Origin of the sequence: Aeromonas sp. 61P, from assembly GCF_051919545.1 — a bacterium.
Lineage (GTDB): Bacteria > Pseudomonadota > Gammaproteobacteria > Enterobacterales > Aeromonadaceae > Aeromonas > Aeromonas veronii.
In genome coordinates this window covers 3,385,292-4,308,037 of record NZ_JBQBEL010000001.1, presented here as the reverse complement: position 1 = coordinate 4,308,037, position 922,746 = coordinate 3,385,292, and the positions used below count along the sequence as shown (strand labels likewise).

Annotated in this window: 741 protein-coding genes, 15 tRNA genes, 1 other RNA gene, 49 pseudogenes and 2 riboswitches (1 of these 808 running past the window's edge); of the genes and pseudogenes, 413 read left to right on the top strand and 393 right to left on the bottom strand. The window is 57.6% G+C overall.

All coding sequences use genetic code 11. The features are described 5' to 3' along the window. Window positions 1–231 carry the 3' end of an NAD-dependent malic enzyme gene (locus tag ACTG2O_RS19980; protein ID WP_005338379.1) on the top strand. Its footprint begins 1,464 nt before the window's first position, so only the last 231 of its 1,695 coding nucleotides appear in the window; the start codon falls outside the window, past its left edge; the stop codon is at window positions 229–231. Window positions 232–316: 85 nt separating this feature from the next. Here ACTG2O_RS19980 and ACTG2O_RS19975 read toward each other — a convergent pair whose 3' ends face one another. The 4 genes from ACTG2O_RS19975 to ACTG2O_RS19960 all read right to left on the bottom strand — a co-directional run bounded on the left by ACTG2O_RS19975 (window position 317) and on the right by ACTG2O_RS19960 (window position 4,817). Then, window positions 317–1,354, bottom strand: coding sequence for an OmpA family protein (locus tag ACTG2O_RS19975; RefSeq protein ID WP_123173541.1), 1,038 nt, complete (start codon window positions 1,352–1,354; stop codon window positions 317–319). Window positions 1,355–1,586: 232 nt separating this feature from the next. After that, entirely contained in the window at window positions 1,587–2,585 is a 999-nt protein-coding gene (ompA, locus tag ACTG2O_RS19970; RefSeq protein ID WP_127008130.1) for a porin OmpA, read from the bottom strand. 307 nt (window positions 2,586–2,892) lie between these two features. Then, window positions 2,893–3,912, bottom strand: a complete 1,020-nt coding sequence (gene ompA, locus ACTG2O_RS19965) for a porin OmpA (protein ID WP_139405972.1) — start codon at window positions 3,910–3,912, stop codon at window positions 2,893–2,895. A 308-nt stretch (window positions 3,913–4,220) separates the two neighbouring features. Beyond that, window positions 4,221–4,817: a hypothetical protein gene (locus ACTG2O_RS19960; protein WP_439976534.1), complete on the bottom strand. Its 597-nt coding sequence runs from the start codon at window positions 4,815–4,817 to the stop codon at window positions 4,221–4,223. 258 nt (window positions 4,818–5,075) lie between these two features. Between ACTG2O_RS19960 and ACTG2O_RS19955 the strand changes: the two genes are divergently transcribed. Beyond that, complete coding sequence (locus tag ACTG2O_RS19955; RefSeq protein ID WP_005338367.1) at window positions 5,076–5,342, top strand: helix-turn-helix domain-containing protein; 267 nt, start codon at window positions 5,076–5,078, stop codon at window positions 5,340–5,342. A 199-nt stretch (window positions 5,343–5,541) separates the two neighbouring features. After that, window positions 5,542–6,882, top strand: a complete 1,341-nt coding sequence (locus tag ACTG2O_RS19950) for an APC family permease (RefSeq protein WP_005338365.1) — start codon at window positions 5,542–5,544, stop codon at window positions 6,880–6,882. A gap of 71 nt (window positions 6,883–6,953) precedes the next feature. Here ACTG2O_RS19950 and ACTG2O_RS19945 read toward each other — a convergent pair whose 3' ends face one another. Together ACTG2O_RS19945 and ACTG2O_RS19940 are read right to left on the bottom strand one after the other, a co-directional pair. Next, entirely contained in the window at window positions 6,954–7,829 is an 876-nt protein-coding gene (locus ACTG2O_RS19945; RefSeq protein ID WP_005338362.1) for a patatin-like phospholipase family protein, read from the bottom strand. Between the two features lie 46 nt (window positions 7,830–7,875). Continuing rightward, a complete protein-coding gene (locus ACTG2O_RS19940; protein WP_439976533.1) occupies window positions 7,876–9,414 on the bottom strand; it encodes a sensor domain-containing diguanylate cyclase in 1,539 nt (512 codons plus the stop codon). 197 nt (window positions 9,415–9,611) lie between these two features. On the opposite strand from ACTG2O_RS19940, the gene ACTG2O_RS19935 reads away from it, so the two are divergent. The 3 genes from ACTG2O_RS19935 to ACTG2O_RS19925 all read left to right on the top strand — a co-directional run bounded on the left by ACTG2O_RS19935 (window position 9,612) and on the right by ACTG2O_RS19925 (window position 16,402). Further along, complete coding sequence (locus ACTG2O_RS19935; RefSeq protein ID WP_323874747.1) at window positions 9,612–10,661, top strand: efflux RND transporter periplasmic adaptor subunit; 1,050 nt, start codon at window positions 9,612–9,614, stop codon at window positions 10,659–10,661. Beyond that, window positions 10,661–13,777 (top strand): efflux RND transporter permease subunit, encoded by a 3,117-nt coding sequence (locus ACTG2O_RS19930; RefSeq protein ID WP_100654259.1) that lies wholly within the window; start codon window positions 10,661–10,663, stop codon window positions 13,775–13,777. The genes ACTG2O_RS19935 and ACTG2O_RS19930 overlap by 1 nt, the downstream gene beginning before the upstream one ends. A 198-nt stretch (window positions 13,778–13,975) precedes the next feature. Then, window positions 13,976–16,402 (top strand): YgiQ family radical SAM protein, encoded by a 2,427-nt coding sequence (locus ACTG2O_RS19925; protein ID WP_439976532.1) that lies wholly within the window; start codon window positions 13,976–13,978, stop codon window positions 16,400–16,402. Window positions 16,403–16,748: 346 nt separating this feature from the next. Here ACTG2O_RS19925 and ACTG2O_RS19920 read toward each other — a convergent pair whose 3' ends face one another. Further along, entirely contained in the window at window positions 16,749–17,141 is a 393-nt protein-coding gene (locus ACTG2O_RS19920; RefSeq protein WP_439976531.1) for a hypothetical protein, read from the bottom strand. After that, window positions 17,131–17,715 carry an ADP-ribosyltransferase gene (locus ACTG2O_RS19915; RefSeq protein WP_019446864.1) on the bottom strand — a complete coding sequence of 195 codons (585 nt, stop codon included), beginning with the start codon at window positions 17,713–17,715 and terminating at the stop codon, window positions 17,131–17,133. Before ACTG2O_RS19915 ends, ACTG2O_RS19920 begins: the two co-directional genes overlap by 11 nt. Window positions 17,716–18,853: 1,138 nt before the next feature. Here ACTG2O_RS19915 and ACTG2O_RS19910 point away from each other — a divergent pair. After that, on the top strand, window positions 18,854–20,035 hold the full coding sequence (locus ACTG2O_RS19910; RefSeq protein WP_439976530.1) for a M28 family metallopeptidase: 1,182 nt from the start codon (window positions 18,854–18,856) through the stop codon (window positions 20,033–20,035). A 177-nt stretch (window positions 20,036–20,212) separates the two neighbouring features. Here ACTG2O_RS19910 and ACTG2O_RS19905 read toward each other — a convergent pair whose 3' ends face one another. Next, a complete protein-coding gene (locus tag ACTG2O_RS19905) occupies window positions 20,213–20,821 on the bottom strand; it encodes a short chain dehydrogenase (RefSeq protein WP_005347588.1) in 609 nt (202 codons plus the stop codon). Window positions 20,822–20,926: 105 nt separating this feature from the next. Between ACTG2O_RS19905 and ACTG2O_RS19900 the strand changes: the two genes are divergently transcribed. Together ACTG2O_RS19900 and ACTG2O_RS19895 are read left to right on the top strand one after the other, a co-directional pair. Continuing rightward, window positions 20,927–21,808 carry a LysR family transcriptional regulator gene (locus ACTG2O_RS19900; protein WP_019446867.1) on the top strand — a complete coding sequence of 294 codons (882 nt, stop codon included), beginning with the start codon at window positions 20,927–20,929 and terminating at the stop codon, window positions 21,806–21,808. 128 nt (window positions 21,809–21,936) lie between these two features. Further along, a complete protein-coding gene (locus tag ACTG2O_RS19895) occupies window positions 21,937–22,851 on the top strand; it encodes a Gfo/Idh/MocA family protein (RefSeq protein WP_019446868.1) in 915 nt (304 codons plus the stop codon). 113 nt (window positions 22,852–22,964) lie between these two features. Here the strand turns inward: ACTG2O_RS19895 and ACTG2O_RS19890 are convergent, their stop codons facing one another. The 3 genes and pseudogenes from ACTG2O_RS19890 to ACTG2O_RS19880 form a co-directional block, all read right to left on the bottom strand. Further along, window positions 22,965–23,315: a TusE/DsrC/DsvC family sulfur relay protein gene (locus ACTG2O_RS19890; RefSeq protein WP_019446869.1), complete on the bottom strand. Its 351-nt coding sequence runs from the start codon at window positions 23,313–23,315 to the stop codon at window positions 22,965–22,967. 24 nt (window positions 23,316–23,339) lie between these two features. Then, window positions 23,340–25,501, bottom strand: a pseudogene (yccS, locus tag ACTG2O_RS19885) (YccS family putative transporter). 249 nt (window positions 25,502–25,750) lie between these two features. Next, window positions 25,751–26,407, bottom strand: coding sequence for a Bax inhibitor-1/YccA family protein (locus ACTG2O_RS19880; protein WP_005338308.1), 657 nt, complete (start codon window positions 26,405–26,407; stop codon window positions 25,751–25,753). A gap of 208 nt (window positions 26,408–26,615) precedes the next feature. Between ACTG2O_RS19880 and ACTG2O_RS19875 the strand changes: the two genes are divergently transcribed. Beyond that, window positions 26,616–26,703 (top strand) — tRNA-Ser (locus ACTG2O_RS19875). Between the two features lie 138 nt (window positions 26,704–26,841). Here the strand turns inward: ACTG2O_RS19875 and exeN are convergent. The 18 genes and pseudogenes from exeN to ACTG2O_RS19785 all read right to left on the bottom strand — a co-directional run bounded on the left by exeN (window position 26,842) and on the right by ACTG2O_RS19785 (window position 45,778). Beyond that, window positions 26,842–27,609: a GspN family type II secretion system protein ExeN gene (gene exeN, locus ACTG2O_RS19870; protein ID WP_019446872.1), complete on the bottom strand. Its 768-nt coding sequence runs from the start codon at window positions 27,607–27,609 to the stop codon at window positions 26,842–26,844. Further along, on the bottom strand, window positions 27,606–28,097 hold the full coding sequence (gene exeM / locus ACTG2O_RS19865; RefSeq protein WP_103251302.1) for a GspM family type II secretion system protein ExeM: 492 nt from the start codon (window positions 28,095–28,097) through the stop codon (window positions 27,606–27,608). Before exeM ends, exeN begins: the two co-directional genes overlap by 4 nt. Next, window positions 28,094–29,278: a GspL family type II secretion system protein ExeL gene (gene exeL / locus ACTG2O_RS19860; protein WP_439976529.1), complete on the bottom strand. Its 1,185-nt coding sequence runs from the start codon at window positions 29,276–29,278 to the stop codon at window positions 28,094–28,096. The genes exeM and exeL overlap by 4 nt, the downstream gene beginning before the upstream one ends. A gap of 122 nt (window positions 29,279–29,400) precedes the next feature. Beyond that, a complete protein-coding gene (gene exeK, locus ACTG2O_RS19855) occupies window positions 29,401–30,402 on the bottom strand; it encodes a GspK family T2SS minor pseudopilin variant ExeK (RefSeq protein ID WP_439976528.1) in 1,002 nt (333 codons plus the stop codon). 112 nt (window positions 30,403–30,514) lie between these two features. Continuing rightward, window positions 30,515–31,162, bottom strand: a pseudogene (gene gspJ, locus ACTG2O_RS19850) (type II secretion system minor pseudopilin GspJ); the annotation flags it as partial. After that, window positions 31,159–31,518 carry a GspI family T2SS minor pseudopilin variant ExeI gene (exeI, locus tag ACTG2O_RS19845; protein ID WP_005338301.1) on the bottom strand — a complete coding sequence of 120 codons (360 nt, stop codon included), beginning with the start codon at window positions 31,516–31,518 and terminating at the stop codon, window positions 31,159–31,161. The pseudogene gspJ and the gene exeI, both read right to left, overlap by 4 nt. Beyond that, window positions 31,515–32,087, bottom strand: a complete 573-nt coding sequence (gene exeH / locus ACTG2O_RS19840) for a GspH family T2SS minor pseudopilin variant ExeH (RefSeq protein WP_005350046.1) — start codon at window positions 32,085–32,087, stop codon at window positions 31,515–31,517. The genes exeI and exeH overlap by 4 nt, the downstream gene beginning before the upstream one ends. 38 nt (window positions 32,088–32,125) lie before the next feature. Next, on the bottom strand, window positions 32,126–32,557 hold the full coding sequence (gene exeG / locus ACTG2O_RS19835) for a GspG family T2SS major pseudopilin variant ExeG (protein WP_005338297.1): 432 nt from the start codon (window positions 32,555–32,557) through the stop codon (window positions 32,126–32,128). Between the two features lie 97 nt (window positions 32,558–32,654). Beyond that, window positions 32,655–33,877 (bottom strand): annotated as a pseudogene (exeF, locus tag ACTG2O_RS19830) (GspF family T2SS innner membrane protein variant ExeF). A 1-nt stretch (window position 33,878) separates the two neighbouring features. Beyond that, window positions 33,879–35,384 carry a GspE family T2SS ATPase variant ExeE gene (exeE, locus tag ACTG2O_RS19825; protein WP_005338295.1) on the bottom strand — a complete coding sequence of 502 codons (1,506 nt, stop codon included), beginning with the start codon at window positions 35,382–35,384 and terminating at the stop codon, window positions 33,879–33,881. Further along, window positions 35,384–37,423: a GspD family T2SS secretin variant ExeD gene (gene exeD, locus ACTG2O_RS19820; protein WP_005359020.1), complete on the bottom strand. Its 2,040-nt coding sequence runs from the start codon at window positions 37,421–37,423 to the stop codon at window positions 35,384–35,386. The genes exeE and exeD overlap by 1 nt, the downstream gene beginning before the upstream one ends. Before the next feature lie 21 nt (window positions 37,424–37,444). After that, window positions 37,445–38,278 carry a GspC family type II secretion system variant ExeC gene (gene exeC, locus ACTG2O_RS19815; protein ID WP_100647307.1) on the bottom strand — a complete coding sequence of 278 codons (834 nt, stop codon included), beginning with the start codon at window positions 38,276–38,278 and terminating at the stop codon, window positions 37,445–37,447. A 228-nt stretch (window positions 38,279–38,506) separates the two neighbouring features. Beyond that, window positions 38,507–39,202 carry a GspB family T2SS assembly factor variant ExeB gene (gene exeB / locus ACTG2O_RS19810; RefSeq protein WP_252657084.1) on the bottom strand — a complete coding sequence of 232 codons (696 nt, stop codon included), beginning with the start codon at window positions 39,200–39,202 and terminating at the stop codon, window positions 38,507–38,509. Beyond that, a complete protein-coding gene (locus ACTG2O_RS19805) occupies window positions 39,202–40,770 on the bottom strand; it encodes an ExeA family protein (RefSeq protein ID WP_439976527.1) in 1,569 nt (522 codons plus the stop codon). Before ACTG2O_RS19805 ends, exeB begins: the two co-directional genes overlap by 1 nt. A 327-nt stretch (window positions 40,771–41,097) precedes the next feature. Next, window positions 41,098–42,543 carry an HD domain-containing phosphohydrolase gene (locus ACTG2O_RS19800; protein WP_439976526.1) on the bottom strand — a complete coding sequence of 482 codons (1,446 nt, stop codon included), beginning with the start codon at window positions 42,541–42,543 and terminating at the stop codon, window positions 41,098–41,100. A gap of 49 nt (window positions 42,544–42,592) precedes the next feature. Beyond that, window positions 42,593–43,714: a beta-ketoacyl-ACP synthase III gene (locus ACTG2O_RS19795; protein ID WP_439976525.1), complete on the bottom strand. Its 1,122-nt coding sequence runs from the start codon at window positions 43,712–43,714 to the stop codon at window positions 42,593–42,595. A 54-nt stretch (window positions 43,715–43,768) separates the two neighbouring features. Beyond that, complete coding sequence (locus ACTG2O_RS19790) at window positions 43,769–44,932, bottom strand: vWA domain-containing protein (RefSeq protein WP_439976524.1); 1,164 nt, start codon at window positions 44,930–44,932, stop codon at window positions 43,769–43,771. 3 nt (window positions 44,933–44,935) lie between these two features. Continuing rightward, entirely contained in the window at window positions 44,936–45,778 is an 843-nt protein-coding gene (locus ACTG2O_RS19785; RefSeq protein WP_005359032.1) for an AAA family ATPase, read from the bottom strand. A 159-nt stretch (window positions 45,779–45,937) separates the two neighbouring features. Here ACTG2O_RS19785 and cysK point away from each other — a divergent pair, with 159 nt between their 5' ends. The 4 genes from cysK to crr all read left to right on the top strand — a co-directional run bounded on the left by cysK (window position 45,938) and on the right by crr (window position 49,930). Then, window positions 45,938–46,906: a cysteine synthase A gene (gene cysK, locus ACTG2O_RS19780; RefSeq protein ID WP_005338267.1), complete on the top strand. Its 969-nt coding sequence runs from the start codon at window positions 45,938–45,940 to the stop codon at window positions 46,904–46,906. Between the two features lie 440 nt (window positions 46,907–47,346). Beyond that, a complete protein-coding gene (locus ACTG2O_RS19775; protein WP_005338266.1) occupies window positions 47,347–47,604 on the top strand; it encodes an HPr family phosphocarrier protein in 258 nt (85 codons plus the stop codon). A gap of 46 nt (window positions 47,605–47,650) precedes the next feature. Beyond that, complete coding sequence (gene ptsI / locus ACTG2O_RS19770) at window positions 47,651–49,378, top strand: phosphoenolpyruvate-protein phosphotransferase PtsI (RefSeq protein ID WP_019446785.1); 1,728 nt, start codon at window positions 47,651–47,653, stop codon at window positions 49,376–49,378. Window positions 49,379–49,420: 42 nt separating this feature from the next. Further along, window positions 49,421–49,930: a PTS glucose transporter subunit IIA gene (gene crr, locus ACTG2O_RS19765; protein ID WP_005338264.1), complete on the top strand. Its 510-nt coding sequence runs from the start codon at window positions 49,421–49,423 to the stop codon at window positions 49,928–49,930. Between the two features lie 98 nt (window positions 49,931–50,028). On the opposite strand, the gene ACTG2O_RS19760 is transcribed toward crr, so the two are convergent. From ACTG2O_RS19760 to pykF, 5 genes are all read right to left on the bottom strand, one after another. Beyond that, window positions 50,029–50,961 carry a GGDEF domain-containing protein gene (locus ACTG2O_RS19760; RefSeq protein WP_439976523.1) on the bottom strand — a complete coding sequence of 311 codons (933 nt, stop codon included), beginning with the start codon at window positions 50,959–50,961 and terminating at the stop codon, window positions 50,029–50,031. A gap of 339 nt (window positions 50,962–51,300) precedes the next feature. Beyond that, window positions 51,301–53,331 (bottom strand): M13 family metallopeptidase, encoded by a 2,031-nt coding sequence (locus ACTG2O_RS19755; RefSeq protein WP_439976522.1) that lies wholly within the window; start codon window positions 53,329–53,331, stop codon window positions 51,301–51,303. 54 nt (window positions 53,332–53,385) lie between these two features. After that, on the bottom strand, window positions 53,386–53,790 hold the full coding sequence (locus ACTG2O_RS19750) for a hypothetical protein (RefSeq protein ID WP_106842474.1): 405 nt from the start codon (window positions 53,788–53,790) through the stop codon (window positions 53,386–53,388). A gap of 407 nt (window positions 53,791–54,197) precedes the next feature. Beyond that, entirely contained in the window at window positions 54,198–57,527 is a 3,330-nt protein-coding gene (gene mscK / locus ACTG2O_RS19745) for a mechanosensitive channel MscK (protein ID WP_005359039.1), read from the bottom strand. A gap of 150 nt (window positions 57,528–57,677) precedes the next feature. Then, window positions 57,678–59,090 carry a pyruvate kinase PykF gene (pykF, locus tag ACTG2O_RS19740; protein WP_031227651.1) on the bottom strand — a complete coding sequence of 471 codons (1,413 nt, stop codon included), beginning with the start codon at window positions 59,088–59,090 and terminating at the stop codon, window positions 57,678–57,680. 308 nt (window positions 59,091–59,398) lie between these two features. Here pykF and ACTG2O_RS19735 point away from each other — a divergent pair, with 308 nt between their 5' ends. Both ACTG2O_RS19735 and ACTG2O_RS19730 read left to right on the top strand, forming a co-directional pair. Beyond that, a complete protein-coding gene (locus ACTG2O_RS19735; protein ID WP_439976521.1) occupies window positions 59,399–59,635 on the top strand; it encodes a hypothetical protein in 237 nt (78 codons plus the stop codon). 173 nt (window positions 59,636–59,808) lie between these two features. After that, window positions 59,809–60,573 (top strand): DODA-type extradiol aromatic ring-opening family dioxygenase, encoded by a 765-nt coding sequence (locus ACTG2O_RS19730; RefSeq protein ID WP_213389910.1) that lies wholly within the window; start codon window positions 59,809–59,811, stop codon window positions 60,571–60,573. Window positions 60,574–60,666: 93 nt separating this feature from the next. Here ACTG2O_RS19730 and ACTG2O_RS19725 read toward each other — a convergent pair whose 3' ends face one another. The 3 genes from ACTG2O_RS19725 to ACTG2O_RS19715 form a co-directional block, all read right to left on the bottom strand. Then, window positions 60,667–64,419 carry an AAA family ATPase gene (locus ACTG2O_RS19725; RefSeq protein ID WP_439976520.1) on the bottom strand — a complete coding sequence of 1,251 codons (3,753 nt, stop codon included), beginning with the start codon at window positions 64,417–64,419 and terminating at the stop codon, window positions 60,667–60,669. Then, on the bottom strand, window positions 64,416–65,642 hold the full coding sequence (locus tag ACTG2O_RS19720; RefSeq protein ID WP_236320312.1) for an exonuclease SbcCD subunit D C-terminal domain-containing protein: 1,227 nt from the start codon (window positions 65,640–65,642) through the stop codon (window positions 64,416–64,418). Before ACTG2O_RS19720 ends, ACTG2O_RS19725 begins: the two co-directional genes overlap by 4 nt. A 103-nt stretch (window positions 65,643–65,745) precedes the next feature. Next, window positions 65,746–66,174 (bottom strand): GNAT family N-acetyltransferase, encoded by a 429-nt coding sequence (locus ACTG2O_RS19715; RefSeq protein WP_005338252.1) that lies wholly within the window; start codon window positions 66,172–66,174, stop codon window positions 65,746–65,748. A gap of 177 nt (window positions 66,175–66,351) precedes the next feature. Here ACTG2O_RS19715 and rdgC point away from each other — a divergent pair, with 177 nt between their 5' ends. Both rdgC and ggt read left to right on the top strand, forming a co-directional pair. Further along, window positions 66,352–67,263: a recombination-associated protein RdgC gene (gene rdgC, locus ACTG2O_RS19710; RefSeq protein WP_005347467.1), complete on the top strand. Its 912-nt coding sequence runs from the start codon at window positions 66,352–66,354 to the stop codon at window positions 67,261–67,263. A 177-nt stretch (window positions 67,264–67,440) separates the two neighbouring features. Beyond that, entirely contained in the window at window positions 67,441–69,222 is a 1,782-nt protein-coding gene (gene ggt / locus ACTG2O_RS19705) for a gamma-glutamyltransferase (RefSeq protein ID WP_439976519.1), read from the top strand. A gap of 64 nt (window positions 69,223–69,286) precedes the next feature. On the opposite strand, the gene ACTG2O_RS19700 is transcribed toward ggt, so the two are convergent. The 7 genes from ACTG2O_RS19700 to ACTG2O_RS19670 form a co-directional block, all read right to left on the bottom strand. Further along, complete coding sequence (locus tag ACTG2O_RS19700) at window positions 69,287–69,757, bottom strand: FKBP-type peptidyl-prolyl cis-trans isomerase (protein ID WP_005347462.1); 471 nt, start codon at window positions 69,755–69,757, stop codon at window positions 69,287–69,289. A gap of 174 nt (window positions 69,758–69,931) precedes the next feature. Next, on the bottom strand, window positions 69,932–71,080 hold the full coding sequence (locus tag ACTG2O_RS19695; protein ID WP_160880690.1) for a Na/Pi cotransporter family protein: 1,149 nt from the start codon (window positions 71,078–71,080) through the stop codon (window positions 69,932–69,934). A gap of 307 nt (window positions 71,081–71,387) precedes the next feature. Next, on the bottom strand, window positions 71,388–72,734 hold the full coding sequence (locus ACTG2O_RS19690; RefSeq protein ID WP_058057766.1) for an APC family permease: 1,347 nt from the start codon (window positions 72,732–72,734) through the stop codon (window positions 71,388–71,390). Then, a complete protein-coding gene (locus ACTG2O_RS19685; protein ID WP_005338239.1) occupies window positions 72,734–72,874 on the bottom strand; it encodes a hypothetical protein in 141 nt (46 codons plus the stop codon). The genes ACTG2O_RS19690 and ACTG2O_RS19685 overlap by 1 nt, the downstream gene beginning before the upstream one ends. A gap of 663 nt (window positions 72,875–73,537) precedes the next feature. Beyond that, a complete protein-coding gene (locus tag ACTG2O_RS19680; RefSeq protein WP_005359067.1) occupies window positions 73,538–74,887 on the bottom strand; it encodes an APC family permease in 1,350 nt (449 codons plus the stop codon). A 366-nt stretch (window positions 74,888–75,253) separates the two neighbouring features. After that, window positions 75,254–76,543 carry a 4-aminobutyrate--2-oxoglutarate transaminase gene (gene gabT, locus ACTG2O_RS19675; protein ID WP_439976518.1) on the bottom strand — a complete coding sequence of 430 codons (1,290 nt, stop codon included), beginning with the start codon at window positions 76,541–76,543 and terminating at the stop codon, window positions 75,254–75,256. A gap of 124 nt (window positions 76,544–76,667) precedes the next feature. Then, the gene (locus tag ACTG2O_RS19670) at window positions 76,668–78,131 is read right to left on the bottom strand and encodes an NAD-dependent succinate-semialdehyde dehydrogenase (protein ID WP_439976517.1); all 1,464 of its coding nucleotides are present in this window, start codon (window positions 78,129–78,131) and stop codon (window positions 76,668–76,670) included. A gap of 413 nt (window positions 78,132–78,544) precedes the next feature. Between ACTG2O_RS19670 and puuR the strand changes: the two genes are divergently transcribed. Together puuR and ACTG2O_RS19660 are read left to right on the top strand one after the other, a co-directional pair. Further along, on the top strand, window positions 78,545–79,147 hold the full coding sequence (gene puuR / locus ACTG2O_RS19665; RefSeq protein WP_439976516.1) for an HTH-type transcriptional regulator PuuR: 603 nt from the start codon (window positions 78,545–78,547) through the stop codon (window positions 79,145–79,147). A 45-nt stretch (window positions 79,148–79,192) separates the two neighbouring features. Beyond that, complete coding sequence (locus ACTG2O_RS19660) at window positions 79,193–80,470, top strand: NAD(P)/FAD-dependent oxidoreductase (protein WP_139441714.1); 1,278 nt, start codon at window positions 79,193–79,195, stop codon at window positions 80,468–80,470. A gap of 127 nt (window positions 80,471–80,597) precedes the next feature. Here ACTG2O_RS19660 and ACTG2O_RS19655 read toward each other — a convergent pair whose 3' ends face one another. From ACTG2O_RS19655 to ACTG2O_RS19635, 5 genes and pseudogenes are all read right to left on the bottom strand, one after another. Next, window positions 80,598–80,846: a DUF3297 family protein gene (locus ACTG2O_RS19655; RefSeq protein ID WP_005338226.1), complete on the bottom strand. Its 249-nt coding sequence runs from the start codon at window positions 80,844–80,846 to the stop codon at window positions 80,598–80,600. A gap of 112 nt (window positions 80,847–80,958) precedes the next feature. Further along, entirely contained in the window at window positions 80,959–81,387 is a 429-nt protein-coding gene (locus tag ACTG2O_RS19650) for an N-acetyltransferase (RefSeq protein WP_439976515.1), read from the bottom strand. A gap of 85 nt (window positions 81,388–81,472) precedes the next feature. Next, window positions 81,473–81,952 (bottom strand): TIGR00645 family protein, encoded by a 480-nt coding sequence (locus tag ACTG2O_RS19645; RefSeq protein ID WP_230848197.1) that lies wholly within the window; start codon window positions 81,950–81,952, stop codon window positions 81,473–81,475. A gap of 192 nt (window positions 81,953–82,144) precedes the next feature. Continuing rightward, a pseudogene (locus tag ACTG2O_RS19640) lies at window positions 82,145–83,532 on the bottom strand (ATP-binding protein). Continuing rightward, window positions 83,532–84,206 (bottom strand): response regulator transcription factor, encoded by a 675-nt coding sequence (locus tag ACTG2O_RS19635; RefSeq protein ID WP_040066247.1) that lies wholly within the window; start codon window positions 84,204–84,206, stop codon window positions 83,532–83,534. The pseudogene ACTG2O_RS19640 and the gene ACTG2O_RS19635 overlap by 1 nt, the downstream one beginning before the upstream one ends. Before the next feature lie 199 nt (window positions 84,207–84,405). Between ACTG2O_RS19635 and ACTG2O_RS19630 the strand changes: the two are divergent. Beyond that, a pseudogene (locus ACTG2O_RS19630) lies at window positions 84,406–85,085 on the top strand (bactofilin family protein). Between the two features lie 76 nt (window positions 85,086–85,161). Here the strand turns inward: ACTG2O_RS19630 and ACTG2O_RS19625 are convergent. Further along, on the bottom strand, window positions 85,162–85,710 hold the full coding sequence (locus ACTG2O_RS19625) for a cytochrome b (protein WP_005350133.1): 549 nt from the start codon (window positions 85,708–85,710) through the stop codon (window positions 85,162–85,164). Window positions 85,711–85,998: 288 nt separating this feature from the next. Beyond that, window positions 85,999–86,703, bottom strand: coding sequence for a tRNA (N6-threonylcarbamoyladenosine(37)-N6)-methyltransferase TrmO (tsaA, locus tag ACTG2O_RS19620; RefSeq protein WP_019445624.1), 705 nt, complete (start codon window positions 86,701–86,703; stop codon window positions 85,999–86,001). Window positions 86,704–86,916: 213 nt separating this feature from the next. Here tsaA and ACTG2O_RS19615 point away from each other — a divergent pair, with 213 nt between their 5' ends. Beyond that, entirely contained in the window at window positions 86,917–87,915 is a 999-nt protein-coding gene (locus tag ACTG2O_RS19615) for an NAD-dependent epimerase/dehydratase family protein (RefSeq protein WP_201991691.1), read from the top strand. Between the two features lie 158 nt (window positions 87,916–88,073). Here ACTG2O_RS19615 and ACTG2O_RS19610 read toward each other — a convergent pair whose 3' ends face one another. The 4 genes from ACTG2O_RS19610 to cydD all read right to left on the bottom strand — a co-directional run bounded on the left by ACTG2O_RS19610 (window position 88,074) and on the right by cydD (window position 92,508). Beyond that, entirely contained in the window at window positions 88,074–88,460 is a 387-nt protein-coding gene (locus ACTG2O_RS19610) for a DUF488 domain-containing protein (RefSeq protein WP_439976514.1), read from the bottom strand. Window positions 88,461–88,469: 9 nt separating this feature from the next. Next, window positions 88,470–88,841 (bottom strand): Rcs stress response system protein RcsF, encoded by a 372-nt coding sequence (gene rcsF, locus ACTG2O_RS19605; protein WP_439976513.1) that lies wholly within the window; start codon window positions 88,839–88,841, stop codon window positions 88,470–88,472. A gap of 174 nt (window positions 88,842–89,015) precedes the next feature. Next, window positions 89,016–90,746, bottom strand: a complete 1,731-nt coding sequence (gene cydC / locus ACTG2O_RS19600; RefSeq protein WP_439976512.1) for a heme ABC transporter ATP-binding protein/permease CydC — start codon at window positions 90,744–90,746, stop codon at window positions 89,016–89,018. Then, window positions 90,739–92,508, bottom strand: a complete 1,770-nt coding sequence (cydD, locus tag ACTG2O_RS19595; RefSeq protein ID WP_439976511.1) for a heme ABC transporter permease/ATP-binding protein CydD — start codon at window positions 92,506–92,508, stop codon at window positions 90,739–90,741. The genes cydC and cydD overlap by 8 nt, the downstream gene beginning before the upstream one ends. A 201-nt stretch (window positions 92,509–92,709) precedes the next feature. On the opposite strand from cydD, the gene ACTG2O_RS19590 reads away from it, so the two are divergent. From ACTG2O_RS19590 to ACTG2O_RS19580, 3 genes are all read left to right on the top strand, one after another. Continuing rightward, window positions 92,710–92,783: transfer RNA gene (locus ACTG2O_RS19590), tRNA-Gly, on the top strand. A gap of 13 nt (window positions 92,784–92,796) precedes the next feature. After that, window positions 92,797–92,871, top strand: a tRNA-Gly gene (locus ACTG2O_RS19585). A 102-nt stretch (window positions 92,872–92,973) separates the two neighbouring features. Beyond that, a protein-coding gene (locus tag ACTG2O_RS19580; protein WP_439975195.1) for an IS3 family transposase occupies window positions 92,974–94,193 on the top strand; the annotation gives its coding sequence in 2 pieces (ribosomal slippage) (window positions 92,974–93,322 and window positions 93,322–94,193; 1,221 coding nt in all). Between the two features lie 165 nt (window positions 94,194–94,358). Here the strand turns inward: ACTG2O_RS19580 and arcA are convergent. Beyond that, the gene (arcA, locus tag ACTG2O_RS19575) at window positions 94,359–95,078 is read right to left on the bottom strand and encodes a two-component system response regulator ArcA (RefSeq protein ID WP_005338193.1); all 720 of its coding nucleotides are present in this window, start codon (window positions 95,076–95,078) and stop codon (window positions 94,359–94,361) included. Window positions 95,079–95,474: 396 nt separating this feature from the next. On the opposite strand from arcA, the gene ACTG2O_RS19570 reads away from it, so the two are divergent. Next, window positions 95,475–95,882, top strand: coding sequence for a DUF3293 domain-containing protein (locus ACTG2O_RS19570; RefSeq protein WP_019445629.1), 408 nt, complete (start codon window positions 95,475–95,477; stop codon window positions 95,880–95,882). A 42-nt stretch (window positions 95,883–95,924) separates the two neighbouring features. Continuing rightward, on the top strand, window positions 95,925–96,404 hold the full coding sequence (locus tag ACTG2O_RS19565; RefSeq protein WP_019445630.1) for a putative 4-hydroxy-4-methyl-2-oxoglutarate aldolase: 480 nt from the start codon (window positions 95,925–95,927) through the stop codon (window positions 96,402–96,404). A gap of 1 nt (window position 96,405) precedes the next feature. Here ACTG2O_RS19565 and ACTG2O_RS19560 read toward each other — a convergent pair whose 3' ends face one another. After that, complete coding sequence (locus ACTG2O_RS19560) at window positions 96,406–96,885, bottom strand: hypothetical protein (protein WP_005350173.1); 480 nt, start codon at window positions 96,883–96,885, stop codon at window positions 96,406–96,408. A gap of 157 nt (window positions 96,886–97,042) precedes the next feature. Here ACTG2O_RS19560 and ACTG2O_RS19555 point away from each other — a divergent pair, with 157 nt between their 5' ends. From ACTG2O_RS19555 to ACTG2O_RS19525, 7 genes are all read left to right on the top strand, one after another. Next, entirely contained in the window at window positions 97,043–97,441 is a 399-nt protein-coding gene (locus ACTG2O_RS19555) for an META domain-containing protein (protein ID WP_019445631.1), read from the top strand. Window positions 97,442–97,680: 239 nt separating this feature from the next. Beyond that, a complete protein-coding gene (locus tag ACTG2O_RS19550) occupies window positions 97,681–98,049 on the top strand; it encodes an ArsR/SmtB family transcription factor (RefSeq protein ID WP_005338181.1) in 369 nt (122 codons plus the stop codon). Between the two features lie 4 nt (window positions 98,050–98,053). Beyond that, window positions 98,054–98,422, top strand: coding sequence for an arsenite efflux transporter metallochaperone ArsD (gene arsD, locus ACTG2O_RS19545; RefSeq protein ID WP_005347398.1), 369 nt, complete (start codon window positions 98,054–98,056; stop codon window positions 98,420–98,422). A gap of 27 nt (window positions 98,423–98,449) precedes the next feature. After that, window positions 98,450–100,213 carry an arsenical pump-driving ATPase gene (arsA, locus tag ACTG2O_RS19540; RefSeq protein ID WP_019445632.1) on the top strand — a complete coding sequence of 588 codons (1,764 nt, stop codon included), beginning with the start codon at window positions 98,450–98,452 and terminating at the stop codon, window positions 100,211–100,213. Between the two features lie 109 nt (window positions 100,214–100,322). Beyond that, on the top strand, window positions 100,323–101,387 hold the full coding sequence (arsB, locus tag ACTG2O_RS19535; protein ID WP_071911987.1) for an ACR3 family arsenite efflux transporter: 1,065 nt from the start codon (window positions 100,323–100,325) through the stop codon (window positions 101,385–101,387). Between the two features lie 75 nt (window positions 101,388–101,462). Beyond that, a complete protein-coding gene (gene arsC, locus ACTG2O_RS19530) occupies window positions 101,463–101,888 on the top strand; it encodes a glutaredoxin-dependent arsenate reductase (protein WP_439976510.1) in 426 nt (141 codons plus the stop codon). Window positions 101,889–102,246: 358 nt separating this feature from the next. Then, entirely contained in the window at window positions 102,247–103,455 is a 1,209-nt protein-coding gene (locus tag ACTG2O_RS19525) for a NupC/NupG family nucleoside CNT transporter (protein WP_110302751.1), read from the top strand. 78 nt (window positions 103,456–103,533) lie between these two features. On the opposite strand, the gene ACTG2O_RS19520 is transcribed toward ACTG2O_RS19525, so the two are convergent. Next, window positions 103,534–105,633: a hypothetical protein gene (locus tag ACTG2O_RS19520; protein ID WP_058057745.1), complete on the bottom strand. Its 2,100-nt coding sequence runs from the start codon at window positions 105,631–105,633 to the stop codon at window positions 103,534–103,536. 443 nt (window positions 105,634–106,076) lie between these two features. Here ACTG2O_RS19520 and ACTG2O_RS19515 point away from each other — a divergent pair, with 443 nt between their 5' ends. Further along, window positions 106,077–106,226, top strand: coding sequence for a hypothetical protein (locus ACTG2O_RS19515; RefSeq protein WP_005338159.1), 150 nt, complete (start codon window positions 106,077–106,079; stop codon window positions 106,224–106,226). 182 nt (window positions 106,227–106,408) lie between these two features. On the opposite strand, the gene ACTG2O_RS19510 is transcribed toward ACTG2O_RS19515, so the two are convergent. Continuing rightward, a complete protein-coding gene (locus ACTG2O_RS19510) occupies window positions 106,409–107,185 on the bottom strand; it encodes a BPL-N domain-containing protein (RefSeq protein WP_439976509.1) in 777 nt (258 codons plus the stop codon). Window positions 107,186–107,401: 216 nt separating this feature from the next. Here ACTG2O_RS19510 and ACTG2O_RS19505 point away from each other — a divergent pair, with 216 nt between their 5' ends. Continuing rightward, window positions 107,402–107,959, top strand: coding sequence for a metal-dependent hydrolase (locus tag ACTG2O_RS19505; RefSeq protein ID WP_019445637.1), 558 nt, complete (start codon window positions 107,402–107,404; stop codon window positions 107,957–107,959). Here ACTG2O_RS19505 and ACTG2O_RS19500 read toward each other — a convergent pair. The 3 genes from ACTG2O_RS19500 to ACTG2O_RS19490 form a co-directional block, all read right to left on the bottom strand. Beyond that, entirely contained in the window at window positions 107,916–108,665 is a 750-nt protein-coding gene (locus ACTG2O_RS19500) for a hypothetical protein (RefSeq protein WP_156808785.1), read from the bottom strand. The genes ACTG2O_RS19505 and ACTG2O_RS19500 overlap by 44 nt on opposite strands. Window positions 108,666–108,692: 27 nt before the next feature. Beyond that, a complete protein-coding gene (locus ACTG2O_RS19495) occupies window positions 108,693–109,043 on the bottom strand; it encodes a lysozyme inhibitor LprI family protein (RefSeq protein ID WP_192811947.1) in 351 nt (116 codons plus the stop codon). Between the two features lie 222 nt (window positions 109,044–109,265). Continuing rightward, window positions 109,266–109,955: a hypothetical protein gene (locus ACTG2O_RS19490; RefSeq protein WP_019445641.1), complete on the bottom strand. Its 690-nt coding sequence runs from the start codon at window positions 109,953–109,955 to the stop codon at window positions 109,266–109,268. 130 nt (window positions 109,956–110,085) lie between these two features. On the opposite strand from ACTG2O_RS19490, the pseudogene ACTG2O_RS19485 reads away from it, so the two are divergent. Continuing rightward, window positions 110,086–110,340, top strand: a pseudogene (locus ACTG2O_RS19485) (metal-dependent hydrolase); the annotation flags it as partial. Window positions 110,341–110,516: 176 nt separating this feature from the next. Here the strand turns inward: ACTG2O_RS19485 and ACTG2O_RS19480 are convergent. The 9 genes and pseudogenes from ACTG2O_RS19480 to ACTG2O_RS19440 form a co-directional block, all read right to left on the bottom strand. Next, window positions 110,517–111,239 carry a hypothetical protein gene (locus ACTG2O_RS19480; protein ID WP_439976508.1) on the bottom strand — a complete coding sequence of 241 codons (723 nt, stop codon included), beginning with the start codon at window positions 111,237–111,239 and terminating at the stop codon, window positions 110,517–110,519. 140 nt (window positions 111,240–111,379) lie between these two features. Then, window positions 111,380–112,195 (bottom strand): HipA family kinase, encoded by an 816-nt coding sequence (locus ACTG2O_RS19475; RefSeq protein ID WP_019445643.1) that lies wholly within the window; start codon window positions 112,193–112,195, stop codon window positions 111,380–111,382. A 214-nt stretch (window positions 112,196–112,409) separates the two neighbouring features. Then, entirely contained in the window at window positions 112,410–112,790 is a 381-nt protein-coding gene (locus ACTG2O_RS19470) for a hypothetical protein (protein WP_439976507.1), read from the bottom strand. 677 nt (window positions 112,791–113,467) lie between these two features. After that, window positions 113,468–114,274: a tryptophan synthase subunit alpha gene (trpA, locus tag ACTG2O_RS19465; protein WP_439976506.1), complete on the bottom strand. Its 807-nt coding sequence runs from the start codon at window positions 114,272–114,274 to the stop codon at window positions 113,468–113,470. Continuing rightward, a pseudogene (gene trpB / locus ACTG2O_RS19460) lies at window positions 114,271–115,478 on the bottom strand (tryptophan synthase subunit beta). The gene trpA and the pseudogene trpB overlap by 4 nt, the downstream one beginning before the upstream one ends. Before the next feature lie 76 nt (window positions 115,479–115,554). Then, a complete protein-coding gene (trpCF, locus tag ACTG2O_RS19455) occupies window positions 115,555–117,063 on the bottom strand; it encodes a bifunctional indole-3-glycerol-phosphate synthase TrpC/phosphoribosylanthranilate isomerase TrpF (RefSeq protein WP_439976505.1) in 1,509 nt (502 codons plus the stop codon). Continuing rightward, a complete protein-coding gene (trpD, locus tag ACTG2O_RS19450) occupies window positions 117,063–118,076 on the bottom strand; it encodes an anthranilate phosphoribosyltransferase (RefSeq protein ID WP_439976504.1) in 1,014 nt (337 codons plus the stop codon). The genes trpCF and trpD overlap by 1 nt, the downstream gene beginning before the upstream one ends. Before the next feature lie 10 nt (window positions 118,077–118,086). Further along, window positions 118,087–118,704: an aminodeoxychorismate/anthranilate synthase component II gene (locus tag ACTG2O_RS19445; protein ID WP_013723977.1), complete on the bottom strand. Its 618-nt coding sequence runs from the start codon at window positions 118,702–118,704 to the stop codon at window positions 118,087–118,089. Further along, window positions 118,701–120,332, bottom strand: coding sequence for an anthranilate synthase component 1 (locus tag ACTG2O_RS19440; protein ID WP_439976503.1), 1,632 nt, complete (start codon window positions 120,330–120,332; stop codon window positions 118,701–118,703). Before ACTG2O_RS19440 ends, ACTG2O_RS19445 begins: the two co-directional genes overlap by 4 nt. Window positions 120,333–120,768: 436 nt before the next feature. Between ACTG2O_RS19440 and rnm the strand changes: the two genes are divergently transcribed. From rnm to ACTG2O_RS19395, 9 genes are all read left to right on the top strand, one after another. Then, complete coding sequence (gene rnm / locus ACTG2O_RS19435) at window positions 120,769–121,650, top strand: RNase RNM (RefSeq protein ID WP_139406105.1); 882 nt, start codon at window positions 120,769–120,771, stop codon at window positions 121,648–121,650. Between the two features lie 226 nt (window positions 121,651–121,876). Beyond that, on the top strand, window positions 121,877–122,497 hold the full coding sequence (locus ACTG2O_RS19430) for an L-threonylcarbamoyladenylate synthase (protein ID WP_005338129.1): 621 nt from the start codon (window positions 121,877–121,879) through the stop codon (window positions 122,495–122,497). Further along, the gene (locus tag ACTG2O_RS19425; protein ID WP_019445651.1) at window positions 122,490–123,359 is read left to right on the top strand and encodes a segregation and condensation protein A; all 870 of its coding nucleotides are present in this window, start codon (window positions 122,490–122,492) and stop codon (window positions 123,357–123,359) included. Before ACTG2O_RS19430 ends, ACTG2O_RS19425 begins: the two co-directional genes overlap by 8 nt. Then, entirely contained in the window at window positions 123,343–123,915 is a 573-nt protein-coding gene (scpB, locus tag ACTG2O_RS19420; protein WP_019445652.1) for an SMC-Scp complex subunit ScpB, read from the top strand. The genes ACTG2O_RS19425 and scpB overlap by 17 nt, the downstream gene beginning before the upstream one ends. Before the next feature lie 134 nt (window positions 123,916–124,049). Next, complete coding sequence (gene rluB, locus ACTG2O_RS19415) at window positions 124,050–124,973, top strand: 23S rRNA pseudouridine(2605) synthase RluB (RefSeq protein WP_439976502.1); 924 nt, start codon at window positions 124,050–124,052, stop codon at window positions 124,971–124,973. Window positions 124,974–125,569: 596 nt separating this feature from the next. Further along, the gene (locus ACTG2O_RS19410; protein ID WP_192811948.1) at window positions 125,570–127,009 is read left to right on the top strand and encodes a ShlB/FhaC/HecB family hemolysin secretion/activation protein; all 1,440 of its coding nucleotides are present in this window, start codon (window positions 125,570–125,572) and stop codon (window positions 127,007–127,009) included. A gap of 88 nt (window positions 127,010–127,097) precedes the next feature. Next, window positions 127,098–138,494: a two-partner secretion domain-containing protein gene (locus ACTG2O_RS19405; protein ID WP_439976501.1), complete on the top strand. Its 11,397-nt coding sequence runs from the start codon at window positions 127,098–127,100 to the stop codon at window positions 138,492–138,494. After that, on the top strand, window positions 138,491–138,718 hold the full coding sequence (locus ACTG2O_RS19400; protein WP_041201855.1) for a hypothetical protein: 228 nt from the start codon (window positions 138,491–138,493) through the stop codon (window positions 138,716–138,718). The genes ACTG2O_RS19405 and ACTG2O_RS19400 overlap by 4 nt, the downstream gene beginning before the upstream one ends. A gap of 153 nt (window positions 138,719–138,871) precedes the next feature. Continuing rightward, the gene (locus ACTG2O_RS19395) at window positions 138,872–139,597 is read left to right on the top strand and encodes a transposase (RefSeq protein WP_439976500.1); all 726 of its coding nucleotides are present in this window, start codon (window positions 138,872–138,874) and stop codon (window positions 139,595–139,597) included. A 126-nt stretch (window positions 139,598–139,723) separates the two neighbouring features. Here the strand turns inward: ACTG2O_RS19395 and ACTG2O_RS19390 are convergent, their stop codons facing one another. Continuing rightward, complete coding sequence (locus tag ACTG2O_RS19390) at window positions 139,724–139,960, bottom strand: hypothetical protein (RefSeq protein ID WP_192811949.1); 237 nt, start codon at window positions 139,958–139,960, stop codon at window positions 139,724–139,726. A gap of 76 nt (window positions 139,961–140,036) precedes the next feature. Between ACTG2O_RS19390 and ACTG2O_RS19385 the strand changes: the two are divergent. Continuing rightward, window positions 140,037–140,513, top strand: a pseudogene (locus ACTG2O_RS19385) (23S rRNA pseudouridine(2605) synthase RluB); the annotation flags it as partial. 155 nt (window positions 140,514–140,668) lie between these two features. Here the strand turns inward: ACTG2O_RS19385 and ACTG2O_RS19380 are convergent. Then, window positions 140,669–141,397: a transporter substrate-binding domain-containing protein gene (locus ACTG2O_RS19380; protein WP_019445656.1), complete on the bottom strand. Its 729-nt coding sequence runs from the start codon at window positions 141,395–141,397 to the stop codon at window positions 140,669–140,671. A 190-nt stretch (window positions 141,398–141,587) separates the two neighbouring features. Between ACTG2O_RS19380 and tesB the strand changes: the two genes are divergently transcribed. Then, window positions 141,588–142,454 carry an acyl-CoA thioesterase II gene (gene tesB, locus ACTG2O_RS19375; protein ID WP_019445657.1) on the top strand — a complete coding sequence of 289 codons (867 nt, stop codon included), beginning with the start codon at window positions 141,588–141,590 and terminating at the stop codon, window positions 142,452–142,454. Window positions 142,455–142,533: 79 nt separating this feature from the next. Here the strand turns inward: tesB and aceK are convergent, their stop codons facing one another. After that, window positions 142,534–144,261: a bifunctional isocitrate dehydrogenase kinase/phosphatase gene (aceK, locus tag ACTG2O_RS19370; RefSeq protein WP_101531469.1), complete on the bottom strand. Its 1,728-nt coding sequence runs from the start codon at window positions 144,259–144,261 to the stop codon at window positions 142,534–142,536. A 206-nt stretch (window positions 144,262–144,467) separates the two neighbouring features. Between aceK and ACTG2O_RS19365 the strand changes: the two genes are divergently transcribed. The 4 genes from ACTG2O_RS19365 to thrC all read left to right on the top strand — a co-directional run bounded on the left by ACTG2O_RS19365 (window position 144,468) and on the right by thrC (window position 150,172). Beyond that, complete coding sequence (locus tag ACTG2O_RS19365; RefSeq protein ID WP_439976499.1) at window positions 144,468–145,160, top strand: tRNA/rRNA methyltransferase; 693 nt, start codon at window positions 144,468–144,470, stop codon at window positions 145,158–145,160. A gap of 250 nt (window positions 145,161–145,410) precedes the next feature. Further along, window positions 145,411–147,903 carry a bifunctional aspartate kinase/homoserine dehydrogenase I gene (thrA, locus tag ACTG2O_RS19360; protein WP_439976498.1) on the top strand — a complete coding sequence of 831 codons (2,493 nt, stop codon included), beginning with the start codon at window positions 145,411–145,413 and terminating at the stop codon, window positions 147,901–147,903. Between the two features lie 2 nt (window positions 147,904–147,905). Then, window positions 147,906–148,901 carry a homoserine kinase gene (gene thrB, locus ACTG2O_RS19355; protein ID WP_439976497.1) on the top strand — a complete coding sequence of 332 codons (996 nt, stop codon included), beginning with the start codon at window positions 147,906–147,908 and terminating at the stop codon, window positions 148,899–148,901. Then, the gene (gene thrC / locus ACTG2O_RS19350; RefSeq protein WP_439976496.1) at window positions 148,898–150,172 is read left to right on the top strand and encodes a threonine synthase; all 1,275 of its coding nucleotides are present in this window, start codon (window positions 148,898–148,900) and stop codon (window positions 150,170–150,172) included. Before thrB ends, thrC begins: the two co-directional genes overlap by 4 nt. Before the next feature lie 301 nt (window positions 150,173–150,473). Here thrC and ACTG2O_RS19345 read toward each other — a convergent pair whose 3' ends face one another. After that, a complete protein-coding gene (locus ACTG2O_RS19345; protein ID WP_439976495.1) occupies window positions 150,474–150,845 on the bottom strand; it encodes a hypothetical protein in 372 nt (123 codons plus the stop codon). Continuing rightward, window positions 150,842–151,513, bottom strand: coding sequence for a hypothetical protein (locus ACTG2O_RS19340; protein ID WP_439976494.1), 672 nt, complete (start codon window positions 151,511–151,513; stop codon window positions 150,842–150,844). Before ACTG2O_RS19340 ends, ACTG2O_RS19345 begins: the two co-directional genes overlap by 4 nt. 837 nt (window positions 151,514–152,350) lie before the next feature. Between ACTG2O_RS19340 and ACTG2O_RS19335 the strand changes: the two genes are divergently transcribed. Together ACTG2O_RS19335 and ACTG2O_RS19330 are read left to right on the top strand one after the other, a co-directional pair. Continuing rightward, complete coding sequence (locus ACTG2O_RS19335; protein ID WP_216955065.1) at window positions 152,351–152,728, top strand: hypothetical protein; 378 nt, start codon at window positions 152,351–152,353, stop codon at window positions 152,726–152,728. A gap of 224 nt (window positions 152,729–152,952) precedes the next feature. Then, window positions 152,953–153,534: a DUF1349 domain-containing protein gene (locus ACTG2O_RS19330; RefSeq protein WP_323913938.1), complete on the top strand. Its 582-nt coding sequence runs from the start codon at window positions 152,953–152,955 to the stop codon at window positions 153,532–153,534. 80 nt (window positions 153,535–153,614) lie between these two features. Here ACTG2O_RS19330 and rimO read toward each other — a convergent pair whose 3' ends face one another. Further along, a complete protein-coding gene (gene rimO, locus ACTG2O_RS19325; protein ID WP_323913939.1) occupies window positions 153,615–155,042 on the bottom strand; it encodes a 30S ribosomal protein S12 methylthiotransferase RimO in 1,428 nt (475 codons plus the stop codon). Window positions 155,043–156,483: 1,441 nt separating this feature from the next. Here rimO and ACTG2O_RS19320 point away from each other — a divergent pair. Beyond that, window positions 156,484–157,212 (top strand): recombinase family protein, encoded by a 729-nt coding sequence (locus ACTG2O_RS19320; protein WP_439976493.1) that lies wholly within the window; start codon window positions 156,484–156,486, stop codon window positions 157,210–157,212. Next, window positions 157,172–158,305 (top strand): zinc ribbon domain-containing protein, encoded by a 1,134-nt coding sequence (locus tag ACTG2O_RS19315; protein WP_439976492.1) that lies wholly within the window; start codon window positions 157,172–157,174, stop codon window positions 158,303–158,305. Before ACTG2O_RS19320 ends, ACTG2O_RS19315 begins: the two co-directional genes overlap by 41 nt. A 614-nt stretch (window positions 158,306–158,919) precedes the next feature. On the opposite strand, the gene ACTG2O_RS19310 is transcribed toward ACTG2O_RS19315, so the two are convergent. Genes ACTG2O_RS19310 through ACTG2O_RS19295 form a run of 4 tightly spaced genes read right to left on the bottom strand, consistent with a single transcriptional unit; the run spans window position 158,920 to window position 163,493 of the window. Beyond that, on the bottom strand, window positions 158,920–159,399 hold the full coding sequence (locus ACTG2O_RS19310; RefSeq protein ID WP_162517109.1) for a Mov34/MPN/PAD-1 family protein: 480 nt from the start codon (window positions 159,397–159,399) through the stop codon (window positions 158,920–158,922). Beyond that, complete coding sequence (locus ACTG2O_RS19305) at window positions 159,386–161,107, bottom strand: ThiF family adenylyltransferase (RefSeq protein ID WP_164537386.1); 1,722 nt, start codon at window positions 161,105–161,107, stop codon at window positions 159,386–159,388. Before ACTG2O_RS19305 ends, ACTG2O_RS19310 begins: the two co-directional genes overlap by 14 nt. Window positions 161,108–161,109: 2 nt before the next feature. Beyond that, a complete protein-coding gene (locus ACTG2O_RS19300) occupies window positions 161,110–162,408 on the bottom strand; it encodes a CBASS cGAMP synthase (RefSeq protein ID WP_042024857.1) in 1,299 nt (432 codons plus the stop codon). Then, window positions 162,405–163,493 (bottom strand): CBASS cGAMP-activated phospholipase, encoded by a 1,089-nt coding sequence (locus ACTG2O_RS19295; RefSeq protein ID WP_042024858.1) that lies wholly within the window; start codon window positions 163,491–163,493, stop codon window positions 162,405–162,407. Before ACTG2O_RS19295 ends, ACTG2O_RS19300 begins: the two co-directional genes overlap by 4 nt. Before the next feature lie 445 nt (window positions 163,494–163,938). Here ACTG2O_RS19295 and ACTG2O_RS19290 point away from each other — a divergent pair. Beyond that, window positions 163,939–164,172 (top strand): annotated as a pseudogene (locus ACTG2O_RS19290) (DUF4172 domain-containing protein); the annotation flags it as partial. A gap of 66 nt (window positions 164,173–164,238) precedes the next feature. Then, complete coding sequence (locus ACTG2O_RS19285) at window positions 164,239–165,066, top strand: Fic family protein (protein WP_224212420.1); 828 nt, start codon at window positions 164,239–164,241, stop codon at window positions 165,064–165,066. 397 nt (window positions 165,067–165,463) lie between these two features. Here ACTG2O_RS19285 and ACTG2O_RS19280 read toward each other — a convergent pair whose 3' ends face one another. Both ACTG2O_RS19280 and ACTG2O_RS19275 read right to left on the bottom strand, forming a co-directional pair. Beyond that, complete coding sequence (locus tag ACTG2O_RS19280; RefSeq protein WP_042024860.1) at window positions 165,464–165,871, bottom strand: H-NS family histone-like protein; 408 nt, start codon at window positions 165,869–165,871, stop codon at window positions 165,464–165,466. A 595-nt stretch (window positions 165,872–166,466) separates the two neighbouring features. Beyond that, window positions 166,467–166,658 carry a hypothetical protein gene (locus ACTG2O_RS19275; RefSeq protein WP_042083548.1) on the bottom strand — a complete coding sequence of 64 codons (192 nt, stop codon included), beginning with the start codon at window positions 166,656–166,658 and terminating at the stop codon, window positions 166,467–166,469. Between the two features lie 108 nt (window positions 166,659–166,766). Here ACTG2O_RS19275 and ACTG2O_RS19270 point away from each other — a divergent pair, with 108 nt between their 5' ends. The 4 genes and pseudogenes from ACTG2O_RS19270 (at window position 166,767) to ACTG2O_RS19255 (ending at window position 171,640) form a co-directional block, all read left to right on the top strand. After that, a complete protein-coding gene (locus tag ACTG2O_RS19270) occupies window positions 166,767–167,222 on the top strand; it encodes an antitoxin Xre/MbcA/ParS toxin-binding domain-containing protein (RefSeq protein WP_308218861.1) in 456 nt (151 codons plus the stop codon). A gap of 714 nt (window positions 167,223–167,936) precedes the next feature. Then, a pseudogene (locus ACTG2O_RS19265) lies at window positions 167,937–169,121 on the top strand (SulP family inorganic anion transporter); the annotation flags it as partial. A gap of 283 nt (window positions 169,122–169,404) precedes the next feature. After that, window positions 169,405–170,676: a substrate-binding periplasmic protein gene (locus tag ACTG2O_RS19260; RefSeq protein ID WP_080768677.1), complete on the top strand. Its 1,272-nt coding sequence runs from the start codon at window positions 169,405–169,407 to the stop codon at window positions 170,674–170,676. 301 nt (window positions 170,677–170,977) lie between these two features. Then, on the top strand, window positions 170,978–171,640 hold the full coding sequence (locus ACTG2O_RS19255) for a response regulator (protein ID WP_080768678.1): 663 nt from the start codon (window positions 170,978–170,980) through the stop codon (window positions 171,638–171,640). 115 nt (window positions 171,641–171,755) lie between these two features. On the opposite strand, the gene ACTG2O_RS19250 is transcribed toward ACTG2O_RS19255, so the two are convergent. The 5 genes and pseudogenes from ACTG2O_RS19250 to ACTG2O_RS19230 form a co-directional block, all read right to left on the bottom strand. Further along, a complete protein-coding gene (locus tag ACTG2O_RS19250) occupies window positions 171,756–172,715 on the bottom strand; it encodes a sensor domain-containing diguanylate cyclase (RefSeq protein WP_080768679.1) in 960 nt (319 codons plus the stop codon). Window positions 172,716–172,959: 244 nt separating this feature from the next. Further along, window positions 172,960–174,465: a histidine-type phosphatase gene (locus ACTG2O_RS19245; protein WP_042083550.1), complete on the bottom strand. Its 1,506-nt coding sequence runs from the start codon at window positions 174,463–174,465 to the stop codon at window positions 172,960–172,962. A 287-nt stretch (window positions 174,466–174,752) separates the two neighbouring features. Continuing rightward, complete coding sequence (locus ACTG2O_RS19240) at window positions 174,753–176,630, bottom strand: methyl-accepting chemotaxis protein (RefSeq protein ID WP_042083552.1); 1,878 nt, start codon at window positions 176,628–176,630, stop codon at window positions 174,753–174,755. Between the two features lie 404 nt (window positions 176,631–177,034). Further along, window positions 177,035–178,000, bottom strand: a pseudogene (locus ACTG2O_RS19235) (IS5 family transposase). Between the two features lie 382 nt (window positions 178,001–178,382). Beyond that, window positions 178,383–179,258 carry a LysR family transcriptional regulator gene (locus ACTG2O_RS19230; RefSeq protein WP_439976491.1) on the bottom strand — a complete coding sequence of 292 codons (876 nt, stop codon included), beginning with the start codon at window positions 179,256–179,258 and terminating at the stop codon, window positions 178,383–178,385. A gap of 138 nt (window positions 179,259–179,396) precedes the next feature. Between ACTG2O_RS19230 and ACTG2O_RS19225 the strand changes: the two genes are divergently transcribed. Together ACTG2O_RS19225 and ACTG2O_RS19220 are read left to right on the top strand one after the other, a co-directional pair. Beyond that, window positions 179,397–180,419 (top strand): YeiH family putative sulfate export transporter, encoded by a 1,023-nt coding sequence (locus ACTG2O_RS19225; protein WP_042084606.1) that lies wholly within the window; start codon window positions 179,397–179,399, stop codon window positions 180,417–180,419. A gap of 308 nt (window positions 180,420–180,727) precedes the next feature. Continuing rightward, window positions 180,728–181,171, top strand: coding sequence for a CopD family protein (locus ACTG2O_RS19220; RefSeq protein ID WP_042084603.1), 444 nt, complete (start codon window positions 180,728–180,730; stop codon window positions 181,169–181,171). A 152-nt stretch (window positions 181,172–181,323) separates the two neighbouring features. Here the strand turns inward: ACTG2O_RS19220 and ACTG2O_RS19215 are convergent, their stop codons facing one another. After that, entirely contained in the window at window positions 181,324–181,995 is a 672-nt protein-coding gene (locus ACTG2O_RS19215; RefSeq protein ID WP_439976490.1) for a response regulator, read from the bottom strand. Window positions 181,996–182,068: 73 nt separating this feature from the next. Continuing rightward, a complete protein-coding gene (norR, locus tag ACTG2O_RS19210) occupies window positions 182,069–183,595 on the bottom strand; it encodes a nitric oxide reductase transcriptional regulator NorR (protein ID WP_082037433.1) in 1,527 nt (508 codons plus the stop codon). Between the two features lie 170 nt (window positions 183,596–183,765). Here norR and norV point away from each other — a divergent pair, with 170 nt between their 5' ends. The 4 genes from norV to ACTG2O_RS19190 all read left to right on the top strand — a co-directional run bounded on the left by norV (window position 183,766) and on the right by ACTG2O_RS19190 (window position 188,143). Then, window positions 183,766–185,247 (top strand): anaerobic nitric oxide reductase flavorubredoxin, encoded by a 1,482-nt coding sequence (norV, locus tag ACTG2O_RS19205; protein ID WP_017408675.1) that lies wholly within the window; start codon window positions 183,766–183,768, stop codon window positions 185,245–185,247. Then, window positions 185,244–186,413, top strand: a complete 1,170-nt coding sequence (gene norW, locus ACTG2O_RS19200) for an NADH:flavorubredoxin reductase NorW (protein WP_042024864.1) — start codon at window positions 185,244–185,246, stop codon at window positions 186,411–186,413. Before norV ends, norW begins: the two co-directional genes overlap by 4 nt. A 62-nt stretch (window positions 186,414–186,475) precedes the next feature. Continuing rightward, on the top strand, window positions 186,476–186,817 hold the full coding sequence (locus ACTG2O_RS19195; RefSeq protein ID WP_017408673.1) for a DUF1971 domain-containing protein: 342 nt from the start codon (window positions 186,476–186,478) through the stop codon (window positions 186,815–186,817). A gap of 108 nt (window positions 186,818–186,925) precedes the next feature. After that, on the top strand, window positions 186,926–188,143 hold the full coding sequence (locus ACTG2O_RS19190; protein ID WP_139411149.1) for a 4Fe-4S binding protein: 1,218 nt from the start codon (window positions 186,926–186,928) through the stop codon (window positions 188,141–188,143). 78 nt (window positions 188,144–188,221) lie between these two features. Here ACTG2O_RS19190 and narL read toward each other — a convergent pair whose 3' ends face one another. Both narL and ACTG2O_RS19180 read right to left on the bottom strand, forming a co-directional pair. Continuing rightward, window positions 188,222–188,899, bottom strand: a complete 678-nt coding sequence (gene narL, locus ACTG2O_RS19185; protein WP_017408671.1) for a two-component system response regulator NarL — start codon at window positions 188,897–188,899, stop codon at window positions 188,222–188,224. Between the two features lie 9 nt (window positions 188,900–188,908). Next, a complete protein-coding gene (locus ACTG2O_RS19180; RefSeq protein ID WP_159143394.1) occupies window positions 188,909–190,531 on the bottom strand; it encodes a histidine kinase in 1,623 nt (540 codons plus the stop codon). A gap of 447 nt (window positions 190,532–190,978) precedes the next feature. Here ACTG2O_RS19180 and ACTG2O_RS19175 point away from each other — a divergent pair, with 447 nt between their 5' ends. The 7 genes from ACTG2O_RS19175 (at window position 190,979) to ACTG2O_RS19145 (ending at window position 199,618) form a co-directional block, all read left to right on the top strand. After that, window positions 190,979–192,394 carry a NarK family nitrate/nitrite MFS transporter gene (locus ACTG2O_RS19175; RefSeq protein ID WP_042024865.1) on the top strand — a complete coding sequence of 472 codons (1,416 nt, stop codon included), beginning with the start codon at window positions 190,979–190,981 and terminating at the stop codon, window positions 192,392–192,394. A 38-nt stretch (window positions 192,395–192,432) separates the two neighbouring features. Further along, entirely contained in the window at window positions 192,433–196,197 is a 3,765-nt protein-coding gene (locus ACTG2O_RS19170) for a nitrate reductase subunit alpha (protein WP_042024866.1), read from the top strand. Between the two features lie 2 nt (window positions 196,198–196,199). Next, complete coding sequence (locus tag ACTG2O_RS19165; RefSeq protein WP_439976489.1) at window positions 196,200–196,760, top strand: hypothetical protein; 561 nt, start codon at window positions 196,200–196,202, stop codon at window positions 196,758–196,760. Continuing rightward, window positions 196,757–197,737 (top strand): nitrate reductase subunit beta, encoded by a 981-nt coding sequence (narH, locus tag ACTG2O_RS19160; protein WP_439976488.1) that lies wholly within the window; start codon window positions 196,757–196,759, stop codon window positions 197,735–197,737. The genes ACTG2O_RS19165 and narH overlap by 4 nt, the downstream gene beginning before the upstream one ends. Continuing rightward, on the top strand, window positions 197,734–198,441 hold the full coding sequence (narJ, locus tag ACTG2O_RS19155) for a nitrate reductase molybdenum cofactor assembly chaperone (protein WP_042024867.1): 708 nt from the start codon (window positions 197,734–197,736) through the stop codon (window positions 198,439–198,441). The genes narH and narJ overlap by 4 nt, the downstream gene beginning before the upstream one ends. Beyond that, window positions 198,438–199,115, top strand: coding sequence for a respiratory nitrate reductase subunit gamma (gene narI / locus ACTG2O_RS19150; protein ID WP_042084594.1), 678 nt, complete (start codon window positions 198,438–198,440; stop codon window positions 199,113–199,115). Before narJ ends, narI begins: the two co-directional genes overlap by 4 nt. Before the next feature lie 86 nt (window positions 199,116–199,201). After that, window positions 199,202–199,618, top strand: a complete 417-nt coding sequence (locus tag ACTG2O_RS19145; RefSeq protein WP_155395964.1) for a hypothetical protein — start codon at window positions 199,202–199,204, stop codon at window positions 199,616–199,618. 102 nt (window positions 199,619–199,720) lie between these two features. Here the strand turns inward: ACTG2O_RS19145 and ACTG2O_RS19140 are convergent, their stop codons facing one another. Continuing rightward, a complete protein-coding gene (locus tag ACTG2O_RS19140; protein ID WP_439976487.1) occupies window positions 199,721–200,098 on the bottom strand; it encodes a MarR family winged helix-turn-helix transcriptional regulator in 378 nt (125 codons plus the stop codon). 102 nt (window positions 200,099–200,200) lie between these two features. Between ACTG2O_RS19140 and ACTG2O_RS19135 the strand changes: the two genes are divergently transcribed. The 3 genes from ACTG2O_RS19135 (at window position 200,201) to ACTG2O_RS19125 (ending at window position 202,335) form a co-directional block, all read left to right on the top strand. Then, window positions 200,201–200,782 (top strand): flavin reductase family protein, encoded by a 582-nt coding sequence (locus ACTG2O_RS19135; RefSeq protein ID WP_159143395.1) that lies wholly within the window; start codon window positions 200,201–200,203, stop codon window positions 200,780–200,782. Between the two features lie 63 nt (window positions 200,783–200,845). Further along, window positions 200,846–201,208, top strand: a complete 363-nt coding sequence (locus ACTG2O_RS19130) for a putative zinc-binding protein (protein WP_080768709.1) — start codon at window positions 200,846–200,848, stop codon at window positions 201,206–201,208. 170 nt (window positions 201,209–201,378) lie between these two features. Beyond that, window positions 201,379–202,335: a GGDEF domain-containing protein gene (locus ACTG2O_RS19125; protein WP_042024868.1), complete on the top strand. Its 957-nt coding sequence runs from the start codon at window positions 201,379–201,381 to the stop codon at window positions 202,333–202,335. A 44-nt stretch (window positions 202,336–202,379) separates the two neighbouring features. On the opposite strand, the gene ACTG2O_RS19120 is transcribed toward ACTG2O_RS19125, so the two are convergent. The 6 genes from ACTG2O_RS19120 to ACTG2O_RS19095 all read right to left on the bottom strand — a co-directional run bounded on the left by ACTG2O_RS19120 (window position 202,380) and on the right by ACTG2O_RS19095 (window position 210,689). Beyond that, window positions 202,380–204,404 carry a putative bifunctional diguanylate cyclase/phosphodiesterase gene (locus ACTG2O_RS19120; protein ID WP_439976486.1) on the bottom strand — a complete coding sequence of 675 codons (2,025 nt, stop codon included), beginning with the start codon at window positions 204,402–204,404 and terminating at the stop codon, window positions 202,380–202,382. 127 nt (window positions 204,405–204,531) lie between these two features. After that, window positions 204,532–204,777: a hypothetical protein gene (locus tag ACTG2O_RS19115; protein ID WP_052447230.1), complete on the bottom strand. Its 246-nt coding sequence runs from the start codon at window positions 204,775–204,777 to the stop codon at window positions 204,532–204,534. Window positions 204,778–204,780: 3 nt separating this feature from the next. Further along, on the bottom strand, window positions 204,781–204,990 hold the full coding sequence (locus ACTG2O_RS19110; RefSeq protein WP_042024869.1) for a YgaP family membrane protein: 210 nt from the start codon (window positions 204,988–204,990) through the stop codon (window positions 204,781–204,783). Window positions 204,991–205,270: 280 nt separating this feature from the next. Further along, on the bottom strand, window positions 205,271–206,596 hold the full coding sequence (locus ACTG2O_RS19105) for a hypothetical protein (protein ID WP_052449226.1): 1,326 nt from the start codon (window positions 206,594–206,596) through the stop codon (window positions 205,271–205,273). Window positions 206,597–206,964: 368 nt separating this feature from the next. Next, complete coding sequence (locus tag ACTG2O_RS19100; RefSeq protein ID WP_042024870.1) at window positions 206,965–209,157, bottom strand: hypothetical protein; 2,193 nt, start codon at window positions 209,155–209,157, stop codon at window positions 206,965–206,967. Window positions 209,158–210,461: 1,304 nt separating this feature from the next. Then, on the bottom strand, window positions 210,462–210,689 hold the full coding sequence (locus ACTG2O_RS19095) for a helix-turn-helix domain-containing protein (protein WP_080768707.1): 228 nt from the start codon (window positions 210,687–210,689) through the stop codon (window positions 210,462–210,464). Between the two features lie 110 nt (window positions 210,690–210,799). Here ACTG2O_RS19095 and ACTG2O_RS19090 point away from each other — a divergent pair, with 110 nt between their 5' ends. Both ACTG2O_RS19090 and ACTG2O_RS19085 read left to right on the top strand, forming a co-directional pair. After that, on the top strand, window positions 210,800–211,039 hold the full coding sequence (locus ACTG2O_RS19090) for a hypothetical protein (RefSeq protein WP_042024897.1): 240 nt from the start codon (window positions 210,800–210,802) through the stop codon (window positions 211,037–211,039). 810 nt (window positions 211,040–211,849) lie between these two features. Further along, the gene (locus ACTG2O_RS19085) at window positions 211,850–212,974 is read left to right on the top strand and encodes an HD-GYP domain-containing protein (RefSeq protein ID WP_439976485.1); all 1,125 of its coding nucleotides are present in this window, start codon (window positions 211,850–211,852) and stop codon (window positions 212,972–212,974) included. A 165-nt stretch (window positions 212,975–213,139) separates the two neighbouring features. Here the strand turns inward: ACTG2O_RS19085 and ACTG2O_RS19080 are convergent, their stop codons facing one another. The 6 genes from ACTG2O_RS19080 to ACTG2O_RS19055 form a co-directional block, all read right to left on the bottom strand. Further along, entirely contained in the window at window positions 213,140–213,325 is a 186-nt protein-coding gene (locus ACTG2O_RS19080) for a hypothetical protein (protein WP_005350263.1), read from the bottom strand. Between the two features lie 42 nt (window positions 213,326–213,367). After that, window positions 213,368–213,940: a NifB/NifX family molybdenum-iron cluster-binding protein gene (locus tag ACTG2O_RS19075; RefSeq protein WP_439976484.1), complete on the bottom strand. Its 573-nt coding sequence runs from the start codon at window positions 213,938–213,940 to the stop codon at window positions 213,368–213,370. Then, window positions 213,937–214,251: a DUF134 domain-containing protein gene (locus ACTG2O_RS19070; protein ID WP_058053087.1), complete on the bottom strand. Its 315-nt coding sequence runs from the start codon at window positions 214,249–214,251 to the stop codon at window positions 213,937–213,939. The genes ACTG2O_RS19075 and ACTG2O_RS19070 overlap by 4 nt, the downstream gene beginning before the upstream one ends. A 234-nt stretch (window positions 214,252–214,485) precedes the next feature. Continuing rightward, window positions 214,486–215,676 (bottom strand): dicarboxylate/amino acid:cation symporter, encoded by a 1,191-nt coding sequence (locus ACTG2O_RS19065; RefSeq protein WP_439976483.1) that lies wholly within the window; start codon window positions 215,674–215,676, stop codon window positions 214,486–214,488. 192 nt (window positions 215,677–215,868) lie between these two features. Continuing rightward, window positions 215,869–216,348, bottom strand: a complete 480-nt coding sequence (locus ACTG2O_RS19060) for a hypothetical protein (RefSeq protein WP_019445670.1) — start codon at window positions 216,346–216,348, stop codon at window positions 215,869–215,871. Between the two features lie 177 nt (window positions 216,349–216,525). Then, window positions 216,526–217,164 (bottom strand): TetR family transcriptional regulator, encoded by a 639-nt coding sequence (locus tag ACTG2O_RS19055; RefSeq protein WP_005359187.1) that lies wholly within the window; start codon window positions 217,162–217,164, stop codon window positions 216,526–216,528. Between the two features lie 140 nt (window positions 217,165–217,304). Here ACTG2O_RS19055 and ACTG2O_RS19050 point away from each other — a divergent pair, with 140 nt between their 5' ends. The 24 genes and pseudogenes from ACTG2O_RS19050 (at window position 217,305) to ACTG2O_RS18935 (ending at window position 248,406) form a co-directional block, all read left to right on the top strand. Beyond that, complete coding sequence (locus ACTG2O_RS19050) at window positions 217,305–218,498, top strand: efflux RND transporter periplasmic adaptor subunit (protein WP_019445671.1); 1,194 nt, start codon at window positions 217,305–217,307, stop codon at window positions 218,496–218,498. Window positions 218,499–218,515: 17 nt separating this feature from the next. Further along, the gene (locus ACTG2O_RS19045; RefSeq protein ID WP_058059856.1) at window positions 218,516–221,665 is read left to right on the top strand and encodes an efflux RND transporter permease subunit; all 3,150 of its coding nucleotides are present in this window, start codon (window positions 218,516–218,518) and stop codon (window positions 221,663–221,665) included. Window positions 221,666–222,442: 777 nt separating this feature from the next. Then, the gene (locus ACTG2O_RS19040) at window positions 222,443–223,477 is read left to right on the top strand and encodes a Gfo/Idh/MocA family protein (protein ID WP_019445303.1); all 1,035 of its coding nucleotides are present in this window, start codon (window positions 222,443–222,445) and stop codon (window positions 223,475–223,477) included. Between the two features lie 15 nt (window positions 223,478–223,492). Next, complete coding sequence (gene tviB / locus ACTG2O_RS19035) at window positions 223,493–224,767, top strand: Vi polysaccharide biosynthesis UDP-N-acetylglucosamine C-6 dehydrogenase TviB (protein ID WP_019445302.1); 1,275 nt, start codon at window positions 223,493–223,495, stop codon at window positions 224,765–224,767. Between the two features lie 91 nt (window positions 224,768–224,858). Next, window positions 224,859–225,434, top strand: a complete 576-nt coding sequence (locus ACTG2O_RS19030; protein ID WP_019445301.1) for an acyltransferase — start codon at window positions 224,859–224,861, stop codon at window positions 225,432–225,434. 25 nt (window positions 225,435–225,459) lie between these two features. Next, window positions 225,460–226,538 (top strand): annotated as a pseudogene (locus ACTG2O_RS19025) (DegT/DnrJ/EryC1/StrS family aminotransferase). A gap of 102 nt (window positions 226,539–226,640) precedes the next feature. Then, window positions 226,641–227,720 carry a glycosyltransferase gene (locus tag ACTG2O_RS19020; RefSeq protein ID WP_026034927.1) on the top strand — a complete coding sequence of 360 codons (1,080 nt, stop codon included), beginning with the start codon at window positions 226,641–226,643 and terminating at the stop codon, window positions 227,718–227,720. After that, window positions 227,710–229,125, top strand: coding sequence for a lipopolysaccharide biosynthesis protein (locus tag ACTG2O_RS19015; protein ID WP_083851937.1), 1,416 nt, complete (start codon window positions 227,710–227,712; stop codon window positions 229,123–229,125). Before ACTG2O_RS19020 ends, ACTG2O_RS19015 begins: the two co-directional genes overlap by 11 nt. 123 nt (window positions 229,126–229,248) lie before the next feature. Continuing rightward, the gene (locus ACTG2O_RS19010; protein ID WP_075115692.1) at window positions 229,249–230,682 is read left to right on the top strand and encodes an O-antigen polymerase; all 1,434 of its coding nucleotides are present in this window, start codon (window positions 229,249–229,251) and stop codon (window positions 230,680–230,682) included. Between the two features lie 6 nt (window positions 230,683–230,688). Next, window positions 230,689–231,831, top strand: coding sequence for a glycosyltransferase (locus tag ACTG2O_RS19005; protein WP_075115693.1), 1,143 nt, complete (start codon window positions 230,689–230,691; stop codon window positions 231,829–231,831). Between the two features lie 33 nt (window positions 231,832–231,864). Then, entirely contained in the window at window positions 231,865–233,688 is a 1,824-nt protein-coding gene (locus ACTG2O_RS19000; RefSeq protein WP_026034926.1) for a glucosamine 6-phosphate synthetase, read from the top strand. A gap of 13 nt (window positions 233,689–233,701) precedes the next feature. Continuing rightward, the gene (locus ACTG2O_RS18995) at window positions 233,702–234,919 is read left to right on the top strand and encodes a glycosyltransferase family 4 protein (protein ID WP_075115694.1); all 1,218 of its coding nucleotides are present in this window, start codon (window positions 233,702–233,704) and stop codon (window positions 234,917–234,919) included. Window positions 234,920–234,955: 36 nt separating this feature from the next. Further along, entirely contained in the window at window positions 234,956–235,567 is a 612-nt protein-coding gene (locus tag ACTG2O_RS18990; RefSeq protein WP_019445296.1) for a sugar transferase, read from the top strand. Continuing rightward, entirely contained in the window at window positions 235,560–236,204 is a 645-nt protein-coding gene (locus ACTG2O_RS18985; protein ID WP_058057706.1) for an acetyltransferase, read from the top strand. The genes ACTG2O_RS18990 and ACTG2O_RS18985 overlap by 8 nt, the downstream gene beginning before the upstream one ends. Before the next feature lie 5 nt (window positions 236,205–236,209). Beyond that, window positions 236,210–237,385 carry a DegT/DnrJ/EryC1/StrS family aminotransferase gene (locus ACTG2O_RS18980; protein ID WP_019445294.1) on the top strand — a complete coding sequence of 392 codons (1,176 nt, stop codon included), beginning with the start codon at window positions 236,210–236,212 and terminating at the stop codon, window positions 237,383–237,385. 61 nt (window positions 237,386–237,446) lie between these two features. Further along, window positions 237,447–239,408, top strand: a complete 1,962-nt coding sequence (locus ACTG2O_RS18975) for a polysaccharide biosynthesis protein (RefSeq protein ID WP_439976482.1) — start codon at window positions 237,447–237,449, stop codon at window positions 239,406–239,408. A 199-nt stretch (window positions 239,409–239,607) separates the two neighbouring features. Beyond that, window positions 239,608–240,696 carry a dTDP-glucose 4,6-dehydratase gene (rfbB, locus tag ACTG2O_RS18970; RefSeq protein ID WP_019445292.1) on the top strand — a complete coding sequence of 363 codons (1,089 nt, stop codon included), beginning with the start codon at window positions 239,608–239,610 and terminating at the stop codon, window positions 240,694–240,696. Beyond that, entirely contained in the window at window positions 240,696–241,583 is an 888-nt protein-coding gene (gene rfbD / locus ACTG2O_RS18965; RefSeq protein ID WP_058057705.1) for a dTDP-4-dehydrorhamnose reductase, read from the top strand. Before rfbB ends, rfbD begins: the two co-directional genes overlap by 1 nt. 114 nt (window positions 241,584–241,697) lie before the next feature. Continuing rightward, window positions 241,698–242,585 carry a glucose-1-phosphate thymidylyltransferase RfbA gene (gene rfbA, locus ACTG2O_RS18960; RefSeq protein ID WP_019445290.1) on the top strand — a complete coding sequence of 296 codons (888 nt, stop codon included), beginning with the start codon at window positions 241,698–241,700 and terminating at the stop codon, window positions 242,583–242,585. 83 nt (window positions 242,586–242,668) lie between these two features. Continuing rightward, window positions 242,669–243,219 (top strand): annotated as a pseudogene (gene rfbC / locus ACTG2O_RS18955) (dTDP-4-dehydrorhamnose 3,5-epimerase). Window positions 243,220–243,289: 70 nt separating this feature from the next. Continuing rightward, window positions 243,290–244,348, top strand: a complete 1,059-nt coding sequence (locus tag ACTG2O_RS18950) for an LPS O-antigen chain length determinant protein WzzB (protein ID WP_019445288.1) — start codon at window positions 243,290–243,292, stop codon at window positions 244,346–244,348. Window positions 244,349–244,440: 92 nt separating this feature from the next. After that, window positions 244,441–245,605: pseudogene (locus ACTG2O_RS18945) on the top strand (IS3 family transposase). Window positions 245,606–245,656: 51 nt separating this feature from the next. Further along, window positions 245,657–247,387, top strand: a complete 1,731-nt coding sequence (locus tag ACTG2O_RS18940) for a PglL family O-oligosaccharyltransferase (protein ID WP_156808843.1) — start codon at window positions 245,657–245,659, stop codon at window positions 247,385–247,387. Window positions 247,388–247,995: 608 nt separating this feature from the next. Continuing rightward, the gene (locus ACTG2O_RS18935) at window positions 247,996–248,406 is read left to right on the top strand and encodes an H-NS family histone-like protein (RefSeq protein WP_005344269.1); all 411 of its coding nucleotides are present in this window, start codon (window positions 247,996–247,998) and stop codon (window positions 248,404–248,406) included. A 537-nt stretch (window positions 248,407–248,943) separates the two neighbouring features. Here the strand turns inward: ACTG2O_RS18935 and ACTG2O_RS18930 are convergent. The 6 genes from ACTG2O_RS18930 to nadK all read right to left on the bottom strand — a co-directional run bounded on the left by ACTG2O_RS18930 (window position 248,944) and on the right by nadK (window position 257,679). Next, window positions 248,944–250,308 carry an efflux transporter outer membrane subunit gene (locus tag ACTG2O_RS18930; RefSeq protein WP_439976481.1) on the bottom strand — a complete coding sequence of 455 codons (1,365 nt, stop codon included), beginning with the start codon at window positions 250,306–250,308 and terminating at the stop codon, window positions 248,944–248,946. A 2-nt stretch (window positions 250,309–250,310) separates the two neighbouring features. Continuing rightward, window positions 250,311–252,284, bottom strand: a complete 1,974-nt coding sequence (locus ACTG2O_RS18925) for a MacB family efflux pump subunit (protein ID WP_439976480.1) — start codon at window positions 252,282–252,284, stop codon at window positions 250,311–250,313. Continuing rightward, window positions 252,281–253,444 carry a macrolide transporter subunit MacA gene (gene macA, locus ACTG2O_RS18920; RefSeq protein ID WP_058057366.1) on the bottom strand — a complete coding sequence of 388 codons (1,164 nt, stop codon included), beginning with the start codon at window positions 253,442–253,444 and terminating at the stop codon, window positions 252,281–252,283. Before macA ends, ACTG2O_RS18925 begins: the two co-directional genes overlap by 4 nt. A gap of 250 nt (window positions 253,445–253,694) precedes the next feature. Further along, window positions 253,695–254,585 carry a manganese-dependent inorganic pyrophosphatase gene (locus ACTG2O_RS18915; protein ID WP_040065992.1) on the bottom strand — a complete coding sequence of 297 codons (891 nt, stop codon included), beginning with the start codon at window positions 254,583–254,585 and terminating at the stop codon, window positions 253,695–253,697. Between the two features lie 293 nt (window positions 254,586–254,878). Continuing rightward, window positions 254,879–256,543, bottom strand: a complete 1,665-nt coding sequence (gene recN / locus ACTG2O_RS18910; protein WP_439976479.1) for a DNA repair protein RecN — start codon at window positions 256,541–256,543, stop codon at window positions 254,879–254,881. 251 nt (window positions 256,544–256,794) lie between these two features. Continuing rightward, window positions 256,795–257,679 carry an NAD(+) kinase gene (nadK, locus tag ACTG2O_RS18905; RefSeq protein WP_005338038.1) on the bottom strand — a complete coding sequence of 295 codons (885 nt, stop codon included), beginning with the start codon at window positions 257,677–257,679 and terminating at the stop codon, window positions 256,795–256,797. A gap of 291 nt (window positions 257,680–257,970) precedes the next feature. Between nadK and grpE the strand changes: the two genes are divergently transcribed. The 8 genes and pseudogenes from grpE to ACTG2O_RS18865 all read left to right on the top strand — a co-directional run bounded on the left by grpE (window position 257,971) and on the right by ACTG2O_RS18865 (window position 268,768). Beyond that, a complete protein-coding gene (grpE, locus tag ACTG2O_RS18900; RefSeq protein WP_005338036.1) occupies window positions 257,971–258,546 on the top strand; it encodes a nucleotide exchange factor GrpE in 576 nt (191 codons plus the stop codon). Between the two features lie 298 nt (window positions 258,547–258,844). Next, on the top strand, window positions 258,845–260,773 hold the full coding sequence (gene dnaK, locus ACTG2O_RS18895) for a molecular chaperone DnaK (protein WP_042053028.1): 1,929 nt from the start codon (window positions 258,845–258,847) through the stop codon (window positions 260,771–260,773). Window positions 260,774–260,874: 101 nt separating this feature from the next. Continuing rightward, window positions 260,875–262,026 (top strand): molecular chaperone DnaJ, encoded by a 1,152-nt coding sequence (dnaJ, locus tag ACTG2O_RS18890; RefSeq protein ID WP_439976478.1) that lies wholly within the window; start codon window positions 260,875–260,877, stop codon window positions 262,024–262,026. Between the two features lie 264 nt (window positions 262,027–262,290). Continuing rightward, window positions 262,291–263,796 carry a carbohydrate porin gene (locus ACTG2O_RS18885; protein ID WP_439976477.1) on the top strand — a complete coding sequence of 502 codons (1,506 nt, stop codon included), beginning with the start codon at window positions 262,291–262,293 and terminating at the stop codon, window positions 263,794–263,796. Window positions 263,797–263,911: 115 nt separating this feature from the next. Continuing rightward, window positions 263,912–264,868, top strand: a complete 957-nt coding sequence (locus ACTG2O_RS18880; protein ID WP_439976677.1) for an aminoimidazole riboside kinase — start codon at window positions 263,912–263,914, stop codon at window positions 264,866–264,868. 83 nt (window positions 264,869–264,951) lie between these two features. Then, on the top strand, window positions 264,952–266,316 hold the full coding sequence (locus ACTG2O_RS18875) for a sucrose-specific PTS transporter subunit IIBC (protein WP_043818633.1): 1,365 nt from the start codon (window positions 264,952–264,954) through the stop codon (window positions 266,314–266,316). Beyond that, a pseudogene (locus ACTG2O_RS18870) lies at window positions 266,316–267,730 on the top strand (glycoside hydrolase family 32 protein). The gene ACTG2O_RS18875 and the pseudogene ACTG2O_RS18870 overlap by 1 nt, the downstream one beginning before the upstream one ends. 27 nt (window positions 267,731–267,757) lie before the next feature. Next, window positions 267,758–268,768, top strand: coding sequence for a substrate-binding domain-containing protein (locus ACTG2O_RS18865; RefSeq protein ID WP_439976476.1), 1,011 nt, complete (start codon window positions 267,758–267,760; stop codon window positions 268,766–268,768). 90 nt (window positions 268,769–268,858) lie between these two features. On the opposite strand, the gene ACTG2O_RS18860 is transcribed toward ACTG2O_RS18865, so the two are convergent. From ACTG2O_RS18860 to ACTG2O_RS18845, 4 genes are all read right to left on the bottom strand, one after another. Continuing rightward, window positions 268,859–269,587, bottom strand: a complete 729-nt coding sequence (locus ACTG2O_RS18860; RefSeq protein ID WP_064336900.1) for an MgtC/SapB family protein — start codon at window positions 269,585–269,587, stop codon at window positions 268,859–268,861. A 217-nt stretch (window positions 269,588–269,804) separates the two neighbouring features. Further along, window positions 269,805–270,209, bottom strand: a complete 405-nt coding sequence (locus ACTG2O_RS18855; RefSeq protein ID WP_005359258.1) for a hypothetical protein — start codon at window positions 270,207–270,209, stop codon at window positions 269,805–269,807. 381 nt (window positions 270,210–270,590) lie between these two features. Next, window positions 270,591–271,862 carry an NAD(P)/FAD-dependent oxidoreductase gene (locus tag ACTG2O_RS18850; protein ID WP_439976475.1) on the bottom strand — a complete coding sequence of 424 codons (1,272 nt, stop codon included), beginning with the start codon at window positions 271,860–271,862 and terminating at the stop codon, window positions 270,591–270,593. A gap of 54 nt (window positions 271,863–271,916) precedes the next feature. After that, on the bottom strand, window positions 271,917–272,102 hold the full coding sequence (locus ACTG2O_RS18845) for a YgaP family membrane protein (protein WP_236284586.1): 186 nt from the start codon (window positions 272,100–272,102) through the stop codon (window positions 271,917–271,919). A gap of 88 nt (window positions 272,103–272,190) precedes the next feature. On the opposite strand from ACTG2O_RS18845, the gene ACTG2O_RS18840 reads away from it, so the two are divergent. From ACTG2O_RS18840 to ACTG2O_RS18800, 9 genes and pseudogenes are all read left to right on the top strand, one after another. Continuing rightward, the gene (locus ACTG2O_RS18840) at window positions 272,191–272,505 is read left to right on the top strand and encodes an ArsR/SmtB family transcription factor (RefSeq protein WP_005338008.1); all 315 of its coding nucleotides are present in this window, start codon (window positions 272,191–272,193) and stop codon (window positions 272,503–272,505) included. Next, window positions 272,505–272,918 carry a YeeE/YedE family protein gene (locus ACTG2O_RS18835; RefSeq protein ID WP_058055969.1) on the top strand — a complete coding sequence of 138 codons (414 nt, stop codon included), beginning with the start codon at window positions 272,505–272,507 and terminating at the stop codon, window positions 272,916–272,918. The genes ACTG2O_RS18840 and ACTG2O_RS18835 overlap by 1 nt, the downstream gene beginning before the upstream one ends. 13 nt (window positions 272,919–272,931) lie before the next feature. Then, window positions 272,932–273,402, top strand: coding sequence for a YeeE/YedE family protein (locus ACTG2O_RS18830; RefSeq protein WP_058055970.1), 471 nt, complete (start codon window positions 272,932–272,934; stop codon window positions 273,400–273,402). A 41-nt stretch (window positions 273,403–273,443) separates the two neighbouring features. After that, on the top strand, window positions 273,444–274,484 hold the full coding sequence (locus ACTG2O_RS18825; RefSeq protein WP_439976676.1) for an efflux RND transporter periplasmic adaptor subunit: 1,041 nt from the start codon (window positions 273,444–273,446) through the stop codon (window positions 274,482–274,484). Further along, a pseudogene (locus ACTG2O_RS18820) lies at window positions 274,477–277,651 on the top strand (efflux RND transporter permease subunit). The gene ACTG2O_RS18825 and the pseudogene ACTG2O_RS18820 overlap by 8 nt, the downstream one beginning before the upstream one ends. A 27-nt stretch (window positions 277,652–277,678) precedes the next feature. Then, the gene (locus ACTG2O_RS18815) at window positions 277,679–278,818 is read left to right on the top strand and encodes an efflux RND transporter periplasmic adaptor subunit (protein ID WP_439976474.1); all 1,140 of its coding nucleotides are present in this window, start codon (window positions 277,679–277,681) and stop codon (window positions 278,816–278,818) included. After that, window positions 278,811–279,500: an ABC transporter ATP-binding protein gene (locus ACTG2O_RS18810; protein ID WP_439976473.1), complete on the top strand. Its 690-nt coding sequence runs from the start codon at window positions 278,811–278,813 to the stop codon at window positions 279,498–279,500. The genes ACTG2O_RS18815 and ACTG2O_RS18810 overlap by 8 nt, the downstream gene beginning before the upstream one ends. Beyond that, window positions 279,501–280,715, top strand: a complete 1,215-nt coding sequence (locus tag ACTG2O_RS18805; RefSeq protein ID WP_236284591.1) for an ABC transporter permease — start codon at window positions 279,501–279,503, stop codon at window positions 280,713–280,715. Then, window positions 280,715–281,914, top strand: a complete 1,200-nt coding sequence (locus ACTG2O_RS18800) for an ABC transporter permease (protein WP_236284592.1) — start codon at window positions 280,715–280,717, stop codon at window positions 281,912–281,914. The genes ACTG2O_RS18805 and ACTG2O_RS18800 overlap by 1 nt, the downstream gene beginning before the upstream one ends. Window positions 281,915–281,965: 51 nt before the next feature. Here ACTG2O_RS18800 and ACTG2O_RS18795 read toward each other — a convergent pair whose 3' ends face one another. Beyond that, window positions 281,966–284,428: a diguanylate cyclase domain-containing protein gene (locus ACTG2O_RS18795; RefSeq protein WP_439976472.1), complete on the bottom strand. Its 2,463-nt coding sequence runs from the start codon at window positions 284,426–284,428 to the stop codon at window positions 281,966–281,968. A gap of 431 nt (window positions 284,429–284,859) precedes the next feature. Between ACTG2O_RS18795 and ACTG2O_RS18790 the strand changes: the two genes are divergently transcribed. Together ACTG2O_RS18790 and ACTG2O_RS18785 are read left to right on the top strand one after the other, a co-directional pair. After that, on the top strand, window positions 284,860–285,876 hold the full coding sequence (locus ACTG2O_RS18790; protein ID WP_439976471.1) for a lipoate--protein ligase A: 1,017 nt from the start codon (window positions 284,860–284,862) through the stop codon (window positions 285,874–285,876). Between the two features lie 223 nt (window positions 285,877–286,099). Further along, the gene (locus tag ACTG2O_RS18785) at window positions 286,100–287,794 is read left to right on the top strand and encodes a pyridoxal phosphate-dependent decarboxylase family protein (RefSeq protein ID WP_439976470.1); all 1,695 of its coding nucleotides are present in this window, start codon (window positions 286,100–286,102) and stop codon (window positions 287,792–287,794) included. Window positions 287,795–287,940: 146 nt separating this feature from the next. Here the strand turns inward: ACTG2O_RS18785 and ACTG2O_RS18780 are convergent, their stop codons facing one another. From ACTG2O_RS18780 to yiaY, 3 genes are all read right to left on the bottom strand, one after another. Further along, window positions 287,941–288,570, bottom strand: coding sequence for an NAD(P)H-binding protein (locus tag ACTG2O_RS18780; protein WP_139429013.1), 630 nt, complete (start codon window positions 288,568–288,570; stop codon window positions 287,941–287,943). Between the two features lie 171 nt (window positions 288,571–288,741). Next, window positions 288,742–289,080 carry an outer membrane protein assembly factor BamE gene (gene bamE, locus ACTG2O_RS18775; protein WP_005337980.1) on the bottom strand — a complete coding sequence of 113 codons (339 nt, stop codon included), beginning with the start codon at window positions 289,078–289,080 and terminating at the stop codon, window positions 288,742–288,744. Window positions 289,081–289,216: 136 nt separating this feature from the next. Continuing rightward, window positions 289,217–290,368 carry an L-threonine dehydrogenase gene (gene yiaY / locus ACTG2O_RS18770; protein ID WP_005359322.1) on the bottom strand — a complete coding sequence of 384 codons (1,152 nt, stop codon included), beginning with the start codon at window positions 290,366–290,368 and terminating at the stop codon, window positions 289,217–289,219. 382 nt (window positions 290,369–290,750) lie between these two features. Between yiaY and udp the strand changes: the two genes are divergently transcribed. Next, window positions 290,751–291,506 (top strand): uridine phosphorylase, encoded by a 756-nt coding sequence (udp, locus tag ACTG2O_RS18765; protein ID WP_005337975.1) that lies wholly within the window; start codon window positions 290,751–290,753, stop codon window positions 291,504–291,506. A gap of 154 nt (window positions 291,507–291,660) precedes the next feature. On the opposite strand, the gene ACTG2O_RS18760 is transcribed toward udp, so the two are convergent. Beyond that, the gene (locus tag ACTG2O_RS18760; RefSeq protein WP_439976675.1) at window positions 291,661–292,356 is read right to left on the bottom strand and encodes an RluA family pseudouridine synthase; all 696 of its coding nucleotides are present in this window, start codon (window positions 292,354–292,356) and stop codon (window positions 291,661–291,663) included. Between the two features lie 255 nt (window positions 292,357–292,611). Between ACTG2O_RS18760 and rihA the strand changes: the two genes are divergently transcribed. Together rihA and ACTG2O_RS18750 are read left to right on the top strand one after the other, a co-directional pair. Next, the gene (rihA, locus tag ACTG2O_RS18755; RefSeq protein ID WP_236284595.1) at window positions 292,612–293,547 is read left to right on the top strand and encodes a pyrimidine-specific ribonucleoside hydrolase RihA; all 936 of its coding nucleotides are present in this window, start codon (window positions 292,612–292,614) and stop codon (window positions 293,545–293,547) included. Between the two features lie 33 nt (window positions 293,548–293,580). After that, on the top strand, window positions 293,581–294,048 hold the full coding sequence (locus tag ACTG2O_RS18750) for a hypothetical protein (RefSeq protein ID WP_005337958.1): 468 nt from the start codon (window positions 293,581–293,583) through the stop codon (window positions 294,046–294,048). A 101-nt stretch (window positions 294,049–294,149) separates the two neighbouring features. Here ACTG2O_RS18750 and ACTG2O_RS18745 read toward each other — a convergent pair whose 3' ends face one another. The 3 genes from ACTG2O_RS18745 to ACTG2O_RS18735 all read right to left on the bottom strand — a co-directional run bounded on the left by ACTG2O_RS18745 (window position 294,150) and on the right by ACTG2O_RS18735 (window position 296,771). Beyond that, on the bottom strand, window positions 294,150–294,446 hold the full coding sequence (locus ACTG2O_RS18745; RefSeq protein ID WP_005337957.1) for a winged helix-turn-helix domain-containing protein: 297 nt from the start codon (window positions 294,444–294,446) through the stop codon (window positions 294,150–294,152). Next, window positions 294,443–294,973 carry a DUF1523 family protein gene (locus ACTG2O_RS18740; RefSeq protein WP_005350438.1) on the bottom strand — a complete coding sequence of 177 codons (531 nt, stop codon included), beginning with the start codon at window positions 294,971–294,973 and terminating at the stop codon, window positions 294,443–294,445. Before ACTG2O_RS18740 ends, ACTG2O_RS18745 begins: the two co-directional genes overlap by 4 nt. A 175-nt stretch (window positions 294,974–295,148) precedes the next feature. Beyond that, window positions 295,149–296,771 carry a methyl-accepting chemotaxis protein gene (locus ACTG2O_RS18735; RefSeq protein WP_181222146.1) on the bottom strand — a complete coding sequence of 541 codons (1,623 nt, stop codon included), beginning with the start codon at window positions 296,769–296,771 and terminating at the stop codon, window positions 295,149–295,151. A gap of 232 nt (window positions 296,772–297,003) precedes the next feature. On the opposite strand from ACTG2O_RS18735, the gene ACTG2O_RS18730 reads away from it, so the two are divergent. After that, window positions 297,004–297,636, top strand: coding sequence for a LysE family translocator (locus tag ACTG2O_RS18730; RefSeq protein WP_005344345.1), 633 nt, complete (start codon window positions 297,004–297,006; stop codon window positions 297,634–297,636). A 73-nt stretch (window positions 297,637–297,709) separates the two neighbouring features. Here the strand turns inward: ACTG2O_RS18730 and ACTG2O_RS18725 are convergent, their stop codons facing one another. The 8 genes from ACTG2O_RS18725 to ACTG2O_RS18690 form a co-directional block, all read right to left on the bottom strand. Then, a complete protein-coding gene (locus ACTG2O_RS18725) occupies window positions 297,710–298,918 on the bottom strand; it encodes a cation:proton antiporter (protein ID WP_118854047.1) in 1,209 nt (402 codons plus the stop codon). Window positions 298,919–298,949: 31 nt separating this feature from the next. Then, the gene (locus tag ACTG2O_RS18720; protein ID WP_439976469.1) at window positions 298,950–300,053 is read right to left on the bottom strand and encodes a beta-N-acetylglucosaminidase domain-containing protein; all 1,104 of its coding nucleotides are present in this window, start codon (window positions 300,051–300,053) and stop codon (window positions 298,950–298,952) included. A 43-nt stretch (window positions 300,054–300,096) separates the two neighbouring features. Beyond that, window positions 300,097–301,824, bottom strand: coding sequence for a potassium/proton antiporter (locus ACTG2O_RS18715; RefSeq protein WP_043818568.1), 1,728 nt, complete (start codon window positions 301,822–301,824; stop codon window positions 300,097–300,099). Between the two features lie 279 nt (window positions 301,825–302,103). Further along, complete coding sequence (locus tag ACTG2O_RS18710) at window positions 302,104–302,250, bottom strand: hypothetical protein (RefSeq protein ID WP_005337933.1); 147 nt, start codon at window positions 302,248–302,250, stop codon at window positions 302,104–302,106. After that, a complete protein-coding gene (locus ACTG2O_RS18705) occupies window positions 302,247–302,936 on the bottom strand; it encodes a M15 family metallopeptidase (RefSeq protein ID WP_058058024.1) in 690 nt (229 codons plus the stop codon). Before ACTG2O_RS18705 ends, ACTG2O_RS18710 begins: the two co-directional genes overlap by 4 nt. Then, complete coding sequence (gene dapE / locus ACTG2O_RS18700; protein WP_439976468.1) at window positions 302,933–304,060, bottom strand: succinyl-diaminopimelate desuccinylase; 1,128 nt, start codon at window positions 304,058–304,060, stop codon at window positions 302,933–302,935. The genes ACTG2O_RS18705 and dapE overlap by 4 nt, the downstream gene beginning before the upstream one ends. A gap of 19 nt (window positions 304,061–304,079) precedes the next feature. Further along, complete coding sequence (locus ACTG2O_RS18695; RefSeq protein ID WP_439976467.1) at window positions 304,080–304,430, bottom strand: ArsC family reductase; 351 nt, start codon at window positions 304,428–304,430, stop codon at window positions 304,080–304,082. Between the two features lie 317 nt (window positions 304,431–304,747). Next, a complete protein-coding gene (locus tag ACTG2O_RS18690) occupies window positions 304,748–305,062 on the bottom strand; it encodes a hypothetical protein (RefSeq protein WP_005337929.1) in 315 nt (104 codons plus the stop codon). Window positions 305,063–305,347: 285 nt separating this feature from the next. Here ACTG2O_RS18690 and dcuC point away from each other — a divergent pair, with 285 nt between their 5' ends. Next, window positions 305,348–306,724 (top strand): C4-dicarboxylate transporter DcuC, encoded by a 1,377-nt coding sequence (gene dcuC / locus ACTG2O_RS18685; protein ID WP_005350454.1) that lies wholly within the window; start codon window positions 305,348–305,350, stop codon window positions 306,722–306,724. A gap of 134 nt (window positions 306,725–306,858) precedes the next feature. Then, window positions 306,859–307,998 carry a M20 family metallopeptidase gene (locus tag ACTG2O_RS18680; protein WP_439976466.1) on the top strand — a complete coding sequence of 380 codons (1,140 nt, stop codon included), beginning with the start codon at window positions 306,859–306,861 and terminating at the stop codon, window positions 307,996–307,998. Window positions 307,999–308,135: 137 nt separating this feature from the next. Here the strand turns inward: ACTG2O_RS18680 and ACTG2O_RS18675 are convergent, their stop codons facing one another. The 4 genes from ACTG2O_RS18675 to asnS all read right to left on the bottom strand — a co-directional run bounded on the left by ACTG2O_RS18675 (window position 308,136) and on the right by asnS (window position 312,952). Next, window positions 308,136–308,792 (bottom strand): hypothetical protein, encoded by a 657-nt coding sequence (locus ACTG2O_RS18675; protein ID WP_439976465.1) that lies wholly within the window; start codon window positions 308,790–308,792, stop codon window positions 308,136–308,138. Between the two features lie 173 nt (window positions 308,793–308,965). Further along, a complete protein-coding gene (locus ACTG2O_RS18670) occupies window positions 308,966–310,309 on the bottom strand; it encodes an anaerobic C4-dicarboxylate transporter (protein ID WP_005337916.1) in 1,344 nt (447 codons plus the stop codon). A gap of 361 nt (window positions 310,310–310,670) precedes the next feature. Beyond that, on the bottom strand, window positions 310,671–311,441 hold the full coding sequence (locus tag ACTG2O_RS18665; RefSeq protein WP_439976464.1) for a substrate-binding periplasmic protein: 771 nt from the start codon (window positions 311,439–311,441) through the stop codon (window positions 310,671–310,673). Between the two features lie 110 nt (window positions 311,442–311,551). Next, complete coding sequence (asnS, locus tag ACTG2O_RS18660; protein WP_127008278.1) at window positions 311,552–312,952, bottom strand: asparagine--tRNA ligase; 1,401 nt, start codon at window positions 312,950–312,952, stop codon at window positions 311,552–311,554. Between the two features lie 200 nt (window positions 312,953–313,152). On the opposite strand from asnS, the gene ACTG2O_RS18655 reads away from it, so the two are divergent. Then, the gene (locus tag ACTG2O_RS18655) at window positions 313,153–313,497 is read left to right on the top strand and encodes a hypothetical protein (RefSeq protein ID WP_005359354.1); all 345 of its coding nucleotides are present in this window, start codon (window positions 313,153–313,155) and stop codon (window positions 313,495–313,497) included. Between the two features lie 9 nt (window positions 313,498–313,506). Here ACTG2O_RS18655 and ACTG2O_RS18650 read toward each other — a convergent pair. Further along, window positions 313,507–314,317: pseudogene (locus ACTG2O_RS18650) on the bottom strand (HAMP domain-containing protein). 176 nt (window positions 314,318–314,493) lie between these two features. Beyond that, window positions 314,494–315,768, bottom strand: coding sequence for an adenosylmethionine--8-amino-7-oxononanoate transaminase (gene bioA / locus ACTG2O_RS18645; protein ID WP_439976463.1), 1,275 nt, complete (start codon window positions 315,766–315,768; stop codon window positions 314,494–314,496). 193 nt (window positions 315,769–315,961) lie between these two features. Here bioA and bioB point away from each other — a divergent pair, with 193 nt between their 5' ends. The 5 genes from bioB to htpX all read left to right on the top strand — a co-directional run bounded on the left by bioB (window position 315,962) and on the right by htpX (window position 320,774). Continuing rightward, window positions 315,962–317,050 (top strand): biotin synthase BioB, encoded by a 1,089-nt coding sequence (bioB, locus tag ACTG2O_RS18640; RefSeq protein ID WP_124929797.1) that lies wholly within the window; start codon window positions 315,962–315,964, stop codon window positions 317,048–317,050. Continuing rightward, window positions 317,047–318,243 carry an 8-amino-7-oxononanoate synthase gene (gene bioF / locus ACTG2O_RS18635; RefSeq protein ID WP_439976462.1) on the top strand — a complete coding sequence of 399 codons (1,197 nt, stop codon included), beginning with the start codon at window positions 317,047–317,049 and terminating at the stop codon, window positions 318,241–318,243. The genes bioB and bioF overlap by 4 nt, the downstream gene beginning before the upstream one ends. Then, window positions 318,236–319,051 carry a malonyl-ACP O-methyltransferase BioC gene (bioC, locus tag ACTG2O_RS18630; protein ID WP_439976461.1) on the top strand — a complete coding sequence of 272 codons (816 nt, stop codon included), beginning with the start codon at window positions 318,236–318,238 and terminating at the stop codon, window positions 319,049–319,051. The genes bioF and bioC overlap by 8 nt, the downstream gene beginning before the upstream one ends. 59 nt (window positions 319,052–319,110) lie before the next feature. Next, entirely contained in the window at window positions 319,111–319,788 is a 678-nt protein-coding gene (gene bioD / locus ACTG2O_RS18625; RefSeq protein WP_439976460.1) for a dethiobiotin synthase, read from the top strand. A gap of 113 nt (window positions 319,789–319,901) precedes the next feature. After that, the gene (gene htpX / locus ACTG2O_RS18620; RefSeq protein WP_005337890.1) at window positions 319,902–320,774 is read left to right on the top strand and encodes a protease HtpX; all 873 of its coding nucleotides are present in this window, start codon (window positions 319,902–319,904) and stop codon (window positions 320,772–320,774) included. 76 nt (window positions 320,775–320,850) lie between these two features. On the opposite strand, the gene ACTG2O_RS18615 is transcribed toward htpX, so the two are convergent. Continuing rightward, window positions 320,851–322,563 carry a methyl-accepting chemotaxis protein gene (locus ACTG2O_RS18615; RefSeq protein WP_429089148.1) on the bottom strand — a complete coding sequence of 571 codons (1,713 nt, stop codon included), beginning with the start codon at window positions 322,561–322,563 and terminating at the stop codon, window positions 320,851–320,853. Window positions 322,564–322,785: 222 nt separating this feature from the next. After that, a complete protein-coding gene (locus ACTG2O_RS18610; RefSeq protein ID WP_429218739.1) occupies window positions 322,786–324,636 on the bottom strand; it encodes an MOSC N-terminal beta barrel domain-containing protein in 1,851 nt (616 codons plus the stop codon). Window positions 324,637–324,713: 77 nt separating this feature from the next. On the opposite strand from ACTG2O_RS18610, the gene ACTG2O_RS18605 reads away from it, so the two are divergent. The 6 genes from ACTG2O_RS18605 (at window position 324,714) to yciA (ending at window position 333,616) form a co-directional block, all read left to right on the top strand. After that, complete coding sequence (locus ACTG2O_RS18605) at window positions 324,714–325,466, top strand: substrate-binding periplasmic protein (RefSeq protein WP_075115481.1); 753 nt, start codon at window positions 324,714–324,716, stop codon at window positions 325,464–325,466. Between the two features lie 176 nt (window positions 325,467–325,642). Continuing rightward, the gene (locus ACTG2O_RS18600; protein WP_439976459.1) at window positions 325,643–327,289 is read left to right on the top strand and encodes an NAD(P)-binding protein; all 1,647 of its coding nucleotides are present in this window, start codon (window positions 325,643–325,645) and stop codon (window positions 327,287–327,289) included. Beyond that, window positions 327,286–330,861, top strand: coding sequence for a pyruvate:ferredoxin (flavodoxin) oxidoreductase (nifJ, locus tag ACTG2O_RS18595; RefSeq protein WP_439976458.1), 3,576 nt, complete (start codon window positions 327,286–327,288; stop codon window positions 330,859–330,861). The genes ACTG2O_RS18600 and nifJ overlap by 4 nt, the downstream gene beginning before the upstream one ends. 405 nt (window positions 330,862–331,266) lie before the next feature. Continuing rightward, window positions 331,267–332,148 carry a hypothetical protein gene (locus ACTG2O_RS18590; RefSeq protein ID WP_439976457.1) on the top strand — a complete coding sequence of 294 codons (882 nt, stop codon included), beginning with the start codon at window positions 331,267–331,269 and terminating at the stop codon, window positions 332,146–332,148. Window positions 332,149–332,303: 155 nt separating this feature from the next. Continuing rightward, complete coding sequence (locus ACTG2O_RS18585) at window positions 332,304–333,152, top strand: NAD-dependent epimerase/dehydratase family protein (protein WP_439976456.1); 849 nt, start codon at window positions 332,304–332,306, stop codon at window positions 333,150–333,152. Between the two features lie 59 nt (window positions 333,153–333,211). Continuing rightward, window positions 333,212–333,616 carry an acyl-CoA thioester hydrolase YciA gene (yciA, locus tag ACTG2O_RS18580; protein ID WP_005337875.1) on the top strand — a complete coding sequence of 135 codons (405 nt, stop codon included), beginning with the start codon at window positions 333,212–333,214 and terminating at the stop codon, window positions 333,614–333,616. Here yciA and ACTG2O_RS18575 read toward each other — a convergent pair whose 3' ends face one another. After that, a complete protein-coding gene (locus ACTG2O_RS18575) occupies window positions 333,617–333,841 on the bottom strand; it encodes a hypothetical protein (protein WP_005337874.1) in 225 nt (74 codons plus the stop codon). 107 nt (window positions 333,842–333,948) lie between these two features. On the opposite strand from ACTG2O_RS18575, the gene ACTG2O_RS18570 reads away from it, so the two are divergent. After that, a complete protein-coding gene (locus tag ACTG2O_RS18570) occupies window positions 333,949–334,794 on the top strand; it encodes an endonuclease/exonuclease/phosphatase family protein (protein WP_005350508.1) in 846 nt (281 codons plus the stop codon). Window positions 334,795–334,899: 105 nt separating this feature from the next. On the opposite strand, the gene ACTG2O_RS18565 is transcribed toward ACTG2O_RS18570, so the two are convergent. The 9 genes from ACTG2O_RS18565 to ACTG2O_RS18525 form a co-directional block, all read right to left on the bottom strand. Next, window positions 334,900–335,196: a GrxA family glutaredoxin gene (locus tag ACTG2O_RS18565; protein ID WP_223849348.1), complete on the bottom strand. Its 297-nt coding sequence runs from the start codon at window positions 335,194–335,196 to the stop codon at window positions 334,900–334,902. Window positions 335,197–335,290: 94 nt separating this feature from the next. Continuing rightward, complete coding sequence (gene dacB, locus ACTG2O_RS18560; protein ID WP_005350510.1) at window positions 335,291–336,730, bottom strand: D-alanyl-D-alanine carboxypeptidase/D-alanyl-D-alanine endopeptidase; 1,440 nt, start codon at window positions 336,728–336,730, stop codon at window positions 335,291–335,293. A 113-nt stretch (window positions 336,731–336,843) separates the two neighbouring features. After that, window positions 336,844–338,604 carry a DEAD/DEAH box helicase gene (locus ACTG2O_RS18555; RefSeq protein ID WP_026034941.1) on the bottom strand — a complete coding sequence of 587 codons (1,761 nt, stop codon included), beginning with the start codon at window positions 338,602–338,604 and terminating at the stop codon, window positions 336,844–336,846. A 104-nt stretch (window positions 338,605–338,708) separates the two neighbouring features. Then, on the bottom strand, window positions 338,709–339,746 hold the full coding sequence (locus tag ACTG2O_RS18550; RefSeq protein ID WP_019445440.1) for an HlyD family secretion protein: 1,038 nt from the start codon (window positions 339,744–339,746) through the stop codon (window positions 338,709–338,711). Window positions 339,747–339,749: 3 nt separating this feature from the next. Further along, a complete protein-coding gene (locus tag ACTG2O_RS18545; protein ID WP_005344404.1) occupies window positions 339,750–340,088 on the bottom strand; it encodes a DUF3302 domain-containing protein in 339 nt (112 codons plus the stop codon). 209 nt (window positions 340,089–340,297) lie between these two features. Further along, window positions 340,298–341,719: a carbon starvation CstA family protein gene (locus ACTG2O_RS18540; RefSeq protein WP_019445441.1), complete on the bottom strand. Its 1,422-nt coding sequence runs from the start codon at window positions 341,717–341,719 to the stop codon at window positions 340,298–340,300. A gap of 140 nt (window positions 341,720–341,859) precedes the next feature. Beyond that, the gene (gene btsR / locus ACTG2O_RS18535; RefSeq protein ID WP_439976455.1) at window positions 341,860–342,564 is read right to left on the bottom strand and encodes a two-component system response regulator BtsR; all 705 of its coding nucleotides are present in this window, start codon (window positions 342,562–342,564) and stop codon (window positions 341,860–341,862) included. Continuing rightward, the gene (locus ACTG2O_RS18530) at window positions 342,561–344,231 is read right to left on the bottom strand and encodes a sensor histidine kinase (protein ID WP_019445443.1); all 1,671 of its coding nucleotides are present in this window, start codon (window positions 344,229–344,231) and stop codon (window positions 342,561–342,563) included. The genes btsR and ACTG2O_RS18530 overlap by 4 nt, the downstream gene beginning before the upstream one ends. Before the next feature lie 353 nt (window positions 344,232–344,584). Next, entirely contained in the window at window positions 344,585–345,820 is a 1,236-nt protein-coding gene (locus ACTG2O_RS18525; RefSeq protein WP_058058044.1) for an HD-GYP domain-containing protein, read from the bottom strand. Window positions 345,821–346,050: 230 nt separating this feature from the next. Between ACTG2O_RS18525 and ACTG2O_RS18520 the strand changes: the two genes are divergently transcribed. Then, window positions 346,051–347,667 carry a phosphoethanolamine transferase gene (locus tag ACTG2O_RS18520; protein WP_236284619.1) on the top strand — a complete coding sequence of 539 codons (1,617 nt, stop codon included), beginning with the start codon at window positions 346,051–346,053 and terminating at the stop codon, window positions 347,665–347,667. Between the two features lie 71 nt (window positions 347,668–347,738). Here the strand turns inward: ACTG2O_RS18520 and nagC are convergent, their stop codons facing one another. Genes nagC through nagB form a run of 3 tightly spaced genes read right to left on the bottom strand, consistent with a single transcriptional unit; the run spans window position 347,739 to window position 350,913 of the window. Beyond that, window positions 347,739–348,953: a DNA-binding transcriptional regulator NagC gene (gene nagC / locus ACTG2O_RS18515; RefSeq protein WP_120415258.1), complete on the bottom strand. Its 1,215-nt coding sequence runs from the start codon at window positions 348,951–348,953 to the stop codon at window positions 347,739–347,741. A 4-nt stretch (window positions 348,954–348,957) separates the two neighbouring features. Then, the gene (nagA, locus tag ACTG2O_RS18510) at window positions 348,958–350,103 is read right to left on the bottom strand and encodes an N-acetylglucosamine-6-phosphate deacetylase (protein ID WP_127006834.1); all 1,146 of its coding nucleotides are present in this window, start codon (window positions 350,101–350,103) and stop codon (window positions 348,958–348,960) included. A gap of 9 nt (window positions 350,104–350,112) precedes the next feature. After that, complete coding sequence (gene nagB, locus ACTG2O_RS18505; protein WP_005334308.1) at window positions 350,113–350,913, bottom strand: glucosamine-6-phosphate deaminase; 801 nt, start codon at window positions 350,911–350,913, stop codon at window positions 350,113–350,115. Window positions 350,914–351,186: 273 nt separating this feature from the next. On the opposite strand from nagB, the gene nagE reads away from it, so the two are divergent. The 3 genes from nagE (at window position 351,187) to glnS (ending at window position 357,467) form a co-directional block, all read left to right on the top strand. Then, window positions 351,187–352,665: an N-acetylglucosamine-specific PTS transporter subunit IIBC gene (gene nagE / locus ACTG2O_RS18500; RefSeq protein WP_088869457.1), complete on the top strand. Its 1,479-nt coding sequence runs from the start codon at window positions 351,187–351,189 to the stop codon at window positions 352,663–352,665. Between the two features lie 121 nt (window positions 352,666–352,786). Further along, complete coding sequence (locus ACTG2O_RS18495) at window positions 352,787–355,450, top strand: beta-N-acetylhexosaminidase (RefSeq protein WP_005334304.1); 2,664 nt, start codon at window positions 352,787–352,789, stop codon at window positions 355,448–355,450. A gap of 355 nt (window positions 355,451–355,805) precedes the next feature. Further along, on the top strand, window positions 355,806–357,467 hold the full coding sequence (gene glnS, locus ACTG2O_RS18490; RefSeq protein WP_439976454.1) for a glutamine--tRNA ligase: 1,662 nt from the start codon (window positions 355,806–355,808) through the stop codon (window positions 357,465–357,467). Window positions 357,468–357,583: 116 nt separating this feature from the next. Here the strand turns inward: glnS and fur are convergent, their stop codons facing one another. Next, complete coding sequence (fur, locus tag ACTG2O_RS18485; RefSeq protein WP_005334301.1) at window positions 357,584–358,012, bottom strand: ferric iron uptake transcriptional regulator; 429 nt, start codon at window positions 358,010–358,012, stop codon at window positions 357,584–357,586. Window positions 358,013–358,253: 241 nt separating this feature from the next. On the opposite strand from fur, the gene ACTG2O_RS18480 reads away from it, so the two are divergent. After that, entirely contained in the window at window positions 358,254–358,727 is a 474-nt protein-coding gene (locus ACTG2O_RS18480; RefSeq protein ID WP_005334300.1) for a DUF4442 domain-containing protein, read from the top strand. 91 nt (window positions 358,728–358,818) lie between these two features. On the opposite strand, the gene fldA is transcribed toward ACTG2O_RS18480, so the two are convergent. From fldA to ACTG2O_RS18460, 4 genes are read right to left on the bottom strand one after another with little or no spacing between them, the layout of a single operon-like run. Continuing rightward, a complete protein-coding gene (gene fldA, locus ACTG2O_RS18475; protein WP_005334298.1) occupies window positions 358,819–359,343 on the bottom strand; it encodes a flavodoxin FldA in 525 nt (174 codons plus the stop codon). Window positions 359,344–359,382: 39 nt separating this feature from the next. Beyond that, a complete protein-coding gene (ybfE, locus tag ACTG2O_RS18470) occupies window positions 359,383–359,679 on the bottom strand; it encodes a LexA regulated protein (protein ID WP_005334297.1) in 297 nt (98 codons plus the stop codon). 20 nt (window positions 359,680–359,699) lie between these two features. Then, the gene (locus ACTG2O_RS18465) at window positions 359,700–359,921 is read right to left on the bottom strand and encodes a DUF2788 domain-containing protein (RefSeq protein ID WP_005334296.1); all 222 of its coding nucleotides are present in this window, start codon (window positions 359,919–359,921) and stop codon (window positions 359,700–359,702) included. 55 nt (window positions 359,922–359,976) lie between these two features. Next, a complete protein-coding gene (locus ACTG2O_RS18460; RefSeq protein WP_439976674.1) occupies window positions 359,977–360,741 on the bottom strand; it encodes an alpha/beta fold hydrolase in 765 nt (254 codons plus the stop codon). 292 nt (window positions 360,742–361,033) lie between these two features. On the opposite strand from ACTG2O_RS18460, the gene seqA reads away from it, so the two are divergent. Both seqA and pgm read left to right on the top strand, forming a co-directional pair. Next, window positions 361,034–361,543 carry a replication initiation negative regulator SeqA gene (gene seqA / locus ACTG2O_RS18455; protein WP_439976453.1) on the top strand — a complete coding sequence of 170 codons (510 nt, stop codon included), beginning with the start codon at window positions 361,034–361,036 and terminating at the stop codon, window positions 361,541–361,543. Between the two features lie 58 nt (window positions 361,544–361,601). After that, window positions 361,602–363,251 carry a phosphoglucomutase (alpha-D-glucose-1,6-bisphosphate-dependent) gene (gene pgm, locus ACTG2O_RS18450; RefSeq protein ID WP_216954158.1) on the top strand — a complete coding sequence of 550 codons (1,650 nt, stop codon included), beginning with the start codon at window positions 361,602–361,604 and terminating at the stop codon, window positions 363,249–363,251. A 102-nt stretch (window positions 363,252–363,353) separates the two neighbouring features. Here pgm and mltB read toward each other — a convergent pair whose 3' ends face one another. The 10 genes from mltB to ACTG2O_RS18400 all read right to left on the bottom strand — a co-directional run bounded on the left by mltB (window position 363,354) and on the right by ACTG2O_RS18400 (window position 373,224). Then, window positions 363,354–364,436: a lytic murein transglycosylase B gene (mltB, locus tag ACTG2O_RS18445; protein WP_439976452.1), complete on the bottom strand. Its 1,083-nt coding sequence runs from the start codon at window positions 364,434–364,436 to the stop codon at window positions 363,354–363,356. Between the two features lie 132 nt (window positions 364,437–364,568). After that, window positions 364,569–365,183, bottom strand: a complete 615-nt coding sequence (locus ACTG2O_RS18440) for a CDP-alcohol phosphatidyltransferase family protein (protein ID WP_219263576.1) — start codon at window positions 365,181–365,183, stop codon at window positions 364,569–364,571. Between the two features lie 16 nt (window positions 365,184–365,199). After that, on the bottom strand, window positions 365,200–365,850 hold the full coding sequence (locus ACTG2O_RS18435; protein WP_439976451.1) for an ATP-binding cassette domain-containing protein: 651 nt from the start codon (window positions 365,848–365,850) through the stop codon (window positions 365,200–365,202). Window positions 365,851–365,873: 23 nt separating this feature from the next. Next, on the bottom strand, window positions 365,874–367,508 hold the full coding sequence (locus tag ACTG2O_RS18430; RefSeq protein WP_439976450.1) for an ABC transporter permease: 1,635 nt from the start codon (window positions 367,506–367,508) through the stop codon (window positions 365,874–365,876). A 77-nt stretch (window positions 367,509–367,585) separates the two neighbouring features. Beyond that, window positions 367,586–368,806, bottom strand: a complete 1,221-nt coding sequence (locus ACTG2O_RS18425) for an ABC transporter substrate-binding protein (RefSeq protein WP_439976449.1) — start codon at window positions 368,804–368,806, stop codon at window positions 367,586–367,588. Window positions 368,807–368,823: 17 nt separating this feature from the next. Further along, complete coding sequence (locus ACTG2O_RS18420) at window positions 368,824–370,977, bottom strand: FAD-dependent oxidoreductase (RefSeq protein ID WP_439976448.1); 2,154 nt, start codon at window positions 370,975–370,977, stop codon at window positions 368,824–368,826. Further along, window positions 370,977–371,558, bottom strand: coding sequence for a carboxymuconolactone decarboxylase family protein (locus tag ACTG2O_RS18415; protein WP_439976447.1), 582 nt, complete (start codon window positions 371,556–371,558; stop codon window positions 370,977–370,979). Before ACTG2O_RS18415 ends, ACTG2O_RS18420 begins: the two co-directional genes overlap by 1 nt. Before the next feature lie 25 nt (window positions 371,559–371,583). Further along, window positions 371,584–372,258 (bottom strand): DUF1499 domain-containing protein, encoded by a 675-nt coding sequence (locus tag ACTG2O_RS18410; RefSeq protein ID WP_439976446.1) that lies wholly within the window; start codon window positions 372,256–372,258, stop codon window positions 371,584–371,586. Between the two features lie 179 nt (window positions 372,259–372,437). Continuing rightward, window positions 372,438–372,716, bottom strand: a complete 279-nt coding sequence (locus ACTG2O_RS18405; protein WP_005359450.1) for a peptidylprolyl isomerase — start codon at window positions 372,714–372,716, stop codon at window positions 372,438–372,440. A 133-nt stretch (window positions 372,717–372,849) separates the two neighbouring features. Then, on the bottom strand, window positions 372,850–373,224 hold the full coding sequence (locus ACTG2O_RS18400; RefSeq protein WP_213389145.1) for a hypothetical protein: 375 nt from the start codon (window positions 373,222–373,224) through the stop codon (window positions 372,850–372,852). Window positions 373,225–373,738: 514 nt separating this feature from the next. On the opposite strand from ACTG2O_RS18400, the gene tamA reads away from it, so the two are divergent. Both tamA and tamB read left to right on the top strand, forming a co-directional pair. Beyond that, complete coding sequence (gene tamA / locus ACTG2O_RS18395) at window positions 373,739–375,514, top strand: autotransporter assembly complex protein TamA (protein WP_005334265.1); 1,776 nt, start codon at window positions 373,739–373,741, stop codon at window positions 375,512–375,514. Window positions 375,515–375,673: 159 nt separating this feature from the next. Continuing rightward, window positions 375,674–379,375 (top strand): autotransporter assembly complex protein TamB, encoded by a 3,702-nt coding sequence (gene tamB / locus ACTG2O_RS18390; RefSeq protein WP_439976445.1) that lies wholly within the window; start codon window positions 375,674–375,676, stop codon window positions 379,373–379,375. 177 nt (window positions 379,376–379,552) lie between these two features. Here the strand turns inward: tamB and ACTG2O_RS18385 are convergent. Next, a tRNA-Tyr gene (locus ACTG2O_RS18385) sits at window positions 379,553–379,637 on the bottom strand. A gap of 34 nt (window positions 379,638–379,671) precedes the next feature. Then, window positions 379,672–379,756: transfer RNA gene (locus tag ACTG2O_RS18380), tRNA-Tyr, on the bottom strand. A gap of 124 nt (window positions 379,757–379,880) precedes the next feature. Here ACTG2O_RS18380 and ACTG2O_RS18375 point away from each other — a divergent pair. Continuing rightward, a complete protein-coding gene (locus ACTG2O_RS18375) occupies window positions 379,881–380,390 on the top strand; it encodes a VC2046/SO_2500 family protein (protein ID WP_043823472.1) in 510 nt (169 codons plus the stop codon). Between the two features lie 110 nt (window positions 380,391–380,500). Here the strand turns inward: ACTG2O_RS18375 and hpf are convergent, their stop codons facing one another. Continuing rightward, entirely contained in the window at window positions 380,501–380,839 is a 339-nt protein-coding gene (gene hpf, locus ACTG2O_RS18370) for a ribosome hibernation-promoting factor, HPF/YfiA family (RefSeq protein WP_005334257.1), read from the bottom strand. Window positions 380,840–381,207: 368 nt separating this feature from the next. Between hpf and ACTG2O_RS18365 the strand changes: the two are divergent. The 3 genes and pseudogenes from ACTG2O_RS18365 to ACTG2O_RS18355 all read left to right on the top strand — a co-directional run bounded on the left by ACTG2O_RS18365 (window position 381,208) and on the right by ACTG2O_RS18355 (window position 386,889). Continuing rightward, window positions 381,208–383,714: pseudogene (locus ACTG2O_RS18365) on the top strand (putative bifunctional diguanylate cyclase/phosphodiesterase). 99 nt (window positions 383,715–383,813) lie between these two features. Further along, a pseudogene (locus ACTG2O_RS18360) lies at window positions 383,814–385,714 on the top strand (transglycosylase SLT domain-containing protein). A 176-nt stretch (window positions 385,715–385,890) separates the two neighbouring features. Next, window positions 385,891–386,889: a LacI family DNA-binding transcriptional regulator gene (locus tag ACTG2O_RS18355; RefSeq protein ID WP_439976444.1), complete on the top strand. Its 999-nt coding sequence runs from the start codon at window positions 385,891–385,893 to the stop codon at window positions 386,887–386,889. Between the two features lie 77 nt (window positions 386,890–386,966). Here the strand turns inward: ACTG2O_RS18355 and ACTG2O_RS18350 are convergent, their stop codons facing one another. Both ACTG2O_RS18350 and ACTG2O_RS18345 read right to left on the bottom strand, forming a co-directional pair. Beyond that, complete coding sequence (locus ACTG2O_RS18350) at window positions 386,967–388,031, bottom strand: 3-deoxy-7-phosphoheptulonate synthase (RefSeq protein WP_439976443.1); 1,065 nt, start codon at window positions 388,029–388,031, stop codon at window positions 386,967–386,969. A gap of 118 nt (window positions 388,032–388,149) precedes the next feature. Further along, entirely contained in the window at window positions 388,150–390,102 is a 1,953-nt protein-coding gene (locus ACTG2O_RS18345; RefSeq protein ID WP_439976442.1) for a TonB-dependent receptor domain-containing protein, read from the bottom strand. A gap of 265 nt (window positions 390,103–390,367) precedes the next feature. Between ACTG2O_RS18345 and ACTG2O_RS18340 the strand changes: the two genes are divergently transcribed. The 11 genes and pseudogenes from ACTG2O_RS18340 (at window position 390,368) to ACTG2O_RS18290 (ending at window position 404,086) form a co-directional block, all read left to right on the top strand. Further along, on the top strand, window positions 390,368–391,516 hold the full coding sequence (locus ACTG2O_RS18340) for an isochorismate synthase (RefSeq protein WP_439976441.1): 1,149 nt from the start codon (window positions 390,368–390,370) through the stop codon (window positions 391,514–391,516). Continuing rightward, window positions 391,513–393,165: a (2,3-dihydroxybenzoyl)adenylate synthase gene (locus tag ACTG2O_RS18335; RefSeq protein WP_439976440.1), complete on the top strand. Its 1,653-nt coding sequence runs from the start codon at window positions 391,513–391,515 to the stop codon at window positions 393,163–393,165. Before ACTG2O_RS18340 ends, ACTG2O_RS18335 begins: the two co-directional genes overlap by 4 nt. After that, window positions 393,162–394,094 (top strand): isochorismatase family protein, encoded by a 933-nt coding sequence (locus ACTG2O_RS18330; protein WP_439976439.1) that lies wholly within the window; start codon window positions 393,162–393,164, stop codon window positions 394,092–394,094. Before ACTG2O_RS18335 ends, ACTG2O_RS18330 begins: the two co-directional genes overlap by 4 nt. Beyond that, a complete protein-coding gene (gene dhbA, locus ACTG2O_RS18325) occupies window positions 394,091–394,858 on the top strand; it encodes a 2,3-dihydro-2,3-dihydroxybenzoate dehydrogenase (RefSeq protein ID WP_408841056.1) in 768 nt (255 codons plus the stop codon). Before ACTG2O_RS18330 ends, dhbA begins: the two co-directional genes overlap by 4 nt. 125 nt (window positions 394,859–394,983) lie before the next feature. Next, window positions 394,984–398,973: an amino acid adenylation domain-containing protein gene (locus ACTG2O_RS18320; protein WP_439976438.1), complete on the top strand. Its 3,990-nt coding sequence runs from the start codon at window positions 394,984–394,986 to the stop codon at window positions 398,971–398,973. After that, window positions 398,970–399,839, top strand: a complete 870-nt coding sequence (locus ACTG2O_RS18315; protein ID WP_439976437.1) for a hypothetical protein — start codon at window positions 398,970–398,972, stop codon at window positions 399,837–399,839. Before ACTG2O_RS18320 ends, ACTG2O_RS18315 begins: the two co-directional genes overlap by 4 nt. 269 nt (window positions 399,840–400,108) lie before the next feature. Beyond that, window positions 400,109–401,197: a pyruvate dehydrogenase (acetyl-transferring) E1 component subunit alpha gene (gene pdhA, locus ACTG2O_RS18310; RefSeq protein ID WP_021231078.1), complete on the top strand. Its 1,089-nt coding sequence runs from the start codon at window positions 400,109–400,111 to the stop codon at window positions 401,195–401,197. Further along, window positions 401,190–402,176: an alpha-ketoacid dehydrogenase subunit beta gene (locus ACTG2O_RS18305; RefSeq protein ID WP_041209833.1), complete on the top strand. Its 987-nt coding sequence runs from the start codon at window positions 401,190–401,192 to the stop codon at window positions 402,174–402,176. Before pdhA ends, ACTG2O_RS18305 begins: the two co-directional genes overlap by 8 nt. Further along, window positions 402,173–403,272 (top strand): annotated as a pseudogene (locus ACTG2O_RS18300) (dihydrolipoamide acetyltransferase family protein). The gene ACTG2O_RS18305 and the pseudogene ACTG2O_RS18300 overlap by 4 nt, the downstream one beginning before the upstream one ends. Window positions 403,273–403,480: 208 nt before the next feature. After that, a complete protein-coding gene (locus tag ACTG2O_RS18295; protein WP_005302803.1) occupies window positions 403,481–403,690 on the top strand; it encodes a cold-shock protein in 210 nt (69 codons plus the stop codon). Window positions 403,691–403,780: 90 nt separating this feature from the next. Further along, complete coding sequence (locus ACTG2O_RS18290; RefSeq protein WP_439976436.1) at window positions 403,781–404,086, top strand: hypothetical protein; 306 nt, start codon at window positions 403,781–403,783, stop codon at window positions 404,084–404,086. Here ACTG2O_RS18290 and ACTG2O_RS18285 read toward each other — a convergent pair. Beyond that, entirely contained in the window at window positions 404,073–404,321 is a 249-nt protein-coding gene (locus ACTG2O_RS18285; protein WP_439976435.1) for a TIGR02647 family protein, read from the bottom strand. The two genes, ACTG2O_RS18290 and ACTG2O_RS18285, sit on opposite strands and share 14 nt — an antisense overlap. 245 nt (window positions 404,322–404,566) lie before the next feature. Between ACTG2O_RS18285 and ACTG2O_RS18280 the strand changes: the two genes are divergently transcribed. Both ACTG2O_RS18280 and ACTG2O_RS18275 read left to right on the top strand, forming a co-directional pair. Beyond that, entirely contained in the window at window positions 404,567–405,115 is a 549-nt protein-coding gene (locus tag ACTG2O_RS18280) for a hypothetical protein (protein ID WP_108540237.1), read from the top strand. A 159-nt stretch (window positions 405,116–405,274) separates the two neighbouring features. Then, a complete protein-coding gene (locus ACTG2O_RS18275) occupies window positions 405,275–405,667 on the top strand; it encodes a DUF2750 domain-containing protein (RefSeq protein WP_005334204.1) in 393 nt (130 codons plus the stop codon). A gap of 94 nt (window positions 405,668–405,761) precedes the next feature. Here the strand turns inward: ACTG2O_RS18275 and ACTG2O_RS18270 are convergent, their stop codons facing one another. The 4 genes from ACTG2O_RS18270 to ACTG2O_RS18255 all read right to left on the bottom strand — a co-directional run bounded on the left by ACTG2O_RS18270 (window position 405,762) and on the right by ACTG2O_RS18255 (window position 411,914). Then, complete coding sequence (locus tag ACTG2O_RS18270; protein WP_245147833.1) at window positions 405,762–407,612, bottom strand: extracellular solute-binding protein; 1,851 nt, start codon at window positions 407,610–407,612, stop codon at window positions 405,762–405,764. Window positions 407,613–407,739: 127 nt separating this feature from the next. Continuing rightward, a complete protein-coding gene (locus tag ACTG2O_RS18265) occupies window positions 407,740–408,486 on the bottom strand; it encodes a DeoR/GlpR family DNA-binding transcription regulator (RefSeq protein WP_005350628.1) in 747 nt (248 codons plus the stop codon). 94 nt (window positions 408,487–408,580) lie between these two features. Further along, the gene (locus ACTG2O_RS18260; protein WP_439976434.1) at window positions 408,581–411,013 is read right to left on the bottom strand and encodes a formate C-acetyltransferase/glycerol dehydratase family glycyl radical enzyme; all 2,433 of its coding nucleotides are present in this window, start codon (window positions 411,011–411,013) and stop codon (window positions 408,581–408,583) included. 4 nt (window positions 411,014–411,017) lie between these two features. Continuing rightward, window positions 411,018–411,914 (bottom strand): glycyl-radical enzyme activating protein, encoded by an 897-nt coding sequence (locus ACTG2O_RS18255; protein ID WP_245147835.1) that lies wholly within the window; start codon window positions 411,912–411,914, stop codon window positions 411,018–411,020. A 128-nt stretch (window positions 411,915–412,042) separates the two neighbouring features. Here ACTG2O_RS18255 and fsa point away from each other — a divergent pair, with 128 nt between their 5' ends. Both fsa and ACTG2O_RS18245 read left to right on the top strand, forming a co-directional pair. Then, on the top strand, window positions 412,043–412,696 hold the full coding sequence (fsa, locus tag ACTG2O_RS18250; protein ID WP_005334193.1) for a fructose-6-phosphate aldolase: 654 nt from the start codon (window positions 412,043–412,045) through the stop codon (window positions 412,694–412,696). A 132-nt stretch (window positions 412,697–412,828) separates the two neighbouring features. Next, a complete protein-coding gene (locus ACTG2O_RS18245) occupies window positions 412,829–413,008 on the top strand; it encodes a hypothetical protein (RefSeq protein ID WP_047437627.1) in 180 nt (59 codons plus the stop codon). A gap of 18 nt (window positions 413,009–413,026) precedes the next feature. On the opposite strand, the gene ACTG2O_RS18240 is transcribed toward ACTG2O_RS18245, so the two are convergent. Beyond that, entirely contained in the window at window positions 413,027–414,226 is a 1,200-nt protein-coding gene (locus tag ACTG2O_RS18240) for an HD-GYP domain-containing protein (RefSeq protein ID WP_005350638.1), read from the bottom strand. 168 nt (window positions 414,227–414,394) lie between these two features. Between ACTG2O_RS18240 and rsuA the strand changes: the two genes are divergently transcribed. Next, the gene (gene rsuA / locus ACTG2O_RS18235; protein ID WP_439976433.1) at window positions 414,395–415,087 is read left to right on the top strand and encodes a 16S rRNA pseudouridine(516) synthase RsuA; all 693 of its coding nucleotides are present in this window, start codon (window positions 414,395–414,397) and stop codon (window positions 415,085–415,087) included. A gap of 19 nt (window positions 415,088–415,106) precedes the next feature. On the opposite strand, the gene ACTG2O_RS18230 is transcribed toward rsuA, so the two are convergent. Further along, window positions 415,107–416,006, bottom strand: coding sequence for a DMT family transporter (locus ACTG2O_RS18230; RefSeq protein ID WP_439976432.1), 900 nt, complete (start codon window positions 416,004–416,006; stop codon window positions 415,107–415,109). A 156-nt stretch (window positions 416,007–416,162) separates the two neighbouring features. On the opposite strand from ACTG2O_RS18230, the gene ACTG2O_RS18225 reads away from it, so the two are divergent. Then, entirely contained in the window at window positions 416,163–417,800 is a 1,638-nt protein-coding gene (locus ACTG2O_RS18225) for a peptide ABC transporter substrate-binding protein (protein WP_439976431.1), read from the top strand. A 10-nt stretch (window positions 417,801–417,810) separates the two neighbouring features. After that, complete coding sequence (gene yfcE / locus ACTG2O_RS18220) at window positions 417,811–418,353, top strand: phosphodiesterase (RefSeq protein WP_429093362.1); 543 nt, start codon at window positions 417,811–417,813, stop codon at window positions 418,351–418,353. Between the two features lie 36 nt (window positions 418,354–418,389). On the opposite strand, the gene ACTG2O_RS18215 is transcribed toward yfcE, so the two are convergent. From ACTG2O_RS18215 to flgA, 3 genes are all read right to left on the bottom strand, one after another. Beyond that, complete coding sequence (locus tag ACTG2O_RS18215) at window positions 418,390–418,806, bottom strand: flagella synthesis protein FlgN (protein WP_040066163.1); 417 nt, start codon at window positions 418,804–418,806, stop codon at window positions 418,390–418,392. After that, complete coding sequence (gene flgM / locus ACTG2O_RS18210) at window positions 418,803–419,123, bottom strand: flagellar biosynthesis anti-sigma factor FlgM (RefSeq protein WP_005334177.1); 321 nt, start codon at window positions 419,121–419,123, stop codon at window positions 418,803–418,805. Before flgM ends, ACTG2O_RS18215 begins: the two co-directional genes overlap by 4 nt. 91 nt (window positions 419,124–419,214) lie before the next feature. Then, a complete protein-coding gene (gene flgA / locus ACTG2O_RS18205; RefSeq protein WP_439976430.1) occupies window positions 419,215–419,898 on the bottom strand; it encodes a flagellar basal body P-ring formation chaperone FlgA in 684 nt (227 codons plus the stop codon). 144 nt (window positions 419,899–420,042) lie between these two features. On the opposite strand from flgA, the gene ACTG2O_RS18200 reads away from it, so the two are divergent. The 14 genes and pseudogenes from ACTG2O_RS18200 to mgtE all read left to right on the top strand — a co-directional run bounded on the left by ACTG2O_RS18200 (window position 420,043) and on the right by mgtE (window position 434,683). After that, the gene (locus ACTG2O_RS18200) at window positions 420,043–420,954 is read left to right on the top strand and encodes a chemotaxis protein CheV (RefSeq protein ID WP_005334174.1); all 912 of its coding nucleotides are present in this window, start codon (window positions 420,043–420,045) and stop codon (window positions 420,952–420,954) included. 17 nt (window positions 420,955–420,971) lie between these two features. Then, entirely contained in the window at window positions 420,972–421,796 is an 825-nt protein-coding gene (locus ACTG2O_RS18195; protein WP_005350656.1) for a CheR family methyltransferase, read from the top strand. Between the two features lie 295 nt (window positions 421,797–422,091). After that, a complete protein-coding gene (gene flgB / locus ACTG2O_RS18190) occupies window positions 422,092–422,490 on the top strand; it encodes a flagellar basal body rod protein FlgB (protein WP_019446132.1) in 399 nt (132 codons plus the stop codon). Then, window positions 422,490–422,909 carry a flagellar basal body rod protein FlgC gene (gene flgC, locus ACTG2O_RS18185; RefSeq protein WP_005350658.1) on the top strand — a complete coding sequence of 140 codons (420 nt, stop codon included), beginning with the start codon at window positions 422,490–422,492 and terminating at the stop codon, window positions 422,907–422,909. The genes flgB and flgC overlap by 1 nt, the downstream gene beginning before the upstream one ends. A gap of 15 nt (window positions 422,910–422,924) precedes the next feature. Continuing rightward, a complete protein-coding gene (locus ACTG2O_RS18180) occupies window positions 422,925–423,665 on the top strand; it encodes a flagellar hook assembly protein FlgD (RefSeq protein WP_019446133.1) in 741 nt (246 codons plus the stop codon). A gap of 10 nt (window positions 423,666–423,675) precedes the next feature. Continuing rightward, window positions 423,676–425,043, top strand: coding sequence for a flagellar hook protein FlgE (gene flgE, locus ACTG2O_RS18175; protein ID WP_019446134.1), 1,368 nt, complete (start codon window positions 423,676–423,678; stop codon window positions 425,041–425,043). A 144-nt stretch (window positions 425,044–425,187) separates the two neighbouring features. Beyond that, a pseudogene (gene flgF / locus ACTG2O_RS18170) lies at window positions 425,188–425,933 on the top strand (flagellar basal-body rod protein FlgF). A gap of 14 nt (window positions 425,934–425,947) precedes the next feature. Further along, entirely contained in the window at window positions 425,948–426,736 is a 789-nt protein-coding gene (gene flgG, locus ACTG2O_RS18165) for a flagellar basal-body rod protein FlgG (RefSeq protein ID WP_005334158.1), read from the top strand. 14 nt (window positions 426,737–426,750) lie between these two features. Next, on the top strand, window positions 426,751–427,422 hold the full coding sequence (flgH, locus tag ACTG2O_RS18160; protein ID WP_005334152.1) for a flagellar basal body L-ring protein FlgH: 672 nt from the start codon (window positions 426,751–426,753) through the stop codon (window positions 427,420–427,422). Between the two features lie 8 nt (window positions 427,423–427,430). Further along, window positions 427,431–428,528, top strand: coding sequence for a flagellar basal body P-ring protein FlgI (locus ACTG2O_RS18155; RefSeq protein ID WP_439976429.1), 1,098 nt, complete (start codon window positions 427,431–427,433; stop codon window positions 428,526–428,528). A gap of 43 nt (window positions 428,529–428,571) precedes the next feature. Then, the gene (gene flgJ / locus ACTG2O_RS18150) at window positions 428,572–429,645 is read left to right on the top strand and encodes a flagellar assembly peptidoglycan hydrolase FlgJ (protein ID WP_439976428.1); all 1,074 of its coding nucleotides are present in this window, start codon (window positions 428,572–428,574) and stop codon (window positions 429,643–429,645) included. A 3-nt stretch (window positions 429,646–429,648) separates the two neighbouring features. Beyond that, a complete protein-coding gene (gene flgK, locus ACTG2O_RS18145; RefSeq protein WP_439976427.1) occupies window positions 429,649–431,652 on the top strand; it encodes a flagellar hook-associated protein FlgK in 2,004 nt (667 codons plus the stop codon). 4 nt (window positions 431,653–431,656) lie between these two features. Beyond that, the gene (gene flgL / locus ACTG2O_RS18140) at window positions 431,657–432,865 is read left to right on the top strand and encodes a flagellar hook-associated protein FlgL (protein ID WP_076492068.1); all 1,209 of its coding nucleotides are present in this window, start codon (window positions 431,657–431,659) and stop codon (window positions 432,863–432,865) included. A gap of 182 nt (window positions 432,866–433,047) precedes the next feature. Next, window positions 433,048–433,217, top strand: a riboswitch (M-box (ykoK) riboswitch). A 122-nt stretch (window positions 433,218–433,339) separates the two neighbouring features. Continuing rightward, the gene (mgtE, locus tag ACTG2O_RS18135; protein WP_139730539.1) at window positions 433,340–434,683 is read left to right on the top strand and encodes a magnesium transporter; all 1,344 of its coding nucleotides are present in this window, start codon (window positions 433,340–433,342) and stop codon (window positions 434,681–434,683) included. 60 nt (window positions 434,684–434,743) lie between these two features. Here mgtE and ppx read toward each other — a convergent pair whose 3' ends face one another. The 3 genes from ppx to ACTG2O_RS18120 form a co-directional block, all read right to left on the bottom strand. Further along, a complete protein-coding gene (gene ppx, locus ACTG2O_RS18130) occupies window positions 434,744–436,234 on the bottom strand; it encodes an exopolyphosphatase (RefSeq protein ID WP_204483821.1) in 1,491 nt (496 codons plus the stop codon). After that, window positions 436,224–438,293, bottom strand: a complete 2,070-nt coding sequence (gene ppk1 / locus ACTG2O_RS18125) for a polyphosphate kinase 1 (protein ID WP_005350671.1) — start codon at window positions 438,291–438,293, stop codon at window positions 436,224–436,226. The genes ppx and ppk1 overlap by 11 nt, the downstream gene beginning before the upstream one ends. Before the next feature lie 74 nt (window positions 438,294–438,367). Continuing rightward, the gene (locus tag ACTG2O_RS18120; RefSeq protein ID WP_439976426.1) at window positions 438,368–438,883 is read right to left on the bottom strand and encodes a glycine cleavage system protein R; all 516 of its coding nucleotides are present in this window, start codon (window positions 438,881–438,883) and stop codon (window positions 438,368–438,370) included. A gap of 195 nt (window positions 438,884–439,078) precedes the next feature. Between ACTG2O_RS18120 and ACTG2O_RS18115 the strand changes: the two genes are divergently transcribed. The 5 genes from ACTG2O_RS18115 to ACTG2O_RS18095 all read left to right on the top strand — a co-directional run bounded on the left by ACTG2O_RS18115 (window position 439,079) and on the right by ACTG2O_RS18095 (window position 445,031). Next, entirely contained in the window at window positions 439,079–439,957 is an 879-nt protein-coding gene (locus ACTG2O_RS18115) for a DUF2726 domain-containing protein (RefSeq protein ID WP_439976425.1), read from the top strand. A 268-nt stretch (window positions 439,958–440,225) separates the two neighbouring features. After that, window positions 440,226–441,647 carry a sigma-54 dependent transcriptional regulator gene (locus tag ACTG2O_RS18110; RefSeq protein ID WP_005350678.1) on the top strand — a complete coding sequence of 474 codons (1,422 nt, stop codon included), beginning with the start codon at window positions 440,226–440,228 and terminating at the stop codon, window positions 441,645–441,647. Window positions 441,648–441,753: 106 nt separating this feature from the next. Then, entirely contained in the window at window positions 441,754–442,788 is a 1,035-nt protein-coding gene (locus ACTG2O_RS18105) for a sensor histidine kinase (RefSeq protein WP_005334126.1), read from the top strand. Beyond that, the gene (locus tag ACTG2O_RS18100) at window positions 442,785–444,128 is read left to right on the top strand and encodes a sigma-54-dependent transcriptional regulator (protein ID WP_019446699.1); all 1,344 of its coding nucleotides are present in this window, start codon (window positions 442,785–442,787) and stop codon (window positions 444,126–444,128) included. The genes ACTG2O_RS18105 and ACTG2O_RS18100 overlap by 4 nt, the downstream gene beginning before the upstream one ends. 141 nt (window positions 444,129–444,269) lie before the next feature. After that, on the top strand, window positions 444,270–445,031 hold the full coding sequence (locus tag ACTG2O_RS18095; RefSeq protein WP_019446698.1) for a Nif3-like dinuclear metal center hexameric protein: 762 nt from the start codon (window positions 444,270–444,272) through the stop codon (window positions 445,029–445,031). 239 nt (window positions 445,032–445,270) lie between these two features. Here the strand turns inward: ACTG2O_RS18095 and purN are convergent, their stop codons facing one another. Next, window positions 445,271–445,909, bottom strand: coding sequence for a phosphoribosylglycinamide formyltransferase (gene purN / locus ACTG2O_RS18090; RefSeq protein ID WP_019446697.1), 639 nt, complete (start codon window positions 445,907–445,909; stop codon window positions 445,271–445,273). Then, window positions 445,906–446,943 carry a phosphoribosylformylglycinamidine cyclo-ligase gene (gene purM, locus ACTG2O_RS18085; RefSeq protein ID WP_439976424.1) on the bottom strand — a complete coding sequence of 346 codons (1,038 nt, stop codon included), beginning with the start codon at window positions 446,941–446,943 and terminating at the stop codon, window positions 445,906–445,908. Before purM ends, purN begins: the two co-directional genes overlap by 4 nt. Before the next feature lie 176 nt (window positions 446,944–447,119). Between purM and upp the strand changes: the two are divergent. From upp to hda, 3 genes and pseudogenes are all read left to right on the top strand, one after another. Next, a pseudogene (gene upp, locus ACTG2O_RS18080) lies at window positions 447,120–447,747 on the top strand (uracil phosphoribosyltransferase). A 146-nt stretch (window positions 447,748–447,893) separates the two neighbouring features. Continuing rightward, complete coding sequence (locus ACTG2O_RS18075; protein ID WP_439976423.1) at window positions 447,894–448,913, top strand: DUF2066 domain-containing protein; 1,020 nt, start codon at window positions 447,894–447,896, stop codon at window positions 448,911–448,913. Window positions 448,914–449,015: 102 nt separating this feature from the next. Further along, window positions 449,016–449,717 (top strand): DnaA inactivator Hda, encoded by a 702-nt coding sequence (hda, locus tag ACTG2O_RS18070; protein WP_033114378.1) that lies wholly within the window; start codon window positions 449,016–449,018, stop codon window positions 449,715–449,717. A gap of 106 nt (window positions 449,718–449,823) precedes the next feature. On the opposite strand, the gene aceA is transcribed toward hda, so the two are convergent. The 4 genes from aceA to ACTG2O_RS18050 all read right to left on the bottom strand — a co-directional run bounded on the left by aceA (window position 449,824) and on the right by ACTG2O_RS18050 (window position 453,949). Beyond that, window positions 449,824–451,137 carry an isocitrate lyase gene (gene aceA / locus ACTG2O_RS18065; RefSeq protein WP_439976422.1) on the bottom strand — a complete coding sequence of 438 codons (1,314 nt, stop codon included), beginning with the start codon at window positions 451,135–451,137 and terminating at the stop codon, window positions 449,824–449,826. A 73-nt stretch (window positions 451,138–451,210) separates the two neighbouring features. Next, window positions 451,211–452,818: a malate synthase A gene (gene aceB, locus ACTG2O_RS18060; RefSeq protein WP_439976421.1), complete on the bottom strand. Its 1,608-nt coding sequence runs from the start codon at window positions 452,816–452,818 to the stop codon at window positions 451,211–451,213. 688 nt (window positions 452,819–453,506) lie between these two features. Next, a complete protein-coding gene (locus ACTG2O_RS18055) occupies window positions 453,507–453,647 on the bottom strand; it encodes a hypothetical protein (RefSeq protein ID WP_005334106.1) in 141 nt (46 codons plus the stop codon). A 225-nt stretch (window positions 453,648–453,872) separates the two neighbouring features. Beyond that, window positions 453,873–453,949, bottom strand: a tRNA-Pro gene (locus tag ACTG2O_RS18050). A gap of 311 nt (window positions 453,950–454,260) precedes the next feature. On the opposite strand from ACTG2O_RS18050, the gene tadA reads away from it, so the two are divergent. The 9 genes from tadA to ACTG2O_RS18005 all read left to right on the top strand — a co-directional run bounded on the left by tadA (window position 454,261) and on the right by ACTG2O_RS18005 (window position 465,312). Beyond that, window positions 454,261–454,743 (top strand): tRNA adenosine(34) deaminase TadA, encoded by a 483-nt coding sequence (gene tadA / locus ACTG2O_RS18045; protein ID WP_230848148.1) that lies wholly within the window; start codon window positions 454,261–454,263, stop codon window positions 454,741–454,743. A 204-nt stretch (window positions 454,744–454,947) separates the two neighbouring features. Continuing rightward, window positions 454,948–457,185, top strand: coding sequence for an ABC transporter permease subunit (locus tag ACTG2O_RS18040; protein ID WP_019446689.1), 2,238 nt, complete (start codon window positions 454,948–454,950; stop codon window positions 457,183–457,185). A 32-nt stretch (window positions 457,186–457,217) separates the two neighbouring features. After that, entirely contained in the window at window positions 457,218–458,867 is a 1,650-nt protein-coding gene (gene pstA / locus ACTG2O_RS18035) for a phosphate ABC transporter permease PstA (protein ID WP_019446688.1), read from the top strand. 133 nt (window positions 458,868–459,000) lie between these two features. Next, a complete protein-coding gene (pstB, locus tag ACTG2O_RS18030) occupies window positions 459,001–459,819 on the top strand; it encodes a phosphate ABC transporter ATP-binding protein PstB (protein ID WP_005334102.1) in 819 nt (272 codons plus the stop codon). An 85-nt stretch (window positions 459,820–459,904) separates the two neighbouring features. Further along, a complete protein-coding gene (phoU, locus tag ACTG2O_RS18025; protein ID WP_005334097.1) occupies window positions 459,905–460,615 on the top strand; it encodes a phosphate signaling complex protein PhoU in 711 nt (236 codons plus the stop codon). A 190-nt stretch (window positions 460,616–460,805) separates the two neighbouring features. Continuing rightward, complete coding sequence (locus tag ACTG2O_RS18020) at window positions 460,806–462,125, top strand: hemolysin family protein (RefSeq protein WP_005334094.1); 1,320 nt, start codon at window positions 460,806–460,808, stop codon at window positions 462,123–462,125. Window positions 462,126–462,144: 19 nt separating this feature from the next. Further along, the gene (locus tag ACTG2O_RS18015; RefSeq protein ID WP_319889274.1) at window positions 462,145–462,687 is read left to right on the top strand and encodes a hypothetical protein; all 543 of its coding nucleotides are present in this window, start codon (window positions 462,145–462,147) and stop codon (window positions 462,685–462,687) included. Window positions 462,688–462,984: 297 nt separating this feature from the next. Next, on the top strand, window positions 462,985–463,887 hold the full coding sequence (locus ACTG2O_RS18010) for a homocysteine S-methyltransferase family protein (protein ID WP_439976420.1): 903 nt from the start codon (window positions 462,985–462,987) through the stop codon (window positions 463,885–463,887). A 9-nt stretch (window positions 463,888–463,896) separates the two neighbouring features. After that, complete coding sequence (locus ACTG2O_RS18005) at window positions 463,897–465,312, top strand: basic amino acid/polyamine antiporter (RefSeq protein ID WP_213386967.1); 1,416 nt, start codon at window positions 463,897–463,899, stop codon at window positions 465,310–465,312. A 97-nt stretch (window positions 465,313–465,409) separates the two neighbouring features. On the opposite strand, the gene ACTG2O_RS18000 is transcribed toward ACTG2O_RS18005, so the two are convergent. After that, window positions 465,410–466,249 carry a sterol desaturase family protein gene (locus ACTG2O_RS18000; RefSeq protein ID WP_019445264.1) on the bottom strand — a complete coding sequence of 280 codons (840 nt, stop codon included), beginning with the start codon at window positions 466,247–466,249 and terminating at the stop codon, window positions 465,410–465,412. 168 nt (window positions 466,250–466,417) lie between these two features. Here ACTG2O_RS18000 and ACTG2O_RS17995 point away from each other — a divergent pair, with 168 nt between their 5' ends. Then, complete coding sequence (locus ACTG2O_RS17995; protein ID WP_005350714.1) at window positions 466,418–467,209, top strand: substrate-binding periplasmic protein; 792 nt, start codon at window positions 466,418–466,420, stop codon at window positions 467,207–467,209. Between the two features lie 107 nt (window positions 467,210–467,316). Here the strand turns inward: ACTG2O_RS17995 and ACTG2O_RS17990 are convergent, their stop codons facing one another. The 5 genes from ACTG2O_RS17990 to ACTG2O_RS17970 form a co-directional block, all read right to left on the bottom strand. Next, window positions 467,317–468,060: an amino acid ABC transporter ATP-binding protein gene (locus ACTG2O_RS17990; protein WP_019445265.1), complete on the bottom strand. Its 744-nt coding sequence runs from the start codon at window positions 468,058–468,060 to the stop codon at window positions 467,317–467,319. Next, entirely contained in the window at window positions 468,044–468,166 is a 123-nt protein-coding gene (locus tag ACTG2O_RS17985; protein ID WP_019445266.1) for a hypothetical protein, read from the bottom strand. The genes ACTG2O_RS17990 and ACTG2O_RS17985 overlap by 17 nt, the downstream gene beginning before the upstream one ends. Then, window positions 468,150–468,272, bottom strand: a complete 123-nt coding sequence (locus ACTG2O_RS17980; RefSeq protein WP_005350727.1) for a hypothetical protein — start codon at window positions 468,270–468,272, stop codon at window positions 468,150–468,152. Before ACTG2O_RS17980 ends, ACTG2O_RS17985 begins: the two co-directional genes overlap by 17 nt. Beyond that, entirely contained in the window at window positions 468,256–469,215 is a 960-nt protein-coding gene (locus ACTG2O_RS17975; protein WP_019445267.1) for an amino acid ABC transporter permease, read from the bottom strand. The genes ACTG2O_RS17980 and ACTG2O_RS17975 overlap by 17 nt, the downstream gene beginning before the upstream one ends. Window positions 469,216–469,314: 99 nt before the next feature. Next, window positions 469,315–470,115 carry a transporter substrate-binding domain-containing protein gene (locus ACTG2O_RS17970; protein WP_019445268.1) on the bottom strand — a complete coding sequence of 267 codons (801 nt, stop codon included), beginning with the start codon at window positions 470,113–470,115 and terminating at the stop codon, window positions 469,315–469,317. Window positions 470,116–470,634: 519 nt separating this feature from the next. Between ACTG2O_RS17970 and ACTG2O_RS17965 the strand changes: the two genes are divergently transcribed. Continuing rightward, entirely contained in the window at window positions 470,635–471,768 is a 1,134-nt protein-coding gene (locus ACTG2O_RS17965; RefSeq protein WP_019445269.1) for a GGDEF domain-containing protein, read from the top strand. Between the two features lie 92 nt (window positions 471,769–471,860). Here the strand turns inward: ACTG2O_RS17965 and ACTG2O_RS17960 are convergent, their stop codons facing one another. The 8 genes from ACTG2O_RS17960 to ACTG2O_RS17925 form a co-directional block, all read right to left on the bottom strand. After that, window positions 471,861–473,195, bottom strand: a complete 1,335-nt coding sequence (locus tag ACTG2O_RS17960; RefSeq protein ID WP_439976419.1) for an MFS transporter — start codon at window positions 473,193–473,195, stop codon at window positions 471,861–471,863. Between the two features lie 21 nt (window positions 473,196–473,216). Then, window positions 473,217–474,737, bottom strand: coding sequence for a signal transduction histidine-protein kinase/phosphatase UhpB (gene uhpB / locus ACTG2O_RS17955; protein ID WP_439976418.1), 1,521 nt, complete (start codon window positions 474,735–474,737; stop codon window positions 473,217–473,219). Then, window positions 474,734–475,324, bottom strand: coding sequence for a transcriptional regulator UhpA (gene uhpA, locus ACTG2O_RS17950; RefSeq protein ID WP_021231026.1), 591 nt, complete (start codon window positions 475,322–475,324; stop codon window positions 474,734–474,736). Before uhpA ends, uhpB begins: the two co-directional genes overlap by 4 nt. Window positions 475,325–475,516: 192 nt before the next feature. Continuing rightward, window positions 475,517–475,912, bottom strand: coding sequence for a nucleoside diphosphate kinase regulator (gene rnk / locus ACTG2O_RS17945; RefSeq protein WP_005334070.1), 396 nt, complete (start codon window positions 475,910–475,912; stop codon window positions 475,517–475,519). Window positions 475,913–476,157: 245 nt separating this feature from the next. After that, on the bottom strand, window positions 476,158–476,895 hold the full coding sequence (locus ACTG2O_RS17940) for a substrate-binding periplasmic protein (RefSeq protein ID WP_043823459.1): 738 nt from the start codon (window positions 476,893–476,895) through the stop codon (window positions 476,158–476,160). An 82-nt stretch (window positions 476,896–476,977) separates the two neighbouring features. Further along, on the bottom strand, window positions 476,978–477,664 hold the full coding sequence (locus ACTG2O_RS17935) for a hypothetical protein (protein WP_005359576.1): 687 nt from the start codon (window positions 477,662–477,664) through the stop codon (window positions 476,978–476,980). A gap of 72 nt (window positions 477,665–477,736) precedes the next feature. Next, window positions 477,737–479,128 (bottom strand): alkaline phosphatase, encoded by a 1,392-nt coding sequence (locus tag ACTG2O_RS17930; RefSeq protein ID WP_439976417.1) that lies wholly within the window; start codon window positions 479,126–479,128, stop codon window positions 477,737–477,739. Between the two features lie 11 nt (window positions 479,129–479,139). Next, window positions 479,140–480,537 (bottom strand): alkaline phosphatase, encoded by a 1,398-nt coding sequence (locus ACTG2O_RS17925; protein ID WP_439976416.1) that lies wholly within the window; start codon window positions 480,535–480,537, stop codon window positions 479,140–479,142. A 323-nt stretch (window positions 480,538–480,860) separates the two neighbouring features. Between ACTG2O_RS17925 and ylqF the strand changes: the two genes are divergently transcribed. Further along, entirely contained in the window at window positions 480,861–481,811 is a 951-nt protein-coding gene (gene ylqF / locus ACTG2O_RS17920; RefSeq protein ID WP_111899712.1) for a ribosome biogenesis GTPase YlqF, read from the top strand. A 164-nt stretch (window positions 481,812–481,975) separates the two neighbouring features. On the opposite strand, the gene ACTG2O_RS17915 is transcribed toward ylqF, so the two are convergent. The 3 genes from ACTG2O_RS17915 to dinG all read right to left on the bottom strand — a co-directional run bounded on the left by ACTG2O_RS17915 (window position 481,976) and on the right by dinG (window position 485,928). Next, window positions 481,976–482,872 (bottom strand): histone deacetylase family protein, encoded by an 897-nt coding sequence (locus ACTG2O_RS17915; RefSeq protein WP_019445276.1) that lies wholly within the window; start codon window positions 482,870–482,872, stop codon window positions 481,976–481,978. A gap of 181 nt (window positions 482,873–483,053) precedes the next feature. Continuing rightward, window positions 483,054–483,713: a YccT family protein gene (locus ACTG2O_RS17910; protein WP_019445277.1), complete on the bottom strand. Its 660-nt coding sequence runs from the start codon at window positions 483,711–483,713 to the stop codon at window positions 483,054–483,056. 142 nt (window positions 483,714–483,855) lie between these two features. Then, window positions 483,856–485,928, bottom strand: a complete 2,073-nt coding sequence (gene dinG, locus ACTG2O_RS17905) for an ATP-dependent DNA helicase DinG (protein ID WP_439976415.1) — start codon at window positions 485,926–485,928, stop codon at window positions 483,856–483,858. A gap of 395 nt (window positions 485,929–486,323) precedes the next feature. Between dinG and ACTG2O_RS17900 the strand changes: the two genes are divergently transcribed. Further along, window positions 486,324–487,403, top strand: coding sequence for a porin (locus tag ACTG2O_RS17900; RefSeq protein WP_019445279.1), 1,080 nt, complete (start codon window positions 486,324–486,326; stop codon window positions 487,401–487,403). A 521-nt stretch (window positions 487,404–487,924) separates the two neighbouring features. On the opposite strand, the gene tyrA is transcribed toward ACTG2O_RS17900, so the two are convergent. From tyrA to hinT (ACTG2O_RS17840), 12 genes and pseudogenes are all read right to left on the bottom strand, one after another. After that, window positions 487,925–489,052 carry a bifunctional chorismate mutase/prephenate dehydrogenase gene (gene tyrA / locus ACTG2O_RS17895; protein WP_019445280.1) on the bottom strand — a complete coding sequence of 376 codons (1,128 nt, stop codon included), beginning with the start codon at window positions 489,050–489,052 and terminating at the stop codon, window positions 487,925–487,927. Between the two features lie 134 nt (window positions 489,053–489,186). Beyond that, the gene (locus ACTG2O_RS17890; protein WP_005344622.1) at window positions 489,187–490,260 is read right to left on the bottom strand and encodes a 3-deoxy-7-phosphoheptulonate synthase; all 1,074 of its coding nucleotides are present in this window, start codon (window positions 490,258–490,260) and stop codon (window positions 489,187–489,189) included. 406 nt (window positions 490,261–490,666) lie between these two features. Next, window positions 490,667–491,968, bottom strand: coding sequence for a glucose-1-phosphate adenylyltransferase (gene glgC / locus ACTG2O_RS17885; protein WP_019445281.1), 1,302 nt, complete (start codon window positions 491,966–491,968; stop codon window positions 490,667–490,669). Window positions 491,969–492,248: 280 nt separating this feature from the next. Continuing rightward, a complete protein-coding gene (secF, locus tag ACTG2O_RS17880; protein ID WP_005334046.1) occupies window positions 492,249–493,166 on the bottom strand; it encodes a protein translocase subunit SecF in 918 nt (305 codons plus the stop codon). Window positions 493,167–493,316: 150 nt separating this feature from the next. Then, window positions 493,317–495,119 carry a protein translocase subunit SecD gene (gene secD, locus ACTG2O_RS17875; RefSeq protein ID WP_439976414.1) on the bottom strand — a complete coding sequence of 601 codons (1,803 nt, stop codon included), beginning with the start codon at window positions 495,117–495,119 and terminating at the stop codon, window positions 493,317–493,319. A 158-nt stretch (window positions 495,120–495,277) separates the two neighbouring features. Beyond that, a complete protein-coding gene (locus ACTG2O_RS17870; protein ID WP_081042810.1) occupies window positions 495,278–495,712 on the bottom strand; it encodes a hypothetical protein in 435 nt (144 codons plus the stop codon). A gap of 96 nt (window positions 495,713–495,808) precedes the next feature. Next, entirely contained in the window at window positions 495,809–496,666 is an 858-nt protein-coding gene (locus ACTG2O_RS17865; protein ID WP_439976413.1) for a DUF6279 family lipoprotein, read from the bottom strand. A gap of 3 nt (window positions 496,667–496,669) precedes the next feature. Next, window positions 496,670–497,515 carry a phosphotransferase gene (locus tag ACTG2O_RS17860; protein ID WP_439976412.1) on the bottom strand — a complete coding sequence of 282 codons (846 nt, stop codon included), beginning with the start codon at window positions 497,513–497,515 and terminating at the stop codon, window positions 496,670–496,672. Next, window positions 497,505–498,101 (bottom strand): penicillin-binding protein activator LpoB, encoded by a 597-nt coding sequence (lpoB, locus tag ACTG2O_RS17855; RefSeq protein WP_005334041.1) that lies wholly within the window; start codon window positions 498,099–498,101, stop codon window positions 497,505–497,507. Before lpoB ends, ACTG2O_RS17860 begins: the two co-directional genes overlap by 11 nt. After that, complete coding sequence (locus tag ACTG2O_RS17850; RefSeq protein ID WP_005334038.1) at window positions 498,101–498,499, bottom strand: YcfL family protein; 399 nt, start codon at window positions 498,497–498,499, stop codon at window positions 498,101–498,103. Before ACTG2O_RS17850 ends, lpoB begins: the two co-directional genes overlap by 1 nt. An 83-nt stretch (window positions 498,500–498,582) precedes the next feature. Beyond that, a pseudogene (locus tag ACTG2O_RS17845) lies at window positions 498,583–500,018 on the bottom strand (COG3014 family protein). Further along, complete coding sequence (hinT, locus tag ACTG2O_RS17840) at window positions 500,018–500,368, bottom strand: purine nucleoside phosphoramidase (protein ID WP_005334033.1); 351 nt, start codon at window positions 500,366–500,368, stop codon at window positions 500,018–500,020. Before hinT (ACTG2O_RS17840) ends, ACTG2O_RS17845 begins: the two are co-directional and overlap by 1 nt. Window positions 500,369–500,620: 252 nt before the next feature. Between hinT (ACTG2O_RS17840) and ACTG2O_RS17835 the strand changes: the two genes are divergently transcribed. The 3 genes and pseudogenes from ACTG2O_RS17835 (at window position 500,621) to ACTG2O_RS17825 (ending at window position 502,376) form a co-directional block, all read left to right on the top strand. After that, window positions 500,621–500,887, top strand: a complete 267-nt coding sequence (locus ACTG2O_RS17835) for a hypothetical protein (RefSeq protein ID WP_439976411.1) — start codon at window positions 500,621–500,623, stop codon at window positions 500,885–500,887. Beyond that, window positions 500,839–501,438: pseudogene (locus ACTG2O_RS17830) on the top strand (IS3 family transposase); the annotation flags it as partial. The gene ACTG2O_RS17835 and the pseudogene ACTG2O_RS17830, both read left to right, overlap by 49 nt. Window positions 501,439–501,546: 108 nt before the next feature. After that, a pseudogene (locus ACTG2O_RS17825) lies at window positions 501,547–502,376 on the top strand (IS5 family transposase). A 66-nt stretch (window positions 502,377–502,442) separates the two neighbouring features. On the opposite strand, the gene ACTG2O_RS17820 reads toward ACTG2O_RS17825, so the two are convergent. From ACTG2O_RS17820 to hinT (ACTG2O_RS17800), 5 genes and pseudogenes are all read right to left on the bottom strand, one after another. Further along, window positions 502,443–502,640 carry a hypothetical protein gene (locus ACTG2O_RS17820; RefSeq protein ID WP_409013776.1) on the bottom strand — a complete coding sequence of 66 codons (198 nt, stop codon included), beginning with the start codon at window positions 502,638–502,640 and terminating at the stop codon, window positions 502,443–502,445. Window positions 502,641–502,660: 20 nt separating this feature from the next. Beyond that, the gene (locus tag ACTG2O_RS17815; protein WP_156808793.1) at window positions 502,661–503,728 is read right to left on the bottom strand and encodes a hypothetical protein; all 1,068 of its coding nucleotides are present in this window, start codon (window positions 503,726–503,728) and stop codon (window positions 502,661–502,663) included. A 3-nt stretch (window positions 503,729–503,731) separates the two neighbouring features. Continuing rightward, the gene (locus tag ACTG2O_RS17810) at window positions 503,732–504,661 is read right to left on the bottom strand and encodes an FkbM family methyltransferase (RefSeq protein WP_439976410.1); all 930 of its coding nucleotides are present in this window, start codon (window positions 504,659–504,661) and stop codon (window positions 503,732–503,734) included. Window positions 504,662–504,887: 226 nt separating this feature from the next. Then, window positions 504,888–505,154 (bottom strand): annotated as a pseudogene (locus ACTG2O_RS17805) (COG3014 family protein); the annotation flags it as partial. After that, entirely contained in the window at window positions 505,154–505,504 is a 351-nt protein-coding gene (hinT, locus tag ACTG2O_RS17800; protein WP_005334033.1) for a purine nucleoside phosphoramidase, read from the bottom strand. The gene hinT (ACTG2O_RS17800) and the pseudogene ACTG2O_RS17805, both read right to left, overlap by 1 nt. 252 nt (window positions 505,505–505,756) lie before the next feature. On the opposite strand from hinT (ACTG2O_RS17800), the gene ACTG2O_RS17795 reads away from it, so the two are divergent. Beyond that, window positions 505,757–507,769 carry a methyl-accepting chemotaxis protein gene (locus ACTG2O_RS17795; RefSeq protein ID WP_041201843.1) on the top strand — a complete coding sequence of 671 codons (2,013 nt, stop codon included), beginning with the start codon at window positions 505,757–505,759 and terminating at the stop codon, window positions 507,767–507,769. A 72-nt stretch (window positions 507,770–507,841) separates the two neighbouring features. Here the strand turns inward: ACTG2O_RS17795 and ACTG2O_RS17790 are convergent, their stop codons facing one another. Then, window positions 507,842–508,717: a 6-pyruvoyl trahydropterin synthase family protein gene (locus ACTG2O_RS17790; RefSeq protein ID WP_319889986.1), complete on the bottom strand. Its 876-nt coding sequence runs from the start codon at window positions 508,715–508,717 to the stop codon at window positions 507,842–507,844. A gap of 80 nt (window positions 508,718–508,797) precedes the next feature. Here ACTG2O_RS17790 and ACTG2O_RS17785 point away from each other — a divergent pair, with 80 nt between their 5' ends. The 5 genes from ACTG2O_RS17785 to ACTG2O_RS17765 all read left to right on the top strand — a co-directional run bounded on the left by ACTG2O_RS17785 (window position 508,798) and on the right by ACTG2O_RS17765 (window position 514,166). After that, entirely contained in the window at window positions 508,798–510,141 is a 1,344-nt protein-coding gene (locus ACTG2O_RS17785; protein WP_019445484.1) for a dihydroorotase, read from the top strand. 112 nt (window positions 510,142–510,253) lie between these two features. Beyond that, window positions 510,254–510,330, top strand: a tRNA-Pro gene (locus tag ACTG2O_RS17780). 216 nt (window positions 510,331–510,546) lie between these two features. Continuing rightward, window positions 510,547–510,978, top strand: coding sequence for a CC0125/CC1285 family lipoprotein (locus tag ACTG2O_RS17775; RefSeq protein ID WP_019445485.1), 432 nt, complete (start codon window positions 510,547–510,549; stop codon window positions 510,976–510,978). A gap of 204 nt (window positions 510,979–511,182) precedes the next feature. Further along, the gene (locus ACTG2O_RS17770; RefSeq protein ID WP_005334018.1) at window positions 511,183–512,442 is read left to right on the top strand and encodes a dicarboxylate/amino acid:cation symporter; all 1,260 of its coding nucleotides are present in this window, start codon (window positions 511,183–511,185) and stop codon (window positions 512,440–512,442) included. Window positions 512,443–512,546: 104 nt separating this feature from the next. Continuing rightward, window positions 512,547–514,166 (top strand): methyl-accepting chemotaxis protein, encoded by a 1,620-nt coding sequence (locus ACTG2O_RS17765; RefSeq protein WP_236323147.1) that lies wholly within the window; start codon window positions 512,547–512,549, stop codon window positions 514,164–514,166. Between the two features lie 68 nt (window positions 514,167–514,234). Here ACTG2O_RS17765 and ACTG2O_RS17760 read toward each other — a convergent pair whose 3' ends face one another. Beyond that, window positions 514,235–514,837, bottom strand: a complete 603-nt coding sequence (locus tag ACTG2O_RS17760) for a DUF924 family protein (RefSeq protein ID WP_342400780.1) — start codon at window positions 514,835–514,837, stop codon at window positions 514,235–514,237. A 251-nt stretch (window positions 514,838–515,088) separates the two neighbouring features. On the opposite strand from ACTG2O_RS17760, the gene ACTG2O_RS17755 reads away from it, so the two are divergent. Both ACTG2O_RS17755 and ACTG2O_RS17750 read left to right on the top strand, forming a co-directional pair. Continuing rightward, window positions 515,089–516,009, top strand: coding sequence for a DUF808 domain-containing protein (locus ACTG2O_RS17755; protein WP_019445488.1), 921 nt, complete (start codon window positions 515,089–515,091; stop codon window positions 516,007–516,009). A gap of 123 nt (window positions 516,010–516,132) precedes the next feature. Next, window positions 516,133–517,929: a M3 family oligoendopeptidase gene (locus tag ACTG2O_RS17750; RefSeq protein ID WP_236285724.1), complete on the top strand. Its 1,797-nt coding sequence runs from the start codon at window positions 516,133–516,135 to the stop codon at window positions 517,927–517,929. A 63-nt stretch (window positions 517,930–517,992) separates the two neighbouring features. Here ACTG2O_RS17750 and ACTG2O_RS17745 read toward each other — a convergent pair. After that, window positions 517,993–519,398, bottom strand: a pseudogene (locus tag ACTG2O_RS17745) (nucleobase:cation symporter-2 family protein). Window positions 519,399–519,903: 505 nt separating this feature from the next. Between ACTG2O_RS17745 and ycfP the strand changes: the two are divergent. Beyond that, window positions 519,904–520,443 (top strand): alpha/beta hydrolase YcfP, encoded by a 540-nt coding sequence (gene ycfP / locus ACTG2O_RS17740; protein WP_005334000.1) that lies wholly within the window; start codon window positions 519,904–519,906, stop codon window positions 520,441–520,443. A gap of 74 nt (window positions 520,444–520,517) precedes the next feature. Beyond that, window positions 520,518–521,810 (top strand): NAD(P)/FAD-dependent oxidoreductase, encoded by a 1,293-nt coding sequence (locus ACTG2O_RS17735; RefSeq protein WP_019445491.1) that lies wholly within the window; start codon window positions 520,518–520,520, stop codon window positions 521,808–521,810. An 84-nt stretch (window positions 521,811–521,894) separates the two neighbouring features. On the opposite strand, the gene ACTG2O_RS17730 is transcribed toward ACTG2O_RS17735, so the two are convergent. From ACTG2O_RS17730 to ACTG2O_RS17720, 3 genes and pseudogenes are all read right to left on the bottom strand, one after another. Further along, window positions 521,895–522,536 carry an energy-coupling factor ABC transporter permease gene (locus ACTG2O_RS17730; protein WP_064337685.1) on the bottom strand — a complete coding sequence of 214 codons (642 nt, stop codon included), beginning with the start codon at window positions 522,534–522,536 and terminating at the stop codon, window positions 521,895–521,897. An 88-nt stretch (window positions 522,537–522,624) separates the two neighbouring features. Beyond that, window positions 522,625–523,421: pseudogene (gene pflA, locus ACTG2O_RS17725) on the bottom strand (pyruvate formate lyase 1-activating protein). 65 nt (window positions 523,422–523,486) lie between these two features. After that, window positions 523,487–526,423: a sensor domain-containing phosphodiesterase gene (locus ACTG2O_RS17720; protein WP_323968546.1), complete on the bottom strand. Its 2,937-nt coding sequence runs from the start codon at window positions 526,421–526,423 to the stop codon at window positions 523,487–523,489. Between the two features lie 135 nt (window positions 526,424–526,558). On the opposite strand from ACTG2O_RS17720, the gene ACTG2O_RS17715 reads away from it, so the two are divergent. After that, entirely contained in the window at window positions 526,559–528,247 is a 1,689-nt protein-coding gene (locus ACTG2O_RS17715) for an FAD-dependent oxidoreductase (RefSeq protein ID WP_005344666.1), read from the top strand. Between the two features lie 78 nt (window positions 528,248–528,325). Continuing rightward, window positions 528,326–528,529: pseudogene (locus ACTG2O_RS17710) on the top strand (integrase core domain-containing protein); the annotation flags it as partial. Between the two features lie 84 nt (window positions 528,530–528,613). On the opposite strand, the gene ACTG2O_RS17705 reads toward ACTG2O_RS17710, so the two are convergent. Together ACTG2O_RS17705 and ACTG2O_RS17700 are read right to left on the bottom strand one after the other, a co-directional pair. Next, window positions 528,614–529,117 (bottom strand): DUF2062 domain-containing protein, encoded by a 504-nt coding sequence (locus ACTG2O_RS17705; RefSeq protein ID WP_236285735.1) that lies wholly within the window; start codon window positions 529,115–529,117, stop codon window positions 528,614–528,616. Then, window positions 529,111–529,629, bottom strand: coding sequence for a DUF2062 domain-containing protein (locus ACTG2O_RS17700; RefSeq protein ID WP_005350890.1), 519 nt, complete (start codon window positions 529,627–529,629; stop codon window positions 529,111–529,113). The genes ACTG2O_RS17705 and ACTG2O_RS17700 overlap by 7 nt, the downstream gene beginning before the upstream one ends. A gap of 27 nt (window positions 529,630–529,656) precedes the next feature. Between ACTG2O_RS17700 and ACTG2O_RS17695 the strand changes: the two genes are divergently transcribed. The 11 genes from ACTG2O_RS17695 (at window position 529,657) to ACTG2O_RS17645 (ending at window position 539,868) form a co-directional block, all read left to right on the top strand. Then, window positions 529,657–531,858, top strand: a complete 2,202-nt coding sequence (locus ACTG2O_RS17695) for a DNA internalization-related competence protein ComEC/Rec2 (protein WP_439976409.1) — start codon at window positions 529,657–529,659, stop codon at window positions 531,856–531,858. A 104-nt stretch (window positions 531,859–531,962) separates the two neighbouring features. Beyond that, window positions 531,963–533,726 (top strand): lipid A ABC transporter ATP-binding protein/permease MsbA, encoded by a 1,764-nt coding sequence (gene msbA / locus ACTG2O_RS17690; protein WP_005359702.1) that lies wholly within the window; start codon window positions 531,963–531,965, stop codon window positions 533,724–533,726. Beyond that, window positions 533,726–534,727, top strand: coding sequence for a tetraacyldisaccharide 4'-kinase (gene lpxK / locus ACTG2O_RS17685; protein ID WP_236285733.1), 1,002 nt, complete (start codon window positions 533,726–533,728; stop codon window positions 534,725–534,727). The genes msbA and lpxK overlap by 1 nt, the downstream gene beginning before the upstream one ends. Before the next feature lie 121 nt (window positions 534,728–534,848). Further along, window positions 534,849–535,037: a Trm112 family protein gene (locus ACTG2O_RS17680; protein WP_005347033.1), complete on the top strand. Its 189-nt coding sequence runs from the start codon at window positions 534,849–534,851 to the stop codon at window positions 535,035–535,037. Continuing rightward, window positions 535,034–535,783 carry a 3-deoxy-manno-octulosonate cytidylyltransferase gene (kdsB, locus tag ACTG2O_RS17675; RefSeq protein WP_108542454.1) on the top strand — a complete coding sequence of 250 codons (750 nt, stop codon included), beginning with the start codon at window positions 535,034–535,036 and terminating at the stop codon, window positions 535,781–535,783. The genes ACTG2O_RS17680 and kdsB overlap by 4 nt, the downstream gene beginning before the upstream one ends. Before the next feature lie 211 nt (window positions 535,784–535,994). Next, on the top strand, window positions 535,995–536,639 hold the full coding sequence (gene uvrY, locus ACTG2O_RS17670; RefSeq protein ID WP_005337448.1) for a UvrY/SirA/GacA family response regulator transcription factor: 645 nt from the start codon (window positions 535,995–535,997) through the stop codon (window positions 536,637–536,639). Window positions 536,640–536,766: 127 nt separating this feature from the next. Beyond that, on the top strand, window positions 536,767–538,620 hold the full coding sequence (gene uvrC / locus ACTG2O_RS17665) for an excinuclease ABC subunit UvrC (RefSeq protein ID WP_236285734.1): 1,854 nt from the start codon (window positions 536,767–536,769) through the stop codon (window positions 538,618–538,620). Between the two features lie 199 nt (window positions 538,621–538,819). Further along, on the top strand, window positions 538,820–539,374 hold the full coding sequence (gene pgsA / locus ACTG2O_RS17660) for a CDP-diacylglycerol--glycerol-3-phosphate 3-phosphatidyltransferase (RefSeq protein WP_031227442.1): 555 nt from the start codon (window positions 538,820–538,822) through the stop codon (window positions 539,372–539,374). A gap of 181 nt (window positions 539,375–539,555) precedes the next feature. Next, window positions 539,556–539,631, top strand: a tRNA-Gly gene (locus ACTG2O_RS17655). 35 nt (window positions 539,632–539,666) lie between these two features. Further along, window positions 539,667–539,740: transfer RNA gene (locus tag ACTG2O_RS17650), tRNA-Cys, on the top strand. 41 nt (window positions 539,741–539,781) lie between these two features. Beyond that, window positions 539,782–539,868, top strand: a tRNA-Leu gene (locus ACTG2O_RS17645). 275 nt (window positions 539,869–540,143) lie between these two features. Here ACTG2O_RS17645 and ACTG2O_RS17640 read toward each other — a convergent pair. Next, the gene (locus ACTG2O_RS17640; RefSeq protein ID WP_439976408.1) at window positions 540,144–541,214 is read right to left on the bottom strand and encodes a permease; all 1,071 of its coding nucleotides are present in this window, start codon (window positions 541,212–541,214) and stop codon (window positions 540,144–540,146) included. Window positions 541,215–541,320: 106 nt separating this feature from the next. On the opposite strand from ACTG2O_RS17640, the gene ACTG2O_RS17635 reads away from it, so the two are divergent. Further along, a complete protein-coding gene (locus tag ACTG2O_RS17635; protein WP_005344826.1) occupies window positions 541,321–541,647 on the top strand; it encodes an ArsR/SmtB family transcription factor in 327 nt (108 codons plus the stop codon). Between the two features lie 100 nt (window positions 541,648–541,747). On the opposite strand, the gene ACTG2O_RS17630 is transcribed toward ACTG2O_RS17635, so the two are convergent. Next, the gene (locus ACTG2O_RS17630; RefSeq protein ID WP_005352966.1) at window positions 541,748–543,130 is read right to left on the bottom strand and encodes an amino acid permease; all 1,383 of its coding nucleotides are present in this window, start codon (window positions 543,128–543,130) and stop codon (window positions 541,748–541,750) included. Between the two features lie 386 nt (window positions 543,131–543,516). Between ACTG2O_RS17630 and ACTG2O_RS17625 the strand changes: the two genes are divergently transcribed. Beyond that, window positions 543,517–543,813: a hypothetical protein gene (locus ACTG2O_RS17625; RefSeq protein ID WP_439976407.1), complete on the top strand. Its 297-nt coding sequence runs from the start codon at window positions 543,517–543,519 to the stop codon at window positions 543,811–543,813. A gap of 239 nt (window positions 543,814–544,052) precedes the next feature. Here the strand turns inward: ACTG2O_RS17625 and ppsR are convergent, their stop codons facing one another. Continuing rightward, window positions 544,053–544,865, bottom strand: coding sequence for a posphoenolpyruvate synthetase regulatory kinase/phosphorylase PpsR (ppsR, locus tag ACTG2O_RS17620; protein WP_257123246.1), 813 nt, complete (start codon window positions 544,863–544,865; stop codon window positions 544,053–544,055). 347 nt (window positions 544,866–545,212) lie between these two features. On the opposite strand from ppsR, the gene ppsA reads away from it, so the two are divergent. Beyond that, window positions 545,213–547,585: a phosphoenolpyruvate synthase gene (ppsA, locus tag ACTG2O_RS17615; protein WP_421314073.1), complete on the top strand. Its 2,373-nt coding sequence runs from the start codon at window positions 545,213–545,215 to the stop codon at window positions 547,583–547,585. 67 nt (window positions 547,586–547,652) lie between these two features. Here the strand turns inward: ppsA and ACTG2O_RS17610 are convergent, their stop codons facing one another. Both ACTG2O_RS17610 and asp read right to left on the bottom strand, forming a co-directional pair. Continuing rightward, the gene (locus ACTG2O_RS17610; protein WP_019445376.1) at window positions 547,653–548,111 is read right to left on the bottom strand and encodes a serine protease chaperone; all 459 of its coding nucleotides are present in this window, start codon (window positions 548,109–548,111) and stop codon (window positions 547,653–547,655) included. A gap of 18 nt (window positions 548,112–548,129) precedes the next feature. Continuing rightward, window positions 548,130–550,003, bottom strand: a pseudogene (gene asp, locus ACTG2O_RS17605) (serine protease Asp). Between the two features lie 604 nt (window positions 550,004–550,607). On the opposite strand from asp, the gene ACTG2O_RS17600 reads away from it, so the two are divergent. Next, on the top strand, window positions 550,608–551,393 hold the full coding sequence (locus ACTG2O_RS17600) for a MetQ/NlpA family ABC transporter substrate-binding protein (protein WP_335831327.1): 786 nt from the start codon (window positions 550,608–550,610) through the stop codon (window positions 551,391–551,393). A gap of 85 nt (window positions 551,394–551,478) precedes the next feature. Here ACTG2O_RS17600 and ACTG2O_RS17595 read toward each other — a convergent pair whose 3' ends face one another. After that, on the bottom strand, window positions 551,479–553,329 hold the full coding sequence (locus tag ACTG2O_RS17595; protein ID WP_019445373.1) for a DUF3413 domain-containing protein: 1,851 nt from the start codon (window positions 553,327–553,329) through the stop codon (window positions 551,479–551,481). A gap of 47 nt (window positions 553,330–553,376) precedes the next feature. After that, window positions 553,377–553,604: a YejL family protein gene (locus tag ACTG2O_RS17590; protein ID WP_005333874.1), complete on the bottom strand. Its 228-nt coding sequence runs from the start codon at window positions 553,602–553,604 to the stop codon at window positions 553,377–553,379. Window positions 553,605–553,677: 73 nt separating this feature from the next. Between ACTG2O_RS17590 and yejK the strand changes: the two genes are divergently transcribed. From yejK to ACTG2O_RS17565, 5 genes are all read left to right on the top strand, one after another. Continuing rightward, entirely contained in the window at window positions 553,678–554,727 is a 1,050-nt protein-coding gene (gene yejK, locus ACTG2O_RS17585) for a nucleoid-associated protein YejK (protein WP_270817066.1), read from the top strand. A gap of 408 nt (window positions 554,728–555,135) precedes the next feature. Continuing rightward, window positions 555,136–556,317: a maltose/maltodextrin ABC transporter substrate-binding protein MalE gene (malE, locus tag ACTG2O_RS17580; protein WP_005333871.1), complete on the top strand. Its 1,182-nt coding sequence runs from the start codon at window positions 555,136–555,138 to the stop codon at window positions 556,315–556,317. A gap of 75 nt (window positions 556,318–556,392) precedes the next feature. Then, on the top strand, window positions 556,393–558,045 hold the full coding sequence (malF, locus tag ACTG2O_RS17575; RefSeq protein ID WP_005333870.1) for a maltose ABC transporter permease MalF: 1,653 nt from the start codon (window positions 556,393–556,395) through the stop codon (window positions 558,043–558,045). Between the two features lie 12 nt (window positions 558,046–558,057). After that, window positions 558,058–558,948, top strand: coding sequence for a maltose ABC transporter permease MalG (gene malG / locus ACTG2O_RS17570; protein ID WP_005333868.1), 891 nt, complete (start codon window positions 558,058–558,060; stop codon window positions 558,946–558,948). A gap of 68 nt (window positions 558,949–559,016) precedes the next feature. Beyond that, a complete protein-coding gene (locus ACTG2O_RS17565) occupies window positions 559,017–560,153 on the top strand; it encodes an ABC transporter ATP-binding protein (RefSeq protein ID WP_005333867.1) in 1,137 nt (378 codons plus the stop codon). 112 nt (window positions 560,154–560,265) lie between these two features. On the opposite strand, the gene ppk2 is transcribed toward ACTG2O_RS17565, so the two are convergent. Next, a complete protein-coding gene (ppk2, locus tag ACTG2O_RS17560) occupies window positions 560,266–561,081 on the bottom strand; it encodes a polyphosphate kinase 2 (RefSeq protein ID WP_005361444.1) in 816 nt (271 codons plus the stop codon). A 128-nt stretch (window positions 561,082–561,209) separates the two neighbouring features. Here ppk2 and ACTG2O_RS17555 point away from each other — a divergent pair, with 128 nt between their 5' ends. Next, window positions 561,210–562,010, top strand: coding sequence for an alpha/beta fold hydrolase (locus tag ACTG2O_RS17555; protein ID WP_106842993.1), 801 nt, complete (start codon window positions 561,210–561,212; stop codon window positions 562,008–562,010). Window positions 562,011–562,124: 114 nt separating this feature from the next. On the opposite strand, the gene ACTG2O_RS17550 is transcribed toward ACTG2O_RS17555, so the two are convergent. From ACTG2O_RS17550 to ACTG2O_RS17540, 3 genes are read right to left on the bottom strand one after another with little or no spacing between them, the layout of a single operon-like run. Then, window positions 562,125–562,931, bottom strand: a complete 807-nt coding sequence (locus ACTG2O_RS17550) for a MipA/OmpV family protein (RefSeq protein WP_439976406.1) — start codon at window positions 562,929–562,931, stop codon at window positions 562,125–562,127. Between the two features lie 35 nt (window positions 562,932–562,966). Further along, window positions 562,967–564,037: an AI-2E family transporter gene (locus tag ACTG2O_RS17545; RefSeq protein WP_439976405.1), complete on the bottom strand. Its 1,071-nt coding sequence runs from the start codon at window positions 564,035–564,037 to the stop codon at window positions 562,967–562,969. Between the two features lie 25 nt (window positions 564,038–564,062). Continuing rightward, window positions 564,063–564,296, bottom strand: a complete 234-nt coding sequence (locus tag ACTG2O_RS17540) for a sulfurtransferase TusA family protein (RefSeq protein WP_439976404.1) — start codon at window positions 564,294–564,296, stop codon at window positions 564,063–564,065. A 121-nt stretch (window positions 564,297–564,417) separates the two neighbouring features. On the opposite strand from ACTG2O_RS17540, the gene ACTG2O_RS17535 reads away from it, so the two are divergent. Further along, window positions 564,418–565,872 carry a beta-barrel assembly-enhancing protease gene (locus ACTG2O_RS17535; RefSeq protein WP_005333848.1) on the top strand — a complete coding sequence of 485 codons (1,455 nt, stop codon included), beginning with the start codon at window positions 564,418–564,420 and terminating at the stop codon, window positions 565,870–565,872. A gap of 90 nt (window positions 565,873–565,962) precedes the next feature. Here the strand turns inward: ACTG2O_RS17535 and ACTG2O_RS17530 are convergent, their stop codons facing one another. Next, window positions 565,963–566,445, bottom strand: coding sequence for a TlpA family protein disulfide reductase (locus ACTG2O_RS17530; RefSeq protein ID WP_439976403.1), 483 nt, complete (start codon window positions 566,443–566,445; stop codon window positions 565,963–565,965). Window positions 566,446–566,505: 60 nt separating this feature from the next. On the opposite strand from ACTG2O_RS17530, the gene arsC (ACTG2O_RS17525) reads away from it, so the two are divergent. Continuing rightward, the gene (gene arsC / locus ACTG2O_RS17525) at window positions 566,506–566,856 is read left to right on the top strand and encodes an arsenate reductase (glutaredoxin) (protein WP_439976402.1); all 351 of its coding nucleotides are present in this window, start codon (window positions 566,506–566,508) and stop codon (window positions 566,854–566,856) included. After that, window positions 566,853–567,236: a DUF2069 domain-containing protein gene (locus ACTG2O_RS17520; RefSeq protein ID WP_019445364.1), complete on the top strand. Its 384-nt coding sequence runs from the start codon at window positions 566,853–566,855 to the stop codon at window positions 567,234–567,236. Before arsC (ACTG2O_RS17525) ends, ACTG2O_RS17520 begins: the two co-directional genes overlap by 4 nt. A 56-nt stretch (window positions 567,237–567,292) precedes the next feature. Here ACTG2O_RS17520 and ACTG2O_RS17515 read toward each other — a convergent pair whose 3' ends face one another. Further along, the gene (locus ACTG2O_RS17515) at window positions 567,293–567,901 is read right to left on the bottom strand and encodes an ACP phosphodiesterase (protein ID WP_439976401.1); all 609 of its coding nucleotides are present in this window, start codon (window positions 567,899–567,901) and stop codon (window positions 567,293–567,295) included. Window positions 567,902–567,984: 83 nt separating this feature from the next. Further along, the gene (locus tag ACTG2O_RS17510) at window positions 567,985–568,290 is read right to left on the bottom strand and encodes a hypothetical protein (RefSeq protein WP_019445362.1); all 306 of its coding nucleotides are present in this window, start codon (window positions 568,288–568,290) and stop codon (window positions 567,985–567,987) included. On the opposite strand from ACTG2O_RS17510, the gene ACTG2O_RS17505 reads away from it, so the two are divergent. Together ACTG2O_RS17505 and iadA are read left to right on the top strand one after the other, a co-directional pair. Beyond that, entirely contained in the window at window positions 568,289–569,071 is a 783-nt protein-coding gene (locus ACTG2O_RS17505) for an ABC transporter substrate-binding protein (protein ID WP_019445361.1), read from the top strand. The genes ACTG2O_RS17510 and ACTG2O_RS17505 overlap by 2 nt on opposite strands. Before the next feature lie 66 nt (window positions 569,072–569,137). Next, window positions 569,138–570,268: a beta-aspartyl-peptidase gene (gene iadA, locus ACTG2O_RS17500; RefSeq protein WP_019445360.1), complete on the top strand. Its 1,131-nt coding sequence runs from the start codon at window positions 569,138–569,140 to the stop codon at window positions 570,266–570,268. Window positions 570,269–570,361: 93 nt separating this feature from the next. Here the strand turns inward: iadA and ACTG2O_RS17495 are convergent. Further along, window positions 570,362–571,581, bottom strand: a protein-coding gene (locus ACTG2O_RS17495; RefSeq protein ID WP_439975195.1) for an IS3 family transposase whose coding sequence is annotated in 2 segments (ribosomal slippage) — window positions 570,362–571,233 and window positions 571,233–571,581 — 1,221 coding nt in all. Because the reading frame shifts where the segments join, the coding sequence is not laid out codon by codon here. Window positions 571,582–571,696: 115 nt separating this feature from the next. After that, window positions 571,697–572,599 (bottom strand): lysine exporter LysO family protein, encoded by a 903-nt coding sequence (locus ACTG2O_RS17490; protein WP_019445359.1) that lies wholly within the window; start codon window positions 572,597–572,599, stop codon window positions 571,697–571,699. A gap of 533 nt (window positions 572,600–573,132) precedes the next feature. Here ACTG2O_RS17490 and ACTG2O_RS17485 point away from each other — a divergent pair. The 11 genes and pseudogenes from ACTG2O_RS17485 (at window position 573,133) to maiA (ending at window position 582,190) form a co-directional block, all read left to right on the top strand. After that, window positions 573,133–573,903 carry an ABC transporter ATP-binding protein gene (locus ACTG2O_RS17485; protein ID WP_005337310.1) on the top strand — a complete coding sequence of 257 codons (771 nt, stop codon included), beginning with the start codon at window positions 573,133–573,135 and terminating at the stop codon, window positions 573,901–573,903. A 49-nt stretch (window positions 573,904–573,952) separates the two neighbouring features. Next, the gene (locus ACTG2O_RS17480) at window positions 573,953–574,726 is read left to right on the top strand and encodes an ABC transporter substrate-binding protein (protein ID WP_005337307.1); all 774 of its coding nucleotides are present in this window, start codon (window positions 573,953–573,955) and stop codon (window positions 574,724–574,726) included. A 211-nt stretch (window positions 574,727–574,937) separates the two neighbouring features. Continuing rightward, entirely contained in the window at window positions 574,938–575,678 is a 741-nt protein-coding gene (locus tag ACTG2O_RS17475; protein ID WP_005352911.1) for an ABC transporter permease, read from the top strand. Window positions 575,679–575,681: 3 nt separating this feature from the next. Beyond that, entirely contained in the window at window positions 575,682–576,374 is a 693-nt protein-coding gene (locus ACTG2O_RS17470) for an ABC transporter permease (RefSeq protein WP_005337302.1), read from the top strand. Between the two features lie 176 nt (window positions 576,375–576,550). Beyond that, window positions 576,551–577,209, top strand: a pseudogene (locus ACTG2O_RS17465) (TIGR01621 family pseudouridine synthase). Continuing rightward, window positions 577,209–577,904: a haloacid dehalogenase-like hydrolase gene (locus tag ACTG2O_RS17460; RefSeq protein WP_019445069.1), complete on the top strand. Its 696-nt coding sequence runs from the start codon at window positions 577,209–577,211 to the stop codon at window positions 577,902–577,904. The pseudogene ACTG2O_RS17465 and the gene ACTG2O_RS17460 overlap by 1 nt, the downstream one beginning before the upstream one ends. A 224-nt stretch (window positions 577,905–578,128) precedes the next feature. Further along, window positions 578,129–579,265, top strand: coding sequence for a 4-hydroxyphenylpyruvate dioxygenase (gene hppD / locus ACTG2O_RS17455; protein WP_019445070.1), 1,137 nt, complete (start codon window positions 578,129–578,131; stop codon window positions 579,263–579,265). Then, window positions 579,258–580,409: a homogentisate 1,2-dioxygenase gene (locus ACTG2O_RS17450; protein ID WP_019445071.1), complete on the top strand. Its 1,152-nt coding sequence runs from the start codon at window positions 579,258–579,260 to the stop codon at window positions 580,407–580,409. Before hppD ends, ACTG2O_RS17450 begins: the two co-directional genes overlap by 8 nt. Further along, window positions 580,366–580,593, top strand: a pseudogene (locus tag ACTG2O_RS17445) (hypothetical protein); the annotation flags it as partial. The gene ACTG2O_RS17450 and the pseudogene ACTG2O_RS17445, both read left to right, overlap by 44 nt. A 99-nt stretch (window positions 580,594–580,692) precedes the next feature. Continuing rightward, window positions 580,693–581,415, top strand: coding sequence for a fumarylacetoacetate hydrolase family protein (locus ACTG2O_RS17440; protein WP_409013770.1), 723 nt, complete (start codon window positions 580,693–580,695; stop codon window positions 581,413–581,415). A 139-nt stretch (window positions 581,416–581,554) separates the two neighbouring features. Further along, window positions 581,555–582,190 carry a maleylacetoacetate isomerase gene (gene maiA, locus ACTG2O_RS17435; RefSeq protein ID WP_026034898.1) on the top strand — a complete coding sequence of 212 codons (636 nt, stop codon included), beginning with the start codon at window positions 581,555–581,557 and terminating at the stop codon, window positions 582,188–582,190. A gap of 125 nt (window positions 582,191–582,315) precedes the next feature. Here the strand turns inward: maiA and ACTG2O_RS17430 are convergent, their stop codons facing one another. The 3 genes from ACTG2O_RS17430 to ACTG2O_RS17420 are packed head-to-tail and all read right to left on the bottom strand — an operon-like array spanning window position 582,316 to window position 585,287. Beyond that, window positions 582,316–583,848 carry a tripartite tricarboxylate transporter permease gene (locus tag ACTG2O_RS17430; protein ID WP_019445074.1) on the bottom strand — a complete coding sequence of 511 codons (1,533 nt, stop codon included), beginning with the start codon at window positions 583,846–583,848 and terminating at the stop codon, window positions 582,316–582,318. A 9-nt stretch (window positions 583,849–583,857) separates the two neighbouring features. Beyond that, window positions 583,858–584,289 (bottom strand): tripartite tricarboxylate transporter TctB family protein, encoded by a 432-nt coding sequence (locus ACTG2O_RS17425; RefSeq protein ID WP_005350923.1) that lies wholly within the window; start codon window positions 584,287–584,289, stop codon window positions 583,858–583,860. Window positions 584,290–584,300: 11 nt separating this feature from the next. Continuing rightward, window positions 584,301–585,287, bottom strand: a complete 987-nt coding sequence (locus ACTG2O_RS17420) for a Bug family tripartite tricarboxylate transporter substrate binding protein (protein ID WP_042082378.1) — start codon at window positions 585,285–585,287, stop codon at window positions 584,301–584,303. A gap of 222 nt (window positions 585,288–585,509) precedes the next feature. On the opposite strand from ACTG2O_RS17420, the gene tctD reads away from it, so the two are divergent. Beyond that, window positions 585,510–586,184 (top strand): transcriptional regulator TctD, encoded by a 675-nt coding sequence (gene tctD, locus ACTG2O_RS17415; protein WP_439976400.1) that lies wholly within the window; start codon window positions 585,510–585,512, stop codon window positions 586,182–586,184. Beyond that, window positions 586,144–587,583 (top strand): sensor histidine kinase, encoded by a 1,440-nt coding sequence (locus ACTG2O_RS17410; protein ID WP_439976399.1) that lies wholly within the window; start codon window positions 586,144–586,146, stop codon window positions 587,581–587,583. Before tctD ends, ACTG2O_RS17410 begins: the two co-directional genes overlap by 41 nt. Window positions 587,584–587,649: 66 nt before the next feature. On the opposite strand, the gene ACTG2O_RS17405 is transcribed toward ACTG2O_RS17410, so the two are convergent. The 5 genes from ACTG2O_RS17405 to ACTG2O_RS17385 all read right to left on the bottom strand — a co-directional run bounded on the left by ACTG2O_RS17405 (window position 587,650) and on the right by ACTG2O_RS17385 (window position 590,590). Beyond that, the gene (locus ACTG2O_RS17405; protein WP_005350930.1) at window positions 587,650–587,898 is read right to left on the bottom strand and encodes a GlsB/YeaQ/YmgE family stress response membrane protein; all 249 of its coding nucleotides are present in this window, start codon (window positions 587,896–587,898) and stop codon (window positions 587,650–587,652) included. 247 nt (window positions 587,899–588,145) lie between these two features. Beyond that, a complete protein-coding gene (locus tag ACTG2O_RS17400; RefSeq protein WP_081959486.1) occupies window positions 588,146–588,322 on the bottom strand; it encodes a DUF3606 domain-containing protein in 177 nt (58 codons plus the stop codon). A gap of 255 nt (window positions 588,323–588,577) precedes the next feature. Further along, window positions 588,578–589,309 (bottom strand): UDP-2,3-diacylglucosamine diphosphatase, encoded by a 732-nt coding sequence (gene lpxH / locus ACTG2O_RS17395; RefSeq protein WP_416033953.1) that lies wholly within the window; start codon window positions 589,307–589,309, stop codon window positions 588,578–588,580. After that, the gene (locus ACTG2O_RS17390; RefSeq protein WP_439976398.1) at window positions 589,306–590,103 is read right to left on the bottom strand and encodes a DUF4269 domain-containing protein; all 798 of its coding nucleotides are present in this window, start codon (window positions 590,101–590,103) and stop codon (window positions 589,306–589,308) included. Before ACTG2O_RS17390 ends, lpxH begins: the two co-directional genes overlap by 4 nt. After that, window positions 590,093–590,590 carry a peptidylprolyl isomerase gene (locus ACTG2O_RS17385; protein WP_005337417.1) on the bottom strand — a complete coding sequence of 166 codons (498 nt, stop codon included), beginning with the start codon at window positions 590,588–590,590 and terminating at the stop codon, window positions 590,093–590,095. Before ACTG2O_RS17385 ends, ACTG2O_RS17390 begins: the two co-directional genes overlap by 11 nt. 212 nt (window positions 590,591–590,802) lie before the next feature. On the opposite strand from ACTG2O_RS17385, the gene cysS reads away from it, so the two are divergent. Further along, window positions 590,803–592,179: a cysteine--tRNA ligase gene (gene cysS, locus ACTG2O_RS17380; RefSeq protein WP_439976397.1), complete on the top strand. Its 1,377-nt coding sequence runs from the start codon at window positions 590,803–590,805 to the stop codon at window positions 592,177–592,179. 561 nt (window positions 592,180–592,740) lie between these two features. Here cysS and ACTG2O_RS17375 read toward each other — a convergent pair. The 10 genes from ACTG2O_RS17375 to ACTG2O_RS17330 form a co-directional block, all read right to left on the bottom strand. Beyond that, window positions 592,741–594,945 carry a DEAD/DEAH box helicase gene (locus ACTG2O_RS17375; RefSeq protein WP_439976396.1) on the bottom strand — a complete coding sequence of 735 codons (2,205 nt, stop codon included), beginning with the start codon at window positions 594,943–594,945 and terminating at the stop codon, window positions 592,741–592,743. Continuing rightward, window positions 594,942–596,540: a dsDNA nuclease domain-containing protein gene (locus ACTG2O_RS17370; RefSeq protein WP_439976395.1), complete on the bottom strand. Its 1,599-nt coding sequence runs from the start codon at window positions 596,538–596,540 to the stop codon at window positions 594,942–594,944. The genes ACTG2O_RS17375 and ACTG2O_RS17370 overlap by 4 nt, the downstream gene beginning before the upstream one ends. A gap of 976 nt (window positions 596,541–597,516) precedes the next feature. Further along, window positions 597,517–598,272: a substrate-binding periplasmic protein gene (locus ACTG2O_RS17365; RefSeq protein WP_439976394.1), complete on the bottom strand. Its 756-nt coding sequence runs from the start codon at window positions 598,270–598,272 to the stop codon at window positions 597,517–597,519. Between the two features lie 139 nt (window positions 598,273–598,411). After that, entirely contained in the window at window positions 598,412–599,158 is a 747-nt protein-coding gene (locus tag ACTG2O_RS17360; RefSeq protein ID WP_439976393.1) for a substrate-binding periplasmic protein, read from the bottom strand. Window positions 599,159–599,288: 130 nt separating this feature from the next. Next, window positions 599,289–600,035, bottom strand: a complete 747-nt coding sequence (locus ACTG2O_RS17355) for a substrate-binding periplasmic protein (RefSeq protein WP_219264705.1) — start codon at window positions 600,033–600,035, stop codon at window positions 599,289–599,291. Between the two features lie 71 nt (window positions 600,036–600,106). Beyond that, window positions 600,107–600,625, bottom strand: coding sequence for a GDYXXLXY domain-containing protein (locus tag ACTG2O_RS17350; RefSeq protein ID WP_439976392.1), 519 nt, complete (start codon window positions 600,623–600,625; stop codon window positions 600,107–600,109). Further along, a complete protein-coding gene (locus tag ACTG2O_RS17345) occupies window positions 600,622–601,626 on the bottom strand; it encodes a DUF4401 domain-containing protein (RefSeq protein ID WP_439976391.1) in 1,005 nt (334 codons plus the stop codon). The genes ACTG2O_RS17350 and ACTG2O_RS17345 overlap by 4 nt, the downstream gene beginning before the upstream one ends. Then, window positions 601,619–602,557 (bottom strand): DUF2157 domain-containing protein, encoded by a 939-nt coding sequence (locus tag ACTG2O_RS17340; RefSeq protein WP_439976390.1) that lies wholly within the window; start codon window positions 602,555–602,557, stop codon window positions 601,619–601,621. Before ACTG2O_RS17340 ends, ACTG2O_RS17345 begins: the two co-directional genes overlap by 8 nt. A gap of 164 nt (window positions 602,558–602,721) precedes the next feature. Then, window positions 602,722–603,279 (bottom strand): TMEM165/GDT1 family protein, encoded by a 558-nt coding sequence (locus tag ACTG2O_RS17335; protein ID WP_005346773.1) that lies wholly within the window; start codon window positions 603,277–603,279, stop codon window positions 602,722–602,724. 259 nt (window positions 603,280–603,538) lie between these two features. Beyond that, window positions 603,539–603,868, bottom strand: a complete 330-nt coding sequence (locus ACTG2O_RS17330; RefSeq protein ID WP_439976389.1) for a translation initiation factor — start codon at window positions 603,866–603,868, stop codon at window positions 603,539–603,541. Window positions 603,869–603,987: 119 nt separating this feature from the next. On the opposite strand from ACTG2O_RS17330, the gene ACTG2O_RS17325 reads away from it, so the two are divergent. The 3 genes from ACTG2O_RS17325 to ACTG2O_RS17315 all read left to right on the top strand — a co-directional run bounded on the left by ACTG2O_RS17325 (window position 603,988) and on the right by ACTG2O_RS17315 (window position 606,850). Continuing rightward, window positions 603,988–604,215, top strand: a complete 228-nt coding sequence (locus ACTG2O_RS17325; RefSeq protein ID WP_005337384.1) for a FeoA family protein — start codon at window positions 603,988–603,990, stop codon at window positions 604,213–604,215. 128 nt (window positions 604,216–604,343) lie between these two features. After that, window positions 604,344–606,614 (top strand): Fe(2+) transporter permease subunit FeoB, encoded by a 2,271-nt coding sequence (feoB, locus tag ACTG2O_RS17320; protein ID WP_439976388.1) that lies wholly within the window; start codon window positions 604,344–604,346, stop codon window positions 606,612–606,614. After that, entirely contained in the window at window positions 606,611–606,850 is a 240-nt protein-coding gene (locus tag ACTG2O_RS17315) for a FeoC-like transcriptional regulator (protein WP_005350974.1), read from the top strand. The genes feoB and ACTG2O_RS17315 overlap by 4 nt, the downstream gene beginning before the upstream one ends. A gap of 94 nt (window positions 606,851–606,944) precedes the next feature. Here ACTG2O_RS17315 and ACTG2O_RS17310 read toward each other — a convergent pair whose 3' ends face one another. Together ACTG2O_RS17310 and ACTG2O_RS17305 are read right to left on the bottom strand one after the other, a co-directional pair. After that, on the bottom strand, window positions 606,945–607,595 hold the full coding sequence (locus ACTG2O_RS17310) for a DUF2913 family protein (protein WP_019445093.1): 651 nt from the start codon (window positions 607,593–607,595) through the stop codon (window positions 606,945–606,947). 98 nt (window positions 607,596–607,693) lie between these two features. Beyond that, the gene (locus ACTG2O_RS17305) at window positions 607,694–608,989 is read right to left on the bottom strand and encodes a DEAD/DEAH box helicase (protein ID WP_005337380.1); all 1,296 of its coding nucleotides are present in this window, start codon (window positions 608,987–608,989) and stop codon (window positions 607,694–607,696) included. Between the two features lie 287 nt (window positions 608,990–609,276). On the opposite strand from ACTG2O_RS17305, the gene ACTG2O_RS17300 reads away from it, so the two are divergent. Continuing rightward, window positions 609,277–609,855 carry an O-methyltransferase gene (locus ACTG2O_RS17300; RefSeq protein WP_236285397.1) on the top strand — a complete coding sequence of 193 codons (579 nt, stop codon included), beginning with the start codon at window positions 609,277–609,279 and terminating at the stop codon, window positions 609,853–609,855. 79 nt (window positions 609,856–609,934) lie between these two features. Here the strand turns inward: ACTG2O_RS17300 and ACTG2O_RS17295 are convergent, their stop codons facing one another. Together ACTG2O_RS17295 and gltB are read right to left on the bottom strand one after the other, a co-directional pair. After that, window positions 609,935–611,350 (bottom strand): FAD-dependent oxidoreductase, encoded by a 1,416-nt coding sequence (locus ACTG2O_RS17295; RefSeq protein WP_042056188.1) that lies wholly within the window; start codon window positions 611,348–611,350, stop codon window positions 609,935–609,937. A gap of 12 nt (window positions 611,351–611,362) precedes the next feature. Next, window positions 611,363–615,819 (bottom strand): annotated as a pseudogene (gene gltB, locus ACTG2O_RS17290) (glutamate synthase large subunit). A gap of 611 nt (window positions 615,820–616,430) precedes the next feature. Between gltB and ACTG2O_RS17285 the strand changes: the two are divergent. From ACTG2O_RS17285 to ACTG2O_RS17240, 10 genes are all read left to right on the top strand, one after another. Continuing rightward, a complete protein-coding gene (locus ACTG2O_RS17285; protein ID WP_043819331.1) occupies window positions 616,431–617,360 on the top strand; it encodes a TIGR01212 family radical SAM protein in 930 nt (309 codons plus the stop codon). A 377-nt stretch (window positions 617,361–617,737) separates the two neighbouring features. Then, window positions 617,738–619,882: a type I secretion system permease/ATPase gene (locus ACTG2O_RS17280; protein WP_005350980.1), complete on the top strand. Its 2,145-nt coding sequence runs from the start codon at window positions 617,738–617,740 to the stop codon at window positions 619,880–619,882. Next, complete coding sequence (locus tag ACTG2O_RS17275; RefSeq protein WP_005350982.1) at window positions 619,875–621,308, top strand: HlyD family type I secretion periplasmic adaptor subunit; 1,434 nt, start codon at window positions 619,875–619,877, stop codon at window positions 621,306–621,308. The genes ACTG2O_RS17280 and ACTG2O_RS17275 overlap by 8 nt, the downstream gene beginning before the upstream one ends. A gap of 37 nt (window positions 621,309–621,345) precedes the next feature. Next, on the top strand, window positions 621,346–622,662 hold the full coding sequence (locus tag ACTG2O_RS17270) for a TolC family outer membrane protein (protein WP_019445098.1): 1,317 nt from the start codon (window positions 621,346–621,348) through the stop codon (window positions 622,660–622,662). A gap of 135 nt (window positions 622,663–622,797) precedes the next feature. After that, a complete protein-coding gene (locus ACTG2O_RS17265; RefSeq protein WP_005350994.1) occupies window positions 622,798–623,550 on the top strand; it encodes a transglutaminase-like cysteine peptidase in 753 nt (250 codons plus the stop codon). 3 nt (window positions 623,551–623,553) lie between these two features. Then, window positions 623,554–625,479, top strand: a complete 1,926-nt coding sequence (locus tag ACTG2O_RS17260; RefSeq protein ID WP_019445100.1) for an EAL domain-containing protein — start codon at window positions 623,554–623,556, stop codon at window positions 625,477–625,479. A 254-nt stretch (window positions 625,480–625,733) separates the two neighbouring features. Next, on the top strand, window positions 625,734–632,804 hold the full coding sequence (locus ACTG2O_RS17255) for a retention module-containing protein (protein ID WP_439976387.1): 7,071 nt from the start codon (window positions 625,734–625,736) through the stop codon (window positions 632,802–632,804). Continuing rightward, window positions 632,741–634,636, top strand: coding sequence for a VWA domain-containing protein (locus tag ACTG2O_RS17250; protein WP_439976386.1), 1,896 nt, complete (start codon window positions 632,741–632,743; stop codon window positions 634,634–634,636). The genes ACTG2O_RS17255 and ACTG2O_RS17250 overlap by 64 nt, the downstream gene beginning before the upstream one ends. 86 nt (window positions 634,637–634,722) lie before the next feature. After that, a complete protein-coding gene (locus ACTG2O_RS17245; RefSeq protein ID WP_019446091.1) occupies window positions 634,723–635,283 on the top strand; it encodes a hypothetical protein in 561 nt (186 codons plus the stop codon). Between the two features lie 56 nt (window positions 635,284–635,339). Next, window positions 635,340–636,056 (top strand): SIMPL domain-containing protein, encoded by a 717-nt coding sequence (locus ACTG2O_RS17240; protein WP_439976385.1) that lies wholly within the window; start codon window positions 635,340–635,342, stop codon window positions 636,054–636,056. A gap of 126 nt (window positions 636,057–636,182) precedes the next feature. On the opposite strand, the gene ahpF is transcribed toward ACTG2O_RS17240, so the two are convergent. The 3 genes from ahpF to ACTG2O_RS17225 all read right to left on the bottom strand — a co-directional run bounded on the left by ahpF (window position 636,183) and on the right by ACTG2O_RS17225 (window position 639,592). Continuing rightward, window positions 636,183–637,763: an alkyl hydroperoxide reductase subunit F gene (ahpF, locus tag ACTG2O_RS17235; protein WP_439976384.1), complete on the bottom strand. Its 1,581-nt coding sequence runs from the start codon at window positions 637,761–637,763 to the stop codon at window positions 636,183–636,185. 123 nt (window positions 637,764–637,886) lie between these two features. Beyond that, window positions 637,887–638,453 carry an alkyl hydroperoxide reductase subunit C gene (ahpC, locus tag ACTG2O_RS17230; protein ID WP_005337335.1) on the bottom strand — a complete coding sequence of 189 codons (567 nt, stop codon included), beginning with the start codon at window positions 638,451–638,453 and terminating at the stop codon, window positions 637,887–637,889. Window positions 638,454–639,145: 692 nt separating this feature from the next. After that, window positions 639,146–639,592 carry a CBS domain-containing protein gene (locus ACTG2O_RS17225; protein ID WP_005337333.1) on the bottom strand — a complete coding sequence of 149 codons (447 nt, stop codon included), beginning with the start codon at window positions 639,590–639,592 and terminating at the stop codon, window positions 639,146–639,148. A gap of 212 nt (window positions 639,593–639,804) precedes the next feature. On the opposite strand from ACTG2O_RS17225, the gene queA reads away from it, so the two are divergent. The 7 genes from queA (at window position 639,805) to nlpI (ending at window position 646,774) form a co-directional block, all read left to right on the top strand. After that, window positions 639,805–640,857, top strand: a complete 1,053-nt coding sequence (queA, locus tag ACTG2O_RS17220) for a tRNA preQ1(34) S-adenosylmethionine ribosyltransferase-isomerase QueA (RefSeq protein WP_040066529.1) — start codon at window positions 639,805–639,807, stop codon at window positions 640,855–640,857. 74 nt (window positions 640,858–640,931) lie between these two features. Then, a complete protein-coding gene (gene tgt / locus ACTG2O_RS17215; protein ID WP_005337329.1) occupies window positions 640,932–642,068 on the top strand; it encodes a tRNA guanosine(34) transglycosylase Tgt in 1,137 nt (378 codons plus the stop codon). 52 nt (window positions 642,069–642,120) lie between these two features. Next, window positions 642,121–642,456 carry a preprotein translocase subunit YajC gene (gene yajC / locus ACTG2O_RS17210; protein ID WP_005337327.1) on the top strand — a complete coding sequence of 112 codons (336 nt, stop codon included), beginning with the start codon at window positions 642,121–642,123 and terminating at the stop codon, window positions 642,454–642,456. A gap of 18 nt (window positions 642,457–642,474) precedes the next feature. Beyond that, a complete protein-coding gene (gene secD / locus ACTG2O_RS17205) occupies window positions 642,475–644,328 on the top strand; it encodes a protein translocase subunit SecD (protein WP_005337324.1) in 1,854 nt (617 codons plus the stop codon). Between the two features lie 10 nt (window positions 644,329–644,338). Continuing rightward, entirely contained in the window at window positions 644,339–645,286 is a 948-nt protein-coding gene (gene secF / locus ACTG2O_RS17200; RefSeq protein ID WP_005337322.1) for a protein translocase subunit SecF, read from the top strand. A gap of 84 nt (window positions 645,287–645,370) precedes the next feature. Next, complete coding sequence (locus ACTG2O_RS17195; protein WP_019446086.1) at window positions 645,371–645,739, top strand: rhodanese-like domain-containing protein; 369 nt, start codon at window positions 645,371–645,373, stop codon at window positions 645,737–645,739. 90 nt (window positions 645,740–645,829) lie between these two features. Continuing rightward, window positions 645,830–646,774, top strand: coding sequence for a lipoprotein NlpI (gene nlpI, locus ACTG2O_RS17190; protein ID WP_005351017.1), 945 nt, complete (start codon window positions 645,830–645,832; stop codon window positions 646,772–646,774). Between the two features lie 65 nt (window positions 646,775–646,839). On the opposite strand, the gene ACTG2O_RS17185 is transcribed toward nlpI, so the two are convergent. Next, window positions 646,840–647,712, bottom strand: a complete 873-nt coding sequence (locus tag ACTG2O_RS17185) for a U32 family peptidase (RefSeq protein ID WP_019446085.1) — start codon at window positions 647,710–647,712, stop codon at window positions 646,840–646,842. Window positions 647,713–647,723: 11 nt separating this feature from the next. Next, window positions 647,724–648,719, bottom strand: coding sequence for a ubiquinone anaerobic biosynthesis protein UbiU (ubiU, locus tag ACTG2O_RS17180; RefSeq protein WP_019446084.1), 996 nt, complete (start codon window positions 648,717–648,719; stop codon window positions 647,724–647,726). A gap of 189 nt (window positions 648,720–648,908) precedes the next feature. Here ubiU and ubiT point away from each other — a divergent pair, with 189 nt between their 5' ends. After that, the gene (gene ubiT / locus ACTG2O_RS17175; RefSeq protein WP_439976383.1) at window positions 648,909–649,442 is read left to right on the top strand and encodes a ubiquinone anaerobic biosynthesis accessory factor UbiT; all 534 of its coding nucleotides are present in this window, start codon (window positions 648,909–648,911) and stop codon (window positions 649,440–649,442) included. Here ubiT and ACTG2O_RS17170 read toward each other — a convergent pair. Further along, the gene (locus ACTG2O_RS17170; RefSeq protein ID WP_005351023.1) at window positions 649,395–649,811 is read right to left on the bottom strand and encodes a hypothetical protein; all 417 of its coding nucleotides are present in this window, start codon (window positions 649,809–649,811) and stop codon (window positions 649,395–649,397) included. The two genes, ubiT and ACTG2O_RS17170, sit on opposite strands and share 48 nt — an antisense overlap. A gap of 187 nt (window positions 649,812–649,998) precedes the next feature. Between ACTG2O_RS17170 and trmJ the strand changes: the two are divergent. From trmJ to ACTG2O_RS17070, 20 genes and pseudogenes are all read left to right on the top strand, one after another. Beyond that, a pseudogene (gene trmJ / locus ACTG2O_RS17165) lies at window positions 649,999–650,720 on the top strand (tRNA (cytosine(32)/uridine(32)-2'-O)-methyltransferase TrmJ). A gap of 92 nt (window positions 650,721–650,812) precedes the next feature. Beyond that, window positions 650,813–651,316 carry a Fe-S cluster assembly transcriptional regulator IscR gene (gene iscR, locus ACTG2O_RS17160; protein WP_026035025.1) on the top strand — a complete coding sequence of 168 codons (504 nt, stop codon included), beginning with the start codon at window positions 650,813–650,815 and terminating at the stop codon, window positions 651,314–651,316. 53 nt (window positions 651,317–651,369) lie between these two features. After that, a complete protein-coding gene (locus tag ACTG2O_RS17155; RefSeq protein ID WP_013723838.1) occupies window positions 651,370–652,584 on the top strand; it encodes an IscS subfamily cysteine desulfurase in 1,215 nt (404 codons plus the stop codon). Window positions 652,585–652,625: 41 nt separating this feature from the next. Further along, entirely contained in the window at window positions 652,626–653,009 is a 384-nt protein-coding gene (gene iscU / locus ACTG2O_RS17150; RefSeq protein ID WP_005333813.1) for a Fe-S cluster assembly scaffold IscU, read from the top strand. Window positions 653,010–653,024: 15 nt separating this feature from the next. Continuing rightward, window positions 653,025–653,348 carry an iron-sulfur cluster assembly protein IscA gene (gene iscA / locus ACTG2O_RS17145; RefSeq protein ID WP_005333812.1) on the top strand — a complete coding sequence of 108 codons (324 nt, stop codon included), beginning with the start codon at window positions 653,025–653,027 and terminating at the stop codon, window positions 653,346–653,348. Window positions 653,349–653,466: 118 nt separating this feature from the next. After that, window positions 653,467–653,985: a co-chaperone HscB gene (gene hscB, locus ACTG2O_RS17140; protein WP_047434369.1), complete on the top strand. Its 519-nt coding sequence runs from the start codon at window positions 653,467–653,469 to the stop codon at window positions 653,983–653,985. 28 nt (window positions 653,986–654,013) lie between these two features. Continuing rightward, window positions 654,014–655,860, top strand: a pseudogene (hscA, locus tag ACTG2O_RS17135) (Fe-S protein assembly chaperone HscA). Window position 655,861: 1 nt separating this feature from the next. After that, window positions 655,862–656,200, top strand: coding sequence for an ISC system 2Fe-2S type ferredoxin (gene fdx, locus ACTG2O_RS17130; RefSeq protein ID WP_005333808.1), 339 nt, complete (start codon window positions 655,862–655,864; stop codon window positions 656,198–656,200). A 173-nt stretch (window positions 656,201–656,373) separates the two neighbouring features. Further along, on the top strand, window positions 656,374–657,678 hold the full coding sequence (pepB, locus tag ACTG2O_RS17125; protein WP_439976382.1) for an aminopeptidase PepB: 1,305 nt from the start codon (window positions 656,374–656,376) through the stop codon (window positions 657,676–657,678). Beyond that, window positions 657,675–658,958 carry an aminopeptidase PepB gene (gene pepB, locus ACTG2O_RS17120; protein ID WP_005359802.1) on the top strand — a complete coding sequence of 428 codons (1,284 nt, stop codon included), beginning with the start codon at window positions 657,675–657,677 and terminating at the stop codon, window positions 658,956–658,958. The genes pepB (ACTG2O_RS17125) and pepB (ACTG2O_RS17120) overlap by 4 nt, the downstream gene beginning before the upstream one ends. 267 nt (window positions 658,959–659,225) lie before the next feature. Then, complete coding sequence (gene ndk, locus ACTG2O_RS17115) at window positions 659,226–659,654, top strand: nucleoside-diphosphate kinase (protein WP_005333805.1); 429 nt, start codon at window positions 659,226–659,228, stop codon at window positions 659,652–659,654. 167 nt (window positions 659,655–659,821) lie between these two features. Next, window positions 659,822–660,925 carry a bifunctional tRNA (adenosine(37)-C2)-methyltransferase TrmG/ribosomal RNA large subunit methyltransferase RlmN gene (locus ACTG2O_RS17110; protein WP_005344856.1) on the top strand — a complete coding sequence of 368 codons (1,104 nt, stop codon included), beginning with the start codon at window positions 659,822–659,824 and terminating at the stop codon, window positions 660,923–660,925. 11 nt (window positions 660,926–660,936) lie between these two features. After that, complete coding sequence (gene tapF / locus ACTG2O_RS17105; RefSeq protein WP_085943024.1) at window positions 660,937–661,728, top strand: PilW family type IVa pilus biogenesis/stability lipoprotein TapF; 792 nt, start codon at window positions 660,937–660,939, stop codon at window positions 661,726–661,728. Then, the gene (rodZ, locus tag ACTG2O_RS17100) at window positions 661,718–662,686 is read left to right on the top strand and encodes a cytoskeleton protein RodZ (RefSeq protein ID WP_201946068.1); all 969 of its coding nucleotides are present in this window, start codon (window positions 661,718–661,720) and stop codon (window positions 662,684–662,686) included. Before tapF ends, rodZ begins: the two co-directional genes overlap by 11 nt. Window positions 662,687–662,696: 10 nt before the next feature. Further along, window positions 662,697–663,812, top strand: a complete 1,116-nt coding sequence (gene ispG, locus ACTG2O_RS17095; RefSeq protein WP_005333801.1) for a flavodoxin-dependent (E)-4-hydroxy-3-methylbut-2-enyl-diphosphate synthase — start codon at window positions 662,697–662,699, stop codon at window positions 663,810–663,812. A 138-nt stretch (window positions 663,813–663,950) separates the two neighbouring features. After that, window positions 663,951–665,228: a histidine--tRNA ligase gene (gene hisS / locus ACTG2O_RS17090; RefSeq protein WP_005351051.1), complete on the top strand. Its 1,278-nt coding sequence runs from the start codon at window positions 663,951–663,953 to the stop codon at window positions 665,226–665,228. Window positions 665,229–665,231: 3 nt separating this feature from the next. Further along, complete coding sequence (locus ACTG2O_RS17085) at window positions 665,232–665,882, top strand: YfgM family protein (RefSeq protein ID WP_439976381.1); 651 nt, start codon at window positions 665,232–665,234, stop codon at window positions 665,880–665,882. Further along, on the top strand, window positions 665,875–667,059 hold the full coding sequence (bamB, locus tag ACTG2O_RS17080; protein WP_005333796.1) for an outer membrane protein assembly factor BamB: 1,185 nt from the start codon (window positions 665,875–665,877) through the stop codon (window positions 667,057–667,059). The genes ACTG2O_RS17085 and bamB overlap by 8 nt, the downstream gene beginning before the upstream one ends. 74 nt (window positions 667,060–667,133) lie before the next feature. Beyond that, window positions 667,134–668,630, top strand: coding sequence for a ribosome biogenesis GTPase Der (der, locus tag ACTG2O_RS17075; RefSeq protein ID WP_005333794.1), 1,497 nt, complete (start codon window positions 667,134–667,136; stop codon window positions 668,628–668,630). Between the two features lie 124 nt (window positions 668,631–668,754). After that, on the top strand, window positions 668,755–668,979 hold the full coding sequence (locus ACTG2O_RS17070; RefSeq protein WP_005344872.1) for a zinc ribbon domain-containing protein: 225 nt from the start codon (window positions 668,755–668,757) through the stop codon (window positions 668,977–668,979). Between the two features lie 373 nt (window positions 668,980–669,352). On the opposite strand, the gene mltF is transcribed toward ACTG2O_RS17070, so the two are convergent. Continuing rightward, window positions 669,353–670,837 (bottom strand): membrane-bound lytic murein transglycosylase MltF, encoded by a 1,485-nt coding sequence (gene mltF, locus ACTG2O_RS17065; protein ID WP_005344877.1) that lies wholly within the window; start codon window positions 670,835–670,837, stop codon window positions 669,353–669,355. A gap of 149 nt (window positions 670,838–670,986) precedes the next feature. Between mltF and purL the strand changes: the two genes are divergently transcribed. Next, the gene (purL, locus tag ACTG2O_RS17060; protein WP_216962183.1) at window positions 670,987–674,910 is read left to right on the top strand and encodes a phosphoribosylformylglycinamidine synthase; all 3,924 of its coding nucleotides are present in this window, start codon (window positions 670,987–670,989) and stop codon (window positions 674,908–674,910) included. Window positions 674,911–674,982: 72 nt separating this feature from the next. Here purL and ACTG2O_RS17055 read toward each other — a convergent pair whose 3' ends face one another. The 33 genes and pseudogenes from ACTG2O_RS17055 to ACTG2O_RS16895 all read right to left on the bottom strand — a co-directional run bounded on the left by ACTG2O_RS17055 (window position 674,983) and on the right by ACTG2O_RS16895 (window position 711,827). After that, window positions 674,983–676,524 carry an HD domain-containing phosphohydrolase gene (locus ACTG2O_RS17055; protein ID WP_254203392.1) on the bottom strand — a complete coding sequence of 514 codons (1,542 nt, stop codon included), beginning with the start codon at window positions 676,522–676,524 and terminating at the stop codon, window positions 674,983–674,985. A 16-nt stretch (window positions 676,525–676,540) separates the two neighbouring features. Further along, on the bottom strand, window positions 676,541–677,971 hold the full coding sequence (locus ACTG2O_RS17050) for an HD domain-containing phosphohydrolase (RefSeq protein ID WP_439976380.1): 1,431 nt from the start codon (window positions 677,969–677,971) through the stop codon (window positions 676,541–676,543). Between the two features lie 2 nt (window positions 677,972–677,973). Next, window positions 677,974–679,098 (bottom strand): FIST signal transduction protein, encoded by a 1,125-nt coding sequence (locus tag ACTG2O_RS17045; protein WP_216962189.1) that lies wholly within the window; start codon window positions 679,096–679,098, stop codon window positions 677,974–677,976. Between the two features lie 181 nt (window positions 679,099–679,279). Further along, window positions 679,280–680,743: an NADH-quinone oxidoreductase subunit NuoN gene (gene nuoN / locus ACTG2O_RS17040; RefSeq protein ID WP_227340747.1), complete on the bottom strand. Its 1,464-nt coding sequence runs from the start codon at window positions 680,741–680,743 to the stop codon at window positions 679,280–679,282. After that, window positions 680,740–682,284: an NADH-quinone oxidoreductase subunit M gene (nuoM, locus tag ACTG2O_RS17035; protein WP_439976379.1), complete on the bottom strand. Its 1,545-nt coding sequence runs from the start codon at window positions 682,282–682,284 to the stop codon at window positions 680,740–680,742. The genes nuoN and nuoM overlap by 4 nt, the downstream gene beginning before the upstream one ends. 98 nt (window positions 682,285–682,382) lie before the next feature. Continuing rightward, the gene (nuoL, locus tag ACTG2O_RS17030) at window positions 682,383–684,230 is read right to left on the bottom strand and encodes an NADH-quinone oxidoreductase subunit L (protein WP_439976378.1); all 1,848 of its coding nucleotides are present in this window, start codon (window positions 684,228–684,230) and stop codon (window positions 682,383–682,385) included. Then, window positions 684,227–684,535: an NADH-quinone oxidoreductase subunit NuoK gene (gene nuoK / locus ACTG2O_RS17025; protein WP_005337247.1), complete on the bottom strand. Its 309-nt coding sequence runs from the start codon at window positions 684,533–684,535 to the stop codon at window positions 684,227–684,229. The genes nuoL and nuoK overlap by 4 nt, the downstream gene beginning before the upstream one ends. Beyond that, a complete protein-coding gene (gene nuoJ, locus ACTG2O_RS17020) occupies window positions 684,532–685,083 on the bottom strand; it encodes an NADH-quinone oxidoreductase subunit J (RefSeq protein ID WP_005337246.1) in 552 nt (183 codons plus the stop codon). The genes nuoK and nuoJ overlap by 4 nt, the downstream gene beginning before the upstream one ends. Before the next feature lie 10 nt (window positions 685,084–685,093). Further along, on the bottom strand, window positions 685,094–685,636 hold the full coding sequence (gene nuoI / locus ACTG2O_RS17015; protein WP_005337245.1) for an NADH-quinone oxidoreductase subunit NuoI: 543 nt from the start codon (window positions 685,634–685,636) through the stop codon (window positions 685,094–685,096). 10 nt (window positions 685,637–685,646) lie between these two features. Further along, window positions 685,647–686,615: an NADH-quinone oxidoreductase subunit NuoH gene (gene nuoH, locus ACTG2O_RS17010; protein ID WP_005337244.1), complete on the bottom strand. Its 969-nt coding sequence runs from the start codon at window positions 686,613–686,615 to the stop codon at window positions 685,647–685,649. Continuing rightward, window positions 686,612–689,368: an NADH-quinone oxidoreductase subunit NuoG gene (gene nuoG, locus ACTG2O_RS17005; protein WP_439976377.1), complete on the bottom strand. Its 2,757-nt coding sequence runs from the start codon at window positions 689,366–689,368 to the stop codon at window positions 686,612–686,614. Before nuoG ends, nuoH begins: the two co-directional genes overlap by 4 nt. A gap of 41 nt (window positions 689,369–689,409) precedes the next feature. Beyond that, complete coding sequence (gene nuoF / locus ACTG2O_RS17000; protein WP_439976376.1) at window positions 689,410–690,795, bottom strand: NADH-quinone oxidoreductase subunit NuoF; 1,386 nt, start codon at window positions 690,793–690,795, stop codon at window positions 689,410–689,412. Continuing rightward, window positions 690,792–691,334 (bottom strand): NADH-quinone oxidoreductase subunit NuoE, encoded by a 543-nt coding sequence (nuoE, locus tag ACTG2O_RS16995; RefSeq protein ID WP_234928252.1) that lies wholly within the window; start codon window positions 691,332–691,334, stop codon window positions 690,792–690,794. The genes nuoF and nuoE overlap by 4 nt, the downstream gene beginning before the upstream one ends. An 80-nt stretch (window positions 691,335–691,414) precedes the next feature. After that, window positions 691,415–693,220 carry an NADH-quinone oxidoreductase subunit C/D gene (gene nuoC / locus ACTG2O_RS16990; protein WP_040067274.1) on the bottom strand — a complete coding sequence of 602 codons (1,806 nt, stop codon included), beginning with the start codon at window positions 693,218–693,220 and terminating at the stop codon, window positions 691,415–691,417. Between the two features lie 2 nt (window positions 693,221–693,222). Beyond that, window positions 693,223–693,898 (bottom strand): annotated as a pseudogene (locus ACTG2O_RS16985) (NuoB/complex I 20 kDa subunit family protein). Between the two features lie 29 nt (window positions 693,899–693,927). Further along, window positions 693,928–694,332 (bottom strand): NADH-quinone oxidoreductase subunit A, encoded by a 405-nt coding sequence (locus tag ACTG2O_RS16980; protein ID WP_005344919.1) that lies wholly within the window; start codon window positions 694,330–694,332, stop codon window positions 693,928–693,930. A gap of 379 nt (window positions 694,333–694,711) precedes the next feature. Beyond that, a complete protein-coding gene (locus tag ACTG2O_RS16975; protein WP_005351118.1) occupies window positions 694,712–695,281 on the bottom strand; it encodes a DUF1566 domain-containing protein in 570 nt (189 codons plus the stop codon). A gap of 13 nt (window positions 695,282–695,294) precedes the next feature. After that, on the bottom strand, window positions 695,295–696,734 hold the full coding sequence (locus ACTG2O_RS16970) for a DUF1566 domain-containing protein (RefSeq protein ID WP_439976375.1): 1,440 nt from the start codon (window positions 696,732–696,734) through the stop codon (window positions 695,295–695,297). A 59-nt stretch (window positions 696,735–696,793) separates the two neighbouring features. Then, on the bottom strand, window positions 696,794–699,241 hold the full coding sequence (locus tag ACTG2O_RS16965) for a proprotein convertase P-domain-containing protein (RefSeq protein WP_439976374.1): 2,448 nt from the start codon (window positions 699,239–699,241) through the stop codon (window positions 696,794–696,796). Further along, on the bottom strand, window positions 699,238–701,244 hold the full coding sequence (locus ACTG2O_RS16960) for a prolyl oligopeptidase family serine peptidase (protein WP_439976373.1): 2,007 nt from the start codon (window positions 701,242–701,244) through the stop codon (window positions 699,238–699,240). The genes ACTG2O_RS16965 and ACTG2O_RS16960 overlap by 4 nt, the downstream gene beginning before the upstream one ends. Then, window positions 701,244–703,382: a TonB-dependent hemoglobin/transferrin/lactoferrin family receptor gene (locus tag ACTG2O_RS16955; RefSeq protein WP_439976372.1), complete on the bottom strand. Its 2,139-nt coding sequence runs from the start codon at window positions 703,380–703,382 to the stop codon at window positions 701,244–701,246. Before ACTG2O_RS16955 ends, ACTG2O_RS16960 begins: the two co-directional genes overlap by 1 nt. 162 nt (window positions 703,383–703,544) lie before the next feature. Next, entirely contained in the window at window positions 703,545–704,420 is an 876-nt protein-coding gene (locus ACTG2O_RS16950) for a flagellar motor protein MotB (RefSeq protein ID WP_416032555.1), read from the bottom strand. After that, window positions 704,398–705,156: a flagellar motor protein gene (locus tag ACTG2O_RS16945; protein ID WP_042056089.1), complete on the bottom strand. Its 759-nt coding sequence runs from the start codon at window positions 705,154–705,156 to the stop codon at window positions 704,398–704,400. Before ACTG2O_RS16945 ends, ACTG2O_RS16950 begins: the two co-directional genes overlap by 23 nt. A 382-nt stretch (window positions 705,157–705,538) precedes the next feature. Next, a tRNA-Ser gene (locus tag ACTG2O_RS16940) sits at window positions 705,539–705,626 on the bottom strand. Between the two features lie 145 nt (window positions 705,627–705,771). Then, a complete protein-coding gene (locus tag ACTG2O_RS16935; RefSeq protein WP_043823719.1) occupies window positions 705,772–706,389 on the bottom strand; it encodes a TPM domain-containing protein in 618 nt (205 codons plus the stop codon). A gap of 20 nt (window positions 706,390–706,409) precedes the next feature. Beyond that, entirely contained in the window at window positions 706,410–707,135 is a 726-nt protein-coding gene (locus ACTG2O_RS16930; RefSeq protein WP_005351128.1) for a TPM domain-containing protein, read from the bottom strand. After that, window positions 707,132–707,722, bottom strand: a complete 591-nt coding sequence (locus ACTG2O_RS16925; protein ID WP_005346564.1) for a LemA family protein — start codon at window positions 707,720–707,722, stop codon at window positions 707,132–707,134. The genes ACTG2O_RS16930 and ACTG2O_RS16925 overlap by 4 nt, the downstream gene beginning before the upstream one ends. Before the next feature lie 85 nt (window positions 707,723–707,807). Then, complete coding sequence (mepA, locus tag ACTG2O_RS16920; RefSeq protein ID WP_439976371.1) at window positions 707,808–708,545, bottom strand: penicillin-insensitive murein endopeptidase; 738 nt, start codon at window positions 708,543–708,545, stop codon at window positions 707,808–707,810. Further along, a complete protein-coding gene (locus tag ACTG2O_RS16915) occupies window positions 708,539–709,210 on the bottom strand; it encodes an amino acid ABC transporter permease (RefSeq protein WP_439976370.1) in 672 nt (223 codons plus the stop codon). Before ACTG2O_RS16915 ends, mepA begins: the two co-directional genes overlap by 7 nt. Next, window positions 709,150–709,443 (bottom strand): hypothetical protein, encoded by a 294-nt coding sequence (locus ACTG2O_RS16910; RefSeq protein ID WP_439976369.1) that lies wholly within the window; start codon window positions 709,441–709,443, stop codon window positions 709,150–709,152. The genes ACTG2O_RS16915 and ACTG2O_RS16910 overlap by 61 nt, the downstream gene beginning before the upstream one ends. Further along, window positions 709,443–710,264 carry a transporter substrate-binding domain-containing protein gene (locus ACTG2O_RS16905; protein WP_439976368.1) on the bottom strand — a complete coding sequence of 274 codons (822 nt, stop codon included), beginning with the start codon at window positions 710,262–710,264 and terminating at the stop codon, window positions 709,443–709,445. The genes ACTG2O_RS16910 and ACTG2O_RS16905 overlap by 1 nt, the downstream gene beginning before the upstream one ends. Window positions 710,265–710,266: 2 nt before the next feature. After that, entirely contained in the window at window positions 710,267–711,064 is a 798-nt protein-coding gene (locus tag ACTG2O_RS16900) for an amino acid ABC transporter permease (protein WP_439976367.1), read from the bottom strand. Continuing rightward, window positions 711,057–711,827: an amino acid ABC transporter ATP-binding protein gene (locus ACTG2O_RS16895; protein ID WP_439976366.1), complete on the bottom strand. Its 771-nt coding sequence runs from the start codon at window positions 711,825–711,827 to the stop codon at window positions 711,057–711,059. The genes ACTG2O_RS16900 and ACTG2O_RS16895 overlap by 8 nt, the downstream gene beginning before the upstream one ends. A 106-nt stretch (window positions 711,828–711,933) precedes the next feature. Here ACTG2O_RS16895 and ACTG2O_RS16890 point away from each other — a divergent pair, with 106 nt between their 5' ends. Then, window positions 711,934–712,476, top strand: coding sequence for a hypothetical protein (locus ACTG2O_RS16890; RefSeq protein WP_439976365.1), 543 nt, complete (start codon window positions 711,934–711,936; stop codon window positions 712,474–712,476). A gap of 216 nt (window positions 712,477–712,692) precedes the next feature. Then, window positions 712,693–712,974, top strand: coding sequence for an RNA recognition motif domain-containing protein (locus ACTG2O_RS16885; protein WP_005337180.1), 282 nt, complete (start codon window positions 712,693–712,695; stop codon window positions 712,972–712,974). A 71-nt stretch (window positions 712,975–713,045) separates the two neighbouring features. Here ACTG2O_RS16885 and ACTG2O_RS16880 read toward each other — a convergent pair whose 3' ends face one another. Further along, window positions 713,046–713,945, bottom strand: a complete 900-nt coding sequence (locus tag ACTG2O_RS16880; protein ID WP_026034846.1) for an aldo/keto reductase — start codon at window positions 713,943–713,945, stop codon at window positions 713,046–713,048. A 147-nt stretch (window positions 713,946–714,092) separates the two neighbouring features. Here ACTG2O_RS16880 and ACTG2O_RS16875 point away from each other — a divergent pair, with 147 nt between their 5' ends. From ACTG2O_RS16875 to ltaE, 3 genes are all read left to right on the top strand, one after another. Beyond that, entirely contained in the window at window positions 714,093–714,500 is a 408-nt protein-coding gene (locus ACTG2O_RS16875) for a helix-turn-helix domain-containing protein (RefSeq protein WP_005351138.1), read from the top strand. 87 nt (window positions 714,501–714,587) lie between these two features. After that, window positions 714,588–715,289: a short-chain dehydrogenase gene (locus tag ACTG2O_RS16870; protein WP_019444709.1), complete on the top strand. Its 702-nt coding sequence runs from the start codon at window positions 714,588–714,590 to the stop codon at window positions 715,287–715,289. Window positions 715,290–715,401: 112 nt separating this feature from the next. Further along, window positions 715,402–716,421 (top strand): low-specificity L-threonine aldolase, encoded by a 1,020-nt coding sequence (gene ltaE / locus ACTG2O_RS16865; RefSeq protein ID WP_019444708.1) that lies wholly within the window; start codon window positions 715,402–715,404, stop codon window positions 716,419–716,421. Window positions 716,422–716,510: 89 nt separating this feature from the next. Here ltaE and ACTG2O_RS16860 read toward each other — a convergent pair whose 3' ends face one another. The 3 genes from ACTG2O_RS16860 to ACTG2O_RS16850 are packed head-to-tail and all read right to left on the bottom strand — an operon-like array spanning window position 716,511 to window position 718,966. After that, complete coding sequence (locus ACTG2O_RS16860) at window positions 716,511–716,942, bottom strand: PAS domain-containing protein (RefSeq protein WP_019444707.1); 432 nt, start codon at window positions 716,940–716,942, stop codon at window positions 716,511–716,513. Window positions 716,943–716,950: 8 nt separating this feature from the next. Next, window positions 716,951–717,973 (bottom strand): response regulator, encoded by a 1,023-nt coding sequence (locus ACTG2O_RS16855; RefSeq protein WP_019444706.1) that lies wholly within the window; start codon window positions 717,971–717,973, stop codon window positions 716,951–716,953. Between the two features lie 54 nt (window positions 717,974–718,027). Next, the gene (locus tag ACTG2O_RS16850) at window positions 718,028–718,966 is read right to left on the bottom strand and encodes a LysR family transcriptional regulator (protein ID WP_005337171.1); all 939 of its coding nucleotides are present in this window, start codon (window positions 718,964–718,966) and stop codon (window positions 718,028–718,030) included. Window positions 718,967–719,827: 861 nt separating this feature from the next. Between ACTG2O_RS16850 and ACTG2O_RS16845 the strand changes: the two genes are divergently transcribed. The 5 genes from ACTG2O_RS16845 to ACTG2O_RS16825 all read left to right on the top strand — a co-directional run bounded on the left by ACTG2O_RS16845 (window position 719,828) and on the right by ACTG2O_RS16825 (window position 725,787). Further along, window positions 719,828–721,780: a putative bifunctional diguanylate cyclase/phosphodiesterase gene (locus ACTG2O_RS16845; RefSeq protein ID WP_019444704.1), complete on the top strand. Its 1,953-nt coding sequence runs from the start codon at window positions 719,828–719,830 to the stop codon at window positions 721,778–721,780. Between the two features lie 143 nt (window positions 721,781–721,923). Next, entirely contained in the window at window positions 721,924–723,489 is a 1,566-nt protein-coding gene (locus tag ACTG2O_RS16840) for an AbgT family transporter (RefSeq protein WP_005346513.1), read from the top strand. A gap of 71 nt (window positions 723,490–723,560) precedes the next feature. Beyond that, the gene (nfsA, locus tag ACTG2O_RS16835; protein WP_439976364.1) at window positions 723,561–724,286 is read left to right on the top strand and encodes an oxygen-insensitive NADPH nitroreductase; all 726 of its coding nucleotides are present in this window, start codon (window positions 723,561–723,563) and stop codon (window positions 724,284–724,286) included. A gap of 191 nt (window positions 724,287–724,477) precedes the next feature. Continuing rightward, a complete protein-coding gene (locus tag ACTG2O_RS16830; protein ID WP_439976363.1) occupies window positions 724,478–725,239 on the top strand; it encodes a DNA repair protein in 762 nt (253 codons plus the stop codon). A 2-nt stretch (window positions 725,240–725,241) separates the two neighbouring features. Then, window positions 725,242–725,787 (top strand): VOC family protein, encoded by a 546-nt coding sequence (locus ACTG2O_RS16825; protein ID WP_026034845.1) that lies wholly within the window; start codon window positions 725,242–725,244, stop codon window positions 725,785–725,787. 145 nt (window positions 725,788–725,932) lie between these two features. Here the strand turns inward: ACTG2O_RS16825 and ACTG2O_RS16820 are convergent. Then, window positions 725,933–727,157, bottom strand: a pseudogene (locus tag ACTG2O_RS16820) (MFS transporter). A 95-nt stretch (window positions 727,158–727,252) separates the two neighbouring features. Here ACTG2O_RS16820 and ACTG2O_RS16815 point away from each other — a divergent pair. Next, window positions 727,253–728,128 carry a LysR family transcriptional regulator gene (locus ACTG2O_RS16815; RefSeq protein ID WP_019444700.1) on the top strand — a complete coding sequence of 292 codons (876 nt, stop codon included), beginning with the start codon at window positions 727,253–727,255 and terminating at the stop codon, window positions 728,126–728,128. Between the two features lie 63 nt (window positions 728,129–728,191). Continuing rightward, a complete protein-coding gene (locus tag ACTG2O_RS16810) occupies window positions 728,192–729,148 on the top strand; it encodes a LysR substrate-binding domain-containing protein (protein WP_019444699.1) in 957 nt (318 codons plus the stop codon). An 81-nt stretch (window positions 729,149–729,229) separates the two neighbouring features. Here the strand turns inward: ACTG2O_RS16810 and ribA are convergent, their stop codons facing one another. Then, window positions 729,230–729,823 carry a GTP cyclohydrolase II gene (gene ribA, locus ACTG2O_RS16805; RefSeq protein ID WP_005351157.1) on the bottom strand — a complete coding sequence of 198 codons (594 nt, stop codon included), beginning with the start codon at window positions 729,821–729,823 and terminating at the stop codon, window positions 729,230–729,232. A gap of 248 nt (window positions 729,824–730,071) precedes the next feature. Between ribA and cmk the strand changes: the two genes are divergently transcribed. The 6 genes from cmk to pyrF all read left to right on the top strand — a co-directional run bounded on the left by cmk (window position 730,072) and on the right by pyrF (window position 735,245). Continuing rightward, window positions 730,072–730,764, top strand: a complete 693-nt coding sequence (gene cmk, locus ACTG2O_RS16800) for a (d)CMP kinase (protein WP_019444698.1) — start codon at window positions 730,072–730,074, stop codon at window positions 730,762–730,764. A gap of 94 nt (window positions 730,765–730,858) precedes the next feature. After that, window positions 730,859–732,529 carry a 30S ribosomal protein S1 gene (rpsA, locus tag ACTG2O_RS16795; RefSeq protein ID WP_005337148.1) on the top strand — a complete coding sequence of 557 codons (1,671 nt, stop codon included), beginning with the start codon at window positions 730,859–730,861 and terminating at the stop codon, window positions 732,527–732,529. A 92-nt stretch (window positions 732,530–732,621) separates the two neighbouring features. Beyond that, complete coding sequence (gene ihfB / locus ACTG2O_RS16790; protein WP_005299934.1) at window positions 732,622–732,906, top strand: integration host factor subunit beta; 285 nt, start codon at window positions 732,622–732,624, stop codon at window positions 732,904–732,906. Between the two features lie 158 nt (window positions 732,907–733,064). Then, window positions 733,065–733,349 carry a LapA family protein gene (locus ACTG2O_RS16785; RefSeq protein WP_005337143.1) on the top strand — a complete coding sequence of 95 codons (285 nt, stop codon included), beginning with the start codon at window positions 733,065–733,067 and terminating at the stop codon, window positions 733,347–733,349. Between the two features lie 9 nt (window positions 733,350–733,358). Beyond that, the gene (gene lapB, locus ACTG2O_RS16780) at window positions 733,359–734,525 is read left to right on the top strand and encodes a lipopolysaccharide assembly protein LapB (RefSeq protein WP_005346478.1); all 1,167 of its coding nucleotides are present in this window, start codon (window positions 733,359–733,361) and stop codon (window positions 734,523–734,525) included. An 18-nt stretch (window positions 734,526–734,543) separates the two neighbouring features. After that, on the top strand, window positions 734,544–735,245 hold the full coding sequence (pyrF, locus tag ACTG2O_RS16775; RefSeq protein WP_202002294.1) for an orotidine-5'-phosphate decarboxylase: 702 nt from the start codon (window positions 734,544–734,546) through the stop codon (window positions 735,243–735,245). On the opposite strand, the gene rrtA is transcribed toward pyrF, so the two are convergent. Beyond that, window positions 735,220–735,813 (bottom strand): rhombosortase, encoded by a 594-nt coding sequence (rrtA, locus tag ACTG2O_RS16770; protein WP_162838995.1) that lies wholly within the window; start codon window positions 735,811–735,813, stop codon window positions 735,220–735,222. The two genes, pyrF and rrtA, sit on opposite strands and share 26 nt — an antisense overlap. On the opposite strand from rrtA, the gene ACTG2O_RS16765 reads away from it, so the two are divergent. The 5 genes and pseudogenes from ACTG2O_RS16765 (at window position 735,812) to ACTG2O_RS16745 (ending at window position 738,699) form a co-directional block, all read left to right on the top strand. Then, a complete protein-coding gene (locus ACTG2O_RS16765; protein WP_158110732.1) occupies window positions 735,812–736,435 on the top strand; it encodes a tRNA-uridine aminocarboxypropyltransferase in 624 nt (207 codons plus the stop codon). The two genes, rrtA and ACTG2O_RS16765, sit on opposite strands and share 2 nt — an antisense overlap. A gap of 20 nt (window positions 736,436–736,455) precedes the next feature. Then, on the top strand, window positions 736,456–737,163 hold the full coding sequence (gene queC, locus ACTG2O_RS16760; RefSeq protein ID WP_416245881.1) for a 7-cyano-7-deazaguanine synthase QueC: 708 nt from the start codon (window positions 736,456–736,458) through the stop codon (window positions 737,161–737,163). A gap of 61 nt (window positions 737,164–737,224) precedes the next feature. Further along, entirely contained in the window at window positions 737,225–737,896 is a 672-nt protein-coding gene (gene queE, locus ACTG2O_RS16755) for a 7-carboxy-7-deazaguanine synthase QueE (protein WP_439976362.1), read from the top strand. Window position 737,897: 1 nt separating this feature from the next. Then, on the top strand, window positions 737,898–738,128 hold the full coding sequence (locus ACTG2O_RS16750) for a DUF3820 family protein (protein WP_005337126.1): 231 nt from the start codon (window positions 737,898–737,900) through the stop codon (window positions 738,126–738,128). Then, window positions 738,125–738,699 (top strand): annotated as a pseudogene (locus ACTG2O_RS16745) (cob(I)yrinic acid a,c-diamide adenosyltransferase). Before ACTG2O_RS16750 ends, ACTG2O_RS16745 begins: the two are co-directional and overlap by 4 nt. A 69-nt stretch (window positions 738,700–738,768) precedes the next feature. Here the strand turns inward: ACTG2O_RS16745 and ACTG2O_RS16740 are convergent. Then, window positions 738,769–739,173: an H-NS family histone-like protein gene (locus ACTG2O_RS16740; RefSeq protein WP_139433581.1), complete on the bottom strand. Its 405-nt coding sequence runs from the start codon at window positions 739,171–739,173 to the stop codon at window positions 738,769–738,771. A 302-nt stretch (window positions 739,174–739,475) separates the two neighbouring features. Continuing rightward, window positions 739,476–739,647, top strand: a riboswitch (Lysine riboswitch). An 88-nt stretch (window positions 739,648–739,735) separates the two neighbouring features. Here ACTG2O_RS16740 and ACTG2O_RS16735 point away from each other — a divergent pair. Together ACTG2O_RS16735 and ACTG2O_RS16730 are read left to right on the top strand one after the other, a co-directional pair. Further along, entirely contained in the window at window positions 739,736–741,316 is a 1,581-nt protein-coding gene (locus tag ACTG2O_RS16735; protein WP_005351177.1) for a Na+/H+ antiporter NhaC family protein, read from the top strand. Window positions 741,317–741,406: 90 nt separating this feature from the next. Then, window positions 741,407–741,988 (top strand): thymidine kinase, encoded by a 582-nt coding sequence (locus tag ACTG2O_RS16730; protein WP_005351181.1) that lies wholly within the window; start codon window positions 741,407–741,409, stop codon window positions 741,986–741,988. Window positions 741,989–742,069: 81 nt separating this feature from the next. Here ACTG2O_RS16730 and ACTG2O_RS16725 read toward each other — a convergent pair whose 3' ends face one another. Continuing rightward, on the bottom strand, window positions 742,070–743,407 hold the full coding sequence (locus ACTG2O_RS16725) for a flavohemoglobin expression-modulating QEGLA motif protein (protein ID WP_151286805.1): 1,338 nt from the start codon (window positions 743,405–743,407) through the stop codon (window positions 742,070–742,072). A gap of 158 nt (window positions 743,408–743,565) precedes the next feature. Between ACTG2O_RS16725 and ACTG2O_RS16720 the strand changes: the two genes are divergently transcribed. Together ACTG2O_RS16720 and ACTG2O_RS16715 are read left to right on the top strand one after the other, a co-directional pair. Then, window positions 743,566–744,021, top strand: a complete 456-nt coding sequence (locus ACTG2O_RS16720; protein ID WP_005337119.1) for a YbjN domain-containing protein — start codon at window positions 743,566–743,568, stop codon at window positions 744,019–744,021. Between the two features lie 134 nt (window positions 744,022–744,155). Beyond that, a tRNA-Ser gene (locus tag ACTG2O_RS16715) sits at window positions 744,156–744,242 on the top strand. Window positions 744,243–744,533: 291 nt separating this feature from the next. Here ACTG2O_RS16715 and ACTG2O_RS16710 read toward each other — a convergent pair. The 8 genes and pseudogenes from ACTG2O_RS16710 to ACTG2O_RS16675 all read right to left on the bottom strand — a co-directional run bounded on the left by ACTG2O_RS16710 (window position 744,534) and on the right by ACTG2O_RS16675 (window position 750,900). Next, on the bottom strand, window positions 744,534–745,256 hold the full coding sequence (locus ACTG2O_RS16710) for an AcvB/VirJ family lysyl-phosphatidylglycerol hydrolase (protein WP_439976361.1): 723 nt from the start codon (window positions 745,254–745,256) through the stop codon (window positions 744,534–744,536). Between the two features lie 11 nt (window positions 745,257–745,267). Continuing rightward, window positions 745,268–747,816 (bottom strand): annotated as a pseudogene (gene mprF, locus ACTG2O_RS16705) (bifunctional lysylphosphatidylglycerol flippase/synthetase MprF). A 153-nt stretch (window positions 747,817–747,969) separates the two neighbouring features. Further along, window positions 747,970–748,152, bottom strand: coding sequence for a hypothetical protein (locus tag ACTG2O_RS16700; protein ID WP_076494658.1), 183 nt, complete (start codon window positions 748,150–748,152; stop codon window positions 747,970–747,972). Between the two features lie 54 nt (window positions 748,153–748,206). Further along, window positions 748,207–749,532: a two-component system sensor histidine kinase RstB gene (rstB, locus tag ACTG2O_RS16695; RefSeq protein ID WP_439976360.1), complete on the bottom strand. Its 1,326-nt coding sequence runs from the start codon at window positions 749,530–749,532 to the stop codon at window positions 748,207–748,209. 21 nt (window positions 749,533–749,553) lie between these two features. Next, entirely contained in the window at window positions 749,554–750,264 is a 711-nt protein-coding gene (gene rstA, locus ACTG2O_RS16690) for a two-component system response regulator RstA (protein WP_439976359.1), read from the bottom strand. 317 nt (window positions 750,265–750,581) lie between these two features. Further along, window positions 750,582–750,657, bottom strand: a tRNA-His gene (locus ACTG2O_RS16685). Between the two features lie 52 nt (window positions 750,658–750,709). Then, a tRNA-Arg gene (locus tag ACTG2O_RS16680) sits at window positions 750,710–750,786 on the bottom strand. A 37-nt stretch (window positions 750,787–750,823) separates the two neighbouring features. Continuing rightward, window positions 750,824–750,900 (bottom strand) — tRNA-Pro (locus tag ACTG2O_RS16675). 213 nt (window positions 750,901–751,113) lie between these two features. Between ACTG2O_RS16675 and folD the strand changes: the two genes are divergently transcribed. After that, the gene (folD, locus tag ACTG2O_RS16670) at window positions 751,114–751,968 is read left to right on the top strand and encodes a bifunctional methylenetetrahydrofolate dehydrogenase/methenyltetrahydrofolate cyclohydrolase FolD (protein ID WP_005337113.1); all 855 of its coding nucleotides are present in this window, start codon (window positions 751,114–751,116) and stop codon (window positions 751,966–751,968) included. Window positions 751,969–752,085: 117 nt separating this feature from the next. On the opposite strand, the gene cspD is transcribed toward folD, so the two are convergent. Continuing rightward, entirely contained in the window at window positions 752,086–752,304 is a 219-nt protein-coding gene (gene cspD, locus ACTG2O_RS16665; protein WP_005300025.1) for a cold shock-like protein CspD, read from the bottom strand. Window positions 752,305–752,533: 229 nt separating this feature from the next. Between cspD and clpS the strand changes: the two genes are divergently transcribed. Together clpS and clpA are read left to right on the top strand one after the other, a co-directional pair. Next, window positions 752,534–752,851: an ATP-dependent Clp protease adapter ClpS gene (clpS, locus tag ACTG2O_RS16660; protein WP_005337111.1), complete on the top strand. Its 318-nt coding sequence runs from the start codon at window positions 752,534–752,536 to the stop codon at window positions 752,849–752,851. A 59-nt stretch (window positions 752,852–752,910) separates the two neighbouring features. Next, window positions 752,911–755,166 (top strand): ATP-dependent Clp protease ATP-binding subunit ClpA, encoded by a 2,256-nt coding sequence (gene clpA / locus ACTG2O_RS16655; RefSeq protein ID WP_005337110.1) that lies wholly within the window; start codon window positions 752,911–752,913, stop codon window positions 755,164–755,166. Window positions 755,167–755,234: 68 nt separating this feature from the next. Here clpA and infA read toward each other — a convergent pair whose 3' ends face one another. From infA to aat, 3 genes are all read right to left on the bottom strand, one after another. Beyond that, window positions 755,235–755,453: a translation initiation factor IF-1 gene (infA, locus tag ACTG2O_RS16650; RefSeq protein WP_005300033.1), complete on the bottom strand. Its 219-nt coding sequence runs from the start codon at window positions 755,451–755,453 to the stop codon at window positions 755,235–755,237. 68 nt (window positions 755,454–755,521) lie between these two features. After that, window positions 755,522–756,238, bottom strand: a complete 717-nt coding sequence (locus ACTG2O_RS16645) for an arginyltransferase (protein ID WP_019445526.1) — start codon at window positions 756,236–756,238, stop codon at window positions 755,522–755,524. Then, window positions 756,235–756,942 carry a leucyl/phenylalanyl-tRNA--protein transferase gene (aat, locus tag ACTG2O_RS16640; RefSeq protein WP_019445527.1) on the bottom strand — a complete coding sequence of 236 codons (708 nt, stop codon included), beginning with the start codon at window positions 756,940–756,942 and terminating at the stop codon, window positions 756,235–756,237. The genes ACTG2O_RS16645 and aat overlap by 4 nt, the downstream gene beginning before the upstream one ends. Before the next feature lie 19 nt (window positions 756,943–756,961). Between aat and ACTG2O_RS16635 the strand changes: the two genes are divergently transcribed. Further along, complete coding sequence (locus tag ACTG2O_RS16635) at window positions 756,962–757,432, top strand: glycine zipper 2TM domain-containing protein (protein ID WP_019445528.1); 471 nt, start codon at window positions 756,962–756,964, stop codon at window positions 757,430–757,432. Between the two features lie 108 nt (window positions 757,433–757,540). Here ACTG2O_RS16635 and ACTG2O_RS16630 read toward each other — a convergent pair whose 3' ends face one another. The 3 genes from ACTG2O_RS16630 to ald form a co-directional block, all read right to left on the bottom strand. After that, on the bottom strand, window positions 757,541–758,788 hold the full coding sequence (locus tag ACTG2O_RS16630; protein ID WP_019445529.1) for a diguanylate cyclase: 1,248 nt from the start codon (window positions 758,786–758,788) through the stop codon (window positions 757,541–757,543). 62 nt (window positions 758,789–758,850) lie between these two features. Then, on the bottom strand, window positions 758,851–759,801 hold the full coding sequence (trxB, locus tag ACTG2O_RS16625; RefSeq protein WP_019445530.1) for a thioredoxin-disulfide reductase: 951 nt from the start codon (window positions 759,799–759,801) through the stop codon (window positions 758,851–758,853). 185 nt (window positions 759,802–759,986) lie between these two features. Next, on the bottom strand, window positions 759,987–761,102 hold the full coding sequence (ald, locus tag ACTG2O_RS16620) for an alanine dehydrogenase (protein ID WP_005337098.1): 1,116 nt from the start codon (window positions 761,100–761,102) through the stop codon (window positions 759,987–759,989). 150 nt (window positions 761,103–761,252) lie between these two features. Here ald and lrp point away from each other — a divergent pair. The 5 genes and pseudogenes from lrp to serS form a co-directional block, all read left to right on the top strand. Further along, window positions 761,253–761,735, top strand: a pseudogene (gene lrp / locus ACTG2O_RS16615) (leucine-responsive transcriptional regulator Lrp); the annotation flags it as partial. A gap of 209 nt (window positions 761,736–761,944) precedes the next feature. Then, window positions 761,945–764,461 (top strand): DNA translocase FtsK, encoded by a 2,517-nt coding sequence (locus tag ACTG2O_RS16610; protein WP_019445531.1) that lies wholly within the window; start codon window positions 761,945–761,947, stop codon window positions 764,459–764,461. Window positions 764,462–764,541: 80 nt separating this feature from the next. After that, a complete protein-coding gene (gene lolA / locus ACTG2O_RS16605; protein ID WP_041201846.1) occupies window positions 764,542–765,150 on the top strand; it encodes an outer membrane lipoprotein chaperone LolA in 609 nt (202 codons plus the stop codon). Between the two features lie 76 nt (window positions 765,151–765,226). Then, on the top strand, window positions 765,227–766,564 hold the full coding sequence (locus tag ACTG2O_RS16600) for a replication-associated recombination protein A (RefSeq protein ID WP_019445533.1): 1,338 nt from the start codon (window positions 765,227–765,229) through the stop codon (window positions 766,562–766,564). A 308-nt stretch (window positions 766,565–766,872) separates the two neighbouring features. Beyond that, window positions 766,873–768,168 carry a serine--tRNA ligase gene (gene serS / locus ACTG2O_RS16595; protein WP_005337087.1) on the top strand — a complete coding sequence of 432 codons (1,296 nt, stop codon included), beginning with the start codon at window positions 766,873–766,875 and terminating at the stop codon, window positions 768,166–768,168. 2 nt (window positions 768,169–768,170) lie between these two features. Here the strand turns inward: serS and ACTG2O_RS16590 are convergent, their stop codons facing one another. Next, a complete protein-coding gene (locus ACTG2O_RS16590; RefSeq protein WP_155395816.1) occupies window positions 768,171–768,347 on the bottom strand; it encodes a hypothetical protein in 177 nt (58 codons plus the stop codon). A gap of 8 nt (window positions 768,348–768,355) precedes the next feature. Here ACTG2O_RS16590 and ACTG2O_RS16585 point away from each other — a divergent pair, with 8 nt between their 5' ends. The 9 genes from ACTG2O_RS16585 to ACTG2O_RS16545 all read left to right on the top strand — a co-directional run bounded on the left by ACTG2O_RS16585 (window position 768,356) and on the right by ACTG2O_RS16545 (window position 776,515). Next, on the top strand, window positions 768,356–768,844 hold the full coding sequence (locus ACTG2O_RS16585) for a CvpA family protein (protein WP_005337086.1): 489 nt from the start codon (window positions 768,356–768,358) through the stop codon (window positions 768,842–768,844). Window positions 768,845–768,865: 21 nt separating this feature from the next. Next, window positions 768,866–770,386 (top strand): amidophosphoribosyltransferase, encoded by a 1,521-nt coding sequence (purF, locus tag ACTG2O_RS16580; protein ID WP_019445534.1) that lies wholly within the window; start codon window positions 768,866–768,868, stop codon window positions 770,384–770,386. Window positions 770,387–770,604: 218 nt separating this feature from the next. Next, window positions 770,605–771,363: a tRNA isopentenyl-2-thiomethyl-A-37 hydroxylase MiaE gene (miaE, locus tag ACTG2O_RS16575; protein WP_005346385.1), complete on the top strand. Its 759-nt coding sequence runs from the start codon at window positions 770,605–770,607 to the stop codon at window positions 771,361–771,363. A gap of 303 nt (window positions 771,364–771,666) precedes the next feature. Beyond that, window positions 771,667–772,311 (top strand): adenylate kinase, encoded by a 645-nt coding sequence (adk, locus tag ACTG2O_RS16570; protein ID WP_005337083.1) that lies wholly within the window; start codon window positions 771,667–771,669, stop codon window positions 772,309–772,311. Between the two features lie 98 nt (window positions 772,312–772,409). Beyond that, window positions 772,410–773,384 (top strand): ferrochelatase, encoded by a 975-nt coding sequence (gene hemH, locus ACTG2O_RS16565; protein WP_064336268.1) that lies wholly within the window; start codon window positions 772,410–772,412, stop codon window positions 773,382–773,384. A 34-nt stretch (window positions 773,385–773,418) separates the two neighbouring features. Continuing rightward, window positions 773,419–773,811, top strand: a complete 393-nt coding sequence (locus ACTG2O_RS16560) for an MAPEG family protein (protein ID WP_005359993.1) — start codon at window positions 773,419–773,421, stop codon at window positions 773,809–773,811. 186 nt (window positions 773,812–773,997) lie between these two features. Continuing rightward, window positions 773,998–775,302 carry an inosine/guanosine kinase gene (locus ACTG2O_RS16555; protein WP_005337079.1) on the top strand — a complete coding sequence of 435 codons (1,305 nt, stop codon included), beginning with the start codon at window positions 773,998–774,000 and terminating at the stop codon, window positions 775,300–775,302. Window positions 775,303–775,482: 180 nt separating this feature from the next. Continuing rightward, window positions 775,483–775,845, top strand: coding sequence for a DUF2750 domain-containing protein (locus ACTG2O_RS16550; RefSeq protein ID WP_005337077.1), 363 nt, complete (start codon window positions 775,483–775,485; stop codon window positions 775,843–775,845). Between the two features lie 175 nt (window positions 775,846–776,020). After that, window positions 776,021–776,515, top strand: coding sequence for a hypothetical protein (locus ACTG2O_RS16545; RefSeq protein WP_019445537.1), 495 nt, complete (start codon window positions 776,021–776,023; stop codon window positions 776,513–776,515). Here the strand turns inward: ACTG2O_RS16545 and ACTG2O_RS16540 are convergent. Further along, entirely contained in the window at window positions 776,478–778,118 is a 1,641-nt protein-coding gene (locus tag ACTG2O_RS16540) for an EAL domain-containing protein (protein ID WP_042080400.1), read from the bottom strand. The genes ACTG2O_RS16545 and ACTG2O_RS16540 overlap by 38 nt on opposite strands. A gap of 189 nt (window positions 778,119–778,307) precedes the next feature. On the opposite strand from ACTG2O_RS16540, the gene glgC (ACTG2O_RS16535) reads away from it, so the two are divergent. After that, window positions 778,308–779,582, top strand: a complete 1,275-nt coding sequence (gene glgC, locus ACTG2O_RS16535; RefSeq protein WP_005337070.1) for a glucose-1-phosphate adenylyltransferase — start codon at window positions 778,308–778,310, stop codon at window positions 779,580–779,582. An 84-nt stretch (window positions 779,583–779,666) separates the two neighbouring features. On the opposite strand, the gene ACTG2O_RS16530 is transcribed toward glgC (ACTG2O_RS16535), so the two are convergent. Both ACTG2O_RS16530 and ACTG2O_RS16525 read right to left on the bottom strand, forming a co-directional pair. Continuing rightward, window positions 779,667–781,664, bottom strand: coding sequence for a hypothetical protein (locus ACTG2O_RS16530; protein ID WP_439976358.1), 1,998 nt, complete (start codon window positions 781,662–781,664; stop codon window positions 779,667–779,669). 195 nt (window positions 781,665–781,859) lie between these two features. Continuing rightward, a complete protein-coding gene (locus tag ACTG2O_RS16525) occupies window positions 781,860–782,411 on the bottom strand; it encodes a lipoprotein (protein WP_439976357.1) in 552 nt (183 codons plus the stop codon). 259 nt (window positions 782,412–782,670) lie between these two features. Here ACTG2O_RS16525 and ACTG2O_RS16520 point away from each other — a divergent pair, with 259 nt between their 5' ends. Then, window positions 782,671–783,390: a hypothetical protein gene (locus tag ACTG2O_RS16520; protein ID WP_439976673.1), complete on the top strand. Its 720-nt coding sequence runs from the start codon at window positions 782,671–782,673 to the stop codon at window positions 783,388–783,390. A gap of 12 nt (window positions 783,391–783,402) precedes the next feature. Here ACTG2O_RS16520 and ACTG2O_RS16515 read toward each other — a convergent pair whose 3' ends face one another. From ACTG2O_RS16515 to ACTG2O_RS16505, 3 genes are all read right to left on the bottom strand, one after another. Beyond that, complete coding sequence (locus ACTG2O_RS16515) at window positions 783,403–783,864, bottom strand: DUF2919 domain-containing protein (protein ID WP_019445541.1); 462 nt, start codon at window positions 783,862–783,864, stop codon at window positions 783,403–783,405. 148 nt (window positions 783,865–784,012) lie between these two features. After that, window positions 784,013–784,960 carry a magnesium/cobalt transporter CorA gene (gene corA, locus ACTG2O_RS16510; protein WP_005337059.1) on the bottom strand — a complete coding sequence of 316 codons (948 nt, stop codon included), beginning with the start codon at window positions 784,958–784,960 and terminating at the stop codon, window positions 784,013–784,015. Between the two features lie 293 nt (window positions 784,961–785,253). Then, a complete protein-coding gene (locus ACTG2O_RS16505) occupies window positions 785,254–786,906 on the bottom strand; it encodes an electron transfer flavoprotein-ubiquinone oxidoreductase (RefSeq protein WP_064336262.1) in 1,653 nt (550 codons plus the stop codon). A gap of 169 nt (window positions 786,907–787,075) precedes the next feature. Between ACTG2O_RS16505 and ACTG2O_RS16500 the strand changes: the two genes are divergently transcribed. The 5 genes from ACTG2O_RS16500 to aroG all read left to right on the top strand — a co-directional run bounded on the left by ACTG2O_RS16500 (window position 787,076) and on the right by aroG (window position 792,866). After that, a complete protein-coding gene (locus tag ACTG2O_RS16500) occupies window positions 787,076–787,843 on the top strand; it encodes an electron transfer flavoprotein subunit beta/FixA family protein (RefSeq protein ID WP_421235893.1) in 768 nt (255 codons plus the stop codon). Continuing rightward, a complete protein-coding gene (locus ACTG2O_RS16495; protein ID WP_439976356.1) occupies window positions 787,840–788,766 on the top strand; it encodes an electron transfer flavoprotein subunit alpha/FixB family protein in 927 nt (308 codons plus the stop codon). The genes ACTG2O_RS16500 and ACTG2O_RS16495 overlap by 4 nt, the downstream gene beginning before the upstream one ends. A gap of 225 nt (window positions 788,767–788,991) precedes the next feature. Continuing rightward, the gene (serC, locus tag ACTG2O_RS16490) at window positions 788,992–790,080 is read left to right on the top strand and encodes a 3-phosphoserine/phosphohydroxythreonine transaminase (RefSeq protein WP_120414429.1); all 1,089 of its coding nucleotides are present in this window, start codon (window positions 788,992–788,994) and stop codon (window positions 790,078–790,080) included. A gap of 226 nt (window positions 790,081–790,306) precedes the next feature. After that, entirely contained in the window at window positions 790,307–791,590 is a 1,284-nt protein-coding gene (gene aroA / locus ACTG2O_RS16485) for a 3-phosphoshikimate 1-carboxyvinyltransferase (protein WP_439976355.1), read from the top strand. Between the two features lie 220 nt (window positions 791,591–791,810). Then, window positions 791,811–792,866, top strand: a complete 1,056-nt coding sequence (aroG, locus tag ACTG2O_RS16480; protein ID WP_019445546.1) for a 3-deoxy-7-phosphoheptulonate synthase AroG — start codon at window positions 791,811–791,813, stop codon at window positions 792,864–792,866. Between the two features lie 126 nt (window positions 792,867–792,992). On the opposite strand, the gene ACTG2O_RS16475 is transcribed toward aroG, so the two are convergent. Continuing rightward, on the bottom strand, window positions 792,993–794,588 hold the full coding sequence (locus tag ACTG2O_RS16475; RefSeq protein WP_019445547.1) for a methyl-accepting chemotaxis protein: 1,596 nt from the start codon (window positions 794,586–794,588) through the stop codon (window positions 792,993–792,995). 257 nt (window positions 794,589–794,845) lie between these two features. Here ACTG2O_RS16475 and hutW point away from each other — a divergent pair, with 257 nt between their 5' ends. After that, window positions 794,846–796,207, top strand: a complete 1,362-nt coding sequence (hutW, locus tag ACTG2O_RS16470; RefSeq protein WP_439976354.1) for a heme anaerobic degradation radical SAM methyltransferase ChuW/HutW — start codon at window positions 794,846–794,848, stop codon at window positions 796,205–796,207. A 111-nt stretch (window positions 796,208–796,318) separates the two neighbouring features. Here hutW and ACTG2O_RS16465 read toward each other — a convergent pair whose 3' ends face one another. Together ACTG2O_RS16465 and ACTG2O_RS16460 are read right to left on the bottom strand one after the other, a co-directional pair. Next, window positions 796,319–797,722 carry a DEAD/DEAH box helicase gene (locus ACTG2O_RS16465; RefSeq protein WP_005337040.1) on the bottom strand — a complete coding sequence of 468 codons (1,404 nt, stop codon included), beginning with the start codon at window positions 797,720–797,722 and terminating at the stop codon, window positions 796,319–796,321. A gap of 182 nt (window positions 797,723–797,904) precedes the next feature. Beyond that, a pseudogene (locus ACTG2O_RS16460) lies at window positions 797,905–798,381 on the bottom strand (glutathione peroxidase). Window positions 798,382–798,730: 349 nt separating this feature from the next. On the opposite strand from ACTG2O_RS16460, the gene ACTG2O_RS16455 reads away from it, so the two are divergent. After that, window positions 798,731–799,339: a 2OG-Fe(II) oxygenase gene (locus ACTG2O_RS16455; RefSeq protein WP_019445550.1), complete on the top strand. Its 609-nt coding sequence runs from the start codon at window positions 798,731–798,733 to the stop codon at window positions 799,337–799,339. 204 nt (window positions 799,340–799,543) lie between these two features. Next, window positions 799,544–800,533 carry a D-alanine--D-alanine ligase gene (locus ACTG2O_RS16450; RefSeq protein ID WP_019445551.1) on the top strand — a complete coding sequence of 330 codons (990 nt, stop codon included), beginning with the start codon at window positions 799,544–799,546 and terminating at the stop codon, window positions 800,531–800,533. 164 nt (window positions 800,534–800,697) lie between these two features. Here ACTG2O_RS16450 and mngB read toward each other — a convergent pair whose 3' ends face one another. Both mngB and mngA read right to left on the bottom strand, forming a co-directional pair. Then, complete coding sequence (gene mngB / locus ACTG2O_RS16445; RefSeq protein ID WP_439976353.1) at window positions 800,698–803,352, bottom strand: mannosylglycerate hydrolase; 2,655 nt, start codon at window positions 803,350–803,352, stop codon at window positions 800,698–800,700. Window positions 803,353–803,438: 86 nt separating this feature from the next. Then, window positions 803,439–805,385: a PTS 2-O-a-mannosyl-D-glycerate transporter subunit IIABC gene (gene mngA, locus ACTG2O_RS16440; protein WP_181269890.1), complete on the bottom strand. Its 1,947-nt coding sequence runs from the start codon at window positions 805,383–805,385 to the stop codon at window positions 803,439–803,441. A gap of 246 nt (window positions 805,386–805,631) precedes the next feature. Between mngA and ACTG2O_RS16435 the strand changes: the two genes are divergently transcribed. Beyond that, window positions 805,632–806,351: a GntR family transcriptional regulator gene (locus tag ACTG2O_RS16435; RefSeq protein WP_043851054.1), complete on the top strand. Its 720-nt coding sequence runs from the start codon at window positions 805,632–805,634 to the stop codon at window positions 806,349–806,351. 116 nt (window positions 806,352–806,467) lie between these two features. Here ACTG2O_RS16435 and xseA read toward each other — a convergent pair whose 3' ends face one another. After that, window positions 806,468–807,847 carry an exodeoxyribonuclease VII large subunit gene (gene xseA / locus ACTG2O_RS16430; protein WP_439976352.1) on the bottom strand — a complete coding sequence of 460 codons (1,380 nt, stop codon included), beginning with the start codon at window positions 807,845–807,847 and terminating at the stop codon, window positions 806,468–806,470. 290 nt (window positions 807,848–808,137) lie between these two features. Between xseA and ACTG2O_RS16425 the strand changes: the two genes are divergently transcribed. The 5 genes and pseudogenes from ACTG2O_RS16425 (at window position 808,138) to ACTG2O_RS16405 (ending at window position 815,252) form a co-directional block, all read left to right on the top strand. Beyond that, window positions 808,138–808,689, top strand: coding sequence for a cytochrome b (locus tag ACTG2O_RS16425; protein WP_236349295.1), 552 nt, complete (start codon window positions 808,138–808,140; stop codon window positions 808,687–808,689). 444 nt (window positions 808,690–809,133) lie between these two features. Next, the gene (gene guaB / locus ACTG2O_RS16420; protein WP_005360033.1) at window positions 809,134–810,597 is read left to right on the top strand and encodes an IMP dehydrogenase; all 1,464 of its coding nucleotides are present in this window, start codon (window positions 809,134–809,136) and stop codon (window positions 810,595–810,597) included. A gap of 84 nt (window positions 810,598–810,681) precedes the next feature. Further along, a pseudogene (gene guaA / locus ACTG2O_RS16415) lies at window positions 810,682–812,270 on the top strand (glutamine-hydrolyzing GMP synthase). A gap of 379 nt (window positions 812,271–812,649) precedes the next feature. Beyond that, window positions 812,650–812,922 (top strand): hypothetical protein, encoded by a 273-nt coding sequence (locus ACTG2O_RS16410; RefSeq protein WP_005337011.1) that lies wholly within the window; start codon window positions 812,650–812,652, stop codon window positions 812,920–812,922. Window positions 812,923–813,494: 572 nt separating this feature from the next. Then, window positions 813,495–815,252: an ATP-dependent nuclease gene (locus ACTG2O_RS16405; protein ID WP_150995950.1), complete on the top strand. Its 1,758-nt coding sequence runs from the start codon at window positions 813,495–813,497 to the stop codon at window positions 815,250–815,252. A 378-nt stretch (window positions 815,253–815,630) separates the two neighbouring features. On the opposite strand, the gene ACTG2O_RS16400 is transcribed toward ACTG2O_RS16405, so the two are convergent. Next, entirely contained in the window at window positions 815,631–816,458 is an 828-nt protein-coding gene (locus ACTG2O_RS16400) for a bifunctional transcriptional activator/DNA repair enzyme AdaA (protein ID WP_439976351.1), read from the bottom strand. A gap of 51 nt (window positions 816,459–816,509) precedes the next feature. Then, the gene (locus ACTG2O_RS16395; protein WP_421211325.1) at window positions 816,510–817,274 is read right to left on the bottom strand and encodes an SDR family oxidoreductase; all 765 of its coding nucleotides are present in this window, start codon (window positions 817,272–817,274) and stop codon (window positions 816,510–816,512) included. 322 nt (window positions 817,275–817,596) lie between these two features. On the opposite strand from ACTG2O_RS16395, the gene ACTG2O_RS16390 reads away from it, so the two are divergent. Together ACTG2O_RS16390 and ACTG2O_RS16385 are read left to right on the top strand one after the other, a co-directional pair. Continuing rightward, on the top strand, window positions 817,597–818,967 hold the full coding sequence (locus ACTG2O_RS16390; protein WP_439976350.1) for a leucine-rich repeat-containing protein kinase family protein: 1,371 nt from the start codon (window positions 817,597–817,599) through the stop codon (window positions 818,965–818,967). 286 nt (window positions 818,968–819,253) lie between these two features. After that, the gene (locus tag ACTG2O_RS16385) at window positions 819,254–819,901 is read left to right on the top strand and encodes a thiopurine S-methyltransferase (RefSeq protein WP_439976349.1); all 648 of its coding nucleotides are present in this window, start codon (window positions 819,254–819,256) and stop codon (window positions 819,899–819,901) included. Window positions 819,902–820,233: 332 nt separating this feature from the next. On the opposite strand, the gene ACTG2O_RS16380 is transcribed toward ACTG2O_RS16385, so the two are convergent. Then, complete coding sequence (locus tag ACTG2O_RS16380) at window positions 820,234–823,020, bottom strand: insulinase family protein (protein WP_439976348.1); 2,787 nt, start codon at window positions 823,018–823,020, stop codon at window positions 820,234–820,236. 162 nt (window positions 823,021–823,182) lie between these two features. On the opposite strand from ACTG2O_RS16380, the gene sixA reads away from it, so the two are divergent. From sixA to ACTG2O_RS16365, 3 genes are all read left to right on the top strand, one after another. Then, complete coding sequence (gene sixA, locus ACTG2O_RS16375) at window positions 823,183–823,650, top strand: phosphohistidine phosphatase SixA (protein WP_005351311.1); 468 nt, start codon at window positions 823,183–823,185, stop codon at window positions 823,648–823,650. A gap of 133 nt (window positions 823,651–823,783) precedes the next feature. Further along, window positions 823,784–823,990 (top strand): DUF1107 domain-containing protein, encoded by a 207-nt coding sequence (locus ACTG2O_RS16370; protein WP_005336998.1) that lies wholly within the window; start codon window positions 823,784–823,786, stop codon window positions 823,988–823,990. Window positions 823,991–824,154: 164 nt separating this feature from the next. After that, the gene (locus tag ACTG2O_RS16365) at window positions 824,155–825,072 is read left to right on the top strand and encodes a DMT family transporter (protein ID WP_439976347.1); all 918 of its coding nucleotides are present in this window, start codon (window positions 824,155–824,157) and stop codon (window positions 825,070–825,072) included. Between the two features lie 103 nt (window positions 825,073–825,175). Here ACTG2O_RS16365 and ACTG2O_RS16360 read toward each other — a convergent pair whose 3' ends face one another. After that, window positions 825,176–826,792: a peptide ABC transporter substrate-binding protein gene (locus ACTG2O_RS16360; RefSeq protein WP_019445875.1), complete on the bottom strand. Its 1,617-nt coding sequence runs from the start codon at window positions 826,790–826,792 to the stop codon at window positions 825,176–825,178. A gap of 383 nt (window positions 826,793–827,175) precedes the next feature. On the opposite strand from ACTG2O_RS16360, the gene fbp reads away from it, so the two are divergent. Further along, window positions 827,176–828,210 (top strand): class 1 fructose-bisphosphatase, encoded by a 1,035-nt coding sequence (gene fbp / locus ACTG2O_RS16355; RefSeq protein WP_279475426.1) that lies wholly within the window; start codon window positions 827,176–827,178, stop codon window positions 828,208–828,210. 100 nt (window positions 828,211–828,310) lie between these two features. Here the strand turns inward: fbp and mfd are convergent, their stop codons facing one another. Beyond that, window positions 828,311–831,790: a transcription-repair coupling factor gene (gene mfd / locus ACTG2O_RS16350; RefSeq protein ID WP_439976672.1), complete on the bottom strand. Its 3,480-nt coding sequence runs from the start codon at window positions 831,788–831,790 to the stop codon at window positions 828,311–828,313. 55 nt (window positions 831,791–831,845) lie between these two features. Continuing rightward, complete coding sequence (locus tag ACTG2O_RS16345; protein ID WP_005336991.1) at window positions 831,846–832,421, bottom strand: hypothetical protein; 576 nt, start codon at window positions 832,419–832,421, stop codon at window positions 831,846–831,848. Between the two features lie 76 nt (window positions 832,422–832,497). Here ACTG2O_RS16345 and ACTG2O_RS16340 point away from each other — a divergent pair, with 76 nt between their 5' ends. The 3 genes from ACTG2O_RS16340 (at window position 832,498) to lolE (ending at window position 835,770) form a co-directional block, all read left to right on the top strand. Beyond that, on the top strand, window positions 832,498–833,733 hold the full coding sequence (locus ACTG2O_RS16340; protein WP_058057474.1) for a lipoprotein-releasing ABC transporter permease subunit: 1,236 nt from the start codon (window positions 832,498–832,500) through the stop codon (window positions 833,731–833,733). Window positions 833,734–833,830: 97 nt separating this feature from the next. After that, window positions 833,831–834,529, top strand: a complete 699-nt coding sequence (gene lolD, locus ACTG2O_RS16335) for a lipoprotein-releasing ABC transporter ATP-binding protein LolD (protein WP_005360062.1) — start codon at window positions 833,831–833,833, stop codon at window positions 834,527–834,529. Then, complete coding sequence (gene lolE, locus ACTG2O_RS16330; protein ID WP_439976346.1) at window positions 834,529–835,770, top strand: lipoprotein-releasing ABC transporter permease subunit LolE; 1,242 nt, start codon at window positions 834,529–834,531, stop codon at window positions 835,768–835,770. Before lolD ends, lolE begins: the two co-directional genes overlap by 1 nt. Window positions 835,771–835,857: 87 nt before the next feature. On the opposite strand, the gene yfbR is transcribed toward lolE, so the two are convergent. Both yfbR and ACTG2O_RS16320 read right to left on the bottom strand, forming a co-directional pair. After that, on the bottom strand, window positions 835,858–836,448 hold the full coding sequence (gene yfbR, locus ACTG2O_RS16325; protein WP_047436789.1) for a 5'-deoxynucleotidase: 591 nt from the start codon (window positions 836,446–836,448) through the stop codon (window positions 835,858–835,860). A gap of 92 nt (window positions 836,449–836,540) precedes the next feature. Beyond that, window positions 836,541–836,975 carry a YccF domain-containing protein gene (locus tag ACTG2O_RS16320; RefSeq protein WP_005336982.1) on the bottom strand — a complete coding sequence of 145 codons (435 nt, stop codon included), beginning with the start codon at window positions 836,973–836,975 and terminating at the stop codon, window positions 836,541–836,543. A 441-nt stretch (window positions 836,976–837,416) separates the two neighbouring features. Here ACTG2O_RS16320 and tig point away from each other — a divergent pair, with 441 nt between their 5' ends. From tig to ppiD, 6 genes and pseudogenes are all read left to right on the top strand, one after another. Next, a complete protein-coding gene (gene tig, locus ACTG2O_RS16315) occupies window positions 837,417–838,727 on the top strand; it encodes a trigger factor (protein ID WP_265783627.1) in 1,311 nt (436 codons plus the stop codon). A gap of 86 nt (window positions 838,728–838,813) precedes the next feature. Then, window positions 838,814–839,437 carry an ATP-dependent Clp endopeptidase proteolytic subunit ClpP gene (gene clpP / locus ACTG2O_RS16310; protein ID WP_005336979.1) on the top strand — a complete coding sequence of 208 codons (624 nt, stop codon included), beginning with the start codon at window positions 838,814–838,816 and terminating at the stop codon, window positions 839,435–839,437. Window positions 839,438–839,507: 70 nt separating this feature from the next. After that, the gene (gene clpX, locus ACTG2O_RS16305; protein WP_005336977.1) at window positions 839,508–840,782 is read left to right on the top strand and encodes an ATP-dependent protease ATP-binding subunit ClpX; all 1,275 of its coding nucleotides are present in this window, start codon (window positions 839,508–839,510) and stop codon (window positions 840,780–840,782) included. Between the two features lie 141 nt (window positions 840,783–840,923). Continuing rightward, window positions 840,924–843,278, top strand: coding sequence for an endopeptidase La (gene lon, locus ACTG2O_RS16300; protein WP_005336976.1), 2,355 nt, complete (start codon window positions 840,924–840,926; stop codon window positions 843,276–843,278). A gap of 240 nt (window positions 843,279–843,518) precedes the next feature. Continuing rightward, a complete protein-coding gene (gene hupB, locus ACTG2O_RS16295) occupies window positions 843,519–843,791 on the top strand; it encodes a nucleoid-associated protein HU-beta (RefSeq protein ID WP_005315375.1) in 273 nt (90 codons plus the stop codon). Window positions 843,792–843,941: 150 nt separating this feature from the next. Then, a pseudogene (gene ppiD / locus ACTG2O_RS16290) lies at window positions 843,942–845,854 on the top strand (peptidylprolyl isomerase). Between the two features lie 224 nt (window positions 845,855–846,078). Here the strand turns inward: ppiD and ACTG2O_RS16285 are convergent. The 5 genes and pseudogenes from ACTG2O_RS16285 to ACTG2O_RS16265 form a co-directional block, all read right to left on the bottom strand. Beyond that, window positions 846,079–847,671 (bottom strand): ABC-F family ATPase, encoded by a 1,593-nt coding sequence (locus ACTG2O_RS16285; protein ID WP_005351341.1) that lies wholly within the window; start codon window positions 847,669–847,671, stop codon window positions 846,079–846,081. Window positions 847,672–847,836: 165 nt separating this feature from the next. Further along, window positions 847,837–849,489, bottom strand: a complete 1,653-nt coding sequence (locus ACTG2O_RS16280; RefSeq protein WP_026035062.1) for a cation acetate symporter — start codon at window positions 849,487–849,489, stop codon at window positions 847,837–847,839. An 11-nt stretch (window positions 849,490–849,500) separates the two neighbouring features. Beyond that, entirely contained in the window at window positions 849,501–849,812 is a 312-nt protein-coding gene (locus ACTG2O_RS16275; protein ID WP_005336970.1) for a DUF485 domain-containing protein, read from the bottom strand. A 105-nt stretch (window positions 849,813–849,917) separates the two neighbouring features. Continuing rightward, window positions 849,918–850,544, bottom strand: a complete 627-nt coding sequence (locus ACTG2O_RS16270) for a 3'-5' exonuclease (protein ID WP_439976345.1) — start codon at window positions 850,542–850,544, stop codon at window positions 849,918–849,920. 2 nt (window positions 850,545–850,546) lie between these two features. Beyond that, window positions 850,547–852,333, bottom strand: a pseudogene (locus ACTG2O_RS16265) (putative nucleotidyltransferase substrate binding domain-containing protein). Window positions 852,334–852,501: 168 nt separating this feature from the next. On the opposite strand from ACTG2O_RS16265, the gene ACTG2O_RS16260 reads away from it, so the two are divergent. From ACTG2O_RS16260 to ACTG2O_RS16250, 3 genes and pseudogenes are all read left to right on the top strand, one after another. Beyond that, window positions 852,502–853,308 carry a crotonase/enoyl-CoA hydratase family protein gene (locus tag ACTG2O_RS16260; protein WP_019446341.1) on the top strand — a complete coding sequence of 269 codons (807 nt, stop codon included), beginning with the start codon at window positions 852,502–852,504 and terminating at the stop codon, window positions 853,306–853,308. An 18-nt stretch (window positions 853,309–853,326) separates the two neighbouring features. Further along, window positions 853,327–853,853: pseudogene (locus tag ACTG2O_RS16255) on the top strand (phage portal protein); the annotation flags it as partial. Between the two features lie 58 nt (window positions 853,854–853,911). Further along, on the top strand, window positions 853,912–854,163 hold the full coding sequence (locus ACTG2O_RS16250) for an ogr/Delta-like zinc finger family protein (protein ID WP_019446339.1): 252 nt from the start codon (window positions 853,912–853,914) through the stop codon (window positions 854,161–854,163). Between the two features lie 144 nt (window positions 854,164–854,307). Here ACTG2O_RS16250 and ACTG2O_RS16245 read toward each other — a convergent pair. Continuing rightward, window positions 854,308–855,166, bottom strand: a pseudogene (locus ACTG2O_RS16245) (DUF2167 domain-containing protein). 409 nt (window positions 855,167–855,575) lie between these two features. Here ACTG2O_RS16245 and ACTG2O_RS16240 point away from each other — a divergent pair. Both ACTG2O_RS16240 and ACTG2O_RS16235 read left to right on the top strand, forming a co-directional pair. Further along, window positions 855,576–856,271 carry a DinB/UmuC family translesion DNA polymerase gene (locus ACTG2O_RS16240; RefSeq protein WP_236284550.1) on the top strand — a complete coding sequence of 232 codons (696 nt, stop codon included), beginning with the start codon at window positions 855,576–855,578 and terminating at the stop codon, window positions 856,269–856,271. Then, window positions 856,258–856,452: pseudogene (locus tag ACTG2O_RS16235) on the top strand (transcriptional regulator); the annotation flags it as partial. The gene ACTG2O_RS16240 and the pseudogene ACTG2O_RS16235, both read left to right, overlap by 14 nt. A 226-nt stretch (window positions 856,453–856,678) precedes the next feature. Here ACTG2O_RS16235 and ACTG2O_RS16230 read toward each other — a convergent pair. The 4 genes and pseudogenes from ACTG2O_RS16230 to ACTG2O_RS16215 form a co-directional block, all read right to left on the bottom strand. After that, window positions 856,679–856,960, bottom strand: coding sequence for a hypothetical protein (locus ACTG2O_RS16230; protein WP_156808822.1), 282 nt, complete (start codon window positions 856,958–856,960; stop codon window positions 856,679–856,681). Between the two features lie 77 nt (window positions 856,961–857,037). Then, window positions 857,038–857,625 (bottom strand): hypothetical protein, encoded by a 588-nt coding sequence (locus tag ACTG2O_RS16225; protein ID WP_156808821.1) that lies wholly within the window; start codon window positions 857,623–857,625, stop codon window positions 857,038–857,040. A gap of 878 nt (window positions 857,626–858,503) precedes the next feature. Continuing rightward, window positions 858,504–859,557 (bottom strand): annotated as a pseudogene (locus ACTG2O_RS16220) (replication endonuclease); the annotation flags it as partial. Window positions 859,558–859,846: 289 nt separating this feature from the next. Beyond that, entirely contained in the window at window positions 859,847–861,346 is a 1,500-nt protein-coding gene (locus ACTG2O_RS16215; RefSeq protein ID WP_439976344.1) for an alanine/glycine:cation symporter family protein, read from the bottom strand. A 348-nt stretch (window positions 861,347–861,694) separates the two neighbouring features. On the opposite strand from ACTG2O_RS16215, the gene ACTG2O_RS16210 reads away from it, so the two are divergent. Beyond that, window positions 861,695–862,132, top strand: a complete 438-nt coding sequence (locus ACTG2O_RS16210) for a GNAT family N-acetyltransferase (RefSeq protein ID WP_439976343.1) — start codon at window positions 861,695–861,697, stop codon at window positions 862,130–862,132. Between the two features lie 76 nt (window positions 862,133–862,208). Next, window positions 862,209–862,973 (top strand): zinc-dependent peptidase, encoded by a 765-nt coding sequence (locus tag ACTG2O_RS16205; protein ID WP_439976671.1) that lies wholly within the window; start codon window positions 862,209–862,211, stop codon window positions 862,971–862,973. Between the two features lie 81 nt (window positions 862,974–863,054). Here the strand turns inward: ACTG2O_RS16205 and ACTG2O_RS16200 are convergent, their stop codons facing one another. From ACTG2O_RS16200 to ACTG2O_RS16160, 9 genes are all read right to left on the bottom strand, one after another. Continuing rightward, on the bottom strand, window positions 863,055–863,651 hold the full coding sequence (locus ACTG2O_RS16200; RefSeq protein WP_005336948.1) for an acetate uptake transporter: 597 nt from the start codon (window positions 863,649–863,651) through the stop codon (window positions 863,055–863,057). Between the two features lie 232 nt (window positions 863,652–863,883). Further along, window positions 863,884–866,886 carry a DUF748 domain-containing protein gene (locus ACTG2O_RS16195; RefSeq protein WP_439976342.1) on the bottom strand — a complete coding sequence of 1,001 codons (3,003 nt, stop codon included), beginning with the start codon at window positions 866,884–866,886 and terminating at the stop codon, window positions 863,884–863,886. A 52-nt stretch (window positions 866,887–866,938) separates the two neighbouring features. Continuing rightward, window positions 866,939–867,700, bottom strand: a complete 762-nt coding sequence (locus tag ACTG2O_RS16190) for a substrate-binding periplasmic protein (protein WP_439976341.1) — start codon at window positions 867,698–867,700, stop codon at window positions 866,939–866,941. Window positions 867,701–867,736: 36 nt separating this feature from the next. After that, entirely contained in the window at window positions 867,737–868,147 is a 411-nt protein-coding gene (locus ACTG2O_RS16185; protein WP_047436889.1) for a MerR family transcriptional regulator, read from the bottom strand. 2 nt (window positions 868,148–868,149) lie between these two features. Then, window positions 868,150–869,118, bottom strand: coding sequence for a hydroxymethylglutaryl-CoA lyase (locus tag ACTG2O_RS16180; protein ID WP_149153042.1), 969 nt, complete (start codon window positions 869,116–869,118; stop codon window positions 868,150–868,152). Beyond that, window positions 869,115–871,085 (bottom strand): acetyl/propionyl/methylcrotonyl-CoA carboxylase subunit alpha, encoded by a 1,971-nt coding sequence (locus ACTG2O_RS16175; protein WP_439976340.1) that lies wholly within the window; start codon window positions 871,083–871,085, stop codon window positions 869,115–869,117. Before ACTG2O_RS16175 ends, ACTG2O_RS16180 begins: the two co-directional genes overlap by 4 nt. Beyond that, entirely contained in the window at window positions 871,082–871,936 is an 855-nt protein-coding gene (locus ACTG2O_RS16170) for an enoyl-CoA hydratase-related protein (RefSeq protein WP_236284558.1), read from the bottom strand. The genes ACTG2O_RS16175 and ACTG2O_RS16170 overlap by 4 nt, the downstream gene beginning before the upstream one ends. Before the next feature lie 11 nt (window positions 871,937–871,947). Continuing rightward, entirely contained in the window at window positions 871,948–873,549 is a 1,602-nt protein-coding gene (locus tag ACTG2O_RS16165; RefSeq protein ID WP_236284559.1) for a carboxyl transferase domain-containing protein, read from the bottom strand. Further along, on the bottom strand, window positions 873,546–874,688 hold the full coding sequence (locus tag ACTG2O_RS16160) for an isovaleryl-CoA dehydrogenase (protein WP_236284560.1): 1,143 nt from the start codon (window positions 874,686–874,688) through the stop codon (window positions 873,546–873,548). The genes ACTG2O_RS16165 and ACTG2O_RS16160 overlap by 4 nt, the downstream gene beginning before the upstream one ends. A 304-nt stretch (window positions 874,689–874,992) precedes the next feature. On the opposite strand from ACTG2O_RS16160, the gene ACTG2O_RS16155 reads away from it, so the two are divergent. From ACTG2O_RS16155 to ACTG2O_RS16115, 9 genes are all read left to right on the top strand, one after another. Beyond that, window positions 874,993–876,150: an acyl-CoA dehydrogenase family protein gene (locus ACTG2O_RS16155; RefSeq protein ID WP_236284561.1), complete on the top strand. Its 1,158-nt coding sequence runs from the start codon at window positions 874,993–874,995 to the stop codon at window positions 876,148–876,150. A 140-nt stretch (window positions 876,151–876,290) separates the two neighbouring features. Then, a complete protein-coding gene (locus ACTG2O_RS16150) occupies window positions 876,291–877,073 on the top strand; it encodes an enoyl-CoA hydratase (protein WP_005336930.1) in 783 nt (260 codons plus the stop codon). Window positions 877,074–877,091: 18 nt separating this feature from the next. Further along, window positions 877,092–878,204 (top strand): enoyl-CoA hydratase/isomerase family protein, encoded by a 1,113-nt coding sequence (locus ACTG2O_RS16145; protein ID WP_439976339.1) that lies wholly within the window; start codon window positions 877,092–877,094, stop codon window positions 878,202–878,204. Window positions 878,205–878,255: 51 nt separating this feature from the next. After that, on the top strand, window positions 878,256–879,158 hold the full coding sequence (gene mmsB / locus ACTG2O_RS16140) for a 3-hydroxyisobutyrate dehydrogenase (protein ID WP_236284564.1): 903 nt from the start codon (window positions 878,256–878,258) through the stop codon (window positions 879,156–879,158). A 51-nt stretch (window positions 879,159–879,209) separates the two neighbouring features. Beyond that, window positions 879,210–879,989: an SDR family oxidoreductase gene (locus ACTG2O_RS16135; protein WP_236284567.1), complete on the top strand. Its 780-nt coding sequence runs from the start codon at window positions 879,210–879,212 to the stop codon at window positions 879,987–879,989. Window positions 879,990–880,347: 358 nt separating this feature from the next. Further along, complete coding sequence (gene arcD / locus ACTG2O_RS16130) at window positions 880,348–881,784, top strand: arginine-ornithine antiporter (RefSeq protein WP_005336921.1); 1,437 nt, start codon at window positions 880,348–880,350, stop codon at window positions 881,782–881,784. Between the two features lie 105 nt (window positions 881,785–881,889). Then, window positions 881,890–882,678, top strand: a complete 789-nt coding sequence (locus ACTG2O_RS16125; protein ID WP_058058293.1) for a sulfite exporter TauE/SafE family protein — start codon at window positions 881,890–881,892, stop codon at window positions 882,676–882,678. A 102-nt stretch (window positions 882,679–882,780) separates the two neighbouring features. Further along, window positions 882,781–882,877: signal recognition particle sRNA small type (gene ffs, locus ACTG2O_RS16120), an RNA gene on the top strand. A 98-nt stretch (window positions 882,878–882,975) separates the two neighbouring features. Beyond that, the gene (locus ACTG2O_RS16115) at window positions 882,976–883,419 is read left to right on the top strand and encodes a hypothetical protein (protein WP_439976338.1); all 444 of its coding nucleotides are present in this window, start codon (window positions 882,976–882,978) and stop codon (window positions 883,417–883,419) included. A gap of 13 nt (window positions 883,420–883,432) precedes the next feature. On the opposite strand, the gene ACTG2O_RS16110 is transcribed toward ACTG2O_RS16115, so the two are convergent. The 3 genes from ACTG2O_RS16110 to ACTG2O_RS16100 form a co-directional block, all read right to left on the bottom strand. Continuing rightward, window positions 883,433–884,557, bottom strand: a complete 1,125-nt coding sequence (locus ACTG2O_RS16110) for an MFS transporter (RefSeq protein ID WP_439976337.1) — start codon at window positions 884,555–884,557, stop codon at window positions 883,433–883,435. A 96-nt stretch (window positions 884,558–884,653) separates the two neighbouring features. Continuing rightward, window positions 884,654–885,004, bottom strand: coding sequence for a cyclophilin-like fold protein (locus ACTG2O_RS16105; RefSeq protein ID WP_110303269.1), 351 nt, complete (start codon window positions 885,002–885,004; stop codon window positions 884,654–884,656). Window positions 885,005–885,185: 181 nt separating this feature from the next. Next, the gene (locus tag ACTG2O_RS16100) at window positions 885,186–886,322 is read right to left on the bottom strand and encodes an alpha/beta hydrolase (RefSeq protein WP_439976336.1); all 1,137 of its coding nucleotides are present in this window, start codon (window positions 886,320–886,322) and stop codon (window positions 885,186–885,188) included. A 209-nt stretch (window positions 886,323–886,531) separates the two neighbouring features. On the opposite strand from ACTG2O_RS16100, the gene ACTG2O_RS16095 reads away from it, so the two are divergent. After that, window positions 886,532–887,416 carry a LysR family transcriptional regulator gene (locus ACTG2O_RS16095; protein ID WP_368192878.1) on the top strand — a complete coding sequence of 295 codons (885 nt, stop codon included), beginning with the start codon at window positions 886,532–886,534 and terminating at the stop codon, window positions 887,414–887,416. Between the two features lie 213 nt (window positions 887,417–887,629). Here ACTG2O_RS16095 and ACTG2O_RS16090 read toward each other — a convergent pair. Together ACTG2O_RS16090 and ACTG2O_RS16085 are read right to left on the bottom strand one after the other, a co-directional pair. Further along, window positions 887,630–889,455: pseudogene (locus ACTG2O_RS16090) on the bottom strand (ATP-binding protein). A gap of 8 nt (window positions 889,456–889,463) precedes the next feature. Continuing rightward, the gene (locus tag ACTG2O_RS16085) at window positions 889,464–889,955 is read right to left on the bottom strand and encodes a molybdopterin-dependent oxidoreductase (protein WP_005351410.1); all 492 of its coding nucleotides are present in this window, start codon (window positions 889,953–889,955) and stop codon (window positions 889,464–889,466) included. A 338-nt stretch (window positions 889,956–890,293) separates the two neighbouring features. On the opposite strand from ACTG2O_RS16085, the gene ACTG2O_RS16080 reads away from it, so the two are divergent. The 6 genes from ACTG2O_RS16080 (at window position 890,294) to ACTG2O_RS16055 (ending at window position 896,447) form a co-directional block, all read left to right on the top strand. After that, window positions 890,294–890,644, top strand: a complete 351-nt coding sequence (locus ACTG2O_RS16080; protein ID WP_005333409.1) for an STAS domain-containing protein — start codon at window positions 890,294–890,296, stop codon at window positions 890,642–890,644. After that, window positions 890,641–891,057 (top strand): hypothetical protein, encoded by a 417-nt coding sequence (locus ACTG2O_RS16075; protein WP_323928295.1) that lies wholly within the window; start codon window positions 890,641–890,643, stop codon window positions 891,055–891,057. The genes ACTG2O_RS16080 and ACTG2O_RS16075 overlap by 4 nt, the downstream gene beginning before the upstream one ends. Before the next feature lie 18 nt (window positions 891,058–891,075). Next, entirely contained in the window at window positions 891,076–893,181 is a 2,106-nt protein-coding gene (locus tag ACTG2O_RS16070; protein ID WP_258720644.1) for an SLBB domain-containing protein, read from the top strand. Between the two features lies 1 nt (window position 893,182). After that, the gene (locus ACTG2O_RS16065) at window positions 893,183–893,851 is read left to right on the top strand and encodes a capsular biosynthesis protein (protein WP_439976335.1); all 669 of its coding nucleotides are present in this window, start codon (window positions 893,183–893,185) and stop codon (window positions 893,849–893,851) included. Window positions 893,852–893,874: 23 nt separating this feature from the next. Beyond that, window positions 893,875–895,365, top strand: coding sequence for a SpoIIE family protein phosphatase (locus ACTG2O_RS16060; RefSeq protein WP_439976334.1), 1,491 nt, complete (start codon window positions 893,875–893,877; stop codon window positions 895,363–895,365). A gap of 80 nt (window positions 895,366–895,445) precedes the next feature. Continuing rightward, a complete protein-coding gene (locus tag ACTG2O_RS16055) occupies window positions 895,446–896,447 on the top strand; it encodes a glycosyltransferase family 4 protein (protein ID WP_421250226.1) in 1,002 nt (333 codons plus the stop codon). 296 nt (window positions 896,448–896,743) lie between these two features. On the opposite strand, the gene ACTG2O_RS16050 is transcribed toward ACTG2O_RS16055, so the two are convergent. From ACTG2O_RS16050 to ACTG2O_RS16040, 3 genes are read right to left on the bottom strand one after another with little or no spacing between them, the layout of a single operon-like run. After that, window positions 896,744–897,379: a sugar transferase gene (locus tag ACTG2O_RS16050; RefSeq protein WP_439976333.1), complete on the bottom strand. Its 636-nt coding sequence runs from the start codon at window positions 897,377–897,379 to the stop codon at window positions 896,744–896,746. Then, window positions 897,376–898,569 carry a glycosyltransferase family 2 protein gene (locus ACTG2O_RS16045; RefSeq protein ID WP_439976332.1) on the bottom strand — a complete coding sequence of 398 codons (1,194 nt, stop codon included), beginning with the start codon at window positions 898,567–898,569 and terminating at the stop codon, window positions 897,376–897,378. The genes ACTG2O_RS16050 and ACTG2O_RS16045 overlap by 4 nt, the downstream gene beginning before the upstream one ends. Window positions 898,570–898,600: 31 nt before the next feature. Next, the gene (locus tag ACTG2O_RS16040; protein WP_439976331.1) at window positions 898,601–899,716 is read right to left on the bottom strand and encodes a glycosyltransferase; all 1,116 of its coding nucleotides are present in this window, start codon (window positions 899,714–899,716) and stop codon (window positions 898,601–898,603) included. 157 nt (window positions 899,717–899,873) lie between these two features. Here ACTG2O_RS16040 and ACTG2O_RS16035 point away from each other — a divergent pair, with 157 nt between their 5' ends. Further along, window positions 899,874–901,289: a GumC family protein gene (locus ACTG2O_RS16035; protein ID WP_439976330.1), complete on the top strand. Its 1,416-nt coding sequence runs from the start codon at window positions 899,874–899,876 to the stop codon at window positions 901,287–901,289. A 390-nt stretch (window positions 901,290–901,679) separates the two neighbouring features. Continuing rightward, entirely contained in the window at window positions 901,680–902,774 is a 1,095-nt protein-coding gene (locus ACTG2O_RS16030; RefSeq protein ID WP_335838367.1) for a hypothetical protein, read from the top strand. A gap of 894 nt (window positions 902,775–903,668) precedes the next feature. On the opposite strand, the gene ACTG2O_RS16025 is transcribed toward ACTG2O_RS16030, so the two are convergent. Next, a complete protein-coding gene (locus ACTG2O_RS16025; RefSeq protein ID WP_279487774.1) occupies window positions 903,669–904,514 on the bottom strand; it encodes a DUF1194 domain-containing protein in 846 nt (281 codons plus the stop codon). Window positions 904,515–904,681: 167 nt separating this feature from the next. Between ACTG2O_RS16025 and ACTG2O_RS16020 the strand changes: the two genes are divergently transcribed. Together ACTG2O_RS16020 and ACTG2O_RS16015 are read left to right on the top strand one after the other, a co-directional pair. Continuing rightward, window positions 904,682–905,449, top strand: coding sequence for a hypothetical protein (locus ACTG2O_RS16020; protein WP_439976329.1), 768 nt, complete (start codon window positions 904,682–904,684; stop codon window positions 905,447–905,449). 90 nt (window positions 905,450–905,539) lie between these two features. Continuing rightward, window positions 905,540–905,986, top strand: coding sequence for a hypothetical protein (locus ACTG2O_RS16015; protein ID WP_439976670.1), 447 nt, complete (start codon window positions 905,540–905,542; stop codon window positions 905,984–905,986). Here ACTG2O_RS16015 and ACTG2O_RS16010 read toward each other — a convergent pair. The 5 genes from ACTG2O_RS16010 to ACTG2O_RS15990 are packed head-to-tail and all read right to left on the bottom strand — an operon-like array spanning window position 905,964 to window position 910,939. After that, window positions 905,964–906,440 carry a hypothetical protein gene (locus ACTG2O_RS16010; RefSeq protein WP_439976328.1) on the bottom strand — a complete coding sequence of 159 codons (477 nt, stop codon included), beginning with the start codon at window positions 906,438–906,440 and terminating at the stop codon, window positions 905,964–905,966. The genes ACTG2O_RS16015 and ACTG2O_RS16010 overlap by 23 nt on opposite strands. A gap of 11 nt (window positions 906,441–906,451) precedes the next feature. Further along, the gene (locus ACTG2O_RS16005; RefSeq protein WP_439976327.1) at window positions 906,452–907,732 is read right to left on the bottom strand and encodes a hypothetical protein; all 1,281 of its coding nucleotides are present in this window, start codon (window positions 907,730–907,732) and stop codon (window positions 906,452–906,454) included. Then, complete coding sequence (locus tag ACTG2O_RS16000; RefSeq protein ID WP_439976326.1) at window positions 907,723–908,991, bottom strand: hypothetical protein; 1,269 nt, start codon at window positions 908,989–908,991, stop codon at window positions 907,723–907,725. The genes ACTG2O_RS16005 and ACTG2O_RS16000 overlap by 10 nt, the downstream gene beginning before the upstream one ends. Next, window positions 908,988–910,187 carry a glycosyltransferase gene (locus ACTG2O_RS15995; protein WP_439976325.1) on the bottom strand — a complete coding sequence of 400 codons (1,200 nt, stop codon included), beginning with the start codon at window positions 910,185–910,187 and terminating at the stop codon, window positions 908,988–908,990. The genes ACTG2O_RS16000 and ACTG2O_RS15995 overlap by 4 nt, the downstream gene beginning before the upstream one ends. After that, window positions 910,184–910,939 (bottom strand): acyltransferase, encoded by a 756-nt coding sequence (locus ACTG2O_RS15990; RefSeq protein WP_439976324.1) that lies wholly within the window; start codon window positions 910,937–910,939, stop codon window positions 910,184–910,186. The genes ACTG2O_RS15995 and ACTG2O_RS15990 overlap by 4 nt, the downstream gene beginning before the upstream one ends. 299 nt (window positions 910,940–911,238) lie before the next feature. On the opposite strand from ACTG2O_RS15990, the gene ACTG2O_RS15985 reads away from it, so the two are divergent. The 4 genes from ACTG2O_RS15985 to ACTG2O_RS15970 are packed head-to-tail and all read left to right on the top strand — an operon-like array spanning window position 911,239 to window position 916,369. Next, window positions 911,239–912,558, top strand: a complete 1,320-nt coding sequence (locus tag ACTG2O_RS15985; RefSeq protein ID WP_236285740.1) for a lipopolysaccharide biosynthesis protein — start codon at window positions 911,239–911,241, stop codon at window positions 912,556–912,558. Further along, the gene (locus ACTG2O_RS15980) at window positions 912,546–913,952 is read left to right on the top strand and encodes an O-antigen ligase family protein (RefSeq protein ID WP_439976323.1); all 1,407 of its coding nucleotides are present in this window, start codon (window positions 912,546–912,548) and stop codon (window positions 913,950–913,952) included. The genes ACTG2O_RS15985 and ACTG2O_RS15980 overlap by 13 nt, the downstream gene beginning before the upstream one ends. Continuing rightward, entirely contained in the window at window positions 913,949–915,220 is a 1,272-nt protein-coding gene (locus tag ACTG2O_RS15975; RefSeq protein ID WP_439976322.1) for a glycosyltransferase family 4 protein, read from the top strand. Before ACTG2O_RS15980 ends, ACTG2O_RS15975 begins: the two co-directional genes overlap by 4 nt. Window positions 915,221–915,232: 12 nt before the next feature. Beyond that, window positions 915,233–916,369 carry a glycosyltransferase family 4 protein gene (locus ACTG2O_RS15970; protein WP_236285557.1) on the top strand — a complete coding sequence of 379 codons (1,137 nt, stop codon included), beginning with the start codon at window positions 915,233–915,235 and terminating at the stop codon, window positions 916,367–916,369. A gap of 51 nt (window positions 916,370–916,420) precedes the next feature. On the opposite strand, the gene ACTG2O_RS15965 is transcribed toward ACTG2O_RS15970, so the two are convergent. The 3 genes from ACTG2O_RS15965 to ACTG2O_RS15955 form a co-directional block, all read right to left on the bottom strand. Beyond that, window positions 916,421–917,461 (bottom strand): GGDEF domain-containing protein, encoded by a 1,041-nt coding sequence (locus tag ACTG2O_RS15965; protein WP_236285555.1) that lies wholly within the window; start codon window positions 917,459–917,461, stop codon window positions 916,421–916,423. 302 nt (window positions 917,462–917,763) lie between these two features. Next, window positions 917,764–920,676 (bottom strand): HD domain-containing phosphohydrolase, encoded by a 2,913-nt coding sequence (locus tag ACTG2O_RS15960; RefSeq protein WP_439976321.1) that lies wholly within the window; start codon window positions 920,674–920,676, stop codon window positions 917,764–917,766. 239 nt (window positions 920,677–920,915) lie between these two features. After that, entirely contained in the window at window positions 920,916–922,532 is a 1,617-nt protein-coding gene (locus ACTG2O_RS15955) for a response regulator (RefSeq protein WP_236285549.1), read from the bottom strand. Window positions 922,533–922,746 lie beyond the last annotated feature (214 nt).

The following is a 922,746-nucleotide window of genomic DNA, read 5'->3' as shown; positions in this document are numbered from 1 at the left end:
GCCAGTCGCGCGCTGGCAGAGTGTTCGCCGCTGGTGAAAGGGGAGGAGGGTTCTCTGCTGCCGGATCTGGCGGATATCCATCAGGTCTCCCGCTACATCGCCAAGATGGTAGCCAAGACCGCCATGCTGCAGGGCAAGGCGGTGCAGACCCCGGACGAGGTGATCGATCAGGCCATCGACGCCAACTTCTGGCATCCGGAATATCGCCGCTACCGTCGCACCTCGTTCTGATTTCTGCGGGAAGATGCAAAGCAAAAGGGATGCCTCGGCATCCCTTTTTACTGCACGTCTGACATGGTTATCGCCTCAAGATCAACTACTCGCTGCCGCCCTGTACGCCGGTGACACGCACCTCTACCCGGCGATCCGGACCAAGGCAGTCGATGAGCGCCGCCTTCGCCTTGATGGCATCACACTGGTTGCCGGTGACCGGATTGCTCGCACCATTTCCCTGGATGCTCACCTTGTCGGCAGGCAATCCCTTGCTGATCAGAAAGTCGGCAACGGTTTGGGCCCGAGCTTCTGACAACCTCTGATTGTTGGCATCCGAGCCGATACGGTCGGTATAACCCATCACGACTGCACTGCCATCCTTGGGCTGCACGTCGACGATCTGCTGGTAGAGATCGTCCAGCGCACTCATCCCCTCCTGTTTGAGGTCCGCTTTGCCAAAGGCGAACAACACATCGGAACTGAGGTTGAAGGTCTGATCCACCACCTCCGGTTCGGCCGGTGGCGGGGGAACCACGACCGGGGCGGGCGTGGGGGCTGCTTCTTTGGGTTGGCTGCGGTTCGGGTGGATCACCAGCTCCAGCGTGGCGGTGCTGATGTCGCTGACCCAGCGCTGGGTGCCGCTGTTGGCTTTGCCGTTATCCGGGTCATCGCCAACGCGCACTATGTAGCGGTAGCGTGCCTGCAGATCGACCCAGTCATGGAGCCGGGCCGTCACTCCCAGACCCGCCAGCGGCGCCAGGTTGTCGTCCCCGCCATTGACCGACTCGACGTGATAGATATAGCCACCGCCCTCGGCAAAGAGCGAGAACATCTCGCTGAGCGGCAGGCGGCCAATGACTGACAGCGTGGCTCCCTTGCTGTTGAAGTCATGGCCGCTGATATCCCAGTCACCGGTGGAGAGATAGCCAATCTCGGCCCCCAGGTTTTCCGTGAAGTTGTAGCCGCCAAACAGGGAGAGCGCAGTCGCATCCTTGCCGACATCCTGACTGAAATCATTCAAATTGTGGGCAATGGCCCAGCCACCGCCAACCCCGGCATACCAGTCGTGAACCGGTTCCGCTTGTGCGCCTGTGCTCGCCAATGCCAGTGCAATCCACACAGGTTTTACTCTTATGTTCATCGCGTATCCTCGTCGATGTTTGGTGTAGTGGGGTTGCCTGCTGGTCAAACCCCACACTTATGTATAGGTGACGGGCTGTTTTTAACCACCAAAGAGGTATGGGGGGCGACACGCCGTGAACTAGGGCGCGAGACGGGAAGAGGAAGGGGGCAATAGAGGGTTGCAAGGTGGGTGAAATATGCGGCAAGAAAAAGGAGGCCAGGTGGCCTCCTTGTTATGTCGGACTGGAGGATTACTGTTGTACTTGCTGCACGCCGGTGACGCGTACTTCTACACGGCGATCCGGCGCCAGGCAGGAGATCAGCTGAGCCTTGCCCTTGACGCTGTTGCACTGGGTACCGGTGACCGGATTGGCTTCACCGCGACCTTCGATGGCAACTTTGCCGGCCGGCAGACCTTTGCCAACCAGGAAGTCGGCCACGGTACGGGCACGCGCTTCGGAGAGTTTCTGGTTGTAGGCGTCAGAGCCGATACGGTCGGTGTAACCGACGACCACGGCGCTGCCATCTTTCGGCTGAACATCAACGATCTGCTGATACAGGGTGTTGAGCGCTGCGACACCTTCTGGCTTGAGGGTGGATTTGCCAAAGGCAAACAGCACGTCAGAGCTCAGGGCAAAGTTCTTGTCGACCAGTACCGGCTCGGGAACCGGCTCAGGCGCAGGGGCGGCAACCGGGGCAACATAAGAGGTACGGTTCGGGTGCATCACCAGCTCCAGGGTCGCGACGCTCATGTCGCTCTCCCAGGTTTTCTGCTCGTCACCCAGATTCCACAGATAGCGGTAGCGTGCCTGCACATCGATAAGGTCGGAGAGCTTGGCAGTCAGACCCAGACCTGCCAGTGGTGCAGTGCCGTTGTCGCTGTTGCCATTGCCGTTGACGTGATTGAAGTAGGCACCACCTTCGGCAAACACCGAGAAGATGTCGCCCAGCGGCAGGCGGGCGATACCGGAGAGGGTGGCACCCTGGGTTTTGAAATCGGCACCGTCAACGCCCGCTTTACCGGCGTAGAGGTAGCCCAGTTCAGCTGCGTAGTAGTCGTTGAAGTTGTAACCGCCGAACAGGCTCAGCGCAGTGGCGTCTTTGTCAGTGTCTTTGCCAAAATCATCCAGACCGTGGGCATAAGCCCAACCTGCACCAACACCGGTGTACCAGTCATCGGCAGCCTGAGCTGTGGTGCCTGCGGCGGCGAGTGCCAGTGCAATCAGGGTAGGAGCCATTTTGAGTTTCATCGGTTTATCCTCGTTGTGTTAGCCCATGTCGGGCAATGCACTTGTTTTTATTGCTGCGAAAAATCGCCAGCAAAGTGGATAGCGAAGGCTTTGGACTCTCATGATGCATTGGCGTCATGGACAACAGACCGGACAAGAAGCGCTTTTTAGTGCTTATCCAATACCTTACAGGCGCAACTACTTTATGCTTTCGAGACGGGGCAGGCAAGGGCAGGGAGGCGGGAGTGAGGGATGCAAGCGAGAACGAGACAAACAAAAAGGGATGCCGCGGCATCCCTTTTTTTCGCACTATCTGAACGAGGTCAGATTATTGCTGAACTTCTTGTACGCCAGATACGCGAACTTCTACGCGACGATCCGGAGCCAGGCAGGAGATCAGTTGAGCTTTAGCGGTTACGCCGTTGCACTTGGTGCCGGTAACCGGGTTGGCTTCGCCACGACCTTCGATGGCCACTTTGCTGGCAGCCATACCTTTGCTTACCAGGAAGTTGGCAACGGTACGGGCACGGGCTTCAGACAGCTTCTGGTTGTAAGCGTCGGAACCGATACGGTCGGTGTAACCAACAACAACAGCGTTGCCATCTTTCGGCTGGAACTCAACGATTTGCTGATACAGACCGTTCAGGGCTGCAACGCCTTCCGGCTTCAGGGTGTCTTTGCCGAAGGCAAACAGCACGTCTGAGTTCAGGGCGAAGTTCTTCTCTACAACTTGCGGAGCAGGAGCCGGCGCTTCTTCAACTACCGGAGCAGCTACCGGAGCTACGTAGGAAGTACGGAACGGGTGGTATACCGCTTCCAGAGTAGCGATGCTCTGGTTGGCTTTGTAACGCTCACCGTTGGCGTGCAGGTCAGCCACGTCCCACATGTAGCGGTAGCGAGCTTGCAGATCCAGCGCGTCATTTACCTTGTAAGTCACACCAGCACCGGCCAGCGGGGAAACTTTAGTGTCGCTGGTGCCCAGACCATCGGTGTGACCCCAGTAGGCGCCGCCTTCAGCGAACAGGGAGAAGTCGTTGCCAACCGGCATACGGGCGATACCGGACAGGGTGGCACCCTGGCTCTCGTAACGGTTGCCGTTGGTGTTGCCACGACCGGTGTACTGGTAGCCCAGTTCGGTACCGAAGTTTTCGGTGAAGTTGTAACCCATGAAGGCGTTGGCAGCAGCCGCGTCTTCCTGGCCTACATTGGTGCTTTCCAGCTTGTTCAGGCCGTTGAAGTGAGTAGCACCGACACCGGCACCGAAGTAGATGTCGTCAGCGGCGTGAGCAGCGGTAGCACCCAGAGCAGCCATGGCGATGGCGATCATGGAAGGAGCCATTTTCATCATAAAAAAATCCTCGTTGAGATCGCACGTTATTCACGTGCTTCACACTTTGTAATTTATGTAAGCTGCAGGCTCCGCCGTACGGCTGGCGTCGAGTCTGGCAGATGACCCGGTATAACCGGGTTGCACACTCTCCTGGTGTGTCGAGTGCGCTGGCATGGCACGCAATGCGTGAAAAACCACTGCCAGGCAACTGATGTCATTCCGATGACGAGGCGCACTCTATGCCGATTTTAAAACATGATCAAGCTCACAAATGAGCCTTGTGGCAAATTGTGTCGTGCCCTTAACTGGCTGTTTATCCAGATTAATTAGTGATCCAGATAGGCCCTGTGCAGTTTCTTCTCCAGCTTCATATAGGCCTGAACCCAGTCGCTATGCGGGCTGGCAGGATTCGCTCTGGCGGCAAAGACCGCGAGGTAATCTGCCTGGGTTGCGCTCTGCAGCAGGGGGGTAAATGTCATCAAGAAATGCCGGGCCAGATAGGGGTCAAGGGGCCAGATGTTGAGGATGGCGCGAGCCACAGGCTGAACCGCAGCTGAACAGATGAAGTGGCGATGTCCCGCCTCCAGCCAGTTGGCCATCTCGCACATACCCGATTCGGGCACCAGACCACCATCACCTTGAGTGGTTGCCAGAACAATAGCCTGACCATTTACCGTGATGAGCTGCTCATTGTTATGCAGGGTGCCGTCGTGGCTGCGCAAGGTCAGGTCCGGGCATGCCTGTTCAAGAAACAGGCTGCAGCTCTCCGGCAGGGCGGCCAGCAGCTCGCTGGCGTGGCTGGACATCAAGGCCGGAAGCCAGAATGCTTCGGCACGATATTGTTCACCTTGCAGGCGCTGTTGTGCCAGTTCTTCTGTGCTGGATACGGGGTGCAGGCGAGAGATAATGCCGGGAAACGCCATACTTATTCCTCTTAATGGGTATCCGGCGGATTATACGAGTTATTGGGGGGGCCACAATAAAGGTTTCTTTTCGAGACTGTTTACCTGAGGCGGCTGAGCGATTACCATCCCCCCTTGAAGGCAAGGGTTGTCGCCGAAAGGCGCTCATAAGATAGAGGCTCGACCATAACGAGTCCGAACAAAACTGATACACTTGACTACGAGTCGTCGCGAAAAATAAAAGGCGGAGTAAATCCGCCAAACGGAGTATGGAACATTATGAATTCAAATATCGTCACTGTTGGCAAGAAGATCCGTCAGATCCGTGAAGCGGTCGGTTTGAGCCGTCCGAAGTTTGCAGATTTGCTGGGTGTTCCTCCCACCACGCTGAAAAACTACGAACTGGGTTACCGTGAAGTTGGGGGCGCCTTCCTGGTTGCCCTGGCGCACCACCCGGATCTGCACAAGTTCACCCTCTGGCTGCTGGCAGACAAGAAAGTCGCCGAAATCGGCCAGATTGGCCCGGATGACCTCGCCAAGGCGTGATCATCGATGTGAATAGAAATGCCGCCTTCGGGCGGTATTTTTTTTGGGTTGCCGATCGATATTTTGATCTAACACGCTTTGAATTATCCATGCAGGCCAACGAGAATAAGCGGCCCCGAAAAGTGGGCCCCTGGTGGTATCTGGCCACCCGAACACTATTACATTCAGGATGATATGAGCAATCGTATGGAGTATGGGTATGAGCAGTAATGAGTTGGATAAACGCTATGGCCTGATGACTGCCATTGCGATGGTGGTCGGCGTGGTGATCGGCTCCGGTGTCTTCTTCAAGGCCGATGATGTACTGCGTCTGACTGGCGGTAATCTGGCCATTGCGCTGCTGGCATGGGCGCTGGGGGCATTTTCGATGATCTTCGGCGCGCTGGTGTTTGCCGAGTTTGCCCAGCGGATCGAAAAGTCCAACGGTATCGTCGATTATGCTGAAGCGGCATACGGCAAAATGTTTGGTTACCTGGTGGGGTGGTTCAAAGGCGTACTCTATTACGCCCCTCTTTCCGCCATCCTTGCCTGGGTCGCCGCTCTGTACACCATGATCTTGCTCGGTAGTGATAATCCGACCAATTCTGGTGCGACCTGGATACTGGCGGCTGTCTATATGACGGTCACCTATCTGATCAACTTCTATACCCCGGTTCTGGCGGGCAAGCTGCAAGTGGGTTCTACCCTGATCAAGTTGATCCCGCTGATCTTGGTTGCCATTGTGGGCACCATTTCAGGGTTGCTCAATGGTGTCACCGTGACCAACTTTGTGCAGGCAATGGATGGGATAGGAAGCACCGGAGGCACTCTGGCCACGGCCGTGGTTGCCACCGCCTTCGCTTATGAGGGGTGGATCGCCGCCGTGACCATCAACAGCGAAATTCGCGATTCCAAGAAGAATCTGCCCAGAGCGCTGGTGATTGGCACCCTGATAGTTTTTGTGGTCTATGTCACCTATTTTCTGGGGATCGCCAGCGTCTTGCCGACGGACGAGATAGTGGCGCAAGGGGATAACGCGGTAAATCTCGCGACAACCAGCCTGTTTGGCGGGACTGCCTCGACCATTTTGACCGTGTTCGTGATTATCTCCTGCCTCGGAACCCTCAATGGTCTGGTGCTGGCGACCATGCGTATTCCCTACTCGCTGGCGATCCGCAATCAGGGGCCAGCCCCCAAGTGGATGAGCCGTATCGAACCGCATCACCATATGCCAATCAATTCGGCCCTCGCGGCAGCCTTGTTGTCGGTGATCTACTCAGTGCTGTGGTACTGCAGCATCAACGAGACATTCGGTCGTTACATCGCCCTGGACGAGATGCCGATCGTACTGATTTATGGCCTCTATCTGTTCCTCTATGTCTGGTACATGCGCACCTTTACCGAGTTGGGCTGGATAAAGCGGTTCGTGATCCCGACCTGTGCCACCCTGGGCGCGCTCATCATTCTGTATGGCGGTATCACCAATCCCAGTCTGGGACTCTATCTGCTGGTCTCTGTGGGGGTGATTCTGCTCGGGTTGCTCTTCTACCGTAAGGAGTGACCGGGTAAGTAAGTTGAAAAAAAAGCGCCGAATGGCGCTTTTTTCATTTGGAGAGCGCGGCAAGTAGATAACTAACTGCCCAGCAACCCGAGGCGGCCCAGTTCATCCTTGAGCTGATCGAGATTGCGCTCGACGCAGGCTTCCCCCTCGTTGATGGCATCGCTGGCGCGATGAAAATCCATGATGGAGAAGCTGCCAAGGCGCGGGCAGAGCTGGATCTCCGGCGGGTCACCTGCCATCCGGGCGCGGGTAATCCGCTCTTGCATGATGTTGATGGAGCCACTCATCACGCTCCACAGACCCGGGGTGGCTGGCGCGGATTCACCGCGATTGAGCCACTGACTGAGCAGGCCGCCGCTGCCGGGTTGGTCCGGCTCGTCGGTCCAGGGTTGGTGCATATCGGTGTTGAGGTTGACCGCAATCACCACCTCGGCCCCCATGGCGCGGGCCAGCGAGATGGGCACCGGATTGACCACGGCGCCATCGACCAGCCAGCGGTCGTTGATCCGCGTCGGGGTGAGGATCCCCGGCATGCCGCATGAGGCGCGCACCGACTGGCGCAGCGGGCCCTGTTGCAGCCAGATCTCGCGGCCGGTATCGAGTTCGGTGGCGATGCAGGCGAAGGGGATGGGCAGGTTCTCGAGATCGGGATCCCCCAGATGGCTGGCGGCAAGACCAAACACCTTTTCGCCGCGAAAGAGGCCGCCGGAGAGGGCCGGGTCGAGCAGGCTGACCACCTGCAGGCGGGTAAAGCCGCGCACCCAGGTTTCCAGCCGATCCAGTTCTCCGGCGGCATAGGCGGCACCGACAAAGCTACCGATGGAGCAGCCAGCGATCAAATCCGGTTTGATGCCGAGACGTTCAAGGGCGCGGATGACGCCGATATGGGCCCATCCTCTGGCGGCGCCGCTCCCGAGAGCGAGCCCTACGCGGGGTTTACGTGGCACGACAGTCCTCCAAAAAAGGGGTTGAGGGGTCAGCTTACTCCGAGAGTCAGGAGGCGTCATCCTGCCATCTTTCGCTGCGGTTGCGACCGTTGGCCTTGGCCTGATAGAGCGCCACATCGGCGCGGCGTACCGCTTCGTGCAGGGGAAGGTTCTCCTGGTGGGGCAGATAGCCGAGACTGATGGTGACCTCCAGCCCGGGCTCGATGGCGGCCCAGTCGTGATCTGCCACCGCCTTTCTCAGCCGCTCCGCCAGTTCGCCGATCTGTGCGGCGTTACTGCGGCCAATCAGCAGCAGAAACTCTTCACCCCCCCAGCGGATCAGGCGATCAGTGGGCCTAAGCTGCTGCTGGCAGATCTGCACCAGCCGGATCAGCACGATATCGCCGACGGAATGGCCGAAGTTGTCATTGACCCGTTTGAAGTGATCCGCATCGAACATCAGGATCCCCGCTTGCAACCGGGTCAGATCGCCCGCCTGCTCCAGCAGCACCAGATAGTGGCGGTTGAAGGCGCCGGTGAGGGCATCGTGGCAGGAGAGGTAATTGAGCCGCTGGTTGAGGCGATGGGATCTCAGATTGGAGAGGGCGGCCAGCAGCATAAAGAGGATGGCGAGCAGGGTCGGCGTGGACTGGCAGAGCATGGCCCACACCAGCGGCAGCAGGGTGACGTTGTGTACCAGCCGCAGCGGGGTATCTGGGATTGCCATGGTCAGTTGCAATGCCCCTTGCAGCCACTGGTATTCGTCGGTCGGCTCGGGGTCTTGCGGCACCACGGGTTGGTGTGCGCTGCTGGCCAGCACCTGATGGTACTGATTGAGCAGCAGATACTCACCCAGCGCCGGCGCCAGCTGGTTGAGCTGCGATTGCAAGCGTGAGAGCAGGATGTCCATGCTGATCATCCCTACCAGCGAGCCGTCCTTGTAGAGAGGCTGGGACATGGTGACCATGGTGCCCAGTCCGGCAAAATCTTCGTAGGGGCGGGAGAGAATGGTATCCCGGCTTGGGTTGGGTGACATCAGCGCATCCTGCCAGTAGTGCTTGTCATAGATGCTGCGGGCAAAGCGAAACTGGCTGGAGGGGATCCAGGGATAGAGGTAGATAAAGTTGTCCACCCCGGTGAAGTAGGCCCAGGCGATCTCGCTGCCCAGGCGCTGGCTGGCGGTGGCCAGCAAGGGGGAGAGGCTCAGGGCCAAATGAAGTTGCGCCTCCCGCGCACTGCCGGGGGGCGGCAGCGGGCCGTCACCGGTGAGGTTGCCCGCCAGTCCGGCCGGTAAATCCCCGGGGAGTTTGTCGAGGGCCAGCCCCTCTGGCAGCGCCTCGATATGGCGATAGAGCTGGCGGGTGAGCACCGACTGGGGGTCGCTGCGCAGTCGCTCTTCGGCCTGCCCGCGCATCGCCTCCAGAAACACTTCGGTCTGCTTGAACCGATCTCGCAGGTAGATGGCGCTGTTGAGGGTATCGCTCTGGTAGAGGCGTTCTATCTGTTTCAGGCTTTGCCGCAAGGTCAGACCAATCAGCAGGATGACCACGGCGAACAGGAGCCAGGTCAGGCGTGTGAGAAAGCGGTGGTCAGACATTTTGGGCATAGGCAGTCAGTCGGGTTGCGAAGGAAATTGTCGTTAGTGTATGCGATGTGGCGTGAAAACAAACGGCGCGACCTGAAACAGAGTGAGCTTATCCTGCTCTTGTTACGTTTTGTCACATTTATACATAGTCACGGCATAGTCTGGGGCTAAAATGGCCCCAATCTGGATTTACCCTCTCACTCTTCATGGACTGTTCGATGAAAATGCGTATCTGGCTCGGCTTGGGCCTTCTTCTAATCGTGGTTGCCGGCGTCTGGGCGCTGCGTCACAGCGAACCCGCCGCCAAAGCACCGACCAGACAGGTCAATATCCGCACTCAAACCGTCAAGCAGAGTCTGGCTGAGCCGACCCTCAAGCTGGTGGGCAAGCTGGCCGCCAATCGCTCCGTCATCATCAGCCCCGAAGTGACCGGTCGCATCGTCAAGATTGCGGTGCAATCTGGTCAGAGCGTGGCGAAGGGGGAGACCCTGATCGCGCTGGATGCGGGCAAGCAGCAGGCGGAGCTGGCCGAGCAGAGCGCCAGTCTGCGCGACGAGAACCGCAAGCTGAGTGATATGCGCAAGCTGGTGGCCCGTGGCGCCGTGACCCAATCAGAACTGGAGGGGCAGGAGGCCACCGTGGCCCAGGTGCAGGCACGCCTCGATGCCGCCCGCTACGAGCTCTCCCTGCGCACCTTGCAGGCGCCCTTTGCCGGTACCGTGAGTCTGATTGACTTGAGTGAAGGGGCGCTGGTCAACAGCGGCGATACCCTGCTGCATCTCGATGAGCTCGACAAACTGCGCCTCGATCTGGCGGTGCCGGAGCGTTACCTCTCCCTGCTGCGCCCGGGCATGGCGGTTAGCGCCACCAGTACTGCCTGGCCGGATCAGCAATTCAACGGCACTTTGACCACTCTCGATAGCCGCATTTCAAACGATACCCAGAACATCAAGGCGCGGGTGATGATCCCCAATGGCAACGGCCAGTTGCGCCCGGGCATGCTGCTCAATGTGGAGCTGGCACTGCCCGCCCAGCAGCTTACCCTGATCCCCGCCCAGTCGGTGGAGTATGCCGGTGAGCAGCGCTTTGTTTACCGTCTCGAGGCCGATGGCCGGGTCAAGCGGGTGCCTGTGGTGCTCGGTGAGACCGAAGGGGAGACCGTCTGGGTCACCGAGGGGCTGAAGGTCGGCGATCGCATCGTGGTCGAGGGGCTGGTCAATCTGCGTGATGGGGTGCAGGTGCGTGATCTGGCTGAGGTGAACGGCTGATGTGGCTCTCCGATATCTCAGTTCGCCGCCCGCTGGTGGCGGTGGTGCTCAGTGCCCTGCTCACCGTGTTTGGTCTGGTCGCCTTCAGCAAATTGACGGTGCGGGAGATGCCCGATGTGCAGATCCCCTCGGTCTCCATCACCACCACCTATGAGGGGGCCGCCCCCTCGGTGATGGAGAGTCAGGTCACCAAGCCCATCGAGGATCAGCTCTCCGGCATCAGCGGCATCAAGAACATCAACTCCATGACCCGCAAGGGGCGCTCGATGATCACTGTCGAGTTCAAGCTCGGCTGGAACATGGTGGAGGGGATCTCCGATGTGCGCGATGCTCTTTCTCGCGCGCGGCCCCGGCTGCCCGATGATGTGGACGAGCCGCTGGTGACCAAGGACAGCGGCAACGGCGATGTGGCGATCTGGCTCAACTTCAGCAGCAGTCAGATGGATCGCACTGCCATGACCGACTACGCCAACCGCGTGCTGGTCGACCCCCTGAGTCTGGTGGACGGGGTGAGCGAAGTGGCGCTCTCCGGCGATCTGACCCAGGTGATGTATGTGCGGCTGCGTCCGGCCGATATGGCCGCTCGTGGCATCACGGTGAGCGATGTGGAAGAGGCTCTCAAGCGGGAGAACATCGAGCTGCCGGGGGGGGAGATCCGTAACAACTCCATGACCATGGCGGTGCAGATCGCCCGTCTCTACCACACAGCGGAAGATTTCCAGCAACTGCAAGTCACCACAGCCGCCAACGGCCAGAGCGTCTATCTGGCCGATATCGCCGACGTGGAGGTGGGAGCCAAGAACGAAGACAGCGCCTATCAGCGCAACGGCAAAGAGAGTCTGGGTATCGGCATCGTCGCCCAGTCCACCGCCAACCCGCTGGCGGTGGCGCAGGGGATCGAGAAGAAACTCGGCGAGATGCAGCGCTTCCTGCCGGAGGGGGCCAAGCTCGAGGTGGATTACGACTCCACCATCTTTATCAAGCAGGCCATCGACGAGGTGTACGAGACCCTGGCCATCTGCGCCGTGCTGGTGGTGGCGGTGCTCTATCTGTTCCTCGGGCAGGGGCGCACCACGCTCATTCCGGCCATCACGGTGCCGGTGTCGCTCATCTCCGCCTTTATCGGCGCCTGGTATTTCGGCTTTTCCATCAACCTCATCACCCTGCTGGCCCTTATTCTCGCCATCGGCCTGGTGGTGGATGATGCCATCGTGGTGGTGGAGAATATCCACCACCATCTGCAGCGGGGTGAGCCGCCGCTGCTGGCCGCCTGGCACGGCACCCGCGAGGTGGGCTTTGCGGTCATCGCCACCACCGCCGTGCTGGTGATGGTGTTTGTCCCCATCGCCTTTATGGATGGCATGGTGGGGCGGCTCTTTACCGAGTTTGCGATATTGCTCTCCTTGGCGGTGCTCTGCTCCTCGCTGGTGGCGCTGACCCTCACCCCGGCCATGGGCTCCTGGCTGATGCGCCCGCTGGATAAACCGAACCGGCTGACCGCCGGGCTCGATCGCGGGCTCGGCTGGCTGGAGGGGCACTATCGCCACCTGCTGGCGTGGGTGCTGCGCCGCTCCCGCTGGACGCCGCTGGTGCTGCTGCTCTGTCTGGGCGGTATCGGTGCCCTCTTTACCCAACTGCCGACCAGCCTCACCCCGACCGAGGATCGTGGCGTCATCTATGTCTTCGTCAAGGGGGCAGAGGGGACCAGCATCGAGCGGATGAAGCGCAACATGCAGCAGGTGGAGTCCGCCATCATGCCGATGCTGGGCAAAGGGGTGGTGCAGGCGCTGAGCTTCAGTACCCCCGCCTTTGGCCGTGGCGGCGATCAGACCGGTATGGTGATCATCCAGCTCACCGACTGGGCGGAGCGCGACGTCACCGCCACCGAGTTCTCCCGCTCGCTGGGTGCCAAGCTCTCCGGCATTCCCGATGTGATGATCCGCACCTTCCAGCCCGGTTTCCGCGGCGGCTCCACCGCGCCGGTGCAGTTCGTGCTGCAGGGTAACGACTATGCCGAGCTCTACCAGCAAGGGTTGGCGCTGCAACAGGCGGCGCAGGGCAGCGGCCTGATGCTGAGCCCGGATCTCGACTATGCCGAGAAGACCCCCGAGCTGCAGGTGACCATCAACCGCGACAGCGCCAGCCAGCTCGGCATTCCGGTCTCCACCGTGGCCAACAGCTTGCAGACCCTGCTGGGCGGGGCGAGCAAGACCACCTATGTGGACAGGGGCGAGGAGTATGACGTCTACCTGCGCGGCAACCAGACCGAGTTCAACGGCATCTCGGATCTCGGCCGCATCTACCTGAAGGCGGCCAACGGCGAGATGGTCAGTCTCTCGACTCTGGCCACCGTCAAGCAGGTGGCGACTGCCAACCGCCTCAACCACTACCAGCGGCAGAAGGCGATCACCCTGACCGCCGACGTCCATCCCGACCACACCCTGGGTGAGGCCCTCGATTTCCTCGATGGCTGGGCCAACGCCAACCTGCCCACCGGTATGACGGTGGATTACGCCGGTGATTCCAAGGATTACCGCGACAATCAGGGGGAGATGGTGCTGGTCTTTGGCCTCGCCCTGCTGGTGGTCTATCTGGTGTTGGTGGCCCAGTTCGAGAGCACCCTGACCCCGGCGGTGGTGATGGTGACGGTGCCACTCGGTATCTTCGGCGGTCTGCTTGGCCTCTGGCTGACGGGGCAGGAGATGAGCATCTACAGCCAGATCGGCATGATCATGCTGATCGGCATGGTGACCAAGAACGGTATCCTCATCGTCGAGTTCATCAACCAGCTGCGCCAGCGCGGCGAAGGGTTCGAGGAGGCGATCATCGCAGGCTCGGTGCGCCGTCTGCGGCCGATCCTGATGACCTCGCTGACCGCCATTATCGGCGCGGTACCGCTGATGCTCTCTATGGGAGCGGGCTACGAGAGCCGGATGGCGGTGGGAACAGTGGTCTTCTTCGGACTGTCGCTGGCAACCCTGGTCACCCTGCTGGTGGTGCCCGCCATCTACCATCTGATCGCCCGTCACGCCGGCATGACTGGTGCGCGGGATCAGCAGGTAGACGAAGCGCTGGCCGCCAGGGGGGCAGGGGAGTCGCACCCTCCGGCGCCCTGATCAGAGCCTTGGCCTGAACCCTGACCTGCGCGCTCAAGCGGGGCCGGTTATCAGCCTCATCATCACAAGGGCGCCTGCGGGCGCCCTTGCTATTGCGGGCGGCGGCCTATTCCGCGGGATCTATAGGGACAAAAAGCCATCGCTCCCCTTGGCCGCAACCGGTATAATGCTCGACCCGAATTTTTCCAGGTGTTCAAAATGCAGCCGGTACCCAACCTTTTCTCCTATCCCCGCTATTGGGCCGAGTGCTACGGCACGGCGCCCTTCCTGCCCATGTCCCGCAAAGAGATGGACAAGCTCGGTTGGGACAGCTGCGACGTCATTCTGGTGACGGGGGATGCCTACGTGGATCACCCGAGCTTCGGCATGGCGGTCATCGGCCGCATGCTCGAAGCGCAGGGTTTTCGGGTCGGCATCATCGCCCAGCCGGACTGGTCATCGAAGGATGACTTTATGCGTCTGGGCAAACCGAACCTCTTCTTCGGGGTGACCGCGGGCAACATGGACTCCATGATCAACCGCTATACCTCCGATAAAAAGCTGCGCCACGACGACGCCTACACCCCGGGGGATGTGGGCGGCAAGCGGCCGGATCGCGCCACCCTGGTCTATACCCAGCGCTGCAAGGAGGCCTTCAAGGAGGTGCCGGTGGTCATCGGCGGCATTGAAGCATCCCTGCGCCGTATCGCCCACTACGACTACTGGTCCGAGACCATCCGCCGCTCCATCCTGCTCGATGCCAAGGCCGATATCCTGATTTACGGCAACGCCGAGCGGCCGCTGGTGGAAGTGGCCCACCGCATCGCGGCGGGGGAGACCATCGACACCATGCAGGATATTCGCGGCACTGCCGTCATCCGCAAGGAGCCGCTGCCGGGCTGGAAAGGGGTGGATTCGAGCAAGCTCGACCAGATTGGCCGCATCGATCCCATCATGAACCCCTATATGGAAGGGGCCCCATGCTCGGATGATGCTAGCGAAGCAGCACCTGCCGCGCAGGAAGCCCAGCCCGTGCTGGTGCAGCCGGCCAAACCCAAGCCGTGGGAAAAAACCTATGTGAAGCTGCCGGCGTTCGAACGGGTGAAAGAGGACAAGGTGCTCTACGCCCACGCCTCGCGCATTCTGCACCACGAGACCAACCCCGGCTGTGCCCGCGCCCTGTCGCAGGCTCACGGCGATCGCATCGTCTGGGTCAACCCGCCCGCCTTCCCGCTGGAAACCGAGGAGATGGACGGCGTCTTCGGCCTGCCCTACCAGCGGGTGCCGCACCCGGCCTATGGCAACGAGAAGATCCCCGCCTTCGAGATGATCAAGACCTCGGTCAACATCATGCGCGGCTGCTTTGGCGGCTGCTCCTTCTGCTCCATCACCGAGCACGAAGGGCGCATCATCCAGAGCCGCTCGGAAGAGTCGATCCTCAAAGAAATCGAAGATATCCGCGACAAGGTGCCGGGCTTTACCGGGGTCATCTCGGATCTCGGCGGCCCCACCGCCAACATGTACAAGCTGCGTTGCAAGAGCCCCAAGGCCGAGCAGACCTGCCGTCGCGCCTCCTGTGTCTGGCCCACCATCTGCCCGCACATGGACACCGACCACAGCCCGACCATCAACCTCTATCGCAAGGCGCGCGACCTCAAGGGGATCAAGAAGATCCTCATCGCCTCCGGCGTGCGTTACGACATCGCGGTTGAAGATCCCCGCTATATCAAGGAGCTGGCCAAGTACCACGTCGGCGGCTACCTCAAGATCGCGCCGGAACACACCGAGGAGGGGCCGCTCTCCAAGATGATGAAGCCGGGCATGGGCAGCTACTACCAGTTCAAGGAGCTGTTCGACAAATACTCCAAAGAGGCGGGCAAGCAGCAGTACCTGATCCCCTACTTTATCTCCGCCCACCCGGGCACCACCGATGAAGACATGATCAATCTGGCGCTCTGGGTCAAAGAGAACCGCTTCAAGCTCGATCAGGTGCAGAATTTCTACCCGTCGCCGCTCGCCAACGCCACCACCATGTATTACACGGAGAAAAACCCGTTAAACAAGGTGAGCCGCACCGGTGGCGATGTGTTTGTCGCCAAGGGCGAGCGCCGTCGCCGCCTGCACAAGGCGCTGCTGCGCTACCACGATCCCGCAGGCTGGCCAATGATCCGCGAAGCCCTGCTCGCCATGGGCAAGGGCCACCTGATTGGCAACGGCCCCGGCTGTCTGGTGCCTGCAGAGGGTAGGAATGAGCGGCGCAACGAGCGCGCCGCCAGCGGCAAGGGGCTGAAACCGGCCCTGACTCGCCACAGTAACATTGCCCATCAGCGCGGCAACGGCGCTGGCAACAAGACTGCGGGCCAGAGCAACGGCCAGCACGCCAACGGCAGCGCCAACAAGAGCGGCAAGGGCAATGGCAAGCCGCTGGGTTCCGAGCTCAAGTTGGGGAACGGGAAGCCCGCCGGACAAGGCGCAGGCCAGAATGCTGGTAAGAGTGCTGGTAAGAGTGCTGGTAAGGGCAAACCAACTGGCAAACCCGCCCATAAGGGCAAGGCCCCGACCCGTGCCGGCTCCGCCAAACCTGCCACTCAGCAGGGCGGCAAGCCTGCGGCCAAAGGTAATGGTGCCAAGCGACCGGCGCGGTAATATTTCCTGATTGGAAAGCGACAGAAATTAAAAAGGCGACCGGATGGTCGCCTTTTAAAATACACTCTAATTGTAAATATTATATGTTATTTTTGCTGTTTTACTTAAGCATTCTTTTTATTGTGGAGATATAATATTATTAATATCTTCTGAATATGATGAATCTATATTTGTTGCTGTATAGTCAACAGTAGTTGAATAGTCAGCAATATATGTTCCCACAATTTCTTCACTAATCCCTAAAAGATTAGATTTTAATGGGGTGAGGATTACATTTTTCGGGAACGACTCAATTGTATCAATGGTAGCTTTAAAATAAAGAGGATAAGCTAAACATAGTGGTACTTTAGGACGAAAATGAACAAACAATAACATTATCAAAAAACATTGACTGTGATGCTGAGCGAACATGATTTTTATAGAGAGGTATTAAATTAGCATAAAATTCTGATAAACTCTCATTAATATTAGTGTTATTATCTATTTTTAGAGGTTGATTGCACGCCAAGTAAAGGTAATCATATTTTTCATAGTCATTTATATTATGCTCTTTAGTTTCTTTATGTTTTTTTAAAATTGACTCAACACTTTCATGATCATCAAGTGTGAAAACGAATATTTCTTTCCATTCAGAATCGTGTCTGGTTTGAGTTTCATCTGACAATCTTTTTGTTAAAAACTCAGATGTCGATTTATTCCATTCTTCAAGTATGCTTAAAATTTCTTGGTCAGATTTCATTTGTAACCTCGTTGTTGTTGTTTACAGCGAGACGTAAATCATCCACATCAATTTGTTTAAGATAAACTATATTTTCCGATTCATCAAACTTCAAAACTTTAAATAATGCATCCCTTGGGATTAAGACCTCTTCTTCATATGGATAAGCAGAGAAATCCCCTATAAAGCTACCTTTTTTTCTATATATTATAAATTTGAAATCTCGTTGACTGTAAGAAGTGAAGTTAGGGTTTGCTGATGTACTAGTATATGAAGGTATGTGTATTGCAGTTTTTTGTTTTTTTATCTTTTCAATATCTGACTCAGCTAAGTTACTGTACCTCACAACAGGTTTTTGTGTGTCATAATCACCAAGCCATTTTAACGCTAAGTCTATATAGTCAATGGTTTTATTTATTTTTGTATCACCAGAGTTTATTCCGCGAAGATAAGAATTGACATCGTCATAACCATCCTCGGTATAATGGTAAATAGCAGCTGCATATTCTTTTTGTTGTTTGTTAAGGTTAATTGTTTTTCCTGATAGAGCATCCATAATCTGATCGAAATCAAAACTACCCAATACATCATGCATATTTATTATTACTCAATATTTGTTTGATGAGATTTTTAAAAGGTGAGATTTTATTTTTAAGTGAAGCATGCTTTTTATGGCAATTATTTTTCAAGCAATAGAGTTTGGTGTATGTAACTTTCAATACAAGGTGGTAGTCATCATAAAACTCACGCAAATATCCATGAATTGCAGCATCTAATGTGGTTATCGGTGAATTTAAAAATATAGGACATACGTTTATTAGCAAGGTGTAACGCCACTGAGCCACGCGCTACTGCACCTAAGATGTATTCTCTAAATGCTATATTTTCTGTCCGTAAATCCGGGATACCCGCCTTTCTGGACGAGGTGTATCACCACCGATTCCACGCTACCGCCCGTGGATTACAGCTTCCAATATGCTCCCTTGACCCGCGCTGGCAGCAACCCATCGCAGTTCAACAGGTTCCGGATGGCCATGATAGCCCAAACGAAACCGCAGTGGCGAGCTTTTCAGTGAATTAACTATCAAGAATCAATCGTTTTTTGAGTTTGACCAGCAAATGGAACCGGAAGGCGGCGTTATAGAGGACAATCTGGACACCCACCTTTCTGAGCAGGGCATAACGCCTACGAATCCCACGCTACCGCCCGTGGATTACAGCTTCCAAAATGCACCCTTGACCTGCGCTGGCAGCAACCCATCGCAGCTCAACAGGTTCTGAATGGCCATGGTAAGCCAAACGAAACTGCCGAGGCGAGCCTTAAAGTGATGTAACTGTCAGAAATGTCTCGTTTTTTGACCTCTATCAAACTCTTCTTGCTCTGCGGCCTTGCCGCCAACCGGACAGATATCGGACGCTGGTTGCTGGCCATCTTGCGGCTATGGTCGGGGGCTGGATTCCCTCAGATTGTTTTACTGGTGCAACGCATAAACGATCTGCTGTTGCGCAGTTGGAACAATCAAGGGGCGGTGCGGGCAGGGTAGCAGGGGCGGGGAGGGAAAAGCAGGAGGTCCGGTAGAGATAAAACCCCCGGCTGGCGCGCTTTACATCAGGTGGTGCCATTTGGTAAAGGGAGTGGTCGATTTAACGGCAATGGGTGACTAGACTAGCTTGGTCCTCTTATGGGGCCCATCAAGCCTGTTTACTGTTAACCATAACCGGAAGGATCCGACATGAAAGCGATGACTGCAGCCCTTTTGCTCCCCCTGATTCCCCTTGCTGTTCAGGCGGGTGCGCCCGTGTGGATCACGATTGGGGCCGATAGCGGGGTTGAACTCAAGCAAGTCAATGCCAAGCTCTCCCCCCTGTTCAGTGCCAGCGGGGCGCCTATCCAGCTGGCCCAGATTGAGGCAAGCGAGCTTGGCTCCCTCTCGCACCTGATGCACGAGGGGCACCAGCGCTGCGGCGGCTATGTGGTGCACACGACCCTGGCCGATGCGCTGCAGAGCATGGCCCAGCCCCTCAGCCAAAACCTGTTCAGCGCACCACCGTTGACCCAAGGGGCCAGTGTCAACCGGCTGCTGCCCCATCTGGATCAAGGCAATATCGCCAGCACCATCAGCAAGCTATCCGGCTGGCGCAACCGCTACTACACCACCCCCACCGGCACGCAATCCGCCGACTGGGTAGCCAGCCAGTGGCAGAGCCTCGGTAGCGCCCTGCCATGGGCCAGCGTCAGCCGGGTCAAACATAGCGGCTACCCGCAACAATCCGTGGTGCTGACCCTCAAGGGAAGCCGCTATCCGGACGAGGTGGTGGTGCTCGGCGGCCATCTCGATTCCACTGCAGGCTCGGCCCCCAACAGCAAGACGCTGGCCCCCGGCGCCGATGATGACGCCTCCGGCATCGCTACCCTGACCGAGGTGCTGCGGGTCATCGCGGAACAGGGCCGCCAGCCGGAGCGTACCCTGCAATTTATCGGCTATGCGGCAGAGGAGGTGGGCTTGCGGGGCTCCAAGGATATCGCCAGTCGCTACAAGGCGGCCAACACCAAGGTATTGGCCGCGCTCCAGCTGGACATGACCAACTACAAGGGCTCGGCGAACGATATCGTCTTTATGACCGACTACACCGACAAGGGGTTGACCGGCTACCTCACCCAGCTGATCGATGCCTACCTGCCGCAAGTCAGCTATGGCTATGACAGCTGTGGCTATGGTTGCTCGGATCACGCCTCCTGGCACAATCAGGGCTACCCCGCCGCCATGCCGTTCGAGTCACGCTTCAGCGAATACAACCCCAGGATCCACACGGCGCAGGATACGTTGCAAAACTCGGATCCCTCGGCTGGCCACGCTCTCAAGTTTGCCCAGCTGGCGACCAGCTTTGCCGTTGAAATAGGCAAGATCAACTGAGTCACAGGCCGCTGTGCAAGCCAAAAGGAAGGAAGTCTCGGCTTCCTTCCTTTTTTCTATCTTCTGTGCGGCTTTGTCCCCCGTCATACAAAAAGCCCCGAGAGCAGGGCGCTTTCGGGGAAGAGGAAAAACATCGACAAGGCATTACAAAGGCATTGGGTTCACACCTGAACCGTATCAGGCATCGACATAGAGCACCTGACCGCTAATAAAGCCATCGACGGAGCGCTCAAACGCCTTGCCGACCAGGGCGCCCGGCACCGGCTGGAAGCCTGGCATCATCTCGCCATATACGTCCCACGCCTCTTCCAGTACGGTCGGGTTGACCACATTGATGCGGATGCCGCGGGGCAGCTCGTGGGCCACGCACTGGACAAAGGTATCGATGGCGCCGCTGGTGGTGGCATCGGCAATGGCCAGCGGGATCGGCTTGATATTGAGGATGCCGGAGATCAGGGTGAAGGAGCCCCCCTGATTGATGTAGTTGAGGCCGATATTGACCAGATTTATCTGCCCCATCAGCTTGCTCTGGATGGTGGTTTGCCACTGCTCGTCGCTCATCTCGCCAAAGGGGGCGTATTCGCAAAATCCTGCGGTATTGACCACCGCATCGAAGGAGCCCACGTTTTGGTAGAGCCGCTCGATAGACTCTCTGCTGGTGATATCCACCTGAAAATCACACCCCTCGCCGGAGCGGCTGGCGGTAATGACTTTGTGCTTGCCCAGACCACTGAGGGCGGCTTGCCCCATTTTCCCCTGAGCACCAATCAGAATGACAGTTTTCATCGTTAACCTCGCTTTGCTGGAAGAGCTGCAAGGTTAGAGAGCCACTGATACAATGTAAATCATGGGTGATTTGTATGTGATACAACTGAAATTGGTGAGGTTAGGGTGGAGAAGATCGATATCAGGCAGATGCGGGTGCTGGTGCTGCTGGTGAGATACAAGAGCGTGTCGCGGGTGGCCGAGCTGCTGGAGATCTCCCAACAGGGGGTGAGCAGCCATCTGAAAAAGCTGCGAGATCTCTTTCCCGCCGAGCTCTTTATCCGCCAGAGCGCCGGATTGCAGCCGACCGACTACGCCTGCGAGCTGGCCGACAAGTTCGAGCTGATCCTGGCCGATATTGACGGGGTCTTTGTGGCTGCCCCCTTCGATCCCGCCAGCAGCCAGCGCACCTTCAGGGTGATGGCCAACGAATATGCCCAGCTTGCCATTATCCCAAGGCTGGCGAGCGCCCTGCGCACTCAGGCGCCCTCCATCCGGCTCGATGTGGTGGACTTTCAGGCCGAAGCGCATCTGGAGGCGCTGGCCAGCGGCGAGGTCGATCTGGTGATTGGTTTTGATGCCTATCTCGACCCGGGGTTGCTGCGTGCCACCCTGCGCCGGGATCACTACTGCTGCGTGCTGCGCCGCGACTCCCGATATCTTCCGGACAACGCCCCGCAGGATATGGCGGCCATCCCCTTTGTGCAGTTTGCCAACAGCGTCGGCAATTTCGAAGGGCAGATGAGCCCGCAGCAGGTCGCCAGCGCGGCGGTGGCGACGCTCCCCTGTTACACCTCGCTGCAAGCCTTTATGTCGGTCAATGATGTTGCGGCCTGCATTCCGTCGGCCATCGCCGCCCTCGGCGATTTTCGCGTGCTGGAGCTGGCCGGGGCGCCGCAGCAGTTCGAAGTGGTGGTCGGCAGACATCGCAAAAGTCAGGGCAATCTCGCCATCGAGTGGCTGGCCGAGGTGATCAAGTCGGTTTGCGATCTTGCCATGCCTAGATAACATCGCTGTTTGCCGAGAGCTGCACATGCCAGCCAGTGCGCTAACGGCAGGCTGGATCTGCGGGACAAATCCTGCGATGGTGCGGGCAGTTATCCGCTTGTCCCGTTATCGAGTGAAAAGGAGTTGAGATGCGCATTGCCATGATTGGTCTGGGGGATATCGCCCAGAAAGCCTATCTGCCGCTGCTGGCGAGCGACGAGCGGATCACCCCGCTGCTCTGCACCCGCAATCCATCTGTGCTGGAGAAGCTGGCCCGCCAGTATCGGGTCGCCGAGTGCTTTACCGATGTGGCGGCCCTGCTGGCCAGCCGTCCCGACGCCGTGATGATCCACGCCGCGACCGCCGTTCACCGCGAGCTGGCCGAGCAGTGCTTGCGCGCAGGGATCCCCACCTTTGTCGACAAGCCCCTGTGCGACAATCTGGCCGAGGCAGAAGCGCTGGCCAACCTCGCCATCGCGCAAGATTGCCCCCTCTTTACCGGCTTTAACCGCCGCTATCTGCCCGCCATGGCCGAGGCGCGCGCCCAGCCGCTCACCGAGCTGAACTGGCAGAAACACCGCTTCGCCCTGCCCGGCAAGGTGCGGGATTTTATGTTCGACGACTTTATCCATGTGCTCGACAGCCTCTGCTTCTATGGCGGCGTGCCGGGCGGCGACTTTCATGCGGTATTGCGCCCCGATGCGCAGGATAACAGCTTGTTGGCCGGGGTAAGCGTCAGTTGGCAGAGCGGCGATCGCGCCATCAGCGGCAGCATGAACCGCAGCGCCGGGATCACCGAGGAGCGCATCGATGTCTACGGCGACAATCTCTCCCTGCACCTTGAGAACTGCACCCGCGGCAGCATCGCCCGCGACAAGCAGGCGCAGATGCTTAGCCCCAACGACTGGCAGCCGGTGCTGGCCCAGCGCGGCTTTGCCGCCATGCTGGCGCACTGGTATCAGCAGATTGAAATCGGCAAGGCGGATAGCGAGCTGATTACCTCCTACCTGCACGGCCACCGGCTGGCTGAGCAGCTGGTGGCGCTGGCTGACAAGCGGGAATAAGGCTGGCTGGAAGTCTCAGAGATATGAATACGAGGTGCGCGAAGATAGCGCACCAAACACAACGGGGGGCCGCAGTTGCGGCCCCCCGTTGTTATGGGATGAGATGCATGGGATCAGATGCACTTCACCGGCTTGGGCAGGCCGCCAATCTTGGTCGCCTGCTTGGCTGGCCCTTCCGGGAACAGCTTGTAGAGGTAGCGGCTGTTGCCCTTCTCGGGACCGTACTGCTTTTCCATCGCCTTGACCAGCGCGCGGATGGCGGGGGAGGTGTTGAACTCCAGATAGAAGGCGCGCACAAAGCGCACCACTTCCCAGTGCGGCTCCTCAAGCGTGATACCCTCCTGCGCGGCCAGTACCAGCGCCAGCTCCTCGCTCCAGTCATTGCTGTTGAGCAGGTAGCCCTTGGCATCGGTCTCGATGAGTTGGCCGTTGAATTCCAGCTGATGTTTTTCGGACGCAGACATGAGGGCTCCTCGCTAATGGGGCTATCAGGATTGGGCGGGCATGGTATCGCCTTGATCCCCGGTGAGCAACCGGCTCTCGTTGGCCAGATGCAGCAGCTGATCCGCCAGCTCGCTGATCAGGTTGAGCTGCTGGGTCAGCATCAGCTGCTCCTCGCTGCTGTCTGCACTGCTGTCCGTGCAAAGAAGGGGGCTCTGACCACCGATGGAGCTGGAGGGGTTGCCCGCCAGATGACCGGCGGCCTGCTCTAGGGTGTGGCAGATGTGGTGGCGCACCTCATCCAGCCCGCTGATGGCCTCCAGCTTGTCGCGATGGGCCCCCAGCGCCGAGATGTAGGAGAGCAGGGCGTGGTTGCGCCAGGTGAGGGTAAAGCAGAGATCGAGGAAGCGGCGGCGCTTTTGCGGCTCCACCAGCATGCTCTGCCAAGCGGTGGCCAGCTCGCTGTCCGCCAGATGGGCTCTTGCGTGCCACCCGATAGTCGATGGATTCGTCCCGCTGCTGCTTGAGGCTCGCCAGCACCGCCGAGAGGTAGCGGGCGTTTGCAGACAGCGAATTGGCGATAAGCGTTGGTAGCCGTTTGTACTGCCAGTCCGGCCAGAGCCAGGCCACCAGCCCGTAGGAGATCAGGCAGCCGAGCAGGGTATCGAGTAGCCGTGGCCCGAGGATCGCAAAGCCGATGCCATCGAGCAGGTTGAACGCCATCAGCACGTAGAGGGTGATAAAGCAGACCGCGGCGCTGTAGTTGTTGCGCACCTGGGTGAAAAACAGGAAAGCGGCCAGCCCCATCACCACCAGCTGGACGTGCAGATCGGGGAAGAGCCAGAGCACCGGAATACCCACCAGAATACCAGCGAAGGTGCCGAGCATCCGCTGCACCAGTCGGCGGCGGGTGGCGCTGTAGCTGGGCTGGCAGACAAACAGCACGGTCAGCAAAATCCAGTAGCCCTTTTCCAGATCAAAGGCTTGCAGTATGCCGTAGCCGATCACCAGCCCGAGTGACAAACGCAGCGCATGGCGAAACACCATGGAGTGCAAGGTGAGGTGCTGCTTGAGCTGGGCCAGCAGCGGCAGGCGGGGCGGGCGCGCCAGCGCGGGCAGCTCCTGCTCCGGTTGCTCGGGGTTTTGCAACACTTCGGCGCTGCCCAGCAGCTGGTTGATGCTGGCCAGATTGCGGCGCAGGAACTTCATCGGCGTCAGCAGGGTTTTCGGGTAGTGCTGCTTGAGATTGGTGAACTCCAGCTGATCGCCAAGGGCCTCCAGCGTCCAGTGGATGCGCTTGTTATGGGCGTAGGGCTTGTGCACCAGAATGGCGTAACCCAGCCGCTGGCACGCCTCGGAGAGCTGCAGGAACACCTCCTGAAATCCTTCCAGCACTATGCCCTGCTTGAGCTCGGCTTCCAGTCGGCTGTAGGGATAGTGGCTGGAGGTGGCGCGCTCGTGGATTTCCAGCGCCAGCAGGTAGAGGCGCAGCAGGCTGGCCAGCTCGGGGCTCGCCGGATGGCGGCGGCTCAGGCGGGCGTTGAGGGCCGACTTGGTGAGGGTCAGCGCGCTCACCAGATTGATGTTGAGCTGGGCCAGATTGTGGCGAATGGCCTGGGCGCCGTGCTCGTCCGCCGGGAAGAAGCGGGATTTTTCCAGCAGGTAGCGACCAAGGGCGAAGTAGCTTTGGGCCAGCTGCTCGTGCAGGGTCTTGTAGGGCAGCAGCCAGAGCCAGATAAACGAGACCAGCCCGTACCAGAGGGCGCCAGCGCCGAGCGCCAGCGGCTGGTAGAAGAGATCCGGCGCCTTGGCGGCTCCCAGCATGGTGTAGATGGCGATCAGCAGCGAGCCGAAGCTGATGGTTGCGTAGCGGGCGCCGAGCGCCCCCACCATCACGAAGATAAAGGTGGAGCTGGCCAGCCCGATGGCAAACAGCCAGGGGGTGGGGTAGAGATACTGCACACACAGGGACGCAAATGAAGCAGATCAGCGTCATGGCGAGGTTCTTGAGCCGTCCCCACAGGCTGTCGTCGGTTTCGGCGATTGCACCTGCCACTACCCCGAGGGAGAGCAGCACGGTGAGCTGGATATTGCCGGTAGCCAGGGTGAAGGCGAGCAGACCGAGAATGGCCAGCAACACCTTGAGAGCGAAGTAGATGTGACTATCGGTCAGCAGTCGGCGTAACAAACCGGAGAATTCCATGGGCATGCTAGGCACCACCCTTGAGCGAAGCAAAATCGATGTGACTATCAATCAGCAGTCGGCGCAGCAGGCCAGAGAGATCCATCGGCATGAGACAGGTGAAACCCTTGATCGAAACGAGAGCGAGATAGTAACCCGCCAAGCGCGAAGTGGCCCTGATCCAAATCAGGGCCACTTCGCTTCATATCCTTGATTTACAACTTATCCTGACAGAAAGAGGAGCCAATAAAAACCCCGCCGAAGCGGGGTTTCTGATTAGTTGCGGTTGCCGCCAAGCAGGCTCAGCAAGCTCAGGAAGATGTTGTAGATGGAGACATACAGGGTGACGGTGGCAGAGATGTAGTTGGTCTCGCCGCCGCGCACGATCTGCTGGGTAGTCAGCAGGATGGCACCGGAGGAGAAGAGCATGAACATGGCGGACAGAGCCAGGCTCAGGGCGCTCATCTGCAGGAAGATGTTGGCAATCATGGCCACCAGCAGTACCCAGAAACCGACGAACAGCATGCCGCCGATGAAAGAGAGGTCACGCTTGGTAGTCAGGGCATAGGCCGACAGACCGAAGAAGGTGAGCGCGGTGCCGCCAAGGGCGGTCATCACGATCTCGCCACCACCATTGTTCATGTACATGTTGATGATGGGGCCCAGGCTATAGCCCAGCAGACCGGTCAGGGCGAAGGTGAAGACCAGCCCCATACCGTTGTTGCGATTCTTCTCGGTCAGGAACATCAGACCGTAGACACCGATCAGGAACACGGCCCAGTGCAGCGGCGGCATGTTCATCACGGTAGCGACCCCCGCCACCACGGCAGAGAAGCCCAGAGTGAGGGAGAGCAGCATATAGGTGTTACGCAGCACCTTGTTGGTATCGCGTACGGCACTTTGGGTGCCAGTGTAGATAGAACGGGTATCCATCTTGGGTGTCCTCTTGATGTCCGGGTGAGACGGCGAGCAGCCGCCTCGTGATCGCTGTTTGTTACTGCATGTTTACGCATTGTATGTAGAACAAATAGGGATGACGAGGAACAATTTCAAGCCACCTGCCATTTTGCTCCCGCACACTATCCCACAGGAAATATGTATTGCATATGAACAAGGGCTTAGCGTAGTATGCACGCCGTTCGGAGGGGTGGCAGAGCGGCTGAATGCACCGGTCTTGAAAACCGGCGATGGGCGACCATCCGTGGGTTCAAATCCCACCTCCTCCGCCATATTCAAAGAGAAAGCCCAAGCGGTCACCCGCTTGGGCTTTTTCGTATCTGCCGTATTTGGCATTTCAACGGACACGTCACATGGACGATAAAGATGGCTCGGGTTGTCCCTGAGCCATTTTCACCTTGAATGATGGCTTAGATCCGCCCCTGATAGCGCAGGGGGAAGCGGCCCTGACTGTCGGGCTGGCCGAGGAAGGGGAGCCCTTGCTGCATCTGCGGTGGTAGTTCGGGGCCTGGTTTCAGGGTGCCCTGGAACAGGTATTGGCCATTGGGTTGCAGCTCGAGGCGACCGATGGTCTGCACCGCATCGGAGCTCTGCTTGAGTTCAGCCACCAGTCTGGAGTCGAGGCAGGTGAGCTTCAGCTCGGGGTCGGCCAGATCCAGCTTGCCCGCCGGGGTATCGGCACTGGCGTTGTACCAGTCGAGGTTGCCGTAGAGGTTGTCACACCAGGGGTTGCCCTGGGCAAATTGCTCCACCTTGAGTTGCAGCTGGCCGGTGACGGTGATCGGGATCGGCAGGCGCATCGGCACCCGGCTCAGCAACCAGGGGGCGGGGGCGTTGAGGGTCAGATCGCGGCCGAAGGCGGCGCCATTCCAGCCGACAACGCCCTGACCATTGAGGCCGGTGCGATCGCCAAAGCGAATGGCCACTTCGGGGGCGAAGCGCAGCAGCGACCAGCCGTTGAGATCCCAGCGCAGCTGGTTCACCGATTCGCTGGCATATTGCAGTCGGGCAATCTGGCCACTCCAGAGCGTGCCGCTCACCCCTTCCAGTTTCAGCAGGTTGGCAACATTGGCAGGCAGCGGCAGATGGCGAGCCACCAGTGCCGCGGGCAGGGTAGCCAGCAGGAAGAGCAGATAGGCGGCCAGAAACAGGCTGGCAATCAGGATGCGTTTTTTCATTGTGGACGACTCAACTGCAAACGTCTGACCTTGACCAGACCCGGGGCCAGATCCTCCCGGGCGATCTCGATGATTTGAACCTGAATGCCGTGCTGCTCCACCAGCGTGGAGAGCCAGAGCAGCAAGTCATCGAACTGGACCGTGTCGATCCACACTTGCAGCTCCTGCGCCTGGGGTTGCAGCCGGGCAATCTTGATCTTGTGGTTGAAGGCGGTGCGGTTGACCACCCCTTCCAGGGTGCCGCTGGTATCGATCTGGCGACCCGAGCCCCCCTGCATGGCCAGCACCTCTTCACCTTTCTCCTTGAGCCAGGCGAGGGTCTGCTGCTGGTTCTGCACCTGCCGCTCCCGCTCCGCGATGCGGTTGGCGATGGGCTGCCAGACGCTCCAGTAGAAGAGACCGACCAGCAACAGGGCGCCACCCGTGACCACCAGCCGCTGTTCCCGTGCTGTGATGCCGTGCCACCAGCTCTGCAATTTTTCCATCATGATGATTTACCCTTGAGCACCAGTGCGCCCTCTACCTTGCCCTCGGTGCTGCGCACCTCGCCTTGCTGTACCTCGAATTGCTTGCCAGCCAGCTCACGGAACCGCTCGATCTCGGCAAAGCCTGGGGCGGTCACCTGCAGCCTCAGCTCGCGGCGACTGGCATCAAAGCGCATCACCTGTGGTTTCAGACCGGGGACTTCGGCAAAGGTGGGGGCCAGCTCGGTGAGCATCAGCAGCACGCCGTTTTGCGGGGCTTGCCCCATCTGTTGCAGATGCTGGCTCATCTGGCTGCGTACGTTCACGATGCGGTTTTCACCCGGGAAGATGCGGGTATAGACGGCGCGGATCTCCGCTTTCAGCGCCTTGTCCTGCTCGGTGAGCTGATAGAGCTGCACCCCGCGCTGGCCGAGGGCCACCAGCAGCAACAGACCCGCGGTGATGGCTACCTTGCGCCACTGCAACCAGTAGCGGGCATATTCGGTCTGCGGCCGGTAGGGGCCGGTCAGCAGGTTGGCCCGGCAGGTGAGGGCCCCCTTGGCCAGCAGCAGCATAGGGAGTTCAGGCTCCGCCGCCTGCCAGTTGGCGGCGGCAATGGCGGGCACCGGTGTGTGGCTGTGGATGGTGACCGGCTCCGCTTCAGTCGCCAGCAAGATGGCCAGCAGCGGCTCGTCGGCGACGATCCCCAGACAGGGGCCCTGACGTACCAGCCACTCGCTGCCGAGTTGCAGCGCAGACCAGCCATCAGCGGCCTGTGGCAGCGCCAGCACATCGGGCAGCAGTTGCAGGCTCTTGAGGCCAGCGGCATCGAGCCAGCCGAGCCACTCGCCCATCTTCTGCCGATCCACCGCCATCAGATCCACCTGCTGGCCCTCGTGGGCCAGCACCACCAGATGGAGCTCGTCCACGTCAGAGGCGATCTGCTCCTCCAGCAGGTAGGGGAGGGCCGCCGCCGACTGGCGGTTGTAGCGACCCGGCAGGGTGACGCGCCGGAAGATCAGATCGCTGCCCGGCACTAGCGTGACCACGGGGCGGCCACCGGCCCGCTCCTGCAGCTCGCCCAGAGCATCGGCCGAGGGCAGGGTGCCGGAGGCGATGATCTCCTGCTCCTGACCGGACCAGACCAGCCAGGCCACGGGTTGTTGTTTATTGGTCCCCAGTCGGATGACCAGACTTTCGCTCACGCATCTCTCTCCTGCGATACCGGTTTGCAAAGGGCGTTGTGCGCCCTGGCAACCGGTGCGCAGCCCGCAGGCTGCATCCAACATCTCTCGTACCCGCAGGCGAGGGCCTGCAGGTGCGCGGTTTATTCGGCGCCGCTACTGAGGCGGCGCAGCATCACCAGTTTATTGTCCTTGCCCCGCTGGAACAGGGTTTCGAGCCAAGCCCGGTTGTCGCCGACCTCGGCCACGACTCGGGCCTCGAAGAAGTCGCTTTTCACCACCAGCGCCTCTTTCAGTCCTTTCACCGAATCGACCGGAGCGAGCATGTCTGTCATCAGCTTGCTCTCTTTCCACCCCTTCTGTGGCCGCTCGTTCAGCACCCGCTTGGCGTCATCCAGCCCGATAGTGCCCAGATAGAGGGCGACCAGCAGCTCGGGGCGCTCGGGGGCAAGGGTATTGATATTGATCTTCAACTTGTCGTTGGGCAGGGTGCAGACATAGGGGGCCAGTTTGGCATAGACCCTGGCCGTCACCCCGCGCACCGCCCGCAGCTCATCCTTGCCCAACATCCACTGGTTGGCGGTCAGGTAGGGTGGCTTGAGACCCTCGTAATAGGCGTCCTCTGCGCCAAGGCTGGAGACCAGCACCGTATCCTTGTCGGTCCAGTCACGGATGGCGTCGGTGAGCTGGGCCGCCTCGTAATCATCCATCGCCAGCTGCTTGAGCAGTTCGCGAAACACCTGCACCGGATAGGGCTGCTGAGCCAGCTCCTCGCCGCTCCCCGCCTTGGAGGCCACGCTCAGGCTGTTGAGGTTGAAGCAGGATTGCAGGTCGGTCACCTCGCCCTTGAGCTGGCCATCGTCCACCGGAAATACAGTGTTCTTGCGGGCCCAGTTCTGGCTGAGGTTGACCACCTCGGGATTGTCCTTGAAATCCTGCGTCAGCACCTTGCTCACCAGCGCTTCCGCCGAGAGAGCATACCACCATGCCTGTTTGCCGGTGGTGATGTTGGCGGTGCGGCGCAGCTCAAGCTGCAGGCGGCCGCTCATATTGCTGGCGATGATCACCATCACCGAGAGGATCAGCAGCACCACCAGCAGGGCCATGCCGCGCTGGCGACCGGGAGCGACGAGATTAGCCCGCATTGGCGCCCCCTCCGTTCTGGCTGTCACCATTACCGCCATTGGTATTGCCGTTGCCGCCGTTGTTCCCGTTATTGCTGTTGCTGCCACCCCCTTGGTCGGGATTGCTGCTCTGGCTGTTCTCTTCGGCGCGCTGGCCACCGGCGCCAATCAGGAACTGACGGCGAATGGTGCCGTAATCTTCCAGATCCAGCTCCACTGCCAGCCCGTGGGGCAGCACGCTGCGCTGGCTCCACTCCTCTTTCCAGTTGCCCTTGTCGAAGAAGTAGAGGCGAAACGCCGTGACTCCCGCCAGCACCGGCTGGATGCGTGGCTCGGTGCCGATCACCGGATCCGGATAGAGATAGCTCAGGCGCTCCAGTTTCTGATCCTTGAGGCGCCAGCCGACCCGCTGCAGATGGGAGCGGGGTAGCATGCCGTCCGGGTTGAGCCAGCCGCTGCGCATAAAAGCCATACCCCAGTCATCGCTCTGCTGGCCGAAACGGGAGGCCGCCAGCAGCACCTTGTTGTTCTCCCCCTCGATGCGACCGCTGCGCGGCACCATCTGGGTGATGTCTCGCTCCAGCAGGGTGAAGGCGAGCTGCAATTCGTTGAGGCGGACCTCCTTGCGCTTGGCTACCTCGTCGCTGGTGAGCACCCCTTGCAGCACCTGATAGGCGCCCATGCTGAGAGTGGCGAAGATGGCGATCGCCACCAGCATTTCGAGCAGGGTAAAACCGGCGTGACGGACGGTACGAGGCGTGCGGGCAACGTGCTGGGTCATCGGCTGATATAGGTCCGCATCATGGCGACCGGGTTCTCGGCCTTGGCCTCGGTGCGCACTTCCATATCGAGCGCCCGGAAGTTGTTGTCGGCGGTGGCGACGCCGCGATAGCGCCAGTACCAGGTGCTGCCCGCCATCTGCTCATCCCCTTCCACCCAGCTGTCACCAGGCCACTTGTTCTCGAGCTTCTGTTGCACCAGCTGGTTCTCCACCACCCAGGTGGCGAGTGTCTTCTGCTCCAGATAGTTGAGGGCCGAGAGGTGTTCGCTGGCGGTTTTCATTACCGCGAGACCCGCGATGGCAAAGACGGCCAGTGCGACCATGACTTCGAGTAGTGTCATGCCCCGGGCGTTCATTCGCTCACCTCTTCATCTTCATCGCCGGTGAGCAGGGTGAGGCGGCCGAACTCGTCCCCCTTGACGATGCGGGTGTAGCGGGCATCGTCATCCTGCTGGGTGAAGGTGAGCACGAACGGGCTCAGCTCGCCGCCTGGGAAGATGAGCAACTGCGGCGTGCGCTCCTTCTCGTCGCGCTTCTGTTCGGTTTTCTCGTCGGAGTCCGGCTGCCAGCCAAAGCCTTCCAGCTCCAGCGCCAGCGTCATGTTCTCGGCCAGTTGCACCGGCCCCAGCTGCTTGTCGCCAGTCAGGGCCAGCCACTTGCGATCTTTGGCCTGACGCTGCATAAACTGCCAGCCGTTATCCTCGATGCGAATGCCTACCAGCCGACCATCCATCACCGCATACTCCTGCGCCAGCTGCAGCGTCGCCATCAGGCGACGCGCCTGCTTGTCCAGCTCCCTATCTCCTCTGGCGCCTCCCATGCTGAGGGTGACGGCGGTGGCCACCAGTCCCATCAGCATGGCGACCAGCAACACTTCCAGCAGAGTAAAGCCGGATTGGCGATGAAAGGAGAGAGATCGCTTCATGCAGTCAGCTCACAAGGCGTGCGGTGGCGACATATCACTTATTGGAAATCCTTCAGGTTCCAGTTGCCGATGTCGTCATCGGTACCGGCTTCGCCATCCAGACCCATGGAGAAGATGTCGATCTTGCCGAACTGGCCCGGGCTCAGCAGCTGGTACGGGTTGCCCCAGGGATCTTGCGGCAGGCGCTTGATGTAGCCGCCATCGCGGTAGCTGCGCGGCGCCGGATCGATGGAAGGCTTGGTCACCAGTGCATCCAGCCCCTGTTCGGTGGTCGGGTAGCGGTTGTTGTCCAGCTTGTACATGTCGAGGGCGTTTTCCAGCGCCACGATATCGGAGACCGCTTTCTGCTGGTCAGCTTTCTCCTTGTTGCCCATCAGGTTGGGCACCACCAGACTGGCCAGAATGCCGAGGATCACGATGACCACCATGACTTCCAGCAGGGTAAAACCGGATTGACGACGTTTGTTCATGAGTTGCTCCGTAACGAATGAGATGGGATGATCCATCAGAGAGTGATCACTGGGTGGGTTCGACGGGCCGCCAGCGGCGCCACCGAACACCGGAAACTTACATATTCACCATATTGTTGAGCTCGAGGATCGGCTGCAGGATCGACATCACGATAAACAGCACCACCCCGGCCATGGAGACCACCAGCATGGGTTCGAACACCCCGAGGGCGATATTGACCTGGGATTCAAACTCCCGATCCTGGTTGTCTGCCGCCCGCTCCAGCATGCTGTCGAGCTCGCCGCTCTGCTCGCCGGAGGCGATCATATGCAGCATCATGGGCGGGAAAATCTTGGTCTCGGTCAGCGACTTGCGCAGACTGGTCCCCTCGCGCACCCGTTCGGCGGCCTCGAGAATGCGCATTCTGGCAAAGTCGTTGGAGAGCACTTCGCCGGAGATCTTCATCCCCTCCAGCAGCGGCACCGCACTGGCGTTGAGGATGCTTAAAGTGCGGGCGAAGCGGGCGGTGTTGAGACCGCGACTGACCCGGCCAATCACCGGCAGGCCGAGCAGCACCTGATGCCAGCGCCGGCGGCGTTTTTCATCGGTGAGCCACCAGCGCCAGACAAAGCTGCCAAGGAAGATCAGCAGCAGGAACCAGAGGCCGTAGGCCTGCATCAGTTCGCTGGTGCCGATGAGAAAGCGGGTGGTGCCCGGCAACTGCTGGCCCATGTGTTCAAACTGGGCCACCACCTTGGGCACCACGGCGGTAAGCAGGATCGAGATAACCCCGATAGCCACGCAGGTAAGCACGATGGGGTAGATCATCGCCTGCAACAGCTTGGTGCGCATATGCTGGCGCTGCTCGGTGTAGTCGGCGAGGCGGTTGAGCACCTTCTCCAGATGGCCCGATTTTTCACCGGCCGCCACCATGGAGCGAAACAGCTGATCGAACACATGGGGAAAAGCCCCCAGGGAGTCGGCCAGCGAATACCCTTCCACCACCTTGCTGCGCACGGTGGCCACCAGAGAGCGCAAGTGGGCTTTTTCGCACTGCTCGGCCACCGCTTTGAGCGCCTCTTCGATGGTGAGACCGGCCCCAACCAGGGTCGCCAGCTGGCGAGTGATCAGGGCCAGCTCGGCAGTGCTGGCACCACGCCGAAACAGGGCGAAGCGGGCCGCTTCCCGTTTCGCCTTCTCGGTGGTCTCGTTCACCTCGAGGGGAGTGAGCCCCTGTTCGCGCGCAGCAGCTGGCGCACCTGACGGGCCGAGTCGCCCTCCATTACGCCGCTCTTGCTGCGCCCCTTGTTGTCGAGGGCCTTGTATTCGAATGCCGCCATCTTAATCTTCCCGGGTCACGCGCAGCACCTCTTCGAGGCTGGTCTGCCCCTTGAGCACCTTGTCGATGCCATCACGGCGGATGCTTGGGGTGTGGCCGCGGATCAGTCGCTCGATGGCGAGCTCGCCGCTGGCACTGTGAATGGCTTCACGCACTGCTTCGTCGATCACCACCAGCTCGTGAATGCCGGTCCGGCCACGGTAGCCGGTGTGGTTGCACAGCTCGCACCCGACCGGACGCCACACCTGCTGATCGGGAGCCAGCTCGATGCCCATGGCGAGGCGCTCCTGCTCGGTGATGGGGCGCGGGGCACGGCAATCGGGGCAGAGGGTGCGCACCAGCCGCTGGGCCAGCACCGCCAAGAGCGACGAGGAGAGCAGGAAGGGCTCGATCCCCATGTCCCGCATCCGGGTGATGGCGCCGATGGCGGTGTTGGTGTGCAGGGTCGACATCACCAGGTGACCGGTCAGCGACGCCTGCACCGCAATCTGGGCGGTCTCGAGGTCACGAATTTCCCCCACCATCACCACATCTGGATCCTGACGCAAGATGGCGCGCAGGCCGCGGGCGAAGGTCATGTCCACCTTGGTGTTGACCTGGGTCTGGCCCACCCCTTCGAGGTCATATTCGATAGGGTCTTCCACCGTCAGGATGTTGCGATCCCGAGAGTTGATTTCAGACAGCGCCGCATAGAGGGTGGTGGATTTACCGGAACCGGTCGGGCCGGTAACCAGAATAATGCCGTGGGGCTTGCGAATAAGCTCGCTGATGATGGTGCGGTTGGCCGCGGTCATCCCCAGCTGCTTGAGCTCGAGGCGCACGTTGTTCTTGTCGAGCAGACGCAGTACCACCCGCTCGCCGTAGCTGGACGGCATGGTGGAGACCCGCACGTCGACGGCGCGACCGCCGATACGCAACGAGATACGGCCATCCTGCGGCACCCGTTTCTCGGCGATATCCATCCGCGACATCACCTTGATCCGCGAGACCAGGAGTGATGCCAGCTTGCGATGGGGGCGCAGGATCTCCCGCAGCACCCCATCGATGCGAAAGCGGATCACCAGTGCCCGCTCGAAGGTCTCGATATGGATATCGGAGGCCTCCTCCTTGATCGCCTCGCTCAACATGGCGTTGATGAGGCGAATGATGGGGGCATCGTCGTCGGCATCCAGCAGATCTTCGCTCTGGGGCAGCTCTTCGGCCAGGGCGAAGAAGTCCATCTCGTTGCCGAGATCTTCCATCAGTTGGCGCGCCTCGGAGGAGTCGCGCTGGTAGTGAGCCATCAGCAGCTCTTCGAAGGCCTCGTTGTCGAGCTGCTCCACCGCGAAGCTGCAACCCGCTACCCGCCGCACCTCCAGCAGGGCCTGCGGGGTGACGCCAGGGCGGCACTGCAGCACGGGGGCGCCGTCCCGCTCAATCAGGATCACCCCGAAGTTGCGGGCAAAGACAAAGGGGAGCTCGGGCAGTGGCGCAGGCCCGACGCTTCCATCCAGATGGTAGGCACTCATCAGGGCTTACTCTGCACAAACGGGGTGGTGGTCTCGACAGTGCTTTGCTGTCTGCTCCGCATCTCGTTGATCTGCTTCTGGATCTCTTTTTGCAGCTCGGGCGACACCATCACATCCTGGCCATAGGCAGGCAATACCTGACGGGCGGGGGAGGTGAGATACCCCTCCTGCGAAGCGGCATTGAGCTGCTCGGCGCGGAACAGGGAGTACTTGTTGCTGGAGACACCGGTATAGACGTCCGCATCACGCAAGATGGTCGGCCGGATAAAGACCATCAGGTTGCGCTTGGAGGTGGTGTTGGAGGTGGAGCGGAACAGATAGCCCAGCACCGGTATATCGCCAAGCAAGGGCACCTTGGAGACCTGCTCCTTGGTCTGTTCGTCCATCAAACCGCCCAGCACCACGGTTTCGCCGCTTTTGACCAGCACCGCATTCTTGACGGTACGGGTATCGAAGGTGGGGCCAAGGTTGGCAGTACCGGTCGCCTGGGTCTGGGCGACGCTGGAGACCTCCTGCTCGATATTGAGCAGCACCGAATCCCCTTCGTTGATCTGCGGGGTCACCACCAGCTTGGTGCCCACCGTCTTGCGCTCGATGGTGTTGAACACCTGATCGCTGGTGGTGGAGCTTTGCGAACCGCTCTGGACCGGGACCTCCTGACCGACGTTGAAAGAGGCCTCCTTGTTGTCCATGGTGACGATACTCGGGGTGGAGAGAATATCGTTCTTGGTGTTGGAAGCCAGCGCCGTGGCCAGCATGGCCCAGTCGCCGTGATAGAAGCCGGCGGCCATGCCGTTGAACTCTTTCAGCAGACCGGCAGCGGTGTCGGTCTTGCCATTCTGGTAATCCTTGCCCGCCGCAATGGCGCTGCCGAGGGGCAGACCTGAGTTGGTGAACTGGGTGCCGCCGCCGTTGGCATTGCCCCACTGGACGCCAAGGCTGAGGCCGTCGCCATCCTGCATCTCGACGATGATCGCCTCCACCAGCACCTGGGCGCGGCGGATATCGAGCTTGGCCACCACCTGCTCCAGTTCGGACATCACGTCCGGCTGGGCGGTGATGACCAGCGCATTGGTGGTCTCGTCGGCTGAGATGGCCAGCTTGCCACCGCCGATGCTGGCGCCACCTGTGGTTGCGCCGCCGCCCTTCTTGTCGGCCTCGATGCTGGAGCTAACCCCCTTGAGCACCTCGACCATGTCTTTGGCCTTGCCATATTTGAGGTAGAAGACCCGGGTGTTGCCCTGGCTCTGCAGGTCGCGGTCGAGCTGGCGCACCATCTGGATGATGCGGGCGCGCGCTTTCGGCTCACCACTCACCACCACAGAGTTGGTGCGCTCGTCGGCCACCACCTTGGGGGAGAGCAGCAGGGAGGCTGTGCCGCCCTGGGGGTTGCCATCCTTGTTGAGGTTGGTCACCAGCCGCACCATTTCACCTGCCGAGGCGAACTTGAGCTTGATGATGTCCACATCCTGATCGCCTGCGCGGTCGACCCGGTTCACCACCTCCACCAAGCGGTTGACCACGGCGGCGCGGCCGGTGATCAGCAGCACGTTGGAGGGCTCGTAGTGCACCACGTTGCCACCACCGGCGTTGTCGTTGAGCTGGCGCAGCAGCGGCGCCAGTTCACGGACCGAGACGTTGCGCACCGGCACGACTCTAGTCACCATCTCGTCGCCGGAGCCCGGGTTGCTGCCATCTACCACCGGAATGGCGGAGGTCTTGGCATCCCGCGAGCGCAGCACCTTGAGCACCCCGTTGTCCATCGGCACCACGGCAAAGCCGTAGACGTCGAGCACGCTCAGGAAGAACTGGTAGTACTGCTCCTCATTGAGCAGGTCGTAGCTGCGCACGTTGATCTTGCCGCGCACCGAGGGCTCTATGATGATGGTTTTATTGAGGTTCTTGCCCACCGTATTGATGAACTCTTCAATGTCGGCGTTCTTGAAACTGGCAGAGTATTCGGTGGCCCAGGCTGAGCCCGCCATCATCAGTGCCGCTGCGATAGTGGCCAGACGCCAGCTTTTCCCTTTAGTGGTCATTATTGGTACGACTCCAAATCATTATTCTGACAAGCGCACATAGATGTCGAACTGTTCGCCCTGTCGCTCGACGGTCACTGTCATTTCCGTTGCGCCAGCCATCTGCTGCATCGCCTGCATGGCTTGCATGTTGTCCCGTAAATCCAGCCCGTTGATGCTGATGGCCAGGTCATTGGCCTGCAGCCCGCTCTGGTTGAAAAACTCAGGATTGCTGCCCGGGTTGAGGCGATAGCCGGTCATGCGGCCATCCACCTGAACCGGTGAAATATTGAGGTAATCGGTGATCTTGCCCGGATCGGCCATCAGCTCGCTGCGCAGGGAGCCAAGGGGGGCGGCATTGGTCTGCGGCAGCGGCTTGCCATACTCCTCGCCATCCAGCATCAGGGTCTCGTCGCGGCCATCCCGCTCGATGATCACCCGATCCGGATAGACCTGCCGGATCCGCGCCTGGGTGCCGTCAATCATGTCACCGACCCCGTAGGAGTTCTGGATACCGGACATGGCGATGATGGCGATGGATTTGGCCGGATCAGAGCTGGCCAACACCCCGTTGAGCTGGGCATTGAGCTGGGTACGCGGCGCATTGGCGGCCACGGCGGCTTTGGCTTGTGCCTTGGGGATCGCCTTGCCAAACAGTGCCAGTCGGCTCACCTCGCCCAGTTCAAGGCGCGGGTTGCTCTGGCCGCTGACCGCCACGGCGGAGGGTTGCCACGGTTGGCTGGTTTGCGGGCTTGCCAGGGTGAGCAGACGCCAGGTGAGGGCGGCGCTCTGCTGGGCCAGCATGATCAGCAGCGCCAGAAAGGCCACCTGGGTGACTCTGGTCATGGGAAGCCGCCGGCACTGGGCCAGCAGCATGGTCAAGATGTCATCCCTGAATCGTAGCGTCATATTAATCAACAAATTCCAGGCTCTGGGGCGGCTGCGTATTGTGTACGGCCAGTGGCTGCGACACAACGGGTCGGGGCGCGCCAAACCGTAAAAATGGATATTTCATCACACCGTAAACCTTTGAATGCTCACAAAAGTGGCACTCAGGTGAGGTGTATCGCTGCTTGCCAGCGAACATCAGGGTACGGTGCGTACTCATCCTCGCCAATCCTGCAGCGCCTTGAGGGTCACGCTCTGTCCGGCGACCTGCAGCACTATGTATTGCTGGTCGATGGTAGCGAGCACGACCCCCGGGGCGATTTCGCTCCCTTCCCGGTATTCCCGGCCATTGAGCACCACGGCGCGCTTGGCGGGGTTGGAGGAGAACACATGAGAGCCGTAGCTCAGCTGCGGTACCTGCTGGCGCACCGACTGGGGCGCCGAGCCCAGCGCCATCAACTGGGCCGGTTGCACGTTGTTCTGGCCGGTGGCGTGTGGCGTCTCCTGCAATGGGGTTTCATTGAGGGCTTTCATCAGCTGCTCGGCCAGACTCAGCGCGGGGGTATTCCCCTGACTGATCCCCTCGTTTTTGGCCACTGCTCTGGGTTGGGCCACCGGCTCCGGCAGGGGCGGGGGCAGCGGACGGGTCACCATCGCCTTGGGTTCGACCCGCACGAAGGGTGGAGTGATCACCTCTTTCACCTCCACCTTCTCCTCGATGGGGCGCAGGTGGATCAGATGCCAGCCATAGTTGGCGCCCGCCCCCAGCAGCAAGGCCAGGGGGGCCAGCAGCCAGCCGATGCGGCGTGGGCTGCGCTCCTCTTCCCGGGGCATGGGCAAGCCCATGGCCGGAATATGGGCGGAGAGTTGCGGTTGCTGCGCACGGCGCAGCGCCTTGAGCAGGGTAGACATCAGGAGGCCTCCTCCAGTCTGGGCATGGGTTCACCGGAGAGGGCGTTGAGACGCAGCAGGGTGTTGCTGCCCGCGATGCCATCAGGGGTGAGCCCCTGATCCCGCTGGAACTGCTGCAGCTTGTTCTTGAGCTCGCCATCGAAGCGGCGCACCTTGCGTTCGGGTTGTTGCAGCGCACGGCTCAGGGCATTGTCGAGCCACTGGATCTGGGTCTGACCGGCATTGCTGGCGATCAGGCTGACGCCCCCTTTCGGCATGCGCCAGAGCAGGGTGTAGCTGCCGCCCCAGTTGTCGCTGAGCCACTGGCGATCCACCTGCCAGCTCTGGTCACCTATCATCAGGCTGGCCTTGTTCGGCCCCAGATTGACCAGGGTCGCGTAGTAGAGGCCGCCAGTCTGGTCAGTGAGCGTGATCATGGCGGGATACTGCAGGGCGCGCAGCTCGTCAAGGCTTGCCTCTCCCTCCTGACAGCGCAGACCGGCACGGGGCGCGTTGTCACAGATTGCCTCGAACGGTTCCGGTTCATAACCCCAGACCCGATAGAGATTCTGCATGGCGCTGTCGGGGTCGATGGCCTGATTGATCGCTTCGGTCAGCTGCTCCTGCTGCTCGGCGGTCTCGTCGATGGTGACCGGCACCTCAACCTTGACTACCGGACGGGTGGGGAACACACCGAAAAATTGCCAACCCCACCAGCCTGCGGCCACCAGCAGGGCGCCCGCCAGCGTCACCATCAGACCGGAGGCCCAGCTTCCTTCGTCCCGAACGCCATTGACCTCGAAGGCGGCCTGGCTGATATCGCTGTGGACAATCTTGTAGCTGCCACGGGCGAAAGCGGCGATCAGAGCGCGGTCGCAGATGAGGTTGATGAAACGGGGGATGCCGCCACTCAGGCGATGAAGCGTCTTGATGGCGCGCGGGGTGAAGATGGGTTGTACGCAGCCTGCAACTTGCAGCCGGAAGCGGACGTAGGCATCCACATCGCTGTGGGAGAGCGGCAGCAGGTGATAGCGGGCGGTAATGCGCTGGGCCAGCTGGCGTAGCAGGGGTTGGCGCAGCATCTGTTGCAGCTCGGGCTGACCGATCAGCACCACCTGCAGCAGTTTTCGTTCGTCGGTTTCGAGGTTGGTGAGCAGGCGCAGCTGCTCCAGTACGCCGGGCAGCAGGTGCTGCGCCTCATCCACCAGTACCACGCTGCGCTTGCCTGCCGCCAGGTTGGCCAGCAGGTGATCGCGAATAAGGTCGAACAGCCGCTTGATCCCGGCATCCTCGGGATAGGGGAGTTGAAACTCGTCACAGATGGCGGCCAGCAGATCCCGTTCGGTCAGAGAGGGATTGAGGATATAGGCGATCTCGGTCTCGGCGGGCAGCTGTTGCAGCAGGCAGCGGGAGACGGTGGTTTTGCCGGTGCCCACTTCGCCGGTCAGCAGCACAAAGCCGCCGCCATCCTGCAATCCATAGTTGAGATGAGCAAGGGCTTCGCCGTGGCGCTCGCTCATATAGAGGTACTTGGGATTGGGCGAGATGGAAAACGGGTGTTCCGAGAGGCCGAAGAACTGTGTGTACATGAGGGTATTCTTTTGTAGCCGGCGACAGATGAAAAATGTCTCCGGATGATAGCAAACCTCGCTTTCATTGGAAGCCATCATTGGCGCCGAAGGGCAAATTGCGGCCTTTTCCTGCCATCTTGTGATCCCGGTTGCGTCATCGGCACGAATCCGGATCACAAAATGACAAAAAATAGCTGTAAATAAAGGGAAATATCAATATGGGCACGGCGTGGCAAATACCGCCAGCATGGCGCTGAGTCGGCGATCACCAGACTTGTTTGTGTACAATTTATGACACCGGTTGCCCTGTCAGCCATCAGGGCAAGCTGGTCGGCATGTACTTGCTCAGTGGTGATCCTGAAACTGCGCGGCAATCTCCCTGAACTGTGCCTCGCAGGCGAGAAACGCCGCGACAATGCCGGGATCAAAATGGTTGCCGCTCCCCTTCACGATGATCTCCTTCGCTTCCTCATGGCTGAAAGCAGGTTTGTAGACCCGTTTCGAGATGAGGGCATCGTAGACATCCGCTACCGCCATCAAGCGCCCGGAGAGGGGAATGTCCTCACCCGCCAGCCCTGCCGGATAGCCGCTGCCATCCCACTTCTCGTGGTGGGTGAGGGAGATCTCCCGGGCCAGCCGCAAGAAGGAGTTGGAGCCCAGCTGCGCCTCGGCACTCGCCAGCGCATCGGCGCCGATCTGCGGGTGGCGCTTCATGATGGCGAACTCCTCGTCGGTCAGCTTGCCCGGTTTGAGCAGGATGGCGTCGGGAATGCCCACCTTGCCCACATCGTGCAGGGGAGCCGACTTGAACAGCAGGTCGATGGTGGCGTCATCGAGCGGATAGCGATCCCAATCACTGCGACTTAAGTATTGCGCCAGCGCCTTTACATAGTGCTGGGTGCGAATGATATGGGCGCCAGTTTCGTTGTCCCGGGTCTCCGCCAGCGAGGCGAGGCCAAGGATGGCCACGTCACGGGTCAGGTTGAGCTCGTCGCTGCGGGATTTCAGCTCACCGATCATCTGATTGGTGCTGGCGGCGATAAGGCCGAACTCGTCATCCCGGGTGACCGGCACCCGGGCGTCGAAGTCACCACACTGTACTCTGGCCATGGTGCGGGTCTGCTGGCGCAGGGATAGGCCGAGATTGCGACCATAACCGTGAATAATGAGGGCGAGATAACAGAAGGTCACCGTCATCACGAAGGCGATCTCCCACAGGATGTAGTGCTGGGCCTCGACCCTCGGCAGGCTGCGCTCCACCGTCACCAGCCACTCCAGATCTTTGTTGAACAGCAAGAAGAATACGCACCCCAATAAGGTGAGGGTTGCCAGGGTAAAGAGGGTGAACTTGCGTGGCAGCGGCATGGCCAGCGGGTGGCTCAGTGCCTGGCTCTGCTCGGCTTGCCGTGCTCTGGCCCGATGCCAATCCCGCTCCAGAGTCAGGTCGGCCGCCACCAGAAAGCCGAGGGTGGTCATCCCCAGCAACACCTTGAGGTGACTCTCCAGCGGAAAGTCGTGGGCCAGGGCGTTGTAGCCCGAGAGCAGCAGTGCTCCCAGCAGGTAGAAACCTACCTCCAGTCCGAACCCGTCCAGCCCGTTACGCGGCAGGGGCCGCCTTGAGAGCAGCCGGTTGCGCACGGCGAACATGATGGTGAACGTCACCAGGGTTGGCCCCAGCAACTGGGGCAGGGTGAGACTCTCGAGAAACGGGCAAACCTGCCAGCCATAGAGACAAAATAGTGACAGGGTTACCCCGTAGTGCAGGGCGCAGCGCCCCGTGATCCTCTGCATATTCCCACCCATGTTGCTGGTTATTGTTATGTCGGCGGGAGGCCCGCCATTACAGGCGCCGTAGCAGCAAGCTACCGATGGAGTAACCTGCACCAAAGGAGCACAGTACGCCGCGAGCCCCCGAAGGAAGGTCGCGATTGTACAGATGAAACGCGATGATGGAACCCGCCGAGCTGGTATTACCATAGCTATCAAGAATGACCGGCGCCTCCTGCTGGCTGGCATCGTGGCCCAGCAGTTTGCGGCCGATGAACTGGTTCATGGTAAGGTTGGCCTGATGGAGCCAGAGCCGGCTCAGGCTCTCGGCGGGCCAGCCCTGCTCATCGAGCTGGTTGGCAATCTGGTCGCACACCAGCGGCAACACCTCCTTGAACACCTTGCGCCCCTGCTGGCGAAACAGCTTGTCGTCGCCGTAGCGGGTGCGCGGGCTCAGCCGGTTCAGAAAGCCGAAGTTGTTGCGGATGTTGTTGGAGTATTGGGTCACCAGCTTGCTGGCCACCAGTTGCCACGGATTGGCCGCCTTGCAATCGGCCTCCCGCTCCAGCAGCACCGCGGTGCAGGCATCGCCGAAGATAAAGTGACTGTCTCTGTCCCGGAAATTGAGGTGTCCCGAGCAGATCTCCGGATTGACTACCAGCGCCAGTTTGGCGGTGCCTGCCGCCAGCATATCGGCGGCTGTCTTGATGCCGAAGGTGGCAGACGAGCAGGCCACGTTCATGTCAAAGGCCATGCCGCTCGCCCCCAGATAGTGTTGCAGCTCGATGGCCAGTGCCGGGTAGGGGCGCGGCATGTTGGAGGCGGCGACGATGACCAGATCGATCTCGCCGGGCTCGCGTCCGGCGGCGATCAGCGCCTGCTCGGCGGCGGCTACTGCCATCTCCACCATGATGGAGGGCATCTCGTCGGGTCGCTCCGTCAGCAGCGGTTGCATGATATCGGGATTGAGTACTCCCTCGCGGCTCACCAGATAACGGCTCTTGATGCCGGATGCCTTCTCGATGAACTCGCAGCTGGAGTGCTGCTTGGCGGGAAGCTGGCCGGCATCGATGGCGGAGGCGTTCTCCTCGTTGTAGAGATCCACATACTGGTTGAAGGCGGCCACCAGCTCTTCATTGCTGACGGCAAAGGGGGGGGTATAGAGGCCTGAGCCACTGATCACGATAGAGGTCATCTTTGCTCCTCGCCGGGTGCGTTCCCGGCTTGTCGGTTTATAGGGGTGAGAGGGTTACAGCTGGTCGATCGCCGCAGCGAGACCCGCCAGGGTCAGCGGATGCATCCGTCCGCCAACCACGTCATTCATCAGTTTGATGGAGGGATGCCAGAGCCACTCCCGCCGTGGGGTGGGATTGATCCACACCAGTTTGGGAAAGTGCTGCTGCAAGCGGGTAAGCCACACCTGACCCGACTCCTCGTTCCACTGCTCGACGCTGCCGCCCGGCCAGGTGATCTCGTAGGGGCCCATGGTGGCATCCCCCACCAGGATTACCCGGTAGTCGCTGCCGTAGGTGCGCAGCAGCCGCAGGGTATCGAACCGCTCCTCAAAGCGGCGGGCGTTATCCTTCCAGACGAAGTCGTAGAGGCAGTTGTGAAAATAGAAGTACTCCAGATGCTTGAACTCGTGGCGCAACGCGGAGAAGAGGCGTTGTACCTCGGCCACGTGGGCATCCATGGAGCCTCCCACATCGAAAAAGACCAACAGTTTCACCCCGTTGTGGCGCTCGGGCCGCAACTTCACATCGAGCCAACCCTGGCGGGCAGAACTTTTTATGGTGTCGTCGAGATCCAGCTCGTCGGGATTGCCTTTGCGCACCCAGCGTCTGAGTTTGCGCAGCGCGAGCTGGATGGCGCGCTGGCCGAGCGGCGAGTCGTCGCTGAAGTTGCGATAGTGACGTGCCTCCCACACCTTGGCCGCCTTGCCGTGCTGCCCCTCTCCACCCATGCGGACGCCCTCGGGGTGAAAACCGCCGTGGCCAAACGGGCTGCTGCCACCGGTCCCTACCCACTTGTTGCCACCGGCGTGGCGCTCTTTCTGCTCGCGTAATCGCTGGTTAAGGGTCTCCAGCAGCTTGTCGAGCCCGCCGAGGGATTTGAGCAGCGCCTTCTCCTCTGGGCTCAGCAGCCGTTCGAACTCCTTGCGCAGCCACTCCTCGGGCAGGCTCTCCGGCAGCAGGGGGATGGCTTCCAGCCCCTCGTAGTATTCGGCGAAGGCGCGATCGAAGCGATCGTAGTGGGCCTCGTCTTTTACCAGCAGGCAGCGGGAGAGCTGGTAGAACTCGTCCATATCGACAGCGACCAGCCGGGCAGCCAGTGCGGCGTGCAAGTCCAGCAGCTCGCGCAGGCTGCAGGGGAGCTTGTGGCGGCGCAGGTGGGTAAAAAAGTCGATCAGCATGGGTCAGCTGCCGCGCCGGGCCAAAAAGGCTAGCTTCTCGAAGAGATGCAAATCCTGCTCGGTCTTGAGCAGGGCACCGTAGAGGGCTGGCACCAGCTTGCCGGGCTCGCGGGCGCGCATCGCCTCGGGGGCGATATCGTCGGCCAAGAGCAGGCGGATCCAGTCCAGCAGCTCCGAGGTGGAGGGTTTCTTGCGCAGCCCCTCTACTTCGCGCAGTTCGAAGAAGAGCTCCATTGCCTCGCCAAGCAGGCTCTCCTTGAGGTCGGGGTAGTGGAGCTTGACGATGGCCTGCATCTCGGCCTTATCGGGGAAGCGGATGTAGTGGAAGAAACAGCGGCGCAGGAAGGCATCCGGCAGCTCTTTTTCATTGTTGGAGGTGATGATGACCACCGGCCGCTGGCGCGCCTTGACTCGCTCGCCGGTCTCGTAGACGTCGAACTCCATCCGATCCAGCTCCAGCAGCAGATCGTTGGGGAATTCGATGTCGGCTTTGTCGATCTCGTCGATCAGCAGCACTGGTCGCTGCTCGGCGCTAAAAGCCTGCCACAGTTTGCCCTGGCGAATGTAGTGGCTGATATCGGCCACTCTGGGGTCGCCGAGCTGGGAGTCCCGCAGCCGGGCCACCGCATCATATTCGTAGAGTCCCTGCTGGGCTTTGGTGGTGGACTTGATATGCCAGGCAATGAGATCGGTGCCGAGATGGTCGGCGACCGCTTCTGCCAGCACCGTCTTGCCGGTGCCCGGTTCCCCTTTGATCAGCAGCGGTTTTTCGAGGGTGATGGCGGCATTGACTGCCATCTTCAATGCATCGGAGGCGAGATACTGGCTGCTTCCTGAAAATCCCATAACGTCGGTTCCTTTGACGATTGGCGCCCGGAGTCAGGGGCCAGAGAGAATAAGCTCTATATGTTGTAATACCATATGGTTATAACGAATAGTCACTTCTCATTCAGAAACCACAGGGTAATCTTGTTTCATCGTCGTAACAAACACAGGGATAGCGCCATGAGCAAAATTTTTGAGGACAACAGCCAGACTATCGGTCACACCCCGCTGGTTCGTCTCAACCGTGTTACCAAAGGTCGCGTGCTGGCCAAGATCGAGAGCCGCAACCCCAGCTTCAGCGTCAAGTGCCGGATCGGTGCCAACCTGATCTGGGATGCCGAGAAGCGCGGCATCCTGACCAAGGGTAAGGAGATCATTGAGCCCACCAGCGGCAACACGGGTATTGCTCTGGCCTTTGTCGCGGCAGCTCGCGGCTATCCCATCACCCTGACCATGCCGGCCACCATGAGCCTGGAGCGCCGCAAGCTGCTCAAGGCGCTCGGTGCCAATCTGGTGCTGACCGAAGGGCCGCTCGGCATGAAGGGGGCCATTGCCAAGGCCAACGAGATCCTCGAGTCCGAGCCGGGCAAGTATGTGTTGCTGCAACAGTTTGAAAACCCGGCCAACCCGGAGATCCACGAAAAGACCACTGGCCCCGAGATTTGGGATGCCACTGACGGCGAAGTGGATGTGTTCGTGGCCGGGGTCGGTACCGGCGGCACCATTACCGGTGTCTCCCGCTATCTGAAGCAGACTAAAGGCAAGGCGGTGGTCTCTGTTGCGGTCGAACCGGCCGAGTCGCCCGTCATCAGCCAGAAGCTGGCCGGGGAAGAGATCAAACCGGGCCCCCACAAGATCCAGGGGATCGGTGCTGGCTTTATCCCGGGCAACCTGGACCTCTCCCTCATCGATCGGGTGGAGAAGGTGACCAGTGACGAAGCCATCGAGATGGCCCGTCGCCTGATGGAGGAGGAGGGGATCCTGGCCGGTATCAGCTCCGGTGCTGCGGTGGTGGCTGCCAGCCGTCTGGCCGAGCTGCCGGAATTTGCGGGCAAAACCATTGTGGTCATCCTGCCGAGTGCGGCGGAGCGTTACCTCTCCAGCGCCCTGTTTGCCGGGGTGTTCAGCGAGCAGGAGCTGCAGCAGTAACTGATCGGAATCTTTCAAAACAGCGGCGCTCCCAGGAGCGCCGCTTCTTTATGGGCTAGACTCAACCCCTGTTAGTGTCACTTGATCCTTATTTTTTGGGGTAAAATAACAAGTTCCGGAGTGAGAAAAAAAGCAGACATTCCGCTCTAAATCTCATATCCTGTGCGGCGTCACGCGGTGTTTGCTGGCTGGGTATCACAAAGTAACAAACTGTTATTTTTCGTTATAAAATAATTTCAGGCCAGTCCTGATGCGGCTTGTAGCCCAATAACTGAAAATTGCCAACCAGCGCGCCGATTACTGCACAGAAACTTGACCTGGATTAAACCATTGCGGGTCTGCTTTCGTTACTTTACAACATATCCATACTGACACGGTGGGTCAGGTTGCTTCAAAAACGACCAACCCACCAAAAAATATCAATAATATGGGGTGAAACCATGTACGAGAAGTCTGTTGTTATTACTGCTGAAAACGGCCTGCACACCCGTCCGGCAGCTCAGTTCGTGAAAGAAGCCAAAGAATTCCAAAGCGAGATCACTGTGGTCTCCGGTGGCAAGTCCGCCAGCGCCAAGAGCCTGTTCAAGCTGCAGACCCTGGGCCTGACCAAGGGTACCAACGTAACTATCCAGGCTGACGGCCCGGATGCTCAGCAAGCTGTTGAGAAGCTGGTTGCCCTGATGGACGAGCTGGAGTAATCCAGCTTTAGATTCCTCCCCCACAGTCGTTTTAATAGGAAGGATTATGATATCTGGCATTCTTGCGTCCCCCGGTATCGCATTCGGTAAGGCGCTTCTTCTGAAAGAAGATGAAATCGTTATCAATCAGGGCAAAATCTCTGCTGACCAGATTGATGCCGAGATCAACCGTTTCCTCGAAGCTCGTACCAAGTCAGCTACCCAGCTGGAAGCCATCAAAGAGATGGCCGGTCGCACCTTCGGTGAGGAAAAAGAGGCCATCTTCGAAGGCCACATCATGCTGCTCGAAGATGAGGAGCTGGAAGGGGATATCAAATCCTTCATCAAAGAGAACAAGGCTTCCGCTGACAAAGCCATCTATGAGGTGATCGAACAGTACGCCAAGATGATGGCCGAGCTGGATGATCCTTATCTGCGCGAACGCGCTACCGACTTCCGTGACATCGGTACCCGTCTGGTCAAGAACGTACTGGGCATCGCCGTTGTCAACCTGAGCACCATCGACGAAGAGGTGATCCTGGTCGCCAAAGACCTGACCCCGTCCGAAACCGCTCAGATCAACCTGAAATATGTGCTGGGTTTCGTCACCGACATTGGTGGCCGTACCTCTCACACCTCCATCATGGCCCGCTCCCTGGAGCTGCCGGCCGTGGTAGGCACCAACGACATCACCGAGCGCGTCAAGAACGGTGACATGCTGGTGCTGGATGCGATCAACAACCAGATCATCATCAATCCGACCGCTGAACAGCTGACCGAAGCCAAGAAGTTCCAGGCTCAGTTCCAGGCCGAGAAAGATGAGCTGGCCAAGCTGAAAGATCTGCCTGCCATCACGCTGGATGGTCACCAGGTCGAAGTGTGCGCCAACATCGGTACCGTCAAGGATACCGAAGGTGCCATCCGCAATGGCGCCGAAGGCGTGGGTCTGTACCGTACCGAGTTCCTGTTCATGGACCGTGACGCGCTGCCGACCGAAGAAGAGCAGTTCAAAGCCTACAAAGAAGTGGCCGAAGCGATGCCGGATCAGCCGATCATCGTGCGTACCATGGACATTGGCGGCGACAAAGAGCTGCCGTACATGAATTTCCCGAAAGAGATGAACCCCTTCCTGGGCTGGCGTGCCGTGCGTATTTTCTTCGACCGCGAAGACATCATGCACGCTCAGCTGCGGGCCATCCTGCGCGCCTCTGCCTTCGGCAAACTGCGCATCATGTTCCCGATGATCATCTCTGTCGAAGAGTTCCGTAGCCTGAAAGCCACCGTAGAGACGCTGAAAGCCGAACTGCGTGCCGAAGGCAAAGCCTTTGATGAATCCATCGAAGTGGGTATCATGATCGAGACCCCGGCCGCTGCCGTGATGGCTCATCATCTGGCCAAGGAAGTGGATTTCTTCAGTATCGGTACCAACGACCTGACCCAGTACACTCTGGCTGTCGATCGTGGTAACGAGATGATCTCCGCCATGTACAACCCGCTGTCACCCTCCGTCCTGACCCTGATCAAGATGGTTATCGATGCGTCCCACGCCGAAGGCAAGTGGACCGGTATGTGTGGTGAACTGGCTGGTGACGAGCGCGCTACCCTGCTGCTGCTGGGTATGGGTCTGGATGAGTTCTCCATGAGCGCCATCTCTGTACCGCGTATCAAGAAGCTTATCCGCAACACCAACTTCGAAGATGTGAAGGCAATGGCTGATCAAGCACTGAGCTTTGCCACCGCCGCTGAAATCGAAGCATGCGTAGATAACTTTATTAAGCAGAAGGCAGTCTGCTAAGATCGGCTGCAAACAGCGACAAATCATCTCTAGGAGCTTTATATGGGTCTGTTTGATAAACTGAAGAAACTGGTTTCCGACGATAGCTCTGACACCGGCGGCATCGAAATCTTTGCTCCGCTGTCTGGCGAAATCGTGCCGATCGAAGATGTGCCTGACGTTGTCTTCGCCGAGAAGATCGTTGGTGACGGTATCGCCATCAAGCCGGCTGGCAACAAGATGGTTGCTCCGTGCGATGGTACCATCGGCAAGATTTTCGAGACCAACCACGCGTTCTCTCTGGAATCCGACTCCGGTATCGAGCTGTTCGTTCACTTCGGTATCGACACCGTTGAACTGAAAGGCGAAGGCTTCAAGCGTATCGCTCAGGAAGGTCAACAGGTCAAGCGCGGCGACACCATCATCGAGTTCGATCTGGCCGTTCTGGAAGCGAAAGCCAAGTCTACCCTGACTCCGGTTGTCATCTCCAACATGGACGAGATCAAAGAGCTGATCAAAATGACTGGTGCCGTGACTGTGGGCGAGACCCCGGTTATCCGTATCAAGAAGTAATGCCCGGCTGGCTCACGCCAGTTGCGCAGTAAAAAACCGAAGCCTTGTGCTTCGGTTTTTTTATGGCCGCGAGTCGGCTTTCCATTCTGGTTACCACTCTATTCCGTCGAGATGACAACCCGGTTACGGCCCTGATCCTTTGCCTGATAAAGGGCCCGGTCTGCCATCATCAGCAGATAGTCGATGCCCTCCTGTCCCTTCATGCTGGCACACCCCAGACTGATGGTGAGGGATAGCTGCTTCCCCTGCCATGGCAAGCGGGTGGTACTGACATGCTGGCGCAGCTGCTCGGCGCGCCGTGCTGCCTGTTCAATATCGCAACCAGGCAGGATCAGCAGGAACTCCTCCCCGCCCCAACGGGCCAGACTCTCCCCCGGCAACAGCTGGCCCGCCATAGCGTGGGCGACGGCGCAGAGCGCGGCATCGCCCGCAGGGTGGCCGTAGCGGTCATTGACCTGTTTGAAATGGTCGATATCTCCCAACACCACCGAGAGGGGCTCACCTTGCAACCAAAGGGCCTGCAGCTGTTGCTGGGCGCCACGCCGGTTGGTCAGTTCGGTGAGCGGATCGGTGCAGGAGAGGCGGCTCACCTCTTCCACCATGCACTGCAGGTCGTGGATATCGCGAAAGGTGACGATATGGCCATCCGGGATGGCATCGGCTCCCAGCTGGGCAGTGACGATAAACCAGCGCGACTGACCGCTCTTGCAGCGGATCAGCGCAGGCATTTCGGCGACCTCCAGCCCTTGCGACAAGCTCTGTTCCACCTGGGAGTGCCAGGAGTCGATGATGGTGCGGCGATACCCTTCATCCGGGTAGGCGACCTGAAACCAGGAGGCCATGTCCGGCAGATCGTCAAGGTTGTAGCCCAGCTGCTCAATGAAGGCTTTATTCAGGAAGCGGTGGCGCCGCTGCGGGATCATGTCGGGTGAGCAGCCATCGTGACGGGCAATGGATTCTGATGCCAGAATAGGCAGCGGGATCACATCGAAGGAGCGAAACAGGATCTGTTGCAGTTCTCGGTCATTCATAGGAAAAGCGGCTCCACGATGCATCTTTTACATGCTTTACCATAGGTCAGACCTGTTTGGTGGTAAACCGATTTATAGCGGTGCCGCCACCGGTTTTTCAGCCAAAGGCAAAGGCGAGAAAATGGCGGAGTTGTGTGCCGTGGCCGTATCGGTTGAAAGCAGGGCTGGCCGGGGAGAAGGGGCAGAGCAAAAGGGTCAAAAAAACCCACATGGTCAGGCACACGTGGGTCGGGAAAAACCAGACAGGGTAAAACAGACACTCCCTGTGTCGGTCATCTTCAGCTCAGGTGGAGGTGGTCCATCTGCTGGAGCTTTTCGGGCCAGGGCCCCTGCTGGTGGTCACCAAATCTTCACACGCTCGGAAGGTGGCAGATAGAGCTTGTCTCCCGGCTTGATGGCAAAGGCGCTATAGAAGGCCGGAATATTAGCTACGACGCCGTTGACCCGGTACTCCAGCGGCGAGTGGGGATCTGTCTTGAGCAGAACGGCAGCGAGCTCGGGCCGGTACTTCCCTTTCCACACCTGCGCCCAGCCGATAAAGAAACGCTGCTCGGCGGTAAAGCCATCGAGCACCGCTGGCAGGCGGTTGCCCAGGGCGAGCCGGTACGCCTTGTGGGCGATGGTCAGGCCGCCGAGATCGCCGATGTTCTCGCCAAGGGTCAGCTGGCCGTTGACATGCTCCCCCTTGATGGGCTCGAAACGGTCGTACTGTTTTGCCAGTTTTTGCGCTCTGGCGGCGAACTCCTTGAGATCGGCCGGAGCCCACCAGTTGTGCAAGGCACCGTTGCCATCGAATTTGGCCCCCTTATCATCGAAACCATGGCTCAGCTCGTGACCGATGACCGCGCCGATGGCGCCATAGTTGACCGCATCATCCGCCTTCAGATCGAAGTAGGGCGGTTGCAGTATGGCTGCCGGGAAGACAATCTCGTTGTTGTTCGGGTTGTAGTAGGCGTTCACCGTCTGCGGATTGTCGAACCACTCCTCCTGATCCACCGGTTGATGGAGGCGGGCAAGGTGCTCGTTGTAACGCACCGTGGCCGCGCGTTGGGCATTGCCGACCAGATCATCGGGACGGATCTCGATTGCGCTGTAATCCTGCCACTGGTCGGGATAGCCGATCTTGACCCGAACCTTCTCCAGTTTCGCCAGTGCCTGCTGTTTGGTCGGGGCAGACATCCAGTCGAGCCCACCGATCTCCTGGCGATAGGCGGCGATCAGATTGCGCACCATGGTTGCCATCTGTGCCTTGGTCTCGGCCGGAAAGTAGCGCTCCACATAGAGTTTGCCCACCGCCTGACCCAGATAGTCGTCCAGCACCTCCATGGCCTGCTTCCAGGGCTCCCGCTGCCGGGAGATGCCGCTCAGGGTCGTGCCGTAGAAAGCGAAGTGCAGGGCATTGCTCTGGCTGTCGAGATAGGGCGCATAAGTGCGTAGCAGATGGAACAGGCAGTAGGATTGCCACTGCGCGATGCTGGTCTCCTGCATCACGGCGGTCAGCTTCTCCAGATAGTCCGGCTCACTGACGATGATCTCGGTTTCCCCGGCGATACCGGCCTCTGCCAGGTAGCGTTGCCAATCCAGGGTGGGCAGCAACTGACTTAGGCGGGCGATGGGCAGTTTGTTGTAGGTGAGGTTGTCATCCCGCCGCTTGACTCTGTCCCACTGCAGGCTGGCGAGCCGGGTCTCCAGCGCCAGAATGCGATGGGCCTGCTCGCTCGCCCCCTCGACGCCGGCATGGTTGAGCAGGGCGGTAATGAACTGCTCGTAGCTGGCCTGCAGTGTCTTGCTGGCGGCATCTGCTTTCAGGTAGTAGTCCCGATCCGGCAGACCGAGGCCGGATTGCTGCAGGTAGATCCCGTAGCTGTCAGGCTGCTTCTTGTCGGCCATGAACCCGATACCAAAGGGAGCGCCGCCCCCCAGCTTGTTAACACGGGCCAAGTAGGTGGCCAGCGAGGCGCTATCATGGATGGCCATGATCTCGTCACGTAGTGGTTGAATGGGGGTCAGCCCTTTGGCATCCCGCCCGGCCTGATCCAGATAGCTGGCGTAGAGGTCGGCTATCTGCTGGCGAGGAGTTTCGGCTTGTTGCGGGCGCTTGAGCAGCTCCTCCAGCAACACCTTGCGATCCTCCAGCGACTTGTCCGCCAACAGATTGCCGATGGTCTGCCCCGGCATGTCATCCGGTATTTGGGTCTGGGCCAGCCAGTTGCCGTTGACGTGGCGAAACAGATCGTCCGCCGCGCGCACGCTGTTATCCATGCTGGCCAGATCCACCCCGGAGTGGCCGCTGGCGGCACCGGCGCATGGCGCGAGGCCGAGCAGGGCCAGCGCAATGAGGCTGGCGATCATGCTGCGTTGCTGTTTCATCTTGTGTGTCCTGTATGTGGTGCCAGTAGTGAATTGGCTATACCCGCTGGCCAATCAGCTGCGAACGACCGAGAGGAAGCGACCGTCGTGATTGAAGGTGCAGGTAAAGTCGACCGCATCATCGTCGGTCTCGTACTGGCCATAGACCTTGTATCTGTGGCCGCTCTCTTCTGCCGACTCGGTGGTGATATCGCGCGGGGAGACATGGAATTTGCTGGCTGCTTCCCCCGAGCAGTAACGGGGCATCTTGCTGGTGGCCATATGCTGGTCATCGCTATCGTCATGCTGGCCATCATGCTCGTGTTTGTTATCGCTGTGCTTTTTTCCGGCGTAATAGCCAGCAGCGCCGATGGCACCCAGCGCAGCTGCACCTATCAGGACTTTCTTGGTGTCCATATTCTGGCAGCCGCTTAATGCCAGACAGGCGGCTATTCCCATTACCATCAAGGGGTGTTTCATCTCTCGGATCCTTTCAATTATCAAATGAGCAAGTCGGTGTCAGCCGGGTGGTGGTCACAGGGCCCGGCGCTGGAATGGCGCCACTTTGCAATGGACAGGATGAAGAGGACACTCAAATAAAATTAAAAAAAGTTATAAAAATCCGGGAGCCGGAGCGAGCGCGGTATGGGTAAGCGGTGAGGGGAGAAGGGCGCAGGTTTCATCTGTGCGGTAAGTAGTGGTGTGTGGCAAGTGTTTGTTTTTAAACTTTTATTTCTCTTTATATTTTATCAAGGGTGATGGCTGCCTGTTGTGCGGCGGCCAGCCATGTTGGCAATGGATAACTGTCTCTATCTTCATAAACCGGGCATAAAAAAGCCGCTCACCTGGGTGAGCGGCTGTTGCCATCAGATCAATGCAGTTCGCTATCAGGCTGGCTGCTTGCCATCTTCCGCGGGCGGCGGCAGAGCGGCGGAGTTGGACTCCACCTTCTGCTCTTCGCCCTGCATGTTCTTGATGTAGACATCCATCTGGTTGAAGGCGATCTCGATGCCGTTCTCGCGGAACAGCTGGTCGATCTTGCGGTTCAACTCGTCCACCGCCGGGTTGCGATCCCCCAGTTCGCTCACGAAGAAGCGCAGCTCGTGATCCAGGGTGCTGGCGCCAAAGGTGAGGAAGTAGACGATGGGGGCCGGGTCTTTCAGCACCCGACTGTTTTCGTCGGCCGCCTGTTTGAGCAGGGTGCGGGTCAGCTCCAGATCCGAGCCATACGCCACGCCCACCCGTACGATCACCCGGGTGACGGTGTCACTCAGCGACCAGTTGATGAGCCGTTCTGTCATCAGCTGCTGGTTGGGGATGATCACCTCTTTGCGGTCGAAGTCGGTCAGGGTGGTGGCGCGAATGCGGATCCGCGAGACGGTACCGGAGAAGGAGCCGATGGTGACGGTGTCACCGATCCGCACCGGACGCTCGAACAGGATGATGATGCCGGAGACGAAGTTGGAGAGGATCTCCTTCATGCCGAAACCGATACCGACTGACAGACCACCCGCTACCCACTGCAGCTTGTCCCACTGCACGCCCATCATGGAGAGAGCGGTCAGGGAGCCGAAACCGATCAGCACGTAGTTGAGCATGGTGGTGATGGCGTAGGCGGTCCCCTGAGCCAGGTTGAGCTTGGAGAGCACCAGCACCTCCAGCAAGCCCGGCAGGTTGCGCGCCAGTGACCAGGCACCGCCGAGCAGCAGGAAGCCGATCAGCACGTCACTCAGGCTGATGGGGAACAGCACGGCGTTGGCGCCGGTGCCTTCACTGCGGTGCCACAGCACCATGCTGTCGAGGTAAGAGAATACCGCGACCAGATCGGACCAGAGCCAGTAGAAGGCGACGCCAAAGATCAGCATCAGCACGGTACGGGTCAGACGCAGGGACTGCTGGCTGACATCCTCCAGATCCATGGGCTGCTCTTCGATAGACTCGCCCCCTTCCGCATCTTCCGAAGATTTGTGCTCACGCTTGGCCACCGCACGGCGGTAGGCCAGACGACGGGCAGCCAGCTCCAGACCACGCAGGGCGGTGCGGTAGACCAGGCTCCAGATGATGATGAGGTAGAAGGATTCGATCAGGCGACCGGTCAGCTTCAGCGCGGTGTAGTAGTAACCGAGCACCGCCAGCACGATCAGCGCCACCGGCGCCAGCGCCAGGGCGATGGCGATCAGCGACTTCTGCATGCTCGCCTCGCCCTTGATGCGGGCGCGGGAGATGGGGAACACCAGATAGGCGGCCAGCCCCAGCAGGGTCAGGGTCATGGCCTGGCCGATCACGTCGTTGCCCAGGGTGGAGGGTTCAACCACCGCCTTGGTCGCGAGCATGATGAGCGGCAGCAGTGGCAACCAGATGTAGCGCATGCTGTTACGCTTGGCCTGCAGCTCCGCTTTCGGGATCCGGAAGTGGGTTTCGGCGATGCCGCCCGGGCGCATCACCGCCAGATAGACGCTGAACACCAGATAACCGAGGGCGAGGTTCAGGGTGATCTGGAACATCAGCTTGGGACTGAGCAGACCGCAGTAGGTGAGCAGCAGACCGCCAGCCAGAATGAACATGCTGCCCGGCAGGCGTTGCAGCACGGTATAGAGCAGGGCGCGCGGGGTGTGCCACTGGCTGTCCTGACGGAAACGGCCAAGGTCCTTGGTGATCTTCTTCTCGCGCTCAACCAGCGCCGGACGTTTCCAGACCAGCAGGCCGCCGATGAGCAGCAGCGGGAAGGCGAGCAGGGAGATCCCCAAGAGCTCTTCGCGCCAGCGTTTCCAGTCCGGTTTCAATACCCAGTCGGAGGCCTGTTTGTAGGCCTGGGCGGGCCAGCTGATAAACCACTTGCTGTCGATGGGCTTGTTGCTGCTTACCCAGAAGATGTGTTGCTGCAGGGTAAATTCGATAGAGGCATAGACCCGCGCCAGCTGCTGCTGGGTCAGCTGCAGGCTGATGGCGTTGGTAAGCTGGCTGTCGAGTTGGCGGTTGAGCTGATCGAGCAGATTGATGCGGGTATCGAGCAGCTTGGCAAGGCTCTCCTTGTCCTCCTCGCTGACCGGATCCTTGCTGCCGGCGATCAGATTGTCCAGATAGAGGTTCTTCTGGAACAGCTGGTCACGCTGCTGGCTCAGTTCAAACTGGGCCAGATGGAGATCGGCGATCTGCTCTTCCAGGTTTTTGACGGCGATGGTGGGCGCCGCCTCCAGCTGCTGGTAGAGCTGATAGAGGATGCGTGACAGCAGCAGATTGCCCTTGAGCATTTGCACCTGTTCATTGAGGTTGCGCTCGGTCTGGATGCCGCGCTCCAGCCAGCTCTTGGCTTGCAGGTTTTTCTGGACCAGCGAGTTGAGGCTGGTAGTGGCACCGATCAGCTGCTGGCTGAGCTGGTGATTGAGCTCCTGCTCTTTTTGCACCAGCGGGCTGTCTTCGGTCGCCACCAGTTCACCGGTCTGCTCGGCGGTTTTTTCGGTGTCGCCGAGGCGCTTGGCGCTGCTCTGATCCTGCAACAGCTGCAGTTTCTGCTCTTCGCTGGCGAGACGGGCACTCTGGTAGTCGCGCTGCTTGATCGCCAGATCCTGCATGCTGGTACGGTTATCCAGCTCCTTTTGCAGATGGGCCAGTTGCAGGTCGAGCAGGGCCAGTTCGGCACCGAGCTTCATCTTCTCGGCGCTGGAGACGCTTTCACCGGCGTTGAGGCGGGTACGGATCTCCTGACTGCGCTGGTAGGCACGGCTCATGCTGGCCTGGGCTCGCTCCGGCAGTGTCTGCAAGCTGGTGAGCTGGCTGCCGATGGCGCCGAGGGCCTCCTGGGCCGCCTGCATGTTGGCCAGCACTTCCGGCTGACGGCTGTCGAGCTCTGCCAGACTCATGCTGGCGTATTCGCTCTTGATCTGCTCGGCACTCTTGCCCTTGGTCAGGGCATCGAGCTTGGCGCTGATCTCTCTGAGTTCGGTGGGCAGGTTGCGGATCCGCTGGGCCTGGGTCTTGGCCTTCGCCTCCTCCTTGTCGATGCTGTCGAGCAGGCCGAGGGTTTCGGTCAGCAACTTCTGATCTGCTTGCTGACTGACGGTCAGGGTCTCTGATTTACCCAGACCATCCAGCGCTCGCTGAACTGCGTTGCGAGAGGGGACATCTTGCGCCATGGCTTGCGGGACGCAGAGGCTGGCGAGGAGACAGAGCAGCGGCAACAGGGTGGCCGAGACTCTTTTAAAACGTATTGAGGGCATATAACTTCCGGGTTATTACGCGATATTCGGGAGATTTCCCGCATAGATTAAATTCGCGTGGATTCTAACACCGGGCTTGGCAGGTAAGCAGGGGGGAGGGACAAAAAAAACGGCGCCCGCAGGCGCCGTTTTCAACTCGTTCAGCTCTGATTAAAGAACGTGAACAGAAGCGGTGTTGGTGGTGCCGCTCGGTACCAGAGCACCGGAGACCATCACAACCACGTCACCTTTCAGACCCATGCCGATTTCCAGCGCGGCTTCTTTACCGATGCGATAGAAATCGTCGGTAGAGGCGATGCTGTCAACCACGTGAGCAACCACACCCTTGGTCAGAACCAGCTGGGCAGCAGTTTTCTTGTTGGTGGTGATAGCCAGGATCCAGGCTTTCGGGAAGTACTTGCGAATGGCCTTGGCAGATTTGCCGCCTTCGGTAGCGACCACGATCAGCGGGGCATCCAGCTTCTCGGAGGTCTCTACGGCGCCTTTACATACGGCTTCGGTGATGCGCAGCTTGTTGCTGTCGTTGGCAGCAGACAGGTTGGACGGCATCACGGCATCGGTACGCTCGCAGATGGTGGCCATGATGGTCACGGCTTCCAGCGGGTACTTACCCTTGGCGGATTCACCGGACAGCATGACTGCGTCGGTACCGTCCAGGATGGCGTTGGCCACGTCACCAGCTTCGGCGCGGGTCGGACGCGGGTTCTTGATCATGGAGTCCAGCATCTGGGTGGCAGTGATAACCACTTTGCGGGCTTTGTTGCACTTGGCGATGATCATCTTCTGGGCGAAGATAACTTCTTCAACCGGGATCTCTACACCCATGTCGCCACGAGCAACCATGATGCCGTCGGAAACAGCCAGGATCTCGTCGAAGTTGTCCAGACCTTCCTGGTTTTCGATCTTGGAGATGATCTGGATGTTCTCGCCACCGTGGGCTTTCAGGTGCTCACGGATTTCCAGAACGTCTTCTTTCTTGCGGATGAAAGAAGCAGCAACGAAATCAACGCCTTGCTCGCAACCAAAGATCAGGTCGCGCTTGTCTTTCTCGGCCAGGGCCGGCAGCTTGATGGAGACGCCCGGCAGGTTAACGCCCTTGTTCTCGCCCAGGTCACCGTTGTTCAGCACTTTACAGATAACTTCGCGCTCGGTGATTTCGATAACGTCCAGACCGATCAGGCCGTCATCAACCAGGATGCGGTTGCCGACGCGCAGATCGTTGGCGAAACCTGCATAGGTCACGGCCACTTTGTCTTTGTTGCCAACCACGGTCTGGTCGGTGGTGAAGGTGAAAGTCTGGCCAGCGACCAGCGCGACGTCGTTGCCGCCTTCCAGCTTCATGGTACGGATTTCCGGACCCTTGGTGTCCAGCAGGATAGCTGCGTGCTTGCCGGTCTCGGCCATTACAGCGCGCAGGTTGCTGATGCGGCTGCCGTGCTCGGCGTAGTCACCGTGGGAGAAGTTCAGGCGCATGACGTTCATGCCGGCGTCCAGCATTTTGGCCAGCATTTCTTTGGATTCGGTCTTCGGACCGATGGTGCAGACAATTTTGGTCTTTTTCATGTCAATCTTCATGGTTAAGGAATTTCCGCCGAGCAATATACACCAGTTTTTGGAATCTTTTTATGATCCAGAAACAACGTTTTGACCAGATAACGTTTTCTTTTCAGGGATAACGTTTTCCTGTGAGTCACATTTTAGAGCATACGGCCACAGGTTCGGGCTGAAGGGATACAAATGTTGCCATCTGTGGTTGTTTGGCCGGGTTGAGGTTCAGATGTTGTAAAATGACCACCCGTCCGCTGTCACCGTCTTGTCACCGTCTTGCGCAAAAATGTTAGTTCATTGGCGCAAGGGTGAAGGAGCTCGGGATGAAAAACAGCCATGAAACCGGATGGGCTCTTCTCTTGCTGGGCGCCGCCCTGCTGCTGGTTCAGACACTGCCAGCCCGCTACTGGCCTGACAATGCCGGTCTGCTGGCGATCTTCTCCCATCCAGTGAAAGGGGCGGCGGCCGCCGAGGGATTGGCGTGGCGAGAGTGGCAGGATCACAGTGCAGCGACCTGGATGGCGCTTCGTGTAGCCCGACCGCTGCCGGATGCTCCTTAGCCTTGATATCTATTGCTGTTTACCTGTCGTGAAGGCGTGAAATTATCAACCATTAGTTGATAGTTCTTATCTATCTTGCTGGATTGTCCACCTTTCATGGCGGGAGGATAATCGATTCCAACAGCGATATCCCCTCCGGTATCGCCCCCTGATACTTTGTTGGAGTCCGCTTTATGTCCCTTGCCCCCGTCTGGTTTATCTCTCACGGCGCACCGGATCTGGTGCTGCGTGAGCAACCCGCCACCCGCTTTCTGCGAACCCTGCGTCTGGGTGAGCTCAAGGGGCTGGTGGTCATCTCCGCCCACTGGTTCAGCCGCGAGCTACAGATCAACGTCGAGCCCAAACCGGCCTTGATGTACGACTTTTACGGTTTTCCCGAGCCCCTCTACCGGATGCGCTGGCCTGCCAGCAGCCCCGAGTGGCTGCAACAAGGGGTGAGCGACCAGCTGGCACTGGCCGGACTGACCGCCACCCCGGTGCGGCGCGAGCTGGATCACGGGGTCTGGTCGCCGCTCTCCCTGATCGACCCAAACAGCGAGATCCCGCTGGTGCAGATCTCCATTCCCGCGAGCTTCACCCCGGCCCAGTTGTGGCAGTTGGGAGAGGTGCTGGGGGCGCTGCGCAGTCAGGGGATTGGCATCCTTGCCTCCGGCGCCATCACCCACAACCTGCGGGCGCTGGCACCGGAAGGCTCGCCAGTGCCGGAGTGGGCCAGCCAGTTTGTCGACTGGCTGGAGCAGAAGATGGCCGATGAGGATCGGCTGGCGCTGCTCGACTATCGCCAGCAGGCTCCCGGAGCAGTGGAGTCCCATCCCCACGACGACCACCTGCGCCCGCTCTTTGTGGCGTTGGGGGCGGCCGATGGTGCGGCACCGACCCGGCTGCACGAGAGCTGGGATGGCGGCAGCCTCTATATGGGCGCCTACCGCTTCGGCTGATAGCCTCTCAACAAGACCCCGCCAATTGGCGGGGTCTTGTTATTTACGGCGTGGGGGTTGAGCCGATGGTACTGGTGATTGAGCCGAAGGCTCTTAGGGAACCACTACCCGGCTCTCGCCGCCGCCGAGGGCTTCGACCCTGATCTGCACGCCGATCCGCTCCACCAGGGTCTGGACGTGGGAGATGACCCCGATCTGGCGACCGGCGGCCTGCAGGGAGTCGAGGCTGGCGAGCGCCAGATCCAGGCTGTCCGGATCCAGGGTGCCAAACCCTTCGTCAATAAACAGCGACTCGACCTGGGTCTGCCGTGACGAGAGGCTGGAGAGCGCCAGCGCCAGCGCCAGCGACACCAGAAAACTCTCGCCGCCGGAGAGGGAGTCCACCGAGCGCACCTCATCCCCCATGTCGAGATCCACCACCTGCAGCGCCAGATCGGTGCCGGGTACCCGCTCCAGCCGGTAGCGCGGTGATAGTTCGGCGAGCTGGGCGTTGGCTTCCAGCAGCAGACGCTCGAGGGTGAGGCTCTGGGCGAAGGTGCGGAACTTGGCGCCGTTGGCTTGCCCGATCAGATCGCACAGCTGCTGCCAGTGGTCGGCCACTGCCTGCTGGGCGGCCAGCTCCTGTTGCAGGCTACCGGCCTTGAGAGCGGCGGCTTCGGCCTGTGCCAGCTTGCTCTTGCACTCGAACAGCTGCTCTTCAAGGGCGCGACAACGGGCATCGAGTGCCGCCAGTTGATCGCTCAGCTTTGCATCCGGCAGGGCAGCCAGCTCGGGGTGGTGCTCGCGATAGCGATCCCGCTTGCTCTCCTCCAGTGCCAGCGCCCGTTGCCGCTCGGCAAGGCGGGTGCGCGCCTCGCCAAGGGCATCTTCCAACCCTTGCAGGGCAGAGCGGCGAGCCTTGAGTTCATCGGGGCTGATGGCGAGCAGGCGGCGCAGGTCGTACTCGGCAATGCCAAGGGTACTGGCGTGGGCAGCCCAGCGCCCCAGCACCTCCCGCTTGCGGCGGCTGCTGGTCTGCTTTTCCTGCTCCACATGGGTGAGGCGGGTTTTGAGCTCGGTCTGCCGCTCCCGCAGAGCACGAGCGCTGCTTTGCATCAGCTCCAGTTCGCTGGCGAGCTGTTGCAGCCGCTGTTGCCAGCGGCTCTCGACCAGCGGGATCTCCTCGCCATTCAGACAGGCGGCGCGGCTGGTGAGCAGCCCCTGCCGCTGCTGCTCATGCTCCTTGTAGTCCCGCTCGAGTTTGTGCAACAGCTCGCGCTGGGTCTGCAGGCGTGCCTCCTGCGCACTTAGTGCCGGGGTGAGGCTGGCGATCTCGCTGCCCAGCCGCTCCCACTCGCTCTGGCCGTGCAGCCAGGCTTCGCAGGCTCGCTGCCACTCGTGCCACTGCTGGCTGCCGAGCCACTGGCGCCACGGTTGGCCGCCCATCTGTTCGTCGAGGCGGTGGGCGCCCTGTTCGAGGCGCTGGCGCAGAGTCGCCTCCTGCTCACCCATCCCCTTAACTTCCCCTTCCAGCGCGATGCGCTGGCGGTCGGCCTCCTGCCACTGCTGGTCAAACTGCTGGTGCTGGGCTGCCAATTGGCTCAGTTGCTGACGTACCCCTTGCAGCTGTTGCTGACCGAGCTGGGCCTGACGCAGCTGCTGCTGGCTCTGGGCCAACCCCTGCTCCAGCGCCTGGCCACGGCCAAGCAGTGTGCTCATCAGCTCGTTCCACTCAATGGGGCTCTGGCGCAGCGGCAGCGGATGGCCGAGCAGGGTATCGCCCCCCAGCTGTTGCCAGCGCTGGGTCAGCTGCTCGGCGCGGGCTTCCAGCTCCGGCAGATGTTGCTGACGCACCGCCAGCTGGCGGGCCAGCTCCTGACGCTCGCTCTCGCACTGGATGTATTGATGATTGAGCCGATCCCATTCGAGTTCGAGGCTTCTGACCCGCTCCGCCAGCTGACCCAGGATCCCCGCCACTTGTGGTTGGCTCTGGCTGTAGGGGTGCTCCTCGGAACCGCACAGCGGGCAAGGTTCGCCATCGCTCAGGATATGGCGATACTGCTCGAAGCTGGCGATGGCACGGGACTGTTCTAGCGCATGGCGCGCCTCGTCCCGCTGCAGGGCGAGCCGCTCGCGGGCGGGGGCCAGCTCTTCGCCAAGGGTGGCGAGCTTGCCCAGCGCCTGCTCCAGCTGGACAATCTCCTGCTGCAAGCGGCCATGCTGTTCGCCGTGGTTGCGGCCATAGTCGGCCAGCTCCAGCAACTGGCGCAGCTGACCCAGCTGTTCGGTTTGCTGCTGCCACTGCTCCTGCGCCTTGGCGAGGCGGCTCTCCCACTGCTGCTCCTGCAGCTCGTTCTGTTGCTGTTGCAGCCGAGCTTGTTCATGTTGCCAGTAGTCGCGTTCCTGCTGACCTTGCTCCAGCTGGCGCTGCAACTGCTGCAGGGCGCGCAGTTTGTGGTCGCGCAGGGTGAGCAGCTGTTGCAGCTTGTCGGCATCCCCGGCCCAATCCTGCATGGCGGTGAGCAGGGGCTGCCACTGGCGGGCCACCGGCGCCAGCTCCTTGTGTTCTTCGAGCCAAAGGCCCCACTGCTGGTGCTGCTGCTTGAGCAGCTCCACCTGTCTGCTCTGCTCGCGCCAGCCCTGCTCCAGCGTGAGTTGCACTTCTCGCTCCTGTGCCCCCTCCTGCTGGATCTTCTGCAACTGCTGCACTTTCTCCCTGATGCGGGTATCGAGCTCTTGTGCCCGCTTGAGTTCGGATTGCAGGGCACCCCATTCCCGCTCGGCGGCGATCTTCTCCGCCAGCAACTGCTGTTCGGTCAGCGCGCTCTGCTGGGTCTGCTCCTCGAGTTTGGCCAGCTCCGGCCCCAGCTCGGCGATCACCTTCTCCTGCTGCTGTACCTCAAGGGTGAGGCGGGCCAGCTCGTCGTGATCGGCTCGGGCCACCTGGGCCTGTTCGGCACGAGCGAACTCCTCGCGCTCGGGGGCCGCGGCGCCGTGGGCCTGCAGGGCGGCATCGAGCGCCGCCTGTCCCTCGGCGCAGCCCTGCAGCTGGGCGGCAATGCGGCTATTGAGGTCGCGCAAGTCCTGCATCAGCTGCTGTTGCTGCTGTTCGTGCTTGAGGGTGGTGGAGAGGCTCACCTGCTGGCTTACCCAATGCTCGCGGGTCGCTTCATCCATCAGTGCCACGTCGCCGAGGCGCTGGGCGATGGTGGCCAGCTTCTGCTGCTCTTCCCGTGCCCGTTCATAGGTCTGGATGGAGATGGCGGAGTAGAGTTCTGTGCCGGTCATCCGTTCGAGCAGGGCGGAGCGCTCGTTGGCGTCCGATTTGAGGAAGGCGGCAAACTCCCCCTGCGGAAGGATCACCGCGCGGCGGAACTGCTCCCAGGAGAGACCCACCAGCTCGTCGATGCGATCCTGCAGCTCCCGCTTGCTGCCGGAGAAAACCTGCCCTGACTCCACATCGGTCAGGGTTCGCTCCTGCGCCTGAAAACGCCCCTCCGAGCGGTTGCGGGCGCGGCGCACCGCCCAGCGGGCGAGCCAGATGCGGCCATCACAGCCGCGAAACTGCACCTCGGCAAAACCGCTGGCGTGGCCGCGACTGAGGATGCCGCGCACGTCGTTGGCCTTGAGCTTCTCCTCGTCATCCATGCGGCCCACTTCTGCTACGTTCTTGCGATTGGCGATAAAGCGCGGCATCTCGTCGTATAAGGCCAGACAAATGGCGTCGAGCAGGGTGCTTTTGCCTGCGCCGGTGTTGCCGGTGATGGCAAACAGACCGGCGGCGCCGAGCGCCCCCTTGGTAAAGTCGATGGTGAAGGGGCCGGTCAGACTGGCCAGATTCTCACCTGACAGAGACAAGATTTTCATTGGTTTGACTCCTTCACCTGCTCGAGGATCTCTTCAAACGAGGCAACCAGCCCAGCCTCGGGCTCCCCTTCAAACTGGCGCTGATAGCAGAGGCGAAACACCTCGGTGGGGGAGAGCTCATCGAGCCTGCGCCGCTCGCGACCATCGGCCAGTCCTTCTCCCGAGCCCTGATACTGGGTGCTGATGCGGGCCAGACGCACCGGTTTGTCTGCGATGGCCGCCAGAATGCGCTCGCGGATGCGGGCCTCGGGCTTGGGCAGCAGCAGCCGCACTTCGAGGAAGGGTTGTGCCTCTTGTGGACAAGCAGGCAGCTCGAGCGATGCGATGGCGTTCAGCGCGTCGTCGAGGGTGCTCTGGGGCAGGCGGATCATCTCCACCGCGCGGGGCACCGGGATCCGCTCCAATCCGGTCAGTTTCCCCTCTGCAAAGGTCACTTCCAGCACCTGATGGTTGTAGTTGGCTTCGGCAAGCGAGAGCGGTAGTGGCGAACCGCTGTAGTGCACCCCCTCGGCCGGGCTCTGGGCCAGATGGAGGTGGCCGAGCGCCGTGTAGTCTGCACCGGCAAAGAGTTCGGCGGGCAGGGCGTGCTGGTTGCCGCCGAGCACCCGCCGCTCTGACAGTTCCGAGAGCTGGCCCGCCGCCAGATAGGCGTGGCCCATGGCGATGAGTGGCAGATCCTCCCCGCAGCGAGCGCGCCCTTCGGCCAGCACCTCGGCATAGACCTGTCGAACCCCTTCGATCAGCCTGTCTTGTCCTTCTTCCAAAGACTCTACCCGCAGATCGCTGCTGCGCAGGAACGGCACGGCGGCGCACCAGGCGGCAATGTTGCCCTCCCGGTCTTGCAGCGGTACCAGCAGGCGGTCGGTTTCGAGCTTGCCCTCACTGTCGCGGCTGATGCTGCCCACCAGATGCAGATCAAAGGCGCGCAGCAGCTCGTGGGGAGCATCGAGCTTGGAAGGGGAGTCGTGGTTGCCGCCGATCAGCACCATGTTGAGGTGGGGCATCTCGGCGCGCAGCCGCGCCAGAAAACGGTAGAGTTGTTGCCAGGCGCTGGCGGGAGGATTGGCGGTATCGAACAGATCGCCCGCCACCAACAGGGCGTCGATCTCGCGCGCCTTGAGGGTGTCGCTCAGCCAGTCGAGAAAGGCATCGTGTTCAAAACGGCGGTCATGGCCATGAAGTTGATGGCCAAGGTGCCAGTCGGCGGTATGGAGGATTTTCATGAGAAAGCAACCCGGATCCTGGGATGGTGCCGGTGGCACCCGATGGTGACAAGATGAGGATGCCCCGTGCTTTTTTCAAGTAAAACAGGGGGCTGGCATCGATTCAGGCCGGTTCGCAGCACATCCGGTATTGGGGGTGGCCGGTGAGGGGATCGGACTCCTCGGCCTCAATGACGAAGCCGTGGCGGCGATAGAAACGCACTGCCTGATCATTCTCGACAAAGACCCGGGCGTGGAGCGACGCCCCCTGACGCTTGGCCTCCTGCAGCAGGGCGTGGCCGACGCCGCGGCCCTGACGGTCGGGGCGCACAAAGAGGGCGGCGAGATAGTTGTCCACCAGTGCCATGAAACCGAGCAGATCGCCGCGCTCCTCGAACACCCAGATGGCGGCGCGATCGAGATAGCGGGTACGCAGATCCTCCTGGGCCTGCCACCAGCAGGAGGCATCGACGAAATCGTGGGCCTGCAGGGAGGCCAGCAACCAGATTTCGACGATCTCTTCCATGTCTTCCGGGCGACTGGGCCGCAACATACCTTCATCCTTATTAACAATTTACTTTCGCAGTCTAGGAGAACTTGATGAACAAACTGGTGACATAAATGAGACCCTGTGAGGTCGATCGCCCTTTATTTAGCGAGAATGATTGGCTGATCACAAAGCGCCTCTCTAGTACAATGCCCGCCGGACAATCTAGAGACCGAGGACGCCATGTGGTTTAAAAACCTGCAGATTTATCGCTTTACCCGCCCCTTTGACCTGACCGTGGATCAGCTGGAAACCCAGCTGGAAGCCTGTGCCTTCACCCCTTGCGGCAGTCAGGACATCTCCCGTTTCGGGTGGGTCAAGCCCCTTGGCAAATTCGGCTCAACCCTGACCCACTCTGCCTCCGGCCATATCCTCATCTGCGCCCGCAAAGAGGAGAAGATGCTGCCCGGTACCGTGGTCAAGGAGATGCTGGCCGAGAAGGTAGAGGCGATCGAGTTCGAACAGGGACGCGCCCTCAAGAAGAAAGAGAAGGAGGCGTTGAAAGAGGAGATCCTCCACACCTTGCTGCCCCGTGCCTTCAGTCGTACCAGCCAGACCTTCGCCTGGATCAATCCGGCCGACAATTTGATGGTGGTGGATGCAGGTTCTGCCAAGAAGGCGGACGACCTGCTGGCACTGTTGCGCAAATCCATCGGCTCCCTGCCAGTGGTGCCGGTGGCTCTCAAGAACCCGCCCGAGATCACCATGACCGAGTGGTTGAACGAGGGCAATCTGCCCGCCTCCTTCACTCTGGAAGATGAAGCCGAGCTGCGCAGTGCCATGGAGCACGGCGGCATCATCCGCTGCAAGCAGCAGGATCTGATGACGGATGAAATCAAGAACCACTTGGCCAATGACAAGCTGGTGACCAAGCTGGCCCTCAACTGGGGCGAGACCGTCAGCTTCGTGCTGGGGGATGATCTCTCCATCAAGCGTCTGAAATTCAGCGAAGAGCTGCGCGAGCAGAACGACGACGTCACCAGCGAAGATCCGGCCGCCCGTCTGGATGCAGACTTCGCGCTGGTCACCGCCGAGCTGTCCCAGTTTATCCCGGCGCTGTTTGCCGCCCTGGGTGGCGAAGAGCAGTCCATCTAAGCTAACTGGTTCTACCTGATTGAAAAAAACCGCCTTCGGGCGGTTTTTTTATATCTGTTACGGATAGCCATTATTGATAGATAAGTAAGATATTGATCTTGCTCAATAACTTGAGCTACCAGCGCCAATCGTGACATAGTCCCTCTTCATGGTCATAAAACAGACAAGGAGAGTGTCATGTTGCGCAAACCTCTGGGGCTCGCTATCGCCCTTGCCCTGCTGGCCGGTTGTGCCAGTGACAACGGCTTTCACTACACCCCGCCAGCCCAGACCCTGATCGCACCCGAAGCCGCCAGTGGCTGGACCGACAAACAGGGCTGGCAGGGCCATGATTTCATGGTGGCGGCCGCCAACCCGCTGGCGGTGGATGCGGGCTACCAGATCATCAAGGCCGGTGGCAGTGCCGTCGATGCTGCCATTGCGGTGCAGCTGGTGCTGACGCTGGTGGAGCCGCAATCTTCCGGGATCGGTGGCGGGACGCTGCTGCTGGTGTGGGATGGCCACAAGGTGAGTGCAGTGGATGGCCGCGAGACGGCGCCGGCTGCCGCCACCGACCAGCTGTTTATGCAAGATGGCAAGCCGCTGGCGTTTTATGACGGTGTGGTCGGGGGCCGCTCGGTCGGCGTTCCCGGCACCCTGCGCGCTCTGGCACTGGCCCATCAGCGTTATGGCAAGCTGCCCTGGGCTGTGCTGTTCCAGCCCGCCATCACGCTGGCAGAACAAGGATTCGTGATAAGTCCACGGCTGGCCACATTACTGGCCAAGGATCCCTATCTGGCACGGGATCCGCAGGCGCGAGCCTATTTCTATCAGACGGATGGCAGCCCCAAAACGGCGGGCACCCGGCTGACCAACCCGGCGCTGGCCAAGGTGTTGCGCACTCTGGCCACAGAGGGGGTGGATGCCTTCTATCAGGGGCCGCTGGCGGATGCCATGGTGGCCAAGGTTCGCCAGCATCCCACCAATCCCGGGGTACTGGCGGCCACCGATCTGGCCAGCTATCAGGCCAAACTGCGGGATGGCCTCTGCTTTGACTATCGCCAGAGCAAGATCTGCGGTTTCCCCACTCCCTCATCCGGCACTCTGGCACTCGGCCAGATCTTCGGCATGCTGGAGAGCCGCGACATGGCGGCCCTCAAGCCGCTCACCACGAAGGAGGGGGGACTGGCTGCTTCCAGCGAGGCTATCCATCTCTACAGCGAAGCGGCGCGTCTGGCCTTCGCCGATCGCAACCAGTACGTCGCCGACCGCGATTTTGTCAGCGTGCCGGTGCAGGGGCTGCTGGACAAGGGCTATCTGGCCGAACGCGGCAAACTTGTCGGTCAGCACTCCATGGGGATTGCCAAGCCCGGTACGCCGCCACTGGCGCTGGCACGCGGCAAGGATGCGACTCCGGAACTCCCCTCTACCAGCCATGTCTCGATCGTCGACAAGGCGGGGATGGCCATCTCCATGACCAGCTCCATCGAGGATGGTTTCGGATCGCGTCAGATGGTCAACGGCTACCTGCTCAACAACCAGCTCACCGATTTTTCCTTCACCTCGGTGGATGCCGCCGGTCTGCCAGTGGCAAACCGGGTGGAGCCGGGCAAGCGGCCCCGATCCTCCATGTCACCCCTGCTGGTGTTTGACAAGCCAAGCGGCGAGCTGACCATGACGCTGGGCTCGCCGGGGGGCTCAGCCATCATCAACTACGTGGGCAAGACCCTGCTCGGCACTCAGGATTGGGGCCTGAACCTGCAACAGGCCATCAACCTGCCCAACTTTGGCAGCCGCAACGGCCCCACCGAGCTGGAAGCGGGGCGCACCCCCATGTCGGTGGTCGAGGGATTGAAGGCGAGGGGACACGAGGTGGTATTGAACGAGCAGACCTCCGGCCTGCAGGGGGTTGAGCGCAACGCTGGCGGCTGGTTTGGCGCTGCGGATCCGCGCCGGGAAGGGATCGCCAAGGGGGAGTGAGGTTCCCATAGCAACAAGGCCAGCATAATGCTGGCCTTGTTGTTGATGGAGCGTGACGGAGCGCTTACTGGATACCCAGCAGCTCCACGTCAAAGATCAGGACTGATCCCGGCGGGATTTTGCCAGCGGCGCGGTCGCCGTAGGCGAGGTTGGCGGGGATGTAGAAACGGGTCTTCTCACCTTCCACCATCAGCTGTACCCCTTCGGTCCAGCCAGCGATCACCTGATTGAGGCCAAACTCGATGGGCTCGCCACGGGCGACCGAGCTGTCAAAGACTGTGCCGTCCAGCAGCTTGCCCTCGTAGTGCACCTTCACCTTGCTGGTGGCGGTGGGGTGAACGGTGCCGGTGCCCGGGGTCAGCACTTCGTACTGCAGGCCGGAGGCGGTGGTGGTCACCAGCGGCTTCTCCTTGTTGCTGGCGAGGAACTCGGCGCCAATCCGCACGTTGTCAGCCGCCAGCTTCTTGTTGTTGCTGCTGGAGTAGAAGTAGTAGGCAACACCGGCGATGAGCAGTGCGATCAGTATGAATTTCATCGGTTTTTCCTGTTCCATGAAATGTAAAAAGTGCAATGAGGACGCCATCTTATCGCGCACCGTCCCTGATGGCGAGCCACAGGGCGGGAGGATGTGAGCGGGCAGGCAAAGCTCGGAGACGCAGACGCAAAAAGGGGCGAGTCGGTGACTCGCCCCTCGTCATGGCGGCGGCGCTTACTTGGCGGCTACCATCATCAGGGCGGGCAGGGCGAAGAAGAGACCCGTCACATAACCCAGAGCCAGCAGCTTGTTCTCGCTGCCTACCCGGGCCAGCCCCTCGGCGGCGCGCACCGGCAGGTCGCGCAGGAAGGGGATGCCATAGATGATGACTACGGCAAAGAGGTTGAACAGCACGTGGACCAGCGCGATGGTCAGGGCAAGCTGGGCACCGGCTCCGCTGATGGCGGTGGCAGCCAGCAAGGCGGTAATGGTGGTCCCGATATTGGCTCCCAGGGTGAAGGGGTAGAGCTGACGGGTGCTGAACACGCCGCCGCCGGCCAGCGGGATCATCAGGCTGGTGGTGGTGGAGGAGGATTGCACCATGATGGTCACCAGCGCACCGGAGGTGATGCCGGTCAGCGGGCCACGGCCCAGCGCCTTGTGCAGCAGCTCTTTGGCACGGCCAACCAGTACCTGTTGCAGTACTTTGCCGAGATAAGTGACGCAGGCGAGGATCAGCAGGATGCCGATGACGATAGTGGCGATGGCGGCACCCTTGCCCGGCAGGAAGGCAACGGCGCTGTCAATCAGCTGCTGGGCCGGTGCGGTCAGCGGCTTCATGAAGTCCATGCCCTTCATCGACATGTTGGCGGAGCCTACCAGCAGGTTGGCCAGCCACTCGGCGCTGTGTTGCAGCAGACCGAACATCAGCTCCAGCGGCAGGAAGATGAACACCGCCAGCAGGTTGAAAAAGTCGTGCACAGTGGCGGCGGCGAAGGCGCGGCGGAACTCGGCGCGATCCCGTACATGGCCCATGGAGACGATGGTGTTGGTGATGGTGGTGCCGAGGTTGGCACCCATTACCATGGGGATGGCCATGCCGATGGGCAGGCCGCCAGCCACCAGACCAACGATCACCGAGGTGACGGTGCTGGAGGATTGCACCAGCGCGGTAGCGAGAATACCCAGCAGCAGGGCGACAAAGGGGTTGTTGGCAAAGGCGAAGATCTGGGCTGCGCCCTCGGCGCCGCCGGAGAAATCTTTGAAGCCGTGGGAGATGGCGCCCACGGCAACCAGGATCAGGTAGACCAGTACGATGACACTCATCCAGTTGAACAGGGCGCGGGTCGCGGGCGGCTGTGACAAGGAGTGATGGTGTTGCATAAAGCCTCTTGAGACGGTCGTTCCGTCTTGGGTTGTTGATGACCCGCGCATTTAATCAGTGGTTAATGACAGAAATATGACAAGGTGACACTTTTATGATGGTTTTATGACTTGCTTTGGTGGTTTGCTCGTCAATAGATGATGGGGATGGCGAGAAATATGGCTGGTGGCGCCATCCACCCTGTCTGTTCCTTGCCGACCAAGCAAGTACGGGAGAGTGGCAATAGTCGAGCCCCATATTCAGCCCGTCAAATAGCAAGAAGGGGAGCCATGGCTCCCCTTCTGTCTATCCGTTATCCGCAAAGGATCAGGCGTCAGCCGCCTCTTCGTACTGACGGAACGGGATGCGGAACACCGCCAGACGCAGGAACAGATAGGTTGCGCCGAGGCCCGCCCAGATCAGGCCCAGCTCGAGGGAGCTCTGCTCCAGGTTGATCCACAGAGCACCTATGGTGGCGGCGCCGAGCAGCGGCATCAACAGGTAGATGACGTGATCCTTGAGAGTCTTGTTGCGCTTCTCGCGCACCCAGAACTGACCGATCACCGACAGGTTGACGAAGCTGAACGCCACCAGTGCGCCGAAGTTGACCAGCGCCAGTGCGGTATCCAGATCAAACGACACGGCGGAGAGGGCCAGACCACCCACCATCAGCACGTTGATGGCCGGGGTGCGGTATTTCGGGTGGATGTAGCCAAATACCCGCTCCGGGATCATGCGATCACGCCCCATCACGTAGAGGATGCGCGACACACCGGCGTGAGCCGCCATGCCGGAGGCCAGTACCGCGACCGTGGTGCAGACCAGAACAACGGACTGGAAGAAGGTGCCGCCAACGTAGAGGGCGATCTCCGGCAATACCGCATCCGGATGCTGGAAGCGGGCGAGGCTCGGGAAGTAGAGCTGCAGGCAGTAAGAGACCACCACGAAGATGATGCCGCCGATAAGGGCAGTCAGCACGATCGCCTTGGGGATCACCTTGCCAGCGTTCGGCGTCTCTTCGGAGAGGGAACTCAGACCGTCAAAGCCCAGGAACGAGAAGCAGAGGATGGTCGCACCGGTAAAGAGCGGTACCAGCTGTGCTGACTCGAAGTGGAACGGACGGCTGCTCATCAGGGTGCCAGCCCCTTCGCCGTGGTAGATGCCCCACGCCATCAGGCCGATAAAGAGGGTGATGATGGCCAGCTGGATCACCACGATCAGACCGTTGAAGTTGGCGACCAGATTGATGCCGCGCAGGTTCAGGAAGGTCATCACGGTCACCAGACCGAAGATGAACACCCAGGGCTCGACGCCCGGGAACATGGCGGTCAGGTAGATCTTGGCCAGCAGGATGTTGATCATCGGCATGAACATGTAGTCGAGCAGGGAGGACCAGCCGACCATGAAACCGACGTAGGGGTTGAACACCTTCTGGGCATAGGTATAGGCAGAGCCCGCAGAGGGGAACTTGCGTACCAGATGTCCGTAGCTGAGAGCGGTGAGCAGGATGCCACCCAGAGCCAGCAGATAGGCGGTGGCGACCCGGCCATCGGTGATGTCACCGACGATGGCGAAGGTGTCGAAGACAGCCATGGGGGTCAGATAGGCCAGACCCATCACAATCACTTGTGTCAGGGTAAGGGTCTTGAGCAGCTTGGCGTTTTGCGATGCCATTACGCTTTCTCCTCAATCAGTGCCGCAGCACGTGCTTGCAACGAGCGCAGGGATACGATGGATTCGCAAGCCTGTACATCAAGGGCGCCGGGGAGGCGCATACCGGGCTGTACCGGCAGGAAAGCATTAAAACGCCCCATTGTTATCCTCTCAACGTCGGGAGATTGTTTGGCAATCTCGAATATCACTTCCGGAAACGTTCCGGCCTCTTGTGGTGGGTTTGTACTGCACTTCAAAAATACAAAAACCGATGTCGCAGTGAACATCGGTCCTTTATTGGCGGCGTATTGTGCATTCGGTCAGCCCCCTTGACAAGCAAAAAAGGGCGGATTAACGCATTTTTTTGCATACGCACGAGGCAGGTAAGTGGTCACTCGCCCCCTGCAGCCGTCCCCGAGCCGCTCCCCCTTTTTCGGGGGGGAGAGAACCCTGTCATGGCGTATGAAAAATCGGCAAATCGGGGCTGCAGGGTGCATAGCGCCTCAACATTGATCCTGATCATATTTGCCGGCGTTCCCCCGGGCTCGAGTCCAGCGAACTTATCTGCTGGCGGGGGATGGGAGGGGGTGAAGTGGAAAAAGAGTGGTTGCATATCCATTCACATTAATGACTGAGGATAGAAAGCAACGCGGCTCGGGCCATGGCTCGGCGAGCAGCCCGGCTGGGTAGTTATTTGAAATCAGTCACACTTCCTGCACAAACCGCGTTTCTGGCAACCCGTGCTGCTGGCAACCAGAGCGCCGCAAAAACAACAAGGAGCCCGCAGGCTCCTTGTTTTGTATGACGGTATGGTTGAGCCGCGGTTACTGGGCGATCTCCACCTTGTCTGCGGTATGCAGCGGGATGCGGAACACGGTGAGGCGCAGGAACAGGTAGATGGCCCCCAGCGCCGCCCAGATCAGCCCCAGCTCGAAGGAGGAGGGCTCGAGGTTGAGCCACAGTACCCCGATGCAGGCGGCGCCACAGAGCGGCAACAGCAGGTACATCAGGTGATCCTTGAGACACTTGTTGCGGCCCAGCTTCACATAGAAGTGGGCAATCACCGCCAGATTGACGAAGGTGAAGGCCACCAGGGCGCCGAAGTTGATCAGCGCCAGCGCCATCTCCAGATCCAGCGACACCGCAGAGAGGGCCAGCAGGCCGACCAGCAGCACGTTGAACGCCGGAGTCTGCCACTTCGGATGGATGTAGCCGAAGAAGCGGGCGGGCAGGGCGCGATCACGACCCATCACGTAGAGCAGGCGCGATACACCGGCGTGGGAGGCGAGCCCCGAGGCCAGTACCGCTACTGTGGTGCAGACCAGTACCACCGCCTGGAACAGCTTGCCGCCGACATAGAGGGCGATCTCCGGCAATACCGCATCCGGATGCTGGAAGCGGGAGATGTCCGGGAAGTAGAGCTGCAGGAAGTAGGAGGTGGTGACAAACAGCACGCCGCCAATCAGCGCCGTCAGCACGATGGCGCGGGGGATCACCCGATCCGCGTCCGGGGTCTCTTCCGACAGGGTACTGATGGCGTCAAAACCGAGGAACGACAGGCAGAGGATGGAGGCCCCCATCAGCAGCGGCGACACCTGGATCTGCTCGGAGAAGAAGGGACGGCTGCTGGCCACGGTACCCAACCCTTCACCGTTGTGAACGCCCCAGGCGATCAGGCCGATGAAGATGGCGATGATGCTGAACTGCATCACCACGATCAGGCTGTTGAAGTTGGCCACCAGCTTGATGCCGCGCAGGTTGAGAGCGGTCATCACCGCCGCCAGACCGAAGATATAGGTCCAGGGCTCTACGTTCGGGAAGAGGGCTTCCAGATAGATCTTGGCCAGCAGCATGTTGATCATCGGCATGAACATGTAGTCGAGCAGGGAGGTCCAGCCCACCATAAAGCCGACATAGGGGTGAAACACCTTCTGGGCATAGGTATAGGCGGAGCCGGCTGACGGGAACTTGCGTACCAGATGGCCGTAGCTCAGGGCAGTGAACAGCATGCCGATGAGGGCAAACAGGTAGGCGGTCGGCACATGGCCTTCGGTGATTTCGGTAACGATGCCGAAGGTGTCGAACACCGCCATGGGGGTGAGGTACGCCAGTCCCATAACCACGACCTGCCACAGTTTGAGGGTCTTTTTCAGACCAACCTGCTGGGCCGCCATTATGCATGTTCCTCATGCAGTGCCAGAGTGGCACGGTCCATCAACGAAACCGGGAGAGAGGCCCGGGAATCAAGGGCGCCAGGGCGGCGCACACCGGCCATGGCCGGTTGGAAAGCATTGAGATGCCCCATGTTGTTCCTCACTAGACTTGGTGTCGGGAGACTGCTGCCAATCTCGCTATCTTTTCCGGGGGTGATCCGGCCTCGTTTATGGGTGTGTTCACTGTCTAAAAAAGAACCGATGCCATTGTTTTACATCGGTTCTTTCAGTGGCGGCGCATTGTGCATTTGCAGGGCCCCCTTGACAAGAAAAAAAGGGGGCAAAATTGCATTTATTTGCACAGGTAAGTGGTCACTTTCCTGCTGGTCAGGCCAGCACGGCCTCCAGTGATTTTTCAAGGAGTTGCAGCCCCTCGTCAATCACTGCCGCAGGGGCTGTCAGGGGGGCGAGAAAACGGATGACATTTGCGCGCACCCCGCATGAGAGCAGGACCAGACCGCGTTTGCCCGCCTCGGCCACCAGACGTTTGGTGAGGTCGGGATCGGGCTGGCTGGCATCACGGCGTTTCACCAGCTCCATGGCCACCATGGCACCGGGGCCGCGAATTTGACCTATGCAGTCAAAACGCTCGGCTATGCGTTCCAGCCCCGCCTTGATCTGCTCCCCCTGATCCAGCGCTTTCTGGTTGAGTTTCTCCTCGTCGATCACCTGCAATACCGCCAGCGCGGCGGCGCAGGCAATGGGGGAACCGGCATAGGTGCCACCCAGCCCCCCCGGTTTGGCCGAGTTCATGATCTCTGCCTTGCCCACCACCGCCGAGAGGGGGAAGCCGCCAGCCAGACTCTTGGCCAGGGTCATGATGTCCGGCTCGATGCCGGCATACTCGGTGGCGAAGGTCTTGCCGGTGCGGCAAAAACCGCTCTGGATCTCGTCGCAAATCAGCAGAATGCCGTGCTGGTCGCAGACGCTGCGCAGCTTTTGCATAAAGCTTGGGGAGGCGGGATAGAAGCCACCTTCCCCCTGCACCGGTTCGATGATGATGGCGGCGACGCGATTCGGCTCGATATCGGCGCTGAAGCAGAGCTCGAGGGCGTGCAGAGCATCCTCTTCACTCACCCCGAGATAATCGGCGGGGAAGGGGATGTGGTAGACCTCCCCAGGGAAGGGGCCAAAGCCGGTCTTGTAGGGCACCACCTTGCCGGTGAGCGCCATCCCCATCATGGTACGGCCGTGAAAGCCCCCCTTGAAGGCGATGGTGCCGCTGCGGCCGGTGTGGGCGCGGGCGATCTTGATGGCGTTCTCGACCGCTTCGGCGCCGGTGGAGAGAAACAGGGTGCGCTTCGGGGTCGGGCCGTGCACCAGGGCGTTGAGCTTCTCGGCAAGCTCGATATAGCCCGGGTAGGGGGTGACCTGAAAGCAGGTGTGGCTGAACTTTTCCAGCTGCTCGCGCACCGCCGCCACCACTTTCGGGTGGTTGTGGCCGGTATTGAGCACGGCGATACCGGAGGCAAAGTCGATGTAGCGGTTGCCCTCCACATCCCACAACTCGGCATTTTGCGCACGGTCGATAAAGACCGGCAGCAGGGTGCCAACGCCGTTGACCACGGCCGCTTCGCGGCGCGCTTGCCACGCCTTGTTTGATTCTGACTGACTCATCTTTCCTCCCTGAGGGGCCGCAGCCCCCGATATTCCCTGAAAATGTGGCAGGCGTTGTGGCGCCCATCACCGCCGATCAGCCCATCGGGCCAGTTCGGCGGCGCCTTGTCTCTCTGTTGCTGCCCTAGCGAATGGCGCCAAAGCAGAGGTATTTGGTCTCCAGATACTCTTCCAGCCCCTCGGCGGCCCCTTCCCGGCCCAACCCCGACTCCTTGATGCCGCCAAAGGGGGCCAGCTCGGTTGAGATGATCCCCTCGTTGATGCCGACCATGCCGTACTCCAGCTGCTCGGCGACGCGCCACACCCGGGCGATATCGCGGCCATAGAAGTAGGCGGCCAGGCCATAAGGGGTGTCGTTGGCAATGGCGATGGCCTCGGCTTCTGTCTCGAAGCGCACCAGCGGGGCGACCGGGCCAAAGATCTCCTCCTGCAGGATGGGGTTGGTTTTATCCACCTTGCCCAGAATGGTGGGGCGGTAGAAGAGGGGACCGGCGGGGTGAGCTTCGCCCCCCAGCAGCACTTCGGCACCGGCGGCGACCGATTGCTGCACCAGCTCGGCTACCTTGCTGGCGGCAGCCGGGTTGATGAGCGGGCCGATCTGGGTGCCCTCCGCCATGCCATCTCCCACCTTGAAAGCCTTGACGGCGGCAGTCAGCTTCTCGGCGAAGGCGTCATAGACGCTGGCCTGCACCAGAATGCGGTTGGCGCAGACACAGGTCTGCCCGGCGTTGCGGTATTTGGAGGCGAGCGCCCCGGCCACGGCGGCATCGAGGTCGGCGTCGTCAAAGACGATAAAGGGGGCGTTGCCACCCAGCTCCAGCGACAGCTTTTTCATGGTGTCGGCGCACTGGCGCATCAGCAGCTTGCCGATACGGGTGGAGCCGGTGAAGGAGAGCTTGCGCACCACCGGATTGCTGCACAGCTCGTTGCCCACCGCGCTCGCCTGATGGCTGGTGACGATATTGATGACACCGGCGGGGATACCCACCTGCTCGGCAAGCAGCGCCAGCGCCAGCGCACAGAGCGGGGTCTCGGCGGCAGGTTTGATGACGATGGTGCAACCGGCGGCCAGCGCTGGGCCCGCTTTGCGGGTGATCATGGCAATGGGGAAATTCCACGGGGTGATGGCGGCGACCACGCCCACCGGCTGCTTGATGGTGGCCAACCGGCGATCGCCGCTAAAGCCCGGGATGGTGCGGCCATAGGCGCGCTTGCCCTCCTCGGCGAACCACTGGATAAAGCTGGCACCGTAAGCCACTTCCCCCTTGGCTTCCGCCAGCGGCTTGCCCTGCTCGCAGGTCATGATGCGGGCCAGCTCGTCGCTGTGGGCGGTGATGGCGGCAAACCAGGCGTAGAGCTTGTTGCTGCGCTCCTTGGCGGTCAGCGCCGCCCAGGCGGGTTGCGCTGCGTGGGCCGCCGCGATGGCGCGACGGGTATCCTCGGCATCCATATCGGGCACCTGGGTAATGACGGCACCGCTGGCGGGGTTGGTGACCTCGAAGGTGCAGCCGCTGGCGGCCTCGCACCACTGTCCATCTATATAGGCGCGGGATGTGATCAAGCTGGAGTGGGATGTTGTTCCTGACATGAGAAGCCTCGAGTGTGGGTCAGAGCAGCTGGTTGCCGGAGTGAGCCGACCCTTCCTGCGCCGCTGCCGTATAAAATAATAAGCACAGGAAGACCATAATTTGAGCTGAAATGTTTTTCAAGTGTTAAATATATTTGAATTGCTGGGGGGCGCCATGCTAGAAAATGGGCTGTGTAGCGCGCTTTCTCCGGTTCGCTTGCAGGCTGCAAGTGGGCGGACGACCGGGAGATGGTAAATCAGGTGTGCAAAATAATGAACGGCTGTGCTGTGTAACATAGTGAACGGCAAGGGAAAGCTGGTCGGCTATTTTAACCAGCAGGGTAAACAGGCAGCGCCTGATCCGATGCGATCACGCGCAAGCAGGAGAGGCTGATGATGCAAGGATGCAGACATGGCGCAGCAGGGGGCCTTTCATGAGCGGGCCACAGGGCCGGGAGGGCGTGGCTCGACCGTTGAGTGTGGCTGACGCCGGGGCGCGCACCATGGGGGAACGGCTGGCGGCGGTGCGCCATCAGCTGGGGCTCTCCCAGCGGCGAGCGGCCGAGTTGAGCGGCCTGACTCATGGCGCCATCTGCATGATCGAGCAGGACAAGGTGAGCCCCTCGGTCGCCTCCCTGCAAAAGCTGCTCATTATCTACGGCCTGCCGCTGTCGCGCTTCTTCGCCGAGGAGGAGAGCCGCACTCCGGAGGTGGTGATCAAGGCTGATCAGCTGATCGAGCTGGGCAGTCAGGGGGTCTCGATGAAGCTGGTACACAACGGCAACAACCGCCGCCAGCTCGGCTTTATGCTGGAGACCTATCCCCCCGGCACCGACACCGGAGGTCAGGTGACCCATCAGGGGGAGGAGGTCGGCACCGTGCTGGAGGGGTCGGTGATCCTGACGGTGGCGGGCCAGAGTTATCCGCTGGAGGCGGGAGACAGCTATGTGATCGACACCGGCGAGCCCCACAGCTTCAGCAATCCGTCGGGGGAGACCTGTCGCATCGTCAGCGCCCACACCCCGGCGAGCTTTTAATCCTGACAGTAGTTTGGCAACCGAACCGGTAAGGAAACAGGGATCATGACCGAACATGTAAACAGTTACTACGCAGCCAGCGCCAATAAACACGCGCCCTATCCGACATTGACCGAGCAGCTGGAGTGCGATGTCTGTGTCATCGGGGCGGGCTATACCGGCCTCTCCAGCGCCCTGCATCTGGTAGAGAAGGGCTACAAGGTGGTGGTGCTGGAGGCCGCACGAGTCGGCTTTGGCGCCAGCGGTCGCAACGGTGGCCAGATCGTCAACTCCTACAGCCGCGACATCGACACCATAGAAGCGAACTGCCCGCCGGATCAGGCCAGGCTGCTCGGTTCCATGCTGTTTGAGGGGGGCCAGATCATCCGCGAGCGGATCAAGCGCTACAACATCCAGTGCGATCTGCAGGAGGGGGGCGTCTTTGCCGCCGAGACCGAGAAGCAGCTGCACGAGCTCAAATCCCAATACGCCCGCTGGCAGAAGTGGGGCAACGACCAACTGGAGCTGCTCGATGCCAAGGGGGTGCGCGAGGTGGTCGCGAGCGATCGCTACGTCGGCGCCCTGCTCGACAAGAGCGGCGGCCATATCCACCCCCTCAATCTGGCGTTGGGGGAGGCGGAAGCCATTCGCATCCAGGGGGGGCAGATCTTCGAACAATCCGCCGTCACCAGCATCACCCCGGGTCAGCCCGCACTGGTCAAGACCGCCAAGGGGGCGGTGAAGGCGCGCTTTGTGGTGGTGGCGGGCAATGCCTACCTCGGCAATCTGGTGCCGGAACTGGCCAGCAAGAGCATGCCCTGTGGCACCCAGGTGATCGCCACCGAAGTGCTGGGGGAGGAACGAGCCCGGTCACTCTTGCCGCAGAACTACTGTCTGGAGGATTGCAACTACCTGCTCGACTACTACCGCACCTCCGGCGATCACCGGCTGCTCTATGGCGGCGGCGTGGTCTATGGCGCGCGGGATCCGGCGGATATCGAGCGGCTGATCATCCCCAAGATGCTGAAAACTTTCCCGCAGCTGGCGGGGGTCAAGGTGGAGTACACCTGGACCGGCAACTTCCTGCTCACCCTGTCGCGGCTGCCGCAATTTGGCCGCATCGGCCCCAACATCTACTACATGCAGGGCTACAGCGGTCACGGCGTCACCTGCACCCATCTGGCGGGCAAGCTGCTCTCCGAGGTGCTGAGCGGTCAGGCGGAGCGCTTCGATGCCTTTGCCAAACTGCCGCACTACCCCTTCCCGGGTGGTCGCCTGTTCCGTATCCCCTTTACCGCCGCGGGCGCCGCCTGGTACACCTTGCGCGACCGCTTGGGGGTATAAGAGCTGCTCTGCGAGAAATGCGTGCTGGTGGGTGCCGCTTAGATAACGCTGACGCCAGCACCAATACCGGAAACAACAAGGCCACCGCGAGGGTGGCCTTGTTGTTTATCAAGCAGCAGCGCGCTGATTAGCTGTAGAAGGCTTCAACGGTGCCCTTGAGCTTGATCAGGATGGGCTGACCACGGCGATCCAGCGCTTTGGGGGAGGGGATCTTCACCCAACCTTCGCTGATGCAGTACTCCTCGACATCGGTGCGCTCTTTGCCGTTCAGGCGAATACCGATCGGGTGCTCGAAGCAGGCGGCCACATAGTGAGGGCTGCGGGGATTGCAGGAGAGGTGATCCGGCAGAGCCGGTTTGGTGCTGGTATCGCTCATCGATATAACCCGAAATGAATAAAAAGTGGGTCATTGTAGAGAATGCCGCCATGGCATTCAAGGAGGCCACAAAACTGGCAAAGTGTGCTCGCCATCGCTATGGGCGACCCGCTTATCCTCGTTGCCAATGCATCACCAGCTCGGGGTGGCCGCTATGCTTGCACAACTGCTGCTCACCCTCTTTGAAACCGTTGCGGGAATAGAAGCGGCGCGCCTGCTCATTTTCGGCGTAGACCGTCAACTCGAGTCGATCATATTGGGCTTTGAGGTGCTCGAGCAGTCGGCGACCCAGCCCGTGTGATTGGTGGTCCGGGGAGATAAACAGTGCGGCAACAGACCCCTGATACCAGGAGATAAAGCCCAGTAGCTGTCCATCCTCCTCATAACCCCAGCTCTTGCTGGCGGGCAGATAGATGTCCCGCATCGCTGCCCGTTGCTCATGCCAAAAGGCGGCGGGAATAAAGTCGTGGGCTTTTACCGATGCTTGATACCAGAGCTCGACGGCGGCATCCAGATCGGTGGCAGATAATGGACGGATCATAGTGGACTCGACAGTGAAGAGTGGTCGCACGATATGCCCGATCCATGTCGTGTTATCGGGCATATCGTCTATCGCAGGCTGGCTACTATTTGCGGGTCAGCTTGTCGAGGTAGCCCATGGCGAAGGCCGAGAGGACAAAGGTGATGTGGATCAGCAGGTACCACTTGATCTTGTCGTTGGGGAGATTTTCGGCATTCATAAACACCTTGAGCAGGTGAATGGAGGAGATGGCGACAATGGAGGCGGCGACCTTGTTTTTCAGGGAGCCGGCATCGAGCTTGCCGAGCCACACCAGTTTGTCGCCCTCATCCCCGACATCGAGGCGCGAGACGAAGTTCTCATAGCCGGAAAACATCACCATCACGATAAGTCCCCCCACCAGGGTGATATCGATCAGCGACAGTGTGACCAGCACCAGATCCACCTCTTTCATCTCCAGTATGTTGGGCAGGATATGGAGGATCTCCTGAAAGAATTTCACTCCCAGTGCCAGCAGTATGAGGCTGAGCCCAAGATAAATGGGGGCCATGATCCAGCGGGATGCGTACATCAATCTTTCAAACATGTTTTCCATAGTGCGATTACAGGTCCATCAAATGGTTAACAAACGAGTCGGCCATAGCTTAACCGAGATGCCTCACATCTCAAGCATCTCGATAGCATATTGCTGAATTGGGTGGTGTCAGGCAGGAGTTTTTAACCCTGGGTAGGGCAGTGTAGCGGGTGGCAGAGGGCCCGTGGTCGGGCCTATCCGGTGTCAGGGAAGATCCAGGGTAAAGCGGGCGCCGCCGAGGGGGGATTCATCGACCCGGATCTGGCCGCCATAGCTGTGGACGATTTCGGTCACCACCGCCAGTCCGATGCCCTGACCCGGCGAGCTGTCGGCCCGCACGCGCCGCGCTGGAAGATCTGCTCCGATTTGGCCGGATCGATTCCCGGGCCATCATCTTCCACTTCGATACGCAGCCGCTCGAGATGGCGGCGCACCGTCACCTTCACTTCGCTGATGGCAAATTTGCAGGCGTTGTCGAGCAGGTTGCCCATCAGCTCCATCAGGTCGCCCTGTTCGCCGTGGAAGAGGGCGTCATCATCGAACTTGAAGTGGGTTTGCAGCTTCTTGTGGCGATAGACCTTGGTCAGGCTGGCCAGCAGTTTTTCAATCAGCGGCACCGGCTCGGTGCCCTTGCTGGCAAGGCGCTGGCGGCCGGTCACGGCCCGTCTGAGCTGATACTGGATCATCTGATCCATGGTGAGGATCTGCTCGTTGATGTTGTCGTGGATCTCCCGCCCCAGCTTCACTTCGCGGGTGGTGATCTGGATCAGCGCCAGCCGGGTTTTAAGGCTGTGGGCGAGATCGTTGAGGGCGTGCTGGTAGCGCTGGGTCTGCTGGCGTTCGTTTTCCAGCAGCTGGTTGATGGAGTCGGTCAGCGGGGCCAGCTCCCGCTCAAAATCGCTCGAGAGGTCATCGCGCTTTCCGGCCCGAATATCGTCGATCTGACGGGCGATGGTGCGCAGGGAGCTGAGGCTCCAGAAGGTGGTGAGCAGCAGCAGCCCGGCCAGCAGCATATAGGCGAGCAGTGCCTGTTTGGCGGTCTGGTAGAGGTAGGTGCGGGACTCTTCGTGATAGCGTTTGGCCGAGTCGATCATCACCACGTAGTAGGCGGTGGTGCCGCTGCCGGGATTGCGGATAAACCGCAGGCTGTAGACGAAGTAGCTCTCGCCGTTCTTGATGGTGTGCTTCTTGAAGAAGTAGTCGAGATCCATCCCCCCCAGATACTTCATCAGATCGCCGCAGATGGTCTGTTTGGCCTTGATCACCTCCGGCATATGGAGGCTCGACCAGACCAGATCGCCATCGGCGCGGCAGATCAGAGTATCGAGGTTGCGATCCCCCGCACCACGGGATATCCGCCCCAGCTCGACGTTTGACCCCTTGTCATCCGGCTCGGTGGAGGAAAACAGCTTGGCCAGGTTCTCCTGCATCCGGGCGCTGGCCTTCTGGGTCTGCTCCTCGACGTGGCCGAGGTAGAGGGCGTAGACGGCAAACCCCATGATCAGCGCGATGACCAGCAGCGAGCTGAGCAGCAGTTTGATGTGCAGTGAGCTGCGGATCATCTTGATGGGGCGCGGCAGATGAAACTGCATCAGTTACAGGAGAGGTTGAAGATATAACCCTGACGCCGGATTGTGGAGATGGGTTGAATCGTTCCCTCCGGATCCAGCTTCTTGCGCAGGCGGCTCACCATCACCTCGATGGTGTTGGGATCCCCTTCGCCGTCGCCGTAGAGCTGGTCGAGCAGTTGCTGCTTGGAGACCACCTGACGGGCATTGCGCATCAGGTACTCCAGAATGAGGTATTCAAAGCTGGTGAGCACCGCCACTTCACCGGCGATGGTCAGCTCCTTGCGGGAGAGATCCAGCTCATAATCACCGGCCTTCACCTTGGGCGAGATAAAACCGGCGCTGCGGCGCACCAGCGCATTGAGTCGGGCCAGCAGCTCATCTTTCTGGAACGGTTTGACCAGATAGTCATCAGCGCCTGCTTCCAGTCCTTCGACCTTGTCCTGCCAGTTGCCACGGGCGGTCAGCACAATGATGGGGAAGGGGATCTGCCGTTCGCGCAGTTGCCGGATCAGTTGCAGGCCGTCCATATCGGGCAGACCGAGGTCGATGATGGCCACATCAATGGGATAGTCGGCGGCGTAGTGCAGTGCAATCCCGGCCTGGTCGGTGCTGTAGACCTGATTGTCGGCTTCGGTCAGCAGAGAGGAGAGGTGGTGATTGAGCAGCTTGTCGTCTTCGACCAACAGAATTTTCATGATGTGAGCGGTCATAGGGATCCAGGCTGTCAATTAGAAAGTGTATGTCGCTTCGAGTCAATTCGAATCCTAATGCATCCCGGCTGTATCGGGACTGAATCAGCGGGACTTCAGAGTTCGTGCCAACTGGTCGTTTAACCATGGTCCGGGTTGTCGATGGCATGCTGGTCGGCAGCCATGCTGCGAAAGGTTTGATGTGATGAGAGAGATGGCCGGGAGGCTGCTGGCGCGACTGCAACAGCGTGAGCGCAGCGACCTCCTCTATATTGTCTGGCTCTGCTGGGGGGCAGCCTTGCTGCTCTACGTGCTGGGGTCGCCCTGTTTTCTGTGGCCAGTGGCGCCGATGCCGCTGGTTCTGCTTGTGTGGTTGGTGGAGAGAGTACGGATGTTTGGAAGAAACAAAGGTGGTGCGGCTACTGCGTCGGCCGGGGCCACTGTGATTGCAGCCGGTTCCCGCTTCAAGGGCGAGTTGCAGGTGGAGGGGGATCTGGAGGTGCGCGGTCAGGTCAATGGCACCATCCAGCTCATCGGTGGTGTGCTGCGCATCATGCAGGGCGGTAGCGTTGAGGGGGAGGTAGTGCGCCCCACGTGATCATCAATGGTCTGCTGGAAGGCACCTGTACCTCCGCCGAGGTGGAGATCCTGGAGAGCGGCAAGATGCAGGGGATCTTCAAGGGGGGCAGTCTCTCCATCTGCAAGGGCGGCAACTTTGTTGGCCAGTCCCAGCCCACCGTGGCCAGCAAGGCCGATCCCGTGTTGCAAGCCTTGTCTGAAAACAGTTCGTCCGGGAGCAAGCAGCCGGAGAGCAAGAGCAATGTGAAAAAGCTGCCGCACGAGCCGAAAGGCAAGCCGACCGAGGAGCTGGCCAAGCAGGCGTGATGCTCTTTGCAAGCGTGCTGTTCAGGAAGACAGAGAGGGGGCCACGATGGCCCCCTCTGCATTTCCCCGTTACCCGTTAGCTGCGGCGCGGCGGCAGCATATTGGTGAGGGTGTTGTCTTTGAGAATATGGTGGTGATAGAGGGCCGCCACCGTGTGCAGGCCGATCAGGGCGTAACCGATATTACCCAGCGTCTCGTGCACCTCCTTGATCAGTCCCTTGAGATCCGGACTGGGGGAGAGCAGAGCAGGCAGCTCAAGCCCGAAGAAGGGGATGGGCTTGCCCGCGGCGCTCAGCAGCAGCCAGCCAAACAGCGGGGTGAGAATAAGAAAACCGTAGAGGGCGAGGTGGGCCAGTTTTGCCAGTTTGTGCATGATCGGGGAGAGCTCGGGCACGATACGGGGCGTCGGGCTCATCCAGCGCAGGGCCAGTCTGACAAACACCAGGGCGAAGATAAGCAGCCCCAGCATAAAGTGCCACTCCTTCATCAGATCCCGGCCAGGGTCCCCTTTGGGGAAAATATCGCGAAATTCGATCAGGGCGTAGACGGCGATCATGGCCCACAGGGTCAGCCAGTGCAGCCCGATATTCAGGGTGCCATAACGTTGTTCACTGTTCATCAGCATAGGTTTGTTCCTTCGAAGTGCTGTCACATCCGTGTGGCATCCCCGCACTCAAACGTGTCGGGGCGAGGCCAGATCCTTTGGCGGCAACAGCCGGGCTACCATGTTTGCCATCAACCGGCAGCCTGCGGCTGGCCTCAGTCAGAGAGGAGATGCCCTCTGCTGTGTGCATGGTATCACTGGCAACCGGGTGGATAGTCTGATCAATGCCACACAATTTACAGGCTCATTAAGCCCCTTGTGACGTGAAGAAAGCGTGAAATAGCATCAGTGATGTCGGCCTGCCCAGGTTCAGGCTGGCTCGATGGCCAGCACCACGCAATCCGGCTCGCTGATGCGAAAACGGACGTTGCAGTCAAACAGCCGCACCCCGTACTCCTTCTCATCGGGCTTGCCCTTCTTGTAGGCGGGGCGCGGATCTTGTGCCAGCACTTCGCTCACCAGCTGGCGCAGCTCGGGATGGGCCTTGAGCCAGGGTTGCAACTGCTGTTCTGCCTCGGCACTGAAGCTCACCGCCAGCGGCGGGGTGGGGGCGTCGGGGGCAAAACCACCACGGGCATCCGGCAGGCTGTCGGCATAGGGAATATAGGGTTTGATATCGACGATGGGGGTGCCATCGAGCAGATCCACCGCTCCCAGCTCCAGCCACAGCTTGCCCCGTTCGCGACCGATCCCGTGCAGCTCGACCACCGAGAGCCCTAGCGGATTGGGGCGGAAAGTAGAGCGGGTGGCAAAGACGCCGACCCGTTCGTTGCCGCCAAGGCGGGGTGGACGCACCGTCGGGTGCCAGCCCTGCGCCATGGTCTGGTGAAAGACGAAGCTGAGCCACAGATGGGAGAACTGCTCGATGCCGCGCAGCACATCCGGCTGATCGTAAGGGGGGAGCAGCTCGAGGCGGGCGCGGGCCGATTTGACCAGACCGGGCTGGCGGGGGATGGCGAACTTCTCCTTGTAGGGAGAGCGGATGATCCCGAGGGTGTCGATTTCGAACTTCATGGCGGATCCTGACTGAAAACCTCGGCAATTTAGCACAGGCGGCCCCAAAACGCAGGCTTGGCCTCATTACGCCGATTTCTGCAGCGCTGCCGTGATCCCTGTCCCATCCCGGCCAGTCGGGGGCTGTGCCCGCACACCAAGTTGCGTAGGGTGGAGGCAACTGGCGTGTCAGGATGAAATGTGCGCACTCGCGCCGAAGGGGGAGGGAGAGGGATGAAACTGCTGATTATCGGTGGCACCGGCTTTTTGGGGCGCCACCTCACCGCGCTGGCGCTGGATTGGGGCCATGAAGTGACGCTGTTCAACCGTGGCCTGCACCAGCATCCGGACTGGCGCGATCTGGTGCAGCTCACCGGCGACAGGGACAAGAGCCTGAGCGCCCTGCAAGGGGCCGGGTTGCAGTGGGATCTCGTCATCGATACCTGCTGCTATCGCCCCGAGCAGGCGGCAAGCCTCTCGGCCGCCTTGCTCGGGCGCTGCGCGCGGCTGATCTTTATCTCCACCATCAGTGTCTATCGCGATTTCTCAATGCCCGGGATGAATGAGTCGGCGCCGCTGCATGCTATCCCCGAAGGGGAAATGCCCACTGACTATGGCCCGCTCAAGGTGTTGTGCGAGCAGGAGTATCGCGCCCGCTGGGGCGAGCGGCTTTGCATCCTGCGCCCGGGCGTGCTGTGCGGCCCCCATGATCCTACCGGGCGCATGGCCTGGTGGATTAAGCGGGTGCAGCAGGGCGGGCCCTGGTTGCTGCCGGGCAGTGGCGAGGATCGCTTGCAGTATCTCGATGTGCGCGACTGTGCCGAGTTTGTGTTGCGTGCCGCCGAGCAGCAGTTGGGGGGCACATTCAACTTGCTCAAATCCGGTATTACCCTCTGTGACTGGCTGGAGCGGCTGAGCGCCCGGTTGCAGCCCGCCCGCCCCATCCAGCCCGAGTGGCTGCCCTGGTCCACCCTTATGGCAGCCGGAATCGAGCCCTGGCAGAGCTATCCCTCCCTGCTGCCCTGCGCGCAGGCGGAGTTTGCCGGTTACGGCTCTATAAGCGCCGAGGCGGCCATCGTGAAGGGATTGAACTTTCGGCCGCTGGAAGAGACCGCCGCCGACCTTGCCAATTGGCTGGCCATCGAGCCTGCCGCCGGGGTAGCGGAGAATGCCATGACTCAGGCCGAGGAGACTTCGCTGCGGCAGCAGTTGCTGGAGCCCAGTCTGCATTAGGAGGGGGGCATCGAGCCGCTGCTACCGAGCGTGGCGCGGCAGGTGTGAATACAACGAGAGAGGGCATCCCGCGGGATGCCCTCTCTGTCTATCCATGCCTGATGGTTGCCGAATACAGGCTGACGCGATTCCCCATCCCATCGTTGTCGCTCGCCGAGTTAGCGGATGACGGCCCCCGCGGCTACCAGCAGCTCTTTCAAAATGGTGCGATGGCAGCGGGACTCCTGCTCGCAGTAGCAACCGACCGAGAGGTTGGTGGTGTGGGAGAGGGCGGCCAGTAGCACCAGATCGTGCCTGGCGGCAGGTTGCGCCATCTCGGCCTTGTACTGTTTGCCAAACGCTGCCCACTGGGCGGGGGTCTCGGCTGCCTGCCCCAGCTTCATGGTCTCGCTGCTGGGGGCAAGGTTGGGAAACCAGACGTCATACCAGTTCTGGCTGGCAAATTCGCTCTTGGGTACACCGCGGGGCGGGCGGCGTACCGTGCCGATCCGCAGCCCCTCATCGGGCAGGCGCGGGCTGCCAAGGCGAACGATAGCGAGGGCCATGACAGCGGGTTACTTCTCTTCGGCCACTTTCAGCGCCTGCCCGTAGCAGATCACCTGTTTCAGGCAGCCCGGGGTGTCGCTGAACTCGGCGCATTTGTCGATGGTGACGCCGTTGCCACCCATGTCGGCGGCGCGACGGCGGGCCAGGGTGCGCGCTTCACCTGCGTTGGGCACCGGCTGGTTGGCGTCGGCCTGGCAGGATTCACCCTCGATGGTGCCGAGGTAGAGGTAGTTGAGGTCAGCCAGCTCATCCTGTTCATAGATGCGCACGCTACCGGGTTTGAAGTATTCGTCGAAGTTCTCTTTATCCAGATTGCTGTTGAAGGCGTAGTTGGTACAGCCGGAGGCAATCAGGGGCATCATCAGGATCAGGCGTTTCATCGTCTCGTATCTTGTGTCGGTGATGAGGACAGTAGAAATGCGCAGGCGCTCCATGTCGGCATCTTGTTGAATAATGAGGGGGACATTATAGGGGCCAGCCGCCTGCGGCGACCAGCCCCGTTTTGCGCCCGGTTGTCAGGGTGTGACCCCCATCAGCCTGATATCAGGCTGATATCAAACAGGAGCCAGTCGCTGATAGAGGCTGCGGTAGTAATCATCCCCCAGCAGCTCGTTGTGCGGGGCGCAGAGGCGGATCTGTCCCTCTTCCATCAGGGCAATCCGGTCCATCTGTTCCATCCCCAGCAGACGGTGGGAGATGAGCAGCAAGGTGCGATCTGCCCCGAGCCGGAACAGCAGATCCATGATCTCCCGTTCGGTTTGACTGTCGAGCCCTTCGGTCGGTTCGTCCAGTAGCCAGAGCGGCGCATCGTGCAGCAGGGCGCGGGCGATGCCGATACGGCGACGCTCGCCACCGGAGAGGGGGCGGCCACCGTCACCGAGCCAGGCGTCGAGGCCCGCCTCATCTTCCAGCAGATTGGCCAGTCCGACCTGGGTCAGCACCGCAATCAGCTGCTCGTCAGAGGCGGTCGGGGCGGCCAGTTTGAGGTTGCCCCGCAAGGTATCGGCAAACAGATGCACCCGCTGGCTCACCACCGAGATGGAAGCGCGCAGCGCCCCTTCACTGTAGTCGGTGAGCGGCTTGCCACCCAGCAGGATCTTGCCAGCCTGCGGGCTCCACTCCCGGGTCAACAGCCCCATCAGGGTCGATTTGCCGCAGCCGGTCTGGCCCAGCAGCGCCAGCTTCTCACCGGCGTTCAGCTGCAGGGTGCAGCCACGCAGCACCGGCTGAGGGTTGCCGGGGTAGCCAAAATAGAGGTCATTGATCTGCAGCGCACCAACGGTGGCATGGGTCTGTTCGTCGCCCCACACGGGGGCTTTGGCCTCTTGCAGGATCTCGTTCAGGCGGCGTGCCGAGGTGAGGCTGGTGGAGAGGTGCTGGAAAGCCCCCGCCAGTGGCATCAGTGCCTCGAAGCTTGCCAGGGTGGCAAAGACCATCAGTGCGGTAATGGGGTCGGGCGCAGCACCCGCTACCCCATGACCTGCCAGCCAGAGCATCAGGGTCAGGGTCCAGCCGCTCAGCAGTTGCACCGAGAAGTTGGCCAGCCCGCTCACCTTGGCCATCCGGGCCTGCGCGACGAGCAGCGCCTGCTCGGCCTGTTGCAGCTCAACCAGCGCCTTGGGGGCGGCGGCAAACATCTGCAGCTCGGCCTGACCATCCAGATAGTCCACCATCCGGGTACGCAGGGTCGATTTTTCGGCAATCAGCGCCTGACCGGGGCGACGGCCGAGGAAGTAGAACACCAGCGGCAGGGCAATCATGCCAAATAGCAGAATGGCACCCAGGGTGAGGGCGAGACGGCTGTCGAAAAACGACAGGAAGAAGACCAGTCCGGCGGTACTGAGCAGGGCCGCGCCTATGGGGGTGATCAGCCGCAGATAGACGTGATCCATCGCATCGATGTCTGCCACCAGCCGGTTGAGCAGATCCGCCTGACGGAAACCGGCCAGGGTACCGGTGGAGAGCGGCGAGAGTTTCTGCCAGAACCAGACCCGCAGTCGGGTCAGCACCCGGAAGGTGGCATCGTGGCTCACCACCCGCTCACCCCAGCGACCGGCGGTGCGAACGATGGAGAAGAAGCGCACCCCACCGGCGGGGGTCATGTAGTTAAAGGCATGGGTCGTCGCAACTGTCATCCCGGCCACGGCGGCGGCGGAGAGGAACCAGCCGGAGAGGGAGAGCAGCCCCATGCCGGCGGCCAGGGTCACCAGCGCCAGCAGCAAACCAATGGTGAGGCTGAGCCAGTGTTGGCGATAGAGGCGCAGAAACGGCAACAGATCACTCATCGAGAGAACCTCCGGAACGTTGGGAGAGCAGGCGGGCAAAAGGCCCCTGCCCAGAACTAAGTTGCTGGAAGTTGCCTTGCTCCACCAGCTGGCCGCGGGCCAGCACCATTATCTTGTCCATCTTGGTGAGCTGGTCGAGGCGGTGGGTGATCATCAGCAGGGTCTGGCCAGCCATCGCCTGCTCAATAGTGGTCATGATGGCGCGTTCGGAGTGGCGATCCAGACTGGCGGTCGGTTCGTCGAGCACCATCAGCTGGGTTGATTTGAGCAGGGTTCGCGCCAGGGCGAGGCGCTGGGCCTGACCGACCGAGAGGCCGCCGGCCTGATCGCCGACCGGATAGTCTAGCCCCTTCTCCATGGCAAATTCCCACGCCTGCGCCCGTTTCAGGGCATCTTCCAGCTCGGCATCGCTGGCCGTTGGCTTGGCCAGCAGCAGGTTGTCGCGCAAGGAGGCGTGGAACAGCTGCGGGTTTTGCGAGAGCCAGCCCAGCTGCAGGCGCCACTGGCTCATGTCGAGGGTGGCGAGCTCCTGCCCGTTGACCTTGAGCTCGCCGCGATAGGGGGCAAAGCCGAGTAGGGCGTTGACCAGCGAGCTCTTGCCTGCGCCGCTGACGCCGATGAGGGCGGTGCGCGAACCGGCTTCCAGGGTGAAGTCGATGGGGCCGACCAGCACCTTGCCTTCGGCGCTCAGCACTTCAAGTCCTTTGGCTTCTACCTTGACCGGGCTGTCGGCATGGAACTGCGCTGTGCCTGCGGCCGGCTCGCTCACCTCGGCTTCTAGGAATTCAAGCAACTGCTCGGCAGCGCCGATAGCCTGCGCCTTGGCGTGGTAGTGGGCACCCAGTTCTCGCAGCGGGGCGTAGAACTCGGGGGCGAGAAACAGCACGAACAGGCCGGTAAAGAGGGTGACTTTGACCCCATAGCTACCAAAGTTCAGATGGTCGATATAAGAGAAGCCGAAGTAGACGGCGACCAGAGCCACTGAAATGGCGGCGAAGAACTCCAGCACTGCGGTGCTCAAAAACGCCAGGCGCAGCACCTCCATGGTGCGTTCGCGAAAATCTTCCGAGGCGTCGCGAATGGCGTCACCTTCTGCCTGGGTACGCATAAAGAGTTGCAGGGTACGCAGCCCCTTCAGGCGATCGAGGAAGTGGCCGGAGAGACGGGCCAGCGCCTGAAAATTGCGGCGGTTGGCATCGGCGGCGCCCACACCCACCAGGATCATAAAGATGGGGATGAGGGGGGCAGTGCCCAGCAGGATCAGACCAGCCGCCCAGTTGACCGGGAACACGGCCACCAGAATGACCACCGGAATAAAGACGGCGATGGCCATCTGCGGCAGATAGCGGGAGAAGAAATCCTGCATGTTTTCAATCTGTTCCAGCAACAGGCTGGCCCAGCTACCGGCCGGACGGCGCTGGATATAGGCAGGGCCGAGGCGACTCAAGCGAGTGAGCACCAGCTGGCGGATGGTCTGGCGCACCGCGCTGCCCGCCTTGAAACTGGCCACTTCGCGGCCATAGGCCAGCGCCGCCTTGCCAAGCGTCACCAGCAGCAGGGTAATAAAGAGCGTGATGGATTGCTCAGGCGTTGAGCCTTCGATGATAAAGCCGTGCAACAGGGTCGCCAGCAGCCAGGCTTGCGCCACCATCAGAATGCCCTGGCCAAGGCCAAAAGCGATGGATATCGTGATCCAGCGGCGACCGTGACTCGATTGCTTGCGCAACCAGCCATAGAGACGTTTTTGCGTTTTTTTATCCATTACCACCATCCTCGCGTCGAGTGGCGCAAGACTATCCTTGCCGTTTGGCCTTGGCAACCTTGTAAATTATCTGTGTTGAAAATGTTTGATGGAAAAAGCAACCGTCTGTTCAATCCTTGTCCGAACAGATTGATTTATTGAAAAAAGTGGCAAAGGCGCCATTGCGCTCGGCGGCAAAATGCATATAGTAGGAGCCCTGACGCGGGTGTAGTTCAATGGTAGAACGGTAGCTTCCCAAGCTGCATACGTGGGTTCGATTCCCATCACCCGCTCCAATTTCAGATGCCAGCGGGCATCGTATAATGGCTATTACCTCAGCCTTCCAAGCTGATGATGCGGGTTCGATTCCCGCTGCCCGCTCCAGCTTCAAAACAAAAAGCCCACTCCTGCGAGTGGGCTTTTTGTTTTTCATTGTCCCGTCCTGAATATGGTTTACACCTTTCCCCCCAATAAATGGAGAGCCCGATGGGACAAGGTGTGAAACGGACACAGCGCGATTACTCGCTGACTTTTAAACTGGCGCTGGTCGAGCAGATTGAAAAAGGCGAGCTCACCTACAAACAGGCTCAGGTGCGTTATGGCATTCAGGGCCGCTCCACCGTTCTGGTATGGTTGCGTAAACATGGTCGGCAAGATTGGAGCCAGGGGGCTTCTGTGCGTGCCGGCAGGAGCATCACCATGCCTGACCACGACAATCAGACGCCCGAACAGCGCATCAAGGAACTTGAGCAACAGCTGGCGTTGATGAGTCAGAAGGCCCAGTTCTTTGAGGCCGTCGTCGATGTACTGAAGAATGACTACGGCGTCTCCATCGTAAAAAAGCGACCCGGCAAGTCCTCTCGCAGCGGCAAGTCGAGAGGCTGACCATTGTCAGGGCTTGCCTGTTTCTGGGGATAAGCCGGCAGGCTTACTACAAGCGCAATCGGGTCGCCGACGAGCGCCATGCACAGGGATTGCAAGTGGTGCGTTTTGTGCGTCAGGTTCGACTGCGACAACCGCGGGTGGGCACTCGCAAGCTGCATTATCTGCTGCAGGGTCAGGATGATGGCGGGCTCAAGGTCGGGCGGGACAGGCTGTTTCAGATATTGGCCGAGCACCGCCTGCTGGTGCAGCCCAGGCGGGCGTATCACAAGACCACCCACAGTTTTCACCGTTTCTACCGTCATCCCAACTTGCTCAAGGCGGGGCCAGAGCAGGTCACACCGGTGGCCCCGGAGCAGGTCTGGGTCGCTGATATCACCTATCTGCCAGCCAGAAGCGGGCCGCTGTACCTGAGCCTGGTGACGGATGCCTACTCACGCAAGATAGTGGGCCATCACGTGCACGAAGGGATGCACGCCGAATCGGTGGCGATGGCGTTCAAGAAAGCACTGAAGCAACGACGTGGCGGCGGTGAACTCATCCATCACTCTGACCGCGGCGTGCAGTATTGCTCTGGGCTGTATCAGTCATTACATGAACGGTACGGGGTGAAATGCTCGATGACGGATGGGTATGACTGCTACCAGAATGCGTTGGCGGAGCGGGTGAACGGGATTTTGAAAGGAGAGTTATTGTTGCAAAGCCCGCAGGATTTGACGCAAGCGCGGGAAATGGTGCGTGAAGCAGTGGATATTTACAACGCGGAGCGGCCGCATCATGCGTTGAAATACAGAACCCCCGATGCGGTACATAGGGGGTTCTGAGTGGAGCAAAGCTAGCCGAAAATGTGTAAACCTATTTCAGGACTAGACACATCTGTCTTGTGCGCCGTTCGACGTCACGCTCACGGTTTCTCAGCTTTTAAGGCAAATTGCAGAGACAGAAAAGGCGCCCGAGGCGCCTTTTCAGATCAACAGCGTAGCGGGAGCTTATTCCTGTTCCAGCTCACCACAGAAACGGTAGCCTTCGCCGTGGATGGTGGCGATGATCTCCGGAGTATCGTTAACGCTTTCGAAGTGTTTGCGAATGCGACGGATGGTCACATCGACGGTACGGTCGTGTGGCTTGAGCTCACGGCCGGTCATCTTCTTCAGCAGCTCGGCACGGGTCTGGATCTGGCCCGGGTTTTCGCAGAAGTGCAGCATGGCGCGGAACTCGGAGCGCGGCAGCTTGAACATGTCGCCAGTCGGGCTGACCAGTGCGCGGCTGTTGATATCCAGCGCCCAGCCGTTGAAGAGGTAGCGCTCAACCAGCTTCTTCTCTTCGCCACCGGCAGCCACGTTCATGGTGCGGCTCAGCAGGTTGCGGGCACGGATAGTCAGCTCGCGCGGGTTGAACGGCTTGGTGATGTAATCATCGGCGCCGATCTCCAGACCCAGGATCTTGTCCACTTCGTTGTCACGACCGGTCAGGAACATCAGGGCGATGTTGTCGTTCTCACGCAGCTCACGGGCCAGCAGCAGGCCGTTCTTGCCCGGCAGGTTGATGTCCATGATCACCAGATTGATGGTGTGGGAAGTGAGGGCCTGGTGCATTTCGTCGCCGTTGTTGGCTTCGAGCACGATGTAGCCTTCGGCTTCAAAAATGCTTTTCAGGGTATTGCGTGTGACCAGCTCGTCTTCGACGATCAGAATGTGTGGTGTTTGCATGAGTATTCCCAGATTCTTATCAGTTAATTATCTTAAATTTAACACTCTTTGGCGTTTCAAACCGATTTCCTGACTGATCCTGAAAATTTATTACGTCATCCTGGGTATGAGAGTCAGGTCGGAATATCGCGAATTAGGCATCAGTACCGGCAAGTATCCCTGTGCCACTTATAGGTTCCCGACAAGTCTGGTCGAGCAGAGCCTGGAAAGGTCGTCCATTACGAAAGTGGCCGCATTTTATCAGTTAACAGGAGCATAACAACACTCTTTGCCGTCAGATAGCAACTTTTTAACTCTGATTTGATATAGGTCAAACCCTGGTACAGCTGCATCATACTTGGCCTGAACCGGGTTTTCGCCCCTACAAAATGTAATGGAATGTAACATGTGATTGACATGAATTTGTGGGAAAACTACAAGAAAATCTGCTTTATCGCGCCATTTGAGCCACCAGACTGGTCTGCTTTTGCCATCATCACAGCCTGGAATCCGGCCAGCCAGTGGGTCACAGAACGACGCAATATGCGGCGGGAACGGGCGATGTGGCGCCATCTGACCGTGGGTTTGCAGGTGCCCGTGGTGGGGCCGTTTTGGGGATCTGACCTGGACGAACGCTGGCAGGAGTCATCGCTGGCGGTGGCGTTATCCCTGCCACAAGCCCGTCAGCTGGCTGTTCGTTTTGGCCAGAACGCCATCTACTGGGTGGAGGATGGCCAGCTCTGGCTGACACCAGTATTGACGGATAAATCAGCAGTTTATCTGGGCAATATTGAATCCTTCTGGATTGCCAGAAACCTTGCCTGATGAAAGAATGAACACCTTCATGCATCTGAAAGGAATCAAATCATGCTGGATCTCCTGCCCGACCTCTGCGATCAACACGGCGACTTGCTGCAAGTGGCCGACCCGGTGTTTCAGGATTTTGGCGGCAAGGCCCTCTTTTATGGTCGCGCCGTAACGCTCTCCTGTTATGAAGACAACAGTCTGGTGCGGGATCTGGTGACCCGCCCCGGTCACGGCAAGGTGATGGTGATCGACGGCGGCGGTTCGCTGCGCCGTGCGCTGCTTGGCGATCAACTGGCGATCAAGGCGGTGGAGCAGGGGTGGGAGGGGATCCTGATCCACGGCGCGGCGCGGGATGTGGGCACCCTGGCGACACTGGCACTCGGGGTCAAGGCGCTGGCGGCCTGTCCGGTCAAGACCGAGAAGCGGGGATTGGGAGAGCTGGGGGCCGTGGTCAGCTTTGCCGGGGTGACCATCCACGAAGGGGATTACGTCTATGCGGATCGCAACGGTGTGGTGGTGAGTGCCACGCCGCTGATCTGATTCAGAAGTTGAAACCGACCCCCAGGCTCAGCGCCTGATCGGCTGTGATGGCGCTGACCCCGTAGTTGGCGGTGAGGGAGAGTCTGGGGGTCAGCAGCAGGCTGGAGTTGAGCTCCAGCAGGGTGCTGGCCTTGTTGAGATCGAGATGTTTGATCTGGCTGCCGATATTGAATGCCGGAGAGAGCTGGTAGCGTACCCCCGAACTCATATTGAAACCGGATGTGCGATTCTGATCCGCCACTGCCGGGCCCGCTTCCATAAAGAGGGTTACATCATCCACCACCGGATATTGATAGCCGCTATTGACCAGCCAGAGATCAAAACTGTCGCTGTGATGGCTATGGCCATTGAGCAACACACCCGAGTAACTTTTGACATAGAGAGACGGGTTGGATTGCGGCTGAACCACTGCCCAGTCGGCGGCCTGAACAGCCATGCTGGCGCAGGTTGCAAGCAGTGTGATGATGAGTGATTTGACCATTCGTTTCCCCTCCCTGGGTCCGGAACTGAGCCTAAGCATGGCACATGCCAGCTGGTAGTAAAGTGAAGGGAGATCACAATAAAATCCTTTGGCATGGGCGCCAGCCATGTTAAACAGGCTGCCGTATTGATGGCTCTAATCATTAAGAGGTGAATCCATGAACAAGAAACTGACTCTGCTGGCCGCGCTGGCACTGGGAGGCTGCGCAATGGCAACAGGTTCCAGCATGGCTCAACTGCAAGCATCCAGCTGGCAGCTGCAAGGCGCCACCGGCGATACCTTCACCCTGCAAGTGGTCGACGGCAAGGTGGCGGGCAAGGGCGGCTGCAACCGCTATTTTGGCGGCATCACCAAGCAGGGTGACGGTGTCTTGACGCTGGGCGCCATGGGCTCCACTCGCATGATGTGCATCGGCGACGCCATGAACAAAGAGACCGAGTTCCTGCAAAAGCTGGAGAAGGTGGCAACCTACTCCATCAACGGCAACCAGCTGACTCTGAGCGATGCCAACAAGGCAGCCCTGCTCACCTTTCACGCTGTGCCTGCTGCCAAATAAGGCACGCGTTCGTCTGATTGCCCCGACAGCTCTGACTGTCTGATACGCCCTCCGTCTGGAGGGCGTCTGTTTATCTGCGGCGAGCCCTGTTTGCTCGTCCGCGACTGTTGTTCACTCGTCGATTCTCCAGTCAGCCTGGTTTGATGCCAGAACCTCGTATCTTCGCTTCGGTACGTATCTTGATCATTTCAATGATTCTTGTATAGTTGAAGTGAAAGGTCACACCAAGGGGAATGAAGATGAACAAAGAGATGGCCACCAAGGTCTTTGAATCGCTGGCATCCGGCATCCGGCTCGATGTATGGCGGCTGCTGGTGAAGGCCGGGCTGGAGGGGCGGGTCGCCGGTGAACTGGCCAGCGAGCTCGATATTGCCCCCAATACCCTCTCGTTTCACCTCAAGGCGATGCTCAACACCGGTCTGCTGTCGGTGGAGCAGGAGGGGCGCTTTCTGCGCTACCGCGCCAATATTCCCCTGATGCTGGATGTGATCGCCTACCTTACCGAGGAGTGCTGCGCCGGTCATCCCGAGGCCTGCGGTGTGATGCGTGCCGAGTCAGCCTGCTCCCCCCATGTTCTGCCTGCGCAGCCCTGCTGCAACAAGGAGTAATGTCATGTCCTCCATTCAGATTTTTGATCCCGCCCTCTGCTGTTCCAGCGGTGTCTGCGGTACCGAGGTTGATCAGGCACTGGTCACCTTCGCAGCCGACCTTGCCTGGGCCAAGGAGCAGGGAGTGGCCATCGAGCGTTTCAATCTGGCCCAGCAGCCGATGCAATTTGCCGAGACACCTGCCGTCAGCGCTTTTCTGACCCATGCCGGGGAGGAGGGGTTGCCGCTGGTGCTGGTGGAGGGACAGGTGGTGTTGACCGGCCGTTATCCGAGCCGCAGCGAGCTGGCCCGTTATGCCGGGCTACCTGCGCCGCAAGCGGCTATCAAGGGGATCGTCAAGGGTGGCTGCTGCTCTGGCAGCGGTTGCTGCTGAGTCGCGACGCACCATTCGGGAGAGGCTATGTATCATTTTCTGACCAATCCACCGCCGTTTCTCTTTTTCACCGGCAAGGGCGGGGTGGGCAAGACCTCGCTGGCCTGCGCCAGTGCGGTGGCGCTCTGTGATATTGGCAAGCGGGTGCTGCTGGTGAGCACAGATCCTGCCTCCAACGTGGGGCAGGTGTTTGCCACCGAGATCGGCAATCGCGTCACCGCCATCGCCCCTGTGCCCGGTTTGTCGGCGCTAGAGATAGATCCCCCCGCGGCGGCCAAAGCCTATCGGGAGCGGATCGTCGGGCCGGTGCGCGGCAAGTTGCCCGAGAGCGTAGTGCGCAGCATCGAGGAGCAGCTCTCCGGCGCCTGCACCACCGAGATCGCCGCCTTTGACGAATTCACCGCCCTGCTGACCGACCAAACACTGCTGGCCGAGTATGACCACATCGTCTTTGATACGGCTCCAACCGGTCACACCATCCGGCTGCTGCAACTGCCGGGCGCCTGGAGCGAATTTCTGGAGCAAGGCAAGGGGGATGCCTCCTGCCTTGGCCCGCTGGCGGGGCTGGAGAAGCAGCGCAGCCAGTATGCCGACGCGGTCGCCGCCCTGGCTGATGCCACTCGCACCCGCTTGGTGCTGGTGGCGCGCGCCCAGCAATCCACTCTGCGGGAAGTGGCCCGCACCCACGAGGAGCTGGCCGCCATCGGCTTGTTGAATCAGCAACTGGTGATCAATGGCCTCTTCCCCGAAGGCGCCATTGCCGGAGATCCGCTGGCAATGGCGCTCTGGCAGCGTGAGCAACAGGCTCTTGTAAAGATGCCGCAGGGGATAAAGGGGCTGGCGCAGGATCATATCCCGCTGCTGGCCACCAATCTGGTGGGGGTCGACAGTTTGCGGCTGTTGCTGCAAGCAGAGGGAACAGCCGCCGAATCCCCGACAGTACAGTCCACTGTCAAGCAAGCCCAGCCCGAGTTGAGTTCGCTGGTAGACAAGCTGGCCGCCGACGGTCACGGCCTCATCATGCTGATGGGCAAGGGCGGGGTGGGCAAAACCACGCTGGCGGCCGCCGTGGCGGTGGAGCTGGCTAGCCGCGGCCTGCCGGTGCACCTCACCACCTCGGATCCTGCCGCGCACCTGAGCGAGACGCTGGCAGGTAGCTTGCCCCATCTTGAGGTGAGTCGCATCGACCCCCACGCCGAGACCGAGCGGTACCGCGCCCAGGTGCTGGCCACCAAGGGGGCTGCGCTGGACGAGCAGGGGCGGGCACTGCTGGAGGAGGACTTGCGCTCCCCTTGTACCGAGGAGATCGCTGTGTTTCAGGCCTTCTCGCGCATCATTCGCGAGGCGGGCAAGCGCTTCGTGGTGATGGATACCGCCCCCACCGGCCACACCCTGCTGCTGCTTGACGCCACCGGCGCCTACCACAGGGAGATCGCTCGCCAGATGGGAAACAAGGGGCTGCACTTCACCACCCCCATGATGCAGTTGCAGGATCCCAAGCAGACCAAGGTACTGATTGTGACGTTGCCCGAGCCGACGCCGGTACAGGAGGCGGCCAATCTGCAGGCCGATCTGCGCCGGGCTGGTATCGAGCCCTGGGGCTGGCTCATCAACCACAGCTTGCAGCAAGCCGCGGTCAGCTCACCGCTGCTGCAACTGCGGGCCGAGCGCCAGTTGCCCCATATCGAGGCGGTCGAGCAGCAACATGCCAGCCGCTACGCCGTGGTGCCGCTGCTCGCCGAGGAGCCGGTGGGGCCCGATGCCCTGCGCCGTCTCTGCCAGCACCATTGAGTCGCCGCCCCGGCCTGCTGCCGGGGCGGCTTGAATATGCCGTTACTTGTTATAAACCCGTGTTTTGAACCAATAGAAGATGCGAAATTGCGTCGCATCGGGAGCTGTGATGTCTGCAACATGTGATGCCAAGGCCGTGCCTGCTATCGGCTTTTTTGAACGTTATCTGACCGCCTGGGTCGCCCTCTGCATTCTGGTGGGGATTGGTCTGGGGCAGGGGTTGCCGGATCTCTTCAAGGCGATCGGTGCCATGGAGGTGGCCAAGGTCAACCTGCCGGTGGGGCTACTTATCTGGGTGATGATCATCCCCATGCTGCTCAAGATCGACTTCGGCGCCCTGCATCAAGTGAAGGGTCACCTCAAGGGGATTGGCGTCACCCTCTTTATCAACTGGCTGGTCAAACCCTTCTCCATGGCCTTCCTCGGCTGGCTCTTTATCCGCGTGCTGTTTGCCGACTGGCTGCCGGCGGATCAGCTCGACAGCTATGTGGCGGGGCTGATCCTGCTGGCGGCGGCCCCCTGCACCGCCATGGTGTTTGTCTGGAGTCGTCTCACCAACGGCGATCCCTACTTCACCCTGTCGCAGGTGGCGGTGAACGACCTCATCATGGTGTTTGCTTTCGCGCCGCTGGTGGCGTTGCTGCTCGGGGTCTCCAGCATCATAGTGCCGTGGGATACCCTGCTCACTTCAGTGGTGCTCTATATCGTCATTCCGGTCATCATCGCCCAACTGCTGCGCAAGGCTTTGCTGAAAAAGGGAGAGGCCCATTTTGACGGCGTCATGACCCGCATCCAGCCCTGGTCGGTGGCGGCCCTGTTGCTCACTCTGGTGCTGCTGTTCGCCTTTCAGGGCAACGCCATCATTGAGCAGCCGCTGGTTATCGCCCTGTTGGCGGTGCCGATCCTGATCCAGGTGCTGTTCAACTCTGGCTTGGCTTACTGGCTTAATCGCAAGGTGGGGGAGAAGCACTCGGTCGCCTGTCCTTCCGCTCTGATCGGCGCCTCCAACTTCTTCGAGTTGGCGGTGGCCGCCGCCATCAGCCTGTTCGGCTTTCACTCCGGCGCGGCGCTTGCCACCGTGGTCGGGGTGCTGATCGAGGTGCCGGTCATGCTGCTGGTAGTGCGCATCGTCAACGCCAGCAAACCCTGGTACGAAGCGGGACTAAGCCGCTGACTGATGGCCGCTAACAGATGGCCGCGAACTGATGCTATCCATTTTCTATTCACTTGATTCATGAGAGACACGCAAATGAGTGCAATCACCATCTATCACAACCCGGAATGTGGTACCTCCCGCAACACCCTGGAGCTGATCCGCAACAGCGGCGTGGAACCCACTGTCATCCACTATCTGGAGACGCCCCCCTCCCGTGACCAGCTGGTGGAGTTGATCGCCGCCATGGACATGCCGGTGCGCGAGCTACTGCGCAAGAACGTGCCCCCCTACGAGGCGCTTGGGCTGGCGGAAGATCGTTTCAGCGATGATGAACTGATCGATGCCATGCTGGCCCACCCCATCCTCATCAACCGCCCCATCGTGGTCACGCCCCTCGGCACCAAACTGTGCCGCCCGTCGGAAGTGGTGCTCGATATACTGCCCGATCAACAAAAAGGGGCCTTCGCCAAGGAGGATGGCGAGCAGGTGGTGGATGCGAGCGGCAAGCGTCTCAAGTAATCATCTGAGTACTCAAGTACGGATTGAAACAGGGCCAGCGTCACGCTGGCCCTGTTTCGTTGTGTGAACCAGTTGAAAAAGTTACTCCGGCCAATCGTTTTACCGCTTTTTCTGTGACGATGATCACTGTACCATCGCCGCCCGACTTGCCACCCGGCCGCATCTCCCCCTGCGACGGCGCTGGCGTCACCCGATACATGCTGTCACCCGGAACGTGAATGACCCCAGGATGGGACCCGCCACTAACCTGTAGGTTTGTGGTCTGCGTGTCGCGTGGGTCGGCACCTCTCCCGCCGGATCTCCCGCGACGCCTGTCTGCAGACTTGCCATATGAAACTCCTCTCTTCATAGGTGCAAGATGACACTGTTATTGAGTCTGGTCGGTATGCTGGCCCTGATGTTTATCGCCTGGCTGGCCAGTGAAAACCGCCGTGCTATCCGCTGGCGAACCGTGCTGGGTGCGCTCGCCCTGCAAACCGGTTTTGCCGCGCTGGTGCTCTATTTCCCCCCCGGACAAATCATGCTCGGCGCCATGAGCAATGGCGTCTCCGCCCTGCTCGGCTTTGCCGACAGCGGTATCCGTTTCGTGTTTGGCGATCTGGCCAGCAACGGCTTTATCTTCGCCGTGCGGGTGCTGCCGCTGGTGATCTTTATCAGCGCGCTGATCGCCGTGCTCTACCACTTCGGCATCATGCAGTGGGTGATCCGGGTATTGGGCGGCGCCGTGCACCGCCTGCTCGGCACCAGCCGCGCCGAGTCACTGGTGGCCACCGGCAATATCTTCCTCTCGCAAGGTGAGTCGCCGCTGCTTATTCGTCCCTTCCTCGCTGGTATGACCCGTTCCGAACTCTTTGCGGTGATGACCTGTGGCATGGCTTCGGTGGCGGGTTCGGTGCTGGGCGGTTACGCAGGTCTGGGTGTGGATTTGAAATACCTCATCGCCGCCTCCTTTATGGCTGCGCCGGGGGGCCTGCTGATGGCCAAACTGCTGGTGCCGGAGCAGCAGCAGGTGAGCGATCAGACCGAGATCACTCTCGACAAGAGCGACTATAGCAACGCCATCGACGCACTGGCGGGCGGCGCCATGGGCGGCATGAAGATCGCCGTAGCCATCGGCACCATCCTGCTCGCCTTTGTCAGCGTCATCACCATGATCAACGCCGGTCTCACCACGGTCGGCGAGTGGTTCGGCTGGGCCGATCTCTCCCTGCAGCAGTTGCTGGGTTATCTGTTTGCCCCGGTGGCCTGGCTGATTGGCGTGCCTGCCAGCGAGATGATGGCAGCTGGTTCGCTCATTGGTCAGAAGGTGATCATGAACGAGTTTGTCGCCTATCTGGACTTTGCCAATATCAAGGCAGATCTGAGCGCCCACACCCAGATCATCATCACCTTCGCGCTGTGCGGTTTTGCCAACCTCGGCTCCATTGCGGTGCAGCTTGGCTCCATCGGCACCATGGCGCCGGAGCGCCGTCACGATGTGGCCAATATGGGCTTCAAGGCGGTGTTGGCGGCGACCCTGGCCAACCTGATGAGCGCCACCCTGGCCGGGATCTTTGTCTCGCTCTGATGAGATAAAGCCAGGCTGCGCCAGTAAAAAAAGCGCCCGCCCCATGTGGGGCGGGCGCTTTGCTTTATGGGCAGGGTGCTAGCGAGCGTTCGCTTCCCCCAGCCGTGGGTTGAGGGAGAGAATGCGGGTCTTGCTGACCCGGTGGCGATAGATCTCCCGCAGATAGAGCAGCGCCTTTTTCACTGATTCGCGGCTGAGGCGAATATCGTTGATGGAGACGAACTTCTCCTTCTCGCGGATAAGCTCCCGATATTTCTTCTCATACATGGGCTTGATGGCGTACCAGTTGGTATCGAGGATCTTGGCGGGGTTCTCGAACTCGTTGAGCATGCTGTCGAGCAGCGCATCGTTCCACTCCTCATTGCAGATCATCTCGATCACCGCCTTGTCCAGATGCTCATCGAAGCGATAGTGATCCTTGGCAAAGCAGCGCTTGATAAAGGCCACGATCAGGGTCAGGAAGTCATCGCTCAGGCAGGGGCTCTTGACGATCAGGGTGGTGAGAGAGATGTTGGCCGACGCCCCGATGACCAGCGCATAGCGCTTGAGGGTGGTATTGGGGAAGAGCCCGTTGAGGTGAGACTTGAGCCGGTTGAGATCCATATAGGAGAGCTTGTACTCCTTGGGCAGGGAGATGATCGACACCACTGAGGAGCAGTTCTTGAAGAAGTGCAGCTCGTTGAGGTGGGCCGGGTCATGGCCACTTTTCACATAGTCGTCCAGATACTCCCGATAGTTGCCCGCCTCGATGGGCAGCAGACTGATCCCCTCGATGGCCTGGGTCATCTTGTTGAAGTGGGGCAGCTCGATGGAACGGGTGAAGAGATCGTCCACATTGAGCCCGTCCTCCTTGTCAAACAGGCCGCCGGGGGGCGAGATAGACTCGGCATACGCCACCGCCACCGGCCCCGCCAGACTCATAAAGAGGTCGTTGGCATCGAGCCGAATGGTCTCGCTGATGTCGATGCCCGCCCGGCGAAAGTAGTTCTCGTCGTAGTCGGTGGTGACGGCCTGAGCGGTAAGAATGTTGAAGATCTGCTGGGAGATGTACTGGTTGGCGTACTTCTCCATGGTGTTGACGTCAACGTGCTGGATCTCGCCATCGTCGCTCTCTTCGGCGTAGCGCATGATGTCGTTGGAGATCAGCATCATGGCATTCCAGGGCCTGATCCGCTTGAGCATGCTGGCATCGCACGCCTGCTCGTTGTCGAAGTGATAGGAGAAGTCCCACTCCTCGGCCAGGTACTTGCACAGCAGGCGCCCCGCATTGATGTGCAGCGCTTCCGAGATCTCGATCCCCCGATCACAGATATTGGGCAGGATGCAGATGCCGCTGGTGAAGATAGGGTCGAACATGAAGTGCTCCCCGAGGGAGAGGTGCTCCTCCTCTTCTGACGGGGGCGAAAAGGTCTTGCTCATGTAGGAGTACTGCTGGGCCAGCCCGAACTCGGAGGCCATTCCTGAGCCGGTGCCGCCCCCGGCACTGAAGATGTAGAAATAGAGGCGGGACTGGTTGGCCTTGATGCCGCAGGAGTCCACCAGATAGGTATGAATGGCCTGCCACTCGGAGTTGGCGAAGTAGTGGGGGCTCTTGTTGAGGATGATCTTGGCCAGATACTGGCCAAGGATGGGGGCGTTACCCGCGCCTCCCGCGTGGATCTCCGACAAGTCCATCACCCGCATTTTGGCGTAGTCACGCAAGGAGCCACCTTCGCCGCTGCGATTGGAGTGGCGGATGCGGCCATCGATGTCCTTGTCCAGATCCCCCAGCATCACCATGGGCTCGATCAGAAAGACCGGCCGGGCCCCGTTGTTTGGCAGCCGCAGATTGCGCCGGATCCAGCTCACCGGGCCAAACTCCTTCTCCCGCTTGCGTTGCTCTTCACTGTTGAACTCATTGAGATAAAAGCTGCGGGCGTTGTAGACCAGCGAGGCCACATCCTGCGCGATGTTGGAGCCGCAGCGCCCCAGCCCCACCAGACAGACGGACGGAAAATTGTGGGGCACTGTTGCGCCCGTTTCACTCTCTCCGATGGCGGCGGGAAACACCGCATGGCGCAACTGTTCCAGATTGGCAAGAATGCGGGCCAGATCCCCTTCGGTGTAGTAGAGGTAACGGTTGCCTGCGTCCTGCTCATCATCCGTGTTGATAGGTAGCAGATCGATATGCTCGGTCATGAAAAAAGATCCCTCTTGGCGGCGAATGTATATAAATCAGCAGCTTTGGACTGCCCGCTAACTCTAGATGATAAAAAGCGGGGGCGCGGTGAGAGGAGGGTGAGAGTTGTGACTGTGTGATCATGGGCACAGCAACGCACCGTAAATCTGCCGGGACTCCTCAACGGACGGATGGGGCAACGGCACCCCATTCCCCTGAAGAGGGGGACGACCACACTCAACAACGTGTTGACCCCGTGCCGGATGATCCCGCTCTGAGCGGCCTGTTTCCCTTGCGCTGGCGTGGTGGAATAAACACGGAAAAGAATTTTTAGATTGGTTTTGGCATTTCCAATCGATTATTTGATTGGGCAGTAACGGCATTAGCGGTGTCAGATTAGGGGAGCAGGTTGGCCAACGCGCCGTCAGCCAGTCTTTACGCGGTCACACAAGGAGACACTCTGATGGAAACACTTGACCAGAAAATCGACACCATGCGAGAAGCATTTATGCAGCAGGAGCGCAAACAGGCCCACGACAAGTGGCAAGCCAGGGTCGAAGAGCTGCTACAGATACGGGGTGAGGAGAGACAACCGGAGGAGCAGGAAGAGTAGTGCTCGTTCCCGGGCGAAAGTTGAGGTAGCGAACCCTTTGTATCGGCTACCCGTTTCTACCACCGATAAAAAAACCACCGACCTTTTGCAGGTCGGTGGTTTTTTTTATGAATTGCGGCCGATTGGATGGCCTGACTTCCGGGCCGAGCAATGGGGTCACATCCAGGGGCGTAGGGGCGCGACTACTTCGCATCGGTGACGGGCTCTTTGGAGAGCAACTCGTTAACGAGTCCAACTGCTAGATGAATATTCGACGCCATCTTGTCGCCGTTCACCGCGTTCGCTTTCCACGATTCAGGGGCTTCGGGATGTGGCCCGGAAACGGCCACCTTGCCTTTGCCGTATGAGCTGATCAGCGCGGCTATATGATGGTTTTGAAAATGGGCGATAACCTTGACCTGCTCTGGGCTTGGCGCCGGCGTAAATTGCGGGCCGGCCTGGTAATACATCTGGCGCTCTTCACCAAGCCAGCTGATAGGGAAGATCCTGGCGCTAAAGTCGCCGTCATAATCATCGGATGTGGCAGGAACAAGGCCCAGCGCCGGCACAAAGCCCTCTTCTTCAGACCAGCCGGCGGATGCCACAAAGGCACCCCCACAGATCCCGAGGTAGCGGCCACCATTCTGCAAATAGGTTTTTAACGCCGAACGAGCGTCCACGGTGAAGGCGTTGAGGAGCGGCTCAACATCGTCCTCAGTGCCGCCAACGATAAACACCCTGGCATGGTCGAGCTCTGCAGGCAGCGCCTCGATATTGGAGAGATACCTGACCGGCAAGCCCACCTGCCTGACCACATCCGCAATCGCCTTCGTGCTATCCCCATCAGAAACAGGCCCGTTATAGATCAGCGCGTACGGCTCTTGCTGCGGCTGTGCAGAAGCGGCCTCTGCCATGCATCCTGTCATTAACCAAAGGCTGATAACGCTCGCAATCCGCATGACGCTTTTTGATACATTCATCGCTGCCACTATCCCTGTGATGTGAACCGAAGAGACTACTTATCACGATCCCGTTCTGCATGTCAGCCGCAGTTAAATGAACATTTCAAGTTAACGTGCCAACGCTGATTGGCGATGCATTGAGCTAATAGCGAACCAATACAGTGGGCACACTTCACCTTCACTTCACCGAGCGGGGATAAAGTAGGTCCACGTTTTCAGTTGGAGCTTCACCCTATGCCCACCATAGTCACTCACGCCGCCGTTCCTCTCTGCCTTGGGCTCGGGCTTGGCAGCCGGATTATCCCGCCCCACCTGCTGTTGGCTGGGGTTGCCATCGCCATGCTGCCCGATGCCGATGTGCTCGCCTTCAAACTGGGGGTCGCCTACGGCCATGTCTTTGGCCACCGCGGCTTTACCCACTCCCTTTTGTTCGCCTTTGCTCTACCCACACTGGCCATGCTGTTTCAGCGCCAATTTCGGGCCAGTGCCGCCACCGTCTGGTCGTTTCTGCTGGTCTCGCTACTCTCCCATAGCCTGCTCGATTCCCTCACCACCGGTGGTAAGGGGGTGGGTTGGCTCTGGCCGTGGCGTGACGAGCGTTTCTTTGCCCCCTGGCAGGTGATCCGGGTCGCCCCCTTCAAGCTGGAGGCCTATCTCACTGCCCGAGGTGAAGCGGTGATCCTCTCCGAGCTCTACTGGGTCTGGCTGCCGGGGGTTGTGTTGATGCTGGTGTTGATTTTGTTGCGACTTATTGTGGCAAATCGATATCTGCAGCATCAATCCAGCCGGTAGTAACGATTTTGCCGTGAAACGCAACCTTGTAGCGGGCATGCGAAAAACTGAAATCAAGCAGGTGTACCCGATCGCCCTTGATGAGGTAACTCTTTTGTGGTTTTTCGCTCTCGGCGTTGGCATAAAAAGAGGCTCGTGCCACACCGACTGTCAGGTAGATATCAGGGAGTTTGCTATCGCAGCCGATAGCGGCAATTTTGGCAGGATGTAGAGTTTCGATACAGAAATAGGCGTAATTCTCTCGCTCGCTGATAAGTGTCAGCTTGCCGTCAGCGTTGAGCTGATAGGTACGATCAGTATATCTGGGGCCGGATTTCATCGAACTCTCGATCTTGTCTGACATCAGCTCGGGATTGGCAATTTCATCATTGGTCGCGAGTGAACAATCGTTACCCACCAACTTCACCAGACGATGGAATATATTTACACCACCATAACCAGAGCTTACCGGGAGTGTCAGCAAACTAAAGTGTGGATAGTCGTAGCGTTCCACGGGGCTTTTGATATCCCCCATACCATCTTGCTCAAACGTAAGAATTTGATTGGCGCAGCGTAATGTTATCTTGTTATCTTGCTGGCTAAGTTGCACCTGCTGAGTGAGTAAAATGCTATGGTCATGTTCAAGCGAAATGGCTACCGGTGCCGGTTCAATCGCCATCGTATGGGGTGAAAATAGAAGTAGTGAGAGTAGGAACAGGATCATCATTGGCGCCACCGTAATAAAATGGTTTTGTTATAAATAAACTTTCTTTAGATACTGAATACGCTCTTGTAGCATATCTATTTGGCACTCCATCTTCGCTTCATTTCTCTGTGCTCCACCACTATTTAATGTGTAATAGGCTTTGCAGTTTTCATCCCAAAATAAAAGCCAGGCCCGTTGACTCTGGATGAGCGTTTTCCGTATTTCTCCTTTGCTTACGTAACTGTCGTCAAAACCGCCAGATGCATTTTTTTGTAATATGGATTGATAAGTTTTGTTTAACTCCTTATCTGCTGCCAATAGGTCTGCTTCCAGCTTGCACATAGCAGAAGGAAGATTGCAGATAGCATTATCATTGACTGTCATTCCAAAAGCAGTCATGGTCGCGAACATTGTGGTGAGGATGATAAAAATAATCTTTGCTATGAGTGAATTATTCTTTGATAAGATTGATGTAAAGTAACTTATTCTATAATTGTACATGGTGTGACCAATATGCTTGAGTTGATATTGTATTTTTGAGAGCGAATGTTCGCAAATAATTGTCGCTCGTTTATTATAACGCTATTTCCTGGAAAATGGAGACGCAGCTCTACCATATAATCAGTTAGATATTTTATATAACTTGTCATAATAAAAGTTGTCAAAATCAGTGATCGTTTTAAGGGTGAATGGTGCCGGGAGTTTGAAGCGCTTCCAAGTTTCCTTGAAGATCTCGTCACCATCTTCTTGAGCATCCTGATTGATGTTCTCCTTTATTAATATTTTCTTGGTCGAGAAGTTAATGCTCGTCATCCGCTCAACGAGGGGGCCGCGGTTTTCACTCATGTCGTAGCCAATCAATTCGAAACCGGCGTTCTGATATCTGAATTTGTAAGACCAGTAACCATAACGTCCATGGCCATAGTGGATTTGCAAGATCCCTTTTTCTACGGAGACCCAAAGCTCAGGGGCAAAATAGACACCACCATCTTCATTCTCCGAGGAGAAACAGTTTGGATTTTCGAGAGCCAGCTCATAGTGATCCCCCTTCTTGAACGCGATGATAAGTCCTCGTCGATTACGATCCAGCTCACCACGGTATTCATCAACGATGACATTACGCTTGTCAGTGCCTTTGACAACGATGACCATATCACTCTGACCGTCTTTATTTAAATCCCCCTCGATTTTCTCAAAGACGACATATCCCTTGGGGACAAAATCGAGTGGATCTTTAGTGTTCAGGGTTGCACCTTCGGCTAAAACTTGTGCTTGCAACAGCATTAAAAGCAGTAATAACCCTTTTTTCATAACCATTCCGTTTTCGTATGACTCTATAGGTTGTGAATGATGCGTAAGATGGATACCCATGGCAAGCGCTTTGAGCTACGAATGGAGATGAGTCTGCCTGCTCATAGGAATACCCCAAGCATTCCGCCACCTGCTGGTCTCTCTGCTTTCCCAGAGCCTGCTCGATTCCCTCACTACCGGCGGCAAGGGGGTTGGCTGGCTCTGGCCGTGGCGTGACGAGCGTTTCTTTGCCCCCTGGCAGGTGATCCGAGTCGCCTCGTTCAAGCTGGAGGCCTATCTCACCGCCCGAGGCGAAGCGGTGATCCTCTCCGAGCTCTACTGGGTCTGGCTGCCGGGGGTTGTGTTGATGCTGGTGTTGATGGGGTGGCGGGTGTGGGGGAGGTAGGAGTGAGATTGAAAGGGGGGAATATATCGTAATCAAAACAGGGCTCCCACCTTTGTGTTTTGGCTATATAGTTTTTTGCCAGAAAGCTGGGGCCCTGACTTTTAAAATTACCGTCGAATAAAAATCAACGATTTAATAAAAAGAACCAAGAGGCATAAGTCACTTTTAAATAATGCTCATGCCACATTAGCCCACAAGCATATCTCGTCCGCTAAGCCATTAATAGATGTGTGCCCTCCAACTGAAATACCTTGCTTGTTCATGTGCCAATTGAATTTATCAAGTGTGTTTTCGATTGATATCACTTGCTCTTTATTTAAGTTTTCGACCTCATCGCCAGGAATTAATATGAATACTGATGCTTTATTTCCTTTCCCTAACTTAACCGCTGCTTCTACATCTCTAGCCGCTTTTAATAGGTTAAGTTCTATTCTTTGGACATTTGAATAAACAGTTGAAGCAAGTCCACCAACAAGACTTTTATTGTCTCGGAAGGGTACAAACAATTCATGGGAACCCAGTGAATCATTAATTAGTATGGAGCTATCAGCGGGAACAAACTGTTCAAACTGTAAGCCTGCCTTTATTTTTAATGCATCAACCAAACAGGTGTAAAGTTTTTCTGTATTCACAGAATTAAATCGTGCCTCACTGTTTGGAACGCGAATTTTTTTCTGCAAAGGAACCGTTTGTTCAAAAAGACTAGTTAGGATTTCGTCAACAGAAAAGCCTTGAGCATAACCTGAGTGATCATAGGTAATCTGAGGGATTGGTGAGGATTTTTTATTTTGACGTAAGCTCTCACCTACGATAGATGTGACAAGTTCTGCATGGTAAATGCCTCGTTCACCATATAAACACTTTAATCTTTCAAAATAGCTTAATAATCGGCTATGCACTCGCCCCTGTTCGACAAAACCAACGCCAATATTTAGTTTTTCACCTGTAGCTAAATCAGGTGTCCATCTGATATTAAACCACTCACCTTTACTAGATTGGCATCTGTACTTTGCCCCAATAATTTTTCAAGATTATTCATTTAGGCCACCAATAACCCTGTTTTGTTCTTAATCCTAGAAACACTAAGGTTTGCGCGTGCTTCAAGAAAGTGCCGAAGGTGTGATGAACAATCTTCATCAAGTAACACGTCACACCATTTAATTAACTCTTGATGTGCTTTTTTAAAAGCCTCAGGGTGGAGTTTGCTTGATTCAACTAATGCAACAGATAAAGGTAATGGAAAGTTGTTTTGATATAAACCATCAAGCAGCTTATTTTTGTACACCTTTTCAATAACTAAGTTTTCATTAGTCCACATCTCAGAAACAGGCACATTGCCATGATCAATTACATAAAAGTCATTGTACCCTTTTATCGTTATGTTTCCTGTATTTCTATCTTGATTGGCAACCCAGTCATCAAAGGCTAGCATACTTGGAAAAGATTTCCATTTCTGCAGTATCTCTATACATCGGTTATACGCAACCATGTCACTCATTTTTAGATATGTATTAGGAGTCGTACCAGACTCTTCACTTGCCCACCCCCAATAGTAGTCACCTGAACATTCAAAGTCACCTTTGAAATTGCTCTCTATAACTTCTTTAGGAATTTGTATAATGGCCACTCTTTTCGGTTGCGGTATATCGGTTGCGTGAGCAACTAGGTAGCCAGTAATTTCATTGATCAAGCCTTTGGGGTGACACTTTGGGTATACTTTTACATAGAAACGCCCAGGGGTGTTGTCAATCCACTTAACATTGGCTAAGTGTGTTGCTGCCATTATTCCATCAGACGTCCGTTCCAATGGTGCTATATACTTGTCAAACGAGAGGATTTTCACTATATCGCTCATGTATAATTTCCTTTTCGAGTATTATGTAGCGAATTTTAGTTATGTGAATTCTGTATGATTTTGGCGGCAACTTACGGTGTTTTATAGCTAACAGCTGAAATTTGCAAGATGAGTAGATATGTGTCTAATAAAGGTTTGCTCTACGTTGTTGCAATGCCTAAATAACAAATCCATAAATGCGTTATTGTACGGATTTAATTAGTGCTAATTAAATTCAAATTTCATCGAATCGGTCGTCTTCAGGCAGGTTCAAATCAAATACAATAGTGTTATTGATTATCTTAAATGACCATTCATCTTCGATACGGTCGCCTCCGCACATATCTTTGCAGCCGTAATATGCATCCCAATCATATTCAACACATGCAGTGCCAACATTATCATCAAAATTTATTGCAACTTCTGTAACTGCAAATGTATCAGTTAAAACCTCTGCACACATATCATATTGGATGCTTACTCTTGACATTCGTTCATTAAATGCGTTGGCATTTTCCTCGATAATGTTTTTAACAACATATTCTAGTTGCTCTTCTCGGTTCTCATGTGCAATTTCAAATGAAAACTCCAAGTGCAAATTATTTTTAATGGACATGTTTATACATCTCTTACTAAAAAGTTAAGTATTCTCTTGAGCTGAAATGCTCTAATAGTGTTTATATGAATGTTAGTATTAATCCGATAATCTAGCATTCCAGATGACTACTTATAGTTATACTTAGTACCACAAATAACTTAAAGTCATACTATGGCCTGCATGCCCCTAATTTTCGGAGTATATTTTCTTGGCACCTTCTTTTGGAACCATTACCGCCATTTTACTAAATGCCATCAAGAGTTGTTCATCAACAGTCATATCTATCGATGATATTTTGAGCAGGCAAAGCTACCGCCCCTGAATTACAGCCTCCAGTTCGCTGCTGTTAACCTGCGAGATAGCAACAATCGCTTTCATGGCGTTCTTCCGAGAGGTTGATTGTCATTCGGGTATCTTAAGGGGGAGGGGGAGTGTTGAGAAGAGGGCTTTGGCGGGAATCTGTGTTGGATCAATAAATTAGTCATTAAGGCGTGCGCTGAGTGAGCAACTCATTTGGCAGGGAATGCACAATCCCCCTCACCTCAGCCCTCTCCCGGAGGGAGAGGGGGCAAACAGCCGGGAGCTGCAAGCGGGTGCAAGCGAGATAAAAAGAAAGGGAGCCGGTCAGGCTCCCTTTTACGTGGTTATGTGAACTGGCAGATCCGGGCTACAGACAGCCGGCCCCATAACCGACCTTATCGATTGGTCGCGGCCTTCATCCCTTCCACAAACTCTTTCAGACGAGTCAGCATATGTTCCGGGTTCTGGTGATGGGTCTCGATGATCTTTACCACGGCGGAACCGGAGATGGCACCGGCGGCGCCAGCGGCAATGGCTTCACGTACCTGAGCCGGTTCGCTGATGCCAAAGCCGAGCAGGGCGGGAGGGGCGTTGAACTCGCGCAGGGTATTGATGAGACCTTCCACCGGCATGCCGGCCTTGGTCTCGGCACCGGTGACGCCAGCGCGGCTCACCAGATAGGTGTAACCATTGCCCAGCTCCGCCACCTGTTTCAGGGTCTCGGCGTCGCCATTGGGCGGGGCGATAAAGATGCTGTCGATGCCAAACTTGTCGGCGGCCGCCTTGTAGGGGGCGCACATCTGCACCGGCACGTCGGCGACCAGCACCGAATCCACGCCAGCCTGCTGGCACTTCTCGTAGAAGCCCTCAATTTTGCGCACATAGACCAGGTTGGCGTAGACCAGAAGGCCAATGGGCAGTTGCGGGTACTTGGCGCGGATGCGGCCGAGCAGCTCGAAGCAGTCGTCCGGGGTTGTATGGCTGGCAAAGGCCCGCAGTGCGGCCCCCTGAATGGTGGGGCCGTCCGCTACCGGATCGGAGAAGGGAATGCCGAGCTCAAGGGCATCGGCGCCCCCTGCGACCAGCGCATCGACGATGGCCAGCGACAATTCGGGAGTGGGGTCACCCAGCATCACGAACGGCACAAAGGCGCCCTGATTGGCTTCATCCAGACGGGAGAAGAGTTGTGCGTAACGGTTCATGACAAGGTTCCTTCTTTCTCGATGCTTTCTGTTTCCAAGATGTCAGCCACGGTGAAGATATCTTTGTCGCCACGGCCGGAGAGGTTGACGATGAGCACCTGCTCTTTTTCCGGTTCACTGCGGGCCATCTTGAGGGCGTGGGCCAGCGCGTGGGAGGACTCCAGTGCGGGTATGATGCCTTCGGATTTGGCCAGCTCCTGGAAGGCGTCCAGCGCCTCCTTGTCGGTTACCGAGGGGTACTCGGCGCGGCCGATGGCGGCCAGATGGGCGTGCTGCGGGCCAACGGAGGGGAAATCGAGTCCCGCCGAAACGGAGTAGGACTCCTGAATCTGGCCCTGATTGTCCTGCATCAGGTAGGAGTGCATGCCAAAGAAGACCCCCTTGCTGCCGTGACCGAGCGGCGCGCCGTGCTCGCCGCTCTCGATGCCGTGACCACCCGGCTCGACGCCGATCAGGCGCACCGACGGCTCATCGATAAAGTCGGCAAACATGCCGATGGCATTCGAGCCGCCGCCGACGCAGGCGATCACCGCATCGGGCAGCCGCTCTTCTTTCTCGAAGCACTGGGCCTTGGCCTCTTCGCCGATCATCTTCTGGAACTCCCGCACGATAGTGGGGAAGGGGTGCGGGCCGGCGGCGGTACCCAGCAGGTAGTGGGCCGACTCGTAGTTGGCAGCCCAGTCGCGCAGCGCCTCGTTGCAGGCATCTTTCAGGGTGGACGAGCCGGAGTGCACCGGAATGACGGTGGCGCCCATCAGCTTCATGCGAAATACGTTGGGCTTCTGGCGCTCGCAATCCTTGGCGCCCATATAGACCCGGCACTTGAGGCCGAGCAGGGCGCAGGCCAGCGCAGTCGCCACGCCGTGCTGGCCAGCACCGGTCTCGGCGATGATCTCGCTCTTGCCCATCCGCTTGGCCAGCAGCGCCTGACCCAGCACCTGGTTGGTCTTGTGGGCGCCGCCGTGCAGCAGATCTTCACGCTTCAGATAGAGACGGGTCTTGGTGCCTTGGTCAGATTGCGGGTCAGGGTGAGCGGAGTCGGGCGACCGGCATACTCGGTCAGCAGGGACTGAAACTCGGCGATAAAGGCCGGATCATCCTTGGCATCGACAAAGGCTTTTTCCAGCTGGAGCAGGGCCGGGATAAGGATTTGGGGCACATACATGCCGCCAAATTCACCGAAAAACGGGTTGAGCAGGGTCATAGACTATTCCTTGTATTTATAGGCTTAAGCGATTCATTCATTTGGTGCATGTGTTTAGCGGGTTCGCAGCGCTTTTTCACAGCAGGCGCAGTGCGCCGAAGGCGGCTGCAATCTTGTGCGCATCCTTCTGGCCCGGGGCACTCTCCACCCCGGAGTTGAAATCAAGGCCGAGGCAGCCCACTTGTGCCGCTTGCAGGGCGTTGTCGGGATTAAGGCCGCCCGCCAGCATCAGCTTGCTCTTGTCGAGGGTGGCCAGCAGGGCCCAGTCGAACGCCTGACCGGTACCGCCGCTCTGGCTGCCGACTTTCGTATCCAGCAGCAGGCGATCGGCCGGGTAGTCGAGGGCAGGCAGCGGCTCGCCGCTTTCTTTGCCAAGAGAGACGCCTACGGCTTTCCAGATCTGGCAGCCAGTTGGTAGCAGTGGGCGCAGTTCCTCGATATAGGCAGCATCCTCATCCCCGTGCAGCTGCACCGCGGCGAGCCCCAGCGCATCCACCGTCTTGGCAATGGTGGCGGGCTGGGCGTTGCGAAAAACTCCGACGTAAGAGAGCGGCGCACCCGCCATCACGGCGCGGGCGGCAGGGATGTCTACATAGCGCGGGCTTTTGGCAACAAAGATAAGCCCCCCGAATACCGCACCCGCCTGATGGGCTGCGGCAGCATCCTCGGCGCGGGTGAGGCCACACACCTTGTTCTGGCCCAGCACCAGCTTGCGCACTGCGGCTTCCAGATCCGGCTCGGCCATCAATGACGAGCCCACCAGAAAGCCTTTGGCGTGGTGGCGCAGATCCGCCACCTGGGCGCGGTGATTGATGCCGGACTCGCTGATCACTACCCGATCGCTTGGAATGTCTTTGGCCAGCTGTTTGGTGCGGTTCAGATCCACGCTCAAATCCCGCAGATCCCGGTTGTTGATGCCGATGACCGGTGCCCCCAGCGCGATGGCGCGGGTCAGCTCCTCTTCGTTGCTCACCTCGGTGAGCACGCCCAGACCCAGCTCCTTGGCCACCGCGAACAGGGCGCGATAGCCCTCGTCGGTGAGCACCGAGAGCATCAAGAGGATGGCGTCCGCCTGATAGTGGCGGGCCAGATAGACCTGATAGGGGTCAATCATGAAATCCTTGCAGAGCACCGGCTGCGATACGCGGCTGCGCACCCGCGGCAGGAAGGCGAAATCCCCCTGAAAGAACTTCTCGTCGGTCAGCACCGAGATGGCGGTGGCGTATTTGCCATAGATGTCGGCGATGGCCTCCGGGCTGAAATCGTCGCGGATCAAGCCCTTGGAGGGAGAGGCCTTCTTGCACTCCAGAATAAAGCGGGTGGAGCCCGCCTTGAGCGCCCCGACGAAATCCCGATCGCTTGGGGTCAGCGCGCTCTGGAAGCTCTCCAGCGGTTGGGCCAGCTTGCGGGCGGCAACCCACTCCTGTTTGGCCGCCACGATCTTGCCGAGAATGGTCTGGCTGATGGAGGCCATGTTCAGAAATGCATGGGGGGCAATAAGGTCTGACATCTCGTTATCCTTGCGAAACTGGCTCTTGCCCTGCGGGCGTTCTGAATGACTGTTGTGCAACATGGTGGCTGACATCATGCTTCCTGATGGCTCAAAGTGGCGAGCCGAGCGGCGAGCTCCGCCGTCTTGCCACTCGCCAGCACCGCCAGCACCTCGGCCGCCGCGCTCTTGAGATCTTTCGCCTTGCCCGCCATCAGCAGCAGTGGCGCCACGTTGGCGGCGATGGCGGCGTTGTGGGCCGGGGTGCTACGCCCTTCCAGAATGGCGGCGGTGATGGCGCGGTTCTCTTCCGGTTCCCCGCCCTGAATGGCGCTGACCGGGTAGGTCTCGAGGCCAAAGTCAGCCGGGGTGATCATAAATTCGCGGATCTCGCCGTCACGGATCTGGGCCACCTGGGTCGGGCCGTGGATGGCAATCTCGTCGAGCCCGGCGCCGTGCACCACCATACCGGTTTTCAGCCCCAGTGCCAGCAGGGTTTCGGCGATGGGGCGTACCAGCTCGGGGGCATAGACCCCCATCAGCTGATAGGTGGGGCGAGCGGGGTTGATCAGCGGCCCCAGCACGTTGAACAGGGTGCGGGTCTTGAGGGCTTGGCGCACCGGCATGGCATGGCGCACCCCGGCGTGGTACTGGGGGGCGAACAGGAAGCAGATGCCGAGCTCGTCCAGGCAGCGGCGCGCCTGCGCCGGGCTCATGTCGAGCTTGATGCCCATTTTGTCCAGCAGATCGCTCGAGCCCGACTTGCTCGAGACCGAGCGGTTGCCGTGCTTGGCCACTTTCAGGCCGCAGGCTGCGGCGACCAGCGCCGAGGTGGTGGAGACGTTGATGGTGTTGAGGCCATCGCCACCGGTGCCGACGATGTCGCAAAACTCGTAATCTGGACGCGGGAAGTCGCGCGCTTCCGCCAAGAGCGCCTCGGCGGCGCCGGCGATCTCCTCCGGGGTCTCCCCCTTGATCTTGAGGGCAGTCAACAGGCTTGCGAGCACGATGGGATCCACTTCGCCACGAACCACCTGGCCGAAGGCGTCGCGGGTACTTTCACGGCTCAGAGACTGACCCTGATAGAGGGTGTTGAGATGTTGATGCATGTTGGTCTCCTTACCGCACACTGCTTTCTGGACGGGTGATATGGGCGAGCGCCTGGGTCAGCAGACGGGCCCCTTCCGAGGTCATGATGGATTCGGGGTGGAACTGGAAGCCCAGTACCCGCTCATCCTGCTGCTCGATGGCCATGGGCATCCCCTGATAGTGGGCAATCACCGTCAGCTCTTCCGGTACATAGGTGGCGACCAGCGAGTGGTAGCGGGCCACCGGCAGCGGGCTCGGCAGACCGGCGAAGGCACCGTGGCCGTTGTGCTCAATCAGGGAGCGCTTGCCGTGGACAATTTCGCCTGCCGCGCCGACGGTGCCACCGTAGGCTTCGCAAAGGGCCTGATGACCGAGGCAGATACCGAGGATGGGCACCTGACCGCGGGCCAGCTTGATCAGATCAATCAGGCAGCCCGCCTCGTGGGGGGCGCCCGGCCCCGGCGAGAGCACCAGCACGGCATCCCCTTCGCAGGCGGCGATCTCGCTCATGATGCGGCTGGCCGGCAGGCTGTTGCGGTAGATCCGCACCGGATAACCGAGGGAGCGGAACTGGTCGACGAGGTTGTAGGTAAATGAATCGAAGTTATCGAGCAGAAAGATGTTAGTGGCTGTTGATCCGGTACTCATTGGCTCACATCCTTATGTTGCTCCTGCTGTGCGCTCAGGGCTTGCAGGGAGGTGCCATGGCTGGCAGCGATGGCGGCCAGCACGGCGGCCGCCTTGGCGCGGGTTTCGTCCGCTTCGGCTTGCGGCTTGGAGTCATAGACCACACCGGCACCGGCTTGCACGTGGGCCACGCCCTCTTTGACAAAGGCGGAGCGGATCACGATGCAGGTATCCATCTCGCCGGCGCCGTTGATGTAGCCGACCGCGCCGCCGTAGCTGCCGCGGCGCTTGCCTTCCACCATGCGAATAAGCTCGCTGGCGCGGATCTTCGGTGCGCCGGTGAGGGTGCCCATGTTCATGCAGGCCTGATAGGCGTGCAGGGCGTCAAGATCGGAGCGCAAGGTGCCAACCACCTTGGAGACCAGATGCATCACGTGGCTGTAGCGATCCACTTTCAGCAGCTCCTTGACGTAGCGGGTGCCGGGCTCCGAGATGCGGGCGATGTCGTTGCGGCCCAGATCCACCAGCATCAGGTGCTCGGCCACCTCTTTCTCATCCTGACGCAGCTCCAGCTCGATGCGACCATCTAGATCCCGGTTGATGCTGCCATCCGGGTTGAAGCCGCGGCGGCGGGTACCGGCGATGGGGTACATCTCCACATCGCGGCTGGCGGCGCAGAATTTCACCGCGCTCTCCGGCGAGGCGCCAAACAGGGTGAAGCCCTCATCCTGCACGTAGAACATGTAGGGGCTGGGGTTGGTCTGTTTGAGGCGGCGATAGGCGGCCAGGGGGCTCGGGCAGGGCAAGGAGATGCAGCGGGACGGCACCACCTGGAAGATGTCGCCACGGCGGATAAAGCCCTTGAGCTTCTCCACCTCGGCGCAGAACTGTTTGTCGCTCTTGTCCACGCTCATGCTGCCGGTCAGGGGCTGGGTGGTCAGCTCGGCGCAGAGGGGTTGCTGGCAAATCTGTTTGAAGTCGGTGAGCCGTTCGGTCAGGCGGGTGTATCTGTCTTCAACCTGGCTTTCGTCGCTATCGCCGCCAAAGATACAGGCCAGCAGTTGAGTGGTGCGTTCGATATGGTCGATGGTGATCAGGGTTTCGGCCACATAGAAGCAGTAGTCGGGGCAGCTGTTGCTCCCCTGTGGCACTTCAGGCAGATCTTCAAATGAGGCGATCAGGTCGTAGGCAAAGCTGCCCGCCATAAAGAGAGCCTCTTTACCCAACTGGCAATCGAGCTCCCGCTGCAGGGTGCGCAGCACGTCCAGCACGCTGCTCCCCTTGAGGCGGGAATCTTCGTCCAGCTCCCGATCGGAGGCCGGGAAGCCGAGCTGCAGCTCGCCATCTACCAGCGAGCGGGTCACCACTGCAGGCAGCCGCTCGGCCAGCAGGCTCTGCAACTGGGCGCCGTTGTCGTTCAGGCTGCGAACCTGCACGGTGCGACCACGGCACTCGATGCGCAGGCAGGCGTCTACCAGCAGCAGGCTCTGCTTGCCCGCCTTGGAGTCGATCTCCACCGATTCCAGCAGCAGGTTGTTGGGGCGGCCCTGACAGAGACGGGTATAGAGTGCCAGCGGGTCGGCCACATAGGGGGCGTTGAGTTTGAGGGTATCGAATTCACCCAGAGGAAGGCGATGTGTGGCTGTCATAGTGCGTTCCCTTGCGTGTGATGCTTTTTACCGATGTTCATGACGTTGAATTCCTTGAAAATTTAATTGGTCCGGGGTGGCTGGTTCAGGGGCGCCATCGCCAGGTCAGCTTGCTTGTCTGAATTCTCGGTTTCATCACAGGTCCATTTGCCGGATAATAAAAAAGCCCGCTGGGGTCAGCGGGCTTTTTCTTTGGGTTCTTAATTTGCTGTCAGATTACAGGTACAGCAACGACCACACGCCCGCATGTCAGGGAGTGTGCCACCACCAGATGGTCAGGATGGAAGTCGTTTGCATGATAAAGTCCTGTAAAAAGATGTTTGCAATGAAGTGCCTACAGAAAACGATAAAGCCGCGGCCAAGTCAAGTCGCTTTTTAGCCTTCTTTCACCGATTTTTCATGAATGGTGACCTGACCACGAGAGCGGAATAACCTGATGAGATTCGATCTTCACTGCCATACCACTGCCTCCGACGGGGTGCTGAGCCCAGCCGAACTAGTGCGCCGCGCCGCCGAAAAACAGGTCGAGGTGTTAGCAGTTACTGACCACGACACCCTCGCCGGGCTTGATGAGGTGCGCCGCACCATCGAAGCCGAGCAACTGCCGCTGCGATTGGTGAGCGGGGTCGAGATCTCCACCGGCTGGGAGCATCACGAAATTCATATCGTGGCGCTGGGGGTGGATGAAAAAAATCCGCAGCTGACCGACTTTCTGGCCGGTCAGCTGGCCCGCCGAGAGGCGCGCGCGCTGGAAATCGGGCGTCGTCTGGAGAAGTGCCTCATCCCCGGCACCTATGAAGAGGCCAAACAGCTTGCCGGTGATGCTGCCGTGACCCGCGCCCACTTTGCCCGGGTGCTGGTGGCTCGCGGGGTAGCCGACAACATGCAGAAAGTATTCAAAAAGTACCTGAGCCGTGGCAATAAAGGGTATGCCCCGGCCGAGTGGCCCGAGATGAGCGAAGCCATCGCTGCCATTCACGCCGCCGGTGGGCTGGCGGTGCTGGCCCACCCCAGCCGTTACGATCTCACCGCCAAGTGGATCAAGCGGCTGCTGGTGGCCTTCAAGGCGGCCGGTGGCGATGCCATGGAGGTCTCATTGCCCCAGCAGAGCCCGCAAGAGCGGGCCAATCTGGGCCAGTGGGCCAAGGATCACGACCTCTATATCTCGGTGGGATCGGATTTTCACTTTCCCTCCAACTGGACCGAGCTGGGCCGCCATCTCTGGTTGCCCAAAGAGGGAATGCCCGTCTGGCTTGCCTATCCCGGTCACTTTGGGCTCACCACTGAGCAACATGCAGAGCTGCTGGCGAGCCGCTAACGGCGTCAGCGAAATAGGGAACAAACCGGGCAAGAGGGGATTCCCATAGTGTGGCTGGCCTATCCCGGTCACTTTGGGCTCACCACCAAACAGCATGCCGAGCTGCTGGCGAGCCGCTAACGGCGCCAGCGAAGTGGTCACAAACAGGTTAAGGTAGTGTCATGGGTCTTTGACCCGTGACCATACGAGCGGGCAGGTATTGCTGCCCCCATTGCGAGAACAAGCTATGAGTCAGCATTTTTACGTACATCCTGAAAACCCCCAGGCCCGACTGATCGGTCAGGCAGTACAGATCATCCAGAACGGCGGCGTGATCGTCTATCCGACCGACTCCGGTTATGCGCTGGGTTGCCAGATGGGTGACAAGGGCGCGCTGGAGCGCATCTGCCGCATCCGTCGCCTCGACGCCAACCACGACTTCACCCTGGTGTGTCGCGATCTCTCCGAGATCTCCACCTACGCCAAGGTCGACAACAGCGCGTTTCGCCTGATCAAGAACAACACCCCGGGCGCCTACACCTTCATCTTCAAGGCGACCAAAGAGGTGCCGCGCCGTCTGATGAACGAGAAGAAGAAGAGCATCGGCATCCGGGTACCGGACAACAAGATTGCTCAGGCGCTCTTGGAAGCACTCGGCGAGCCGCTGCTCTCCACCACATTGATCCTGCCGGACTCCGAGATGGCCGAGTTCGATCCGGAAGAGATCTTCGACAAGCTGGGCAAGCAGATCGATCTGGTGGTCAACGGGGGTTATCTGGGCGAGCAGCCCACGACTGTGGTCGATTTCTCTGACGACGAGCCGGTATTGCGTCGTCGCGGTGCCGGAGACCCGACCCCGTTTGAGTGATGTCGCTGAACCGGTGACAGTCCCTTCCGCCGAGACGGGGGCTGGCACCGCACTACCCATCGCGAAAGTCCTTGGGCAGCCCTATCACGAGCTGCCCCAGGACCTGTTCATCCCGCCCGATGCGCTGGAGGTGTTCCTCGATACCTTCGAGGGGCCGCTCGATCTGCTGCTCTATCTGATCCGGCGCCAGCAGCTCGATATCCTCAACCTGCCGATCCTTCAGATCACCGCCCAGTACATGGAGTACGTGGAGCTGATGCAGGGGCTCAACCTTGAGCTGGCGGCTGAATATCTGCTGATGGCAGCCTGGCTGGCGGAGATCAAATCCCGCCTGCTGCTGCCCAAGGCGCCGGAGCTGGAGGATGAAGAGGAGGGGGAAGACCCGCGGGTGACCCTGATCCGCCGCCTGCAGGAGTACGAGCGTTATAAGGTAGGTGCAGAGAAGGTCAATGAGCTGCCACGGGTGGAGCGAGAGATTTATATCGCAGCCGCCTTGCCCCCCGATTTTGGTGCCCTCAAGCCACTTGCGCCCGATGTTTCGCTGGTTGAGCTCGCCCTTTACATGCAAAGTGTGGTAAAACGCGCGACTCATTTCGAACATCACCAGATCCGCCGCGAACAGATCCCGACCCGGGTGCGCATGGCGGAGATCCTTGCCATGCTCACGCTGGGGCAGACCCTGCGCCTGGAGCAGGTGCTGCGCGCCGAAGAGGGGCGCATGGGGGTACTGGTGACGTTTCTGGCCCTGCTGGAGCTTTGCAAGGAGCAACTGATCTGGATCCTGCAGGCAGAACCACTCGGCCCAATTCATTTCGCATTGGCCGAGCAGAGCGAGGAGGGCAACCGTGGCGCTGCCCACTGAACGACTCAAGACCCTGATCGAAGCTGCGCTGTTTGTGGCCGGTCGTCCGCTCAATGTCAGCGAGCTGAAAAGCAGCGTGCTGGCCGATTATCCGGTGACCAGTCGCTATGTTCAGCTGCTGTTGGCCGAGATTAGGCAAGATTACAGCTCGCGAGGCGTCGAACTCAAAGAGGTCGCCTCCGGCTGGCGCTTTCAGGCGCGTCAGGAGTATGCCGAGGAGCTATCAAGGCTATGGAGCGAGCGAGCGCCGCGTTATTCGCGCGCCGTGATGGAGACGCTGACCCTGATCGCCTATCGCCAACCCATCACCCGGGCCGAGATCGAAGCGATCCGCGGGGTGGCGGTGTCGAGCCAGATAGTGAATACCCTGAAAGAGCGTGGCTGGGTGCGCAGCATCGGCCACAAAGAGGTGGCCGGTCGCCCCGAGCTGCTCGCCACCACCAAAGAGTTTCTGGATTACTTTAATCTGCAGAGTCTGGAGCAGCTCCCCGAGCTGGATCCGGAGCTGCAACCCCTGTTGCCCTCTGCGGTGGACGGGGAGAGCGATGCCCGGTGAATGGTGCCCAAGTGTGCCGATGTCACCGAGATATACATTTTTCAACTGTGGCAAAGGCTCCAACCGGCGTTTGTTACAGTTAACCCCGTTGCCCCTATTACCTGTGGGCAGCGATCAACAATCAGGTAACCCCGATGAGTGAAAAACTGCAAAAAGTGTTGGCCCGCGCGGGTCACGGCTCCCGTCGTGAGATGGAGGCCCTGATCACCGCAGGTCGGGTCAGTGTGGATGGCAAGGTCGCCACACTGGGGGATCGCGTCGAAGTGAACGCCGTGATCCGGGTGGATGGTCACCAGGTCAAGACCCGTGCCGCAGAGGAAGTGATCTGCCGCGTACTGGCTTACCACAAGCCGGAAGGGGAGATGTGTACCCGTCACGATCCGGAAGGTCGTCCCACCGTGTTTGATCGTCTGCCCAAGATGGAAGGTGCCCGCTGGATTGCGGTCGGCCGCCTCGACGTCAACACCTCAGGTCTGTTGTTGTTCACCACCGACGGTGAGCTGGCCAACCGTCTGATGCACCCGAGCCACGAAGTGGAACGGGAATACGCGGTACGTGTCTTTGGCGAAATCACCGAAGCCATGCTGCAGCGTCTGCGCAAGGGCGTGCAGCTGGAAGATGGCACCGCCAAGTTCAACAAGATCAAACCGGCTGGCGGTGAGGGTCTGAACCAGTGGTTCAACGTCACCCTGACCGAAGGTCGCAATCGTGAAGTGCGCCGCCTGTGGGAATCCCAGGAAGTGCAGGTGAGCCGCCTGATGCGTATCCGCTACGGCGACGTCAAGCTGGACCGCGGCATCCCGCGCGGCGGCTGGCAAGAGCTGAAACTGCCGGAAGTGAACTACCTGCGCGGTCTGGTCAACCTGCCGCCGGAGACCGAATCCAAAGTCGACCTGCAGCAGGATGGCAAAACCAGCCGTCACAAGCAGGCCGCCCAGATCCGTCGCGCCGTGCAGCGTCACAAAGAGATGCAGGGCAAAGAGCCGCGCGCTCGCGCCACCACCGCCCGTCGCAAGACGCAAGCCTCTACCCGCAACTCCGGTACCGGCAGCAAGTAAGCGCCGTTTGCCAGTGACGCACACTGATAGACGTGCAAACTTGCCCAAAAGCCCGTACCAACTGGTGCGGGCTTTTTTATATCCTTAACAATATAACTACCTGGCCAAATAAATATTTATTTGGGTTTTTATCAATAAGGCCGCTTATTTGTTGACCCAAACAGGAAAACGTTTTTCTTGTTTCGTGGTTATTTTTTGTGGCTCAGTTAACAGATAAACGATTCTTTTTTATTCACAACTCCGGATGGATTGGTGAATAATAGGTCAGGGTTCCAAGCGCAGCTTTTCATGCCGGATGCATGCGTTGCTTACGCTGGCAAATAAATCAATATAACTATTTCGGGTTGTTCAGGCTGATGATCTCTTTTCAATTGCGCCCTGTATTGGCAGGGGGCATGTTTTTATTATCACTTTTTTTTACTCTCTATCATTCTCCCTTATTGGCGGTATCACCTGCAGAGCAGCAAGAGATTCAGCAGCGCCAGCGCGCCTTGTTGGAAGAGGCGGCTCGTCAGCGCGAGGAGGTTGCTCGACCTCTGTCACTGCCAACTGAATCTACCGAACAAGTGCCACAAGCCCAAGGCCCCTGTTTCCAAGTGAGCAAGATTCACTTTGAGGGGGCGTCGCAGTTGTCTGCCAGCCAGCAAACCCGATTGGCGTCTCCTTACCTCAATAGCTGCATGGGGCTCATCCACATCAATGCCCTTATTCGCGATGTCAGTCAGTGGTATCTGGCGGCCGGCTTCGTCACCAGCCGAGCCTTTCTGCCTGAGCAGGATTTGGCGAAGGGGACGCTCACCATTGCGGTGCTCGAAGGGCGCATCGAAGCCATTGTGGTTAATGGCGAGCCGGATCCCATCACTCGTACCCTCTTCCCGGGCCTGGTCGGGCAGGTGCTCAATCTGCGTGATCTGGAGCAGGGGGTAGACCATCTTTCTCGCCTGCATTCGCTCTCTTATCAGCTTGATATCCAGCCGGGTCGTGCGCCTGGTCAATCCATCGTCAATTTGAAGGGCACCAAGGGTGTACCGCTACAAGGTGCGCTGGAGTTCGACAACAGTGGTCAGCAGAGCACAGGGGAGGAGCAGGGGAGAATTTCGTTGACTGCCGACAACCTGTTGTCACTGGCCGAGCAATGGACCCTGATGGCTGGCAGTAGCACTGATGGGCGAGCCAGCCACAACGCCACCAACTGGCAAGCCGGTTTCAGTTTGCCCTATGGCTACTGGTTGTTTGATGTCGGTTATCAATTTGGCGATTACCGCAACGATATCGACTCTCGCGGCTATGTCTATGAAAGCCGCGGTGATACCCGTACCACTACTGGCTCTGCCACGCGCACCCTCTATCGAGATGGGCAGAGCAAGATATCCGGTGTGCTGGGCGTGACTCATCGTCAGAGCCGCAACTTCATCATGGAACAGTTACTGGAAACCAGCAGCTACCAGCTCTCGTCCCTGCGGCTTGGCCTTAATCTGGCGACGCGAGTAGACCGTCATTTCTTCACCTTAAACCCTACCTTGACGCTCGGTACCGACTGGTTCGGAGCGGACCGCGACCGTGGCCGCTCGGCTTTGTGGCCGCAGGCCCAGTTTGAGAAATGGGGGCTGTTTGGCAGCTACAGCACGGCAGGTGGTCAGTGGGGATGGCTCTCGACCTTCAATGCCCAATGGACGCCTGACCGGCTCTATAGCGTGGAGCGTTTGTCGCTGGGCGGCGAGGCATCGGTGCGCGGGTTCAAAGAGCAGAGTATCAGCGGGGATGTGGGCGGATACCTTCGAAACGAGCTGAGTTGGCAAGGAACTACCCCGACCTGGCTCGGTCAATGGCGTACCTGGCTGGCGCTGGATATGGGGCAAGTGGACATGGGCAATCAGGGGGATGAGTGGCGTGGCATGGTGGGCACCGCCGTGGGGTGGGAGCAACGCTATCGCCACTTTACCGGCAACGTCAGCGTGGGCTTTCCGTTAAGCGCCCCCGCCTGGCTCAATGCAGATCCCTGGGTGCTCTACTACCGGGCGAGTGTGGCGTTCTAGCAATAGGATGGCGATGCGTCGAGCGTCGCGAGATGGCAATCAAGACGTGAATGGACGATTGAAGATGGTTGAGATGGATGCAAGCGCAATGAAGAAGCAAGGTGAACCGCGGTTTTCTCTGGTATGTCGGGCCGTGGTGTATCAGCTATGTGCATTGTTGGCACTGCAACCTGCCCACCCGGCATTTGCTGAAGGCATTGCGGTGGCGACCGGTAATACCACCCTCAATCAGGCCGGTAACGGAGTGCCCATCGTCGACATTGCCACCCCCAACGGCGCCGGGTTATCGCACAACCTCTATCAGGATTTCAACGTTGGCCAGGCGGGCGTCATCCTCAATAATGCCACCGGACAGCTGACCCAAACCCAGCTGGGTGGGCTTATTCAAAACAACCCCCACCTCAATGGTCAAGCGGCCAATCTCATCATCAACGAAGTGGTGGGTGCCAACCCGTCGCAGTTGCAAGGCTATCTGGAAGTGGCTGGTCCGCAGGCTGGTGTGGTGGTGGCCAACCCCAATGGCCTCACCTGTGATGGCTGCGGTTTCATCAATACCCCCAATGTGACGCTCTCGACCGGCAAGCCGGTGCTGGATGCACAAGGCCAGTTGCAGGCCCTCGATGTGAAACAGGGGACCCTGACCGTAGGTGGCAAGGGACTGGATGCGACCAGACAGGCATCGGTCGACTTGGTGGCGCGCGCCGTCCAGCTTAATGGCGCACTGCATGGCCAGACCGTCAATGTGGTGGCGGGGGCCAACAAGGTTGACCGCCAGACTGGGGAAATCGTTGCTCAGGCTGGCAATGGCCCGGCTCCAGAAGTGGCCATCGACACAGCCGCGCTGGGCGGCATGTACGCGGGCAAAATCCGGCTGGTCTCGACCGAACAAGGGGTGGGGGTCAATCTGGCCAACGTGGTGGCCAAACAAGGGGATTTGACCCTTGATGCCAATGGCCGCGTGCGGCTGCGTGACAGCAGCAGTGCCGGCAACCTGCAGGTCAGCAGTCAGGGTGATCTGGCGGTAACGGGGGCTATCCACAGCGGTGGTGCAGCGAAGCTGGCTGCTGGCGATGAGTTGACGGCGCAAGATGCCGATATCGCGGCAAAAGGCGATGCCACGTTGAAGGCGCGTGCACAACAGTTGCAGCGAACCAAGGTCAGCAGCGGTGGCACCTTGGCGCTGCAGGCGAACGATGCTCTGGTGGTACGAGAAGGCGAGTTGCAGGGTGAGATACTCCATGTCACGGCGCAACAGTTGGATACCCAGTCGGCATTGACTGCAAAGGAAGTAACTCTACAGGCGGAGCAGCTGCGCCAAGCGGGCAATGTTCAAGGAACCTCAGTGCGGTTGGCAGCGGGCGCGCTGCGTCATGAGGGTACGACCCAGGCAGCGCAGAACCTGACTATCGATACGACGACGTTGGATAACCAGGGAGCGTTGAAGAGTGGGCAAGCGATGAGCGTCGTGCTCAGGGAGCGAGGCCATAACTCCGGCGAGCTGAGTGCGGGCAACAACCTGGCGATACAAGCCGGTACGCGCTGGGAGCAGGGAGATCAGGGTAAAAGTCACGCAGGTCAGCGCATGCAGCTGCAGGCTCAGCAGGTGAGCCTTGGGGGGGGCGTTGGTGCTCCGACGCTGGATGTTAACGCTAATGAGCTGACCGTGGCGGGCAAGGTGAAGGGCAACGCAGTGCAGTTGCAGGCGGGTGTGCTGACCAACCGGGGCGAGGTGCAGGCAGGGCAGACCCTGAACTGGCAGGGTAGCCGACTGACCAACAGCGGCACCCTGCAAGGGGACAAACAACTGGTGCTCAAGGGGGATGCCTTGCAGAACCAAGGCTCTCTGGCGGGAGGCGACAGCCTGACGTTGCAGGCCGATACCCTCGACAACGAGGGGCGTATCGCCAGTCAGCTGGCGACGCTGGCCGGTCGTCAGCTGCGCAGCAGTGGCACCTTGCTTGGGGTCTCCCGGCTGATTCTCAAAGGGGATGAACTGGCCCTGACAGGGCAGCAGCTGACCGACGGTGAACTGGAGCTGGGCAGCCGGTTGCTGCAGTTGAGCGGCCAAAGTCTGGTCGGTGGCCAGGCCCGGGTGACGGCCGAGACAGGTAACTTCGATGGTGTACTGAAGGCGCAGTCGTTGGTGCTGGCAGTCAAGGAGGCTACGAGCGAGGGCAAGCTGCACAGTCGGGAAGGTATTGCGTGGGGAGGGCAACGGTTTGCGACGGGGAGTGCGAGCGAGCTGCTGGCCAACCAGGGCGTGAGTCTGAGCGGCGACCAGCTGGCACTGGGTGGTACGGTTGGTGCGGGCCAGGATATGGCCATCAAGGGCAAGCAGGTCACGCAACATGGTCAGCTTGCCAGTGGCCAGGGGATGAAGGTCGATGCCGATGAGCTGGCGTTGGCCGGGCTGGTGCAAGGGCGTGCAATTACCCTGACCAGTGAGCGTGCTACCCAGCAGGGGCGCATCTTGGCCACCGATGCGCTGAACTGGCACAGCAAGCAGCTGGATGGCAATGGCTGGCTGCAGGCCGGCCAGGCCCTGAATTTGAACGGGGAGCGGCTGACCCACAGCGGTACGGCAGTGACGGCTGGCAAGCTGGCGCTCACATTTGCCGAACTGAACAGCACGGGTGGCCTGTTTGCCGATGAAGTGGCGGTGACGGGGTCCCGCCTGCTGTTGAAGGGGGCGCTGGAAAGCAAGTCATCCGCGCAGATAACGGCCGACGAATTACAACTGGGTGGGGAGCTGCGCACCGGGGCTGACCTGGCACTGGGGGTGACCTTGTTGACTCTGTCCGGGAGTCAGCATGTTGGTGGCAACCTGCAACTGCAGGCCGAGCAGGCCGATGTGAGCGGAGAGCTGGAAGTCGGCAAGCAGCTCAAGCTGGATGCCAAGACGCTTGCCAGCAGTGGCAAGCTGCTGGCAAGCCAGGCTGATATTGCGGCGGTCAACTGGCAACAGCGTGGAGAATTGACCACCGACAATGCGCTGGTCTGGCGTGGCGACAAGCTGACTCAGGAGGCTGGCGGCGCCCTGCGCGCCGGTGGCGTGCTGAACCTGAGCGGTGATGACATCACCCTGGCCGGGGATGTGGCTGCCAAAGGTGATGTGGCAGTGGTGGCCAATGCGTACCAGCAACAGGGGGCCATGAATGCGGCCCAGGGGCTGCGTATCGATGCGACCAGGCTACAACTGGATGGCACTACCCAGGCGAAGGCGGCGCAGTTGCATAGCCAGGTGGGAAGCAGTCGTGGTCAGCATTTGATAGGTCAGCAGCTCAACTGGCTGAGCGACACCCTGGTCAACCAGGGGTGGCTGCAAGCAGGGGAGAGTCTCGCGCTGGCAGGGCGTACGCTTGATAACGAAGGCACGGTCATCGCTGGTGGCGACCACCAACTCAACGCCACGGAGCGCCTCACCAATCAGGGCAACCTGGCAGGCAAGACACTTTCTCTGACAACCAAAGAGCTGCAAAACGGCGGGCTGTTGCAGGGTAAACAGGGTATTACGCTGCAGGCGGCAGAGGCCACCTTGACTGGGCGCTTGGCCAGTCAGGGGGCGGTCCAGCTAGGGGCAAAACTGCTGGCGCTGGGTGGCAATGCAAACATCGGTGGTGCCCTTACCCTGCGGGGGGATACGCAGCAGCTTGCTGGCGTCTGGCGGGTTGGCGGGTTGCTGCAAAGTACCGGTAAACAACTGACGTTGGCTGGTGACTGGCAAGCGGGGCAATGGCAATTGCAAGCTGATGCGCTCACCAACAAGGGGCGGCTGGCCAGCGAACAGGCAGCCAATTTTAAGGTGACAGAGTGGCACAACGAGCAGGGTGCCACCCTGGTTGCCGCGGGACCGTTGAACCTGACTGGCCAGCGCTTGTTGCAACAAGGGCGCTGGCTGGGTAATGGCAGCCAAACCCTGATGGTTGACGAGATAACCCAGCAAGGTCAGTGGCTGGGTGACGGTGCCTTGCAGGTGAAAGGGAGTAAGCTGGTTAACAGCGGCACCTTGCGGGCCGCCGGTCTTGATTTGACCGTGAATGAGCTTGAAAACCGAAGCCGGATGGAGAGCAGCGGTGAGTTTAACTGGCTGGGGGGGCAGTGGCGCAATCTGGGCGCGCTGTTGGCCGGGCATGCCACGCTGACGGGCGATACCTTGCTCAACAGCGGGGATGTGGGTACCCGTCAATTGACCATGAAGGCGGCCACCCGTCTGGACAACCGCGGTGTATTGGTTGGCAAGGAGGGGATAAACCTAGCGGCGGCGACCCTGAACTCGCAGGGTGACATGCTGAGTAATGGTCCCATGCAGTTGGGGGCCTCACTTCTGAATCTGAATGGCCTGACCCAGGCCGACGGTGAGCTCGTTGTGACGGCGGAGCAGGCAGCGCTGGCCGGCAACCTGGCTGCCGACCAACTGCAGTGGCGCGGCAAAACGCTGGTGATGTCGGGCACGGTGGCCGCGCGAGATGTCACCTTGAGTGGTGAACAAGTGACGCTGGATGGCACCCTCAAAGGGGACCATCAGCAGGTGACGGCGACCACCCTCACTACCGGCCAGCAGAGTCAATTGTTGGCCAAAACAGGGCAACAGCTGACGGCTGGCCAGATGACGCTGCAGGGCAGTGCGGTAGCGGGAGGGGCCCAGCGCATCGAAGCCACCCTGTTGTCACAACAGGGGATATTGGCCAGCGGTGGCTCACTGTCACTGCAGGTCGCCGATACCCTGCGCAATGATGGTAAGGTGTCGGCGCAAGCGATAACGTTGACGGCGGCACACATTGACAACGGTGGTGCGCTGGTCAGCAAGGACGCACTGAACCTGAAGACTGGCACCCTGACGAACCGGGGCCACTGGCAATCGGACCAGGGCATCACCTTGACGGCCAACCGGCTGCTCAACAGCGGTCAGTGGGTCAGCGGCCTGGGCCAGACATTGACACTGGATGCACTGGATAACAGCGGAACGTTGCTTGCCGGTGCTGACCTTACCATCAACGCTCCCCAGCTGAGCAGCAGCGGCAAGCTGTTGGCCAATAAAGACCTTGTTCTGAATACCAACGAAGCCACGCTGGGCAGTGGCAGCACCACAGCCAGCAATGGCCAGTTGCAACTCCATGCGGGCACATTGACCAGCCAGGGGACACTCTCATCGGCGGGGGATCTGAGCTGGCAAGGCGCGAATTTGGCGCACAGCGGCAGTGCCGTGACCAATGGCGCGCTGACGCTGCAGGGTGAGTCCGTCACCCTGGACGGTGACCTGCAAGGGGAGCGGGTGTTGCTGGACTCCGGCACACTGACCAGTCGCGGCAAGCTGACCAGCCGTGGCGACCTGGCGGTCAATGCCCGTGATGCGGTGCAGCACCATGGCCAACTGCAAGGCAATCAGGTTGTGCTGCGCAGTGCCAGCTGGCAGGGAAGCGGTGGCGTCGGCAGTGGCGGCGCACTTGAGCTACGTACCGGCCAGCTGCAACTGGCCGGTCCGTGGCGAATTCGTGGTGAGGCAGACATTCAGGCCGATACCATGACGCTGGGGGGCTCGCTGGTGAGTGGCGGCAACCTGACGCTTACCAGTCGGGGGGCATTGACCAGTCAGGCGGACAGCCAGCTAGTGTCTGGTGGAGCACTGTCCCTTGATGGCGCTATCCTGACGCAACAAGGGTTGTGGCAGTCGGCGCGTGGCATGAACCTCAAGGGCTCACGGTTCGAGCAGCAGGGTGACTTGCTGGCTGGCGGTGACCTGCGCTTGCGCAGCGGCTATTGGCAACAAGGTGGCAAGACCCGGGCAAACGGGGGACTGAACGCCGAGCTGACCGAGGGGGCGACCCTTGCAGGCACAGTACAGGCCGATGGCAATGCAACCCTCTCGGCGCCCGCGCTCACCCTCAAGGGGACCCTGGCCGCCAAAGGCAACGTGGCGCTTAGTGCCAATACCCTGATAAGCCAGCTCGGCAACTTGCTGAGCGGCGGCGAACTGGCCATGAATACCGCTCTCATCGAGCAGCAGGGCCGTGTTGAAACGACTCGTCTGCAAAGCGGCGGTGCGCTGCAAAATGATGGGGTGATCTTGGTTACCGGCCAGGGCAGCATCAGCGGTGCGCGGCTGGATAACCGGGGCACCCTGCAGGGGGATGGCCTCACCATCAGCAGTCGCCAGCTCGACAATCGTGGTGCCTTGCTGGGCAATACCCTGACACTGACCCATGACACCCTGCTCAACCGGGGGCGGGTACAGGGCGGCACGCTGAACCTGACGACTCGGCAACTGGATAACAGCCAGGGGGCCGTTCTGCGCGGCCAGCATGTGGGGGACATCACTGCCACAACGCTGACCAACGCTGGTGAGCTCTCCTCGGCCGGCCAACTTTTACTCAAGGGCAGCCAGCTCGACAACAGTGGTCTCATCAGTGCCAATTTACTGGAGGCCTCGCCACTGGCGCGGCTGGCCAACAGCGGCACCCTGTTTGGACAACAGCTGACCCTGCGCAGCGGCGAACTATATGCACCGGGCAAGATACTGGCGGGGCAGAAGGCGACGCTGGATGCGGGTCGGGTAACGGGCATCGGTGAATGGCTCTCTGGCGGGGACCTGGCACTCAAGGTGGGTTCATCGATGACCAGCCAGGGCATCCTCAGCGCCAAGGGGTCGTTGGACCTGCAGGTGCAGGGGGACTGGCAACATCAGGGGCAGTGGGGGGCAGGCCAGCGTTTCAATGCGGGCGTCACCGGTCAGCTTAATAACCGCGGTGCGTTGGTGAGCAATGGTGTCATGCAACTGGGTGCCCAGCGGCTGGAGAACAGCGGCAGTGTGCAGAGTGGGCAAGGGCTGACGCTCAATACGCAGGGTGATCTGCGCAACACCGGTATGCTGGCCAGCCTAGGCGACCTGGGGTGGCAGGGTGAGTCGCTGTTTAATGGCGGGACTGTATATAGCGGTGGCAACCAGAAATTGACGGCAAATAGCAATCTGACCAATGAGGGCGGCACGCTATTTGCTGAGCATAATATCACCTTGAGGCAGGGCACTACGGGAGGGCATTTAAATAACGAGGGAGGTACGATAGAGGCTGCAACGGGGGACTTAATCGTTGATATAACCAACGTGACCAATAAAGCTACGTCGGTGAATGTGACCCAGTCAACAGTAGACTATCGAGAACATATCCCGGGGCAAGGTGCGAGAGTCATATACGTACCAACACATACAAGTCAGCTTTCGGCTCGTCAGCCTTGCAGTGGAGCCCAGGGTGGATCCTGCGTGTACTTTATACCCCGCGATTGGGGAAACAAAACGTTCGTTATTAAAGAGGATAAGCTAAATGCAGAGGTGATGGGCCGAGGTCGCATGCTCGCTGGTCGTGATATCGCAATTAATGCCACGCAATTAACAAATGATGCGGGAACCATTGCAGCAACAAAAAATATAAGTTTGATAGCCAATACTCTTGTCAACCGCAGTTATCAAACAGGGACAGTCAAAGAGATATATGAATACGAATTTATAGGCGATGACAATCCTTATCGAGTGTATGCGTACTCGTCAGGTTTACGCCCAGGTGAGTCAGGTTTCGTGTCACTTGCATATGGATTTAAAGGTGCTCGTTCCGAGAGGGGTGATGGTGTATCTCATTCATCCCTTATATCGGCAGGCGATAACCTAACCGGCACCGTTGCCGGGATGATCGATAACGTCACGATCAAAGCCCATGCTGGACCGGTCAGCAGCACCACCGAACGCCCCTCCATCTCCTTGCCGCAAGCACAGGGTGCGGGTACCGCCCCCGGTTTACAGGGCGATGCCCAATACTTGGCGCAGCAGCTAAAACCCGTCGGCCCGGACAACGGCGTGCCCTTGCCTGACTTTCAGTTGCCCAATGGCGACAAGGGGCTCTTTACCATTAACGGCAATAGCGACAGTCCCTACCTGATTGAAGTCAACCCGCTGCTGGCCAATCTGGGTCAGGCCGGTAACGGTATGATGGATCGCATTGATGCTGCGCTTCAGCAGCAGTTGCAGGGGGCTGGACCGCTCTCCTTCGAGGCGGTTTCAGGCAGTGGTGGCGTTGCTCAGGTTACAGATCATGGAACGGACTGGACGCTGCCGGGCCGTACAAGTGGCGGGTTCAACGCCCCTGATCTGCAGTTGCCAAGCGGAATGACACCGTCAAACAGTGGTCATGTCACCACAGCAGGTCAGTGGCAACAGAGCTTGCAACCGGGTTGGCAAGCGCCGGTGGTCTCGGCCGTAGCGGTAACGGCGCCTGGCCCGGTGCAAACCGGCCAGCAAACGGTGCCTGCGCTGGCGACCCAGCCACAGATTGAAACCAGCCCGACTCTGACCCAGGTCGATAAATTCCTCGGCTCCAGTTACTTCTTCGGGCAGGTAAATTTTGCGCCAGAAAAAGATATCAAGCTGCTCGGTGATGCCGCCTTCGATACCCGTGTTATCCGCGATGCGGTGCTGGCGCAAACGGGCCGCCGCTTTATCAATGGCGAGATGGGCTCTGATTTGGCCCAGATGCGCTGGCTGATTGATAACGCGGCGCAAAACCGCCGTGATCTGGGTCTGACCCCGGGGGTAACGTTAAGTGCCGCTCAGGTTGCCCAGCTTGGCCGCAGCATGGTGTGGTGGGAGCCGGTCTGGTTCAACGGCCAGATTGTGCTCGCGCCCAAGCTCTATCTGACCGAGGCCGACAAGCGCCATCTCTCAGGTAGCGTAATTACTGCTGCCAATATCGATCTCACTGCTGGTGGCATCAACAATAGCGGCACTCTGTTGGCCGATGGCACACTCTCGCTCAAGAGCGGCACAACCCTGGTCAACCAGGGCCAAATCCAGGCTGGCGGTCGACTTGAGCTGCTCGCCAAGGGGGATATCCTCAATCAGAGCCTTATCAAGGGTGGAAAGGTCGCCATTGCATCGCTGGATGGTTCGGTGCGCAATGAAACCCGGACGGCCCAGCGTCATGTGGATGTCAACGGCATTCTCTCCGATGTCTTGAGCGACCAGACCCGCTTTAGCCGCACCGATATCGGCGATATCGCCCGCATTGAATCGGCTGGTAACCTGATGTTGCAGGCAGGGCTGGATATTTCGCTGTCGGCCAGTAACCTGCTGTCTGGGCTGGATATGACCCTCAATGCAGGGAGGGATATCACCATTGGCAGTCTGGAAGATAGACGCAAGTGGGAAGAGGGTAATAGCCGTTTCTCCCGAGTCGAGCAGTTGATGAGCGAGCTCAATGCCACTGGCAATCTCTCCCTCACTGCAGGCAATGACCTGAGTCTGGTTGCCTCAACGGCTGAAGCCAAGGGCGATGTGAGCCTGAGTGCAGGCAATAACCTGGTTCTGGCCAGCGAAGCGAACCAGACCAGTGATGATGTGCACCAAGGTAAAAAACACACCATCGACCGCACTATCACCCAAATCGGCACCACTGTCTCTGGTGATAACGTGAGTCTGAGTGCAGGCAACAACTTGCTGGCCCAGGCCAGCACCATCGAGGCACAAGGCAAGGCCAGCCTGCAAGCAGGTGGTGAACTGCAACTGCTTACGGCTGACAACGAGGCCTATCACTTCGAGAAGAGCAAGACCAAAAACACCTTCAAGTCAAAAAGTACCGAGATAGAGCAGAAGGATGTGACGGCACAGGGTACTACCATCACTGCCGGTGGCAACGTGAGCCTCGCCAGCCAGGGGGACATGACCCTCAAGGGCAGCGATATCAAAGCCGCAGACAGCCTTGCCATTGACACTGACGGTCAACTCAAGCTCCTGACCGCAACCGACGAGCACTTCTACCGCAAGGATGAGAAGAAGAGCGGTGTGATGGTGAAGATGTCCGGCAATGGCACCAACAGTACCATCGAGCGTCAGAACCAGCTGGACGGGGCTGATATCAATATCAGCGCGGGCCAGGGTGTATTGCTGCAAGTGGGTCAGCGTGAGGGTGAAACCTTGCAAGCTCGACTCGATACACTGGCAGCTCAGCCAGGAATGGCCTGGGTTGAGCAGGTTCGCGCTATGCCAGGTGTGAAGATGGAGGCGGTGCAAGAGGCTTATGAGCAGTGGAACTACAGCCAACAAAGTCTGAGTCCAATTGCGTCCTCAATTATTGCCATCGCCTTGGCTGTTGCAACCGGAGGGGCGGGAGCAGCAGCACTGGGGGCAGCTCAAGGGACAGCCACAGCTGCCATGGCCAATGCAGCGTTCAGCACCCTGGTTAGCCAAGCAACTATCTCCACCATTAACAATGGCGGAAATCTGGGAGCGGTACTCAAAGAGCTGGGCAGCAGTGCCAGCGTCAAGCAGTTAGCGACCTCGGTGGCAACGGCAGGGGCGCTACAGGGACTGGACAAAGCGATGGGATGGGCGAGTGCTGCACCAGCGGCCAGCAATGCCGCCAGCCAGCCTGCGGCCTCCAATCTGTTCTCCTGGGATACCTTCAACCGAGTGACCAGTCACTCGGTCGTGACCGCAGGGATTAACACCACCATCAATGGCTCCCACTTTGCGGATGCCTTTAAAGCCAGCCTGTTGTCCAATATTCAGGGGGAAGTGGGTAAAGCCACGGCCAACTGGATAGGGGATCAAGGCATTAAATTTGATGCTGCTAACAGCCCGTTGGCAGAGGCAGGAAAAATCGCTGCCCATGGGGTGACCAGCGGCGCCATTGCCGAGATTACTGGCGGCAAGTTTGCGGCGGGAGCGGCAGGCGGCGCTATGTCAGAGCTGGCCAGTAACTGGAGTCTAGGGGCCTTTGGCGGCAACGAGGAGTATCAGGTTGCCCTCAACAAGGTGTTGGGTGGCCTTGCAGCAGCGGCAGTTACTGGCGATGCTGCTGATTTCGATACCGGTGCTGAGCGGGCGGAGACGGTGTATCGTTACAATAGTCTCCAGCATATGTTTAATTTAGCTGCTGAAGCGAAGATGGCCGATGTGAATAAAGGACTTGAACCCATAATTAAAAAGGCTGATGAAGAGGCTAAGAAAGAAACGCTAAAGGAAACACTTAAAACAAGTACCTATATTGTCGGTGCCGCATATTTTGGACCTGCAGCAGCAGTCGAGAGTGTTTTCGCAGGATCATCAATATCAACTATGGCTAATGCAGCATATCAGTGGTATGACCTTAGTCGGCCTGGCAATGAAAATAAATCTTGGGATTATTGGGGAAGTGCTAATGCAGCAGTTACAGGAGCGTTGGCCCCTGGTAGAGGTATAAAGGAAAATATAGGTATAGCTATTGGCTCATCTCTGATTTTAGATGATTTTAGTATTGATAAGGCTGGTGTTTCCGGGGTCGGAGCTGCCTTGGGGGGCGCATATGGAAAGTATATGCCTGGGCTTTCGAATAAGATCCTAAAGGGAGACAAAATTCCAGGGTTTGTTTTTGAAACGACAGGCAGTCTTGGTGGTGAGTTTTTTACTGGGTACTCTAATAAGTTGCTTTTAGAGAGAGTTGAAAAAAAAGAGGTTATGAAATGAAGTATTATCTTGGGTTATGGCTTTACTCATGTTTTTTTTGTGTCCTTTTATGTTTTTTGATCGGAGGGGTAAGCTCCATCTTTTTTTATTTTAAAGAAGGCGAGCTTCTTGTTCCTAAAGGAGAGGTTGAACGGGGTGTTATATTTGGATTTATAGCGGGAACATCGATATCAATATATGTTTTTGTTGTCTCTCTCTTTAAAAAAAGTGAAAAAAAAGAGTGAGGTAAAGTATATGTGAGTTTTGAAACAAACAAATAACAGACTGGTTAGATAAGTATGGTAGGAGATAATCTGGAGATAATCTGGGACACCCACCTTTTTGACAGAGGCGTAGTGCTGTTGTTGACTTGAGAGGTCACCGTTGAGGGATGTGCCATGACCATTGCCCGTTCACGTCAAATCAGCTTGCAGGATACGCCTTACTACCACGTGGTCAGTCGCTGTGTGCGGCGAGCTTTTCTGTGCGGAGAGGATTCCCACTCCGGCCAGAGTTATGAGCATCGACGCCAATGGGTGGTCGACAAGTTGGGGCAACTGTCGCGGCTGTTTGCTATCGGCATTTGTGCCTACGCGGTGATGAGCAATCACTATCATCTGGTGCTCAAGGTGGAGCCAGATACTGCGGCCAACTGGAGTGAGCGGGAGGTGGCTGAGCGCTGGGCGGCGCTTTTCCAGTGGCCGAATTTGGTCAGGCGTTGGTATCAGGGGGAGATGTTGATCGAGCCTGAACTGGCTGTTGTGCAGCAATTGCTTACCCAATGGCGAGAGCGGCTTCACTCCATCAGCTGGTTTATTCGGCTACTCAATGAAAATCTGGCCCGTCAGGCCAATCAGGAAGATAGTTGCAAGGGCCATTTCTGGGAGGGCCGCTTCAAGAGTCAGGCTTTGCTCACCGAATCTGCCTTATTGGCCTGTATGGCGTATGTTGACCTCAATCCGATACGAGCCGCGTTGACCGATCGGCCAGAGCAGAGTGACTACACCAGTATCAAACAGCGCCTTGACGAGCCTGCTGCTCCTGAGGTTTTGCCACCACTGTTACTGCCGTTTCCAGCCAGGGGAAGCCTGAAGAACTGCCCTATTCCTTCACCGACTACCTGATGCTGGTTGATTGGACAGGCCGTGCTATTCGGCCCGACAAACGGGGTCATATTCCGGCTCAACTTGGACCCATTCTGGAACGGTTGGGCCTTGATGGTGTTCTCTGGTTGAAACAGGTGGCGCTATTCAGGCGACAAGGGATAAGAGTGGTGGGAGGCAGAGATCAATGCCAGCAGTTTGCCCGCCACTGTGGCCAGCGGCGATGCCATCAACCACAGATTTGATTGCTTTGCGTTTACCCTGCTGATAGCTCTGGGTATTGCACATAGTCCAGTAAATGGTTGTGCAGGGGCCGTTGCTTTCTAAACCTGAAAATTTCTCCTGCCAGCCGAGTTTTACATGCATCAGTTCGAATGCATACACCCTTATAATGCCTGCAAGCAGTTCGATAGTGGCTTGCTACAAAAGGTGGGTGTCCTAATTGTATCCTAATTGTACTATGCTGCAGCGTCTGCGCAAGGGAGTGCAGCTGGAAGATGGCACCGCCAAGTTCAACAAGATCAAACCGGCTGGCGGTGAGGGTCTGAACCAGTGGTTCAACGTCACCCTGACCGAAGGTCGCAACCGTGAAGTGCGCCGCCTGTGGGAATCCCAGGAAGTGCAGGTGAGCCGCCTGATGCGTATCCGCTACGGCGACGTCAAGCTGGACCGCGGCATCCCGCGCGGCGGCTGGCAAGAGCTGAAACTGCCGGAAGTGAACTACCTGCGCGGTCTGGTCAACCTGCCGCCGGAGACCGAATCCAAAGTCGACCTGCAGCAGGATGGCAAAACCAGCCGTCACAAGCAGGCCGCCCAGATCCGTCGCGCCGTGCAGCGTCACAAAGAGATGCAGGGCAAAGAGCCGCGCGCTCGCGCCACCACCGCCCGTCGCAAGCCGCAAGCCTCTACCCGCAACTCCGGCACCGGCAGCAAGTAAGCCGACAACCCGTTGCGAACTGCGCGCCGTCAAATAGCGCACAGTCGGCCAAGCAAAGGCCCGCACCAACTGGTGCGGGCCTTTTTCATCTCTAGCGGGTGACCTCCAGCTGCCGGCTGGCTCCGGTCATATGGCAATGATTGCTCTCACACTCCTCAGTTGGCCGGTGTCATCCACTCTTTGTTGAAGTCGCGGATAAACATCTCTCCCTCTTCATTGCGGGCGGTGACCAGATAGAAGGTGACGTTCTGGCGAAACAACGAGAGGCGGTAGAGGGCAGCGTTGTCCTCCTCCGAGAGGTTCTTTTTCGAGGTGTCGTTGATGGGCACCAGATCGACTTTGCCCTTTTTCAGCAGTTCGACACACTGGTTGAGGCGGTTGGTGGTTCTGACGACCAGCTTCTGCTCGATGGTCACCCGCTCGATAGCATCGGAGAACCACCCCTTGGGCACGCAGGCGGTTTTCTGCTGCCAGGGCGGGGATTCCAGTCCCTTCTTGTCGGGCGTGGTGTACCAGGACTGGATATCGAAGGCTATGGGGGTACTGAACAGCAGGGTGTTGCTGCGCTCGTTGGTCCAGGTAAAGGGGAAGGCGGCGATGGCGTTGCCCAGCTCGATGTTTTTAAGTCCTCTCGGCCAGGGCTGGTAGGAGACCCTCAGATCCGGGTGGCCTGCCGCTTTGAGAGTGGTGAGCACCTTGCTTGCCAGCTCGCCGCCATTGGCCAGCGTCGCTGAAGAGTAGGGGGGCAATTCGCCGGTGATAATTACCGCGCTCTGCACAGTGGCGGCCGGGAGCAGCGAAAGAGCAAACAGGGTGGCACGAAGGCGAAGGGACGAGCGGAGTCGATAAGTGGCAGAGGGCGTTACCGGATAACGGATGTGCATGGCGGGTGACCTCACCTCTATCGATTGCTGACAGCGTAGCGGTTTCGGCAGGGAAAAAACAGACTCGATAAATGCTACTGGTCGCGGTGTATGGCCCTTGAAGTTCCCTTTGGCGGGCGGAAGGGGCTGTGGCGGTTGCTCTGCTCCGGTGAGCTTGTTAGCCTGTGCGGCTCTGACAGAGGAGTGAACGATGAGCAAGGTACTTGATGAGCTGCTGGCGTTGCTGGCGCTGGAAAAAATCGAGGAGGGCCTGTTTCGGGGCCAGAGCCAGGATCTCGGTCTGCGGGCCGTGTTTGGCGGACAGGTAATGGGGCAGGCCTTGTCAGCCGCCAAGCAGACGGTCGAGACCGGCCGTCAGGTTCACAGTTTTCACTCCTACTTCCTGCGTCCGGGGGATGTGACCCGTCCCATCGTCTATGACGTGGAGAATATCCGTGACGGCCAGACCGTCTCCACCCGCCGGGTCAAGGCGATTCAGGGCGGCAAGCCCATCTTCTATCTCAACGCCTCATTTCAGGTGCCGGCCGATGGTTTCGAGCATCAGGCGCAGATGCCGACCGGCATCACCCCGCCGGAGGAGCTCAAGAGCGAGCTGGAGCTGGTGCGCCCTTACGAGAACCTGATCCCGGCCTCCCTGCGCGACAAGATCCTCTGCGAGCAGCCCATCGAGATGCGCCCGGTGACCCTGGTCGACCCTATTCGGCCGACGGTGCAGGACCCGGTGCGTCACGTCTGGTTCAAGGCCAACGGTCAGATGCCGGACGATCTGCGGGTGCACAAATACCTGCTGGCCTACGCCTCCGACTTCAACTTCCTGCTCACCTCGCTGCAGCCCCACGGGGTGTCGTACTGGGAGCCGGATATGCAGGTGGCCACCATCGATCACTCCATGTGGTTCCACCGGGATTTCCGCTTCGACGACTGGCTGCTCTACGTGGTAGACAGCCCGAGCGCCAGCAGCGGTCGCGGTCTGGTGCGCGGCCAGTTCTTTACCCGTGATGGCATGCTGGTGGCGAGCACCATGCAGGAGGGGGTGATCCGCCGTCGCGGCAGTTAAGGCCTCAAAGCGGATAGCAAAACGGGGTGGCTTGGGCCACCCCGTTTTCGTTGCTGCGATGTGGGCGGGCGCTGCGGGATCAGCCGCCGCGCTGGTACTTGAAGCGCTTCTTGCGCCGGTAGGGATAGACATCCTCGAACACCCCCACCTTGATGTTGCTCTGCAGCATCTTCCAGTAGTTGGCGTCGAACATCTCCTTGTGCAACTGCAACATGATCTCGCGCACCTGCGGCTTTTGCAGCAGGAAGGTGGCGAACTCCTCCGGGAAGATGTCGTTGGGGGCTACCGAATACCAGGGCTCGGCGCTCCACTCATCCTCGGGGTAGCGCGGCGGCGGGATCTGGCGGAAGTTGCACTCCGTCATGTAGCAGATCTCGTCGTAGTCGTAGAAGACCACCCGGCCGTGACGGGTGACGCCAAAGTTCTTGAACAGCATGTCCCCCGGGAAGATGTTGGCCGCCGCCAGCTGCTTGATGGCGTTGCCGTACTCCTCCAGCGCAAGGCGGGTCTGCTGCTCGTCCGCCTTGTCCAGATAGAGGTTGAGGGGGATCATCTTGCGCTCGGTATAGAGGTGCTTGATCACCAGCTTGTCGTCGCTGATGGTGAGCGCAGAAGGTGCCACCGTCTTGAGCTCGGCAAGGAGCTCGGGCGAGATGCGATCGAGGGGAAACTCGAAGTTGGTGAACTCCTGGGTATCGGCCATCCGACCCACCCGATCGTGCTGTTTAACCAGCCGGTATTTTGCCTTCACCTGCTCGTGGCTCACATCCTTCGGGGGAGTGAACTCGTCTTTTATCACCTTGAACACCACATCGTAGGAGGGGAGGGTGAACACGCTCATCACCATCCCCTTGATGCCGGGGGCGATGATGAACTGATCCCGACTCTGGGCCAGATGATGGCGGTAGTGGCGATAGAGCTCGGTCTTGCCGTGCTTCTGGCAGCCGATGGCGTTGTAGATCTCGTAATCGGGCTTGTGGGGCATGATCTGGCGCAGGAAGGCGACAAACAGCGCCGGTTCGCGGGCATAGACCATAAAGTAGGCGCGGGCGAAGCCAAACACGATGGAGGCGAGATCCGGCTCGAAGATCACCGTGTCCACATAGATGCTGTGGCCGGTGCTGAGCAGGGGCAGGATAAAGGGGAAGACCTGATCTTTTACCCGGATCAGCCCCACCAGATAGGCCCCCTTGTTGCGGTAGAACACCTCTTTCAATAGCTCGATGGCAAAGGGCTCATCATGGAGGATTTGCGGGCCGTTCTCGGCAAGATGGCGGTGGATGTCGACAATATCCCGCTGCTTGTCCTCGTAGGGGAGGGTGAAGCTGTAATCCCCCAAAAGCTGGCTCAAGGTCTGCGGCAAGTGGGCGAGATCGGTGCGATAGATGCGCAGCAGGGCGCTCAGATCGGGTTTTTCGCCACGGCTGACAAAGGGGTGGATATAGAGGTTCTCGTCGCGGATATTGCGATGGCGAAAGATCCGGCGATAAACGGAGTTGAAGAAGGACTCCGCCACCTCGAAGTTGTCACAACGGGGCAGCAGATCGCTGAAGGCGCTCTTGACCCGCTTGAGCAGCTCCTGGGTGGCGTGGTGCTCCCCCATCATCTGGCGGATGGAGCTGGCGGTGGCCCCCACATGGTGGTCATAGAGGCGAATTCGCTCGCGCCCGGCGAGCTGCACCCCCAGCCAGTCACTGTTCTCGAAGCGGCTCTTGCTGCCCTGGGTTATCTCGAGAAACCGGCTGTAAAACGACTCGAACCGTTGCAAGATGGTCTCGGCGACGGCCTGTTCCAATGGCTGCTGCATTTCTCTCTTCCTTGTGATCTGTCGGGCCGATAGCGCGAAGGATTGGGTGTAATTTGTTCACACGTCTGGCCACTATCGCAACATTCAAACGTCTGTTCAAGTGGCAATTTTCGGGGATAAACGGTAGATTGCGCCCCTGTTTTGGTGATGGTTTAGCGACTGTTTGCTGTCTGTTTGAGAGGCCGTCCGGCCTGTGAGGAAACCCGATGAAGCTCTATTTTGTCCTGGTGGCACCTGCCCGTCCTGCGAACGTGGGGGCGGCTGCCCGCGCCATGAAAACCATGGGATTCGATGCCATGCGACTGGTGGCGAGCCGGGTACACGAAGAGGAGGAGGCGAGCTGGGTAGCTCACGGCGCGCAGGAGATCCTGACTCAGGCCGAGGCGTTCGATACCCTGCCCGAGGCGCTGGCCGATATGGATCTGGTGATCGCCACCACCGCCCGCCAGCGTGGTCGCTACCAACACTATCTCACCCCGGCTGAAATTCGCGACCAGATCCGCGCCAAACCTTCCCTCGACAAGGTGGCCATCGTCTTTGGCTGCGAGGAGTCGGGCCTCTCCAACGAGCAGCTGGCCGAGGTCGACCTCATCAGCTATCTGCCGCTCAAGGTGAGCTACCCGTCCCTCAATCTGGGGCAGGCGATCATGCTCTACGCCTACGAGCTGAGCCCGCTGCTCGATGAGGCAAGTGTCGCAGCAGAAAATATTGATAACAGCGGACAGGTTCGCGTGCTTAAAAGCAAAACAGCAGAATTGCTGGGTGAACTCGGAGTTTCGCAGGATGAAAAACTGCATCAATGGGTGATGGACCGGGTACCCATGCTGCCGCAGCGGGATTTGAACATGCTCCACCTGCTCTGCAAAGACCTTGCCCGCAAGCTTGGTAAAGAGGTTTAAGTTGACAGCCCAGCGCCCGCCGCGGTATTGCTAAAAGCCAGCTTCGTCAACGAGTGTTCGTCATGCAGTTATTCACCAACGTCATCACCACCACCATTATTACCGGTACCACCACAGGTGGCACTGGGGCCGGTTGATGCGCTGACGAACAAGCACAGAAATCAGAAAAGGCCCGTACCCACCCAGTACGGGCCTTTTTGTTGGATTGGTTTTTAGATTGAATTTCATAGATTTACAGGGAGAGAAAGCGATGAGAGTGTTGAAATTTGGCGGGTCTTCACTGGCCGATGCAGAGCGTTTTTTACGGGTGGCCGATATCGCGGTCAACACCCACGGCCAATCTCAGGTAGCCCTGGTGCTCTCTGCACCCGCCAAGGTGACCAATCATCTGGTGGCGCTGGTGGAACAGACCAGCCGCGGTATGGATGCCAGTTCCACCCTGTTTGAAGTCAACGGCATCTTCTCCCGCCTGCTGGCCGGGTTGAAGGCGGCCTATCCGGCGCTCGATGACAAGGCGTTGCTGGCCCGCCTCACCGCCGAGCTGGATCAGGTGGAGCGGCTGATGCAGGGCATCCGTCTGCTGGGCCTCTGCCCGGACAACGTGCAGGCGCGCATTCTGAGCCGTGGCGAGAACCTCTCCATCGCCTTTATGCACGAACTGCTGCGGGTGCGCGGTCTGGATCTGGAGCTGATCGTACCGGAAGAGCTACTGGTCACCGACGGCGGTTATCTGGAAGCCCACGTCGATATCGAAGCCTCCCGCCTGCGCTTTGCCGCCAAGGGGCTGCGCTCGGTTGTAGAGGGGCAGGGCCCCTCTGGAAAAGAGTCATGTCTTTACCTGATGCCGGGCTTTACCGGTGGCAGCGACAAGGGTGAAACCGTGCTGCTGGGCCGCAACGGCTCCGACTACTCCGCCGCCGTACTGGCTGCCTGTGTCGATGCCGAGTGCTGCGAGGTCTGGACTGATGTCGAGGGCTGCTACAGCTGCGACCCCCGTCTGGTGCCGGATGCCTACCTGCTGAAAACCCTCTCCTACAAGGAGGCGATGGAGCTCTCCTACTTCGGCGCCAAGGTGCTGCACCCGAAAACCATCGCGCCGGTGGCCCAGTTCCATATTCCCTGCCTCATCAAGAATAGCTTCAACCCGCAGGGGCCGGGCACCCTGATCGGCCCCGAGAGCGGCGACGATGACCTGAAAGTGAAGGCCATCTCCGACTTGTCCGGCATGTGCATGTTCAACGTCTCCGGCCCCGGCATGAAGGGGATGGTCGGCATGGCCGGTCGCATCTTCTCCGCCGTCTCCCGCGCCGGGGTCAGTATCGTGCTGATCACCCAGTCATCTTCCGAGTACAGCGTCAGCTTCTGTATCCACAGCTACGACAGCGAGAAGACCCGCAAGGTGCTGGAGCGCGAGTTCGAGCTCGAATTCAAAAACCAGCTGCTGGAGCCGCTGGATATCATCAGCGATCTGGCGATCATCTCCCTGATCGGTGACGGCATGCGTACCAGCAAGGGGATGGCGGCCCGCTTCTTCACCTCGCTGGCGCAAGCCTCCATCAATATCGTCGCCATCGCGCAGGGCTCCAGTGAGCGCTCCATTTCGGCGGTGGTGCGGGATCGCAAGGTGGCGGAAGCCATCAAGGCGTGCCACCAGAACTTCTTTGGCAGCCAGCAGTTTATCGATCTCTTTGTGGTCGGTGTCGGTGGCGTCGGTGCCGCGCTGGTGGATCAGATTGCCCGCCAGCAACCGGTACTGGCCGAGCAGGGCACTGGCCTGCGGGTGGTCGGCATCGCCAACAGCCGCCAGATGGCGGTCAACAAGGATGGCCTGAACCTCGCCAACTGGCGTGAACAGCTGGCGGAAGCCCGCGACAGCTTCTCGCTGGAAGGGGTGAAAAAGCTGGTGGAAGATAGCCACATCATCAACCCGGTGATCGTCGACTGCACCTCCTCCGAGGCAGTAGCCGTCCAGTATGCCGACTTCCTCGCCGCCGGTTTCCATGTGGTCACCCCGAACAAGAAGGCCAACACCGGTTCGCTCGATTACTACAAGGCGCTGCGCCGCACCGCCCGCCAGACTCGCCGCAAGTTCCTCTATGAAACCAACGTGGGGGCTGGTCTGCCGGTTATCGAGAACCTGCAGAACCTCATCAAGGCCGGTGACAAGCTGCGTGCCTTCGACGGCATTCTGTCCGGCTCCCTCTCCTTTATCTTCGGCAAGCTGGATGAAGGGATGGCCTTCTCTGAAGCCACCAAGATTGCCCGCAGCAACGGCTTTACCGAGCCGGATCCTCGCGACGATCTCAACGGCATGGATGTGGCGCGCAAGCTGCTCATTCTGGCTCGTGAGGCTGGCATGGCGCTGGAGCTCTCCGATGTCGAGGTAGAGCAGGCGCTGCCGCCCGGCTTTGACGTCAGTGGCGACGTGGAAGCCTTTATGGCCCGCCTGCCGGAGGCCGACGGCTGGTTCCGCGACCAGTTCGCCGCGGCCCAGCGTGAAGGCAAGGTGTTGCGCTATGTGGGTTCCATCGAGGGTGGCAAGTGCAAGGTGGCCATCAAGGCGGTCGGTGGTGACGAGCCGCTGTTCAAGGTCAAAGACGGGGAGAACGCGCTCGCCTTCTTCTCCACCTACTACCAGCCGATCCCGCTGGTGCTGCGCGGCTATGGCGCCGGTACCGAAGTGACTGCGGCGGGCGTCTTTGCCGACGTGCTGCGCACCCAGAACTGGAAGCAGGAGTTGTAAGCATGAGTTCAGACATGTACCCCTCTTATATGACTGAAGGCGGCAGCGTGGTCGCCTACGCGCCTGCCTCCAGCGCCAACCTGAGCGTGGGATTCGATGTACTGGGGGCGGCGCTCGCCCCCGTTGATGGCTCTCTGCTCGGCGATCGGGTGCAGGTAAAAGCGGCTGACGTGCCGTTCGCCCTCTCATCCGTGGGCCGCTACGCCCATAAGCTGCCGGACGATCCGAAAAAGAATATCCTGTTCGACTGCTGGGTCGCCTATGGCGAGGCGCTGGAGAAGCGCGGCCTTAAACTCAAGCCGCTCGAAATGGTGCTGGAGAAGAACCTGCCGGTGGGCTCGGGTCTGGGTTCCAGCGCTTGCAGCGTGGTGGCGGCTCTTGAAGGGCTCAACGCCTTCCACGGCGAGCCGCTTGATGAGCACGACATGCTGCTGCTGATGGGGGAGATGGAAGGCAAGATCTCCGGCTCCGTCCACTACGACAATGTGGCCCCCTGTTATCTCGGTGGCATGCAGCTGGTGGTGGAGGAGGCGGGCGTTATCAGCCAGGGCATTCCGGTGTTTGACGAGTGGTACTGGGTGGTCTGCTACCCGGGCACTGTGGTCTCCACCGCCGCGGCCCGCGCCATTCTGCCGGCCCAATATCGCCGGCAGGATTGCCTCACCTATGGCCGCCGCCTGGCTGCCTTTGTCCACGCCAGCTACACCGGGCAGGAGCCGCTGGCGGCAAGCGTCTTGAAAGACGTGATTGCCGAGCCCTACCGCGCGGCGCTGATCGAAGGCTTTGCCGAGGTGCGGGCGCAGGCGGCCCAGAACGGGGCGCTCGCTACCGGCATCTCCGGCTCCGGCCCCACCGTGTTTGTGGTGATGAAGGAGCTGGCGCAGGCCGAGCGGATGAAGGATTGGATGGAAGCACATTTCGTGCAGAACGAAGATGGATTTGCCCGGGTCTGCAAACTGGACATGGCCGGGGCACGGGTAACAGGAAGCGAGCTATGAATCTCTACAACATCAAGGACAACAGCGAACAGGTGAGCTTCGCGCAGGCGGTGCGTCAGGGCTTGGGTCGCGAACAGGGGCTCTTCTTCCCCGAACAACTCGAACCGCTCGCCGATGTGGATGCCCTGCTGGATCTGCCGCTGGCCGAACGCTCTGCCCGCATCCTGAGCCACCTGCTGGGGGACGAAGTGCCCGCCGCCAAGGTGAGCGAGCTTATCAAGGCCGCCTTCACCTTCCCGGCGCCGCTGGTGAAACTCAAAGATGGCACCTATGCCCTTGAGCTGTTCCACGGCCCGACTCTGGCGTTCAAGGACTTCGGTGGCCGCTTTATGGCCCAGTGCCTTGCGGCCTTTAGAACCAACGACAAGATCACCATCCTTACCGCCACCTCCGGCGACACCGGCGCCGCCGTGGCCCACGCCTTCTACGGGCTGGAGGGGATTGAGGTGGTGATCCTCTATCCCAAGGGCAAGATCAGCCCCTTGCAGGAGAAGCTCTTCTGCACCCTCGGCGGCAATATCCGCACCATCGCCATCGATGGCGACTTCGATGCCTGTCAGGCGCTGGTAAAACAGGCCTTTGACGACGAAGCGCTGAAAAAGGCCATTGGCCTCAACTCCGCCAACTCCATCAATATCAGCCGTCTGTTGGCGCAGGTTTGCTACTACTTCGAGGCGGTGGCCCAGTTGCCCAAGGCCGATCGCGCCAAGGCGGTGATCAGCGTGCCGTCCGGCAACTTTGGCAACCTCACTGCGGGCCTTATCGCCAAGGCGCTGGGGCTGCCGGTGAAGCGCTTTATCGCCGCCACCAACGCCAACGATACCGTGCCGCGCTATCTGAAAACCGGTCAGTGGGAACCGCACCAGACAGTGGCCACCCTGTCGAACGCCATGGATGTCAGCCGCCCCAACAACTGGCCACGGGTAGAAGAGCTCTGCCGCCGCAAGGGCTGGGCGTTGGAGACCCTGGGATCAGGTATGCGTGACGACGTCCAGACCCGCGCTGCTCTCAAACGGCTGCACCAGCTGGATTACCTGTGCGAACCCCACGGCGCCATTGCCTGGGATCTGCTGGGGGAACAGCTGGCCGAGGATGAAGTAGGGGTCTTCCTCTGCACCGCCCATCCCGCCAAGTTCAAGGAGTCGGTGGACGAGATCCTGAATCTCGATGTACCGCTGCCCGGCCCGCTGGCCAAACACGCCGACCTGCCGCTGCTCTCTGTTAATTTGCCTGCGGAGTTTGCCCGGTTAAGGGCGTTTTTGGTGGGTTAAGCCACCGAGCTGAGATAATCGATAGAAATAAAAATCCCCCGGTAATGGGGGATTTTTGTGGGTGAAAGTCGGTAGCTAAAGGCAACTGGCAATATCACGAAATATTTGTATCGCGAGCGTACGATTACGCTTCGCTAATCGAACCTACGTGCTTGTTGATGGAAATAAAATGCCCCAGACTTAGTAGCTTTTATTTGTACCTGCTTAATATAAGAGTTACTTTTAGAGGTTTTTAAATAGACAATGTTCATGTTGCTTTTGTGAAAAAAACGTCTGGATTTAGTTAACTCAAGAGGAGATTTTATTCATCATTTATAGAGTATAGCGGTAGTTGACCTGGTAATGATAATGGGGATGGTCTGTAGAAATGAACTCCAGCATTATGCTCTTGATAATGAAATGTATTAGTAGAGACCGCATACTCAACAAGAGATTCTAGTGACGATATTAGTTCAATAATATCCTTGCTCCAATAGTTCTTAATCAAATCTATAATTTTTTTATGTCCTGGGTCTGGAATGTTTTCCATGTATCCAAAATGCCCATCAATCAAGTTTTGAATGTTTTCAATTGCGGTAATATAATCAGCAATATAAGAGTTGGATTTTGAAAAATGAAGAGTCCACCTTCCAATTGACTCATCCTTGTTGAGAGTTATTAGGTCCTTTATCATTGTGCTACCATGTTTTTTTTGTCTGACACTCCGATACAAAATGTACAATATTTATCTTTTGTTGGGTTTTTGGTAAAGTATGATGTTTGGAATAACCCCTCACCATGAACACCTTCGACTTCTCCAACAAAGCCTATAGTCTCCTCACCATTTGAAATCAAAATTAATAGATCAGAGTATTTAAGGGTTCCAATTAAGTTGTATCCTGGGATTACACTCTTAGGTAAAGCTATTATTCCCTTAGGTAAAAGCATTTTTACAATTTCTTTATTATATTCTTCTTTGGCATTAAAAATTTCCGTGTCATTCCCAACCTTAAAAACATTCATAAGTTCAATGTTGAAATTTTTAATTTCATAATCACTTAAAATTTTACAGCATAACTCTTTGAATATTTTTATGCCTGCTGTTGTTTTAAGGAAATCAACCATTACATATTCAAATGAATGGTTTTGCACTTTACCCCTCATTCGGTGAAAAAAACCACTTATTCTGAGCTCACCTTTGTAGTCTTTAAGACTTTTATTATTACCCCATACATAGTCAAGATTTTTCTGATAGCGAACTGTTTTCAAGATAGAACAGTAAAATGCGGCCCAGTAAGCTGTCGTATCTTGAATTATAGTTTTAGTGTGGTTAGGAAGTATGATAGATGTTTGTTGTTCCATATTTCATCCTTAAATTTTACCAAAGAGTTATTTTCTGAGCTATAGGATATTTATGTTATTATGTCCTATCTAGATTGATTTAGTGCGCTTGGTTGTTTTTCGTTCAACGCCGTCCCATAGGCTGTGGCTATTCTTATCACTCATTTCTAAGATAATAAAATTATCATAACGGTAGATTTTGTCCTCAAATGATGGTTTTCTTTCCGAAAATAGTTCAGCAAGTAACGGGGCATCACGTCTATTTAGCTAAGTTTTAATTGGTTGTTGATTTTACATGGCCAAATTCAACTTGTTTTGGAAATCATATTTCCCATTTGTTGGGTTTCGTTAGGGTCAGCTCCGACCGACGAATTGCATCAATCAATGTTTAGAGCCTACGCTACCGCCCGTGGATTACAGCTTCCAAAATGCTCCATTAACCAGCGGGGCAGCAACCCATTGCAGCAATAGGCACCGGATGGCTATGTTAAGCCAATCGAATCTGTGCTCACCAGTCAAAAAGTGACGTAAGTGTCAGTAATGACTGATTTTTTGCGCTGGCTCAACAAATCGAACTGAGTGGGCACCGGATTCCCATGGCCCTTGATTTTATTGGGGTTGGTGGGTGTGGCGCGAAAGTTGGGTGCCGGCTTGCTGTCGGAGAAGGCTTTACGGGGGCAATCCCGCTCTGCCAATCGGCGCTATAGTGCGGGCGATGGTTGTTGTACTCCGTCTCCCAAGCTGGCGAGGCGGGGGATCTGCGGCAACAATCAGCTGTTGCAATCACAGCCATTTGCAACACATCGTCATGCAAATATGACCATGCAAACACATCACCAGATAGAGAGGAGATCACCCATGAAGCGTACCATCCTGTTCGGCCTGCTCTGCGGCAGCGTGCTGCTGGCCAATCCGGTCTTTGCCAGCGACACAGCCCAGTTGCAGTGCGAGGCGCAGGCCGCAGCCAAAAAGCTTAATGGCGCCGCCAAGACCAGCTTTGTCGGCAAGTGTGTGAAAGATGCCGCTGGCGCCGCGACCGGCGAGTGCGAGAAGGCGGCCGCCGACAAGAAGCTGGCCGGTGCGGCCAAGAACAGCTTTATCCAGAAGTGCGTGAAGACGGGCGCGGCGGTGGATCCGGCGGCCAAGTGCGAGAAGGCGGCGGCCGACAAGAAGCTGGCTGGCGCGGCCAAGAACAGCTTTGTCCAGAAGTGCGTGAAGGATAGCGCCGCCAAGTAAGGCATTTTCTCATCCGGTGTGTTTGCGGGGGGCCATCAGGCCCCCCGCGCTTTTGGGGTGCACTGATGGCGCAACGCACAAGCCTTGTATCGGGGCAGCAATAGCGACACTATTGACTCCTTTTATAGGTTCCGCAGAGGCGCAGCCATGACCTGCCGTTACCAAACGTGGGGTTGGCGAGCCGCATCCGTGCGGGATTACGCGCGATAAGGGAGCAAAGCAGTATGATGGAAGAGATGGAATGGCGCTGGCTCAATGAACCTGCCGAGTGGCATCAGACAGAGGGCGGTTTGCAGGTGGTGACAGACCAGCAGACCGATTTTTGGCGCAGCACCTGGTATGGCTTCGAGCGCCACAGCGGGCATCTCTATGGCTGCGAGGTGGCGGGGGAGTTTACCTTTCAGGTCTGCGTCGAGGGGGAGTTCACCACCCTCTACGATCAGGCGGGGCTGATGCTGCTGCAAGACGAGGCGCACTGGCTGAAAGCGGGGATCGAGTACAACGATGCCCAGCCGATGATCGGCAGCGTGCTGACCAATCCGCGTTCTGACTGGGCCACCGGCATCTTCACCGGCAATCCGCGCCGCTTCTGGTTGCGGCTGACCCGGCTGGCCGATTGCCTGCGTTTGCAATACTCCACCGATGGCAAGGTGTGGCCGCTGCTGCGCCTCGCTCCGTTCCCGCCAAGCGAGCGCTGCTTTATCGGGGTGATGTGCTGCACGCCGGAGCGGCAGGGGTTGGCGGTGTGCTTCTCTGACTTGCGCCTCACGCCGCCTCTTGGCAAGGCGCTCCATGATTTGAGCTAGGCCAGCGGTTTTGCCTGCGACATTGAACCAATAAAAAAGCGCCCGCAGGCGCTTTTTTCATTTGGCTGGTAAGGCCTCAATTAGCTGATCAGGCTGGCCCACAGGTCATATTCGTCGGATTCGTCGATCCGCACCTTGACCATGTCCCCCGGCTTGAGGCCGGTTTCGCCGTTGAGGTAGACCAGACCGTCGATCTCCGGCGCATCGGCGAAGGAGCGGCCAGTGGCACCCTCTTCGTCCACTTCGTCGATGATAACGGTCATCTCCTGACCCACTTTGCGGGCCAGCTTGCGGATGGAGACCTGCTGTTGCAGCTCCATAAAGCGCTGGAAGCGCTCTTCCTGAATCTCTTCCGGTACCGGATCCGGCAGCTCGTTGGCCAGCGCCCCTTCGACCGGGCTGTATTTGAAGCAGCCGACGCGATCCAGCTCCGCCTTGTCGATAAAGTCCAGCAGCATCTGGAAATCTTCCTCGGTCTCGCCCGGGAAGCCGACGATAAAGGTGGAGCGCAGGGTGATCTGCGGGCAGAGCTCGCGCCACTTCTGGATCCGCTCCAGGGTGCGCTCAACCGTACCGGGGCGCTTCATCAGTTTGAGGATGCGCGGGCTGGCGTGCTGCAACGGAATATCGAGGTAGGGCAGTACCTTGCCATCGCGCATCAACGGGATGACGTCATCTACGTGCGGGTAGGGGTAGACGTAGTGCAAGCGCACCCAGATGTCGAGCTTGGCCAGCTCTTCGCACAGGGCGACCATGCTGGTCTTGACCGGCATGCCGTCGTAGAAACCGGTGCGGTGCTTCACATCGACGCCGTAGGCGGAGGTGTCCTGGGAGATCACCAGCAGCTCCTTCACGCCCGCCTCTTTCAGGCGCTTGGCTTCTGCCAGCACGTCGCCGATGGGGCGGCTCACCAGATCACCACGCATGGAGGGGATGATGCAGAAGGTGCAGCGGTGGTTGCAGCCCTCGGAAATCTTCAGATAGGCGTAGTGGCGCGGGGTCAGCTTGACGCCGTGGGCCGGAACCAGACTGGTGAAGGGGTTGTGCTGCGGCTTCTCCACATATTTGTGGACGTGACCCAGCACCTCTTCATAGGCGTGGGGGCCGGTGATCTCGAGCACCTTGGGGTGGATCTCGCGGATCTGATTCTCTTTGGCGCCAAGGCAGCCGGTGACGATCACCTTGCCGTTCTCGGCCAGCGCTTCGCCGATCGCTTCCAGCGACTCTTGCACCGCGCTGTCGATAAAGCCGCAGGTGTTGACGACGACCAGCTCGGCATCGTCATAGCTGGGCACCACATCGTACCCTTCGGTACGCAGCTGGGTCAGGATGCGTTCTGAATCGACCAGGTTTTTGGGGCAACCCAAGCTCACAAAACCAATCCTTGGATGGTGAGACCTAATAATGCTGGAAGTCGCTTGTTGGACAGGTTGGTCGTCCGATGGCTGAACCCGCGTAGTTGCAGGTGTCAGGCTGTCTGAGCTAGGGTCAAAACGGTTGACGGTCATAGAGGATCGCTGGTCACTAATGCAAAAAAAGATTGCGGATTATACCTGATGAGCGGGAAAGAGGAAGAAGTGATGTGTGCATTTTTTAACCTGTGATATTAGATTTCAATGCGCGATATTTTGTGTCTTTTCTTGAGAGGTGATGACGATGCGATCATCAACAACAGTGTCCTCGGTCACGAGTTCTGACTCGAATTCCTCATGCCAGTGTCTACAGCCTACAGCATGAGGGGGAGATCTACACTAAACAGTTAGGCAGTGCCGATTTGCTTGCAACCTGCGTCATGGATCGCAGTCTGGTGCTGATCATCCTGCTGGTTGCCGCGAACTTCGCTGCCAGTACCAGGAGTTGCTCGTAAGCAGAGTAACTCTTGACTACACCGATACGGGCACAGGTAATTGTCGATCTGATAGTCTGTATTGAGCATGGGGTTTGTCAATAAGTAATAAGTCGACGGGGGGGATAGGTAAAAACCAGCATTGTTGGTTGTAATTTAGTCAAGGGAGGTGATTTTTAACTTCTTTTCACATCCCCCCACTTGAAAAATTCTAAAAATTGTCCATTTACTAATAATAAGAGAGGTAATAAAATTTTAGCGTTTCAACATTCCGCTGCTACGCAGCGAAGAGAAACCAGTTTTACTACCCCTCGCAGGCTTTTTATTGAAGAGAAAATATGAAAGTCTCTCTTGTATATTAAATTTTATTATGCATGGGGCATGCAATAAGTACGCTTATCACTGATAAGCAGAAAGCAGAAAGCAGAAAGCAGAAAGCAGAAAGCAGAAAGCAGAAAGCAGAAATGTGCCGATCTTCCTTACTTGCCAGTTGGTCAAAGAAGTGACATTCAATATAATTAATATGTTTACGTGGTCACGTTCTTCCTGCTTATTTTGACCAAACTCATCGGCTGACCATCATGTTCTCGGTGCCACACCATCACGGACTTTGGTCAAGTATCTTTTTATCATTGGAGTCTATCGTCATCTACACCGAATATGCGCAACCTTCATTTCGCGCTTGAGCAAGCGTATCTTGAGAAAGAACAAGACATCGCCATGGTGGTGGTATTATTACGGCAGTATGACTGCGAACCCTCGTTTCTCCTTGCTACTTCCTAGCCTGAAATATATAAGTGGAAATTAATAATAGAGAGTATGGATAGTTTATTTCTGATGAGGTGATTATTTTTTGATGGGGGTTGATATCTAGTGTTTTTGGATATAACCTTCCATTTAAATGTTTGCTAGTGGTTATATACCGTGTGTCGGCAATAGTGTTTGTGTTCAGAAAATGAACGGCGCTAAGTGATTGTGTCGTAGCTGGGCATCTGGTCTAGGCATGTCTGCTTTAATTTAATTCAACTGTACCGGTAGCGTACAAGTATAGTTGTGTATCTAGCATATATAGCCTCGTCATAGAATCAATTTTTGGAGATGTTATGGATTTAAGGTCGTCTGCACCAACACTATATCTGTATAGTCGTGTAAGTACGGATAAGCAGGCCGCCGGTAATAAAACTGGCGTACAACGTCAGACTGAGGGGGCTTTGGTTGATGCAACAAAGTTAAAATATAGTAACATGCCTGTTATCTATATGTCAGATAACGGAATGTCAGCCAGTAAGGGGGAAAACATTGAACATGGATGTCTGGGGAGGTTTATTGAACTAAGTCGTTCAGGTCATATTGCACCCGGCTCTGTATTGGCCATGGAAAACATCGATCGTTTCTCTCGCTTAGCGTTAACAAGAGCCAGTGAGTTCTTAACCTGTATTCTCGCAGCCAATATTGTTGTTTATACATGGATTGATGGGGCAGTATATCAAAAAGATAATCTTGCATCCGCGATTTTGTCACTAGTTAAACTTGAAAGCAGCAATGATTATACAAATAAACTTTCTGCTCGGGTTACTGGTGCAGCTCGTGTTGCATTAAAGCGTCATCAAAATGGTGAGTGCGATGCAGATGGTTATCCAGCTGCAATTAATGGCTTCGGTAAAAATAAATTTTGGGTTGATACGACAACTGGGTTTGTACGCCCTCATCCATATTATTTCTCTATAGTTAAAGAAATGATTATGATGATTCGAGAAGGGAGGGGGCATATAGCAATTAAAAAGCATTTAGATGAAAGTTATACCCCCCCCTACAATAGCTCAAAATTCTAATAAAGAGGGGTGGGGAATAAATCTTATTAAAAAGATTATAAGTGATCGTGCAGTTTTAGGCGAAAAAATAATTCATATTGATGGTCGCGAGCATCTGTTGGTAAATTATTATCCCGCTGTTTGCACTGAGGCTGAATTTGCACAAGCTAAGCGAGTGCGTAGTGAAAAAAAACAGTTTACTAGTAAGATGAAAAACGCTGCGGGCATTGTTACTGGAATGCGTATAGCCACTTGTGGGGACTGTGGCAGTTCACTACAGGTCTACCGTAGTAAAGCCGGAAAAAAAGATGAAAAGCTCCGTTATAAATGCAGCGGAAGGTCAGACACTTCGGTGAAAAGCTGCACAGCTGCAACATTTGATAATAGATATTTTGAGTATGCACTAATGTTGCTGATTGGCAGCGTGATACTTCAGCCTAAAAAAAATACAAATGAGAATAAAGTTGCTTCGATTAAAAATAAAATAGAATCGATAAGTTCAAAAATAGAAATCATGATTCAATCTGTGGGAGCAACCACAGAGGGAGATATACATATTCTGTTGACTGAACGACTAGATAAATTATCTAGGGAACGTAAACAGTTAAATGAAGAATTGACCATTGAGATTAGTCATGCGGAGGCTTCTATTAACCCAGATATATATATGCTGATACCACCAAACTACATTGACTACAATCAGGCTGATATAAGGAACGAGGTAAGGGATATAATATATAAGACAGTAAAATCAATAAAGGTGCATTCTGTTACTGGCTGTTTCTATATTCAGGTTGAGTTGTTTGGTGGAATGAGTACCGATGGTATTGTTATTGACAATAAGTATATCTCCGACTTCGGTTTTGATATGCACCATCAGCAGGAGAACGAGGAAGCATTCCTGGCTTACAATAAATTTGTCAATAACTTCGAGTGTATCGATAAAGATGGAAAGTTAATTAGAATGTTAGACTTGGTGAATGGCACTGATTTTATAATTTCTGATGAACTATATCTCAATCAAAGGGTAAAGGTTTTAAAGGAGAAGCCTATGACTGAGGAAATGCGTACTGCTATTGAAAAATTTGAAACTTGGGTTCCTAAAATCCAGTAATTAATATGCCGGTTAGTGATAAGGATTTTTGCCATTGCTAATGGTTGATATGTAAAATCACTAAATTATTCTGCTAAGATAAATAATGCTGTATATTCACGGCATGATGTGTAGCGTCATGCATATGAATGAGCAAAAAAATGAAATTTTGTGGTGGCCCCATGCAGCGCAAGCTGCAAGACTGAAAGAATCCACCAAAATGGAAATGAGATTCAACTAAACCACCAATTTCTCTACATATTTTTTGATACCCAACCTAGTATTTTCTAATGCTTGCTGTAGCGCCACCCAGCAGCAATAAATCCAGTTTTTCATTAGCTCCGGTCTGTTATTTTAACCTCGCAGTTCCTTTCCAGTAGGCATACTTGCGGGAACGAACTCTAGGCGTGTCAATTCTCTCTAGAAAACGTTGTTTTTTTTCTTTAAAAATAGCATCTTAGACTATGAGTGTCTTGTAGCTTGCTCGATGACTACCATATGAATTTACCCTATAGCTGCTTCCAACATTTTTTGAGCTGTGCATGGCAAGGTAAATATGGGAAATGGTTAAAATTACCTTACCCTAGTGCATCTTAATAGTTAGGAAATTAAAATTTCAGATACCACTGTATCTTTCAAATTAGTATATTTTTCAATGCTTCACAGCGACCATTCTCACAGTAGCCCCACCAGTCAGTCTTTTGACCAATGATCGCTACTATGGATGTGCTGTTTTTAGGTAAGCCTTTACGCCAACTAGATACGTCAGTGGCAGAGGGCAAAGGATTCGATTCAGGATGGGTATGCCACTCACCTATGTAAGTAAGATAGCCTCCTGATGTGTGCCAAAGTTGATCAACCATAACTTGATGGTGTTGTTTTTTACGTACAAAACCAAAACGCGATGCTTGGTCGTAGGGACTAGGTTCTGTAACGTGAGTTATTATTATATGAGGTGGCCGAATTTCTCCAATAAATACACCTCCTTGCTCAGGTTGACTGTGATGTAACTGCCGATATCGATTTAAAATATGAAGTACCGCAGTCTCAACGATTATTAGTCCACCAGCTCTATTACTCAAGGTCAGCTCAGCCTTGACGTCAGGAACAAACACTACATTCTCCAAATTTTTTCAGCTTTCTACGCTTATGATGAATTACATTACCTGTCGAGTGTTGAGCATAGGTCCAGGGAAGCTTATCCTGAAGAGTATTCAGCACGGCCTCTTGAATTAGTGCGGCAGTAATTGTGCTGACGCTAGCATCATAGGGTGTAAAAATGCTGCCGCAGGAAACTCGATGAGGAGCTACAGGTCTATCGACCTCCTTGAGGATCTCGAGACGCTTGGCACATTCATAACAGGCTTTTCCATCGTCGATCATAACAACAGACGCTTGACCATAAGCATCATTGTAGCCGTGGATGATGAAGGGAGGACGTTGGGTAGAAGCTCGAGCCAAGTAACTGAGCATTTTACTTGTTGGGGCGTGACCAGTAGCATCGATCACAATATCATAGCCACGAATATTATCTTCATTCATTTCAAAACGATAAGGTTTGACATCTATTCTTGGATTGCCCAAAGAGTCACGCTTTATTAGCTTACTTAGGGCCTCAGCTTTATTCCAACCGATATAAGTGGCTGGGAGAGCATGCCGACTCAGATTGCCTGGAGACAGAATGTCACTGTCACAGAGAACTAGCCGACCGGTATTGCCACGCCCTGCTCCTACCTTGGCAAGCAGCTGAGCAGCAAAGCCACCAATGGTGCCGCAGCCAATTATCAAGATTTGCTTGTTCTCAAGATCAAGGAAAACAGGTCTGTTGCGCCGTTGAAGCTCTTGGTCGCTTATCGAGCTCACATTTAAGCGAGAGAATGCGGTCGTTGCGGATTTTGATCTGAGCATAGGAAGGGTAGAGCCGAGCTTTAGTTTGTGTTTACCTCCCCTAGATTTAGCTCGTTCCGTTGTACGGTGTTTCAGGATCGTCTGGGTGGCTTTACTGAAGCAGACTTCAAAGCCAATGATGCCTTCGTTCGAAATATCGAACAACACCATTTGCCTGCCCTTGGTGAGCCTGGTGAGTATTCCATTGGCCAGTGAGTCATGAGCAGGGAGGTCAGCAGATTTTAACCAATCAAAGACTTCCCTGAGTGATTGAGGCGGCCATTTACTTGGTGCTATCGCAGTGTTGTTAACTCTGACAACGGTCACGTCGCCATCAATGCCCACAGCCGGTTTTTCTCCTCGTAACCTAAACCAGTCATCCCTTTGCCCAGCGTTGCGGAAGACAACATATTCTTTGTCTGTTTGTCCATCTGCTGAGGTTGCCACTTTCAGCGACTTGTATGAGAATTTTGTACCTGAAAGCTTGCCTGCATCACCATAAATGTAAGCATCCACGACCCCATTCCAGTAGTTCACAAACTCGGTTTGAAATTCCTCTTGCCGTTGATGGCCAGCTGTTACGGCATTGTCCAATGCTTGCTGGATCAGGCTGTTTAACATGGTAATTACAGCAGGTGGGTGTTGGGGATCCCAATCGGCAGTGTCCTGGTTCACCAAACATAATCTTTGGAAACTGCTTATGTGAGGTAAGGCCATACCGATTAAGTTGGCAGGGCGACTGATAACGTAAGTTTCCGGCAAGCGACTAAGATCTTCTCTTGGCCTAACTACAGCAATAATGAATTCGCCTGCCTGTGTTTGGTAGGCTTTTATATAGGCTGGACACTCTCTCGGTAGAGAAATTGGTAGGCCGGTGATGTTGCGACTCTCGACATATCGAAAGCCGCTATGTAATAACAAGTTATGGATAGTCACTATCAACCACTCGTCATTGAATCGGTCATTTGGCTTTGTCGTTGAGGTTGTCGTTGTTGTTGGTATGCAGGTATGGCAACCCAAGGCTTGATAAGCTCTTCGTTTACAACACTGTCACCAAAAAGTCCATTTAGAGTTTTCAGTACTTCGTTCTTTGTTGAGAGCCTATTCAGTGCTCGATTAAGTTCTTCGTGCAGAGTCTCTGCTTTCGAGATAATGCTCTGAACCGTATTATCATCCATCTTTTCCTTGGGAAACAACAAGCGACCTTCATCTGAGGCATCTGGACTTTCCACTCCATCCCTTAACTTGGTGGCCAACTGTTCTGTTACTTTTAACAAAAGTTCACCATGATCTTTTGTGTCAGGCATAGGTGTATTATCAAAGGTGTCAACGACGCATTTCATAAGAGCTATGGAGGATAATTCAGGAGATTTCCACTGCACATCTCGCCAAGCCTTCAGGTATCGACAGACCTGCCGCATAGGGTCACCATGTCGCGCTACTGCGCTCCTGAACCAACGCGCAACGATTTCTGGATCTGACTTAATCCACTTATCCTTTCCTCTGACAGCCAAGTAAACACAATTTTCATCAAGCTTTCGAGTGGCTGACTTACTGAGAACACTTTCATTCAGTGAATCCATCCCTGCGACAGAGTTCAATGCCACTTCTCGAGTTTCAAACTGATCTCTTGGGATTGCATACATGGGCACATCTACATGCACATTTCTATCTTCGATGACAATACGTCCACAAGTAGGCTTCTTTAATGCTTTCCAGTTGTAGTTTTCTTCTGCCAAAGATGCTAGCGATGCATCTACAAGTAGGAGAAGAAGCTCATGGCCGACTAACGGTTGCTCTTTGAACATATCCATAGGCATGTATGTACCATCATCAATGTCCATCTGTTGTGGCGGTTTATGATATGGCTTGTTCAGTGTTTTGTACTTGTAACTTCCTTGAACCCAAAATCTTGGCTCTGTATTCAAGAAGGCTCCGCGTGCGTCATCACTCATATCCAAGAGCAGTTTCACAACTCGCTGGACATCTGCATTGTCAAGATAGCGCAGGTTGGTTTTCCTAATTGCACTTTCTACGAGTTGGATATTCGTTGAGCTCCGAGAACGGCTGGCCAGCATTTTGACGACATCTTTTGCTTCTGTGAATACACCCTTTGTCCGAATTCTGATCGTGTCCTTAAGTTTCTCGAGAGAAGCCTTGTCGGTGCTGGTAGGCTCCAGTCTTTTCATGAGACCGTCATTGGTATTGGTAAGATATAGATGTGCTGACCATTTCATTCTGACGCTTCCTTACGGTCGGTGGGGTGAATGAAGGCTGGAGCCTCCGTGCTAAAGAAAGTCTCGATAAGTGCTTTTTTGCCAGTAGCTGTGGTTGCTACAGATTTTCCCCACGCGACAAGTGCTTTCAGTGACTCTTCGCTCGCATTGTCTAACGAGATGACTCGAGCCTGTTGATCAGGCACGGTTTCATCAAGCGAGAAATAGCAAGGGGGCATGCCTTCTCGATTTAGTGCCTTACCGGCCATGAACCCGTGCATTTTCTGCGAGGAGGACATGACTGTCTCAATGAGTGCCTTTCCACCGCCCCAAAGGCCAAAGTACCCAGGGAACCACCTAGAGATGTTATTGGGATTGATACAAAAATCGTTGGAGAGGGTTCCAATATTAAGAATTTTGATATCGTTTGCTGTTATACCCTTAAACTCCTCATCATCCAGATAATTCAGCGCTTCATGATAGGCGACGAATGATGGATTGTTTGCTAGTAAGCCTCCATCGGCAAAATACGCACTCTGCCACTCGATATAGTGAGGTAGGAAGTAGGTGGGGGCAGCAGATGTAGCCATGGCTACATCAACCAAGGTGAATTGATCATCTCGGGTGAACAGGGAGTTATGACAGGTTTTGATGAACAAAGGGCGACCTGTGCTCAGGTTGACCGTTGGGATGAGCAGGCGTCGTTTTAGCGATCTGACCGTCTTGCCGGTTCCCACGATCTCAGTCACTGCTTTTTCCAGGTTGTTAGCCTTATAGAGAGGGCTCAGCAACAGCTTACCTAGCTGGTATATGTTTCGAACACAATTGGGCACCCAACTCTGGCGAGGGAAAATATCTGGAGCTGCTTTGTGAAACTTGCCCTGCAAGTCTCTAGCTTTCTGACCATCAGCCAAAGCAATGGCAATTATTCCGCCGATGGAAGCCCCGGTGATCATGTCGAAGTAATTACCGATGGCCAAATCAGGATTGTTGTTGCGCTCAGCCAGAACCCGTTCTAGTTCCGCTAAAATGGTAATTGAGAAGAGACCACGCACCCCTCCACCGTTCAAAGACAGGATTTTGAATTGCTTGTTAGAGTCGTTCATGGAGCCTCCATTAGAACCGTACACAATATGCGGGGATTCTGTGCTCACTTCAATGGGGAGAGTAAAAAGAACACTGTAACGGCTACTCTACGGCGCTGTTGCCAAAATGAACTGTTCTGATAACAGCTAACCCTGCTCCAAGTTACTGTTACTCTTTGGTCTTTTCTCCACGGGTCACCTGCCTTGGTAGAACCACTCACTGTGCAGTATGAGCGGGCACAGGCCAACATATATCGGCGATGAATGAGGCTAGAAAAGCTTATGAAATGCGTATTGCACGTCATTCCAGATATGTAGTTATGTTGAAGCTCTGCGGGCTAGAGCTGCATCCTCATTACTTGCTCTGATAGTGTGCTGCATGTGTTATATTCAGCTCAAATGTTGAGCCGAATGATGGGATAGGTCGGCTCATTATTGAGACCCTAGCACGTTGGATGAGGAAATAATGGAACCATTTTGGATTTGGCAACAAGCCGACTGGCCCCATTTTCGTTGGCGGGATAGCGAGATATTGCCCAGATTACGGCAGGTGCAACGCAGGCAGGGAATTCTAATCGGTAGTCATTCCAGGTTGGGGAACCCCGACCAAACGTTGGACACGTTATTGGCTAACATCATCGCCTCGTCCGCTATCGAAGGCGAACGCCTCAATGCACAATCCGTGCGTTCATCCCTGGCTAGGCGGTTAGGGAGCCCACAAACTCAGTCCTATCCAGTATCAGAGCGCTCAGAGGGGCTCGCGGCCATGATGCTGGATGCCATCGACAACCATGAACAACCACTGACAATTGAACGACTTTACCAATGGCATCGTTGGCTGTTCCCCGCCAACGAATGGTCGGTGCAGCCAGTGAACGTAGGGCAGTTGCGAGGAGATGAGCCGATGCAGGTTGTCTCTGGGCGTGTTGATCGCCCCACCGTGCATTTTGAGGCACCGCCCAGAGCAACTCTGGACGATCAACTGGCCGAGTTCATCCCCTGGTTTAACCAGACTCGGCATGACCCCACGATGGATCCGCTTCTTCGTGCCGCAATCATCCATTTCTGGTTCGTGACCCTGCATCCCGTTGATGATGGCAATGGGCGGCTCACGCGGGCACTGACCGATCTCGCGCTGTCACAGGCTGACAGCCACAGCATCCGGCTGTATGCCATGTCAGTTGCCATTCTAGAGCTGCGGGGTGACTACTATCGAGCGCTTGAGTCAGCGCAGAGGGGCTCGCTAGATATTACCTCCTGGATCTGTTGGTTCCTCGACACACTGGATTACTCCATAGAGTTGGCATTACAGGTTATTGATCGTTCTCTTGCCAAAAAACATTTCTGGTTGCAGCACTGTCATGATGGTCTGAGTCCAGAGCAAACCAAGGTTATTAACCGTTTATTGGATGGCGGCCAACAAGGTTTTGAAAATGGCATCAACGCCAGCCAATATCAAAAAGTCACCGGAGTCAGCAAGGCGACGGCTACACGCCATCTGGCCGAATTGGTGGGTAGGGGGTGCATTGAGAAATTACCTGGTGGCGGACGCAATACACGCTATCAGATCCGCTTGCACACCGAGGGAGTTTGAAAAAGCATCGCCATGGGGCGTTAATTTCATCTGGTAGATGAAAGCTGCGATTGGTGTACAAATGACGCTATTTAGTTAAATGTTGACGCCATGATGTGTGCCGTCAGGCATATGAACGAATAGACTTAACCGACAGTCATGGCTCTCAACTAATCTTTTGAGTGATAACAAACTATCGAGAATATCGGGATCTATTGCAGGAACATCACCAGGCCCGAGATTTGAAAGCAGTTTGGTCACACTGAGACGTACCAGTTGCTCTTCGGCCAGAGCCTTGGCTCTCTGGACAACCTCGGGTGATTCGGATGAAATCATATCCTCCAATGTCCTCCCCATACGGTGCTCCTACTACAGATAGAATTAAAGGCCCACGCCGAGCTGGCATGGGCTCTCAGCACTAGATCAAAAACTCTTCCAATGCACGACCATTAGCCACTGCTTCTGCGATGGTCTTGGGCATGCGACCTTGGCCAGTCCAGGTTTTCTCCTGACCGTCTTCGGTGTATTTGTATTTTGCAGGACGAGGAGCGCGCTTGCTCTTTACTGTACCCTCTGCTTTTGCAGTGGTTGCAGTACCAACAAGCTCACTCGGATCTATGCCCGCTTGTTTCAGCAGCTCGGTAAACTCAGCCAGTTTTTGCAGGCGTTCAGCGGACTCTTCTCTCAATTTGCTCTCTTGCTGCTCACGCTCAGCAAAAATCTCTTCGAATTTTTCTCTGATTTCGACCAGCTGCTCGAAAGAGAGCTCGCGCAATGCAGCTCGCAGACTACGAATATTCATCAGTATTTTCAAAAAATCGTTCATTTTTATCCTCATGTATCACATTTTTATATCAGGAAAATTATCTCTCAATCCCAGCATCAGCTCCACTGTTTTTGGCACCAAGATGATTCGAAAAAGCATCATTTAAAAATCCTGAGCTAAATTGCGTTTGGATCTACTTATTGGCCTAGCTCCAATCTGCTATGAAAATATGTAGCTAAAAATTAAATCCAAGTGGTAGTGAGCGTTGAGACCACCTCACCAGATGAGCCGATGAAGGATCTTGTTCGGCTCACGAAATGAGCCGATAGGACAATATCATTGGCTCACAGAATGAGTCGATGATAAGAAATTTTAGATTTGCCCCTTGAGGATCCAGACACTTCGCCCCTCTTAACTTAAGAGGAAGTCTTGGATGACTAGGCCACTACACATCCATGTCTCCAGAAAGCAAAAAACCCCGCAACGAGGCAGGGTTTCAGCATTTTTTCAACTTCGCACTCAGGGTAGCGACTCTCCCTTGTTTCAACTTCGCACTTAGGGTAGCGAATCTCCCTGTGCCTTGATTCTATGAAAGGTGAAGCCGCTAGTCAACATTATTACTGGCATAACCAGCATTGAGCACTTATTTGATATGTTATTTTTGGATGCCTTTGCACTCAAATTTTGGAGGTGTTTTCCAACCTGTAACGCGCCCGCTGCGTTTGTTGACCCTTCGGTATTCATTCCCCAACAGGATTTCCCATTCAGAGCCGTTCTCCGATAGAACCTGAAAAGTAGTCCCCAGCTCAATGCCTAAACCTGGTTCAGTACAGACCAACTCGGTCATCAGCCCTCCTCAATGTAGGGGCATTTGGTTGTTAATTTTCCACTCAAAACGACAGTTTGGGGTAGGATAGCTCATGAGAGGTCGTGTTTGTACAATGAGGAGTGCTACATGATGCCCTATGCAACCTATCATCCTAGTAGTGACGCAGTTACTCCGAACCGTCTCCTAGAAGGTCTTGGTATTCCTCGTGACCCACTAGGAGCACATCTATGGATCGTGGCTGGCGTAGCTCCTGGCAGCATTCATCGACTGGCTGAATTGATGAGTGCAGACATAGGTTTGATATGCCGCTTAGTAAGCATTAGCCGCCACACTGTTGCTCGCAAGCTGAGGATTGGGGCTCCCCTATCAATCTCTCAGGGTGCCAGGGTATACGGCGTTGTGCAGGCCCTCGATGCGGCACTATCCCTCAACAAGAACGATACTGCCAAGGCGTTGTCATGGCTAAACAGACCAGCCTGGGGCCTCGGTGGCGTGGCTCCAGCCACATTGTTGACTACAGATATGGGAGTTCAGGCAGTTATCCATTTGGTGGGGCGGATTCAGCATGGGGTGTGCAACTAAATCGAGGGTTGTGGTAGGCGCCCCCCCACAGAATGCTTCAAAAACAACCAATCTCATCATTTTTTGAAATTTATTTCATTTACCCCACTTGAAAAATTCGGAAAACTGTCCATTTACTAATTATGAGAGCTATAAATTAATTTTTTCCATTTCAACATTCCGCTGCTGCGCAGCGAAGAGAAACCAGTTTTACTACCCCTATAAGCTATTTTTATTAAATAAAAGAAGTTTAAAGAGCACTGATAAATTAAAGTTCCTTAACTTGGCTTAAGACATCAATGCTCCATCACTCAGTAATAAATTAGATTCATATAAACAGAAAACAGAAAACAGAAAACAGAAAACAGAAAACAGAAAACAGAAAACAGAAAACAGAAAATATGAGTAAAGGAATAATAAGAGTATGGCTATATTCGCCCTGTAGGGCGGAAAATTAAAAAGATGTTTTTGCTAGACATGATAACCCTGCCTGTGCAGGCGCTTCTCTGTTATCATCAGCAGCCCATGAACAAATCGCATACTGGCGTGACTGTTACGCCGCCTTAACCCCTACCTCTGCGGCTCCTGCCGCCTTACTCTGGTTATCACAACCAGAGCGCTTTTTTACACCCATTAGATCCCAATACAACAATCTGATCCTGTCCGAACTCCATCTGACCCCCAAGTAGATGGATGCGTTGTGCTATGGATCCTAAACAAGCGAGAAAATCCCCCATGCTGGAACGTGCAAGACAAGAATGGTTCTCCAACATCCGTGGTGACCTTTTAGCCGGAATTGTGGTCGCCCTGGCGCTGATCCCAGAAGCCATCGCCTTCTCCATTATTGCTGGTGTAGACCCCAAAGTCGGCCTCTATGCCTCCTTCTGTATCGCAGTGGTCATCGCTTTTGTCGGCGGTCGTCCAGGCATGATCTCGGCAGCCACAGGCGCAATGGCGCTCCTGATGGTGACCCTGGTCAAAGAGCATGGCCTGCAATATCTGCTGGCAGCAACCCTGCTTACTGGGGTACTCCAGATCGCAGCGGGTTACCTGAAACTGGGCAGCCTGATGCGGTTTGTCTCCCGTTCCGTGGTCACCGGCTTCGTCAATGCGCTGGCGATCCTCATCTTTATGGCCCAGTTGCCTGAGCTCACCAACGTCACCTGGCAGGTCTATGCCATGACAGCAGCTGGTCTTGGCATCATCTATCTGTTCCCGCTTATTCCGGTGGTTGGCAAGCTAGTGCCTTCTCCGCTGCTCTGCATCGTCATCCTGACGGCAGTCGCCATCACCATGGGCATCGATATCCGTACTGTAGGCGATATGGGCGAGCTGCCCGATACTCTGCCCATCTTCCTGTGGCCCGAAGTGCCGCTCAATCTGGAGACGCTGGCGATCATCTTCCCATACTCCGCAGGTCTGGCTGTGGTCGGTCTGCTCGAATCCATGATGACGGCGGCCATTGTCGATGACCTGACGGATACCAGCAGCGACCGCAATCGCGAATGCAAGGGCCAGGGGATCGCCAATATTGGTGCGGGCCTGATGGGTGGCATGGCGGGCTGCGCCATGATTGGTCAGTCCATCATCAACATCAAATCCGGTGGTCGTGGCCGCCTCTCCACCTTTGTCGCTGGCACCCTGCTCATCCTGATGGTGGTCTTCATGGATGAGTGGATCCGCCAGATCCCCATGGCAGCCCTGGTAGCCGTGATGATCATGGTCTCTATCGGGACGTTTTCCTGGGAGTCGGTTCGTAATCTCAAGAAGCACCCGCTCTCCACTAATATCGTGATGATCGCAACAGTGGCAGTGGTCGTCGCTACCCATAACCTGGCGCTTGGGGTATTTGTCGGGGTACTGCTCGCCTCCCTGTTCTTTGCCAACAAGGTTGCCCGCTTCATGCTGGTCAAGAGTGACTGAATCGCCCCTGGATTTCTTGACTGATGATATGAGTTAATCTGTCACTCGAGCATCAAGGGGGTTGATTTAACCGAATGTGCCGCTGAATCTCATCACTTTTTGCGCGAGAAGCCCCGTCCTCGGGCCAGGGTATTGCACTTACTATCTGAAATCACGGTTGCCCTAGCCCATAATCAAAACGGCCGCTATATTCAGAAGAGTGATCTCGATTCTGATTCTATGTTGAGTTAGATCACAAAAAACCAGATAAAAACAACTAATTATCAATGGGTCTTATGTGATGAGAGTTACTACAGCCATGCTGTGTGTTTTAATAGTATTATTGCAGGTTGTTTATGCCGCGACTCCGGCTAATTTACGCCTTGAAACCAGTCTAGCACCTCCATACCAAACCGTTGAGGATGGCAACCTCAAAGGTTACGCAGTGGATACTGTAAAATGTGTTTTGGATAAGATAGGCGTTCAATATCAATTTAAGATAGTTCCCCCCAAGCGCGCAGAATTAGATTTAGTTATGGGGCGCTCCAGTGGTTTCTTCAGTTCTATAGATCAGCCTAATATTAATAAATACGCAAAACTCAGTGCGCCAATAGTTTTGGATAAGTGGTACTGGTTTAGTCTCTCGTCAATATCTAGGAAAACTCATGACGCATTAAATAAAAGTAAAATAGGCGTGCTAAGAGGAAGTAGCCAAGAAACATGGCTGTTAAGAAATAATATGCCCATATATCAATCAGTTAATAATTCAGATAGTTTATTAAAATTATTACAGAGGCGACGAATTGATTTATTTCTCGCAGATGAAAGTGTGGTTCGTGAATTAAATAAGTCTGATATAAGTTTAAACTTACTTCTTCATAAACGATTTGAAAAGTATGCACCCATGGGCGTGTATATAGCCAACCATGTCTTACTTGAACACCCGTCAATTATAGATATGTTTAATAGTAAAATATCAGAGTGCAACCAATCAAATCTATTCTTATCCGCCAGTGAACAAGAAACAATAGAAGTTGCTGTAAATAGAATGTATCGTTCACTTTTGAAAAGCCAGGAGTTAATCAATACACTGAAATTAGCAAACTTGAAAAATAAACACATAAAAATAGAAGCTATATTACAACGAGACCAGCTATGGCGTTCTATGGTAGAAAATAACTCATTCGCACCAAGCTGGATAACGAACATACTAAACTCAACCATTTCAAGGTCATTGAAGGGTTTGACAATTCAAACTCCATATATAACTGAAATCATGTTGACGGATGAGCGAGGTGTCTTAACTGCTGCGAGTAACCTAACATCTGATTACTGGCAAGGAGATGAAGAAAAGATCATCGAAACCCTAAAAATGGCCAATGAATACAGACACATCAATTCACTAGGGCGATTCGACCAGAGCAATAATCGGTTTAAAATGCCATCGATTGAGTTTGATGCATCTAGTAAGTTATTTTTATGTCGATTAAATTATCCTGTATGGTATAAAGGGCAAGTAATTGGAGTACTGTCATTTGGCATTAATGTAGAAAAAGCTCTAATTATGCTCTAATATTGTAATGTGAAACTAAATTTCATTTAGTCATAGGCATTATAAAGTCCATGTTCATTAAATATTTATTTGAAATGCATATGAGAAACGGCTACTCCATTTTTAAAATCCTAATCATGCCGTTGATACTCATATTTTATAGCTAGTATTTCTAGTCAAACGACTGAGGGCGAAATTTTAGAAATACATAGCTATGTGCTATGATATAGCCTCATCCGGCATGCAGGTTAAGAGGTTGATTTATAGTTTTTTGTGCATTCATGGTGTAGTATGAAGCTAACATGGCATTGAGAATGTAGTTATGGATAACATAGTTTCAATCGAAGAAATGCAAGCATTAAAAGTCTTGCTTATAGATGACCATTCTATATTGCGAGCAGGAGTCAAAACTACACTCTCAACAGATTGCTTTATGACCGTAATCGCGGAGGCTAGCAATGGTAAAGAAGGATTAGAGCTAGCAGTAGAATATGAACCAGATTTAATATTGCTTGACCTTAAAATGCCAGTACTTAATGGATTAGACACGCTAAAGAAAATTAGAGCAAAGAAAATAAAAAGCAAAGTTGTTATCTTCACAGAATCAGATTTGGAAATTGATGTTGTAGAAGCGTTTAGGTTCGGAGCCAATGGATATCTTTCAAAAGATATAGAACCGCTTGATTTAATCAGCTGCATTAAGAGTATATGTGCAGATACATCAGTTGAAAGCCCTCAGCTAAACAATAAAACGATGTCAAGTTTATTATCAGAAAGTGATATTGGTATTATTAAATCATTAAGTCATAGAGAAATTGATGTAGTAAAACTTCTTGCTGAAGGTCATTCAAACAAAGTCATTTCAAAATTATTATTTATTTCTCACGGGACGGTAAAAATACATGTGAGGAATATTCTAAGAAAACTAAATTTAAAATCTAGAGTTGCGGTTACTGTATGGGCACATAATCGAACTATTAAGTGATTATAATTTCAAAATGTACATGAATAGGAATTGTCTTGTTATTTCCATTATTGCATATTATTGTCACGCTAGTTAACTGCGCTCTTTAATCATGTGCTAACAGGGAGCTTATAATTCATAAATTGTGCTTACAACGATACATAGCCTCATCCGCCAAACGGAGCAACAAGTTTAGGTCGGGTGGTGTAGTTGCATCATAGCTAACAACACCTATAGAGCAAGATAGGGTATAGGCCTTGCTACAATGTTTATTGAACTCATCGAAGGCTTTAATTACTCTCCGATTAATAGAGTTAATATTGTCAATGTTAGTTTCTGGGAGTAAAACCACATATTCATCACCACCTAATCGAGCACAGATATCCGCATTTCTAAATATAATATTTATTAAGCGAGCTGCTTGACACAATGCATCGTCTCCGACATCATGACCATATATATCATTTATAGATTTGAATTTATTCAAATCTATAAATAAAAGTGAAAGGGGCCGCTTTGTTCTAAATGCATGTTGCAAGCACTGTTCAGCCTGAAGAATAAAACCTCGCCTATTAGTTAGCCCAGTCAATTCATCTATCGTTGCCATTTGGACTGCGCGCAACTCGCTTTCAACAGTTAATGCCAAGTCTGAGAGTAAAGATCTATCTTTATCTCCAAAAACTTTGGGCTTACTATCTATGATACACAATGAACCGATATGCAACCCATCGGTTATTACTAATGAGTGCCCAGCATAAAATCTAATGTATGGCTCACCTATAACCATTGGATTATTATAGTAACACGGGTGTTTAGTAGCATCTTCAATAACAATCATGCGTTCTTTGAGAAAACCATGTTTACAAAAAGAAAAATTAGGGAGGGGTTCATGGATGTTTAGACCATAACAAGGCTTGGCCCACTCACGTTCATTGTCTTCGAATGAGATTAGGGCTATCGGCACATCAAAAATATTGCGAGCCATTCTAGTTATACGAATGAAACGCTCTTCTGTTGGAGAATCAAGCGCTTGAAGATGGCGTAACGCATCTAAGCGAGGGAGGTGAGTTTTAGAGGTTTGATGAAGAGTGTGCATCCTTGCTATCTTTTCTCATATTTGTTCGAAGCAGTAGTACTATGCCAGTCTTTTGAGTACAAAAAAATAGATTATTGTATGACATATGTCTAATTTAAGTGGATTACTCTGCCCTCTAAATAAAGATGCTGAACGTTACACGAAGTTAGCGCCTGTACGAGTGTGAAAAATTGGTGCTTATCCAAGCCAAAGCTAATGAAAAAAGTGAGAATAGGGGAGATCTCAGTCTCCCCCTGATGACCCCTTACTGAGTTATGTTAAAGCCGTAGCAGCGCTTGAGCTCCTCGAAGTCGTAGTAGTGGCTGCCGCTTTGGTAGGGCTGGCAGCCGGTTTTAAAGGCGATCTCTTTTTCGTTGTAGAGCATCTTGACCAGCACCTGCCGCTGTCTGTTCTGATAGATATCCCACTGAATATTGGCGGTATAGGGGGAGACCCAGCCGCCGCGCCACTCGTTGTTCTGCTGGCTGAACAGCTGATCCGGGCTGGCCCCCTGACGGCTACCTTCCAGTTTCATCAGGGCGGCGAGGGGGATAATGGCTTCGGCGTGGGCAAAGCGCAGGGTGGCCCGTCGACTCTGCTCGCCTTCCACCACCTGACGTTGCACCTCGCCAAACAGGCCGTCGAGCAGCGGCTGGGCAATGGCGTAGGGGGCGCTCTGGTTGGCAAAGCTCGGCCCCTTTTCGTAGAAATCTTCCGCATCGGAGAGGTAGGAGAACCAGGCCGACTCCTCCGGAGTGAGGAACTGCTCCAGCGCCCAGGGTTCGCTGCCCTGTGCCTGCGCTTCGCGGATCATGCCGGGGCCGATGATAAAGAGGTTGTAGAGCATCAGGGCGGCATCCACTTCGTCGCGCACATAGGTCATGCCGCCATCCTCCGGGTTGACGGCGACAAACTCGACACCGCCCGCCAGATAGTCGACAAAGTCCTTACTGTAGATACGCTCCAGCATGCTGCGGGCCATCTCTTTGGTCTTGCTCAGGTTCTTAAGCTGATCCAGCGCCTTGGCCAGCTCGGGGGCCGGGGCTATCCCGGCATCCTCGTCGCCGATAAAGCGCTGGTAGCTCTCATAGGCGGGCAGGTAGTGGGCGTAATCCCCCTCGGGCGTAGTCTTGTGGAAGTAGAGCTCGAACTTGTTGACCAGCTTTTTGTCGATCTTCGAGGGGTCATCCTGCGTGAGGTAACACTGCGCCGAGTCGCTGACATAGTTCACGTCGCGCTTGAGGCTCTCCATAAAGTAGAAGGCGCTTTCGTTGGCCCTGTCCTTGCCCGAGGTGACCACCTTGATGCAGTGGGGCTCGCTGCTGTTGAGCAGGGTCGGTAGCCGCACCGCCAGTCGGGTAGCGAGATTGGCGTGCTCCTCCTTGCCCAGCGCCGAGAGTAGGCCATAGCCCAGTTTCTGGTTGGCGGCCGTCACCAGATCGACCTTGCCTCCCAACCCCAGCCCGAGGGTGGTGAGCGCCCCCTGACGCTGCGCCTCTTCCCATACCAGCTTGGTCAGCACGTCATATTTCGGGCTGGAAAGTGAACGTGAGCCGTGGCGCGCCACCATCTCGGTAAAGACCGGGCTGAACCCTTGAGGTGCTGGCTCGTAGCTCTCTGCCTGCTGCTGCGGGCTGTAGACCGCTTTGGTGCTGTATTGGTAGGCTGTTTTGCCTTGGCTGTCGGCAGACGATTCGTTCTCTGACTGGCAGCCGCCAAGCAAGACCAGCGAGACGGCCAAAGCAACATAAGAAGAGCGCGGGAAAGTCATGATAATCCTTATCTATCGTTATGAAAAAATAAGTGAAATATCATAGGAGCCATTAATGACAGTTAGATGTCACTTTGGTGAGGCGGATATTTTTTAATTGTTCAGTGCTAAAGAGTGAGGGAGGCATGATGCCTCCCTCTTGTTATTGCTTGCCGGTCAGGGCTAGAGCCTAGTGAACCCTTTAATTGTAGAAATGTTCTTCGATATTCTGAATTTTGAACATCTAGTCACACAAACGAATACTTAATTTACTGGCATTGGTGTCTGGCGGTCCTCTTTATTGATACTCATATGCGAAACATGCCGACCTGATTACTCAGTTCACCCGAAATGTTTTTAAGTTGTTCAGAGAGATGGCGCGAACTGTCTGCATCCACTGCCAGTTCGTCCGAGACATCTTTGACCGCCTGAATGTTGCGGCTTACCTCGTCGGTGACGGCCCGTTGCTCTTCGGCTGCGCTGGAGATCTGGGTCGCCATATCGGAGATCTGGTTGATCGAAGTGGTGATCTGCTCCAGCGCATGGGTGGCGTTGTTGGCGTCATCCACGCTGTTCTGGGCCAGTTGCTGGCCTTCATGCATGGTGCTGACCGCTCCCTGGGTATTGCGTTGCAGGGTTTCGATCATGCTGCGGATCTCGACAGTCGAGCTGTGGGTACGTTGTGACAAAACGCGCACCTCGTCGGCCACTACCGCAAAGCCACGGCCCTGTTCACCGGCCCGCGCCGCTTCGATGGCGGCGTTGAGCGCCAGCAGGTTGGTCTGCTCGGCGATGCCCTGAATGGTGGAGAGGATGGTGTTGATCTCCTGAGCGTTTTTCTCCAGTTCCTGAATGATGTTGGAGGCCTGTTCCACCTGGGTGGCCAGATCGGTGATGGAGCGCTGGTTGCGGGCGATCACCTGTTTGCCATGCTCGCAACTGCTGGAGGAGCTGCGGGCCGCTTCGGCAGTTTGCTCGGCGTTGCTGGCAACATCGACCGCAGTTGCCGACATCTCATGGACCGCAGTGGCGATCTGAGTGATCTCGTTTTGCTGGCGAGCCAGCCCCTCATTGGCCTTCTCCGCCATGCTGTGGGAGGACTTGGCCTGCTGGTTGAGTTGGCCGGAGGAGTTGGAAATGTCCTGCACCATCGCATGGAGCCGCTCAATGAAGGTATTGACGTGTTTGGCAACCGCGCCCACCTCATCTTCACGCTCGATCTTGAGGCGGCGGGTCAAATCGCCGTTGCCACGGGAGAGATCGGCAATTGCCTCGCCCAGGGTTTTCAGAGGCGCTAGCGAGCTGTTGATGGCGACATAGGAGAAGCCAGCCACGATCAATATGGTGATGAGCCCCTGAATAAGTGAGGAGGTGACCATGCGGCGTACCGACTGGTAAGCGGTTTCGTCATCCACCATCATGCCGTAATACCAATTGGTGTTGGGGATCGCGTTAAAGTCAAAGACCTCTTTCTTACCGCTGATCACCAGCTCGTTGATCGTACCGTCATGAGCGATCTGATTGATGTAAGACGCGGTCAACTCGGGGGCTAGCGTTGTGGCGGGTTTCAGACTCAGGGAGGCATCGGGGTGGGCGATGATGGTGCCGTTGCTGTCGACCAGAATGGCGTAAGTCCCCTCGGTAGTGACCGTCAGAATGTCCGAGATAAGGGCGCTGATAGAGACATCTCCGGCGATAACCCCCTGGGTGTTGCCACGCTGGAATGGCTCGGCGATGGTGACGATCAAACTGCCGTTAGAGACATCGGCGTAGGGCGCAGTGATGACCAGTTTACCGGCGGCAACTGCATCCTTGTACCAGGTGCGTTGACGGGGGTCATAATCGGCTGGCAGGCCGGAGGGGGTACTCTCGAGCATCTTGCCGTCAGCAGTACCGGCATAGACCCCCTCAAAGCCACCGGCATTCATGGCTTGGGCCAGATGGCTGATGGGTTCATCTTCTTTGGTGAATGCTTCCTTGGTGGTACTGACCATGCTGATGCGGGCATCGACCCAGTTGGAGATACCCTTGACGTTGGCCATGGAGCTTTCGTCAATGATGCTCCAGACCAGTCTCTGGGTTTCAGTGCGCAGTTGTGAGGTGTTGTACCAGACTTGCAGGCCGGTGATCACCAGGATGATGATCCCGATAGCCAAGACCAGCTTGTTTTTAATGGATAAGTTCATAGTGACATCCCTGTGAGCGTTAGTCTGAGTGTAGGAAAAAATTTAATTATTGTGGAATTTTAGTGGGTTATTGACTAAATCCGAAATTTTCAGCGAATCCGGGGAGCTGATCCTCTGACTCAACCAACCTAGAGAGTCAGATGGGCAAGTCCCAACAGGAGATCCCCTGTCAGGCGACAAGTGAACTGAGCGGAGCTGTACAGATCTAGTTATCACCTGACACCGGCCTCAAACCGGTGTCTTGTTTACGCTACTTTAGGGAAGGTGCGAATAAGCGGGGAAATTCTTCTCGGCTGACTCAGTCATTTCATTTTTTCAGTTTGAGCCGATCTTTTCTCCCGTAAATGCCTTGAATCAGCCTATTTAGACCGTTTCTTCGCCATTTAAGGCGTTATTCCCAGTTTTTAGTGAGATCTCTCCCACTGACGTATCATTTGGTCCGCCCGAAACAGGTTGGCCAGCGTGAATAACATCGCCAGTTGGTTATCGTTTTTCAGCAACCCCTTGTATCTGGCTTTCACGAAGCCGAACTGTCGCTTGATGATGCGAAACGGGTGCTCCACCTTGGCCCGGATGCTGGCTTTCATGTATTCGATGTTGATGGCCGTTTTGTTCTTGCGTGGATGCTGTTTCAAGGTTCTTACCTTGCCGGGGCGCTCGGCGATCAGCCAGTCCACATCCTCGCGCTGTGGCGCCCCTTGGTAGCCGGCATCGGCTGAGACAAATTGCTCCTCTCCATGCAGCAGATTACCCAGCTGATTGAGGTCATGCTCGTTGGCCGCGGTGGTGACTAGGCTGTGGGTCAGGCCACTCTTGGCGTCGACACCAATGTGGGCCTTCATGCCAAAGTGTCACTGATTGCCTTTCTTGGTCTGATGCATCTCCGGATCGCGTTGCTGCTCTTTGTTCTTGGTCGAGCTGGGAGCCTCAATGATGGTGGCATCGACCAAGGTGCCTTGAGTCATCATGACGCCTGCTTCGGCCAGCCAGCGATTGATGGTCTTGAACAATTGGCGGGCCAGTTGATGCTGCTCCAGCAGGTGGCGGAAATTCATGATGGTGGTGCGGTCCGGCAAGGCGCTATCCAGGGATAACCGGGCAAACAGACGCATGGAGGCGATTTCGTACAGAGCATCTTCCATCGCGCCATCGCTCAGGTTGTACCAATGCTGCATGCAGTGAATGCGTAGCATGGTTTCCAGCGGATAAGGTCGCCGGCCATTACCAGCCTTGGGGTAAAACGGCTCGATGACTTCCACCATGTTTTGCCATGGCAGAATCTGCTCCATGCGGGACAAGAAAATCTCTTTTCTGGTCTGACGGCGCTTACTGCTGAATTCACTGTCGGCGAAGGTAAGTTGATGACTCATGATGAACCCTGTTCCATGGCTCCAGATGACATGCATGATCTCATATCAGGGACTTGTTCGCACCTTCCTTAAGTGCGGTGATACTGAATTTAAGACATGGAATTAGTCTAGAAATGCAAGCTATAGAAAATTAGTATCTATAAGCAGCTTTCCAATAAGTATACATATCTACTTATATCATATTAGATGTTACAGTCCGCATGAAGCTAAAAAACCACCTAAAAGATCTTGAAATAGCAGTAATGACTATATATTCCTGCTCAAATCACACCTTGGATTGAAATATGGATTTCTTTATGCGATAGATTATTTCTTTTAGAAAAATCGTCAACGCAGATAGAGTAGGAAATTCTACAACGCTTATTAGCTTGAAGATTACATATCAACTTTGACTCATCAAGATATTATAACATTTTTCTACAAGAGGAGAAATCGGCCTGTCTTTCAATAAAACGATAAATAATGGGCGAAATCTAATAGAAATAGGCATAACAGAAACATCATCAGCATATCCTGATTCACGCACCACCCGAGAAGACACCAGCGAAACTCCTAGTCCCTCAGCAACAGCTCTGACTATTCCTTCAGTACTACCATATTCAATGCACCGTATAGGGATAATGCCTTGATTTTCTAACCATAACTCTGTTGCTTCTCTCGTTCCTGAACTAGGTTCTCTTAACAACCAAGTGTGTTGTGCCCAATCATGTTCATATGTATCTGATGTTAGGGATGTAATAAGACAAAGCTCATCATCATGCCAATGACATGATAAGAGGCGAGGATCACTCAGTGTTCCTTCGACCAATCCGATATCGATTTGACAGTCTAATAACTGCTGTCCTATATACTGCGTATTTCCCGTAGTTATTTTTAGGTCAATATCAGGAAAACGTTGTATAAGTTTTGATAAATATGGTCGAAACCAATACCCAGCAATTGTGCTACTTGCTCCAATTGTCAAGCGCCCTTTCTTCATTCCAATTCTGGCTTGCATATCATCAATGGCAGCACGCTCTAACATGTATATTGCATGCGCATGGTCAAATAGCACTTGCCCATGCTCAGTCAAATGAATCCCTTTTCGGCTTCTACCTGAACCTCTTTCTAGTAATGGAAGCCCTATCTGACGCTCTAACTCACTAACTGCTTTTGATACCGCTGGCTGGCTAATACAAAGATGTGTGGCTGCATTGGAAAAACCGCCCTCACTTGAAACCGTATAAAAAATGCGCAAAAGGTGTAGGTTTATAACCATAACTGTAGGTTATCCATTGTTAATTATTATGTATTTTTATTATCAATTATCAAGGCATATAATGCTATAACACAGTAAATAAGTATAGAAGACCACTCAATGCCTCATTCGTCTGTTGTACATGATAATAATTCGTTTTTGAAAAGTAGCCTAAAAAGCTACCAGTGGTGGCTAGGCATCATACTCGTAGCGATAATTGCCGCAATGAGTATTTTAGCTAGTAAACTGGATGTTGCAACTCATATGGGCCTTAGTGCGCTTACTTTGGCTATTGTATTTGGGATTTTTATTGGAAACACCGTCTTCCCTCGTGTAGCAAATCATACTGCTATAGGTGTAGATTATGCTAAAAATAAATTACTTAGAGTTGGCATTGTTCTTTATGGCTTCAGAATAACCTTCCAGCAAATAGAGGGGATAGGCTGGGCAGGAATTATCATAGACATATTAATGATCAGCTGTACGTTTATCTTGGCTTATTATATTGGAACAAAACTATTAAGACTTGATAAACAGACAACAATGCTAATTGGTGCAGGAAGTTCCATTTGTGGTGCAGCTGCGATAATGGCTGCTGAACCTGTGATCAAGGGCCAAGCTCATAAGGTTTCAGTTGCTGTTGCTACGGTGGTTGTATTTGGAACTATTGCTATGTTTCTATACCCACTAATTTATCCCTATTTAGATATAAGTGCTGAACAATACGGCATGTTTGCTGGTTCAACAATTCATGAAGTCGCACAGGTAGTGGCAGCAGGCCGTAGTGTCAGCGAGGATGCAGCAAATACGGCCGTGATTGTTAAGATGATTCGTGTCATGATGCTCGCACCATTTTTAATAGTATTATCTACATGCATCGGTAAAGAGACTCATGATACGTCCCATAAAAGCAATAGCATTACTATACCATGGTTTGCGGTATTATTTATTGTCGCCAGTGGAATAAATTCCCTTAACATTATACCTCCACACATTGTCAATTACTTGATTGATATCGATAGTATATTGCTTGCAATGGCTATGGCCGCTCTTGGATTACGTACTCACATTGGTGCAATACATCAAGCGGGTGTAAAACCTTTGATTCTTGCTGCCATACTATTTCTATTCCTTTGTGTAGGTGGTTTTTTTATAAATCTAGCCGTATTAATTTTATTTTGAATATTAAAAGAAAATGGCAAAGATCTCATTTGATAATGTAATCCCACTTTAATATAAAATTTTTTTCCATCATATAAAAATATAAATAAAGAGTGCAATTAAATACATTGCATCCAAATGCAAGATGTATCTTTCAGAGACATCTTGCATTGTGATGTAGAGCATCAATAATAATGCATCACACTTACTGTGATTTTAATTAAATCAGTTACTAACTACTGAATTTTTTTAGTAGAAATCATTAGCAAAAAGTGCTTTAATGAACATCCTGAATGCCAATTTAATGTGTAACATCGAAGGTGTTTGACATGCATGGAGTTGCGTTATTTTTGCATATTTTAGGTGCAACAATCTGGACTGGCGGGCATATTATACTCGCTCTAATAGTTCTCCCTAAAGCACTAAAGGAATCGTCAACGAAAATATTACTAGACTTTGAATCTGTATACGAGAGAATTGGAATGCCTGCCTTAATAACGCAGATAGTCACGGGTATTTACCTGGCATTGAACATTGAGAGTGATGTACTAAATTGGTTTAACATTGATAACAGGGTTACAAATGTTATTCTCATTAAATTGGCATTACTTACACTCACTACCTGTTTTGCAATAAATGCTAGATTTCGTGTAATTCCGAATTTAAATGAGTCTAATTTAGCTTTAATGGGATGGCACATTCGAGCAGTGACGATCATATCTATCCTATTCGTTTTTGTAGGCGTTTCATTCAGAACAGGATGGTTGTATTAAAGTTATAATGAAACTAATAAAAGCAATGTTAGATAAATCATCACTTGGTGCATAATATTATGTATGCCAAGTGGTGATTTCTTCTTAACCCAATACAAGGCATACATATGATGTGATATTTTATAGGAAATATAGGGAGCTATCCCATACACCTAGTTTATAGTTCGATTATGTGCCCACACTGCCACTTCCACTCTTGATTTCAAGCTTAATTTTTTTAGTATATTTTTCACGTGAATTTTGACTGTTCCTACAGATATAAATAATTCTTGAGCGATTAGCTTGTTTGAAAAGCCGTTTGACATAAGCTTTAGCACATCTATCTCTCTATGGCTTAAAGAATTTATCGAGTTAGCTGCTTTTTTTGATTGCTTAATATAATGATCTGAATTACAAATCTTTAATATTGAAGGGCTCGCCACAAATGAAATAGAATAAATTGATCTTATTGACATTATAAAATCAGATGGCTCTATGTCTTTGAGCAAATATCCATCTGCTCCTGCCCTGAAAGTCTCAATTACATCCATTTCAAGGTCGGAACATGTGAAAATTATGACTTTGCATTTCAGCCCATGTGCCTTTATTTTTTTTAACGTTTCAAGACCGTTCAGTATGGGCATATCAAGATCTAATATTATTACATCCGGCTCGTAAGTAATAGCCAGCTCTAGCCCTTGTTGGCCATCACCTGCTTCTGCAACGACTTTAATGTCAGGATCTGTAGATAAAAGCTCTTTTATTCCACTGCGTAGAATGGAATGATCATCAATCAATAAAGTTTTTAGTGGCGATGGTGATCTGTTTGATTCAATGTTGTCCATAACTAGGGCTCTATTATATTATTAATGCTCTGATTTCAAATCGAAATTTCAAAAATGTAAAAAATACTGATATTTACTTCAGTCCCAACCGCTTGGCTAGGCGGTGTAAATTACCACAATCAATATCTAAGGCTCGTGCTGTTGCAGCCCAATTATCATTATGATCTGCTAGCACCTTCGTAATTAGCGCAGACTGAAATGCATCAGTTGATGCTCTCAAACCCATTTGGTTAGTGGTGAAGCCATCAATATTTTCGGCAGGGCTTATACTAGATTGAGGCATTGGTGGCATAGCTATACTGAAATGATGGGTTGCAAGCGTCAGAACCGGACTTCGTTGCTCTGCTCTAGCCAATACGGCACCACGATGAATGGCATGCTCCAGTTCGCGCACATTACCAGGCCAGTCATAGCCCTTCAAAAGATGCAGTGCTTGAGGTTGGATCCGCAGTTGCTCTAACCCCATACTCACTCGACAGCACTCGCAAAAGTAGCCAGCCAACAAGGAGATATCATCCTCTCTATCTCTCAAGGCTGGTACATGTATAGGGAAAACACTCAGGCGATGATAGAGGTCTGCTCGAAACTTGCCATCGATGACTGCTTTCTTCAAGTCTCGGTTCGTTGCAGCAAGCACACGTACATTGACTTTCAGTGGGGTATCATCACCAATGCGCTGCAAGTCTCCATATTGAATGACACGTAGCAATTTTGCCTGCAATGATAAGGATAATTCACCAACTTCATCCAGGAACAACGTGCCCTTATCCGCTAATTCAAATTTACCCGCACGATTATGAATAGCGCCTGTAAACGCTCCCTTTACATGCCCAAATAGTTCACTCTCTGCTACGGATTCCGGTAGGGCTGCGCAATTGAGATATACCAATTTGCGATCTGCACGTGGCGAGCCAAGATGTACAGCTTTTGCTATTAACTCCTTACCTACACCCGTTTCGCCCAAAATCAGGACGTTTAAATCAGTATTAGCAACTATATCTACCTCATGCTTTAGCTGCTGCATCGCCTGAGAATGCCCGATTATCTCGAACCTATCTGCACCTGTTGGTGTTGAAGGTATTAATGGCTCACTGCTCTGGCGAGCTAAACGCTCTAGTAGTAATGAGTTACTTAACGCCGCTGCCGCTAGCGCACCAATTAAACGCAACTCTTCATCGCTAATGTCATCAAACTGAGCAGGATTCATTCCATCTATGGTCAATGCACCAATCAAGACTTGATCGGAGAACAGAGGCAAACCAACACAAGCATGCACCTTAAATTCTGCATGATCAGGGATCAAGCCATCATAGGGGTCTGGCAAGCTACTATCTGCCGGAAAGCGTACTACGTCACCAGCACGGGCAATTGCCTCCATGCGTGGGTGCTCCTTGATGGCGAAACGGCGTCCTAATACGTCCTGCATTAAGCCATCGATGGCGAGCGGGATGAACTGGCCTCCTTCGTATCGTAGCAAGGCTGACGCATCTGAGTTCAGTAGGCTGCGAATACTCTGGATAAGGCGGTGGAATCTGTCTTGATGTGAAATCCCCAGCTGTATGTCTATAGCAATACGAGCCAAACTGTCTGTCGAAATCATTGTTAGTGTCCAAATGACATTAATGCTGTCATTTAAACAATATCAATACTATGTCATTTTAACAAGAAAATAAACTAAGCCTCATAAAAACAATGAGTTATGAGTTGGCATGTTAGCTGCAATAGTTGATATCAAGAAATACCAACTATTACATACTGAGGAATTGCCAGATGACCATTCATGTCAAAAACAACATTCACTGGGTCGGCCAACGGGACTGGGAAGTTCGAGATTTTCATGGTACTGAGTACAAGACAAACAAGGGGACGAGCTACAACAGCTATCTCATCCGTGAAGGGAAGAACGTGCTGATTGATACAGTCGATCATAAGTTCAGCCGAGAGTTCGTTCAAAACCTTGCAGCAGAGATCGACCTTAACCTTATCGATTATGTGGTGATCAACCATGCTGAGGAAGATCACGCAGGGGCACTGACCGAATTGATGGCTCGTATCCCAGGCACTCCGATTTACTGCACTCACAACGCTATCGACTCAATCACGGGACACCATCATCATCCTGAATGGAACTTCCATCCAGTCAAAACAGGCGACAGTCTCGACATCGGTAATGGCAAGCAGCTGGTGTTCATTGAAACACCTATGCTGCACTGGCCCGACAGCATGATGACCTACATGACTGAGGACGCAGTGTTGTTTTCTAACGATGCCTTCGGTCAACACTATTGTGATGAGCATCTGTTCAATGACGAAGTAGATCAAACCGAATTGATGGAGCAGTGCCAACGGTACTACGCAAATATCCTCACCCCATTCAGCCCACTTGTGACAGCTAAAATCAAAGAGGTGCTTGGATTCAACCTGCCAGTAAGCATGGTGGCAACCTCCCACGGTATTGTCTGGCGTGAGGATCCGACCCAAATTATTCTCAAGTATCTGGAGTGGGCAGACCACTACCAAGAAGATCGTATCACCCTGTTCTATGACTCGATGTCAAACAACACCCGTATGATGGCCGATGCCATCGCACAGGGTATTCACGAAGTTGACCCTGGGGTCGCAGTCAAGATCTACAACGTAGCCCGCCACGATAAGAACGAGATCCTGACACAAGTGTTCCGCTCCAAGGGAATACTCGTGGGCTCATCCACAATGAACAACGTCATGATGCCTAAGGTGGCAGGCATGCTGGAGGAGATAACTGGCCTGCGCTTTAGAAACAAGCGTGCTTCTGCATTCGGCAGTTACGGCTGGACTGGTGGTGCAGTAGATCGTATCCAGACCCGATTGATGGATGCAGGCTTTGATATCAGCATTTCTCTGAAAGCCAAATGGCGACCAGATGGTTCTGCACTGGCAGAGTGCCGAGAGCATGGACGCCAGCTCGCTCGTCAATGGGCGTTACATCCTATTGAGGTGCCTCGCCCAGAAAAAGCAGCCCATCAAGTGCCATTCACTGTTGATATCTCCCCTGTAGAGGAGACCACCCAGTCAGTTGTAGCCGGAGTAGACGATGAGCAAGCAATGCTTTGCACAGTCTGCCAGTGGGTTTATGACCCCGCCTTAGGTGAACCGGATCAATTGGTTGCGGTTGGCACTCCCTGGAGCCTTGTACCGGAGAGTTTCCTTTGCCCTGGCTGCGGCATCGGCAAGGAGGTATTCGAACCATGCGCAGTGGAGGCATGTGTATGAGCGCATTAAATGAGCATTATGCTGGTTCCAGCCAGGATATAGTCATCATCGGTAGCGGCTTTGCCGCTCAGCAGTTGGTAAAAAGCTTGCGTAAATTAGATGGTGAAAGACCGATCCGTCTTATTACCGCTGATAATGGCAATGAATATAACAAACCGGACTTGAGTCATGTGGTCAGTCGTGGTTACACCGCCAGCGCAATGACAAAGTTGACGGGGGCTCAATTTGCTGAACAGCAACGTATCATTCTGTCACCTAATACGATTGTGCATAGCATTAGTCCGAATAACAAAATGGTACACACAAATAATGGCGATTTTTCTTATGGCCAGCTAGTGCTGGCAACTGGGGCCAGTTCTATACTGCCTCCCGTTCCCAACTCGGATAAAATGGTAACCCTCAATAGCCAAAATGATTATGCCAATGCCGAACAATTAATTAAGAATGCAAAACGCATTATGGTACTCGGAGCAGGTTTGATCGGCTGTGAGTTGGCTATGGATATGGTGGGCCAAGACCGAATTGTGACGCTTGTAGATCTGGCGGACAGCCCCCTAAGTACATTAATGCCAGCTGCATTGAGTCAACCGTTACTGCAAGCCTTACGGGAGCAGGGGGTTGACCTAAAACTTGGTCGAGGTATCAAGTCGATACAAAGAGGAGATGCCAACGAATCCTTTACGATAGAGCTCACTGACAGCAGTTTCAGTGAACAGGATCTTGTCATTTCAGCTATAGGTCTACAACCGAATCTATCCTTAGCGATGAATGCGGGACTGGCTGTAAGGCGTGGAATTGTAGTGGATGAATACCTGAGAACATCGAGTGAGCACATTTATGCGCTTGGCGATTGCGTTGAGTGGAAAGGTGAATTACGCCCCTTTTTGCAGCCAATTGTTCTCGGTGCCAATGCATTATCTAAAACTCTGATTGGTAAGCCAACACCACTAACGCTTCCTCCAATGCTAGTGAAGGTAAAAACACTTCAATATCCTTTGCAGTTAGCTGGTAGAACAAAAGGTACAGACCTTTCATGGCAGTTTAAGTGGAATAAAAATGGAATGGTCGCAGAAGCTCGCAGCGAGGATGGTGAAATGTGCGGCTTTGTCGTAGGTGGAGACCAAATGGGAGCTGCATTCCCACTTCTACGCCTTCTTTCTAGATGAATAATTGCTGGCTGAGCATATGCTCAGCCTTACTTAATTTCATAGATTATTAAGGATAAAACATGTCGCTACTGCATAGTATACCAGCTCATTGGGTTGTTCGCCGTTCAACCCCATTCTTTACAAATGAAAACGTACCACAGGCTCTATTAACCCATCACAATACAGCTGCTGGCGTATTCGGTCAGTTATGTGTAATGGAGGGGACGGTAACATATTACGGTTTTGCTGATGAAACAGCGGAGATACCTGAAATTACGCTTGTAATCCGAGCCGGAGAGTTTGCAACCAGCCCACCTCAGTATTGGCACAGGGTTGAACTGTCTGAAGATGCTAGATTCAATATCCATTTTTGGGCTGAAAACGTAAGCTCAGACACCCCACTCATTAAGACAAGAGAATAAATTACAATCTGGTCATCGCCACAAACTAGGCCAACTGCCCATCCAGATCAAAATGAATAACTGTAATGTTGTTTATGATTGGCTGTTTTTGCGATGGGAGTTGGCTAGATGAGTGGGATTGAAACCATAACCATGCTGAGTGGCTTGGTGTATCTGTTGTTGTTCCAGTGGCATGAGCGTTCAGGCTGGTCTTGGCAGCTGTTCATGATGCTAACCGCTGCTGTATGGTTGACGGTAGCAGCCAAGCCACCACTAAGTAGTTTAATCGTGTTTGCTGTCGCTATTGGTATGCTTTATAGATATAAATTAATATCCGCATTTTATGATTCAAGTGATCAACAACTTCGTAGTTTAGTTAGATATTTCTTAGTTATATCGTGGGGATTTGTAACAATACAGTATGGCGTTTATATTTTTCAACTCCACCAGGGTGACCTACCTTGGCTGTCTAGACCTGATATCGTAGATGGCTTTCTACCTATAGCGGGCGGTCTTGGCTTGCGGGCGTTGTTGAGTTTGGGCATTACTGATTACCACCATCCAGCTGCAACAATCACAGTCTTGGTTATTTCCTTATCTGGACTCATTTTAGGTCGTGCCTTCTGCTCATGGTTTTGCCCTCTTGGGGTTGTCGGTGAATGGCTGCATCATTTTCGAAATTTGCTGCTACCTGGTGAGTGGACTCCGCCAAAATGGTTAGACCTACTGCTCAGGTCTCAGAAATGTCTAGTTCTATCATTTCTGATGTTCATAGTTATTCTTGCTGTTCCAAATGTTGCACTGCCAGGGTACTTGATGAGCCAGTATCACCAAGCTGCTGACATGAAAATGGGAGCCTTCTTTTTCAACTTGAACTTCATATCAGGCATTTTTGTTGCCTGGGTATTATGTATCACGATGTTTTTCAAGCAAGGCTTCTGTAGATACCTATGCCCTTATGGTGGATGGCTTGCCTTGTTAGGACTTCTGACACCATTACGTATTCGCAGGTCTTCCAGCAGCTGTTTACGAAGCAAGGGATACGATTGTGATAAATGCAGTAGAGCATGTCCATCAAGGATACAGGTTCATGAACTTATATCTGTCAGAAATATTGAGTGTACAAACTGTTTAACTTGTATCTCTGCATGCCCAAAACAAGCTAATGCGATTCATTTTGGTACTGCGAATAAAAAGGTTTCAGCAAAGAAACTGCTTGCAATGTTGTGTGTTTTACTTCTCTTAATGCCATTGCTAGCTCATGTGATTTTCGATTTTTGGACAAGCAACACACCATTAGAACAGCGCCGTTATCTATTGGAAATCCTTCCTGGCCTTTCACATTAGAGTGATAGCTATTAAAGCGCCACTTTTCGGTGACGCTTTATTTCTGCAAATGATTAAATAACGCAATAGTTATCACTACTAGTCGAAAATAATCTTCTCATTATGAACCCACACTGCAACTTCAATTCTTGAATGAAGATTTAATTTTTTAAGAATGTTTTTTACATGAACTTTAACTGTTCCTTCAGAAATAAATAAACGTCTTGATATAACCTTATTAGGCAAGCCTTGAGCAATAAATTTCAAAACATCTATTTCGCGATGGCTTAACACTTGGAGATTTTTGTCTTTAAGGCGGTTTTTTCTTCTTGACTGCATACTTTCAATAAGGATTGCAGTTAGTTTTGGGCTTATCACAAGCTTTCCCATGCACGCCTGTTCAATCGAGCTAATCAGGTCTTCAGGTTCCATGTCTTTGAGTAGATAACCATCTGCTCCAGCAAGTATAGCATCCGAAACATCATCTTCATAATCTGATACTGTGAAGATTACGATTCTGCTAGATACATTATGCGCTCGTAATGACTTTAATGTGTCTATACCACTAAACTCAGGCATATTAAGATCTAACAAAATTAAGTCAGGTTCATAATCTAATGCTAGCTGAACACCATCTTGTCCTGTACTGGCTTCAGCTACAATAGTTAAAAAGGGATTTGTACGTAAAAGTTGCTTAATCCCGCTCCGTAGGACAGGATGATCATCAATTAGTAAAATTGAAAAAACATCTGCGTTGGTTGTTAAAGCTTTTTCCATGTGTGTTCCTCAAACTACGTGAAGATCAATTTTCACTTGCGTCCGTTCATTAATGAATGAAATATTTTCTGATTTTAGAAAAACAACTAAGCTCGATATTGAATCCTCGAACTCAGCTTCACCCTTCAGGATGATAATGACATATTCAGCTAGGGATTTTATATGCAGCTCAATCCGTGATGGAGGCATACTTATCCTTAAACATTCGAATAATTTATTGAAGAAGTTCAGTATGAGTATTTCCTGCTCATGCGAATAGTCTTCATAAAAATCTTTATATTCCAACCTAATGTTAAAACCATATGTGTCATTAAATATTGCTATCGCATCTTTTAATAAAATTAACGTTTCGATTTTCTTATATGGAATTCTAAAAGTAGAAATTAGTTTTCTGATGTTTGAGTAAGCTTCATTTAACTCACACCTCATCTCTGAAACATTATCAACCTGAGAAGAACTAATGATGATTGGATCCCTTTGAAGAAGGCTAATCTTTATCTTTAAGTATGATAAAGACTGTGCTATCGAATCATGAAGTGTTTGAGCAATTGTGTTTCTTTCTTTAAATAATAATAGTTGTTGTTGTTGTTGCTCTTTGTAGTAAAGAGATAAGGATTGAGACAGCAAGTTGCAAAATGCAAATATTAATTGTTCTGTATCATGTAATATAGTGACTTCATTTGAAAAGAAAAATTCTATGTAACCATAATCATTATGCGCATCTCCAATGTTCCATAACCTATTATTATATTCACTCTCAATAGGGGATGTGACATCTGCATTATTAATACATAATGAGCAACGCATAGAGGCACAATGTAATGGCCTCACGTTCTCACCAAAGGTGTATAAATGTTTGACCGAATTTTTATGTGGATCATGAATATATACTTTTATTTTTCCAGCCCCAGTGTATCCGATTAATTCTTTCATGAAAGGAGCTAAAACTTTGCAGTTGAATTCTTGATTTTGAAATAATCTACAACTGCGATAAAGGAATTCTAAATGCAAATTCTGCAAGTTAAGTTTATGCGTTTTTTCAGCTACCATCTGTTCCAGATCGCTGTAGGTATGCTTAACAACCTCTGACATATTGTTTAATGCATTGCCAAGCTGCCACATCTCATCGCGGTAATCATGTGATTCAGAATCAAATTTTGAACTAAAATCACCATGCTGAATGTTTTTAGCCATTAACAATAATTTTGACCACGGTCTAAAGAAACGCTTATTTAAGCTATAAATTGCGATGAAGGAAAACAATATAACAATTAAAGAAGATGCTTTTTGAAGGCCATTAATCACTACGATCTTAGATTCTGTTTTGTTCTCAATGCTTTTGATTATCTTCTGTAGCAAACTAATAAACTCTTTAGAGCGGTTAATGCTTAATGGTGTTGCTACATCACCAGATTTTAAGTGGGAAAGAATGTTTTTTAATTTTGGATCCCACAAACTGTTGAGTTGTATGTATTCTTTATTAAGGTTGTGCTTTTCAGCCGTGTTAATAAAAAAAGGATCATGCAGAATTGATTCAACGCTATTAACCGCTTGCACTTTTTCATCAACAGACAGTGTTCCTGAGAGGAGTGCATAGACTTTCATTCTAATTGAACCAATACTATTTATCACATATGCATTCCCTTGGATGCTTGATGACAAATAAATCGATGCACTCATATTAAATATAGATATGAGGCATAGTGTACATATAATTGACGTTATAGAAATTGTAATAGACAGTTTCTTCCAATACTTCAATAGTATGTTCACGAATTTGACACTTCCTAAGATTGTCACTACTGATGTTTATACCTTTTAGATACCCTAATAAAAATACCTCAAAGTAAATACCTACAATATTCCAGACATTAGCCAGCTCATGATAAAGAAAGTCTTGTTGACGCTAAGTGCATGATTTTGTTGTGGTTAATTTCAACCCGCCCCCCCCTGTAGTAGGTAGTTATCGAAATATTCATCATTTGTAATACATATGTTCAGTTGATCTAAGTCAATAAAAAATATCCATTTAAATTGTTTATTGGAAATTGTGTACCCCAACACTAACCGGTGAGCAAAATGTCCATATATCAAAAATACAAAGATGGATGTGAAGACAGTCACACAAATAAAAGAAATAACAGCAAAACGCTCGTTGACTGGAATCCTGATGACAAGTGCTTTTGGATTGAGAATGGTTCTCATATTGCCAGAAGAAACCTACTGATATCTATCCCTTGTCTACTGATCTCATTCTCTGTGTGGATGATATTCAGCGTAGTAGCAATGAACTTGCCTTTAGCTGGTTTCACCTTTACAACAGACCAGCTGTTTCTGCTGACTGCACTCCCGTCACTTACTGGAGCTTTAGGACGGATTCCTTACTCATTTGTGATCCCAGTTTTTGGTGGCCGGAGATGGACAGCATTCAGTACCTTGTTGCTTATGATACCTATGTCATGGTTGACCATTGCATTGCAAGACACCACAACGCCGTATTCAACATTTCTAATAATCTCTTTGTTATGTGGGTTTGGTGGTGCCAACTTTGCATCTAGTATGGCTAACATCAGCTTGTTTTATCCAAAAACTCAACAAGGAAAGGCTCTTGGTTTAAATGGGGGGCTAGGTAACTTGGGTGTCAGTGTCATGCAGATGCTTGTACCTATCGTAATTTCTGTAAATATCTTTGGCCCTTTCGGTTTAGGTCAAGGAAATCCTGATGCATCAATATGGCTCAGCAATGCACCCTTAATATGGATGCCAGTAATATTGATATTGAGTATTGCAGCGTGGCATTTTATGAATGATATTGCAGCACCCAAAGCCTCGTTTAAAGAGCAATGGGTAGTGTTAAAACAAAAACATCTTTGGATTATGAGTGTTTTATATTTGGCTGCCTTTGGTTCATTCATTGGATTCTCTGCGGGGTTTGCAATGCTCGCTAAAACTCAATTCCCTGATATTGAAATAATGAAATATGCTTTCATAGGGCCATTATTCGGCGCATTGATGAGGCCAGTTGGTGGCGTTTTATCAGATAAGCTGGGCGGTGTTAAAGTCACCTTTGTTAGCTTTTGCTTAATGGCTACGTTAGTTGCGGTTTTGTTTTCAACTCTTCCATCAGATGCAGGGCATGGCAACTTCACCTATTTTCTAGCTGTCTTTATGGCTTTGTTCTCATGCGCAGGAGTTGGGAGTGGTTCTACATTTCAAATGATCGCCGTTTTGTTTAGGGGGATGATGATAAAAAGGAATCTACAGCGATATGATTCAGAAGCTCAAGCCTTAAAAAAATCAGCAAATGATACAGCAACAGCATTAGGGTTCATCTCAGCAATAGGTGCAATTGGTGGTTTCTTTATTCCAAACGCATTCGGCTTATCAATAGCTCTCAGCGGAACACCAATTAATGCGATGAAAGCTTTTTTAGTCTTCTATGTTATTTGTGGGCTAATAACATGGTTTGTATATGGAAAAGAACTCAATAAATAGAATGTTACTATTAATGCATATGCATATGGAGCAGTAAAATGAGCAAGTTTCTTGACAGGTTTAACTATTTAAAGACATTAGGTGAAAAGTTTTCTGGTGAACACGGCCAAACGTACAATACGAACAGAGATTGGGAAGATGGTTACAGAGACCGCTGGCAACATGACAAAATTGTACGCTCAACACATGGCGTGAACTGTACTGGTTCATGTAGTTGGAAAATCTATGTAAAAAACGGCTTGGTTACATGGGAAACGCAGCAAACTGATTACCCTAGGACAAGGCCAGATCTCCCAAACCATGAGCCTCGCGGCTGCCCAAGAGGGGCAAGCTACTCGTGGTATCTGTACAGCGCCAATCGACTGAAGTACCCAATGGTCAGGAAAGCGTTGATTGAGCTTTGGCGAGACGCAAAAAGTAAGCACAAAGACCCTGTTCTAGCATGGGGTGCGATTGCTTCCGATCAGAATGTATCCAAAAAGTATAAGGCTGCCCGAGGTAGAGGCGGTTTTGTTCGTAGCACCTGGAATGAAGTTAATGAGATCATTGGAGCGGCAAACGTTTACACCGTAAAAGAGCACGGCCCAGATCGCGTTGTTGGCTTCTCACCAATTCCAGCGATGTCTATGGTTTCCTATGCCGCAGGTGCAAGATATTTATCGCTCATCGGTGGCTCTTGCCTTAGCTTCTATGACTGGTATTGTGATCTTCCTCCCGCATCACCGATGACTTGGGGAGAGCAAACAGACGTACCAGAGTCAGCAGATTGGTACAACTCCTCATACATCATAGCCTGGGGCTCAAATATTCCTCAGACTCGTACTCCTGATGCTCACTTCTTTACTGAAGTTAGATACAAAGGCACCAAAACTGTCGCCATAACTCCAGATTATGCTGAAGTAGCTAAGCTTTGTGATCACTGGCTTAACCCCAAACAAGGTACAGACAGCGCGTTAGCATTGGCTATGGGCCATGTCATTTTGAACGAGTTCCACGTTCAACATAAAAATGAATATTTTGTTAGTTACGCAAGGAAATATACCGATTTTCCGATGTTGGTCAGATTGACCAAACGACCAGATGGTAGCTATGAAGCAGGACGCTTCCTGAGAGCATCAGATTTGGTCAATAACATAGGTGAACAGAACAACCCTGAATGGAAGACCATAGCGATTGATGAGGTTTCTGGTGATCTGGTCGCGCCACAAGGGTCGATTGGCTATAGATGGGGAGAGGATGGAAAGTGGAATCTTGAAGAGACCGCTGGGCAGTCCAAGACACCAGTCACTTTGTCTGTTGGAATAAAGGAACCTCAACATTTAGTTGAGGTGGCTTTCCCATATTTTGGTGGATTGGAAAGTGAGCATTTCACACCTGTTGAATTAGAAGAAGTTATCAGAAGAAAAATTCCAGCTAAATCCATCGTGTTGGCAGATGGAAGCCAAGAATTTGTGACCACCGTCTACGATCTCACCGTGGCTAACTATGGTGTAGAAAGAGGGTTTGATGACCCTAGCAGCGCACATACCTATAAGGAAGTGAAGGCATATTCACCCGCTTGGGCAGAAAAAATAACGGGTGTACCACAAGATGAGATTATCCGCATCGCTCGTGAGTTTGCTGACAATGCAGCCAAAACACATGGGCGCTCAATGATCATCGTTGGTGCAGGCATGAACCACTGGTATCACATGGATATGAATTACCGTGGTTTGATTAACATGCTGGTATTCTGTGGTTGCGTAGGACAGAGCGGTGGTGGATGGGCTCACTACGTAGGGCAAGAGAAGCTTCGTCCCCAGACGGGCTGGCAACCGTTGGCATTTGGCCTAGATTGGCAAAAGCCTCCACGCCACATGAATGGGACGTCTTTCTTCTATAACCACTCTAGTCAATGGCGATATGAGAAGTTAGATGCCCAAGAATTGCTTTCACCTTTAGCTGATGCAAGTAAATATAGTAAGCATCTCATTGATATGAACGTGAAAGCAGAGCGGCTGGGTTGGCTTCCTTCAAGCCCTCAGCTGAATACTAATCCACTGAGTATTGCTGAACAGGCAAAAGCGCTTGGGGTAAGCCCTGTAGAGTTCACGGTTAACTCGCTGAAGGACGGCAGTATTCGTTTTGCTGCTGAGTGTCCCGAAGATCATTATCCACGCAATATGTTTATTTGGAGATCAAATCTTCTTGGGTCTTCAGGTAAAGGTCATGAATACATGCTCAAGTACCTGTTGGGCACAGAACATGGCATTCAAGGAAAAGATCTCGGCTCATTCAGTGATAGCAAACCATCTGAAGTTGATTGGAAAGATACCCCAACCCAAGGCAAGCTTGATCTCGTTGTGACTCTAGATTTTCGGATGTCGAGTACCTGTCTGTTTTCAGACATCGTGTTGCCTACTGCAACCTGGTATGAAAAAGATGATATGAATACCTCGGATATGCATCCATTCATCCATCCATTGTCAGCAGCTGTAGATCCAGCCTGGGAAGCAAAATCCGACTGGGAAATTTATAAGGCAATTGCAAAAGCGTTTTCTGAGCTCTGTAAAGGACATCTTGGCGTTGAAACCGATGTGGTTACATTGCCAATGCAGCATGACTCTCCAGCAGAAATAGCCCAAGCGTTTGAAGTAAAAGACTGGAAATTGGGTGAATGTGATCTCATTCCAGGAAAAACTGCACCACATATAATGACCGTTGAGCGCGATTATCCTAACACCTACGCAAGATTTACATCGTTAGGTCCACTCCTTGATAAGCAAGGAAATGGTGGCAAGGGTATTAATTGGAACACAGAAACCGAAGTAGACCTTCTTAAAAAACTTAACTACACACACCATGATGGCGCGAATGCTGGGCGGCCAAAGATTGACACTGCAATTGATGCGGCTGAAGTAATTCTTACTTTAGCCCCAGAGACTAATGGTCATGTGGCTGTTAAGGCTTGGAATGCATTAAGTAAGCTGACTGGCCGAGAACATGCACATCTTGCTATCAACAAGGAAGAGGAAAAAATTCGTTTCCGTGACATTCAGGCTCAGCCGAGAAAAATCATATCTAGCCCAACATGGTCTGGTTTGGAAGACGAGCATGTCTCGTATAACGCAGGTTATACAAACGTTCATGAGCTAATTCCATGGCGAACCATTACTGGTCGTCAACAGCTGTATCAGGATCACCAATGGATGCGTGATTTTGGCGAAAGTCTCATTTCATATCGACCACCAATCAATACCCAGACTATTAAAAATATTATGGGTAAGAAGGGTAACGGTAACAAAGAGAAAGCTCTGAACTGGATCACTCCGCACCAGAAATGGGGTATCCACTCAACATACAGCGAAAACTTGTTGATGCTTACACTGTCTCGGGGTGGGCCAATTGTTTGGATAAGTGAAGATGATGCTAAAGATCTAAAAATTGAGGATAACGACTGGATAGAGGCATTTAATATCAATGGTTCATTAACTGCTCGTGCAGTGGTGAGTCAGCGCGTCCCTGCTGGAATGGTAATGATGTATCACGCTCAAGAGCGCCTGGTGAATATTCCAGGCTCCGAAATAACAGGACAACGTGGTGGGATTCATAACTCCGTTACTCGTGTCTGCCCTAAACCAACTCATATGATTGGCGGATATGCACATCAGGCTTATGGGTTCAACTATTATGGCACAGTGGGCTCTAACCGTGATGAGTTTGTTGTCGTCCGCCGCATGAATCAGGTTAAATGGCTTGATGACGAAAATAATGACTATACACAGGCTGACAATATGTACAGTAACAAGGCAGGGGAGAAGTAAAAATGAAAATTCGTGCGCAAATTGGAATGGTGCTAAACCTCGATAAATGCATCGGATGTCATACTTGCTCTGTTACTTGTAAGAACGTATGGACAAGTCGCGAGGGAATGGAATACGCCTGGTTTAATAACGTAGAAAGCAAGCCAGGCGTGGGCTATCCAAACGATTGGGAAAACCAGGATAAATGGAAGGGTGGCTGGGTTCGAAATATCAATGGAAAAATCGTTCCAAGAATGGGTAACCGGATTGGCGTTTTAGCCAAGATTTTTAACAACCCTGACATGCCGACTATTGATGACTATTATGAGCCTTTCACCTTTGACTATGAGCATTTACATAATGCTAAACAAGGTGCGCATCAGCCAATAGCACGTCCACGTTCACTGATCACTGGTCAACGTATGGACAAGATCAACAATGGCCCAAACTGGGAAGAAATCTTGGGCGGGGAATTCACTAAGCGTTCACAAGACTACAATTTCAACCACATCCAAAAGGAGATGTATGGACAGTTTGAAAATACGTTCATGATGTTCTCCCTCGGCTTTGTGAGCATTGCTTGAATCCTGCATGTGTGGCTACTTGCCCTAGTGGGGCAATATATAAACGTGAAGAAGATGGCATTGTCCTTATTGACCAAGACAAATGTCGTGGTTGGCGTATGTGTCTTACTGGTTGCCCCTACAAGAAGATTTACTTTAACTGGAAAAGTGGTAAATCTGAAAAATGTATCTTCTGCTACCCCAGAATTGAGTCTGGTCAACCAACCGTCTGCTCTGAAACATGTGTAGGACGAATTAGATATCTGGGAGTAATCCTTTATGATGCAGATCGTATTGAGCAAGCAGCATCAACTGAAAATGACAAGGATTTATACAACAAGCAGTTGGAGATTTTCTTAAATCCACATGATCCTGCTATCATTGAAGAAGCCTTAAAGCAAGGCATCACTCAAAATGTTCTAGATGCTGCTCAGAAGTCACCTGTGTACAAGATGGCGATGGAATGGAAGCTTGCACTCCCATTACACCCAGAGTATCGCACGTTACCGATGGTATGGTATGTACCACCTCTTTCCCCTATCCAATCAGCCAAAGATGCAGGCTATTTAGGTGATGATGGTGTTCTACCAGATATTTCTAGCTTGCGAATTCCTTTACAGTATTTGGCGAATCTGTTGACCGCTGGCGATATAGCACCTGTTAAGAGTGCACTGAATCGTATGTTGGCAATGCGTCATTATAAGCGAGCTGAAACTGTAGATAAAAAGGTGGATACCAGCGCATTAGAGCAGGTTGGTTTAACTGAACACCAAGCGCAGGAAATGTATCGTTATTTGGCTATAGCTAACTATGAAGACCGCTTTGTAGTTCCTTCCAGTCATCGCGAGCTAGCACGAGAAGCATTTCCTGAAGCTAAAGGGTGTGGCTTTAGCTTTGGTGATGGTTGTAAAGGTAGCGACACTAAGTACAACCTGTTTAATAGCCAGAGAATTAATGCCATTAATGTATCTACAAATCCAAGTGAGGATAAAAAATGAAATCTTTAAAGATCATATCAATCCTCTTGGACTACCCAGATATTGATCTGTGGGAAAACAAGGATGAAATCTTTGATTGCATAGCTGAATGTAATGAGCTGACATCGGCACAAAAATCATCAATATGTGATTTTGTAACATATGCGTTTGATCGTTCTCTACTTTCATTCCAAGAAATATATTGTGATATCTTCGACCGTGGCCGTTCCACCTCTCTGCTTCTTTTTGAGCATGTTCATGGTGAGTCGCGTGATCGCGGACAAGCAATGGTAGACCTGCTTAAGCAATATGAAGATGCAGGATTTTCTCTTAACAAAAGAGAATTACCGGATTTTCTTCCTGTTTACTTGGAATACCTTTCAACAAGAAATAACGCTGAAATTATAGAGGGGTTGTGTTTTATCACTCCGATCTTGGGGTTGCTTAAAGAGAGGCTACTCAAAAGAGAAAGCAAATATCATGTTCTATTTGGGGTTCTAATTGATCTATCCATGACAGAGTACGATAGCGCTCTTATAAGCACACAAGTTATGAAAGAGGCTGATGATGCAACACCCGCTGCGTTAGATGCTGTTTGGGAGGAAGAGCAGGTGAAGTTTTTAGGAGGAGAATCATGTCCCAGTTCAATTCAATCGATTCATAGCAACCGATTTAAGAATGCAGTCGTACCACAGTACCTTGAAATTGGTGAGGCAAACAAATGAACTATATTCATAGCTTCTTCTTTGATATATACCCATATATTGCAGTTACCATTTTTCTACTTGGTAGTTGGGTTCGTTACGATTATGGGCAGTACACTTGGCGAGCAGGATCAAGCCAGTTACTTGATAACTCGAATATGAGGCTGGCATCTGGACTGTTCCACATTGGCATTCTTGGTATCATCTTCGGCCACTTTTTTGGCTTGCTGACACCTCACTGGGTATATGAGTCATTCTTATCATTGCAATCAAAACAACTCATAGCGATGTGTGCTGGCGGTATCTTTGGTGCAATGACGTTGTACGGTGGTTATCTGCTCTTAAAGCGGCGTCTGACAAACGTAAGGATCAGAGCAACATCATCGACTGCGGATATTTTGATTTTAGTGCTATTAGTTTCCCAGGCAGCGCTTGGTCTTCTGACAATTCCATTTTCTGCTTTCCATCTTGATGGAAGTGTCATGATGAAGCTCGTAAGTTGGGCACAAGATGTTGTAACGTTCCAAACAGGGGCATCTAAAAATTTAGAAGGGGTATCGTTTATCTACAAAATTCATATGATTTTAGGTATGACTTTGTTTGTTGTCTTTCCATTCTGTCGATTGGTACACGTTTGGAGTGTACCGCTCGAATATTTAACTAGACGCATCCAGATCGTAAGGTCTCGTCGGTAACATGATTAGGGTAGTAGTCGCAGTGTAAACTGCGACTACTATTTATCAGGTGTAGTATGGTATATCACGTATCAAATAAGCAGTTTGTGACTAAGTTAGTCGAACCTTTCTTTGTTGCAATTTTCTGGCCAACTCTGCTGTTGTTGGTATCCGAAGTGACCGGTTTGCCAATAACTGAAGAGTTATATCGCAATACTATTTTATTTTCATTGCTAATATTCATTATTACTGCATTTATAGATATAAGATACATTTGTATAGCAAGGAAAGTAAAACTGGAATTGAACTTCAGCGGCATTGAGTTTCATTGCCATAAAAAACATCTATTTTTCTCATGGCACCAAATAACTTTAATTAAGTTGGTTGAAAGCAAGCCTGGCTCTAGAGTACTAAATATACTTCCTGATAATGAAACTATTGACTTAATTCTTTTTGAAGACCACGATAAGATTTGTTCACAAGTTATATTTTATTGTAAGCAGTTTAATGTCGAGTATAGTTAGAGTCTTTGTATGATTAAGTATGAGCAATTAGCTTGCTCATACTTTTCATGGTTGTCTTTCACTTATCAGGAACATGATATTCGTTCAGTGCTGTAATTCGTGCTACTTGGAATTATTTTGTAGCGATTGTAATTCTGCCTTATGTTGTTGTGCCAATTGTTGTAAATAGTCTCTTCCTTTATTTGTCAAATGTACATCAACTCTGCGCTTGTCATTTTCACTTTTACGTCGTTCCACGAGATCTAGTTCCTCACATCGCGTTAGTAAAGCCACTGTAGCGTGATGACTCATTTGCAGTCTCTCAGCTAGCTCACCCACGCTTGCCCAGTCACGCCCTGGGTATCCTTGTATATGTAGGAGGGATAAATACTGTAATGGAGTGAGTCCGAGCTCCTTGGCTGCGGTTTCACTGAAGTGAAGGAAACGCTTTAACTGATAGCGAAACTCAGAAAGTGCCTCAAATTGAGCTTTTGTTAGCATAGCTTACTCGGTTGTTGACTTCTCAGGTGAAATACAATAGGTTCAATTATATCACATTGTGATATATTATTTTGTAGTGTTTTTGTTACAAAGGAGATGGCAATGCATAAGCAAATTCACCCAAAATCACTTTATTGGGGAAATACTGTAATTCTACTTAGTACCATCGATAATACTGATACAACTAACATTACGCCAATATCATCAAGTTGGTCTCTTTCGAACAATATTGTCATCGGCCTTAGTCTAAATTCAAAGGCTATCGAAAATATTGAGACATGTCCAGAAGTCGTATTGAATATTGCATCAGACAACCTTGCGGATAGAATTGAATCTATTGCCAAATTTACCGGAAAGGATCCTGTTCCATCTGAAAAGATAGGTTTCAATTATTGTGGTGATAAATTTAGTCTTGGTAGATTTACAGAGTTGGCGTCTTGTACTGTTAAACCATCTCGTATCCAGGAATGTTTAATTCAGGTCGAGTGTTTAGTTGAACATATAACAAAACGCAATAATTTTGCTATCGTTGAATTGCGAGCCACTCATGTGCATGCAGATGCATCTTTACTTAAAAAATATGACGTTATTGACGCGGATTTGTGGAGCCCTCTAATTTATAGTTTCAGGAGTTACCACGGAATTACCAACACTATTGGTAGAAACTTTAAATTTGATAATTGATTTCGCTGATGCCCTATTTATTAAGGGCATCTTTATAGGACTATGATATTTAAAGGATGATTTATGAGTGAATGTTTACGTTCTTTACCATTGGTTTATTCATGCTCTGGTTGTTCAAGTGCAGCGCAGATGGCAAACTATATGGCTATTCAGCTAGATAAACGAGGCGACGCAGAAATGTCCTGCATTGCTGGTGTTGGTGGAAATGTAAAGCATCTAGTCCGAATAGCTAAGTCGGGTAGATCTATCATTGCTATCGATGGATGCCCTCTACAGTGTGTAAAAAGTTGCTTATCAATTCACAATATCATCCCTGAACATCATATTTTACTTAATGAGTACGGTGTAAAAAAAATTCAGAAAACAGATTTTGATTATGATGAAGCTGATAGGCTTACTCTGGATATTTCAAATTCATTAATATAAGATGGTGACCTGATATTACAAAGTGTTGCCGCTTATTTTGGTGTGTTTTCATTCATTTTGAATAAATTTTTATTCAATCAATCTCTCCCATACAAATTAAGGTTTCCACCATAGCGTTCTACTATATAAACTAACATCATCATGTCGTCAAACGCGGTAAGGAGATGTTGATGCAAAGCCCTGTAGTGCCAGATAACGAGAAGCAGCGGTTAGATGCGCTACGCCGTCTTGCTGTACTTGATAGCCCAGCAGAAGAGCGTTTTGACCGCATAACCAGGATGGCTCGTAATATGTTTGATGTACCCATTGCGCTGGTTTCGTTAGTTGATGAAAACAGACAGTGGTTCAAATCGTGCTGTGGATTGCCTGTCCTGGAAACACCACGAGAGATTTCATTTTGTGGTCACGCGATCCTCGGCGAGGAGCTATTCGTAGTCGAAGATGCAACTCAAGACCCCAGATTCTTTGACAACCCCTTAGTCACTGGGGAGCCTCACATCCGATTTTATGCGGGCCATCCATTGGAAGTGGGAGATGGCCTGAAACTGGGCACCCTCTGTATTATAGACAGAAAGCCCAGGTCATTGAGTGATAAAGACCAAGCCATGCTAGCAGATTTGGCATCAATGGTCGAAAGTGAGCTAAGAGCCGTCCAGATGGCCACAATCGATGAATTGACGGGGATTACCAACCGCCGTGGATTCATGCTCCTTGCCGACAAAAGTTTGAAATATGCATTTCGCGTAAAAAATCCAGTCACGCTGTTATTTTTAGATCTTAATCACTTCAAAGTGATCAATGATACATATGGGCATAATGTCGGTGATGATGCTTTATGCCAGATGGCTGAATTACTGTGTCGCGTATTTAGAGATGCCGATATTTCGGCTCGTTTAGGTGGCGATGAGTTTGTTGTTCTTTTACCTGGCACGGGTCATGAACATAGCTCACGGATAAAAGAGAGATTTTATAATGCACTAGAGAATTTTAACCACACCAGCGGCAAGCCTTATCAACTCTCTTGCTCACTAGGTATCGTTGTATACGATGCTCTCACCCCTCCTAATTTAGACAGTCTACTGTGCTTGGCCGATGAAGAAATGTATTCATGCAAGCTAAAAAAATAAACCGCTTAATTTTCAGGTGATAAGTACAAGGTGTAAATACTTCTTTATTTTTGTTCTGTATACAGTTCGACTGTGTGAGGAAAAATACCATCCTCCCTATTTTGAGTATGATGGACAGTAACCCAACCAGCAAATTCCTCTGCGGGCATTGGCTTGGCGACAACATAGCCCTGCACGGTATCGCAATGATTGGCCCTCAACCATGCAAGTTCTTCCTGGGTTTCGGCCCCCTCCGCGACAACTGACAATCCCAGTTCCTGACACAACAAAATGGTGGAGCGGACAATAGCTGCATTTCTAAAATGCTGGTCAACACCGCTCACGAAAATGCGGTCAATCTTCAATTCATGCACAGGTAAATTCTTCACATAAGCGAGAGAGGCTTGCCCTGAACCATAATCGTCAATGGATAGCTTCACCCCCAGGCTGGCAAGCTCTTTCAAATGCTGTAACGCAATATCAGGATCATCCATGAGTGCGCTCTCAGTGACTTCCAGACAAAGCAGCTGAGCAGGTAAGGTATTCTCTTGCAGTGACTTTATGACCTTTGGTACTAGGTCTGGGGATGTCAAGTCGAGCGTAGACAAGTTGACTGACGTGACGATATCGTGTCCCTCTCGGTGCCAGGAAGCCGCTTGACATATCACATGCGCTAATAACCATGGCGTGATCTCACGGATAAATCCCGTTTGCTCGGCAAACGGAATAAAGCGTCCAGGTGGCACCAACCCTTTGGTTGGGTGTTGCCATCTCAATAATGCTTCTGCTCCCTTGACGAGGCCACTCGCAAGCTCCAACTTGGGTTGAAAGAAGGCGACAAACTCCTCGTTGATCAAGGCATCTCGCATTTCACCAATCAAGGCTAATTGCTCATGGGGGGATTCATCTGCAATCTTGCACGCAAAGGCGAAACCGTCACGGCGGCGTTTGGCATGACGCATTGCCATACCTGCTCGCCTCATTAGCAAGCTGCTGTTATTACCATCTTCTGGAAATATCGCGATCCCCAGACTGCCCTCAACGTCAAGGCGTTGACCATCCAGTTCAATAGGCTTACGGAGTTGCCCCAGTAACTCTTGGGCATTATCAAGGATATTGAAGTAATCGACCTCTTTGATAAGTAGCGCAAACTCATCGCCTCCCAAACGCGCCACCAAGTGCTTGCCAGCAACCATGGCGAGTAAACGTTGAGCCATCTCCTGTAGGAGCCTGTCGCCCACCAGATGGCCCAGAGCATTATTAATTTGGGCAAATCTATCAATATCGATGAGCACTAAAGCGCCACTACCTTGTAAAGCCGCCTCTGTCAGCGCCTCCATAAAACAGGTGCGGTTTGGGAGCTCAGTAAGTGGATCCGCATACGCTAGCCGCAAAATATGCTGCTCGCGGGTCGAGATACTACGGCGCATGGTATCAAGAGCCCGCATAAGTGCTTTCGTTTCAACGCCTAGGCCTAAAGGCACCTTGCACTGGTAATCCCCTCCAGCTATAGCCTCAGCGACCATCACAGCTTTGTGTACAGGTTTGGCAATGCTTCTGGCAATCAACAGCGCCAAGACACTTCCAGTGACGAGCGCACTGAATGCAAGGATAATAACGGTCAAACGCGCTCGGTTTGCATCGTCTTTGAGTGCGATAACCCCACTTTGCATCAGTTCTTGCTGATGCTCTGCAATACGTAGTGTCTGAACAAGCAATGCTTTAAGAAGTACATCAGTTTGCTCTTCATAGTGTTGGCGAGCGGAAGACAAGCCATCAATTTCGATTCGTTCCACCGTTTGCTGAAAAGAGTCACCATAATGCTTTCGCAGGTTTATGAGTTGGTCAATATCACCCACATCTCCCCCCATTGATGCAGCCCGTTCTAATCCTTCAATAGCGGCATCGGATGCAGCCAGTGCAGAGTCCATCGCTGTATAGAGGGGTACACGCTTGTAACGTTCGTCTGTTTGCAGAAGAAGCAGCAAATGCAGTGCTGCGTTCTGAGAGTATTGATTAGCTCGTTGGGCAAGAAATTCAATCCGTGCTTGCTGCTCGACAAACTGATTGATTAAAACGATGCAGGGCAACGGACGAGACGGCAAGCAGAAGTAACAAAAGCAGGGAAAAGGCGATAAGGAGCAGTGTTCGTATCGAACTGTTGTCAACCAGCACCAAAAAAGGATTATTCATCATCTTTGTAGCCACCCAACTTTGTCATGTGTGGAATCTTGAGGCGGAATTCTGCAAGCCTTTGGAAGGCTCACCCAGTGTCAGTGTTATTTCAGCAACATCCGCTGCGGCGATCTGATTGGTGTTATCAACATCACTGGCATGACAGTGTTTGCGTGCGTAGCGCCGTGCATCTGCATGGCATACTGCCAGCAAGCGGGAGATAGCCGCATGATCTTCTGTCTGAGCAGACAGAATGAGGTTCTCTTTTTCCATCATGCAATGTGTCATGACTCAGTTCCTTTTGTCGAGTTTACGGCCAACCATGGCGCACATCGGGCAGAACCCCATCAGGCCCGTCATGGAAAGGATGGCACTCATTACTCCTGCTGCAACAGCAAGGTCAGATTTCCCCCAGCTCATCACTGGAAACACAAGCGCCATGATGCCCAGGATGATGCGTAACACTCGCTCCCAGTTTGGGACATTCTTTACATAGAACATGTCAGTCTCCTCCGATGGCAAGAGTGTTGAATCACTCTCTTGCTTGATAAGAGGGGCTAGGTGAGCAAAGCGGTTCGCAGAAAATGAAAAAATCTCAATTGAGCCCATTCAAGTATATCAGTCGATTATTGTCAATGATGTCACTAGAGATGCTCTTATAGCTGGTCAGCAAACTTTACCGAGTTGGTACTCTATGCTTGGGGTCAGAGAACATTTGGTTTGCTGTAAGTTGATGACGGGATCTAGCGCGTAGCAGTAGTTTTGAAAAGACCAAAATAAGTTATGGGATCTTGATATATGAACTATATTTTCGCCTTAAATCATCAATATCTTTTTTTGCTTTCCTTTCTTTTTCCTCAAGAGCTTTTATCTCATTTGCTTTTTCTTTCAGTAACTGCTCAAACATTACTTTAGCCTGCTCTCTTGATTTAATATCTACGATGTTTGCCAAGTCTTTGGATCTTTCTGTTAGAGCATATTCTCGTTCTTGTAATGAGATGAGGCTATCATTTAGATTTTTTTGTATAAGGTTTAACGAGGCTGACCGCCTGCGTATTTCGACTTCACTAGCTTCAAGCTGAGCCTCTTTGGCTTTAATGGTTCTATTTATATCATCAACCTGTGAATAAAACTCAGCCTTAAGTTCATCTAAATTAAGAAGGTCACGTAGTAAATCTTGCTTTTGATCAACTTCATCTTGTCTATGATATAGACGGTCTTTCAATTCCATTTCAAAGCTTCTGTATTGATCTTCCAATAGGATTATTTTTTCCTGTGCCTCTAAAATGGACGACTCTTTTTCTTTTAACACTCTCTCCCATCTTTTTAAAATGGCGTTAGCCTTGCCTTCTGCATGCCGAGACTGTTGAATCACTCTTTGCATATCGCTTAGTTCTGATTCGCGCGTATTTTTTATCGCTTCGAATTCTGCATTAAGTTTTTTAACCTCTGTCTGGTGCTTTGAACTCAAAGATGAATACTGATGCTGTAAAGACAATAATTGTTGTCTATTATGGGAGTAAATCATTTCGGAGAAGTTGCCTACAGGGGCTACAGACACCCATTTTTTGGGGCATTTTTTTAGATAATCTCTTATCTCTTCTTTTGATATTATCTCTCCTTTCACACGAAATCCACTCAGGTCAAGTTCAATGCAGGTTGCATTCACCCTCTTTAATTCTTTAACTTTCTCTCGATCACAAAAATGCGTAACTGCAATTTCGATGAGAACCTTCTCTCCCTCGATGAACCCAATAACATCAGGTATAACTCTGCCTTCATAAACCTCACATACCATCTCATCAAAGGCTATATTTTGATGTATTGGATTTATAGTTCCAATAGGCAGTAACAACTGCCTATCCGTTGCTAAAACCTCTTTAGCTAGGATATGTATTTCCGTTTCCGGCTTCCAGGTACAGGCATTCTGTTCGACTGAATTAGGCTCATGAGAGAAATAATGGGCTTTAACTTGCCCCTTCATTGCCCAGACAGCGCCCTGACAACCTATGCATGTGCAATTGCATGCTTTTCCACTCACAACATCTTTGACATCAACGATATGGCCGTTGTCGTCAAGGGCGCGAGTCATCAGGATTCTTGCCATCTCTATCCTACCCACAAATGGATCTATGTATAAAAGCACATCAGTTTATTCAGTTAAATTGGATGCTTTAACTACATCAGTAGTTACAACACTTTCATGAAAAATCATACACTTACATTTGATTGTTTTGAACTTCGTCAAGTTCCAATTGGATCTAGATGTATGACCACTCCCCAGGTGAGCTCATTGAGCTTTAGAGGGTGCGTAGGAGCGGGCTGGTAATCAGGGAGGGGGGATGGATGCAGTACGGTGGAAGGCTCTGATATTGATACCAAAGGAAGGGCGCACGAAAGTAGCGTAAACAAGACACCGATTTTAGGTCGGTGTCAGGTGATAACTAGAACTGTATAAATATTCTCTACTGCTTATTATAACGTAAATGAGAAGTCCAGCGTTTCATTGTCAGATACTCTGCGCATCGCTTTAGCTCTATCCTTATCACCGTAGGTCTTAATTATTTGCTCCACGTCATCATTGAGCTTCGCTGCTGCACCAATAAAATCACCAGGATGTTCCTCGAGATGCGTTTCTGCAACAAGGTGTCTTAACGCATGAATGTTGATACCATGTTGTTTATCATGAGGCATCGTCATCAGATAGGCCTGATATGTCAGTGATATGAAATTATCTGACAGTTTTGATGATATTTCTATATATTTACTTCTTATTTTAAGGTTTTCCTCGTTGTTTACTTGGCTTTGTCGAATGCTACGCCAAGGGAAAAAGATATCAATATCGTCAATTGACTGAACGCCCGCAAAGGTCATGAGATCAAACTCAATATAGCTGCGCCTTATGTTCAAATACTCTTTGATCAGCGGGGTAAGCTGTTCTGGTAACTCAACATCAACATCCACGCTATTTTTTGCATTTGCGTTTTTAAGATATCTGTACTTTGTGTTATCGTCACTAACCATCGATGTACCAAAACATGGGATATATAGTTGGAATCGGTTACGCTGACGATGATATGTTATACTTGCATAGTTTTTGTTCTGTGATGTCGCATTAGGGTAAAATTTCAATTCAGTCCAGTTTGCGCTGCGTGGAGATTGATAAAAACTGATTGTTTGTATCAGTCCTGCTCTAAAATACTGCAACGCACGGCCAATCTGAGATGCTGCACTTTTTCTATGCGCCAGCTCTAGTTTTTTATCGTCTGTGTTATTCGAAAGTAAATTTTTTTGCTCAGCATTGGTCTTGTATACTTTTGCTTTATCGAATAACCACTGGCTGGCCCTATAAACCGCATTTCGGCGATCTGACGCAGGTATGTTGAGTAAGAATTGAATGTTCAGTTTCCCTTTCTTGCCCGCTTGGCCGCGACTGTTGATGCCTTTCTCTGCCATCTTAAACCAATTAGGATATTCCTCGATAATAAAATCTAGGTCTTTAAAAAACTCCTCGATTGTTCTGTTACCACGATCGGCACAAAACCTTAGGTAGCCCTTCGAATCCGACCCTCGTTTTACAAAATTTAGCACTCTAGAGAATTGGCTTGTACCCGTTTGCAGTCCTTCCGAATATTCAGCCATAGCCTGCATAATCTCAGGTATTGTCAAGTGATAACTGCTAACAGACATGTAATCAATAGCTAATTCAGTATGACAAAAATGTTGAAATGAAAGTAGCTGACTTTTAAATGCGATAGCAGAGCCGCATTCGCCCTTCGCGTTGATTGTCCATTCATTGTTTCTTCTGTTTTTTTCATTGACTTTTGCTCGTATCTCATAGCGTCGATCTGACCTAAGCTCGTCAGAAATGTTTACTATCGCTGGTTGTTTTTTATTTATTTTATACTCACAATACTCATCATAAACCTTCTGTAGATTTGGATTCAGTGACGAGCTAATGAATGTGCTGCGATTGATAGCCGACAGATCAAGATCTGACCGATTTTTTCCTCTGCGTTGATGGTCAACTTTTCTATGAATTTTATCTAACAACAAGTTTTTTGGTAAATTGAAATAACTTTCAATGAAATTGATGCGAACGTCAGGTACTCGCTCGGCAGGGTGTGATGTACCCATCATATAATCGCGCAAAACTTTTGTTGCGCTGCCAATCGCTTGTGGGCTACTTTTCAGAATTGGCCATGCCTCTGGGCAGTTAGATAATGACGCGTTGATAATTTCACGTGCTACTTCTCTGTATGTAATGAAGCTTTTCTTAATATTATTCTGCGTCTTAGGAGTGACCTCATCGAGCCAGAGACGCTCACCGTATTTCCTCTGAACTGCTGCTGCCAGAGCCTCACAAAAAGTCATTTTGCTGAAATCTATGTTGTTTATTTGAGCGTAGAACTCTGCCAACCGACGCACTCGTGTCAGTGGGCCTCGCGTATCACTCCTGCTCTGACGTGCCAAGGTCATTTTCAGCTTTTCTATTGTTTCACTGAGATTTTCTAACAGTGCAGTTTCCAGCTCATCCTCGGACTGCACAATTGATGTTTTCAGTAACATGTTGAGTGCTGTCTGATGGTGCCTATAACGCGCACTTTCAGTTTTGTCGCTACTCTCAATGCCTTGAATGATCCGTTCTCTCAACTGCCTAATGCTCATAATTGCCACTCCATAAAAATACAACAACTGGTCTTTTTGTTCATTATAGTGCTGCAAACATCAATCGCCACACCAAAACGAAAATTATCGCAAAATAGCTTTTGACTTATTTGAAATTTCTTATATATCAATGTCTTTTTTGGTTTTTTGTGAGTTTTACGAGGGATTTCATGATTTTTAAAATTGGCAATGAAGCAAAGATTGATTAGGTTGCAATCAGCATTAAACAACAATACATGAAGTTTACAACAGTGATGAATAATCAATTAAAATTAGACACTTAGCTATATTCTTTAATTCCTGAATCGGAAAAACTATGACTGTATTTCTCTGATTTGTTGTAATTATGGTGTAAGGGGCTAAGTTGGAAGGACATTTTGTTGTAAAAACAAAAGCATCATAAAAACATATGGTTAGCTAAAAAAATGTCAACAAATCATATAGTAATAAGTTATTGATTTGCATGTGACTTTCTATTTTTACAACAAAATCTCTTAGATTATAGAGAATCACAACGCCTGCTTGCTTGAACCCTCTTTATATCAAGCAAAAAGTGGGCTGTCTGCCCGCGTTGTAAATGGTAAAACGAAGGTGACCGCACAATGTCTCTACCTATGATTGTATCTGACATGAAAATATGTGACCTAGGATGCAAGAGTGCTCCAACGCCGTTTGGCTCTGCGTTGCAGTCCTATCTATTTCAGCCGGTAGGATCGTTCCCCATAGTTATTTGTCGCTGTACTGGTGGCAGAGTAGAAATGAGAACTACGGGGTTGTGTATATGATTAAAACGAAATGTTAGTCAGCCCAGCTTGGCTGCACACTCAGAACTGGCTAACTATGAGCCAGAATACATTTTTTGGTGATATGGATAGGGCTTGAGATGGCAGATTGGATGATGCTGTACGATGCGGTGTAGCGATTCATACCGGTCGAGCTAAATTAATTTCAGCGCTCGATACGCTGTGTAATGCCTGTGCAGTCGAGTCTGAGTACACCAACCTCAGTATCATCGATATTTTCAGAATGCCCCCAAGCTCAGGGTTATTGTTTTCAATGGTTTTGTTGTGGTCAACAATGAGGGGATTGAGAAACCTGCCGGTTTCTAGTTGGCCATCTGGACGATGCTTCTGATGACAACGAATGTGGTTTCGCCTGGCACTGGCTGAAACTGTACCAGACCAGACCAGACCAGACCAGACCAGACCAGACCAGACTTGGGTGGTTTGTATGCAGTTATAAGGTTAGGTGTTTGGCATGTTCGAGTTTATTGGCAGGCCATTTGGTTAGAGCAACAGCTATGGTTATGGCAGCAATGATGCAGGCGAGACCCCTAGGGCCTTGGCGATCTGATAAACTTTTTCCAGGGTTACCCTAGTTTCCCCACGTTCGATTTTTCCCATATGACCACGGTCTATACCAGCAATTAGTGCTAGTTTTTCCTGTTGCATACCTCGTGCAGACCGCAGCTCTCGTACATTTTTACCGAATGCAGTTGCGAGCATCGCCAGCTCAAACTCGTCAGAATCCATTTTATCTCCTCACTAGAGGATCTATGGTCTACGTTATACGGCGTGCTGTACACGGCTGTGAGTACACGCATATAATGACACTGCATATAAGCATCATTTCGAGGTGGAAAATGTCCAATCAGCAGATCGTTCTGAGCCAGAATCAAAAAAGTGGCACAGTGACACTAACCTTTCAAGATGCGGATTTCCTAGCCGCAGTAGGAGATTCTTTGAGAGTGGAGTCATTCGTACATGTCACTATCAATCAATCCGTATATGATGAATTTGTTAAGAGCATTATGGTTTCGTTTGTTGCCGAATTTATGGATTTTAAGCAGCAATGGCCGATACCTCAGGAGCTAAGAAAGTGAACAAGTCTCTGACATGATGGAGGGCATTCGGGTCTTTCTCGCGGTTTGCTGTATTGGTGGACTTATTTGTAGCTCATCCTCGTAAAGTAATGCCAACGTAGCCTCAGCTTCTTTGGATTATAACCGGCGCCAATTAGCGTTTTTATCGCCTTATGAGTCTCCATAGAGACGGACGTCATTAAGCACCTCTTTAATATCGGTAAACCCAACATAACATCCTAGCCTAGGCGTTCAGTCAGGATCCCATGCTCGATGCGGCTGAGGAGGTCGAGCACAGCCTGAGCGAGTTCGGGCGTATCCTGATGGTTGAACGGACGAACACATCCTAGGTAACGGAATATATGATCCTGTGTTGAGCAACATGTCAGTACTACAGCTTGCAACTCCGGCACCGGTACAGTGATGGGAGCCCGCCAGCACAAGCCTTACTGACAGTATTAGCCATGGATTGGTCTTGTTGCTTTGGGTCAACCCAAGGAGACGAATCCTACTTTGGGGGCCTGTTTTGTGTTGGACATCGCTCAATCACTCTTAGGTGGCTCTTCTTTAAGGGCGCGGATTTTACCGGAATGGTTAACCAAAAACTATACAGCCAGCATGGCAGAACCGAACAATATCTCCGACCAGGCAAGATTGGGCCGCACCAGCAGTCGCTGATGGCGCGCCCTTGGTAGGGCTATTGCCTCTGCCGTGCGGGCTTGTTGTGGGGAAGTTGCTTTGTTGATTTTTCTGTCAATTTTGACGCTGTGGCGGGGAGAGCGTCAAAGGGAGTCACTATACTTCCATCACGGGGTCCCGTTGGAGAAGGCGATGGAAAGTTCATTTGGCGAAAAAATGCAGAGCGTACATGCCACGCTCAGGCAGCGCTTTGACAAGCTGAGTCGGGTGGCCATCGCGATTTACGATCCCCATACCGATCAGCTCAAGACCTTTGCCCATAGCACCGAGGGGCCCTCGCCGCTGGTGCAGTATGAGGTGAAGCTGAGCGATGTCCCCTCCCTGAGTTATCTGGCGGAGCACAAGCAGCCCCGGGTGCTCAGCAATCTGGATGCCCTGCGTGGCTCTGCGTCGGAGCACAGCCGCAAGGTGCTGGAGGCAGGCTATGCCTCCAGCTATACCGAGCCGCTGCTGTTCAACAGCAAGCTGTTTGGCTTTCTGTTTTGCGATGCCATGGAGCCGGGATACTTCGAGGAGCCGATCCGCAGCGAGCTGTCGGCCTATGCCCAGGCGCTCTCAGCCATCATTGCGGTGGAGTTTTTCTCCATCCAGACCCTTGGCGGCGCGCTGACCACTGCGCGGGAGTTCAGCCGTTATCGGGATGAGGAGACCGCCAACCATCTGCACCGGATGTCTGCCTACTCCCGGCTGATTGCCAAGACGCTGGCCCCGACTTGCGGGCTGAGCGATGAGGAGGTGGAGTTTATCTACCTCTTCTCCGAGCTGCACGACATCGGCAAGATTGCGGTGCCGGATGCCATTTTGCTCAAGCCGGGCAAGCTGACGCCGGAAGAGTTTGAGATCATGAAGATCCACCCAAGCAAGGGGCGGGAGATGATCAGCCTGATGATCAACGAGTTTGGTCTCGATGGCATTCATCACACTGACATGCTGACCAATATCATCGCCAGCCATCACGAGCGCTTTGACGGCACCGGCTATCCGCTGGGGCTGGCGGGGGAGGCGATCCCGCTGGCGGCACGCATCGTGACGGTGGCGGATGTGTTTGATGCCCTGACCAGCGAGCGCCCCTACAAGAAGGCATGGCCGTTCGAGACGGCGTTTGCCTATCTGGAGGAGCATGCCGGCAGCCAGTTTGATCCCGCCTGTGTCGCCGCGGCCCTGCAGAACAAGGCCGAGTTTTATGCCATCTATCAGCAGTATCAGGATCCGGCCTGCTCTGCGAACGTGGCGGCCAGCGGCGCGGAGCCTTGTTGAGCACGTGTGATGCGCGTAAGGGCAAAGTGGCGGAACAAGCATGAATGAAAAGCGTAACAAGAGAGGGGGCACCAGCAGGTGCCCCCTCTCTTTTATGTGCCTCTCGATTCCACGCGCCCTTATTTTGCCGACCTTATCTCTGCGGCTATGGCGTTTGCGCTCAGGTTACTTTTTGGGCGCCGGCTCGCTGATCTGATAGAGGTGATCCGCGCAGGCGCTGGAGCAGCCGCAGGGGCGTACCTCTTTATCCTCCCGCTTCTGGGCAAGCTGGTATTGGCGCCACCAGATGATGGTGCCCATGGCCAGGATCAGCACGAACGAGGCGAGCAGGCTCAACAACCAGATGGACATGATCTCTTCTCCTTGATGGTGATGACATGCACGGTGATGGCATCAGTGATGATGGCAGCAACCGCCCTGTTGGCCTGCGCCCTCACTGCCGTGACAACAAGTATGGCCTTGTCGTGGGCTCTCTGCCTGATTGCCACCACTGGCGCAACAATGAGCTGAGTTGCTGTTGCAACCACCGTGACAATTGGCATGGCTGTGGCCTGCTCCAACAGGCTGGATGGCACGGATCGCCGCCTTGCTCTGATGACGGCGAGACGGGCGGCCCTGACTGGCCTCGGTGAGTAGTTGCAGATTGGCGGGGGCCAGCAGCGCGGGTAGCGGCAGGCGGGCAGAGCGGCACTGCAGCACCCGGATATTGGCCGCCAGCAGGCGCTCCAGCATCCGCTCGCCGATATTGCGCACCACCACCTGACCCACCTGATGATGGGCGAGGGCGTCGAGCAGCCCCTGCTTGCCGTGGCAGCCTTCGGCGGCGGCCGGGTTGGCCAGGGTGGCGATAACGTTCCCTTCGGGGCTGAGGATCTGTAACTGCTCGGCACGGGTAAAGTGCCCGGCCAGCAGGCCCTGACTCAGCATCAGCGCGCTGTTGCAGGGGATGTTTGTGACAGGATTCATTTCGGCTCTTCTCCACTGGTTTGGTGGTCGGGCTCGGCGGGTTGCATCATCAATGCCTTGCCCAGACTCAGACACTCCACCACCTTGTAGCGCCCTTTTTTCAGGATATTGGCCAGGGTCTGACGGGATACGCCCATCACCAGGGCGGCCTCCTGCTGTTGCATTCCTTGAAGGTCGACGAGGCGCAGCGCCTCGAACTCGTCAGGGGCCAGCGTGACCTGCTCCAGCTGGTGCATGGGGCGGCCGTTGGGTTTGAAGCAGCTGTTGGCGGGGCGGCCACAGATCTGGCGGGCAATCTTGGGTCTTGGCATGGTGGCTCCTAATTGGCATACGCCATTTATACGTTTATATGTGGCATATGCCAATAATTTTGTCGGGTGCAGCGGGCAGCGCCAGTGCGGTTTACGGCAGAGAGAGGTAAAGGGGAAAAGAGAAAAACAGAGAAGAACAGGGAAGAGGAGAAAAGGTGGCAGAAACGACGCAGGCCCGAACATGGTTCGGGCCTGCGTTTTTTGCAGCGGATGGCGGTTGCCTTCCCGGCGCGCTTAGGCCTGTTCGGCCTCGGCCACAGGGGATGCGCTTTCAATGCTCTCGCTGCCGTTGGCGAAGCGATCGGCCCACAGGGCGATCACGCCGTCACCTGTGACGTTGCAGGCGGTGCCGAAGCTGTCCTGCGCCAGATAGAGGGCGATCATCAGGGCGATGGAAGCGTCACCGAAGCCCAGCATGGAGGTGAGCAGGCCCAGTGCCGACATCACGCCACCACCCGGCGCGCCCGGCGCGGCGATCATGATCACCCCCAGCATCATGATGAAGGGGAGCATGGTCTCGATGCCCGGAATGGCCAGATGCTCGGAGAGGAACATCACCGCGGTGGCGCAGGTCACCAGCGTAATGGTGGAGCCACAGAGGTGAATGGTGGCGCACAGCGGCACGGTGAAGTTGGCGATGCCGTCGCTCACCCCGTTGTTCTTGCTCGATTGCAGGGCGACCGGAATGGTGGCGGCGCTCGACATGGTCCCCAGCGCGGTGAAGTAGGCGGGCAGCATGTTCTTGATAAGCTGGGCCGGTGAGCGGCCAAGGGCCAGACCGGTGCCGATAAACAGCACGGAGAGCCAGATCCAGTGCATCAGGATCGCCATCACCAGCACCACGCCGAAGGTTTTCAGGGTGGCGAACACGGTGCCTTCCACCGTCATCTCGACAAAGACCCCGGCGATGTAAAACGGCAGCAGCGGGATGATCACCTTGGCTAGCAGGCGGTCGATGATGTCACGGCCCTGATCGGCGACCCGGCGCAGATCGGTGGCCTGGGTGGCGCTGATGCCGATGCCGAACACGAAGGCGGCAGCCAGTGCCGACATCACGCCAAACAGCGGCGGGATCTCGAGATTGACGTAGGAGGCGAGCTTGATGGCCGTGGTCGTGGTGGGTTCGGCAGCGGTGGTCAGTTGCGGGATCAGGTGGCTCGCCACGGTAAAGGCGAACAGCCCTGCCAGAATGGTGGAGCAGTAGGAGAGGGCCACGGTTTTGCCCAGCAGCTTGCCGGAGTTTTTCGGCAGGCTGGCGATGCCGCTCATGATAAAGAACAGAATGATGAGCGGAATGGTGAAGGTGATGAGCTGACCTATCACTGTCTTGGCCGTAAACAGCACGCGCGCCACCCACTCAGGGGCGTAGAGACCGAGCAAGAGACCGGCAAGGATGCCAGCAATGAGTTTCAGGACAAGTTTCATAAGGAAATCCGGAGTTGGTTGTATTGTCTGTTTTGTTATTAAAATTTGATATTAATCACACTTTTTAACACGTAAGCCGTGTTATGTCTGCCTTTTCTGCGTTAACGCCGAGTTAAATATTGTCGAAAGCCAGGATCGCCGACTAGCTGTCGGCTTGGCGTTGAACGGGAAAATCCGTGATGAATTAGCCCGTTAGGTGGCCTGATGATCGCCACGCAGCAACATGACGTACTGGGTGGCGTGTTGACCTGTGCATGATGGCGTGTTGGTCGAGGCGGCTTCCATCGGCGCCAGTTGCAGCGCTATCCCGGATGTGGTGACCAGTTGCTGTAGCTGAGCGTCAGTTATCTTGCCGCTTGGCGACAGGGGGAAGCAGATCGGAGCGCCCGCTTTGAGCAGGGTCGCCAGCTGTTGCAACAGTGGGACAAGGGTGGCCGCGTCGCTATCAAGCGGGCGGCTCAGCCAGATGCCATCGTAAGGGAGCACCGAGTGCATCTTCGCCAGTGGGCAGACCCGCACTGCTTGTCCGGATTGCTGTGAGGCAACTCTGGCGTCGGCCAGTACCGCTTCACAGGCGGTGACCACATACCCTTCCGCACGCAGCCAGCACAGATCCTCCCCCATACCGCACTGACCATTGAGCAGGTGAGCACCGGGTTTGAGACGTGCCACAAAGGCAGCCCGAGCGTGGGCGTGCTGGTCGTTAAATGGCCGGGAAGCGGGGATGGCGTCAGAGTGTGGCACAGGGGTTACCTCAAGCAGGGGGCGCACAGGGTAACAAATCGGGGCCTGACTGCCAAAACGCGCGGTCAGGCCCCGATTTGGATGTGAAGAAGTTGCCGGAGCCGGTTAGCGGCCGCAGGCAGGCCCGTGGGGTTGGGCCAGCATGGTGAACATGCTCTCTATCATAAAGGCGGATTCGCCCTGCAGGTCGATCCGCCCCGGAAAGTGGAGCCAGTTGATGATGTAGCCATCCAGAGTGCAGTGGAGCAGGGTGGCGGCGCGCTGCAGGTTGAGGTTGGCGGGCAGTTGGCCCCGCCGTACCGCGTTGGCTAGGGTGGTCTCCAGGTCCCGAAAGAAGTTGGCGGACTGGCTGCGGATATGCTCGCGCAGTGAGATGGCTTCCCCCTCCAGCGATTCGAGATTGAACAGGATGGTGAACATCTGCCGCTGGGCCGGATTGTGAATGAAGCTGTGGAGCACCCCTTCGAAGAAGAGGCGCAGTTGCCCCAGCGGATCCGGCTCATCTGGATTGAGGCAGGCATCGAGCTGGTGGGCAAGGGGGCTGCAGAGCTCCTGCCAGAGCGAAATGAAGAGTTCATCCTTGTTCTTGAAGTGCCAATAGATGGCCCCGCGGGTCAGGTCTGCCGCCCTGGCGATGTCGGTCAGGCTGGTCTTGGCCAAGCCCTGAGAGCAGAACAGATCCAGCGCCGTGCTCATGATGTGGCAGCGGGTTTGCTGCGCCTCTTCTTTGGTTCGTCTGGCCATCGAAATTTGTGCCTCATGCAAGCAAAAAGTCACTTACATACATTTATGAATGTATGTATATTGCCTCATCTTTCGACTATTTACCAACAGGGCCCATGCGGCCCTGATTGTTCATTGACTGGCAAAGGCTCAGGTGTTTCATGCATAAACATATTCTTGCTCGTTCAGTTGGTCTTGCCTTGCTGGCTACAGGCTTGCTGGCAGGTTGTGGTGACAAGGGGGGCGCACCTCAGGGACAGGGCGACATGCCCCCCGCGGCGGTCAACGTGGTGACCCTGCAGAGCGGTCCGCTGATGTTGACCACCGAGTTGACCGGCCGCAGCGCCCCGTTGCGGGTGGCCGAAGTGCGTCCGCAGGTGAGCGGCATCATCCTCAAGCGTCTCTTTACCGAGGGAAGCGATGTGAAGGCGGGTGATCTGCTCTATCAGATCGACCCGGCTGTCTATCAGGCGGCAGTCGCCAGCGCCAAGGCCAATCTGGCCAAGGCCGAGGCCAACGAGCAGAGTGCCCGCCTCAAGGCGCAGCGCTATCAGGAGCTGCTCAAGGTCAAATCCATCAGCCGTCAGGACTATGACGACGCCGATGCGAGCTGGAAGCAGGCCAAGGCGGAGATCATGGCGAGCAAGGCGGCTTTGCGCACTGCCGAGATCAATCTCGGTTACACCCGCATCACCGCCCCCATCAGTGGCCGCATCGGTAAATCCGCGGTGACCGAGGGGGCGCTGGTGACTGCCCAGCAGGCTGATAGCTTGACTGCCATTCAGCAGCTCGATCCCATGTATGTGGATGTGCGTCAGTCCACCGCCGATCTGTTGCGCCTCAAGCGACTGGTCGCCGAGGGCAAGTTGACTCAGGACGAGCAGAAGGGGGCTAGGGTGACCTTCCTGCTGGAAGATGGCTCCACTTATGGCGAAGAGGGCTCGCTGCAGTTCTCCGATGTGACCGTGGATGAGACCTCCGGCATGGTGACCCTGCGGGTGATTGTGCCCAACCCTCATCAGCTGCTGCTGCCCGGCATGTTTATGCGCGCGATCCTGCAAGAGGGTGAGCGGGCGCAAGGGCTGCTGGTGCCGCAAACTGCCGTGACTCGCACCCCCAATGGCGGTGCCACCGTGATGATGGTGACCGCTGACAACAAGGTGGAGCTGCGCAATGTGCAGCTGAGCCGTGTCGTCGGCAGCAACTGGGTGGTGGAGTCAGGCCTCACCTCCGGTGAGCGGGTGATCGTGGCTGGCTTGCAGAAAGTACGACCGGGCGCCGTGGTCAATCCCGCCGAGCAGGGTGCTGATGCACCGTCTGCTCAAGCTGCGTCCAACACCCCGGCCAACAAGTAGGATGGAGTAGTCGCTTCATGGCTCGATTTTTTATAGACAGACCCATTTTTGCCTGGGTGATCGCGCTGGTGATCATGCTGGCGGGCAGCCTGGCCATCATCAAATTGCCGGTCGCCCAGTATCCCAGCATTGCGCCGCCCGCTGTCGGTATTTCCGCCAGCTATCCGGGCGCATCCGCCAAAACGGTGGAAGACTCGGTAACCCAGATCATCGAACAGAACATGACCGGGCTGGATCACCTGCTCTACATGTCCTCCCAGTCTGACTCCGCGGGGCGGGTGTCGGTGACCCTCACCTTCCAGCCGGGGACCGATCCCGATATCGCCCAGGTGCAGGTGCAGAACAAGCTGCAGCAGGCGATGTCGCTGCTGCCGCAAGAAGTTCAGCAGCAGGGGATCCGGGTACAGAAGACCTCCAGCAGCTTCCTGATGGTCGCGGCCTTCATCTCCAGCGATGGCTCGATGAACAACGACGATCTGGCGGACTATGTGGTCTCTAACATCAAGGAGCCTCTGAGTCGTCTGGACGGGGTAGGGGATATCACCCTGTTCGGCAGCCAGTACTCCATGCGGGTCTGGCTCGATCCCAACAAGCTCAACCGGGTGCAGATGACCCCGGGGGATGTGCAAGCAGCCATCAAGGCGCAAAACGCCCAGGTGGCGTTCGGCAAGCTGGGTGGCACCCCGTCGGTGGAAGATCAGCAGTTCACCGCGACTATCATGGGGCAGACCCGGCTCTCTACCGTGGAGCAGTTCAACGATATCCTGCTGCGGGTGAATCAGGATGGCTCCAAGGTACGGCTGAAAGATGTGGCCCGGGTCGAGCTGGCAGGCGAAAGCTATGACGCCGATGCGCTCTACAACGGCCAGTCTACCGCCGCGGTCGCCATCAAGCTGGCGACCGGCGCCAACGCGCTGGATACCGCCGAGAAGGTGCGTGCCAAGCTCAATGAGCTGTCGGATTACTTCCCGGCCAATATGGAGATCGTCTACCCCTACGACACCACGCCGTTTGTGAAGATCTCCATCGAGGAGGTGGTGCAGACCCTGATCGAGGCGATCTTCCTTGTGTTCTGCGTCATGTATCTGTTCCTGCAGAACTTCCGCGCCACCCTGATCCCGACCATTGCGGTGCCTGTGGTACTGCTCGGTACCTTCGGGGTGATGGCGGCGTTCGGCTTCTCCATCAATACCCTCACCATGTTCGGTATGGTGCTGGCCATCGGCCTGCTGGTGGATGACGCCATCGTGGTAGTGGAGAACGTGGAGCGGCTGATGAGCGAGGAGGATCTCTCCCCGCTGGAAGCGACCCGCAAGTCGATGACCCAGATCACCGGTGCGCTGGTGGGGATCGCGCTGGTGCTCTCCGCCGTGTTCGTGCCGATGGCCTTCTTCGGCGGCTCGACCGGTGCCATCTATCGCCAGTTCTCATTGACCATCGTCTCTGCCATGGTGCTGTCGGTGCTGGTGGCGTTGATCCTGACTCCGGCGCTCTGTGCCACCCTGCTCAAGCCGATGAAACATGGCGAGTTTGGGGCTAAGCGCGGCTTCTTTGGTTGGTTCAACCGCGCCTTTGATGCCGGTACCAATCGCTATCAGAGCGGCGTGCGCAAGGTGATCAAGCAGGGTGTGCGCTACAGCCTGATCTACGGCGCCATGCTGGCGGTACTGGCAGTGCTCTTTATGCGAATGCCCACCTCTTTTCTGCCGGAAGAGGATCAGGGGGTCATCATGTCCATGGTTCAACTGCCGGTGGGGGCGACCAAGCAGCGCACCGAGGTGGTGCTGGCAGACATGCGCGACTATTTCCTGAAAAACGAGAAGGATAACGTTGACTCCGTACTGACCGTATCCGGCTTCAGCTTCGCCGGTAGTGGCCAGAACGCGGGTATGGCCTTTATCAAGCTCAAGGACTGGAGCGAGCGCAAGAGCCCGGATCGCAGCGCCAATGCCATCATCGGCCGCGCCATGGGCTATCTGTTCAGCATCAAGGAGGCGCAAGTGTTCGCCTTTAACCTGCCTCCGATCCCGGAGCTGGGGACGGCGACCGGTTTTGACTTCTTCCTGCAGGATCGCGGCGGTATCGGTCACGACAAGCTGATGGCGGCGCGTAACCAGCTGCTCGGCATGGCGGCGCAGGATCCCACTCTGGTGCGAGTACGCCCGAACGGGATGGAAGATACGCCGCAACTCGATATCAAGATCGACTACGAGAAGGCGCTGGCGCAGGGGCTATCCATCGCGGATATCAACAACACCCTGGCCACTGCCTGGGGTTCTTCCTACGTCAATGACTTCGTCGACCGTGGCCGGATCAAGAAGGTCTACATGCAGGCGGACGCCCCCTTCCGGATGAACCCGGAAGATCTGAAACTCTGGTATGTGCGCAATAGTGCGGGTCAGATGGTGCCCTTCTCCGCCTTTGCCAGCACCGAGTGGAGCTTCGGCTCGCCGCGTCTGGAGCGTTACAACGGCGTGCCGGCGATGGAGATCGTCGGTGAGGCGGCGCCCGGCAAGAGTACCGGTGATGCGATGGCAGCCATCGAGCAGATGGTGAAACAGCTGCCGGAAGGGGTGGGCATCGAGTGGACCGGGCTCTCCTTCCAGGAACGTCAGGCCGGCTCACAGGCACCCGCGCTCTACGCCATCTCCTTGTTGGTGGTGTTCCTCTGTCTGGCAGCCCTCTACGAGAGCTGGAGCATTCCGTTCTCGGTGATGCTGGTAGTACCGCTCGGGGTTCTGGGGGCCATTGTGGCTGCCACCCTGCGCGGGTTGGAGAACGACGTTTACTTCCAGGTTGGTCTGCTCACCACCATCGGCTTGTCGGCAAAAAACGCGATTTTGATCGTGGAATTCGCCAAAGAGCTCTACGACAAGGGGATGGGCTTGGGTGAGGCGGTGGTGGAGGCGGCACGCCTGCGTCTGCGTCCGATCCTGATGACCTCGCTCGCCTTTATCCTCGGGGTGCTGCCGCTGGTGATCAGCTCCGGCGCCGGCGCCAGCAGCCGTAACGCCATCGGTACCGGCGTGATGGGGGGGATGATCAGTGCTACCGTGCTGGCCATCTTTTTTGTCCCGCTCTTCTTTGTGCTGGTGATGCGCTACTTCACTAGCCACAAGAGTAAAGAGGCGCGCATGGCTGCAGCAGTTGAGTCAAAAGGTGACTGATGGCATGCAGGTTTAGCTAATTTGAACAGAGTTCAATAAATCGCCAGCCAGCTTTGGTCTGGCTGACAATCAGACAGGGCAACCCCATGGGTTGCCCTGTTTTTTTGTTCAAAAGAGCAACAGACGAAACTAAGTAACAACTTGAAGCTGATGCAATGAAACAGGCATTGTTCATTGAATGGCCTCAATTTGCTCCCTATCAAAACACTTTTAGCTGTTCATCTTCGGGGGAAACGGGATAGAATTCGGCATCAAATCGGGCTGACTCGGTGTGGCAAGCAGTTTCAATTAGCGACTGTTTACTTTATCCACACCGCCAAAAACACAATAATGCTGGAGGACATGATGACCAACAGCGTGAGCAATGTGGTGAAAAGCAGCAAACTGGGGGCTGTAACCCAGTGCGGTAGCCATGATCATTTCGATCTTGTGTTTAAAAAACAACCGTTCTGGTTGTTGCTGTTGGGGAAAGTAGTTGATTACTTTGTTAGGTGCATAGACTAGTGCTGCGGCGATGTATCACAGTGTCATCATCATCATCATCATCATCATCATCATCCAGCGATAATGCCTGTAGAGGTGAGTCGCTAAATAGGATTTTCATTAGAGCTACAAGCGACATAAATTCACATTTTCATATAATCATATAAATAAACACGTTTAATCATAAGTATTTTGTTGGGTTTGATAAAACAATTCTTTTCTTAAAGAAAGTGGTATATTTTATTTGCTTAATCATTTCTTTTGTCTTTATTATTAATAGGCGTGGAAACTAACATGGATAAAAAAATAAGAGTAGCAGTAGTTGGTTGTGGTCGTATATCAAAGAATCATTTTGGTTCGATAGAACAGCTTTACAATGAATATGAACTGGTAGCAATTTGTGATAATGACCCAGAGGTGTTAGAGGCGCATCGCAAGCAATATGGGGTTCCAGCCTATCAGTCACTTGATGAAATGTTGCTCAATGAGCAGCTAGATCTGGTGACACTTTGTACTCCTAGTGGTATTCATGCCAACCAAACTATAAAGGCAGCCAAAGCGGGTGTGCATGTCATCACAGAAAAACCTATGGCAACCAAGTGGGAAGATGGTTTGGCAATGGTTAAAGCGTGTGACGAAGCGGGTGTTCATTTGTTTGTTGTTAAGCAAAATCGTCGCAACTCAACCCTACAACTGCTTAAGCGAGCTGCAACAGAAAAACGCTTTGGCAAAATTCATATGGTACACATAAATGTATTCTGGACTAGGCCACAAGAGTATTATGATCGTGCGGCATGGTCTGGCACTTGGGATATGGATGGTGGCGCTTTTATGAATCAGGCAACTCATTATGTAGATTTATTGCATTGGTTGATTGGGCCGGTTGAAAAAGTGCACTCAATGTTATCCACCCATCGGGATATCGAGGTAGAAGATACCGGTGTCGTTAACTTGAAGTGGCGTAACGGCGCGCTTGGTTCCATGGCTGTGACCATGTGCACCTATCCAAAGAATTTGGAAGGCTCTATCACCATTCTTGGAGAAAAAGGCACGGTACGTATTGGTGGCGTGGCCGTTAATGATATTCAAGAATGGAGTTTTGCTGAATCCAAAGACTACGATGCAGAAATTTCAGCAGCTAATTATCAAACCACATCAGTATATGGGTTTGGTCACCCGCCTTATTTTCAGAATGTAGCAGACGTATTGCGTGGCAAAGCGGAACCAGAAACCGATGGACGTGAAGGGTTAAAATCACTTGAGTTGCTTATCTCTATTTATCGTTCAGCAAGAGATAATAAAGAAATTGGTTTGCCTTTAAACGTATAATAGTAGGATTTTGAGATGAATCTGGAAAACTTGAAGATCGGTATAATAGGTTTGGGTTATGTTGGTTTGCCGCTGGCAGTTGAGTTTGGCAAAAAATTTGAGACATTGGGATTTGACATAAAAACAGATCGAGTCAATGAACTACGTAGTGGTCAAGATTCAACATTGGAGTGTTCAGCTGAAGAGTTGCTAGAGGCCACTCACCTTAGCTACACAGATTGTCTCGATGATATCAAACATTGTAACTTTTATATTATTACTGTACCGACTCCTATCACAGAGGAAAATACACCAGACCTGACTCCATTGGAGAAAGCATCGGAAGCACTTGGAAAGATTATTAAACAAGGTGATATCGTAGTTTTTGAGTCAACTGTATATCCTGGTGCAACCGAAGAAGTATGTTTACCGATTATTGAAAAAATATCTGGTCTGAAGTTTAATAATGATTTTTATGCAGGTTATAGCCCAGAGCGCATAAATCCGGGGGATAAGGTTAATCGTTTGACTACTATCGTCAAGATTACCTCAGGTTCAACACCAGCAGTAGCAAATTTCGTTGATGAAGTATATCGTCAGATTGTAACTGTAGGTACCCATAAGGCCTCCTCCATCCGTGTAGCAGAAGCAGCAAAGGTTATTGAAAATACACAACGTGACCTTAATATCGCTGTTATCAATGAGTTTGCCAAAATTTTTAATCGGTTGGATATTGATACTGAAGAAGTGTTAAAAGCTGCGGGAACAAAATGGAACTTCTTGCCTTTTAAACCGGGGTTGGTTGGCGGCCATTGTATCAGTGTTGATCCTTATTATTTGACCCACAAAGCCCAAGAGGTGGGATATCGTCCGGAGGTTATTTTAGCCGGTCGTCGCATCAATGATGGTATGGGTGAATATGTTGCAACGCAACTTGTGAAAAAAATGGCTCGTAATAAAATCAATATTGATGAAGCAAAAGTTTTGGTTATGGGATTCACCTTTAAAGGGGACTGCCCAGATGTGCGTAATACCAAAATAATTGATATCATCAAAGAGCTCAAAGAGTTTAATATGTCAGTTGATGTTTATGACAGTTGGGCGGTAAAGCATGAAGTCCAAGAGGAATATGGAATTATTCTGATTGATGAGCTTGAACCTGCTAAATATGATGCCATTATTCTTGCTGTCGACCATAGTGAGACCAAAGAGATGGGAGCGGCAGCGATTCGAGCATTGGGTAAACCAGCCCATGTGTTATATGACGTTAAATATGTACTGCCATTGGGCGAATCTGATATCCGCCTATAAGTCACATTGCTTTCAATAATATAATATGGCTCGTGTAGATATAATATACTAGCGCGGGTCTATATAATATTCTTCTACATGGGTAGCAATAATGAATTACTTTAAACACGATACCGCTATTGTTGATGAAGGCGCGCGAATCGGTGAGGGCAGTAGGGTGTGGCACTTTGCTCACATTTGCGGTGGCGCCCAGATTGGTGCTTGTGTATCACTCGGCCAGAATGTTTTTGTCGGTAATAAAGTGACCATTGGTGACCGTTGCAAGATCCAAAATAATGTATCGGTTTATGACAATGTATATTTAGCTGAAGGGGTATTTTGTGGCCCCAGCATGGTGTTTACCAATGTGTATAACCCGCGTTCACTAATTGAGCGCAGAGATCAGTATCTTGATACCCAAGTGGGTAAGGGGGCAACGCTAGGTGCAAACTGCACAATAGTGTGTGGTGTGACCATTGGGGAATATGCTTTTGTTGGGGCAGGGGCGGTGATCAATAAAGATGTACCTGCTTATGCGTTGATGGTAGGAGTCCCTGCCAAGCAAATTGGCTGGATGAGTGAGTTTGGTGAGCAGTTGGATTTGCCTATAGAGGGACAAGCACAAATTACTTGTCCTCATACTGGAATCATATACCAGCTTGATGGTAAAAAGTTAAAAAAATGTTAACTCTTATCGGGTTTTAGGAATTGATATGCAATTTATCGACTTGATGGCGCAACAGGCACGGATTAAAGATAAAATCGATGCTGCGATCCAAACCGTATTACAACATGGTTCCTATATTTTGGGACCTGAGGTTGCAGAGCTAGAGCAAAAACTGGCTGAGTTTACTGGGACAAAGCACTGTATCACGGTAGCCAATGGCACGGATGCACTGCAAATCGCGCAGATGGCGTTTGGTATTGGCCCTGGTGATGAAGTGATTACCCCTGGCTTTACTTATATCGCCACCGCAGAAACAGTTGCTTTGTTGGGTGCAAAGCCGGTCTATGTTGATGTATGTCCCAAAACCTATAACCTTGATCCGACCAAGCTTGAAGCTGCTATTACGCCTAATACCAAGGCTATTATACCGGTCAGCCTCTATGGCCAGTGTGCTGATTATGATGCTATTAATACCATTGCAGCTAAATACAATATTCCAGTGATTGAAGATGCAGCACAAAGCTTTGGTGCTAGCTATAAAGGGAAGAGGTCGTGCAATTTGACGACTGTAGCCTGTACAAGTTTTTTCCCTAGTAAGCCGCTAGGATGCTATGGGGATGGAGGTGCTATTTTCACCAATGATGACGAGCTCGCATTGGTTATGCGTCAGATCGCACGTCATGGCCAAGATCGTCGTTATCATCACATTCGTGTAGGCGTTAATAGTAGACTGGATACCTTGCAAGCGGCAATTTTATTGCCAAAGCTGGCTATCTTTTCCGAAGAGTTGAAATTGCGGGATAAAATTGCAGCCCGTATCAGCGATTGTTAAATAATGTAGGCATCAAGACAACGCCGTTTATTGAGCCACATAATACATCTTCTTGGGCTCAATATAGCATTCGAGTTAAAAACCGTGAGCTGGTTCAGCAGCGATTGCAGCAAGCTGGCATTCCGACTGCGATACATTATCCAATCCCGCTAAATAAACAACCTGCAGTTGAAGATGTCAATGTCAATTTGGTAGTGGGTGATCTAATTGCAGAAGAGATCATCAGTTTACCAATGCATCCATATCTAAAAGACAGTGATATGGATAAAGTTATCGCAGCAATAGCGTTATAAATATCTCTTAAATATTATTAATGATGCAACTATTTTAGCCAATCCAATATTTTGGATTGGCTAAAATCTATGAAAAGATACTTTTTAGAGAAATAAGATGAAATGAAAGTTTTAATAGTCGGGCCTTTATCATCTCCTATTGTTAGAAGAGTTAGAGATGGTCTAATGAGTAAAGGAGTCGATGTCTATGTCGCATCTCACAATGTTGATGATGATGAAAGAATAATAAATCTTGGCGAGCTAAAAAGTTTTTTTAACTATTTTTATTTTTATAAAATAAAAAAAATAATTGATAAAATAAAACCCGATGTGATACATGCTCACATTGCTAATCATTATGGTTTAATGTGTTTATTTAGCCGTGTTCCTGTTGTGTTGGCGTTATGGGGATCTGAGATTATGATCGACCCATATAAAGGTGGATACATCCGGAAAATGATATTTAGGATGATTAACTTCCTCGTGCTTAGGAGAGCTAATATATGCCATACATCAAGTCAGCATATTCTTGATAAGGCAAATAAGCAGTATCCAAGGACAAAAGAAAAGGGGAAAGTTTTTTATTGGGGATTACCTTTAAATTCTTTATCAAATATTGAATACCACGCGGTTAAAAATAATCTTCTCGTAGAGTTTAAGATTGATGAAGAAAAACTGATCGTTTTCCCACGTGGGCTTGGATGGGTGTATAATCCATCTTTCATGGCAGAGATTATAAATAAACTTACAGAATATAAATCTCTGCCTTATAAAATTGTGGTTTTTTGTGGCTTTGCAGATATAGAGGAAATATCAAAATTCAAATCTATGTTGCTAAACCCTGAAAAAGTATTAATAATAGAAAGGTTATTAAACGATGCGGAGTTATATGTTCTATATTCGAAAGCTAAGTTTCATGTTTCGGTACCTATTTCAGATGCTTTAGGTGGTGGGGTTATTGAACCAGCTATATTAGGAAGTATCCCTATATTAAGTGATTTACCATCATATAATGAGTTTGCCTATGAACATGGGGCATACATTATCAAAGATTGTACTGATAATAGTATAGCCAAGCTATATGATTTTTTACATGATGGCAACGAACGTATAAATTTCAGCTATGTGGACTATACAGATGATGCAGTGTTAGAAAAAATCATTAATTGCTATAGAATGGCGTTGAAAAAGAATGAAACTTAAGTATTTGATGGCTTATTCTTTTGGTGCTGCTGGTAGTGCTGTATTTGGATTTTTAACATTGTTTTTTATGGCTTGGTATATACCTAAGCAAGAAATAGGACTATTCTCATTTTTCCAAACTTTAGTAAATTTACTGGTAATTGTCGTCCCAATGGGGCTAGATCAAGCTTATGTTCGAGAGTATCATGAAAAATACAATAAAAGGAGTTTGTTCTACATTACATTATTTCCAGTCCTTATTGTTTTTTGTATGCTTAGTGTTGGCGGATCATTTTATGCCAATGAAATATCTAGGTATGCATTTTCACGTAATGATCCTAATCTGATTCTCTGGCTTTATATTGCGTCATTTAGCTCAATAATGATCAGATATTTTGCTCTCGTCGTGAGGATGGAAGAAAACGTTATAGCTTATTCACTTAGCCAATTATTACCAAAAATTGTTCTTTTATTATTTGTCATAGCTCTACCATTTTTCAAATTTAGTTATGTTGATGGTTTGACACTGTCCATATTGTATACGGTTTCTTTACTGTTTACGTTGACATACTTTGTCGCAGTCAAGTTTGAATTAATAAAATATGCCGTGAGAGCTGAGATTGGGTCAAGTAAAGAGTTCAGTACGCTTTTTAAGTATTCATTCCCTTTAATGCTTAGTGGGTTGGCATTTTGGGGGCTAACTGCAATGGATCGACTTTTTATTAGTAAACTTAGTTCTTTTGAAGAGCTTGCGTCATATTCCGTTGCTATTACATTTGTATCTGGAGTATTACTCTTACAAACAGTATTCTCAACAGTATGGATACCTTTGGTTTTTAAGGCCGCGGCCAAAAAACGAGAACAAAAAATAATTCAACGTGGTATAGATATCTTCACAGTATTGCTTGTGATTATATGGGGAGTGGTAAGTATACTTTCTTATCTGATACCAAAATTTTTACCATCGGCATATAAAGATATTGATCTTATAGTGATTTCATCACTTAGTTATCCAATACTTCTTATCATGACAGATGTAACATCATTAGGAATAAATTTATCTAAAAGAACATTTTTTTCATTTTTGTCAACTATTGTAGCTGTTTTATTCAATGTTATACTAAATTTCTGCTTGGTCAAAAAATATGGGGCATTAGGAGCTGCCGTCGCAACATCATTATCTTTCTATGTATATTTTGCTACCAAAACATATTTTGCATTTCGATATCATTACAAATTTAGTTTTATTAAAGGCGGGGGAGTAATTACAATTTGTGTGGCATTGTCTTTATCGCCATTAGTATATGATTTATCACCATTGATAATTCTGGTATCTCTATTCTCTATTATTGCGTATAAATACGAGTTAACAAAATATTGGAGCCTATACACCAGGTTCAAACGGTTAAAGAAAATTCGTGCATAGTATCTCAATAATATTGATTTAAATATATTGGTTGATAACGTTACTACATTATGAGTATTGCAATTGATTTTGAGTGCCATATTTAGTATTGATGAAGTATTCATAGTTAATTAAGGGGGCGGGATGGCTATATTAAGGTTCAGAAGAAGGGGGGGCTATTTTATTTTAGGTTTGTTTCTTATCATCCCTATCTGTGTCATCTCTGAGATCTATGCAGCAACTGAGTATATATCTTTGCTTGCTATGTGCCTTCTTATTTTGATCGTTTTTGCTATATTATTCACTCGTGATGATGGTGTAGTAACTCCATTAACATTATTCTCATTAATGTATTCTGGTTATGCTATTGGCGCAATTTATTATGCGCAAAGTGATGGGTACTTTGGTAAGTTCATTGAGTTCTCTGGCTTGGGGCGACATGTAGTTGAACAATATATGATTCAGTCGCTTCTTCTAGCGATCGCATGCTATTTCACATTTTGGTTTGGGTACGCATTAAATATAAAAAGAGACATTTATTATCTACAGCCCAAGAGTGATGAACTTATAAAGTTCATATCAAAAAATAAAAATCTATTGATATTTCCCTTGATTTTATTTGTGTTTTTATACTGGGTTTGGGTGTGCTTTACAATTTCCGGTGGCGTAATAAATGCTTTGATAGAATTTCAGTTGTTTCCTCATCTGGCAAAAGACAATAATATAACAATAGCTCCATATTTGATTTATTATGCCGCGATTAATATATGGTTTATATGTATGCTTTGTTCACCAAATCAGTCAATTAGTAAGTCGTTTGTTTTCTGGGCTTTAGTAGGGTTTATTATATCCATTTCCACTGCGAGAATAACAATTTCAATATCATATATACTATCGTTATTAGTTTTTGCTTATCTAGTAAAGCGTGAGTATCGAAGTCGTCTTTTAGTTATTGGCTCAACTTTATTGTTGAGCTCATTTGTAATTTATGTGTTAAGAGAATTTAGTAATTACTATTTTCTGTATGGGGATATTAGTAAAGTTGATTTTAATTTTTTGACTGGGCTTATTGGTGGTGGAAATATAACTGATCTGCAGCAGTTAGTTATAATATTGAATGCATTTAGCCTGAATAATAGTTTGCTAGGTAGTAGTTATTTAGATTGGATCAATAATTTTGTTGGTGTATATTTTGGAATGGAACCTAATTCTTTGGGATTGTTAATTCATGAAATGTACATGCCTGATTCTTCTGGAGCGCCTACACCTGGTGCTGTAGGTGAATTATATGCGAATTTTAATATACTTTCACCATTGGTTATATTCTTTATTGGTTTCCTAATGGCTGCGATAAGAAATTTTGTTTTATCAAAAAGCAATATTCTATTATCATTTTGCTATGCTGTATTTTTAGTTTGTTTTGTTTTTATGTATCCTAAAGTGGATTCGACAATGTTTGTGAATTTTATTTGGGGTGTTGTGCCAACATTATTAATTGTTTATTTGTGTTATCCATTATATTTCATTACAGTTAGAATTAATTGCATTAATGCTATTAACCTTAAAAAAGGCGTTTGACAAAATATGGGCAAAAAGATACTCCACTTATCACATACCGATATTAGGACTGATAGCAGAATACTAAAGGAGCTCAAGGCGCTTACGATAGCTGGGTATTCTGTTTTTGCGATTGGTGTTGAGTTAAATGAAAATGTGATCAGAGATAAAAATGTAGCGGGTATAGATATAAAAACAATAAAAATCTGGTCAAAACAACTTACTTTCTTGCCGAAAGCTATATGTCATTTTATGACAGTTATTGAAATTGTATTTAAATTTTTTATCGCTTCAATTCGATTTAGGCCAAATATCATACATTGTCATGATACAGTCGTTTTACCTCTTGGTGTTTTGTGTAAATTATTCACTAGAGCTAAACTCATATATGATGCTCATGAGTTAGAGTCAGATAGAAATGGTCTTTCAAAGACTCTCGGTAAGCTAACTCTTATGGTTGAAAAAAGTCTTTGGTTATTCATTGATGCATTAATTGTAGTGAGTCCCTCAATTGAAAAATGGTACCGTGAAAATGTAGGTGCAAAAAAGTCCATTATCGTAATGAATTCTCCTGAGTATCCCCTATCGGAGAGTAAAGGTGAAAATGCTGATCATGAGTACTTACGTAGGCATTTTGGTATAACAGAGGAATCCAAAATATTTATATATATTGGATTGCTTGCTCCTGGACGTGGAATAGAAATGTTAGTAAATGTATTTTCCTCTGTTGATAATGCCAGTCTTGTTTTTATAGGATATGGTCCTTTATCTGCTGAGCTTAAGACCTATAGTCAAAAAGGAATGAGCATTTATGTCCATGATGCAGTTGCTCATTATGAGGTTGTGCCAATAGTAAAATCTGCAGATTTTGGTTTTTGTCTCATTGAAAATGTATCTTTAAGTGATTACTATTCATTGCCAAATAAATTATTTGAATATGCTTTTTCCGGTATCCATGTGATTGGATCTAACTTTCCTGATATTAAATATGTTATCGAACATTATGGGTTAGGCCAAATATGTAATCTACGTGAGGAGGAGTTAAAAATGTGTGTTGAAGCCGTGATACGTGAGCAACCACCAAAAGTAGATAGACATTCCTTAGTTGAATTAAGTTGGGATAATCAAGCCAGTAAATTAATTTCTCTTTATAAGTATTTTCTAGGTTAGTAATGTTTTGGGGTTTACATTAGGAGGTTTAAAGTGTGTGGTATCTTTGGTATTCTTTCTGAAAAAGCAGTAAATAAAAAAGATTTAACGTTTTTGGCTAATCATGCTAGACAGCGTGGACGTGATTCAAGTGGCCTTTTTGTGCAGAAGTATGAGCAATGTAATATATATAGGGCTGATTATGATATTCTAAAATTAATCTCTAACGTTACTTTTGAACACGCTAAAGTTGCATTTGGTCATAGCCGTCTTATTACTAATGGGCTTTCCGACAACCAACCTGTTGTTAGGGAAAATGTTGCTGTTATTCATAATGGTATTGTTGTTAATGATGAACAAGTTTGGTCGCACATTGATGCAAAGCGAGAGCTAGAGATTGATACTGAGGTTATAGCGGCTATTGCTGAGAAGTATGTTTCTGAGAAGGGGACACTTGTAGGTTTATCGCACGCAGTTCTCTCCTTGTGTAAAGGTGTCGTTGCTACGGCTATCATGCTACCTCAACAAGGAAAAGCGATTTTATTCTCCAATAATGGTAGCTTATACGTAGGTTGGAAAAATAATGATCTTTATTTTTCGTCTGAAGAGTACCCATTAAAGAAGTTAGAGTGTATTAATATAGAGCAAGTTCTCAACCGAGAGATTGTAGTTGATCTTCCTCGCTCTGAGGTGATTGTAGTTCATGATTATAAGAATAGAGACATTAATCTTATTCCTAAATTTAAGATAAATGAATATGAAAGGAAACAATTGCTATACCCATCTCATCAGTTACAGCGTTGTACAAAGTGTATACTACCTGAAACAATGCCGTATATAAAATTTGATGAGAAAGGAGTGTGTAACTATTGTAATAACTATAAGCCAAGAAACAATCCTAAGCCTAAGGAAGAACTATTTGATTTAGTTGAGCCGTACAGACGTGCGGGTAAATTGGATTGTATAGTCCCTTTTTCTGGTGGCAGAGATAGTTGTTATGGACTTCATCTTATCGTCAAAGAGTTGAAGATGAAGCCTGTAACTTATACTTATGATTGGGGGATGGTAACAGATCTTGGTCGCAGAAATATTAGTAGGATGTGTGCTGAGCTAGGTGTTGAAAACATCATCGTTGCTGATAATATTACTCAAAAGAGACATAATATCGCTAGAAATTTGAAGGCGTGGCTTAATTCGCCACATTTAGGGATGATCAGTATTTTAACCGCTGGAGATAAGCATTTTTTCCGCCATGTTGAATCAGTTAAAAAACAGACAGGTATCAATCTTAATCTTTGGGGAGTAAACCCGCTAGAGATTACCCATTTCAAGTCTGGATTTTTAGGGGTTCCTCCAGATTTTGCTGAAGAGCGTGTTTACAGCCATGGTTGGCAAAAACAGCTGGCATATCAAAAATTACGTTTCAAAGCTATGTTAAAAAGTCCTGGCTATTTTAATAGCTCATTATGGGATACGTTATCTGGTGAGTATTATAGAAGTTTTACAGAAAAAAAGGATTACTATCATATTTTTGATTACTGGCGTTGGGATGAGAAATTAATCGATGATACGCTCATTAATCAGTACGACTGGGAAACGGCTATTGATACTAACACTACTTGGCGTATTGGGGACGGAACCGCTGCATTTTATAACTATATATATTATATGGTAGCGGGCTTTACTGAACATGATACTTTCCGTAGTAATCAAGTTCGTGAAGGACAAATTACTAGAGAAGAAGCGTTGAAATTAGTCGAGGATGAAAATCAACCTAGATATGAAAATATAAAATGGTACTTGGATGTCTTAGGTATGGACTTCACTGAAGTAATTTCTATCATTAATAAAATCCCCAAAACTTATAATCAAAATTGATTTAAATAATTTTATGAAAAAAAATGTTTGGTATATTTCAAAATACTTTGCTACTAAAACTAAAATCGCGCCTGGAGGGCGCGGTTGGTTTTTATTGCAGGGGCTAAAAAGTTTAGGGCATAACGTTGTTGTTGTCACATCTGATTCAAATGCACTAATTGAACCAATTAATTTGAAGCATAAGGTAACAATCAGTGATCATGATGGGTTGACTGTTGTATGGTTGAAAACAATAAAATATACTGTCGCTAAATCTTTTAAGCGCGTACTAAGTTGGTTTGATTTTGAATGGAACATATTTCGTCTTGATAAATCAGAACTCCCAAGGCCTGATGTAATTGTCGTTTCAAGCCTGTCTTTGCTGACTATATTGAACGGTTTTATTCTAAGAAAAAAGTATGGCTGTAAACTGATATTTGAAATAAGAGATATATGGCCTCTTACAATTATTGAAGAGGGGGGGGTTAGTAAGTTTAATCCTTTCGTTTTACTTCTATCTTTTATAGAAAAGCTCGGTTATAAATATAGTGATGCTATTATAGGTACAATGCCAAACCTTAGCTCTCATGTCGTGAATGTTTGTGAAACACCCGCACCAGTTTATTGTATTCCGATGGGTATTTCATCAGAGATGATTGAAAGTGTTGAACCTATAGATGCTGAATATATCAAAAGGTATCTTTCAAGCAATAAATTTAAAGTTGTCTATGCTGGTACTATTGGTATAACCAATGCGTTAGACGTATTGTTTGAAACTGCCAGTCGCTTTAAAGATAACATGGACATTGAATTCCTAATCGTAGGTGACGGGCCCCTTAAATACAGGTACATGGCAGAATATGGTCATTTATCTAATGTGATATTTGCACCTAAGGTGACTAAAAATCAGGTTCAAACACTTCTTGCTTATTGTGATGTTGTTTATTTTTCGGTGTTTCCTTCCAAGGTTTGGGAATATGGGCAATCATTGAATAAAGTAATCGATTACATGTTGTCTGGTAAACCGATAGTCGCATCCTATGATGGTTATCCGTCAATGATCAATGAGGCTGGTTGTGGGGATTATGTTCCTGCTGGTGATGTCGATGCATTACAAGCAAAAATAATTGAATTTTTTACTTTGCCTGATGATATTAGAAATAATATTGGTCGTAAAGGTAGAACTTGGTTGTTAGAACATCGTAGTTATGAAAAGTTATCACGGCAACTTTCTGATATCTTATTTAAATAACTTCTTGGCATTTTTTATTGACAATATGGTGGTAAAGTGAAGCGTTTCTTCGATCTGATAGCCTCCTTTTTTGCCTTGTTACTTCTTTCCCCAATTATAATCTTGGTTGCGTGGAAAATTCGCAAGGATCTCGGTGCTCCTGTCATTTTTCGGCAAGTACGACCGGGGTTGCATGGTAGGCCATTTCAGATGATTAAGTTTCGCACGATGAAAGATGCAGTAGATGCGCAAGGTAACCTGCTACCCGATTCGGAGCGAATGACTCCGTTTGGCAATAAGCTGCGCAATTCGAGCATTGATGAACTGCCTGAACTTTGGAATGTGTTGAAAGGTGAGATGAGCTTGGTTGGGCCGCGTCCGTTGCTGATGCAATATTTACCACTCTATAGCAAAGAGCAAGCTCGACGCCATGAGATGCGCCCTGGTATAACTGGTTGGGCGCAAGTCAACGGACGCAATACGATTAGCTGGGAAGAAAAATTTAAATTGGATATATGGTATATCGAAAACTATTCCTTCAGTCTGGACATTAAAATTATATTGTTAACACTTAAAAAAGTCTTCGCCAAAGAAGGAATTTCTGCTAAAGGACATGTCACCATTGAGCCCTTTACTGGCTCTAAGCAGAAAGGTTGTGACAATGAATAATTTACCTGATTTAAAGTGCGCCATTCTAGGTGCCAGTGGCCATGGAAAAGTGATAGCTGAAATTGCCGAACTCAATGGCTTTCCCGAGATCCATTTTTATGATGATCGCTGGCCAAAGTTATTGCAGGTTGAAAATTGGCCTGTTTCGGGAAACAGCGATACGCTGTTCAAAAAAATTTCGAACTACGCCAATATTGTGGTTGCCATCGGTAATAACGCGACGCGGCTAGAGAAATATCATCGGCTGTTTTCACTAGGGGCATATTGTTTGCCTTTGGTGCATCCCACTGCTGCCGTGAGCCACTATGCTTGTTTAGGACTAGGCACAGTGGTGATGGCTGGAGCTGTGATTAACCCATTTAGCCATATTGGTCGGGCGTGTATCATTAATACTGCTGCCACAGTGGATCACGATTGTTTAATTGCTGATGGGGTCCACATTAGCCCCGGCGCACATCTGGCGGGTGGTGTTGAGGTGGCGGAAGCCAGTTGGTTAGGTATTGGCTGCCAAATTAAGCAACAAGTTAAAATAGGTTCAAACGTTATTGTTGCTGCAGGAGCAACAGTGATTCACGATGTGTTAGCAAATCAGAAGGTCGCGGGTGTCCCTGCTAAATCCATTTGCCGTAAGGAATAATAATTGTGTTAAATACCCCTTTTTCCCCTTGGCCAAGCTTCACTAAAGAAGAGGCCGATGCAGTGAGTCGTATTCTACTGTCGAATAAAGTTAACTACTGGACGGGCAGTGAGTGTCGTGAATTTGAAAAGGAGTTTGCTAGGTGGGTCGGTTGTGAATATGCTATTGCGCTGAGTAATGGCACCCTAGCGCTAGACGTTGCGTTAAAGGCATTAGGAATAGGTATGGGGGATGATGTAATTGTTACACCTCGTACCTTTTTGGCCTCAGCTTCTTCAGTTGTTACTGCCGATGCTAACCCCATATTTGCAGATGTAGATATTAATAGCCAGAACATTACAGCTGAATCGATTCTTGCCGTATTAACTCCTAATACCAAAGCTGTGATCGTGGTACATTTGGCCGGTATGCCTGCTGATATGGACCCCATTATGGCACTGGCGGCCGAGAAAGGCTTTTTTGTGATTGAAGATTGTGCGCAAGCTCATGGTGCCAAGTATAAAGGCCGCAGTGTTGGTACAATAGGGCATGTGGGAGCGTGGAGTTTTTGTCAAGATAAGATCATGACTACCGGTGGTGAAGGCGGTATGGTGACGACCAACGATCACGCATTATGGTCGATTATGTGGTCTTATAAGGATCACGGTAAGAGTTTTGATGCGATTTACAACCGCCAACATGCACCGGGTTTTCGTTGGTTACACGAAAGCTTTGGTACTAATTGGCGAATGATGGAAATGCAAGCGGTAATTGGGCGTATACAGTTAAACCGCATGCCAGAATGGTCAGCGGCACGTATCGCTAATGCTAACAGGTTGGATGCTGTAGCTGCCGATTATCCCGTTTTACGTCTAGTTAAGGTGCCAAATGATGTAGTACATGCAGAATATAAGCACTATTTTTTTGTGCAACCTGAGCTGTTGGCTGAGGGCTGGAGTCGTGATCGGATTATTGATGAAATGTTAGTGCGTGGGGTGCCCTGCTATCAGGGTAGCTGTTCAGAAGTATACTTGGAAAAGGCCTTTGATGATACGCCATGGCGACCACAACAACGTTTGCCTAATGCCAAGTTATTGGGTGAAACCAGTTTGATGATGCTGGTGCATCCCACCTTGAGCGATGATGAAATACAGCGTAGTTGCCAAGCATTGGCTGAAGTGTTGGCATTAGCAAGTCGTTGATATTTCTTATTGGCGATGTTATCCACAGACAGCATCGCCATTTACATAGCACGGTGAATTTATGTTGACGACTTTTATTGGTATACCACGGCTATATAAGCGAATTATTAGTGTATTTGTTGACTTAGTGTTGTTAACGTTGGCTTTTTGGGGTGGCTATTGGGTGCGGTTGGATACCGATATTCCATTGCAGAGTGTGATGCACTGGCAAATGCTGGCGTTGTTACTACCGATCACCATCATAATTTTTATGCGGTTAGGGCTGTATCGCGCTGTATTACGCTATGTAGGTTTCAAGGTGCTGTGGACGGTGTCACTAGGTGTTCTCCTATCTACCATGTCTTTAGTCATGCTGGCGTTTTTTATGGAAGTTCCACTTCCCAGAACGGTTTCGGTTATCTATTTTTCGTTTTCAGTGTTGCTAATAGGTGGTGTGCGACTGTTTTTCCGAGCGTTGGTGCAGCGCAGTGATCCGCTACGCGTGGCTGTGCTGATTTATGGTGCTGGTTCTTCCGGACGGCAGTTGCAACTGGCCTTAAATCAAGGGCAGGAGTACCTGCCAGTGGCGTTTGTCGACGATGATTCCGCATTGGTTAAAACCGTGATCCAGGGGGTTAATGTTTACAGCTCTGACGCTATCGAGGCGTTGATCGAGCGCTTTGATATTAAAAAAATCTTGCTGGCTATGCCGAGTGCTTCGCGTAGTGTCAGGCAAGCGGTGATCAATCGACTTGAGCAGTGCCCATGTGAGGTTCTTTCTATCCCTGGTATGGCAGATCTGGTTGAGGGGAATGCTCATATCGATGAACTTAAAGAGGTCAGTATTGAGGATTTGTTGGGGCGTGATCCGGTTGCCCCAATCCCTGAACTGATAAATGCCAATATATCTGGCAAACGGGTTATGGTGACGGGAGCGGGCGGCTCCATCGGTTCTGAATTGTGTCGCCAGATAATCCGTTGCAACCCTGCGCAACTAGTGTTGTTTGAACTTTCTGAATATGGTCTATATGCCATTGATAAAGAGTTGCAAGAAATAAGCCGGCAAGAAGGGTTGCAGGTTGAGATAGTGCCACTGCTGGGGTCGGTGCAGCGGCAACATCGTTTGCAAGCGGTGATGAGTACCTTCCAGATCCAGACGGTGTACCATGCTGCGGCTTACAAGCATGTCCCTTTGGTTGAATACAACGTGGTTGAGGGGGTGCGCAATAATGTTTTTGGCACTCTTTACTGTGCTCAGGCGGCTATCAGGGCCAAGGTTGAAACCTTTGTTTTGATTTCGACTGATAAGGCAGTGCGTCCCACTAATACCATGGGTACCACCAAGCGATTGGCAGAACTGGTGCTGCAATCGTTGGCAGCTGCGCAGCAGAAAACCCGCTTTTGTATGGTGCGTTTTGGTAATGTTCTGGGCTCTTCAGGTTCTGTTGTGCCACTGTTTCGTAAGCAGATCCGCGATGGTGGCCCTTTGACTTTGACCCACCCCGACATCATTCGTTATTTCATGACCATTCCCGAGGCATCGCAATTGGTGATCCAGGCGGGAGCCATGGGGCAGGGTGGGGATGTGTTTGTGTTGGACATGGGAGAGCCAGTGAAGATCATTGATTTGGCGCACCGGATGATTCGTTTGAGTGGCCTGAAGCTCAAGAGCGACAAATACCCCACAGGTGATATCGAGGTTAAAATCACCGGCTTGCGTCCCGGTGAGAAGCTATTTGAAGAGTTATTAATTGGTGAGCAGGTTGAGGGCACTGCCCATCCCCGGATAATGAAAGCCTCAGAATCGATGTTACCATGGCCACAACTCCGGGGGTTTTTGGCCGAGCTCGATAGCGCGTGTTTCCGCTTTGATCATGAGCAGATCCGTAGCCTGCTGTTAAGTATGCCTACCGGTTTTAATCCTACCGACGGGATCTGCGATCTGGTGTGGCAGGCAAAAAATACTTTGTCGCATGAACCTAGCCTAGGTGTGGTCGAGGACATTGATTTTCTTAATTCAGAGAGTCATCAGCCGATGCATTAAACGGCTTGCCTTACGGCACGCACCATTTTGCGTGAATGATGGGGTTGATAAATGGACAGAGGGACAACATGTTGAGGATCAATATCTTGTTTGGGCCGACGCTATCCTCCGTCCCCATCAGGGACAATGCGCTTTCAGTGTGTGGCTTTCAACCATGTATTGTAAGTCACCTTTATATTGCAGAAATTCTCGCTTAAATATGTTAAAAATCCTCGTGACCGGTGGTGCCGGCTTTATCGGCTCTGCCGTGGTGCGCCATATTATCCGTGATACCCAAGATTCCGTTATCAATCTCGATAAACTCACCTATGCCGGCAATCTGGAATCCCTGGCCGATGTATCGTCAAGCGAGCGTTATGTGTTTGAGCAAGTGGATATCTGCAACCGTGCCGAGCTAGATCGGGTGTTTGCCCTGCACCAGCCGGATGCCGTGATGCATCTGGCTGCTGAGAGCCATGTTGACCGCTCCATCACAGGCCCGGCTGACTTTATCGAGACCAATATCGTCGGCACCTATATGTTGCTGGAAGCGGCTCGCGCTTACTGGAACGGTCTGGATGATGTGCGCAGGGCGGCCTTCCGCTTCCACCATATCTCCACTGATGAGGTATATGGTGATCTGCCCCATCCGGATGAAGTGGCTGTCGGTGAACCATTGCCGCTCTTCACTGAAACCACCCCCTATGCCCCCAGCAGCCCCTATTCTGCCTCCAAGGCCTCCAGCGACCATCTGGTGCGCGCCTGGCGCCGCACCTACGGTCTGCCGACCATCGTCACCAACTGCTCCAACAACTACGGCCCGTACCACTTCCCCGAGAAGCTGATCCCGCTGGTCATTCTTAACGCGCTGGATGGCAAGCCGTTACCTGTCTATGGCAAGGGCGACCAGATCCGTGACTGGCTCTATGTGGAAGATCACGCGCGCGCGCTCTACAAGGTGGTGACCACTGGCTTGGTCGGAGAGACCTACAACATTGGCGGTCACAACGAGAAGCAGAATCTGGAGGTGGTACACACCATCTGCGATTTGCTGGACGAGATGGTGCCGAAAGCGGGCTCTTACCGCGATCAAATCACCTATGTGGCGGATCGCCCTGGCCACGATCGCCGCTATGCCATCGATGCGACCAAGATGAGCGCAGAGCTGGATTGGCAACCGCAAGAGACCTTTGAATCTGGTATTCGCAAAACCGTGCAGTGGTATCTGGATAACCAGCGGTGGGTGAGTAACGTCAAGAGCGGTGCCTACCAATCCTGGATTGAGCAGAATTACGGGGAGCGTGCCTGATGCATATTCTGCTGTTTGGTAAAAACGGCCAGGTAGGCTGGGAGCTGCAACGCGCACTGGCGCCGCTCGGGCGCATCACTGCCGTTGATTTTGACTCCACTGACTATTGCGGTGATTTCAGCAACCCGGCAGGGGTGGCCGGAACGGTACGTCTGGTCAAGCCGGACGTGATTGTCAACGCAGCAGCCCACACTGCAGTCGACAAGGCAGAAAGCGAGCTGGAGTTTGCCGAGCTGCTCAACGCGACCAGCGTGGCTGCTATTGCCAAAGAAGCGGAAGCATTGGGTGCCTGGTTGGTGCATTACTCCACCGACTATGTGTTTGATGGCAGCGGTGAGCGTCCCTGGGTGGAAACCGATACAACCGCCCCGCTCAACGTCTATGGCGAAACCAAGCTGGCGGGTGAGCAAGGGGCTGCACTTTGTTCCCGTCACCTGATCTTCCGCACCAGCTGGGTTTACGCCGCCCGTGGCGCCAACTTTGCCAAGACCATGCTGCGCTTTGGCAAAGAGCGTAGCGAGATGTCAGTGATCAATGACCAGTTTGGCGCTCCGACCGGCGCCGAGTTGCTGGCCGATTGCACCGCCCATGCTCTTCGCGTGGCGCAGCGCAAACCCGAGGTCGCCGGGCTGTACCATCTGATTGCCTCCGGTACCACCACCTGGTTTGACTACGCCCAGCTGGTGTTTGCCAAAGCCAGAGAGGCCGGGGTTGAACTGGCGGTGACGCAGCTCAATGCGGTGCCGACCAGTGCCTTCCCAACCCCGGCCAAACGCCCCCATAACTCCCGCCTTGATACCGGTAAATTCCAGCGCACCTTCGATCTGGTGCTGCCGGAGTGGACCGTCGGTGTGGAGCGGATGTTGACCGAGATCCTCGGCAAGTAAATCCCTGGTCAGGGATGTGTTGAGTGCATACTTGGCTGGCAAGAGATAAAACGTAAAAGGTGTGGCTGCAAGCCACCTTTTTCTTTTGCAATTTAAAAATAAGAAACAAGCATCATGACCAAACGTAAAGGCATCATTCTGGCCGGTGGCTCAGGCACCCGTCTCTATCCGGTCACCATGGCGGTGAGCAAGCAGCTGCTGCCCATTTATGACAAGCCGATGATCTACTACCCGCTCAGCACCCTGATGCTGGCCGGTATTCGCGATATTTTGATCATCAGCACACCGCAAGATACTCCTCGCTTTGAGCAATTGCTTGGGGATGGCAGCCAGTGGGGGCTGAACCTGCAATACAAGGTCCAGCCAAGCCCGGACGGGTTGGCACAAGCCTTTATTCTGGGTGAAGAGTTCATCGGGTCAGACCCCTGTGCGCTGGTGCTGGGGGACAACATCTTCTACGGTCACGACTTGCAGAGGCAACTGGAGGCCGCAGCGGCCAAAGAGAGTGGCGCTACCGTCTTTGCCTACCATGTGCATGACCCCGAGCGTTATGGGGTGGTGGAATTTGATAAAGAGGGTACCGCTATCTCTCTGGAGGAGAAGCCACTGGAGCCAAAGAGCAACTATGCGGTCACCGGCCTCTATTTCTATGACAACAGTGTGGTGGAGATCGCCAAGAGCCTGAAGCCGTCCCTGCGTGGGGAGCTGGAAATAACAGATCTCAGCAATCACTACCTTGCAACAGGGCAATTGACGGTCGCCATAATGGGGCGCGGCTATGCTTGGCTTGACACCGGCACTCACGAAGCCCTGATTGAAGCGAGTAACTTTATTCAAACTATCGAAAAGCGTCAGGGATTAAAGGTCGCGTGTCCAGAGGAGATCGCCTTACGCAAGGGATTTATCGATGCCGACCAGTTGAGAGCGCTTGCCAATCCGCTGGCAAAAAATGGATATGGTCAATATCTGCTTCGGTTGCTTGCTACGCGGCCTGATGTGTAAGTCGGGTTGGATTTTCGAGCTGAAGGGGATGTTCGATCTAGGAAGTCAAACAGTAAGCAAGTGGTCATCTGGTTCTTTTTCGCATGGGTTTATCAATGCAATATCGTGCAACATCGCTGGCGGGGGTTATGATCCTTACGCCCAGAACTTTTTCTGATCATCGTGGCCAATTTCGTGAGTGTTTTCGTCAAGATGAGTTTGAGCAACATTGTGGCCATTATCCGCTGGTGCAAGATAATCTGAGCCGTTCGGTCGGGGGTACGTTGCGCGGTTTGCATTACCAACGCAATCGACCACAGGGTAAACTGGTGCAGGTTATCAGCGGGACTATTTTTGATGTGGCGGTTGACATCGGGCCAGCGTCTCCCACGTACGGACAATGGTTGGGTTGTCAATTAAATGCTGAACGTGGCGAGCTTATCTGGATCCCCCCGGTTTTGCGCACGGTTTCTATGTACTAAGTGACAACGCTGATGTTTTTTACAGATGCAGTGATTATTATCACCCAGATGATGAGGCTGTTATTCGATGGGATAGCCCCAACTTAGCGATAAAATGGCCGTTGTCTGAGCAAAAGCCGTTATTATTGTCTGATAAAGATCGTCTTGCCCCCTGCTTTGCTGGTTACTCTTAGCATCATTCGTAAAATAGTACTGCGTTGCAGTTGTGAGAGCTTTTACACCTTGATAATCAAGAGAGAACAAATGAACAAAAAAACACCTGTTATTCCTAATCAGTGGGTGCAAGAGTCTCGGTCAGACGAGATCGATTTACGTGAGCTGATGCTGGTGTTGTGGCGCCAAAAGCTGCTTATTATGCTGGTTACTCTGATGTTTTCTGTAGGCGGTATCGCTTATGCGCTGTTGGCTCCACAGCAGTGGTCAGCTTCGGCAGTGGTTGCAGAGCCAAAGCCGGAAGAGATGACACCGATGCTGAAAGTATCAAAGCTGGCAGCGGTATTGGGTCTTGGCGGTTTTCCCAGCGGAAAAGATCTTTACCAGGAATTTATTCTGGAGTTCAACAGTTACGAGAATCGTCGTAACTATCTCAAAGCCAGCCCTTTTTTTGCCGAGGTTGTAAAAAGCCATGGGCTGGATGACAAGGCACAGGTACGTTCGTTGCGCGACTGGAGTAAATCTGTCACGGCTCAGCCTGTAGACAAGAAGGGGGAGATGCCGGGTGTTGAGCTCAAGTTTGCAGCCCCCACCTCCGAGATGTCGCTGGCAATGTTGGAAGGGTATATCGACTATATTGTCAGGCTTCAACAAAAACAGTTGACACACCGACTTGCTGAGCAACGTGATGTGCAGTTGGATGGTATGAAAACTGAGTACCTGATGATGCAGGAGGATACTAAACGTGCCCTGCAACAGGAAATATTAGAATTGGTGATGGCTAACAAAATAGCCAGAGCTGCTGGTGTCAGTGCGCCATTGGAAAACTATAACGTTCAGGATCGTCTCCTCATTTCTCTGGGTTCGAAAGGTTTGGAAGAAAAACTGTCATTACTGAAATCGATCGACCTTGAGGTTTATCAACCAAAATTACAATCTCAGCAGGTAAAGATAGCTCGTTTAAAAGGCATCTCTTTGGACGGTATTGCATTTCGTCCTTTCTCTTATCTGGACGCGCCAGATGAACCTCAGAGTCGCGATAAGCCAAGACGTCCGCTGATAGTTGTGTTGGCTACTCTGCTCGGTGGCATGCTTGGTGTGAGTATTGTGTTGATCAAGCATGCGTTTCGTCGACCTGACGAGGCATAATGCGTTCGGTAATGAAAGCGGAAGTGTAGTGGTCTAATCATCCCGGAGACCCTTTTAGGTGGTACAGTCGCCACCATGACCTGAGGTGTCCAATGACAAGATTACGTCGCTCATTTACTGCCGAATTCAAACTCGAAGCCGCATCCCTGGTACTGGACCAGGGATATTCTGTCCCTGAAGCCAGCCGTTCACTGGACGTTGGTGAAACCGTACTGCGCCGCTGGGTTCAGCAACTGCAATCCGAACGCGGTGGTACAACCCCCACCGGAAAAGCACTGACTCCGGAGCAGTAAAAAATTCAGGAGCTGGAAGCCCGCATCAACCGGCTCGAGCGCGAAAAGGACATTCTAAAAAAGGCTACTGCTCTCTTGATGGCGGACGAGTTCACACGTACGCGCTGAATAGACCGATTAAGGGAGCAAGCCCCCATCACCTTGGTCTGTTGCGCTTTCGATGTTCCCACCTTCTGTTTTTACGATTATCTGGCTCGCAGGCGGACGATTAACCGTGAGCGCATGCAGCAACGCTTTGAGTTGCGCCGGTTGTTCAAAGCGAGCCGGAACTCAGCGGGCAGCCGTGCCTTGATGTCGATGATGCGGGAATTGGGGTATCAGATTGGTCGATTCAAAGTACGTAAGCTGATGAAGGAGGGCGGGTTGGCATCCAAACAGCCGGGCGTACACACGTTATAAGGTGGCACGGTCAGAACGACCGAATATACCCAATCTGCTGGCCCGCGAATTTGATGTCCAGCAACCCAATCAGGTGTGGTGTGGCGATATCACCTACGTCTGGGCCGGTGGTCGCTGGCATTACCTGGCAGCGGTTCTTGACCTGCACACCCGGCGGGTCGTGGGCTGGGCGATGTCTGACAAGCCTGATGCAGAGCTGGCCATCAAAGCACTGGAGATGGCGTATCAGCAACGAGGTTGTCCGTCAGGCGTGCTATTTCACTCCGACCAGGGCAGCCAATATGGCAGCCGTGCATTTCGGCAACGACTGTGGCGCTATCGCATGACCCAGAGCATGAGTCGGCGTGGTAACTGCTGGGATAACGCCCCGATGGAGCGATTGTTCAGAAGCCTGAAGTCAGAGTGGCTGCCGGCTATGGGATATATGAGCTTGCGAGAGGCGAAGCGGGATATCAGTTACTACCTGATGGATTACTACAACTGGCGGCGTCCACATCAACACAATGACGGGATACCGCCAGCAAAAGCCGAGGTTCGGCCTAACCAAGTGTCTGGATTTAGTTGACCACTACATAATTCCCTTGCAATGCCGGTGGACCTAAGGAGGTGGGCTGTAATGTTAACAAGACTCATGATGGTGTCATGCGCACTTTATTGGCTGTTTGGCATGCACTTTTTTATGCATAACCCTGGTGGGGCCGGACTCTATCTACCTTTTAATGCTTGGGGTTGGATCTTCGCCTCACTGGTTATTGGATTGGGATTGTGGCATGTGACCTTGTGCCAGCATCTGATAGTTTCTCCCTTGCAAGCGGGTTTATTAATAGGGGCGAGTTTGCTGCTGCTCCCGATGCTCTATCCTGGTTTTGCATTCAAGGATTATGCCATTCCCAGATTGCTTGGTCTTTTTGCTGGTCTGCTGTTTTTGTTTGGACTCTATCAATGGCGCTTTGATAAGGCGCAGCGTGATCGCTTGCTCTATCTCATCTTTATTGCAATTGCGATGGAGGCGGTATTGGGTCTGGTGCAATTCTATCTGTTGACACCAGGTAACTGGATTGGCTATGACACCAAAGCCAATCGCCCTTACGGGATCTTTCAACAGCCAAATGTGATGGCGACCTTTATGGCCACCGGGATTGCGTTGGCTATTTGGCTGGAGTTACGCAGCAATGAGCATGTCTGGTTGCGTGGGGTTAGCTATTGGGTGATTTGGGCCGCCAGTCTATTGTTGATTGTTCTGCAGTCTCGGGTGGGGCAGCTTGGGGGATTGCTGGCGTTTATCCTGCTTGGACCCCAGTTGCATCGTCAAGGTTTATTGGTGCGAATGCTTTGCCTAGTTTTGCTGGGAGCCTTGGTTGGATTAGCTTCTCAGTATTGGGTATCAGGTGTCAGTCGAGGGATGAACGAATATCTCTCTGGTGGTGCTCGGTCAGATATCTGGCCTTTTACATTGTATTTACTCTTTCAAAACTTGTTATTGGGAGTAGGGTATGGTGGATTTGAATCCACATTCTTCCACGCATACACAGAGGTTCGGCAGGTAGATCCAAATATTGGGATGGTAATTTACAATCTAGACCACCCCCACAACGAGTTTCTCTATTGGGCTGTTGAGGGCGGTATTGCCCCCATGGTCGGCATGGTGATCATGGGGGGCGCATTATTATGGCGTCTGGCAAGTGTGCGTTGGGTAAATGCCATGGGACTGCTTGCTCTGGTTACACCGATCTTGCTTCATACCCAGACGGAATACCCGCTCTACCATGCGATCGTGTTATGGTGGCTGTTGCTGACGCTGATTTATATCATCGATACCGAAATTGAAGAGACCAACCTGGCGAGTCAGGGTTTCTCATCATGGTGGGATATGGAGTGCCGCCCATGGTTGTTACTGCGATTTATGGCGATCGCTATCCCGCTGCTGGTCGTTCCCTTTATGCTCACAGCAATTCACACCGCATGGGTAGTCACCAAATATGAACGGGGTGGGTATAAAGAGCCTGCTTTGCTACTTGATATCGTCAATCCCATGGCTTGGTTGACCCGAGTGGAATTTGATGTGAACTCGGTTCGTCTGATGGTGGGCTTGCAGACAAATAACAAGACCGAACTGGAAGCTTATCTGGAGTGGGGGCAGTCATTCGTACGCCATACACCCCGTGCCAACATATACGCCAATATGGTGATCGCGCTTAATGCATTGGGTCGTACAGAGGAAGCCAATACGATGCGAGCGGAAGCGCTCAAGCTCTATCCAACCGAGCCCCTTTTAACTGGATCCGCTTCACAGGCAGTGATTACCGGTGTTGACCAATCAGGCAAGAATATAACCAAAAATAAATAGTGCTATTTGGCTACATAGAAAGCCAGCCCTTAAAAACGGCTGGCTTTTTTATTGTTTACCTTCTGGACGACCAGTATCCGAACAGTCTGTTTTCGGACGCATACGTCTGTCATACGGGCTACGAAAAGCATATTTGAAATGTCATGATTCGCTCTCAACCAATTGATTGATATGTGATTTTATTGGTGGTGTCGAATGGGTTGATAGTCAATTGGGAGTACCCCCCTCATCATCAGGTGAAGGGACAGGTTCTAGACGTGTTCATTGCTAAACAGATAGGCGTAGTCTTGTCACATGATGTTGAACGTACGGTAGAAATGTGCGCTCAGGCTTATAAAGCAGGTTACCGAGTTAGTTTTGTTGGATGCTGAACTGGAAATTAATGAGTCTTGAAATACTGATGTTTCTTGAACACAAGATGGTAATCACCACACTACCCAGAAGATCTGCATTCCAGCCAGTTTGTTATTGATAGTGGCAAGCATTCGATCTTGATGGTGAAATTTAAGAAAAAAAGAACGTTAATATAGAAAAACTGTATGTTCTCGCGAATTGTCCATGCTATTCTGAAACGGTATCCCTGTAACCGACTTTTTTGTGAGGAAATAATGAACGAGTTTCTGAAAGTTCTGCTGAACATTCGCAGTCTGCGTGCGGCTATTCGTGAGCTGCCGTTTGAGCAACTGCTGGAAGCTAAAGAGAAGTTTGACCTGGTTTACCAAGAGCGCGCCGATTCTGTTGAACAGGAGCGTGCTGAACAGGAAGAGCGTCAGCGCAAGCTGAATGAATTCACCGAAATGCTGCAGCAGGCTGGTATTGATCCTCGCGAGCTACTGGCGACTGCCGCTGCTCCGGCTGCTGCGACTGGCGCTGCCAAGAGCAAGCGTGCTCCGCGTCCGGCTAAATACAAGTACGAAGAAGATGGCCAGGAAAAAACCTGGACCGGTCAAGGCCGTATGCCGAAAGCCATTGCTGCTCAAGTAGCACTGGGTAAAGACCTGAACGATTTCCTGATCTAATTCGTCAGGTTCAGAGATTGAATAATGCCGCCCTTGGGCGGCATTATTTTTTGCCGTTTTACTCGTGGTTATCCAATCCGCCACTTAACCCCACTGTTATCTACATCCTCGCTTGTATCCTTTTTACCGTCGTTTTACTTCATTGTTACTTTGCTCAATATCACTCGTTGTTTGCGATTAATTTTGTCGTGCAGGATTAACTGCGTGATATCGCTATTTGTATGCGTCGTGCAGATATGCGCTTCGGATATGTCTCTCATGGTTCACGGGGGGTCGCTTGGCAAGAGTCGAGCTCTCTGCTGATGGAATATCCGGTAACCGTTATCTCCGATCAGGGGGCTTTAGGTATAGAGAGAGCCGCAAGGTATGGCCGGGATATTCAGGGTCGCCGATGCATGTAATTGGCTGCGCTGCCATGACCGCTCCTGATAATGGGCAATGAAGTTCGGCTGCAGTGTGGGCGAGGGAATTCTGTGCGGTCTATGGCGATGGCATTCCCCACTCTGCCGGCAGAGTGGGGTATGGCCGGGAGAAGCGCTATCGGGGCGTCACGCTATCGCTGCCACCCAGGGCGCGATAGATTTTGGCAGTGGTGGTGAGCTGCTCTTTTTGCTGGGCCAGCAGGCTCTGCTGGGCATCCCACAGCCGGTTCTGCTCATCAAGCCAAGCCTGTACACCGGTCGCACCCGCCTGGAAGCGAGCCTTGGCCAGTCGTTCGGCCTCCCGGGCATAACTCAGTTGTTCCTGCAGATAATCGAGTCGCTGCTGGCCATAGTGGCGTGCGGCCAGATTGTCTTCCACCTCCACCAGTGCGGTGTAGAGCTGTTTGCGAAACTCGGTTTCAGCAATCTGGTAATCCAGCTCTGAGCTTTCGATGGCGAGCTGGGTGCGGTTGTATTCAAGGAAGGGGAGGGCGAGGCTGGCTCCCAGCGTACCGATCGGATTTTGCAGCACCTGCGCCAATCTATCGGATGCGGTGCTGGCACTGCCGGTCAGGGTCAGGCTGGGGTAGAAGCTGGTGCGGATCTCGTCCCCTTTAGCCAGCGTCTTGCGCAGCCGCAATTCGGCCGCTTTGACATCGGGGCGGCGAGCCAGCACATCGGCCGGAATACCCACCGCAAGTTCAGGAATGGTCTGCTTTGCAAGGGAAGCGGGTGCATACTCCAGCGGCCCGCTGCTGCGGCCCAGCAACAGACGCAGGGCATTGCGAGCCTGTTCCTGCTGCGCCTTGAGGGAGGCCAGCTCAGCCTGCTTGCCTGCCAGTTGCTGGCGTGCCTGCGCCAGATCGAGTCGGGTGATGGCGCCTGCCTGGTATTTGGTTTGGGTCAGCTGCTCGGTTCGCGTCAGGTTGGCCAGCTGCTGTTCTCCGAGTGCGATGGCAGAGCCGAGATAGCCGAGCTGCCAATACTGCTCCAGAGTATTGCCAATCAGCAGGAGTCGGGTGCTGGCGAGATCCTGCTCGCTTGCCGCCGCCTCCCAGCTTGCCTGATCTCGCACCGAGGCAAGCTTGCCCCACAAATCCACTTCGTAACTGAGGCTCAGCGAGGGGCCCAGACTGTTGGTGTCTTTGCCGGTTTTCAGATCCTTGTTGCCACTGGCTGCGATAGTGCCATTGACCGAGGGGGTGAGGTTGGTATCGGCCTGCTCGGCCCCCAGTCGGGCGCTTTTGAGCTTGAGGGCCGCCACACGCATGTCCGGGTTAGCGGCCAGAACCGCCTCGACCAATTTGTCGAGCTGGGGATCATGAAATTCCCGCCACCAGGGGCCAGCCTGCGTAGCCAGTTGGGTGCCCTCTGCCTGTTGCCATGTGGGGGCAATCGTCAGCTCGGGTCTTTGATAGGTGCTGTGCTGACTGCAGCCGCTGAGGGCCATGCAGAGAGCCAGCCAGGAGAGTTTGTGCATTGTTATTCCCTCGCCAGTGCGACAACAGGGTCGAGCCGCGCCGCATTGCGTGCCGGCAGGTAACCAAACAGGATCCCGATGAGTGACGAGCAGCCAAAGGCCATCAGGATGGAGAAGAGCGAGAACTGCATCTTGATGGAGTCCACCAGCAGTGAAAAGAGCGCGCCAATGCCGAGCGAGAGGCCGACGCCGAAGATCCCCCCCAGTAGGCTGACCATTACAGCTTCAATCAGAAATTGCTGCAGGATATCCGACTGGCGGGCGCCCACGGCCATACGAATGCCGATCTCGCGGGTGCGCTCCACCACCGACACCAGCATGATGTTCATCACGCCCACCCCGCCGACGATCAGCGAGATCACCGCGATGGCCGAGACCATCAGGGTCATGGTGGCGGTGGTTTTCTCTACCGATTTGATGATGCTGTCGCTGCTGAAGGTGAAGAAATCCTTCACCCCGTGGCGCTTGGTGATCAGCTCGATCACCGCCTGCTCGGCCAGTGCCGGTTGTACCCCGTCTTTGACCCGGATGGTGATCTGGCTGAAGTGGTGCTGCGAGATAAGGCGACTCATCACTGCGCTGTAGGGCAGCCAGATATTGACCGACTGGCTGGTGGGGCCGAAGCCGGTCTCCTGCGAAACCACACCGACAATCCGCACCGGCAAGGTGCCGACCAGTACCACCTTGCCGACCGGATCCTCCTTGCCAAGCAGGCTGGTGATGCTCTTTTTGTCCACCACGGCAACGGCGGCACGCTGCTGGATATCCTGCCACTCCAGTAAGCGACCACTGACCAGCGTCATCCCCTTTACCTTGAAATAGTCGTTACCGACCCCGGTCACGTTGCCGCTGTTGGTCTTGTTGCGATAGCGCAACTGGCCGGAGCTGCCGATCTCGGGGCTGGCGCCTGCAAGATAGGGTTGTCCCAGCAGGGCATCGAGATCCCCCTTATTGAGGGTCTGGATGCTGGCCATCTTCTCATCGCCCCATCCTTTACCCGGGAAGATTTCGATGGTGTTGGTGCCCATCGCATTGATCTGGTCGATCACCTTGGCGCGCGCCCCTTGACCAAGAGCGACCACGCTCACCACGGCGGCGATGCCGATGATGATGCCGAGCATGGTGAGGAAGGTGCGCATCCGGTGGGCGAGCATGGCATGTATCGCCATCCGTCCCGCTTCCCGATAACGATCCCAGTCGTGACCCATGGCGCCTTTAGTGGGCGTTATTTTTTGAGGGGCTACAGCGGTGGCTGGAGCCAACACGGCCGTTTGGCAGGGGGCGCTATCTTGTTCAATCCGACCATCTTTGAGAGTGATGATACGGTCGGCATGGCTGGCCACGTTCATATCGTGGGTGACCAGAATGATGGTGTGGCCTTGAGCGTGCAGCTCCTTGAGGATCGCCATCACCTCCTTGCCGCTCTGGCTATCCAGTGCGCCGGTCGGTTCATCGGCGAGGATTACTTCGCCGCCATTGGCCAGCGCCCGGGCGATACTGACCCGCTGCTGCTGACCGCCAGAGAGTTGGCCCGGGGTATGGTGGCTGCGATCGGCCAGACCCAGTCTGCCCAGCAGCTGACGCGCACGTGCCTGGCGATCCGGGCGACTGGTGCCGGCATAGACAGCCGGGATCTCCACGTTGGCGGCGGCATCGAGGTGGGGCAGCAGGTGGTAGCGCTGAAAGATAAAGCCGAAGTGGTGGCAGCGCAGCCGGGCCAGCGCCAACGCATCCATGGTGGCGGTGTCCTGACCGCGAAACAGGTACTGGCCGCCGCTCGGGCTATCCAGACAACCCAGCAGGTTCATCAGGGTCGACTTGCCAGAGCCGGACGCGCCGACAATGGCGATCATCTCTCCTGCCGTGATGGTGAGGTCAAGAGGGTGGAGCACGGTGACTTCGCTGTCGCCGCTCTGGTAGCGTCGCTCGACCCCTTTCAGCTGGATCAACGGCAGCTGGTTCAGGGGCTCACTCATAGCATCACCGCCATCTCATCATTGTCGGCGGGTGCACCGTGATTGAGCTGCACCTCCTCCTTCTCGCTTAGCCCGCTGATCACCTCAATGCGGATTTCATCCTTCATACCGGTCTTGATATGGCGGGTTTCGGTCGTTTCCTCTTCCTTGATCACGGTGACTTCATACTCGTTGTCACCCAGCGACTTGCCGAGGGCGGTTTGCGGCACAGTGAGCACCTGCTTGCGCTCACCGAGCACTATGGTCACCTGGGTGGTCATTGCCACCCGCAGGGTGTGGTCGGGGTTGGGCACATCGAACAGGGCATAGTAGTAGACGGCCGCATTGCTGGTAGTGGTACCGGTTGCAGCCTGATCGTTGATGTTAGTGGGCGCCAACTCCACAGCGCGAAGCGTACCCTGATAGCGGGTATCCGGATCGCCGATCAGGGTGAAGTAGACCGGCATGCCGGCTTTGACCTTGGTGACATCAGCTTCGGAGATCTGCGCCTTGACCGTCATAGTCTCGAGGTTGGCCAGCTTGAGCACGGTCGGCACCGTCTGGCTGGCAGCCAGGGTCTGGCCCTGACGGGTCACAATGCTGATGACGGTGCCATCCATCGGCGCCAGGATCTTGGTGTAGCCCAGCTCGGTCTTGGCCCGATCAACCTTGATCAGGGCGTTGTCGATATTGGCCTGGCTATTTTGCAGTTCGGCGCGGGTGACCGCCAGCAGGGCCTCGGCACTCTCCAGATCGGCCCGTGAGCTCGCCTCCTGCTTGAACATCTGCTGCTGGCGCCGCCAGGCGAGCTCGTTCTGTTTGAGTTGCGCCTGCTTGATCTTGAGCTGGGCGCGGTTGCTGGCAAGTTCAGCCTCGGCCGTCTTGAGGTTGTTCTGGGCAATCAGGGGATCGATCTCGGCCAGCAGGTCTCCCTGCTTGACCTGATCACCTGCCTCGACGGCCAGCTTGGTGACTTGACCGGAGACCTGAGCCCCCACATCCACCTGCTCCACGGCCTGCAGCACACCACTGGCCAGCACGGTCTGGGCAATATCCTCGCGGGTCACCTGAGCGGTCAGCATCGCCTTGGGTGGTTGACTGGGCCAGAGTAGCCAGCCGAGGAGCGCCACGGCGATCAGAATTGTGATGGCCAGGGCTCTCTGCTTGGGGGTTATGTTCATCGATCACCTGAATGGAAACGGAAAAGGTTGTGCGCGGCGATTATCCTGCAGCAAAGCACTGATAAATAACAGCCGCAAATATGTAAGCAAAGTTATGGCGTTAACTGTCAATAAGCCGTGAAATGAGTAAGCGAGAGACCGCAGTCGTGAGCAAGATGGTCAGCAAGAGGGTGGGGAGTGCGGCTGGCGGTGGCGATGAGAAAGCCCTGCGCAGAGGCAGGGCTTTGGAATAGGTAATGGCGAGTGAGGATCAGGCCTTGGCCAGCAGATCCATTACCCAGGGCAGACCCTGCTTCTTGCGGCTGACAAAGCCCGGGTGGTAGCTGGACTCTGCCGGTACTTTAGCGTGCTCGGTAAAGTAGATACGGCTGGCAGCCGCAGTCAGGTCAGTCACCATCAACACGAAGAAGTCGAGCCCTTCGCTCGCCACGCGCTGGGCCATCTCCTGCTGCAGGGCTGGCAGGTGCTCGGCCAGTTGCTGTTCGCTGCCCACTTCGATCTGGCTCATGATGAAGTTCAGACCTTCGGCCTGGAATGCTTTCTCATCCTGCTGCAGCAACTGCGCAGGAGTGAGGCCGCTCAGATCGGTTTTCGCCATCAGCAACTGTTGACCAAACTCGGCCAGCGATACCTCGGCCAGCGGTGCCAGACGCTCACAAGCGATCTTGTCCTGCTCGGTGGTGGTCGGCGAGGTGAGACAGAGGGTGTCGCTCATGATGGCACCCAGCATCAGGCGAGCCTGGCTGCGGGTCACAGTGCCTTGCTGGCTCAGCAGATCGAAGGCGATGGTGCAGGTGCAGCCGACGGCCCGGATCCATGCATCCAGCGGAGACTGGGTGACCAGAGTGCCGAGACGGTGGTGATCCACCAGGCCCAGTACATTGGCTTGTGCCAGTGTGGCAGGGCCCTGTTCCAGATCACTGAAATCCACCAGCCAGACATCTTCACCGGTCAGATCTTTGGTCAGCAACTCGGGTTCGCTGACGCCAGCCTGCTCCAGAATAAAACGGGTTTCAGTGCGCAGGTCACCCAGACGCCATGGGGTGGCCTGACGGCCCTGGCCATTGAGCCAGTCGGTGATAACCAGCGCACTGCAGATACTGTCGCTATCAGGATTCTTGTGACCAAAAACGTGGATCATAGACAAAGCCTCACAATTGGATACCCATAAAGGGGGGCAACACTATGCGAAATCCGCCACATGAAGGCAACTGGATCCACGCCCATGTTGCTGCCAGCTTCGCCTAACTCGCCATTTTATTGATCTGGGTCGGTAATCCTGACGCGAGTTCAGTTATCACAGTTGGCTATTGGCTATTGGCTATTGGCTATTACTGGCTGCGCAGGCCATAGCTCTCGCCTGTGCCTGCGCAGTCAGCATGTTCGGTCAGCGCTATCAGTCGCCATCGCTGCAAATTGGCTTTATCACCTGATTCATCGACGCAGCAGCTCGCGGGCATTGGCCAAGGTGTTGTCGGTGATCTGGTCGCCACCGAGCAGGCGTGCCAGCTCGTTGAGACGGGCGGTCTCATCAAGGGCACTCATTTGGGTTTCGGTGGTTTTGCCATCGGTATGCTTGCTCACCACCATATGCTGGTGGCCGTTGCCTGCCACCTGAGGCAAGTGAGTGACCACCATCACCTGAGTGGACTCGCCGAGCTGGCGCAGCAGGCGACCCACCACGGCGGCAGTCGGGCCGCTGATCCCCACATCCACTTCGTCGAAAATCAGGGTCGGGGTGGAGACCTTGCGGGCGCTGATCACCACGATGGCGAGACTGATGCGCGACAATTCGCCACCCGATGCAACCTTGCCAAGCGGCTGGATCGGTTGGCCCGGGTTGGTGGTGACCATGAACTCCACCCGATCTATACCTAGCGGAGAGAGGCTGCTCTGGGCATCGGGGCGCACCTCGATGGCAAAGCGGCCATCGGGCATCGCCAGTTCGTGCATGCTGCTGGTCACCTTGGCGCCCAGCTCCTGGGCGTAACGCTGACGGCTCTGGCTCAGGGCTTCGGCGGCCTGGACAAACGCCTGACGGGCCTCGGCCAGCTCATCTTCCATCCCCTCTAACCGCTCTTCGTCAGAGTTGAGGCGGGCGAGATCCGAGGCAAGCTCCTGATGGTGTTGGGCCAGATCCGCCGGTTTGACGTGGTGCTTGCGGGCCAGATTGATCGCCTTGGAGAGGCGGGCCTCCAGCTCGTTGAAACGTTCGGGATCCAGCTCCAGCCGATCGAGGTAGCTGCGAAGTTCGCTGTGGCTCTCCTGCACCCCGATCAGCGCTTCGTTCAGCATCTCCAGTACCGGGGTGAGGCGGCTGTCCATGCTGACCAGCCCCTCGGCCCGATCGACGGCCGATTGCAGCAGCCCTGCGATAGTGGTCTCTTCGTTGTCATAGAGCAGATCGAGGCAAGCCCCGCACTCTTGCATCAGCTCTGTGCCGTTGGCCAGACGCTGGTGCTCCTCCTCTATCTCTTCGAACTCCCCTGGTTGCAGGGCAAATTCGTCCAGCTCCTGCACCTGGTACTCGATCAGCTGGCGGCGGGCCTCCCGCTGTTGCTGCTCGGCCTTGAGCCGGTTCAGCTCGTTTTGCAGTTGGCGCCACTGCTGATAGTGCTGGCGCACCTCGTCGAGCAGCAGATGGTGACCGGCATAACCGTCGAGCAGAGCGAGCTGGTAATCGGGTTTGAGCAGCATCTGGTGGGCATGTTGACCGTGCACGTTGACCAGCAGCTGGCCCAGATTCTTGAGCTGGGTAAGAGGGACGGGCACGCCGTTGATATAGCTGCGGGAGCGACCCTCGGCGGAGATGACTCGCCGCACGATACACTCACCTTCGTTTTCCAGTTCGTTGGTGGCGAGCCAGGCGCGGGCGGCCGGGTTGTTGTCCAGCAGGAAGCGGGCGCTGACCTCGCTTTTATCGCTATCGGGTCGCACCATGCCCGCTTCGGCCCGTTCTCCGAGGCAGAGACCGAGAGCGTCGATGGCGATGGATTTACCGGCACCGGTCTCACCTGTGATGCAGGTCATGCCCGGTTGCAGATCGAGTTCGAGAAACTTGACGATGGCGAAGTTGTTGACGGTCAGCTGGGTCAGCATGGTCTCATCCTGTATAGGTCAACATTACTGTGTATGCATCCAGTATATACTGGTCTTATATACAGTAAAGAGGGCGCCGCCATTTTTAACAAAGGAAAGCCGCGCCAGTGCGCTATGGCTATGAGAATACGGGACTGACTATTGGTACGCAGTACGGATATGAAGTGCAGGGGGCGTTGCCACGACAGAAAACAGAGAAAGGCGCCAATTCAGGCGCCCTCTCTGGCAATGCCGTTGTCGGTCAAAGCTGATTAGAACAGCTTGCTGCCCCAGCCGAGCTTGTTGCGCAGCACGTGGAAGTAGCTGTAGTCGAGGGGATGCACCAGATGAAGCTGGTGGTGGCTCTTCTTGATGAGGATCTCGTCCCCCGGGTGGACCGCCAGGGTCACCTGACCGTCACAGCTGACCTGCATGGCATCGTCCTGATTGTCCGGTGAGACCAACAACCGTACTTCGCTGTCGGCATCGAGCACGATGGGGCGACTGCTCAGGGTGTGCGGGAACATGGGCACCAGCGTAATGGCGTTGAGCTTGGGGGTGAGGATGGCGCCACCTGCCGATAGCGAGTAGGCGGTGGAGCCCGTCGGGGTGGCCACTATGATGCCGTCCGAGCGCTGGCTATACATAAAGCTGCCATCGATATAGACCTCGAACTCGATCATATGGGCGATCTTGCCCGGGTGCAGTACTGCTTCATTCACCGCCAGATTGCTCGACTTGCGCTCGCCGTGGCGATAGACCGAGGCCTCCAGCAGGAAGCGGTGTTCGCTCTTGTAGTGGCCGGAGAGCACCTGCTCCAGTGGCAGCAGGTAATCCTGCGGCGAGAGATCTGTCAGAAAGCCGAGGTTGCCCCGGTTGACCCCGATCACTGCTACATCGAAGCGTGACAGCACCCGCGCCGCCCCCAGCATGTTGCCGTCGCCGCCGACCACGATGGCGAGATCGGCCTGCTGGCCCAGTTGCACCAGATCCATCACGTTTTCATCGAGGATGCTCAGGGTCTGGGCAACCCGGCTCTCCACCAGAACCCGAAAGCCGCGGGCGGTCAGGTATTGATGCAGGCCGGTCAGCGTCTGGTTGGCCCCCTCATGGTGGGGTTTGCCAATCAGGGCGATGGTTTTGAACGGAGAATCCATAGTCAGTCAGATCTGGGATGGGTATTGCGGGCCAGTATACAGTGCTTTGCTCCGCTTGTGACGCTCTCCCGTGTGACGGGGCTGGCTATCCCCTTGAGGCTAATGGTTAAACGGTGAGCGGCAACCCGGATAAACCGATGGTTGCGGCTATTCAGCAACTCTGATTGTCCTTTACCCCTTGAAAGCCGGGGATGCATCCCCATAATAGCGCCAACATAGTCGGTCTGTTGTCGTCCGGTCGCTCAACCAGACGTCAGGGCCCTCATAAGTAACCCCGGAATTGGAGATGTCATGAACCACGAAGAGCAAAAGGTTGAAGCGATGGAGCAAGTGGAAGCCCAGCCAGTCGAGCCGACCGATGTAGACAGTGAAGTGACAGCCGAGCAGGCCCGTATTGCCGAACTGGAAGCGCAGCTGGAAACCGCCATCCAAAAAGCGGCGGAAGAGCGTGAACGCGCCCTGCGTACCGCCGCCGAGATGGAGAATCTGCGCCGTCGTACCGAGCTGGATGTGGAGAAGGCGCACAAATTCGCGCTGGAGAAGTTCGCCAATGAACTGCTGCCGGTGCTGGACAACCTGGAGCGTGCCATCGAACTGGCCGACAAGGAGAACGAAGCCCTCAAGCCGATGATCGAAGGTGTCGAGCTGACCCTGAAATCCATGCAGAGCGGCGTGGCCAAGTTTGGTCTGGTGGCGCTCGACCCGATCAACCAGCCGTTTGACCCCAACGCCCATCAGGCTATGAGCATGGTACCGAGTGCCGATGTGGCCCCGAACACCGTCATTGCAGTGATGCAGAAGGGCTATGACCTCAACGGTCGGGTGATCCGTCCTGCCATGGTGATGATCGCCAAAGCGGTCGACTGATTGGCTGTGGGTGCCCGAGCCCGCCCCGTGGCGGGCTTTTTGTTTCGCAGTGCAGCACCTGCTCATCTTGCCCGGTTTAACGGCTCAACGTGACCGCGCAACCATGACAAAGGGTGTGGTTTTTTAGGGTTGGGGCTTGAAGCTGCGTCTGGCGACCCCATATAGGTAGCAAGGCCGCGGCGGCACAAAAAATTTGATGCCGGGAGCTTGAAAGCCAGATTGGCAGCCCCCACCTAGCCGTTAACGCATTAAGGCGAGTTCCTCGCCAGTTTATTCAAAGTATTTGGAGATTCGTCAAATGGGTAAAATCATCGGTATTGACCTGGGTACTACCAACTCCTGCGTCGCTATTCTGGATGGCGACACTGCTCGCGTGATCGAGAACGCAGAAGGCGATCGTACTACTCCGTCCATCATTGCCTATGCCGATGATGGCGAGATCCTGGTTGGTCAGCCGGCCAAGCGTCAGGCCATCACCAACCCGAAAAACACCCTGTTCGCCATCAAGCGTCTGATCGGTCGTCGCTTTGAAGATGAAGAAGTGCAGCGTGACCTGAAAATCATGCCGTACGCCATCGCCAAAGCTGACAACGGTGACGCCTGGGTTGAAGTGAAGGGCAAGAAAATGGCACCGCCGCAGATCTCTGCCGAAGTGCTGAAAAAGATGAAGAAGACCGCTGAAGACTACCTGGGCGAGCCGGTAACCGAAGCCGTTATCACTGTTCCGGCCTACTTCAACGACGCCCAGCGTCAGGCTACCAAGGATGCCGGTCGCATCGCCGGTCTGGATGTAAAACGCATCATCAACGAACCGACTGCAGCAGCTTTCGCCTACGGCGTGAACAAGGTCAAGGGCGAGCGCAAGGTTGCCGTATATGACCTGGGTGGCGGTACTTTCGATATCTCCATCATCGAGATCGACGAAGTTGAAGGCGAAACCACCTTCGAAGTACTGGCGACCAACGGTAACACCCACCTGGGTGGTGAAGACTTCGACAACCGCGTCATCAACTATCTGGTAGACGAGTTCAAGCGTGAGCAGGGCATCGACCTGCGCAACGACCAGCTGGCTCTGCAGCGTCTGAAAGATGCCGCCGAGAAAGCCAAAATCGAGCTCTCTTCTGCCCAGCAGACCGACGTCAACCTGCCGTACATCACTGCAGATGCCACCGGTCCGAAGCACATGAACATCAAAGTGACCCGCGCCAAGCTGGAATCCCTGGTAGAAGACATGGTGAAGGACTCTCTGGAGCCGGTTCGTGTCGCCCTGAAAGACTCCGGTCTGGCAGTTGGCGAGATCGACGACGTGATTCTGGTTGGTGGTCAGACCCGTATGCCACTGGTTCAGAAGACCGTTGCCGAGTTCTTTGGCAAAGAGCCGCGTAAAGACGTCAACCCGGACGAAGCCGTGGCCATGGGGGCTGCCATCCAGGGCGCCGTACTGTCCGGTGACAAGACCGACGTACTGCTGCTGGACGTCACCCCGCTCTCCCTGGGTATCGAAACCATGGGTAGCGTGATGACTGCGTTGATCGAGAAGAACACCACCATTCCGACCAAGAAGTCCCAGGTGTTCTCCACTGCCGAAGACAACCAGTCTGCCGTGACCATTCACGTGCTGCAGGGTGAGCGCAAGCGCGCCAGCGACAACAAGTCTCTGGGCCAGTTCAACCTGGAAGGCATCCGTCCGGCACCGCGTGGTCTGCCGCAGATCGAAGTGACCTTCGACATCGATGCCAACGGTATCCTGCACGTCTCTGCGAAAGACAAAGAGACCAACAAAGAGCAGAAGATCACCATCCAGGCCTCCTCTGGTCTGTCTGATGACGAGATCGAGCGCATGGTACGCGAAGCCGAAGCCAACGCGGCCGAGGACAAGAAGTTTGAAGAGCTGGTACAGGCTCGCAACCAGGCTGATGGTCTGGTCCACTCCGTACGCAAGCAGATCACCGAAGCTGGTGAAGCCCTGCCTGCCGACGACAAGACCAAGATCGAAGCTGCTCTGAGCGAGCTGGAAGTTGCCATCAAGGGTGACGACAAGGCTGCTATCGAAGCCAAACAGCAGGCTCTGCTGGAAGCGTCCCAGAAGCTGATGGAAATTGCCCAGCAGCAGGCTCAGGCCCAGGGTGCAGCCGGTGCTGATGCCGGTCAGTCCTCCTCTTCTGCCAAGGCTGACGACGACGTAGTCGACGCCGAGTTCGAAGAAGTGAAAGACGACAAGAAGTAAGCCCTACCCAGATGGGCGAAGTCCGCTTCGCCCATCGGCTTGGTCAATGAATTCACGGGCGTTGGGTAACCAACGCCCGTCTGCGTAACCACAGGATGAGTATGTCGAAGCGCGATTTCTACGAAGTACTGGGTGTGGCGAAAGATGCCGACGATCGCGAGATCAAGAAGGCGTACAAGCGCCTGGCCATGAAGTATCACCCGGATCGTAACCAGGGTGATGCCGCATCCGAAGAGAAGTTCAAAGAGGTCAAGGAAGCCTACGAGGTCCTGACCGATGCCAACCTGCGTGCCCGTTACGATCAGTACGGCCATGCCGGTGTCGACCCGAGCCAGGGTGGCGGTGGCCACGGTGGCCACGGTGGCTTTGGCGGCGGTGCCGACTTCGCCGACATGTTTGGTGACGTATTCGGTGACATCTTCGGCGGTGGCCGTGGTGGTGCCCGTCGTGGCCCGGCCCGAGGCTCCGACTTGCGTTACACCATGGAGCTGACGCTGGAAGAGGCGGTACGCGGGGTCTCCAAGGAGATCAAGGTGCCGACCCTGGTTCACTGCGAAGTCTGTAACGGCTCCGGTGCCCACACCGGCAGCAGTGCCCAGACTTGCCCGACCTGCCACGGCTCCGGCCAGGTGCAGATGCGTCAGGGCTTCTTCGCGGTGCAGCAGGCATGTCCGCACTGTCACGGCCGCGGCAAGATCATCAAGGATCCGTGCCGCAAGTGCCACGGTGAAGGTCGCTACCAGCGCACCAAGACCCTGTCGGTGAAAATTCCGGCGGGCGTCGATACCGGCGATCGCATCCGTCTCTCCGGCGAAGGGGAAGCGGGGGAAGCAGGAGCTCCGGCAGGGGATCTCTACGTACAGGTGCACGTCAAAGAGCACGAGATCTTCGTGCGTGACGGCAACAACCTCTACTGCGAAGTGCCCATCAGCTTCACCGCAGCTGCGCTGGGTGGCGAGATTGAAGTGCCGACCCTGGATGGCCGCGTCAAGCTCAAGGTCACTCCGGAGACCCAGACCGGCAAGATGTTCCGCATGCGCGGCAAGGGCGTGAAGTCCGTGCGCTCCGGTCAGGTAGGGGATCTGATGTGCAAGGTGGTGATCGAGACTCCGGTCAACCTCACCGAGCAGCAGAAAGAGCTGCTGCGCCAGCTGGACGAGTCGTTCAGCGGTGCCGCTGCCAAGACCCACAAGCCGAAATCGGAAGGCTTCTTCGAAGGGGTGAAACGCTTCTTCGACGATCTGACCAGCTGATTTCAGCGACCCGAATAAACAGAGCCGGCCTTGTGCCGGCTCTTTTTTTGCCTGTCATTTCGCCAGGATCCGCCTTATTGAGTGGATCCTGATGAGGGATCCTCCTCACAACTCCCGCCAATTCCTGCTGTACAAATGTTATCCCGCTCACACTGTTGCTGAAACGGTTTAGTTTCTGTATTGAGTTGGCTAAAGCGGTTTAGCTATGCTCCGTCTGTCGATAACAACAGCGCCCGTCCGGGCCACAGATGACAGGTGAGGAAGATGATGATGTTCAAGAGCAAGTTGGCGCTGGCGGTAGCGCTGGGATTGGGGATGAGCAGTCCGCTGTGGGCGGCGCAGGCGAGTGTTGCAGGTGAGAGTGTCGAGGCCAGACTGGCGGCGCTGGAGGCGCGGGTACAGGTAGCTGAAGCCAGAGCCGAGGCAGCAGAGAGCCGCGCCAGTCAGGCGGAAGTGAAGGCGAGCGCGGCCAGCGAGCAGGCGCAGGTGGCCAACAACCGCAGCCAGAAGGTGGATGAGAAGACCGCCGGTGCCCAGGGCTTCGAGTTTCACGGCTATGCCCGCTCGGGCCTCCTGGTCAACGGCAATGGCAACGGCGGGCGCGGCGGCCCCTACCTCACGCCGGCAGGATCCGTGGGTGGAGCTGTCGGTCGCCTTGGCAACGAAGATGACACCTACATGGAGGCCAACCTGCTGAAAACCCAGACCTTCGAGGATGGCAGCTGGGCCCGCTACAAGCTGATGCTGGCAGACGGGGTGGAGACCAGCAACGACTGGACCTCCAGCGATTCGAGCCTCAATACCCGTCAGGTGTTTGCCGAGATCGGCAATCTGGCGAGCTTCGACGGCCCCTTCAAGAATGCGGTGCTGTGGGCGGGCAAGCGCTTTGACCGCGACAACTTTGACATCCACTGGCTCGATTCTGACGTGGTGTTCCTGGCCGGTACCGGCGGCGGCGTCTACGACGTGCAGCTGGCCGACAGCTGGAAGGCCAACTTCTCTCTCTATGGCCGTGATTACGGCGACATCAGCGCCAGCGGTCTGTCCGATATCGAGAGCTACATCCTCACCATGAACAACCGCGTCGGCAACTGGCAGTGGATGGTGAACGGTCTCTCGGCCAAGGACAATGACGCCCGCATCAATGACAAGGGGGCGGGCAGCGAGGCGGCGGACAAGGGGGCACACACCCTGCTGGCCTACCACGGCGAGAGCTTCTTTGGCATCAACCCAGGGTTTGCCAAGGCGGCGGTGTTGTATGGTCATGGGCTGGGGGCCGAGGTCAAGGGGCTGGGCTCTGACAGCGAGCTGTTGCCGGACGCCGATGCGGTGCGGGTCGCCGTGTTTGGCGCCACCGATCTCAACTCGCGCTGGCGTTTTGCCCCGGCCCTGCTGGCCGAGCAGAGTCAGGATCGCTACGTGAAAGGGGACGAGTACCGCTGGATCACCTTCAATACCCGGGTGGCGCAGGTGCTGAGCCAGAACGTGGAGCTGGTCTACGAGGCGGCCTGGCAGTACATGGATCTCGATCCCAAGGGTTACAAGGGACGCCAGGCGGTGAATGGCAACTTCACCAAGCTCACCTTCGCCCCCACCTTCAAGGCGCAGACCGCCGGCTTCTTCGAACGGCCCGAACTGCGGGTGTTCGCCAGCTGGATGGACTGGTCCTCCGAGCTCGACAACTACGCCAGCGACGATGCCATGGGTCAGAGCAACTTCACCGCCGGTGGCGAGTGGAACTTTGGCGTACAGATGGAAACCTGGTTCTAGTTCGTTATCCCGATCACAAAAATGGCAGCCGGTGCCGAGATCTGTTGGTTGGCTAAAACGGTTTAGCTGATAATGCCAGCCAACAGAACAGAGTTCGGGTTTGACCGTGGATCCGATGCAGCAGTGGAGTAGCAAGGTGACGAATCGTGTGTGGGTAATGGGGGATGCGGTGGTGGACTTGATCCCGGAAGGGGCGTTGCACTACCTCAAGTGTCCGGGTGGCGCACCCGCCAATGTGGCTGTTGGCGTGGCACGGCTGGGTGGCGATGCGGCCTTTATCGGCCGGGTTGGTGCCGATCCGTTCGGCCGCTTTATGGCCGACACCCTGAGCGGTGAGGGGGTGGATATCGGTGCGCTGCGGCTCGATCCAGACCATCGCACCTCTACCGTGCTGGTGGCACTGGATGATGAGGGGGAGCGCAGCTTCACCTTTATGGTGCGCCCCAGTGCCGACCAGTTCCTCACCCCGGATGAGTTGCCCCGCTTCGATGCCGGTCAGTGGCTGCTCACCTGCTCCATCGCGCTCGCCAATGAGCCGGTACGCACCAGCTGCCTGCAGGCCATGGCGGCCATCAAGGCGGCAGGCGGGCGGGTCTGCTTCGACCCCAACCTGCGCCCCGAGGTGTGGGGCAACCCCGCCGAGATGCTGCCGCTGGTGCGTCAGGCAATTGCACAGGCGGATATGGTCAAGCTCTCCATCGAGGAGCTGCAACTGCTGAGCGGCGAGGATGATCTGGCTGCCGGGCTTGCAACTCTCTCAGGCCCGGCGTTGGTGCTGGTGACCAGAGGGGCGGCCGGGGTGGTGGCTCGCCTTGATGGCGAGTTGCTGGAGTGGGTGGGGCAGAAAGTGACGCCCATCGACACCACGGGGGCGGGGGATGCCTTCGTCGCCGGTCTGCTGGCGGCGCTGGCCGGGCGCTCGTCGCTGCCGACTCTGGCCGAGCTGCCTGCCATCCTGGCTCAGGCCCACGGCTGCGGGGCGCTCGCCACCACCGCCAAGGGGGCGATGACGGCGCTGCCGACCCGCACCGAACTGGATGCCTTTTTGCGATCAGGCGCAAGCGGCTGTTGAGCTGAGGCTAGAAGCCCGGCTCGACAGCCCCTACTCTCATGTGACTAGGGCCCGCCAGCGTGGCGGGTCATAAGAGGAAGAATATGAATATCAGTGCGATAGCCAAGGATCTGGTGCCCCTGCTCGGGGGCAAGGAGAATATCGTCAGTGCTGCCCACTGCGCCACCCGGCTGCGATTGGTGCTGGCCGATGACAGCAAGGTGAACAAGGCTGCCATCGACAAGCTGGAGGGGGTCAAGGGGTGCTTTAGCAACGCGGGCCAAATTCAGGTGATCTTCGGCACCGGTCTGGTCAACAAGGTCTATGCGGAGTTTGTGGCGCTGACCGGTACCGGCACCGCCAGCAAGGCGGAGCTGACCGACATGGCGGCGGCCAAGCTCAACGTGGCCCAGCGGCTGGCGCGAACCCTCTCCAACATCTTCGTGCCGATCATTCCGGCCATCGTCGCCTCGGGCCTGCTGATGGGGCTGCTCGGCATGGTGCGCACCTACGGCTGGGCCAATGCCGACAGCGCCCTGTTTGTGATGCTCGATATGTTCAGTTCGGCGGCCTTTATCATACTGCCGATCCTCATCGGCTTTACTGCGGCGCGGGAGTTTGGCGGCAATCCGTATCTCGGGGCGACCCTTGGCGGCATCCTCACCCACCCGGCGTTGACCAACGCCTGGGGCGTGGCCGGTGGTTTCAAGACCATGGACTTTTTCGGGCTGGATGTGGCGATGATCGGCTATCAGGGCACCGTCTTCCCGGTGCTCTTGGCAGTCTGGTTTATGTCCCATCTGGAGAAACAGCTGCGCAAGCGCATTCCGGATGCGCTGGATCTGATCCTCACGCCGTTCCTCACCGTCATCATCACCGGTTTCGTTGCACTGCTCTTTATCGGCCCGGCGGGTCGGGTGCTGGGGGATGGTATCTCGTTCGGTCTGAGCGCCCTCTATGAGCAGGCAGGCTGGCTGGCGGGGCTGGTATTTGGCGGCACTTACTCGCTTATCGTCATCACCGGCATCCACCACAGCTTCCACGCCATCGAGGCGGGGCTGCTGGCCAATCCGCAAATTGGCGTCAACTTCCTGCTGCCCATCTGGGCCATGGCCAACGTGGCACAGGGCGGGGCTTGCCTCGCGGTCTATTTCAAAACCCGCGATGTGAAGATCAAGGCCATTACCGTGCCGGCGGCCATGTCCTGCCTGCTGGGTATCACGGAAGCGGCAATCTTTGGGGTGAACTTGCGCTACATCAAACCCTTCCTCGCCGGTCTGTTTGGCGGGGCCTGCGGCGGCGCCTACGTGGTGGCGGCCAAGGTGGGGATGACGGCGGTGGGGCTGACCGGTATTCCCGGTATGGCCATCGTCCAGCCCATGAGCCTGATTCACTACATCATCGGGTTGGTGATCGCCTTTGGCGCCGCCTTCGCCGCATCCTACCTGCTCAAGTACAAGGTGGAGTGATGAAGGAAAGCGATCTTCTCAACCAGATTGTCCGGTCGCTGCTGGCCGGACAGCTCAAGGCGGCGGCCGATCCCCATCGGCCTCGCTGGCATCTGGCAGCCCCGGTGGGGCTGCTTAACGATCCCAACGGTTTTATCGAGCACGACGGGCGCTACCACCTCTTCTACCAGTGGAATCCGCTGGGCTGCGAGCACCGCAACAAGGGCTGGGGCCATGTCACCTCCACCGATCTGCTGCATTGGCAGCACGAGCCGGTGGCGCTATTGCCCACCGAAGCCTATGAGAGCCACGGCTGCTATTCGGGCTCGGCGGTGAGCGACGAGCAGGGGCGCCTGACTCTTATCTACACCGGCAATGTCAAATACCCGGATGGCAGCCGCACCGCCTATCAGTGTCTGGCCCGGGCCGACGGTGAGGGTGGTTTTGCCAAGCTGGGGCCTGTGCTGGATCTGCCCGCAGGCTACAGCGGCCACGTGCGCGACCCCAAGGTGTGGCACGACGGCCAGCAGTGGCTGATGGTGCTGGGGGCCCGCACCCTGGATGACAAGGGGGAAGTGCTGCTCTATCGCGGTGACACCCTGCAAAGCTGGCAGCGGGTGGGCCCCATCGCCGGTAGCGGGCGAGGGGGGCTGGGTGAGTTTGGCTATATGTGGGAGTGCCCGGATCTCTTCCCGCTGGGGGAGCGCCATGTGCTGATCAGCTGCCCGCAGGGGATTGCCCCGGTGGGTGAGGATTATCGCAACCTCTACCAGTGCGGCTGGCTTTCTGGCAACTTCGACGGCGAGCGCTTCGAGCACGGGGCTTTCCACGAGCTGGATCGGGGCTTCGAGTTCTATGCGCCGCAAACCACCCGAGACAGTCAGGGGCGCCGCCTCCTGTTCGGTTGGCTGGGGCTGCCGGAGGAGAACGAGAGAGCCAGCCTACGGTCGCTCACGGCTGGATCCACCAGATGAGCTGCCCGCGGGAGCTGTTCTGGCAGGATGAGTGGCTCTGCCAGCGGCCGGTGGCGGAGCTTGCGGCATTGAAGGGAGAGTTGACCCGCTTCGAGGGGACGCTCGGCGAATTTCCGGGTCTGGCCATCGACTCGGCCTGGCTCGATCTGGATCTGTGTGGTGAGGGGAGCCTCTGGTTCGGTGCCGTGGCCGAGCTGTGCTGGCAGCCGGGGCGCATCACCTTGCGGCGCCAGAACTGGCAGAGCGGAGCGTGGGAGACCCGCAGCAGCCCATGGGCTGGCGGGCGGATCACCGTGCTATGCGATCGCTCCAGTCTGGAGTGCTTCATCGATGAGGGTCGCCACAGCCTGTCGGCGCGCTATTTTCCCGGGGACAAGCCGCAACTTTCATCAGGTAACGGCGATGATGGCTGCAAAATTTGCCTCAATCACTGGCCGCTGTCGGCGTGCCTAGTACAATAGCCCGGTTCTAGTCAGCCGGGAGGCCAGGTGGAGAAGAAGAAACGGATCACGATTGCCCAGATCGCCGAACTGGCGGGGGTGTCCAAGGCGACCGCCAGTCTGGTGCTCAACGGGAAGAGTGCGGAGTACCGGATTGCCGACGATACCCGCAAGCGCATTCAGGCGGTGGCGGAGGAGTGTCACTACCTGCCGAGCTTTCATGCCCGCTCCCTGCGCGAGACCCGCAGCTACACCTGGGGGCTGGTGATCCCCGATCTCACCAACTTCGGTTTTGCCCGCATTGCCCGTGCCCTCGAGGCCTACTGCCGGGAGGCGGGCATCCAGCTGCTGATCGCCTGCTCCGAGGATGATCCCGCCCTCGAGCAGCGGGTGGTGGACAACCTCATCAGCCGTCAGGTGGATGGGCTGATTGTCGCCTCCAGCGGCCACAGCGATGATATTTATGCCCGCATCCACGATCGTCTGCCGGTGGTGCAGCTCGACCGCCACATCGGCGAGTCGCGCCTGCCCATGGTGATCTCCGATGCCTGCAAGGCTACCGCCGAGCTGGTGCGGGACATGACCTGCGAGTGCGGCGAGCAGATCTACTACTTCGGCGGTTTGCTGGATCTCTCCCCCAGCCGTCACCGGCTGGCGGGCTATGAGCTGGGGCTCCATCGCGCCGGTTTTGAAGCCGATGCCGCCCGGGTGCGCCATCGCGACTATCAGCCGAGCTCCGGTTATCAGCTGATGGCCGAGCTGGTGGCTGAGCTGGGAGCCCCCCCCAAGGGGCTCTTTACCGCCTCCTTTACCCTGCTGGAAGGGGTACTGCGCTACCTCAACGAGGCGGGGTTGATGGAGACAGGCATGCGCCTGTGTACCTTCGACGATCACGACCTGCTTGACTGCATTCCCATGCGCATCGACTCGGTGGCACAGGATTGTCCGGCGCTGGCCCTCGCCGCTTTCGAGCTGATGCAGCAACTGATTGCGGGCAAACCTCCCGCACAGACTGCCCAGGTGATCACCCCCAGGGTGCGCTGGCGCAGCCGCCGTTAGCCACTCTTCGCCCATCCATATGAGAAAGCCCCGCCATTGCTGGCGGGGCTTTTTGCTGTGGGCGGATGGTTCGTTCCTCTGACAGGCAGCTCAGTCGGTGGTACTGGTGCGCCAGAACACCTGCTTGATATGGGGGTGGATGGCCAGCTTTTGCATCAGGGCATCCAGCTCGTCGCCATCGATGGAGGTAGCCAGCAGCACCGCCGAGATCTCCAGATCCCCCGCGCCAAACGGCTCGATATCGAGTTCGCTCAGGGGGTAGTTGGCCTGCTCCAGCATCTCCTCGAGCCAGTGCAGCACCTCTTTTTGATGTTCACGCTGGGTCAGGGCCGTCACCTTGTAGGTCACTTCGGTGTCGGTATTGTCCACCGGGCGACGGTTGATCTGATTGACCAGCGGTCGCAGCAGGGTGTTGGCGGCGAGCACAAACAGGGCGCCCAGAATTGCCTCCATGGCCAGCCCGGCGCCACAGGCGGCGCCGACTGCTGCCACGCCCCAGAGAGTGGCGGCGGTGTTGATGCCGCGGATATTGCCCGACTCGCGCATGATGACGCCGGCGCCGAGAAAGCCGATGCCGGAGACAATATAGGCCACCACATGGACCACGTTGTAGTTGCCGCCGTGCAGGTCATAGATTCGCTGGGCCAGGCTGACGAACAGGGCGGCTCCCACGGCGACCAGCACGTTGGTGCGCAGGCCCGCGGTACGTTGGCGGTACTGGCGCTCCAGCCCGACCAGACTGCCGAGCACAAAGGCGAGCAGCAGGCTGGCCAGAGTGTCGAGCAGGGAGATCATGTCAATTTGTTGCCACATCTTCATGGCGTACTCCTTCTGATAAGCGCTGGCTTGGCACAATCCATGATGAAACGCCGGGTGGCGGATGGATCAGGGGATGATTGCGCGGATGGCCAGCAGACAAACAAAACGCGGCGTCCCGAGGCGGGAGCATCATCGGATGCCCTGACGCTCGGAGAGGACGCAACAAGCGGGGCCAGCGTGGCTGGCCCCTTTCACTGTGGTTAACGCAGATGAGCTGTCAGTTGAGCTCGGGATCGCAGTCGATGCGCGGGCGCAGTTGCCAGCGCACCGGATGTGCTACTCCGACCTGATGAACAAACTGAACCAGATAGCGTCGCTGGGGCGGGGTGCACTGCAGGTTGAGCACCAGCTCTCGCCCGCCGCCGCGACCCGGCTTCATCGATTGCATCGGTTGCAGCCCCGCCGGTTGCAGGGTGTGGTTCACCATATCCAGCACCTGCTCCATATCGGCGCGATCCTCACAGCGGATCTGCAGCCGGTAGTGGTGCTGACGCTGTTTGCCGCCCAGCCAGCGTGGCAGCATGCCACGGCCGAGCCTGCTCAACAGGGGGTGAGCCCGGGTAGCAACAGAACCTGTTGCGACCGCGCGATCCGCAGCCGGTTTGATTGAGATAAAACGCATAGCAGCCTCCTTGTGGGAAGCAGAAACTATGCAGGCATGGCGACCGTGGCGATTGGCCACAGGTCACCAGACGTCAAGTGTAAAAAGGGAGAAGAGGGGAGTGGATGTCCGCTTCTCGCAGGGTTGCGAGCATGCGGCAGAGAAAGACCTGCGGCTAGCTCGCGACCTTGGTACCGACGATGAGGGTCGGTCTACAACTGTCACTTGATGAGTTGCCCACTGATGGTCTCCGCTATTGATAAGAGGCTCGAATGATAGCCGAGGTGGCAGGCAGGGTAAACCCCGCGCCGCCCGCAGCAACATCTTGAAACATAATCGAAAGCCCCGTTTTGCCGCGCAGGGCCGCCAAAAGCAGACCCGGCGAGGGCCGGGTCTGCGGGGTCATTCGGTCTTGTCGATGCCGAGGTATTTGAGCATCAGTTTTTCGTAGATGGGCTCGGTATCCCCCACCTGCATCTTGTGCAGAAAGTACTTCTCGAAGGCGATCTTGGCCAGATGGACCCACTTTCCTTTCTTGAACCAGGCAACGTTGCGCGGCGGGATCTGCGGCATGGCGACGAAGGCTGCACCTGTGTCCCCCATGTCTGCCAGACAGATGGCATTCCACACCGCCTTGGTCACCGGTGGCTGGCCACTGAGCTCCGCCTTGATGTTGTGGCTCAGGGTGCGCACCATTGCCTCAATCATATAGCCGGTCTTGGGCACCCCGGTCGGTACCGGCGTCTTGTGCGGCGGTGCAATGGCGATGCAGACACCGGCGGCGTAAATCTGCGGGAAGGCGGGATTACGCTGGTGTTCGTCGACGATGACAAAGCCGCGGGGATTGACCAGCCCCTCGATGCCCCGCAGCGGCGCAATGCCGACAAAGGCGGGCAGCATCATGGCGTGTTTGTAGGGCAGAGTGTGGGTGCGCTTGAGGTTGCCCTCATCGTCCAGTTCCTCCACCGTCATCTGGCCATCTTGCGCCGCCACGGTGCGGGCATTGCAGATCCACTGCACGTCGCGCATCCGCAGTTCGCTCTCCAGCATCCCCTTGGAGTCCCCCACACCATTGAGACCCAGATGGCCGATGTAGGGCTCGCTGGTGACAAAGGTCATGGGCACATTTTTTCTCACCTTCTTGTCGCGCAGGTGACGATCGAGGATGAACGCATACTCGTAGGCGGGGCCGAAGCAGGAGGCACCCGGCATGGCGCCGACAATCACAGGGCCGGGCTCATCGACCAGGGCACTGACGCTGTGGCGGCACTCTTCGGCGTGGGAGAGGGTACAGACGCTGGTGGTGCCACCAGATTCGGGGCCAGCCCCCGTCACCTCGTCAAAGGCGAGGGCCGGACCGGTACAGATCGCCAGAAAGTCGTAACGCAGGGTCTGGCCATCGGAGAGGGTGAGCTGCTGCGCCGCCGGTTGCAGCTCGGTCAGGGCGGCATGGATAAAGCGGATCCCCTTTTTCTTCACATGGGGTTCGATGGGTATCGAGGTCTCCTTGCGCTCCCGCCACTGGACGGCAATCCAGGGGTTGGAGGGGGTGAATTCAAAGTCCGGCTTGTCATTGATGAGGATCACCTCATGCAGCTTGCCCAGTTCGGCCTTGAGTTCGTAGGCGGCAGACATGCCCCCGAGACCTGCGCCGATGACGATTACCGTTGCCATATTCAGCCTCCTGCGTTTATTACACGCTCATGTGAGCCGGGTCATCCGACCCTGTTATTTAAATCCTATCCGTTTGAGGATCATCGCTGCCGGGCAGAAACCGGTGAATGCGCTCTGGATCAGGTTGACCCCGACAAAGGCACTCAACCAGACAAAGCCCGGATGAACCCAGGTGGTAAGGAGCAGCGAGAGCAGCAACATGCAACCCGCGACGATTCTGACTCCGTTATCTACTGTCATGGTCCTTCTCCTTATCTACTTTAGATATTGCTAATTTAGTGTTGTTTTATACAATAGAACAAATATCAGCAATTGCTAATTTACTCTTATGAGCCAATTCGACGAGATGAACAGACATGCGACAGCTGCCGCCTCCCTGCTCAAGGCGTTGGCTCATCCCGAACGCCTGATGGTGCTCTGCCAGCTGGTGGAGGGGGAGAAGGGAGTTGGAGAGCTGCTGGCCCATAGCCAACTCGGGCAGTCGGCCTTCTCTCAGCAACTTTCGGTATTGAAGCGCTACGGCTTGATTCGTTCGCGCAAGGTCTCCCAGCAGATCTACTACTCGCTGGTGAGCGAGGCGGCGGCCGATGTGCTGGGAGCGCTGCAAACCCATTTTTGTCACTCAGAAAATAAGGAATCTTGATGATGGAAAGCCAATGGCTGCTCTCTTTGGGCGGTGGCATGCTGGCGGGGCTGTCGGCCCTGATCCTGATGTTGTTCAACGGCCGGGTTGCCGGGATCAGCGGCATTCTGGCCGGTGCGCTGCAACACCGTGCGCCGTGGCGGGTGTTGTTTCTGCTGGGGCTCGGGGCGGGCGCCTGGTTGGCGCTGACCCTGGGCTGGGCCAGTATGCCCGCATTCACCACCTTGCCCAGCTGGCCTGTAGTGTTGCTGGCAGGTCTGTTGGTCGGCATCGGTACCCGTCTTGGCAATGGCTGCACCAGCGGCCACGGCATCTGTGGCATGGGGCGACTCTCCCTGCGCTCCATCGTCGCCACCCTGACCTTTATGGCGGCTGGCTTTATCACCGTCTTCGTCACTCATCATCTGCTGTAAGGGGCTGATTGCCATGAAGTTGCTGACAAGTTTGTTTGCGGGTGTGTTGTTCGGGCTGGGGATGGCCATCTCCGGCATGATGGATCCCGCCCGGGTCACCGGTTTTCTCGATCTGGCCGGGGCTTGGGATCCCAGCCTCGCCTTCGTGATGGGGGGCGCTCTGCTGGTCTTTATGCCGGGTTATTTTCTGCTGGTGAAACCCCGTCGCCAGAGTGTGCTGGGGGAGTCCATCACCGCCGTACCAGCCCCTCGGCTGGAGCGCAGGCTGATCGGCGGGGCCGCGCTGTTTGGCATCGGCTGGGGATTGGTGGGTATCTGCCCGGGGCCTGCTCTGAGTCTCATTTCCAGCGGGCAGCCCATGATAATGTTGTTTATAGCGGCCATGGTGGCCGGGATCTTGTTGTTTGACAGAGGGCTGGCCAGGTTGCTGACCAAGGCGCCAGCTCGGGGAGTGGATAAGGTGCGCCAGTCCCATACCGCCTGATCCCGTGAAGTGACAGATTACGCCAGGGAAGGAGAGTGATGATGGAAAAGATCCGGTTGCTGGGGATCACCTTATTGGTGATGACATCGCAGGCCATGATATCCCCCCGGGCCCTTGCCGCGGACGGGGAGCCAGAGCCCTTGTTGACAGTGGCGCCACAGCCGGTGACCGACTGGCTGACGCTGGATGGCACCGTCAGTGCCATCAATCAGGGGACGGTGGCGGCCCAGACCAGCGGCCGGGTCTCCCGCATGCTGGTGGATGTGAACGATCAGGTGCAGGCGGGGCAGCCGCTGCTGGAGATTAGCGGTAAGGAGCAGTTTGCCGCCGTCACGGGGGCCGAGGCGCGGCTGGCTCGGGCGCAGGCTCAGCAAGTGGAAGCCGAGCGCCAGCTCGCCCGCTTTCAGGCGCTGATTGCCAAGGGGGTGATCACCCGCGCCCAGCTCGACAATGCCCAGGCGACGGATCGCGCCGCCCGCGCCGAGGTGAATGCGGCCGATGCGGCCCTCACTCAGGCCCGCGAGGCCTACGGTTATACCCGCATTCTCGCCCCCTACGCCGGGGTGGTGACCAAACGGCTGGTGGAGTTGGGGGAGACTGTCGCCCCCGGTACCCCGCTGCTCTCCGGCTTCTCCCTAGACACACTGCGGGTGGAGGTGGAGTTGCCCCAATCCGCCCTGACGCTCGCTCGGTCGCCTGCTGATGTGCAGGTGCTGCTGCCGGATGGCAGGGCCGTTATCCCGGTCAAATTGACCCGCTTCAACTATGCCGACAGCCAGAGCCACGCCTTCAGGTTGCGCCTCGACTTGCCGTCGCAAACCGCCGGGGTATTGCCCGGCATGTGGCTCAAGGTGCAGCTCAAACAGGGTGAGCGTCAGGTGCTGCAAGTACCGGATCGCGCTCTGCTGCGGCAAGGGGAGTTCAACGGCGTCTATCTGCAGCAGCCCGCTGGCTGGGCCCTGACGCCGGTGCGGGTAGGCCATTGCTTTGAAGGGCAGTGCGAGATCCTGGCCGGGCTGCAAGCCGGTGACAAGCTGGCCCCCGATGGCTGGGCGCAGCAGCAGGAGGTGGCCCATGAGTAGCGAGCTGAACGGCAACAAGGAGAGGCTGGGGCCAGCTGGCCGACTGGCTGCACTGTTTCAGGGCTCGGCCATCACTCCGCTGCTGGCGCTGGTGGGGCTGTTGCTCGGCCTGTTTGCTGTGCTGGTGACCCCCAAGGAGGAGGAGCCGCAGATCGATGTCACCTTCGCCGATGTCTATATCCCTTTCCCGGGCGCCACGCCGGCAGAGGTGGAGTCTCCCGTCACCACCCCTGCCGAGCAGGTGGTCTCCCAGATAAAGGGGATAGATACCCTCTACTCTTTCTCTCGCCCTGATGGCGCCCTGTTGGTGGTGGTGTTCAAGGTGGGGGTGAGCCGCGAGCAGGCCATCGTCGATCTCAACAACCAGCTCGACTCCAATCGTGACTGGTTGCCACAGGGGATCGGGGTTGGTCAGCCACTGGTGAAACCCCGGGGGATCGATGATGTCCCCATCGTCAGTTTGACCTTATGGAGCAAAGATTGGAGCAAAGAGGGGAGCAAGCAGCCGGGGGCACCCGAGTTGACCCGGGTTGCCCATGAGCTGGAGACCGAACTCAAGCGCATTCCCGGTACCCGCGATATCTACACGCTGGGCAGCCAGAGTGCCGTGTTGCGGGTGATGCCGGATCCGGCGGCCCTCAGCGCCCACGGCATCAGCTGGGGCGAGTTGAGCCAGCGCCTTGCGGCCGCCAATCAGGTGGGCCCGACACAGGCCACCTGGCAGGACAACCGGGAGATCAAGGTGCAGGTGGGGCAGTTCCTGCAAAGCGAGCAGGAGGCCCGCGAGCTGGTGGTGGGGCTGCACGACGGCAAGCCGGTCTATCTGGGGGAGGTGGCCAGGGTCTCGCTGGGTCAGGAGACCCCGACCAAGCGCAGCTGGATGGGGCTGGGGGATCGCAGTTATCCGGCGGTGACCCTGGCCATCGGCAAGCAGCCCGGCCAGAACGCGGTCGAGGTGGCCAAGCGGGTGGAGGTGCGGGTCGAGAGCCTCAAGAATCGACTTATCCCGGCTGGGGTCGAGGTGACGGTGACCCGTGACTACGGCGTCACCGCCGAGACCAAATCCAACATCCTCATCGGCAAGCTGATTTTTGCCACCACGGCGGTAGTGCTGCTGGTGCTGGTGAGCATGGGCTGGCGCGAGGCGCTGGTGGTGGGTGTGGCCATCGTTATCACCCTGGCGCTGACCCTGTTTGCCAGCTGGGCGTGGGGCTTTACCCTCAACCGGGTGTCGCTGTTCGCGCTGATCTTCTCCATCGGCATTCTGGTGGATGACGCCATCGTCGTGGTGGAGAACATCCACCGCCATCGCGGTTTGGGCAAGGGGGCACTCAAGGATCTGATTCCGGGGGCGGTGGACGAGGTGGGGGGGCCGACCATACTGGCGACCCTGACCGTTATCGCGGCCCTGCTGCCGATGGCCTTTGTCAGCGGCCTGATGGGCCCCTACATGAGCCCCATCCCCATCAATGCCAGCATGGGGATGCTGATCTCCCTGCTGGTGGCCTTTATCTTCTCCCCCTGGCTGGCGAGCCATTTGCTCAAGGATTCGGTGCACGGTACCGACGGCGAGGCCAAGGCGGGCCTCTTTCACCGGCTGATGACCCCTTTCCTGATCGGTGATGGCGCCAAGAGGGCCAGACGCAAACTCTGGCTGGCCATCCTGCTGCTGGTAACGGCTGCCGCCGCCATGCCCATGGTGCAGTGGGTAGTGCTCAAGATGCTCCCCTTCGACAACAAGTCGGAATTCCAGCTGGTGCTCGATATGCCGGAGGGGGCCACGCTTGAGCAGACCGAGCGCACCCTGCTGGCGGTCGGGCGGGAGCTTGCCAAGGTGCCCGAGGTGAAGGATTACCAGATTTACGCCGGCACCGCCGCCCCTATCAACTTCAATGGGCTGGTGCGCCACTACTTCATTCGCAGCGGTGCCAACGTGGGGGATATTCAGGTCAATCTGGTGGACAAGCATGAGCGCCATCGCAGCAGCCACCAGATTGCCCAGTCGGTTCGGGAGCCACTGCAGGCCATCGCCAGCGCGGTGGGGGGCAACCTGAAAGTCGTTGAGGTGCCGCCCGGCCCGCCGGTCTGGTCACCCATCGTTGCCGAGGTGTATGGCCCGACTCAGGCCGCCCGTGAGGCAGCCGCTCGCGCCGTTCAGGCCCGCTTTGTGGCCACGGCGGATCTGGTGGACGTGGATATCTATCTGACCGACCCGCAGCCCAAGTGGCGGCTGGTGGTGGATCAGCAAGGCGGCCCTGCTCGGGGTCGATCTCGGCGATCTGGTGAACACCCTCAATGGCGGGGTGGGTTATCAGGATGCCAGCTGGCTGCAGGGGCATGGCGCCAAGTATCCGGTGCCGATCCGCATCGAGCTGGCCCCCGGTGACAAACGGGATCTAGCGGGTGTGCTGGCCCTCAAGGTGCGCAGCCTGAGCGGCCAGCTGGTGCGGGTCTCCGAGCTGGTGAGTCGCCGCGATGAGGTGGCACCCAGCTATATAATGCACAAGAACATGCAGCCCATGGTGATGGTGGTGGCCGACATGGGCGGCCATACCGACAGCCCGCTCTATGGCATGTTTGCCGCCGGTGCCGACATCTCGCTGCCACAGTATTACGTGCAGCAGCCCGACAAGCTTGGGGAGGTGGCGCTGTTGTGGGACGGGGAGTGGAAGATAACCTACGAGACCTTCCGCGACATGGGGATTGCCTACGGGGTGGGGATGATCCTCATCTACCTGCTGGTGGTGGCCCAGTTCCGCTCCTATCTGGTGCCGCTCATCATCATGGCCCCCATTCCGCTCACCCTCATCGGGGTGATGCCGGGCCACGCCCTGCTGGGGGCCCAGTTTACCGCCACCTCGATGATCGGGATGATTGCGCTCGCCGGGATCATCGTACGCAACAGCATCCTGCTGGTGGACTTTATCGAGCAGCAGCGGGCGAGTGGCGTGGCGTTCGAACAGGCGGTGATTGCGGCGGCGCAGGTGCGGGCCAAACCCATCATGCTGACGGCGCTGGCGGCGATGATCGGGGCCCTGTTCATCCTCGATGATCCCATCTTCAACGGACTGGCCATCAGCCTGATTTTCGGGATCCTGGTCTCCACTTTGCTCACCCTGGTGGTGATACCCTTGCTCTATTATGCCCTGCTCTCCCGACGCTCATGACGGGAGTCACTAGCGAAAGGATGCGCGATGAAGAGAGGTTGGTTGTGGTGGGGAAGTGGCGCTGTGGTAGCGGTGGCTGCTCTGGCATGGTGGTGGCGACCGCAGCCGACGCAGATCAGGCTGGCTGAGGTCGGGCGGGGGGATGTGCTGGTCACTGTGGTCAACACTCGGGCTGGCACCATCAAGTCGTGTCAGCGGGCCGGGCTCAGTCTGCCCGGTGGCGGCGTGGTGGAGCAGATCGCCGTCAAGGCCGGGGAGCGGGTAGCCCGGGGAGATCTGCTGCTGACCCTCTGGAGTGACGATATTCACGCCGATCTTGCCCGTGCCCGGGCCCAGCAGGCGCTCGGCAAGACCCAGCGTGAGGAGCGTTGCAGCGAGGCTGCCTACTACGAGCGGGAGGCCAAGCGGCTGGCCACCTTGCTGGCCAAAAACCTCACCTCTCGCACCCTCGCCGAGCAGGCCCAGAATCTGGCCGATACCCGCCGCTATGTCTGTCAGGCATCCCGTCAGCAGGAGCGGGTTGACGAGGCGCAGGTCGCCCAGGTGGAGGCCCGCCTGAGCGAGCGTCGCCTGCTGGCGCCGTTTGCCGGTGTGGTGGCGGAGGTCAACAGCAAGCTGGGTGAATACATGACTCCCTCACCGCCCGGAGTGGCCATGCCTCCGGTTATCGATCTCATCGACGATCGCTGTCTCTATGTTTCAGCCCCCATCGATGAGGTGGATGCAGCCCGCCTCAAGGTGGGCCAGTCTGCCCGGGTACTGCTCGATGCCATGCCCGGGCGCGATCTTGCCGCCACCGTCACCCGTATCGCCCCCTATGTGAAGGAGCTGGAGAAGCAGGCCCGCACCGTGGAGGTGGAGGCGGCGCTCACTGCCCTACCCACCGATGTCCCCCTGCTTATCGGCTACAGCGCCGACCTTGAAGTCGAGGTGACCCGCGCCACCAATGTGCTGCGGGTAGCGGCCAGCAGCCGGGCCGACGATGGCAGCGTGCTGCGGCTGGAAGGGGATAAGCTGGTGCGGGTGGTACCCCGCTGGGGTGTGGAGAACTGGAACTGGATTGAAGTCGCCGAGGGGCTCGCCGCCGGTGATCGGCTGGCGGCCCAGCCCGGACAGATTGTCGGGGAGGGCCCTTTCAGCGCCGATACGGAGCAGACGGATGAGTGATCTCATTCGCCTTGATGCAGTCAGCCGTCGTTTCACTCTGGGGGGGAGCGAAGTGGCTGCCCTCGACCGCGTTTCCCTGCGGGTTGCCGAGGGGGAGTATCTGGCGGTGATGGGCCCCTCGGGCTCCGGCAAATCGACCCTGCTCAATGTGCTGGGGCTGCTGGATCGGCCCGATGAGGGGCGTTACTGGCTGGGAGGGGAGGATACCGCCACTCTGTCAGAGCCGGCGCTGGCCCAGCTGCGCGGCCATCGCATCGGCTTCGTGTTCCAGTCGTTTCACCTTATCTCCCGCCTCACCGCCCGTGAAAACGTCGAGCTGCCGCTGATGTTGTGCGGGATCGCCCCCGCCGAGCGCCATTGCCGAAGCCAGCAGTTGCTGGGGGAGCTGGGGCTGGAGAACCGGGCCGGGCACCGCCCCGCCGAGCTCTCCGGCGGTCAGCGTCAGCGGGTAGCCATCGCCCGTGCCATGGCGATGGCGCCGCGGCTAATCCTGGCCGACGAGCCCACCGGCAATCTCGACTCCCGCTCCGGGGAGGAGGTGATTAGCCTGCTGGAGGGGCTCAACCGGGAGCAGGGGATCACGCTGGTGGTGGTGACCCACGATCCGCGCCTCGGTGAGCGTGCGGGCAGGCGGATCCTGATGAACGATGGCCGCATCAACATTGATAGCGGCGGTGGCTGAATGCGGCGCCCCGATGTGATCCGCTTTGCCGCCGTGGCCCTGCTGCGCCAGCGCTCACGGGCGCTGGTCTTGATCCTGGCGGTGAGTTTGAGCGTCACCTCGGTGCTGCTGCTCACCGCGCTGGGGGAGGGGGCGAGGCGCTATGTGGCCGACCAGTTCAGCTCCCTTGGCAAGGATCTGCTGGTGATGTTCCCGGGCCGCAAGGAGACCACCGGCGGGCTGCCGCCGGTCACCGGCAACAGTCTGCGGCAGATCACCCTCGATGACATGCACTACCTTGGCCAGCACCAGCCAAACGTGCGGCTGGTGCCGCTGGTGATGGGCTTTGCCGAGGCCAAACAGGGGGCGCGGTTGCGTCAGACCATGCTGCTTGGCAGCAGCAACGGGCTGCGCGATACCCACGGGCTGGAACTGCTCTCCGGCCGCTGGCTGCCGGGGGATGCCGCAGAGGATCGACCGGCCGTCCTGCTCGGGGCCAAGGTGGCCCGTGAGCTGTTCGGTCAGGCCGATCCGGTCGGACAGTGGCTGCGTTTTGACAATCGCCGCTTTCGGGTGGTGGGGGTCTTCACCAGCCAGAGCAGCAATCTGGGGATGGACATGGCCGAGGCGGCGCTGATCCCTGTCGGTAGCGCCATGCGGCTGTTCAATACCGAGGGGCTGTTTCGGCTGCTGATCCAGCCGCTGGCGGGGCAAGCCGTGCCGCCGCTGGTCAAGCGGCTGGAGCAGCTGATGCAGGGGCGCCACGGGGGGCTCGATGTGACAGTGGTGCGCCGCGACGCCATGCTGGCCACCTTCTCCACCATTCTCTCGACCCTCACCCTGGCAGTTGCCGGCATTGGCGCCATCAGCCTGCTGGTCTCCGGCATCATGATGATGAATCTGGCGCTGATCAGCACCCGCCAGCGCACCGGCGAGATCGGCCTGCTCAAGGCGCTGGGGGCCGACAGTCGCCAGATCCGCCAGCTGTTTTTGTGGGAGGCGCTGTTGCTGAGCGGCAGTGGCGCGCTGTTTGGCACTGTCTTGGGCTACGCCCTGGTTGCCCTCGCCGGGTTGTTGTGGCCCGGATTTCCGGCGGCTGTCCCTCTGCTCGCTACTTTCTGCACCATACCGGCGGCCCTGCTGACCGGGCTGTTTTTTAGCTGGCTGCCCGCCTCCCGTGCGGCACGGCAAGATCCGGTCAGCAGCCTGCGCAGCGGGCAGTGGAGCGGTGGCTGATGCGCGCCGCCGATCTGCTGTTCTGGCTCTGGCGCGCCTTGCTGGCTGGGCGCAGTCGCAGCCTGCTGTCGGCGCTGGGCATCGCTATCGGGATCGCCTCGGTGACCCTGCTCACCGGTATCGGCGAGGGGCTCAGGCTCTATCTGCTCGACAGTTTCTCCCAATTCGGCACCCGGCTGATCGCCGTGACCCCGGGCAAGACCGAAACCGCCGGCGGCCCGCCCGGCATCCTCTCCAGCAGCCGTCCTCTGCTGCTGGAGGATGCCGATGCCCTCGCCAGATTGGCAGGGGTAGAGGCGGCGCTTCCTGTGGTACAGGGGCAAGGGGAGGTGCGCAGCCGTGGGCTCACCCGCAGCACCGCCATTCTGGGCACCGGCCCGGCGGCGCTCTCCGGCTGGCGACTCACCCTGGTGCTGGGGCGTTTTCTGCCTGCGGACGACAGTGCCATGCCCCGCGCCTATGCGGTGCTGGGGGCCAAGGTGGCGGCTGAGCTGTTTCCCGGCGGAGATGCGCCGGGCAGTTTGCTGCGGGCCGGTGATCGCCGTTTTCGGGTGGCCGGGGTGCTGGCGCCCAAGGGGCAATTTCTCGGCTTTGATCTGGACGACATGATCTATCTGCCCGCCGCTCACGCCCAGGCGCTGTTCAACAAGGAGGGGCTGCAGGAGATCGACGTCATCTATCGCGCCGGGCAGGCGGAGGCCGAGATCACCGCCCAGATCCGGCGGGTGCTGATCGCCCGCCATGGCGCCGAGGACTTCACCCTCACCTCCCAGCAGGATATGCTGACCAGCCTCGACAAGATCCTTTCCATCATCAAGCTGGCGGTTGGCGGGCTCGGCATTATCTCGCTGCTGATCGGGGCGGTCGGCATCTTCAGCATCATGAGCATCGCCCAGCAGGAGCGGATCCCCGAAGTGGGCTTGCTGATGGCGCTGGGTTGCCCACGGCGGCGCATTCTATTGCTGTTCCTGCTCGAAGCCGTGGTGCTGGCGCTGCTGGGCGGGGCCATGGGGCTGGCCCTGCTCGGCGGGCTAAAACTGCTGCTCACCCTGCTGGCGGCCGGCTTGCCGCTCACCCTCCATCCTCTCTATCTGCTGCTGGCGCTCGGTTGCAGCGCCCTGATCGGTCTGCTGGCCGGGGTCGCTCCTGCGCTGCGGGCGGTGCGTCTCGACCCCGTGGTGGCCCTGCGGGGTGACTAGGCCGCCCCTTTCGCAAGAGTCGCATTACGCTCGGGTCTGAGCAGAGGGGGACTAGGCGACCACCTCCGCAACCGACAGGCTGCGCTCTGATCTGAACAGGGGAAAGTAGCGGCGATCCGCCTGACTCATGTGGCCGACCACCAGCTCCTGAATGATAAAGTTGAGCAGCTCGTCGTTGCCCAATGTCCCCGCTTTGGCGGCGTGCAGCAGTTGGCTCGCTTTGTTGAGCAGGCGCTGGTGATCCTGACGGTGGCTGATGAGTTCCCGATAGTCGATCTCCGCCAGCATCTGCTCTTCAAAGGCGAAGTGATGACGGGCCATGTCGAACAGGCTCTCCAGACTCTCCAGAAACGGGGCCGGATCCTCGTGCTGATCTTTCATCCGCTCCAGCAGCCGGTTGGTCAATACGAAAAGCTGGCGATGCTCGGCATCGATGCGCGGGTGACCGCACTCGTGGCCGGGTTGCCACAGCAGGGCGCCCTGCTCGGGATCAAGCCCTTCGGTATAGAGGCAGACCCGGCCGCGGCCGCGATTCTTCGCCTGATACATGGCCTGATCGGCGTGGTGCATCAGCGTCTTGGCATCCTCCCCGTGCTCTGGATAGAGCGCCAGCCCGATACTGCTGGAGATGAGCAGCTCCTGCCCCTCCAGCTGGAACGGATGGCGCAGCTGCTGGTGCAGCTTGTCGGCGACCGCCAGCACTTCGTCGCCACTTTCCGGCAGCAAGATAACGAACTCGTCCCCCCCCAGCCGTGCCACCAGATCCTGTTTGCGCACGCAGTGGCTCATCCGCTCGGCCACCATATTGAGCAGAATATCCCCGGTCTCATGGCCGAAGGTGTCGTTGATCGGCTTGAAGTGATCGAGATCGATAAACATCAGCGCCAGCGGACGGGGTGCCTCCTGCTCCATCAGCTCCTTAAGCCGTTGTTGCAGCAAGCGGCGATTGGGCAGCCCGGTGAGGGGATCGTAGAAGGCGAGGCGGCGCATCATCTCCTCCCGTGCTGCCCGCTCGGTGATATCCCGGGTGACCCCGAGGATCGCCTCCGGCTGGGCATTGTGGTTGCCATGGAGGGTGGTGATGGTCTCGGTCGCCACCAGATGGCCATCCTTGTGGCGCAGCTGGGTGCGAATGACCCGGCGGGTCTGGTCATGCTCTCCCCGCTGCCATGCCTCCAGGGTTGCGGAGATCTCCTCACGCAGCAGTTTCCTTGAGGCATCCGGCAGCAGCTGTTTGAGGGGCAGGGCAAACAGCTCTGGGGCCTCGTAGCCGCTCAGGGGGGCGATAGCCGGGCTGACGTAGCGAAAGCGCAAGCTGGCGGCATCCATGGTCCAGATCACATCGGCGCTGTTCTCCGCCACGAAGCGATAGTGCTGTTCGCTCTGGGCCAGTTCACGGGTCAGCCGCTGGCGATCCCGCGCCTCCTCGCGCAGGCGCAGATAGAGGTGCAAGAAGATGCCGAGTAGGGTCATCAGGGTAAAGGTGATAAGCATGGCCACCGCCACGCTCTTGTCGAGCAGCAGCCGTTGCTGGCGCAGCCTCTCCTGCGCCGGGTCGTAGATAAAGCGGTCGAGGTTGGGCAATACCGTGAGCATGCCCGCCTCCAGATAGGTTTTGGCGATCTGCAGCCAGCGCTCCTGCTGCATGTAGCCAGGTTCGATCGGATCCGGCTGCATCAGCGCTCTGGTTTCGCGAGCCTCGAACTCCAGCTGTTCACGGCCAGCCCCGGTCGGGTACTGCTCCATGATGAGGTTGATCATCTCTTCGGGGTGGTCCATCGCATAACGCCACCCCTTGAGGCTGGCCTGCTGGAAGGCGTAGACCCGATCCTGTCGGGTGATCAGCTCCCGTTCGGAGGTAAACAGGTTGTCGCCGTAGAAGTCGAAGTCGATGGTGCGCGGACTGAAAACCCGATAGGGGATGCCTCTTTGCTGCAGATAGAAGGGCTCGGTAGTGCTGTAGGCACTGATGGCATCCACCTTGCCCGCCAGCAGTGCCTGTATCCCCTGTTTGTATGGGAGGGTGACCCAGTCGCGGCTGCGGGTCTGGTGAGAAAGGTAGGTCAGCAGCTCGTTGGAGCCAGGCTCCAGCATCAGTCGCTTGTTGGCCAGATCGGCCGGGTTGCGAATATCTGGCCGATCCAGCGTGAGCAGAACCAGTGGCGAGTGCTGCAGCAGGGCGGCGAGCACCACCACCGGACGACCGGCAGCCCGATCCAGCAGCAGATCACTGCCGCTGATGCCAAAATGGGCCTTTCCCGAGATCACCTCGCTGACCACATCGGTGCGGGAGTCCGCTTCGCGCAGGGTGACATGCAGACCGGCCTCCCGATAAAACCCTTTGGCGATGGCCGCGTAGTAACCGGCAAACTGGAACTGGTGTTGCCACGGCAACTGGACGATGACCTGCTCGCCGGCTCGCACTGGGGGAGAGGTCAGGGTCGCGATGACCATACCGACCAGCATTGGCAGAAACCAGCTGAGGGGCTGGCGGGGGGCTGCGTTCTCCGTCATACAACGTTTCTCTCGGGAGCGGTGTCTAGGCTAGATTCAAGCAATTTTGTGTAACCTGCAAGGGGAGAAAAGGCGTTTGCAATGGGGTATAGGGGAGTTGGAAAGTCATTTTTGTGTCGTTCATCACACGGGATGGATACATGCCGTTTTTTTTGCAAGTTATGTGACCAATAAGAGAGTCATATGGCCTATCGAAGTGGTCGCATTCTAGCCACTTTTTCCCGTCTTTATCGTTATCATTGTGGCTAAACTGCATTTTTTCCGTGGTTGCACGTCAACCTGTGTCGTTATATCAATAGATACTTTTATGGGGCAGTCAGGTGTGACGCAAATGTGTCGCGGCTGCTGCGCACCGGTTAATGTGAAACGGCTCAGTGACGGTACCCCGTCAGTGTTATCATGTTGTCCCCAGTTCCGGATAAGGTCTTTTTATGTCCCGCTTGCGTCTGCTTGTCTCCGACTCTCACGATCCGCTGTTCAATCTGGCCGTCGAGGAGTGCATATTCCGCCAGATGGACCCCGGCCAGCGGGTGCTGTTCCTCTGGCGCAACGCCAATACCGTGGTGATCGGTCGTGCCCAGAATCCGTGGAAGGAGTGCAACACCCGCCGCATGGAAGAGGACGAGGTCACTCTGGCGCGTCGCAGCAGCGGTGGTGGCGCCGTGTTCCACGACCTTGGCAACAGCTGTTTTACCTTCATGGCGGGCAAGCCGGAGTATGACAAGAGCATCTCCACCGCCATCGTGCTGGACGGGCTCAAGCGATTGGGGATCGAGGCGTTTGCCTCCGGTCGCAACGATCTGCTGGTGGCCACCCCGGACGGGGAGCGCAAGGTATCGGGGTCGGCCTATCGGGAGACTCTGGATCGCGGATTCCACCACGGCACCCTGCTGCTGGACGCCGATCTCGGCCGCCTTGCCAACTACCTCAACCCCGACCCCAAGAAGCTGGCGGCCAAGGGGATCACCTCGGTGCGCAGCCGGGTGGCCAATCTGTGCGAACTGTTGCCAGGGATCGGTCATCAACAGGTGAGTGAGGCGCTGGTCGAGGCCTTCTTCCACCATTACGGCGCGCGAGTTGAGCCCGAGCAGATCTCCCCCGAGCAGATGCCGGATCTGCCGGGCTTTGCCGAGACCTTCGCCCGCCAGCGCAGCTGGGAGTGGAACTATGGCCATGCCCCGGCCTTCAGCCATCTGCTGGAGGAGCGGTTCAGCTGGGGCGGGGTGGAGTTGCACTTTGATGTGGAGAAAGGGGTCATCACCCGGGCGCAGCTCTTTAGCGATACTCTGGAGCCGGCCCCGTTTGATCGGTTGGCGGCCGAACTGGCGGGTTGCGGCTATCGACCGGACGCTGTTTCCGCACGCCTGCAGCACTGGCTGGCGGCCTTCCCGCAGCAGCAGAGTGAGCTGACGGAGTTTGCTCGGTGGCTGTTGGCCTCCCTGCGTTGAGGGGAGCGCTGTACTGGTGGCGGTCCGGTAGTGAGGGCGCTGTCAGCCAGGATGGGAGCAAGATCACGAAATATAAAGAGGCGCCTCAAAGGCGCCTTTTTGCCAGCCCTTGTGATGGCTGATACATGACAAAAAGTAGGGTAGGCCATTAGATATTGTCACTGTCGGCCCCGCTGGTACAGGGGTATAACGGCCGCACATTTGCTGTACTAATGGTATAAAAATGAGTGACTTAGTTTATCTGCAAGACGAAAGCGTCAATGCCGTCCACCCCGATTTCTCCGCCCGTTTCGCCACCGTCAAAGCCAACTTTTTCTCGCGCAATCCCGATCTCTGGCCCGTTTTTCGCGAACCCGGATTTGCCACCCTCAACGAATTTCGGGCCCGTGGCCTGGCCCCCGATGCCCGCCTGAATGCCTGGCCTGATGGCCGTGCCCGCCTGGCCGATCTCTGCGAGACCATGCCGGTGCCCGCCACCATGCGCACCCCGGGCGAGCCGATGGCCGAGCTGTTGTTTGCCGCCGCGCTGTCGAAGGATTGGGAGAACCCCTCCAGCGTCGAGAATGTCATCACTATGTCGGCGGATCCCGCTATCTATGGCGCCCAGCTGGGCATTTTGGCCAACCCCAATCTGGTCTACTCCGAATATGCCGGAGTGGCCGAGGAGCTGGAGAAGAAGGTGGTGCGCCAGATTGCGCTGCTGGCAGGCTATGATCCCGAGCGCGCCACCGGCATCTTCACCCAGGGGGGGACCTTCTGTAACCTCTACGGCTACCTGCTCGGCATTCGCAAAAGCCTGCCGGAGGCCAAGCACAAGGGGCTCGGTCACTATCAGGATTACCGCATCATCAACTCTCAGGGGGGGCATTACTCCAACATCACCAACCTCTCCCTGCTCGGGGTCGACATCGAGAACAAGACCATCCGCATTCAGGTCGGCGAGAACAACGACATCGATCTCGACCACCTCGAGCGCACCCTGACCGCCTGTTTTGCCCTGAAACACGTGGTGCCGACCATCATGCTCACCATGGGCACCACCGACACCTTCGGTGTGGATCAGGTGAAACCAGTTTTCGAGCTGCGCAATCGCCTCTGCGAGCAGTTCGAAGTGGCGGTCAAGCCCCATATCCACGTGGATGCCGCCATCGGCTGGTCGATGATCTTCTTCCTGGGTTACGACTTTGCCGCCAACCCGCTCGCCATCAACAGCGCGACTCTGGCGGGGATCGAGCGCAACGTGGCACGCTTTGCCGAGCTGAAATATGCCGACTCCTTTACCGTCGACTTCCAGAAGTGGGGTTATGTGCCCTACACCTCCAGTCTGGTGATGATTAAAGAGCAGGATGACCTCAAGGCGATGGAGAATGACCCGGAGAACTTCTCCTACTTCGAGCGGGACATTCAGGGCCAGACCCACCTGCAATCCACCATCGAGTGCTCCCGTGGCGCGAGTGGTCTGTTCGGTGCCTATGCGGCGCTCAACTATATGGGGGTCGAGGGGTATCGCATCGTGCTGGCCCACTGCCTGCAAAATGCCAACTACTTCCGCTATCGCCTGAGTCAGCTTGGCAACGTCAAGCTGGTGGCGCAGGAGAATCAGGGGCCGAGTGTCGGCTTCAAGATCTACAACCCCGAGTGGGTGAGCGATCCGGAGGCCGAGTTCGCCTTCGAGCTGGCCCGCTCCAGCGACCCTGCCTACAAGGCGCGCTTGCAGCGCAACACCGATTACCACCGCGGCCTGTTCAAGGGGCGCGGCAAGGTGGGGCTCTACACCAACTGGGTGGAGGCGGTGGCCCATTCCGACTATGACGCACGGGGCAAATATTCCTACATCGCAGGGGAGAAGGTCGTCTTTATGAACCCCGCCTGCACCCGCGAGCAGATCGACGCCTTTATCGACCATATTCGCGGTTGATGGCGGTTGCCCTGACTGCCGAGCGCGGTCAATGGTGGCAAGAGATGGTTGGGGTGTATCACGCCAACAGATAGACAAAGGGCAAGCCAATTGGCTTGCCCTGCTGTTTTTACGGCATAGAGCTTAAGTAGTGGGGAAGGTCGGGTTCAGAGAGCCAGCAGTTGCTCGTTTTCGACAATCTCGCACCCGGCGGGCAGTTTCGAGAGGGCGATCATGGCGCGGGCCACCTGACGGGCCTCGATGGCGCGCCAGCGGACGAGCTTGCCCACCAGCAGCGGCCGAAACAGCGGGTAGATGGTCTGAAAGATCTGCTCGGAGAGGCGCGGTGGCTGGCGATCTCCGAGCAGCATGGCGGGCCGCACGATGGCGAGCCGTGGCCAGTATTGGGCCAGCAGGGCCTGCTCCATCTCCCCCTTGGTTCGCGGATAGAGAGCCGGTGACGATGCGCTGGCCCCCATGCTCGAGACCACGATGAGCCGTTGACAACCGTGGCGGCGGGCCAGTTCGGCAAAGGCGATCACATAGTCGAGATCGACCCGGCGAAACGCCTCGGCAGAGCCTGCTTCCTTGCGGGTGGTACCGAGGGCACAGAAGGCGATATCCACCGGGCGGGAGAGGGTGACGCTGGCCAGATCATCAAAATTGACCGGCAGCCAGTGGTGTGCCTCCTTGCCCGGCTTGCGACAGAGCAGGGTCAGTTCATGTTCGGCAGGCAGTTGCTGCAGCAGTTCGCGACCGATCAGGCCGCTGGCTCCGGCAATCAGGATCCGGCTCATGGGGATGCTCCCTGTGTCATTCGATGGTGTTGATGCCATGGTGGCTGTTCATCAGCATCAGGCAATTTGCGGGCAGCTGCAATGGGGAGAAATGACTCAGTGTTGTCGGGCAGGATGAATTACGCGGGACTGGATAAAACAAAACCGGCGCGAGGCCGGTTTTGCGGAATATCAGAGCGGGGTATTGAAGGCTGCTGGCAGCGGGAAGTCACCCGTCACTGTGGTCAGCCTGTCGTTGGCGAAGGTGACAGTGAGCTCTTTGCGCTCCTTGTCGCCGTGGCCCGGCTGGAATTCATAGAGGTAGTACCAGGTGTTGGGGTCAAAGCCGTCACGCAGCATGGGGGTCCCCAGCACATAGCTGACCTGCTCGCGGGTCATCCCCTGGCGCAGTTTGTCGACCTGTTTTTGTTCCACATAGTTGCCCTGGGGAATATCGATACGATAGACCAGGCTGCAACCGGAGAGGGTGAGGGCGGTCAAAGCCGCGGCAATCAGGTGTTTCATCCGCATATCGAGTTCAGATCATCCATACAGTCTTTTTGGCTCGGCAAATCATACCGACTCCCTCCACGGAAGTAAAAAGCCATTGATCCATCAGCCAATAAAAAGGGCCGCACTGCGACCCTTTCTGGCAATCCGGCAGCCGTCACATCGCCGCGCGGAAGATGGCGACGATCTCTTCGTGGCTCGCCTGTTTCGGGTTGGTGAAGCCGCAGGCATCTTTCAGGGCGTTGCTGGCCAGGGTATCGAAGTCATCGGCCTTGACGCCGAGCTGCTCCAGACCGGCCGGGATCTTCACATCCAGCGCCAGCTGCTTGATGGCGGCAATGGCCGCGGCAGCGCCCTGTTCGTCGCTCATGGCGCTCACGTCAACACCCATATAGCGGGCTACATCCTTCAGACGAGCCGCGCTCACCTGAGCGTTGAACGCCTGAACGTGGGGCAGCAGCACGGCGTTGCAGACACCGTGGGGCAGGTCATAGAAACCGCCCAGCTGGTGGGCCATGGCGTGCACATAGCCCAGGCTTGCGTTGTTGAAGGCCATGCCGGCCAGGAACTGGGCGTAGGCCATCTGCTCGCGGGCATGCAGGTCATCGCCATGGTGAACGGCGGTGCGCAGGTGCTTGGCAATCAGCTCGATGGCCATCACGGCGCTGGCATCGGTCACCGGGGTGGCGATGGTGGAGACATAGGCCTCGATGGCGTGGGTCAGGGCATCCATACCGGTGGCGGCGGTGAGACCCGCTGGCTTGGCCAGCATCAGCTCGGGATCGTTGACCGACATCAGCGGGGTAACGTGCTTGTCGATGATGGCCATTTTCACGTGGCGCGCTTCGTCGGTGATGATGCAGAAGCGGGTCATCTCGGAGGCGGTACCGGCGGTGGTGTTGATGGCGATAAGCGGCAGTTGCGGTTTGGCGGAGCGATCCACCCCTTCGTAATCCTTGATGCTGCCACCGTTGGCGGCGACCAGCGCGATGCCCTTGGCGCAGTCGTGGGGCGAGCCGCCACCCAGCGAGATGACACAATCACAGCCGTTGGCCTTGATCATCGCCAGACCCGCTTCGACGTTGCTGGTAGTGGGGTTGGGTTTGGTCTCATCGAAAACAGCGCTTTCAATGCCATGTTCAGCCAACAGGGTGGTGAGCTTGGCGACCACGCCGATCTGGTTGAGAATTTTGTCGGTGACGATCAGCGCCTTGCGGTAGCCGTAACCCTTGATATCGGCAGCAGCCTCTTGCAGACAGCCGGCACCCATCAGGTTGATAGCGGGAATATAGAACTTGAATGTAGCCATGATGGACTTCCTATAGTTAGCCATTAAGTGGTATTTGAGAGCTAGGCTACCATCTAGAAAGGGATACAAAAGCATCTTGTTTACAACTTTACGGGGTCGATCACGAGTCGTTAATTAAGCGCTGAACCAGGCTTGACTTTCCCGCATCTGACTCGATTTGCAGAAAAACGTTTGTCAATTATTTCATTGAGTTAGCAAACGTTTTGCGTAATGTTTGTCACTGTCAATGCGTGGAAGTGTGAGGCGCTTCAAGGAATTGGAAAGCGCTTTCGACCATAGTTGGCGCCTCCCCGAAGAGGGGGGTAAAGGCTTGAAAGTATCATAAAGAATCATCTTAATTTGCGTCCTGACCATGCTGGCAGGGGGCAACCAGGAGTCCAATATGTCTGATGTATTTCACTTGGGTTTGAAGAAAGCTGATCTGCAAGGCGCCACCCTGGCGATCGTCCCCGGTGACCCCGAGCGTGTAAAGCGTATCGCAGAGCTGTTGGATAACCCGGTACACCTGGCCAGCCATCGTGAATTCACTACCTGGCGTGGCGAGATGGACGGCAAGGCCGTGATCATCTGCTCTACCGGTATCGGTGGCCCGTCCACCTCCATCGCAGTGGAAGAGCTGGCCCAGCTGGGTATCCGCACCTTCCTGCGTATCGGCACCACCGGCGCCATCCAGCCGCACCTGAACGTGGGTGACGTGATCGTGACCACCGGTTCCGTGCGCCTCGACGGTGCCAGCTTGCACTTCGCACCGATGGAGTTCCCGGCTGTTGCCGACTTCGACTGCACCACCGCGCTGGTTAACACCGCCAAAGAGATGGGCTCCAAGCTGCACATCGGTGTGACTGCCTCCTCCGACACCTTCTACCCGGGTCAGGAGCGTTACGACACCGTATCCGGCCGCGTAGTGAGCCGTTTCCAGGGTTCCATGAAAGAGTGGCAAGCCATGGGCGTGCTGAACTATGAGATGGAATCTGCAACCCTGCTGACCATGTGCTCCAGCCAGGGCCTGCGTGCCGGTATGGTGGCTGGCGTTATCGTCAACCGTACCCAGCAAGAGATCCCGAACGCCGAGACCATGGCGAAGACCGAATCTGATGCCATCAAGATCGTACTGGGCGCTGCCCGCAAGCTGATCTGATAGCACCACAAAGAGTGGGGGGTGGGGGCCGTTGCGAAAGCGCGGCCCCTATCTTTATCCGCCATTTGTCCCTTTTCTTCTCGCGTCACGCCTTTCTCTATTCCCGCCGCACTCGCGTCTATTGCCATCTACTGACGGCCTCTACTGATTGCTCCTAAAAAGGCGCGGCACAGCGGATCTGCATCGGCTCGCCGCTCACCGGATGAGCAAAATCCAGCTCGCTGGCATGCAGCATCAGCCGCGGCGCCTGTTCGCAGCCGGGTTGCTGCAGGCCGCCATAGAGATCGCAGCCGAGGATGGGGTGGCCCAGCAACTGACTGTGGATGCGCAGCTGATGGGTGCGGCCGGTCTCCGGCACCAGTCGTACCCGGGTCAAAGGCACGGTCTGCCCCTGCATCTGCAACTCCAGCCGCTCAATCACCTGATAGTGGGAGCGGGCGGGTTTGCCGCTGGCGGCGCAGATCTTCATCAGCGGAAAGAGGGCCGGATCCTTGGCGATGGGGGCGTCGATAACCCCTTCGTCGTCAATCAGATGACCGCACAGCAGGGCGCTGTAGGCTTTGCTCACCGCCCGCTGGCTGAACTGCTGGCAGAGCAGGGCATTGATGGCCTTGTTTCTGGCGACCACCATGATGCCTGAGGTGCCAAAATCTAGGCGATGCACCAGGGTGCAGCCTGGGAAATCCTGCACCAGTCGATAGTGAACCGAGTCGAGGTTCTGCGGGTTCTTGCCCGACAGACTCAGCAGGCCGCTCGGCTTGTTGATGAGCAGCAGGTGCTCATCTTCGAACAGGATCTCGATGGCGGCACTGCAGGGCGGGGCGATAAAGGTGTCGACGATAACGGACATAGGGCGCACGGGCAGAAAACGGGGGTCGATCATACCCGAACCGGCACGGCCGGGCGAATGGGCGGTGCGCTGTTTCGGAGAATGATCGGGATGGCTTTATGCAACCTCTTGATAATGAGCCGTGTTGAGCGAGGCGGTGTGCCGTGCAAACCGCCTTGGTCAGCAACAAGGCCCCGTTTTGTGACCCCTTCCCGAGTTCATCCGAGGCTTGCTTGTTAAGGTATGGCTCCCTGTTATGTTGTAAGGACTCATCCCATGGCACTGCCCGTTATTCTTGATTGTGATCCCGGCCACGACGACGCCATCGCCCTCATTCTGGCGCTGGCCAGCCCTGAACTGAAGGTGCTGGCGGTCACCACCAGTGCGGGCAACCAGACGCCGGACAAGACCCTCAACAATGCCCTGCGCATCCTCACCTTGCTGGGGCGGGACGATATTCCGGTGGCGGCCGGGGCGCCGAAACCGCTGGCCCGCGAGTTGATTATCGCCGACAACGTCCATGGCGAATCGGGCCTCGATGGCCCCAAGTTGCCGGATCCCGCCTTTGCACCGCAGGGGATGACGGGGATCGAGTTGATGGCCAGATGTCTGCGAGAGAGCCCGGAGCCCGTGACTCTGGTGCCGACCGGCCCACTCACCAATATCGCCCTGCTGCTGGCGGCTCACCCCGAGCTAAAACCCAGGATTGCCCGCATCGTGCTGATGGGGGGCGCCGCAGGGGCCGGCAACTGGACGCCTGCGGCGGAATTCAATATTTATGTGGACCCGGAAGCTGCCGATATGGTGTTCAAGTCGGGCATCCCAATTACCATGTGTGGCCTTGATGTGACCCATGAGGCGCAAGTGATGGATGAGGATATCGAGCGGGTGCGCGCCATCACCAATCCGGTGGCCCAGTGCGTGGCCGGTCTGCTCGACTTTTTCATGATCTACCATCGGGATCCCAAGTGGGGATTTGCTGGTGCACCGCTGCACGACCCCTGTACCATTGCCTGGTTGCTGGCTCCCGAGCTGTTCCACGGGGTCGAGTGCCGGGTCGATATCGAGACCAGCGGGGTGCATACCGTGGGGATGACGGTGGTGGATCGTTATGGTCTGACCGGCAAGCCAGCCAATGCGCTGGTATTGTTGGGGCTGGATCGTCCGGGCTTTATCGATCTGCTGGTGACGCGGCTGCGGGCGTTTGACTGAGCGCCGGTTCATTTTTGCAAGAAGGGGCGGGGAATGTGGAAGAGAGGCTTGGTGCTGCTGGCCGGGTTGCAACTGACAGGCTGTGCGACGCCATTCGAGCGGATGTGGCAGGGGCTGGCGACCTGTGAATTTACCGATCTCTATGTGGATGAGACGGGCAGGCCTGCCAATCTACAGCTGGCCAACTACACCCCCTACAAGGTGAGCGACGGCTTTGCCTGGTACAAGGTGCACGAGGAGCTGCACGGCTTGCCGGTGGTCGGTTTTATCGTGCCAGCCTCCAGCTTCGAAGTGCACGCCCTCTTTGTCGATACCCCCATCGCCAACGCCCGCCGGCTGACCCACAACGCCTACGGCAGCGAGTTTGGCGACGAGCAGAAGCATGACGAGGGGTTGGCGCCCCTGCTGCTGCGCGATCCCAACAACCCCAAGCGCTCCATCATCGACTGCACCCGCGGCGAGTCTGACGGGGAGCTTGAGGATTCGGCCATGCCCGAGTAGAGCCACCTGTCACGCCATCGGCCTGAAAAAAGAGGGGCCAGCCTTGCCGGCTGGCCCCTCTTTAATTTAAAGCAGAGTGTGATTGCAGAGCGGTTCTCGGATCAGGGATAGCTCAACGTCTCTTTGATAAGCGGCAGTTGAGCCTTGATCCACGCCGGGTTGATGGGGCCCCAGTCGCTGATGCGGTAGTGCCCCTGCAGATGGCGAGCCCCCTCGGTCTGCTCGAAGGCGCAGCTGATATCGAGTTCGGCCAGTGCCGTCAGGGTATCCTGCGCGGTGCGGCGCGGCATGCCGGTTGCCTCCATGATGGCAGGCACCGTATCCGTGCCCTGACTGATCAGCCAGGCCACGTAGAGTCGCCGGTAAAAGCTGGTGCGGGTCTTGCTCGGCTCACTCATAGCTCGTCCTCAAGACGATCGAAGTAGCGCCAGGTCGCAATGGCTGCCTTGCCCATCACCAGCGCCCAGAGGCCGAACCAGAACCAGCGGAAGAAGCTCCAGGTGGAGGCGTCAGGCTCTGTGCTCTCAATCTTGGTGACGTTGGGGAACATGGAGAACATATTCACGCGCCAGCCGTAGGAGGTAATGATGGCCAGGCGTTTCTCGAACTCCATCGACTTGGCCTTGGCCTGGACGTCGGCGGCGTTGAATTTGAAGTAGAAGGGCCAGCCCCACTCGGTATCTTCATTGCGAAACACCCGGATCTTCTCGCCGGGGCGCTCGGTGTAGATGTAATAGACGTCGGTGGTGGGGCCGTCAGCCGGGTTTTTCTGGCTGATGGGGCCATCCTTGTCGGTGCGCTTCACCTCGACCCCGGTGATGGTGGCGATGGTGTGCTCCGGCAGGTAGTAGTCGAGCCAGGCGGCGGAAATGAGGGCGATGAGCCCCAGGGCGATAAAAGCGGGTTTCTTGAATCTCAGGCTCATGGTGTTCTCACGTGAGGGGGAGTGACGTGCCTCTACCATACTCACATTTGCCCCCTCAGCCCAGCCCCTTATGGCACCAACGGCCAAAAAATGGCGTTTAAAACAGAGACAAAGCCATTGCTCCATCAACAAGAAAGGCCCTTGCGGGCCTTTTTGTCTGGTTCACTTTGTGCGCTTACAGCTGGAATTGGGCCAGCTGCTTGCGTTGCTGCTCGGCGAGCTGGGAGAGCTCGTTGCTGGCACTGGCGCTCTGGCTGATGCCGGCAGAGCTCTGGCTCACGATCTCGTGAATATTGGTGATGTTGCGGTTGATGTCGGCGGTGACGCAGGACTGCTCCTCGGCGGCGGTGGCGACCTGGGCGTTGGCGTCGTTGATCTGGCGCACGGCACCGGTAATGCCGCTTAGCAGATCCTGCACCTGAGCGGACAAGCGCTGGTTATGGCTGAGGATCTCCAGAGTCTCCTGTACGCCGTTGTTGGCGGATTGGGACTGGCTCTGCAGCCGCTCGATGATGGCCTGGATCTCCTTGGTGGAGTCCTGGGTGCGGGCTGCCAGCATTCTCACCTCGTCGGCCACCACCGCAAAGCCGCGCCCCGTTTCACCGGCTCGTGCCGCTTCGATGGCGGCATTGAGCGCCAGCAGGTTGGTCTGCTCGGAGATCCCCTGAATCACTTCAATTACCTTGCCGATCTGCTCGGACTGGGATTTGAGCTGAGCCACGATGGCGGCGGCATCTTCCAGACTGCCTGCCATCCGGCTGTTGGCGGCGATGCTTTCGGTAAAGAGAGCGAGCCCCTGTTCGACCCGGCCATTGGCATCCCGCGCCAGCTCGTCGGCGATGGCGGCGTTGTGGTTGACGTTGTCAGCGGTGCTGGAGAGTTCGGTCACGGCGGAGGCGACCTGTTCGATCTCGCTGTGCTGCTGCTTTGCATTGGCCTCGGACTGGGTCATCACGGCGGCCAGCTCGGTGGCGGCGGAGGCGACGCTGTTGCTGATCCCGGTCAGGTTCTCGATGGTGCTACCAAGTTGCCCCAGAGTGAGGTTGATATCTTTGGCCAGACGGGTCAGCTCGTTGTTGCCCTCCGCTTTGGCGCGCACGTTGAAGCGCCCTTGCGCCACGGCGTGCATCACCTCTTGCAGCTGACTGATGGGGCTGACGATGCGCCCGGAGAGGACCCAGCCACAGATCAGCGCCGCCAGCAGGGTACCGGCGGTGAGCAGCAGGGTACGCAGCAGGGTGGCGTCGTAGTGGGCCTGCTCTTCGGCCAGCTCTTGCTGGATCAGCTGGTTGATGTGGGCGGACATGCTGTCTATCTGCTTGATCAGCTGTTCACCCAGCTCGCGGAAATGGAGGCGAGCCGCCTCGTAGGCGACCGGATCGCCGCCACCCTGATGTTTTTGCGCCAGCAGCGGCAGCATGTTGCTGCGGGTATGGCTGAGGTAGGCCTGCAGGGCGGCAGCGACCTGACGGTTATCCTGCTCGGCACCGGGGAGCACCAGACGGCCGAGGATGGCGTTGATCTCCTGCTCGGCGCTGTTGAGGTTTGCGGGCAGTGCAGCAAACAGCTTGGCATCGTAGAGGCCATAGATGGCGCTGGTGCGCAGCCGGTAGGTGGCGTGGATCAGTTTGGCAATATCGTCCTTGTGCTGGACCACGCTCTGGGTCGTCTCATCTATGTCATTGATGGCTTCATCCAGCCCCTGTTTGCTGATGGCGATCATCACCATCATCAGCAGGCTGGCCAGCAACAAAGGTATCAAGACCTGGACACGTATTGATAGATTATTCAATGACATAAATGGCTCTAATCCGGAATTGGAGGAGCCGACATCTTACACATGCACGTCAGGAGCTGTCACAGGCTTTTATTGCTGAAATGTGCTGAAGAAAAGGTTTTTTCTTGTGAGAAAGGAGCCATTTAGGCATGATTGAGCGCTTTATCCCCTGAATATGTGGTACAACTGGCTGGGTTGTGTCAATCCTGTCCCGTTTTCGTGATTTCCCGCTCTCGTCATATGGAGGTGTGTTGTGTCCAGCTGGATCGATCCGGCCATTCTGGCTCTGTTTATCCCGACCTTTTTCTTTGTCTCGGTGACCCCCGGCATGTGCATGACCCTGTCGATGACCCTGGGGATGAGCCTGGGGGTGCGCCGTACCCTGCACATGATGTGGGGGGAGCTGATCGGGGTCGGGCTGGTCTCGGTGCTGTCGGTGATCGGGGTGGCAGCCATCATGCTCAACTATCCGGGGATCTTCGCCGCCTTCAAATATGTGGGGGGCGCCTATCTGGTGTGGCTTGGCATCCAGATGTGGCAGGCCAAGGGGAAGATGGCCATTCCGGCGGATCTCTCGGCCGGTCAACAGACCAGCGCCATGGGGCTGGCGCTGCAGGGCTTTGTCACCGCCATCGCCAACCCCAAAGGGTGGGCCTTCATGATCTCCCTGCTGCCCCCCTTTATCTCTGCCGACAAGCCGATGGCGCCGCAGATCAGCGCGCTGGTGGCGCTGATCCTGGTCATCGAGTTCTCCTGCCTGCTGCTCTACGCCAGCGGCGGCCGCACCCTGCGCCACTTCCTTGCCAAGAGCGGCAACGTCACCCTGATGAACCGCATCGCCGGTACCCTGATGCTGGGGGTGGGAGTCTGGCTGGCGCTCGGGTAAGAGCTGTCAGTGACTCTCGCCACAAAAGAAAAATGCCACCGATCGGTGGCATTTTTTATGGGCGCCGGGTGGCTCAGTGAGGCTTGAAACGCTCGACCCAGGGGTTGGCGGTGAGGCCGTGCAGGATGACGCTCAATATGATGGTGCAGAGCACGGTGGCGATGATAGGGCGCTGGCCAATCAGGGCGGGCTCGTTTTGCAGCACCATCACCGCAAAGACGATACTGGCAAGGCCCCGCGGGCCGAACCAGCCGATAAAGAGCTTGAGCTCCGGCTTGAGGCCGGTGCCGATGAGGCTCAGCCAAACCGGCACCATCCGCAGCAGGGTGAGGCTGGCAATGGCATAGAGCCAGTATTGCCAGTGCAGCAGCTCCGGCAGAATGGGCATCAGGGTCGCGCCAAACACCATCCAGATCACCACGGAGAGCAGATCGCCGTAGCCTTCACAGCTGTCCATATAGGCGTGCTTGTGCTCACCGAGGCGGTGGCCGATAAAGAGGCCGCCGACAAAGGCGGCGATAAAGCCGCTCCCCCCGAGAGTCTGTGCCAGCGCAAAGCAGAGCAGGGCCAGGCCCGGCATGGTGAGCTGGCGCCAGAGCGGCAGTTGCCAGCCATTGAGATAGGAGATTTTCAGTAGCCGGATGGTGAGGCTGGTCAGTACAAAGGCGACAAGCAGGCCAATGCCGATCTCCTCCAGCATCAGGGTGATGGCCAGGGTGGCGGTGCCTGCGTGCTGCTCCGTGGGGGCGATAAGGGCCAGCAGCAGAAGCAGCACCGGTACGCAGATGCCGTCGTTGAGGCCGCTCTCCTGATTGAGCCCTTCACGCACAGGTGCAGGCACCGCGGGGTTGCTGACCACCGCTTTGCCGAGCGCTGCATCGGTGGGGGCAAGAATGGTCGAGAGAATGGCCATCTCCAGCAGTGGCAAGTCGGGGAAGATCCAGTGGCCAAACAGGGCGCCACAAAGCAGGGTGAGGGGCAGGCCAATCAGCAGCAGCCGGATGGGGAGCTGGCGGTTGGCCAGCAATACCTGCCAGTTGGTGTTGGCGGCATCGTTGAACAGCACGATAACCAGCGTCAGCTCGGCCAGCAGCTTGATGCCGGCGCTGTCGATAGAGAGGGAGAGCAGCTCCAGCCCACCCGGCCCCAGCAACCAGCCGGTCAGCAGAAAGAGCAGGGGGCCGTTGACCAGTTTTGACTCGAAGCGCCCCGCGATCAGGCTGTAGACCAGCAAGAAGGCGGCGATCACCGCCAGATTCTGGTAAAGCAGGTGTGCATCCATACAACCTCCTTTCTGCCCCCGCAGGGGTGGTTTAATCGGTCAGGCAGTCGGGGTCGAACACATACTTCCCGTCCAGCCAGCGCACGATTTCGTCTACGCAGGATTGGTCGCGAAACGGCAGATAGCGCGCCTTGAGGGCGGCAATCTGCTCTGGGGTGAGCTGTGCCAGCCCCAGATCCTGAAACAGCGGCAGGTCGGCCTCGATCATCGCCGAGATCTGCGGGCCGCAGGTGGCGTTGAGGGCGGCATGCAGCGCTTTGTCGGGGTCGTACTGCTTGCCGAGTCGGTAGCTCATCGGCAGGGTGGCGAGGGGCAGGGCGGAGAGCGCCGCCTGCTTCATCGGGTTGACCGCGTGGCCAGAGACCAGCTCTGCCAGCTCGGCGGGGCGGTTCTCGAAGGCGCGCATGTGCAGGTAGCTGCTCGCCTTGCTGCCATCGTTAACCGGGTAGTTGTCCCACAGGAACGGCTTGCGGCCGAGCAGTTCGGTCACCTGCTTGAGGTGACTTGCTGGATATTCGCTGGAGCAGACCTTGGGGCCGGTCCAGAAGATCTCGAAACGGCGATCGAGCTGCTCGCCAAGCTCCTCCAGATAGCGGGGAGGCATGGCGCCAAATACCTTCTCCAGCACCGGATCGGTCGAGTAGTAGCTGGGGCAGAAGATGAGGCGGGTCGCCTTGCTATGAGCCGCGATATCGTGGGCGATGGTGAGCTGGTGACGGGCCAGGTCCGGGGTATCCCCCTTCATGTCGTCAAACAGCACTGCCAGAATGTCAGGCTGCAGCATCTCGTCGATGAGGCGCACTTTCTCAAGCAGCGCCGGGCGCTGCCGCTCGTAGTCGTGATGCGCCCCCATGGGGCTCAAGCCCACCCCGAAGGCGAGCCCGTTGGCGCGGCACTGGCGCGCCAGTTCGGCGAGATCGGCCAACTGCTGCTCGGGCCAGGGGAGGGCCCAGTGCTTGCGCAGATAGCCATCCTCTTTCGGGGCGTAGATATAGAAGCCGTAGCCGTGGCGTGGCAGCCACTGGGCGTAGCGGGCGCGGGCCTGCCAACTCCATCCCTTGCCAAAAAAGCCTTCAATGACCCCCAGATTAGCTGCGGGGGGCAGGGGGCCGGACAGCAAACTTTGATATGGCATAACACTCTCCCTTCTTGCTGGGGACTTGATACGGGACGGTCGGTCAGACCGGGTCCTCTTCCTGAAAGCGCACCCCGATCTTGCTCGGCACGCTCTCGTCCATTTCGGCCACGGTCCAGATCAGGCCCTGCCATTCGATGTTGTCACCGACCACCAGATTATCGCCCAACTGGCTGGCAATAAAATCACCCAGTGTCTGATCCGCCACCTCGCTCACATCCAGCCCGTAGAGAGGGGCGAGATCCACCAGCCGCGCGGCTGCTTCCAGCAGGAAGTCACCGAAGAAGCGGGGGCCGAGATCCTGCTCCGGCGCCTGACTGAACAGCTGGCCGAGGGCGGGGAGGTCGCGTTCGTGACCGATGACGCAGAGGATGTCATCGGCCTGCAAACAGGTACTGCCCGAGGGGTGGAGCAGCTCGCGGCCACGAAACAGGGCGCAGATCCGGGTGCCGGCGGGCATCTGCAGATCCCGCAGCGGCGAGCCGATGCACCACTTCTCCTCCCCCAGCTGGTAGACGAAGGTCTCCCACTGGCTGTCGAGATCGATCTCGAGCCCGGAGCGGTTGATGGGGGACGGTGGTGCAGGTACTTCCACCCGCGCCAGTTTTGAGGCCAGCGGCAGCGAGCTGCCCTGCAAAATCAGCGAGACCAGCACCACGAAGAAGGCGACGTTGAAGTAGAGCTGGGCGTTGGGCAGCCCCGCCATCATGGGGAAGACCGCCAGAATGATGGGCACGGCGCCGCGCAGGCCAACCCAGGAGATAAACCAGCGCTCGCGGGGGGCGAAGTTCTTGAACGGCAGCAGCCCGATCCAGACCGACACCGGGCGGGCAAACAGGATCATCCACATCGCCAGCGCCAGCGCGGGCAGGGCGATTGGCAGCAGCTTGTGGGGGGAGGCGAGCAGCCCCAGCACCAGAAACATGCCGATTTGGCTGAGCCAGGTCAGACCGTCCAGCACCGACAATGTGGTGCTGCGACTGCGCAGGGCGAGGTTACCGAGCAACAGACCGGTGAGATAGATGGCGAGAATGCCGCTGCCACCGACCGCCGTGGTGAGGGCGAAGATCAGCAGGCCGCCGCTGACGGTGAGCAGCGGATAGAGCCCCGGCGCCAGACGGGCGGTGTTGATGAGGCGCCACAGCAGCCAGCCGCCGCCAAGGCCGATCCCGGCGCCAAGACCAAACTGCTTGACCAGTTGCAGCAGCAGGAAGCCCCCATCCAGCCCTTGTTGGGCGGTGGCGAGCACCTCGATCAGGGTGACGGTGAGAAACACCGCCATGGGATCGTTGCTGCCTGACTCTATCTCCAGAGTGGCGCTCACCCGCTCGTTGAGGCTGCGTCCGCCAAGCAGGGAGAAGACCGCCGCCGCATCGGTGGAGCCGACGATGGCGCCGATCAGCATCCCCTGCATCAGGTTGAGGTCAAACAGCCAGGCGGCAGCCAGACCCGTCAGGCCGGTGGTGATGGCCACCCCAACCGTCGCCAGCGACAAGGCAGGCCAGAGTGCTACCCGGAACGAGGAGACCCGGGTGCGCATGCCGCCGTCGAGCAGAATGATGGCGAGCGCCAGGTTACCCACCAGATAGGCGATGGAGTAGTCAGCGAAGTGGATGCCACCGGGGCCATCCTCACCGGCCAGCATGCCGACGGCGAGGAAGATAACCAGAATGGGAATACCGAGGCGGGAAGAGAGGGCGCTCAACAGTACGCTGGCTCCCACCAACAGGGCAGCGACAAAAAAGAAACTGTTGATGGTAGCGGCATCCAAGGGCGAACTCCTTCCTGGTAATGTGCAAAGTAGGCACATTATATGCAGTTAGGCCCCCCTTGTGTGGCTTATTTGTGCATCAATTTGCACTTTCTTACATTTTTCATCCCTTTTTTCAGCATGGCCGCGCCATATTCTGACTGTGACGGGGTTAACGAAAGCGGAGTCAAAGGAGCGTCGATATCAGGATGTGCAGGGAGGAGAGGGCGGGGAAAAGCGAAACGGCACAGCAGAGGGAGAGGGGAGCACAAGGGCGCTCCCCACGGGATGGGGCAGGATTCAGTCGTCCTCGTCATCCTTCACTTCGCGGATCTTGTCCTTGTAGTTGGGCAACTGCTTCTCCAGCCGTTTCATGTCTTTGATGGCATTGAGAAACAGCCCGAGCAGGAACAGCAGCGGCAACCCTATCCACAGCCAGAGATTCATGGGATTTTCCTTTCGTCAGGACAGGTGGTGACATAACGGGCCAAAATTTCATCAAGGTTGGCCAATATGGTCGACTTGCCTTCAATATCCGCCTGTTGCAGACAAAGTGCCAGTGCCGCGGGATCGAGCCGCTGCTCGTCGGACTCTAGCGAGAAGCTGATATGCCAGGGCTCGTAGGCGACTCCGCTCTCTGCCCCGACCGGCTTGGCATAAGGGAGGAAGAAGCCGAAGTCGCTCATATGATCGCTGAGCCACTCGCTGAGATCTGCAAACCAGCCCCCGGCTTCATACTCCCACGGCTCCAGCGCCAGTTTGGTATCGGCGGGCAGGCAGTCCGGGTCGTAGATATCGAGATCGGTCCCCCAGTGGTGACGGCTGGTGCCGGGCAGGGCACTCCAGCGCAGGATGGCGTGCAGCCGCTCCACCTCGCTTAGTTGCAGGGCATCGATGGGCTGACTGTTGGCATCGAGCAGAGGCCGTTCACCGCGCCACTTGCCATTCCAAATGGCGAGCTGGCGCTCGAAGCTGCGCCAGCTGGAGGCCGCCTGCAGGTTGAACCCCTCGTAGGCGGCCGCCACCTGCATGTCGTTGAAGGCCGCCGCGGTGGCGGCGGTCAGACGATGGGGGCCGCGCCCCACCAGAATTAGGTGACTCTCGTCGAGCCCCAGCAGTTGTTCCTGCGTCATGCCAGTAATCTCTCGAGCACCCCTTGGTACATGTCGGCCAGCAGATCCAGATCGTCCGCCTTCACGCACTCGTTTACCTTGTGAATGGTGGCGTTGACGGGACCGAGCTCAATCACCTCGGCGCCAGTGGGGGCGATAAAGCGCCCGTCCGAGGTGCCGCCAGTGGTGAGCAGGGCCGGTCGCTGACCGTTCACCGCCTCGATGGCCGCCACTGCCGCATCAAGCAGCGCGCCGGTATCGGTGAGGAAAGGTTGGCCGGAGAGGGTCCAGCTCAGCTGATAATCGAGGCCATGTTTATCCAGCAGCGCTTCGACCCGCTCACGGATATCCATGTCGGTCAGTTCGGTACTGAAGCGGAAGTTGAACTGGACCTGCAGCTCACCCGGAATGACGTTGGAGGCGCCGGTGCCGGCCGAGATGTTGGCGATCTGGAAGCTGGTGGGGGGGAAGTAGGCGTTGCCCTCATCCCACACGGTGGCGGCTAGTTCCGCCAGCGCTGGCGCGGCTTTGTGAATGGGGTTGTCCGCCAGATGGGGATAGGCGACATGGCCCTGCACCCCGCGCACCAGCAGATCGCCGGTGATGGAGCCGCGGCGGCCGTTCTTCACCACATCCCCCACCACGTCGGTGGAGGAGGGCTCGCCGACGATGCACCAGCGGATCTTCTCGTTGCGGGCCTCCAGGGTGTCGATCACCCGGGTGGTGCCATTGATAAAGGGCCCCTCCTCATCGGAGGTGATGAGAAAGGCGATGGACCCGGTGTGATCCGGATGCTCGGCCACGAAGCGCTCGACCGCCACCACCATGGAAGCCAGCGAGCCCTTCATGTCGGCGGCGCCGCGCCCGTAAAGCACGCCATCCTTGATGGTCGGCTCGAACGGCGGGGTGTGCCATTTGTCCAGCGGCCCGGCGGGCACCACGTCGGTGTGGCCGGCGAAGCAGAACAGCGGCCCCTCGCTGCCGCGGCGGGCCCAGAGGTTGGTGGTGTCCTCAAAAACCATGGGCTCGATGACAAAACCGAGCTTGGCGAGGCGCTCCGCCATCAGGGTCTGACACCCTTCATCGAGGGGGGTAACGGAGGGGCGGCGGATCAGATCCTTGGCCAGTGCGATGACATCCGACATCAGTTGTCCTTAGTTGTCCTTAACGGGAGAAGAGGGATTGGTAGTGATCAGCCTTGAAACCCAGGGTCAGTTCGCCGTCACGGTCGAGCAGCGGGCGCTTGATCATGGCCGGGTGCTCCAGCAGCAGGGCGCGTGCCTTGGCGGTGTCGAGTCCCTGTTTGGCCTCATCCGGCAGGGCGCGGAAGGTGGTACCGCGGTTGTTGAGCAGGGCTTCCCAGCCGAGTTTTGCCAGCCAGCTGTCCAGATCGTCCGGGTTCAGGCCGTCGGTGCGGTGGTCGTGAAAGCGGTAGTCGATACCGGCCTCATCCAGCCACTTGCGGGCTTTCTTGATGGTGTCGCAGTTCTTGATGCCATAGAGGGTGATGGCCATGGGGAGTCCTTCTCTTGTGGGCGCTGGCCGTGGCCGCGCCCGAAAATCCGAATCAACGCAGTGCAAGGGCCCGATTCTGGCATTGTGGCAATCCCATGGCAACGCCGATGGTCCGGCTCGCGGGTTTTACCGGGACTGGTCACACCTGAACGGCGCTTTGAGCTCAAGATCATAAGCTGTGCGGCGGGTATGCCCGATGGGCCCGTTATTGCGGGAGAAGACCCGCTATTGCAGGAGAAAAAGAGAAGGGGGCAAACGCCAGATAGCCAAAACGCGCCAGCGGGCGCGTTTTGGTCGGCATTATCAATGCACCTCAATCAGTGCAGGGTGGTCCACTCATGGTCAAAGACCCGGGCCCGTTCCCAGGGTGCATCAGGCAGGCTGGAAGAGAGGCCAGTGTATTTGCCCACGTCGTCCACCACGATGGCGGAGAGGATCGGCAGGTTGTTTTCGGTGCAGTACATGCGGATGCGTTGCAGCAGGGTGCGCAGTTCATCCTGGCACTGCTCCAGCCCGGCCTGCTTGGCCAGTTTGGAGTAACGAATGGTAGTGCGTTCCTTTGCAGACTCGACGAGGATGTCCCACAGCTTGTAGTCGCAGGTCGAAGCACCTGCGGTGGCTTGGCTTGTCATAACTCTCTCCGGCGCGAAATGGTCGCTATGTGTCGAAGCGCATCTTCGCCAGTTCGGCGCCGTCATATGTTGATCCAACGCAAAAAAGAGGGGAGTCGCGTCACACAATTCCCGGATATGGGGTGATAAAGGTTTTTCGGTAGTTGAAATAACGAAAAATTGTTACATGGCCGACATATTATGCTAATGAATCACGATGACGGCACCTTTATTGATAGGGATCAAAGGCAAACTGTGGTCAGATCACTAGATTTCGCTCTTCGATAAATTTATCAGGAGTGAATATTGGAACTTTTATTCGTCTTGCTCGTTCTGGTCGCCGTGGTCTACGGCATCATCAAGGATTACAACCCGCAGGCGGTGCTGGCGCTGGCGGGCATGGCCATTTTTGCGGTGGCCTACTGGTTGGGGCTGCACCCCATTCTTCCCGCTGACAAGAGCACCGGTTTCGCCCTGTTCGACCTGTTCGAAGTGTTCAAGGGGATCTTCTCCTACCGCGCGGCGGGCCTCGGCCTCACCATCATGGCGGTGGCGGGTTTTGCCACCTACATGTCTCATATCGGGGCCTCTCAGGCGCTGGTGCGGGTGGCGGTCAAACCGGTGGCAGGCATCCAGTCCAGCTACCTGATGCTCTCCATCTGCTATCTGGTGGCGGTATTCGTCTCCCTGTTCGTCACCTCCGCCACCGGCCTTGGCCTGCTGTTGATGGTCACCATGTATCCGGTGATGCGCAACCTCGGCATCAGCCCGGCCTCCGCTTGTGGCGTCATCGCCACCTCACAGGCGTTTGAAATTGGCCCGACCCAGACCAACGCCATCTTCTCCGCCGGCCAATCCGGCATGGATCCGACCAGCTATTTCGTTGACTACCAGATCTGGCTGGTGGCCCCCATGCTGCTGGTGACCATGGTGCTGCACTTCTTCTGGCAGCGTCACTGCGATCGCAAGGATGGCTGGGATCCTGCGCTCCATCGCGGCGATCACGCCGAGCTGGACGAGCAGGGCACCGAGAGCGTGCAGGCGCCTACCTGGTATGCCTTGCTGCCAATCATCCCCTTCGTGCTGATGATGACCTTCTCCAAGCTGCTGGTGAGCGACATCAAGATGAGCGTGGAGGTGGCCATGCTGCTGTCGGTCTTTATCGGCATGCTGTGCGAGCTGCTGCGTAGCCGCTCGGTGCGTACCGCATTCGCGGGGCTGTCGAGCTTCCTCGATGGCATGGGCAAGGTGTTTGGCCCCGTGGTGGCGCTGATCGTCTGTGCCGAGCTGTTTGCCGAATCCCTCAAGGCCATCGGCGCCATCGATACCCTGCTGCACTCTGCCAGCAATGCCGGTATCGGCAGCGGTCTGATGACCCTGGTGATGGTGGCGCTGATCATGGTGGCGGCGGTCATCATGGGCTCCGGCAATGCGGCGTTCCTCAGCTTCTCGACCCTGGCACCGGCGGTGGCGGCCAAGTTTGGCGTGCCTGCGGTGACCATGCTGCTGCCGATGCAGTTGGCTTCCAGTATCGGCCGTACCGTCTCTCCCATCGCGGCTGTGCTGATCGCCTGTGCGGGGATTGCCAAGGTATCGCCCTTTACCGTGGTCAAGCGCACCAGCGTGCCGATGGCGGGGGCGCTGGTGACGGCGCTGACCCTCAACTATCTGCTGTTTATGTAGTGATGTGGGTTATGTAGTGGTGTTTGGAATTTACCGGTCGGGCGGGTGGCATGGCTGCCCGCCTTTTTCTCACTGTGTCGCATTGTTGCAATAGACGATCGGCCATCAACGCTGATTGTTGCATGGAGAAGATAATGACAGTTGTAAAGAGCCCGTTTTCCCTCGATAGCTATCTGGCCGATCTGGCCCCGCTCATCAACCTCGATTGCGGTACTCGCACCCCAGCCGGGGTAGCGAAAGTGGCCGACATCATGACCGAGAAATATGAGGCCATCGGCTGGCAGGTGACCCGCCACCAGTTCGCTGCCGAGTGCGGCCCCAGCCTCGAGGCAACCAATGCGCCGGGTGCCGATCACTACGACGTGATGCTGTGCGGCCACATGGATACCGTCTTCCCCGAGGGGACGGCGGCCAAGCGCCCGCTGAAAATCGAAGGCAATCAAGCCTTTGGCCCCGGTGTGTCGGACATGAAGAGTGGCCTGCTCTCTATCTGGTATGCCCTCAAAGAGATGGATCCGGCATTGCTTGCCAAGCTCAAGGTGCTGGTCTGCTACAACTGCGACGAAGAGATTGGCTCCCCCTGGTCGAAAGATTGGCTGGTGGAGAAGGCCAAACAGAGCGGCTGCGTGCTGGTGGCCGAGGCAGCTCGCCCGAGCGGAGATCTTATCAGCGCCCGCAAGGGCAATGCCAAGTACCGCATCACCTTCCACGGCAAGGCGTCCCACGCCGGTTCGGCCCTGACCGAGGGGGTCTCCGCCATCACAGAACTCGCTCATTGGGTACTGGCCATCAACGAGCAGGTCAACATGACCACGGGCACCACCATGAACGTCGGCGTGGTACAGGGCGGCACCGGTGTCAACGTGGTGCCGGACTTTGCCGAGGCGATCGTGGATTTGCGCTTCTGGAGCAACGAAGAGGCTGCAGCGGTGCACGACCGGCTCACCTTTATGGCCAACAACCCCTTCCTCGCGGGTTGTCGGGTCGAGGTGGATCGCCAGACCTTCAAGCCAGCGATGCGCCCGAGCGGTGACACCGAGGCGCTGATGGCGCAGGTAGAGGCGGCAGCCAAAGAGGAGGGGATCCCCTTCAACTGGCTGGAGGCCGGTGGCGGCTCGGATGCCAACTTCACCGCCGCCGCGGGTGTGCCGTCGCTGGATGGCTTCGGCCCCATGGGCGGCGGCTTCCACTCGGAGGCGGAGTTCCTGCTGCTGGAGAGCATCGAACCGCGCATCCGCCTGCTGCAGCGGGTGCTGGGCAAGCTGGCGAAATAAGCCGGTTTATCCCTTGTTCGGGTCGTCATGGCCCGCTCAAAACTGGCCCGATCAAATCCAAACGGGAGGCTGTTGCCTCCCGTTTTTTATCGCGATTTTTCGCGCGCTGAGTGAGTGGGCCAGATGGCTTGCGGCCGTTACCCCTGTGGCTCGGCCAGATAGGCCAGATGATCCTGCCGCGCCACCTGCCAGCCATCGAGGCGCAGCGGGGCGGCAAAGCCCGGGCCGTCGGTCACCATGGTGTGGTATTCCCCCTGCTCGCCACAGGCATCAAAGCCTTGGGTTGTTGCCAGCTGCTGTAACTCGGCGAGAGTGGCGACATCGAGAGTGCGCCCAGTCCACTCGGGGGCCAGTACCCGGGTATCGACGCAGGAGAGGTGGGCGATGATGCCGCGCGCCAGCATATCCGCCAGCAAGGCTTGACGAGATTGCTGCCAGAGCGGGGTGTGGACGGTGAGACCCAGTGGGCGGCAGCGTTCGCGGATCCAGTTTGGTGCGCCGCCCACGCTGTCGATATCGCCGGTCACCACCCCGTCGAGGTTCCACTCCTGCTGCAAGCGGCTCAGCTCTGTCTCATAGCTCTGCTCGAACGGCGCTTCTATGGTGACCAGCAGATGGGGCAGCCCGAGGGCTTCCGCCTGACGGCGCACCAGCGGCAAAGGATGAGCGAGAAATCGGGGTTCTGGCGGCGCAAAGGTGGCCAGTGCCATCACCTGATGGCCCGCTTGGCGAGCATGACAGAGGGCCAGCATGGCATCTTTGCCACCGCTCCAGAGCAGGATGACGCGAGACATGGATGAGATTCCAGTGGTGAACGAGGGGGCATGCTACCCAGCGGCGGGGGCAGAGGTAAAGGCATAGTGTCCGGAAATGGCGGCGGGGAAGTGGTTGAGGTAACGGAGCGGGGAAAAAGCAGGCCCCCGAAGCGGGGGCCTGTATTGCAATGGCGTGGTAAACGCCGCTGCGATTAGAGCAGGATGCTGGTGAGGATAAAGCCCAGCGAGCAGGAGGTCACCACCCCGATCAGCCCCGGAATGATGAAGCTGTGGTTGATGATGAACTTGCCGATGCGGGTGGTGCCGGAGCGGTCGAAACCGATACAGGCTAGGTCGCTCGGGTAGGTCGGCAGCACGAAGTAGCCGTAGCTGGCTGGCAGGAAGGCGATCAGCAGCTTCGGCTCCACACCAAGCGCCAGACCCATGGGGGCGATGGCGGTGAGGGCGGCGGCCTGGCTGTTTACCAGCTTGGAGATGAGGAAGAGCACCAGGGCGTAGGTCCAGGGCTGGGCCTGTACCACATGGGCCAGGGTCTCTTTGAGCAGCGGCATGTGGGCCTGGAAGAAGGTCTCACTCATCCAGGCAACCCCGAATACGGAGAATATGGCGACCATGCCTGCCTTGAAGACGGCACCGTTGGCGATCTCGCCCGGCTTGACCTTGCAGCGCATCAGGATGATGGCACCGGCGATCAGCATCATCATCTGGATCACTAGGTTCATGGAGAGCGGGCCAGTCTTGTCCTTGATGGTGAACACCGGACGCAGACCTTCGTTGGCACCGAGCAATACCACGGCAGCGATGGCGGCGAAGAAGATCCAGGTAGACCAGTAGGCCTCTTTCGGGAACTTGGTGTTGAGCAGGGTTTCACCACCGCCGTAGATGAAGGCACGCTGCTCCGGGTCTTTGATCTTGGCCTGGAACTCTTCGTCCTTGTCCAGATCCTTGCCGCGACGCAGGCTCCACAGGGCCGCCACGATGACACCGGTCAGGGAGGAGGGGATGGCGATCATCAGGATATCGAGCAGGCCGTAAGCCTGACCGATACCATGACCTGCCGCCAGAATGGAGACCATGGAGACCACGGCAACGGAGACCGGGGAGGCGCAGATGGCCATCTGGGAGGCAACGGAGGCCACGGCCATCGGGCGCTCGGGACGGATGTTCTTCTGCAGCGCGATGTCAGCGATGATGGGGAACATGGTGTAGACCACGTGGCCGGTACCGCACAGGAAGGTGAGGGTCCAGGTGGTGAGCGGTGCCAGGATAGTGATGTATTGCGGGTGACGGCGCAGCAGGCGCTCGGCCACTTGCATCATCAGGTTGAGGCCACCAGCAGTCTGCAGGGTGGCGGCACAGCCGATCACCGCCAGAATGGTCAGCATTACCTGAACAGGCGGTTCGCCCGGCACCAGGCCGAAGACGAAGGTCAGCAGGAAGAGACCGATACCACTGATGAGACCGAGTCCCATGCCCCCAAAGCGGGTACCCAGCAGCAAGCAGCCGAGTACCACTAAAAATTCCATCAAGATCATTCCGTTACCTCGTGTGATTCAACCCATATTGCCGCGGGTAGCCTGAACCATGAATTGTCATTGTCTATTTTATTTAGCCCAAAAGGGTTAGTTGCTATTCTGCTCCCCTGAAAAAGTGAAAAAATTGAGTTACTTCAATAACTCGATGAATTTTTGATTAAACCACTTAAAAACCACGTACTAACAAAAACATTATTTTTGTCACCAAGTGGTATCACTCGGGGCCAAGCCATCGGGTGGTCATGGTGGCAGCACAGTGCGGTAACAGAACTGCAGGGGAGGGGCATAAAAAGGGCTCGATTGCGGCAGAAGAGGGTGAAAAAGCCAGCGCTCAGGCTATTTTTGCCAGCAAGGGCTGACTTCAGCGGATTGACTCATTTGGCCGCAGGGGCTTGCTGCAGATAGCGGCGCTGATAACCTCCTCGCTCAGCCTGGCAATATCCAACCTGGCAATGGCCTGCGCCACCCGTTGCTGCAATGCCTGCTGATCGGGGCGAAACATGATGTGCAGGCTCTTGTGTTCGAGGATCTTCGGGTGAAACTGTAATCTGGCGCTGATCAGCTTGCGATCATGGTTGATGAGCCAGTGAAAGACATCCCGGTCGATCACCGCCAGATCGAGCCGATCGCGCTGCAATTTGCGCAGGTTGAGCAGGTCCGCATCGACGGCGGCAGTGTTGAGGCGCTTGCTGGCCATCAGGGCATCGAATTCACGGGTGTTGACGTACCCCTCCACCACGCCGATCCGGTAGGGGGCGAGATCCGTGAGCTGCTGCCAGGGGATGGGGGGGCCTGAGCGCTGCGCTATGCCCAGCACGCTGTCGCCCACGCTGGGGGAGCTGCGCCACAGGGTCGGCAGGGTGTCGGAGAGGTACTCTGGAAAATAGCCGCTATAAGGCTGGGTCGGGTCGGCCGCCAGCCGCACCGCCCGCTGCCAGGGATAGAAGTCGAACGTCACCTCCAGTCCCGCCTCGGCAAAGGCGCGCTTGATGATATGACCGGTGAGGCCGCCATCGGGCAGGCTCTGGCTGGTGTAGGGGGGCCACTCCAGGGTGGTCAGACGAACGGGCTCGGCCCACAGTTGAATAGGCATGCAGGACAGCAGTAGCGAGAGCAGCAGGCGATATCCCATAGGCGACGAGTTCCTTGTGCCGGTTGATCCTGAGTATCACCCATAACGGTGACAATAAAAAAGCCGACCCACAGGTCGGCTTTTGCAATGCAGTGACAAGATGCCGCTGATCAGAACTCTGCGGTACGCGGAGTACGCGGGAACGGGATCACGTCGCGGACGTTGCCCATGCCGGTCACGTATACAACCAGACGCTCGAAGCCCAGACCGAAGCCGGAGTGCGGCACGGTACCGTAGCGGCGCAGGTCGCGGTACCACCAGTAATCTTCCTTGTTCAGGCCCATCTCGGCCAGACGGGCATCCAGCACGTCCAGACGCTCTTCACGCTGGGAACCACCGATGATCTCGCCGATGCCCGGTGCCAGTACGTCCATCGCGGCAACGGTCTTGCCGTCGTCGTTGAGGCGCATGTAGAAGGCTTTGATATCTTTCGGGTAGTTCTTCACCACCACCGGAGACTTGAAGTGCTCCTCCGCCAGATAGCGCTCGTGCTCGGAGGAGAGATCGATACCCCAGGAGACCGGGAACTCGAACTTCTTGCCGCAGTTTTTCAGCACTTCGATGGCGTCGGTGTAGTCGATCTGGGCGAAGTCGGAGGAGACGAAACGCTCCAGACGGCCGATGGCATCCTTGTCCACGTGCTGGGCGAAGAACTCCAGATCGTCGCGACGCTCGGTCAGTACGGCGTTGAAGACATACTTCAGCATGGCTTCGGCCAGTGCGGCGTTATCTTCCAGATCGTTGAAGGCCACTTCCGGCTCAACCATCCAGAACTCGGCCAGGTGGCGGCTGGTGTTGGAGTTTTCAGCGCGGAAGGTCGGGCCGAAGGTATAGACCTTGGAGAGTGCGCAGGCATAGGTTTCGGCGTTCAGCTGGCCGGATACGGTCAGGAAAGCCTCTTTGCCAAAGAAATCTTCGTTGTAGTCCACCTTGCCGGCGTCGGTGCGCGGCAGGTTTTCCATGTCCAGAGTGGAGACGCGGAACATCTCGCCGGCACCTTCGGTGTCAGAGGCGGTGATGAGCGGGGTCGCAACCCAGAGGAAACCCTCTTCGTGGAAGAAGCGGTGGATGGCTTGCGCCAGGCAGTGACGAACGCGGGTCACGGCGCCAACGATGTTGGTGCGCGGGCGCAGGTGGGCCTGTTCACGCAGGTATTCGATGCTGTGGCGCTTGGCAGCCATCGGGTAGGTGTCCGGATCTTCGACCCAACCGACTACCTTCACCTCGGTCGCCTGCAGTTCGAAAGCCTGGCCGCTGCCCTGAGAGGCGGCAACCACGCCGGTCACTTCCACGGAGCAGGCAGTGGTCAGACGCAGCACTTCATTCTCGTAATTGGCCAGGGTATTGGGGACAACTGCCTGTACCGGATGGAAACAGGAGCCATCGGAAATGGCCAAAAATGAGATCCCCGCCTTGGAATCACGGCGAGTCCGGATCCACCCTTTGACAGTTTGGGTGGTGCCGACCGGATACTTACCGGCCAGCACATCTACTACGGATGCGTGCGTCATCGAAATATTGTCTCCAGCTTGTTCTTGCAGCGCTATTTGCAACACTAGGGAGTCTGGCCCGGGCACAGATGGCCCACCATGGCAGACTAAGCCGTCAATCTTACCCGCGCGGGTTTGATAAACAAGCAAAAATGTCGGACTCTGGTGGGGTTTTCGGCATGGTTCACTCAACAAGAGTGTCACGGGCGCAGGAGAGGTGGGTGAAAGATCGGCGGCATGGGCCAGATTGGCTGACACGGGTGTTGCAGGGGCTGGTGATGCTCTGCTGGGGCGGCTTTATCGTGCTGCTCTCCCTTTACCACTATGCCCGGCCCGAAATTGCCTACGGTTTTCTGGTCTATGGCGGGATCGAGGTGCGCGATTATTGGGACCCGGCCCTTACCCCCTGGCTGGTCTACGGGCTCTGGAGCTGCTGTGCCCTGACGCTGGCGGTATTGCTGCTGGAGCGCAAGCGCAGCCGCCGTCAGGATGACTCCCGGCATGTCAATCTGGCCATCCTGCTATTGGTGCTGATCGCCAGCTTGCTCTTTTACTACGTCGGTTAAGCGCCCGCCTCAGCGGGGCTGATCCGGCTCCTGCCTGCTGGCCTTGGTGCGTTTGCCGAGTTGGCGCTCCACACTGTCGAGCATCTGGTTGTAGGCCACCGCCACCCGGCCAATCTCGTCGCCGTCATCCCCCTCCAGCCGGTGTCCGAAGTCGTGCAGGTCGGTGGCCTCTTCCATGGAGCGGGTCAACTGGTTGAGGGGGCGCACGATCCAGGTGCGGATGACCCAGGGTCAGCAGCAGTCCCATCCCGAAGATGCCGGTGAGAATGAGCGCCGAGGTGAGAATATTCTGCTCGACCCGGGTAAACAGCGAATCGAGGGAGTAGTCAAAGCGCACCGCTCCTAACACAGTGTTCTCCGGCACCAGATGACAGCTGGTGCAGTCGGTGCCGCGAAAATCCTTCTTGGCCAGCAGCGGTCGGGTCACTACCAGACGGCTGTGCATGCCGTTGTGCACCACCTCCAGACTCCCTTTGCCCGCCAGAACCAGCTCATCAAACTCATCCTTTACCTGCTCTGTCTCCCGTCCCGGCCCGAACTGTTTGCTCACCGCATCGCCACGGACGATGCGGGCATCCTCCACATGGGCGTGGTCGAGAAACTTGCCGCGCAGGGTATCGCGGGCATCCATCTTGCCGGTCAGCATCAGCATGTTGAGGCCATCGAAATAGGCTTCGGTCTGCTCGCGGCTCTGCTCCTTGATGAGGGTCAGGATGAGATCGCGCTCGCGCACCGCCTGATAGGCTGCGGAGAAGACCAGTACCATGGAGAAGATGAAGAGCAGGAAAAAGTTGATTTTGGCAGCAATGGAGAGGCGCATGAGCAGTCTTTCTTGATGGTAAAACCGCAGCAGTTTACCCCTCTTGGGGCCTCAGGTCTGGTGTTTTGCTCACATTACGGCAAGTGAAAGTGCCCATAAGTGGATAAAGTTGCCCTCTTTATATATCAAATGCCGATAGTCAAACGGGCGGCTGCGATGGCCGCCCGCTGCATGCATTAAAACTCGCCCTCGGTGATGGCCTGACGGATGGCACCGGTCAATACCCTCAACTCTTCTGGGGTGATAACGAAGGGGGGCATCAGGTAGACCAGCTTGCCAAAGGGGCGGATCCAGGCGCCCAGTTCGACAAACTTGCGCTGGATGCGCGCTACATCCACCCGCTCTTTCATCTCCACCACCCCGATGGCACCGAGCACCCGCACATCCGCGACCGCCGGGTGCAGGGTCAGCTCTACCAGTTCTGTTCGCAGCTGATGCTCGATGGCGCGCACCCGCTCTTGCCACGGTGAGGCCAGCAGCAGATCGATGGAGGCGTTGGCCACCGCGCAGGCGAGCGGGTTGCCCATAAAGGTGGGGCCGTGCATAAAGACCCCCGCCTTGCCGTCACAGATGGTGCGGGCGACATGCTCGGTGGTGAGGGTCGCCGAGAGGGTGAGGTAGCCGCCGGTGAGCGCCTTGCCCAGACACATGATATCGGGGCTAATCCCCGCCCAGTCGCAAGCAAACAGCTGGCCAGTGCGGCCAAAGCCGGTGGCAATCTCGTCGGCAATCAGCAGCACGCCGAATTCGTCGCACAGGGCGCGCACCCACTGCAGGTAGCGGGGGTGATAGAAGCGCATGCCGCCAGCGCCCTGCACTATGGGCTCAAGCACGATGGCGGCGATCTCCTCGTGATGATCGGCCATGAGTGTCGCCAGCTCCACCACGCACTGCTCGTCCCACTCGGCGTGGAAGCGGCAGCTGGGCGCGTCGACAAAATGGTGCTCCGGCAGGAATCCCTTGTAGAGCTCATGCATGCCGCCATCGGGATCGCAGACGCTCATGGCGCCAAAGGTGTCGCCGTGATAGCCGCTGCGCAGGGCGACAAATTTGGCTCTGGGCGTCCCCTTGGCATGCCAGTACTGCTGGGCCATCTTGAGCGCCACTTCCACTGCCACCGAGCCGGAATCGGCCAGAAATACCCGATCAAGCCCCTTCGGAGTGATCTCCACCAGCTTGCGGCAGAGCTCGACCGCCGGGGCGTGGGTGAGGCCGCCAAACATCACGTGGGACATCTTGCCGAGCTGGGCGGTGGCGGCGGCGTCCAACTCCGGCACCTGATAGCCGTGCACGCAAGCCCACCAGGAGCTCATGCCATCCACCAGTTTGCGGCCATCGCTGAGGGTGAGGGTGACCCCTTTGGCACTGGCCACTTCATAGCAGGGCAGGGGGTGAGTGAGGGAGGTATAGGGGTGCCAGATGTGGTGCAGGTCGAATTCTTGATTGGTCATTTGTTGTTCTATTGTCAATTGGTTTGATCTGGTCGGTGTTGACAGTCTACGCGTGCTCTCTACACTAGCCAACAATTTCAGCCACTTGGCACTGCGCATCACCCTGAGCGCGCAGGCCCGGCGGCGGGTTCTGTGGCCGTCCATCCCAAGATGGCGGGCGCAGGATCCCACTAATAACAACCGGAAGCCATGTATGAATGCTCTCACCGCGGGCGGTCACGCCCTTCGTCATGACTGGACCCTCGCCGAGGTTCAGGCCCTGTTTGCCCTGCCATTCAACGATCTGCTGTTTCAGGCCCAGACTGTCCACCGCGCCCACTTTGACCCGAATGAAGTGCAGGTGAGCACCTTGCTCTCCATCAAGACCGGCGCCTGCCCGGAAGATTGCAAATACTGCCCCCAGAGCGCCCGTTACCACACCGGGCTCGAAGCTGAGCGGCTGATGGAGGTGGAAAAGGTGCTGGAGCGGGCCCGCGAAGCGAAGGCCAACGGCTCGTCACGCTTTTGCATGGGGGCCGCCTGGCGCAATCCCAAAGAGAAGGACATGCCCTACATCATCCGGATGATTGAGGAGGTGCGCGGGCTCGGTATGGAGACCTGCATGACGCTAGGGATGCTCACCGCCGATCAGGCGGCGCGTCTTGGCGCTGCGGGGCTCGATTACTACAACCACAACCTCGACACCTCGCCGGAGTTCTACGGCGAGATCATCTCCACCCGCACCTATCAGGACCGGCTCGATACCCTGGAGCATGTGCGCGGCGCGGGCATGAAGGTCTGCTCCGGCGGCATCGTCGGCATGGGCGAGCAGGCGAAAGATCGGGCGGGCCTCTTGATGGCGCTGGCCAATCTGCCGCGCCACCCGGAGAGTGTGCCCATCAACATGCTGGTCAAGGTGAAGGGGACGCCGCTGGAGGATCAGGAGAACCTCGATCCGTTCGAATTTATCCGCACCATCGCCGTGGCACGGATCATGATGCCCGCCTCCCATGTGCGCCTCTCTGCCGGGCGGGAGAAGATGAATGAGCAGATGCAGGCGATGTGCTTTATGGCCGGGGCCAACTCCATTTTCTATGGCTGCAAGTTGCTGACCACCCCCAACCCGGACGAGAACAGCGACATGCAGCTGTTCAAGCGACTCGGTATTCGTCCCGCCCAGCGGGCCCAGAAACCGGATCAGGTTCAAGAAGAGGAGCTGCTGGCCGAGGTGAGCCGCCAGAGCGAGCCCACCGAGATGTTTTATGACGCCACCCGCCCCCGTGCAGGGGCCGCTCGGTCATGAACGGCCCTGCAGTAACGGGCCCCTTTGGGTTGAGCGCGGCGCTGGCCGGGCGCGAACAGGCTGGCCTGCTGCGCAACCGCATCGCGACCGACGGGGCGAGTGGCGGGCGGCTCAGGGTTGCAGGGCGCGACTACCTCAACTTTTCCGCCAACGACTATCTGGGACTGGCGGATCATCCCGCCATCAAGGCCGCCTTCAACGCGGGGATTGAGCGTTATGGCACGGGCTCCGGCGCCTCGCCGCTGGTGACCGGTTACAGCCGTGCCCACCAACAGCTTGAGGAGACCCTGGCCGAGTGGCTCGGGGTGGAGGCGGTGTTGCTGTTCAACTGCGGCTTTTCAGCCAATCAGGCGGTGCTCAAAGCGCTGCTCGGCAAGGAGCATCTGCTGTGGCAGGACAAACTCAACCACGCTTCCCTGCAGGAGATGGGCAGCCAGCTCCCCTGCAAGATGAAGCGCTTTGCCCACAATGACATGGCGGCCCTTGAGCGGCAGCTTGAGCCAAGTCGCGGATTGATTGTGTCGGAAGGGGTGTTCAGCATGGACGGGGATCAGGCCCCCTGGCGCGAGCTCGCAACCCTCGCCGCCCGGAGCGGCAACTGGTTGATGATCGACGATGCCCACGGCCTCGGCGTGCTGGGACCCGAGGGGCGCGGCACCCTGGCGGCGCAGGGGGTGAACCTGGCCAGTGTACACATCCAGATGGGCACCTTTGGCAAGGCGCTCGGGGTTGCCGGTGCCTTTGTCGGCGGCAGCCGCGAGCTGGTGGAGTATCTGGTCAACTTCGCTCGCCACTATGTCTACAGCACCCATATGCCCGCCGCGCAGGCTTATGCGGTGAGCAAGAGTATCCAACTGGTACGCGCCGCCGAGGATGCCCGCGCCCATCTTGGCCAGCTGATCGCCCGCTTCCGGCAAGGGGCAAAGGCGCAGGGTTGGCAACTGGGGGCGAGCGACACCCCGATCCAGCCGCTGCTGGTGGGGGAGAGCGTTGCTGCTTTGCAACTGGCCGAGCGGCTGCGGGATCGCGGCGTCTGGGTGAGCGCCATCCGCCCGCCCACTGTGCCGGTCGGTACGGCCCGGCTGCGCATTACCCTGAGCGCGGCTCACCGCGAGCAGGATGTGGATCGCCTGCTCGATGCCTTGGGGGTCTGCCCTGCAGCGACAACGCTTGGGGAGACTCACCATGACTGAGCGTTTTCAAACGGTCGACAAGGCGCAGCTTGCTCGCCGTTTTGGCGCCGCCGCTCGTCACTACGATGCCCACGCCGGCTTTCAGCAGGAGGTGGGGCAGGCGTTGCTGGAATGGATGCCGAGCAGGCCGGTTGGCACTGATCTGACGGTGAGCGGGCTGGATCTGGGCTGCGGTACCGGCTTTTTCTTGCCCCAACTGGCGAAGCGTTGTCATCAGCTGGTGGGACTGGATCTTGCCCCCGGCATGCTGGCGCAGGCCGCCTTGCGTGACAGCTGTGCTCGCCTGCTCTGCGGCGATGCGGAGCAGCTTCCTTTCGCCGATAACACATTCGACTGGGTTTTCTCCAGTCTGGCGCTGCAGTGGTGCGAGCGTCCGGCCCAGGCTTTTGGCGAGCTGCTGCGGGTGGTCAAACCGGGCGGCCAGATCTTTTTCTCGACCCTGCTCGATGAGTCGCTCTGGCAGTTGCGAGCCGCTTGGCAGCAGCTTGATGGTCGCGCCCATGTCAATCGCTTCCTCAGCCTGCCACAATTGGAGCAGGCGCTGGCTAGCGCTGGGGTATCTGCTCCCGAGCTGCGTTGTATCACCTGGGATCTCGCCTATCTTGAATTGCCGCAGTTGTTGCGTGATCTCAAGGGGATTGGGGCCAATCAGGTCAATGACAATCAGGGGAGTGCCGCCCCCGCCGGTCTGAGCGGGCGCGCCAGATTGCAGCAGCTGGCGCAGGCGTATGAGGCGTTTCGCCAGCCAGATGGCAGGCTGGTCGCCAGTTATCGGGTGTGCCTCGGCCGTCTCAGCAAGCCTCGCTGAGCGCTGGGAATCGCATTGTGTGCAGGGTAGTCAACGGGCCCTGCCAAGGAGAGAACCGTATGAAATCATTCTTTATCACCGGCACCGATACCGATGTGGGCAAGACGCTGGTGGCGCGCACCCTGCTGCGCGAATTTAGCGCACAGGGAATCAAGTGTGCGGGTTACAAGCCGGTCTCGGCCGGATGTGCCCGCACGCCCGAGGGGCTGCGCAACCTGGATGCCGTTCTGTTGCAGGAGGCGGCGAGCCTGCCGCTGCCCTATGAGGTAGTCAATCCGTTCGCCTATGAGCCGCCGATTGCGCCCCACATTGCCGCCAGCGAGGCGCGCCAGCCTATCACCATGCAGGGGTTGAGCGAGGGGCTACGCAAGATTGAACAGGCCGGGGCCGAACTGGCGGTAGTGGAAGGGGCGGGGGGCTGGTATCTGCCGCTCGATCGCAAGCATCTGCTGTCGGACTGGGTCAAGCAGGAGAACATGGCGGTGATCATGGTAGTGGGGGCCAAGTTGGGTTGCCTCAACCATGCGCTGCTCACCTTTGCCGCCATTCGCAATGATCAGTTGCCGGTAGCGGGGTGGGTAATTAATCGGCTCCATGGTTCCATGAGCCATTATCAGGAAAATCTGGACACCCTGAGGGGCTTGCTGCCTGCCCCCTTCCTCGGCGAAATTCCGTTTATAAACAATCCGCTTGAAGCCGATTTGCAGGGGCGTCTCGATATCTCGCCGCTACTTTGACGGCATATTCAGCGAACATTCATCGAATCTCCCTAGAATGTCGACATTAACATGATCAGGTGGGGATCCCGAGTGATCCCCGGTCATGTCCCTTATCTTCACAAGGAGTCTATATGAAGCGAATTATGCTATTCCTGGTGACCAACCTGGCCGTCATGCTGGTGCTGGGGGTGGTACTCAATATTCTGTTCTCGGTTCTGGGGATCAACAAGTCCAGCATTTCCGGGCTGTTGGTGTTCTGTGCCGTGTTCGGTTTTGGGGGTTCCTTTATCTCCTTGCTGATGTCCAAGTGGATGGCCAAGCGCAGCTATGGCGTCCAGGTCATCGAGCAACCCCGTAACGAGACCGAGCACTGGCTGGTGAGCACTGTGGCCCGTCAGGCCCGCGAAGCGGGCATCAAGATGCCGGAAGTGGGGATCTACGACTCTCCCGAGATGAACGCCTTTGCCACCGGCGCCCGCCGCGATGATTCGCTGGTGGCGGTCTCCTCCGGCCTGCTCTACAGCATGAGCCGTGACGAGGCGGAAGCGGTACTGGCCCACGAGGTTAGCCACGTTGCCAATGGCGACATGGTGACCCTGACCCTGATCCAAGGGGTTGTGAACACCTTCGTGATGTTCTTCGCCCGGATCGTGGCTGGCGTGATCAGCAACTTCTTCAGCTCCAACAACGAGGAAGAGAGCAGCAGCACCGGCGGTTTTGCCTACATGATCACCGTGTTCGTGCTGGAGATGCTGTTCGGTATTCTGGCCTCCATCATCGTCATGTGGTTCAGCCGTCAGCGCGAGTTCCGTGCCGATGCCGGTGCCGCCAAGCTAGCCGGTCGTGACAAGATGATTGCCGCCCTTGAGCGACTCTCCCGCGGTGCCGAGCCGCAGCTGGAAGGCTCCATGATGGCCTTTGGCATCAACGGCAAGCGCTCCATGAGCGAGCTGTTCATGAGCCACCCGCCCATCGAGCAGCGTATCGCCGCCCTGCGTGGTTGATAGATACTGAATGACGGGGAATACCCTGAATAAAAAACGGCTGCCTTCGGGCAGCCGTTTTGCTTTTCAGCGTTCTTTAAAGCTTGAAGTGCCCCATCTCCTGGCGCAGCACCCGTGACAGCTGCTTGAGCTTGGCCGCCTCTTGAGATACGTGACGGGCGGCATCCCCCGATTGCTCGGAGAGAGAGGTGATGTTGCCGACGGTAGAGACCACCTCGTTGGCGGCGGTCGACTGCTCGCGCAGGGTGTGGCTGATCTCCCCCATCAGGCCGGTGAGGTTGGAGGCGTGGCTCTGGATGCTGGCGATCGCCTCGCCGGTCTGGTTGGCCAGCGTGACCCCGCGAGAGACGTTGTTGACCGTGTTCTCCATGCTGCGGATGGAGGCATCGGCCCCGCTCTGGATCTTGCTGATCATCCCGGTGATCTGCTGGGTTGAGGCCGCCGAGCGACTGGCCAGATTGCGCACCTCGTCGGCGACCACCGCAAAGCCTCGACCCTGTTCACCAGCCCGCGCCGCCTCGATGGCCGCGTTGAGGGCCAGCAGGTTGGTCTGATCGGCGATGCCGCGGATCACCCCGATGATCTCCGAAATCTGCTGGGTATGGCCGTTGAGCTCGGAGATGGTGCTGGCTGCATCCCCCACCGTGGTGGAGATATTCTCGATGCTGCCAAGCGTCTCTTTAATGACCCCTGACCCCTCCTCCAGGGTATTGGCGGAGACCTTGCTCAGCTCGTCGGCATGGGTGGCATTGTCGGAGAGGTGGCTGATGCTCACCACCAGCTCCTCGATGGCGGCGGCCATGGTCTGGGTGCTGGTTTGCTGATCGGTGGCAAACTGGGCAGTCTGCTCGGCGATCTGGGCGATGCTGTCGGCAGAGTGGGACAGCTCCTCGGTGGAGTGGGAGACCTTGGCGATGATCCCCTTGAGGGTGGTCTGCATGCTGCCAAGCAGACCTATAAGACTCTCTTTCGATCCTGGCGGCACCTTGATGGGGCGCGAGAAATCCCCTTCCGCCATCATATGGAGATCGGTCTTGAGCTGTTCGACCGAGGTGCCCACCAGATCGAGCAGGGAGCGATAGGTGCGCCAGAGGAAGAACATCAACACCAGACCGAGGGCGATAAAGAGATAGCGCAGCATATCGGTATTGGCGATGGCGCTCTCGACTGCCTCATGGTTGCGCTGCTCCATCATCACGTAGAAGTCATCGATGGGGGACATGATGCGCCCCTTGTTCTGGTGATAGGCCTTGTCATGCATCATGGCGATGGCTTTTTGCTGGTTGGCAACCGGATCGCCATCGCTCTGCTGCACCAGCTTGAAGGCGGCGACCTCGGTATTGACCAGCGCATCCGAGTTGTTTTTGGCCTCGTTCAGTTTGGCGAGCTCCCCGTCGGTGAAACCGGCATCCTTCATCAGGTCGATCAGGCCACGGCGAACATTGCTGTCAGGGCGGGGATTCTGGCCGTTGGCGGCGACAAAGTCCCAGTAGATACGGTTGTAGCCATCCGGCCTCGGTTGCTCGCCGTTGCGAATGGCCAGGATCCGCATGTACTGCTGCTCGTAGGCTGGATCCTTGGTGATGACGTAGGTGCGCCCGAGTCGGGTCAGATCATCGGAGGATTGGCGCAGTTCGTCGGCCAGCAGGTAGGAGACATATTGTTGTCGATAACTCTCTTCCAGTTGTTTCCCAGCCCAGCTGTAGGCGAAAAACACCAGTGACAGCAGGATCAGGGTGATGACGGATAGCAGCAGGTTGAGCTGAAAGGCGGGCTTGTTCTGTTCCATGGTATGGGCGTCCTTTCCCTATGGCTGAGTGTCGTATGGAGCATCGCCAAGTCAATGGCTGGCAAGGCTTTTTGCTCTCAGAGTATAGGAAGGGAAACTCACTGATGAAGGCCGTGGGGACAAATTAAGGGCGGATCAGGTGAACAAGTGTGGATAAAGATGACCGGGGTCAATTCCCCGGTCATCTGGAGTGGCGTGAGTTAATGCGGCCCGATCACCCGATCATAGGATTTCAAGGTCGGTGAGCGGCACGGCGCAGCAGGCAAGGATCTTGCCCTCTGCCCGCTCGGCGGCGGTGATGGCGGGGGCATCCGGGTGGTCAACATCACCGGAAACCAGCGTCTGCTTGCAACTGCCGCAGATGCCGGCGCGGCAGCTCCATGGCAGCTCTACGCCTTGCTTGTTAGCCTGATCCAGCACTGTGCCCTGATTGTTGCCGGTAAAGGTTTGGGCGCCGATACGTAGTTGCACCGCCTGATGGGGGCGGGCCACCGAGAGAATGGCGCCGCCAAAACTCTCCTGTTTGATCCGTGCGGCTGGAACGCCGAGGGCCGCAACTTTGGCGGCAGCATCGGCCATAAAACCGTGGGGGCCGCAGATAAAGACCTCTTTTTCGGCCAGCCCTTTGATCAGTTGCAGATGCTCATCATTGAGTCGCCCTTGCAGCCCCTGCCAGTGATTGTCCGGCTGGCTCAGGATCAGGGTGAGGGTCATCCCCTGCTGCGCCATGGCGTGCAGTTCGCTGGCGGCGGGAATGTCCGCTTCGCTGCGGCACAGGTGCATAAAGTGAACCTCTTCCAGCTCCCCGCGCAGGGTCAGGGTGCGGGCTATCGCCAGCATGGGGGTGACGCCGGAGCCTGCGGAGAGCAACAGGAGGTTGCGCTCGCGGCCCAGGTGAAACTCGCCCTCGGGGTTGGCGGCCAGCAGCCGATCACCCACCTGCAACTGCTGGTGCAGCCAGTGGGAGATGCGGCCACCCTCCACCTTCTTGACGCTGATGCCGTAACGCTCCGGATGAGCTGGCGTGGAGCTCAGGGTATAGCGGCGCTGAACCCGCTCGTTTTTGATATCGAGGCTGATGGGCAGATGCTGGCCCGGCAGGTAGTCGGGCAGAGGCTCGCCATCGGCTGCTTCGAACCAGAAGGTCTCCAGATCCCGCGCCAGCGGTTCGCGGGCCACGCAGACCAGCTCCCGCTTCTTCGGTGCGGCGGCGGGATAGACCACCGGTCTGGTGCGCTCCAGCACCTCGATCTCGCTGCCTGCCTCAATCCATCCCTCGTTCAGGGCGATCAGGTTCTGGCCGAAGTAGACCTCGCCATCCTCGCCACGGCGGTAGCGGGTAAGGGTGGCCAGCGGTTCTTTCAGGGCGTTGAAACGATCGGTGCCCGCTTCCACCGTGGTCATGATGCAGCGGCTGCAGGGCTTGACCACCTTGAATTCCACCTCGCCGATGCGGATGCGCACCCAGCTGTCCTCCTCGAAGGGCTGGGTATTGCTTGCCACCAGATTGGTGCGGAACTGGCTCATCTGGTGCAGCGCATCGGAGCGCAGATTGAGATCCTCAAGGGAAGCCTGGCTTATCAGCAGCAGCGGATAACCGTCGGCAAAGCTGACCCGGGTGCCGGTCTTCTCGCGAAAGCGATCAGAGGTTTCACCCAGCCAGAGCAGTTGCACCGTCTCCCCTGTCACCCGGCTTAGCCACCCATCGGCTTTGGGGTCGGTGTGCAGGGCGGTGAAACGGTCGCTCCAGACTCCGGTAGCTTGCGGGGCGCGGCTGAAGTCGGTCTCTTGCAGGGTGAGGGGTTCAAAGCCCGGATAGCGCAGTTGCAAGCCTCCTTCGATGGGGGTGGCCACGACCTGTTGCAGCTGGGGATGGGTACGGGCGGTGATAAAGGTGCCGTCCGGTTTGACCACCATGTAGCGGCGATCCCCTGCCAGTCCCTCTTCGGTCACCTGGGCGCGAGCCAGCGGCATACCTGCAGTCGATTTGATGGGGTAGAGGTGAATGCTGTCTAGCCTGGGCATCTTCATATCCTTGTGACGCGGCGCGATCGCCTGGAAAAAGGGGAACATAACGGTTCCCCGGCGATCCGGCAATCCTTTCAAGGGGGCGGTCTATAGTTGGGAAAAGAGAACAAGAGGGCATCGGGATGAAAATAAGCTGGTTGCTGGCGGGGAGCCTTTTTTGCCACGGGCTCTGGGCGCAGGAGCTGACCCTGACCACGGGAGAGTATCCCCCTTACTGCTCCGAGACGCTGAAATATCAGGGGCTAATCCCTCATGTGGTGAGCGAGGCATTCAAGAGTGAGGGGGTGAGCGTCAAGTTCCAGTTTCTGCCCTGGAAACGGGCCTTTCGCTTGTCGGAGGAGGGCGTAGTGGATGGCACAGTCCACTGGTATGAGTCGAGCGAGCGGCGCAAAACCCATCTCTACAGCGATCCCATCCTGAGCGAGACCTACGTCTGGTTCTATCTCAAGTCCGATCCGCTGGAATGGCGTGGCTATCAGGATCTGGCGGATCGCAAGCTGGCTGCGGTCAGTGGCTATACCTACAATGCAGATTTTTTTGCAGCCATCGCGCAGGTGCCGCTGCAGGTGCAGTTCGTCACCCGGCTGCGCCAGAGCTTTGATCTGCTGCTCTCCGGCCGCGCCGACCTGACCCTGGAGAACATAGATGTCGGCTACTACTCCCTGCGTCAGTTCTACCCGGCCAGCACGGTCGATCTCTTTGCAACCCATTCAAAACCCGTGATGAAAGTTGAAGGTCATCTGTTGATCAGCCGCAAGCGCGCCAACGCTGAAGAGCTGATCAAAACCTTCAATCGGGGGCTCGCCAAACTGAAAGCCAGCGGTCAGCTGGAGAAGATGTTACTTGAGTCACGTTCTGGTCTCTATGAACCATAAAGTGCAACATTTTTTGATCCTGATTCGCTAATCAGTACAAAAAAGCGGCCATTATCGACTCAGTTCCCAGTTTCTAACGCTTTCGCTTCTTCCCCATCCGGCCACCGTCCGCCTCGGCTACACGGTATCAAGCGCCATCGGGTGGGGCCTGTCACACAAAAAGAAGAAAGCAATGTATGAGCAAACAACTGGACATGACCCCATTGCCGGATCTCTCCCTGAAAACGGGAACAGGCCCGGTGCGTACCCGGCTACCTGTCTGGCGGCCGGCCCTGCCACCCTGCAATCACGCCTGCCCGGCTGGAGAAAATATCCAGGCCTGGCTCTCTTTGGCGCAGGCCGGCCGTTTTGAGGCGGCGTGGCAGACCCTGATCGAAGAGAACCCCTTGCCCGCCATTCATGGCCGGGTCTGCTACCACCCCTGCGAGAGCGCCTGCAACCGCGGTCAGGTGGATGAATCCGTCTCTATCCACGCCATCGAGCGCTTCCTCGGCGACGAGGCGCTGGCCCGTGGTTGGCAGCCCGCAAACCCTGCCCCTGCCAGCGGCAAGAAGGTGCTGGTCATTGGCGCCGGTCCCTCCGGCCTCTCCTGCGCCTGGCACCTCAACCGGCTCGGCCATCAGGTGGAGATCCGCGAAGCGGGGCCGCTTGCTGGCGGCATGCTGCGTTTCGGTATTCCTGCTTACCGCTTGCCCCGCGACGTGCTGGATCGGGAGGTGGCCCGCATCGTGGCGGCCGGGGTGACCCTGACCCTCAACCACAAGGTGGAGGATGTGCTGCGCGAGCGTGACGAGGGGGGCTTTGATGCCGTCTTTATGGCCATCGGCGCCCATCTGGCCAAGCGGGTCGATATTCCGGCCCGGGAAGCGGGCAAGATCCTCGATGCGGTGAGTTTCCTCGAGCAGGCGAGCCTGGCCGAAGAGCAGGGCTTGCCACCACCCAAACTGGGACGGCGGGTAGCGATTTATGGGGGTGGCAATACCGCCATGGATGCGGCACGTACCGCCCGCCGTTTGGGCGTTGAAGAGGCAATGATCATCTACCGCCGCGACCGGGACCATATGCCTGCTCACGCCTTTGAAGCCGATGAGGCCGAGGAGGAGGGGATCAAGATCAACTGGCTGCGCAGCATCCGCCAGCTCGATAGCACCAGCATCGAAGTGGAGGTGATGGCGCTGGATGCCGAGGGCAAGCCGGTGCCCACCGGCAAGTTTGAAACCCTCGAAGCGGACTCCCTTATTCTGGCGCTCGGTCAGGAGGTCGACCTATCGGTGCTGGAGAGCATTCCCGGCGTGCGGGTCAACAAGGAGGGGGTGGTACAGGTGGCGGGTAACCTGATGACGGATGTGCCGGGTCTGTTTGCCGGCGGCGACATGGTGCCCTCCGAGCGCACCGTCACCATCGCCACCGGCCATGGCAAGAAGGCGGCGCGCCATATGGATGCCTGGCTGCGTGGTCGCCACTATCACAAACCGCTCTCCTACCCGCTGGTGGGGCCGGAGCAGTTGCAGCTCTGGTTCCAGACCCATGCCCCTGCCAGCAGTCAGCCGGTCAAACCGCCCTCGGCGCGGGACGACTTTGGCGAGATCATCGGCGGGCTGGATGAGGTGGCCGCCCGCTACGAGGCGGCGCGCTGCTACTCCTGCGGCAACTGCTTCGAGTGTGACGGCTGCTACGGCAGCTGCCCCGAGCAGGCCATCGCCAAGTTGGGGCCGGGTCTGGGGTATCAGGTGGATGCCGAGCGCTGCACCGGCTGCGGTGCCTGCCACGACCAGTGCCCTTGTCACGCCATCGAGCTGCGCCAACCGGAGGAGTCCCAATGAAACATGAACTGATCATGGTTGACGGCAACGAAGCCGCGGCCCGGGTGGCGTACCAGCTGAGCGAAGTGTGTGCCATCTACCCCATCACTCCGAGCTCGACCATGGCCGAACTGGCCGATGCCTGGGCGGCAGAAGGGCAGACCAACCTGTGGGGTAACATCCCCACCGTGGTAGAGATGCAGAGTGAAGGGGGGGCGGCTGGCACGGTACACGGCGCCCTGCAGGCGGGGGCGCTCGCCACCACCTTCACCGCCAGTCAGGGACTGATGCTGATGCTGCCCAACATGTACAAGATCGCCGGTGAATTGACTTCGGCGGTGTTCCATGTGGCGGCCCGCTCGCTGGCGGCGCAGGGGCTGTCGATTTTTGGTGACCATCAGGATGTGATGGCGGCGCGCAGCACCGGCTTTGCCATGCTCGCCTCCGGCTCGGTGCAGGAGGCGCAGGACTTGGCCTTGGTTGCTCACAGCGTCACCCTGCAGTGCCGGGTGCCCTTTATCCACTTCTTCGACGGCTTTCGCACCTCCCACGAGGTGAACAAGATAGTCGCGCTGCATAAAGATGAGATCCGGGCCCTTATCGACAACGACTGGGTACGCGCCCACCGTGCAAGGGCCCTCAACCCGGATCATCCGGTGATGCGTGGCACCGCCCAGAACCCGGATACCTATTTCCAGTCCCGCGAAAGCGTCAACCCCTTCTACGAAGCGGTACCGGCGCGGGTGCAGCAGTGCATGGACAACCTCGGCGAGCTGACCGGCCGCCACTACCGGCTGGTGGAGTACCACGGCGCGCCCGATGCCACCGACGTCATCGTCCTGATGGGCTCGGGGGCCGCCACCGCCCGTACTACCGTGGATTGGCTCAACCGGCAGGATCGCAAGACCGGGGTGCTGGTCATTCGCCTCTATCGCCCCTTCCCGGTACAGGCGTTGCTCGATGCGCTACCCGCGAGCGTGCGGCGCATGGCGGTGCTGGATCGCACCAAGGAGCCGGGGGCGGGCGGCGAGCCGCTGCTGCTGGATGTGCAGAGTGCCCTCATCGACGGCTTGCAGCGCGGCCTTATCAAGCGGTTGCCGTGGCTCAGTGGCGGTCGCTACGGCCTCTCTTCCAAAGAGTTCACCCCCGCCATGTGCGCGGCGGTATTCGAGGAGCTGGCATCCGATGCGCCGCGCCCGCGCTTTACCGTGGGGATTGTCGATGATGTGTCGGGCCTCAGTCTGGCATGGCACCCCATAGGCGATCTGGAGCCCGCCAGCCGGGTGCGGGCGCTCTTCTTCGGCCTCGGTGCCGACGGCACTGTGGGCGCCAACAAGAACAGCATCAAGATCATCGGCGAGCTGGAGGGGTTCCACGCTCAGGGCTACTTCGTCTACGACTCCAAGAAGTCTGGCTCGCGCACCGTCTCCCACCTGCGCTTTGGCCCCGAGCCCATCGACGCCCCCTGGCTTATCGAGCAGGCGAGCTTTATCGGCTGCCACCAGTGGGGTTTTGTCGAGTCGGTCGATCTGCTGGAGCACGCCGCCGAAGGGGCGACCCTGCTGCTCAATGCCCCCTATGAGCCTGACCGGGTCTGGGCCGAGCTGCCCGAGCGGCTGCGCGCCCGCATCCGCGCCCTTGATATCCGCCTCTACTGCATCGATGGGGATCGGGTGGCCGAGCGCAACGGCATGGGCAATCGCATCAACACCATCATGCAGACCTGCTTCTTCGCATTGGCTGGCATCTTGCCGCGGGATGAGGCGATTGCGCTGATCAAGGAGAGCATCGAGAAGAGCTATGCCCGCAAGGGGCCCGATGTGGTCGAGCGCAACTTCGCGGCGGTGGACGACACTCTGGCCCACCTCCATCAGGTGGCCATCCCGGCCGGTGAGGAGCAGATCAGCGACTATCCGCTGCCGCTGGCACCGGGTGGCAGCGAGTTTGTCCAGCGCGTCACCGGCGAGATGCTGGCGGGGCGCGGCGATCTGATCCCTGTCTCCATGCTGCCGGTGGATGGCACTTACCCCACCGCCACCAGTCGCTTCGAGAAGCGGGATATCGCCCGCGAGATCCCGATTTGGCATTCGGATATCTGCATCCAGTGCGGCAACTGCGTCTTTGTCTGCCCCCATGCGGCGCTGCGGGCCAAGTTCTACCATCAGGACTGGCTGGCGACCGCCCCCGAGGCAGCGCAGTCGGTGCCCGTCACCGCCAAGGGCTTCCCCGACAGCCGCTACACCTTGCAGCTCTATCCGGAAGATTGCACCGGCTGCGGCCAGTGCGTGCAGGCCTGTCCGGTGCGGGCTGGAGCGGATGAAAGCCATGAAGGCGAGCGCGCCATCGCCATGATGGACAAGGCGCCGCATCTGGCTGGTCAGAAACAGGCGCTGCGCTGGTTCGAGAGCCTGCCGTGGCCTGCCCGCGAGCGGGTGGATTTCTCCACGGTGCGCGGTGCCCAGTTCCTCGAACCCCTGTTCGAGTTCTCCGGTGCCTGCGCGGGTTGTGGCGAGACACCTTATCTCAAGCTGCTGACCCAGCTGTTTGGCGATCGCATGCTGGTGGCCAATGCCACCGGTTGCTCCTCCATCTATGGCGGCAATCTGCCGACCACGCCGTGGGCCAAGAACAGCGAAGGGAAAGGGCCGGCCTGGTCCAACTCCCTGTTCGAGGACAACGCCGAGTTTGGCTTTGGTTTTCGTCTCACCGCCGATCAGCATCACGGTCAGGCGGTGGCGGCTCTCGAAGCGATGAAGGGGGAACTGGGTGAGGCATTGGTCGAGTCGCTTATCAACGCCCCGCAGCGGCTGGAGTCGGAGATCCGCGCCCAGCGCACCCGGGTCGCGCAAGTGCGCGAGCGGCTGGATGAGGTGAAATCCGGCAAGGCTCGCGAGCTGCTGTCGCTTATCGATCAGCTGGTGCGCCGCTCGGTCTGGATCATCGGCGGCGATGGCTGGGCCTATGACATCGGCTCGGCGGGGCTCGATCATGTGCTCGCCTCCGGACGCGATGTGAACGTGCTGGTGATGGATACCGAGGTCTACTCCAACACCGGCGGCCAGATGTCGAAATCGACCCCGCTCGGTGCCGTCGCCAAGTTCGCGGCGGGGGGCAAGACGCTGGCCAAGAAGGATGTGGCGTTGCAGGCCATCTCCTACGGCAACGTCTATGTGGCCCGCATCGCCTTTGGTGCCAACCCGCAGCAGGCGCTGCACGCCTTGCGTGAGGCGGAGGCCTATCCGGGCCCGTCGCTGATCATCGCCTACAGCCACTGTATCGCCCACGGCATCGATATGGAGTTTGGCCTGACCCAGCAAAAACGCGCCGTGGCCTCCGGTCACTGGCCGCTGATGCGCTACAACCCGGTACTGCGCAGCGCGGGGCAGAATCCCTTCAGTCTCGACAGCCTGCGTCCCTCCATCCCCCTTGCTGAATACCGGCAGGAGGAGACCCGTTATCGGGTGCTGGCCCAGAGCCATCCGGAGGAGGCTGAGCGGCTGATGCAGGTAGCGCAACAAGTGGCGTGGCAGAAGTGGGCCACCTACGAGGAGATGGCCACCCGCGAAGCCAGCCATTTCCATCCGCCGGTGTGATGGTGAAGTGAGTGAAATATAACCAAGCGGGCCATTGGCCCGCTTTTTGGGGATGTATGAGATGTATTTATAAGGGACTTGGCCGTAAGCATGGGTACTGTAATAGCGATTTTTTTACAATGATTTTGATATAGTAGGTTTAAGTTGTAAGGGAGCAGAGTAAGAAACCATTGTGAAAGAGATGCAAGAATTATTTGGGTGAGTGTTATTTAATTTTGTATCATTACTGGATGAGATGAAAAGGAGCTGTACAATTGAACTGTAGTCCAAGACTGGAGGATTCTTTAAATAGAAAATGCAAATTTAAATCTGATTGTAGTTTGCTTTGTTTAATCCCCTCCTTCATTCGTCAGTAAGTTAAAATTATCATTGGAATTATTTTTTATGTCAATACAAGGTATTACAATGAGCTTAGATGACGCAAAGAATAGAATTGATCTCTTAAAGCATTTCGACTATTCGTTAAGATTACTTGACAGTAATTATCAGGAGCTTATATCTGTAATTGACTTTTTGTGTAATGAAAAAGTTGGACTTGAGCTATTCGCTGTGGTTAATCGTTGGAAATTGGAAGAGGTACTAACTCATCTTGGTTTTAAACTACATAATTATGTATGTGCCGCAAAATCTTTAATCGATCACTCAAGGGTTTTGTATAGTAGGGTTTATAAAGAAAAGGAACATATATTTGATGACTATGAAGTAGAGGTCAAAGCTCGTTTTGATGAAAACAATCTAAGTAAGTTTATAGAGTTTTTAAGAACTTACTGCCAGCATGAGAAATTACCATCAATCGGTACTGTAATGAGGTTCGACTCTCAATCGAATGAAGGTTTTATCTTCTCTGTTACTATGGACTCAACAGAATTGCTTAAGTCTAGTAGTATAAAATCTCAGGCTAAAAGATTTATCAGAGCTCAGGGAGATAGCATAGACCTGAGAAGAGTAATTGATGATTATCATACTCAAGTTAGAGATTTTTATCAGTGGGTGAGAGAGAGGCAGCAAGAGATTCATAGTACAGATATTTCATTAGTAAACATTAAGTATCGGGAGGACCGAATTAACGCTATTCACAGTTTTATCGAATTTTATCCTATGCATGAATGCTCTGGTACAGTAAGAGAACGATTGTGTACAGTCTTAGCTAAAGATAATTATAGAGATCTAGATCAATACGGAGATGATGACATTAAATGGTTAGAGTCGGCGATAAATATTATTGAAAATGATGTCGAGCTTCCCGAAACCATTAAAGTTTCACTTAGACGTAAAGTATGCGCTTGACCAGTTAATCAATTTCGCATTTTCAGTGTATGAAACCGAACGTATGACCCAATCATACCTATTTAGCCTCATTTTCTATCTGCCAAATGAGGCTTCCTTTTCCTACCAAGGCAGGTAAGCTGCGGGGCAAATAGCGTCAAGCAGGAGAAGGGACCATGACAGAACAACATATCGCCGGGACGATCGGCATTCTGGGGGCGGGTTGGCTGGGGCTGCCGCTGGCGCGAGCCCTGCTGGCGGCTGGCAAGCAGGTGGCGGTGACGGTCAGCAGCGCCGAAAAAGCGGCCCGTTTGCAGGGGGAGGGGATCAACGCCCATCCGCTGACCATCTCTGCCAACATGGGCTCTGCCGAGATGCCCGTTGCTGATCAACAAGCGCCGTGGCCCATCCCCTGCGAGAGTCTGGTGATCTGCGTACCGCCCAGCAAGACCGATGACTATCCGCAGGCGGTGGCAAGGGCCTGCGCGTTGGCCAAAGCGAGCGGCACCCGGCGGGTGCTGTTTGTCAGCGCCACCTCGGTATGGGGGGCGGGGCAGCAGGAGGGGGAAGAACCCCAACCGCGCCATGCCCGTGGCGAGCGGATGCTGGCGGCGGAGCAGGCGGTGCTGGCGGCCGGTTTCGAGACAGTGATGATAGTGCGTCCCTCCGGCCTTTATGGCCCGGATCGCCATCCCGGCCGTTTCCTCGCGGGCAAGACTCTCGATGGCGGCGCCCAGTCGGTCAATCTGGTCCATCTGGACGATGTGGTGGCAGCTTGTATGTTGCTGCTGGAGCGGGGCAAGGACGGGGACGTCTTCAATCTGAGCGCGCCGGTGCATCCGAGCCGCGAGCAGTTCTACCCCTTTGCGGCGCGTCAGCAGGGGTTGCCAGTGCCGGTCTTTATCGAGCCTGCCGGTGAATTTCAGCCCATCGACGGTCAGCTGATTTGCCAGCAGATGGGATTCAACTATCGCTGGCCCGATCCGGCCCACTGGTTTGCCGAGCTCGCCGCCTCGGGCAATTGAGGTTTGCCAAGGGGGTGATCGCCCCCTATCATGCCGCCATCCATGAGAGAGAGGCGGTAATGATGGTAGATACAAAACGTCACCCCGATGGGGAGTTGTTGCTGAGAACCCTGGCAATGCCAGCCGATACCAACCCCAATGGCGACATCTTTGGTGGCTGGATCATGTCCCAGATGGATATAGGTGGGGGCATTATGGCCAAGGAGCTGGCAAAAGGACGTATTTGTACCGTATCCGTCGAAGGCATGACCTTCCACAGTCCAGTCAAGGTGGGCGATGTGGTCTGCTGCTATGGCCGCTGCATGAAGATCGGCCGCAGCTCCATGAAGCTCAAGCTGGAGGTGTGGGTCAAGCCGGTACTGCGGGAGAACGATGCCCAGCGTTACTGTGTGACCGAGGGGATCTTCACCTATGTCGCCATCGACGAACAGGGCAAATCCCGCCCGGTTCCGGTGAGTGCCTGATTAAATCAGCCGGGCATTGATGATGGATATTTCCTGCTCAAGCCCGGTTTTTTGCCGTATCATGCGTTCCAGCATCTCTTCCGAGCCCACATATTGCAGGGTGTCAAACAGGCAGAGATCGCATTGAGGGTCCCGTCTTATCTGATAGACGGTGGCCAGCTCCACTTGATGACAATTTCCTTGTTGATCATAAAACGTCACGTTATACCGAAGTTCTTTCGCCATGAGACAAGGTCCTTCTGGTTGGGTGGAACAGGGACTATCAGCTTAGTCGGCGTGGATGACGTTTGTGATGGTCGCAACAAAAAGCAAAGGCGGGCGGTTGTTAGCCAATGAAAAATAGTTATCGCATTCTTGGCACCTCCCTGCTGACCCTGGGGTTGGTAGGCTGTTTTGAGGTGCCGGATCAGAACCATCTGGTCACAGCTCAAGGGATTGTGCCGGGACTCGACTGCCAGCGTCCGCCGCTGGTAGCGTTGGCGACCACGGCGCTGCCCCGTGAATTCGGGGTGACGGTGTGGAATCTCTACAAGGGCCAGCGCAAGAACTGGCGTGAAGGGATGGACAGTTATGCCAAGGGGCAGGATCTGGTGCTGCTGCAAGAGTCGGCCACCCGTCCCGATATGCTTGACTGGCTGCGCGCCGGTGATTTCCAGTGGCAACAGCTGCAAGCCTTCACCCAGGGCGGCGTGTCGTTCGGGGTAATGACGGTGGCCAAGACCCCACAGGCGTTCGTCTGTGGCGTGCGCTCCCCCGAGCCTTTGCTGCGCATCCCCAAATCCGGGCTGGTTAGCCTCTATCCGCTGCAGGGCGATCCTGACGGCGTCATGGTCATCAATATCCATGCAGTCAATTTCGAGCTGGGGATGGCGACCTTCCGCGAGCAGCTTAACGATTTGACTGCGCTGGTGCGCCGCCATCAGGGGCCGGTGATCCTGGCCGGTGATTTCAACACCTGGAGCGACAAGCGCCAGTTCTGGTTAAGCAAACTGGTGGACGAGCTGGGCCTGCAAGAGGCCGTGCCGGTGCCTGACTTGCGTCGCACCGCCTTCGGTCGCCCGCTGGATCACCTCTACTACCGCAATCTGGACCTGGTTGAGGTGAGTTCACCGGCCACCGACAGTTCGGATCACAACCCCATCATTGCGCGCTTTGCCGCCCAGTCTGTGACCCCCTGATCGGGAATGATGTGTGCGTGTTGCCCATAAAAAATCCGGCGCCTGATGGCGCCGGATTTTTTTATACGCTCTGGCAGTCAACCCACTCGGGATGACCCGCAAGAATTACTGGTAGAGACCCAGATTCGCTTTGGCGTAGGCTTCGAAATCGGTGCAGCCACCGATGTGCTGCTCATCCAGGAAGATCTGCGGCACGGTATTGACCGGCTTGCCGGCGCTCTTGGCCAGATCTTCTTTGGTGATCCCTTCGGCATGGATATCCACGTAGCGGAATTTGAAGTCATCGCGCTGTTCGGTCAGCTGCTCGGCGATCTGTACGGCACGGACACAGTAGGGGCAACCCGGGCGACCAAAAATCACTGCAAACATATTTTCTCTCCGTTTTTTAAGCCGTTTATGTATGGCCGTTGATATGAGGCAGGCAACAGCATAGCCCTGCCTCGTGGCGACTTGAAGCCGAAATTATCGATACCCTGATTCGAGTGGGCCTATTGGCTCAGCTCTCGTCGGCGATCTGGATCGGCTGCTGCTGATAGATGCTCTCCAGCACCCCCTTTTCGAATACAGTCCAGGGCCACGGCGCCTTGCTGGCACGGTAGCGCTCATGGGTGGCCGGATCTTGGGACAGGCCACGCTGGAACATCACGAATGCCTTGCGCTGGCCGCCTGCCGTGTCGATAAAGCCCACCAGATTGGAGGTGCCGGTGATGGTACCTGTCTTGGCGTGGACCTTGTTCTTCATCATGGGGGCGGTGACGCTGCGGCGCCACGCCAGGGTGCCATCCACCTGAGAGCTTGGCAGCAGTTTGATCAGGCCAAGTTCGGCATCATTTTTCTGGATGAAGTTCAGCACCGACATCATCTGACGGGCGCTGATGAGATTGTGAGCGGAGAGACCGGAGCCATCTGCTAGGGTGGCGTTGCCCAGATCGATGCCGTTCTTGGTCAGGATGGCGCGCACCGCCATGGTGCCGCTGCGATAGCTGCCCGGCTTGTTGTAGTAGTGACGGCCCACGGTTTTGAGGAAGGTGTCGGCATAGAGGTTGTCCGATTTCTTCAGCATCTTGGCCAGCATCACCGGCAGGGAGACCGAGTAGTGGGTGCCGAGGGTCTCAGCCCCTTCAGGGGCCTTGTGGGTGACCCGCAGCAGACCATCATGCTTGATACCGGCCCGGTTCATCGCCCAGCGGATGTTGTCCCAGCCCCAGGCTTCCACGTCGTGAATGGCGAAACGCAGTCCCTGCGGCTCCTTGTTCGGAGTAATGCAACCCTTGAGCTCGTAGAAGTTGCCCTTGGCCATGTCCACTTCCAGTGCGCAGAACTGGCGCGCCATGTCGCCATAGCTCATCACCTCCACGTTGTCGGCACCGATGCCGATGGGGACGCCGGTGGCCACGTTGCCGACCGCCGGTTTGCCAATCTGGGTGGCAGTGATGGTGCCGTAGGCGCAGTTCTTGTCGATGATGACCGAGGAGACGGGCGCGGCGAAGCAGAGGGTCTGATCCCCCCACGACCAGCCGTTGCCGCGCTCGTAGCCGTTGTAGGCGCCGGTGTTGACGTAGACATTGCCCTTGATGCTGGTGACGCCGAGTTGCTTGAACAGGGCCAGCAGATCCATGCGGGAGAGGGTGGGGTCGCCGACGAAGTTGATCCAGATATCGCCGTTGATGGTGTCACCCTGTTTGGCACCGGGTTGGGCCTGAATGTCAGTGGCGAAGCGGAAATCGGCACCCAGCTCGAGGCGGGCTGCCAGCGCAGTGAGCACCTTCATGGTGGAGGCGGGGGCGATCATCTGATCCGCGTGGCGGGCGAACTCGACGCCGTTATTGCCCTGCACCATGATGGCGTACTGGCCACCCTGAGGGGGCGTCAGCGGGGCGGCGTGAGCCGCCAGAGAAGAAAAGAGAGCACAAAAACCAATCAACAGCCGCTGCATAACATCCTCTAACGTGACGAAGGGGCCGGCAGTGGTGCCGACCCTGATAATTCAACCCGCCGATGCGGGATCGACGGGGGTAATGCAATTCATGCCATGTATGCCGGTCGCCATCATGTCATCGAGTTGGCGGTACGATAGCGACCCTCATAATCAAAAATTTTCTCTTTTATCTGCCAGAAGCGACCCGATTTGCGGGCGATAACAAAATCCGGATGACGGAACTGGCTTTGCGCGGCCAGCACGCTCGCCAGGGTGGCAAATTCGGGCTCCAGCCCCGGGGCGGGCCAATGATGACGCACAAAGTGCTGTTGAAACAAGCGCCGTGCGCCCGGGGAGTGAAATCCGAAGTATTCACTGAGGGTCAGCCCATCCTCATCGTGGTAGGTCACCTCCAGCCGCTCCCCTTGTTTGCCGCGCCCTGCTGTGAGGGTTAGCCCCGCACAGCGGATCACCATGCAATCCTTGAGATTGAGCGCCTCTTTGAGCTTGTCGTCAGGGTCCACCAGCAGCTGATCGCAGCTCTGGCAGCTGCGGGCGGCGATGTCGTTCTCCGCACCGCAGCCGGGGCAGATCTTGGCGCGAAAGCGGTAGTCACACTCTTCGCGGTTGCCCTCGTCATCTTCAAACAACCCCTGACAGCGGCGTCCGTAGTGCTCGATCACCTTGCCATCCTCGTCGGTCTTGCCCCAGAAGGTGTTGGCAAAACCGCAGGCGGGGCAGGGCACCTGTACCGGCTCGGTACCGGCATGGGGGCGAGGCTCCCCCACTTCGGGGGCGAACAGGTTGAAGTTGTTGCCCGCATAGTCGAGCACCAGACAATCCTCCTTGCCCGGCGAGAGGCGCAGGCCCCGCCCCACGATCTGCTGATAGAGGGAGACCGACTCGGTGGGGCGCAGCATCACGATAAGATCGACATGGGGGGCATCGAAGCCGGTGGTGAGCACCGCCACGTTGACCAGAAACTTGAGCTCGCGCGCCTTGAAGGCGCTGATGAGGGCATCGCGCTCCGGCCCCGGCGTCTCGCCGGTGATAAGGGCCGCCTGCTGACCTCTGGCGCCAAGCAGGCCGTGAATTTCCCGTGCATGCTCGACGGTGGCGGCGAAGATCATCACCCCCTGCCGGTCGGCGGCATACTCCAGCACCTGACTCAGGATATGGGGTGTGACCCGCTGCTGGCGTTTGAGCTCGCCGTTGAGATCTGCCTCGCTGAAGAGGCCGTTCTCCCGCGGCACCAGCTTGCTGAAGTCGTAGTGGACGATGGGGGCATCCACCATGCGCGGCGGCGTCAGATAACCGTTTTTCACCATGAAGCGCAGCGGCAGCTCGAACACGCAGTCGCCAAACAGCCGTTCGCCGTGGCTCTTGACCATGCCGTGATAGTGGCGCCGGTAGATCCAGCCCAGCCCCAGCCGATAGGGGGTGGCGGTGAGGCCGAGGATCTTGAGGGCCGGATTGGCAGCCTTGAGATGGTCGATCACCTGATGGTACTGGCTGTCGTCATCGAGCGAGACCCGATGGCACTCGTCGATGATAAGCAGCGAAAACGCCCCGTCGAAGGCAACCAGATTGCGCGCTACCGACTGCACCGAGCCAAACACCACCTGGGCGCTCGCCTCCTTGCGATCCAGCCCTGCGGCGAAGATGTCGGCCTTGAGCCCCCACGCTTCGTACTTGGCGTGGTTCTGCTCCACTAGCTCCTTGACGTGGGCCAGCACCAGTACCCGACCACGCGCCTTGCGGGCCAGCTCGGCGATCACCAGACTCTTGCCAGCCCCGGTGGGCAGCACAACCACAGCGGGATCCGGGTACTTGCGAAAGTGGCTGATAACGGCGTTGACGGCGTCGGTCTGGTAGGGTCTGAGAACGAACATGCAGGTTTGGTGCGGGGCTTGGCAGGATGGCGCCATTATAGGGGTCTTGCCGCCATAAAAACAGCGGGCCGGCATGATGCCGGCCCGTTGAATACATTGCGTGCTTAGTGGAAGGGGAAGAGGTAGTTCATCCAGCTTGCCATGCGCAGCAGCACTTTGCGCATTACAGAAACATGGTGGAAATACTCGGTATAGACAGCGGCTTGCCCGCTGGCACCGGCAATCACCTGATACTTGGCCCACTCGGGGTCGGTGATGGAGATGAGCACCGGCATGCGGCCCGGGCGGATAGCGCTGGTCTGATCCAGCAGCATGGCGTTGGCCTGCACGTTACCGGCGGCAATGGCCGGGATCACGGCGGTCACCTTGCCCTTGAAGATCTTGCCGGGAATACCGTCGATCACCACTTCGGCCTCATCACCCACCGCCAGACGCTGCATGCTGTTCTGCCAGAACCAGCCAACATAGGCAGTCTCATCTTTGTGGATGAAGGTCATCACCGGACGGTACATGAAGGGGGTGGCGATCATGCCGGGACGCAGGGCAAGCTGCACCACATGGCCATCGCTTGGGGCATAGACCACGGTCTGGGCCAGCTGGTATTTGGCTTCATCGAGCTGGGCCTGCAGATCTTCCAGCGTGGCGCGTTGCTGATCCATCTGGGCGGCGATCTCGTCTACGCTCGCCTGAGTCACGTCGAGGTCACGCTGCTTGCCGACGCCGCGGCGCATCAGGTCACTGGCGCGATCTCTGTCCAGTTTGGCGGAGCGTAGTCTGGCGTCAATGGACTTGAGTTGATCCTTGTTGGCATCAAGTCGGGCGCTCAGGCTCTCCACTTTCAGTCTGAAAGGCTCGTCATCGAGGCGAAACAGCACATCGCCCTTCTTCACCGGCTGGTTGGCTTGTACCGGCACCTCGACTACCCGGCCCTTGACCAGCGGTACGATAGGGGTGGAGAGGTAGTAGTTGCGCGCCATCTCGGAGTAGGGGTGGTTGTAGTTCATCAGCATGATGAGGGTGCCGATGAGCACCACACCACCCAGCGCGGCAGTCGGAACAGTCCACTTGTTGAGCGGGATGCGGAAGATTTTGAAAATGGCTACACAGAGTGCCGTATAGGTCAGGATCAGTAGCAGGTCCATGATTTATCCCTGTTGCTCTTGCTGTTCGATATGGTTGAGACGGCCCTTCAGTTCAGCCAGCTCTTCTCTGAGGGCCGCGATATCATCTTCATCTTTTTGCAGGCGCTGGTTAAAGCCCCAGCCGCGATCGGGGCGATAGATGGTTGCCCAGATCCAGAGGAAAGGCCACAACACATGCAGCGTAAACAGGCTGACCCAGCCGGCAACATGGATGGCATCCTGATGGGGATGATTGCGATGTTTGGCGATTTCGTAAGGAATATCGTGGATCACGATGATTCCGTAGAAGATGACCAGCGCGACAAAGACGAGCAGGCCAAGGGCAAAGTAATCAAGGAACATGTATAACCTCCATTGGCTTTAAGCACAGCTTTATCATTGATTCATATATTCGGGAAAGCAATTTAAAATCACATATTTATCGTCAGGCCGAACGGAATCTTAAGGGCTTGTGCTGTATAGGAGCTTAAGGGAATAACGTTGTTTTATTGGTTTTTTTATCAATTAAAAAGGGGCCTTTTGGCCCCTTTTTTACCACCTCAAGTCAGACATCACCCTTCACTGGGATTGCTAACCAGTGGTTGGCGGAACTTCATCAGGAAGGCCACGGTAATGGCCGCTGTGGCAGTCAGGCCGATGATGGTGGAGGTCCCCATCTCCAGCCCGAACCCGATGGGGGCGTTGGCCAGATAGGTGATCACCACAGCAGTCATGAACATGGCGGGAATGGTGCAGATCCAGTGCAGCTTGCCCTCTTTGATGAGGTAGGCAGCCGCAGCCCACAGCATGATGACGGCGGTGGTCTGGTTGGCCCAGCCGAAGTAGCGCCAGATCACCCCGAATTCAGCCTTGGAGATGATGAAGCCAAGGATAAACATGGGGATGGCGATCAGCAGACGCTTGGCCAGCGGCTTCTGGGTCATCTTCAGGAAGTCCGCCACGATCAGGCGAGCACTGCGAAACGCGGTGTCACCGGAGGTGATGGGCAGGATCACCACGCCGAGGATGGCCAGAATGCCGCCGACTGTGCCGAGCAGGCTGGTGGAGACTTCGTGTACCACGGCTGCCGGGCCGCCGTTGGCCATGGTAGCGTTGAGTGCTTCGGTGCTGTCGTAGAAGGAGAGACCCAGGGTGCACCAGATAAGGGCGATGATCCCTTCACCGATCATTGCACCGTAGAAGATGAAACGGCCAGATTTTTCGTTCTGCATGCAGCGCGCCATCAGTGGTGACTGGGTGGCGTGGAAGCCTGATACCGCGCCACAGGCGATGGTGATGAAGAGCAGCGGCCACAGTGGCAGCTCGGTCGGGTGCAGGTTGGAGAAGTCCATCCCGGTGTTGTAGAAGCCTTTGCCGGAGGCGATCAGGCCAACGATGAGGCCGACCGACATGAAGACCAGCAGGGCGCCGAAGATGGGGTAGAAGCGGCCGATGATCTTGTCGATGGGGACTATGGTCGCGAGGATGTAGTAAGCAAAAATCGCCACAATCCAGTAGACCAGATCGGTGGAGGTTAGGTTGGCGAGCAAGCCGGCCGGGCTCAGCACGAATACCACGCCCACCAGCATCAGCAGCACCACGGCAAACAGGTTCATGAAGTGCTTGGCAGCGGTGCCCAGATGTTCACCGACCACGGTTGGCACCGAGGCCCCCTTGGCGCGTACCGACAGCATGCCGGAGAAGTAGTCGTGAACCGCACCGGCGAAGATGCAGCCAAAGACGATCCAGAGCATGGCGACCGGGCCGTAGAGGGCACCCAGGATGGGGCCGAAGATGGGGCCGACACCTGCGATGTTGAGCAGTTGAACCAGATAGACTTTCTTGTCCGACATGGGGACATAGTCCACCCCGTCAGCCATGGTGATGGCGGGGGTTTTCAGCTCGGGTTTCGGGCTGAATATCCGTTCGATGAATTTGCCGTATATGAAGTAGCCGGCCACAAGTAAGCCGACACAGAGGAAAAACCAGATCATTGCTACGCTCCTGCATTGTTATTTTTTAGTGTGCAGAGCGAGTCTAAAACGGTTGCGCCTGACTGGCAGGTGAAACTCCCCGAGCGGCGCTTTGGCGCGTCGAGCGGTCGGCGGCTGTGATCAGGCGCACACTCCGCGGCTCAGTCCAGCCCCAGCTGATCTTTGAGCTCCTTGAGATAGCGACGACTGACCGGCACCCGGGCGCCGCTCGGGGTGACTATCTCTGCCAGCTGGTTATCCAGCAGCCGGATCTCGAAGATGGCGTTGGGGGAGACCAGATACTGGCGGTGGCAGCGCAGCAGCGGGCTCTTTTCTTCCAGCGATTTGAGGGTGAGCTGGGTGTGGAACAGCTCGCCCTGACAGGCCACATGGACGCCGCCGAGATCGGAGAAGGCATACTCCACCTGCGCGATGGACAGCAGCCTGACCCGATTGTGCAGATAGCCCGGAATATGTTCGATGGTGGGGGCCAGCCGATCTATGGGCTGCGGGGAGATATCCTGCTTGAGGCGAGCGAGGGTCTTGGCGAGCCGGGCGGGCTCCACCGGCTTGAGCAGGTAGTCGAAGGCGTTCTCTTCAAAGGCCTGAATGGCATATTCGTCAAAGGCGGTGACAAAGACGATGCGGGGCAGGGGGTCGAGCATGGCGACCAGCTCCATGCCGCTCAGCTTGGGCATCTGGATATCGAGGAACACCACATCAGGCTTGAGGCGCTGAATAAGCGGCAGCGCCTCGATGGCGTTGGCCGCTTCCCCCACGATCTCGATGGCAGGATCGCAGGCCAGCTGCTGCCTCAGCTCTTCGCGGGCATAGTGTTCGTCATCGACTATCAGGGTGCGGATCATGGTTGCTCCTTGGGAATGGTGAACGACACCCGGGTCCACTGTTCAGGCTCGCAGGCAATAGTCACGCCATAGCGCTCGCCAAAGGCGCTTTTCAGTCGCCGATCGACAATGGTCATGCCCAGACCGTCGCCAGCGGGGTGCGCTTGCCAGGTGCCTGCATTATCTTCCACATGGATGGTGACGCTGGCGGGTTGCTCATCGGTCCAGAGGCGAATACGCCCCTGCTCCAGCAGAGTCGAGATGCCGTGCTTGATGGCATTCTCGATCAGCGGTTGCAGAGTGAAGCTGGGTAGTCGCAGTGTGGCCAGATGGGGCGGGATCTCGTTTATCACCGTCAGCCGATCGCCAAAGCGGGCAAGCTCGATCTCCAGATAGGATTGGCAGTGCTCCTGCTCCTCCTGCAGGGTCGCAAGGCCGCTCTGGCGTTTGAGGTTCTTGCGAAAGAACAGCGAAAGATGCAGCAGAAGGTCTCGCGCCTTGTCCGGATCGCGCCGGGTGATGGCACTGATGGTGTTGAGGGTGTTGAACAGAAAGTGGGGGTTGATCTGGGCCTGGATAAGTTTCAACTCGGACTGCACCAGCAGCCGCTGATGTTGCTCCAGCCGGCCGGCCAGCAACTGCTGTGACAGCAGGTTGGCAATCCCTTCCCCCAGGGTGTGGTTGATCTTGAGAAACAGCCGCTTCTTCGGCTCGTAGAGCTTGATGGTGCCGATCACTCCTTTGTCCCCCTGCAGCGGGATCACCAGCACCGAGCCCAGCTGGCATGCGGAGGAGAGGCTGCAGCGATAGGGCTGGCTGTTGCCATCGGCAAACAGCACCTTGTTCTGGGCGATGGCCTGCATGGTGATGGCTGACGCGATGGGGGTACCCGGTAGGTGGTGATCTTCGCCGGTGCCGATAAAGGCGAGGATCTGCTCGGTGTCCGTGATGGCGACCGCCCCCACGCCGGTCTCCTCCTGAATGATGCGGGCAATCTTGTTGCTCGCCTCCGGGGTAAAGCCCTGACTCATGATCCCCACTGTGCGGTTGGCGATATTGAGCGCCTTGGCGGAGAAGACCCGGGAGAACTTCTCATACATCCGCTGCTGGTCGCGGATCATGCTGATAAATAGCGCCGCGCCGCAGGAGTTGGCCAGAATCATCGGGGTGGCGATGGTGCGTACCAGCAGCAGGGATTTGTCGAACGGGGTCGCCACCAGCAGGATGATCACCATCTGCATGATCTCGGCATAGAGGGTGGTAAAGAAGGCGATGCGTGGTTCAAACAGGGCATCCGTTCGCCCCGAGCGCATCAGGCGCCAGTGCACTATGCCCCCGAGCAACCCCTCGCAGGTGGTGGAGATGGCGCAGGCGAGATCGGTAAATCCCCCCAGCGTATAGCGGTGCAGGCCGCCGGTCAGCCCTACCAGAAAGCCCACCAGCGGCCCCCCCAATAATCCCCCCAAGACAGCGCCGACCGCCCGGGTGTTGGCGATGGCATCGTCGATATCGAGGCCTACATAGGTGCCGAGGATACAAAAGCTGGAAAAGATGATGTATATCAGTATCTTGTGAGGTAGTCTCACGGAATAGTTGGCAAGCGGGCGCAGCAGCGGGCTTTTCGAGAAGAGATAGGCGATCACCAGGCTGACGCTCATCTGTTGCAGCAAGGAGAGGACCAACTGCATAAAAAACGCTCCTCATAAGCCAGCTGAAAAAATAGCCAGCCCGTGAATAAGTGTGATCAGGATCTTGTTCTGTTGGCCCAACGGGGCGCAACGGGCCGCCAGTTTGCCAGAACAAGTGGATAAAACCATATCAAATCAGCATGTTAAATTGATATTTGTGTAAGCGGCAGCGGGTTGATATTGATGGATGGAGCATGAATGTATCCGCTGGATACGCCACACGGAGGTGGCATGCTCCGCCCGGCCCCTTGGCTGGGCGTTTTTTATACATGGTCAGTTGACAACCTTCTGATGGGGGTTTGAGCAATTATTCCGGTTTGTCCAATGAGTTATCCCCAGCTTCTGGGGATAACTCAGAATGCAAAGTAGTAGCAGAAGCGGCGGGTCAGGTTGAAGAACTGCCGTTGTCCCTCATCCAGTTCTTCCTGTTTCAATACTCCGGTAATAATACGCTCGTCTTCCCGCAGATCGATCATGGCGACCGCTTCCGGCCGCTGGGCCTTGATATAGGGCAGGATCTTCGGCTTGAGGGGCATGGTGGGTTCGGTAGAGAGCACCAACGCAATGCTCTCGTCGGAGAGTTTCACCAGTGATCCCGGCGGATAGACTCCCAGTACTTTGATCAGCAACTTGACCAGATTCTGGTCGAACTTCTTCTGGGATAACTTGTAGAGCTGGCTGATGGCCTGACTCGGCGCGGCCGGGTTGCCGCTGTTGCGGGGATGGAGCAGCTCGTCGTAGAAGTCGACCAGCCCGATCAATCGCGCCAGCGGCGGGATCTCCCCGCCCTTGATCCCGAGCGGATAACCGCTGCCGTCGAGCCGCTCGTGGTGCAGATGGGCGACCTGACGGATTTTCGGTTCAAAGGCGTTGAGCTGGGTCAGCATCTCCAGCCCGTACTGGGGATGCATATTGAGGAAGTTCTGCTCGGCCTTGCTGAGATCCCCGCGTTTTTGGGTGATCTGGCTCGGGATTTTCAGTTCGCCGATGTCGTGGATAAGTCCCGCAAGTCCCGTCTCCTCAATCTCGATGGGGTTCATGCCGAGTTCGCGGGCCATCAGCATGGCGATAAAGGCGACGTTGAGGCTGTGCTGCAACAGGATATCTGTATGGGGGCTGCGAATAAGGTGGAGCCCGAGAGGCCCTTCGTGCTGACTGAGGGTGAAAGCGGCATTGCGGACGATCTGGGCGGTATTGGCCAGCCCTTCATCCGGTTTGAGGTTCAGCGCCCCGAGAGCATCACGCAGCTCGCTCATGGATTGGCCAAAGGCTTTGTCGGCGGCGCGCATGGAGCGGCGAAAGGCCTTTTCGTCAAAGGGGGGCGGGCCCGAGGCAATCAGCTCTTCCAACTCATCAAGATCAGGCCCGGCATCCGGGATATCGCCGCGCAGCAGCGGCTCGATGGGCAGATCGCTCTTGTCGGGGTCGACCATCAGCAGGGTGAGATCAAGATGGCGGAGAATGTCGAGTTGCTGCTGATCCTTGATCTTGAAGGTATTGAACATAAACGGGTGGTTAGTCCATCCCGTGGGGAGATGGATATAGTGGCCTACTCTCAATTGCTCTATCGAGGCTTGGATCAGTGCCATCGGTTAACCTGCATTTCGTGAATGCCTACTCAACAAGCTAGCAAAATCCGATGGATAGACAACTAAAAATCCATTTCGGGGCTGCGGAGCACCCCGTGCTGTGATGGTGCGCACGAGCGCCGTGCTTCTCCTCTTAATTCGCGCTTAAGTTTTACTTCCTACGCTGGCCCCGTCGTTTTTGTTGGCTTGGCCGGCCCGCTGCACTGCAGGCCGGTATGTAGGAGTTGTTTATGCGTGTAACTCTCGGTGTACTGCAAACCAATCTGTTGCTGGTGCTCTTTTTTGCCCTGGTACTGAACTGGCCAATCTTTTTGCATTTCTATACGGTGCTCAGCGCCCTAACCCATGTCAAAGCCGGATTTGCCATCTCGATCCCGCTGGTGCTGATCGCGGCGCTCAATGCCGTGTTTATTCCCTTCACGTTCCGGTTTGTGCTCAAGCCCTTTTTTACTGTGCTCATTCTGACTGGCTCCATCGTCAGTTACGCCATGCTCAAATACGGCGTCATCTTCGATGCCGGCATGATCCAGAACATAGTGGAGACCAACAGTGGTGAGGCGGGGGCCTATTTGAATGGCTCGGTTGCGCTCTGGTTTCTGCTGACCGGACTGCTGCCTGTTCTGGTGCTCTGGTCACTGCGGATCCGCTATCCGGCTCGCTGGTATCAGGGGTTGGCGTTGCGGGCAGGTGTATTGGCTATCTCTCTGCTGTTTATCGGGGGCGTCGCGGCACTTTACTATCAGGATTACGCCTCGGTCGGTCGCAACAACAAGTCGCTGGCCAAAGAGATTGTGCCTGCCAACTATGTGCACGGCCTCTACAAATATGGGCGGGATGTGCTGTTTGCCACGCCGATCCCCTACCAGCAGTTGGGGACCGATGCCAGGGTGGTGGCACGGGGAAGCAAGCCGACTTTGATGTTCCTGGTGGTGGGGGAGACGGCGCGCAGCCAGAACTACTCCCTTAACGGGTATGGCAAGGCGACCAACAGCTTTACGGCCAAAGAGCAGGGAGTGGTGTCGTTCAAAGATGTGCGCTCCTGCGGGACTGCTACTGCGGTTTCGGTGCCCTGCATGTTCTCCAACCTCACGCGCCGTGGCTACGATGACCAGCTTGCCAGCTCCCGTGACGGCCTGCTCGATGTGCTGCAACATGCCGGAGTCTCGGTATTGTGGAAAGAGAACGATGGCGGCTGCAAAGGGGTGTGCCGCAATGTGCCGACCATCGAGATCCTCCCCAAATCCTATCCTGCGCTCTGTCAGGGGGAGTCCTGCTATGACGAGGTGCTGCTGGAGGGGCTGGATCAGCAGATTGCCGGCATGAAGGGCAACAAGCTGGTGGCTTTTCACCTGATGGGCAGCCATGGCCCGACCTATTTCCGTCGTTACCCTGCCAGCGAGCGCGCCTTTATGCCGGACTGCCCGCGCAGCGACATCGAAAACTGCAGCAACGAGGAGCTGGTCAATACCTATGACAACACCATCCGCTACACCGACAAGGTGGTGGGACTGCTGATAGACAAGCTCAAGTCGCTGGAGAGCCAGTACGATGTGGGGCTGGTCTATCTCTCCGATCACGGTGAATCCCTCGGGGCCATGGGGCTCTATCTGCACGGCACGCCCTACAAGTTTGCGCCGGATGATCAGACCCGGGTGCCGCTGCTGACCTGGTTCTCACCTCAGTTACAGGCCGATCGCCAGCTGGATATGGGTTGCCTGGCGGCGGAGGCGAGCAGTCAGCGTTTCTCCCACGATAATTTGTTCCACTCCATGCTGGGGATCATGGATGTGCAGACCCGTGTTTACGACAACAAGCTGGATCTGTTCAAGCCATGTCGGGCGGGCTAAACCGCCAGCAAGCACACAATAGAAAACGGCAGCCACTGGCTGCCGTTTTGTTATCTCGCAAGATCAGTGTCTTACTTCTGCTCCATGATGATCTGCAGCAGATCCCCCTCCAGCAGGGCGCGCTTGACCAGTGCAAAGCCGCCATAGGTCGGCTGGTTCTGGAAGCGGGCTTTCACGATGGGCAGGCCACGGTGGAAGCTCGGCAGGGATTGATGCTCGACGCAGCGACGGATGGCCGGGAAGAGGATTTCTTCGGCGGCGGTGATTTCACCGGCGATCAGCACCTTCTGCGGGTTGAACAGGTTGACCGTGATGGCCACTGCCCGTCCCAGATGCTCACCCACGTTCTCGATCACGCTGCGAGCCAGTTCATCGCCCGCCAACGCCGCCTTGCACACCTCCTGAATGGTGATGTGCTTCTCCTGCAGCGAGCTCTGGTGACCGCGGCTGATGAGCTCCTTCACCTTGTCGATGATTGCTTCGTTGGAGGCAATGGTCTCGAGGCAGCCGAAGTTGCCACAGTGGCAGCGCTTGCCGAGCGGCTCGACCTGAATATGGCCGATCTCGCCGACGTTGCGGTTCTGACCGAGGAACACCTGACCCTTGGTGATGATCCCGGAGCCCGTCCCCTGGTGAACACTCACCAGAATGGAGTCCATGCAGTCGCGGGACTCGCCGAAGAAGTGTTCGGCCAGCGCCAGCGAGCGGGTGTCGTTGCCCACGTAGCAGGGGAGGTTGAAGTGGTTCTCAAGCAGCTTCGCCAGTCCCAGATTGCGGATCTGGTACTTGGGGGTGTAGATGACCATGCCGGATTCCGGGTTGACCAGACCCGGCATGGTCAGCGCGATGCTGATGAGGTTGCGACAACGTTCGCGGTTGGCATCGATAAAGGCGCCAATCTCTCGCAGCAGCATGTCGACCACGGGTTGCTGGTCGATCTCGGTCACCTGAATGACGTGCTGGTCGAGCTCCTTACCATCGAGGTCATAGAGACTCAGTTGCAGGTAGCCGCGACCCAGCTTGGCAGAGACAAACTGAAAGCGATGTTTGATGGTGGTCAGGGAGATGGCACGCCGCCCGCCGGTTGAGGCTTGCGGAGAGGTCTCCTTGATCAGGCCATGCTCGATCAGTTGCCGGGTTATTTTGGTCACGCTGGCCGGGGCCAGCTGACTCAACTCGGCAATCTTGACCCGGGAGATGGGGCCTTGCAGGTCGATGAGCCGATACACGGCTGCACTGTTGACCTGCTTGATAAGATCTACGTTTGCTATTTGTCCGCCAGTCATGATGTCACTGTTGTGTGTAGTGTCCGTTAACCACGGTCCCACGGACCGTGAAGTCCTGATCGAAGACAGTGAGGTTGGCTACTTTACCGACCTGGATACTACCGAGACGTGAGTCCCATCCAATGGCGCGAGCGGGGTAGAGGCTGGCCATTCTCAGTGCTTCATCGAGCGGTAATCCGACCTGCTTGACCAGATTTTCCACCCCCTCAATCATGGTGAGGGAGGAACCGCCGAGTGTACCATTCTCGTCGACACACTGACCATCGCGTAAAAAGACGGTGGTGCCACAAAAATCAAATTTCTCAAAGCCTTCCGGTGCACCGGCTGCCGCGGTGGCATCGGTGACCAGCACCAGTCGCTCCCCCAGCGCCTTGTGAGCCAGACGCACGTTGGCCCAGTGCACATGGTGGCCATCGACGATGATGCCCGCATAGACATCTTTGCGATCGTAGATGGCGCCCACGACGCCCGGCTCGCGACCGTTGAGGGTCGGAGTCATGGCGTTGTAGAGGTGGGTCGCAAAGCGAATACCGTTATCGAACCCGGCCATCGCCTGATCGTAACTGGCGGCAGTGTGACCGGCCGAGACCAGAATGCCCGCTTCCACCAGACGGCGGATATGGGCCGGCTCGTTGCGCTCTGGAGCCAGGGTGATTTTGGTGATGGCATCCGCGTTGGCACAGAAGAAGTCGATCATTTCGTCCGCTGGCTGGCGAATTTGCGCGGCAGGGTGGATCCCCTTGCGCTTGAGGTTGGTGTAAGGCCCTTCCAGATGGACGCCCAGCACCTCGTTGGGGTTGGCAGCCATGTAGTCACGGGTCACCGCAACGGCCTGCTTCATGTCGGCATCCGGACTGGTGATCAGGGTCGGCAGGAAGCTGGTGGTACCGGATTTGAGGTTGGCCGCCTGCATGGTTGCCAGGGTCTCGACCGTGATCTCGGTGTTGAACATCACCCCGCCACAGCCGTTGAGCTGCACATCGATAAAACCGGCGGTCAGGTTGGCGCCTTTGAGGTCAATCTGCTCGATGCCCGCAGGCAGTTCGGCCAGGTGAGAGATAGCGACAATCTTGTCGCCCTCGATAAGCACCCCGTAGCCGGTCAGCACGCAGCTGCCGGTGTAGAGGGTACAGTTGGTCAATGCGTACATGACGACTCCTTACAGACGGCCGATGTTGGCGGCTTCCAGCTGCTGGAAGTAGCGAACGGTCTTGACCTTGAGCTCCATGGTGGAGGGCTCGTCGCACACCATCATTCCCTTCGGATGCAGTTGCAGGGTGGAGATGGTCCACATGTGGTTGACGCTGCCTTCCACGGCGGCCTGCAGGGCCAGTGCCTTGCCGTGACCGGTGACCAGGATCATGATCTCTTCCGCATCCATCAGGGTGCCGACACCCACGGTCAGCGCCAGCTTGGGCACCTGCTCCATGTCGCCACCGAAGAAGCGGGAGTTGGCAATACGGGTATCTTCGGTCAGGGTCTTGACCCGGGTGCGGGAGGAGAGGGAAGAGGCCGGCTCGTTGAATGCGATGTGGCCGTCATTACCCACGCCACCCATGAACAGGTGGATCTTGCCGTAGGACTTGATCTTGTCTTCGTAGCGCTTGCACTCGGCCACCAGATCCTCGGCATTGCCGTTGAGGATGTTGATGTTTTCGGGACGAATGTCGATGTGACTGAAGAAGTTGTTGTGCATGAAGCTGTGGTAGCTCTCCGGGTGATCTTCCGGCAGGCCGACGTACTCGTCCATGTTGAAGGTGACCACGTTCTGGAAGCTCACTTCACCGGCTTTATGCAACTCGATCAGGCGCTTGTAGGTGTTGAGCGGGGTGCCACCGGTGGGCAGGCCCAGTACGAAAGGGCGATCGCTGGTCGGCTTGAACGCGTTGATGCGGTCAACGATGTAACGAGCAGACCACAGGCCTACTTGGCTGGCAGATTTCAACGGGATCAGGCGCATATGGGATACCTCTGTGTCGGGTTGCGACCGGTTTGGCGGTGGCAATTGGCTAAGACGGATTCAAGTTGTTTTATAGCGTAAATAAAGATTGCGAACTAAGCCACATCTATCCACCACCTTTATCTTGTTTGGGTGATAACGATCACGATTATCGGTTTATTAATTTGCGCAGCGAAATAAAAGCCCTAGACTGCCAATCAAGCCTTGATGGCTTATGCGTCAAACGTGATAAGCACTTAATTTCTAGAAAAACATTAACTAAGGAGAGGAACCGTGAACATTCTCGGTTATTTGCAAAAGATCGGCCGTGCCCTGATGGTGCCGGTAGCGGTATTGCCTGCCGCAGCGATCCTGATGGGGGTTGGCTACTGGATTGACCCGAATGGTTGGGGTGGTGACAGTGCGCTGGCTGCCTTCCTGATTAAAGCGGGCGCAGCCATTATCGATAACATGTCCGTACTGTTCGCTGTCGGTGTCGCTTACGGTATGTCCAAGGATAAAGACGGTTCTGCTGCTCTGGCAGGTCTGGTCGGCTTCCTGGTCGTTACCACCCTGCTGAGCCCGGGCGCTGTGGCCCAGATCAAGAGCATCCCGGTGGAGCAGGTTCCTGCCGCGTTTGCCAAGATCAGCAACCAGTTCGTGGGTATCCTGTGTGGTGTTATCGCCGCTGAGCTGTACAACCGCTTCAGCAGCGTCGAGCTGCACAAGGCACTCTCCTTCTTCTCCGGTCGTCGTTTGGTACCGATCGTAACCTCCGTAGTGATGATCGTCGTATCTTTCATCCTGATGGCCGTATGGCCGGCAATCTACGGTGGTCTGGTCTCCTTCGGTGAGTCCATCGTGAGCCTTGGCTCTACCGGTGCCGGTATCTACGCCTTCTTCAACCGTCTGCTGATCCCGATCGGTCTGCACCACGCCCTGAACTCCGTGTTCTGGTTCAACGTGGCCGGTATCAACGACATCCCGAACTTCCTGGGTGGTCAGGCTACCATCGATGCCGCTCTGGCCGCTGGCAAGAGCCTGGAGCAGGTGAAAGGCGTGGTCGGTATGTACCAGGCTGGCTTCTTCCCCATCATGATGTTCGGTTTGCCGGGGGCCGCTCTGGCCATCTACCACTCCGCCAAGAAAGAGAACAAAGAGAAAGTTGCCTCCATCATGATCGCAGCTGCCTTTGCCTCCTTCTTCACCGGTGTAACCGAGCCGCTCGAGTTCTCCTTCATGTTCGTGGCGCCGGTACTGTATGTCATCCACGCCGTACTGACCGGTATCTCCGTGTTCATCGCTGCCTCCATGCAGTGGATGGCCGGTTTCGGTTTCAGTGCCGGTCTGGTGGATATGGTGCTCTCCAGCCGTAACCCGCTGGCGACCAACTGGTACATGCTGATCCCTCAGGGTCTGGTCTTCTTCGGCCTCTACTACACCGTGTTCCGCGTAGTGATTGCCAAGCTGAACCTGAAAACCCCGGGTCGTGAAGATGACGAAGAGACTGCTCCGGCTGCCGCTCAATCTACCAACCGTACCGAGCTGGCCAAGCAATACTTGGAAGTGCTGGGTGGTCAAGAGAACCTGGTCTCCATCGATGCCTGCATCACCCGTCTGCGTCTGACTCTGAAAGACCGCAGCATCGTCGATGAGCGCAAGCTGAAAGCCCTGGGTGCGGCCGGTGTGGTCAAACTCGGTGAGCAGAACCTGCAGGTGATTCTGGGCCCATTGGCCGAAATCATCGCCGGTGAGATGAAAGCCCTGCGTTAATCGAGCGACTCGCTCACCTCAAGTCTAAGTCCATTGTTGACATAACTAAGGGCCCCGCTCAGGGGCCCCATATAAAAAAGCCAAGAAAATCCAACCTTTACTTCAAATGAGAGCAGCAGTTATGAACTTGAAACATTCTCTGTTAGCCATTGCCATGTCTACCGTTTTTGTCAGCCAGGTCCAGGCAGCCGATGCCGCCAAGCAGGCCGTGGTCGACTCCCTCGCCAACAACCTGGTGGTCAAGTATGAAGTGGTCACCAACGACGGTGCCGGTGCCGGCCTCGATTGCCAGGCGCTGGGTTCCGAGTGGGCGAGCTGTGGCGTTGCCAAGCTGCACCTGACCAATACCGGTGCGGACGTGACCTCCAAAGACTGGAGCATCTACGTCTCCTCCATCCGTCGTATCCAGCGTGTGGATAACGACCAGTTCACCATCACTCACCTGACCGGCGATCTCTATCGTTTGACGCCAACCGAGAAGTTCCAGGGCTTTGCCAAGGATGCCACGGTCGAAGTGCCGCTGGTGGTGGAATACTGGGTACTGTTCGAATCTGACATCATGCCGAACTGGTATGTCGCCAGCGAAGGTGCCGAGCCGAAAGTACTGGCCAGCATGAGCAACATCAATGATGCCAGCACCTACGAGAAGCCGATGCCGGCCGATGGCTGGAAGCGTACCAAGGATGACAAGAACATCCTGATGAACAGCGAGACCCGTTTCGCGGCCAACCAGACCAGCACCCTGCTGCCGGCTGGCAAGATTGACAACCAGATCCTGCCGACCCCGATGAAGCAGGTAGTCAAAGCTGGCCCGCAGGTTGACTTCTCTACCATCAAACTCAATGCCCTGGATCTGCCGAGCGATCGCGCCGAGGCTCTGAAGGCTCAACTGACCAAGCTGGGTGTTACCCTCTCCGACACCGGCTACCCGGTGACCATCAAGCTCGGCAGCAAGCTCAAGCAGGCTGAAGGCTATGACATGACCATCGGTCAGAAGGGCACAGTGATCCAGGGTCGCGATATCGACGGGGCATTCTGGGGTGCACAATCCCTGATCTCCCTGCTGGGTGTTGATGACAAGCTGGTGAGCCCGATGACCGTCGAGGATGCGCCGCGCTTTGAATACCGTGGCATGCAGACCGACGTGGCCCGTCACTTCCGCAGTCTGGATACCATGAAGAAGCTGGTTGACCAGATGTCTGCCATGAAGCTCAACGTGCTGCACCTTGGCCTGACCAACGATGAAGGCTGGCGTCTGGAGATCCCGGGTCTGCCGGAGCTGACCCAGGTAGGTAGCCAGCGTTGCCACGACGAGTCCGAAACCAAGTGCCTGATGCCGCAACTGGGTTCCGGCCCGACCAGCGACAACCAGGGGTCCGGTTTCTACAGCAAGTCTGACTACGTGGATCTGGTGCGTTATGCCAAGGCCCGCGGTGTGACCGTGATCCCCGAGATCAACATGCCGGCCCACGCCCGTGCTGCCGTGGTCTCCATGGAAGCGCGCTACAAGCGTCTGATGGCGGAAGGCAAAGAAGCGGAAGCCAACCAGTTCCGTCTGACTGATCCGGCTGACACCTCCAACGTCACCTCGGTCCAGTTCTACGACAAGATGTCCTTCATCAACCCTTGCCAGCCGGGTGCTGCCACCTTCGTGGCCAAGGTAATGGATGAAGTTGCCCAGATGCACCAAGCCGCCGGTCAGCCGCTGACCGCATGGCACTACGGTGGTGATGAGGCGAAGAACATCATGCAGGGCGGTGGCTATCAGGATCCGGCCGTCACCAAGAAAGAAGAGCTGGTCGCCTGGAAAGGCAACGTCGACTCCAGCAAGCAGGACAAGCCGTTTGGCAAGTCTCCGATGTGCCAGAAGATGATCGACGAAGGCAAGATCAAGGAAGTGGGCGAGCTGCCGGTTTACTTCGCCAAGGAAGTGGGCCAGATGGTCAAAGACCGCGGCTTCTCTACCCTGCAGGCGTGGGAAGATGGCCTGAAGTACGCCAGCGGAGCCAAGGACTTCGCCACCGACAACACCCGTGTCAACTTCTGGGAAACCCTCTACTGGGGTGGCTTCAACGAAGCGATGAAGTGGGCACACAAGGGTTACCAAGTAGTGCTGTCCAACCCGGATTACCTCTACTTCGACTTCCCGAACGAAGTACACCCGGCCGAGCGTGGCTACTACTGGGCAACCCGTTTCAACGACACCCGCAAGGTATTTGCCTTCGCCCCGGAAAACCTGCCGCAGAACGCCGAGACTTCGGTTGACCGCGACGGCAACGCCTTCGTGGCCAAGGGTGACCAGGATCCGGTCAAGTTCAAGGGGATCTCCGGTCAGCAGTGGAGTGAAACCGTGCGTACCGATGCTCAGTACGAGTACATGGTCTACCCGCGTATCTTCTCCGTGGCCGAGCGTGCCTGGCACAAAGGTGGCTTCGAGCTGAACTATGTGAAGGGTCGTGAGTTCTCCGGCGAGACCAAGTTCGTCAACAAGGCCACCCTCAACAAAGAGTGGAACCAGTTTGCCAACGTACTGGGTCAGCGTGTCCTGCCGAAACTGGATCAGGCCGGTGTTGAATACCGCCTCTCCGTACCGGGTGCCAAGGTAGTGAACGGTGTGCTGGAAGCGAACGTGGATCTGCCGGGTCTGCCCATCCAGTACAGCCTGGACGGTACCAACTGGAGTGCCTATGACGCCGCGGCCAAGCCGAGCGTGAATGGCAAGGTCTACCTGCGTACCACCAGCTTCGATGGCAAGCGCACCAGCCGCGTCACCGAACTGAACTGATAGCAGTCAACCGTTAACATGAGGTGGGTCGCAAGACCCGCCTTTCCCAAGGGCGATGGCGCATCGGGTTTGGGAAAGGTTGACTGTGCGTGTGAGCCTTTGTTGTGTGTAATTGTCTGTTTTGTGTTTTTCATCACTTTCAGCCCCGCCTCGTGCGGGGCTTTTTTATGCATTTGGGGTGCAATGTGCCAAGCCACGCCGTTTTTAGCGGCGCAATGGCCGGGAAATGGCCCGGAAGTGCCAAATTCAGGTTGAGACAGCGCCCGTAATAAGGGATCATACCCGGCTTGACGGCGGGGGGATGAGGGTGCCAGCCGGCACAACTTCCGCCAGTGACGCTTTTTTGAGGTGAGCCATGAGTCAGGCGAACAGCCCAACTAACTTTATTCGTCAGATCATTGATGAAGATCTGGCCAGCGGTAAGCACAGCAGCGTGCATACCCGTTTTCCGCCCGAGCCGAACGGTTATCTCCATATCGGCCACGCCAAATCCATCTGCCTGAACTTCGGCATCGCCCGCGACTATCAGGGCCAGTGCAACCTGCGTTTCGATGACACCAACCCGGTGAAGGAAGATATCGAGTACGTAGAGTCCATCAAGCAGGACGTACAGTGGCTCGGCTTCCAGTGGAACGGCGAGATCTGCTACTCCTCCGACTATTTCGACAAGCTGCACGGCTACGCCATCGAGCTGATTGAAAAGGGTCTGGCCTATGTGGACGAACTAACGCCCGAGCAGATGCGCGAGTACCGTGGCACCCTGACTGAAGCAGGCAAAAACAGCCCGTTCCGCGATCGCAGCGTGGAAGAGAACCTGGCGCTGTTTGCCAAGATGAAGAATGGCGAGTTCGCCGAAGGCACCGCCTGCCTGCGCGCCAAGATCGACATGGCATCCCCCTTCATGGTGATGCGTGATCCGGTTATCTACCGCATCAAGTTTGCCCACCACCACCAGACCGGTGACAAGTGGTGCATCTACCCGATGTATGACTTCACCCACTGCATCTCGGACGCGCTGGAAGGGATCACCCACTCCATCTGTACGCTGGAGTTCCAGGACAACCGTCGTCTGTACGACTGGGTGCTGGACAACATCACCATCGACTGCCATCCGCGTCAGTACGAATTCTCTCGTCTGAACCTCGAATACACCGTCATGTCCAAGCGCAAGCTGAACCTGCTGGTGACCGAGAAGCACGTTGATGGTTGGGATGACCCGCGCATGCTGACCGTCTCCGGTCTGCGTCGCCGTGGTTACACACCGGCCTCCATCCGCGAGTTCTGCAAGCGCATCGGCGTCACCAAGCAGGACAACATCGTCGAGATGAGCATGCTGGAAGCCTGCATCCGCGAAGACCTCAACGAGCATGCGCCGCGTGCCATGGCCGTGCTGCATCCGGTGAAAGTGGTTATCGAGACCCTAGCTGCCGACGAAGTGCTGACTGCCCCGGCCCACCCGAGCAATGCCGAGATGGGTACCCGCGAGCTGAACTTCACCCGCGAGATCTTCATCGACGAAGCGGACTTCAAAGAAGAGGCGAACAAGCAGTTCAAGCGTCTGGTGCTGGGCAAGGAAGTGCGTCTGCGCAATGCCTATGTGATCAAGGCTGAGCGCATAGAGAAAGATGCCGATGGCAAGGTGACTTGCATCTACTGTTCCTACGATCCTGAGACCTTGGGCAAGGATCCGGCCGATGGCCGCAAGGTGAAAGGGGTGATCCACTGGGTCAGCGCCACTCACTCCCTGCCAGCAGAAGTGCGTCTCTACGATCGTCTGTTCAAGGTACCGAACCCGGGCGCCGAGGATGACTTCGAAGCTGCGCTGAATCCGGAATCCCTGGTGATCATCGAGGGGGCCCGTGTCGAGGCTTCGCTCAAGAACGCCAAGCCGGAGCAGGCTTACCAGTTCGAGCGTGAAGGTTACTTCTGCGCCGACAACAAGCTCTCCAGCCCGGAGCATCTGGTGTTTAACCGCACCGTTGCCCTGCGTGACTCCTGGGGCAAAGTCGAAGGCTAAGCCGATGGGGCAGGGGAGACCCTGCCCTGTGCGATGCCAACGGCCTGCGCCGGACAATAAAAAAGCCAGCATCAGCTGGCTTTTTTATTGTCCGTTATCTGCAAGTCGCGGCTGACTTATTCGTCGTGCTTGCACTCACCGGTAGCACAGTGACCGTAGAGGTAGAGGCTGTGGTTGGTGAGACGGATATTGAATTTCTTGGCGATCTCGCGCTGACGCTGTTCGATCACTTCGTCGGAGAACTCGATCACCTTGCCGCAGTCGAGGCAAACCAGGTGGTCGTGGTGCTCCTGAGTGGCCAGCTCGAATACCGACTTGCCACCTTCGAAGTGGTGACGGGTAACGATACCGGCATCATCAAACTGGTTGAGAACGCGATAGACGGTAGCGAGACCAATCTCTTCACCCAGGTCGATCAGTCGTTTATAGAGATCTTCGGCGCTGGTGTGCTGGCAGTCCGGCTGTTGCAGGATTTCCAGGATTTTGACCCGGGGCAAGGTGATCTTGAGCCCGGCCTTTTTTAACGCTTGGTTGTTGTCTGCCATATTCTACTTATTCGCATTCTCGAAGGTGGGGTTATTCTGATGGACTGCCGCAGGAATGGCAACCTTGAACTCGCTTGGCCTGTCATTATAGGTCGTAGCCTCCCTAAAAATAAACCCAGCAATTCAAGGGGTTTAGCCATAAATGGCCGGTTGGATTGAAATAATCAATCGTGTCGTCCGACTTGCTGGCATGGCAGATGTTGATAAGATGTAACTTTCACATTCTGGTCGGATGAGATCCATGGATTGGCTTTTTGACAATGCGGCCTGGGTGCGCCGCGCACTCAACGCCTGGCCCCCTTTCTGGGGCGCCGGTATCAAGATAGAGACCCTGAGCGATGACTTTCGCTACTGCCGGGTTACCCTGAAATCCCGCTGGTGGAACAAGAACGCCAACCGCACCCAGTTTGGCGGCAGCATGTTTGCCATGACGGACCCCATCTATCCGCTGATGCTGATGGGCTACTTCAAGAATCGCTACTACGTCTGGGACAAGGCGGGCAGCATCAACTACATCAAGCCGGGCAAGGGCAAGCTGGTGGCCGAGTTCAACCTGACCGAGGGCAAGCTGGCCGAAATCGTGGCGGCGACCGAAGGTGGCAACAAGCACTTCCCCGAATTCGAGGTGACGGTACAGGACAAGAGCGGCGAGCTGGTGGCGCAGGTCAAGCGCACCCTCTATGTGCGGGCCAAACCGGAGCACAGAGGTGAATAACAGGGAAGAATAAAGGCAGGCATCGCAACAAGCAGATACAACAAGGGCCCCGTCGGGGCCCTTGTTGTCAGAGGTATGAGGGGGAGGTGGATTACTCCAGCTCGCCCAGGCACATCTCTTCGTGCAGCTGCTTGCACCAGCCCTTGACGCGCTCGGCAGTCAGCTCCGGCTGGCGATCTTCATCGATACCCAGACCGACAAAGTGCTTGTCATCGACCAGTGCCTTGGAGGCTTCGAACTCGTAGCCGGCAGTCGGCCAGTGACCGATGATGATGGCGCCTTTGGCTTCGACGATGTCGCGCAGGGTGCCCATGGCATCGAGGAAGTACTCGGAATAGTCTTCCTGATCACCGCAACCGAAGATGGCGACCAGTTTGTTGGTGAAGTCGATTTCGCCCAGATCGGGGAAGAAGTCGTCCCAGTCGGCCTGGGCTTCGCCGTAGTACCAAGTCGGGATGCCGAACATCAGCAGATCAAAGCTCTCGATGTCGGCCTTGCTGCTCTTGGCGATGTCACGGACTTCAATCAGGTTTTTGCCCAGCTCTTTCTGGATCATCTTGGCGACAGCTTCGGTGTTACCGGTATCGCTGCCAAAAAACAGACCTACACTTGCCATAGTGTTTAGTTACCCGTATTTGGTGTTAATGCTCAACGCTCAGACTGCAATGTCCACCGCAAAGGCGGACTCAATCTGTTGTTTCAGGATAGATTGGATCAGCTCGGCTCGGCTGATGTTCTGTTGTAACGCAAGTTGGTTCAGGCGCTCCAGCAACTCGGCCTCCACCTTTAACTCTACCCGCTTCAGCCCATTTTCCCGATCGCGCTTAAGCTGGTTACGCTTGTTGATCTTGAGCTGGGTCTCGCGGGGGAGTGGATTGGTCTTTGGCCTGCCGGGGCGCTTCTCATTTGCGAACAGATCCAGTGTTGTTCGATCAGTTTGCTGTTTGGCCATACATCACAGATGAAAATAAGTTAGCCGAGTCCTGAGCCTTCCCAGCCCAGTTCGATCAGCCCCTTGGCGACAAAACCCGCACAACCCAGAAACAGTACCAACCAGACGATAAAACGACCGAAACGGGGCACGTTGCCGCGCTTGAGCACGTCCTGAATGGCCAGGCCAATCAATATGAAAATGGCCACAAAGAATAACTTGAGGCCCAAACTTTCGATCAGGTCGATATGTTCACTTAGCATGGATTGCGCACACTCCTTATGACGGGCGCACTATATCACAAAGGATTTGAAACTGTTAACCGCCTGTCGACAGGAAATCCACAACCAATTTGTTGAACAGAGCCGGTTTTTCCGCATGCAACCAGTGGCCGGTACCCGCGATGACACGCACCTTTGCCGCCGGGAATTGGGCCAGTGCCGTCTCGCTGTATTGGGGCTGCATATAGTCAGAATCCCCCCCCTTGATAAAGAGCACTGGCCCCTCGAAGCGATGCTCATCCGCTGGCCAGCCCATGATGTTGGCGTAGTTTTGCTCAAGGGCGGGCACATTGAAGCGCCAACCCCAGCCATGCTCGCCTCTGGCGAACGATTTGAGCAGGAACTGGCGTACCTCGGCGATCTCGATGTGCTGCGCCAGCATGGCTTCCGCTTCACTACGGCTTTGCGGCGGCGTGCGCAGTGTGGCGTTGAGTCCGGCGAACACATTCTGGTGGCGGGAGTGGGGATAGGCGACTGGCGCCATGTCGGCCACCACCAGCTTGGCCACCCGCTCTGGCGCCAGCTTGGTGACCTGCATCCCTACCTTGCCCCCCATCGAGTGGCCTACTATCGCCGCCTGATCAAGCTCAAGGTGATCCATCAGCGCGAGAATGTCGGCCGCTTGCGCCGGATAGCTCATGTCGTCGCTGCGAAACGAGACGCCGTGGTTGCGCAGATCGACGCTGATGACCCGATAGTGCTCACTAAGGGCGCGGGCCAGCAGACCCAGGTTATCGAGGCTGCCGAACAGCCCGTGGATCAGAATGACGGCCGGTCCCTGACCCTGCTCTTTGAAGTTCACTACGCTCTTTTGTTGCAAAATGACACCTTGTTCGGTCATGAGTGCGTTGCCGATATGATTTAACGCACTGGAAAGAAAAGGATTTCGTGTGATGAAGGGGAAATTTGTGTGGTTTTTTTTCTAAAAAATCCCGTTCAGATCGGCTATCAGTGCGGCCGATCACACACTTGGGCCGCTATTATGCCGTATTCTCGATGAGATTCATGTACATCTGCCAGCCCCTTGCTTGGGCTGTCGGGTTTGCCTATGTATAATCGCCGCATCCGAATTTCGACGAGTCCAGCGCATCCCTATGAAAACCATCGAGCTTGATGACGATCTCTACTTCTATATCGCCAGCCAGACCCGGCACATTGGTGAGAGTGCCTCCGATATCCTGCGCCGTCTGTTGGAACAGCCTGCTCACCAAGGTGTGCCGGTTGCCGAGCCAGTTGCCGTCGCGCAGCCCAGTGCGATAGCCACCCAACAAGGGCTGCAAGCCCTGCTCGATTCCGGTGAGCTGCAAAAAGAAGAGAAGTCCATCAACCGCTTTATGCTGGTGCTGAGTACCCTCTACCGGGATAACCCGGAAGGCTTTACCCAGGCCACCGAAATCAAGGGGCGCAAGCGCGTCTATTTCTCGCAGGATCCCGAGGCTCTGCGTGCCAGTGGCAGCACCACCAAGCCCAAGCCGGTACCGGAGACCCCGTTCTGGGTGATCACCAACACCAACACCAGCCGCAAGCAGAACATGGTGGCCCAGCTGATGGCCAGCATGGGCTATGGCGAAGAGGTGATCGCGCAGGTGTGTGGCGCAATTTAACGATTCTTCAAGACTCAGGCCCTGCCCGGCAAGGCCGCCATTACGCAAGGAAAACGCCATGGCTCAGCATTCCCACGCCGGTCAACCGGCCCGTTTAAGCGATCTGACCAACATCCCCCGTCTGGTCAGCGCCTACTACCTCAACAAGCCGGACATGAGCCGCCCCGAGCAGCGAGTTGCCTTCGGTACCTCCGGCCACCGTGGCAGCGCCCTGCACAGTGCCTTTACCGAATCCCATATTCTGGCGGTGACCCAGGCCCTGGTGGAGTATCGCCAGCAGGCCGGCATCACTGGCCCGCTGTTTGTCGGCATGGATACCCACGCCCTGTCCGAATCCGCCTTTGCCAGCGCCGTCGAAGTGCTGGCCGCCAACGGTGTTGAAACCCGCATTCAGGCTGGCCTCGGCTTTACCCCGACCCCCGTCATCTCTCACGCCATCCTGCGCCACAATGCAGGCAAACCGGCTGCCCGTGCTGACGGCGTGGTGATCACCCCGTCCCACAACCCGCCGGAAGATGGTGGCTTCAAGTACAACCCGCCTCACGGTGGCCCCGCCGAAGGGGAGATCACCAAGTGGGTCGAGGACCGTGCCAACGCCATTCTGGAAGCGGGTCTGGCCGGCGTGAAGCGCATGCCGTTCGCCGAGGCGCTCAAGAGCCCGTTCGTGGTCGAGCACGACTATGTCACCCCCTATGTGGATGATCTGAAGAACGTGCTGGACATGGATGCCATCAAGAACGCGGGCATCAAGATCGGTGTCGACCCGCTGGGTGGCTCCGGCGTCGCCTACTGGGACGTCATCGCCAAGACCTATGGCCTGAATATCGAGGTGGTGAACTACAAGGTCGACCCGACCTTCTCCTTCATGACCCTGGATAAAGACGGCAAGATCCGGATGGACTGCTCCAGCCCGTTCGCCATGGCGAGCCTGATCGCGCTCAAGGACAAGTTCGACATCGCCCTTGGCAACGACCCTGACTACGACCGTCACGGCATCGTCACCAAGTCTGGCCTGATGAACCCGAACCACTATCTGGCGGTGGCAATCCAGTATCTGTTTACCCATCGCACCGGCTGGTCTGCCGATGCGGCCGTCGGCAAGACGCTGGTCTCTTCCTCCATGATCGACCGGGTTGCCGGCGAGATTGGCCGTACCCTGAAAGAGGTGCCGGTCGGCTTCAAGTGGTTCGTGGATGGCCTCTACAGCGGCGAGTTCGGTTTTGGTGGCGAGGAGAGCGCGGGCGCCTCCTTCCTGCGTAAAGATGGCACCGTCTGGACCACTGACAAGGATGGCTTCATTCTGGCGCTGCTGGCGGCAGAAATTCTGGCGGTCACCGGCAAGGATCCGCAGGCTCATTACGACGCACTGGAAGCCAAATTTGGCCGCTCCAGCTACCGCCGTATCGACGCCCCGGCCAACAGTGCCCAGAAAGCAGTGCTCTCCAAGCTGGATCCGGCACTGGTGGAGGCCTCAACGCTCGCCGGTGAGCCCATCATCGCCAAGCTGACCAAGGCGCCGGGCAATGATGCCGCCATCGGCGGCCTCAAGGTGGTGACCGAGAACGGCTGGTTCGCGGCGCGCCCCTCCGGCACCGAGTCCATCTACAAGATCTATATGGAGAGCTTCAAGGGCGACACGCACCTCGACCTCATCCAGCAGGAAGCCCAGCAGATCGTCTCTGCTGCGCTTGCCAAGGCAGGCGTCTAAATCAGGTAGCCATCCTTGAGCCCCTGATGGGGTTGAACGTTGGATATAACAAAGGAGCCATAATGGCTCCTTTTTCATTGTCTGTTTTATGCCAGCGAGTTGTCAGCGCGCGGCTTTCACCGCCAGCCCCAGCTGCCACACTGCCATGGCGTAGTGGGTGCTGTGGTTGTAGCGGGTGATGGTGTAGAAGTTGGGCAGACCGTACCAGTATTGGTAGCCGGTGCCGACATCGAGGCGCAGCAGGCTCGCTTCGTTGTGGTTGCCCAGGCTGCTGGTGGGGGTGAGCCCTGCGCGGCGCAGGGAGGCCACCGGGTAGCGGGTCTGGAAGCCGTGCTCATAGCCGGGCAGCTGGCCCTGACCACGCACCGCCACCGGTTGCCCTTTCTCCCAGCCGTGGGCCTTGAAGTAGTTGGCGACGCTGCCGATGGCATCCACCGGATCCCACAGGTTGGTGTGGCCGTTGCCGTCAAAGTCCACCGCATAGCGCTGGAAGCTGGAGGGCATGAACTGGCCGTAGCCCATGGCGCCCGCATAGGAGCCCTTGGGTTCGGTGGGATCCATCCCCTCATCGCGGGTCATCACCAGGAAGGCTTCCAATTCGCTCGTGAAGAACTCGGCGCGGCGCGGATAATCAAATGCCAGGGTGGCCAATGCATCCAGAATGCGGGTCTTGCCCATCACCCGGCCCCAGCGGGTCTCGACCCCGATAATGCCGACGATGATCTCAGGCGGCACCCCGTAGACCTGCTCCGCCCGGTTCAGCTCGCTTGCGTATTCACGCCAGAAGTTGACGCCGTTCTGTACGTTGTCGGGGGTGATGAACTTGGCGCGATAGCGGTTCCAGGCACCGGTCGGGCCGGTGGGCTTGGCGGTGGTCGGCGCCTGGGCATCCATCAGGCGGATGATCCAGTCGTAACGCTCTGCCTGTGCCAGCACCTGATGCAGCTGGGCGTTGTCAAAACCGTGCTTCTCGACCATCTTCTGGACGAATCTGTCCACGTTGGGGCGATTGGCGAAGTCCCCCTTGCTAACCCCTTGTGTATAAACGGGTTTGCTCGATGGCGCCTGATTGATAAAGGCGCTCTTGGGCTGGGGGACGACCACGGGCTTTGGCGCTGGGGCGCTGCTGCAGCCACCGATCAGGGGGAATAATGACAGAGTGAGAAGAGAGGCAAGGCGACGCATAGGGTTCTCAAAGAGACTGATAAAAGTGCCGCAATGGTAAAACATTGTCATCCCCGTGCAAGTGTTCCGTGCGCCTTGTTTGCCGCCAATTCATCGTGCGATGGATTAGCCCTCCGGTGAGGGCTGCGCGGTTCAGCGCGGGGTGTGACGCAGGGTGTGGTAACCGCTCCAGAGTCGGGTCAGGGTGGTGATGGCGCAGAGCAGGGCAAAGCCGTAGGCGAGCGGGGCGAAGGCGGCGGGCCACAGGCACATCAGCACAAAGAGGGCGATGGTCTCGCTCCCCTCGGTGAGGCCGCCCAGATAGTAGAGGGATTTGTGGTGGTAGACCGGATTGTCGATCCCCCGCTTGCCCGCCATGATGGCAAACGCCAGAAAGCTCGACCCTGTGCCCATAAAGGCAAACAGCAGGGTGGCGGCGGGTAGCGCATTAGCGGGGGCGGCGAGGGCAAAGCCCAGCACCACGGCAGCGTAGAAGATAAAATCCAGCGTGATGTCGAGAAAGCCGCCGCAGTCGGTGATGCCGGTTTCCCGCGCCACGGCGCCATCGAGCCCGTCCAGCAGCCGGTTGAGCAGGATGGCCGCGAGTGCCCATGAATAGCAGCCAAAGGCCAGCAGCGGTAGCGCCAGCATGCCGATGGCAAAACCGGTGAGGCTCACCTGATTGGCACTGACCCCGGCACGGCAGAGCGGTTTGGCAAGCTGGGTGAGGGGGCTGCGGATCACGGGGATCAGATGGCGATCAAACAAGGTGAACACTCCTCGGTTAACAGTGGCATTCGGTGAGGTTGAGTATGGTGCCCGGCGCGTCTTCCGCATCGTGGGTCACCAGGATGGCGGGGATGGCCAGCGCCTTGATCTGCGCGAACACCAGCTCGCGAAAGGCTGCCCGCAGCGGCTTGTCGAGGCGGGAGAAGGGCTCGTCCAGCAGCAGGGCGTCGGGTTCGGCCAACAGTGCCCGCAGCAGGCTGACCCGCGCCCGCTGCCCCCCTGACAGCAGCAGTGGCAGCTTGTCAGCCTGATCCGCCAGCGCGACCAGAGCCAATGCGGTCAGCGCCTTTTCCCGCCGCGCACGTTTTCCCTTGATGGTCGCCGGCATGCCGAACATCAGGTTCTCCGCCACCGTCAGATGGTCGAACAGCAGGTCATCCTGAAACAGCATGCCGATGCGCCGCGCTTGCGCAGGCAAGGTGTTGAGTGGCCGCTCGCCGAGCCTTATCTCCCCCTCCAGCCGGATCGGGCCGCTATCTGTCTGCGCGCCGGGCAGTACCCCGGCCAGCCCCGCCAGCAGGGAGCTTTTACCGCAGCCGCTTGGCCCCATCAGGGTCAATACCTCGCCGGGGGCCACCTGCAGGGCGGGCAGCGAGAGCTGCAGATTTTCATCAAGGTAAAGCCGAAGAGGCGTGGTGCTCAGCATATGGCTGTTTCCATCATCAGAGTTCATCGTGAGCCGCCCCCCTTGAGCGCCGGATTGATCCGCGCCGGCAGCCAGAGTGCCAGCAGGTAGATAACGAGTGGCAACAGCAGTTGCAGCAGGCCGTAGAGCCCTGCCAGCCGCCGGTTGAGGCCGCTGCCGATGGCCACCGCTTCGGTGGTGATGGTGACCACTCTGCCAGCCCCAAACAACAGGGTTGGCAGATACTGGGCCAAACTCACCGCCGCCCCGACGCCGAAGGCAAACAGCAGCGGGCGCGCCAGCAGCGGCGCTTTCACCTGCCACCAGGCTCGCCATGGCGTAGCCCCCAGCAGCAGGGCGCTCTGGGTGATCCGCGGATCGAACTGGCGATAGGGGCCGTGCAGGCAGAGGTAGACATATGGAAAGACAAACAGCAGCTGGCTCCAGAGCACCCAGCCCCAGCCAATGCCGCTGCTTATCGAGTCATGTGCAAGCCAGCCCAGCCCGAGCCGGATGCCAAACAGCAGGCTCGCCTGCGGCAGCAACAGCGGCAGGCAGATAAGCCAGAGCGGCCAGGGGCGGCGCCCGGCTTGCGCCTCCAGACTGCACACCGCCATCACCAGTGCCAGCAAGCCGCTCGCCAGTGCCAGCAGTGCGCTGGTTGCCAGCAGCGGCAGCAGGGTTGGCAGCAGATCCAGCCAGTAGTGACCGCTCCACTGGCGGGGCCAGAGGGCGGGAAAGGGCCAGCGGCGCGCCAGCGACCAGAGCAGCAGGGCCGCCAGCACCGCCAGATTGAGGGTGATCAGGGTTAAGGCAAAGCCTGCTGCGAGCCGGTTGGCAAAGAAGTGGGGCGCCGCCCGTTTGCCATCGAGCCAGCAGCCTTTGCCCACCTCTTTATGAAGCCACTCCAGTAATCTGAACAGAGCGATCAGCAGCGCCGTGATGGCGAGCAGCAGCAGGGCGCCGCTGGCGGTGGCACCGCGCCAGAGCAGGTCCGGGTCCTGATACCAGAGCCACAACCGCACCGCCAGCGGGGCGGGGGCGTCGGGCCCGAGCAGTTGGGCGAGATCCACCACCGCCACACCATAGGCTGCCACCGCATAGATGGGCAGGCGCAGGGCGGGCCAGAGCGCCGGCAGCAGCAGGCGCCACCAGATCTGGGGAGCGCTGAAACCGAGGCTCGCCCCCAGCCACTGCTGGCGTGCCAGCAGGATGGGTTGCTGCGCGGCCATCGCCATCAGCAGCAAAAAGGGGGTCTCCTTGAAAACGAGCAGTGCAATCAGCCCAAGCCCTAGAGGGTCGCGAATGGTTTGCCAGTCGGGAGGCAGTTCAAACCCGGTCAGAGCTGGCGAGACGAGCCGTAGCAGCCAGCCGGAGGGGGCGAGCAAAAAAGCAAAACCGATGGCAAAGGCGACGTGGGGCATGGCCAGCATGGGCGAGAGCAGGCGGCGGAGCAGACCGAAAGCCCGGCTGTCGCTGTGGGCCAGCAGCAGGGCGGTCATCAGCAGGCTGCCAAGGGTCGAGGCGGCGCCAATCCACAGACTCAGCGCTGCTGAGTGCCAAAGACCGGGTTGGGCGAGCAGCAAGGCGAGATGAGAGGCGGCCATCCCCTCCGCCAGCAGTTGCCACAGCCCCGCCAGCAATGGGATGACGAAGAGTGCCAGATAAATGACCGCCATCCCCGTACTCATAGTGGGGTGGCGTGTCAACTGGCGCCACGGTCGGGAGCGGGCAAGTTGGTGACCAGCGGCACTCATCAGTGACCGTAACGCTCGGCCCAGGCCGCTTCCAGCTTGAGCTGCCAGCTGGGGTGAGGCTCGGCCACCGCTTTGAAGCGCAGTGCCGGTTGCCCCTTGGCGGGGTCAGGCAGGGCATCGGCCCGCAGCACGCTGGGATCACCCCAGAAAGCCGGATTGGCTTTTCGTGCCTGCGCCGCCGGGCTTAGCAGGAAGTTGGCCACCACCTTGGCACCCGCACGGGCACTGGCGTTAAAGGGGATGGCGAGAAAATGGCTGTTGGTGAGCGCCCCTTTCTCCATGGCGACCGCCTCCACACTGGGGGGCAGGGCGCCAATCTGGGCGGCGCTTTGCGCCTCCTGCGGATTGAAGCTGATAGCCATGGCCAGTTCGCCATCATCGAGCAGCTGGCGGGTTTCGGCGGCGCTGGTGGGGAACAGTTTGCCCTTGCGCCAGAGTGCCGGATGCAGCTTATCGAGCCAGGCCCAGAGCGGGGCGGTGAGCTGGGCAAAATCGCTCTCGGTCGCCTCCCGATAGAGGGGGGCGGGGTCTGGCGTCAATTCCAGCAGGATCTGCTTGAGAAAACTGGAGCCATGGAACTGGGGCGGCTTGGGATAGGTGAAGCGGCCGGGATGGGCCTTGGTCCACGCCAGCAGGGCGGCAGCCGAGGTGGGCGGGCTGGTGACCTCTTCGGTGTCGACCATCAGATTGAGCTGGCCGATGCCCCAGGGGGCTTCCAACCCTTCCACCGGCAGTGTGAAGTCTTCACTCACCGGCAGGCTGCTGTCGACCAGTGCCATATTGGGCAGCTCGGCGGTAAAGGGAGCGCCGAGCAGCCCCTGCTCCTTGAGCGCCTTGAAGTTCTCGCCGTTGACCCAGAGCAGGTCGATGGGCCCGCCAGCTTGCTTGCCCGCCTGCTTGTTGGCCAGCAGCTGGCTGACGCTCTGGGCAATGTCATCCACCTTCACCTGCACCAGCTTGACCTGATAGTCGCGCGCCAGCTCCTGCCCGGCCCACACCAGATAGGCGTTGATCTCCGGGCTGCCGCCCCAGGCGTTGAAGTAGACGGTCTGCCCCTTCGCCTCCTCAAGGGTCTGTTGCCAGTTGTCATCAGGGCTGGCTAACAGCGGGCCGCTAGCCAGCAGTGGCAGGGCGCACAGCAGGGCGTTTAGCCGCTGTTTGAGCCAAGAGTTGCGGTGCGAGTTGAGGTGTGAGCCGAGCAGTGAGAATGGCTTGATCATAAACGTTTCCCTGGTTGTCAGGCGCCACGGCGCCAGCGGTGATAACGGGCCAGCAACGCCAGCACCCGGGTGGGCTGATGGGCCCGTTTCCATTCACCCGCCACATATTTGTTTCCCTCCATCAGGGTGGGATAGGCGTGAATGGTGCCGAGGATCTTGCCAAGGCCGAGGCGGTGACGCATGGCGAGTACGAACTCGGCAATCCGCTCACCGGCGTGAGTGCCCACTATGGTGGCGCCAATGATAGTATCCTTGCCCGGCACGGTCAGCACCTCGACAAAACCCTGGCGCTCCCCATCGGCAATCGCTCTGTCCAGCTCGGCCAGCTCAAAGCGGGTCGCCTCGAAGGGAATCCCCTGCGCCTCGGCTTCCTTGCGATTGAGGCCGACCCGGGCAATCTCCGGCGTGGTGTAGGTGGCCGCCGGAATGACCCGATAGTCGGCCCGAAAGCGCTTGAACTGACCAAACAGGGCATTGACCGCCGCATACCAGGCCTGATGGGCGGCGAAGTGGGTGAATTGGTAAGGGCCCGCTACGTCTCCCACCGCCAGTATGCTGGGGAAGTTGGTGGCAAGAAAGCCATCGACTGCTAGGGTGCCGCGGGGGGCAAGCTCGACCCCCAACGCTTCGAGCCCGAAGCCGCTGACGTTGGCGACCCGACCCAGTGCCAGCAGCAGTTGATCCCCTGCAACCACCTGTGTCTCATCGCCACGGCGCAGTTGTAGCCGGATGGGGAGATCCCCATCGGCTGCGGGCAGATAGTCGGCTCGTTCGGCACGCCAGCCGGTGAGTAGCTGTACGCCATCGCGGCTCATCTGCCCGGCCAGGGCGTCGGCTACCTCTCTCTCTTCGCGGGGCAGCAGTTGCTCCGAGAGTTCCACCAAGGTCACGGGAATGCCGAGCAGGGTGAAGCTCTGGGCCAGTTCGCAGCCGATAGGGCCGCCGCCCAGTACCAACAGCCGGCGCGGCGGGGTGCGTAGTTGCCAGAGGCTATCCGAGGTGAGGTAAGGCACCTGATCCAGCCCCGGCAGCTTGGGCACCAACGGTCGGGCGCCGGTGGCGATAACGATATGGCGGCTGGCAAGGCGCTGGCCGTTCACCTCCACCTCCCAGGGGGAGACCAGCCGCGCCTCCCCTTCTATGCACTCCACTCCAAGCCCCTGATAGCGTTCGATGGAGTCGTGGGGCTCGACCTCCTTGATAACCTCAGCCACCCGTTCCATCACGGCGGCAAAATCGGCGCGGGAGTGGCTTGGACTAAAGCCCAGCTCGTCGGCCTTACGCTGCTCTGCGGCAAAGCGGGCGCTGCGGATCAATGCCTTGGAGGGGACGCAGCCGCTGTTGAGGCAATCGCCCCCCATCTTGTGCTTCTCGATGAGCGCCACCTTGGCCTTCACCGCCGCGGCGATATAGCTGGTAACCAGCCCACCGGCGCCCGCACCGATCACCAGCAGGTTGTAGTCATAGCGAGCGGGTTTGCGGTAGGGGGCGAGCTGGCGCCGCAGCGCGAGGTGCGAGGTCAATTTCTTGACGAGCCAGGGCATCAGCCCCAGCAGGGTCAGCGCCACCATCAGGCCGGGGGAGAGGATATTGCCGGTGCTGGTTAACTGGCCAAGCTCGCTCCCTGCCAGCACATAGACGAAGGTGCCGGGCAGCATGCCAAGCTGGCTCACCCAGTAGTAGGTGCTGACTCTGATGGGGGTGAGCCCCATCAGCAGATTGACCAGAAAGAAGGGAAAGACGGGGATAAGGCGCAGGCTCAGCAGATAGAAGGCCCCCTCCTTCGCCATGCCGGAGTGAAAGGTGGCCAGCTTGTCGCCAAAGCGGGCGGTGACCCAGTCGCGCAGCAGAAAACGGGCGCTGAGAAAGGCCAGGGTCGCGCCGATGGTGCTGGCAAAGGAGACCAGCAGCAGCCCCCAGGCGACGCCGAACACCGCGCTGCCACCCAGGGTGAGCAGGCTGGCGCCGGGCAGGGAGAGGGCTGTGCTCAGCACATAGATAAGCACGAACAGCAGGCTGGCCGTGACAAAGTGGCTGTCGACCCATTGCGCCACTGCCGCCTGCTGAGCCTGCAAGGCGTCCAGACTGAGGTAACGGCCAAGATCGAGGGCAAAAAAGGTGCCGATAAGGCTCCCCATCACCAGCAGAAGCAGCAGGCGGGTCCGGTTCATCAGGCGTCCTTGTTGTCTGGCTGGGCGGGGCGTTCCGGCTGCACCGGCAGCTGGCAGAAGCCCTGCGGCGCGATATCGAGGGCGGCGTTGAACTTGGCCGACATGTTCTGGAAGGCGATAAGGCCGGTCAGCTCCACCATGGCATCGTCGTCGAACCAGTGCTTGAGGCGGGATGCTTGTTCATCGCTCACCCCATCCAGTCCGGTCATCGCTTCGGTGTAGTCGAGCACCGCTTTCTCCCGCTCGTCGAACAAGGGGCTTTCGCGCCAGTTGGCCAGCGCCTCCACCTTCTCGCTGGATCCTGCCCGCTTGCTCAGGGTCATGGCGTTGATGTCGACGCAGAAGCGGCACCAGTTGAGCTGGGAGACCCGCACCGTTACCAGAGAGCGCAGCACGGGATCGATGGGGGAGCGCTTGCGGTTGATGACCCCGTAGAGGGTGGCGACGGCGGCAAACAGGCGCGGCGAGCGGCCCCAGCACTTGCCCGGAATGAGCACCTGACCATAGTTGCGCTTTTGCAGCCAGAAAAAAGGGCGGATAAACCAGGCATATTCCCAGTCGGGTTTGACCTCAACGCGCATCAGTTACCTTCTTGTTGTTTCACACTTACGGTTTCAAATTGGGTTTGTAGGCCTGGCCGAGGCGCTCATTCAGGCGGATCAGGAAATCCTCGATCCGTGCCCGGTTGGTGCCCAAGTCGCTGCGCCCCTGACGGGAGGCTGATCGCATATCGATACGGGTCTCTTTGGGGCCTGCAAAGACCCGCAGCGCCACATCATCCTGAAAGCCGAACCAGCCGGTGGTGACCACTGCATCCAGGCCATCCGGGCTCGGTCGTACCTGCCAGCCCAGCTCCTGCATCAGTTCGTTGGCTTCAATCACCACTTCGGCAGGAGAGGCTTTGGTAAAGAGAGGACCGGGTTTTGCCTCAAATGCTTTCAGCGGGGCGCTATTTATTGGCAGATCCTGCGCTGTTCTGAGCTCGGCCGCCCAGCGCAGCAGGGGGGGATTATAGGGATCTGTGCTCACATCGTTGATCAGCGGCATGCGCAGCGCCTGCAGCACAAAGGTCAGGGGCAGCAGCAGTGGCAAGGCGCCCAAACCGCTGGCGTAGCGGTTGCGGCTCCAGGGCAGGCGCACCAGCAAGATAAGGGAGATCATGGCCCCCGTCAGGCAGATGGCAAAACCTATCCACCAGGGCCAGAGATGAAGGCGGCTGCCGAGGGCGCCAGCGAGCGGGAGTAACCAGGCCAGCAGGGGCCACAAGCAAGAGCGGGGCATAGCACGGGATCCATCGTCGAATGTGGACAATGCCGAGAAGGATAAACTTAATTGCCTGATAACGTTAGTAAATTGATGCGAGTTTGGCGTGGTTTTGGTCAGTTTTGCGAGGGAGATGCAGAGGTCGGTGAAGTCAGCCTGACGGGAGCTTCACCGAGAAAATGGTTAGTTGCGATGACTTAGTTGCGATAGAGCACTTTGATCAGGTGAAAGCCGAACTTGGTGCGCACCGGCCCCAGCACCTTGAGCAGTTCACCCTTGAAGACGGCATCGTCAAAGGCCTTGACCATATCCCCTTTATTGAACTCCCCTAGATCGCCGCTGCGTTTTGCAGAAGCGCAGGTGGAGAAGCGCTTGGCCATCTGGCCGAAGTCTGCTCCCTTCTCAATCTTCTCCTTGATCTCCAGACACTGTTTTTCGGTCTTGACCAGTATGTGCTGGGCACAGGCTTTTTTCATCGGGGCGCTCCTGGGAGTGATGGCGAAGGTTGTTAACGCCAAGGGTGGTAGCAAATCGGGGCGCAAGAGTACCCCAATTTGCCACCGGCGTCAGCCATCACAGCCCGCCATTTACTGGCGCTCGTCAGCCCTGTTACTGGCGAGCGCGGGTGGCCAGCATGGCGCGTGGACGCGCTTGCCAGATGATCTCCAGCCCGAGCAGGGCGTAGAGGCTCCAGATGGCCAGCGGATTGAGCCATTCGCCCCCCAGTTGCAGGGTCATCAGAGCGCAACCTGCCAGCAGCAAGGTGATCCCCGGCAGCCGCCAGTGGGCGGGCAGGGGGGCCAGCAGCGCCATCGCCAGCAAAATGCCGAGGCCAAACGGCAGGTTCAGGGCGGTAAAGGCCAGCGCCTGCTGGCCACTCATGCCGGTCAGCAGGGCCAGCAGGGCGCTGCAACAGGCGAGAAAGGTGATGAACTCGAGACGATCGGCAATATAGTCAGCCATCTGTTCGCTACGTGCATGCATGATGTGTCTCCTTCAGTTGATGGTTCAAGTGTGAGGGAGGGACGTCTGCAAAGGCAGCGGGATAATTCGATTGCGCTGAACGAGCAATTCTTAATCACCCGCTACGGCGGGCTTTGGTGTGTGCCGGGCCTGTTAAACGGTGAGTGTGGGGCTATGCCGACAAACTCTGTCGTGGTGGGTTTCTGGTTGCAAAGAGAGGAGGAGAGGTGACAAATGGTGCCTGATGGTGGGTTGAGCCTTATTCAGGGCAGGTCAATTCGCTCCCATCGGGAACGCGGGCGTCGTCATTGTCACCAAAATGTGTGATTTGTGGTCAACCTCTTAAAAGATATGGTGAATTTGCCAATGGCGCCGCGCTGTCGCTGGCCGATGCCTATGTTAGGATAAGGTTCGCCATTTTTCTGGCGCGCATTTTTGTGTCACGGCCATGCACGGCATGGCGTGCTGCGCCGTATTCGGGGTTGGCCCGAAAGGGCGCTGGTTTCCTTCACCACAGATTCAGGAAAATTGACCTTTGACAGGATGCATTTCATCCCTGCTGGCAGGGCGTTCACTGTCCGGCCCTGCGTTTCGCCGCGGCCTGCGGGTACTGGGGGTGGGCTTGTTGCTGTCGCTGCTGGCTTCGCCCGCGTTTGCCGCCAAGCTCACCTATCAGGTCAAGGGGTTGAAAGGGGAGAACAAGGATAACGTTGAAGCCTACCTCAATGCCCTGCCGGTCTATCAGGAGCGGCAATACCGCCCGGCCCGCGCCAAAATCACCGAGAGCGTGCAAAAGGCGCTGCAGGTTTATGGCTACTACCAGCCGAAAATCACCCTGAGCCGCGACAAGAAGACTCCGTCCAAAGTGGTGATTGAGGTGGACAAGGGGGAGCCGGTCATCGTCTCCCGCCTCGATATTCTGCTGGAGGGGGATGCGGGTAGCGACGAGCTCTACAGCGCCCTGCTGGACAAGTTGCCCCTCAAAGAGGGCGAGCCCCTCAACCACGCCAAATATGAATCCATCAAGGCCGATCTCGGCAGCCTCGGGCTGGCCCGCGGTTACTTTGATGCCAAGCTGAGCAAGAGTCAGGTCAAGGTGTTCCCGGACAAGGGGACGGCAGAGATCTTTATTCTGTTCGAATCGGGCCATCGCTACCGTTTTGGCGAGATCCGCTACGATGCCACCCCCGAAGCGCTTCACCTCATTCGCCCGCTTATCAACATCAAGAGCGGCGACCCCTATCTCGCCATCCGTCTGGCCGAGATGTCGCAGGATGTCTCCTCCACCAAGCTGTTCCGTCAGGTCGATATCAAGCCGGTATTGAGCGAGGCGAGCAACTATCGGGTGCCCATTGCGGTGACGCTGGATAACCGGGTCGATCACGAAATCGAGACAGGTATCGGTTACGCCACCGACGTGGGGCCGCGGATGAGTGCCACCTGGGAGAAGCCCTGGGTCAACCGCTATGGTCACCGCCTGTTTGCCACCGCCAAGGTGTCGGCGCCGGAGGCAGAGCTCAGCTTCGACTACCAGATCCCGGTGGGTAACCCGCTGCGGGACTACTACTCCATCCAGACCGGCTACCAGTACAAGGACAACAACGATACCCGCTCCGATCTCACCACTATCGGTGTGCACCGCTGGACGCGGCGGCCGGAGAGCTGGGATCGGGACGTCTTTATCCGGCTGGAGAACGAGATCTATACCCAGGGTGCCGACGAGGGGAACAGCTTGCTGCTGATCCCCGGGGTCTCCTGGTCCCGGCTGCGGGTGCGCGGCACCCTGGTGCCCGATTGGGGGGATCGCCAGCAGCTGACGCTGGAGTTCTCCGATCCCAGATGGGGCTCCGACATCAGCTTTATGCGGGTGTGGGGGCGCAGCAAGTGGCTGCGAACTCTTGGCGATAACCACAGATTCCTGATGCGGGCCGAGCAGGGGGCCATCATAGGTGACAGCTTCTCGTTGGTGCCGCCGTCTTTGCGCTTCTTTACCGGTGGCGATCAGACGGTGCGCGGCTTTGGTTACGAGAGCATCTCCCCCACCGGGCCGGATGGCAAGCTGACCGGTGGTCGTTACACCAGCGTGGCCAGTCTGGAATACAACTACCGCTTCAGCGAGAAGTGGCTGGGGGCCATGTTTGTGGATGGCGGCACCTCCACCACCGATTACAGCGAACCCTGGAAAATAGGTACCGGCGTCGGTGTACGCTGGGTCACCCCCATCGGTCAGGTCAGGTTGGATCTGGCGGTCGGGGTATCGGAAGAGGACAAGCCCTTGCGGCTGCATTTCGCATTGGGGCCTGAATTATGATGTTGTCTAAACGCTTTTTTCTTTGGCCGCTGCGGCTGTATCTTGCGCGGGGGTCTGCATTGTGATCTGGCTAAAACGCATTTTTCTCTGGCTGATGGGGCTGGTGTTCCTGCTGCTCATCGGCGTCAGCCTGCTGGGCTTTACCCATCAGGGCAACAAGTGGTTGTGGCAACAGGCCAAGGGAGCGCTGCCTTCTCTCAAGGGGGAGCTGTGGCCGGTCAGCTTGGCTATGGCTGGACTCTGGAAGGGGCGGGTTGGCAGGATGAGCTGGTGGATGTCACTGTGGATCGCGCCGTGCTCGACTGGGATCTCGGCAAGTTGCTGCAGGGCAAACTCTGGATCAAATCGCTTGAAGTGACTCATCCGGTGGTGAAGGTGGCTGACTCGGAGCCTGCACCGGAAGAGCCTTCTGAACCCTTTGTCTGGCGCCCGCTGCCACTCAAAATTCAGGTCGACAGCCTCAAGGTAGCCGATCTCGATCTGGCGGTGCCCGGTGTGGCTGTGACGCTGGGGTCCCTCGATATCGGCGCCACCCTCAATCGCAAGGGGCTGATTGTGCGCGGCCCGGTGCTCGATAACCTGAAGGTGACGCTGGATGATGCGGCACCCGCCAGCGCAGCCAAATCTGCCAAGCAGCCGGCCGCTAACGAGAAGCAAGCCGGTGCTGCGGTGGCGCGCAACGACAAGGCCAGCGCCAAGACAGCCAAACAGGGTAAAGGGACGCCTGCTGCGAACACGACAAAGGCAGCCCCCATTCTCCTGCCCGCCATTCACCTGCCATTCCCCATCCAGCTGGAAGGGGTCAGTGCGACCCGGGTGCAATATAAGCAGGGCGAGCTGATCGAAGGGCTCGACAAGCTGCTGCTGTCGGCCACTGCTGCCGACGATCGCATCGAGGTGCGCGAGCTCTCGCTGCGCCACGCCATGGCCGATCTGGCGCTCAAGGGACACATCCAGCTCAGTGACGACTACCCGCTGGCGGTGACCCTGGATGCGAAGGCCCGCAAGGGGCTGCTGGATGGCGAGCTGCAAGGGGAGCAGGCCACGCTGGCGCTGAGTGGTTCGGTCGGCAAGCTGGGGCTGGCGTTGTCGGCAAAGGGGCCGATTGCAGCCAATCTCAAGGGCTCGCTGGCCGCCCTCGACCCGGATCTCCCTTTTGATTTGGCCCTCGACTGGAAGAGCCTCGGCTGGCCTCTTCACAAGCCTGCCAAAGATGAGCCGAGCTATCGGTTGGACAAAGGAAGCCTGACTGCCAAGGGCAAGCTCTCCGGCTACCAGTTTGCCCTCAATACCTCCGGCAAGGGGACCGATGTCCCCCCCTTCAAGCTTGCGCTGGACGGCAAGGGGGATCTGGAGCGGCTCAGCAAGATAGCCTTGCAGCTCAACGCCCTAAAGGGGGAGCTCAAACTCGATGGCAAACTCGCCTGGAACAAGGGGATCGAGTGGCAGGGAACCACCCTGTTCAAGGGGATCAATCCGGCCGAGCTGCTGCCCGAGCTGAAAGGGACGCTGGCCGGTGAGCTGGAGAGCCGTTTCGTGATGAACGAAGCGGGTCACTGGGAGCTGAAACTGCCCAAGCTCAAGGTGGATGGCAAGCTCAACCAGTACCCGCTGGCCCTCAAGGGGGAGCTTAGCGGTAACGACAAGATGGAGTGGCTGATCCCGGCGCTCTCGCTGCAAAGTGGCCCTAACCAGTTGCAGGCCAAGGGCAGTATCAGCAGCGCCCAGTGGAAGCTCGATGCCAACTTGCAGGCTCCCCAGCTGGGGGGCATCTATCCCGGCCTGAAAGGGGATATCAAGGGGCAGGTGAAGGTCAGTGGCAATCAGCAGACGCCAAAAATCGATGCGGATCTCGCCTCCGAGCGGCTCTACTATGCCGGCACCGACCTGAAGGGCATTAGCCTCAAGGGCAATGCGGTGATCGGCGCCAAACCGGCCGGTGAGCTCGCGTTGTTGGTGGCGCAGCTGAAACAGGGCGAAACCAAGCTCAGCCAGCTGGCCCTGAACCTCAGCGGCGATATCAGTCAGCATCTGTTGACCCTGACCATGAAGGGTGACCCTGTTGCGGCCAACCTCAAACTGGGTGGCGGCGTGCGGGGGGATCACTGGCGCGGGGCGCTCTCCGAGTTGCAGCTGAAAACCCCGCTGCGCCGTTGGGACTTGAGCTCCCCTTGGGCACTGGATCTCGATCTGCCGCGTCAGCGGCTGGCGATGGGGGATCTCTGCCTCGGCTCCCAGGGGGCCAGCCTATGCATCAAGGGGAGTCAGGTCTCCGCTGCGCAGGGCACCCTGGAGTTTGCCCTGAGCGAGTTTGATCTCAAGCGGCTGCGCCCCTGGTTGCCGGACAACTTCCGCTGGCAGGCGATGCTCTCCGCCGATGGCCGCGCCAGCTGGCGTGGCAATCAGCCGACCCTGCATGCGGTGGTGCGAACCACGCCGGGCACTTTTGTGGCAGATGGCCTCAAGACCGACTATCAGCAGCTGGCTCTGGCCCTGGATTTCGAGCGGCAGCAGGCGGCCATTCGCCTCGATTTTGCCTCCAAGCAGATCGGCAATATCGATACCGATTTGCTGATCAGGGAGCCTGCCGGTCGCGGTCTGCTCGGCGGTCAGCTCAAGTTTGACGATCTCAAGCTCAATACCTTCGCGCCGCTCATCCCTGAGGTGCGCTCGCTGCAAGGGGTCATCTCCGCCGATGCCCGTTTCGACGGCACCCTGGCGGCGCCCCTGCTGTTTGGCCAGCTCAACCTGCGTGACGGTGAAGTGCAGACTCACTCCGACATGGTGACCCTGACCAAGCTGGTGACCCGCCTCAAGATCGAGGGCAACCGCGCCGAGCTCGATGGCTCCATGCTGGTGGGCAAGGGGCCGCTGGCGTTGGGCGGCTGGCTCAGCTGGGCCAAGATGCCGGTCAGCGGAAGCCTCACCATTAAGGGCAAGGATCTGGAGGCGCAATATCCGGGCATGGGCCGGGTCAGAGTCTCGCCCGATATCGCGGTGTCGCTGGGTGAGGAGACCCGCATTACCGGTCAGGTGGATATTCCCTGGGCGCGTATTCTGGTCAAGAGCCTGCCGGATTCGGCGGTGGCGGTCTCCGACGATGTGACCGTGGTCTATGACGATCTGCCCCCGGCTCCCAAGCAGGCCAGCCTGCCGCTGGCGATGAAGGTGGCGATCCGCCTTGGCAACGATGTGAAGCTCGATGCCATGGGGCTGAAGACCGATGTCTCCGGTGGCCTCAATATCCGTCAGGATCCCGAGAAACCGCTGGCTGGCAATGGCCAGCTGGTGCTGACCAACGGCCGCTTCAAGGCTTACGGTCAGAACCTCATCATCAAGGAGGGGCGGATCCTCTTCTCCGGTCCGCTGGATCGGCCCTTCCTCAACATCGAGGCCAACCGGGATCCCGATACCATCGAGGGCCAGGTGACGGTCGGGGTGCGGGTGACCGGCCCTGCCAGCAAGCCTGAGATCACTGTCTACTCCGAACCGCAGATGGCGCAGTCGGAACAGCTCTCCTATCTGCTGCGCGGCAAAGGGTTGCAGACCGGCGGTGAGGATGGCGGTTTCAACGGCCTGCTGGTAGCCGGCGCGGTGAGTCAGGCCAACGGCGTGGTGTCGAGCATCGGCGAGTCGCTGGGGATGAGCGATGTCTCCCTCGATACCGCGGGCAGTGGCGACAACACCCAGGTGACTCTGTCTGCATATCTGCTGCCGGGCTTGCAGTTCCAGTACGGGGTCGGGGTCTTCAGCCCCATCGCCGAATTCAAGCTGCGCTACGAGGTATTGCCACGGCTCTATCTGCAGGCGATGAGCGGGGTGGCTCAGGCGGTCGATATCTTCTATCGCTTTACTCTGTAACGCTTCATCCCGTAACAGGGCTGATATGAACGTAAACGGGAGGCGCAGGCCTCCCGTTTTTTTATTGCGCGATCGGCTGCAGGTAAATGGCGATAAGGGACTGGAGGGCAGAGGGAGAATGGATTGCGGCGGGCTATAAATGCGAAAACCCGGCGCTATGCCGGGTTTTCTGAATGATGGTGGAGGGAGAAGGATTCGAACCTTCGAAGGCAGAGCCGTCAGATTTACAGTCTGATCCCTTTGGCCGCTCGGGAACCCCTCCACGGGGTATTGCTTTCAAATTGTCGCACTTGAAATGGTGGAGGGAGAAGGATTCGAACCTTCGAAGGCAGAGCCGTCAGATTTACAGTCTGATCCCTTTGGCCGCTCGGGAACCCCTCCACAAGTGCGAGGCGCATACTAACAGATCTTCCGGTTTTGTGAACCCCCAAGCAGGATTTTTCCATTAAAAGAATTGGATTTGTGGCCGATAACCAGTGAAATCGCCATTTGCGAGAGTTATCTCATGCTGCCCAGTTCAATCCGTAATCACCTGCTCGTCGATGAGGGCCAGTTGGGGCAGCGCCTCAACCGTGACCTGCAGCATGGCGATCGGGCGGATTTCCGGTTGCATCTGGCCCTGCTGACTGATGCGGTGGAGGAGCAGCCCTGGTTTGATGCCAAACCGGCGCCCACTCCCCAGAGCCGTGACTGGCGTCTGCACTTTGCGCTGAGACCGGCAGAGGTGCTGGTGGCTGAAGGGGCGGGGAGTGACTGTAGTGCCATCAATGAGCGGCTGCAGCAAGGGGGAAGCATGGTGGATGTGCGGCTCTGGCTGGCGCTGCAAACACCGCCGCTGGCGGTCAAACAACCGCTGCTCGATGAGGCTGTCTACGACAACCTGTCACCGCTGGCGCGGGAGCGGTTGCAAGGAAAGCTGGCCGATATGCCACGCCAGGAGGATCCGCTGGTATTGCTGCCGATCCTCGATCGTTTGCAACAGGGGGTGGATACCCGGTTGCACTGGCTCAGTTGATGGCGCCTGTTCACTGTGTAACGCGATGCTTGTCGGCAAATCACAGGCAACAAAAAGGCGGGTGACCCCGCCTTTATGCTCTTTAGAATTTTTAGCCTTGCGGCATGCAATCAAGCGTCAGCTTCATCCGGTTGCGGCTGCTCTTTGAGCGCTGCGTTGGCACGACGGGCAATCGGCTTTTCGGTGTGACGGTTGAGTTGGCGCTCCAGTTTTTGCCCCAGTTCGTTGATGGCTGCGTAGAGATCCTCATGCTCTGCCTGGGCAAACAGTTTGCCGTTGGGGATGCCAGCACTGGCTTCGACAGTGAACATCAGACGCTCTTTGGAAACAATCACATGGGGTGTGATGAGAGGTACCTGAAGACGTTCGAGCTTTTCAAAACGGGATTCGATGCGCTCGCGGATAGCCGGGGTGATGTCGATGATTTTGCTGGTAATTTCGATTTTCATATTGGCCCCCTTCGGGTCGTCTTGCTTGTGTCTTCACCTTCAGATTACTCATTGGTAAAGATTGAAATGTGATCCATGTCACATAACCTTCCCTTGGCTATTCAGCAACTTATAAATTGTGATCTTTTCCGGTTTCGTGCCAAAAACAGCTTGAGCTCCGTGAAACTGGCAGGCAGTATGACGGGAATAGGATCGTTTCTGTCCCTTCTTGGCAGCACTTCGTGTCGACCTCATGTCCGGTTTCCACTGCTTGATATCGCATGTTTGTACTCTTCCCTCGCAACCTCTGATCTGATGAGCGGATGCAGGGGGCGTTGCTATGCCTGATTGGACATCAAACGTGGTTGGTTGTTGTGTTGGAGTGGTAAATGAAGCAGCAGGCCACGCAAGTCATGTGGTTTTTCGATCGGCAACATGATCAGTGGAGTCTCTCTGATCAGGGGGCCTACCAGCAGTGGCAAGGGGAGGGCAATCATCCCTGGGCCGCTCGCCTGTTACCGGAAGATGAGGCAGGTTTTGCCGATTTTCTTGTCCGGCTTCATGAATCGCATCTGCCCGAGCAGTTTATCGGCCATCTGAAAGATGATCAGGGGCAGCTCAACCATGTGCTCTGGAGCGGCCAGTTTGTGCCCACCCAGCAGATCTGCTGTGGCTGGCTGGCCCCTCTTGATACCGCCAACAGGGCGGTCTCCTCCCTCAATCTCTCTTTGCCGTTGCTGCAAACCACCCTGCTCACCCAGTTGGCGCAGGCGCTCTCTGCCCGCACCGGGCTCGATTTCTTCAATACCCTGGTCAGCCAGCTGGCCCATATCCTCAAGGTGGATGCGGTCTGGGTGGGTGAGTTGTGCGGTGCCGACCGGGTCAAAGTGCTGGCCGCCGACGGGCTGGCGCAGAAGGACTATCCGCTGGCGGGCTCCCCCTGTCAGGAGCTCTACAAGCAAGGGGCCATCTGTTTCGAGGTGATCGACGAGTCGCAGGAGTATCAACCCTGGCTGGCGGCCGGGCAGACTTATTATGGTCAGCCGCTATTTGATGCCAGAGGCCAACTTCTGGGCCATCTGGCGCTGCTCTATTCGGCTCCGGCAGATACCAGCAACCTCACCTCGGTGCTCAATACCTTCTCGGTACGGATGGTGGCCGAGCTGGAGCGCCTGCAATCCGATGCCCAGATGCGCCTCTCTGCCGTCGCATTCGAGACCCACGAAGGGATCATCATCACGGATCCGGGGTTCAAGATCCTGCGGGTCAACAATGCCTTCAGCCAGATCACCGGCTTTGACAGCCAGTCGGTGCTGGGCCTGCATCTGGAAGAGGATCTCTGGCCCAATCTGGGTGGGCTCGGCTACGAGCTCAATACCCTCAGCCGCTGGCAGGGGGAGACCCAGCGTCGCCATGTCGATGGTCACACCTATCCCCAGTGGGAGATAGTGACACCGGTGCAGGATGAAAAAGGGGTGATCAGCCACTTTGTCATCTGTTTTGAAGATATTTCCGAGCGCAAGGCGGCCGAGCGACGCATCCAGGATCTCGCCTATTATGACGAGCTGACCGGATTGCCCAATCGCCGTCAGCTCCACGAGACTCTGGTGCAGACCTTCAACGAGGCGACCCGCGATGGCTTGATTGGCGCCCTGCTCTTTATCGATCTCGATCACTTCAAGACCATCAACGACTCCCTCGGCCATGCCACCGGTGACTGGCTGCTCAAGGAGGTCGCCGCCCGTCTCAAACGGTTGGTGAGACAGGGGGATTGTCTGGCCCGCCTCGGCGGTGACGAGTTTGTACTGTTGCTGCCATCGCTCTCGGCCAGCCCGCCCCAGGCTGAGATGCAGGCCGATATCATTGCCGAGCGGCTTATCACCGAGATTGCCGCTCCTTATACCTATGTGGGGCAAGTGCTGCACATCGGCGCCAGTGTCGGCATTACCCTGTTTCCGGATCGGGAGCAGGGGGTCGATGATCTGCTCAAGCAGGCGGATACCGCCATGTATCAGGCCAAGTCCGCTGGCCGCAAGACCCGTCGCTTCTTCGATGCCTCGATGCAGCAGCAGGCGGATCGCCGTCTGCTCATTCACAACGAATTGCGCAACGCCCTCAGCCAGCAAGAGCTGACCCTCTACTATCAGCCCCAGCATATGGTCGATGGCGGCGATATCATTGGTGTCGAGGCGCTCATTCGCTGGCAGCCGGCCGGTCGCTCGCTGGTCTCGCCGGCCGAGTTTATTCCCATCGCCGAGGAGACGGACCTGATTGTCGATATCGGCAACTGGGTGCTGCACGAGGCGTGCGCCCAGTATGTGCTGTGGGAAGAGAACGGCATCCACATTCCGCAGATCTCGGTCAACGTCAGTGCCAAGCAGTTCCATGCCACCGATTTTGTCGAGAGCGGATCCACGATGTGTTGGCGCAAACCGGCATGGATCCGGCCTGCCTCAATCTGGAGATCACTGAGTCCGTGGTGCTGGGCCATGCCGAGGACACCATCAGCAAGATGACCGAGCTCAAGGAGCTCGGCATCAGCTTTGCCATCGACGATTTTGGCGCCGGTTACTCCTCCCTGAGCTACCTCAAGCGGCTGCCTGCCGATGAGCTCAAGATCGACCGCTCCTTCATTCAGGACATCCCGAAAGATGGCGACAACATGGCCATCGTCGAGGCGGTGATCGCCATGGCCCGCCATATGGGCTTTAACGTCACGGCGGAAGGGGTGGAATCCCGTCAGCAACTGGAGTTTCTCAAGGCGCAGGGGTGCAGTTTCTATCAGGGCTATCTCGCCTCCAAGCCGCTGCCGGTGCCCTATCTGGAGAAATATGTACAGCGGTTGACCAGACCGGAGCAACTGCGTGAAATGCAGCTGAGCGAGGCAGAAAAATAGTCCCTGCTCCCCGCTGTAGCGCTGCCCGGCAACGGGTAGAATGAGAGGCAGTAGACCCACCGCCACCGGGCGGTGTATTGCCCTCAATGGAGATGTTCAGTGAAAGCTGTATGGGGAATTGTTTTGTCGGCGCTGTTCGTGCCGACCCTGATGGCGCAGACTGCCGACCAGACGCTCTACCGTCAGGCGTATGACGCCGTACGGGCCAATGATCAGGCCCGTTTCCAGCAAATTCGTGCCCGTTTGACCCATTACCCCCTGCTCCCTTACCTCGATTACTATCAGCTCGCCTTTCGTCCGGGGGCGGCGGATTACAACGATGTGACCCGCTTTATCCGCCAGCATGGGGATACCCCCAGTCCAACCGGCTGGAGCGCAGCTATCTGACCTATCTGGCCCAGAGCCAGCAGTGGTCGCAGTTCCTGCGCTTCTATCCGGCCAAGCCGAGCTCCACCGACCTGCTCTGCATGCACTATCAGGCTCTCTATTACACCGGTAAGCCGAAAGAGGCGTTGCAGGGGGCGGGCAAGATCTGGATGAGCGGTCAATCGCGCCCCGATGCCTGCTCCCCGCTGTTCCAGCTGTGGCAGGCATCCGGTCAGCGTACCCAGGAGAAGATCTGGCAGCGGATGACGCTGGCGTTCGAGGCGGAAAACCCCAACCTGATCCGCCACCTTGGCGCGACCCTGGGTAGCGGCTTGCAGAGCTATGGCGATCAGATGGTGACCCTGTTCGAGCAGCCCGCCAAGGCGATGAACCCGGCCTATTTCAGCAGCAACCCCTATTCCCGCAAGCTGCTCTCCCTCGGTTTGACCCGCTATGCCAATCAGGAGCCGGAGTCGGTGCTGCGCCAGCTTGCGCTGTTTCGCAGCCGTTTCGGCCTGACCCAGGCCGAGGTGAAACCGGTAGAGCGTGCCATTGCCCGCCGCCTGCTGCTGGATCGCTCCATTGCCCAGCGTAGCTGGGTCGACAGCACGGTGAAAAAGCTGGCGGATCCCGACATCACCGAGCTGCGGGCGCGACTGGCCATCTGGGAGCAGGATTGGCGTGGCCTCTCCGGCTGGGTGAAGATGATGCCGATGGCCCGTCAGAAAGAGGATCGCTGGCGCTACTGGATGGCGCGCTCCCTTGAAGTGCAGGGGCAGCAAAAACCGGCGCGGGATCTCTATCTGGAGACCGCCAACCTGCGCGGTTTCTACGGCTTTATGGCCGCCCAGCGCACCGGCGTGCCCTATCGCATCAAGAACCAGAGCGTCAAGCATGTACCGGACTGGCGCACGGCCAGCCAGCGCTGGCCCTTCCTGTTGCGGGTGCGCGAATTGCTCTCGATGAACGAGATTGCGGCGGCCCGCTCGGAGTGGATCCACAACATGGATCGCAATCCGGTGGCCCAGCGCATCGAGTTTGGCCATATTGCCCTCAATCAGGGGTGGCACGAGCTGGCCATTCTCGCCAGCATTCGCGCCGAAGCGTGGGATGCCCTCGATTTGCGCTTCCCGCTGCCGCTCAAACGCACCTTCTCCCAGATGGCGCAAGAGCGCACCATGAACACCAGCCTGCTCTATGCCATCTCCCGTCAGGAGAGTGCCCTCTATCCGCTGGCCCAGTCGCCGGTGGGGGCGCGCGGTCTGATGCAGCTGATGCCGGCTACCGCCAAAGAGACCGCCGGCAAGCTGGGGGTGCCTTATCGCAACGAGCAGCAACTGTTTGATCCTGCGATGAATATTCGCCTCGGCAGCGCCTATCTCAAGCGCTTGCTGGATGTCTATGATGGCAACCGGATCCTGGCGGCGGCGGCCTACAACGCCGGGCCTGGCCGGGTAAAACGCTGGCGTGATCAGAGTGACAACAAGCCGATGGATGTGTGGGTCGAGAGCATCCCGTACAAGGAGACCCGCAACTACGTCCAAAACGTGTTGTCGTTCGATCTCATCTATCAGCACAAGTTGCAGCAGCCGCTGCGCTTCATGTCGGAGCGGGAGCTCAATCACGCCTATTGAGTCGGGGGCCGCCCGCGGCCCCTGTTTTCAAATTTTCCTGGCGCCGCGTATCATCGGGTAAGGTTCTGTTACCAAAGGAAACATGCCCGGTGACCTGGCTCAGGGAATTACATCAGGCTGCAGGGTATACTCAGGCGTCGGCACCGACAGGTTCCCCCACAATAAAGGAATGGATAGTGGCAACGATTAAAGACGTTTCTCAGCTGGCAAATGTGTCTATCTCCACCGTGTCGCGCGTTATCAATAACACGGCACAGGTAGCACCGGAAAAGCGTGAGGCCGTATTGGCGGCCATGAAGGAACTGAATTTTCGACCCAACAGTTTTGCTCAGGCACTGGTCAGCAAGCGTTCCAACTGCATTGGCGTGCTGGTCGGCGACCTCTGCGGTGGCCCCTTCTTTGCCCAGATGATGCGTGGCATCGAGACCATGGTCGATCAGGCCAACAAGTTCACCATCGTCATGTCTGGCAACCATGATATCGCGCGCGAGCGTCATGCGATTCAGGCGCTGCTGCAGCGTCAGTGCGATGCGCTGATCCTCCACAGCAAGGCGCTGCCGGACGAGGAGCTGAGCGAGCTGGCGGCAGGCTCTACCCCCATTGTCTTTATCAACCGTCAGGTACCCGGGGCCGAAGACCGCTGCGTCTGGCTGGACAATAAGGCCGGGATCACCACCGCGTGCCAGCACTTGCTGGATGCCGGTCATCGCAAAATTGCCTTTATCACCTCCGATGATGAAGAGTTTGTCGATGGCCTGCAGCGGATGGCGGGCTATACCCAGACCCTGGCCAGGGCTGGGATCGCGTTTGATCCGGCTCTCATCAGCCGCGCCTTTGCCGACGAAAACGGTGGCTATGTGGCGATGAGTGAACTGCTGACCCGTGGTGTCGATTTCACCGCCGTGCTCGGGTTCAACGATGGCATGGTGGCTGGGGCGATTTCTTGCTTGCTGGAGCGGGGTTACAAGATCCCGCAGCAGGTGTCGGTGGTGGGGTTCGACGATATTCCCTACGCCCGCTACATCTATCCCAAGCTCACTACGGTACGTTACCCCATCGAGGAGATGGGCAGCCGCGCAGCCGAGCTGGCGCTGCGCCTGCTCGATCACAAGCCGGTTGACGGCCTGGCGCTCAAGTTTGAAGCCCAGCTGGTGGAGCGTGAGTCAGTCGCCTGATGAACGTCAAACAGCGAACAACAAGGTGGCCCTATTGGGGCCACACTATTTTCTGAGTTATCTGCCTAATCCGCTATTTATCCCGCCAGGGCGATCCGCTGCTGGCGGCGCGCCTCCACCCCTTCTGCCACCATATCGAGCAGCTGCCTTGTCTGTTCCCAGCCGATGCAGCCATCGGTGACCGACTGGCCGTAGCGCAGCGGCTGGTTGCCTATATCCTGGCGTCCCTCCTTGAGAAAACTCTCCACCATGACGGCAGCGATGGCGTGGCAGCCGTTGCCCAGCTGGGCAGCCAGATCCCGGGCCACGGGTAGCTGGCGGGCGTGCTGTTTCTGGCTGTTGCCGTGGCTGCAATCGACCATCAGGCGAGGGGAGAGGTGATGCTGGCGCAGCAGCTCACCAGCCTCTGCCACATGATTGCTCTGATAGTTGGGCAGGCGGCCACCGCGCAGGATCAGGTGACCATCGGGGTTGCCATGACTGCGCACCAGTGCCAGCCGCCCGTCACCGGAAGGCTGCGGATAGAGGTGCGCGGCCCGGCTGGCAAGGATCGCCTCGACCGCGATCCGGATGTTGCCATCGGTGCCGTTTTTAAAACCGATGGGACAGGGGAGGGCCGAGGCCAGCTGGCGGTGGAGCTGGGATTCGGTGGTGCGGGCACCGATGGCACCCCAGCTGATGAGATCCCCCAGATAGAGCATGCTGGTGAGATCGAGAAATTCGGTGGCACAGGCGAGCCCCTCTTGCCCGAGTGCCAGCAGCAGCTCGCGCGCCTGGCGCAATCCCTCTGCCAGCCGATCGCTGCCGTCCAGACCCGGGTCGAAGATAAATCCTTTCCAGCCGAGCGTCGTGCGCGGCTTTTCGAAATAGGTGCGCATCACCAGCTGCAGCTGATCCCCGTATTGGCCCTGCAGTTCGGCCAGCCGGCCACCATAGTCGCGGGCGGCGACGGGATCGTGGATGGAGCAGGGACCGATCACCAGCAGCAGGCGGTCGTCCTCTCCCTGCAGAATATTACGGGCTTGCTGGCGGCTGCGTGCTATCTGACGGGCGAGTCGGGGAGGGGCGGGGTGATCTTGCAGCAACTCATCCGGCGTAGGCAGGGTGGCAAGGGGTGATGCGTTCAGTAGTGAGGTGAACATGAGCGATCCTTATGGAAATGGAAACCTGCATGCTCATTGCTGTCCAGTGGGGATCTTCCCCTTATTGTGTCGGGCAACACAGCGCGGGCATGGGCCCGCGCTGTTGGCTTGATGGGCCTTAGAAGCGGGCTGATCCGCTGACGTAGTAGCTGCGACCCGGTTCGACGTTCTGGAAGACGATATCTTTCTCTTGCAGGCGCACGTCGGTCAGGTTGGTGATCCCCAGTCGCAGGTCGAAGTTCTCGGTGACCTTGAAGCTGGTGCCCAGATCGAAAGTCTGGTAGCTGGGCAGCTTGTGCAGCACGACAACCTTGTTGACGGTCTGCTCGGCAAACTGTGTGCCGGTGTAGGTGGTGCCGACAAAGGCATTGACCCGTTCGGTGGCCTGCCAGGTGATCTTGGCGTTGGCCTTGTGCTCCGGCCGCTCGGGCAGAGCCTGACCCTGATCGCCTTCAGCCTTGAGGTAGGTGTAGTTGGCGCCGAGGTTGATATCGTCGGTCAGATCGAGCTTGCCGGTCAGCTCCAACCCCTTGGTGGTGGCCTTCTCCAGGTTGTACCAGGTGCGGTCAGTGGAGTTCGGCAACGGTTTGAAGGTGAGCATGTCGTCGATGTCGGAGTAGAACAGGGTAGCGCTGGTCTCCCAGATCCCTTCTCCTGCGATGACGCCCAGCTCGTAGTTGGTACTGGTTTCCGGCTTGACCTTGTCACTGCCATAGATGCGGCAGCTGCCGCCGCAGCTTTCGATGCTGTAACCGTTGGAGTACTGGTGTGGTGCCGGTGCCTTGAAGGCCCGGCTGACACCGCCCTTGACGGTCACCACCTCGTTCATCTCATAGACCAGATAGCCGCGCGGGGTGAAGTGGCTGCCGTAGATCTCGTGGTGATCGTAACGGCCGCCCAGCGTGAAGGTCAGGCTGTCGGTCAGGCCGATCTCGTCCTGAGCAAACAGCGCCTCCTGGGAGTGGCTTTCCTTGCCGCCGATATCCTTGTAGCTCACCGTATCCACCAGCTCCCGATCCAGATATTCACCACCCAGCGTCAGGTAGTGGTTGGCCAGCGCCAGGTTGGTATAGCCCTTCAGGGTCAAGGTGTTCTCTTCCAGCTCCCGCTGCTGCGGGGCAGAGTAGCTGGTGTTGAAGTCGTCGATCTGGGAGCTTTCATAGTTGGCCATGACGGTGGTGTCACCCCAGCTCCAGTTCCCCTTGTGGGTCAGACCAAACAGGTTGCGATCGTTCTGCTGCTGGCGGTTGTGCACCTTGTTGCCTGTTTTGCGGAAGATATCGAGAGGCCGCTCATCCTGGTTGTAGAGGTAATCCAGCTCGAAGCGTTGCTGCTCATCCACCAGCCAGCTCAGGGTAGAGGCGAAGTTGCGGGTCTGCTTGGCTTCGATAAGGGGGATGCCGTCAGCGGCTTCGGTGGGGGTCCAGGCCTGACGGTCATACACCTCGCCGTTCATCCGGATCAGCAGGTTGTCGGTCAGCGGGCCGGTAAAGCCCAGGTTGGTTCTGTGCTGATCGCCGCCATCCTTGCCCTCGATGGCCTTGAAGTCGGCATCGGCCGCCCCTTGCCAGGTTTTGCCCGGTTGCTTGGTGATGATGTTGATGACCCCGCCGATGGCATCGGAGCCGTAAAGTGCCGACATGGGGCCACGGATCACCTCGACCCGCTGGATCATGCCAAGGGGAACCGGGGTGTTGTCGAAGTTGCCGCCGCGCCACAGGGCATTGGAGGAGGAGAGGCGTTTGCCATCTACCAGCACTAGCGTGTATTTGCCGGACATACCGCGAATGCCGATATCGCTGCGGCCATTGGTGTCAGCTTCAGCCTGAATGCCCACTTCGTGGCGCAGCAGGTCGGCAAGGTCATTAACCGGCGCGGCGGCGATCTGTTCGGCCGTGATGACAGAGATGGAGGCCGGTGCCGAGCGGGTATTGTGCGCCGTGGTGGTGACGGTGATCACCTCATCGGCTTGAGGGGCGTTACTGGCGGCGATCGCTTGCTGGGTCAGCAGGGTGACGATGGTGGTGGCCAGCAGGCTGGGAGCGATAAAACGAGAGGCTGAGAATTTCATTATTTACATCTTCCATAATATTCAAATGATAAGCATTATCATTATCAAGTTGAATTTGCTCCGATCGCAACTCTTTTTTATCGATGAAGTTCAGTTTCGTTCGTCACCCTATTTTGACTAAAAAAAGTTAATGAAATTGATTCTCATTTGTGTTGATCGTTTTTTCGCTCCTTGTTAGGATGCCGTTCACCCTGATATCTGGTGAGTCAAATGACTCACTTTAAGTCGTGTCAGGCAGTGATTCATTCCAAGGAGTAGCACCGTCATGTGTGACCATGCACTGGAAGGAGAGTGGCCCGCCACAGCGGCCGGGCTGGATAAAGTGTGCTGTTTTGCCAGCGGTGACAGGGTATTGGTCGCCTCCGGTATCCACGACAGTTTTACCGGCATCCCGCCGGAGAAGCTGCTCGCCCATCTGCGTCAGTTGCGCCAGCAGGGGATGGCCAATCCCATCGCCATCGGCGCTATCCCGTTTGATACCCAATCCCCCTGGCATCTGGTGATCCCGGCGCAATCGCAATGGGTCGCAAGAGATGCGATGTTGCCCGCCCGCTGTTGCCAGCTCCATGGCGAGGTGAGCGAAGTGACCGGCTCCGCCCACTATCAGGGGGCAGTGCGGGCAGCGTTGCAGCAGTTCAGCGAGGGGCAACTCGAGAAAGTGGTGTTGTCGCGCGCCATCGATGTGCAGAGCGCAGAGCAGACCTCCCCCGCACACGCCTATGGCTCTCTGCTGGCCCAGAATCCGGGCGCCTATGTGTTCCAGATCCCGCTGCCGGAGGGGGAGACCCTGCTTGGCGCGAGCCCCGAGCTGCTGGTGTCACGCAGCGAGATGGCGGTGGTGAGCAATCCGCTGGCGGGCTCCCGTCCGCGCCACGCGTTTTCCGATCAACAGGCGGCCAGTGCCGAGCTGCTGGGGGCGCAGAAGGATCGCTATGAACATGCGCTGGTGGCCGATGCAGTCGCTGCGGCCCTCGCTCCCTTCTGTCGCGAGCTGGACGTCCCTCTGGAGCCGCAGGTGATCGCGACCCCTACCATGTGGCACCTCTCGACCCGCATCGCCGGGCGGCTCCATGAACCCTCTCCCGTGCTGGCACTGGCGCTGGCGCTGCACCCGACACCAGCGGTATGCGGCACACCGCTCTCGGCAGCACGTCAGGCCATCGCCCGGCTCGAGGGGTACGATCGCCGCTTCTACTGCGGCGCCGTCGGTTGGATGGATGCCGATGGTAATGGCGAGTGGGTAGTCACCATTCGCTGTGGCGTGCTGGCTGGCAGGCAACTGCGGCTTTATGCCGGCGCCGGGGTGGTGGTGGGCTCCTCGCCGGAAGCGGAGTGGCAGGAGACCGCTGCCAAGCTTGGCACCATGCTGCGTGCCTTCGGCCTCGAAAGCCGGGAGCCGGAGGTAACCGCATGAAGTCGTTGGTGTCCTTTACCCCCTGGCCCGCCGAGCTGGCCGCTCACTACCGGGCACAAGGGTGGTGGCGCGGACAACCGCTCACCGCCCTGCTCGATGACTCTGCCGAACGTTATCCCGAGCGCACAGCCCTGATCTGCGGCGAACGCACCCTCAGTTATGGCCAGTTAAAGCGTGAGGTCGATGCACTGGCGGCACGGTTGGCTGCGCGCGGGCTGGGCCACGGCGATACCGCGCTGGTGCAGTTGCCCAACTGCGCAGAGTTCTATATCTGCTGGTTTGCCCTGATCCGCTGCGGAGTGGTGGCGGTGCATGCCCTCTACAGCCATCAGCGGCGCGAGTTGGTGGCCTTTGCCCGCCAGATTGAGCCCGCCTTGCTGGTACTCAGCCCCTCCCATCCCGGCTTTGCCGGTGAAGCGGGGAGCTTGGCGGCCCTTGATGAGCTGGTATCGCCTTCTTGCCAGACACTGCTGTTCGAGCAGGCAGAAGGCTCCGATCTTCAGTCTGGATTTGCATGGCATCAGCCTGACCCCATAGCCCGTGCTGATGGTTCGCCGCCGGCGGCCACTGCACCAACCCCTACACCGACTCCAGCCGATCAGGTCGCCTTTTTCCAGCTCTCCGGCGGCAGCACCGGCACCCCCAAACTGATCCCCCGTACCCACGATGACTATGGCTACAGCGTGCGCCAGAGCGTAGCGGTGTGTGGTTGGGATGAGCGGGTGATCTATCTATGCGCTCTGCCAGCGCCCCACAACTTTCCCCTGAGCTCCCCCGGGTCACTCGGGGTGTTTTATGCCGGTGGCTGCGTGGTGCTGGCAAAGGATCCCTCTGCAGTAACCTGTCTGCCGCTGGTGCAGCGCCATCAGGTCAACTGGGCGGCACTGGTGCCACCGGCTCTGGCGCTCTGGCTGGAGGCGGCCAGCCACTATCCGCAGACCTCTCTGGAGTGTGTGCAGGTGGGGGGGGCGCGCCTCAGCCCGGCTCACGCCGAGGCGGTGGCGAGCCGCCTCGGCTGCCGCTTGCAGCAGGTGTTCGGCATGGCCGAGGGACTGGTCAACTACACCCGCACCGAGGATGACCAGTGGCACATCGTCAATACCCAGGGTTGCCCGATGAGCCCGGGCGACGAGGTGGAGGTGCGAGGCAGCGACGGGCGCCCCTTGCCCGATGGCGAGTGCGGCGAGCTCTGGACACGTGGCCCCTACACCTTTCGCGGCTACTTCAAGGCTGATGCCCACAATCAGCGGGCTTTTGATCGGGACGGTTTCTACTGCACCGGCGATCTGGTCTGCCGCTTGCCCGGCGGTCATCTGATAGTGGTGGGGCGCAACAAGGATCAGATCAACCGGGGTGGGGAGAAGATCGACGCCCTCGAAATTGAAGAGCTGTTGCTGACCCACCCGGAAGTGCGGCAGGCGGCGCTGGTCGCCATGCCCGATCCCATGCTCGGGGAGCGCAGCTGCGCCTTTTTGATGTGCCGCGAGCCCCTCAATCTGCCCCGCTTGCGCCGTTTCCTGCGCGAGCAGGGGGTGGCCGATTACAAACTGCCCGATCGCCTGGTGCTGGTGGAGCAACTGCCCCACACCCCGGTCGGCAAGATAGACAAACAGACGCTGCGCGAGCAGCTCGCCAAGGAGTGTGCATGACCATTCAATCCCTCGCCGCCTACCCGCTGCCTACCGCTGAGGAGCTGCCAACCGGGCGGGTGAACTGGCCCTTCGAACCGGGCCGCGCCGCCTTGCTGGTCCACGATATGCAGCACTATTTCGTCGACTTCTACGGGCCGGGCAATCCGCTGATCAATCAGGTCATCGACCATATCGCCACCCTGATCCGTCAGGCGCGTATTCTTGGCATGCCGGTGGTCTATACCGCCCAGCCCGCCGAGCAGAGTCAGGCCGATCGGGCGCTGCTCAACGACATGTGGGGGCCGGGGTTGACCCGAGCGCCGGAGCGTCAGCCAATCGTTCCTGCGCTGGCGCCCGAGCCGCAGGATACGGTGCTGACCAAGTGGCGCTACAGCGCTTTTTGCCGCTCACCGCTGGCCGAGCTGATGGCCGAATGGGGGCGGGATCAGCTGGTGATCTGCGGCATCTACGGCCATATCGGGGTGATGCAGACGGCGGTCGATGCCTTTATGCGCGATATCCGCTCCTTCCTGGTGGCTGATGCCATAGCCGACTTCTCCCGCGAAGATCATCTGCTGGCGCTCTCCTACGTCAGCCGCAATGCCGGTCGGGTGATTACCGTGGCCGAGGTGATGGCGGCCAGCAAACGCCCCCTGACTCGCGAATCTCTACGTGCTCAGGTGCTGGCGCGGCTGCCAGCCGAGATGCAGCAGGAGCAGCCCACCGAGGATGAGAACCTGCTCGACTACGGTCTCGACTCGCTGGCGGTGATGGGGCTGGTGGAAGAGTGGCGTCAGCAGGAGCTGGTGGTGGATCTGGCCGAGCTGGCCCGCACGCCGACCCTGGCTCACTGGTGGGAGCTCCTCTCCCGTCAGCTTCACGTTAGTCAGGACACGGCTTATCAGGTCAACGAAGAGCACGTCAGCGAACCGGAGTGCACCCCATGAGCGAGTGGCAAGGCAGAACCGTCTGGGTAACCGGTGCAGCGCAGGGAATTGGCCATGCGGTTGCGCGTACCTTTGCCGAGGCGGGGGCCAGCGTGGTGGCGTTCGATCTGCAATTGGCCGAGGCCTTGCCCGGCAACGTGAAGGGCGTGGTGCTCGACGTGAGTGACAGCGAGGCCGTGACCCGCTGCTGCGAACAGCTGCTGGACGAGGGGCTGGGGCCCGATGTGCTGGTCAATGTCGCCGGCGTACTGGCGACTGGCAGGATCGATGAGGTGGATGACGCCCTCTTGCAACGCACCTTCGCCATCAACACCTTCGCCCCCTTCTACCTGATGCGGGCCCTGACCCCCTGGTTTCAGGGGCGGCGCAGGGGCGCCATCGTCAATGTCTCCTCCAATGCTGGTCGGGTGCCGCGAGTGGGGATGGGCATTTATGGCGCCTCCAAGGCGGCGCTGACCAGCCTCACTCAAACGGCTGGGTTGGAGCTTGCCCCCTATGGGGTGCGCTGCAATCTGGTGTCGCCGGGCTCGACCCGCACCCCGATGCTGTACGGCATGTGGCAGGAGGGGGAGGCGGCGCAGCAGGAAGGAGAGCTGCGAACCATCGCGGGCCTGCCCGGGCAGTTCAAGCTGGGTATCCCCCTTGGCAAACTTGGGACCCCCGACGAGGTGGCTGCCTGCGTGCTGTTTCTCGCCTCAGATGCCGCCAGCCATATCACCCTGCAGGATCTGGTGGTCGATGGCGGTGCCACTCTGGGGGTCTAGCCCGCGCGCTGCCGATCCGGCAGGCGTGACACCTTCTTAATGGAGGAGGCCTTGCCTCCTCGCTTTTCAGCCATGCGGGCAGGGGCAAGCCGCTGCCCGCTCGATGTTTGCGCAAGGACATTCCCATGGAACAGACAATGGCGATGCGCGCCACCCACCAGCGTGGTGAGCACCCGCGCTGGCCGCTTACCACTGCTCAGGCGGGCATCTGGTTTGCCCAGCAAAAATATCCGCAGAGCCCTGCCTGCAATACCGGCGAGTACTGGCTGCTGGAGGGGGCGCTGGCTCCCCATCACTTCACCCGTGCGGTGCGCCAGACCATCGACGAGATCCCCGGTCTGCACTGCGCCTTTGTGGCCACTGCTGATGGCCCTCAGATGGTGGCCAACCCCGCCTGCTGGCAGCTGGCAGAGCGGGATCTGCGCAGCGAAGCCGACCCGCTCGCCGCCGCGAAGGCCGAGATGCGTGCGCAGTTGGCCGCCCCCTTCAATCTGGCCGGGGGGCCGCTGTTTGCCACCACCCTCTATCGCCTTGGCGAGGGGCGGTGGGCCTGGTTTATCGCTGTGCACCATATCGCCATCGACGGCTTTGGCCTGAGCCTGCTCTGCCAGCGGGTGGCAAATTGGTATGAGGCGCTCTGTGCCGGCGAGCAGCCAGCACCCTGCCACTATGCGACCCAGCAAGAGCTGCTGGCTGAAGAGGCGGCCTATCAGGATTCGCCGCGCGCCGCGCGGGATCGCGATTTCTTCGTGCAGCAGCTGGCCGGGGTGGAGAACCCTGCGTCGTTCTCCCGCCGTCCGGCGCAAGGGCCTGGCCCCACATATCGTCTTGAGCAGCGGCTTGCTGGCCGCCAGTGGCAAGCATTGGTGGATCGGGCGACTCGCTCTGCCTGTCACCCCTACAGCCTGCTGCTGGCGGCGGTGGCCAGTTATGTGCAGCGGATGAGCGGCGCTGGCGAGGTGGTGCTGGGTATTCCGCTGATGGGGCGGCTGGGCTCAGCGGCGGCCGATACCCCCTGCATGAAGGTCAATGTGGTACCGCTGCGCATCGAGCTGAGCGGCACCAGCCGGGTAGGGGAGTTGCTGGCACAGGTCGAGCGGCAATTTGCCGCCCTGCGCCGTCATCAGGGCTGCCGTCAGGAGTGGTTGCAACAGCGCCAGCCGGGCCAGCCGCTGTTTGGCCCTCAGGTCAATTTGATGCCCTTTGCCCGTACCCTCAGCTTTGGTGAAGGGCACAACCAGGTTCGTGGCGAGGTGCAGGTGCTGGCGGCGGGGCCGGTGGAGGAGTGCGCCTTCTATTTTGCCGAGGAGGCTGGCGCGATGACCCTGACCCTCGAAGCACATCAGGGGCGCTTCAGCCAACAGGAGAGTGAACGTCATCTGGCCCGGCTGGTAGCTTATCTGGCGGCCTGGAGTGAGGCGGATGACGAGGCCCTGGCGGTGCGTTTGCCGCTGCTGCTGCCCTGCGAGCAGGCTGAGCTGGCGCGCTGGAACCAGACCGACCATCTGTTGCCGACTACCACCCTGAGCGCACTGCTGGCCGAAGGGCTGGCGGCGGCAGATCAGAGCGCCATCGCGCTGGAGTGTGGCGCCGAGCGCTGGAGTGTGGCCGAGCTGCGCCAGCGCACCCACCAGCTGGCCAGCTATCTGGCGGGGAGAGGCGTGGGCCCCGGTTGTCGGGTGGCGGTAGTGATCCCGCGCTCTCCCGAGCTTATTCTCGCCCAACAGGCCATCATGGCGGTGGGTGCCGTCTACGTGCCCGTAGACCCGGACTATCCGGCGGAGCGGATCGGCTACATTCTCGCCAGCAGCGATCCTGCGCTGGTGCTGACCAGTCGTACCTTGCGGATGCCGCTCGACGTGGCGGCACCACTTGTCTGCCTCGATGCTCCCGGTGTGGCAGAGCAGCTGGCGGCGGTAGAGTTGGCTACGACAGTACCTTGTGAGCTGCCAGCCCCCAAACCGGAAGATGCGGCCTACATCATCTACACCTCAGGTTCGACCGGTCGGCCCAAAGGGGTGGTGGTGAGCCATGGCGCCATCGTCAACCGGCTGCTCTGGATGCAGCACATGTATCCCATCGGCCCTGCGGATCGGGTGCTGCAAAAGACCCCGGCCGGTTTCGATGTCTCCATCTGGGAGTTCTTCTGGCCCTTTATGACCGGGGCGCGGCTGGTGCTCGCCAAACCGGGCGGCCACAAGGATCCCGCCTACCTTGCCGAGCTGATTGAGCAGGCCGGGATCACCACCTTGCACTTTGTCCCCTCCATGCTGCAGATCTTTGTCACTCAGGCCGAGCCTGCGCGTTGCCGCGCCCTGCGGCAGGTATTTTGCTCCGGCGAGGCGCTGCCCGCGGATCTGGTGCTGCGCTGGTATGGGACATTCTCAGCCCCCCTGCACAACCTCTATGGCCCGACCGAGGCGGCGGTGGATGTCACCTGGTATCCCTGCCGGGCAGATGAGGCGGTGACCAGCGTGCCCATCGGCTATCCGGTCTGGAATACCAGCATCCACATTCTCGACCCCTGGTTGCAGCCGGTGCCGCCCGGTGTGGCAGGTGAGCTCTGGATCGGCGGCGTACAGGTGGCGGAGGGCTACTTTGGCCAGCCCGAGCTCACCGCAGAGCGCTTTATTGCCAATCCCTTCGGTGCGGGACGGCTCTATCGCAGCGGCGATCTGGCCGCCTGGCGCGAGGATGGCGCCATCGAGTATCTGGGGCGCCTCGATTTTCAGGTGAAGATCCGTGGCCAGCGCATCGAGCTGGAGGAGATCGAGCAGGTGCTGCTGCGCCATCCCCGAGTGGCGCAGGCGGTGGTGCTGGCCCCCGAATTTGCCCCCGGCGATTGCCGTCTGGTGGCCTATGTGGTGGCCGCAGATAGCAGCGAGTTGACGCTGGCCGAGCTGGTACCCACCCTTGGCGCTGCCTTGCCTGACTACATGGTGCCGGGGCTCCTGGTAAACCTGGCTGAGCTGCCGCTTACCCCCAATGGCAAGCTGGATCGCAAGGGGCTGCCGCTGCCCGATATGGCGTCGGCGGTGGGTCAGTCACTGCCGAAAACCCTGCTGGAGGAGCGGCTCTGTCGCCTCTTCGCCGAGATACTGGGGCTGGTGCGGGTCGGCGCCGACGATAACTTCTTTGCCCTCGGCGGCCACTCCCTGCTGGCGGCTCAACTGGTGGTGCGTATTGAAGAGTCGACCGGACAGGCGCTCACTTTGGCCAGTCTGTTCGAAGCGCCGAGCCCCGCCCAGCTGGCGCGCCGTCTGGGCGGCGAGCGGGAGGCAATGCCCATGCTGTTGCCCCTGCGGGCGCATGGTGCTCAATCGGGCACATCGTGCCCCACCCTCTTTTGCGTCCATCCCGCAGGGGGGCTCGGCTGGTGTTATGCGCCGCTGGTGCCCCATCTGCCGGCCGACATGGCGGTCTATGCCCTGCAGGCGCGGGCGTTCTGTCAGCCGGATGCGCCGCTGCCCGCCAGTTTCGACGAGCTGGCGCTCGATTATGTGACCGAGCTGCGTCGTCAACAGAGCGAGGGGCCCTACTGGCTGCTCGGCTGGTCGCTCGGGGGCATGCTGGTGCACCGGATGGCCGCCATGCTGCAAGAGCAGGGACAAGAGGTGGCCATGGTGCTGCTGCTCGATGCCTACCCCTGTCAGCAGTGGCAGACCCAGCCGTTGCCCGACGAGCAGCGGATGCTCGATGCGTTGCTGCGGATGGGAGGCATTGCGGTTGTGGAAGATGCGCTCGATTCCCTTACTCGCGACGAGGTGGTGGCCCGACTGGGGGCAGAGGGGAGTGCGCTGGCCATGCTCGACGAGCAGGTGGTGAGCGCCATGATTGAGCTGGTTGGCCACAACAACCGGCTGATCCGTGAGCGGGTCGACTACTGCTATCACGGGGAGGTGATCTTTATCGAGGCGTCAGCCTCCCGCCAGCCCTGGCTGGATGGACGCGGCTGGGAGCCGCTGACAGAAGGCAAAATCCGCTATGAGCGCTTCCCCTGCCTCCATCAGGAGATGGTGCATCCCGACTGGCTGGCGAAGATCGGCGCTCTTATTTGTGAGCGGGTCGATGGCGTCGGACAACAACCGCACATCCGGCAGGAGGGGAGCGCATGACCCCGGTTGCCGCCATCCGGGAAGCCTTGCAGGCGGGCAAGCTGGTGGGGCTGGGGGAGCCGCACTGGCACCCGGATTTTATCCGGCGCCAGCACGCCTGGCTGTGTGATCCGGCGCTCTGGGGAATCATGACCGATCTGGTGCTGGAGTGCGGCAACCGCCGCCATCAGGGGTTGCTCGATGCCTGGCTGACGGGGGAGGAGAGCTGGCAGGGGGCGCCGCTGACGCTGGGGCGACTCTATCCGGTCTGGCTCGACTCCTGCGCCTTCCCCGCCTGGATGGCCCCCGAGTTTCCGGCCCTATTCGCAGCCCTGCGCCAGAGCAATCTGGCGCGCCCTGAACATATGCGGCTGCGGGTGCATCTCTGCGAGCCCTTATTCGAGTGGCAGGAGATGAGCCCGGAGCGCTGGCAGCAGCACAACAGGGGGCGGGATCAGGTGCTGGCCGACTATCTTCTTGCACTTCCCGCCCGCGGCGTGGTGCTGCTGGCGGGGGCGCGCCATCTGCTCAAAGCCGCAGGGGATCCCCACTTTGCTCAGCCGACGCTGGGCCAGTTGCTGGAGGCTGCACGGCCGGGCTGGCTGCATGTCCTTCACCCCTGGCCATTAGTTGATGGGAAGGGAGATGGGGAAGAGGAGCGGGTGTGCGATCTGGCCGGGATTGCGACCGCCGATCTCTATCCTCACTGGCCGGCGTATCCGCCGCTGGAAACTCTTATCGACAGGTTGGTGCGCGTGGCTGACCGGGGACGGGAGATGCGAATTTGCCCCACCTTGCTGGCCGAGCCCTGGCGCAGCCGCTTGTTGAGTCGCGCTCACTTGCTGCCAGTTGGCATGGCCCGCCAGCTGCAACAGTGGTTGGAGTAACCCCTGACAGAAGTAACAGCTAACTGAAACAACTCAATGGGGGAGCAAGGCTCCCCTTTTTCACATTTTGCATCCTGCATTCAGCGCTGCAAAGTTGCACCATTTACGGCATACCTTGCCACTCATCGCCGAAAATTCAGCTCCTTCGCTACTTTAAAGAAGTTTCTACTGGTCTTACCTGAGTAAATCCCTTTGCTTTTTATTTAACAAGGTATTTACATCTAGGTGTCACCAGCATCGGTGACGCTCACAACGGCAAGGAGCCAGTTATGACCCATGTCGACATCCCTTTCCTTCGTTACCTCGATGCGGAAGGGTGCCCGGTCGCCACCTTACCGACCTGGCTGGACAAGGCGATACTGCACACTTTCTACCGCAATATGGTGATGGTGCGCAGCTATGACAAAAAAGCGATTGCGCTGCAACGAACCGGCAAACTCGGTACTTTTCCCTCCCATCTCGGCGCAGAAGCCGTGGGGATTGGCATTGGTCTGGCCATGCAGCCGCAGGATGTCTACGTCCCCTACTATCGGGACATGCCCACCCTCTATGTGCGGGGCGTACCGATGGAGAAAAACCTGCAATATTGGGGCGGTGACGAGCGGGGCAGTTATTTTCTCAAACCAGATGGGACTCCCTCTGAAGATCTCCCCATCTGCGTCCCCATCGCCACCCAGATCACCCATGCCTGCGGAATTGCGTCTGCCTTCAAACTGCGTAATCAACCGCGCGTCGCCGTAGTCACCATCGGCGACGGCGGCACCTCCAAGGGGGATTTTCTGGAGGGGCTCAATTGCGCCGGTGTCTGGCACCTGCCGATGGTCATCATCGTCAACAACAACCAGTGGGCCATCTCGGTGCCACGCAAGCTGCAATCGAGCGCTCCTACGCTGGCCCAGAAGGGGATTGGCGCCGGGGTGCGCAGTCTGCAGGTGGATGGCAACGATGTGGTGGCGGTCTACGATGCTGCCCGCAGTGCCGTCGAACGGGCCCGCAGCGGCAAGGGGCCGACCCTGATCGAGGCGGTCAGTTATCGTCTCGGCGATCATACCACGGCCGACGATGCCACTCGCTATCGCGACGGGGCCGAGGTCGAGGCCGCCTGGGCGAAAGAGCCGGTCAAGCGGCTGCGCCAGTTTATGCACAGCCAAGGCTGGTGGGATGAAGAGCAGGAGCAGAGCCTTCTGGCGGAGGCTACCCGAGAGGTCGAACAGGCGGTCGCCCGTTATGAGGCGATGGCGCCCCAGCCACCGGAGGCGATGCTCGATTATCACTATGCCAGCCTGCCCGCCGAACTTTTGCCCCAGCGCGAGCGAGTGATTGCCAAGGGGATGAAGCAGGAGGTTGGCCATGAGTGAGATCAGTTTGCTGGAAGCGGTCAACATGGCCCTTCACTACGAGATGGAGCACGACCCGGATGTGGTGGTACTGGGCGAGGATGTGGGGGTCAACGGCGGGGTGTTTCGCGCCACGGTTGGCCTGCGCGACAAGTTCGGTTTCAAGCGAGTGATCGACACGCCGCTGGCCGAGGGATTGATCGCCGGGGTAGCGGTCGGCATGGCCACTCAGGGGCTCAAGCCGGTGGCTGAGTTCCAGTTTCAGGGTTTCATCTTCCCCGGGATGGAGCAGATCATCTGTCAGGCGGCGCGGATGCGAAACCGCACCCGTGGCCGCCTCTCCTGTCCCCTCGTCTATCGCTCCCCGTATGGCGCGGGCATTCATTCGCCTGAACATCACAGCGAGAGCGTCGAGGCGCTGTTTGCCCATATTCCGGGGTTACGGGTGGTGATCCCCTCCAGCCCGAGACGCGCCTATGGCCTGCTGCTCTCGGCCATCCGCGATCCGGATCCCGTAATGTTTTTCGAACCGGACCGCATCTATCGCTCGATGAAATCCGAGGTGGTGGATGATGGTGTCGGCCTGCCGCTGGATGTCTGCTTCACCCTGCGCCCGGGCCGGGATATCACGGTAGTGGCCTGGGGGGCCTGCATTCAGGAGGTGATGCGGGCGGCGAACCTGCTGGCCGAGCAGGATATCCAGTGCGAGGTGCTGGATCTGGCCACCATCAAGCCGCTGGATATGGAGACCATCCTCACCTCGGTACGCAAGACCGGCCGCTTGCTGGTGGTACACGAGGCGTGTGGCAGCTTCGGGGTCGGGGCCGAAATTGTGGCACGGGTGACCGAGCAGGCACTTCCCTGCCTCAAGGCGCCGCCCAAGCGGCTGACCGGCGTGGATGCCGCCGTTCCCTACTATCGCAACGAGGCGTATTACCTCATCACCGAGCAGGATATCGCCGATGCCGCTCACCAGCTGATGGAGAACCAGTGGCTATGAAATTTTTCAAATTACCGGATCTGGGTGAAGGGTTGGCCGAAGCCGAGATCGTCGAGTGGAAGGTGAGTGCCGGTGATACCGTTGCTGTCGATCAGGTGCTCTTGTCGGTGGAAACGGCCAAGGCGCTGGTGGATGTGCCCTCACCAGTGGCTGGGGTGATCGCCCGTCTCTGCGGCGCCGAGGGGGATATCCTCCATATCGGTGCGCCGCTGGTGGAGTTCGAGGGGGGGAGGATGATGGCACCGTGGTGGGAAAGGTGAGCGCTCATAAGCAGCATATCGAGGATCACTTCGTGGTAGGGGCCATTGCCCCGGGGGGATCGCTGGTGCAAGCCATGCCTGCCGTGCGCCTGCTGGCACAAAAACTGGGTCTGGATATCGACCGGATCAAGGGAAGTGGCAGCGGCGGCATGGTGACCGAGCTGGATGTGCAGCAGGCATTCGAGGCCCAGCAGAGCAGTGGCAACGAATTCCTCAAAGGGTCGCGCAGGGCCATGGCCAAGGCGATGGAGCTCTCTCATCAGACTGTGGTGCCAGTCAGCATCACCGATGAGGTGGATTTGCGTCACTGGCGGCCTGATGAGGATGTGACGGTGCGTCTTATCAAGGCCATTGGCGTGGCGTGCCGCGCCGAGCCCTCGATGAACGCCTGGTTTGATGGTGAAACCCTGTCACGGCGGCTGTTCAAAGAGGTCAATGTAGCCATCGCGGTGGATTCAAAGCATGGCCTTTATGTGCCGGTGATGGAGAACGTGGCCGAGCGGGAGGGGGCTGATCTGCGCCAAGGGCTGGATCGGATGATCGCCGATGTGAAGGCGCGCGCCGTGCCGCGCGAGATGTTGCAGGGGGCGACCATTACGCTCACCAACTTCGGTGCCATCGCAGGCCGTTATGCCAGCCCCATCGTCACGCCGCCGCAGGTGGCCATCATAGGGGCAGGCAAACTGTTCGAAAAAGTGGTGTTCATCCATGGTGAAGCGCGTCCCGTCAGGGCATTGCCGCTGTCGATGACATTTGACCACAGAGCCTGTACTGGCGGGGAGGCGGCTCGTTTTCTCAGAGCGTTGGTCGAAGCGTTGGAAGCCGCCACCTTATAACGGTTTGTGCCCTGCCGTTGGCAGGGCACAAATTTGTTTGCGTAATCTACAAAGCCACGTATAATCCAAACCAGCTTGAAAGGGCGATAGTTATGTCAATGAATACGATGTTTCACATCTTGTCCTGTTGTTCATAAGTTAATCCCGTTTTTTGAGCTTTACCCGCTGAAAAGCATAAGTAATTATTTTGAATACAGGTTTAAAAGATATGTCTAACATGATCACCGGTACCGTTAAGTTTTTCAACGAAACCAAAGGTTTTGGCTTCATCCAGCAAGAAAACGGCCCGGACGTTTTCGTTCACTTCAGCGCCATTCAAGGTAACGGTTTCCGTACCCTGGCTGAAGGTCAGCGCGTACAGTTCTCTGTGACCCAAGGTCAGAAAGGCCCGCAGGCTGAGAACGTAACCGCTCTGTAATTCTTACAGAATTTAAAAAAGCCGTGGTACCTCTGGTGCCACGGCTTTTTGTTTATATGGCTTTTGCTACTAATACCTATGTGCTGAATCATGCTGCTATCGCTCCTGCTTGCTGTCACCTTGACTCCGACGTCCGATGCGCCGGTACCGGTTCAATCCGCGATGGAAGCGCAGGAGATCTGCCAGCAATTTGTCCAGGTCCGGATGGGCACTGCACAGCAACCCGATGAGGTGAATGCGCGACTGGTGCCTGAAAGGGAGGGGGAGTGGCTGGTGGATGGCAAAGTAAAAGGACCCGAAGGTCCTTTGCTGTTTGCCTGTCATCTTCACCAAGGGGAGCGCTGGGAGCTACTCAACTTTTCACTCTGGGCACCACAGCCGGTCAAAGCGGTTTGAGTGCGACCAGCAGATGTTGCAGGTGTTCAACCATGGTCATGCCAAACGGGGTGAGATAGCCGCCATCTTCTGCGCTGATGAGCCCCTGTTGATGCAGACGGGCTGCCGCCTGGCACAACTCTTCAGACATATCGCTGCGTAATTTAATCCCCTGGCTCATGTTGGCCGGATCAAAGCATGCCAGTATTTTCAAATCGTTCACGAATTCGTTAGAAACCTGGTCGATCCCAATCATGGATTTACTCCTTACGCTAAAGATGTATGCAAACTAGCATCCCCGGATCCACTTTAGTGGGCGCTGGCTCAAATTATTGATCTTTGGCTGGATGCTGCGTTTCAAATGCTGTTTTTTTCGGCGTAATCAGATGGTTGGCTGGCAGCTTCGCCAAGGGCCGAGCCGGACCAAACGTGGTAGGATAGGGCACTTCTTTATATCGGACGGTCTGTTGGTGGCTGTTCGCCCTGTTCAAGGTATCGCTCATGGTCAAGATCACTCTGGTATCCCTGCTGCATTCACTTTGTACCCGCTTTCCGGTTTACCCCGCTGCTTCGTTGACGTCCCTGTTGGATGCCCATCAGGGCGAGGTATGGTTACCTGCACGCAAGGGGGCCGACATTGCGCTGTTACGCAAGCATGCCAAGGGGGCTCATGAGCTGGCGTCACTCGATGCGGGCTGGTGTGATTTTGCCGCCAGCGACAGCGGTGATACACCCGAGCTGGATGCACTGGCCAACTACGACAGCGAGATGATGGATAACCTGCTGATGTACTGGCACACCGCCGCCAAGATCAACAGCCCGATCACCGATAACCTGTTCGAGCTGCGTCGCGAAGTGGTGGATGAGGCCCACGGTGCCAAACTCGCTGCCGCCTGGGAGCAGCAACAACAGCTGCGTTTTGAGCAGCTGATGGCGATGGCGGCCAATGGCCGGGATCTGCTCTGCTTTGTCGAGGTGGAGTCCGCCTACTGGCTGCGGCAAAAGCTGAGCGAGCAGCCTGATGTGGAGCTGATCACCCCTGCGCTGTAAAAGGGGCAATATGATGGCTGGCGGTCTCGCTATCGAGGAGGCTGCTCTATCCTTATTGGCGTCATTGCCCTCCCCATCCGGTGCCAAGGGGCTGCAAGCTGGACAAGCTGACGACAAGATGTGAACATGGCGCCCTTTATCGAGAGAGAGACTTGGCCAATGAGCTATGAACTGAGCGACACCGAGCGCAATGCCGCGCTGCAACTGAACGCTGATTACCGTTACGATCACTTCATCAGCAAGCTGGTCGAGCATGAAGAGCTGTTCGTCCTGACTGACGAGCATGGCGTCATGATGCTGACCACCGACGATGAAGATTGCATCCCGGTATGGCCGCACCCGGAGTACGCCAAGGCGTGGGCCGAAGGTGAGTGGGCCGATTGCAAGCCGCAGTCCATCACCCTGAAGGTATGGCTGGAGCGCTGGGTTGACGGTATGGAGCAGGACGAGCTGTGTGTTGCCGTGTTCCCGACTCCGGATCAGGAAGGCATCGTACTGGAGCCGGCTGACGTGGCTGACGCCATTGCCGAGAAGCAGGCCAAGCGCGGCTGATCACCGCTCGATTCGCAACACCGGTTGCCAACAAAGACCCCGCTATCTGGCGGGGTCTTTGTTTTAGGTCTGTTTGCCAAATGAGTTGTCGCTATCAGGGCTGGCGATAGGTGGTGTCGATGATAGGCTCGGCCGGGAAGGTCTTGCCGCTCTTGATGGCTGCCCTGGTCTCGGATTTTAGCTCTTCATCGATCCACAGCAGACCGCCATAGCTGTAACCGCTGTTGTCGCCACCGAGGGGCCAGTAGAGCTGCTCGCTCTTGGGCGTTGCAGGTACTTTTGGCAGTTTGATCCAGCGCCAGGCGCCTTCCCGGGTATAGGGCACCTGATAGGCAGGGACAAAGCTCGCCAGCTCATAGAGCCGCTGCTGGATCTGCCGTGACAGGGCCGCCTTTTTGGCAAAGTCGAACTCCTTGTCATACTGCTCCACCAGAGCCGTGATGGCGTCGTCATCGATGTTCATGATGTTGTTGGTCTGGGGTTTGTTGGCGTTGACCTTGTGGAAGAACTCCCAATAGGCGGGATAGCGGCTACCCGCCCAGGCCATCCAGGCGCTCTGGTGCTTTTTCTCCAGCATCGATTTGAAACCGGCCGATGCATCCATCAGGTTGAGCTCCAGATTAAGCCCTGCCTTCTTGGCCTCTTCCCGCAACAGCGTGAGCCGCTGGGCGTGCTCCGCCGTGGTGTAGGTGATAGCGAGGGTAAGTGACTGCCCCTTGTCGTTTTGCAAAATTCCCTGCGGCCCCACTTTGTTGAAACCGGCTTTGGCAAAGTATTCCCGTGCCAGTTTGGGAGCGAACGGACGGGCCTTGATCTCGCTGTTGGTAAACTCACCCTGACCTGAGCCATAACTGTTGAGTCGCTGGTAATCCCCCCGCAGCAGGGTGGTGAGCATTTTGTCGAGGTTGAGGGCATGCTGGATCCCGAGCCGCACATCTAGATTATTCAGCAGCGGATCGGCGGTGTTGAGATAGAGCCCCATTGGCGATTGCGGGGTCTGGTTGTAGAACCAGGTACGCGCGATATAACCCTTCTCGAACTCCGCGGTTTTGGTCTTGTCGTGCCACCAGTTGGGCATCACCAGCGGGAAGGTGTCGAGATCGCCGCGCAGGAAGTGCTGCCAGGCGATGTTCAGATCCCTGAGCACCTTGATCTCGATCCGCGCAGGATTGAAACGATGCTGGAAGTAGCGCTCGTCATCTCCCCACCAGTGTTCAATCCGCTTGAAGGTGACCGATTTACCCTTTTTCACCTGATCGATCTGATAGGGGCCGGTGACCGGCAACACCTTCCAGTTGTACTCCTTGACCCAGTTGGCGGTGAGCTTGATGGCGTGGCTTGGCTCCGGGCTGATGGGCAGTGATTCGAGCAGATCCTGGCGGCTCTTTTCGGTGCCGCTGGTGATGGCCAGGGTGTGATCGTCAAACTTGGTGATGTCGGCTATCTGGGTGCTGTAGTAGTTGTTGTACCAGGGGTCGTTGATCTCTTTGCTGCGCATCATCTTGAGGGTAAAGAGCCAGTCATCGGCGGTGACCGGTTGGCCGTCTGACCAGCGTGCTTTGGGATTGATGCGAAAATAGAGGGTCTTGTTGTCGGCGCCGAAGGCCCACTCGTTTGCCAGCATCGGCATTGGGTTGCCGGTAACGGGATGAGTGCTCAGCAGTGGCAGGTTGGTTTCCCGCACGTAACCGGCAAAGCCGCCGTTGGAGTCGGGGCCATATTTGCGCAGGGTCAGGGGGAAGCTGGTCATAAAGGTGCGAAAGGTGCCGCCGCGCTTGGCGGCCGGATCGGCATAGAGAGGATCCTGGTTGTTGCTCTCCCACTTCAAGTCAGCGGGCAGCGTGGCACTCCAGCCAAACGGGCTCCAGCACAGGGCCAGGGTGATGGCGGTGGCGCGAATGATTGGGGAGAGTCGGCGCTCCCCGGCGGTGATGGTCGATGGCATGTCCTTGCTCTCCTGAAGTCTGCTTCCTGCAGATCACGCACTGGTGATGTCAGTCCCGATGGGGACTGGCTCATCATGGAAATTTTATCCTGTCAGGTCAATGAAATAGCGTGAATTAGCGGGTGGCCTAGGCCGCAACGCAGTGCAGGGTGATCCCCTTGGCCGCGATGGCTGCCCGCATGGGGGCGGGCAGGGCATCGTCGGTAACCAGCACGTTGATCTGGCCCGGCGCGCCAAGCTGGCTCGGGTGGATGGCGCCAAATTTGCTGCTGTCGGTGATCACCACATTGGTCATCCCCTTGGCCAGCACGCTGTTGACCACATCGGCCCGCATCATGTCGCGGCCGGTGAAACCCATCTCGGGATGAAAACCGTCGACCCCGATAAAGGCCTTGGAGAAGTGCACCTGCTCGATGCAGAGGCGTGTGAGCGGCCCCACCACGCTCTCGCTCTGATGCTGGAACAGCCCGCCGAGCAGCACCACCTGAGCCGGGGTATCTTTGAGCAGATGGGCGATATAGCTGCTGATGGTGATGATGGTGACCCGTTTGTGCAGGGCCAGATGGCGCGCCAGCATGGCGTTGGCGCTGCCCCCCTCGATAAAGACCGTCTCGCCATCTTCCACCAGCTGGGCGGCCCGCTCGGCGAGGCGCTCCTTGAGCAGGTAATTGATGTTCATCCGGGCATCCGGGTCATCGGTCTCCAGCGCCATGGCCGAGCCGTGTACCCGTCTGAGCAGTCCCTGCTTCTCCAGCGCGGTGAGGTCGTTGCGCACCGTCACCTCAGACACGCCGGTATGTCGGGAGAGTTCACTCACGCTCATCTTGCGAGCCTGATGGACCAGAGTGAGGATCAGTTGGTGGCGTGGATTCATGGTGCGCTCACATGCAAGGTGGTGGATAGCGGCAAGCCACCCGTGGGGTGGCTTGCCAATCATATGACGTCACTGGCGCCATGGGTGCGCCCCGTCAGAGACTGTGCTCGGTGCGGGCGATGATATCATCTTGCGCATCCGGGGATAAGGCGGTGAAGAAGGCCGAATAGCCCGCCACCCGTACCACCAGATCCCGGTACTGATCCGGATTGGCCTTGGCCGCCAGCAGGGTCTCGCGCGAGACAATGTTGTACTGCACGTGCCACCCCTTGTGCACCTCGAAGAAGGTGCGCAGCAGGCTCATCAGCTTGGCCTTGTCCCGCTCGTTCTCAAGGCTCGCCGGACTCAGCTTCTGGTTGAGCAGCACCCCGCCGAGGATGGCCGCCGTGGGCAGCTTGCCGATGGAGTTGAACACTGCCGTCGGGCCGAGACGATCCGAACCCGACGAGGGGCTGGCCCCTTCCGCCAGCGGCGTGCGGGCATGGCGACCATCCGGGGTGGCCATGGTGGCGGCACCGAAGGGCACGTTGGCGGAGATGGAGGAGGTGCCCGCATAGTAGGTACCGCCGATGGGGCCACGGCCGAAGCGGGTGTTGTGCAGCTCCTTGAGCTCGTCGATGTAGCTCTGGTAGGCCTGCACCAGCAGCAGGTCAACCTCGTCCAGATCGTTGCCATATTTGGGGGCGGCATTGGTGAGGCGCTGGCGCAACTGCTCCCCTGCTAGCCCGGTAAAATCTTGTTCGAGTGCTTCGGCCAGCTCTTGCTGATCCACAATCCCCTGCTCGAACACCAGTTTCTTCAGGGCTGCCAGACTGTTGCCGAGGTTGGCAATTCCTACCTGCAGACCTGAGACCCAGTCATAGACGGCGCCCCCCTCCTTGATGGTTTTGCCGCGCTCGATGCAGTCATCCACCAAGGTGCTGCAGAGGATGTCGTGGGCTTGTGCCTCCAGCACGCTGTCGACCACGCAGTCGATCTCGATGGATTTGCGGGTGAAGTAGCGCACCTGCTCATCCCAGCGGGCCATCACCTCGTCAAAGTTACCAAAGCTCCCGTCTCGCAGCGACTGGGGCTGGGGCAGGAATACCTTGCCGGTGGTGGCATCGCAGCCGCCATCAAGGGAGGCCAGCAGGATGCGGGCGAAGTTGATAAAGCTCATGCCGGTGCAGCGATAGCCCCACTTGCCGGGTACGGCGGTCTCGATGCAACCGATGGCGGCGTAGTGGTGGGCATCCTCCACGCTTACTCCGAGCTTGATGAACTCGGGGATCACCACTTCGTCGTTGTTGAAGGCGGGCATGCCAAAGCCGCAGCGGATCACCTGAATGCAGGCGTCGAGGAAATCCTCGCTCATCCCGGCATGGTAGCGCACCGAGAGGTTGGGTTGGGTGGATCGCAGCTGGCCGCAGGACTCCAGAATCGCGTAGGAGAGGCCATTGACTGCGTCATGGGCCGCACCATCCCGCCAGTTCTGGCCGCCAATCGTGACGTTTTGATAGAGCGGGCTGCCGGCAGAGGCCTTGGAGTGGGTACCGGAGCGGATCTTGTTCACCTCCAGCAATTTCAGCCAGCACCCTTGCAGCAGTTCGATGGCGCGGGGGCGTGACAGGGATTCCGACAGCTCTACCTCGCGGCGATACCAGGGGTAGAGGTACTGATCCATCCGGCCAAACGACACCGAGTGGCCGTTGGATTCGATCTGCAGGATGAGCTGGATAAAGTAGCAGAGCTGCAGCGCTTGCCAGAAGGTCTCGGGGGGCTGGTGGGCGATGTGGGCGCAGTTGAGCGCGATGGTCTCAAGCTCGTTTCGGCGCTCGGGGCGAGATTCCTGTGCTGCCATATCATGGGCAAGTGCGGCGTAGCGCGCGATGTGATCGCTGACCGCATCCAGAGTGATGGCGACAGCGTGCAGGAACTGCTCGCGCTGCAGATCGCCCCAATCCGCCAAATCCAGCCGACTGCGGCGCTCTGCCACCTTGGCCTTGAAGCCATCGAGCCCCAGCGTGAGCAGCTCCTCATAGTTGACCGCGAGGTGGGCATCCCCCGAGGTCATGTTGCCCTCGGCCTTGATGATGCCGCTCTCCAGCAGCGCTTTCTGCTCGTCGGTAAAGAGGCCGAAGCAGCGATCCTGCACCGTCTGGCCACGCCAGAAGGGGATGAGGGCGTGGATCGCCAGCTTGTCTGCCTCGCTCACCGCAAAGCCGGCACCGGGGCGGTCAGCCAGCTCGTCGATCTCCTTCTCAATCCAGCTCACCGTGTACTCAGGAAAGAGCGGCGCCGCCCGTACCTGACTGGCCTGATTGCCGACGATAAGCTCGTCGTGCTTGATCCAGATGGTGCGCTCCTTGAGGTGATGGGCCAACGCCAGAGCGCGGCGCACCGGCAGCGGCCGGGCGAGGTGAGCCTGGTAGGCCTGTGTGTAGTGGCGGGCACGCTCGGTGCAAACCGGTGGCTGAACGATGTGGATCAGGCTCTCTTTGTGGGCGCGGATCCGCGGGCTGAGGGTATTGAGGTCGAGCTGGGTCATGATCTTATCCTCTGGTCACAGGGGTCAGCCCCTGACGTTGGGCGTATGCGTGGGCAAAGTTGAGTAAATCGGGGTCGTCGAGGGGTGTCTCCGGCGCCTGATAGGGCAGATCCAGCAGGGCATATTTGCCCATCCCCAGCGTGTGGTAGGGGAGGAAGTGGATCTCCTGCACAGTACCGAGACTGGCGGCGGTGTCGGTGATGGCGGTGATCGATGCGCGGTCGGCATTGAAGCCGGGAATGAGCGGTACCCGGATCTGTATCGGCACGCCGTATTCGGCGAGGCGCTTGAGGTTCGCGATGGGCAACTCCACCTTGCCGCGGGTCCAGTTGAAGAAACGCTCCTTGTCCACGTGTTTGAGATCCGCCAGCACCAGATCCAGTGAGGGGAGGCTTGGCTCAATCTGGTGCCAGGGCACATGGAGGCAGCTCTCGACCGCCGTGTGCAGCCCTTCGGCCTTGCAGCGGGCCAGCAGGGACGCTGCAAAGTCGGGCTGCATAAAAGGCTCGCCACCAGAGAGGGTGACGCCACCGCCGCTGCGCTCGAAGAAGGGGCGATCCCGCAGTATGGTGTCCATCAGGGTGTCCAGGGTTTCATCGCGGCCGCACACCTGCAGCGCTTCGCTGGGGCAGAGGCCGCGCAGCCGTTCCATATCATCGGCCTTGAGGGTAGAACGGCTGAGCTGGATGCCCTCGCTGTCACGCAAGATTGCCGGACACGCGTGGCTGCAGAGCTGGCATCCCTCGATGCACTGGCGCCGGTCGAGTAGTATGTCCGGCTTGGGAGAGCGGCTTTCCGGGTTTTGACACCAGCGACAGGCCAGCGAGCACCCCTTGAGAAATACCAGGGTGCGAATGCCGGGGCCATCGTGAGTTGAATATCGTTGCAGGTCGAAAATCATACCGCCTCCTTTTGTATTTGCATTCTATTTGCTTTCATTCGAAAGTTGATTTGATTTCGATCAAGCTATTTGCAGATGTTTTATCGCTAGAATGGCGACATATTGAACATCCCGTTAAGGAGTTAGAGATGGAGCTGTATCTCGATACCGCCGATGTGGCGGCAGTGCGTCGCTGGTCACGGATCCTGCCGTTGGCCGGTGTCACCACCAATCCTTCCATTACCGCCGCCGGGGGATTGCCGCTCTGTGAGCTGCTGCCCGCCCTGCGCGACGTGCTGGGACCCAAGGCGCGCCTGTTTGCCCAGGTGATGGCCAAAACTGAAACCGAGATGGTGCGCGAGGCATTTGCCCTGCGTGAACTGGACCCGGACCTGGTGATCAAGATCCCGGTGTGCGCAGAGGGGCTGGCTGCCATCAAGAGCCTGACAGCCAACGGTGTGCCGACGCTGGGCACCGCTGTCTATACCCCGCTGCAGGGCTGGCTGGCTGCGGTAGCGGGGGCGGAATATGTCGCACCTTATGTCAATCGACTGGATGCCCAAGGCGGTGATGGCATCGCCACCGTGCAGGAGCTGCAACAGCTGCTTGCGCTGCACGCACCGAACAGCAAGGTGCTGGCGGCGTCATTCCGTACTCCCCGTCAGGCGCTCGATTGCCTGCTGGCGGGTTGCCAATCGATCACCTTGCCGCTCGACGTGGCCGAGCAGTTGCTGAACGTACCGGCAGTGGATGCGGCGCTGGTGAAGTTCGATCAGGATTGGCAGCGCGCTTTCGGTCGCTGATCCCGGTGACAAGCAGATTACCGTTATTGAGAGGGGGAGGGTGAAGAAGTGCGGGTGATGGGGATTGACCGACTAGACTGGAAAGAGGTGGCTACATTCGCGGGCCGCCCTGCAGTCTACCGGAGGTATCCCATGAGCGACCATCTGCTACTCCCCCATGGTGAAGATTTGCGTCGTGCGGTGCTTTGGCTCAGCGAGCATCATCAGCACGATATCGCCGCCATTGAAGAGGCCAGCCTGCGTTTTGATCTCTCGCCGCTGGATGAGGAGTTTCTGATCCAGCACTGGCTCGACAGCCAGCGCCAATCATGAATATCCGAGGTGAGAGATTTAGAAGAAGTTGGCGAGGTTGATGCCAAACTCTTTGGGGTCGACCGTGTTTTCGATGCTCTCCTGCACCCCTGACTTGGCCAGATCCAGCCACTGTACGTCGAGGTAGTGACGCTGGGTGGCGTGATAGATCACCTTGACCACCGGCTTGAGCGGCTGCTGCTCGTTGCGCTGCATCACGATAGCCAGGCGCTGGTTTGAGAGCTGTACCAGGGTTCCCACCGGATAGACTCCCATGCACTTGATGAACTTGGTAACCAGTTCGGCATCAAAGTGCTGATTGATCCCCTTGAGCAGAATGCGGAAGGCCTGGGTCGGCTGCATACCCGCTTTGTAGACCCGATCTGCAGTGATGGCATCATAGACATCGACGATGCCGCTCATCCGGGTATAGAGAGAGAGCTGCTCCCCCTTGAGTCGCTGTGGGTAGCCGGAGCCATCGAGCCGCTCGTGGTGGTTGGCGGCCACCTCCAGCATGGTGGGGGTAATGCCAGGGGTATTGCTGAGGATCTCGTAACTGTGCACCACATGCTGACGCATGATGGCGAACTCCTCATCGGTCAGCTTGCCCGGTTTGTGGAGCACCTCGTCCGGGGTCATGATCTTGCCCACGTCGTGCAGCAGGCCACCCAGGGTCAGCTCCTTGAGTACGCTGCGTTCCAGTCCCAGATAGCGGCCGAAGTTGGCCAGCAGAATGGCCACGTTCATGGAGTGCTCCATCAGGTAGGCATCCTTGGCGCGAATACGGGCCAGACAGAGCATGGCATCGCCGTGGGTGAACATGGTGTCCACCATCTCTTCGGCGACTTCGGCCAGCGGGGTGATGTCGATGGGCTCACCCGCTTTGAGGTGGCGAATGAACTTGCCTTGCAGCTCGCGCGCTTCCTGATAGAGGCGTCGGATTTTAAGCTCCCGCCCTTCGCCGTTGGCACTGGCACGGCGCCCTACCTGGGCGCTGTTGGCATTGAGATCGGGGGAGGTAACGGCATCACTTTCGGCACTGCCCAGCTTGCTGCGGGCCAGATCGATGCGTACCGTGAGCACCCCCTGACGCACCAGATTGGCAATTTGCGCCACGCTGGTCACCAAGCCCATTTGGGCGATCTCCATCCCACCTGTCTGGCTGGCGATAGCAATCACATACATGCCGGGTTTCAGCTGGTTGACGGGAATGACGGGATAGGATGCTTGAGACTTCATGAGGGCTTCCTGACTCTTATTATTATGAGTATCGTTCGGATGGGTCACACCGGAGAAGTGTAACATCGGATGACCAGTTCGTCATAATTGGCAACCCCTTAACAGTGGCGTTGTCGCCCCCGCCCGATATAATGACGCCCCTTTACTTGTTGGACTCCGAGGTTGTGAATGCGGCTTGATAAATTTCTGTGCGATTGTTCCGATTTGACCCGCTCGCTGGCAGGCAAACTGATCCGTCAGGGTGAGGTCATGGTGGATGGCATTGTGGTCAAGCAGCCCGCCTTTCATATCAATGAGCAGAGCCAGATCGAGTTTGACGGCGTGCTGCTGACGCTGGAGCAGCGCAACCGCTATTTCATGCTGCACAAGCCGGAAGGTTACGTCTGCTCTAACGAGGATCCGGATCACCCGACAGTCTTCTTCCTGATGGATGAACCGGCGATGGGCAAGCTGCATGTAGTGGGACGCCTCGACCTCGATACCACGGGTCTGGTGCTGGTGACCGATGACGGTCAATGGTCCCACCGCATCACCTCGCCGCGTCACGAGTGTGCCAAGACCTATCACGTCTGGCTGGCCGATCCGGTAAGCCCGGATGCGATCGCGCTGTTCGCCGAAGGGGTCTACCTGCGTAACGAGACCGATAAAACTCGTCCTGCACAGCTGGAAATTCTCGGCGAGTGCGAGGCCCGCCTGACCATCCACGAAGGCAAGTACCATCAGGTCAAGCGGATGTTTGCCTCCATCGGCAACAAGGTCATTGGCTTGCATCGCGAGCGGGTGGGTGGCCTGACGCTGGATGAAGATCTGGCCCCCGGTGAATACCGCGAGCTGACCGCTGAGGAGATTGCCCTGTTCTGATCAGGGATGGTGCCGGGTGTCAGTGAGTGCTGAAACCCAGCACCAGCGCCGTGCCCAGGCTGGCAATCAGTGCCCCCGCCCAGGCGGCAACGGATGGCCGCTCCCCTGAGTGCCACCACAACAGCGGCAGCAGCAGTACCGGCGTGGTGGAGGAGAGAATGGCCACCATGCCCACCTCGCCCTGCCGCAGCGCCATCAGGATCAGCGTCATCCCCAGCCCCATCGCCAGAAAGCCGTTGGTGGCAATCATGGCGAGGATATGGCGATTGACCGGTTTTAGCGGCATGGCCAGCGGCAAGCGCCCCAGCCGCAGGACGCAGTGGGCCAGCAGGGCACTGCCCATCCGGATACCCGATGCACTCACCGCATCCACCTCACCACTCATCATCACCGGCTTGGCGATGATGGCTCCCACGCTCTGACACAGTGCCGCCGTCAGGCCAAGGCCAATTCCCAGCGCCAGATTGCCACGGATCTGTTCCCACTCGTTGCTGCTACTGCGTCTGCCAAACAGGATCGCCAGCATCACGCCGGCAAAGACCAGCACGGCCCCCAGCAGTCGCCAGCCTGTCAGCTGTTCATTAAAGAGCCATAGCCCAAGCAGGGCGGAAAACAGCGCATGGCAGGAGAAGAGCAGGGCACTGCGTCTTGGCCCCAACCGGTTCATGCAGGCAAACAGCGCCGTATCGCCCACGAAGATGCCGACCAGCCCCGAGATGGCGAGCAGGGGCAGGGCGCTTGCGGTGAGGGTTTGCCAGCCACCGGTGAGCAGACTCATGGTGCCGAGCATCAGGCTGACCAGAAACATGCGCCAGCGGCTGTAGGCAAATGCGCCGAGATGACGGGCCGGTTTGACCGAAATTAGCGCTGCAATTGCCCATAAACTGGCCGACGCGAGGGCCAGCCACTCATAACCCATAAAAACTCCTGAAAAAATTAACCCGAAAGACTCCATCTCCCGGGCAAGCCCGATACAATACGGGGCGTTTTCGGGGATAACAAGAGCGGCATCAGGCATTCATCAGGCGCGCCGTCGGCCTTCCCCTCCTGCAGTGGTTTTATTCGAGGTTTTGTCATGAGGTATGGTTTCTTCCCCAAGCTGGCACAACGCTGGCTCTCCCCGCTATTGCTTGCCGTGCTGGCAGGGCCCCTGGCCCATGCCACCACCGTTGAGCAGCAGCCTCTGCTTGCCGATCGGCAAACCCTGGTCAAGGGCAACGGTGCCGAGCCGGAGTCACTGGATCCGGCACTGGTGCGCTCCGGTTTTCCGGGGGAGGCCGTGCTGGTCGATCTGTTTGAAGGGCTGGTCAGCGAAGATGGTCAGGGGCATATCGTTCCTGCTCAGGCCCAGCGCTGGGAGGTGAGTGACGATGGGCTGGAGTGGCGATTCTTCCTGCGACCCCAACTGAAATGGTCCAATGGCGAGCCGCTGGTGGCCGCTGATTTTGTCTATGCCTGGCGCCGTCTGCTCGATCCGGCCATCAACTCCCCTTCTGCCGGATTGCTGCTGGCCACGGGGATCAACAATGCGCAATCCATCTATGCCGGCGCGCTGGAGCTCGGCAATCTGGGCATTGAAGCGCAAAGCGATCAGATCCTGAAAATCACCCTGGAGCGGCCGGCTCCCTATTTCCTGCAGCTCATCAGTCAGCGCCCCTTTGTGCCAGTCAATCAGAAGGCGATAGCCAAATTAGGCAAACAGTGGACCGAGCCCGGCAAGCTGGTGAGCAATGGTGCTTACCGGTTGGCAAGTTGGACGCCAAACGAGCGGATAGAAGCCGAGCGCAATATCCACTACTGGGATGACCTTCACACCCGTATCGGACGGGTCACCTATCTGCCTATCACCTCGCAACATGCGGAGCGGCTGCGCTATGAGGCCGGTGAAATCCAGCTCACCAACAAGGTCTCCCTCGGCTATTACCAGAAGATGAAGCGCGAATCTCCGGAGCGGCTGTGGGGGTTGCCGCTGTTTGGCACCTATCTCTATGCGTTCAATTTGAAGCGCCCGGAACTGCAGGATGTGCGGGTGCGTCAGGCGCTCTCCATGGCGGTTGATCGACAGTTGCTCATTGGATCGGTGAGCGGGCAGGATGAACAGGCGGCATGGTCGCTGTTGCCGGAGATGCCGGGTTACCCCCGGGTGATATTGCCTGTGGCGCTGGAAGATATGCCAACCCGCCAGGCCAAAGCAGCAGCCCTGCTGTCAGCGGCCGGGTATAACAGTGCCAATCCACTCAAGCTGAGCATTACCTACAACAGCGCAGAAACCCACAAGCAGATGGCGATGGCCATTGCTGCCATGTGGCAGAAGCTGGGGGTGCAGGTCACCCTCAACAGTCTGGAGTGGGGCGCCTATCAGGTGGCCAAGGATAGCGGTGATTTTCAGGTGGCCAGAAGCTTCCTGTTTGGCGATTACGTGGAGCCATCAGCCATGCTGGGCAGCTTCCGTTGTCAGGATCTGCGCAACGAGAGCGGCTACTGCAATCCCGACTTTGATCTGCTGCTGGAGCAGGCAGCCAATACGCTGGACAGCGCGAGCCGGGTTGAACTCTACCGGCATGCCGAACAGTTGCTGCTTGAGGAGGCGCCGATCCTCCCCGTGTATCATTACAATCAGATGAGACTGGTCGATCCCGCGCTGCGAGGGCTGCCCAGCCAGAATTTGAAAGGGACGATTGCCACCAAGGATCTCTACTTCAGCCCGCAGTGAGGAGCATTTCATGAAACTTGCCATCATTTCCGACATCCACGGCAGCATCATTGCGCTGGAGCGGGTGCTGACCCAACTTGAGCCCTGGCAGCCGGATCACTATCTGCTGCTCGGCGATCTGCTCAACCATGGCCCGCGCAATCCTCTGCCGGAAGGGTATAACCCGGCCGCTGTGGCCGATCGGCTCAACGAGTTGGCTCCGCAAATCATCGCGGTGCGGGGCAACTGTGATTCCGAAGTGGATCAGATGCTGTTGCGCTTTCCCATCACCGCCCCCTACAACCAGTTACTGATCGATGAGCGGCGCTGGTTTGTCAGTCATGGCCATCTTTATCGCCCGGACGAGGTTCAGCTTCCGAAGGGCAGTCTGTTCCTGAGCGGCCACACCCATGTGCCTGTGCTTGAGTGGCAGGGGGCGCGGGTATTGATGAACCCGGGGTCTATCTGTTTCCCGCGCGGCGAGTTGCCTGCCAGTTACGGGTGCTATGAGGACGGAGTGCTTCGCGTCAATGCGTGTGAGGACGGGCGAGAGTTGTTGCGACTGGTGCTTTAAAACGGACAGCAAAAATGCAAGGCCTGATAAGAGATGTCAGGCCTTGATACCGTAGGAGCGGGTGCCAGAGCGAGTGTTACCCTTGGCGTCATAGGTCAGGCTGTTGCGATCGCGCAGCTGACTCAGAAAGGTTGCCAGACGACGGTTTGATACGATGCTCAATTCAAGCAAGCGACCGTTGATATCATTTTGTGCCTGGCAGGCATCCAGTTTTGCACGAAGTTGCGCCATCTCGTCGGGATAGGCTGCCAGCTGCAGTGCCAGTTCCGGCATCTCTGCCAGAGTCTTGTCCAGAGTTTCTATCGCAGCAAGCAACTGCTGTTTGCGCTCGGTCAGTGCGGGCAGGGCCAGTGCCTGATGCTGTTCGAGCAAGCTGAACTCCTCTTCCAGAATGCCTTGCATCTGGCTGAGGTAATCATCTTGGGTGTGCAGTAACGAAGGTAAATCCATCATCCCAGAACTTTGTCCAGATTGGCCTCGAAACTGAACATCTTCTTGGCCACAGCGTCGCTGTTAACCTGATATTCACCACTCGCGACGGCTTTTTTCAGCCGTTCGACCTTGCTCTCATTGCCGGTCGAGGCGGTATTGAGGTTTTGTTGCATCTTTTGCAATTGTTGCGCCTCACTGGTCAAGGAGACGGAGTCCAGCTTGACAGTAGCCGCTTTGTTTTCGGGCGATGAGGTGACTGACTTGCTGCCTGTCCCCTGGCTATTAGCGGTATTTTGCAACCGATTATTCGCCAAGTTGTTGATATTGTTGATGGCCATTTTAGTTACCTTCGTCTGCTTTAAGGTTTGCTTACCTGTTTATCGGTGCGGCAGATCAAAACTTTAGAAAAAAGTTGTCAAGGATCCGGATTTAAAAAGTGACCGATACGGCACCTACCGCACTGACTTTACCCTCAACGATTTTGCCGGAGCGAATATTGACGAGTTTGATGATCTCTCCGAAGCTGCCATCTTGCAAGGCTCGGGCCATGGTTTTGATCTGGAAGTTGCTGTTTTCTGCCGTCAGGGTGACCTGATCCCCTTTGCACACGACACAAACCTGGCTCAAACGGATGGGTTGCCCAGGTTTTAGCTCCCGCTTGCTGCGTACTCCGACAAGAGGGGCTGTGTCAGTCAGGTAGTCGCCGCGGATCAGGGTCTGATCCTGATAGGCCAACACCAGCTGGCTTTCACTCAGCAGGTCCCCCTTGGCGATGGGGTTGGTCACAGTGACATAGGGTTTTTGAATGCTGACCCGTACCGGGAGATAGACGTCCCAGGGTTTGTCTTCCTCACATTTAAGGTAAACTGTTGTATTACGGCGAATTTCCATTTTTGCTGGTAAGCTGATAGTGAGCAGATCTTCGCAGCGGGTCAGTGGGAGCCGTCCATCCAGCGTGGCAGAGGTGACCTCGGCTCTGGCATCCAACGGAATATCCAGCTGGCTGTAAACGAACTCTTGTGCCTTTTCTTGCAGATAAGTAGTGACGTCCGAGGCGTAGCTGGAAGATATGCTGCCAAAAAAGAGGCTGATGAGTAAAAGTCGGTTAATCATTTTCGCTCGTTGGTCGATAAGTTGTTCACGCATATCACCATATTTAACTATGATTGCTTCAGAATCTGTTCGTTGTCACATCGATAGTCTGACGCAATCCATCACGCATGCATGATTAATGCCAAGCGTTTTTAGGGAGTGTTTATGGCCAGTATCCTGGACTCGGTCAACCAACGTACCCAGCTAGTGGGGCAAAACCGGCTGGAGTTGTTGTTGTTTCGTCTCAATGGACGTCAAAGATTTGGCATCAACGTATTCAAAGTGCGTGAAGTATTGCAGTGTCCCCCCTTGACCGTGATGCCCAAATTGAACTCCTGCATCCGCGGGGTCGCACATATTCGTGGCCAGACTATCTCGGTCATCGACCTCAGCATGGCGGTTGGCAAACGCCCGATTGATGATCTGAGCAAATGCTTCATTATCATCTCCGAGTACAACCGCTCTATTCAGGGCTTTTTGGTGCATTCGGTCGAGCGCATCATCAATATGAACTGGGAATCCATCCTGCCTCCGCCTAAAGGTGCGGGTCGCATCAACTACATGACAGCCGTGACAGAAGTCGATGGCGAGTTGGTCGAAATCCTCGATGTTGAGCGGATATTGAACGAAATTTCGCCGGTTGCAACGGATGTGAGTGAGGAGTTGGTTCAGGCAAGCGTCGACCACCCGACTCTGGGGCGTCCTGTTCTTGTTGCGGATGACTCCTCAGTGGCACGCAAACAGGTACAACGTGCGCTTGAGGCTATCGGTGTCGAGTGCGTGTTGGCAAAAGATGGCCGCGAAGCATTGAACATGCTGCTGGAAATGACCAAAAATGGTCCTATCAAGGATCAGGTTGCGCTGGTTATTTCGGATATCGAAATGCCGGAAATGGATGGCTATACCTTCACTGCCGAGATCCGGAATAATCCCAATCTCAAGGATTTGCATGTTATTCTGCATACCTCGCTCAGTGGAGTATTCAACCAGGCAATGGTGCAGAAAGTTGGTGCGAACAATTTTATCGCCAAGTTCCAGCCTGATGAATTGGCCAAGGCCGTACAAAACGCACTCTAATAAAGAAGAACAGCTGCATGAAGACACTTTCGGACGACTTATACAAACAGTTCAGCAACTTTCTGGCGGTACAGAGCGGAATTGTGCTGGGGGATAACAAACAGTATCTGGTGAAGAGCCGTCTTTCACCTTTGATGGCTCAGTTTGGCATCGAGAGTCTGTCTGATCTGGTTACCCGTGCAATGAGTGTGCGAGAGCGTGACCTGAAAATGGCCGTGGTGGATGCCATGACGACCAACGAGACCCTCTGGTTTCGTGATACCTATCCGTTTCAGCTTCTTACTGACAAGATTTTCCCCGAGTTGGGGAAAAGTGGCCGCCCCATCAAGATCTGGTCGGCTGCATCCTCGTCAGGTCAGGAGCCCTATTCCATTGCCATGACGGCACTGGAGCAGCAGATGAAAAAGCCGGGTACCTTGCCTGGTGGCGTGCAGATTGTCGGGACGGATATTTCGACGACCATGCTCAATCAGTGTAAGGAAGGCGTTTACGATAGCCTTGCTCTGGCGCGCGGTTTGTCACCGGAGCGCAAGAAGATGTTTTTTGAGCCCTACGGTGACAACAAGATGCGGGTTGCCGAGCGAGTCAGAAAATTGACCACCTTCCGGCCACTCAACTTGCTGGAGAGTTATAGTTTGCTCGGCAAGTTTGACATTATCTTTTGCCGTAACGTGCTCATCTATTTTGCGCCGGAAGTGAAGTCTAAGATCCTCAACCAGTTTGCTGCCAGTCTCAATCCCGGTGGATATCTGATGCTGGGCGCGTCGGAGTCACTGGCCGGGTTGACCGATCGGTTCGAGATGATCCGCTGCAACCCGGGGATTGTCTACAAGGTCAAATAGGCCTGACCGCCTTGATATTCGGGGTCTGCCGAATATTGCCAGTTCATGTAAAGAGGGAAGCTACGAGCTTCCCTCTTTCTTTATCTACAGCTCAGACTTTCTATTTACCTACCATATCTCGCCACTGCAAAAATGGTTGCAACCTTAAGGTGGCCAAATGATGCCGTCTGACTCAAGGCACGAGATGCTCCTGCCGTTTTCGGTCTGAACTGTGCTCATACCCAAACCATCGAACTGAGTGATTTGCTTATGGCACACCTCTTGCAAACAAAATAAACCAAGCAGGAGGTGTGCTATGGCTTTTTCATTTGACAAGGCATTCGGTGTGCATCAACACACCATAAGCGTTCGCGCCAAGCGTGCTGAGGTGCTTTCCAGCAATATCGCCAACGCAGATACCCCGGGCTTCAAAGCCAGGGATATCAATTTTGCTCAGGCATTACAGGAGGCCCAGTCGCATCAGGGATTTGGTTTGGCAACGACCAGCGAAAAGCACTTTGCCTTGAATATGGACGCCCCGGGTACCGTGCAATATCGCAACCCGCTGCAACCGGATACCGGTGACGGCAATACGGTCGATGTGCAGCAGGAGCGCAGCGAATTTCTGCGCAATAGCCTCGAGTATCAAACCTCCCTTGAATTTATGAATAGCAAGATCAGTGGCCTGCTCAAGGCACTGAAAGGAGAGCAGTGATGAGTTTGTTCAAGGTCTTTGACATAGCAGGCTCGGCTATGAGCGCACAGTCAGTGCGCCTCAACACGGTTGCCAGCAACATGGCCAACGCGGACAGTGTCAGCTCCAGTGTGGAAAATACTTACCACGCCAGGCGGCCAGTCTTTGCCGCCCAGCTCGATCAGGCGATGTCTGACAAGCAGGGCTCGGTCGGGGTTGAGGTGAAGGGGATTGTCGAGAGCAAGGCGCCACTGCTCAAGGAGTACAACCCCAACCACCCGATGGCGGATAAAGACGGTTTTATCTTCAAGCCAAACGTCAACATGGTTGAAGAGATGGCCGACATGATCAACGCCTCGCGCAGCTACCAGACCAACGTACAGGTTGCAGATTCGGCCAAGAAGATGCTGCAGCAGACGCTCCAGCTTGGCAAGTCCTGATAGGAGGGATGCAGCATGGTCGATACAACCAACAGTGCTAACGGTATAAGCCGTACCACGACCCAGACGACAGGCACCACCACGACGCCCAAGAAAGAGCTGGATCAGGCTTCCTTTCTAAAGCTGCTGACCATGCAGCTGTCGTATCAGGATCCTTTCAAGCCTGTTGATAACGCCCAGATGCTCTCCCAGATGGCATCCATGTCGACATCTGAGGGGATCAGCAGTTTGTCCACTCAGATGGGTAAGCTTAATGACCAGATGATCTCCAGTCAGGCACTGCAAGCCTCCGCATTGGTGGGACAAAATGTGCTGTTGCAGAGCAATACCGGCTATCTGGATAAGGAGGGCTCTCTCCCCGGTGTTGTGGCTGTGGGAACGACGAATAAATATTCGAGCGTCAAGGTCACCATAGAAGATGAAAAAGGCCAGGTTATCAAGGAATTCTCTCTCGAAGGGGAGCAGCGAGGCAACGTTGAAGTTGCCTGGGATGGCACAGACAAAGATGGAAAGCGGGTCAAGTCAGGTAAATATGTGATTAAGGCAAGCGGTACTCTGGATGGCAAATCTGAAAGTATTGCTGCTTATGCTTACGGCAAGGTGGATAGTGTGGCGCTGGGCAATGCGAGCAATCCGACAATGCTTAACGTGAAAGGCTTGGGTAGCACGCTGTTGAGTAGCATCTTGCAAATATCAGGAACTAATTCAAACCAGACGGTTACACCGTCAAAAACCACGTCGACAGCATCGATCTAAGGAGCTGGATATGTCATTTAACAATGCCTTGAGCGGTGTCAACGCGGCACAAAAAGACTTGAACGTCACCGCCAACAACATTGCCAACGTTAACACCATGGGCTTTAAAGAGTCCCGTGCCGAGTTTGCGGATGTCTACGCCAACTCCATCTTTGTCAATGCCAAGACCCAGGTCGGTAACGGTGTAGCGACAGGTGCAGTTGCTCAGCAGTTCCACCAGGGGGCGCTGCAATTTACCAATAACGCACTGGATCTGGCTATTCAGGGTAACGGCTTCTTTGTGACCTCTGACGGTCTGACCAACCTGGATCGCACCTACACCCGTGCCGGTGCCTTCAAGCTCAATGAAAACAGCTATATGGTCAACAATCAGGGCCATTATCTGCAAGGTTACGAAATCAACGCCGATGGCACGCCTAAGGCGGTAAGTATCAATGCGACCAAGCCGATTCAGATACCTGACAAGGCCGGTGAACCAATCAAGACAACCAAGATTGACGCCAGTTTCAACCTGCCATCGACAGCTGCGCCCCTGCCCGCAGGTAATGCGGTGGGTGATGCCTCTACTTTTGACCCCAAAGATTCGAAAACATATTCCTCTTCAACTTCTGTGGTGATTTATGACTCACTGGGTGAGCCGCATACCATCACGCAATATTTTGTCAAAGAGGCTGACCCGGCAGATCTGACCAAACCCGCCAATCCTACTGCTTGGCGTATGTACCTCTACCAAGGTGATAAGCCTATTGATATTGTCGGTGGTGTCACACCCACTATGGCGACTGGTTTGAGTCAGGCGCCTGCTGGCGCAAGAGTTACCTTCGGGGCTGATGGCAAGATGATTACCCCGACTACACCGGCGACCATCAAGACAGAGCAATTGGGAGCCGCGCCCCCGACTGGCGCTGGCATTATCACCAATGGTGCAGATCCCACTCAGCAGGTGGATATCAACTTCGGAACGGTGACCCAGTATGCTTCACCGTTTGAAGTCAACAAGTTGACTCAGGATGGTTCCACTGTCGGACGGTTGACCAAGGTGGAGATCACTCCTGACGGCATCGTGTCCGCGACTTACAGTAACGCAACCACCATAAAGGTGGCCATGGTGGCAATGGCCAAGTTTGCCAATTCGCAAGGATTGACTCAGGTTGGCGATACCTCCTGGCGTCAGTCTCTGCTCTCTGGCGATGCCTTGCCGGGGACGCCAAACTCAGGGACATTTGGCACCATCAAGTCATCCTCCCTGGAGCAGTCCAACGTGGATTTGACATCCGAGCTGGTGGACCTGATCACGGCCCAGCGTAACTTCCAGGCCAACTCCCGTTCTCTGGAGGTCAACAGTTCGCTGCAGCAGACCATCCTGCAGATCCGTTAATCGCGCAATAAATGATAATGAGAGGGGGCTTGGCCCCCTCTCTGTTTCTGTCGCATTCCCATTCTCCTTATCCCCCCATATTTCTGCTGTTGGCACTCTAATTGCATTTCTCCTGTCAGAGTCATCTGTTTGACGGAGAATTCCATGGATCACCTGCTTTATATCGCCATGTCCGGGGCCAAGAGACCATGAACAGCCTGGCTGTTCGGGGCAACAACCTCGCCAATGCCAATACCACCGGCTTCAAGTCCGATTTCGAGCAGGCCAGAAGCATGCAGGCGTTCGGAGAGGGCTTGCCAAGCAGGGTCTTTGCCATGGCTGAGCGCCCGGGTCAGAACCTGCAGCATGGCATGTTGATGACCACCGGACGGGATCTGGACGTGGCGGTAGATGGTCCGGGCTGGATTGCCGTGCAGGATCCCAAGGGCGGTGAGGCCTATACCCGCATGGGGAATTTGCAGGTCAATGCGACCGGCAACTTGCAAACCTCGACCGGTCTGAATGTGGTGGATGACGGTGGTCAGCCAATCGTGTTGCCGATGCCGATGGAGAAACTCGAGATCAATCGGGATGGCACCATCAGCGGTCGTCCGGAGGGGGCGGCCGCCAACTTGCCGGAAGATTTTCAGCGGATCAAGCTTGTCAACCCGGCCGCCGATGCGGTGGAGAAGGGGCAAGATGGTCTGTTTCGCCGCAAGGATGGCCAGAATGAACCCGCCTCTGCCAATGTCGGTCTGATTGCCGGTTCCCTTGAGGGGAGCAACGTCAATGTGGTGGATGAGATGACCAACCTGATCCGGCTGCAACGCCAGTTCGAAACCCAGGTCAAAATCATGAAGACGGCCGAAGAGAATGATGAAGCTCAAACCCAACTGCTGCGAATCAGCTAATCAAGGAGTTACCTATGAATCCCGCACTCTGGATCAGCAAGACCGGGTTGGATGCACAGCAGACCAATATTTCGGTTACCTCGAACAACCTGGCGAACGCCAGCACCGTGGGCTTCAAAAAGTCACGGGCCATCTTTGAAGATCTGCTGTATCAAAACATCAACCAGCCAGGTGGCCGCTCTTCTGCCGATACCGAGCTCCCCTCCGGCTTGATGTTGGGGGCGGGTGCCAAGGTGGTGGCGACCCAGAAAAACCACAGCCAAGGCAATGTGCAAACCACCGACAACTCGCTCGATTTGATGATCAGTGGTCGTGGCTACTTTGAAATTCAGCTGCCGGATGGCAGTGCGGCCTATACCCGCAACGGTCAGTTCACCCTCAACGATGAAGGGACCATAGTGACGCCGGGTAATGGTTATCCGCTGCAACCGGAAATCCAGATCCCGGAAAACGCCCAGAGCGTCACTGTGGGTGAAGATGGCCAGGTCTCGGTGCAACTTAAGGGCGATGGCGCTTCTCAGGTTGTCGGTCAGATCAATATCTCCGACTTCGTCAACGCCAGCGGCTTGCAGCCGATGGGGGAGAACATGTTTGTCGAGACCCAGTCCAGCGGTGCTGCCGCTCAGGGGACTGCCGGTGCCGATGGCTTGGGGGTGATCAAGCAGGGGATGCTGGAGACCTCCAACGTCAACGTGACCGAAGAGTTGGTAAACCTCATTCAGGCTCAGCGGGTCTACGAGATGAACTCCAAGGTGCTCTCCGCCGTGGACGGCATGATGTCCTTCCTGATCCAGCGTACTTAATTAGGAGGTGCATGATGAAAGCCGTATGGATGCTGGGATTGTTGGTGCTGGGAGGGTGTAGCAGCACTCCCAATACGCCCAAGCCTGATGATCCCGAGTTTTCCCCCGTCTACGGGGAGTCGGAGCCGGTGTCGGTGCGACCGACAGGGGCGATTTTCCAGCCGGATCAGGTCAATGGCATCTATTCGGATATCAAGGCACACAAGGTAGGCGACATCATTACCATCGAGTTGTCGGAGTCGACATCCGCCTCGAAAAAGGCCAATACCCAGAGTGGCAAGGACAATAAATTCAATCTGGATCCGGTCAAGCTGGGTGGCGTGCCAGTCACCGCCAGCCCCTATGATCTTTCGGCTTCCATTGGTCAGAACAGCGCGTTCAAGGGGCAGGCCAAAGCGGACCAGAGCAACAGCCTGCAGGGCAATATTTCGGTCAGCGTGGCCAAGGTGCTGCCCAACGGCAATCTGGTGGTGCGCGGCGAGAAGTGGATCATGCTCAACAATGGCAATGAATATATCCGGATCACCGGCCTTATTCGCCCGGAGGATGTGACGTCTGATAACAGCGTTTCGTCCCAGAAAGTGGCCAATGCCCGCATTTACTACGGTGGTACCGGCGATCTGGCCAATAGCCAGGAGCAAGGGTGGCTTACCAGCTTTTTCAATGGTCCCTGGTGGCCGCTCTAGGAGATGTTATGAAGTCACTCCGTCTTGTCACACTGCTCTGCTGTCTGCTGCCCTTGGGTGTGGCCAATGCGGCCAGGATCAAGGACATCAGCTCGGTTGAAGGGGTGCGTAACAACCAGCTGATTGGTTACGGTCTGGTGGTGGGGTTGCCCGGCACTGGGGAGAAGAACAACGCCTTCACCGAGCAGACCTTCCGTACCATGCTCAACAATTTTGGCATCAAGGTGCCGGACAACGTCAAGCCCAAGATCAAGGATGTGGCGCCGGTGGCAATCCATGCCGACCTGCCCCCCTTCTCCAAGCCGGGCCAGACCATCGATGTGACGGTCTCTGCCATTGGCGAGGCCAAGAGCCTGCGGGGCGGCACTCTGCTGCAGAGCTTTCTGAAAGGGCTCGATGGCCGGGTTTATGCGGTTGCCCAGGGTAGTCTGGTGGTCGGTGGTCTGGGGGCCGAGGGGGCTGATGGCTCCAAGGTAGTGATCAATACCCCGACTGTCGGGCGGATTGCGAACGGTGCTACCGTGGAGCGGGAGGTGCCCAACTCCTTCAGTCAGGGGGACACCATCACCTTCAACCTTAACCGACCCGACTTTACCACTGCGCGCCGTCTGGCCGATGTGGTCAACGATCTGGTGGGGCCCAATACCGCTCAGGCGCTCGATGCCACCTCGGTCAAGGTCTATGCCCCGCGGGATCCGGGTCAACGCGTCTCCTATCTCGCCACCATCGAGAATCTGGAGGTGGATCCGGCCAACGAGGCGGCCAAGATCATCGTTAACTCCCGCACCGGCACCATAGTGATCGGCAGTCAGGTCAAGCTCAAACCGGCGGCCATCAGCCATGGCGGGTTGACGGTGACCATCGCCGAAAACCAGCAGGTCTCCCAGCCCAACCCGCTGGCGGGAGGAGAGACGACGGTGACCAACAACTCGACCATCAATGTCCAACAGGAGCCGGGGCGGATGTTCAAGTTTGATACCGGTGCGACCCTGGACGATCTGGTCCGGGCGGTCAATCAGGTCGGGGTTGCCCCCGGTGATTTGATGGCCATCCTTGAGGCGCTGCAGCAGGCAGGCGCCATCGAGGGGCAACTGGTCATATTGTAACAAGCGGCAAGTGGTTGCCACGGGTGGCAATGAGGTAAGCAAAATGGCGGAGTTTGACAGCAACAGCGGCATGAATCTCGGGATGGTACAGGACATCAAGAACCTGGACCGTCTGCGCCAGATGAGCCAAAGCAAAGAGGGGCAGGCCGAAGCGCTCAAGAGTGCGTCACGCCAGTTCGAGTCAATCTTTACCCAGATGCTGTTTCAGAGCATGCGTCAGGCCAATGGGGTGTTGACTCAGGACAACCCGATGAACAGCAGCTATACCCAGTTCTATGAAGGGATGCTGGATGAGCAGCGGGTTGCCGACATGTCCAGCAAGGGAGGGCTGGGATTGGCTGACATGGTGGCCAAGCAGCTCTCTCCCGAGACCTTTACCCATCAGGATGGACGGGTGCTCAAGATGCCGCAGCGCACCGAAAGGACCTACAAACCCTATCAGCCACCCACGGCGGCTGCCGATGATTTGATCGCAGCATCAAAAGTTGGCAAAGATTTTGCTGAGAAAGAGATGACCGAGGGGGCAAATGAGAGTCACGCACTCACTATGCCCCGTCGTCCTCACCGCAGCATTCCGCCCATGGGGCGCATGGCCAGTGAAGAGGGCAGTGCCACCGGTAGTGGGGGCAAAGAGTTCGATACACCGGAAGAGTTCGTCAATCGCCTGATGCCGCTGGCCAAGAAAGCGGCCGACAAGTTGGGGTTAAGCCCGGCGGTACTGGTCGCTCAGGCGGCACTGGAGAGCGGTTGGGGCAAGCGGGTGATCAAGGATGGCGAGGGGCAGGTGACCCATAACCTGTTTGGCATCAAGGCCGATCCGCGCTGGGAAGGGCCAAAGGCTGTGGTCAGCACGCTCGAGTATGAGCAAGGCGTCGCCTCCCGCCAGAAAGCGGCATTTCGCTCCTATGAGTCGTTTGAAGAGAGCTTCAACGACTACGTGGACTTCCTCACTTCCGGCTCTCGCTACAAGGGAGCCCTGGCGAAGGTGGATAGCCCTGATCGCTACTTCGAGGCGCTGCAACAGGCGGGGTATGCCACCGACCCGCACTACGCCAGAAAATTGAAACAGGTATTGCGCAGTGATGCCATTGCCCAATACAACGAGATGGAGCTGTAACGTATGGCAAGCGACCTGCTTGGGATTGGTTCATCGGGCGTGCTGGCACAGCAACGCCTGCTGCAGACCACCAGTAACAACATAGTGAACGTCAATAGCCAGGGCTATGTGCGTGAGCGTACGCTGGTGTATACCAATACCATCGGTCTGGGGACCGGTGACATCAAGACCCAGCGGGTGATCAACGACTATATGCAGGGGGAGGTGCGCCGTGATACCTCTGCCTATCATGCCTCCCTGACCCATTATGAACAGCTGGCTGGCGTTGACAGCTTGCTTGGGGATACCAGCAACAGCGTGGGGGCGGCCATCACCTCCTACTTCAAGTCATTTCACTCTGCCAATGAATCGCCTGCCGAGATCGGTGGGCGCAAGGTGGTGATGACGGAGTTGAGTGGCATGGTCAACCGTTTTCATACCCTCTCGGCGCAGCTCGACAAGCAGAGCGATACCCTCAACACTCGCATTGAAGATGAAACCAAGCAGGTCAACAGCCTGCTCACCAGCATCAATGATCTTAATCAGGCAATCATCCGCACCCAGGGGTCACCCGAAGAGAACCTGATGCTGTTTGATCAACGGGATGAGGCGATCCGCCAGCTGTCGGAGAAGATGGATATTCGCACCGTAGCCCAACCTAACGGCAGCATGCTGGTCAATATGAGTACTGGCCATTCGTTGATCCTCGATGGGGGTGTCGCCCAGTTCAAGGTGATTGCAGGAGACCCTGACTCCCGGGATCAGGAGTTGCAACTGACTCTGGGGGATAATCAGGCAACCATCGACCACGATACGTTTGGTGGCGCCATGGGGGGGCTGTTCAAGGCGCGTACCGACCTTGAGCCTACCAAGCGCGAACTGGGGCAGCTGGCCGTGGCGATGGCCGATGCGATGAACCAGCAGAACCGCCTCGGGATGGACCTGGATAATGAAATTGGCGGTGATATATTCACCCTGCCAACCAGCAAGGGATTACCCTACGACGACAACACGGGGACGGTCGGGGCGAATGTCAGCTTCGTGCCGGGTAAGGGGACATCAGTGACCCCGTTTGATTACGAAGTGCGCTTTAGCAGCGCCACCGGTTATGAGGTGTTCTCGCTCGACAAGTCTGGCAATCGTACCTCTGTGAGCACGGGGACCATGCCGCCAGCGACCTTTGAGCTGCCCGGGCACGGGATCTCGATCGATCTCACCGGTACGCCGGCTGCGGGTGACAAACTGTTGCTGCAACCGACCAAAAGTGCGGCCGCCGGTCTGGGTCAGCTGATCACCCGACCGGAAGATTTGGCCCTGGCCTCTCCGCTTAAAGCGGAAAAGACCACCAATAATGGCGGCGGGGCAGATATCAAACTGGGTGGCGTATTCAATACAGGTGCAGGGTCAGGTTTTGGTACCAATAGTCTGAGCCCGACAGCGCCCCAGGTGGTCAAAATTGATGGCAGTGGTAACTATCAGGTGTTTCAAGCCGATGGTACTACCTTGATTGGCACTGCCCCTGCGAGCAGCAAAGGGCAAAACCTGATGTCTGCGATCGTCAACCCTTTTCCCGCCGGAGCCACAGTCTATGCCAACCCGAAACAGGCCCCCGGCTACGAGTTCAGCATCACCGGGACGGTGGATGCCGGTGACAGCTTCAAGCTCAGTTACAACAGCAATGGCTTTGCCGATAACAGCAATGGCCTGGTTCTGGCCGAGCTGCAAAACAAGGATCTGGTGCGCAAGAGCACCAATGGTGGGACGACCAACGACAAGATGACCTTCAATCAGGCCTATTCCGGGTTGGTGATGGAAGTGGGTAACAATACCAGTCAGGCAAAAACGCTGCTCAAGGCCAATGAGTCCAAGCTTATCCAGAGCACCGGCATCTTTGAAAGCGTGTCTGGGGTCAATCTGGAGGAGGAGGCGGCCAATCTGATCCGCTTCCAGCAATCCTATGCGGCATCGGCGCAAATCGTCAGCACGGCCAAAACCATTTTCGATACACTGCTCTCTTCCGTGAGGTAACGTCATGCGCATCACCACCAACATGATCTACGACCGGAATTTATATTCCCTCAACAGTGCCAACGAGCGGTTGAATACTGCCTATCAACAGTTGCAAACCGGCAATAAATTTCAGACAGCTGGAGAAGATCCCGCAGGGATGAGCCAGAAGATGGCTCTGACCAAGGAGATTGACCTGTTCAAGCAGTACAGTGTCAATGGCAGCTTGCTGGAAAACAGCCTGGGGCATGAAGAGACAGTATTGGATTCTCTTAATACGGCGATGCTCAGTGCCCAGACCCTGATCCAGAAGTCAAATAATGGCGCTATCAGCATGGATGATCGCAAGGCCATCGCCAGCGAGCTTGAAGGGTTGCAGCAGCAGATGTTCGACCTGATGAATAGCAAAAACTCATCGGGTGAATTTATATTTGGTGGCAATCAGAGCAAGACCCAGCCATATATAAAAGACGTCAACGGAAAATATATTTATCAGGGTGATCCAGGTCAGCGAAATATTCAGGTCTCACCCACAGTACAAATCGCTGCCAATGATTCCGGGCAGGATCTGTTTGAAATCGTGGCGACCAGAAGAACCGCCAGTGCAACCACCGCAAATATCAAGGTCGGGATAGGCGATCAGGGTAACTTTGATAATTTCTATAAGTCCAATTATAACTCGGCACTGCCCAGCAACACTTATACCGTATCAACCACCATAGGTCCGCCTGATACCTATGATATCAAGGATGCCGGTGGCAATACGTTGCAAACGGGTAACTACACTGCTGGCACCAAGATCCCCTTTAATGGTCTGGAGTTGACCCTTGATTTGCCTGCAGGTGGTGCGGCTCAGCAGTTTGATCTTAATCCACCGAAGAATGACAACATATTGAATGGTATGTCGGACTTTATTACAGCTCTGCGAGATCCGGCTATTTCTGCCGAGACCTTCGAGCAGAAAATAGCCGATGCCACCGTTCATATGAAGAATGCCCGCCTGAATATCGATCATGGGTTGGGTGAGTTGGGCGGCCGGATGAACAGTCTGGAACAGGCTATGGGCTCCAATGAGGGATTGAGTACCCTCAACGCCGAGGCGAGAGCCAAGGTGTCGGAAGCGGATCTCTATGAAGTGATTTCCGCTCTGTCAAAAGAGGATGCGGCATTGAGTGCCTCGCAACTCTCTTTCAGCAAAATAAGCCGTTTGACGCTATTTGACTATATTCGCTGATTAAAGAAAGGCCCCTTTGGGGCCTTTCTTTAATCACGGTTTTGTCGTTTGGTTCAGTGTCATCTCCTGCCAATTGTAACAAGCTGTTGCCGTTGCCGATTTAATGGTGGTTGCGGGGTTGACCTCCCTGCGGGATTGGATAATCATGCCGCCCGCACAACAGAGGGTTGTGCGAATTATTTGCAGCATCTCGTTAGGCGAGGCTCCTGTATAAACACAGGCCACTGATCTCACGACGTCCAGAGACGCCCAAGATCAGGACAGTTTTCATCGGATTAAGGTGTAAACCCAAGTGGCTTCCGGCATGCCGGATACGTTATACAGTGCTAAAGCTGGTACGTGGGGATGATGACACGCCGAACGGCGTCATTTCCTGCCTATTACTCGTCAATCAAATTGCTGTTTTCTTGTCGTTGCATCCGGCTATTTCCGGAGGCATTCAGGCTCGCCTGAAATCACATGAGGATATCTGTGATGAAGAAAACACATACCATTCTTAACCGTCACCAACTGCTCGATCTGGCCGCCCTGCAGGGTTGGCTGGAACATAATCTGGATCCGGTTCAGCGCGCCGATCAACTGCTGACCCTGCGTCCGGAAGAGCTCAACTGTATCTTTGATACCCTGCCAATCCCGCAAGGGGCCGAACTGCTTGGTTCACTCTCGGCCGAGAGTGCCGGGCGCCTTTTGCTGCGGCTCCATGGCAGCATCGTCAGCGTGTTGCAGGAGGCCATTCCTCGTCGCGAGATGGTCGCTATCCTGCGCAAACTGAGTCGTCAGGATCGCACCATGTTGCTGGCTCGCTTCCCGACCCAGGCGCAGGCCATGTATTACTCCCTGCTGGATTGGCCCACCGAGTCAGTGGGTGCCAACATGCGCCACGAATATCTGGCGGTGCGGGAGGAGGACACGGTCGGTCACGCCAAACAGCTGATCCACGATGCCTGGGACAATGCCCAGCTGTTTCGCCATATCTATGTGGTCAACGGGGATGGTCGTCTGCAAGGAAGCCTCTCCCTCAAGACCTTGCTGATCGCCGACCCGCTGGCCAGTGTCGCGACCCTGATGGATCGGGAGACGGTGCGGATCAACGCCCGTGCGGATCAGGAGTTGGCAGCGCGCCTGCTCATCGACCGCGACCTGTCGGTATTGCCGGTCGAGGATCAGGGGCGACTGGTCGGTATTTTCCACGTCGATGATGCAGCGGATATTCTGGAGCTCGAATCCACCGAGGATGCCGAGATGCAGGGGGGCTCATCACCGCTCGATACCCCTTACTTGCAGGCGACGCCCTGGCAGCTGTGGCGCAAACGGGTGGGCTGGCTGCTTATCCTGTTTGTGGCGGAAGCCTACACCGGCACCGTGCTGCGGGCATTTGAGGAGCAGCTGGAAGCGGCCATCGCGCTGGCTTTCTTCATTCCGCTCCTGATCGGTACTGGCGGTAATAGCGGCACCCAGATCACCACCACCATAGTACGTGCCATGGCGGTCGGGGAGGTGAGTCTGCGCAACCTTGGCACTGTGCTGAAAAAGGAGCTCTCCACCGGTCTGCTCATCTCGGGGGCCATTGCCATGGCGGCCTGGGTACGGGCATGGAGTCTCGGTGTCGGTCCCCAGATTGGCATGGTGGTGACCTTTACCATCATCGCCATCGTGCTCTGGAGTGCTACGGTCGCGTCCATTATTCCCATGGTGCTGCGTCGTTTCCGCATCGATCCGGCGGTGGTCTCTGCGCCATTCATCGCGACGCTGGTGGATGGTACCGGCCTTATCATCTACTTCGAGATGGCCAAGTGGTTGTTGCCCGAGTTGCAGTAACCGGGAGATTGAGATGCAAAAGGCTGCCATTGGGCTGCCTTTTGTATTTATCTTTCCGGTTTAGCCGAGCTGGAACAACAGTGGCCAGCCCTGCTCCTGGCAATAACGATGCTCCTTCTCCAGATTCTGCATCAGGAGACGGTTCTCCTCGCACCAGTCGATCGGCAGGGTCACGACCAGCTGATCGCCTTGTACCGCGACTTTCCACTCAGGCAGCAGGTTGTCCTGCCGCTTGTGGTGAGCGGCGACTGCGAGGCGCAGGATACGGATGCAACGCAGCACCGTCTGCATGTCGTGGTTGGGCAGGGGCGGCAGCTCGGAGAGCTTGAGCCCCTTGCGCTGAAAGCGTACCAGCGCCGCCAGCAGAGCCTGATCGTCCTGGTTGAAGCCGGGCAGGTCGGTGTGTTGCAGGATATAGGCGGAGTGGCGGTGAATGCCGCTGTAGTTGATGGCAAGGCCAATTTCGTGCAGCCGCGCCGCCCAGCCGAGGATGGCGCGATAGGGTTCTACTTCCATCTGCCAGGGCTCTTGCAAGGCATCAAACAGGGTCAGCACGCTCTGCTCCACCCGGGCGGCTTGTTTGCGGTCCATCCGGTAGTGGGTGCCGAGCGCCTGTGCGGTGCGCTCGCGAATATCGTGGTGCTGCAAGCGCTCCTCGAATTCATAAAGCAGCCCTTCGCGCAGGGCACCATCGGAGTAGTCGAGCCGCTCGATGGGCAGCGAGGTAAACAGCCCGAGCAGGATGGCGACCGCAGCGGCAAACACCTCCTGACGCTCCTCGGTAAGCCCGACCAGTTTGAGGTTATCGACTCGCTTGCGCTCAATCATCAGCGCCTTGAGCCGCTCCAGCCCCTCCAGCGTAATACTGCCATCGGTCAGCCCCTCACCTTGCAGCACGTCGCGCACTGTGCGGATCGAACCTGAGCTGCCAAGGCAGCTCTGCCAGCCCAGCTTGCGGTACTGGTTGACGATGGGGGCGAGCTGGTGCTGCGCCTCCAGCACGGCATTGGTGAAGTGCTTGTCGCTCAGCTTGCCGCTGGCGAAGAAGCTTTGGGTAAAGCTGACGCAGCCCATCTTGCGACTGGTGAGGGCCTTGTGTTCAAACCCTTCACCGATGATGAGTTCGGTGCTGCCGCCGCCGATATCGATCACCAGTACCTGGCCCTCGATATGCTGGGTATGGGCAACCCCCTGATAGATGAGCCGTGCTTCTTCCTGCCCGCTGATGATCTCGATGGGGTGGTTGAGCACCTTGGCTGCTTCACTCACAAATTCGCGCGCGTTGCTGGCACGGCGCAATGTGTAGGTACCTGCGATGCGGATCTGATCCGGTTTGATGTTGGTGAGCCGCTCGGCAAACAGCGAGAGGCAGGCGAGGCCGCGTTCCATCGCCTCCGGGCTCATCCGCTTCTGCTCATCCATCCCTTCCGCCAGCCGGACTCGCTCCTTGATGCGATCGACGATGCGAAAACGCCCTTCGCTCAGATGGGCGATCACCATATGAAAACTGTTGGAGCCGAGATCCACGGCGGCATAGAGACTATTGTCCATTGTTTGACTCGATACGTTTGAGATAGTCGTAAATCGCCACCTGAGAGCGGATCTTGCGGCGGTTGCCCCGCTTCACATATTCGTTCTGCTGGTCGGCATCAATGACCCGCGCCTTGCAGGTATCACTCAGTTGTAGTTCGAGAATGTCCATGATGCGCTGCTTGAGGCGCTCGTCATAAATGGGGGTGCCCACCTCGATCCGGCCGTCGATATTACGGCTCATCCAGTCGGCGCTGGAGATATAGAGCTGGGGGTTGCCCTTGTTGTGGAACACCATCACCCGCGGATGCTCGAGGAAGCGGTCGATGATGCTGATCACCTTGATGTTGTCACTGAGGCCCGGTACGCCCGGACGCAGGGCGCACATGCCACGGATGATCATCTGGATCGGCACCCCGGCCTGACCAGCGGCATAGAGGCGGTTGATGAGATCCTTGTCCACCAGATTGTTGATCTTGAGGATGATACCGCTCGGCTGGCCCGCCTTGGCGTTGGAGAGCTCGTTGTCGATGAGACGATAGAGCTGACGGCGGCTGTTGATGGGGGAGACCAGCAGGTGGTTGAATTTGTATCGCTTATAGGGGTACTCGATGTATTCAAACACCCCTTCCACTTCGGCTGTGATATCCGGATTGCGGGTCAGCAGCGAGAAGTCGGTGTAGATCTTGGCGGTCTTCTCGTTGAAGTTCCCGGTGCCGATATGGGCGTAGCGCACCGCCTCGCCATTTTCGTGGCGGGTGATGAGGCAGAGCTTGGAGTGGATCTTGAGGCTCGGTACCCCGAACACCACCTTGACCCCGGCATCGGTAAGGATGTTGGCCCAGTCGATGTTGGCCGCTTCGTCGAAACGGGCGCGCAGCTCGACCACCACGGTCACCTTCTTGCCGTTGTTGGCGGCATCAATGAGGGAGTGGATGATGCGCGACTTCTTGGCGACCCGGTAGATATTGATGCGAATGGCGCTCACCGCCGGATCGAACGCCGCCTGGCGCACCAGCTCGGTGAAGTGGTGGAACTTGTGATACGGGTAGTAGAGCAGAATATCCTGCTTGGTAATCGCATCGAAGGCGTTGACGAAGCCGTCAAAATCGCGGCAATCCAGCGCCGGCAGCTTGGGGTTTTCCAGATAGTCACGGCCCACGTTGGGGAACCCGATGAAATCCTTGAAGTTGTGATAGCGTCCACCCGGCATGATGGCGTCGTAGGAGCTGATCTGCAGCTTGAGCTTGAGGAAGCTTATCATGGCAGCGGGCATCTCCCGCTCGTAGACGAAGCGCACCGGCATGGCGGTGAGGCGCTGCTTCAAGCCGTCACTCATCTTGTCCACCAGGCTCAAGTCCAGCTGGTCGGAGAGATCATATTCGGCATCCCGGGTCAGCTTCACCGCATAGGCGGCAATCTCGTCGTAGTCGAAGAAGCCTTTGAAGATCTCGTCGAGACAGAAGCGGATGACGTTATCCAGAATGATGATCTGCTTCTTGCGGCGGGTCCCTTCCGGCGGCAGCTGGAAGAAGCGGGGCAGGTCGTCGGTCGGCACTTCTACCAGGGCGTACTGGATCACCTGACCGTTCTTCTTCATCTCGATGGCCAGATAGGTGTACTCATCCTTGAGGAATTTGACCGGATTGACCTCTTTGTTGAGCAGGATCGGGATGATGTGGCGCAGCACCTTCTCCTTGAAGAAGACCCGCAGCCACTTCTGAATGGCATCGGAGAGCTGGTTCTCGTTGACCAGAAAGATGTTGTGGCGGGCCAGCGCAATCAACAGCTCTTTATAGGTGTTGTCGAACGCTTCACCGAGCGCCATCACTTTTTGCTGGATGGCGCGCAGCAGCACTTTCGCTTCATCGTCGCCACCATGTACTTCATTTATGAGGATGCGACGCTTGACGTCCGATACCCGTACCTTGAAGAACTCATCCTGGTTGGAGGAGAAGATCCCCAGAAAACGAACCCGCTCGATGAGGGGCACCGTCTTGTCCATTGCCTCTTGCAACACCCGTTCATTGAATGAGAGCCAGCTCAGCTCTTTCTCTTCATACTGCTTGTCGGTGCTCATCTTGTGCCTCTGTTTCAGGTCGCGTCTGCGCGGCAGTTATGGCGTTAATATATGACAAATAAATGACAGTATTGTTACTGCTCGCTGAACGCTTCGTCGATGTCGACCACCAGATCGTCGGAGAGGGATTCCAGCGCGGTGATAAGCGTATCCATCGCGAGCCCGTCGGGCAGGGCAACCAGCGCATGGGCATAGAAGAGCGGGGCGCCGGAGTGGGGAGCCGGTTCACAGCCAGTGGTGAGATCGGCCACATTGATCTCGAGCTGGCGCAGGATGCTGGCTACTTCATGGACGATGCCGAGGCGGTCGTTGCCGGTCACCGTCATCATGACTTGATGGGCTGGCTCGGCGGTAGGTGTCCCTTCGGCAAAGCTGATGGTCAGACCCGGTAGCAGGGCCAGTGCTTCGCACAGGCTGCGATAGTGCTCATCGGGGACAGAGACATGGAGGATACCGGCAAACTGGCCCGCCAGTTCGCTCATGGCGCTGCCCAGCCAGTTGCCCTGCTCGCGGCTGATGACTGCTGCCAGACTCTCGACGATCCCGGGTTTGTCTGCACCGATCACGGTGACCACCAATTGCTTTTGCATCCTGCTCTCCTTGAAATGGGATTTCTTGCTCTATGCCTATTGTGCCTGCTGGGACTGGTCATATGAACCCCCGCCTGCTGACAAATAGATAAAAAGACGGGACTTTCACTTTCTATACACGGGTATGCTGCCTTGCTCCGTGGCGGCTGTGGTAAAGTAATTCCCCTTTCGTGTCGTGAACTGGATCGTGCTCTCATGAATACCCTTGTCCTATCGGGATTGTTGTTGCTGGCACTGCTTGTGTTGGCGATCTTCTGGAGCAGAGGCAGACAGCAAAAGCGCCTGCCCTATGATGTGCAGGAGACCCTGTTCAGTCCCGCCGAGCGCTCCTTCCTCGGGGTGCTGGATTTGGCGGTGGGTGACAAGGCCTGGGTCTTTGCCAAGGTGCGGGTGGCCGATGTGTTGACGCCGCAGGCCGGGATCGGCAAAAGCAAATGGCAGCAGTACTTTAACAAGATCAGCGCCAAGCATTTCGACTATCTGCTTTGCCACCCTGCGGATCTCTCCTTTATCTGCGCCATCGAACTCGATGACAGCTCCCATCGTCACCAGAAGCGCAAGGCGCGGGATCTCTTTCTGAAAACCGCCTGCGACAGCGCCGGTCTGCCGTTGCTGCAGATCCCGGCAAGTGCCAGCTATCTGGTGGAAGAGCTGCGCGAACAGATCCTGCCGCTGCTGGTCAAAACCAGCGAACCATTGATCGACGATTTGCCGCACGGGGCGCGCCGCGAGCCGACGTTCAACCCTCTGCTGCTGGACGGCGTGGATGTCGGTGCCGGGATGCGTGGCCGTACTGCCCATGCCGAGGCGATCTCGCCTGCGTCGCTCCACGAGCCCGCCATTCAGGCCAAGGGGATGGTGGAGGCGTCACAGAGTGAGGGGGAGCTGGTCGATAGCCTGTTCGCCGATGTGGAGGATGATGAAGAGCACGAGGTACACCACTGCCCTCGTTGTGATGCGCCGCTGGTGGAGAGGGAGGCGAAAAAAGGCCCCCACGCCGGTCGGCTCTTTCTGGCTTGCAGCCGTTTTCCCGAGTGTCGTTACGCGGCGCCGCACCACCATAATCGCCACTGAGTGCGCTTCACTGTGTCCCATGCTGCCCTCTGACGAGGGCAGTTTTCTTTCCGCTATTGGCGGCGTTTGTTAACGGCGCCAATGCAGAAAATTCCTCGGCAAAATTTATCTAATCTCCCGTTTCTGTCGATACACTTAGCCTGAATACGACAATTTTTGACAATGTGTCGGAATTTTGGCACTTTGTGTGCCTGCAAAAAGACAGTCGGTAGCTGTTTTATCATTAAATAAAACAATAAGTTAGTTCAGGACATCGCGAGGAATGGATATGGTGGAGATGGGCGTGTTGATTGTTGATGCCGATGCGCAGCGGCGCCAACAGTTGGGAACCGTGCTCTCGTTTATGGGGATCCCGTGGCAGGAGGTGGCACAAAGCGATCTGGATGTGGCCATCGAATCCTCCGGCCCGCTGCAAGGGGTGCTGGTGGGTGAGCTGACCGACCGTCCCTTGTCAGAGTTGCTGGCCGCTTTCCCCCGTACCCCCTTTCTCTCGCTGGTTGAGGCCGATCTGCCCAACAGCAACTTTATCGGGGTCGCGCTCTCACCCTTTACCTATGAATCCCTCACCCGTCATCTGCACTTCTGTCAGGCCTTTGTATCCTTGCATCCCCGTCAGCAGACCCATGACAAGGGGCAGGCCCTGCTGCGTTTGCTGGTGGGCAAAGGGAAGGGGATTCAGGAGGTACGCCGCCTCATCAGCCAGGTGGCCGAAACCGATGCCAACGTGCTGATCCTCGGCGAGTCTGGTACCGGTAAAGAGGTGGTGGCTCGCGCTATTCACGAACTCTCTTCCCGCAGCAGTGGCCCCTTCGTGCCCATCAACTGCGGCGCTATTCCGGCCGAATTGCTGGAGAGCGAACTGTTTGGCCACGAGAAGGGGGCGTTTACCGGCGCCATCGCGGCCCGTCGCGGTCGCTTCGAGCTGGCGCAGGGGGGGACCCTGTTCCTCGACGAGATCGGCGACATGCCGATGCCGATGCAGGTCAAACTGCTGCGGGTGTTGCAGGAGCGGTTGTTCGACCGGGTCGGTGGCGGCAAGCCCATTCAGGCCGATGTGCGCATCATAGCGGCTACCCACCGGGATCTGGAGGCGATGATCCGCACCCAGGGTTTTCGTGAAGATCTCTACTACCGCCTCAACGTCTTCCCCATTGAGACGCCGCCGCTGCGGGATCGCATCGATGACATCCCGCTGCTGCTGCAGGAGCTGCTCAACCGCCATGCCGAGCAGCACCACGGCTTTATCCGGCTGACCCAGCGGGCGCTGGAGTCGCTGATGCAGTACCCCTGGCCCGGCAACGTGCGCGAGCTATCCAATCTGCTGGAGCGACTGTTGATCCTCTACCCACACCAGATTGTCGATGTGGCCGATCTGCCGAGCCGTTATCGCCTGCTGCCGAGCGAGCCGCGGGATGAGCGGCTGACCGAGATGGATGAACGGGATGCGTTGGCGGCGGTGTTTCAGGATCCGCCCGAGCTGGATCACTCCCTCGCCTCGGCTCGTACCATGCAGTTGCCGGAGGAGGGGGTCAACCTCAAAGAGATGCTGGCCGACCTCGAAGTCGAGCTGATCCGTCAGGCGCTGGAGTCTCAGGACGGGGTGGTGGCCCGCGCCGCCGATCTGCTCGGCATGCGCCGTACCACCCTGGTGGAGAAGATGAAAAAGTACGGGATGAGCAAGGACGTCTAATGGTCAAAGCCTTGACGCCAACATTCAATCTATTGTTTTAATTGAAATAATTTAGTGGCATGGAAATTGAATAACCTGACCCAATAGCCAGTTTGAGGTCAGGTTTATGACAATCCAGCAGCAGGACATGCCACTCCAGTCCCACGAAGTGAGCCAGCTCTATGCCATCTTCAAGGCGCTCCCCACCGGGGTGTTGCTGCTTGACGGGGCAGGGGTGGTCACCCGCGCGAATCCGGCGGCCATCTCCTTGCTGGGGGAGCCGCTGGAAGGGGAGCTCTGGCGCCACATCATTGCCCGCTGCTTTGAGCCGCGGGAGGATGATGGCCACGAGATCTCCCTGCGCGACGGGCGCCGGGTGCAGCTCTCGACCCAACCGCTGCCGGATCAGCCCGGCCAGCTGGTCTTTATCAATGACCTGACCGAAACCCGTAAACTGCAAGACCGCATCAACCACATGAAGCGACTGTCGGCGCTGGGCAATATGGCGGCCTCGCTCGCCCACCAGATCCGCACGCCGCTCTCCGCCGCCATGCTTTATGCCGCAAATCTGGCCAACCGCACCCTCAAGCCGGAATCTCGCACTCAGTTTCAGCAAAAGCTGATGGCCCGTTTGCAGGATCTGGAGAAGCAGATCAACGACATCCTGCTGTTTGCCCGCAATGGCGACAATCAGGTGGTCACCCCCATCTCGGTACAGGGCTTGCTGGCGGAAGTGCAAGCCGGTGCCGAGGCCTTCTGTCAGCAACAGGGCTGCGAGCTGCACATGGAGGCGCCGGAGCCCGATCTCTGTCTGCTGGCCAACAGCAGTGCGCTGGCGGGGGCCATCAACAACCTGATTGCCAATGCCCAGCAGGCAGGGGCTACGTCACTCTTGGTCAGCGCGGTGCGCAGCGGTGCCCGGGTGGAGATGCGGGTCATCGATAATGGCAAGGGGATCCCTTCCCATCAGCTCGGTCAGGTATTCGAACCCTTCTTTACCACTCGCTCCCAGGGCACAGGTCTCGGGCTGGCGGTGGTGCAATCTGTAGTGCGTGCCCATCAGGGGGAGGTCGGTGTGGCCTCGGTTCCCGGTGAAGGCACCTGCTTTACTCTGTCGTTCCCCCTGCACCAGCAACCGGTGCAGCTTGGAGGTGTAGCATGACACAGGCCAGGATCCTGGTAGTTGAAGATGACAATGGCCTGCGCGAAGCGCTGGTGGATACCCTTTTGCTCGGCGGTTATGAGTGCCGTGAAGCGGACAGCGGCGAACGGGCTCTGCTGACCCTCTCCCGTCAGCCGTTTGACATGGTGATCTCCGATATCCAGATGGGGGGGATGGACGGCCTCACCCTGCTGGCTACCATCCGCCAGCAATATCCGCAGATACCTGTGCTGCTGATGACCGCCTACGCCAATATCGACGGCGCGGTGCGCGCCATGCGCGAAGGGGCGATCGACTATCTGGCCAAGCCCTTTTCGCCGGAGGTGCTGCTCAATCAGGTCAGCCGTTATGTGCCGGCTCAGAAGGTGGAAAAACGTGCCGTGGTTTACGGGGACCCCAAAACTGCCGAGCTGTTCCAGCTGGCGACCCGGGTGGCCAGAAGCGAAGCGACCGTGATGGTGACCGGCCCGAGCGGGACGGGTAAAGAGGTGCTGGCCCGTTACATTCATGACAACTCCAGCCGCGCTGAGCAGCCCTTCGTCGCCATCAACTGCGCCGCCATTCCGGAAAACATGCTGGAGGCTACCCTGTTTGGCTACGAGAAGGGCGCCTTCACCGGTGCGGTACAGGGGTGCCCGGGCAAGTTCGAACAAGCGCAGGGAGGCACCCTGCTGCTCGACGAGATCACCGAGATGGATCAGGGGCTGCAAGCCAAATTGCTGCGGGTGTTGCAGGAGAAAGAGGTGGAGCGGCTCGGCAGTCGCAAGATGATCCCGCTGGATGTGCGGGTCATCGCCACCAGCAACCGGGATTTGAAAAAAGCGGTGCAGGATGGCCTGTTTCGTGAAGATCTCTACTATCGCCTCAACGTCTTTCCGCTGCGCTGGTCTGCCCTCTGCGAGCGGCCCGGTGATATTCTGCCGCTGGCGGAACATCTGCTGGCGCTTCATGCCAGTCAGCAGGGGTTGCCGACACCACAGTTGACGGACGCCTCGCGGGAGCGACTGCTGGCCCACCCCTGGCCCGGCAATGTGCGGGAGCTGGACAACGTGGTACAGCGCGCCCTGATCCTCAGCCCCGACGGGGTCATTGATTGTGACCACCTCATTCTGGAAGAGCTGGACGAGCAGGAGATGGAGTTTGTCAGCGTGGAGCGCAGCTATGGCGGCGATCGCCTCGGCAGCGAGCTCAAGCAGCAGGAGCACCAGATCATCCTCGACACCCTGCAAGATTGTAACGGCAGCCGCAAGGCGGTGGCCGATCGGCTCGGCATCAGCCCGCGCACCCTGCGCTACAAGCTGGCCCAGATGCGGGAGGCGGGGATCGACCTGCCAGCCTGAGGCCGGGAGGGAAACCGCACTGTGTGGGGGCTGTCATGGTCTTGACGGCCCGGCTCGATTATCATGGGGCCCTTGGCGCTTTGAGCCTGGGCCCTGTTTTTATTGGTAAAGCAGGGGACCGAGCCTTAATAAGGGACCCCTATGATCTCTCATCGAAAACTCGAAACCGTACTGAACCATCTGCTCGAACCGCACGCCATCAAGGATTACTGCCCCAACGGCTTGCAAGTGGAGGGGCGCGAGCGCATTCGCAAGGTGGTGACCGGTGTCACCGCCAGTCAGGCGCTTATCGACGCGGCGGTGGCTGCCGAAGCCGATGCCATTCTGGTCCATCACGGCTACTTCTGGAGCGGTGAACCGGCCCAGATCACCGGCATGAAGCAGCGTCGGCTCAAGACCCTGCTGACCCACGATATCAACCTGTTTGCCTACCATTTGCCGCTGGATGTCCATCCCGAGGTGGGTAACAACGCCCAGCTAGCCAAGCTGCTCGACATCAAGGTACGCCGCGGTCTGGAGCCGTGGAACAGCAAGAGCGTCGCCATGGTCGGCAAGCTGGAAGAGCCGATGAGCGGCAGCGATTTTGCCAAGCTGATTGCCGAGCGCCTTGGCCGTGAACCACTCTATTGTGGCGACAGCGGCCCCGAGCTTATCCGTTCCGTGGCCTGGTGCACCGGTGGCGGTCAGAGCTACATCAATCTGGCGGCGGAGCAGGGCATCGATGCCTTTATCTCCGGTGAAGCCTCCGAGCAGACCATTCACACTGCTCGCGAGATGGGGATGCACTTCTACGCCGCGGGCCATCACGCCACCGAGCGTTACGGCGTCAAGGCGCTGGGGGAGTGGCTGGCGACTGTGCATGGGCTGGATGTGACCTTTATCGATATCGACAATCCGGTCTAAACCTGTCCACGATCTGGCTACGAAAGCGTGATCAAGGCTCATGTGCTGCTCGCTTATGTATACAGCAAAGAGTGCTCACGTATGTCTATACGCTCCGGTTCCTGTGCTGCTCTTCACTTTGTTGACGGTTTCTCGCTGCAGGTCGTGAACAGGTTTAAGCCTGTGCCTGTGGTGGGAAAATTCAGGAAATAAAAAGGAGGCCATCGGCCTCCTTTTTCACATTTCGACAAGACGTCTGCTTACTCGCAGGCGTAACCAGCGAGGCCCAGCAGGGCGCCATCCAGTTGCACAGCGCCGTCCACCATCTGCAGCCTGCCTTCGCAGAACCAGCGCACCACCAGCGGGTAGATGCTGTGCTCCTGCGCCTGTACTCGTGCCGCTACCTCGTCCGCCGTGTCTCCTTCAAAGATGGGCACGCGGGCCTGCAGGATCACCGGGCCGCCATCCAGTTCTTCGGTCACGAAGTGGACACTGGCGCCGTGTTCACTGTCACCGGCATCTATGGCGCGCTGGTGGGTGTGCAGGCCCTGATACTTGGGCAGCAGGGAGGGGTGGATATTGATCATTCTGCCAGCGAAATGGCGCACCAGATCGCCGCTCAATATCCGCATAAACCCCGCCAGTACCACCAGATCCGGCTGATAATCTGCCATCAGCGCCAGCAGGGCGGCGTCATACTCCTCCCGGCTGGCAAACTGCTGCTGGGCCAGAATGGAGGTCGCCACCCCCGCTTCTTTGGCGCGAACCAGACCATAGGCATCGGCCTTGTTGCTGATAACGCCGACCACTTCACCGGCAATCTTGCCGCTGGCGCAGTGGTCGAGGATCGCCTGCAGGTTGCTGCCGCTGCCGGAGATTAGGACGAGGATCCGCATCATTTGATGACGACCTGCTCCTCACCGTCTGCTGCCTTGGCGATATGACCGATGTGCCATGCGTTCTCCCCTTCTGCCTTGAGCAGGGTCAGCGCCTTCTCCAGCTGGTTGGCGGGCAGGGCGATGATCATGCCGACGCCGCAGTTGAAGGTGCGATACATCTCGTGACGGGTGACGTTGCCAGCCTGCTGCAGCCAGCTGAACACCGCCGGCCACTGCCAGCTCTGCTCGTCGATCACCGCTTGAGTGTTGGCAGGCAATACGCGGGGGATGTTCTCCCAGAAGCCACCGCCGGTGATGTGGGAGAGGGCGTGGATCTCGCACTCCTTGATGAGCTTGAGCACGGGTTTCACATAGATGCGGGTCGGCTCCAGCAGCGCGTTGGCCAGGGTGGTGTCACCCAGCGGCTGATGCACGTCGGCCTTGGAGACTTCCAGGATTTTGCGCACCAGCGAGAAGCCGTTGGAGTGGGGGCCGCTGGCGGCCAGGGCGATCAGGGCATCCCCTTCACCGACCTTGCTGCCGTCGATAATTTCGCTCTTCTCCACCACACCGACGCAGAAACCGGCGATGTCGTAGTCTTCCCCTTCATACATACCCGGCATCTCGGCGGTCTCGCCGCCGACCAGGGCACAGCCTGACTGCTCGCAACCGGCACCGATCCCAGTGACCACTGCTGCCGCGGTGTCCACGTCCAGCTTGCCGGTAGCATAGTAGTCAAGGAAGAACAGCGGCTCGGCGCCCTGTACGATCAGGTCATTGACGCACATGGCCACCAGATCGATGCCCACGGTGTCGTGCTTCTTCAGGTCGATGGCCAGCCGCAGCTTGGTGCCCACACCATCGGTACCGGAGACCAGTACCGGCTCCTTGTAGCCCGCAGGGATTTGACACAAGGCCCCAAAGCCGCCAAGACCACCAAGGACTTCAGGACGACGAGTGCGCTTTGACACGTCCTTGATACGTTCAACCAGTGCATTGCCGGCATCGATATCTACGCCAGCATCCTTGTAGCTCAGTGAGGTTTTGTCAGTCACGAGTATTCCCCGTCATATAAAGAAGTGGAGGGTAAAATTCGGGGCGTATTCTAACAGTGGCGGTGAAAAACCAGAAAGGAAATCGTTTGCGCGTTTTTGCGCGGAAATGCTCTACAAGCGGTGGCTTTTGTTGTATGATTCCGCGATTTTTTTGCGGCAGGTTAGAGGAGATAATAATGAAAGTCGTTGAAGTCAAACACCCCCTGGTCAAACACAAGATCGGTCTGATGCGTGAAGGCGATATCAGCACCAAGCGTTTCCGTGAACTGGCCAAAGAAGAAGGGCAGTTTGTTGACCTATGAAGCGACCTCTGACTTCGAAACCGAGAAGGTTATCATCGATGGCTGGAATGGGCCAGTAGAAGTTGACCAGATCAAAGGCAAGAAGGTAACCGTCGTACCGATCCTGCGTGCCGGCCTTGGCATGATGGATGGCGTGCTGGAGCACATGCCGAGTGCCCGCGTCAGCGTGGTCGGTATCTACCGCGATGAAGAGACCCTGCAACCGGTTCCCTATTTCGAGAAGATCGTCAGCAACATCGAAGAGCGTCTGGCGCTGGTCATCGATCCGATGCTGGCCACCGGCGGCTCCATGATCGCCACTATCGATCTGCTGAAAAAGAAAGGCTGCCAGTCCATCAAGGTGCTGGTGCTGGTTGCCGCGCCGGAAGGCATCAAGGCGCTGGAAGCCGCTCACCCGGACGTGGAGCTGTTCTGTGCCTCCATCGATCAGGGCCTGAACGAGAAAGGCTACATCGTGCCGGGTCTGGGCGATGCCGGCGACAAGATCTTCGGTACCAAGTAAGTTGCTGTGATACGCCGCCTCTACCGAGGTGGCTGACGGAGCCGGCGTCCTGCCGGCTTCGCTGTTTATGGCCTTTGTCCCAGCCTTGCCGCAGGACGCGCCTTGCCGCTACCATAAGCACCATCTCCCATTTCGAGACTCTGTTCATGTTCAAACGTGTTGTGACCGCCCTCTGCTGCGGCTTGTCATTCATTGCCTCGGCCGCTCAGGTGACCGACCTCTATCAGGGCAAGGCCCCGACCACCGGCGACATGGTGGCTGCTCAGGGTCAGGCGCTGGGCGAGGTGTTGATCAAGGTGACCGGCAAGCGGGATATTCTGACCCAGCCTGCCGTGGTCAAGGCGCTTGCTGCGCCGGGCGACTATGTAAAGAGTTATGGCTATCAGGATGTGGATTCGGTCAAGTATCTGAAGGCCGAGTTCAAGAGTGACAAGGTCAACAGCCTGGTCTCCGAGAGCAAATTCGCCCTGCTTGGCCCGGCTCGTCCCCAGATGGCCCTCTGGCTGGTGGTGGATCAGGGTGAGCGCCATCTGCTGGCAGACCAGTCAACCGATGGTTGGGCACAGGCACTGCGCGAACAGACCCTGGCGCTGGGGCTGCCGGTCAGCATTCCCCTGATGGATCTCGACGACAACATGGCGGTCAGTGCCACCGATGTGTGGGGCCGTTTTGCCGATCCCATCCTCAAGGCGAGCCAGCGTTATGGCGCCGAGATGGTGGTGCTGGGCAAGCTGACCCCGGAAGGGGACAAGTGGAGCATCGACTGGGGACTCTACGGTCCCAAGGCCGCTGGTGAAGTGGCCGAACTGACCCGAGGCAACACCACGGGTACCCAGGCCGAAGTGGCGCAAGGGCTTGCCGATACCCTGGCGACCTGGCTGGTGAAAAACTACGGCGCCCGCATCTCGGGGCCAGCAACCAGTCAGACCCTGGTGGTGGATGGTCTATCCGATGTGGACAGCATGATCTCCGTGCAGAAGATGCTGCAGGGGATGGCCAACGTCAGCAAGGTCGAGATCGGCAAGCTGGAAGGCAATCAGGTCACCTTCAATTTCACCCTGCAGGGGGAGCAGAGCGAGTTGGTGCGCACCCTGCAGCTGGAGAGCCGCTTGCACAAGGTTGACGATAATGGCAGCAATCTGCGTTACCAATGGTCGCAGCCCTGATTTCACAAGGCTTTTGTCTACCGCCCGGCTTGTCCGGGCGGTTCTCTATCTGCCATTGCGATGGTACACTTAGCCACAAATGTCACAGTCAAAGCCCAACGAGTGAAGCAACCGGCCCAACTGTCCCTAGCCGTACAACTACCGGATGATGAAACCTTCGTCAGTTTTTATCCCGGCACCAATGCTCATCTGATCACCGCCCTCAAGAATGCGGCCATCGGTCAGGGGTCGCCTTTCCTCTATTTCTGGGGAGCCAAGGGCTCCGGGCGCTCCCATCTGCTCCATGCCACCTGTGCCGAGGTCAATGCCCGCGATGCAGCTGCGGCCTATCTCTCCCTCGATCAGTTTGAACAGCTCGACCCCAGCATGCTTGATGCCCTCGAAAGCTTGCCGCTGGTCTGCCTCGACAGCATTGAGGCCATCGCAGGCAATGCCGTTTGGGAGCGGGCGCTGTTTGATTTTTACAATCGCTGGCAGGAGAAAGGGGAAGGGACGCTGATCGTCACCGGGTGCAGCGCGCCGCGCAAGCTGGGGCTGCAGCTGCCGGATCTCGCTTCGCGCCTTGACTGGGGGGTGAGTTTCCATCTCGAAGAGCTGGATGACGAAGGCAAGCTCAGTGCCCTGCAGCTGCGTGCCGAGCTGCGGGGCTTCAAATTGCCCATCGATGTGGGCCGCTTCCTGCTCAACCGACTCTCCCGCGATATGCGCACCCTGCTCACCACTCTCAATCAGCTCGACAACGCCTCATTTCGCGCCAAGCGCAAGCTGACCATCCCCTTTGTCAAAGAGATCCTCGAGCTCTGATCCTCTCTGCGGTGTGCGGTTGTGGCCTGACTTTCGTTTGAATGGCAGATAAAAAGAAACCCCGGCTTCAGGCCGGGGTTTTGCTATTTCAAAACAGTTCTGCCTATCAGTGGAACTGATCTTCTTCGGTGGAGCCGGTCAGGGCGGTGACCGATGATTGGCCACCCTGAATGACAGTGGTCACCTTGTCGAAGTAACCGGTACCGACCTCCTGCTGGTGTGCCACGAAGGTGTAGCCACGGCTGGCTGCGGCAAATTCCGGCTCCTGCACCATCTCGACGTAGTGCTTCATCCCTTCGCCACGGGCGTACTGGTAGGCTAGTTCGTACATGTGGAACCACATGTTGTGGATACCCGCGAGGGTGATGAACTGGTACTTGTAGCCCATGTCGGAGAGCGCCTGCTGGAAGCGGGCGATGGTGGCATCGTCCAGATTCTTCTTCCAGTTGAAGCTCGGGGAGCAGTTGTAGGCCAGGATGCGATCCGGGAACTTGGCCTTGATCGCTTCGGCAAATTTACGTGCTTCGTCCAGATCCGGCTTGGCGGTTTCACACCACACCATGTCGGCGTAGGGGGCGTAAGCCAGACCGCGAGCGATGGCCTGATCGATACCGGCACGTACCTTGTAGAACCCTTCGGCAGTGCGCTCGCCAGTCAGGAAGTCTGCATCGTACGGGTCAGCGTCGGTGGTCAACAGGTCAGCGGCGTTGGCGTCGGTACGGGCGATCACCAGGGTGGTGGTGCCGCACACATCGGCTGCCAGACGGGCGGCAACCAGCTTCTGCACCGCTTCCTGAGTCGGTACCAGTACCTTGCCGCCCATGTGGCCGCACTTCTTGACTGATGCCAGCTGATCTTCAAAGTGCACGCCAGCGGCACCTGCTTCAATCATCCCCTTCATCAGTTCGAAGGCGTTCAGCACACCGCCGAAACCGGCTTCAGCATCGGTCACGATCGGCAGGAAGTAGTCGATAAAGCCCTCATCCTGCGGCCCGACCTTGTTGGCCCACTGGATCTGGTCGGCACGAGCGAAGGAGTTGTTGATGCGCTCCACCACGGACGGTACGGAGTTGGCCGGGTAGAGGGACTGATCCGGATACATGGTGGAGGACAAGTTGTTGTCCGCCGCCACCTGCCAGCCGGAGAGGTAGATCGCCTCGATCCCCGCCTTGGCCTGCTGCACTGCCTGACCACCGGTCAGGGCGCCGAGGCAGTTGACATAGCCTTTCTTGGCGTCGCCGTGGATCAGACCCCACAGCTTGTCGGCTCCACGCTGGGCCAGGGTGTGCACTGGCTGCAAGCTGCCGCGCAGGTTCACCACATCTTCGGCGCTGTAGCCGCGCTTGATCCCTTTCCAGCGGGGGTTTTCCGCCCAGTCTTTCTCGATAGCCTGGATCTGTTGCTCACGGGTCAGTGCCATATCAGTTCCCTCTTTCATTGATTTCACGTTTCCATTGACTTGTTATTGGCGAGCCCCGCTGGGGGCCCGTGATTCAGAGCCGCTCGTAACCGGGCAGCGTCAGAAAATCGATCAGGGTGTCGGCGCAGGTGATCTCTTCCATCAGTTCGCTCGCCTCGGCAAAGCGTCCTGCTTGCCAGCGTGCTGTGCCCACCTCGGCTTTGACCACCTCCAGCTCCTCGGCCAGCATCTGGCGGAACAGCTCCTTGGTCACCACCTTGCCGTTCGACAGGCTTTTGCCGTGGCGGATCCACTGCCAGATGGAGGTGCGGGAGATCTCGGCGGTGGCGGCATCTTCCATCAGACCATAGATGGGCACGCAGCCGTTGCCGTTGATCCAGGCCTCCAGATATTGCAGGGCAACCCGGATATTGGTGCGCATCCCTGCCTCGGTGCGCTCGCCCTCACAGGGTGCTAGCAGGTCGGCGGCAGTGATGGGGGCATCCTGCTCGCGCAGCACGTCGATCTGGTTCTTGGCACCAGCCGCAATGGTGGCGTTGAACACCGCCATGGCGGTGTCGGCAAGGCCAGGGTGGGCGACCCAGGTACCGTCGTGGCCGTTGTTGGCTTCGCGCTCCTTGTCGGCCTTGACCTTGGCAAAGACCTGCTCGTTAACGGCCGCGTCCTTGGCCGGAATAAAGGCGGCCATACCCCCCATCGCCAGCGCACCGCGCTTGTGACAGGTCTTGATTAACAGCCGCGAGTAGGCGGAGAGGAACGGCTTGTCCATGGTTACCACCTGACGATCAGGCAGTACCCGATCCGGATGGTTCTTCAAGGTTTTGATATAGCTGAAGATGTAGTCCCAGCGGCCGCAGTTCAGCGCAACGATGTGATCCTTCATCTGATAGAGCAGCTCATCCATCTCGAATACGGCTGGCAGGGTTTCAATCAGCACGGTGGCCTTGATGGTGCCACGGGGCAGACCGAACTTGTCCTCGGTCCAGGCGAATACTTCGCTCCACCAGCGCCCTTCCAGATGGCTCTGCAACTTGGGCACGTAGAAATAGGGGCCCGAGCCTTTGGCCAGCAGCGCCTGATAGTTGTGCAGGAAATAGAGGGCAAAATCGAACAGGCCTCCGGGAATGGGCTCGCCATCGAAGGTGACATGTTTTTCCGGCAGGTGCAGACCGCGTACCCGGCAGATGAGGACGGCCGGATTGGCGTTCAGGGTATAAGCCTTTCCTTCCGGACTGGTGTAAGAGATGGTGTCGTTGACCGCATCGCGCAGGTTGATTTGGCCCTCGATCACCTTATTCCAGGCGGGAGCCAGTGAATCCTCGAAATCCGCCATGAACACCTTGACGTTGGCGTTGAGGGCGTTGATCACCATCTTGCGCTCGACCGGGCCTGTGATCTCCACACGGCGGTCTTGCAGGTCGGCAGGAATGCCGCGAATGGTCCAGTCACCTTCACGGATGTGAGCGGTTTCCGGCAGGAAGTCCGGCAGCTCGCCGCCATCGATACGGGCCTGGCGTGCCACACGTTGTTTCAGCAATTCCCCTCTTTGGGGAGCAAAACGTTCCACCAGTTCGGAGACCAGAGCCACCGCGTCCGGCGTCAGAATTTGCGCGTATTCGGGCAGCATCTCGCCCTGGATGCGAAGGCGGGCGCTGCAGTGGGTCTGAGCCGGTGCCGACATAAGTTTCACTCCTTTGAGAATTACATTTTGAACTTACTAACTACGACCAAAGTCGAATCCCTGTTCCTCAAACGTTCCCGCAACAACGGGGTAACACGATTGATAAGGTGCGAAATATTGTTGAATACGTCAACAGTTTTTTTTAAACGCCTGTTTTTTCGATATGGCTAAGTGTATGTTTTTTATTGCTTTATTGGGTTTGTATAAAAGCTCTACGCAGATGGTTATGCTCCTGCTTTTTCCCATCGGACAACGGCTAATTTGGGCCGTTACCCTGCGCCTCGCTATGTAACTTATTACGTAATAAAATTACAAATGCAAAAACAAATCCCGACCTAACTCCAGGCTTTGCCAAAACAGCCGTATAAAGTGCGTTTAAATATGGCAATGAATGTTTTGCTATTGCTAGAACTAGTTAGTGGACGTGCGTTTTAAACTTGGCGTGGTGATGCAGGCTCTGTTGGCACCAACGATTGCAACGATGGAAAGTGAAGCGCAATAACGTAGATTTGTATCAATTGTCGGGGGGGATGCCGGGGAGGGAAGGGGGAGACACATCAGTCAATAATACTGCCATCCTTGATAGAATTAGCAGTTTGTCGTTTTTTGCAGATTTCTCGCCAAGGACCTGAAACGGAGTGCGTTGAACAGGCGATGTGCCGGTGATTGAGCAGCCATCTGGCCGTGCTCAATAGTCATCATCCGGCTCGGCCAGATCAATCACATCCAGCTGGATGACCTGTTCATTTTCGCTTTCGGTGTGGCAAGGGGTGTCGTGAGGAACGGAATAAAGCGTAATGGCGGGTGCGAAATCGGTGTTCTGGTTCATGCCTGGTCCTGTGTTGCACGCAAGCCGGACAGTGATCCCTTCACTCGTGTTTCCACCTCCCTGTGTTGTCTACCGGCGGCGGAAAGTTGCGCATCTTAATGAGTTCGGCAAAAAGATTCAAGTGGTTCTGAGTGTTTTTTGTGCTTTATAGGTAGACATCGTCAGGAGGATAAATCGGAGGCAAAAAATAGCCCAGTCGTTTGACTGGGCTATTCTCGGGGAAAATGGTCGGTGTGAGAGGATTCGAACCTCCGACCCTCTACACCCCATGCAGATGCGCTACCTGGCTGCGCTACACACCGACGGAGTCAGACTCGGCTGACGGGGAGGAAGTCTAATAGCATGGCCAAACGGGTGCAACTCCTTTTTTATCATAGAGATGCCGATTGCTTCTTTATTGCTCAGTCGGGATGTGGCTTGGGTCTGACGTGCAGATTTGGCATAATCGCCGCCCTGTCACCGCGAGCTATCATGCCTGCTATCTATGGATTCATCTGACAGATGTGGATAGCTGGAATGCAAACAGCACAATTGAACAATATAAAGAGGGGATGGGCGTGAAACCATCAGAGGTCCCAGAGAACCGAGTCAGACCGAGCAGGACGAACAGTGGATGCGCCATGCCATGGCATTGGCCGCTCGGGCCGAAGGGATTGGCGAGATCCCGGTCGGTGCCGTACTGGTGCTGGATGGTCAGGTGGTGGGCGAGGGGTGGAACCGCTCCATCAGCGAACACGATGCCTGTGCCCATGCCGAGGTGATGGCGATCCGGGCGGCGGGCAAGCAGCTGGCGAACTACCGCCTGCTCGACACCACTCTTTATGTGACGCTGGAGCCCTGCTGTATGTGTGCCGGTGCGCTGATCCATAGCCGGGTCAAGCGGGTGGTTTACGGCGCCCGAGATCTCAAGACCGGTGCCGCGGGGTCGGTGTTCGAGATCTTGCAGGATCCTCGCCACAATCATAGAGTCGAGCTGACCGGCGGTGTGCTGGCCGATGCCTGCTCGGCTCAGTTGTCGGCCTTCTTCAAGCGCCGCCGCGCCGAGAAAAAGGCAGCCAAACTGGCGCTGCAACAATCAAACGATGCCCTTTCCTGAATCATTCGGGGGCAGCGCATGCTGCCCTTGCTGATTACCAGCATAAATATCCCTTTATAAACAATGTATTACGCTCGCCCGCCTTCGAAGGGATCCCAGTCCATTCTTCCGTTAACAACTTCAGTTAAAGCGTTCTCGATGTAACAAAACTGTCATGCAACCGCCATATAATGCCGCGAAGCCTAGCTTACATTGAGGTCTTGCATGTCATCGGAATCGTTAAACCTGGTCATGGCGGGCAGTAGAAAACGCCGGATCAAGGATAAATTGGCCAAATATGGCGTCACCACAGGCGGAGCCCTGGTACTGGTGGCGCTGCTGCTCATCTTCTTTTATCTGCTCTATGTGGTGAAACCCATCTTCAATGGCGCCTCCATGGAGCCGACCGCCTCGTTTACCCTGCCTGCCGCAGGGAAGACCGCCTGGCTCGGCGTGGAAGAGCAGAACGAGATCGGCTATCGCTTCAGCGATAAAGGGCAGGTCAACTTCTTTGCGGTGCAGGGAGATGACAAGATCAAGGTCGGCCAGTCACTGGGTCAGGCCCAGGTTGCTGGTGACATCACCACGGTAGCGACCCCGGCTCCTGGTCAGCGGCTGATCGCCTACGGCTTTGCCGATGGCAAGGCGCAGGTCGTCCAGCCAGCATTCAAGGTCTCCTATCCCAACGATGTGCGGGTGATTGAGCCCAGCCTGCAATATCCCTTCGGCGAAGAGCCAGTGGTGATCGACCCGCAAGGGAAGGCGCTGCAACTGATGGTGTTCGAAGCCACCAAGGACAAGATGGCGACCGCCGCCGTGACCGAAGATGGTCGTGGTGTGATGACGGTGATGAGCGGTGAGGAGAACTTCATCTCCGGGGAGATTGAGTGGAGCAGTGAAAACTACACGATTCCCTCCCTGCCGCGCCATGTGGATCAGATGTTGCTGACCCCCAATCTGCGGATCCTGTTCGTGCGCGAGGGCAATCGCCTCTCCGTCTATGACATTCATAACCTGAGCGAAATCTCCCTGCGCAACGTGTTGGAGATCAATGCCCCCAACGCCAATGTGACCCGGGTTCAGCTGCTCTCCGGCGCCTCTTCACTGCTGGTGGGTAATGACAACGGCGTCATCTCCCAGTGGTTCGAAGTGGCGAAGGATGGCAAACGCCAGTTCACCCAAATTCGTGACTTCAAGGGCGATGGTGCGGTAGATCTGCTGACTCCCGAGCACTTTCGCAAAGGCTTCATCAGTGCCGACAAGGATGGCATCATCAGTTTCTTCCATGCCACTGGCGAGACCAAGCTGCTGACCGAGACGGTGGAAGGGGGCGAACTTTCTGCCCTGGCCATCTCCCCCCGTCACAACCTGTTGCTGATGCAGCAAGGGAACAGCTTCAAGCTCTTCTCGGTGGAGAACGAACACCCCGAAGTGACCTGGTCTGCCCTCTGGCAACAGGTGTGGTATGAAGGCTATCCGGAGCCCCAGTATGTGTGGCAATCCACCTCCGCCAGCAACGACTTTGAAGCCAAACTGAGTTTGGTGCCGCTGGTCTTCGGTACGCTGAAAGCCTCTTTCTACGCCATGGTGTTTGCTGTACCGCTCGGCGTGGCCGGTGCCATCTATACCGCCTACTTCATGTCGGCGGGGCTGCGCAAATACGTCAAGCCGACGGTCGAGATCATGGCGGCGCTGCCGACTGTTATCTTGGGCTTCCTGGCGGGTCTGTGGCTGGCGCCGATCATCGAGGGTGCCTTGCCCGGGGTGATCCTGCTGCTGATATTGCTGCCGATGGGGATGCTGCTGACTGCATTGCTCTGGAACTATCTGCCAGAGCGCGGCAAGTCCTGGCTGCCGGAGGGGTGGCACGCCATCCTGCTGATCCCGGTGCTGCTGCTGATTGGCTGGGGTGCCTTCGCCCTGAGCCCGCTCATCGAGAATGCCTTTATGCACGGCGATTCGCGCATCTGGCTGACCCACGAAATGGGTATCAAGTTTGACCAGCGCAACTCGCTGGTGGTCGGTATCGCCATGGGCTTTGCGGTCATCCCCACCATCTTCTCCATTGCTGAAGATGCGGTTTTCTCGGTGCCCAAGCATCTGACCCAGGGCTCGCTGGCACTGGGGGCCACCCCGTGGCAGACCCTGAGCCGGGTGGTGATCCTCACTGCCAGCCCGGGCATCTTCTCTGCGGTGATGATGGGCCTTGGGCGCGCCGTGGGCGAGACCATGATCGTGCTGATGGCTACCGGCAACACCCCCATCATGGACTTCTCCATGTTCCAGGGGCTGCGCACCCTCGCCGCCAACATAGCGGTGGAGATGCCGGAATCGGAAGTGGGCAGCTCCCACTATCGGGTACTGTTCCTCGCGGCCTTCGTCCTGTTTGTGTTCACCTTTTTGTTCAACACCCTGGCCGAGTTTGTCCGTCAGCGGTTGCGTGAAAAATACAGCTCGATGTAAGGGGCGACTCTGTAATGGACAAGGAATCGACAATGGGTAAGTGGTTTAAATCAGGGGCCCCCTGGATCTGGATGACCGGCGGTGCCGTCAGCCTGAGTCTGGTGGCGGTACTGGGTCTGCTGCTGCTGATCGGCTGGCGTGGTCTGGTCTACTTCTGGCCGCACCCCATCTATGAGTGGCAGCTGGAAGATGCCAGCGGCAACAAGAGCGTACTGATCGGCGAGATCAACGATCGTGAGCAGGTACCGGTGGAGCGACTGCGCGCTGCAGGTCTGCCACTGGAAGGGGAAGAGCGCGAGCTGCTGACCCGCTATCTGGTCAAGACCGGCAACCGCGAGTTCGTTGACCTCGATTTTCGCTGGGTGCTGGAGACGGACATCAAGTCCCAGAGCCAGCCAGCCGAGCTGGCCATGGTTGAGCGTGCCACCAACGGCAACTTCTATGGCTATATCGTCGGGGTGAAAGAGGATGGCCGCGAGCTCACCTCTGATCTGCATCCTGCCCTGCAGCGGGTGCTGGCGCGAGCCAATGCCCTCTCCGAACAGGCCAACGATCTGCAAAAAGGGGACATCGGCAGCATCAACTATCAACTGGAGCGGCTGCGCCTGAAAGAGCGCAAGGCCGAACTGGATGACAAGCTGACCGATCAGCTCAAAGCCGAACTGGCCAGCGAGCGTCAGGCCCTCAACGATCGCTATCAGGTGCTGGAAAAAGAGCTCTTCTCACTGCGTAGCCAAGCGGACCGCGACGCCATTACCGTCAAGGATATGCGTGGCGAGCTGGTGACCATGCCGATGTCCAAGGTACTGGACGTGGTATGGCCCAACGACATGAGCCTGCTGGCCAAGGTGGGTCACTGGTTCCACCAGATCGGCAAGTTCGTCTCTGACGATCCCCGTGAAGCTAACACCGAGGGCGGGGTGTTCCCGGCCATCTTCGGCACTGTGTTCATGGTGTTCCTGATGGCGATCATCGTGACCCCGCTGGGGGTGGTAGCGGCAGTCTACCTGCACGAATATGCTGGCAAGAACAGTCTGACTAAGATCATCCGCATTGCGGTGATCAACCTGGCGGGCGTGCCCTCCATCGTTTACGGCGTGTTTGGTCTGGGCTTCTTCGTCTACACACTCGGCGGTTCGTTAGACCAGCTGTTCTACCCGGAAGCGCTGCCGAGCCCGACCTTTGGTTCACCCGGCGTGATCTGGTCGGCGCTGACCCTGGCTATCCTGACCCTCCCGGTGGTGATCGTCTCCACCGAAGAGGGGCTGGCGCGGATCCCGAGCACCATCCGTCAGGGTTCGCTGGCACTGGGTGCCACCCAGGCCGAGACCCTGTGGCGCATCGTGCTGCCGATGGCGAGCCCGGCCATCATGACCGGCCTTATTCTGGCGATTGCCCGTGCAGCCGGTGAAGTGGCGCCGCTGATGTTGGTAGGGGTGGTGAAACTGGCACCGACCCTGCCGATGGATGGCAACTTCCCGTATCTGCATGTGGAGCGCAAGTTCATGCACCTGGGCTTCCACATCTATGACGTCGGCTTCCAGAGCCCCAACGTCGAGGCGGCCCGCCCGCTGGTCTACGCCACCTCCTTCCTGCTGGTGACGGTGATCGTGGGTCTGAACCTGACCGCTATCGGTATTCGTAACCACTTGCGCGAGAAATTCCGGTCGCTGGAGCATTAATCCGGCACCGCATGAGTGATACAAGAGTGAGATAACAGAGGGGCGGCCGAGCGCGAGCCGCCATCTCTCTGCACCAATACGTGAGGGGCGCCGGCAGCTGTCCGGCCACTCCAGATAGATTTTGAGGTAACAGATGATCAACGTAACGACCACGTCTACCCAGCACACCGCGCTGGACCTGCTCAACCTGACCCCGGAGCAGACCGCGCTGGAGGTGAAGGATCTCAACCTGTACTACGGCAGCAAGCAGGCGCTGTTCAACGTCAACATGAAGATCCCCAAAGGGCAGGTGACCGCCTTTATCGGCCCGTCAGGCTGTGGTAAATCGACCCTGCTGCGCTGCATCAACCGGATGAACGACCTGGTGGAGATCTGTCGTATCGAGGGAGAAATCCAACTGCACGGCCACAACATCTATGACAAGAGCGTCGATGTTTCTGCCCTGCGCCGTCAGGTGGGCATGGTGTTCCAGCGCCCGAACCCGTTTCCCAAGTCCATCTACGAGAACGTGGTCTATGGTCTGCGCCTGCAGGGGATCAACGATCGTCGCACTCTGGATGAAGCGGCCGAGCGCTCCCTGCGCGGTGCGGCCCTGTGGGACGAGGTGAAGGATCGTCTGCATGACAACGCCTTCGGTCTCTCCGGTGGTCAGCAGCAGCGTCTGGTGATTGCCCGTGCCATCGCCATCGAGCCGGAAGTGTTGCTGCTCGATGAACCGACCTCGGCGCTCGACCCCATCTCCACCCTCACCATCGAGGAGCTGATCAACGAGCTCAAGAGCCAGTTCACCGTGGTGATCGTGACCCACAACATGCAACAGGCTGCGCGCGTGTCGGATCAGACCGCCTTCATGTATATGGGCGAGCTTATCGAGTACTCGGATACCAACACCATTTTCACCACCCCGGCCAAGAAAAAGACCGAAGATTACATTACCGGTCGTTACGGCTAAGGAGAGGAGAGGATGAATCTCAGCAAACAGATTGGCAGTCGGTTCAACGGCTAAGGCATAATCGGAGCAATCAAGGATTATTTGTATGGACAATATGAACCTCAATAAACACATCTCCGGTCAGTTCAATGCCGAGCTAGAGAGCGTGCGCAACCAGGTGCTGGTGATGGGCGGTCTGGTGGAGCAGCAGCTCACCGACGCCATTGCGGCGATCCACGATCAGGATCTCGATGCGGCCCGCAAAATCGTGGCCAACGACCACAAGGTCAACGCCATGGAAGTGGCGATCGACGAGGAGTGCACCCGCATCATCGCCAAGCGTCAGCCGACAGCCTCCGACCTGCGACTGGTGATGGCCATCATCAAGACCATCACCGATCTGGAGCGCATTGGCGACGTGGCCGACAAGATCGCCCGCATGCTGACCGACAACGCCAACAAGCCGCAGCCGCCGCTGGTGTCGCTGGAGAACATGGGCCGTCGTACCATCAAGATGCTGCACGATGTGCTCGACGCCTTCGCCCGCATGGATCTGGATGCGGCGCTGGCTGTCTATAAGGAAGATGACAAGGTAGACCGCGAGTACGAGTCCATCATCCGCGAGCTGATGACCTACATGATGGAAGATCCCCGCACTATCCCCCAGGTTCTCAACGTCCTGTGGGCGGCGCGAGCCATCGAGCGGGTCGGCGATCGCTGCCAGCACATCTGCGAGTACATCGTCTACTACGTGAAAGGCAAGGATGTGCGCCACACCAAGGCGGACGATCTGGGCACCCTGCTGGGCAAGGGCTAACCGGAAGTGAATAAAAAGGCGCGTGAAGCGCCTTTTTTGTTGCATAACTGGTCGGAGTAAGATAAAGCCCCCAACTGGCTGTTTTCTGATAGAATACTCCCCCTGTGTGAGTCTCGGATGGGCTCACGGTCCGGTCTCCCGGGCCCAGTTTGCCGTCTTGTGCTAAGGCGGGTGTAGCAATAGGTTAATCATGAGTTTTGCCGATAGTTTGTTCTTTTTAATGCTGCTGGTTGGCGGCAGTGTGTTCTTCTCCCTCTCCGAGATCTCTCTCGCCGCGTCTCGCAAAATCAAATTGCAGGTGATGGCGGATGAAGGTAATCGCCAGGCCGAAAAGGTGCTGGCCCTGCAGGCCCAGCCGGGCAACTTTTTCACCGTGGTGCAGATTGGCCTCAATACCGTCGCCATTCTGGGCGGTATCCTGGGGGAGTCTGCCCTCAACCCCGCCATCAAGGGGATTGTCTCCCAGTTCTACCAAGGGCCCTGGCTTGGCGAGATCAGCTCCGGTGCCTCCTTCGTGTTCGTCACCGGCATGTTTATCCTGATCGCCGACCTGATGCCCAAGCGTCTGGCCATGACCATGCCCGAGCAGATTGCCGTGGTGGTGGTGCGCCCGATGCTCTTCTTCGTCACCGTGTTGATGCCGCTGGTGTGGGTCTTCAACGGATTGGCCAACTCCCTGTTCCGTCTGATGCGTGTCTCCACGGTGCGCAACGACGAGATCACCTCCGACGATATCTATGCGGTGATGGATGCCGGTGCCGAGGCGGGGGTTATCCAGCGCGAGGAGCATCAGCTCATCGAGAACGTGTTCGAGTTGCAGTCCCTTGGTGTCACCTCTGCCATGACGGCCCGCGAGAGCCTGATCTATTTCACCCTGCAAGAGAGTGAAGAGAGCATCAAGGCAAAGATCGCCGAACATCCCCACAACAAGTTTCTGGTCTGTGACCACAACCTCGACAGCATCAAGGGCTTTGTTGATGCCAAAGAGCTGCTGATCCGCGTTATCGGCGGCCAGAGCATCGACCTTATCGGTGGCAACCTGGTGCAGAACGTCATCATCATCCCCGATACCTTGAACCTCTATGAGGCGATGGAGTACTTCAAGAATCATCGTGGCGACTTTGCCGTGGTGATGAACGAGTACGCGCTGGTGGTGGGGATCGTCACCATGAACGACCTGATGAGCACCGTCATGGGCGAGTGGGCCACCCACGTGGTGGAAGAGCAGATTGTCCAGCGCGACGAGAACTCCTGGCTGGTGGACGGGGTGACCCCCATCTCCGACGTGATGCGCGCCTTCGATATCGAAGAGTTCCCCGAGAACCAGAACTACGAGACCATCGCCGGCTTTATCATGTATATGCTGCGCAAGATCCCCAAGCGCACTGACTCGGTCAAATACGCCGGTTACAAGTTCGAAGTGGTCGATATCGACAGTTACAAGATTGATCAGCTGCTGGTTACCCGGGTCGAACCGGCTGTGGCCGAGAAGCCAGCTCAGGAATCGTAAAAGGAGCGACATAAGAGTCATGAAGATGCAGTCTCATTCCCGTGCGCTGGCCTGTGTCGCGCTCGCCCTGGCACTGGGTGCCTGTAGTCAGAGTGCGCCGCGCAAAGCCACAGTATCAGCCAAGCCGGTAGCCCCCAAGCCTGCCGTGGTCGTGCCGCAGGCGGATCCCGATGCGGTGGTACAAAGCGGCATGGCCGAGCCGAGCCCGGTCTTTGACGAGCAGTATCACGGCCCGGATCAGGGGTCGCTGGAGTCGGTGACCGCTCTGTTTGCCCGTGGTTATATCGAGTCCGCCATGCGCGAGACCATGCTGGCGGCGGTGCACAACGACTATCCGCTGCTCGGCATGCGGGATGTGCGGTTGACCGATCCGGTCTCCAAATTCCTCACCTCCGAGCATGCGGCCACCACGGCCCATGACTACCTCTATGCCGGCGTACAGCGTCGCCTCGGTCGTCCGCTCAGCCCTGCCCAGTGGGAGCAGGTCTGGCGCGGTTTGCCGCAACAGGGTCGGGTCTCCGACTGGGTCAAGCAGATCAAGCGAGTGCTGGCCGGGCGTTAAGTTACCAGCGGAATCAAGATAGTGATGAGGCCACCTTCCTTCGGTGGCCTCTTGCATTTCTGCGTTTGCCTCGCCGTTTGCACGCTGATTTCTGCTGATACTGATTGCCGCCCGTGGCACTTTGTTTTATCTTGATTTGGCCATCTAAACATCTATATGTTTTTATGGCTGTATAATAAAAGGGCTTCCCAAGATGAAGCGGGACGATCTGCAGCGATTCGATGCGAAACCGCAGATCAACAAAACAAACAGATAAATACGCAAATAAACAACGCATATAACAAAGAGACACGACAGATGGAAACCAGGGAATTGTGGGTGCTGGATGGGGGTATGGGGCGCGAGTTGGCACGGCGGGGGGCACCGTTTCGTCAACCCGAGTGGTCGGGGCTGGCCTTGATGGAGGCGCCAGAGACGGTGCGTGACGTGCATCAGGCCTATGTGGCGAGCGGTGCCCGGGTCATCACCACCAACAGCTATGCGCTGGTGCCGTTTCATATCGGCGATGAGCGTTTCTTTGCCGAAGGGGAGGGGCTGGCAGCGCTGGCTGGTCAACTGGCCCGCGAGGTGGCTGACGATCAGCATGGCGCCGTGCAGGTGGCGGGTTCTCTGCCACCGCTGTTTGGCTCCTACCGTGCCGACCTGTTCAAGGCGGACCGGGTGAGCGAGTTGGCGATGCCGCTTATCCGGGCGCTATCCCCTTATGTAGATATCTGGCTGGCCGAGACCATGAGCCTGATTGCCGAGCCACTGGCCCTGAAAGCGCTGCTGCCTGATGACGGCAAGCCGTTCTGGGTCTCCTTCACGCTGGAAGATGAGGCGCCTGGCAACGAGCCGCGACTGCGTTCCGGCGAGCGGGTGGCCGATGCGGTGACCACGTTAGTGGCGGCCGGGGTCGATGCCATCCTGTTCAACTGCTGTCAGCCCGAAGTGATCGAGGGGGCCCTCGAGGTTGCTCGCGCCCGATTGCAGGCGCTGGGTCGCATCGACATCCGCCTCGGTGCCTATGCCAACGCTTTCCCGCCGCAGCCCAAAGAGGCCACCGCCAATGACGGGCTGGACGAGATCCGCGCCGATCTGGGGCCGCTGGATTACCTTGGCTGGGCCGAGCGCTGGCGCGCGGCCGGGGCAAACCTTATCGGCGGTTGCTGCGGTATCGGTCCCGAGCATATTCAGGCGCTGAGCAGCCGGTTGCGCTAAGGAGCATCCATGAAAGAGAGCAAGATTGGGCTCTGGTCACTCACCGCGCTGGTGTTCAGCTCCATGGTGGGGGCGGGGATTTTCAGCCTGCCCCAGAACATGGCCGAGGTGGCAGGCGCCCGCGCCGTGCTGATCGGCTGGGGCGTGACGGGTGTGGGCATACTGGCGCTCGCCATGAGTTTTCTCTATCTGTCGCGACTCAGACCGGATCTCGACGGCGGTATCTACAGCTACGCCCGCGCCGGTTTTGGCGATCTGGTGGGCTTTTTCTCCGCCTGGGGATACTGGCTCTGTGCCACCATAGGCGTGGTGGGCTATCTGGTGATCGCCTTTGCGGCCTTGGGCAGCTTTGTCGATACGCCGGAGCAGATCTGGTTTGGTGACGGCAATACCCTGGCGGCGTTTGTCGGCGAGTCCTGCATCCTCTGGGCGGTGCACCTGCTGGTGGCCCGCGGTGTGCAGCAGGCGGCGCTATTCAATCTGGTGGCGACCCTGGCCAAGAGCCTGCCGCTGCTGCTGTTTATTCTGTTTGCCTGCTACTGGTTCGATCCGGTCACCTTCGCGGCGGATCAGCAGGGCAGTAGCCTGGCGGTGCCGGTTTCCGAGCAGGTGCGCAACACCATGCTGATCACCCTCTGGGTCTTCACCGGTATCGAGGGGGCCGCGGTGTTGTCGGCCCGCGCCAGAAACCGGCGGGATGTGGGCACGGCCACCGTGCTAGGGGTGCTATTGGCGCTGCTGCTCTATGTGCTTATCTCGGTGCTGGCGCTCGGAATATTGAGTCGGCCCGAGCTCGCAGCGCTGCCCAACCCCTCCATGGCAGGGCTGATGGCCCAGATGACCGGCTCATGGGGCAAGCTGCTCATCAGCGTCGGCCTTATCGTCTCGGTGCTTGCCTCCTACGTGAGCTGGACCCTCTTCTCGGCCGAGGTGCCGTTCAGCGCGGCCCGCCACGGCGCGTTTCCCGCCATTTTTCGGCGCCAGAACCGCAACGGGACGCCTATCGCATCGCTCTGGCTCACCAGCTTGACGGTGCAGACTTGCCTGCTGCTGGTGTGGCTGCTCGGCAAGGGCTACACCAGCCTGCTGCTTATCTCTACCTCGATGATTTTGGTGCCCTACCTGCTGATCGGCCTGTTCTTGCTCAAGCTCTCGTTCAGCAAGAAGGGTGAGGGCGGGCAGGGCCGAGGCCTGATGCGGGCGGTAGCGCTGGTATCGAGTTGTTACGGTTTCTGGCTGCTCTATGCTGCAGGGGTGGAGTATCTGCTGCTGTCGTTGTTGCTTTACGGGCCGGGTCTGCTGCTGTTTCTCTACAGCCGCCGTCAGCTGGGCGCAGATCTTTGCCTGAGTGGTCGCGAGCGGCTGTTGGCCGGAGTGACCTTGCTGAGCCTGATCCCCGCCGTCTGGTCGTTTGCCCATCTCTGATATCGAAGATGTGACTGACCATAAAAGAGAGCGCCACAGTGGCGCTCTCTTGTTATCAGGGACTTGCTATCCGGGAGTTGCTGTTCGGGGCGAAGGCCTAGCGGCTGGCAGGCCCGGCCGGTTTGCCAAACAGCACCGCGAGTTTTTGTCGCCAGGGCAGGCCACGGGCGTCACGCAGCATGTCGCGCCACTCATGGAAGGTGAGGGTGAGGGGGTTGAAGCTGTGGATCGGCTTGGTGATGCCAAAGCGACACGGCTCGGCCGGGTCCTCCTCGACAAAGGTGCCAAACAGCCGATCCCAGATGATCAGCACCCCGGCGAAGTTGCGGTCTATGTACTTGGCATTGCTGGCGTGGTGCACCCTGTGGTGGGAGGGGGTGTTGAAGATCCACTCAAGCCAGCCGAGCTTGCCCACCACCTGGGTGTGGACGAAAAACTGGAAGCCCAGACTCAATAGCACGGTGGCGACCACTGCCTCGGGCGGGAAGCCGATGACAATCATCGGGATCCAGAACAGCCACATGCCGGAGATGGGATACATCAGGCTCTGGCGAAAAGCGGTGGAGAGGTTGAGCCGCTCCGAGCTGTGGTGCACCACATGGGAGGCCCACAGCCAGCGAACATGGTGACTGGTGAAGTGGAACAGCCAGTAACAGAGATCCTGCAACAGGAACAGCAGTAGCACACTCCAGAGATTCAGCTCGATATCGAACAGTCGCCAGCCCCAGAGGGTGTCATACAGATAAGCAATGGCGATGGCCGCCAGCGCATCGCCCCCCTGGTGCATCAGGGCCAGCGCGGCGTTGGCGAACAGATCCCGCCACTGGTAGGTGGCGGTGGGAAAGGCCGCGCCATGTTTGCGCAGGTAGAGCATCTCCCAGCCGACAAAGGCCAGAAAAACCGGGGAGAGGTAGAGCAAAAGCAGTTGCACATCCATATGCGGCCATCCATTCAGAGCAATTGCTCTCCAGCATAAAGGATGGCTTTAATATTTCATTAACATTTTTCTGCCAACGAAGAGATGGCATGAAATATGGCGCGCCAGCAGAGGAAGGCGCGGCAGATGGCTATGCTTGATGCAGGCTTTTTCAGGAGGTGCTGGCTTATGCGCGTCTGGTGTTGCTTGTTGCTGGGGTTGTGCATGATGGCGCACGCCAAGACCCGGGTCGAGATCCTGGCGGATGCCGCCTATCCCCCCTACTCCTGGCAGGAGGGGGAGGAGGTCAGGGGGATCTATGCTGACATCATCCGCGAGGTGACCTCTGCCATGCCTGACTATGAGGTGGTGCTCAAACCGATGCCATGGCGCCGCGGTCTGAGCATGGTGGAGCAGGGGGCCGCCTTTGCTATTTTTCCACCCTACTATATGCCCGATACTCGCCCTTATATGTGGCCCTACTCCCAGCCGATGCTGGATGAAGAGCTGGTGGTGATGTGCGGCGCCAGTGTGGCGGCCAATACCCCGCAGGCCAGGTTTCCGCTCGACTATCATGGTTTACGCTTTGGTATGAACGCCGGTTTTGCCGTCGGCGGCGATGCCTTTTGGCAGGCGGTAAAAGAGAAGCAGATCGACGTGGAGGAGGTGAAAAGCAATCGGGAGAACCTGCTCAAGATTGTCCGCGGCCGGGTCGATTGCACCATCAATGATCGCCTCTCCCTGCTCTATGAGTTGCTCAACATGATAAAGGCCGATCAGCTGGCGGTGGCCGATATGTCCCTGCTCAAACAGGGGCCGGTGCTCAGCAAGGAGCAGGGGTTTCTCGGCTACAGCCGCAAGGGGGAGTACCCCTACAAACAGGCCTTTATCGACCAGTTTGACAAGGAGCTCTATCAGCTCAAAAAACGTGACGGGGTGAAAGTGATCGTGGAGCGCTATCTGGGAAAGTCCCCGCGCTGAGCCGATGAGATGGGCACTCGGGTTCAGCTGGGTTAAGCCTGCTCAGCGTGACACACAAGCAGAGGGACCTTGCGGTCCCTCTTCGTTTATCCAGCAGAGCATGTTGGCTACAGCACCTGACTCAGGAACTGGCGCAGACGCGGGGAGGGGGGATTGTCGAAGAAATCGGCGGGTTTTTCATCTACCAGCAGTTCGCCACTCTCCATAAATAGCACCCGATCCGCCACCTCGCGGGCAAAGCCCATCTCATGGGTCACCACCACCATGGTCATCCCTTCGCGGGCCAGCCCCTTCATCACATCCAGCACTTCCCCCACCATTTCGGGGTCGAGCGCACTGGTGGGCTCGTCAAACAGCATGATGCGTGGCTGCATGGCGAGCGCCCGGGCAATGGCTACCCGCTGTTGCTGACCACCGGAGAGCTGGGAGGGATAGCTGGCTGCTTTCACCGACAGCCCCACTTTCAGCAGCAGCGCCTTGGCTCTGTCTTCGGCCTCACGGCGCGACAGTCCCCGCACCTTTTGCGGGGCTAGGCAGATGTTCTCCAGCACCGTCAGGTGGGGAAAGAGGTTGAAGGACTGGAACACCATACCCACCTCTTCCCGCAGCTTGTTGACATCGCCCGGCTGGGTGAGGCAGATGCCGTCCACCACGATGTTGCCGTCGTTGATGGTCTCCAGCTGGTTGAGGGTGCGCAGGAAGGTGGATTTGCCGGAGCCGCTGGGGCCGACGATCACCACCACTTCCCCTTCGGCGACCTGGGTGCTGACGTTTTTCAGGGCGTGCACTTCGCTGCCGTAGAACTTCTCAACGCCGGTCGCTTTGATGATGGGATCAGTTGCTGCGCGCATATTTTGCCTCCAGAAAACGAACCGGGAAGGCGAAGGGGGTGCCGGTGATGGCTGCACTTCTCGATGCCTGTTGCACCTTGATGATGGGATCAGTTACTGCGTGCATATTTCACCTCCAGAAAACGAACCGGGAAGGCGAAGAGGGTGTCGGTGATGGCTGCACTTCTCGACGCCTGTTGCACCTTGATGATGGGGTCAGTTGCTGCGTGCATATTTCACCTCAAGACGGCGTACCAGGAAAGAGAGGGTGCCGGTCAGCACCAGATAGAGCAGGGCGACGGTAAACCACACCTCGAACGGACTGAAGGTGGAGCTCACCACCTCGCGCCCCGCCTTGGTCAGATCGGTGATGGAGATGACCGAGACCAGCGAGGAGTCCTTGATGAGGTTGATGAATTGGCCTGCCAGCGGTGGCAGCACCCGCTTGAACGCCTGCGGCAGGATGACGTAGCGCATGGTCTGGGCAGAGGTCATGCCCAGGCTGCGGCCCGCCTCCATCTGCCCCTTGTGAATGGAGCTGATGCCGGCGCGGACGATCTCCGCCACATAGGCACCGGTAAAGACCGCCAGCGCGGCGACCCCGGCGGTGAAGCGATCGAGGTTCAGCACGGTGCCGATAAAGAAGTAGACGATGAAGATCTGAACCAGCAGCGGCGTGCCGCGGATGAGCTCAACGTAGGTGACCGCCAGATTGCGCAGGGCGGGATTGGGGGAGAGACGCGCCAGCCCGGCCAGGGTACCGAGCAGGATGGCGAAGATGCCTGCCACCAGCGAGAGCTTGACGGTGACCCAGACGCCCCAGGCGATGGGGCCGGCGGTCCAGCTCAGTTGGGTGTCGAGGGTATCGCCACGAAAAACGGTATCCCCTTCGGCGACTTGTACGCCGGTACTGGCGATGGCTTGCCGCACATTGGGATCGAGATCGTCTTGCAGGAACAGCTTGCCCTTCTCGGCCTCGCTGGTGCCCGCCATCACGGTGCCGTCAAATTCGGCGAGATTCTTCTGTTCGGCCTGATAGGCGATGTATTGGGGAATGCGTTCCCAGCGCCAGGTGTAATCCACTGACTGGACAGCCTTGTAGATGCCGAATACGGCAACCAGCAGCATCAGCAGGAAAACCCCATGCCAGAGCAGCTGATTGGGTTGTTTTTCCATCTGTCTTGTCGGTTTGGGTGTGTGCACAGTCACAACCTCTTCTCGTTATTGTGTGGGGAGCTGCGTGGTGCAGGGGCGGCATGTGCCGCCCCCCGGAGGTTATTTGAGCTGATTCAGCCAGGCGTTGGATTCGAACCACTTCTTGTAGAGACGGTCGTAGCTGCCATCGCCCTTGATCTGGCGCAGGTAGTTGTTGAACCAGTTGAGGGTGTCCTGATCCCCTTTGCGGATGGCCCAGGCCAGCGGCTCGAAGGTGAATGGCTTGTCGAGGTGCACCACGGCGCCCTGATTCTGGGAGGCGAAAATAGCGTTGTAGGGCAGGTCATAGACGAACGCATCGACCTTGCCGTTGATCACTTCCAGCTTGGCGTCATCCTGAGTTTCAAACTGCAGCAGGGTGGCTTTGGGGATCAGGCGCTTGACTGCCTGCTCGCCGGTGGTGCCGAGCTTGACCGCGATCTTGTATTTCGGGTCGTTGAGGTCGGTGAAGGATTTGATTTCGCTCGCCTTCTCTTTGCGCAGGACTATGGTCTGGCCGACCACGATGTAAGGATCGGCGAAGTTGACCCGCAGGTTGCGCTGGGGAGTGACGGTCATGCCGCCCATGATGACGTCGAACTTGTTGGTCAGCAGCGCCGGAATGATGCCATCCCAGGCGGTGTTGACGAATTCGACCTTCACGCCCATCTCTTTGGCGACCATCTTGGCGAGATCCACGTCAAAGCCGATGTACTGGCCCTGCTTGTTGGTCATCTCGAAGGGTTGATAGCCGGCGTCGAAGCCGACTCGCAGCACGCCGCGTTCGAGCACGGCATCCAGGGTGGAGGTGGGGGCAGGTGTCGGGGCCGCCGTGGCGATCCCGCAAAACAGCAGGGTAGAAAGAATCAGTTTTTTGATCATAAGTGACGTCTCTGTCGGTGGTGTGTTCGGCCTTGAACCTGATCCCGTGCGACTCCGTGGCACAAGAGACTGCTGCATCCGGCAACAGGCAAGACAGGATGAATGTCTTGAGCGGGACAAAAGCCCCATATGAGATGCTATGAATAGTGGTTGAGTGAAAAATGTACCAAAAACAGATTGTGTCAGAAGACTCAACAGGTTAGAGACATTTATTGCTCATGGCTTCATTCATAAAATCACACGAAAACAACATATCTATCTAATTGAGTGGGTTCAAGCCCAAATTATCCCCAAGACATTTTGTTACAAAGTCAGGGCGCCGCTTGCGGCTCTTATTGAGTTATTGGGCTCCGTAAGAGGCTTTTTATGGGGTTGATACGAATACGCATTGGTGGGATATCACACGCATTGCTCTGTTTGTCAGCAAACGAACGGCTTTATTGTGAAAACCATCAAGTCGCACTGGGTCTTGGCAAACGCTTCTCATATACTCAGTTACCCTCTCTGCATGGCTTTGGTATGGACGCCTCACTGCTGCTTAAGCTGGATATTTTTACCTTGATGATCATGGCCTTGTGTGGCTATTGTCTCGGTTTCCTCACTCTCACCATCATTCGCGTTACCCACAACGATATTCCCGGCGTCGGAGTCTGGTGGTGGTCCAGTCTGTTTGCCATGCTGGGTCAGGCGGGGTTTGCCAGTCTGCTGCTGACACCCACCCCCTATGGCTCCTGGGTGGGCAATGTGTTCCTGATTTTTCATGTGTCGTTGCTGCTGGTCGCCCAACGCTGTTTCTTCCGTCAATCGCCGGGCTGGCCTGTCTGCTGGGGATTCATCCTGCTGTTTGCCGCCATCATGACCTGGTCGGTCGCCATCGATGGCCGGATTGCGGTGCGGGTGATGATCAGCAGCGCCACTTTCCTCATGCTCAGTTCGCTCATCATCTGGCAGCTCTGGCGTCACGGTCGACCCGATTATCAGGTGGCGGTCTGGGTGCTGATTGGCCTAAATCTGGTGCTGATCGCCATGACCCTGATGCGGATGTTTACCGTGTGGGGCGAGGTGATCGAAAGCCCGTTCCAGCGTCAGCTGTTCAACGTGTTGCCCTATGTCTCCATGCTGGTGGGTAGCTCCATGCTCACCTTCGGGGTGCTGCTGCTCTGCAACCAGCACCGTGCGCTGGAGCTGCGCTATCAGGCCAGTCATGACCCGCTGACCGGCTTGTTCAATCGCCGTGGTTTTATGGAGCGTCTGGCCCGGGGACGCCCTGCACAGCAGGGGGCGCTGGCGGTGCTCGATCTGGATGACTTCAAGCAGATCAACGATCGGCATGGCCATGAGGTGGGGGATCGGGTGCTGGAGCGGGTCGGGTTGGCACTGCGCGAGCTGGAGGGAGTATTGGCCAGTCGCTTTGGGGGCGAGGAGTTTGTGCTGTTGTTTCGCCATGCCACCGCAGAGGAGGCGATTGCCCGTTGTCAGTCACTGCGGGTTCAGCTTGCGGCCTGCGAGGTAGAGGGGATCCATATCACCGTCAGCATGGGTATTGCTCACTGGCAGGGTGAGTGGCACTTTGACAGCCTGTTCAGCCGTGCGGATGACGCTCTCTATCGGGCCAAGCGGGAAGGAAAGAACCGGGTCTGTCAGGCTGCCTGATGCCGGAATAGGTTCAGGAATAACAGCAGGGCGCGGTGATCCGCGCCCTGTTTGTTTCTGCTTGCCGGATATAGCTCGTCAGCTGCCGTCCATTACTCTGACGGAGCTTGAGCTGTTCTCGGTGCCTGCGCCTTGAGGAAGGGGAGCAGCAGCAGGGCCGAGACGCCTGCCGCCACCGAGATCACCACGAAGAAGCCGTTCCAGTGCCAGATCTCCATCACCTTGGCCAGCGGATAGCCTGACAGCGCCGCCCCCATGTAGGCAAAGAGACCGACAAAGCCGGTGGCCGCTCCCGCCGAATTCTTGTGGGAGCACTCCGCTGCCGCCATGCCGATCAGCATCTGGGGGCCAAACACGAAGAAGCCGATGGTGAAGAAGCAGGCCGCCTGCATCACATAGCTGAAGAAGGGCATCAGCCAGAGCGATCCCACCGCCAGCAGGATCCCCACCGCAAAGATGAGGTTCATCGGGCCACGGTTGCCGTTGAACAGCTTGTCCGATCCCCAGCCTGCCACCAGCGCACCGATAAAGCCTCCCACCTCGAACATGGAGATGGCCGAGTTGGCGCTCATCAGATTGAAGCCGCGCTGCTCGGTCATGTAGAGATTGCCCCAGTCATTGATGGCGGTACGCACCACATAGACCAACACGTAACAGCAGGCGAGCAGCCAGATATAGGGGTTGCCCAGCACATATTTGCGCAGGATCTGGCGATGGGAGAGCCCCGCATCCTGGGTCTGCTGGGCCAGCTCCATGGCGTCCTTGCGCCACTCGCCCACCGTTGGCAATCCCATGGCACTCGGGGTATCCCGCAGCCGCCAGCAGAGGAACAATCCCGCGATGATGGCGATAAGGCCGGGCACTATCATGCCGTAGCGCCAGCCATGTTGCAGAGCGATGGTGCTGACGATAAGGGGAATGAGCGCCCCGCCGACGTTGTGGGCGGTGTTCCAGGCCGACCACCAGACCCCACGCTCGGTGCGCGAATACCAGCTGGTGAGCAGCTTGGAGCAGGGGGGCCAGCCCCAGCCCTGGAAGAAGGCGTTGGCGATCCAAAGGGCGGCAAACATCCAGAGTGCCGACGAGAGGCCGAACAGTATGTTGATAACGCCGGTGGCCATCAGCCCGACGCCCATGAAGTAGCGCGGGTTGGCGCGGTCACTGATGATGCCGGAGAAGAACTTGGAGCAGCCGTAGGTGATGTAGAACAGAGTCCACAGCATGCCGATATCGGACTTGTCCAGCATGCCGCTCGCCAGCATGTCAGGCATGGCGAAGTTGAAGCTCTTGCGGGTGAAGTAGAAGACCGCGTAGCCCAGATACATGGTCAGCAGCAGGTGCAGCCGCCAGTGGCGATAGGTGGCGTCGATCTCTGCCTGATCCCGGATAAGGGGACGGTGCGGCGCGCTTCTCATAAAACTCAGCACAGACAGGCCCTCTGGTGGTGATTAGCCATGATTCTCTTCCCGTCTGCGACTGGGCAGATTGACCGTCAGCTGGGTGCCGTGGATGCAGGAGAGCTGCAAGCTGCCCCCGAGGGCCTGTACCCGCTCGCGAATGCCGAGCAGGCCATAGCCCTGTTGCGGACGGCTTTCCGGCAGACCGCGGCCATCATCTTCCAGTACCAGTTGCAACTGATCGCCGCTGGCACGGGCGCGAATGGTGACCGAGTGGGCGTTGGCATGTTTGACCACGTTGTTGAGCCCCTCCTGACAGACCCGAAACAGGGTGACCCGCTGGGCATCGGAGAGATCGCCATCTGCCAGTTGCCACTCCAGCCGGGTGACGATGCCGTGACGCTCCAGCTCCAGCTCCCGCAGCAGTGCCCGTACCGCCTGTTCCAGAGTCATGTCGTCGAGCTGGCGCGGGCGCAGCCGCCCGAGCAGACCGCGCACCGCGTCGTAGATCCCGAGCGACAGTGTGTCGATCAGAGCGCTGCTCTGGCCCACCCCGGCATTATCGGGGGCTAGGCGGCGTACGATCCCGGCTTGGGTACGAATGGCGGTGATGGTCTGGCCGATATCGTCGTGCAGCTCGCGCGCCACCTCCTTGCGGATGCTCTCCTCGGTCTCCAGCAGCCGCTCGGTGAGTTGGCGATTATGGGCGAGCTGGCGGGTCAGCGCCTGATTGAGTTCGCGCTGGCGCTGGATCCCGGCACCCAGCAGCAGGCCGGTGAGGCTCTGGGCCAGCAGGGAGAGCAGCAGATCGAGGGGGTGATCGTGCCAGGCCTGACTGGCCAGCAGGGCGATGGTGTTCATCAGGGTGGCGAGCAGCGCCCCTTGCCAGCCGTAGCGCCACGCCATGGCGATGATGGGGATGGCGAGACAAAACGGGGTAAAGCGTACCAGCGAGTTGGGCAATCCCAGTTGCAGCCAGAGGCTCAATACGAACAGCAGCAGATACCAGACCAGATGGCGAAAGCGCCACTCCACCGGTTGATCCACCAGCGCAGGCCCCAGCGGCACCCAGGTGGCGCGGGTGAGGTAGTGCCAGATCAGCATGCAGGTGGAGGTCAGCGTCAGCCCGCCGGTCAGGCTGAGCAGCAGGGCCGAGAGGCCATCTTCCCCGGCCAGATGCCAGAGCAGGGCTTGCAGCAGCGCCGCCGCCGTGACGGTGGCGAGCAGCAGCAACAGTTGCTGCCAGTCGTTGCGCACCTGCTGGCGACGGGCAATCAGCAGCGGTAGCAGGGTCAGCAGACTGCCCGCGACCAGCCAAGGCCAGTGGGGCAGCCCTACCTCCAGATTGAGCCAGTAGAGCAGCAGCCCTTCGCACAATAATAGCGGCGGCCAGTAGTGGCCCGGGCTTTGCAGCAGCAAGCCGAGGCGCAGGCCGAAGGGGAACAGCAGCACCGCCAGCGCCGGGCCGCCCGCCAGATGCAGGCTGATGCTCCAGAGGCAAAACCAGCCGGCGGCAAAGATGAAGCAGGCCGCCAGCGCGATGGCGACATAGCTGGCAAAACGGGATATCACCAGCTATCCAGCATGCGGTGGGCCAGCTCGACGTTGTTGCTGACCTTGAGCTTGTCCATCAGGTTGGCGCGATGGACGTGAACGGTTTTGGGGGAGAGGCCGAGCTGCTCGGCGATGGCTTTCACCTCCAGCCCCTGTGCCAGCAACTGGGCAATCTCCCGCTCCCGATTGGTGAGGGGATCCCGGCTGCTGCTGGCCAGTTTCTGTGCGATGTCCGGCGTAAGATAACACCCCCCCTGGGCGGCGGTACGCACCGCGGCGATCAGCTCGTCCGGACTGCAGCGCTTGGAGAGAAATCCCTTGGCACCGGTCTGCAGTGCCTGCTCGATGAGGGCGGGGCTGTCGTGTACCGAGAGCATCACCACCGCCAGACCAGAGGGGAGCTGCTTGAGCAGCTCCAGCCCCGATTGGTCGGGCATCGAGATGTCGCAGACGCAGACTCGCGCCCCGCTGCCGGGCAGGCCGGCAAGGGCGTCGCTGGCGGAGCCGAATTCGGCGACCACCTGCAGGTCTGGCTCCAGATTGAGCAGTTGGGCAAAACCGGATCGGACGATCTGGTGATCGTCGATGAGGGCAATTTTTATCATGATGTCAGCCTGAAATTCGGTGCGTCATGACCATGACGCGGCCAACAAGATACCTGCCCCCCGAGTCAGGCTCAAGCAGCGGCAGGAAAAGGGGCTAAAAACCGGGGGGCAAGGTGCGCAAAGCTTGATCGGGATCAGCTGGCAAGGGCGAGCAAGCGGGCTGATCAACAGGGGAGGACCAGCCCGGGGGACTCAGCGGTGCAGCTCGCCAGCGCGCTCCGGCTGATAGACCACTTCCAGAATTTCGACCTCGATGGTGCGACCGGCCGGGCCTGGCCAGGCGATGCTGTCGCCCACTTTCAGGCCGAGCAGGGCGCTGCCTACCGGCGCCAGTACCGAGATGTTGCTCTCGTCGCCCTTGGCATCGCGCGGGTAGACCAGGGTGAGGCAGAACTCGTTGCCGCTGCTCTGCATCTTGAAGCGCACCTTGCTGTTCATGGTGACCACGTCCGGCGGCATGTCGGCCGGTTCACGGATCTCGGCGCGGTCCAGCTCCTCTTGCAGGGCCAGATGCTGCGGGTGGTTGCCGAGCAGTTGTTCGATACGGTCCAGATCAAGGCTGGAGATAACCAGATGAGGTTGTTTCATAAGATATTCCTTATCAATAGCGGATAGGCCCATACCGGCGGGTGCAGGTTGGCCATCACACAGGGTGTTACAAAAATGGATTCAACAGGTTCAATCGATTGAAAATGCCATGCCCCCAAGCGACTCGCGGCCGAAGGAGCGAGGCGGGGGCTCAGCAGGGTGTGAGCAAATGCGAGGAAATAGCGAGTATTTTCATGGGGCTACCATAACCATTCTGGCCGGCCTTGGCAACCGTGATTGAGTGACTACTCAGGAGCCTGATAGTTGTACTGACGGATGATCCGCGCCAGTGTGCCATCATGGCGCATCTCGTCGATTACGGCTTGCCAGCGACGTCCCTCGGTGAAGGGGAACTCCTTGCTGGCGGCGACATAAAATTGGGTACGCATCAGAGTCTCCCCACGTACCAGCCGGTCGGTTGGCAAATCACCAAGGCGCTGGTTGTAGAGGATGGCGTTCCAGGCGGCCACCCAGGCATCGATACGGCCCCGATGCAATTTCTGGGCATTGAGCTTCTCGGTGGCCACGGTATCACTTTCAAGCTTAAGTCGTTGTCTGAGCAGATGCTGACCGAAGGAGTAGCGCAAGGTGCCGATCTGCAGCGGTGGGAGATCTGTCACTTTGAGGGGAGAAGGATGAAAGCGGCGATCGCTGACGATGACAAAATCGTCATCGAGTATCGGTGTTACCCAGTAGTAGAGGTGTTCCCGTTGAGTGCTGCGTACCGGCGGGATCAGCAGCACATCCTTGCGGTGGATAGCCTGAGTCAGGGCTCTGGCCAGTGGCATCAGCTCGATGGTGAGCGGTTCTTTGAGGCGTCGCGCGGCCTCTTCCATGATCTCGATGGCGACACCGCTTGGTTTGCCGTGAGAGGAGCGAATGACATAGGGGGGTAGCTCGGCTGCCACCAGCACAATAGCCTGGGCACCGGTGTTCACCAGCAATAACAGCAGGGCAAAAAAGGGCAGGCAGAGAGCGCGCATCAAGGTCGTGAGCCAGAGTCGAATATGCAGAGTGTAACATTCCTGCCTGCGTTGTCGTTGTGCCCGCAGAGGGGTTGGGATCTCAGTCGAAGAAATCCCGCAGATCGCGCACTTCGTAATCAGCGAGTTGCTGCCAGGGGAGCTGAGCAGGCAGCTTGCGCAGGGTCACCTCCATCCGGTAGCTGCGATAGCCGTCGAGACTGGCCGATTCGACCACCAGCGGGATCTGCCACTGACTCGACCAGAGAATCCGGGTTCGTTGCTGCCCTTCGCGCTTTTCATACCAGCGGGCCTGCTCGGGGGCGGCCTCATCCAGTGGAGTCATCCCCTCGATCAGCACCGGGTTGACGAGATGGCGGATCCGCAGCCAGTCGGGCTTGAAGGCCACCTGGCCATACTCTTCCACCGGCACTTCAACCAGCTGGTTGTGCCAGCTGTCGGCATAGCGCAGCTGAAGTTCACCCTCATCACTTCGGCTGACCCAGCGGGCTGCCATCTGGTGGGTAAAGTGCTTGTGGCCGGGGGTTGCGTCGTGAGTGGCGTGATAGGCGCGGGCAAGGGGTAGGGGAATGAGCCGCTGGCTCCACACCTGATTGCCCACGCGCAGCCACTTCTCTTGCCAGACACTCTCTCTGGCGATGCCATCGCTGCCGGTGTTCCGGTCGTGATAGCTGATCCGGGCGGCGAGATCCGGGGGGGTGTCGTCAGCATGCAGAGGGAAGGCGAGGGTGCTGCCAAGCAGCCATAACGAAAGCAAAAGTCGCATCATCATCTGTCGCTCGAAAGAGCCGGGGCCCGGGCCGCTGAGTCAATTGCTCAGATGCACCCAGGCCCCTGCTGCTTACAGGCCGAGCGCCTCCCGCAGTTTGCCAAACACCTTGGTGTTATCCAGCGTGCCTTTGAAGCGGTTGCTGCCGGCGCCATCGGCAAACAGCATCACATCGCCGCCGCCGTGGGTTTCCGATGTCAGTTTGACGCCGGTCTCCTGCAGATAGTCATTAGCCATCACCTGATCGCTGGTGAGGACCGGGCGCACATCGGGGCGGTTGGGGCCGTTACCGAACACCAGGGTGGTGAAGGGCTTGCCATCCACATCGTTCTGGGTCGAGCCATCGCCATTTTTAACCAGATCCAGCACCGGATTGCCTTTGGCTGAGTAGCCGTTAATGGTCATGGTGTGGTCATGGTCGGCGGTGACCACGATCAGGGTATTGTTGAGATCCACTTTACCCAGCGCCGTCTTGACCGCCTCATCCAGTGCCACCGCGTCGGTGAGCGAGCGCTTGGCGTTGGTGCCGTGCAGGGCATGATCGATCCGGCCGCCTTCTACCATCAGGAAGTAACCCTGACTGTTCTTGCTCAGCAGGTCGATCGCCTTGGCGGTCATTTCGGAGAGGGACGGCTGGGTATTGGCAGCCCCCTTGGCGACCCGATCCAGCTCGTAGTCCAAGTGGGATTTGCTGCTGAACAGACCGAGCACCTTGCCACTGGTGACCTTGGCCAGTTCACTTTGGGTAGTGACATAGCTGTATCCCTGCGCCTTCATCTCGGCGGTCAGGTCGCGGTTGTCATTGCGACCGCTCTTGTTGCTGGCGCTGTAGGGGGTCCAGTGGTTGGCACCACCGCCCATCAGTACATCGACCCCATCTTTGAGGGCACTGTTATAGCCAGCGCCCCCCGGAACGGCCTGTGCGGCGATGTCATAAGCGGCATCCCGATGGCAGATGTGGGCGTAGGTAGCCGCCGGGGTCGCGTGGGTCAGCTCGGTGGTGGTGACGGCCCCGACCGATTTGCCTGCCGCCTTGGCCAGCTCCAGTATGGTGGGCACCGGCTTGCCGTTATCGCTGCTGCAATTGTTGACGGTTTTGTTGCCATTGACATCTTTGCCGGGAGCAACGGCTTTGGTGTCGCTGCTCATGGCGATCACCTCGTTGTTCATCTTGACCCCGGTGGTGTAGGCCGCCATGGAGGGGGCCGAGTCGGTGGTCTGGGCATCGTTGGAGAAGGTCTTGATGCGGGTACTGCGCGGCAGTTTCATCATCTCCAGATTGCCCTCCTCCCCCACCTTGAACAGGCGGGTGGCGGTGAGCACGGTGGGCCCCATGCCATCACCGATAAAGAGAATGACGTTTTTGGCATCAGCGGCCTGTGCCTGGGAGGTTGCGCCCAGCGCACTGAACAGGGCTGCGCAGACCAGCGTGTGCTTGATGGATGTGTTCATCTGTTTGCTCATGAAAGTGCTCCTTACAGCTTGGCCGCAGCCTTGATCTTGCCGAACACGGCGGTGTTATCGAGTGAGCCATGTAAGCTGTCAGCCCCCTTGCCGATGGCGCCGAGGAAGACATCTGTGCCGCCGTGGGTCTCGTTGCCGATCTCGCCTACCTTGACCACCACTTCCTGGTGGTAGTCATTGGCGGAGACGGTGGCATCGTCGAGTGGGGCGACGCTGCTGCGCGGGCCATCTACCCGGTTGTAGCCGTTGCCAAAACCTATGATGGTGTAGGGCATGCCCTCGCTATCCTTGCTTGGCTCGCCAGTCTCGTAGTTCTTCACCAGCCCGAGTACGCCGGGGTTGTCGGCGGTGGTCTTGCCGGTGCGCTTGGCATAGCCGTTGAGCACGAGCGTGTGGTCGTGGTCGGCGGTGACCACGATCAGGGTGTTTTTCAGCTCGGGGTCGCTCTTTTTCACCTCGTCGATGGCGGCCTTGATGGCGTTGTCGAAGGCGATGGTGTCCTGCAGCGCCCGCTTGGCGTTGGTGTCGTGCAGGGCGTGGTCGATGCGCCCCCCTTCCACCATCAGGAAGTAACCCTTCTCTTTGCCCTTGAGCTGCTTGATGGCGGCCAGGGTCATCTGGGCCAGTGACGGCTCGCTGGCAGGGCGGTCCAGGTCATATTTCATGTGACTGGAACCAAACAGTCCCAGCAGCGGCTTGCCCGCATCGGCCTTGTTCAGCTCATCCAGATTGCTGGCAAACTGGTAGCCCTTGGCCTGCATTTCGCTGATGAGGTTGCGGCCATCCTCCCGCTTGCCCTTGTCGGTTTTGGGCAGGAAGAAACTGCTGCCGCCACCGAGCACCACATCCAGCCCCTCTTTGAGGGCGCTGTTGTAGCCTTTGCCGCCCGGCACCAGCTGGACGGCGATATCTGCCTCCAGATCCCGGTTGCAGATATGGGCATAGGTAGCCGCCGGGGTGGCGTGGGTTACCCGGGTGCTGGTTACCACACCGGTACCGCGGCCATCGGCTTTGGCCAGCTCCAGCAGGGTGGTCACCGGCTTGCCAGCGCTCTTGCTGCAGTCGCTCTCATAGGTGGCATCGCCGTCCATGCTGATGACGCCGTTGTTGCTCTTGACCCCGGTCATGTAGGCCGCCATGGAGGGGGCCGAGTCAGTGACCTGGGCATCATGGGAGAAGGTCTTGATAAAGGCCGTCTCTGGCAGGGTATCGATGGTGAGATCACCCTCTTCGCCGACACCGTAGATGCGGGCCGCCGTCAGAGTGTTGAGGCCCATGCCGTCACCGAGGAAGAAGATGACGTTGGTGGGTTGGGCTGCGGGCTTGGTCGCCACCGTGTCATTGTCTGATTTGCAGCCGGCAGCCAGGGCGGCGCCGATCATCACTGCAAGTCCTGCCATTTTTCTCATTGGGGTTCGCTCCTTGTAAAACCTGAGCGCAGCCTAGAGGGGGCAGATGACACTTTTACTGACTATCGGTGACGGTTGTGTGAACAAATGATAAGAATGTTACATTATATCAATGTGTTATCTGTCAGTTGAGCTGATTGGTCCGGTCGTTTCCGGCAAGGTTGTTCCGCCTCGGCGGTTTGCTGATTTGATGAGGTGATGGTTAGAATGACCTGTCAAAAGAGGCCCGCAGCAGGTAAAATGCGCCCCCTTCGTTCGATGCCCGCGGCAGAGCGCCTGTTGTTCCATGCGCGCGCCCGCAGCCCCCACAGAGAGTAACGGATATGTCCATCAACTGGTTCCCCGGTCACATGCACAAGGCCCGCAAAGAGATTGCCGAGGTCATGCCCCAGGTCGATGTGATCATCGAGATGCTCGATGCCCGCATCCCCTTCTCCAGCGAAAACCCGCTGGTGCCCGAGCTGCGTGGTGATACCCCGGTGATCAAGGTGCTGAACAAGGCGGACCTGGCCGATCCGGCGATCACTGATCTGTGGGTGGCGCACATGGAAAAAGAGAAGGGGATCAAGGCGCTGCCGCTGACGCAACAAGAGCCGGAGAAGATCAAGCAACTGCTGACTCTCTGTCACGAGATGCTGCCGGAGCGCAATTTTGAGCTGCGCGGCGTGCGGGCGATGATCATGGGGATCCCCAACGTGGGCAAGTCCACTCTGATCAATACCCTGGCGGGGCGCATCATCGCCCGTACCGGCAACGAGGCGGGGGTGACCAAGTCCCAGCAGCGGATCAAGCTGGATAACAACGTCATCCTGACCGATACCCCGGGTTTCCTCTGGCCCAAGCTCAACCCGCCCTCCTGTGGTTATCGTCTGGCCATCACAGCAGCCATTAAAGACACTGTGTTCGACTATGCCGATATCGCCATGTTCGCCGCTGACTACTTCATCAAGGCCTATCCGGAGCGGATCAAGGTGCGCTACCAGGTTGACGAGTTGCCCGAGACCGAGATCGAGCTGCTGGAGATGATCGCCCGCCAGCGAGCGTTTATGCGCAAAGGGGGGCTGGCCGACCTGCACAAGGCGTCCGAGATCCTGATCAACGAGTTCCGCTCCGGCTTGCTTGGCCGCATCTCGCTGGAGACGCCGGAGATGGTGAGCGTCGAGATTGTCGAAGCCGCCGCAGAAGCCGAGCAAAAAGCCAAAGAGAAGGCCGAGCGGGAAGAGGAGCGTCAGGCTCGCGCCCGTCGCAAGTACGCCCGCAAGCGTCAGAAATAGTTATCCTCAGGCGTCCCGAGCTTGCCTGACTGCGAGCGAGCTAGCGAGCTTGTGTGACCCAGATGACGAAACACGAAGAGGCGACCCCAAGGGTCGCCTCTTCTGTTTTATCTGGTGAAATGCCGCCCACTCTGATGGGGTGTCCGCGCTATAAAGCCATGCCATCAACCAAAACGGTGGCGCGCCGCCTCAAACAGCGACATATGAAGCGGGATCAGCTGTTGCCAGTCGCGGCGATAGCCGCCACCGGGCACAGCGGCGATGGGCAACCCATGCTTGATTGCACAGTCAAATACCATGGCATCGCGCAGGCGAACCCCTTCATCGCTCAAGGAGAGATAACCAAGCTCGTCGGCATGATGCACATCGACGCCTGCCTGATAGAGGATGAGATCCGGCGAATAGAGCCGCAGTGCCAGCGAGAGTGCCTGTTGCAGTGTGGTGAGATAGGCATCGTCCGTCATGCCGCTTGGCAGCGGAAAGTCGAGGTGAGAGGTGGCTTTGTGATGGGGAAAGTTGTGCTCCCCATGGAGGGAGAGGGTGATGATATCGCGCCGTTCGGCGCACAGGGCCGCACTGCCATCCCCCTGATGCACATCGAGATCGACGATCAGCACCTGTTCACAGTGCCCCTCGTCGAGGCAAGCCTGGGCGGCAATCACCAAATCGTTGAACAGACAAAAACCGCTGCCGTGATCCCGATGGGCGTGGTGGTAGCCACCGGAGATCTGCAAGCCGCATCCCTGCTCAAGCGCATAGCGGCTGGCGGCAACGGTGGCACCCACCGAGCGCAAGGTGCGCTCCATCAGCATGGGTGACCAGGGAAAACCGATCTTGCGGATGGCGCGATCTGCCAGCTGGCCGTTCAGGGCCGCCGCGACATAATCGGCATCGTGAATGCGACAGATTTGCTCCCGGGTAGCGGCGGGCGCTTCGCCCAGGGGGTAACCCTGCACCAGCAGGCGTTCAAACAGCCCTTGATACTTGGCCAGCGGGAAGCGATGGCGCTCGGGTAGCGTCAGGGAGGAGTAGAGGGGGTGATAGAAAATGCGCAACGACATGGTGCCATTCTCCCTGGCAAGGTGGCGCTTTCTATATATGAAATCAGCAGATGAATCCATATATGTACTCCCTATATAAAGGGGAAGTGGCAGCGCATGAATCAAGACGCGTCGCGAGTAAGATCGCAAGATATGGAAAAGGGGAGCTTGGCTCCCCTTTCAGTCAATATCTCAGCTCGGTTTATTGCTGCTGGATAACCCAGATCTGGAAGGCTTTGCGGGTTTCCGCATCTGCCTTGTTGTACCAGTTTTGCAACTGGGTCAGCGCTTCCGGATTGCTTTGAGCCTTGCTGGGGGCAACCTGAACCGGTGCGCTGGCGGCAGCCATCACGGCAGCAGTAGAGACGGCAACGGTTTTGGGCTGGTTGAAGGCTTTGCCCATGTTGATCAGCTCTTGCTGATAGTCACGGGTTAGCTGGAAGCCTTCTACTTTCGGCATCACGAACTGTTCGCTACTCACTTGCTGGCCTGTGACCTTGTCTTTCAGCACCACTTTTTGATCTTTGACAAACTGCTTGGCTTCGGCTTCGTTGCGGGGCTTTTTGTAGTCCAGCACCAGCTGCTGATTGTCGGCGGCGGTGAAGTTCAGCACCAGCGGCTCGGCGGTCACCAGCTTGATTTCGTTACGGCTGGAGTAGTTGCCTTCAAAGGCGACGACCAACTGGTGTTTGCCGGCAAAGAGGGGGAAGGTGCTGGTTTTGTCGAGCAGCTTGGGGTTGATGGATTGACCATCGATCAGCTGGACGACATACGGGGTGGTCACTTCCAATTGGGCATCAGCAAGGGCGCTACCGGCCCACAACAGACCAGCCAGCGCCGGTACCAGAACAGTCAGTTTCATTTCATCTCCTTGAACAGTCAGGCGATTGCCCACTGAAAACAGGGGCTCATTTTTACAGGTTTGGCCTACTGCGGCAATGGCTCTTTCTGGTGGTCGATGTTCGCGCTGCTGTCAGTTTGTTTATCAATAGCGACCGACTTATTTATTCGATCCGCCGTGTAAACGGGGGGAGGGCGTCGAGCAACCCCTTGCCATAACGTTTGGTCAGCAGGCGGCGGTCGAGAATGGTGACTCGCCCCCGATCAGCCTCTTTGCGGATGAGGCGGCCACAGGCCTGGATAAGCTTGCGCGATGCCTCCGGCACTGTCAGTTGCAGGAAGGGGTTGCCGCCTCGTTGCTCCACCCACTCGGCAGTGGCCTCCTCGACCGGCGAGTTGGGCACCGCAAAGGGGAGCTTGGTGATGACCAGATTGGTAAGGTAGTGACCCGGCAGATCCAGCCCCTCCGAGAAGCTGCCGGTACCAAACAGGATGCTGGACTGACCGCCATCGCATTTTTGTTTGTGCAGGGTGAGCAGGGCATTGCGGGAGGCTTCCCCCTGCACCAGCAGTGACAGCCCCTTGGCTCGCAAGCCAATGGCCACCTCATTCATCTGGCGGTAGGAGGAGAAGAGCACCAGACTCGCCTCCTTGCCCGCTAGAATTCGTGGCAGCACGCTGATGAGTTCGTTGGTAAAGGCTGGCGAGTTGGGTTCGTGCTCCATCTTGGGCAGATAGAGCTCGGCTTTCTGATAGTCAAAGGGTGAGCGCAGGCGCAGATAGCGGGTACCGTCGTGCTCCTTGAGCCCCACCTGATGGCGAAAATAACTAAAGGAAGAGAGTGCTGTGAGGGTCGCGGAGACCAGTACGGCTCCCAGACATTTCGACCAGAGCCACTCCTCCAGCAGATAGCCTACCTCAATCGGTGAGGCGTGCAGCCAGATATCGCCGTCATCGCTCTTGGCCATCCAGCGGGCGAGCGGGGTTTTACCGGTCGGCACATGGCGCCCCAGCATCTCCCACAGGGCGCAGAAACTCTCCAGCCGCTGCAGATGAAAACCGCTCTCTGCCAGCAGGGGTTCGGCCTCCTTGCGGCGGATCTCGCCATCTTTCAGCGCTTCACCTATGGCCCCTTGCATCCGATCCAGCGCCCGCAGCGCCTTCTTGCTCGACTCCTTGAGATTCTCTGCCAGCATGGGCAGGGGATCCGGCAATACCCCTTCGGCGAAGCGGTAGTGAGGTTCACTGCCAAACAGCCGATCGTTGGCGCTGAGCCACTGCTCGACCGCCTTCAGATCGGGCTGGATGGAGGCCAGCGCATCCTGCAGTTTGAGTTGGGGGTCGAGCAGGCTCTCCTTATTAAGAGTCCGCGCCAGCTTGCCTGCACTTTGTACCAGCTTCTCCAGCCAGCGGCGCGAGCCTTTGACGCTGGCCGACGCCGCGCCGTGATCCCGGGCGATGATGGGCAGGTGATGGGCCTCATCCAGCACATAGATGCACTCATCGGGGGGGGGCAGAATGATGCCGCCGCCCATGGTGAGATCGGAGAGCAGTAGTGCATGGTTCACCACCAGCACATCGGCGCTCTCCATGTCGTTGCGAGCGCGATGAAAGGGGCAGTGCTGGTGATGGCTCAGCGCCTTGTTGCAGGTGTGGCGGTCAGCGGCGATGCGATCCCAGCAAGTGTCGGGAATGGGCTCCGGCCAGTTGTCCCGATCCCCGTCCCATTTGCCATTGGTGTAGGCCTGCCACAGGGCCTGGTAGCGATCTTTGTCGCTGTCAGATGGCTTGGATTTGCTCAGACTGCCAAAGTCGAGCTCGAAGTTGGGCATCTCGGCGCCACTGGCTGCCTGTTCCAGCAGATGTTCGCAGCAGTAACGCTGACGCCCCTTGACCAGCATAAAACGAAACGGCAGCTCGTTGTGGCGATGGTAAAAAGGGAGGTCTTTGTGGATCAGCTGCTCTTGCAGGGCCACGGTGGCGGTGGAGATCACCAGCTTCTTCTGGGTGAGTCGCGCCACCGGGATGGCTCCTTGCGCATAAGAGAGAGATTTGCCGATACCGGTGCCCGCTTCGGCCACCAGAATACGGCGCTGTTTGTCGTACTCGCCGGTCAGGGTTTTTGCTATCTCGGCCACCAGAAAGTTCTGCTCTTTGCGCGGCACAAAACCGGGTAATCCATCCGAAATCTGACGATAGGTTTGACGAATGGTGGCTTTAAGGCGAGTAGAGAGCATGAAGAGAAGGCCAGTTAGGGGTTAATCGAAGAACAAGGATACCCGCAACACCTTGGTGAGGTCGAGGCAACAGCCATTATCACGGCAGTTTTACGCTGATCAGACCACTTTGGTTGTTTATCAGGTAGTTAGCGTCATTTGCATGCAAAATAGACTATTTGAGTCCAAATAATCAGCAGGATTCATTGTAAACGTTTTCCTTTTGCCTTGCCGTCAGGTGAGACTTGGCTCACATTTTTGCCTCCATGACTATGGTTTCCATAAAAAGTTCCAAGTTTTTTCATTGCGGTTCAAAAAATCCGGTGCTAGTCTCGGCGGCATAGTGATGCAAAGAACATCGCTAACACAGGGAATAACAACAACTTAGTGTTTAATTACAGTAGGCATTGGAAACTATGAAAAAGACAATTCTGGCTATTGCTATCCCGGCTCTGTTTGCATCCGCTGCTAACGCCGCAGTGATCTATGACAAAGACGGTACCACTTTCGACGTATACGGCCGTGTACAGGCTAACTACAACGGCGAGCATGACGATAAAGATGGGACTTTGGTTGGTACCTCCCGTCTGGGCTGGTCAGGCAAAGTTGCACTGAACAACACTTGGTCTGGTATCGCAAAAACTGAATGGCAGGTTGCTGCAGAAAACAGTGATAACAGTAAAACTCGCAAAGTTGTTGATGCTACTGGTAAGGAAATTGGTACTGCCGAGGATGACAGTGGCAAATTCAAAGCTCGTCATATCTATGCCGGTTTTGATGGCTCCCAATACGGTCAAGTCATTTTTGGTCAGACTGATACCGCCTTCTACGACTCTATCGCTGCAACCGATATCTTTAACGAATGGGGTAGCCGTGGTAACTACTACGAAGGTCGTCAAGAAGGTCAAGTAATTTATTCCAATAAAGTTGGTGGCTTCACCGGTAAAGTTTCTTATCAAACTAGTGACGACAAGTTCTTCGTCGATACTGATGCAGCAGGCGATATCAAAGAGCTAGTTATCACTGATGTTAAGCGTAAAAATGCTTACAGTGCCGCAGTAGGTTATGCTTTCGACTTCGGTTTGGGTGTAAATGCAGGCTATGCCTATTCAGATTTGGAAGGTAAGACTGCCCCAGCTGACAAAGGTGAGAAAGAAGATTGGGCACTGAGTGCTAACTATGGCATTGCAGGTTTCTACTTTGCTGGCATGTACACTGAAGGTGAAATCAAGAATAAAACTAACGGTGCAAAAGTTGATGGTAAAGGCTACGAGTTGGCAGCTTCTTACAATGTAGATGCATGGACCTTCTTGGCCGGTTATAACTTTGCTGAGGCTCGTCAGACTGGTGGTGAGTACAAAGATCTGGTAGAAGATACCCTGCTGGGCGTTCAGTATGCTTTCACTCCGAAGTTGAAAGCTTACACCGAATACAAAATCGAAGGTCTGGATAAGAAAGACGATCAGTGGACTGTTGCTCTGCAGTACAACTTCTAATAAGTTGAACATGAGTAATATCCTGGCTTGAGTCTTTGACCAGGCTACGAATGGCCGAGATGATATCTCGGCCATTTTCTTTTTTGGCGACAGCGGATTGGCGTCATGATAAATCGCCGGATGGCTGTGTTAAGTGATGTTTGGCAAACCATCTGTCTTAGTTAATCTCTCCTGCTTCCTGCTTCCTGCTTCCTGCTTCCTGCTTATCTCTTTGATGGGGAGGGCACTGCTCTCCTCTACGCCATACAGTCATTGCTCGTAGCAGCTTGGTTTGACTGTGAGAATCTGGCAGCCCTTGTAAGGGGCGGCGCTATTTGCGCGGCTTGTGCGGATATTTAGGGGGCATGCTTGGTGGATGTGATGCAGCGCAGGGAGAGGGGATTGTGATGCCAAATCTAGGTAGGTACTTGATGCGTCGCCGCTCGCGACTGAGTTAGCGTTGAAATCGGTAATAAACAAAAAGGGAAGATGCCTGAGTATCTTCCCTTTTTGGTGATATGAGCGTTGCTACTTTTGCAGGATTAGCCGTGTTGGCGGCGGTCGTTGGCCTGGGCCAGTAGCATGCGGCTTTCACGCAGGAACTGGTCGGCGTGTTCGCCGAAGAAACCGGAAACTTGCGAGAAGGCCGCGATGAAACCGTCCCTGTCCCCCCGCTCCAGCAGCCCCAGCGCTTCGCCGAAGTTTTGGTAGTAGCGACGGATCATCGCCAGATTCTGCGGTGACGACAAAATGATGTCGGCATAGAGGTGGGGATCTTGGGCAAACAGCCGCCCCACCATGGCGAGCTCCAGCCGGTAGATGGGGGAGCTCAAACTCAGCAGGCGATCCAGATTGGCCTGCTCCCGGGAGAGGTGCCAGCCATAGGCAAAGGTGGCGAAGTGACGCAGTGCCTGAATGAGGGTCATCGCCTCATCGTGGGCCTTGGCTTCCACCTGCTGCAAGCGGGCGCCCCAGATGGTCATCTGATCCAGCAACCATTGGCTGGCTGCGGGGTCACGCCCCTGACAGCAGACGATCACCTGCTTGGCGAGACTCGCCACATCTGGCCCAAACATGGGGTGCAGTCCCAGTACCGGCCCTTGGTGCACCGCCAGCATATGTTCGAGCGGCGTCGCTTTCACGCTGGTGACATCGACCAGCAGGCAGTGGGCGGGCAGGTTGCCGAGGCGGTCGATGATCTGGCAGGTGATATCGATGGGCACCGCCACCATCACCAGACCGGCTCCGGCGAGGATCTCGTCAGCGCGCGGCCAGTCGGCTTGTTCCAGCGTCTCGACCCGATAGCCTGAGAGGCTGAACATATGACCGAACAGCCGACCAAGCTGGCCCTGACCACCGATGATGACCACCTTGCCAAGATCCGGCTTTATGCATTTGAAGCCTGTATCTTTCTCGTTGGCATAAGATTCACGCATCACCCGGCGCAGTACGTCTTCGATGAGATCGCCGGGCACTCCCAACTGCTCGGCCTCGGCGCGGCGGCGGGCCAGCATGCTCGCTTCCCGATCTGGTGCATAGATGGGCAGGCCGTGGCGGCTCTTTACCTCACCCACTTCTCCCACCAGGGCCAGACGGGCGGCCAGCAGATCGATCAGCTGCTTGTCCACCGCATCTATCTTGTCCCTGAGTACATTCAACTCTTCAGCCATATCCAGTCCCTGCTGGCGCCGCGAGCGGCGGCGCCCTGAAAATCAGATGCAACAAGGTATCACTGCATGAGCGGTTTGATGCCACCACTAGTGATACCTCGATTGTTCAATAGGTTACGACAAGATACCACGGCTTACCGTGCAGTTCTGCCCTTGAGGGGGTCAGCCAGCTGGTTGTGGCAGCGGGCCAGCAGGGTGGCGGTGGTGTCCCAGTCGATGCAGGCATCTGTGATGGAGACCCCGTAGCGCATCTGCTGCTTGGGCTGCTCGCTGGACTGGTTTCCCTCGAACAGGTTGGATTCGAGCATCACCCCGATGATGGAGCGGTTGCCCTCCTGGATCTGGTGGATGACGTTGTCGGCCACCTTGGGCTGCAAACGGTGATCCTTGCTGGAGTTGCCGTGGCTGCAATCCACCACCAGGCTAGGCAGCAGGCCCGCTTTCTCCAGCGCCTCTTCCGCCAGCGACACATTGACCGAGTCATAGTTGGGATGTTTGCCGCCACGCAGGATCACGTGGCCATCCGGGTTGCCCTGGGTCTGCAGCAGCGCAACCTGGCCCTGCTGGTTGATCCCCATAAAGGCGTGAGGGGAGGAGGCCGCCTGCAACGCATTAATGGCAGTCCCCAGGTTGCCGTCGGTGCCATTCTTGAAGCCGACCGGCATCGAGAGGCCGGACGCCATCTCCCTGTGGGTCTGGGATTCGGTGGTGCGGGCGCCGATGGCTGACCAGGAGAAGAGCTCGGCCAGATATTGCGGGCTGATGGGGTCGAGCGCTTCGGTGGCCAGCGGCAACTCCAGCTCCGCCAGCCAGCAGAGCAGCTCGCGGGCACGGTGCAGCCCCAGCTCCACATCGAAGGTGCCATCCAGATTGGGGTCGTTGATAAAGCCTTTCCAGCCGACCGTGGTGCGCGGCTTCTCAAAGTAGACCCGCATGACAATGTAGAGAGAGTCCTGATAGGCATCATGCAGCGCTTTGAGTCTGGTTGCGTACTCTTTGGCGGCGTCCATGTCGTGGATGGAGCAGGGACCACAGATCACCAGCAGCCGGTGATCGCGGCGGTGAATGATATCGGCGATGGTATTACGGGCCCCTTGCACGAATGCCAGCGCCTTGTCGGAGATGGGTAACTTCTCCTTGAGCTGGGCAGGCGTGATCATCACTTGTTCGGACTGGATATGGATGTTGTTCAGGGGGTCTCTTTGCATGATTTCATTCTCTCTACTGTATTAAGCCAAAAGCGGTTGTACCTATATATTTACACTGGTACCTGCTTTGTTACGCAACCGCCATCACCTTACCAAGGAAAAACAAACAATCAAGTGAAACTAGTGGGTTTACCGCTAAAAAGTCAGATAAAGGAGCTGCTATATAGCGCGAACAGGAATAATACAGAGGATTTTTCGGAGGGTTAATGGTTTTTGTGTAATTTAATGTTTACGACTTGAGGGCGTGAAGGCTGCGTTGCCCAGCTGTTTACCCACAGTAAATGGTATCTCTGGGAGACTGCAACGCGATGGCAATGATGGTGTGAGGTGGCTAGGTCAGCCATAGAAAGAGGGAGCCATTATGGCTCCCTTTGCGGTAGGAAGGGGGATCCCGTCTGGCTGCGGATCAGCACTTCTGTTTTCCCTGCAGCTCTTTGTTCAGGCGAGTGAGCATCCCCTGAGTGACCAGCACTATGCCCTGCTCGGAGCGGTGGAAGCGACGTGCATCTTCATCGGCGTTTTCACCGATCACCGTGCCTTCCGGCAGTTTGCACCCCTTGTCGATCACCACCCGGCGCAGTCGGCAACCGGCACCTATCTCCACTCCCGGGAAGATAACGGCCTGATCCAGGGTGCAGAAGGAGTCGACCCGCACATTGGTAAAGAGCACCGAACTCAGGATGAAAGAGCCACTGACGATGGTGCCCCCGGCAAACATGGAGTTGATGGTCATGCCGTGCTGGCCGTTTCGGTCCTGCACGAACTTGGCGGGAGGAGTCATGTTCTGACTGGTCCAGATGGGCCAGTCCTGATCGTAGATATCCAGCTCAGGCGTGACGGAAGCGAGATCCATATTGGCCTCCCAGAAGGAGTCCACGGTGCCCACATCGCGCCAGTAGGGGCGGCGATCCGGACAGCAGCCGACACAGGACATGCCAAACGGGTGAGCGAATGCGGTGCCCTCTTTCACCACGCGGGGGATCACGTCCATGCCGAAATCGTGATGGGACTGCTCGTTGGCAATGTCCTCTTCCAGCAGCTGATAGAGATACTCCGCATCGAAGATATAGACGCCCATGGAGGCCAGCGCGGTGTCGGCCTTGCCCGGCATGGCGGGCGGGTTGGCGGGCTTTTCGACGAAGGCATTGATCTTGCGATCATCATCCACCGCCATTACCCCGAAGGCGCTTGCTTCACTGCGTGGCACCTCGATGCAGGCAACGGTCACCTTGGCGCCCATATTGACGTGATCGAGCAGCATGGCGGCGTAATCCATCTTGTAGATGTGGTCGCCTGCCAGCACCACCACATATTTGGGGGCGTGATCGCGGATGATATCCAGATTCTGGTAGACCGCATCGGCGGTACCCCGATACCAGTTCACCTCATCCACCCGCTGCTGGGCAGGGAGCAGATCGATAAACTCGTTCATCTGGTAGCGCAGGAAAGACCAGCCCGATTGGAGATGGCGCAACAGGCTGTGGGATTTGTACTGGGTCACGACACCGACCCGACGGATGCCGGAGTTGATGCAGTTGGAGAGCACGAAATCGATGATGCGGAATTTGCCGCCGAAATGAACGGCAGGTTTTGCACGGTTGTCGGTTAACTGTTTGAGGCGACTACCCCGCCCTCCTGCGAGTACCAAAGCCATGGTCTCGTTCAGCAACTGTCTGGATTTTGCTGTATTGGCAGGTTGTAACAACATCTCATATCCCTTTGTAGATAAATCACTACAATGTTGCCTCCTTTGAGCCCTCAAGAAAGTGCTTTCAGTCACATTTTATGGTTTCTGACGTAATAAAATGACCTTTTTGTTATTAAAAATGACGGGTTGATCCGTCATTGCTTTCAATATGGTCAGTTGTCAATTGAGGCGAGCCGAACGACAAAATGGGCGGCGAGAGAGGAGGGATGAAAAAGCCCCTGCCAATGGTTGGCAGGGGCCCGGTTTGTTGAGACCCTGAGCCGGGTCTGATTAACAAGGTTCAGGCTGCGTTGGCCAGTGGCTCCTCGCTCTTCTTCTGGTAGGCCTGCGGGGTGAGCCCAAGCAGCTCCTGCACGGTCGAGGCGACGGTAATGGAGGAGACGGTGCCCACCAGGATCCCGGCAAACAGGGTGAAGGAGAAGCCGTAGAGAGCGTCACCGCCAAACAACAACAGAGCGCCCACGGTAAACAGGGTGGTGCCCGAGGTGATCATGGTGCGACTGAAGGTCGCCTTGATGGCCACATCGGAGCACTCGTGGATGCCCATCTGGGTACGCGAGCTCAGCAGATCCCGCAGCCTGTCCGAGATGACGATGCTGTCGTTGAGGGAGTAGCCGATCACCGCCATCAAACCGGCGATGATGTTCAGATCGAATTCAATCTGAAAGAGTGACAGCAGCCCCAGCGCCACGATGGCGTCATGGACCACCGAGAGCAGGATGCCGATGGCCTGACGCCACTCGAAACGAAACGCCAGATAGGCCGACATCGCCAGCGAAGCGACCAGTACCGCCAGCATCCCCTGCTGGAACAGTTCTGCACCCACCTGAGGGCCGACGATGGTGGTGCGCAGCAACTCGACCGGCATCCCCAGCTGTTGGGTCAGCATGGTGGCGAGATCTGCCGCGGGCCAGGGAAGTTCGTGGGGGGGCAGCTTGATCAGCCACTCGCCGGGAATACCGGCCGAGCTCAGCTCAACGGCTCCCGCCAGCGGGGAGACCAGCATGGCATTGAGCTCATGGGCCTCTTTCAGGGTCTGGATATGAAACTCCAGCAGGATCCCGCCGGTAAAATCGAGCCCCAGTGTCAGGCCGTTCACCAGCAAGATGGCAACGCTGGCCACGGTCAGCAGGATGGAAGCCCACAGGCCAATATAACGCCAACGGGTCAGCCCCATGGCAACGATCATTCTCAACATAATTCTCTCCTTGGCCAGCCAGCACCAGGCTGTTGGCCCATCACGACGTGTCGCGACACGCCTGGAAATAGTGTTCTGCTTTGGCCGCTCCGGCCATATCCATGGCCGATGGCGCAGCCAAAGCCGCTCATCAGAAGGACTGCTGTCTCGTTACACCTTCAGCGTGCGCTCGCTGCTGCGTCCCCAGAGGGGGTTGATGATGGCGCGCGTCCCCCAGATCCCGGTGATCATGCTGGAGAGCAGACCCAGAATGAGGGTGATGGAGAAGCCCTGCAGCGGCCCGGAGCCGATGGAGTAGAGCACCACAGCGCAGATGAGCGTAGTGATGTTGGCATCGAAAATGGTGTGGAAGGCCGAGCGATAGCCAAAGTCGATGGCGTTGGCCAGTGAGCCCCCTTCTCGCAGCCGGTCCCTGATCCGCTCGAAGATCAGCACATGGGTATCCACAGCCATGCCCACCGTCAGCACCAGACCGGCGATCCCCGGCAGGGTCAGCACGGCGCCCGGCAGCACTGCCAGCATGCCGACCTGCATCAACAGGTTGGCGACCAGCGCCGTGATGGCAACCCAGCCGAATTTGCGGTACCAGGCCATCATGAACAGCATCATGCCCGCCATGCCGAAGGCCAGCGCGGTGAAGCCCGCCTCGATATTCTGCATCCCCAGCGTCGGGCCTATGCTGCGTTCCTCCAGGATCTTGAGAGGGGCGGTGAGGGCGCCGGCACGCAGCAGCATGGCCAGCTCTTGCGCCTCCGGCAGACTGCCAATGCCGGTGATGCGGAACTGGTTGCCAAGGGCGGTCTGGATGGTGGCGACGTTGATCACCTCGCTCTGGGCGCGCAGTTTGCCCTGGGCGTTGGTCTTGTACTCGGTGAAGACGGTCGCCATCGGCTTGCCCACATGCTGGCGGCTGAACTGGTTCATCTTGCTGCCACCCAGGGTGTCGAGCACGATATTGACCTGGGGTTGACCCATTTCGCCCATGTTGGCGCGGGCATCGACGATGTGCTCGCCGGTGAGTACCGGCTTGCGTGCCATGCCGACGGCCTGACCGTTGCGATCGGCGATATAGAAATGGCTATCGGCTTTGGCCTCGTAGAAGGCTAGCGAGGCGGTGGCCCCGATCACCTCTTTCGCCTGCTTGGGGTTGTGTACTCCGGGCAGTTCGATACGGATGCCATCCTGACCTTGACGCACCACCGAGGCCTCGACGATGCCGAGCTCGTTGATCCGTTTTTTCAGGATCGACAGGTTCTGGGTCACGGCGTTGTTGACCAGCAGGGTGCGTTCAGCATCGCTCAGCACCAGTTTCAGATCATTGCCGGAGCGGGTCAGCTTCCACTGATCCTGACGGGTACCGGCACTCTCCTTGATGATAGAGAGCCAGCTCTCCTGTTCGGCGACCTCCGGCAGGGTGACGGCTACGGCGCCCTGTGCCGTGCGCACGACGCTGGCGCCGCGCAGGTTGGCTTCACGGAAACGGGTGCGCAGGGTATCCACCAGATTCTTGGTCTGATTGTCGATGACAAAGTCTACGTCCACCCCGATCAGCAGTTGGGAGCCGCCACGCAGATCGAGCCCCAGCCTGATGGGGTCGGCGCCGAGGCGGGTGATCCAGGCTGGCGCGTTGGAGTTAAACTCCAGGGTCAGGGCGGCACTGTCGACCCCTTGCTGCTCCAGCAACTGCTTGGCGCGCTGCTGTTCGCCCTGGCTGGCAAAGACCAGCTCGACTCGCTCGGGTTGCTCAATTACCTTGATCGGGGTCAGGTGTTTGTCGTTCAGCAGCATCTGTTGCTGGGTGGTCAGGCGCTGCTGTCCGTGCAGACCAAGGGAGGGCTGCTCACCGAAAAAGGTGGGCAGGGAGTAAAAGGTAAAGGTCAACAGCATCAACAGCAGCAGTGCGTACTGCCACTTGCTCATGCGGTTGAGAACGGTGCGATTGCTCTTTCTCATGGCAAACAAGCCTCTGTCAGGAGAATGGTGCCTAGGCCGATAGCAACAAGGCTCGGCAAGGCGCAAAAAATGGGATGCATCAGATGAGGATCAGGCAGCCGCCGGATCCGTCAGGAAGAGGAGATGAGCAAACAGTGGATGTGCCAGCCCCTCCGGGGTCAGGCGCTCAGATAGCTCTGGGTGAAGCGGTATTGCAGATGTTGGCGCTGTAGATGGCGCCGATGGATCGCACCGAAGCGATCGCGAAAACTCTGTTTGTGATAGAGCTCGGGTGCCAGCATCAGCCAGCCGAGCAGCAACAGCAGGATGGCTTGGGCCGACCAGCTCTGGATCAGCTCGTAGACCACACTCTTGGGCTGGTTGTCACTGCGCAGGGATTGTTCGAGACGCAGCAGGTGATTCTGATGGCTGCCGACAAACTTGATTATGCCATCATCGCTGTCGCTAAGCTGATTGAACACCTGAGTCTGCTGCTGTTCACTCTGGGGAGATGCGGGTATCAGCGGGCCTTCCATTCGGGCGATGGAACAAAGCAGGGTGAGGGCGATAACCAGAGTTACCAGCACCAGTTTTACTTTGTCGATAAGGCGCAAAAAAGTTAATTCCCGATAAATAGAAAGGGCAAACTACCATAAGCGCCCTGTTTGAACAAGGTTGCTCGGGCGCATGGCACCATTCGGTGCCGCTCGTCAGCTGCCGCTCATCTGCTTGAAGTCGCGGGCGTAGCCCTTGAGCAGGGAGTAGAGATGGGCTCGCTGGGAGATATCCAGCGACTGGCTCATGGCGCTCAGCCAATTGACGGTACGCTGGCGTGACTGCTCGGTATAGCCGGTAAAGCGGCCATCCATCAGTCCATCCCCCTCGGCCAGCAGGTTGGTCAACTCGCGGGTAAAGTCGGGACTCTGGCGCTGCTTCATCAACCTGTCCAGCTCCTGGGTCCAGGACTCCTGAAACTCGAGCCAGGGGGGCATCAGCTCGTATTGCCATTCGGCCCACTGGGCCACCAGTGGCGCCTGTGCCGGTTTCACCTCACCAATCCAGAACTCGAGCCGCTTGTTCATCTTGTCGCGAAACTCCGCCAGCATCTGCTCTTTGGGCTCAGTGGCAAAGTCCTGTTGCCGCTCCTGTTGCCGCTTGACCCGATCGGTCATAAAGCGGGCCACCTGCTCGTCGGTCAGGGTGCGCGCCAGCCTGACCGCGCGGGGGATAGTATTTTCCAGCGTGCGGGTCAGGCTCTGCTGCACCGCATCTAGGTTGGTCGAGATCTGCTCCGGCGTCATGGGGCTGGCCACCGCCTTGGCCAGTGCATCGAGATCCTTGGCGTAGCGCGGCAGCTCGTGCTGGCGGTGCCAGGCCATCAGCCCCTTCACTTCGCGGCTGAGCAGATCCTTCTGCGAATAGGAGAGGGCAAAGTAGTCATCCAGCTGCCAGATGATGGCGGTATCGAGCCAGTAGTAGATCACCCGGGTGGAGCAGCCGGTCAGCAGCAGGCCGATCAGCAGCAGACCCCAGGTTTTCGGCTTGTGCCAGCGCACCTTGTTTATCATCTGTTACTCCAGTCGTTGCCGGTTGATGGCGATCAGGGTGTCATAGTCGAGTGAGGGCTGTTGCTCTGTCATCAGCAGGGCCCAGAGCAGGCCGATATAGTCGACCCAGGGTAAAAATGCCTCGCTCTGAAAATCGGGCCACTGGTGGCGCGGCACGGCCTGCAGATAGTGCACTTCCAGCTCGTCGCGCCGCTCGGCGGGCCACTCATGGGTGCGCTGGATGCTGGCGAGCTCAAAGCCGGGGTGACCTGCCGCGCCATACTCCCAGTCGATGACCCAGGGTTTGCTTCCCAACAAGTTAGCCGGATTGAGATCATGGTGGCAAGGGCGCCAGCAATCATTTGGCTCACTGCTGGCGAGCAAGCTCCGCTCCAGGGCGGGCAGCCAGGAGGGAATTCGGGCCAGTCGGGCGCGATAGCCTGCGGCGTGGGCTCGGACCGCCATCACCACCGCAGGCAGCGGCAGGCGATGGAGCTTGCGCAGCACCTCAGCCAGCAGACGGGGCTGATCGGCTTCCGGTGGCGCCGCGTGCTCCCAGTTTGGCTCATCGCACCACTCCAGCAACATCAGGCCGCTGGCGGGATCGCCATAGTGGCAGGGCAGCGCCAACCCTTCTGCCATCGCCCCCTGATAAAGCTGCCACTCGGTGGGACGGTCGATGCCCAAGCGCAGTGGGTCGGAGTGGCCCTGACGCAAAAAGTAACTGCGCCCCGAGGGGAGGCGCAGTCGATAGTTGCAGTTGGTCAGGCCTAACCCGAGTGGTTCCAGCTGCCCCTCCCGCCAGGGGGCTGGCAGGCTGGCCAGCAGCGGATCACAGTTGCCCGTCAGTGGGAGCCGGTTACCAGCCAAAGGTGGACTTCTTCGCCTGCTTGCGGATCTCTTTCTGGTCAGCCCACAGCAGTTCGCCGTTTTGCAGATCCATCAGGTTCATGGTCATCTGGTAGTAGACATCCTTCACTTTGCCATTGTCCTTGACGATGCTGGCGAGGTTGCCATAGACCATGTAGCGGGCACCGGTCTGCTTACCCAGGCGTACCATGGAGGCAGGATCCACCATGCCGCTGCTCTGTTGGTATTCGAGCTGCTGCTTGACGGCGGCCACCTTGCTCATGTCGACGAAGCGGAACTTGCCAGCCCGCAGCAACTTGGTGCGGATGGTGTCGGTGATGGCTTCGGTATCGATGTGCTCGGAGGTCTTGTTGCGGATGGAGTCCATAAACATCACTGGACGACCGCCTGCGGTGATCTCGCTGGTGGCAGGGGAGGCGAGCATGGAGTCCGCCATCTTGTCGGCGATGGCCTGCAGGTCGCTTGAGCCGTAATCGACGGTGACGGTTTCGGTTTCAGTGGGATCGCCATAGCTGACCGTGGTGCTGGAGCAGCCGCCCAAGAGCAATGCAGAGGTCAATATCAGCAGGGCATGATTCATTTTCATCAGTAGGATTCCTCAATCACTTCGCGTACGTAAATCCGGTAACCCTGCGCCGCCGGGCTGGGCGCCAGGGCCGAGAGGGTGCGGGTCTGATAGCCATGCAGCTTGATGGGGGTCCAGCCGCGGCCATCGCTGGCGACCTCCTGACCGGCCTCATCATACCAATAGAAGATATATTGCAGCTTGTTATCGCCGCGCTGGGTGCTGGCGGCGGCCACATTGACCTGCAGCAGGCCATTTTGCTGGCGGCGGCTCAGCTCGGTCAGGGTGACGTTGACGTTTTGATGCTGCTCCAACGTGGGAGCACCGCCCGCCGGGCCATAGAGCGCCACGCCGGAGGTGTTGGTGGCGCAGCCGGTCAGCAGCAGCGCGAGCCCGAGGGCCAACCCGTATGCTTTCATCTTGCTCTCCTTAATCGGGGTGAGTGGGGCTGCGTGTGTGCCTGCCCGGTTAATTGTCTTGCTCATCTCTCTTCGCCGTCTGCTCAGAGCAGCATCACCCGGGTGGTCAGACCGGCGCCGAGGCGCTGTACCCAGACCAGGGTGGTGCGTCCCTTGTGGATGGTGAGCGGCAATTGCCGCTGCGCCGCCCCTGCGCCCAGGGTGAGATTGATGTCACCTGCCGGCACCATCCCTGCCAGCTCGATGCCTGTGCTGGCAGCGTCAGCCAGCTGCGGGTATCGGCCCGCTCCGAGAGGGTGTTGAAGATCCCCACCAGAATATTGCCCACATCGCCCCCCTCTTTGGCGGCGGTGCGGCGCATCTGCTCCTTGGCCACCAGTCGCAGCGCCTGGCGGGTCAGCATACCGGGCAGCCGCTCTTGCAGATCTTTGGCGGCCAGCGCTTCCAGCCTGACCAGCTCGCTGGTCTGCCAGGCCCGCTTGCCGACTTCCACCGTCAGCGGGCCGGTGTCGCTGGCCCGATTATCGTAATAGGGGATAGCGACGGTAAAGGTGCGAAAATCGCCGCGGGAGGTGGAGATGGGGAGTGGCAGGAACAGTTCGCGCCGTGCCGGGATCAAACCATCTTCAAACAGCACCACCAGTTGGCCTTGATCTTTTGCAAGCGGCGGTGCTTTGCGGCCTATCTTTTTCTCGGTCTCGCGGATCTCGTTCGGTGAGCCACGCAGCCGCGCCAGACGCAGCAAGGCATCTTGCAGGCTGCGGTTGTCCGGCGCTATCTGGTAGCCGCGTTGGTAATCGACCCAGGCATCGTTGAGATCCCCGGCCGCCTCATAGAGCACGGCGGAAAAATAGAAGGTATAGGCGTTCTGGAAACCGTTTTTGACCTTGCCGATCAACCGGTCGAGATCCGGTGCGCCGCGCGACATCAGCTGGCGCATCTCGCCTTCTGCCTCGGCCTCTTCGCTCTCATCCTTCGCCTTGCGCACCTCATCGGCTCGCCGTTTCAGGGCCTGCTCCTGCACCTGATTGGCCCGGCGTACCTCCACCAGGGCGCCATCGGCATCACCCCGTTGCAGATAGTTGAGGGCCAGATAGTGATGCAGCATGGTGCGTTCGTAATCGGGAGTACGATAGGCCATCGACTGATCGTTGGTGAGCAGACTGCCCACCTGATCCAGACCGTGGCTCAGCCGGTATTCGGCCTGATTGTCTTCCCACTGAAGGCGGCTGTCGGCGGCGGTGAACGCCTGCTTGCTGCCCGCATCCTGACCGGCGAGCCAGGCAATGCGCCCCTGTTCGAGCCGATCCAGCACAAAGGTGTCATCCCCCAGGGTGGAGTCGCGCACTTCGGGCAGCGCCTCGGCGGCATGGCCCAGCAGCAGCTGGTTGCGCAGGGGCACCATCTGATCGGAGTAGGAGACGAACATATCCTGCCAGCGGGAGGCACAGCCTTCCAGCAACAGCAGGGCGCCGCAGAGCAACAGGGCGCTGCGGCAGGTTGAGGCGTTGCGATTCATTACAGGCTGAGCAGCGGTCCCAGCGGCTGGCCACCGACCAGATGCATGTGGATGTGGTAGACCTCCTGCCCGCCGTGGCGGTTGCAGTTCATGATGAGGCGGTAGCCATCTTCGGCGATGCCAGCCTCGGCGGCCAGTTTGCGGGCCACGGTGAACATCCGGCCAAGGGCCAGTTCATGTTCGGCTTCCACGTCATTGACGGTGGGGATCAGCACATTGGGGATGATCAGAATATGGGTCTTGGCCTTGGGCTGGATATCCCGGAATGCGGTGACCAGATCGTCTTGATAAAGGATGTCGGCGGGGATCTCTTTACGGATGATTTTGCTGAAAATGGTTTCTTGCGCCATGGCTAACTCCCTTATATGAAACAGAAAATTGAACTAGAACCCCAAGCGGCTCCCGAAAGGGGGGCGAGCAGCACGCCAAGTGTGACACAAGCCGACATTTGACACAGCTGATGTCCCATTCCCTTCAGTTATTGTTAAAAATACCGATAGCCAGAGGGACGTCATCTGCAGCGCCTGTTCAGGGTGGTCTGCAGGGTATCAAAAGGACGGGGTACTCAGGCAAGGGACTTTTGCATATAGGGCGGAATTATCATGAAACAGTTGATGTCCAGTCTGCATCTGCTTGGCTTAATTGTTTCAAGCTCTTTTTTCTCAGTCAATACAAGTAGCTACAACGCAGGGCTGCGGGGTTGCGGTCACCCTGCGCCAATTCTTAACCAGAGTATGGAGATGGTATTCACCTTTGGACAGTTGCCCACAAAAGGGAGTGGACATACTGCTTCAAAGCGGATAACAAACATCTCCATCGTAAAAAAGCGACTCGGCAAGTCCTCTCGCAGCGGCAAGTCGAAAGGCTGACCACTGTCAGGGCTTGCCTGTTTCTGGGGATAAGCCGGCAGGCTTACTACAAGCGCAATCGGGTCGCCGACGAGCGCCATGCACAGGGATTGCAGGTGGTGCGCTTCGTGCGTCAGGTTCGACTGCGACAACCTCGGGTGGACACTCGCAAGCTGCATTATCTGCTGCAGGGTCAGGATGATGGCGGGCTCAAGGTCGGGCGGGACAGGCTGTTTCAGATATTGGCCGAGCACCACCTGCTTATGCAGGCTAAGCGGGCGTATCACAAGACCCCCCACAGTTTTCAACGTTTCTACCGTCATCCCAACTTGCTCAAGGTGGGGTCAGAGCCGGTCACGCCGGTGGCCCCTGAGCAGGTTTGGGTCGCTGACATCACCTATCTGCCAGCCAGGAGCGGGCCGCTGTACCTGAGCCTGGTGACGGATGGGTATGACTGTTACCAGAATGTGTTGGCAGAGCGGGTGAACGGGATTTTGAAAGGAGAGTTATTGTTGCAAAGCCCGCAGGATTTGACGCCTGCGCGGGAAATGGTGCATTGGGCGGTAGATATTGGCGTTGTTGCCCAAATCGATACAGCTTGAATGGAACTAACTGAGGGTTTGGTGACCTGATCACCACCATCCCCTTCAGGTCTGCATCATGGACACGTCGCTTAACCCATCACCAACTGGCCTCAATACAACAAGTCTTTGATTAACCGTGGTTCCCTCACCTGTGCAATATTCCCCTTCTGTGTTGATACCGAGGCCATGAACAACTGGTTTCACCACGATCATCATGGTCGGCGGGGCTGCAGCCAGCTCTACACCGACCAGACTATTTGTACCTTCCTGATGCTCAAGAGGATTTTTAACCTCACTCTGTGGGCCATCGCACGGTGAAAGTGTCCTATCGACAACCCGCCAAGAGGCGTATCACCGACCTCGTCATCGACTCAATCGGGCTGAAGGTATTTGGTGAAGGCGAGTGGAAGGTCAGAAAACACGGTGCCGAGAAACGGCGAGTCTGGCGCAAACTGCATCTGGCGGTGGGCTCGGCAACCCACGATATCGTGGCAGCGGAAGTCTCGCTGGAAAATGTCCATGATGCCGAGGTGCTGCCCACCTTACTCAATCCACTGCGACGCAAGCTGGGACGTGTTTATGCGGATGGCGCCTACGACAGCAAAGCCAGCCATCAGCTTATCTCGCGCAAAGGGGCGACAGCCTGTATCCCTCCTCGCAAGAATGCGGGGTTATGGGAAAAGGGGCACCCAAGAAATGAAGCGGTGCTGGTAATGCGAAAGGAAGGGCTGGCGCACTGGAAGAAGATATCGGGATACCACCGTCGCTCGCTGGCAGAGACGGCGATGTATCGGTTCAAGCAGTTGCTGGCGGGGAAAATTAGTCTGCGTAACTACAACGGCCAAGTGGGAGAAGTCATGGCGTATGTAAGCGCCATAAACAAGCTGAATATCCTTGGCCTACCTGTCAGAAAACCCCGAGTGTAGCGGTCACTTGGGGCTGGGGCTGGGGCAGGTGCAGCTTGATGGTTGATTTGGGAAACAACGCCGAGATCACACAAACTGGACTGAGTTCCCTACCTCCGGTGATCTACTATCCGGAGCAGCTAATTGATCAGCACATCGCTCTTTGTATATGTAATCGCCTATATCTCCGTCTATAAAGTCTGCTTCAATTTCACGGCAAGTTTCAACAAGTTGCTCATCCTTGATGCTGAAATTTCGTTGGGGAAAAGTTTTCTGTAACAGCACATGGAAAACTTGTGCTTAAATTAGTAAAAACACGGCAGACTATTTAATGCATTATTTCTCAGGCTATTAATATTGTATGTTAGCGTGAGTGTTTTTCTGACTTTCCCCGTTTCTGTTAAACTACCGCTATGAATGCAGCGAGTGTTCAGCAAGATAAGTTGGTCTTGCTGTGCTAAAGCAGTACATTCTTTTTTTGCTAAAGTAGTGGTCAGACTAGTTGGAAGAAAATTTGCTATGGTGGTTTTCATGCCAGAGTAAATAAAACTATGGTGTAGATGAGATCGAGGTTGTTGTTTTCCAATAAGAGCATCTGGTGTTGTACCTTCAAGCCAGCGTAAAGGTCCGTTGCCTTCGCTAATAGTGTCTAAGGGAATCATTATTTTTATCTGATCAGCCAATTTATCAATATGCCAATTCCTACCATGATGGAACAGTAATGGCGTGGATAGTTCTTCACATAGTAAAGATTCACAAAAAGCAGGTGCATTAGCTTGCCGTTCTGCTATACTTTTTAAATAAGTACTATTCATTAATTGATAGAATACCTCTGGGGCTGATTTTGAATTAAGCCAATAAGCCCGACGTCGCCCTTCGTTCTCAAAGGATTTGACCCATATTCTGCCTTTTTCTCTGTCTGTAAGATAAACTGCGTTAGGATGTTTTTCACAGTATACGTCATTATCAGCTAGTGCTTTTTCATACTCTAATATGTGTTGTTGGGTTATTTTAAGGTTGTGATTTACAACTTCAACATCAGAATTTTTTGATGTAGGGTACAGGAAGTATTGGTTGAGTTCTGGCAAGATATGGGGGGCGTTATACCATTGCTCTGTATTTTGAAAAATATTAGACAAATACTCATGCTTTCCTAAGCAGTAATAAAGTTTTTCGAATATCTGGCAGTTGCTATCAAGCAAACTTTTTATCAAGTTTGGTGCTGCGATAAACGGATTTTCTCGGTTTCGCTTTGGTGAGCGGGTTGCATACTCTGCAGCGCAGATAACCAACATATTAAGTAACTTAGTTTCTCCCATTGGTAAGAGGGATTTACTAAACTGCTCGCAAAGGATTGCTGTTGGATTTTTCATGTTTTATTTCCGCCTCATGCATTCGAGTAGTATCGGGTGAGATGTTTGATAGAATTGCTCACTACGATTTTCAGATAATGCGAGCTGATAAGCATGATAATCTGTTGATTGTTTTGTAAATTTGTAATAATTATGTGCTATATCCTTTAGCATTGAATCATCTCTACTGAAAATCATATTGACCATATCTTTCCAGTACCCATTTTTTATTCTCGTATCTTCAGTTAGTTGTAAATGCGTTTTAAATCCATGTCCATGGAGAATAGCGACTACTTCTCTATGCTCTGACAGTGTCAAGTTTAGCTCCACTAATAGAGATTTACAATTATTTTCGAGTGTGTTGTGCAAGCCGGAAATAATTAAGTGCTCGATGCCATCCACATCAATTTTAATATGCTGAGGAGAGCTAAAACCTTTTGAGTTCGCGAGCTCATCTCCAGTAAACGTTATAACGGTTTGTTTTGAAAGTGATTTTTTTGGTCTTAAATGTGCGTCAACTTCTTCTCCTACTGAATTGATTCCGGAGGATTCAAAGTCACAATACTTGAATAAAGTACGAATGCTATTTTCATTGCTAAGTCCACAACACAGAGCTGTTACTTTGTTGGCTAGATTATTTAATTGGATATTTCGTGTTAGTAAGGAATAATTAGATGCCTCGGGTTCAAAGCTACAGACCTGAATGCCTCTTATAATGGCAGCGTATAAGCTGAATATACCCATGTTTGCTCCTACATCCCATAATACTTCATCTGAGGGTATAGCATTTAACCAAGCAATAGTTTCTGGTTCTGCAACTTCTAAAGTACAAACCCGTTTTAGTGGATAAGGCGAATTCGTCAGAAATTTGAGTGTTTTTCCAGAATATTCTAATGATGTAACTACATCTTTCTGTTGCTCAATCAGCTCGGCAATTGAATGTACTGTTTCCATAATTTTCTCGATTATTAATTTTTTGGTGGACTGCCAACTTGTTTATAAATACTTATTGGCAAGATATCTATTGAATTTTGCTTGTAAATTCCTAGTTATGCAGATCGTCAATATGGCCCAGTGAGATACATTTTAAGTATGTTTTCTTAATCCTTCAAGAATTCTTAGCCACGGTGACTTGGTCAACCGGATGGTGACAGACCTCATTTTTGTCATTAGTAATCGTGGGGGGGAGATAGGCCATCGACTGATCGTTGGTGAGCTGACTGCTCACCTGATCCAGACCGTGTCTTAGCCGGTATTCGGCCTGATTGTCCACCCACTGAAGGCAGCTATCGGCGGCATGGCCCAGCAGCAGCTGGTTGCGCAGGGGCACCATCTGATCGGAGTAGGAGACGAACATATCCTGCCAGCGGGAGGCGCAGCCTCCCAGCAACAGCAGGGCGCCGCAGAGCAACAGGGCGCTGCGGCAGGTTGAGGCGTTGCGATTCATTACAGGCTGAGCAGCGGTCCCAGCGGCTGGCCACCGACCAGATGCATGTGGATGTGGTAGACCTCCTGCCCGCCGTGGCGGTTGCAGTTCATGATGAGGCGGTAGCCATCTTCGGCGATGCCAGCCTCGGCGGCCAGTTTGCGGGCCACGGTGAACATCCGGCCAAGGGCCAGTTCATGTTCGGCTTCCACGTCATTGACGGTGGGGATCAGTACATTGGGGATGATCAGAATATGGGTCTTGGCCTTGGGCTGGATATCCCGGAATGCGGTGACCAGATCGTCTTGATAAAGGATGTCGGCGGGGATCTCTTTACGGATGATTTTGCTGAAAATGGTTTCTTGCGCCATGGCTAACTCCCTTATATGAAACAGAAAATTGAACTAGAACCCCAAGCGGCTCCCGAAAGGGGGGCGAGCAGCACGCCAAGTGTGACACAAGCCGACATTTGACACAGCTGATGTCCCATTCCCTTCAGTTATTGTTAAAAATACCGATAGCCAGAGGGACGTCATCTGCAGCGCCTGTTCAGGGTGGTCTGCAGGGTATCAAAAGGACGGGGTACTCAGGCAAGGGACTTTTGCATATACAGCGGGACAATAATGAAACAAACAATGTCGGATCTCTCCATCTTGCAGCGAGTCTACCTTGGCTTCGCGATCCTGGTGGCCGTGATGGTGGCCAGTTCACTGCTCACATTTCGTAGTCAGGAGACTCTGGGGAACGCGCTGGAGCAGGTTACCCAGCAGTCTATGCCGCTGGTGATTGCCAGCAGTCAGACCCAGATCACCCTGCTCAGCGCCAACAAGTGGCTGGGGGATGTGCTCACCGAGCAGGATCCCAAACAGCTGCCGGCCGAAGTGGCCGAACTGAAACAGGCCAAGGCCGCGGTGGGCAAGAGCCTCGACGTCTTGCGCCAGCAGGTGGCCCACCACCCCGAACTGCAAGGGGAGATGAGCAGCCTCAGCCAGCAGGTCGACAGCTACCTGCAACTGACCGATACCCTGCCCGGCGAACATGAGGCGCTGCTCACCCGACTGCACAAGGTCAATCTGGCCAAGGGGCAGTTTCAGGTCAGTCTGCCCCAGTTCAAGAAGAGTCTGGGTGACATGATGGTCACCATCGACGACAGCTTTATCAAGATGCTCTCCGAGACCCTGACCACCAAGCTTTCCGCCATCGAACTCTCCACCATGGACGCCCTCAATCAGACCATTCCGGCCCCAATCGAAGGGGCACTCAAGCGCAACAAGATGCAGATCGAGGGGTTCAACAGCACCATCAAGGATCTGCAGGGGGAGCTGAAGAACTTCGAGAACGACATGGGCCACTATGTTCACGGATTTGTGCGCGACACCACCGCAAGTGAAGGCGTGCTCTCCCAGTATCTGGCGCTGATGAAGCAGCAGGAACAGATGCGGGAGAAGAGCAAGCAGGCTAGCGCTCTCATCGTCGAGATCCAGAACCAGCTTGAGCGGATCACCGGCCAGAGTCAGCAGCTGATGAGTCAAAGCATTCAGCACGCCAAAGCCACACAGAGCCAGAGCACCCTGACACAGGGAACCAGCATCGTAGTCGCCATCCTGATCGCCATGCTGGTGGCTTATACCCTGGGCAAGGCCATTCGCCGTCCGCTCAGAGAGTTGCTGCGGGTGCTGACCGAAGTGACCCAGGGCGACATGACCCAGCGCATCGGTTTTCGCAGCAAGAACGAATTCGGCCAGCTGGGCAGCCAGATCAACCTGCTGATTGCCCAGATGGGGGAGGTGCTGGCGCAGCTTTCGCAGGCGTCGGCCCAGCTTAACGATGCCGCCCACGGTAACCGCCATACCACCGAATCGGTGCGGGCGGATCTGGAGAAACAGCGGCAGGAGACCGCCTCGGTCGCCGCCGCCATGACCCAGATGGAGGCCTCGGTGCGGGAAGTGGCGCAGGCCGCCAACCAGACCCTGGAGCGGGTGCAGGATGTGGAGAAGGCCTCCGAGATGGGGCGAAAGGTGATGGCAGGCAATATCACCACCACTCATCAACTGGCGGGCAAACTGCAACAGACCGGCAAGGTGATTGGCGATGTGAGCGCCATGAGCAGCCAGATCGGCAATATCCTCGATGTCATTCGCGGCATCGCCGAGCAGACCAACCTGCTGGCCCTCAACGCCGCCATCGAAGCGGCGCGGGCCGGCGAGCAGGGGCGCGGATTTGCGGTGGTTGCGGATGAGGTACGCAGTCTGGCGGGCCGCACCGCCCAATCCACCAGCGAGATCCAGACCATGATCGAAAACCTGCAGCAGGGAGTCGCCAAGGCGGTGACCGTGATGCAGGAGTGCTCCCGCGAGATGGACAGTTGCGTGGATCAGAGCTCTCACGCCAACAACGCCATGGAGGAGGTGCAGGGGATTGTGGTGCTGATCAGCGACATGTCGAGCCAGATCGCCTCTGCCGCCGAGCAGCAACAGGCCACCAGCGCCGATATCGCCACCAACCTCAACCGCATCTCCGATATCTCGGATCTCAACTATCAGGGGATCGAGCGGGTAGCCGAGACCAGCCAGCAGCTGGACTCCCTCGCCGAGCAGCAGGAGAGCCTGGTCAAGCGCTTCCGCCTCAGCGCCTGATGGTTGCATGTTGAAATAGAGAAGGCCCCGCAGATGCGGGGCCTTCTCTTTATTGCGGCTGCGACAAGGGGATCAGGCGTAGGCAATCGCGCCCTTGCCGACCCCTTCATAGGCGACAATCTTGACGAACTTGTCGCCCACCATCTTCTTCACTTCGCGGGCGATATAGCAGGCCAGCAGCTCAACCGTGGTGTCGGTGTCGATCATCTCCACCTCGGCGCTGGGGATGGCCAGCTGGAACAGCCCTTGCGGCGCCACATATTTGAAGCCGCAGTGATGCTCGCCAAGCTGGGCATTGGCGCGAGGGCTCAAAGCGAGCTCGGTCAGTGCCACCATGTCCTCTTCGGTGCCGAGGTAGATATCACCCCAGCGTTCGGCCCAGTTGAGCTCAAGCTCTTGGTCGCGCTCGCCATCGACGTGGATCTCGATGGGAGAGCGGTGGCCGTGGGCGATGCGCTGGCAGTTGCCATCGTGCTTTTTCAGGCCATGGCTGTAGTGGTAGAAGGCACCGGTGATCGCCTCCTGACGCAGGGTCAGGGAGAGATCCTTGATATTGCCCGGCAGCCGTTTGGCTAGTACCGCCAGCAGGTAGCGGGTCACCGACTCTTTATCAACTTGTGGGGCCGGGATAAAGGCAAAGCCCTGGGATGGACAGCGCAGATGGATGGAGCGACCCGGGCGCAGCAGATCCACTGTGCTTTCGTCACCATCCAGTGTCTCGACGTGGATCAGCGGGCACTCGGTCGGCACCAGCAGCTTGTGGTCCACCTCTTCATCGATGATCGACTTGATCAGCTTCTTTACCCGGCCAAAGTCCAGCAGCATGCTCATTTCGTTGAGCTCACCGCTCATTTCGATATCTACCAGCCAGCTCTCGCCCACCATGCCGCGGCGTTCGCACAGGTAGCTGGAGTCGATCACGGTCAAATCTCTTACAAATAACTTCATCAGTCAGGCCTTGCTACAGAGAAAGGGCAGTTTTGCGCTATTATGACCCGCGATTATCGGCAAAGGAACTGGAACCCCCCATGAACAAACTGCTTATCAAGAATGCCACCTTGGTCAACGAAGGCCGTATCTATGCCTCCGATGTGTTGATCGAGGGGGAACGGATTGCCCGCATCGCCCCGGATATCGAGGCGCCCGATGCGCTGGTGATCGATGCCGCAGGTCGTCATCTCATCCCCGGAATGATCGATGATCAGGTCCACTTCCGGGAGCCGGGATTGACCCACAAGGGGACTATCGCCAGCGAATCCCGCGCCGCCGTCGCCGGTGGCACCACCAGTTTCATGGAAATGCCCAACGTCAATCCCCAGACCACCACCCTCGACGCCCTCGAAGCCAAATACCAGATCGCCGCCAACACCTCCGTCGCCAACTACAGCTTCTATCTCGGTGCCACCAACGACAACCTTGCAGAGATCAAACGTCTCGACCCCAAGCAGTCCTGCGGGGTCAAGGTGTTTATGGGCTCCTCGACCGGCAACATGCTGGTGGACAATCAGGAGACCCTGGCGGCCATCTTCCGCGAGAGCCCGGTGATGATCGTGACCCACTGCGAAGACACCCCGACCATCGCCAAGGCGGAAGAGGCGGCACGGGCCAAGTGGGGCGAGAATGTGCCGATGGGCGAGCACGGCCGCATTCGCAGCGACGAAGCGTGCTACAAATCCTCCAGCATGGCGGTGGCGTTGGCCAAGCAGTACGGTGCCAAGCTGCACGTGCTGCATCTGACCTCGGCCAAGGAGCTGTCGCTCTTTACCGCCAGCCATGACCTGAGCGAGCTGAAGGACAAGAACATCACCGCCGAGGTGTGCGTTCACCATCTGTTCTTCAATGAAGCCGATTACGAGACCCAGGGCAGCCTGATCAAGTGCAACCCTGCTGTGAAGAGTGCCTCCGACCAGCAGGCGCTGCTGGATGCGGTACGCAACGATGTGCTCGACATCATCGCCACCGACCACGCCCCCCACACTTGGGAAGAGAAGCAGAACAGCTACTTCAAGGCGCCGTCCGGTGTGCCGCTGGTGCAGCACTCTTTGCAGGCGTTGCTGGAGCTCTACCACAACGGCGTGTTTACCCTGGAGACCATCGTCAAGAAGACCTCCCATGCGGTGGCCGAGCGCTTCCAGGTGCAGGATCGCGGTTATATCCGCGAGGGGTATTTCGCCGATCTGGTGCTGCTGGATCTGGGCAAGCCCTATGTGGTCAACGATGACAACATCCTCTACCACTGTGGCTGGTCGCCCTTCAACGGCTACCGCTTCCACAGCACGGTGGAGATGACGCTGGTGAACGGCCAGATCGCCTGGCAAAACGGGCAGGTGACTGACCAGATCCTGGGCAAGCGGCTGACCTTTAACCGTTGATTGTTCGCAAAGCAGGCGAACGCACCGTGGCCGAGGAATTGGCGGCGTTTCCCTGTTGACAGGGCAGGGTCATCTCCATAAACTCTGCCCCCGTCAGCCGAGCTGACTCCGTCGGTGTGTAGCGCAGCCAGGTAGCGCATCTGCATGGGGTGTAGAGGGTCGGAGGTTCGAATCCTCTCACACCGACCAAATTCCCCGGTAAAGGCCTTGTCAAACGACAAGGCCTTTTCTTTTGCCTGCGATTTGCCGCACAGGCGCGAAGCCAGTGGTGATGCACGCTGGTCGCTGTTGGCGCGAGCGGATTGTGCAGCCACCGCGCTTTATGGTGTAGTAACGACTCTGTTGCTCATTTGCCTGGCGAGGCCTCTCGTGTCTGCATCCGTATCTAAACCCTGTTGTCTGCTGATGCTCACCCTGCTGCTGCTGGGCTGCGCCACCCCTTACGAGAGTGAAAAGTCATTCTGGAACGGCCAGACCGGTTTTTCCCAGACCCGGCTTGGCCCGGACAAGTGGCAACTGGAGTTTGTCGGCAACGATCTGGTGGACAGGGAGACCGCCCGCAAATATGTGCTCAAGCGGGCAGGGGAGCTGGCACTGGCAGAGGGTTACTCCTGGCTCAAGGTCGATGAGCTGACCATTAACCGCGATGCCGTCAGGGTGACCCCATCACGGCCGATCTTCGGCTTTGACGAAGATGAACCTGATCTCTTTATGGCCCAGATGCAGGTGCAGCATACCATCTCAGCGCTGCTCACTTTTCGCCTGTTGCCACGGGCACTCGATGAGCGAACTCTGAATGCGAAATATCTCGCCGAAATCAAAATAAACAGTGATTAATATTGGTGGTTTGCAAGATCCATATCACATACACCTAATGGCAGGATAAAATTCTGGATAAAGCCTCTAGATTTACCCCCTGCTTTTAGGCATTCTCCCAGCATACCAGCCGCCAGGAATCAACGGCTCGGATCACAAAAACGGACTGTAGTGGCTCCCACGCCACTGTTTACGGCTTGCACCAATCAAAACCGGGACTCCCCCATGAAAATGAATAAACTGACGGTCGCCATCCTCATCTCCATGATGTTTGGCATCCTCACCGGCCAGGGCTATCGGATGTTTGCCGCAGATCAGGCTGCGGATTTTGCCAATAACATCACGATCCTGACCGATATCTTCCTGCGCCTGATCAAGATGATCATCGCTCCCCTGGTCTTCACTACCCTGGTGGTCGGTATCGCCAAGATGGGCGACACCCGCACCGTGGGTCGTATCGGTGCCAAGACCCTCGGCTGGTTCATGCTGGCCTCCCTGATGTCCCTGAGCCTGGGTCTGGTGATGGTCACCCTGATGCAGCCGGGAGTGGGTCTCTCGCTCTCCCTGCCCAATGACACCGCCAGCTCGGGCATTGCTGCCGGTGCCATTACCCTGAAAGATTTTGTGACCCACGCCATCCCCAAGAGCGTGGTCGAGGCGATGGCCACTAACGAGATCCTGCAGATCGTGGTTTTCTCCCTCTTCTTCGGTCTGGCTGCCGCCGCGCTCGGCGATCTGGCCAAGCCGGTGGTGGTGCTGATGGCCAGCGCTGCCGAGATCATGCTGAAAGTGACCGGTTATGTGATGAACTTTGCGCCGTTCGCGGTGTTTGGCGCCATTGCCGCCATGGTGGCCAAAGAGGGGCTGGGTATTCTGGTCACCTACGGCAGCTTTATGGCCCAGTTCTATATCGCGCTGGCCTGTCTCTGGCTACTGCTGATCGCCATGGGCAGCGTCTTCCTGCGTGGTCGCGTCATCAAGCTGCTGGCGATGATCCGCGAGCCCATCCTGCTCGCCTTCTCGACCGCCAGCTCCGAAGCGGCCTATCCGAAGACCCTGGATCGTCTGGAGAAGTTCGGTTGTGACAAACGCATCGCCAGTTTCGTGCTGCCGATGGGTTACTCCTTCAACCTCGACGGCTCCATGATGTACTGCACCTTCGCGGTGATGTTCATCGCCCAGGCGTATGGCATCGAGCTCTCCATGGCCCAGCAGATCACCATGCTGCTGTTGCTGATGGTCACCTCCAAGGGGATGGCCGGGGTACCGCGCGCCTCTCTGGTGGTGATTGCCGCTACCCTGAACCAGTTCCATATTCCGGAAGCGGGCATCCTGCTGCTGCTGGGGATCGACCACTTCCTCGACATGGGCCGCTCAGCCACCAACGTGCTGGGCAACGCCATCGCCGCCAGCGTGGTCGCCAAGACCGAAGACAGTCTGGGTGAAACCGTCGCGCTGGGCGAGAGTGAGCCAGCCAAAGCCTGATCACAAAGCCATGAAAAATAAACAACAACGGCCCGCCAATGCGGGCCGTTGTTGTTTATGGCTCGTCTACACTGCTAGATAGTTTCCATCTGGAGTGTACGGTTATGAATATTGCTCGCCGACTGCAACTGATAGCCCTGCTGGTTATCCTTGCGCTCATTTTTCTCAGCTGGTTCAGTATCAACCGCCTCGATTCGGCCAACCGGGATTTAGGCTATGTGACGGACAATACGGTGCCCAGTATTTCGCTGATTAAGGAAGTGCAGGCTGATTTCTATGAATTGCACTCGCTGGTGCAGACACATGTGCTCAATACCGACTCAAGCAGGATGCAGCAGATCGAAACGGGTATCACCGAGATACAGGGACAGATCACTTCACTGCTCGACAAATACAAAGCTGAGATGCTCTCCAATGATGAAGATCGGCGCCTGACCGACGATGATCAACGTATTGTCGCGCAATATTATCAGGAGATAGACAAGGTTCTGCAGCTCTCCCGCCAAAACAAGAACGATGAAGCCAGAGACATGCTGTCGGGAGAGGCATACGGATTGTTCCAGCAGTTTGCCAAGGCAATCGAGCTTCACGTCAACTTCAATATGGATTTGGGACTGGCGCTCAAGAAGCAGGGTCAGGAGAACTACGACAACAGCCTGCAAACCCTGTTGTTTATCGCCGGTGGTACCACAGTGCTGACGTTGGGGTTGTTTGTCTGGTTGTTCAATCAGGTAGCCAATCCCCTTCGCACTGCCATGGATATCCTGACCCGGATCCAGCGTGACCTCAACTTTACCCTCAGAGCAGATGTGAAACAGCAGGATGAGATTGGCCTGACCCTCAATGCGGTCAACCGGCTGCTCGATACGCTGCAACAGACATTTACCGAATTTTCCGTTGGCAGCTTGCAGATCAAGAGCACTGCCGAATCTCTCTCTCAGGCAGCGCAGCACCTGGCCAGCTCGGCCAGTCAGGCCAATGATGCTACCAGTCTGATTGCCGCCGGTGTGGAAGAGATGACGGTCAGTATCACAGATATCTCCCAGCGTACTCAGGAGACGAGCCGCATCACCAACGAATCGGGGCAACTGGCGACCGAGGGGGGCCGGACCATCGAGCGCACCGTCCATGCCATCAACGAGATAGCCGACTCCATTCGGCAGGCCTCGGCCGAGGTCATTGCGCTGGGTGAGGGCATTTCGCGCATTGGCGGTGTGGTCAACGTGATCCGTGATGTGGCGGGGCAGACCAACTTGCTGGCCTTGAACGCGGCCATTGAAGCGGCGAGGGCCGGGGAGTCCGGCCGTGGCTTTGCGGTGGTGGCGGATGAGGTGCGCAAACTGGCTGAGCGCACAGCCCAATCCACCCAGGAGATCTCCGCCACTGTAGAGGCGATCCAGCAGGAGTCGAACAATACGGTCTCCCGCATGCATCTGGTGGAGGAGAAGGTGAGCCAGGGGGTCACCATGGCGACAGAGAGTGGTGCCATTATTGCCGAGATCCGCAGTGCGTCGCACCGGGTGATGGAGCAGGTGGGCGAGATCACCAATGCCATCCGCGAGCAAAGCTCGGCCGCCGAGTCGATTGCCCATCAGGTGGAGCAGATTGCTCAGGTCGTGCAGCAAACCAGCAGCACAGCGGAGGAAACCTCGGCTGCGGCCGAGGAGCTCAATGTCACCACAGAGAGCATCCACCAGCAGATATCCCGTTACCGCATTCAGTAATGCTGACGGTTGTTATCCATCCGCTATCCCCGCCAGCCAGCTGGCGGGGATTTTTTTATATGGCTTGCTTAGAAGCCTGAGCCCGGTTGCTGCAAAAATGCCGCCTCTTCCGGTGTGCTGGTGCGACCCAGAATGTCGTTGCGGTGGGGGAAGCGGCCAAAGCGTTCGATGATCACCTGATGGCGGCGGGCAAAGTCGGCAAATCCTGCGAAGGTCGCTTGTGCCGGTGTGCCAGCCTGCTCGGCAGCCAGTGCCTCGAACAGGGCCACACTTCTGGCTTGTTGTTCGCGGGATTCGGCATGCTCCAGCGGCAGATAGAAGAAGACCCGCTCCAGTGGCGAGAGGGATTTGTCCGCCCCGATGGATAGCCCTTTCAGGCAGAGATCCCTTGCCAGCGGATCCTGGGCAAAGGCCGCAGGCGTGCCGCGATGGATATTGCGCGGCAACTGGTCGAGCAGCAGGATCAGCGCCAGCCTGCCGTGGTGCAGATCGGCCCAGTCGGCCAGCTCCCCGTTGGCGGCCGCCTCTGCTTGCGCGCCAAATTGCTTGGCCAGCAGGGCATCCGTTTCGCTGCTTTTTCCCCACCAGAGCGGGGCTTGCTGTGTGGCCCGCAGGACATCATCGGCTTCGTCGCCAAACCAGAAATCGAGCAGAGGTTGCCAGGGTTGCATGGGAACTCCTTGAGGTGATTCAGAGGGAACCAGGAACAAATGGCTCAGGGGTGCTGCCGAAACGGCGGCTTCTCGTTACACTGTGCCATCTTTTGCCCGCAAGACGTAACCCCCGATGGCGAGCGCCGGATTTTTGGCTCGGCCGATGATGGCCTGCGATCGCCATGAGGTGGTCCTGTTGACCTTGGTGGTTATCGGGACGTACACCTCTCTCCCGGGGGTTGTTCTCACTGATATAAGGAATCTTTGATATGGCCGGAACCAGTTTATTGGCCCTGCTCGATGATATCGCCAGCGTGCTTGATGACGTGGCGCTGATGACCAAGATGGCGGCCAAGAAGACCGCCGGGGTGTTGGGTGATGATCTGGCCCTCAACGCGGAGCAGGTCTCCGGGGTGCGCGCCGAGCGGGAGTTGCCGGTGGTGTGGGCGGTGGCCAAGGGGTCATTTCGCAACAAGCTGATTCTGGTGCCCGCCGCCATCGCCATCAGTGCCCTGGTGCCCTGGCTTATCACGCCTCTCTTGATGCTGGGAGGCGCTTACCTCTGCTTTGAGGGGGCCGAGAAGCTGGCCCACAAGTTTCTGCCCCATGAGGCGAGTGAGGGGGAGGCACACACTGCTCCTATTCCCGATGATTTGGCCGCGTTTGAGCAGCAGAAGGTGAAGGGAGCGATCCGCACCGATTTTATTCTCTCTGCCGAGATCATCGTCATCGCCCTTGGCACGGTACAGGGAGCAAGCCTCGCGCTGCAGCTCTCGGTGGTCGCTGGCATCGCCCTGCTGATGACCATCGGGGTCTACGGGTTGGTGGGGCTGATCGTCAAGCTCGATGACATCGGCCTGCATTTGCTGCAAAAACCTGATGGCAGCGCCCTGCGCCGCGCGGTGGGGCAGGGACTGTTGGTGACGGCGCCGCGCCTGATGCACCTGCTGGCACTGGTCGGCACCATTGCCATGTTTATGGTGGGCGGTGGCATTCTGGTGCATGGCTGGCCTTTTGCCCATCACCTGATTGAAGGCGCAGCCGCTGTTGTTGCCACCCTGCCCACAGTGGGGGCTGTACTGGCGGCGGTGACGCCGACTCTGCTCAACGCCGTGGCCGGTGTGGTGGCGGGTCTGCTGCTGGTTGCCGTGATGACGCTGGTGAGCCGTCTTGCCCCGGCCAAGGGATAAGCGAGCTTGCGGGCCATTGTCTCTCTTTTCCTCTCTTCATTTTTTGGCCTTCGGGTTGCCCGGTTTCGGACTTGCTGCCCGCAGGTCTGTTGCGCCTCCCGATAAAGGTCTTTGCGAGAAGCTATGTATCAACAACAGTGGAATAACGACCATATCTACCCGGGCCTCGACAGCCCCGAGCTGGAAGCGGACATGCGCGCAGCCCGCCACGCGCTGGAGGAGCTGACCAGCTATATGGCGGGTCTGGACATGGTGCGCGGTGATGACGCTGCACTGCTGGATTTCTTGCGGGAAGTGCGGCTGCGCGCCCGTGATATTCGTCATATCGGCTGGAACGTCGCCATTCTGGCCGCCTGCCGTGGCAGTCAGGATGCGCGGGATCCGCAGGCCAAACAGCTGGCGTCCCGCGCTCGCGCCCTCAACGCCGATCTGTTCAAGACGCTGGCGCCGGTGGAAGATCTGATGCTGGCGTTGCCGGAAGAGGAATTTGCCGCGCTGATGAGGGATCCGCTGCTCGGTGAAGAGGCGTACCGCCTGCGCCACGAGCGTCGTTTGCAGGATCAGCGCCTGCCGGTGGAGGCGGAGCAACTGGTGATTGGTCTGGGCACCGATGGTCTGCACGCCTGGGGCAACCTCTACAACGATCTGGTGGGCAAGATCCGCTTGACCATTGATGGCCGCGAGATGGGGCTGGCCGAGGCGAGCAATCTGCTCTCCAGTCCGGTGCGTGCCCTGCGCCTTGAGGCGTTCGATGCCATCAGCGCCGGTTGGGAAGGTGAGCAGGAGACGGTTGCCGCTATCCTCAATGCCCTCAACGGCTGGCGGCTGGAGCTGGCCCGTCAGCGTGGCAACACCCGTGTGCTCGATGCGCTGGATCTCTCCTGCCATCAGAGCCATATCGAGCGTGCCACCCTCGATGCCCTGATGAGCGAAACCTGGCAAGCCCGTGGGTTGGGCCAGCGGGCGCTGGAGCTGATGGCCGAGCGCCTTGGTCTCGACGATCTGGGGCCGGAGGATCTCTTTGCGCCGCCGCCTGCTTCCAGCGGCCGCGACATTCCTTTTGATGAGGCGATCGAGTTGATTGCCGATGCCTTTAGCCGATTCGATCCCGAGATGGGGGCGTTTGCCCGCATGATGGCCGAGAAGGGGTGGATTGATGCGGCGCCCACGCCAAATCGCCGCACCGGCGCCTACTGCACCAAGTTTGCCGAACCGGTCGAACCGCGGGTCTTCGTTACCTATGCCGGCACCATGGATAACGTCATTACCCTGGCCCATGAGCTGGGCCACGCCTGGCACAACTGGGTGATCCGCGATCTGCCGATGAGTCAGCGCAGCTACCCCATGACGCTGGCGGAGACCGCCTCCATCTTCGCCGAAACCCTGGTGCGCAGCGCCCTGTTCGAGCAGGCGCAAAGCCAGGAAGAGCAGATGGCCATCACCTGGGCCGAGGCCGACGGCGCAGCCACCTTCCTGGTCAACATCCCGGCTCGCTTCGATTTCGAGCGGGCCTTGGTGGCCGAGCGGGCGCAGGGTTATGTGCCGGCAGAGCGGCTCAAGGCGTTGACCGACGAGGCATGGGGACGCTGGTATGAGGGGAGCCTGACCCGCTATCACCCCATGTTCTGGGCGGCCAAGGCGCACTTCTCCATCGCGGGGCTGGGCTTTTACAACTACCCCTATCTGTTTGGTTATCTGTTCAGCCTCGGGGTCTATCAGCAGTTGATGAGCCGCAAGGCAGCGGGGGAAGAGGGCGTGGCCGAGGCGTATCGCGCCTTGTTGCGCGATACCGGCCGGATGAGCGCCGAAGATCTGGTAGCCAAGCATTTGGGGCAGGATATCCGTGAGGCCGCCTTCTGGCAGGGGAGTCTGGCACAAGTAGCGCAGGCGGTAGAGCGCTTCGCGCAGTTGCCTGCCTGATTGGGTCAGCGGTGATATGAACAACAGGCCCCCGGACAGTCTCGCTGTCCGGGGGCCTGTTTGTTATGCCTGCTCTTGCTGTGGTTTGATGGGACCAACGAACAGAGGACGGGTCTGGTGACTCAGATCCGGCTGATAGCCGTTGAAGAAGAGGTTGAGTAGCACCGAACTGATGGTGGCCAGCAGGATACCGCTATGGAAAAGCGGTTGTAGCTGCGCCGGAAGCTGCTGGAAAAAATTCCCGGAGACCGTCGGGATCATGCCAATTCCGAGACTGATGGCGACGATATAGAGGTTGTGGCGGTTGCTGTTGTAATCGGTGCGCGCCAGGATGCGAATGCCGGTGGCCAGCACCATACCGAACATGACGATACCGGCGCCCCCCAGCACGAAGGGCGGGATGGAGGCGACCAGCACCGACATCTTGGGGATGAGGCCAAAGGCGAGCAGGATCCCCCCGACATCACGCAGACCCAGCGACTAGATACTCCGGTCACGCTCACCAGACCGATATTCTGGGAGAAGGAGGTGTGGGGGAAGCTGTTGAATATCCCACCAATAATGGTGCCGATGCCATCCACCCGCAGCCCGCGCACGATATCACCGCGCCTGGCCGGATGGCCGACGATGTCGCCAAGGGCCAGAAACATCCCCATCGACTCGATAAAGGTGATGAGCATGATCACCGTCAGAGTGGCGATGGAGATGGGATCGAAGGTGGGCCAGCCGAAGGCGAAGGGCACAATGGGGGCAAACCAGGCTGCCTCGCCGAGGCCATCGAGGCTCACTTCGCCCATGGCGATGGCCACCACGAAACCGAAGATGATCCCGAGCAGCACCGAGATATTGCTGAAAAAGCCCTTGGTGAAGCGGGTCACCAGCAGGATAAAGACGAGCACCAGAAAGCTGGTGCCGATATAGCGCAGGCTGCCATATTCCGGATTGCCCTTGCCCCCCGCCATCCAGTCGATCCCCACCTGCATAATGCTGATCCCGATGGAGGTGATAACCACCCCGGTCACGACGGTGGGGAAGAGCGGCATCAGCCGACCTATCAGCGGCACCAGCAGGGTCGAGATGATACCGGCGGCAATGGTGGCGCCGAAGATGCCCGTCAGCCCCAGATCCGGGTTGGCTCCGATGGCCAGCATGGGCATCACGGCGGCAAAGGTGACCGACATGATGACCGGCAGCCGGATCCCGGCAAAGCGGCCAATCCCGACACATTGCAGCAGGGTGACGATGCCGCAGCAGAAGAGATCCGAACTGATGAGGTAGGAGATTTGATCCTTGGGCAGCCCCAGACTGCCGCCAATCACCAGCGGCACCGCCACGGCGCCGGCGTACATCACCAGCACATGTTGCAGGCCGAGGGTAAAGAGTTGGCCCATGGGGAGCATGCGCTCCACTTCATCCACCGGGCGCTTGCGCGCACCCGGTCGGGGGGAGGGGGGATTGGTCTCGTTCATGAACAGATCACTCCTTGAAGCCCGCGCAACTGCTACAGGCAAGATAGTGAAAGCCGCAGCTTTCCCGGTCATTGATCTCGTGTATTAACAGAGGTGCCAGATCCCTCGGCAGTAGTGAGAGGGAGTCGGTGCAGCACGGGGCAGTGCACAAAACATGCACAATGCCGCTCATGAGCGAAAACGTTTGGTGATAACGCCTTGTTTTTGCGGGATGAGTCACATACCGACCAGATAAGTGTCCGGTTGCTGGCAGGGGAAGGAGGTGGGTGCATCTCAGATTGGTAAGAGGTTTATCATTATCGGTCTGGCGCTCTCACTTTGATAGCCGGGCACCAGAGGGTTGCCCGCAATGCGCCCCTTTGTATGTGACGGCGCTCGCGGGCCGCAGGGCGCAATCGGGGGCGGGGGCGTGATCCAAAGCAAGAAAGTTGGATGTTTTGGTGGCGCACGGGGCCGCCGCTGGGGTAGTTTCGATAAAACCGACACAGATCCTGAGGTCTTATCCATGATCATCTATCTGCATGGCTTTGATGCCACCAGCCCCGGCAATCACGAGAAAGTGCTGCAGTTGCAGTTTATTGATGATGATGTGCGTTTCGTGCACTACAGCACGGTTCACCCCCGTCATGATATGAGCCATCTGCTCAAGGAAGTGAAAAAACAGCTCGATATGAGTACCGATCCCAAACCGCTGATCTGCGGCGTGGGTCTTGGTGGCTACTGGAGCGAGCGGATCGGCTTTCTGTGCGGCATTCGCCAGGTGATCTTCAACCCCAATCTCCATCCGGAAGAAAACATGCAGGGCAAGATCGACCGGCCGGAAGAATATGACGATATCGGTACCAAGTGTGTAACTGAATTTCGTAAGAAAAATTCAGGAAACTGCCTGTGTATCCTTTCCGTTCAGGATGAAGTGCGCGATAATCGGGACACTGAACGTGAATTGAAGAACTATTACGACATCGTGTGGGATGAGCGCGAGACTCATAAGTTCAAAAATATCTCGCATCATCTGCAGCGGATGAAGGCCTTCAAAGAAGCCTGATCCATCACGTCGACCGATTTCGTTTTAGGGAGCCAATGGCTCCCTTTCGTTTTGAGGAACCGAGGAAAATCATCATGATGAATATTGTCGTTGTAGGCGGCGGCGCCGGTGGCCTGGAGCTGGCCACCAGTCTGGGCCGCAAGCTTGGCAAGAAGAACAAGGCCAAGATCACTCTGGTCGATCGCAACCGCACCCACCTGTGGAAACCCCTGCTGCACGAAGTGGCCACCGGCTCCATGGACGCGGGCATCGATGCTCTGAGCTACCAGTCTCACGCCAAGAACCACGGTTTCGACTTCCAGCTCGGCACCCTGACCGACATCAAGCGTGACGATAAACGCATCGTGCTGGCCCCGATCCACGACGACAATGGCGACATCGTGGTCAACGAGCGCGAACTGCCCTACGACTATCTGGTGATGGCCATCGGTTCTGTCTCCAACGACTTCAACACCAAGGGCATCAAGGATCACTGTATTTTTCTCGATAGCCCCTCCCAGGCGCACCGTTTCCACAACAGCATGATGAACCGCTTCCTGCAGTTCGCCACCGAATATAAGCCGGGCGACAAGGTGAAGATTGCCATCGTTGGCGGCGGCGCAACCGGCGTCGAGCTCTCTGCCGAGCTCTACAACGCGGTCGAGCAGCTCTACGCCTACGGCTTCAAGAACCTCACCACCGACAGCCTGAAGGTGACCCTGGTGGAAGCGGGCCCGCGCATTCTGCCGGCTCTGCCGGAGCGCATCAGCGGCGCCGCCCATCAGGAGCTGGTCAAGCTGGGTGTGGACGTGCGTACCGCCACCATGATCACCGAAGCGACCAGCGACGGTCTGCACACCAAGGATGGCGAGCTGATTGAAGCGGACCTGATGGTGTGGGCGGCCGGTATCAAGGCGCCTGACTTCATGAAGGATATCGCCGGTCTTGAGACCAACCGCATCAACCAGCTGGTGGTGAAAGAGACCCTGCAGACTACCCGTGATGAGAACATCTTCGTTATCGGTGACTGCGCAGCCTGCCCGCAGCCGGATGGCAAGTTCGTGCCGCCGCGCGCCCAGTCTGCCCACCAGATGGCCAGCCAGGCGTTCAAGAACATCCTGGCCAAGATGAACGGCGGCGAGATGAAGCCCTACCTCTACCACGACCACGGTTCGCTGGTCTCCCTCAGCCGCTTCTCCACCGTGGGCAGCCTGATGGGCAACCTGATGCGCGGCTCCATGATGGTGGAGGGCTACATCGCCCGTCTGGTCTACATCTCCCTCTACCGGATGCACCAGATCGCCCTGCACGGCTACGTCAAGACCGGCCTCATCATGCTGGTGGGTCGCATCAACCGGGTACTGCGCCCGACCCTGAAGCTGCACTAAGCCGGGATTTGGCAACATGTTGAATACCAAAAGGAGAGGCGATGGCCTCTCCTTTTTTATGGGCGCAGATCAGGAAAGAGAGCGTTACTTGCCCAGATAGGTGCGGTCGAAGAAGGTATTGACCCAGTGAGGGCGGTAGATGGCCAGCACCGTCATCGCCATGCCGTTGAGCAGAGCTTCGGGGAACAGCAGTAGTGGCCAGATGGAGAGGTAATCCGCCGTGATGGTGTGCCAGGGGTAGCTGTGACTTAGCCCCATCAGCAACGCACTGGCGGCCACCTTGACCGAGATGGTGATGGCGCCGCCGAGAAAGGCGGCCACGAAGATATAGACAAAGAGATGGCGCGGCAGCCAGGCCCAGCTGGCCAGAAACAGCAGCCAGCTGGTGGCCACCGGCAGGGCGATGCCAACCAGTGCCTGCCAGCCAAAATCGGCCAGATTGGTGACGCCGAAGTAACCGAGCACCAGCAGGGTCAGACAGGGGGCTAGCAACGCCAGCCGCCAGCCCAGCAGCAGGGTGAGGGAGGTTAGCCCGAGAAAATGGACCTCCAGCCCCTCATGCAGACCGGCCCTTAGATACCAGAGCGGCACCAGCGCGATGGCACTACCCAGCAACAGGTGCTGATAGAGGGGGTTGTCACGGAGGGTCTGCCACAGGGAGCGGCGCAGGCTGAAGGCCAGCAGTACCAGCCAGATCAGGAGGGCGGCGAGTTGTCCTTCACTCATCTTGTCGTCCATTCATGCAGTAGAGTCCGGGCGGCCTTCCCGACCGCCCCATAGCAGAGCAGGCTGACGAGTCAGCCTGCTTTTACCATCAATATTTGACGTTGTTGTGGTACTTGCCGAGGATGCCCTTGACCCGTTCCATGGTCTCCTTGCTGGGGGGCTTGATCCCGCTCAGCTCGTACGGGTCGCCCAGCACATCCCACTTGTGTTTGCCGAGCTCATGGTAGGGGAGCAGCTCCACCTTCTCCACGCTCTCGCCCAGCTCGGCGATAAACTGACCCAGCCCTTCGGCGCTCTCGTCGTCATCGCTCCAGGTCGGTACCACCACGTAGCGGATCCACATGGTCTTGCCTTTGGCTGCCAGATAGCGGGCAAACTCCAGGGTGTATCTGTTGCTGACGTGGGTCAGCGGAATGTGTTTCTCGTCATTGATCTGTTTGATGTCGAGCAGTACCAGATCGGTCTGGTCGAGCAGCTTGTCCACCTGTTCGTCGAGATGACGGACGAAGCCGTTGGTGTCGAGACAGGTGTGGATCCCTTTCTCTTTGCAGGCGGTAAAGAGTTCGGTAATGAAAGCGGGTTGCAGCATGGCTTCACCGCCGGACGCTGTCACACCACCGCCGGAGGCATTCATGAAGTGGCGATAGCTGGTGATGTCACTCATCAACTCCGGTACGGTCACTTCGCGGCCACCTCGGTATCCCAGGTATCGCGGTTGTGGCAGTACTTGCAGCGCATCAGGCAGCCTTGCATGAATACGATAAAGCGTATTCCCGGGCCATCGACAGTGCCGCAGGTTTCGACGGAATGGATCCGGCCAACGGTGCCGTGAGCTCCGGCTGGCTGGCTGATTTCAACGGCAGGGATCCGATTAATGACAGACATAAACAACTCCAACGATTCGAGCAGGCCGTTATTTTATTACATAAACCCCTATTGATCCTACACCTTTAGTCCGGCGCCCGGCTGCCAAGCAGCTGCTCCAGCCCCTTGACGGTGAGCGGCCGACTGGTGAGAAACCCTTGATAATGCTGGCATCCCAGTGCTTTGAGGATGGCCAGCTGCGCCTCCTCTTCCACCCCTTCGGCGGTGACGGTAAAACGAAAGACCTGGGCCAGATCGAGTATCGCCTTGACGATGGCTCTGTCCTGTTCGCTGTGTACCAGGGTCTGAATGAAGCTTCTGTCCAGTTTCACCTCGTCGGCGGGCAGATCCCGCAGATAGGCCAGCGACGAGTAGCCGGTACCGAAGTCATCGATGGAGATGAGGATGCCGAGCTCCTTGAGCTGGCGCATTCTGGCAATACTCTCCTGCCTATTCTCCAATACTACCGATTCGGTCACCTCCAGCAGCAGGCGGGAGGGGGGCACACCGGTATCGCGCAAGATGTACTCCACCTGTTGTACGAAGCCCTGGGTGTGGAACTGGCGGGCACTGACGTTGACCGACAGATGGGGGATCTGCAGGCCACGGTTGAGCCAGAAGCTGTATTGGGCGCAGGCGGTCTTCATCACCCAGTAGCCGATCTCGAGGATCAGGCTGGTCTCTTCGGCGATGGGGATAAACTCCCCGGGTGGCACCATGGTGCCGTCGCTGCGCTGCCAGCGCAGCAGCGCCTCGATACCCGACAGCGAGCCATTGTCGACCCGGTATTGCGGTTGATAGTGGAGCTGCAGCTCGTGATGACGCAGGGCATCGCGCAGCTCATTGGTGAGGGTCAGCCGGTTCTTCTCGTGCTGGGCCATCGCCTCGGTAAAGAAGACGTAGTGGCCCTGACCGGCGCGCTTGGCCATGTGGGTCGCGGTGTCGGCCTGTTGCATCAGGACCAGATGATCCGTCTCGTTGCCGGAGAAGAGGCTGATCCCCACCGAGGCGCTGCAGTGCAGCTTGTGATCGCCGATGTCAAACGGGGTGCGAAACAGCCCCATCAGCTCGCGGGCGAAGTGCTCTGCCAGAATTTTGGCGGTGACCTCGCCTTGTCCGAGCTGGGTAAAGAGCAGGGCAAACTCATCCCCCGAGATGCGCGCCTGCACCAGATTGTCCTGGGGCAGCTCCCTGAAACGTTGCACCACGGCCTGCAGCAACAGATCGCCGCAGGCGTGACCAAGGGAGTCGTTGATCGACTTGAAGTTGTCGAGATCCACCAGCAGCAGGGCGCCCCACTGGCCGTTGGGGGCGCTCAGGGTCTGCTGCAAAATATGGTTGAGGCTGCGGCGGTTGTGCAGACCGCAGAGATCGTCGTAGTAGGCGAGCTGCTCGATATGTCTGGCCGCCTCTTTTTCCTGGGTGATGTCGTAGAAGCTGCAGATGAAGTGGCTGAGCTCCCCCTGCTCATCCTTGACGCCGTTCACCATCAAGCGCACCGGAAAGAGGTGACCATCCTTGTGCAGGCAGCGCTCTTCCCCGAGCCAGAACTCCTGCTCGTTGACGGTGCGGCTGACATCTTCCTTGAGATGATCCCCGTAGTAGGTGGGGCGCAGCTTGCGAATGGAGTGACCGATCACCTCTACCTCGCCAAATCCGGTGATCCGGCTGAAGGAGTGGTTGACCTTGAGGATGATGCCGTTGTGATCCATCACGATCAGCCCATCGTGGGTATTAAAGGCTACCTCGGCCAGCCGCAGGGCATCGTCGGTGGCGAGGCGCTTGAGTTCGATAGCGGCCCGCTCGTGCTGGCTGCTCAATAGATCCAGCAGCTGTTCGGGCTCCTCAAGGGGGGTATCGAGCAGCAGGGTGATCTGGCCAATGGGGGCGCCGCTCTGGCCATGGAGCGGAATGCCGATGTAGGCGCTGGCATTGAGAGCAAGCAGCCGGGTCGCTTTGGGATAGCGCACAGGCAGATCTTCCACATAGATGGCCTGACCGTGCTGGAACAGCTCCTGAGCGGGGCCGGGGTCGAGCTGGATAGGCTTGAGGGTGGAGCAGATCTCCTCGTTGATGACGCAGCGGGGGATGATCCAGAGATCCTGACCGCGGGGCTGGAACTCGCCGATCCAGCCCACCCGGGCACCGCTGGCGCTCATGGCCCAGCTTACCAGCGTCTTGCAGTAGTCGATGCCGGTCTGCTGGTGCAGCTCGGGCGGGAGGGCCAGCTCGGCGCGGTGCTCTTCCGGTTGCGGTTGCCAGTGGCCGAGCAGCTGGGCGCTGCTGCGCACCAGCTGCAACATCTCCTCGCTAAGCGGGGTGGGATCGAGATACTCCAGACTCAGCACCCCGAACAGCTTGTCCTGCTCCAGCAGGGCACCATCGAGGCGTGAGCGCACACCGGCACTGGTCAGATAGAGGTGATTGCTCAGCATCGGCTGGTGGGCCGCTTCCGAGAAACTCAACGCTTTGCGGGTACGCAGGGCGCGGATATAGCGGCTGTCACCGCGAATGGGGTAGAGCGCCTCGACCCCCAGGGTGAACACCGGGGTAAGTTGCTCGCTGCCGAGATCGCCGTTGGCCTGATAGTGCCAGAGGATGAGCCGATCGGCCCCCAAACTCTCTTTAAGGGCCTCGAGCAGGGGCGCATACTGTTGCTGGCTCGCCATCTGGCTGAGGCGCGGCAGTTGCAATGCCAGATCGGCGATGGGCTCCTGGCGAAGGTTCTGCAGACAGATGAGCCAGAAGCCATCCTGCTCGTGAGCGAGGGCGATATGCCACAACTGGCTGGCAAAGCGCACTGTGATCTTGCCGCCATGGCCGTTGGCCAGCAGTTGTTCGATGGGCAGGCGCAGGGCATCGGGTAGCTGGGCAGGCCAGGGGGCACGCGGTTCGTCGAGCCAGTAGAGCGGGGTTTGCATCACGTCGGTCAGGGCGACCAGCCGTTGACTGCGCAGATCCAGACGGAAAAAGAGCGGCGTCTGGAGGGCAGGAGGAAGATGACTGAGTGCGGTAGACGACATGAACAAACAACATCCTGTTAAGCAACCGTCGGGGTTGCAAGAATACTGCAAAATGGTGTGAAACAAAATTTCATTGAATTCTAAATTAGAAAAGTCTAATTTATTGCCCATTATCATGTATGAGGAGTCTTGCAGATGAAACGGATCCTGATTATCGGTGGTGTCGCGGGGGGCGCATCGGCGGCGGCTCGCGCTCGTCGTTTGAGTGAAGAGGCAGAGATCGTGATGTTCGAGCGGGGCGAGTTTGTCAGCTTCGCCAACTGCGGTCTGCCCTATCACATCGGGGGCGATATCCCCGACCGGGATGCCTTGCTGCTGCAGACACCCCAGAGCTTCAAGCGCCGTTTCAACGTCGATGTGCGGGTCTTCCACGATGTGATTGAGATCGACAAGGCGGGCAAGACCTTGCTGGTGCGCAACCTGCAAACCGGTGAAGAGCAGCGCGAGCATTACGATGTGCTGCTGCTGAGCCCGGGGGCGGCGCCGATCCGTCCTCCCTTCCCCGGTATCGACAGCCCCCATGTCTATACCCTGCGCAACATCCCGGACATGGATCGCATTCTGGCGGCTCTGCATCACGATCAGCCGCGCCACGTCACAGTGGTGGGCGGCGGCTTTATCGGGCTGGAGATGATGGAGGCACTGCACCAGCGCAAGCTGGATGTCACCCTGCTGGAGCTGGCCGATCAGGTGATGGCGCCGGTGGACAAGGAGATGGCCAACATGCTCCATGCCCGCATCCGGGAAGAGGGGATCGACCTGCGCCTGCGCACCGGCCTCACCGCCATCGAGAGTCTGGATCTGCCTGCCGAGAAAACCTCCGCCGTGCCGACCGCCAAAAGTGGTGGCCTGCGCCTGACCCTCAATGACGGCTCCCATCTTGATACCGGTCTCTTGATCCTCGCCATCGGCGTCAAGCCGGAAACCCTGCTCGCCGCCAAAGCGGGGCTGGAGCTAGGCCCACGGGGCGGCATCAAGGTCGATGCCGGGATGCGTACCTCGGACCCCTTTATCTACGCGGTGGGGGATGCGGTGGAAGAGATAGATTTTGTCACCGGCGAATCTGTGCTGATCCCGCTGGCGGGCCCGGCCAACCGGCAGGGGCGCATCGCCGCCGACAATATGTTGGGCCGAAGCGAAACCTACAAGAAAACGCAAGGGACCGCCATCTGCAAGCTGTTCGATCTGGCGGTGGCCAGCACCGGCCTCAACGAGAAGCGACTGGTGCAACTGGGATTGCCGTTCGAGAAGGTTTATGTCCACCCGGGCAGCCACGCCGGTTACTACCCCGGCGCCCATCCGGTCAGCCTCAAGCTGCTGTTTGCCCCGGATGGCAAGATTTACGGTGCCCAAGCCATCGGCAAGGATGGCATCGACAAGCGCATCGACGTGCTGGCGGTGGCCCAGCGCGCCGGTCTCACCGTGTTTGACCTGCAGGATCTGGAGCTCACCTATGCGCCGCCCTTTGGATCGGCCAAGGATGTGATCAACATGGCCGGCTTCGTGGCAAGCAACCACCTGAAGGGGGACACCCTGCTCTGCCACGTGGCCGAGGTGCAGGCTCGTAACCCCCATCAGCTGGTGGTGGATGTGCGCAATGGCCCCGAGCTTGACAAGCTGGGCCGCATTCCGGGGGCACTGCATATCCCCCTCGACGAGTTGCGTGGTCGCCTCCATGAGTTGCCCAAAGAGAAAGAGCTGCTTATCAGCTGTCAGGTCGGGCTGCGCGGCCATGTCGCCTGCCGCTTGCTGAGTCAGCACGGCTTTAAAGTGAAGAATCTCTCCGGCGGCTTCAAAACCTGGCAGATGGCTACCGCCGAGTAACCGTTTTATTTCTGTGCCTGTTTGCCCCTCTCCCTTGTGCGTGCAAGATGAGGGGCTTTTTGTTTCTGCTTGTCCCGTCTGACGGATGGGTATGACTGTTACCAGAATGCGTTGGCGGAGCGGGTGAACGGGATGTTGAAAGGAGAGTTATTGTTGCAAAGCCCGCAGGATTTGACGCAAGCGCGGGAAATGGTGCGTGAAGCTGTGGATATTTACAACGAGGTGCGGCCGCATCATGCGTTGAAATACAGAACCCCCGATGCGGTACATAGGGGGTTCTGAGTAGAGAAATGCTAGTTGAATATGTGTAAACCAATTTCAGGACTAGACACCAACGGCTGATCGTCAAACAATTGTAAGGGGGACTCACTGGTGGCGGGCACCTTGCCACAGCTTGCGCAGTTGCAACAGCAGCGCGGTCAGGGCGCCGCCGCTCAGGGCGGTGAGTACCGCCAGCAGCAGGCTGCCGAGCAGGAAGGGAGGCACCAGGGTGGCAGCCTCCTGCTCCAGCCAGTGCAGGGTCCAGCTGAGGTGGAAAGGCTCCGGCGTCTGGTGCAGTACCAGACAACCGGTGCGATAGGCGTAGAGATACATGAACGGCAGGGTCAGCGGATTGTTGAACCAGACCGCCAGCAGTGCCAGCGGCAGGTTGAGGCTGAATGCCAGCGCCAGACCGACTGCGATGAGCGAGTGCATCGGGATTGGGAACCAGCAGGCGAAGAGCCCGGCCGCCACCGCGCCGCTCAGGGCGCGGGTGCCCCCTTGCCAGAGGGCTGGGGCAAGCAGTCGCTCACCAAACAGGGCAAACCACTTCTGCTGGCGCAGGGTATCGGGATCTAGCTTGAAGCGGGCAAACCAGCGACTCAGCATGGGCGGGCCATCTTGCGTTTTTGCCACTGGCGCACCGTGCTGATCCGCCAGAAGGTGCGGATCAGGGTGTAACCGATAAGAGAACTGAGCAGGGCCAGGATGAGCGAGCCCAGCAACAGCGGCGGTGCCACTGTGCCCAGTACCGAGACCAGCCACTCCCAGGTGAATTCAATCTCTATTTGCTGCGCCGAATGTCCCAGCAACTGGCAACCCACCAGATAGGCGCCATAGAGCAGGGGCGGCATGGTAAAGGGGTTGGAGAGCCAGACCAGCGCCACCGAGAGCGGCAGATTGACCCGGCACAGGATGGCGCCACCGGCGGCCAACAGCATCTGGCAGGGGAGCGGCACCCAGGCCATGAAGAGGCCCACCGCAAATGCCCCGGCGGCCGAGCGGCGGTTGAGGTGCCAGAGGTTGGCATCGAGCAGCAGTTTGCCGAACAGCCGCAGGTGCTTGTGTTCTTTCAGGGTTTGCTGATCGGGCATCCAGCGTTTAATGAGTCGTTTGGGCATATTGAAACCTTGCTAAATACTTGCTCCATGGATCTGCGTCTGTTGTCGTTTGCCCTGGGGGCAAGCTCCTCACTGCTCTGGCCATGGTTACCTTCACTCGCATGGGGGGGCCTGTTGCTGTCCCTGCTGATCCCCCTTGCATATTGCCGTGCCTGGCGGTGGCTGTTTCTCCTGCTCGGCATCCTCTGGATGCAGGCCAATCTTGCCTATCGGCTGGCCTGGCTGGAGCGGTTGGGTGATCAGACGAGCCACATGATAACCGCACAGCTGCAAAGTGCAGAGCCTGAGGGGGATAAATTTGTCCGGCTGCTGCTGCGGGTGAGCACCCTCGACGAGCAACCGGTGACACCTGAGCCCCTGATCCGGGTCAATGCCTATCAGGCATTGCCCGCCATGACAGTAGGCTGCCGGATCACCCTGGTGACCTCGTTGAAACCGGCTCACGGTCTGGCCAACGAGGCGGGGCTGGATGGGCGGCGTCTGCTGCTGGGCAAGGGGATCACTGCCACCGGCAATTTGCGTCGGGTGATAGATATTCAACAGGCACCTGCGGGGTGGCGCGAACGCTGGTTGGGCGCGGCGACCGAGAGTTGGCGCCCGCTTGACCATGCCCCCTTGCTGGCGGCGCTCACTTTTGGCGAGCAGAGCGGCATCACGGATGCCCAGTGGGAGCTGTTTCGCGGCAGCGGCCTGACCCATATCATCGCCATTTCAGGGCAGCACATTGCGCTGGTGGCGGTGCTCGGGTGGTGGCTGGGCAGGTTGTTTGGCCTGCGTGGCGCCATCATCACCTCCCTGCTGTTTGCCGCCGTCTACAGCGCGTTGGCAGGGTTTGCGGTAGCCACCGAGCGGGCCCTGATCATGGTGCTGGTGTGGAGTGTGTTGCGCTGGAGTCGGCGAGAGTGGCCGGCCTGGCGCATCTGGCTGTGGGCCTTTGTGGTATTGATCCTCTGGGATCCCTTCGCCCTCTATTCGGCCGGCTTCTGGCTCTCGTTTCTGGCGGTGGCCATCTTGCTGCTGGTGGGATATGTCCACGACAAGCCGGGACTGTGGCAGATCCAGCTCTGGCTGCTGCTCGGTCTGCTGCCGCTGCAACTGGCATTGTTCGAGGGGATAGCACCCCTTGCCATGGTGATCAACCTGTTGGCGGTGCCGCTCTTTTGTATCGCCATCATACCGCTGGCGTTGATTGGGGTGCTGTTGGCGCCGCTCTCCAGCTCGCTTGCCTATGGCCTGTTCTGGCTGGCGGATCTGGGGCTCGGGTGGGTGTTGACGATCCTGAACTGGCTGGCCGATCAACTGCAACTGTGGTGGCCACTGCCCGGCTGGTGGCTGCCACTCTGCACCTTGCTGTTGCTGCTCTGGTTCGCCGCGCAGTGGCGCCCGGCACGCTGGCTGTTGCTACCGGGTCTGTGTGCACTGTTATTGGCGCTCTGGCCAACGCCTGTCCGCTGGCAACTGCGGGTGCTGGATGTGGGGCAGGGGCTGGCGGTGCTGATCAGCAAGGGGGAGCGTGCCATCCTTTATGACACCGGTGATCGTTATCCCGGAGGCTACAACATGGCGGATGCGGTGATCCTGCCCCAGCTAAGCCATTTGGGGATCCGGGTGATTGATCGCCTCATCATCAGCCACAAGGATCGGGACCATGCTGGCAATCGCAAGCGACTGCTCAGCGCCATGCCGGTGCGTCACGAGCTCTCCTCTTATCCCTTCAGTGAGGGAACGACGCTCTGCCAGCGTGGGCAACAGTGGCGCTGGCAGGGGCTCTCGTTTGCAGTGCTCTGGCCAGAACGCCCCGGTGGCGGGCGCAATAACGATGGCTGCGTGGTGCGTATCAGCGATGGGCAGCGCAGCGTGCTGCTCAGTGCCGATATCGAACGGCAGGCAGAGCTGAGACTGGTGGCACTGGAGGGAGAGGGGTTGGCCAGCACATTGCTGGTGAGCCCCCATCATGGCAGCCGCACCTCTTCCACGCCCCCGTTTGTCGCGGCGGTGGCGGCAAAGGATGTGATCCACAGCGCCGGTTTTATGAATCAGTGGGGCTTTCCCCGTCCAGATGTGGTGGCCCGCTATCGGGATGCCCGCCAGTGGATCACCGGTCAGCAAGGGGCGATGCTGGTCGAACCAACCGCAGCGGGCTTGAGCGTCACCGCCGAGCGAGATCTGGGGCCCTGGTACCGGCGCAGTGGTGAGTGGTGGCGACCGCGAGTGTGGTTTGAGCAATAATCCGCCATTTCTGCCGTGTAGGAATGCGATATAGGTGGCGGCGCTTGGTGTAAGCCTGCGCTTTGGCTAGAATAGCCCGTCATTTCCATTACTAACGGCTATTCATGCAACAAGAAACCTCACAAGAGAGCTGGCCAGTATTCAAACGCCTGCTCGGTTATGTCCGTGATCGCAAGCTGGGCCTGGTCGGTGGCATCATAGGGATGCTGGGCTACGCCGCCGTGGATACCACCTTTGTCTACTCCATCAAGCCGCTGATCGATCAGGGCATCAATGGCAACGACAGCACCGTTTTGAAATGGATGCCCTTCTTCGTCCTCGGCATCGTGGCCCTGCGCGGTGTCGCCAACTTTCTCTCCAACTACTGCATGGCCTGGGTCGGCAACCACGTCGTGATGCGTCTGCAACAGCAGGTGTTCAATCACATGGTGGCAATGCCGATGAGCTTCTTTGACCGTCAGAACACCGGTCATCTACTCTCCAAGGTGACCTATGACGCCAGTCAGGTCTCCTCGGCGGCGAGCACCACGCTGGTGACCCTGGTGCGGGAAGGGGCGACCGTGGTCGGCCTGCTCGGCCTGATGTTCTGGCACTCCTGGCAGCTGTCAGTGATCTTTTTGGTGGTTGGCCCGCTGGTGGGGGTCATCATCGGCCTTATCAGCCGCCGTTTCCGCCAGATCAGCCGTCACATCCAGCAGGCGGTAGGGGATATCACCACCTCCACCGAGCAGATGCTCAAAGGGCACAAAGAGGTGCTGATGTTTGGTGGCCAGAAGGTGGAAGAGAAACGCTTCTTCCAGGTCAGCAACAACATGCGCCAGCAGACTATGAAGATGGTCGCCGCCGATGCCATCGGCAGCCCGGTAGTGCAGATGGTTGCCTCCATCGCGCTGGCGGCCTTCCTCTACGTCGCGACCATTGACAGCGTCAAATCAACCCTGACTGCCGGTACGTTTACCGTCATGATCACCTCCATGATGATGCTGCTCAAGCCGCTGAAAAGCCTGACCGACGTCAACAACCAGTTCCAGCGTGCCATCACCGCCTGCCACAGCCTGTTTGGCCTGCTCGACACCGAGCCGGAGCAGGATACCGGCACCCGCACTCTGGAGCGTGCCCGCGGCGAGATCGAGTTTCGCAACGTCACCTTCACCTACCCGACCAAGGATACTCCGGCGCTGCACAACGTCAGCTTCAAGGTGGAGGCGGGTAAATCGGTGGCGCTGGTGGGCCGTTCCGGCTCTGGCAAGAGTACCATTGCCAGCCTGCTGACCCGCTTCTACGACATCGATCAGGGCGAGATCCTGCTGGACGGCATCAACATCCGCGAATACAAGTTGAGCGAGCTGCGCAAACAGTACGCGCTGGTCTCCCAGCATGTCCACCTGTTCAACGACTCGGTGGCCAACAACATCGCCTACGCGGCAGAAGACAAATACAGCCGCGACCAGATCGTGCAGGCCGCCCGTATCGCTCATGCCGACGAGTTCGTCAGCAAGATGAGCAACGGGTATGACACTGTGGTTGGCGAGAACGGTGCATCCCTCTCCGGTGGTCAGCGCCAGCGTGTTGCCATTGCGCGGGCTTTGCTGCGCGATGCGCCGGTTCTGCTGCTGGATGAGGCCACCTCGGCCCTCGATACCGAGTCCGAGCGCCACATTCAGGCGGCTATCGACGAGCTTTGCAAGGCGCGTACCTCGCTGGTGATCGCCCACCGTCTCTCCACCATCGAGAAGGCGGACGAGATCCTGGTGATCGACGAAGGTCATATCGTCGAGCGCGGTAACCACGAAGCATTGATGGAGCAGCGCGGCACCTATGCCCAGCTGCGCGCCATTCAGTTTGGCAACGCGGGAAGCAAGGCCTGATGCTGGAACGGCTCTGGTATCGCAAAAGTGGCTGGCGCTGGTTGCTGGCCCCCTTTGCCCTGCTGTTTGCCATCATCAGCGGCACCCGCCGCTACGCCTATCGTCACGGCTGGTGCAGGGGGTATAGCGCCTCCTTGCCGGTGATCGTGGTGGGCAATATTTCGGTGGGGGGCAACGGCAAGACGCCGGTGGTGGTCTGGCTGGTGGAGCAGTTGCAAGCCCGCGGCTATCGCCCAGGGGTGGTGAGCCGTGGTTATGGTGGCAAGGCGCCCCATTACCCCTATCGGCTGGATGAGACCAGCACTACGGCGCAGGCCGGAGATGAGCCGGTGCTGATTGCCCGGCGCTGCGGCTGCCCGGTGGTGGTTACCCCGAAACGGGCCGACGCGGTACGACTGCTGGAGCAGAGCGGTGAGGTGGATATCATCATCACCGACGATGGTCTGCAGCACTATGCGCTGGCCCGCGACATCGAGCTGGTGGTGGTGGACGGAGCGCGCCGTTTCGGCAACGCCTGCCTGCTGCCGATGGGGCCGCTGCGCGAGCCGGTCACTCGTCTCAAACGGGTGGACGCCATCATCTGCAACGGCGGCGAGCCGGGCAAGGGGGAGTACCCCATGCAACTGGTTGCCGACACCCCGCGCCGGGTGCGCGACGATGCCCCGCTGGCCGCCCCCTTGTCGGGGCCGGTTGATGCGCTGGCGGGGATTGGTCATCCGCCCCGCTTCTTTGCCACCCTGGAAGGGCTCGGCTATCAGCTGGATCAGCAGGCCGCCTACGGCGATCATCACCCCTTCGATCGGGATGAGCTGGTGGGGCGCTTTGCCAGCAAGCCGCTGCTGATGACCGAGAAGGATGCGGTCAAGTGCCGCCCGTTTGCCCTCGATAACTGGTGGTATCTGCCGGTCAGCGCCGAGTTGCCCGCCTCCTTGCTCGATACCTTGTTGCACAAGCTGAACACGAGTGGAAAGGCGCAAGGCGTAACCAAGGCACAAGATTAATCTCTCTCGCCTCGGCGGGGGAGCAGGGGGGGAATATGCCCCGCATGGAATAGCTGGTTGCTCGACATCCATCGCTGGCGTGATGAAGCCGCCAGCGCGACATCGTTGAAGGAGTATCGTTTTGGCTTTGGACATCAAGTTGCTCGACATCATCGCCTGCCCGGTCTGCAAGGGTAAGCTGCATTACAACAAAGCAGTTCATGAGCTGGTCTGCCGCTTCGACAAGCTGGCCTATCCGCTGGAAGAGGGGATCCCGGTACTACTGGAGAACCGTGCCCGTCCGCTCAACAGCGATGAGCTGCCGTCATGAGTTTCGTCGTCGTCATTCCTGCCCGCTATGCGTCAACCCGTCTGCCGGGCAAGCCGCTGGCGGATATCCATGGTAAACCCATGGTGCAGCACGTGGTGGAGAAAGCTCTGCAATCAGGTGCCGATCGGGTGATCGTCGCCACTGACGATGCCCGGGTACAGCAGGCACTGCTGAGCACCGGCGTCGAAGTGTGCATGACCTCACCGGATCACCAGTCTGGCACCGAGCGTCTGGCCGAGGTGTGCCGTCACTACGGCTTTGCCGCCGATACCATCATCGTCAATGTGCAGGGGGATGAGCCGCTCATTCCGCCCGCCATCATTCGTCAGGTGGCGGACAATCTGGCCGCCGCCACGGCGCCGATGGCGACCTTGTCGGTTCCGATCAGGGATGCCGAAGAGGCGTTCAACCCGAACGCAGTGAAAGTAGTGACTGACAAGGATGGCTACGCCCTCTACTTCAGTCGCGCCAGCATTCCCTGGGATCGGGATCGCTTTGCCAAGAGCCATGAGCAAATTGGTGACCACTACCAGCGTCATATCGGTATCTATGCCTATCGCGCCGGCTTTATCCAGCGTTACGTAGACTGGGCACCGAGCGTGCTGGAGCAGGTCGAGGCGCTGGAGCAGCTGCGGGTGCTCTGGTACGGGGAGAAGATCCACGTCGCCCAGGCCCTTGAAGCACCGCCGGTCGGGGTGGATACCCAGGCCGATCTGGAGAAGGTGCGGGCCTTTTTGGCCAAGTGATGGCCACAGCACTAACGTCATGAAAACGGTGTCGCAAGGCACCGTTTTTTGTTTTGAAAATTTATATAATTATTTGATTTTAAACGCTAAACATGGGTTTTCTCAAACTTTTGGCGTGCATGGTTTGCCAAAGCGACGAGTTTGGTTATGATGCAAGACGCCCTGTTAACCCTAACCGGGCGGCTAAAACGAGATAAAACGGGGTGTTTGGGTGATAAATGTATTCCTGGTCGATGATCATGAGCTGGTGCGTACAGGGATAAGACGCATTCTTGAAGATGTGCGCGGGATCAAGGTGGTGGGCGAAGCACAGAGCGGCGAGACCGCAGTTACGTTCTGTCGCCAACACCATCCGGACGTGATCCTGATGGACATGAACATGCCGGGTATTGGTGGTCTGGAAGCGACCCGCAAAATTCTGCGGATCCGCCCCGATGTGCGCATCATAGTGCTGACCATTCATTCAGAAAATCCGTTCCCCACCAAGGTGATGCAGGCCGGCGCCGCCGGTTACCTGACCAAGGGGGCTGCCCCCGACGAGATGATCCAGGCGATCCGGCTGGTGCACTCCGGTCAGCGCTACATCTCCCCGGAGATTGCCCAGCAGATGGCCCTCAGCCAGTTTGCCTCCGCTGACGAGAATCCCTTCAAGTCCCTTTCCGAGCGCGAGCTGCAGATCATGATGATGATCACCAAGGGGCAGAAGGTGACCGATATCTCCGAGCAGCTCAACCTGAGCCCGAAGACGGTCAACAGCTACCGCTATCGGCTGTTTAGCAAGCTGGGGATCAACGGTGACGTGGAACTGACCCATCTGGCCATTCGCTATGGCATGCTGGATGCCGATACCCTCTAATCGGGTGGCGTGTGGCCACAAAGGCGGCGAGTGCCGCCTTTTTGCTTTTCTGCCCCTTTGCTTTTCGGGCGGCGAGGGCAGTATGCTCTGCCCGTCAATTTTTGCCTTTGTGTGAGCCGAGTAGCTGATGACCCTCTCTCCCGAACCTCTCTTCGATAGCAAGGCGTTTCTGAGCGCCGTCACCCATCAGAGCGGCGTCTACCGCATGTATGACAGCGGTGGCACCGTGATCTATGTGGGCAAGGCCAAGGATCTGAAAAAGCGGCTCGCCTCCTACTTTCGCACCAACGTCGACAGCATCAAGACTCGCACCCTGGTGCGACAGATCGCCGATATCCAGGTCACCGTCACCCACACCGAGACTGAGGCGCTGATCCTCGAGCACAACCTGATCAAGCAGTACCAGCCCCGTTACAACGTGCTGCTGCGGGACGACAAATCCTACCCCTGGATCATCATCACCGCGCACCAGCATCCACGCATCGGCGTCCATCGCGGTGCCCGCAAGGTGAAGGGGGAGTACTTCGGCCCGTACCCCTCTGGCGGCGCGGTGCGCGAGAGTTTGCATCTGATGCAGAAAATTTTTCCGGTGCGTCAGTGCGAGGATGCGGTCTATGCCAACCGCACTCGTCCCTGCCTGCTCTATCAGCTCAAGCGCTGCGCCGGCCCTTGCGTACCCGGACTGGTGAGCGAAGCCGAATATGCCCAGCAGGTGGAGCTGGCCAAGCTGTTTTTGGCGGGCAAGAACCAGCAGGTGATTGGCGAGCTGGTGGGCAAGATGGAGTCCGCCAGCTGCGATCTGCGCTTTGAAGAGGCGGCCCGCTACCGGGATCAGATCCTGGCGCTGCGCCGGGTTACCGAACAGCAGTCGGTGAGCGGCAACGTGCTGGACGAGCTGGATGTGGTGGGGGTGGCCTTCCAGCAAGGTGCTGCCTGTATTCACGTGCTCTTTATCCGTCAGGGCAAGGTGCTCGGTTCGCGCAGCTACTTCCCGAAAGTGCCGGCCGATACCCAACTCGACGAGGTGGTGCAATCCTTCCTGCTGCAGTTCTATCTGTCGGGGCAGGGGGGGCGGCAGATCCCGAGCGAGGTGCTGCTCGATGTAGCGCTGGAGGATGAAAGCGTCATCGCCGAGACCCTGAGCCAGACCGCAGGCTACAAGGTGCGGGTGGTGAGCCGAACCCGCGCCGAGCGGGCCCGCTTTATCAAGCTCGCCTCCATCAATGCCGAGACGGCGCTGCGATCGCGGCTTGCTCACAAGAGCACCATTACCGCCCGTTACGATCAGCTGGAAGAGCTGCTGGAGCTGGAGTGCCCCATCGCCCGCATGGAGTGTTTCGATATCTCCCACACCATGGGGGAGCGCACCGTGGCCTCTTGCGTGGTGTTCAACCGGGAGGGGCCGCTCTCATCGGAATATCGTCGTTTCAATATCGACGGTATCACTGGTGGTGATGACTACGCCGCGATGGAGCAGGCGCTGGAGCGCCGCTTTGGCAAGCAGCAGGAGCCGGACAAGGTGCCGGACGTGCTGTTTATCGACGGTGGCCTCGGCCAGCTGCGCCGAGCCGAAGAGATCCTGGCCCGTCAGCTGGAGTTTCTCGGCGGCAAATATCCGCTGCTGGTGGGGATTGCCAAGGGGGTCACCCGCAAGGCAGGGTTGGAAACTCTCATCATGGGGGAGAGCCACGAAGAGCTGCATTTGCCGGCAGATATGCCCGCTTTGCACCTGATTCAGCATATTCGCGATGAATCCCACCGTTTTGCCATTACCGGCCACCGGGCCAGACGGGCCAAGGCCCGCACCAGCAGCAGTCTGGAGGATATTCCGGGGGTGGGGCCAAAGCGGCGGCAGGCACTGCTCAAGTATCTGGGCGGCCTGCAGGAGGTCAAAAAGGCGAGCGTGGATGAACTGGCCAAGGTACCCGGCATCAGTCAGGAGCTGGCCCAGACCATCCACGATGGCTTGCACAGCGCCTGAGCAGGGTTAGCGACATGGCATAATCGCTAACTCCTTGATGCACAAGAGCCGTGACGCGGGGGGGCCGTAAATGCCATAATGGCCCTCGCATTTTGAGAAGATTGATGGATTAAAAAGACCAAGACGGGCGCCAGTGCGGTTGCATCGCAAATCGGCTTTGGCGCACTATGTAGCGACGTACAAGAAGTGGCTGAAAATAATGACAAACATACCTAACCTGTTGACGTTTTTCCGGATTTTGCTCATTCCCGTCTTCGTCATCCTGTTCTATCTGCCTTATCAATGGTCCTATCTGGCTGCCGCCATCATCTTTATTCTGGCCGCTGCCACCGACTGGTTTGATGGCTATCTGGCTCGCAAGCTCAATCAGTCCACCGCCTTTGGCGCCTTCCTTGACCCGGTTGCCGACAAGATCATGGTTGCCGCCGCACTGGTAGTCATCGTTGAACACTACAACACCATTTGGGTGACCATCCCCGCCATGACCATGATTGGCCGCGAGATCATCATCTCCGCCCTGCGCGAATGGATGGCCGAGCTCGGCAAACGCTCCTCGGTGGCGGTCAGCTGGATTGGCAAGTGGAAGACCATGATCCAGATGGTGTCGCTCACCGGTCTTATCTGGCAATACAACGTCTGGATGGTGTGGCTCGCCTATGTGATGCTCTATGTCGCCACCGTGCTCACCTTCTGGTCGATGTTCCAGTACATGAAAGCGGCCTGGGGCGATTTAACCCACCACGCCAACCTGTGAGTCACTTGCGCCGCAAGGTGAGGTTTCCGCTGATTTGAGGCAGGAAACGGCCAAAGGCACTAAAACTGTTCAAAAAGGGCAAAAAATGCCCGAACGATCAGGTAATTAAATATTTCTGGTTGACTGGGCGAGGAACATCGCTAAAATGCGTCCTCGTAGTCAGGCAGTCAGCCAGACCAATGCGGGAATAGCTCAGTTGGTAGAGCACGACCTTGCCAAGGTCGGGGTCGCGAGTTCGAGTCTCGTTTCCCGCTCCAAATTCAGACAATAGAGAGCCAACTCTCTTTTGCATGGCGCGTTAGCAAAGCGGTTATGCAGCGGATTGCAAATCCGTTTAGTCCGGTTCGACTCCGGAACGTGCCTCCATATTGACAAGCCCGCCACGCGAGCTTGATACCGATTGCGGTGCCCGAGTGGTGAAATCGGTAGACACAAGGGATTTAAAATCCCTCGACGTTCGCGTCGTGCCGGTTCGATTCCGGCCTCGGGCACCATTAAAATCAAAGAGTTACGAAAGGCCACTAGAAATAGTGGCCTTTTTATTTTTCTTCAGTATCCACATTTGATCCACACAGATTTATTCCGGTAGATTTGTCAGCTTCACTTCGAGTTGCAGGCGGTTAGTGTAGCCCTAAATTGTGAGGTCGACCACTGAGATGAGGAGCAGCTCAAAGGAACGCCGATCAGTTGATCGGCGTTTTGTCTATGAGGTGCCGGATGGTTTCACACTCGGCTGGCTTAAAACTCTGTCTGTTTAAAGATGGGTACCTTAAAACAACAGTTGTGTCAGGTAGCCCATCAGGATCGCCATGCCGAGGATCACGGTAAGAAAGGCCGCAATCATCGGTGTTCTGAACATCGATTTGAGCAGGATCACCTCGGTCAGGCTGGCTCCGGCACTGCCGATGATCAGCGCCATGACGGCGCCCATCCCCATCCCTTTGCCCAGCAGTACCGACGCCAGCGGGATCACGGCCTCGGCGCGGATGTAGAGCGGGATCCCGACGATGGCGCTGAAGGGGATGGCCAGCGGGTTGTCGGCGCCGGCATGGGCGGCGATCCACTCGGCCGGAATAAAACCGTAAATAAACGAGCCGATGAGCACCCCCAGCAGCAGGAAGGGCAATACCGCTTTGAACTGCAGCCAGGCATCGATGCGAGCTTTGACCCAGGCGGTGGGGAGCTGTGGCGCTCTAGTCAGGGCAGCCGTGCCATCGCCGCAGCAGGGGAGGGTGGCCTGCTCTGCCATCTCTGGTTGCGGAGCCGGGCAGCACGCTGCCCCGTTGAGGGGTTTGATTGCGCGAATGGCACTGCGTTGGTTGTCACTGGAATGTGCTTGAGTGGTGGCGCGGGTCGCCGGGCCACAGTCGCTACCGCAAGAGGGGGTGGCCTCTTTGGGGTCGATGACATGGCGCTCGAACCCGAGCCTGTCGAGCAGCATGCTCGCCATGACGGAGACGCTGGCGGCGATCACGGCGTAGAGCAGGGTCACTTTCCAGCCGAAGGTGGCCCACATCAAGCCGACGATGATGGGGTTCAGCAGTGGCGAAATAAACAGGAAGGTGAGGGTGGGGCCAAAGCCAGCCTTGGCCGAGAGCAGCCCTCTCAGCATGGGGATGGTGGAGCAGCTGCAAAAGGGGGTGACGGCGCCGAGCAGGGCCGAGAGCAGATAGCCCTTGCCATGTCTCGCCCCCAGCATCCGCTGGATCTTCTCGTCGGGGATCTTCTGACGGATCAGGCTGACCCCGGCGCTAATGACCAGAAACAGCGCCGACAGCTCGACAGCCAGAAACAGGAACATCTGGGCTGCATCGGTCAGCATGGTTAACCACTCATTCATTGTCGTATCCTCACTTAGTTTCTATATTTCCAAAATAATCGAAATGAATGGCCGGTCAAGATATTTCTGGTATTATCGAAATATCACATTCGTGGAGGGAGCAGAGATGCAACTGGAAGAGGTCGCCAAGGCATTGAAAGAGCTGGGTCATCCGACCCGGCTGTTTATCTTCAAGCATCTGGTCAAGGCGGGAGAGCAGGGGCTGCCGGTGGGGGAGCTGCAAAAGCAGCTGGCGATCCCCGCTTCCACCCTCAGCCACCATATCGCGGCGCTGGTCTCGGTGGGGCTGGTGAAGCAAAACCGGGAGAGTCGCACCCTGCTTTGCGTCTCTCAATACGCGGTGTTGGAGGAGATCATCGCTTTTTTCCGCGATGAGTGTTGCGTCAACAGCCCGGAGCATCGGCAAGATCAAAGGCAAGAGCTGCCTTCCTGAGGGCTATGGCTGCTAGTAGTGCGGTCAGTTGCGCTGCGCGCAATAAAAAAACGCCGATCATGTGATCGGCGTTTTGCATTGATGTCGCTAGATTCGGGCATTAACCCAGATTGGCTGCGACCTTGCTTTGGGCTTGTCCTTTGCGCTTGATGACAAAGCCAATGCCTAGTACCACCAGCCAGGCTGGGATCAGTTCGACCGAGATACGGAAATCCGGGGTCATATACATGATCACCAGGATGCCAGCCATGAACGCGAGGCAGAGATAGTTGCCGAAGGGGTACCAGAACGCCTTGAACTTGGGCTGGACGCCTTCTGCGACCTTGGCCTTGCGGAACTTGAGGTGCGCGAGGCTGATCATCGCCCAGTTGATCACCAGTGCGGAGACCACCAGCGCCATCAGCAGGCCGAACGCCTTGCCCGGCATCAGGTAGTTGATCAGCACGCAGAGCAGGGTGGCGATGGCCGAGACCGAGAGAGCAACCAGCGGCACGCCGCTCTTGTTGGTTTTGAGCAGGGCTTTCGGGCCGTTGCCCTGTTTGGCCAGACCGAACAGCATCCGGCTGTTGCAGTAGACGCAGCTGTTGTAGACCGACAGTGCCGCCGTCAGCACCACGATGTTGAGTACGGTGGCGACCAGATTGCTGTCCAGTGCATGGAAGATCATCACGAACGGGCTGCCGCCTTCCACCACTTTACCCCAGGGGTAGAGGGACATCAGGATAGCCAGAGCGCCGATGTAGAAGATGAGGATGCGGTAGATCACCTGATTGGTGGCCTTGGGAATGCTCTTCTCTGGGTTGTCCGCTTCCGCGGCGGTAATGCCCACCAGCTCCAGACCGCCGAAGGAGAACATGATCACCGCCATCGCCATCACCAGACCGCTGATGCCGTTGGGGAAGAAACCGCCTTGAGCCCACAGGTTGGTGACGCTTGCCTCGGGGCCGCCGGCACCGGAGAGGAGCAGATAGCCGCCAAAGCCAATCATGCCGATGATGGCAACCACCTTGATGATGGCGAACCAGAACTCCATCTCGCCAAACGCTTTGACGTTGGAGAGGTTGATGGCGTTGATCAGCACGAAGAAGAAGGCTGCCGACATCCAGGTCGGGATCTCGGGCCACCAGTACTGGACGTAGATGCCCACCGCGGTCAGCTCGGCCATGCTCACCAGCACGTAGAGCACCCAGTAGTTCCAGCCGGACGCAAAACCGGCAAACTCACCCCAGTATTTGTAGGCAAAGTGGCTGAAGGAGCCGGCTACCGGCTCTTCCACCACCATTTCACCGAGCTGGCGCATGATCAGGAAGGCGATAAAGCCGCCGATGGCATAACCCAGCAGGACTGAGGGGCCTGCCATCTTGATGGTTTGGGCAATGCCCAGAAAGAGGCCGGTGCCGATGGCGCCGCCCAAAGCAATCAACTGAATGTGGCGGTTTTTAAGGCCGCGCTTCAGCTCCTCACCGTCTTGTTTCAAATCCATGGGTCTGTCCTTACGTCTCTGTTGTCTCTGGTCGGTGTTGGGCTCATCCTGAGCAGGCCGCATTGCGTAGCCAAAACCTGACGAAATCTGTATTTATTTCGTTACGCCATGCCGTTTTCAATTTTTAGTGTTGGCTGGCAACCGAAGCAGAATAGTGATAATCCGCCATGAATGCACCTATTTTCCATCTCTAATGGCCGTATTTTGTACCAAAGGCAGCTTTTTCATGATTTGAAGAGGCTTCTTGGTAGTTTTTGGTTGATGTTTGTGCAATCGAATTCTGTTTTGTTGACATTTTGTCTTGTTGGTGAGTTTTTGTGGTGCCAAGCCACAAATGGATGCAAATGATGCCAAACAAGCGAGAGTACAGGGAAGAGTGCAGGGAGTTGGAGCACAGGGAACGCGAAAGCGTGCTGCAACAAGGGGTTGCCCGGAGTGTGCTGGTGGCGCTCTGGTTAGGGATTGCCGCCAGTCCGCTGCTGTTGCTGGTGGTCGCCACCATGCTGCTGGGTTGGCTGTTACTCGGTGATCAGGAGTTGCTGCACTACTGGCAGTCGCTGTTGCTGGTGGGTGGGGTAACGGGGGCGCTCGTTGGCGGCTGGCTGGCGGAGCGGGTTCGCCTGCGCCACGGTTTTCTGGCCTTCTATGCCCGGTTGATGAACAACCCTGAGCTCAATCGTTAGTTAACGCTGGCTGTTTGCCGAGCGCAGCAGAACGGAATCGAATAGCGGCTAACTGGCAGCAGGTGACAAGGGCACAACGCCAAGGTCGACAAGAAGAGGGATAAGCATTTGTGGTGCTTATCCCTTTTTTATCCACGCTTTTCACTGTCATCTATGTGAATTGCAGTTCGCCACAGCTGACTTTCGCCGCGACACTGTAATTTTTATCTTTTGTTGATGCCGATAGCTGTCAAGCTGGCTTAACAGAGCTGGCGGCGCAGACCGGTCGCCTCGAGGACCTTGGCGCTGATCTCCTCCACCGAGTGGGAGCTGGTATCGAGGAAGCGTATCGCCTCCTGGCGAAACAGCCTCTCCACGCAGGCCAGCTCCTGCTCGCACTGTTCGATGGAGGAGTAGCGGCTGTTGGCACGGCGCTGGTTACGGATCTCGTGCAGCCGCTGCGGTGCTATGGTGAGGCCAAACAGCTTGTGACGGTTGGCCTTGAGGGGGGCGGGCAGCTCCAGCATCCCCATGTCCTGCTCGATAAAGGGGTAGTTGGCGGCGCGAATGCCAAACTGCAGCGCCAGATAGAGGCTGGTGGGGGTCTTGCCGCAGCGGGAGACCCCGATCAGGATGATGTCCGCCTCATCGTACTCTTTGGTGGTGATGCCATCGTCGTTGGCCAGCGCAAAGTTGACCGCCTCGATGCGATCGTCATAGAGCTTGCGATTCTCCATACCGTGGGTGCGGTGGAGGCGGGGCTCGGCTTTTACCCCCAGCTCCTGCTCCAGTGGGCTGACGAAGGTGTTGAGAAAGTCGTGGCCGCACGCTTCCGATTTCAGTACCTCTTCCCGTACCAGCGAGTCGACGATGGTGTGAAACAGGATGGGGCGCACCCCGGTCTGGCGAAACTGTTCGTCGATCCGCATCCGCACCTGACGCGCCTTCTCCAGTGTCTCCACAAAGGGGATAGTGATCTGCTCGAAGGCCAGCGGAAACTGGCTCAGTACCGCGTGACCGAACACTTCGGCGGTGATGGCGGTGCCGTCTGAAACATAAAATACGGTGTGCACGTAGGGCTCCTGTGATACCGCGGGTGGGGTCGCATGGGGTAAGGGGTGAGAAGTATCTCCCGAAACCATACCAGTTTTGTCAACCGGTCTGCTGTGCCCAAGTTGTGAAGTGGCTTGCAAACCTGAATCGTTATCTTTTTGTGTCGCCATTGTAGAATGTTCCGGTCATTCGACCATCCCCAACGCTTGCTCGGGGATTTTTTTGAAAATAAATAGAAAACGTTTTCATGGTCGTTGGCAACAAAAGAAACAGACAATAACGCACCTGACTTACCCATAACCTCATCGATTAAATCGGGCGCACGAGGTGCTATGGCATCGGTGCCCACCAACCTGGAGACATCCAAGTGCAACAGTACGTGCTCTGGTACGAACAACTCGGAATGCAGGACGTAGAACGAGTTGGCGGCAAGAACGCATCCCTTGGCGAGATGATCAGCAACCTCTCTGGCGCCGGCGTATCCGTGCCGGGGGGCTTTGCTACCACCGCCTTTGCGTTTAACGAGTTTCTGGAGTCAAGCGGCCTCAACGGCAAGATCCACCATCTGCTCGACAATCTCGACGTGGACGATATCGCCGCCCTCAACCGGGCCGGTCAGCAGATCCGCGACTGGGTGATCGACGCCCCGTTCCAGCCCGAGCTGGAGCAGGCTATCCGGGTTGCCTATGAAAAGTTGAGTGCCGGTGTCGAGGCCTCGTTTGCGGTGCGCTCCTCCGCCACCGCCGAGGATATGCCAGACGCCTCCTTTGCCGGTCAGCAGGAGACCTTCCTCAACGTACGTGGCATCGATGCCGTCATGACGGCGGTCAAGCATGTGTTTGCTTCCCTGTTCAACGATCGCGCCATCTCCTATCGGGTGCATCAGGGCTACGACCACAAGGGCGTTGCCCTCTCGGCCGGGGTGCAGCGGATGGTGCGTTCCGATCTCGCCGCCTCCGGCGTCATGTTTACTCTGGATACCGAGTCCGGCTTCAACGACGTGGTCTTTATCACCGGGGCCCATGGTCTGGGCGAGATGGTGGTGCAGGGGGCGGTCAACCCGGATGAGTTCTATGTGCACAAGCCGACTCTCAAGGGGGGTCGCCCGGCGGTGGTGCGCAAGACCCTCGGCTCCAAGCTTATCAAGATGACCTATTCGGACGATGCCGGTCACGGCCGTCAGGTGAAGATTGTCGACACCAACGAGGCCGAGCGTAGCCGCTTCTGCATCACCGATGAGGAGGTGATGGCGCTGGCGAAACAGGCCCTCATCATTGAGCAGCACTATGGCCGCCCGATGGATATCGAGTGGGCCAAGGATGGTCAGGATGGCCAACTCTATATCGTGCAGGCCCGCCCGGAAACCGTGCGCAGCCGCCAGGAGGCTAACACCCTCGAGCGTTTTGCCCTCAAGCAAGCGGGCAAGGTGCTGATCGAGGGGCGGGCTATCGGTCACAAGATTGGCGCGGGCCCGGCGCGGGTCATCTCATCCATCAGCCAGATGGACGAAGTACAACCCGGCGATGTGCTGGTCACCGACATGACCGACCCGGACTGGGAGCCCATCATGAAGCGGGCCTCCGCCATCGTCACCAACCGGGGTGGCCGCACCTGTCACGCCGCCATTATCGCCCGCGAGCTGGGCATTCCGGCGGTGGTCGGCTGTGGCAACGCTACCGATCATATTCAGCCGGGCCAGCGGATCACCGTCTCCTGCGCGGAAGGGGATACCGGTTTTATCTATGACGGCGAGCTGGACTTCGACGTGGCGGTGACCGAGGTGGGCAATATGCCGCGCCTGCCCATCAAGATCATGATGAACGTCGGCAACCCGGACCGCGCTTTCGACTTTGCCCAGTTGCCCAATGCCGGCGTAGGGCTGGCGCGCCTTGAATTCATCATCAACCGGATGATCGGCGTGCACCCCAAGGCCTTGCTGGAGTTTGACCAGCAAACCCCAGAGCTCAAGGCCACCATCGGCAAGATGATCGCCGGTTACGACAGCCCGCGTGAGTTCTACGTGGCCAAGTTGACCGAGGGGATCGCCACTCTGGGCGCTGCGTTCTGGCCGGAGCGGGTGATCGTGCGGATGTCGGACTTCAAGTCCAACGAGTACGCCAATCTGGTGGGCGGTCGTGGCTACGAGCCCCACGAGGAGAACCCGATGATCGGTTTTCGTGGCGCATCCCGCTACATCGCCGACAGCTTCCGCCCCTGCTTTGCCCTCGAGTGCGAGGCGATCAAGCGGGTGCGCGATGTGATGGGGTTGACCAACGTCGAGGTGATGATCCCCTTCGTGCGCACCGTGGGCGAGGCGGAGCAGGTGATCGAGATCCTGGCCGAGAACGGTCTGCGCCGCGGCGAGCGGGGGCTCAAGGTGATCATGATGTGCGAGATCCCGAGCAATGCCCTCTTGGCAGACAAGTTCCTCGAGCACGTGGACGGCTTCTCCATCGGCTCCAATGACATGACCCAGCTCACCCTTGGGCTGGATCGGGACTCGGGGCTGATTGCCCACCTGTTCGACGAGCGCAACGATGCGGTCAAGGCGCTGCTGTCGATGGCGATTCAGGCCGCGCGCAAGGCGGGCAAGTATGTGGGGATCTGCGGTCAGGGCCCATCTGATCATCCGGACTTTGCCGCCTGGCTGGTGGAGCAGGGGATCGATTCGGTGTCTCTCAACCCCGATACCGTGGTCGATACCTGGCTCTATCTGGCGGAGCAGCATGGTGCCAAGTAAGTCACTGTCAAAATGAGCAGCAGAAAGGGGGCCATGATGGCCCCCTTTGTTATTTGTCTGTCGCGACCTATTTCGGCTGCTGTTCGGCCCCCGACAGCTCGATCTGCACATTCACCCCTTCGCTCTTGAGCTTGGTGGCGATGGCGTTGAGATCGCTGCCCGGTTTGGCCTCCAGCAGGGCAATGCCGCCGCTGCTCTGCTTGAAGTTCATGCCGTGGCGAGTCGCCAGCGCCTTGGCGCTGGCATCGTCAGCTTCCACCAGCAGGGTGCCGCTTACAGTCAGCTCGGGGCTGGCGGCCCCTTGCATCAACACGTCACCGCGGCGCAGGGTCTGTTGCGGGACCTTGCTGTCAAGGCTGCGGGCGACCCGCTTCTTGCTGCCGTTGTCGGGAATGAGGTAAGTCTGGCCGTTCACCTCTATGGTGCTGTATTGTTTGCCATCCATGGTGACGGACTCCTGGGCGCAGAGCTGTCCCGAGAGGGGGGCCAGCAGGGTTGCCAGAAGCAAGGTAACAGGTTTGTTCATGGTAATACTCCTAGCGTGTTAGCTGCGGTTGGCATCGTGACCCAGGACCCGCAGGGACCATGAGATCAGCTTGCCCGGTTGGCGATTGTTGCGCTCGGTCAGGGTGGTACGCTCACGGGTCTCGCGATTGAGCAGAGAGACCTGACGGGTACCGTTGGCAACGTCGGTTACTTCCAGTCGCCATGTGCCTTGCGCCGATTCGCCGTAGAACTTGTTGGATAGCATCCGCATGTCGCGCAATCCCTTGGTTCGCACAAAGCCCAGTTGCTGCTGGTCGAGAGATTGGCCGACCAGGCTGTTGAAGGGGCTCAGAAGGATGCTGCGGGTGCCAGCGGGGGAGACCAGTTCGATCAGCAGATCGGGTAGACGCTGGTGATCCAGGCTCACCATCACCTGAACCGCTTCTACCGTCAACGGTGTGGCAATGCGGGTTGTCGAGCTGGTCGGGCTGTTGCCCACATCCGCAATGGCGGCGGCACTGCCGGTGACATTGATCTTCTGCCACGGCAGTTGCACCAGCGGGGGGAGGGGGTGGTGATTGGCTGCCAGCTCAAGGGCCTTGTTGACGTCGATCAGACCAAAACCGTAAGTCGGGCTGAACCACATGCCGGCGGCATTGCGCTCCACCCTTCCAGCCCTTTCACATCACGCACCTTGCCGGTGCTGCTGGTGTAGCTGACCATCACGGGCTGATGTTTGGCATCGACCCGGGTTGCGCTGCGCGCCAGCAGATCCCGCAGGTCACGTACCGACAGATCCGGGTAGGCGGACATCAGCAGCGCCATGGCGCCGGAGGTGCTGGGGGTGGCGGAGGAGGTGCCGTTCATCACGCCGTTGTAGTCGCAGCTGGCATCCAGTTGCGGGTTGCCGTGCAGCCGGTTGGTGCTGGGATCGTCGGTGCGGTTGTAACCCATGTCGCAGCCGGGCAGATCCGTGGTCACCATCGCCGGAGCGTCGGTACCGTACTCGCCGCCGGTTGCGCTCAGGAAGATGTTGCTGCCGACGCTGGAGTAGGAGGATCTGACGCCATCGGCGTTGAGCGCGCTCACCACCAGGTTCCAGAAGTTGCTGTTGGAGGGATCGAGGTTGCTGTTTTCAAACGGCAATTTAGGACCATTGCCGGTGCGGTTAAGCACATAGCCGCCCGCCGCTATCTTGTTGAAGCCGTTGCCGGCGGCCTTGATATAGGCCGCGCCCTGCGCCTTGAGGGTCTGCTGTTCAAACAGACGATCAAGCTGGGATTGATCCAGAGAGTTGGCTGAGCGGGGATCCACCACACTCATGCCGTAGCTCTGGTTGAACACCCGGTTGTCGCGGCTGGCATCGCTGTCGCCAAGGGCGTAGAGCCAATCTTTCTGCAACTGCTGGCTGTTGTCATCCAGCAGGTTGAACCCCTGCAGCTGGGCTCGCGGGGCAATCCCCTTGGTCCCGATGGCGTTGTCCACCGCTGCAATGATGCCGGAGACCGAGGTGCCGTGGGCCGAATCCGGATCGGTCGGTGTCGGGTCATCGCTGCCGGTCACCACGTTTTTCGAACCTGGGCGCACGTTCTCCGCCAGATCCGGGTGGGCGATAGCCAAGCCATCATCCACCACGGCCACATTGACTCCCTGGCCCAGCACACCGGTGCGATGAGCCCACCAGAGGTTGAGATCATTGCCCGCTATGCCACCACGGGCGCTGAATCCATCCTGACCGCTGTTGAGCAGATACCACTGCTGATCCAGCAGGGGATTGGCACCTGGCAGGCAGCGCTCGGTGCTGCTGCGTCCGATATCCATGCCGCTCTCCTTGCCGGTGAGCGGCGCACAACCTTCATTTGCCTGAACGAGCGCACTGGGCAGGGTCGACAGCAGTGCTGTGATCGCCAGTGCTAACGATGTTTGCTTCATTATTTTTTTAACTCCATCTTGGATCGCACTCATCCTGAGTGCGACGGAAATCTATACACGGGTGACAGGGGTTCAAAAAGAGCCATTTTCAAAAAACGCAATGAGGTTCAAAGAAATCCGATTCAGTTTGTGGTAGGTATTCCAATGACACTGGTTATGTGTTCTATTGAGAATGGTTCTCACAGCCCACTACTGATCTTTTTATCTGTAATTCACTCCTCTCGCGACTCTCCTTCGCCGCAGCCATCTCGATTCGGGGCAATCCCGAGGGGAGCTTGTGCGCTCTTCAACGTGAGCGGCATGGTTGTGTGTGCCAACGTGAGTGCAGCTATGCATTCGGGGGTGACAGCAAGGGTGATGAGGTGGAACCAGCGGTTTATTGCTTGGCGGCGGTGGATGGCTCTGTTATGGTAATTAAAATAGCCGTTTGGATGGCTAGATTGCTGCGATTTGAGGGGCCTAATCTCTGAGAGCCACCCCGCCGCAGTCCCATAGCTTGATGCGTACCTGACAGGGAGTCCCTATGCCGTTTCGTTCCTTTTTATCTTCTCCTTTGACTGCTTCCTTGCGCGCCACTACTGGCGCCAGCACCTTTATTGCCGCGATGGCGGTCGGGAGCCTCTCTTTTTCCGCGGTTGCCGCCGATGAGCCCTTGCCGACCAAACAGGAGATTGTGATTGGTACCACGGTGGGGGATTTTGCCGACATGGTGACCGACTCCATCAAGCCGCAGCTGGAGGCCAAGGGGTACAAGGTCAAGCTGGTGGAGTTCACCGACTATGTGACCCCCAATATTGCTCTGGCTGACGGATCATTGGATGTGAACTGCTTCCAGCACAAACCTTATCTGGAGAGTTTTGCCAAAGATCGCGGCTTGTCGCTGGCGCCCATTACCCAGGTGCCAACTGGCCCGATGGGACTCTACTCCGGCAAGCTGGCAGCACTCGACAAGGTGCAAGAGGGGAGCACGGTGGCCATCCCCAACGATCCCACCAATCAGGCGCGGGCGCTGTTGATGCTGCAGGATCTTGGTTGGCTCACTCTCAAGGAGGGGATAAACCCGCTCAAGGCGAGCGAGTTTGATGTGGTGAACAATCCGCACAATCTCAAGCTGGTACTGCTGGAAGCCGCGCAGTTGCCCCGCTCGCGTGAGGATGTGGACTTTTCGGTGATCAACGGTAATTTTGCCGCCTCCAGTGGAATCCCGTTCACTGAAGGACTGTTTCTGGAGCGCAGCTACGATTTTATCAACTGGGTGGTGGTGAAAAGCGCAGATGCGGATCAGCCTTTTGCCAAAGATGTGGCGGCGGCCTACAACTCGGCGGCTTTCAAAGCCTATGCAGCCAAGCGTTTCGTCGGCTACAAGTACCCGCAAGGGTGGGGTGGCTAACAGTCTTGAACGTGGCCCGGCTATACAACGAAAAACGCCCCGAGTTCGGGGCGTTTTTTATGGTATCAAGCCATCAACGGGCGCTTCACTGGTTGCGATAGAAGCGGTTCAGCTCGTTCATCACCTGGATCATGGCGCCCATATCCGGGGTGCCGTGTTTGATCGGGCGATAGCTGTTGCGCTCCAGCAGTTCGAAGTCACCCTGCTTGTTGAAGTGGGTGATGGTGTCCCCTTCATAGATGGCGAAGTCGTTCTGATCCCCGGCCAGCAGCCAGTTGCGCGGGCTGGTATCAAACAGCGAGCGGCCAACGCTGTAATCACGCGCCGGATTGCGCACGCCCAGCATCCCCTGCATCAGGGTCGGCGCCAGATCGAAATGGCTGCTTGGTTGTTCCCGAACATCACTGCCGCGCCCCGGCCAGGCCAGTACCAGCGGTACCTGCACCTGATAGGGTGAGTAGTTGCTGCCTGCGCCCCAGCTGTTGCTGCGGGTGTCGTTGAACTCCTGACCATGGTTGGAGGTGATCACGACGATGGTGTTGCTGTCCATCCCCTGCGACTGCAATTTGGTCAGCATCTGCTCAAGCAACTGGTCGGTATAGAAGACCGAGTTCTTGTAGCGGTTCTCCAGTTTTTGCAGGTTCTCCGCCCGATAGGCGGTCGCCGGATTGAAGTTGGCGAGCTCCGGTTGGAACGGCCCCTTCATGGTGGCGGGCAACTGGTAGTCGCCGGGGCTCGAGAGATAGACCAGCGAGAACCAGGGACGCTCGGGAGAGCGCTTCTCCAGCCACTGTTGCCAGTCGGTCAGCAGCTTGCCATCGTCACTCTGCTCTGAGACAAACACCTGTTTGCGCAGACCGGCGAGGATGCTCTTGCGATACTTCTGGGCATCTTCCATCGCGCCGAACAGCCCGAACTGGTAATCCTGGCGCAGCATCTCGTCGAACAGCACCGGCGGACGCTTGTCGCTGCTGATGTCCTTGTAGTAGTGACCGGGCAACCCGTAGAAGAGGCTGAACATGCCCATCAGGTCGTCGTTGCCGCCACTCAGGTGATTGCGGAACGTCAGATGCTGATCCGCATAGCGCTGCAGATTGGGCATGTTGATGTTGTTGAGCATGTCAAAGCGCAGCGAATCGACCACCACAATCAGCAGATTGTTGTGAGTCAGGGGGGCGTTGACGTTGAGCGGGCGCAGCGGATAGTGCATCCGGCTGTCGCTGTTATCCCCCTGGGAGGCCGCCTGCTTCTCGTACTGATCCAGATCCAGCCAGCCATGTTTGGCCAGGAAGGAGCGGGCCGTCATGGGGTAGGAGAGGGGGAAGTTGGCTCTCTGCATGGTGATGGGCTGATAGAGGGTCGCATCCGCCCAGCTGTTGACCACGTGGGTCAGAATAAAGCAGATCAGCAGGGCCAGCCCCACCTGATTGCCGTACTGGCGGCGCTTGCGCTTGTTGATCTTGCGCCAGACATAGGCCGACAGCAGCAGTTGCAGCAGGAAGATGGTGGGCACGGCAACGAAGATGATGCTCCAGATTGAGCCCTCTTCGGTCTGCGCCTGATCCAGCAGCAACTGCCATACCTGACTGTTGAGGTGGAACTTGAACAGCCGGAATACCTGGGTGTCGATCAGCAGCAGCACCAGCGCCAGGGTAGCGACGATGGCCGAGATGAACCGCAACGACTTCTCCTTGGGCAGCACGAAGCTGAGCGGGAAGATCGTCAACAGGTAGGTGACAAAACTCAAAAACGAGAAGTGGCCAATCCAGCTTACAACGAGATAGATCACGCCAAGCGTGGTCGATGGCCAGCTGATGGCACCCAGATAACGGGTGGCGATGAGCATGGCCAGAATAATGTTGAAGAAGGAGAACCAATGCCCCCAGGTGATCAGGCGAGAGACATTATCACGATAGGGGTTACCGGTTTCGACCATAGTGATCCATCTGCGTTGAGAAACGTCAAATCAACAGAGTCGGGGACTCAGTGTGCGTCGTGGCGATTATCGACCGATGCGGTCAGGGCCTGGACAAACTTTTCAGTGATGGCCTGGCGCTGGGCCGGTGCCATACCGTTGATGATATTGGTGGTCAGATTGCCAAGCACCATAAGGCTGAGATCCACCGGCGCTTTATGCTTTTCCAGCGCGGTGATCAGGTCGTTCATCAGGGCGTCAAATTGCTCGTTATTGTACTTTGATACGATAGGCATAATCTTCAGTTCATCTCGGTTCAAAGCGCCTTATAATACTTCACCCTTTCGGCTAACACTATGGCTTTGTGACATGAGTCTCGATATCGACAAGATCATTCTTCACTCCTTGCGCCAGGGCGGCGATGGTCAACCCCACGCCGATACCCGCAGCCAGACCCTGCCCCCTGATGAGGCGGTACAGGGACTGATGGCGGAACTGCATCGGATCTACAACGGCAAGGGCGGCAAGGGCTTTGGCTTCTTTGCCGACCCCGAGGCCGCCGTCGCCGAGCTGGCCGACGGTGAAGAGGCTCCCAAGCAGCCTTCACCCGCGTTTCGTATCGCCCTCGAACAACTGCTCGACGAGCAGACCGAATTCGTTCCCTTCTCGGTCACCGTGACCCAGATGCTGGTCAAGCAGCTGGTGGAGCACGCCCTCGATGAGCAGGGGGTGCTGCTGTTTGCCAAATATAACTACGTCGGGGTCGATTATCTGCTGATTGCTCTGCTGGAGGGCAAGGAGAGCGTCACCGTCAGCGAAGCGCTGGAATTACGCCATATCCAGTATCTGGATATCGGCAAACTCAATCTGGTGGCCCGCATTGATTTGACCGAATGGAAAACCCAACCTGATTCGCGCCGCTATATCACCTTCAGCAAGGGGCGCATTGGTCGCAAACTGGGCGACTTCTTTATGGATCTGCTGGGTGCCCGCGAGGGCATGGATGCCAAGGTACAAAATAAAGGCTTGCTGCAGGCGGTCGAAGATTATTGCGACAGTCGTCAGCTCGAGCCGACCGAGCGCAATGACTATAAAAAGCAGGTCTTCAAATATTGCACCGAACAGGCGAGTGCCGGTGAAGAGATCGAAATCAAGGAGTTGTCTGCAGAATTGCCTAGCGACGGTGACCTCGATTTTTACAGCTTTATCGGTCAGGAGTATGAGCTGGAAGAGCGTTTCCCTGCGGATCGCTCTACCCTGCGTGGTTTGACCAAGTTTGTTGGCTCCGGCGGCGGTCTGACTCTGAGCTTTGAGCAGAAGCTGCTGAACAGCCGGATCTTTTACGACCCTCAGACCGACACCCTGACCATCAAGGGTGTGCCGCCCAATCTTAAGGATCAGCTGCTGCGCCAGTCGTAGTCATGCTCCCGAGTGTGATCAACTCGTCATTTCTCGCAAAAAGAGACTCCGCCCCGGCGGGGTCTCTTTTTTTATTGCGCCCGGGCAGACCTCGAAACTGGCGCGGTACTTTGTTAACAAATCAAACAAAATAAACCATCTGAAAGGGTTTTCATTGAGGTGAAAACCCTTTCACTCATGAAATTTTATTTCATTTTGGTAATTATTATTCTGTGGTTGTCTGGAATTAAGCCGATAAATGGCCGTAATTCCCTGAAATAAGAAAATGTTTTCAAAACTTTCTGGAAGGAAATACGTAATTGCATTTCAAAAATGCGAGTTGCGTCATGTGAGCCGTTTGCCGCTTGGGATAATATTCATCTCGCACACAATGCTCTTACAGCGCGGAACTAATACAAGGAAAGGCTCATGAAAAAGAAATTGCTGTCATCCCTGATCGGTCTGGCCACTCTTGGCGTCGCTTGCTCTGCTACTGCTGCCATCGATGAAGGCCAGCTGACCATCTGGATCAACGGTGACAAGGGATACAACGGTCTGGCTGAAGTGGGTAAGAAGTTTGAAGCAGAAACCGGCATCAAGGTTACTGTGGCTCACCCGGATCAGGTTGAAGTGAAATTCCAGCAAGCCGCCGCCACTGGCAACGGCCCGGACATCTTCTTCTGGGCTCACGACCGTTACGGTGAGTGGGTCAAAGCCGGTTTGCTGGTTCCGGTAACGCCGAACGCTGCCACCAAAGGCAAATTTGAACAGCTGGCATGGGATGCCATGACTGTTGATGGCAAAACCTATGGCTACCCGGTTGCCATGGAAGCAGTCAGCCTGATTTATAACAAGGACCTGCTGCCCGAGCCGCCGAAAACCTTCGAAGAGATCGCCAAGATTGACGAGACTCTGAAGAAAAACGGCAAGCGCGCCATCATGTGGGCTTATGACACCCCGTACTTCAGCTATCCGCTGGTGGCTGCCAACGGTGGTTACGCCTTCAAGAAGACCGCTACCGGTTATGACGTCAAAGATACCGGCGTGAACAACGCAGGTGCCAAGATGGGCGTGGGCTACATCTCCGAGATGATCAAGTCCGGTCACCTGGAAAAAGGCATCGACTACGGTGTGATGGACGCCAAGTTCAACAAGGGCGAAGTGGCCATGATGATCAACGGTCCCTGGGCCTGGAGCAACCTGGACAAGAGCGGCATCAAGTACGGCGTAGCGCCGCTGCCGACCCTGAACGGCAAGCCGGCCAAAGCCTTCGTTGGCGTACTGGGTGCCACCATCAACGCCGCCAGCCCGAACAAGGATCTGGCTATCGAGTTCCTGGAAAACTACCTGCTGACCGATGCCGGTCTGGCGCCGGTTAACGCCGACAAGCCGCTGGGTGCCGTTGCGCTGAAATCCTTCCAGAAGACCCTGGAATCCGATCCGCACATCAAGGCCACCATGTTGAACGCCCAGGCTGGCGAGCCGATGCCATCCGTTCCCGAGATGAGCCGTTTCTGGTCTTCCTTCGAAACTGCCCTCAAGAACGTGACCTCCGGTCGTCAGGGTGTTGACGAAGCTCTGGATACCGCTGCCAAGCGTATCGTTCAGTAAGCACGCACTACCCGGGAGGCCGTCATGGCCTCCCACTCTCTCAAATCTCTCTTGGCGTTATAAAGGTTAATTGGCATGGAAGTAGTACCTTCTGTTGAGTCCTATGCCGGTCCGAAGGATAAGCACACCTGGCTTAAGTGGACCATAGCGGCCCTGGTTGCCATCCTCAACGGCTACGCAGCCGTGATGATGTACGCCAGTGGCGAGTGGGTATTCGCGCTGCTGGATCTGGTGGTGGTTTCCGTCGGTCTGTATGTCTTCATGAACAAGAAGACCTATGCCCATCGCTACATCTTTCCGGGTGTTGCGGGCATGGTTGTGTTTATCATCTTCCCTCTTGCCTACACCATTGGCATTGCCTTCACCAACTATTCGGGGTCCAACTTGCTCTCCGTGGAGCAGGCGCGGGACTACCACCTGAAGAAAACCTACAAGGTGGCGGGCGGTGAATTCGATTTTACCCTGCTGGGTGGCGACAACGGCCAGTTCCAGCTGCTGCTGACACAGGATGATCAATCCTTTATCAGCCAACCTGTTTCCCTGATGACCAACAAGGCCCGTGAGCTGGCGTCCCGCGAGGGCCGTGTGCAGAACACCCAGCAAGTGGTCGAGCTGCAGCCCTTCACTGGCGAAGCGGCCAGCAAGGCCGCACCGATCCGCGCCATTGTTGAGCATCGTACTCACCTGAGTGACCTTGATCTGGTACTGCCGGATGGCGGTACCCACCTGACCCTGAGCAGTCTGCGCAAGTTTGCCGCCCAGAAGCAGCACTACACCCGTCTGATGGATGGTGCCGTGCTCAAGTCCGGCGTGGTGATCAAAGACAGCAACCTGCTGCGTGATACCCAGAATGGCGAGCTGATGCTGCCCAATGGCGAGACCGGCTTCTATCAGTACATCGACGAACAGGGTCAGTTTGTCGGCAAGGGTATTGCTCCGGGCTTTGTGGTGAGCGTCGGTTGGAAGAACTTCGCGCGCATCGTCACCGATCCGGGCATCCAGTCACCCTTCTTGCAGATCTTCATCTGGACCGTGATCTTCTCAACCTGCTCCGTCGCTTTCACCTTGGCTATCGGCATGGTGCTGGCCTGTCTGGTGCAGTGGGAAGAGCTCAAGGGGCGCGGTTTCTATCGGGTCATGTTGATCCTGCCCTATGCGATCCCGGCGTTTATCTCCATCCTGGTGTTCAAGGGGTTGTTCAACCAGAACTTCGGTGAGATCAACATGTTCCTGGAAGCGGCGTTTGGCATCAAACCGGACTGGTATACCAACCCCTTCCTGGCCAAGGTGATGATCCTGATTGTCAACACCTGGCTCGGCTACCCCTACATGATGATCCTCTGCATGGGCCTGCTCAAAGCCATTCCGGAAGATCTCTATGAAGCGTCCGCCATGGATGGTGCCGGTCCGGTACAGAACTTCTTCAAGATCACCGTGCCGCTGCTGATGAAGCCGCTGACACCCCTGTTGATTGCATCGTTCGCTTTCAACTTCAACAACTTCGTGCTTATCCAGTTGTTGACCAACGGTGCGCCCGACATCATCGGCGCCAGCACCCCGGCCGGTACCACCGACTTGCTGGTGAGTTATACCTACCGGATTGCGTTCCAGGGATCGGGTGGTCAGGACTACGGTCTGGCCAGTGCCATCGCCACAGCTATCTTCCTCATCGTAGGTGCGCTGGCGCTGCTCAACCTGAAATTGTCCAAAGCCGACAAGCAGCTGTAAGGAGGCTTCAACATGGCAATCGTACAACCCAAATCAGTCAAATACCGGGTGTGGGCAACCCACCTGGTCATGTGGGGCTTCCTGGCGCTGATCATCTTCCCGTTGATCATGGTTATCGCCATCTCGTTCCGTAACGGTAACTTCGCGGTAGGGGAGATCATCCCCTCCAATCCGACGCTGGATCACTGGAAGCTGGCGCTGGGCATGTCCATCACCAACGCCGACGGCAGCATCACGCCGCCGCCGTTCCCGGTGCTGACCTGGTTGTGGAACTCCATCAAGATCGCCGGCATCACTGCCCTGATGATCGTGACGCTCTCCACCACCTGTGCTTACGCCTTTGCCCGCCTGCGTTTTCGTGGCAAGTCCACCATCCTGCAGGGTATGCTGATTTTCCAGATGTTCCCGGCAGTGCTGGCACTGGTAGCCATCTACGCGCTCTTTAACAAGATTGGTGACTACATCCCCTGGCTCGGTCTCAACACCCACGGTGGCCTGATCCTGGCGTACATGGGCGGTATCGCCCTCCACGTCTGGACCATCAAGGGCTACTTCGAGACCATCGACTCCTCCCTGGAGGAGGCGGCGGCCATCGACGGTGCGACCCCGTGGCAGGCATTCCGTCTGATCCTGTTGCCCCTGTCGGTGCCCATCCTGGCGGTAGTGTTTATTCTGGCCTTTATCGGCTCCATTACCGAGGTGCCCATGGCCTCCATCCTGCTGCAGGATGTGAACAATCTGACCCTGGCGGTCGGGGCCCAGCAGTACCTCTATCCGCAGAACTATCTGTGGGGTGATTTCGCGGCGGCTGCAGTGCTCTCCGGTTTCCCCATCACAGTGGTCTTCCTGTTGGCACAGCGCTGGTTGGTTGGCGGTCTGACCGCCGGTGGTGTGAAAGGTTAAGTTTATGGCCGGGGGAGCTGACTCCCCCCGCTATCACGATTTGCAAAGATTCAAGAGCGGAGCTCGTCATGGCTGAAGTAGTACTCAACAACGTTCGCAAAAATTACGATCCGGCTGTTCACAAGGACACCCTGCGCAACATCAACCTCTCCATCAAGGAGGGCGAATTCATCGTCTTCGTCGGCCCGTCCGGCTGTGGCAAATCCACCCTGCTGCGGATGATCGCGGGTCTGGAAGACATCACCAGCGGTGAGCTGACCATCGGCGGTCGCTACATGAACGACGTGCCGCCGGTAGAGCGCAACGTCGGCATGGTGTTCCAGTCCTACGCCCTTTATCCGCACATGAACATCTACGAGAACATGGCCTTTGGTCTGAAGCTCAAGAAAATGGACAAGGAGAACATCCACAAGCGGGTGATGCGCGCCGCCGAGATCCTGGGTCTTGAGCCGCTGCTGGACAGAAAGCCCAAGGCGCTCTCCGGTGGTCAGCGTCAGCGGGTCGCCATCGGTCGCTCCATCGTGCAGCAGCCGCAGGTGTTCCTGTTTGACGAGCCGCTCTCCAACCTGGATGCCGCGCTGCGGGTCAAGATGCGGATCGAGATCGCCAAGCTGCACAAAGAGCTTAACTCCACCATCATCTACGTGACCCACGATCAGGTGGAAGCGATGACCCTGGCCGACAAGATTGTGGTGCTGAGCCCGCTCAAGGCGGAAGCTGCCACCAACCTGGAACAGTTCGGTTCACCGCTGGATCTCTACCACAACCCGGACAACAAGTTCGTGGCGGGCTTTATCGGCTCTCCCAAGATGAACTTCCTGGCGGGCGAGTTGCTGGAGATTGGCGAGCAGGAGTGCCTTGTCAAGTTGACCTCTGGCGATACCGTGCGTGCCCGGGTCGATGCCCGCAGTGGCGCTGTGGGTGACAAGGTGGAGCTGGGTATTCGCCCCGAGCACCTGATGCCGCTGGATCACCCCCATGCGCACAGCAAGGTGAGCGGGATCGTGCAGGTGGCCGAGCACCTGGGTGCCGAGTCATTCGTTTATATGGATGTGGATGGTCACGATTTTACCGTCAAGGCCACCTCGGATGTGGATGTGGCGACCGGTCAGACCTACAGCGTGGGTATCCCGGCCGAAGCCTGCTACCTGTTCGATGCCAAGGAGCAGGCGTTCCCCCGTACCGCCAAATATATCCGTACCTGATTTTTTGTTGTGCCGGTTTTCCTTTCTTAATAATCAATGCCTTTTTGCCGGTCGTCAGACCGGCTTTTTATTGCCTGCGATTTGAACATGCAGATAGGCAAGGTAACCCGGTTCAAGCCTCGAGTTCGGCGGTAATATCGGGCACAAAGGTCTGGCTGGCCAGCGGCGGGCGCTCATACCCTTCGGTCTTGATGGGGGGGAGCTTGATAGGCTCGTAGTGGATCGCCTCGTAGGGCACCTTGCTCAGCAGATGGGCGATGCAGTTGAGGCGGGCACGGCGTTTGTCGTCCGCCTCTACCACGAACCAGGGGCAATCCTCGGTGTCGGTGTAGGTGAACATGTCATCCTTGGCGCGGGAGTACTCCACCCAGCGCGAGCGGGATTGCAAATCCATCGGGCTGAACTTCCAGCGCTTGATGGGGGTGTTGATCCGCTCTTTAAAGCGCTTCTCCTGCTCCTCGTCACTGACCGAGAACCAGTATTTGATCAGGGTGATGCCGGAGCGGATCAGCATCCGCTCAAACTCGGGGCAGGCGCGCAGAAACTCGCGATACTCGGCGTCGCTGCAAAATCCCATCACCCGCTCGACTCCGGCCCGGTTGTACCAGGATCGGTCAAACAGCACCATCTCGCCAGCGGCGGGCAGGTGGGCCACATAACGCTGAAAGTACCACTGGGAGCGCTCCCGATCGGAGGGGGCGGGCAGCGCCGTGACCCGGCAGACCCGGGGGTTTAGCGGCTCGGTGATCGCCTTGATGACGCCCCCTTTACCGGCGGCGTCCCGTCCCTCGAACAGCACCACCACCTTCAGTCCCTCCTGCTTGACCCACTCCTGCAGCTTGACCAGCTCCTCCTGCAGATGGGCAAGGTGGTGCTCGTAGCACTTCTTGTCCAGACGCGGCCGCTTCTTGCTCTTCTCCTTCGCCATGGGCTTCTCCTTTTGGCATCCTTTCATGGGTGACTTCTTTGAGTCACTGTCAGCTTGCACCAGGGAGGCGTCACCTGCCAAGGGGGACGTGATACACTGCCCGCCCATCGCTGGCAACAGGAGATAACATGAAGCATTTTATGGAGATAGCGGGCCGCCGGATGGCCTATCTGGATGAAGGGCAAGGGCCGGTACTGCTGTTTGGTCACAGCTACCTGTGGGATAGCGCCATGTGGGCGCCGCAAATCGAGGCGCTCAAGGGCAGCTATCGCTGCATCGTTCCCGAGCTGTGGGGCCACGGCGATTCCGACCTGCTCCCCGAAGGTGGCTGCACCCTGGCGACTCTGGCGCGGGATCACCTGGCGCTGCTCGATGCCCTCGGGGTTGACGAGTTCGTGCTGGTGGGCCTCTCCATCGGCGGCATGTGGGGTGTGGAGCTGGCGCGCATGGTGCCAAACCGCCTCAAGGGGCTGGTGCTGATGGACAGTTTTGTCGGCCTGGAACCGCAGATCACCTGCGAGCGCTACCTCGGCATGCTGGCGATGATCGAGCAGCTTGGCACCATCCCGGCGCCCATCGTCGAACAGGTAGCGCCGCTCTTTTTTGCCAATCAGCCTGATGATGCGCTGATGAGCGGTTTCAAGGCGCGCCTTGCCGCCTGGCCAAAGGATAAGATTGCCGCCATGGTAGCGGTGGGCCGCAGCTTTGTGACCCGCGAAGATCGTATCGAGTGGCTGGAGGAGATCACCACTCCCGCGCTTGTGATGACAGGCTGCGAGGACAAGGCCCGTCCGGTGCTGGAGGGCTATCTGATGGCCGAGGTGCTGGGTTGCCCGTTCAAGGAGATCCCGGCAGCTGGCCACATCTCGTCGCGGGAAAATCCGGCCTTCGTCAATCAGCAACTGACCGAGTTTCTGGCGGCGCTGTAAGCCTGAACTGGCAGCTTGAGCAGGCTGTACTACCAGCCTGATGATGGCCGTGAAAAAGGGAGCCGAGGGCTCCCTTTTGTTTGGTCGTGTCTCACTGTTCAAGACTCATAACTGTTACCAGATATAGCCCAGCGCAAAACCCGCATAAAGTTCGCCATCGTGCTGGACGATGGGGCTGTTTTTGATGTCCCGATCATACAATTCGTAGTTCATGGCAAACATGCCAATCCAGTTGGGGCTGAAGCGGTAGCTGGTGATGAGCGCCGCCATGGGGGAGAGGGTTGACCCCGTATCCCAGGCTGGCCGCTGGGCGGTGGCCTCGCTCTCGGAGATGCCGCCGAAGTAGTAGTTGGCCATCTTGTCGCTGCGCAGCATCAGCCCCATCCCCGGCATGATCAGCAGGTTGTCGCGCAGGATGGGGAAGTCGGCCCACAGCAGCAGCTCCTGCCCCTTGCTGCGGCCGGTGACATCGCTGTTGGCCCGCACGGTCAGCAGGGCATAGGGGATGATGATGTTGCCACCGATCCCGCCTTCCAGCTGCCATTTTCGCTGCTCCATACCACTGAAAGCGGGCGAGTCCTCGGGATCCAGATTGCCAAAACGGACCCGACCATAGCCGTAGAGGGCCACGTTATCATCCTTGTGGAAGTAGTAGCGGGCCCGATCCCCCAGAAACATGAACTGGTCGCCAAAATAGATAAAGCCGGGGATGGCGTAGAGGGCGTTGTCCTGCGCTTCATAGCGGGCTTGTCCCCCGATAAGCGCCGCTCCGGCGACAAAGCCTTGTGGCACCGGGCTGGTAGGGCTGTCGCTGGTGAGCAGATCCATGGCGCCAAGATCGATATCGGCGCGAGTTGGCAGGGCAGCTGCGAGGAGCAGGGCCGTCAGCCCTGCCGCTCTGATTTGACGAAAAAAGGTCATGGACACTCCGTTGTCACGATTGCATGGGAAGTGGGTTATTTTGCGGCGCTCGGCAGATCTTCGCGTTTTGGCCAGGCATTGATCACCGCCTTGACCAGGGTGGCGAGGGGAATGGCAAAGAAGACCCCCCAGAATCCCCACAATCCGCCAAACACCAGCACGGCGATGATGATGGCCACCGGATGGAGGTTGACCGCTTCCGAGAAAAGCACCGGCACCAGCAGGTTGCCATCGAGGGCCTGAATGACCAGATAGGCCACCATCAGCCAGGCAAACTCCGGGGTGAGCCCCCACTGGAACAGGGCCACCATGGCGACCGGAACTGTCACCACGGCGGCGCCGATATAAGGGATCAGCACCGAGAAGCCGACCGCGACCGCCAGCAGCACCGAGTAGCGCAATCCCATCAGGGCGAAGGGGACATAGGTGGCGATGCCGACGATGAGGATCTCGATCACCTTGCCGCGGATGTAGTTGATGATCTGGTTGTTCATCTCGACCCACACCCGATTGACCAGGGTGCGGTTGCGCGGCAGGAAGCGGCGCAGGCTGCCCATCAGTACCCGCTTGTCTTTGAGCATAAAGAAGACCATCAGCGGCACCAGAATGAGGTAGATCATGATGGCGACCACGTTGACCAGCGAACTGAGGGAGGCGCTCACCAGATGCTCGCCGCCACTGAGGATGCGCTGGCGAATATTGTCGATGACGGTCTCCACCAGACTGACGTCGATGAGCTCGGGGTATTTGTCCGGCAGGGTGCGCACATAATCCTGAGCGTGGGTCAGCATGGCCGGCGCCTCTTTGGCCAGATTGATCCCCTGACTGACCAGCGTCGGGATAAGACCCAGCAAGGAGGCGACTGCTACCGCAATAAAGAGGATCAGAATGACGCTGGTGGCCAGGGTGCGCGACAGCCCCGTTTTTTGCAGCCGGGCGACCGGCCACTCCAGCAGATAGGCCATTACCAGCGCCACCAGCAGGGGGGCCAGCAGATCGCCAAACAGCCAGATGATGGTGAAGCAGAACACCAGCAACAGAAAAAGGGTAACGGCATCGGGATCGGAAAAACGGGTCTGATACCAGCGCTTCAATACTTCTAACATGACGGCATCCTTACATCACTGGGGCTCAAGATGGTTGTTTCGCCCCGACAACCAACTGCAAAGAGAGGGTTTTGTCCGCTTCTTGCTGCACCTCGACATGGTGGCCCTGACGGTGCAGATAGGCCGGAATATCCTGCCGGGAGCCCGCATCGGCCAGCCGGATGGTGGCGGTTTGACCGCTTTGGGCCTCCCTTAACCAGAGCTTGAGCCGGATCAGCGGCTCGGGGCAACGCCAGGGGGTCAGGTCGAGAATTTCCATGGGGGCTCCATCAGGCAGGTGGCCGCTATTATGGCCGTGATAAGAGCATGAAACAACGCTTGTAGCCCTTGATGGGCAAGGGTATTCTGCCGAGGCCCTTTCTGATGGAGATAGAGATAACGTGGCACGTTTTTCCCCCCTGATGGCATCGCTTCCCCTGCTGGCTTCCCTGATGGGCGCCACGTTTCATGCCGAGGCCAACAATCAGCTTCCCGACATCGGCACGGCCGGGGTTGCTGCCCTGCCCATCGAGCAGGAAGTGCGTTACGGCAACGCTTTTATGCGCTTTGCCCGTGCGGGTCTGCCGATCATCGATGATCCGGTGCTGAGCCAGTACATTGACGATCTGGGTCAGCGATTGCTGACCAACGCCGATGGGGTACGTTTCCCGTTTACCTTCTTCCTCATCAATGATCCCAGCATCAACGCGGCCGCCTTCCTCGGCGGGCGAGTCAAGGTGCACACCGGCCTCTTCCTCTACGCCGACAGCGAGAGCGAGCTGGCCTCGGTACTGGCCCACGAAATCACCCACGTGACCCAGCGCCATATCGCCCGTTATATGGAAGCGCAGGCGAGCAGCTCGGCGGTGACCCTGGCCGGTCTGGTGGGCTCCATCGCGCTGGCGGTGATCAACCCGACCGCCGGTATCGCTGCGTTGCAGACTACGCTGGGCCTCTCCATGCAGTCGGCCATCAACTACACCCGCGACAACGAATATGAAGCGGATCGCATCGGCATGAAGACGCTTTATGATGCCGGTTTCGACCCCATGGGGATGGCCAACTTCTTCCAGAAACTGGCTGCCGAATACCGTTACGCCAGCAAGCCGCCGGAAATGCTGCTCACTCACCCGCTGCCGGAGACCCGGATCAGCGAGGCTCGCGCTCGGGCGGGCAGCTATGGCCGCCGCGACTTGCCGCCCAGTCTCGACTTCTGGCTGGCCAAGGTGCGGATTCAGGTGCGTTTTGGTACCGATACCCCGCAGGGGCTGCTGAGCTACTTCGATAGCCGGATCCAGAAGGGGGATTACCCGCTCAAGGATGCCGCCATCTATGGCAAGGCGCTGGCGCTGATCCAGCTCAAGCGCACCGACGAGGCTGATACCCTGATGCAGGAGCTGGCGGCCCGTCATCCGGAAGATCTCTTTATCGTCGATGCCCAGACCGACATCGATCTGGCCAAGGGGCGCAGTGCTCAGGCCATCGCGCGCCTCGAGAAGTTCCGCAGCCGGATGCCGGATAACGAAGTGGTGGTGGTCAACCTCGGCAACGCCTACCTCGAGAGCGGCAACTACAAGAAGTCCATCGCCATCCTCGACCCCTATGCCCGTGCCCATGAGGAGAATAATCTGGCCTGGAACCTGCTGGCCGATGCCTATCGCAAGGCGGGCAGAATGACCGAGCTGCATATGGCGCGGGCCGAGATGCTCGCACTGCGCGGGGATTATCAGGCGGCCATCGACGAGCTGATCGTGGCACGCGGTACCACCAGCGATCGGATGACCCTGGCTCGTCTGGAGGCGCGCATCACCGAGCTGGAGCGGGCCAAGAAGGATCTCGACAGCCTCAAGGGCTAACGAAACCTATCAAACAAGGGCGCACTATGGTGCGCCCTTGTTGTTTATGGCGGTGGCGTTGATGTGGGGGACGGTGATAGCAGCGATGGGCTAGTGACTCATGCCGCTGGCGGTCGCCTTGAGCATCTCGATCTGCTGCTGGTCGAGCTCGCCGACCAGCGTCTGCTTGAGCTTGCCCTCATTATCGAGCAGGTAGCTGGTAGGCAGGCCGCTTGGGCGAGGGAAGGGGAGCCTGGCATCTTCATTGGCAATAAGGAGCGGCACCTTGATGTGGTACTGCGCAGCCAGCTTGTCCAGCTCTGCTGGCGTGGTTGGGTCGTAGTTGATGGCCACCACTGTGATCTGGCCCTCCGCTGCCAGCCCGTTGAGGCGCGGCATCTCGCGCAGGCAGGGGGCGCACCAGGGGGCGAAGTAGTTGACCAGGATCGGCTTGCCGGCAAAGTGGCGCAGGCTGACCGACTGCCCTGTTGCATCGGTAAATTCGGGGGCGGGCGTGCAGGCGCCCAGCAGGCCAGCCACAATCAGCCAACAAATTCGTTTCAATTCCTTTCCACTGCCGCTTACCCTGACCATCACTTTCCCCTACAATAGCGCCGTTTCTTGTCCCATCTTGCGATTAATCAGGGAGTTACCATGAGCGAGACCCAAATCTACCACAATCCGCGCTGCTCCAAGAGTCGCGAAACCCTGGCCCTGCTGGAACAGCACGGGATCGCCCCTGATGTGGTGCTCTATCTGGAGCAGGCCCCGAGCGAAGATGAGATCCACAACCTGCTCTCTCTGCTCGGTTTTAGCGATCCCCGCCAGCTGATGCGCACCAAGGAAGAGCTCTACAAGGATCTGGGATTGGCCGATGTCAGCGGTGATGCCCTTATTCGCGCCATGCACCAGCATCCCAAGCTGATCGAGCGCCCCATCGTCATCAAGAATGGTCAGGCCCGCATTGGTCGCCCGCCGGAGCAGGTGCTGGAGATCCTCAAGTGAGCACCCGCTTCGCACGTCTGCTGACTCTGGTCGGCTTCTTTGGTCTGCTGGGCTGGGTCATCCTCTGGCATCTGTGGCTGTCACCCCACCCGGACCTCAACCCCTGGCTGCTGCCGGTGATCTGGACGGTGCCGCTGCTCTTCCCTCTCAAGGGGATAGTGCAGGGCAACCCCTACACCCACGCCTGGGGCAACTTCGTGTTGATGCCCTATTTCCTCCACGCCCTCACCCTGATCACCACGGATGAGGGGGAGCGGTGGCTGGCGGTGGTGGAGCTGGTCTTCACCACTCTCGCTTTTGTCGGCACCATCTATTACGCCCGACTGCGTGGTCGGGAGCTGGGCTTAAGCATTCGCAAAAAGAAAGACGAAGCCAACTGATGACAAACGCCCCGCAAGGGGCGTTTTTTATGGGGAAGCAGCTCTATCCAGAGGGATCACTGTGCCCCTTGCGCTGCCCGATATTGGGCCAGCTGTTGCTGGCTAAAGTCCATCAGCTGGGGATAGAAGCGCAGAAATCCCGCCTCGCATGTTTGCCACTGCGACTTATCGAGGGTCAGCAGCGCCTCTCCCAGTTGTACCGGGCGGCGCAGTCGGCGGCCGATGCCATTCAGCGCTTGCCCCAGCCCCTCCCTGTGGCGGTAGGAGGCGATCCAGTTCTGCTCGGCCATCCGTTTGAGGGGGAGTGGCAGTCCGTCCGGCAGGCGTGGGTGATCCGCCAATAGCTGCTCATAACTGCGTTGCAGGAAGCGGGGCAGGGGCTCGGTGCTGAACAGTCCCCAGTGCAGGCTCAGCCAGTGGTCGTAGATCATATCCACCACTATGCCGCCAAAGCGGCGCCAGGGGGCCTCGAAACAGGCGACGGCCGCCTTGTGCTCGGGGTGGCCATCGGTGAAAGCGTCAATTTTGCGGTGCAACCAGATCCCCTCATCGAAGTGGGCGGCAAGCCCCGTGGGCAGCGTGCCTTTGACGAAATCGCCGAGCAGGTTGCCGGTGAGGGAGCTTCGGGTGTGGGCAGCCAGATGGAGATGGGCCAGAAAATTCATCGGTTGCTGTGGGTCTTTTATGGGATGGCAAGGTGCTTCGAGCCTAACTGATCCCGCCCGCCTTGACCATGATCGGGATTTTGCTACTGCCTGGCGGCTGCCTCTTGCCGGGCAAAATTCGGGCGTGCTAAGGTGATTGCCATCTTTGTCACAGGACGCGACAAACCACCATGATGCGCAAAGCCAGAGGCTTTTTTCTGGCCTTCTACTTCAAGCCTTTCTATCTCTCCGAGTGGTTCGACGAATAGATCGAACCTCTGGAGCAGTTCACTGACGCCCGCTCGGGCGTGATCTCGCTCATCCAGATTTTGCCGCTTTTGGTCATCGCATGCTTTCGCCTGCGGTGCCTTGTCCGCGCCTGTGCGCTTTTTATGTAATGGAGTACTCATGATGAAGATCAGACTGACCCTCTCAGCCCTGTTTGTTGCCAGCCTGCTGGCCACCCCCGCCATGGCCAAGGAGTGGAAAACCGTGCGCTTCGGGGTGGAGGGGGCCTACCCGCCCTTCTCCTGGACCGATGCGTCGGGCGAGATCAAGGGGTTTGATATCGATCTCGCCAACGCCCTGTGTCAGCAGATGGCGGTCAAGTGCGAGCTGGTGGCGCAGGATTGGGACGGCATGATCCCGGCCCTGTTGTCGCGCAAATACGATGCCATCATCGCCGCCATGTCGATCACCGACGAGCGGCGCCAGAAGGTCGATTTCACCGAGAAATATGCCCATATTCCCAATCGCTTTGTGGCGGCCAAGGGGACCGAGCTGACGCTGACCCCGGAAGGCATGGCGGGCAAGCGCATCGGGGTGCAGCGGGCCACCACCCACGACAAGTACCTGACCGACAATTTTGGCTCGAATGTCACCATTGTCCGTTACGGCAATGCCGATGAGGCCTATCTCGATCTGAAAGCGGGTCGGGTGCTGGCCCTGCTGGCCGATGCCTCTGCCATTGAGCAGGGGCTGCTTGGCAAAGAGGGGGGCGACAAGTTCGACTATGTGGGGCCCGCCCTGACCGATCGCCAGTGGTTTGGTGATGGCATGGGGATCGCCGTGCGCAAGAGTGATAAGGAGCTCAAGGGCAAGCTGGACGAGGCGATCAAGGCCCTGCGTGCCAATGGCACCTATCAGCAGATCAACCAGAAGTACTTCAAGTACGATATATATGGTGGTTGACAGTGGGAGGGAGCTTGCTCCCTCTCTTTTCATTGGGCAAGCGACAATCGTGCAAGGAGGATCGCCATGTTGACCCTGATCGAGGGGGCCGAGATCTTCAGCCCCTCCCACCTTGGCCAGCAGGATCTGCTGGTGGCCGATGGCCGCATTGCCTGGATGGGCCAGGGGCTGACTGTGCCTGAAAACTGGCCGCTGCACAGGGTCGATGGTCGTGGCCACTATCTGGTGCCCGGGTTGGTAGATCCGCTGGCCCATATCACCGGCGGCGGCGGTGAAGGTGGCTTTGCCTTTCGCACCCCTGAGCTGGCGGCGAGCGAGGCGCTCAGGGCCGGTGTCACTACGCTGGTGGCGGCGCTTGGCACCGACAGCCTGACCCGCACTCCCGCGCAGGTGCTCGGCAAGGTGCGCGAGTTTCGCGCCGCCGGGGTGAGCGCGTTTATGTATAGCGGCTCTTACCATCTGCCGGTCAAGACCCTGACCGGCACGGTGGAGTCGGACATCATCCTGATCCCCGAGGTATTGGGGGTGGGGGAGGTGGCCATCAGTGACCACAGATCCAGTGCGCCGACCCACGATGAGCTGGCCAGGCTTGCCAGCGAGGCGCGAGTAGCCGGGCTGCTTGCGGGCAAGAGCGGGGTCAGCTTCTTCCATGTCGGGGATGGCAAGGGGGCATTGGCCCCCCTGCGGGCCCAGCGCGATAAGACCGACATTCCGCTGCGCCAGCTCTATCCGACTCACTGCAACCGCAACCCCTGGCTCTTTGCCGAGGCCATCGAGTGGGGCAAGGCGGGAGGTTGGGTCGACCTCACCACCTCGAGCTTTCCCGATCTGCTGGAGGATGGCGAGCGGCTTGCCGCCGATGCGTTTCTCGAGCTGCTGGCCGCCAATGTGCCTGCCGATCGCATCACCTTCAGCTCGGATGCCAACGCCAGCCTGCCGCGCTTTGATGGCGAAGGGCGGCTAATCGAGATGCGCTGCGGCCAGATTTCCAGCCTGTGGCAGCAGTGCGTGCGCGCGACACGGCTCGGTGTCTCGCTGGAGAGGGCGTTGGCCGTGGTGACGAGCAATCCGGCGCAGGCGCTGGGGCTTGGTAGCAAGGGGCGTATCGGGGTCGGGCAGGATGCGGATCTGCTGCTGGTGCACGACCGGACGTTTGCTATCGAACGGGTGATGAGTGGCGGCCAGTGGCGCGAATAAGGCTGCGGGCAATATCGCAGCCAGTGCGAGTGCGTGGTTGCTCCTGTCTAGTCCTGAAATAGGTTTACACATTTTCGGCTAGCTTTGCTCCACTCAGAACCCCCTATGTACCGCATCGGGGGTTCTGTATTTCAACGCATGATGCGGCCGCTCCGCGTTGTAAATATCCACTGCTTCACGCACCATTTCCCGCGCTTGCGTCAAATCCTGCGGGCTTTGCAACAATAACTCTCCTTTCAAAATCCCGTTCACCCGCTCCGCCAACGCATTCTGGTAGCAGTCATACCCATCCGTCATCGAGCATTTCACCCCGTACCGTTCATGTAATGACTGATACAGCCCAGAGCAATACTGCACGCCGCGGTCAGAGTGATGGATGAGTTCACCGCCGCCACGTCGTTGCTTCAGTGCTTTCTTGAACGCCATCGCCACCGATTCGGCGTGCATCCCTTCGTGCACGTGATGGCCCACTATCTTGCGTGAGTAGGCATCCGTCACCAGGCTCAGGTACAGCGGCCCGCTTCTGGCTGGCAGATAGGTGATATCAGCGACCCAGACCTGCTCCGGGGCCACCGGTGTGACCTGCTCTGGCCCCGCCTTGAGCAAGTTGGGATGACGGTAGAAACGGTGAAAACTGTGGGTGGTCTTGTGATACGCCCGCCTGGGCTGCACCAGCAGGCGGTGCTCGGCCAATATCTGAAACAGCCTGTCCCGCCCGACCTTGAGCCCGCCATCATCCTGACCCTGCAGCAGATAATGCAGCTTGCGAGTGCCCACCCGCGGTTGTCGCAGTCGAACCTGACGCACAAAACGCACCACTTGCAATCCCTGTGCATGGCGCTCGTCGGCGACCCGATTGCGCTTGTAGTAAGCCTGCCGGCTTATCCCCAGAAACAGGCAAGCCCTGACAATGGTCAGCCTCTCGACTTGCCGCTGCGAGAGGACTTGCCGGGTCGCTTTTTTACGATGGAGACGCCGTAGTCATTCTTCAGTACATCGACGACGGCCTCAAAGAACTGGGCCTTCTGACTCATCAACGCCAGCTGTTGCTCAAGTTCCTTGATGCGCTGTTCGGGCGTCTGATTGTCGTGGTCAGGCATGGTGATGCTCCTGCCGGCACGCACAGAAGCCCCCTGGCTCCAATCTTGCCGACCATGTTTACGCAACCATACCAGAACGGTGGAGCGGCCCTGAATGCCATAACGCACCTGAGCCTGTTTGTAGGTGAGCTCGCCTTTTTCAATCTGCTCGACCAGCGCCAGTTTAAAAGTCAGCGAGTAATCGCGCTGTGTCCGTTTCACACCTTGTCCCATCGGGCTCTCCATTTATTGGGGGGAAAGGTGTAAACCATATTCAGGACGGGACATCCAAACAGCAAAAGCCCGACAACAAGGTCGGGCTTTTTTATCTGCAATGTGGGAATCAGGCTTAGAGCGCCAGAAACCCGAGGATCAGGATGGGGCCGAGCAGGCTCAGGATAAAGCCGGAGACAATGGCCACCGGCACCACCTGAATGCCCCCTGATTTCTGGATGACCGGCAGGGTGAAGTCCAGCGCCGTGGCACCGCCGTAACCGATGGCCGCCGAGGGGTGGCGTCGCATCAGGACCGGGATGATCAGAATAGCGATAAGCTCGCGCCCAAGATCGTTGATAAAGGCAGCAGAACCGAGCACCGGCCCCAGTTTGTCGGCCACCAGAATGCCGGAGAGCGAATACCAGCCGAAGCTCGAGCTCATCGCCAGACCATGGGCAAAGGGCATCCCCAGCAATTGGGCCGCCAGCAGGCTGCCCAGCCAGCTGCTGAGGATGACGGTGGCGGCTATCTTCATCCCCCAGGGGTTGAGCAGGATCTGGCGCAGCCGCATGCCGGAGTTGCGCATCTGCACCCCGATGAGAAACAGCAGCAGCATCAGGGCCCACTCGCTCCACTTGTCGATGGGCAGGGCGCGCAGATCTACCAGTAGACCCAGCAGCACACCGCCGAGCACCACAAAGCAGAGCTGCAGGGATTCCCACAGCAGGTGCAACTTGCCCGGCATCTTGGCATCGCTCGCCTCATGGGTCGGCGGTGTGCGCTTGTCGAGCCACCAGAGGGCCAGCAGGTTGCAGACCGTGATCGCGGTCAGCATCACCCCGGCGACCTTGAAGATCACCGCCAGATTGCTGCCCAGGTTCTCCACATAGGCAAGCCCGAGCCCCATCAGAAACAGAATGAGGTAGACCATCTTGCCCAGACTCTGGTTGACCAGCTTGATCAGCCGTGCAGAGGAGAGGGGAATCAGATAGCCGATTGCCAGTGGCAACAAGATCAGCAACACATTGAGCAGCATCGAGGCCTCGATCACAAAAACTGATAAAAATACCACCTTATCATTACTTATTGGCTCTGTGTCACATATCTATCGCTTTCATGGTCGAAAACAGCCCTTTTGGGGACAGATTGTTACTTTTTTGCCACAACCTCTCTGTTTGATAAGGTTCTGTGCGAGCCCGAGTGCACCAATGAAATCAAGTTGATCCAATCGGGGGGCCGATATTTCGCTCGGCAAGGGGGTGCATAAAGCCATTTTGGTGCCGGTTTGGCACACATCACGCTTTTCTCTTGCCACTGATATGATTGGGGTATAAAAAGGCGTTATCGGAATAGCCATTGAAACGGCTGCTTATGCAAATAAAGTGCTGAAAAATACGCAAAGAGCGAATAAAAATAGAGCGAATCCCCTGAAGACCCTCGTTCTGTATTGTTTTTTCACTATCCGGGTGATATTTTCGCTGAAGGTTGCCATCGGTTAACTTTTTGTTAAATGGACGATGGTTGAGTCACGCCCCCTGCGGCGTCTAGGGACAGACAAGGTTGTAATGGATGAGCGACGTTGCCGCACTGGAAGTACGTGATCTGCACAAATATTTTGGCACCCACGAAGTGCTCAAGGGCATCGACATGACCGCCCACAAGGGGGATGTGATCTCCCTTATCGGCTCCTCCGGCTCGGGGAAGTCGACTTTTCTTCGCTGTATCAATCTGCTCGAAACCCCCTCATCCGGCACCGTCTCGCTCCATGGCGAACTGATCCGGATGAAAACCAGCCGCGCCGGCGAGCGGTTGCCCGAGGATATGCGTCAGGTGGAGCGGATCCGCAGCCGGCTGGCCATGGTGTTTCAAAGTTTCAATCTCTGGTCACACATGACCATCATGCAGAACATCATCGAAGTGCCGATCCAGGTGCTCAAGGTGCCTCGCGCCGAAGCACTGGCCAAGGCAGAGCAACTGCTCAACCGGGTTGGACTCTGGGAGCGGCGTGACTACTATCCTGGCCACCTCTCCGGTGGTCAGCAGCAGCGGGCCGCCATTGCCCGTGCGCTGGCGGTAGAGCCCGAGGTGATGCTGTTTGACGAACCCACCTCGGCGCTGGATCCCGAGCTGGTAGGGGAGGTGCTCGGCCTGATGCGCGAGCTGGCCGAAGAGGGGCGCACTATGCTGGTGGTGACCCACGAGATGTCGTTTGCCCGGGATGTATCGAACAAGGTGATGTTTCTGCATCAGGGGCGGGTGGAAGAGGAGGGCAACCCCAAGGAGATTTTCGCCCATCCCAAATCCGAGCGGTTCAAGCAATTCATCTCCTCCATCTACTGATGGCGGGATGCCTGGTTACCCAATCAACTGTTTTATCAAGGAGAGATACATGAACAAGCTGATGCTGGCGACAGCCGTAGTTACTGCCCTTGCGTCCGGTAGCCTGATGGCCAAGGAGTGGAAAGAGGTCCGGATCGGGGTTGAGGGTGCCTATCCCCCCTTCTCCTGGACCGAGCCCAGTGGCGAGGTGAAAGGCTTTGATATCGACATCGCCAACGCCCTGTGCGAAGAGATGAAAGTGAAGTGCACCCTGGTCAAGCAGGACTGGGACGGCATCATTCCGGCGCTGTTGTCGCGCAAGTTTGACGCCATCATCGCCACCATGGACATCACAGAAGAGCGCAAGAAGAAGGTGGACTTCACCCAGAAGTACCAGCACATTCCGGCCCGCTTTGCCGCCAAGAAGGGCACTGATGTGCAGCTCGACAAAGCCTTTATGGAAGGCAAGTCCGTCGCAGTGCAGCGTGCAACCTCCATGGATACCTTTATTACCGACAACTTCCCCAATGCCACCATCAAGCGTTACGGCACCGCCGATGAAGCCTATCTCGATCTGAAATCCGGTCGTGTGGACTATGTGCTGGCCGACTCTGCCGCCATCACCGACGGTCTGTTGAAGAAAGAGGGCGGTGATGCCTTTGAATTCGTCGGCCCGAAACTGACCGATCCCAAGTGGTTTGGCGAGGGTGCCGGTATTGCGGTGCGCAAGGCTGACAAGGATCTGAAAGAGAAATTCAATGCCGCTATTCTGGCGCTGCGTGCCAACGGCAAGTACAAGGAAATCAACGACAAGTACTTCGAGTTCGACGTTTACGGAGAGTAAAACAAAGAGACGTTTACGGCGAGTAAGTCCAAAAACGTCTACGGCAAATAACGACAGGTTGATCCCGTCAGTAGTCATCGGGCCCGTCACCTCCCTGAGGGAGTTTACGGGCCCGCATTGATTGCAATGGAGCTGCACATATTTCATTCGGACTGCTATGGAGCCTTCTGGTTAGCAGGTGCGTGAAGATTCAGTGGCGATGGAGCTGCATATGTTTGATTTGAAAGGATACGAAGCCTCGCTGCTGGAGGGCGCCTGGGTCACCCTGGAAGTGGCGCTGGCCTCCCTGCTGCTGGCGTTGCTGCTGGGGATGCTGGGGGCGCTGGCCAAACTCTCTCCCTACAAGTGGGCCAGGGCCATCGCCACCGGCTACACCACCATCATTCGCGGCATCCCCGATCTGGTGCTGATGATGCTGCTCTTCTTTGGCGGCCAGGTGCTGATCAACGGTATCTGCACCTGGGTCAACGAGACTTACAACAGCTGGTTACTGGAGAGTAATCCCAATCAGGAGTGGGTCTCCCTGCTTCCGGACTATATCGACATCAGCCCCTTTGTGGCCGGTGTCGCGACCATCGGTTTTATCTTCGGCGCCTACATGACCGAGACCTTTCGCGGCGCCATTCTGGCGGTGGACAAAGGCGAGCTGGAGGCAGCACGGGCCTTTGGCATGCGGGCAACCCAGGTGTTTGTGCGGATCCTCTTCCCCCAGATGATGCGCCACGCTTTGCCGGGGTTTGGCAACAACTGGCTGGTGCTGCTGAAAACCACCGCGCTGGTCTCCATTATCGGCCTTGATGACATGGTGCGCAAAGCCTCGCTGGCGGCGGGCTCGACCCAGCAACCCTTCACCTTCTACATGGCGGTGGCGTTGATCTTCCTGATCTTCACCGCAGTCTCCACCTCGGCGCTCAAGTGGGCCGAGCGTCACTATGCCATCAAGACGAGGTAAGCCATGGATTTCTCAATCATTCTCAAAGAGTGGCCCACCTACTGGGAGGGGCTCTATACCACCGTCTGGCTGGTGGCCCTCTCTCTGATCCTTGGGTTGATGCTGGCGGTGCCCATGGGCATCCTGCGTAATAGCCGCAACTGGCTGATCAAGGGGCCGATCTGGGCCTATATCTACTTCTTTCGCGGCACCCCGCTGCTGGTGCAGCTCTTTATCATCTACTACGGCGCCGCCCAGTGGGAGTGGCTGAAGAACAGTGCCGCCTGGTCGCTCTTCTCCGAAGCCTGGTTCTGTGCGCTGCTGGCTTTCACCCTCAATACCGCCGCCTATACCGCCGAGATCGTGCGCGGGGCGGTGCACAATATGCCGCGCGGCCAGATTGAGGCTGCCAACGCCTTTGGCATGACCCGCTGGCAGACCCTGACCCGGATCATTTTGCCCAACTCGTTTCGTCGGGCACTGCCGGCTTACAGCAACGAGGTGATCTTCATGCTGCAGGGTTCGGCGGTGGCGGGCATCATCACCATCGTCGATCTGACCGGTGCGGCGCGGATCATCAACTCTCGCTACTACAGTCCGTTCGAGGCGTTTTTGACCGCAGGGCTGCTCTATATGCTGCTCACCTTTGTCATCGTCTGGCTGTTCAAGAAGTGGGAAGCGCGCTGGCACGCCCACCTGCGCCCGCGCAATGTGTAAGGTGTGATCTGCCAAGATGAGCGAAAATGGCCCCGCCTGCTGCAGGTGGGGCCATTTTTTATCTTTATCCTCTGCCCGCCCGGTTTGCCAAATGGCGGATGAGCAGGGAGAATGCAGCACTCCCGAGCGCAGTCAGTCGTTGGCTGCATGCCTTATTCCCCAGTTCCCGAGGTTTTATGTACCGGATATTGTTTGAGCATCCCGCTTTCCTGGTTATCGACAAGCAGCCCGGCATCGGCATGCACGACGAGAAGGACGACGGTGAGGCGGTCAATCCGGGACTGGTCAATCGCGTGAAGGCCGATACCGGGCTCACTCTCTATCCGGTACACCGGCTCGACAAGATGACCTCCGGCTTGTGCTGCTGGCCCGCACCACAGAGGCGAACCGTGAGCTGAGCATGGCTTTTGCGGCCCGCGAGGTGAGCAAGCAGTATCTGGCGCTCTCCGATCGCAAACCCAAGAAGAAGCAGGGTTGGGTGAAGGGGGATATGCAAAAGGGGCGCGGCGGCAGCTGGATGCTGGCGCGCACGCTGGATAATCCTGCTATCAGCTGGTTTGATTCGGTGCCGGTGCGCGAGGGGCTGCGGCTCTATCGCATCAAACCGCAGACCGGCAAGACCCACCAAATCCGGGTTGCCCTCAAAAGTATCGGCGCCCCCATTCTCGGGGATGAGCGCTATGGCGGCACGCCAGCCGATCGCGGCTATCTGCATGCCTGGCGATTGAGTTTTACCCTGGCGGGCGAGCCGTTCGACTTTGTATGTCCGCCCGATGTGGGGAGTGAATTTGTCACTCCCGAGCTCACGGCAGCCATCGCTGCCCTTGCGCCCTGATGCTTATGCGCCCAGCGTCTGACACCATTATCCATTCAGCGATAGATCGTGATCCTGACGGGGGCACTCCGCGCTGGATCCTGGCCGACTTTGACGACACCCTGGCCCCCGGCGACAGCCACGCCGGTCTGCTGTGCTATATCCTGCGCCGTCGGATCTGGCCGCTGCTGCTGTTGCCAGTGATTGCGCTGGGTGGGTTGGTCTATTTGCTGCCAAGTCAGCGGCGGCGCGGTATCTCCCTGATCTGGTGGGCCATCACGCTTTGGCTCTCTCCCCTCGGCTGGCGCAAGCTGGTGCGCGCCTATTGCCGCACCAGGCCGGGGCTGTATCGTCAGGCTCGCGAATTGCTGCAAAGCGAGGGGGCGCGCTGCTGGGTGATCTCCGCCAGCCCCTGCGCGCTGGTGCGGGCCCAGCTCTATCAGCAACTGCCCGGCCAGTTGCCCCACCGGATCATTGGCTCGCAGATGCACTACCGTTTTGGCGGCCTGATGCCCCGCTTCTATTGCCACGGCCAGCACAAGCTGTTGCCAGAGATTTGCGCCCTCGATGCCGAGCTGGCCTTGAGCGACAGCCTGCACGATCTGCCGCTGCTGGAGTTGGGGAAAGAGGCGTGGTTGATCAATCCGACGCCTGTGCGACTGCAAAAGGCCCGGGCCTGCTTGCCCCATCTGATGGTCAAAAACTGGCAACTGTAATGCAAAGCTGACAGCCATACTGGTCGTCACCGTTTGATCCGCAGGGCTGCGGCTTGAATGTCACAATTCATTTACATCTTTTGCTGCCAGCTGCGAAAAACTATCTGCAACCCGCCTCTTCTCTTCCTGCTACACCCTGCCTCTAATGAAACAAGTTGTTAACACTTGCTGCGCCGCTGCGTGCCGCAATCCGTTTTAACCGAATCAAGAGCAAGGAGCGCCCGATGAATGCCACCTCTTCCGCCACCCATACCATCAATCCGTTAGGCACAGACGGTTTCGAGTTTGTCGAGTACACAGCCCCCGATGCCAAGGGGATTGCCGCCCTCAAGAGCCTGTTTGTTTCGCTCGGGTTTGCCGAGGTCGCCAAGCACAAACACAAGCAGTGCTGGCTCTACCGGCAGGGGGATATCAACTTCGTGGTCAATGCTGAGCCTCACTCCCAGGCGGAGCAGTTTGCCAGCCTGCACGGGCCGAGCGTTTGCGGCATGGCATTTCGGGTGAGCGATGCGGGCAAAGCCCAGCAGTACGCCATCGCCAAGGGGGCCAAGCCCTTTGTTGGCAAAATTGGCCCCATGGAACTCAATATTCCCGCCATCTACGGTATCGGCGAGAGCACGCTCTCCTTTGTCGACCGTTATGGCGACAAGGGCTCCATCTATGACGTGGATTTTGTCTTCTACCCCGACTGGCAGTCCCGTATGGCAGAGGTAGATGCCGGTCTTATGGAGATCGATCACCTGACCCATAACGTGCATCGCGGCAATATGGATGTCTGGTCCAACTTCTATGAGCGGATCGGCAACTTCCGCGAAATTCGCTACTTCGATATCGAGGGCAAGCTGACCGGGCTGCATTCACGCGCCATGACCGCCCCCTGCGGCAAGATCCGCATCCCCATCAACGAGTCGGCGGATGACAAGTCCCAGATTGAGGAGTACCTGCGTCAGTACAAGGGGGAGGGGATCCAGCACATCGCCATGGCCTCCAGCGATATCTACCACACCATCCGTACCCTGCGCAGTCGCGGTACCGGCTTTATGCCGACGCCCGATACCTACTACGAGAAGGTGAACAGCCGGGTCGAGGGGCATCAGGAGGATCTGGCGGCCCTCAAAGAGCTGCGCATCCTCATCGACGGCTCCCCCACCAAGGATGGCATCCTGCTGCAGATCTTTACCGACACCGTGATAGGCCCGGTCTTCTTCGAGATTATCCAGCGCAAGGGCAACGAAGGGTTTGGCGAGGGCAATTTCAAGGCACTGTTTGAATCGATCGAGCTGGACCAGATCCGCCGTGGCGTGCTGGATGGCGGTGAGGATGAGAAGGGTGCCCGCAAAGAGGGAGCGAGCAATGCGTAACTGGATTAACTTCCCCCATCGGGAGGGGACCCACTCCCGACAGGCCCATGCCGACCTGCCGGAACAGGCCATCTATGAGCGCGAGCTGGGGCGCAGCGGCTTTTTTGGCCCCGCTACCCACATGCACCACAAGCATGCCCCCACCGACTGGAGCAGTTGGGAGGGGCCGCTGCGGCCACGGTTGTTTGACCTTAATGCCCTGCAAGAGGAGGTGAGTTCCCTCTCCCCTTGGGTGGCTCCCGACATTCTCAGCAACCCCCACTGCCGCTATCGCATCTGGCGGCTCTCCGAGGCGATGCCGTTTCTGGTGCGCAACGCCGACGGTGACGAGCTGCTCTTTATCCACGAGGGGGGCGGCGAGTTCTTCTGCGACTACGGCCACCTTACTCTGCGCGATGGCGACTACGTGGTGATCCCCCGCGGCACCATGTGGCGCATCGAGCCGACGGCGCCCCTGTTTATCCTGATGATCGAGGCGACCAACGACAGCTACCAGCTGCCGGACAAGGGGCTGGTGGGTAATCACGCCATCTTCGACCCGACGGCGCTCGATGTGCCCGCCATCAATGAGCACTTTTTAGCCCAGCAGGATGAGAATCCCTGGTCGCTGCAGGTGAAGCGCCACGATCAGGTATCGGTCATCACCTGGCCGTTCAACCCGCTGGATGCGCAGGGGTGGCACGGGGATTTGTGCGTGGTGCGCCTCAACTGGCGGGATATTCGCCCGCTGATGAGCCACCGCTACCATCTGCCGCCGTCGGCCCATTCGACCTTTGTGGCGAGCCGCTTCGTGATTTGTACCTTTGTGCCGCGCCCCATCGAGAGCGATCCCGGCGCCCTCAAGGTGCCCTTCTATCACAGCAATGACGATTATGATGAGGTGCTCTTTTACCACGCCGGGGACTTCTTCAGCCGGGACAATATCGAGCGGGGCATGGTCACCTTCCATCCCGCCGGTTTCACCCACGGCCCCCATCCCAAGGCGTTTGCGGCAGGGCAGGCCTATGCCAAGAAGTTCACCGACGAGGTGGCGGTGATGCTCGATACCCGCGATGCGCTGAACGTTGGCAGTCTGTGCGAAGGGATCGAGAACACCCGGTATGTCTCCAGCTGGCAGCGCCCGGACGCTGCTGCCGGCAAATAAGGAATCGCTTATGAAATTGGCAACATTGAACAATGGCAAGCGCGATGGCGCTTTGGTGGTGGTGAGCCGGGATCTGACCCGGGCTGTACGGGTGAGCGAGATTGCTCCCACCCTGCAGGCCGCTCTCGACGAGTGGGCCGAGGTTGCCCCCAGGCTGGAGGCTGTCTATCAGCAGCTTAACGAAGGCCGTGCGGCCGAGGCGTTCCCCTTTGACGAAGCGTCTTGCCTCTCTCCGCTGCCGCGCGCCTATCAGTGGGCCGATGGCAGCGCCTACGTCAACCATGTGGAGCTGGTGCGCAAGGCGCGCGGCGCCGAGATGCCGGAGAGCTTCTGGCACGATCCGTTGATGTATCAGGGGGGCTCCGACAGTTTTCTCGCCCCCCGTGGCCCCATCGTGATGGGTTCGGAAGAGTGGGGGATCGATTTCGAGTCGGAAGTCGCCATCATCACCGACGACGTGCCGATGGGGGTGAGCCCGCAGGGGGCCGCCAGTCACGTCAAGCTGCTGATGCTGGTCAACGATGTGAGCCTGCGCAACCTCATTCCGGGGGAGCTGGCCAAGGGCTTTGGCTTCTTTCAGTCCAAGCCGTCTAGCGCCTTCTCGCCGGTGGCCATCACCCCGGACGAGCTCGGCGATGACTGGCGCGATGGCAAGGTGCTGCTGCCCCTGCACACCCATCTGAATGGTGCCCTGTTTGGCGCACCTGATGCCGGGGTGGACATGACCTTCAGCTTCTTCGATCTGATTGCCCATGCCGCCAAGACCCGTCCCCTTGGCGCTGGCTGCATCATCGGCTCGGGCACCGTCTCCAACTACGATCGCAGCGCCGGTTCATCCTGCATCGCCGAGCGCCGCATGCTGGAAATTCTTGATTGTGATCAAGCTATAACCCCCTATTTGCAGTTTGGTGATAGAGTGTCGATCGCGATGGAAGATCGCTCTGGCCAAAACCTGTTTGGCACCATCTCTCAACAGGTGGTGCCAGCGAGCGGTCAGGGAGGTTGATGGCCAGCGCCGGTTGGCGGCAAGGATTTTCGGGATATGTCCGGATCACGACGAACCCTCAACCGGTGCCGGATACACAAGGAGGCAGGTGGTGAGCACCTGCCGGGCTTCGGGCCCAGATAAGATGCAGGGACAGATTATGTTGCAGTTGTTTGGCTATTGGCGTTCGTCGGCAAGTTTTCGGGTGCGGATCGTGTTGCAGCTCAAGGGGCTCGCCTATGAGCAGCACCCCATCAATTTGCGGCAAGGCGAGCAGAGCGAGAAGGCTTATCGCCGGATCAACCCGCAAGGGCTGGTGCCGTTTCTGGTGGATAGCGATGTGCAGATCGGTCAGTCGGTCGCCATCATGGAGTACCTTGACGAGACCTATCCAGCCTACTCACTGATGCCCTCTTCCCCCGACGCGCGGGCCCGGGTGCGCCAGATCGTCAACATGATCGCCTGCGATATCCACCCGCTCAACAATCTGCGGGTGCTCAACTATCTGGAAGAACACTTCAGGGCCAACAACGAGCAGGAGGCTCGCTGGTATCGCCACTGGATTGACGAGACCTTCACCGCCCTCGAACAGCTGTTGATGACCACCGCCGGTGTCTACTGCGTCGGCAACGAAGTAACCCTGGCCGACTGCATGCTGGTGCCCCAGGTCTACAACGCTCGTCGCTACGACATGACCCTGGACGATTACCCCACTATCCGCCGCATCGTCGCCAACTGCGAACAGTTGCAAGCCTTTATCAAGGCGGCCCCGGCCAACCAGCCGGACGCGCAGTGACCTACTGACTTGAATCGCGGGATGGCGTCAACACGCCATTCATAAACAAGGGCCCCACTGTGTGGGGCCCTTGTTTGTTAACGGCACTCCAGTTTGCTGGCGTGCCTCTTTCTGTTCAGAGGGGATCAGGCTCCCTGCTCCGGGCGGGCGTCCGGGATCAGCGGATCGGCTTTGCGGCGGCGCAGCAGGCGTACCAGCGGGGGCAGGGTGATCACTGCAATGGCCAGTACCAGCAGGGTCTGGCTGATGCCGCTGCTCCACAGGATGGCGGTGTCGCCATTGCTGATGGAGAGGGCGCGGCGCAGGTTCTGCTCCAGCATTTCACCCAGCACGAAGCCCAGAATGAGCGGTGACATGGGGAAGTGCATCTTGCGCAGCAGGTAGCCAAAGACCCCGAGGGCCACCATCAGCAGCAGATCGAAGGTAGTGCTGTGCACCGCATAGACTCCCACCGCCGAGACGCTGGCGATGGCGGGTACCAGAAACCAGAGCGGGATGGAGAGCATGCGGGTAAAGAGCCCCACCATGGGGATGTTCATCACCAGCAGCATGACGTTGGCCAGCAAGAGGGCGGCGATCAGTCCCCACACTACATCGGGCTGTTCGGTGAACATGGTGGGGCCCGGAGTGATGTTGTAGAGGGTCAGTGCCCCCATCATCACCGCCGTGGTGCCCGACCCCGGCACTCCCAGTGTCAGCATGGGGATAAAGGAGCCGCAGGCTGAGGCGTTGTTGGCCGCCTCCGGCGCGGCCACGCCGCGAATGTCCCCTTCGCCGAATTTGGCATTGGGCCCCGCCAGTCGCTTCTCGGTCATGTAGGTGATGGCACTGGCGATGGTGGCACCGGCACCGGGCAGAATGCCGACGAAGAAGCCGATGGTGGAGGAGCGCAACATGGTGCCGGTGCAATGGACCAGCTCTTTGAAGTTGAACAGCATCCGCCCGGTGGTGCGCACCAGCTTGCCGCCACCGCTGGTGTGTTCCAGCATCAGCAGGATTTCGCTCACCGAGAAGAGGCCAATCACCACCACGATAAACTGCACCCCGTCCGAGAGGTGAACGCTGTCGAAGGTGAAGCGATAGACGCCGGTATTGGCATCCACTCCAACGGTGGCGAGCCCGAGCCCAATCAGCGCCGCCATAAAGGATTTGAGCGGGTTCTGGCTCATCATGCTGCCGAGGCAGGCGATGGCGAACACCATCAGGGCGAAATACTCCGCCGGGCCGAAGGCCAGTGACCAGCGCGCCAGCGCCGGAGCGAACAGGATGATGCCGCCGATGGCGAGCATGGAGCCGACAAAGGAGCTGACCGCCGAGATGGAGAGGGCCACTCCCGCCTTGCCCTGCTGGGCCATGGGGTAGCCATCCAGCGCGGTCATGATGGCAGCGGCATCCCCCGGCACGTTGAGCAGGATCGAGGAGATCCGCCCGCCATACTCACAACCGATATAGACGGTGGCGAGCAGAATGAGCGCCGATTCGGGGGGCAGTTTCAGGGCAAAAGCCAGCGGCAACAGGATGGCGACCCCGTTGATGGGGCCAAGGCCCGGCAGCAGGCCGACTACGGTGCCGACAAAGCAGCCGATCAGGGCAATCACCAGATTCTCCGGGGTGAGTGCCACCGCAAAGCCCTGGGATAGGTACATCCAGGTATCCATATTGACTCCTTAAGAGAACCAGACGCCGAGGGGCAGGGTGACATCCAGCAGCCGGTCGAAGGCGAGATAGAGCACCAGACCGCCGACGACGCCGGAGAGCAGGGCGGCTTTGGCAGAGGCGCCAAACAGGCGCCCCAGCACAAAGGTGAGCAGGGTGGTGGCCAGCGGAAAGCCCAGCCACTCGAAGCTGGCACCATACCCGGCCAGCGCCACCACCATGATGGCGAGGTGGCGCAGGGTACGCAGCGGCGGCCAGCTGACGGTGTCCGGCTGGCGGCGCAGCAGCAACAGGGCGCAGAGCGCCATCAGGCCAATGATGCCGAGCGGGAAGGGGCGTGGCCCCAGCGGCTCATAGCTGTATTCGCTCTGGATCTGCCAGGCGATGGCGGCACCCGCCAGACAGAGCAGCAGCCAGATGGCGGCGAAGATGCGATCGCTCATGGCTGCGGCTCCTATTTGGCCAGACCGAAGGCTTTGGCCTGTTCGCGATATTGCGCCACCTGCTCCTTGACGTAGCTGTCGAGGGCCTCGCCGGTGAGGTCAAACTCGAACAGGCCGCGCAGATCCCGCTGCGCCTTGAAGGTGTCGGTCTTCACCAACTGATCGAAGGTCTGCTTCCACCACTGGTATTCGCTGTCGCTTACCTTGGGGCCGACATAGAAGCCGCGGATCACCGGCCACACCAGGTCATAACCCTGCTCCTTGGCGGTGGGGATGGTGGCCAGCTTGCCGGGCAGCCGCTCGGCAGAGAACACCGCCAGCACCCGCAGTTTGTCGCCGCCGATATAGGGCACCATCTCGCTCAGATCGCCGGAGACCGCCTGCACATGGTTGCCCAGCAGCGCGGTGACCGGCTCGCCACCTCCTTCAAAGGCGACGTAGCGCATCTTGTGGGGGTCAACCCCGGCCTGTTTGGCCAGCAGCGCCGTCTTCATCCAGTCCTGACTGCCGATTGAGGCACCCGCGCCGATCACCACGCTGTTGGGATCGCGCTCCATGGCGCTCACCAGCTCCTTGAGGTTCTGATAGGGGGCATCGTGGCGCACCGCAATCATGCCGTAATCGGTGCCCACCGCCGCCAGCCAGCGCACATCGTCCACCCCGTAACGGCCAAATTTCCCCTGTGAGAGGTTGAGCAGGGAGCCACCGGAGAAGGCGACCACAGTCCCCGCCTCGGCGGGGCGCTGGGCCACGATGGCGTTGTAGGCCACGGCGCCGACCCCGCCCGGCATGTAGGTGACCCGCATCGGCTTGTCGATGGTACCGGTCTCCTGCAGGCTCACCTGCAGCAGCTTGCAGGTGAGATCGAAACCACCGCCCGGTTTGGCCGGTGCGATACATTCGGTACGGCTCGGGGTCGCGGCACTTTCGGCCGCCTGCAGTGGCAGGGCGCCGAGCAGGGTCAGCAGGGCGAGGGCATGACGTGTGCGTTGCTTCATGGTTGTGTGCTCCATCTTGTCGTTGTTTTTCCTGGGTGTGACTCCGTCGATAGACGAAGTGATGCGAAATTGTTAAAACAACAACCTTTCATTCACCTTTCAATCGCTGACCAAGAGCCGGGAGTGTGACCCTGATCGCACCTTCTCCCGCAATGGCAGTGACGAAGGGATGCAGTTGAAGCAGTGCGGCTGAATGCTGCGGTTAGGAACAAGGGGAGAGGGATGCGCTTGCTGTTGGCAGAAGATAATCACGAACTGGCCCACTGGCTGTCGCGGGCACTCACCAGCGTCGGTTTCGCGGTGGATTGGGTGGCTGACGGGGCTCAGGCTGACCACCTGCTGCGCCACGAACAGTACGCGCTGGCGGTGCTCGATATCGAGATGCCCAAGCTCGACGGGCTGGCGGTACTCGGCCGATTGCGCAGTCGGGGGCAGGGGGTGCCGGTGCTGCTGCTCACCGCCCGCGGCGCGGTGGAGGAGCGGATCTGCGGCCTCAATGCCGGAGCCGATGACTATCTGGCCAAGCCGTTCGATCTGGGGGAGCTGGATGCCCGGCTGCGAGCCCTGCTGCGGCGCAGCGAAAGTGGCGGTACCGAGTTGCGGCTGGGTCGTCTGACCCTGCATCCCGATGGCTATTTTCTGCTGGCCGATGCCCGCCTTGCCCTGACTCCGCGTGAGCAGGCGCTGCTGACAGCGCTGATGTACCGCCACGGGCGGCCCGTCGCCAAAGGGCAGCTGTTCGAGCAGGTGTTCAACCTCGATGACGAGGTGGGGCTCGACAGCATCGATCTCTATATCCACCGGCTGCGCAAAAAGCTGGTGGGCAGCGGGGTGGTGATCACCACACTGCGCGGTCTTGGCTATCTGCTGGAAGCGGCGCCGGAGGCCTCCCATTAGTCGCTCCCTGCTCCATCAACTGCTGCTGTTTCTGGGGGGCCCCCTGCTGATCCTCTGGGCCGCCTCGGCCTGGTACAGCTACTACGGCGCGTTGGCGGCGGCCACCTCGGCCTATGATCGCACTCTGCTCGCCTCGGCCCGTACTGTTGCCGAGCGGCTGACGGCAGCCGAAGGCAGCCTCAGGGTGGATGTGCCCTATGTGGTGCTCGACAGCTTCGAGCGCAACATGCGCGATCGCCTCTTCTATCAGGTGCGCGGTATCGACGATAGGGTCATCTCCGGCTTTGACGACTTGCCCCCCATGCCTGACGGTACGCCCCTGACCGACCGCTATCCGGCGCTTGCCTACTTCTATGACGGGCTTTATCAGGAGGCGCCGATCCGCGCCGTGATGCTGCTGCAACCGGTAGGCGAGGGGGGCGTCAACGGCATGGCCCGCATCACGGTGGCGGAAACCCTGCTCGGTCGCCAGCAGCTGGCGGAGCAGTTGCTCTGGTCGGCCCTGCTGACCCAGGGAGCGCTGGTGGTGCTCACCCTGCTGCTCGCTTATCTGTTGCTCAAACGGCTGCTCACTCCGATGCGGCGCCTGTCGCGGGAGATCCTGCGCCGCGATGCCGCCAATCTTGCCCCCTTGCCCGACCTGCTCCCCTGGCAGGAGACCCGGCCGCTGGTGCAGGCGTTCAACCGCCAGCTGGCCCGATTGCGCCAGCTGGTGGCCCGGCAGGAGCGCTTTAGCGCCGATGCCGCCCATCAGCTGCGCACGCCGCTCACCATTTTGAAAACCCAAGTTGAGGTGGCGCGCGGCAGTGGCGATCCGGCCCTGATGAGCGAAAGTCTCGATGCCATGGCCGTGCGGCTCGATCACACCATCGCCCTGACCGAGCGGCTCCTGCTGCTGGCGCGACTGAAATCGGACGAGTGCTCCGGGCTGCGCCAGCGGGAGCCCATCGAGTTGACGGCGCTGGTGCAGCAGGCCTGTCTGTCACGGTTGGCGCAGGCGCGGAGCAAGGGGATCGATCTCGGGTACGAGGGGGAGGAGTCCGCCATCATGGTGGCGGGGGAGCCGCTGCTGCTCGGGGAGCTTTGTGCCAACCTGCTCGACAACGCCATCAAATACACCCCGCCCCACGGCACCGTGACGGCGCGGGTGGTGCGAAGCAACGGGCAGGTCTGGCTGGAGGTAGAGGATAGCGGCCCCGGCATCGCCCCCGAGCTGGCGGAGCGAGTCTGGCAGCCGTTCCAGCGCCTCGAGCAGGGGAGCGAACAGCCGGGAGCGGGGCTTGGTCTGGCGCTGGTGCGCGATATCGCCCACTACCACCACGGCGAAGTGCTGTTGCTGCCGGCCACCCAGCTGGGGGGCTTGCTGGTGAGGCTGATCTTGCCGCTGGCAACATCGTGAGGGCGATAAAAAAAGAGAGGGCACCTCGCGGTGCCCTGTTTATCTACACATAGATGGCGTTGGGGGTCAGCTGCGGATCTTGTTGAAGACAAACAGGACGATAAGGGCGCCCACGGTCGCCAGCGCGATGCTCGGGATATTGAAACCGGTCACTGAGCCCAGCCCCAGCAGGGTACCCACATAGCCGCCAACCATGGCACCGACAATCCCCAGCAGGGCGGTCATGAAGAAACCACCACCGTCGCGGCCTGGCATGATCCACTTCGCCAGAATACCCACCAACAGTCCCAATACGATCCAGCTGATAAAGCCCATGGATTAATCCTCTCTGTGTGTTTGAGCCCGCATTATAGGCAGGGATGCCGGGATGCGAAGGGCCGGACGGTGCTGGCCGGTCACAAGCTGTCGGACGGCGGCCAGTGCTGGTCGGGCTGCACAGTCCGGTTATGAGCGGTTGAATGGCGGTATGTGCGCCGCCAAACAGGGGCGGGGATGGCCCACGTAAAGGCCAAGATGAGAAAAGCCCCGCGAGCGGGGCCGGGTTTGTGACGGGGTGGTGCCCTCACTTCTTGAGGTGTTTTCGGATCGCCTTGCCTGAGGTGCCGACTGCCTTGACCGCCCGTTTCAGCTGGACCTCGGTGCACTCGAACATTTTGATCCACTGCTTCATCTCATAGGGATCGTTGACATTGATCTTCTTGGCATCGAACGGGTGAGCGACCACATTGCTGTCAGGCATATAAACCTCAACTTGTTGAAATAGCTGGCGAGAAAGACATTTCTGCCTGAGCGCCATCATCCTCTCAATTGGCAAGGGGCAAGGTGACGGGGTTCACACAACCCGGGGACTGAAGGAGGAGTGCAGGTTTGCTTTGCTGATCTGTGAGCGATCACTACTTATTCGCTCGCGCCTGATGGGCAGTGAACCGGATGGCGCGAACGATGGGGAGTGATGGGGGGCCGGCGCTTGGTGGTCAACCGGACTGGCGGGCTATCAAGCCTCTGCCAGCGCCCGCATTTCCAGCCGCTGCTCGCCGGGGCGGCAGATCAGCACCGAGCCTTGCTCGAACCAGTCCCCCAGCACGATGCGCCGCGCGGGCTGGCCATCGAGGGTGAAGTCGTGGATGGCGGGTCTGTGGGTGTGGCCGTGGATCATCATCCGGCAGTCGTGGGCGCGCAGGGTGTCGTCCACCGCCGCGGGCGTCACATCCATGATGATCTGGCTCTTGTGGGCATTTTCCATCTGGCTTTGGCCGCGCATCTTGCAGGCGATGGCCTGACGGCGGGCAAGCGGCAGCCGCAAAAAGAGCCAGCGCAGCCATTTGAGCTGGGTGATGCGGCGAAACTTCTGATACCCCTCATCCAGGGTGCAGAGCAGATCGCCGTGGCTGAGCACTACCCGCTCCCCATAGAGTTCGATAACGCAAGGGTCACCCAGCAATGTCATCCCCGCGCGCTTGGCGAACTGCTGGCCCAGCAGAAAGTCGCGGTTGCCATGGATAAAGTAGATGGGCACGTTCTGCTGGCTCAGGGCCAAGAAGGCATCGGCCATCTGTTGATGGAGCGGATTGGGGTCATCATCGCCAATCCAGAATTCGAAGAGATCCCCCAGCACATAGAGGGCATCGGCGCCGGGGGCGTCGTGCTCGAGAAAGCGCACCAGTGCCGCGGTCATATCGGGCCGCTGGGCAGAGAGGTGAATGTCACTGATAAAGAGGGTGCTCATGATGTGGGGGTCGGGCTCTCGGTCGAAACAGGGCAAACGGGGGTGGCAGAGATAGTAGAAACAACGGGGGATGAATAGTGCGCTGCGGGCGCCATCGCGCCAGTTGAGGTATGGATATCGTCACGGGATGGCGGCTGCCATGACAGCTCGGCCAGATTTCGTTCCTCCAGCATCAGCAGCGCTTCATAAGGATCGCCCGCCAGACCCAGCAACCGGCACATGGCCGCTTCCCCTTTCAATCCCTCTTCAAGGCGCAGGCGCAGCACTTCGCGATAGAAAGCATCACCAAACCGCTCGAGTAACGCGGCCATCAGGGTGAGGTGGCGCCAGCCATTCAGCGTCTCGATGGGGGCGGGGGTGACATAGAGCTCCAGCGGCCAGCGGGCATCGCTCTTGTCAGAGCCGCTAACAGCACAGGGCTGGTCGAGACAGGCAAAGATGCGCTCCAGCAGCCAGATATTCTCGTCTTTGGCGCTCGCCTGCCAGCCTTGCTCTGCAAAAGTAGCGGCAAACGCCGCCGGATCGGGATGCTGGCAGAGAATATCGAGATCGCTGCCCGGCCGATCGAGGCCGATGGCGAGCGTGCTCACCAGTGCCAGATCGGCGCACTGCGCGGCCAGCTCATCCCACACACCGGTGGTGAGCAGGGCATGGGCCGAGCGCTGGCGCGGGTTGCCGTGGGCCAGATAGTCGAGGCGGCGCCAGTTCGGACTGGCAGTGGGGGAGGCAGATGGAAAAACTGCGGCCGGGGCCGCAGTTTTGTCAGTGCCGAGTCGGCAGAGATCAGTCAGCAAGGGTCACCTTGGTGATCACTACGTCTTCTACCGGCACGTCCTGGTGGATGCGGCCGTAGTTACCGGTCTTGACGCCCTTGATCTTGTTGACCACGTCCATGCCGGCTGTCACTTCACCGAATACGCAGTAGCCGAAGCCCTGGGTGGTGGCGGATTTGAAGTCGAGGAAGTCGTTGTTGTTCACGTTGATGAAGAACTGGGCGCTGGCAGAGTGCGGCTCCATGGTGCGAGCCATGGCGATGGTGCCGATCTTGTTGGACAGACCGTTAGCCGCTTCGTTCTTGATGGGAGCGCGAGTGTCTTTCTCTTCAAAGCCCGGGGCATAGCCGCCGCCCTGGATCATGAAGCCGTCGATGACGCGGTGGAAGATGGTGTTGTCGTAGTGACCGTCACGGCAGTATTGCAGGAAGTTGGCCACGGTTTCCGGGGCTTTTTCAGCGTTCAGGGTGAGGGTGATGTCGCCGTGATTGGTGTGCAGAGTGACCATGATATGTCCTTTCATTTGATGCGGACGACGAAGTGCCCGCAGGTGTATGGCATAAAGTGGTGGCAATTCTAGCCCATCAGGGGCTGGCGGCATAGTCTCTCTGGCGCCGTAACCGTGCTGGCAGGCGGGATTGGCCCGCTTTTCTGCCTCGTTTTCTGCCCCTGAACGGGGTATTATGACCAACCATTTTACTCACAGGCAGTGGTTAGAAGATGCTGAAGATATACAACACACTCACTCGTCAAAAAGAAGAATTCAAACCTATCCACCCGGGCAAGGTGGGCATGTATGTGTGTGGTGTCACCATCTACGATCACTGTCATATCGGCCACGGCCGCACCTTCGTCGCCTTTGATGTGGTCGCTCGCTACCTGCGTTACGCCGGTTACGACCTGACTTACGTGCGCAACATCACCGACGTGGATGACAAGATCATCAAGCGCGCCGCTGAAACCCGCGTCACCTGCGACGAGCTGACCGAGCGTCTGATTGGCGACATGCACGCCGACTTCGACGCCCTCGGCATGGTGCGCCCGGATATCGAACCGCGCGCCACCCAGCACATCGAAGAGATCATCGAGCTGGTGCAATCCCTGCTGGAAAAAGAGCACGCCTACGTGGCGGATAACGGCGATGTGATGTTTATCGTCGAATCCTACGCCGACTACGGCAAGCTCTCCGGCCAGGATCTGGAGCAGCTGCAAGCCGGTGCCCGCGTTGACGTGGTCGATGCCAAGCGCAACCCGCTCGACTTCGTGCTGTGGAAGATGTCCAAGCCCGGCGAGCCGACCTGGGAAAGCCCCTGGGGCCCGGGCCGTCCTGGCTGGCACATCGAGTGCTCCGCCATGAACTCCAAGCACCTTGGCAACCACTTCGACATCCACGGCGGCGGTTCCGATCTGCAGTTCCCGCACCACGAGAACGAGATCGCGCAGTCCTGCTGCGCCCACGGTGGCGACTACGTCAACACCTGGATGCACAGCGGCATGGTGATGGTGGATAAAGAGAAGATGTCCAAATCCCTTGGCAACTTCTTCACCATCCGCGATGTGCTGGCTCACTACGACGCCGAAACCGTCCGTTACTTCCTGATGTCTGGCCACTACCGCAGCCAGCTCAACTACTCGGAAGATAACCTCAAGCAAGCCCGCGCAGCGCTGGAGCGGATGTACACCGCCCTGCGCGATCTGCCGGTGGCCGCGGCTGCCGCTGGCGACGAGCAGGTGGCTCGCTTTAAAGAGGCGATGGACGACGACTTCAACACCCCGGAAGCCTACTCCGCCCTGTTCGATCTGGTGCGCGAGATCAACCGCCAGAAGGGTGAAGACATGGCCGTCGCCGCCGCGCTGGGCGCCCGTCTGCGCGAGCTGGGCGCCGTGCTCGGCATCCTGCAGCAAGACCCCGAGGCTTTCCTCAAGGGTGACGAAGCGGACGAAGAGGTTGCCGAGATCGAGCGCCTGATCGCCGAGCGCAATCAGGCCCGCGCTGACAAGAACTGGGCCGCGGCGGATGCCGCCCGCAACCGTCTCACCGAGATGGGTATCGTGCTGGAAGACAGCGCCGGCAAGACCAGCTGGCGCCGTGCCTAAGGCCGGTTGGCCTTGTTGGCGTCTGGTGCCAACAGGTTGCGCCAATAAAAAAACCGCAGCCCTTGGGCTGCGGTTTTTGTTTGTGTCTCTTCCCTCGACACCTCTTAAGCCTCTGCGATCTGCTTAAGCCTCGGTGGCCTGCGCTCTAATCCCCTCTCCCCTTGCGGGAGAGGGTTAGGGTGAGGGGGGCTAACGTCATTTCTCGGCGGAATGCCGTCCAACGTATAGGACGAAGCGCCGCAGACGGCACTTTGGCCTACGCCATCCATGGCTTCGGCCAAAGCCCGCTTCGAACATCCTTGTTCTCGCGCCAAATCGGGGGCGAGCAGTGCTCGCCCTGATCCGATTTGGCCCCTATGCCGGTTGCGGCTGCGCCATCATCCCTGATGGCGCTCCTGACCCGTTGCACTCGACTCGGCGGTTTGCAGGGGGAACCAATACCGTGCCCGCCCGTGGCTTTAGCGTGCATGTTGACCGCCTTTTTCGCTGAAAGGGGAGAGCAGTGCAAGGGATTGGGGAAATAGGATTTTGGCTGGGGGAGCATGTGTAACTATTGGCTATTTAAAGCATAGCTGCATGGATGAAATATCTATCTACCCGATTCAAAGATACTATTGAATGATATTTTTCATTAATAGCTTTACTCAGTTCCTCAACTGAAGATTCATTAATATTTATCAATTCCTTTCTTATTTTTTCAAGTGTTTGGTGGGGGATGCCCATTTCATGTATAGCTGCATAACCTGCCGTTAATTTTTGAAATTCCATATCATTAATTAATGGGCCGTAATCAAATTTCAAACCAGTTTTTTCTTTAAAGTTCAAGTGAAAAAGAATATCTGAAAAAAGTGATAAAAAATTAGGGAAACTGAAACCATATACATTCGATATAATTTTTAGCTCATCATCGATTACACCTGACATTTGTTCGTTTATATCCTGCTTATCATTCTGGCTCTCAATGAGTTTATTGTATTTCCAATTAATCTGCTGTGTAAGGTAATCATCAACTGATTCAGCAGCTATGTATGCTCTAAATTTACCACAAATAGATAACACAGGATCTTTATCATCCTTGGATGTTACAGCAAAACCATTTCTTGTCAGTACGTTCCTTCTAGCTTCTATGTACTGTACCATTATGAAATAAAGTGCTTCTGTTGTTGGTTTACCAAAAAAGTTTAGTTTTTTGTATAAACTGAAATCCATAACACGTATGCTGTTAATTGCAATAAGTAGCGATTCAATTTTTTCAACTTCAAATGATGAGTTATTTTTAATTATTTCAATGGGTATGATAGTGTTGTTTTTAAAATCTTCCCAAGAGCTTAATGCTCCAGAAGATAAATGGTCTATGTCAATAGATCCCAAAAGGTTCAAGGGACAATTGCTCCCATCATCTCCTATGGGGACTACTAACTCATCAGAATCATCCTCTTCAGGTTGAGCTTGCAAGCAATATACTTTGCCGACGAAATGTTTGTACATTCTACCAGCTCTTCCTTTAATGTTATTATGTGTAAACTTGTCAATAGACTCGAGTCCATTGTAGTTCTCATATATGATAACGTTTTTAGCTTTAGTGTTTACGCCTTCAATAATTGTTGATGTACATATAAGTAAATTATGTCTATTAGAGTGATTAAAAATATCAACTGAAAAATGTTGTAAAGCTCTTGGCAGAACTCCATGATGAAGAACAATTCCGTGCTTTAATGATTGGCAATAGTTCCATCTAGGATCATAATTTTTTGACAACCAATCAACAAACTCATCATTGTAGCTAGCCTCAAAAGAAGTTCCCGACATTAAGAATTGTGCCAACTTATTAGCTGCATTAGGCGAACGACAATATACTATTGTTTTTTCGTCCTTACATTCATTCAAGATTTCTAGTAGCACCTCCTTTTTTCTATCAGTATCTGTTGCAGGGATATTATACTCTTTAACATCAACGGAAACGGTGCGGAAATTACTACAAATAAAAGTAAAATCTCCGACAAGACTAAAAAGACCTTTAACGCTGGTAATATTTGGCCCAATAAAAAACCACTGCTTAGACCGTTTAAGTAATTGAGATAAAGAAATATTTAGAGATATTGCTCGTTCGTCATACTTTAATACGCCATCTTTGTCATATTTAAATCCAAGCTTATAAAACTCATCAATAATAAACAGATCGATCTTTTCAAGATCTTTTCTCTTATTAAATCGTTCTTGAGTTAAAATGAATATTGTCGGTTCATGCTCATCATAAGACTGACTATTATGATGAATGATTCTGTATTGCTCTCCTAACATAACAACTAACTTTTTCCTAGTTTCATCTATTAGAGCAATTGTAGGTACAATTAGAACGACGGTACGATATCTTTCTGGAGTTAATATATTAGATATGATCTCACTCTTTCCCATGCTTGTTGGGGCACTCAACACCACATTTTTACCACTAAGCAACTCATTGAAAACTCTTGTTTGAATAGCATGGAATACAATGTCATTATTGAGCTTTGGCTTATTTGCCTCAATGGATATAATGTCTTCTAAATCATGTTTTTTAAACTCTGTATTAAGATAGGGATAGAGACCAGCCTTCCGAACCAAGTGCTTTAACAATATCTCGTAATTTTTATATAACTCTCTATTGTCTAATGCCCTAATAATCATATCACGGCCTTCCGCCGCACTAACTGGATTAGATAGAAGTCCAGAAGCTTTCTTTAAATATAGTAAAGGACTATGCTCAAATTTCGTGTCAATAGTCATGGGAATACTCTGCTCTTGAACCTGTTTAGTATGGTGTCGTTACATGGAGTAGGGAACAAATAAAAGCCAAGACGAATTTTTTCGAAAATTTGGTTTTTCCTAATTATGTAGTCATACATATAACTTGCTTTATTTTTTATTTCCTGAATGAGTGCATCTTCACAGGTTTGGTGGTCATAAGATTGCATCTTATAGGATAGGAAAATCACAAATTTAAACCTATCTAAATGAGATGAGAAACTATTAGATGTATCTAATATTGAGTCTATCTCATGTTTGTATAAATATTTATCTTCTTTGCTTTCTAAAATAACTTGTCTATCGGTATCCATATCTATGAATACTAGTTCATATAATTTATCACATATTTTATTCATGGTACTGAAAACGTCATCATTATTTTCTATGAATTCATTAACCCCTATCCAAAGCTCATCTTTTATTTTGTCGTTTTTAACGATATGCACAGAATCAAATTTAAGGATTTTATTGTTATTGGCTGCAAACATTATCATAGGAATTGGTTGGGCTTGGCTCTGCTTCCTCAATATGCTGTTAAATATAACCTTAGAGATTACTTTGTTGAGTTCAAGATCAGATATTCTCTTGAGAATTGTCTCTGCTTTAATTAAAGTAGGGTCGTTACCGACCATCTCAGATGGTTTTAAAAAAACTTCGTCAAGCCATTTGATTAACATATCGACGATATAATCATATCGATATACATTGAAGTTGAATTCTTGTTTGAACCCCTTGTTTTTGTGTTTATTTAAAACTTCCTCAAATAGCGACGTGACAATATCGGCTAACTGATTATTAGGATATGCCTTGGTAACCAAGGCCTTACTTAAGGTATATGAATGCAAAATAGATATAGACTCTTGCCTGAATAAAGTTTTATCTTCTACGGTATTAATTTTTTTTGAAAGTTGGCTTTTTGAATAAATTTTGTTGCATAGAATTTCACCCAGCTGTTTAATTGACTCGGTGCTAAGAGTGCAGTTGAGCAATTCTTCACAAGCAATTCTTAAATTGTGCTCAGTCTTTAGTATTATTAATTCTACATTCGGAAATACGCGCCATAAAGTCTTGTCAACCCAGTATTCTCCTCTATGGCCATTGCCAGATTGAAACTTTTTACCTAATGCTGTATTAATCGACTTAATCAAACCTTCTCGCCCGCTCTTTAATGCTCTTTTTTCGTGGGGGATTTCTAAGAAACACAATGGGCCACTAACAGGCTTATCTGTTACCAATACAAATTTACTGAGAATGTTTGGGGTTTTATCAAGTTCGAGGCTTTTATGGAGAATAGAAGAGTTAGGCTGAGCTTTGCCACCTTGATTGACATTTCTAGGAGCTTTAAGTTCGCTTAAGGTCCAATGATTACTTACTGTTCCTGTTTTTACCTGGACATGCGTTATGCTATTGTCTGAGTGAAATATCTCAATATCGTCACCTACCTCACACCCTATTCCTTTAATATCACGATCAAGTAACATTTCAGTGGCTAAAAATGTTGCAACGTAATCCTGAAAGAAGAATCCTTTTTTTGCAGCTACACCACCTCTATTATTATCATCCATCTGATACATAGAGCTATATATCTCCTTGTTTATATTCTTCTTGTCTGCCCATTAGCATAAATTCCCATTGTTGATTTTTTAGAGAGCATAGAATTGCTTAACGACGCTTATAGATAAATGGGGTAATTATCACTACGAAGCGTTCACTATCGGGCCTTCAATATAAAACCGCTTCCCGATAGGGATATCTGCCGCTTGCCGTTGTACTCACTATGATTTTTTCACCTATGCAACCATGTCGATGATACCTGTTACATAGGGGCGGCAATCTGATCTCGCCATAAGGGGACGAGGGGTCGGATCAGAGATAACGTCTCTCCCGATCATAGCCTCGAATACACCGGATGCTCTTAACCAACCTCGGTGCGGCGGGTTGGGTGTTGCCCCCTGCTGTTCGCCGAGGTGATCCCGACGCAGGAGGGCGAACAAGTGGGGGATAAGACTTTTGGTGTTATTTGCCAAAGAGAGCGGGTCTTTCCAAAGTCACTCGCCAAGCCGCGCAGCGGCGGCGAAACCCCATCGAGGACGGAGTCCTCGTGTCCTGCATGACGAAGTCATGCCCATCAGGCTAGTGACCCCTCACCCTAGCCCTCTCCCGCAAGGGGAGAGGGGACGCTTACCCTGGTGCAGGCACGGGAGACCGGCTGGTCTCAGCTAAAGTGGCTACCGCCCCTGACTGTCGCTACCAGATTGCGCCGTTGACCATTGATCTCGGAAAAGGGGTCAACAGACGCCCGTCGCCATATTACGGAGCCAGAGTGGTCTTATCTATGGTTTTGATGGACTAACTATCAGAAAAGAGTGAATTTTTGCGCTGGCACAAACTTTTATTAATTGGTGATTAGTTGTTGGTTGTCGGGGCTTGGCAGTGGCAGGGCGGTGGGGTGACGCCGCGAGAGGCGTGCAAACGGTAAAAAGAGGGGTGTGCAAACGGAAAAAGCGAAGGGGCCCGCAGTGGGCCCCTTGTTATTGGCGCTCGACGCCGCTATTTGGTGGCGGGGGTAGGGAAGTATTTGCTGTGCAGCAGCGGGTATTCGCTGCTCGCCAGCACCTGGGTCAAGCCGGTCTGGAACTCCTTGACCAGCTCGTCGCTCACCGGATGGCTGAAGGCGAAGCAGAACTGCTCCGAGCTCAGCACCCACTGCTCCTTGAAGCGGGCGGGGTCGAGTTTTTGTTCGACGATCAGCTGCTCCATGGTGGTCTTGTTGGTGGAGACCAGATCGACCCGGCCGGAGGTGAGCATCTTGAGCGCCTGTGCCAGCCGGTTGGCGGCCATCAGTTTGGTCTCGTCAAAGCCGTTGTTGAGCAGCAGTTGCTCCCCCACATCGGCCCGTACCGCGCCGATATTGAACGTCTTGGCATCGTCGAGCTTGGTGATGGTGATATTGCGATCGGCCAGCCCCACCAGCACGATCTCGGCATACCCGATGGGGCAGGCCCACTTGAACAGGGGATCCCGCGCCTGGGTGCGGGCGGTGGAGAAGAGCACCGCATTGGGCTTTTGGGTCAGCAGGTAGTAACCGCGCGCCCACGGCATGATGGTGACGGGCTGCGCCGGCGTGTTGGTCTTTTTCCACACCAGTTGCAGCAGCTCGACCGCGAGGCCGGTGGGGGCACCGTTGGCATCGGCGTAGTTGTAGGGTTTGTACTCTTCGGTGATGTAGTGCAGTTTGCCGAGCTCAGGACTCGCCTGTGCGAGGGTGGCCAGCAGCGCCCCGGCCAATCCAATCCATGGTTTCATTTTTGCCATCCTGATCAAGGGAATATCTGCTCAAGTGTGACCAAGCTGGCCGATTTCGCCAAGGCGATGGGGCATGTTTGGCAAAAAAGCTCGGGTGCACAGTCCCGTCCCGCGCCCAATGTCGGCGGCGATCGGGGCGTTAGCGCAGCGGCAGGTATTTGGCTTGCAGGGCCGAGAAATCCGCCGAGGCGACGACGTGGGTCAGCGCCTGCTGAAAGAGGGCGACCTCGCTGTCGGGCACCTGACGGCTGAAGGCGTAGCAGAGCGGTCTGGCATCCAGCACGAAGGCGACATGAAAGTCATCCGGTTTGAAGCCAAGCTGCTGCAGGGTTTGATAGCCCGCCAGCTTGTTGGTCGCAAAGAGATCGGCGCGACCTGAGGTGAGCATTTTGGCCGCCTGGGTGAGGCGGTTGGCCAGCATCAGCTGGCGCTCATTGATACCGCGTTCGAGCAGCAGCTGTCTGGAGACGGTGGAGCGCACCACGCCGACCTTGTAGCGGCTGATCTCGGCCTCCGAGCCGAGGGTGATGTTGTCCGCCTTGCGTCCCAGCAGCACAAACTCCGAGTGATCGATGGGGCAGGCCCACTTGAAGAGCGCTTCCCGCTGCGGGGTGCGGGCGGTGGCAAACAGCACCACATTGGGTTTTTGTTGCAACAAGTTGTAGCCCCGGGCCCAGGGCATAATGCGGATTGGCTGGGGCGACACGCCCCGCGCTTTCCAGATAAGCTGCATCAGCTCCACCGACAATCCGGTCGGCATCCCTTGTTGGTCGCTGAAATTAAACGGGGGAGAGATTTCGCTCAGATACTCGAGCTTGCCCGGATCGGCCTGCGCGAAGGTGGCCCACAAGAGCAGTAGCAGATGAGGTAGGTGCCATGTCCGCACGGGAAAGATCCTTCGCAATCAACTATGTAGCCCAGTTTGACTGCTTGCGGCGGGAATAGCTAGCCACCTCTATTGCATCTTTCATCAATAAAATGGGCAGCGAACTGCTGCCCATCGGGTGAGTGAGTGCTCAGCGCACCGGCAGGTATTTGGCCTGCAATTTTCGAAACTCCTCCGAGGCGAGGGCGCGGGTCAGGCCCTGCTGAAAGAGGGTGATCTCGCTGTCGGGCACCTGACGGCTGAAGGCGTAGCAGAGCTGCTCGGCGCTCAGCACCATGGCCACGTTGAAGTCGTCGCTGTTCAGCTTCAGTTCGCGAATGGCGTCATATCCCGCCAGCTTGCTGGTGGCCAGCAGGTCGGCGCGGCCGGAGAGCAACATCTTCAACCCCTGCGACAGGCGGTTGGCCGGGATGATGTTGTTGTCATCCATGCCGTTGTTGAGCAGCAGCTGCTCGGCGGCGTCCGAGCGCACGGCGCTGATCTTGTACTGGCTCATCTGTTCGAAGGCGGTCAGGGTGATGTTCTGCGCTTTGCGGCCCAGCAGTATGTACTCCGAGTAGCCGATGGGGCAGACCCACTTGAAGAGATCCTCCCGCGCCTGGGTGCGGGCGGTGGAGAAGAGCACCACGTTGGGCTTCTGGGTTAGCAAGTAATAACCCCGCGCCCAGGGCAGGATGCGCACCGGCTGGGGTGTCACGCCGCTGTGTTGCCAGATCATCTGCAGCAGATCGACCGCAAGGCCGGTGGGCTGGCCTTGCGGATCGCTGAAGTTGTAGGGGGGGTACTCTTCGGTGAGGTACTCGAGCTTGCCCAGATCAGCCCGGGCCGTCGAGGCCCAGCAGAGCAGCAACAGATGACAGATCAGCCATATCCTCATTGGGAACATCCTTAGCGATCAACCTTCCCTTGAGTGTGACCATGAACAGAGTAAATAGCCACTCACTGCCGTTACCAGCGGGCGCGGATCTGCCCGATGGGCTGGTAGGCCTTATCCCGCAGCCCCACCAGCAGGGTCTTGCCATCTGCTTGCAGCCGGAACTCGCCGTAGCGGGCCGCTTCGTACTGTTCCCCCGTGCCCTCTTCAAAGAAGTAGGCATCGGGGCCGATCTGCCACTGCCGCTCGCTCTGGTGCACCTGCAATAGCCGCTCATCGCTGGCGAGTCGATCCGGTTTGCCATCGGCCACCAGACTGGCCACCTGATGGGCATCGAGGCGGATCACCAGGGTGTCGCTGCCCTTGTTTTGAGTCGCACGGGCGTCGCGGCTGGTCAGCTCGCGGGCAATCTCGTAGTTCAGCCGCATGTAATCCCCCTGCATCAGGGAGCGGGGATCGACCGGAGCGAGTCGCAGCAGCACCACTTCGCCGCTGCTCATGGCGTGCTCATAGCGCCAGACGGTGGCATTGATGCCCGCCAGGATGGCGAGGCCGCTCAGTAACAGGGCGAGCTGTCGGGTCACAGGTTTCATGAGTCGCTCCTTGCCGCAAAGGTGGTGAGCAACTGGCGGGCCACCAGCAGCAGGATGCCGGAGCCAAGCAGCAGCCAGGATTTGGTCATCAGGGTGAGCCCCAGGTCGTAGTAATAGAGCGAGCCATAACCGAGCAGCAGCAGGGCCGAGAGGGTCATCAGCCCTAAACTGCCGGCATAAAACCCGAGGATCAGCACCAGTGCGCCTGCCCCCATGCCGGGGATGATGGCGCTGATCAGCACCAGCGGCAGGCCAAACAGCAGGGGGAGCTTGAGTTTCACCATCACCGCCAGCAGCAGGGCGGCGCAGATCAGGGGATTGAGCCAGAGCGGCAGGCGGGAAAGCCCCAGTTCGTCCAGCACGCTGCTGCCGCCATCCCACAGCGGTTGGTGCAGACGGCCCAGCACCAGCAGGGAGAGGGCGAGCCCCAGCGTGATGGAGTGGTAGAGCTGGTGACGCTCTGGATCCCTATCTGCCCGCAGCCAGCAGAAGGTGATGGCCGCCATCACCAGCGGCAGGGCCAGCAGTTGCAGCCCGAGGCAAGCGAGGCCAAGGGTGAGCAGCAGGGCCGCCGCCACGCTGTGAAACAGCCGCACCAGCCAGTGATCGAACAGCACGGCGATGGCAAGGGAGAGCAGGCACAACCCAAACCAGAGCAGGGCGTGATGAAGGTCCAGCTGATCGAGCAGGCCATAGAGCAGCCAGGCATCGGCCGCCAGGGTGAGTGCCAGCACGAACTGATCCCAGAGATCGCCGCTTTGGCTGCGATTGAGGGCGTAGGCCCCCGCCAGCAGAACGGCCCCGAGCAGCAGGGCGCTGTTGGCCTCGCGGGTCAGCTGCTCGAAGGTGAGAAACAGGAAAAAGAGCAGGAACAGGGCGGCAATCCAGCCCACCAGCCCGAGCAGAAAGCGGCTCGACCAGTGGGGGTGGGTATCACGGGGCTGATCCCCTTCCACCAGATTGGCCTGTTGCAGCGCTTGCCAAAGGGTCAGATCACTCATGAGACCTCCGTTGTTGTTGCAGCCAGCGGGCGGCGGTGACAGAAAGGCCGATGGCAATCAGGCTCAGCAGCAAGAAGCCGTTGATGTCGGGCTCCATCCACTTGCCCAGTGCCGCGAGGATGACGGCAATCAGACTGAGGCACCCCATGGCGAGCCCGGCGATAAATCTGTGATGCCAAAGGGCATAGGCCGCAGCGAGCCAGCCAAGCCAGAGTGGCCACACCAGCGGGGAGGCGGCATCAAACAGCGCCAGCAGGGTGAGCAGGGTGGCCCCCAGACCGGCAGCCAGGCCCGCCAGCCAGCTTGGCATCAGGCGCCAGCTGGCAGGTGCCAGCAGAAGCAGACCCCAGAGGGCGGCGTTGAGCAGGGTAAGGCACCAGCCCAATCCCTCTTCATCGAAGGTAAAGAAGAGCGTGAACAAACCGAGCCGCCAGTAGAGCACCAGCGCCAGCTGGCCGAGCAGCCAGCTTAAGGTCCAGAGCAGGGGACTTTGGCCAAATACCGCCAGTGGAACCAGCATCAGCGCCCAGGTGGCGAACAGCTGCCAGGGATCGGCGCCGGTCTGGTAGGTCTGACCCACCAGCGCCAGCAGGGCGCCGATATTGAGGGCGATGGCGAGCAGCAGCGCCTGACGGGGGGTATCCCCCAGCGGTTTGCGCCACAGCAGAAGCAGCATGGCGAGCAGCGGCGCCTCCAGCAGGGCGAGGCGGGAGACCCGGCCCAGCTCCTGCCAGTTGAAGGCGACGAAGAAGATGAGGCCAGCCCCGATACAGATGGCGCCGAGCCACAGCAGCAGCCGGTCAAACAGCCACTGCCAGCGCGCCGGATGGGGGGGAAGATCGGCGAGGGTCAGGGCGTCCGCCAGCTTCTCTGGCGCCAGCCGTCCCTGTTTGACCCATTCGAGAAGTGTCTCTCTTGATACGTTGTGCATGGGGGGACTCCACGAGGTTTGCCCCATTATGGCATGAGGCACCCGCAACCGTGCACTGCCCCTTGGCTCTACGGCTGGTGGTTGCGACAGCGGATTACGCAATAGACACAGCAGCAAACAAAAAAGCCCTCCACAGGGGAGGGCTTGAGCAGCGGAAAAGGCGATCAGGCAAAGATCAGGGTGCTCACCCCGAGGCCGACGAAGAGGATGGCGCAGGCGATGCGGATCCCCTTGAGCGGCAGCTTGTCTGCCCCCAGCTTGCCGATCAGCACCACAGGCACGTTGGCCAGCATCATGCCGAGGGTGGTACCGGTAATGACCTGCACCAGCGAGTCATACTTGGCGGCCAGCAGCACGGTGGCAATCTGGGTCTTGTCGCCAATCTCGGCAATAAAGAAGAGCACGAAGGTGGCCATAAAGGGGCCGTATTTATCGAGCGGGCTCTCCTCGTCATCCATCTTGTCCGGCACCAAAATCCAGATAGCCATGGCGATAAAGGCGATGGCGACCAGCCAGGTCATTATCTTGGGATCGAGCCAGCGGCTGATGAACTCGCCAATCCAGGCAGCGCCCGCATGGTTGAGCAAGGTAGCCGCCAGCATGCCGGCGATGATGGGCCAGGGCTTGCGAAAACGGCAGATGAGCAGCAACGCCAACAGCTGGGTTTTATCGCCGATTTCGGCAATAGCGACGCTGAGGGTTGAGGTTAACAAAGCTTCCATAAAAATGACCGGGGGACGGAATTGTTATAAACCAAAGACAAGCCTGCGCCATCCGTCCCCGGTATTGGCACTGGCCCGTCAAAGGTCTTGTCAAATCCATGGCTGGCATGGATCACCCTGACCATGGTGATTTGGCACCAAGTATGTTGATCAGGGTCGCAAACCGGTATTCATGCAATGGATGGCACCGGCGTGCGAGACTACTCCCCCTCGATGGGAGCGGGCATTCTAGGGAAAAACCGCATGAATGACAAGGGGATCAGCCACCCACCAGCTTGACGCTGAAACCGGCTTTCTCCAGCTCGGCTTTGATCAGGTCCCGTTTATCCCCCTGGATCTCGATCACTCCCTCCTTGATACCGCCTCCGGTGCCGCACTTTTTCTTGAGCAGGGTGGCCAGGGATTTTTGCTGTTCGGCGGGTACGCCATGAATGGTGATCACCCCGGCACCCTTGCGCCCCTTGGTCTCGCGGCGAATGCGCACGGTGCCGTCGGTGGGGAAGGGGGAGGCGGATTGGGGAGCGCTCTGCTCCTTGATCATGCCGCCATCTGTGCTGTAAACGAGGTGGCTGTTGTTGTCGTGACTCATGGCAATACTTTATGGGTTAGCTAAGCGGAGTTTGATTTTACTCAAATAAAAGTTGAAGACACAGCTTATAATGCCCCAAGTAAAAGCGAATTATTATTGTTTAACTTCAGGAGTCAGTCATGGTACTCACGCAGTTGTCACCGGGACAGAGTGCTCGCATCAAGAATATGAATCAGCTCGCCCGGCCGCTGCGCCGCAAACTGATGGTGATGGGCCTGTTGCCCCAGACTGAAGTCATCTATCTGCGCTCCGCCCCCCTGGGGGACCCGCTCCAGATCCAGTGCCAGGGGATCTGTCTCTCCATGCAAAAGAGTCTGGCCCAGCAAATAGAAGTCGAGCCGGTATAACCCGCTGCTCGGCTGCCGCTCCGGTCAAGAAAGTCACCGGGAGCGGTTCAGAGACAAGAAGTCGAACCTGCAAAGCGGTTTGCCACACGCACGCGGCGGGTTCAGAAGAAAATAGAGGTAGAGCTGGTATGAATTATTCCCTGGTAACGGTAGGTAACCCCAATAGCGGCAAGACCTCCCTGTTTAACGCCCTGACCGGCGCCCGCCAGCAGGTAGGCAACTGGAGTGGTGTCACCGTCGACAAGAAGATGGGTGAGTTCAGCGCGGGTGAGCATCACTTCAAGCTGATGGATCTGCCCGGCATCTATAGCCTGGCCAGTCAGGATGGCAGCTTGGACGAGCAGATCGCCAGCCGCTTTGCCCAAGGCCAACAACCCGACCTGCTGCTCAACGTCATCGACGCCGCCAATCTGGAGCGCTCCCTCTACCTCACGCTGCAACTGCGCGAACTGGGCCTGCCTATGGTGGTGGTGCTCAACAAGCTGGATATCCTGCAAAAGCGCCGCATCGTCATCGACGAGAGCAAGCTCGGCAAATCCCTCGGTTGCCCGGTGGTGGCCCTCTCTGCCCACAACAGCAAGCAGGTTGCCGCCTTCAAACAGCAAATCCGGCAGTTTATCGGTCAGCCGCAAGCCGCCTTGCAGCTCGATTACGGCCACGCGCTTGAAACCGATCTGGCGGAGTTGGAGACCCTGCTCGCCCCGCATCACCTCACTACCCGTGGCCGCGCCCTGCGCCTGCTGGAAGAGGATGCGGTGATGCAGGAGACCCTGCTGCCCGGTCAGCAGGCGGCCGCCGCCAATGTAGTGGCTCGCGCCCATCAGGGACAGGATATCGACCTGCAGCTGGCGGATATTCGCTACGGCCATATCCACCAGTGGGTACAACAGGCTCGTCAGCAGAAGGGCAAGCTCACCGAGGCCCAGAGCGAGTGGCTGGATCGGGTGCTGCTCAATCGCTGGATTGGCATCCCCTTCTTCCTGTTTGTCATGTACCTGATGTTCCTGTTTGCCATCAACGTCGGCAGCGCCTTTATCGACTTCTTCGACATCATGGGCGGCGCCCTGTTTGTCGATGGGGTGCACCACCTGCTGGGGCTGGTCAATGCCCCCGAATGGCTGGGCGCCATTCTGGCTGATGGCTTTGGTGTCGGCTTGCAGACCGTCGCCACCTTTATTCCGGTGATTGGCTGCCTCTATCTCTTCCTCGCGGTGCTGGAGAGTTCAGGCTATCTGGCCCGCGCCGCCTTCGTGGTGGATGCCCTGATGCGCCGCCTCGGCCTGCCAGGCAAGGCGTTCGTACCGATGCTGATGGGCTTTGGTTGTACCGTCCCCTCGGTGATGGCGACCCGTACCCTCAACTCCGAGCGGGAGCGGCTGATGACCTCCGCCATGGCCCCCTTCATGTCGTGCGGTGCCCGTCTGCCGGTTTACGCCCTGTTTGCGGTGGCTTTCTTCCCTGAATCAGGCCAGAACCTGGTGTTCGGTCTCTACCTCATCGGTATTGTGGTGGCGGTGCTCACCGGCCTGTTGCTGCGCAGCACCCTGCTGCCGGGCAAGAGCGACTCCATGCTGATGGAGATGCCGGATTACGAGTGGCCGCGGCCGGTCAACGTTGCCATCAAGACTTGGCAGAAGCTCAAATCCTTCGTCTTTGGCGCCGGTAAAACCATCGTGCTGGTGGTTGCCGTGCTGAGCGTGCTCAATTCCCTGGGTACCGATGGCAGCTTTGGCCATCAGGAGCAGGAGAGCTCGGTCCTGAGCAAGATAAGCCAGGCGGTGACCCCGGTGCTGCACCCCATAGGTGTACGCGATGACAACTGGCAGGCCACAGTCGGTATCGTCACCGGTATCTTCGCCAAAGAGGCGGTGGTCGGGACCCTCAACAGCCTCTACGCCGGTGGTGGCGATGCAGAGGAGGAGAGCGAGTTCTCGCTGGTGGCCAGTTTCCACGAAGCGATCGATGCCGTGGCGGCCAATCTGGCGGAGATCAACCCAAGCGACCCCATGGGGCTTGACGTTGGCAACCTCGACGACCAGAAAGCTGCCGCCGAGGCGCAGGAGGTGGATGTCTCCACCTACGGCAACATGCAGACCCACTTCGACGGGGCGGCCGGTGCCTTTGCCTACCTCTTGTTCGTGCTGCTCTACATGCCTTGCGCCGCCGCCATGGGCGCGCTGGTGCGGGAAACCGGTCGTCAGTGGGCGCTAATGACGGCGGTATGGTGCAACTACATGGCCTTTATGTGCGCCACCCTCTTTTATCAGGTCGCGACCTTTGCCACTCATCCGGAGCAGAGCCTGTTCTGGATCGTCAGCTACGGCCTCTCTCTGGGACTGCTCTGGTGGGCCGGTCGCCGTCACGGTGACATCGTCGCCCGCAAGGTGGTGACCTTATGATCCTGCGCGAGCTGGGGGATTACCTCGCCGCGCAGCAGAAGGTGAGCCGGCGCGATCTGGCTCGCCACTTCCACACCTCGGAAGATGCGGTGGAGGCCATGCTCGGCGTCTGGATGCGCAAGGGTCGGGTCATCAAGCGCGAGAGTCGCGTCTGTGGTGGCAGTTGCTGTGGCAAGAGCGAAGAGGTGATGTTCGAGTGGTGTGACGCGGGCCAGATTGGCATCAAGATCCGCTAAACGACTACCCAACCTCATCACCAAAGATCGAACAATAAAAAACGGCAGATCCTGCGCAAGGGTCTGCCGTTTTTATTGCTGAAAACAGGCGGGATCAGGCGCCTTGGCGAGCCTCGCTCAGCAGTGCCAGCGCCGGTTGGGCGTTGTCCGGCATCAGCCGGTAGGCCTTGTGGTGCTTGACCAGGGTGGTCTTCTTGTTGCCCTGGCTCAGCAGCAGGCCGTGCTTGAAGGCCGCCTCGGCCAGCACCTTCTCGTCACCGCGCACATAGAGGGTGAGGGGTTTGACAAGCTCACCGTCCTCGATATGGCCTTCATATTCGCTGTGGCTTACCACCAGACTGGCCTGACCGCCCGATTGCAGGCGCAGCTTGGCGTTTACCTCGCTTTCGGTCAGCACCAGCCAGCCTGCCGTTGCCAGCTCCTCCAGCAGGGCTGCCAGCTTGGCCCCCAATTGCTGCGGATTGGTCATGGCGCATTGGTATTGGAAGGCGATGCGCTCTAGTAGCCCCTTGAGATCGGCACCCGCGCCCAGGGTGCGGCCAAGCTGCACCCAAGCTTTCAAATCTTCCATCACCAGACGGGAGAAGCGCTTCTCCTTGAGGGAGTCGGCCATCCAGGTGCAGAGAAAGTGGCTCTCTTGCGCCGGAGTGCGCTTGCCCGCCTTTTGCTCGGCGGTGCGGGCCAGTTCGGCCAGGCTCTGGGTGGCCATCTCGAGCAGGGCCTGATTGTAGGTTGGAGAGGTCATAAGCAATCCTTGAGTTGACCACCACAGGTCAACACCGATGACAGAGATGGCAAAGGCGCCAGTGGCGCCTTTGCGGTTCAATAGAGCAACTGCCCGCCTTATTTCGGCTGACGGGGCTTCTTGGCGGCGGCCAGACGCTTGAGGCGCTGACCCTGCAGCTTGGCTTCGGCCATCACCTGGGCCACGGCGTTATCTTCACGTTGCGGGCGCTTACCGAAGCGGCGACGCTCCTGCAACTGCTTGATCAGCTCGTCACGGCTGCTCACCTCATAGCCCGGCACCATGATGCGGCGGATCTTCTGGCCGATCAGGGCCTCGATCTCCAGCAGGGTACGCTCCTCTTCACGGCTGACGAAGGAGATGGCCATGCCGCGCTTGCCGGCACGACCGGTACGGCCGATGCGGTGCACGTAATCTTCCGCCAGGAACGGCAGATCATAGTTGACCACGTATTCCAGATCCGGAATGTCCAGACCACGGGCGGCCACTTCGGTGGCGACCAGTACCCGTACCTTGCCTTCCATGAATTCGCGCAGGGCGCGGCGACGGTTGCCCTGGGCCTTCTCGCCATGGACCACGGCGGACTTGATGCCGTCGAGGTTCAGCTCCTCGACCAGCACATCACAGCTCTCGCGGGTACTGGCGAACACCAGCACCTGCTGCCAGTTCTGCTTGCCAATCAGCTCTGAGAGCAGCTCGCGCTTGCGCTTCTGCTCGACCGGATAGACGGTGTGGCTGACGGTGTCGGCGGTGGAGTTCTGCTTGTTGACGCTGACGATCTGCGGGCGATCCAGCATCAGGTTGGCCAGCTTCTTCACCGCATCGGAGAAGGTGGCGGAGAAGAGCAGGTTTTGACGGGTCTTGTTGACCGCTTGCAGGATCTTCTGCACATCGGCACTGAAGCCCATGTCGAGGATGCGATCCGCTTCATCCATCACCAGACACTCGACGCCGGAGAGGCTGAGGTTGCAGGCGGTGAGGTGCTCCAGCAGACGGCCCGGGGTGGCCACAATGATGTGAGCGCCCGCTTTGAGCTTCTTGGCCTGCACGTCCTGCTTGCCACCGCCGACGATGGTGATGGTGGTGATATCGAGATACTTGGCGAAGTCATTGATGTTGCTCGCCACCTGAGCCGCCAGCTCGCGGGTCGGGGTCAGGATCAGCACACGGGCGTTGGAAGGCTGGACCGGCGCCGGATTGTCTACCAGACGCTGCAAGATGGGCAGGGCGAAGGCGGCGGTCTTGCCGGTACCGGTCTGGGCGCTGGCCAGCACATCGCGGCCACGGCGAATGGCCGGGATCGCCTGTTGCTGCACAGGGGTCATCTCCTGATAACCGCAATCTGAGACAGCACGCAAAATCTCGGGGGCAAAATCGAACGATTCAAATCTCATAATGGGTTCCTGTGTTCCAGCTGGGCTGTGTTTGGCTTGGTTAGCTCGGCATGAGCGAGACGGAGGTTGTAACCACCGACGGCTGCGCCTGACATCAAGTCAGAGAGTGAGCCGGAAAATGGCGGGCGCGAAGTGTAACAGATAGACGTCACAAATTCTGCCTCAAATGGTTGTCCTTTTCTCATCCTTTGTGGTGTGAATGGCGGTTGAAAGCAATCATTTGACTCCCAAATGCCAAGCTTGGAGGTGTGGGCTAACGGTTTTGGGCAAGGACGAAAGGGATATCGATGGAACTGGAACAGTTAAAACGCCAGCTGGAGCAGCTTGGCGAGCGCAATGACAGCATGCAGCAGGCTCGACACCGCAAGCTGCTCAATATCACCCGCGACACGGGGGAGTTGCTGTCAGTGATGGTGCAGACCCGTGGGGCGCAGGCGGTGCTGGAGATTGGCACCTCCAATGGTTACTCCACGCTTTGGCTGGCAGAAGCGGTGCGTCGGTTGGAGGGGCACGTGACCACCATTGAGCTGGATGAGGATAAGCGCGTGCAGGCCCATGACAACTTTCAGAGGGCAGGGCTGGTCCCCTGGATAACCTTGCTGGCAGGGGATGCGGGTGAGCTGTTACCGACCTTGCCGCAAGCCGGCTATCAGCTCATCTTCCTTGATTCGGATCGTCAGCACTACCGGGCATGGTGGCCGCAGCTCCGCCGCCTGCTGGCACCCCGTGGCCTGCTGGTGGTCGATAACGCCATCTCCCATCGCAGCGAGATGGTGGAGTGGATGAACGAGGTCGGGCAGGATCCGGCCTTTGCCACCTCGCTGGTGCCGGTCGGCAAGGGGGAGTGGCTGGTGGTGCGTTTGTAGGAGGTGGATAGCTGCAAAAAATCAGCCCCGCATTGGCGGGGCTGATTGTGAAAGCGCATCAGGGCCTTGGCAGGTCGGATCAGACCGCCAGATAGTCCATGATCCCTTCGGCCGCTTTGCGCCCTTCGTAGATGGCGGTCACCACCAGATCGGAGCCGCGTACCGCGTCGCCACCGGCGAACACCTTGGGATTGCTGGTCTGGAAGGCGTATTCCGCCTGCTCGCGGGCCTTGATGCGATCCCGGTTGTCGAGCTCGATGCCGAACTCCGCCATCCAGGGCTGGGGGTTGGGCTGGAAGCCAAACGCCATCACCACCGCATCGGCGGCCAACACCTGCTCTGAGCCCTCGATGACCACCGGATTGCGGCGGCCATTGGCATCGGGTTCACCCAGCTCGGTGCTCACCACCTTGATGCCGACGGTGCGACCGTTGGCATCCAGCTCGACCGCCACCGGTTGCAGGTTGAACATGAATTCAACCCCCTCCTCGCGGGCGTTTTTCACCTCCCGCTTGGAGCCCGGCATGTTCTCCTCGTCGCGGCGATAGGCGCAGATAACCTTGTCAGCCCCCTGACGGATGGCGGTACGCACGCAGTCCATGGCAGTATCACCACCGCCCAGCACCACCACCTGCTTGCCAGCGAAGTCGATATAGTCGGCTTGCGCCTTCTCAAAGCCCAGCAGCCGGTTGGCGTTGGCGATGAGGTAGGGCAGGGCGTCATAGACGCCCGGCGCCTCTTCGTTGGCAAAGCCGCCCTTCATGTACTTGTAGGTACCGACCCCGAGGAAGACCGCATCGAACTCGCCGAGCAGGTCGGCGAAAGTGATGTCCTTGCCCACCTCGGTCTCGAGACGAAACTCCACGCCCATCCCCTGGAAGATCTCGCGGCGACGCTGCATCACCTCTTTTTCCAGCTTGAAGGAGGGGATGCCGAAGGTGAGCAGGCCACCGATCTCCGGATATTTGTCAAACACCACCGGGGTAACGCCATTGCGTGCCAGCACATCGGCGCAGGCGAGACCCGCTGGGCCGGCGCCGATGACGGCGACCCGCTTGCCGGTCTTGACCACGTTCGAGAGATCGGGCTTCCAGCCCATCTCGAACGCCTTGTCGGTGATGTATTTTTCGATGTTGCCGATGGTCACTGCGCCGAAGCGATCATTGAGGGTGCAGGAGCCCTCACAGAGGCGATCCTGCGGGCAGACCCGACCGCATACTTCCGGCAGGCTGTTTGTCTGGTGGGAGAGCTCCACCGCCTCCAGAATGCGCCCCTCTTTGGCCAGCTTCAGCCAGTTGGGGATGTAGTTGTGGACCGGACACTTCCATTCGCAGTAGGGGTTGCCGCACTCGAGGCAGCGATCCGCCTGCATCTGTACCTGCGGCTGATTGAAGGACTCGTAGATCTCCACAAACTGGATTTTGCGGATCTTGAGCGGCTTCTTGGGCGGGTCAACCCGCTGCACATCGATAAACTGAAATACGTTCTGGCTCATAGGGTTCCCTCCTTATTGCGCCTGGATTCTGAGTTCTGCACTGGAACGGCTGGTGTGACCCAGCAGCGATTTCACGTCGCTGGACTTGGGTTTGATCAGCCTGAACTTGGGCACATAGGAGTCGAAGTTGGCCAGGATCTCCTCGGCGCGCGAGCTGCCGGTCTCATTGAGGTGCGCCGTGATGATGCCGCGCAGGTGCTCCTGATGGATGGCGAGATCCGCCACGTCCAGCAGTTCCACCAGCTCGGGGTTGGTGCGCTTGGCGAAGTTGCCGCACTCGTCGAGCACGTAGGCAAAGCCGCCGGTCATACCCGCCGCGAAGTTGACGCCAGTCTGGCCGAGCACGGTGACGATGCCGCCGGTCATATATTCACAACCGTTGTCGCCAATCCCCTCGACTACCGCCAGGGCGCCGGAATTGCGCACCGCGAAACGCTCGCCGGCAGTGCCTGCAGCGTAGAGCTTGCCGCCGGTGGCGCCGTAGAGGCAGGTGTTGCCGATGATGGCCGCTTCATGGGATTTGAACGCCACACCGACATGGGGCTTGATCACCAGCTTGCCGCCGGTCATCCCCTTGCCCACGTAGTCGTTGGCGTCACCGGTGAGGATCATCTCAAGGCCACCCGCGTTCCAGACGCCGAAGCTCTGGCCTGCGGTGCCGTTGAAGTGCACCTTGACCGGATCCGCCGCCATTCCCTGATTGCCGTGACGTTTGACGATCTCGCCCGAGAGGCGAGCACCCACCGAGCGGTCGGTGTTGCGAATGTCGTAGCGGAACTCGCCGCCGCTTGAGGTTTCCACCGCTTCCAGCAGATCCTCCACCATTTTCAGGTTGAGCGGCCCCTTGTCGAAGGTGGGGTTGTGCTGCTGGCTGAACAGGCTGGAGCCTGCCGGTGCTACCGGACGGGCCAGAATGCCAGAGAGATCCAGCTTGGCCTGACGAGCGGTGAGGCCGGGCAGGGCTTCCAGCAGATCGGTGCGGCCAATCAGGTCGGTCAGCTGGGTGACGCCGAGCTGAGCCATCAGCTCGCGGGTCTCTTCGGCGATGAACTTGAAGTAGTTCATCACCATCTCCGGCAGGCCGGTGAAGTGCTCGCGACGCAGCTTCTCATCCTGAGTGGCAACGCCGGTGGCGCAGTTGTTCAGGTGGCAAATACGCAGGTATTTGCAACCGAGCGCCACCATGGGGCCGGTGCCAAAGCCGAAGCTCTCGGCGCCGAGGATGGCCGCCTTGATAATGTCGAGGCCAGTTTTGAGACCGCCATCCACCTGCAGCCGCACCTTGTGGCGCAGACCGTTGGCGACCAGCGCCTGCTGGGTTTCAGCCAGACCCAGTTCCCACGGGGAGCCGGCATATTTGACCGAGGTGAGAGGGCTCGCGCCAGTGCCGCCGTCATAACCTGAGATGGTGATGAAGTCGGCATAGGCCTTGGCCACGCCGCAGGCGATGGTGCCCACTCCGGGCTCGGAGACCAGTTTCACCGACACCAGACAGCTCGGGTTGATCTGCTTGATGTCGAAGATGAGCTGGGCCAGATCCTCGATGGAGTAGATATCATGGTGCGGCGGCGGCGAGATCAGGGTCACGCCGGGCACGGAATAGCGCAGCTGGGCGATCTGGGCGGTGACCTTGTCACCTGGCAGTTGGCCACCCTCGCCGGGCTTGGCACCCTGCGCCACCTTGATCTGCACTACATCGGCGTTCATCAGGTAGTGGGGGGTGACGCCAAAGCGACCGGAAGCGACCTGCTTGATGCGGGAGTTCTTCTCGGTACCGAAACGCTTGGGATCTTCGCCACCTTCGCCGGAGTTGCTCTGACCACCGAGGCGGTTCATGGCAACAGCCAGCGCCTCGTGGGCCTCTGGGCCGAGGGCACCGATGGACATGGCGGCGGAGTCAAAGCGGGGGAACAGCTTGTCGGCCGGCTCAACCTGATCCAGTGCGACCGGATTGTCGACCTTCTTCAGGGCCAGCAGATCGCGCAGGGTGGCAACCGGACGCTCGTTCACCAGACGGGCGTATTCCTTGTAATCGGCATAGTTGCCGGAGCGCACCGCCGCTTGCAGGGTCTGCACCACATCCGGGTTGTAGGTGTGGTACTCGCCGCCGTGGACGAACTTGAGCAGGCCGCCGTGGGGGAGGGACTTGCGGGCCAGCCAGGCCTGACGGGCCAGATTGTGCTGATCCTGCTGGATATCGGCAAAATCGGCACCCTGAATACGGCTCGATACGCCGCGGAAGCAGGTATCGACCACCGACTTGGCTAGGCCCACCGCTTCGAACAGCTGGGAGCAGCGGTAGCTGGCGACCGTGCTGATGCCCATCTTGGACATCACCTTGTAGAGCCCCTTGTTGATGCCGTTGCGATAGTTGACCATGGCCTGGCGCAGGGACATGGTGAGCACGCCCTCTTCAACCTGTTTGGCCAGGGTTTCGTAGGCGAGATAGGGGTAGATTGCGGTCGCGCCAAAGCCCAGCAGCACCGAGAAGTGGTGCGGGTCACGGCAGCTTGCGGTCTCCACCAGAATGTTGGCGTCGCAGCGCAGGTTGTTGTCCACCAGGGTGCGCTGCACTGCACCCACCGCCATGGCGGCCGGGATCGGCAGGGTATCGGCGCTGATATCGCGATCCGACAGCACCAGCAGCACGGTGCCGCTCCTGGCGGCAGTTTTGGCCTCGTCGCAAATGCGCACTATGGCCGTTTCCAGCCCCTCTTCGGGCTTGAAGTTGAGGCTGATCACCTGATGACGGTAGTACTCACCTTCCAGTGCCAGCAGTTGGTGGAAGTCGGAGTAGAGCAGGATCGGCGACTGGAACAGCACCCGGTGGGCGTGGCCGAAGGTCTCGTTGAAGACGTTCTGCTCGCGACCGATACAGGTGGCCAGCGACATCACGTGGTTTTCCCGCAGCGGGTCGATGGGCGGGTTGGTCACCTGGGCAAACATCTGGCGGAAGTAGTCATAAAGGGTGCGCGGGCCGGAGGAGAGCACCGCCATCGGGGTGTCATCCCCCATGGAGCCGACCGCTTCCTGACCGTTCTCACCCAGTACCCGGATGATCTGATCCAGCTCTTCGAAGGAGTAGCCAAACAGCTTCTGATAGGTTTTCAGCTGGTCGTCGGAGAACTCGCGGCTACCGGTCTGGCTATCGTCCATCTGCTCGAAGGGGACCAGTCGGCGGCAATGTTTATCCATCCACTGCTTGTAGGTGTGGCGGTTTTTGAGATCGTCATCGATCTCGAAGCTGGTCCACACCTTGCCGTTGCTGGTATCCACCACGAACAGCTCGCCCGGGCCGACCCGGCCCTTCTCCAGCACTTCGTCCGGGGTGTAGTCCCAGGTGCCAACTTCGGAGGCGAGGGTGATGAACTTGTCCTTGGTGATACGTAGCGGGCCGGACGCAGACCGTTGCGATCAAGTGCGCAGGTGGCGTAGCGACCATCGGTCATGACGATACCGGCGGGGCCATCCCACGGCTCCATGTGCATGGAGTTGAAGTCGTAGAAGGCGCGCAGGTCGTCATCCATGTTCGGGTGCTTTTGCCATGCTGGCGGGATCAACAGGCGCATGGCGCGGAACAGGTCCATGCCACCGGCGAGGAAGAGATCCAGCATGTTGTCGAGACTGGAGGAATCCGACCCCGTGGTGTTGACGAAGGGGGCCGCTTCCTGCAAATCGGGGATCAGCGGCGTCGCAAATTTGTAGCTGCGCGCTTTGGCCCACTGGCGGTTGCCGGCGATGGTGTTGATCTCGCCGTTGTGGGCCAGATAGCGGAACGGCTGGGCCAGCGGCCAGCGCGGGCTGGTGTTGGTGGAGAAACGCTGGTGGAAGACGCAGATGGCCGCCTGCATACGGATGTCGGCGAGATCCAGATAGAAGCGCGGCAAGTCCACCGGCATGCACAGCCCTTTATAGACGGTGACCAGGTTGGAGAGGCTGACCACATAGAAGTAGTCGTCGTTGACGCGCTTTTCGATGCGGCGACGCACGATATAGAGGCGGCGCTCGAGATCCTTGTCGACCCAGCCGGGCGGGGCGTTGACAAAGACCTGTTCAATGCTGGGCAGGGAGGCTTTGGCGATGGTACCCAGTACGTTGGTATCGACGGGCACCTTGCGCCAGCCGACCAGACTCAGGGTCTCTTTTTCCAGCTCTTCGTCGATGATGTCGCGGGTCTGCTGGGCCAATACGGGGTCAGGGTTGAGAAACAGCATGCCGACCGCATAGTTGCGGCCAAGGTGCCATCCCTTCTCCTCGGCGACAGCTCTGAAGAAGCTGTCGGGTTTTTGCAGCAGCAGACCGCAACCATCGCCGGTCTTGCCATCGGCGGAGATCCCGCCGCGGTGCTGCATGCGAGCCAATGCTGACATCGCGAGACGAACAAGCTTGTGGCTGGCTTCCCCTTCCATGTGGGCCAACAGGCCGAAGCCACAGTTATCCCTCTCCAGCTTTGGATCATATAGTGACATTGCATTTCTCCCTTGCTCGGCCTTGTATCGCATAGTCATCACCTGACTGCATAAATTGCGATTGGCTCTTGTGGTTCCGTCTGCCTGACGTGGCGAATCTCCAAACTAATGGGATTTTCTGGCGAGGTCAATCGCAGGTCAGGTTTGTCTTCATGGTTACATTCGCATAACAAAATGTCGGGTTAGGGGGGTTAGCTCGCAGTTATGGAGTGTTTATTCTGTGTAGTTTGATTTTGTTGGTTAAATATATCGCCATTGACGGGCTCAATGGTGTGCTCGGCGACGATGGGCGAATGTAGTAATTTTACCAACCCTATGCTACCGAGAGCGGAAGTGATCACATTTTCAATATCCCATGCTTGCAATTGTGTGCTGTCGGGTCTCTTTGGATTTTTCATTGTTCAACAGTGGGTTATCAGGTCTCATTTTCATATGGATGTTTACTGTTTAAATCGTCAAAGAACTGTAAAAATCCTTTTTTTGCGCTTTTTCTCTATATTTATTCAAAATTGGTCGGGTATTTATATGTTTTACCCTCTCTGCTAGCTTGATCCAGCTCAGCCCCTGTTTTGCGCAAGCTCGTACAATGGCGCTCCTTTAGCGGAGGTGTCATGCAGTTACACGAACTCGTCAATACATTCGGTCAGGATCTCAAGCAGCGTCATGGTCAGAAGATCCACAAACTCTCCATCCACGGGGCCTTCACCTGCCCGAACCGTGACGGCACCCTGGGCCGTGGTGGCTGCACCTTCTGCAACGTATCCTCTTTTGCCGACGAGTCGGCCCAACAACTCTCCGTGGTACAACAACTGCTGGCTCGCCGGGACGAAGTCACCCGTGCCAAGCGCTATCTTGCCTACTTTCAGGCCTATACCAGTACCTATGCCGAGGTCGAATATCTGCAGCGGATGTATGAAGAGGCGCTGTCAGTGAGCGATATGGTGGGGCTCTGTGTGGGCACTCGCCCCGATTGCGTGCCGGATGCGGTGCTGGATCTGTTGGCGGGCTATCAGGCCCGGGGTTACGAGGTGTGGCTGGAGCTCGGGCTGCAAAGTGCCAATGACAAGACCCTGCAACGGATCAACCGCGGCCACGGTTATGCCGCCTATGAGGATGCGGTAAGACGTGCCCATCAGCGCGGCATCAAGGTATGTGCTCATCTGATCGTCGGCCTGCCGGGCGAAGTGCCGATGGACAGCCTCGATACCCTGCATCGCATCGTTGAGACCGGCGTGGAGGGGATCAAGCTGCATCCGCTTCATGTGGTAGAGGGTAGTACTCTTGGCAAAGCGTGGCATGCGGGGCGGCTTGAGGTATTGACGCTGGAGCAGTATGTGGAGGCGGCCGTTGCCATGATCCAGCACACGCCGCCCGAGGTGGTGTATCACCGGATTTCGGCCTCCGCGCGCCGTCCAACCCTGTTGGCGCCAGCCTGGTGTGAAAATCGCTGGACGGCCATGGCGGATATTGCCAAAGCACTCTCATTGAACGGCCCGCAAGGTCACGCGTTGGGCAGACCCTTCATACTTCCTGACCTATAATTGAGCACCAGATTATTATTTTCACGTAAAACATAGGGTTATATAAAAAACTTCATACCCTAAACTATAGTTTTGGTACGTGCCGGTTGATATAGTGGTGCGCCATAATAAATGTCATTATCAATTAACTCCGACATTCACCCTGGTTGCAGTGTTAGCATGGTGTTGATGAGTCGATTATTTTTACCAATAACGAATCATGCCGCCATTGCTGCTGTGCCGGGAAATTGGGGATGAGTGTCGCGATCTATCTGGACAGGTTTATCCCCTGATCAGTCTCATCAGCGGGAAGGCTACTCGGTTTTAGCGTGGCTATAGCAGGGAAATATGAGCGATGAACGCTCTTATCTACCTCATTTATGCAGTGACAGGATGCTATGCAAGCAGAAACAAGTCGTATTGATGAGTTATTGGAGTGTCTGGTCTTCTTGACCCGTTTTTATGGTGTACCCAACAGTCAGGATGCCCTGACGACCGGGTTGCCACTGGTCTCCGGACGCCTGACAACCGCACTCTTTTGCCGTGCTGCCGAGCGGGGCGGGTTATCCGCCCGTGAAGTGATCCAGCCACTGGCTGATATTTCTCCCTTGCTGCTGCCTTGCGTATTGCAGATGCGCAGTGGTGGCGCCTGCATTTTGCTGGAGTGGAACGAAGATCGCAGCCAGGGGAAAGTGATTTTCCCGCAGGCTGGTGATGCCGCGCAATGGCTGACCGCAGCCCAGTTGGGTGATGAGTATTTGGGGCGCCTCTTCTATGTAAAGAAGCAGTTCAAGTTTGACGAACGCTCGCCCAAGGTGCTTGAAACCCGTGATGGACACTGGTTCTGGAGCACCTTGTTCGAATCCCGCGGCATCTATCGCGATGTGCTGATCGCCTCCATTCTGATCAACCTGTTTGCCATCGCCAGTCCGCTCTTTACCATGAACGTTTATGACAAGATTGTGCCCAATCTGGCGTTTGATTCGCTCTGGGTGCTGGCGGTCGGGGCCATGGTGGTCTTTACCTTCGATTTTGTGATGCGGCAGTTGCGTAGTTACTTTATCGACATTGCCGGTAAAAAGTCTGATGTGCTGCTGTCTGCCAAGATTTTCGCCAAGGTGATGGGCATGAGGATGGAGTCTCGTCCCGCTTCCACTGGCGCGTTCGCCAAACATCTGCAGGAATTTGAATCGGTGCGGGAGTTTTTCACCTCCGCAACGGTTTCTACTCTTATCGATCTCCCTTTTGCCGTCTTCTTCCTTTTTATTATCTGGATGTTTGCAGGCGTAATGGTGGTGGTTCCCATCGTCGCCATGCTGATCCTCATCGCCTACAGCTTCTATATTCAGGAGCCCCTCAAGCAGTCCATCGAAGAGGGGTCACGCCTTGCGTCCCAGAAGAACGCCAACCTGATTGAAAGTATTTCCGGGCTGGAAACCGTCAAGATTTTCGGCGCCGAGAGCATGTTCCAGCATCGCTGGGAACAGGCCGTCTCCCATATTTCCACCTGGGGTGTACAGACGCGCCGCATTACCAACTCCATGTCCTCGTTGGCCAGTTATATCCAGCAGGTGGTGACGGTCGGTCTGGTGATCGTCGGTGTTTACCAGATCTCCGAAGGCTTGGTCACTATGGGGGGCATGATTGCCGCCGTGATGCTCTCCAGCCGCGCCATTGCGCCCATGGTACAACTTTCCGTGTTGTCGACCCGTTATAACCAGGCCAAGTCAGCACTGGATATTCTGGAAAAAATCATGCAAACCCCGGGTGAGCAGGAGGAGGGCAAGCAATATATCCATCATCCGGTGATTGCCGGTCGCATTGAATTTGAAAATGTCTCCTTCAAATATCCGGGAATGGAAACCAGCACTCTGCACAATATCAATTTGCGCATTCAGCCGGGCGAAAAGGTGGCGATTATCGGCCGGATTGGGGCGGGTAAAACGACCCTGGAGAAGCTGTTGATGGGGTTGTATCGACCGACCGATGGCTCGGTACGTATCGACGGTTTTGAACTTGATCAACTGCCGCCTGCGGTGATCCGTCGCAATATCGGCTGTGTTCCGCAAGATGTCATTCTCTTTTTCGGATCGGTGCGGGACAACATCATGCTGGGTAATCCGCTGGTGGATGACGTGAGAGTATTGCGCGCCGCCAAGCGGGCGGGTGTCACCAACTTTACCAACCGGGATCCCAATGGGCTGGATCGGCAGATAGGCGAGGGTGGCCGTCAGCTCTCCGGTGGCCAGCGTCAGTCGATCCTGCTGGCACGCGCCCTGCTCAATGATCCCCCCATTCTGGTGATGGATGAGCCGACCTCCAACATGGACAACCAGTCCGAGATGCAGGTTAAGCAAGAGCTCGCCAGACTGGGCCCGGAAACCACATTGATCCTCATTACTCACAAAACCTCGATGCTGGATGTGGCATCGCGAGTGATCGTCATCGAGCAGGGGCAGATCGTTGCTGATGGCCCCAAAGAGGTGGTGTTACAGCAGTTGAAGGAAGGGAAAGTGCGCGTGCAGGAGGTGTCCCATGGTTAAGGGGCTCATGGACTGGTTCAAGCGCAGCAAAAAGACGCCTTCCGGCGAGGTATTGCCGGCACCCGAGCATCTGGAGTTTGTCGATGACGGCGCGGCAGCTGTGCTGCTGACCACGCCGACGGGAGCTCGTATCCTGCTATGGTGCTGTTTCCTCTTTTTCATGAGTGCCATCGTCTGGGCTGCCTGGGCCGAACTGGATGAAGTCACCGTGGGTCAGGGCAAAGTTATTCCATCCCGTCAGCTGCAGGTGATCCAGAACCTGGAAGGGGGGATCGTCAAAGAGATCTTCGTCAAAGAGGGGGATATCGTCGAAAAGGGGCAGCCGCTGCTGCGCATTGATGACACCCGTTTCCGCTCCGACTTTAGAGAACGGGAGCAAGAGGTAGTCACCCTCAAGGGGGATGTGGCCCGTCTGCGTGCCGAGATGGCCAGCGTCGAGGTGAAAAACGACCCGGCACTGGGGTGGCGTGAACAGGTCGTGGTAGGTGAAGCGCCAATCCAGTTTCCCGATGGTTATGAAACTGTCTTTGCCGAATACGCACACCGTGAGCGCTCTGTACAGCGGGATCGCCTCAATAACCTGAAGAACCAGCTCTATATTCTTGGTCAGCAAATCGAACAGAAAGAGCAGGAGCTGATTGAACTGAATGCCAAGATCCGCACCGTGAATCGCAGTGTGGATTTGGCCAGACAGGAACTGAATATTAGCCGTCCGTTGGCGAAAGAGGGTATAGTGCCTCAAGTGGAGCTAATCAAGCTTGAGCGGCAGGTCAACGAGATGCAGGGGGAGCTGGAGAGCAACCGTCTGCTGATCCCAAAACTCAATTCGGTACTGCGTGAGACCATCTCCAAGCGTAATGATATTGCGCTGAAGTTCAGAGCAGACTCCCAGACTGAACTGAATGAGAAACAGGGGCGGCTTGGCCAGTTGTCAGAAGGGCAGGTTGGCTTGCGAGACAGGGTTGACCGGACCAGCGTGATTGCTCCGCTCAAGGGCACCATCAAGAAACTCAAGATCAACACCCTGGGCGGCGTGGTTCAGCCCGGCATGGATTTGATGGAGATTGTGCCGTTGGAGGATACCTTGCTGGTAGAAGCCAAGGTGTCACCGAAAGATATCGCCTTCCTGCGACCGGGGCTGGATGCCATTGTCAAAATTACTGCCTACGACTTTACAATCTATGGAGGATTGCATGGCAAGGTTGAACAGATAAGTGCGGATTCGATCCAGGATGAGGAGGGGAACTCCTTTTATCTGGTTCGGGTTCGAACAGAGAAGAGTTACTTGGGCGATGAGCTTAACGCACTTCCCATCATCCCCGGTATGTTAGCCAGTGCTGATATCATTACTGGTAAAAAAAGTGTCCTAGACTATTTGCTTAAGCCGATTTTACGGGCAAAGCAGTCGGCACTGAGAGAACGATAAGCCAACAATCTAAAAACAAAACATGACTGGAGATAACATGAAAAAAACGATTGTTGCCATGCTGGTCAGTGGCTGCATCCTGATCCCGAGTTTGGGTCAGGCCCAGACTCTGGAAGAGTCGGTGGCACAGACACTTGCTACGCATCCCAAGATAAAGGAAGCGTTTGATCTGTATCAGGCACGACTCTATCAGCATGATGGAGCCAAGGGTGGCTATTATCCTACGATCGATCTGCGTGGCGGCGTAGGTTACGAGAAAACGGACAGTCCTTCGACAAGAATTAACCCAAACAGTGATGATTCGTTGACTCGCAAAGAGGCTGGACTCAGTCTGCGACAAATGTTGTTTGATGGCTTTGATGTCAGCAACAACGTCTCCAGAACCGAAGCTGAAGCCAATGCCCAGCGTCTGGCGATGATCTCCGAAGCTGAAAATACCGCGCTGCGAGTAGCTGAGGTCTACCTCAATATGCTGCGCCAGCAGGAGATCCTGGAACTCTCCAAACAGAACTTGGAAACCCACGAGCAGATCCGCAGCGACATCAGCAAGCGGACTGATTCAGGTCTTGGCTCTACTGCGGATCAGACCCAGATTGAAGGTCGTGTTGCCCGGGCCTATTCAAATCAGGCCGCTGCTGAAAACAACTATCGCGACGCAGAGAGTGAATTTATTCGTGTCGTGAACGAGGTACCCAAAGATCTGGTACAGCCGGTTCCCAATACCGAGCTTATCCCGACCAGCCTCGATAGTGCGCTGAAAACAGCGACCGAAGTCCATCCGACCCTGCTCTCTTCCCTGCAGGATATCGAAGCGGCCAAGTATCAGCATGAAGGTGCCAAATCCGGTTTCTACCCCAATGTAACATTCGAGGTCGATCAGAACTGGAATGAGGATATCGATGCGGTCAAAGGGCGCAACGATGATCTGACCGCAATGGTGCGGATGCGTTACAACCTGTTCCGTGGCGGTTCTGATGTGGCAGAGAGCAATGCAACATCGGCGCTCTACTCTCAGGCGAAAGACATTCATTTGAATGCGTTCCGCCAGGTGGAGGAAGGCACTCGTCTGGCCTGGAACGCGAAAGAGTCGCTGGCCAAGCAGAAGACCTTCCTGAAAGAGCATGTTGACGCCAGCTATGACACCGTACAGGCATACAAGAAGCAGTTTGGTTTGGGTCAACGGACATTGCTGGACGTATTGAACACCGAGAACGAATTGTTCGAGGCGCGTCGCAGCTACATCACTGCCGAGTATGATGCACTGCTGGCTGACTATCGCATTCTCAACGCGACAGGCAGTCTGCTCAATGCATTTAGCGTCAAACAACCCGCTGAATGGCAGGCCAGGCAATAACCGTTTGTTCATGATCCCGCAGGGATCATGAACGCCAACATGGTGATTGCAGCTGGCAGTCACCATGTTTGGCTAACGCAGGTTGTTGTACGAGCTTTGAGGAGTGCAGCAGTAATAATGCAGCAGGAATATGATGTGACACTCCAGCGCGGAACCGGTAGCCGATGGTGTTATCTTCTTAATGAATGGAGATACAGATCCTTACGCGCTCTGCGCCACTCCTTATGGATCCTGCTGTTACCCTTCTCACTTCTGCTCTGTGCCAGTCAGCCTCTGCCACAGGAAGATCTCAACTTGATCAAGCGGGCGGAGCAGACCTATGGCGCCAGAGCCGGCAAGCGTGTAACCAGTTGGCGTATGTTGGTCATGGAGACGAAGGGCAGGGCCCTGAGCGAAGAAAAAAAGCTTGAGCGGGTTAATAATTTTTTCAATCGGATGCGTTTTATTGACGATATCAAGTTGTGGCGCAAAAAGGATTATTGGGCAACCCCGCTAGAATTTTTGGGAGCCGCCGGGGGAGACTGTGAAGATTTCAGTATCGCTAAATACTCTACGCTGCTCGAGCTTGGGATCCCGGATGATAAAATGCGGATGGTGTACGTAAAGGCTCTTGATTACAACCAGTTTCACATGGTGGTGGCATATTATGAGACACCCTCGTCCGTTCCGGTTATTTTGGATAATTTGATAGGCTCGATTCGCCCAGCCACACAGCGGCGTGATCTGGTGCCTATTTACAGTTTTAACGGTAGTCACTTGTGGTTGATGAAGGCACGAGGCCAAGGGGAACTGGCTGGTCAATCATCCCGCTTGGGATTATGGAATGATTTACGCAATCGCATGACCTCGGGGCGATTGGCTCGGCCAGTGGTGAATTTGGATGATTAACCTATGACGCTCTATCGACAGTTATTAGCCACCATGCTGCTGCTGTTTGGATTGTTATTTGCGGCCACATACTGGGTGCAATTCAATTCAACCCGCACTTATCTGGCGCAGCAACAGGAAACAACGGTCATCAATACGGCAACCTCGCTGGGGCTTGCGCTCACCCCCTATCTGGAAAACGGTGACAAGGTCGGTGCCGAGTCGGTGATCCAGGCCATTTTTGATGGTGGCTATTATCGACTGGTTCGCCTTGATCTGCTGGCATCAAAGGATGTCATCGAGCAGGAAAATACCAACAATATTCAGGGGGTACCGCGGTGGTTTGTAAATTTGGGACTGTTTCCTGAGGTATCCAACGAGTCAATTCTGACGTCTGGCTGGTTGCAGCTTGGAAAATTAAAAGTAGTGGGTCACCCCGGCCAGGCTTATTACGAGTTGTGGTGGGGGATGAGCGAGCTGGCGAGCTGGTTTCTGGTCGGCTTTTTGATCACCACAATTTTGTTGATGAGAGCACTCAACTACTTGCTCAAGCCACTCAAACAGATCTGTGATCAAGCCGTCGAGATTGAGCTGCACCATTTCGGTCATACAATCCCGGAGCCTAAAACCCATGAATTGAAGCAGGTCGTTCAGGCGATCAACACGCTCTCAAGCAAATTGGCGTTGCAGTTTAAAGAGCAAGCCGATGAGGCCGAGAAATTGCGTGAGCGGGTTTATGTCGATGCCGTGTCGGGGCTTGGCAACCGAGCTTATTTTGTGGGTCAGGTAAACGCATGGATCGCGGAGGCTGGCCAAGGTGGCGTCATGCTGGTTGCGGTCGACATGCTGGATGATATCTATCGCGATGAAGGCTTTGCTGCCCGCGACAACATGGTCAAATCGATAGCTCAGGCTTTGAAAGAGCAATTAAAAGGGTGGGATGGCGCAGCCTTGGCACGGATCTCCGCGACGGAATATGCGCTGCTCTGTCCAACTGACGATCTCACTCAGTTAAAAGAGCTGGCTGAAGTGATTAATAGCCGCATTGCCGATCTGGTGGTGAATCCAATGGGCGAAGGGGATGCGCTCTCCGTCATCGGTATTGCTGGTCGTGATGGCAATGATGATCTCTCTGCCTTGTTGACCAAAGCCGATAATGCGCTTGGCAAGGCGCGCAATGAACGCCGTGGTGCTGTGGTGATGGAAGGGGGGACCGAGCAAGGTTTGATGGGGCGTTTGGCCTGGCGAGATCTGGTACAAGATGCCATTTCACGACAACTTTGGCGCTTCAAAGCACAACCAGCTTGCCGGTTTGATAATGGAGCAAGGTTGCATGCCGAACTATTTGCTTCTATCTCTCGGGATGGCACTGATTATTTTGCCGGTCAGTTCTTGCCCGCGATTGAACAGTTCAAATTGGGTGGCGAGTTTGACCAGGCGGTGCTTGATGCTTGCGTTCCATTACTGCAAAAACAGTCTGATCTGGTACTGGCGATCAACATCACTGCTGGCTCGCTCTGTTCGGATGAATTTTTAACCTGGCTGACGCGCTATCTGACCGAGCATGCAGAGCTCAAAGAGCGGTTGTTATTTGAAATACCTGAAGCTGCCATCATGAAACATAAAGACAACGTGGCTGCGTTGGTTTGCACCTTGCAAGCTCATGGTTTTCAGTGGGGGGTTGACCACTATGGTCGTCACTTCCAGTCTCTGGGCTATCTGGAGGAGTTGTCGCCGGCTTATGTCAAGGTTGATCACGGTTATACCAGTCAGGTCATGGAGCCGGGGGCTGACACCTCATTCCTGGCTGCAGTGTGTCGCGCTGCGCACAATGCCGGTGTGACGACTATTGCAACCCGAGTCGAAGATCAACATCAAGTGGAACTGCTTTCCAAGTTGCATATCGATGGTTACCAGGGATTTGTTCATCCCGCCTTCCCATTGCCTTGAATTAAATGGCCCCGATAGGGGCCTTTTTTATACCAGTCACTTCTCTTTTCGCCATTTTTCTATAACAAACTCAAGGTCAGCCTTGAATGGGGCTGGGTCTAGGGTTCTGATTTGTATTAAGAAATACCAACTCTTCGATTTATTTCCGTCCATTTGTTGAATTCCTCTCGAACGTACGCTTTTTTGCAACGGAACAGCGCGCTATCTCCTTCTACGGTGTAGACATCAAGATCTGTCACCTTGGAGCAATGGATATGCGTACCCAAATCATCGACAAGTCCGTGGTTGTCTCAGCTATAGAAGGCAATGTGGATATTGTGCTGGCTGATGGAAGCAGCCGCCCTCTGCAAAAAGGGGAAATTCTCCAACCCGGAGCAAAATTGGCCATAGCTGATGATGCCAAGCTGGCTCTTTCCCCTTATGACGATACTCCAGCATCGGATGTTCCGGCAGGTTCCGAGTCCGCTGGACCTGCTCAACCGCAAGTGGCGGCCAGCCAGGAAGGCGCACCTTCAGATATTGCCGCATTGCAAGAATCGATTCTGCAGGGTGTTGACCCGACTCAAAACTTTGAGGCTTCTGCTGCTGGTGGGGCACCAGCGGCCGGTGGTGGTGGCGGTATTGGTGGAGTTGCGGGGGCCAGTGGTAATGGTGGTTTCGTAACAATTGATCGAACAGGCGATGCCACGATAGCGGCTGCAGGGTTTGATACCACCTACGATACGGCCGCTGTCATCAATGAAAATCAGGCCGAAGATTTGATTCTTGAAAATCAGCTTGATGATTTGGGCGAAACCGCCGTGACCCTGGAAGACACTCAGATCAGTGGGAATTTGCTCGACAATAGTACCAATCCAGATGGGCCTGCTGATGCCTCTATCGTTTCATATGACTGGGGTATCAATATCGGAGTCCCTGCCGGTGTTGCTGCCACCATTACCGGAGTGGGCACGCTGATCATCAATCCGGATGGGAGCTATACCTTTACTCCGGCTCCTAACAATGATGGTGCAGTTCCGCCGGTGAACTATCAGGTAACTGATGGCCAGGAGACAGTGACTTCAACACTCGTTATCTCCATTACTCCGGTAGATGAGGCGGTAGGCCTTGATGGGCTTACCCTGGAAGGGGGAGAGGTGTTGGTCAGTGATGCCAACCTGGCCGACGGTTCGGCACCTAACGCTGCCGCGTTAACTCAAAGTGGGGTGTTTACCTTTAATGCCCCTGATGGCGTACAAACGCTGGCAATCGGGGCGATCCAGTTGATCAGCAATGGCACCGTGATTGCTCTGCCTGTATCCATTGAGACTCCGCTTGGCAATGGATTGCAAATCACTGCAATAACCTACGATCCCGTTACCGGTAACGGCAGTGTCTCCTACAGCTATACCCTCCTTGATAACGAGGCCCATCAACAACCCGCGTTTGATCTGCAATTGGGTGAGAGTCTCGCTGTGACCTTGACCGATGATGACGGTGATACAACCAGTGCAACGCTGGACATCGTTATTCAGGATGATGTGCCGACCCAGGATGTGGGGGTGGCCGAAGAGGCTAATTTGGGTGGATTGTCGGTCAGTCTGGACGAGACGGTTGGCAAAGAGGATACCTACAGCGAAAGTGATGTGAATGACGGCTATGTCAGTGATGACGTAGAGGGTGCACTGGCCCGGGCTACAACTGCGATTGAAGGTGGTCTGCTGTCACTGTTTACCAGCAGTGGCAGCTACGGTGCTGATGGTGCAGGTAGCATCACCGGCAGTTTCAGCTTTGTCGGAATTGGCGAGGCGGGGGTTGCCACCAACCTGTCGGCCACCAAAGGTGGTGCGATTACCCTCAATGCAGCGAGCGCGACCGAGCTGCAAGGGGTTGATGGTGAAGGAGGTGTGGTCTTCAGCATCAAGATTGTGGTGGTAGATGGGGTATCCCAACTGCAGACCACCCAGTTTGAAGCCTTGTCTCATGACGACTCCGGTTTGTTTGATGAATCACTGTCGCTGCTGCTCAGTGGGCAGAACAGTCTGGAACTGCAATACAGCGTGACCCGTGTGGACGGAGATGGCGATAGCGTGACCGACAGTGCCACTGTCACTCTGATTGCAGGCGAGCGGTCGGTATTCAGCTTCGATGATGATGGCCCGACTCTGAGTGTCAGTGCCGAGGCCTCGGAAGGGGAACTGGCGGCCCTGCAGGTCAGCCTGGATGAGAGTGTCGGGGACGACCGTGCGGCGTCTGGTGAGACCGCCGATGGTAATGGCGACGATACCGGTCCGGGCCTGGCCCAGGTGTATAGCAGCGTCAGTGGCGGACTGGCCAGCCTGTTTGCCCAAAGTGGCGTCAGCTATGGCTCGGACGGTGTGGGTAGCACCACCGCCAGCCTGAGCTTCGTGGGGGTACCGGTGGGGGGGCTGGCGACCAATCTGAGCTCGACTGCGGGGGGGGCAATCACCCTGTTCCTGGAGGGGGGGAACCTGGTGGGTCGCGATGCCAATGGTGGCGACCCGGTGTTCACGATCAAGATCGTCAATGTGGCCGATGCCGGCGACCCGCCGGTCTACCAACTGGAAACCACCTTGTACGAAGCGCTGGACCATGATGATAACGCCACCTTTGACGAGGCGGTAAACCTGTTGCTGAGCCAGGACGGCGCCGTGCAGCTGCAGTACAGCGTGACCGTGGTGGATGGTGATGGCGATAGCGTGACCGACAGTGCCACTGTCACTCTGATTGCAGGCGAGCGGTCGGTATTCAGCTTCGATGATGATGGCCCGACTCTGAGTGTCAGTGCCGAGGCCTCGGAAGGGGAACTGGCGGCCCTGCAGGTCAGCCTGGATGAGAGTGTCGGGGACGACCGTGCGGCGTCTGGTGAGACCGCCGATGGTAATGACGACGATACCGGTCCGGGCCTGGCCCAGGTGTACAGCAGCGTCAGTGGCGGACTGGCCAGCCTGTTTGCCCAAAGTGGCGTCAGCTATGGCTCGGACGGTGTGGGTAGCACCACCGCCAGCCTGAGCTTCGTGGGGGTACCGGTGGGGGGGCTGGCGACCAATCTGAGCTCGACTGCGGGGGGGGCAATCACCCTGTTCCTGGAGGGGGGGAACCTGGTGGGTCGCGATGCCAATGGTGGCGACCCGGTGTTCACGATCAAGATCGTCAATGTGGCCGATGCCGGCGACCCGCCGGTCTACCAACTGGAAACCACCTTGTACGAAGCGCTGGACCATGATGATAACGCCACCTTTGACGAGGCGGTAAACCTGTTGCTGAGCCAGGACGGCGCCGTGCAGCTGCAGTACAGCGTGACCGTGGTGGATGGTGATGGCGATAGCGTGACCGACAGTGCCACTGTCACTCTGATTGCAGGCGAGCGGTCGGTATTCAGCTTCGATGATGATGGCCCGACTCTGAGTGTCAGTGCCGAGGCCTCGGAAGGGGAACTGGCGGCCCTGCAGGTCAGCCTGGATGAGAGTGTCGGGGACGACCGTGCGGCGTCTGGTGAGACCGCCGATGGTAATGACGACGATACCGGTCCGGGCCTGGCCCAGGTGTACAGCAGCGTCAGTGGCGGACTGGCCAGCCTGTTTGCCCAAAGTGGCGTCAGCTATGGCTCGGACGGTGTGGGTAGCACCACCGCCAGCCTGAGCTTCGTGGGGGTACCGGTGGGGGGGCTGGCGACCAATCTGAGCTCGACTGCGGGGGGGGCAATCACCCTGTTCCTGGAGGGGGGGAACCTGGTGGGTCGCGATGCCAATGGTGGCGACCCGGTGTTCACGATCAAGATCGTCAATGTGGCCGATGCCGGCGACCCGCCGGTCTACCAACTGGAAACCACCTTGTACGAAGCGCTGGACCATGATGATAACGCCACCTTTGACGAGGCGGTAAACCTGTTGCTGAGCCAGGACGGCGCCGTGCAGCTGCAGTACAGCGTGACCGTGGTGGATGGTGATGGCGATAGCGTGACCGACAGTGCCACTGTCACTCTGATTGCAGGCGAGCGGTCGGTATTCAGCTTCGATGATGATGGCCCGACCCTGAGTGTCAGTGCCGAGGCCTCGGAAGTGGAACTGGCGGCCCTGCAGGTCAGCCTGGATGAGAGTGTCGGGGACGACCGTGCGGCGTCTGGTGAGACCGCCGATGGTAATGGCGACGATACCGGTCCGGGCCTGGCCCAGGTGTATAGCAGCGTCAGTGGCGGACTGGCCAGCCTGTTTGCCCAAAGTGGCGTCAGCTATGGCTCGGACGGTGTGGGTAGCACCACCGCCAGCCTGAGCTTCGTGGGGGTACCGGTGGGGGGGCTGGCGACCAATCTGAGCTCGACTGCGGGGGGGGCAATCACCCTGTTCCTGGAGGGGGGGAACCTGGTGGGTCGCGATGCCAATGGTGGCGACCCGGTGTTCACGATCAAGATCGTCAATGTGGCCGATGCCGGCGACCCGCCGGTCTACCAACTGGAAACCACCTTGTACGAAGCGCTGGACCATGATGATAACGCCACCTTTGACGAGGCGGTAAACCTGTTGCTGAGCCAGGACGGCGCCGTGCAGCTGCAGTACAGCGTGACCGTGGTGGATGGTGATGGCGATAGCGTGACCGACAGTGCCACTGTCACTCTGATTGCAGGCGAGCGGTCGGTATTCAGCTTCGATGATGATGGCCCGACTCTGAGTGTCAGTGCCGAGGCCTCGGAAGGGGAACTGGCGGCCCTGCAGGTCAGCCTGGATGAGAGCGTCGGGGACGACCGTGCGGCGCCTGGTGAGACCGCCGATGGTAATGACGACGATACCGGTCCGGGCCTGGCCCAGGTGTATAGCAGCGTCAGTGGCGGACTGGCCAGCCTGTTTGCCCAAAGTGGCGTCAGCTATGGCTCGGACGGTGTGGGTAGCACCACCGCCAGCCTGAGCTTCGTGGGGGTACCGGTGGGGGGGCTGGCGACCAATCTGAGTTCGACTGCAGGGGGGGCAATCACCCTGTTCCAGGAGGGGGGGAACCTGGTGGGACGCGATGCTAATGGTGGCGACCCGGTGTTCACGATCAAGATCGTCAATGTGGCCGATGCCGGCGACCCGCCAGTCTACCAACTGGAAACCACCTTGTACGAAGCGCTGGACCATGGTGATAACGCCACCTTTGACGAGGCGGTAAACCTGTTGCTGAGCCAGGACGGCGCTGTGCAGCTGCAGTACAGCGTGACCGTGGTGGATGGTGATGGCGATAGCGTGACCGACAGTGCCACTGTCACTCTGATTGCAGGCGAGCGGTCGGTATTCAGCTTCGATGATGATGGCCCGACTCTGAGTGTCAGTGCCGAGGCCTCGGAAGTGGAACTGGCGGCCCTGCAGGTCAGCCTGGATGAGAGCGTCGGGGACGACCGTGCGGCGTCTGGTGAGACCGCCGATGGTAATGACGACGATACCGGTCCGGGCCTGGCCCAGGTGTACAGCAGCGTCAGTGGCGGACTGGCCAGCCTGTTTGCCCAAAGTAGCGTCAGCTATGGCTCGGACGGTGTGGGTAGCACCACCGCCAGCCTGAGCTTCGTGGGGGTACCGGTGGGGGGGCTGGCGACCAATCTGAGTTCGACTGCAGGGGGGGCAATCACCCTGTTCCAGGAGGGGGGGAACCTGGTGGGACGCGATGTCAATGGTGGCGACCCGGTGTTCACGATCAAGATCGTCAATGTGGCCGATGCCGGCGACCCGCCAGTCTACCAACTGGAAACCACCTTGTACGAAGCGCTGGACCATGGTGATAACGCCACCTTTGACGAGGCGGTAAACCTGTTGCTGAGCCAGGACGGCGCTGTGCAGCTGCAGTACAGCGTGACCGTGATGGATGGTGATGGCGATAGCGTGACCGACAGTGCCACTGTCACTCTGATTGCAGGCGAGCGGTCGGTATTCAGCTTCGATGATGACGGCCCGAGCGTGACGGCGATGACGCTGACAGGCAGTGTCACCACCGATGAATCGACCCAGCTGGGTGTCATCGTGACCAGCGTTGCATCGATCTTCAGTGGTGGCGTGGGCAGTACAGGCGTGGACGGCGGCACGACCGATGTGTCGCTGCGTATTGATGTGGCGGCCAGCGGGCTGGTGACCACGGTGGGCAACAAGGCCATCACCCTGGTGGCGGACGGTGCTGACAGCGACATCGTGTACGGCAAGTTTGACAGCGATGGTAACGGTAGCCTGGACAGCAACGCATTCAAGCTGGAGATAGGGGAAGACGGCAAACTGAGCGTGACCCAGTTTGTAGCTATCAAACATCCGGATAGCCCGACCAACTATGACGAGCCGGTAGACCTGGCAGGCAAGCTGTCGGCGGTGGTGACCACCACCGATGGTGATGGTGATGTGGCGAGCAAGAGCGTGAGCATCGGTGCTGGCGTCAAGTTCGAGGACGACGGTCCGAGCGTGACGGCGATGACGCTGGCAAGCAGTGTCACCACCGATGAATCGACCCAGCTGGGTGTCACCGTGACCAGCGTTGCGTCGATCTTCAGTGGTGGCGTGGGCAGTACAGGCGTGGACGGCGGCACGACCGATGTGTCGCTGCGTATTGATGTGGCGGCCAGCGGGCTGGTGACCACGGTGGGCAACAAGGCCATCACCCTGGTGGCGGACGGTGCTGACAGCGACATCGTGTACGGCAAGTTTGACAGCGATGGTAACGGTAGCCTGGACAGCAACGCATTCAAGCTGGAGATAGGGGAAGACGGCAAACTGAGCGTGACCCAGTTTGTAGCTATCAAACATCCGGATAGCCCGACCAACTATGACGAGCCGGTAGACCTGGCAGGCAAGCTGTCGGCGGTGGTGACCACCACCGATGGTGATGGTGATGTGGCGAGCAAGAGCGTGAGCATCGGTGCTGGCGTCAAGTTCGAGGACGACGGTCCGAGTGCTGTAGCTGATACCATTACCAGTGGCACTAATGGCACTGTCAACCTGGTGTTGGTTCTCGATAGCTCAGGCAGTATTGGTAATACCAATATGCAGGTTATTAAGGATGCTGTAACGAATCTGATGAACAGCTATGGCAACTCGCTGGTCAAGGTGATGCTGGTTGATTTTGATAGTTCGGCCACTGTCAAGAGTGTCGGCAGTCAGGTATGGCTGACCAAGGATCAGGTAACTGGTCAGCTGACTAGCATCTCTTCTGGCGGTTCTACTGACTACGATGATGCTTTGCAAGCGGTTCGGGACAATTATGGGACACCGCCTTCCGCTGATAACACCTTTGTATTCTTCATTTGGATGGAGTGCCCAGTTCGGCTGATGAGGCAATTAACGCCACAGAGCGCAATGACTGGACAAACTTCCTGACGCAAAAAGGCATTGATGGTGCATATGCCGTGGGGATTGGCTCAACCAGCGTACTTGATGCTGACCTGCAAAGTGTCGCGTGGTCACCGAGTGGCGCTCACAACAACAATGTGGTGGTGATCAATACCGCGGGTCAGCTGTCGGGAACACTGACCAACCTGACACAGGTAATTGATGGCAATGTGACAGCCAATGACAGTGCTGGTGCCGACGGTTTTGGTACGCCCAAACTGGTTTCTGTAGAGTACAACGGAACAACCTACACCTTTAATAACAGCAATACCTCTTTCTCTATCGCACTGGGTACCAATAAGGGCACCCTCTACATTGAAAATGATGGTGATTATCGATTCACACCACCATCAGGAGGAGCTGAGGGGGCACCTGTCGAGATCACTTACAAGATCAAGGATGGCGATGGAGATACCAGCAGTGCCAAGTTGACCATTATCAATCCGGTCCTGGTGGTTGGTAGCAATGCCAATGACACAGGTTCCGGAGCCAGCACAGCTATTGACGATCACGTTCGTCCCAACCCTCTTCTTGCTCCGGATGTGGATGGGGCAATAGTGGGTGGAGTTGGGGCAGATGTATTGATCGGTGATGTTGGCGGAGTGACTTCGGGTAGTTACAACCTGACGTTCATGATCGATATGTCGGGAAGTATTAGCGGCACTGAATTCCAGCTCATGAAAGATGCCATCAATAACTTGCTGGCCAAGTTCAGTGGCATATCACAGTTGCAAGTCGAGATTGGTACGTTTGCAGATAATAGCAACGTTGTGGGTACCTATTCCTCGGTTACCGCTGCTCAGCAGGCTGTCAGTAATCTAACTCGCTCAGGGGGGGGGACCAACTATCAGGCTGCGTTGACAACTCTTAATACCATGATGACCGGGGATCCTGTCGCAGATCATAAGTATGTCTACTTCCTTACGGACGGGGAGCCAACTGTTGGAAGCTGGACCAATTCAACCCAGATTGCTAACGGTATGACAGCCCTGAATGCGTTGACGGCTCCTGGGGTGGTGATTAATGCGGTCGGGATCGGGGTGCCATCCGGTGCATCATTTGGCAATAACCTCAATGCGATTGACAACACGCCAGATAACTACCTCGCCGTAGACAGCTTTGATGACCTGTCCAGTGGCTTGGGCTCGCTCTTTACCGCTGTTAGTGTCGGCTCAGACCTGTTGCAGGGCGGTGCAGGCAACGACGTGATTTTTGGTGACAGCATTCATGCAGACAATGTGGATGGTGGCTGGTTCGAGTTTGTGGCAGACAATCCGGGCAAGAGTGGTGGGCAACTGCTCAACGAACTTTACAGCCAGCATGCAGTGTATGGTAAGGAGGGGGCTGTCGGTGGCGATGATACCCTTGAAGGTGGCGACGGTAATGATGTGCTTTATGGCCAAAAAGGGAATGACATCCTGATTGGTGGTAACGGTATCGACATTCTGATTGGTGGAACAGGGTCTGACACCCTGACAGGTGGAGGCGGTAAAGACACCTTTAAGTGGGGGGCGGGTGATATCGGTGGTGTGGATGTCATCAAAGACTTCACCACCGGCACTGGCGGAGATGTACTGGATATCAGCGAGCTGCTCACTGGCGAACATGCCAACTCTGGTTCGCTTGATGCGTACCTCAATTTCAGTAGTGATGGGCCAGGCACAAACAAATCAACATTGACTATTGATTTGGATGGTACGAATGGAGGAACCACCCACGTCATAAAATTTGACAGTATTGACTTGACGACCCTGGGTAACAGTGACTTGCAGATTATTCAGAAGTTGCTGGATGACGGTAACTTGAAGGTTGATCCGTAACCTTGTCTTGGGGCCGGGCTTGCCTGGCCCCTGTTTTTTCCCCAAGGGGATGGATAAGATAGCGGTAGTAGATGAGAGGGGTAATCATGCAGTCATTCAACTGGGTCGACATTGATGGCATCCGTTATAGCTGGGATGGGCAGGGGAACATTACCTGCGCAGGCCAGTTTGGCTATCAGGCCTCGATCGAGGGGGATCGGCTGGATGGGATGGAGATTGAGAATGAGGCCGGTGATGTAGCGGGCTCGCTCTATGTTGATTTCGCTACGGCCTCTATCACTTATGTGCCGGTCATGGATACCGAGTCTGCCCATAACATGATTTTGGTTGGCCATCATCAGGGGCAGCAGGAGTATCCGCTGGCCAGTTTTCACTCTCCGTTGTTGCAAGATTTGCTAGGGCCATCTGATACCATCCCTTGGTCTGCGATGGAGGAGGATAGTGGTGGCACCAATATCGGACAGGCGGTGCAAGGACACGTTCTGTCGTGGGACTCGTTCCATTTCGATGATGAGGTGTTGGTCTGTGGCGCGGCTCCTGCGCTGGATATGGCAAACCAGAGCCAGGATCCCGGCAGCATGGTCACCATTAGCCTCGATCTGACCAATCAGATACTGGATCAGCTCCCCCCCTTGCACGATATATGAATCCCGTAGCTGCACGGGCATAATGGCCTCAATCTTTCCGACTGAGGTTTTTTTCTATGTGGCGTCCCCTTCTTACTCTTTCCGCTCTGGTTGTCAGTGCTCCGCTGCTGGCGATTGAAGTGCCGCAAGCGCCCCATCTGGTGGTGAGCGGTTATGCCGAGCAAAAGACCGAACCCGATATGCTCACCCTCAATGTGGCGGTGAGTGCACTTGATAAGCAGGGCCTCAAGGCCAAGCAGCAGGTCGATACCAAGGTCGCAGCCTTTTTCAGCCAACTGGAAGGGTTGGGGATCAAGCGCAGCGATGTTGAGGCTGGCAACCTGATGGTCTCTCCGGAATATCAGTATGGCGAGAACAAGAAGCCGGTATTGTTGGGATACCGTGCTCAGCGACAATTGGCGGTGAAGCTCTATCAGCTCGACAAGTTGAGCCCCCTGATGGATACCGCACTCAAAGCCGGGCTGGAGTCCGTATCCCAGATTGAGTACGGGTTGAAATCGCCGCAGGTCATCAAGGAGCAGGTCCGTCTGAATGCCGTTGAGGATGCCAAAACAAAGGCTGAATCTCTGGCCAAGGCGTTCGGGATGAAGCTTGGCAAGATCTACAGTGTGGAGTACCGCAATGCTTCGCCCATTACCGCCTACAGCCGCAACCTGAAGGTAGTGCAGGCCATGGCGATGGCTGCACCTGCGGCGGATATGGCGGACAACAGCTATCAACAACAGCAGATCACGGTAAGTGATAATATCGAGGCTGTTTTCTTGCTGGAGTGATGCCCGTCGTTTAAGTCCAGTCATGAACACCCCCGCCATTTGCGGCGGGCGCATCGATGCAGATATAAAAAAGCCGACGCTCGTGTTTACTAAATCGAGCATCGGCTTTTTGTTGCGCTGGGTTTATCAGGCGGTCACAGCATCAGCCTTGGTCGCTTCAGGAGCAGGGTTGCGGATGAGGTAATCAAACGCACCCAGTGCGGCGGTGGCGCCAGCACCCATGGAGATGATGATCTGCTTGAACGGTACCGTGGTGGCATCTCCTGCTGCGTAGACGCCGGGCAGGGAGGTCGCCCCTTTGGTATCGATCTCGATCTCGCCAAAGCGGGTCAGGGCAATCTCGCTCCCTTTAAGGAACTCGGTGTTCGGTACCAGGCCGATCTGGACGAAGATACCCGCCACCGCCAAGTGTTTGATCTCACCTGTGGTGCGATCTTCGTAGTCCATACCGACCACCTTGCTGCCATCACCGATCACTTCGGTGGTGCGCGCGCTCATGATGATGTCGATATTGCCCATGGAGCGAGCCTTCTTCTGCAGCACTTCATCGGCTCGCAGGGTGTCGGCGAACTCCACCACTGTCACATGCTCGACGATGCCAGCCAAGTCGATCGCTGCCTCGATGCCGGAGTTACCGCCACCGATCACAGCTACTCGCTTGCCCTTGAAGAAGGGACCATCGCAGTGCGGGCAGTAGGCCACGCCCTTGGTGCGGTACTCAAGCTCGCCTGGTACGTTCAGGTCGCGCCAGCGGGCACCGGTAGCCAGGATCACGGCGCGGCTCTTCAAGGTGGCGCCAGAGGCGAGATCCACGTTCACATACCCATTTTTGCTGATGGCGGCGGCGCGCTGCTCGGTGATCACTTCAACGCCGTACTGTTTGACGTGCTGCTCCAGGCTGGCGGCCAGTTTGGGGCCTTCGGTATAGGGCACGGAGATAAAGTTCTCGATGCCGACGGTGTCCATCACCTGACCACCGAAACGTTCGGCAACGATGGCGGTGCGAATGCCTTTACGAGCGGCATAGATGGCCGCTGCGGCGCCGGCCGGGCCACCGCCCACGACCAGTACGTCGTAGGGATCTTTCTCATTCAGCTCGGCAGCTTTGCGCTCTGCGGCGCCGGTGTCGAGTTTGGCGACAATCTCTTCGAGCGAGATGCGGCCCTGGCTGAACGGTTGACCGTTCAGGTAAACATTCGGTACCGCCATGATTTGACGCTCATTGACCTCTTCCTGGAACAGGGCGCCATCGATCATGGTGTGGGTGATACCGGGGTTCAGGGTCGCCATCAGATTGAGGGCCTGAACTACGTCCGGGCAGTTGTGGCAGGAGAGGGAGATATAGGTCTCGAAGTGGAACTCACCCTTGAGATTGCGGATCTGCTCCTGCACGGCCGCATCGGCCTTGGAGGGGTGGCCGCCGCTTTGCAGCAGGGCGAGTACCAGAGAAGTAAATTCATGACCCATGGGGATGCCGGCAAAGTGAACGCGCGGGGCTTGGCCCTGCGGCGCGACACTCATGGAAGGCTTGCGAGCGGCAGTGCCAGAGGTCTGGGTTATCTTGGGTGACATCTCGGCGATCTCGCTGGCCAGTGCCAGCAGCTCTGCAGATTTGTCGCTGTCGTTGCCGGACACGCTGATCTCGATGGGATTGACGATGTACTGCAGATAGGTGTTCAGCTGTTGTTTGAGGTTGGTATCCAACATGGTCGAATTCCTTCTTGTAATGGCGAGTTGGCATTAAATGTGAGTCGGTCTGCTTTCAGGTCTATTTGGCAAGGCCGGAAAGCAGACCGGCCCTGAAGCGGGCCGGTCTTGGAAGCGGGAGGCTTAGATCTTGCCTACCAGATCCAGGGACGGGGCCAGAGTGGCTTCGCCTTCTTTCCATTTAGCCGGGCACACTTCACCCGGGTGGGAGGCAACGTACTGGGCCGCTTTGACTTTGCGCAGCAGTTCCAGTGCGTCACGGCCGATACCACCAGCGTTGATCTCGACGATCTGGATGATGCCCTGCGGGTCAATCACGAAGGTACCGCGGTCAGCCAGACCAGCTTCTTCGATCATCACGCCGAAGTTGCGGGTGATGGTACCAGTCGGGTCACCAATCATCGGGTACTGGATCTTCTGAATGGTGTCAGAAGTGTCGTGCCATGCTTTGTGAGTGAAGTGGGTATCGGTAGAGACAGAGTAGATCTCAACGCCCAGCTTCTGGAATTCAGCGTAGTTGTCAGCCAGGTCGCCCAGCTCGGTCGGGCAAACGAAGGTGAAGTCAGCCGGGTAGAAGAAGACCACGGACCACTTGCCTTTCAGGTCAGCGTCAGACACCTGAACGAATTTGCCATTGTGGTAGGCGGTAGCATTGAACGGCTTGATTTCAGTGTTGATGTAGGTAGACATGTAATTGCTCCTTGGTGATGTACATATGCCGGTCTGGTGTTGAAGAGTCTTGCCAGACGAGGCGCTTAACTTTCGATGGATTCATCATAGGGGCTTCCGCTAATCGATAAAAGCCGCAATTTTGAATCGCTTAAATCTACTTATTAGATAACCCACTATGGCTGTACCTAACATGAATATCTCTGGCCCACTGAGATAACTCCTTGTCGTGGTTCAATATCTGTGCGCTACATCGCCTTTTCAAGGCATAAGAAGGGGTGTGCAGAGCCACGATGACGCGATGAGATAAACGGTGGTGCAAACAGGTGGCGCAGGAGGTTGAGACCGCTGCTCGCAGCGATGGGGTATGTGCTGACAAGGGGGAGAGCAGAAAACGCGGATAAAAAAATCCCGGCGCTATCGCAACGACAGGGCCGGGTCATCAAACAAGGAATGGCTATATAAACAAATGCTTTACAGCAAAGACTAACTACGGGGTGTGCAAACTTGCAGACATATGAGAGGAAGATAATGGGTGCACAATCCCTCGTCTCCCCCTCGGCAACTATTGCATGAGAGGTATGATAGTGTGACGCAGATCACAAGGCAAGCATTTGGTGTAATTTTTCAATCAAAATGAAAGTGTTTCATCATTTCAGCTTATTTTGACGGCTGAAAACGCTTTTATTGTAATTTAATTACAGCTAAGTCTGTCAAAAGTCGGTAGGTGGTTCCTGCTCTTCCATCAATTCCAGCAGGTTGATGGCCACGGAAATAAAGTCTGACTCGGTGACAATGCCGATCAGCTTGCGTCCTTTGAGTACCGGCAGGCAGCCATATCTGTGCCGCTGCAGGTAAAGTGCCGCCTCCTTGATGCCGGCGTGAGGATCTACGCTCGCCACTTGCCGTGTCATGATCTCGTCGAGTTGCACGCTGTCGGTAAATTCTGCTTCCCGCTCCGGGCTGATGAGCAGCAGCTTGGATTCCCGGGTGGCCAGGATATCGGTGAGGGTTACCAACCCCAGCAGGTGATGCTGCTCGTCGACGATGGGAATGTGGCGGATCCGCTCCTGCTGCATCAGGTCCATCGCCTGTTTGACACTGTTTGACGGACCCAGAGTGAAGGGATGTTCGGTCATGATTTCGGATAGGGTCATCATGGTGGGCCTCCTTGTGTATCTGCTTTCACCCTAGCCCAGCCCCAACTGGCAAAACATGATCAGGGTCAATACAGAACATTAAAGAATCATTAACCGGAGGTGTGTCTCAATATTGCTCGCTACCCCTTGTCTCTCTTGGGTTTTTGGTCTTTTGGGTTGCCTTGGAAGAAGGGGATAACTAGACTAGCCGCCGATTCCCCCCGAGGTGAAAGATGCAAGTATCCGATTTTCATTTTGATCTGCCAGACGAGCTGATTGCCCGCTATCCGATGGCAGAGCGTACCGCCAGCCGCCTGTTGCAGCTCGATGGTCAAACTGGCGCCCTGCGCCACGGTCAATTTGTGGATGTGCTGGATCAGCTCAATCCGGGTGACCTGCTGGTATTCAATAACACCCGTGTCATTCCGGCGCGCATGTTTGGCCAGAAGGCCAGCGGCGGCAAGCTGGAGGTACTGGTCGAGCGCATTCTGGACGAGCACAGCGTGCTGGCCCATGTCCGTGCCTCCAAGGCGCCCAAGCCCGGCACCCGGATGATCATGGATGGTGGTGTTGAAGCCGAGATGCGCGCCCGCCACGACGCCCTGTTCGAGATCCACTTCCTCGACCCGCGTCCGGTGCTGGAGATTTTGGAGGCCATCGGCCACATGCCGCTGCCCCCCTATATCGACCGTCCCGACGAGGATGCCGACAAGGAGCGCTACCAGACCGTTTACAATCAAAAGCCGGGCGCCGTCGCGGCGCCGACCGCCGGTCTGCACTTTGATGAGCCGCTGCTTGAGAAAATTCGGGCCAAAGGGGTTGAAACGGCCTTCGTCACCCTGCATGTAGGGGCGGGGACCTTCCAGCCGGTGCGGGTAGATAAGATTGAAGATCACCATATGCACTCCGAGTATGCGGAAGTGCCGCAAGAGGTGGTAGATGCCATCGCGGCCACCCGTGCCCGTGGTGGCCGGGTGATCGCGGTGGGGACCACGTCGGTCCGTTCGCTGGAGAGCGCGGCCAAGGTCACCCTGGCGCAGGGCAAACCGCTGGCGCCCTTCTTTAGTGACACCGATATCTTCATCTTCCCTGGTTACCAGTTCCAGATTGTCGATGCCATGGTCACCAACTTCCATCTGCCGGAGTCGACCCTGATCATGCTGGTCAGCGCCTTTGCCGGTTATGACAACGTGATGGCGGCCTATCAGGCAGCCGTGGCCGGGCAGTACCGTTTCTTCAGCTACGGGGACGCCATGTTCGTCACCCGTCGCCAGGTTGAAGCATAAGCTTCAGCTTATTTACCGGGCCGTGAGCGGCCCTCCTATTGTCAGACTGTTTATCTGACGCAGCCGAGGTAGCAATGAAATTTGAACTGAAAACCACCGACGGCCGTGCCCGTCGCGGTCAACTGGTCTTCGAACGTGGTGTGGTACAAACACCGGCCTTTATGCCGGTCGGGACTTACGGCACCGTCAAGGGGATGACCCCGGAAGAAGTGCGTGAAACCGGCGCCCAGATCCTGCTGGGTAACACCTTCCACCTCTGGCTACGTCCGGGTCAGGAAGTGATGCGTGCCCACGGCGATCTGCATGACTTCATGAACTGGCAGGGCCCGATCCTGACCGACTCCGGTGGTTTCCAGGTGTTCAGCCTAGGCCATATTCGCAAGATCACCGAAGCGGGCGTCCACTTCCGTCACCCCATCAATGGCGAGAAGATCTTCCTCGACCCCGAGAAGTCCATGGAGATACAGTACGATCTGGGCTCCGACATCGTGATGATCTTCGACGAGTGCACTCCGTACCCGGCCACTTATGAAGAAGCGCGCAAGTCCATGGAGATGTCCCTGCGCTGGGGCAAGCGCTCCCGCGACAAGTTTGATGCGCTGGGCAACAAGAACGCCCTGTTCGGCATCATCCAGGGCTCGGTCTACGAAGATCTGCGTGATGTCTCCCTCAAGGGGCTGCTGGAGATCGGTTTCGACGGTTATGCGGTCGGTGGTCTGGCGGTGGGTGAACCCAAAGAGGACATGCACCGTATCCTCGAGCACGTCTGCCCGAAAATTCCGGCTGACAAGCCGCGCTACCTGATGGGTGTCGGCAAGCCGGAAGATCTGGTGGAAGGGGTGCGCCGCGGTATCGACATGTTCGACTGCGTCATGCCGACCCGCAACGCCCGCAACGGCCACCTGTTCACCACCGATGGTGTGGTGAAGATCCGCAACGCCCAACATCGCAACGACACCAGTACCCTGGATGCCGAGTGTGATTGCTACACCTGCAAGAACTACAGCCGAAGCTACCTGCACCATCTGGACAAGTGCAACGAGATCCTCGGTGCCCGTCTGAATACGATTCATAACCTGCGTTATTACCAGCGTGTGATGCAGGGTTTGCGGGACGCGATCGAGCAGGGTAAATTAGACGACTTTGTAACAGAGTTTTACCGTCGGCAAGGGAAGCCTGTGCCTCCGTTAGCTGAAAATGACGTTAAATAACAACAACATATAATTTTGTTTTTTTAAATCTACATCAATAAGAGGTTGTTAAATGAGCATTATCTCCAAGGCGTATGCAGAAGGCGCAGCACCGGGTGCACAGGGTGGTGGTATGGAAATGATCATCATGCTGGCCGTATTCGGCCTGATTTTCTACTTCATGATCTATCGTCCCCAGGCCAAGCGTGCCAAGGATCACCGCAATCTGATGAGCTCCTTGTCCAAGGGTGATGAAGTGCTCACTTCCGGTGGCCTGGTTGGCAAAATTGCCAAAGTGGCTGCAGACAGCGATTACCTGGTGATCGCCCTGAACGACCAGACTCAAGTCACCATCAAAAAGGACTTCGTCTCTGCCGTTCTGCCCAAGGGTTCTATCCAGTCCCTTTAATCTCCCAAGGAGCACAGCGTGTTGAATCGCTATCCGCTGTGGAAATACCTGATGGTGATCCTGGTGATCGCCATCGGTTTTCTATATGCAGCCCCCAATCTTTACGGCGAAGATCCGGCTTTGCAGGTTTCTGCCAGCCGTGGTGCCGAAGTCAAGCTAGATACTCTTGATCTGGTGAAAGAGACCCTTGAAGCGGCCAAGATCCCGGTCAAACATGCTGCATTCGAGCACGGTTTTATCCTGATCCGTTTCAAGAACACCGAAGACCAGCTGAAGGCGCGTGATATCGTTGCCAACAAGCTGGGCGACAACTTCATTACCGCACTCAACCTGGCACCTTCCACTCCCGCCTGGCTCGAAGCCATCGGTGCGGCGCCTCTGAAGCTGGGTCTTGATCTGCGCGGTGGTGTGCACTTCCTGATGGAAGTGGACATGGCCGAAGCACTGACCAAGCAGCAAGAGCAGATGGTGCAGGATTTCCGCTCCGAGCTGCGCACCCAGAAGATCCGTTACTCCGGCGTACGCCGGGTCGGAGATCAGGTGCAGGTGATCTTCCGTGACGAAGCCGATCAGGAACGCGCCGTTTCTCATCTGCGTCGTCAGAACCCTGATTTGACTTTCACTACCGAGCAGAAAGGGGATGAGTTCATCCTGCTGGCTGGTCTGAGCGAAGCCAAGATCAAGGAAGTGAAGAAGTACGCCCTCGAGCAGAACATCACCATCATCCGTAACCGGGTCAACGAACTGGGTGTAGCCGAGCCGCTGGTACAACAGCAAGGCGCCGAGCGCATTGTCGTTGAACTGCCCGGTATTCAGGATACCGCTCGCGCCAAGGAGATCCTGGGGGCAACCGCGACCCTGGAATTCCACATGGTCGATGAGACTGCCGACATCCAGGCTGCGGCCGATGGCCGTGTCCCGCCCAGCTCCAAGGTCTACAACGATCGCAACGGTCGTCCCGTGGTGCTGCAAAAGCGGGTGATCCTGACCGGTGACCACATCGTGGGTGCCCAGTCCGGTTTCGACGAGTACAGCCGTCCCCAGGTCAACATCAAGCTGGATGGCCAGGGTGGCAACAAGATGGCCAACTTTACCAAGGATAACGTCGGTAAAGGGATGGCGACCGTCTTCATCGAGTACAAGCCGGTCGGTCAACCGGGTCCGGATGGCAAGCGCAAGTTCCGCAAGCAGGAGGAGGTGATCAACGTCGCCACCATCCAGTCGCGTCTTGGCAGCCAGTTCCGTATCACAGGTATCGACAACGCCAACGAAGCCCACAACCTGGCGCTACTGCTGCGTGCCGGTGCCCTGATCGCCCCGATCCAGATCGTGGAAGAGCGCACCATTGGCCCGAGCCTGGGTCAACAGAACATCGACAGCGGTATGGAAGCCATCGGCTGGGCCATGCTGGTGATCGTGTTGTTCATGGGGATCTACTACCGCGCGTTCGGCTGGGTTGCCAACCTGGCGCTCTGTATGAACCTGGTGTTGATTGTCGGCATCATGTCGATGATCCCGGGGGCCACCATGACACTGCCGGGTATCGCCGGTATCGTCCTGACGCTGGGTATGGCGGTGGATGCCAACGTACTGATCTACGAGCGTATTCGTGAAGAGATCCGCAACGGTCGTGGTGTTCAGCAAGCCATCCATCTGGGCTTTGATCGAGCATTCTCCACCATCGCCGACTCCAACGTGACCTCGCTGATCACCTGTGTGATCCTTTTCGGTATCGGTACTGGCGCTATCAAGGGCTTTGCCCTGACGCTGGGCATTGGTCTGACCGCCTCCATGTTTACTGCCATCACAGTTTCCCGTGCCATTATCAACCTGGCTTGGGGTGGACGGCGTATCGACAAGCTGCCCATCTGAGGATAGAGAAATGTTTCAGATTCTACATTTTGAAAAACCGATCCCGTTTATGCGCTATGCCAAGCCGGGTGTGGTTTTCTCTTCCGTGCTGATGGTGGTAGCCCTGTTCTTCCTGTTTGATCGGGGTCTGAACTGGGGTCTGGACTTTACCGGTGGTACCACCATCGAGGTGGGGTTCCAGCAGTCGGTGAGCCTGGACAAGATCCACGACGCTCTGGAAGAGCAGAAGATTGAAGGGGCAACCCTGCAACACTTTGGCTCCAGCCGTGACGTGCTGTTCCGCCTGACCCCGAAAGAGGGGGTCAAGGTAGAACAACAGGGTAACGAAGTGCTGGCGGCGGCCAAGCAGCTCGACGAGGGCGCAGTGCTCAAACGCGTCGAGTTCGTCGGCCCTTCCGTGGGTGATGAACTGGCGACAGACGGTGCGCTGGCCATGCTGGCCTCCATCCTCTGTATCCTGGCCTACGTGGCAGTGCGTTTCGAATGGCGTCTGGCGCTGGGGGGGATTCTCTCCCTGGTGCACGACGTGGTGATCACGCTGGGTGTCTTTGCCTACTTCCAGTACGAGTTCGACCTGACCGTACTGGCGGCACTGATGACCCTGGTGGGTTACTCCCTTAACGATACTATCGTGGTGTTCGACCGCTTGCGGGAGAACTTCCGCAAGGTGCGTAAAGGGGATACCGAGTACATTCTGGATCTCTCCATGACCGAGACCCTGAGTCGTACCATCATCACCTCCGGCCTTACCTTTATCGTGGTGCTGGCGCTGCTGCTCAAGGGCGGTGCGCTGATCCACGGTTTTGCCGTGGCCATGGTGATCGGTGTGGCGTTCGGTACCTACTCTTCCATCTATGTGGCGAGTGCGTTTGCCATGTTCCTCGGCGTCAAGCGCGAGCACATGCTGCCCACCCAGGTAGAGAAAGAGGGTGCGGACCAACAGGAAATCCTGCCGTAACAGTGAAGAGCGCCTCATGGCGCTCTTTTCTTATCTCTGCGTGTCGTTTGCTGACGCACATGATTTAAACAACAGGAGTTTGTCATGCATCACAATCCCCGTTTTTTGGCGCTGGTTGACGGGATCCGCTCCCGCATCACCGAAACCGATGTTCACCAGATCAAGCGCTGGCAGGACGAAGGGCGCACGTTTCACCTGATCGACGTGCGGGAAGAGAGCGAGTGGGCCAAAGGCCATCTGCCCGGTGCCCGATATCTGGGTCGTGGCGTGATTGAGCGGGATATCGAGACCCAGTTCCCGGATCTCGAGACCGAGCTCTACCTCTATTGTGGTGGTGGTTTTCGCTCCATTCTGGCGGCGGACAACCTGCAACAGATGGGTTATCGCAAGGTGATCAGCGTCGACGGCGGGTTTCGCGGTTGGTGCGATGCCGGATACCCTGTCGAATCCTGATTTATTTGAGGTAGAGGGGCACAGCTACATGACAAAGCGGCAGTTGACCTTTACCATATGCGGGGTCAAGCGTAAGCGTCGGAGTGTTCATTGAACGTCAGGAAAGGGATTGGATACCTCCTCGGTATCCTGTTGTTGCTTCCCATGTGGGGTTGCAGCAGTAGCAGTCAGGTTAACACCCCCAAGGTTCCCAAGCCGCAGCCTGCTTCACTGGTGTTGGCGACCCCCCTGCAGGTCTCCTACCAGAGTGAGCTGGCGCTCGCCCGACTCGGGCAGATGCTCAGTGAAATGGAACTGACCACCGAGCAACGGGCAGAGTTGTTCTATGAGCGTGCTGTGGTGTTTGATCGGGTTGGTCTGCGTTCCCTCGCGCGGCTCGATTTCAACCGTGCCCTGCGGGAGAAACCGGATTTCGCCGAAGCCTACAACTTCATCGGCGTCTATCTGGTACAGCAGCAGAATTACGACGAAGCCTATGATGCGTTCGATTCCGCCCTCGAACTGGCGCCGGACTATGACTATGCCTATCTCAACCGTGGCATCGCCCTCTATTACGGCAACCGTCCCGAACTGGCCGCGGCCGATATGAAGCGTTTCTACGAGGCGCAGCCGGAAGACCCCTATCGGGTGATCTGGCTCTATCTGGCCGAGCAGAAACTTGACCCGTCGGCCGCCATGAGCCGGATGCGCGAGCGTCTCAACAAGTACGATGACGATGCCTGGAACTGGGATCTGGTTCGCCTTTATACCGGCGAGATCAACGCTTCCCAGCTGATGGGCAACGTGGTGAAAGGGGTGAAGGATAACCGGGAGCTTGCCGAGCGCCTGTGTGAAACCTACTTCTATCTGGGCAAGTTCGAGCTGGGCAAAGGCAACCGCAAGGAAGCCATCAGCTACTTCAAGCTGGCCTTATCCAACAACGTCTACGACTTTATCGAGCACCGCTATGCGCTGCTGGAACTGGAGTTGATGGCGCGCAAACCCTTGCCGCCAGGTGCCCAGAGCGCTCGTAACAAGGGTGATCAGCCCTCCTGAACCACTGCCAGATAGTGGTAAAAAAGGCCTCGCGATGAGGCCTTTTTGTTGGGCGAATGGCGGGTTTACTCAACCAGGCTCATGCCGGGGATCTGGCGCCAGTAGCCGTTGCAATCGCTTCCTTGCTGCAAGGAGAGGGGAGCCTGGCCCTGCCGGTTGGCTTTGAAGCGGGCCAGCATCTCCAGCGTCTCCATCCCTTGCGGCGAAAGCCTGACCACATCTACCAGACCTTCCATACCAGCCAGCTCGTTACCCAGGTTGTAGCAGTAACCGGACTGGGTCTGGATCCCGTTGAGATTGAACACCCGTTGCCCCTCGCGGCTGTTGGCCAGTCGTCCGGTGGGGTAGTTGATGCAGGCGAGCTCGCAGTTGTCTTTCGGTTTGTCGAGGGAGCGGGCGGTGAAGCAGCGCGCCGAGTAGGCGAGCGGCAGATGGCCGTAGGCAAACACCTCCACCTCAAATTGGTCGCGCAGGGAGCCCAGATCCTGATTGAGCTGGATCAGCCAGTCACGGGACAGTTCAACCGGCATGACCCAGCGTTTCATCCCCTGTTTGAGCAGCATGCGCAGTACATCGGCGTTATAGGCGTTGATGGCGGGACCACAGACGAAGGGAATCCCTGCCTCCCAGGCGAGTTGTACCGTACCGAGATCGTTGGCTTCGACCATCAGATCGCCATTGTCGACCAGCCGCTTCACTTCCTTGAGCTCGGAAGGGGCGGAGATAAGGGCGAGGGTCGAGAGCACCACCTGCTTGCCGGAGCTGGCCACCTGATGGGCCAGTGCAATCCAGTCATCGACTTTGAGTTCGCGCCGCTTGCTGCAGACGGTCTCCCCCAGATAGATGATGTCGGCCTGACTGTCGGCGGCGGCATGGTAAAAGGCTTCGGTATCGGCTTTGGGCCAGTAGAAGAGCAGAGGCCCGAGAGAAAATTGCATGGGTGGACTCCTTATTGCCACTGACGATGGTAGGCGCCGAGGGTAGTCTGGCTACCTTCGGAGACGCGGGCGAGCTGGGCATCCCACTCAGCTTTGACCTGATAGGCCTCGGGATTGGCCTGATAGGTATCGATGGCTGCACGCCACACTCGGGTCACTTGCTCCACATAGGCGGGGCTGCGTTGGCGCCCTTCAATCTTGACCGACTGGATCCCGGTCTTGAACAGCTCGGGCAGGAGACCCAGGGTATTGAGACTGGTGGGCTCTTCCAGCGCGTGGTAGGTCTGCCCATCCACGTCGAAACGCCCCTTGCACAGGGTCGGGTAACCGGCATTTTCGCCCGGGCCGTAGCGGTCGATCAGCACCTCGTTGAGCCGCGACTCGAGACCATTCGGGGTCTCTTCCCAACGGACGAACTTGGCCGGTGAGCAGGCGCCGACGGTGTTGGGACTCTCGCCAGTCATGTAGGAGGAGAGATAGCAGCGCCCCTCGGCCATGATGCAGAGGCTGCCAAAGGCGAATACCTCAAGGCCAACATTGGTCTCGCGGGCCAGCTGCTTGACCTGATGCATGGAGAGCACCCGGGGCAGCACCACCCGTGTGACATTGAATTGCTGCTGATAGAAGCGAATGGCGGCGGCATTGGTGGCGCTGGCCTGCACCGAGACATGGAGTTCCATCTCGGGGTAGTGGCGGCTGGCATATTCCAGCACGGCGAGATCGGCGATGATTAACGCATCGGCGCCGAGGGCCACCCCGCGATCAACCGCCTGTTTCCAACGCGCATCGGCCCCAGGATGGGCAAAGGTATTGATGGCAATATGCAGCTTGCGACCATGTTGATGCACATAATCTACCGCCTTCTCCAGTTTGCTGTCGGTAAAGTTGAGACCGGCAAAGTGGCGGGCATTGGTGTCATCCTTGAAACCGATATAAACGGCATCGGCCCCGTTATCCACGGCGGTTTTCAGTGCCGGCAAACTGCCTGCCGGACAGAGTAATTCCATTGGTACGCTCCGAGAGTGCATATGAAGGGCAAACGAGCCCTGATTGTATGCAGCCATGCACTCCCACTTTTTGACCTGAGGCAGCTTTGTGTGGCTTTACCCTTCTTGAGGTAACCCTGCACAAGTTTGATTTCCAACAGGATCTTGCCACTCTCCCTGTGTTTGAATGCGCAAAAAAGGGAGTCTATCGTGTTTCAACAACTGCAACGCCGCCTGGTCGAACAGGCTCCGCGCTTCTTGCGCCATCCCCTCAAGCTGGTTCCCTTCAATCTGCAAAAGCAGCTGATGGAGAGTTTACTGGCCCGGGTTTTCAAAGAGGCTATCGAAGATGGCGATTTCGAGTTTCTGGCAGACAAGTGGCTGAAAGTCGAAGTCTCTGATCTGGAGCTGTGCTGGTTTATCAGTGAGCAGAATGGCCAGCTGGTGGTAGCTCGCGAGTGTAACAAGGCCGATGTCTGCTTCAGCGGTACCGCCAACGACCTGATCCTGATTGCCGGTCGCAAAGAGGATCCGGACTCGCTCTTTTTCCAGCGCAAGCTGAAGATAGAAGGGGATACCGAACTGGGCCTTGAGGTGAAAAACCTGATGGACAGTCTGGATCTCGATGGCTTGCCAAGCCTGATGAAGTATCCCCTGATGGATCTGGCGACGTTTATCGAACGCGCCTGCACCGAGTCAGCGCAGGCTCCGGTGCAGACGGCGCCGGGCGGGATCTCGTCTTAAGTGGACAATCACCCCATGGGCATGGCGACGATAATGGTGCCGTGCCCAGAGGCAACGACAGGCCCACAGACAGGGCACCAAGGCGATGAGTGCCGCAGGGGCGGGCAGCTGTGACATGGCCAGCCCCGCAGCCAGCCAGATGAAGGGCTGCGCTTCATACAGCCATTCCGGCTGTAGCCAGCGTTTGCTCGGAAAGATAATCAGATCGGTACGCCGGTAGCTGGAGCGCATCATCCAGGTCACCGCTCCGGCGATAAACAGTAAGGCGCCAGCAAACCAGAGCAGGGGCTGTTCACTCAACGTAATAATGGCAATGGCTGCCAGCAGGTAGAGGCTGGGCAATCTCTCATAGATAAAGGGAGGAAGCATGGCGTTGTGTCTCCTGTGCCGTTTATCGGATATCCATCAAGTTTAGTCCCCCCCTCTCGCTTCCCTCATGCTGGTTTGTTATACAAACGGGTGGTTTTGTTCTGAAATGGCTCGGCTTTTACGGTGCCAACATTGTGTTCTCTTATGTTACAATTGCGCGCCATTTTTGACTGAAGATTGACTGGGCATGTTGGATCAGATTCGTATCGTTTTGGTAAACACCTCTCATACCGGCAACATGGGGTCTGCGGCACGTGCCATGAAGACCATGGGGTTGACCCAGCTGGTATTGGTTGATCCGCAAGCCTTGCCGGATGACAATGCCTTCGCCCTAGCGGCTGGTGCCAGCGATGTGCTTGCCAATGCCCGTATCGTCCCGACTCTGGACGACGCGATCGCCGATTGTGGTCTGGTGATTGGCACCAGCGCCCGCTCCCGCACCCTGAGCTGGCCGATGCTTGACCCTCGTGAAGCCGGCGAGAAGGCGGTGGTTGAGGGGATGGTGCACCCGGTCGCGCTGGTGTTTGGTCGTGAACGCACCGGCCTCACCAATGACGAATTGCAAAAGTGCCACTACCACGTGGCCATTCCGGCCAATCCTGATTACAGCTCTCTCAATCTGGCCATGGCGGTGCAGACCCTCTGTTACGAAGTGCGGATGCGCTGGCTGCAGGGCAGGCCGCCGAGCCTGAAGATGAGATGGCCTACCCGAGTGCCGCCCAGCTGGAAGGGTTTTATCAGCACCTGGAACAAACCCTGATGAAGACCGGTTTTATTGCCGATGACCATCCGGGTCATGTGATGAGCAAGCTGCGTCGCCTGTTCAATCGGGCTCGGCCGGAAGCAGCTGAGCTCAACATTCTGCGCGGTATTCTGACCTCGGTGCAGAAAGCGCGCGTACCGGATTAATCCGACTGATTTACTCAACCATATACTTGACTGATTTGGTCGGGTATGTGACCATGTGCCCCATTAAATTGCTTCGCAAGACGGTAAGGCACATGAGACTGACTTCAAAAGGACGTTACGCTGTAACCGCCATGCTCGACGTGGCGCTGCATGCAGAGCAGGGGCCCGTCCCCCTTGCCGATATTTCCGAGCGCCAGGGCATCTCGTTGTCCTATCTCGAGCAGCTCTTTGCCCGCCTGCGCAAACATGGTCTGGTGAGCAGCGTGCGTGGTCCGGGCGGTGGTTATCGCCTCGGTTTGGCCCCAGGCGAGATTTCGGTTGGTCAGGTGATCACCGCGGTCGATGAGTCGGTCGATGCCACCAAGTGTCTCGGCAAGGGCGGCTGCCACGGTGGTACCCAGTGTCTGACGCATTCCCTGTGGCGCGATCTGAGCGAGCGGATCTCCAGCTTCCTCGGGGATATTACCCTGGCCGAGCTGGTACGCCAGGCCGATGTGCGCCGCATTGCCGGCAAGCAAGATGAACAAATGAAGACCGTGTTGTCCCTGGTTGATCGGGCAGAACACGGCGATGTGAGCTTGAAAGTCCAACTATAAACGTGCTTTCCACAGCGGGACTCTGTATGACCCGGACTGTGACGGAGAAAAACATGAAACTGCCTATTTACCTTGATTATTCGGCAACCTGTCCGGTGGACCCGCGTGTCGCAGAAAAAATGATGCAGTGTCTCACCATGGATGGCCTGTTCGGCAATCCGGCTTCCCGTTCTCACCGCTTTGGCTGGCAAGCCGAAGAGGCGGTGGATCTGGCCCGTAATCAAGTGGCAGATCTGATCGGTGCCGATCCCCGCGAGATCGTCTTCACTTCCGGTGCGACCGAATCCAATAACCTGGCCATCAAGGGTGTTGCCCACTTCTATGCCAGCAAGGGCAAGCACATCATCACCTCCAAGACCGAACACAAGGCGGTGCTCGATACCTGTCGCCAGCTGGAGCGTGAAGGGTTCGAGGTGACCTATCTTGAGCCGATGCCCAACGGCCTGTTCACTATCGAGATGATCGAGAATGCCATGCGTGATGACACCATCCTGGTCAGCATCATGCATGTGAACAACGAAATCGGCGTGGTTCAGAACATTGCCGCCATCGGCGAGTTGTGCCGTTCCCGCAAGATTCTGCTGCACGTGGACGCCGTTCAGAGTGTGGGCAAGATCCCGGTAGATGTGGAAGCACTGAAAGTGGATCTGCTCTCCGTCTCAGCACACAAGGTGTATGGTCCGAAAGGGATCGGTGCACTGTTTGTTCGCCGCAAACCCCGCGTTCGTCTGGAAGCCCAGATGCACGGTGGCGGCCACGAGCGCGGCATGCGTTCCGGTACTCTGCCGACCCACCAGATCGTCGGGATGGGCGAAGCTTTCCGCATCGCCAAAGAAGAGATGGTGAGTGAAGGCGAGCGCATCTTGGCTCTGCGCCAGCGTCTGTGGAATGGCATCAAGGATATTGAAGCCGTCTACATCAATGGCGATCTGGAGCAACGTGTTCCGGGCAACCTCAACGTCAGCTTTGCCTATGTGGAAGGGGAATCCCTCATCATGGCGCTGAAAGATTTGGCGGTCTCTTCCGGTTCGGCCTGTACCTCCGCCAGCCTGGAACCTTCCTATGTGCTGCGCGCACTGGGTCTGAACGACGAGCTGGCACACAGCTCCATCCGTTTCAGCATGGGTCGCTTCACCACCGAGGAAGAGATTGACTACGCGGTCAAGCTTATTCGTGACTCCATCGGTCGTCTGCGTGAGATGTCCCCTCTGTGGGAGATGTACAAAGACGGCGTCGATCTGAACACGGTCGAATGGGCTCATCACTGATCTATCTGGTCAGTGAGCAACAGAATTAGCAGGAGTGAGATATGGCTTACAGTGAAAAAGTAATCGACCACTACGAGAATCCTCGCAACGTCGGTGGTTTCGACAAGAATGATCCCAGCGTTGCAACCGGCATGGTCGGTGCGCCCGCCTGTGGCGACGTGATGAAGCTGCAATTGAAGATCAGCGACGAAGGCATCATCGAAGATGCCAAGTTCAAGACCTACGGCTGCGGTTCTGCCATCGCCTCCAGCTCCCTGGTGACCGAATGGGTCAAGGGCAAGACCCTGGACGAAGCGGCTGGCATCAAGAACACCGATATCGCTGAAGAGTTGGCCCTGCCACCGGTGAAGATCCACTGCTCCATTCTGGCTGAGGACGCCATCAAGGCCGCCATCGCCGATTACAAGCAGAAGAAAGGTCTCTAAGCGCCGGAGAGCAGTATGGCTATTACCATGACAGATGCCGCCGCGGCACGGGTTTCCTCTTTTCTGGCTAACCGGGGCAAGGGCATTGGCCTGCGCCTCGGCGTCAAAACCACCGGCTGCTCCGGTCTGGCCTACGTGCTTGAGTTCGTTGATGAACTGACCGATGAGGATCAGGTGTTCGAGCAGCAGGGCGTCAAGATTATTGTCGATGCCAAGAGTCTGATCCATCTGGATGGCACCGAGCTGGATTTCGTCAAGGAGGGCCTCAACGAGGGCTTCCAGTTCAACAATCCCAACGCCAAAGGCGAGTGTGGTTGCGGCGAAAGCTTCAGTGTCTGAGATGTTTGACGTCAATGATCCTTCGTCTGTGGTTGAGCGGGTTGTCCATGACCCGTTCAACCACATCTCATTTGCCAGGGGCGAGTGAGGTAGTGGCGAACGTTTCCAAGAGGTTTGCATGAATCATTTCGAGCTGTTTGGGCTGGTTGAAGGCTTCGAGCTCGATACCCGTCAGTTGGCTGATACCTACCGCCAGCTGCAAACCCAATTCCATCCTGATCGTTTTGCCACCGCCCCCGAACGGGAGCAGCTGGCTGCGGTGCAACGTGCCGCCCAGATCAACGAAGCATTCACCACCCTCAAGGCGCCGCTGCGCCGTGCCGAGTATCTGCTCTCCCTGCGTGGCACTGATATCCGTGGTGAACAGCAGACTCTGCAAGATACCGCGTTTCTGATGCAGCAGCTGGAGTGGCGCGAGCGTCTGGCCGATCTGAAAGATGACGCCGACCCTGAGCGCGCCATCAAGGATTTCCGCAGCGAGATCAGGCATGATCACCAGATGTTGATGCAGCAGCTGGCCGAGTCTCTTGCCGCCGGCAGAGATCTCGTTGCCGCTGATTGCGTTCGCAAACTCAAGTTTGTCGACAAGCTCCTCGAAGAGCTGGAACGATTCGAAGACTCGCTTCTCGAGTCTTGATCCTTTAACGCTGGAAGTTTCATTACCCATGGCATTACTGCAAATCGCCGAACCCGGCCAGAGCGCTGTTCCCCATCAGCACAAACGTGCCGTCGGCATCGATCTCGGCACCACCAATTCTCTCGTCGCTGCGGTTCGCAGTGGTCACGCCGATACCCTTTGCGATGAGCAAGGGCGCGACCTGCTCCCGTCAGTGGTGCATTATCAAAGCGACGCCATTCGAGTCGGAATTGATGCCAAGCGCGAAGCGGCACTCGATCCTCACAACACCATCGTCTCGGTCAAACGGATGATGGGCAAGGCGCTGGCCGATATCGATACCCGCCAGCAGCCTTACCAGTTTGTTGCCGCCGACAATGGCATGCCGCAACTGCATACCCGTCAGGGGCTGGTCAATCCGGTCCAAGTGTCGGCCGAAATTCTCAAAAAGCTGGCCGAGCGTGGCGCCCAGACCCTGGGTGGCGATCTCGACGGCGTGGTCATTACCGTGCCCGCCTATTTCGATGATGCCCAGCGTCAGGGCACCAAGGATGCGGCCCGTCTGGCAGGTCTGCACGTATTGCGCTTGCTCAACGAGCCGACCGCGGCCGCGATTGCCTATGGCCTTGACTCCGGTCAGGAAGGGGTGATTGCGGTTTACGATCTGGGGGGCGGCACCTTCGATATCTCCATCCTGCGGCTGCATCGCGGTGTGTTCGAAGTGATGGCGACCGGCGGTGATTCGGCCCTCGGCGGCGATGATTTCGATCACCTGCTGGCGGACTGGATCAAGGAGCAAGCCGGTTTGACCGGCGAGCTGGATGCCCATCTGCAGCGCGAGCTGCTGGATGTGGCTGCGGCCGTCAAACACGGCTTGACCGATGCCGAGCAGGTGGCGTGCACCTTTGCTGGCTGGCAGGGCTCAGTGAGCCGTAGCCAGTTTGATGAACTCATCACCCCGCTGGTGAAACGGACCTTGCTGGCTTGTCGCCGCGCCCTGCGCGATGCGGATCTTGAGCAGGTAGAAGTGCTGGAAGTGGTGATGGTCGGTGGCTCCACCCGCGTGCCTCTGGTGCGTGAACTGGTGGGCGAGTTCTTCCAGCGTACGCCGCTGACCAGTATCGATCCGGACAAAGTTGTCGCCATCGGCGCCGCCATCCAGGCCGATATTCTGGTGGGTAACAAGCCCGATGCCGAGATGCTGCTGCTGGACGTTATCCCCTTGTCGCTGGGTCTGGAGACCATGGGCGGCCTCGCCGAGAAGGTGATCCCGCGCAACACCACCATTCCGGTGGCTCGCGCCCAGGAGTTCACCACCTTCAAGGATGGTCAGACCGCTATGGCCATTCACGTGGTACAGGGTGAACGCGAGTTGGTGGCCGATTGCCGCTCCCTGGCCCGCTTTACCCTGACCGGTATTCCGCCGATGGCAGCCGGCGCCGCCCATATTCGCGTCACCTTCCAGGTGGATGCGGATGGTCTGCTCTCGGTCAGCGCCATGGAGAAATCCTCCGGCGTGCAGGCCGAGATCCAGGTCAAGCCCTCTTACGGGCTAGCGGAGCAGGATATCCTCAACATGCTGAGTGCCTCCATCGAGAATGCCCAGCAGGATATGGATGCCCGCATGCTGGCCGAGCAGCAGGTTGAAGCCGACCGGGTGGTCGAGAGTCTCAATGCGGCGCTGGCCGCCGATGGCGATGCCCTGCTCAATGCTGCCGAGCGTGCCGAGATTGATGCCGCCATCGCCCATCTGCTGACCATGCGCAACGCGGCGCAACCCATCAAATCAAAGAAGCCATTGAGGCAGCCGATGCTGTCAGTGGCGAGTTTGCAGCCCGCCGGATGGACGCCTCCATCCGCAAGGTGCTGACCGGACAAAACGTCAACAAGGTGTAATATGCCAAAACTGATCATTCTTCCTCATCCCGTACTCTGTCCGGATGGCGCCGCCCTCGAGGGGCAAAGCGGCGAGACCATTCTGGATGTGGCGCTGCGCAACGGCATCGAAATCGAGCACGCCTGCGAGAAATCCTGTGCCTGCACCACCTGCCACTGCGTGGTGCGCGAGGGCTTTGACTCGCTCGAGCCAAGTGACGAGCTGGAAGACGACATGCTGGACAAGGCGTGGGGGTTGGAGCCGGAATCGCGCCTCAGCTGCCAGGCAAAACTGGCGGACGAGGATCTGGTGGTGGAATTGCCCAAGTACACCCTGAACCTTGCCTCTGAACGCCATTAATTACACATGAGTGAATTGCACGTGCAGCATCCTGTGGTGCTTCAGTGATATGGTGGAAGGCCGTGACCCTCGGGGGCACGGCCTTTTTTGTATTCGTTATTCTCTCTTTGCCAATAAGCTCTTTCCCATAAAGAGTGCTTATACATAGTGCCAGTAAAAAGGAAGCAAACACGATGGCTGACATGATGAAGGTAGCGTTATCCACCCAGGCTGCGGCCGCTTATTGGGGCGAGGGCGCCCAGCTCAGTTTCAATGGCGACGAGGCACTGATCCATCTTGGTGCCGCCGGTCAGGAGAAGGATGTTCTGCGTACCGTTCAGCGCGCCGCCCGTCGCCTCGAATCGAGCGGGATCAAGCGGGTGACGCTGGCTGGTGAGGGGTGGGATCTGGAGCGTCGCTACGCGTTCGCCCAGGGGTTCTACGCCGCCAAGGGTGCGCGTGAACTGGATTTCGGCCAGCAGAGCGACGCGGAAGCCCGTGAACTGGATGCGCTGCTCAAGGCGGCTCGCTGGGTACGTGACATCACCAATGGCTGTCCGGAAGAGATCTACCCCATGAGTCTGGCGGAATCGGCCCTGTTGCTCATTCGTGGTCTGGCCGGGGATCAGGTTACAGCCCGCATCACCGCCGGTGAAGCGCTGCGCGAGTCCGGCCATATCGGGATCTGGTCGGTTGGCCGTGGCAGTGAGCGCGAGCCTGTGCTGCTGGAGATCGACTATAACCCGACCGGGGATCGCAATGCACCCGTGGTGGCGGCGCTGGTGGGCAAGGGGATCACTTTTGATTCCGGTGGCTACTCCATGAAGTCCTCTGACAACATGCTGCCGATGAAGTCCGATATGGGCGGCGCGGCTATGGTGACTGGCGCGCTGGCGCTGGCTATCAGCCGCGGTCTGAACCAGCGGGTGAAGCTCATTCTCTGCTGCGCCGAGAACCTGGTCTCCGGCCACGCCTTCAAGCTGGGCGACATCCTCACCTACAAGAACGGCATCTCGGTCGAGATCCAGAATACCGATGCGGAAGGTCGTCTGGTGCTGGCCGATGGCCTGATGGCGGCCTCCGACAGCGGTGCAGCTTATATCCTTGACGCAGCCACCCTGACCGGCGCCGCCAAGATGGCGCTGGGCCGCGACTACAATGCGGTGTTTGCCCTCGATGAGACCGAACAGCTGCGTGCGCTGGCCGCCGCCAAGGTGGAAAACGAACAGGCGTGGGCGCTGCCGCTGGAACCCTGGCATGCCAGCCAGCTCACCTCGGCCTTTGCCGATCTGGGCAACGTCGCCTCAGCCGAAGGTACGGCCGGTGCCACCACGGCTGCAGCGTTCCTTTCCCGCTTCGTGCGCGATGAGGGCAAGGGCTGGGTGCACCTGGATCTGGCGGCCTCTTATCAGAAATCGGGCAACGATCTCTGGGCGACCGGCGCCAAGGGTCACGGTCTGCGTACCATAGCCCGCTGGCTGCAGGAGGTGACCGCATGAATGTCTGGCTGAGTCGTGAATTTGCACCGGCCGAGTGGGGGGAGGGGGCGCTGCTCTCTCACCGTGCCGACGGCATGGTGATCCATCTGGTGACGGCCAATCCTCTGCTCGATATCCAGCAGGCGGCCCGTCGCCTCTGCCAGCAGGGGATCCAGAAAGTGACTTTGGCTGGTCACTGGGAGCGTGAACAGCAGTGGGCTTTTGCCCAAGGGCTGCAAACCCCCAAGGCGGAGGTGCAACTGCAGTGGGCCATGTCCTCGGAAGAGGACAGAGAGGAGCTGGAAGCGCGTTGGCTCTGCGGCCGCTGGGTGCGCGAGATGACCAATGCCACCCCGGAGCAGTTGGGCCCGCTGGAGCTGGCGGTGGAAGCGGCCTCTTTTATTACCGAGCTGGCGCCGGACAAGGTGAGTCATCGCATTTTGAAAGGCGAAGCGCTGCAACAGGCGGGCTGGGTCGGCCTCTATCAGGTGGGCCGCGGCAGTGCGCGCGAACCGGTATTGCTGGAGCTCGACTTCAACCCGGGGCGTGACCCCAAGGCGCCGGTGGCGGCAGCGCTGGTGGGCAAGGGGATCACCTTTGACTCCGGCGGCTACTCCATGAAGAGCTCCGAGGGGATGCTCACCATGAAGTGCGACATGGGGGGCGCGGCGATTGTCACCGGTGCGCTGGCGCTGGCTATGCTGCGCGGGCTCGACAAGCGGGTGAAGCTGATCCTCTGCTGCGCCGAGAACCTGGTCTCCGGCCACGCCTACAAGCTGGGCGACATCCTCACCTACAAGAACGGCACCACGGTCGAGATTGTGAATACCGATGCCGAGGGGCGGCTGGTACTGGCCGATGGCTTGCAACTGGCGAGCGAGTCCGGCGCACCGCTGATCATCGATGCCGCGACCCTGACCGGCGCAGCCGTGATGGCGCTGGGTGGGCGCTACAATGCTCTGTTCGGCCTCGACAAAGGGTTGGTAAGCCGCGCAATGACCTATGCCGATGCTGAGCATGAGCCTGCCTGGCCGCTGCCGCTGGAGCCCTGGCACCGCCAGCAGTGCCCTTCCCATTACGCCGACACGGCCAACAGCCGTCCGGTGAAGGGGGGTGGGCCGGGTGGCGCCTCCAACGCTGCGGGTTTCCTCTCCCGTTTCGTTGCCAACGAAGGGATGGGCTGGTTGCATATCGATCTGGCCGCCTGCTTCAGTGACAACGGCGATGCCCTCTGGGCGCCGGGAGCTAATACTCTGGGGATGCGCACCATAGCGCGGGCCTTGCTGGCGGAAGCCAAATAGGCGAGACAAGGCACCTTCGGGTGCCTTTTTCATGCTGTTCGAATTGTGAACAAAAGATGGGGTTTTGGCGGCTTAAGGTAACTATCGTGCGCAAGCGCACATATTTTCCGGCTCTGCTCGGTCAAGATGAGTGTGGATGTTGATTGCAAGGGAGTGATGTTTAATAAAAAGTTGCTTGTTTGTGTGTTTTTCCGGTTTTTGTTTACGTATAATCGCCAGCGAACATGGATTCTAACAATAAAACTCTGTAGTTAAGGAAAGATATCAATGGCCATCGAACGTACCTTCTCTATCGTCAAACCGGATGCTGTCAGCAAGAACCTGATCGGTGCCATCTATAGCCGTTTCGAAAGCGCAGGCTTGAAAGTGGTGGCATCCAAAATGCTGCACATGAGCAGTGAACAGGCTGCCGGTTTCTATGCCGAGCATCAGGGCAAGCCTTTTTATGACAATCTGGTCAGCTTCATGACCTCTGGCCCTGTCATGGTGCAGGTGCTGGAAGGGGAAGACGCCATCCGTCGCAATCGTGAGATCATGGGTGCTACCAACCCGAAAGAGGCGCTGGCTGGTACCTTGCGTGCCTGTTATGCCGAGAGCATCGATCGCAACGCAGTACATGGCTCCGATGCACCGGCATCCGCTGCCCGCGAAATTGCCTACTTCTTCTCTGACAACGAGATTTGCCCGCGCGGCTGATTTTTGTTGATGATGACCCAAGGGAGCCTCGGCTCCCTTTGTTGTTTTCGCCGTTTACGCAATATCCCTCTATTCTCCAGGTGGAAAGCCAGACCCATTATTTGTACAATGCCGCCCCCTGACGTCGTCAGCCAATAATTGATGAAGTGTTTGAACTGAGGCCATTGATGAGCGAAACAAAAATCAACCTGCTGGATCTTGATCGGGATGCCATGCGTGCCTTTTTCGTCGAACTGGGCGAGAAGCCATTCCGGGCAGATCAGGTCATGAAGTGGATCTATCACTTTGGGTGTGATGATTTCGATCAGATGACCAACGTCAACAAGGTGCTCAAAGAGCGCCTCAAGGCGATCGCCGAGATCAAGGCGCCCGAGATCAGCCGCGAGCAGCGCTCTGCCGATGGCACCATCAAGTGGGCTCTGCAGGTGGGCGATCAGGAGGTAGAGACCGTCTACATCCCGGAAGATGACCGCGCGACCCTCTGCGTCTCCTCTCAAGTTGGCTGTGCGCTGGAGTGCAAGTTCTGCTCCACGGCTCAACAAGGCTTCAACCGCAATCTGAAAGTCTCCGAGATCATCGGTCAGGTGTGGCGTGCGGCCCGCGTGGTCGGTGGCAAGCGTCCCATCACCAACGTGGTGATGATGGGGATGGGCGAGCCGCTGCTCAACCTCGCCAACGTGGTGCCTGCCATGCGTCTGATGATGGATGACTACGGCTTTGGCATCTCCAAGCGCCGGGTGACCATCTCCACCTCTGGCGTGGTACCTGCGCTGGACAAGCTGGGTGACCAGATCGACGTGGCGCTGGCTATCTCCCTGCACGCTCCGAACGACAAGTTGCGTTCAGAGATCATGCCGATCAACGACAAGTACAACATCGAGGAGTTCCTCGCCGGTGTCCGTCGTTACCTGGCCAAATCCAATGCCAACGGTGGTCGGGTGACCGTCGAGTATGTGCTGCTCGATCATATCAATGACGATATGCAGCATGCTCACGAGCTGGCCAAGGTGCTCAAGGACACTCCGAGCAAGATCAACCTGATCCCGTTCAACCCCTTCCCGGGCAACCCTTACGGCAAGCCGAGCAACAGCCGTATCGATCGCTTCTCCAAGGTGCTGATGGAGTACGGTTTCACCGTGATTGTCCGCAAGACCCGTGGTGATGACATCGATGCCGCCTGTGGTCAGCTGGTGGGTGACGTGATTGACCGTACCAAGCGAACTATCAAAAATCGGATGCAACAGGATGGGATTTCCGTCAAAATGGTTTAAATGCTAAGCCATTGTATAGACAGGGAATGGATACACGTACATTGATCGTAGTGGCAGCGCTCTGCGCGCTGCCAGGCTGTGTGACCGAGACCACTTACGCTGGCCAGAACTCGACCCAGCGTGAAGTGGGTCCTGACCTCAAGGCGGCTGCCCAAACCCGCCTTGACCTGGGTATCCAGTACCTGCGTCAGGGCAATGCCGAGCAGGCCAAGTTCAATCTTGACCGCGCCCTCCAGTATGACCCCTCCAACCCCCAGATCCAGATCGGTTTTGCCTACTTTTACCAGAAGGTAGGAGATTTCAAGGCAGCCGAGACCCATTACAAGAACGCCCTTGCCATGGATCCGTCCAATGCTGACGCAATGAACAACTATGGTGCCTTCCTCTGTGATCGCGGCAGGTATGCCGAGGCAGATCAGGCGTTCAACCAGGCTGTTATTCAGCCAGGTTACGTAAAAATTGCCGATACCTATGAAAATGCGGCACTTTGTGCGCTGCAAAATCGCAGAAATGATAAAGCAGGCGAGTACTATCGCCTGGCCTTGGGGTATAATCCCCGCAATCCAGGGTTATTGCTGGACTTGGCCGAGCTTTCCATGAAAGATGGCAAGCTGCCTGATGTGCAATCCTACCTCGCCCGTTTTGCCGATGTGTCAGACGAGAACGAGGAGAGTCTCTGGTTGAGACTTCGGCTGGCACAGGCGATGGACAAGCCGGCATTACTTCACCAATTCGGGACTGAGCTGGTAAGGCAATATCCCACTTCGCAACAAGCCAAGCGTTATTTAGCCAATGACTATTGAACAGCAACACGATTTCCAAGACGACTCCCAGGCAGTAGGCCCAGGCCAATTGCTGCGCAACGCCCGTGAACAGCTTGGCTGGACACGAGAACAAGTTGCGTCCCGCATTCACCTTCGTCTGACCCTGATCGCCGCTATCGAATCGGATACCTACGACAAGCACACCTCCCATACCTTTATTCGGGGCTATCTGCGTACCTATGCCAAGCTGGTCGGGATCCCCGATGAGACCATTCTGGCCGCTTACGACAAGCTGGGTCTGACTCCTCCCGACAATATCGACATGCAGAGCTTCTCCCGTCGCTCCCGCCAGCAAGCCAACGACAGTCGGCTCAAGGTGGTGACCTGGCTGGTGATCCTGGTGTTGATTGCGCTCTCGGTCGCCTGGTGGTGGCAGAGTACTTCACGCCGCTCCGCCGGTGATGAAGCGCTGGCAGCCACCGAGATGAGTGCAACCAGTTCGACTCCGGCTGAACCTGCTATCACGCCGCCCGATGCGATCAACACCGCCCCGGTGGAAGGCGCAGCCATCGCACCGGCCGCCACGGATGTGGCTGCCCCTGTAGTGGTCTCTGATGCGTCTGCTACCCTGGCGCCTGCTTCTGCGGCTGTTGCCCCGACCGATGTCAGTGCGGCTGTTGGCACTGCAACCGATGCTGCAGTATCCGGTGCCAATGGCACTGAATCTGAAGAGGCTGTCGTTGATCCGGCGACTGCGCCGCAACTGAAGATGAGCTTCACCGCCGATTGCTGGCTGGATGTGAAGGATGCCAACGGCAAGACCCTGTTCAGTGGTCTGAAGAAGGCCAACGACGAGTTGGTGCTGGAAGGCGCCGAGCCCCTGAAGTTCATCATTGGCGCGCCCATGGCCGTCAAGCTTGACTACAAGGGGCAGTCGTTTGATATGAGCCGTTACAACAACGGTCGTACAGCCCGCTTCTCACTGCCGCAGGAGTAATCTGTTTCCCATGTCTTCTCACGAATCACCCATCATTCGTCGTAAATCCAGACAGATCATGGTTGGTAATGTACCGGTTGGGGGCGATGCCCCCATTACCGTGCAGACCATGACCAACACCAAGACCACAGATGTCGCCGCCACCATCGAGCAGATCCAGCGGATCGAGCGGGTCGGTGCCGATATCGTCCGTGTCTCCGTGCCCACCATGGAGGCGGCGGAAGCCTTCCGGCTCATCAAACAGCAGACCCGCATCCCCATCGTCGCCGATATCCACTTCGACTATCGCATCGCCTTGAAAGTGGCCGAGTACGGTGCCGACTGCCTGCGTATCAACCCGGGCAACATCGGCAACGAGCAGCGGGTGCGCTCGGTGGTCGATTGCGCGCGCGACCTCAATATCCCGATCCGTATCGGGGTCAATGGCGGGTCGCTGGAGAAAGATATTCAGGAGAAGTACGGCGAGCCGACCCCCGAAGCGCTGGTGGAGTCCGCCATGCGTCACGTGGACTACCTCGATCGCCTCGATTTCCAGGACTTCAAGGTGAGTGTCAAGGCCTCTGATGTGTTCCTGGCAGTCGGTGCCTATCGCCTGCTGGCCAAGCAGATCGAGCAGCCGCTGCACCTTGGCATCACCGAAGCGGGCGGTTTCCGTGCCGGCGCGGTGAAGTCTGCCATCGGTCTGGGCATGCTGCTCACCGACGGCATCGGCGATACCCTGCGTATCTCGCTGGCGGCGGATCCTGTGGAGGAGGTGAAGGTCGGTTTCGATATCCTCAAATCCCTGCGTATTCGCTCCCGTGGCATCAACTTTATCGCTTGCCCATCCTGCTCACGGCAGGAGTTCGATGTGATCGCCACCGTCAATGCGCTGGAAGAGCGGCTCGAAGATATCATCACCCCGATGGATGTCTCCATCATCGGTTGCGTGGTGAATGGCCCGGGCGAAGCACTCGTCTCCGATCTTGGTCTGGCGGGTGCCGCCAACAAGAGTGCCTTCTATGAAGGGGGCCAGCGGGTCGATCGGCTCGACAACAAGGATCTCATTCCAACTTTGGAGCGCCGCATTCGCGCCCGCGCCGCCATGCTGGATCCCGCCAACCGGATCCCGATGGACAAGGAGTGAGCGAAACAGGGCCACATTGGGTGGCCCTTTTTCCAGGTGACTGATTTTAAATCCCGCATCCGGATTCCCTGATTTTACCTTGGGGGGGAAAATCCCTATAATGCGGCCAAATTTTACCTCTTTTTCTCGAGTATCAACGTGGCAAAACAGATCCAAGCTATTCGCGGTATGAATGATTGCCTGCCGGAGCAGAGCCCGGTATGGCAGAAGGTTGAACAGATCCTGCGCCAGGTCGTTGCCAGCTATGGCTACAGCGAAGTGCGCATGCCGATTGTCGAGCAGACTCATCTGTTCAAGCGCGCCATCGGTGAAGTGACCGACGTGGTCGAAAAAGAGATGTACACCTTTGAAGATCGCAACGGCGACAGCCTGAGCCTGCGTCCGGAAGGGACCGCCAGCTGCGTCCGTGCCGGTATCGAACACGGTCTGCTCTACAACCAGGAACGCCGGATGTGGTACATGGGCCCCATGTTCCGTCACGAGCGTCCCCAGAAGGGCCGTTACCGCCAGTTCCACCAGTTCGGTGTCGAACTGTTTGGCATCAACGGGCCGGACATTGACGCCGAGCTGATCATGCTGACCCACCGTCTGTGGCGTCTGTTTGGCATCAGCGAGCATGTCACCCTGCAGCTCAACACCTTGGGTCAGAGCGCCGAGCGTGCCGCTTACCGCGATGCGCTGGTGGCCTATCTGGAGCAGTACAAGGAGCAGCTCGACGAAGAGAGCCAGCGCCGCATGTACAGCAACCCGCTGCGGGTGCTCGACTCCAAGGATGAAAAGGTACAGGCCATTTTGGCGGGTGCCCCGCGTCTGTTCGACCATCTGGGCGAAGAGAGCCTGGCCCACTTCGAGGGGCTCAAGCGCCTGCTCGAGTCTGCCGGTATCAAATACGAAGTGAACGAGCGTCTGGTGCGTGGTCTTGACTACTACAACCTGACCGTGTTCGAGTGGGTCACCAGCAGTCTGGGTGCCCAGGGCACCGTCTGTGCCGGTGGCCGCTACGATGGTCTGGTAGAGCAGCTGGGCGGTCAACCGACCCCGGCCGTAGGCTTTGCCATGGGCATGGAGCGTCTGGTGCTGATGCTGGAGACCCTCGAGCTCAACGCCGATATCCGCCCGGCGGTGGATGTTTATCTGGCGATGGTGGGCGAGGGGACCGAACAGGCTGGCTTCCAGCTGGCCGAGCGTCTGCGCGATGCCCTGCCGGACCTGCGCCTGATGAGCCACTGCGGTGGTGGCAACTTCAAGAAACAACTCAAACGTGCCGACAAGAGCGGCGCGGCAATCGCCCTGATCCTTGGTGAGACCGAGGTGCAAAACGGGGAGATCACTATCAAATATCTGCGTGGTCAGGCCGAGCAACAGACCGTCAAGGTTGACGCCGCCATTGCCCTGCTGGCAGCCAAAGGAGAGTAAGCTGTGGAAGTCTATACCACCGAAGAACAACAGGTTGAGGTTATCAAGGAGTGGTGGAAAGAGAACGGAACCTCGGTGATTGCCGGGACCGTGATCGGTCTGGTCGGTCTGTTCGGCTGGCGCTATTACAACCAGCACCAGCAAGAGACCATGGAGGCATCCTCCCACTCTTACAACCAGGTGATTGAGCAGCTGGCCAAGGGCGATACCGCCGGTTTCGAGCAGGCACAGCAGTTTGTCACTGCCAACAAGGGTGACTCCTACGGTGAACTGGCCGCGTTGCAACTGGCTGCCGCTGCCGTCAAGGTGGGCAAGCTGGATCTGGCTGTCGAGCAGCTGGATCTGGTGGCCACCACAGGTGACGAGAGCATTCGCCCCATCGCGGCGCTGCGTCTGGCCCGTGTGCTGAATGATCAGGGCAAGGCAGATGAAGCGCTGGCCAAGCTGGCGACCATCCAGAATGACGCCTTCAAGGCGCAGGTAGCCGAAGCCCGTGGCGATGTGCTGCAAAAGCAGGGCAAGACCGAAGAGGCTCGTGATGCCTATCAGGCGGCGGCGGATGCCGGCGGCCTGCAGGGTAGCGCCGAGCTCAAGCTGAAAATGGACGATCTGGCCCTGCCGGCCGTTGCGACTGGTGAGGCACCGGATGCGTAATCTATTCAAGATGGTGGCGCTGGGGGCTGCGGTCTCCTTCGCTCTGCAGGGTTGCTCCCTGTTCAGTTCCGAAGAGGATCTCAACCCGATGGCGCCGCTGCCCAAGGTTGAATCTGCCTTCACTGCCGACACCGCATGGTCATCTACTGTGGGTGATGGCATCGGTGACTTCTACTCCCAGCTCAAGCCGGTGGTGGAAGAGGATCGTATCTATGCGGCGGCCCGCGACGGCGATGTCAGCGCCTTTGACCGTGCCAGTGGCGATCGCCTCTGGACTGTCGATCTGGCCGACCTGCCGGTCAACGCCGACAAGCGCAGCGCACGCCTCTCCGGTGGTCTGGTCTCCCGTTACGGCAAGCTGTTCCTCGGCTCCGAGAACGGGGTGGTCTACGCCCTGAACGAAGAGAATGGTGAAGTGCTGTGGCAGACCAATGTGCCCGGCGAAGTGGTGGCAAGCCCCGCGGTGGAAGATGGCCGCGTGGTAGTGCTGACCACCTCCGGTCGCTTGATTGCGCTCGATACCGATGAAGGCAAGATGCAGTGGTCGCTCTCCGAAGAGCAGCCGCCACTGACCCTGCGCAGTGCCGGTGCACCGGTGATCACCAACGGCGCCGTGATTTACGGTCGTGCCGATGGCAAGGTGGGCATCGCCCTGCTGAGCAACGGCCAGCCGGTGCGCCAGTCCAAGGTGGCTGATCCGCGCGGTGCCACCGAGCTGGACCGTATGGTTGACGTCGATGCCAGCCCGCTGATTGCCGGTGATGAGCTCTACGCCATCGCCTACAACGGTCAGCTGATGGCGCGCAAGCTGATGACCGGCGATGAAGTGTGGAAGCGCAAGTATTCCGGCTATCGCGATCTGGCGATGACCGGCAATGCCATCGTGCTGACCGATAGTCGCAGCCACCTGTTTGCCATCGACCGTCGCAACGGTCTGGAGCTGTGGTCCAACACCCAGCTGGAAAATCGTACCGTCACTGCACCTGTCATCTTCGGTGACTATGTGGTGGTGGGTGATGTGGAAGGATACCTGTATTGGCTTGATCGTACCGACGGTACCATCAAGGCGATGCAGCAGCTCGATAGCAGTGGTCTCTATGCCGCCCCGCTGGTGGATGGCGAGACCCTGTATGTGCAGAGCCGTGACGGCAAGTTGTACGCCCTCAAGCGTCCTTGATCGTCCGATAATGTGAATATCCGGCTCCTGGTCTTCGGACCCGGAGCCTTTGTCGTCTTGAGAATGAGGCTTTTATGACTCCTGTAGTAGCCCTGGTGGGCCGCCCCAACGTGGGGAAATCCACCCTGTTTAACCGCTTGACCCGTACTCGGGATGCCCTGGTTGCCGATTTTCCCGGTCTGACCCGGGACCGTAAATACGGTCAGGCGAAGTTGGGCGAGCTGGAATTTATCGTGGTCGATACCGGTGGTATCGATGGCACCGAAGAGGGGATCGAGCTGAAGATGGCCGAGCAATCCCTGCTGGCCATCGAAGAAGCGGACGTCGTGCTGTTCATGGTGGATGCCCGTGCCGGTCTGACCGCGGCGGATCAAGCCATCGCCGAGCACCTGCGCAAGGCCCACAAAAAGGTATTTCTGGTGGCCAACAAGACCGACGGTATCGACGGTGATTCCGCGGTCTCCGAGTTCTACGGTCTGGCGCTGGGTGAGGTCTACCAGATCGCGGCCGCACACGGTCGTGGCGTGCTGAGCCTGCTGGAACTGGCCCTGGCTCCCCATCTGGAGACCCTGGTCGACTCCGCTACCGATGAAGATGCGCAGGATGAGGAAGAGGAGGACTTCGACGAAGAAGCCCTGCTGCGCATGGTGGCTGCCGGTGAACTCGATACCAAAGAGGACACCAAGGAGACCCCGTTCGCCGACCTGCCCATCAAGTTCGCCATCGTTGGCCGTCCCAACGTCGGTAAATCTACCCTGACCAACCGCATGCTGGGTGAAGATCGGGTCATCGTCTATGACATGCCCGGCACCACCCGTGACTCTGTTTACATTCCGATGGAGCGTGATGAGCAGAAGTATGTGGTTATCGACACAGCCGGTGTGCGTCGTCGTGGCAAGGTGCACGAGACGGTGGAGAAGTTCTCCGTTATCAAGACCCTGAAAGCTATCGAAGATGCCAACGTTTGCCTGCTGGTGATCGACGCCCAGGAGACCATCACCGATCAGGACTTGAGCATCCTTGGCTATGTGCTCCACGCCGGTCGCTCCGTGGTGCTGGTGGTGAACAAGTGGGATGGTCTGGATCAGAAGGTGAAAGAGGATGTGAAGAACGAGCTGGATCGTCGCTTGGGCTTCATCGACTTCGCCCGCGTTCACTTCATCTCCGCCCTGCACGGCAGCGGTGTCGGCCATCTCTTTGAATCCATTCAGGAGGCTTACCAGTCCGCCACCCGTCGTACCAGCACGGCCATGCTGACCCGCATCATGCAGATGGCGCAGGAAGATCACCAGCCGCCGATGGTCAATGGTCGCCGCGTCAAGCTCAAGTATGCCCACGCCGGTGGCTACAACCCGCCGCGTATCGTGATCCACGGCAACCAGCTGAACGACTTGCCGGACTCCTACAAGCGGTATCTGATCAACTACTTCCGCAAGTCCCTCAAGATCATGGGCTCGCCGATCAGGGTCGAGTTCCAGGAGTCGGTCAACCCGTTTGAAGGGAAGAAGAACACCATGACCCTGAGTCAGGAACGTCAGCGCAAACGCCTGCTGAAGATGAAGAAGAAATAAGTCCTTGCGGCTGCCCTCACCGGCAGCCGCTTTGTTATCCTCGCCATGTTAAGGTGAGGAATAAGGGGAGGGGGATCTGCCATGGAACAAGACCATGGCAGATCCACTTTTCGAGGAGTTGATTATGGAAGCCCTGCTTTGTCCATCATGCCAGGCTGAACTGGATACCCGCAGCAAGGAGCAAACCTGTGGCCAGTGCCAGGCCCCTGTTCGCGTTACTGCCATCTGCCCCACCTGCCAGCAGGAGCTGGAGCGTCTCAAGGCGTGCGGCGCGGTGGATTACTTCTGCAACCACTGCAACTCGCTGATCTCCAAGCGGACGGTACAGTTCAAGGCGGCGCTGGTGTAAGACGATAATCAGGTGAGAAAGAAGATAAAAAAACCCGGCGAATGCCGGGTTTATGCTGTGTGCTCTGCAATAAGCAGGGTATAGGATCGATTTCTGCGCCACAGGTTGCGCTTGATGTCATTAAGCTTGAGTTTGCGTCTGGGGCTCCAGCTGCACTTCGCTTTTCTGACCAGACTGATTTTTCTACGTTTTTGCATCTTGGTCTCCTCCCAACTCAGGTGGCCATCCAGGCCTTGGGTCATTGATGGAGCCCATCCGAAATTGCTGTTATTTAATCTCTCAACATAATGAAAACAATGCGATTTCGGATAGGCTCCGATGTGAATCGATGGTAACAGAGAAGTTTGTGTGAAAACAGCCGAATAATGGCTGGTTAGCGCATGGTGATCTGATTGACCACTTCGGCGATGGCGGTGGGGCGCTCGGCCAGCTCGGGCTCGCTGTCGTTGTCGAGACTCTCCCGCTGATGTGCCTTCTGTTGCTCGTTGTCGAGCCAGAGCAGACTCTGGTAATACTGGCGCACGTTGTTGACATAGTTGCGCGCCTCGCTGCCACGGGCATAGCCGTAACGTACCTTGCGGTGCCAGCGCGCCTGTTGCAGCAGCGGCAGCACCTCTTTCACGTCGCTCCAGGCGTCGGGATTCTTGCCGAGCTCTTTGGTCAGGCGGCGGGCATCCATCATGTGGCCGTAACCGATGTTGTAGGCGGTGAGGGCAAACCACACCTTCTCGTCATCGGGCACCGAATCCGGCACCTTCTCCATCATCTGTTGCAGATAGAGGGAGCCACCTTTGATGCTCTCTTCCGGATGAAGCCGGTCGTTGACTCCCATCGCCTTGGCGGTGGGCTCGGTCAGCATCATCATGCCGCGCACGCCGGTGTAGGAGCGGGCCTGCGGGTCCCAGTGAGACTCCTGATAGCTGATGGCGGCGAGCAGACGCCAGTCGATATTCTTGGCGTGAGTCTGGAACAGCGGCTGGTACTTGGGCAGCAGGCTCTTGGCGCGCTTGAGGAAGGTGCGGGTATCGACAAAGTCGAAGTTCTGCACGTGGCCGAAGTACTTCTCGTCCAGCTTGGCAATGGCACCATCCATAAAGCGCTGACCGAAGAAGTCGATCACGCTGGCATAGAGGCTGTCATCGGGCAGCTTGCTCATGGCCCAGGCAACGGTTTGCTTCTGGGCCAGGGTCAGCCCCTCGGTGAGCTCTGGGTAGTAGCGCTGGGTACGGGCCAGCACGGTATCCTGCACCACCGTGTAGTCAATCTTGCCATCCACCACCTGTTTGAGCAGCTCCTCCACATCGGCGTTGTCGCTGGTGCTCCAGGCTAGTTTCGGATTCTCTTTGCTCATCTCTTTGAGCAGATCTTCACCAGTGGAGCCGGCGGCCACCACCAGCTTGCCCTTGATATCGTTCAATGAGGCCGGCTTGGGTTTGCCGTTGCGGTAGACCAGTTTGGGGGAGACCTGGTAGAAGCCCGGGCCGAAGCGAAACAGCTCGCGTCGCTCGGGGGTGACCATGATGGCGGCAGCCGCCAGATCGAGTTTGCCCTTTTTCAGCAGGGTGACCAGTTGGTCAGTGGTGTCGACCGGGATGATGGTGAGTTTCACCCCCAACCAGTCGGCATAATTTTGCGCCAGCTCGTAATCGAATCCCTGGGCGAGGTCGTCACGCTGGTAATAGGAGGTGGGACCATAGATGGTGCCAACCCGGATCTCGCCTCGCTGGCGGATCTGCTCCAGCTGGCTGGAGGGGCTATAGAAGTCGCAGCCAACCAGTGTCAGCGTCAACAACAGCCCGATAAACAGTCGAAAAATGCAGCGCAAGTAGGTGAGTACCTTTGTTGAAAAAATCGGCATTTGTCAAAAAAGAGGCACCTTTATACCAGAGAGTGTGCGCAGAGTCACACTGCACGAAGTGAGAAAAACGTTTGTCCGCTGTGAGCCAGATCCCTATAATACGCGCGTCTCAATTCCCCCCCACTTTAAAACTTGGTGAGAAAGGTCATATGGATATCTTGCGTGGTGCCCCAGCACTGTCTGATTTTCGTGTCCAAAAACTGCTGCAACGCTTCGCACAGATGAGAAATGAGAGTGGAGTAGAAAGCGGAGTAGAGATAGAGGATGTCTATGCCGAGTATGTGCACTTTGCCGAGCTGACAAGCCCCCTCTCTCCCCCCGAGCGAGCGACCTTGGGCCAGCTCTTGCGCTACGGCCCGACCATCCCCGAACACACCCCCAGCGGTCAGCTGTTTCTTGTTACCCCCCGCCCCGGCACTATCTCCCCCTGGTCTTCCAAAGCAACCGACATCGCCCACAACTGCGGCCTGAAACAGGTCAAGCGGCTGGAGCGTGGTATTGCCTACTACCTGACCATCAAGGGGCAGGGTGAGCTGAGTGCCGCCCAGCGCAGCGCCATTGCCGCCGTGCTCCATGATCGGATGATGGAAGTGGTGTTTGCCGAGATGAGCGAAGCTGCCGCCCTGTTTGCTCACCACGAGCCGCGCCCCTTCACCCAGGTGGATGTGCTGGGCGGTGGTCGCGCAGCCCTGGCCGAAGCCAACGTGGCGCTCGGTCTGGCGCTGGCCGACGACGAAATCGACTATCTGGTGGAGAACTTCACCAAGTTGGGTCGCAACCCCAACGACATCGAGCTCTACATGTTCGCCCAGGCGAACTCCGAACACTGCCGTCACAAGATCTTCAATGCCGACTGGACCATCGATGGCGAACAGCAGCCCAAGTCGCTGTTCAAGATGATCAAAAACACCTTCGAACAGACGCCGGATCATGTCCTCTCTGCCTATAAAGACAACGCCGCCGTGATGGAAGGGAGCCAGGGGGGCCGCTTCTTCCCGAGCCCGGCCAACGGCGAATACCAGTATCACCAGGAACAGGTCGACATCCTGATGAAGGTGGAGACCCACAACCACCCGACCGCCATCTCCCCGTTCCCGGGCGCAGCCACCGGCTCCGGCGGCGAAATCCGCGACGAGGGAGCCACCGGTCGCGGTGCCAAGCCCAAGGCGGGTCTGGTCGGTTTCTCCGTCTCCAACCTGCGCATTCCAGGCTTCGAGCAGCCCTGGGAGCAGGATTTCGGCAAGCCGAGCCGTATCGTCAGTGCCTTCGACATCATGCAGGAGGGGCCGCTCGGCGGCGCCGCGTTTAACAACGAGTTCGGCCGTCCGGCCATTCTCGGCTACTTCCGTACCTTCGAAGAGGAGGTGCCGAGCCACAACGGCGTCGAGGTGCGTGGCTACCACAAGCCCATCATGCTGGCAGGCGGCATCGGCAACATCCGCACCGAACATGTCCAGAAAGGGGAGATCCCGGTCGGCGCGGCACTGATTGTGCTGGGTGGCCCGGCGATGAACATCGGTCTGGGCGGTGGTGCTGCATCCTCCATGGCCTCCGGCCAGTCAGCCGAAGATCTCGACTTTGCCTCGGTGCAGCGTGACAACCCCGAGATGGAGCGCCGTTGCCAGGAGGTGATCGATCGCTGCTGGCAGCTGGGTGACGACAACCCTATCGTCTTTATCCATGATGTGGGGGCGGGCGGTCTCTCCAACGCCATGCCGGAGCTGGTCAACGACGGTGAGCGGGGTGGTCGTTTCGATTTGCGCGCCATTCAGAGCGACGAGCCGGGCATGAGCCCGCTGGAGATCTGGTGCAACGAATCCCAGGAGCGTTACGTGCTGGCGGTAGCGCAGGACAAGCTGCCGCTGTTCAAGGCCCTGTGCGAGCGCGAGCGCGCCCCTTATGCCGTGATCGGCACCGCGACCGAAGAGAAGCATCTGACCCTCTCTGACAGCCACTTTGACAATCAGCCCATCGATCTGCCGCTGGACGTGCTGCTGGGCAAGGCGCCCAAGATGCACCGTGACGTGGTGAGCCTCCCAGCACAGGGCAAAGCGCTCCAGCTAGATGGCATCACTTTGAGTGACGCGGCCGAGCGGGTTCTGCGTCTGCCGACCGTGGCGGAGAAGTCCTTCCTTATCACCATCGGCGATCGCAGCGTGACCGGTCTGGTCAATCGCGACCAGATGGTTGGCCCCTGGCAGATCCCGGTGGCCGATTGCGCCGTCACCGCTGCCACCTACGACAGCTATCACGGCGAAGCCATGTCCATGGGCGAGCGTACCCCGGTGGCGCTGCTCTCCCACGCCGCCTCCGCTCGCATGGCGGTAGCGGAAGCGCTCACCAACCTGGCACCGGCCCACATCGGTTCCCTCAAGCGGGTCAAGCTCTCCGCCAACTGGATGGCCGCTGCCGGTCACCCGGGTGAAGATGCCGGTCTCTATGAGGCGGTCAAAGCGGTAGGTGAGGAGCTCTGCCCGGCCCTTGGCATCACCATTCCGGTGGGCAAGGACTCCATGTCCATGAAGACCCGCTGGCAGCAGGATGGCAAGGAGCACAGCGTCACCTCGCCGCTCTCCCTGCTCATCTCCGCTTTTGCCCGGGTCGAGGATGTGCGCAACACGGTTACTCCGCAACTGCGTACCGATCTCGGTGAAACCGACCTTATCCTCATCGACCTTGGCAATGGCAAGCAGCGCCTCGGCGCCTCGGCGCTGGCGCAGGTCTATCGCCAGCTGGGTGACAAGGCGCCGGATCTCGACAATCCGGTCCAGCTCAAGGGCTTCTTCAACGCCATTCAGGCGCTGGTGGCCGATCGCAAACTGATCGCCTACCACGACCGCTCCGACGGTGGCCTGTTCGTCACCCTGACCGAAATGGCGTTTGCCGGCCACTGCGGCCTCGACATCCAGCTCGATCGCATCGGCGGCGAGCTGCTGCCGGCGCTGTTCAACGAAGAGCTGGGCGCCGTCATTCAGGTGCGTCGTGAAGATAAAGAGGCGGTGATGACTCTGCTGGCCGGTCACGGTCTGGCAGCCTGCTCCCATGTGCTCGGTACCGTGCGCGAAGGGGATCTCATCACCTTGCAGCGGGGCGGTCAGGAGGTCTATCGTGCCAGCCGTACCGCTCTTCGCACCATCTGGGGCGAGACCAGCTGGCAGATGCAGCGCCTGCGCGACAACCCGGCGTGCGCCGACAGTGAGCACGCGGCCCGTCAGGACGCCACCGATCCGGGTCTGCATGCCAAGCTGACTTACAACCCGTCCGAGGATGTGGCTGCTCCCTATATCGCCCGTGGGGTATCCCCCCGTCTGGCGGTGCTGCGCGAGCAGGGAGTCAACTCCCATGTGGAGATGGCGGCGGCGTTCGATCGTGCCGGTTTCGCGGCAGTGGACGTGCACATGAGCGACATTCTCTCCGGTCGCATCAAGCTGGAGGAGTTCCAGACCCTGGTGGCCTGTGGCGGCTTCTCCTACGGTGACGTGTTGGGGGCCGGTGAAGGCTGGGCCAAGTCCATCCTGTTTAATGACAACGCCCGCGAGCAGTTCCAGCGCTTCTTCGAGCGTGGCGATACCCTCTCTCTGGGTGTCTGCAACGGTTGCCAGATGATGTCCAACCTGCGGGATCTCATCCCGGGCGCCGATCTGTGGCCGCGCTTTGTGCGCAACCGCTCCGAGCGCTTCGAGGCGCGCTTCAGCCTGGTGGAAGTGCAGGAGTCCCCGTCGGCCTTCTTCGCCGGCATGGCAGGCTCGGTGATGCCGATTGCCGTTTCCCACGGGGAAGGGCGTGTCGAGGTGCGTGATGCCGCTCACCTGAACGCACTGCAGCAGAGCGGTCTGGTAGGGCTGCGCTTTGTCGATAACCGCGGCAGCGTGACCGAACAGTACCCGGCCAACCCGAATGGCTCACCGAACGGTATCACCGCCGTGACCACTACCGATGGCCGTGCCACCATCATGATGCCGCACCCGGAGCGGGTGTTCCGCACCGTGGCCAACTCCTGGCACCCCGACAACTGGGGCGAGGACGGCGCCTGGATGCGGATGTTCCGCAACGCACGGGTTCGTCTGGGTTAATAGAGACAGCACCAGCGCATAAAAACAGAAACCGGCCAAATTTGGCCGGTTTTTCAATATGGGCTCTGTCGATCAGGTTTGGCCGTGGCCAAGTTCATGAGGGGTAAACTCTCCCCGATCCAGAATACGCAGACAGGCATCGACCACGGCTTCATCCAGCTGGACTCCCCGCATGGCCATGATATGGGTTCGGGCCTGCGCAATCCCCAGGGCAGCACGGTAGGGACGATCCGATGACATGGACTCCACTATGTCGGCGACCGTGAGAATGCGCGCTTCCAGCAGGATCTGCTCGCCTTTTAACCCTGATGGATAGCCGGAACCGTCGAGATACTCGTGGTGCTGGTGGATCATCCGGGCTATGGGCCAGGGCAGGGCGATATCCTTGAGCACCAGATAACCCGCTGTCGGATGCTCCTTGACCAGATTGAACTCCTGGGGGGTCAGTTTGCCCGGTTTGGTGAGGATCTCGACAGGGACCTGGATTTTGCCGATATCGTGCACCATGGCGCCCAGATAGAGACCGCGTAGCGGTTTATCACCCAACCCCAGTTCTCGGCCGATGGCCAGCGCCAGGGTAGCGACATGCTTCTGGTGTCCGGCGGTGTAGGGATCGCGTTGTTCCAGCACGGCAGCGATGGCTCCCAGCGCATCCTCTAGGGCCAGCTCCAGTTGGCGGGCATGCATGGCTTTTTCACGCTGGGCGGCAAGATAGGCCTGCTGGGTTCGACGTGCCTGCAGGCCATAGGTCAGGTAGTCGGCCAGTCCGTTGAAGAGATGCACCTCCTCATCGGTGAAGGCTCTGGCCTGCGTGCTGTGAATAAGCAGTCCGCCTGGCACAGTGGCTTGCCACTGCAATGGCAGCAGCAGCCGTCCCCTCAAGGTGGCGGAGTGGTGGACCAGTTCGGTGCCAAGTGCTTCGTTGCGCATCTCGCCTGAACTGATTGCACTGATCAGGGCTGCGTCCCGGGTGAGCCAGTTATCGCTGGCAAACCAGACGGCCTGACCTGCCTGCGCCAGGATCTGTACTCTGTTCTGATCAGCGGTCTGCAGTACGGTCACCAGGGGAAAACGGCCATCGAAAGTGATGGCATCACAGATCTCCTGCAGTAGTGTCTGTTCATCCCCCTGCTTGAGCATGGCATGGTGGGCGCGGGTTATTGCTTCCAGCGTCCAGGTATATTGCTGGAGACGCTCCTGCTGCTGTTTCTGGTCGGTGATATCTTCGAAAAAGACAGCGACACCGATCACCTTGCCCAGCTCATCGTACAGGGGAAACTTGGTGGTACTGAGCCAGCGGTCTTCACCCCCTTTCAGATAGGGTTCTTCGTGATGCCGGGTTGTGCCGCTGGCCATGACCTGGAGATCGTCATCCCGGTAGCGTTGGGCCAGCTCGGCCGGGAAAAAATCGGCATCGCACTTGCCAACCAGTTCGGCCGGGGTGAGGGCCAGATCGTCGGCCAGCAGTCGGTTGCAGGCGATGAAGTGTGAACGGGTATCTTTCAACAGGACGCGATAGGGCAGCTGTTCCATCACCTGATGGAGCAGGGCTGCGGTGGGGTGAGAGCTGACGCCCGGTGGCTGAATGGATGGCGGTAGATCTTTTAACATCATCTTGGTGCAACCAGAGTCAGGTGGTAGTAAAGCGGTAGCCCGCTTGCCAGACGGCGAAACAGGCATCGACCACCTGTTTGTCGTAATGCACACCGGCATAGCGCGTCAGCTCGGCGAACGCATCGGTGAGAGAGAGGGCGCGCCGGAACGGACGGTGGGCCGTCATGGCGGCCAGGGAGTCGGCGACCCGTATAATCCTCGCCTCCAGCGAGATCGCATCCCCCTGTAGCCCTTGTGGGTAGCCGCTACCATCGAGATTTTCATGGTGCTGCATCACTATGGTGGTGATGGGCCAGGGGAAGTCAATCTGTTGCAGGATCTCGCGGCCAGTGTCCGGATGCTGTTTGATCAGTTCGAACTCAACCGGCCTCAGTTCCCGCGGGCGTGTGAGGATCTCCGCCGGGATCTGCAGCAGGCCGATGTTATGCACCATGGCCGCAAGACCCAATCCATCCAGCTGCTCTTGCGGCAGTTGCAGCTGTTGACCTATAGCCAGCGCGAGATCATGCACGCGCCGTTCGTGTCCTGCCGTGACCGGATCTTTGTGGGCAATCGCGGAGGAGAGGGCCGCGATGGTCTGAAACAGCAGGGTGCGCTGGCGCTCCTCGCTTTCCTTGATATGGGTGATGTCGACCAGTGCCCCTATGATTCCGGCCACCTCGCCCTGATGGTCATAGAAGAGATCCTTGAAGTTGAGCACCTGGTAGCGGTGGCCGCTGCGATCAAACAGCGTGTGTTCAAAATATTGCGGCTGCCTGCTGCGCAGCACCTCCATGTCCCTTTGGGTATATTCGTCCGCCATCTCCGGGGGCAGGATTTCGTCCACCCGCTTCCCCTGCAGCTCGGCCTTGCTGATCCCGGTGACCTGGGTAAAGGCCGGGTTGCAGCTGAGAAAGCGCCCTTCGACATCCTTGTAGAACACCGGGATGGGAATGGCCTTGAGCAGGGATTCGTTGAGGCGCTGCATGTCGACCAGCTCGGCCTGCTGGCGCCTGGCGAGCTGTTCGCTGTCCTTGCACAACTGGATGGCGCGCGCCAGATTACCGAGCACCGGGCTGAACAGATGGCAGACCGGCACTGTGTGCTGCTGGGGTTGGGGGGCCAGCAGCAAGATGAGATATCCCCCGTCAACCCTGAGCCGATAGGCAAAGTGGTACGGTCGGCCACCGGGGAGAGGCAAGGTCGTTTGCAGCGCACATTGGTCACCTTCAACAATCCAGGCAGGCAAGGAGAGCAGCGAGCCACTGTGCCGGGATAGCTGATCATCACCAATGACCTTGAGCAGCTCATATCCTTCCCGTTGCTGCTGCAATACCACACCAACCGGTGTGGCACAGTGAAACATAAAGCGCTGCAACACTTTGGTGAGCAGGGCATCGAGTGTGACCTCCCGACCGATGCAGAGGGCGAGATCGCAGACAATGGCCATGGCGTGATCGTTATTCATTGCTAACCCTCGCTGAGACAGAGGATGGCACCGTTGTGAAAGAGCGGGTAATCCCCCGGCCTTACACTTCCTATCTCGCCAAGAGAGAGGGCCCCGACCAGCTCGTGGGCTCCGCTGTGGCTAAAGAGGGTCTCCAGCTCTAGGGTGCTCTGTTCGCCGAAGTGCTGCTGACGGCCGGCGCAGTAATAGATCTCGAGGCGCTCGGGTGTACCGTGCCGGCCGAGCTTCTCGGCCAGTTCGACAGCGTGCTCTGTGGGGCTTTCCGGGGCTTTCAGCAGTGTGAGAATACTGTGGTCAGGCACCTCTCCGACGCAGAGCAGGGCACCGTCGTCGGTAACGGCGACCGGGATCCGCACGATCACATCGCCATTGGCTCGCAGCAACCCCAAGGGCAAATGTACACCGTACCGATAGAACTGCTCTGGTGTGAGGTTTTGCTGGAACTGTTGCCGGATCAGGGATTGATAGCGGCTAAAAGCCGGCTCCCAGTCGATAAAGGAGATCTTGTTGCCTTCACTGCTGGTTGCGAGCATGGGCTGGGCAGTGAGTTGATAGCCGTGCTCCAGCAAGGGGGGACTGTGGGGGGAGAGCAGTGCACAGCTGACCCCATGCCCCAGCAATCTCTGGGTGTCAAACAGGCAGGGCATGGCTGTGAACTGGCCGCTACCTGCATTGACACCCGCATAGTTGACCCTGTCCGCCAGCCTTAGATAGATCCCCTCGAGCAGGGTTGCAATATTGGGGAGCATGGCGTCAAAGGTGAGAAAGAGGGTGGGAACCTTCTCGGTGTCCGGCCATTCTGCCAGTCGGGACGCCAACTGCTCGCAGATGATATCGGCCAGTGTATCGGCACTGGCTGTAGGGGAGAGCGAGAGCAGCAGAGGATTGTGGGATGCTGGTCGGGGCAACAGCCAAGCCCCCCTTTCGTGGAAACCGTGCCGACTGACAAGGCGTGGAAAGATGGCGCCGCAGAGTTGAATGTTGAGGCGCTGACACTGCTGCTGCAGATCGGCAACGCGTGCGGCATCCCGCTCGGCTAGCAACACATCGAGTCGTTGCCCCTCATAGGGAAGCAATGCATCGGCCAGTGGATGCGCATCAAATTGATGAAAAGTAGGCTGCATCATCGCTCGGAACTCCATTCCTGCCAGTCATCAATATATCAGCAAGGGGGTTGGATGAATACCGGACGAGACCAACGGCTGCACGGGGTGTGAGATGCCAACACAAAAGGGTCTCTGCCAGCAGGCAATCCACATAAAAAAGAAACCGGCCACATGGGCCGGTTTTGAAGGGAAATGAGCCGGGTTACTGCAACACCACCTGCTGAAACCCTTGTACCAGGCTGATGACCGGCTGGGGATAGAGCCCCAGCAACACCACCAGCGCTGCAGAGAGCAGCACTACCACACCACCGGAGGAGAGTGCCCAGTCGGCGCTGGCATCCCGCTGCTGCATACCCGGTTCGCGCAGATAGAGGGTCACCATCACCTTGAGGTAGTAGTAGAGACCCAGTGCGCTGCCGAGCACGATGGCACCGGATAGCCACCAGAGCTGCGCCTCGACGGTGACGCCGATGAGGTAGAACTTGCCGATAAAGCCGAGGGTCATCGGGATGCCCGCGAGTGACAACATCATCACCGTCAGTACGGCAGTCAGATAGGGGCGCTTCCAGAACAGACCGCGATAGCTGTGCAGGGAGTCGGCATCCTTGCCGCGATAGGGGCTCGACATCATGCTCACCACCCCAAAGGCACCCAGGCTGGTGAACAGATACATCAGCAGGTAGACCCCGGCTGCTTCCACCGGCATCTGGCCGAATCGGCTCGCCACGATCACCGCCAGCAGGTAACCGAAGTGGGAGATGGAGGAGTAACCCAGCATCCGTTTGACGTTGGTCTGCACCAGGGCCAGCAGGTTGCCGACCAGGATGGAGATGACCGCCATGGCTGCCAGCAACCAGTGGATCATGGGATCGCTCGCCGCCGGTACCGCCAGATAGAAGCGCAGCAGCACGGCAAAGACCGCCACCTTGCTGACGGTGGCGAGGAAGGTGGCGACCGGTGCCGGTGCCCCTTCGTAGACATCCGGCGTCCAGAGGTGGAAGGGGGCAAGCGACAATTTGAAGGCGAATCCGACCAGCATTAACCCCAGACCGCCCATCAGCAGCGGGTGGTGAGCCGGGCTCTCGGCCAGGGTCTGCCCCAGGGCAGCAAAGCTCAAGCTGCCTGCCTGTGCATAGAGCAGCGCCATGCCAAACAGCAGGAAGGCGGTGGCGGCGGCAGAGAGCACCATGTATTTCACCGCCGCTTCCAGCGAGTGGCGCTCGCGGTAGGCGTAACCCACCAGACCGAACATTGGCAGGGTCAGCATCTCGATCCCGATAAAAAGAGAGGCGAGGTGACGGGAGCAGGCCAGCACCAGACCACCGGCGGTGGCGATCAGCAGCAGCAGGAAGAACTCCTCCCGGTTGTCCGGGTAGGCTTTCAGCCAGGACTGACCGAAGGTGCAGGTGGCTAGAGCGCCGATCAGTACCAGTCCCATGTAGAAGACGGCGTAACTGTCCACTTGCAGCAGCGGGGTGACCCCCTGATCCCCTTGCGCCATCACGATGGGCAGCGAGAACAGAGCAAGGTTGAGGCCAACAATGGTCACGGTAAAGGCAGTGGTGACACAGCGGCGCCAGGCGATGGCCAGCATCAGGGCCGCCATGGCCCCGGTGGTCAACAGCAGGGGAAGCAGTGCCAGCAGTTGGGAAGCGGAGAAAGTCATTGCAGGGCTCCAGCAGTCGGCAGCAGATACCAGTGCAGCACGTTGATAAGGCTGCTGCTGGCGGTGTCAATCACGTGTTGGGGATAGAGGCCAAGCAGAACCAGCAGGCCCGCGATCACCATCATCATGGTCAGCTCGCGGCGATCCAGTCCCTTGAGCATGCTCTCATCCTTGGCCGGGCCAAAGCAGGCGCGCTGCAACATGATGAGGGAGTAGACCGAGGCCAGTACCAGACCGAAGGTGGCGACCGCCGTGATGACAGGGGCAACCTGGAAGCTGCCGACCAGGATCAGGAACTCGCCGACAAAGTTGCCGGTGCCCGGCATGCCGAGCGACGCCACCGAGAAGAAGAGCATCACACCCGGCAGATAGCGCAGACGCCCCCACAGACCACCCATCTGGCGCAGATCCCGGGTGTGCAACCGCTCGTAGAGCTGACCGCAGAGGATAAAGAGGCCGGCAGCGGAGAGACCGTGGGCGATCATCTGCACCACGGCGCCCTGCAGGGCCAGCTCGCTACCCGAGTAGATAGCGATCATCACAAAGCCCATGTGGGAGATGCTGGTGTAGGCTACCAGCCGTTTAATGTCGGTCTGGGCAAAGGCCACGATGGCACCGTAGACGATCCCGATCAGGCCAAGCACCATGGCGTAGGGGGCAAACTCGGCGGACGCCTCGGGGAAGAGCGGCAAGGCAAAGCGCAGCAGACCATAGGCGGCGGTTTTGAGCAAAATACCGGCCAAATCCACCGAGCCTGCGGTCGGCGCCTGACTGTGGGCATCCGGCAGCCAGCCGTGCAGCGGTACCAGCGGCATCTTGACCGCGAAGGCGATGAAGAAGCCCAGCATCAGCAGCCACTGAACGCCCTTGCTCATCTGGGTATTGAGCAGCTCCAGATAGTTGAAGGTGAAGACTCCGGTGGCATGCTGGTGGGTCAGCACCAGCCCGATGATGGCCACCAGCATGATAAGGCCGCTCACCTGGGTGTAGATGAAGAACTTGGTCGCGGCGTTGATCCGTGATTTGCCGTCAGTGACCGAGTGGCCCCACAGGGCGATCAGGAAGTACATGGGGACCAGCATCATCTCCCAGAAGAAGAAGAAGAGGAACAGGTCCAGCGCCATAAAGACCCCGAGCACGCCGCCCAAGATCCAGAGCAGGTTGAGGTGGAAGAAGCCGATGCGCTGCACGATCTCTTTCCACGAACAGAGAATGGCCAGTACCCCGATAAAGCAGGTGAGGATCACCATCAAGAGCGACAGGCCATCCACCGCCAGATGCAAAGAGATGCCGAAGCGGGGGATCCACGGCAGGCGCCACTCGGCGGCCCAGGCGGAGGCAGCACCGGAGACGCCCGCGCTGTCGAGGCCGGTCGTGGCAAGGGAGAAATCACCACTTAGCCAGATGGCACAGGAGAGCAGCAGGCTGGCGCTCATGGAGAGCAGGGCAACCCAGCGGACAAACTGCCCGCCGAGACGCTCCATCTGCCAGCAGAGCAAGCCGCCGATAAAAGGAATTAGCAAGATCCAGAGTAAGGTCACGGTATCAGCTCTCGTTCAAGTTCATATGAGATTGCGCTCCCTGTTCCATCAGGGAGAGCAAACAGCCTGGCTGTATGATTGTCCGGTTGTTCATCGCGTTATCCCAGCAACAACAGCGCCAGCACCAGCACGGCGCCGATCCCCATGGAGGCGGCATACCAGCGCAACTTGCCGGTCACGGTCCAGGCCAGCAGCTGGTTGCCACGCAGGGCAAACCAGGCGGGCAGGCCCATCATCCAGTCCAGCGGATCCTGTCCGACCAGACGGGTAGCCAGCAGATAGGGCTTGACCCACAGCTGGTCGTAGAGCCAGTCAAAGCCCCAGGCGTTGAACCAGAGGGTGCTGAGCAGACGGCCCGGGGCGCTGTTGGCAATGGATGTGGCCAGACGGCGCTCACCAAGGAACAGAAACGCAGCCAGCGCGATCCCTGCAATGGCGATGATGCCGGAGGTTATCTCCAGTGCATGACGACCCTCTTCGATATGATCCCCCGGGCCTGCCGGCAGCACACCTGCCAGCGGTGGGGTGATAAGAGCCCCAATCCCGGTGGAGAGCACCAGCAGAACCAAGAGCGGCAGATGGTGAGCCAGACCGTGACCGGCGTGGGCTTTGGTCTGCTCTTTGCCATGGAAGGCGATGAAGATCAGCCGGAAGGTATAAAGCGAGGTGAGGAATGCCCCCGCCAGACCTGCCCACAGCAGCGCGCTTTGGCCAGAGGCTTCTACTTGCCACAGGATAGCGTCCTTACTGTAGAAACCGGAAGTGACCAGCGGCAACGCCGCCAGCGCCGAGCCCCCCACCAGGAAGCAGGCGTAGACCAGCGGCAAACTCTTGCGCAGGCCACCCATCTTGAAGATGTTCTGCTCATGGTGGCAGGCAACGATCACGGCACCGGCGGAGAGGAACAGCAGCGCCTTGAAGAAGGCGTGGGTCATCAGGTGGAAGATGGCCCCTTCCCATGCGCCGACCCCCAGTGCCAGAAACATGTAGCCAATCTGGCTCATGGTGGAGTAGGCGAGGATCCGCTTGATATCGGTCTGAACCAGTGCGGCAAAGCCTGCCAGCACTAGGGTGATGGCGCCAACCAGCCCGACCAGATGCAGCACCTCAGGCGCCAGCAGGAACAGGCCGTGGGTACGGGCAATCAGGTAGACACCGGCGGTCACCATGGTGGCGGCGTGGATCAGTGCGGAGACAGGGGTCGGGCCTGCCATCGCATCCGCCAGCCAGGTTTGCAGCGGCAGCTGGGCTGATTTGCCGACCGCGCCGCCCAGGAGCATCAGGCAGGCCAGCGACAGGGCAGGGGAGCCCTCGGCAAACAGGGTCGGTGCGCGCACCAGCAGCTCGTGGATATTGAGGGTGCCTAGTTCCCGATAGAGGATAAACAGGCCGATGGCGAGGAAGACATCACCCACCCGGGTCACGACAAATGCCTTGAGGGCCGCCGCTCCGTTCTTGCGATCCTTGTAGTAGAAGCCGATCAGCAGATAGCTGCACAGCCCTACCCCTTCCCAGCCGAGGTAGACAAACAGCAGGTCATCGGCCAGCACCAGAAACAGCATGCTGGCGATAAAGAGGTTGGTGTAGGTGAAGAAGCGGGAGTAACCCTCTTCCCCACGCATATACCAGGAGGCGAACAGGTGGATAAAGAAACCCACACCGGTCACCACCCCCAGCATGGTCAGCGACAGGCCATCCAGTGCCAGTGAGAAGCTCGGGGTAAAGTTGCCCACCGCCATCCATTGCCACAGGCGCTGGACATAGACGCCCCCCTCGGGCGGGTTGCCCAGAAAGTCGATGCCCACCCACAGGGTAGTGAGGGCCGACAGGCCAATGGAGCCTACCCCGATCAGCGCCGAGGTACGCTCACCAAACCGGCCGAGGGAGAAGGCCAACACCAGCCATCCCAGCAGCGGAAATAAAAAAGTCAGATATAAGAGGCTCATCCGCGCATCTCGCTCACAGTGTCCACGTTCAGGGTGTGGTAACGACGATAGAGCAGCAGTAACAGGGCAAGGCCGATACTGGCCTCCGCTGCCGCCAGAGAAATCACCAGGATATACATGATCTGGCCATCGGCCTGGGCCCAGCGGCTACCCGCCACCACAAACGCCAGTGCCGAGGCATTCATCATGATCTCGATACTCATCAGGATGTAGAGCAGGTTGCGGCGGATCAGCAGACCGCACAAGCCGATGCAGAAGAGCACCGCGGCCAGCAGGAGGCCGTGCTCCATAGGGATTCCATTCATTGCTGACCTCCTTCTTGTGCAGAGCGGGAAGCAGAGCGCGGGACGGAGAGCACTTCACCGCTCTTCTCTTCCCGACCCAGGTGATAGGCGGTTACCAGACCCGCCAGCAGCAGGATGGAGGCAAGCTCCACCGCCAGCACATAGGGGCCAAAGAGCTCGACACCCACCTGCTTGGCGGTCACCTCGGTCACGCCGATCAGGCCCCCGGTCACCCCGAGAATGCCGTGGGCCAGAAAGCCCAGCAGGATCAGCGAGAGCAGGGCTGGGCCCCCCCAGGTCATGGGGGTGAGCCACTTTTTCTCCTGCGCCTGGGCACTCCCCAGGTTCAGCATCATCACCACGAACACGAACAGCACCATGATGGCGCCGGCGTAGACGATCACCTGCAGGGCGCCTGCAAAGGCGGCACCCAGGCAGAAGAAGATCATGGCCACGGCGATGAGGGAGATGATGAGATTGAGCAGCGCATGCATGGGATTGCTGGTGCTGATCACCCGCAGCGTGCTGTAAATGGCCACCAGGGCCGAGGCATAAAATGCCAGTTCCATGATTGACTCCTCAGGGCAGCAGGCTCTTGACATCGATGGGCTTGGCTTCGTTTTCGGCATCCCCTTTCGGCTTGCCGTCAATGGCCATCCCGCTCATGCGATAGAAGTTGTAGTCCGGGTATTTGCCGGGCCCGCTGATCAGCAGATCTTCCTTCTCGTACACCAGATCCTGGCGGCGATACTCACCCATTTCGAAATCCGGCGTCAGCTGGATGGCGGTGGTGGGGCAGGCCTCTTCACACAGGCCGCAGAAGATGCAGCGAGAGAAGTTGATGCGAAAGAACTCCGGATACCAGCGACCATCTTCCCGCTCGGATTTTTGCAGCGAGATGCAGCCGACCGGGCAGGCAACTGCGCAGAGGTTGCAGGCCACGCAGCGCTCGTCCCCGTCGGGGTCGCGGGTCAGCACGATGCGACCGCGGTAGCGGGGGGCCGCATAGACAGCCTGCTCCGGATAGTTGAGGGTTTCACGGGGCCGCCAGGCATGGGAGAAGACCATGGCCAGACTGCGTAACTGGGTGCCGACACCCTGAATAATGCTAACAATTTTCATATTGAGTGCCTCACTGCGTACTTATCAGTACAACTGCCGCGGTGACCAGCATATTGATCAGGGTCAGCGGCAAGCAGACTTTCCAGCCAAACGACATCACCTGGTCAAAGCGCGGGCGAGGCAGGGAGGCCCGCAGCAGGATGAAGAACACCATGAAACAGGCGGTCTTCAGGGCAAACCAGATGAAGGGGGGCAGCCAGGGGCCGTGCCAGCCACCGAAGAAGAGGGTCACGATGAGCGAGGAGATCAGCACGATGCCGATATATTCGCCCACGAAGAAGAGACCCCACTTCATCCCCGCATACTCGATGTGATAGCCGTCGGCGAGCTCCTGCTCGGCTTCCGGCTGATCGAACGGGTGACGGTGGGTGACGGCGACACCGGCAAACAGGAAGGTGACAAAGCCCAGGATCTGGGGCACCACGTTCCACAAGTCTGCCTGTGCCTCGACGATATCCCGCAGGTTGAAACTGCCGGTCTGGATCACGATCCCCATCAGCGACAAGCCCAGGAACACCTCGTAGGAGAGGGTCTGGGCCGAGGCGCGCAAGCTGCCGAGCAATGAGTATTTGTTGTTGCTCGACCAGCCGGCGAACAGCACCGCATAGACCGCCAGCCCTGCGATGGCCAGGATGTAGAGCAGCCCCACATTGAGATCCGCCACGCCCCAGGTGGGGGTGATGGGCACCACCGCAAACGCCAGAATAAAGGCAGTGAAGGCGATGATGGGGGCCAGGATAAAGATCCGCCGATCGGCAAACGGCGGGATCCAGTCCTCCTTGAAGAACATCTTGATCATGTCGGCGGCCAGCTGGAGCAGACCAAACGGCCCCACCCGGTTGGGGCCGTAGCGATCCTGCCACAGGGCCAGCAGACGGCGCTCGATGAAGCTCATGAAGGCGCCGGCCCCCACGATCCCCACCAGCACGATCAGTGCCTTGCCCACCTCCAGCAACAGATCGATCAGCGACTCGCTCATGCGATCACCTCCTGCAGGTTAGTGATTGAGGCTTGTTGCAGGGCCGTCGGCAGGCCGTTCACCCCAAGGGGGAGTCCCACCAGACCGGCGCTCAGCTGATCGCTAAGCCGCAGACGCAGTTGCCAGTGGCTACCGCCCCAGGAGAAGGAAACCTGACTGCCCCCGTGGAGGGCCAGACGCTGCGCATCAAGGGGATTGAGCACCAGCTCGGGTTCGTTCATCCGGGCCTGAATGACCGGGCTGCGAGCGGAGAGCTCCTCGCCGCCAAACAGCTGGGCATAATTGACCACCTGCAGTGCCTCTGCGGCCTTGAAGGGGGCGGGGATGGTGGTGAACCAGCCGAGCAGCTCCTTGCCTTCTGCCTGCTGGTCTGTTGCTTCCAGCAGACGGCGACCCGGATCGCCAGCACGCAGTTTGCCACCCACTTCATCCTGGAACTTGTTCCAGGCGGAGGGAGAGTTCCAGCCCGGCGCCCAGGCGAACGGTACTTGCGGCAGCGGCTGACGGGCTCCGGCATACCCTTCCATGGAGAAGTTGAAGGGGGAGTCGGGATCTTGCGCTACCCGCGGCTCGCTGACGTTCTGATCCGCCAGCATGGAGGTGCGACCACTGTAGCGGTGTGGCTCACGGGCCAGCCGCATGCCACGGATCCGCAAGCCTGCGTTGGGCGCCGCTTCCAGCATGGTAGCGAGCAGCGGATTGCTGGTGGCGCAGTCATGATTGACCTGGTCGAAGTTCTGCCAGCGCAGCGGCTTGCGTTCGATCGCCCCTTGCAGCGCCGCCAGCCAGCGCCACCCTTCACGCACCTGAATATCGGCGTTGTAAAAGGCGGGTGCATAGACCTGGAAGAAGCGCTGGGCGCGCCCTTCCATGTTCACCAGGGTGCCATCGGCTTCGGCAAAACTGGCCGCTGGCAGCACCAGATCAGCCTTGTTGGCGGTCGGGGTCGCCTGATGGTCGATGACCAGCAGGTGCTGCAGCCGTGCCAGCGCAGCATCCACCCGGTTGCGTGGCGCGCGGCGGTAGAGATCGTTCTCCAGGGTGACCAGCGCCAACCCCTCTTCGGACTCGATACGCGCAAGGGCGGCTTCGAGTGGCTTGTCTGACAAGGTTTGGGCGCCCAGCATGGCCAGACCCAGCGAGTTGGCCTCCTGGCCAACCAGCGCGATGCTGGCTTCCAGTCCTCGGCCTTTCAGGGCGCGGGCAATGTTGCTGGCCGCCTCAAGCAGCGCCACATCGTGGGCACTGGAGCCTGCAATGATGAGCGGCTTCTTGGTGTTGCCGAGCAGCTCGGCCCAGCGAGTCGCTTGTGCCTGCAGCTCGGGGCAGAGGTCGGCCACGGCCGGTGCACTCGGGTCGAGCAGGTTGGCGATGGCAAAGCCAAGGCGCGCCTGATCGGCATAGGGGGCGTGCAGCTTGTCGGCCGCCACATCGTCAAGACGGGTGGTGTCGAGACTGGTGATGAGCAGCGGGTAGCGCTCGTTCTGACCCAGGGTCTGAACGGCGGCGACTTGCCACAGATCGACCTTCATCTTGCGGGCCAGCTCGCGAGCCTTGCCCTTGACCGACTGACGCAGCGCCAGCGCGATACGGGCAGCGCTCATGGTGACATCCTCGCCGAGCAGCAGAATGGCGTCGGCCTCTTCCATGTCCCGCAGGCTCGGGGTCGGCACGCCGCCCTGTTGCAGGATCTGCAGCATCTTCAGCTGACAGGCCCACTCGGCCTGCTCGACGCCAGCGTAGAAGTTGTCTGCCCCCACCAGCTCGCGCAGGGCAAAGTTGCTCTCCAGCGAGGCGCGGGGCGAGCCGATGCCGATGAGGCCACGGGCCGTGCGCAGGGCATCGGCGGCGCGGTTGAGGGCGCCATCGACCGTGATGGTCAGCTGGTCGTTGCCATCTTTGAGCAGCGGTTGGCGCGGGCGATCGGCCAGATTGACGTAGCCATAGCCAAAGCGGCCACGGTCACAGAGGAAGTAGTGGTTGACGCTGCCGTGGAAGCGGTTTTCGATGCGGCGCAGCTCGCCATAACGCTCGCCCGGACTGATGTTGCAGCCCACGGAGCATTGCTGGCAGATGCTGGGGGCAAATTGCATGTCCCACTTGCGGTTGTAACGTTCGGAGTGGGTCTTGTCGGTGAAGACGCCGGTGGGGCAGACCTCCACCAGGTTGCCGGAAAATTCACTCTCCAGGGTGCCATCCTCGACCCGCCCGAAATAGACGTTGTCGTGGGCACCATAGACCCCGAGATCCTCGCCACCGGCATAATCCTTGTAGTAACGGACGCAGCGGTAGCAGGCGATGCAGCGGTTCATCTCGTGACCGATGAAGGGGCCCAGCTCCTGATTCTGGTGGGTGCGTTTGGTGAAGCGGTAGCGACGGCTGTTGTGGCCGGTCATCACCGTCATGTCCTGCAGGTGGCAGGCGCCGCCCTCTTCACACACCGGGCAGTCGTGAGGGTGGTTGGTCATCAACCACTCCACCACGCTCTTGCGAAATTCTTTAGCCTCTTCATCCTCGATGGCGATGTAGCTGCCATCGGTGGCCGGGGTCATGCAAGACATGACCAGACGACCGCGTTTGTCATCGGCATTCTGATACTGTTTGACCGCACACTGGCGGCAGGCGCCAACGCTACCCAGCGCCGGATGCCAGCAGAAATAGGGGACGTCCAGACCCAGCGACAGACAGGCTTGCAGCAGGTTATCTGCTCCGTCTACCTCGTACTCTTTGCCGTCTACATAAATGGTTGCCATACAACTTCCCTGAAACCTGTTTTGTGAAATCTGTGGTGTCGTTACCAGCGCTCGCCCAGCAGATTGGGCTGGATCCCTGTGACCGGCTTGCGGTTATCACCGCTGCCTTTGATCCCGGCCTCGAATTCGGAGCGGAAATATTTGATGGCGCTGGCGAGCGGCTCGACGGCGCCCGGTGCGTGGGCGCAGAATGTCTTGCCCGGGCCAAGGAAACCGCAGAGTTGCTCCAGGGTCGCCAGATCGCCGGATTGCCCTTCGCCACGCTCCAGTGCCCGCAGCAGCTTGACGCTCCAGGGCAGGCCGTCGCGGCAGGGGGTGCACCAGCCACACGACTCGCGGGCGAAGAACTCCTCCATGTTGCGCAGCAGGGAGACCATGCTGATGGAGTCATCCACCGCCATGGCGAGGCCAGTCCCCATCCGGGTACCTACCTTGCCGATACCGGCGGTATACATCTGGGCATCGAGGTGCTCCGGCAGCAGGAAGCCGGTGCCAGCGCCGCCCGGTTGCCAGGCTTTCAGGCGATAGCCGCTCTTCATCCCGCCGGCGTAATTTTCAAACAGCTCGCGGGCGGTGATGCCAAAGGGCAGCTCCCAGACCCCGGGGTTGTTCACCTTGCCGGAGAAGCCCATCAGCTTGGTGCCGTGATCTTCCGAGCCCGGCAGCGCCAGCCCGTGATACCAGGCGACCCCGTTGCCGATAATGGCAGGGACGTTGCAGAGGGTTTCGACGTTGTTGACGCAGGTGGGTTTGCCCCAGACGCCGGAGACGGCGGGGAAGGGGGGTTTGGCGCGCGGGTTGGCACGGCGCCCTTCCAGCGAATTGATCAACGCAGTCTCTTCACCACAGATGTAGCGGCCGGCGCCGGTGTGGACGAACAGCTCGAAGTCAAAACCGGATCCCAGAATGTTCTTGCCCAGTAGACCGGCGGCCTTGGCCTCTTCCACCGCACGGCGCAGGTGGATGGCGGCATCCACATATTCGCCGCGCAGGAAGATGTAGCCGCGATAGGCCTTGAGCGCCCGGGCGCTGATGATCATCCCCTCGATCAGCAGATGGGGCAGTTGCTCCATCAGCAGGCGATCTTTCCAGGTGTTGGGCTCCATCTCGTCGGCGTTGCAGAGCAGGTAACGGATGTTCATGCTCTCGTCTTTGGGCATCAGCCCCCACTTCACGCCAGTGGGGAAGCCCGCGCCGCCACGCCCCTTGAGGCCGGCATCCTTGACGGTGCTGACGATCTCATCCGGGCTCATCTGGCCGAGCGCCTTGCGGGCGGCGTCATAGCCCTGCTTGGCCTGATACTCCTCCAGCCACACCGGCTGGCCGTCGTCCCGCAGCCGCCAGGTGAGCGGGTGGGTCTCGGCGGTGCGGGCCGTGCGGTTGGCGGTGCCAAGAGAGGCGAGGATCTTGTTCTGCGGCAGGCTCATGGGTAAGCCTCCAGCGTTTTCAGCAAGGTCACCGGATCGAGGCCGCCATAGGTGTCGTCATCGATCATGATGGCTGGCCCCTTGTCGCAGTTGCCAAGACAGCAGACCGGCAGCAGGGTGAAGCGGCCATCCGGGGTGGTTTGACCGGGGCCGAGGTTCATCACCTCCTTGAGACCGGCCATCAGATCTTCATGGCCATTGATGTAGCAGACCATGCTGTCGCAGACGCGGATGATGTGACGCCCTACCGGCTGGCGGAAGATCTGGCTATAGAAGGTGGCAACCCCCTCCACGTCGCTGGCGGGAATGCCGAGCTCGGACGCGATGGCATGAATGGCGCCGTCGGGAACCCAGCCTCTGGCCTGTTGCACGATCTTGAGCGCTTCGATGCTGGCGGCGCGGGGATCTTCGTAGTGGTGTTTCTCGTGTTCGATGGCATCGAGTTCAGCCTGGCTCAGAACGAAGTCGTCCTGTTTGCTGCTGCATGCCCCTTGCCCCTGTGGGGTCTGATTATTGTGACACTGACATTGCTGGCTCATGACTTGACCTTTGGTGGCTTGTCCTTTTACTGCTCGTCCGGCGATCCCGATTCCCGGCCATGGCCGGGAGGGCGGATCACTTAACGGTCCACATCCGACATAACAAAATCGATACTGCCCAGATAGACGATGAGGTCCGACACCATGCTGCCCTTGATCACCGAGGGGATCTGCTGCAGGTGAGCAAAGCTCGGGGTGCGGATCCGGGTCCGGTAGCTCATGGTGGAGCCGTCACTGGTCAGGTAGTAACTGTTGACCCCCTTGGTCGCCTCAATCATCTGGAACGACTCGGCAGCGGGCATCACCGGGCCCCAAGACACTTGCAGGAAGTGGTTGATCAGGGTCTCGATGTGCTGCAAGGTGCGCTCTTTGGGCGGCGGGGTGGTGAGCGGATGATCCGCCTTGAAGGGGCCCTCCGGCATGTTCTTCATGCACTGCTCGATGATCGACATGCTCTGGCGGATCTCCTCGATCCGCACGGTGGCTCTGTCGTAGGCATCACCATTGCTGCCGACCGGCACTTCAAAGTCGAACTGATCGTAACCGGAGTAGGGACGCCACTTGCGCACGTCGAAGTTGAGGCCGGTGGCGCGCAATCCGGCCCCCGTGGTACCCCAGGACAACGCCTGCTCGGTGGTGTAGGCAGAGACGCCTATGGTGCGACCGCGCAGAATGCTGTTGCGCATCGCCGCTTTCTCGTAATCCATCAGCCGCTTGGGCAGCCAGCTCAGCAGGTTGTCCTGCACCAGCCGCTGCCATCCCTTCGGCAAGTCGTGGGCCACACCGCCGATACGGAACCAGGCCGGGTGCATGCGGGCACCGGTGATCGCTTCGATGATGGTGTAGATCTTCTGCCGGTCGGTGAAGGTGAAGAAGACCGGGGTCATGGCCCCCACGTCCTGGATATAGGTCCCGAGGAACAAGAGGTGGCTCTGGATGCGGAACAGCTCCGCCATCATTACCCGGATCATGTCGACCCGCTGCGGCACCTTGATGCCGGCCAGCTTCTCGACCGCCAGCACATAGGGGAGGTTGTTCATCACCCCGCCCAGATACTCGACCCGGTCGGTATAGGGGATGTAACTGTGCCAGGATTGGCGCTCGCCCATCTTCTCGGCACCGCGATGGTGATAGCCGATGTCGGGCACGCAGTTGCGGATCTCCTCGCCATCGAGCTGCAACACCAAACGGAAGGCGCCGTGAGCAGAGGGGTGGTTGGGGCCGAGGTTCAAGAACATGTAGTCCTCGTTCTCGTTGCCGCGGGCCAGCCCCCACTCTTCCGGTTTGAACAGCAGGTTCTCCTGCTCCATGTCCTGTTTGGCGGCATCGAGCATGAAGGGATCGAATTCGGTAGCGCGCGCCGGGTAATCCTTGCGCAGCGGGTGACCCTGCCAGCTCTTGGGCATCATGATGCGGGTCAGATGGGGGTGGCCATCGAAGGTGATGCCCATCAGATCCCACACTTCCCGCTCGTACCAGTTGGCATTGGGGAAGTGGTTGGTGATGGTGGGCAGATGCAGGTCACTTTCGGCCAGCGCCACTTTCAACATCACATCGGCGTTACGGTCGATGGAGATGAGGTGATAGAAGACGGTGAAATCGCTCTGGGGCAGACCGTCGCGATGGCTGCGCAGCCGCTCGTCGGTGGCGCTGAGATCAAAAAGCATCACGAACGGGGAGGGCACCTTGCGCAAAAAGCCCATCACATCCTGCAGCAGTTCGCGGGGGAGCCAGACCACCGGCACGCCGGTGCGCGTGGTCTGCACGGTGAAGTGCTCGGCCCCGAAGTGGGCAAACAGTTCGCCAATGACTTTGGCATCCTTGTGGTCGCTGGGCTGCCACTGGGCCATGGCGTAATTGCTGGGAAAATCACGAGTCAGTTTCATGGTCAGATCTCATCCGGCGTGCGCAGGTTGGTCACATTGATCCGTTCGCCGCGCTTGCGCTCTTTTTCGGCCTGCATCTGGGGACGGTAGATCCCCTGATCGCCCACTACCCAGGAGAGGGGGCGGCGCTCTTTGCCGATGGAGTCCTGCAGCAGCATCAGGGCTTGCAAAAAGGCTTCGGGACGGGGCGGGCAACCCGGAATGTAGACGTCGACCGGCAGGAACTTGTCCACCCCCTGCACCACGGAATAGATGTCATACATGCCGCCGGAGTTGGCACAGGCCCCCATGGAGATCACCCACTTGGGTTCGAGCAGCTGTTCATACAGGCGCTGGATGACTGGCGCCATCTTGATGAAGGGAGTCCCTGCAATCACCATGAAATCGGCCTGACGGGGCGAGGCACGGATAACTTCGGCGCCGAAGCGGGCCACATCGTGGGGGGAGGTGAAGGCGGTACACATCTCCACGTAGCAGCAGGAGATGCCGAAGTTGTAAGGCCAGAGGGAGTTTTTTGCGGCCCCAGTTGACTGTGTCTTGCAGCACCTCCTCGAGGCGGCCCATCATGATGCCGCGCGTCGCTTCTTGCGCCAGTGGGTCATCGACGGTCTGGCGCTGCTCCTGGGGGTAGCGCTCAACGGGTGCATCCGGGTCAATCCGGGTCAGGGTGTACTTCATGGTGCAACCTCAAGGAAAGGGTCTGTGGTTCAATCACTGTTTTTGTTGTTCAGCTGCGGTTTGCGCGGTGACCAGTCCAGTGCGCCGATGCGCCAGAGGTAGATCAGGCCGATAAGCAGCAGTCCGATGAAAATGGTGGCTTCAATAAAGCCGACCCAGCCACTCTCCCGCACGGAGACAGACCAGGCAAACAGGTAGAGCGCCTCGACGTCGAAGATGACGAAGAACATGGCGACCAGATAGAACTTGGCGGAAAAACGCAGGCGGGCACTGCCGACCGAGTCGACACCAGATTCAAATGGCTTGTTCTTGGTGCGACCGTAGGCGCGACCTCCCAGCAGGGCGGCGAGGCCTATCATCACCAGACAGATGGTGATGGCACCGATGACATAAATGGCAAAAGCCCAATGTTGAGCAGAAATATCAGCAAACATAGAGGTTTTTCCTAACCAAATTAATCAAGCGACTTAACAATAATGTTACGCATTATGACACTTTCGCACTGATTTACATGTCATTTTTACGGGTTAATTATTAATCGGTTAACCGGTAATTAAATTTTGTTAAGAAGCGCACTTTTTTGTTGGTTATGGCGGGCGAGAAAGGCCTGGAAAGCGCAGAGTGCTGCTCCTCGTCATCACCTGAAAGGGGTAAATGCCGCGGGCGAAGCCGGATCAGGTCGGTATCGCGGGCAGGGGGCACTGGCGGGAGAAGAGCGTGATGGCGAGTGAGGTAGGGGGGCGGCAAGAGCAATAAAAGGAGAGGCTTTCAAGCCTCTCCTGTCATCGCGTTCCGGTTTCGAGCGTGGGGCGGTCAGGGTTTATTGGCGACCAGCAAGACCTGATCCGGGTAGGCGCCAATGGAGCGAAGACCGATATCTCCCGAGGTGATATCCAGATACGCCCGCTGACCATTGGCGGAGGTTACCGTGCTGCTCATCAGATAGACATAGCCCTCATTGACCTCTTTACCGCCCCCCGCCATGGCGCGCGGGAAAATGGCTTCATTGAGAGAGGGCTTGTAGCAGGCATGCTCGACCAGGGTCGCCAGCTCCTTGATGTCGGGCAGGCGCCACTGGCTGATACCGCCGAAGTGATAGAGAGCATGGCTGCTGTCACTGCGGATCCGCTCCGCCACTTGCAGCCCCTGCTGCCAGTAGTAAACGGTCGGTTCACCCAGGCAACTGCTGCCACTCCATGTCTGCCCCAGTTTGCAGCGCATCCAGGTGAGGCCGGTGTGTTGATCCGTGACGGTGCCGTTGCCATGGTCAAGAAAACGGGCAGAGGGGGCGGTGCGATCCATGGTGTCATCACAAATGGCAGCACCGTGGGCCAGGGGGGCCAGCAGTGCCAGCATGGCGAACGAAAAGCGATAAAGGCTCATGATATTCCTCGGATTATTGGGGAGTGGCGACCAGTCGTACCTGCATCAGCTCGATATAGGTATCTTGCTGCACCAGCGCGGGATAGGTGGTGCCCGCATCTTCTCCCAGGAGCAGGACTGTGCGTTTGCTGATGGGGCCACCGGAGAAGCGCTGGGCTGTGTTGCTGGTGGCGCTCCAGTAGTAGCCATGGTAGGTGTCATCTTCCGAGGGGGCGATATCCGGGAAGTAACGGGTATCCACGATGATGCGTTGACCCAGCGGGTCCTTGGCCAGGCTGCCGTAGTGCATCAGTGACATCAGCTCACCCATGGTGGGCAGCCGCCACTGGCTGATGCCGCAGCGCTGCTCGCCATTGAGCCACTGCTGATACGCGCGGGTGGTCAGCATGGTGGTCAGCGCCTGTGCCCGGGCGAGAGCCGCCAGATCCCCTTCGGCGGTGAGCTGTTCGATCCTGTGATGGATGTGCTGATAGGCCGCTTGCTGCTCGCCTGCGGTCGCCTTGAACTGCTCATCCTCATAGGCAAAGGGTCTGCTTTTCCAGTCAGGACTCAAGGGATCGTCCGATTTGACCTCCCACACCAGACCGGTATTGAGATCCTTGACGCACTGCCAGCTCGGCGCGTTGTCGGGGAGCACCTGACCGCGATCATTGAGCTTGCGATAGGCAAGTTGGGGACGAGTGCGATTCCAGCTGGCATCTTGTCCCGGATAGTCGTCGGGCTCCTGTTCCAGCAGCGGATCGTTGCCATCGCTGAAGGTGGTGACGCCGGTGACGGTCAGCAGGTTGCGTGGCTGCTGTTGCACCAGCAGGGTCAGCAGTTCGCTTTGGATATTTTCGGCAAACTGGCCGTTGCGCTGCCACTCCTGAGCCAATTGCCCCAGCATCAGGCTGATGACGCGATAGCTGGTGGTAAGCAACTGGGTCTCCTTGGCGGTGATGAGGCGTGTGCGGGCCTCTTGCTGCAAGCTGATCGCCACCTGCTGCAGCGCCTGATCAAACTGGCCGAGACCTGCGAGGGCCGCGCGGTCGCTGCCCGGTTGCAGCGGCGCGAGGTCGGCCAGCAGCTGCGTCAGTGCGCGATCGGCGGCCACCCCTTCGGCAATGCGGCTCTGCAACAGGGTGCTGAGCAGGGTCGGTTGTAGCCGTTGTGGATCCCCTTTGGCGGCCGGATGTGCCAGCAGCAGGCCTCCGCTCCTCGGTACGAACAGCAGGGGCGAGTTGACGATGTTGGCCGAACGGCTGACCAGGGCCACAACTCCTTCACCGCTGACGGCAGGGTCGGCAGGATCACATTGCCAGTTCTGATCCAGATCGGCGCACAGGGTACCGGCAGTCGGCAGGGCGACATCGACCCGGTAGTCCGGGATCGCCAGTGGTGCGTTATCTTCCCCGCCGCCACAGGCGCTGAGCAGGGCTGAGAGGGTTGCAATAACCAGTACGGATGGTTTCACTTCACATTCCTTGATTCGGTCACAGGTTCACGGGGGCGGTAACCCCCGTGGTACAGGATTCAACGGCGCGGGGTGCTCCGGTGCCAGAGGCGGGGCCAGAGGGCCAGCAACAGCAGCAGGGGGGAAGCCGTGCCGCCACCCCCTTCATCCTGCTCAAGGGGAATGATGCCGGTGTTGGGCAGGGCTTCATCCTTGTCGCAGCGGGCGCCGACTTGCTGGGCTACCCGCCAGTTGCGCAACTGACCGGTGTCACCGGCGCTGGTGTCGTTGATCTCCAGCAGCCAGCGGCCAGCGAGCGGTTCGCCGTGCAGCTTGTCCAGCGATTCGAACGGTACCAGTTCACGAGGAAACTCCCCCTTGAGCCGGGTATGGCTGGCGTAGCCCTTGTTCCACAGGCTGATCCGGGTACCGTAAGGGGAGGTGAGCCAGATCTCCAGCTGCTCCAGCTTGCTGTGCTCCAGATCGAGGGCGACCACGAATCCGCTGTCGATGCGGGCCTTGCTCTCGGGCAGGGTGAGAGTGAAGCGGGACAGGCCGTGCCGCTCATCGCTCACCGCATCCTTGATCTGGCCACCCTGGCCGATGGCCCGTTGCCAGAGCGGTTCACCGATCGGCAGTTGCAGGTCAAGGCGGGTCTGGCGCTCGGTGGGGCTGGGCAGGGTGAGCTGGAACTGCAGCGGCAAGGTGACTGCCTCACCACAGGTCAGGTTGCTCGCTGCTTCCAGCGGCAGGGTCCAGCGGGCGGTGCCATCGGCGTTGAGCTCTCCCTGCCAGTGACCGTCACCCATGAGCCCCTTGCTCGGGAGCAGGCTGGCGTCAGCCACGGTCAGGGGGCGGCCGCTCTGGTTGGTCAATTCGATGGCGAGGCTCTTTTTCTCCCCGGGCAGCAGGTAGCTGTCATCGGCAAGGCGGGCCGCAATGGGAGTGGGCAGCAGGGCGTGGTGGCGGAAGGCCTGCTCCAGCAGCTTGCCATAACTGCGATCCGGATAGAGGCGGTTGGCGGTATCCACGGTGACCCGCGCCAGCTGGGGCATCCGCACCTGCGGGCCGAGGCCGAAGTGGGATTCAATCAGCAGGGTATCGAACTCGTCACGGGCTACCTCGCCATACTGTTCAACGGCCTGGCGCTGCGCGGTGAAGAGCGGAGTGCCCCACAATTGGTCGCCGTTGCTGCCGTTGATAGTGAGGTGAGCCGGATAGAGGAAGCCCGGATGATAGCGCGCCCGCAGATCGTCGAGCTGACGGGGCGTCCGGCCGCTGATCCTGGCATCCCAGTTGAAGACCATGAAAGGCTCGAACTGGCGAGCCTCTGGACTACGCTGGCGCCAGCTGGCGGCCAGATAGTCGCTAAAGCCCTCGCCGATGGCGCCCCAGTCACCCTCTTCTCCCATGTCGGGCAGGATATGGTGCTGCACCGCATGGCCAAACTCGTGCCAGATCACCATGGGATCTTCCGCATCGGGCACCCCTATCCGGCCAATTTCCAACCGGCGCAGGAAGGGGTCATAGAGAGAGTTGTCCTGCTCCCCGGCATCGGTATCGATGGCCAGGGGGCCGCCCATCAGCGTCGGGTAGCCAAGGGATTCCACATGGCGCTGGGCCAGATCCAGATGGTAGTAGCCATTGATATCGAGGAAGGCGGGCTGCTGGTGATCCAGCTGGAAGCCATCGGCATCAGGGCTACTAAAGGGAGCTGTTTCCGGCTCCGTGCCATCCACGACCCGGGCGCGTGGGCCATTTAGCTGGTAGGTGTCATCCACCTTTTGTACCGTGAGCGGGACGGTGCGATAGGCCCGGTTGTCCAGTACCAGATCGTGGCGCCACAGCAAATTGCCATCTTGCAGCTGAGTGCGTGGGTCGAGGGCAAAGATGCGGGCCTGCACCGTGGCCGCTTCCCCTGCCAGCGGTGCCGCTTCGGCACGGGTGTTGGCCTCTTGCAGCGTGCGCCCCAGCAGGGCGCTGCCATCGCAGGTGACAAACAGTTGCCAGTGGCTGCTTTTGCTGTTGCCCGGCTGGCTTTCCACCGCCAGCAGGCGCCAGGCCGCAGTCAGTGTGTCGCCATCCTGCCAGTACCAGGGCTGGGCTTCGTCACTGCCAGCGAATTGCCACACCGTACCATCCAGCGTGGCGGTATAGGCATCCACCCCGGCACGGCTTGCTTCATCACATGGCGCCGCCTGTGCCTGCATCAGCCGGGTATTGTGATAAAGGCGCCACGGGTGACCCTGCTCATCGAGACTGACGGCGGCCATAAGGCCAGCGATCGGTGCGCCATTGAGCTGCTGGCGATAGTGAAGATAGTGGCCCAACTTGCCTTGGCGCTGGTAGGCCGGGGCATCACTCAGGGTGACTCCGAGCTGCTGTTCGAGCCAGAGGCGGGGATCGGCCGGGGCGTCCTGTTCGACAAAACGCAGTTCGGCGGCCTGAGTGGAAAAGCCAGCCAGCCCCAGCAAGAGGGCGGGCAACAGGGGTTTCATAGTGGTACTCCCAATCAGCGGCAGGGTCATTGGGTGATCCCCGCCAGATGCAACAAGAAGGCAAATTCACGAGCCCGATCGCCACCACCGGCGCGGTGGCCTCCCTCCAGTTCGGTCAGCAGCAGGTAGGGGCCGGAGCCCGTGCTGTGCTCCCGCAGTCGGGCCAGCCACTTGACCGGCTCCCAGTAGGGCACCTGGCTGTCGTGCAGGGCGGTAGTGACCAGCAGGGGCGGGTAGGGGGCGCGGTGCAGGTTGTCGTAGGGGCTGATGCGGCGCATCGCCTGATACTCTGCAGGCTTGGCCGGGTTGCCCCACTCCTGATACTCCTGACGGGTCAAGGGGAGGGCGGGATCACTCATGGTGCCGAGCATATCGACGAAGGGAACCTGCAACACGGCACCGCTAAAGAGTGTCGGTTGCTGGTTGAGGGCCGCAGCAACCAGTGTGCCCCCCGCGCTGCCCCCCATGGCAAACAGGGGCAGGGGGGCTGAGTCGGACGACCAGTGGCGCAGGGTGTTGCCGGCAGCGATAAAGTCGCTGATGCCGTTCTGCTTGTTGATGCCCCGCCCGTCGCGGGTCCACTGCTCCCCCAGCATGCCGCCGCCGCGCACATGGGCGATGGCGTAGACAAAACCCCGATCCAGCAGGCTCAACAGCTCTTTCTGGTAGTAGGGGCGCATCGGCGTGCCATAGGCTCCATAGCCGTAGAGCAGTACGGCGCGGGGGGCCAGATCCTTGCGCCACACCAGCGAGACAGGCACCCGGGTGCCATCGTCGGAGGTGACCCAGCGCCGCTCGCTCTGATAGGGCAATGCTTTATTGCCTGCGGTGTGCTGGTCGTTGATCCACTGGCCGCTGTTTAAATCCAGCCAGCGCTGGCCGGGGGGCTGGCTCAAGCCCTGACTGCGCACCAGAATGCGGTCGCTGGCCGGGTCATGTTCTCCTTGCAGCCAGCCGGTACCGGCGCCACTGGCCAGCGGCAGGCGCTGGCGTTCATGGCCGTTGCGATCGAGCAGGGCGAGCCAATCCTCCCCCTGCTGGCGAAACTGCACCACCAGATGGCGATCAAACAGTCGCCACTTTTCGGGATCGCCGAGATCTTCCCCGGCGCTGGGCCACAGGCGCTGCCACTCACCGAGCGGCGTGCTGGCTGAGTAGAGGGCAAATGCCCCCTCCCGGTTGCTCTTGATCACCCAGCCAGACTGGCTGTCCAGATAGTATTCCACCCCGCGCTGGCGGGGTTTGACCTGCTGCGGTTTGCCCGAGTCGAGCAGGTACTGCTCCGAGCTATCGTGGTTGTTGCCCTGCAACACCAGATGCTGGCCATCCGTGGTGCGATAGAGGCTGAGCAGCCAGGCGGGATCCAGCTCCTCATAGAGAGTCTGCTCCTGGCCATCCTGCCAGCCGCGCAGCTGCCAGGGGCGCAGGGTGTAGCGCTCGTTGGCGATGGTGTAGAGGGTGCGACCATCTTGTGACCAGGCGAGATCAGCGCTGCGCTGCGCCAAACTGGCCAGCGCCTTGCCGCTCTGGAGATCGAGCAGGGTGACCTGATAGTCGAGATCGCCGCGCCTGTCTTCGGCGATGGCCAGTGTGTGGTTATCCGGGCTCAGGGCCCAGCCGCCCGCTTCGTAATAGCCCTCACCCGCTCTGGCGGGAAGTCGTTGCTGCACCTTGCCCCCGTGGCGTTGCCAGAGTGAGCCATCCGGGCGCAGTTGCCATGCCTGATCGCCGCGGACAAGCCAGTTGTCTGGCACAGATTCCCCCGCCGGATGGCGGTCAAATTCGGCGCGCAAGGTTGCTTCCAGCGGCTGCTGCGCGGCGAGCTGCTGCTCGCTCCAGCGATTTTGCTGCTTGAGCAGGGCGAGAATGGCCGGGTTGCTGCGGCTCTCGTCCCGCAACCAGAAGTAGGGATCCTGGCGTACGGGATTGCCTGAAATCAGGTGCGATTGGGACGGGATCGGCGGTGGCAGGGCCTCTTGCGCCCACGCCAACGGGGCGGCCAACAGGGCCGCCATGATTGCATGATGCTTCATCACATCCCCACGAAACGGTAGCTGAGGCTGGCTGACAGGTAGCGGCCGCTCTGGCTGTAGAGGGAGGTATCGCTGCCAGCCGGAAGTCCGGCCACATCCTGATAGCGGACGTAGCGGGTATCGAGCAGGTTGCCGATGGTGGCATTGACCTTGAGCGCCTCGGTGATCTGCCAGTCGCCGGTGAGATCCAGACTGAACCAGCCTGCGCTGCTCTGGCAGGCACCGTTGTAGCCAGTCTGCGCATTGGCGCACTGTGGCACCTTGGTCATGGCGGCGGCATAGTTGCCACTGAGCTCAACCCCCCAGTCGAGCTGTTGCCAGCGCAGGGTGGTGTTGCCTTCCAGCGGTGTCTGCGTGCGCAGCGGCTCACCGCGGTGATCCTTGCCATCCATCCAGGCCAGATTGGTCGAAAGCTCCCACTCGTCGCTCAGCCAGAGGCTGGCGGCCAGCTCGGCGCCCCAGGTTTCTGCTTTGGCAACGTTGCGATATTGGCGCAGGAAGACACCGTCATCGAGGCGAAAACCGGTCTGGCGCCAGTCGATGAAGTTGTAGTAGCGGTTGTAGAAAACGGCCGGTTTGACGCTCCAGTTGTCGCTTTGGCCATTCAATCCCCACTCCAGGCTGTGGCTGGTCTCCTCCTTGAGGTTGGGGTTGGCAATGATCTCGAACGGCGGCATGGCAAAGTAGTGAGGAATGTTGCCGTAAACCTGATCGTAAGCGGGGGCGCGGAAGCCGTTGGCATAGCTGAGCCAGCTGCGCCATGTTTCGTTGAAGCGGTAACTGGCCGCCACACTGGGGGAGATGTGGTCGCTGTGGTTCTCGGCCAGATTGCTGTCCGGTGCGCGCAGGCGCTGGCGGTCAAAGCGCAGGGTCGGGGTAAACTGCCAGCTGCCCAGATCGATCACATCGCTCAGCCAGATGCCATCGCGGCGGGTTTCGGCCTTGCTGAAGGGGGCTTTCTGTCCCTGGGTGGTGATGCCATCTTCCAGGGTCAGATTGCTGACCGGCCGCTCGTGGTTGGCCTGCTCCAGCTCCACACCGTAGCTGAAGGTGTGATCTAGCGAGCCGGTGCTCAGCTTGCTCTGCAACTCCAGCTCGCTGCCAAGGCGCAGTTCCTCGAACGTGGAGAGGGTGCGCTGGCTGCGATATCTGGGATAGCCGCTCAGGGCATCGTTGCGCAGCAGCTGGCGCTGGTTGGCCTCGTTGCGGGACTGATTGCCAAACAGGCTCCAGTTGAGGGTATCGACCATGCCCAGATCGTTGGCTTCCCAACTGAACTTGCCGCCCTGGGTGCGCTGATCGCCATCTTCCTGAAAACCGACCACATCCCAGCTGCCATCGGGTTGGGGCACCGCCTTTGGGCCCATCTGGCGTTTGGCGTGATCCTCGTAGTAGTCCAGCTCCAGCCGCAGAGCGTGATGGGCATTGAGGGGGAGGCGGCTGCTGGTGGAGGCACTCATGCCATCCAGATCAGCCGGAATACGGTTCTCCTCAAAGTTGGCGGTTTCGTTGCCACGCCAGCCGGAGAGGCGTAACAGATGTTCGCTCTCCAGTGCCCGTACCGCGCCGGTCATGCTGAGCTTCTTCTTGTTGCTGTCGCCACCGTAGAGGGTTTTGGCCGCCAGATAGCTATCTTGCTGTTGCAGATAATCTTCCGGCTGCTTGGTATTCATCACCACGGTGCCGCCGATGGCATCGGAGCCATGCAGGGAGGAGCCGGCCCCCTTGGCCACCTCAATCTGCTTGATGTCATCAAGGTCGAAGTTGAAGCGACCCACCTTGTCATTGATGTTGTCGGCGCCAAAGCCGTCGCTGACGCGCACCCCATCCTTGATCAGCAGGATACGGTTGCCCCCGATGCCGCGCACGCTGATGTTTTGCGGTCGCCCGGCAGAGCCGGTGACCGAGACACCGGGGATCTTGCGAAACACATGAGTCAGCTCGCTGGCGACCTGACGGTCCAGCTCTTCCTGGGTGATGACGGTGATGGAGCCGGAAACATCGGAGAGTTTCTGTTGTACCCGTTGCCCGGTGACAATGATGGTGTCGTCGCTGCGAGCCTTCTCCACAGGGGGGAGATCGGCCGCGCCAGCGGAGGCACACAAGAGTGCCGGCCATGCCTGAAGCAGTTTGTTCATAATGATAATTGTTTTTATTTAAGCCTGAGGGGCGGCATTATTGCAGAGGCCTGACCACTTGACAATAAATGGCAATCATTATCATTAAGATCTTATGATGTTGATATTATTGAGCTATTTGTTTTTAAAAAGAGGCTCCCACGCGAGGCAGGAGCGGGGGGATCAGGGCTTGAGCAGTTGCAGCGACTCTTCTGCGGCCTTGCCTTGAGAGAGGGTGATATCGACCCGGCGATTCGCCTGGCGATGTTCAGGGGTGTCATTGGCAAAGCGGGGTTGAGTGTCGGCAACCCCCTGAGCGATGACTCGTCTGGCATCCAGCTGGGGGTTGGTCAGCATGGTCTGCACGATGGAGGAGGCCCGCAGCACCGAGAGCTCCCAGTTATTGCGATAGAGCTCCACCGGCGCCTGGGAGTTGTCGGTATGACCGGTGACCACTACCTGCCCCGGGATATTGGCCAGAATGCCTGCGATCTTGTTGACCAGCGGGATGAACTGGGGCTGCAGGAACGCCGAATCGGAGGGGAATAGCGCCTTCTCGCCGATGCGGATCACCAGTTGACTGCCGAGTTGCTCGACCTCGAGATCCTTCGATTCAATCTGGGCGTTGAGTTGCTGCTCAAGCTTCTGCTTGGTCACCTGCACCCACTCCTGCTCCTTGGTCTTGTGGGGCCAGGCTTCGGTGGCGCTCGGTTTTTCCGAGGCACCTATGGTCTCGTTGAAGGGGTCCGATGCCGCCATGGGGGCATCTTTTTCCAGTACAGTCTCTTCTTTCGGGCTGCTCGGCGTGGTCTTCGATTCCGGCTCGAGAATCCCTGTTCCCCCCTGCATCAAGGGTGAGCCGGCAGGCGGGGAGATGAGGCCGATTTTACCCAGCGACTCGATAAAGCCCTGGATAAGCACTCGGGTTTCGGACTGCTTGGCCATGGCAAAGGAGTAGAGCACCACAAACAGGGCGAACAGCAGGGTCATGAAGTCGGCATAGGAGACCAGCCAGCGTTCATGGTTCTCCGGTGCTTCAGCCTTTTTCTTTTTGGCCACCGTGACCTCCCAGATAAGGTTCGAGGGTAACTTGCAGGCGCGCTTGGGATTCGCCATCAACGATGCAGAGAATGCCGGTCAGGGTCATCTCCTTGTAGTGGCGGATCTGGTGGGCAAACCCCTTGTAGCGGTTGCCGAACGGCAAGAAGATCAGGTTGGCTGCGGATACCCCGTAGATGGTAGCGATAAAGGCCACCGCGATGGCGCCGCCCAGCTTGTCGGGGGCATCTAGCAGACCCATGGCGTGGATCAGGCCAAATACCGCCCCGACGATCCCCATGGTCGGGCAGTAGCCGCCCATGGCTTCATAGAATTTGACCGTCTGTTCGAGATCTTCCTGTTCAAATTCGATCTCGTTCTCCAGCACCTCGTGTATCTTGGTTTTCTCGTAACCATCAACCATCATCTGCACCCCTTTCTTCAGGAAGGGATCCTTGATCTCGTCGATCATCCCTTCCAGCGCCAGCATGCCGCTGCGGCGGGCGTTGCCTGCCAGGGTCTCCAGTAACTGGGCCTGTTCATGCATGTCGAGCTTGAGGGGGGAGAGCAGCCATTTGAAACGCTTCATGGTGCTGCCGACGACGGAGAAGGGGAACTGGGTCAGCGCAGCACCTATGGTACCGCCGATCACGATAAGAAATGCGGGCAGATCGAGCAGTGCGCTGGGATGACCACCCTCGATCATGTTGCCGCCAAGGATGGCGATCAACGCCAGTACCAAGCCAATCAAGCTCATTTTTTACACATCCCTGCATGTTGATAATCGCTAGTGTAGCTACTTAAGTATCAGTTTTTCAAAATGATATCCAATCGCTGAGCAATTAATGGGCGCTGGGTAACGTCCATAAAAGAAGGCGTGTTGCGGCCATAAGATGGCATTGCAATCATCTTGTTGCTCCTGTTGTGACAGGAAGGAACGCTTGTCGGGTGGGGCAATCACAAAAGCAAGGTAGGGGGAGGGAGCTGGCAATACGAAAAGCAGTGATGTTCCATCAGTGCTTTGCAAACCGGGGGATGAGTGCGTGGATGATCTGCCACTGCGTGGCTCTGGCTCACTTGTCGGCATAGGTGTTTGCCGGAAAGCAAAAAACCGACCCTGAGGTCGGTTTTTTTAGATTTGGCGGTGAGGGAGGGATTCGAACCCTCGATACGTTGCCGTATACACACTTTCCAGGCGTGCTCCTTCAGCCACTCGGACACCTCACCAAATTTTCGTTCGCTGCGCTGTTGCGCTTGAACGGGGCGTAATTTAGGGGAAAGGACTGTGTGGGTCAACCTCTTTTCCCCTTATTTTTCATAATCTTTTCCGAATGCCTAACGCTTGCGCAGAATGCCGGTTTTTTAAACCGGATCAGGGCTTGTCGAGGATGATCAGGCTGTCAGGCAGCTCGTTTTGAGCCCGGGTGGCCGGGAAGGCATCGGTCAGAATGGCGCTAACGCGCTCTACGCACTCCAGAAAACCCTGTTCGATCTCCTTGTTGCGCACTCGCGCCACGAAGTCGTCGATGATCTCCTGCCACTGGCCGTTGTCGATATGCTGGGCGATGCCGTCATCCACCAGTATTTCTACATAGTGCTCGGCGGCCGAGACGAAGATCAGCACCCCGAGCCGGTCGCGGGTGCGGTGCAGCCCCTGCTCGACAAATTGCAGGCGAGCCATCAGGGCCGCCCGGTGCTGGCGAACCTTCTTCGGGATGAGCCGCATCTTGATGGGGGTCCAGTGGAACAGCAGGCTCAGCAGCAGCCAGACCGACCACTGCACCAGCAGGATTTCGTACCAGCCGAGCCAGAAGCCGAGCTGGAACACCAGCAGCGGCGTGAGCATCGCCAGCAGCGCCGCCCAGAGGGTGGGAATGTAGCGATAGCCATCGCTGGCCGGGGCCAGCACGGTGACCAGTTCAGCATCAGTCTCTAGCTCCGCTTCGCGCACCTTGGCCTGAAGCGTGTGGAAGAACTGTTTAGAAATCATGATTTGTCTCTTTACTCCTGTTACCAGCCACCGGAGGCTCCGCCGCCGCCAAAACTGCCGCCGCCACCGCTGAATCCGCCGCCAGAGCGACCACCAAAGGAGCCGGCACCCAATCCACCGGCCATGTAGGTCGACCGACGTCGTCCTCCCGGCCCACCGCCACCACCCCCGCGCAGGTTGTGGAGCACGATCATCGCAATCACCACCAGAATAAACAGCCAGGGGCCGCCACCGTTGTCACTCTTTGGCTGCTCGACCGGCTGATATTCTCCGGCGAGTGCCTTCATGATGCTCTGGCTGCCCGCCATGATCCCGGCCACCATATCGCCGCGCTTGAAGGCGGGCAGGATGCGGCCATGGATGATGTTGGCTGCGATGGCGTCGGGCAGGGCGCCTTCCAATCCATAGCCTACCTCGATCCGCACCTTGCGCTCATCCTGGGCGATCAGCAACAGCACGCCATTGTTTTTACCTTTCTGGCCGATCCCCCAGTGGCGACCGAGCTGGTAGCCGTACTCCTCGATGGTCTCCCCATCGAGGCTGTCGACAGAGACCACCACCAGCTGGATACCGCTGCGCTTTTCAAAGGCGGCCAGCTGTTGGGTCAGTTGATGGGCCTGTTTGCGGGACATAAGACTGGCTTCATCCACCACCCGTCCGCTCAGCGTCGGGAAGTCCGGTGCCGCTTGCAGGGCACTGGCCCAGAGCAGCAGACAGGGAAGAAACCAGCGCAGCATCATCTTCATTGGAAGCTGACCTTGGGCGCCTCATCGGCACCGGGTTTGGCACTGAAACTGGGTTTGGCCTCCAGATCCGAGTAGAGCAGCTTGGACCAGATGACGCCGGGGAAAGTGCGGATCTCGGTATTGAACTGGCGCACCGCCTCGATATAGTCGCGGCGAGCCACCGAGATACGGTTCTCGGTTCCTTCCAGTTGGGCCTGCAGGGCAAGGAACTGCTGATCCGCTTTCAGCTCGGGGTAGCGCTCTACCACCACCATCAGGCGAGAGAGGGCGCTTGAGAGCTGGTTCTGCGCCGCTTCAAACTCCTTGAGCTGGGCAGGATCGCTCACCTGCACGCTGCCGACCCGGGCACGGGCATCGGTGACCGCTTTGAGGGTCTCCTGCTCATGGCTGGCGTAGCCCTTGACGGTTGCCACCAGATTGGGAATGAGATCGGCACGGCGCTGATACTGGTTCTCAACCTGCCCCCAGCTCGCCTTGACCTGCTCATCCAGGGTCGGAATGTTGTTCATGCCGCAGCCGGTCAGGCCGAGCAGCAGGGTCAGGGTCAACAGGCTCTGCGTGGTTCTGCGCCAGAGTGATGTGGCCATCTTGTTGTTCTCCTTTGGTATTTCGAGTCGATAGTGCGCCATGGATGGTGTACGACCAAGCGTGCATCACCATACCAGCTTGGGGTCAGTTGCCACAACGCGCAGGTAGCTCAGGTCGCTTGTTGATGCCGGATACCTTGGGCAGCTGGGGCTTGTCTTTGAGCCAGGATGCCAGCTCTTCCCCGCAGCCATTGCCGGGCGGAATGGGAGCCTGTGGTTCGCAATCGGGGCTGCCTACCGGGCAGCGCAGCCGTACGTGGAAGTGGCTGAAGTGGCCCACCCAGGGGCGTAGCTTGGCGACCCAGGGCTCGCTACCTGCCTGCTGGCAGACTGCGGATTTGATCACTGGATTGACGAAGACGCGGGCGACTTCGGGTTTGCTGGCCGCCAGCCGCAGCAGGGTGAGCTGCTGTGGGCCAAAGCGGCCCGGTAACATCTTGTAGCTGGGTTCGTCGATCAGTGCCCACTCCTTGGGGGCATCCTGCTCCCATTTGCTGATGGGGCGGTTGGCCATGCGAAACCAGATATCGGCATCAAGTCCGGTCTGATGGCTACGATGGCCGGAGGTAAAGGGGCCGCCCCGGGCCATCGCCAGATCGGCGATATAGAGATCCGGCAGCCCGGCCATGCGGGTCTGGTTGGCCAGCGCTTGCAGATAGTGGATAAGGTCGGGGTGGCCGTAGTAGCGCAGCCGCTTGGTGCGGATCACCTGATAACCAGGCCCTTCGAGGGGCAGGGATACGCCGTTTTTCAGGCAACCGGCGGCATAACCGCCGATAGCTTCCGCTTGCAATACGGTCGCCATCAACAGGGACGTCAGCATGTGCGTGCTCCTTGTCTTGTTTCGAGTCGGCTCAGCAATACGAACAGACTCAAACATATAAATAAATAGGCTGCGGCCACCAGCAGCCAGATCTCGTAGACCAGCCCGCTGGAGTTGGCCATCTCGGTGCCGACGAAGGTAAGCTCCTGCACCGAGATAAGGGAAACGATGGCGGTATCCTTCACCAGCGCGATGAGCTGACCGGTGAGGGGGGGCAACATCAGCAGCATGGCCTGCGGCAGGATCACATGGCGCAGCCGCACCCAGGGGGAGAGCCCGAGGCTCTGCGCCGCCTCCCACTGGCCACGGGGGATGGCGGCCAGCCCGGCGCGGACGATCTCGGCGACGAAGGCTGCGCTGATCATGCCAACGCAGAGGGTGCCTGAGATGAGGTTCTCCCAGCGGGCTGGTGGGCCAAACAGCGCCTCTTGCCACGGGGAGAGTGATACGGTGCCGAGCCAGCGGGAGAGGCCGCTTGCAGGCAGCAGCTGGTTGGCGATAAAGAAGTAGAAGATGAAGATAAAGACCAGCGGCGGCAGATTGCGGATCAGCTGGATAAACAGGGTCGCGGGCATCACCAGCCAGGGTCGGCGGCTGAAGGCGGCTACCCCCAGCGCAGTGCCGAGCAGCAGCGCCAGCACCATGCCGAGCAGGGCGATGCGCAAGGTAGTGAGCAGACCGCTGAAAAATAGGGCAACTCGCCGTGAGGGCCGGGGGTGAACAGCAGATCGAAGGCTTCATGCCAGCGCCATTGATAGGCCACCCCGATGTGAAAGCGGCTGGCCAGCCAGAGACCAGCCAGCAGCAGGATCAGGGCGATCGCCCCATCCAGCCAGTTGATGTTCCGACATGCCCCACGGACGATGCGCCGGATGGTCTCTTTTAGAGCAATCAGCATCAGGGGTTGGCGACCTGCGCTTCCCACGCCAGCGACTTGAACCAGTAGTCATGGCGCGCCTTGAGCCAGCCATCGGCCTGACGGGCTGCGATCCACTCGTTGAACTGCTCAGCCAGGGCATCATCCCCCTTGCGCAGGGCAAAGCCTTCATCGCCTTGTGCCAACGGCTCGGCAAACGGCATAAAGAGGGCATCCGGATGGCGCAGCGCCTCTTGCTCGGGTTTCGGGGAAGAGGAGAGGGCGCCGTGGGCGCGGCCGTTCAGCACCTCCTGAAATACCTGTGACTCGTCATCAAACTGGCGCAGGGTGGCCTTGGGGAAGTGTTCTTTTGCCACCTGTACCGGTGAGGCGCCACGACGTACCGCCAGGATCACCCCGCGCTGGTTGAAGTCCACCACGGTTTTCTTCTCTTTGGCCATGGTGCTGGAGGCGGCCAGCTGCACCCCCGAATGGGAGTAGGCCTGGGTGAAGCGCACGATCTTCTCCCGCTCGGGGGTGATGGTGAGGCCGCCGATGATGACGTCATATTTTTTCGCCAGCAGGGAGGGGATGATGCCATCCCAGGCGGTAGGCACGAACTCTACCTGCCAGCCGTTATCTGTGGCGAGGCGACGGGCCACGTCAATCTCGAAACCGATCAGGGCGCCCTGCTTGTCGCGCATCGCCCAGGGGGCGAAGGTGGACATGCCGACCCGCAGGGTACCGCTCTGCTCGATCTGTGCCTGGGTGTCGGAGGGGGCAGTTTGTGCCAGTGCCGGAGTGAGCAGGCTTGTCAGTAGCAGCGCAGCGCCCGACAGGGTGGTCTTGAATGACAGATTCATGGTTAGCGTCCTTGTTGATCCGGATTCAGGTGACGGGCCAGCGCCCGCGAACAGGCTGACAGCGTCAGGGTTAACAGCAAATAGAGGGCGGCCACGGTAAACCACACCTCAAAGGTCAGAAACGTATCGGCAACCAGAGTACGCCCTTCGTTGGTCAGATCGAAGATGGCGATCACACTCACCAGCGCCGAATGTTTGATAAGGGAGACCAGCTCGTTGGTCAGCGGCGGCAAGGTGATGCGCATCAGCTGGGGCAGGATCACCTTGCGCAGGGTGATGGTTCGCGACAAGCCAAGCGACTGGGCCGCCTCCCACTGTCCTTTGGGAATGGCCTGTACACCTGCACGCAAGACCTCGGCGGTGAAGGCACCCTGATAGAGGGAGAGGCTCAACACGGCGCAGGCAAGGGGGGCCAATCCCAGCATGGGGCCCAGCAAGAAATAGAGAATATAGAGTTGCACCAGCTGGGGCGTGGTGCGCACCAGCGCCAGATAGGCGATGGCGAGCCAGGGGCCGAGCCGGGAGGGGACCAGCCGCAGGCTGACCACGCACACCCCGACCGCCAGAGTGCCCAGCAGACTGAGCAGTGCCACCTGCAGGGTGACCAGCAGGCCGTTTAGCAGGGGGCCGGCATAAAAGGTTCCCTCATCCCATTCGCCGAGAAAGGGCAACACCCGCGGCCACTGCCACTCATAGCCCATCTGGCGAGCGCCGCTATAGAGCGCCCAGCCCAGTAGCGCACAGAGCATCACAGTGCCCGACAGCCAGCCAAGCAGGCGGGGGCGATTGAGCCTAGCCATGATAGCTGAGCACCTGTTCGAGGAAGGCCCGGGTACGCGGGTGACGAGGGGCGTTGAACAGCCGGGTGGGCGGGGCCGACTCGATGATTTTCCCCTCATCCATAAAGAGCACCCGATCCGCCACCTGACGGGCAAAGCCCATCTCGTGAGTGACGCAGATCAGGGTCATCCCCTCGTCAGCCAGCTCGCGGATCACATCGAGCACTTCGCGGATCATCTCGGGGTCGAGGGCGGAGGTGGGCTCGTCAAACAGCATCAGCTCGGGTTGCATGCAGAGGGAGCGGGCGATGGCGACCCGCTGCTGCTGGCCGCCGGAGAGTTGGTGGGGGTACTTGTCGGCTTGCGCCTGAATGCGCACCCGCTCGAGCAGCCCGAGCGCCCGGGCTTTGGCCTCCTGAGGGCGCAACCCCAGGGTATGCACCGGTGCCACCATCAGGTTCTCCAGCACCGTCATATGGGGGAAGAGGTTGAACTGCTGAAACACCATGCCAACCCGACCTTGCAGGCGGCGCAGGTAGGAAGGGGTCACCGGCTCGCCAAACAGGAACAGCTGGCCGTCGTCGATCCCCTCCAGCCCGTTGATGGTGCGGATCAGGGTCGATTTCCCCGAGCCTGACGGGCCACAGATGACCCACTTCTCTCCCCGTTCAATGGTGAGATCGATGTGATGAAGAGCCTGAAAGTCGCCATAGAATTTGTCGACGCCACAAAAGCGCACACAGGGTTGCGAGCTGGTCAAGAAGCGGGTTCCACTGAGAATCATTTACGTCATGGTATTGATTTTATAGGGGGATGACAAAGAAAACCCCCTTGTCAGCATCCTGATGGCTATTCACAATGGCGCCATTTCGTGATGACAGGAGCTTTTCATGCGTATTACATCCTTGCTTGCCGGTTCCCAGGTGCAGCTGTTGATGCCGCCAGCGGTGCGCTATCGCTGCGTCATTTTTCTGTTGTTGCTGGTGAGTTGGGGCGTGGTGGCGGCCTCCTTGTGGGATGGCTGGGGGGCCATGGCGCTGCTCAACTGGGCGGGCGTGGTCTTTGGTGGCATCACCGGGATCATGGTGTCGCTGCCCCGCAGCTGGCAGCCCTGGCGCCTGGCGGAGTTGGGGTGGGATGAACAGCATATCTATTTGCTCAATGGCAACAAGGATGAAGCGCTGGCACTGCCCCGCAGTCAGTTGGTGGCGCTTGAACGGGAGCGGCGAGTGGGTCACGATGGCCAGTGGCTCGACTTCAGCCTCGATCTGCAACTGAGTGAAGAGGAGCTGGCGGCGGCCATGGCCTTGCTGGATCTCAAGGCGGGGGAGCTCCATCTGGTGAGCCCGTCTGTCTATCGCTTCGGCTTTAAACGGGCCTGGCACGGTCGCCGGATGCTGGCGCAACGGTTGTCAGATCTGCAATCGGCCTGAGTCGACTATTTTCTCGACAATTCCCGGCAAAGCTCAGATACTGCCAGTGACTCGAATTGATCTTGTCTGCACTGTTAACCCAAGAGATCAATCACTTGACGACAGTGTGGAGAAGGCCACGGCATGAAGCCATGGCAGGTCCGGCATAGGGGTTGTGCCCTTACCGTTATGCTGGGGATTGCATAGAGAAGGCACCTTGAATCGAGAGTGGATGGCATGAAGATTTACGTAGGAAATCTGTCGTACCGGATGACGGCCGACGAACTGAAAACCCTGTTCAGCCAGTTTGGACAGGTCGACAAGGTTGATATCATCATCGACCGCGATACCGGCCAGTCAAAGGGGTTTGGTTTTATTGAAATGCCGGTCAATGGTGATGCCGAAAAGGCCATCGCTGGTCTGCATGGCACAGAAGTCGGTGGCCGTACCATCACCGTCAACCAGGCCAAACCGAAGACAGATGCTCCCCGTGGTCGCCCGCAACAGCGCCACCGCTAAGGTACCTCGGCAATAAAAAAACGGCATGGGTTTCCCCCATGCCGTTTTTGTTTCTGGACGTTTTGCTGTTATCAGGGGACGTCGTAACCGAGCGCCGCCTTGCGGATGCGGAACCACTGCTGGCGATTGAGGACGATGGATTCGGTGGCCACGGCGGCAGCAATCCGCTCCCGTTTGCCGGAGCCAATCAAGGGCAGCGGCTGGCTTGGCAGCATCATTACCCAGGCGTAGACCACCTGCTCGATAGTCTGGGCGCCCACTTCCTGACGGATCTGCTCCAGTTCGGCACGCAGCGGGGCATAGGCGTCATCGCTGAACAGTCGGCCGCCGCCGAGACATGACCAGGCCATCGGCTTGATGCCAAGCTGCTGGCACTGATCCAGGGTACCATCGAGTGTCCCTTCCTGATGAAGCGGCGAGATCTCCAGCTGGTTGGTGACCAGCGGGAAGGGGAGGCGCGATTGCAGTAGCTCGAACTGACGGGCGGTGAAGTTGGATACCCCGGCGTGCTTGATCTTGCCCGCCTGTTTCAGGGTGATAAAGGCATCGGCCACTTCATCTGCGTTCATCAGGGGATCCGGGCGGTGGATCAGCAGCAGGTCCAGATGGTCGGTGCCGAGCTTGCGCAGCGAGGCCTCGGCGCTGGCGATGATATGGTCCTTACCTGTGTTGTAGTGGTTGAGAGCATGCTCTGGCTTGGCGGTGAGGGCGATACCGCACTTGGTGACAATCTCCATCCGGCTGCGCAGGGAAGGCTCGAGGCGTAGGGCGTGACCAAAGGCCTCTTCGCACTGGTAGCCACCATAGATATCGGCGTGATCGATGGTGGTGACCCCCAGATCCAGATGATATTTCATCAGATCGAGCAGAGCGGCCGGAGAGAGCTGCCACTCCATCAGGCGCCAGTAACCCATGATGAGGCGAGAGAAGGTGGGGCCTTGCGGATGCAGGGCGACACGGGATACAGACATGGTTGACTCCTTGAAAAACACGATGCGAAAACGATGTGCAACATAGATGACTGCGGGCATCTTGGCCTCATGTGGCTGGCAAAGCAATAATGGGCAGTGGCATGATTCGAACTTTGGTTCTGATCGCAGAGTAGGAGAGAGAGTTGGATGGAAGGATTTGCCGAGCGCTTGCAGAGCCTGATCGGGGAGATGAGCGTGAGCGCGTTTGCCCGCAAGGTGGGGCTCAGTGAAGCGCTGATCCGCAAATATTTGAAGGGAGCCGAGCCTGGTCTGGCGCGGGCCAACCAGATCGCCATGGGGGCCAACTGCTCGCTGGAGTGGCTGGCAACCGGCTGCGGTTATCTCTACCGTCAGGCGGAAGTGGTAGACAGGGAGGCGCTGGCAGCGGCGCAGCTACTGCTGGGCGAGCAGCAACCCGGGGTGGGGCTGCCCGATGAGGAGGCACTGGTCACCCTGCTCGCCTATTACCAGTTTTTGCGCACCCACAAGAAAGCTGACGGTTTTCTCGACTTGGCGCTGGCGCGGGAGTTTGGTCGCCATCTGGGGGAAGCGTGAGGAGGGGCATATTACCCTTTGGTCGTGTCACGGCCGGTTGATTATTCTGATACGCTCTAAGCAAGATAACTCTCCATGGAATGAGCGATGAGCTACTTGATCCTCGGAAGTGGTGCGCTGGGCTCGGCGCTGGCAAGAGAGCTGATGGCAAGGGGGGAGTCCTTCCTGCTTGCCGGGCGCACCTATCCAAAAGGGATCGAGATGGGGGCCTTCTTCCCGCTGCAAGAGGTGGACGCCATCTCGTTCGACGCCCTGTTTACCCTCTACGACACCGATCCGCTTCCCACTGTGGTGATCAACACCATCGGCCTGTTGCACGATGTCAGCTTTATGCCAGAGCGGCGGGTCGAAGAGGTGCACCCCAAGTGGCTGTGCGACAGCCTGCTGGCCAATGCCTGGCCAACACTGGCGCTGGCTGCCCGTTTCAGTCGGTTGATGGGCAATGACCATCCGCTGTGGCTCTGTGCCATCTCTGATCTGGCGGGCTCCATCACCTCCAATCTGGAGGGGGGGCGTTACAGCTATCGGATGAGCAAGGCGGCCCTCGACATGGGGGTGAAAACGCTGGCCCTCGAGTGGGCGCAGCGTTTCCCGCAAGCAGGGGTGGTAGCCGTTGCGCCCGGCTTGATGGACTCCCCGATGAATACCCCCTTTCTGAGCGAGTTGCCCGCGGATCAATTGCAGGATCCTGCCGAGGTGGCGGTGAAACTGCTCAATCTCATCAAGGGGTTATCATTGACTCAATCGGGCCAGCTACTGGATCTCAACGCTCAGCCGCTGCTTTGGTAAATCCCGCCAGCGGGTTCTACGGACGTCTATTGGCTTCACATTCTGCTCATGCGCCCCTTGCCAAGCGAGGGGCGCATGGCTAACGTCACTCTCCTGTTTCAGGAGGGATCTCATGCGCTATATCGATTTACGAAGTGACACCGTCACCCAGCCTACTGACGCCATGCGTCAAGCCATGCTCCACGCCGAAGTGGGTGACGATGTCTATGGTGAAGATCCGGGCGTCAACGCGCTGGAGGCCCATGGGGCCAGATTGCTGGGCAAACAGGCGGCGCTGTTTGTGCCGTCCGGCACCATGTCCAATCTGTTGGCGGTGATGAGCCACTGTCAGCGCGGTGAGGGGGCCATCCTCGGCAACGCCGCTCACATCTATCGCTATGAAGCGCAGGGGAGTGCCGTGCTGGGCTCCGTAGCCCTGCAACCCTTGCCGATGCAGCGCGATGGCACGCTGGCATTCGATGATATCAAGGCTGCGCTGGCCCCTGATGATGCCCACTTCGTCCAGACTCGCCTGATCTGCCTTGAGAACACCCACAACGGCAAGGTGCTGCCGCTCTCCTATCTGCAGGAGATGGGGGCATTCGTTGCCGAGCGCGGCTTGAAGCTTCATCTCGATGGCGCCCGGCTCTTTAACGCCGCCGTGGCCAGCGAGACCCCGGTCGAGGTGATCGCTGCACCGTTTGACAGTATCTCGATTTGTCTCTCCAAGGGGTTGGGGGCACCGGTGGGTTCGCTGCTGGTGGGCAGCCACGATTTCATCGCCCGTGCGCGCCGCCTGCGCAAGATGCTGGGAGGTGGCATGCGTCAGGCGGGGATTCTGGCGCAAGCCGGTCTGTTTGCCCTCGAGCAGCATGTGACCCGCCTGGCCGATGATCACCGCCGTGCCAAACGGCTGGCCGAAGGGTTGGCTGCACTGCCGGGCATCGAGCTCGACCTCTCGCTGGTGCAGAGCAATATGGTGTTCCTGCGGCTGCGTGAGGGGGAATCGGCCCCTCTGCTCGCTTTTATGAAGGAGCGAGGGATCCTCTTCTCCGGTTACGGCGAGCTGCGGCTGGTGACCCATCTGCAAATCAACGATGACGATATTGAAGAGGTGATCGACGCCTTCACCGAGTATCTCGGAGCGCGTTGAGACGGCTGGTCAAGTAGAGGTTATACCAAGACCTGTTCATACCGAAATAACAGAGGGCGCCGCGGCGCCCTCTGTTATTTGCTGCAAGCTCAAGTCTGCCGCTGGCCGCTCATCAGCATGGCCTCATCGGTGGCATCGTAGATCATCACCGCGATGTGGGTCACCTGACCGCCGAAATCGGCCAGTGGCACCAGGGTCAGGTTCTGGAACATGTGGGGGGCCGAGCCGGTAATGGGGCGGTAGTTGGAGAAACGCAGCAGATAGGGCTTCTGCTCCCAGGTGCTGAAGGCGCGGTTGTTGAGTTTGAAGACCATGTTGGCCTTGCGTTCGAACCAGGCTCTGTCCACATCGGGGAAGAGCTCGAACAGTACGCCATCGCGCACGTCACTGGCCAGTCGGCCGCTGTGGCTCTCCATAAAGCCGTTCCACACCTGAACCTTGTACTCCTTGTCGAGCACTACCAGGCCTACGTCCAGGTTCTGGACTATGTTCATCAGCCAATGAAATTCACGGATTTCCATAGTCACTCCTAGAGCATGTGCATGATTTTGTTGTTCATGGTGGCGATGGAATCTTCGGTAAACAGCAGCAGCAGATCACACTGCACCGCGTAATCCTGGATCCGGTAGTTGATCTCGATGGCAAGGGTACGGCGCCAGCGACTCTTGTTGGTGTTGATCAGCTCGTTGATGGGTCTGTGCTGGCCGAGCACCACCGGGTGCCCCTGACTGAAGGGGGTGTCGAGCTGGTTGGCGTAGCCGCGCAGGAAGGCGCCGATTAGCACGTTGGCGGTATCCATCAACAGCTCCAGTTCGGCGGTGCGATCCAGCGTCCCCTGATGGTTCATCAGCTTGGCCAAATCTTTGAAGCTGGAGTCATGGAACAGGATCAGCGCTTCACCGGCGATCCCAGCACCGATAAACCCCTGACAGACGGCGGAGAGGGTATCCGAATCCGCAGCCGCCGAGAGGGCCATGTGCAGCTCGGAGACCTCTAGCACGTTGACGTTGGGGATAGGCAGTACCACGAAGGCGTTGAGCAGACGAGCCAGCAAGTCGGCTGCCTGACCCATGGAGACGTTGGCCAGCTCCTGATAGACATCGCGGATTTCGGGGGTGATCTTGACGCCTGCATCGGCTACCACGCCGCTTGTCAGCTGCTCGGGGGCGCTTGGTTGACCGCTCGGGGCGGCACTCCAGAAACCATGCTTTTTGAGCAGGGCTAGCAGGGTCTCGGGGGCCGCGGGTTTCTTGATGAAATCGAGCGCACCCAGCCCCATGACCCGTTGATAGGCCTCTGGCTGGATATCCCCAGAGACCACGATCACCTTGTTGCGCAGACCCTCCCGTTGGAGGGTCTCCAGCACGCCGTAACCGTCCATTTCCGGCATGGTCAGATCGAGGAAGATGAGATCGCCATGACCCATCAGCACCTGTTCGATCCCTTCGAGACCATTGGCTGCGTAGTGCAAATCTACTTTCCAGTCGGCCGGGAGCGCCCGCGCCAGCTGTTTGCGGGCGAACCCGGAGTCATCACATATCAATACATTCATGGCGTTAGGCAGGCTCTGTTGGCAAGGGATGCTATAAGTGTGGCCCGCTAACGGTCAGATGCAATGGGTGAGGCTATCACCTTGTGAAAATTGGTTGTCCCACTGCCGATTGCGATAGCGTGCTGAGTATTTTTCAACAAATTCAACGAACATCTTAACACGCAACGGAGCGAACTGGTGCTGGCAACACAACATGTAGAAGGGGCGATTGCCGGTTTGCCAGTCGGTCAGTACCGGCACCAGCTGCTCGTCATGGAGGAAGCTGCTCAGATAGTGCAGCGGGGCGTTGACGATCCCCAGATGACGCCGGGCTGCGCGTACCGCGGCCTGGGTCTGGTTGACGGTCAGTTTGGCGCTGCGTTTGATGCAGACGCTCTGGCCATCCTTGTCGGTCAGCTGCCAGTGCTGGTGAGGCCAGCAGTAGATGAGATCGTGCTCTTCCAGCTGGTTGGGATGGGAGGGGGTGCCCTTTTTGGTCAAATAGAGTGGTGAGGCAAACAGGCCGTACTCGATATGGCCGAGACAGATCGCATTTGGCAGCGACTGGGGCAGCTCACCGTTGAAGAACACCAGATCCCGATCATTGTCGAACAGGTGCTGGTGATCATTGGTCTGGGTGATATCGAACTGTACCTCGGGATAGTGCAGCCCGAATTCGGCCAGCATATCGATGAGGATGGTGTTGGAGAGTGCGATGGGCGCAGCTATCCGGATAAGCCCGGTGATATCGGCCTCTTGACCCTGGATCTCGCTGGTGGCCTGCTCGATTTGCGCGAGTGGCGTGCAGAGACGTTCGTAGTATCTGAGGCCATCATCGGTAAGGCGGAGCTTGCGGGTAGAGCGATGTAGCAGGGAGCAACCCAGTTGCTCTTCCAGCTGGGAAATGCGTCGACTGATGGTGCCTGTTGGCATGCCCAGTGCGGCTGCAGCGTGGGAGAATCCTCCCTCTTGCACCACCTTGACGAACAGGTAGAACTCTTCGATGTGCTTCATAAACGCTGTTCTGGGTGTAACAAGGGAGCAACCATAAAAAGAGCGTTCCGGGTTGGCAAGGGTAATTCAGCGTTTAATTGATCTGGATTCGATTTCTGTTGATACCAGTTATCCACCCGCCCGTCATCTCAGTTTCCCCACGCTGGTGATTATTTCGGCATGATGCCAAATGGTACTACGGCAGTGATGTTTGCCATATTCCCTGATTGATTCCGCTATAACCGCGAGCGAAGGCCGATATTGCAACCTGATGGAAGGGCGCCGGGTTGCTCTGCGTGCTCAGTTGGGGTGGTTTGCCATCCACAGCCAATGTGATGCAGATCATATATTCGGGTTTTGCTCATTGCCTGTTGAAAAATGAAATTGGGGTATATCAATTCCGCCTTAGTGAACTATTTTTGTCCGTTTTGGCGTTTTTTTGGCTGTTTATCCATCCGCTTGGTTAATTAATGGAAGCTTTGTGACAGAGAGTGATGACTATTTCCGCCATTGATTTAAATGTTAATAACAAATTTATCGCAGCAAATATGCAATTGCTCTTTCAAGGTCTCGAGTGGATAGCTCTTAGTGCTTGTTTTTACTGGGGAAAAAAGTTAAAAATCGACTATATGATTTGCTTGGATTAACAGGGTCCTTGGCTGAGTCCTTTGTAGTATTGCCGTACAGGCTGCCCTGTTGTTGATATCTGAAATAGTTTTGTCCGCTCTTGGCTATGTGAAAAGGGATAATGGCCGAGAGGTATTTGCACCTTGCATTCTGCAGCTAGCGGTTTGCCAGATCTGTTTTCCGGTTAACCAGTGACCATCCAGCATGAATGACCTTGACCAGATGAATACGCTTGACGAACGGTTACTGAAGACGATGGATGTTCTGCATACCCCGATCTGGGTTTATGACATCGAGCATCACCATATTTTCTGGGCAAACAGCGCCGCGCTCTCCGTGTGGGAGGCGACGTCTCTCGACGAACTCTGCTCCCGCGACTTCTCTGCCGATATGGCAACCGCCATCGATCTGCTGCTACAGCGCTATCTGGGTGATTTTCAGCAGGGGCGCAGTTACAACGAGTGGTGGACCCTCTCCCCAAAGGGGGTCAAGAAGCAGATCTATCTGCGCCTCTCCGGTATTCAACTGGCTGGCCGGCTGATGATGATGACCGAAGCGGTGCTCGACTCCGATACCCTCTATCAGGAGTCCTCGCTGGCAACCGGCGATACCCTTGCCTGCCTGTTCGATAGCCATGGTGTGTTCGAGAGTGGCAACTATCACTTCGAAATGTGTTTCGGCCACCAGATCGCCAAGCTCTCCCAGGTTTTCTCCGGCAATGATGACAGCTTCTACCAGAAGCTCTCCCGTCTCGATGAAGTGGTGACCGAGGGGGAGTGCCGTACCCTCAAGGGGATGCGCTGGTTCCAGTATCAGTTCCGCTATATCCAGCAGGGGGCCCGCATTTTGCTCACCATGCGGGATATTACCGATCGCAAACTCGAAGAGCTGGAGCATCGCCACCTCGCCTGGCACGACTCCCTGACCGGCCTGCTCAATCGGTATGGCTTGATGAAATCCCTCGAGGCCTATTGCGGGCTGGGGGAGCGTTTCGCGCTGGTGTTCATGGATCTGGACAACTTCAAGCTGGTCAACGACAACTACGGCCACAAGGCGGGAGATCGCCTGCTGGAGCGGGTCGCCGGTCGCCTCAAACAGATTTGCCCGCGGGATGTGGAGTTGGCTCGCCTCGGTGGCGATGAATTCACAGCACTGGTGCCGCTGGGCAATCAGGGGGATCGGGCGCAAGAGGTGGCCGATCAGATGCTCTCCCAGATGACCAAGCCGCTGCAACTGAGCGGGCTGCCGGAGGTGACCATCGGCGGCAGTATCGGTATCGCCATTTATCCCGATGATGCGGATGACGGGGACAACCTCATCACCCGTGCCGACATGGCCATGTATCAGGCCAAGCAGATGGGGCGGCTGCGCTGGCAGCGTTTCACCCCCAGCATGCAACAGACCCTGCAGCGCAAGCTCAATCTCAAACAGTTTCTGGCCAAGGCCATCGGCCGTCAGGAGCTGAGCCTCTGTTACCAGCCGCAGGTCGATGCCGCCAAACGGCGTCTGATTGGTTACGAGGCGCTGCTGCGCTGGTACAACCCGGTGCTCGGCCATGTCTCGCCGGTGGAATTTATCCCGCTGGCCGAAGAGATGGGGCTGATCCGCGAGATCGGCAGCTGGGTGCTCTCCACCGCGCTGGCACAGGTAGCCAGCTGGCAGAAGCGCTTCCATCAGCGAGTGCCGGTCTCCGTCAACCTCTCCGGTTTCCAGCTCTCGTCGGCGCTGCCCGGGCAAGTTCGCCAGCAGCTGGAGCTGCACGGGGTGGATGCCTCCCTGTTGACGCTGGAGCTGACCGAAACCGTTCTGATGCTCGATATGAAGGGGTGCCTCGGCATTCTCGATGATTTGAGCGAGCAGGGGATCAAGATTGCCATCGATGATTTCGGTACCGGCTACTCCTCGCTGGCCTATCTCAACCGGTTGCCGATCAACAACATCAAGCTGGATCGCTCCTTCGTGGTCGGCCTCAACTTGCCGGTGATCCGGGCGACTGCGGCCATGGCCACCAATCTGGGGTTGGGGATCATGGCCGAAGGGGTGGAGGAGCCTCACGAGCTGGCCGCACTGCAGACCCAGGGGTGCCATGTGTTCCAGGGATATCTGTTCAGCAAGCCGCTTACAGTGGCGCAAGTCGAGGCGAGCGGTTTTGTGGTGGATTGCCAGGTCGGGCGTTATCCACTGCTAGATGCCGTGATGGCAGAGTAACAAGTGTGCGTTAGGCCACAACTTGGGATTTTATTCCGCAATATTTAATCAAAATTAATCATTCTTTTGCGATCGGTCATGAGACGGATTGACTGGAATTGCTAGCATGCGACCTCGTTTCTAGGGAAAGGAGTATCGCAATAATGAGTCATGCTGCTGTCAATGACCGTCCGGCCAGCCCTCCCAAAGGTTGGCTGAACCGTTTCCTCAATGGCGTCGAGAAAGCCGGGAACAAATTACCCGACCCCGCCATGCTGTTCCTCTACGCCTTGCTGATCGTCTGGGTCGGCTCCTGGGTGTTGTCACAATTCCAGTTTGATCTGGTCAACCCCCGTACCGGGGAGGCGGTAGTGGTCAACAACCTGCTGACCGGTGCCGGTCTGGCCGAGTTCCTCTCTACCATGGTCACGACCTTTACCGGCTTTGCCCCGCTGGGGATCGTGCTGGTGGCCATGCTGGGGGTAGGGGTGGCCGAGCAGTCCGGTTTTATCAATACCGGTCTGAAAAAGTTGCTGAAAGTGACGCCTGCCCGTTTTCTCACTCCCATGCTGATCCTGGTAGCGATCGTCAGCCACACCGCCGCAGATGCGGGTTATGTGCTGGTGATCCCCATCGGTGGCATCATCTTCCACGCTGCCGGACGCCATCCGCTGGCGGGGATCGCCGCTGCCTTTGCCGGTGTTTCCGGCGGTTTTGCCGCCAACTTCCTGCCCTCCGGCGGGGATGCGCTGCTGCAGGGCTTTACCCAGTCCGCCGCTCAGTTGCTCGATCCTGACTACATGGTCAACACCCTGTGCAACATCATCTTTACCGGTGCCTCTTCGTTGCTGATCATCTGCGTCGGCTGGTTCATCACCGAAAAGGTGGTGGAGCCGCGCCTCAAGCACGTGGCGCTCAACGAGGATCTGGAGAGTGCCGACGAGATGGGGCGCTACAGCGCGCAAGAGAGCCGGGCCTTCAACTGGGCCGGGTTTGCCATGCTGGCGGCTATCGTGCTGCTGGCGCTGGCGCTCTCCCCGAGCGATTCACCGCTGCGTGCTGCCGATGGCTCCCTGACTACCTTCGCCGCGCCGGTGATGAAGTCCATTGTGCCGCTCATCTTCCTGCTCTTTATCCTGCCCGGGATTGTCTACGGCTTTGTCGCAGGCAGCTTCAAGAGTGGCAAGGATGTGATCGATGCCATGTCGGCCACCATGAACAAGATGGGCTCCTACATGGTGATGGCCTTCTTCTGCGCGCTCTTTATCAAGGCGTTTGGTGACTCCAATCTGGGCACCCTGCTGGCCCTCTCCGGTGCCGAAGTGCTCCATGCGCTGGCGCTGCCAGGTGAGGTGACTATCGTCGGGATGATCCTGCTCACCGCCACCGTCAATCTGGTAGTCGGCTCGGCCTCCGCCAAGTGGGCGCTGATCAGCCCGATCCTGGTACCCATGCTGATGGCGGTGGGGATCTCCCCCGAGCTGACCCAGGCGGCCTATCGGGTCGGGGATTCCGCTTCCAACATCATTACCCCGCTGATGGTCTTCTTCCCGCTGGTGGTGGTCTATTGCCAGCAGTATGTGAAGAGCACCGGGATCGGTACTCTGGTCTCCATGATGTTGCCCTACTCACTGGCCTTCCTGGTGAGCTGGACGATTTTCCTGCTGCTCTACTGGGCGCTCGGCTTCCCGCTCGGGTTGCAAGCCCCTTACGTCTATCCGGCCCCTTAAGCTGGGTGTGCGAGGGAGCCTTGGGCTCCCTCGTTTTTTTCGCTATGGTGTTACCTCATTTTGGAGGTGCCATGAATCAGACCATCGATCTTATCCTTTCCCATCGCTCCATTCGTCAGTTTAGTGCCGAGCCGATCGCCCCGCAGCAGCTGGATGCCATACTCGCCGCCGCCCAGTCCGCCTCAACCTCGAGCTTTTTGCAGGTGACCAGTATTGTGCGAGTCTGCGAGCCCGAGGCGCGTCAGCAGTTGGCCATGCTGGCGGGCAATCAACCCTATGTGGTGCAGGCGGCCGAGTTTCTGGTGTTCTGCGCCGATTACCACCGCCACATCCAGATCGTGCCCGAGGCCCAGACCGGCTATGCGGAGCAGTTGCTGATCAGAGCCATCGACGGTGCCCTGATGGCGCAAAACGCCTTGCTGGCGGCGCAGTCGCTGGGGCTGGGCGGGGTCTATATCGGCGGCATTCGCAACCATCCGGCCGAGGTGAGCGAACTGCTCGGCTTACCCCATCAGGTGATCCCGCTGTTTGGCCTCTGCCTTGGTCATCCTGCCCAGCAGCCGGAGCAGAAACCCCGTCTGCCCAGGGGATTGGTGGTGCATCAGGAGCGCTACCAGCACGAGCTGGATCGCGACCTGCTGGCCCGGTACGATCAGCAGATCGCGGACTACTATCAGGCCCGCAGCAGCAACAACAAACAGCAGACCTGGAGCGGTCAGATCCGCGCCATTCTGGGCAAGGAGTCCCGCCCTTTCATGCTGGGATTCCTGCAATCGCGGGGCTTTAACCTCAAGTAATAGCGCTGATGGGCGATACTATGGGGAGGTGACCGTCATGGTCATCATCCCCTTATCCTGCAATCTCTCCCTGAGACCGGGGGCACAGCTTGGTGACAAATCGTGGGCAAGGGGGGATCTGCAGGCTACCTTAAGTGGGTAAGCTGTTGTAGGATCACGCAATTGGATAGGAACAGGGGTTTGGACATCCTATGATTTTAACTTTGGTATTGCTGTCTATTGGCGCACTCCTGTTTTTGGTTATCGCCTATAACGTGGTGCAGCAATATAAGCAGAAGGCAGAGGCGGACAAGCGTCACGCCGTTGCCAGACACAAGACGGTGGCTGACGAGACCGAAGAGGTGTTGCTGAACGTCAATCTGGTGCCTTTCTCCAAGAACATGGTGTTGCTGTTGCAGCACCGGATCCTCGATGCCTATCGCGCCATCGCCCAGGTGATGCCGAATAATCAAATCAAGCAGCGCATCGTCGATGTGCAGACCCAGATCAAGAATGTGCAGGAGAACTACAGCGTTCAGGATGAGGGGCAGTTCAAGACCCCGGAGTCCGATCGTCAGGCGATCCAGATGCTGCAGCTGGTCAAGAAGATGCGGGCTGTGCTGCGGGTCGAGCACAACAAGGGCAAGATTGACCCGCAAGGGTTTGCCCAGGAAGAGCGCCGCCTCGAGCTGATGCAGCTCAAGATCAATATCTCCAATCTGGTCAAGCGGGCGATGGATGCCCGCATTCAGGGCCAATATGGTACATGCCGCCAGCTCTATACCAAGGGTCTGTCGGCCATGGCGAGCGTGGGCGACAAGGATCCCTATCTGCTGGCCCGTGAAGAAGATATGCGTCAGGGGCTCAAGGAGCTTGAAGAGCTGCAGCAGCAAAACAGCGCGCAGGATCTGCAAAACATCAAGGACAAGGAAGCCGACGAGCTTGATGTCCTGTTTCAACCCAAGAAGCGGTAAGCATGTCCCACCCACTCGATTCCACACTGGGGCCAATGGCCCCATTTGTTTCTCAGCTGTTGGCCGAACTGGCCGCCAGTGGCGTCACAATTTCCCGGCCAACGGTCGATCACCTCTGTTATCGGGCGGCTACCCTGCAGGAGTACCGCGCGCTATGTGCTGTGCTGGCTGAGGCAGGTACCTTGCTGGTGGAGGGTATGATTGGCGGACGTCCCATCGCCACTTATCAGTTGCATCAGCCGCTGTTGGCTGGTGAGGTACAGGTACCCTGTATCGAGCTGGCTGCACCGAAACCGGGTCGCGTCCATCAGGCGGGGCTGGAACATATCGAGCTGGTGGTCACTTCACTGCAAGATCTGGTAGCGTGCTATCCCGAGCTGCCATTCAAAACCGGCAACATGCAGGATACCCGCAACCCCGATATTGGCCTGATGTTGCCTTCCGGCCAGATCAAGTTTCATCTGCGCCCGCTGGCTGAGGTGATCGCCGAAGAGGTGGCGACCGGTGCTGTGGTCGCGGTGCCTGCGGATTATTTCGATCAGGAGTGATCCTGCGCTCAATGCGGTGCGAGCCTGACAGGCTCTTGAATAACGCAGCAAAAGGGGTCACCGGTGTGACCCCTTTTGTTATCTGGCGGTGCTGGGTTGCGAGAGCGCCATCTGCTCGTGGGTGACCCTGTTTGCGCTGAGCCCGTTACCCGTGTCGGTGGGGTTGCTGGGCGGGCAGTGGCGATTGGCTTCGCTGCTTGAGACGGCCGAGCCAGAGGCTCAAGCCCGCCGTCAGGATGAGGACCAGTTCAATCCCCATGACCAGACCGCCTAGCTCACCCTGCTCCCAGAAGGGGTGCAGGTAAAGTCCCCCCAGACTGGCTCCCAGATAGTAGGCCACCAGATAGAGGGAGGAGGCGAGGGCGCGGTTGTGTTCGACATGATGACCGACCCAGGCACTGGCGCAGGCGTGTGCCAGGAAAAAGCCGAAGCTGGAGATCAGCAAGCCCACTCAGGATCCCGGGCAGGCTAGCTTGCAGCAGCCACAGACTGCCGAGGGCCATCAGGGCGATCCCGACCAGCAGCATGCGTTGTGCCCCCCAGCGATTGGCAAATCGGCCGCTCAGAGAGGAGGCCACCGTCCCTGAGAGATAGGTGAGAAACAGCATGCCGAGCCACTGGGTGGGCAGGGAGAAGGGGGGCTTGGCCAGCAAGAAGGTGAGATAACTGAACTGGTTCAGAAACACCATAAAGTTGAGCCCGCCGATAAGGTAAGCCCCTACCAGCAAGGGATTGGTCAGGTGTTGTTGCAAGGCGCGGGCAAATTGGCCGCGAACGGGGGCGCTCGCCACAAAGCGGGTCTGATGGGGCAGCAGCCAGAAGACCAGCGGCAGCAGTAACAGGCTGATTACACCGATCCCCAGAAAGGTATGCTGCCAGTCGCCAAACCAGCCCGCCAACAGACCGCCGACCACTCGACCGGCAATGCCACCGAGGGAGTTGGCGGCAATATAGACCCCCACCGCCGAGAGCAGCGCCCGTTTGCTGAACTCTTCCCCCATATAGGCAATCGCGGTCGCGGGCAGTCCTGCCAGCAGCGCGCCCTGCAGGATGCGTAGCAGCAGCAGGGTGCCAAACTGCTCAACCAGCGGGATTAACAGTGAGAGCAGGACCGCCAGGGTGAGGGTACCCAGCATGACCTGCCGACGGCCATGGCGATCCGCCAGTCTGGCGCAGATCAGCAGGGAGGCGGCGAGGCCTGCAGTGCATCCTGCCAGGGTCCAGCTGGCCGAGAGGGAGTTGACCGAGAAGACCTCGGCAATCAGGGGTAACAGGGGATGGGTCTGGTAGAGGTTCAGAAACACCAGAAAAGAGCCCAGGCTGAGGGCCAGGGTTGCACGTATCCACTCGCGACTTCCAACTTCAATCATTGCGTATTGTCCTGACTACTTTTGGTCAGGGTAGAGTCCTTGCGGTTATAAATATAATATATTTAAGTTATCTATCCCATAAGATTAATTGATACATGGATCTGAAACAGCTCACCTATCTGCTGGCGGTCAGGGATGCCGGCTCATTTACCAAGGCAGCTAACAGTCTGCATGTGGCACAACCGGCCATCAGCATGGCCATCGCCAAGCTGGAGCAGCAGCTCGAATTGCGGCTGTTTGATCGACAGGACCGGGCGGTACGGCTCACCCCTGAGGGAGAGGTGCTCTGTCGCCATGCCGAGCGTCTGTTGCTGCAGATGCATCAGGCCGAGGCCGAGATGGCCGAGCTCAAGGGGCTGGAGCGGGGGGAAGTGCGGATCGGGATCCCCTACATGATGGGCTCCTACTATTTCCCCCCTCGTCTGATGGCCTTCAAGCACCGCTACCCCGGCCTCAAGATCCGGGTCGAAGAGGCCGGTACCCGCGAGCTGCTCAGCCGGATGGTGGATGGCTCCCTCGATCTGGCCATTCTCATCACTAGTGATCTCCCCCCTGCCATCGAGGGGGCACATCTGCTGAGCGAAGAGATGTTGATGGTGGTGGGGGACGATCACCCCTTGCGTGGCGCATCGGCCGTCACCCTCTCGCAGTTTTTCGCTCAGGAGCTGGCGCTATTTCGCCGTGGTTTTTACCACCGGGAGCATATGGAGGCGCTGGCCCAGAGCCTGGGCGTTGAACCCGATATCGCCTTCGAGAGCAATCTTATCCCTCTGCTCAAGGCGGTGGTGCGGCAAGGCTTTGCGGTGACCACCTTCTTGCGCATGGTGCTGGAAGAGGAGCCGGATCTGAGTGGTGTACCCTTCGACCCGCCCATCTACCTAGACCTCTGTGTGGCGTGGCGGCGTGGTGATCCGCTCTCTATGGCCAACCGTGCCTTGCGCGATTTCCTACTCAAGGATCGCCCGGCCTGATGGCGGCGGGTCATTGCTGAAAGTTTGTTACTATTAACGGTGGGTTCGCTTGAGGGCTACACCATGAAATTGCAGCAATTGCGCTATATCGTCGAGGTGGCGAACCACAGGCTGAATCTGTCGGCCACCGCCGAGAGCCTCTTTACCTCCCAGCCCGGGATCAGCAAACAAGTGCGGATGCTGGAGGATGAGCTGGGGATCCAGATCTTCGAGCGCAGCGGTAAACACCTGACCCAGATCACCCCCATCGGTCGGGATGTGATCAAAGTGGCCGCCGAGGTGCTGGACAAGGTCGCCACCATCAAAGTGATGGCCAGGCAGCATGTGCATCCGGAGCAGGGAACCCTCACCATTGCGGCTACTCATCTGCAAGCCCGTTATATTCTGCCCGCCATCCTCAAGGGTTTTATGGCCCGCTTTCCCAAAGTTGCCGTAACTGTGATGCAGGGGAGTGCGACGCAGTGCCGCGCAGCCGTGCATGATGGCGCTGCCGATCTGCTGCTTGCCGATGAACCGGAGGAGGGGAGCGAGCTGCTCATGCTCCCCTCTTTTCAGTGGCAACGGGGCTTGGTGCTGCCCAAGGATCATCCGTTGGCCAAAGCAACATCGCTGACCCCGGCCGAGCTGGTGGAGTTTGCATTGGTGACCGATGGAAGGGCGCTCTCTGCTGCACATGGCACTGATTGTGCTCATGCCGAGAGCCGGATCGCCTGCTGTGCGAGCGACAGCGATGTGCTCAAGACCTATGTCAGACAAGGAATGGGCATCGGGGTGATGGCAACTTTTGCCTGGGAGCCCCAGCGCGATGGCGATCTGGTGCTCAAAACGGCGCCCTGGCTACCAGGCGGTGTGGCCGCTATCGGGTTGCGCAGAGGGGCGTTTTTATGCGGCTATCTCTACGATCTGATTGAACGTCTCGCGCCGCAATTGACCCGCGAGCGGGTCGAACAATACTGTGCTGCCCGCACTGGCGAAGAGCTTGAAGCTCTGCTGGCCAATTTGATCGTACCACTTAGATAGCTTGGGTTGATGTGTGGTCGTCCCAAGAAAAACGCCTCCGATTGAGAGGCGTTTGACTATCTGGTATTCGTCAATGCAGGCTCACTTCTTCAGCATATGATCAAGCTTGTTGGCCTTGGTCGACAGATAGAACTCGTTGTGGGGATTGCGTCCTTCCTGCAACGGTACCCGTTCGGCCACCGGAATACCGAAGGATTCCATCGCTTTCATCTTGCGCGGGTTGTTGGTCATCAGTTTGAGAGACTTGACCTCAAGCTGCTTGAGCATATCGGCGCAGATGGTGTAATCGCGCATGTCGGCGGCGAAACCAAGGGCTACGTTGGCCTCCACGGTATCGGCCCCCTGATCCTGCAGGTGATAGGCGCGGATCTTGTTGAGCAAGCCGATGCCACGGCCCTCTTGACGCACATACAGCAACACGCCACGACCGGCTTTGGCGATATTCTCCATGGCCGCCTGCAACTGGAAACCGCAGTCACAACGCAGGCTGAACAGGGCATCGCCGGTCAGGCACTCTGAGTGGATCCGGCCCAGCACGGGCTCGTCACCGGTAATGTCGCCCATCACCAGTGCGGCGTGGTCTTTGCCTGTGCCGGTTTCCTGAAAACCTACCAGCGTGAAGGTGCCCCAAGGGGTTGGCAATTTGGATTTGGCCACGAGGGTAACGCTGCTCATAGGTTGCTCCTTACTACTAACGGCTCAAAAAAGGGGGCCAGTTTAGCGCGCCTTGTCAGGAACGACCATAAGAACAAGTCCCTGCATTGCTTAATGAAATCTCCAAATGAGATACAAGCACAGCTGTCCGGCGGGGTTTTGGCCCTTTGTGCGGATTGATGACTGCCAGGCTCACCACATTCGGGTATAATCGGCGCCCATTAACCCACCCCTTCGGGATGGGAGCAACACAGTGCAGGAGAGAAGTTATGCCTCAGATGGCCCCCGTAATGACAATTGATGGCCCCAGTGGTGCAGGTAAAGGCACCTTGTGTCAGCTGCTTGCTGAGAAGCTGGGTTGGCACTTGCTGGACTCGGGCGCCATCTATCGGGTGTTGTCCCTGGCCGCCCTACATCACGATGTAGAGCTGGACAGTGAAGCCTCACTGGTGCCACTGGCTGCCAATCTGGATGTGCAATTTCAGGTTGAGGGCGATCTGGTCAAGGTGATCCTGGAAGGGGAAGATGTCTCCCGCACCATCCGCACCGAAGAAGTGGGTAATGCTGCCAGTAAAATCGCCGCCTTCCCCCGGGTGCGCGAAGCATTGTTGCGCCGTCAGCGTGCTTTTCGTCAGGCCCCGGGTCTGATTGCCGATGGTCGTGACATGGGCACAGTTGTTTTCCCCGAGGCCGAGGTGAAGATTTTCCTCGACGCCAGTGCCGAAGAACGGGCCCAGCGTCGCTATAAGCAGTTGCAAGATAAGGGCTTTGATGTTAACTTTGAGCGTCTTTTAACCGAGATTCGGGAACGTGACGATCGCGACAGAAATCGCGCTACTGCACCGCTGAAACCGGCAGAAGATGCTCTGGTGGTAGACTCTACCGCCATGACCATAGATGAAGTGCTGGCAACAGTACTCGCCTATGCAGAGCAACAACTTGGTGATGCCAGCGCAAGCTGACATCCGGTCGTCTGCACCAAGGATGGCGCAGATTATTTAAAACAGCCCCGCTTGTGCCGGATTGCAAGTGGATGTTTCATTTGTGACATAAACAATGATCGAATCTTTTGCTCAACTCTTTGAAGAGTCCCTGAACGCCGTTGAAACCCGTCAAGGTTCCATCGTCAAGGGTACTGTCGTTGCTATCGAGAACGGTTTTGTACTGGTTGACGCCGGTCTGAAATCCGAGTCCGCTATCCCGGCTGAAGAATTCAAGAACGCCATGGGCGAGCTGGAAATCAACGTCGGCGACACCGTTGACGTGGCTCTGGACTCTATCGAAGATGGTTTCGGCGAAACCAAGCTGTCCCGCGAAAAAGCCAAGCGCCACGAAGCCTGGCTGCAGCTTGAGAAGGCTTACGAAGAGCAAGCTACCGTTATCGGTATCATCAACGGCAAGGTCAAGGGTGGTTTCACCGTTGAACTGAACGGCATCCGTGCCTTCCTGCCGGGTTCTCTGGTTGACGTGCGTCCGATCCGTGACACCGCTCACCTGGAAAACAAAGAACTCGAGTTCAAAGTCATCAAGCTGGACCAGAAGCGCAACAACGTTGTTGTTTCCCGTCGTGCCGTGATCGAGACCGAGAACACCTCCGAGCGCGAAAGCCTGCTGGCTAACCTGCAAGAAGGTCAAGAAGTTAAGGGTATCGTCAAGAACCTGACCGACTACGGTGCATTCGTAGATCTGGGCGGTGTTGACGGCCTGCTGCACATCACCGACATGGCGTGGAAGCGCGTTAAGCATCCTTCCGAAATCGTCAACGTTGGCGACGAGATCGCTGTCAAGGTTCTGAAGTTCGACCGCGAGCGTACCCGTGTATCCCTGGGTCTGAAGCAGCTGGGCGAAGATCCCTGGGTTGCTATCGCCAAGCGTTACCCGGAGACCACCCGTCTGTCTGGCCGCGTGACCAACCTGACCGACTACGGCTGCTTCGTTGAAATCGAAGAAGGCGTTGAAGGCCTGGTACACGTATCCGAGATGGATTGGACCAACAAGAACATCCACCCGTCCAAAGTTGTTAACGTTGGCGACGTGGTTGACGTGATGGTTCTGGACATCGACGAAGAGCGTCGTCGTATCTCCCTGGGTCTGAAGCAGTGCAAATCCAACCCGTGGCAGCTGTTTGCCGAAACTCACGCCAAAGGCGACCGTGTTTCCGGCAAGATCAAGTCCATCACTGACTTCGGTATCTTCATCGGTCTGGATGGCGGCATCGACGGTCTGGTTCACCTGTCTGACATCTCCTGGAACAACCAGGGCGAAGAAGCCGTGCGTGAATTCAAGAAAGGCGACGAGATCGAAGCCGTTGTTCTGCAAGTGGATCCGGAGCGTGAGCGCATCTCCCTGGGTGTCAAGCAGATCGAAGAAGACCCGTTCAACAAGTACCTGGCTGACAACAAGAAAGGTGCTATCGTGAAGGGTAAGGTTACCGAGGTTGATGCCAAAGGTGCCGTTATCGAACTGGCTGATGGCGTAGAAGGCTACCTGCGTGCCTCCGACGCTGCTCGTGACCGTGTAGAAGACGCCACTCTGGTGCTGTCTGTTGGTGACGAAGTTGAAGCTAAATTCATGGGCGTTGATCGTAAGAACCGCACCGTAAGCCTGTCTGTCCGTGCTAAGGACGAGGCTGACGAGCGTGTTGCTATCGATAACCTGAACCAGCAAGAAGAAGTTGTGTTCAGCAATGCTATGATGGAAGCGTTCAAAGCCGCCAAGGGTGAGTAATCCTTGATGCAAGAAAAGGGCGGCATTGCGCCGCCCTTTTTTATCCTGGCAAAATGAATATTGCATGTGATCGGGGAAGGAGATTTAACGTTATGACCAAATCAGATCTCATCGAACAACTGGCAGCCAGCCGCATGCATATGCCGGCCAAGGATGTCGAAGCCGCCATCAAGGAGATCCTTGAGCAGATGGCGTCGACCTTGCAAAACGGCGACCGGATTGAAATCCGCGGATTTGGCAGTTTTTCACTGCACTATCGTGCGCCCCGTGTGGGCCGCAACCCCAAGACTGGGGACAAGGTTGAACTGACCGGGAAATATGTCCCGCACTTCAAACCTGGCAAAGAGTTGCGCGAGCGCGTCAACATCATTGAATAATGCAGAAATGGGCATACCTCGGGTATGCCTTTTTTCTTTTTGGCACCGATTCCTGTGCCAATCGTCTTGTTTCTTAAACTCTTTTCCCATTCACTCTAGAGTCTGCCTGCGATTTTAAGGATAATCAGCCTCTCATTAGATACTGACAGGGAGCTCTTATGAAGCGTATTTTGGCCCTCATTCCGCTGGTGCTGGTGTTTGTTCTGACCCTGGCGCTGGGCTCACAAAATGGCCAGCTGGTTCAGTTCAATTACCTGATCGCTCAGGGTGAGTTTTCGCTTGCCATGCTGTTGGGCTTCTTCTTCGCTGGCGGTTTTTTGCTGGGCTGGCTGGTATTCGGCCTGCTGTTCCTGCGCCTGAAAATGCAAAACCGCACCCTCAACCGCACCATGCGTCGTCAATCCCGCGAGTTGGAGCTGGCCCGGTCACCGGGTAAGGAATAATGTTCCTCAATGCTTGAACTGCTTTTCCTGCTGTTACCCATCGCCGCCGGTTATGGCTGGTACATGGGTCGCAGGAGTGTTCGCCAGGACACCCAAAAACAGAGTAACCAGTTTTCCCGCCAGTATGTGGCGGGCCTCAACTATTTGCTGTCCGATGAATCCGACAAGGCGGTGGATCTCTTTATCCAGCTGCTTGAGGTGGACAGTGAAACCATCGAAACACACCTCTCCCTCGGCAACCTGTTTCGCCAGCGTGGGGAGGTCGATCGTGCCATCAAGATCCACCAGAACCTGGTAACCCGCCAACTGACCCGGGAACAGCGCCAGCTGGCGTTGCAGGAGCTGGCGCGCGACTTTCTTGCTGCTGGTCTGCTCGATCGGGCGGAAGCGCTCTGGAACGAGCTGTGTGACGACAGCGACTATGAAGAGACGGCGCTTGCACAGCTGTTGATCATCCATCAGCAACTGCGGGATTGGGACAAGGCCATCGATGTGGCGGTTCGTCTGCAAAAATTCCAGGGCAAGAAGCTGGCCGACCCCATCTCCCATTTCTATTGCGAGCAAGCCGAGATCGCGCTGCGTGAGGGCAATAAAGGGGAGGGGCTGGCCAAGCTCAAACGGGCGCTCAGTATCAATCCGGCATGTGCCCGGGCCAGTTTGCGCCTCGCTGAGCTCGCCATGGCGGAAGGGGAGTATGAGCAGGCCAGCAAGGAGCTGCTGCGGGTGTTCGAGCAGGATATCGACTTTGCCTCCGAGGCGATGCCCAAATTGCTCGAGTGCTATCAGCAGTTGGGGCGCACGCCTGCGTTGATCCCACTGCTTGAGAAGGCAGTGGAAGATCACGCCGGTGTCAGCGTGACCCTGGCCCTTGCCAAGCTGGTTGAAGAGCGTGATGGCCTGAGCCAGGCCCGTTCGCTGGTGCTGCGTCAGCTGCGTCGTCATCCCTCGATGAAAGGTTTTTACCAGTTGGTGGGTTTTCAACTGGCCAGTGCGGAGGAGGGGCCTGCCAAGGAGAGCCTCGAGCTTCTGCAACAGCTGGTCGGCGAGCAGATCAAAATCAAGTCAACCCACAAGTGTCGGCAGTGCGGCTTTGCCACTCACTCGTTGTTCTGGCAGTGCCCGTCTTGTCGCCAGTGGGGTTCCATCAAGCCGATCCGCGGTCTGGACGGTGAATAACAAGCAATAGGATGTGAGATGCAAGATCCCAAAGTACTGGTAGCGCTGGATTATCAGCACGAGGCAGATGCCTTAGCGTTCGTTGAACGTATCTCTCCGGCCCAGTGCCGTCTCAAGGTAGGCAAGGAGATGTTTACCCTGTTTGGCCCGCAGTTTGTACGTCAGCTGGTGGCCAAGGGATTCGATGTCTTTCTGGATCTGAAGTTTCACGATATTCCCAATACTGTTGCCAAAGCCGTGGCTGCCAGTGCCGAGCTCGGTGTCTGGATGGTCAACGTGCATGCCAGTGGTGGTGAGCGGATGATGCGTGCCGCCAAAGAGGCGCTGCTGCCTTATGGCGACAAGGCGCCATTGTTGATCGGGGTGACCGTACTGACCAGCATGGAGCAGTCCGACATGATCCCTCTTGGTCTGGATGTAAGCCCCGCCGAGCAGGTGATCCGGCTGGCTACCTTGACCAAAACATCCGGTCTGGATGGGGTGGTCTGCTCTGCCAACGAGGCCCATGAGTTGAAAGCCTTGCTGGGCGAAGATTTCAAGCTGGTGACCCCGGGTATTCGCCCGACCGGTTCAGCGGCCGGGGATCAGCGCCGGGTGATGACACCGAAAGCGGCGGTCGAGGCGGGGGCCGATTATCTGGTTATCGGTCGCCCCATTACGCAGGCTGCCGATCCGGCCGCCATGCTGGCCAGCATCAATGCCGAGCTGGCTGGTGCGTAACAGGCTCACTCAGTGATACACGGTGCAGGCCGAGCAACAGGCCTGCACCGGCCCCGATAAGATGAGAGCCGATGTGTACCCTGGCATTGATCAGGGTGGAGATCGGGCTCTCTCCTGCGTTGTAGAAGTCCATCACCAGCTTGAGCCCCATCCCCGCTAGCAGCAGCCAGCCCGACGTGCGGCGTCCGTGGCGGATATCCTGCATTGCCCCCCATACAAACAGGCCATGCAGCGAGCCTGATAGCCCCATGTACCATTGGGTCTGCGGGCACCACCACCAGATCCCCAAGCCCACAGCCAACCAGAGCAGCAACATCAGCAGCGGCAGGCGAGCCCCACCCAGATAGTCGCGAAACAGGCTATAGAGGATGGCGAGGCCGCCCAGATTGAGCAGCAGGTGCCACAGATTGGTATGAGCCAGATTGCCTGTTATGATCCGCCACCCTTCGCCCCCGGCGATCAAGGGCCGATCGAAGGAGAGCTGAAGATTGGGAACGGTAAAGAAGAGTAGCAAGCTGGTGAGAGAGAGCGTGATAACCCAGAGCAATCCAGATTTGTCTGACAACATGAAACAGTCCAACGACAAGAACAGTCGATACTGTACACGTTGCACCCGAGCCCTCAAAGCCTGCCTGTGCGATTATATTGTGCCGGTTGACAATCACACGCCACTCTACATCTTGCAGCACCCCAACGAGGTGGCACATCCCAAGGGGACCGCGGCGCTGCTGGCAGCCTCTTTGCAACAGTGCGAGATCCATGTGGGGGAGGACTTTTCCCGCGATGAGTGGCTCAATGGATTGCTTGCAGATCCTTCCCGTCGCTGCTATCTACTCTGGCCGGATGAGGATGCCATTTCGCTGACCGATCTTCGCCAACAGTGGGAGAGTGAATCCTCTGGCTCCGCATCCGTCGCCTTTATCTTGTTAGACGGCACCTGGCGCAAAGCCTATCGCATGTTGCAGAGCAACCGGGCACTGGCCCGTTTGCCCCGTATCGGCATTGGTGCCATTGCTGGTCAATATGCCATTCGCAAGAAACCCTTTCCCGATGCCCTCTCTACCATAGAGGCGGGCTATCACCTCTTGTCCCGGTGGGAGGGAAGGCAGGAGCGCTATGCGCCCTTGCTGACCCTGTTCAATCGGTTGAATACCCAGTGGCAGGACTTTGCCGAAGGCCGCCGCGCGTGACAATTCAAGGAGTTATCAAGATGAAAAAAGCAGTCGTGGTTTTCAGTGGCGGTCAGGACAGCACTACTTGTCTGGTGCAGGCATTGGCCCGGTATGATGAAGTGCACGCCATCACCTTCGACTATGGCCAGCGCCATCGGGAAGAGATCGACACCGCGCGCCGTCTGGGCAGTGCACTGGGGATTGCCGCCCACAAGGTGATGGATGTGACGCTGCTCAATGAGCTGGCGGTCTCTGCCCTGACCCGTGACGACATTCCTGTCAGCTGCGAGCTGCAGGATAACGGGCTGCCCAACACCTTCGTACCGGGCCGCAATATCCTGTTCCTGACCCTGGCCTCCATTTATGCCTATCAGGTGGGCGCCGAAGCGGTGATCACCGGTGTCTGCGAGACCGACTTCTCCGGCTATCCCGATTGCCGTGACGAGTTCGTCAAGGCCCTCAATCAGGCGGTGTCGCTGGGGTTGGATCGCGGCATCCGTTTTGAAACTCCCTTGATGTGGCTCGACAAGGCCGAGACCTGGGCTCTGGCGGATCACTATGGTCACCTCGACACGGTGCGCCAGCAGACCCTGACCTGCTACAACGGCATTGCCGGTGACGGTTGCGGCACGTGTCCTGCGTGTGAACTGCGCAGTCGCGGCCTGAACAACTATCTGGCCGACAAGGCGGGCATCATGGCCAGACTGTTTGAGAAAACCGGGCAGGGCGAGAAAAGCGCAGAGTGAGCCTGCGTCTTGCCGTGGCTTGGGGTATAATCCGCGACTTTTGCAACAAGCCGTGATCGAGATGCACTACCCAATCAACGAGATTTTCCAGACCATCCAGGGGGAGGGCATCTTTACCGGCCTGCCCGCCATCTTTGTTCGCCTGCAGGGTTGCTCGGTGGGCTGCCCCTGGTGCGATACCCGTCATACCTGGGTTGTTGATCCGGCTCGTGAAGTGGGCAAGGCTGCGGTGCTGGATCGCTCCAACGAATCCGATTGTTGGAGCCAACTTAGCACCGCGCAGATTATCAAGAGCTTTACCGACCTGGGTTATCAGGCGCGCCATGTGGTGATCACCGGTGGCGAGCCCTGCCTCTACGATCTGCACGAACTCTCGTCAGCCCTGCTGGCGGCGGGTTATCAGGTGCAGATTGAAACCAGTGGCACCAGCGAGATCAAGACCCATGAGCAGACCTGGGTAACCGTCTCCCCCAAGATCGGTATGAAAGGGGGGCTGCCTGTGCTGGTCTCGGCGCTGGAGCGGGCCAACGAGATCAAGCATCCGGTGGCGACCGAGCACCATATTGAAGAGCTGGATGCGCTGCTCGCTACCGCGACCCTGCGCCCTGATGTGGTTATTGCCTTACAGCCGATTAGCCAGAAGCCAAGGGCCACCCAATTGGCGATGGATACCTGTATCGCGCGTAACTGGCGACTCTCAATCCAGACTCATAAATATCTGGATATCGATTAATATGGATTGGCTATCCGACGAACAGGTGCTGCTGACCCTGACCAACAAGATGCCTTACGGTAAATATCAGGGGCGGCGTATCATCGATATTCCCGAGCCCTATCTGGTGTGGATGGCGCGCAGCGGTTTTCCGGCGGGTAAATTGGGCCAGACGCTGGCGTTGGCTTACGAAATCAAACTCAATGGACTCGAATCCATGATTATTCCCATTATTAACAGGATGTCGGTATGAGAATATATACGAGGCAGGGCGACAAGGGCATGACCCGGCTGGCCGATGGTATCCAGTTGCCAAAGGATCATTTGCGGGTCGAGACCTACGGTTATATCGATGAGCTCACTCCCATATTGGCTTGCTGATTTGTGACGTGCCGTCGCAAGAGATCGGTTTATTGGCTGATTTACAGCTGTTGCAACAGGAGTTGTTTGATCTGGGGGGGGAGTTGGCATTCTCCAGCGACGCCCAGAATGAATCAATTTGGCAAGTTAATGCCGCCTGGACCACTCGCCTTGAACAGCAGATAGATCGTTATAGTGAGCCATTGCCGCCGCTGCGCCAATTTATATTGCCCGGTGGTTCCCGTGCCGCGGCGCAAGCACATGTGGTGCGCACTCTGGTGCGTCATTGCGAGCGCTTGCTGCTGACATTGAGCCGGGAAGAGCGGGTCAATCCCGAGGTGCTGCCCTATCTGAACCGGATGAGTGACTGGTTCTTTACCGTTGCCCGCTATCTCATCTGTGTGGCAGGAGATCGTGAAGTGCTGTGGGTCAAGGCAGCAGATCGCCCGCAATCGGCTATCTGATATTTCACGTTTAAGCGGCAATAAAAAACCTCGCCTTGGCGAGGTTTTTTATTAGCAACGAGATTGAGATCAGATCGCAAAGTCTTCCAGTGATTTGCCTGCTGCCACTGCGCTGGCAATAGCCGAAGGCATACGGCCCTGGCCGGTCCAGGTTTTCTCTACGCCATTATCCTGATAGCGATATTTGGCAGGGCGTGGCGCCCGCTTGGTTTTTTCTGATTTGCCGGGGTTGGTAGCGACAGCGCTTACCAATTCTGCCGGGTCAATACCGGCGGCTTTCAGCATTTCGCTATATTCGTTAATTTTCCGCAGATGCTCTTCACGGGCCTGACGCTCGGCAGCTTCATCCTGCTGACGCTCAGCAACGATCGCAGAGAGTTTTTCCAGTGCCTCTTCCAGTTGTTCCAGAGAAAGTTCGCGGCAGGTCGCACGCAGACTGCGGATATTAAGCAGTACCTTTAAAAATTCATTCATAGGAGTTACCACGTCGAGTCAGAGAAAAATATTATGTTCCAGCTGATTCTTGCTTGGTGATTTAAATAAGTCAAGCCGGGTTAAATATTATATCCGTGGGGAACATCAATACAGATATTTAATATGGCCAGCAATAGGCTTGGTGATTGGATGCCAATGAAACCGCAGTAGGTGAAAATAGCGTCAAAGCTGGCGTTATTGCATCATTTGACTACCATTTTTCGACCTTGATATGTTTATCGTGACTATTTAATCAAAAAACTTGCTATAAGCTGCCATCTCGATAAAATGTGCGGCGAATACCTTTAAGTAGAGGCGCGCTGCCTATGAGTATTTGTGCGGAGGGTGATGCCTGTGATGCACAAGGAAAGGAGTCAGCGCCGAAGTGGCCAGGCCATCATACCGGGCTGCTGGTTCTGCATCTAATAGGTGCAGGACTGCCATAGTCATCCACTATGGAGCGCTACCTGAAGGGGCTGAGGAGTATGACCTCCCCATAGGTTTTGTTTCTTTAGATCCTCTCGGTAGATCTCCACCTGTAATCTTTAGGTGCAAAGAGATCATGGACATTAGTCATTTCGCCGACTCCGGTTGGTCCGTTCTTCCCCCCCTGTTGGCTGTCGCGCTGGCGATCATGACCCGCCGCGTGCTGCTGTCCCTTGGTGTGGGCATCGTCACCGGCAGTTTGCTGCTCAATCAGTTTTCGCCCCTCGAATCCCTGCATTACATGTTGAATACCGTGCTCAAGATCTTCTGGGTCGATGGCGCGCTCAATCGTGACAATGTCAACATGATCCTGTTTATGCTGCTGCTGGGTGGCCTCATCAGCCTGATGAGCGTCTCCGGGGCGACCCGTGCCTTTGCCGAGTGGGCCGAGCGTCGTGCCAAGACCCGCAAGGGCGCCAAAGCCCTGACTGGCATGATGGTGTTTGCCTTCTTTATCGATGACTTCTTCCACAGCCTGTCGGTGGGGGCCATCTGCCGTCCGGTGACCGACCGCTTCCAGATCTCCCGTGCCAAATTGGCCTATCTGCTGGACTCCACCGCGGCGCCGGTCTGCGTGCTGATGCCCATCTCCTCCTGGGGAGCTTATATCATCGCCCTGGTTGGCGGCATCATGGCGGCCCACGGTCTGACCGAGCAGAGCCCCATCGCTGCGTTTGTCGAGATGATCCCGATGAACCTCTACGCCGTCTTCACCCTGATCATGGTGTTGGTGGTGATCGCCTGTCAGCTGGATATCGGCCCGATGCGTCAACACGAAGCGTGGGCGCTGGAAGGCAAGCTGTGGGATGAGTCCAAGGGCCGCCCCATCGGTCTGGATATGGAGAGCCCGGAAGAGAGCAACGGCGGCATGATCGACATGGTACTGCCGATCCTGACCCTGACCGCCGCCACCATCTATTTCATGATTGATTCCGGTGCTGCGGTGCTGAGCGAGAAAGGGCTGCCGTTCAGCGTGCTTGGCTCGTTCGAAAACACCAACGTCGGCTCTTCGCTGGTTTACGGTGCCCTGTGCAGTCTGGTGGTCTCCATCGGTCTGGCTATGCGCCTGAAGCTGGGTGCCAAGAACTGGATCAAGGCCGCGCCGCAAGGCGTCATGGCCATGCTGCCAGCCATCAACATCCTGCTGTTTGCCTGGACCATAGGTGCCGTGGTGCGCGACGTAGAGACCGGCAAGTACCTGGCTTCGCTGGCTAACGGCAACCTGCCGATCGAAGTGCTGCCTGCCGTGGTCTTTATCCTCTCCTGTGCCATGGCATTTGCCACCGGCACCAGCTGGGGTACCTTCGGCATCATGCTGCCGCTGGCCGGTGACATGGCCGCCGCCAGCGACATCAGCCTGATGCTGCCGATGCTGGCTGCGGTACTGGCTGGCTCGGTGTTCGGGGATCACAGCTCACCCATCTCCAGCACCAGCATCCTCTCTGCCACCGGTGCCGGTTGCCATCACATCGATCACGTGATGACCCAGCTGCCCTATGCACTGGCCATCGCCTTCGGCGCGGCCATCGGTTACCTGGCGATGGGCTTGATGCACTCCAGCCTGGCCGGTTTCAGTGTCAGTGCCCTCTGGTTCGTGCTCTTTACCGGCTATCACCTGAAAAAGGCCAAAGCGCGGCCAGTGTTGGCCACCGCGTAACATTTATAGAGCAAGGGGCCCGCGGGCCCCTTGGTTTTGTCAGGGGCTTTGGTTAGCATGCGCCCATAAATTCAGTTTCGGAACAGTATCATGGCTTCACTGCACTACAAATTTGCCACCATGAATTCAGGCAAATCCACCCAGCTCATTCAGGCGCACTTCAACTATCTGGAGCGGGGCATGCATCCTCTGGCGATGACGCCTGCCATCGATGACCGTTTCGGGGTCGGGGTGATCAGTGCCCGGGTTGGCCTTGAACTGAAGGTGGACGTGTTCAGCGACAGCTGCGATCTGTTTGAAATGGTGAAAGCGCGCCATGCGAAGAAACATATCGATGTCTTTATCGTGGACGAGGCCCAGTTCCTGACCCGTGAGCAGGTCTACCAGCTGGCCCGCATCGTCGATGAGCAGGATATTCCGGTGATGGCCTATGGCCTCAAGACCGATTTTCGCGGCGAGCTGTTCCCAGGCTCCTACCATCTGCTCTGTCTGGCCGACAAGTTTGAAGAGCTGAAGAGCATCTGCTGGTGTGGCAACAAGGCTCACATGAACTCCCGGGTCAACGAAGCGGGGCAGGTGATGCGTGATGGCGAACAGGTGGAGATCGGCGGCAACGATCGCTATGTGTCGCTCTGTCGCAAACACTATCTCGAAGGTCGGGCCTACAAGTAATTCGGCTGCGGATATTTGAATCGTCGAGCAGGGCGCCAATCTGGCGCCCTTTTTATTTTCCCCAACTTGTATCGCTGTGGTTCAGTCGATCTCGATATCCACCGGCGCAATGATGGGGTCGGCCACCGGCAGGCGTTGAAACAGCTGGCGAAAATGGTGCTGTACCCGGCCGATATCGACCAGTGACATGCCGGAGGCAAAACCGAACCAGACATAGAGGCCGGTGAGATCGCGAAACATCGGCGGCAAATAGCGGGGTGCGGCAATCAGCCCCTCCAGATAGTGCTGATAGAGCACCGGAATGTCATCCAGTGTCACCTTGCCGACAAATAGCATCGGCAGGATTTCGGGCACCCCTTCCAGTACGGCGCTGCGGATGAAGTTGACCGTCTCCACATAGCCACGCACGTAGGAGAGATCCTTGGTAAAGCAGGCGCCGCCGCCCACCATGCCGCCACGAAAGACCCGCTGGGTGATCTTGTAGGCGTCGTGCTCGCTGGTGCCCTGCAGCACGAAGTGCTGAAACACCTCGATAAAATCGGCGCCGCGCTCGGCCATGTCGATGGCCATCACCCGATCGGAGATACGCTTGGCCCGATCCGGAAAGGAGCTGAAGGTGAGGGTCTCTATCAGGACAGCCAGCCCCTCCTGACAGGCGGTGATCCGCGGTGAACCGGCGCTCAGCCAAGTGGCATAGGGCTGCTGGCGACCGTTGAGGGTGGTGCCGACATGGACCCACCCCTCGTGTACCTCCAGCACCTGCAAGTCCAGCTCGGAGAAACGGGCGTGGGAGTTGAGCTTGATGTAGTCGCCACCGGCAGCGGCATCGGAGACAATCCCATCGCTCAGCTTCACCTGCACAGTGCCGTCACTGAAGTAGCTCGACAGCTTGCCCTGCAGTTTGGCGACCGCGGCCTCTCCTTCGAACTCCTTGGGGTAGGGGCGCACCAGATGGCGGGCGCCGGGCAGGGAGAAGATATCGCACAGGCGGGCGCCCAGCTCCTTGAGAGTCTTGCGATCCCCGCGCAGGTGATCGCTGGCAGAGCCATAAAGCAGCTGGCTGTAACGCTGAAAATCGGGTTGGCCGCGCTGGCGCAGCATCTCGATCACCACCATGTACTGATCGACCGTCTCTTGCAGGATCCGGCCAAGATCGTCCTGTGGCCCCAGTTTTCTGCGGATCCGGTCCCGCAGCTCCTTGAGCTCCAGATACTTGTTGCGCGGATCGAAGCCGAGGGGGAGGGCATCATAGAAGTGCCTGTCGATAGCGGGCAGCTCCCTGCCACCGCTTGCCAGAAAGCGATCCTGCAGATGGCGTGGCCATTTGATGGCATCCAGAATGCGGATGGGTTTTTGCAGGGTGAGCAGCTCATCCGAGAGTGATTTAAGATGAAGGCGATACTTTTCTTGGATCGTCATGGGGCCCCCTGTGGGGCAAGCGTCATCGTGGATTTGGCTGAGTATATGCATAGCGCTTGCCAAAAAGAAGCGAGCCGCAGGGTTATCGGGTTGGCGTGCTTTTTGTTGATAGCAAATTGGTTTAGACTGCGCCCCTTGATCCCAATCTTGTCGTGGAAATGATGAATATCCCCAGCTCCGAAATGATAATGCGTTGGTTGCAACAAGCTCGTATCGAGCACTATGTCTGCGACCAGTGTCACGGTATCCACATTGTCTCTTTGCAGTCGGTCGATGGTATTCAGGAGAGCCGGATCTTCGTGGAAGAGGAAGGCCTGCTGTTCTCCTCCGAGCTGGAAGTGCGCCCCTCCGCAATGCTGCCGCTGGTTGCCGAACTGGGCCGACTCAATATGCAGTACCCCTCCCTCAAGGTGTTCCTCGATATCATCGATGACAACCTGCCGCGGCTGGTGGTCGGCCACACCGTCTTTACCAAGGCCGGACTCAGCGTCGAGCAGTTCCTGCTGTTCGTGCAAAGCACCATCGCTGCCACCCACGAACTGGTTGCCGAATGCGAACGTTCCGGCTTCCTCAATCTGCCGGAAATCCAGGTTGCACCGGAATCTGTGCATTAAGTGTTCGAACGGTTTGCCAGGTGAAAAAAGCCGTTGACGCGGGCGGAGCTTTCCCCTAAATTACGCCCCGTTCCAGCGCAACAGCGTAGCGAACACCGTGTTGGCTGAACACGTTAAACCACAGACCAAAATTTGGTGAGGTGTCCGAGTGGCTGAAGGAGCACGCCTGGAAAGTGTGTATACGGCAACGTATCGAGGGTTCGAATCCCTCCTCACCGCCAAATTGCAAAGCCCTGATGGCAACATCAGGGCTTTTTGCTTTCTGGCGCAATCCCCGCGTGGTTGCTGGCATAGGAATGCAAATCTTCGTTCTTGATAGCGCATCTGGCTGAACCGCTTGGGCAATCGTAGTGAAAAGCCTCGGTTACTTTGACGCCACGGCCAACCCATTGGTCGATCCTTTTAAAGTTTCCACCCGATTCAGTAAAAGGGCCTCTCGCAAGAGAGGCCCTTTTCATTGTTCGCTGATTTGCCCTGCTCGGTACTTGAAAGGCATTCCGTGGTGATACCGATTAATGCTCAACAGTCAGTGGATCCGGGGGCAGGTTCAGATGCTTGGTGATGGCCTGATAGAGCTGGGGGTAGTTATCGTCAAAATGGTGTCCTCCCGGCAGGGTGATGCTGGTGACGTTGGGTTGGTTGAGACGGGGGCAGAGGCGGTCGTCGTCATCATCATCGGCACCTTGCAGGCAGACCATCGGCAGATCCCGGATGGTTTTCACCTGCGGTTCGGTCGGGTAGCTGCGGGCCTTGTGGGTCAGCATGTCGCTGACGTGGATCTCGAAGTCCGAGCTGGTGGAGGGGGAGAGCATCACGGCCCCGACCAGCCCCTGACGATAGTGCTCCGGCAACCGGTTGATGACGAAGGGGACAATCTCGGCACCAAACGAGAAGCCGACCAGCAGCCAGCGAGGGCGCTGCCAGCGCGCCTGATAATCATCGAGGATCCGCTCCAGATCGGCGGTCACCTGCTCCGGGGTTTTCTTCTTCCAGTAGTAGGTGAGGGAGCTCCAGCCCACGACCGGCAGGCCGTGCAGCTGAAACTGGGCGCTCAACCCCTTGTCGAGGGCTGCCCAGCCGCCATCGCCGCTGAGAAAGATCACCATGGGGGCGTCGGATGGCTGCTTGACCGGCAGCTCAATCAGGCTCAGGTCATCCTTGACCGGGGCGGCATGCGCCGCAAAAGATGAAACGGGCAGTACGAGACTGAGTAACAGCAATATCAAGGCTCTCATTGGCCATGCTCCTATTTCTTGATCAGCCCCAGCGGGCCGCGGCTAATCAGGGTGATCAGGTGAGTCAGGGTTCTGGGCAGTACCAGCTTGCTGCTGCAGAGCAGGTAGCGGGGTTCCCAGCGGGGCGAAAATTTCTCCTTGTAGCGTCTGAGCCCCTGGAAGTTGTAAAAGCGGCTGCCACGGACGAACAGGGTATTGCCAAGGCGGGCCCAGTAGCTGTTGAGCGGGTGATCGTTGAAGCCGGACATGGGGGCCATCCCCAGATTGAAGCTGGCGTACCCTTGCTCCTTGCCCCACAGCAGCAGCTCGACAAAGAGAAAATCCATGATGGGGGCGGTGCCGGTATCCAGGCTGTAACGCATCAGATCGATGGAGAGCATCTCCTTGTTATCGCTCACCCAGAGGTTGGCAAAGCCGACAATCTGCCCCTCGTGCCACACCAGTGCAGCCGGGCTCAAGGTCAGGTAGTCAGGCTCGAAGCGGCCGACCGAAAACCCCTTCTCCTTGCCCATTTTGCTCTGCAGCCAGGTATCTGAGACGGTCTGCAATCTGGGCAGCAGGGGAGCCACGGCGCTCGCCTCGACCACCTCGAAGGTCAACCCTTCCCGTTTGCCCTTGGCGTGGCTCTGGCGCAGGTTGCGCAACCGACTGCCCGCCAGATCGAAGGTAGCCAGATCGACCATCGCCTCTTCACCGAGCTTGAAGGGGATCAGCCCGAGCTCCAGATAGAGCGGCAGATAGCGGGCCGAGACCTGATAAAAGACCGGATTGGCGTCGTGTTCATCGCATCGCTCGCGAAATTGCCAGAGCAGCTCTTCGATCTGCTCGGGGCGACCGACCGGATCCCCCATCACAATCCAGCTGTTGCCCTCGATGCCATACATCAGGAAGGCGTCACCGGCGGGGTGGAACAGCAGGGACTTGTCCTGCAACTGGGCCAGATAGCCGTGGATCCCCCCTTCGCGCACCACCAGCTCGTGAGCGCGCGCCAGCGTCTCCTTGTCCGGCTTTTCGCCGACCATGCGCAGCGGCGCAAGCAGCTGGGCAACCCCGGCAACGGCCAGCACGGCCACCACGCTCCCCATGGCGCGCAGGCCGCGGGCCGCCCCACCGTGGGGCGAGAAGTGGAACCAGAGGGCGTGGTCATACTCCACCTGACGATAGGAGAAGAGCAGCAGCCACAGCGCCCCCAGCAGCACGGCGCCGACCGAAATGAGCCAGCCTGGGGTGTACTGGGGATAGAGCAGCGACCCCTTGCGATAGAAGAGGGTGCGGCAGGGGGTCATGATGAGCAGGAAACTGCCAAGCAGCAGGGCTGACTCCCAGTCCCCCCCTTGAGCAGGGAGAAGGCGATACCCAGAGCCAGCAGCAGCTGGGTGATGCGAAACGCGGCGTCGTGACGGCGATAGAGGCTGCGCGCCAGCAGGATCAGGAGGATACCGCTCACGCTGCCGAGCACGTGGGAGAGCTCCAGTAGGTGGAGCGGCAACACCTGCAGCCACACTTCGATGTGGCTGCGCATGGTCGGGATCATCCCCGAGCAGAGCAGCAGGCTGCCGGCGGCGAAGGTGCCCATGCTGATAAGGGCGGGAAGAAATTCGCGCACTGCGCTCATCAGCCCCTGTAGCCGCTGCCAGCGCGCTTTTTGTTGCAACATCTCCTGGCTGGTAAAGAGCAGCAGGGCACAGAGAAAGGGAAGCAGATAATAGATGCAGCGGTAGAGCAGCAGCGAGGCGAGCAGCTTGTCGGTTGGCAGGTAGTTAGCCAGCAGCAGGCTCATGCTCGCTTCGAACACGCCGATCCCGCCCGGCACGTGGGCCAGTACTCCGAGGAAGCTGGCCAGCACGAAGGCACTGAGCAGCACAGGGTAGGGGACGCTATATGCGGGCAGCAGCACAAACAGTACGGCGGCGGCGGCCATCCAGTCAGCCAGCGCGACCAGCAGCTGCGACAGACGAACTTTGAAACCGGGCAGGGTCAGGGTGTGTTCGCGCCAGGAGAGACGGTGTGTGGGCCAGCAGAGGTAGCAGGCCACCAACAGCAGAGCCATCATGCCCGCCAGCCTGAGCAGGGTATCTGCCCACTGCGGCCAGTCAGGCAGCAGCTGTGATACATCGCAGGTCAGTAGGGAGCCACCTCCCCACGCCAGCAGGCCGAGGAAAAAAGTGATGGAGCAGAACAGCACCACGCGGGCCACTTCCCCGGTGGCGAGCCCCAATGCTGAGTAGAGGCGATAGCGTACCGAGGTGCCCGTCAGCAGGGCAAATCCCAGGGTGTTGGAGAAGGTGTAGGCGATAAAGGAGGTAATGCTGACCTGTTGCCAGGGAAGGCGCTTGCCCAGCGCATGGAGCGCCAGCATGTCATAGCTGCAGAGGCAACCATAACTGAGCAGGGTCAGCAGCAGGGCGCCCGCCAGTCGCGGCAGGGGTTGGGACCAGATGGCCACACGAATATCGTGCCAGTGCCATGCCTGAGTCAGGTGATACAGCACGATCAGTGCGGTGCCGAGCAGCAGCAAGCTGCACAAGGGGCCGAGCCATTTAAGCAGATGACGCCACATGCCATGTTCCTGTGGTCATTGACCGTTTCCCGCAAAGGGGGAGCCGGGTCGTGGATCCGGTTTGGACGAGGGAGGCGCTCGTCAGGAAAATTTCGGGAAGAGATGGAAAGGGAGGCGTCAGCCTCCCTCTGTGATATCCAGTGACCGGTTGGATCACTTGGTTTTCGGCGCGACTTTGACGGCAGGAGTCTTGGCGTGAGTGGTTTTATGGTGTTTTTTCACCACCTTGGTCTGGGTCGCCTGCGGTGTGGCTGTCTTGGTCGGGGTGGCCGCCATGGTGAAACCGGAAGTGAGGGCGAAGACGGCAGCCAGGGTCAGGGGAATGATCTTTTTCATGGTCAATTTCCTTATTCGGGTTGATGTTATGGAGCGTTCTCCATGACAGTCATCCTATGACGGTAGCAGCGGCCCTTCAGTGAGCGGTTGGTGACGGTTTGTATCCAAATGTACAGGCAGGGTGAGGCAGAAGCGGGCTCCCTTGGCGGCGGGAAGCAATGCCACATCACCACCATGGTGGAGCGCTATGCTGCGCACAATGGCGAGCCCCAGCCCGGTGCCGCCGGTGCGGCGATCCCGACTCTGATCAAGACGCACGAACGGCTCGAAGATCTGGGGCGCCAGCGCCGGATCGATCCCCGGCCCATCGTCGCTCACCTCCAGCAAATAGTTCTCCTGCAGCCGCGAGATGGAGAGGGTAACCTCCCTCTCGGCGTAGCGCAGGGCATTGCCGATCAGGTTCTCCACCGCGCGCGTCAGCAGACGCTGATCGCCGCACCAGGGCATGTGGCGTGGCGGCAGATCGAGGGTGAGCCTCTTCTCGGGTGCCAGCGCTTGCCAGTCGCCGAGATGCGCTTGTGCCCAGTGACTGAGCTCCAGCTCGTCCTGTTGCAACGGCAACTCGGGTCTATCCAGCTTGGCGTAGGTGAGCATCTCTTCGATCAGAGCGTCCAGCGCTCCCAGATCTCGCTCCAGCGCCTGCTGCTCCTGCTCGGCAGGGGCAGGTTCGAGCATGGCAAGCCGATAGCGCAACCGGACCAGCGGGGTGCGCAACTCGTGTGCGATGGCATCGGTCAGTTGCTTGCGGCTGGCAATCATGGCCTGCAATTGGGTCGCCATTTGATCGAAGGTGCGTCCCACCCGGGCCAGACTGCTGCCCGGTGGCAGATTGGTTCGGCAGGAGAGATCCCCATCGCCTACGCGACGTGCGGTTTGCTCCAACTGTTGCAAGCCGCGCCAGTGGGGACGCAGCCACAGAAGGATGGGCAGGCCGAGGGATAGGCCGATCCCCAGCAGCAGTCCCACGTCGACCCAGTGCAGCTCGTGCAGGTAGGAGAGGTAGGGTACAGGGCCGACAATCAGCACCCGATCGGTATCGGGGATGCGCTGCAGGAAGGTGTCATCCTCCTCGACGATGACAATGTTGCCGGCGGCCAGAAAGGCTTGATCCTCGCTGGTCAGGGGCTGGCGCACCAGCTCGCCGATCATGAGGGGGAGGGTAAACTGACTGCTCTGCTCGGCCAGCCGATCGGGCCAGCGCTCTGGCGGGGTTCTTGCCAACTCGCCGGTCAACAGGCCAAGAGAGCCCTGCATCATGCGTTCGAGATAGCGATCACCCGCCCGTTCGGCGGTCACCTGATAGACCATGCCAACCAGCAGGATGGCCAGGGTGAAGCAGCCGATCAGCAACAGATAGAACTGGATAAAGAGGCGGCGCATGGCTGTGCTCCTGAAAGAGGGTTATTCCCAGGCGTGGGGGACGAAGAGGTAGCCTTTCTGGCGCACCGTCTTGATCCGGGTCGGGTTGTCGGGGTTATCACCCAGTTTGCGGCGCAGGCGGGAGATGGCCACATCCATGCTGCGATCCTGACCGTCGTACTCCCGGCCGCGCAAGCTGCGAAAAAGGGCTTCCCGACTCAAGATTTGGCCCGCGTGGCAGGCGAGCTCCCACAGCAGATCAAAGTCGGCGGTCGAGAGGGCAATGCTCTCGCCATCGAGGCGCACATCTCGTCCCGGACCATCCACCCGCAGCCGACCAAATTGCAGCTGCTGGGGAACGCTGCTGGTGGCTGCCGGTTGGGTTGGTGTTTGCTGGTGCTGGCGAAATTGTACCCGAAGTCGGGCCAGCAGCACCGGTGGTGGTGTCGTTTTGAGGATGTAGTCGTTGGCGCCCAGCTCCAGACTCAGGATCTGGTTCATGTCGCTGTCCAGCGAGGTGAGCATTACGATGGGGCCGTCGAAGCGTGGCCGAAGATCCCGACAGAGGGACATGCCATCCTGTCCCGGCAACATGATATCGAGCAGCACCAGGTCGGGCTGTTCGGCCTCTACCCGGGCCAGTGCCAGATCTCCTCTGGGCTCGAGGATCACGTCCATATCGTGGCGACCGAGCCAACTGCTGATGAGCTGGCCAATCTCGGGATCATCTTCGACAAAAAGAATGCGTTGCATAGAAAAGCTCCAACGGAAAGCAGGAGAGAAGAAGAGCGATCAGCATATCAATGGCGCTTGGGAAATACAGAAAAAGAACCGGGCAGGCTGATGTGCGGGGGAGTGTGGCTGTGTGTATCGATGGAGAGGAGCATATCGTGACAAATGGGCAGAGCTGCGTTTATCGATCTGGAGGATGATGGCCTTGCAGACAAGGTAAGGCGCTGTCGAGCGCAAAAACAAAAAAACCGGCCAAGGCCGGTTTTTCGCGGAGCAGACCAGAAGGTCACTGCACCAAGTCGATGGACATCACCTTACGGCGATTATCGACAGAATAATGGGGTGGCTGATGGGGCTCGAACCCACGACAACCGGAATCACAATCCGGGACTCTACCAACTGAGCTACAGCCACCACTGAAATTTTCATCAACGCTCGCCAATCCAGAAGGATTGGGGAACATCAATGGCGCGCCCTGCAGGATTCGAACCTGCGACCCACGGCTTAGAAGGCCGTTGCTCTATCCAACTGAGCTAAGGGCGCTTTGTATCAACACGTCTTAAGGACGAGTCGATGAACATGGTCGGTGATAAAGGATTCGAACCTTTGACCCTCTGGTCCCAAACCAGATGCGCTACCGGACTGCGCTAATCACCGAAAATCCCTGACCAGCATATCGACATGAGTCGTACTGGGCAACGGGCGGGCATCATAGCCAAGCGTAAGGGCCAGCGTCAACGACTTTTTCCCCCAGTAAATTCAAGTGCCTACTTATTGCCCGCTACAGGTATGGCGTGCGTCTGCCGCTAACATCCCGGCTAAAAAAATGCGACAATGCGCGGCAGTTGAACACATGGTGAGTGGAGAACGATGTCTGCCAAAATCATAGATGGAAAACAGGTTGCGCAAACGATTCGCAGCCAGGTCGCGGCGCAAGTCCAACAGCGGTTGGCGGCAGGGAAACGGGCTCCAGGGCTGGCAGTCATTCTGGTGGGGGCGGATCCCGCCTCTCAGGTCTATGTCGGCAGCAAACGTCGGGCGTGCGAGGAGGTGGGTTTTCTCTCCCGCTCCTATGATCTGAGTGCAACTGCCAGTCAGGAAGAGCTGCTGGCGCTGATCGACCAGTTGAATGCGGATAGCCACGTAGATGGCATTCTGGTTCAGCTGCCGTTGCCGGATCACTTTGATACCACTCAGGTGCTGGAGCGGATCCAGCCTGACAAGGATGTAGATGGATTCCACCCGTATAACGTCGGCCGTCTGGCCCAACGTATTCCGGCGCTGCGCCCCTGCACTCCGAAAGGGATCATGACACTGATCGAGACCACCGGCGTGAAGACACATGGTCTGCATGCGGTCGTGGTGGGAGCGTCCAACATCGTCGGGCGTCCCATGACCCTCGAATTGTTGCTGGCTGGCTGCACAACCACGACCTGTCACCGCTTTACCCGGGATCTGGAAGAGCAGGTTCGCCGTGCCGATCTGCTGGTTGTTGCGGTCGGTAAGCCCAACTTCATCCCTGGGGAGTGGATCAAACCGGGGGCACTGGTGATCGATGTGGGCATCAACCGTCTGGCTGATGGCTCGCTGGTCGGGGATGTGGAGTTTGAGACGGCGCGCAGCCATGCCTCCTTCATTACTCCGGTACCCGGTGGCGTGGGCCCGATGACGGTCGCCAGCCTGATGGAAAATACCCTGATCGCCTGCAGTGAATATCACGACTGATCATGGTTGGTGATAACCCTGTGATCCCGTGAGGAGGCAGGATTCGCCAGAAATATGACAATAAAAAACCGGTTGCTCAGAGAGGAACCGGTTTTTTATTTATCCAACGGGTGTTATTTACATATTTTGTGCTTCGTTTGGCACAATCACAGAGGCGTGATTTCCTTTCGGCCCCTGTTGCAGTTCAAAATTGACAGCCTGACCCGCTTTCAGGGTCTTGTAGCCCTCCATTTGAATCGTGGAGTAGTGAGCGAAGATATCCTCACCGCCCCCTTCCGGACAGATAAACCCAAATCCTTTTGCGTTGTTAAACCACTTAACTGTGCCGGTTGCCATACTTCTACATCCTTTTATTGATTACCCAGAAGTCGTTGAGTAACCTGCGCCAGCCCTTTATAACTAGGGACATGGGCCCATAGCAGACGGGCACAGATTAGCAAGTAACCAATCTAGTCTAACTTTTGAGCGAGTCAAGAAGTTGTTAACAGCTGATGTGATCTGGTTAACAAGTCTATTGACAACCTTGTGTTAGACGGTAGTAATCTAGAGGTACCAAAGCGCGATTATGAGCAAGCAGAAAGAACTCTTTGCTAATGAAGAGATTGCAGAAGCAGAGAAAACAAAGCTGCAGCCGCCACCCATGTATAAAGTTGTGTTGAACAACGATGACTACACCCCGATGGAGTTCGTGGTGGAGGTGCTGCAAAAGTTCTTTGGTATGGATTTGGACAAGGCGACTCAGGTCATGCTGAGTGTGCATTATAGTGGTAAGGGTGTCTGCGGCATGTTTACCGCAGAGATCGCCGAAACCAAGGTTGTCCAGGTCAACACCTATGCACGTAACAACGAACATCCACTGCTCTGTACTATGGAAAAGGCTTGAATCTGATGACTTGATGGCGAGTGTGACACCACATTGTAGCTGTACTAGGGGAGGTGCCTATGTTGAATAAAGATCTAGAAAAGACGCTGAACGAGGCTTTCAAACTGGCCCGTGACGAGCGTCATGAATTCATGACCGTCGAGCACCTGTTGTTAGCCCTTCTGGATAACAGTTCAGCCCATGAGGCGCTGAGCTCTTGTGGTGCCGATGTTGAGCAGATGCGCAAGGAGATCCGCGCATTCATCACCCAAACTACTCCGCTCATACCGCGCGATGATGAAGATCGTGAAACCCAGCCGACACTGGGCTTCCAGCGCGTGTTGCAGCGTGCCGTCTTCCATGTGCAATCCTCCGGCAATACCGAAGTAAGCGGCGCCAACGTGCTGGTCGCTATCTTCAGTGAGCAGGAGTCACAAGCTGCCTATTTCCTGAAAAAAGCCGAGATCAGCCGTCTCGACGTCGTCAATTTCCTCTCCCACGGGGTGCGCAAGGACAGCAAGCCGGATCTCGGCAGCAATAACAATCCCGAGTCTGATGATGATGTTTCGGCCGCACAGATCGAGAGCTTTGCCACCAACCTGAACCAGCTGGTGCTGGAAGGGCGCATCGATCCGCTGATTGGCCGTGATCAGGAGCTCAATCGTACCATTCAGGTGCTCTGCCGCCGTCGCAAGAACAACCCGCTGCTGGTGGGTGAAGCCGGCGTGGGGAAAACCGCCATTGCCGAAGGGTTGGCCTATCGCATCGTCAAGGGGGATGTGCCCGAGGTGATTGCGGGCAGTACCATCTATTCGCTGGATATGGGTTCTCTGCTGGCGGGCACCAAATACCGTGGTGATTTCGAGAAGCGCCTCAAAGTACTGCTCAAGCAGATTGAGCGTCAGGAAGGGGCCATCCTCTTTATCGACGAGATCCATACCATCATTGGTGCCGGTGCTGCTTCCGGTGGTCAGCTGGATGCGGCCAACCTGATCAAGCCGCTGCTCTCCAATGGTTTGCTCCGCTGTGTGGGATCCACCACTTATCAGGAGTACGCCCAGATCTTCGAGAAAGACCGTGCGTTGGCCCGTCGCTTCCAGAAGATCGATATTGTCGAGCCGACTATCGATGACACCACTCGCATCCTGATGGGGCTCAAGAGTCGCTACGAAGCCCACCACGGTGTACGCTATACCGCCAAGGCGATCCGTGCAGCTGCCGAGCTCTCTGCCAAGTACATCAATGATCGTCACCTACCCGACAAGGCGATCGATGTGATCGACGAGGCGGGTGCCGGTCAACGGTTACTGCCGGCGAGCAAGCGCAAGAAAGTGATCAATGTGCAGGAAATTGAGTCCATTGTGGCCAAGATCGCCCGCATTCCGGAAAAATCAGTCTCCTCTTCAGATAAAGAAGTACTGAAGAACCTGGAGCGCAATCTGAAGATGGTGGTCTTTGGTCAGGATAAAGCCATCGAGGTGCTGACCGATGCGATTCGCCTCTCTCGTTCAGGTTTGGGTAACGAGCGTCGCCCGGTAGGGTGCTTCCTCTTCGCTGGTCCGACCGGGGTGGGCAAGACCGAGGTCACCCAGCAGCTTGGTAAGGCGCTGGGTGTCGAGATGCTGCGCTTTGATATGTCCGAGTACATGGAACGCCATACCGTATCTCGTCTGATTGGTGCGCCTCCCGGCTATGTCGGTTTTGAGCAGGGTGGTCTGCTGACTGATGCGGTGATCAAGCATCCTCATTCCGTCGTGTTGCTTGACGAAATTGAGAAAGCTCACCCGGACGTATTCAATCTGCTGTTGCAGGTGATGGACAACGGCACCCTGACCGACAACAACGGGCGCAAGGCGGATTTCCGTAACGTGATTTTGGTCATGACTACCAACGCCGGTGTGCAGGAGACTCAGCGTAAATCGATTGGCTTCCAGCAACAGGATTTGAGCCACGATGCCATGGCGGTGATCAACAAGACCTTCAGTCCGGAGTTTCGCAACCGGCTTGATCACACCATCTGGTTCAACCATCTGGATATGACGGTGATCCATCAGGTGGTCGACAAGTTCATTGTCGAATTGCAGGTTCAACTGGATGCGAAGGGAGTCTCTCTCGAGGTGTCAGAGCGTGCCCGCCACTGGTTGGCAGAGAAGGGATATGACAGAGCCATGGGCGCCAGACCGATGGGTCGGGTAATCCAGGAGCACCTCAAGAAACCCCTGGCCAACGAGATCCTGTTTGGTTCACTGGTTGACGGGGGAATTGTGAAGGTTGAGTTGGTAAATGACAGCCTCAGCTTTGATTTTCAGGTCAATGTTGAAGCTGTTTCCCACTAAGCGTTAGTGATCAGAAAACGACAAAAAACCCCAACCGAAAGGTTGGGGTTTTTTGCTGAATTCCTGGCTTAGCGAGAGCGGAAAACAATACGTCCCTTGGAGAGATCGTAGGGAGTCAGTGCTACCGTTACTTTGTCTCCAGTCAGGATACGAATGTAGTTTTTGCGCATCTTGCCTGAAATATGAGCGATAACCACGTGACCATTCTCCAGTTCCACACGGAACATGGTATTGGGCAGGGTTTCGAGAATAGTGCCCTGCATCTCAATACTGTCTTCTTTAGCCATTGAATCCTCTTGATAAGCCACAACAAAAAACCGCTGGATCATGCCGGATTTAAGGCTATGTGTAAAGTTTACTCGGGCTTGGTGTCGATATTTTTCCATTCCCCCTGAATTAACAGTTCATGAGGGAGGTAATTGCGTTTGTAATTCATCTTGCGACACGCCTCTACCAGATAGCCAAGATAGAGCCAGCTTCGCCCGGTTCGCCTGGCCAGATCGAGCTGGCAGAGGATGGCAAAAGTGCCCAGGGAGCGATCGGCATAGTCAGGATCGAAGAAGGTGTACATGGCGCTCAAGGAGTGGGGCAGCAGGTCTGTGGTGGCTACACCGATAAGGCGGCCCTCTTTGCGCATCTCCAGGTAGAGCGGCGGCATCCAGTCACAATGGAGAAACCCACGATACTGGCTGCGGTTGGGGGGATACATGCTGCCATCGTGATGGCGTTCGCGGATATAGCGTTCGTAGAGCAGGTAATACTCGGGTTTGTCATCGTAGCTCAGGACGATCTCGATATCCCTGTTGAGCTGGCGGATCCGCTTCTGGCCGCGGCTGGGGCGAAAGCGCTCGCTGTGAATACGAAGGGACTGGCAGGCATGGCACGCCGGGCAGTGGGGACGATAGATGTCGTTGCCACTGCGGCGAAAACCGGCAGTCAACAATCGCTCGTAACCGTTGGCGTTGAGCAGATTGTGATCCATCAGTACCAGCAATTGCTCCTGTTCATGGTCCAGATAACTGCAGGGATGCTTGGGAGTCAGCCCTACTTTGAGGATCACTTCTTCAGTCATAGGCTGATTTCCCCCTCTTGCCAGCAGGAAGCCAATAGTGGTTGATGGCCAAGGCGTGCCAGTTCGGCCAGAAAACGGGCCCTTGGCCACTCCTCGATACCCAGGGTCGCCAGAAACGGGTTTTGCATCTGGCAATCGATGAGGGCGCCGCGATGGCGGGCGAAGTGGCGACAGAGTGCCACCATGGCAAGTTTGGCGCCGTTATCAATCCGGCTGAACATGGATTCACCGCAAAACAGTCGGCCGATAGAGAGGCCATACAGTCCCGCTTGCAGCTCTCCCTCCTGCCAGATCTCGATAGAGTGGGCATGACCCAGCCGGTGCAACTGCTGGTAGGCCTCGATCATGGGCTGGCTGATCCAGGTGCCATCGGCAGTGCGACGAGGGGCGGCGCAGGCGGTAATGACTTCATTAAAGGCGCGATTGACGGAAATATCGAATGGGGTACGGCGGATAATCTTCTGCAGTGTGCGCCCCACATGGAGTTGGTCGGGACGGATCACCCCACGGGGATCCGGTGACCACCACAGGGTCGGCTGGTGGGGTTCATTCCACGGGAAGATCCCCTTGTGGTAAGCTGCCAGCAATCTGGCAGGGGAGAGATCCCCGCCGATCGCCAGCAAGCCATTGGGCTCTTCCAGCGCATGGCTGGGGTCGGGAAACCAGCAAAGCTCATCATCCAGTTGGGTAAGATAGCGAGACATAAGGCAACGAGGTTCATAGATGAAGGCCATTATCCTGATAGTATCCAGCTTGCTCTGCTTTGTCACGGCGCCCGCCGGGGCGGAAGTTTACCAGCGCAATACCGCGCGGCCGGTCAATCAGGTGGTGTTTGGTCAGGTCGAAACGGTGCGCAATATTACCCAGCGCCAGATCCTGGAGTCAGAGCACTCTGGCTGGAAGACGCTGGGTGGTGCCGTGTTGGGCGGTCTGCTTGGCAACCAGTTTGGCGGCGGTCATGGCCGTGAAATCGCCACCGCCGTCGGCGCGCTCGCAGGTGCTGCAGCTGCGCAGCAATACCAGTCCGGGGGAACCGTGGTGGAAAACAAGTTGGTGGAGCTGCTGATCCGCAACGAGCAAAATGCCCTTATCAACGTGATCCAGGATTATGATCCCACCATGGTCTTTGCCAATGGGGACAAGGTGCGCATTCTCTACTTCGATGATGGGGTGCGGGTCGACAAGACTTACTGACTTTCGATAGTCTCGGTGATGGGGAGACTGTGGCAGGAAAGGAACCCGCAGACTCTCCTGCTGGAAAGTCTGTCGGGCGGTAATACACGGGACTGATGCCCTGAGGATTCAGATAGTTATCTCTTGAGAGACTATCTTGTCGCGACCGGTGTTCTTTGCCTGATAGAGCAGCCGATCCGCTACGCTCAGCGCCTCGTCCATGGATATCCGCCCGACACTGATCACGCCGTAACTGGCGCGAACAAAGAGCGGGGTTTCCGGTGACAAGGGTTGCTGGCGCAGCTGCTGACGCAGCCCTTCAAGACGCTTGATCAACACGGGGACGGTACAGTGAGGCACCATCATGGCAAACTCCTCTCCGCCAAAGCGGGCGATCATGGCATCGGGGAAGAACTGGGTCAGTAGCCGGGTCAGATGGCAGAGCAGTTGATCGCCGATGGCATGGCCCCAGTGATCGTTGACCTGCTTGAAGTGATCCACATCAAGCACACAGAGTGCGAGAGGCGTCTGCTGGCGCTGATGTTCTTCAAACCATTTTTGCCCTTCGTTGAACCAGTAGCGCCGGTTGTAGAGACCGGTCAGGTAATCACGATTGGCTGACTCCTGAATGCTGTTGAACTGCTCGAGCGCTTCCAGATTGTGGCTGACCCGACACTGTAGCTCTTCCGGCTCGAACGGCTGGTTGAGAAAGTCGTTGGCGCCCTGCTTGAGGTAGCGAGCAGAGAGACCGCGCTTGTCCGAGACCGAGATCCCGATAATCGCGAGCTGCTGCTTGCTGTAACGCTCTCTCAGCATCCGCACCAGACTGATGCCATCGATATCCGGCATATAATAGTCGACCAGTGCCAGCCGGATGTCCGGGTGTTGCTCCAGCATCGCCATCGCTTCACGGGCATGACTGGCCTCATGCACCTGCAACAACTGCTTGCGCAACTGGGCCATGGTGCGGTGACGGGAGGTGCGTGAGTCGTCGACCACCAGCACTTCGATAGACTGGTTGAGATAGAGGCGGTGCACCAAACTGACGGCATATTGCAGCGAGTGGCGCGAATCCTTCATCACATAGTCCAGCACGCCGGTTTCCAGCCAGGCGGCACGTTTATCCTCGCTGATGTCGGCAGTGAGGATCACCACCGGCAAACCTCGAGCCAGCAGCTCGTTGACCGCTTCGCCACGGGGCGCATCCGGCAAGGTCAGGTCCACCAGCGCGACCACATACTCCTCGCCCCGGCAGTGACGGGCACCTTCGAGGGTATCGAAGGCGTCAATCTCGAGGCCTGTCTGCTGGGCAATGGCCTGAGTCAGCATACGGCGGATGGTCAGGCTATCTTCGACAATCAATATCTTCTGTTTCATTAGACTCCTTTAAATAAAAAAGGCATACCGACTGGTATGCCTTATATCACAACTACGCTTGTTTATTGCGCGTCGAGGTAGCGTTCGGCATCGAGGGCTGCCATGCAGCCGGTACCGGCAGAGGTGATCGCCTGACGGTAGTTGTGGTCGGCCACGTCGCCGGCAGCGAAGACACCTTCAATGCTGGTCTGGGTGGCAAAACCGTCGAGGCCGCCACGTACCTTCAGATAGCCGTTTTGCATCTCCAGCTGGCCATCGAAGATCTGGGTATTGGGCTGGTGGCCGATGGCGATGAAGACGCCCATCAGCGGCAGCTCGCTGGTGCTGTTGTCCTGAGTGTTGCGCAGGCGCACACCGGTGACCCCCATCTGATCGCCCAGCACTTCGTCCAGGGTCTGGTGGGTGTGCAGCACGATATTGCCGCTCGCGACCTTGTCGTGCAGACGCTTGATCAGGATCTTCTCGGCACGGAATTCGTCGCGGCGGTGGATCAGGTGCACCTTCTTGGCGATGTTGGCCAGATACAAAGCTTCTTCAACAGCGGTGTTGCCGCCGCCGATCACCGCCACTTCCTGATTGCGGTAGAAGAAACCGTCACAGGTGGCACAGGCAGAGACGCCGCGCCCCTTGAAGGCCTCTTCGGAGGGCAGACCCAGATACTTGGCGGAGGCGCCGGTCGCGATGATCAGGGCATCGCAGGTGTACTCGCCGTTGTCGCCCTTGAGACGGAACGGGCGCTGAGTCAGTTCGACACTGTTGATGTGATCAAACAGGATGCGGGTGTCGAACTTCTCTGCATGCTCTTTCATGCGCTCCATCAGGGCCGGGCCTGTCAGCCCTTCCGGATCACCTGGCCAGTTTTCCACTTCGGTGGTGGTGGTCAGCTGACCCCCTTGCTGCATGCCGGTGATGAGCAGGGGATTGAGGTTGGCGCGGGCGGCGTAGACGGCCGCGGTGTAACCGGCCGGGCCTGACCCTAAGATCAGCAATTTGCTGTGAGTGACTTGGCTCATGATGTCATTTCCGGGATGTGATGAGTTTGCGCGATTGTAGGTAATTCGTGATCCGGGGTCAAAGGCTGGTGAGTCGATTGCACTAATCGTGTTCACAAGGGGTGACATGCAAAATAAAGGCATAAAAAAACCGCCCATCGCGGGCGGATTTTCACTCATCTCCAACTGGCGCAGGCCAGCGCAGATCAGTTCAGCAGGGTCAGGGGATCCGTGTAGGCAAGGCCATGTGCCACGGCCACTTCCTTGCAGGTGAGCTTGCCCTCCATCACGTTGAGCCCGTGCAGCAGGTTGGGATCGCTCAGCAGTGCCTGACGATACCCTTGCTGGGCCAGCTTGATGATAAAGGGGAGGGTGGCATTGTTGAGCGCCACGGTCGAGGTGCGGGCCACCGCCCCCGGCATGTTGGCGACACAGTAGTGCACCACTTCATCGACGATATAGGTCGGATCCTGGTGGGTGGTGGCGTGGGAGGTTTCCACACAGCCGCCCTGATCGATGGCCACATCGACGATGGCAGAACCCGGCTTCATGCGCGCAATGTGGTCACGGCGGACAAGTTTTGGCGCAGTGGCGCCCGGTACCAGCACGCCGCCGATGACCAGATCGGCCGCCAGCAGATGGCGCTCCAGCGTCTCGCTGTTGGAGTAGACTACTTTGGCCGCTCCCTGGAACTCGTTATCGAGACGGCGAAGGGTATCGACGTTGTTGTCGAGGATGGTCACATCTGCGCGCAGGCCAATGGCCATGCGGGCTGCATTAGAGCCGACCACGCCGCCACCGATGATCACCACCTTGGCCGGTTCGACACCGGGTACGCCGCCGAGCAGCACACCGCTACCACCGCGCGATTTTTCCAGTGCCTGGGCACCCGCCTGAATAGACATGCGACCTGCGACTTCCGACATGGGGGCCAGCAAGGGCAGGCCGCCACGGCCGTCGGTGACGGTTTCATAGGCGATACAGATGGCGCCGCTTTTCAGCAGGGCTTCGGTCTGGGGCAAGTCTGGCGCCAGATGCAGATAGGTAAACAGGGTTTGACCCGGGCGCAGCATGGCACATTCGACAGGCTGAGGTTCCTTGACCTTGACGATCATCTCGGCTTTGGCGAAAACCTCTGCTGCAGAGGCCAAAATTTCGGCTCCAACAGCGATATAATCTGCATCGCTGAAGCCAATGCCGTTTCCGGCACCGCTTTGGACGAAAACAGTATGGTTTCGTGCTGTCAGTTCACGTACACTGGCCGGAACCATGCCTACGCGGTATTCATGGTTTTTTATCTCTTTAGGTACACCGATAATCATGCTATCCCTCGTCTATAGATTGGTGTTTCATGTTGCCAAAATGTTAACCAACATTTGCGCCTAGTATATTCAGGTATTGACAGGATTTGTGACCATAATTATAAAATGACTGGTGATTCTTACCAAAAAATAGCCAAAGGATGGAATAAAATGATGGAAGCTAAGAGTCGGCTAAAGGATTTGGACAGGATTGACCGCAACATTCTTAATGAACTGCAAAAGGATGGCAGGATTTCGAATGTTGAGTTGTCCAAGCGAGTTGGCCTGAGTCCTACACCGTGTCTGGAACGGGTTCGTCGCCTCGAGCGACAAGGTTATATCGAAGGATATGCCGCTATTCTGAACCCTCATTATCTGGACGCATCTCTGCTGGTGTTTGTAGAGATAACCCTCAATCGCGGGGCGCCTGATGTGTTTGAACAGTTCAACAAGGCTGTTCAGGTGCTCGAAGAGATCCAGGAGTGTCATCTGGTTTCCGGTGACTTCGACTACCTGCTCAAGACCCGAGTCAGCGACATGTCGGCTTACCGCCGTCTGTTGGGGGAAACCCTGCTGCGTCTGCCCGGTGTCAATGACACCCGCACCTATGTGGTGATGGAAGAGGTCAAGCAGAGCAGTCGTCTGGTGATCAGCCCGATAAAGCAGGTTATGCCGTGGTATCTTTTCCATATGAGACACCATGACAGTCAGAAACGAGCGGCCGGTCCGCTCGTTTCTTCTTGTAAAGATAATTGCAAATATGGCCCCGTCCCATCAGGCTCTGGCTGACAATCGATGGGCTTTTCGGGGATACTAGGCCCCCTTATTTCCTGCATTACATGTTTTCAGAAAGGAGCCGGAGTTTGGCCGATAAAAAGCTGTTTACTCCTTTATCAGGTACACAACGGATCTTCGAAGCCGTCTTGATCGCCATCACCCTGATGGCTGCTTATCTTCTGCTTGCCCTGTTGTCCTATCACCCCGCGGATCCCGGCTGGTCCCAGACCTCCTGGCAAGGGGAGGTGAAGAACCTCGCCGGTAGTGCCGGTGCCTGGCTCGCCGATATCACCATGTTTACCTTTGGTGCCTTCTCCTATCTGGTGCCGCCGCTGGTGGTGCTGCTGGGCTGGAGTCTGTTCTGGCGCCCGAGCCGTCTGCTCGATGTGGATTACCTCACCCTGGGGGTGCGGATCATCGGCTTTATCCTGACCGTGCTCGGCATGTCGGCCATTGCCAGCATGAACTTCAACGATATGCAAAACTTCTCCGCCGGTGGTCTGGTGGGGGATGTGATCGCTTCTGCAGTGGTGCCGCTGTTTGGCGGCGTCGGGGCCAACCTGATGCTGCTCTGCTTCGTGGCAACCGGCATCACCCTGTTTACCGGCTGGTCCTGGCTCACTATTGTCGAGCAGATCGGTGCGGCCTGTACCGGTTCGGTCAGCGCTGTTTACCACTTCCCGACCACCCTCGGCCGCTGGCTGACCGGTGGCTGGCGTCAACCCCGCAACGAGGGGCCGGATCCCTTGCTGGAAGGCGGGGTAGGGGCCATCGCGTTTGATGACGAGGAAGATGAGCCGCACACCAGCTGGACGCGCAAGCCCAAGGCCAAGAACCAGAAGGCTGCCGCCGAAGAGTGGCTGCCGGAACTCGACGACGATACCTTCGAGTTCGATCCCCAGTTTGATGATGAAGATGATGAGCCGGCTCCGGCTGCCAAGCCGAAACGTGCGGTGGCGGCTGCCAATGGGCGCCGTCAGCCGGTACTGGCTGTGGCCGATGACGATGATGATGACGATCTGGATCTGCCGTGGGCCGAAGGGGACGACGAGGTCGCCGCGCCGGTCGCTGTTGCACCGACCAAGCCCAAGCGTCGTCCGCAGTCAACAATGCCGCCGTTGCCGAGTATCGAGCTGCTCGACCGTCCACCCGCCAAGACCCAGATGATGAGCAAGGATGAGCTGGATCGAATGGGCCGTCTGGTGGAGGCCAAGCTTGCCGACTACAACGTGCAGGCCAAGGTGGTGGGTGTCTATCCGGGCCCGGTCATTACTCGTTTCGAGCTGGATCTGGCGCCGGGCATGAAGGCGAGCAAGATCACCAACCTCTCGCGCGATCTGGCCCGCTCTTTGTCTGCCAGCAGCGTGCGGGTGGTTGAGGTGATCCCGGGCAAGACCTATGTGGGGATCGAGCTGCCCAACCGGGTGCGTCAGACCGTTTACCTGCGCGAAACCCTCGACTGTGATGCTTTCCGCGATAGCCGCAACCCGCTCACCATGGGCCTGGGTCAGGACATCGCCGGCGAGCCGGTGGTGGTGAACCTGGCCAAGATGCCGCACCTGCTGGTGGCCGGTACCACAGGTTCCGGTAAGTCGGTGGGGGTCAACACCATGATCATCTCGATGCTCTACAAGTCATCCCCCGATGATCTGCGCTTCATCATGATCGACCCCAAGATGCTGGAACTCTCGGTCTACGAAGGGATCCCGCATCTGCTGACCGAGGTGGTGACCGACATGAAGGATGCCGCCAACGCCCTGCGCTGGTGTGTGGGCGAGATGGAGCGCCGTTACAAGCTGATGTCGGCAGTCGGGGTGCGCAACCTCAAGGGCTACAACGACAAGGTACTGGCTGCCATCGAGGAGGGGGAACCCCTGCTGGATCCGTTGTGGCGTCCGGGTGACTCCATGGATCAGATGCCGCCGGAGCTGGAGAAGCTGCCCCACATCGTGGTGGTGGTGGACGAATTTGCCGACATGATGATGATCGTCGGCAAGAAGGTGGAAGAGCTGATCGCCCGTATCGCCCAGAAGGCGCGGGCCGCCGGTATTCACCTTATTTTGGCGACCCAGCGTCCGTCAGTGGATGTGATTACCGGTCTTATCAAGGCCAACATCCCGACCCGTATTTCGTTCCAGGTATCGAGCAAGATCGACTCGCGCACCATCATCGATCAGGGCGGCGCCGAATCCCTGCTCGGTATGGGCGACATGCTCTACATGCCGGCCGGTACCTCCAACCCGACCCGGGTACACGGTGCCTTTGTCGATGACCACGAAGTGCACAAGGTGGTGGCGGATTGGAAACTGCGCGGCGAGCCGAACTACATCGAGGAGATCCTCTCCGGTGAGTCGGGTGGCGAAGGTGGCAGCGGCGAATATGGCGGTGGTGGCGATGAAGAGCTCGACCCCCTGTTCGACGAAGCTGTCGCTTTTGTGGTGGAGTCCCGCCGTGGCTCGACCTCCAGCGTCCAGCGCAAGTTCAAGATTGGTTACAACCGGGCAGCCCGTCTCATCGAGCAGATGGAGAATCAGGGCATCGTCAGCTCACCGGGTGGCAATGGTCAGCGCGACGTGCTGGCACCGCCGCCGGTGCGGGACTAAGCCTCACCGTTTCATACTATCCCTGGCCATGCCCTCCGCGGGCGTGGCCTTTTATCGAGAGCGTCTTTATGAAGAGCGTGATGAAAAAACAACTGTTGATGGGTACCGTGCTGCTGATGGCCAGCAGCCAGGTGTGGGCCGATGCGGCCAGCGATCTCAAACATAAGCTGGCGGGGGTGAGCCTCTTCTCCGCCAAGTTTGCCCAGACCGTCTATGACAGCAAGGGCAAGGAGCTGCAAAAGGCCAGCGGCGATCTGCTGGTGCAGCGGCCAAACCGTTTCAACTGGCACACCACCTCGCCGGACGAGAGCCTGATCGTGGCCGATGGTCAGGATGTCTGGGTCTATGATCCCTTCGTCGAGCAGGTGACCGCCCTCAAGCTGAAAGATGCGGTGCTCAACACCCCCTTTATTCTGATCGCTGGCAATGACGACAAGTTCTGGAAGAACTATGACGTGACCCAGCAGGGGGATGTCTATACCGTCACCAGCCGTCACAAGGATGAGCTGATCGCCTCCTTCCGTGTCACCTTCGACAGACAAGACAACATCAGTCGTTTCGATGTGAAAGAGGCGCAAGGGCAGTGGAGTGAATTCACCCTTAGCAACTTCAACCGCAAGCCGGTGCTCAAGGGCAACGAATTTGTTTTCAAGATCCCGAAGGGGGTCGAGCTGGACGACCAGCGCTAATGAGCAAGCGGTCGTTGGATTGCTCGCCACTGCGCCAGTCAAAGGCGAGTGGCGTGACGCTGGGTGGTCAATACAGATGAGCAACTTGACGCTGGATTTCTCATCGGACTTTCGTCCGCTGGCGGCCCGGATGCGGCCGCAAAACCTCGACCAGTATATCGGTCAGCAACATATCCTGGGGGCTGACAAGCCCCTGCGCAAAGCCATTCTGGCGGGTCACTGCCACTCGATGATCCTGTGGGGGCCGCCCGGTACCGGCAAGACCACGCTGGCGGAGCTGATGGCTCACTACTGTCAGGCGGAAGTGGAGCGACTCTCTGCGGTCACCTCCGGGATCAAGGAGATCCGCGCCGCTATCGACAAGGCGAAGGAGAACAGCTGGCGCGGAGTGCGCACCATCCTGTTTGTGGATGAGGTGCACCGCTTCAACAAGAGCCAGCAGGATGTGTTCCTGCCCCACATCGAAGATGGCACCATCACCTTTATCGGTGCCACCACTGAAAACCCCTCGTTCGAACTCAACAACGCACTGCTCTCACGAGCCCGGGTCTATCTGCTCAAGCGACTGGAGGAGAGCGATATTCTCGCCATGCTCGATCAGGCGATGACTGATCCCCGTGGTCTCAATGATCCGGCACTCACCTTTGCCCCCGGCGTCAAAGAGGCGTTGGCTAAGGCAGTTGATGGGGACGGGCGAAAATCCCTCAACTATCTGGAGTTGTTGGCCGACATGGCCGAAACCGACAGCACAGGGGCGCGGGTGATCGACAGTGCCCTGCTCGCTGCCGTGGTGGGGGAGCACGTGGCCCGCTTCGACAAGGGGGGGGATCACTTCTATGACCTCATCTCGGCGGTGCACAAGTCCATTCGCGGCTCGGCGCCGGATGCGGCGCTCTACTGGTATGCCCGCATGGTGAGTGCCGGTTGCGATCCGCTCTATATTGCCCGCCGTTTGTTGGCGATAGCCTCGGAAGATGTGGGCAATGCGGATCCCCGTGCCATGCAGGTCGCCCTGTCGGCCTGGGATTGCTTCCATCGCATCGGTCCGGCGGAAGGGGAGCGGGCTATCGCCCAGGCGATCGTCTATCTCGCCTGTGCCCCGAAAAGCAATGCGGTCTATACCGCCTGGAAGGCAGCGCTCCATGATGCCAAAAACCTCCCTGACTTCGAGGTGCCGGTGCACCTGCGCAATGCGCCGACCAAACTGATGAGCGATCTGGGCTATGGCGCCGAGTATCGCTATGCCCATGACGAGCCGGGCGCCTATGCTGCGGGCGAGCAGTATTTCCCGCCCGAGCTGGCGGGCAAGCAGTACTACCAGCCCACTGATCGCGGCCTTGAAAAGCAGATTGGCCAGAAGCTCGATTACCTCCATGAACTGGACAGGCAAAGTCCGCAGCAACGGGGCAAATAGCCCCTTTGTTACCTCGCATGGCTGAAAATTGGTCAGGCGTTTGAATATACAGGACGGTTTGCGTGCCAAAGTCGGTAAAAACGACACAAATAGTCCCTGTTCGGGCGGGGGGGCGGTCTGCTACACTGCCCGTCTGACCCCGCTTGTCTTGGCCTTGCGCCATCTTCTTGATCTCGAAGGCCTGTGATAGTTAAGGCCCGATTCTGAAGACGATTGGGGTGCGCCAACCGATGTTAACTTCCGGATCTGTTTCCCAGCCCGTCATGACGACTCAGGCCCAGATCCCATTTTAAAAAAGTAGGTAAACCATGCTGGATCCCAAATATCTGCGCAGCGATATCGAAGAGGCTGCCGCTCGTCTGGCGACACGTGGCTACGTTCTGGACGTAGCGGCTGTCAACGCTCTGGAAGAGAAACGCAAGGATCTGCAGTCCCGTACCCAGGAGCTGCAGGCCGAGCGCAACGCCCGCTCCAAATCCATCGGTGAAGCTGCCCGTCGTGGTGAAGATGTTGCCCCGCTCAAGGCCGAAGTGACCAAGATCAACGACGAGCTGGAAACCAGCAAGGTCGAGCTGGATGCCCTGCTGGCCCAGCTGAAAGCCATTGCCGACGCCATCCCCAACCTGCCGAGCGAGACCACTCCGGTGGGCCGTGACGAGAACGACAACGTGGAAGTGCGCCGCTGGGGTACCCCGCGCGAGTTCAGCTTCCCGGTACGCGATCACATCGATCTGGGCGAAGCGGCCAAGGGCGTTGACTTCAAGAATGGCGTCAAACTCTCCGGTACCCGTTTCGTGGTGATGAAGGGTCAGATTGCCCGTCTGCACCGTGCCCTGGCTCAGTTCATGCTGGATCTGCACACCCAGCAGCACGGTTACACCGAGTGCTACGTGCCCTATCTGGTGAACCCGGACAGCCTCTATGGCACCGGCCAGTTGCCGAAATTTGCCCAGGACCTGTTCAACACCGGTATCGAAGGTGAAGGGGAAGAAGAGGGCAAGGTGCGCAAGTTCTCCCTGATCCCGACCTCCGAAGTGCCGCTCACCAACATGGCCCGTGACGAGATCTTTGACGCGCAAGAGCTGCCAATCAAGATGACCGCTCACAGCCCCTGCTTCCGCTCTGAAGCCGGTTCCTACGGTCGTGATACCCGTGGCCTCATCCGTATGCACCAGTTCGACAAAGTCGAAATGGTTCAGCTGGTTCACCCGGAGAAATCCTGGGATGCGCTGGAAGAGATGGTCGGTCACGCCGAGAAGGTGCTGCAACTGCTGGAGCTGCCGTATCGCGTGATGGCGCTTTCTACCGGTGACATGGGCTTCTGCGCTTCCAAGACCTACGATCTGGAAGTGTGGCTGCCGGCCCAGAACACTTACCGTGAGATCTCCTCTGTCTCCAACTGCACCGACTTCCAGGCGCGCCGCATGCAAGCTCGCGTGCGCATCGACGGCAAGCCGCAACTGCTGCACACCCTGAACGGCTCCGGTCTGGCAGTGGGTCGTACCCTGGTTGCCGTGATGGAGAACTACCAGCAGGAAGATGGCCGCATCGCCATCCCGGCTGCGCTGCAATCCTACATGGGTGGCCTGACCCACATCGGGTAAGTTCACGCCGCTGACCACAACGCCATGGCATTGCCATGGCGTTGTGCATTCTGGCGCCGATCAACCGTTTTAGTGCTGAAAAAATGCGGCTTTTCGGCGTCGCTTTGAACAGTTAACACATTTTTATCAAGCAATGCGCAATCGTTTTTGTTAGACTGCGCCGCAATTTCGCAGGACATCTTTTTCTATGGTCTGGATTGATTACGCCATCATCGGCATCGTCGGTTTCTCTGCTCTTATCAGCCTGGTGCGCGGCTTCGTCAAGGAGGCCATGTCTCTTGTCACCTGGTTCGTCGCCTTCTTTATTGCCAGCCATTTCTATCCCGATCTCGCCGTCTATTTCACCTCCTTCTCCGACGCGCTGGTTCGCAACGGTCTGGCCATCGCGGCGCTGTTTGTGGCGACTTTGATCCTCGGCAGCGTGGTCAACTATGTGGTGGGCCTGTTGGTGGACAAGACGGGTCTCTCCGGTACCGATCGGGTGCTGGGGGTCTGCTTCGGTGCAATTCGCGGGGTGCTGATCGTCAGTGCCCTGCTTTTTTTCATGGATACCTTCACCAGCCTCTCCCAGAGCGACTGGTGGGTGGCGTCCAAGCTGGTGCCGGAGTTCAAGCCGGTGATCCAGTGGTTTTTCGGGTTCATGTTGAACTCATCCAGTTTTCTTAAACAGGTATAGTGACTTCGAGGTAGCAAAGACATGTGTGGTATTGTCGGTATAGTTGGCACCACCCCCGTCAATCAGGCCCTCTACGACGCCTTGACGGTGTTGCAGCACAGGGGACAGGATGCCGCCGGGATCGTGACCATTGATAGTGGAAACTTCCGGCAACGCAAGGCCAATGGCCTGGTGAAGGACGTGTTTGAAGTGCGCCACATGCAGCGTCTGCAAGGGAACATCGGCATAGGTCATGTCAGATACCCCACCGCAGGCAGCTCAAGTGCCGCTGAAGCCCAACCTTTTTATGTGAACTCGCCCTACGGCATGGTGCTGGCCCATAACGGCAACCTCACCAACGCCAAGGAGCTCAAGGAGCAGCAGTTCAAGGTCGCCCGCCGTCACATCAACACCACCTCCGACTCGGAAGTGTTGCTGAACGTGTTGGCCCACGAGCTGGATCGCTGTGACAAGATGGCCCTGCGTCCCGAAGATATCTTCGCCGCGGTGCGCAGAACCCATCAGCAGATCCGCGGCGCTTATGCGGTGGTTTCGCTGGTGATTGGTCATGGTCTCATCGGTTTTCGCGATCCCAACGGCATTCGCCCGCTGATCCTGGGTCGTCGGGTCGACGAGCAGGGGCAGGTGGAGTACATGCTCGCCTCAGAGAGCGTTGCGCTCGACGCCATCGGTTTCGAGACGGTGCGGGATATTGCGCCGGGTGAAGCCATCTACATCACCGAGCAGGGCCAGCTCTTCTCCGAGCAGTGTGCGGAGAACCCGCAGATGAGCTCTTGTATATTCGAATATGTCTATTTCGCCCGTCCCGATTCGTGCATCGACAAGGTCTCGGTCTACGCCGCCCGCCTCAACATGGGTCGCAAGCTGGGTCAGAAGATTGCCCGCGAGTGGGAAGATCTCGATGTAGACGTGGTCATCCCCATCCCCGAGACCTCCTGTGACGTGGCGCTGGAGATCGCCCATACCCTCGACCTGCCGTACCGTCAGGGCTTCGTGAAGAACCGCTACATCGGCCGTACCTTCATCATGCCGGGCCAGACCCAGCGCAAGAAGTCGGTGCGTCGCAAGCTCAACGCCATCAGCTCCGAATTCAAGGGCAAGAAGGTGTTGCTGGTGGATGATTCCATCGTGCGTGGTACCACGTCCGAGCAGATCATCCAGATGGCCCGTGAAGCGGGGGCAGCCAAGGTCTACTTCGCCTCGGCGGCGCCGGAAATTCGCTTCCCCAACGTCTACGGCATCGACATGCCCACCGCCAACGAGCTGATCGCCCATGGCCGCGAAGTGGAAGAGGTGTGCAAGCTGATTGGCGCTGACGGCCTGATTTTCCAGGATCTGGAAGATCTGGAAGCCGCCGTGCGGGAGATCAACCCGGATCTGCGTCACTTCGAGACCTCGGTCTTCAATGGTCACTACGTCACCTCCGACGTGGACCAGTCCTATCTGGATCACCTCAACGCCCTGCGCAACGATGACACCAAAGCGGTGCGTGAGTGGCAGGAAGGCACCAGCAATCTGGAAATTTTTAACGAAGGCAGTTAAACGTTTGCGGTTTTGCCGGATGGGATAGCGAGATGGGGGCCAGTGGCCCCCATTGTCGTTTTTGCCTCGCACCGCCAGAAGGGGTAGGGTGTATCTGTTTGAAAAATATCCGCTTATCTTGCCGGATATGGGCATGGCCAGCGGGATCCGCTAGCATAGGCGGCAACATATATGACCGATACGCTTTTAACCTGCGTGTTTAACAAACGAGAGTTTAGATGGATGACCTGTTAGCCCCTGTGCGCCAGTTTTTGCAGTGCGAGACCCCGGATGAGTGGGTGGAGATGGCGCGGGATCCGGCCCGTTTACCGACCCTGCTCATCGATCACGCCAACTGCGAGACCAAGGCTGCACTCACTGCCCACAGTCTGGTGCGCCGCTACTGCCTGCCGAAGGGCAAGCGCCATCTGCTGCCCAAGCTGGAGTTTTATCGCGAGCTGGATGCCATCCCGGAGAAGGCCGAGATCCTGGGCAAACGCAGCATGGGGGAGTCTGATCGCACCGTCTTTGCCGAACTGGAACGCAATCCGCTGCTGTTTCCCATGGTGCGACTCATTCAGGAGGAGCTGCACCACTTCGAGCAGGTGCTGGAGATCATGCAGGCCCGCGGCATCGAATACGGGCCGGTGACGGCCTCCCGCTATGCCCGCCAATTGATGCAGCATGTGCGCACCCATGAGCCGGCCACCATAGTCGACAAGATGATCATCGGCGCCTATATCGAGGCCCGCTCCTGCGAGCGCTTTGCCAAGCTGGCGCCCCATCTGGACGAAGAGCTGAGCCGTTTCTATGTCTCTTTGCTGCGCTCTGAAGCGCGCCACTATCAGGATTACCTGAGCCTGGCCGAACAGTACGCAGGGGAGGATATCAGCGAGCGGGTGGCCTTCTTTGGCAAGCTGGAAGCCGAGCTAATCTGCTCGCCGGATCCACAGTTCCGGTTTCATAGCGGCCTGCCTGTCACATCTGACAGTTGTTGACGCACAGGGGGCAAACTACTATTGCCCTGTTCCTACTACGAGCGACAAGTAGTTACTTTTGAGCGCAATTCCCGGCCCTGAGCCGGGATCTTTTTTTCTGTCGTACCTCCTTCCTGCCTTTGGCGCTCTATGCTGAATCCCTGGCTATTTTTGCGTATTCCCCTTGCGATGAAATCCTGTTCGATCAGCCGGTTATTGTGGTGATAAAGTGCTCATTCAATTGGCTCACCCTTGTAGAAACGGGCGAAACCGTGTACTTTTTTGCCTTCGCAAGATTTGAATAACCAATCAATAGGAGCGTGTATGCGCATTGTTCTGTTGGGGGCTCCGGGCGCCGGCAAAGGTACCCAGGCTCAGTTCATCATGGAAAAACACGGTATTCCCCAGATCTCCACCGGCGACATGCTGCGTGCGGCGATCAAAGCGGGCACCGAGCTCGGTCTGAAAGCCAAAGCTGTGATGGACGCAGGTCAGCTGGTCTCTGACGACATCATCATCGGTCTGGTCAAAGAGCGCATCGCTCAGCCGGACTGCGCCAAAGGCTTCCTGTTGGACGGTTTCCCGCGCACCATTCCCCAGGCGCAAGCCATGAAGGACGCCGGTGTCGTGGTTGATTTCGTGCTGGAGTTCGATGTGCCGGACGAAGAGATCGTCAAGCGCATGAGCGGCCGTCGCGTTCACTCCGGCTCCGGCCGTACCTACCACGTGGTGTTCAACCCGCCGAAAGTGGAAGGCAAGGATGACGTGACCGGTGAAGATCTGGTGATCCGCGCCGACGACGAAGAGACCACAGTACGCAAGCGTCTGGATGTATATCATCAGCAGACCGCGCCGCTGATCGGTTTCTACGGCAAAGAGGCGGAAGCGGGCCACACCCGTTACGTCAAGATCGACGGCACCCAGCCGGTTGATCTGGTCAGCAAGCAGCTTGCCACCATTCTGGGCTGATCTTTGCTGCCGGCACTGTTTCCCGTGCCATCAGATAAATAAAGAGAAGGGCCCTGTCGGGCCCTTTTTGCATAATGACAGATAGACAGGAAGCCAACGTGACCACGAAAACCGGAATATTGCTGGTCAATCTGGGTACCCCAGCCGCACCGACCACCGCTGCCGTCAAAGCATTCCTCAGCCAGTTCCTGCACGATCCCCGTGTGGTGGACCTGCCCCGTTACCTCTGGTGCCCGCTGCTCCACTTCATCATCTTGCCGACGCGCTCGCCCAAAGTGGCCAAGCTCTATCAGCAGGTGTGGACCGAGCAGGGCTCGCCGCTGATGGTGATAAGCAAGCAGCAGCGTGCTGCGCTGGAGCAGGAGCTCAAGCGGGAGGGGGTTGAGGTGCCGGTGGAGCTGGCGATGACCTATGGTTCCCCGTCAGTGAATGATGGCTGGCAGGCGCTCAAGGCCAAAGGGGTCAACCGGGTGATCCTGTTGCCGCTCTATCCGCAATATTCGGTCAGTACCACCGCCTCGGTCTTCGATGCCTGGAGCAAGGCGATGAAGAGAGAGCGCAATCTGCCGGTGGTACGGCTCATTCGTGATTATCACGCCCATCCCGAATACATTCAGGCGCTGGCCATGAGTGTGCGCCGTCACTGGGAGCAGCACGGTCAGGGTGATCACCTGCTGATGTCGTTCCACGGCATTCCCGAGCGCTACGAGAACGAAGGGGACCCCTATGGTCACCAGTGTCGCCATACCGCCAGCTTGCTGGCCGAGGCGCTCGGGCTGGAGGCCGGGCAGTGGACGGCCAGTTTCCAGTCCCGCTTTGGCAAGGAGGAGTGGCTCAAGCCCTACACAGACGTGACCATCGCCGGTATGCCAGCTGCGGGCATCAAGCGGCTCGATGTAATTTGTCCTGCCTTTGCCGCCGACTGCCTCGAAACCCTCGAGGAAATTCAGGTACAGAACCGGGAGATCTTCATGGAGGCCGGTGGCGAGCGGTTTGAATATATTCCGGCCCTCAACAGCGATCAGGCCCACATCAGGATGATGGTCTCACTCATCTGCCGCGAATTGGCATGAGTGACCGGCAGCCAGTCAAACAAGGAGTCGTCTTATGGTGCATATCACGCTGATTTACGCAGGCTTGCTGGGGCTGCTGTTTTTGGGGCTCTCCTTCTGGGTGGTCAAACGCCGCGCCCAGTTCGGGGTGATGATAGGGCAGGGGGAGGCCCCCGAGCTGCTGGCGGCGATCCGGGCCCACGGCAACTTTGCCGAGTATGTGCCGCTGACCCTGCTGCTGATGGCGCTGTGCGAGCTATCCGGTGCCGGTGCGCTCTGGCTGCATGCCGGTGGCGCCATGCTGTTGGTCGGCCGCATCCTGCATGCCATTGGCATCCAGATCCCCAAAGCCCCCAATGTGCCCCGTTTTCTGGGCACCCTGCTGTTCTGGCTCGCCCTCGGCCTCTTCTCGGTGCTGGCCCTGTTGCAGGGCATGGCGGCCGCCTGAAAACCGACGCTTTTTTATGCTATAGAGCCACCCCGGGCGGGGTGGTTTTTTTATGGTGAAAAGGCAAACGTTTTTCCTTGCAGGCCTTGTCTATACTGACTCCATTATTTAAACAGGGCGACTTTTCGGGGCGGCGGATTGTGTTAAAATCCAGCCCCTCTTTCCCCCAGAGCACAGAACATTGCCATGAAATTTCCCGGTCAGCGCAAGTCCAAACACTACTTCCCTGTCGACAGACGCGATCCCCTGGTGCCGCAAAATCCCCTGTTAACCGAGCTGGGCAAAGCCTACGTCGTCGGGATTGATCAGACCCTGGTTGATATTGAAGCCCATGTGGATGAAGACTTTCTGACCCGTTATGGTCTGAGCAAGGGGCACTCCGTCGTCATCAACGACGACGTGGCAGAACGCATTTATGACGAGCTCAAGGCCAACAACATGGTGGTGAGCGAGTTTGCCGGTGGTACCATTGGCAACACGGTACACAACTACTCGGTACTGGCCGATTCCCACTCCATCCTGCTGGGTGTGATGAGTCAGGACATTCGCATCGGCTGCTACGCCTACCGTTATCTGTGCAACACCTCTTCCCGCGTCAATCTGGACTATCTGCAGCCAGTTGATGGTCCCATCGGCCGTTGCTTCACTTTCATTACCGAGTGCGGCGAGCGCAGCTTCGGTATAAACGCTGGCAAGATGAACCAGCTGGATGTGCAGCACATTCCGGAGGATGTGATCAAAGGGGCATCTGCCCTAGTTATCACCGCCTATCTGGTACGCGGTGACGATGGTGATCCGATGAAAGAGGCGGCCATGACTGCTGTGCGTTATGCCCGCGAGGCCGGTATTCCCGTGGTGCTGACCCTGGGCACCCGTTTCGTCATCGACGAAAACCCCCAGTGGTGGCGCGACTTCATTGCCGAAAACGTGACTGTGCTGGCGATGAACGAAGACGAAGGTGAAGCCCTGACCGGTATCGCTGATCCGCTCGGTGCGGCCGACAAGGCGCTCGACTGGGCCGACATGGTGCTCTGTACTGCTGGCCCCATCGGCCTCTACATGGCGAGCTACACCGATGAGGACTACAAGCGCGAGACCACTCATACCCTGCTGCCAGGCGTTATCCCCGAGTTCAACATGTATGAGTTCAGCCGCCCGATGGCCCGTGCCAAGTGCCGCAAACCGGCCCGTATCTACTCCCACATCTCCCCGTATATGGGTGGCCCGGAGAAGATCAAGAACACCAACGGGGCAGGGGATGGCGCCCTTTCCGCCGTGCTGCACGACATGGTGGCCAACTCCTATCACCGGATGAATGTGCCCAACTCCGCCAAGCACATCTCCGAGTTCCTGACTTACTCCTCACTGGCCCAGGTTTGCAAATACGCCAATCGCGTCAGCTACGAGGTCTTGGCCCAGAGCAGCCCACGTCTCTCCCGCGGTTTGCCGGAGAAAGAGGACAGCCTGGAAGAGGTTTACTGGGAGCGTTGATCTCCTGAATCTGCAAGACGCCTCCATCGGGAGGCGTTTTTGCAGGCAAATGGGGGTTATCCCGGCTTTTTTCCCGGAATAACCCCAATATGCTTGAGTCCATGTCACTTTTACGACACCATTTGGCCATCGTATTGTCGCCCGACAATGCCGCAGCACCCGAAAGAAAGAGAGAATCCCATGAGCATGCTTAACGACAACCTTGACGCCAATTTCCAACTGTTTATCGAACAAGTCCGCGAGTCGGGTCAGGTGTGGGGTCTGCGCTATGGGGAAGACTGGGTCGTCTGCCGCTCCGCCGAATTTGAAGATGCCGACGTGATGCCGCTCTGGTCTGCCGAAGAGGACGCCCGTCTGCACTGCGTCGACGAGTGGGCCGATTACGAGCCGGAAGTGATCGATCTGGAAGAGTTTCTCGATATCTGGATCAACGATCTGGATGAAGATGATGTGCTGGTCGGCCCGAACTGGAACGCCGATCTGGAAGGCCAGGAGCTCGAACCCATCGAGCTGGCCAAGGCACTGGTTGAACTGGACGCCTGAAAGCGCCTCCACTGATGGCCTGAACGCACAGGCCATCGGGACAAAGACCGGCATCCGTGAGGGTGCCGGTCTTTTTTATGGTCGAATGGCCCGATTGATGAGTTAAAAGCCGATTTGCCTTTGCACCTGTCAGAGGGATGGTCCATCATCAACCTTTTGCCAAGGGAGGAGCGCCATGTTTGTATTCGACGTAACGGGAGCTGCGGGTGAGAAGGCCAGCATTCGGGTGCAGGCGCTGGATTGGGCGCAAGCCGGACCAGTGACCTTCCAGTGCGATGACGATCAGCTGGCGGTCCTACTCCTGAGCGGTTGTCGTTGCGATGCTGTGGGCTTTTTCAACCTGTTGGCGGGGTGCAAACCGCTCTATATCGAGCAGTGGCTCAGCTACCTGCAAGAGAGTGGCCGCATTGGCAAGTGGAGTCACCAGACCGAGAGTCCCGCCGATGGGGACTATCTGGCCAGAGCCGGTCTGGAGCACGATGAGCTCAATACCCTGCTTGGCCAGGTCTATCAGGTGGCGGGGTTCAATCGCCTGCAAATCAACCGTTACCTCAAAAACCGCCACAATCCTACTACACTGGCGACCCGTTACGATCAGAAGGAGCTGGAGCGCTATCGCCAGCTCAATGACATCATTCTGACCCTTTTGAAGCTGAAGCATCCTCAGTAAAGAGCCCCAGCTGGCTGATATCCGGTCGCAGCGGTTGCGGCCGGGCGATCAGATAGCCCTGCAAACCATCCACGTACATCCCCTGCAGCAGCTGTTTCTGGCCAAGCTGTTCCACCCCCTCTGCAATCACCTGACACCCCATCCGATGTGATACATCGACGATCATCCGCACGAACTGCTGGTTGGTCTGATCCTGCTCCAGCCCGGTGATCAGGGCAGGGTCCAGCTTGATGTAGTCGGGCTTGAGCTCGCGAAACAGGGTAAAGGAGCCGATCCCCTTGCCGAAGTTGGCGATGGCCGAGCGGCTGCCGTTGCGGCGCAGCAGTTCAAACACCCGCTTGGCGCCGGTCAGGTTGCGTTCCAGATGCTCTTCATCCAGTTCGAACACCAGATTGGCACTGGTATTGGGATCTTTGAGCAGCTGGCGGTCAAGCCAGATCAGGAAGGCGCTATTCTGCAGCAGGTTGGGGGAGAGGTTGATCCCCCAGCGACTCTGGTTGGCACCAAAGGCCCGGTACTGACGCATGATGTGGGTAATGACCAGCTGCTCCAGCCGCATCACCATATCCAGCCGCTGGGCCATGGCAAACAGGGTGTCGGTGGGCAGGGCGGTGCCGTCATTGCCGCTGAAGCGGGTGTAGATCTCGTTGTAGGCCAGCATGCTGCGATGCAGGGGCTGGATCGGCTGGTAGGTAAAGCTGAGGCGCTCCTGTGCCAGCACTTCGGTCAGCACGTCGCGCCAGTGGTGTTGCCCTTGCAGCTCGGAGGCGCTGTCATCCTGCTGGATGGCCCAGCCGTTGATGGTTTCGGTCTGGGCGCGAGCCAGCGCCAGATCCGCTCTGGCCAGCACAGCTTCGATTTTCTGGCCGCTGCTGAGCTTGGTCAGCCCCGAGTAACCGGTGCTCTCCAGCTCGTGCTGATCCTGATAGTGATCGAAGGCCACCTTCAAATCCTGCCCCAGCAGATGGGGGGGAATATTGGCCACCGGTTGCACCAGCACGGCAAAATCGGCCCCCGAGATGCGGTAGACCTGATTGCCCGGGAAGCGGCTTACCACCCGCTTGATAAGGGCCGCCATGTCCTTGATGTAGGCATCACCAGACTGGAAGCCGCGCTGGGCGTTGATCTTGCCAAGCTCGGTGGCACGGATCAGCACCAGGGTCGCGGTCTGGGTGTCCTGATCCCGCTGCAGCAACTCGGTCATGTCGCGGCGAAATGCATGACGATTGAGTAGCTGGGTCAGCTCGTCGGTGGTGGCCAGGTTGCTGAGCTCGGTCAGCTGGCGATGGGCGCTCTGCTCGGCGCTTTCGAACTGTTCCAGCAGCTGTTGCAGTACCTCCTGGGAGGCGGGCTCATCGAGTTGTGAGGGATCCCGCCCTCTGATCGCCTTGACCCAGGTGAGCTCCTGATGCTGGAGCATGCCATCCATGGTGCGGATGGCCAGCATCAACAGCAGGATCATGCCAAGCAGTGTGGTGGTCAGAATAATGGCCAAAGTGAGCGGTGTGCTCTGCAGGGCCAACCAAACTGCTTGCAGGAGCAGCAGGGGTATGGTCACTATGGTGGCGATCAGAAAGAGGGTACGTCCGAGCTTGTGAACCATCTTGTCATCCTTGAAGTGGCTGCTTTGTGGGGGAATTTTAACCAAGCTGGCGGAGCAAAGCATGCTATTCCTCGCAACTCGGTGAAAAGGGTCAATTGAGATCGGTTAAATGTGAGTGAAACCACTTTCACAGGTGCCGAAACAGGCGAAGATGAGTTGAAAATAGATCAAACAAGGCAGAGGTAAATCATGTTGTTAGAGCCCGAAAATAGTGCCAAAGCACGACAATTATTGAACCAGAGTATGGCACTGGTGCTGGCGGGTGGACGTGGTAGTCGCCTGAAGCAGTTGACTGACAACCGCGCCAAGCCTGCCGTCCATTTCGGTGGCAAATTCCGGATCATTGATTTTGTGCTCTCCAACTGTATCAACTCGGGGATCCGCCGCGTTGGTGTAGTCACCCAATACAAATCTCACAGCCTGCTGCGTCACCTGCAATCGGGCTGGTCCTTCCTGCGTTACCAGATGAACGAATTCATCGACCTGCTCCCTGCCCAGCAACGGGTGGATGAGGTGCACTGGTATCGCGGCACCGCCGATGCCATCTATCAGAACGTCGATATCATCCGTGACTACGGCCCCAAATACTTGGTGGTGCTGGCGGGGGATCACATCTACAAGATGGATTACGCCGCCATGCTGCTCGACCATGTGCGCCTTGGTGCCAAGGTGACGGTCGCCTGTATCGAGGTGCCGCGGGCCGAGGCATCCGCCTTCGGGATCATGGATATCGACGAGCAGCGCAAGATCCGCGCCTTCGTCGAAAAACCGGCCAATCCGCCCGCCATGCCAGGTTGCGAAGATCGCTCGCTGGCCTCCATGGGGATCTATATCTTCGAGGCGGAGTACCTCTACCAACTGCTGGAGGAGGATATTCACAATCAGGACTCCAAGCACGACTTCGGGATGGATGTGATCCCCCGCATCGTGGAGGAGGGGATGGCATTTGCTCACCCCTTCAACATGTCCTGTGTCGGGGCGCGCGAGGGGCAAAAGCCCTACTGGCGTGATGTGGGAACGCTGGACTCGTTCTGGGAAGCGAACATGGATCTCGCCTCCGTGCTGCCCGAGCTCGACATCTACGATCAGAACTGGCCCATCTGGACCAGCCAGACCCTGACGCCACCGGCCAAGTTTGTGCAGGATCGCAATGGTCAGCATGGCATGACCATCAACTCCATGTTCTCGGGCGGTACCATCGTCAGCGGGTCGTTCGTGCTCAACTCGGTGCTCTTTACCAATGTGCGGGTGCACTCCTTCTGCACCCTGGATCAGGCCATCATCTTCCCCGGGGTCGAGATTGGCGCCGGTTGCCGTCTGCGCCGGGTGGTGGTGGACAAGGGATGTGTGCTGCCCGATGGGCTGGTGGTGGGCGAGAATGCCGATGAGGATAGCCGCCGCTTCTACCGCTCCGAGCAGGGGATTGTGCTGGTGACCAAGGAGATGCTGGACAAGCTGGTTTGAGGAAAGTCCTTGAAACTGTGTCAGACGCTGTAATGCAAAGGGAGCCAAGTTGGCTCCCTTTTTCATGCTGGTGAATGGTGAGGATTATTCGCTAACCACCGCTTTGGCGGCCATCACCATGGCGGTGCCGTGCTTGCCACCGGCGGCGGTCACTTGCGGTACGCCATCTTCATCGGTGTCGCTGCCGGCACCTTCGATGATGTTCTCGCCGGAGTCACCGATCCACTCGGCCATCTGCATGCCACCGTTGACGGTGCCACGGAACCAGCTGACGTACTGACCGGTCAGCTTTGCCAGCTCCAGCTCGGGCGCCTTCTCGGCCCCTTCGTTGCGCAGGTTCAGCATGGCAGAGCGCAGGGCGCCGGAGATGGCAGCCTGGGTCCAGGGAGTGTATTCACCCTGTTTACCCGCCAGCCAGGTGCCCGCCTTGTCATTGAAGTAGGCCTTGTCGGCAGCGATAAACAGCTCGCGGGCGGCAGTGCGGTACTTGGCATCGGAGGTAGCGAGGAACGCAGCGGTCAGACCACGGATGGCGGCGAACTGTGCATCGATGGAGTGGCCGGCATCGAGCTTGCCACCCAGGGTGATGCCGTCATGCACCAGACCATTTTTGCCCTTGAGGTTGGCAAGGATGAAATCGGCCTGTTTGCGGATCAAGTCGAGCGCCTCTTGACCCTGCTTGGTCTTGAGGTTCAGCTCGCCATTGTCACCTGCGGCGTAACCGACCGGCAGCGCATCCTGAGCTCGCTGGAATATCTGCAGGGCGACCAGTGCGTAAGCAGCGTCAAAGGTGGTGACGTGCTTGCCCTGTTTGCCTGCCTGCCAGCTGTCGACCAGAGTGCCAGCCTTGGCATCAAAGTGCAGGGCGGCCAGGTTCTTGAAGGTGAGGTTGGAGAGATTGATCGCCAGCGAGAAGGCATCGCTGCCCGCGACGGCTTTGCCCAAGTCATTGGCCTTGTTGGCAGCCGGTGCGGCGGCAAACGGCTCGCCGTCAAACACGGCGTGGAAGGCCGGGTTCTGGTTGGTGTTGGCGCTGCGCTGATCGCTGAAGGCATAGAACTCGGAGAGCGGCCACAGCATCATCCAGGCATCGCGCAGCTGGGCGGAACCATCCACCACCTCCAGCTTGCCGATGGCACCGGCATCGTTGTTGCTGGTTTCGGTCACTTTCACCTGATGGGGGAAGTAAATCACGCCCTTGGCCGGATCGTACTGCGGGGTGATCTTGGCGCCCAGTTGTTTGCCATCGAAGCCAAGCTTGTTCTGCATGATGGCCAGCTTGTCGATGGACTGCTCGGTCAGCATCATGCCGTTGAAGCCATCGGCGGCAGAGACGCCCAGCTTGTGTTTGCCATCCTGATCCATGGTGGCGGAGGCGGCTTCTACCTCTTCATCGGTCTCGGCCACGTGCATGCCGCCGAGGAAGTCTTGCGACCACATCACCTCTTTGAGCAGGATGCCGCCCACCGCTGCGGGCACCAGCAGGTTGTCGCTGCCGCTCCAGCGCAGGGTGCTGTAGTCGCGGAAGTAGGCGGGCACCTGGGTCTTGACGGTTTTCTCGGTCCCTTTGGCGGTCTTGATGGTGATCTGGTCACCATTGACCGGAGTGGTATTCACTGCCTGGGCAAACTCAGGATTGGCGGAGGCGTAGGGCAGGGAGAGGGGATACATGCCCTGCGGCACTTCATCAGCCGGGAAGCCAACGGCATCGGCCATGGCCAACACCCGTTGCCCCAGAGAGGCCATGGTGCCTCCACGGGCCAGGTTTTGCGGCCCGTTCACCAGATGAGGGCCCATGCCGGATTGGTAGTTGAGGGCGTACATTGCCTCTTCGGAGTATTCGTAGGATTCGATGCCGGCGGCGAAGTCGAACGGGGTCGGCTCATCGGCACGGTTGGCATCCAGCACGTCCAGATCCAGCCCCAGCGCTTCGGCCAGCGGCTCACCGGAGAGCTCGAATTCGGTATAGGCCAGCATGTTGGCAGCGGTATTGAATGTCTTGTCTTCGACTTTGACGGCTGCGTGTGCGGCGCCGCTGATCAGTGCGCAGGCGATCGCCTGAACCAGTACGGTTTTTCTCATGTCCCTTCTCACCATTGGTTTTATTATTGACGCTTCTCATGACGAATCTAAATGAGAATGGTCTGCATTATGCTGTGTTGCAGGGGACTTGAGAAGTAAAAAACCGCCCCATTCGGCTGCACGTTAAACCGGATGTGCGCTGTCGAAGAGGACGGTTATCTGTTGAGCGCGCTGAAAGTGCCAGCGCTGCGGGGATCAGAGCAGCTTGAACGGGATGACCAGACGGCCCGGCTCTACCTTGAGGGCTTCGACCTTCTCCTTGATCCTGGCTTCGTTCTTGCGGCTGCTGTCGAGGCGGTAGACCGGCGTCTGCGACAGGAACAGGGAAAGGGACTGATTGAAGGTGGGCAGCAGCGGGGTGAGGGCAGCCCCGATATCGGCCGGCTCGGTCTTGACCGAGACCAGCTCAAGGTCGCGCAGATAGATGGCGCCCTGATCGGCCACATAGTCCGGACGGGCACTCAGGGCAAAGCGGATCTTCATCTGCTGGCTGCCAAGGGGACTGCTCACCTGCAGGTCACCAGCGGCGTCCAGCTCGATGCGATCTGCTTGTTTGCGGCCGATGCGGCTCTGTATCTCATCCAGACGGATCTTGCTCGACATGATGCCGGGGATCCCCAGCTGTTTTTCAAAAGAGACCTGATCTTTGAGGTACTGGTTGATTTCGGCCTCGCTGACGTTGTACTGGGTCAGGGAGCAGGCCCCCAGCAGCAGGGCGAGGGGGAGTAACAACAGCTGTTTCAACATGATGGATTCCGCTTGGGCAACTATGATGGCGCTATCTTACGCGATAACGGGCGTGGAATGAGAGCCTCATGCCGTGGGAAATCACGGACTTGCTGCATTCCCGATTGTTTTTTGGCAACCGCCGGGTTCATCATCGACGGGTGAGCGGAATAGGGCTGATCAGTTGGCTGCGGGTGTGGGTCTACGCACAGAGAACGAGGAGAGCGCAATGGTTCGGATGGGCAAGATTGGCCGCAGGGCGCTGCTGTGGCTTGGCTGCATGATGGGACTGTGGAGCCCGTCGCTGTGGGCCGAGGTGAAGGTGATCCCGGTCTTCGAGGCGCAGGCGGCGGTGCAGACCCTCAAGGAGCTCTATCCCCAGCTTGGGGTGAGTGCCATGGGGAATCAGCTGGTGCTGAGCGGGACGCCAGCCCAGCTGCAGGAGGCCGAAGCCACGCTGGCGCAGATCAACCAGCCACCGCAAAGCCTGCTTATCGAGTGGCGGGTCGATGGTGCCGCCAGCGGTCAGCAACTGGGGGGCTCAATCAGTCGCGACGAGGCAAAGCGGCAGTGGCTGCTCGATGGCAACGCCCGGCAGTACCAGCGCAGCCAGAACGACAGCTGGCAGGTGCGCGGGCTGTCGGGTCGTCCCGTGCTGCTGCAGATGGGCTCCTATCAACCGGTCACCTTCTATCAGTGGAATGGGGGAGCCGTGGTGGGGATGATGCCGCTGGTGAACGGCCTCTATGCCACGGCCACCTTGATTGGGGATCGGGTGCAGATTGCGCTGAGCAGCGAACAGGCGAGGCTGGATCAGGGCACCATCAATCGTGGGCAGAGTGCCACCGAGGTGAGCGGGGCCCCGGGCCAGTGGCTGACGGTGGGGGAGCTCTCGACCAGCTCAGCGGATCAGGGGAGTAGCCTCGGCACCCAGCTACAGGGGGGGCGAGGCAGCCAGAGCGAGCGCCAGACCCTGCAGATCCGGGTCACTCGTCAATAGGTATCAGCCCCGTTAGTGGGGCTCATCGGCAGCATATTCGCGCAACTGGCGACTGCGCAGCAGATACCAGAGCGCCCAGAGGCTGGCGACCAGCACCAGTGCGGTGGGCCAGCTGAATGACCACTTCTGCAGATTGAGGCTGTGCAATTGCATCAGCAGGCCGCTGACGGCAGAGCAGAGCAGCAGCAGCGGGCTGTGGCGCCGGAGTCTGGCACGAATGCTCTGGGTCTGCTGATAGGTGCCGCCGCAGGCGAGCAACGCCAGCATGGCGGGCACGTCGGTCAGCAGGCTGATGTAGAGGGTGATCTTGTCCGGATAAAAGAGGGTCAGGATTTCGCTGCCGCTCTCGCGGGTCACTCCCGCCATCAGAAAGAGCCAGACCGAGCGGGTCAGCAACAGGGCGATGGGCCAGAACCAGAGAGGCGGGCGCAACTGGCCGTGATCGTCATATCGGTGTTCGGGGTAGAGGGTCATGGTTGCCCGTTATCCACTTGAATTGAATGATGGAAGGGATATGGGGCGACGAAGGGCCCTTTGCAAGGCGTTGGGTGTGGCGCAAATTAATCGGGGGGCCATGCCCCCCAATCCGTTTCTTCAGATATCGCAGCGCGCGTTGGCGGCGTTACAGCCAGCCTTTGCGCTTGAAGAAGAGGCCGGTGCCGAGCGATGACATCACCATCAGCACCAGTGACATGGGATAACCATACTCCCAGGCGAGCTCCGGCATGCGGCCGAAGTTCATGCCGTAGATACTGGCGATCAGGGTCGGCGGCAGGAAGATCACGGCGGCTACCGAGAAGATCTTGATCACCTTGTTCTGCTCCAGATTGGTCACCCCCATGGAGGCCTCCAGCTGGAAGTTGATCTTGTCGAACAGGAACTGGGTGTGGGGCAACAGGGATTCCACGTCGTGCAGCATCTCGTCAATCCACTTGTTCTGCTCAAGGCTCATGCGCTGGCGCAGGCTGCGCTTGAGGAAGCGCAAGGCGCGGCGGGTATCGTGCAGAGAGAGACGGATCTGGCCGTTGGCCTCTTCCTGTGCCATCAACTCTTTCAGCATGGGGTTGATCTGATCCGGCTCGAAGATCTGATCGGCGGTGTTTTCCAAGGTCTTGTAACCATCTTCGATAAGGTCGGAGAGGTACTCCACCTTGAGGTTCTGCACCTCCAGCAGGATGTCGAGGGCATCCTCCACCTCCAGCCGATCCTGGCGCATATAGTGGCGCAGCAGGCGCACCAGCCCGATGTCATCTTCACGAATGCTGATCAGCAGGTTGTTGCGCAGGGTAAAGGAGACGTGGACACCCTTGGTGTCACGACCGATCCGCTGGGGAAACAGGGAGTGAATGTGCAGACCATCGGTATCCCAGTAAAAACGGGCGGATGCTTCGATGTCGTCGAGCTCTTCCTTGTCGGGGACCTCTTCCAGGAACAGGCCCGTCAACCATTCTCGCTCTGCCGTGTCCGGCTTGTAGGCATCCAGCCAGACCGTGTTGTCAGGTACTATGTCGTCAGGCCCGAGCGTGACTATATCCAGCACCTTGTTGTTGAGAATGTAGGCGGTGATCATCTGTCCCCCCTTAAAAAGTCATGGGTAATCAGGGATGGTTGCACAGGTCATGCGGCCTTAGATCGCTGCAGAAGGCGATCCCGTGGATAAGCAGATCGGGCCGATGGAAAACCTGAATGCGGCGAACTATACAGGGGCGGGCCGCGCTTGTCAGGGGCTATTCATCAGGGATTCAGCTTGTTTGTTCAAAAAAACAGCGAGGTCGGATCACCTGAGCGGCTATGCGGGGTAGAACCCAGCCTTTGGTTGGGGGAGGGCTAGCTGGGGCTGCTTGTTGCCGCTGCCCCGCTTCATCACATATTCGGATAATTAGGCCCGGAGCCCCCCTGTGGTGGCGTCCAGATAATGTTTTGACTGGGGTCCTTGATATCGCAGGTTTTGCAGTGGATGCAGTTGGCGGCGTTGATTTGCAGTTTGGCCGCGCCTTCCATTTCCAGCACTTCAAACACCCCTGCCGGGCAGTAGCGTTGGGCGGGTTCGGCCCAGGTGGGCAGATTGACCTCGACCGGAATGCGCTCGTCCTGCAGCTTGAGGTGGCAAGGTTGATCCTCGTCGTGACTGGTGTTGGCCAGATACACAGACGAGAGCTTGTCAAAGCTCAGCTTGCCATCGGGTTTGGGATAGCTGATGGGCTGACAACGGCTGGCCATGCGCAGCTGACGGTAGTCAGGCTCCTTGTCCAACAGGGTGATAGAGCCCAGCAGAGGGAAGGAGGCACCCCGCTGCTCCAGCCAGTTGAAGGCCCCGCCCAACCAGGGACCATAGCGGTGAAGCGCCGCGCCGAAGTTGCGCGCCGCCTTGAGCTCGCGGGCCAGCCAGCTCTGTTGCAGCTCGTCGCCATACTGGGCCAGATCCCGTCCACCCTCATCGCCCCCCCGCAGCGTCATCGCGACGGTTTTTGCCGCCAGCATGCCGGACTTCATGGCGGTGTGGATCCCCTTGATGCGGGAAAAGTCGAGAGTGCCCGCATCACAACCGATCAGCAGGCCGCCCGGGAAGTGCATACGGGGCAGGGCGTGCCAGCCCCCCTTGGTGATGGCGCGGGCGCCATAGCTGATGCGCTCCCCATCTTGCAACACGCCGGCGATAAGCGGGTGATGCTTGAGGCGCTGGAATTCGTCGAACGGGCTGAGCCAGGGATTCTGGTAGTTGAGATCGACAATCAGCCCGACTGCCACCTGATCCCCCTCCATGTGATAGAGATAGAAACCGCCGTGGCTATTGCCGCCCCCCTGCTTGCCAAGGGGCCAGCCACTACCGTGTAGCACCTGTCCCGCCTTGCCCCGACCTGCTGGCAGTTGCCATAGCTCCTTGAAGCCGATGGCATAGTGCTGGGGCTGGGCAGGGCTTGCCAGATTGAATGTGGCGATCAGCTGCTTGCCGAGATGACCGCGGGCCCCCTCGGCAAAGAGGGTGTAGCGGCCGAGCAGCGCCATGCCGGGCACATGATCAGCTTTTGGATTGCCCGCGCGATCCAGCCCCAGATCGCCGGTGATAACCCCCTTGACCCGGCCCGCGTCCATGATAAGTTCGCTGGCGGTAAATCCCGGGTATATTTCGACTCCCAGTTTTTCCGCCTGTTGGCCAAGCCAGCGGCAGAGATTGCCGAGGCTGATGATGTGACAGCCCTCATTATTGTGCATCCGGGGCGGCACCGCCCAGGCGGGGAGTTGCAGGGAACGTTGCTCGCTTTGCAGCAGATGAACCTGATCGTCGCTGACCGGCACGCCGAGCGGCGCTTGCTGCCAGCCATCCGGCAGCAGCTCTTGCAAGGCGACGGGATCAAACAGGGCGCCGGAGAGCAGATGGGCGCCAATTTCCGCTCCCTTCTCCAGCAGACAGACAGAGAGAGTGGCATCCTGCTGTTTCAGGGCGATGGCTGCACTGAGCCCCGCCGGACCGCCGCCGACGATGACGACATCAAATTCCATTGCTTCCCGTTTCATCTTGCCTCTGCGCTCTGGTTGGCCTAGGGTAATGCTGGTAGTTTACGTAAACGTAAAGCTGTTGTAAGCAAAACTGAGCAAGAAAAAGCAAAAAATCAGGGAAGAGCGTACTGCAACAAACGCAGAGGCACACTAATGAATTCAATCCAAAGAGACGAGGCATGACCCCATGAAGCTGCTGGTCGCAATCAAACGGGTAGTCGACTACAACGTCAAGATCCGGGTGAAGGGAGACGGCTCCGACGTGGAGCTGGCTAATGTGAAGATGGGGATCAACCCCTTTTGTGAAATTGCGGTGGAGGAGGGGGTCAGGCTGCGGGAAGCCGGGGTTGCCAGCGAACTGGTGGTGGTGACCTTTGGCCCTGACGCTGCCGCCGAGCAACTGCGCCATGGGCTGGCGCTGGGGGCGGATCGGGCGCTGCACTATATAACCGGTGAGAGTGTCACCGATGAGACGCTCGCCCCGCTGACGGTTGCCCGCGCCTTGCACAAGGTGTGTAAGCAGGAGCAGCCGGATCTGGTGCTGCTCGGCAAGCAGTCCATCGATTCAGACAACAATCAGGTGGCCCAGATGCTGGCTGCCCTCAATGATTGGCCGCTGGCGACCTGCGCGTCAGCACTCAAGGTGGAAGCGGGAGAACTGCTGGTGACTCGCGAAATCGACGGTGGCCTTGAGACCCTGGGCATGCCGTTGCCTGCGGTGGTGAGCGCCGATCTGCGTTTGAATGAACCGCGCTTTGCTTCGCTGCCCAACATCATGAAGGCCAAGCGCAAGCCGCTTGATAGCGCTCCGTTCTCGACACTCGCCGTTGAGGTGGCCAACCAGACCCGTTTGCTCGGGGTGATGGCGCCGCCAGCCCGCAGCGCCGGGATCAAGGTGGGCTCGGTGGACGAGCTGGTGGACAAACTCAAACACGAAGCGAAGGTGCTGCCATGAGCGTGCTGATCATTGCCGAACATCATCAAGGCCATCTGGCCGACAACGTGGCACAACTGGTGACCGCAGCCGGATCCATCGGCGGTCAGGTTGACCTGCTGTTGCTGGGGCAGGGGCTGACCGAGGCGGGTGAGCAGGCGGCTGCCATTGGCGGTGTCGACAAGGTTCTGCTTGCCGAACATCCCCTGCTAGCCGACGGGCTGCTGGATGGGGTGGACAAGCTGCTGGCCAGCTGGTGCGAAGGTTACAGCCACTGCCTGATGGCGGCGAGTGCCATGGGCAAGGCGCTGCTGCCACAGGTGGCGGCTCGGCTCGGGGTGGAGATGCTCTCCGAGGTGACGGCTATCGAGAGCAGCGACACCTTCCTGCGCCCCATCTATGCGGGCAATGCCATTGCCAGGGTGGCAAGCTCGGCGCCCGTCAAGGTGATGACGGTGCGGGCCACCGCGTTTGCCAAGGCGGCGACGGGCGGACAGGCTCTCATCGAGCACTTGGCCGTGCCCGAATTCGCAGGCCGTATCCGGCTGGTCGAGCGCCGAGCGGTGCGCTCCAGCAGGCCCGAACTGACCGCCGCCCGGGTAGTTGTCTCCGGTGGCCGGGCTCTGGGCTCCAAGGCTCAGTTTGCGCTGATTGAGGCGCTGGCCGACAAGCTGGGCGGTGCTGTGGGGGCATCGCGAGCCGCCGTTGATGCAGGATATGTCGCCAACGATCTGCAAGTGGGGCAGACCGGCAAGGTGGTGGCGCCGGAGCTCTATATCGCGGTCGGTATCTCGGGGGCCATCCAGCATCTGGCGGGGATGAAGGAGTCGAAGGTTATCGTGGCCATCAACAAGGACAGCGACGCCCCCATCTTTCAAATAGCGGACTACGGACTGGTGGGGGATCTCTTCACTCTGCTGCCGGAGCTCACCGCCAAACTGTAAATTTGTCAGAAATGGCTGAGCTGAGGTGGTTTATGCGCTCTGCCCGCCATTTCTGTGCATGTTCCCTGCAAGCCCTGACCCGTTCAGGGCTTTTTCTACTGCAAGGGGGACGCAGAGTGACGGTAAAAGGTTGAGCCAGCTCCCAAAAAGCCTTTGATCCGTTGGCTGCTCTTGTGTAAAACCTGACAAGTCATCGATTACTCTCATCCACTCACGGAAAGCGTCATGAGCAAACAGATTTACAACTTCTGCGCCGGCCCCGCCATGCTGCCGGTTGAAGTCATGGAGCGCGCCCAGCGCGAATTTTGTAATTTTCAGGGGCTGGGAGCCTCGGTCATGGAGCTTTCCCATCGCGGCAAGCCCTACATGGCGGTGGCCGAGAAGGCTGAAGCGGATCTGCGCGAGCTGCTGGCGGTGCCGGACAACTACAAGGTGCTCTTCATGCACGGTGGCGGCCGCGGTCAGTTCTCCGCCGTGCCCATGAACCTGCTGGGCGGGGCCAACAAGAAGGCGGACTTCCTGCTGACCGGCGTCTGGTCCCAGAGCGCGGTGGATGAAGCCAAAAAGTATGGCGATATCCAGACCTTCCAGGGGGTTGCCAAGAACGAGCAGGGGATCTCCCACCTGCTGCCGACCCCGGCGTTTCGCGCCGATGCGGCCTATGTTCACTACTGCCCGAACGAAACCATTGACGGCATCGAGATGTTCGACATCCCGGCCACCGGCGAGGTGCCGCTGGTAGCAGATCTCTCCTCCACCATTCTCTCCCGTCCTCTCGACGTGAGCCGCTTTGGCATCATCTATGCCGGTGCCCAGAAGAATATCGGCCCGTCCGGGCTCGCCATCGCCATCGTGCGCGATGATCTGCTGGATCAGGCCAGAGCCGATGTCCCCTCGATTTTCGACTACAAGCTCACCGCCAAGAACGACTCCATGTTCAACACGCCGCCCACCTACGCTTGGTATCTGGCCGGTCTGGTGTTCGAGTGGCTGAAAGAACAGGGTGGCCTCGAGGCGATGGAAGCGCGCAACAAGGAGAAAGCCGACTTCCTCTATGACTATCTCGATCAGTCGAGCTTCTACGGCAATCAGGTGGATGTCAGCTGCCGTTCGCGGATGAACATCCCGTTCCAGTTGAAAAATGCCGAGCTGGACAAGCAGTTCCTGGCAGAATCGGAAGCGGCTGGCCTGCTGGCCCTCAAAGGACACCGCATTGTCGGTGGCATGCGCGCCAGCATCTACAACGCCATGCCGCTGGAGGGGGTGAAGGCCCTGGTGAGCTTTATGGATGGCTTTGCCAAGCGCAACGGCTGAGAAGAAAGCTCCACCTGTTTGCTGGTGGCCTCTCGTGACAACTCGTGAGCCGCTTCCAGCTATTGCAGTGATTCAAGACGCCGGGGATACCCCGGCGTCTTTTTTTCAACAGAACCAGCGCGCTGGCGTTTGCCGTGCGATTTCCCCTGAAAGTGCCCTTGCCGAGCGGGACGCAGGCTGTTAACGTCCGGACAGGCGTTTATTTTTGAGATAGCACAGGAAGTCTATGAATTCGTTGCGTTTGGAACCCATTTCTCGTGTGGCCGGAGAGGTCAATCTGCCCGGCTCCAAGAGTGTCTCTAACCGTGCGCTGCTGCTGGCGGCGCTGGCTCGTGGCACCACCCGTCTGACCAACCTGCTCGACAGCGATGACATTCGTCATATGCTGGCTGCGCTGACCCAGCTAGGGGTCAAGTACAAGCTCTCCGCCGACAAGACCGAGTGTATCGTTCAGGGTCTGGGCCGCAGCTTTGCGGTGAAAGAGCCGGTCAATCTGTTCCTCGGCAACGCCGGTACCGCCATGCGACCGCTCTGCGCCGCCCTGTGCCTCGGCTCAGGTGAATATACCCTGGGCGGCGAGCCGCGCATGGAAGAGCGTCCCATCGGCCATCTGGTGGATGCCCTGCGTGAAGCGGGTGCCCATATCCAGTACCTCAAACACGATGGTTATCCGCCGCTGGTGGTGGATGCCAAGGGGCTGTGGGGCGGCGATGTGCACGTCGATGGCTCCGTCTCCAGCCAGTTCCTGACCGCGTTTTTGATGGCAGCGCCGATGGCGGCCGGTGATACCCGGATCCACATCAAGGGGGAGCTGGTCTCCAAGCCTTACATCGACATCACTCTGCACATCATGAAGCAGTTCGGGGTGGTCATCGAGCACGACAACTACAAGCTGTTCTACATCAAGGGCAACCAGACCTACATCAGCCCGGGTGATTTTCTGGTGGAAGGGGATGCCTCCAGCGCCTCCTACTTCCTCGCAGCGGGCGCCATCAAGGGCAAGGTGCGGGTCACCGGTATCGGTAAGCACAGCATTCAGGGTGATATCCACTTCGCCGACGTGCTGGAGAAGATGGGCGCGCGCATCACCTGGGGTGATGATTTCATCGAGGCGGAGCAGGCGCCGCTGCACGGAGTGGATATGGACATGAACCATATTCCCGATGCGGCCATGACCATCGCGGTTGCCGCGCTGTTTGCCGAGGGGCCGACCTCCATTCGCAATATCTACAACTGGCGGGTGAAGGAGACCGATCGTCTGCACGCCATGGCGACCGAGCTGCGCAAGCTGGGCGTCGAAGTCGAGGAGGGGCATGACTTCATCACCGTGACCCCGCCGACCCAGCTCAAGCATGCCGAGATCGATACCTACAACGATCACCGTATCGCCATGTGCTTCTCGCTGGTGGCGCTGTCGGATACACCGGTCACCATCAATGATCCCAAGTGCACCTCGAAGACCTTCCCGGATTACTTCGACAAGCTGGCCAGTATCAGCCAGCGTGGCTGATCACTGAAAAAACCGTCATCACCGACGCTTCGGGCCCGCGCTGAGCGGGCCTTTTTGCCTTCCTCATCCGCACTTCCATTTTGCTTAGCATCATTTCAATAACTTGCAAGATTGATATATAAAATAGTTTTGTGATTGCTGTAATTTCCTATTTACACATGCCCTGTCGCGGGCTATGTTGAGATTTCCTAATCGCAGTCATCTAGCAGGAAGCCTTGTCATGCAGCATCAAACCGACGACGTTCGTATCAGTGAAATCAAAGAGTTATTACCCCCGGTTGCGGTGCTTGAGAAGTTTCCGGCTACCGAGGTTGCCTCGTCCACCGTTTTTGAATCCCGTCAGGCCATTCACAATATCCTGGCCGGCGAAGATGATCGTCTGCTGGTGGTGATTGGTCCTTGCTCCATCCATGATCCGGTCGCCGCGCTGGAGTACGGCAAGCGCCTCAAGGCGCTGCGCGACGAGCTGAAAGATGAGCTGGAGATCGTGATGCGGGTCTACTTCGAAAAACCGCGTACCACAGTGGGTTGGAAGGGGCTGATCAACGATCCGTACCTCGACAATAGCTGCAAGATCAACGATGGTCTGCGCATTGGTCGCAAGCTGTTGCTGGATCTCAACGACATGGGGCTGCCAACTGCCTCCGAGTTCCTCGACATGATCACCCCGCAATATGTGGCGGATCTGATGAGCTGGGGCGCGATCGGCGCCCGTACCACTGAATCCCAGGTACACCGCGAGCTGGCCTCCGGTCTCTCCTGTCCGGTGGGCTTCAAGAACGGCACTGACGGTACCATCAAGGTCGCCATCGATGCCATTGGTGCCGCCAGTGCGCCGCACCACTTCTTGTCGGTCACCAAATATGGTCACTCCGCCATTGTGGCGACCCGCGGCAACCCGGACTGTCACATCATTCTGCGTGGTGGTCGTGAGCCGAACTACAGCGCGGCCCATGTCAGCGAAGTTGTGAAGGGGCTGGAGAAGGCCGGTCTGCCGCAGAAGGTGATGATCGACTTCAGTCACGCCAACAGCAGCAAACAGTTCAAGAACCAGATGGTAGTGGCCGAAGACGTAGCAGGTCAGTTGCGTGCCGGCAGCAAGGCGGTGTTTGGTGTGATGGTGGAGAGCCATCTGGTAGAAGGCCGTCAGGATCTGGTGGAAGGGTGTGAACTCACGGTCGGCCAGAGCATCACCGATGCCTGCATCGGTTGGGCTGATACCGAAGTGCTGCTGCGCAACCTAGCGGATGCCGTCGCAACCCGTAACGCCCGTTAAAGCTATCCTGGTGGCGCTGTTAATCGTCAACGCGCCGCTGGAACAACAACGATGCCGTTCGGGCAAGTCGAATCCATAAAGCAAAAGCGCGACCCTCGGGTCGCGCTTTTTCGTTGGTGAAGTGGATTACCAACGGTAGGTTTTCAGCAGAGCCTCCAGTTTCTGGCACTGCTCTACCAGCTGAATGCTGGCGAGATTGGCGGCGTGCGCCTGACCCAGGGTGTCGTTGGAGGTGTTGCGAATATCGCTTACCGAGCTGTCAACCTCATGGCAGACCCTGTCCTGCTCTTCGGCCGACTGCGCCATCTGGGCGTTGAGGTCGTTGATGCGGGCGATGCGCTCGATGATGTTCTGCATGGCTGCCAGGGTCGCTTCGGTCTTGCTGATGCTCTCATCGGCTTTGCTTTTTGCATCCCCGATCACCGTAACTGCGCTCTGGGCCTCATTTTGCAGGGCGGCGATCATCTGGGAGATCTCTTCGCTGGCGGCGCGGCTGCGGTTGGAGAGGGCCCGCACTTCATCGGCCACCACCGCAAAGCCACGGCCTTGCTCACCTGCCCGCGCCGCTTCAATCGCAGCGTTGAGGGCCAGCAGGTTGGTCTGATCGGCAATCCCCTTGATCACCTCGAGCACACCGTCAACCGCAAGACAGCGGCTGTCGAGTTGCTGGATCACCTGATCCACCCGATCGATCTCTGCCGACATCTCGCCCATATCGGTGATGGAGTGCTGGGCGAGGCGGCTGGTGTCGGCGGCATCCTGATTGGTGAGGGCGGAGAGCTCGGCGCTGTGGCGGGCATGTTCGCGCACTTCATGAGAGCTGGCGGCCAGCTCGCTGACGGCGGCGGCAACCTGGGTGGTCATCCCCTCTTGCTGGCGGGCCGAGTTTTCGGTCTGGGTCGCGACCTGACGGATCTGGTTCGACTCCTGATAGAGCTGGTGGGTCGCCCCTTCCACCTCCTGCAGGCTGTGGCGGAATCCCTGCACCATGTCATTGACGGCGCGGGTCATCTGGCCCAGTTCATCCCGGCTGTGATTGACCAGGGGGAGGGCGAGGTCGCGCTCTTTGGCCATCCGGATCATGGTGAGCTGCAGCTGGCGCAGTGGGTGTTTCACGTAGCGTTGCAATACCCACCAGAGCAAGCCGAAGCCGAGGCTGAAGACGGCGGCCAGGCTGCCGCTCAGGATCAGGTTGTTGTGGCGGATCTCGCCGAAGGTGTGGCTGAGGTCATAACTGATCCGCACCGCCCCCATCACGGTCCCCTCATTGACCTGGTGACAGGTGAGGCACTGGGTACCGCGATACTCCTTGTAGGCTTTGAACGGTTTGATCAAGGTGAGCAGGTTGCCCTGCTGCTCCAGAATGGCTTCACCCTGATTGATGGCACGCTCATCGAGGGGATCCTGCGCTTTCTGATCCGGATGACCCGGGCCAAACAGGTTGCTGACGGCCGGCGCGCGCACCAGACGGGCCTCAACGATGCCCGCTTCACTCTTGAGTTTGGTCTGCACTATCTGCCGGTTGGCCATGCCACCGGTCATCATCAGCACGTTCACCTGATCCATATAGGTGTTGGCCATGCTCTCAACTTTCTCCTCTGCCAGCCGGATGGCGAGATCCCGTTGCAGCCAGGCGGAGAGTTCGAAGCAGAGGCCAAAGGTGGTGCTGATGACCAGCGCAAGAGGGAGGAATATTTTCCAGTTCAAGGAGAGGTTATGCATTTTGGGCAAGTTCCATGCGCTTGGTGTTGTTATGTGATCCCGTATCATCTTGATCGTAGACGAAGAAACGGCGGGAGATGGTTCTCTATCGGCACACGATAACCACTCTTGAGTAAATAATCTGTTAAGCAGATCGGTAATGCAGGTTGCCAAAATGGCTTTCAGGAGGGGGGGCTGCTCCTCGGGTTGATCCAGAACAAATTGCCAGTAACGATAATCGTTATCATTGTCATTATTTGCTGATAATAGTGACCATCATGAATCTGACCACTTCCATGACCGGTATTGCCACGCCGGATCCCCTCAAGTTTGCTTTTCGCGCCAAGACCTCGGCTCACGCCAGTCGGGGAGGGATGGGCCCCTTCCCGCTGGATGAGGCTGGCTGGCAGAGCTGGTGGCAGCGAGAGAGTGAAGCGGAGGAGCGCGCCCTCTACATCCATATTCCGTTTTGCCGAAAGCGCTGCAGCTTCTGCAATTTCTTTGAAAATGGCGCCAATCCGGCGCGGATCAACCGCTATGTCAACGCCCTCTGTACCTCTCTTGCGCAGGCGGCTGACACCCCGCTGGCGCAGAGCATGCCGTTTTCAGCCGTCTATGTAGGGGGCGGTACGCCGACCGACATGAGCGCCGACGAGCTGGCCATGCTGGCCGCCGTGATCCGCCGTTTTCCGTTGTCGGCCGATGCCGAGGTGACGCTGGAGGGGCGGCTCAACGGCTTTGATGATGAGAAATGGCAGGTGGCGCTGGCGGGGGGCTTTAACCGCTTCTCCTTCGGGGTGCAGAGCTTTGATACCCGGGTGCGTCAGCAGGCGGCCCGTTTCGATGACAGGGAGACGCTGCTGACCCGTCTGGGTGATCTGACCCGGGATGATGCGGCTGTGATCGTGGCGGATCTCATCTTTGGTCTGCCCGGTCAGGATGATGCCGTGTGGCAGCAGGATATCCGCGATGTGATAGCGAGTGGTGTACACGGGGTCGATCTCTACCAGCTCATCGCCATGCAGGGCACAAATCTGGAGCGGGCGCAGGAGAAGGGCACTCTGGATTGGCTCGCCGATGGCCAGCAGCGGGCGGCCATGTATGCCTATGGCGGGGCGCAACTGGAAGCTCACGGCTGGGAGCGTCTCTCTTGCAGTCACTGGCGGCGCAGCCCGGCCGAGCAGAGTCGTTATAACCAGATGGCCAAGCGCGGTGCGGAGATCCTCCCCTTTGGCGCCGGTGCTGGGGGCAGCATTCTTGGCCACGGCTTGATGTATGGACGGGATCTGGCCCCCTGGCATGACGCGTTGGCCAGTGGCAAGCGGGCGCCCGGGATGGTGATGGGACGCAATCCCAATGCAAGGATGGACGGTCTGCTGCGTGGCGCCCTCGACAGTGGCGTGCTGGCGCTGGATCGTCTGCCAGCGCCTTTGCTGACCCATCTGATGCCGCTTTTTGCCGCCTGGCAGCAGCACGGGCTGGCCGAGATCGAGAACGCACGGTTGCAACTCACCCTCGCCGGCCGCTTCTGGAACGTCAATATGCAGGCTGGCTTGTTCGAGTTCTTGCAGCTCAATCCGCTCGATGGTTCAGCGCCGCCCAGCCATGGTACCGCCGCGGTGCGCCATTCGCTGGTTTGAGCCCGAGCGGAGCATTTGCACGGAACACTTGCACGGCTCCGTGCGATCCATAACGAAAGAGGGAGCCTTAGTGGCTCCCTCTTTCGGCTTGGCAGTTAGCGTCGTGCGAGCTTACTCGTCGCTGCTCTCCTGATAGCTGTCGCGCATTGCTTTGGGCAGACGGCGCATCGGCGCAAAGCCGATATCCTCGCCCACCACTTCCCGCTTGCGGGACTTGTTTTGAGGAGACTGGGCGGGATTTTTGCTGGCGTCACCCTTGGCTTTGCCCTTGCCTGCGGCTGGCTTGCCCTTGGCATTGCTGCTCTTGGCGTTGGCATGGCCGCGGGCCCGAGGCGGGTTTTGCACCGGCTTGCTACCGGGCAGAGTCTGGCGACTCGGCTTGCCGCTTGGCTCATACCCTTCCAGGATCTCTACGGACAGGGATTGGCCGATCAGGGCTTCGATCGCCTTGAGCTGACCCAGCTCGTCCTGGCTGACCAGCGAGATGGCCTCGCCGCCACGACCGGCGCGGCCGGTACGGCCGATACGGTGGATGTAATCTTCCGCCATCTGGGGCAGTTCAAAGTTGATCACGTAGGGCAGTTGATCGATGTCCAGACCGCGGGCGGCGATATCGGTCGCTACCAGCACCCGCACCTCGCCACTGCGAAAATCGGCCAGCGCCCGGTTGCGGGCACCCTGGCTCTTGTCACCGTGGATCGCCACGGTATTGAGACCATCTTTTTGCATCTGCTGGGCGAGGCGGTCGGCGATCTGCTTGGTGCGAACAAACACCAGCACCCGTTGCCAGTTGCCACGGCCAATCATGTGGGAGAGCAGCTCGCGGCGGCGTTCCCGATCTACCTGAATGATGCGCTGGGTCACCTGCTCGGCGGCAGTATTGCTGGGGTCCACCTCGATCAGGGTGGGGTCGTTCAGCAGGTCATCCGCCAGCGCCTTGATGTCGTTTGAGAAGGTGGCAGAGAAGAGCAGGGTTTGCCGCTCTGCAGGCAGCGCCTTCATGATGCGGCGGATGTCGACGATAAAGCCCATGTCGAGCATGCGATCCGCTTCATCCAGCACCAGCACTTCCAGCTGGCTCAGGGTCAGGGCGCCCTGGGTCAGCAGATCCAGCAGACGGCCCGGGGTGGCGACCAGAATGTCCACCCCCAGCTTGATGGCGTCCAGATTGGGCTTGATACTGACACCGCCATAGGCGATCAGAGTCTTGAACGGCAGGTGGTGGGCATACTTGATGATGCTCTCGCCCACCTGTGCCGCCAGTTCGCGGGTCGGGGTCAGTACCAGTGCGCGCACCTGACGACGGCCACGACCATGGTTGGCCAGCAGACGCTGCAACATCGGCAGGGTGAAACCGGCCGTTTTGCCTGTGCCTGTCTGAGCGCCGCCGAGCACATCCTGACCGGCCAGAATGGCCGGAATCGCTTGCTGCTGGATGGGGGTTGGCTGTTCGTAACCCAGCTCCTTGACGGCCCGCAGAATATGCGGAGACAGACCCAGTTCGTTGAATGACATGTTCGAGAGAAACTCCTGAGATGAGCCTTTGGCTCAACGGGCAGCCAGCGTGTTGGGGCCAGCCACGATATGGAAATGATAACGGGGCCGTAATATAGCAAAAGACCGGCCGATGCGCAGTAGCTGTCGCACCGGCCGCCATACAATCGTTCAACGCAGTGGCGTAAAACGGTGCGGGAGCATCAGAGCATCTCGCGGATCTGCTCGGCCAGACTCTCCGGTTTGGCCTGGGGGGCGAAACGCTCCACCACGTTGCCATCGCGGTCGATCAGGAACTTGGTGAAGTTCCATTTGACGTTTTCCAGCCCAAGAAAGCCCGGTTTCTGTTGCTTGAGCCACTGGTAGAAGGGGTGGGCATGCTCACCGTTGACATCGCACTTGGCCATGATGGGGAAGGTGACCGGATAGTCGAGGGAGCAGAAGCGGGCGATCTCGTCCGCATCCCCCGGCTCCTGCTGACCGAACTGGTTGCAGGGGAAGCCCAAAATCACCAGCCCCTTGGGGCCGAGCTACCGATAGAGCGTTTCCAGCCCTTCATATTGGGGAGTAAAGCCGCAGCGACTGGCCACGTTGACCACCAGCACTACCTTGCCCGCCAGTTGAGTCAGCGGGTAGGGGGTACCATCCAGTCGTTGCAAAGTGAGATCGGGCAGAGGCATATGAAGATCCTTTCGTGGGGGATGCGCGGGTTGTGCCGTGAGTGGTTCGGTCGGTGACAGAGACAAGCGCCGGATGAACAGCAACATGGCGATGCGGATACGGTATCGGCTGGCTCTTGGCACCGCAAGGAGGCCGCGGCGCCTCCTCGTACCGATTGCAAGGGCCATCACAGTTTCGACAGCCAATACGCCTGTTGGCGGAGCGGGATCACAACTGGCGATAAAAAGCGGGGAAGCGAGCAGCAACTCGCGTATTGATGTTGGGACTTCTCAAGATAAGCAAACCGGTTTGTGACTTTGCCGGTAAGTCGCTACAAAGCGCCCTCTTTCCACTCATTGTGAGCCAATCTTGGACTATCAAGCTGCCATGGATGCCATTTACACCCGGGGATGGGTGATAGTGGATGATTTTTTGACCGCCGCCGAGGTGGATGCCCTCAAAGCCTGTTTGCCAGGCGAATGGCAACCGGCCGGGATCGGCCGTGACGCCCTGCACCAGGGCAATCCCGATATTCGCCGTGACCAGATCCACTGGCTGGAGCCCTCCCTCGGTGCGCCGGTGGCCGACTACCTCGCCCGGATGGAGTCCCTGCGTCTTGCCGCCAACCGGATGCTGATGCTGGGATTGTTCGACTACGAGGCCCACTTCGCCCGCTATCGCAGCGGGGATTTTTACGCCACCCATCGGGATGCCTTTGCCGGTCGCTCCAACCGCCGTCTTACCACTGTGTTTTACCTCAACAACGACTGGCTGCCCGAAGCGGGTGGAGTGCTGCGCATGTATGACGACAAGGAGCAGTTTCTGATGGATGTCAGCCCCAAGGGGGGGCGGCTGGTCATGTTTCTCTCCGAGGAGTTTCCCCACGAGGTGCTGCCTGCCAATCAGGAGCGCTACAGCATTGCCGGCTGGTTTCGGGTCAATGGCAACGGCATGGGAAGGGTCGATCCCCCGCGCTGAGGGGCAATGTGTCCCGATTTTGACACAGGGGAGACTTTTCACTGCAAGAAGTGGGGTCATGGGTCTCCCATCAGCTGACAAGGGTTGATCTCCCTTGCTACACTGGCGCGCACTTATGTTCGTATCTGGCTTCGTCCGGTTTTTATGGTGGTTGGCTTATCAAATGGTCATGACGAGGCCGCTTCTCCCAAGGGATCACATCTAATGAAGAACATGCATGTCTTGCTGCTGTGCGGCGGCGGTGGCTCAGAGCACGAGGTTTCTCTGCGCAGCGCCAATTTCCTCGAGCAACAACTGGGCCTTCTGCCCGGTGTCGAAGTGACCCGCGTCGAGATGTTCGCCGATCGCTGGCTCAGTGCCGATGGCCGCGAGTGCAAGCTGGGGCTCGACAAGCTGCTTTCGTTTGACAGCGTGGCCCGTCCGGTGGATTACGTGGTGCCCTGCATCCACGGCTACCCGGGTGAGACCGGCGATCTGCAATCCTTCCTCGAACTGGCCGGATTGCCTTATCTCGGTTGCGATGCCGAGGCGAGCAAGATCTGCTTCAACAAGATCAGCACCAAGCTGTGGCTCTCCGCCATCGGCATTCCCAACACCCCATACCTGTTCCTGACCGAACAAAATGACGCTGCGCTGGCCGAAGCGAAGGCCGCGCTGGCCAAGTGGGGCAAGGTCTTTATCAAGGCGGCCTCCCAGGGCTCTTCCGTTGGCTGCTACTCCGCCAGCAACGAAGCGGATCTGATAAAAGGCATTGCCGATGCCTTCGGTTACTCCGAACAGGTACTGATCGAGAAAGCGGTCAAGCCGCGCGAGCTGGAAGTAGCGGTTTACCAGTACGGTGACGAGCTGGTGGCGACTTATCCGGGCGAGATCTGCGTGCCGCAGGACAAGTTCTACACCTATGAAGAGAAGTACAGCAGTGCCAGCCATACCGAGACTGCACTGCGTGCCGAGGGGCTGACCCAAGCGCAGGCCGATGCGATCCACGAGTATGCCCTCAAGGCGTTCCGTCAGCTGAAACTGACCCATCTCTCGCGCATCGACTTCTTCCTGACCGAGGAGGGGGAGATCTTGCTGAATGAAATCAACACCTTCCCGGGCATGACCTCCATCTCCATGTTCCCGAAACTGCTGGAGCATCACGGTCACCGCTTCGCCGACTACCTTGAGCAGATCCTGCGCAAGGCCAGCTAAGCGTGCTCTCCCGCTCGCGGGATGAAGAAGAACCCAATAAAAAATCCCCGCCAATTGGCGGGGATTTTTTATGTCTTTATCAAGCGGGGCAGGCCAGCTTGAAGGGATAAACAAGCGGGGATGACTCTTCCCCGCCTGTTGCTACCTGTGGGTGTTACCGGTGGTTAGCCGCGAGCCACCCGAAAGCGCACGCTGCGGGAGTGGCAGGGCGCCAGCTCGCCAAACTCGCCTGCGGCCAGCTCAAGGGGCAGGGGCTGTTCGTCCATCCGCACCGCTTGCCAGTCGCTCAGGGGGTGTTCGCTGCTCACTTTGCCTCCCTCCAGCACCGCCTGCTCGCTCGGGTTGTAGACCCGGATCACCAGCGCCTCTTCATCCTCTGCCTTTTTCAGGGCGCTCAGCACCGGACCGGAGGGATCCATGGTGAGCAGACTGAACTGCAGCGGGGTGGTGAAGCTCGCCTTGTTGAGCTTCATGGCATCGAACGGGATTTTGTTGTAGCAGCGCACCGGGGTGAGGTAGCTGCGCGCCGCCTGCATCACGTTGGCGCTGATGTGATCGCCGGCAAACGCCAGCAGGCTGAAACGGCAGCTGAGTTTGCCGCGCACCTGAGAGTCCGGGGTGGGCAGCTTGATGCCGGAGGGGCGACCCGGGCGCAGCAGCAGCTCCTCTTTACCGAGTACGCCGACCCCGCGCAGCAGGGTGAGTGCCAGGGTGTCGCACTGCTCGCCAATCACTTCAAACTCGCGCAGACCGTCGCTCAGCACCGCCAGCCCCTGCTTGCCATCTTGCAGGGCGACGAAGTTCATCAGCTGCCAGACCGGAATGGGGGCCTCTTTCCACCCCTCCGCTTCCCAGTTCGCCATGGCGCTGTCGCGGGTGGGGCGGGTGATGCAGCCAAACTGGTTGTCAGAGACCACGGTGTCGCTCGGGAAGGGGGTGGGGATCAGCACTCGCACCCGGTGGTCATCGGCCTGATTGTCGAGCTCCAGCTCGATATCGATACGCGGGCTCTGGTGCGCCAGGGTGATGCGGCAGGTGACATCAAGGTGACCGCTGCACTGACGGTTGGCTCGCTCGGCGAGGTTGGCAGGCAATGCCATACGCAGTTTGAGCGTGGCGATGCTCTGCCATGCCTGATGGGTAACCTCGCGGGTCACTGCAAACTCGGTGGAGTAGCGCAGCCATTCGTCCCGCGACGGCGAGTAGTCATACTCGTCGCCATCATCGGAGCCCTCTTCCAGCGTGAGCACCTGATCGAAGGTGGTGCCGCGAAGCTTGTCCAGGATCTGCAAAGTGCCGTTGTCATTGAGGGCGATGCGGTAAAAATCGTTCTCCAGCAGCTCGCCGCTGGCCATCACCGGCTGCTCCAGTCCCGGCTGATTGCCCTCGATATGGAGAGTGCCGTAGCCCATAGCCGGCAGCGGATGGCAGAGCTGGATGTCGTACTCCATAAAGGGGTCGTAGTTGCCGTAGTGCACGATCTGTCTGTCTACCAAACCAGGATCAATCTCGCGCTTGGCGCGGATGAAGTAGGGAACCGGCTGGCCCGCCTCATCGCTCAGGGCAAAGGATTGGGCGCGAATGCGGATGCTGGTATTGATCACCTCCTGACGGGGGAAGGGCATCAGGTTGAACAGGCAGAGCTTGTCGGCCACCTGCACGCCGTCTTCACAGAGCGCCACCGGCATGTTGTCGACAATCTTGCGCATGTAGAAGCGGATCAGGTTCTCGGCCATGTCGTCGGCCAGAATGAAGCGGGTCATCACCTCCTGATGCACCTTGTCGCTACAGCAGCAGCCGATGCTGTCATGGGCGTGGTTCTTCATGATCTCCTTCCACATCTTCTCCAATAGCCCGTGGTGGTACTCGAAGCCGAGTGCCCAGGCGATGCTCGCCAGCGGTTCGAGGATGTTGACGATCTTGTTCTCGATGGCGGCGTGGGCCAGCTTGATGTCCATCCGGGTGGAGGAGATGGTGCGGTGTACCCGCATGTATTTGCCGTCGTTGAACTCCCCCTTGAGGGTGGCCAGCTGGTCGCGGCACGCCTCGATGCGCTCGAAGACCTGCTCGAAGCGGCTCATGTGGAATTCCCGCTGAGGGTAGATTTCCCGCAGCTTGTCGATGATGGCGAAGATGTTCTGCTGCAGCGGCATCTGGTCGTGGCCGTTGGGCAGCAGGATATCCTTGGTCACCGAGGCCTTCTCCAGCACCTCGAAGTAGGATTCGAGCCGCTTGCGCAGGCCAGCCTCATCTTCTGGCAGGTATTTGCCGATGGCGTAGCCGAGCGGCAGTACCTGGGCGGTCACCTCGCTGCCATCGTTGCTCTGCCAGAGGAACTCGGTCTTGTCGGTACCGTGGCGCTCGGAGCAGCCGCGCCAGAACATGGCCCGGTCAATCCCGAAGCCGTTGAAGATGTGGGGCAGCTGGGAGGACATGCCGAACGAGTCGGGCAGGTAACCGATCTTCATCGGCTCGCCAAGACTAAGGCAGTCGCGCATCCCGTAGAGCAGGTTGCGCAGGATGGACTCGCCGCTCACCTGCATGGTGTCGGTCTGGGTGTACCAGGGGCCGATGATGAGCTTGCCCGCTTCCACCAGCGCCTTCACCCGGGCCTTGTTCTCGGGCTGGATGGCGAAGTAATCCTCCAGCACCGCGGTCTGGCCATCGAGCACATAGAACTTGTAGTCGGGGTCGGATTCAAGACGCGCCAGGATCTCCGCCATGTTGTTGACCAGCAGGATGCGGGACTCCTCGGTGGTGAAGTACCACTCCCGATCCCAGTGCATGTGCGGGGTGATGTGAACTCGTGAAACTGTCATGACAATGATCCTTTGCTGACGCACGGCGGCCCTTGCCTGCCGTGCGGAAAAATAGTCTGTTGAAAAAGTGGTGGTGAAGATGCGCCTTACTCTGCGGCGACCACCTGATAGGTGCCGCGCTGCATGGCGTGACGGCGCCAGCCGATCAGCACCACAGTGGAGATAAGGGTGCCCACCAGCGCCGCACCGAGCCAGACGGCGGCAGCCATCAGGGCGCCGTGGCCGCCATCGTGGAGCAGGAACAGGGAGAAGATGCCGGCCCCCGGGGTGGAGAGACCAATCCCCATGGCACCCACCATGGCGCCGGTGACCACCGAGCCTGCGAGGAAGGAGCCGATCACCCGGATCGGATCTTCGATGGCCATCGGAATGGCGCCCTCGGTGATCCCCGCCAGCCCCAGCAGCCAGGTGGACTTGCCGGTCTCGATCTCGAAGGTCTGGAACAGGCGCGGCGCCAGCAGGGTGGAGAAGGTGACGGTAAAGGCCGAGACCATCTTGACCGCGCCGAAGATGGCGTAGGGGCCGTAGACCCCGTTGGCCATGGCGCCGAGGCAGAAGGCGTAGGCCGCCTTGTTGACCGGGCCACCCAAGTCAAACGAGCACATAAAGCCGAGCAAGGCGCCCAGTACCAGCGCATTGGTGCCGGAGAGGCCGTTGAGCCACTCGGTGAGGCTGTTGTTGAGCCAGGCTACCGGCTGGCCGATGACAAACAGCATCAGGCTGCCCGCCACCAGGGTGCCGATCACCGGATAGAGGTAAAAGGTGAGAAAGCCGTTGAAGTTGGGGCTCAGACGCACATGCTGCTTGACCCAGCGCATCAGGTAACCGGCGATAAGACCACCGACCACACCGCCGAGAAAACCGGAGCCAATCATGTTGGCGGCCAGTCCCGCCGCAAAGCCCGGGCCCAGCGCCGGTTTGTCTGCCAGCGAGTAGGCGGTATAGGCCGCCAGCACCGGCACCATCAGGGTGCCCAGCATGCCACCGCCCAGCTTGCGGTACATCCAGAGCCAGGAGTTCTCGGTATCAAATAGATGTTGCAGGCCGAAGATCTGGGCCAGCAGCACAGAGACGGCGAGCACGGTACCGCCTGCCACGATCAGCGGTACGGCAAAGGAGATACCGCTCAGCAGCGCCTGCTTGAGCTCGGTCTTGAGGGTCACCTTTTTGCTGGTCGGCGCATCGCTCTGGCCGGGGTTGGGCGTCGGGGCTGTGCGACCGGCCTTGGCCGCTTCCAGCGCATCATTGAGGATCCGCTCGGCATGGCGGATGGGCTCGGCCACCGGCGTCTCGATCCGGGGGATACCGGCGAAACGCTCCTGCTCCTTGATGGCCACCTCGGCGGCGAAGATACAGGCCACCGCAGCATCGAGCGCCTCTTGCGGCAGGCGGTCCTCGATGCCGTTGGCACCCTGCTTTTCGACCAGTACCCGAATGCCCAGCTTGCGCCCCGCCTTTTCCAGATACTCGGCAGCCATATAGGTGTGGGCGATCCCCGCCGGGCAGGCGGTGACACAGACCACAGTGGGTTTATTTGTATTTAAGTTGTCTTCTTTTTCTGGTTGCTTGTCGCCATCCCCTTCACCATCAAGCAGCGCCATCAGCTGCTCGGCACTCTGGGCCGCCAGCACCGCCTCGCGGGTATCGTCATCCACCAGGGCAGTGGTGAGGGTGGTGAGCAGCTGCATATGGGTGGAGCCCGCCTGATCGGTCGGGATCGCCAGCATGAAGATCAGGTTGACCGGCTCGGGGCCGTCGATCCCCTCCCAGCCCAGCTCCTCGCTCAGGGTCGCGACGGCAAAGGCTGCTTCACGCACCGCATCGCACTTGCCGTGGGGTACCGCCAGCCCTTCGCCAAGGGCGGTGGGGCCCTGCGCCTCGCGGGCCATGACAGCAGCCAGAAAGGCGGCCTTGTCGTGCAGCTTGCCGGCCTGATCGAGCCGATCAGCCAGGGCATGAATGGCCGCATCCCGATCGGCAAACCGGGTTTGCAACGTGATGAGATGGGGGCCGGTAAGACTGGTCAGATTCATGATGATCCTCTGTCTGGTTGGCTTGCCAGCAAGCCGTCATGGTGAAAGTGACAGCGATGCTAACAAACCGGCCGACTGATTTTTGTGAGTGGTATCATACAATTCGTTATTTGTATTGTTTTTGTATTGTTTGATCAAGGTGATTTGTTAGGTCAAATGGGGCGAGCCGTTTTGTCTGCCGGGCAACTGGGGTAGAATGGCGCCTCTTCCATTTATCATGGCGCAGAGCCAACGAGGTGGCCTTTCGTGTCGAAAAAACCCATGTATCGCCAGATAGCCGACACCATCCAGCAGTGGATTGCGCAAGGGGAGCTGGCCCCCGGCGATGCCCTGCCCACCGAAGCCGAGCTGCGCGAGCAGTTCGGGGTGAGCCGGGTGACGGTGCGTCAGGCCCTCAAGCAGCTGACCGAACTCAACGTCATCGAGAGCATTCAGGGCAGCGGCAGTTATGTGCGGCAGGAGAAGGTGAACTACGACATCTATCAGCTCACCAGCCTCTATGAGAAGGTGACCGATCCGGCGGCCGAGACCCACAGTGACATTCTCGCCTTCGAGGTGATCAAGGCGAGCAGCGAGCTGGCCGAGCGGCTCAATCTGGTGGAGGGGGCGCTGGTCTACTACGTCAAGCGGGTACGCTTTATTCGCCAGATTGCAGTGACGCTGGAGGAGACCTGGATGCCGCTCGCCCTTTTTCCCGATCTCAGTTATGCGGTGATGCAGGGCTCCAAGTACCACTACATCGAAGAGGTGAAGCAACTGGTGATTGACCGCAGCGAGCAGGAGATCATTCCGGTGCTCCCCTCGGCGCAGGTAGTGGAGGCGCTCGGTATCGATCCCGCCAAGCCCATTATCGAGAAGGTCTCCCGTGGCTTCTTGCAAGATGGCACCGTGTTCGAGTTCAGTCGCAACTTCTTCAAGAGCGATGATTACAAGTTCACCCTGGTGGCGCGCCGCGCCAAGGGGTGAGCAGGCGACAGCACCTGAGATAAAAAAGGCCACCACCGTGTTTGCGGTGGTGGCCTTTGTTTTTGGCTGATTGCCGGGCTGAATAGCAGATTGGCTGGTGGTTTGATGCAGCCGACCTACTGCGCAGAGTCCTTGACGATCCCCTCGACCCGCACCTGCAGGCTCCCTTGCGCCAGGGTGGTGATGAGCTGATCGCCACTGTTGACCTGATCGGCGCGGCTGATGACTTCGCCGCGCACAGTGCGGGTGATGGAGTAACCGCGCCCCAGGGTGGCGAGCGGGCTCACCCCGTCGAGGCGGGCGGTGAGCATGGCGAGGCGGTGTCTAGCAAGGTCTTGCCGCTTGGCAATCAGGGCATGAAGCCGCTCCTCGGCCAGCTGGTGGCGGCGCTTGCCAGCTGCCAAGAGGCGCTCAGGACTCTTGCCTTGCAGGCGCAGTTCAAGGTTGGTGAGGCGCCGCTCACCCTGATGCAGCCGCTGGCGCAGCAGTTGCTGCAAACGGGCAGAAAGTTCGTCTAGGCGCTGGGATTGTTGCTCCAGCCGCCGCTTCGGATCCTGATGGTCGAGCCGCTTTTGCAGCAGGATGAAATCGTGGCGGGCGGTGGTCTGCTGGCGGCTCATCGCCTGCAGCAGTCGCTGTTTGAGGTGGGCGATGCGCTGGATGCGGGCCTGATTGTCTGGCGCCACCAGCTCGGCGGCGGCCGACGGGGTAGGGGCGCGCAAGTCGGCGGCAAAGTCGCTGATGGTGACATCCACCTCGTGGCCCACTGCGCTCACCACAGGTATGGCGGAGTGGGCAATGGCGCGCGCCACCGCCTCTTCGTTAAAGCACCAGAGATCTTCAAGCGACCCGCCGCCACGGCCGACGATCAGCACATCCACCTCGGCGCGCTGGTTCGCTTTGGCGATCGCCGCGACGATCTGGCTGATGGCGGCGCTGCCTTGTACCTGAGTCGGGTAGATAAAGACCGGCAGATCCGGCGCACGCCGTTTGAGCACGGTGAGCATATCGTGCAAAGCCGCGCCGGTGGCGGAGGTGATAAGGCCCACCGCCCGCGGTTCACGGGGCAGCGGCCGCTTGCGGCTTTCGTCAAACAGCCCCTCGGCGCCGAGGCGGCGCTTGAGCTCTTCAAAACGCAGGGCCAATACGCCGTCGCCCGCCGGCTGCATCGACTCGATGATCAGCTGGTAGTCGCCGCGCGGCTCATAGAGGGAGACCCGCGCCTGAACCAGCACCTGCATGCCATCCTGCGGGCGGAAGGCCACCCGCCGGTTGTTGCCCTTGAACATGGCGCAGCGCACCTGCGCCGACATGTCCTTGAGGGAGAAGTACCAGTGGCCGGAGCTTGGCATCGCCAGATTGGAGAGCTCGCCGGTCAGCCACACCAGCCCCAGATCCTGCTCCAGGATCATGCGCACGGCGCTGTTGAGGCGGGTGACGGTAAAGACCTGCTGCTCGCGGCCGCTCGCCGCACTGGATGGGGTAAATCGGTTCAAAGGCGTACCTGTGGTCTGCCCCGGCGGAGCCGGGATAAAACGATGGCCGCTATCTTAACCCGAAACAGGGGGAGGGCGTTAAGCAGGCGGCGCCAGCAGCAGAAAAGCAAGATTGGAAACGCTGCCGTTTATCCGGGCAGGCAGTATGGCTCCCGATAAAAGCCCTCGCGCTTGCCCGCATCTGGCCGCGTTGCAGCTTGCCTAGATGCCGTTGATATCTCAGGTGCTGCTGATGTTCACGGCGCCACCATTTTGACCAACGTTCACTCGCCCCCTGTTTGGAGTAGCTTATGAATCCCTCAACCCGTTTAAGTTTGACGACCCGTTTGCTGCACTGGTCGGTTGCCTTGCTGATGATTGGCCTGACCCTTGTAGGTTATCTGATGGTGAAATTTGAAATATGGGATCTCTATGCCCTACATAAATCCCTGGGGGTGATTGCACTGATCTTGATCCTGCCCCGCGCCATTCTCCGCCTTGTTAGAGGGTGGCCTGAGCCTGTGCGTCAATATCCTGTTTACGAGGCATTGGCAGCCAGGGCGATCCACTGGGGGTTGCTGATTTCAACGCTGCTTATTCCGGTGTCTGGTCTCTGTTATTCCGCAGCGGCTGGCCGAGGTGTCGCGATATTTGGCTGGTCTATTATCCCGATGAATCCAGATATCCATGATCCTGCCAATGTGATTCCATTCAGTGAATCCGTTCGGGATATTGCTCACACAGTCCATATATATTTGCCATATGTCATGCTGGCATTTTTGCTGGTGCACATTGTCGGGGCGTTGAAACATCATCTGCTGGATAAAGATAATACCTTGCTGCGGATGGTGGGGCGAAAATAATAAAGAGAGGCAACCCTTGTTTTGCCAGAAAATATATATTGGCAGCGGGCGAAATTTATTATCCAGCCCGAGCAAAGGACATTGAGAAGAGAATGATACCGGTGCGAGTGGTCGCCGCGAGGGCAAGAGACGATACAAGGACACAAGACAAGGGGAGGGTGGTCAGAGGCCGCTTGCCCCCTGAGCCCCTGTCGATCATCCCTTTGCATGGGGGTTAGGCTGCGTCGGCACCTACCGGTTTTGCATAAATCACCGGTTAGCCAACTCTTTTGCCCCGAAATGGCGCTTTTCGTACTGATAATCTTGGTTTTTTGGCGTTTTGGCCGCCTAAAAGAGGGCTATGCCATAAAAAATTCAAAAAACTTCTTTACCAGTGACCAATGCGTGAGTAAACTTCGTCGGCAATATTTTACACCCCCACTTCCTCAACGGTGAGATATTGCCATGCTCAGGATTGCCAAAGAAGCGTTAACCTTCGACGATGTACTGTTGGTTCCCGCCCACTCCGAAGTTCTTCCCAATACTGCCGATCTGCGTACCAAGCTGACCTCCGCCATCAGCTTGAACATCCCGATGATCTCCGCTGCCATGGACACAGTGACCGAAGCCCGTCTGGCTATCGCACTGGCCCAGGAAGGCGGTATCGGCTTTATCCACAAGAACATGTCCATCGAGCAGCAGGCTGCCGAAGTGCGCAAGGTCAAGAAGTACGAGAGCGGCGTGGTCACTGACCCCGTCACCGTGCGCCCTGACATGACCATCGCCCAAATCAAGGAGCTGAGCCACAAGAACGGCTTCGCCGGTTACCCCGTGGTGACTGACGGCAATCAGCTGGTCGGTATCATCACCGGCCGTGACGTGCGCTTCGTGATTGACCTCTCCCAGACCGTTGAACAGATCATGACCCAGAAAGATCGTCTGGTCACCGTGCGTGAAGGGGCCCCTCGCGAAGAGGTGGTTGCCCTGATGCAAAAGCACCGTATCGAAAAAGTGCTGGTGGTGAACGCCGACTTCAAACTCAAGGGCATGATCACCGTTAAAGATTTCCAGAAAGCCGAGCGCAAGCCCCACGCCTGTAAAGATGACAAGGGTCGTCTGCGGGTCGGTGCTGCGGTTGGTGCCGGTGCCGGCAACGAAGAGCGCGTCGCCGCGCTGGTGGAAGCCGGTGTTGACGTGCTGCTGATCGACTCCTCCCACGGCCACTCCCAGGGTGTGCTGGATCGCATCAAGGCCACTCGCGACGCCTATCCGGATCTGCAGATCATCGGTGGCAACGTGGCGACCGCCGCGGGCGCCAAGGCGCTGGCTGCTGCCGGTGTCAACGCCGTCAAGGTCGGTATCGGCCCGGGCTCCATCTGTACTACTCGTATCGTGACCGGCGTGGGTGTGCCCCAGATCACCGCCATCTCCGACGCTGTTGACGCGCTGGAAGGCACCGGTATTCCGGTGATTGCCGATGGCGGTATCCGCTTCTCCGGCGACATCGCCAAGGCCATTGCCGCAGGCGCCAGCTGCGTCATGGTGGGTTCCATGTTCGCCGGTACTGAAGAAGCGCCGGGCGAGATCGAGCTCTATCAGGGTCGCTCCTTCAAATCCTACCGTGGTATGGGTTCTCTGGGCGCCATGTCCAAAGGCTCCAGCGACCGCTACTTCCAGACCGACAACGCCGCCGACAAGCTGGTGCCGGAAGGCATCGAAGGCCGCGTGCCGTACAAGGGTCGCCTCAAAGAGATCATCCACCAGCAGATGGGCGGCCTGCGCTCCTCCATGGGCCTGACCGGCAGCGCCACCATCGACGACATGCGCACCAAAGCTGAGTTCGTGCGCATCTCCGGCGCCGGGATGAAAGAGTCCCACGTCCACGATGTGACCATTACCAAAGAAGCCCCCAACTATCGGATGGGCTGATAAAACGGGGCCCTGCGCCCCGTTTTTCCACCCTTTTTTTATCCCGTGCCCTTTGTGACAACATCAGCCTGATGCAGGAATAAAATGACTAAAGACATTCACCAGCACCGTATCCTTATCCTCGACTTCGGTTCCCAGTACACCCAGCTGATCGCCCGCCGCGTGCGCGAAATCGGCGTTTACTGCGAACTGTGGGCCTGGGATGTAACCGAAGAGCAGATCCGCGAATTCAATCCGAGCGGCATCATCCTCTCCGGCGGCCCCGAGTCTGTCACCGAAGCGGGCAGCCCGCGCGCCCCCGAGTATGTGTTCAACGCCGGTGTCCCTGTGTTCGGTATCTGCTACGGCATGCAGACCATGGCCGAGCAGCTGGGTGGCAAGGTGCAATCCTCCACCGAGCGTGAATTCGGTTACGCCAAGGTGGAAGTGCTGGGCGAAGCTGGCAAGAGCAGCGCGCTCTTGCGCAATATCGAAGATGCCATCGCCGACAACGGCAATGCCCTGCTGGATGTCTGGATGAGCCACGGTGACAAGGTCACCACCATTCCGGCCGACTTCACCACCATCGCCCAGACCCCGACCTGCCCGCACGCGGCCATGGCCAACGAAGCCAAGCGCTTCTACGGCGTGCAGTTCCACCCGGAAGTGACCCACACCCGTCAGGGTGCCCGCATGCTGGAGCACTTCGTCAAAGACATCTGCGGCTGCGAATGCCTCTGGACCCCGGCCACCATCATTGACGACGCCGTTGCCCGCATCCGCGAGGAGGTGGGTGACGATGAAGTGATCCTCGGTCTCTCCGGTGGTGTCGACTCCTCCGTGGTCGCCATGCTGGTGCACCGTGCCATCGGCGATCGCCTGACCTGCGTCTTCGTGGACAACGGTCTGCTGCGTCTGAACGAAGGCGAGCAGGTGATGGAGATGTTTGGTGACCACTTTGGTCTGAACATCATCAAGGTTGAAGCCGAAGAGCGCTTCCTCTCAGCCCTGGCCGGTGTTGACGAGCCGGAAGCCAAGCGCAAGATCATCGGCCGCGTCTTCGTCGAAGTGTTTGATGATGAAGCCAAGAAGCTGAAAAACGCCAAGTGGCTGGCACAAGGCACCATCTATCCGGACGTTATCGAATCTGCTGCCAGCAGACCGGCAAAGCCCACGTCATCAAGTCTCACCACAACGTCGGCGGCCTGCCGGAAGAGATGAAGATGGGTCTGGTCGAGCCGCTGCGCGAGCTGTTCAAAGACGAAGTGCGCCGCGTTGGCCTCGAGCTGGGTCTGCCCTACGACATGCTTTACCGTCACCCGTTCCCGGGCCCGGGTCTGGGCGTGCGCGTCCTTGGCGAAGTGAAGAAAGAGTACTGCGATATTCTGCGCCGCGCCGATGCGGTCTTTATCGAAGAGCTGCGCAAAGCTGACCTCTACAACCAGGTCAGCCAGGCATTCGCCGTGTTCCTGCCGGTGCGCTCCGTTGGCGTGATGGGCGATGGTCGCAAATATGACTGGGTCATTGCCCTGCGTGCCGTCGAAACCATCGACTTTATGACCGCCCACTGGGCTCACCTGCCGTACGACTTCCTCGGTCACGTATCGAACCGCATCATCAACGAGATCAACGGTATCTCCCGCGTGGTGTACGACGTTTCCGGCAAGCCGCCTGCAACCATCGAATGGGAATAAGCGGCTCGCGCCCTTCTGCCCATCGAGCATAAAAATGCAAAAAGACGCCCTTGAGGCGTCTTTTCTTTTCTCAATCGTTTGCGCTACACATCTTCTTTTTTAGAGCAGCTTTTTCGCCACCTTGCCCCTGTCATATGTGACAGGGGCATTTTTGCCATCCCGCACTAGGCTCTCTCATGCCAATTGAGCCTGCTGTCAACAGCGGCTTGTGGCTGGGGTGAGGGCTGATCCAGTTGCAGATAGCTGCGCAAACGGGCCCATCGTCATCGCGCCAACCGGCAGTGATGACACCCCGGTGGAGACCGGAAACCACTTGAATCAACGGGGCGCAGCCCGAACGGCCAAACGAGTCGGGATCATAGAGCACGGAGAGTTTGATATGTCAGAACAAGCAGTGTTGGTGGGTGGATGGACCGCATATCACAAGCTGACCGCCGAGGATCAGGCGGTATTTGATCAGGCACTGAAAGGATTTGTCGGGGTGCAGTACGTACCCTTTGAAGTCTCCACTCAAGTGGTTGCTGGTACCAACTACCGCTTCAAGTGCAAGAGCACAGTGCCGCTTGCCAAACCGATCCATGGTGAAGCCGTGGTGCAGATCTTCAAATCACTGGACGGGGATGCCCATATCACCTCCATTACACCAATCTGATTGGGTGGTAGGGCAAAGTGGGGAGGGGGAATAACCTCCAACCTTTTTGCTCCAAGTCCTTAAAATAAGAAAGACGCCTTAGGGCGTCTTTCTTATTTCCACTACCAGTTACCTCTGATGCGTGGTCAGTATTTGTACTTATTGATTGATTTGTTGATCTTGCTCAGGAAACTATCATCATTCGCTTTTGCTTATCTGCCTTGCTCGCTAGGATATCCGTCTGGATATGACCTCTTTGAAGTCACCGATGAATCAAACCAGAGACATCGCGTTGATCAAAAGCTGCAAATTAGATGCTCTCTGGTGGTAGCTTGGCTGTTATTCTGGAATGAAGCTGTATCAATTTACAATTGATGTATTGAAATATGGTCTAGGCGTTAAAAATCAGCTTATATAAATTGGTCGGTTACAAATTTTGAGTGTGTAATACATAACAAATGTTTCAAGAGGGACAGCCAACGCTTGGCATTTTTAGTGTGTGTTGGTTTTTTATTACGGTGTTATGCAGAATATTGACAGTGGCGTTGTCTGTCCATTAAGCGAGAGTTGGCTCACAAAGGGAAAATAATAAAATGCATAGAATATCGGAATTGGAAATTAAAAATTTTCGTTCATGTAAGAATACGAAAATTAAATTAGAAAAATTTACTCCGCTTGTGGGTTACAATAATGCTGGTAAATCTAACATTCTCAAATGTTTAGATGCACTTGTTAGGGGGAAGGGGCAAACAGATTCAAGCTTTAACGATACAAAAAAACCTATAGAAATTATTGCTCGCTTAGTTGGTCTAAGTGATAAGGCTTTAAGTCATCTTTCTGAACCACAAAAAGTAAGCTTAGAGCCTTATATCGTTGATGATTCATTAGATATTCGTTTTTTCCAAGAAAAGCCCGGAACAGCAAAAAATGCTGTGGTTCTTGGTATTCGGTCACCTCTAAATCCTAATGGCGAATGGAGTAATCCAAATGGATTACCTCAAGCCGTTACAACGTTGTTCCCTGAACCAACATTTATCAATTCGATGGAGGATTCGGCAGAGGACGTTTCTAAATTTAAGGTGGGGAATACAATAGGTAAGCTAATTTCAAATTTGCAAAAAGAAATTTTAAAAACGAAAGGTGAAGAGATAAATACAGCCTTGTCAGCTATAGGGAAAAAATTGAACCTTAATGGTGATGAGAGACTGCAAGAATTTTCTGAATTTGATGACTCTATCAATGGTAAAATCGGTGATTTTTTTCCTGGTTTAAAACTAAATTTAGACATCCCCACACCTGACATTAGTGACTTATTTAAACAAGGTAATATCAAAGTTACCGAAACTGGTAACCAAAGAAGTACCGATTTCTCAGATATGGGGCATGGAGCTCAGCGTGCTATACAGATGACGTTGATTAGGCATCTTGCAGAAATAACTAAGGATGTGAGTAAAGAGGGCAAAACCAACTTACTACTGATCGATGAACCTGAACTGTTTCTTCATCCTCAAGCGATCGAGCAAATCCGTGGCTCACTGAAAGTTCTAGCGGAAAAAGGCTATCAAGTTGTTTTTTCAACCCATTCACCTTTTATGATAGATCAGGCAGACATTCCAATTACGAATATTGTGCGTAAAAATGAGGATGGTACTAAAGTTGAAAGCCGGTTAAGGGAGGCTATTGAAAAAGTACTTGACGATAATGAATCTCAGGCACGATTGCTTTTTGATACCTATAATCTTGGACAAATACTATTTTCTGATATGGTACTAGTTGCAGAGGGGGATACAGAAAAGCATGTACTACCAACCTTATTTAAATCAGCTACTGGTAAGACACTTGGCGAGTCGAAGTTAGCATTAGTAATAGCCACAGGATCACCAAATATACCGGGAATGCTTTCTATCCTGAAAGAAATGAATATACCTGCTAAGGCCTTAGCAGATTTAGATTTCGCTTTTACTGTAGCTAAAACAAAGCAACTTATTGAAAAGGATCACCCTGCTTTAGAGGCTTGCTTGGATATCATACAAGAAATGCAGCCGGAGCATGGCTTTCTATTAAACGGACGAAATCCAACGAAAGGCAATAACTTTAAAGCCTCGGATATTTATGAGCTTTTAGCTAGTCAAGAAAAGTCGAAAGAACCAATTAATGTTATTTGCGAGCATTTTAAAGAAAACGCAATATGGATATGGTCATTAGGTGCAATTGAACCACATCTTTGTCTCGACGCAAAGGAAACAGGAGAGTGGTATAAATTTAAGCAAAAACTTACAGATAACCCACTTGAAGATGTAGTTGCCGATCATAAGCATATAAAGGCTTTCGTCACATGGTGTGTGAGCTAACAAACGTTTCAAGGGGGACAGTCAACTCGCAGCATCTTTACTACGTGTTGGTTTTTGTGATTTCAGTGCCGTAGGGTGCAATGAAATTGCACCTCTACTTTTGTTCCTCATACCTTGCACAAAAGCCGCGCGGCAAATGGTGCAATGCGCTGCGCTGCGCTTATTGCACCCTACCTGTTTCGTCAATTCGCTGAGGTGGGGCGGCTGAGCGCGATGCCGCGCCAAGGCAACCAAAGGGGCGATCTGCGCCCCGATTCTTCTGATCTCCCCGCTTTATATCGCCGCACGCTTGTCCGGCACAGCCTTATTGTCTGCTGACTCACAACCAACACTCCTGTTTCGTCACCCCCATCAGGCCGAGCAGAATAAAGGCCACCTTCACTCATACCTCGCCGCTTCCCAGGCGTGTATCGCCTGTTTGCGGGTCTCGCCCCAGTGATAGCCGCCGAGTTTGCCGTTTTGCTGGATGACCCGGTGACAGGGGATCATCAAGGCGACGGGGTTGGCGCCCACCGCCAACCCCACGGCGCGGGCGGCTTTGGGGTTGCCGACGGCATTCGCCACCTGGGCGTAGCTCACCACCTTGGCGGGCGGGATCTGCAGCAGCGCCCGCCAGACGCTGATCTGAAAGTTGGTGCCGCTCACGTGCAAGGAGATGGGGCGATCCGGCGCCTTGCTGCCATCGAACATGGTGTTGATGACGTTCTGGGTGCGTGATGGCGCCTCCCTAAGCTCTGCCTCGGGCCAGTTATGGGCGAGGGTGGCCAGCGGCACCTCTGGGGCCTTGTCATCGAGAAACGAGAAGTTGCACACCCCCCGCTGGGTCAGGGCGACGAATGCCTGACCAAAGGGGGTGTCGTGCACCCCGTGATCAATAACCAGCCCGGCCCCGCGCTGTTTGTACTCGCCCGGCGTTACCGCTTCGAGCTGCACGAAGTGATCGTAGAGCCGCGAGCCGCTGCTAAGGCCCAGGGTATCGGCCACCTCAAGCAGCGGGCGCGACTCCTGCAACAGCGCCTTGGCCCGCTCCAGGGTCAGCACTTGCAGATAGCGTTTGGGCGTCACTCCGGCCCAGCGGCTGAACAGCCGCTGGAAGTGAAAGGGACTTAAGTGAACGTGCGCCGCTATCTCGTCCAGAGTGGGCTGACGCTCCACCTGACTTGCGATAAAACGGATGGCATCGGCGATGCGGGCGTAATCAGACATAAGGCGCTCTCACGATAAGGTTTCGGTCGCAGGATCTTTGGGGCGACAACGTCATGTGCGACAAATTGATACCCCACCATCGGCCAGCAGGGCAATGCCGGTGGTAAAGCTGGATGCATCGGACGCGAGATAAAGGGCCGAGCGAGCGATCTCCTCCGGTTGGGCCAGCCGTTTGAGGGCATGCATATTCTGCACAAAGGCGAGGCTCTCTGGCGTATTGGCAAAAGCCCGTCCCATGGGGGTGTCGGTGCCCCCCGGCAGCAGGGCGTTGACCCGAATCCCTTGTGCCCCATACTCGGCGGCCAGCACCCGGGTCAGGCCAATGAGGCCCGCTTTGCTCGCCGCATAGGCCGCCATGCCGGGCAGTCCCAGGGTATGGCCGACAAAGGTGGAGGTAAAGATAAGCGAGCCGCCGCCGCGCGCCTGCATGGCGGGGATCTGGTACTTGGCTCCCACAAAGGCGCTGGTGAGGTTGGTATCCAGAATTTCCTGCCACTGCGTCAGTTCAAGCTGCTCTACGCTGCCCGGCGTGCCAGTGGTACCGGCGTTGTTGAAGGCGATATCTAGCCCGCCGAAACGGGTTAGCGCGAGATCAACAAGGTCGCGGGCGTAACTCTCGCTTTTCACATCTCCCGCCAGACTCACCGCCTGGCCCCCCTCGTGGCGGATCTCCTCCACCAGCAGATCCAGCTCGGGCTGGCGGCGGGCGCCGACGACGACGCTGGCCCCTTCGCGGGCAAACAGGATGGCGCTGGCGCGGCCGATGCCGGAGCTGGCGCCGGTGATGATGGCGACCTTGTTGGACAGTAATGACATGGCAGTTCCCTCGCTGAGTGTGTTGTGTGCCAAATCAGTGGTACACAGGGTTGGCTGTGGGTTGGAACCCCAATAGGTTCCAACCGACTTGGGTTTGGCCCCCACTATGGCAACCACTCCTCGCCGGAACGACCCGAATCTTGCTCTCTTTGTTCCCAAGTCGTTTTGCTACATGTCGAAACAGGCCTTCGCGGCAACAAAAGGGGAGAACTGAGCCCCGAATTCTTTATAATGCCCCCCTTTAAAACCGCCGGACCCGGGTTTGGCGCGCGCTGATGGCTGGCTACGTCATCAGGCAGATCATCAGGATTGAGAAACGGTTATGCATACTCTGGAACAGCTGCGCGCAGGTGAACTGTGCGGTGCCCGCCATTTGAAGCTCTCTGAAAATCTGACGGAGTTCCCCCACGAGATTTTGAGTCTGAAAGAGACGCTGGAGGTGCTGGATCTCACCGGCAACCAGCTAAGCGCGCTCCCTGACGAGCTGGCCGGGTTTGGCAAGCTGCGCATTATCTTCTGCTCCGAGAACCGCTTTACCGAGCTGCCCGAGGTGTTGGGGCGCTGTCCGAAGCTCACCATGGTGGGCTTTAAGGCCAACCAGATTGCCACCGTCTCGGCAAAAGCGCTGCCCGCCGGTTTGCGCTGGCTGATCCTGACCGATAACGCAATTGAAAGGCTGCCCGATGAGCTGGGCCAGTGCAATGCCCTGCAAAAGCTGATGCTGGCGGGCAACCGCCTGCGCGAGCTGCCGGCCAGCCTTGCCAACTGCCGCAAGCTGGAGCTGCTGCGCATCGCCGCCAACCGCATCGAACGCTTCCCCGAGTGGTTGCTCTCGCTGCCGCGCCTTTCCTGGCTTGCCTACTCCGGCAACCCCTTTAGCGAGGGGACGGAGGCGCGCGCCATCGATGATGCCCATGTCGCGCCCATTGCCTGGGAGACGCTGGCGCTGGGCGAGTTACTGGGGCAGGGAGCATCCGGCGTTATCCATCGCGCCACCCTTGTGGGTAATACTGCTGATGAAGTGACTCAGGCGAGCGATAGAGGCGATGCCAGTCAGGTGGCGGTCAAGCTGTTCAAGGGGGCGGTGACCAGCGATGGACTGCCCCGCTGCGAGATGGCGGCGTCGCTGGCGGCGGGCACTCATCCCAACCTTATCAAGGTGATAGGCAAGGTGGCGGATCACCCCTCCGGCATTCCGGCGCTGGTAATGGAGCTGATCGACCCAGCCTTTGCCAATCTGGCCGGGCCGCCGAGCCTGGACTCCTGCACCCGGGATGTCTATCCCGAGGGGCTGCATCTGAGTGTGCCGGATGCGCTGGCGATGGCCCACGGCATCGCCTCGGTGGCAGGCCATCTGCACCGCGCGGGCATCATGCACGGGGATCTCTACGGCCACAATATTCTGTTTTCCCGTGGGTCTGACGTGCCGGCTCGCGCCCTGCTGGGGGATTTTGGTGCTGCTTCCTTGTATGACCGCTGCGACCGCGAGCGGGCGCTGGGCCTTGAGCGACTGGAAGTGCGCGCCTTTGGTTGCTTGCTGGAGGAGCTGTTGGCCCATTGCGATACGCAAGACTCACCGCTTGATGGGTTGCATCAGCTCAAAGCGGCCTGCCTCTCGGAACTCCCCGCCGATCGTCCCGATTTTGCTTATATCGAGCGTCAGCTGGCGGCCGCTCGCGCCACGCTGTCGTGATCTTTCTGGCGTTGGCGGGCACGTTTTGGCCTGCCAATGTCATTCCTTTCATTGATTCATTCATTGCCATACTCCCATGACGTTTTTGCATGGATTGGTATGCTTTGCCCGTTATAAACGCAGCCAATTGCGATCATTGCGACAGCGAGGCGCGCGGCAAGGGGACGTCACGCCATTCGCCCGATAACACGCAGAGGCTGTGCGGCAAAAAGGGGAGGACAGAGGGTTGCGCGGTGCCGGTTAAGTTGTGATATTGAGGCATCTTTAGTACAGAAGGGTAATAACGATGGAAGCTGCGTTTTGGCATCAGCGTTGGGAAGAGAACCGGATTGGCTTTCATCAGGCGGACTTCAACCACTGGCTGCAATCCTGGTGGTCAGCCCAGCAAGCGGACGAGCCGGTGCTGGTTCCCCTGTGTGGCAAATCCCGCGACATGCTCTGGCTGAGCGCTCAGGGCCATCCGGTCGATGGTTTCGAGTTATCCAGCCTTGCCGTCAGCCAGTTCTTCAGTGAAAACCAGCTTGCCTCCACCGTGAGCGAGGTGGGCCCTTATCAGTGTCATCAAGTGGACAGCCTGCGCATTTTTCAGGGGGATTTTTTCGCCGCCTCCAGTCTGGGTCGCCGTTACCGGCTGGTCTATGATCGCGCGGCGCTGATCGCCCTGCCGACCGCGATGCGCCGCCAGTATGCAGCCCTGATCAGTTCGCTGGTCGAGACCGGTGGCCAGATCCTGCTGGTGACCCTTGAATATCAGCCTGAGCAGCAGAGTCAGCCCCCCTTCTCGGTGGGTGAGATGGAGGTGCGAGCCCTGTTCGAGCGCGATTTTCGTATTGAGGTGCTGGGGCGCGCCGCCGAGGTGGATCACCCGCGGGTGCTGTCGGGTCAGCTCTCCTACTTCGATGAGGTGGCCTACCGACTGGTTCGCCGGGGTTAACGGGCAGCTAGCGGGCGGCCAAAGGGTGATCTGCGCCGACAAATCATCGGGCTACGCGCTCTTCGCTACCTCCTTTGACGTAGATCAACGTGACTGGCGGGGGGAGTGCCTAATATGAGGCTGTTTCTCAATCACTGTTGGCATTGCAAAGCGAGTATCGGGTCTTTCCCGCTTGCTGATCAGCAACTCAGTGTCTGATTTTCACGCTCATGTTCACTTTTGGCGGCTTTGGTCGCAATTGTTATGGTTTTTCCAGCCGACCCAGATGGGTCGGCTTTTTATTGCCTGCGATATGCCGTGGGAATGGAAAAGCGGGGGATGTCGAGGCCTGATCAGGCCTCGAAGGTGGCGGCATTGAGCCGAAATGCCCGTGGATCGTCGATAAACTGGCCGGTGATCCGCTCGTCATGTTCGTGCCCCTGACCATAGCTGCAGAGGATCATCCGATCGGAGGTGCGCGAACGCAGTTGGGTGATAAAGCGCACCAGATCGGCGCGGCTCAACTTGCCGACCTCGTCGCAGACCCGCTCCCGCTGATCGAACCCCAGATCCTTGTTGCCAATACTGACCCACAACCGCTGGCCGCGACTGCGCAGATTGGCATCCCGCTCGCTCAGCTGAGCTTGCAGCCCCGCCTTGCTCTCTTGCCACTGCTGCTCGGGGAATTCGAGCATGGCGAGCGGGAAGAGGTCGATAAACTCCTCCACCGCATCGAGCAGGATCTGCGGCCCTGCCACCGGCGACTGGATATAGAAGATCAGCCCCGGGTGGCGATTGAGGGGCAGGTTGCCGGCGCCCACCACATACCCCAGTTGCTGGCGGGTGCGCAGCTCGTGGAAGAAGGTGGAGGACATGATGTGGTTCGCCAGGGTAAAGCAGGCGAGATCCCGCGCCCGAGTGGTACGGGACTGGTAGTAGACCAGCAGTGCCGAGTCTTCGTGATCGCAACCCTGCTCGCGAATAAGGGTGCCCCTGTCCTGAATGGAGATGAGCGGGCGGCGGGTCTCGCCGCTCGGCTTGCTGCTGGTGCCATTGATGTCGCTCAGGTGGCGCTCCATCAGGGCGGCCAGCTCCAGCGCTTCGGCTGCAGTCCAGTCGCCATGTACCAGTGCCTCGACATGCACCTCGCCAAACAGCTGGGCCACGAAGCCGGGCATCTCCTCCAGCTCTACCGTGCGCAGGTGGCGCAGCAACTGCTCGAACGGCGGGTTGTTCGGTTGCAGCAAACTGGTGAGCTGGTTAAAGAGCTGGGAGATGGGGCGCGCCTTGGACTGGTTATCCCAGTTGCGGATGAGCTGCTCCTTGATCTCGGCGAAGCGGCCCGGATCCGGATACCCCAGGGTGCGGTTGCCGAGGATCATGTCGAGCAACAGCGGCTGCTTGTCGGCAAAACCGCTCAGGTTGATGGTAAAGCCCCCCTGATGGGCATAGATCTGATAGCCCAGTCCCGCCAGCTCCGCCGGATAGGTGAGGGCGTTGAGGTGGTCGGCCAACAGCTCCACGGCGAGGCGCGCCATGGCGATATTGCGCGGATTTTTGACCGCATGTTCGCTGTCGATGGAGATGTAGAGATTGCCCTTGGGCACGCTGAACAGGTGCTCATGGAGGTGCCAGAGGCGAAAACCGGGGCGATCGATAAGGCAGGCGGGCATGTCGGCGGCAAGCTCTGGCGTGCGCGGATCGAGCCGACTGCTGATAAAGGGGTTGGGTTTGGGCAGCGCCAGCGCCGGATCCGGCTCGCTCTGCTGCCAGCGAATTTTCTCGGCCTCGGTAATGGTCGCCACGCTGTAGGGGGTCTGATACCAGCGGGCCAGCCGATCGGTCGCTACTTCCGGCGCTGTGATGGTGATGCGCAGGTTGTGTGGGGTGAGCTTGGCAAGGAAGCGGCGGATCAGCCCCTCGTCATATTCGCGCATCATGTAGTCGCCGTAGAGCAGATCCTCAGGTTTGTAGCTAAAGAGGTTGAGCACCAGCCCCGACACCGTATCGAGGGGGCGGCCGCGCTCCTGAAAGCGAAACGCCGATTCGAGCACGGTCCGTTTTTCGTCATAGCGCCAGCTCTGCAGCCCTTCGCGGCCAATCAGTTTCAGATAGCCAAACAGGGCGGCGAGGATGTCGTCCACATGTTCAAGGCCCAGAGGAGTGAGGCCAAAGTTGACGCCAAAATCCTTGAAGTTGGCGCCGCTGATGCCACCGCCCGCCGAGAGCTGATTGACCCAGCCTTTCGCCTTGAGCAGGGAGAGCAGGCTGCCATCCCCCTCATAACCAATCAGATGGCTCAGGAAGGTGAGGGGCTTTTTGTCGTAAAACGCGTCCACATTGGGCAAGGGGAAGCTGAGCGACAGCTTGCGGGTCTCCTTGACCGGATTGATGTGGATGCGCACGCCGAGATCATCGAGCCGGTAGAGTGGCATGGTGAGGGTCGGGGTTCCCAAATTGCGATTCAAAATGGGAGCAAAGTAGCGACAGCACCACTGCAACTGGGTATCGATGGATTCCGGCGAGATCATCACCAACGCCATGCGATCCGCGCTGTAGTGGCTTTTGTAAAAACGAATAAGGTCGGAGCGCAGATCCCGTCCCGGCAGATCGGCCAGGGTATCGAGGTTGCCCACCGAGAACTTGGAGAAGGGGTGCGCCGGGTTGACCGTCTCTTTATGCACCTGATAGCTGCGGCGCATGTCGTCCTGCAGCTTGAGGCGATACTCGGAATCGACCGCGTTGCGCTCCTTGTCCACCCACTCCGGATCAAAGGTGGGGCAGATAAAGAACTGGGAGAAGCGATCCAGCCCCGCTTCGAAGAAGCCGTTGTCGATCTCGAAGAAGAAGTTGGTGAACTCGGTACCGGTCCAGGCGTTGTTGCTGCCGCCATGACGGCTCATAAATTGCTGGTACTCACCAGGCTTGGGGTAGGTGCAGGTGCCGAGAAACAGCATGTGCTCCAGAAAATGGGCCATTCCCTGCCGGTCGGCGGGATCGTCAAAATGGCCGGTATTGACCGCCAGCGAGGCGGCAGATTTGTCTGTGTCGGGATCACAAATCAACAAGACTCTGAGCCGGTTGGCCAGCTCCAGAAAATGGTATTGCCGATGGTCATTGGGACTGGCATATGGGCTCATTGGCGTGTGACTCACGTTGGATTTATTTGAATTTAAACATGATTATCGACCCCGCTATCCCGTCAGGCAAACCCTTTTCTGAGAGGTAGCGCAATTGTTTCCACACCCGTGGCGGGGTAAGATTCCCCGGCTATCAAAACAGGCCCGTTGGGCGAGGTTGTAATGAAGATCTATATCATGCGTCATGGCCAGGCTGGCATGAATGCGAAAACAGATGAACAGCGTCCATTGACCGAGCAGGGTATTGAAGAGTCTATCCAGATGGCCCGCTGGCTGGCGCCTCAGCTGATTGGCCCGCTGGATCGGGTGATCCACAGCAACTATCTGCGGGCACGTCAGACCTGGCAAGCCATATGCAGTGAATTACCTGACGCAGCAGCCGTTGAAGAGAGTGGCGACATTACCCCTTACGGTGATCCCGCTTTCGTGGCCAGCTACCTCACCACTTTGGCGCAGCAACATGACCAGATCCTGATGGTCAGCCATCTGCCGCTGGTGGGTTATCTGGTGCAAAGCCTCTGCCCGGCAGCAGGAGCACCCATGTTCGCCACCTCGGGGATCGCTTGTATCGAGTGGCACGATGGCAAAGGAGCCTTGCTCTGGCTCGAAGGGCCGCATACAATAGGCTAAAAGTTAATAAAAAGTTATAGATTGAATTTTTTGGGAAGAGATGGGCGAGTTTTCCGGATTTTTATAAATACTTTACGGAATTAATTCGCAGAAGCTGCTGTCATACGGATACAACTGCAAGAGGTTGCAAACGATGAGAGTGTTCAAGAAGTACCTGCCACTGATGGTGGCAAAGCATGTCAAAACCTTCTTTAAAGGTCGGATTTACATCCATGGTCGGGGGCGGTTTGATTTCCAATCCGGTTTGTTGCTGATGCCGAATCCGGCGGATATTCCCCATCGCCAGACAGTCACCGAGGTCAACGAGCTGATCTCAAGACTGCACATGGATGCCGCGTGATGCGCTTCTGAACCTGTTTCTGCACTGATATGCCCGCACTTTTGCGGGCATATTTGTTTCTGGCTACTGGCGTTCACCATGTGGCTGTTCAGGCCCACACCTTTGTTTATCTTCCATCGCCCCCTATACTGGCCCGCTGTTGTCTCTTCGGTCTGGATCCTCTCATGCCCCTTGCCTTTCTGTTTCCCTTCTCCTGCATTGCCATCTGGGCTGGCAATGGCATCGTCAGCAAACTGGCGGTTGGTGCGTTGTCCCCCGCAGCCTTGGCCTGGTCGCGCTGGGTGGTGGCTGCGCTGGTATTAAGCCCGTTTCTGGCCCGTCGGGTATGGCGTGCGCGTGCCCGTCTGCGCGCTGGCCTTTGGCAGATCGCCATGCTGGCTTCGCTGGGCATGGTGCTCAACCAGACTTTTGGTTACTACGCGGCGCAAACCCTGGGAGCCACCGAGATGGGGTTGATGATGGGACTGACGCCGCTGCTGACCGTGCTGTTCAGCATCTGGCTGCTGCGCGAGCGGCCCACCTGGGGCGCCGTGCTGGGGGCGCTGCTCTCCATCCTTGGCTTGTCTATCTTGCTGGGGCAGGGGGATCCGACCCGGCTGTTTACCCAAGGCATTCATATCGGCTCTGTCTATATGCTGATCTCGGCCGGTACTTATGCCCTTTACAGCGTGCTGCTCAAGAAGTGGGATCTGGGGCTCGACAACTGGTCGCTGCTCTACGGTCAGGTGATCTGCAGTGTGGTGATCCTGACCCCCTTCTTTTTGCTGGTGGATGGCCAGTGGCCTGATGGGCGGGCCCTGTGGCTGATCCTCTATGCCGGTATCCCCACTTCGGCGCTCTCACCCTGGCTCTGGATGCAGGGTATCGCCCTGCTCGGTGCCAACCGTACCGCCATCTTTATGAACCTGCTGCCGGTGATGACGGCTGGCCTTGCCATCACCCTGCTGGGTGAGCGGTTGACCAGCTATCACCTGATCGGGGGCGGTCTGACCCTGCTCGGTGTCTTGCTGGCACAGCTGCTGGTTCGTCCGGTGGTGATGGGGCGCCACCGGGTGGTGCTGGCACCCTGTCCCGAAGAGTAATCTTGCGTGAAGGTGTAAGTAGGCCCAATGGCCTGCTTGGCCGCCAATGAAAAGCGCCTGCAGCAATGCAGGCGCTTTTTTATGGTTACATCTTCCTAGCCGGTTACTGGGCAACCAGATAGAGCTCCTTGCTGTAGACCACATCCTGCGGGTTAAGGTGGGGATAGCCTTTCACGAAAGGCTTGAGCAACCTTGATTTGACCGAGAAATAGATGGGGGCGATGGGGGCATCCGCATCAATGAGTGCCTCTGCCTGTTGATACAGGGCATTGCGTTCAGCGGGATCCAGCGAGTCGTGGGCCTTGGCCAGCAGGGCGTCGTACTCCTTGTTGAACCACTTGCCGCTGTTGGCACTGCTGCTGGAGGTCATGATATCGAGGAAGGTGGAGGCATCGTTATAATCCCCGTTCCAGCCATAGCGGCTAACCCCGAAATCCCCCTCGTTGAGTGCCGAGACCATGGTCTTCCACTCCATGTTGTTGAGGGTGGCAGTGACCCCCAGGTTGTGTTTCCACATGGAGGAGACGGCCAGCGCAATCTTTTTGTGGCTCTCGTTGGTGTTGTAGAGAATGTCCACTGTGAGTGGCTTGTCCGGGCCATATCCCGCTTCGGCCAACAGGGCTTTGGCTTGCTTGATCCGCTCCTCTTTGCTCTGCAGCTGGCTGGCCGGTTTTTTCAATTCAAAACCGTCCACAATGGGGGGCGTGAAGCTATATGCGGCAATTTGTCCCTGTCCCAGGATCTTGTCGGTGATGGTCTCCCGGTCGATGGCGAGCGAGAGCGCCTTGCGTACTTTCGGGTCATCGAACGGTTTGCGCTGGGTATTGAAGACATAGTAATAGCTGGCCAGCGTGGGGACGCTGACCAGTTCTTCCGGGCTCTTGCTCTTGAGCTGTTTGTACTGCTCCAGCGGATAAGTGGTGTAGTGCAGTTCACCGGTGCGATAGCGGTTGTAGGCGGCGGTTTCCGAGACGATCTCCAGATAGACCACCTTGTTCAGGACGGTATGCTGGTTGTTCCAGTAGTGGGTATTGCGCTCGGCACTCAGCCGCTCGTTGGGGGTCCATTCCTTGAGCACAAAGGCACCGTTGGAGACGATATTGCCCGGTTTGACCCAATCCTTACCGAACTTTTCAATGGTGGCCTTGGGGGCCGGGAACGTGGTGTAGTGGGCAAGCGTCTTCAGGAAGAAGGGGACCGGATTTTTCAGGGTGACCTGCAGGGTGTGGTCATCGAGCGCCTTGATCCCGAGCTCTGACGGGCTCTTCTTGCCCTGGGTCACCTCGCTTGCATTGACCACTCCGGTCAACTCGATAAACCAGGCGTAGTTGGAGGCCGTCTTGGGATCGGCCGCCCGTTGCCAGCCGTAGACATAATCGGCGGCGGTGACCGGTTCACCGTTTGACCACTTGGCCTCGGGCCTCAGCTTGAAGGTGTAGACGGTACCTGTCTTGTCAATGTCGTAGCTGACGGCACCTGCTGGCTTGATCTTGCCGGTATTATCCAGCTCATAGAGCCCTTCAAACAGATCGTTGACGATGGCACTACCGGCGGTCTCTTCTACCAGCTGGGGGTCGATGGTGGTGGGTTCGGTGCCGATATTGGTCACGTAGATTTGTTGGGCATCCGGCAGCAGCTTGGTACCGGCAGGCACCTGGGCAGCCCAGGCGGGAAGGGCAAACAGTCCGGCTACCATGCCGGCAATGAGAGTCTTGTTCATTGATAATCCTTGAGTTTTATTTGCTTCCAAAGCGAAATCAGTGTGCTGGATTGGCGATCGGATCTCAAGAGGCAATGGCTGAGGGGACGGCAGGCCCATCAGACTCCATCTTTAATGACTCAAGGCCAGTCAGCTCATGGCTTGTCGCAGGTTATTGCCACGAATTAAGAGGCCGAAAGTTATCGATTGAAACCGAATAAAACGCGCCTTTTACCATAACATGAGGCGAAATAGCCTATTTAATAGGCCGCTTAATTCGCTGCAAAAACAAAAAACAGACGTTACATTAGGTTACAAATCAAGGCCGCCGGTGATCGGCATTTTTTTTTGCCGATGCCTGCAAACGTTTTCAATGCCAACGGATGCGATCTAAAGGAACAAAAATGCGAAACATGATCACCATGGGTGAGTTCATCGTCAAAAAGCAGGCGGATTATCCTACCGCGACCGGCGAGCTGACCTCGTTGCTCAGCTCGATCCGCCTTGCTGCCAAGGTGGTGAACCGGGAGATCAACAAGGCGGGACTGGCGGATATCATCGGTTCCATGGGCGCTGAAAACGTACAGGGCGAGGTGCAGCAGAAGCTGGATGTCTACGCCAACGAACGCTTCAAGGCGGCGCTGGAAGCGCGCGGCGAGGTGTGCGGCATGGCCTCGGAAGAGGAAGAGGACTTCGTGGCCTTTGACTCACCGCTTTCCAAAAACTCCAAGTATGTGGTGCTGATCGACCCGCTCGATGGCTCCTCCAATATCGACGTCAACGTCTCGGTCGGAACCATCTTCTCCATCTACCGCCGTTTGAGCCCGCAAGGTTCGCCGGTGACCCTGGAGGACTTCCTGCAACCGGGCAACCGTCAGGTCGCCGCCGGTTATGTGGTCTACGGCTCATCTACCATGCTGGTCTACACCACCGGCTTTGGCGTCAACGGCTTTACCTACGACCCCTCCATCGGTTGCTTCTGCCTCTCCCACGAGAACATCCGCATTCCGGAAGAGGGCAAGATCTACTCCATCAACGAGGGCAACTACATCAAGTTCCCGGACGGGGTGAAGAAGTACCTCAAATATTGCCAGGAGCGCGACGAGTCGACCCACAGACCCTACACCTCACGTTATATCGGCTCCCTGGTTTCCGATTTCCATCGCAACCTGCTAAAGGGCGGCATTTACATCTATCCGTCCGGCACCAACTCGCCGAACGGCAAGCTGCGGCTGCTCTATGAGTGCAACCCGATGGCGTTTTTAGTGGAGCAGGCTGGTGGCAAGGCCTCCGACGGTTTTGGCCGGATCATGGATATCCAGCCCACCGCGCTGCACCAGCGTACCCCTTACTTTGTTGGCTCGACCAAGATGGTGGAGCGCGCCGAGGCCTTTATGCGCGAGTTCTCCGCCCATGAGGATCCAGCCAACCAGGGCTGAACGTACGCAGTAGTCAGATAGCAAATAAAAAACGGGAGCCGATTTGGCTCCCGTTTTAGTTGGCGCTATCTGTCTGGCCAACCGCCAGCGCTGCAAAGACTCACAGGCTGTTGTTGGCCAGATCCGCCAGCAAGCCATCCACCAGTTTCAGGCGCATGGCGCGCTCCTGGGTCGGCACCTGGAAGCGCAGCCGGGTCGGCCCGTCCATCTTGTAGACCCGTGTCTGGCTGGAGAGCAGCTTGACCAGATAGGCCGGATTGACCTTGGTCTCCTGGGTGAAGTCCAGATATCCGCCGCGCTCGCTCATCTCAACTCGGCGAATGCCAAGGGCGGTGGCGCGCTGGCGGAAAGCGGCCAGCTCCAGCAGGGTTTTGGTTGCCTCCGGCAAGAGGCCGAAGCGGTCGATCAGCTCCACTTTCAGCTCGCGCAGCTCCTGCTCGTCCGCCGCACTGGCGATCCGCTTGTACATGGAGAGGCGCATGTTGACGTCCGGAATATAGTCATCCGGCAGCAGTGCAGGCAGGCGCAGCTCCACCTCGGTGTGCTGGCTCATCAGCTGCTCCAGCGACGGCTCCTTGCCATTTTTCAGCGCCTCGACCGCCTGCTCCAGCATCTCCATATAGAGGGTGAAGCCCACCGATTCAATCTGGCCGCTCTGATCGTCGCCGAGCAGTTCGCCTGCGCCACGGATCTCCAGATCGTGGGTCGCCAGCGCAAAACCGGCGCCGAGATCTTCAAGCGAGGCGATCGCCTCCAGCCGCTTGGCCGCATCCTTGGTCATCAGCTTGGGATGGGGGGTGAGCAGGTAGGCATAGGCCTGATGGTGGGAGCGGCCAACCCGGCCCCGCAGCTGGTGCAGCTGGGCCAGACCCAGGTGATCCGCCCGATCCATGATGATAGTGTTGGCGCTCGGTACGTCGATACCGGTCTCGATAATGGTGGTGCAGACCAGCAGGTTAAAGCGCTGGTGGTAGAAGTCGGACATGATCCGCTCAAGGTCGCGCTCGCGCATCTGGCCGTGGGCGATGCCAATGCGGGCCTCGGGTACCAGCTCCGCCAGGTCGGCGGCGCACTTCTCGATGCTCTCCACGTCGTTGTGCAGGTAGTAGACCTGGCCGCCACGTTTGAGTTCACGCAGCACCGCCTCGCGCACCACCGCCGGTTCGTGCTGGCGCACGAAGGTTTTTATGGCGAGTCGCTTGGCGGGTGGAGTCGCGATGATGGAGAGATCCCGCATGCCGGACATCGCCATATTGAGGGTGCGCGGAATAGGGGTGGCGGTGAGAGTGAGGATATCCACATCGGCCCGTAGCGCCTTGATCTTCTCCTTTTGGCGCACCCCGAATCTGTGCTCCTCATCGACGATGAGCAGCCCCAGATCCTTGAAGGTGAGCTCGGAGCCGAGCAGCTTGTGGGTACCGATGATGATATCCACCTTGCCTTCGGCCAATTCCTTCATCACAGCGCTCTGCTCCTTGGCGGAGCGGAAGCGGCTCAGCACCTCGACCCGCACCGGCCAGTTGGCGAAGCGGTCGCGGAAGTTGTCGTAGTGCTGTTGCGCCAGCAGGGTGGTGGGCACCAGCACGGCAACCTGCTTGCCGCCGTGCACCGCCACAAATGCCGCCCGCATCGCCACTTCGGTCTTGCCGAAACCGACATCGCCGCACACCAGTCGGTCCATGCTCTTGGCCTGACACATGTCCCCCAGCACCGCATTGATGGCGTTGAGCTGATCGTCGGTCTCCTCGAATGGGAAGCTTGCGGCAAACTGGCGATAGGCCTCTTTGTCGTGCTTGAAGGCAAAACCGGCGCGGGCGGCGCGATGAGCGTAGACATCCAGCAATTCGGCTGCCACGTCGCGCACCTTCTCCGCCGCCTTGCGCCGCGCCTTGCTCCAGGCCTCGCCGCCGAGCTTGTGGCTGGGCGGGTTATCCGACCCGGTGTAGCGGCTGATAAGGTGCAAACTGGTGACCGGCACGAACAGCTTGTCGCCGCCGGCATATTCAAGGGTCAAAAACTCGGTGGGCAGGCCACCGGCGTCGATGGTTTCCAGTCCCAGATAGCGGCCGACCCCGTGATCCAGATGGACCACTGGCTGACCCTGGGTCAGCTCGCCCAGGTTTCTGATCACCGCATCGGAGCTTAAGTTTTTGCTCTTCTCCCGAGCCCGTTTGCTGCGCACCTTGCCGCCCAGCAGCTCGGTCTCGGTGATCAGGGCCAGTGGCTGATTACTGGCATCAGCTCCGGCTTCTTGCCACAGAAAGCCACGCTCAAGGGGGGCCACCAGCAGGCCGTGTCGATCCGGGCTCACCATAAAGGCGTCGAGAGAGGGGAATTCCTTGGGTTGCAGCGAGATACGCGCCAGCAGATCGCCGAGCACCTCCCGTCGCCCTTCGGATTCCACCGCAAACAGGGTGCGCCCGGCAAAGCCTTGCAGGAACTGGTTGAGCGCCAGCAAGGGTTGCTCCTTGCTGTGATCGAGTTGCAGATCCGGCAGGGCCGAGATAGGCAGATCGTGCTGACCAGCATCGCCCGCAGTGGCGGCCTCTTGCAGCCGCACCGCGCCATATTGGCCCAGAGAGGCAAAGAGCTGCTCCACCGGCAGATAGAGCTGGGCCGGGGGTAGCAGGGGGCGAGTATTGTCCCAGCGTCTGTCTTCATAGCGCTGGCCGATATCGTTCCAGAAACGCTGGGCGGCGGGGTAGATGTCCCCCACAGTGAGCAGCAGGGTCTCTTCCGGCAGGTAGTCAAACAGGCTGGCGGTCTGGTTGAAGAAGAGCGGCAGATAATACTCGATGCCGGCAGGCCAGCGCCCCTTGCTCACCTCCTGATAGACGGAGCCCTCGGCCCGCGACAGCTCGAACTGCTCGCGGAACTGGCCGCGAAACAGCTCGATGGCCGCCTCGTCGGTAGGGTATTCCCGGGCGGGCAGCAGGCTGACTGTCTTGACCGGTTCGCTGGAGCGCTGGGTTTCGGGATCGAATGGGCGGATGGAGTCCACTTCATCGTCGAAGAAGTCGATGCGATAGGGGCTGCTACTGCCCATGGGGAAGAGATCGAGCAGGGAGCCGCGGGCGGCAAATTCGCCATGTTCCAGCACCTGATCCACCGCCACGTAACCCGCCTCGGCCAGCCGCCCGCGCAGCTGTTGCAGGTTGAGGCGCTGACCGGCCTTCACCATCAGGCTGTATTTGTCGAGATAGACCCGGGGGGCGCAGCGCAACATCAGGGTGGAGATGGGGACAATCAATACCCCTTTGCTCATCTGTGGCAGCTTGTAGAGAGTCTCGAGTCGCTGGGAGATGATGTCCTGATGGGGAGAGAAGGTGTCGTAGGGCAGGGTCTCCCAATCGGGGAACAGCAATACGGGGGCGGACTGATCGGCTAGCTGCTTGTCTGCCAGCAAATACTGTAGCTCCTGCTCCAGGCGCAGGGCGCTCGGGGTATCGGCGGTGATAAGCAGTACCGGCCCCTTGGCTTCACTGGTGAGACGGGCTGCAATCAGCGAGAGGCTGCTGCCGACCAGCTGGCCGAGCGTGATCTTTTGGCCCGCTTTGGCGGGCAAGGCGGGGAGTGTCATTGGCATGGTTCGATTCTTTTAACGTTGACGTTATCTATCGCGACGTTCGCTCTGGTTAGCGCTGACGTTCTTGGGCGCGCAGCTTGAGCTGCTTCGATTGCACGTGGAGGCTGGCACGAACCAGCAGTTCACGGTCATCTTCGCGGATCCGCACATAGTCGAGCTGCACATGGGTGCCATGTTCACCGCCGTCGAGCTGTTTGACCTGGCCATAGCAGTAGATGGCGGCCGCCTCTTCCCGCAGGAAGATCTTGAGGCGCACTATCTGGTGCAGGTGCGGCGCAGCCCCGTGATCATGATAGGGGTGCAGGTAGGTGAGCTGGCCAGCCCCGAAGCGCAGGGTGTGAAAGCGCTGCTCCGGATGGTCCTGCAGGGAGAGCACATAGCCCATGATCATGTCGATCTTGCGGGACTGCTGATTGACGATCTCGATCAAATCGTGCATCGACTCGTTCTGGTTGCGCAGCAGGCGAGTGGTCACCAGATCGATGGAGGTAATGGCCGAAGAGATCCGAAAGGGCTCCGGCAGCTCAGCGTCCAGCTCCTCCAACGAGGGGAGGTGGAAGTCGGCCGGCATGGGGATCACATTGACCGGCGTGGCATGAGTGACGCTGAAGAACTGTTCCTGCATGGAGGCTATCCCTTGTTGTCATGGACGGTTTCCCTTTATTATCCGGTATCTTATTTTGTTGGCAACGTACATATCCTTGAAGACCGGACTTTTTCAGCCCCTTTCGCTGGCCATCGGCCTGCGTTATGCAGGCTCGAAGCGCAGCAATCGCTTCGTCTCATTTATCTCCCTGTTCTCTACCTTTGGCATCGCCATCGGGGTCGCCGCCCTGATGGTGGTCATTTCGGTAATGAACGGTTTCGAAGGGCAGCTCAAAGGGCGCATCCTCGGGGTGATCCCCCATGTGGTGGTGACCAATCAGGCTGGCCGCATTGATGCAGACCCGCAAGGCTTGCCGGATCTGGCCAAATTACCCCATGTAGTTGCCTCTGCCCCCATGCTCGACAGCGAAGGGATGCTGCAAAGCCCCGGCCAGCTGACCGGGGTGAGCGTGCAGGGGATCGACCCTGCAAAGTGGCCCAAGGATGACATCCTGCACTCCCAGATGCTGGGGGGGCGCCTCGATACCCTGCAGGCCGGTCACTACCGCATCGTGCTGGGGCAGGGGGTGGCACGCCGCCTCAATGTCTCCATCGGCGATCAGGTTCGGCTGATCCTGACCGAAGGGACCCGCTTCACTCCGTTTGGTCGGGTGCCGGCCCAGCGCCTCTTTACCGTCTCCGGTATCTTCGGGGTCGGCGCCGATGTGGATAACCAGATTGCGCTGATCGCCTTGGGGGATGCCCAGCGGCTGCTGCGTCTGCCGCCAGAAACCGTCGGTGGCATTCGCCTCTGGCTAGATGATCCGTTTGCGGCCGATGAGGTGATCAAGACGCCGTTGCCTGACGGATTGGTCTGGCAGGACTGGCGCCGCGAGCGGGGCGAGCTGTTCCAGGCGGTCGCCATGGAGAAACGGATGATGGGGCTGATGCTGGTGCTGATCATCGCCGTCGCTACCTTCAACATCCTCTCCGCACTGGTGATGGTGGTGACGGACAAGGAGGGCGAAGTGGCCATCCTGCGCACCATGGGTATGAGTGAATCAGGGATCGTCAAAATCTTCATGGTACTTGGCGCCTCCAGCGGGGTGATTGGCGCCCTGTTTGGCGGACTGGCGGGCCTTGCGCTCTCCCTGGGTCTCAACCCCCTGCTCAATGCGGTGGGGCTCAACCTCTATATGGCGGCTGGCGGCAGTGGCCTGCCGGTCATTGTCGAGCCGGCTCAGGTCATCACCATTTTGCTGGGCGCCGTGCTGCTGAGCTTCAGTGCCACCCTCTATCCGGCGGCCCGCGCTGCACGGGTGAAACCGGCCGAGGCGCTGCGTTATGAGTAATGCCGTGAATAATACATCTTCTGTTGTTACCTCCGGTGCGAGTACCGGCGTTGTTACTGGTGCCTCTGTGGTCACTGGCGTAAGTGGAGCCCCTGTTATGAATGAAGCCGTATCCCGTGAACCTCTGCTGCGCTGCCAGGCGCTCAATCATGTCTATAAAGAGGGGGAGCTGGAGACTCAGGTGCTCAAGGGGATCGATCTCTGCGTTGCGCCCGGTGAAATGCTGGCGGTAGTGGGGAGCTCCGGCTCCGGCAAGACCACTCTGCTGCATCTGATGGGGGCGCTGGACAACCCCTCCAGCGGCGCCGTGCTGTTCAAGGGTGAGGATATCCACCACTGGGACAGCCGTACCCAGGCTCGCTTTCGCAACCGCGAGCTGGGCTTTGTCTACCAGTTCCACCACCTGCTCTCCGAGTTCAGTGCGCTGGAAAATGCGGCCATGCCGCTGCTGATCGCCGGTGAGTCGGTGGCGGTTGCCACCGAAAAGGCAACCAGGATGCTGGGGCGGGTGGGGCTTTCCCATCGCTTGAACCACCGCCCCTCCGAGCTTTCTGGTGGCGAACGCCAGCGGGTGGCGATCGCCCGGGCGCTGGTCAACGAACCGAGTCTGGTATTGGCGGACGAACCCACCGGCAATCTGGATCACGCCAGTGCCACGGCAGTGTACGAACTGCTGTGTGAACTGAACCGTGAACTGGGCACTGCGTTTGTGGTAGTGACTCACGACCTGAGCTTGGCGGCCAAGCTCCATCGCCGGGTGACCCTGGTGAGCGGCGTGATGGCGGAGGTTGCCTGATGTTCAAACCGCTGCCCCTCTTTCTGGGCCTGCGTTACAGCCGCTCCCGCCGTCGCAACGGGTTTATCGCCTTTATCTCTGCCTCTTCCCTGATCGGTATTGCCCTCGGGGTGATGGCGCTGATCCTGGGCCTCTCCGCCATGAACGGTTTCGAGCGGGAGCTTAAAGATCGGGTGCTCTCGGTCGTGCCGCAAGGTGAGCTGGACGCCGTCGAGCGGCCGCTGCCGGATTGGCCACGTCTGCGCGACTACCTGCTGGCTCAACCGGGCGTTGAGGCGGCAGCGCCGGTCATTCGCCTCAATGGCCTGCTGGAGCATGGCTCTGCCCTCAAGGGGGTGCAACTGCGCGCCGTGCTGCCCGATCTGGAAGCCAATTTGTCGGATGCCGGCAAATACATGACGGGCCGCGGTCTGCGTGAGCTGCAACCGGGTGAACGTGGGGTGATCCTTGGCAAGACCATCGCCGACAAGTTGGGGGTCAAGGTGGGGGATTCGGTCGCCCTGCTGCTGCCGCAAGGGGGTGATCAGGCGGGGATCAAGAATCCTCGGCGCGAAGCCCTGACCGTGGTGGGGCTGCTGGAAATTGGCGGTCAGCTCGACGGTCTGCTCGGCTTTATGCATCTGGCCGATGCGCAAGCGATCACCGGCATGGCCAGCGATGTGGAGGGCTTCAGCCTGCGGGTGAGCGATGTGCTCAAGGCGCAACCCATCACCGTAGCCGCCGCGCAGCAGTTCCCCCATCACGTCTATATCCGCAGCTGGATGAACAGCCAGGGCTACCTCTATCAGGACATCCAGATGGTGCGTACCGTCATGTATGTGGTGATGCTGATGGTGGTGGCCGTGGCCTGCTTCAACATCGTCTCCACCCTGGTGATGGCGGTGAACGAGAAGCGCAGCGAGATCGCCATCCTGAAAACCATGGGGGCGAGCCCCGGCCAGATCCGGCTCACCTTCGTCATTCAGGGGATGGTCAACGGCGTGGCCGGAGCCCTGCTCGGCGCCCTACTGGGCGGGCTGCTTTCGAGCAAGCTGACCCAGATCCTGGGTGTCATCGAGAAGCTTATTGGCCACCGCTTCCTCAATCCGGATATCTACTTTATCGACTTCTTGCCGACCGAGTTGCATATGCAGGATCTGATCATCGTGACGGGCGCCGCCATCCTGATGAGTCTGGTGGCGACCCTCTATCCCGCCTGGCGGGCGAGCGGTCTGGTACCGTCCCGCGAGTTGGGTCACTGATGCGTTGCATCTAATGCGCCATAAATAACGAAGGGCCCGCCGGTGCAAACCGGCGGGCCCTTCAGTTTTCTGGTCATGTAGACTGGCTTAGTGAGCGTTAAGCTCATCGAGCGGTAGGGAGAAGCTGGCCACGAAGGTGTCGATAAAGTAGCGCATCTCATCGCTCATCCGGGCTGCCAGCATGGCTTCAAGGCGCTTGCGAGCCGGCTCGAACTCCCGGTTGCCCGCGTTGATCTCCTCCAGACACTTGGTATAGGCGCAGAGGGTGTCGGCATCCTTGACCAGCCTGGCCAGCTCGTCATCCTGGGCTGCCGAATCGAGCAGGGGGCGAAAGTCCTCCACCAGTTCCGGCGGCAGCATGCCAAGCAGACGCTGCTCGGCGGCCAGCTCTATCTTCTTGTACTCGCGGGCAATCTCGGGATTGAAGTATTTCACCGGGGTAGGCAGATCGCCGGTCAGCACTTCACTGCTGTCGTGGTAGAGGGCCATCACGGCGGCGCGGTCGGCATTCACGCTGCCGCCAAACAGTCGATTTTTGATGATGCCGAGGGCATGGGCCACCATGGCCACCTGCAGGCTGTGCTCGGCGATGTTTTCCGGCTGGATGTTGCGCATCAGGGGCCAGCGGTAGATGAGTTTCATGCGGGCGAGATTGGCGAAAAAGTGGCTGGGTAACATGACGGCCTCAACAAAAGAGAATAGAAAAGGGCAGACTCTAGTCTGCCCTTTTTTTCGTTGCAGGGCAGCGTCTGCCCGCGCATTTCGCGCAGTTAGCGGATATAGCGGCCCGATTCAGCCTCCTGGTTGGTCACAATCATCTGGCCGATAGGAGCCAGACTGATGAGTGCCAGCTTGAGGTGCTGGATACCGAACGGGATACCGATAATGGTCACGAAGCAGGCCAGCGCGGAAGCGATGTGGCCGATGGCCAGCCAGACGCCGATCAGCACGAACCAGAGGATGTTGCCAATCAGCCCCAGAGTGCCGGTGCCGATATCGCTCTGGCCAGTCATGGTCTTGCGATTGACGGCCTGCTTGCCAAACGGGAAGAAGGTAAAGGTGCCGATCACGAAGCAGGCACGTCCCCAGGGGATGCCGACCAGCGAGATAAAGCAGACAAGACCGGCCAGCCACCAGGCCAGGCCCATAAAGACACCTCCCAGTACAAACCAGAGCAGATTGAACAAGAAGCGGAAAAAGGCCATGTGAGTGACTCCAGATCATCAATTTGGTTGCCACCATAACGAGGGAGGGGTAGGGACGCAATGGTTGATTGGTCCAATCGCCATTTGGCTGGTCAAATTGAGTCGCCGCCCGCAACGGTGGGCTGTTTTTCGGCGAAAGATGGGTAATAAAGCGGCGTTCGGATGAAAAAAGGTGAGCAAACGCAAAATTATTGCCATCGGATAGTTGAAGTCGGGCACCTCTCTCCCCATATAAAGGGCAGTTTTGCACGAATTGTGCTTGCACGCCGCTCAATGTGGGGGATGTGTAGCTCGACTCGACCAAAGTGCGCCGCTATAATGCCGCGTCATATTTTCTCATCACAAAGACATATCGTTGTCTTTATAAACAGGAAGACTCCGGGCTTTGCCCAGGGGCAATAAAGGGTCAGCACACAGTGCTGAGTTGAACGAGGTAGAAGAATGCAAGTTTCTGTAGAGACAACCCAGGGTCTGGAACGCCGTCTTACCATCACTGTACCGGCTGCTACCGTAGACGCCGCTGTGCGTAAAGAATTGAATGGCCTGGCCAAAACTCGTCGCATCGACGGTTTCCGTCCTGGCAAGGCTCCGGTTGCCATCATCAAGAAGATGTTCGGCGCCATGGCTCACGCCCGCGTTGCTGATGAAATGATGCAGAGCAACTTCATCAAAGCCATCATCGAAAACAAACTGAGCCCGGCCGGTGCCCCGACCATGGATCCGAAAGAGATCAAAGAAGGTCAGGATTTCGAATTCACCGCCACTTTCGAAGTGTATCCGGAGTTTGAAGTTGCTGGTCTGGAGACCATCAAGGTCGAGAAGCCGGTTTCGACCGTGAAGGACGAAGATCTGGCCAACATGATCGACACCCTGCGCAAGCAGCACGCTACTTGGGCTGATGCCGATGTTGCCGCTGCCAATGGCATGCGTGTGACCATGGACTTCGTCGGTTCCATCGACGGTGAAGAGTTCGACGGCGGCAAAGCTGAAGGCTTCAACCTGGTGCTGGGTGCTGGCCGTATGATCCCGGGCTTCGAAGACGCCATCCTGGGCAAGAAAGCGGGCGACGAGTTCACCATCGAAGTGACCTTCCCGGCTGACTACCACGCTGAAAACCTGAAAGGCAAAGAAGCCAAGTTCGCTTCCAAGCTGATCAAGGTTGAAGAGCAGATCCTGCCTGAGCTGACCGAAGAGTTCGTGAAGCGTTTCGGTATCGAAAGCGGTTCTGTTGAAGAGCTGAAAGCCGAAGTGCGCAAGAACATGGAGCGCGAACTGGCTCAAGCCCTGAAAAACAGCGTGAAAGAGCAGGTTCTGAACGGTCTGGTTGAAGCCAACCAAATCGACCTGCCGAAAGCTGCCGTTGCTCAAGAGATCGACGCACTGCGTCAGCAGGCTCTGCAGCGTTTCGGTGGCTTCCAGGGCGGCAACGCTCCCGAGCTGCCGGCTGAACTGTTCCAGGCTCAAGCCGAGCGTCGTGTACGCGTAGGCCTGCTGCTGGGTGACGTGATCCGCACCAACGAGATCAAGGCTGACGATGCCCGTGTAAACAGCATCATCGAGTCCATGGCGACTGCCTACGAAGATCCGAAGGAAGTGATCGAGTACTACCAGAAGAACGAACAGATGCTGAACGGCGTTCGTAACCTGGCAGTAGAAGATCAAGCCATCGACCTGATCCTGTCCAAAGCGCAAGTGACCGAAAAAGAAGTTGCCTTTGACGAAGTGATCAACAAGTCTGGCGCCGCTGCCTAAGAACATTTGACTTAAGGTCAAGACTGTTAAGTATAATGGCTCGTGTGATCTCCACTCGGGCCATTTTATTTTAGGGACAATGCCTTATGTACAAGAACTATAACGATATGACCGATTCTCCCAGCAATGCGCTGGTCCCCATCGTGGTCGAACAGACTGCCAAGGGTGAACGTTCCTACGATATTTACTCCCGTCTGCTGAAAGAGCGGGTGATCTTCCTGACTGGTCAGGTTGAAGATCACATGGCCAATCTGGTGGTTGCCCAGCTGCTGTTCCTCGAGTCCGAGAATCCGGACAAGGACATCTATATTTACATCAACTCGCCGGGTGGTTCGGTGACTGCGGGCATGTCCATCTACGACACCATGCAGTTCATCAAGCCGGATGTCAGCACCGTCTGCATGGGGCAGGCCTGCTCCATGGGGGCCTTCCTGCTGGCCGGTGGCGCCAAGGGCAAGCGTTTCTGCCTGCCTAATGCCCGTGTGATGATCCACCAGCCGCTGGGTGGCTTCCAGGGTCAGGCATCTGATATCCAGATCCACGCCCAGGAGATCCTGAAGATTAAAAATACCCTGAACGAGCGCCTGGCGTTCCACACCGGTCAGGACATGGCTACCATCGAGCGTGACACCGATCGTGACAACTTCATGTCCGCCGAGCAGGCCGTGGCCTATGGTCTGGTAGACGGTGTCCTGAGCCAGCGTAGCTGAGCAGGGTGTCCCGGTCTGTTGTAAACTCAACAGGCCGATCCATCCTCTATTGATAAAACGAGGTTGCTGAATGACAGAGAAACGCAAGGGTGAGGGTGATAAGCTGCTCTACTGCTCTTTTTGCGGCAAAAGCCAGCATGAAGTGCGCAAGCTGATCGCTGGCCCTTCCGTCTACATATGTGATGAGTGCGTCGAGCTGTGCAACGACATCATCCGCGAAGAGATCCGCGAGATCTCGCCCAAGCGCGATGGTAACGAGCTGCCGACCCCTCATCAGATCCGCGCTCATCTCGATGACTATGTGATCGGGCAGGAGTACGCCAAGAAGGTGTTGGCCGTTGCCGTCTACAACCACTACAAGCGTCTGCGCAACAGCGGCGAAAACAGTGGTGTGGAGCTCGGCAAATCCAACATCCTGCTGATTGGCCCGACCGGTAGCGGTAAAACCCTGCTGGCCGAGACTCTGGCTCGTCTGCTGGATGTGCCGTTCACCATGGCCGATGCGACCACCCTGACCGAAGCCGGTTATGTGGGCGAGGACGTGGAGAACATCATCCAGAAGCTGCTGCAAAAGTGCGACTACGACGTAGAAAAGGCCCAGCGTGGCATCGTCTATATCGACGAGATCGACAAGATCTCCCGCAAGTCGGACAACCCCTCCATCACCCGCGACGTGTCCGGGGAAGGGGTACAGCAGGCACTGCTCAAGCTGATCGAAGGGACCATCGCTTCCGTGCCGCCGCAAGGTGGTCGCAAGCATCCGCAGCAGGAGTTCTTGCAGGTTGATACCTCCAAGATCCTCTTCATCTGTGGCGGTGCCTTTGCCGGTCTGGACAAGGTGATCGAGCAGCGTTCTGTGAAGGGAACCGGTATCGGTTTTGGCGCCGAGGTGAAATCCAAGGATGCTAAGGCCACCCTGAGCGAGACCTTCGCCAAGGTAGAGCCGGAAGATCTGATCAAGTATGGTCTCATCCCCGAGTTCATCGGCCGTCTGCCGGTGGTCGCGACCCTGACCGAGCTGGACGAATCCGCGCTTATCCAGATCCTGAAAGAGCCGAAAAACGCGCTGACCAAACAGTACGCGGCGTTGTTCGATCTGGAAGGGGTTGAGCTGGAGTTCCGTGACGATGCGCTCAACGCCATTGCCCGCAAGGCGATGGAGCGTAAAACCGGTGCTCGTGGTCTGCGTTCCATCGTGGAAGCCGTGCTGCTGGATACCATGTATGACCTGCCTTCTCTGGAAGGGGTCAGCAAGGTGGTGATCGACGAGACCGTGATCAAAGGGGACTCCGCGCCCTTGATGATTTACGAAAATCCCGAAACCCAGGCTGCTGCATCAGAGTAAATGTCTGATTTTTAATCGAATGGAAGGGGCTTTTTGCCCCTTTCATGCTTTTTACGGTTTCGGCGATTGAATCTCATCTCTGCGCCCCCATATACTCAGCCAAGCGCTTTGCCAACGGTATAACAAGCCGAGAGGACATATATGAACCTAGAGCGTTCAGAACGCATCGAGATTCCCGTCCTGCCTCTTCGTGACGTGGTGGTTTATCCCCACATGGTCATTCCACTCTTTGTGGGGCGGGAAAAATCCATTCGCTGTCTGGAAGCGGCCATGGAGCAGGACAAGAAAGTTCTGCTGGTGGCCCAGAAGGATGCGTCAACCGATGAGCCAACGGTGGAGGAGATCTTCACCGTCGGGACAGTGGCCAATATTCTGCAGATGCTCAAGCTGCCGGACGGCACCGTCAAGGTGCTGGTAGAGGGGGGACAGCGTGCCCGCCTGGAGCGGATGATCGACGACAAGGATTTCTTTGTCTGCGAGGCCCAGTACATCCCCTCCCAAGCCATTGAGGAGAAGGATCAGGAAGTACTGGTTCGCTCCGCCATCGGCCAGTTTGAAGGCTATATCAAGCTCAACAAGAAGATCCCACCCGAGGTACTGACCTCGATCTCGGCGATCGACGATGCTGCGCGTCTGGCTGACACCATGGCGGCCCACATGCCGCTCAAGCTGGAAGACAAGCAGAAGGTGCTGGAGATCGTCTCGGTCTCCGAGCGCATCGAATTCCTGATGGCGATGATGGAGTCGGAAATTGACCTGCTGCAGGTCGAGAAGCGCATCCGTACTCGCGTCAAGAAGCAGATGGAAAAGAGCCAGCGCGAGTATTACCTCAACGAGCAGATGAAGGCCATCCAGAAAGAGCTGGGTGAGCTGGAAGATAGCCCGGATGAGTTTGAAGCCCTCAATCGCAAGATTGAAGAGGCTGGCATGCCGGAAGATGCCCGTGAAAAGGCCCAGGCCGAGCTTGCCAAGCTGAAGATGATGTCTCCCATGTCCGCCGAGGCTACCGTGGTTCGCAGCTATGTGGACTGGATGGTACAGGTGCCGTGGAAGGCGCGCTCCAAGGTCAAGAAAGATCTTGGTAAGGCGCAAGAGGTGCTGGACGCCGATCACTATGGCCTCGAGAAGGTCAAGGATCGCATCCTCGAATATCTGGCGGTACAGGCACGGGTGAACAAGCTCAAGGGTCCCATCCTCTGTCTGGTTGGGCCTCCCGGTGTGGGCAAGACCTCGCTGGGCCAATCCATCGCCAAGGCGACCGGCCGCAAATATGTGCGGATGGCCCTCGGTGGGGTGCGTGACGAAGCGGAGATCCGCGGTCACCGCCGTACCTATATCGGTTCCATGCCCGGCAAGCTCATCCAGAAGATGGCGAAAGTCGGCGTGAAGAACCCGCTGTTCCTGCTCGACGAGATCGACAAGATGAGCTCGGACATGCGTGGCGATCCCGCATCCGCCTTGCTGGAAGTGCTGGATCCGGAACAGAACAACAGCTTCAACGATCACTACCTGGAAGTGGATTATGACCTGTCGGACGTGATGTTCGTGGCTACCTCCAACTCCATGAACATCCCGGGCCCCTTGCTGGACCGGATGGAAGTGATCCGTCTCTCCGGTTACACCGAAGATGAGAAGCTCAACATTGCCAAGCAGCATCTGGTTGCCAAGCAGATCCAGCGCAACGGCCTGAAAGAGTCCGAGATCACCATCGAAGATTCTGCCCTGGTCGGAGTGATCCGCTACTACACCCGCGAGGCGGGGGTGCGGAGTCTGGAGCGCGAGATCTCCAAGATTTGTCGCAAGGCGGTCAAGCGCATCCTGCTGGACAAGAGCATCAAGCATGTTCAGGTCAATCAGGAGAACCTCAAGGAGTTCCTTGGGGTACAGCGTTTCGATTACGGCAAGGCCACCGACCAGAACCAGGTGGGTCAGGTGTGTGGTCTGGCGTGGACCGAAGTGGGGGGCGATCTGCTCACCATCGAGACCACCAACATGCCGGGCAAGGGCAAGCTCACTTATACCGGTTCCCTTGGTGACGTGATGCAGGAGTCCATCCAGGCGGCCATGACGGTCGTACGAGCCCGTGCCGAGAAGCTGCGCATCAATGCCGACTTCTACGAGAAGCGCGATATCCACGTGCACGTACCGGAAGGGGCAACCCCGAAAGATGGTCCGAGCGCCGGTATCGCCATGTGTACCGCCCTGGTCTCCAGCTTGACCGGTAATCCGGTTCGTGCTGATGTGGCGATGACAGGGGAGATCACCTTGCGCGGCGAAGTGCTGCCCATCGGTGGTCTCAAGGAGAAGTTGCTGGCAGCCCACCGTGGCGGTATCAAGCGAGTGCTTATTCCGAAAGAGAACGAGCGTGACCTTGAGGAGATCCCGGCAAACGTCAAACAAGACCTTGAAATTTATCCGGTTCGCTGGATTGACGAGGTGCTGGAATTGGCGTTGCAGGACAATCCACAGGGGTTTGAGCGCGTTTCTGTCGTGTAAATGTTGATGCGCCGCAAATTTGGCGCATTCGGCGGGTGGTTAAGGCTTGCATGCGCCCGATAACGGAAGTAGCCTTGACCACCGATCGGGTACTCGTGATGAGTCGCAATGCGTTGTGTGGCGCGGGTTTGCGCCAGATTGTCACTTGCAACTGATCAGGAGGCTTGCTATAAAACCTCCACTTGTTGTGGCCAGGGAAATCAGCGCCGCAGCGGTGTTTGATAAAAGGGGAATATAAGAGTGAATAAATCTCAACTGATTGACAAGATTGCAGACGGTGCCGATATCTCCAAAGCTGCCGCTGGCCGTGCGTTGGATGCCTTCATTGATGCTGTTGGTGAAGCGCTGAAAGAGGGTGACCAGGTTGCTCTGGTTGGTTTCGGTACTTTCGCTGTACGCGAGCGTGCTGCCCGTTCAGGCCGTAACCCGCAGACTGGCGCGACCATCGAAATCGCTGCTGGTAAAGTTCCTGCCTTCAAAGCCGGTAAGGCCCTGAAAGACGCTGTTAACTAAGCCGGTCGCTGATATCCGTCGGCTACCGTCCTTGGTCGCAGACCAGACAAGTTAGAGAGTCTTCTCTCATACTGATTGACCAAGGCGCATCGCAATCGGTGCGCCTTTTTATTGTTTACGCCCATCGAGTTCGGGAGCATAAGTACAAACATGATGTTGGATAAACTACGCGAAGGGGCGCAGGGCAAGGTAGCCAAGGTTATCTTGGGCCTGATCATCCTCTCCTTTGCCTTGGCTGGTGTAGGTAGTTACCTGAACGGCCCGGCCCGTACCGCCCCCGCCACCGTCAATGGCACCGAGATCAGTGCTGCGGCACTGGAAAATGCCTACCGTAACGAGCGCGCCCGCATGGAATCCCAGATGGGAGAGGCATTCAGCCAGCTGGCCGCGAACCCCGATTACATGAAACAGTTCCGCCGCGGCGTGCTGGATCGGCTGATCGATCAGGCGCTGCTGGACAGCAAGGCCCGTGAACTGGGTCTGCGCATCAGCGATGAACAGATCAAGCAAGCCATCGTGGCCATGCCGGAGTTTGCCGAGAACGGCAAGTTCAACAATGATCGCTATCTGCAGCTGATCCGTCGTGCCGGCATGACCCCCGAAATGTTCCGTGACTCCCTGCGTCAGGACATGGTACGTCAACAGTTGATGAGCGCCCTGCTGGGCACCGAGTTCTCCCTCAAGGGTGAAGCGGAGCAGCTCGACAAGCTCTACAACCAGACTCGCGATCTGCGTCTGGTGCGTCTGGCTGCTGCCAACTACATGGCTGACGTTCAGGTCTCCGACAACGAGCTGGAGCAGTACTACAAGACCAATGGCGCCCGTTTCATGAACGACGAGCAGGTCAAGGTTGACTATCTGCTGCTGGACGCTGCCAACCTCGCCAAGGATATCAAGGTCACCGAGCAGGATGCCCAGGATTACTACGATCAGCACCAGGATCTGTTCCAGCGTGCCGAGCGTCGCCACGTGGCTCACATCCTGATCCCGTTTGGCAAGGACGAGAAAGTGGCCGAGCAGAAAGCAGAAGCCGTTTTGGCCAAAGCCAAGGCGGGTGAAGATTTCGCTGCGCTGGCCAAGGCTGACTCTTCCGATACCTTCTCTGCCAAAAAAGGCGGCGAGCTGGACTGGTTCGAGAAAGGGGTGATGGATCCGGCCTTCGAGAAAGCCGCGTTCGCCCTGAACAAGGCTGGCGATCTCTCCGGCGTGGTGAAGAGCCCGTTCGGTTTCCACATCATCAAGCTGCTGGGGGTTGAAGCAGCCCAGACCAAGCCGTTTGCCGATGTGAAAGAAGAGACCATCACTCGTCTGCAAGCTGACAAGGCCAAGGAGAAGTTCTTCGCCGAGCAGCAGAAGATGGCTGACAACAGCTTCGAAAACCCGGACTCGCTGGATCTGACCGCTGATGCCATGGGGATGAAGGTCCAATCTTCCGATTTCTTCACCCAAGCGACTGCTCCGGCTCCGCTGAACGATCCCAAGGTGCTCTCTGTTGCGTTCTCCGAACAGCTGCGCGATGACAACACCAACTCCGACGTGATCGAGCTGGCTGACGGCAAGGCGCTGGTGCTGCACATCACTGGTCACAAGCCCAAAGCGGTCAAGCCGCTGGCCGAGGTGAAAGAGCAGGTGATTGCCGCCATCAAGCATGACAAGGCTAGCGAAGTGGCCCGTGGCAAGGCCCAGGGCCTGCTGGACAAGCTGAAAGTCGGTGAGAGCATCACCGCCGATCTGACTGCACTCGGTCTGAAAGTGGAGACCCACAAAGGGGTTGCCCGCTTCGATCGCGAGCTGGATCAGAACCTGATTGCCCAGGCGTTCACGCTGCCCCATCCGATCGACGGCAAGCCGAGCGTGGCTCTGGTTGCCGAGACCAATGGTGACCGCGTTGTGGTTGCGCTGGACAAGGTCAACGTCCCTGCCGCCGCATCCGGCATGGCCCCATGCTGCAAGCTCAGCTGGGTCAGGGCAAAGCCCAGGTGGATTACAAGTCTCTGATCGACGAGCTGCGTAAGGCGGCCAAAATCGAGTACTTCACCAGTGTGGAAGCAACCGTCGAGTAATCGGCACTGCGCAATCCATTGAAAACGGCTCCTTGATGGAGCCGTTTTTTTATCTGTGGGCAAAAGAGGGGGATACTCAAGCTCTGCTCTCTGCTCTCTGCTCTCTGCTCTGTGGCGTGTAGTCACACCACTGTTATACGCCATCTCAGTCGTCTAAATACGGGATATAAAAAAACCGGCACCTGAGTGCCGGTTTTGCATTGCGCACTTGCGCAGGTGCGGAGTTATACCACGCCCTGAGTGCGCAGGTAATCCTCGTAGGTGCCGCCGAAGTCGCGGATACCATCTTCGCTCAGCTCCAGAATGCGGGTCGCCAGAGAGGAGACGAATTCGCGGTCGTGAGAGACGAAGATCAGGGTGCCCTTATACATCTCGAGGGCCAGGTTCAAGGATTCGATAGATTCCATGTCCAGGTGGTTGGTCGGTTCATCCATGATCAGGATGTTGGGGCGCTGCATCATCAGCTTGCCGAACAGCATGCGGCCCTGTTCACCACCGGAGAGCACCTTGACCGGCTTCTTGATGTCGTCCTGGGAGAAGAGCAGACGACCCAGTACGGAGCGCACAGCCTGCTCGTCTTCGTTCTCCTGTTTCCACTGGGCCATCCAGTCGAACACGTTGAGATCTGTGTCGAAATCTTCGGCGTGATCCTGAGCGTAGTAACCGATCTGGGCGTTCTCGGACCACTTGATGGTACCGGTATCCGGTGCCAGATCCCCGACCAGCGTCTTGATCAGAGTCGATTTACCGATACCGTTGGTACCCAGAATGGCGACCTTCTCACCCACTTCCAGCATCATGTTGAGGCCCTTGAACAGGGGCGCCTCGCCATAACCTTTGGACAGGCCTTCGATCTCCAGAATGTTGCGGTAGAGCTTCTTCTCCTGCTCGAAGCGGATGAAGGGGTTCTGACGGCTGGAGACCTTCACTTCCTCAATTTTGATCTTGTCGATCTGCTTGAGGCGGGAGGTCGCCTGGCTGGACTTGGAGGCGTTGGCACTGAAACGGGAGACGAAGGATTGCAGATCGGCGATCTGGGCCTTCTTCTTGGCGTTGTCGGCCAGCAGACGCTCGCGCGCCTGAGTGGCGGCCAGCATGTAGTCATCGTAGTTGCCCGGGTAGACGCGCAGCTCGCCGTAGTCCAGATCCGCCATGTGGGTACAGACGGAGTTCAGGAAGTGACGGTCGTGAGAGATGATGATCATGGTGCTTTCACGTTCGTTGAGCACCTGCTCCAGCCAGCGAATGGTGTTGATATCCAGGTTGTTGGTCGGTTCGTCCAGCAGCAGGATATCGGGGTTGGAGAACAGCGCCTGTGCCAGCAGCACCCGCAGTTTCCAGCCTGGCGCCACTTCACTCATCGGGCCGTTGTGCTGCTCGATGGGAATACCGGCGCCCAGCAGCAGTTCACCTGCGCGGGACTCGGCGGTATAGCCGTCATACTCGGCGACCAGACCTTCCAGCTCGGCGGCCTTCATGTAGTCGTCGTCGGTCGCTTCGAGGTTGGCGTAGATGGCATCGCGCTCGGCGATGGCCGCCCACAGCTCGGTGTGACCCATCATGACCACGTCCAGTACGCGCATATCTTCGTAGGCGAACTGATCCTGACGCAGCTTACCGATGCGCTCGTTGACGTCCAGGCTCACATTACCGCCAGTGGGCTCCAGATCACCGCCGAGGATCTTCATAAAGGTGGACTTGCCACAGCCGTTGGCGCCGATAAGGCCATAGCGGTTGCCGCCGCCAAACTTGACGTTGATGTTCTCAAACAGCGGCTTGGCGCCGAACTGCATGGTGATGTTGTTGCTACTTAACAAGGTATGTGTCCCGATTGGTCTGTCAAATGGCGCGCATTATGGCACAGATCCCCCGAAAGTTTTAGCGAGAAGTGTGATCTTGATCGGGGCAAGCGGGGCGTGCAGCCGATTGATGGGCAATAAAAAAAGCCGGCACGAGGCCGGCTTGGTAGTGTGATTGACTCATCAGTGGGAGGTGGCGCCAGAGGCACCCAGCCCGGTTTGGGAGCGAACGAACTGCGGCAGGAACTTGGCATGTTCGTCGGCGGCGTTCTGGGAGCTGTCGGTGATGGAGAAGAACCAGATCCCGACGAAGGCCAACCCCATGGAGAAGAGGGCAGGGTATTCGTAGGGGAAGATAGCCTGGGCATGACCCAGCACTTTCACCCATACGGTCGGGCCCAGGATCATCAGGGTTACTGCGCTCACCAGCCCCAGCCAGCCACCGTAGACGGCGCCACGGGTGGTCAGGCGTGACCAGAACATGGAGAGGAACAGCACCGGGAAGTTGCAGCTGGCGGCGATGGAGAAGGCCAGACCGACCATGAAGGCGATGTTCTGCTTCTCGAACAGGATCCCCAGACCAATGGCAACCACACCCAGCACCAGAGTCGTCATCTTGGAGACACGCAGTTCATCGGTCTCGTTGGCCTTGCCCTTCTTCAACACGCTGGCATAGAGGTCATGGGAGACCGCAGAGGCTCCCGCCAGGGTCAATCCGGCAACTACCGCCAGAATGGTGGCAAATGCCACGGCGGAGATGAAGCCGAGGAACAGGCTGCCACCGACCGCATTGGCCAGATGGACTGCCGCCATGTTGGTGCCGCCCAGCAGGGCGCCGGTGGCGTCCTTGAAGGCCGGGTTGGTGCTCACCAGCAAGATGGCGCCAAAGCCGATGATGAAGGTGAGGATGTAGAAGTAGCCGATAAAGCCGGTGGCGTAGAACACAGATTTACGCGCTTCCTTGGCATCGCTCACGGTGAAGAAACGCATCAGGATATGGGGCAGACCGGCGGTGCCGAACATCAATGCCAGACCGAGCGAGATGGCGGAGATGGGGTCAGCAACCAGGCCACCCGGGCTCATGATGGCGATCCCTTTCTCGTGCACCTTGACCGCTTCGCTAAACAGGGCACCGATATCGAAGTTGACCGATTTCATGACCATGATGGCCATGAAGCTGGCACCGGAGAGCAGCATCACTGCCTTGATGATCTGCACCCAGGTAGTGGCCAGCATGCCGCCAAACAGCACGTAGAGCACCATCAGGATACCGACCAGCACCACGGCCACATGGTATTGCAGGCCAAACAGCAGCTCGATCAGTTTGCCGGCACCGACCATCTGGGCGATCAGGTAGAGGGCGACCACCACCAGCGAACCGCAGGCGGAGAGCGTGCGGACTTCAGTCTGCTTGAGGCGATAGGAGGCGACATCGGCGAAGGTGTATTTGCCGAGGTTGCGCAGCCGTTCGGCGATCAGGAACAGGATGATGGGCCAGCCCACCAGAAAGCCGATGGAGTAGATAAGGCCGTCATAGCCGGAGGTGTAGACCAGCGCGGAGATCCCGAGGAAGGAGGCGGCGGACATATAGTCACCGGCGATGGCCAGACCGTTCTGGAAGCCGGTGATACGGCCACCGGCCGCATAGTAGTCGGAAGCCGAGCGGTTGCGCTTGGAGGCCCAGTAGGTGATGAACAAGGTGGCGGCTACAAAGACCACGAACATCACGATGGCCGACACATTGAGGGGTTGGCGTTGTACCTCGCCGGTCAGCGCATCCGCTGCCAGCAGGGGGGAGGAGGCCAGTGAGGCCAACAGCAGCCACTTGCCTTTCATGCTTTTTGCGCTCATGACTGCACTCCCTTGAGGATCTTCTGATTCAGCTCGTCAAACTCGCCGTTGGCCCGAAACACATAGATGCCGGTCAACACGAAGGAGGAGAGGATGAGTCCTACCCCGACCGGAATGCCACGGGTGACGGTGGTGCTGTCGCTGAGCGGGGTGCCGAGCCAACCGGGGGCAAAGGCGATGAGCAGAATAAACGCCAGGTAGAGTCCCAGCATCAGAGCCGAGAGGGCCCAGGCAAAACGCTGGCGCTTGGCGACCAGCTCCTGGAAGTTGGGATCTTGCTGGATCCTCAGATAGCTTTGCTGTTCCATTGCAGTTCTCCATGACATGAGTGTCAGCGGTGGATGGGGTAACCCCGACGAGCAGGTAATCTGCTCATGTAGGCAAAATGTGAATTAAATGTTATTTGTCGACAATTAGACTTTGGGATAAGCCAGTGGCGAGCCGCAGGTCAGGCGCAGATAGATGAGCGCGGCCGTGGTGGCATCGGCAAGGGCATCGTGGGCGGGCAGGGATGGGAGTTCAAGGTGGCTGCAGATGGCACTCAAATGGAGGTCAATAGCCGCATCGGGATAGCGACGATAGAGGTGGTCGTGATAAAGCTGGCTCACCTCGATCCCTCGCTGGGGCAGGGTCAATCCCCACAATTTCTGGCAGGCGAGATTGAGAATACGCAGGTCGTAGGCGATGTGATAGCCCACCAGTTCACGGGGGCCGATAAAGTGAAGCAGCAGGCGCAGAGCGGCTTCCAGCGCCATCCCCTGTTGCAGATCCTGATGGCGCAGACCGTGGATCACCACAGATTGGCTGGTCAGGCTGGCCGGTGGCTGTATCTTGATGGCGAGGGCCTCGCCGGTCAGCAGCCGGTTGCCCTGAATGCGCACCGCCCCGATGGAGACGATCTCGGCCTGCTCGGGATCGAGACTGGTGGTCTCGAAATCGAGGGCGACCCGTTCATCTTCGGGTGGGGTGGCAAAGAGCGGCGCGAACTCGCCCGTTCGGAACGCGCGGCCATACCAGTAGCGTCGAGCGCGGCTCAACATGGCTATTGTCTCAGACGAAAGTGCAAGGTGAGCCACTGCTGGAACTTCTTCACTTGATGCAGCGCCTGGCGCAGCAGATCACGTTCGCTGTGGCTGAGCTCGCTTGTCTGCACCCGACTATTGCCCCCCTTGAGCTGGCTGCGCAGCCTCAGCCGGATAAAGAGCCGGAACGCCTCCGCCAGATTGCGCCATAGTCGGCACTGAGCCGCTCAGCGGCCACCAGCGCATCGATGCGCCCCAGGGTTGAGGCCTCCAGACTACCTGCCTCAAGGGCCAGTATGCGGATGCCGTGCACCAGCGGGAACAGGCCACCCCGTTTCAGATCCAGCCCTTCCGGTGGCTGCTCCAGCCTGCCAAACAGGGTGAGGGGGGCATGAAAGGCCACTGCCGGCCGCACCATCTCCGCCAGCAGATCCCGCCTGTTCGCCAACTGCTCGCGTAGCGCTCTGGCAACCGGCAGATGGAGCTGTCGATCCCCCGCGATGGGGTGAGCATCGGCCAGGGTGGCGAGCCAAAGCAGCTCATCCTCCTTTGCCGTGGTGCAGGCGCTGGCAATGGCGCTTTGCCACTCGCTGCCTGTTTTTACCCAGGCCGGATTGTTCACCATGACTTGGCCGGGACAGAGAGGGTAGCCGAGGCGCTCCAGTAGGGCGCTGAATTCGGCGAGATCGGCTGTCTGGGTGGGCCATGTCAGCCCCTCTGGCAGGATCAGGGCGTTGTCCTGATCGGTTTTGAGGATCTGCTCGCCGCGCCCCTCCGAGCCCAGCATCAGCAGGCAAACCTTATCCTGCACCTCGGGGGGGATCACCAGCGCAAAGGCTTTGGCGATCAGCTGTTCGTTGATGGTGGCGATCAGCTTCATCAAAAAGGCGGTGTGGATCCCTTGGGCAAACAGCGAGCGGGTCAATTGTTGCTGCTCGCGGGCCACCACTTCCAGCGCTGGCAGGCTGTCGGCGCGGGCGATACGCAACGTCAGCACGTGGGAGTGGGTCGAGAAGAGCCCCAGCACCTGGGTCAGTTGCAAGATCCCCGCCACCTCGTTGCCACGCCACACCACCAGTCGCTTGATACGATGGCGGGTCATCAGCAGCAGGGCATCAAACAGATAGCTCTCCAGCGGCAGACCAATCAGAGGAGTAGGGGTCAGCACCGAGAGGGGGGCCGTCAGCGGCAATCCCTTGAGGGTCAGGGCATGGAGCAAGGTCTTGCGGGTTGCCAGCGTGAGGGAGCCGTCGTGGGCCGGGTAGAGCAGGCAATCGGTCCCCTTGCTCACCATGGCTTCGGTCGCCGCCAGCAGTGACAGCTTGCTGTCGACGATAAGCGGTGCCTGCAGGTGGCCGGGTTCGATGCGGGTCAGGATAAATTCCGCCAGATTCTTCTGACCCAGCTGTTCGCGCTGCTCCTGCTGGCGCTGACGCTCGGCCAGATTGGCGGTGAAGTAGCTGGCAAACTGCGAGTCCTGCTCACAGAGCGCCAGAAAAGTGTGGCGAGGAATGAGCTGACAGAGGCTATCTTCCAGCGCGGTGAAGCGGTGGCGGCAGCGGCCATCAAACTGGGCGCGCACATCGAACAGGTCATCGACCCCGTAATCACCAAACTGGTGGTGAGGGGCCGACTCTTCCGCCGCCCCCTTGATGATGAGATAGAGGCCGGGAGGCTCGTCCCCCTCCTTGAGCAGAGTATCGCCAGCGCGAAAATAGCAGAGCGAGAGGTGACGGGAGAGCCGTTCGCGCGCCTCCTCATCCAGTCGGTCGAACGGTGGTCTGGCAAAATTGAACAGGGTTGACATGACAGCGTCCTCTGCTGGCTTGCGGCACTCATGCAGCTCCCAGTGTGACAAAGGGAGGGGGAGGCGACCAGCCGACTTTAGTCTCAGCTGTACCGCCTGTTCACACTCTGATAACGTGGTGGTATGACCAGTGAGTCAGTTTCAGGGATCAAGGAGAGGACAAGGGAGATGGAAAAACCAAGGGTCAAGTGCGAGATCCATGACGGGATTGCCGAAGTGATGCTGACGCGGGGGGATAAACTCAATGCGCTGGACCGCGCCATGTTCAGCGCCATCGATGAGACGCTGACGCAACTCGCCCGGCACAAGGGGCTGCGGGCGGTGATCCTGCACGGCGAGGGGCGGGCCTTCTGCGCTGGGCTGGATGTGAAATCCATGCTGAGACAGCCGGTGGCGGCGCTCGATATTCTCAAGCGTGAAGCGGACGAGGCGACCAATCTGGCCCAGCGGGTTGCCTATGGTTGGCACCAGCTGCCGGTGCCGGTGATTGCAGTCACCCAAGGGGTCTGTTTTGGCGGTGGTCTGCAGATTGCGCTCGGCGCCGATTTTCGCTTCAGCACCCCCGATTGCCGCTTCTCGGTGATGGAGATCAAGTGGGGCATCATCCCCGATATGAGTGGCAGCGTCACCATGCGCAACCTGATGGGGGTGGATACCGCCATGGAGCTGGCCATGAGCGGGCGTGAGCTTGATGCCGTCGAGGCGAAATCCCTCGGGATGGTGAGCCGGGTCTGCGCCGATCCGCTGGTGGAGGCGCGGGAGTTTGCCCGCACCCTCATCACCAAATCGCCGGATGCACTGGCGGGGATCAAGCAGCTCTACAGCCAGGCCTGGGCCCGCAGCGATGAGGCGATGCTGAAGGAAGAGACTCGCTTGCAAAAGCAGATCCTGGGACGTCCCAATCAGTGGCGGGCCACCCTTAACAGCCTGTTTCGTTGGCGTCTGCCCTTCGGGCCGCGCCGCAATCCGCTCTGATTGCGAGCTGCACGAGCGATCTACGGTATGCCCGACTACTTGGGCGGCCTGCAGTCGGCGCTGCTCAATCAGGATGCCACCCTGTTTCGGCGCAAATACTTCCTCAACGGCGCCCACATGGGCTTCATCTTCTACGCCACCGACCCGAACATGGACGACGACACCGAGGAGGAGATGAAGGAGATGATCGCCAGCAGCAAAGGGGTAGGGAACTTCCGCTCCATGTTCGTCAACATCCCGGACGGCAAGCCCGATGGCATCAAGCTGATCCCGGTGGGGGACATTGCGACCAAGGACGAGTTCGCGGCCATCAAGGGGATCACCGCCCAGGACGTATTGACCAGCCACCGTTTTCCGGCGGCGCTGGCCGGCATCATCCCGACCAATGGTGGGGGAGGGCTAGGGGATCCTGAGAAGTACGACGCGACCTATGCCCGCAACGAGGTGCTGCCGCTGTGCGAGCTTATCCAGGATGCCATCAACAGCGCGGGACTCCCGTCTCCCTGCGGGTCGATTTTCGGGAGAATATCTGTTCAACTGTATAAACAAACAGTGCTTGCTGTGGCAAGATAGGCTGTTGATTTGGATAGAAAAGGGGGCGTAATGCGGGTTTATTGCAAAGTGTGTGGCCAGCGGGGCCGCATTACCAAGACCAACCGACTGAGCGATGATGTCTCGGATCTCTACTGCCAGTGCACCGATGCCGAGTGTGGCCACAGCTTGGTGGCCACCTTGTCGTTTGCCCACACCCTAAGCCCCTCGGCCAAGACCACCAACCAGCTGGTGCTGAGCTTGATGGGGTCATTGACGCCAGAGGGGCGGCAAATGGTACTTAAAGGACTGGGGGCGCAATAGCGTCCCCAGTTGTTCTTCCCTATTCACTCGGCATCGTCATTCATTATTGGTGTGATCATGTTGCGACCTAACGTTATTTCTAACCATCCATTTTCTACAAAGAAAGTGAAATGGATTAGGTGTAAAAGGTCAGTGTTGAAAAAATCATTCGATTGGCTTTTTGCTGAGTTTTCTCTTCACCCATTTCCAAGCGTATACAAACGGAAGAAATACTAAGAACCACAATTTTTTAGCAAAAACAGCGGCTAGGGCGAAAGCGCCTGCTTTTGCAACCGCTTTTCCTGTTGCCAATTTGTAGACTAGTGCACCCACGCCTGCTGCGGCTACTGCATCTGTGCCAGGAACATAATCAGAATATTTGAAACCTTCACTATAATTATAGTTTTTTAACACAGGTTCTAGCACTTTTTCTGTGCTGGTAAACTGTTCTGGTGACCCTATCCAAAATATTTCTGTATATCCTTCACGCCCTAATTTTAGAGCCTTTGCATTAATGAATTTATTGTTTGCAGCATCATGGCCTGATATGGCCCAATATACAGTGTCTTTGAGACTATCCAAATGAGGTTTGTGCCCACCCATCTACATATAAATCAAGGTAACCTTCTCCTTTTAATTTATTTACCTCGGTGGTACCTCTTTGTATTTCTTTAAGCATTGCATCTTTATCAATGTTTTCACCCCAGTCATCCTTAGTTAAATAACCAGTTTTATTTAGTTTATAGATGACTTGTGAATCTACTTCTGGCCCCTGAACCCTCAATATTACAGCATCTGGGTGATAGTTCTTGTGTCCCTGCGTTATATACATGTATTCATCGGCATCTTTACCAATTACTAAAAAATCATTCTCTGTTGTTGTTACTGTCGCTTTATTGTCAGAGATCGAATAAGATTTTGGTACTTGCTGCCAATCAAGTTCCTTTAGTTTGTTTATATATTCATCTTCTGATGCTGATGTTTGTATGGAAAAAATAAATAGAATAAAAAATAATTTTTTCATTTAATTGCCTTGACGATTATCGGTGTTTTCTACTAACAATGAATAGATTGGAAAATAGTTTTTAACGATTGATGTAGTAGTCCGTATAATACCTCCCAACTCTCATGACTGACACTGAAACATTGCCTATAGATCATGATATTCCTAGCCTGTCCCTACTGTCTAGCGGTATTCGCACGAAGCCCTTGGTTGGGTCAACGTTTACCAAAAAAATATATACTTACAGTTCAATTTCAACTGTTGTATTAATTTTGTTGGTGACCTATGTTGATGCGTTGAGTGTTTTTTTAGCTCGTTGTTAAGGTGGGAGGGTTAGGTGCTGCTAATCAAGGTTGTCGTGTGTGGTTGGCTGCTCCATGGCTGGTCTTGACGGCCTGTATCCGAGATATGGGGCATTGACCTGCGGCTGTTGGCCAAGCTAGAGGCGCAGGGCATCAAGACCGTGTCCGACCTGGTCGCCGCCGACCCCAAGACACTGCGGCGCCGCTATAGCGTGGTGGTCGAGCGCATAGTGCAGGAGCTGCACGACATTCCCTGCACCGAGCTGGAGCAAGAGGCCCAGGCCAAGCAGCAGAGCATTTGCTCGCGCTCGTTTGGGGAGCGCATCACCCAGATAGGTCCCATGCACCAGGCGCTGGCCGGCTACATGGAGCGGGCCGCCGAGAAACTGCGGGGGGAGGGGATGTGCTGCCGGCACGTGACTCTGTTCATTCGTACCAGCCCGTTCAGCGACCGAGAGCCCTATTACGGCATCCAGGTAAGCACCAAGCTGGCGATGCCCACCCATGACACCCGTGCTTTGCTGACCCTGATCCCCGAGCTGCTCCCCCGCATCTGGCGCGACGAACAGCATTACCAGAAAGGTGGCGTGATACTGGCCGATTTCACCCCCGCCAGCATGCAGCAGGGAGACTTGTTCGCCGCACAGCAGCAATCCCCGCGCAGCGAGGCGCTGATGCAGGTCATCTACAAGATCAATCAGGGACGGTTGGGGAAGGTCTACTTTGCGACCCGTGGCCGGGATACTCGAGAGTGGATGATGAAGCGGGAGCAGCTAAGCCCCCGCTATACCACCGCGCTCGGCGAGCTGCCTGTGGTTAAGTGAGTTATGCGATACCTATCTTTACCCATGCTCCGACGCAGAGTTCGGCCACAGTTGGGTGGCTACCGTGTCGTTTGCTCACACCCGAAGGTCCTCGGCCAAGACCACAAACCAGCTGGTGTTGAGCTTGATGGGATCACTCACGCCGGAGGTGCAGGAGACCGTCTTGAAAGGACTGGGGGCGTATGCTGTGCTCCTATCAAGGGATGGAAAAACGCTAACCTCACTTGATAGAGCCCCATCCAGATAAAAAATAATTTATTTACGTAAACACTGGAATGGGCCCTTTAGAGGCCCATGTTATGGCTTAAAATTGCAGCTTCTGAAATATGAACGTTTTGAAAACACAGTTTAAGGAGAAGTCCATAGCACTAAACTCCATAACACGAGCTGCAACCACTGTAGCTCAGTTATACATGATGCTCATGTAATATAATCGGATTGCTATCTGCAGTTTTAAAAATATGAATCACATTGGAGTTATCTTTTTGAATAGTGCAAAAATTATTGTTGTTATCTGCTAGTAAAATAATGTCGGCGGACGGACCTTGAGAGAAGTTTATGGAATCTACTACAAGATTAGTTACTTGGGGCTGGATCAGTAGCAAATTTATAATATCTCCAACAGAAACCACATTAAAGGAAAATAAATTAGCTAATATAATATTGTCATTTACATTATGTGTTGCCATGATGAGCTCTTAATTTTTGTTATATCAAAACGTCGTGTTTGTTTTTTAGCGACGCTACGTTATGAATTGTGATATGTTTATCTGTTAGAGGCCAATCCTAAAAACTCTATAATGAGTGATTGTTCTCTCTTTGTTAAGATATCATCTTTTGTGATTATCATATTGTAAGACGATATCACAGAAAACGAAAATAAAGATGCAAGTATATACAAATGGCAGAGCAAACCATCAATATCTTGATTATGATTTGCCTCAAGAACTTGTGATGCATATGTCATATGAGTATATTGGCTTAAATGGTGATATTCTAGTTTTCCATACTGAGCAACCATCGGTGTTAATTCGGCTAGATCAGACCAACTTAAAGTTCTTTCACTATTTACTCTCCATTCTCCTGATTTAATTTTTTTCTTCAGTTCTTTCGGTAAATTTTTATAAATTTCAAAAGAACTTATTTTTTGCAAAACTTCATTTTTATTGGTAGTGGCGGCCTCATATAAATCCAGTGTGTTGTCAGGCTTATATTTAAGCTCCTTATACAAATCCAATGTTCTTATTTGTGATAATTCTCCTGATAGTTTATATATAAGATACTTAAAGGCTCTCTCGTCAACTGAATTGACGCTTCCAAACATACCATCAGATACTAAATAATGATGTACCAAATATATTTCATGTGCAGACCTAATAAGTATATTAATAGATCTTATGTCTAGATAGCTGATATCAGGATTAAAAACATATTGAGTTTTTTGTGAGAGCGCCAATATTGTATTGTATTGTATTGTTTGAAGAAGGAGTTAAATAGATTTTGCCTAATTCTTTCTGATTCAGAAAATAATTTTCTGCGATTTTCTAAAAATTGTGAAACTTTGCATAATACCGAAAATATTATTTCTGGAACCTCTTTGTTTTCAATGCTATTAATATGAGCCTTGTATTCTTCCTCACTTAACATGTTCACACCTTGAACAACTTAACCATAATATTCAGCCCATATAACGCTGAAACGTGGCCCCGAAAACACATTTAAAGACAACGCTATCAGTCTGTTAATGGTGCTGGACGTATTCGCAGGAACTCCTCTTTTGGCTCCGCTTTTGTAACGGAGCAACAATACACTCAAGGAACTGGAATTGAAAGCTCCACAAGGCCTTCTCCTCGTGAACAACTCAGGACTGTTATCGAGGCAATTAGTATCACATTATGTAGCTGGTCAAGATGTAGGGCTGTGGCCTCATATGTTGACGATGGTCAGCACGACCGAGTACTGCTGGATTGCTCCTTGGGTTGAGATGTTCGACGACGCTTGGGGTGGCGTGCTCGGTGATGTTGCCCGGTGCTATTCAGATAGGGCTGCTCACAGAGCCGTCATCTGCTTACAGAACCGGTACTTTGGGGAGGCTGGCTCTGGTCTGCATTGGGTTAGGTATCTCGGGGCGGTAGCCGACAGGCCAGCGTTGCTGCAGGACGCAGGTCACCCGATTGTCCAGCCGGCGGTACTCTTACCGGCTGACGGTAAGCTTGCTACTCATGTTCATGCCTACTCCTCGCTGTAGTCTCCCTGCTCCTGCATCCACTTCGGCACATCTAATCCTTCCAGCACCCGCCACATTTCTGACTGATAGGGCTGTGGCAGCATCTCGATCCACTGGTGTGTCCCTGCATGGCCTTGTGCCTGGTAGACCTTGCCGCACAGCTCAACCAGCATTGGCCAGTCTTGCTCCCCTTCCGGTACCGCGAACTCATCCGGCTGTTCCTGTTCGGCGGGCGGCAGTTTTTCTGGCTGCCAATACTGTTCGCTTGGTAACGATCGGCTCGACTGCACCTGGCCGTTCTGCAGCCAGAGGGTGAAACCGTCCGTGCTGACACTGGCGCCAGCCTGCAAACGCTCGATAGAGAAGGGCGATAATCCCCATTGTTGCCTCATGATCTGGTCCGTAAAGACATCAGGATCCGGTAGCGTACAGTTATTGTCAGAGCTCCAAGGTGCCGGGCTGTCGCCCGTCTTAACCCCAACCCCCCTCGCTGCAATCTCGGCTGTTCTATTGGCAACATAGGTACCTGCAGGCATCACTTCCCACCCTTGCAGGCGGGTCTTGCAGCACTGGCTTGGGTGGGCCAACCAGCTCGGCATTCTTCTTTGCGTTGCTGATGCGGCGCAGCTCGCGCCATACCCCGACTGGGGCGCCGCCGATCTGCTGGAAGGTGCGAATGCCCCACCAACTGGCCCAGGCCACGGCATGCAGGGCGCCCTCATCGGCGGCGGTGCCAGCCTCTTCGTCGTCGTCCAGGTAGGCGCCGTCGATGTTTTTGGCAATGTATTTGGCGATATAGCCCGCGGCATCGCCCTTGGCCGGGTCTATCTCTTTCCAGTCGAAGCGGGGAGTAAAGTCGGTAAAGGGTGGGGCGCCCTTGATATCCCGTACCAGCTCTTCGTGGTCATCGGTCAGGGCATAGCGTTGCAGGATGCCGATCACCCGGTTGCGATCTTCCGGGCGCATAAATAGCAGCAGGTGCCAGTGCGGGGTACCGTCGTGGTGAGCCTCGCACACGCGAAATCCATAAACGGGGGCGTTCCACCGTTTGAGGGCGGCCACTTGATATTTCATCAGACGATGACTTATGCCCACTTTGCACCGGATTATCTCAATGACGCTGTCCGCTTTAACCCGTTGGAAAACCATCTTAAACCAGCTTGATCTTCCTCGAGAATGGGCCGAAAAAAGTGTCCACATTTTGCCAATTTGGGTGTCTTTTCACGTCCCAAAGTGTCCCCTTGTGTGGCACTTAACTCCTTAATTTGAATATAACTTGTTGAAATTAAATAAATAAAAATGGCAGCCGAGGCTGCCATTTTTTATTGATGTCTTATGTCGTTCTGGTTCAGAAGGTCTTGCGATCCTGATCCGGCTCGAACTGATGGCCAGATTTCTCCAGTTCCAGGTTCTCTTCGGAGCGCTTGCCCACCCAGTAATCGGCGTTCTTGATGCCGAGCTTCTCCGGGTGGAATACGGGGTCAATCCCTTGTGCCTGCTGCGCTTCATAATCCTTCAGACAGGTGAAGGCGGTTTTTTGCAGCAGCAGGATGGCGATGATGTTGAGCCATGCCATCAGGCCGACCCCGATATCACCCATGCCCCACGCCAGATCTGCTGTCTTGACGGTGCCGTAGACAGTGGCAGCCATCAGCGCAATCTTCAGCAAGAAGGTGAGCCAGGGGCGATTTATCTTGCGGTTGATGTAGGCGATGTTGGTTTCGGCGATGTAGTAGTAGGCAACGATGGTGGTGAACGCGAAGAAGAAGAGCGCGATGGCCACGAAAATGCTGCCAAAGCCCGGCATCATGCTCTCCATAGCGGTCTGCACATAGCCCGGACCTGCTGCGATACCGGCAATACCCGTGTAGATGGCGGCGCCGTCCGGCCCTTGTACGTTATAGAGGCCGGTGATCAGCAGCATAAAGCCGGTGGCGGAGCAGACGAACAGGGTGTCGATATAGACGGAGAACGCCTGCACCAGACCCTGCTTGGCCGGGTGACTCACTGCCGCAGCAGAGGAGGCGTGCGGCCCGGTACCCTGACCCGCTTCGTTGGAGTAGACCCCGCGTTTTACCCCCCACATGATGGCCAGACCCAGAATGGCACCGAAACCGGCATCCAGACCGAAGGCGCTTTTCCAGATCAGCAGGATCACGCTCGGCAGCTGGCCGATATTCAGGGCGATGATGACACAAGCCACGATGATGTAGCCGAGCGCCATAAAGGGCACCACGGTACTGGCGAAGCTGGCGATACGCTTGACGCCACCGAAGATAATAAAGCCGAGCAGCAGCGCCAGACCGGCGGCGGTGACGTTCGGATCGATATTAAAGGCGGTCTGCAGGCTTGAACCGATGGAGTTGGCCTGCACGCCCGGCAGCAGCACGCCGCAGGCGAAGACGGTCGCGATGGCGAAGGTCCAGGCGTACCACTTCATGCCAAGCCCTTTCTCGATGTAGAAGGCCGGGCCGCCGCGGTATTCACCGTTGATCTTCTCTTTGTAAACCTGACCCAAGGTGGACTCCACGAAGGCGGAGCTGGCGCCGAGGAAGGCGACCATCCACATCCAGAACAGGGCGCCCGGGCCACCGAAGGTGATGGCGGTGGCCACACCGGCGATGTTACCGGTACCCACACGACCGGCCAGAGTCATGGCCAGCGCCTGGAAGGAGGAGACACCGGCATCGGTGCTCTTGCCATCAAACATCAGGCGCACCATCTCTTTGATATGACGCAGTTGCAAAAAACGGGTGCGCAGGGAGAAGTAAAGACCGACCCCCAGACACAGGTAGATGAGCGCAGGGCTCCAGATTACACCATTGATGGTATTGACGATTTCATTCATGTACAACAACTCCTTTGTTGTGTTTGTGGCGCTGTCTTGGCGAGATCTTGGCCTCGCTCTCTGTCACTGTTTTCGGCCCTGTTTGTTAACAATCCAGTTAACAAATGAGCGCGAGGTTGAGGGGTTAAGCAGAGCGCAAACACGCGCCATGCATGGCTTGTAACATATCGAGTTGTATCGGTGCTTCCCAGCGAAAAATGTTGCCTTGTTGCAAATTTGTGAATTGACAAGGGTGGGGGGATAATGGCAGGCAGCGTTTTCTATGAGTAAAGATGAGATCCTCCTTGTTGATCTGCGCCGGACAATGTGACGGGCGTAACACAATGGAAAGCAAACATGAGGCCAACAATGAAAAATGACCCTGAGACGTTGACGATCCGTCCCCATGAGGCCGACGACGGGAGCGCAATCGCCCACCTGTTCACCCAATTGGGGTATCCTGCCGAAGGCGCTGACGTGACGGCGCGCCTGTTGGCGCCGGATCCCGCGAGCGTTGTGCTGCTCGCCTCTCAGGGCGACAAGGTGGTCGGCGTGCTGGTGTGGCACAAGCTGGCACCGCTGCATGTTGCACCAGCTTGGGGCCTGCTCTCGGCGCTGGTTGTCGATGAAGGGGCAAGAGGGGCGGGAGTGGGCGCAGCCTTGCTCAAAGGAGCAGAAGCGATGGCGCGGGCCGCAGGTTGCGCCCAGCTGGAGCTATCCAGCAGCCTCAAGCGCGAGGCGGCCCACCGTTTCTATCTGGCGCAGGATTATCAGGAGCGGCCGAAACGGTTCGTCAAACTGTTGTGACCTGTTGTTTGCATCAAAAGAAGGAGTAGGCGTGCTGGGATGGTTCAAATGGCTGGGTGGTCGCCCGCAAACGTCCATGAGTGAGGATGAGTTGGCATTGTGGCGTCAGGCGCTGGCGGCTGTGCCCATCTTGCAAGGGCTCAGCGACACCGAGCAGACGACGCTTATCGGGTTGGGGCAACAGCTGCTCAAGCGCAAGACCCTGACCCTGATCGGGGTCGAGCTCAGCCGCCGTCAACAGGCGGTGCTGGCGCTGCAGGCGGCGTTGCCCATCTTGCACCTTGGCCTTGACTGGTATCGCGGCTTTCACGAAGTCATCATTATTCCCGAGCCCGTCACCCGGCGCCAGGAGGTGCAGGATGAGTTCGGGCTGGTGAGCGAGTTTGAAGAGGAGAACGCCGGTGAATCCTGGCCGCAAGGGCCGCTGGTGCTGGCCTGGAGCGAACTGCAGCAGGATGGCGACTGGGACGGCTTTAATCTGGTGATCCACGAGCTGGCCCATAAGCTCGACATGCTGGGCGGTGAGGCGGACGGCGCGCCGCCGTTGCCGGGGCAGATGAGCAGCCAGCTGTGGCAACAGGCCTTTCAGACAGCCTTCGACGAGTTGTGCCAGCAGCTCGACCGGGACGAAGTGACCGCCATCGATCCCTATGCTGCCGAACATCCCGCGGAGTTTTTCGCCGTCAGCTGCGAGTGCTTCTTTACCGATCCGCTGCGGCTGCAGCAGGTTTATCCTGCGGTATACCGGCAACTGAGCCAGTTCTTTAGCCAGGATCCCGCGCAGCGTTTTCCCGCGACCCGCTTGCTGGCGGGGGAGGCGGACGCCGGGTCACTTACCTGATAACCGATCGATTGAATGGTTATTCGAGATAGCAAAAAGGCACCCGAGGGTGCCTTTTTCACAATCTGAGTGGCTTGCCTATCAGGCAGCGGCTTTCAGCTGTACTGCGGCGGCTTTCTTGTGATCGCCGATCGGCATCACGGTGCGGCCGAACTGCTCGTTGATCACGGTGGCCATGGCCAGGTAGATGGCGCTGGCGCCACAGATGATGCCTTCGAAACCGGCGATGGTGCCGATCAGGGTGCTGCCGGTGAAGTCACGGGCGGCCAGCAGGAAGAACAGCACGGTCAGGGAGGCGAACACGAACTGCTTGGCGCGCGGGTAGTTGATGGTGCCAACCAGCATGAACAGGGTGAACATGCCCCACATCAGCAGATACCAACCCATGTAGGCGTGCGGAGTGGCTTCGGCCAGACCCATGGTTGGCATGATCAGCAGGAACACCAAGCTCAGCCAGAACAGGCCGTAGGAGGTGAATGCGGTCACACCGAAGGTGTTGCCACGCTTGTACTCCATGATGCCAGCGATGATCTGGGCGATGCCGCCGTAGCACAGGCCCATGGCCAGGATCATGGCGCTGATGGGGAAGAAACCTGCGTTATGGATGTTCAGCAGGATGGTGGTCATACCGAAACCCATCAGACCCAGAGGGGCAGGGTTGGCCAATTTTTCGCTCACGTGGCGTTCTCCAAAAATAGAGGTGGGGGTTAACAAAAGACGCGCGATTTTAGGCAGGCTGTGGCGCGCCCGCAAGGGGGCAAGGGGGATAAATCGTAAAAAAACTACGTGATTATTTGCATCAGAGGCCAAACGCTCACCAGGACAGGCTGTTTGGTGAGCAAAAGGTGTCAAAATAGTTGAGGTGTTGTATTTTTATTACGCTTTTACGCTTTTACGCAGTGCGGCGGCGTCACTGATCCAGTGTCAGGATCACTTTGGCTTCCTTGTCCTCTTCCTTGACCTGGCTGTCGAGCACGAACAGCCGCTCCGGGGCGATCCCCTGGCTGTCGACCAGAAACTCCTTGGTATTTTGCGCCCGGCGCATGGCGAGATTGCGCAGGGATTTGGCGGTGATGAGCTGCTGATCCCGCAGCAGGATCACCGCCTGGGCCCGCAGTGCTGCGCTCTCTTCATCCAGATGGAGGCGATCGGCCAGATCATCCAGATCTTCGCCAAAGCGCTCTTCATAGGCCTGGGCCAGCGCCTCTTGCAGGGCGGGGTCCTGTTCCAGCAGGTCGAGATCTGCCTGATTGCCGGTGAGCTTGGCCAGTACCCGTTCCAGCTTTTGCCGTTGCAGGATGGGGCGCTCCTCGTTGAAGTTGACCTTGCCGCGAATGTTCATGCTGAGCTTGGGTCTATCCTTGAGGGCCTGCGCCAGCTTGACCAGTTTCTCCTGCTGGGTGGGGGTGAGATCGGGATCCCCCGGCAGGAAGGGAAGTTCGTCGAGATCTTCGGTGCCATCGGCCAGCGAGGCGAGCAGGGAGAAGGGGGAGGTGATCGCCTTGCTCAGGGTGTTGCCCAGCACATCCCAGAAAATATTGCCGATGCTGAAGTCCGGTTGATCGAGATCCCCCTTCACCTTGAGGTTCATCTGTATCACCCCGTTGGCATCGCTTAGCAGGGCGATGGCTAGCCCCAGCGGCAGATCCTTGGCCTGATCGCTCTTGATCTTCTCGCCCAGTTGCAGCTTCTTGATGGTGATGTCGTTATCCCCCTCCAGCCTATTGCCCTCCAGCTTGTAGTGCAGCTTCATGGAGAGCTGCCCCTTGTCGATGGCATAACCGGCATAGGTGCCCGAATAGGGGGTGAAGGTGGTGAGCTCCAGATTGTGGAAAGCGACCGCGATGTCGAGGATCGGGTTGGCCACCAGCAGGTTGGTACCGCCGCGAATGGTCACTGGCGCATAGCGATCCACCTTGCCGTTGAAGGCGAGATCGGAGCGTTGCCCCGGAATATTGCTGATATGGCGACTTTGGCCGCCCAGCGAGGCGATATCGGCCACAAAATCTTGGCTCAGGCTGCGGTCGGCAAAGCGCAGGTTGCCCTGCTCGGTGCGCAGCTGATCGATGGTGAAACGAAAGTCGGGAGCCTTGCTGCCTGCCTTTGCTTCAGTACTTTTTGCTGCCGCCGGTTGCGGCAACAGCAGCTGTTGCAGGTTGGTGGTGCCATCTTCGTTGATCTCGATGCGGGCGAAGGGCTTATTCAGGGCAATGTCCTTGATCCGCATCTGCTGGCTGATGCCGTCGTACGTCAGACCGGTGAGAGCCAGGGTGTTGAACTCCAGCAGCCGCTGATTGTCTGCCCGATCGACCACCTTGAGCCCGTTGATATCGAGCCCCCCTTGCAGGGTCAGCTTGCTCAGATCGCCTTGGGCGGTGGTGGCGAGATCAAGGCGGGTCTTGCTGCTCAGCAGCCCGTTTTGCACCTTGATACGCACCAGATCGGCCAGATAGGGCTGTGCCAGCGTGAGGGGCAGCCCCTGCTGGTTGATGTCGCCGCTTAGGGTGAAGGGGCTCAGGGTCAGTTGGCCATCAAAGGCGAGGGGGCTGCTCTGGTTGAAGTGGGTGGCCAGAGTCAGTTTGCTCGGTTGCTCCCCCTTGCTGCCCAGTGGCCCCAGCACCAGCTTGAGGCCGGAGAGCTGGCGTGCCTGCGGTTTGCCGCTGCTCGATTCGGTGAGAGTGAGATCGCCCTTGTCGATAAGGATCTGCTTGATCTGCCACTGCCAGGGTTTGTCTGCCCCGTGTTTCTTGCCGTTACCGGCTGTCTTTGCTTGTTGTGCCGACTTGGGCGCCGCATTGTTGGCCACCTCGTTTGCGACGTGGGCCCCTTTGACGGGCTTGGCGGGGGCCTGTTCAATCAGCAAGTCAGCCAGATCCAGCTCCTGCTGTGGGTTGAGGGTGGCCTTGAGCAGGGGTTGTTGCAGAGTGACCTTGCCGATCTGGAGCGACTGTTTCTGGCCATCGACAGCCAATTCGCTCAGGGCCAGCTGGCCGAAGCGGGCAAATTCGTCGCCCTTGTGTTTTTTAAGCTGCCAGTTGTCCAGCGTCAGCTTGCCTTTGGACAATTGCCACAGTACCCCTTGCTTGCCCTCTTTAAGCTGGTACTCCACCTCTGTATTGGCGTGGCCCTTGGCCAGATCCAGCTTGAGATAGGGTGCCCAGAGCGGGGCGAAGGGTTTCAGGTCGACCTGCTTGAGGCTCACTTTGCCCTGACCCATGCCGTTCATCACATCGAGCTTGCCGTGAGCGGCGAGGCTGCTTTTGCCGTTGATGGCGGCGCTCAGCTGATAGGCGGTCGGGTGATTTGCCTCGGTGAGCAGGTTATCGAGCTTGAGGGCCACTTTCTCCAGATTGAGGGGCGGCAACCAGCCGGGTTCGCTCTCCTTGCGCTGATCCTGATAGCGCACATGGCCGTCAGTGACATTGACGCTGGCAATATCGACCAGCAGTGGGGCGCTGGCTATTTCGGGCTCGGGGGAGGGCGAAGGGGCGAGCAGGGTCGCCAGCGCATCGGTCAGATTGAGTCGAACCTCCCCCTTTTTGTCTGCCAGCCGTTGCAGCAGCACCACGGGTTTGGTCAGGGTGACGGCGGAAAGCACGACCCCTTTCTGCTGCCAGCTGGCTTGCAGGTCGGGGGTGATAAAGAGCTGCTCAAAACCGATGATGGGCTGCTGTTTGGCATCGAGCAGGGCGGTCGCGCCGAGGGTGAGAGATGGGTTGCGCAGCCCTACGTCAATCTCCCCCAGCGTCAGTTGCAGACCATAGTGCTCGGCCAGCCAGCCGGGCAGATAGCGCTGGATCAGACGGGGGGTTTGCCACAGCAGCAGAGTGATCAGGATAAGAAACAGCAGGAAAGCGTAGGCAAGGTAGCGCAGCAAGCGGAGCTTGGGTGACGCGGGCTCGGTGGTGTTCATTTGGTGCACTCCCATTTGGTTCCCGCCATGGTACAGAAAAGCTGGATAGTAATCATGGGGTTGCGTGCTGTTGTACGCCGTACTTTGTCCAAAGGCGATCCAGTTCCCCCTTTTGTTGCAGCGCTGCCAGCCACTGTTCCAGCTGGGCAGGGGTAATGGGGGCCTCAGGGTGAAGGATGGCGCGGTGTTGATACTGTTGATCCCATTTTTGCGAGATCAGCAGCTGATCGGCTGTGTCGGGATGGGCCAGCAGATACTGGTTAAGGTATGAGACGTTGAGAATGGCTACCTCGCCACGTCCTTTGAGCAGGGCTTGCAGGGCGCTGACATTGTCTTTGACCAGGGTGATATTGAGCTTGCGCTGCAGGTAGACGGGATCGGCATTGAACTGGCCCACGCCGTAGTGGTAGCCGGTCACCCCGATAAGATGATGCCGAGAGGGGTCATCGAAAAAGCGCTGATCCCGACCCACTTTGTTCAGGGCCACATAGACCTCACCACCACCTAAAAAGGGGGCTGTCATTTTGAATTTATTTGTGTCCCAGCCCCACTTGGTGTCTTCAAACAGCATCAGCGAGAAACGGCCCAGATCGAGCGCCTTGTAGCGGTTGGCGGCCGAGGTGGGAACAAACACGAATCTTACCTCTTGCTGGATCTCGTTTAGCTTGGCGATGAGGTCCAGCGTCAGCCCTTCATAGCTGGAATCGGGGAGTTTGACCACAAAGGGGGCATAGGGGTATCCACCAACCTTGATGAGGGGATGGCTCCAGCCAGAGAGGCTGAACAAGAGCAAAAACCAGCACCAATATCTCATGGGATCCCCAGGGCAATAGCTTGCTACCAGATTCGGTTAATCTGCGCCAGTTTTCAAGCTGTTAAGGGAATTAACACAGCGCTGTTCGGCGGCTTCCAGCTCGGCCATCACCATCTGGATATCCTCCAGTTGTTGGCGCAGTGCGTCGCGCTTTTCATCGATCAGCTGGATCATGGAGTGGAGCTGGGTTTTGCTCGATTTGTCGGTGTCGTACATATCGAACAGCTCGCGGATCTCGGCCAGGCTAAACCCCAGCCGTTTGCCGCGCAGGGTCAATTTGAGCCGGATCTTGTCCCGGTGGCTGTAGATGCGGGTTTGCCCCTCCCGCAGCGGGGTGAGCAGCCCCTCATCCTCGTAGTAGCGGATGGTGCGCGGCGTGACATCGAATTCGTGGGCCAGCTCCGAAATGCTGTAGGTGATCTCCTTGCCGGGCAGGGAACGGGACATGGTCATGACTCCTGTTGCTGGGCGTGTGGCTGGCAGAGGCGGGCACGCAGCCGCTCGGCATTGGCGTGCAGGGCCTGACCGACCCGCGAGCCGTTGGGGCGACCGAGCTGCTCGCTGACCCACTGGCCGGTGGCCGCCAGTTTGTCGAGATCCACCCCGGTCGTCATGCCAAGGCCGTGCAGCAGGTAGACCACCTCTTCTGACGCCACATTGCCGGAGGCGCCCGGGGCATAGGGGCATCCGCCAAGCCCCGCCACCGAGCAGTCGATGGTGCGAATGCCGCGCTCCAGAGCGGGTAGCAGGTTGGCCAACCCCTGGCCGTAGGTGTCGTGAAAATGGACCGCGAGTCGACCCGCCGGGATCTCGTGCAGCACCGCATCCAACATGGGCGCCACCGTGCCCGGAGTGCCAACGCCGATGGTGTCCCCCAGCGAAATTTCGTGGCAACCGAGATCCAGCAGTTGCTCGGCCATGGCAGCGACCCGTTTCGGGCGGGTCGGGCCATCGAACGGGCAGGCGATGACGGTAGAGAGGTAGCCGCGCACCTTGATGCCGAGGTGGCGCGCCTCCTGCACCAGTGGGGCGAAGCGCACCAGCGACTCCTCCACGCTGATGCCGATATTGGCGCGGGTAAAACCGTCGGAGCAGGCGGTGAAGAGGCCAATCTCATCGGCGCGGGCGGCAATGGCTGCCTGCAAGCCTTGCAGATTGGGCACCAGAGCGCCGTAACGGGTTGAGCCCTTGCGCGGCAGTGCCTCGAACAGCGCTGCGGAGTCCGCCATCTGCGGCACTTTTTTGGCAGAGACAAAGGCTCCCACCTCGATGCGTTGCAGGCCGCTGTCGGTAAGGCGCTGGATCAGCTCCAGCCGCTGTACCAGGGAGAGGGGCGCAGCTTCATTTTGCAGGCCATCTCGCGGCCCCATCTCCACCAGACTGACCCTGTCGTCACGGACGTCCTGTGATCGGTTCATGGGTGTTCCTCCTGTGAAGCAGTCTCTTCGGCAAAGCGCACCAGCACGGTTCCCTGGCTTACCTGCTCGCCCTGTTTGCACAGCAGGGCTTCAATTACCCCGTCCCGCTCTGCACGCAACTGGTGTTCCATCTTCATCGCCTCCAGCACCAGCAGGGGTTGCCCCTTGCTGACCGTTTGGCCAGGTTCGATCATCACGGCCACCACGATGCCGTGCATGGGGGCGATGGCGCCCTGCGCCTTCTCATTTGTCTGATCATGATGGTGGCTGTGCTGCCGATCATCGGCCGCGAAGCGGATGCGCTGGCCCCCCAGGGTCATGATGAAGGCTGCCTCCGAGCCTGCGACCGTCTGAATGGGGATCTGTTGCCAGCAGCCACCCTGCTGCAGCCGGATATTATCGTCACCTCTCTGGTAGCAATGAGTCTCCCCTTGCCACTCAAACTGGCCGCCATGATCGTGAAGGGTCAATACCCGGCGCTCATCACCAATGCGTACCGCCGCTGTCCAGCAGCGATCCGGCCCTAGCCGAAATCCGCAGGCTTGCTGCCAGGGGGAGGTGCCCGCAGGGCGGCTCGCCAGCCAGAGGGCGGCCAGCGGCCAGGCGAGCTCAGGAATGGGCCGTGCTGTGGTGGGTATGGGCCACTGGGTATGGTGACCCATGGCCAGGACGTCAGGCTCTTCACACAGGCGCAGCAACAGCGGTCCGTTGTGCACCAGCGGGCCGAGATCCAGCGCCGCCAGCGCATCGGCCAGTTTGGCGAACGCCTCGGTGCGGTTCTGGCCGTGGGCGATCAGCTTGGCGATCATGGGATCGTAATAGGGGCTGACCTCATCGCCAGCGGTAACGCCGGTGTCGATGCGCACGCCAACGGGCCAGTGGATCCAGTGGATAGGCCCGCTGGCGGGCAGAAAACCGGCCGCCACATCCTCGGCGTAGAGGCGCGCCTCCACTGCATGGCCGCGCAGCACCACTTCCTCCTGGGTGAGTGGTAGCGGCTTGCCTTCTGCCACGGCCAGTTGCCAGGCCACCAGATCCTGCCCGGTCACCGCTTCGGTGACCGGATGCTCTACCTGCAGCCGGGTGTTCATCTCCATAAAGAAGAACTCATCCTTGCAGAGCAGGAACTCGATGGTGCCAGCCCCCTGATAGTGGATGGCCTTGGCTGCGGCCACGGCTGCCTCCCCCATGGCGCGGCGCAGAGCCGGAGGAATGTCGGGGGCGGGCGCCTCTTCGATCACCTTCTGATGGCGTCGCTGCAAGGAGCAGTCCCTGTCCCCAAGATAGATGGCGTTGCCGAGGCTATCGGCAAAGATCTGTACTTCCACATGGCGAGCCTGGGGTAGATAGCGCTCCAGCAGCACCAGATCGTCGCCAAAGGCGGCCTTGGCTTCCCGTTTGACTGCCGCCAGCGACTCGTCAAAGTCGGCCAGCTGATCGACCCGGCGCATCCCCTTGCCACCGCCGCCACTGGCGGCCTTGATAAGTAGCGGGAAGCCAATCTGGCTCGCCTGATCGCGCAAGAAGTCCGGCCGTTGATCCGTGCCGTGATAGCCGGGCAGCACAGGAACACCGGCGGCCTGCATCAGCGCCTTGGCCCCCGATTTGTCGCCCATAGCCAGAATGGCGGCGCCGCTTGGGCCGACAAAACGCAGGCCGCGCTGTTCGCAGGCGGTGGCAAAATCACTGTTTTCCGACAGAAAGCCGTAACCGGGATGGATGGCATCGGCGCGCGCCTCTTTGGCAATCTTCAGCACCTTGCCGGTGTCGAGATAGCTCTCTCTGGCCGGTGCGGGCCCCAGGTGCCAAGCCTCATCGGCCAGACGGGTGTGCATGGCGTGGGCGTCGGCATCGGAGTAGAGGGCGATGGTGTGAATGCCGAGGCGTTTCGCCGTGTTGATGATGCGCACAGCGATTTCGCCGCGATTGGCGATCAGCAGACGTTTAATCGGGGTGTGATAGTTCATGTCTCATCCTTGAAACGGGGGCGCCAGGCGGGAGGGCGTTTGTCGAAGAAGGCCTGCATCCCCTCCTGGGCTTCGAGCCCCACCCGAACCCGGGCGATGGTCTCGACGGTTTTCTCTTCGTGCAGGCGGGAAGGATGGGCCTCTATGGCCGCCAGCAGTCGTTTGGTCTCTTTCATCGCTTCCGGCCCGTTGCGGCACAGACGAAGGGCCTGCGCCCGTCCCTCCGCCAGCAGTTGATCCGGCTTGCAGAGTTGATGTGCCACATTGAGCCGACAGGCGGTGATGGCATCGAACGGCTCGGCACTGAGCATGTAGCGGCGCGCCTGACGCATTCCCATGGCACGTACCACGTAGGGGCTTATCACCGCAGGCACCAGACCCAGGCTCACCTCTGAGAGGCAGAAGCGGGCGTCATCGGCGGCCAGCACCAGATCGCAGGCGCAGATGAGGCCCAGCGCCCCGCCATAGGCGGCCCCTTGTACCAGCGCCACCGTAGGGAAGGGGAGCTCATCGAGGGTCTGCATCAGCCGCGCCAGTACCCGGGCATCTTCGCGATTGTGCTCGAAATCGGCGTGGGCCAGATTGCGCATCCAGTTGAGGTCGGCGCCCGCGCAAAAGTGTTTGCCTTCGGCACGTAGCAGCAGGGCATGAGGGCGTTCGGCAAGATCATGACCATGGAGATGGGCCAGATCATCGAGGCAGTCGAGCAGCCCCAGCATCAGGTCGGCATCAAAGGCGTTGTGGCGGGCCGGGCGCGACAGCACCAGCTCGGCCAATGGGCCGTGCCGCTCCAGCCGAAACGGGCCCTGTGTTGAAGAGCCAAGTGCTGAGGAAGTAAGTGGATCTGACATCGTTTTGCTCCTTACATCCGAAAGATGCCGTACTGCTCGGGTTCAATGTGGGCACCCTGACAGGCGGCGAGCGCCAGCGCCAGCACGGTGCGGCTCTGGGCCGGGTCGATGACGCCGTCATCCCAGAGGCGAGCGCTGGCGTAGTAGGGGTGACCCTGCCGCTCATACTGCTCGATCACCGGGGCACGGATGGCGGCCGCCTCCTGCTCGCTCAAATCTTTGCCCTCGGCAGTCAGCTTGTCGCGACGCACCTGCACCAGCACCCCGGCCGCCTGCTCGCCCCCCATGACAGAGATACGGCTGTTGGGCCAGCTAAAGAGAAAATCGGGCTCATAAGCGCGGCCACACATGCCGTAGTTGCCGGCACCAAAGCTGCCGCCGACGATCAGGGTGATCTTGGGCACCCGGCTGCAGGCCACTGCGGTGACCAGCTTGGCGCCGTGCTTGGCGATCCCATCTTTTTCTGCGCTACTCCCCACCATAAAGCCGGTGATGTTCTGCAAAAAGAGCAGCGGGATGGCACGCCGGTTACAGAGTTGGATAAAGTGGGCCCCCTTCTGGGCACTGTCGCTGTGCAGCACGCCGTTGTTGGCGAGGAGCCCCACTTCCATGCCGCAAATACGGGCAAAGCCGGTCACCAGGGTGGTGCCGAACAGCGCCTTGAATTCGTCAAAATCAGAGCCATCCACCAGTCGGGCGATCAGTTCGCGGGCGTCGTAAGGACGTTTGAGACTGGTGCCCACCAGACCGTAGAGCTCCTCGATTGGGTAGCAGGGGGGCTCGTAGCCGGGGCTGCTCTCTATCGGCTCGTTACCCAGATGAGTAACCAGCGTGCGGGCGATGGCCAGCGCATGGGCATCGTCACGGGCCATATGATCAGCAACGCCCGAGTGGGCGCAGTGCACCTCGGCGCCGCCCAGGGCCTCGGCGCTGATCTCCTCGCCGGTGGCGGCCTTGACCAGCGGCGGACCCGCCAGAAAGATGGTGGCTTGCTCCCTGACCATGATGGATTCATCAGCCATGGCGGGCACGTAGGCGCCGCCAGCGGTGCAGAGCCCCATCACCACCGCCAGCTGGGGGATGTTCTGGGCCGACATGCGGGCCTGGTTGTAGAAGATGCGGCCAAAGTGATCCCGGTCGGGGAACACCTCGTCCTGCATCGGCAAGAAGGCGCCACCGGAATCCACCAGATAGAGGCAGGGGAGGCGCAGCCGCTCGGCGATGGCCTGGGCGCGCAGGTGCTTTTTCACCGTGAGCGGGTAGTAGGTGCCGCCTTTCACGGTGGCGTCGTTCACCACCAGCATGCAGAGCCTGCCCGAGACCCGGCCGATGCCGGTGATGATACCGGCGGCGGGCACTGGCTCGTCATAGACCTGCCAGCCAGCCAGCGCCGAGAGCTCGAGAAACGGGGAGCCCGGGTCCAGCAGCTGATTGATGCGCTCGCGGGGCAGCAGCTTGCCACGGGCCTGATGGCGGGCGTTGTTGGCCGCACCGCCCCCTAGCGCGATCTCGGCAATGCGGGCGTGGAGATCGTCGACCAGCCCCTGCATGGCGGCCCGATTGGCCGCATATTCCGGGCTCGCCGTGTCAAGGTGGGAGTGGATACGACTCATGCATTTTCTCCCATCAGCTCGCGGCCGATGAGCCAGCGGCGGATCTCCGAGGTGCCGGCGCCGATCTCGTAGAGTTTGGCGTCCCGCAGCAGGCGACCGGTGGGGTATTCGTTGATGTAGCCGTTGCCGCCGAGCAACTGGATGGCATCGAGCGCCATCTGGGTGGCGTTTTCGGCGGCAAACAGGATGGTTGCGGCGCAATCTTTACGGCTGGTGCGACCCTGATCGCAGGCGCTCGCCACCGAGTAGACCAGCGCCCGGCTGCTGGCGAGGCGGGTATACATGTCGGCGAGCTTGCCCTGCACCAGCTGGAACTCGCCGATGGCTTGACCAAACTGCTTGCGCTCACGCACATAGGGCAGCACTACATCCATGCAGGCCTGCATGATGCCAAGGGGGCCCGCCGCCAGCACCACCCGCTCGTAATCGAGCCCGCTCATCAGCACCTTGACCCCGCCGTGCAGGGTGCCCAGCAGGTTTTCCTGCGGCACCCGGCAGTTGTCGAACACCAGTTCGCAGGTGCTGGAGCCGCGCATCCCCAGCTTGTCGAGCTTCTGGGCGGTAGAAAAACCGGGAGTGCCTGCTTCAACGATAAAGGCAGAAATTCCTTTGGGGCCCGCACTGGTATCTGTCTTGGCATAGATGACGAAGGTGTCGGCATCGGGTCCGTTGGTGATCCACATCTTGTTGCCGTTTAGCACGAAGTGATCGCCCTCGCGCACCGCGGTGAGGCGCATGCTGACCACATCGGAGCCGGCTCCCGGCTCGCTCATGGCCAGCGCCCCCACATGCTCGCCGCTCACCAGCGGCGGCAGGTAGCGCGCTTTCTGTTCTGCCGTGCCGTGGCGGTGGATCTGGTTGATGCAGAGATTGGAGTGGGCGCCGTAGGAGAGGCCGACCGAGGCGCTGGCGCGACTCACCTGTTCCATCACCAGCACGTGGGCCAGATAGCCGAGGTTCACCCCGTCATACTCCTCCGCCACCGTGATGCCGTGCAGCCCCAGTTCACCCATCCGGGGCCAGAGATCACGGGGAAAGGCGTTGCTCTGATCGATCTCGCTGGCGCGTGGGGCGATCACTTTCTGGCAGAAGGCCGCAACCTGTTCGGTCAGGGCATTCAGGGTTTCATCCATCTGCATCCATGCTCTCCTTGCGGATATGACAGTCGGGTAGGAAGGTTGGTCGACCGGCTGACTCGGCGTTACGGCTGTCAGTGGTCGGTCCATTTTGTACTTCACTTCTGCCACAAGTTTACGTTAGCGTAAACGTAAATCAATTGTTAATCTGTTGTGTGTCGATAAAGCGGTGGTTGTGAGAGCGTCAGCAGCTACCACGACAACAGCGCCATAGTGGCAGATCCGACTGACGCAGTGTGTGGGCGCCGCGTCATAAAGCACTAACTCAGGAAAATAAGCGCGGGGCAACAAGGGAGCGAACGACAAGATGGATTTTACCCTGACCGATGATCAACAGGCGTATGTGGAGGCGGCCGCCGCCTTTGCCGATGAGGCGCTCAAACCCCATGCCGCGCGCTGGGACAAGGAGCATGAGTTTCCGATCCCGACCATCAAGCAGGCGGCCGGGCTAGGTTTTTGTGGTCTCTATACCCCGGAGCAGTTTGGCGGATTGGGGTTGCCGCGCCTCGATGCAAGCCTCATCTTCGAACGCCTCGCCATGGGCTGTACCTCGACCACGGCGTATCTGACTATCCACAACATGGTGAGCTGGATGCTGGGTAGCTGGTTGCCCACCGAGGTTGCCAAGGAGTGGGTGCCCAAACTGGCCAGCGGCGAATTGCTGGGCTCCTATTGCCTCACCGAGCCGGGGGCGGGTTCCGATGCTGCGGCACTCAAGACCCGAGCCACTCGCGAGGGTGACAGCTACCTCATCGAGGGAACAAAGGTCTTTATCTCGGGAGCGGGCAGCACTGACGTGCTGGTGGTGATGGCCCGTACCGGTGGTGAAGGTGCGAAGGGGATCTCTGCCTTTATGGTGCCGGCTAATGCCCCCGGCGTGAGCTATGGCAAGGCAGAAGAGAAGATGGGCTGGAACAGCCAGCCGACCCGGGAGGTTGTTTTCAACGGGGTTCGCATTCCTGCCTGTTATCGGTTGGGCGAAGAGGGGGAAGGATTCAAGTTCGCCATGCAGGCCCTCGATGGTGGGCGCATCAATATTGCCACCTGTTCGGTGGGCACCGCCCAGCAGGCGCTGGACGATGCGCTGGCTTATGTGCAGCAGCGCCAGCAATTTGGTCACCCGATCAGCGAATTCCAGAGCGTGCAGTTTCGCCTGGCCGATATGGCGACCGAGCTGGCTGCCGCCCGCCTGCTGGTACGTCAGGCCGCCGACAAGCTGGATCGCGGGGCACCCGACAAGAGTGCCTGGTGTGCCATGGCCAAACGTTATTCTACCGATGTGGGTTATCGAATTTGTGATGAGGCTCTGCAACTCTTTGGCGGCTATGGTTATATCCGCGAGTATCCGCTCGAGCGCTATCTGCGCGATACCCGGGTACACCGCATTCTGGAGGGCACCAACGAGGTGATGCGACTCATCATCGCGCGCCGCCTGCTGGCCGATCCCGGTTTGTCGCTGGGCTAACAGGTGGTCGCATCAAGGGTGTGTTGCCTGCCACCCGATTTGCACCATGCCATGCCGGTTTCGGCTTTGTGAGCCAGCCACAGGTTGGTGTCATTCAAGCCTGTCATCATGGCGGCAGCTTCATCGACAAGGACAATGTTATGACAAGGATCAGACTCGAATATCATGGCCACGTGGCCTATATCACCCTCGACCATCCCCCTGCCAACACCTGGACTCTCGCCAGCCTGCAGGCCTTTTTGCAGATGATGGTGGAGCTCGACAGTCGTCCCGATGTGGTGGCGCTGGTGATCCGTGGTGCGGGCGACAAATTTTTCTGCGCCGGTGCCGACCTCAATATGTTTGTCGAGGGGAATGTCGAGCTGGCCCGCGAAGTAGCCGAGGCCTTTGGCAAGGCCTTCGAGGCGCTGGCTCGTTTTCACGGCGTCAGTATCGCCGCCATCAATGGTTATGCCATGGGAGGCGGGCTGGAAGTGGCGCTGGCTTGTGATATCCGTATCGCCGAGCAGCAGGCGTTGCTGGGACTTCCGGAAGCCTCGGTGGGCTTGCTTCCCTGTGCCGGTGGCACCCAGCGCCTGACCGAGCTGGTGGGGCCGGGCTGGGCCAAGCGGATGATCCTCTGCGGTGAGAAGGTGAGTGCCTCGCTGGCCTACGAGATGGGGCTGGTGGAGGAGGTGGTGAAAACCGGTCAGGCGTGGGAGGCGGCGCACCAGATGGCCCATCTGGTGGAGCGCCAGAGCCCGAGCGCCCTGCGCGCCTGCAAAACCCTGATCAATCAGGGCCGCAGTGGCCCGCGGGATGCCGCCTTGCCCCTTGAGCGGTCGCTGTTTCTCGATCTCTTTAGCGATGCCAATCAGCGTGAAGGGGTGGCCGCCTTCCTGGAGAAACGCTTACCGCGCTGGCAATATGGCCCAACAGAATAAATCCATATGGAGCTGTTTATGAGTGAGCCGGTCAAGGTTAGCTGTTATCCCACCGAAGATGGCCATCAGGTCGGGGTGTTGACCCTCGACAGCCCTGCGTCTCTCAACGCATTGAGCCTGCCGATGATCCAGATCCTGCAACAGACGCTGACCCGTTGGGAGCAGGATCCCGCCATCGTCTGTGTGCTGCTGCAGGGGGCGGGTGAAAAGGCATTTTGTGCCGGTGGCGATATCCGCTCCTTCTATTACCGCAAGCAGGAGGCGAGCGGCTCGGAACTGTTCGAATATGCCCGCGACTTTTTCGAGCAGGAGTACCGGCTCGACCACCACATCCACTCTTACCGCAAGCCCCTGATCTGCGTGGCGGATGGTATCTGCATGGGGGGCGGTATTGGCCTGTTTGCCGGAGCCGATTTTCGGGTGGTGACCGAAAAGAGCCTGTTCGCCATGCCGGAGGTGACCATAGGCCTCTACCCCGACGTGGGAGCGAGCTGGTTTTTAAGCCGGATGCCGGGGCGGCTGGGGCTCTGGCTCGGTCTGACAGGTGCCCGCTTCAACGGGAGTGATGCCATAGGTCTTGGGCTGGCGGATCACGCCATCGCCAGTGGCGAGCGCAGTGCGCTGTTGTTACGCCTCGCCGTGCTCGACTGGACTGGCTGTGGTGAGCCCCGTGAGCAGATCGATCAGTTGTTCAGGGGGTTGCACCGTGAGGTGGCGGCCCGCTTGCCAGCGCCTGTATTGCTGCCCCATCAACAGAGGATCGATGCCTTGCTGGCGGGACGCACGTTGCAAGGGGTATTGGCGCGGCTGTTCAGCGCCCATTTCGATGAACAGGAGACGGTACTCCAGCAGGCGCAGCAGATCTGCCGCACCGGCAGCCCCATCAGCCGCGCCATTTTGTGGCGCCAATATTGGCAGGCTCGCCGCAACTCCCTGGCCGAAGTATTTGCCGAGGAGCTGACCCTCTCGGTCAACTGCGTGCTGAAGGGGGATTTTGTGGAAGGGGTACGGGCACTGCTGATCGACAAGGATAAAGATCCCCGCTGGCAACAGTTGCCATCGGAGGGGGAGTGGCTGGACGAGTTCTATCACTGGCCGCAGGGGTGCAATCCGTTGGCCTGCAAGGAATAACATCTTGGCAACCGGCGCACGCCGCCATCAGCAACGCAAGGAGCAAGCGGGATGACAAGGATAGGGTTTATCGGGCTCGGCAACATGGGGGGGCCCATGGCGGCCAATCTGGCCAGGGCCGGGCACAGGGTGCAGGTGTTTGATCTGGTTGCCCAAAACATTGAGCGCGCCATCGCCGCTGGCTGCATCGCCACGGGGGATGCCCGAGAGGCGGTGACCGGCTGCGAGGTGGTGATCAGTATGCTACCGGCGGGGGAGCATGTGTGCGACCTTTGGTTGTCTGAGGGGCAGGATCTGCTGGCAGCCCTGCCGGTTGGTGCACTGGTGATCGACTGCTCCACTATCGATGTCGACTCTGCCCGTCAGGTCGGGGAGGCGGCCCGCGCCCGTGGTTTGCGCTTTATCGATGCCCCCGTATCGGGCGGTGTCGCCGGTGCGGCCGCCGGGACGCTCACCTTTATCGTTGGTGGTGACGCGGCGGATTTCGAGGCGGCGAAACCTCTGCTCGCCTGCATGGGGCAGAACCTGTTTCACGCCGGGGCGCTGGGGGCAGGGCAGATCGCCAAGATGTGCAACAACATGCTGCTTGCGATCCATATGGCGGGCACTGCCGAGGCGCTGGCCCTCGGGGTGAAGGAGGGGCTGGATCCCGCCGTGCTCTCCACCATCATGGGCAAGAGCTCCGGCAACAACTGGAGTCTGGAGCGCTACAACCCCTGGCCCGGGGTGATGGAGAATGTCCCTGCCGCCCGCAACTATCAGGGGGGCTTTATGACCCGTTTGATGGTGAAAGATTTGGGATTGGCCATGGCGCTGGCCGAGCATGGCCACAGCGCTGTGCCGATGGGGGCGCTGGCCCGCAACCTGTTCAACCTGCATGCCGCTCAGGGGCAGGGGAGCCGCGATTTCTCCAGCATCGTCGAACTCTATCTGGATAAACAGGATCCCGCCTGACGGGCACCTCTCTTCAAGGCATCTCCCCTCGACCAGCTACAAGGAGCATTGATGGATATCAAAGATAAGGTCATCGTTATTACCGGTGCCGGACGTGGCTTGGGACGGGCCATTGCGCTGGCCCTGGGCGCACAGGGGGCGACGCTGGCGCTGCTAGACATCAATCGCGCCGATCTGGAAGCGACCGCAGCCCTGGTGCGCAGTCAGAATGATCAGTGCGATCAAGATAGCCAGTGCGAGCTGTTTGTCTGCAATGTGGCGAGCGAAGCCGAGGTTGAGTCGGTTTTTGCTGGCATCAAGGAGCGTTTTGGCGTGCTGCACGGTCTTATCAACTGCGCCGGCATTTTGCGCGATGGCATGCTGATCAAGGTGAAAGAGGGTGAGCTGGTGGAGAAGATGACGCTGGTCCAGTGGCAGAGCGTGATTGACGTCAACCTCACCGGTACCTTCCTCTGTGGGCGCGAGGGGGCGGCGCTGATGGCCCAAGGGGGGCTGGGGGGCGTCATCATCAACATCTCTTCCATCGCCCGCGCCGGCAATATTGGCCAGAGCAACTATGCCGCCAGCAAGGCGGGGGTTGCCTCGCTGGTGGTGACCTGGGCGCGGGAGTTGGCGCGCCATGGCATTCGGGTGATGGGGATTGCCCCCGGGGTGTTTGCCACCGACATGACGGCGGCGATGAAGCCGGAGGCGATGGCACGGATGCAGCAGGCCATTCCGGTCGGCACCCTTGGCGAGGCGCAACAGCTGGCCGAGACGGTGAGCTTTATTTTTGCCAACGACTATCTGTCGGGAAGGATGATAGAACTGGATGGCGGTTTGCGTTTATAGGGATTTACATAATGGGCCCCGGTGTTTCCACCGGGGCTTTTTTATGCAGATTATTTATACAGAGAGTGCCTGAATGGCGATGCATAGGAACCATGCGAGTCAGGTTGTGTTGGCAGAAAAATGAGAAATATCAATGGGTCTTGGTTAATTTGAGCCAGCTCACAGGCCATATGGGCCAGTGCTGTAAAATTGCGCGCGGTCAAGGCGGTGCATGATTGACGGGACGAGGGATTGCGGTCGGAATAGTCATGCAATATAGTTGCCGCCTTTTTCACGGGGTCAGGATTCCCAGCCCCTCCCATATTGCGCGCAGTATGAATACGGACGCTCTGCCGCCGCCTAAATAAACAGGATTGAAATGGACAAGAAACTAGGGCTGGGCGCCCTCATTTCGCTGGTGATCGGCTCCATGGTCGGCGCCGGGGTCTTCAGTCTGCCACAAAACATTGCTGCGCATGCCAGTGCCGGGGCGGTCGCCCTGGGTTGGGCCATCACCGGTCTGGGCATGATCTGTCTCGCGCTGGTCTATCAGAACCTCTCCATGCGCCGCCCCGATCTCGATGGCGGTATCTTCAGCTATGCCAAAGCCGGTTTCGGCGATTTTATCGGTTTCAACGCCGCCTGGGGTTACTGGCTCTGCCAACTGCTGGCCAACGTCTCCTACGCCATCGTGGTGTTCAGCGCCCTGAGCTACTTCTTCGATACACCTGACAACGTCATCTTCGGTGACGGCAATACGCCGGTGGCCATCACGCTGGCCTCCATCCTGATCTGGTCGGTGCATGCGCTGGTGCTGCGCGGGGTACAGGTTGCTGCGCTGGTGAATATCGTCACCACCATCGCCAAGATGGTGCCGCTCATCGTCTTCTGTGTTGCAATCCTGCTGGCTTTCAACATGGATACCTTCACTCTGGATATTTGGGGCCAGAACAACATGGAGCTGGGCTCCGTGATGGATCAGGTCAAGTCCACCATGAAGGTGACCCTCTGGGTCTTTATCGGGATTGAAGGGGCCGTGGTGGTCTCTGCCCGTGCCCGTCATCGCAAGGATGTGGGCCGTGCGACAGTGCTGGCGCTGCTCGGCGCCCTGACGCTTTACGTGATGGTGACCCTGTTCTCGCTGGGTGTCATGAGCCAGCCGCAGCTGGCGGCGCTCAAGAACCCCTCGACCGCCATGATCCTCGAAGCCGTGGTCGGCCCCTGGGGCGCCTGGCTTATCAACATCGGTCTGGTGGTGTCGGTGATGGGTGCTCTGCTCAGCTGGACCGTGCTGGCCGCTGAAGTGCCCTACATTGCAGGCAAGACCGGCGTGTTCCCGGGCTGGTTTGCCAAGGAGAACAAGAACGGCTCGCCGCAGGTGTCCCTCTGGTGCTCTACCTGTCTGGTGCAGATCTTCCTGATCATCATCTACTTCCAGAGCAGCACCTATCTGGCGCTGGTCAACATCGCAACCTCGGCGGCGCTGGTGCCTTACGTCTTTTCGGGCGCTTATGGCCTGAAGCTGGCATTGAAAGGGGAGACCTATCAGGGTCAACCCCATCAGCGCAAGCGTGACCTGCTGCTGGCCCTGGTGGCGACGGTTTACGGCTGCTGGCTGGTCTACGCTGCTGGTGTGGAGTACCTGCTGCTGGTGGCGCTGCTCTATAGTCCGGGCATCTTCATCTACTGGAAGGCGCGTCAGCATCACGGTCTGCGCGGTCTTAACCGGCTGGAGCAGGGGATGACGGCGGCCCTGCTTGGCTGTGCCGTGCTGGCCTTCTACAAGGTGATGGACGGTACCATTCCACTGCACTAACCGGCACAATGAAGAGATGGCCCTCGCGCCATCTCTTTTTTTTCATGCAGATATCCACTGTTGCCCGGCCGTGTTGGCCAGTTTTTGTTTAACACAGGAATTTTTATGCTGTTTATGGGTTACCTCCTGCTGGGCGCCTTTGCCGGTATGCTGGCGGGGCTGTTCGGGATTGGTGGTGGATTGATCATTGTCCCCGTGCTGGTCATGACCTTTCGCGCCCAGGGCATCGACCCTGAAATCATTACCCATCTGGCCCTCGGCACCTCGTTGCCCACCATGATCTTTACCGGATTCAGCTCGCTTAGAGCACATCAGGAAGCGGGCGCCGTCGACTGGGTGATGATCCGCAGATTGGGGGCGGGCATGCTGGTTGGTGCCTGGCTCGGTGGTATGACGGCCAATCTGCTCAGTACCAGCACCCTCAATATCATTATCGGCTGCTTCGCCTGGAGCATGGCGCTACAGATGGGGCTCAATCTCAAGCCCAAAGCGGAGCGCCATATGCCGGGGGCGCTCGGCACAGGCATCGCCGGTACCATCATTGGCTGGATGTCAGCGCTGTTTGGTATTGGCGGTGGCTCGCTGACCGTCCCTTATCTGAGCTGGAACTCGGTGCCAATGCGCAATGCGGTAGCGGCCTCTGCAGCCTGCAGCATGCCCATCGCGCTGGCGGGGAGTCTGAGCTACCTCTATGCGGGTTGGGGTCATGCCGATCTGCCCGAGTGGAGTGTGGGCTACATCTATCTGCCAGCGCTGCTCGGCATTGTGCTGACCAGTACCCAGTTTGCCCGCCTTGGTGCCAAGCTGGCACACCGATTGTCACCAAGACGCCTCAAGCAGGCATTTGCTCTGCTGATGCTGCTGGTGGGGGCGAAATTTATGCTGTTTAGCTGATTCATTCGGCAGATTGTTGAAAAATAAGGCAAACGATCTGTTGGAGGGTAGAAAGCCGTTGCATTGAACGCCCAGTTTGCCTATTCTCCTCGCCGGTGGTCCTATTGGTCCTCTCGCATTGATAACCCGTCGACCTGGTCAGGACCGGAAGGTAGCAGCCAAGGCGGGGGACTCGAGTGCCGGGATGTTGCTGGTAGGGCCACCACTTGTTTCTGCAATTCAATAAGTTACAGCTAATAGCCCCCCTTCAGACCTCTTGGTAATCCACTTTGTGTGGATGAATCAGGAGTCTTCTCTGTGAATCTCTGGCTCTCTCCGCAAGGTATCTGGTACTACCGCAAGGTGACTGTGCTTCCCTGTGGTCGCCGCAAAGACATCAAGAAATCTCTCCGAACTCGGGACAAGCTGGTCGCTCGTGAACAGGTGGCTAAGATGTTTGCCTGTGCGCGTTCTTGGGTAAAACCTGAGTCTGTCCAGCCAGAACCTCAGCCAAACTCCCTGCCGGAGCTTCAGCAGCTACCGCAACAGATACAACCAGCAGTCAATCCTGCCCCTCAGTTGGCCCATATGGATCCTTCTGCCATTGCATCCCCTGTACTCTCAGAACTCAGTGAGCGTTACCTGAAAGAGAAGGCCCTCTCCTGGACACCGAAAGAACTCAGCAACCAGAAGAACTACATCGGCTGCTTCATCAAGGCGCTGGGTAAAATTGCACTGTGCGATGGCGAATGGATTTGCTAACGGATGGGTCAACTTACTGGTCAAGCGTGACGGGCCTTAGTCGGCTGCCATTGCCGACCACCATGGAGGCGGCGGTCAGTAACAGGGCACTGCCCATAAAGGTGGCCCTGATAGAGAGGGAATCCAGTAACCACCCCCCCACGGCAGCCCCCAACGTGATCGCCAGCTGAATAGCTGCCACCATCAGGCCTCCACCGCTCTCGGGTGAATCTGAGATGCCCTGGGTGATCCAGGCTGACCAGGCGACCGGAATGGCGGAGTTAAGGGCGCCCCAGAGGATCAGCATCAGGGCCACACTCCAGAAGTGATGCTCCACCGCCAGCAGCGTCAGGGTGATAACGCCTAGCACCAGTGGCAACCAGCGCAGCATCCGGTAAAGATGACGGCGCAGCAGCATGCTTACCGCTGTGGTGCCGACAAAACCGGCCAGCCCCAAAGCCAGCAGCAGCGCCGAGAGTTGTGGCAGGTCGACCTGGGTGCGTGTCTCCAGGAAGGGGCGAAAATAGGTAAAGGCACTGAAGGCGCCGGCAAAGGTCAGCGTCACGCCCATGATGGCAATGGCGACGTTGGGTCTGTGCATAAGGCGAAATGCGCTGTGCGGGCGTGCTTGGGAGTGCATGGAAGGCAGGCAAAGTACCATCCACAGCAGGTTGATCACTACCAACGGTACCAGCAGCCAGAACACGCCTCGCCAGCCGATCAGTCCACCCAAGTAACTGCCAATGGGGGCCGCAAAGGCGGTCGCGACCGCATTGCCGGTATACAGGATGCCCAACGCTTTGGGGACGGATTGGCTGGAGACCAACCGCATGATGGTGGCGGTTGCCAGCGCCCAAAAACCGCCGATAACGATCCCGAGCAGAGCGCGTGCCACCATCAGCACGGTAAAGTTGGGGCTTAAGGCGATCACGATTAAAGAGGTCAGCATCACGACGGCTAGCCCCATGAGCACATGACGTCGGTCCAGCCTGTGAGATAGAGGTGCGATCAGCAAACTGGTCGGGACGGCAAACAGGCCGGAGATGGCAATAGCAAGACCGGCCATGCCATTGCTGGCACCTAGCTCGGTGGCGATCGGCGTCAGCAGGCTGACCGGCATAAACTCGGCGGCAATGAGCAGTGCCACACACAGGGACATGGCAGCAACCGCAGACCAGTGTTCGTTGACGACAGCGGGTGTATGTGATGATAACGATGTTACGTTCATGGCATGACCTGAAAGTGAAATATGGGCTTATTCGATTGCTTCGATCGTGATGCTGGCGGCCGAGGTTGTGGTCAGGTGGGAGAGACCCGATTCAATGCGCCCTAACTTAATCAGTCCGGTCGAATAGCCAAAGTCCCGATAGAAGATCGCCAGATTGCCCCACGGGGCGTAATAGGTGAGATCCCCCACGTTCGGGTCAATGCCTTTTGGGGCGCCCTGTGTGGTCAATTTGCGGGGCAGATAAGCAATCTTCTCGGTGTCGGCGTAATCCTCGAGGGGCAGTGTCAGGGGGAGCATGGCAAAAAAGTCCCGGGCGCTGTGACTATCTTCCAGGGTGGCCGTGATGATCTGGCTGGCTATCGTCATCTTGATGTTCATACTATCTGCCTTGTTCTGAGCCTTAGCACTTGTAGCGGTTGCTGTGCTGGTCACCCCCAGCAACAGAGCCATCGCGCCAACAAACACTCCTCTGATCATTGAGCTTCTCCCAATGCGGCGTGAAAGGTGGCGTCGAAACCAGTGAGAAAACGCGGCGAAGAGGCCGCCGCGTTTTCGACGCTTACTTCATGTTGGTCTTGAAGAACTGCTCGAACTTGGCGAACGGGATCTTACCAGCCTGGTTGTCATACAGGTCGACATGATTGACGCCAGGCACAACGACCAGCTCTTTCTGCTTGCTGCCAATGGCCTTGAAGGCATCTTCGGCAAAGTAACGAGAGTGGGCCTGCTCACCGGTCACGATCAGAGTGGGAATGGATATTTCGCTTGCATAACTCAGCAGCGGCATATTCATGAATGACAGCGGCATGGTAGTGGTCCAGGCCCCGTTGGAGTTGACAGAACGGGCATGGAAACCACGCGGTACACGGTAGTAATCGAAGAACTCCTTGAGTACCGGGTGCGGGTTTTCCGGCAGAACCTCTGGCAGGGTGCGGGCGGCAGCGGTGACATTTCCCTTGTCATCGACATAGAGGTCGTGATTGCTATGGGCATAGGTGCCACTTTCCGCATCTTTCCAGCGTTGTTCATTCAGGTATGCCAGCACGGCGCGGCGATCGGCGGTGGAAAATCGATCCTTGCCATCGCCCACCCCATGCCCCATGGCCCGGCTCATGTCATACATCACGCTGGTTGCCACCGCCTTGATGCGGGTGTCGCCAGCGGCGGCATTGAGGGCCATGCCACCCCAGCCGCAAATCCCCAGTAGACCGATACGGTTGCGGTCGACCTCTTTTTGCTGGCCGAGAAAATCGACGGCGGCGCTGAAATCTTCGGTGTTGATGTCTGGCGAGGCCACATCACGCGGCTGGCCGCCACTCTCACCGGTGTAAGAGGGGTCAAACGCCAGCGTGACAAAACCATGCTCAGCCAGGGTCTGGGCATAGAGGCCGCTCGACTGCTCTTTTACGGCACCAAATGGGCCGCTCAGAGCAATGGCCGCCAGCTTGGCGTCTCCCCGGTTTTTCGGCAGATAGAGGTCAGCCACGAGAGTGATGCCGTAACGGTTCTTGAAGGTGACCTTGCGATGATCGACCTTGTCGCTTTGGGTGAAGGTCTTGTCCCATTGGGTGACCATGGAGACAGGTTCAGTGGGGTTGGTTGTTTGGGCATGACTCAATGTAGAGACTCCGGTTAATGCGGCGCCCAGCAGCAGGGTAGACGCGATAGCTGTCAGTTTCTTGGGGAGAACATTCATGGCAAAGTTCCTCGAAATCGGATTTCAGATGCATGGTCCTGGTGGTGGAGGGTTGGTTTTGTGAACCACGACACACAGTCTAGTTAGAACGAATAGTGATGATTAGAGGCGGTTTTTTGATAACATTAATGCTTTTTTGTTCTAAATTAAGACGTCTGACGCGCACCTGACTCAGGTCGTGGCGGACAGGAACATAGGGGGTGAACAAAATGACAGGCCGCGAGAATTACAACGATCTCCACGTCTTTATGCTGGTCGCTCGGGAAGGGAGTTTTACCAAGGCCGCAGCCAGGTTGGGGCTTGCCCAGTCCGGGGTCAGCCGAACGATTCGGGATCTCGAGGCCCGGCTCGGGGTGCAGCTTCTGATGCGCACCACCCGCAGCCTCTCCTTAACCCAAGCGGGTGAGCAGTTGTACCGCACGGCGCAGGGCTGTTTTCAGTCCCTTGATGCGGGTCTGGCTACGCTCGCCCACTATCGTGATACCCCTTCAGGCACGGTACGGATCAACGCCAGCCAACATGCCATCGACAAGGTGCTGCTTCCCAAGCTGACCAACTTCAGGCAGCGTTATCCCGATATTCGGCTGGAACTCATCAGTGAAAGCCGCTTCGTGAACATCATCGATGAGCGCTTTGATGCTGGCGTGCGGCTGGGTGACGAGGTGGATGAGGGGATGGTGGCCGTGCGCATTACGCCCGATTTGGAGATGGTGATGGTAGCCACACCAGATCATTTTCTTCAATACGGATTTCCCCAGGCGCCTGCCGATCTGGCGGGACATCCCTGTATCGCTTACCAGTTTGCCGATGGCAGCCTCTATCAATGGGAACTGTGGCAAGAGGGGAAGGCGATTAAGCATCGACCACAGGGGCAGTGGGTCTTCTCTGACAGTTATATGGAGGCGGCTGCTGCCAAAATGGGGCTGGGACTGGCCTATGTGCCAGAGGAATTGGTGAGCGATGAACTTGAGCGCGGTATCTTAATCCAGGTATTGAAACCCTATAGTCACCGTTTGGCTGGTCTGTACCTCTATTATCCCCACCGCAATGTTTCACCCGCATTAAGAGTGGTTATTGATGCATTAAAAACATAAATATAGTCATCCACTTTGGTCTGGACGTTGTAGGGAGGGGATTACTAGATCTGTACAGAACAAAAAATCCCTGCATACCCGAGACAAGCTGACGGCCCGTGCAGCTGTTGCGAAGCGGCTTGCCTGCGTGCGTTCCAGACCCAAGCCCATTCAGTTGTCTACAGAGGTCAATGTTGCCCCACATGAGCAATCAGTAGCCCGGCATCCGCGGTTTTATTGCTTGGTGACACGCATGGCTGTGTTGTATTTGAGCCGCCCATGGGAAATATGTCTGTTTATCTCGCTCAGTAGCGTCTCTTTATTGATGGGCTTGGTGATATACCCGTTCATGCCATGGGAGAGATAGTATTGCTTGGATTCCGGCATCGCATCAGCCGTCAGGGCGATGATGGGGATATCTGCCCAAGGCATCTGGGAGGTGCGGATCCGGGTGGTGGCCACCAGGCCATCCATCACTGGCATCTGGACATCCATCAACACCAGATCAAATTCGGTGTGACCCAGTTTCTCCAGCGCCTCTTCTCCCTGAACGGCCAATGTGACCTGATGGCCCACGGAGTCGAGCATGGCGCCGATCACCTTGCGGTTGGTGGCATTGTCATCAACCAGCAAGATGCGATAGCTCTCCTGGTCCAGCGGCTTGGACGGCAGGCAAACAATCGAGGGGGTCGTGGCTCTGGCGGGCCAGATGTAGGTAAAAGTACTGCCATGTCCCTCGCTGCTCTCTACCGAGATATCGCCGCCCATCAGGCGTGCGAGGTTACGGGATATTTCAAGTCCCAGGCCCGATCCACCATATTGGCGGGTGATCGAGACATCCGCTTGGGCGAAACGTTGAAACAGGTTCTTTAGCTGACTTTTGCTCATGCCGATCCCGGTGTCCTGGATCGAGATGCGTATCGAGTGTCGAGCCTGCTCCAACAGGGTGCTATCAACGTGGATCTTTACTTCCCCCTGATGGGTGAACTTGATGGCATTGCTCACCAGATTGAAGAGGATCTGCCGCACTCTCAGCGGGTCGATCATCAACCACTCTGGCGTATCGGGGGCAACAGTCAGGGCCAGTTTGATCCCTTTTGCATCGCAGTTGCTCTGCATCAGGGCCCGGATATCCTCCAGCAGCTGGGGCAAGTGATGGGGGGCCAGCTGCAGCTCGATCTTGCCCTCTTCCAGTTTGGATACATCCAGAATGTCGTTGAGCAGACCGAGCAGATGGTTTGCCGATTCGCGCGCCGTCTCCAGATAGTCTCGCTCCCTCGGATCCATATCCCGGTCGGCCAGCAGTGAGAGCATGCCGAGAATGCCATTCATGGGGGTGCGAATTTCATGGCTCATGTTGGCCAAAAAGCTGCTTTTGGCTCTTGTGCCTGCCTCTGCCGCCTGATTTGCCCGCAGCAGTTTGTCATTGAGCTGCTGCATCAGTTTGTGTTGCAGAAACGAGATATTCATTTGCCGCCAGATCAGCAGGGCGAGCACAAAGAGCAGCGCAAATTGCAGGGTCGCGATGAGTGTCGTCGTGATGATCTGCTCCCTCACGCTGTCGCGACGCGCCACATCAAACAGGGTCGCCTGCTGGTTCACCTCCAGAGTCAGCTGATGGAGCAGGGGGAGCAGGGAGGCAAGCTGTTGGCGCAGCTCCTGATGGGCAAGATTGTCGAGCGGCTTGGTGGCTTCCGGGCCGAGCCAGATATCCGCCAGAGAGATGTAGGATCGAATGGCTTTGCTTGCCTGCTGGTAGATCTCTGTTTGCTGAAGCAGGCTGCGATCCTTGCTCTCCAACACCAGATCCATGCGGCTGACCAGAATATCGTATCTAGCTGGAAGGTCGGTTGCGACTCATGGAGCAGCGAGCTTTGAAAACGCAGCGCTTCGTTATAGAGCTGGAAATAGTTCCACATCACGTTGTCTTCGCCCTGGCTGGTACTGCGCTGCAGATCCTGAAATTGCCGGTACTGGATGGTACCAATACCGGCAAAGGCAAGGAGCAGCACACAAAGCACCACAAACAAGAAACGTTGACTGGCCGCCATGGAACGCATGATGGGATCTACTCCACTTTTATCGCGCTGATCTGCCAGATAGCCCGACCGTAATAGAGCTTGTTTTGCAGTTCGGGATATTGATCGAACGGATAGACAAGGAACAGCGGCCCTTTGTCACGCACCGACAGTGGCTTGCCATTGATCGTGCGGGCGAGGATGACCCGATACTGCTCGGCATCGCTTGTCGGCACCTGTACCGAGTAGTCATTGAGCGCGGTAATAGTGAGCTGTTTGCCGGTTGCCCCGACCTTGGCCAATACATCTTGCAGCAGCGGGCCGCGAAAAGTTTTGGCTTCGTCATACCAGGGGGTATGGGTTTTGATTTCGTGTACCGGCAGTTGATCCAGCATGGCGCTGTCCCACAGGGCCAGAGCCTGATGAGTGGGGCTGCTGATGGCGCCTTCAACCTTCAACACGGCGCTGTCAGGGGAGGGGGCTGCGTATGCGGTGCCGCAAAGGGCTGCCAACAGTGGTGCGATGTAAAGGCCTGCTTTCATGATCTCTCCTTCCTGGAATATGGCGGCATGGGGGCCGAGCCAACGGTGGCTTGTGAGCTGTGTGCAAAGGCAAGCAATAATCGGGCCCGGTCTAATGGGCTTGAATTATCAGTGATTTAGCCTGTTATCGGGCGATCTCGGCCCAGGTGAATTGCAGTTTGCAACGTGCGGGGGAGGTTAATTGCAATTTGGCAATCAAAACGAGGAGTGGGTGTCGGCGAATAAGGCGCAAAGAGTATCATTTGGAGAACAAGTGCCGTGGCACTGCCCGGCATAACATTTGCAACGTGCTGAATGCCGTGACAGCAAATAGTCTGAGAATCGACAAGGAGCTAGCGATGGAAAGCATGACTTACACCCTTAATGATATCCAGGTAGTGGTACTGGAAAACGAGTTTGACGCGATGGCCGTCAGTGAGCTCCGCCCGTTGTTTGAAACCCTCTCGACCCACCCGGGAGATATCCTGGCCGATATCAGCGATGTTCACTTTATCGATTCGTCGGGGATCGGAGCCTTGGTATTTCTCTATAAAAGATTGATTATGAACGGGCATCAGATGGCCCTTGTCTGTGGACCCGGTCAACCTCATGACCTGCTGGAGATGCTGCATATCGACCGGGTGATCCCCTGCCATGAGAGCATCAAGGCCTATATGCGTTCCCGTGGCATGATGGCCGCTGCATCATGAAACGGGTTGGTATCCTGCTCTCGTCCATTCTGCTGTCGGGTTGTGTGCAGTGGCCGCCGGAGGGGTATGGCGGCATGGCAGAGGCAAGACCCACCCGTATTCCGGTCAATGAGGATGAACGGCGGGTCTGGTCTCGTTATGATGAGCGTCAGAAGGAACTCGACTTGCAGCTGACGGAATTAAAGCAAGCGAGTCTGCAGGGGTGTATGCCTGCCGAGTTGAAACGACTACAATCTCAACGTATTGATATCGAACGGGATATGCACGGACGGCTCTGGTCGGATGTAGCCTGGCGTCAGACCGTGTTGGCACAATCACTACAACAAGTACGTTTGCGGCTGCAACAGACAACAGCGGATGGCTGTCGTGCTGATTGGTCAGGGCTCCCCTTACGCCAATGGGGGCAGACGTAACAGACGAAAAGGATGTCTATGAAACGGGGCGCTCTCGAAGGATTGATCTGTGTTCTCTTGCTGTTGTTCACCTGCCCGTTACTGGCCTCCACCTTGTTGGCTCCCGGTGATCGGTTGGCCATAGTGCAACCCGGTGAGCCTGCTTTTGATCAGCCTTTCCAGATCAACAAGCAGGGGGAGATTGCACTGCCTGAAGTCGGCAACCTAGTGGTGGGGGGGAAGACCCTGCCACAGGCGGATGAACTGATCCGCACCGCCCTCAAACCTGTTTACAACAACCTCTCTCAATTGACCGTCACCTTGCTGGAGAAGCGGCTGCTGATCAGCGTGATGGGCTATGTCAAAAAACCCGGCAGTTATGATCTGGCGCCCGATGGCAACGTGCAGATGGCTCTCGATGCCGCTGGCGGTCTGGTGCCTGGTGCCCAGCTCAACAATATGCAGGTGCGGCGTGGCAGCACGGTCTCAAGCTTCGACTACAAGCGTTATCTCGATACCGGCGATGCCAGCGTGTTGCCGCCATTGCAATCCCTTGATGTGGTGTTCGTGCCAGCATCCCCTTTGATCGGCAACGTGCAGATTGATTTTGATGCGGCAACCCTGGCGGCAGGCGGGGATGGCGATACCGGCAAGGCGATCAAGGTGTTTGGTGAGGTCAACAGCCCCGGCGCCTTTAGTTTCAAGAGTGGCAACTCCATCGTGGATCTGCTGATGCGAGCCGGTGGGGTGACCCGTTTTGCCGGGGTGGAGCGGATCCGGGTGATCAATGGTGATGCCCCCGAACTGTTCGATCTCAAAGCCTATCTCGACTCCGGCAACAACAAGCTGCTGCCCAATCTGGCGCCGGGCGCCACCATCTTTGTGCCCAAGGATGAAGAGCAGATAAAACGGGGGGCACGCACCATCTACATCATGGGTGAGGTGTTCAAACCCGGTGCCTATGAGGGGCGGGAAGGGGACTCCTTCCTCGATATTCTGGCCAATGCCGGCGGCCCGACCCGCTATGCCGAGAGTCGTCAGATCCGTTTGCTGCGCACCGATGGCACGATCGAACCCATCGACTTGCAGGCCTATACCGAAGGGATGCAAAAGGCGCTGCCCCAAGTCAAACCCGGTGATGCCATCTTTGTGCCGGAAAAAACTGATATCAACGAGAAGTCCTGGTTGAAGGTGGCACCCGGGCGGGCGGTGATGGTGATGGGGGCGGTGCGGATCCCGGGCCGTTATGAATGGTCTGACGAGATGTCGCTGCTGGATCTGATCGCCCACGCCGGTGGCCCCAACGAGCGGGCCGATATCGCCAAGGTGCAGATCCTGACCGCCGAAGGGGGGCAGGCCACGCCAACCCTGTTTGATCTCGACAAGTTCCTTCATCAGGGCGGGGCGCTGGCCAGCCTGCCGAAGATCCGGGCCGGATTCACCATCATGATCCCCGAGCTGCCCACCGATCCCAGTGACAACAAGTCCCAGTGGGTGCGCCAGTCACCGGACAGTTCCATCTATATCTTCGGTCAGGTCGGGGCCCCCGGTCGCTATGCCTTCAATGAGCAGATGGGCTTTATCGACATCCTGTCGGCCGCCGATGGTCCGACTGCGGCGGCGGATCTGCGCAATGTGCGCATCGCCCATCGCAGTGGCAGCACGGCGCGGGTCAGCAAGCTCGATCTTGCCCTCTACTTTGAAACCGGCGATGAAACCTTGCTGCCCAAGGTGCTGCCCGGCGACTCCATCTACCTGCCGGAGAAGAATCGCCCCTGGCTCGATGAGCCCAAGGAGAACACTATTCGGGTGTTGGGGGCGATAGCCCGTCCTGGTCGCTACCGCTTTGACTCCTCCATGACCCTGCTGGATCTGCTGGCAGAGGCAGGGGGCCCGACCAGCAGCGCCTATATCAAGAAGATTGTGGTGATCAACATGGCTACCAGTGGTCAGGGGGATCAGGCCCGCAGCTTCGATCTCGACGGCTTTGCCAAAGAGCCCGACTTTAGCCAGTTACCGGTGCTGCGCGCAGGGGACACCGTCTTTATCCCTGATAGCAAAAGCAGCAACTGGGCCATCTTCATGGATGGTATGCGCGACATTTTGACCACGATCTCGGTGGTGGCCCTGGTCGGAACGCTTTGATATGAGCATCCCCATTCAATATCTGGAGCTCGAATCCCTCTATGCGGCGACGGTCGCCCGGGGGCTCCGCTCGCTGGCGGTCACCTCGTCGGAAGGGGGAGAGGGGGTGAGCTCCATCTGCGATGCGCTGGCAAGGCGCTCGGAAGCGGATGGGCTGCGCACCCTGCTGGTGGATCTCAATCTCTATCACCCCGGCCGCGTCCCGGCGGTTGCCTGGGGGCCCAATGATGTGCCCGAGCCTGTGGCCAATGGCCGCTCCTTGTCGCTGCTCCCGGCGCCGGGTAAGGATCTGATGGCCTTTCGCAACAAGGATACCTTGCGCCAATTGCTGGTTCGCTGGCTGGAACATTACGATGTGGTGATCTTCGATACCTCGCCGCTCACTGCCCTCAATCGGGGCAATATTCCGGCCGATCAGGTGTGTGGGGCCTGTGAAGGGGCACTGCTGGTGGTGCTGGCGGGGGTGACCCCGACGACCGTGGTACAAAGTGCGGTGGATAAACTGACCCGTGCCGAGGCCAATCTGATTGGCGCTGTCTATAACGACAAGCTCAACCCGGGGCTGGCCAGCGAGATCCTGCGCGAACTCAACCGGCTGCCAAGTAACCGGGTGACCGAATGGCTCAAGCGCTGGTGCCGGCGCAGTGCCTTGCTCAATTTCCGGATCTGATCGCCCGCTGATGGAGGCCCGATATGGATGACTGGTTGCGATCTGCTCCGGCAACCCTGCAGTCGGTACGCGAACTGCGCAACCGGCTGGCACAGGGACTCTCCCTGTTTCAGGTCTCCCCAAAGGATCAAGCCAACTGGCTGCTCTGTTTCAGTGAGCTGGCCACCAATAGCGTCAAACACACCGTCCCTCCCGCGACCCGGCTCTGGCTCACGCTGAAAGAGGATGAAACGGGTTTGAGTCTGATACTGGAGGATGATGGCGGCCCGCAACCCGGTCTTGCCAGTGCGCCGTTACCCGATGAACTGCAGGAGGGGGGATACGGGCTGGCGCTGGTGCACCAGCTGTTTGCCGAGGTGCACTTCTCTCGCGACGGTGAGCGCAATCGTGTGGCCCTTCGCCAGCAGGGCCCGGTCAACCAACTGCCGGTGATCGCGGTGATCGACGATGACAAGGTGATGCGTGCCTTGCTCACCGCCTACCTTCATGAGCACTACCGGGTTGAAAGTTATGCCGACTCCCATGCCGCCCTGCTGGCGCTTGGAAAGCAACCTCCCGCGCTGGTGCTCTCCGATATCGAGATGGAGGGGATCGATGGCTTTGGGCTGCGCCAGCAGTTGATGAAGGATCCCAAGATGAAGGGGGTGCCCTTTATCTTCCTGACCGGTCATCAGGATCAGTGGACCCAGAGTCGGGCGGGGGCGCTGGGGATCGATGACTTTCTGGTCAAACCCATCACCAAGCAGGACCTGTTGCTGGCGGTTTCGCGGGTGTTGCAACGCTCGGAGCAGCTCAAGTCGCAATGGGGCGAGCAGCTGGATCAGCGCATGACCTCGGCGCTGCGCCCGTTATTGCCCGCCACCTCCATAGGGGGATACCAGCTGGCGTTGCAAACCCGGGCCGCCACCGTGGGGGGCGGGGACTTTCTGCTGGTCAAGGATCGGGTGTTGTGGCTCGGGGATGTGATGGGCCACGACGCGGAAGCCAAGTTCTTCGCCCATGCCTATGCCGGTTATCTGCGCGGCTTGCTGACGGCGCACGATCTGGAGCGCGCCCCCGCCCGTTTGCTGACCATCTTGTCCAATGCGGTTCACAGTGATCCGCTCCTTGGGGCTACCCTGCTCACCACCCTCTGTATTGAGCTCGGCAACGAGGGGCGGGTGCAGTGGGCCAGCGCGGGCCACCCGGCGCCCTGGCTGGTCGGGCCCGGCACCATCCGTCAGGTCGGCGTGACCGGCCCCTTGCCCGGTTTGCGCCCGGATCCCCACTTCGTGACCAATGAGCGTCAGCTCAAGCCCGGCGAGATCCTGCTGTTCTGGACCGACGGCCTGCTCGATAGCCGTGACGCAGAAGAGCGCCAGCGCTGGGAGTCGCAGCTCAAGGCGATCTGCCTGACTTCGGGGCCCGGTCTTGAGCAACTGGCTCATCGCATTGCCCGCTGGTTTGATGAGCGCATCAATGATGCCGCCCTCGATGACATGACCCTCTTGTTGGTCGCCTGTCCCGGCGCCTGATCCTGCCCCTCTTTGCCTGACTGGCCCGCTCTATGCAGCGCCTCATTTCAGGTGGCATGGAGCCACGGGAGGAGGGCCTTATGTTACCCATGCAGCAGATCTGGCTGGCTATCGATGCGCGTCAGGTCGGTGGAATTGAAGTTCACATTATCCATCTCGCCAACGATCTGCTGGCCAGGGGATTTCGCCCCACCATAGTGCTGGTGAGCAACCACGGCATGACCCCCTTTACGACCCTGCTCAAACAACAGGGCTTGCCCTACGAGGTGTGCCAAAACAGCCGCGATTTTATGCGCCGTCTGGCCCGCCAGCCTGCTTCTGTGCTGATCCATACCCACGGCTACAAGGCCGGGGTGCTGGGGCGGCTGACAGCCTGGTTCACCGGTAAATCGGTGGTTTCTACCTTTCACAGTGGGGATGACGGGGAGGGTTTGCTGAAGTTTTACAGCTGGCTGGATCGCACCACAGCGCGTTTTGCGAAGTGTATTGCAGTGAGCGAGCCCATCGCTCGCAAATTGCCTGTGCCGAGCACGGTGATCAGCAACTTTGTCCCCATGCCTGCGACGCCGGCATCGGTAACTGGCAACCGGATCGCCTTTGTCGGCCGCCTCTCGCCGGAAAAGGGGCCGGAGGCATTCTGCCAGCTGGCTGCCTTCTGCCCGGACGGGGCGTTTCATCTCTACGGGGATGGCCCCATGAAAAGCGGCTTGTTGCAGCAGTATGGTGATCGCGTCCAGCTTCATGGTTTCCAGAACATGGCCAATGAGTGGCACAACATCGACTTGCTCTGCATCACTTCCCGCTTTGAAGGGTTGCCGCTGGTGGCCCTGGAGGCGATGGCTCACGGCATACCGGTTTGTACCTTTGCGGTGGGGGGGCTGGTCAATCTGATCGACCATAAATCCAATGGCTGGTTGGTGGAGCCCGGCCATGTGCGAGATATGGCGGAGCTGGTCAACTACTGGCTGCGTAGCGATGGGGTGGTGCGCAGCAAAATGAGTCAGGCGGCCCGCAACACCATAGCCCGCGGGTACAGCGTCAACAACAGAGTGACCGATATTCTGGCTGTCTACGGCGCCTGAATCCCCAAGGGGAAACCCGCCAAAAACGAGTGGCCGCTGGCCACTCGTTTTTTTATGTGCCGGTGTTAGGGGTTGCAGGGGGCGGATTGCTTCGGTGATCACGCAACGCTCGGGTTTCTGCGGTTGGTCAAGCGGACATCAGGCCTGCGGATGGATGGGGCCAGATGATGGCGATCAGGTCGCGGACTTCTTTGTGATCACCATTGATGTGCCACAAGGATGCGCCATAAAAAAGGCCATTGCAGTGACAATGGCCTGATGGGCGTTGAGAAGTGGTTGAGGTCGGCGCGGCGGGATTAGCGCCCCTTCTTGCCAACCATGATGGCAATCGTCTTGCCGATGATATGCACATCCTGCACCAGCCAGCGCCAGGGGTGGAGCAGGGCGACCGAGTAGGCCAGATCGAACGCCAGCTTGCTGCGCACATCATCCAGCGACTCGTCGTAACCCTGATTGACTTGTGCCAGACCGGTAATACCGGGGGCCACTTCATAGGTGCGTTCGATAAAGTACGGCACCGCATCTTCCAGCCGGTTGGCGATCCCGGGTCGCTCCGGACGGGGGCCGATCAGCGACATCTCCCCCTTGAGCACATTGATAAACTGCGGCAGCTCATCGAGCCGGGTTTTGCGCAGAAAGTCGCCGCTGCGGGTGATCCGGCTGTCCCCCTTGCCACACCAGACCGGCCCGGTGGCCGCCTCGGCGTCGACGCGCATGGTGCGAAACTTGATCATGAAAAAGAGCTCGGTATGGGTGGCGTGGCTGCGCCCGATCCGCAGCTGACGAAAGAACACCGGCCCCGGGCTATCGAGCCGGATGGCCAGCATGATCAGCGGCCACAGTGGCAGCGTCAGCAGCAGGCCAAGAGTGGCACCGAGCAGATCCATGCTGCGTTTGACCACCAGGGTCAATCTTGGAATGGGGTGTGTCATACGGCTTTCTCCTGTGACATGAAACGTATGGGGGCGCGCAGGCAGTAGCGCAGGGTGCCCATGCCGTTGTACCAGTGTCCGAGCACCAGATAGTGGATTTTGCGAAACAGATTGGGCCAGGGGTGGACAGGGGTCAGCTGGATCAAGATGACCAGCAGATACCCCAGCAGTTGCAGCCCCAGCAGCAGCTGAAACAGCAGGGATTGGGTGGCCAGCGGGATGGCGCAGAGCCACAGCAGGGTCAGGCAGAGCGGCATCAACACCCGCAGCCCCTTGCCACTGGCAAAGTTGAAGGCAACCCAGCCGAACTTGGGGTGCAGCAGGGGCAGCAACCGCAACAGCTGCTGGGTGTTGCCAGCCCCGATCCGCTTGCGCCGTGTCGCCTCCAGCGCGGCATCGGAAACTTCCAGCTCCAGTGCGGCGCAGCGATTGTCATAGACAGCGCGATACCCCTTGGCGATGGCCTGCATCGGCAGGATGAAATCGTCGTTGATGGTATCGGCGGCCAGCGGGGTGAGGCACTCCCGGCGCATCATGTAAAAGGCCCCGTGGGCCCCCAGCATGCCGCCAAGGGCCGACTCGCAGAGTTTGATCTGGCTTTGATAGTGCCAGTAACTCTCCTCGCCCTGTGAGCCCGGTTGCCAGAAGCGGTATGCCTCCCCGACCACCCCTACCTTGGGATCGGCAAAATGGGCGACCGCCAGCAGCAGGCTGTCGATGGGCAGCAGGGCCGAGACATCGGTGAGGGCTACCAGATCGCTGTGCACCCAGGTCATGGCCTCGTTGAGCACGGCGACCTTGCCGCGATTGCGGGGGTGATCAAACAGCCTGATCTGCAACTGCTGCAGGGCGGGATCACCGAGCTGACTTAGCGCAATGGGGTAACTGTTGTCGCTGCAGCCGTCGAAATGCACATGTACCCACAGCTTGTCGGCGGGGTAATCGAGGCTGGCGAGGTTTTGCAGCTTGGCCGCGATGGTCGCCGCCTCGTTATAAACCGGCATCAGCAGGGTGATGGTCGGCAGCGCCTCATCGGTGGCGTCTGCTTTGAACCCTCGATCCAGGGGGCGGGGCGGATTGGCTACCTTGCGCGCCTGCCGACCACCGAATTTGAGCAGCAGGGGATAGCCGACATGGTGGTAGACCACCAGTACAGCGCACAGCCAGAACACGATCATGATCCATTCCATGGGATGCTCCTCTGGTCATCGGGTCGCTTGATCAGCGGCTGTAAAGCTGCTGATAGGCCTGAGCCATCCGGCTCAAGCTGCTTTGCTGGCACACAAACTCACGGGTGACGGCACGCAGGCTATGGCAGTGCAGCAACCCTTGTGCCAGAAGCTGGGCAAGGCGGTCGGGATCCCGCTCCGACAGGATATGGCCGCTGGCCTGGCAGACGATCTCTCTGGCCGCCCCCACGTCGCTCATCACCACCGGCACCCCGCACGCCTGTGCTTCCAGCACGCAAAGCGGCATCCCCTCCGCCAGTGAGGGGAGGCAGAAGAGATCCAGCCCCTGATAGAAGCGCGGCATGTTTTCGACCAGCCCGAGAAAATGGACCCGATGGGCGATCCCCAGCTGCTGACACTGTTGTTGCAACGCATTTTGCAAACTGCCGACCCCTGCCAACGCAAGATGCACCTCCTCCGGCAGGGCGCGGATCGCCTCCAGCAGCAAGTTATGCCCCTTGACCGACTCAAGGCGGGCGGCGCAGCCAATCAACTTGACCACTTGCGGCAGTCCCATCTCCTGACGGGCGAGGGCGGCGGCGCCCGGGGCAAAGCGCAGCTCATCGATGCCGTTGGGGATCACGGTTGGCGACAACTGGCCCAGCTTGGCCAGCAGCTGGTTGGCTACCGGCGTGGCATCGGCCACCAGAATGGGTTTGAAGACGCGCAGTCCCCACAGGGCCAGCGTGCGCTGATGGGGATCATCGAGATACCAGGCATCGTGCTCTGTGTGTACCAGGGTGGGCACCCGGGCCAGCCGACTGGCCAGACCGCCATAGAGCATGGGCCCCAGATGGTGGGTATGTACCGCGCCGGGCTTGAGTTGGCGTAGCAGTCGGGTGAGCCGCCAGAGGGTTGCCAGCGACCAGCCTGCGGGCTTTTCCAGACAGTGAATATTGCCAGCAAAGGGATGCAGGGCGGGCCATGCCCTTAACACATCCCCTTTGCGCCCTTCGAGGGAGATGATATGCACTGGCTGCTCGGCCGGGCTCGCCTGCGTGAGGTTGAGCACCATGGTCTCCAGCCCGCCGGGCTGCAGGTGCTGCACTATTTGAACGATGGCGCTCCCGCGGGGATGGGGTTTGTGCGACGGGGTTGATGACAACATGGTTCGCGCTCCGGCAAGGGAAGGGGTGGCACCCCGGATAGCGGGAGAATGCGAATCTTGTACCACTCTTGCGATCTGCCCACAGAGGCGATCAGCTCCTCTGGTGGCACTGCCTTTGCATCGTGCGGGGGGAGGGCCTTTCTCAGGGAGTGATGCCATGCCTGTCCAATTCTATTACAACCTCTACATCATTCTCTTTGCCGCCTGGCGCCGTCGCTATCTGCTGCTGATCCCGGTACTGGTGATGCCGCTGGTGGGCGTGACGGTCGGCCTGCTCACCCCCAAGGAGTATGAGAGCCGCACCACCTTTATGGTGCCGCAAGATGCCAACCAGACCCCGACCCTCAAGGATCTGATCACTCAGGAGAGTCTCAAGGATCGTTTTGCGGTGCTCGAAGCCCTGCTGCGCAGCCGTTATGTGCTGGACGGGGTGGCGCGGGATCGCGGTCTGGTCAATGACGAGACCCCGCCAGCCCAGCGCGATGCCATTATGGACTGGCTCTCGAGTGCCGTCTCGTTGCGGTTGATCGGCGATGAGGTGATCGAGATAAAGGTCAAAGCGGATTCGGCGGCCAACAGCGCCGGTTTGCTCGAAGCCATTTCGCGGCGCTTTTTCTTCAACCTACTCAGCAAGGGGCGCCAGTCGGCGGAATCGTCCGAACGTTTCCTGCAAAGCCAGCTCGACAGCCGCCGCAGCGAACTGCAAGCGGCTGAGCAGCTGCTCGCCGATTTTAAACGGGAGCATGCCAGCGCCTTGCCCCAGCAGCAGAGTACCAACGTCGCCCGTCTCTATGGTTTGCAGGAGCGTTACGCCGAGAGCCTGATCACCTTGCAGCAGGCCAAGGCCCGGGTCGATCAGCTATCACTGGGGCAGGAGAGCCAGCTGGCCCGCCAACTGGATGAGAAGCTGCAGCTGATGCGCACCGAGCTGGTGTTGCTGCGAGCCCGCTACAGCGACGAGCACAGCAAGGTGCAGAGTCTGCGCTATCAGATTGACCAGTTGCAGCAGGAGTTCGAGCAGCTCAAATCCCAACCGGATATGGCCCGCGGGCCCGAGTGGCAGCTGGCCCAGACGCAGCTGACGGAGGCAGAGCAAAACGCCGCTGGCTTGAAGAGCCAGCTGGATGGGCTGGACAAGGTGGTCGACTCCCAGGGGGATACAGAGCGCCAACTCGCCGAGCTGGAGCGGGATCTGGCGGTCAAACGCACTCTCTATCAGGATTTGCTGCTGCGCTATGAGAAGGCCAAGGTGACCGGCGATCTGGGCAACTTCGAGCAGGGGGAGCGGATCAAGGTGATCGACAAACCCTTCGCCCCCAGCAAGCCGAGCAACTACCCGCTCTGGCTGTTTTTGCTGGCGGGCATTGTTGGCGGGCTGGGGCTTGGCTGCGGTCTGGCGTTGGTGGCCGAACTGGCGGATGCCAGCCTGCGCCGCTCCGATCAGCTGGCCGCCCTGGTCAGGGCGCCGGTGCTAAGTCGCATTCCCTACTGCGAGCCGGTGCCGGACTATCCATCCCATAGTGATCCGGCGCTCGATGGGCAGGTGCTGCCTTTGTCACCAGAACCGGGTTGATTGCCACAAAAGCTGGCTGCTAGCCGGAATCTGGATATTTCTTAAAAGGCCTTGTGATAAGGCCTTTTTATGAGGTTAAGCCAGCCTCTGGGCTAATTACGTATTTGCTATGCCCTGTACTAACACCGTTTAGATGTTTGTATAACAATGAGATTTAGAGGAGCTCTCTAATCCCGCATCTTGACTGTTGTTTTGTACAGTGTTACAAGTGGAGCCTGCATAGAGCGTTGATAGTACACTCATAAATCAGAAGCCGGTTGCTAATGCAAAAGTTTTAAAATGATTTATTGGTGGGGTGATATGTTACGGAGTTAAATTGAAGGTGCTACTAACACATTAATAGCATCTTTTATCTAAATACTGTTATGTGAATAAAGGGAAAAGCTAGTTTTGGACGTAATCCTAAACCCTCCGCTGCCAATAGCGATTGAAGAGTTTTATAAGACACTATTGTCCGTTTCTGGCGTTCTGTTCGGTATCGCTTTTGCGGCAATGCTGTTTGTTCTGCAAAGCGGATTTTCGTCGTTCAAATTTTCACGAAGGATGTTTTTAGAACTATATTTGCACTTTGGTCGTCAATTGCTATATTCATTAGCATATATTACTGCATCTCCATTTCTAGTGTTATTCTTCCCAAATAGTGCGGTGGCAGTCTCTTGGTTATACGGCCTATACTTCATATTTTTTTTGAATGCCACATTAGACTACGCAAAAGAGGAAGGGTATATAATAACAATACACTCTAAAAAATATGTGCCTAGTCACTATGGTAGAAGACGAGCATATTTCAGATATATAGCTAATCGTGGTGTGTTAAAAAACACTTTGTTTTTGCTACCAGTTATTCTTCTTATAATGTATCCATACATTATATCTTTAATCAACACTGGCGTTCTGTATCTTACAAAGGCGGCAGTTTTTTACAGTTGTCTTCTACCACTACTATATACTCTTTATAAAATCACAAAATTCATTCCGGAATTTTTTATATATACTGGAATGGAAATGTCTGCAAGCTCACGTGACCCATCAGAAGAACGTTCTAAAGAAGAAAAACAACAGAATATCGTAGAGAAACGAGTGCTAATGGAGCACCTTATTAATCATGGTCTTAGCGAGTTAAACCCAATAACCCCGCGCAAGTTCATTGATGGCGAAATTTCCGTGATCTTTCTTGATAAAAATGATAATGATGAAGCGTGGTTTAATGTTAATGTGAACATCTCTAATGTCACTCCAAATCAAGTTAGAAGTAGTGTATTAAGTTATGCGCACGCGTTGGCAAAGAGATTACATGAGTCTAGAGTGTCAATTAACACTTTTGTTTTATCATTCCACATCAGAATAAGAAATCAGCCATCAAGAAATATGTTCTTTCGGATGTCTCGCAGCGAATTAGAAGAAGTGTTCTCAGCTGGGCTAGATCAACCTGAAGATATAGCTGGATTGAAAAATGTGTTGTTCGATGAATTGTTTTTAGAGTAATTGAATAACAATGAAAGGGCGCCAGACACTATACTGTATTTCGTGTTTGGCGCCTGTTAGTTAATAGGGGCGATTAGCCGATAGACATAATCTGACACTTGCGGTAACACTTCTTGCCAATAAGGAAGGTACGTACCAACCGGTGCCAATTCGAGAGTCAGTGTCGGGCGAGGTCTGGGCGGAAATCATGCTGCCTTTCAGGTTTTATCGTACCTTGCTAAAAATTAGCAGTATAAGGCTGACACATACCAAGAAACCCCAAAAAGCAGCGCTGTAGACTGTATTAGTCGCATCCATAACACTTTTCAATATTGTTTGGTGCAGCTCCAAGTTAATTGGCCCAGAAAGTAAAACACTCTCTTTCTCTGATATATGACCAAACGGTAAATAGGCTATGCCGAGCCAGAAATAATAGCCAAGACCAACAATTAAAATTAAGGCCCATCGAATGATGGTTTTAACTTGACTTGATAGCATCAAATTCTCCACTCAATACGCCACCAACTGAGCCACCAGAATATGGAGATAACTTTCTGATAACAGATGCACCCTCGGACAAGGTACTAAGGAACGAATACGGAAGTTCAATTACAGGCCCAATCCTTTACCATATTGCTTCACCTGTGCCGGAGTCATATCTCCCCCAAACCAAAATCAAGGCATGCATTGTGCCATGAGCTACAGGCGAGGCCAAAACTTGAATGATGTAGTACGACACTGATTGTCATTACGGCGAAGCAGCAGGCTGTCAATCAGTCTCGATAAATGAGCTGAGTTACTGACTGATGACGGGCAGTATTCAAACCAGAAGTTATGCAGCCTCTGTTGAAAGCCATGGTTACGGAAAAAATCAGGGAGCCGTAGCTCCCTAATCGCAACACACGGGGTGATTAACTAGCCGATGGCTGGCGTTTGTTGCCAGTTGGCTTGCTGCGGACGGCCTTGAGATCGGCGCTGATAGCGCCAGGCCAGCAGTAGCGGCATACCGAGCAGCAGCTGGGCGGCCAGCGGGATCTCCTCGATGGGGGCGGCCAGTGCACCTTCCGGAATAATGCCCCCCTCAATTTCGGCCGCCAGTTTGAGCTCCAGCGCATTGCCAAAGTCGGCAAAGGTGGTGGCATTGATGACAAATGCATCCTGACCGCCCGCCACGTTCTCCACATACCACTCTTGCAACACCCCATCGGCATAGTCCTGACCTATGGTGATGCCGTTGATGGTATCGATGCCGGAGGCGAGCAGTTGATCCCGCACGGTGGAAGTATCCAGCCCGTTGTTCTGGATACCGTCACCCGACACATCCATCACCTGGCGGGCGGCGGTGAAGTTGTTGGTATCAAACTGCTGGGCACCAAAGGCCATGGCCGAACCGGGTGCCGTCATCCCCGCAAAGGGGCGCACCAGTGAATCCAGGGTCGCGGCGAAGTTGTTGATGGAGGTCATGTCGTAGAGGTGGAACCAGTCAGTCATCAGACTTTGCTGGTTGCTGCTGCTCCACATCACCATTTGTACCGCGATGGACCCGAGTTTGCCGCCACTGGTGTCGAGGATGGCGCTCTGTACATCCTGATTGTAAAAGGCATCCACATAGCCCTGTAATTGCAGATTGAATTCCGATGAACTGACACTGCCCGACACATCCATCAGCAGTTGCAGTTCGGTATCGACTTCGGTCAAGGCGTATGCGGGGGAGGTTACCAACAACATCCCCAGCAGCCCTGCCAACGGTTTGAGTTTCATTGCCCACTCCTTCTCCTTGGCGCTAGTGCCAGCAGGGGGAATGAATAAAGCGTGCCAGCTTTGTTGCATCCTCTGACTTGGCTTGATCCGGGTGAGGCCGGGCAGGCATGGAACTTGCGAGAACTTGCGACAGTGGTCAAAAGCGCTGATAACCGGCAGGAGTTGCGATGGCGATCCGTCCCTGGCAGTGGGCACCCAACTGGCTGCTACTTGGTTTGGCCAATCAGTGGGGCATGGTATGGCTCAATATGGGTCACTTCAACATGCTGGTAGTGTTGCTGATTGCTATCTGGTGGCAAATTGCATCGCGGGTTGCACCGAGCTGGCGTCCGCATCCACTGGCGCTCGCCCTCTTTATCCTGCTGATCCTGATCCCCAGCGCCAGTTGCAAGGCGCTGGCCTGTCTGTTGCTGGTGGCCTCGCTGTGGCGCCGATGCCAGAGTGGCGATGAGCGGGCGGTGTTGCAGATTGTGCTCGCCTTTACCGTGGCGGTGTTGTGGGGGCAGCAGGTGTTTGCCCTGCTCTCCGGCCCCGTGCTGGCGCTCGATGCCTGGGGGGTAGGCCAGTGGTTGCAACTGCTTGGCTGGGAGACTCGCCTTGATGGCAATCGCATCGAGCGGTTGGGGGGCCACGCTCTGATCGTACTCAAGGGGTGCTCCTCGTTTTCTCAACTCTATCTGGTGGTGCTCTCCTGGCTGGTCTCCTGCTGCTGGCTGGCGCCGGATCGGCCCCTCTACCGGCAGTGGCCCATGTTGCTGCTGGTTTGCCTGCTCTATATCGGGGCCAATCAGCTGCGGCTGGTGCTGATGAGCCTGGATCTGCGCTGGTATGGCTGGCTGCATACCGGCTCGCTGGCCCAGCTCTACCAGTGGGCCATCATGTTGCTGGTGATGACCATCCTCTTTCTAAGGGGGCGCCGTGATGCGTCTGTCTAAGGGGTATTTGCGGTTGGTGGAGTTATTAGAGCCGGGTGGTCAATATGATGCTGCTGGTGATGACCATCCTCTTTCTAAGGGGACGCCGTGATGCATCTATCTAGGGGATATCTGTTGCTGTTGCTGGTGGCGCTGCTCAGTGCTGCCGCCATGGGCTGGCGTTATCAGAACCGGGCAGTTAACGAGGGAGCCAAGCCGATGCTGCTGGAGCTGGTCCAGATGGGCTGGCGCTTGCGGGTGGCTACGCCGGTATTGGGCGGCACCTATGTCAGCTATCAGCTGGCCCATCCCCGCTGTGACGGTCTGCTGCAGTCCATGCTGGTGGCGCCTGATAGCGAGGCGATGTCAGTGACGCTGGCGGGTGAAGGGATGAGCCAAGGGGTGATGTTTTTAGGTGAGCTTTACCAGAGTCCGCCGCTGCTCTCGTACCGTCTTACCCAGGGTTGGCGCAAGTTGTGGGGGCTGGCCCCTTATCCCCTCTATCGGGTGGCCTTGCCGACCACCTGTCTCGGCCTTATTGCGCCTCCGCTGGCGTGACCGACCCCGATTCACCGTTTGGCAGAATGCGGATCAGCAAGGTATTGGGGGCCAGCATGGGGTCATAGCGGGGCTCCAGTTCAATGGCGCGAGCTCCCAGCAAGCGGGTGAGGGCTGTCAGTCGCACGCTCGCCATCCGCGCACTCTCCAGCATGTCGGTTTGCAGCCCGGGGCCGCTTATCAGCGCAATCCGGGCCGGATCCTTGCGTCCCAAAAACTGATGCAACTGCTGCTCCTGATCCGCTGGCAGTTGTGTCTCCGCGTTCTGGTACTGCAGTTGCAGCTGGGGCTGTTCGGCCATTTGCTGTTCCCGCAACTGGTTGAGGATCGGCAGGGTCTCATTGACCGGCTCCTGACGGGCGCAACCGGTGAGGATCAGCAGCGGCAGCATCAGGGGCAACAGGCGGCGCAGGGCGCTGTCTTTGGCTGTGGAGCGGGGAGTCTGGTTGGCCATACGCAGTCACTTCAGGAGGATGAGTTGGCACCAGTTTGCAATGTTTTCAATCCCTTGGCCAGTTGTTCAATCTCGCGGCGCCACTGGATCCAGGCGGCAGAGGGCAGTTGCTCTGCCACCTGCCAGCGGGTCGGCAGCTGATCGCGCAGGCGCTCCAGCAGCAGGGCGGCATCCACCTGATAGCGGGCCTCCTGCTCCAGCCATGCGAGCCAGCGCAGATCTTCGATGGCTTGCTGCAACAGCAACAGATCGTGGGAGAGGCGATGCGCCTCGCAGGCTTGCGGGCCGAGCAGCATAAAGTCGCTCTCCCGCCCGTCGGTGGGGTCATAAGGCAGGGCGGTGGGCATGCGACCATGCCACTGCAAATAGCCCTCGGCGCCGCTTTGCCACAAATAGAACCCGGCGGCTCTCGGGGTGCCCAGATTGTAAAACCAGGGGGTGACCTTGTGCTGGCGTATCCGCGCCACATCGGCCTTGTCGGCGCCAAAGCCTGCGTTGATCAGGGCAATCTCCACCTCTGCAAGCAGACCAACCTGACCCGGATGATTGAAGTGGCCTGCGCGGAGCACCGCCGGATCCCGCCGTTTCATCTCCCGCGCCAGGGTAGTGATGGCGGGCAGGGTAGCGAGATCGGGTTCATCAAACAGGCTCCATGCCAGCGGGGGCAAGCCGCTGTCGGTCAACCCCTGTTGCCGCGCCTGCCATTGTTCAAGCTGGCTGGCAGGGTCGCTCCCCCAGCGTTTGAGCGGGGTATAGGCCAGCAGGGGCGGCACAAAGCCGAGCCCGGCCGCCTCTCCCATGATCTCCCGCATCCCCGCTTCTTCCTGTGGCAGGGCGGGCGAGAGGCCGCTGATCCCGAGTTTGGCGAGCCGCTGCAGATCGCAGCGACTGGCCGCGGCGATCTGCTCTTTTAACGCCTCGGGATTGGGGCTCAGCCAATTCAGATAAGGGGGCGCTTCGACATAGATGCCGACCGGCTTGCTGGCCGCGGGCAGAGTCAGCGGCAGCACCTCGATAGTCAGTGGCAGCTGCACCAGTTGCTGCTGGCTCAGCAGCTGAATATTGCCGAGATAGTGACCGGCAGGCGCATCGCGAGGGACGGTGATCTGCAGCACCAGACGCCGAGGTACGCCTGCCAGCAGGGTGAGCCCGGCGATCCCCTCGACCAGCTCCTGATCCGAGGGGGCCAACAGGGTGCCGCTCGCCTGCGGGCGAACCAGATGCCACTTGCCGTAATAGGGTGTCAGCGCCAGCGGCGATCCTGCTTGTTCGGGGGGCTGGATCACCAGCAAGGGGCCGGATCGTCGGTGGCGGCGTGGATGGCAAACTCCAGCAACAGCTGGCTGCCACGGGCGGCCAGCACCGGTTGTGCAGCCTGCTGCAACGCATCGGCCGCAGATGCCGGGGCGATCTGCAGGGTTGGGGCGGCATCCGTAATCGGCGTGAGGCTCAGTTGCTGCGCAGCTGGGGCTGGGGCTGGGGAATAGGGGGCCAGAGTCCACTTTTCCAAAAACAGCTGGCGCTGCTTGGTCAGCACGCTTGCGGTAGCGTCGGCCAATACGGCGAGATCTTTTCCACTATTCGGAAGAGCCTCTTTGCTAGTGGGGGCCGGATAGGGGGCAAGCAGCAGCCCCGCCAGGTATTTGGCATCCGGTGAGTGACCCACCAATGTGATAGTGATCGGGCCGCCGGGGTGGTTCAGAGTGACATGAACGGGGCCGCCCTGTCGTGCCCCGAACAGCTGCCAGGGATCCGGGTTTGGCAGTGCCTCGCGGGATTGTCCCGCCAGATAGCGCTGCGTTAGCCACTCCTGCGGTTGCCACTGTTCGGCCCAGATGGGCTCGCCATTGACCAGCACGCTGCGCTCGAAGGGGTGGGGCAGGTACTCCCATTCACCTGGGTCATCGAGCCAGAGGGTAAGCTGGTAGCGCCCTTTGGCCAGGTCCAGTCGTACTCCGTCGAGATTGCGCAGCCCATCGCGCACAAGGGCATCGCCGGAGGGGCGCAAGATGGGGGTGGGATGGCCAATCAGCCGGGGATCCCCCGGGCTCAGGGCTTCAAAGCCGGTAAAGCGGGGCGCCACCGCCGCCCCCAGATCCAGCGCAATGGTGCTCTCAGGCAGAGTCAGACCGGGCTCCCAGTACCAGCGGTGAATGGTCATTGAGGGGGCGTTATCGGCCATAAAGAGATAGAGCTTGCTGAGTTTGTCCAGCGCCAGCGCTCTGGGCTGGCTGGTGCGCCACTCACTCAAGGCAAAGCGCTGGGTGAAGGGGCCGGGGGCGACAATCCGCTCCAAATTGACCCGGCTGCGGTAGTTGACCGAGGCGTTATCGTCGATACGCAGGATCAGGGTTTGCGGGTGGGCGCTGGGGTTATGGCCCTCGATCACCAGTTCATCATCGCTGCCTATTGGCCAGTTGTGGGTGCTCAGATCGAGCCGCTGGGGTGTCTGGTTGCCTGTCAGGGGCAGCGGGGTCTGCCCCTCCAGCCGGGTGGCGGCCATTGCTGCATGGCAGCAGAGCAGGATAACCAGCCAAAGCCCTCTGCTCATCCGGGCAGCCCCTTCAACCAGTTGTTCAGCTCGGCAGCCTTGTGATCCCAGCTTTGCAGGGCCACCTGCTGTTGGCGCGTGTGGCGCCCTTCGCTGCGGGTGAGCCCCTCCCAGCCACTCTCCTGAAACCAGCCCGGATTGGGTTGATCAAAGGCGGCTCGGTTGATGGCCTGGGCCAGGCTCTCCCCATCGTGGGGCAGCTGGATCTGATCCCGATAGCCATCGAGGGCCGGAAAATCGGTGCTGACGATGGGTCGCCCTGCGGCCAGATATTCACGCAATTTCAACGGATTGCAGGCACGGATCTGGGCGTTGTCGACAAAGGGCAGCAGACTCACCTGCCAGTGCTGGGCATAGGCCGCCAGCGTGTGATGGGGACGGGGACCCAGTAGATGGATATTGGGGAGCCCCTTGAGGGGGGAGATATCGGTCTGGACCGGGCCAATCAGCACCAGATCCCAGTGTGGCAGGGCGGCGGCCGTCTCTGCCAGCAGAGGGATATCAATCCAGTCGCTCAGGCTGCCGTAAAATCCGGCAATGGGGCGGCCGGAGGGAAGATCCGCCGGGCGCTCTCTGGGGGGCATAAACAGCTCGAGATCCACGCCGTGGCTGAGGAGCCGAGTTTTATGGGGGGGAAAGCGGCTGGCCAACGCGGGGCTGGCGGCCAGAATGAGATCCGCTTTTTCCACCAGTCGGGCTTCGCAGTGGGCAATGGCTTGATGACCCACCCCCGCCAGCGCCGAGAAGTCATCGCCGCAGTAGTAGATGACCGCCCGCTCTTCGAGCTTGCCAATCAGATCGACGGCGCTGGGCAGGGAGATCCAGAGCAGGGGGCGATCCAGCTCGGGCAACTGGCGCCGGATCTGCGCCGCCAGCCAGTGGCCATTGATCTTGCCCGCCAGCCGACTGCCCGGCAGTGGCAAGGCGAGCGGCGGCAGTACCCGGGGGCTGCTGACCTCTGATGGCGCAACCGACTGGCCGCCAGCATGGCGCGCGCCGCGCAGCACGGCCCCCAGTTTGCGGACGATGCGGGTGAGATCATGAAGGGTAAAGCGGGGACAGCGCATGCCGATGGAGTTGACCCAGAGCACTTGATAATCGGGCAACAGACGCTTGATCAGGTGTTGGGTGCTGGAGGGGTGCTGGCCCCAATCCTCTCCCAATACCACCAGTTGCGGCAGTGTGTGTGGTTTCATGCAAAGGTCTCCGAAGCGTGTGCGGGGTCGCTGTGATCCTGTGGCTGCAAAGGGCGCAGTACGGTGGCCGGTACACCCGCTGCCAACACACCTGCGGGCAGATCCCGGGTGACGACGCTGCCTGCGGCGACAATGGTGCCGGCGCCTATGGTGACGCCGGCCATCACCATCACCCCGGTGCCAAGCCAGACATCCTGCTCCAGCACAATGGCCCCCACCTGTTCATCGCGATCCGGCAGGCCCCGGGCGCGATCGCGGGCGTTGATCGGATGCCCCGGGTAGCCCGCCAGAAAGGCACGCCCTGCAATCCGGACGTTATCCCCCAGCACTATCTTGCTGCCCACCGCCAGGGTGGTTTGCCAGCCAATCCCGACATTGCGGCCAATCACCAGCCGAGGTGTCTGGCTCGATACCCGGCCGCTGATGGTCATGGCTGCGCTGAGGCGGCAGTCGGCACCAATTTCGATGGTGACCGGACCGCTGATATAGGGGATGCCGCCATAGAGATAGAGGCGCGGGGCGGGGGCCGTGAGGCGAGATTGAAACAAGGGGGTCCACCAAAGGGTGCGGGTCAGGGTCGCCAGAGCGTTGCTGATCAGCAGATAGAGCCGATAAAGCAGACGATGCAGGGGAGGGATCACGGGGAATGACCAGTGACGGGCACTTTTGGCCAGACGCCATACCCGGCGAGCCAGTGGCGTCTCCCCCTGTTTGGCCCAGCTTTTCATCCGGTGCAGGTTGATGGTGTTCATGGCGACCTCTCCCTCTGGTGCAGTCCGTTGCTCGCTAAGCAGAAAGCAGGGATCGGGCCAACAGGACGGCCCCAGCTAGATCGGGCCAAATGGGGCTAAGAGGAGAGTCAGATTGCGCCGGTCGGTGCAATTTGCAGCCAGCGTTGTGCAAAACGCAAATGCCAGTCTCATTCTGGGCCTGTTCAGGCCGGTTAAGCCGCGCAGAGGAGCTATCGTCTCTGGGCGGGAGTGAGTGGCGTGGGCTTTGCATTAGCGGTAGCTGACCCGGAGCAGGATGCTTCGGGTGGCTGGGAGGCCCTATGAAACTTGGTGTGAACCAGATTGCCATGCTCTATTACGCCGGCGGCTTGCTCCTGATGAAGGGGATCTCCCTGCTGATGCTGCCGGTGTTGACCCATCAGCTGCTGCCTCGTGAATACGGCCAGCTGGAGGTGCTGCTGACCCTCATCAATCTGGGGTCCCTGATCCTTGGCTTCGGGTTGGTGGATGCCCTCTACCGCTTTGCAGGATTGGCGAAAGATGAGCAGGAGCGCCAGCAGGTGGTGGCCCGCATGTTTGGGTTGGTCTGGCTGATCGCCCTGGCCAGTCTGGTGCTGCTCTGGCTGCTGGCACCTGTGGTGCAAGCCTGGCTGCCAGTTGAAACCCGTCTTGCGGATGTGCGCTGGGTGCTCTGTGCCCTGCCGTTTGAAGGGGTGATCGGTGTGCCGCTGGCATGGCTGCGGATGCGCAATCAGGCGCTGCTCTTTTTCGTGGCGACCGCAGGCAAGGCGGTGATCCAGTCGGTGCTGACCGGCTGGTGGCTCTGGCTCGGCTGGGGCGTGAGCGGGGTGCTAGCCTCCGGCACTCTGACCTGTGTTGCACTGGCGCTGCTGCTGAGCCTCTGGCAGTGGCGAGATAGCGGGATCCGTTTTGACTGGCAGCACTATCGGCCGCTGCTGCGCTATGGATTGCCCCTGGTGGTGAGCGGGCTGGCAGGTTTTGCCCTGAGCGGACTGGATCGCTGGCTGCTGGCCGATGTGGTGGGGGAGGCGCTGCTTGCCTACTACGCGGTGGCGGGCAAGCTGGCGCTGGCGGTGGGGCTGTTGCTGCAACCCTTTGCTCTCTGGTGGTATCCCCGCCGTTTCATGCTGCTGCGCGAGCCGGATGGACTGCGGCTCAATGCCCACTACAGCGTGATGGGGTCGGTACTGGGGTTTGTCACTGCGGGGATTGTCGGGCTTACCGCCCCCTTGCTTATTCGCTGGCTGACCCCGGAGAGCTATCATGGAGCGATCGCCTATATTCCGCTGCTGGTGCTGGGTATGGCGGTGCGCAATGTTTCGGACTTGCTCAATGTCGGCTGCTTTAGCGGCGAGAAGAGCAATGCCCAGATGGTGATCAATCTGGGCTGCAGCGGTCTTGGGGTCGCAGGCTTTCTGCTCGCCATCCCCCCCTTCGGGGTTGCCGGGGTGATCTGGACCCTGCTGCTGGTCTATCTGGTACGGGCGCTGGCCTTTTATCTGGTGAGCCAGCGGTTGCTACCGCTGCCGTATCGCCTCTCGACCCTCTGGGCCAGTTCGCTCGGGGCGCTGGCGATGGTCTGGCTCGGCCAATGGTGGGCAGGATTATGGCTCGTTTAACGCCAGCCATTTGGGCAAGCGCCATCTGTCTGGTGCTGGCACTGCTCTGGTGGCGGCTGCCCCATCCCTTGCTGCTGCCGGTGCTCGGCCTTGCCATTCCCGCCATCTGGTTTGCCCTGCGCTGGCCCTTCTTGATGGTGCTGGGGTTTGTCACTTTCTCCTTCTTTCGGCTGCATGAGGTGTTCCCCCAGCTCTATCCCCTCAAGATCCCGCTGCTCTTCTCGCTGGCCGCCATCGGTGCGCTGGTCTGGCACATTTTGCTGACCGGCCGGATCAGGCCCTACTGGAGCACAGCCCTGAGCTGGCTGACGGCCTTCTTTGTGATGGTCTCCATTGGTGTGCTGTTTGCCAGTAACCGGGGCGAGGCCATCGCCACCTGGACCGGCAGCTACAGCAAGATCTATCTGATGACCCTGGCCACCGCCTGGCTGGTGCGCACCCCGGGGGATTTTGCGCTGGCGGTGCGCACCTTTGTGGTGGCGGGCTGTCTGGTGGCGCTGGTGGCCCTTTACAACAAGGCGAGCGGGATCGGGCTGGTGGAGGGGACCCGGGTGACCATAGGGCGCGAGCTGGGCTCTGTGCTGGGGGATCCCAACGATCTGGCGCTGGTGCTGCTCTTTCCTGCCGGTTTTTCGCTGAGCTTGCTGCTCAATCAGGGCAATGGGGTGGGGGGGCGTTTGCTGGGGGGGCTCGGCTTTGCGCTGACTGCCGCCGCCATTATCGCCACCCAGAGCCGCGGTGGTTTGCTTGGCGTGTGTGCTGTCAGCGGCCTGTTTGCCTGGCAGCGGGTGAAGTCGAAAACCCTGTTGATCTCGATGGGGATGGTCGCGCTGCTGGTGCTCTTTGCCGCCGCCGGGATCAGCGATCGGGCATCTGGCGGCGCCGCCGAGAGCGGGGTCGATGCCTCGGCCATGGGGCGGATCTACGCCTGGCAAGCGGCCTGGGGCATGGCGTTGGGTCATCCGTTGGTAGGGGTGGGCTTGTCCAATTTCTATTACAACTACTTCTTCTACAGCCCCCATTGGGATGGGCTTAATCATGCGGTGCACTCCACCTGGTTCGGGGTGCTGGCTGAAACCGGCTTTGTCGGATTGGTGCTGTTTATCGGCATGGTGACGGTGACCCTGCGCAGTTGCTGGCGTTGCCAGCTTGCTGGCATGCCTCCTGCAGTGATCACGGCGATGCAGGGGGTGATGGCCAGCATGGTGGGGTTTGTGATTTCGGGATCTTTTCTCACTCAAGGCTTTACTTGGCCCATCTATCTGGAGCTGGCGCTGGCCGTCGCCGCCATCAAGTACGTGCAGCAGGCGGCCACAGAGGCGAAAGCCACCGCGGAGGATCATCAGGAGGCAACCCGGTTGCCGGCAGTGCCACCAAAGGGAGCAAGAGGATGAACGCAACCCCTGTTTTGCTGGTTCACTACGGAGAGGACTGGATCCGCGGCAGCGAACGCTGCCTGCTGGATCTGCTGGCCCACCTCGATCGCAGCCGGTTTACGCCGCTGCTCTGGTGCAATAGCCCGACACTGGCGGCAGAGGCGTCCACCCTCGGGATAGAAACCATGGTCGAGCCGTTCAGCCTGCTGCTGGGATGGCAGGCGCCCCGTTTTGATCTTGCAGCCCATCGGCGCCTCTCCCGGCGAGCCAGAGAGCTCATCACCGAGCGGCAGATTGGGCTGGTACATGCCAACAGTGCGGCCCCTTGTCAGTGGCTGGCGGGGGCCTGTCGGGCGTTGCAGGTGCCGCTGGTGTGCCACCTCCATGCCCGTTACCAGCCCAGAGACAGGTTCAGCCTGCGGGTCCATCAGGCAAGCGTGCTGATCGGGGTGAGCGAGCCGGTGTTGACCGGCTGGCGCCAGGATGGCTGCGCGGCCGATCGGTTGATCCGGGTACCCAACGGGGTGGATGCCGCTCGCCTGAATGGCGGTGCTCACTGGCCGGTCTTCGGCATGCTGGGCTTGCCACCGGGGGATATGATCATCGCAACCGTTGGCTCATTGATCAAACGCAAGGGGATTGATCTGCTGATCCGCTCGCTGGCTGCCCTGATGGCATCGGGGGAGGAAGCCCAGTTGCTGATTATTGGCAGCGGCCCGGAGCGGGAAGCATTGATGGCGTTGGCTGTCGAACTCGGGGTGGCCGAGCGCGTCCACTTTTTGGGCGAGCGGCCGGACAGTGCCGCTATCTTGCGGGGCGGGGTGGATCTGCTGGTCTCTGGAGCCCGTGAGGAGGTGTTTGGTCTGACGTTGGCGGAGGCAGGCATGTTGGGGCTTCCGGTCAGTGCCTATCGGGTGGGCGGCATCCCCGAAGTGGTGGAAGAGGGGGTGACCGGCTTGCTGGCAACCCCGGGGGATTGGGCCGAGATGGCTGATCACTGGCGGCAATTGAGCAATCCGCAGCGCCGATGTGCGATGGGGCGGGCCGCTCAGTTGCGTGCCGCACAGTTGTTCACGGTGGCGCGCTACGTTGACGCGGTCACGGCGGTGTGGGACGCCGCGCTGGCTGGTCGTTGGCACGCCACGGCCCCCACACCCTTCCGACCACTCATTCACTGGGCGGGGCAACGACTCCTTGCCAGAGGGCGCAATATGCTGGCGAGTGGGATGGCAAGAGTGGCGCAAAAAGTGCAGTTGGGGTTTGGCCGCCGCAAGGTACCAGAGTAAGGGAGCAGCAAGATGAGCATGCAAACTGAGCCGGTGTTTGGAAAGGTCATCGTCGTGGATCCCATCCCGTTTCGCGGTGGCTCCAAGGTTGCGACCGAAGTGCTGCTCGATGAGTTGGCCAAACGGATGCCCGGGCTCACATGCCATGTGTTGACCCAGGATCCCGACTCCTGGCCCCGTTGTCAGCATCATCCCCTTTGGTTGCCCCGGATATTGAAAGGGCGGGAGTCCGGCATCGGCTATCTGCTCAAACAGGGGTGGCAGACCCTGCTGATCCTCTGGCTGGTGTTGCGTCTGAGGCAGGTGAAGTGCCTGGTGGCGGCGTCCGGGCCGGGGGTGGATCTCTGTTGTTACTGGGCGGCCCGCTGGTTGCGGTGCCGGGTGGTTCAGCTGATCCATGGCCCTGTGGGATGCTCGGGGCTCTCTGCCAGAGCCCTGCAACGGGCGAGTTTTGTTTTTTATCTGGAATCGACGCGCAGCTCCCTGGCGGCATTGCTGGCCCGGCTTGGCGAGACCGAGTTCCCGTCACACTGGCAGCCATTTACCAATGGTTTGAGCGAGATTGATTGGCCCAAAGCGACCCTGGGGGGGCCTCGTATTTTATGGGCGGCTTCGTTGCTGCGCTGGAAGGGGCTGGAGACCATGCTGGCCGCCCATCAACTGATCCCTGACGCTCGCCCCGAGCTGATGGTGTGCTATCTGCAGCCCAAGGGCACGCTGCAACCCTGCAGCCAGCCACAGCCACAGATGCCAGACACGCACTGGTATGCCAACCCCGCCAATCTTGACGAGATCCGATCTCAATGCGGCATTTTTGTCTCCACCAGTCATCAGGAGCCCTTTGGTCTCTCCATTCTGGAGGCCATGGCGGCAGGATTATGTGTAGTGATCCCGGCCGATGGGGCTTGGTGGGATCGACACCTCACCGATGACGTGAATTGCCGCAAATATCAGCCAAACGATCCCGGCGATCTGGCGCAGGTGCTGGCCAGCCTCAATGCCATGCCCGACGTGGTCAAGCGACTTGGCCATCATGCCCGCCTGCATGCCATGGTCCATTACAACGCGGCGGATACCTACCAAAGCACACTGGATCAGTGGGAAGGCATGTTGCGATGGGATGCGTTGAGCCTTGCCGTGCATGGTTAGCGCGCAGTGGTTCCCCACGGAGAGGATGGGGGGGGTATGAGGGATTTATGGTCAGACTGGTTGCGGGAAGCTTGGTGACTCCGCCACTCTGATGCAGTTACGGCCGGATGATTTGGCGGTGTAGAGCGCAGCATCAGCCAGTTTGACCAGTTCAGATGGCTGCCAGTAACTCGATGGTCTGAGGCAGGCGACACCCATGCTAACGGTCACCAGACCGGTGGTATTTTGTGCGTGTGGCTGCGCGAGTGCAAAAATCAGTCGCTGGATATGTTGGGCAATTTCATAGGCGGATTGACGCTCGACATGTGGCAACAGGATGACAAATTCCTCTCCGCCGTAGCGGGCCACCAACTCCCCCGAGCGGCGCCCGGATTGCGCCAGGGTATGGGCCAGCAATCGAAGGCACTCGTCACCGGCAACGTGGCCATAGAGGTCGTTGAACTGCTTGAAATGATCGATGTCGAGCATGATGAGCGCAATCGGCATCTCTGTCTGAATACAGCGCTCCCAGGCCTGGTTCAATGAGTTGTCGAACAGACGACGGTTGCCGATGTTGGTGAGCCCGTCGGTATTGCTGAGCGCTTCCAGTTTCCGGTTCGCTTCCGCCAGCTCCTTGGTTCTGAGCTCGATAATGAGCTCCAGCTCATGTTGGCGCTCCTCCAGACTGGTCATCGGGTAAATTTCGCTTTCCCGAGCCGCACTGTAAGGGATGGAGATACTGCTGTGAGCAATTTTCCACGCCATGGCTTCGTGTCGAAAAATCAGCACCAGTCTGGCGGTTCTGCGGGAGAGGATAGGTTCTGATTTCGGTAGATGGATATGAAAGAAGGCGGTGACAGCCACCACATCCGCGGCCAGATCTTGCAGGGTCACATCGAGTATTTCCAGGCGGATCCTGCCCGGGATCTGGGCAAAATCGCGGCGGGTTATCCGGATCCACTCATCCCTATCGGTAACCAGAACATCACTGCTGCCGGCAAAACCGCTGAAATTGTCGCTAAACCGCGTGGTGAGCCGATCATCCCGTGATGAATACAGCTCGATGTACTCATCAAACAGTGAGCGGATCAACGGTTCCCGTTCAGTGGTCATTGCGCTGGGCCCATGTGAAGTGGTCACGTTTTTAAAACGTTCGCTTGAACTATAGTCAATTATGTCATTTCATTTGGCTATCTATCTTGATTTTTATCGTTTTTTTGTTCGATTACCGTTATTGGCAAGTGACCGTAAGGTCAGTCAGAACAAGGTGCCATGGAGAGGACTAGCATGGCTGTCCGGTGCATATCCTCCTCATCTCTATTACGCATCGGGGTGACCACCGGTGGCAAGACGGCGGGTCTGCATGCAGATCCCCAGACTGCAGGCATCAGGTAACCCAGAGTGCCTCGCGGCGATCAATGGCTGGCGAGATAGGGGCTGATATCCACCTCGTCAATGAGCTCCGGGCTCATGTAACGCTTGGCATAGCGCAGGTAGACGCCAGAGCGGAGAAAGAGCGCAAACAGCTCGGGGTCGATATGGTGATCCTGTTGCATGAATCCCATGATGCGGATGGCCTCCGAAAGAGATTTGGCTTTCTTGTAGGGGCGATCGCCGGCGGTCAGCGCCTCGAAGATATCGGCGATGGCCATCATCCGGGCAGGGATGCTCATCTCGTCCCGTTTCAGCCGCTTGGGATAACCAGTGCCATCCATCTTCTCATGGTGTCCCCCTGCGATTTCCGGCACCTGTTTCAGGTTGGCGGGGAAGGGGAGTTTTTCGAGCATGATGATGGTCTGGATCATGTGCTCGTTGATCTTGTAGCGCTCCTCATCTGTGAGGGTGCCCCGGCGGATGGCGAGGTTGTAGAGCTCGCCGCGGTTATAGAGGTATTCAGGGGTGTTGACCTGAAATCCCCAAGGGTTGTCAGGGGCAAGGCGGTCGCGGTTGCTGCGGGTGAAGAGGTGATCCGGGCGATCGGCCAACAAGGGTTCGGTGACCGGCAGCGGTGACTCCGCGGCCCGCTGTTTGCGCGCCAGTTCATCCTGAGAGATCCCAATCCGATCGGAGAGCGTGCGCTGCCAGGTGCGGCCCGCGATCTGCTGCAGCCTTGCAATATCCTCTGTGGCCATAAATTCGTCCCCTTCGTTGCAACGGGCGATAAAGGCAAACTCCTCATCCAGCTGTTGCCACTGCTGTTGCAGCGTGGCCTGTAACGTGGCCTCATCACCCCCATGGAGACGTGCCTGCCAGTAGGCAATCTCGGCATCCCGTTTCAGCACTTCAAAGCGCATCCTGACCTCGTGAATGCGATCGCACAGGGTTTCCAGCTTGGTGGCCTTGTCGACCACAAACTCCGGAGTGGTGACTTTGCCGCAATCGTGCAGCCAAGCCGCGATATGTATTGCTTCCCACTGTTTTTCATCGAGCGAAAAGTGTTGGAAGGGGCCCTCCTTGGCCTCACATGCCGCTTCTGCCAGCATCTTGGTCAGTTCGGGGACTCGTTGACAGTGGCCACCGGTATAGGGGCTCTTGGCATCGATGGCCCCTGCGATGAGCTGGATAAAGGCTTCCAGCAGATTGCGCTGCTCCTCCAGCAGTCGCTGGGTGGTGAGTGCCACGGCGGCTGTGGAAGAGAGCGCGTTGACAAATGCCATCCGCTGCGGGGTCAGTGACTTCTTCCGTTCATCGATCAGAAACACCAGGGTGCCGAGCAGTTGGCCATCACGGTTTTTCAGGGCAATCGGCCAGAAGGTCAGTGGTGTGTCGCTCTCCTCGACGTAGGGAAACAGGATCTGCAATTCGCTGGTGACCAATGCAACGGGTTCCAGTTCTACCCCTTGCAAGCTCTGGAACAGTGGATGTTTTGGCTGATTGAGGGTTCCGATACTGTGGATCGGCGTTTGCTCCTGCACCTCGCCATTCCAGCACAACCCTGCCAGATCCAGTGTCTTGTTGCCGCTATCGGAGAGGTAGAGCATGCAGCCTGTTGCACCGGTCAGTTGCTGCATTTCGGTGAGCAGCCGCTCCAGCAAGCGGGGGAAACTGGTCTCGCTGGAGAGGGAGGTGGAAAGCTGCAAAAAGCGCTGGATGGTCGATTTCATGTCGCCCATGGCCTGGGAGAGATCGATGATTTCAGCAATATAGGAGTTGACTCGGATCGGATCGTTGAAGTCGAAGTGGGCGATTTTTCCTGCTTCTTGAGTCAGGTCATCAAGGGGCCTGGCGGCGGTTCTGGCCAGCTTGATGGCCGCGAACAGGGCAAAGATCAGGAAGATGCCCGACAGAAGGAAGGTCTGATTGCGAATGGTGAAGGCGGTGGCCAGCAACTCATCGACAGGTGCTGCAATCCAGAGGGTTAATTTTGACCCATCGGCTTCCGGTAAAGTGATACGCATTCCTTGCCAATCATTGCCCTCTGATTTAAAGGAAAGACTATCTGCCTTCTGATTCTGACTGGCATTCATCAAGTGTTGGATCATAGGCAGGTCGGCTTCGGTCACTCTTGCAAGTCGATAAGCGCCATGTTCATGAATCAGCATCCCACCTTTATGACTTGTCATTAGCTCGCCCTGCTCATTGACGATGGCTAGACGCATATTGGGGGTTATCTTGGCGGATTTGAGCAGGCGCTCGATAGCTCGGAGGTTCAGGCTCATCCCTATGACGCCAGCCCCATTTTGCATTGGTTCGGCAAAACTCAGGTACATCTCCTGAGTATCGTGCGAGATATAGAGAGGGGATTGCACCAACTGTCCACTCTGCTTGGCCTGAATAAACCATGGATGCTCTATTGGATCAAAAAATTGTCCTGATTCCTCTTGCCGTTCAATGATGGTGAGATTGTCGGCCAGCGCGAAGGTCTCCGTAAGAGTGGTTGCCTCTTGATGCCGGATGCTCTTCACGATCCAGCGGGTATTGGCGGGCGGCGTTAGGTGTTGTACCTCGGTGTCGGCAGGCCAGCGCATGAGCCAGAATAGATCGCCGTTGTTGTAACCGGCATACACCGCGTTGGCAGAAGGTTGTCCTTTGAGCAGGGTTGTCATGTAGGGAAGGCTGGCCATTCGCTCTGACAGGGTCTTGGCTTCGGTCAGGCGCTGTTGGGCGAGCAGATTGACGCTTAAAGCTGAGGTGCTGAACAGCCCTTCTAAAGCCTGAGTGGTGATTTGGCCAATCAGGGTGAATCTGTCTTCAGCCTCTTTCATCAGCATGGTTTTGGTTTGCCGATATTGGTGACCAAGAGTGATCAAGGCAAACACCAGCAATAAACCCAGAAACAGATGGGCAATATGAACATACAAGGGGATAACGCGGCGAATGAGATTCATGTTATCTCCTTAAATGGATGGGTTTGTTGAGTGGGGTATAAATGAGATAGCCCAACAGGATAATAGGTAGCTTCATGGTGTTCGCCCTTGCTGCTTGCATTAAAGAGACCCCGTTGCGTAAACCACCAGATGACGATAAATGGAAAGGGGTGATAAATCCTTTTTTTTATTCACCCATCGCAGTAGCCAAAAATGATCCACGGCGATGTTACCGCAGAGTTCTGTGATCGTGATTCTTTTCACTCTGGATATGGATTGAAACCCTCTTTTTGCGGGAAGTGCGCCGAGATATTCAGCAGCCTGGTTTCTTCATCCAGCGACACAGTAACGGTGGCACCATGGGCTTCCAGCATGATTTTGCCATGATAGCCATTGTGACTGTGTGCTTCTTTGTTGTTATTAGAGGATGGGAATCTGTCGAACAGAGAGAGGACATTATTGATATCCAGCAAGGTCGAGCTATCAATATTTAAAATAATGCTGTCGGGGTATTTCAGACAGACAATTTCCACGCAGGAGGAGGGTGCCGCATGCTCACAAGCGAGCCGTGTCAATATTTGAAACGCGGAATAACAGAGAAATTCGTCACCTGCGATGAATAGCTCATCATAGAGGTAATTTTTGGGTTTGGTCAGCTTGATATCTAGCTTTTTCTCGGCATAGAGATTTTTGAATTGCACCGAAAGCCGGTTGAAAATATTAAAGAGCTGGACTTTACCCGCTTTCAAAACAAAGGTGCCGGTTTCAATCTGGTAAATCTCGCTGGCCAGCCGGGTCAATGCCAGTGCATCGCCTACAGATTTTCTGGTGATGGATAGCTGGGTTTTTTGGAGCATGTTGAGCGATGAGTCGGCCGCCAGCTCTTCCAGCAGGTGTAGCGCGTTGAGCAGGGGCTCCCGAATTTCATAGCGGATATTGAACTCGAGGCTCTCTTTGAGCGCATTGAGCTCAAGCATCTGATCGAACTCTTTTTGCAGCTCTCTTCTGGCATGCACCAGCCGCATCAGATTGGCAATGCGAAAACGCAGCATCTCGATGTCGATCGGCTTGGTGATAAAATCTACGGCCCCCAGTTTCATCGCCCGTTTACGGGAATAGATATCATCCAGTGCCGTCATAAAGACGATGGGGATGTGCTCTGAGTGGGGATGTTCACGCAAAATTCTGGCGACATCGAATCCGTTCAGGTTGGGCATCATGATATCGAGCAGCACCAGATCGGGTGGATTATCCGATTGGCAGATCCTGATCGCTTTTTCACCATCCTTGACCAACTTGAGATGAAACTCTTTGCGAAATACCGAGGTGATCAGCATCAAATTATCTGGAACATCGTCAACCACCAGAATGGTGGGACTATCCTGATTGCTGGCGACCAGATCGCTGTTGGAAAAACGGTGCAAACGACCGAATTCAAATTGTGAAAGTGGGGGCTGCGACTGGCTGGTTGCCAACAGCAGCCGAGTGATCCTGGTTTTAAGGGTATCGGGCTTGAGCGGGGTCAAGATAATGTCAGAGACTTTCGCCTGGACAAATTGTTCGATCAATGGGCGATCTGTCCCTGAGGTCAGGGTCAAAAATGGCAGTGTGTGATGAGGTGCCCTACTGCGAATATTTTTCAGCAGCGTGAGCAAGTTTGCCGAATCGAGATCGATATTGCAGATGATCATGGCGGCAGGGCCATCAGCCACGCAACGTTCCAGCGCCTCGACACTCTCCACCACCGTAATCTGGCTTATGCCAATGGCTCGTAACTGATTGCATAGCGCATCGCTGTGCACATTATCTTTTTCCAGTACCAGCGTGGGCCCGGAAATTATTTTTGCTATGTCCATATGGCTATCTGATGTGCCCATCTGTCGCTGTATCCTGCCAGCTCATTTTGAGCATGATAATATAGGGTGCATGACCCTGGTCAACCGATACCTCTGCTACCTTGCGCTGGAAATATAAATCTGCAAGCTGGCTCATCACCTAACGTGATAAAGAGAGCAATCCGATATCATCATACCGTTGGTGCTGACCCATCTTCTGATGGTGTACAACCGCCATTACCCCATATCCACTTTT

Coding starts and splice junctions, on each gene's coding strand:
- ACTG2O_RS19670 (WP_439976517.1), bottom strand. CDS start 78,131: ATGTCAGGAACAACATCCCACTCCAGCTTGATCACATCCCGCGCCTAT.
- ACTG2O_RS17970 (WP_019445268.1), bottom strand. CDS start 470,115: ATGATCAAAAAACTGATTCTTTCTACCCTGCTGTTTTGCGGGATCGCC.
- ACTG2O_RS18675 (WP_439976465.1), bottom strand. CDS start 308,792: ATGTCTCGCGTCATCCTGCTCTGGAGCGGTGGCAAAGATGCCATGCTG.
- ACTG2O_RS19020 (WP_026034927.1), top strand. CDS start 226,641: ATGAAAGTTTTAATAGTCGGGCCTTTATCATCTCCTATTGTTAGAAGA.
- ACTG2O_RS17530 (WP_439976403.1), bottom strand. CDS start 566,445: ATGGTCAGGGTAAGCGGCAGTGGAAAGGAATTGAAACGAATTTGTTGG.
- ACTG2O_RS18605 (WP_075115481.1), top strand. CDS start 324,714: ATGAAAATAAGCTGGTTGCTGGCGGGGAGCCTTTTTTGCCACGGGCTC.
- cysK (WP_005338267.1), top strand. CDS start 45,938: ATGAGCAAAATTTTTGAGGACAACAGCCAGACTATCGGTCACACCCCG.
- ACTG2O_RS19400 (WP_041201855.1), top strand. CDS start 138,491: ATGAAGTATTATCTTGGGTTATGGCTTTACTCATGTTTTTTTTGTGTC.
- ACTG2O_RS18815 (WP_439976474.1), top strand. CDS start 277,679: ATGAAGAGAGGTTGGTTGTGGTGGGGAAGTGGCGCTGTGGTAGCGGTG.
- ACTG2O_RS18840 (WP_005338008.1), top strand. CDS start 272,191: ATGAGCCAATTCGACGAGATGAACAGACATGCGACAGCTGCCGCCTCC.
- ACTG2O_RS18110 (WP_005350678.1), top strand. CDS start 440,226: ATGGTGGAGATGGGCGTGTTGATTGTTGATGCCGATGCGCAGCGGCGC.
- ACTG2O_RS18100 (WP_019446699.1), top strand. CDS start 442,785: ATGACACAGGCCAGGATCCTGGTAGTTGAAGATGACAATGGCCTGCGC.
- ACTG2O_RS17240 (WP_439976385.1), top strand. CDS start 635,340: ATGTGGCGTCCCCTTCTTACTCTTTCCGCTCTGGTTGTCAGTGCTCCG.
- ACTG2O_RS19335 (WP_216955065.1), top strand. CDS start 152,351: ATGAAGCGTACCATCCTGTTCGGCCTGCTCTGCGGCAGCGTGCTGCTG.
- mgtE (WP_139730539.1), top strand. CDS start 433,340: ATGAAGAAAACACATACCATTCTTAACCGTCACCAACTGCTCGATCTG.
- pepB (WP_439976382.1), top strand. CDS start 656,374: ATGGCTGACATGATGAAGGTAGCGTTATCCACCCAGGCTGCGGCCGCT.
- flgA (WP_439976430.1), bottom strand. CDS start 419,898: ATGATTAACCGACTTTTACTCATCAGCCTCTTTTTTGGCAGCATATCT.
- mscK (WP_005359039.1), bottom strand. CDS start 57,527: ATGCCCTCAATACGTTTTAAAAGAGTCTCGGCCACCCTGTTGCCGCTG.
- ACTG2O_RS17330 (WP_439976389.1), bottom strand. CDS start 603,868: ATGAGTCACGACAACAACAGCCACCTCGTTTACAGCACAGATGGCGGC.
- ACTG2O_RS19760 (WP_439976523.1), bottom strand. CDS start 50,961: ATGAATGACCGAGAACTGCAACAGATCCTGTTTCGCTCCTTCGATGTG.
- ACTG2O_RS17935 (WP_005359576.1), bottom strand. CDS start 477,664: ATGATGCGACTTTTGCTTTCGTTATGGCTGCTTGGCAGCACCCTCGCC.
- ACTG2O_RS18835 (WP_058055969.1), top strand. CDS start 272,505: ATGATGGAAAGCCAATGGCTGCTCTCTTTGGGCGGTGGCATGCTGGCG.
- flgM (WP_005334177.1), bottom strand. CDS start 419,123: ATGGCCATCAACAATATCAACAACTTGGCGAATAATCGGTTGCAAAAT.
- ACTG2O_RS19190 (WP_139411149.1), top strand. CDS start 186,926: ATGAGTGGGATTGAAACCATAACCATGCTGAGTGGCTTGGTGTATCTG.
- ACTG2O_RS17110 (WP_005344856.1), top strand. CDS start 659,822: ATGAGCGAAACAAAAATCAACCTGCTGGATCTTGATCGGGATGCCATG.
- ACTG2O_RS18115 (WP_439976425.1), top strand. CDS start 439,079: ATGAATACCCTTGTCCTATCGGGATTGTTGTTGCTGGCACTGCTTGTG.
- ACTG2O_RS17310 (WP_019445093.1), bottom strand. CDS start 607,595: ATGACCTCTCCAACCTACAATCAGGCCCTGCTCGAGATGGCCACCCAG.
- ACTG2O_RS17595 (WP_019445373.1), bottom strand. CDS start 553,329: ATGGTCGAAACCGGTAACCCCTATCGTGATAATGTCTCTCGCCTGATC.
- ACTG2O_RS19130 (WP_080768709.1), top strand. CDS start 200,846: ATGAGTGAATGTTTACGTTCTTTACCATTGGTTTATTCATGCTCTGGT.
- ACTG2O_RS17730 (WP_064337685.1), bottom strand. CDS start 522,536: ATGAGTGAAGGACAACTCGCCGCCCTCCTGATCTGGCTGGTACTGCTG.
- ACTG2O_RS18400 (WP_213389145.1), bottom strand. CDS start 373,224: ATGCATGCACGTAGCGAACAGATGGCTGACTATATTGCCGATCGTCTC.
- ACTG2O_RS16890 (WP_439976365.1), top strand. CDS start 711,934: ATGCGTATTACATCCTTGCTTGCCGGTTCCCAGGTGCAGCTGTTGATG.
- ACTG2O_RS18795 (WP_439976472.1), bottom strand. CDS start 284,428: ATGACGGAGAACGCAGCCCCCCGCCAGCCCCTCAGCTGGTTTCTGCCA.
- ACTG2O_RS16320 (WP_005336982.1), bottom strand. CDS start 836,975: ATGGCCTTTTTCCGCTTCTTGTTCAATCTGCTCTGGTTTGTACTGGGA.
- ACTG2O_RS18735 (WP_181222146.1), bottom strand. CDS start 296,771: ATGTCATTGAATAATCTATCAATACGTGTCCAGGTCTTGATACCTTTG.
- queA (WP_040066529.1), top strand. CDS start 639,805: ATGCAAGTATCCGATTTTCATTTTGATCTGCCAGACGAGCTGATTGCC.
- ubiU (WP_019446084.1), bottom strand. CDS start 648,719: ATGGAATTACTCTGTCCGGCAGGCAGTTTGCCGGCACTGAAAACCGCC.
- nagA (WP_127006834.1), bottom strand. CDS start 350,103: ATGTACGCATTGACCAACTGTACCCTCTACACCGGCAGCTGCGTGCTG.
- ACTG2O_RS19050 (WP_019445671.1), top strand. CDS start 217,305: ATGCATAAACATATTCTTGCTCGTTCAGTTGGTCTTGCCTTGCTGGCT.
- ACTG2O_RS16910 (WP_439976369.1), bottom strand. CDS start 709,443: ATGCTGATTGCTCTAAAAGAGACCATCCGGCGCATCGTCCGTGGGGCA.
- serS (WP_005337087.1), top strand. CDS start 766,873: ATGCTGGATCCCAAATATCTGCGCAGCGATATCGAAGAGGCTGCCGCT.
- ACTG2O_RS16870 (WP_019444709.1), top strand. CDS start 714,588: ATGAGCTACTTGATCCTCGGAAGTGGTGCGCTGGGCTCGGCGCTGGCA.
- ACTG2O_RS17865 (WP_439976413.1), bottom strand. CDS start 496,666: ATGATAAACAAGGTGCGCTGGCACAAGCCGAAAACCTGGGGTCTGCTG.
- ACTG2O_RS18255 (WP_245147835.1), bottom strand. CDS start 411,914: ATGATTTTCGACCTGCAACGATATTCAACTCACGATGGCCCCGGCATT.
- ACTG2O_RS17930 (WP_439976417.1), bottom strand. CDS start 479,128: ATGAGCAAACAGATGAACACATCCATCAAGCACACGCTGGTCTGCGCA.
- ACTG2O_RS17400 (WP_081959486.1), bottom strand. CDS start 588,322: ATGCCTGACAGCAATGTGGTCGCTCACCCGTTCGATGCCAAGAAGATC.
- ybfE (WP_005334297.1), bottom strand. CDS start 359,679: ATGGCCAAACAGCAAACTGATCGAACAACACTGGATCTGTTCGCAAAT.
- ACTG2O_RS19730 (WP_213389910.1), top strand. CDS start 59,809: ATGTCCCTTGCCCCCGTCTGGTTTATCTCTCACGGCGCACCGGATCTG.
- ACTG2O_RS16900 (WP_439976367.1), bottom strand. CDS start 711,064: ATGGCTAGGCTCAATCGCCCCCGCCTGCTTGGCTGGCTGTCGGGCACT.
- ACTG2O_RS16145 (WP_439976339.1), top strand. CDS start 877,092: ATGAGTGAGCCGGTCAAGGTTAGCTGTTATCCCACCGAAGATGGCCAT.
- ACTG2O_RS16070 (WP_258720644.1), top strand. CDS start 891,076: ATGAAACGGGGCGCTCTCGAAGGATTGATCTGTGTTCTCTTGCTGTTG.
- ACTG2O_RS16205 (WP_439976671.1), top strand. CDS start 862,209: ATGAGTGAGGATGAGTTGGCATTGTGGCGTCAGGCGCTGGCGGCTGTG.
- arsC (WP_439976510.1), top strand. CDS start 101,463: ATGAGTGCAATCACCATCTATCACAACCCGGAATGTGGTACCTCCCGC.
- ACTG2O_RS16845 (WP_019444704.1), top strand. CDS start 719,828: ATGGATGTTCTGCATACCCCGATCTGGGTTTATGACATCGAGCATCAC.
- secF (WP_005334046.1), bottom strand. CDS start 493,166: ATGTTGAGAATGATCGTTGCCATGGGGCTGACCCGTTGGCGTTATATT.
- arsC (WP_439976402.1), top strand. CDS start 566,506: ATGAGCGAGACCCAAATCTACCACAATCCGCGCTGCTCCAAGAGTCGC.
- miaE (WP_005346385.1), top strand. CDS start 770,605: ATGGATGACCTGTTAGCCCCTGTGCGCCAGTTTTTGCAGTGCGAGACC.
- iscU (WP_005333813.1), top strand. CDS start 652,626: ATGGCTTACAGTGAAAAAGTAATCGACCACTACGAGAATCCTCGCAAC.
- flgK (WP_439976427.1), top strand. CDS start 429,649: ATGGCAAGCGACCTGCTTGGGATTGGTTCATCGGGCGTGCTGGCACAG.
- ACTG2O_RS17785 (WP_019445484.1), top strand. CDS start 508,798: ATGAACAAACTGCTTATCAAGAATGCCACCTTGGTCAACGAAGGCCGT.
- ACTG2O_RS18495 (WP_005334304.1), top strand. CDS start 352,787: ATGAACTTGAAACATTCTCTGTTAGCCATTGCCATGTCTACCGTTTTT.
- ltaE (WP_019444708.1), top strand. CDS start 715,402: ATGCGCTATATCGATTTACGAAGTGACACCGTCACCCAGCCTACTGAC.
- ACTG2O_RS16085 (WP_005351410.1), bottom strand. CDS start 889,955: ATGAAAGCAGGCCTTTACATCGCACCACTGTTGGCAGCCCTTTGCGGC.
- ACTG2O_RS16185 (WP_047436889.1), bottom strand. CDS start 868,147: ATGTCCCGTTCCCTGCCCGGCAAGGAGATCACCTACAGCATTTCGGAG.
- nagB (WP_005334308.1), bottom strand. CDS start 350,913: ATGCGCCTGATCCCGTTGAAATCTGCCAGCCAAGTAGGCCTGTGGTCT.
- ACTG2O_RS16465 (WP_005337040.1), bottom strand. CDS start 797,722: ATGTCATTCAACGAACTGGGTCTGTCTCCGCATATTCTGCGGGCCGTC.
- ACTG2O_RS18270 (WP_245147833.1), bottom strand. CDS start 407,612: ATGCCATCGACCATCACCGCCGGGGAGCGCCGACTCTCCCCAATCATT.
- ACTG2O_RS18040 (WP_019446689.1), top strand. CDS start 454,948: ATGTCATCGGAATCGTTAAACCTGGTCATGGCGGGCAGTAGAAAACGC.
- ACTG2O_RS19070 (WP_058053087.1), bottom strand. CDS start 214,251: ATGCCAAGACCCAAGATTGCCCGCCAGATCTGTGGCCGCCCCGCCAAC.
- ACTG2O_RS15970 (WP_236285557.1), top strand. CDS start 915,233: ATGAGCATGCAAACTGAGCCGGTGTTTGGAAAGGTCATCGTCGTGGAT.
- ACTG2O_RS16380 (WP_439976348.1), bottom strand. CDS start 823,020: ATGAGCCCATATGCCAGTCCCAATGACCATCGGCAATACCATTTTCTG.
- pgm (WP_216954158.1), top strand. CDS start 361,602: ATGGCTCAGCATTCCCACGCCGGTCAACCGGCCCGTTTAAGCGATCTG.
- pyrF (WP_202002294.1), top strand. CDS start 734,544: ATGCAAGATCCCAAAGTACTGGTAGCGCTGGATTATCAGCACGAGGCA.
- ACTG2O_RS18760 (WP_439976675.1), bottom strand. CDS start 292,356: ATGTCCGTTATCGTCGACACCTTTATCGCCCCGCCCTGCAGTGCCGCC.
- ndk (WP_005333805.1), top strand. CDS start 659,226: ATGGCCATCGAACGTACCTTCTCTATCGTCAAACCGGATGCTGTCAGC.
- ACTG2O_RS17450 (WP_019445071.1), top strand. CDS start 579,258: ATGCGTAACTGGATTAACTTCCCCCATCGGGAGGGGACCCACTCCCGA.
- ACTG2O_RS19110 (WP_042024869.1), bottom strand. CDS start 204,990: ATGTTCTATGTAAAGAATGTCCCAAACTGGGAGCGAGTGTTACGCATC.
- ACTG2O_RS17915 (WP_019445276.1), bottom strand. CDS start 482,872: ATGTCGTTGCGCATTTTCTATCACCCCCTCTACTCCTCCCTGACGCTA.
- clpX (WP_005336977.1), top strand. CDS start 839,508: ATGACAGAGAAACGCAAGGGTGAGGGTGATAAGCTGCTCTACTGCTCT.
- ACTG2O_RS16930 (WP_005351128.1), bottom strand. CDS start 707,135: ATGAAGATGATGCTGCGCTGGTTTCTTCCCTGTCTGCTGCTCTGGGCC.
- ACTG2O_RS18575 (WP_005337874.1), bottom strand. CDS start 333,841: ATGGCGAAAGAACTTCGGTATAACGTGACGTTTTATGATCAACAAGGA.
- hinT (WP_005334033.1), bottom strand. CDS start 500,368: ATGGCGCAAGAAACCATTTTCAGCAAAATCATCCGTAAAGAGATCCCC.
- ACTG2O_RS17430 (WP_019445074.1), bottom strand. CDS start 583,848: ATGGATACCTGGATGTACCTATCCCAGGGCTTTGCGGTGGCACTCACC.
- ACTG2O_RS17350 (WP_439976392.1), bottom strand. CDS start 600,625: ATGAAACCTGTGACCCGACAGCTCGCCCTGTTACTGAGCGGCCTCGCC.
- flgB (WP_019446132.1), top strand. CDS start 422,092: ATGGCTTTTTCATTTGACAAGGCATTCGGTGTGCATCAACACACCATA.
- ACTG2O_RS18985 (WP_058057706.1), top strand. CDS start 235,560: ATGAATAATTTACCTGATTTAAAGTGCGCCATTCTAGGTGCCAGTGGC.
- ACTG2O_RS18240 (WP_005350638.1), bottom strand. CDS start 414,226: ATGAAGTCTCAAGCATCCTATCCCGTCATTCCCGTCAACCAGCTGAAA.
- yajC (WP_005337327.1), top strand. CDS start 642,121: ATGAGCATTATCTCCAAGGCGTATGCAGAAGGCGCAGCACCGGGTGCA.
- ACTG2O_RS16735 (WP_005351177.1), top strand. CDS start 739,736: ATGGACATTAGTCATTTCGCCGACTCCGGTTGGTCCGTTCTTCCCCCC.
- ACTG2O_RS18415 (WP_439976447.1), bottom strand. CDS start 371,558: ATGCGCGTTGAGGTCAAACCCGACTGGGAATATGCCTGGTTTATCCGC.
- ACTG2O_RS18305 (WP_041209833.1), top strand. CDS start 401,190: ATGAGTGAGATCAGTTTGCTGGAAGCGGTCAACATGGCCCTTCACTAC.
- ACTG2O_RS19230 (WP_439976491.1), bottom strand. CDS start 179,258: ATGGTTATAAACCTACACCTTTTGCGCATTTTTTATACGGTTTCAAGT.
- ACTG2O_RS16110 (WP_439976337.1), bottom strand. CDS start 884,557: ATGTCCCTGTGTGTGGCACTGCTCATTGCCGCCGAGTTTATGCCGGTC.
- ACTG2O_RS17480 (WP_005337307.1), top strand. CDS start 573,953: ATGAACAAGCTGATGCTGGCGACAGCCGTAGTTACTGCCCTTGCGTCC.
- ACTG2O_RS17590 (WP_005333874.1), bottom strand. CDS start 553,604: ATGCCTATCGTATCAAAGTACAATAACGAGCAATTTGACGCCCTGATG.
- ACTG2O_RS16515 (WP_019445541.1), bottom strand. CDS start 783,864: ATGACCCTCTACCCCGAACACCGATATGACGATCACGGCCAGTTGCGC.
- ACTG2O_RS16425 (WP_236349295.1), top strand. CDS start 808,138: ATGAATCCCTCAACCCGTTTAAGTTTGACGACCCGTTTGCTGCACTGG.
- ACTG2O_RS19930 (WP_100654259.1), top strand. CDS start 10,661: ATGTGGCTCTCCGATATCTCAGTTCGCCGCCCGCTGGTGGCGGTGGTG.
- lpxH (WP_416033953.1), bottom strand. CDS start 589,309: ATGAGCACCCTCTTTATCAGTGACATTCACCTCTCTGCCCAGCGGCCC.
- nuoC (WP_040067274.1), bottom strand. CDS start 693,220: ATGAAACTGACTCGTGATTTTCCCAGCAATTACGCCATGGCCCAGTGG.
- ACTG2O_RS18860 (WP_064336900.1), bottom strand. CDS start 269,587: ATGAAGATGTGGCAACAAATTGACATGATCTCCCTGCTCGACACTCTG.
- mltF (WP_005344877.1), bottom strand. CDS start 670,837: ATGCCGATTTTTTCAACAAAGGTACTCACCTACTTGCGCTGCATTTTT.
- ACTG2O_RS17705 (WP_236285735.1), bottom strand. CDS start 529,117: ATGCTGAGTCGCTGGTTTGCCCGCTTCAAGCTAGATCCCGATACCCTG.
- ACTG2O_RS17275 (WP_005350982.1), top strand. CDS start 619,875: ATGGTTAAGGGGCTCATGGACTGGTTCAAGCGCAGCAAAAAGACGCCT.
- rnk (WP_005334070.1), bottom strand. CDS start 475,912: ATGAAACAACCTCATCTGGTTATCTCCAGCCTTGATCTGGACCGTATC.
- flgC (WP_005350658.1), top strand. CDS start 422,490: ATGAGTTTGTTCAAGGTCTTTGACATAGCAGGCTCGGCTATGAGCGCA.
- clpP (WP_005336979.1), top strand. CDS start 838,814: ATGTACAAGAACTATAACGATATGACCGATTCTCCCAGCAATGCGCTG.
- ACTG2O_RS18530 (WP_019445443.1), bottom strand. CDS start 344,231: ATGCAGTTGGTCCTCTCCTTGCTGCAACAGATGAGCGTCAGCCTGGTG.
- ACTG2O_RS16015 (WP_439976670.1), top strand. CDS start 905,540: ATGCATCTATCTAGGGGATATCTGTTGCTGTTGCTGGTGGCGCTGCTC.
- rpsA (WP_005337148.1), top strand. CDS start 730,859: ATGATCGAATCTTTTGCTCAACTCTTTGAAGAGTCCCTGAACGCCGTT.
- iadA (WP_019445360.1), top strand. CDS start 569,138: ATGTTGACCCTGATCGAGGGGGCCGAGATCTTCAGCCCCTCCCACCTT.
- ACTG2O_RS19340 (WP_439976494.1), bottom strand. CDS start 151,513: ATGGAACAACAAACATCTATCATACTTCCTAACCACACTAAAACTATA.
- ACTG2O_RS19300 (WP_042024857.1), bottom strand. CDS start 162,408: ATGAAATGGTCAGCACATCTATATCTTACCAATACCAATGACGGTCTC.
- ACTG2O_RS17420 (WP_042082378.1), bottom strand. CDS start 585,287: ATGAAGCAACGCACACGTCATGCCCTCGCCCTGCTGACCCTGCTCGGC.
- flgH (WP_005334152.1), top strand. CDS start 426,751: ATGAAAGCCGTATGGATGCTGGGATTGTTGGTGCTGGGAGGGTGTAGC.
- thrA (WP_439976498.1), top strand. CDS start 145,411: ATGAGAGTGTTGAAATTTGGCGGGTCTTCACTGGCCGATGCAGAGCGT.
- udp (WP_005337975.1), top strand. CDS start 290,751: ATGTCTGATGTATTTCACTTGGGTTTGAAGAAAGCTGATCTGCAAGGC.
- ACTG2O_RS16165 (WP_236284559.1), bottom strand. CDS start 873,549: ATGAGTCGTATCCACTCCCACCTTGACACGGCGAGCCCGGAATATGCG.
- ACTG2O_RS19635 (WP_040066247.1), bottom strand. CDS start 84,206: ATGAAAATTCTGTTGGTCGAAGACGACAAGCTGCTCAATCACCACCTC.
- rfbB (WP_019445292.1), top strand. CDS start 239,608: ATGTTAAAAATCCTCGTGACCGGTGGTGCCGGCTTTATCGGCTCTGCC.
- ACTG2O_RS18810 (WP_439976473.1), top strand. CDS start 278,811: ATGAGTGATCTCATTCGCCTTGATGCAGTCAGCCGTCGTTTCACTCTG.
- ACTG2O_RS19245 (WP_042083550.1), bottom strand. CDS start 174,465: ATGACTTTCCCGCGCTCTTCTTATGTTGCTTTGGCCGTCTCGCTGGTC.
- ACTG2O_RS19440 (WP_439976503.1), bottom strand. CDS start 120,332: ATGACAGCCACACATCGCCTTCCTCTGGGTGAATTCGATACCCTCAAA.
- ACTG2O_RS19175 (WP_042024865.1), top strand. CDS start 190,979: ATGTCCATATATCAAAAATACAAAGATGGATGTGAAGACAGTCACACA.
- ACTG2O_RS18260 (WP_439976434.1), bottom strand. CDS start 411,013: ATGACCCAGCTCGACCTCAATACCCTCAGCCCGCGGATCCGCGCCCAC.
- ACTG2O_RS16250 (WP_019446339.1), top strand. CDS start 853,912: ATGCGGGTTTATTGCAAAGTGTGTGGCCAGCGGGGCCGCATTACCAAG.
- ACTG2O_RS19520 (WP_058057745.1), bottom strand. CDS start 105,633: ATGACCGAGCATATCGATCTGCTACCTATCAACACGGATGATGAGCAG.
- ACTG2O_RS16215 (WP_439976344.1), bottom strand. CDS start 861,346: ATGAATGAAATCGTCAATACCATCAATGGTGTAATCTGGAGCCCTGCG.
- queE (WP_439976362.1), top strand. CDS start 737,225: ATGCACTACCCAATCAACGAGATTTTCCAGACCATCCAGGGGGAGGGC.
- ACTG2O_RS19250 (WP_080768679.1), bottom strand. CDS start 172,715: ATGCACACTCTTCATCAAACCTCTAAAACTCACCTCCCTCGCTTAGAT.
- ACTG2O_RS19610 (WP_439976514.1), bottom strand. CDS start 88,460: ATGGCCCTCGCTATCGTTCGCCTTGGCAGCCCGCGCCTGCCCGATGAG.
- aroG (WP_019445546.1), top strand. CDS start 791,811: ATGCAGCATCAAACCGACGACGTTCGTATCAGTGAAATCAAAGAGTTA.
- btsR (WP_439976455.1), bottom strand. CDS start 342,564: ATGATCCGCACCCTGATAGTCGATGACGAACACTATGCCCGCGAAGAG.
- nadK (WP_005338038.1), bottom strand. CDS start 257,679: ATGGATTCTCCGTTCAAAACCATCGCCCTGATTGGCAAACCCCACCAT.
- ACTG2O_RS18200 (WP_005334174.1), top strand. CDS start 420,043: ATGGCCAGTATCCTGGACTCGGTCAACCAACGTACCCAGCTAGTGGGG.
- ACTG2O_RS18480 (WP_005334300.1), top strand. CDS start 358,254: ATGGATTGGCTTTTTGACAATGCGGCCTGGGTGCGCCGCGCACTCAAC.
- ACTG2O_RS16045 (WP_439976332.1), bottom strand. CDS start 898,569: ATGGAATGGATCATGATCGTGTTCTGGCTGTGCGCTGTACTGGTGGTC.
- ACTG2O_RS17965 (WP_019445269.1), top strand. CDS start 470,635: ATGGACGCCTCACTGCTGCTTAAGCTGGATATTTTTACCTTGATGATC.
- ACTG2O_RS17460 (WP_019445069.1), top strand. CDS start 577,209: ATGCTTATGCGCCCAGCGTCTGACACCATTATCCATTCAGCGATAGAT.
- yejK (WP_270817066.1), top strand. CDS start 553,678: ATGAGTCTCGATATCGACAAGATCATTCTTCACTCCTTGCGCCAGGGC.
- ACTG2O_RS18805 (WP_236284591.1), top strand. CDS start 279,501: ATGCGGCGCCCCGATGTGATCCGCTTTGCCGCCGTGGCCCTGCTGCGC.
- ACTG2O_RS19080 (WP_005350263.1), bottom strand. CDS start 213,325: ATGTCCATCTGGTTGTTGAGCCTGCTCGCCTCGTTCGTGCTGATCCTG.
- hscB (WP_047434369.1), top strand. CDS start 653,467: ATGAATCATTTCGAGCTGTTTGGGCTGGTTGAAGGCTTCGAGCTCGAT.
- arsD (WP_005347398.1), top strand. CDS start 98,054: ATGTCCTCCATTCAGATTTTTGATCCCGCCCTCTGCTGTTCCAGCGGT.
- ACTG2O_RS16710 (WP_439976361.1), bottom strand. CDS start 745,256: ATGAGAGCCTTGATATTGCTGTTACTCAGTCTCGTACTGCCCGTTTCA.
- adk (WP_005337083.1), top strand. CDS start 771,667: ATGCGCATTGTTCTGTTGGGGGCTCCGGGCGCCGGCAAAGGTACCCAG.
- thrC (WP_439976496.1), top strand. CDS start 148,898: ATGAATCTCTACAACATCAAGGACAACAGCGAACAGGTGAGCTTCGCG.
- trpD (WP_439976504.1), bottom strand. CDS start 118,076: ATGCATCAACATCTCAACACCCTCTATCAGGGTCAGTCTCTGAGCCGT.
- ACTG2O_RS19910 (WP_439976530.1), top strand. CDS start 18,854: ATGAAAGCGATGACTGCAGCCCTTTTGCTCCCCCTGATTCCCCTTGCT.
- ACTG2O_RS19790 (WP_439976524.1), bottom strand. CDS start 44,932: ATGCTGATCGACTTTTTTACCCACCTGCGCCGCCACAAGCTCCCCTGC.
- bamB (WP_005333796.1), top strand. CDS start 665,875: ATGCGTAATCTATTCAAGATGGTGGCGCTGGGGGCTGCGGTCTCCTTC.
- ACTG2O_RS18615 (WP_429089148.1), bottom strand. CDS start 322,563: ATGGAACAGAACAAGCCCGCCTTTCAGCTCAACCTGCTGCTATCCGTC.
- ACTG2O_RS16385 (WP_439976349.1), top strand. CDS start 819,254: ATGGAAGCTGCGTTTTGGCATCAGCGTTGGGAAGAGAACCGGATTGGC.
- ACTG2O_RS19755 (WP_439976522.1), bottom strand. CDS start 53,331: ATGAAACAGCAACGCAGCATGATCGCCAGCCTCATTGCGCTGGCCCTG.
- ppx (WP_204483821.1), bottom strand. CDS start 436,234: ATGGACAATAGTCTCTATGCCGCCGTGGATCTCGGCTCCAACAGTTTT.
- ACTG2O_RS19100 (WP_042024870.1), bottom strand. CDS start 209,157: ATGAGCATTAGGCAGTTGAGAGAACGGATCATTCAAGGCATTGAGAGT.
- ACTG2O_RS16945 (WP_042056089.1), bottom strand. CDS start 705,156: ATGAGCTTGATTGGCTTGGTACTGGCGTTGATCGCCATCCTTGGCGGC.
- ACTG2O_RS16170 (WP_236284558.1), bottom strand. CDS start 871,936: ATGTCAGATCCACTTACTTCCTCAGCACTTGGCTCTTCAACACAGGGC.
- ACTG2O_RS16810 (WP_019444699.1), top strand. CDS start 728,192: ATGAAATTGCAGCAATTGCGCTATATCGTCGAGGTGGCGAACCACAGG.
- ACTG2O_RS19550 (WP_005338181.1), top strand. CDS start 97,681: ATGAACAAAGAGATGGCCACCAAGGTCTTTGAATCGCTGGCATCCGGC.
- ACTG2O_RS17335 (WP_005346773.1), bottom strand. CDS start 603,279: ATGGAAGCTTTGTTAACCTCAACCCTCAGCGTCGCTATTGCCGAAATC.
- ACTG2O_RS19320 (WP_439976493.1), top strand. CDS start 156,484: ATGGATTTAAGGTCGTCTGCACCAACACTATATCTGTATAGTCGTGTA.
- iscR (WP_026035025.1), top strand. CDS start 650,813: ATGAGACTGACTTCAAAAGGACGTTACGCTGTAACCGCCATGCTCGAC.
- aroA (WP_439976355.1), top strand. CDS start 790,307: ATGAATTCGTTGCGTTTGGAACCCATTTCTCGTGTGGCCGGAGAGGTC.
- ACTG2O_RS16550 (WP_005337077.1), top strand. CDS start 775,483: ATGAGCATGCTTAACGACAACCTTGACGCCAATTTCCAACTGTTTATC.
- narJ (WP_042024867.1), top strand. CDS start 197,734: ATGAAATCTTTAAAGATCATATCAATCCTCTTGGACTACCCAGATATT.
- ACTG2O_RS15955 (WP_236285549.1), bottom strand. CDS start 922,532: ATGGGCACATCAGATAGCCATATGGACATAGCAAAAATAATTTCCGGG.
- exeK (WP_439976528.1), bottom strand. CDS start 30,402: ATGCGGGCTAATCTCGTCGCTCCCGGTCGCCAGCGCGGCATGGCCCTG.
- ACTG2O_RS18995 (WP_075115694.1), top strand. CDS start 233,702: ATGAAAAAAAATGTTTGGTATATTTCAAAATACTTTGCTACTAAAACT.
- ACTG2O_RS19680 (WP_005359067.1), bottom strand. CDS start 74,887: ATGGCGGCCCAGCAGGTTGGTCTGAAAAAGACCCTCAAACTGTGGCAG.
- ACTG2O_RS17260 (WP_019445100.1), top strand. CDS start 623,554: ATGACGCTCTATCGACAGTTATTAGCCACCATGCTGCTGCTGTTTGGA.
- aceK (WP_101531469.1), bottom strand. CDS start 144,261: ATGCAGCAGCCATTGGAACAGGCCGTCGCCGAGACCATCTTGCAACGG.
- ACTG2O_RS18430 (WP_439976450.1), bottom strand. CDS start 367,508: ATGGCGGTCATTTATCTGGCACTCTTCGTCATCCCATTGCTGGCGGGG.
- ispG (WP_005333801.1), top strand. CDS start 662,697: ATGTCTTCTCACGAATCACCCATCATTCGTCGTAAATCCAGACAGATC.
- hpf (WP_005334257.1), bottom strand. CDS start 380,839: ATGAAAATCGAAATTACCAGCAAAATCATCGACATCACCCCGGCTATC.
- ACTG2O_RS17245 (WP_019446091.1), top strand. CDS start 634,723: ATGCAGTCATTCAACTGGGTCGACATTGATGGCATCCGTTATAGCTGG.
- ACTG2O_RS18335 (WP_439976440.1), top strand. CDS start 391,513: ATGAAGTCGTTGGTGTCCTTTACCCCCTGGCCCGCCGAGCTGGCCGCT.
- ACTG2O_RS18825 (WP_439976676.1), top strand. CDS start 273,444: ATGGAAAAGATCCGGTTGCTGGGGATCACCTTATTGGTGATGACATCG.
- ACTG2O_RS18345 (WP_439976442.1), bottom strand. CDS start 390,102: ATGAAATTCTCAGCCTCTCGTTTTATCGCTCCCAGCCTGCTGGCCACC.
- ACTG2O_RS17600 (WP_335831327.1), top strand. CDS start 550,608: ATGGCGGTCGGGAGCCTCTCTTTTTCCGCGGTTGCCGCCGATGAGCCC.
- ACTG2O_RS16055 (WP_421250226.1), top strand. CDS start 895,446: ATGTTACCCATGCAGCAGATCTGGCTGGCTATCGATGCGCGTCAGGTC.
- ACTG2O_RS16275 (WP_005336970.1), bottom strand. CDS start 849,812: ATGGAACAGCAAAGCTATCTGAGGATCCAGCAAGATCCCAACTTCCAG.
- ACTG2O_RS17770 (WP_005334018.1), top strand. CDS start 511,183: ATGAAAATGAATAAACTGACGGTCGCCATCCTCATCTCCATGATGTTT.
- ACTG2O_RS19275 (WP_042083548.1), bottom strand. CDS start 166,658: ATGACCGAGTTGGTCTGTACTGAACCAGGTTTAGGCATTGAGCTGGGG.
- ACTG2O_RS16525 (WP_439976357.1), bottom strand. CDS start 782,411: ATGTTGAAACAGCTGTTGTTACTCCCCCTCGCCCTGCTGCTGGGGGCC.
- ompA (WP_139405972.1), bottom strand. CDS start 3,912: ATGATGAAAATGGCTCCTTCCATGATCGCCATCGCCATGGCTGCTCTG.
- cydD (WP_439976511.1), bottom strand. CDS start 92,508: ATGGATAAAAAAACGCAAAAACGTCTCTATGGCTGGTTGCGCAAGCAA.
- nuoK (WP_005337247.1), bottom strand. CDS start 684,535: ATGAATGGAATCCCTATGGAGCACGGCCTCCTGCTGGCCGCGGTGCTC.
- ACTG2O_RS15990 (WP_439976324.1), bottom strand. CDS start 910,939: ATGAACACCATCAACCTGCACCGGATGAAAAGCTGGGCCAAACAGGGG.
- ACTG2O_RS16050 (WP_439976333.1), bottom strand. CDS start 897,379: ATGACACACCCCATTCCAAGATTGACCCTGGTGGTCAAACGCAGCATG.
- ACTG2O_RS16955 (WP_439976372.1), bottom strand. CDS start 703,382: ATGAACAAACTGCTTCAGGCATGGCCGGCACTCTTGTGTGCCTCCGCT.
- ACTG2O_RS17995 (WP_005350714.1), top strand. CDS start 466,418: ATGCGCGTCTGGTGTTGCTTGTTGCTGGGGTTGTGCATGATGGCGCAC.
- ACTG2O_RS17185 (WP_019446085.1), bottom strand. CDS start 647,712: ATGCAATTTTCTCTCGGGCCTCTGCTCTTCTACTGGCCCAAAGCCGAT.
- der (WP_005333794.1), top strand. CDS start 667,134: ATGACTCCTGTAGTAGCCCTGGTGGGCCGCCCCAACGTGGGGAAATCC.
- ACTG2O_RS18745 (WP_005337957.1), bottom strand. CDS start 294,446: ATGAGTGAGCCGAGCAAGACCCGCACCAGCTTTTACCGGCGACTCTAC.
- ACTG2O_RS19570 (WP_019445629.1), top strand. CDS start 95,475: ATGAATTTGTGGGAAAACTACAAGAAAATCTGCTTTATCGCGCCATTT.
- norV (WP_017408675.1), top strand. CDS start 183,766: ATGACCATTCATGTCAAAAACAACATTCACTGGGTCGGCCAACGGGAC.
- arcD (WP_005336921.1), top strand. CDS start 880,348: ATGGACAAGAAACTAGGGCTGGGCGCCCTCATTTCGCTGGTGATCGGC.
- ACTG2O_RS18720 (WP_439976469.1), bottom strand. CDS start 300,053: ATGCCATATCAAAGTTTGCTGTCCGGCCCCCTGCCCCCCGCAGCTAAT.
- ACTG2O_RS19795 (WP_439976525.1), bottom strand. CDS start 43,714: ATGACCTCTATCGTGATCAGTGGCTCAGGCCTCTATACCCCCCCCTTT.
- ACTG2O_RS18690 (WP_005337929.1), bottom strand. CDS start 305,062: ATGACAAGCCAAGCCACCGCAGGTGCTTCGACCTGCGACTACAAGCTG.
- ACTG2O_RS17305 (WP_005337380.1), bottom strand. CDS start 608,989: ATGAGATTTGAATCGTTCGATTTTGCCCCCGAGATTTTGCGTGCTGTC.
- exeE (WP_005338295.1), bottom strand. CDS start 35,384: ATGAGTGCCTACCATCTGGATGGAAGCGTCGGGCCTGCGCCACTGCCC.
- ACTG2O_RS17795 (WP_041201843.1), top strand. CDS start 505,757: ATGAAACAAACAATGTCGGATCTCTCCATCTTGCAGCGAGTCTACCTT.
- purN (WP_019446697.1), bottom strand. CDS start 445,909: ATGATGCGGATCCTCGTCCTAATCTCCGGCAGCGGCAGCAACCTGCAG.
- nuoG (WP_439976377.1), bottom strand. CDS start 689,368: ATGGCAACCATTTATGTAGACGGCAAAGAGTACGAGGTAGACGGAGCA.
- nagC (WP_120415258.1), bottom strand. CDS start 348,953: ATGACTGGCGGACAAATAGCAAACGTAGATCTTATCAAGCAGGTCAAC.
- thrB (WP_439976497.1), top strand. CDS start 147,906: ATGAGTTCAGACATGTACCCCTCTTATATGACTGAAGGCGGCAGCGTG.
- ACTG2O_RS16540 (WP_042080400.1), bottom strand. CDS start 778,118: ATGGTTCACAAGCTCGGACGTACCCTCTTTCTGATCGCCACCATAGTG.
- ACTG2O_RS17790 (WP_319889986.1), bottom strand. CDS start 508,717: ATGAAGTTATTTGTAAGAGATTTGACCGTGATCGACTCCAGCTACCTG.
- ACTG2O_RS17835 (WP_439976411.1), top strand. CDS start 500,621: ATGAAACAGTTGATGTCCAGTCTGCATCTGCTTGGCTTAATTGTTTCA.
- bioA (WP_439976463.1), bottom strand. CDS start 315,768: ATGACCAATCAAGAATTCGACCTGCACCACATCTGGCACCCCTATACC.
- ACTG2O_RS19560 (WP_005350173.1), bottom strand. CDS start 96,885: ATGGTCAAATCACTCATCATCACACTGCTTGCAACCTGCGCCAGCATG.
- ACTG2O_RS18555 (WP_026034941.1), bottom strand. CDS start 338,604: ATGTTCGTTCTCAGACCCTACCAGACCGACGCCGTCAACGCCGTTATC.
- feoB (WP_439976388.1), top strand. CDS start 604,344: ATGAATTATTCCCTGGTAACGGTAGGTAACCCCAATAGCGGCAAGACC.
- ACTG2O_RS15995 (WP_439976325.1), bottom strand. CDS start 910,187: ATGAAACCACACACACTGCCGCAACTGGTGGTATTGGGAGAGGATTGG.
- seqA (WP_439976453.1), top strand. CDS start 361,034: ATGAAAACCATCGAGCTTGATGACGATCTCTACTTCTATATCGCCAGC.
- ACTG2O_RS16450 (WP_019445551.1), top strand. CDS start 799,544: ATGAAGAACATGCATGTCTTGCTGCTGTGCGGCGGCGGTGGCTCAGAG.
- ACTG2O_RS16785 (WP_005337143.1), top strand. CDS start 733,065: ATGAAGCGTATTTTGGCCCTCATTCCGCTGGTGCTGGTGTTTGTTCTG.
- ompA (WP_127008130.1), bottom strand. CDS start 2,585: ATGAAACTCAAAATGGCTCCTACCCTGATTGCACTGGCACTCGCCGCC.
- ACTG2O_RS19165 (WP_439976489.1), top strand. CDS start 196,200: ATGAAAATTCGTGCGCAAATTGGAATGGTGCTAAACCTCGATAAATGC.
- corA (WP_005337059.1), bottom strand. CDS start 784,960: ATGATCACCGCCTACATTCTCAACAACAAGGTGCTGGATATAGTCACG.
- ACTG2O_RS16645 (WP_019445526.1), bottom strand. CDS start 756,238: ATGACTGAAGAAGTGATCCTCAAAGTAGGGCTGACTCCCAAGCATCCC.
- ACTG2O_RS18265 (WP_005350628.1), bottom strand. CDS start 408,486: ATGAATCCACGCCACCAACTGATCCTCACTCTGGTCCATCAGGCTCGC.
- ACTG2O_RS18875 (WP_043818633.1), top strand. CDS start 264,952: ATGAATATCAGTGCGATAGCCAAGGATCTGGTGCCCCTGCTCGGGGGC.
- ppk1 (WP_005350671.1), bottom strand. CDS start 438,293: ATGAGCACCGACAAGCAGTATGAAGAGAAAGAGCTGAGCTGGCTCTCA.
- kdsB (WP_108542454.1), top strand. CDS start 535,034: ATGAGTTTCGTCGTCGTCATTCCTGCCCGCTATGCGTCAACCCGTCTG.
- ACTG2O_RS18705 (WP_058058024.1), bottom strand. CDS start 302,936: ATGACGCAGGAACAACTGCTGGGGCTCGACGAGAGTCACCTAATTCTG.
- fbp (WP_279475426.1), top strand. CDS start 827,176: ATGCGAAACATGATCACCATGGGTGAGTTCATCGTCAAAAAGCAGGCG.
- ACTG2O_RS16040 (WP_439976331.1), bottom strand. CDS start 899,716: ATGTTGTCATCAACCCCGTCGCACAAACCCCATCCCCGCGGGAGCGCC.
- ACTG2O_RS19395 (WP_439976500.1), top strand. CDS start 138,872: ATGACCATTGCCCGTTCACGTCAAATCAGCTTGCAGGATACGCCTTAC.
- hinT (WP_005334033.1), bottom strand. CDS start 505,504: ATGGCGCAAGAAACCATTTTCAGCAAAATCATCCGTAAAGAGATCCCC.
- dapE (WP_439976468.1), bottom strand. CDS start 304,060: ATGTCGGATGTCATCGCACTGGCCAAGGATCTGATCCGCCGCCCCTCC.
- uhpA (WP_021231026.1), bottom strand. CDS start 475,324: ATGATAAAAATTGCCCTCATCGACGATCACCAGATCGTCCGATCCGGT.
- ribA (WP_005351157.1), bottom strand. CDS start 729,823: ATGAGCAGCGTTACCCTCGTGGCCAAATCCAAATTGCCAACCCCTTGG.
- ACTG2O_RS18600 (WP_439976459.1), top strand. CDS start 325,643: ATGAGCAAACAACTGGACATGACCCCATTGCCGGATCTCTCCCTGAAA.
- ACTG2O_RS16150 (WP_005336930.1), top strand. CDS start 876,291: ATGACAAGGATCAGACTCGAATATCATGGCCACGTGGCCTATATCACC.
- ACTG2O_RS16410 (WP_005337011.1), top strand. CDS start 812,650: ATGTCAGAACAAGCAGTGTTGGTGGGTGGATGGACCGCATATCACAAG.
- msbA (WP_005359702.1), top strand. CDS start 531,963: ATGCAACAAGAAACCTCACAAGAGAGCTGGCCAGTATTCAAACGCCTG.
- ACTG2O_RS19270 (WP_308218861.1), top strand. CDS start 166,767: ATGATGCCCTATGCAACCTATCATCCTAGTAGTGACGCAGTTACTCCG.
- ACTG2O_RS19915 (WP_019446864.1), bottom strand. CDS start 17,715: ATGCATGATGTATTGGGTAGTTTTGATTTCGATCAGATTATGGATGCT.
- ACTG2O_RS18020 (WP_005334094.1), top strand. CDS start 460,806: ATGAGTTTTGCCGATAGTTTGTTCTTTTTAATGCTGCTGGTTGGCGGC.
- ACTG2O_RS16885 (WP_005337180.1), top strand. CDS start 712,693: ATGAAGATTTACGTAGGAAATCTGTCGTACCGGATGACGGCCGACGAA.
- ACTG2O_RS17340 (WP_439976390.1), bottom strand. CDS start 602,557: ATGCACAACGTATCAAGAGAGACACTTCTCGAATGGGTCAAACAGGGA.
- ACTG2O_RS17545 (WP_439976405.1), bottom strand. CDS start 564,037: ATGTTAGAAGTATTGAAGCGCTGGTATCAGACCCGTTTTTCCGATCCC.
- ACTG2O_RS17280 (WP_005350980.1), top strand. CDS start 617,738: ATGCAAGCAGAAACAAGTCGTATTGATGAGTTATTGGAGTGTCTGGTC.
- ACTG2O_RS17640 (WP_439976408.1), bottom strand. CDS start 541,214: ATGAATGAGTGGTTAACCATGCTGACCGATGCAGCCCAGATGTTCCTG.
- ACTG2O_RS18610 (WP_429218739.1), bottom strand. CDS start 324,636: ATGTTCCCCTTTTTCCAGGCGATCGCGCCGCGTCACAAGGATATGAAG.
- bioF (WP_439976462.1), top strand. CDS start 317,047: ATGAACGGCCCTGCAGTAACGGGCCCCTTTGGGTTGAGCGCGGCGCTG.
- ACTG2O_RS19685 (WP_005338239.1), bottom strand. CDS start 72,874: ATGGGGCGTTTTAATGCTTTCCTGCCGGTACAGCCCGGTATGCGCCTC.
- ACTG2O_RS19645 (WP_230848197.1), bottom strand. CDS start 81,952: ATGTTTGAAAGATTGATGTACGCATCCCGCTGGATCATGGCCCCCATT.
- ACTG2O_RS16135 (WP_236284567.1), top strand. CDS start 879,210: ATGGATATCAAAGATAAGGTCATCGTTATTACCGGTGCCGGACGTGGC.
- ACTG2O_RS19975 (WP_123173541.1), bottom strand. CDS start 1,354: ATGAACATAAGAGTAAAACCTGTGTGGATTGCACTGGCATTGGCGAGC.
- trpCF (WP_439976505.1), bottom strand. CDS start 117,063: ATGTCAGCCACCATGTTGCACAACAGTCATTCAGAACGCCCGCAGGGC.
- ACTG2O_RS19625 (WP_005350133.1), bottom strand. CDS start 85,710: ATGCTGATGAACAGTGAACAACGTTATGGCACCCTGAATATCGGGCTG.
- exeN (WP_019446872.1), bottom strand. CDS start 27,609: ATGAAAAAACGCATCCTGATTGCCAGCCTGTTTCTGGCCGCCTATCTG.
- macA (WP_058057366.1), bottom strand. CDS start 253,444: ATGAACATAACCCCCAAGCAGAGAGCCCTGGCCATCACAATTCTGATC.
- ACTG2O_RS19095 (WP_080768707.1), bottom strand. CDS start 210,689: ATGGATTCTGACGAGTTTGAGCTGGCGATGCTCGCAACTGCATTCGGT.
- nuoH (WP_005337244.1), bottom strand. CDS start 686,615: ATGAGCGAGTCGCTGATCGATCTGTTGCTGGAGGTGGGCAAGGCACTG.
- ACTG2O_RS18930 (WP_439976481.1), bottom strand. CDS start 250,308: ATGCACAAACTCTCCTGGCTGGCTCTCTGCATGGCCCTCAGCGGCTGC.
- ACTG2O_RS18000 (WP_019445264.1), bottom strand. CDS start 466,249: ATGGATGTGCAACTGCTTTTGCTCTACCTCTCCCCGGTTTTTCTGGCC.
- tadA (WP_230848148.1), top strand. CDS start 454,261: ATGCGCCATGCCATGGCATTGGCCGCTCGGGCCGAAGGGATTGGCGAG.
- crr (WP_005338264.1), top strand. CDS start 49,421: ATGGGTCTGTTTGATAAACTGAAGAAACTGGTTTCCGACGATAGCTCT.
- ACTG2O_RS17385 (WP_005337417.1), bottom strand. CDS start 590,590: ATGGTCACTCTGCACACCAATCACGGCGACATCACCCTCACCCTGAAC.
- ACTG2O_RS16075 (WP_323928295.1), top strand. CDS start 890,641: ATGAAACGGGTTGGTATCCTGCTCTCGTCCATTCTGCTGTCGGGTTGT.
- ACTG2O_RS16370 (WP_005336998.1), top strand. CDS start 823,784: ATGAGAGTGTTCAAGAAGTACCTGCCACTGATGGTGGCAAAGCATGTC.
- ACTG2O_RS19690 (WP_058057766.1), bottom strand. CDS start 72,734: ATGGCATCGCAAAACGCCAAGCTGCTCAAGACCCTTACCCTGACACAA.
- ACTG2O_RS16560 (WP_005359993.1), top strand. CDS start 773,419: ATGGTGCATATCACGCTGATTTACGCAGGCTTGCTGGGGCTGCTGTTT.
- ACTG2O_RS19735 (WP_439976521.1), top strand. CDS start 59,399: ATGAAAAACAGCCATGAAACCGGATGGGCTCTTCTCTTGCTGGGCGCC.
- ACTG2O_RS19555 (WP_019445631.1), top strand. CDS start 97,043: ATGAACAAGAAACTGACTCTGCTGGCCGCGCTGGCACTGGGAGGCTGC.
- ACTG2O_RS16590 (WP_155395816.1), bottom strand. CDS start 768,347: ATGTCCTGCGAAATTGCGGCGCAGTCTAACAAAAACGATTGCGCATTG.
- ACTG2O_RS19115 (WP_052447230.1), bottom strand. CDS start 204,777: ATGACACATTGCATGATGGAAAAAGAGAACCTCATTCTGTCTGCTCAG.
- flgJ (WP_439976428.1), top strand. CDS start 428,572: ATGGCGGAGTTTGACAGCAACAGCGGCATGAATCTCGGGATGGTACAG.
- ACTG2O_RS18935 (WP_005344269.1), top strand. CDS start 247,996: ATGAACGAGTTTCTGAAAGTTCTGCTGAACATTCGCAGTCTGCGTGCG.
- ACTG2O_RS19430 (WP_005338129.1), top strand. CDS start 121,877: ATGAGTCAGCATTTTTACGTACATCCTGAAAACCCCCAGGCCCGACTG.
- lon (WP_005336976.1), top strand. CDS start 840,924: ATGAACCTAGAGCGTTCAGAACGCATCGAGATTCCCGTCCTGCCTCTT.
- ACTG2O_RS17910 (WP_019445277.1), bottom strand. CDS start 483,713: ATGAAACTGACTGTTCTGGTACCGGCGCTGGCTGGTCTGTTGTGGGCC.
- ACTG2O_RS18055 (WP_005334106.1), bottom strand. CDS start 453,647: ATGAACCAGAACACCGATTTCGCACCCGCCATTACGCTTTATTCCGTT.
- ACTG2O_RS16585 (WP_005337086.1), top strand. CDS start 768,356: ATGGTCTGGATTGATTACGCCATCATCGGCATCGTCGGTTTCTCTGCT.
- glgC (WP_005337070.1), top strand. CDS start 778,308: ATGTTGTTAGAGCCCGAAAATAGTGCCAAAGCACGACAATTATTGAAC.
- ACTG2O_RS19140 (WP_439976487.1), bottom strand. CDS start 200,098: ATGCTAACAAAAGCTCAATTTGAGGCACTTTCTGAGTTTCGCTATCAG.
- ACTG2O_RS19890 (WP_019446869.1), bottom strand. CDS start 23,315: ATGTCTGCGTCCGAAAAACATCAGCTGGAATTCAACGGCCAACTCATC.
- ACTG2O_RS17810 (WP_439976410.1), bottom strand. CDS start 504,661: ATGGAAACAGTACATTCAATTGCCGAGCTGATTGAGCAACAGAAAGAT.
- ACTG2O_RS16000 (WP_439976326.1), bottom strand. CDS start 908,991: ATGAGCAGAGGGCTTTGGCTGGTTATCCTGCTCTGCTGCCATGCAGCA.
- ACTG2O_RS18785 (WP_439976470.1), top strand. CDS start 286,100: ATGAGTGACTTAGTTTATCTGCAAGACGAAAGCGTCAATGCCGTCCAC.
- ACTG2O_RS19255 (WP_080768678.1), top strand. CDS start 170,978: ATGGATAACATAGTTTCAATCGAAGAAATGCAAGCATTAAAAGTCTTG.
- ahpC (WP_005337335.1), bottom strand. CDS start 638,453: ATGTCTACCTACATCAACACTGAAATCAAGCCGTTCAATGCTACCGCC.
- ACTG2O_RS16390 (WP_439976350.1), top strand. CDS start 817,597: ATGCATACTCTGGAACAGCTGCGCGCAGGTGAACTGTGCGGTGCCCGC.
- bamE (WP_005337980.1), bottom strand. CDS start 289,080: ATGCGGATGAAACACCTGATTGCCGCGGCTTTGACCGCCCTCACCCTC.
- ACTG2O_RS16210 (WP_439976343.1), top strand. CDS start 861,695: ATGAAAAATGACCCTGAGACGTTGACGATCCGTCCCCATGAGGCCGAC.
- puuR (WP_439976516.1), top strand. CDS start 78,545: ATGAGCGGGCCACAGGGCCGGGAGGGCGTGGCTCGACCGTTGAGTGTG.
- ACTG2O_RS16495 (WP_439976356.1), top strand. CDS start 787,840: ATGAGCGTGCTGATCATTGCCGAACATCATCAAGGCCATCTGGCCGAC.
- ACTG2O_RS19525 (WP_110302751.1), top strand. CDS start 102,247: ATGACACTGTTATTGAGTCTGGTCGGTATGCTGGCCCTGATGTTTATC.
- nuoE (WP_234928252.1), bottom strand. CDS start 691,334: ATGAGCCAGCAATGTCAGTGTCACAATAATCAGACCCCACAGGGGCAA.
- ACTG2O_RS17695 (WP_439976409.1), top strand. CDS start 529,657: ATGGATCTGCGTCTGTTGTCGTTTGCCCTGGGGGCAAGCTCCTCACTG.
- ACTG2O_RS16765 (WP_158110732.1), top strand. CDS start 735,812: ATGAAACAGTCCAACGACAAGAACAGTCGATACTGTACACGTTGCACC.
- pgsA (WP_031227442.1), top strand. CDS start 538,820: ATGACAAACATACCTAACCTGTTGACGTTTTTCCGGATTTTGCTCATT.
- ACTG2O_RS18245 (WP_047437627.1), top strand. CDS start 412,829: ATGAGCGACCATCTGCTACTCCCCCATGGTGAAGATTTGCGTCGTGCG.
- ACTG2O_RS17155 (WP_013723838.1), top strand. CDS start 651,370: ATGAAACTGCCTATTTACCTTGATTATTCGGCAACCTGTCCGGTGGAC.
- ACTG2O_RS19750 (WP_106842474.1), bottom strand. CDS start 53,790: ATGAAACACCCCTTGATGGTAATGGGAATAGCCGCCTGTCTGGCATTA.
- ACTG2O_RS19515 (WP_005338159.1), top strand. CDS start 106,077: ATGGAAACACTTGACCAGAAAATCGACACCATGCGAGAAGCATTTATG.
- ACTG2O_RS17765 (WP_236323147.1), top strand. CDS start 512,547: ATGAATATTGCTCGCCGACTGCAACTGATAGCCCTGCTGGTTATCCTT.
- exeD (WP_005359020.1), bottom strand. CDS start 37,423: ATGACCACTAAAGGGAAAAGCTGGCGTCTGGCCACTATCGCAGCGGCA.
- exeI (WP_005338301.1), bottom strand. CDS start 31,518: ATGAACGCCCGGGGCATGACACTACTCGAAGTCATGGTCGCACTGGCC.
- trxB (WP_019445530.1), bottom strand. CDS start 759,801: ATGAGCCAAGTCACTCACAGCAAATTGCTGATCTTAGGGTCAGGCCCG.
- ACTG2O_RS17555 (WP_106842993.1), top strand. CDS start 561,210: ATGAAGCATTTTATGGAGATAGCGGGCCGCCGGATGGCCTATCTGGAT.
- ACTG2O_RS17975 (WP_019445267.1), bottom strand. CDS start 469,215: ATGGAAAAACAACCCAATCAGCTGCTCTGGCATGGGGTTTTCCTGCTG.
- ACTG2O_RS16855 (WP_019444706.1), bottom strand. CDS start 717,973: ATGAATGTATTGATATGTGATGACTCCGGGTTCGCCCGCAAACAGCTG.
- ACTG2O_RS17050 (WP_439976380.1), bottom strand. CDS start 677,971: ATGAATAACGATCACGCCATGGCCATTGTCTGCGATCTCGCCCTCTGC.
- ACTG2O_RS19660 (WP_139441714.1), top strand. CDS start 79,193: ATGACCGAACATGTAAACAGTTACTACGCAGCCAGCGCCAATAAACAC.
- ACTG2O_RS16195 (WP_439976342.1), bottom strand. CDS start 866,886: ATGAACACCACCGAGCCCGCGTCACCCAAGCTCCGCTTGCTGCGCTAC.
- ACTG2O_RS19055 (WP_005359187.1), bottom strand. CDS start 217,164: ATGGCCAGACGAACCAAAGAAGAGGCGCAGCAAACCCGCTGCCACATC.
- secD (WP_439976414.1), bottom strand. CDS start 495,119: ATGAGAAAGAGCAATCGCACCGTTCTCAACCGCATGAGCAAGTGGCAG.
- dacB (WP_005350510.1), bottom strand. CDS start 336,730: ATGCAGCGGCTGTTGATTGGTTTTTGTGCTCTCTTTTCTTCTCTGGCG.
- ACTG2O_RS18545 (WP_005344404.1), bottom strand. CDS start 340,088: ATGTTCCTTGATTACTTTGCCCTTGGCCTGCTCGTCTTTGTCGCGCTG.
- nfsA (WP_439976364.1), top strand. CDS start 723,561: ATGAATCAGACCATCGATCTTATCCTTTCCCATCGCTCCATTCGTCAG.
- ACTG2O_RS16260 (WP_019446341.1), top strand. CDS start 852,502: ATGGAAAAACCAAGGGTCAAGTGCGAGATCCATGACGGGATTGCCGAA.
- ACTG2O_RS18845 (WP_236284586.1), bottom strand. CDS start 272,102: ATGACAGTAGATAACGGAGTCAGAATCGTCGCGGGTTGCATGTTGCTG.
- ACTG2O_RS17715 (WP_005344666.1), top strand. CDS start 526,559: ATGAAACGGATCCTGATTATCGGTGGTGTCGCGGGGGGCGCATCGGCG.
- mepA (WP_439976371.1), bottom strand. CDS start 708,545: ATGCTGACGTCCCTGTTGATGGCGACCGTATTGCAAGCGGAAGCTATC.
- ACTG2O_RS16875 (WP_005351138.1), top strand. CDS start 714,093: ATGGAAGGATTTGCCGAGCGCTTGCAGAGCCTGATCGGGGAGATGAGC.
- exeM (WP_103251302.1), bottom strand. CDS start 28,097: ATGATGGAAAAATTGCAGAGCTGGTGGCACGGCATCACAGCACGGGAA.
- ACTG2O_RS18290 (WP_439976436.1), top strand. CDS start 403,781: ATGCTGCTATCGCTCCTGCTTGCTGTCACCTTGACTCCGACGTCCGAT.
- ACTG2O_RS18850 (WP_439976475.1), bottom strand. CDS start 271,862: ATGGCAACGGTAATCGTCATCGGCGCAGGTCTCGGGGGCATGTCTGCC.
- ACTG2O_RS17225 (WP_005337333.1), bottom strand. CDS start 639,592: ATGATGACCCTATCCGAAATCATGACCGAACATCCCTTCACTCTGGGT.
- ACTG2O_RS17720 (WP_323968546.1), bottom strand. CDS start 526,423: ATGTCGTCTACCGCACTCAGTCATCTTCCTCCTGCCCTCCAGACGCCG.
- malE (WP_005333871.1), top strand. CDS start 555,136: ATGAAAAAGAAATTGCTGTCATCCCTGATCGGTCTGGCCACTCTTGGC.
- ACTG2O_RS15985 (WP_236285740.1), top strand. CDS start 911,239: ATGAAACTTGGTGTGAACCAGATTGCCATGCTCTATTACGCCGGCGGC.
- ACTG2O_RS19925 (WP_439976532.1), top strand. CDS start 13,976: ATGCAGCCGGTACCCAACCTTTTCTCCTATCCCCGCTATTGGGCCGAG.
- ACTG2O_RS17750 (WP_236285724.1), top strand. CDS start 516,133: ATGTATCAACAACAGTGGAATAACGACCATATCTACCCGGGCCTCGAC.
- ACTG2O_RS17630 (WP_005352966.1), bottom strand. CDS start 543,130: ATGGATTTGAAACAAGACGGTGAGGAGCTGAAGCGCGGCCTTAAAAAC.
- ACTG2O_RS19015 (WP_083851937.1), top strand. CDS start 227,710: ATGAAACTTAAGTATTTGATGGCTTATTCTTTTGGTGCTGCTGGTAGT.
- ACTG2O_RS18195 (WP_005350656.1), top strand. CDS start 420,972: ATGAAGACACTTTCGGACGACTTATACAAACAGTTCAGCAACTTTCTG.
- ACTG2O_RS16530 (WP_439976358.1), bottom strand. CDS start 781,664: ATGAGAAAAACCGTACTGGTTCAGGCGATCGCCTGCGCACTGATCAGC.
- ACTG2O_RS16010 (WP_439976328.1), bottom strand. CDS start 906,440: ATGGCCAACCAGACTCCCCGCTCCACAGCCAAAGACAGCGCCCTGCGC.
- ACTG2O_RS18285 (WP_439976435.1), bottom strand. CDS start 404,321: ATGATTGGGATCGACCAGGTTTCTAACGAATTCGTGAACGATTTGAAA.
- ACTG2O_RS17490 (WP_019445359.1), bottom strand. CDS start 572,599: ATGCTGCTCAATGTGTTGCTGATCTTGTTGCCACTGGCAATCGGCTAT.
- ACTG2O_RS16925 (WP_005346564.1), bottom strand. CDS start 707,722: ATGGCCACATCACTCTGGCGCAGAACCACGCAGAGCCTGTTGACCCTG.
- ACTG2O_RS17170 (WP_005351023.1), bottom strand. CDS start 649,811: ATGCTTCCTCCCTTTATCTATGAGAGATTGCCCAGCCTCTACCTGCTG.
- yfbR (WP_047436789.1), bottom strand. CDS start 836,448: ATGTTACCCAGCCACTTTTTCGCCAATCTCGCCCGCATGAAACTCATC.
- ACTG2O_RS16500 (WP_421235893.1), top strand. CDS start 787,076: ATGAAGCTGCTGGTCGCAATCAAACGGGTAGTCGACTACAACGTCAAG.
- ACTG2O_RS16280 (WP_026035062.1), bottom strand. CDS start 849,489: ATGAAAGGCAAGTGGCTGCTGTTGGCCTCACTGGCCTCCTCCCCCCTG.
- yiaY (WP_005359322.1), bottom strand. CDS start 290,368: ATGGCTACATTCAAGTTCTATATTCCCGCTATCAACCTGATGGGTGCC.
- bioB (WP_124929797.1), top strand. CDS start 315,962: ATGAATGCTCTCACCGCGGGCGGTCACGCCCTTCGTCATGACTGGACC.
- ACTG2O_RS17045 (WP_216962189.1), bottom strand. CDS start 679,098: ATGATGCAGCCTACTTTTCATCAATTTGATGCGCATCCACTGGCCGAT.
- ACTG2O_RS17990 (WP_019445265.1), bottom strand. CDS start 468,060: ATGCGCGCAGCAACTGATCCCATCATCAAAGCGACCGGCGTTGAGAAG.
- fsa (WP_005334193.1), top strand. CDS start 412,043: ATGGAGCTGTATCTCGATACCGCCGATGTGGCGGCAGTGCGTCGCTGG.
- ycfP (WP_005334000.1), top strand. CDS start 519,904: ATGATCATCTATCTGCATGGCTTTGATGCCACCAGCCCCGGCAATCAC.
- tsaA (WP_019445624.1), bottom strand. CDS start 86,703: ATGAAGTTCGAAATCGACACCCTCGGGATCATCCGCTCTCCCTACAAG.
- ACTG2O_RS18120 (WP_439976426.1), bottom strand. CDS start 438,883: ATGCAAAAGCAATTGGTGGTCACCGTGATCGGTGCAGACAAACCCGGG.
- flgL (WP_076492068.1), top strand. CDS start 431,657: ATGCGCATCACCACCAACATGATCTACGACCGGAATTTATATTCCCTC.
- nuoI (WP_005337245.1), bottom strand. CDS start 685,636: ATGAAAATTGTTAGCATTATTCAGGGTGTCGGCACCCAGTTACGCAGT.
- rimO (WP_323913939.1), bottom strand. CDS start 155,042: ATGACCGTCAACCGTTTTGACCCTAGCTCAGACAGCCTGACACCTGCA.
- rrtA (WP_162838995.1), bottom strand. CDS start 735,813: ATGTTGTCAGACAAATCTGGATTGCTCTGGGTTATCACGCTCTCTCTC.
- lapB (WP_005346478.1), top strand. CDS start 733,359: ATGCTTGAACTGCTTTTCCTGCTGTTACCCATCGCCGCCGGTTATGGC.
- purL (WP_216962183.1), top strand. CDS start 670,987: ATGGATATCTTGCGTGGTGCCCCAGCACTGTCTGATTTTCGTGTCCAA.
- sixA (WP_005351311.1), top strand. CDS start 823,183: ATGAAGATCTATATCATGCGTCATGGCCAGGCTGGCATGAATGCGAAA.
- ACTG2O_RS18295 (WP_005302803.1), top strand. CDS start 403,481: ATGTCTAACATGATCACCGGTACCGTTAAGTTTTTCAACGAAACCAAA.
- uvrC (WP_236285734.1), top strand. CDS start 536,767: ATGACCCTCTCTCCCGAACCTCTCTTCGATAGCAAGGCGTTTCTGAGC.
- ACTG2O_RS19495 (WP_192811947.1), bottom strand. CDS start 109,043: ATGACTGCTTTTGGAATGACAGTCAATGATAATGCTATCTGCAATCTT.
- ACTG2O_RS19935 (WP_323874747.1), top strand. CDS start 9,612: ATGAAAATGCGTATCTGGCTCGGCTTGGGCCTTCTTCTAATCGTGGTT.
- ACTG2O_RS18155 (WP_439976429.1), top strand. CDS start 427,431: ATGAAGTCACTCCGTCTTGTCACACTGCTCTGCTGTCTGCTGCCCTTG.
- ppk2 (WP_005361444.1), bottom strand. CDS start 561,081: ATGGCGAAGGAGAAGAGCAAGAAGCGGCCGCGTCTGGACAAGAAGTGC.
- ACTG2O_RS18010 (WP_439976420.1), top strand. CDS start 462,985: ATGGAAACCAGGGAATTGTGGGTGCTGGATGGGGGTATGGGGCGCGAG.
- ACTG2O_RS19445 (WP_013723977.1), bottom strand. CDS start 118,704: ATGAGTACCGGATCAACAGCCACTAACATCTTTCTGCTCGATAACTTC.
- rstB (WP_439976360.1), bottom strand. CDS start 749,532: ATGCGCCGCCTCTTTATCCAGTTCTATCTGTTGCTGATCGGCTGCTTC.
- pstA (WP_019446688.1), top strand. CDS start 457,218: ATGGGTAAGTGGTTTAAATCAGGGGCCCCCTGGATCTGGATGACCGGC.
- ACTG2O_RS18940 (WP_156808843.1), top strand. CDS start 245,657: ATGTTAACAAGACTCATGATGGTGTCATGCGCACTTTATTGGCTGTTT.
- ACTG2O_RS19725 (WP_439976520.1), bottom strand. CDS start 64,419: ATGAAAATCTTGTCTCTGTCAGGTGAGAATCTGGCCAGTCTGACCGGC.
- ACTG2O_RS17365 (WP_439976394.1), bottom strand. CDS start 598,272: ATGAAACCATGGATTGGATTGGCCGGGGCGCTGCTGGCCACCCTCGCA.
- ptsI (WP_019446785.1), top strand. CDS start 47,651: ATGATATCTGGCATTCTTGCGTCCCCCGGTATCGCATTCGGTAAGGCG.
- ahpF (WP_439976384.1), bottom strand. CDS start 637,763: ATGTTGGATACCAACCTCAAACAACAGCTGAACACCTATCTGCAGTAC.
- asnS (WP_127008278.1), bottom strand. CDS start 312,952: ATGACGCACGCATCCGTAGTAGATGTGCTGGCCGGTAAGTATCCGGTC.
- ACTG2O_RS17425 (WP_005350923.1), bottom strand. CDS start 584,289: ATGAGCGATCGCATCTTCGCCGCCATCTGGCTGCTGCTCTGTCTGGCG.
- ACTG2O_RS18275 (WP_005334204.1), top strand. CDS start 405,275: ATGAGCTATGAACTGAGCGACACCGAGCGCAATGCCGCGCTGCAACTG.
- ACTG2O_RS16025 (WP_279487774.1), bottom strand. CDS start 904,514: ATGAAACTCAAACCGTTGGCAGGGCTGCTGGGGATGTTGTTGGTAACC.
- ACTG2O_RS16860 (WP_019444707.1), bottom strand. CDS start 716,942: ATGGAAATCCGTGAATTTCATTGGCTGATGAACATAGTCCAGAACCTG.
- ACTG2O_RS19800 (WP_439976526.1), bottom strand. CDS start 42,543: ATGCAGAGGATCACGGGGCGCTGCGCCCTGCACTACGGGGTAACCCTG.
- ACTG2O_RS18590 (WP_439976457.1), top strand. CDS start 331,267: ATGAGCTTAGATGACGCAAAGAATAGAATTGATCTCTTAAAGCATTTC.
- ACTG2O_RS16555 (WP_005337079.1), top strand. CDS start 773,998: ATGAAATTTCCCGGTCAGCGCAAGTCCAAACACTACTTCCCTGTCGAC.
- ACTG2O_RS18015 (WP_319889274.1), top strand. CDS start 462,145: ATGAAGATGCAGTCTCATTCCCGTGCGCTGGCCTGTGTCGCGCTCGCC.
- ACTG2O_RS17485 (WP_005337310.1), top strand. CDS start 573,133: ATGAGCGACGTTGCCGCACTGGAAGTACGTGATCTGCACAAATATTTT.
- lolA (WP_041201846.1), top strand. CDS start 764,542: ATGAAAAAACAACTGTTGATGGGTACCGTGCTGCTGATGGCCAGCAGC.
- ACTG2O_RS19940 (WP_439976533.1), bottom strand. CDS start 9,414: ATGCCCAAAATGTCTGACCACCGCTTTCTCACACGCCTGACCTGGCTC.
- ACTG2O_RS17900 (WP_019445279.1), top strand. CDS start 486,324: ATGAAAAAGACAATTCTGGCTATTGCTATCCCGGCTCTGTTTGCATCC.
- ACTG2O_RS19615 (WP_201991691.1), top strand. CDS start 86,917: ATGAAACTGCTGATTATCGGTGGCACCGGCTTTTTGGGGCGCCACCTC.
- ACTG2O_RS18975 (WP_439976482.1), top strand. CDS start 237,447: ATGTTGACGACTTTTATTGGTATACCACGGCTATATAAGCGAATTATT.
- ACTG2O_RS17510 (WP_019445362.1), bottom strand. CDS start 568,290: ATGAGTACTCCATTACATAAAAAGCGCACAGGCGCGGACAAGGCACCG.
- norW (WP_042024864.1), top strand. CDS start 185,244: ATGAGCGCATTAAATGAGCATTATGCTGGTTCCAGCCAGGATATAGTC.
- rnm (WP_139406105.1), top strand. CDS start 120,769: ATGAGATTCGATCTTCACTGCCATACCACTGCCTCCGACGGGGTGCTG.
- nuoF (WP_439976376.1), bottom strand. CDS start 690,795: ATGAGCCTGCCGCAGAACAAGATCCTCGCCTCTCTTGGCACCGCCAAC.
- rdgC (WP_005347467.1), top strand. CDS start 66,352: ATGTGGTTTAAAAACCTGCAGATTTATCGCTTTACCCGCCCCTTTGAC.
- ACTG2O_RS17515 (WP_439976401.1), bottom strand. CDS start 567,901: ATGAATTTTCTGGCCCATCTCCATCTGGCTGCCCACACCCGAAGCTCC.
- ACTG2O_RS16270 (WP_439976345.1), bottom strand. CDS start 850,544: ATGTTGAGCCGCGCTCGACGCTACTGGTATGGCCGCGCGTTCCGAACG.
- ACTG2O_RS18880 (WP_439976677.1), top strand. CDS start 263,912: ATGCAGCAGTGGAGTAGCAAGGTGACGAATCGTGTGTGGGTAATGGGG.
- ACTG2O_RS18180 (WP_019446133.1), top strand. CDS start 422,925: ATGGTCGATACAACCAACAGTGCTAACGGTATAAGCCGTACCACGACC.
- ACTG2O_RS19695 (WP_160880690.1), bottom strand. CDS start 71,080: ATGCAACACCATCACTCCTTGTCACAGCCGCCCGCGACCCGCGCCCTG.
- tyrA (WP_019445280.1), bottom strand. CDS start 489,052: ATGGCTGAAGAGTTGAATGTACTCAGGGACAAGATAGATGCGGTGGAC.
- trpA (WP_439976506.1), bottom strand. CDS start 114,274: ATGAACCGTTACGCACAACTCTTCTCCCGTCTGGATGAAGCCAATCAG.
- ACTG2O_RS19775 (WP_005338266.1), top strand. CDS start 47,347: ATGTACGAGAAGTCTGTTGTTATTACTGCTGAAAACGGCCTGCACACC.
- mltB (WP_439976452.1), bottom strand. CDS start 364,436: ATGCGTCGCCTTGCCTCTCTTCTCACTCTGTCATTATTCCCCCTGATC.
- ACTG2O_RS16190 (WP_439976341.1), bottom strand. CDS start 867,700: ATGAGATATTGGTGCTGGTTTTTGCTCTTGTTCAGCCTCTCTGGCTGG.
- ACTG2O_RS19405 (WP_439976501.1), top strand. CDS start 127,098: ATGAAGAAGCAAGGTGAACCGCGGTTTTCTCTGGTATGTCGGGCCGTG.
- pdhA (WP_021231078.1), top strand. CDS start 400,109: ATGACCCATGTCGACATCCCTTTCCTTCGTTACCTCGATGCGGAAGGG.
- ACTG2O_RS17980 (WP_005350727.1), bottom strand. CDS start 468,272: ATGCACGCAGCAACTGACCCCATCATCAAGGTGCAACAGGCGTCGAGA.
- ACTG2O_RS18225 (WP_439976431.1), top strand. CDS start 416,163: ATGAGGTATGGTTTCTTCCCCAAGCTGGCACAACGCTGGCTCTCCCCG.
- ACTG2O_RS19315 (WP_439976492.1), top strand. CDS start 157,172: ATGAAAGTTATACCCCCCCCTACAATAGCTCAAAATTCTAATAAAGAG.
- ACTG2O_RS17550 (WP_439976406.1), bottom strand. CDS start 562,931: ATGACCTTTTTTCGTCAAATCAGAGCGGCAGGGCTGACGGCCCTGCTC.
- narI (WP_042084594.1), top strand. CDS start 198,438: ATGAACTATATTCATAGCTTCTTCTTTGATATATACCCATATATTGCA.
- ACTG2O_RS19895 (WP_019446868.1), top strand. CDS start 21,937: ATGCGCATTGCCATGATTGGTCTGGGGGATATCGCCCAGAAAGCCTAT.
- ACTG2O_RS16400 (WP_439976351.1), bottom strand. CDS start 816,458: ATGTCTGATTACGCCCGCATCGCCGATGCCATCCGTTTTATCGCAAGT.
- glnS (WP_439976454.1), top strand. CDS start 355,806: ATGAGTCAGGCGAACAGCCCAACTAACTTTATTCGTCAGATCATTGAT.
- tviB (WP_019445302.1), top strand. CDS start 223,493: ATGAATCTGGAAAACTTGAAGATCGGTATAATAGGTTTGGGTTATGTT.
- exeC (WP_100647307.1), bottom strand. CDS start 38,278: ATGCTGCTGGCCCAGTGCCGGCGGCTTCCCATGACCAGAGTCACCCAG.
- ACTG2O_RS16475 (WP_019445547.1), bottom strand. CDS start 794,588: ATGCATAACCTCTCCTTGAACTGGAAAATATTCCTCCCTCTTGCGCTG.
- ACTG2O_RS18095 (WP_019446698.1), top strand. CDS start 444,270: ATGATCTCTCATCGAAAACTCGAAACCGTACTGAACCATCTGCTCGAA.
- ACTG2O_RS16935 (WP_043823719.1), bottom strand. CDS start 706,389: ATGATTTCTAAACAGTTCTTCCACACGCTTCAGGCCAAGGTGCGCGAA.
- ACTG2O_RS18585 (WP_439976456.1), top strand. CDS start 332,304: ATGACAGAACAACATATCGCCGGGACGATCGGCATTCTGGGGGCGGGT.
- ggt (WP_439976519.1), top strand. CDS start 67,441: ATGTTGCGCAAACCTCTGGGGCTCGCTATCGCCCTTGCCCTGCTGGCC.
- ACTG2O_RS16905 (WP_439976368.1), bottom strand. CDS start 710,264: ATGAATCTGTCATTCAAGACCACCCTGTCGGGCGCTGCGCTGCTACTG.
- ACTG2O_RS18405 (WP_005359450.1), bottom strand. CDS start 372,716: ATGAAAAAAGCCTGTGCCCAGCACATACTGGTCAAGACCGAAAAACAG.
- rfbD (WP_058057705.1), top strand. CDS start 240,696: ATGCATATTCTGCTGTTTGGTAAAAACGGCCAGGTAGGCTGGGAGCTG.
- ACTG2O_RS18710 (WP_005337933.1), bottom strand. CDS start 302,250: ATGAATCTCTGGCTGTGGATAGGGTTGCCGCTGCTGTTCCTGCTCGGG.
- ACTG2O_RS19090 (WP_042024897.1), top strand. CDS start 210,800: ATGTCCAATCAGCAGATCGTTCTGAGCCAGAATCAAAAAAGTGGCACA.
- ACTG2O_RS17815 (WP_156808793.1), bottom strand. CDS start 503,728: ATGAAAAATCCAACAGCAATCCTTTGCGAGCAGTTTAGTAAATCCCTC.
- ACTG2O_RS18280 (WP_108540237.1), top strand. CDS start 404,567: ATGGTCAAGATCACTCTGGTATCCCTGCTGCATTCACTTTGTACCCGC.
- ACTG2O_RS16405 (WP_150995950.1), top strand. CDS start 813,495: ATGCATAGAATATCGGAATTGGAAATTAAAAATTTTCGTTCATGTAAG.
- rsuA (WP_439976433.1), top strand. CDS start 414,395: ATGCGGCTTGATAAATTTCTGTGCGATTGTTCCGATTTGACCCGCTCG.
- ACTG2O_RS19380 (WP_019445656.1), bottom strand. CDS start 141,397: ATGCACATCCGTTATCCGGTAACGCCCTCTGCCACTTATCGACTCCGC.
- yfcE (WP_429093362.1), top strand. CDS start 417,811: ATGAAACTTGCCATCATTTCCGACATCCACGGCAGCATCATTGCGCTG.
- grpE (WP_005338036.1), top strand. CDS start 257,971: ATGAACCACGAAGAGCAAAAGGTTGAAGCGATGGAGCAAGTGGAAGCC.
- secF (WP_005337322.1), top strand. CDS start 644,339: ATGTTTCAGATTCTACATTTTGAAAAACCGATCCCGTTTATGCGCTAT.
- ACTG2O_RS16815 (WP_019444700.1), top strand. CDS start 727,253: ATGGATCTGAAACAGCTCACCTATCTGCTGGCGGTCAGGGATGCCGGC.
- ACTG2O_RS19085 (WP_439976485.1), top strand. CDS start 211,850: ATGGAAAGTTCATTTGGCGAAAAAATGCAGAGCGTACATGCCACGCTC.
- ACTG2O_RS16740 (WP_139433581.1), bottom strand. CDS start 739,173: ATGAATGAATTTTTAAAGGTACTGCTTAATATCCGCAGTCTGCGTGCG.
- ACTG2O_RS16175 (WP_439976340.1), bottom strand. CDS start 871,085: ATGAACTATCACACCCCGATTAAACGTCTGCTGATCGCCAATCGCGGC.
- ACTG2O_RS16060 (WP_439976334.1), top strand. CDS start 893,875: ATGGATGACTGGTTGCGATCTGCTCCGGCAACCCTGCAGTCGGTACGC.
- malF (WP_005333870.1), top strand. CDS start 556,393: ATGGAAGTAGTACCTTCTGTTGAGTCCTATGCCGGTCCGAAGGATAAG.
- ACTG2O_RS17850 (WP_005334038.1), bottom strand. CDS start 498,499: ATGAAAGCATACGGGTTGGCCCTCGGGCTCGCGCTGCTGCTGACCGGC.
- ACTG2O_RS19805 (WP_439976527.1), bottom strand. CDS start 40,770: ATGTACACACAGTTCTTCGGCCTCTCGGAACACCCGTTTTCCATCTCG.
- ald (WP_005337098.1), bottom strand. CDS start 761,102: ATGATTATCGGTGTACCTAAAGAGATAAAAAACCATGAATACCGCGTA.
- ACTG2O_RS19195 (WP_017408673.1), top strand. CDS start 186,476: ATGTCGCTACTGCATAGTATACCAGCTCATTGGGTTGTTCGCCGTTCA.
- ACTG2O_RS19045 (WP_058059856.1), top strand. CDS start 218,516: ATGGCTCGATTTTTTATAGACAGACCCATTTTTGCCTGGGTGATCGCG.
- ACTG2O_RS16360 (WP_019445875.1), bottom strand. CDS start 826,792: ATGAACAAGACTCTCATTGCCGGCATGGTAGCCGGACTGTTTGCCCTT.
- exeH (WP_005350046.1), bottom strand. CDS start 32,087: ATGAAGCGATCTCTCTCCTTTCATCGCCAATCCGGCTTTACTCTGCTG.
- ACTG2O_RS19330 (WP_323913938.1), top strand. CDS start 152,953: ATGATGGAAGAGATGGAATGGCGCTGGCTCAATGAACCTGCCGAGTGG.
- dinG (WP_439976415.1), bottom strand. CDS start 485,928: ATGCTCTCTACTCGCCTTAAAGCCACCATTCGTCAAACCTATCGTCAG.
- ACTG2O_RS19240 (WP_042083552.1), bottom strand. CDS start 176,630: ATGAACTTATCCATTAAAAACAAGCTGGTCTTGGCTATCGGGATCATC.
- ACTG2O_RS16035 (WP_439976330.1), top strand. CDS start 899,874: ATGCCTGTCCAATTCTATTACAACCTCTACATCATTCTCTTTGCCGCC.
- ACTG2O_RS16630 (WP_019445529.1), bottom strand. CDS start 758,788: ATGAAACAGAAGATATTGATTGTCGAAGATAGCCTGACCATCCGCCGT.
- aceA (WP_439976422.1), bottom strand. CDS start 451,137: ATGGCACTGACCCGTGAGCAACAGATCCAGGCTATCGAGAAAGACTGG.
- ACTG2O_RS16105 (WP_110303269.1), bottom strand. CDS start 885,004: ATGAACATCAAGATGACGATAGCCAGCCAGATCATCACGGCCACCCTG.
- ACTG2O_RS19470 (WP_439976507.1), bottom strand. CDS start 112,790: ATGTCCATTAAAAATAATTTGCACTTGGAGTTTTCATTTGAAATTGCA.
- ACTG2O_RS18740 (WP_005350438.1), bottom strand. CDS start 294,973: ATGAGCCTGAGATTCAAGAAACCCGCTTTTATCGCCCTGGGGCTCATC.
- ACTG2O_RS17565 (WP_005333867.1), top strand. CDS start 559,017: ATGGCTGAAGTAGTACTCAACAACGTTCGCAAAAATTACGATCCGGCT.
- malG (WP_005333868.1), top strand. CDS start 558,058: ATGGCAATCGTACAACCCAAATCAGTCAAATACCGGGTGTGGGCAACC.
- ACTG2O_RS16895 (WP_439976366.1), bottom strand. CDS start 711,827: ATGATTCTCAGTGGAACCCGCTTCTTGACCAGCTCGCAACCCTGTGTG.
- ACTG2O_RS17255 (WP_439976387.1), top strand. CDS start 625,734: ATGCGTACCCAAATCATCGACAAGTCCGTGGTTGTCTCAGCTATAGAA.
- mngA (WP_181269890.1), bottom strand. CDS start 805,385: ATGAATCTGACCAGTCTTACCGGCCCCCATCTCATCACGTTGCAAACC.
- nifJ (WP_439976458.1), top strand. CDS start 327,286: ATGAAACATGAACTGATCATGGTTGACGGCAACGAAGCCGCGGCCCGG.
- ACTG2O_RS19490 (WP_019445641.1), bottom strand. CDS start 109,955: ATGAAAAAAGGGTTATTACTGCTTTTAATGCTGTTGCAAGCACAAGTT.
- rfbA (WP_019445290.1), top strand. CDS start 241,698: ATGACCAAACGTAAAGGCATCATTCTGGCCGGTGGCTCAGGCACCCGT.
- phoU (WP_005334097.1), top strand. CDS start 459,905: ATGGACAATATGAACCTCAATAAACACATCTCCGGTCAGTTCAATGCC.
- ACTG2O_RS19565 (WP_019445630.1), top strand. CDS start 95,925: ATGCTGGATCTCCTGCCCGACCTCTGCGATCAACACGGCGACTTGCTG.
- ACTG2O_RS16960 (WP_439976373.1), bottom strand. CDS start 701,244: ATGAAGCATCATGCAATCATGGCGGCCCTGTTGGCCGCCCCGTTGGCG.
- ACTG2O_RS18465 (WP_005334296.1), bottom strand. CDS start 359,921: ATGCTAAGTGAACATATCGACCTGATCGAAAGTTTGGGCCTCAAGTTA.
- ACTG2O_RS19010 (WP_075115692.1), top strand. CDS start 229,249: ATGGCTATATTAAGGTTCAGAAGAAGGGGGGGCTATTTTATTTTAGGT.
- ACTG2O_RS16880 (WP_026034846.1), bottom strand. CDS start 713,945: ATGTCTGTATCCCGTGTCGCCCTGCATCCGCAAGGCCCCACCTTCTCT.
- ACTG2O_RS18525 (WP_058058044.1), bottom strand. CDS start 345,820: ATGGCACTGATCCAAGCCTCGATAGAGCAATTGAGAGTAGGCCACTAT.
- ihfB (WP_005299934.1), top strand. CDS start 732,622: ATGACCAAATCAGATCTCATCGAACAACTGGCAGCCAGCCGCATGCAT.
- lolD (WP_005360062.1), top strand. CDS start 833,831: ATGAATGAAGCCGTATCCCGTGAACCTCTGCTGCGCTGCCAGGCGCTC.
- ACTG2O_RS19075 (WP_439976484.1), bottom strand. CDS start 213,940: ATGAATCCTGTCACAAACATCCCCTGCAACAGCGCGCTGATGCTGAGT.
- ACTG2O_RS16095 (WP_368192878.1), top strand. CDS start 886,532: ATGACAGGCCGCGAGAATTACAACGATCTCCACGTCTTTATGCTGGTC.
- ACTG2O_RS17055 (WP_254203392.1), bottom strand. CDS start 676,524: ATGATGTTAAAAGATCTACCGCCATCCATTCAGCCACCGGGCGTCAGC.
- ACTG2O_RS16635 (WP_019445528.1), top strand. CDS start 756,962: ATGAAGGCCATTATCCTGATAGTATCCAGCTTGCTCTGCTTTGTCACG.
- ACTG2O_RS19510 (WP_439976509.1), bottom strand. CDS start 107,185: ATGAATGTATCAAAAAGCGTCATGCGGATTGCGAGCGTTATCAGCCTT.
- ACTG2O_RS17940 (WP_043823459.1), bottom strand. CDS start 476,895: ATGCGCGCTCTCTGCCTGCCCTTTTTTGCCCTGCTGTTATTGCTGGTG.
- lolE (WP_439976346.1), top strand. CDS start 834,529: ATGTTCAAACCGCTGCCCCTCTTTCTGGGCCTGCGTTACAGCCGCTCC.
- yciA (WP_005337875.1), top strand. CDS start 333,212: ATGATGGTAGATACAAAACGTCACCCCGATGGGGAGTTGTTGCTGAGA.
- ACTG2O_RS17610 (WP_019445376.1), bottom strand. CDS start 548,111: ATGAACAAACCTGTTACCTTGCTTCTGGCAACCCTGCTGGCCCCCCTC.
- ACTG2O_RS16980 (WP_005344919.1), bottom strand. CDS start 694,332: ATGTTTGCTGATATTTCTGCTCAACATTGGGCTTTTGCCATTTATGTC.
- ACTG2O_RS16365 (WP_439976347.1), top strand. CDS start 824,155: ATGCCCCTTGCCTTTCTGTTTCCCTTCTCCTGCATTGCCATCTGGGCT.
- dnaK (WP_042053028.1), top strand. CDS start 258,845: ATGGGTAAAATCATCGGTATTGACCTGGGTACTACCAACTCCTGCGTC.
- ACTG2O_RS17195 (WP_019446086.1), top strand. CDS start 645,371: ATGCATCACAATCCCCGTTTTTTGGCGCTGGTTGACGGGATCCGCTCC.
- ACTG2O_RS16720 (WP_005337119.1), top strand. CDS start 743,566: ATGATGAATATCCCCAGCTCCGAAATGATAATGCGTTGGTTGCAACAA.
- pykF (WP_031227651.1), bottom strand. CDS start 59,090: ATGAAAAAGACCAAAATTGTCTGCACCATCGGTCCGAAGACCGAATCC.
- cydC (WP_439976512.1), bottom strand. CDS start 90,746: ATGAGTGATCTGTTGCCGTTTCTGCGCCTCTATCGCCAACACTGGCTC.
- ACTG2O_RS18750 (WP_005337958.1), top strand. CDS start 293,581: ATGTGGAAGAGAGGCTTGGTGCTGCTGGCCGGGTTGCAACTGACAGGC.
- tesB (WP_019445657.1), top strand. CDS start 141,588: ATGAGCAAGGTACTTGATGAGCTGCTGGCGTTGCTGGCGCTGGAAAAA.
- ACTG2O_RS18800 (WP_236284592.1), top strand. CDS start 280,715: ATGCGCGCCGCCGATCTGCTGTTCTGGCTCTGGCGCGCCTTGCTGGCT.
- ACTG2O_RS17300 (WP_236285397.1), top strand. CDS start 609,277: ATGGAACTGGAACAGTTAAAACGCCAGCTGGAGCAGCTTGGCGAGCGC.
- cspD (WP_005300025.1), bottom strand. CDS start 752,304: ATGGCAACCGGCACAGTTAAGTGGTTTAACAACGCAAAAGGATTTGGG.
- ACTG2O_RS16840 (WP_005346513.1), top strand. CDS start 721,924: ATGAGTCATGCTGCTGTCAATGACCGTCCGGCCAGCCCTCCCAAAGGT.
- ACTG2O_RS19475 (WP_019445643.1), bottom strand. CDS start 112,195: ATGAGCGATATAGTGAAAATCCTCTCGTTTGACAAGTATATAGCACCA.
- rihA (WP_236284595.1), top strand. CDS start 292,612: ATGGCACTGCCCGTTATTCTTGATTGTGATCCCGGCCACGACGACGCC.
- ACTG2O_RS18670 (WP_005337916.1), bottom strand. CDS start 310,309: ATGATCTTGATGGAATTTTTAGTGGTACTCGGCTGCTTGCTGCTGGGT.
- ACTG2O_RS18915 (WP_040065992.1), bottom strand. CDS start 254,585: ATGATCCACGTTTTTGGTCACAAGAATCCTGATAGCGACAGTATCTGC.
- aat (WP_019445527.1), bottom strand. CDS start 756,942: ATGTCTCGCTATCTTACCCAACTGGATGATGAGCTTTGCTGGTTTCCC.
- ACTG2O_RS17475 (WP_005352911.1), top strand. CDS start 574,938: ATGTTTGATTTGAAAGGATACGAAGCCTCGCTGCTGGAGGGCGCCTGG.
- ACTG2O_RS19720 (WP_236320312.1), bottom strand. CDS start 65,642: ATGAAAATCCTCCATACCGCCGACTGGCACCTTGGCCATCAACTTCAT.
- hutW (WP_439976354.1), top strand. CDS start 794,846: ATGAATCTGACCACTTCCATGACCGGTATTGCCACGCCGGATCCCCTC.
- arcA (WP_005338193.1), bottom strand. CDS start 95,078: ATGCAAACACCACACATTCTGATCGTCGAAGACGAGCTGGTCACACGC.
- ACTG2O_RS18950 (WP_019445288.1), top strand. CDS start 243,290: ATGAACAAAAAAACACCTGTTATTCCTAATCAGTGGGTGCAAGAGTCT.
- ACTG2O_RS17925 (WP_439976416.1), bottom strand. CDS start 480,537: ATGAGAAAAATGGCAGGACTTGCAGTGATGATCGGCGCCGCCCTGGCT.
- lpxK (WP_236285733.1), top strand. CDS start 533,726: ATGCTGGAACGGCTCTGGTATCGCAAAAGTGGCTGGCGCTGGTTGCTG.
- flgG (WP_005334158.1), top strand. CDS start 425,948: ATGAATCCCGCACTCTGGATCAGCAAGACCGGGTTGGATGCACAGCAG.
- nuoJ (WP_005337246.1), bottom strand. CDS start 685,083: ATGGAACTGGCATTTTATGCCTCGGCCCTGGTGGCCATTTACAGCACG.
- narL (WP_017408671.1), bottom strand. CDS start 188,899: ATGGAAAAAGCTTTAACAACCAACGCAGATGTTTTTTCAATTTTACTA.
- ACTG2O_RS16520 (WP_439976673.1), top strand. CDS start 782,671: ATGATGGGACTGTGGAGCCCGTCGCTGTGGGCCGAGGTGAAGGTGATC.
- serC (WP_120414429.1), top strand. CDS start 788,992: ATGAGCAAACAGATTTACAACTTCTGCGCCGGCCCCGCCATGCTGCCG.
- ACTG2O_RS15965 (WP_236285555.1), bottom strand. CDS start 917,461: ATGACCACTGAACGGGAACCGTTGATCCGCTCACTGTTTGATGAGTAC.
- ACTG2O_RS18550 (WP_019445440.1), bottom strand. CDS start 339,746: ATGGACCTGCTACTGATCCTGACCTATACGGCACTCTGTGTAGCCATT.
- ACTG2O_RS19065 (WP_439976483.1), bottom strand. CDS start 215,676: ATGAAACTTGTCCTGAAACTCATTGCTGGCATCCTTGCCGGTCTCTTG.
- ACTG2O_RS16020 (WP_439976329.1), top strand. CDS start 904,682: ATGGCGATCCGTCCCTGGCAGTGGGCACCCAACTGGCTGCTACTTGGT.
- flgE (WP_019446134.1), top strand. CDS start 423,676: ATGTCATTTAACAATGCCTTGAGCGGTGTCAACGCGGCACAAAAAGAC.
- ACTG2O_RS18320 (WP_439976438.1), top strand. CDS start 394,984: ATGGAACAGACAATGGCGATGCGCGCCACCCACCAGCGTGGTGAGCAC.
- ACTG2O_RS17540 (WP_439976404.1), bottom strand. CDS start 564,296: ATGGAAATTCTCGACCTGACCCCCTGGCGTTGCCCCGAGCCGCTGATC.
- ACTG2O_RS18925 (WP_439976480.1), bottom strand. CDS start 252,284: ATGAGTGAGCCCCTGAACCAGCTGCCGTTGATCCAGCTGAAAGGGGTC.
- ACTG2O_RS16395 (WP_421211325.1), bottom strand. CDS start 817,274: ATGTCATTACTGTCCAACAAGGTCGCCATCATCACCGGCGCCAGCTCC.
- ACTG2O_RS18425 (WP_439976449.1), bottom strand. CDS start 368,806: ATGATCAAGCCATTCTCACTGCTCGGCTCACACCTCAACTCGCACCGC.
- ACTG2O_RS17325 (WP_005337384.1), top strand. CDS start 603,988: ATGGTACTCACGCAGTTGTCACCGGGACAGAGTGCTCGCATCAAGAAT.
- bioC (WP_439976461.1), top strand. CDS start 318,236: ATGACTGAGCGTTTTCAAACGGTCGACAAGGCGCAGCTTGCTCGCCGT.
- pstB (WP_005334102.1), top strand. CDS start 459,001: ATGATCAACGTAACGACCACGTCTACCCAGCACACCGCGCTGGACCTG.
- ACTG2O_RS17405 (WP_005350930.1), bottom strand. CDS start 587,898: ATGGGCTTTATCAGCTGGATCGTATTGGGACTGTTGGTGGGTATTCTG.
- dnaJ (WP_439976478.1), top strand. CDS start 260,875: ATGTCGAAGCGCGATTTCTACGAAGTACTGGGTGTGGCGAAAGATGCC.
- tig (WP_265783627.1), top strand. CDS start 837,417: ATGCAAGTTTCTGTAGAGACAACCCAGGGTCTGGAACGCCGTCTTACC.
- ACTG2O_RS19345 (WP_439976495.1), bottom strand. CDS start 150,845: ATGATAAAGGACCTAATAACTCTCAACAAGGATGAGTCAATTGGAAGG.
- ACTG2O_RS17775 (WP_019445485.1), top strand. CDS start 510,547: ATGCTCACCCTGCTGCTGCTGGGCTGCGCCACCCCTTACGAGAGTGAA.
- ACTG2O_RS17505 (WP_019445361.1), top strand. CDS start 568,289: ATGATGAAGATCAGACTGACCCTCTCAGCCCTGTTTGTTGCCAGCCTG.
- ACTG2O_RS16100 (WP_439976336.1), bottom strand. CDS start 886,322: ATGAATGTTCTCCCCAAGAAACTGACAGCTATCGCGTCTACCCTGCTG.
- ACTG2O_RS16850 (WP_005337171.1), bottom strand. CDS start 718,966: ATGAAGCACATCGAAGAGTTCTACCTGTTCGTCAAGGTGGTGCAAGAG.
- ACTG2O_RS18340 (WP_439976441.1), top strand. CDS start 390,368: ATGTGTGACCATGCACTGGAAGGAGAGTGGCCCGCCACAGCGGCCGGG.
- ACTG2O_RS19280 (WP_042024860.1), bottom strand. CDS start 165,871: ATGAACGATTTTTTGAAAATACTGATGAATATTCGTAGTCTGCGAGCT.
- ACTG2O_RS19715 (WP_005338252.1), bottom strand. CDS start 66,174: ATGTTGCGGCCCAGTCGCCCGGAAGACATGGAAGAGATCGTCGAAATC.
- ACTG2O_RS16080 (WP_005333409.1), top strand. CDS start 890,294: ATGGAAAGCATGACTTACACCCTTAATGATATCCAGGTAGTGGTACTG.
- ACTG2O_RS17760 (WP_342400780.1), bottom strand. CDS start 514,837: ATGCAACCCTGGCAACCTCTGCTCGATTTCTGGTTTGGCGACGAAGCC.
- htpX (WP_005337890.1), top strand. CDS start 319,902: ATGAAGCGAATTATGCTATTCCTGGTGACCAACCTGGCCGTCATGCTG.
- ACTG2O_RS19505 (WP_019445637.1), top strand. CDS start 107,402: ATGCCCACCATAGTCACTCACGCCGCCGTTCCTCTCTGCCTTGGGCTC.
- ACTG2O_RS16345 (WP_005336991.1), bottom strand. CDS start 832,421: ATGCAGGAACAGTTCTTCAGCGTCACTCATGCCACGCCGGTCAATGTG.
- ACTG2O_RS18005 (WP_213386967.1), top strand. CDS start 463,897: ATGAAAGAGAGCAAGATTGGGCTCTGGTCACTCACCGCGCTGGTGTTC.
- ACTG2O_RS19785 (WP_005359032.1), bottom strand. CDS start 45,778: ATGGGATTTTCAGGAAGCAGCCAGTATCTCGCCTCCGATGCATTGAAG.
- ACTG2O_RS17755 (WP_019445488.1), top strand. CDS start 515,089: ATGGCCGGAACCAGTTTATTGGCCCTGCTCGATGATATCGCCAGCGTG.
- maiA (WP_026034898.1), top strand. CDS start 581,555: ATGTTGCAGTTGTTTGGCTATTGGCGTTCGTCGGCAAGTTTTCGGGTG.
- ACTG2O_RS19220 (WP_042084603.1), top strand. CDS start 180,728: ATGCATGGAGTTGCGTTATTTTTGCATATTTTAGGTGCAACAATCTGG.
- ACTG2O_RS18680 (WP_439976466.1), top strand. CDS start 306,859: ATGACAGTTGTAAAGAGCCCGTTTTCCCTCGATAGCTATCTGGCCGAT.
- ACTG2O_RS19105 (WP_052449226.1), bottom strand. CDS start 206,596: ATGGCAAGAATCCTGATGACTCGCGCCCTTGACGACAACGGCCATATC.
- ACTG2O_RS18330 (WP_439976439.1), top strand. CDS start 393,162: ATGACCATTCAATCCCTCGCCGCCTACCCGCTGCCTACCGCTGAGGAG.
- ACTG2O_RS15960 (WP_439976321.1), bottom strand. CDS start 920,676: ATGAATCTCATTCGCCGCGTTATCCCCTTGTATGTTCATATTGCCCAT.
- clpA (WP_005337110.1), top strand. CDS start 752,911: ATGTTGAATAAAGATCTAGAAAAGACGCTGAACGAGGCTTTCAAACTG.
- ACTG2O_RS18780 (WP_139429013.1), bottom strand. CDS start 288,570: ATGAGCCGGATCCTGATTGCCGGAGCCAGCGGCCTGATCGGTCGCGAA.
- ACTG2O_RS17355 (WP_219264705.1), bottom strand. CDS start 600,035: ATGAGGATATGGCTGATCTGTCATCTGTTGCTGCTCTGCTGGGCCTCG.
- ACTG2O_RS16965 (WP_439976374.1), bottom strand. CDS start 699,241: ATGACCCTGCCGCTGATTGGGAGTACCACTATGAAACCCCTGTTGCCC.
- ACTG2O_RS17370 (WP_439976395.1), bottom strand. CDS start 596,540: ATGTATCAGATGGATGATAATAATAGAGGTGGTGTAGCTGCAAAAAAA.
- ACTG2O_RS18885 (WP_439976477.1), top strand. CDS start 262,291: ATGATGATGTTCAAGAGCAAGTTGGCGCTGGCGGTAGCGCTGGGATTG.
- ACTG2O_RS16725 (WP_151286805.1), bottom strand. CDS start 743,407: ATGACGATCCAAGAAAAGTATCGCCTTCATCTTAAATCACTCTCGGAT.
- ACTG2O_RS17070 (WP_005344872.1), top strand. CDS start 668,755: ATGGAAGCCCTGCTTTGTCCATCATGCCAGGCTGAACTGGATACCCGC.
- ACTG2O_RS19700 (WP_005347462.1), bottom strand. CDS start 69,757: ATGAAATTCATACTGATCGCACTGCTCATCGCCGGTGTTGCCTACTAC.
- ACTG2O_RS16230 (WP_156808822.1), bottom strand. CDS start 856,960: ATGGCAACACATAATGTAAATGACAATATTATATTAGCTAATTTATTT.
- ACTG2O_RS18520 (WP_236284619.1), top strand. CDS start 346,051: ATGCGTGTAACTCTCGGTGTACTGCAAACCAATCTGTTGCTGGTGCTC.
- ACTG2O_RS17295 (WP_042056188.1), bottom strand. CDS start 611,350: ATGAGCCAGAACGTATTTCAGTTTATCGATGTGCAGCGGGTTGACCCG.
- ACTG2O_RS17315 (WP_005350974.1), top strand. CDS start 606,611: ATGATCCTGCGCGAGCTGGGGGATTACCTCGCCGCGCAGCAGAAGGTG.
- ACTG2O_RS19125 (WP_042024868.1), top strand. CDS start 201,379: ATGCAAAGCCCTGTAGTGCCAGATAACGAGAAGCAGCGGTTAGATGCG.
- ACTG2O_RS18570 (WP_005350508.1), top strand. CDS start 333,949: ATGAAAAATAGTTATCGCATTCTTGGCACCTCCCTGCTGACCCTGGGG.
- norR (WP_082037433.1), bottom strand. CDS start 183,595: ATGATTTCGACAGACAGTTTGGCTCGTATTGCTATAGACATACAGCTG.
- ACTG2O_RS16830 (WP_439976363.1), top strand. CDS start 724,478: ATGATTTTAACTTTGGTATTGCTGTCTATTGGCGCACTCCTGTTTTTG.
- ACTG2O_RS18725 (WP_118854047.1), bottom strand. CDS start 298,918: ATGGATGCACACCTGCTTTACCAGAATCTGGCGGTGATCGCCGCCTTC.
- nuoL (WP_439976378.1), bottom strand. CDS start 684,230: ATGAGCCTCTTATATCTGACTTTTTTATTTCCGCTGCTGGGATGGCTG.
- ACTG2O_RS17345 (WP_439976391.1), bottom strand. CDS start 601,626: ATGAGTGATCTGACCCTTTGGCAAGCGCTGCAACAGGCCAATCTGGTG.
- folD (WP_005337113.1), top strand. CDS start 751,114: ATGTCTGCCAAAATCATAGATGGAAAACAGGTTGCGCAAACGATTCGC.
- ACTG2O_RS17700 (WP_005350890.1), bottom strand. CDS start 529,629: ATGCCCAAACGACTCATTAAACGCTGGATGCCCGATCAGCAAACCCTG.
- ACTG2O_RS16180 (WP_149153042.1), bottom strand. CDS start 869,118: ATGAACCGATCACAGGACGTCCGTGACGACAGGGTCAGTCTGGTGGAG.
- ACTG2O_RS17470 (WP_005337302.1), top strand. CDS start 575,682: ATGGATTTCTCAATCATTCTCAAAGAGTGGCCCACCTACTGGGAGGGG.
- ACTG2O_RS16600 (WP_019445533.1), top strand. CDS start 765,227: ATGAGCAACTTGACGCTGGATTTCTCATCGGACTTTCGTCCGCTGGCG.
- ACTG2O_RS18075 (WP_439976423.1), top strand. CDS start 447,894: ATGTTCAAACGTGTTGTGACCGCCCTCTGCTGCGGCTTGTCATTCATT.
- mngB (WP_439976353.1), bottom strand. CDS start 803,352: ATGACAGTTTCACGAGTTCACATCACCCCGCACATGCACTGGGATCGG.
- ACTG2O_RS15975 (WP_439976322.1), top strand. CDS start 913,949: ATGAACGCAACCCCTGTTTTGCTGGTTCACTACGGAGAGGACTGGATC.
- ACTG2O_RS19905 (WP_005347588.1), bottom strand. CDS start 20,821: ATGAAAACTGTCATTCTGATTGGTGCTCAGGGGAAAATGGGGCAAGCC.
- ACTG2O_RS19215 (WP_439976490.1), bottom strand. CDS start 181,995: ATGGACAACATTGAATCAAACAGATCACCATCGCCACTAAAAACTTTA.
- rstA (WP_439976359.1), bottom strand. CDS start 750,264: ATGCAACGCATTCTTTTTGTCGAAGATGATCCCGAGATTGGCCAGCTC.
- fur (WP_005334301.1), bottom strand. CDS start 358,012: ATGGCAGACAACAACCAAGCGTTAAAAAAGGCCGGGCTCAAGATCACC.
- ACTG2O_RS16155 (WP_236284561.1), top strand. CDS start 874,993: ATGGATTTTACCCTGACCGATGATCAACAGGCGTATGTGGAGGCGGCC.
- ACTG2O_RS18665 (WP_439976464.1), bottom strand. CDS start 311,441: ATGGGATATCGCCTGCTGCTCTCGCTACTGCTGTCCTGCATGCCTATT.
- tctD (WP_439976400.1), top strand. CDS start 585,510: ATGCGCTTGCTGTTGGCAGAAGATAATCACGAACTGGCCCACTGGCTG.
- ACTG2O_RS17635 (WP_005344826.1), top strand. CDS start 541,321: ATGCAACTGGAAGAGGTCGCCAAGGCATTGAAAGAGCTGGGTCATCCG.
- ACTG2O_RS19005 (WP_075115693.1), top strand. CDS start 230,689: ATGGGCAAAAAGATACTCCACTTATCACATACCGATATTAGGACTGAT.
- ACTG2O_RS16750 (WP_005337126.1), top strand. CDS start 737,898: ATGGATTGGCTATCCGACGAACAGGTGCTGCTGACCCTGACCAACAAG.
- ACTG2O_RS19365 (WP_439976499.1), top strand. CDS start 144,468: ATGAAGCTCTATTTTGTCCTGGTGGCACCTGCCCGTCCTGCGAACGTG.
- ACTG2O_RS18350 (WP_439976443.1), bottom strand. CDS start 388,031: ATGTTCACCTCACTACTGAACGCATCACCCCTTGCCACCCTGCCTACG.
- ACTG2O_RS17285 (WP_043819331.1), top strand. CDS start 616,431: ATGCAGTTACACGAACTCGTCAATACATTCGGTCAGGATCTCAAGCAG.
- guaB (WP_005360033.1), top strand. CDS start 809,134: ATGCTCAGGATTGCCAAAGAAGCGTTAACCTTCGACGATGTACTGTTG.
- ACTG2O_RS19260 (WP_080768677.1), top strand. CDS start 169,405: ATGAGAGTTACTACAGCCATGCTGTGTGTTTTAATAGTATTATTGCAG.
- cmk (WP_019444698.1), top strand. CDS start 730,072: ATGCCTCAGATGGCCCCCGTAATGACAATTGATGGCCCCAGTGGTGCA.
- ACTG2O_RS16825 (WP_026034845.1), top strand. CDS start 725,242: ATGTCCCACCCACTCGATTCCACACTGGGGCCAATGGCCCCATTTGTT.
- ACTG2O_RS18435 (WP_439976451.1), bottom strand. CDS start 365,850: ATGCTGAGCACCACGCCTCTTCGGCTTTACCTTGATGAAAATCTGCAG.
- ACTG2O_RS19030 (WP_019445301.1), top strand. CDS start 224,859: ATGAATTACTTTAAACACGATACCGCTATTGTTGATGAAGGCGCGCGA.
- ACTG2O_RS17735 (WP_019445491.1), top strand. CDS start 520,518: ATGATGAATATTGTCGTTGTAGGCGGCGGCGCCGGTGGCCTGGAGCTG.
- ACTG2O_RS19960 (WP_439976534.1), bottom strand. CDS start 4,817: ATGGCGTTTCCCGGCATTATCTCTCGCCTGCACCCCGTATCCAGCACA.
- aceB (WP_439976421.1), bottom strand. CDS start 452,818: ATGTCGGCACCGGCTCAGACCCACTGCAGCGCCCGCCTTCGCATCCAG.
- ACTG2O_RS16065 (WP_439976335.1), top strand. CDS start 893,183: ATGAGCATCCCCATTCAATATCTGGAGCTCGAATCCCTCTATGCGGCG.
- queC (WP_416245881.1), top strand. CDS start 736,456: ATGAAAAAAGCAGTCGTGGTTTTCAGTGGCGGTCAGGACAGCACTACT.
- bioD (WP_439976460.1), top strand. CDS start 319,111: ATGAAATCATTCTTTATCACCGGCACCGATACCGATGTGGGCAAGACG.
- rcsF (WP_439976513.1), bottom strand. CDS start 88,841: ATGAAACGCCTGATCCTGATGATGCCCCTGATTGCCTCCGGCTGTACC.
- ACTG2O_RS19955 (WP_005338367.1), top strand. CDS start 5,076: ATGAATTCAAATATCGTCACTGTTGGCAAGAAGATCCGTCAGATCCGT.
- ACTG2O_RS16505 (WP_064336262.1), bottom strand. CDS start 786,906: ATGAAACGGGAAGCAATGGAATTTGATGTCGTCATCGTCGGCGGCGGT.
- exeB (WP_252657084.1), bottom strand. CDS start 39,202: ATGTCTACCCTGCTCAAGGCGCTGCGCCGTGCGCAGCAACCGCAACTC.
- ACTG2O_RS19040 (WP_019445303.1), top strand. CDS start 222,443: ATGGATAAAAAAATAAGAGTAGCAGTAGTTGGTTGTGGTCGTATATCA.
- gabT (WP_439976518.1), bottom strand. CDS start 76,543: ATGAGTCAGTCAGAATCAAACAAGGCGTGGCAAGCGCGCCGCGAAGCG.
- ACTG2O_RS19170 (WP_042024866.1), top strand. CDS start 192,433: ATGAGCAAGTTTCTTGACAGGTTTAACTATTTAAAGACATTAGGTGAA.
- ACTG2O_RS17270 (WP_019445098.1), top strand. CDS start 621,346: ATGAAAAAAACGATTGTTGCCATGCTGGTCAGTGGCTGCATCCTGATC.
- mmsB (WP_236284564.1), top strand. CDS start 878,256: ATGACAAGGATAGGGTTTATCGGGCTCGGCAACATGGGGGGGCCCATG.
- ACTG2O_RS16160 (WP_236284560.1), bottom strand. CDS start 874,688: ATGCAGATGGATGAAACCCTGAATGCCCTGACCGAACAGGTTGCGGCC.
- tgt (WP_005337329.1), top strand. CDS start 640,932: ATGAAATTTGAACTGAAAACCACCGACGGCCGTGCCCGTCGCGGTCAA.
- ACTG2O_RS19920 (WP_439976531.1), bottom strand. CDS start 17,141: ATGAAATCTGACCAAGAAATTTTAAGCATACTTGAAGAATGGAATAAA.
- ACTG2O_RS18830 (WP_058055970.1), top strand. CDS start 272,932: ATGAAGTTGCTGACAAGTTTGTTTGCGGGTGTGTTGTTCGGGCTGGGG.
- nuoN (WP_227340747.1), bottom strand. CDS start 680,743: ATGACTTTCTCCGCTTCCCAACTGCTGGCACTGCTTCCCCTGCTGTTG.
- ACTG2O_RS19950 (WP_005338365.1), top strand. CDS start 5,542: ATGAGCAGTAATGAGTTGGATAAACGCTATGGCCTGATGACTGCCATT.
- glgC (WP_019445281.1), bottom strand. CDS start 491,968: ATGTTGTTACAACCTGCCAATACAGCAAAATCCAGACAGTTGCTGAAC.
- ACTG2O_RS19650 (WP_439976515.1), bottom strand. CDS start 81,387: ATGATCCGTCCATTATCTGCCACCGATCTGGATGCCGCCGTCGAGCTC.
- rluB (WP_439976502.1), top strand. CDS start 124,050: ATGAGTGAAAAACTGCAAAAAGTGTTGGCCCGCGCGGGTCACGGCTCC.
- fldA (WP_005334298.1), bottom strand. CDS start 359,343: ATGGCAAGTGTAGGTCTGTTTTTTGGCAGCGATACCGGTAACACCGAA.
- ACTG2O_RS15980 (WP_439976323.1), top strand. CDS start 912,546: ATGGCTCGTTTAACGCCAGCCATTTGGGCAAGCGCCATCTGTCTGGTG.
- ACTG2O_RS16700 (WP_076494658.1), bottom strand. CDS start 748,152: ATGAAAAAGATCATTCCCCTGACCCTGGCTGCCGTCTTCGCCCTCACT.
- ACTG2O_RS18230 (WP_439976432.1), bottom strand. CDS start 416,006: ATGGGTTATGAGTGGCTGGCCCTCGCGTCGGCCAGTTTATGGGCAATT.
- rodZ (WP_201946068.1), top strand. CDS start 661,718: ATGACTATTGAACAGCAACACGATTTCCAAGACGACTCCCAGGCAGTA.
- ACTG2O_RS18375 (WP_043823472.1), top strand. CDS start 379,881: ATGCTGCCCAGTTCAATCCGTAATCACCTGCTCGTCGATGAGGGCCAG.
- arsB (WP_071911987.1), top strand. CDS start 100,323: ATGTCTGCAACATGTGATGCCAAGGCCGTGCCTGCTATCGGCTTTTTT.
- ACTG2O_RS18105 (WP_005334126.1), top strand. CDS start 441,754: ATGACAATCCAGCAGCAGGACATGCCACTCCAGTCCCACGAAGTGAGC.
- ACTG2O_RS18540 (WP_019445441.1), bottom strand. CDS start 341,719: ATGATCTGGTTTTTCCTCTGTGTCGGCTTACTTGTGGCCGGCTACTTC.
- ACTG2O_RS16545 (WP_019445537.1), top strand. CDS start 776,021: ATGTTTGTATTCGACGTAACGGGAGCTGCGGGTGAGAAGGCCAGCATT.
- arsA (WP_019445632.1), top strand. CDS start 98,450: ATGTATCATTTTCTGACCAATCCACCGCCGTTTCTCTTTTTCACCGGC.
- exeG (WP_005338297.1), bottom strand. CDS start 32,557: ATGAACAAACGTCGTCAATCCGGTTTTACCCTGCTGGAAGTCATGGTG.
- hppD (WP_019445070.1), top strand. CDS start 578,129: ATGAATGCCACCTCTTCCGCCACCCATACCATCAATCCGTTAGGCACA.
- pepB (WP_005359802.1), top strand. CDS start 657,675: ATGAATGTCTGGCTGAGTCGTGAATTTGCACCGGCCGAGTGGGGGGAG.
- fdx (WP_005333808.1), top strand. CDS start 655,862: ATGCCAAAACTGATCATTCTTCCTCATCCCGTACTCTGTCCGGATGGC.
- ACTG2O_RS18855 (WP_005359258.1), bottom strand. CDS start 270,209: ATGCGTTTTATCTCAATCAAACCGGCTGCGGATCGCGCGGTCGCAACA.
- clpS (WP_005337111.1), top strand. CDS start 752,534: ATGAGCAAGCAGAAAGAACTCTTTGCTAATGAAGAGATTGCAGAAGCA.
- ACTG2O_RS19880 (WP_005338308.1), bottom strand. CDS start 26,407: ATGGATACCCGTTCTATCTACACTGGCACCCAAAGTGCCGTACGCGAT.
- purF (WP_019445534.1), top strand. CDS start 768,866: ATGTGTGGTATTGTCGGTATAGTTGGCACCACCCCCGTCAATCAGGCC.
- ACTG2O_RS18410 (WP_439976446.1), bottom strand. CDS start 372,258: ATGCCCCGCTCTTGCTTGTGGCCCCTGCTGGCCTGGTTACTCCCGCTC.
- ACTG2O_RS19285 (WP_224212420.1), top strand. CDS start 164,239: ATGATGCTGGATGCCATCGACAACCATGAACAACCACTGACAATTGAA.
- infA (WP_005300033.1), bottom strand. CDS start 755,453: ATGGCTAAAGAAGACAGTATTGAGATGCAGGGCACTATTCTCGAAACC.
- ACTG2O_RS19655 (WP_005338226.1), bottom strand. CDS start 80,846: ATGAGCGATACCAGCACCAAACCGGCTCTGCCGGATCACCTCTCCTGC.
- ACTG2O_RS16730 (WP_005351181.1), top strand. CDS start 741,407: ATGGCTTCACTGCACTACAAATTTGCCACCATGAATTCAGGCAAATCC.
- lpoB (WP_005334041.1), bottom strand. CDS start 498,101: ATGAAAATGAATCATGCCCTGCTGATATTGACCTCTGCATTGCTCTTG.
- ylqF (WP_111899712.1), top strand. CDS start 480,861: ATGTCCATCAACTGGTTCCCCGGTCACATGCACAAGGCCCGCAAAGAG.
- ACTG2O_RS19295 (WP_042024858.1), bottom strand. CDS start 163,493: ATGAACGACTCTAACAAGCAATTCAAAATCCTGTCTTTGAACGGTGGA.
- ACTG2O_RS19500 (WP_156808785.1), bottom strand. CDS start 108,665: ATGATGATCCTGTTCCTACTCTCACTACTTCTATTTTCACCCCATACG.
- ACTG2O_RS17375 (WP_439976396.1), bottom strand. CDS start 594,945: ATGACTATTGACACGAAATTTGAGCATAGTCCTTTACTATATTTAAAG.
- ACTG2O_RS18790 (WP_439976471.1), top strand. CDS start 284,860: ATGTCCCGCTTGCGTCTGCTTGTCTCCGACTCTCACGATCCGCTGTTC.
- ACTG2O_RS18215 (WP_040066163.1), bottom strand. CDS start 418,806: ATGATGGATTTACCTTCGTTACTGCACACCCAAGATGATTACCTCAGC.
- mfd (WP_439976672.1), bottom strand. CDS start 831,790: ATGACACTCCCCGCCTTGCCCGCCAAAGCGGGCCAAAAGATCACGCTC.
- ACTG2O_RS16975 (WP_005351118.1), bottom strand. CDS start 695,281: ATGAGCCTTTATCGCTTTTCGTTCGCCATGCTGGCACTGCTGGCCCCC.
- ACTG2O_RS18695 (WP_439976467.1), bottom strand. CDS start 304,430: ATGGCCATCACCCTCTATGGCATCAAGAACTGCGACACCATCAAGAAA.
- ACTG2O_RS18315 (WP_439976437.1), top strand. CDS start 398,970: ATGACCCCGGTTGCCGCCATCCGGGAAGCCTTGCAGGCGGGCAAGCTG.
- ACTG2O_RS16125 (WP_058058293.1), top strand. CDS start 881,890: ATGCTGTTTATGGGTTACCTCCTGCTGGGCGCCTTTGCCGGTATGCTG.
- ACTG2O_RS18420 (WP_439976448.1), bottom strand. CDS start 370,977: ATGAACCGGACCCGCCTGCTGCTTCTGCTGGTGATGGGGAGCCTTATC.
- recN (WP_439976479.1), bottom strand. CDS start 256,543: ATGCTGACCCAGCTGACCGTCAACAACTTCGCCATCGTCAAGTTTCTC.
- ACTG2O_RS17890 (WP_005344622.1), bottom strand. CDS start 490,260: ATGCAAAGAGACCCCCTGAACAACATCCATATCCAGTCCGAACAAGTG.
- ACTG2O_RS19135 (WP_159143395.1), top strand. CDS start 200,201: ATGCATAAGCAAATTCACCCAAAATCACTTTATTGGGGAAATACTGTA.
- dhbA (WP_408841056.1), top strand. CDS start 394,091: ATGAGCGAGTGGCAAGGCAGAACCGTCTGGGTAACCGGTGCAGCGCAG.
- cysS (WP_439976397.1), top strand. CDS start 590,803: ATGCTGAAGATATACAACACACTCACTCGTCAAAAAGAAGAATTCAAA.
- ACTG2O_RS17985 (WP_019445266.1), bottom strand. CDS start 468,166: ATGCACGCAGTAACTGATCCCATCATCAAGGTGCAACAGGCATCGAGA.
- iscA (WP_005333812.1), top strand. CDS start 653,025: ATGGCTATTACCATGACAGATGCCGCCGCGGCACGGGTTTCCTCTTTT.